Annotated in this window: 783 protein-coding genes, 12 tRNA genes, 1 rRNA gene, 1 other RNA gene, 7 pseudogenes and 1 riboswitch (1 of these 805 only partly in view); of the genes and pseudogenes, 528 read left to right on the forward strand and 276 right to left on the reverse strand. The window is 49.1% G+C overall.

The window, feature by feature from the left end:
- Window positions 1-83 precede the first annotated feature (83 nt).
- The 13 genes from FXY30_RS00005 to FXY30_RS00065 form a co-directional block, all read right to left on the reverse strand.
- Window positions 84-1,607, reverse strand: a 16S ribosomal RNA gene (locus FXY30_RS00005).
- 312 nt (window positions 1,608-1,919) lie between these two features.
- Window positions 1,920-2,831, reverse strand: coding sequence for a DUF422 domain-containing protein (locus FXY30_RS00010; protein ID WP_071704804.1), 912 nt, complete (start codon window positions 2,829-2,831; stop codon window positions 1,920-1,922).
- Window positions 2,832-2,845: 14 nt separating this feature from the next.
- Window positions 2,846-3,988: an LCP family protein gene (locus FXY30_RS00015; RefSeq protein WP_071704805.1), complete on the reverse strand. Its 1,143-nt coding sequence runs from the start codon at window positions 3,986-3,988 to the stop codon at window positions 2,846-2,848.
- Window positions 3,985-4,920: a DNA-binding protein WhiA gene (gene whiA, locus FXY30_RS00020; RefSeq protein ID WP_071704806.1), complete on the reverse strand. Its 936-nt coding sequence runs from the start codon at window positions 4,918-4,920 to the stop codon at window positions 3,985-3,987. Before whiA ends, FXY30_RS00015 begins: the two co-directional genes overlap by 4 nt.
- Window positions 4,917-5,357 carry an NUDIX hydrolase gene (locus FXY30_RS00025; protein ID WP_071704807.1) on the reverse strand — a complete coding sequence of 147 codons (441 nt, stop codon included), beginning with the start codon at window positions 5,355-5,357 and terminating at the stop codon, window positions 4,917-4,919. Before FXY30_RS00025 ends, whiA begins: the two co-directional genes overlap by 4 nt.
- On the reverse strand, window positions 5,354-6,244 hold the full coding sequence (gene rapZ, locus FXY30_RS00030) for an RNase adapter RapZ (protein ID WP_071706014.1): 891 nt from the start codon (window positions 6,242-6,244) through the stop codon (window positions 5,354-5,356). The genes FXY30_RS00025 and rapZ overlap by 4 nt, the downstream gene beginning before the upstream one ends.
- A gap of 73 nt (window positions 6,245-6,317) precedes the next feature.
- Entirely contained in the window at window positions 6,318-7,229 is a 912-nt protein-coding gene (murB, locus tag FXY30_RS00035; protein WP_071704808.1) for a UDP-N-acetylmuramate dehydrogenase, read from the reverse strand.
- Window positions 7,230-7,367: 138 nt separating this feature from the next.
- A complete protein-coding gene (gene nifJ, locus FXY30_RS00040) occupies window positions 7,368-10,901 on the reverse strand; it encodes a pyruvate:ferredoxin (flavodoxin) oxidoreductase (RefSeq protein ID WP_071704809.1) in 3,534 nt (1,177 codons plus the stop codon).
- Window positions 10,902-11,090: 189 nt separating this feature from the next.
- Window positions 11,091-12,044 carry an HPr(Ser) kinase/phosphatase gene (hprK, locus tag FXY30_RS00045; RefSeq protein WP_071704810.1) on the reverse strand — a complete coding sequence of 318 codons (954 nt, stop codon included), beginning with the start codon at window positions 12,042-12,044 and terminating at the stop codon, window positions 11,091-11,093.
- Between the two features lie 2 nt (window positions 12,045-12,046).
- Entirely contained in the window at window positions 12,047-13,924 is a 1,878-nt protein-coding gene (uvrC, locus tag FXY30_RS00050) for an excinuclease ABC subunit UvrC (RefSeq protein ID WP_071704811.1), read from the reverse strand.
- Window positions 13,921-15,717, reverse strand: coding sequence for an aminopeptidase P family protein (locus FXY30_RS00055; RefSeq protein WP_071704812.1), 1,797 nt, complete (start codon window positions 15,715-15,717; stop codon window positions 13,921-13,923). The genes uvrC and FXY30_RS00055 overlap by 4 nt, the downstream gene beginning before the upstream one ends.
- Before the next feature lie 60 nt (window positions 15,718-15,777).
- Window positions 15,778-16,872: a redox-regulated ATPase YchF gene (gene ychF, locus FXY30_RS00060; RefSeq protein ID WP_071704813.1), complete on the reverse strand. Its 1,095-nt coding sequence runs from the start codon at window positions 16,870-16,872 to the stop codon at window positions 15,778-15,780.
- Between the two features lie 124 nt (window positions 16,873-16,996).
- Window positions 16,997-18,976: a sodium-translocating pyrophosphatase gene (locus FXY30_RS00065; protein ID WP_071704814.1), complete on the reverse strand. Its 1,980-nt coding sequence runs from the start codon at window positions 18,974-18,976 to the stop codon at window positions 16,997-16,999.
- A gap of 255 nt (window positions 18,977-19,231) precedes the next feature.
- Here FXY30_RS00065 and mscL point away from each other — a divergent pair, with 255 nt between their 5' ends.
- Entirely contained in the window at window positions 19,232-19,618 is a 387-nt protein-coding gene (gene mscL / locus FXY30_RS00070; RefSeq protein ID WP_071706015.1) for a large conductance mechanosensitive channel protein MscL, read from the forward strand.
- A 50-nt stretch (window positions 19,619-19,668) separates the two neighbouring features.
- Here the strand turns inward: mscL and FXY30_RS00075 are convergent, their stop codons facing one another.
- The gene (locus tag FXY30_RS00075; RefSeq protein ID WP_071704815.1) at window positions 19,669-20,271 is read right to left on the reverse strand and encodes a ribonuclease H1 domain-containing protein; all 603 of its coding nucleotides are present in this window, start codon (window positions 20,269-20,271) and stop codon (window positions 19,669-19,671) included.
- An 8-nt stretch (window positions 20,272-20,279) separates the two neighbouring features.
- Window positions 20,280-21,731 (reverse strand): alpha-amylase, encoded by a 1,452-nt coding sequence (locus FXY30_RS00080; RefSeq protein WP_071706016.1) that lies wholly within the window; start codon window positions 21,729-21,731, stop codon window positions 20,280-20,282.
- 138 nt (window positions 21,732-21,869) lie between these two features.
- Between FXY30_RS00080 and FXY30_RS00085 the strand changes: the two genes are divergently transcribed.
- From FXY30_RS00085 to FXY30_RS00125, 9 genes are all read left to right on the forward strand, one after another.
- A complete protein-coding gene (locus tag FXY30_RS00085; RefSeq protein ID WP_147659348.1) occupies window positions 21,870-22,244 on the forward strand; it encodes an MORN repeat-containing protein in 375 nt (124 codons plus the stop codon).
- Complete coding sequence (locus FXY30_RS00090) at window positions 22,241-24,145, forward strand: acyltransferase family protein (protein ID WP_157885011.1); 1,905 nt, start codon at window positions 22,241-22,243, stop codon at window positions 24,143-24,145. Before FXY30_RS00085 ends, FXY30_RS00090 begins: the two co-directional genes overlap by 4 nt.
- Before the next feature lie 106 nt (window positions 24,146-24,251).
- Entirely contained in the window at window positions 24,252-25,619 is a 1,368-nt protein-coding gene (locus FXY30_RS00095) for a dihydroorotase (protein ID WP_071704817.1), read from the forward strand.
- Window positions 25,612-26,367 (forward strand): dihydroorotate dehydrogenase electron transfer subunit, encoded by a 756-nt coding sequence (locus FXY30_RS00100; protein WP_197675334.1) that lies wholly within the window; start codon window positions 25,612-25,614, stop codon window positions 26,365-26,367. The genes FXY30_RS00095 and FXY30_RS00100 overlap by 8 nt, the downstream gene beginning before the upstream one ends.
- The gene (locus tag FXY30_RS00105) at window positions 26,358-27,314 is read left to right on the forward strand and encodes a dihydroorotate dehydrogenase (RefSeq protein WP_083428104.1); all 957 of its coding nucleotides are present in this window, start codon (window positions 26,358-26,360) and stop codon (window positions 27,312-27,314) included. The genes FXY30_RS00100 and FXY30_RS00105 overlap by 10 nt, the downstream gene beginning before the upstream one ends.
- 50 nt (window positions 27,315-27,364) lie before the next feature.
- Window positions 27,365-28,057: an orotidine-5'-phosphate decarboxylase gene (pyrF, locus tag FXY30_RS00110; protein WP_071704819.1), complete on the forward strand. Its 693-nt coding sequence runs from the start codon at window positions 27,365-27,367 to the stop codon at window positions 28,055-28,057.
- Between the two features lie 99 nt (window positions 28,058-28,156).
- The gene (pyrE, locus tag FXY30_RS00115) at window positions 28,157-28,825 is read left to right on the forward strand and encodes an orotate phosphoribosyltransferase (protein WP_071704820.1); all 669 of its coding nucleotides are present in this window, start codon (window positions 28,157-28,159) and stop codon (window positions 28,823-28,825) included.
- A 7-nt stretch (window positions 28,826-28,832) separates the two neighbouring features.
- Entirely contained in the window at window positions 28,833-29,750 is a 918-nt protein-coding gene (gene pyrB / locus FXY30_RS00120) for an aspartate carbamoyltransferase (RefSeq protein WP_071706019.1), read from the forward strand.
- The gene (locus FXY30_RS00125) at window positions 29,747-30,175 is read left to right on the forward strand and encodes an aspartate carbamoyltransferase regulatory subunit (RefSeq protein WP_071704821.1); all 429 of its coding nucleotides are present in this window, start codon (window positions 29,747-29,749) and stop codon (window positions 30,173-30,175) included. Before pyrB ends, FXY30_RS00125 begins: the two co-directional genes overlap by 4 nt.
- Window positions 30,176-30,335: 160 nt before the next feature.
- On the opposite strand, the gene ffs is transcribed toward FXY30_RS00125, so the two are convergent.
- From ffs to FXY30_RS00140, 3 genes are all read right to left on the reverse strand, one after another.
- Window positions 30,336-30,600: signal recognition particle sRNA large type (gene ffs, locus FXY30_RS00130), an RNA gene on the reverse strand.
- Window positions 30,601-30,687: transfer RNA gene (locus tag FXY30_RS00135), tRNA-Ser, on the reverse strand. It abuts the RNA gene before it with no gap.
- A gap of 796 nt (window positions 30,688-31,483) precedes the next feature.
- Entirely contained in the window at window positions 31,484-32,323 is an 840-nt protein-coding gene (locus FXY30_RS00140; RefSeq protein WP_071704823.1) for a hypothetical protein, read from the reverse strand.
- Window positions 32,324-32,573: 250 nt separating this feature from the next.
- Here FXY30_RS00140 and FXY30_RS00145 point away from each other — a divergent pair, with 250 nt between their 5' ends.
- Entirely contained in the window at window positions 32,574-33,905 is a 1,332-nt protein-coding gene (locus FXY30_RS00145) for a C1 family peptidase (protein ID WP_071704824.1), read from the forward strand.
- 94 nt (window positions 33,906-33,999) lie between these two features.
- On the opposite strand, the gene FXY30_RS00150 is transcribed toward FXY30_RS00145, so the two are convergent.
- The 4 genes from FXY30_RS00150 to FXY30_RS00165 all read right to left on the reverse strand — a co-directional run bounded on the left by FXY30_RS00150 (window position 34,000) and on the right by FXY30_RS00165 (window position 38,942).
- Window positions 34,000-35,316: a 5-methylcytosine restriction system specificity protein McrC gene (locus FXY30_RS00150; protein ID WP_071704825.1), complete on the reverse strand. Its 1,317-nt coding sequence runs from the start codon at window positions 35,314-35,316 to the stop codon at window positions 34,000-34,002.
- Window positions 35,291-37,387, reverse strand: coding sequence for an McrB family protein (locus FXY30_RS00155; RefSeq protein ID WP_071704826.1), 2,097 nt, complete (start codon window positions 37,385-37,387; stop codon window positions 35,291-35,293). The genes FXY30_RS00150 and FXY30_RS00155 overlap by 26 nt, the downstream gene beginning before the upstream one ends.
- Before the next feature lie 122 nt (window positions 37,388-37,509).
- Window positions 37,510-38,073, reverse strand: a complete 564-nt coding sequence (locus FXY30_RS00160) for a GNAT family N-acetyltransferase (protein WP_071704827.1) — start codon at window positions 38,071-38,073, stop codon at window positions 37,510-37,512.
- A 293-nt stretch (window positions 38,074-38,366) separates the two neighbouring features.
- Window positions 38,367-38,942, reverse strand: coding sequence for a hypothetical protein (locus FXY30_RS00165; protein WP_071704828.1), 576 nt, complete (start codon window positions 38,940-38,942; stop codon window positions 38,367-38,369).
- Between the two features lie 102 nt (window positions 38,943-39,044).
- On the opposite strand from FXY30_RS00165, the gene FXY30_RS00170 reads away from it, so the two are divergent.
- From FXY30_RS00170 to FXY30_RS00190, 5 genes are all read left to right on the forward strand, one after another.
- Window positions 39,045-39,842 carry a hypothetical protein gene (locus FXY30_RS00170; protein ID WP_147659349.1) on the forward strand — a complete coding sequence of 266 codons (798 nt, stop codon included), beginning with the start codon at window positions 39,045-39,047 and terminating at the stop codon, window positions 39,840-39,842.
- A gap of 130 nt (window positions 39,843-39,972) precedes the next feature.
- Window positions 39,973-40,191: a helix-turn-helix domain-containing protein gene (locus tag FXY30_RS00175; RefSeq protein WP_071704830.1), complete on the forward strand. Its 219-nt coding sequence runs from the start codon at window positions 39,973-39,975 to the stop codon at window positions 40,189-40,191.
- Window positions 40,188-42,065, forward strand: a complete 1,878-nt coding sequence (locus tag FXY30_RS00180) for a Dam family site-specific DNA-(adenine-N6)-methyltransferase (protein WP_071704831.1) — start codon at window positions 40,188-40,190, stop codon at window positions 42,063-42,065. Before FXY30_RS00175 ends, FXY30_RS00180 begins: the two co-directional genes overlap by 4 nt.
- A gap of 8 nt (window positions 42,066-42,073) precedes the next feature.
- A complete protein-coding gene (locus FXY30_RS00185) occupies window positions 42,074-44,020 on the forward strand; it encodes an AlwI family type II restriction endonuclease (protein ID WP_083428105.1) in 1,947 nt (648 codons plus the stop codon).
- 45 nt (window positions 44,021-44,065) lie between these two features.
- On the forward strand, window positions 44,066-47,812 hold the full coding sequence (locus FXY30_RS00190; protein WP_071704832.1) for a YobI family P-loop NTPase: 3,747 nt from the start codon (window positions 44,066-44,068) through the stop codon (window positions 47,810-47,812).
- Between the two features lie 56 nt (window positions 47,813-47,868).
- On the opposite strand, the pseudogene FXY30_RS00195 reads toward FXY30_RS00190, so the two are convergent.
- The 5 genes and pseudogenes from FXY30_RS00195 to FXY30_RS00215 all read right to left on the reverse strand — a co-directional run bounded on the left by FXY30_RS00195 (window position 47,869) and on the right by FXY30_RS00215 (window position 52,019).
- Window positions 47,869-49,153 (reverse strand): annotated as a pseudogene (locus tag FXY30_RS00195) (relaxase/mobilization nuclease domain-containing protein).
- Window positions 49,125-49,514, reverse strand: a complete 390-nt coding sequence (locus tag FXY30_RS00200) for a plasmid mobilization protein (protein WP_071704833.1) — start codon at window positions 49,512-49,514, stop codon at window positions 49,125-49,127. The pseudogene FXY30_RS00195 and the gene FXY30_RS00200 overlap by 29 nt, the downstream one beginning before the upstream one ends.
- A gap of 203 nt (window positions 49,515-49,717) precedes the next feature.
- Entirely contained in the window at window positions 49,718-50,914 is a 1,197-nt protein-coding gene (locus FXY30_RS00205; protein WP_071704834.1) for an AlbA family DNA-binding domain-containing protein, read from the reverse strand.
- A 96-nt stretch (window positions 50,915-51,010) separates the two neighbouring features.
- Window positions 51,011-51,304, reverse strand: coding sequence for a hypothetical protein (locus FXY30_RS00210; RefSeq protein ID WP_147659350.1), 294 nt, complete (start codon window positions 51,302-51,304; stop codon window positions 51,011-51,013).
- Between the two features lie 274 nt (window positions 51,305-51,578).
- Window positions 51,579-52,019 carry a restriction endonuclease subunit S gene (locus tag FXY30_RS00215; protein ID WP_071704835.1) on the reverse strand — a complete coding sequence of 147 codons (441 nt, stop codon included), beginning with the start codon at window positions 52,017-52,019 and terminating at the stop codon, window positions 51,579-51,581.
- 31 nt (window positions 52,020-52,050) lie between these two features.
- Here FXY30_RS00215 and FXY30_RS00220 point away from each other — a divergent pair, with 31 nt between their 5' ends.
- A complete protein-coding gene (locus FXY30_RS00220) occupies window positions 52,051-52,632 on the forward strand; it encodes a DUF3387 domain-containing protein (RefSeq protein ID WP_083428106.1) in 582 nt (193 codons plus the stop codon).
- Window positions 52,633-52,812: 180 nt separating this feature from the next.
- Here the strand turns inward: FXY30_RS00220 and asnA are convergent, their stop codons facing one another.
- The 3 genes from asnA to FXY30_RS00235 form a co-directional block, all read right to left on the reverse strand.
- Window positions 52,813-53,814 carry an aspartate--ammonia ligase gene (gene asnA / locus FXY30_RS00225; protein WP_071704836.1) on the reverse strand — a complete coding sequence of 334 codons (1,002 nt, stop codon included), beginning with the start codon at window positions 53,812-53,814 and terminating at the stop codon, window positions 52,813-52,815.
- 685 nt (window positions 53,815-54,499) lie between these two features.
- Window positions 54,500-57,145, reverse strand: coding sequence for an ATP-dependent chaperone ClpB (clpB, locus tag FXY30_RS00230; protein ID WP_083428107.1), 2,646 nt, complete (start codon window positions 57,143-57,145; stop codon window positions 54,500-54,502).
- 123 nt (window positions 57,146-57,268) lie between these two features.
- Window positions 57,269-58,315: a DnaJ domain-containing protein gene (locus tag FXY30_RS00235; RefSeq protein WP_071706020.1), complete on the reverse strand. Its 1,047-nt coding sequence runs from the start codon at window positions 58,313-58,315 to the stop codon at window positions 57,269-57,271.
- A 209-nt stretch (window positions 58,316-58,524) separates the two neighbouring features.
- Between FXY30_RS00235 and FXY30_RS00240 the strand changes: the two genes are divergently transcribed.
- Window positions 58,525-59,751, forward strand: coding sequence for a dicarboxylate/amino acid:cation symporter (locus FXY30_RS00240; protein WP_071704837.1), 1,227 nt, complete (start codon window positions 58,525-58,527; stop codon window positions 59,749-59,751).
- A 103-nt stretch (window positions 59,752-59,854) separates the two neighbouring features.
- On the opposite strand, the gene FXY30_RS00245 is transcribed toward FXY30_RS00240, so the two are convergent.
- From FXY30_RS00245 to FXY30_RS00275, 7 genes are all read right to left on the reverse strand, one after another.
- Window positions 59,855-60,805 carry a glycerophosphodiester phosphodiesterase gene (locus FXY30_RS00245; RefSeq protein WP_071704838.1) on the reverse strand — a complete coding sequence of 317 codons (951 nt, stop codon included), beginning with the start codon at window positions 60,803-60,805 and terminating at the stop codon, window positions 59,855-59,857.
- Window positions 60,802-62,763, reverse strand: a complete 1,962-nt coding sequence (gene abc-f, locus FXY30_RS00250) for a ribosomal protection-like ABC-F family protein (protein WP_071704839.1) — start codon at window positions 62,761-62,763, stop codon at window positions 60,802-60,804. The genes FXY30_RS00245 and abc-f overlap by 4 nt, the downstream gene beginning before the upstream one ends.
- 2 nt (window positions 62,764-62,765) lie before the next feature.
- On the reverse strand, window positions 62,766-63,413 hold the full coding sequence (locus FXY30_RS00255) for a redox-sensing transcriptional repressor Rex (RefSeq protein WP_071704840.1): 648 nt from the start codon (window positions 63,411-63,413) through the stop codon (window positions 62,766-62,768).
- 15 nt (window positions 63,414-63,428) lie between these two features.
- Window positions 63,429-63,917, reverse strand: coding sequence for a hypothetical protein (locus FXY30_RS00260; RefSeq protein WP_071704841.1), 489 nt, complete (start codon window positions 63,915-63,917; stop codon window positions 63,429-63,431).
- A 26-nt stretch (window positions 63,918-63,943) separates the two neighbouring features.
- Window positions 63,944-65,401 carry a cardiolipin synthase gene (gene cls, locus FXY30_RS00265; RefSeq protein ID WP_071704842.1) on the reverse strand — a complete coding sequence of 486 codons (1,458 nt, stop codon included), beginning with the start codon at window positions 65,399-65,401 and terminating at the stop codon, window positions 63,944-63,946.
- Between the two features lie 81 nt (window positions 65,402-65,482).
- On the reverse strand, window positions 65,483-67,342 hold the full coding sequence (gene typA / locus FXY30_RS00270; protein ID WP_071704843.1) for a translational GTPase TypA: 1,860 nt from the start codon (window positions 67,340-67,342) through the stop codon (window positions 65,483-65,485).
- A gap of 139 nt (window positions 67,343-67,481) precedes the next feature.
- Entirely contained in the window at window positions 67,482-67,895 is a 414-nt protein-coding gene (locus tag FXY30_RS00275; RefSeq protein WP_071704844.1) for an ATP-binding protein, read from the reverse strand.
- Between the two features lie 326 nt (window positions 67,896-68,221).
- On the opposite strand from FXY30_RS00275, the gene rd reads away from it, so the two are divergent.
- Window positions 68,222-68,386 carry a rubredoxin gene (gene rd, locus FXY30_RS00280; RefSeq protein ID WP_071704845.1) on the forward strand — a complete coding sequence of 55 codons (165 nt, stop codon included), beginning with the start codon at window positions 68,222-68,224 and terminating at the stop codon, window positions 68,384-68,386.
- Between the two features lie 240 nt (window positions 68,387-68,626).
- Here rd and FXY30_RS00285 read toward each other — a convergent pair whose 3' ends face one another.
- From FXY30_RS00285 to FXY30_RS00485, 41 genes are all read right to left on the reverse strand, one after another.
- Complete coding sequence (locus FXY30_RS00285) at window positions 68,627-69,436, reverse strand: hypothetical protein (RefSeq protein ID WP_071704846.1); 810 nt, start codon at window positions 69,434-69,436, stop codon at window positions 68,627-68,629.
- 1,366 nt (window positions 69,437-70,802) lie between these two features.
- Window positions 70,803-71,525: a TVP38/TMEM64 family protein gene (locus FXY30_RS00290; RefSeq protein ID WP_157885012.1), complete on the reverse strand. Its 723-nt coding sequence runs from the start codon at window positions 71,523-71,525 to the stop codon at window positions 70,803-70,805.
- 34 nt (window positions 71,526-71,559) lie between these two features.
- Window positions 71,560-72,723: a glycosyltransferase gene (locus FXY30_RS00295; RefSeq protein ID WP_071704847.1), complete on the reverse strand. Its 1,164-nt coding sequence runs from the start codon at window positions 72,721-72,723 to the stop codon at window positions 71,560-71,562.
- A 75-nt stretch (window positions 72,724-72,798) separates the two neighbouring features.
- Entirely contained in the window at window positions 72,799-73,410 is a 612-nt protein-coding gene (gene yihA, locus FXY30_RS00300) for a ribosome biogenesis GTP-binding protein YihA/YsxC (RefSeq protein WP_071704848.1), read from the reverse strand.
- Between the two features lie 2 nt (window positions 73,411-73,412).
- Window positions 73,413-75,830, reverse strand: a complete 2,418-nt coding sequence (lon, locus tag FXY30_RS00305; RefSeq protein ID WP_071704849.1) for an endopeptidase La — start codon at window positions 75,828-75,830, stop codon at window positions 73,413-73,415.
- Window positions 75,831-75,895: 65 nt separating this feature from the next.
- Window positions 75,896-77,170, reverse strand: coding sequence for an ATP-dependent Clp protease ATP-binding subunit ClpX (clpX, locus tag FXY30_RS00310; RefSeq protein ID WP_071704850.1), 1,275 nt, complete (start codon window positions 77,168-77,170; stop codon window positions 75,896-75,898).
- A gap of 18 nt (window positions 77,171-77,188) precedes the next feature.
- Window positions 77,189-77,773, reverse strand: coding sequence for an ATP-dependent Clp endopeptidase proteolytic subunit ClpP (gene clpP / locus FXY30_RS00315; protein ID WP_071704851.1), 585 nt, complete (start codon window positions 77,771-77,773; stop codon window positions 77,189-77,191).
- Between the two features lie 36 nt (window positions 77,774-77,809).
- Entirely contained in the window at window positions 77,810-79,234 is a 1,425-nt protein-coding gene (gene tig, locus FXY30_RS00320; protein WP_071704852.1) for a trigger factor, read from the reverse strand.
- A 68-nt stretch (window positions 79,235-79,302) separates the two neighbouring features.
- Window positions 79,303-80,130 carry a DegV family protein gene (locus FXY30_RS00325; RefSeq protein WP_071704853.1) on the reverse strand — a complete coding sequence of 276 codons (828 nt, stop codon included), beginning with the start codon at window positions 80,128-80,130 and terminating at the stop codon, window positions 79,303-79,305.
- On the reverse strand, window positions 80,127-81,428 hold the full coding sequence (locus tag FXY30_RS00330) for a CCA tRNA nucleotidyltransferase (RefSeq protein ID WP_071704854.1): 1,302 nt from the start codon (window positions 81,426-81,428) through the stop codon (window positions 80,127-80,129). The genes FXY30_RS00325 and FXY30_RS00330 overlap by 4 nt, the downstream gene beginning before the upstream one ends.
- Complete coding sequence (gene glmM / locus FXY30_RS00335; protein ID WP_071704855.1) at window positions 81,425-82,825, reverse strand: phosphoglucosamine mutase; 1,401 nt, start codon at window positions 82,823-82,825, stop codon at window positions 81,425-81,427. The genes FXY30_RS00330 and glmM overlap by 4 nt, the downstream gene beginning before the upstream one ends.
- Window positions 82,826-82,968: 143 nt before the next feature.
- The gene (locus FXY30_RS00340) at window positions 82,969-83,643 is read right to left on the reverse strand and encodes a TIGR00266 family protein (RefSeq protein ID WP_071704856.1); all 675 of its coding nucleotides are present in this window, start codon (window positions 83,641-83,643) and stop codon (window positions 82,969-82,971) included.
- A gap of 207 nt (window positions 83,644-83,850) precedes the next feature.
- Window positions 83,851-84,816, reverse strand: a complete 966-nt coding sequence (locus FXY30_RS00345) for a G5 domain-containing protein (RefSeq protein WP_071704857.1) — start codon at window positions 84,814-84,816, stop codon at window positions 83,851-83,853.
- Window positions 84,817-85,066: 250 nt separating this feature from the next.
- On the reverse strand, window positions 85,067-85,924 hold the full coding sequence (rsmI, locus tag FXY30_RS00350) for a 16S rRNA (cytidine(1402)-2'-O)-methyltransferase (RefSeq protein WP_157885013.1): 858 nt from the start codon (window positions 85,922-85,924) through the stop codon (window positions 85,067-85,069).
- Between the two features lie 88 nt (window positions 85,925-86,012).
- Window positions 86,013-86,183 (reverse strand): DUF362 domain-containing protein, encoded by a 171-nt coding sequence (locus FXY30_RS00355; protein ID WP_066925903.1) that lies wholly within the window; start codon window positions 86,181-86,183, stop codon window positions 86,013-86,015.
- Between the two features lie 86 nt (window positions 86,184-86,269).
- Entirely contained in the window at window positions 86,270-87,373 is a 1,104-nt protein-coding gene (locus tag FXY30_RS00360; RefSeq protein ID WP_071704858.1) for a PSP1 domain-containing protein, read from the reverse strand.
- 121 nt (window positions 87,374-87,494) lie between these two features.
- Entirely contained in the window at window positions 87,495-88,412 is a 918-nt protein-coding gene (locus FXY30_RS00365) for a hypothetical protein (protein ID WP_071704859.1), read from the reverse strand.
- Window positions 88,409-88,735: a cyclic-di-AMP receptor gene (locus tag FXY30_RS00370; RefSeq protein WP_071704860.1), complete on the reverse strand. Its 327-nt coding sequence runs from the start codon at window positions 88,733-88,735 to the stop codon at window positions 88,409-88,411. Before FXY30_RS00370 ends, FXY30_RS00365 begins: the two co-directional genes overlap by 4 nt.
- 23 nt (window positions 88,736-88,758) lie before the next feature.
- On the reverse strand, window positions 88,759-89,394 hold the full coding sequence (tmk, locus tag FXY30_RS00375; RefSeq protein WP_232009027.1) for a dTMP kinase: 636 nt from the start codon (window positions 89,392-89,394) through the stop codon (window positions 88,759-88,761).
- Window positions 89,391-91,232, reverse strand: a complete 1,842-nt coding sequence (nadE, locus tag FXY30_RS00380) for an NAD(+) synthase (RefSeq protein WP_071704861.1) — start codon at window positions 91,230-91,232, stop codon at window positions 89,391-89,393. Before nadE ends, tmk begins: the two co-directional genes overlap by 4 nt.
- Window positions 91,233-91,256: 24 nt before the next feature.
- On the reverse strand, window positions 91,257-92,156 hold the full coding sequence (locus FXY30_RS00385; RefSeq protein WP_071704862.1) for an SH3 domain-containing protein: 900 nt from the start codon (window positions 92,154-92,156) through the stop codon (window positions 91,257-91,259).
- Between the two features lie 33 nt (window positions 92,157-92,189).
- Complete coding sequence (locus FXY30_RS00390) at window positions 92,190-93,278, reverse strand: 6-phosphofructokinase (RefSeq protein ID WP_071704863.1); 1,089 nt, start codon at window positions 93,276-93,278, stop codon at window positions 92,190-92,192.
- Between the two features lie 38 nt (window positions 93,279-93,316).
- The gene (locus FXY30_RS00395; protein ID WP_172619969.1) at window positions 93,317-94,003 is read right to left on the reverse strand and encodes a sugar transferase; all 687 of its coding nucleotides are present in this window, start codon (window positions 94,001-94,003) and stop codon (window positions 93,317-93,319) included.
- 44 nt (window positions 94,004-94,047) lie between these two features.
- Complete coding sequence (locus FXY30_RS00400) at window positions 94,048-95,262, reverse strand: DegT/DnrJ/EryC1/StrS family aminotransferase (protein ID WP_071704864.1); 1,215 nt, start codon at window positions 95,260-95,262, stop codon at window positions 94,048-94,050.
- Between the two features lie 52 nt (window positions 95,263-95,314).
- Window positions 95,315-97,285, reverse strand: a complete 1,971-nt coding sequence (locus FXY30_RS00405; RefSeq protein ID WP_071704865.1) for a polysaccharide biosynthesis protein — start codon at window positions 97,283-97,285, stop codon at window positions 95,315-95,317.
- Between the two features lie 12 nt (window positions 97,286-97,297).
- Window positions 97,298-98,440: a DegT/DnrJ/EryC1/StrS family aminotransferase gene (locus FXY30_RS00410; RefSeq protein ID WP_071704866.1), complete on the reverse strand. Its 1,143-nt coding sequence runs from the start codon at window positions 98,438-98,440 to the stop codon at window positions 97,298-97,300.
- 9 nt (window positions 98,441-98,449) lie between these two features.
- Window positions 98,450-99,040: an acyltransferase gene (locus FXY30_RS00415; protein ID WP_071704867.1), complete on the reverse strand. Its 591-nt coding sequence runs from the start codon at window positions 99,038-99,040 to the stop codon at window positions 98,450-98,452.
- A 78-nt stretch (window positions 99,041-99,118) separates the two neighbouring features.
- Window positions 99,119-100,243: a Gfo/Idh/MocA family protein gene (locus FXY30_RS00420; RefSeq protein ID WP_071704868.1), complete on the reverse strand. Its 1,125-nt coding sequence runs from the start codon at window positions 100,241-100,243 to the stop codon at window positions 99,119-99,121.
- A complete protein-coding gene (gene wecB, locus FXY30_RS00425) occupies window positions 100,240-101,337 on the reverse strand; it encodes a non-hydrolyzing UDP-N-acetylglucosamine 2-epimerase (RefSeq protein ID WP_071706025.1) in 1,098 nt (365 codons plus the stop codon). Before wecB ends, FXY30_RS00420 begins: the two co-directional genes overlap by 4 nt.
- A 40-nt stretch (window positions 101,338-101,377) precedes the next feature.
- A complete protein-coding gene (locus tag FXY30_RS00430; RefSeq protein WP_071704869.1) occupies window positions 101,378-102,703 on the reverse strand; it encodes a lipopolysaccharide biosynthesis protein in 1,326 nt (441 codons plus the stop codon).
- Complete coding sequence (locus FXY30_RS00435; protein WP_071704870.1) at window positions 102,696-104,063, reverse strand: O-antigen ligase family protein; 1,368 nt, start codon at window positions 104,061-104,063, stop codon at window positions 102,696-102,698. The genes FXY30_RS00430 and FXY30_RS00435 overlap by 8 nt, the downstream gene beginning before the upstream one ends.
- Before the next feature lie 57 nt (window positions 104,064-104,120).
- The gene (locus tag FXY30_RS00440) at window positions 104,121-105,332 is read right to left on the reverse strand and encodes a glycosyltransferase (protein WP_071704871.1); all 1,212 of its coding nucleotides are present in this window, start codon (window positions 105,330-105,332) and stop codon (window positions 104,121-104,123) included.
- 22 nt (window positions 105,333-105,354) lie between these two features.
- Window positions 105,355-107,073: an asparagine synthetase B family protein gene (locus FXY30_RS00445; protein WP_071704872.1), complete on the reverse strand. Its 1,719-nt coding sequence runs from the start codon at window positions 107,071-107,073 to the stop codon at window positions 105,355-105,357.
- A 194-nt stretch (window positions 107,074-107,267) separates the two neighbouring features.
- Window positions 107,268-108,389 (reverse strand): glycosyltransferase family 4 protein, encoded by a 1,122-nt coding sequence (locus FXY30_RS00450; RefSeq protein WP_071704873.1) that lies wholly within the window; start codon window positions 108,387-108,389, stop codon window positions 107,268-107,270.
- 75 nt (window positions 108,390-108,464) lie between these two features.
- On the reverse strand, window positions 108,465-109,718 hold the full coding sequence (locus FXY30_RS00455) for a glycosyltransferase family 4 protein (protein WP_071704874.1): 1,254 nt from the start codon (window positions 109,716-109,718) through the stop codon (window positions 108,465-108,467).
- Window positions 109,719-109,813: 95 nt separating this feature from the next.
- Window positions 109,814-111,133, reverse strand: coding sequence for a nucleotide sugar dehydrogenase (locus FXY30_RS00460; RefSeq protein ID WP_071704875.1), 1,320 nt, complete (start codon window positions 111,131-111,133; stop codon window positions 109,814-109,816).
- 144 nt (window positions 111,134-111,277) lie between these two features.
- On the reverse strand, window positions 111,278-113,563 hold the full coding sequence (locus FXY30_RS00465) for a GH25 family lysozyme (RefSeq protein WP_071704876.1): 2,286 nt from the start codon (window positions 113,561-113,563) through the stop codon (window positions 111,278-111,280).
- A gap of 57 nt (window positions 113,564-113,620) precedes the next feature.
- A complete protein-coding gene (locus FXY30_RS00470) occupies window positions 113,621-115,483 on the reverse strand; it encodes a L,D-transpeptidase family protein (protein WP_071704877.1) in 1,863 nt (620 codons plus the stop codon).
- Window positions 115,484-115,722: 239 nt separating this feature from the next.
- Window positions 115,723-116,913 carry a M23 family metallopeptidase gene (locus FXY30_RS00475; protein WP_071704878.1) on the reverse strand — a complete coding sequence of 397 codons (1,191 nt, stop codon included), beginning with the start codon at window positions 116,911-116,913 and terminating at the stop codon, window positions 115,723-115,725.
- 111 nt (window positions 116,914-117,024) lie between these two features.
- On the reverse strand, window positions 117,025-118,488 hold the full coding sequence (locus FXY30_RS00480; RefSeq protein ID WP_071704879.1) for an N-acetylmuramoyl-L-alanine amidase family protein: 1,464 nt from the start codon (window positions 118,486-118,488) through the stop codon (window positions 117,025-117,027).
- Window positions 118,489-118,816: 328 nt separating this feature from the next.
- Window positions 118,817-119,239 carry a PaaI family thioesterase gene (locus FXY30_RS00485; RefSeq protein WP_071704880.1) on the reverse strand — a complete coding sequence of 141 codons (423 nt, stop codon included), beginning with the start codon at window positions 119,237-119,239 and terminating at the stop codon, window positions 118,817-118,819.
- Between the two features lie 201 nt (window positions 119,240-119,440).
- On the opposite strand from FXY30_RS00485, the gene FXY30_RS00490 reads away from it, so the two are divergent.
- The 4 genes from FXY30_RS00490 (at window position 119,441) to FXY30_RS00505 (ending at window position 124,615) form a co-directional block, all read left to right on the forward strand.
- Window positions 119,441-120,004 carry an isochorismatase family protein gene (locus tag FXY30_RS00490; RefSeq protein ID WP_071704881.1) on the forward strand — a complete coding sequence of 188 codons (564 nt, stop codon included), beginning with the start codon at window positions 119,441-119,443 and terminating at the stop codon, window positions 120,002-120,004.
- 125 nt (window positions 120,005-120,129) lie between these two features.
- Window positions 120,130-121,758, forward strand: a complete 1,629-nt coding sequence (locus FXY30_RS00495; RefSeq protein ID WP_071704882.1) for a phosphoenolpyruvate carboxykinase (ATP) — start codon at window positions 120,130-120,132, stop codon at window positions 121,756-121,758.
- Window positions 121,759-121,823: 65 nt separating this feature from the next.
- Entirely contained in the window at window positions 121,824-122,894 is a 1,071-nt protein-coding gene (locus tag FXY30_RS00500; RefSeq protein ID WP_157885014.1) for a YihY/virulence factor BrkB family protein, read from the forward strand.
- 770 nt (window positions 122,895-123,664) lie between these two features.
- Complete coding sequence (locus FXY30_RS00505; RefSeq protein ID WP_147659351.1) at window positions 123,665-124,615, forward strand: hypothetical protein; 951 nt, start codon at window positions 123,665-123,667, stop codon at window positions 124,613-124,615.
- A gap of 28 nt (window positions 124,616-124,643) precedes the next feature.
- Here FXY30_RS00505 and FXY30_RS00510 read toward each other — a convergent pair whose 3' ends face one another.
- From FXY30_RS00510 to ftsH, 8 genes are all read right to left on the reverse strand, one after another.
- Window positions 124,644-125,582, reverse strand: a complete 939-nt coding sequence (locus tag FXY30_RS00510; protein ID WP_071704885.1) for an NAD(P)-dependent oxidoreductase — start codon at window positions 125,580-125,582, stop codon at window positions 124,644-124,646.
- A complete protein-coding gene (locus FXY30_RS00515) occupies window positions 125,579-126,307 on the reverse strand; it encodes a ComF family protein (RefSeq protein WP_071704886.1) in 729 nt (242 codons plus the stop codon). Before FXY30_RS00515 ends, FXY30_RS00510 begins: the two co-directional genes overlap by 4 nt.
- 9 nt (window positions 126,308-126,316) lie before the next feature.
- Window positions 126,317-128,509, reverse strand: coding sequence for an SF1B family DNA helicase RecD2 (recD2, locus tag FXY30_RS00520; protein WP_071704887.1), 2,193 nt, complete (start codon window positions 128,507-128,509; stop codon window positions 126,317-126,319).
- 130 nt (window positions 128,510-128,639) lie between these two features.
- On the reverse strand, window positions 128,640-129,905 hold the full coding sequence (gene murA, locus FXY30_RS00525; protein WP_071704888.1) for a UDP-N-acetylglucosamine 1-carboxyvinyltransferase: 1,266 nt from the start codon (window positions 129,903-129,905) through the stop codon (window positions 128,640-128,642).
- 9 nt (window positions 129,906-129,914) lie between these two features.
- Entirely contained in the window at window positions 129,915-130,544 is a 630-nt protein-coding gene (upp, locus tag FXY30_RS00530; RefSeq protein ID WP_071704889.1) for a uracil phosphoribosyltransferase, read from the reverse strand.
- A 75-nt stretch (window positions 130,545-130,619) separates the two neighbouring features.
- Complete coding sequence (locus FXY30_RS00535) at window positions 130,620-131,783, reverse strand: L-threonylcarbamoyladenylate synthase (RefSeq protein ID WP_083428118.1); 1,164 nt, start codon at window positions 131,781-131,783, stop codon at window positions 130,620-130,622.
- A complete protein-coding gene (locus FXY30_RS00540; protein ID WP_172619970.1) occupies window positions 131,780-133,435 on the reverse strand; it encodes a putative manganese-dependent inorganic diphosphatase in 1,656 nt (551 codons plus the stop codon). Before FXY30_RS00540 ends, FXY30_RS00535 begins: the two co-directional genes overlap by 4 nt.
- Before the next feature lies 1 nt (window position 133,436).
- Window positions 133,437-135,362 (reverse strand): ATP-dependent zinc metalloprotease FtsH, encoded by a 1,926-nt coding sequence (ftsH, locus tag FXY30_RS00545; RefSeq protein WP_071704891.1) that lies wholly within the window; start codon window positions 135,360-135,362, stop codon window positions 133,437-133,439.
- 215 nt (window positions 135,363-135,577) lie between these two features.
- On the opposite strand from ftsH, the gene FXY30_RS00550 reads away from it, so the two are divergent.
- Window positions 135,578-137,782 carry an alpha-amylase family glycosyl hydrolase gene (locus FXY30_RS00550; RefSeq protein ID WP_071704892.1) on the forward strand — a complete coding sequence of 735 codons (2,205 nt, stop codon included), beginning with the start codon at window positions 135,578-135,580 and terminating at the stop codon, window positions 137,780-137,782.
- Window positions 137,783-137,804: 22 nt separating this feature from the next.
- On the opposite strand, the gene FXY30_RS00555 is transcribed toward FXY30_RS00550, so the two are convergent.
- From FXY30_RS00555 to trhA, 7 genes are all read right to left on the reverse strand, one after another.
- Window positions 137,805-139,226, reverse strand: a complete 1,422-nt coding sequence (locus tag FXY30_RS00555; protein ID WP_083428119.1) for an MATE family efflux transporter — start codon at window positions 139,224-139,226, stop codon at window positions 137,805-137,807.
- A gap of 11 nt (window positions 139,227-139,237) precedes the next feature.
- Window positions 139,238-139,555 carry an Asp23/Gls24 family envelope stress response protein gene (locus tag FXY30_RS00560; protein WP_071704894.1) on the reverse strand — a complete coding sequence of 106 codons (318 nt, stop codon included), beginning with the start codon at window positions 139,553-139,555 and terminating at the stop codon, window positions 139,238-139,240.
- A gap of 58 nt (window positions 139,556-139,613) precedes the next feature.
- Complete coding sequence (locus FXY30_RS00565) at window positions 139,614-140,276, reverse strand: HAD family hydrolase (protein ID WP_071704895.1); 663 nt, start codon at window positions 140,274-140,276, stop codon at window positions 139,614-139,616.
- Window positions 140,277-140,426: 150 nt separating this feature from the next.
- Window positions 140,427-141,380 (reverse strand): hydroxyacid dehydrogenase, encoded by a 954-nt coding sequence (locus tag FXY30_RS00570; RefSeq protein ID WP_071704896.1) that lies wholly within the window; start codon window positions 141,378-141,380, stop codon window positions 140,427-140,429.
- A 120-nt stretch (window positions 141,381-141,500) separates the two neighbouring features.
- Entirely contained in the window at window positions 141,501-142,712 is a 1,212-nt protein-coding gene (locus FXY30_RS00575) for a cation:proton antiporter (protein ID WP_071704897.1), read from the reverse strand.
- A 12-nt stretch (window positions 142,713-142,724) separates the two neighbouring features.
- Window positions 142,725-143,249 carry a cysteine hydrolase family protein gene (locus FXY30_RS00580; RefSeq protein WP_071704898.1) on the reverse strand — a complete coding sequence of 175 codons (525 nt, stop codon included), beginning with the start codon at window positions 143,247-143,249 and terminating at the stop codon, window positions 142,725-142,727.
- Between the two features lie 127 nt (window positions 143,250-143,376).
- Complete coding sequence (gene trhA, locus FXY30_RS00585; protein WP_083428121.1) at window positions 143,377-144,057, reverse strand: PAQR family membrane homeostasis protein TrhA; 681 nt, start codon at window positions 144,055-144,057, stop codon at window positions 143,377-143,379.
- 78 nt (window positions 144,058-144,135) lie between these two features.
- Here trhA and FXY30_RS00590 point away from each other — a divergent pair.
- A tRNA-Gly gene (locus FXY30_RS00590) sits at window positions 144,136-144,206 on the forward strand.
- A gap of 91 nt (window positions 144,207-144,297) precedes the next feature.
- On the opposite strand, the gene FXY30_RS00595 is transcribed toward FXY30_RS00590, so the two are convergent.
- The 5 genes from FXY30_RS00595 to FXY30_RS00615 form a co-directional block, all read right to left on the reverse strand.
- Complete coding sequence (locus tag FXY30_RS00595) at window positions 144,298-144,504, reverse strand: hypothetical protein (RefSeq protein ID WP_071704899.1); 207 nt, start codon at window positions 144,502-144,504, stop codon at window positions 144,298-144,300.
- Window positions 144,505-144,623: 119 nt separating this feature from the next.
- Window positions 144,624-145,967 carry an SPFH domain-containing protein gene (locus FXY30_RS00600; protein WP_071704900.1) on the reverse strand — a complete coding sequence of 448 codons (1,344 nt, stop codon included), beginning with the start codon at window positions 145,965-145,967 and terminating at the stop codon, window positions 144,624-144,626.
- A 169-nt stretch (window positions 145,968-146,136) separates the two neighbouring features.
- Window positions 146,137-146,649 (reverse strand): hypothetical protein, encoded by a 513-nt coding sequence (locus FXY30_RS00605; protein ID WP_071704901.1) that lies wholly within the window; start codon window positions 146,647-146,649, stop codon window positions 146,137-146,139.
- A gap of 156 nt (window positions 146,650-146,805) precedes the next feature.
- Window positions 146,806-148,341, reverse strand: coding sequence for a Na+/H+ antiporter NhaC (gene nhaC, locus FXY30_RS00610; RefSeq protein WP_071704902.1), 1,536 nt, complete (start codon window positions 148,339-148,341; stop codon window positions 146,806-146,808).
- Between the two features lie 223 nt (window positions 148,342-148,564).
- Entirely contained in the window at window positions 148,565-150,586 is a 2,022-nt protein-coding gene (locus FXY30_RS00615; protein WP_071704903.1) for a urocanate hydratase, read from the reverse strand.
- Window positions 150,587-150,927: 341 nt separating this feature from the next.
- Here FXY30_RS00615 and hutI point away from each other — a divergent pair, with 341 nt between their 5' ends.
- The 4 genes from hutI to FXY30_RS00635 all read left to right on the forward strand — a co-directional run bounded on the left by hutI (window position 150,928) and on the right by FXY30_RS00635 (window position 155,761).
- The gene (gene hutI / locus FXY30_RS00620; protein ID WP_071704904.1) at window positions 150,928-152,196 is read left to right on the forward strand and encodes an imidazolonepropionase; all 1,269 of its coding nucleotides are present in this window, start codon (window positions 150,928-150,930) and stop codon (window positions 152,194-152,196) included.
- Window positions 152,197-152,478: 282 nt separating this feature from the next.
- Complete coding sequence (gene ftcD, locus FXY30_RS00625) at window positions 152,479-153,372, forward strand: glutamate formimidoyltransferase (RefSeq protein ID WP_071704905.1); 894 nt, start codon at window positions 152,479-152,481, stop codon at window positions 153,370-153,372.
- Between the two features lie 3 nt (window positions 153,373-153,375).
- The gene (locus tag FXY30_RS00630; protein WP_071704906.1) at window positions 153,376-155,052 is read left to right on the forward strand and encodes a formate--tetrahydrofolate ligase; all 1,677 of its coding nucleotides are present in this window, start codon (window positions 153,376-153,378) and stop codon (window positions 155,050-155,052) included.
- An 82-nt stretch (window positions 155,053-155,134) separates the two neighbouring features.
- Window positions 155,135-155,761, forward strand: coding sequence for a cyclodeaminase/cyclohydrolase family protein (locus FXY30_RS00635; protein ID WP_071704907.1), 627 nt, complete (start codon window positions 155,135-155,137; stop codon window positions 155,759-155,761).
- 131 nt (window positions 155,762-155,892) lie between these two features.
- On the opposite strand, the gene FXY30_RS00640 is transcribed toward FXY30_RS00635, so the two are convergent.
- Window positions 155,893-156,525 (reverse strand): DUF5067 domain-containing protein, encoded by a 633-nt coding sequence (locus tag FXY30_RS00640; RefSeq protein WP_071704908.1) that lies wholly within the window; start codon window positions 156,523-156,525, stop codon window positions 155,893-155,895.
- Between the two features lie 52 nt (window positions 156,526-156,577).
- Window positions 156,578-157,000 (reverse strand): hypothetical protein, encoded by a 423-nt coding sequence (locus tag FXY30_RS00645; RefSeq protein WP_071704909.1) that lies wholly within the window; start codon window positions 156,998-157,000, stop codon window positions 156,578-156,580.
- Between the two features lie 388 nt (window positions 157,001-157,388).
- On the opposite strand from FXY30_RS00645, the gene FXY30_RS00650 reads away from it, so the two are divergent.
- The 4 genes from FXY30_RS00650 (at window position 157,389) to FXY30_RS00665 (ending at window position 163,333) form a co-directional block, all read left to right on the forward strand.
- Window positions 157,389-158,723: an extracellular solute-binding protein gene (locus FXY30_RS00650; protein WP_083428122.1), complete on the forward strand. Its 1,335-nt coding sequence runs from the start codon at window positions 157,389-157,391 to the stop codon at window positions 158,721-158,723.
- 12 nt (window positions 158,724-158,735) lie between these two features.
- Window positions 158,736-160,388: a helix-turn-helix domain-containing protein gene (locus FXY30_RS00655; protein ID WP_071704910.1), complete on the forward strand. Its 1,653-nt coding sequence runs from the start codon at window positions 158,736-158,738 to the stop codon at window positions 160,386-160,388.
- Window positions 160,389-160,515: 127 nt separating this feature from the next.
- Window positions 160,516-161,781, forward strand: coding sequence for an SHOCT domain-containing protein (locus tag FXY30_RS00660; protein WP_071704911.1), 1,266 nt, complete (start codon window positions 160,516-160,518; stop codon window positions 161,779-161,781).
- A 13-nt stretch (window positions 161,782-161,794) separates the two neighbouring features.
- Complete coding sequence (locus FXY30_RS00665) at window positions 161,795-163,333, forward strand: TFIIB-type zinc ribbon-containing protein (RefSeq protein ID WP_071704912.1); 1,539 nt, start codon at window positions 161,795-161,797, stop codon at window positions 163,331-163,333.
- 151 nt (window positions 163,334-163,484) lie between these two features.
- On the opposite strand, the gene FXY30_RS00670 is transcribed toward FXY30_RS00665, so the two are convergent.
- From FXY30_RS00670 to FXY30_RS00680, 3 genes are read right to left on the reverse strand one after another with little or no spacing between them, the layout of a single operon-like run.
- Window positions 163,485-164,111: a response regulator transcription factor gene (locus FXY30_RS00670; RefSeq protein ID WP_071704913.1), complete on the reverse strand. Its 627-nt coding sequence runs from the start codon at window positions 164,109-164,111 to the stop codon at window positions 163,485-163,487.
- Entirely contained in the window at window positions 164,101-165,369 is a 1,269-nt protein-coding gene (locus FXY30_RS00675; RefSeq protein WP_071704914.1) for a sensor histidine kinase, read from the reverse strand. The genes FXY30_RS00670 and FXY30_RS00675 overlap by 11 nt, the downstream gene beginning before the upstream one ends.
- On the reverse strand, window positions 165,356-167,014 hold the full coding sequence (locus FXY30_RS00680; RefSeq protein WP_071704915.1) for a hypothetical protein: 1,659 nt from the start codon (window positions 167,012-167,014) through the stop codon (window positions 165,356-165,358). The genes FXY30_RS00675 and FXY30_RS00680 overlap by 14 nt, the downstream gene beginning before the upstream one ends.
- A gap of 101 nt (window positions 167,015-167,115) precedes the next feature.
- Between FXY30_RS00680 and FXY30_RS00685 the strand changes: the two genes are divergently transcribed.
- The gene (locus FXY30_RS00685) at window positions 167,116-167,412 is read left to right on the forward strand and encodes a hypothetical protein (protein ID WP_147659352.1); all 297 of its coding nucleotides are present in this window, start codon (window positions 167,116-167,118) and stop codon (window positions 167,410-167,412) included.
- Between the two features lie 117 nt (window positions 167,413-167,529).
- Here FXY30_RS00685 and FXY30_RS00690 read toward each other — a convergent pair whose 3' ends face one another.
- Complete coding sequence (locus tag FXY30_RS00690; RefSeq protein ID WP_071704917.1) at window positions 167,530-171,567, reverse strand: Cna B-type domain-containing protein; 4,038 nt, start codon at window positions 171,565-171,567, stop codon at window positions 167,530-167,532.
- A gap of 146 nt (window positions 171,568-171,713) precedes the next feature.
- Window positions 171,714-172,859, reverse strand: a complete 1,146-nt coding sequence (locus FXY30_RS00695; RefSeq protein WP_083428123.1) for a CD0519/CD1768 family membrane protein — start codon at window positions 172,857-172,859, stop codon at window positions 171,714-171,716.
- Between the two features lie 169 nt (window positions 172,860-173,028).
- On the opposite strand from FXY30_RS00695, the gene FXY30_RS00700 reads away from it, so the two are divergent.
- Together FXY30_RS00700 and glmL are read left to right on the forward strand one after the other, a co-directional pair.
- A complete protein-coding gene (locus FXY30_RS00700; protein ID WP_071704919.1) occupies window positions 173,029-173,799 on the forward strand; it encodes a putative ABC transporter permease in 771 nt (256 codons plus the stop codon).
- 2 nt (window positions 173,800-173,801) lie between these two features.
- Window positions 173,802-175,205 carry a methylaspartate mutase accessory protein GlmL gene (gene glmL, locus FXY30_RS00705; RefSeq protein WP_071704920.1) on the forward strand — a complete coding sequence of 468 codons (1,404 nt, stop codon included), beginning with the start codon at window positions 173,802-173,804 and terminating at the stop codon, window positions 175,203-175,205.
- Between the two features lie 62 nt (window positions 175,206-175,267).
- Here the strand turns inward: glmL and FXY30_RS00710 are convergent, their stop codons facing one another.
- Window positions 175,268-178,297 (reverse strand): AAA family ATPase, encoded by a 3,030-nt coding sequence (locus FXY30_RS00710; RefSeq protein WP_071704921.1) that lies wholly within the window; start codon window positions 178,295-178,297, stop codon window positions 175,268-175,270.
- A 366-nt stretch (window positions 178,298-178,663) separates the two neighbouring features.
- Between FXY30_RS00710 and hutH the strand changes: the two genes are divergently transcribed.
- Entirely contained in the window at window positions 178,664-180,205 is a 1,542-nt protein-coding gene (gene hutH, locus FXY30_RS00715) for a histidine ammonia-lyase (RefSeq protein WP_071704922.1), read from the forward strand.
- Window positions 180,206-180,358: 153 nt separating this feature from the next.
- Here the strand turns inward: hutH and FXY30_RS00720 are convergent, their stop codons facing one another.
- The 5 genes from FXY30_RS00720 to FXY30_RS00740 form a co-directional block, all read right to left on the reverse strand.
- The gene (locus tag FXY30_RS00720; protein WP_071704923.1) at window positions 180,359-180,868 is read right to left on the reverse strand and encodes a hypothetical protein; all 510 of its coding nucleotides are present in this window, start codon (window positions 180,866-180,868) and stop codon (window positions 180,359-180,361) included.
- 84 nt (window positions 180,869-180,952) lie between these two features.
- Window positions 180,953-182,572, reverse strand: a complete 1,620-nt coding sequence (locus FXY30_RS00725) for a hypothetical protein (protein WP_071704924.1) — start codon at window positions 182,570-182,572, stop codon at window positions 180,953-180,955.
- A complete protein-coding gene (locus tag FXY30_RS00730; protein ID WP_071704925.1) occupies window positions 182,556-183,620 on the reverse strand; it encodes a glycosyltransferase family 2 protein in 1,065 nt (354 codons plus the stop codon). The genes FXY30_RS00725 and FXY30_RS00730 overlap by 17 nt, the downstream gene beginning before the upstream one ends.
- Window positions 183,621-183,726: 106 nt before the next feature.
- Window positions 183,727-184,065: a type II toxin-antitoxin system HicB family antitoxin gene (locus tag FXY30_RS00735; protein ID WP_071704926.1), complete on the reverse strand. Its 339-nt coding sequence runs from the start codon at window positions 184,063-184,065 to the stop codon at window positions 183,727-183,729.
- Between the two features lie 255 nt (window positions 184,066-184,320).
- Window positions 184,321-184,394: transfer RNA gene (locus tag FXY30_RS00740), tRNA-Pro, on the reverse strand.
- Window positions 184,395-184,593: 199 nt separating this feature from the next.
- Between FXY30_RS00740 and cysK the strand changes: the two genes are divergently transcribed.
- From cysK to FXY30_RS00760, 4 genes are read left to right on the forward strand one after another with little or no spacing between them, the layout of a single operon-like run.
- A complete protein-coding gene (cysK, locus tag FXY30_RS00745) occupies window positions 184,594-185,493 on the forward strand; it encodes a cysteine synthase A (protein WP_071704927.1) in 900 nt (299 codons plus the stop codon).
- Entirely contained in the window at window positions 185,483-186,100 is a 618-nt protein-coding gene (gene epsC / locus FXY30_RS00750) for a serine O-acetyltransferase EpsC (protein ID WP_071704928.1), read from the forward strand. The genes cysK and epsC overlap by 11 nt, the downstream gene beginning before the upstream one ends.
- Window positions 186,097-187,026, forward strand: a complete 930-nt coding sequence (locus FXY30_RS00755) for a DUF368 domain-containing protein (protein ID WP_083428124.1) — start codon at window positions 186,097-186,099, stop codon at window positions 187,024-187,026. The genes epsC and FXY30_RS00755 overlap by 4 nt, the downstream gene beginning before the upstream one ends.
- Window positions 187,016-187,960 carry an NYN domain-containing protein gene (locus FXY30_RS00760; RefSeq protein WP_071704929.1) on the forward strand — a complete coding sequence of 315 codons (945 nt, stop codon included), beginning with the start codon at window positions 187,016-187,018 and terminating at the stop codon, window positions 187,958-187,960. The genes FXY30_RS00755 and FXY30_RS00760 overlap by 11 nt, the downstream gene beginning before the upstream one ends.
- Before the next feature lie 32 nt (window positions 187,961-187,992).
- Here FXY30_RS00760 and FXY30_RS00765 read toward each other — a convergent pair whose 3' ends face one another.
- Entirely contained in the window at window positions 187,993-188,496 is a 504-nt protein-coding gene (locus FXY30_RS00765; protein ID WP_071704930.1) for an ImmA/IrrE family metallo-endopeptidase, read from the reverse strand.
- 52 nt (window positions 188,497-188,548) lie between these two features.
- The gene (locus tag FXY30_RS00770; RefSeq protein ID WP_071704931.1) at window positions 188,549-188,923 is read right to left on the reverse strand and encodes a helix-turn-helix domain-containing protein; all 375 of its coding nucleotides are present in this window, start codon (window positions 188,921-188,923) and stop codon (window positions 188,549-188,551) included.
- A 176-nt stretch (window positions 188,924-189,099) separates the two neighbouring features.
- Between FXY30_RS00770 and FXY30_RS00775 the strand changes: the two genes are divergently transcribed.
- Window positions 189,100-190,410 carry a DNA polymerase Y family protein gene (locus tag FXY30_RS00775; protein ID WP_071704932.1) on the forward strand — a complete coding sequence of 437 codons (1,311 nt, stop codon included), beginning with the start codon at window positions 189,100-189,102 and terminating at the stop codon, window positions 190,408-190,410.
- Between the two features lie 144 nt (window positions 190,411-190,554).
- The gene (locus tag FXY30_RS00780) at window positions 190,555-191,475 is read left to right on the forward strand and encodes a 1-phosphofructokinase family hexose kinase (protein ID WP_157885015.1); all 921 of its coding nucleotides are present in this window, start codon (window positions 190,555-190,557) and stop codon (window positions 191,473-191,475) included.
- Here the strand turns inward: FXY30_RS00780 and FXY30_RS00785 are convergent.
- The 12 genes from FXY30_RS00785 to FXY30_RS07525 all read right to left on the reverse strand — a co-directional run bounded on the left by FXY30_RS00785 (window position 191,459) and on the right by FXY30_RS07525 (window position 203,764).
- Window positions 191,459-191,692 (reverse strand): DUF951 domain-containing protein, encoded by a 234-nt coding sequence (locus tag FXY30_RS00785; protein WP_071704933.1) that lies wholly within the window; start codon window positions 191,690-191,692, stop codon window positions 191,459-191,461. The genes FXY30_RS00780 and FXY30_RS00785 overlap by 17 nt on opposite strands.
- A 20-nt stretch (window positions 191,693-191,712) precedes the next feature.
- Entirely contained in the window at window positions 191,713-192,879 is a 1,167-nt protein-coding gene (locus tag FXY30_RS00790) for a hypothetical protein (RefSeq protein ID WP_071704934.1), read from the reverse strand.
- Window positions 192,880-192,957: 78 nt separating this feature from the next.
- Window positions 192,958-194,346, reverse strand: coding sequence for a hemolysin family protein (locus FXY30_RS00795; RefSeq protein ID WP_071704935.1), 1,389 nt, complete (start codon window positions 194,344-194,346; stop codon window positions 192,958-192,960).
- A 100-nt stretch (window positions 194,347-194,446) separates the two neighbouring features.
- Window positions 194,447-195,340, reverse strand: a complete 894-nt coding sequence (locus FXY30_RS00800) for an undecaprenyl-diphosphate phosphatase (RefSeq protein WP_071704936.1) — start codon at window positions 195,338-195,340, stop codon at window positions 194,447-194,449.
- On the reverse strand, window positions 195,325-196,410 hold the full coding sequence (locus FXY30_RS00805) for a tRNA 2-thiocytidine biosynthesis TtcA family protein (protein ID WP_331710528.1): 1,086 nt from the start codon (window positions 196,408-196,410) through the stop codon (window positions 195,325-195,327). Before FXY30_RS00805 ends, FXY30_RS00800 begins: the two co-directional genes overlap by 16 nt.
- Window positions 196,411-196,420: 10 nt before the next feature.
- Window positions 196,421-196,897, reverse strand: a complete 477-nt coding sequence (rlmH, locus tag FXY30_RS00810) for a 23S rRNA (pseudouridine(1915)-N(3))-methyltransferase RlmH (protein ID WP_071704937.1) — start codon at window positions 196,895-196,897, stop codon at window positions 196,421-196,423.
- The gene (locus FXY30_RS00815) at window positions 196,894-197,784 is read right to left on the reverse strand and encodes an MBL fold metallo-hydrolase (protein ID WP_071704938.1); all 891 of its coding nucleotides are present in this window, start codon (window positions 197,782-197,784) and stop codon (window positions 196,894-196,896) included. The genes rlmH and FXY30_RS00815 overlap by 4 nt, the downstream gene beginning before the upstream one ends.
- 435 nt (window positions 197,785-198,219) lie before the next feature.
- Window positions 198,220-199,185, reverse strand: a complete 966-nt coding sequence (locus tag FXY30_RS00825) for an ABC transporter permease (protein WP_071704939.1) — start codon at window positions 199,183-199,185, stop codon at window positions 198,220-198,222.
- On the reverse strand, window positions 199,172-200,611 hold the full coding sequence (locus FXY30_RS00830) for a sugar ABC transporter ATP-binding protein (RefSeq protein ID WP_162272147.1): 1,440 nt from the start codon (window positions 200,609-200,611) through the stop codon (window positions 199,172-199,174). Before FXY30_RS00830 ends, FXY30_RS00825 begins: the two co-directional genes overlap by 14 nt.
- A 280-nt stretch (window positions 200,612-200,891) precedes the next feature.
- Window positions 200,892-201,905, reverse strand: a complete 1,014-nt coding sequence (locus FXY30_RS00835) for a sugar ABC transporter substrate-binding protein (RefSeq protein ID WP_071704940.1) — start codon at window positions 201,903-201,905, stop codon at window positions 200,892-200,894.
- A 6-nt stretch (window positions 201,906-201,911) separates the two neighbouring features.
- A complete protein-coding gene (locus tag FXY30_RS00840; RefSeq protein WP_071704941.1) occupies window positions 201,912-203,300 on the reverse strand; it encodes an FAD-dependent oxidoreductase in 1,389 nt (462 codons plus the stop codon).
- A gap of 293 nt (window positions 203,301-203,593) precedes the next feature.
- Complete coding sequence (locus FXY30_RS07525; RefSeq protein WP_157885016.1) at window positions 203,594-203,764, reverse strand: hypothetical protein; 171 nt, start codon at window positions 203,762-203,764, stop codon at window positions 203,594-203,596.
- 292 nt (window positions 203,765-204,056) lie between these two features.
- Here FXY30_RS07525 and FXY30_RS00845 point away from each other — a divergent pair, with 292 nt between their 5' ends.
- From FXY30_RS00845 to FXY30_RS00910, 14 genes are all read left to right on the forward strand, one after another.
- Complete coding sequence (locus FXY30_RS00845) at window positions 204,057-205,067, forward strand: LacI family DNA-binding transcriptional regulator (protein WP_071704942.1); 1,011 nt, start codon at window positions 204,057-204,059, stop codon at window positions 205,065-205,067.
- A gap of 12 nt (window positions 205,068-205,079) precedes the next feature.
- Window positions 205,080-206,747 (forward strand): PfkB family carbohydrate kinase, encoded by a 1,668-nt coding sequence (locus FXY30_RS00850; protein ID WP_083428128.1) that lies wholly within the window; start codon window positions 205,080-205,082, stop codon window positions 206,745-206,747.
- Between the two features lie 69 nt (window positions 206,748-206,816).
- Window positions 206,817-207,452 carry a type IV toxin-antitoxin system AbiEi family antitoxin domain-containing protein gene (locus FXY30_RS00855; protein ID WP_071704943.1) on the forward strand — a complete coding sequence of 212 codons (636 nt, stop codon included), beginning with the start codon at window positions 206,817-206,819 and terminating at the stop codon, window positions 207,450-207,452.
- Window positions 207,445-207,639 carry a hypothetical protein gene (locus FXY30_RS07580; protein WP_071704944.1) on the forward strand — a complete coding sequence of 65 codons (195 nt, stop codon included), beginning with the start codon at window positions 207,445-207,447 and terminating at the stop codon, window positions 207,637-207,639. The genes FXY30_RS00855 and FXY30_RS07580 overlap by 8 nt, the downstream gene beginning before the upstream one ends.
- 367 nt (window positions 207,640-208,006) lie before the next feature.
- On the forward strand, window positions 208,007-210,751 hold the full coding sequence (locus tag FXY30_RS00865; RefSeq protein WP_071704945.1) for a cation-translocating P-type ATPase: 2,745 nt from the start codon (window positions 208,007-208,009) through the stop codon (window positions 210,749-210,751).
- Window positions 210,752-210,830: 79 nt separating this feature from the next.
- A complete protein-coding gene (purE, locus tag FXY30_RS00870; protein WP_071704946.1) occupies window positions 210,831-211,328 on the forward strand; it encodes a 5-(carboxyamino)imidazole ribonucleotide mutase in 498 nt (165 codons plus the stop codon).
- Between the two features lie 127 nt (window positions 211,329-211,455).
- Complete coding sequence (gene purC, locus FXY30_RS00875) at window positions 211,456-212,172, forward strand: phosphoribosylaminoimidazolesuccinocarboxamide synthase (protein WP_071704947.1); 717 nt, start codon at window positions 211,456-211,458, stop codon at window positions 212,170-212,172.
- A gap of 68 nt (window positions 212,173-212,240) precedes the next feature.
- Window positions 212,241-213,665: an amidophosphoribosyltransferase gene (locus FXY30_RS00880; protein WP_071704948.1), complete on the forward strand. Its 1,425-nt coding sequence runs from the start codon at window positions 212,241-212,243 to the stop codon at window positions 213,663-213,665.
- Window positions 213,665-214,717: a phosphoribosylformylglycinamidine cyclo-ligase gene (purM, locus tag FXY30_RS00885; protein ID WP_083428129.1), complete on the forward strand. Its 1,053-nt coding sequence runs from the start codon at window positions 213,665-213,667 to the stop codon at window positions 214,715-214,717. The genes FXY30_RS00880 and purM overlap by 1 nt, the downstream gene beginning before the upstream one ends.
- On the forward strand, window positions 214,714-216,147 hold the full coding sequence (gene purN, locus FXY30_RS07585; RefSeq protein ID WP_071704949.1) for a phosphoribosylglycinamide formyltransferase: 1,434 nt from the start codon (window positions 214,714-214,716) through the stop codon (window positions 216,145-216,147). The genes purM and purN overlap by 4 nt, the downstream gene beginning before the upstream one ends.
- An 86-nt stretch (window positions 216,148-216,233) precedes the next feature.
- On the forward strand, window positions 216,234-217,664 hold the full coding sequence (gene purB, locus FXY30_RS00895; RefSeq protein WP_071704950.1) for an adenylosuccinate lyase: 1,431 nt from the start codon (window positions 216,234-216,236) through the stop codon (window positions 217,662-217,664).
- Between the two features lie 83 nt (window positions 217,665-217,747).
- A complete protein-coding gene (locus FXY30_RS00900; protein WP_071706035.1) occupies window positions 217,748-218,932 on the forward strand; it encodes a phosphoribosylaminoimidazolecarboxamide formyltransferase in 1,185 nt (394 codons plus the stop codon).
- A 90-nt stretch (window positions 218,933-219,022) separates the two neighbouring features.
- Window positions 219,023-220,309: a phosphoribosylamine--glycine ligase gene (gene purD, locus FXY30_RS00905; protein ID WP_071704951.1), complete on the forward strand. Its 1,287-nt coding sequence runs from the start codon at window positions 219,023-219,025 to the stop codon at window positions 220,307-220,309.
- Complete coding sequence (locus FXY30_RS00910; RefSeq protein WP_071704952.1) at window positions 220,306-224,064, forward strand: phosphoribosylformylglycinamidine synthase; 3,759 nt, start codon at window positions 220,306-220,308, stop codon at window positions 224,062-224,064. Before purD ends, FXY30_RS00910 begins: the two co-directional genes overlap by 4 nt.
- A 7-nt stretch (window positions 224,065-224,071) precedes the next feature.
- On the opposite strand, the gene FXY30_RS00915 is transcribed toward FXY30_RS00910, so the two are convergent.
- Together FXY30_RS00915 and FXY30_RS00920 are read right to left on the reverse strand one after the other, a co-directional pair.
- Complete coding sequence (locus FXY30_RS00915) at window positions 224,072-224,752, reverse strand: B3/B4 domain-containing protein (protein ID WP_071704953.1); 681 nt, start codon at window positions 224,750-224,752, stop codon at window positions 224,072-224,074.
- Window positions 224,753-224,888: 136 nt separating this feature from the next.
- The gene (locus FXY30_RS00920) at window positions 224,889-226,748 is read right to left on the reverse strand and encodes a hypothetical protein (RefSeq protein ID WP_071704954.1); all 1,860 of its coding nucleotides are present in this window, start codon (window positions 226,746-226,748) and stop codon (window positions 224,889-224,891) included.
- A 243-nt stretch (window positions 226,749-226,991) separates the two neighbouring features.
- Here FXY30_RS00920 and FXY30_RS00925 point away from each other — a divergent pair, with 243 nt between their 5' ends.
- The 4 genes from FXY30_RS00925 (at window position 226,992) to FXY30_RS00940 (ending at window position 232,364) form a co-directional block, all read left to right on the forward strand.
- The gene (locus tag FXY30_RS00925; protein WP_071704955.1) at window positions 226,992-228,716 is read left to right on the forward strand and encodes an ABC transporter ATP-binding protein; all 1,725 of its coding nucleotides are present in this window, start codon (window positions 226,992-226,994) and stop codon (window positions 228,714-228,716) included.
- On the forward strand, window positions 228,713-230,539 hold the full coding sequence (locus FXY30_RS07625) for an ABC transporter ATP-binding protein (protein WP_071704956.1): 1,827 nt from the start codon (window positions 228,713-228,715) through the stop codon (window positions 230,537-230,539). The genes FXY30_RS00925 and FXY30_RS07625 overlap by 4 nt, the downstream gene beginning before the upstream one ends.
- 123 nt (window positions 230,540-230,662) lie before the next feature.
- Window positions 230,663-231,118, forward strand: coding sequence for an RNA polymerase sigma factor (locus tag FXY30_RS00935; protein WP_071704957.1), 456 nt, complete (start codon window positions 230,663-230,665; stop codon window positions 231,116-231,118).
- Between the two features lie 28 nt (window positions 231,119-231,146).
- Window positions 231,147-232,364, forward strand: a complete 1,218-nt coding sequence (locus tag FXY30_RS00940; protein ID WP_071704958.1) for a hypothetical protein — start codon at window positions 231,147-231,149, stop codon at window positions 232,362-232,364.
- A 106-nt stretch (window positions 232,365-232,470) separates the two neighbouring features.
- On the opposite strand, the gene FXY30_RS00945 is transcribed toward FXY30_RS00940, so the two are convergent.
- From FXY30_RS00945 to dnaA, 9 genes are all read right to left on the reverse strand, one after another.
- Window positions 232,471-233,649, reverse strand: coding sequence for an NUDIX hydrolase N-terminal domain-containing protein (locus FXY30_RS00945; protein WP_162272148.1), 1,179 nt, complete (start codon window positions 233,647-233,649; stop codon window positions 232,471-232,473).
- 4 nt (window positions 233,650-233,653) lie between these two features.
- Window positions 233,654-234,460, reverse strand: coding sequence for a SigB/SigF/SigG family RNA polymerase sigma factor (locus FXY30_RS00950; protein ID WP_071704959.1), 807 nt, complete (start codon window positions 234,458-234,460; stop codon window positions 233,654-233,656).
- A gap of 11 nt (window positions 234,461-234,471) precedes the next feature.
- Complete coding sequence (locus tag FXY30_RS00955) at window positions 234,472-234,807, reverse strand: ATP-binding protein (RefSeq protein WP_071704960.1); 336 nt, start codon at window positions 234,805-234,807, stop codon at window positions 234,472-234,474.
- Between the two features lies 1 nt (window position 234,808).
- Window positions 234,809-235,117, reverse strand: coding sequence for an STAS domain-containing protein (locus FXY30_RS00960; RefSeq protein ID WP_071704961.1), 309 nt, complete (start codon window positions 235,115-235,117; stop codon window positions 234,809-234,811).
- 20 nt (window positions 235,118-235,137) lie between these two features.
- The gene (gene gyrA / locus FXY30_RS00965) at window positions 235,138-237,588 is read right to left on the reverse strand and encodes a DNA gyrase subunit A (protein ID WP_071704962.1); all 2,451 of its coding nucleotides are present in this window, start codon (window positions 237,586-237,588) and stop codon (window positions 235,138-235,140) included.
- Window positions 237,589-237,633: 45 nt separating this feature from the next.
- The gene (gyrB, locus tag FXY30_RS00970) at window positions 237,634-239,565 is read right to left on the reverse strand and encodes a DNA topoisomerase (ATP-hydrolyzing) subunit B (RefSeq protein ID WP_071704963.1); all 1,932 of its coding nucleotides are present in this window, start codon (window positions 239,563-239,565) and stop codon (window positions 237,634-237,636) included.
- A gap of 96 nt (window positions 239,566-239,661) precedes the next feature.
- Window positions 239,662-240,744: a DNA replication/repair protein RecF gene (recF, locus tag FXY30_RS00975; RefSeq protein ID WP_071704964.1), complete on the reverse strand. Its 1,083-nt coding sequence runs from the start codon at window positions 240,742-240,744 to the stop codon at window positions 239,662-239,664.
- A gap of 39 nt (window positions 240,745-240,783) precedes the next feature.
- Window positions 240,784-241,893 carry a DNA polymerase III subunit beta gene (gene dnaN, locus FXY30_RS00980; protein ID WP_071704965.1) on the reverse strand — a complete coding sequence of 370 codons (1,110 nt, stop codon included), beginning with the start codon at window positions 241,891-241,893 and terminating at the stop codon, window positions 240,784-240,786.
- 166 nt (window positions 241,894-242,059) lie between these two features.
- On the reverse strand, window positions 242,060-243,523 hold the full coding sequence (dnaA, locus tag FXY30_RS00985; protein WP_071704966.1) for a chromosomal replication initiator protein DnaA: 1,464 nt from the start codon (window positions 243,521-243,523) through the stop codon (window positions 242,060-242,062).
- Between the two features lie 495 nt (window positions 243,524-244,018).
- Here dnaA and rpmH point away from each other — a divergent pair, with 495 nt between their 5' ends.
- From rpmH to pta, 13 genes are all read left to right on the forward strand, one after another.
- The gene (gene rpmH, locus FXY30_RS00990) at window positions 244,019-244,153 is read left to right on the forward strand and encodes a 50S ribosomal protein L34 (protein WP_066925356.1); all 135 of its coding nucleotides are present in this window, start codon (window positions 244,019-244,021) and stop codon (window positions 244,151-244,153) included.
- A gap of 60 nt (window positions 244,154-244,213) precedes the next feature.
- Window positions 244,214-244,696 (forward strand): ribonuclease P protein component, encoded by a 483-nt coding sequence (rnpA, locus tag FXY30_RS00995; protein WP_071704967.1) that lies wholly within the window; start codon window positions 244,214-244,216, stop codon window positions 244,694-244,696.
- Entirely contained in the window at window positions 244,693-244,908 is a 216-nt protein-coding gene (gene yidD / locus FXY30_RS01000) for a membrane protein insertion efficiency factor YidD (RefSeq protein ID WP_071704968.1), read from the forward strand. The genes rnpA and yidD overlap by 4 nt, the downstream gene beginning before the upstream one ends.
- Before the next feature lie 100 nt (window positions 244,909-245,008).
- Entirely contained in the window at window positions 245,009-245,746 is a 738-nt protein-coding gene (locus FXY30_RS01005; protein ID WP_083428132.1) for a YidC/Oxa1 family membrane protein insertase, read from the forward strand.
- Complete coding sequence (gene jag / locus FXY30_RS01010; RefSeq protein ID WP_071704969.1) at window positions 245,746-246,849, forward strand: RNA-binding cell elongation regulator Jag/EloR; 1,104 nt, start codon at window positions 245,746-245,748, stop codon at window positions 246,847-246,849. Before FXY30_RS01005 ends, jag begins: the two co-directional genes overlap by 1 nt.
- Window positions 246,850-246,885: 36 nt before the next feature.
- Complete coding sequence (gene mnmE, locus FXY30_RS01015) at window positions 246,886-248,307, forward strand: tRNA uridine-5-carboxymethylaminomethyl(34) synthesis GTPase MnmE (protein ID WP_071704970.1); 1,422 nt, start codon at window positions 246,886-246,888, stop codon at window positions 248,305-248,307.
- 9 nt (window positions 248,308-248,316) lie between these two features.
- Window positions 248,317-250,218 (forward strand): tRNA uridine-5-carboxymethylaminomethyl(34) synthesis enzyme MnmG, encoded by a 1,902-nt coding sequence (mnmG, locus tag FXY30_RS01020; RefSeq protein ID WP_071704971.1) that lies wholly within the window; start codon window positions 248,317-248,319, stop codon window positions 250,216-250,218.
- 1 nt (window position 250,219) lies between these two features.
- Window positions 250,220-250,948: a 16S rRNA (guanine(527)-N(7))-methyltransferase RsmG gene (gene rsmG, locus FXY30_RS01025; protein WP_071704972.1), complete on the forward strand. Its 729-nt coding sequence runs from the start codon at window positions 250,220-250,222 to the stop codon at window positions 250,946-250,948.
- Between the two features lie 307 nt (window positions 250,949-251,255).
- Complete coding sequence (locus FXY30_RS01030; RefSeq protein ID WP_071704973.1) at window positions 251,256-252,497, forward strand: CinA family nicotinamide mononucleotide deamidase-related protein; 1,242 nt, start codon at window positions 251,256-251,258, stop codon at window positions 252,495-252,497.
- Window positions 252,485-253,282 (forward strand): ParA family protein, encoded by a 798-nt coding sequence (locus tag FXY30_RS01035; RefSeq protein WP_071704974.1) that lies wholly within the window; start codon window positions 252,485-252,487, stop codon window positions 253,280-253,282. Before FXY30_RS01030 ends, FXY30_RS01035 begins: the two co-directional genes overlap by 13 nt.
- Window positions 253,283-253,284: 2 nt before the next feature.
- Entirely contained in the window at window positions 253,285-254,403 is a 1,119-nt protein-coding gene (locus tag FXY30_RS01040; protein WP_071704975.1) for a ParB/RepB/Spo0J family partition protein, read from the forward strand.
- A gap of 11 nt (window positions 254,404-254,414) precedes the next feature.
- Window positions 254,415-255,554, forward strand: a complete 1,140-nt coding sequence (locus FXY30_RS01045; protein ID WP_071704976.1) for a DUF4446 family protein — start codon at window positions 254,415-254,417, stop codon at window positions 255,552-255,554.
- Window positions 255,555-255,675: 121 nt separating this feature from the next.
- Window positions 255,676-256,653: a phosphate acetyltransferase gene (gene pta, locus FXY30_RS01050; RefSeq protein ID WP_071706038.1), complete on the forward strand. Its 978-nt coding sequence runs from the start codon at window positions 255,676-255,678 to the stop codon at window positions 256,651-256,653.
- Between the two features lie 80 nt (window positions 256,654-256,733).
- Here the strand turns inward: pta and FXY30_RS01055 are convergent, their stop codons facing one another.
- Window positions 256,734-258,188, reverse strand: coding sequence for a nicotinate phosphoribosyltransferase (locus FXY30_RS01055; protein ID WP_071704977.1), 1,455 nt, complete (start codon window positions 258,186-258,188; stop codon window positions 256,734-256,736).
- Between the two features lie 140 nt (window positions 258,189-258,328).
- Between FXY30_RS01055 and FXY30_RS01060 the strand changes: the two genes are divergently transcribed.
- The 6 genes from FXY30_RS01060 (at window position 258,329) to FXY30_RS01085 (ending at window position 263,139) form a co-directional block, all read left to right on the forward strand.
- Entirely contained in the window at window positions 258,329-258,994 is a 666-nt protein-coding gene (locus FXY30_RS01060) for an HAD family hydrolase (protein ID WP_071704978.1), read from the forward strand.
- A gap of 127 nt (window positions 258,995-259,121) precedes the next feature.
- Window positions 259,122-259,460 carry a DUF1622 domain-containing protein gene (locus FXY30_RS01065; protein WP_071704979.1) on the forward strand — a complete coding sequence of 113 codons (339 nt, stop codon included), beginning with the start codon at window positions 259,122-259,124 and terminating at the stop codon, window positions 259,458-259,460.
- Window positions 259,447-259,755: a thioredoxin family protein gene (locus tag FXY30_RS01070; protein WP_071704980.1), complete on the forward strand. Its 309-nt coding sequence runs from the start codon at window positions 259,447-259,449 to the stop codon at window positions 259,753-259,755. The genes FXY30_RS01065 and FXY30_RS01070 overlap by 14 nt, the downstream gene beginning before the upstream one ends.
- Complete coding sequence (locus FXY30_RS01075; RefSeq protein ID WP_197675336.1) at window positions 259,745-260,692, forward strand: NAD(P)/FAD-dependent oxidoreductase; 948 nt, start codon at window positions 259,745-259,747, stop codon at window positions 260,690-260,692. The genes FXY30_RS01070 and FXY30_RS01075 overlap by 11 nt, the downstream gene beginning before the upstream one ends.
- A 99-nt stretch (window positions 260,693-260,791) precedes the next feature.
- Window positions 260,792-261,661, forward strand: a complete 870-nt coding sequence (locus FXY30_RS01080) for a DegV family protein (RefSeq protein ID WP_071704981.1) — start codon at window positions 260,792-260,794, stop codon at window positions 261,659-261,661.
- Between the two features lie 89 nt (window positions 261,662-261,750).
- On the forward strand, window positions 261,751-263,139 hold the full coding sequence (locus FXY30_RS01085; protein WP_071704982.1) for a class II fumarate hydratase: 1,389 nt from the start codon (window positions 261,751-261,753) through the stop codon (window positions 263,137-263,139).
- A 117-nt stretch (window positions 263,140-263,256) separates the two neighbouring features.
- Here FXY30_RS01085 and FXY30_RS01090 read toward each other — a convergent pair whose 3' ends face one another.
- Window positions 263,257-264,309 carry a glycosyltransferase family 4 protein gene (locus FXY30_RS01090; protein ID WP_071704983.1) on the reverse strand — a complete coding sequence of 351 codons (1,053 nt, stop codon included), beginning with the start codon at window positions 264,307-264,309 and terminating at the stop codon, window positions 263,257-263,259.
- A 379-nt stretch (window positions 264,310-264,688) separates the two neighbouring features.
- Here FXY30_RS01090 and murI point away from each other — a divergent pair, with 379 nt between their 5' ends.
- On the forward strand, window positions 264,689-265,498 hold the full coding sequence (gene murI / locus FXY30_RS01095; RefSeq protein ID WP_157885017.1) for a glutamate racemase: 810 nt from the start codon (window positions 264,689-264,691) through the stop codon (window positions 265,496-265,498).
- Window positions 265,495-266,760 (forward strand): Glu/Leu/Phe/Val family dehydrogenase, encoded by a 1,266-nt coding sequence (locus tag FXY30_RS01100; RefSeq protein WP_071704984.1) that lies wholly within the window; start codon window positions 265,495-265,497, stop codon window positions 266,758-266,760. The genes murI and FXY30_RS01100 overlap by 4 nt, the downstream gene beginning before the upstream one ends.
- 129 nt (window positions 266,761-266,889) lie before the next feature.
- Here FXY30_RS01100 and FXY30_RS07630 read toward each other — a convergent pair whose 3' ends face one another.
- Complete coding sequence (locus FXY30_RS07630; RefSeq protein WP_232009028.1) at window positions 266,890-267,183, reverse strand: type II toxin-antitoxin system antitoxin; 294 nt, start codon at window positions 267,181-267,183, stop codon at window positions 266,890-266,892.
- Window positions 267,183-268,262, reverse strand: a complete 1,080-nt coding sequence (locus tag FXY30_RS01110; RefSeq protein WP_083428135.1) for an SPFH domain-containing protein — start codon at window positions 268,260-268,262, stop codon at window positions 267,183-267,185. Before FXY30_RS01110 ends, FXY30_RS07630 begins: the two co-directional genes overlap by 1 nt.
- Window positions 268,263-268,632: 370 nt before the next feature.
- Here FXY30_RS01110 and FXY30_RS01115 point away from each other — a divergent pair, with 370 nt between their 5' ends.
- From FXY30_RS01115 to FXY30_RS01135, 5 genes are all read left to right on the forward strand, one after another.
- Window positions 268,633-278,460 (forward strand): prealbumin-like fold domain-containing protein, encoded by a 9,828-nt coding sequence (locus FXY30_RS01115; protein WP_147659353.1) that lies wholly within the window; start codon window positions 268,633-268,635, stop codon window positions 278,458-278,460.
- A 191-nt stretch (window positions 278,461-278,651) separates the two neighbouring features.
- A complete protein-coding gene (locus tag FXY30_RS01120; protein ID WP_071704986.1) occupies window positions 278,652-280,901 on the forward strand; it encodes a pilin N-terminal domain-containing protein in 2,250 nt (749 codons plus the stop codon).
- 154 nt (window positions 280,902-281,055) lie between these two features.
- Entirely contained in the window at window positions 281,056-282,360 is a 1,305-nt protein-coding gene (locus FXY30_RS01125) for an MSCRAMM family protein (protein ID WP_147659354.1), read from the forward strand.
- 133 nt (window positions 282,361-282,493) lie between these two features.
- Window positions 282,494-283,459, forward strand: a complete 966-nt coding sequence (locus FXY30_RS01130) for a class C sortase (protein ID WP_071704988.1) — start codon at window positions 282,494-282,496, stop codon at window positions 283,457-283,459.
- On the forward strand, window positions 283,456-284,409 hold the full coding sequence (locus tag FXY30_RS01135; protein WP_083428137.1) for a class C sortase: 954 nt from the start codon (window positions 283,456-283,458) through the stop codon (window positions 284,407-284,409). The genes FXY30_RS01130 and FXY30_RS01135 overlap by 4 nt, the downstream gene beginning before the upstream one ends.
- A 270-nt stretch (window positions 284,410-284,679) precedes the next feature.
- Here FXY30_RS01135 and FXY30_RS01140 read toward each other — a convergent pair whose 3' ends face one another.
- The gene (locus FXY30_RS01140; RefSeq protein ID WP_071704989.1) at window positions 284,680-285,396 is read right to left on the reverse strand and encodes a DUF4367 domain-containing protein; all 717 of its coding nucleotides are present in this window, start codon (window positions 285,394-285,396) and stop codon (window positions 284,680-284,682) included.
- Window positions 285,386-285,934: an RNA polymerase sigma factor gene (locus tag FXY30_RS01145; RefSeq protein ID WP_071704990.1), complete on the reverse strand. Its 549-nt coding sequence runs from the start codon at window positions 285,932-285,934 to the stop codon at window positions 285,386-285,388. Before FXY30_RS01145 ends, FXY30_RS01140 begins: the two co-directional genes overlap by 11 nt.
- A gap of 362 nt (window positions 285,935-286,296) precedes the next feature.
- Between FXY30_RS01145 and FXY30_RS01150 the strand changes: the two genes are divergently transcribed.
- A complete protein-coding gene (locus tag FXY30_RS01150; RefSeq protein ID WP_071704991.1) occupies window positions 286,297-286,584 on the forward strand; it encodes a hypothetical protein in 288 nt (95 codons plus the stop codon).
- A gap of 40 nt (window positions 286,585-286,624) precedes the next feature.
- Complete coding sequence (locus FXY30_RS01155) at window positions 286,625-286,915, forward strand: hypothetical protein (protein ID WP_071704992.1); 291 nt, start codon at window positions 286,625-286,627, stop codon at window positions 286,913-286,915.
- Between the two features lie 183 nt (window positions 286,916-287,098).
- On the opposite strand, the gene sdaAA is transcribed toward FXY30_RS01155, so the two are convergent.
- The 3 genes from sdaAA to FXY30_RS01170 all read right to left on the reverse strand — a co-directional run bounded on the left by sdaAA (window position 287,099) and on the right by FXY30_RS01170 (window position 290,082).
- A complete protein-coding gene (gene sdaAA, locus FXY30_RS01160) occupies window positions 287,099-287,995 on the reverse strand; it encodes an L-serine ammonia-lyase, iron-sulfur-dependent, subunit alpha (RefSeq protein ID WP_071704993.1) in 897 nt (298 codons plus the stop codon).
- Window positions 287,996-288,010: 15 nt separating this feature from the next.
- Complete coding sequence (sdaAB, locus tag FXY30_RS01165) at window positions 288,011-288,679, reverse strand: L-serine ammonia-lyase, iron-sulfur-dependent subunit beta (RefSeq protein ID WP_071704994.1); 669 nt, start codon at window positions 288,677-288,679, stop codon at window positions 288,011-288,013.
- Between the two features lie 155 nt (window positions 288,680-288,834).
- Window positions 288,835-290,082 (reverse strand): dicarboxylate/amino acid:cation symporter, encoded by a 1,248-nt coding sequence (locus FXY30_RS01170; protein WP_071704995.1) that lies wholly within the window; start codon window positions 290,080-290,082, stop codon window positions 288,835-288,837.
- 516 nt (window positions 290,083-290,598) lie between these two features.
- Between FXY30_RS01170 and FXY30_RS07530 the strand changes: the two genes are divergently transcribed.
- Entirely contained in the window at window positions 290,599-290,739 is a 141-nt protein-coding gene (locus FXY30_RS07530) for a hypothetical protein (RefSeq protein WP_157885020.1), read from the forward strand.
- A 571-nt stretch (window positions 290,740-291,310) separates the two neighbouring features.
- Here the strand turns inward: FXY30_RS07530 and FXY30_RS01175 are convergent.
- Together FXY30_RS01175 and FXY30_RS01180 are read right to left on the reverse strand one after the other, a co-directional pair.
- Window positions 291,311-292,354: a ribonucleotide-diphosphate reductase subunit beta gene (locus FXY30_RS01175; RefSeq protein WP_066925269.1), complete on the reverse strand. Its 1,044-nt coding sequence runs from the start codon at window positions 292,352-292,354 to the stop codon at window positions 291,311-291,313.
- A gap of 136 nt (window positions 292,355-292,490) precedes the next feature.
- Complete coding sequence (locus FXY30_RS01180) at window positions 292,491-295,055, reverse strand: ribonucleoside-diphosphate reductase subunit alpha (protein WP_071704996.1); 2,565 nt, start codon at window positions 295,053-295,055, stop codon at window positions 292,491-292,493.
- Between the two features lie 393 nt (window positions 295,056-295,448).
- Between FXY30_RS01180 and FXY30_RS01185 the strand changes: the two genes are divergently transcribed.
- The 13 genes from FXY30_RS01185 to FXY30_RS01250 all read left to right on the forward strand — a co-directional run bounded on the left by FXY30_RS01185 (window position 295,449) and on the right by FXY30_RS01250 (window position 314,235).
- Window positions 295,449-295,955 (forward strand): GNAT family N-acetyltransferase, encoded by a 507-nt coding sequence (locus FXY30_RS01185; protein ID WP_071704997.1) that lies wholly within the window; start codon window positions 295,449-295,451, stop codon window positions 295,953-295,955.
- A 16-nt stretch (window positions 295,956-295,971) separates the two neighbouring features.
- Window positions 295,972-297,342 (forward strand): MATE family efflux transporter, encoded by a 1,371-nt coding sequence (locus FXY30_RS01190; protein ID WP_083428139.1) that lies wholly within the window; start codon window positions 295,972-295,974, stop codon window positions 297,340-297,342.
- 39 nt (window positions 297,343-297,381) lie between these two features.
- A complete protein-coding gene (locus FXY30_RS01195; RefSeq protein ID WP_071704998.1) occupies window positions 297,382-299,898 on the forward strand; it encodes a helicase HerA domain-containing protein in 2,517 nt (838 codons plus the stop codon).
- Window positions 299,899-299,928: 30 nt separating this feature from the next.
- Window positions 299,929-301,140 carry a pyridoxal phosphate-dependent aminotransferase gene (locus FXY30_RS01200; protein WP_071704999.1) on the forward strand — a complete coding sequence of 404 codons (1,212 nt, stop codon included), beginning with the start codon at window positions 299,929-299,931 and terminating at the stop codon, window positions 301,138-301,140.
- 438 nt (window positions 301,141-301,578) lie between these two features.
- Window positions 301,579-302,181 carry a DUF6088 family protein gene (locus FXY30_RS01205; RefSeq protein WP_071705001.1) on the forward strand — a complete coding sequence of 201 codons (603 nt, stop codon included), beginning with the start codon at window positions 301,579-301,581 and terminating at the stop codon, window positions 302,179-302,181.
- Window positions 302,181-303,182 carry a nucleotidyl transferase AbiEii/AbiGii toxin family protein gene (locus FXY30_RS01210; RefSeq protein ID WP_071705002.1) on the forward strand — a complete coding sequence of 334 codons (1,002 nt, stop codon included), beginning with the start codon at window positions 302,181-302,183 and terminating at the stop codon, window positions 303,180-303,182. Before FXY30_RS01205 ends, FXY30_RS01210 begins: the two co-directional genes overlap by 1 nt.
- 866 nt (window positions 303,183-304,048) lie before the next feature.
- Window positions 304,049-304,855: a response regulator transcription factor gene (locus tag FXY30_RS01215; protein ID WP_071705004.1), complete on the forward strand. Its 807-nt coding sequence runs from the start codon at window positions 304,049-304,051 to the stop codon at window positions 304,853-304,855.
- Window positions 304,856-304,871: 16 nt separating this feature from the next.
- Window positions 304,872-307,544: a sensor histidine kinase gene (locus tag FXY30_RS01220; protein ID WP_071705005.1), complete on the forward strand. Its 2,673-nt coding sequence runs from the start codon at window positions 304,872-304,874 to the stop codon at window positions 307,542-307,544.
- 792 nt (window positions 307,545-308,336) lie between these two features.
- The gene (locus tag FXY30_RS01225) at window positions 308,337-309,350 is read left to right on the forward strand and encodes a ribonuclease Z (protein WP_197675337.1); all 1,014 of its coding nucleotides are present in this window, start codon (window positions 308,337-308,339) and stop codon (window positions 309,348-309,350) included.
- Window positions 309,351-309,515: 165 nt separating this feature from the next.
- Complete coding sequence (locus FXY30_RS01230) at window positions 309,516-310,001, forward strand: prepilin peptidase (protein ID WP_071705006.1); 486 nt, start codon at window positions 309,516-309,518, stop codon at window positions 309,999-310,001.
- A gap of 736 nt (window positions 310,002-310,737) precedes the next feature.
- Window positions 310,738-311,553, forward strand: a complete 816-nt coding sequence (locus FXY30_RS01240) for an ABC transporter ATP-binding protein (protein ID WP_071705008.1) — start codon at window positions 310,738-310,740, stop codon at window positions 311,551-311,553.
- On the forward strand, window positions 311,550-313,208 hold the full coding sequence (locus tag FXY30_RS01245; RefSeq protein ID WP_071705009.1) for a eukaryotic translation initiation factor 6: 1,659 nt from the start codon (window positions 311,550-311,552) through the stop codon (window positions 313,206-313,208). The genes FXY30_RS01240 and FXY30_RS01245 overlap by 4 nt, the downstream gene beginning before the upstream one ends.
- Before the next feature lie 100 nt (window positions 313,209-313,308).
- Complete coding sequence (locus FXY30_RS01250) at window positions 313,309-314,235, forward strand: glycosyltransferase family 2 protein (RefSeq protein ID WP_071705010.1); 927 nt, start codon at window positions 313,309-313,311, stop codon at window positions 314,233-314,235.
- Window positions 314,236-314,356: 121 nt separating this feature from the next.
- On the opposite strand, the gene gpmI is transcribed toward FXY30_RS01250, so the two are convergent.
- Together gpmI and FXY30_RS01260 are read right to left on the reverse strand one after the other, a co-directional pair.
- On the reverse strand, window positions 314,357-315,961 hold the full coding sequence (gene gpmI / locus FXY30_RS01255; protein ID WP_071705011.1) for a 2,3-bisphosphoglycerate-independent phosphoglycerate mutase: 1,605 nt from the start codon (window positions 315,959-315,961) through the stop codon (window positions 314,357-314,359).
- Between the two features lie 49 nt (window positions 315,962-316,010).
- Window positions 316,011-317,255 (reverse strand): FprA family A-type flavoprotein, encoded by a 1,245-nt coding sequence (locus FXY30_RS01260; RefSeq protein ID WP_071705012.1) that lies wholly within the window; start codon window positions 317,253-317,255, stop codon window positions 316,011-316,013.
- Between the two features lie 277 nt (window positions 317,256-317,532).
- On the opposite strand from FXY30_RS01260, the gene FXY30_RS01265 reads away from it, so the two are divergent.
- From FXY30_RS01265 to hpf, 16 genes are all read left to right on the forward strand, one after another.
- A complete protein-coding gene (locus FXY30_RS01265; protein WP_071705013.1) occupies window positions 317,533-321,969 on the forward strand; it encodes an acyl-CoA dehydratase activase-related protein in 4,437 nt (1,478 codons plus the stop codon).
- Window positions 321,947-322,996: a type 2 isopentenyl-diphosphate Delta-isomerase gene (gene fni / locus FXY30_RS01270; protein ID WP_071705014.1), complete on the forward strand. Its 1,050-nt coding sequence runs from the start codon at window positions 321,947-321,949 to the stop codon at window positions 322,994-322,996. Before FXY30_RS01265 ends, fni begins: the two co-directional genes overlap by 23 nt.
- A complete protein-coding gene (locus FXY30_RS01275) occupies window positions 322,993-323,790 on the forward strand; it encodes an Mrp/NBP35 family ATP-binding protein (RefSeq protein ID WP_071705015.1) in 798 nt (265 codons plus the stop codon). Before fni ends, FXY30_RS01275 begins: the two co-directional genes overlap by 4 nt.
- 56 nt (window positions 323,791-323,846) lie before the next feature.
- Window positions 323,847-325,847 carry a transketolase gene (tkt, locus tag FXY30_RS01280; RefSeq protein ID WP_071705016.1) on the forward strand — a complete coding sequence of 667 codons (2,001 nt, stop codon included), beginning with the start codon at window positions 323,847-323,849 and terminating at the stop codon, window positions 325,845-325,847.
- Window positions 325,848-325,896: 49 nt separating this feature from the next.
- The gene (sufC, locus tag FXY30_RS01285) at window positions 325,897-326,667 is read left to right on the forward strand and encodes a Fe-S cluster assembly ATPase SufC (RefSeq protein ID WP_071705017.1); all 771 of its coding nucleotides are present in this window, start codon (window positions 325,897-325,899) and stop codon (window positions 326,665-326,667) included.
- Window positions 326,654-328,141 carry a Fe-S cluster assembly protein SufB gene (gene sufB / locus FXY30_RS01290; protein ID WP_197675338.1) on the forward strand — a complete coding sequence of 496 codons (1,488 nt, stop codon included), beginning with the start codon at window positions 326,654-326,656 and terminating at the stop codon, window positions 328,139-328,141. Before sufC ends, sufB begins: the two co-directional genes overlap by 14 nt.
- A complete protein-coding gene (locus FXY30_RS01295; RefSeq protein ID WP_071705018.1) occupies window positions 328,138-329,328 on the forward strand; it encodes a SufD family Fe-S cluster assembly protein in 1,191 nt (396 codons plus the stop codon). The genes sufB and FXY30_RS01295 overlap by 4 nt, the downstream gene beginning before the upstream one ends.
- A gap of 2 nt (window positions 329,329-329,330) precedes the next feature.
- Window positions 329,331-330,620 carry an aminotransferase class V-fold PLP-dependent enzyme gene (locus tag FXY30_RS01300; protein ID WP_071705019.1) on the forward strand — a complete coding sequence of 430 codons (1,290 nt, stop codon included), beginning with the start codon at window positions 329,331-329,333 and terminating at the stop codon, window positions 330,618-330,620.
- Window position 330,621: 1 nt separating this feature from the next.
- Complete coding sequence (gene sufU, locus FXY30_RS01305; protein ID WP_071705020.1) at window positions 330,622-331,065, forward strand: Fe-S cluster assembly sulfur transfer protein SufU; 444 nt, start codon at window positions 330,622-330,624, stop codon at window positions 331,063-331,065.
- Window positions 331,062-331,637: a thioredoxin domain-containing protein gene (locus FXY30_RS01310; RefSeq protein ID WP_157885021.1), complete on the forward strand. Its 576-nt coding sequence runs from the start codon at window positions 331,062-331,064 to the stop codon at window positions 331,635-331,637. The genes sufU and FXY30_RS01310 overlap by 4 nt, the downstream gene beginning before the upstream one ends.
- A 227-nt stretch (window positions 331,638-331,864) precedes the next feature.
- On the forward strand, window positions 331,865-333,907 hold the full coding sequence (locus FXY30_RS01315; RefSeq protein ID WP_071705022.1) for an ABC transporter substrate-binding protein: 2,043 nt from the start codon (window positions 331,865-331,867) through the stop codon (window positions 333,905-333,907).
- A 66-nt stretch (window positions 333,908-333,973) separates the two neighbouring features.
- A complete protein-coding gene (locus tag FXY30_RS01320) occupies window positions 333,974-335,461 on the forward strand; it encodes an ABC transporter permease (protein ID WP_071705023.1) in 1,488 nt (495 codons plus the stop codon).
- On the forward strand, window positions 335,461-336,450 hold the full coding sequence (gene oppC, locus FXY30_RS01325) for an oligopeptide ABC transporter permease OppC (protein WP_097677414.1): 990 nt from the start codon (window positions 335,461-335,463) through the stop codon (window positions 336,448-336,450). Before FXY30_RS01320 ends, oppC begins: the two co-directional genes overlap by 1 nt.
- Window positions 336,451-336,460: 10 nt before the next feature.
- Window positions 336,461-337,531 (forward strand): ABC transporter ATP-binding protein, encoded by a 1,071-nt coding sequence (locus tag FXY30_RS01330; RefSeq protein WP_071705024.1) that lies wholly within the window; start codon window positions 336,461-336,463, stop codon window positions 337,529-337,531.
- Window positions 337,515-338,519, forward strand: a complete 1,005-nt coding sequence (locus tag FXY30_RS01335; RefSeq protein ID WP_232009029.1) for an ATP-binding cassette domain-containing protein — start codon at window positions 337,515-337,517, stop codon at window positions 338,517-338,519. The genes FXY30_RS01330 and FXY30_RS01335 overlap by 17 nt, the downstream gene beginning before the upstream one ends.
- A gap of 682 nt (window positions 338,520-339,201) precedes the next feature.
- Entirely contained in the window at window positions 339,202-339,744 is a 543-nt protein-coding gene (gene hpf, locus FXY30_RS01340) for a ribosome hibernation-promoting factor, HPF/YfiA family (RefSeq protein WP_071705025.1), read from the forward strand.
- Between the two features lie 142 nt (window positions 339,745-339,886).
- Here the strand turns inward: hpf and FXY30_RS01345 are convergent, their stop codons facing one another.
- From FXY30_RS01345 to FXY30_RS01355, 3 genes are all read right to left on the reverse strand, one after another.
- On the reverse strand, window positions 339,887-341,314 hold the full coding sequence (locus FXY30_RS01345) for a sodium-dependent transporter (RefSeq protein ID WP_071705026.1): 1,428 nt from the start codon (window positions 341,312-341,314) through the stop codon (window positions 339,887-339,889).
- 11 nt (window positions 341,315-341,325) lie between these two features.
- Window positions 341,326-342,969 (reverse strand): tryptophanase, encoded by a 1,644-nt coding sequence (locus FXY30_RS01350; protein ID WP_071705027.1) that lies wholly within the window; start codon window positions 342,967-342,969, stop codon window positions 341,326-341,328.
- A gap of 739 nt (window positions 342,970-343,708) precedes the next feature.
- A complete protein-coding gene (locus FXY30_RS01355; protein WP_147659357.1) occupies window positions 343,709-343,954 on the reverse strand; it encodes a hypothetical protein in 246 nt (81 codons plus the stop codon).
- A 128-nt stretch (window positions 343,955-344,082) separates the two neighbouring features.
- Here FXY30_RS01355 and secA point away from each other — a divergent pair, with 128 nt between their 5' ends.
- From secA to FXY30_RS01370, 3 genes are all read left to right on the forward strand, one after another.
- On the forward strand, window positions 344,083-346,905 hold the full coding sequence (gene secA, locus FXY30_RS01360; protein WP_071705029.1) for a preprotein translocase subunit SecA: 2,823 nt from the start codon (window positions 344,083-344,085) through the stop codon (window positions 346,903-346,905).
- A gap of 9 nt (window positions 346,906-346,914) precedes the next feature.
- Window positions 346,915-348,034, forward strand: a protein-coding gene (gene prfB, locus FXY30_RS01365; RefSeq protein WP_097677415.1) for a peptide chain release factor 2 whose coding sequence is annotated in 2 segments (ribosomal slippage) — window positions 346,915-346,986 and window positions 346,988-348,034 — 1,119 coding nt in all. Because the reading frame shifts where the segments join, the coding sequence is not laid out codon by codon here.
- A 1-nt stretch (window position 348,035) separates the two neighbouring features.
- Window positions 348,036-349,751 carry a proline--tRNA ligase gene (locus tag FXY30_RS01370; RefSeq protein WP_071705031.1) on the forward strand — a complete coding sequence of 572 codons (1,716 nt, stop codon included), beginning with the start codon at window positions 348,036-348,038 and terminating at the stop codon, window positions 349,749-349,751.
- 137 nt (window positions 349,752-349,888) lie between these two features.
- On the opposite strand, the gene FXY30_RS01375 is transcribed toward FXY30_RS01370, so the two are convergent.
- The 3 genes from FXY30_RS01375 to FXY30_RS01385 form a co-directional block, all read right to left on the reverse strand.
- Window positions 349,889-350,692, reverse strand: a complete 804-nt coding sequence (locus tag FXY30_RS01375) for a hypothetical protein (RefSeq protein ID WP_071705032.1) — start codon at window positions 350,690-350,692, stop codon at window positions 349,889-349,891.
- 168 nt (window positions 350,693-350,860) lie between these two features.
- Window positions 350,861-351,541: a YitT family protein gene (locus FXY30_RS01380; protein WP_097677427.1), complete on the reverse strand. Its 681-nt coding sequence runs from the start codon at window positions 351,539-351,541 to the stop codon at window positions 350,861-350,863.
- A 1,065-nt stretch (window positions 351,542-352,606) separates the two neighbouring features.
- Complete coding sequence (locus tag FXY30_RS01385) at window positions 352,607-353,005, reverse strand: hypothetical protein (RefSeq protein WP_147659358.1); 399 nt, start codon at window positions 353,003-353,005, stop codon at window positions 352,607-352,609.
- Between the two features lie 412 nt (window positions 353,006-353,417).
- On the opposite strand from FXY30_RS01385, the gene FXY30_RS01390 reads away from it, so the two are divergent.
- The 9 genes from FXY30_RS01390 to FXY30_RS07710 all read left to right on the forward strand — a co-directional run bounded on the left by FXY30_RS01390 (window position 353,418) and on the right by FXY30_RS07710 (window position 366,454).
- On the forward strand, window positions 353,418-353,957 hold the full coding sequence (locus tag FXY30_RS01390) for a hypothetical protein (protein WP_071705035.1): 540 nt from the start codon (window positions 353,418-353,420) through the stop codon (window positions 353,955-353,957).
- A 145-nt stretch (window positions 353,958-354,102) separates the two neighbouring features.
- The gene (locus FXY30_RS01395) at window positions 354,103-355,368 is read left to right on the forward strand and encodes a S1C family serine protease (protein WP_071705036.1); all 1,266 of its coding nucleotides are present in this window, start codon (window positions 354,103-354,105) and stop codon (window positions 355,366-355,368) included.
- 366 nt (window positions 355,369-355,734) lie between these two features.
- Window positions 355,735-357,900, forward strand: a complete 2,166-nt coding sequence (locus FXY30_RS01400) for an oxidoreductase (protein WP_197675339.1) — start codon at window positions 355,735-355,737, stop codon at window positions 357,898-357,900.
- 715 nt (window positions 357,901-358,615) lie between these two features.
- Window positions 358,616-358,819 carry a 50S ribosomal protein L31 gene (gene rpmE, locus FXY30_RS01405; protein WP_071705037.1) on the forward strand — a complete coding sequence of 68 codons (204 nt, stop codon included), beginning with the start codon at window positions 358,616-358,618 and terminating at the stop codon, window positions 358,817-358,819.
- A gap of 822 nt (window positions 358,820-359,641) precedes the next feature.
- Window positions 359,642-360,526, forward strand: coding sequence for a peptide chain release factor N(5)-glutamine methyltransferase (gene prmC, locus FXY30_RS01410; protein WP_071705038.1), 885 nt, complete (start codon window positions 359,642-359,644; stop codon window positions 360,524-360,526).
- Window positions 360,527-360,587: 61 nt separating this feature from the next.
- Window positions 360,588-361,673, forward strand: a complete 1,086-nt coding sequence (prfA, locus tag FXY30_RS01415; protein ID WP_071705039.1) for a peptide chain release factor 1 — start codon at window positions 360,588-360,590, stop codon at window positions 361,671-361,673.
- A gap of 11 nt (window positions 361,674-361,684) precedes the next feature.
- Window positions 361,685-364,063, forward strand: a complete 2,379-nt coding sequence (locus tag FXY30_RS01420; RefSeq protein WP_071705040.1) for a glycogen/starch/alpha-glucan phosphorylase — start codon at window positions 361,685-361,687, stop codon at window positions 364,061-364,063.
- A gap of 106 nt (window positions 364,064-364,169) precedes the next feature.
- A complete protein-coding gene (fba, locus tag FXY30_RS01425) occupies window positions 364,170-365,036 on the forward strand; it encodes a class II fructose-1,6-bisphosphate aldolase (RefSeq protein WP_071705041.1) in 867 nt (288 codons plus the stop codon).
- 296 nt (window positions 365,037-365,332) lie between these two features.
- Window positions 365,333-366,454, forward strand: coding sequence for a hypothetical protein (locus FXY30_RS07710; protein ID WP_071705042.1), 1,122 nt, complete (start codon window positions 365,333-365,335; stop codon window positions 366,452-366,454).
- A gap of 202 nt (window positions 366,455-366,656) precedes the next feature.
- On the opposite strand, the gene FXY30_RS01435 is transcribed toward FXY30_RS07710, so the two are convergent.
- Window positions 366,657-367,571, reverse strand: coding sequence for a G5 domain-containing protein (locus FXY30_RS01435; protein ID WP_071705043.1), 915 nt, complete (start codon window positions 367,569-367,571; stop codon window positions 366,657-366,659).
- Between the two features lie 1,406 nt (window positions 367,572-368,977).
- Between FXY30_RS01435 and rlmD the strand changes: the two genes are divergently transcribed.
- Window positions 368,978-370,423 carry a 23S rRNA (uracil(1939)-C(5))-methyltransferase RlmD gene (gene rlmD / locus FXY30_RS01440; protein WP_157885022.1) on the forward strand — a complete coding sequence of 482 codons (1,446 nt, stop codon included), beginning with the start codon at window positions 368,978-368,980 and terminating at the stop codon, window positions 370,421-370,423.
- Window positions 370,424-370,695: 272 nt separating this feature from the next.
- On the opposite strand, the gene FXY30_RS01445 is transcribed toward rlmD, so the two are convergent.
- The 32 genes from FXY30_RS01445 to FXY30_RS01600 all read right to left on the reverse strand — a co-directional run bounded on the left by FXY30_RS01445 (window position 370,696) and on the right by FXY30_RS01600 (window position 398,480).
- Window positions 370,696-372,261: a recombinase family protein gene (locus tag FXY30_RS01445; RefSeq protein ID WP_071705045.1), complete on the reverse strand. Its 1,566-nt coding sequence runs from the start codon at window positions 372,259-372,261 to the stop codon at window positions 370,696-370,698.
- Window positions 372,254-372,649: a hypothetical protein gene (locus FXY30_RS01450; protein ID WP_083428143.1), complete on the reverse strand. Its 396-nt coding sequence runs from the start codon at window positions 372,647-372,649 to the stop codon at window positions 372,254-372,256. Before FXY30_RS01450 ends, FXY30_RS01445 begins: the two co-directional genes overlap by 8 nt.
- Window positions 372,650-372,679: 30 nt before the next feature.
- Window positions 372,680-374,251, reverse strand: coding sequence for a recombinase family protein (locus FXY30_RS01455; protein WP_083428144.1), 1,572 nt, complete (start codon window positions 374,249-374,251; stop codon window positions 372,680-372,682).
- Between the two features lie 48 nt (window positions 374,252-374,299).
- The gene (locus tag FXY30_RS01460) at window positions 374,300-374,494 is read right to left on the reverse strand and encodes a hypothetical protein (protein WP_071705047.1); all 195 of its coding nucleotides are present in this window, start codon (window positions 374,492-374,494) and stop codon (window positions 374,300-374,302) included.
- Window positions 374,495-374,688: 194 nt separating this feature from the next.
- Window positions 374,689-375,627: a GH25 family lysozyme gene (locus tag FXY30_RS07640; RefSeq protein WP_071705048.1), complete on the reverse strand. Its 939-nt coding sequence runs from the start codon at window positions 375,625-375,627 to the stop codon at window positions 374,689-374,691.
- Window positions 375,620-376,039, reverse strand: coding sequence for a phage holin family protein (locus FXY30_RS01470; protein WP_071705049.1), 420 nt, complete (start codon window positions 376,037-376,039; stop codon window positions 375,620-375,622). Before FXY30_RS01470 ends, FXY30_RS07640 begins: the two co-directional genes overlap by 8 nt.
- Window positions 376,036-376,431, reverse strand: a complete 396-nt coding sequence (locus FXY30_RS01475; RefSeq protein WP_071705050.1) for a hypothetical protein — start codon at window positions 376,429-376,431, stop codon at window positions 376,036-376,038. Before FXY30_RS01475 ends, FXY30_RS01470 begins: the two co-directional genes overlap by 4 nt.
- Before the next feature lie 10 nt (window positions 376,432-376,441).
- Window positions 376,442-378,643 carry a DUF859 family phage minor structural protein gene (locus FXY30_RS01480; protein WP_071705051.1) on the reverse strand — a complete coding sequence of 734 codons (2,202 nt, stop codon included), beginning with the start codon at window positions 378,641-378,643 and terminating at the stop codon, window positions 376,442-376,444.
- A gap of 14 nt (window positions 378,644-378,657) precedes the next feature.
- Window positions 378,658-380,355 carry a phage tail protein gene (locus FXY30_RS01485; protein ID WP_071705052.1) on the reverse strand — a complete coding sequence of 566 codons (1,698 nt, stop codon included), beginning with the start codon at window positions 380,353-380,355 and terminating at the stop codon, window positions 378,658-378,660.
- Window positions 380,352-381,023, reverse strand: a complete 672-nt coding sequence (locus FXY30_RS01490) for a hypothetical protein (RefSeq protein WP_232009030.1) — start codon at window positions 381,021-381,023, stop codon at window positions 380,352-380,354. Before FXY30_RS01490 ends, FXY30_RS01485 begins: the two co-directional genes overlap by 4 nt.
- Window positions 380,999-383,851 carry a phage tail tape measure protein gene (locus tag FXY30_RS01495; protein ID WP_071705053.1) on the reverse strand — a complete coding sequence of 951 codons (2,853 nt, stop codon included), beginning with the start codon at window positions 383,849-383,851 and terminating at the stop codon, window positions 380,999-381,001. Before FXY30_RS01495 ends, FXY30_RS01490 begins: the two co-directional genes overlap by 25 nt.
- 62 nt (window positions 383,852-383,913) lie before the next feature.
- Window positions 383,914-384,096, reverse strand: a complete 183-nt coding sequence (locus FXY30_RS01500) for a hypothetical protein (protein ID WP_071705054.1) — start codon at window positions 384,094-384,096, stop codon at window positions 383,914-383,916.
- A complete protein-coding gene (locus FXY30_RS01505; RefSeq protein WP_071705055.1) occupies window positions 384,093-384,449 on the reverse strand; it encodes a hypothetical protein in 357 nt (118 codons plus the stop codon). The genes FXY30_RS01500 and FXY30_RS01505 overlap by 4 nt, the downstream gene beginning before the upstream one ends.
- Window positions 384,446-385,045, reverse strand: a complete 600-nt coding sequence (locus FXY30_RS01510) for a major tail protein (RefSeq protein WP_071705056.1) — start codon at window positions 385,043-385,045, stop codon at window positions 384,446-384,448. The genes FXY30_RS01505 and FXY30_RS01510 overlap by 4 nt, the downstream gene beginning before the upstream one ends.
- 2 nt (window positions 385,046-385,047) lie before the next feature.
- Entirely contained in the window at window positions 385,048-385,368 is a 321-nt protein-coding gene (locus FXY30_RS01515; RefSeq protein WP_071705057.1) for a hypothetical protein, read from the reverse strand.
- Window positions 385,361-385,744: an HK97 gp10 family phage protein gene (locus tag FXY30_RS01520; protein ID WP_071705058.1), complete on the reverse strand. Its 384-nt coding sequence runs from the start codon at window positions 385,742-385,744 to the stop codon at window positions 385,361-385,363. The genes FXY30_RS01515 and FXY30_RS01520 overlap by 8 nt, the downstream gene beginning before the upstream one ends.
- Window positions 385,741-386,073: a phage head closure protein gene (locus FXY30_RS01525; protein ID WP_071705059.1), complete on the reverse strand. Its 333-nt coding sequence runs from the start codon at window positions 386,071-386,073 to the stop codon at window positions 385,741-385,743. The genes FXY30_RS01520 and FXY30_RS01525 overlap by 4 nt, the downstream gene beginning before the upstream one ends.
- The gene (locus FXY30_RS01530) at window positions 386,074-386,352 is read right to left on the reverse strand and encodes a head-tail connector protein (RefSeq protein WP_172619972.1); all 279 of its coding nucleotides are present in this window, start codon (window positions 386,350-386,352) and stop codon (window positions 386,074-386,076) included.
- Between the two features lie 76 nt (window positions 386,353-386,428).
- Window positions 386,429-387,622 (reverse strand): phage major capsid protein, encoded by a 1,194-nt coding sequence (locus FXY30_RS01535; protein ID WP_071705060.1) that lies wholly within the window; start codon window positions 387,620-387,622, stop codon window positions 386,429-386,431.
- A 19-nt stretch (window positions 387,623-387,641) separates the two neighbouring features.
- Window positions 387,642-388,364 carry a head maturation protease, ClpP-related gene (locus FXY30_RS01540; RefSeq protein WP_232009031.1) on the reverse strand — a complete coding sequence of 241 codons (723 nt, stop codon included), beginning with the start codon at window positions 388,362-388,364 and terminating at the stop codon, window positions 387,642-387,644.
- Window positions 388,312-389,622, reverse strand: coding sequence for a phage portal protein (locus tag FXY30_RS01545; protein ID WP_071705061.1), 1,311 nt, complete (start codon window positions 389,620-389,622; stop codon window positions 388,312-388,314). Before FXY30_RS01545 ends, FXY30_RS01540 begins: the two co-directional genes overlap by 53 nt.
- Window positions 389,623-389,687: 65 nt before the next feature.
- Window positions 389,688-391,295 (reverse strand): terminase TerL endonuclease subunit, encoded by a 1,608-nt coding sequence (locus tag FXY30_RS01550; protein ID WP_232009032.1) that lies wholly within the window; start codon window positions 391,293-391,295, stop codon window positions 389,688-389,690.
- Window positions 391,296-391,404: 109 nt separating this feature from the next.
- Window positions 391,405-391,635 carry a DUF6900 domain-containing protein gene (locus FXY30_RS01555; protein ID WP_071705062.1) on the reverse strand — a complete coding sequence of 77 codons (231 nt, stop codon included), beginning with the start codon at window positions 391,633-391,635 and terminating at the stop codon, window positions 391,405-391,407.
- Between the two features lie 159 nt (window positions 391,636-391,794).
- The gene (locus tag FXY30_RS01560; RefSeq protein WP_071705063.1) at window positions 391,795-392,151 is read right to left on the reverse strand and encodes a DUF7698 family protein; all 357 of its coding nucleotides are present in this window, start codon (window positions 392,149-392,151) and stop codon (window positions 391,795-391,797) included.
- Between the two features lie 88 nt (window positions 392,152-392,239).
- The gene (locus tag FXY30_RS01565) at window positions 392,240-392,428 is read right to left on the reverse strand and encodes a DUF5049 domain-containing protein (RefSeq protein ID WP_071705064.1); all 189 of its coding nucleotides are present in this window, start codon (window positions 392,426-392,428) and stop codon (window positions 392,240-392,242) included.
- A complete protein-coding gene (locus tag FXY30_RS01570; protein ID WP_197675340.1) occupies window positions 392,428-392,643 on the reverse strand; it encodes a DUF4314 domain-containing protein in 216 nt (71 codons plus the stop codon). Before FXY30_RS01570 ends, FXY30_RS01565 begins: the two co-directional genes overlap by 1 nt.
- On the reverse strand, window positions 392,636-393,286 hold the full coding sequence (locus FXY30_RS01575; RefSeq protein WP_071705066.1) for a hypothetical protein: 651 nt from the start codon (window positions 393,284-393,286) through the stop codon (window positions 392,636-392,638). Before FXY30_RS01575 ends, FXY30_RS01570 begins: the two co-directional genes overlap by 8 nt.
- 77 nt (window positions 393,287-393,363) lie before the next feature.
- Window positions 393,364-394,935 (reverse strand): DNA cytosine methyltransferase, encoded by a 1,572-nt coding sequence (locus tag FXY30_RS01580; protein WP_071705067.1) that lies wholly within the window; start codon window positions 394,933-394,935, stop codon window positions 393,364-393,366.
- A complete protein-coding gene (locus FXY30_RS01585; RefSeq protein ID WP_071705068.1) occupies window positions 394,928-396,196 on the reverse strand; it encodes a site-specific DNA-methyltransferase in 1,269 nt (422 codons plus the stop codon). The genes FXY30_RS01580 and FXY30_RS01585 overlap by 8 nt, the downstream gene beginning before the upstream one ends.
- A complete protein-coding gene (gene metK, locus FXY30_RS01590) occupies window positions 396,193-397,344 on the reverse strand; it encodes a methionine adenosyltransferase (RefSeq protein WP_071705069.1) in 1,152 nt (383 codons plus the stop codon). The genes FXY30_RS01585 and metK overlap by 4 nt, the downstream gene beginning before the upstream one ends.
- Window positions 397,345-397,347: 3 nt before the next feature.
- The gene (locus FXY30_RS01595) at window positions 397,348-397,923 is read right to left on the reverse strand and encodes a P27 family phage terminase small subunit (protein WP_071705070.1); all 576 of its coding nucleotides are present in this window, start codon (window positions 397,921-397,923) and stop codon (window positions 397,348-397,350) included.
- A 173-nt stretch (window positions 397,924-398,096) separates the two neighbouring features.
- The gene (locus tag FXY30_RS01600; protein ID WP_071705071.1) at window positions 398,097-398,480 is read right to left on the reverse strand and encodes an HNH endonuclease; all 384 of its coding nucleotides are present in this window, start codon (window positions 398,478-398,480) and stop codon (window positions 398,097-398,099) included.
- 213 nt (window positions 398,481-398,693) lie between these two features.
- Here FXY30_RS01600 and FXY30_RS01605 point away from each other — a divergent pair, with 213 nt between their 5' ends.
- Entirely contained in the window at window positions 398,694-399,080 is a 387-nt protein-coding gene (locus FXY30_RS01605; RefSeq protein ID WP_071705072.1) for a hypothetical protein, read from the forward strand.
- Window positions 399,081-399,112: 32 nt separating this feature from the next.
- Here the strand turns inward: FXY30_RS01605 and FXY30_RS01610 are convergent, their stop codons facing one another.
- From FXY30_RS01610 to FXY30_RS01670, 13 genes are all read right to left on the reverse strand, one after another.
- Window positions 399,113-401,524, reverse strand: a complete 2,412-nt coding sequence (locus tag FXY30_RS01610) for a glycoside hydrolase domain-containing protein (RefSeq protein WP_071705073.1) — start codon at window positions 401,522-401,524, stop codon at window positions 399,113-399,115.
- A gap of 179 nt (window positions 401,525-401,703) precedes the next feature.
- Window positions 401,704-402,168, reverse strand: coding sequence for a hypothetical protein (locus FXY30_RS01615; RefSeq protein WP_071705074.1), 465 nt, complete (start codon window positions 402,166-402,168; stop codon window positions 401,704-401,706).
- Between the two features lie 68 nt (window positions 402,169-402,236).
- Window positions 402,237-403,601, reverse strand: a complete 1,365-nt coding sequence (locus FXY30_RS01620; RefSeq protein ID WP_071705075.1) for a DEAD/DEAH box helicase — start codon at window positions 403,599-403,601, stop codon at window positions 402,237-402,239.
- Window positions 403,582-403,863 carry a VRR-NUC domain-containing protein gene (locus FXY30_RS01625; RefSeq protein ID WP_071706056.1) on the reverse strand — a complete coding sequence of 94 codons (282 nt, stop codon included), beginning with the start codon at window positions 403,861-403,863 and terminating at the stop codon, window positions 403,582-403,584. The genes FXY30_RS01620 and FXY30_RS01625 overlap by 20 nt, the downstream gene beginning before the upstream one ends.
- Before the next feature lie 128 nt (window positions 403,864-403,991).
- Window positions 403,992-406,244 carry a phage/plasmid primase, P4 family gene (locus FXY30_RS01630; RefSeq protein ID WP_071705076.1) on the reverse strand — a complete coding sequence of 751 codons (2,253 nt, stop codon included), beginning with the start codon at window positions 406,242-406,244 and terminating at the stop codon, window positions 403,992-403,994.
- The gene (locus tag FXY30_RS01635; RefSeq protein ID WP_071705077.1) at window positions 406,241-406,642 is read right to left on the reverse strand and encodes a DUF7768 domain-containing protein; all 402 of its coding nucleotides are present in this window, start codon (window positions 406,640-406,642) and stop codon (window positions 406,241-406,243) included. Before FXY30_RS01635 ends, FXY30_RS01630 begins: the two co-directional genes overlap by 4 nt.
- Entirely contained in the window at window positions 406,642-407,334 is a 693-nt protein-coding gene (locus FXY30_RS01640; RefSeq protein ID WP_071705078.1) for a Rha family transcriptional regulator, read from the reverse strand. Before FXY30_RS01640 ends, FXY30_RS01635 begins: the two co-directional genes overlap by 1 nt.
- A gap of 319 nt (window positions 407,335-407,653) precedes the next feature.
- A complete protein-coding gene (locus FXY30_RS01645; RefSeq protein ID WP_071705079.1) occupies window positions 407,654-409,642 on the reverse strand; it encodes a DNA polymerase in 1,989 nt (662 codons plus the stop codon).
- A gap of 55 nt (window positions 409,643-409,697) precedes the next feature.
- On the reverse strand, window positions 409,698-409,880 hold the full coding sequence (locus tag FXY30_RS01650) for a hypothetical protein (RefSeq protein ID WP_071705080.1): 183 nt from the start codon (window positions 409,878-409,880) through the stop codon (window positions 409,698-409,700).
- Between the two features lie 13 nt (window positions 409,881-409,893).
- Window positions 409,894-410,466 carry a DUF2815 family protein gene (locus tag FXY30_RS01655; protein WP_071705081.1) on the reverse strand — a complete coding sequence of 191 codons (573 nt, stop codon included), beginning with the start codon at window positions 410,464-410,466 and terminating at the stop codon, window positions 409,894-409,896.
- Window positions 410,459-411,595, reverse strand: coding sequence for a DUF2800 domain-containing protein (locus tag FXY30_RS01660; RefSeq protein WP_071705082.1), 1,137 nt, complete (start codon window positions 411,593-411,595; stop codon window positions 410,459-410,461). The genes FXY30_RS01655 and FXY30_RS01660 overlap by 8 nt, the downstream gene beginning before the upstream one ends.
- On the reverse strand, window positions 411,585-411,923 hold the full coding sequence (locus FXY30_RS01665) for a hypothetical protein (protein ID WP_071705083.1): 339 nt from the start codon (window positions 411,921-411,923) through the stop codon (window positions 411,585-411,587). Before FXY30_RS01665 ends, FXY30_RS01660 begins: the two co-directional genes overlap by 11 nt.
- Before the next feature lie 280 nt (window positions 411,924-412,203).
- Window positions 412,204-412,707 carry a bacterio-opsin activator gene (locus FXY30_RS01670; RefSeq protein ID WP_071705084.1) on the reverse strand — a complete coding sequence of 168 codons (504 nt, stop codon included), beginning with the start codon at window positions 412,705-412,707 and terminating at the stop codon, window positions 412,204-412,206.
- A gap of 479 nt (window positions 412,708-413,186) precedes the next feature.
- On the opposite strand from FXY30_RS01670, the gene FXY30_RS01675 reads away from it, so the two are divergent.
- Genes FXY30_RS01675 through FXY30_RS01690 form a run of 4 tightly spaced genes read left to right on the forward strand, consistent with a single transcriptional unit; the run spans window position 413,187 to window position 416,665 of the window.
- Entirely contained in the window at window positions 413,187-414,185 is a 999-nt protein-coding gene (locus tag FXY30_RS01675) for an ABC-three component system protein (RefSeq protein ID WP_197675341.1), read from the forward strand.
- Complete coding sequence (locus FXY30_RS01680) at window positions 414,175-414,621, forward strand: ABC-three component system middle component 2 (protein ID WP_071705085.1); 447 nt, start codon at window positions 414,175-414,177, stop codon at window positions 414,619-414,621. The genes FXY30_RS01675 and FXY30_RS01680 overlap by 11 nt, the downstream gene beginning before the upstream one ends.
- 2 nt (window positions 414,622-414,623) lie before the next feature.
- The gene (locus tag FXY30_RS01685; RefSeq protein ID WP_071705086.1) at window positions 414,624-416,456 is read left to right on the forward strand and encodes a hypothetical protein; all 1,833 of its coding nucleotides are present in this window, start codon (window positions 414,624-414,626) and stop codon (window positions 416,454-416,456) included.
- Window positions 416,453-416,665, forward strand: a complete 213-nt coding sequence (locus tag FXY30_RS01690) for a helix-turn-helix domain-containing protein (protein WP_071705087.1) — start codon at window positions 416,453-416,455, stop codon at window positions 416,663-416,665. The genes FXY30_RS01685 and FXY30_RS01690 overlap by 4 nt, the downstream gene beginning before the upstream one ends.
- Window positions 416,666-417,104: 439 nt before the next feature.
- On the opposite strand, the gene FXY30_RS01695 is transcribed toward FXY30_RS01690, so the two are convergent.
- Together FXY30_RS01695 and FXY30_RS01700 are read right to left on the reverse strand one after the other, a co-directional pair.
- Complete coding sequence (locus FXY30_RS01695) at window positions 417,105-417,719, reverse strand: ABC-2 transporter permease (RefSeq protein WP_071705089.1); 615 nt, start codon at window positions 417,717-417,719, stop codon at window positions 417,105-417,107.
- A gap of 9 nt (window positions 417,720-417,728) precedes the next feature.
- Window positions 417,729-418,574, reverse strand: a complete 846-nt coding sequence (locus FXY30_RS01700) for an ABC transporter ATP-binding protein (RefSeq protein ID WP_071705090.1) — start codon at window positions 418,572-418,574, stop codon at window positions 417,729-417,731.
- Window positions 418,575-419,103: 529 nt separating this feature from the next.
- On the opposite strand from FXY30_RS01700, the gene FXY30_RS07690 reads away from it, so the two are divergent.
- The 8 genes from FXY30_RS07690 (at window position 419,104) to FXY30_RS01740 (ending at window position 424,895) form a co-directional block, all read left to right on the forward strand.
- The gene (locus FXY30_RS07690) at window positions 419,104-419,469 is read left to right on the forward strand and encodes an Eco57I restriction-modification methylase domain-containing protein (RefSeq protein ID WP_408631983.1); all 366 of its coding nucleotides are present in this window, start codon (window positions 419,104-419,106) and stop codon (window positions 419,467-419,469) included.
- Window positions 419,470-419,620: 151 nt separating this feature from the next.
- Window positions 419,621-419,884, forward strand: coding sequence for a hypothetical protein (locus FXY30_RS01710; RefSeq protein WP_071705092.1), 264 nt, complete (start codon window positions 419,621-419,623; stop codon window positions 419,882-419,884).
- Window positions 419,885-419,988: 104 nt separating this feature from the next.
- Window positions 419,989-420,936: an NHL repeat-containing protein gene (locus FXY30_RS01715; RefSeq protein ID WP_071705093.1), complete on the forward strand. Its 948-nt coding sequence runs from the start codon at window positions 419,989-419,991 to the stop codon at window positions 420,934-420,936.
- A 59-nt stretch (window positions 420,937-420,995) separates the two neighbouring features.
- Window positions 420,996-421,988 carry an ABC transporter permease gene (locus FXY30_RS01720; protein WP_071705094.1) on the forward strand — a complete coding sequence of 331 codons (993 nt, stop codon included), beginning with the start codon at window positions 420,996-420,998 and terminating at the stop codon, window positions 421,986-421,988.
- Window positions 421,978-423,102, forward strand: a complete 1,125-nt coding sequence (locus FXY30_RS01725) for an ABC transporter permease (RefSeq protein WP_071705095.1) — start codon at window positions 421,978-421,980, stop codon at window positions 423,100-423,102. The genes FXY30_RS01720 and FXY30_RS01725 overlap by 11 nt, the downstream gene beginning before the upstream one ends.
- Before the next feature lie 7 nt (window positions 423,103-423,109).
- A complete protein-coding gene (locus tag FXY30_RS01730) occupies window positions 423,110-423,790 on the forward strand; it encodes an ABC transporter ATP-binding protein (RefSeq protein WP_083428147.1) in 681 nt (226 codons plus the stop codon).
- Window positions 423,780-424,220 (forward strand): thioredoxin family protein, encoded by a 441-nt coding sequence (locus FXY30_RS01735; RefSeq protein ID WP_071705096.1) that lies wholly within the window; start codon window positions 423,780-423,782, stop codon window positions 424,218-424,220. Before FXY30_RS01730 ends, FXY30_RS01735 begins: the two co-directional genes overlap by 11 nt.
- A gap of 114 nt (window positions 424,221-424,334) precedes the next feature.
- On the forward strand, window positions 424,335-424,895 hold the full coding sequence (locus FXY30_RS01740; protein ID WP_071705097.1) for a transposase: 561 nt from the start codon (window positions 424,335-424,337) through the stop codon (window positions 424,893-424,895).
- Window positions 424,896-425,091: 196 nt separating this feature from the next.
- Here FXY30_RS01740 and FXY30_RS01745 read toward each other — a convergent pair whose 3' ends face one another.
- Entirely contained in the window at window positions 425,092-425,379 is a 288-nt protein-coding gene (locus FXY30_RS01745) for a hypothetical protein (protein WP_147659361.1), read from the reverse strand.
- Between the two features lie 512 nt (window positions 425,380-425,891).
- On the opposite strand from FXY30_RS01745, the gene FXY30_RS01750 reads away from it, so the two are divergent.
- From FXY30_RS01750 to FXY30_RS01865, 22 genes are all read left to right on the forward strand, one after another.
- Window positions 425,892-426,050: a hypothetical protein gene (locus tag FXY30_RS01750; RefSeq protein ID WP_097677417.1), complete on the forward strand. Its 159-nt coding sequence runs from the start codon at window positions 425,892-425,894 to the stop codon at window positions 426,048-426,050.
- A 6-nt stretch (window positions 426,051-426,056) separates the two neighbouring features.
- Window positions 426,057-426,338 (forward strand): CD1845 family protein, encoded by a 282-nt coding sequence (locus FXY30_RS01755; RefSeq protein WP_047200423.1) that lies wholly within the window; start codon window positions 426,057-426,059, stop codon window positions 426,336-426,338.
- Between the two features lie 89 nt (window positions 426,339-426,427).
- Complete coding sequence (locus tag FXY30_RS01760) at window positions 426,428-427,198, forward strand: replication initiator protein A (protein ID WP_004830073.1); 771 nt, start codon at window positions 426,428-426,430, stop codon at window positions 427,196-427,198.
- Complete coding sequence (locus FXY30_RS01765; protein WP_047200422.1) at window positions 427,195-428,046, forward strand: ATP-binding protein; 852 nt, start codon at window positions 427,195-427,197, stop codon at window positions 428,044-428,046. Before FXY30_RS01760 ends, FXY30_RS01765 begins: the two co-directional genes overlap by 4 nt.
- A complete protein-coding gene (locus FXY30_RS01770) occupies window positions 428,043-428,528 on the forward strand; it encodes a PcfB family protein (protein WP_009346332.1) in 486 nt (161 codons plus the stop codon). Before FXY30_RS01765 ends, FXY30_RS01770 begins: the two co-directional genes overlap by 4 nt.
- Window positions 428,525-430,309, forward strand: a complete 1,785-nt coding sequence (locus FXY30_RS01775; RefSeq protein ID WP_050201756.1) for a VirD4-like conjugal transfer protein, CD1115 family — start codon at window positions 428,525-428,527, stop codon at window positions 430,307-430,309. The genes FXY30_RS01770 and FXY30_RS01775 overlap by 4 nt, the downstream gene beginning before the upstream one ends.
- Before the next feature lie 166 nt (window positions 430,310-430,475).
- On the forward strand, window positions 430,476-430,787 hold the full coding sequence (locus FXY30_RS01785; RefSeq protein WP_047200386.1) for a single-stranded DNA-binding protein: 312 nt from the start codon (window positions 430,476-430,478) through the stop codon (window positions 430,785-430,787).
- Between the two features lie 3 nt (window positions 430,788-430,790).
- Window positions 430,791-430,922, forward strand: coding sequence for a Maff2 family mobile element protein (locus tag FXY30_RS01790; protein WP_000394211.1), 132 nt, complete (start codon window positions 430,791-430,793; stop codon window positions 430,920-430,922).
- A 796-nt stretch (window positions 430,923-431,718) separates the two neighbouring features.
- A complete protein-coding gene (ltrA, locus tag FXY30_RS01795) occupies window positions 431,719-433,527 on the forward strand; it encodes a group II intron reverse transcriptase/maturase (protein ID WP_232009033.1) in 1,809 nt (602 codons plus the stop codon).
- Window positions 433,528-433,651: 124 nt separating this feature from the next.
- Entirely contained in the window at window positions 433,652-433,777 is a 126-nt protein-coding gene (locus FXY30_RS01800) for a Maff2 family mobile element protein (protein ID WP_462931556.1), read from the forward strand.
- 19 nt (window positions 433,778-433,796) lie between these two features.
- On the forward strand, window positions 433,797-434,660 hold the full coding sequence (locus FXY30_RS01805; protein WP_000466901.1) for a VirB6/TrbL-like conjugal transfer protein, CD1112 family: 864 nt from the start codon (window positions 433,797-433,799) through the stop codon (window positions 434,658-434,660).
- Window positions 434,661-434,677: 17 nt separating this feature from the next.
- The gene (locus tag FXY30_RS01810; RefSeq protein WP_047200385.1) at window positions 434,678-434,941 is read left to right on the forward strand and encodes a hypothetical protein; all 264 of its coding nucleotides are present in this window, start codon (window positions 434,678-434,680) and stop codon (window positions 434,939-434,941) included.
- Window positions 434,942-434,944: 3 nt separating this feature from the next.
- Window positions 434,945-435,334 (forward strand): PrgI family protein, encoded by a 390-nt coding sequence (locus FXY30_RS01815; protein ID WP_047200384.1) that lies wholly within the window; start codon window positions 434,945-434,947, stop codon window positions 435,332-435,334.
- Complete coding sequence (locus FXY30_RS01820; RefSeq protein WP_071705098.1) at window positions 435,246-437,675, forward strand: VirB4-like conjugal transfer ATPase, CD1110 family; 2,430 nt, start codon at window positions 435,246-435,248, stop codon at window positions 437,673-437,675. Before FXY30_RS01815 ends, FXY30_RS01820 begins: the two co-directional genes overlap by 89 nt.
- Window positions 437,676-437,679: 4 nt before the next feature.
- Window positions 437,680-439,833: a CHAP domain-containing protein gene (locus FXY30_RS01825; RefSeq protein WP_071705099.1), complete on the forward strand. Its 2,154-nt coding sequence runs from the start codon at window positions 437,680-437,682 to the stop codon at window positions 439,831-439,833.
- A 12-nt stretch (window positions 439,834-439,845) separates the two neighbouring features.
- A complete protein-coding gene (locus FXY30_RS01830; protein ID WP_047200382.1) occupies window positions 439,846-440,082 on the forward strand; it encodes a hypothetical protein in 237 nt (78 codons plus the stop codon).
- Window positions 440,060-442,249, forward strand: a complete 2,190-nt coding sequence (locus tag FXY30_RS01835; protein ID WP_047200381.1) for a CD1107 family mobile element protein — start codon at window positions 440,060-440,062, stop codon at window positions 442,247-442,249. The genes FXY30_RS01830 and FXY30_RS01835 overlap by 23 nt, the downstream gene beginning before the upstream one ends.
- 98 nt (window positions 442,250-442,347) lie before the next feature.
- Window positions 442,348-444,054, forward strand: a complete 1,707-nt coding sequence (locus tag FXY30_RS01845) for a DNA topoisomerase 3 (RefSeq protein WP_047200380.1) — start codon at window positions 442,348-442,350, stop codon at window positions 444,052-444,054.
- An 83-nt stretch (window positions 444,055-444,137) separates the two neighbouring features.
- A complete protein-coding gene (locus FXY30_RS01850) occupies window positions 444,138-444,317 on the forward strand; it encodes an AbrB/MazE/SpoVT family DNA-binding domain-containing protein (protein WP_047200379.1) in 180 nt (59 codons plus the stop codon).
- The gene (locus FXY30_RS01855; protein ID WP_232009034.1) at window positions 444,295-445,764 is read left to right on the forward strand and encodes an AlbA family DNA-binding domain-containing protein; all 1,470 of its coding nucleotides are present in this window, start codon (window positions 444,295-444,297) and stop codon (window positions 445,762-445,764) included. Before FXY30_RS01850 ends, FXY30_RS01855 begins: the two co-directional genes overlap by 23 nt.
- Window positions 445,765-445,850: 86 nt before the next feature.
- Window positions 445,851-454,607 carry a helicase-related protein gene (locus FXY30_RS01860; protein WP_047200378.1) on the forward strand — a complete coding sequence of 2,919 codons (8,757 nt, stop codon included), beginning with the start codon at window positions 445,851-445,853 and terminating at the stop codon, window positions 454,605-454,607.
- A gap of 40 nt (window positions 454,608-454,647) precedes the next feature.
- Window positions 454,648-455,307, forward strand: coding sequence for a hypothetical protein (locus FXY30_RS01865; protein WP_000384989.1), 660 nt, complete (start codon window positions 454,648-454,650; stop codon window positions 455,305-455,307).
- Window positions 455,308-455,376: 69 nt separating this feature from the next.
- On the opposite strand, the gene FXY30_RS01870 is transcribed toward FXY30_RS01865, so the two are convergent.
- Both FXY30_RS01870 and FXY30_RS01875 read right to left on the reverse strand, forming a co-directional pair.
- Complete coding sequence (locus FXY30_RS01870; protein WP_047200377.1) at window positions 455,377-456,708, reverse strand: relaxase/mobilization nuclease domain-containing protein; 1,332 nt, start codon at window positions 456,706-456,708, stop codon at window positions 455,377-455,379.
- Between the two features lie 5 nt (window positions 456,709-456,713).
- The gene (locus FXY30_RS01875) at window positions 456,714-457,064 is read right to left on the reverse strand and encodes a plasmid mobilization protein (protein ID WP_007895148.1); all 351 of its coding nucleotides are present in this window, start codon (window positions 457,062-457,064) and stop codon (window positions 456,714-456,716) included.
- A gap of 414 nt (window positions 457,065-457,478) precedes the next feature.
- Between FXY30_RS01875 and FXY30_RS01880 the strand changes: the two genes are divergently transcribed.
- The 18 genes and pseudogenes from FXY30_RS01880 to FXY30_RS01970 all read left to right on the forward strand — a co-directional run.
- Window positions 457,479-458,756 carry an IS110 family RNA-guided transposase gene (locus FXY30_RS01880; protein ID WP_071705101.1) on the forward strand — a complete coding sequence of 426 codons (1,278 nt, stop codon included), beginning with the start codon at window positions 457,479-457,481 and terminating at the stop codon, window positions 458,754-458,756.
- A gap of 581 nt (window positions 458,757-459,337) precedes the next feature.
- Window positions 459,338-459,952, forward strand: coding sequence for a TetR/AcrR family transcriptional regulator (locus FXY30_RS01885; RefSeq protein ID WP_000155678.1), 615 nt, complete (start codon window positions 459,338-459,340; stop codon window positions 459,950-459,952).
- A gap of 66 nt (window positions 459,953-460,018) precedes the next feature.
- Complete coding sequence (locus FXY30_RS01890) at window positions 460,019-460,618, forward strand: MptD family putative ECF transporter S component (protein ID WP_000797113.1); 600 nt, start codon at window positions 460,019-460,021, stop codon at window positions 460,616-460,618.
- Window positions 460,619-461,323: an energy-coupling factor transporter transmembrane component T gene (locus tag FXY30_RS01895; RefSeq protein ID WP_047200375.1), complete on the forward strand. Its 705-nt coding sequence runs from the start codon at window positions 460,619-460,621 to the stop codon at window positions 461,321-461,323. It abuts the gene before it with no gap.
- Window positions 461,320-462,789 carry an ABC transporter ATP-binding protein gene (locus FXY30_RS01900; protein WP_000569061.1) on the forward strand — a complete coding sequence of 490 codons (1,470 nt, stop codon included), beginning with the start codon at window positions 461,320-461,322 and terminating at the stop codon, window positions 462,787-462,789. The genes FXY30_RS01895 and FXY30_RS01900 overlap by 4 nt, the downstream gene beginning before the upstream one ends.
- Window positions 462,779-464,533, forward strand: coding sequence for an ABC transporter ATP-binding protein (locus FXY30_RS01905; protein ID WP_047200374.1), 1,755 nt, complete (start codon window positions 462,779-462,781; stop codon window positions 464,531-464,533). Before FXY30_RS01900 ends, FXY30_RS01905 begins: the two co-directional genes overlap by 11 nt.
- Complete coding sequence (locus FXY30_RS01910) at window positions 464,530-466,284, forward strand: ABC transporter ATP-binding protein (RefSeq protein ID WP_009346315.1); 1,755 nt, start codon at window positions 464,530-464,532, stop codon at window positions 466,282-466,284. Before FXY30_RS01905 ends, FXY30_RS01910 begins: the two co-directional genes overlap by 4 nt.
- Window positions 466,281-466,865 carry an L-2-amino-thiazoline-4-carboxylic acid hydrolase gene (locus FXY30_RS01915; RefSeq protein WP_047200373.1) on the forward strand — a complete coding sequence of 195 codons (585 nt, stop codon included), beginning with the start codon at window positions 466,281-466,283 and terminating at the stop codon, window positions 466,863-466,865. Before FXY30_RS01910 ends, FXY30_RS01915 begins: the two co-directional genes overlap by 4 nt.
- Window positions 466,866-467,606 carry a class I SAM-dependent methyltransferase gene (locus FXY30_RS01920; RefSeq protein WP_017646121.1) on the forward strand — a complete coding sequence of 247 codons (741 nt, stop codon included), beginning with the start codon at window positions 466,866-466,868 and terminating at the stop codon, window positions 467,604-467,606.
- A 19-nt stretch (window positions 467,607-467,625) separates the two neighbouring features.
- Window positions 467,626-468,234, forward strand: coding sequence for an MptD family putative ECF transporter S component (locus FXY30_RS01925; RefSeq protein ID WP_000739616.1), 609 nt, complete (start codon window positions 467,626-467,628; stop codon window positions 468,232-468,234).
- Window positions 468,234-468,929 (forward strand): energy-coupling factor transporter transmembrane component T family protein, encoded by a 696-nt coding sequence (locus FXY30_RS01930; protein ID WP_009346318.1) that lies wholly within the window; start codon window positions 468,234-468,236, stop codon window positions 468,927-468,929. Before FXY30_RS01925 ends, FXY30_RS01930 begins: the two co-directional genes overlap by 1 nt.
- Window positions 468,926-470,323, forward strand: a complete 1,398-nt coding sequence (locus FXY30_RS01935) for an ABC transporter ATP-binding protein (protein ID WP_000566323.1) — start codon at window positions 468,926-468,928, stop codon at window positions 470,321-470,323. Before FXY30_RS01930 ends, FXY30_RS01935 begins: the two co-directional genes overlap by 4 nt.
- A gap of 21 nt (window positions 470,324-470,344) precedes the next feature.
- The gene (locus FXY30_RS01940; protein ID WP_009346279.1) at window positions 470,345-471,724 is read left to right on the forward strand and encodes an MATE family efflux transporter; all 1,380 of its coding nucleotides are present in this window, start codon (window positions 470,345-470,347) and stop codon (window positions 471,722-471,724) included.
- Entirely contained in the window at window positions 471,721-473,544 is a 1,824-nt protein-coding gene (locus tag FXY30_RS01945) for a serine hydrolase domain-containing protein (RefSeq protein ID WP_050201758.1), read from the forward strand. Before FXY30_RS01940 ends, FXY30_RS01945 begins: the two co-directional genes overlap by 4 nt.
- Before the next feature lie 277 nt (window positions 473,545-473,821).
- Window positions 473,822-474,238 (forward strand): annotated as a pseudogene (locus FXY30_RS01955) (sigma factor-like helix-turn-helix DNA-binding protein).
- Window positions 474,239-474,686: 448 nt separating this feature from the next.
- Complete coding sequence (locus FXY30_RS01960) at window positions 474,687-474,833, forward strand: SHOCT domain-containing protein (protein WP_001058405.1); 147 nt, start codon at window positions 474,687-474,689, stop codon at window positions 474,831-474,833.
- A gap of 62 nt (window positions 474,834-474,895) precedes the next feature.
- Window positions 474,896-476,662, forward strand: coding sequence for a recombinase family protein (locus FXY30_RS01965; RefSeq protein ID WP_071706062.1), 1,767 nt, complete (start codon window positions 474,896-474,898; stop codon window positions 476,660-476,662).
- Window positions 476,663-477,181: 519 nt separating this feature from the next.
- Window positions 477,182-477,274 (forward strand): annotated as a pseudogene (locus FXY30_RS01970) (IS3 family transposase); the annotation flags it as partial.
- 198 nt (window positions 477,275-477,472) lie between these two features.
- Here the strand turns inward: FXY30_RS01970 and FXY30_RS01975 are convergent.
- Window positions 477,473-478,717: an IS256 family transposase gene (locus FXY30_RS01975; RefSeq protein ID WP_071705102.1), complete on the reverse strand. Its 1,245-nt coding sequence runs from the start codon at window positions 478,715-478,717 to the stop codon at window positions 477,473-477,475.
- 935 nt (window positions 478,718-479,652) lie between these two features.
- On the opposite strand from FXY30_RS01975, the gene FXY30_RS01985 reads away from it, so the two are divergent.
- From FXY30_RS01985 to FXY30_RS07600, 10 genes are all read left to right on the forward strand, one after another.
- On the forward strand, window positions 479,653-479,868 hold the full coding sequence (locus tag FXY30_RS01985; protein ID WP_071705103.1) for a helix-turn-helix domain-containing protein: 216 nt from the start codon (window positions 479,653-479,655) through the stop codon (window positions 479,866-479,868).
- 29 nt (window positions 479,869-479,897) lie between these two features.
- A complete protein-coding gene (locus tag FXY30_RS01990) occupies window positions 479,898-480,596 on the forward strand; it encodes a response regulator transcription factor (protein ID WP_071705104.1) in 699 nt (232 codons plus the stop codon).
- 1 nt (window position 480,597) lies between these two features.
- A complete protein-coding gene (locus tag FXY30_RS01995) occupies window positions 480,598-481,521 on the forward strand; it encodes a sensor histidine kinase (protein ID WP_071705105.1) in 924 nt (307 codons plus the stop codon).
- 103 nt (window positions 481,522-481,624) lie between these two features.
- Complete coding sequence (locus FXY30_RS02000; RefSeq protein ID WP_071705106.1) at window positions 481,625-482,392, forward strand: ABC transporter permease; 768 nt, start codon at window positions 481,625-481,627, stop codon at window positions 482,390-482,392.
- Window positions 482,393-482,412: 20 nt separating this feature from the next.
- Complete coding sequence (locus FXY30_RS02005) at window positions 482,413-483,336, forward strand: ABC transporter ATP-binding protein (RefSeq protein WP_071705107.1); 924 nt, start codon at window positions 482,413-482,415, stop codon at window positions 483,334-483,336.
- A complete protein-coding gene (locus FXY30_RS02010; RefSeq protein WP_019189667.1) occupies window positions 483,329-484,060 on the forward strand; it encodes an ABC transporter permease in 732 nt (243 codons plus the stop codon). The genes FXY30_RS02005 and FXY30_RS02010 overlap by 8 nt, the downstream gene beginning before the upstream one ends.
- 7 nt (window positions 484,061-484,067) lie before the next feature.
- The gene (locus FXY30_RS02015) at window positions 484,068-484,802 is read left to right on the forward strand and encodes an ABC transporter permease (protein WP_071705108.1); all 735 of its coding nucleotides are present in this window, start codon (window positions 484,068-484,070) and stop codon (window positions 484,800-484,802) included.
- On the forward strand, window positions 484,795-485,682 hold the full coding sequence (locus FXY30_RS02020) for a metallophosphoesterase (RefSeq protein WP_071706063.1): 888 nt from the start codon (window positions 484,795-484,797) through the stop codon (window positions 485,680-485,682). Before FXY30_RS02015 ends, FXY30_RS02020 begins: the two co-directional genes overlap by 8 nt.
- Window positions 485,683-486,195: 513 nt before the next feature.
- Window positions 486,196-486,615, forward strand: a complete 420-nt coding sequence (locus FXY30_RS02030) for a nuclear transport factor 2 family protein (RefSeq protein ID WP_071705109.1) — start codon at window positions 486,196-486,198, stop codon at window positions 486,613-486,615.
- Window positions 486,616-487,423: 808 nt separating this feature from the next.
- On the forward strand, window positions 487,424-487,681 hold the full coding sequence (locus FXY30_RS07600) for a helix-turn-helix domain-containing protein (RefSeq protein ID WP_197675343.1): 258 nt from the start codon (window positions 487,424-487,426) through the stop codon (window positions 487,679-487,681).
- 407 nt (window positions 487,682-488,088) lie between these two features.
- Here the strand turns inward: FXY30_RS07600 and FXY30_RS02040 are convergent, their stop codons facing one another.
- On the reverse strand, window positions 488,089-489,267 hold the full coding sequence (locus FXY30_RS02040) for a recombinase family protein (RefSeq protein ID WP_197675344.1): 1,179 nt from the start codon (window positions 489,265-489,267) through the stop codon (window positions 488,089-488,091).
- Window positions 489,268-489,555: 288 nt separating this feature from the next.
- Between FXY30_RS02040 and FXY30_RS02045 the strand changes: the two genes are divergently transcribed.
- Both FXY30_RS02045 and FXY30_RS02050 read left to right on the forward strand, forming a co-directional pair.
- Window positions 489,556-491,559: a bacteriocin-associated integral membrane family protein gene (locus FXY30_RS02045; RefSeq protein ID WP_071705111.1), complete on the forward strand. Its 2,004-nt coding sequence runs from the start codon at window positions 489,556-489,558 to the stop codon at window positions 491,557-491,559.
- Window positions 491,560-491,561: 2 nt separating this feature from the next.
- Complete coding sequence (locus FXY30_RS02050) at window positions 491,562-492,188, forward strand: ABC transporter ATP-binding protein (RefSeq protein WP_071705112.1); 627 nt, start codon at window positions 491,562-491,564, stop codon at window positions 492,186-492,188.
- Between the two features lie 6 nt (window positions 492,189-492,194).
- Here the strand turns inward: FXY30_RS02050 and FXY30_RS02055 are convergent, their stop codons facing one another.
- Entirely contained in the window at window positions 492,195-492,632 is a 438-nt protein-coding gene (locus tag FXY30_RS02055) for a hypothetical protein (protein ID WP_147659362.1), read from the reverse strand.
- A gap of 431 nt (window positions 492,633-493,063) precedes the next feature.
- Here FXY30_RS02055 and FXY30_RS02060 point away from each other — a divergent pair, with 431 nt between their 5' ends.
- From FXY30_RS02060 to FXY30_RS02105, 10 genes are all read left to right on the forward strand, one after another.
- Window positions 493,064-493,498, forward strand: coding sequence for a cytidine deaminase family protein (locus tag FXY30_RS02060; protein WP_071705114.1), 435 nt, complete (start codon window positions 493,064-493,066; stop codon window positions 493,496-493,498).
- 98 nt (window positions 493,499-493,596) lie between these two features.
- Window positions 493,597-493,893, forward strand: a complete 297-nt coding sequence (locus tag FXY30_RS07715) for a putative DNA binding domain-containing protein (RefSeq protein ID WP_197675345.1) — start codon at window positions 493,597-493,599, stop codon at window positions 493,891-493,893.
- Window positions 493,838-493,972 (forward strand): CD1845 family protein, encoded by a 135-nt coding sequence (locus FXY30_RS07645; protein WP_232009054.1) that lies wholly within the window; start codon window positions 493,838-493,840, stop codon window positions 493,970-493,972. The genes FXY30_RS07715 and FXY30_RS07645 overlap by 56 nt, the downstream gene beginning before the upstream one ends.
- A 26-nt stretch (window positions 493,973-493,998) precedes the next feature.
- Window positions 493,999-494,583, forward strand: a complete 585-nt coding sequence (locus FXY30_RS02075) for a DUF7010 family protein (protein ID WP_071705115.1) — start codon at window positions 493,999-494,001, stop codon at window positions 494,581-494,583.
- Window positions 494,584-495,014: 431 nt separating this feature from the next.
- A complete protein-coding gene (locus FXY30_RS02080; protein WP_019190642.1) occupies window positions 495,015-495,653 on the forward strand; it encodes a TetR/AcrR family transcriptional regulator in 639 nt (212 codons plus the stop codon).
- Window positions 495,654-495,727: 74 nt separating this feature from the next.
- Window positions 495,728-497,473, forward strand: coding sequence for an ABC transporter ATP-binding protein (locus FXY30_RS02085; RefSeq protein ID WP_019190641.1), 1,746 nt, complete (start codon window positions 495,728-495,730; stop codon window positions 497,471-497,473).
- Window position 497,474: 1 nt separating this feature from the next.
- Window positions 497,475-499,205, forward strand: a complete 1,731-nt coding sequence (locus tag FXY30_RS02090) for an ABC transporter ATP-binding protein (RefSeq protein WP_019190640.1) — start codon at window positions 497,475-497,477, stop codon at window positions 499,203-499,205.
- 21 nt (window positions 499,206-499,226) lie between these two features.
- Window positions 499,227-499,808 carry an MptD family putative ECF transporter S component gene (locus FXY30_RS02095; RefSeq protein WP_019134606.1) on the forward strand — a complete coding sequence of 194 codons (582 nt, stop codon included), beginning with the start codon at window positions 499,227-499,229 and terminating at the stop codon, window positions 499,806-499,808.
- Window positions 499,808-500,506: an energy-coupling factor transporter transmembrane component T family protein gene (locus FXY30_RS02100; protein WP_019190639.1), complete on the forward strand. Its 699-nt coding sequence runs from the start codon at window positions 499,808-499,810 to the stop codon at window positions 500,504-500,506. Before FXY30_RS02095 ends, FXY30_RS02100 begins: the two co-directional genes overlap by 1 nt.
- Window positions 500,494-501,942: an ABC transporter ATP-binding protein gene (locus FXY30_RS02105; protein WP_040942768.1), complete on the forward strand. Its 1,449-nt coding sequence runs from the start codon at window positions 500,494-500,496 to the stop codon at window positions 501,940-501,942. Before FXY30_RS02100 ends, FXY30_RS02105 begins: the two co-directional genes overlap by 13 nt.
- Before the next feature lie 6 nt (window positions 501,943-501,948).
- Here FXY30_RS02105 and FXY30_RS02110 read toward each other — a convergent pair whose 3' ends face one another.
- Complete coding sequence (locus FXY30_RS02110) at window positions 501,949-502,845, reverse strand: recombinase family protein (protein WP_071705116.1); 897 nt, start codon at window positions 502,843-502,845, stop codon at window positions 501,949-501,951.
- A gap of 576 nt (window positions 502,846-503,421) precedes the next feature.
- Here FXY30_RS02110 and FXY30_RS02120 point away from each other — a divergent pair.
- The 19 genes and pseudogenes from FXY30_RS02120 to FXY30_RS02210 form a co-directional block, all read left to right on the forward strand.
- Window positions 503,422-503,742: pseudogene (locus tag FXY30_RS02120) on the forward strand (23S rRNA (uracil(1939)-C(5))-methyltransferase RlmD); the annotation flags it as partial.
- A 303-nt stretch (window positions 503,743-504,045) separates the two neighbouring features.
- Window positions 504,046-504,213 (forward strand): annotated as a pseudogene (locus tag FXY30_RS07700) (conjugal transfer protein); the annotation flags it as partial.
- Window positions 504,214-504,242: 29 nt separating this feature from the next.
- A complete protein-coding gene (locus FXY30_RS02130) occupies window positions 504,243-504,860 on the forward strand; it encodes a DNA alkylation repair protein (RefSeq protein ID WP_071705118.1) in 618 nt (205 codons plus the stop codon).
- Between the two features lie 220 nt (window positions 504,861-505,080).
- Window positions 505,081-505,392 carry a single-stranded DNA-binding protein gene (locus FXY30_RS02135; protein ID WP_071705119.1) on the forward strand — a complete coding sequence of 104 codons (312 nt, stop codon included), beginning with the start codon at window positions 505,081-505,083 and terminating at the stop codon, window positions 505,390-505,392.
- A gap of 1 nt (window position 505,393) precedes the next feature.
- On the forward strand, window positions 505,394-505,525 hold the full coding sequence (locus FXY30_RS02140) for a Maff2 family mobile element protein (protein ID WP_000394205.1): 132 nt from the start codon (window positions 505,394-505,396) through the stop codon (window positions 505,523-505,525).
- 796 nt (window positions 505,526-506,321) lie between these two features.
- Window positions 506,322-508,130: a group II intron reverse transcriptase/maturase gene (gene ltrA / locus FXY30_RS02145; protein WP_232009033.1), complete on the forward strand. Its 1,809-nt coding sequence runs from the start codon at window positions 506,322-506,324 to the stop codon at window positions 508,128-508,130.
- A 124-nt stretch (window positions 508,131-508,254) separates the two neighbouring features.
- Complete coding sequence (locus FXY30_RS02150) at window positions 508,255-508,380, forward strand: Maff2 family mobile element protein (RefSeq protein ID WP_462931557.1); 126 nt, start codon at window positions 508,255-508,257, stop codon at window positions 508,378-508,380.
- 73 nt (window positions 508,381-508,453) lie between these two features.
- Window positions 508,454-509,317: a VirB6/TrbL-like conjugal transfer protein, CD1112 family gene (locus tag FXY30_RS02155; protein ID WP_002604481.1), complete on the forward strand. Its 864-nt coding sequence runs from the start codon at window positions 508,454-508,456 to the stop codon at window positions 509,315-509,317.
- A 10-nt stretch (window positions 509,318-509,327) separates the two neighbouring features.
- Window positions 509,328-509,876 carry an MT-A70 family methyltransferase gene (locus tag FXY30_RS02160; protein WP_002604480.1) on the forward strand — a complete coding sequence of 183 codons (549 nt, stop codon included), beginning with the start codon at window positions 509,328-509,330 and terminating at the stop codon, window positions 509,874-509,876.
- A 1-nt stretch (window position 509,877) separates the two neighbouring features.
- Window positions 509,878-510,270 (forward strand): PrgI family protein, encoded by a 393-nt coding sequence (locus tag FXY30_RS02165; protein ID WP_071705121.1) that lies wholly within the window; start codon window positions 509,878-509,880, stop codon window positions 510,268-510,270.
- Window positions 510,212-512,626 carry a VirB4-like conjugal transfer ATPase, CD1110 family gene (locus FXY30_RS02170; RefSeq protein ID WP_462931558.1) on the forward strand — a complete coding sequence of 805 codons (2,415 nt, stop codon included), beginning with the start codon at window positions 510,212-510,214 and terminating at the stop codon, window positions 512,624-512,626. The genes FXY30_RS02165 and FXY30_RS02170 overlap by 59 nt, the downstream gene beginning before the upstream one ends.
- Window positions 512,623-513,579, forward strand: coding sequence for a DNA-methyltransferase (locus FXY30_RS02175; protein WP_006774458.1), 957 nt, complete (start codon window positions 512,623-512,625; stop codon window positions 513,577-513,579). The genes FXY30_RS02170 and FXY30_RS02175 overlap by 4 nt, the downstream gene beginning before the upstream one ends.
- Window positions 513,576-515,543, forward strand: coding sequence for a C40 family peptidase (locus FXY30_RS02180; RefSeq protein WP_071705123.1), 1,968 nt, complete (start codon window positions 513,576-513,578; stop codon window positions 515,541-515,543). The genes FXY30_RS02175 and FXY30_RS02180 overlap by 4 nt, the downstream gene beginning before the upstream one ends.
- A gap of 21 nt (window positions 515,544-515,564) precedes the next feature.
- Window positions 515,565-515,831 (forward strand): DUF4315 family protein, encoded by a 267-nt coding sequence (locus FXY30_RS02185; RefSeq protein WP_071705124.1) that lies wholly within the window; start codon window positions 515,565-515,567, stop codon window positions 515,829-515,831.
- Complete coding sequence (locus FXY30_RS02190; RefSeq protein ID WP_071705125.1) at window positions 515,821-516,543, forward strand: DUF4366 domain-containing protein; 723 nt, start codon at window positions 515,821-515,823, stop codon at window positions 516,541-516,543. Before FXY30_RS02185 ends, FXY30_RS02190 begins: the two co-directional genes overlap by 11 nt.
- Window positions 516,540-518,615, forward strand: a complete 2,076-nt coding sequence (locus FXY30_RS02195; RefSeq protein ID WP_071705126.1) for a type IA DNA topoisomerase — start codon at window positions 516,540-516,542, stop codon at window positions 518,613-518,615. The genes FXY30_RS02190 and FXY30_RS02195 overlap by 4 nt, the downstream gene beginning before the upstream one ends.
- Window positions 518,612-518,980, forward strand: coding sequence for a cysteine-rich VLP domain-containing protein (locus tag FXY30_RS02200; protein WP_007860200.1), 369 nt, complete (start codon window positions 518,612-518,614; stop codon window positions 518,978-518,980). Before FXY30_RS02195 ends, FXY30_RS02200 begins: the two co-directional genes overlap by 4 nt.
- A 125-nt stretch (window positions 518,981-519,105) precedes the next feature.
- Window positions 519,106-522,504 (forward strand): YodL domain-containing protein, encoded by a 3,399-nt coding sequence (locus FXY30_RS02205; RefSeq protein ID WP_071705127.1) that lies wholly within the window; start codon window positions 519,106-519,108, stop codon window positions 522,502-522,504.
- Window positions 522,505-522,508: 4 nt separating this feature from the next.
- Window positions 522,509-522,718, forward strand: coding sequence for a transposon-transfer assisting family protein (locus tag FXY30_RS02210; protein WP_071705128.1), 210 nt, complete (start codon window positions 522,509-522,511; stop codon window positions 522,716-522,718).
- Window positions 522,719-522,910: 192 nt separating this feature from the next.
- On the opposite strand, the gene FXY30_RS02215 is transcribed toward FXY30_RS02210, so the two are convergent.
- From FXY30_RS02215 to FXY30_RS02230, 4 genes are all read right to left on the reverse strand, one after another.
- Window positions 522,911-523,306 (reverse strand): hypothetical protein, encoded by a 396-nt coding sequence (locus FXY30_RS02215; protein ID WP_007709549.1) that lies wholly within the window; start codon window positions 523,304-523,306, stop codon window positions 522,911-522,913.
- Window positions 523,307-523,369: 63 nt separating this feature from the next.
- The gene (locus tag FXY30_RS02220) at window positions 523,370-524,707 is read right to left on the reverse strand and encodes a relaxase/mobilization nuclease domain-containing protein (RefSeq protein ID WP_071705129.1); all 1,338 of its coding nucleotides are present in this window, start codon (window positions 524,705-524,707) and stop codon (window positions 523,370-523,372) included.
- Window positions 524,668-524,997 carry a plasmid mobilization protein gene (locus FXY30_RS02225; protein ID WP_055219606.1) on the reverse strand — a complete coding sequence of 110 codons (330 nt, stop codon included), beginning with the start codon at window positions 524,995-524,997 and terminating at the stop codon, window positions 524,668-524,670. Before FXY30_RS02225 ends, FXY30_RS02220 begins: the two co-directional genes overlap by 40 nt.
- Window positions 524,998-525,198: 201 nt before the next feature.
- Window positions 525,199-525,555 (reverse strand): helix-turn-helix transcriptional regulator, encoded by a 357-nt coding sequence (locus FXY30_RS02230; protein WP_055219608.1) that lies wholly within the window; start codon window positions 525,553-525,555, stop codon window positions 525,199-525,201.
- A gap of 399 nt (window positions 525,556-525,954) precedes the next feature.
- Here FXY30_RS02230 and FXY30_RS02235 point away from each other — a divergent pair, with 399 nt between their 5' ends.
- The 7 genes from FXY30_RS02235 to FXY30_RS02270 all read left to right on the forward strand — a co-directional run bounded on the left by FXY30_RS02235 (window position 525,955) and on the right by FXY30_RS02270 (window position 530,935).
- The gene (locus FXY30_RS02235; RefSeq protein ID WP_003431289.1) at window positions 525,955-526,140 is read left to right on the forward strand and encodes a cysteine-rich KTR domain-containing protein; all 186 of its coding nucleotides are present in this window, start codon (window positions 525,955-525,957) and stop codon (window positions 526,138-526,140) included.
- A 16-nt stretch (window positions 526,141-526,156) separates the two neighbouring features.
- Entirely contained in the window at window positions 526,157-527,140 is a 984-nt protein-coding gene (gene rlmN, locus FXY30_RS02240; RefSeq protein WP_002584956.1) for a 23S rRNA (adenine(2503)-C(2))-methyltransferase RlmN, read from the forward strand.
- A 473-nt stretch (window positions 527,141-527,613) separates the two neighbouring features.
- Entirely contained in the window at window positions 527,614-528,051 is a 438-nt protein-coding gene (locus FXY30_RS02245) for a sigma-70 family RNA polymerase sigma factor (RefSeq protein ID WP_055219620.1), read from the forward strand.
- Window positions 528,035-528,277: a helix-turn-helix domain-containing protein gene (locus FXY30_RS02250; RefSeq protein WP_003431293.1), complete on the forward strand. Its 243-nt coding sequence runs from the start codon at window positions 528,035-528,037 to the stop codon at window positions 528,275-528,277. Before FXY30_RS02245 ends, FXY30_RS02250 begins: the two co-directional genes overlap by 17 nt.
- Window positions 528,278-528,753: 476 nt before the next feature.
- Window positions 528,754-528,924, forward strand: coding sequence for a transposon-encoded TnpW family protein (locus FXY30_RS02265; protein ID WP_083428149.1), 171 nt, complete (start codon window positions 528,754-528,756; stop codon window positions 528,922-528,924).
- A gap of 92 nt (window positions 528,925-529,016) precedes the next feature.
- Window positions 529,017-529,169: a hypothetical protein gene (locus tag FXY30_RS07540; protein WP_157885023.1), complete on the forward strand. Its 153-nt coding sequence runs from the start codon at window positions 529,017-529,019 to the stop codon at window positions 529,167-529,169.
- Complete coding sequence (locus FXY30_RS02270; protein ID WP_083428150.1) at window positions 529,166-530,935, forward strand: recombinase family protein; 1,770 nt, start codon at window positions 529,166-529,168, stop codon at window positions 530,933-530,935. The genes FXY30_RS07540 and FXY30_RS02270 overlap by 4 nt, the downstream gene beginning before the upstream one ends.
- Before the next feature lie 36 nt (window positions 530,936-530,971).
- Here FXY30_RS02270 and FXY30_RS02275 read toward each other — a convergent pair whose 3' ends face one another.
- The 11 genes from FXY30_RS02275 to FXY30_RS07555 all read right to left on the reverse strand — a co-directional run bounded on the left by FXY30_RS02275 (window position 530,972) and on the right by FXY30_RS07555 (window position 539,733).
- Window positions 530,972-533,005, reverse strand: coding sequence for a phage/plasmid primase, P4 family (locus tag FXY30_RS02275; RefSeq protein ID WP_071705130.1), 2,034 nt, complete (start codon window positions 533,003-533,005; stop codon window positions 530,972-530,974).
- Window positions 533,002-533,403 carry a DUF7768 domain-containing protein gene (locus FXY30_RS02280; protein ID WP_022866305.1) on the reverse strand — a complete coding sequence of 134 codons (402 nt, stop codon included), beginning with the start codon at window positions 533,401-533,403 and terminating at the stop codon, window positions 533,002-533,004. The genes FXY30_RS02275 and FXY30_RS02280 overlap by 4 nt, the downstream gene beginning before the upstream one ends.
- Complete coding sequence (locus FXY30_RS02285) at window positions 533,403-534,074, reverse strand: Rha family transcriptional regulator (protein ID WP_022866306.1); 672 nt, start codon at window positions 534,072-534,074, stop codon at window positions 533,403-533,405. The genes FXY30_RS02280 and FXY30_RS02285 overlap by 1 nt, the downstream gene beginning before the upstream one ends.
- 269 nt (window positions 534,075-534,343) lie before the next feature.
- Window positions 534,344-536,317: a DNA polymerase gene (locus tag FXY30_RS02290; protein ID WP_071705131.1), complete on the reverse strand. Its 1,974-nt coding sequence runs from the start codon at window positions 536,315-536,317 to the stop codon at window positions 534,344-534,346.
- Window positions 536,318-536,384: 67 nt separating this feature from the next.
- Entirely contained in the window at window positions 536,385-536,525 is a 141-nt protein-coding gene (locus FXY30_RS07545) for a hypothetical protein (protein ID WP_157885024.1), read from the reverse strand.
- A 10-nt stretch (window positions 536,526-536,535) separates the two neighbouring features.
- Window positions 536,536-537,099 carry a DUF2815 family protein gene (locus FXY30_RS02295; protein ID WP_071705132.1) on the reverse strand — a complete coding sequence of 188 codons (564 nt, stop codon included), beginning with the start codon at window positions 537,097-537,099 and terminating at the stop codon, window positions 536,536-536,538.
- Window positions 537,100-538,227, reverse strand: coding sequence for a DUF2800 domain-containing protein (locus tag FXY30_RS02300; RefSeq protein WP_071705133.1), 1,128 nt, complete (start codon window positions 538,225-538,227; stop codon window positions 537,100-537,102). It lies immediately after the preceding gene.
- Entirely contained in the window at window positions 538,217-538,531 is a 315-nt protein-coding gene (locus FXY30_RS02305; protein WP_057002192.1) for a hypothetical protein, read from the reverse strand. Before FXY30_RS02305 ends, FXY30_RS02300 begins: the two co-directional genes overlap by 11 nt.
- Window positions 538,479-538,658 carry a hypothetical protein gene (locus FXY30_RS07550; RefSeq protein WP_162272130.1) on the reverse strand — a complete coding sequence of 60 codons (180 nt, stop codon included), beginning with the start codon at window positions 538,656-538,658 and terminating at the stop codon, window positions 538,479-538,481. The genes FXY30_RS02305 and FXY30_RS07550 overlap by 53 nt, the downstream gene beginning before the upstream one ends.
- 87 nt (window positions 538,659-538,745) lie before the next feature.
- A complete protein-coding gene (locus FXY30_RS02310) occupies window positions 538,746-539,282 on the reverse strand; it encodes a LuxR C-terminal-related transcriptional regulator (RefSeq protein ID WP_071705134.1) in 537 nt (178 codons plus the stop codon).
- A 310-nt stretch (window positions 539,283-539,592) separates the two neighbouring features.
- Window positions 539,593-539,733, reverse strand: coding sequence for a hypothetical protein (locus FXY30_RS07555; RefSeq protein ID WP_172619973.1), 141 nt, complete (start codon window positions 539,731-539,733; stop codon window positions 539,593-539,595).
- 225 nt (window positions 539,734-539,958) lie between these two features.
- On the opposite strand from FXY30_RS07555, the gene FXY30_RS02315 reads away from it, so the two are divergent.
- The 17 genes and pseudogenes from FXY30_RS02315 to FXY30_RS02410 all read left to right on the forward strand — a co-directional run bounded on the left by FXY30_RS02315 (window position 539,959) and on the right by FXY30_RS02410 (window position 554,147).
- Window positions 539,959-541,104, forward strand: coding sequence for an ABC-three component system protein (locus FXY30_RS02315; protein WP_071705135.1), 1,146 nt, complete (start codon window positions 539,959-539,961; stop codon window positions 541,102-541,104).
- A complete protein-coding gene (locus FXY30_RS02320) occupies window positions 541,088-541,315 on the forward strand; it encodes an ABC-three component system middle component 7 (protein WP_057001851.1) in 228 nt (75 codons plus the stop codon). Before FXY30_RS02315 ends, FXY30_RS02320 begins: the two co-directional genes overlap by 17 nt.
- The gene (locus FXY30_RS02325; RefSeq protein WP_057001852.1) at window positions 541,305-543,026 is read left to right on the forward strand and encodes a DUF2326 domain-containing protein; all 1,722 of its coding nucleotides are present in this window, start codon (window positions 541,305-541,307) and stop codon (window positions 543,024-543,026) included. The genes FXY30_RS02320 and FXY30_RS02325 overlap by 11 nt, the downstream gene beginning before the upstream one ends.
- A gap of 34 nt (window positions 543,027-543,060) precedes the next feature.
- Window positions 543,061-543,309 (forward strand): helix-turn-helix domain-containing protein, encoded by a 249-nt coding sequence (locus FXY30_RS02330; RefSeq protein ID WP_057001853.1) that lies wholly within the window; start codon window positions 543,061-543,063, stop codon window positions 543,307-543,309.
- 42 nt (window positions 543,310-543,351) lie between these two features.
- Window positions 543,352-544,233, forward strand: coding sequence for an MBL fold metallo-hydrolase (locus tag FXY30_RS02335; RefSeq protein ID WP_057001854.1), 882 nt, complete (start codon window positions 543,352-543,354; stop codon window positions 544,231-544,233).
- Window positions 544,230-544,724, forward strand: coding sequence for a hypothetical protein (locus FXY30_RS02340; RefSeq protein WP_019190583.1), 495 nt, complete (start codon window positions 544,230-544,232; stop codon window positions 544,722-544,724). The genes FXY30_RS02335 and FXY30_RS02340 overlap by 4 nt, the downstream gene beginning before the upstream one ends.
- Window positions 544,725-544,737: 13 nt before the next feature.
- Window positions 544,738-545,403 (forward strand): class I SAM-dependent methyltransferase, encoded by a 666-nt coding sequence (locus FXY30_RS02345; RefSeq protein ID WP_019190582.1) that lies wholly within the window; start codon window positions 544,738-544,740, stop codon window positions 545,401-545,403.
- Between the two features lie 2 nt (window positions 545,404-545,405).
- A complete protein-coding gene (locus FXY30_RS07560; RefSeq protein ID WP_157885025.1) occupies window positions 545,406-545,582 on the forward strand; it encodes a hypothetical protein in 177 nt (58 codons plus the stop codon).
- A complete protein-coding gene (locus FXY30_RS02350) occupies window positions 545,563-545,937 on the forward strand; it encodes a TnpV protein (RefSeq protein WP_071705137.1) in 375 nt (124 codons plus the stop codon). The genes FXY30_RS07560 and FXY30_RS02350 overlap by 20 nt, the downstream gene beginning before the upstream one ends.
- A 365-nt stretch (window positions 545,938-546,302) precedes the next feature.
- Entirely contained in the window at window positions 546,303-548,222 is a 1,920-nt protein-coding gene (gene tet(O) / locus FXY30_RS02355) for a tetracycline resistance ribosomal protection protein Tet(O) (RefSeq protein WP_071705138.1), read from the forward strand.
- 54 nt (window positions 548,223-548,276) lie between these two features.
- The gene (locus FXY30_RS02360) at window positions 548,277-548,447 is read left to right on the forward strand and encodes a cysteine-rich KTR domain-containing protein (protein WP_226896997.1); all 171 of its coding nucleotides are present in this window, start codon (window positions 548,277-548,279) and stop codon (window positions 548,445-548,447) included.
- A 490-nt stretch (window positions 548,448-548,937) separates the two neighbouring features.
- A complete protein-coding gene (locus FXY30_RS02375) occupies window positions 548,938-549,447 on the forward strand; it encodes a sigma-70 family RNA polymerase sigma factor (RefSeq protein WP_002596252.1) in 510 nt (169 codons plus the stop codon).
- Between the two features lie 95 nt (window positions 549,448-549,542).
- Complete coding sequence (locus tag FXY30_RS07720; protein WP_071705140.1) at window positions 549,543-550,352, forward strand: alpha/beta fold hydrolase; 810 nt, start codon at window positions 549,543-549,545, stop codon at window positions 550,350-550,352.
- 15 nt (window positions 550,353-550,367) lie between these two features.
- Window positions 550,368-550,874 (forward strand): hypothetical protein, encoded by a 507-nt coding sequence (locus FXY30_RS02385; RefSeq protein WP_019190580.1) that lies wholly within the window; start codon window positions 550,368-550,370, stop codon window positions 550,872-550,874.
- A 312-nt stretch (window positions 550,875-551,186) separates the two neighbouring features.
- Window positions 551,187-551,624 (forward strand): annotated as a pseudogene (locus tag FXY30_RS02390) (class I SAM-dependent methyltransferase); the annotation flags it as partial.
- Window positions 551,625-552,675: 1,051 nt separating this feature from the next.
- Window positions 552,676-553,176, forward strand: coding sequence for a hypothetical protein (locus FXY30_RS02405; protein WP_071705141.1), 501 nt, complete (start codon window positions 552,676-552,678; stop codon window positions 553,174-553,176).
- A gap of 101 nt (window positions 553,177-553,277) precedes the next feature.
- The gene (locus FXY30_RS02410) at window positions 553,278-554,147 is read left to right on the forward strand and encodes a ketopantoate reductase family protein (RefSeq protein ID WP_071705142.1); all 870 of its coding nucleotides are present in this window, start codon (window positions 553,278-553,280) and stop codon (window positions 554,145-554,147) included.
- Between the two features lie 381 nt (window positions 554,148-554,528).
- Here the strand turns inward: FXY30_RS02410 and FXY30_RS02415 are convergent, their stop codons facing one another.
- The 3 genes from FXY30_RS02415 to FXY30_RS02425 are packed head-to-tail and all read right to left on the reverse strand — an operon-like array spanning window position 554,529 to window position 556,111.
- Complete coding sequence (locus FXY30_RS02415; RefSeq protein WP_071705143.1) at window positions 554,529-555,041, reverse strand: hypothetical protein; 513 nt, start codon at window positions 555,039-555,041, stop codon at window positions 554,529-554,531.
- Window positions 555,042-555,052: 11 nt separating this feature from the next.
- The gene (locus FXY30_RS02420) at window positions 555,053-555,337 is read right to left on the reverse strand and encodes a hypothetical protein (protein ID WP_071705144.1); all 285 of its coding nucleotides are present in this window, start codon (window positions 555,335-555,337) and stop codon (window positions 555,053-555,055) included.
- A gap of 24 nt (window positions 555,338-555,361) precedes the next feature.
- Entirely contained in the window at window positions 555,362-556,111 is a 750-nt protein-coding gene (locus FXY30_RS02425) for an alpha/beta fold hydrolase (RefSeq protein ID WP_071705145.1), read from the reverse strand.
- Window positions 556,112-556,766: 655 nt separating this feature from the next.
- Here FXY30_RS02425 and FXY30_RS02430 point away from each other — a divergent pair.
- The 20 genes from FXY30_RS02430 (at window position 556,767) to FXY30_RS02520 (ending at window position 583,539) form a co-directional block, all read left to right on the forward strand.
- On the forward strand, window positions 556,767-558,176 hold the full coding sequence (locus FXY30_RS02430; protein ID WP_071705146.1) for a hypothetical protein: 1,410 nt from the start codon (window positions 556,767-556,769) through the stop codon (window positions 558,174-558,176).
- 357 nt (window positions 558,177-558,533) lie between these two features.
- Window positions 558,534-559,391, forward strand: coding sequence for an ADP-ribosylglycohydrolase family protein (locus FXY30_RS02435; protein WP_071705147.1), 858 nt, complete (start codon window positions 558,534-558,536; stop codon window positions 559,389-559,391).
- 199 nt (window positions 559,392-559,590) lie between these two features.
- Window positions 559,591-560,187: a TetR/AcrR family transcriptional regulator gene (locus tag FXY30_RS02440; RefSeq protein ID WP_157885026.1), complete on the forward strand. Its 597-nt coding sequence runs from the start codon at window positions 559,591-559,593 to the stop codon at window positions 560,185-560,187.
- Between the two features lie 99 nt (window positions 560,188-560,286).
- Window positions 560,287-562,026, forward strand: coding sequence for an ABC transporter ATP-binding protein (locus FXY30_RS02445; protein ID WP_071705149.1), 1,740 nt, complete (start codon window positions 560,287-560,289; stop codon window positions 562,024-562,026).
- Window positions 562,026-563,747 carry an ABC transporter ATP-binding protein gene (locus FXY30_RS02450; RefSeq protein WP_071705150.1) on the forward strand — a complete coding sequence of 574 codons (1,722 nt, stop codon included), beginning with the start codon at window positions 562,026-562,028 and terminating at the stop codon, window positions 563,745-563,747. The genes FXY30_RS02445 and FXY30_RS02450 overlap by 1 nt, the downstream gene beginning before the upstream one ends.
- Before the next feature lie 67 nt (window positions 563,748-563,814).
- Window positions 563,815-564,162 (forward strand): hypothetical protein, encoded by a 348-nt coding sequence (locus tag FXY30_RS07650; RefSeq protein ID WP_232009038.1) that lies wholly within the window; start codon window positions 563,815-563,817, stop codon window positions 564,160-564,162.
- A 6-nt stretch (window positions 564,163-564,168) separates the two neighbouring features.
- Window positions 564,169-565,725, forward strand: a complete 1,557-nt coding sequence (locus tag FXY30_RS02455) for an ABC transporter ATP-binding protein (protein WP_232009039.1) — start codon at window positions 564,169-564,171, stop codon at window positions 565,723-565,725.
- Window positions 565,726-565,728: 3 nt separating this feature from the next.
- On the forward strand, window positions 565,729-567,465 hold the full coding sequence (locus FXY30_RS02460) for an ABC transporter ATP-binding protein (RefSeq protein WP_071705151.1): 1,737 nt from the start codon (window positions 565,729-565,731) through the stop codon (window positions 567,463-567,465).
- 309 nt (window positions 567,466-567,774) lie between these two features.
- Window positions 567,775-568,821: a Fic family protein gene (locus FXY30_RS02465; RefSeq protein ID WP_071705152.1), complete on the forward strand. Its 1,047-nt coding sequence runs from the start codon at window positions 567,775-567,777 to the stop codon at window positions 568,819-568,821.
- A gap of 1,444 nt (window positions 568,822-570,265) precedes the next feature.
- Window positions 570,266-570,544 (forward strand): type II toxin-antitoxin system RelB/DinJ family antitoxin, encoded by a 279-nt coding sequence (locus FXY30_RS02470; protein WP_071705154.1) that lies wholly within the window; start codon window positions 570,266-570,268, stop codon window positions 570,542-570,544.
- 372 nt (window positions 570,545-570,916) lie between these two features.
- The gene (locus FXY30_RS02475; protein ID WP_071706069.1) at window positions 570,917-571,453 is read left to right on the forward strand and encodes an LOG family protein; all 537 of its coding nucleotides are present in this window, start codon (window positions 570,917-570,919) and stop codon (window positions 571,451-571,453) included.
- A gap of 201 nt (window positions 571,454-571,654) precedes the next feature.
- Window positions 571,655-574,381 (forward strand): hypothetical protein, encoded by a 2,727-nt coding sequence (locus FXY30_RS02480; RefSeq protein WP_071705155.1) that lies wholly within the window; start codon window positions 571,655-571,657, stop codon window positions 574,379-574,381.
- Between the two features lie 63 nt (window positions 574,382-574,444).
- Window positions 574,445-575,323: an InlB B-repeat-containing protein gene (locus FXY30_RS02485; protein WP_071705156.1), complete on the forward strand. Its 879-nt coding sequence runs from the start codon at window positions 574,445-574,447 to the stop codon at window positions 575,321-575,323.
- A gap of 133 nt (window positions 575,324-575,456) precedes the next feature.
- Window positions 575,457-576,968, forward strand: coding sequence for a YcxB family protein (locus FXY30_RS02490; protein ID WP_071705157.1), 1,512 nt, complete (start codon window positions 575,457-575,459; stop codon window positions 576,966-576,968).
- Window positions 576,969-577,046: 78 nt separating this feature from the next.
- The gene (locus FXY30_RS02495) at window positions 577,047-578,114 is read left to right on the forward strand and encodes a Fic family protein (protein ID WP_071705158.1); all 1,068 of its coding nucleotides are present in this window, start codon (window positions 577,047-577,049) and stop codon (window positions 578,112-578,114) included.
- Window positions 578,115-578,119: 5 nt separating this feature from the next.
- On the forward strand, window positions 578,120-578,794 hold the full coding sequence (locus FXY30_RS02500; RefSeq protein ID WP_071705159.1) for a DNA alkylation repair protein: 675 nt from the start codon (window positions 578,120-578,122) through the stop codon (window positions 578,792-578,794).
- Window positions 578,795-579,796: 1,002 nt separating this feature from the next.
- Window positions 579,797-580,303 carry a methyltransferase family protein gene (locus FXY30_RS02505; RefSeq protein WP_071705160.1) on the forward strand — a complete coding sequence of 169 codons (507 nt, stop codon included), beginning with the start codon at window positions 579,797-579,799 and terminating at the stop codon, window positions 580,301-580,303.
- Between the two features lie 262 nt (window positions 580,304-580,565).
- On the forward strand, window positions 580,566-581,318 hold the full coding sequence (locus tag FXY30_RS02510; RefSeq protein WP_269457027.1) for an alpha/beta hydrolase: 753 nt from the start codon (window positions 580,566-580,568) through the stop codon (window positions 581,316-581,318).
- Between the two features lie 124 nt (window positions 581,319-581,442).
- Entirely contained in the window at window positions 581,443-581,829 is a 387-nt protein-coding gene (locus FXY30_RS02515; protein WP_232009040.1) for an ABC transporter permease, read from the forward strand.
- 201 nt (window positions 581,830-582,030) lie between these two features.
- Entirely contained in the window at window positions 582,031-583,539 is a 1,509-nt protein-coding gene (locus FXY30_RS02520; protein WP_071705163.1) for a DUF438 domain-containing protein, read from the forward strand.
- Between the two features lie 133 nt (window positions 583,540-583,672).
- Here the strand turns inward: FXY30_RS02520 and FXY30_RS02525 are convergent, their stop codons facing one another.
- Entirely contained in the window at window positions 583,673-584,041 is a 369-nt protein-coding gene (locus FXY30_RS02525; protein WP_071705164.1) for a DUF488 domain-containing protein, read from the reverse strand.
- A complete protein-coding gene (locus tag FXY30_RS02530; protein WP_071705165.1) occupies window positions 584,034-584,705 on the reverse strand; it encodes a Crp/Fnr family transcriptional regulator in 672 nt (223 codons plus the stop codon). Before FXY30_RS02530 ends, FXY30_RS02525 begins: the two co-directional genes overlap by 8 nt.
- 183 nt (window positions 584,706-584,888) lie before the next feature.
- On the opposite strand from FXY30_RS02530, the gene FXY30_RS02535 reads away from it, so the two are divergent.
- The 3 genes from FXY30_RS02535 to FXY30_RS02545 all read left to right on the forward strand — a co-directional run bounded on the left by FXY30_RS02535 (window position 584,889) and on the right by FXY30_RS02545 (window position 587,602).
- Window positions 584,889-585,215 carry a cupin domain-containing protein gene (locus FXY30_RS02535; RefSeq protein WP_083428152.1) on the forward strand — a complete coding sequence of 109 codons (327 nt, stop codon included), beginning with the start codon at window positions 584,889-584,891 and terminating at the stop codon, window positions 585,213-585,215.
- Between the two features lie 1,040 nt (window positions 585,216-586,255).
- Window positions 586,256-586,741 (forward strand): NUDIX hydrolase, encoded by a 486-nt coding sequence (locus FXY30_RS02540; protein ID WP_071705166.1) that lies wholly within the window; start codon window positions 586,256-586,258, stop codon window positions 586,739-586,741.
- A gap of 111 nt (window positions 586,742-586,852) precedes the next feature.
- Window positions 586,853-587,602: a nucleoside phosphorylase gene (locus FXY30_RS02545; protein ID WP_071705167.1), complete on the forward strand. Its 750-nt coding sequence runs from the start codon at window positions 586,853-586,855 to the stop codon at window positions 587,600-587,602.
- Window positions 587,603-587,898: 296 nt separating this feature from the next.
- Here FXY30_RS02545 and FXY30_RS02550 read toward each other — a convergent pair whose 3' ends face one another.
- Genes FXY30_RS02550 through FXY30_RS02560 form a run of 3 tightly spaced genes read right to left on the reverse strand, consistent with a single transcriptional unit; the run spans window position 587,899 to window position 590,162 of the window.
- The gene (locus FXY30_RS02550) at window positions 587,899-588,663 is read right to left on the reverse strand and encodes an ABC transporter permease (RefSeq protein WP_071705168.1); all 765 of its coding nucleotides are present in this window, start codon (window positions 588,661-588,663) and stop codon (window positions 587,899-587,901) included.
- 12 nt (window positions 588,664-588,675) lie between these two features.
- Window positions 588,676-589,401 carry an ABC transporter permease gene (locus tag FXY30_RS02555; protein ID WP_071705169.1) on the reverse strand — a complete coding sequence of 242 codons (726 nt, stop codon included), beginning with the start codon at window positions 589,399-589,401 and terminating at the stop codon, window positions 588,676-588,678.
- On the reverse strand, window positions 589,398-590,162 hold the full coding sequence (locus FXY30_RS02560; protein ID WP_071705170.1) for an ABC transporter ATP-binding protein: 765 nt from the start codon (window positions 590,160-590,162) through the stop codon (window positions 589,398-589,400). The genes FXY30_RS02555 and FXY30_RS02560 overlap by 4 nt, the downstream gene beginning before the upstream one ends.
- A 144-nt stretch (window positions 590,163-590,306) precedes the next feature.
- On the opposite strand from FXY30_RS02560, the gene FXY30_RS02565 reads away from it, so the two are divergent.
- The 4 genes from FXY30_RS02565 to FXY30_RS02580 all read left to right on the forward strand — a co-directional run bounded on the left by FXY30_RS02565 (window position 590,307) and on the right by FXY30_RS02580 (window position 593,771).
- Window positions 590,307-591,014: a response regulator transcription factor gene (locus tag FXY30_RS02565; RefSeq protein WP_071705171.1), complete on the forward strand. Its 708-nt coding sequence runs from the start codon at window positions 590,307-590,309 to the stop codon at window positions 591,012-591,014.
- Window position 591,015: 1 nt separating this feature from the next.
- The gene (locus FXY30_RS02570) at window positions 591,016-592,464 is read left to right on the forward strand and encodes a sensor histidine kinase (protein ID WP_071705172.1); all 1,449 of its coding nucleotides are present in this window, start codon (window positions 591,016-591,018) and stop codon (window positions 592,462-592,464) included.
- Window positions 592,443-593,102, forward strand: a complete 660-nt coding sequence (locus FXY30_RS02575; protein WP_071705173.1) for an SIMPL domain-containing protein — start codon at window positions 592,443-592,445, stop codon at window positions 593,100-593,102. Before FXY30_RS02570 ends, FXY30_RS02575 begins: the two co-directional genes overlap by 22 nt.
- A 153-nt stretch (window positions 593,103-593,255) precedes the next feature.
- Window positions 593,256-593,771, forward strand: a complete 516-nt coding sequence (locus tag FXY30_RS02580; RefSeq protein WP_071705174.1) for a helix-turn-helix domain-containing protein — start codon at window positions 593,256-593,258, stop codon at window positions 593,769-593,771.
- Window positions 593,772-593,782: 11 nt separating this feature from the next.
- Here the strand turns inward: FXY30_RS02580 and FXY30_RS02585 are convergent, their stop codons facing one another.
- A complete protein-coding gene (locus tag FXY30_RS02585; RefSeq protein ID WP_071705175.1) occupies window positions 593,783-594,904 on the reverse strand; it encodes an ROK family transcriptional regulator in 1,122 nt (373 codons plus the stop codon).
- 170 nt (window positions 594,905-595,074) lie between these two features.
- On the opposite strand from FXY30_RS02585, the gene FXY30_RS02590 reads away from it, so the two are divergent.
- From FXY30_RS02590 to FXY30_RS02655, 14 genes are all read left to right on the forward strand, one after another.
- A complete protein-coding gene (locus tag FXY30_RS02590; RefSeq protein ID WP_071705176.1) occupies window positions 595,075-596,004 on the forward strand; it encodes an aldose epimerase family protein in 930 nt (309 codons plus the stop codon).
- Window positions 596,005-596,019: 15 nt separating this feature from the next.
- Window positions 596,020-597,183 (forward strand): MalY/PatB family protein, encoded by a 1,164-nt coding sequence (locus tag FXY30_RS02595; protein WP_071705177.1) that lies wholly within the window; start codon window positions 596,020-596,022, stop codon window positions 597,181-597,183.
- On the forward strand, window positions 597,180-598,616 hold the full coding sequence (nhaC, locus tag FXY30_RS02600; protein ID WP_071705178.1) for a Na+/H+ antiporter NhaC: 1,437 nt from the start codon (window positions 597,180-597,182) through the stop codon (window positions 598,614-598,616). Before FXY30_RS02595 ends, nhaC (FXY30_RS02600) begins: the two co-directional genes overlap by 4 nt.
- Before the next feature lie 165 nt (window positions 598,617-598,781).
- Window positions 598,782-600,107 (forward strand): xylose isomerase, encoded by a 1,326-nt coding sequence (gene xylA / locus FXY30_RS02605; RefSeq protein ID WP_071705179.1) that lies wholly within the window; start codon window positions 598,782-598,784, stop codon window positions 600,105-600,107.
- Window positions 600,108-600,196: 89 nt separating this feature from the next.
- The gene (xylB, locus tag FXY30_RS02610; protein ID WP_071705180.1) at window positions 600,197-601,657 is read left to right on the forward strand and encodes a xylulokinase; all 1,461 of its coding nucleotides are present in this window, start codon (window positions 600,197-600,199) and stop codon (window positions 601,655-601,657) included.
- A 195-nt stretch (window positions 601,658-601,852) separates the two neighbouring features.
- Window positions 601,853-602,371 (forward strand): hypothetical protein, encoded by a 519-nt coding sequence (locus FXY30_RS02615; protein ID WP_071705181.1) that lies wholly within the window; start codon window positions 601,853-601,855, stop codon window positions 602,369-602,371.
- Window positions 602,372-602,478: 107 nt separating this feature from the next.
- Window positions 602,479-603,990 carry a hypothetical protein gene (locus FXY30_RS02620; protein ID WP_071706070.1) on the forward strand — a complete coding sequence of 504 codons (1,512 nt, stop codon included), beginning with the start codon at window positions 602,479-602,481 and terminating at the stop codon, window positions 603,988-603,990.
- A gap of 349 nt (window positions 603,991-604,339) precedes the next feature.
- Window positions 604,340-605,146, forward strand: a complete 807-nt coding sequence (locus FXY30_RS02625; RefSeq protein ID WP_071705182.1) for a hypothetical protein — start codon at window positions 604,340-604,342, stop codon at window positions 605,144-605,146.
- Window positions 605,143-605,544, forward strand: coding sequence for an HIRAN domain-containing protein (locus FXY30_RS02630; protein ID WP_071705183.1), 402 nt, complete (start codon window positions 605,143-605,145; stop codon window positions 605,542-605,544). The genes FXY30_RS02625 and FXY30_RS02630 overlap by 4 nt, the downstream gene beginning before the upstream one ends.
- Window positions 605,545-605,552: 8 nt before the next feature.
- A complete protein-coding gene (locus FXY30_RS02635) occupies window positions 605,553-606,164 on the forward strand; it encodes a hypothetical protein (RefSeq protein ID WP_071705184.1) in 612 nt (203 codons plus the stop codon).
- Between the two features lie 81 nt (window positions 606,165-606,245).
- A complete protein-coding gene (locus tag FXY30_RS02640; RefSeq protein WP_071705185.1) occupies window positions 606,246-606,449 on the forward strand; it encodes a hypothetical protein in 204 nt (67 codons plus the stop codon).
- A 650-nt stretch (window positions 606,450-607,099) separates the two neighbouring features.
- Window positions 607,100-610,657 carry a Cna B-type domain-containing protein gene (locus FXY30_RS02645; RefSeq protein ID WP_071705187.1) on the forward strand — a complete coding sequence of 1,186 codons (3,558 nt, stop codon included), beginning with the start codon at window positions 607,100-607,102 and terminating at the stop codon, window positions 610,655-610,657.
- 165 nt (window positions 610,658-610,822) lie between these two features.
- Window positions 610,823-612,541 carry an InlB B-repeat-containing protein gene (locus FXY30_RS02650; protein WP_071705188.1) on the forward strand — a complete coding sequence of 573 codons (1,719 nt, stop codon included), beginning with the start codon at window positions 610,823-610,825 and terminating at the stop codon, window positions 612,539-612,541.
- Between the two features lie 359 nt (window positions 612,542-612,900).
- Complete coding sequence (locus FXY30_RS02655) at window positions 612,901-615,300, forward strand: InlB B-repeat-containing protein (RefSeq protein WP_162272149.1); 2,400 nt, start codon at window positions 612,901-612,903, stop codon at window positions 615,298-615,300.
- A gap of 217 nt (window positions 615,301-615,517) precedes the next feature.
- Here the strand turns inward: FXY30_RS02655 and FXY30_RS02660 are convergent, their stop codons facing one another.
- Window positions 615,518-616,525, reverse strand: coding sequence for a potassium channel family protein (locus tag FXY30_RS02660; RefSeq protein WP_071705190.1), 1,008 nt, complete (start codon window positions 616,523-616,525; stop codon window positions 615,518-615,520).
- 763 nt (window positions 616,526-617,288) lie between these two features.
- Here FXY30_RS02660 and FXY30_RS02665 point away from each other — a divergent pair.
- From FXY30_RS02665 to FXY30_RS02720, 12 genes are all read left to right on the forward strand, one after another.
- Window positions 617,289-619,085 carry a serine hydrolase domain-containing protein gene (locus FXY30_RS02665; RefSeq protein ID WP_071705191.1) on the forward strand — a complete coding sequence of 599 codons (1,797 nt, stop codon included), beginning with the start codon at window positions 617,289-617,291 and terminating at the stop codon, window positions 619,083-619,085.
- Window positions 619,086-619,256: 171 nt separating this feature from the next.
- Window positions 619,257-621,236, forward strand: coding sequence for a DUF3825 domain-containing protein (locus tag FXY30_RS02670; RefSeq protein WP_071705192.1), 1,980 nt, complete (start codon window positions 619,257-619,259; stop codon window positions 621,234-621,236).
- A 314-nt stretch (window positions 621,237-621,550) separates the two neighbouring features.
- The gene (locus FXY30_RS02675) at window positions 621,551-622,528 is read left to right on the forward strand and encodes a D-alanyl-D-alanine carboxypeptidase family protein (protein ID WP_071705193.1); all 978 of its coding nucleotides are present in this window, start codon (window positions 621,551-621,553) and stop codon (window positions 622,526-622,528) included.
- A 1,194-nt stretch (window positions 622,529-623,722) separates the two neighbouring features.
- Window positions 623,723-624,199 (forward strand): pyridoxamine 5'-phosphate oxidase family protein, encoded by a 477-nt coding sequence (locus tag FXY30_RS02680; protein ID WP_071705194.1) that lies wholly within the window; start codon window positions 623,723-623,725, stop codon window positions 624,197-624,199.
- 50 nt (window positions 624,200-624,249) lie between these two features.
- Window positions 624,250-624,774, forward strand: coding sequence for a GNAT family N-acetyltransferase (locus FXY30_RS02685; RefSeq protein ID WP_071706071.1), 525 nt, complete (start codon window positions 624,250-624,252; stop codon window positions 624,772-624,774).
- Between the two features lie 143 nt (window positions 624,775-624,917).
- Window positions 624,918-626,861, forward strand: coding sequence for a transcription termination factor Rho (gene rho, locus FXY30_RS02690; protein ID WP_232009041.1), 1,944 nt, complete (start codon window positions 624,918-624,920; stop codon window positions 626,859-626,861).
- Entirely contained in the window at window positions 626,858-627,283 is a 426-nt protein-coding gene (locus FXY30_RS02695; RefSeq protein ID WP_071705196.1) for an FMN-binding protein, read from the forward strand. Before rho ends, FXY30_RS02695 begins: the two co-directional genes overlap by 4 nt.
- A 124-nt stretch (window positions 627,284-627,407) precedes the next feature.
- Complete coding sequence (locus tag FXY30_RS02700) at window positions 627,408-628,052, forward strand: 50S ribosomal protein L25 (protein WP_071705197.1); 645 nt, start codon at window positions 627,408-627,410, stop codon at window positions 628,050-628,052.
- 71 nt (window positions 628,053-628,123) lie between these two features.
- Window positions 628,124-629,380 carry a cysteine desulfurase family protein gene (locus FXY30_RS02705; RefSeq protein WP_071705198.1) on the forward strand — a complete coding sequence of 419 codons (1,257 nt, stop codon included), beginning with the start codon at window positions 628,124-628,126 and terminating at the stop codon, window positions 629,378-629,380.
- Window positions 629,377-630,612 (forward strand): tRNA 2-thiouridine(34) synthase MnmA, encoded by a 1,236-nt coding sequence (gene mnmA / locus FXY30_RS02710; protein ID WP_071705199.1) that lies wholly within the window; start codon window positions 629,377-629,379, stop codon window positions 630,610-630,612. Before FXY30_RS02705 ends, mnmA begins: the two co-directional genes overlap by 4 nt.
- A gap of 160 nt (window positions 630,613-630,772) precedes the next feature.
- A complete protein-coding gene (gene nagB / locus FXY30_RS02715) occupies window positions 630,773-631,498 on the forward strand; it encodes a glucosamine-6-phosphate deaminase (protein WP_071705200.1) in 726 nt (241 codons plus the stop codon).
- Window positions 631,499-632,943: 1,445 nt separating this feature from the next.
- Window positions 632,944-633,258, forward strand: coding sequence for a hypothetical protein (locus FXY30_RS02720; protein WP_147659366.1), 315 nt, complete (start codon window positions 632,944-632,946; stop codon window positions 633,256-633,258).
- A 151-nt stretch (window positions 633,259-633,409) separates the two neighbouring features.
- Here the strand turns inward: FXY30_RS02720 and FXY30_RS02725 are convergent, their stop codons facing one another.
- On the reverse strand, window positions 633,410-634,618 hold the full coding sequence (locus FXY30_RS02725) for an FprA family A-type flavoprotein (protein ID WP_071705203.1): 1,209 nt from the start codon (window positions 634,616-634,618) through the stop codon (window positions 633,410-633,412).
- 67 nt (window positions 634,619-634,685) lie between these two features.
- The gene (locus tag FXY30_RS02730; protein ID WP_071705204.1) at window positions 634,686-636,602 is read right to left on the reverse strand and encodes an acyl-CoA dehydrogenase family protein; all 1,917 of its coding nucleotides are present in this window, start codon (window positions 636,600-636,602) and stop codon (window positions 634,686-634,688) included.
- A 489-nt stretch (window positions 636,603-637,091) separates the two neighbouring features.
- On the opposite strand from FXY30_RS02730, the gene FXY30_RS02735 reads away from it, so the two are divergent.
- From FXY30_RS02735 to FXY30_RS02780, 10 genes are all read left to right on the forward strand, one after another.
- A complete protein-coding gene (locus tag FXY30_RS02735) occupies window positions 637,092-638,309 on the forward strand; it encodes a hypothetical protein (RefSeq protein WP_071705205.1) in 1,218 nt (405 codons plus the stop codon).
- Window positions 638,310-638,539: 230 nt separating this feature from the next.
- Window positions 638,540-639,901 carry a MurT ligase domain-containing protein gene (locus FXY30_RS02740; protein WP_162272150.1) on the forward strand — a complete coding sequence of 454 codons (1,362 nt, stop codon included), beginning with the start codon at window positions 638,540-638,542 and terminating at the stop codon, window positions 639,899-639,901.
- Window positions 639,898-640,596 (forward strand): hypothetical protein, encoded by a 699-nt coding sequence (locus FXY30_RS02745; protein WP_071705207.1) that lies wholly within the window; start codon window positions 639,898-639,900, stop codon window positions 640,594-640,596. The genes FXY30_RS02740 and FXY30_RS02745 overlap by 4 nt, the downstream gene beginning before the upstream one ends.
- A gap of 68 nt (window positions 640,597-640,664) precedes the next feature.
- Window positions 640,665-640,750: transfer RNA gene (locus FXY30_RS02750), tRNA-Ser, on the forward strand.
- Between the two features lie 290 nt (window positions 640,751-641,040).
- On the forward strand, window positions 641,041-641,532 hold the full coding sequence (locus FXY30_RS02755) for a hotdog domain-containing protein (protein ID WP_071706072.1): 492 nt from the start codon (window positions 641,041-641,043) through the stop codon (window positions 641,530-641,532).
- 89 nt (window positions 641,533-641,621) lie between these two features.
- Window positions 641,622-642,317, forward strand: coding sequence for an ABC transporter ATP-binding protein (locus FXY30_RS02760; RefSeq protein WP_071706073.1), 696 nt, complete (start codon window positions 641,622-641,624; stop codon window positions 642,315-642,317).
- Entirely contained in the window at window positions 642,317-644,587 is a 2,271-nt protein-coding gene (locus tag FXY30_RS02765; protein WP_071705208.1) for an FtsX-like permease family protein, read from the forward strand. Before FXY30_RS02760 ends, FXY30_RS02765 begins: the two co-directional genes overlap by 1 nt.
- A gap of 295 nt (window positions 644,588-644,882) precedes the next feature.
- A complete protein-coding gene (locus FXY30_RS02770; RefSeq protein ID WP_071705209.1) occupies window positions 644,883-645,311 on the forward strand; it encodes a hypothetical protein in 429 nt (142 codons plus the stop codon).
- A gap of 139 nt (window positions 645,312-645,450) precedes the next feature.
- Complete coding sequence (locus tag FXY30_RS02775) at window positions 645,451-645,837, forward strand: mechanosensitive ion channel family protein (RefSeq protein WP_071705210.1); 387 nt, start codon at window positions 645,451-645,453, stop codon at window positions 645,835-645,837.
- 6 nt (window positions 645,838-645,843) lie between these two features.
- The gene (locus FXY30_RS02780; RefSeq protein WP_071705211.1) at window positions 645,844-646,335 is read left to right on the forward strand and encodes a mechanosensitive ion channel family protein; all 492 of its coding nucleotides are present in this window, start codon (window positions 645,844-645,846) and stop codon (window positions 646,333-646,335) included.
- Window positions 646,336-647,122: 787 nt separating this feature from the next.
- Here the strand turns inward: FXY30_RS02780 and FXY30_RS02785 are convergent.
- The 3 genes from FXY30_RS02785 to FXY30_RS02795 form a co-directional block, all read right to left on the reverse strand.
- Window positions 647,123-648,100, reverse strand: coding sequence for a TlpA disulfide reductase family protein (locus FXY30_RS02785; protein ID WP_071705212.1), 978 nt, complete (start codon window positions 648,098-648,100; stop codon window positions 647,123-647,125).
- A gap of 185 nt (window positions 648,101-648,285) precedes the next feature.
- Entirely contained in the window at window positions 648,286-649,209 is a 924-nt protein-coding gene (locus tag FXY30_RS02790) for a 4Fe-4S binding protein (RefSeq protein ID WP_071705213.1), read from the reverse strand.
- Window positions 649,202-649,348, reverse strand: coding sequence for a CD1871A family CXXC motif-containing protein (locus FXY30_RS02795; RefSeq protein WP_071705214.1), 147 nt, complete (start codon window positions 649,346-649,348; stop codon window positions 649,202-649,204). The genes FXY30_RS02790 and FXY30_RS02795 overlap by 8 nt, the downstream gene beginning before the upstream one ends.
- 103 nt (window positions 649,349-649,451) lie before the next feature.
- Here FXY30_RS02795 and FXY30_RS02800 point away from each other — a divergent pair, with 103 nt between their 5' ends.
- Entirely contained in the window at window positions 649,452-650,129 is a 678-nt protein-coding gene (locus FXY30_RS02800; protein WP_071705215.1) for a response regulator transcription factor, read from the forward strand.
- Between the two features lie 533 nt (window positions 650,130-650,662).
- Entirely contained in the window at window positions 650,663-651,448 is a 786-nt protein-coding gene (locus FXY30_RS07725) for a sensor histidine kinase (protein ID WP_462931559.1), read from the forward strand.
- 5 nt (window positions 651,449-651,453) lie between these two features.
- On the opposite strand, the gene FXY30_RS02810 is transcribed toward FXY30_RS07725, so the two are convergent.
- Window positions 651,454-651,819 carry an ArsR/SmtB family transcription factor gene (locus tag FXY30_RS02810; protein ID WP_071705217.1) on the reverse strand — a complete coding sequence of 122 codons (366 nt, stop codon included), beginning with the start codon at window positions 651,817-651,819 and terminating at the stop codon, window positions 651,454-651,456.
- A 692-nt stretch (window positions 651,820-652,511) separates the two neighbouring features.
- Here FXY30_RS02810 and FXY30_RS02815 point away from each other — a divergent pair.
- The 8 genes from FXY30_RS02815 (at window position 652,512) to recR (ending at window position 663,079) form a co-directional block, all read left to right on the forward strand.
- On the forward strand, window positions 652,512-652,730 hold the full coding sequence (locus tag FXY30_RS02815; protein ID WP_071705218.1) for a cation transporter: 219 nt from the start codon (window positions 652,512-652,514) through the stop codon (window positions 652,728-652,730).
- Window positions 652,731-653,578: 848 nt separating this feature from the next.
- Window positions 653,579-655,510 carry a heavy metal translocating P-type ATPase gene (locus FXY30_RS02820; protein WP_462931560.1) on the forward strand — a complete coding sequence of 644 codons (1,932 nt, stop codon included), beginning with the start codon at window positions 653,579-653,581 and terminating at the stop codon, window positions 655,508-655,510.
- A gap of 44 nt (window positions 655,511-655,554) precedes the next feature.
- A complete protein-coding gene (locus tag FXY30_RS02825; protein ID WP_071705220.1) occupies window positions 655,555-656,508 on the forward strand; it encodes an L-lactate dehydrogenase in 954 nt (317 codons plus the stop codon).
- A 78-nt stretch (window positions 656,509-656,586) separates the two neighbouring features.
- Window positions 656,587-657,813 (forward strand): MFS transporter, encoded by a 1,227-nt coding sequence (locus FXY30_RS02830; protein WP_071705221.1) that lies wholly within the window; start codon window positions 656,587-656,589, stop codon window positions 657,811-657,813.
- A gap of 102 nt (window positions 657,814-657,915) precedes the next feature.
- Window positions 657,916-658,782, forward strand: a complete 867-nt coding sequence (locus FXY30_RS02835; RefSeq protein WP_071705222.1) for a radical SAM protein — start codon at window positions 657,916-657,918, stop codon at window positions 658,780-658,782.
- 1,295 nt (window positions 658,783-660,077) lie between these two features.
- Window positions 660,078-662,054 (forward strand): DNA polymerase III subunit gamma/tau, encoded by a 1,977-nt coding sequence (gene dnaX / locus FXY30_RS02840; protein WP_071705223.1) that lies wholly within the window; start codon window positions 660,078-660,080, stop codon window positions 662,052-662,054.
- A gap of 9 nt (window positions 662,055-662,063) precedes the next feature.
- Entirely contained in the window at window positions 662,064-662,399 is a 336-nt protein-coding gene (locus FXY30_RS02845) for a YbaB/EbfC family nucleoid-associated protein (RefSeq protein ID WP_071705224.1), read from the forward strand.
- Between the two features lie 59 nt (window positions 662,400-662,458).
- Window positions 662,459-663,079, forward strand: coding sequence for a recombination mediator RecR (gene recR, locus FXY30_RS02850; RefSeq protein WP_071705225.1), 621 nt, complete (start codon window positions 662,459-662,461; stop codon window positions 663,077-663,079).
- 4 nt (window positions 663,080-663,083) lie between these two features.
- Here recR and FXY30_RS02855 read toward each other — a convergent pair whose 3' ends face one another.
- Entirely contained in the window at window positions 663,084-663,842 is a 759-nt protein-coding gene (locus FXY30_RS02855) for a gamma-glutamyl-gamma-aminobutyrate hydrolase family protein (RefSeq protein WP_071705226.1), read from the reverse strand.
- Window positions 663,843-663,972: 130 nt separating this feature from the next.
- Here FXY30_RS02855 and alr point away from each other — a divergent pair, with 130 nt between their 5' ends.
- From alr to FXY30_RS02975, 23 genes are all read left to right on the forward strand, one after another.
- Window positions 663,973-665,250, forward strand: a complete 1,278-nt coding sequence (alr, locus tag FXY30_RS02860) for an alanine racemase (RefSeq protein WP_071705227.1) — start codon at window positions 663,973-663,975, stop codon at window positions 665,248-665,250.
- A 23-nt stretch (window positions 665,251-665,273) separates the two neighbouring features.
- Window positions 665,274-666,218 carry a DMT family transporter gene (locus FXY30_RS02865; RefSeq protein WP_071705228.1) on the forward strand — a complete coding sequence of 315 codons (945 nt, stop codon included), beginning with the start codon at window positions 665,274-665,276 and terminating at the stop codon, window positions 666,216-666,218.
- Window position 666,219: 1 nt separating this feature from the next.
- Window positions 666,220-667,494: an adenylosuccinate synthase gene (locus FXY30_RS02870; RefSeq protein WP_071705229.1), complete on the forward strand. Its 1,275-nt coding sequence runs from the start codon at window positions 666,220-666,222 to the stop codon at window positions 667,492-667,494.
- A 413-nt stretch (window positions 667,495-667,907) separates the two neighbouring features.
- Window positions 667,908-671,234 carry a heme ABC transporter substrate-binding protein IsdE gene (isdE, locus tag FXY30_RS02875; RefSeq protein WP_162272151.1) on the forward strand — a complete coding sequence of 1,109 codons (3,327 nt, stop codon included), beginning with the start codon at window positions 667,908-667,910 and terminating at the stop codon, window positions 671,232-671,234.
- Window positions 671,212-672,246, forward strand: a complete 1,035-nt coding sequence (locus FXY30_RS02880) for a FecCD family ABC transporter permease (RefSeq protein ID WP_071705230.1) — start codon at window positions 671,212-671,214, stop codon at window positions 672,244-672,246. The genes isdE and FXY30_RS02880 overlap by 23 nt, the downstream gene beginning before the upstream one ends.
- Complete coding sequence (locus FXY30_RS02885) at window positions 672,230-673,021, forward strand: ABC transporter ATP-binding protein (RefSeq protein ID WP_071705231.1); 792 nt, start codon at window positions 672,230-672,232, stop codon at window positions 673,019-673,021. The genes FXY30_RS02880 and FXY30_RS02885 overlap by 17 nt, the downstream gene beginning before the upstream one ends.
- Before the next feature lie 45 nt (window positions 673,022-673,066).
- Window positions 673,067-678,805, forward strand: coding sequence for an FIVAR domain-containing protein (locus tag FXY30_RS07565; protein WP_071705232.1), 5,739 nt, complete (start codon window positions 673,067-673,069; stop codon window positions 678,803-678,805).
- Between the two features lie 122 nt (window positions 678,806-678,927).
- A complete protein-coding gene (locus tag FXY30_RS02900; RefSeq protein ID WP_157885027.1) occupies window positions 678,928-679,326 on the forward strand; it encodes a YbaN family protein in 399 nt (132 codons plus the stop codon).
- On the forward strand, window positions 679,323-681,065 hold the full coding sequence (locus tag FXY30_RS02905) for an ABC transporter ATP-binding protein/permease (protein ID WP_071705234.1): 1,743 nt from the start codon (window positions 679,323-679,325) through the stop codon (window positions 681,063-681,065). Before FXY30_RS02900 ends, FXY30_RS02905 begins: the two co-directional genes overlap by 4 nt.
- A complete protein-coding gene (locus FXY30_RS02910) occupies window positions 681,052-682,752 on the forward strand; it encodes an amino acid ABC transporter ATP-binding/permease protein (RefSeq protein ID WP_172619974.1) in 1,701 nt (566 codons plus the stop codon). The genes FXY30_RS02905 and FXY30_RS02910 overlap by 14 nt, the downstream gene beginning before the upstream one ends.
- Window positions 682,753-683,316: 564 nt before the next feature.
- Window positions 683,317-683,390: transfer RNA gene (locus FXY30_RS02915), tRNA-Val, on the forward strand.
- 215 nt (window positions 683,391-683,605) lie between these two features.
- A complete protein-coding gene (locus FXY30_RS02920) occupies window positions 683,606-683,836 on the forward strand; it encodes a hypothetical protein (RefSeq protein WP_071705236.1) in 231 nt (76 codons plus the stop codon).
- 163 nt (window positions 683,837-683,999) lie between these two features.
- Window positions 684,000-684,073: transfer RNA gene (locus tag FXY30_RS02925), tRNA-Val, on the forward strand.
- Between the two features lie 357 nt (window positions 684,074-684,430).
- On the forward strand, window positions 684,431-685,663 hold the full coding sequence (locus FXY30_RS02930; protein WP_083428158.1) for an FAD:protein FMN transferase: 1,233 nt from the start codon (window positions 684,431-684,433) through the stop codon (window positions 685,661-685,663).
- A gap of 147 nt (window positions 685,664-685,810) precedes the next feature.
- Entirely contained in the window at window positions 685,811-686,800 is a 990-nt protein-coding gene (locus FXY30_RS02935) for a phosphate ABC transporter substrate-binding protein (protein WP_197675347.1), read from the forward strand.
- A 146-nt stretch (window positions 686,801-686,946) separates the two neighbouring features.
- The gene (gene pstC, locus FXY30_RS02940) at window positions 686,947-687,987 is read left to right on the forward strand and encodes a phosphate ABC transporter permease subunit PstC (protein ID WP_071705237.1); all 1,041 of its coding nucleotides are present in this window, start codon (window positions 686,947-686,949) and stop codon (window positions 687,985-687,987) included.
- Window positions 687,984-688,883, forward strand: a complete 900-nt coding sequence (locus FXY30_RS02945) for a PstA family ABC transporter permease (RefSeq protein ID WP_232009043.1) — start codon at window positions 687,984-687,986, stop codon at window positions 688,881-688,883. The genes pstC and FXY30_RS02945 overlap by 4 nt, the downstream gene beginning before the upstream one ends.
- A 45-nt stretch (window positions 688,884-688,928) precedes the next feature.
- Complete coding sequence (gene pstB, locus FXY30_RS02950; RefSeq protein ID WP_071705238.1) at window positions 688,929-689,696, forward strand: phosphate ABC transporter ATP-binding protein PstB; 768 nt, start codon at window positions 688,929-688,931, stop codon at window positions 689,694-689,696.
- Between the two features lie 26 nt (window positions 689,697-689,722).
- The gene (gene phoU / locus FXY30_RS02955; RefSeq protein WP_071705239.1) at window positions 689,723-690,376 is read left to right on the forward strand and encodes a phosphate signaling complex protein PhoU; all 654 of its coding nucleotides are present in this window, start codon (window positions 689,723-689,725) and stop codon (window positions 690,374-690,376) included.
- Window positions 690,377-690,427: 51 nt separating this feature from the next.
- Window positions 690,428-691,111 carry a response regulator transcription factor gene (locus FXY30_RS02960; RefSeq protein ID WP_071705240.1) on the forward strand — a complete coding sequence of 228 codons (684 nt, stop codon included), beginning with the start codon at window positions 690,428-690,430 and terminating at the stop codon, window positions 691,109-691,111.
- A 17-nt stretch (window positions 691,112-691,128) separates the two neighbouring features.
- Entirely contained in the window at window positions 691,129-692,256 is a 1,128-nt protein-coding gene (locus FXY30_RS02965) for a sensor histidine kinase (RefSeq protein ID WP_071705241.1), read from the forward strand.
- A gap of 45 nt (window positions 692,257-692,301) precedes the next feature.
- A complete protein-coding gene (locus FXY30_RS02970; RefSeq protein WP_071705242.1) occupies window positions 692,302-693,255 on the forward strand; it encodes an L-threonine 3-dehydrogenase in 954 nt (317 codons plus the stop codon).
- A 30-nt stretch (window positions 693,256-693,285) separates the two neighbouring features.
- Entirely contained in the window at window positions 693,286-694,470 is a 1,185-nt protein-coding gene (locus FXY30_RS02975; protein WP_071705243.1) for a glycine C-acetyltransferase, read from the forward strand.
- 147 nt (window positions 694,471-694,617) lie between these two features.
- Here the strand turns inward: FXY30_RS02975 and gltS are convergent, their stop codons facing one another.
- From gltS to FXY30_RS02990, 3 genes are all read right to left on the reverse strand, one after another.
- Complete coding sequence (gene gltS, locus FXY30_RS02980) at window positions 694,618-695,856, reverse strand: sodium/glutamate symporter (RefSeq protein ID WP_071705244.1); 1,239 nt, start codon at window positions 695,854-695,856, stop codon at window positions 694,618-694,620.
- A gap of 101 nt (window positions 695,857-695,957) precedes the next feature.
- Window positions 695,958-696,998, reverse strand: a complete 1,041-nt coding sequence (locus tag FXY30_RS02985; RefSeq protein WP_071705245.1) for a Maf family protein — start codon at window positions 696,996-696,998, stop codon at window positions 695,958-695,960.
- 247 nt (window positions 696,999-697,245) lie between these two features.
- Window positions 697,246-698,487 (reverse strand): aminopeptidase, encoded by a 1,242-nt coding sequence (locus FXY30_RS02990; protein WP_071705246.1) that lies wholly within the window; start codon window positions 698,485-698,487, stop codon window positions 697,246-697,248.
- 234 nt (window positions 698,488-698,721) lie between these two features.
- Between FXY30_RS02990 and pepF the strand changes: the two genes are divergently transcribed.
- Window positions 698,722-700,629 carry an oligoendopeptidase F gene (gene pepF / locus FXY30_RS02995; RefSeq protein WP_071705247.1) on the forward strand — a complete coding sequence of 636 codons (1,908 nt, stop codon included), beginning with the start codon at window positions 698,722-698,724 and terminating at the stop codon, window positions 700,627-700,629.
- Window positions 700,630-701,985: 1,356 nt separating this feature from the next.
- Here the strand turns inward: pepF and FXY30_RS03000 are convergent.
- The 6 genes from FXY30_RS03000 to FXY30_RS03025 form a co-directional block, all read right to left on the reverse strand.
- Window positions 701,986-702,690, reverse strand: a complete 705-nt coding sequence (locus FXY30_RS03000; RefSeq protein ID WP_071706079.1) for an ABC transporter ATP-binding protein — start codon at window positions 702,688-702,690, stop codon at window positions 701,986-701,988.
- A gap of 7 nt (window positions 702,691-702,697) precedes the next feature.
- Window positions 702,698-703,582: an ABC transporter ATP-binding protein gene (locus FXY30_RS03005; protein ID WP_083428159.1), complete on the reverse strand. Its 885-nt coding sequence runs from the start codon at window positions 703,580-703,582 to the stop codon at window positions 702,698-702,700.
- Window positions 703,575-704,615, reverse strand: coding sequence for a branched-chain amino acid ABC transporter permease (locus FXY30_RS03010; RefSeq protein ID WP_071705249.1), 1,041 nt, complete (start codon window positions 704,613-704,615; stop codon window positions 703,575-703,577). Before FXY30_RS03010 ends, FXY30_RS03005 begins: the two co-directional genes overlap by 8 nt.
- Window positions 704,616-704,621: 6 nt before the next feature.
- Window positions 704,622-705,503: a branched-chain amino acid ABC transporter permease gene (locus tag FXY30_RS03015; RefSeq protein ID WP_071706081.1), complete on the reverse strand. Its 882-nt coding sequence runs from the start codon at window positions 705,501-705,503 to the stop codon at window positions 704,622-704,624.
- Between the two features lie 80 nt (window positions 705,504-705,583).
- Window positions 705,584-706,789, reverse strand: a complete 1,206-nt coding sequence (locus FXY30_RS03020; protein WP_071705250.1) for an ABC transporter substrate-binding protein — start codon at window positions 706,787-706,789, stop codon at window positions 705,584-705,586.
- Window positions 706,790-707,151: 362 nt separating this feature from the next.
- Window positions 707,152-707,685: a biotin transporter BioY gene (locus FXY30_RS03025; protein ID WP_071705251.1), complete on the reverse strand. Its 534-nt coding sequence runs from the start codon at window positions 707,683-707,685 to the stop codon at window positions 707,152-707,154.
- Between the two features lie 326 nt (window positions 707,686-708,011).
- Here FXY30_RS03025 and gctA point away from each other — a divergent pair, with 326 nt between their 5' ends.
- The 14 genes from gctA (at window position 708,012) to FXY30_RS03095 (ending at window position 725,279) form a co-directional block, all read left to right on the forward strand.
- Window positions 708,012-709,031: a glutaconate CoA-transferase subunit A gene (gene gctA, locus FXY30_RS03030; RefSeq protein ID WP_071705252.1), complete on the forward strand. Its 1,020-nt coding sequence runs from the start codon at window positions 708,012-708,014 to the stop codon at window positions 709,029-709,031.
- 16 nt (window positions 709,032-709,047) lie between these two features.
- A complete protein-coding gene (gene gctB / locus FXY30_RS03035; RefSeq protein WP_071705253.1) occupies window positions 709,048-709,848 on the forward strand; it encodes a glutaconate CoA-transferase subunit B in 801 nt (266 codons plus the stop codon).
- 47 nt (window positions 709,849-709,895) lie between these two features.
- The gene (locus tag FXY30_RS03040; RefSeq protein WP_071705254.1) at window positions 709,896-711,656 is read left to right on the forward strand and encodes an acyl-CoA carboxylase subunit beta; all 1,761 of its coding nucleotides are present in this window, start codon (window positions 709,896-709,898) and stop codon (window positions 711,654-711,656) included.
- A gap of 14 nt (window positions 711,657-711,670) precedes the next feature.
- Window positions 711,671-713,029 (forward strand): 2-hydroxyacyl-CoA dehydratase subunit D, encoded by a 1,359-nt coding sequence (locus tag FXY30_RS03045; protein ID WP_269457025.1) that lies wholly within the window; start codon window positions 711,671-711,673, stop codon window positions 713,027-713,029.
- A 1-nt stretch (window position 713,030) separates the two neighbouring features.
- A complete protein-coding gene (gene hgdB / locus FXY30_RS03050) occupies window positions 713,031-714,188 on the forward strand; it encodes a (R)-2-hydroxyglutaryl-CoA dehydratase subunit beta (RefSeq protein WP_071705255.1) in 1,158 nt (385 codons plus the stop codon).
- Between the two features lie 41 nt (window positions 714,189-714,229).
- Window positions 714,230-715,009 carry an acyl-CoA dehydratase activase gene (locus FXY30_RS03055; protein WP_269457026.1) on the forward strand — a complete coding sequence of 260 codons (780 nt, stop codon included), beginning with the start codon at window positions 714,230-714,232 and terminating at the stop codon, window positions 715,007-715,009.
- A gap of 63 nt (window positions 715,010-715,072) precedes the next feature.
- Complete coding sequence (locus tag FXY30_RS03060) at window positions 715,073-715,507, forward strand: biotin/lipoyl-containing protein (protein ID WP_071705256.1); 435 nt, start codon at window positions 715,073-715,075, stop codon at window positions 715,505-715,507.
- A 16-nt stretch (window positions 715,508-715,523) separates the two neighbouring features.
- The gene (locus FXY30_RS03065) at window positions 715,524-716,636 is read left to right on the forward strand and encodes a sodium ion-translocating decarboxylase subunit beta (RefSeq protein WP_071705257.1); all 1,113 of its coding nucleotides are present in this window, start codon (window positions 715,524-715,526) and stop codon (window positions 716,634-716,636) included.
- Window positions 716,637-716,915: 279 nt separating this feature from the next.
- Entirely contained in the window at window positions 716,916-717,956 is a 1,041-nt protein-coding gene (locus tag FXY30_RS03070) for a TAXI family TRAP transporter solute-binding subunit (RefSeq protein WP_071705258.1), read from the forward strand.
- A gap of 3 nt (window positions 717,957-717,959) precedes the next feature.
- Window positions 717,960-718,451 (forward strand): DUF1850 domain-containing protein, encoded by a 492-nt coding sequence (locus FXY30_RS03075; protein ID WP_071705259.1) that lies wholly within the window; start codon window positions 717,960-717,962, stop codon window positions 718,449-718,451.
- A 105-nt stretch (window positions 718,452-718,556) separates the two neighbouring features.
- Complete coding sequence (locus FXY30_RS03080) at window positions 718,557-720,521, forward strand: TRAP transporter permease (RefSeq protein ID WP_071705260.1); 1,965 nt, start codon at window positions 718,557-718,559, stop codon at window positions 720,519-720,521.
- Between the two features lie 235 nt (window positions 720,522-720,756).
- Window positions 720,757-722,109, forward strand: coding sequence for a sodium/glutamate symporter (locus FXY30_RS03085; RefSeq protein ID WP_071705261.1), 1,353 nt, complete (start codon window positions 720,757-720,759; stop codon window positions 722,107-722,109).
- Window positions 722,110-722,165: 56 nt separating this feature from the next.
- Window positions 722,166-723,251, forward strand: coding sequence for an NAD(P)-dependent oxidoreductase (locus tag FXY30_RS03090; RefSeq protein ID WP_071705262.1), 1,086 nt, complete (start codon window positions 722,166-722,168; stop codon window positions 723,249-723,251).
- A gap of 246 nt (window positions 723,252-723,497) precedes the next feature.
- Complete coding sequence (locus FXY30_RS03095; RefSeq protein ID WP_071705263.1) at window positions 723,498-725,279, forward strand: Na/Pi cotransporter family protein; 1,782 nt, start codon at window positions 723,498-723,500, stop codon at window positions 725,277-725,279.
- A gap of 118 nt (window positions 725,280-725,397) precedes the next feature.
- Here FXY30_RS03095 and FXY30_RS03100 read toward each other — a convergent pair whose 3' ends face one another.
- Together FXY30_RS03100 and FXY30_RS03105 are read right to left on the reverse strand one after the other, a co-directional pair.
- Window positions 725,398-726,903, reverse strand: a complete 1,506-nt coding sequence (locus FXY30_RS03100) for a 4Fe-4S dicluster domain-containing protein (RefSeq protein ID WP_071705264.1) — start codon at window positions 726,901-726,903, stop codon at window positions 725,398-725,400.
- Window positions 726,900-727,172: a (2Fe-2S) ferredoxin domain-containing protein gene (locus FXY30_RS03105; RefSeq protein WP_071705265.1), complete on the reverse strand. Its 273-nt coding sequence runs from the start codon at window positions 727,170-727,172 to the stop codon at window positions 726,900-726,902. The genes FXY30_RS03100 and FXY30_RS03105 overlap by 4 nt, the downstream gene beginning before the upstream one ends.
- A 298-nt stretch (window positions 727,173-727,470) precedes the next feature.
- Here FXY30_RS03105 and FXY30_RS03110 point away from each other — a divergent pair, with 298 nt between their 5' ends.
- The 6 genes from FXY30_RS03110 (at window position 727,471) to FXY30_RS03135 (ending at window position 734,978) form a co-directional block, all read left to right on the forward strand.
- Window positions 727,471-728,562: an ABC transporter substrate-binding protein gene (locus tag FXY30_RS03110; protein ID WP_071705266.1), complete on the forward strand. Its 1,092-nt coding sequence runs from the start codon at window positions 727,471-727,473 to the stop codon at window positions 728,560-728,562.
- Window positions 728,495-730,027: an ATP-binding cassette domain-containing protein gene (locus tag FXY30_RS03115; protein ID WP_083428162.1), complete on the forward strand. Its 1,533-nt coding sequence runs from the start codon at window positions 728,495-728,497 to the stop codon at window positions 730,025-730,027. The genes FXY30_RS03110 and FXY30_RS03115 overlap by 68 nt, the downstream gene beginning before the upstream one ends.
- Window positions 730,028-730,072: 45 nt before the next feature.
- Complete coding sequence (glmS, locus tag FXY30_RS03120) at window positions 730,073-731,905, forward strand: glutamine--fructose-6-phosphate transaminase (isomerizing) (RefSeq protein WP_071705268.1); 1,833 nt, start codon at window positions 730,073-730,075, stop codon at window positions 731,903-731,905.
- Between the two features lie 97 nt (window positions 731,906-732,002).
- A complete protein-coding gene (locus FXY30_RS03125; protein ID WP_071705269.1) occupies window positions 732,003-732,734 on the forward strand; it encodes a sel1 repeat family protein in 732 nt (243 codons plus the stop codon).
- A gap of 218 nt (window positions 732,735-732,952) precedes the next feature.
- A complete protein-coding gene (locus tag FXY30_RS03130; RefSeq protein ID WP_083428163.1) occupies window positions 732,953-734,236 on the forward strand; it encodes an ATP-binding protein in 1,284 nt (427 codons plus the stop codon).
- Window positions 734,237-734,501: 265 nt separating this feature from the next.
- Window positions 734,502-734,978: a hypothetical protein gene (locus tag FXY30_RS03135; protein WP_162272152.1), complete on the forward strand. Its 477-nt coding sequence runs from the start codon at window positions 734,502-734,504 to the stop codon at window positions 734,976-734,978.
- Between the two features lie 59 nt (window positions 734,979-735,037).
- On the opposite strand, the gene FXY30_RS03140 is transcribed toward FXY30_RS03135, so the two are convergent.
- Window positions 735,038-736,216, reverse strand: a complete 1,179-nt coding sequence (locus FXY30_RS03140) for an AI-2E family transporter (protein ID WP_071705271.1) — start codon at window positions 736,214-736,216, stop codon at window positions 735,038-735,040.
- 131 nt (window positions 736,217-736,347) lie between these two features.
- On the opposite strand from FXY30_RS03140, the gene FXY30_RS03145 reads away from it, so the two are divergent.
- The 3 genes from FXY30_RS03145 to FXY30_RS03155 all read left to right on the forward strand — a co-directional run bounded on the left by FXY30_RS03145 (window position 736,348) and on the right by FXY30_RS03155 (window position 745,376).
- Window positions 736,348-737,262 carry a nucleotidyltransferase family protein gene (locus FXY30_RS03145; RefSeq protein WP_071705272.1) on the forward strand — a complete coding sequence of 305 codons (915 nt, stop codon included), beginning with the start codon at window positions 736,348-736,350 and terminating at the stop codon, window positions 737,260-737,262.
- 121 nt (window positions 737,263-737,383) lie between these two features.
- Window positions 737,384-738,577, forward strand: a complete 1,194-nt coding sequence (locus FXY30_RS03150) for an acetate kinase (protein ID WP_071705273.1) — start codon at window positions 737,384-737,386, stop codon at window positions 738,575-738,577.
- 163 nt (window positions 738,578-738,740) lie between these two features.
- A complete protein-coding gene (locus FXY30_RS03155; RefSeq protein ID WP_083428165.1) occupies window positions 738,741-745,376 on the forward strand; it encodes a Rib/alpha-like domain-containing protein in 6,636 nt (2,211 codons plus the stop codon).
- Window positions 745,377-745,496: 120 nt separating this feature from the next.
- Here FXY30_RS03155 and FXY30_RS03160 read toward each other — a convergent pair whose 3' ends face one another.
- From FXY30_RS03160 to FXY30_RS03175, 4 genes are all read right to left on the reverse strand, one after another.
- A complete protein-coding gene (locus FXY30_RS03160; protein ID WP_083428166.1) occupies window positions 745,497-747,116 on the reverse strand; it encodes an ATP-binding cassette domain-containing protein in 1,620 nt (539 codons plus the stop codon).
- A gap of 25 nt (window positions 747,117-747,141) precedes the next feature.
- A complete protein-coding gene (locus FXY30_RS03165) occupies window positions 747,142-748,188 on the reverse strand; it encodes a TDT family transporter (RefSeq protein ID WP_147659369.1) in 1,047 nt (348 codons plus the stop codon).
- Between the two features lie 88 nt (window positions 748,189-748,276).
- The gene (gene tyrS, locus FXY30_RS03170; RefSeq protein WP_071705276.1) at window positions 748,277-749,524 is read right to left on the reverse strand and encodes a tyrosine--tRNA ligase; all 1,248 of its coding nucleotides are present in this window, start codon (window positions 749,522-749,524) and stop codon (window positions 748,277-748,279) included.
- A 43-nt stretch (window positions 749,525-749,567) separates the two neighbouring features.
- Window positions 749,568-750,809, reverse strand: a complete 1,242-nt coding sequence (locus FXY30_RS03175; protein WP_071705277.1) for an MFS transporter — start codon at window positions 750,807-750,809, stop codon at window positions 749,568-749,570.
- Window positions 750,810-750,928: 119 nt separating this feature from the next.
- Between FXY30_RS03175 and metG the strand changes: the two genes are divergently transcribed.
- Genes metG through FXY30_RS03200 form a run of 5 tightly spaced genes read left to right on the forward strand, consistent with a single transcriptional unit; the run spans window position 750,929 to window position 755,297 of the window.
- Window positions 750,929-752,587 (forward strand): methionine--tRNA ligase, encoded by a 1,659-nt coding sequence (gene metG / locus FXY30_RS03180; protein ID WP_071705278.1) that lies wholly within the window; start codon window positions 750,929-750,931, stop codon window positions 752,585-752,587.
- On the forward strand, window positions 752,580-753,527 hold the full coding sequence (locus FXY30_RS03185) for a TatD family hydrolase (protein ID WP_071705279.1): 948 nt from the start codon (window positions 752,580-752,582) through the stop codon (window positions 753,525-753,527). Before metG ends, FXY30_RS03185 begins: the two co-directional genes overlap by 8 nt.
- Complete coding sequence (gene rnmV / locus FXY30_RS03190) at window positions 753,527-754,147, forward strand: ribonuclease M5 (protein ID WP_071705280.1); 621 nt, start codon at window positions 753,527-753,529, stop codon at window positions 754,145-754,147. Before FXY30_RS03185 ends, rnmV begins: the two co-directional genes overlap by 1 nt.
- Window positions 754,148-754,164: 17 nt before the next feature.
- A complete protein-coding gene (rsmA, locus tag FXY30_RS03195) occupies window positions 754,165-755,040 on the forward strand; it encodes a 16S rRNA (adenine(1518)-N(6)/adenine(1519)-N(6))-dimethyltransferase RsmA (protein WP_071705281.1) in 876 nt (291 codons plus the stop codon).
- 26 nt (window positions 755,041-755,066) lie between these two features.
- Window positions 755,067-755,297 carry a glutaredoxin family protein gene (locus FXY30_RS03200; protein WP_071705282.1) on the forward strand — a complete coding sequence of 77 codons (231 nt, stop codon included), beginning with the start codon at window positions 755,067-755,069 and terminating at the stop codon, window positions 755,295-755,297.
- Between the two features lie 57 nt (window positions 755,298-755,354).
- On the opposite strand, the gene FXY30_RS07705 is transcribed toward FXY30_RS03200, so the two are convergent.
- Window positions 755,355-755,645: a DUF1858 domain-containing protein gene (locus FXY30_RS07705; protein WP_197675348.1), complete on the reverse strand. Its 291-nt coding sequence runs from the start codon at window positions 755,643-755,645 to the stop codon at window positions 755,355-755,357.
- 302 nt (window positions 755,646-755,947) lie between these two features.
- Between FXY30_RS07705 and FXY30_RS03210 the strand changes: the two genes are divergently transcribed.
- From FXY30_RS03210 to galE, 6 genes are all read left to right on the forward strand, one after another.
- Window positions 755,948-757,333: an aminopeptidase gene (locus FXY30_RS03210; protein ID WP_071705283.1), complete on the forward strand. Its 1,386-nt coding sequence runs from the start codon at window positions 755,948-755,950 to the stop codon at window positions 757,331-757,333.
- Window positions 757,334-757,384: 51 nt separating this feature from the next.
- Window positions 757,385-760,996, forward strand: coding sequence for a MucBP domain-containing protein (locus FXY30_RS03215; RefSeq protein ID WP_083428168.1), 3,612 nt, complete (start codon window positions 757,385-757,387; stop codon window positions 760,994-760,996).
- 628 nt (window positions 760,997-761,624) lie between these two features.
- Window positions 761,625-761,864: a Veg family protein gene (locus FXY30_RS03220; RefSeq protein ID WP_071705284.1), complete on the forward strand. Its 240-nt coding sequence runs from the start codon at window positions 761,625-761,627 to the stop codon at window positions 761,862-761,864.
- A gap of 43 nt (window positions 761,865-761,907) precedes the next feature.
- Window positions 761,908-762,756 (forward strand): 4-(cytidine 5'-diphospho)-2-C-methyl-D-erythritol kinase, encoded by an 849-nt coding sequence (ispE, locus tag FXY30_RS03225; RefSeq protein WP_157885028.1) that lies wholly within the window; start codon window positions 761,908-761,910, stop codon window positions 762,754-762,756.
- A gap of 331 nt (window positions 762,757-763,087) precedes the next feature.
- Window positions 763,088-764,125, forward strand: coding sequence for a M15 family metallopeptidase (locus FXY30_RS03230; RefSeq protein ID WP_071705287.1), 1,038 nt, complete (start codon window positions 763,088-763,090; stop codon window positions 764,123-764,125).
- A gap of 94 nt (window positions 764,126-764,219) precedes the next feature.
- The gene (galE, locus tag FXY30_RS03235) at window positions 764,220-765,227 is read left to right on the forward strand and encodes a UDP-glucose 4-epimerase GalE (RefSeq protein ID WP_071705288.1); all 1,008 of its coding nucleotides are present in this window, start codon (window positions 764,220-764,222) and stop codon (window positions 765,225-765,227) included.
- Window positions 765,228-765,341: 114 nt separating this feature from the next.
- On the opposite strand, the gene murJ is transcribed toward galE, so the two are convergent.
- Window positions 765,342-766,880 (reverse strand): murein biosynthesis integral membrane protein MurJ, encoded by a 1,539-nt coding sequence (gene murJ, locus FXY30_RS03240; protein WP_071705289.1) that lies wholly within the window; start codon window positions 766,878-766,880, stop codon window positions 765,342-765,344.
- A gap of 236 nt (window positions 766,881-767,116) precedes the next feature.
- Here murJ and FXY30_RS03245 point away from each other — a divergent pair, with 236 nt between their 5' ends.
- The 11 genes from FXY30_RS03245 to FXY30_RS03295 all read left to right on the forward strand — a co-directional run bounded on the left by FXY30_RS03245 (window position 767,117) and on the right by FXY30_RS03295 (window position 777,525).
- On the forward strand, window positions 767,117-767,782 hold the full coding sequence (locus FXY30_RS03245) for an ECF transporter S component (protein ID WP_083428170.1): 666 nt from the start codon (window positions 767,117-767,119) through the stop codon (window positions 767,780-767,782).
- A gap of 240 nt (window positions 767,783-768,022) precedes the next feature.
- Entirely contained in the window at window positions 768,023-768,430 is a 408-nt protein-coding gene (gene tsaE, locus FXY30_RS03250; protein ID WP_157885029.1) for a tRNA (adenosine(37)-N6)-threonylcarbamoyltransferase complex ATPase subunit type 1 TsaE, read from the forward strand.
- A complete protein-coding gene (gene tsaB / locus FXY30_RS03255) occupies window positions 768,418-769,677 on the forward strand; it encodes a tRNA (adenosine(37)-N6)-threonylcarbamoyltransferase complex dimerization subunit type 1 TsaB (RefSeq protein ID WP_071705291.1) in 1,260 nt (419 codons plus the stop codon). Before tsaE ends, tsaB begins: the two co-directional genes overlap by 13 nt.
- Entirely contained in the window at window positions 769,658-770,665 is a 1,008-nt protein-coding gene (gene tsaD, locus FXY30_RS03260; RefSeq protein WP_071706087.1) for a tRNA (adenosine(37)-N6)-threonylcarbamoyltransferase complex transferase subunit TsaD, read from the forward strand. The genes tsaB and tsaD overlap by 20 nt, the downstream gene beginning before the upstream one ends.
- Before the next feature lie 17 nt (window positions 770,666-770,682).
- Window positions 770,683-771,405 carry a phosphatase gene (locus FXY30_RS03265; RefSeq protein WP_071705292.1) on the forward strand — a complete coding sequence of 241 codons (723 nt, stop codon included), beginning with the start codon at window positions 770,683-770,685 and terminating at the stop codon, window positions 771,403-771,405.
- Window positions 771,406-771,413: 8 nt separating this feature from the next.
- Window positions 771,414-773,639, forward strand: a complete 2,226-nt coding sequence (locus FXY30_RS03270; protein WP_071705293.1) for an ATP-dependent helicase — start codon at window positions 771,414-771,416, stop codon at window positions 773,637-773,639.
- Window positions 773,640-773,648: 9 nt separating this feature from the next.
- Window positions 773,649-775,727 carry an NAD-dependent DNA ligase LigA gene (gene ligA, locus FXY30_RS03275; protein ID WP_071705294.1) on the forward strand — a complete coding sequence of 693 codons (2,079 nt, stop codon included), beginning with the start codon at window positions 773,649-773,651 and terminating at the stop codon, window positions 775,725-775,727.
- A gap of 133 nt (window positions 775,728-775,860) precedes the next feature.
- Window positions 775,861-776,499: an RdgB/HAM1 family non-canonical purine NTP pyrophosphatase gene (gene rdgB / locus FXY30_RS03280; RefSeq protein WP_071705295.1), complete on the forward strand. Its 639-nt coding sequence runs from the start codon at window positions 775,861-775,863 to the stop codon at window positions 776,497-776,499.
- Window positions 776,496-776,984, forward strand: a complete 489-nt coding sequence (locus tag FXY30_RS03285; protein ID WP_071705296.1) for a metallophosphoesterase family protein — start codon at window positions 776,496-776,498, stop codon at window positions 776,982-776,984. The genes rdgB and FXY30_RS03285 overlap by 4 nt, the downstream gene beginning before the upstream one ends.
- Window positions 776,985-777,025: 41 nt before the next feature.
- Complete coding sequence (locus FXY30_RS03290) at window positions 777,026-777,349, forward strand: hypothetical protein (protein ID WP_071705297.1); 324 nt, start codon at window positions 777,026-777,028, stop codon at window positions 777,347-777,349.
- Window positions 777,350-777,453: 104 nt separating this feature from the next.
- Window positions 777,454-777,525: transfer RNA gene (locus FXY30_RS03295), tRNA-Arg, on the forward strand.
- Between the two features lie 1,070 nt (window positions 777,526-778,595).
- Here the strand turns inward: FXY30_RS03295 and FXY30_RS03300 are convergent.
- Complete coding sequence (locus FXY30_RS03300) at window positions 778,596-779,642, reverse strand: threonine aldolase family protein (RefSeq protein WP_083428172.1); 1,047 nt, start codon at window positions 779,640-779,642, stop codon at window positions 778,596-778,598.
- A 146-nt stretch (window positions 779,643-779,788) separates the two neighbouring features.
- Here FXY30_RS03300 and FXY30_RS03305 point away from each other — a divergent pair.
- The 5 genes from FXY30_RS03305 to FXY30_RS03325 all read left to right on the forward strand — a co-directional run bounded on the left by FXY30_RS03305 (window position 779,789) and on the right by FXY30_RS03325 (window position 784,074).
- A tRNA-His gene (locus FXY30_RS03305) sits at window positions 779,789-779,862 on the forward strand.
- 51 nt (window positions 779,863-779,913) lie between these two features.
- Window positions 779,914-779,994, forward strand: a tRNA-Leu gene (locus tag FXY30_RS03310).
- Window positions 779,995-780,271: 277 nt separating this feature from the next.
- A complete protein-coding gene (locus FXY30_RS03315) occupies window positions 780,272-781,903 on the forward strand; it encodes a hypothetical protein (RefSeq protein ID WP_147659370.1) in 1,632 nt (543 codons plus the stop codon).
- 84 nt (window positions 781,904-781,987) lie between these two features.
- Window positions 781,988-782,812 carry an aminoglycoside 6-adenylyltransferase gene (locus FXY30_RS03320; protein WP_071705299.1) on the forward strand — a complete coding sequence of 275 codons (825 nt, stop codon included), beginning with the start codon at window positions 781,988-781,990 and terminating at the stop codon, window positions 782,810-782,812.
- On the forward strand, window positions 782,809-784,074 hold the full coding sequence (locus FXY30_RS03325) for a D-alanyl-D-alanine carboxypeptidase family protein (protein WP_071705300.1): 1,266 nt from the start codon (window positions 782,809-782,811) through the stop codon (window positions 784,072-784,074). Before FXY30_RS03320 ends, FXY30_RS03325 begins: the two co-directional genes overlap by 4 nt.
- A gap of 72 nt (window positions 784,075-784,146) precedes the next feature.
- Here the strand turns inward: FXY30_RS03325 and FXY30_RS03330 are convergent.
- Window positions 784,147-784,220 (reverse strand) — tRNA-Arg (locus tag FXY30_RS03330).
- A 259-nt stretch (window positions 784,221-784,479) separates the two neighbouring features.
- On the opposite strand from FXY30_RS03330, the gene fusA reads away from it, so the two are divergent.
- The 7 genes from fusA (at window position 784,480) to FXY30_RS03365 (ending at window position 793,654) form a co-directional block, all read left to right on the forward strand.
- Window positions 784,480-786,543 carry an elongation factor G gene (gene fusA / locus FXY30_RS03335; RefSeq protein WP_071705301.1) on the forward strand — a complete coding sequence of 688 codons (2,064 nt, stop codon included), beginning with the start codon at window positions 784,480-784,482 and terminating at the stop codon, window positions 786,541-786,543.
- Window positions 786,544-786,988: 445 nt separating this feature from the next.
- Entirely contained in the window at window positions 786,989-787,450 is a 462-nt protein-coding gene (locus tag FXY30_RS03340) for a CtsR family transcriptional regulator (protein WP_071705302.1), read from the forward strand.
- Window positions 787,451-787,459: 9 nt separating this feature from the next.
- Window positions 787,460-788,083 (forward strand): hypothetical protein, encoded by a 624-nt coding sequence (locus tag FXY30_RS03345; RefSeq protein WP_071705303.1) that lies wholly within the window; start codon window positions 787,460-787,462, stop codon window positions 788,081-788,083.
- On the forward strand, window positions 788,073-790,469 hold the full coding sequence (locus FXY30_RS03350) for an ATP-dependent Clp protease ATP-binding subunit (RefSeq protein ID WP_071705304.1): 2,397 nt from the start codon (window positions 788,073-788,075) through the stop codon (window positions 790,467-790,469). The genes FXY30_RS03345 and FXY30_RS03350 overlap by 11 nt, the downstream gene beginning before the upstream one ends.
- Window positions 790,466-791,893, forward strand: coding sequence for a DNA repair protein RadA (locus FXY30_RS03355; RefSeq protein ID WP_071705305.1), 1,428 nt, complete (start codon window positions 790,466-790,468; stop codon window positions 791,891-791,893). Before FXY30_RS03350 ends, FXY30_RS03355 begins: the two co-directional genes overlap by 4 nt.
- Before the next feature lie 72 nt (window positions 791,894-791,965).
- Window positions 791,966-792,484, forward strand: coding sequence for a CarD family transcriptional regulator (locus FXY30_RS03360; RefSeq protein ID WP_071705306.1), 519 nt, complete (start codon window positions 791,966-791,968; stop codon window positions 792,482-792,484).
- Window positions 792,485-792,487: 3 nt separating this feature from the next.
- Window positions 792,488-793,654, forward strand: a complete 1,167-nt coding sequence (locus tag FXY30_RS03365; RefSeq protein WP_071705307.1) for a PIN/TRAM domain-containing protein — start codon at window positions 792,488-792,490, stop codon at window positions 793,652-793,654.
- An 89-nt stretch (window positions 793,655-793,743) separates the two neighbouring features.
- Here the strand turns inward: FXY30_RS03365 and FXY30_RS03370 are convergent, their stop codons facing one another.
- The gene (locus FXY30_RS03370) at window positions 793,744-795,147 is read right to left on the reverse strand and encodes a S41 family peptidase (RefSeq protein ID WP_071705308.1); all 1,404 of its coding nucleotides are present in this window, start codon (window positions 795,145-795,147) and stop codon (window positions 793,744-793,746) included.
- 140 nt (window positions 795,148-795,287) lie between these two features.
- On the opposite strand from FXY30_RS03370, the gene FXY30_RS03375 reads away from it, so the two are divergent.
- The 5 genes from FXY30_RS03375 (at window position 795,288) to FXY30_RS03395 (ending at window position 799,281) form a co-directional block, all read left to right on the forward strand.
- Window positions 795,288-795,767, forward strand: a complete 480-nt coding sequence (locus FXY30_RS03375; protein WP_071705309.1) for a ferritin — start codon at window positions 795,288-795,290, stop codon at window positions 795,765-795,767.
- 214 nt (window positions 795,768-795,981) lie between these two features.
- On the forward strand, window positions 795,982-796,527 hold the full coding sequence (locus FXY30_RS03380; protein ID WP_071705310.1) for a rubrerythrin family protein: 546 nt from the start codon (window positions 795,982-795,984) through the stop codon (window positions 796,525-796,527).
- A gap of 41 nt (window positions 796,528-796,568) precedes the next feature.
- On the forward strand, window positions 796,569-796,835 hold the full coding sequence (locus FXY30_RS03385; RefSeq protein ID WP_071705311.1) for an HPr family phosphocarrier protein: 267 nt from the start codon (window positions 796,569-796,571) through the stop codon (window positions 796,833-796,835).
- 255 nt (window positions 796,836-797,090) lie between these two features.
- Window positions 797,091-798,086, forward strand: coding sequence for a diadenylate cyclase CdaA (gene cdaA / locus FXY30_RS03390; protein ID WP_071705312.1), 996 nt, complete (start codon window positions 797,091-797,093; stop codon window positions 798,084-798,086).
- Window positions 798,073-799,281: a CdaR family protein gene (locus FXY30_RS03395; protein WP_071705313.1), complete on the forward strand. Its 1,209-nt coding sequence runs from the start codon at window positions 798,073-798,075 to the stop codon at window positions 799,279-799,281. The genes cdaA and FXY30_RS03395 overlap by 14 nt, the downstream gene beginning before the upstream one ends.
- 10 nt (window positions 799,282-799,291) lie before the next feature.
- Here FXY30_RS03395 and FXY30_RS03400 read toward each other — a convergent pair whose 3' ends face one another.
- Complete coding sequence (locus tag FXY30_RS03400) at window positions 799,292-799,984, reverse strand: LiaF transmembrane domain-containing protein (protein ID WP_071705314.1); 693 nt, start codon at window positions 799,982-799,984, stop codon at window positions 799,292-799,294.
- Between the two features lie 189 nt (window positions 799,985-800,173).
- On the opposite strand from FXY30_RS03400, the gene gltX reads away from it, so the two are divergent.
- The 5 genes from gltX to FXY30_RS07660 all read left to right on the forward strand — a co-directional run bounded on the left by gltX (window position 800,174) and on the right by FXY30_RS07660 (window position 806,719).
- Complete coding sequence (gene gltX, locus FXY30_RS03405; RefSeq protein WP_071705315.1) at window positions 800,174-801,661, forward strand: glutamate--tRNA ligase; 1,488 nt, start codon at window positions 800,174-800,176, stop codon at window positions 801,659-801,661.
- The gene (gene cysS / locus FXY30_RS03410; RefSeq protein WP_071705316.1) at window positions 801,658-803,076 is read left to right on the forward strand and encodes a cysteine--tRNA ligase; all 1,419 of its coding nucleotides are present in this window, start codon (window positions 801,658-801,660) and stop codon (window positions 803,074-803,076) included. Before gltX ends, cysS begins: the two co-directional genes overlap by 4 nt.
- 7 nt (window positions 803,077-803,083) lie before the next feature.
- Window positions 803,084-803,842, forward strand: coding sequence for a 23S rRNA (guanosine(2251)-2'-O)-methyltransferase RlmB (gene rlmB / locus FXY30_RS03415; protein WP_071705317.1), 759 nt, complete (start codon window positions 803,084-803,086; stop codon window positions 803,840-803,842).
- Window positions 803,839-804,948: a hypothetical protein gene (locus FXY30_RS03420; RefSeq protein ID WP_071705318.1), complete on the forward strand. Its 1,110-nt coding sequence runs from the start codon at window positions 803,839-803,841 to the stop codon at window positions 804,946-804,948. Before rlmB ends, FXY30_RS03420 begins: the two co-directional genes overlap by 4 nt.
- Window positions 804,949-805,054: 106 nt before the next feature.
- On the forward strand, window positions 805,055-806,719 hold the full coding sequence (locus FXY30_RS07660; protein WP_071705319.1) for an ATP-binding cassette domain-containing protein: 1,665 nt from the start codon (window positions 805,055-805,057) through the stop codon (window positions 806,717-806,719).
- Window positions 806,720-806,725: 6 nt separating this feature from the next.
- Here the strand turns inward: FXY30_RS07660 and pepT are convergent, their stop codons facing one another.
- Together pepT and FXY30_RS03440 are read right to left on the reverse strand one after the other, a co-directional pair.
- Window positions 806,726-807,964 carry a peptidase T gene (gene pepT, locus FXY30_RS03435; protein WP_071705320.1) on the reverse strand — a complete coding sequence of 413 codons (1,239 nt, stop codon included), beginning with the start codon at window positions 807,962-807,964 and terminating at the stop codon, window positions 806,726-806,728.
- 79 nt (window positions 807,965-808,043) lie between these two features.
- The gene (locus tag FXY30_RS03440; RefSeq protein WP_071705321.1) at window positions 808,044-808,331 is read right to left on the reverse strand and encodes a GNAT family N-acetyltransferase; all 288 of its coding nucleotides are present in this window, start codon (window positions 808,329-808,331) and stop codon (window positions 808,044-808,046) included.
- 1,067 nt (window positions 808,332-809,398) lie between these two features.
- Here FXY30_RS03440 and FXY30_RS03445 point away from each other — a divergent pair.
- The 23 genes from FXY30_RS03445 to map all read left to right on the forward strand — a co-directional run bounded on the left by FXY30_RS03445 (window position 809,399) and on the right by map (window position 829,995).
- Window positions 809,399-809,812 carry a GntR family transcriptional regulator gene (locus tag FXY30_RS03445; RefSeq protein ID WP_071705322.1) on the forward strand — a complete coding sequence of 138 codons (414 nt, stop codon included), beginning with the start codon at window positions 809,399-809,401 and terminating at the stop codon, window positions 809,810-809,812.
- Entirely contained in the window at window positions 809,769-810,620 is an 852-nt protein-coding gene (locus FXY30_RS03450) for an ABC transporter ATP-binding protein (RefSeq protein ID WP_071705323.1), read from the forward strand. The genes FXY30_RS03445 and FXY30_RS03450 overlap by 44 nt, the downstream gene beginning before the upstream one ends.
- Complete coding sequence (locus tag FXY30_RS03455; RefSeq protein ID WP_071705324.1) at window positions 810,617-811,246, forward strand: ABC-2 transporter permease; 630 nt, start codon at window positions 810,617-810,619, stop codon at window positions 811,244-811,246. The genes FXY30_RS03450 and FXY30_RS03455 overlap by 4 nt, the downstream gene beginning before the upstream one ends.
- A 99-nt stretch (window positions 811,247-811,345) precedes the next feature.
- On the forward strand, window positions 811,346-811,978 hold the full coding sequence (locus FXY30_RS03460; protein ID WP_071705325.1) for a nucleotidyltransferase domain-containing protein: 633 nt from the start codon (window positions 811,346-811,348) through the stop codon (window positions 811,976-811,978).
- Window positions 811,979-811,998: 20 nt separating this feature from the next.
- Window positions 811,999-813,177 (forward strand): TFIIB-type zinc ribbon-containing protein, encoded by a 1,179-nt coding sequence (locus FXY30_RS03465; RefSeq protein WP_071705326.1) that lies wholly within the window; start codon window positions 811,999-812,001, stop codon window positions 813,175-813,177.
- A gap of 161 nt (window positions 813,178-813,338) precedes the next feature.
- Window positions 813,339-813,411: transfer RNA gene (locus FXY30_RS03470), tRNA-Thr, on the forward strand.
- A gap of 31 nt (window positions 813,412-813,442) precedes the next feature.
- Window positions 813,443-813,515 (forward strand) — tRNA-Lys (locus tag FXY30_RS03475).
- Window positions 813,516-814,023: 508 nt separating this feature from the next.
- The gene (locus FXY30_RS03480) at window positions 814,024-814,347 is read left to right on the forward strand and encodes a hypothetical protein (protein ID WP_071705328.1); all 324 of its coding nucleotides are present in this window, start codon (window positions 814,024-814,026) and stop codon (window positions 814,345-814,347) included.
- The gene (locus tag FXY30_RS03485; protein ID WP_071705329.1) at window positions 814,334-816,277 is read left to right on the forward strand and encodes a V-type ATP synthase subunit I; all 1,944 of its coding nucleotides are present in this window, start codon (window positions 814,334-814,336) and stop codon (window positions 816,275-816,277) included. The genes FXY30_RS03480 and FXY30_RS03485 overlap by 14 nt, the downstream gene beginning before the upstream one ends.
- A 33-nt stretch (window positions 816,278-816,310) precedes the next feature.
- Window positions 816,311-816,781 carry a V-type ATP synthase subunit K gene (locus FXY30_RS03490; protein WP_071705330.1) on the forward strand — a complete coding sequence of 157 codons (471 nt, stop codon included), beginning with the start codon at window positions 816,311-816,313 and terminating at the stop codon, window positions 816,779-816,781.
- Between the two features lie 26 nt (window positions 816,782-816,807).
- On the forward strand, window positions 816,808-817,362 hold the full coding sequence (locus tag FXY30_RS03495; RefSeq protein WP_071705331.1) for a V-type ATP synthase subunit E: 555 nt from the start codon (window positions 816,808-816,810) through the stop codon (window positions 817,360-817,362).
- Window positions 817,362-818,426 carry a V-type ATPase subunit gene (locus FXY30_RS03500; protein WP_157885031.1) on the forward strand — a complete coding sequence of 355 codons (1,065 nt, stop codon included), beginning with the start codon at window positions 817,362-817,364 and terminating at the stop codon, window positions 818,424-818,426. The genes FXY30_RS03495 and FXY30_RS03500 overlap by 1 nt, the downstream gene beginning before the upstream one ends.
- Complete coding sequence (locus FXY30_RS03505) at window positions 818,419-818,727, forward strand: V-type ATP synthase subunit F (RefSeq protein WP_071705333.1); 309 nt, start codon at window positions 818,419-818,421, stop codon at window positions 818,725-818,727. The genes FXY30_RS03500 and FXY30_RS03505 overlap by 8 nt, the downstream gene beginning before the upstream one ends.
- 13 nt (window positions 818,728-818,740) lie before the next feature.
- Window positions 818,741-820,516 carry a V-type ATP synthase subunit A gene (locus FXY30_RS03510; protein ID WP_071705334.1) on the forward strand — a complete coding sequence of 592 codons (1,776 nt, stop codon included), beginning with the start codon at window positions 818,741-818,743 and terminating at the stop codon, window positions 820,514-820,516.
- Window positions 820,509-821,999 carry a V-type ATP synthase subunit B gene (locus FXY30_RS03515; RefSeq protein ID WP_197675349.1) on the forward strand — a complete coding sequence of 497 codons (1,491 nt, stop codon included), beginning with the start codon at window positions 820,509-820,511 and terminating at the stop codon, window positions 821,997-821,999. Before FXY30_RS03510 ends, FXY30_RS03515 begins: the two co-directional genes overlap by 8 nt.
- Window positions 821,996-822,688: a V-type ATP synthase subunit D gene (locus tag FXY30_RS03520; RefSeq protein ID WP_071705335.1), complete on the forward strand. Its 693-nt coding sequence runs from the start codon at window positions 821,996-821,998 to the stop codon at window positions 822,686-822,688. Before FXY30_RS03515 ends, FXY30_RS03520 begins: the two co-directional genes overlap by 4 nt.
- Before the next feature lie 103 nt (window positions 822,689-822,791).
- On the forward strand, window positions 822,792-823,676 hold the full coding sequence (locus FXY30_RS03525) for a metallophosphoesterase family protein (protein WP_071705336.1): 885 nt from the start codon (window positions 822,792-822,794) through the stop codon (window positions 823,674-823,676).
- Between the two features lie 198 nt (window positions 823,677-823,874).
- The gene (locus FXY30_RS03530; RefSeq protein WP_071705337.1) at window positions 823,875-824,672 is read left to right on the forward strand and encodes a nitroreductase family protein; all 798 of its coding nucleotides are present in this window, start codon (window positions 823,875-823,877) and stop codon (window positions 824,670-824,672) included.
- 66 nt (window positions 824,673-824,738) lie between these two features.
- On the forward strand, window positions 824,739-826,136 hold the full coding sequence (locus FXY30_RS03535) for a GTP pyrophosphokinase (RefSeq protein ID WP_071705338.1): 1,398 nt from the start codon (window positions 824,739-824,741) through the stop codon (window positions 826,134-826,136).
- Window positions 826,120-827,454, forward strand: coding sequence for an amidohydrolase family protein (locus FXY30_RS03540; protein ID WP_071705339.1), 1,335 nt, complete (start codon window positions 826,120-826,122; stop codon window positions 827,452-827,454). The genes FXY30_RS03535 and FXY30_RS03540 overlap by 17 nt, the downstream gene beginning before the upstream one ends.
- The gene (locus FXY30_RS03545; protein ID WP_071705340.1) at window positions 827,451-828,836 is read left to right on the forward strand and encodes an NAD(P)H-hydrate dehydratase; all 1,386 of its coding nucleotides are present in this window, start codon (window positions 827,451-827,453) and stop codon (window positions 828,834-828,836) included. Before FXY30_RS03540 ends, FXY30_RS03545 begins: the two co-directional genes overlap by 4 nt.
- Window positions 828,824-829,198, forward strand: coding sequence for a type II toxin-antitoxin system PemK/MazF family toxin (locus FXY30_RS03550; protein ID WP_071705341.1), 375 nt, complete (start codon window positions 828,824-828,826; stop codon window positions 829,196-829,198). Before FXY30_RS03545 ends, FXY30_RS03550 begins: the two co-directional genes overlap by 13 nt.
- A complete protein-coding gene (map, locus tag FXY30_RS03555) occupies window positions 829,195-829,995 on the forward strand; it encodes a type I methionyl aminopeptidase (RefSeq protein ID WP_071705342.1) in 801 nt (266 codons plus the stop codon). Before FXY30_RS03550 ends, map begins: the two co-directional genes overlap by 4 nt.
- Before the next feature lie 75 nt (window positions 829,996-830,070).
- Here map and FXY30_RS03560 read toward each other — a convergent pair whose 3' ends face one another.
- Window positions 830,071-831,645 carry a helix-turn-helix domain-containing protein gene (locus FXY30_RS03560; protein ID WP_071705343.1) on the reverse strand — a complete coding sequence of 525 codons (1,575 nt, stop codon included), beginning with the start codon at window positions 831,643-831,645 and terminating at the stop codon, window positions 830,071-830,073.
- Between the two features lie 315 nt (window positions 831,646-831,960).
- Here FXY30_RS03560 and FXY30_RS03565 point away from each other — a divergent pair, with 315 nt between their 5' ends.
- The 20 genes from FXY30_RS03565 to FXY30_RS03660 all read left to right on the forward strand — a co-directional run bounded on the left by FXY30_RS03565 (window position 831,961) and on the right by FXY30_RS03660 (window position 852,282).
- Window positions 831,961-832,965, forward strand: coding sequence for a LacI family DNA-binding transcriptional regulator (locus tag FXY30_RS03565; protein WP_071705344.1), 1,005 nt, complete (start codon window positions 831,961-831,963; stop codon window positions 832,963-832,965).
- Complete coding sequence (locus FXY30_RS03570) at window positions 832,943-834,460, forward strand: sugar ABC transporter ATP-binding protein (protein ID WP_071705345.1); 1,518 nt, start codon at window positions 832,943-832,945, stop codon at window positions 834,458-834,460. Before FXY30_RS03565 ends, FXY30_RS03570 begins: the two co-directional genes overlap by 23 nt.
- Window positions 834,381-835,424: a D-allose ABC transporter permease gene (gene alsC, locus FXY30_RS03575; RefSeq protein ID WP_269457028.1), complete on the forward strand. Its 1,044-nt coding sequence runs from the start codon at window positions 834,381-834,383 to the stop codon at window positions 835,422-835,424. Before FXY30_RS03570 ends, alsC begins: the two co-directional genes overlap by 80 nt.
- Before the next feature lie 91 nt (window positions 835,425-835,515).
- The gene (alsE, locus tag FXY30_RS03580) at window positions 835,516-836,208 is read left to right on the forward strand and encodes a D-allulose 6-phosphate 3-epimerase (protein WP_071706089.1); all 693 of its coding nucleotides are present in this window, start codon (window positions 835,516-835,518) and stop codon (window positions 836,206-836,208) included.
- Window positions 836,196-837,107 carry an allose kinase gene (alsK, locus tag FXY30_RS03585; RefSeq protein ID WP_071705347.1) on the forward strand — a complete coding sequence of 304 codons (912 nt, stop codon included), beginning with the start codon at window positions 836,196-836,198 and terminating at the stop codon, window positions 837,105-837,107. Before alsE ends, alsK begins: the two co-directional genes overlap by 13 nt.
- 24 nt (window positions 837,108-837,131) lie before the next feature.
- The gene (alsB, locus tag FXY30_RS03590; RefSeq protein ID WP_071705348.1) at window positions 837,132-838,139 is read left to right on the forward strand and encodes a D-allose transporter substrate-binding protein; all 1,008 of its coding nucleotides are present in this window, start codon (window positions 837,132-837,134) and stop codon (window positions 838,137-838,139) included.
- Window positions 838,140-838,181: 42 nt separating this feature from the next.
- Complete coding sequence (gene rpiB, locus FXY30_RS03595) at window positions 838,182-838,616, forward strand: ribose 5-phosphate isomerase B (RefSeq protein ID WP_071705349.1); 435 nt, start codon at window positions 838,182-838,184, stop codon at window positions 838,614-838,616.
- Window positions 838,617-838,709: 93 nt separating this feature from the next.
- Window positions 838,710-839,645 (forward strand): DUF4298 domain-containing protein, encoded by a 936-nt coding sequence (locus tag FXY30_RS03600; RefSeq protein ID WP_071705350.1) that lies wholly within the window; start codon window positions 838,710-838,712, stop codon window positions 839,643-839,645.
- Between the two features lie 200 nt (window positions 839,646-839,845).
- Window positions 839,846-840,439, forward strand: a complete 594-nt coding sequence (locus tag FXY30_RS03605) for a TetR/AcrR family transcriptional regulator (protein WP_071705351.1) — start codon at window positions 839,846-839,848, stop codon at window positions 840,437-840,439.
- The gene (locus FXY30_RS03610) at window positions 840,411-841,487 is read left to right on the forward strand and encodes a DUF2871 family protein (RefSeq protein ID WP_071705352.1); all 1,077 of its coding nucleotides are present in this window, start codon (window positions 840,411-840,413) and stop codon (window positions 841,485-841,487) included. The genes FXY30_RS03605 and FXY30_RS03610 overlap by 29 nt, the downstream gene beginning before the upstream one ends.
- On the forward strand, window positions 841,484-841,900 hold the full coding sequence (locus FXY30_RS03615; protein WP_083428179.1) for an FYVE zinc finger domain-containing protein: 417 nt from the start codon (window positions 841,484-841,486) through the stop codon (window positions 841,898-841,900). The genes FXY30_RS03610 and FXY30_RS03615 overlap by 4 nt, the downstream gene beginning before the upstream one ends.
- Before the next feature lie 565 nt (window positions 841,901-842,465).
- A complete protein-coding gene (locus tag FXY30_RS03620; RefSeq protein ID WP_162272153.1) occupies window positions 842,466-843,323 on the forward strand; it encodes a MurR/RpiR family transcriptional regulator in 858 nt (285 codons plus the stop codon).
- Window positions 843,324-843,490: 167 nt separating this feature from the next.
- Entirely contained in the window at window positions 843,491-844,552 is a 1,062-nt protein-coding gene (locus FXY30_RS03625; protein ID WP_071705353.1) for a zinc-dependent dehydrogenase, read from the forward strand.
- A 2-nt stretch (window positions 844,553-844,554) separates the two neighbouring features.
- Window positions 844,555-845,442, forward strand: coding sequence for a class I fructose-bisphosphate aldolase (locus FXY30_RS03630; protein ID WP_071705354.1), 888 nt, complete (start codon window positions 844,555-844,557; stop codon window positions 845,440-845,442).
- Between the two features lie 16 nt (window positions 845,443-845,458).
- Complete coding sequence (locus FXY30_RS03635) at window positions 845,459-846,994, forward strand: xylulokinase (protein WP_071705355.1); 1,536 nt, start codon at window positions 845,459-845,461, stop codon at window positions 846,992-846,994.
- A 22-nt stretch (window positions 846,995-847,016) separates the two neighbouring features.
- The gene (locus FXY30_RS03640) at window positions 847,017-848,066 is read left to right on the forward strand and encodes a DctP family TRAP transporter solute-binding subunit (RefSeq protein WP_071705356.1); all 1,050 of its coding nucleotides are present in this window, start codon (window positions 847,017-847,019) and stop codon (window positions 848,064-848,066) included.
- A 10-nt stretch (window positions 848,067-848,076) separates the two neighbouring features.
- On the forward strand, window positions 848,077-848,628 hold the full coding sequence (locus FXY30_RS03645) for a TRAP transporter small permease (protein WP_071705357.1): 552 nt from the start codon (window positions 848,077-848,079) through the stop codon (window positions 848,626-848,628).
- Window positions 848,625-849,914: a TRAP transporter large permease gene (locus FXY30_RS03650; RefSeq protein WP_071705358.1), complete on the forward strand. Its 1,290-nt coding sequence runs from the start codon at window positions 848,625-848,627 to the stop codon at window positions 849,912-849,914. Before FXY30_RS03645 ends, FXY30_RS03650 begins: the two co-directional genes overlap by 4 nt.
- Window positions 849,915-850,010: 96 nt before the next feature.
- Window positions 850,011-850,991, forward strand: coding sequence for a D-2-hydroxyacid dehydrogenase (locus FXY30_RS03655; RefSeq protein WP_071705359.1), 981 nt, complete (start codon window positions 850,011-850,013; stop codon window positions 850,989-850,991).
- A gap of 64 nt (window positions 850,992-851,055) precedes the next feature.
- Window positions 851,056-852,282, forward strand: a complete 1,227-nt coding sequence (locus tag FXY30_RS03660; protein ID WP_071705360.1) for a glycerate kinase type-2 family protein — start codon at window positions 851,056-851,058, stop codon at window positions 852,280-852,282.
- A 219-nt stretch (window positions 852,283-852,501) separates the two neighbouring features.
- Here the strand turns inward: FXY30_RS03660 and FXY30_RS03665 are convergent, their stop codons facing one another.
- Window positions 852,502-853,428, reverse strand: a complete 927-nt coding sequence (locus FXY30_RS03665; protein ID WP_071705361.1) for an aldo/keto reductase — start codon at window positions 853,426-853,428, stop codon at window positions 852,502-852,504.
- A 217-nt stretch (window positions 853,429-853,645) separates the two neighbouring features.
- Between FXY30_RS03665 and glpK the strand changes: the two genes are divergently transcribed.
- The 6 genes from glpK (at window position 853,646) to FXY30_RS03695 (ending at window position 859,828) form a co-directional block, all read left to right on the forward strand.
- Window positions 853,646-855,145, forward strand: coding sequence for a glycerol kinase GlpK (gene glpK, locus FXY30_RS03670; protein ID WP_071706092.1), 1,500 nt, complete (start codon window positions 853,646-853,648; stop codon window positions 855,143-855,145).
- Complete coding sequence (locus FXY30_RS03675; RefSeq protein WP_071705362.1) at window positions 855,142-856,497, forward strand: alanine/glycine:cation symporter family protein; 1,356 nt, start codon at window positions 855,142-855,144, stop codon at window positions 856,495-856,497. Before glpK ends, FXY30_RS03675 begins: the two co-directional genes overlap by 4 nt.
- Before the next feature lie 153 nt (window positions 856,498-856,650).
- Window positions 856,651-857,202, forward strand: coding sequence for a hypothetical protein (locus FXY30_RS03680; protein WP_071705363.1), 552 nt, complete (start codon window positions 856,651-856,653; stop codon window positions 857,200-857,202).
- A 128-nt stretch (window positions 857,203-857,330) separates the two neighbouring features.
- Window positions 857,331-858,293 carry a folate family ECF transporter S component gene (locus FXY30_RS03685; RefSeq protein ID WP_071705364.1) on the forward strand — a complete coding sequence of 321 codons (963 nt, stop codon included), beginning with the start codon at window positions 857,331-857,333 and terminating at the stop codon, window positions 858,291-858,293.
- Between the two features lie 18 nt (window positions 858,294-858,311).
- Window positions 858,312-858,986, forward strand: coding sequence for a YoaK family protein (locus FXY30_RS03690; protein WP_083428298.1), 675 nt, complete (start codon window positions 858,312-858,314; stop codon window positions 858,984-858,986).
- A gap of 59 nt (window positions 858,987-859,045) precedes the next feature.
- Entirely contained in the window at window positions 859,046-859,828 is a 783-nt protein-coding gene (locus tag FXY30_RS03695; RefSeq protein ID WP_071705366.1) for a ZIP family metal transporter, read from the forward strand.
- A 100-nt stretch (window positions 859,829-859,928) separates the two neighbouring features.
- Here FXY30_RS03695 and FXY30_RS03700 read toward each other — a convergent pair whose 3' ends face one another.
- Window positions 859,929-861,029, reverse strand: a complete 1,101-nt coding sequence (locus FXY30_RS03700; RefSeq protein WP_071705367.1) for an alpha/beta hydrolase — start codon at window positions 861,027-861,029, stop codon at window positions 859,929-859,931.
- Window positions 861,030-861,123: 94 nt separating this feature from the next.
- A complete protein-coding gene (locus tag FXY30_RS03705; RefSeq protein WP_083428299.1) occupies window positions 861,124-863,097 on the reverse strand; it encodes a fructose-1,6-bisphosphatase in 1,974 nt (657 codons plus the stop codon).
- A 283-nt stretch (window positions 863,098-863,380) separates the two neighbouring features.
- A riboswitch (Lysine riboswitch) is annotated at window positions 863,381-863,548 on the forward strand.
- Window positions 863,549-863,639: 91 nt separating this feature from the next.
- On the opposite strand from FXY30_RS03705, the gene FXY30_RS03710 reads away from it, so the two are divergent.
- From FXY30_RS03710 to trpS, 42 genes and pseudogenes are all read left to right on the forward strand, one after another.
- Window positions 863,640-865,202: an ABC transporter permease subunit gene (locus FXY30_RS03710; RefSeq protein WP_083428182.1), complete on the forward strand. Its 1,563-nt coding sequence runs from the start codon at window positions 863,640-863,642 to the stop codon at window positions 865,200-865,202.
- A gap of 1 nt (window position 865,203) precedes the next feature.
- Window positions 865,204-865,941 carry an amino acid ABC transporter ATP-binding protein gene (locus FXY30_RS03715; RefSeq protein WP_071705368.1) on the forward strand — a complete coding sequence of 246 codons (738 nt, stop codon included), beginning with the start codon at window positions 865,204-865,206 and terminating at the stop codon, window positions 865,939-865,941.
- 449 nt (window positions 865,942-866,390) lie between these two features.
- Entirely contained in the window at window positions 866,391-866,699 is a 309-nt protein-coding gene (rpsJ, locus tag FXY30_RS03720; protein ID WP_071705369.1) for a 30S ribosomal protein S10, read from the forward strand.
- 47 nt (window positions 866,700-866,746) lie between these two features.
- Window positions 866,747-867,382 (forward strand): 50S ribosomal protein L3, encoded by a 636-nt coding sequence (rplC, locus tag FXY30_RS03725; RefSeq protein ID WP_071705370.1) that lies wholly within the window; start codon window positions 866,747-866,749, stop codon window positions 867,380-867,382.
- 11 nt (window positions 867,383-867,393) lie between these two features.
- Complete coding sequence (gene rplD / locus FXY30_RS03730; RefSeq protein WP_071705371.1) at window positions 867,394-868,017, forward strand: 50S ribosomal protein L4; 624 nt, start codon at window positions 867,394-867,396, stop codon at window positions 868,015-868,017.
- The gene (gene rplW / locus FXY30_RS03735) at window positions 868,017-868,310 is read left to right on the forward strand and encodes a 50S ribosomal protein L23 (protein ID WP_071705372.1); all 294 of its coding nucleotides are present in this window, start codon (window positions 868,017-868,019) and stop codon (window positions 868,308-868,310) included. Before rplD ends, rplW begins: the two co-directional genes overlap by 1 nt.
- A 15-nt stretch (window positions 868,311-868,325) precedes the next feature.
- The gene (gene rplB / locus FXY30_RS03740) at window positions 868,326-869,153 is read left to right on the forward strand and encodes a 50S ribosomal protein L2 (RefSeq protein ID WP_071705373.1); all 828 of its coding nucleotides are present in this window, start codon (window positions 868,326-868,328) and stop codon (window positions 869,151-869,153) included.
- A 12-nt stretch (window positions 869,154-869,165) separates the two neighbouring features.
- Window positions 869,166-869,450: a 30S ribosomal protein S19 gene (gene rpsS, locus FXY30_RS03745; protein WP_071705374.1), complete on the forward strand. Its 285-nt coding sequence runs from the start codon at window positions 869,166-869,168 to the stop codon at window positions 869,448-869,450.
- 10 nt (window positions 869,451-869,460) lie between these two features.
- Window positions 869,461-869,808 carry a 50S ribosomal protein L22 gene (rplV, locus tag FXY30_RS03750; protein WP_071705375.1) on the forward strand — a complete coding sequence of 116 codons (348 nt, stop codon included), beginning with the start codon at window positions 869,461-869,463 and terminating at the stop codon, window positions 869,806-869,808.
- On the forward strand, window positions 869,808-870,608 hold the full coding sequence (rpsC, locus tag FXY30_RS03755; RefSeq protein WP_071705376.1) for a 30S ribosomal protein S3: 801 nt from the start codon (window positions 869,808-869,810) through the stop codon (window positions 870,606-870,608). Before rplV ends, rpsC begins: the two co-directional genes overlap by 1 nt.
- 22 nt (window positions 870,609-870,630) lie before the next feature.
- Window positions 870,631-871,062 carry a 50S ribosomal protein L16 gene (rplP, locus tag FXY30_RS03760; protein ID WP_071705377.1) on the forward strand — a complete coding sequence of 144 codons (432 nt, stop codon included), beginning with the start codon at window positions 870,631-870,633 and terminating at the stop codon, window positions 871,060-871,062.
- Complete coding sequence (gene rpmC / locus FXY30_RS03765; RefSeq protein WP_071705378.1) at window positions 871,062-871,268, forward strand: 50S ribosomal protein L29; 207 nt, start codon at window positions 871,062-871,064, stop codon at window positions 871,266-871,268. The genes rplP and rpmC overlap by 1 nt, the downstream gene beginning before the upstream one ends.
- 3 nt (window positions 871,269-871,271) lie before the next feature.
- Entirely contained in the window at window positions 871,272-871,532 is a 261-nt protein-coding gene (gene rpsQ / locus FXY30_RS03770) for a 30S ribosomal protein S17 (protein ID WP_071705379.1), read from the forward strand.
- A 14-nt stretch (window positions 871,533-871,546) separates the two neighbouring features.
- Window positions 871,547-871,915: a 50S ribosomal protein L14 gene (gene rplN / locus FXY30_RS03775; protein ID WP_071705380.1), complete on the forward strand. Its 369-nt coding sequence runs from the start codon at window positions 871,547-871,549 to the stop codon at window positions 871,913-871,915.
- Window positions 871,916-871,925: 10 nt separating this feature from the next.
- Window positions 871,926-872,237 (forward strand): 50S ribosomal protein L24, encoded by a 312-nt coding sequence (rplX, locus tag FXY30_RS03780; RefSeq protein ID WP_071705381.1) that lies wholly within the window; start codon window positions 871,926-871,928, stop codon window positions 872,235-872,237.
- 11 nt (window positions 872,238-872,248) lie between these two features.
- On the forward strand, window positions 872,249-872,791 hold the full coding sequence (gene rplE, locus FXY30_RS03785; protein WP_071705382.1) for a 50S ribosomal protein L5: 543 nt from the start codon (window positions 872,249-872,251) through the stop codon (window positions 872,789-872,791).
- Window positions 872,792-872,802: 11 nt separating this feature from the next.
- Window positions 872,803-872,988, forward strand: a complete 186-nt coding sequence (locus tag FXY30_RS03790) for a type Z 30S ribosomal protein S14 (protein WP_071705383.1) — start codon at window positions 872,803-872,805, stop codon at window positions 872,986-872,988.
- Between the two features lie 20 nt (window positions 872,989-873,008).
- On the forward strand, window positions 873,009-873,401 hold the full coding sequence (gene rpsH / locus FXY30_RS03795; protein ID WP_071705384.1) for a 30S ribosomal protein S8: 393 nt from the start codon (window positions 873,009-873,011) through the stop codon (window positions 873,399-873,401).
- A 12-nt stretch (window positions 873,402-873,413) separates the two neighbouring features.
- Window positions 873,414-873,953 (forward strand): 50S ribosomal protein L6, encoded by a 540-nt coding sequence (gene rplF, locus FXY30_RS03800; RefSeq protein WP_071705385.1) that lies wholly within the window; start codon window positions 873,414-873,416, stop codon window positions 873,951-873,953.
- Window positions 873,954-873,965: 12 nt separating this feature from the next.
- Entirely contained in the window at window positions 873,966-874,322 is a 357-nt protein-coding gene (gene rplR / locus FXY30_RS03805) for a 50S ribosomal protein L18 (protein WP_071705386.1), read from the forward strand.
- Window positions 874,323-874,338: 16 nt separating this feature from the next.
- Entirely contained in the window at window positions 874,339-874,836 is a 498-nt protein-coding gene (gene rpsE, locus FXY30_RS03810) for a 30S ribosomal protein S5 (RefSeq protein WP_071705387.1), read from the forward strand.
- A 10-nt stretch (window positions 874,837-874,846) separates the two neighbouring features.
- Complete coding sequence (gene rpmD / locus FXY30_RS03815) at window positions 874,847-875,029, forward strand: 50S ribosomal protein L30 (protein WP_071705388.1); 183 nt, start codon at window positions 874,847-874,849, stop codon at window positions 875,027-875,029.
- A gap of 10 nt (window positions 875,030-875,039) precedes the next feature.
- Window positions 875,040-875,489, forward strand: coding sequence for a 50S ribosomal protein L15 (gene rplO, locus FXY30_RS03820; protein ID WP_071705389.1), 450 nt, complete (start codon window positions 875,040-875,042; stop codon window positions 875,487-875,489).
- Window positions 875,489-876,766, forward strand: coding sequence for a preprotein translocase subunit SecY (secY, locus tag FXY30_RS03825; protein WP_071705390.1), 1,278 nt, complete (start codon window positions 875,489-875,491; stop codon window positions 876,764-876,766). The genes rplO and secY overlap by 1 nt, the downstream gene beginning before the upstream one ends.
- A gap of 15 nt (window positions 876,767-876,781) precedes the next feature.
- A complete protein-coding gene (locus FXY30_RS03830; RefSeq protein ID WP_071705391.1) occupies window positions 876,782-877,423 on the forward strand; it encodes an adenylate kinase in 642 nt (213 codons plus the stop codon).
- A complete protein-coding gene (locus FXY30_RS03835) occupies window positions 877,420-877,731 on the forward strand; it encodes a KOW domain-containing RNA-binding protein (protein ID WP_083428183.1) in 312 nt (103 codons plus the stop codon). Before FXY30_RS03830 ends, FXY30_RS03835 begins: the two co-directional genes overlap by 4 nt.
- The gene (infA, locus tag FXY30_RS03840) at window positions 877,731-877,949 is read left to right on the forward strand and encodes a translation initiation factor IF-1 (RefSeq protein WP_019190257.1); all 219 of its coding nucleotides are present in this window, start codon (window positions 877,731-877,733) and stop codon (window positions 877,947-877,949) included. The genes FXY30_RS03835 and infA overlap by 1 nt, the downstream gene beginning before the upstream one ends.
- A 9-nt stretch (window positions 877,950-877,958) precedes the next feature.
- Window positions 877,959-878,072, forward strand: a complete 114-nt coding sequence (gene rpmJ / locus FXY30_RS03845; RefSeq protein ID WP_019190256.1) for a 50S ribosomal protein L36 — start codon at window positions 877,959-877,961, stop codon at window positions 878,070-878,072.
- 12 nt (window positions 878,073-878,084) lie between these two features.
- Window positions 878,085-878,429: a 30S ribosomal protein S13 gene (gene rpsM, locus FXY30_RS03850; protein WP_071705392.1), complete on the forward strand. Its 345-nt coding sequence runs from the start codon at window positions 878,085-878,087 to the stop codon at window positions 878,427-878,429.
- Window positions 878,430-878,440: 11 nt separating this feature from the next.
- Window positions 878,441-878,842 carry a 30S ribosomal protein S11 gene (gene rpsK / locus FXY30_RS03855; protein WP_071705393.1) on the forward strand — a complete coding sequence of 134 codons (402 nt, stop codon included), beginning with the start codon at window positions 878,441-878,443 and terminating at the stop codon, window positions 878,840-878,842.
- Between the two features lie 11 nt (window positions 878,843-878,853).
- A complete protein-coding gene (gene rpsD / locus FXY30_RS03860; RefSeq protein ID WP_071705394.1) occupies window positions 878,854-879,441 on the forward strand; it encodes a 30S ribosomal protein S4 in 588 nt (195 codons plus the stop codon).
- Window positions 879,442-879,501: 60 nt separating this feature from the next.
- The gene (locus FXY30_RS03865) at window positions 879,502-880,458 is read left to right on the forward strand and encodes a DNA-directed RNA polymerase subunit alpha (protein ID WP_071705395.1); all 957 of its coding nucleotides are present in this window, start codon (window positions 879,502-879,504) and stop codon (window positions 880,456-880,458) included.
- 16 nt (window positions 880,459-880,474) lie between these two features.
- A pseudogene (gene rplQ, locus FXY30_RS07665) lies at window positions 880,475-880,813 on the forward strand (50S ribosomal protein L17); the annotation flags it as partial.
- A gap of 424 nt (window positions 880,814-881,237) precedes the next feature.
- Entirely contained in the window at window positions 881,238-882,152 is a 915-nt protein-coding gene (locus FXY30_RS03875; RefSeq protein ID WP_071705396.1) for an aldose epimerase family protein, read from the forward strand.
- 29 nt (window positions 882,153-882,181) lie between these two features.
- The gene (locus tag FXY30_RS03880; protein ID WP_071705397.1) at window positions 882,182-883,336 is read left to right on the forward strand and encodes a cation diffusion facilitator family transporter; all 1,155 of its coding nucleotides are present in this window, start codon (window positions 882,182-882,184) and stop codon (window positions 883,334-883,336) included.
- 14 nt (window positions 883,337-883,350) lie between these two features.
- On the forward strand, window positions 883,351-884,853 hold the full coding sequence (locus tag FXY30_RS03885; RefSeq protein WP_071705398.1) for a L,D-transpeptidase family protein: 1,503 nt from the start codon (window positions 883,351-883,353) through the stop codon (window positions 884,851-884,853).
- A 21-nt stretch (window positions 884,854-884,874) separates the two neighbouring features.
- On the forward strand, window positions 884,875-885,897 hold the full coding sequence (locus tag FXY30_RS03890) for an energy-coupling factor transporter ATPase (protein WP_071705399.1): 1,023 nt from the start codon (window positions 884,875-884,877) through the stop codon (window positions 885,895-885,897).
- A complete protein-coding gene (locus tag FXY30_RS03895; protein ID WP_071705400.1) occupies window positions 885,894-886,757 on the forward strand; it encodes an energy-coupling factor transporter ATPase in 864 nt (287 codons plus the stop codon). The genes FXY30_RS03890 and FXY30_RS03895 overlap by 4 nt, the downstream gene beginning before the upstream one ends.
- A 1-nt stretch (window position 886,758) precedes the next feature.
- Entirely contained in the window at window positions 886,759-887,550 is a 792-nt protein-coding gene (locus FXY30_RS03900; RefSeq protein ID WP_071705401.1) for an energy-coupling factor transporter transmembrane component T family protein, read from the forward strand.
- 15 nt (window positions 887,551-887,565) lie between these two features.
- A complete protein-coding gene (truA, locus tag FXY30_RS03905; protein WP_071705402.1) occupies window positions 887,566-888,312 on the forward strand; it encodes a tRNA pseudouridine(38-40) synthase TruA in 747 nt (248 codons plus the stop codon).
- A gap of 148 nt (window positions 888,313-888,460) precedes the next feature.
- Window positions 888,461-890,266 carry an SH3 domain-containing C40 family peptidase gene (locus FXY30_RS03910; protein ID WP_071705403.1) on the forward strand — a complete coding sequence of 602 codons (1,806 nt, stop codon included), beginning with the start codon at window positions 888,461-888,463 and terminating at the stop codon, window positions 890,264-890,266.
- Between the two features lie 105 nt (window positions 890,267-890,371).
- Window positions 890,372-891,403 (forward strand): tryptophan--tRNA ligase, encoded by a 1,032-nt coding sequence (gene trpS, locus FXY30_RS03915; protein ID WP_071705404.1) that lies wholly within the window; start codon window positions 890,372-890,374, stop codon window positions 891,401-891,403.
- 84 nt (window positions 891,404-891,487) lie between these two features.
- Here trpS and ppdK read toward each other — a convergent pair whose 3' ends face one another.
- Window positions 891,488-894,115, reverse strand: coding sequence for a pyruvate, phosphate dikinase (gene ppdK, locus FXY30_RS03920; RefSeq protein WP_071705405.1), 2,628 nt, complete (start codon window positions 894,113-894,115; stop codon window positions 891,488-891,490).
- Window positions 894,116-894,427: 312 nt separating this feature from the next.
- On the opposite strand from ppdK, the gene FXY30_RS07570 reads away from it, so the two are divergent.
- The 11 genes from FXY30_RS07570 (at window position 894,428) to FXY30_RS03970 (ending at window position 903,768) form a co-directional block, all read left to right on the forward strand.
- Window positions 894,428-894,577, forward strand: coding sequence for a hypothetical protein (locus FXY30_RS07570; RefSeq protein ID WP_157885032.1), 150 nt, complete (start codon window positions 894,428-894,430; stop codon window positions 894,575-894,577).
- Window positions 894,578-894,586: 9 nt separating this feature from the next.
- Complete coding sequence (locus tag FXY30_RS03925) at window positions 894,587-897,241, forward strand: valine--tRNA ligase (RefSeq protein ID WP_071705406.1); 2,655 nt, start codon at window positions 894,587-894,589, stop codon at window positions 897,239-897,241.
- A gap of 75 nt (window positions 897,242-897,316) precedes the next feature.
- A complete protein-coding gene (locus tag FXY30_RS03930) occupies window positions 897,317-897,520 on the forward strand; it encodes a cold-shock protein (RefSeq protein ID WP_019190236.1) in 204 nt (67 codons plus the stop codon).
- 119 nt (window positions 897,521-897,639) lie between these two features.
- The gene (locus FXY30_RS03935) at window positions 897,640-898,626 is read left to right on the forward strand and encodes a hypothetical protein (protein WP_147659376.1); all 987 of its coding nucleotides are present in this window, start codon (window positions 897,640-897,642) and stop codon (window positions 898,624-898,626) included.
- A gap of 117 nt (window positions 898,627-898,743) precedes the next feature.
- A complete protein-coding gene (locus FXY30_RS03940; RefSeq protein WP_071705408.1) occupies window positions 898,744-899,022 on the forward strand; it encodes an HU family DNA-binding protein in 279 nt (92 codons plus the stop codon).
- 164 nt (window positions 899,023-899,186) lie between these two features.
- Complete coding sequence (locus tag FXY30_RS03945) at window positions 899,187-900,041, forward strand: 3-hydroxybutyryl-CoA dehydrogenase (RefSeq protein WP_408631982.1); 855 nt, start codon at window positions 899,187-899,189, stop codon at window positions 900,039-900,041.
- 11 nt (window positions 900,042-900,052) lie between these two features.
- Complete coding sequence (ybaK, locus tag FXY30_RS03950; RefSeq protein WP_071705410.1) at window positions 900,053-900,526, forward strand: Cys-tRNA(Pro) deacylase; 474 nt, start codon at window positions 900,053-900,055, stop codon at window positions 900,524-900,526.
- 1 nt (window position 900,527) lies between these two features.
- Window positions 900,528-901,130, forward strand: a complete 603-nt coding sequence (locus FXY30_RS03955; protein ID WP_071705411.1) for a HutD/Ves family protein — start codon at window positions 900,528-900,530, stop codon at window positions 901,128-901,130.
- A gap of 16 nt (window positions 901,131-901,146) precedes the next feature.
- Entirely contained in the window at window positions 901,147-901,815 is a 669-nt protein-coding gene (locus FXY30_RS03960) for a formate/nitrite transporter family protein (RefSeq protein ID WP_071705412.1), read from the forward strand.
- An 85-nt stretch (window positions 901,816-901,900) separates the two neighbouring features.
- Entirely contained in the window at window positions 901,901-902,743 is an 843-nt protein-coding gene (locus tag FXY30_RS03965; protein ID WP_083428187.1) for a bifunctional 5,10-methylenetetrahydrofolate dehydrogenase/5,10-methenyltetrahydrofolate cyclohydrolase, read from the forward strand.
- Window positions 902,744-902,760: 17 nt separating this feature from the next.
- Complete coding sequence (locus FXY30_RS03970) at window positions 902,761-903,768, forward strand: aminomethyltransferase family protein (protein WP_071705413.1); 1,008 nt, start codon at window positions 902,761-902,763, stop codon at window positions 903,766-903,768.
- Between the two features lie 105 nt (window positions 903,769-903,873).
- Here FXY30_RS03970 and FXY30_RS03975 read toward each other — a convergent pair whose 3' ends face one another.
- The gene (locus FXY30_RS03975; RefSeq protein ID WP_071705414.1) at window positions 903,874-905,058 is read right to left on the reverse strand and encodes an NAD(P)-dependent malic enzyme; all 1,185 of its coding nucleotides are present in this window, start codon (window positions 905,056-905,058) and stop codon (window positions 903,874-903,876) included.
- A 134-nt stretch (window positions 905,059-905,192) separates the two neighbouring features.
- Here FXY30_RS03975 and FXY30_RS03980 point away from each other — a divergent pair, with 134 nt between their 5' ends.
- The gene (locus FXY30_RS03980) at window positions 905,193-905,621 is read left to right on the forward strand and encodes a PaaI family thioesterase (protein WP_071705415.1); all 429 of its coding nucleotides are present in this window, start codon (window positions 905,193-905,195) and stop codon (window positions 905,619-905,621) included.
- Between the two features lie 101 nt (window positions 905,622-905,722).
- On the opposite strand, the gene FXY30_RS03985 is transcribed toward FXY30_RS03980, so the two are convergent.
- The 4 genes from FXY30_RS03985 to FXY30_RS04000 all read right to left on the reverse strand — a co-directional run bounded on the left by FXY30_RS03985 (window position 905,723) and on the right by FXY30_RS04000 (window position 910,769).
- Window positions 905,723-907,228, reverse strand: a complete 1,506-nt coding sequence (locus FXY30_RS03985) for a C69 family dipeptidase (protein ID WP_071705416.1) — start codon at window positions 907,226-907,228, stop codon at window positions 905,723-905,725.
- Window positions 907,229-907,360: 132 nt separating this feature from the next.
- Window positions 907,361-908,434 (reverse strand): type 2 periplasmic-binding domain-containing protein, encoded by a 1,074-nt coding sequence (locus FXY30_RS03990; RefSeq protein WP_071705417.1) that lies wholly within the window; start codon window positions 908,432-908,434, stop codon window positions 907,361-907,363.
- Entirely contained in the window at window positions 908,431-909,135 is a 705-nt protein-coding gene (locus tag FXY30_RS03995) for a 5-bromo-4-chloroindolyl phosphate hydrolysis family protein (RefSeq protein ID WP_083428189.1), read from the reverse strand. Before FXY30_RS03995 ends, FXY30_RS03990 begins: the two co-directional genes overlap by 4 nt.
- Entirely contained in the window at window positions 909,135-910,769 is a 1,635-nt protein-coding gene (locus FXY30_RS04000; RefSeq protein WP_083428190.1) for a substrate-binding and vWA domain-containing protein, read from the reverse strand. The genes FXY30_RS03995 and FXY30_RS04000 overlap by 1 nt, the downstream gene beginning before the upstream one ends.
- 253 nt (window positions 910,770-911,022) lie before the next feature.
- On the opposite strand from FXY30_RS04000, the gene FXY30_RS04005 reads away from it, so the two are divergent.
- The 11 genes from FXY30_RS04005 to dnaG all read left to right on the forward strand — a co-directional run.
- Window positions 911,023-911,373: a histidine triad nucleotide-binding protein gene (locus tag FXY30_RS04005; protein ID WP_071705418.1), complete on the forward strand. Its 351-nt coding sequence runs from the start codon at window positions 911,023-911,025 to the stop codon at window positions 911,371-911,373.
- A gap of 124 nt (window positions 911,374-911,497) precedes the next feature.
- The gene (rpsU, locus tag FXY30_RS04010; protein WP_066924319.1) at window positions 911,498-911,677 is read left to right on the forward strand and encodes a 30S ribosomal protein S21; all 180 of its coding nucleotides are present in this window, start codon (window positions 911,498-911,500) and stop codon (window positions 911,675-911,677) included.
- Between the two features lie 194 nt (window positions 911,678-911,871).
- Window positions 911,872-912,864, forward strand: a complete 993-nt coding sequence (floA, locus tag FXY30_RS04015) for a flotillin-like protein FloA (RefSeq protein ID WP_071705420.1) — start codon at window positions 911,872-911,874, stop codon at window positions 912,862-912,864.
- Window positions 912,865-912,872: 8 nt separating this feature from the next.
- Window positions 912,873-913,448, forward strand: a complete 576-nt coding sequence (locus tag FXY30_RS04020) for a hypothetical protein (RefSeq protein ID WP_071705421.1) — start codon at window positions 912,873-912,875, stop codon at window positions 913,446-913,448.
- Window positions 913,449-913,457: 9 nt separating this feature from the next.
- Window positions 913,458-914,519, forward strand: a complete 1,062-nt coding sequence (locus FXY30_RS04025; protein ID WP_071705422.1) for a PhoH family protein — start codon at window positions 913,458-913,460, stop codon at window positions 914,517-914,519.
- Window positions 914,516-915,868: a GTPase Era gene (gene era / locus FXY30_RS04030; protein ID WP_071705423.1), complete on the forward strand. Its 1,353-nt coding sequence runs from the start codon at window positions 914,516-914,518 to the stop codon at window positions 915,866-915,868. Before FXY30_RS04025 ends, era begins: the two co-directional genes overlap by 4 nt.
- Before the next feature lie 23 nt (window positions 915,869-915,891).
- A complete protein-coding gene (gene recO, locus FXY30_RS04035; RefSeq protein WP_071705424.1) occupies window positions 915,892-916,650 on the forward strand; it encodes a DNA repair protein RecO in 759 nt (252 codons plus the stop codon).
- A gap of 66 nt (window positions 916,651-916,716) precedes the next feature.
- Window positions 916,717-917,652, forward strand: a complete 936-nt coding sequence (gene glyQ / locus FXY30_RS04040; RefSeq protein WP_071705425.1) for a glycine--tRNA ligase subunit alpha — start codon at window positions 916,717-916,719, stop codon at window positions 917,650-917,652.
- Window positions 917,649-919,724, forward strand: a complete 2,076-nt coding sequence (glyS, locus tag FXY30_RS04045; RefSeq protein WP_071705426.1) for a glycine--tRNA ligase subunit beta — start codon at window positions 917,649-917,651, stop codon at window positions 919,722-919,724. Before glyQ ends, glyS begins: the two co-directional genes overlap by 4 nt.
- An 80-nt stretch (window positions 919,725-919,804) precedes the next feature.
- Complete coding sequence (locus tag FXY30_RS04050) at window positions 919,805-920,827, forward strand: deoxyguanosinetriphosphate triphosphohydrolase (protein ID WP_071705427.1); 1,023 nt, start codon at window positions 919,805-919,807, stop codon at window positions 920,825-920,827.
- A 100-nt stretch (window positions 920,828-920,927) separates the two neighbouring features.
- On the forward strand, window positions 920,928-922,746 hold the 5' portion of the coding sequence (gene dnaG, locus FXY30_RS04055) for a DNA primase (protein ID WP_071705428.1). Its footprint extends 110 nt past the window's final position; 1,819 of the gene's 1,929 nt are visible here — the first part of the coding sequence; the start codon lies at window positions 920,928-920,930; the stop codon falls past the right edge of the window.

Below are 922,746 nucleotides of genomic sequence, written 5' to 3' on the forward strand. Positions count from 1 at the left end.
CGTACTTCTTCCGTTTGGTAACGGCCTTTTCCGAATTTCTTCCTCCGTGTATCTCCATCCTTCCTCTCTTCTCGCTTCCTTAGAAAGGAGGTGATCCAGCCGCAGGTTCTCCTACGGCTACCTTGTTACGACTTCACCCCAGTCATTGATCCTACCTTCGACGCCTGCGCCAATTGTTCGCTCAGCGGCTTCGGGTATTACCAACTTCCATGGTGTGACGGGCGGTGTGTACAAGACCCGGGAACGCATTCACCGCGACATGCTGATTCGCGATTACTAGTAACTCCGACTTCGTGTAGGCGAGTTGCAGCCTACAGTCCGAACTGAGACCGACTTTTCGTGGTTCGCTTGCTCTCACGAGGTTGCTTCACGCTGTTTTCGGCCATTGTAGCACGTGTGTAGCCCAGGACATAAAGGGCATGATGATTTGACGTCATCCCCACCTTCCTCCGGTTTATCACCGGCAGTCTCGCTAGAGTCCCCAACTTAATGCTGGCAACTAACGACAAGGGTTGCGCTCGTTGCGGGACTTAACCCAACATCTCACGACACGAGCTGACGACAACCATGCACCACCTGTAGCAGTGTCCCCGAAGGGAACGGTTAATCTCTTAACCCGTCACTGTTATGTCAAGCCCTGGTAAGGTTCTTCGCGTTGCTTCGAATTAAACCACATGCTCCGCTACTTGTGCGGGTCCCCGTCAATTCCTTTGAGTTTCACACTTGCGTGCGTACTCCCCAGGCGGAGTGCTTACTGTGTTAACGGCGGCACCGAGATTTGACTCCCGACACCTAGCACTCATCGTTTAGGGCGTGGACTACCAGGGTATCTAATCCTGTTTGCTCCCCACGCTTTCGTACCTCAGCGTCAGTATGTATCCAGACAGTCGCCTTCGCCACCGGTATTCTTCCTAATCTCTACGCATTTCACCGCTACACTAGGAATTCCACTGTCCCCTCTACTACTCAAGCTCGCCAGTTTTCAACGCTTGCTGGGGTTGAGCCCCAGAATTTAACGCCAAACTTAACAAGCCGCCTACGTACCCTTTACGCCCAATAATTCCGAACAACGCTCGCCCCCTACGTATTACCGCGGCTGCTGGCACGTAGTTAGCCGGGGCTTCCTCCTGGATTACCGTCATTATCTTCACCCAGGACAGAACTTTACGATCCGAAAACCTTCTTCGTTCACGCGGCGTCGCTGCATCAGAGTTTCCTCCATTGTGCAAAATTCCCCACTGCTGCCTCCCGTAGGAGTTTGGGCCGTGTCTCAGTCCCAATGTGGCCGTACACCCTCTCAGGCCGGCTACTGATCGTCGCCTTGGTAGGCCGTTACCCCACCAACGAGCTAATCAGACGCAAGACCATCTTTCACCGAAATTCTTTGACCTTCTCACCATGCGATGAAAAAGTATCATCCGGTATTAATAGCCGTTTCCAGCTGCTATCCCGGTGTGAAAGGCAGGTTTCTTACGCGTTACTCACCCATCCGCCACTTTCCTGCGCTATCTTCCCCCGAAGGTTCCGTCAGCACATTCTCGTTCGACTTGCATGTGTTACGCACGCCGCCAGCGTTTATCCTGAGCCAGGATCAAACTCTCAAAAAAAGTTTTGAGAGCCAATATCTTGACTCTAAATTTGTTGTTTGAATTATTTTTAACTCAAAGTTATTCACGTATTCACTTTTGAAGGTTCGCGCTCTCCCTTTTTGGGAGTGCTTGAATAGTCTATCACGCCATAAAGTACTTGTCAAGAAAAAATAGCTTTTATTTTATCTTTTTCTTTTTCAAACGTCCGTCCTTTTCGGCGCGACTTGAGTATGTTACCACCCGATTAAATGTCTGTCAACACTAAATTGTATTTTTTTCGAATGCGCCGTGTTTTCGTTATTCTCGGTCTTCCCTATATCCATGCCTGCGCTAGAGTGCTTCTTGCGTTTGTTCAATACGAATCATACTTAATAGCAAGGTCAGCCCCAGCATGGATATCGCAAAGAGCGCATATAAAGGAATTTCCTGCAGTATTTGGAGCTCGATCAATGCCGCCAAGCAATAGGAATAAAGAGTTCCCCACGTGAATAGCAAGGCTTTATCTTTTTTCGTTTCCCATGCAATGTTTTTTCTGTGACGCACCAAGTAGAGGATGATACGGATAAACACAGCAATCCAAATGATTGCAAACGCCAGAAAGCTAAACCACTCATCACTCCACTGATCCAGCCATAAAGAAACAGCAGAGGCGAGGCCTACTACGCCAACGCCTGCCAAGCCAATCCATATGGCGTTGCCCAATGCGCGCAAGAGGTTTTTTTCACCTTTTTCCTGTTGAGCAAGCCATAGGTAAACAACGGTGGGAGTTTCAAAAAGATAGCCAAGAAAATTAACCCAGATCACACTCATGAACAGATGGTGGTTCATTTCTAATGTTATGGGCCGGCCATCCCAAACCCAAAAGCCGCCGTTAAGGCGAATCGCCGCAACATCTAAAAGAAGGTCAAACGAAACAATCAGCCAGCCGGATAAGAGAGCGGTCCTTACTTTCGATAAGGAAAATTTCTGTGCGATCCGCAAGGAGCATACCGCCAGAGTGCCCCACATCAGCCCTCCAAAGAAAGGAAACTGATATGGTTCCGGGCCGATCTGAATGAAAAAATCACGACTATAATGATAAATTCCGGTAAGGCGGACCGCCAAAAGCTCCAACGCAAAACCCGCAAAAGCAGCGGATAAAAATAGAAAAAACTCATTCCTTTTGTTGTTTTGAAGCAGATCCATGAAAAACACAAGGGTAATTGCGTAGCAAAGAAGCTCGAATGATTGAATCCAATTCATCCGCCCTCCTCCCTCTAGAAGACAAACGGAGCAAATAATTCATTGACCAACTCCTCGGTGTCTTCGCTGTCCACGACATAGTAGCTTACACCATCAATCATTTGCCCGTCGCCCGGAACGGTATGCAGCTCCATATTCGATAAACCCGAAAGCAGCACGCCCGGAGCTTTCGGCAATAAGGGAAGCGCCGGAAGGTTCGTCTTGGCATTCGTGCGGAAAGCGTGCAATACCAATGGATAGCGATAGAAACGCAGCGGAGATACCACTTGCTTGGCCGTTTCCCGAATAAAGGCCTGCTGTGCTTTTACGCGATCCAGGTCTCCATTGCGATAGCCTTGACGATGGCGCAAAAAACTGAGCGCTTCCGGGCCGTCCAGCACATGGTCGCCCACGCGATGTATCTCCCCGGGAACCGGCGCCGCCTTTTCCGGAACGTCATAACGCACGCCGCCAGCCGCATCCACGACGGCCTTCACCGTCTCATAGTCCACCTCAACATAGTAATCCAGGTCGACGCCCAGAAAATCCCGAATGGTTTTCATGGTAAGCTCTATGCCGCCATACGCATGCGCATGATTGATCTTATCAAGCTCGCCTTTCACATAAACGCGCGAATCGCGAGGAATGGACAAGCCGATCAGGCGTCCCTCCTTAAACGCAAAACGCAACAGCAAAAGTGTATCCGTTCGCTGAGGCTGTCCACTGCCGGTATCATCTACGCCGGCCAGCAGAACAAGAAGGTCATCCTGAATGGGAGCCAAGGTATTGCCTTCGTCCGCCGCCGGTACCGGCAAGGCTTCCTTTTCCTGATCCCAAAGAAACAGATAGATTGCAAGCGCGATCGTAGAGACAACAAGAAGAAGTAGAAAAAGACGAAACAAGCGGCCCAAACAGCTCTTCTTTTTACGGGGCTTTCCCTCATTCGGCACATTTGCCGAAGTAGGGCGATACCGATAGCCCTCGTTCGCTTCTTCGGCGTTTCGTGCCTGGCGCGCAGCTTGGTCGGCGCGCATCGCCCGTCGCACATCTGCCACCGTCAAAGGCATCGTATCCTCGGTCGATTCCTGTTCATATGCATCATCCGGAAAACGACGGCGTTTTTCTGGGCCACGCGAACCACGTGCGCGCGGATCTTCTTCCTTATTATAGGGATTCATTTTTCCTCCAACATCGATGCCTCTTCCAGCAGGCGACGCATGCGATGCATAACGCCGGACTTGCTTAAAGGCGGATTCAACTGCTCTCCCAGTTGTCTGAGATTTGCCATGGGGTGCTCAAGCCGCGCTTGTGCTACAGCACGTAAGGATTCCGACAGACTTTCTAATCCGCGTTTTTCATCAATACAGTGAATAGCGCGAATTTGTTCCAGCGCCGCCTGATACTGTTTGTCCAGATTGGCGGTTTCCGCATTGGATTTGCGGTTGATTTCATTTTTTAACTCTTTTTTGATTTTGACATTTTCCAATGCCAGCATGGACGCCGAAGCGCCCATCGCAATCATCATATCGGAAATTGCCTCGGAATCTTTGAAATAGTATACCGTAAATGCGCCACGCTTGGTTTGCTTGGCAGGAAGCGAAAGCGTACGAAAAACGTGTTCCAGAATTTCGCCATCCCAAGCGTTTTTTGTGACCACTTCCAAATGATAGGACTTTTCCGGATCCACCACCGAGCCCGCAGCCAAGAAGGCGCCGCGCAGATACGCACAGGCATTTGCCTCTACGCGAAGGCGTCCGAATATGGCCTCGCGACTTTGTGTCGCATGGCCGAAAAGGTCCACCCCGCTTTGCTCTAAAAGCGTCTCCGTTTTTTTTTCCGGAAGATCCATATAATAGACGGGCTTCTTTTGCAGCCGCTCATCCTGCTGCGAACGAATTTCGCCTTCCGTTTGCAATAAAAAACGCGACAGGTTGGCTACACAGCTGATCACCTCGGGATGCTCGGAAAAAAAACGGAGATGATGTCCATCGCGATTGATGACCATGGCGGCGTTCAGCCGCGCCATGGCGGAAAGCTCCAACAGAGCTTCTATTTTGGAATGCACGGGTAAACGTGCGCATTCACTTTTTGTATCGTAGGAAAAACTCATAATTTCTTCTCCGGAGAGAATGGGTCCTTTTTGGGAGAGGCCGCAACACCTGTAAAGGCTTGGCGCACCATGTTGCGCTCGGAGTCGTGGCGAAGCAGTTTTACCGCTTTTCTCCAGGGCATGAATGCCGAATCGCAAAAGCCCTCTTCTCGCTGCGGCTTCATCGTTCCACCCTCTGCCGTCATCGTATAATAATGAACGGTCTTGTGTACTTCTATACCGTTCGGTTTCGCATAGTTATATCGCACAAAGCCGATGTACTTGCCCACGCGACAAGTGAGACCGCTTTCTTCATTCACTTCGCGCAATGCCGTTTCTTCCAGCGTTTCGCCAGCCTCGATGCGTCCTTTTGGCAGCACCCAGTCTCCACGAAATTTACGCAGGACAAGCACTTCTTTTCCTTTGACGATGACGCCACCGGCGCTGGTTTCTTTCATCGTGCCCCTCCTTTCTGTGCAGAATCTTTCCAATAGCGGCGATCGCGATGCGAAACACTCACGCCCGGATATCGTTCGCCCAGCCTTTGGGCCAGTATCTCCGCCATGACGACAGAGCGATGGCGACCGCCCGTGCATCCTAAAGCGATGGTCAGCGTCCGCTTTCCTTCCCGTATGTAAAGAGGGATCAGAAAAGAAAGTAAATCCAGCGTTTTTGCTAAGAAACGCTCGGTTTCGGGGAATTGCATTACATAATCGCGCAAGGGTTCCTCTAAACCCGTCTGATGGCGCAACTCCGGAATGTAAAACGGATTGTTGACAAAGCGTACATCAAAGACCAAGTCGGCATCCAATACGATGCCGTGTTTATAGCCGAAAGACATGACGGAGATCAGAAGCGCCGGTTTCTCTCCTTGCGGCAAAAACAGAAGATCAATTTGTTCCTTTAATTCGCCCAAGGTCTTATCCGTGGTGTCTATCACCACATCCGACGACTGCAGCAGATGCTCCAGGAAGTTCTTCTCTCGTTGAATACCGTCAAATATATTGCCCGCTTTGTCCATGGGGTGCGGACGACGCAATTCCTTATAGCGACGCACCAGAGTTTCGTCCGAGGCGGTCAGAAACAGGGTGGTCACATCCAGATCTTTTTCTTTTTTCAGGGCTTCCACGGTGGACTGCAAATCCTCAAAAAAGGCACCGCCACGGATATCCACGCCTAAAGCGATGCGATTCATGGGCTTCGAAGCACTTCTGGTCAAATCCAGAAAATTATTGATCAAGCGCGGCGGAATATTATCCATGCAATAGTATCCCATGTCCTCAAACAAACGCAATGCAGAACTCTTTCCCGCACCGCTCATGCCTGTGACAATAACCATTTTCATGTGATCCGCCTCCTTTCCGACGCCCCGTGCTCCGTTCCGACGCAATGCCATGCGATGGAGCGATTTTTCCACTTTATTCTTTGCCGATAATACGCACTTCCGGCTCCAAGTCCACGCCGGATTGTTTTTTCACTGTATCCTGCACATATGCGATCAGCTCCAACACATCTGCTGCTTTCGCTTCGCCATTATTGATGAGAAACCCGCAATGCTTTTCCGAAACCTGTGCCCCACGAATAGCATAGCCCCGCAGTCCCGCCTGTTCAATCAGGGCGCCTGCGAAATGCCCTTGCGGTCGCTTAAACGTCGATCCTGCAGAATACTTATCCAACGGTTGCTTCGTGCGGCGACGCAGGGCATATTCTTCCGCTTTCGCGCGAATGGCCTCCGGGTTTCCGGGCTCGAGCGTAAAGGTAACCTCGGTAACGACCATCCCCTCCTGCATCATGCGCGAGGTACGATAGCCCATATTCATCTCTTCGCGTGTCAACGTGCATAATGCATTGTTTTGATTGATGGCATGAAGGGAAGAAACCACATTCTTCATTTCGCGTTCATACGCGCCCGCATTCATGATCACGCCGCCGCCCACCGTGCCAGGGATACCGGCAAGAGCTTCCATACCGGTAAGGCCCGCCTGAAAACTTGCCTGTGCCACTTTTGCCAGCGCCGCGCCGGCCTGCGCCGTAACTACGTTACCATTCACTGTCACATCGGAAAATGCCGTGCCCATCTTGACCACCACACCATCCAGCCCGCCATCGCGCACCAACAGATTCGATCCGTTGCCAAGGATCATAAAAGGAATGTCATTGCTTCGCAAATATCGGATGGTACGCAACGCTTCTTTCTCGGAAGTCACCTCGATTAACAGATCGCACGGACCGCCCAAATGAAATGTGGTCAGCGAAGACAGGCGCACGTTTTCCGTGACCATGCCATACGCTCCTGAATGCAGTTCCGTACGCTGATTCGTGTTGATCATTCGCAAGCTCCTCCCTATATCTCATATGTCATAAGATTACCCTAAAAAGAGCACCAAACACAAGATTTGTGCTTGGTGCTCTTCCTGAATAAATTTTGTTTCTTTGGCCGTTCACAAACCCGGCACGTGTCTCATTCCTTAGTACTCAATCGCCGCTAAGCGCTTGTAATTCTCGTAGCGTTCCTTCGCAGCCTGTTCGGCAGCGACGTAGAGTTCGTTGGCCGCCTTCGGGAAGTTGCGTTTGAGGGAGGAGTAACGAACCTCACCCATCAGGAACTCTTGGAAGTCGGCTGTGGGCTCTTTGGAATCCAGCTGGAACGGGTTCTTGCCTTCTTGGGCCAGAAGCGGATTGTAGCGCCACAGATGCCAGTAACCGGCTTCGACAGCCTGCTTCTCGCGTTCTTGGCTCTTGCCCATGCCGATGCGGATGCCGTGGTTGATGCACGGTGCATAGGCGATGATGAGGGACGGTCCGTCGTAGGCTTCCGCTTCGCGCAGTGCTTTGATCGTCTGGTTCTGGTTCGCGCCCATAGCGATTTGGGCAACGTAGACATAACCGTAAGTGGACTGCATGAGGCCCAAATCCTTGGACTTAATGCGTTTACCGGAAGCGGCAAACTGCGCAATCGCAGCGAGCGGCGTCGCCTTTGAGGACTGACCGCCGGTGTTGGAGTAGACCTCGGTGTTCATAACGAGGACGTTGACATCCTTGCCCGAAGCAAGAACGTGATCCAATCCGCCGTATCCGATATCAAAGGCCCAACCATCACCGCCGAAGATCCACTGGGACTTCTTGGTCATGTAATCTTTCAGGTCGACAATTTCGTCGAGGAGTTTTTGTCCTTCGGCATTGTTGACGCCCGCCTTGGCCACTTCCAAAATGTCCGCCGTAGCGGCTTTGGAGGCACGATAGTCGCCCTTGCCTTCCATCCAGGCATGGAACAAGTCGTTCAGTGGCGAATCGATCTTGAGGTCCAGGAATTGCTTCATCTTGGTCTCCACCAGGTCACGGTTGGATTCCGTCGCCAGCAACATGCCATAGCCATATTCTGCAGCATCTTCAAAGAGCGAGTTACCCCACGTCGGGCCACAGCCGTTGGCATCGACCGTGTACGGCGTAGACGGTGCCGAAGCGCCCCAAATGGAGGAGCAGCCGGTGGCGTTCGCGATGAGCATGCGATCGCCGAAGAGCTGTGTCAAAAGACGTGCATACGGCGTTTCGCCGCAGCCTGCGCAGGCGCCGGAGAATTCCAGCAAGGATTGCTTGAACTGCGAGCCTTTAACCGTCGTATCCGGCATGACATCTTCTTTATAGCCAACCTTCTCATGCGCATATTCCCAGAAGCCCTTCTGTGCTTCATATTGCTCTTCGAACGGTTTCATGATGAGCGCCTTGGTCTTGGCCGGGCAGACATCTGCACAGTTTCCGCAGCCCGTGCAGTCCAGCTGCGAAACCTGAATACGGAAATTGAGTCCTTCCATTCCCTTGCCGATGGCTTTCTTGGAAACAAAGCCTTCCGGCGCATTCTTCTGGTCATCTTCATTTAGCAGGAACGGACGAATAACCGCGTGCGGGCAAACATACGCACACTGGTTACACTGAATGCAGTTGTCAATCTGCCATTCCGGAACATAGAGGGCAATGCCGCGCTTCTCGTATTGAGCAGTGCCGGCATCCCAGTGTCCGTCCTCACGGCCGACAAACGCCGATACCGGAAGATCGTCGCCTTCGTTGCGAAGCATCGGGCGCACCACTTTCTTAAAGAAGTCGGGCGTTCCCGAAAGATCCACGACCTCGTCCTCTGCATTGGCCCATGCGGCCGGAATGTCCACCTTCTCAAGCGCTTCGATTCCAAGGTCAACCGCCTTGTTATTCATGTTCACAATGTCTTCGCCCTTGTGGCCATAGGCTTTCACGATGGAATCCTTCAAATGTGCCACCGCTTCCTCAACGGGAAGTACGCCGGACAGCTTGAAGAACGCCGATTGAACAATCATGTTCGTACGGTTGCCCAGACCGATATCCTGTGCCAGCTTGGAGGCATTAATAATGTAGAACTGAATATCGTTTTGAGCCAGATAGCGCTTCATCTGTCCCGGCAGATGCGAATCCAGCTCTTCCTTCGACCATGTGCAGTTCAGCAGGAACACGCCACCTTTTTTTAGGCCGCGTAACAGATCATATTGATGGACATACGCCTGCTTCGAGCAGGAAACGAAATCCGCTTCATCCAAGAGATAGGTGGAACGAATCTTGTTCTTGCCGAAACGCAGATGGGAAATGGTCAAACCGCCGGATTTCTTCGAATCGTAGAAGAAATAGCCCTGCGCATTCTGATCGGTGTTATCGCCGATAATCTTGATCGCCTGTTTGTTCGCGCCGACCGTACCGTCGGAACCGAAACCCCAGAACTTGCAACGGGTCGTTCCCTCTTCACGAATGTGCAGCACTTCCGATTGATCCAACGAGAGATTGGTCACGTCATCTTCAATCGAAATGGTGAAGTGATTCTTGGGCTCGTCTTTTTCCAGGTTGCGGAATACGGCCAGAAGATGCGTCGGAATGGTATCCTTGGAACCCATGCCGTAGCGTCCGCCGACGACCAGCGGATGAATATCCGCATCGTAAAGCGCCGCGCAGACATCCATGTAGAGCGGTTCGCCCAGAGCGCCTTTTTCCTTCGTGCGGTCCAGAACGGCAATCTTCTTCACGTTCTTCGGGAGCGCTTCAAGGAAGTGCTTGCGGCTGAACGGACGATAGAGGCGTACCTTCACCATGCCAAGCTTATTGCCCTTTTCGGCCTCGGCATCAATGACCTCTTCCATAGCCTCGCAGGCAGATCCCATGAGCACCACGACGTTTTCCGCTTCGGGATCGCCGTAGTAATCAAACAGATGATAGGAACGGCCGGTCTTTTCGGAGACCTTAGCCATATTCTTTTCCACAATGGGGATAATGTCTTCATAGAAACGGTTCGAGGCTTCCAGATTCTGGAAGAAAATATCCGGAGACTGCGCAGTCCCCATCGTCTTGGGACGATTCGGATTCATCGAACGGTCACGGAACGCCTGAATCGCTTTGTGATCCACCATTTCATCCAGGTCTTTGAAGTCCCAAACCGCAACTTTGTTAATTTCGTGCGACGTACGGAAGCCATCAAAGAAATGGCAGAACGGCAAAGAACCTTCAATGGCACTCAAATGCGCTACCGCACCCAGATCCATAACTTCCTGTACCGAGCTGGAGCAAAGGAACGCAAAGCCTGTCATACGCGCCGAGTTGATGTCGGAATGATCTCCGTAAATGGAGAGCGCATGGCTGGCCACAGCACGTGCCGCCACATGGAAGACGCCCGGCAAATTCTCACCGGCGATCTTGTACATATCCGGAATCATGAGCAATAAGCCCTGTGACGCCGTGTAGGTGCTCGTCAGCGCCCCGGCGGCAAGCGAGCCATGCACGGCCCCCGCCGCGCCGGCTTCGGATTGCATCTCCACCACATGCACCGGTTTGCCGAAAATGTTGTTCATCCCGTTAGCCGCCCAGGTGTCGACGTGCTCCGGCATCGGGGACGAAGGGGTGATCGGATAGATCGTTGCCACTTCCGTAAACGCGTACGAAACGTAAGCAGCAGCTTCGTTGCCATCCATTGTTTTGAATTTTTGGACCATAGTTACTCCTGACTTTCTCCGCGGCCATCCTGCCGTTTTCTGGGGAAATCCCCACTGTTCTCCATCTTTTAGAACTACCTTAAAGTATAAAATAAAGCCGTTCTTCCGTCAAACTTTCGCCCAATAGGGATCATCATCCCGCACACCACGATCCGCGATTTCCCACCGATTTCGCGCTTTTTCACGATCCTATTGCACGCCCTCTTCCCGTGCCTGGCGATTCGACTCTTCAATCAGGCGATTGTTTAACTCCAATGCGGCGTTATACCCCATTTGTTTGAGACGGTTATTGCGCACCGCCACTTCGATGATCATGCCGAGATTGCGTCCCGGCTTCACCGGCACGGTAATGGCCGGAAGGCGGACGCCTAAAATCTCAGTGTACTCATCCGTGATGCCGAGACGATCGTATTCTTTGTCATCCTGCCAATCTTCCAGCTTAATAACCATTTCAATTTCTGTTTCCTCTTTGACCGATCCAATGCCATAAAGTCGACGAATGTCCAGAATGCCGAGCCCGCGAATTTCCATATAATGACGAATATTTTCCGGAGCCTGCCCGATCAAGCTGTTGTCCACACGCGTCAGCTCCACCACATCATCCGCTACCAGCCGATGCCCGCGAATCAAGAGGTCCAAGCCCGTTTCGGATTTTCCCACTGCACTCTTGCCCTGAATGAGCACGCCAGTTCCGAAGACATCCATGAGTCCGGCATGCACCGTGGTGCGCGGCGCCAGCAATTTTTCCAGCTCCTGGTTCATCTCTGCTACCAACTTGGTAGTCTGCAGCGGCGTGCGCAAAACCGTTTTGTTGTAATAGTTCGCCAAATCTAAAATATCATCCGTGATGGCCTGGTCATACGAATAAATGAGCGCCGGAATCGGATAGGAAAAAAGTCCGCGAAAGCGTTCATAGCGCAGTTGTGGAGAAAGTTGCATGTAATAAATGTATTCCACGCGCCCGATGATCTGCAAACGCCCCCAAGGAAAATTCTCCATGAAGCCGGCCAATTGCAGGCCAGGACGGTTGACGTCCGCACCCTTGATGATGATGTCTTCATAATCTGTCGAGCGCGACACCACTTCCAACCCGGTTTTTTCCACCAGTTCGGACAATTTTACGGTTCGATTTTCGCCTTCCATCGCTACTCCTCTTTCTGCTCGTCTCGCGTCTTGTATTGTGCTTCCTGTTGAAAGTAGTTCCAAACCGCCTGCGCAGCCGTGCGGGTCATCCCTTCCACCGAAGAAAGCTCTTCCACGGAAGCCTCCTGCATGCGCTCAAGAGATCCGAACGCACGAAGCAGGGCCGTGCGGCGCTTCTTGCCGATTCCTGCAATGCCGTCCAAGGCGGATTGTGTCATGGCGCTGGAGCGCAGCCGTCTATGATACGTGATGGCAAACCGGTGCACCTCTTCCTGTACCACATAGAGATAGTGATAAAGCGGCGAGCGCGTATCCAGCTCCCACTCCTGTTCCTTATAAAACAACGCACGCGTCACATGACGATCGTCTTTGACCATGCCGACAACGGGAATATCCAAATGTTGCGCGCGAAGCACTTCTTCGGCCACATGCACATGCCCCTTCCCCCCGTCCATCAGGATCACGGAAGGCAAAACGCCAAAGCCGGTGTTCGTCTTTCCGGCCTCGCGATCGCGTAAGCCGTGGGCAATGCGCCGGGAAAGCATCTCGCGCTGGGAGGCATAATCATCACTGCCTTCGACACTTTGAATTTTAAACTTGCGGTATTCTTTCGGCTCTTTGCGTTCTCTGTGAAACACCACCATGGCGCCGACGTTTTGTACCCCGGAAACATTGGAAATATCATACGCCTCGACACGGGAAAGCTCGCGACCGACAATCGTTTCCAGCGCGCGAATGCCGGCATCTTTGTTGCGTTCTTTTCGTTCTTCGCGTGCCAACGCTTTCGTTAGCTGTTCCTCCGCATTGGCCTGGGCTGTGCGCAGGAGTGCCAGTTTATCGCCTCGCTTCGGCACCCGCAATTGTACCGTCCGCCCTTTTCGCTCGCTCAGAAAAGCCGCAATGGCCGCTTCCTCTTCCGGCAACACTGCCATAAAAAGTTCGCCGGGAATATAGGTCGCGTCCAGATAAAACTGTTTTAAAAACGAGCCGAGAATTGCTTTTTCTTCTTCCTGATATTCTTCCTGAATACGAAACGTGCGTCGATCCACGACCTTTCCGCCGCGGACGAAAAACACCTGCATAATCACCTGCGCGCCGCTGCGGGCCATGGCAATCACATCCGCATCTTTGCCACGCGCGAGCGTCACTTTTTGTTTCTCCTGCAAGGCGTCAAGATTGTAAAGCGCATCCCGAAAGCGCGCTGCTCGTTCATAGTCAAGCGCCTCCGATGCGGCAACCATCTCCTGCGTCCACTGTGCACGGATGGCCCGATCGTTTCCTTTGAGCACGTCTTCCACCTGACGCACCTGCGCCAGATATTCCTCTTCGTCCGCCAAGCCCACACAAGGCGCCGGGCACTGGCCTAAGTCATAATTGAGACAAGGCCTTTTCAGGCGCGCACCGCGGTCAAAATCCAGACGGCAGGTGCGCAGACCGAAAAGGCGCTGAAAAAGACGAATGGTGTCATTGACGGCATAGGCATTCGGAAACGGGCCGAAGTATGTGGCGCCGTTCGATTTGACCTGCCGCACTTTCAGAAGGCGCGGATAGCGTTCCTTCGGAATGCAGATATAGGGATACTGCTTGTCGTCGCGTAGCAGAATATTATAGTGTGGCCGATGCTGTTTGATGAAATTGGATTCCAGCACCAGTGCTTCCACCTCGTTGTCCACGACGATGTATTCAAAATGATCCACGTGCTCCACCATGGCAAGCACCTTCGGGCTCTTGCCGTGAGAAGAGGGCGTGAAATAGGAGCGCACGCGCCGACGCAGCGAAATGGCCTTTCCCACATAAATGATGACATTGTGGGCATCGCGCATCAGATACACGCCCGGCGATTCCGGGACGCGTTTTAGCTCCTCGGAAAAATCCTTCATTCCCTCGTCTCGCGTTCAAGCGGCTTGCAGCGTGCCGTCAAGTACCGCAGATCCTCGTCTTCCAGATGCGGCGAGAGTTTTTCAAAGCAGGTGGCGTTGTAGTTGTTGAGCCACTGCAGCTCTTCCTCCGTGAGCATGTCCACCTTGACCGGTCGCGTGTCGATGGGCACCCAGGTGAGAGCTTCCAAGGCATACCAAGTGCCGAACTCGTTGGTTTCCTTCTCTACGCAGAGGGTGATGGATTCGATACGAATGCCGTGTTTGCCAGCAATGTAGAGACCCGGTTCCATCGAGGTGACCATGCCCGGAGCCAGCTCCACGATGCCGCCCCCTCTCGGAACATTCGTAAACGACTGCGGGCCTTCATGGACGGCCAAAATATGGCCGACGCCGTGTCCCGTACCGTGGAAGTAGGTTTTGTGGGCCTGGTACAGCGGCGACATGGTGAGGGAAGACACATAGATGCCCGGCGTTCCCTTCGGGAAAACCGCCGTCATGCCGGCAATGTGTGCCTTTAATACCAAGGTGTAATCTTCGCGTTCCTCATCGGTCAGCGGTCCCATGGCTACCGTGCGGGTGATGTCGGTCGTGCCTTCCAGATAATGGCCGCCGCTATCCACCAGCAGCATCCCCTTGGGTTCGATGGTCGCCGTGGTTTTGCTGAGCATCGGATTATAATGGACGATGGCCGCGTTGGGGCCAAAGCCAATGATCGCACCGAAGCTGTCCATCAGGAAATGCTCCTGCTCCGCGCGTAATTCATGCAATTTGCGTACCGCCGCACGCTCATTGACCGCGCGGGAAGGTGCACCCGTTTCCACCCAGTTGAAGAACTTGGTCAATGCGATGCCGTCTTTGATGTACGCTTCTTTCATATTGGAAATTTCGGTCTCGTTTTTGATGGCCTTCATCAGCGAGGTGAGGTTGGTGCCCTGCTGAATTTTCACGTTTTCACGCAGGCAACGGAAAAGCGTGATGCTCGTATAATTGGGGTCGAGATAGACAATCTTCTGGCCGGCAATTTCCGCCAAAGCCGACCCAATCGAATCGTAATCCAAAATTTCAACGCCGGCTTCTGCCAAGCTCGTCTGAATTTCCGGAGTCATCTTTTCCATATTCACAAAGAGCTTGGCTTCGTCTTCCGAAACAAGAGCATAGCTCAACACCACCGGGGTGTCTTCCACGTCATAGCCGCGAATATTATAGAGATACGCGATATCATCCAGGCCGCTGATAAAGGTGTAGTCGCAATCACGATCACGCAACATAAAGCGCAAAATGCGCAGCTTTTCTTCAATCGTAGCGCCGGAATACGCCTTATCCAGGAAAAACGCCTGTTTGGAAGGCAACGCCGGACGATCGGTCCAAATGTCCGAAATATAGTCCACATCAATGACCAGAACGCGTTTGCCCATGGCTTCTGCCAACGCACGGTAGCGTGAAACCGAGAAGCACATCCCGTCGAAGCCGATTTTTCCAAACGGGGAGACGTTTTCTCGCAGGAAATCTTCCATTTTCTGATCGATGCCCATGCGATAGAGGGTAATTCCCGATCCCTTCAATTGCTCTGCGGCTTGCAGAAAATAGCGACTGTCCGTCCACAGTCCGGCCTCTTTTCGAGTCACCACCAAGGTGCCGGCAGATCCGGTAAAGCCGCTCATAAATACACGTGTCTTGTAATAATCCGGCACGTATTCCGATTGATGGGGGTCTGCGGTAGGAACGATGTACGCTTCCAAATCCCGTTGAGCCATTTGCTTGCGCAAGGCTTCCAAGCGCTCTGTAATTTTCATAATGCTCCTTTCTGCCATATCGGCAAAGTCCACGGCGAAAGGTCCGCCGCTAGGTCAACGTTACACATTAAAGCGGAAATGCACGATGTCGCCATCGCGCATGATGTAGTCTTTTCCTTCCAAACGCAATTTCCCCGATTCGCGAATCGCCGCCATGGAACCGGCTTCCATAAAGTCCGTATAGGAGAAAATCTCGGCGCGAATAAAGCCGCGCTGGATATCGGAATGAATTTTTCCGGCTGCTTCCCAGGCGCTGGTTCCCTTGGCAATGGTCCAAGCGCGTGTTTCATCTTCTCCTGTGGTAAGAAAGGACATGAGCCCCAATAAGTCATACGATGCGACGATGAGCCGATCCAAGCCCGACTGGCTGAGCCCCATCATGGCCAGAAATTCGGCGCGCTCTTCTTCCTCCAATTGGGCAATTTCCGCCTCCGTTTTGGCGGAAATCACGACCACGCGAGCCTGTTCTGTTTGGGCAAAAGCACGAATCTTTTGCACGTTCTCGTTTGTGGCACCGTCATCCGCACAGTCTTCTTCTGCGACATTGGCCACATAGATCACTGGCTTCACCGACAACAGCTGATAGGAGCTGAGCAGCTTCTTTTCTTCTTCGTTCAGGTCGAGAACGCGCGCGGACCTTCCCTCTTCCAGCACCTCCTTAATGCGCTGTAAGAGATCCACTTCGGGGCGCACTTCTTTGTCCGCCTTGGCCTGTTTCTCTTTTTTGACCAGAATGCGGTCAATCTGTTCCAGATCCGACAGAATCAGCTCTAAGTTGATGGTTTCAATGTCGCGCAGCGGATCCACGGAGCCGTCAACATGCGTCACATTCTCGTCTTCGAAGCAGCGCAGCACCTCGACGATGGCTTCGCACGTACGGATATCGCCCAGAAATTTATTTCCCAGACCTTCTCCTTTGCTTGCGCCGCGCACCAAACCGGCGATATCGTAAAATTCGATGACCGCCGGTATGACTTTCTTCGATGCAAAACGCTCGGCCAAAACGTGAAGGCGCGCATCCGGCACCTCCACCAGACCGATGTTCGGTTCAATGGTATTAAATGGGTAATTTTCCGCCGGTACGCCGGCATGGGTGATCGCATTAAAAAGCGTGGATTTCCCGACGTTCGGCAAACCGACGATACCTAGTTTCATATTTTCTTACAACTCCTTTATTTTCAAGGGTTCCGAGCGTTCCCTTCGGCGTTTTACGCCATTTCTACGCCATTCTGTACGCCATTATTACGCCATCCGTCCCAGGTTGTTCCCGGGTGAATGCTTATAAGAATAACGGCAGGAAAATCAACGATACCGTCGTCATCAGCTTGATCAGAATGTTGATGGACGGACCCGACGTATCCTTGAACGGATCGCCGACCGTATCGCCCGTGACGGCTGCTTTATGGGCATCGCTGCCCTTTCCGCCATATACGCCGGTTTCAATATATTTCTTGGCATTATCCCAAGCGCCGCCGGCATTGGCCATCATGATGGCCAGCAACACACCGGTGATCAGCGCACCGACCAGAAGGCCACCGAGCGCTTCCACGCCGATGAGCATGCCCACCAAAAGCGGCGCAGCAACGGCCAAGATGCCCGGGAGGATCATTTTGCGCAAAGAGGCTCTCGTCGAGATATCAATGCAACGGCCGTAATCCGGAGACGCTGTCCCCTGCATAATGCCCGGGTTTTTACGGAACTGTCCACGCACTTCTTCGACCATGGCATTGGCGGCATCGCCGACGGCATTCATCGTCAAGGCGCTAAACAGGAACGGAAGCATACCACCGATAAACGTCCCGGCAATCACTTGCGGCTGCGTGACGTCCAGGGTTGCAAGCTGCGCATGCTGCGTATAGGAAGCAAACAGGGAAAGCGCCGTCAACGCGGCCGAGCCGATCGCAAAGCCTTTGCCGATGGCGGCGGTGGTGTTTCCGACCGAATCCAATTTATCTGTGATAGCGCGCACGTTTTCCGGCAGTTTAGTCATTTCCGCAATACCGCCCGCATTATCCGCTACCGGGCCGTAGGCATCGACTGCAATGGTCATAGCGCAAGTAGCCAACATGCCCAGGGCGGCTAAGGAAATCGCGTAAAGGCCGGCGTTCGGGCCCATTCCGTTCATGCCCATAAAGGACACGATGATGCCGATCGCAATAAAGAGAATCGGAACGGCGGTAGAGTTCATGCCGACGGAAAGTCCGGAAATGATATTCGTTGCGGAACCGGTTGTGGATTCTTTCGCAATCTTTTTCACGAACGGAAAAGCTTCCGACGTGTAGATTTCGGTGATCTTCGAAATTCCCAGGCCAACGGCAATGCCGCAAAGCACCGGGATAAAGGGACGCACTTCGCCGAAAACTATGAAGCTGAAGAGCAGCGAGGTGACCAATAAAATGGCAGCCGAATAGAGTGTGCCCATGTTCAAGGAACGTTGCGGATTATCCGATCCGCGCACGGACTGAATGCCTATGATCGAGGAAATTAAACCGCAGAAAACCAAGGTGAGCGCGTATTGCACGCCTTTTTCCTGGAAGGCCAGCGTACCGAGAGTGAGCGCCGACAGAATGGCGCCGACATAGGATTCAAACAGATCCGCCCCCATACCGGCGACGTCGCCGACATTATCTCCGACGTTATCTGCAATAACCGCGGGGTTACGCGGATCATCTTCCGGAATGCCCGCTTCTACTTTACCGACCAGATCAGCACCGACGTCCGCTGCTTTGGTATAAATACCGCCACCTACACGGGCAAACAAGGCCACAAAGGAGGCGCCGAGGCTGAAGCCCATGACAATGCTGGCATCATGGAAAATCAGATAGAAAAAGCTGACACCGATGGCACCGAGGCCGACAACCACCAAGCCCATCACGGAGCCGCTGAAAAATGCAACCTGCAGTGCTTCATTGATGCCCTTGGTAGCCGCCGCATTCGTCGTACGCACGTTGGCCAACGTGGCGGCGTTCATGCCGATAAAGCCGGCAAGCATCGAGAAAATTGCGCCAATGAGGAAGCAAATGGCCGTAGACCACGTACCGAGACCCACGCCGATCGCGAGAAAAACAACGACCATCAGCGCAGCGATGACGATGTACTCCCGTCGTAAAAAGGCGAAGGCGCCTGTGCGGTTAAGACCTGCAATATGCGTCATTTCCTTTGTTCCGGCAGGAAGCCGCTGAATCACTTGCAGTTTCATCATGGCCAGCGCGATCGCTGCCGCGCCGACAAGAATGGCAACAATAGCTAAAAAGTTCATGGTTACCTCCAAACGAGATTCTGCCGGATGGTTGTCCGGCCTTTTTTTCTATTATAGACAATACCGAAAGACAATACCATTGCCTCTTGCCGGCAAAAGAAAGAAAAGCACAGGTCTCATGCACTTTGGGTATACAAGCGTCGAGAACGAACGCGCAGGAAAAACGGCTTGCGCAAGGCATCGCTTCCCCGGGAAGCGGATGATAAAAATAGCAGCGCCGCTGAAAGCGGCGCGAAACAACAAAAGGAGATGCAAATGATCAAAGAATTTAAAGCCTTTATTGCTCGTGGCAATGTGCTGGACATGGCCGTTGGCTTGATTATGGGCGCCGCATTCAAAGCAATTATTGATTCCCTTGTAGCAGATCTGATTACACCGATTCTCAATGTTTTTCTGAATGGGGTGAATTTCAAAGAATGGACGATTCAAGCCGGTCCCATTGTCTTTTCGGTCGGCAACTTTTTGAACGCCGTGTTCTCCTTCTTGGTCATTGCCTTTGTAATGTTCCTGCTGATCAAAGCCTTTAATAAAATGGTACCGGCGAAAGAAGCGGCACCGACAACAAAAACTTGCCCCTACTGCAAGTCGGAAGTAGCCATTGATGCGACGCGTTGCCCGCATTGCACGTCCACATTGGACTAGAAGTAAAAAAAGAAGCGACAAGATCAAACAGAAATCCTGTCGCTTCTTTTTTACCCTAGCCCCGCCCCTTTTTTCGCCAAGACATCCGCTTCTTCGTTATAGGCATTTCCGGTGTGCGCCTTGATTTTTACAAAACGGAGGGTGAGCTGATCCCGCACCGTTTTTGCCTTTTCGGCATAGGCGCGCGTCAAGGCCACGTTGGTTTTCCATTCGCCTAATGCCCAGTGACAAATGCCGGCATAGTCGTGATAAATGGTCAGCGTCTTCGCGTGCTGTGCGAGAGCGAGATCCATCGCTTTCTCCGCACCGCGAAGCTCGCCGGCAATGTTGCGGTGGCGGGCATGTTCATCCTTTCCGGAACCGTAAAAGGTTTCTTTTCCGTGCGCGGAAAAGAAGACAACGCCGTAGCCGAAGGTTTTCGTCTTGTTATTAAAGGAGCCATCTACATAGGCATGGCATTCCCCTGCCGGAATCTTTTCCGGCAGGGTCTTTTCGCTTGCCGCTGCAGCGTCCTGCATATACGCTTTCGCCTCTTCCTCGGTGGAAAATTTCTTAAACTGGGCGCCGGCAAAGCCGTGCACCTGCTCGCGGCAGGATGCCCAAGTGGCATAGATTCCCGGTTTTCTGCCAACGCGAACCGCATAATAGGTCATCGTCCACCTCAGCTTTCCGGTAGGTCGCGCCGCGTCCAATACGTTACCGAACCGGGTGCAACCGTAAACAGACCGAAGCCCTCGTCGTCAATGGTGATGTCGGCATTTTTCCCGCTGCGGTCGCAGTAAACTTGGCCCGCTTCCTGTTCACCCACAAACATGCGTTCTTCATCCATGTCTCCTGTGGAAATCAGAACGGCCAGCGGATAGGGATGTTCTTCATTTCCCCGGCGCACCCAGCCGATTTTCGTCGGCGTCACCCAGTAATCGTCCTGCTCGCCATACGCGAATTCCTTTCGAACGTTCATCAGCGAAAGCAGGGCATCCTTTACGCCCGGATACTCCGCCGAAGGAATGCCGTAATAATCACCGGCAAACACGCAGGGATAGCCGTCGCGACGTAAAAGAATGAGCGCGTAGGCAATTTCTTTAAACCACGGATCCACCCAGCTTTCCAGAGCCTGTCCGGGTTGGGAATCGTGATTGTCCACAAACGTCACGGCCTGCACGGGATTCGTGGCCACCAAGGTATCATCAAAAACTTGGCGTATATCATAGTCTTCATTGCGCGAGGCCTCGACAAAGTTAAAATGTAATGGCACATCAAACAAGTGAATGTTATAATCCGTCTCCTCCAGATAGTGGTTCATCTTACTTTCGCTGTTTTTCCAATATTCCCCGACAAAGAAAAAGTCGGGATTGTATTCAAGGATAAAGGCGGACAGGCGATCAATAAATCCCGTATCGATGTGCTTCAAGGCATCATAGCGGAAGCCGTCATAGCCGATGGAATCAATCATGAAATAGGCGACATCCAACAGTTCCTTCTGCACATCGGGATGCGCCACGTCGATGTCGGCATTCATCAGATAATCGAAATTGCCCTTCTCGGAATCGGTGTCATCCGACCAGTATTTGCCATCGCCCAAAATGCGGAAAATGGCGTTCGTATCGGTGCGCTGGTCGTAATCCACGCCCGTAAAATGGTAAAAATGCCACTGAAAGGTAGAATATTTTCCCTTGCGGCCGGGAAAGGTAAATTTCGTCCACGCCTCGATGTCATGCGCCTCCCCGACATCCTTCGTGCGGTCGTTCTGATCGACCATCACTGCGCGGAAAACTTCTGTCTCATCCGCACCGCCCTTGTGATTAAAGACCATATCTGCATAGACAGCGATATGGTGATCCTGCAATGCTTTAATACAGGCTTCCAGCTCTTCGCGTGTGCCGTACTTCGTGCGAACGCTTCCTTTCTGATCAAATTCGCCCAGATCCCAGTAGTCGTAACTACCATAGCCCACGTCCTGATCACTTGTGCCCTTGTGTGCCGGCGGCATCCATACGGCTGTGACGCCCATGTTTTCCATCGCTTCGGCCATTTCCGCCAACCGCCGATAAAATGTACCATCTGCCGGATATTCCCAATCAAACGACTGTACCATTACTCCGTTAATTGCCATGTAGATTCCTTTCTCCGCCGCATTCTTTTTCTTTTTTGTCGTAAAAAAAGCAATTTTGACCTGCACTGTATTGTACCATGTTGTATCATAGGGGTTGCGCCGGAAATAGGCGAAAAAGAAAGGCGAGCAAGCAAAGCCATGAAAATCCAACAACATATGAAACAATACGTCGCTATTGCCGGTTTGATGCTGGCGGCGGGCGTCTATGCTTTTCTTCCACAGGCGCCAAATAGAATGGTTTCTGCATATCCTTTGGGAAAGGACTTGCAGTATACCGGAAATCTGAAAGAGAATCTTTTTGACGGACAGGGCACCCTGCGATCGCCATCCGGAATCTATGAAGGCAATTTTGCGGAGGGGCGATTCTCCGGCGACGGCAAGTTTCAGTCCGTTGATGGTTGGCAATATTCCGCCAATTTTATACCGAAAAAAAGCAGTCATGACATAATTATCACCCTGGACGATAAAACCTCGTGGATCAAAGGCGAGAAGCAATGGACGGAGAAAAAATGACAACCGAACAGGATCGTACCGTGCCCGATGCGTCCGTCGTGGAGGCCCCTGCGGGCTCTCCCGCCGCTTCGGCACGTAAAATTTATGGTTTGGACGCCTTGCGCCTCGTTGCGCTGGGCTTCATTTTGGTGTATCACTTCGCGCCGAAGATCTTGCCGGCGGGTTTTTTGGGCGTCAATGTTTTTTTTGTTTTGTCCGGCTTTTTAGTGACGCATCATGCGCTGGAGGAAATCAAAGAGACGGGTCATTTTTCCCTCTCGACCTTCTACGCCAAGCGAGCCAAGCGCTTGTTGCCGGATTTTCTGTTGCTGCTAGTGATGGGCGTTCTGTTGGTCAATGTTGCTGAGCCGGATTTGCGCGTGGGCATTGATCGGCAAACGGCTGCTGCCTTTTCTTCTCTGACCAACTGGTTTGAAATCCTCAGCGGTGGAAGCTACGAAGCCCAATTTACCCCGCATATCTTTGTACACACCTGGTTTTTGGCGGTGGAAATCCATTTCTACCTGTTATGGCCTCTATTTTTGATGGCATTACTGCGTTGGGCCAACAAAAAAGGAAAGGACGTGGAACAATTCGTGCTGGTCAGTTCCGGGGTGTTGTATCTCGTATCCTTCGGTCTTCTTCTTTACGGCCAGTTGGATTTTTCGAACCGTTTGTCCTGGATGTACTTTTCAGACTGCACGCGGTTCTCCTCTTTTTTTGTCGGTGCTATGCTTGCGGTGTATCGCAAACGCATTCAAAAAGTCTATATCTATTTGCCACAGCTATCTGTCGCTGGATTCCTTGTGTTGGGGGCGCTTTCTTTTGTTTTATCCTACACCAACCGTTGGACCTACCTTGTCGGTTTTTTCGTCGCGGACTTTTTGACCGCCTTCCTTATCTGGAATTACGGCAATGAGACGGTGCGAGTAGACCCGGCGCGTTTGCGCAAGGCAGCCTCCTTTTCCTATGACATCTATCTTCTGCACTGGCCTCTTCTGGTCATGAGCCGCAAGAGCCTGGGGTCCTTCAAAGGCGCTCTGTTTGCTCTTTGCTGCACGGCGGCGCTGCTTTTCCTGCGTTATCGGTATCTTTCGCGCGTAAAAAGCCTTCCCGCCATCGCCCTTCCCGACGAGGCGAGCCCTATCAAAGAAAAAGGGAAGGCTCTGTGGCGGCGGCTGCTTGCCTTTCCCACGTCTCTTCTCACCGGCTGCGCGGTTCTGACGATGGTCACGGCTGTTACGGCGTGGAATGCGCCCGACATGCTTTCGTTGCAGCAATCCATCTGGGAAAATTCGGTAAAACAGGATCTGGGAAAAATTCAAAATGATGTGGATCAGCTTCTGGCGCAGCGCAAAACCGTGCAGGACGCCTTGCAGAGCGACAGCGGCGCGAAGGATGAAGATTTGCAAAAGCTCGATAACAAGGGCATTACCATCATCGGCGACAGTGTGCTGCTCGGGCCGCGTGAATTTCTCATGGCGAATTTGCCTAAGACCTTTGTGGATGCGGAGGGCGAACGGCTGGCCGAAAAGGGAGCGGAAGTCATTCAGGAAATGAAGGCGGACGGAAAATTGGGCAACTATGTGGTGATTGCACTGGGTGCGAACGCCATTGAGAACCGTGAAAACTCCTTGCGCAAAATGGCGGAGGCCGTGCCCGCCGGAACGCGGATGATCTTTGTCACACCCTACAGCGGCGAGGTGGATCATCATGCGGGCGGCGTGGCGATGAAAAACGTGGCCAAGGAGTTTCCCTTTATTACCATTATGGACTGGGAAGGCTATGCGAAAAAGCATCCCGAGCTCTATCAAAACACGGATGGCATTCATTTCTACGGGTTGATGGATACGTATAAAGCCTACTTGGCAAAGCTGAAAGCTGCGCTTCTGGAAGCATCCATGACGCCGGCGAAAAAATAAAAATTTAATACGACATTTTTCGTTTTTCCCCTTGACGCTCCTTTACCGCTAGAGTAAGATAGCTCAGATAAACTGCCCGGCGGTGGCAGAGACGAAAGGAGTGGCCATGAACAAGCTGAAGCTCGTGAATGGAACGGTCTTTTATCAGGATCGTCTGCAAAGAATGGATGTTACCATTGAAAACGGACGTATTGTTCGTCTCGATCCTTCCTCCCTTTCCTCCGGAGCGCTTTCTCCTTCCCGTTCCCGTCTTTCCCAAGAAAATCAAGAATACGTGATGGATTGTTCTTCCCTTCACCTGTTTCCCGGTTTCGTTGATTTGCACGTGCATTTCCGCGAGCCGGGTTTTTCGTATAAGGAAACCATCGAAACGGGCAGTAAAGCAGCGGCGCACGGCGGATACACCGTATGCTGTACCATGCCGAATCTGCGTCCCGTTCCCGATTCGCAGGAAAATCTGGAGGTGCAGCGCGAAGTGATTCGGCAGCATGCCGTCGTGCATGTACTTCCCTATGGAGCCATTACGTGTGGAGAAAAGGGCGAAACGCTCGCAGATTTTGAAGCGCTGGCCCCCTACGTGGTCGGCTTTACGGACGATGGGGTTGGCGTGGCGAACGGCGCGCGCATGCGGGAAGCCATGCTGGCTGCAAAAGCGCTGGGAAAGCCCATCGTGGCCCATGCCGAGGACCTGCCGCTCGTGCGCGGCGGCGTCATTCACGACGGTACGTACGCGAAACGGCACGGCCTTCCCGGGAATCCATCGGAAAGTGAATGGAAGCAGGTGGAGCGAGATATTGCCTTGGCCGAAGAAACCGGCGCGCGCTACCACGTCTGTCATATTTCTACGAAAGAATCCGTTGCGCTCGTGCGCGACGCCAAAAAGCGGGGCCTCGCCGTTTCCGGCGAAACGGGCCCGCATTATCTCACCATGACCGATGAAGATCTGGAAGACGACGGACGCTTTCGCATGAATCCGCCCATTCGCTCCGGTGCGGATCGCGAGGCGCTCATCGAGGCGCTGGCGGATGAAACGCTTTTGGCCGTCGCCACCGACCATGCACCCCATTCTGCGGAAGAAAAAGCACGCGGTCTTGCGCATAGCGCAAACGGCATCGTCGGGCTGGAAACCGCCTTTCCGGTTCTCTACACACGCTTAGTGCTGACGGGAAAACTCTCGTTGGAACGCCTGCTTCATGCGATGAGCATCGATCCGGCAACAGCCTTCTCTCTTTCCTCTATTAAGGAAGCGAAGGAAAGTATCGGCATCGCAACCGGCATCGAACCCGGTGCTCCCGCGGATCTCTGTATTTGGGACCTTAACGCCGCTACGACCATCGACCCGGAAACCTTCCTTTCCAAAGGACGGGCCACGCCGTTTGCCGGCTGGACGGTACGCGGTGTCTGTCAGGCTACGCTGGTGGGCGGAAAGATCGCCTATGAAGATCCAAGCTGGAAGGAGCGTCGTCTTGACTGAACTTCGCATTGTTTCGCACCGTCTCGTCGCGAAAGACACGTATGAGCTTCGCCTAGCCGGAGACACCCGCGCCCTGCACACGCCCGGACAATTTCTGGCGCTTCGTCTTCCCGGCTTCTTCCTTCGTCGCCCGATGTCCGTCAGCGACTGGGATGCCGAAGGACTGCGCCTCTTTTATAAAGTCGTCGGCAAAGGCACTGCCGCGTTGTCCGCGAGCACCGAGGAAACGCTGGATGCGCTCGTCGGTCTGGGCAACGGCTTCACGCTTTCCGACAGCGAAGGCAAGACGCCGGTGTTGATCGGCGGCGGTGTGGGTGTTCCGCCCCTCTTCGGGCTCGCCAAGGCCTTGGTCGCGCAGAAAAATACGCCCGTGGTGCTCTTGGGCTTCAATACCAAAGACGAAATTTTCCTTGCGGACGACTTTCGTTCCTTGGGTTGCCGGGTAGAGCTTTTCACCATGGACGGCAGCGCCGGAACGAAGGGAACCGTTCTTCCGGGTGTAGAGGCACTTTGCAAAATGCATCGTCCTGAGGAGTTGTATGTGTATTCTTGCGGCCCGATGCCGATGTTTCGTGCGCTGTTTTCCGCCATGCAGGAAAAGGGAATCGATGGCGCCTTCAGTCTGGAAGAGCGCATGGGCTGTGCGGTCGGTATCTGCATGGGGTGTACAGTGGAAACGACCAACGGACCGCGCCGTGTCTGCAAAGAAGGGCCGGTATTCCGAAAGGAGGATCTGCCATGGGCATGAACGAACGCCTTGTTGCGCGGAAAACACCGCGCCTTGCCGTCTCCTTTGCAGGACTGATGCTGGAGAATCCGCTGATTCCGGCAAGCGGCTGTTACGGTTTCGGCTATGAGCGCGCCGATGTGCTGGATCCGGACTTTTTCGGTTCCATCGCCCTGAAGGGCACGACGCGAGAGGCCCGATTCGGCAATCCCCTGCCCCGTATCGCGGAAAGCGCCTCGGGAATGCTCAATGCCGTGGGCTTGCAAAATCCCGGCGTGGATCGCGTCATTGCCGAGGAGCTTCCAAAGCTCGCCGCCGTTTCGCACAAAGGCATGATTGCCAATGTCGCCGGCTTTTCGATAGACGACTATGTGGAGGTGGCCAAAAAGATGGATGCGCAGAAACAGATTGCCGCCATCGAGCTCAATATCAGCTGTCCCAATGTACACAGCGGCGGCATGGAATTCGGGGTGCATCCTGAAACGGCGAAAGCGGTGACCGCGGCGGTGAAAGCCGTCCTTCATAAGCCGCTCTTCGTCAAGTTGACGCCCAATGTGACGGATATTGTCGCCATGGCGCGTGCCGCCGTGGAGGGCGGTGCCGACGGGTTAACGCTCATCAACACCGTCAAAGCCATGCGCATCGATTGGAAAAAACGCGCGCCGCTTTTGGCAAACGGCACCGGGGGACTATCCGGCCCCGCTATTTTCCCCATTGCGCTGCGCATGATCTATGACGTGTACGCAGCCGTTTCGGTGCCGATCCTCGGCTGCGGCGGTGTACAGACGGCGGAAGATGTCGTCGAGATGATGATGGCCGGCGCCTCTGCGGTGCAGATTGGAGCTGCCGGATTGGCGGATCCCGATATGTGGGATGCTCTTCTGACAGACCTTGAAGCCATGCCGGATCGCCTGGGTGTGGAAAATCTATCGGAAATTATCGGTGCGGCGCATCACGACAATGCATAAAAAGTAAGCCTGTGTCACGGCAGAAACACGAACCCCGGAAAGGATGTCTCATGAAATCGGTCATTATCGCCCTGGACTTTGCCGATCGCCAAGAAACGATGGCGTTCCTTCGTCCCTTTCGCGACGAAAAGCCATTTGTGAAAATCGGCATGGAGCTCTTCTATGCGGAGGGCGCGGACATCGTGCGCGAGATCAAGGATTTGGGCTATCCCATCTTTTTGGATCTGAAAGTGCATGATATTCCTCACACCGCCGAATGTGCCATGCGCCAGCTGCATCGCTTGCAGGTGGATATGACCAATGTGCATGCCGCCGGTGGAAGCGCCATGATGCGCGCCGCGCGCGAAGGCTATCCCGATGGGATTTTGCTGGCGGTCACGCAGCTGACTTCCACCTCGCAGGAAACCATGAATCGCGAATTGGGCATTGCCGGTGCTATCAACGACGTCATCGTGCAATATGCCTCGTTAGCCAAGGCCTCCGGGCTCAACGGCGTGGTCTGTTCGCCGCTGGAATCGCCTATGGTACATAAAGCGCTCGGAGATGCGTTTCTGACGGTCACGCCGGGCATTCGCTTTGCCGAAGGCAGTAAGGACGACCAGAAGCGCGTGACGACACCGGAAATGGCCCAACGTCTCGGCAGCAACTACATCGTGGTCGGCCGTTCCATCACCAAGGCCGACGATCCGGTTGCCGCCTATCATAAAGCACTCGCCGCTTTTCTCGGAAAAGCGGACGAATAGACGCCGGTTTCGCTACTTGCAGCAAAAAAGATCGAATGTGCTTTCGATAGCGACGAACTCCGAAAGCATGGCAAATCGATAGAAAAGGAAGGAGAAACCATGGAAGGAAAGCAACGAGAAGCGATCGCTCGCGATTTACTGGACATCGGTGCCGTTTTTCTGCGCCCCGAACAGCCCTTCACCTGGGCAAGCGGCATCCACAGCCCCATCTATACGGATAACCGCCTGATTTTATCTGCACCGGCCGTGCGTGGACAGGTGGAGCAGGCCCTTGCTGACACCGTAAAGTGCCACTTTCCCGAAGCGCAGATGCTCATGGGAACGGCGACCGCCGGTATCGCTCACGCGGCCCTGGCCGCCGCGTTGCTGGGATTGCCCATGGGCTATGTCCGTAGCGGCAATAAATCCCATGGACGCGAGAACCGTATAGAAGGAAAGCTGACGGTCGGTGAGCGCGTCGTGGTCATTGAAGATCTCATTTCGACCGGTGGCAGCGTATTAGATGTCGTTCACGCTTTGCAGGATGCCGGCGCCGAAGTGCTGGGCATTGTCTGCATCTTTACCTATGGCATGCAAAAAAGCCGCGAGGCCCTTTCCGCGGAAGGGATCGCGATGGAAAGTTTGACCGATTTTGACACCATCCTGGATGTTGCCGTTCAAACCGGACGGCTTCCGGCCGAACAGGTTCCGCAGTTGAAACAATTTCGCGATCATCCCGCGGATGAATCGTGGATGGCGGGCATTGCCCGAAATCAGAAGGAGGAGTGAAATGCCGATGAAGGATTTGATTGACATCCAAGATCTCACCACCAAAGAGATTGACCAGCTCATTGCGGTGGCGGAGGAAATTATCGCCGATCCCGTGCGCTTTCAGGAAGTGTGCAAACACCGCGTGCTCGGCTCCCTGTTCTATGAACCCTCAACTCGTACTCGGTTAAGCTTCGAGTCGGCCATGCTGGCACTGGGCGGCGATGTGATCGGTTTCTCCGAGGCCACATCCAGCTCCGTTGCCAAGGGCGAAAGTGTTGCGGATACGGCGCGCACCGTGGAATGCTTTGCGGATATCATCGCCATGCGCCATCCCAAGGAAGGCGCACCGTTTGTCGCCTCGCGTTCCGTGGATATTCCGGTCATCAATGCTGGTGACGGTGGTCACAACCATCCGACGCAGACCTTGACGGATCTCTTGACGATCCATCGCGAGATGGGGCATCTGGACAACATGGTGGTGGGCTGCTGTGGAGACCTGAAATTCGGCCGCACCGTACATTCGCTCATCGCAGCCATGAGCCGCTACCCCAACGTCCGCTTTGTGTTGATTTCGCCGGAAGAGCTGGTCATTCCGGAACACGTGCGCACGGAAATTTTGGAAAAACAGCACATTCCCTTTAAGGAGGTGCGTAAGCTCAGCGATGCCATGCCGGAATTGGATATTCTGTATATGACTCGCGTCCAGCGCGAACGTTTCTTCAATGAGGCGGATTATATCCGTCTGAAAGATACCTATATTCTTACGCCGGAACGTCTGGCGACGGCGAAGCCGACGATGCGCGTGCTGCACCCGCTGCCGCGTGTAAATGAGATTTCCGTCCAAGTCGACAAGGACCCGCGTGCCGCGTATTTCCGTCAGGTGAAAAACGGCCGCTTTATCCGTATGGCACTCATCATGAAATTATTGGGGGTAACAGCATGATTTTAGGCGATTTACACGAAGGCATTGTCATTGACCACATTCCTGTCGGCAAAGGAATGGTACTCTATCACTACTTAGGCCTCGATAAGCTCAACTCGCAGATTGCGCTCATCGAAAATGCCGTCAGCTCCAAGCGCGGCCAAAAGGACATTTTGAAAGTGGCGGAACACATCGATCTCAACTTTGAACTTCTGGGTTATTTTGATCCGCACATCACGGTCAATATCATTCACAACGGCGAAATTGTCGAAAAGAAGCATCCGAAGCTGCCGGAAACTATCACCAATATCCTGCATTGTCACAATCCGCGCTGCATTACGTCTATCGAGCAGGAGCTGGATCACGTCTTCCGCCTGACCGATCCGGAAACGAAGACCTATCGTTGCATCTATTGCGAAACCATCGGCAAGCCGGATGAGATGTAAGTAACGAAAGCCGTTCCGCATAGAAAACTGTTCCGCATAATTAAGCACCCTTCGGTAAAGAAGGGTGCTTTTTACATGCTGACGAATGCCGGGTACGTGCTTTGTCTTTGCTGGCGAATGCTCGGCACAAAAAAAGAAGCCTTTCGGCTTCTCAATAAGTGCGCACACCCGGCTTTGTGACAGGCAACGGATCCGGCACGACGGTCTTCCGCTCAACCATGGCTGCCTCGCAACACATGAAGAACAACACTTAATGCTGCTTCCTTCCGGACCTGACATGGTTCATGCGCCTTCATTGTGCAAGACCATGGCGTCAGCACGGTCAACCGACACCTGCGATTCGCCTTCTGCCCCGGGGCCGGGAATTCTACCCTGCTAAAGCGGATTGCAGGTACAGGGCACCGCTAACTCCCCATATAGTGCAACGGAGAGCGAGGGATTCGAACCCTCGATACGGGAATCCGTATACATGATTTCCAATCATGCTCCTTCGGCCACTCGGACAGCTCTCCACGCGCAAACGCGTTACCATAGAATTATAACAGAATGCGCGCGGCTGTCAAATGCAAAGCACCATCCGAACCGCCCGTGTAACGGGTTGATGCCTGGTGGACTGAGGCTATAAAGGCGGGCGGCGGCCCGCTGGGCTGAAGCTATAAAGAGGTCAGCGGCCCGCTGGGCCGAAGCTATAAAGAGGTCGGCGGCCCGCTGGGCCGCCTTCCTTCTTTTCCAATCGCCGGCCGCAGGCCGGCTCCTTATGAGTGCCCGTGGGAAGATTACGGGGCATTTTGCTGTTTCGCCATTTTGGCCCGTAACTTCCCTCACGGTTTTACGGGTCATTTCCCCATTTCGCGATTTTGGTCCGTAATTGTGGCGACGGTTTTACGGGTCATTTCGCTGCTTCGCCATTTTGGCCCGTAATTACGGCGAGCCCTTTACGGGTCATTTCGCTGTTTCACGATTTTGACCCGTAACTTTCCTCACGGTTTTACGGGCCACTTCTTCACTTCGCCATTTTGACCCGTAATTGTGGTGATGGCTTTACGGGTCATTTCGCTGTTTCACGATTTTGACCCGTAACTTTCCTCACGGTTTTACGGGTCATTTCCCCATTTCACCATTTCGACCCGTAACTTCCCCCACAGGCTTACGGGTCACTTCCACACTTTGCCATTTTGACCCGTAATTGCGGCGCCACCCTTTACCAGGAAGCATACGAAAGATCATCACCCGACGCAAAGCGGCTACATTCGGCCTCTTCGGTCAACCTCATTTTAGACGGCAATAGCATTGGCCCCGCCTCTTTCATTATTGATGGTCAGTCCATAAATATCGCTGAATGCGCTCTTCGGCAATGCGCAAATCCAAAGTACATTCCGAGCTCTCGAAGGTCATGATCAGCCGATCGCCCGGATGAATATTCGCGGATTCATAGAGTGCAATTCTGCGAAGCGCATTGTTCGCATACTCCGGAACATCCATCATGCCGAAATGCTCCCAATACATTTCAATTTGACGTTCCGGATGATAAAACGTAAAGTCCGGATGGATGCAGATCCCATTTTGCAGATACAGGGGACATTCATATTTATAGTCAATCCCTCTTGCAGTAAAAAGATCCGCTAAGATCTTCTCCGACTTGGAGCGCACTTTTTCATTTTTATTTGTATAAAGATTTTCACGCACATTGCGAGTCGATTTCGGTTGGAAAACCTGACTTTTCCATTGATCCATCCGTTGCTGATTCGTTGGCAGCAAAGGTTGCACAGATCGCTTACGCATGGGATGCAGAATTTCGTAGAGAAGATCTAATTCCCCTGGCTGATAGTCTCTTAACAGGGCCTCCAATTGTGGGATTCTTTTGCTGAGCAATCGATGCGCTGCCATATCATAACTTTTTTGTGCCAATGAGCGCACCGTTTCGCTTTTATCGCTTCCCAAGTAACGTTTTACGATTTCTTGTTTTCCTGTGTCGTCCTCCTCGCTGCGAGTTATCCAATAAAATTGATAGCGATTGTGCGACTTTGAAATGACCAGCCTTCCCTTTATCGAGGTACGAGAAAGTACCGATTCTCTTTTTTCCAGCTCACTCCATGCTGTCTTATACTTCAATAATGTCTTGCGCAAAACGAACTCCAAATAATCCATATTTCCCTTCCCATAATAATGTTACAGTTTCATTCCTCATCCCTCATAGTGAAAACACCCCTTCCCTTATTGTCTCCGCATTTTTTCTCAGGGCGTTCCGAAATTTAAACACTGTTGTCATATATAAACCCACTCTGGACTAGTCATTCCAAGTGATAGCTTGAAACCAGCATAAACGCAAGGCGTTGTCTTGTTCTTTTCTCCTCGTTAGTCTAGAATAACTCGCGAAGGTTAAATAAAGGAGGTAGAAATGGATAAGAAATTACTGGATCAATTTTCGAAGCGCTTTGCCGAAGATCCGCAATCGCAAGGGGTAAAAAACGCCATTGCTTCGGTGGGCTTTGAGAAAGCTTCCTTCAACAATAACGTATTGAGAAAGCACAATTTCGTGTTTTCGGATGAGACCAAACGCGGCGATATCACGAACCAAAAGAGCAGCGGTCGTTGCTGGATGTTCGCATCTTTGAATGTAGCACGCGTTTCGGTGATGGAAAAACTGAACATAAAGACGTTCGAGTTTTCACAGAACTATACGTTCTTCTGGGACAAGCTCGAAAAAGCCAACTACTTTTTGGAGAACATTCTCCATACGTTGGATGAGGACGTGGATTCCCGCTTGATGAAGCATTTGTTGGCAGCACCGCTGCAGGATGGCGGCCAGTGGGATATGTTCAAGGAAATTTTAAAAAAATACGGTGCGGTGCCCAAGAGCGTCATGCCGGAAACCTTCCATTCCTCGAATTCCCACATGCTCGACACCATCATGACCACACGTCTGCGTGAAGATGCCTGCCGCATTCGTCAGCAATACAAAGAAGGCAAAAAAGAGAAAGCGCTACGTGCCGAAAAGGATGACATGCTCTATGAAATTTATAACATCCTGACCAAGGCTTTGGGCGAAGTGCCGACGAAATTCGACTTCTCCTATCGCGATGAAGACGAGAAGTTCCATCGCATCGAAGGCATTACGCCGCAGGAATTCTTCAACCAGTACGTCGGTTGGAACATGGACGACAAGATTTCGCTCATCAATGCCCCTACGGTAGACAAGCCCTACGGCAAAGCCTACACCGTCCAATATCTGGGTACGATCTATGAGGCGGATCCGGTCCGTTACGTCAACGTCCCCATGGAAGACCTCAAAAAGGCAGCCATTCGCTCCATTCAAGATGGTCATCCCGTCTGGTTCGGTTGCGATGTCGGCCAGCGACTGGGTCGCAAGGAAGGCATCATGGATCTGGAAACCTACGACTTTGAAGACACCCTGGGCTTCACCCCGGGCATGACCAAAGCCGAACGCCTAGACTACAGCGAATCCGTCCTCACGCACGCCATGGTTCTTGTCGGCGTCGATCTGGACAAAAAAGGCAACCCGCTGAAATGGAAAGTGGAAAACAGCTGGGGCGACGAAAATGGCGATAAGGGCATCTATTCCATGAGCGATGCCTGGATGAACGAATTCACTTACCAGATCATGGTGGATCGCAAATACGTGGATAAAAAATGGCTCAAAGCCTACGATGGCGAAGTCATCGAACTCAAGCCCTGGGATCCGATCGGATCGTTGGCAAAAAATAACTGAAATACAATATTTACTTCATAAAAAGGGGCTGCCTCAAAATGCCGATTTTCGGCGAGATTTTGGAGCAGCCTTTTTATTTTCTTCTGTTTTCCCATCACGCATGAAACACTTTGATAAGTTCCTGTTCCTGCGCCTGCAGCCTCGCGCTAAACTCGCCATAATCTTCGGCATTCGTCGGAATTTTTAAACCATATTTCGTGACCGAGATATCCTCACGCGGCGTGACATTATCTTCATACGTCAAGCCGCGGTTAAGCTTCATGGTCGAAGCATCGTAGCCTTCGGCTTCGGGATAGAGGTAGTAGCCTGTTTTTGCCTCAAAACGAAACATATAGGCAAGCACCTGCAAATAATCACGATTGCCGATTGTATCCATCATCTTATATTTAGCGTCTGCAATGACTCTGGGGCGACAGTTTCGACTGATGAAATCCGGATAAATGATCCCCCGGTTGCGATCAAAGAGTCTTTGCGCCCCGGTGCCTCTCTTATTCATCGGATGATAGAACACGTCTTTAATGAGCAAATTCACGTATTCCTCCCACAGCCAAGCGCCGTCAAAGAGAATGCCATAAAGCTGCCTAATACCGGTTCCAATTTTGTGTTTTTGATGCTGCAAAATCAATAGGCATAACCGTTGTAACGCGAGATACTCACGAAAATATGCATGGCGAACCGCATGCTTCTTGTTGAGAGCAATTATTTTTCGCCTGTTGAGCGGTTCATAGCTCGGCGTCGCTTCGATAATAACCTTCACCTCGTCTTTTACTTTATTAAGAAGCCTCTGTCCGTAAGGTTTCCCTTTGATATACTCGATGGCATGCCGCACCAGTTCCATCAGGGCATTGTCGTATGAAAACTCACGATGACTGTAGGCTACCTTTCCGACAAACGGACTGTTAATGAGGATATGATGCGCCACATCAATTGTGCCTCTGACATTGCCGTCATTGTACCGGTAACAACGGTATTTCTTGAATACGCCTTTTCGCATCGCGAGCTTGAGATAATGCGGAAACAGAAACAACAAAAAATTGAACAGTCGATCCTCGTAATCCGCATCCGCTTTCAAATTCACGATATTCGGAAAGGACAGCACCCTATCTAACAGATAACGTAAAAAATAATCCTCCCCCGCACCACAAAAACGAGATTCGATAATGAGCCGTTCATCGCCGTAGCCGAGAAATCCCATAACATTACCGGAGCGATAAAAGGCGTTGATGCTTTGGAGAATCATCTGCTCTGTCGTGATATCCTCCGCTTCCTTAACGGTTTGGGGATAAATAAAAATGCCTTCGCGCTCCAGCTGTTCCAACGTTTTGTCCGAAATTTTTTCGGTCAAATTACCGATGGAAGAAAAATATTCCTTTTTCTGTTGCGCATTATCCTTGATCTTTATCAGTTTCATCCTCATCACCTCGGGGGGCATTCTGATAGCCATAAGCTTTGGCAAAGCGCTTCATAACGCTCTCTTCATCGTACATCCCTTGAATGTAATCCTGCAGGAGCGGTTGCAGATAATCGGTCCAAAGTTTATCAAAATCAATGGTTTTCAGCTTCAAGAAGTACGAGGCACCAATTTGATAATTCTCATTCAAATCTTCAACGCCGGCGATCTCGTGATTCAGTGCCGTCATTCTCCGGATGGCTTCTGCCTCTAGTTCCTCATCTTCCAGCTTTGCCAACATCGCCAGATTTTCATGGGCTTTCAGTTCTACGAAGCGGAAACGACGGCGCATGGCAAAATCAAAGCTGTCCACCGAGCGGTCAATATCGTTCATCGTACCAATGATATAGACATTTTCGGGAATATAGAATTTTTCATCCGGATCTGCGTGCAGATTTGCATATTGCGTAGCAATTTCTCCAGCTTTGCCACGATACCCGGGATCGATGGCAAAGAACAGTTCCCCAAATATTTTTGAAATTTCGCCGCGATTGATTTCATCGATGATGAAAATATATTTTTTTAACTCTTCCGGTTTTGTTTGTGCCTTTGCCGCTGTATTCTTCTGCGCTCGGATGGCTTTATAAAGGGGAAAGATATACGAATAGCCCTGCGTGGCAAATGTCTTGCTGAAAAATGCCGTAATATCTTTTATTTTTTCGAATTCCTGTCCGGATTCCAGCATCTTTTTAAGGATATCCAGATTTAAAGTGAGGCGGTTTACCGACGGGTTCTCGGAAATATACACATAGATGTGTCGGTCATCCACATCGGTAATGGTGAACACATTGCCGTTAATCGTTTGAAAGGTGTCCACACCAAACTCGACACTGTCGAAAAACGCCTTCATGGCCTCTTGCACCGAAGCCTCGTTTTCCACCGCTTCTTCGGATTTTTGAGAATCCTCGTAGTTCTTACGAGCACCGGCAACAAATGCTTTAAAAATACCATCCTGCAATTCAAAGCCCATCGTCCCGTCTTCATTAATCTTGGGCCGCAAGCCTTCCACAAAATCAGAGTAGTCATAGCTCGGATGGAATTGGACAAACGCCACCTGCTTTTTCTGCTCCTCCGTCAAAAGCGTATAATCGTGGAAATAGCCGTCACTAATAATATCGGCGGCAATCTCTTTGGCCAAATAGGTTTTTCCGGTGCCGGGCGCTCCTCTCAAAATCAAATTTTTGGATTCCACCAGCATGGACGAATAAGGATTAAGATAGCCCTTATTTTTCGGATCAAGGTCTTCCCGAACCGCTGCTTCCTCTTCCGCTGCTTCACTTTCCTTCTTCTCTTTTTCACGATACGTCAGAATAAACCGATCCCCCGGTTCCCCAAAGCGCTTCAGGCATTCCTGCACGAAATAAAGCGTGGAAAACACATTCCAGCAATAGATAACGAACTGACGCCCGTTATCGTAACTGTATTTTGAAAATTGCCGATCCGAATTGAAGTGCTTCAGGAATTCTTCAAAGCTTGTATAGATACCTCGAATTACCTCACTCTCCGGGTCATATTTAACGACCGGAAAGTTTTCTTTCTCCTCCACGGATAAGGCGGCTATCTGCTTCTCGAAAACCTGAAAAGCAATACGCGGCAAGGTTTGGTTGGAAATTCTTTGTTCGCTTTTTCGGTAGTCTCTTTTTATTATTTCGCCATTTGCCCTCTTCATATAGGCATCCAACGGTGTATAGTTGTCGCCCAGATGTAAATTATCGATCGTAAAGCGTTCATCCGTCGATTCCATGCTCTCGGCAGTAATCGTTAGCTCAAATTTTTCCTGCTTTGTCTCGATGGTAAAACCCCGATGCTTTAGCCAATTGTTGACATCAATACTGTTAATTGCATCAATGGAGATAGGAAGACCGTTTGCCAAATGGTCCGCCACCGCCACTACGTACTTTGGTGGATACTCTTTTCCATCCTCGGCAACAAGGATATATTTTGTGCTTCTGTTTTTTTGCGGCACACCGTTTTTATCGATATACTCCAGTGCCTTCTGGATGTCTTCTTTATTAATCTTTGGGATGGTCATGCTGCACCTCCTTCGCATTTTTATTCCCAGGCATCGATACGATGGAAAATTTCTTGTACCAGTATGGAGACTCGTTTCACTGCTATTTGGTTCCGGTGGCTAGTATCCGAAAATAGCGATAGTTATTTTCCCCTTTTCTCCCATTCTTCCCTCAATAAACTGTAAATGGCCGCATCCACGATGCCCTGATTACTTCTGTCCGCCTGCCGTAACGTCCCTTCATAGGTCAAGCCGCACTTTTTCATCACTTGCCCGGAATGCGGATTATTCGGATCGTGTTGAGATTCAATGCGATTCGCCCCAACTTCCTGAAATAAAAAGGGAATGATCGCTTGGAAGGCCTCGGTCGTAATTCCCTTGTGCCACCACTTTTTCCCAATCGCATAGCCGATATGGACCGTGTCGGTCCTTTCCTCTTTTCCGACAACCGAAAGAGAGCCGATCCCTTCCTGAAGCTCTTTGAGCTCAATGGCCCATTGGTAAAAAGAAGGATCTGCATAGGATGTCACCCAAGACTGTAAAACCGCCTTGGTTTCTTCCACCGATTTCACTGCTTGCCATGTCAAAAACTTCGTGACTTCTTCGTCGGCATGCCAATTGCGAAACATCGCCTCCGCGTCATCCATGGTAAAAGGTCGTAAGATTAAGCGCGGCGTTTCAATGATTTGTGTGCCTTTGTGATGCATCGTTCCTTCTCCTGCCCATTTGGTCATTTTTTCTAATTTATTGTAGCGTAGCACGGGAACAGCTTTTTGTCATTACTCGGTGCTGCGGAGCGGGGAGAGAGAATCCTGTACATAAAAAGTATCAGCCAAACAAAGAAAGGTTAATGCCCATGAAAAAACGTACCCTATGGATGGCGGGTTAGCCCGCCATCCATAGGGCTAAATACAGGAAACTCTCTTATGTTTTTGGTCTCACATCGTTTACAAAGGTGCCGTTGCCTTACTCCACGAACTTCTTTCGCAGACTGCGCCGATTATGGTTGCATCGGCATCATGTCCGTTGCATTTCCCTGAACGCCCATGGTTTTTATAAAGAGCGTCTGCGGATCCGCAATTACCCAGCGATCATCGTCATATTTCACGTCGATATCAAGCGATGTTTCGTCCGTCTTAACGGTGGAAAGATCTAACTGCGAATAGTCCGGCTGACCATTCGGCCCGATAATGCTCATCATTTTGGACGCAAGATCCATCATATTGGGGGCTGTCACCTTATAAGTCAGCGTTCCTTCCGTCTTTCCTTTCTCGATCTCGCCACTCACGTAAGCGGCTTGCACCTTCGCAAAAACCGACTTGTACATATCCACTTGCTTCTTCACGTTGGGATCGTCCATGTTCAAACTTGAACTTTCCTTTTCAGCGCTCTGCTGCTTTTCGCGCATCTCCTTTGGCAGGAACTTGGCCATTTCCTTGGCATCCATCTTGGCAAACGCCTGAAAGAAGCCTTCGACAGTTGACTTGGCTTGTTCCGTGGGGGAGGCCTTGGCGCCGCACGCCGTCAGAATCAGCAACAAGATACAACCCCATACCATCCAAATCCGCTTTTTCATAGGCCCTCCTTCTTGCTAGCGAGTTGTAGGTGCATCGTCCTACAACAGAGGAATACCCATTTTTTGACACTCTGCAAGCGTTTCTTCGTCCCAGACACTCGCTTGAATTTCGCCGATGTGGGCCGCGCCGAGCAGGAAGTGACGCTGAAAGAGAAGCTACAAGCCACGCGCGATGCTCTGCAAAACGCCAAGGAGGAGCTTCAAAAGCCCTTTGATAAGGCTGAAGAACTGCAGGATAAGGTGCTGCGCCTGGCCGAACTCAACAAACTTCTTGATATGGGCGAAGTGGAAGAACTCAAGAATCCTTCTCCGCTGCTCGAAGATGTCATGCGTACCATTATGGAATTTCGCAACCGAGAATATGATGAAAACAACACGGTGGACATGTTTGACACTCTCTATCTGGACTTGAAACATGTGGCCCTGGCCTATACGGAAACCGAAGACGGCCGGCACAGCATTCAGTACGAACTCAATCTGGAAGATAAGACCTGGACGCAGTACGTGGATGAGGTGGCGGTCGTCGTGGAAAGTTTTGTACGCGAAGGCGAAGAACAGATCAACCCCCTGCGAAACATGAAAGACGAGATTGATCTCTCCGATTTCAGCGACTTGCTCTACATCGAAGAAAGTCAGCTCAATGATCTGATTCGGCGGAACGAGAACGCTAGGTTTGTAGAAGATCTCCTGGCCAAAGATATGGACAACGATGGCATTCCCGACCGGAACGATAACGCCTTTCAGGACAGCGGCTATCTGGAGTCCACCTATGACGTGGATGAACGGATTAAAGAGCCGGAGGCAACGGAGAAGCCGTCGATCTTACAGCAGATTGCGGACTTCAAGGCCGAGGAACAGGATACGCCGTCCGGCGGACGGAGCAAGGAACAGGAAAGATGAAAAGGGCGGTGTGGCTTTCGGGCTGCACCGCTCTTATTTTTTTGTTGAGAGCCATTTTTACATATGATATAGTTTTATTGAATTCAGCGAAGAATGAATTATATTCAGCAATCAATGATGAGGAGTTCACATGTCGATCAGCTATAAAAAGCTTTGGAAAATTTTGATTGATAAAGATATGAAGAAAAAAGATCTCTGTGCAGCAGCTGGCATAAGTCATGCATCAATGGCTAAGCTCGGAAAGAACGAAAACTTGACCACAGATGTCTTAGTCAAAATATGTTCGGCACTTGATTGCGATATAAGCGACATTATGGAAATTTCCAAGGATGAGGAGGAAGCGTTGTGAGCAAAAAAATTGATAAAACTGTTCGCATTAAGCCAATCCTTAAATGGGCGGGCGGAAAGACGCAACTCCTTCCTGATTTGCTACCTAAAACACCAGCATCATTCCGAACCTACATTGAGCCTTTTTTTGGTGGTGGTGCGCTGTTTTTTGCATTACAACCTGAAAATGCCGTGATTGCAGATAGCAATCCGGAGATTATCAATGTTTATCAACAGGTTGCTGACTCAGTTGATGAAGTAATTTCGTATCTTTCTCAATATCAAAATACGAGTGAGATGTTTTATGAAGTTAGAAACCAAGACTGGGAAAAGCTTAGCAAATCTGAGGCTGCAGCCCGGACAATCTATTTGAATAGAACTTGCTTTAATGGACTATATCGAGTTAACCGGAAGGGACAGTTCAATGTGCCCTATGGCAAATACAAAAATCCAACGATATGCGATGAAACAGGATTAAGAGCGGCATCATCGTTACTGAAACGAGCTCAAATTGTATGCGGTGATTATAAAGTTGTCTTGCGTGAATATGTAAAGCCAGGAGATTACGTCTTTCTAGATCCTCCATATTTACCTGTCTCTGAATATGCTGATTTTAAGAGATATACAAAGGAACAATTCTATGAAGAAGATCATCGTGAATTAGCTCAAGAAATAGAGCATTTGCGCGCTTTGGGATGTCATACCCTCCTTACAAATTCCAATCATCCCTTGGTTCATGAGCTTTATTCAGATTATCCGATAGAAGTTCTATCTACAAAACGCTTTATTTCAAGTAAAGGTAGTAGTCGGAAGGGTGAAGATGTCATCATTTCTATTCCGCCAATTATCAAATTTGATGGCGTTGAACTTGACAAAAATGTTGCATTATACCCAACAACTCGGTTCATGGGCTCTAAAAGGAAGCTGTTAAAAGAAATCTGGGGCGTTGCATCACGTTTTGAGTTTACGACGGTCATTGATCTGTTTTCGGGTTCAGGTATTGTAGGTTACATGTTCAAAGCCCAAGGAAAACAAGTGTTAAGCAATGATTATATGGCTATGTCTGCCGTTTTTGCCAAAGCCATGATCGAGAATAATTCAGTAGTGTTGTCCGACGAAGAAGCTGAACAGCTTTTGCATAGTCCAGGAGAATATGACCACTTTGTTTCCAACACTTTTGCTGGACTCTATTTTTCTGATGAAGACAATGATCTTATTGATGTCCTTCGTACAAATATTTGGGCTATGGATGATCCGTTCAAACAAGCCATTGCTCTGGCTGCACTGATTAGAGCATGCACAAAAAAAAGACCGCGCGGTATTTTTACGTATACCGGACATCGATATGATGATGGCAGAAAAGATCTAAAAAAGTCACTGCGCAACCATTTCCTTGATGCAGTGAATGCGGTGAATAAAGCCGTATTTGATAACGGGATGAAAAACCAATCTAAACGCGGAGACGCAATGGAGCTTCGGACGAAGCAAGCTGATTTAGTCTATATAGATCCTCCGTACTATTCACCGCTATCAGACAATGAATATGTAAGACGTTATCACTTTGTTGAAGGTCTAGCCTGCGACTGGGAAGGCGTTAAGATACAAGAAAATACTCAAACTAAAAAATTCAAGTCATATCCTACGCCTTTTTCCACTAAGACAGGCGCAGCGGATGCTTTTGATCGGCTGTTTAAGAAATACAAAGACAGTATTTTAATCGTCTCGTATTCATCGAATAGCCTGCCCACGAAGGATGAAATGGTTGCCTTATTGGCTAAACATAAGAATCATGTCGAGGTTATTCCCATAGATTATACGTATTCATTTGGGAACCAGAAGGATGTAAAAACCAACAGGAATCGAGTCCAGGAATACCTATTTGTCGCGTTTAACTGAGGAGAAATATGGACGAGAATATTTCAATTTGGCTTGTAGGCAATACCGGGTTAAGAAGTCCTAATCGTATTCAAGAAGGATTAAGGATTTTTGCTGAATCGTCGTATGTAGGTAATCTACGTGGACGAGAAAATGAAGTTGGTTTTATGAACCTTCTTAATGAAAAAGGAATTATTCAAAATGTGGCCGGCAAAGATTCCTCCGGAAGCCATGCTCGAAAATGGAGACTAATGTTTGCCAAACATGGGTTCATCTATCCTCAAATAAAAAAGAGTGATGGTTTTGAACAGTCGGAACTGGGCACACTGGATGAACTTACGCCTTTTGGAAGATCATTTCTACAAGCCGATACGTTTCCCGCTGTCCAAGAATGTTATTTGCGAGCGATGAGTGTCGAGCAGTTTGAACTTCCAGATCATTCGGGATTGTTTTCGCCTCTAAGATGGATATTAGCAATCATGTTGGAACTGGAAAAACGCACGGGAACATCCGAGATGCAACGCATTGAATTTGCTCTCTGGGGGCATACAACCAATCCTCTTTATGATGTCAATTGGGTCGTCGATCAGATTCTGGACCTGCGTGAAAGAAGATCTAAGGCTCCTGCTAAAAGAACTTTTGACAAGAAAGAAATTGCAGAGCGCAGTAAACATTATGATAAAAAGCCAGAGAATTTCCTTGACTATTCTGATATGAACATGCGTTATCTACGTATTACGGGTGTTCTGCAGAGAAAGGGACGAGGTTTAGTCATTGTTCCGTCAAAGCATCTATTGGTTGAACAGCTTGCTAAAAGTGTGCCAGGAAATATTACTCTGAAAAATGCGCTTTTTGAGTTGTGCACTGGCGCTCCACTTCCGTCTGACCATGCCGAGACTGCCATGGCCATTCTTCAGGACTTGATGAAACAGATGAAGGAACGGCACATTCTATTTGATATTTCTGATTTACCACTGGAAACAACAACTCAAATCAACATTGCTCGTCAAAGACTAGAAGACACGCTTTCAAAAACTGATGAGCTGACATACGCTGCCGAGCAAAAAGATCAATGGCGTGAAATTGCCGATTACATGTCCTTGCTGATAAAAGGTGGCGGAAAAATTGAATATGACGAAGATAACATCATTGAAGTACCCAAAGATGAAACGCCGGCCTATCTGGAATGGACGCTTTGGCGTGCTGCCCTTGCAATAGATCACTTGCTGAACAAGCCCTACGAGGTGCGCGGATTCAAACTGGACTCTGACTATTTGCCTGTCTCAGCTGCCGGAGGCGGTAAGGGTGATCTCTACTGTGAATTCAATGATTTTACTATTCTAACTGAAGTTACAATGTCTACTTCATCCAGGCAAGAAGCCATGGAAGGTGAACCTGTACGACGGCATGTCTCTGATGCAGTTCTGAATTATGACAAGCCAGTCTATGGCATGTTCATCGCGGTAAAAATTGACACTAATACGGCTGAGACTTTCCGCCATGGAGTCTGGTATGCAAAGGGTGACGAACAACAACGTTTGAATATTGTTCCGTTTACTTTGGCCCAGTACAGGTCATATTTCATAAATATGTTTTCAACTGGGCAGGCACATCCGGGGAGCTTAGTAAGCTTGATTGATCTCTGCGCTCGGAAACGAGATTGGATGGAGGCTCCTGCTTGGAAAGAATACATAGATTATGCTGTTAAATATCCTACAGATGCACATAGTGTTGAGGGTGAGCTATTGGTCGCTGAGAGCCCAGGGCATTATTTGATTAACAGTGATAGGCAATGGAAGTTCCCTTATGGAATATATTTTGGATCCAGGGTGAAAGAAAAGCATACTGGCCGTGTTGGATGTGTTGTTAGAGTTAATAAGAAGGACATATCTGTTGCCTTTCAAAGAGACGGTTTACCAGAAATCGTTTCTGTGGATGAAGATACCTTTCTAAAGAGCGGGTTCACGATTATTTAATGGTTGAAAGGCTGACGAATATTCTTATTACAGTGGGGAAAAGTTATGACTGAGACTAATTATAAAGAGTTTAAATACAAGGCCTTACTTCCCGGCGTAGTTGAGCGTGACGAAAAATTTCAGTCATATGCTACAGCTATGGATCAAGCGTTTCAGAATTCAAAGATCCATAACATAGCAATAACTGGAATCTATGGCGCTGGGAAAAGCAGTTTTTGGAAAACATATCTTCAAGACGACTCCAGTGTGGCCATTGAACGAAAGTCCAATGTCGGTAATACAGTTACCATATCCCTTGCTGCATTTGAACAGGAAGAAAGCACACAAATCGCGTCTCAAGATCAGAACCAAGCAGCGATCGAAAAGCAAATTATCAACCAGCTTTTATTTCAGCTTGACCCGAAGAAAATATCCCGTAGCAAATATGCTGTAAAAATGCCGGAAGCGCATTGTGAAAAACTCTTGCTCGCACTAATGGTATTAGCATTTGCAATTGGCGGTATGTTATTGTATTTTGCAAAGGACGTATTTGCGTCATTCCCAATCGCTTTCTCTACAACCCATTGGGTGTTATTTTATCGAGTTATATCGGCAATACTTATGCTGCTTCCATTAGTGTTTTTTTCTATTCGACTGATGAAACAATTACCATTCCAGCATGGAAAAATCAATTTCAAGGGTTTAGAAGCCGAAATCGGTGCTCCTGAAAAAGATGATGTGTTAAATAATAACATGCAAGAGCTTGTTTATCTGATTATTGCCGGACAAGTACAAACCATCGTTTTTGAGGATTTAGACCGTTTCAAGGATGTCAATTTATTCGTTAAATTGAGAGAGTTAAATTACCTTGTCAATGCACAGGTCAAGGCAACAAATGGAAAACCTATTCGCTTCGTTTATATGCTTCGAGACGACCTTTTGGAATCGAAAGACAGAACAAAGTTTTTCGACTTTATTCTTCCTATTATTCCAGCTATTGATTCGCATAATTCCAAAGGGAAGATGCTAGAACTTTTTCAGAACGATGAAACGGAAACTGCATCTCTGCCATCAAGAGAGACGTTAGAAGCCTTATCGTTATACATTGACGATATGCGCTTACTATTGAGCATACGAAACGAATACGAGATCTACCGACAAGTAATTGATCTAAAAGGAAGAAGACTGAAACCCGATAAGTTACTGGCGCTTGTAGTCCTAAAAAATGTTTTCCCTAAGGAGTTCAGTCGTCTACAGCAGGATACCGGATATATATATTCTCTGTTTTCTAAGATACAAAACGAACGTGCTAAACAGGTCGAAGAGATTGAAAACGCCATCAAGGAACTGCAGTTGCGTCAAACAAACAAGAAAGAGTCAATCCCACGCAATGAAGCTCAACTTATTTGTATGTATTTGCCTTTGCATTTCCAAATACAGCCGCAATTTACAACTAGTGGTAATACAGTATCAGAGATTCTTAGTGATTGGATAAAAGCGCCTACACAACATGCCTCTGTTATTCTGAATGACAGAGGGTATTCTTGTGACTTCAATCAGTTCATTGATTACTTATCCCAGAAAGATGAAAAGTTCAAAATTCGCTGGGAAAGACATGACTCTAGACCAATTCTGGATCAAGTTGAAAACCTGCAAGAAGAAATCAATTCTCTTGAAGTTCAAAAATCACAGGTCGCGAATATGTATCTTTCTGAATTGTTAAGGATAAAATCAATTGGGAAACTGGAAGAATTTTTCACAACGCAAACTGTGAATATTACTAATGGCGGTGAAGAGCCAATTATAAGTGATCATTATTTTAACCTCATACGTTTTTTGCTTCTAGAAGGGCTCATTGATGAAGCTTATCCGGATTATAAGGGCGTTTTTTATAAGAATTCTCTTGGCTCGAATGATTCCATTTTCTTAAGATCCTTACTCGAGAGGGCTTCACTTGACGCACATTTCCATTTGGACAATCCGGCGCTTGTCGCGGAAAGATTAAAACCAAACGATTATTTTCGTTCGGAAACATTTAATCACGAGCTAATTGATTTTCTGCGTGGTAATAACAAGGGTGATGCACTGTCCAAAATCATTAACACGGCACTCAAGAATAAGAACGAAACAGATATTCTGTCATACCTATCTGCTTTAGACCCATCCTCATTAACCAAGCTTATTCTCTGCTTGTTTCCCGTTTTTATTGACACAATTTTGGCCATCATTTCAACTGAGCATAAAAATACATTGCTTAATTATCGCATCTGCATAATTCTCTATGAACATCCGGAATTGATAAAAAATAATGTACCTGAGCTAACTGCATTTATTGAATCAAATAGTGATATACTTACAATGGAAGGATTGGACATAACAGCCAAATTCTTAGATGGATTAGAAAAAGAAGGCATCCGCTTCATTGATATCGACGGTCTTGATATCAAAAAGAAGATCGCGGAAACCCTTGCTCAAAAAGCCTTGGTTGTAATGAATTATCGTAATTTAGCACACCTTATGAGCATTATCCGACAATTGGAAAAGCATGAAATCAGGGTGATGTTCTTAAATGAATTACTAGATAATCCTTTATATGAGCTATATCGTGCAGAGGTTCTTTCTTCTCCGGATTCTCTGATTCAGGCATATATTGATGATATTCAAAACTATAAAACAAAGGCCGAGCTTTCCGATAAACCCATGCAGGAGATGCTGAATAGCATCCTTGCAGAGAAACTAAAACATGAACTGATTGCTTGCGTAAAGGCAACTGTAATTCAACTAAAAAACATCATTGATGCCTCATTGTGGGATCTAATGATTCAGCAAAAGTTGGTTCTTATTACACCGGAAAACATCCTGACGTATTGGGAAAAATACAATTACACTCCGACCATGGAAAATATGCTTAATCAATTTTATATAGACAACAATCATATGAAATTGCCGACAGGGTTGGCAAACAAATTGCTTAATAGGCCAACTATCGTCGAGAATTCCTTTAATGATGCCCTACAACAATCCAACACCAGTATTGAACTTTTGAGTTCTGAGATGCCGATAAATCGGGTTCTCACTTTGATTCAAAATAATAAATTGAAGCTAACGCTACAAAACTTCAATACTATTGTGAAGCATGAAGATAATGGCCTTTTCCTATCATATGTGGATTGTCAGAAAGATAATTTCCTCGCGTTCTTACAAAACAATAATCTCATACAAATTCTGACACAAAGTCAAATAACGCTACTTATTGACAAACGAAGCTTGAGTGACAATAATCTGACTGTTTTATTACAGCAGACAGGGATGAAGATATCTCTGTTCAAAATACCTAACGCCACGCCATTCATGCGAAGATATATACTCAGCAACGCCTTCTGTGAGAAAGATATACCGCTTATTATTGAAACAGCATCCACACTAGATCTATGGCCAGAGTTTTTGAGTCTCCTTGCCAATGATACTTTTTTCGAGCAAACAAAAGGACACCTGTGGACTAGCAAATATATTGATGATTTACTCTCTGCAAGTGCACTAAATGAAGCGAGGAAAATAGATGTTCTGGAGCATATTATCACAAAGGCTTATGAACCTCATAAAATACGGACTAGAATTGAGAGAATTGATAAGGTAAGAAGTCTGGCCAATGTTTTTGATAATAAGAAGCCGAAAATTCAAGACGCTGATCAGTTAAAAATTGCGTGTTCCTTGGAGAAAGTTAATATAGTTTCAATTTCTAAGAACGAAGACGGCGAGTCCTTAAACTTTAAACCTAAAGCCTTTCAAGCGTTACTAAAAGAGGAGGAATAACAATAGTTTTCTCACCTCTCCATCTTCTTTTCAATGCCCTGCTCATAGTTCCGGCGCTATTCAATCAGTTCCTCAAATTGCGCCTTGTTGTCCTCGTACCGGGACATCTGTGCGTTCTTTTTTGTGCCAGATCGTCCAGCTGTTTGAGAAGCCCTTTGCTATCCGGAAGGCCGGAATGGCGCTTCAAAATCGCCATGGCGGCCATCTTGTAGACGGCCAGTTCACTGCGGTATTCCTCAGCGAAAGCCGTATCTTCCGGATGCGCCTTGTGGTACTTGTACAGTTCACGGTAGGTCTGTACCATATGCACGTTTTCCATATCTTGAGAGAGCGCATTCATCTGCGTTTCCAGTTCCCCAATTTCATCCTGAAGAGACTTGCGCTCATCTGCGGATTGCGTAAGCAAAGCGTCTAACTGCGTGATGGACTGAATGCCCAGATTACGCAGAGCCACGATGGATTCTGCCGTCATTTTGAGATTGTGTTTCTTGATCCAGTTGGCATACGCTGAGCTGTTTTTTGCCTTCGCGTTTTTGCTGGCGTCGATGATTTTTCCAATCTGTTTCTTGACGGCAAAGGTGGGCCGGGCAAGTGCTTCTTCAAGGCATTCTCTCAACCGCTCTTCCGTATAATCTTCGCCGATTGTCTTGGAACGGGTGAAGCGTTCTTTATCCTTATGGCGAAAGGCAATGTGCTTTCCCTGCTTGATTTCATATTCCTGCTCCTCCATCCGGGACACAAAATCATCCCAGCATTTGGATGCTTCGATCGTCCGGTCAATGTCGAATTGCAGACGACTTTTCCAGGACTTTCCCTGTTTGGCTTGTTGCTGTTCAAACCAGCTTTTCCGTTGGTCTTATACTTCCGGCGATAGGCTTCATAATATTCATCGATCACAGAGAGGTGGTTTTCTTTGCAGAGATTATCGCTGATTGTGCGAATCCGGTGATAGCTCCGCTTGTTGGACTGATAGCATTTCCCTGTCTCTTTATTGACGTTATTGAAGATGATGTGGTTATGAAGGTGGCCTTTATCCACGTACATGGCCAGCACATATTCATATTCGTCTTTTAGCACATTCGCGCAGAGTGAAAGGCCGATTTCTTGAGCCTGTTCGGGCGTGGTTTCGCCCGGCAAAAAGGACTGAATCAAGTGACGCGCCAGCACATTTCCTCGCGCATGCGCATCCTCTCTGGTGCGAAAAAACTGCACAGCTGCGCTGGAAGGCAGGCAATCAAAAGCATCAATCAGAACCTTCTCATCGGTTTTGTGCGCATCGGTGATGTAGTCAATCGCATAGTTCAGGGTCGCTTTAATGGGATGGATTTTCGTGATGGCCATCGGTTGTCTTCTCCTGTTTTGAGGTCGTTCGATTTAGTAAAAGGGCATGAATCTTAAGGATTTCTTTGCCCATATCATCAATTTGTTCCTGCATTTTGCGGATGTCTTTAGGGTCAATCTCATCGGTGGCGTTGGCTTTTTTGGCGACCTGATTGACGTTGCTGGCAATATTGGCAAGCCGTCCTTCCAGCTTACGGAATGGTTCCAGATCGACCAACTGGATTTCTTTTTCCAGTACGCACTTGCGGATGAATAGGCTCATATTGCGGAACCTGGCAAGCTTCATCTTTTGCCAAAACAGATTCTTTTCTTCCTTCGTCAACTTGATTTCAATGCGTTCATTTCTCAATCGATTTACCATGGTTATTTCCTCCGTGCAGTATTTTTTGGGGTCTAAGGGTTCGCCCTAACAAGATTCAAATTGAAAAAAAGAAGCAGGACTCCGAGGAGGCTGCTTCATCAATTTGTCGTCAGTGGCCGGACACTGACTGTGCTTGCTACAAAAGTTTTATTTGCGCGTTAGCGTTAAGCAAAGTTTTGGTTGTTGAACTGATTTTATCGCGCTCATTGGGCATTGTCTGCCTGTCTCATGAATGAAAACTTCTTCTGGTTTGGGCTTCCATCTTGTTCGAATAATGTCGAATGTGATAAGCCCATTGTCTGAGACAGTTTAGTGAAGATTGGTAGGATTGATGCAGCAAAATCCTTATTGATATCGACTCGAACAAAAGATGTCTTTATTAAGTTTTTGTTGATAGGAAGGGCATCCTCGTTGTAGTAAGCGCGCGAAGGCAATGACTTGCCTTTAGCGTTAGCGAGAGTCATGCCAATATGGTACACATCACCCAAACCTAAAATATTCAATTCATGACAAAGAGAATAAATGTCTTTGACTACGACCTCCTCGACATCATCCCATAGTGGTAAGTAATATTTTTCATCGTCCCATAGTCTTAGGGTTAGGGACTCTAAAAATCCATTTAATGAGAGCTGAATGTATGAGCTTAACCCGGATTGGCCCCGCCCTAATTTGACTTTTATAAGTCCGTCGGAATTGTATGAATATACGCTATAAGAAGTTGTGCAAATTGGGTGAAAGGCTGAATTATAAATTATTTTTGATAGTTCAACGGTGGTGCTCATATCCAAAGACTGTTCAGGTAAGATGTGCAGAAGCAAAAACGGCATTTCTATTAAGGTTTCGTCGAGATCACCATTGAGTAAGAAAGATAGGCGTTCATCCCTATATCCTTGAATCTTCTGCATTACGTGATCAAGCTCCAGAAATGAATGTTTTAAATCGTTATAGCGCATTGGAGAGGAAGTATTCCCATTACGCATATAGATGTCATCACGGCTTCCAGAGTTGAATGCATGTGGTTTTAATACACTCCTTGGAACGGTAATGAGAATGCAATTCTTCTCCCGAACTGTCATGTGCTCTGCTTTGATACCGTAAAGCACAGGGATGGTCTGTGTGGCTATCTTATTGCGCAAGGCTTTTTCCCATTCCTCAAACAGTTCGGGAGTGACGCCAGTATCCACTAATTTGTCTGGATTATGATTCTCATCTTCTCCAATGCCTAATACGATGGTGCCACCATAGGTATTCGCGAAGGCACAAATTTCTTTTAGGAATTTATCAGATTCTTTTTGGCCAAGACTGTTAAATTTCCCCTGTTCAAAGCGGTAATCCTTGAATTCAAGGCGTTCAGATTCTCTTTCCTGGTTCTCGAGTATTTGTTCAATAAAATTTCCCATTTTCACCTCCGAATTTATTTTTTCGATCTTAGATACCCGTTCACAGATAACCGGTAGTTCATCTGAATTTTGTTTCTTTTTCTAAGCCGATATTACTCAAGAGATTAAAGTAATGGAATCCGTCAGCTTGCCATTTTCATCCAGATGGAAGAACAAGCCGGCAAGAATCCAACTTGCCACAGGATTGACGTTTCCATCCTGCGGGTCTTCGTGTTTTCCGTTTGTGAAAATATCGATGGCACCAGAGGAAAGCAACTGCGGTATTTGCTCCAACCGGCTCTCTGAAGTAGGAGAGGTAGCTCCCTGATTCAATTCATCGCGGGAGCTTTTGTTAATAGTGATGGTGCCTTCACAGTGTTGATCCGGATTTTCGATTCGTGCCTCATCCAAATCATACCCACCATATTCATAAATGATGGCGTCTTCGGTTTCATTGATCTTCTTCGCGGTAGCTCAGCTGCCTTTGAGTATAACCATATCCTTTCAAGTTTTCAGCATCCCCAGTCTTCCGGCACCGTTCATAGGTCACCAGAAAATCGCTTTTCGGTTTTTCCGCCTGTGTCAGAATCGACGCATCAAGTTTGCCCATCTGCGCGGAATGTGGCCATATTCTGACCTATTCTTCAACGACACGAACTTATCCAAGCGGAAAGAAGCAATGCGCTTATTTCCGATGCCGCACCTGCAAAAGCGCCAAAAGCAAATAAAGCAGCTCAACAGAAAAATTGTTTTTTCCTGTTATGATATGAGCGTGATTATTCACCCAGAATTTTCCCTCCACATACTGCAAAATTGGATAACCTTTACTATCGATAACAGTGCCATCTTCTCCAAGAAGAAGATAGATGCCATCAAATAAATATCTGTCCACGCAGTCCATAACAGATGTGGCTCCATAATATGGGTAAATTTTGGCAAGATTCGCGCGTTCTCGGCTAGAAAGTGGAATTCGCTTTGCATCATGTAGCTCTATGATTTCCGCTACAGTTCCAAGATGCCACTCTTCCGGAATAGTCCCTTTAAAGGGCATTAAGTCGATAAAACGATTTTTATATAGAGCCTTTGCTTGCTCTTCTAAATTCTTGTTTATCTTAGCATGACTCAATTTTACTAAGAACTTCTCTCAAAAACGGAGTATGATAGTAGTAACAAGAATAACTGAGTTTTCGCTCTTCGATCCAAAGTTCCTCGAAGAAATTGCAAAAATGAAGGAAAAAAATCTTGCTGTTGAACTATTAAGAAGATTGATAGATGATCAAGTGCAAATATATAAGCATAATAATGTTGTTAAATCTGAAAAATTCAGTGAAATCATACAAGGTGTGATGAATCGCTATCTGAATGGAATGCTTACCAACGAGCAGGTAATCGAGGAGCTGTTAAAGATAGCAAAACAGATTCGAGACGCTCGTAATGCAGGAAAGGCAATGGGTCTGTCAGAAGAGGAGTTAGCATTTTATGACGCTTTAACCAGGCCGGAAGCAATTAAAGATTTTTATGAGAATGATGAGCTGATTGCTATCACAAAAGAACTGACCGAAGCTCTTCGTAAAAATCAAACGATCGATTGGCAAAAGCGTGACTCTGCGCGGGCCAGAATGCGCATGATGATCAAAAGACTACTCAAAAAGCATCACTATCCACCGGAAGGCATGGAAGACGCTGTCCAAACGGTAATGACGCAATGCGAATTGTGGACAGATCATGCTGAATTCTAAAAATACAAGCTCAATTCTAATCTGGGACAAGTAACACGAGTGCGTCTTCTATCTGTGAAGAGGTAAAGGATCATCAGAATCTTCACTTACAGATGGAAGGCGCACTTGTCGTCTCTTCTTAATTTTTAAATAAGACTTCTCTTATAACACCTATTATCGAAAACTATATGTTTCTCCTCCTTACAACAGCTTGATTCCCGCTTTTTCACATTCTTTCTGCGTTTCTTCGTCCCAGACACTTGCTTGAATTTCGCCGATGTGCGCCGCGCCGAGCAGGAGCATGCAAAGGCGCGATTGGCCGATGCCGCCGCCGATGGTCTGCGGATATTCTCCTTGCAGCAGCGCGCGATGGAACGGTAGCGATGCGCGTTCTTCGGCGTGGGCGGCTTTAAGTTGGCGGGTGAGCGCAGCTTCGTCCACGCGAATTCCCATGGAGGAGAGCTCGAACGCTGTTTGCAGCACCTCGTTCCAAAGAATGATGTCACCGTTTAGCGTCCAGTCGTCATAGTCGGGCGCACGATCGCCGTGGCGCTTGCCCGAACGCAGCGTGCCACCGATGCCCTGAATAAAAATCGTCTTGTATTGCTCCGCGGCCGCGGCTTCCCGCTCCTCCGGCGTTTTGTCCGGCCAGCGATCCTCGAGTTCTTGGGCAGTGAAGAACGTCACTTCGCGGCGGATTTGGGTGTCTAGCGATGGGAATCGGGCCTGCACCAGGTGATTGACATTGCAAATGGTCGAAACAATTGCTTGAACGGTTTCGCGCAGGGTTTTCTCCGTGCGCTCAACGGGCGTAATGATGCGCTCCCAATCCCATTGATCCACATAGATAGAATGGAGATTATCCAAGATTTCATCGCGACGAATGGCATTCATATCGGTATACAGGCCTTGGCCGGGTTCGAAGCCGTAGCGACCGAGGGCCATGCGCTTCCACTTGGCCAGGGAGTGCACAACTTCCGCCTCGGCGCCGACATCGGGAATATCAAAAGAAACCGGACGTTCCTTGCCGCTTAAATTATCGTTTAAACCGCTGTCACGTAGCACAAAGAGCGGCGCAGAAACGCGCTGGAGATTCAGTGCCTGCGAAATTTCCGCCTGAAACGTCTTTTTGACGTAATCGATGGCGCGCTGCAATTCGAAATGATCCAGCTTGGGCACGTAGTCGGAAGGGAAAGTAATCATAACAACCTCTTTTCTTGCATTTGGTTCATTTTACCACCTTCCGCTGATGCGATGTACCGCTATGAAAGTGGGGGGCCGGGGAGCGGCCGACGCCTTACGGGCGGCGTCAGGCGCCTATGTATAGATTACGGGGCATTTCCGCATTTCGCGTTTTTGATCCGTAATCGCACCGACCGCTTTACGGGCCTTTTCCTCATTTCACGTTTTTGACCCGTAATCGCACCGACCGTTTTACGGGTCATTTCCCCATTCCGCGCTTTTGGCCCGTAATTTCACCGACCGCTTTACGGGTCCTTTCCCCATTTCGCGATTTTGACCCGTAATTCCACCACCGGCTTTACGGGTCGTTTCTCCGTTTTTCGTCTTTGACCCGTAATTCCACCACCGGCTTTACGGGTCGTTTCTCCATTTCGCGTTTTTGACCCGTAATTCCACCACCCGCTTTACGGGTCGTTTCTCCATTTCGCGTTTTTGACCCGTAATTTTGCCACCCACTTTACGGGTCATTTCTCTACTTTCGCGTTTTTGACCCGTAATCGCAACAACCGCCAGCCGTATACAAAAAAGGAAGGCGGCCCGACGGGCCGCCCTCCACTTCTATCTATCTGCGCCGTCAAAGTGGCGCTACTTGTTTTGAACCGCCGGTTGCAGGCCGGCTCTTTCTTGGCACCGTTAGGCGTCCATGTTATTCCACCACCTCGTAGGTGCCCTCGCCATGAGAGTCTTCGGAGGAGGTCGCTGCGGCAGGACGCGGTTCGACCTGTACTTTGAGGTCGTTGGCGTCTGCCGTGACGGTCACGTGATCGTGATCGGCAATGCTGCCTTCTATCAGCATACGACCGAGAATGGTCTGCAGATGCTTCTGCAAGTAGCGTTCGATCGGACGGGCACCGAACTGCGGCGAATAGGCGTGGGCCAGAATGAAGTCGCGCGCCGTGGCGTCGGCTTCAATGGTAATGTCGCGCTCGGCGAGGCGAGCGGAAATTTTAGCCAAATTGAGGTCGATAATGCGACCGATTTCATCCTTCGTGAGGCCCTTAAACGTGATAATGTCATCGATACGATTCAAAAACTCCGGGCGGAACGCGCGATGCAGGGCTTCGTCGACCGTCTTTTGCGCCGCATCAGTGAGGTTCCCTTGAGCGTCTAAGCCTTGCAGAATCGTGTCGGCCCCGAGGTTCGATGTCATAATGATGATGGTATTGCGGAAGTTTACCGTCCGCCCCTGGTTATCGGTCAGACGCCCGTCGTCGAGCACTTGCAACAGGATGTTAAACACGTCGGGATGCGCCTTCTCGATTTCATCAAAGAGCACTACCGCATACGGCTTGCGGCGCACCGCTTCGGTCAGTTGTCCGCCTTCTTCATAGCCGACATAGCCCGGCGCCGCACCAATCAGGCGTGACACGGAATATTTTTCCATGTATTCGGACATGTCGATGCGAATCATGTTGCGTTCATCATCAAACATCGCCTCGGTAAGGGCTTTGGCGAGCTCCGTCTTGCCGACGCCCGTGGGACCGAGGAAAATGAAGCTGCCGAGCGGTTTCGTATCGTCGGAAAGGCCGGCGCGTGCCCGCAATAAGGCTTCGGAAACCGCATCAATAGCCTGATCTTGGCCGATAACGCGCCGATGCAGAAGCTCCGGCAAGCGTAAAATCTTTTGCCGTTCGCTTTCCACCAGTTTCGCAACGGGGATATGCGTCCATTTGGACACGACTTCCGCCACTTCCTCTTCCGTAACCTCTTCTTTTACCGCTTCGCTGTCTTTTTCTAGCGCCTTCTCGCTTTCTGCGTACTGTTTTTCCAGCTCGCTTAGCTTGCCGTATCGCAGTGCCGACGCCTTTTCATAATCATAATCGCGCTCCGCCTCTTCGATGGCATGGCGCGTCTGGTCTATCTCTTCCTTGATCTTCGTCTGCCCCTCCAACGCCGACTTCGAATTTTGCCACTTGATGAAGCCTTCGTTGTAAGACTCATTGAGATTCGCCAATTCCTCGGTGAGCTCCGCCAAGCGTTTCTTGGACGCTTCATCCGTCTCTTTTTGCAGCGCCACTTTTTCGATCTCCAGCTGCAGAATGCGGCGACGCTCTTCGTCCAGCTCTTCCGGCATGGAATCCAGTGCTGTACGCACCATGGCGGCCGCTTCGTCCATCAGGTCGATGGCTTTATCCGGCAAGAAGCGGTCCGTGATATAGCGATCGGACAGCTTCGCTGCCGCCACCACCGCTCCGTCGGAAATGCGCAAGCCGTGATGCAGTTCATATTTTGATTTGATGCCGCGCAAGATGGAGACCGTGTCTTCCACGCTCGGCTCATTGACCATCACCTTTTGGAAACGCCGTTCCAGCGCGCCATCCTTTTCAATATATTGACGGTACTCATTGAGCGTCGTCGCGCCGATCATGCGAATCTCGCCGCGCGAAAGCGCAGGCTTCATCAGGTTGGAAGCATCCATGGCGCCGTCGGTACGTCCGGCACCAACGATGAGGTGCAGCTCATCCACGAAAAGAATAATTTTTCCGTCGGAAGCTTTGATTTCTTCCAGCACGGCTTTCAGCCGTTCCTCAAACTCACCGCGGTATTTTGCGCCGGCAAGCAGCTGGCCCATATCCAGAGCGAAGATGGTGGTGTCTTTTAAGCCGTCCGGCACATCTCCGTTAATGATGCGCTGCGCGAGACCTTCCACCACAGCCGTTTTGCCTACGCCCGGTTCACCGATCAGCACCGGATTGTTTTTGGTGCGCCGTGAAAGAATACGGGTCACATTGCGGATTTCTTCATCCCGACCGATGACCGGGTCACCTTTTCCTTCTTTGGCTTTTGCCGTCAGATCGGTGCCGTATTTCTCCAATACGTTTTCGGTGTCTTCCGGATTATCCGTCGTCACCTTCCGGGAGCCGCGAATACCATCCAACGCTTTGGCAAAGGCTTCGCGCGTAATATGGTATTCCGCAAGAATGGTTTCCGATGGGATGTTACGTTCGTCGAGCAGCGCCAAATACAGGTGCTCGGTGGAAACGTAGCTGTCTCCCATTTTATCCGCTTCATCTTTAGCCTTGAGCAGAATGCGCTGAAAAATCGCATTCGGATAGACCTGTGAAGCGCCCTGTTGCTGCGGCAGGTTCTCCATTGCGCGCCGAACTGCCGTGCGGTAGGCAGCAATCTGCACGCCGAGATGCGCGAGCACCTGCGCCACCATGCCGTCCGATTCCCGAATCAGGGCATCGTGCAAATGCAGATCCGTCAATTCCGGGTTGCCATTTTTAATCGCCGCATTTTGCGCGTCTTGAATCGCTTGTAATGCTTTTTTGGTATATTGTTCGTTCATAGAAAGTCTCCTTTCTGTATTTTTTATTCAATGCTTTGTGCGAAAAGCTATCCGGCCAGGGCCTTAATTGGACACCTTTCGCACTTCTTTCCATCCGGACAACTCTACGCTCGCCGAATGGTTTTACTCTCTTTCTTCCTTCATCCACTTTTCATAGCAGGCCTTCTGCTCGTCGCTTAAGGTTGCCGGATTTTGCATTTGAATCTCCAACAGCAGATCGCCGCGCTCTCCTTTACGATTGCGGTATCCCTTCTTGGGGACCCGAATGCGCTTTCCGGAAGTCATTTCCCTCGGTACACTCACCTGGATACGCCCATCCGGCGTTTCCACGGTTTTCTTCGTTCCGCAATAGGCTTCCCAAGGCGTGAGCGCCAGCGGCTGAACCAGATTGATACCTTCCAGGTGCCCTGTCGTCAGCAGTTGAATTTTCACCATGAGGTTGCCGTCCAGGCCGAATTTTTCGCCCTTCACCCGGATGCGGTTCCCATCCTGAATACCTGCCGGCCAGCGCACTGTAACGTCATAGGACTTGGCGCCGATGGTAAAACGCATCGTTCGCTCACCGCCCTGATAGGCATCCTTGAGCGCAAGAGACATCGTGGTTTCATAACGGTCGTTCGCTTTGCGCGCCGTGCCGGCCTGCGCCGCACGATACGCTTCGGGGCCAACGCCACCAAAGCCTTGTGCAGAGGAATGTCGATTTGCTCCCCCGTGTGCGCCGCGAAGCAGATCGCCTAAGTCACCGAATCCGCTAAACCCTGCGCTTTTGCCGGTATAGGTTCTCGCGCCGGAAGCACCGCTAAAGCCCTGTGCCCCGCCGAAGATCAAATCGAAAAAGTCGGAAAAACCGCTTCCGCCGCCTGTCGTATGATAGGTATAGGTTGTTCCGTTGGATCCAAACCCTTGAAAACCGAAATCCGACGGATCAAAGTTCTGCCCGCCTTGAAAATTATAATTGGCGCCGAACTGGTCATATTTTTTCCGCTTTTCCGCGTCTCCCAATACCTCGTAGGCTTCGTTAATCTGTTTGAATTTTTCCTGCGCCTTCTCATCATTCGGATGCAGGTCGGGATGATATTTTTTCGCTAATTTGCGATAGGCTTTTTTGATGTCTGTCTGGGATGCCTTTTTTTCTACGCCCAGCGTTTTATAGTAATCTTGAAATTGCAAAGCATCCTCCTTTCCGGTCAAACGCGGTCTACTGTGTCGTTTTTCTTTTTCTTTGACCATCTTTGACTAATTGATATTATAGCCGCTTTCCTCCTCTTGCGCAAGAGAAACTGTCTGCTTTTCTATAAAGCTGTTCTTTTTTTGCAGTCTGCAAAACGCTATACTGAAAGAGGAAGGAAAATGGTATTCCGAAAGCGAAAGGAGCTATCATGGAAAACAAACATCGCCTCAATTTAGGCCTGCAAATTCTCATCGCTTTGGTGTTGGGTATTGTCGCAGGCATTCTCTTACAGGGAAAGGGCGAATTCACCTCGACCTTTCTCCAGCCGGTAGGAACCATCTACATCAATCTGTTGAAATTTATGGTTGTGCCCGTCGTTCTTTTTTCTATTATTGAAGGTACGATCTCGCTCGGCGATATTCGCCGCGTCGGTTCCATCGGATGGAAAACCTTCGTCTATTACATGTCCACGACCGCCGTGGCGGTCATCATCGGCATCGCCTTTGCCACGCTTTTTCAGGGTTTCTTCCCGGTTCTACAAACCTCGGGCTTGACCTATGAAGCAAAAACCGCCAACTTTATGGAAGTCATCGTTGCGATGTTCCCGAAAAATATTCTGGAACCGCTGCTCAAAGCGGATATGCTCCCGCTCATCCTTACGGCGCTTCTGATTGGGCTTGGTATTCTTCTTTCCGGGGATGCCGGACAGCGCGTGGGCGAAAGTGTGAAAGACATTTATGCAGTGATTATGAAAATGATGGAGCTAGTCATTCGGTTGACCCCCATTGGTGTGTTCTGCCTGATGACGAATGTCGTCGCCGTCAATGGCGCCTCCATCGTCTCGTCGCTGGGCATCGTTCTGGGGGTCGCCTACCTTGCCTACATTACGCACATCGTCGTCGTCTATGGATTTAGCGTCCATCTGTTCTCCAAAATGGGCCTGCTCACCTTTTTGCGCGGCATGGCACCGGCCATGACAACCGCTTTTACGACGTCCAGCTCCAACGCCACGTTGCCGCTGACCATCCGCTGTTCCAATGAATTGGGCGCCGATCCCAGCATTTCGTCCTTTGTCTTGCCGCTCGGTGCCACCATCAATATGGACGGTACGGCGATCTATATGGGCGTCACGTCCCTTTTCATCGCTTCGTGTTACGGTGTGCATTTAAGTGTTGCGCAACTCGTTTCCATCGTTTTGACTGCTGTTTTGGCCTCAATCGGCACAGCCGGCGTTGCCGGTGGCGGCATGATCATGCTGGCCATGGTTCTGACGAGTGTGAATTTGCCGGTCGAGGGTATTGCGCTCATCGCCGGCATCGACCGTCTCTTTGATATGGGGCGCACGACGCTGAATATCACTGGCGATGCGACGGCCGCTCTTGCGGTCAGCAACTGGGATCGCAAAGCCGGTGCGAAAAAATCGCAAAAAAAATAATCCGCTTTCGCAAGGATCTTTCGGTAAATAAAAAGGCTGTGTCCGAGCTTTTCTGTTCGGCACAGCCTTTTTCCTTATTTCTTTGCGCTGTAGCGTTGCTTTATTAGTGAAACAGCCCTTTCAGAAGATTCATGAACAGGCCGGCTAGAAACGTTGCGACTGCCACACATAAAATCATGCTGAGGGCAATGGCCACAAGGTTACTTTTCCCGTTTCGCTTGCCTCTGCCGTATGTGAGACTCTTCGCTCGCTGCGCCAGCATCTGCATGGGAGTCTTCTGTCCCTCTTCGCTCGGCGTTTCTGTTGCATATTTCAGTTGCTCGGACGAAAAGGGCATCTTGGTTTCTTTAAGAGCCGCACGTGCCGTCGTCATATCGGTCACCAAAATGTTTTCCACCCCAAGTTCTTGCAAACGCAAAATCTGTTCCGCTGTAGACACGCCCTGCGCCATAATTTTCACACCACGCGCGGCACAGTTTTCCACTAGCTCCCGTGTGGTCTGCGTCAGCGGAACCAACACGTGATCCACCTCGAGGTCCTTTAGTCGATCCCAATCTTCGGGAAGCCAAGATTCCGGCATCCACGCTAAGGCAATATCCGGGTAGCGCGTATGTAACAGGCGCAGACTCGAAAGCCGGGAAGTGGCCAAAATCAGACGTTCCCGTCCTTCCGCCTCTGCTAGGCAGGCCATGATGTCCTCTTCAAAATTGGAATAGAGAAAATTATCGTTATTCATCATCAGAATGGTTTTATGCGGCAGCAGGGCCGCCCATTCCAGATATTCCGCCAAGGAAGGAATGTGCTCGTTGAATTTTGTGTACGGCTCATTAAATTCCGCCGCCTGAATTTCATTCAGATCATGATGTCGTACCAGGCCGATGGCATCCGTCGCCCGACCCAGTGACTCGTCTCGAAACACAATCGGCTGCCGATCGCGGGTCATAAGAACATCCAAGGCGATGCCTTCAGCGCCGTTGAGCAAAGCTTGACGAAATGCGATCATCGTATTCTCGGGGAGGTGTTCGTGATCCCCGCGGTAGGAATAAATTTTCATCTTTCTTCCCCTTCCTTCGCTTCATCCAGCGTAGTTTCCAGCTCCAACCATTCCTCTTCTAGCGCCTCCCGCTTTTGCTGTATGCCGCTTAGCTCATCGTGAACGCGTTGTGCTTCCTCGTAATCCTCATAGAGTGCCGGTTCACAGGCTTTTTTCTGCAGCCGTGCCTCCTCTTCATGCAAGGCGTCAATCTCCCGCTGTACGGCGCTCACGCGCGCACGCATTTGGCGCAGCTGCTTCTTCTCTACATTTGCCTGTTTCTTTTCTTTTTTCTCCTGCGTTTTGGTTTTGGATCGCTCTACGTCTTTTTCGACGCTGCCTCCGGGCGAGGTACTCTGTGCGATGGTGCGCAGATACTCGTCATAATTTCCTGTACTCGTTTGCATGCCCTGTGGCTGGAGTCGAAAGATATGCGTGCAGACATGGTTGAGAAAATAGCGGTCATGGCTGATCACAAAAACCGTTCCCTCGTAATCCAACAGCGCCTGCTCCAAAATTTCCCGACTCTCGATATCGAGGTGATTCGTGGGCTCGTCGAGAAGCAAGACATTTGCCGAGGAAAGCATGAGCTTAAGCAACGCCAGGCGTGTCTTTTCGCCGCCAGAAAGATCCCCCACCAGACGAAAAATGTCGTCGCCGATAAACTGAAACTTGGCCAGATGCGCGCGCACAGAATAGTGATCCATGTGCGGATAGCGATCCCACAGTTCATCCAAAACCGTTTTTTCCGGCGAGAGGGTTCGCTGTTCCTGGTCAAAAAAAGCGATCTTGACCGAAGCGCCAAAGTGTATTTGTCCTTCGTCCGGCTCTTCCTGATGAAGAAGAAGGCGAAACAGGGTGGTCTTCCCTACGCCGTTTTCACCGATCAGCCCGACGCGCTGTCCACGAAACAGGGAAAAGGACACGTCGGAAAATAGACGGCGCACACCGAAGGATTTGCTCAGTCCTTCCACGCGGAGCACATCTTCTCCGCTGGGATATTTCGGTGTGAGTCGCAAACGCATGTGAGCGATGTCTTCGGGCGGTTTCTCCACCAATACCATTTTATCCAACAACTTTTGCCGCGAACGCGATTGTGCAATTCCGCGCTTTCGTTTGGAGCCGCCCAGATGCCCCAGACGCTCAATAATTTCTTTTTGGCGCGCAATTTCCTCTTGCTGGTTTTCATAGGCGTTGCGCTGGATCTCCAGATCTTTTTCACGCCGCTTCGCAAATTCCTGATACCCGCAGGCATACGAATAGACTTTGCGGTGTTCGACCAGCAAAATGCGCTGACAGACCTGATTCAGAAAATAACGGTCATGGGAAATGAGCAAAACCGTTCCGCGAAAAGCGCCGAGCATTTGCTCCAAATACGCCGTTACCTCCATGTCCAGGTGGTTTGTGGGCTCGTCCAGAAAAAGGATGTCCGGACGACCGCAAAGCATGGTGGCCAGCTCCAGCCGTGACTTTTCACCGCCGGAAAGTACATTGACCGGTGTGGAAAAGCGATCCTCCTCAAAGCCCATGCCTTTCAGGATGCCGCGTATCTCGGAATCATAGGAGAGGCCGCCCTCGTCCACAAAGCGCTCCGTCAGCAGCCGATGGCGCTCCATCACGGCTTCCAATTCTTTTGGGCGATCCGCCAAGTGCCCCATTTCCCGTTCCAGCTCGCGCAATCGGGCTTCCAAAGAAAAGGCACGTGCATATCCTTTTTTACACTCTTCATACAGACTGTCTTCGCTCTCAATATGCACGTTCTGCCGAAGATAGCCTATGCGCAGGTCGTCACGATGAAAAATGTGGCCCCCGTCGGGCTCCAAATCGTGTACCAAAAGGCGCATAAGGGTCGTTTTGCCGGAACCGTTCACACCGACAATGCCGATTTTCTCGCCTTTTTCCACCAAAAACGAAACGTCTTCCAGAATAGAGCGTACACCGAACTGCTTATGTAATTGTTGTACGGTCAATTCCGCCATAATTATTCCTCGAAGCCTTTATAGTCCTTCCAGTTTCCCATGTAGTAGGCGAGGGTAAAGAGGCTTTCTTTCAAATAGACGTTCTCCAGCACCACCCCGTGCGGAAGATGCAAGTCGGTCTGCGCATAATTCCAGATTCCGCGCACACCCGCTTCCACGGCGCGGTCGGCCAGATCCTGCGCCACATCGCGCGGCGTCGTAATGGTCAATATATCAATTTGCCGTTCCCGAAGCACGGTTTCCATTCTTTCAATGGAATAGACCTCGGCTCCGGCAATGCACTGCCCCACGCATTCGGGACGAATATCAAAAAGCGCTTCCAACCGAAAGTGATTTTCCTTAAACAAATCGGAATTCGCGAGTGCCACACCCAGATGTCCTGCACCAGCAATGGCCACCCGATGCGGATGATCCAAGCCGATAATATGAATAATCTGCTCCCGCAGGGACTCAACGTTATAGCCGTAGCCTTGCTGACCGAAGCCGCCGAAATGATTGAGATCCTGGCGAATCTGCGAAGCGGTAAAGCCGGTGATCTCGCTTAATTTCTGAGAAGAAATGCGCTCTCTTCCCTGCTCATGAAGCGCGGTAAGATAGCGTAAATACTTTGGCAATCGCCGAATGACGGCGCTGGATATCGCTTTTTTCATCCGTTCCTCCTCTGCTCACGTCTCATCGCTGTTAGTTTCGATATCCGCTAACGTTAGACGCGGCTTGGGGGCTTTTCGTATCCATCTTGGCCCCACCAGCATCAACAGCAGCACAAAAAGGCTCACCATCCGTGCTAAAAACCAGAACCGAAAATAGTGAGGCTCACGGAAGAGAGAAAACAGTAGGCTAGGATCCTTTGTGAAGGCCTGCCAAGCGGTAAAAACTTCCGGTACCATACTGCAAAGCAGAATCGCCTCCGCTACGCCCTGAATCACTTCGATGCCGTCCGCTTCCTTTCGCAGAAAAATCGCCACGACATGCAAGATAAGAAATAACCAAATGACCGCATTCAGTAAGTACTGAAGCGAAAGCAACACAATGGGCCACTGTGAACTGCCCCAATGCAGAAACACGGTACCCAGAATGCCGCCAAAAAGCAGCAGACTCACAAAAAGCAAGATCGAGAGCAGCTTGCCCAGTCTTGTAGGTTCGTGTATAGACATGATTTTCCTCCCTCTCGGACACCCGTTTACAGTAAAGGCGCAAACAGCCGACAAATCGGCTCTTTGATTTTCAACATAATCCCACGGGAATCATACTCTTCCCGTGTTAACAGCGTGCTGACTTGCATATCTTCATGAAAGGCTCGCTTGAGCGCGGCGTTGGTTTTAGGAGAATACACCAACTCGGATGCTTCAAAGTTCAAAGAGAACGAGCGTTCGTCCACATTACAGGAACCCACCATCGAAACATAGTCGTCTATAATCATCACCTTGCTGTGCAGGAATCCTTTCTCATACCGATATACATTCGCGCCCGCTCGGATGAGATCCCCCGCAAAGGACATTGTAGCAGGGAAAACCACCGGATGATCCGGACGATTCGGAATCATCAGATTTACTTCTACCCCCTGCTGTAAGGCCAGAACCAACGCTTCATAGATGGACTGGTCCGGAATGAAATACGGAGTCTGAATATAAATGACATCATCCGCCGAAGCAATCATTTTGAGCATGGCTAATTTGATATTCGCCAATGGGGTATCCGGGCCGCTGAAAACCAACTGACAAAAGGCATCGCCTTTTTCACTCGGATGGGCGATCACCTCATGTTGCAAGGACTCAGGCTCGCCCATGACAAAGCTCCAATCCTGCAAAAAACGCATCTTCAAATCCGCGACGGCGGAACCCACGATGCGCAAATGCGTATCCCGCCAATACCCGAAACGGCTGTAACGGCCGATATATTCATCGCCCACATTAAAACCGCCGATATAGGCAATCCGCTCATCAATAGTGACGATTTTTCGGTGGTTTCGATAATTCAAGTGCAAATTGATATAGCGCAAAAACGAAGGATAAAAGATGCCGATGCGTATGCCGGCTTCCTGCATCATGCGACGCATTTCTTTCGACAGGTCTCGGCCGCCGATGCCGTCGGTTAACACCCGAACATTCACCCCGCGCTGGGCGGCTCGCATCAAGGCTTCTATGACGGTCGCACCGAGATTGTCCGATTTCAAAATATAATACTGAAAATTGATTTCTTCTTTGGCTTCATCAATATCGCGAAGAAGGCGCAGGAACTTCGTCCGTCCGTCAAAGAAGGCTTCCACTTCATTGTCGCCGGATAAATTGGTCAAACCCATGCGCACATTGAGGCGAATCAGCTCCAAATAATCCTGATAGCGTCCCTCTTCTTCAATCGGAATATGGGTCGTCACCTCATCCCACTTGATCAAGGCATGTTGTAATACGTCCACGTCCAACGATTCTTTTTGATGAAACAGTTTGCGGCGTCGCGTATCCCTTCCCATCAGCAAGTATGGAATAAATCCGATGAGGGGAAAAATCGCAATCATCATCACCCAGAGCATCGTGGAACGCGCCGGGCGACGACGATTGGCATATACGATGATCAACGCTAACACGATGTTGATCCACCATGAATTTTGCATAATCAAATTGAAGAGTATGCCGATATCCATTGCTTTCCCATTCTACTTCTGAGCGCCCTGCATTTCTGTTCTTGCGGCGTTCGTGGATCGTTCTTTGTCGAACCGAATCCTTTACTTCTTATATTTCGCAGCTTTATAGCGTGCCTGTCCGCTCAGTACCGCCTTACGCATGCGATAGGCAGCCGGTGTCACTTCGATGCGCTCATCGGTCTCAATAAATTCCATCATCTGTTCCAGGCTGAGACGATTCGGTGTGACGAGCTTTAACGCGTCATCCGACGCCGCCGAGCGAATGTTGGTAAGCGCCTTCTTTTTGCAAACATTCACTTCCAAATCTTCTCCTTTCGGATTCGAACCGATGATTTCCCCTTCATAGACCTCTTCCCCCGGGCCGATAAAGAGCGCCCCGCGCTGCTGCGCTGCGAAAAGGCCGTAGGTGGTTGTGGTGCCCGTCTCGTATACAACAAGCGAGCCGACCGCACGCGTCGGAATTTCTCCCTTATATGGCTCGTACCCGGCGAATTCGTTATTGAGCACGCCCGTACCGCGGGTATCCGTCATCAACTGTTGGCGATATCCGATGAGTCCGCGCGCCGGAATCCGGAATACCAAGCGGGTAAAGCCGGACGGCGACGTCTTCATCTCCTGCAATTCTCCTTTGCGCTGCCCCAAGGCCTGAATCACCGCACCGGAATAGTCTTGATCCACATCCACCGTTGCCTCTTCCATCGGCTCGAGGCGATGTCCTGCCTCATCCTGACGATAGAGAACCTCCGGCTTGGAGACCATAAACTCATAGCCCTCGCGACGCATCTTTTCAATGAGCACGGACAAATGCAATTCGCCGCGGCCACTGACGAAAAAGGTGTCGGTGGAGTCACCCGGATGCATCCGTAGGCTGACATCCGTGTGCAATTCTTTTTCCAGGCGCGCACGCAAATGGCGTGATGTCACAAATTGTCCGCTGCGCCCGGCGAAGGGCGAGTCATTTACGGAAAAGGTCATCTGCAGCGTCGGCTCGGAAATCTTCACAAAAGGTAAGGGTGTCACGTCTTCCGGAGCGCAGAGCGTATCGCCCACTTCAATGCCTTCCACGCCGGATACGGCAACAATCGAGCCTACGCCCGATTCCGTCACGGGGACACGCTTGAGCCCGTCAAATTCAAAAATAGTGGTCACGCGGATTTTCATCTGCTTCTCGGGAGCATTGTAATTAGCGATCACCGCCTCATCGTTGACATGAACAACCCCCTGCTCCACCTTGCCAATGCCGATTCGTCCGACATAGTCGTTGTAATCGGCGGTGGAAATGAGCAGTTTAAACGGAGCCTTTTCGTCGCCGCTTGGGGCCGGAATCGTGTTGACGATGCAATCCAACAGTGGACGCATGTCTTCACCGACGGCTTCCTCGTTTTTATCCTGTGCTTTCTGCCACGTCGGTTCGTCTACCGCCCAGCCATTTTTGGCGGACGCAAAGACCACGGGGCTATCCAGATAAGACAGCGGCGCATCAATCGACAGGAAAAGGTCATAGATTTCTTCGCGCACTTCCGCAATACGAGCGTCCGGCCGATCCGCCTTGTTGATGCAGAGAATCGCCGGAAGCGAGAGTTCAATGGCCTTACGCAGCACGAACTTCGTCTGCGGCATCGGTCCCTCAAAGGCGTCCACCACTAAGATGACGCCATCGCACATCTTGAGTACTCGTTCCACCTCTCCGCCGAAATCGGCATGCCCCGGTGTGTCGATAATGTTGATCTTTGTGCCGTTATAATGAACGGCGGTGTTCTTGGAGAGAATGGTGATGCCGCGTTCGCGTTCCAGGTCGCCGGAATCCATCACGCGCTCCATCACGTCTTGATTTTTTCGTATCGTTCCGCTGGTGCGCAACAGCGCATCCACCAGCGTCGTTTTACCATGGTCAACGTGCGCCACAATGGCGACGTTTCGTATTTTTTGCCTATCTTGCATTCCACACTCCTTTAATCACAATCGCCATTATTTTAACACATGGACTCGGATACCATAAAAAAATCAGGGGCATGCCCTGATTGCGTGTCCTATTCGTGATTTCCTTTTAATGCTTCTTAAGACTTCTTAAGACTTAGCTTCACCATTTCGGCGAAAAGCGCCTTGTACGGCGCAATACGCAATGCACTTCGTTCTGCTTCACGTCCATTTCATCCACCAGCTTCGCAACGATGCGTAGCCCGCGCCCGCCGCAATCCAGATGATTCTGTGCGTTGTTTTCCAAATTCAGCTCAAAGCCGCTGCCTTCATCACGCACGCGGATGTGAATCAGCGTGTCGGTGACAGTAAGACGTAAATGTACGCGCTTTCCATGATCGTTGCGGTTACCGTGCTCGCAGCCGTTAATCATAAGTTCGCTGAGGATCAGGCGCAGATCCATCAGTTGTTCACTGTCCAACGCACACTGTTCTTGCATTTTCGCAATTTGTTCATGAACGGCCGCGCATACCGAAGCGATTTCGCTCGGTACGGCACAAGAATAATCATACGTCACGAAACCCTCCTTTCGCGCTCGTTCGTTCGGAAAGGGATCGTAAGCCTGGCGCCCCTCAGTTGCGTCTTGCCCGTCTCTCTTTCCTTTCATCCGCCCTTTACATACCCCAACAAGGGCAATCGTAACGATTCCGCCGAAGGCAGTGTTCCCATGCCACGTTTGAAACTGCGCATTTTCTATTCTCCATCCTGTCCGTGACTTTCTTGATTGCAAGGACCCGCTTATGTGGGAAAGTGGTTTAAAAAAAAGGAAACATGGTATACATAGGGTAGCGCTTCGTGCAAGTGCGACGAATTGAACGAAATAAATATGATGGAGGAAACAACATGAAAAAATACGAATGCACCGCTTGTGGGCACATTTACGATCCGGCAATCGGCGATCCCGAAAACGGAATCAAGCCGGGCACAGCCTTTGAAGATTTGCCGGAAGATTGGGTATGCCCCGTCTGTGGTGTTGGCAAAGATGAATTTGAACCGGTTAATGAATAAGCACCGTAGCCGATGAAGAAGCGCTTTTCTCCGGAAAGAGGGACCCCGGGACGGGGCTCTCTGAAAAGGGGATGTGCTCTCTAAAAAGTGGACTCTGCAAAAAACGAGAAGTGCTCTCTGAAAACGAGGACTCTACGAAAAGGGAGATCGCATGAATCGGCACTTCCGTCAAAAAGAAAGGGCGACATCCGAACGCATCGTTCGGATGTCGCCCTTTCTTTGTTTGCTCTCCTCTTGCTTTTATCTAGCGCAAAGTCGTAGTTCAAAACGGTCAATGAGCGCTTGTACACGTCGCATATCCAAAACAAGCGGATCCCCTTCATACGTGGTGATGAGCTGTTTTCCAAGAAAAATACCATGTTCCTCGTACAAGCGTATTTTCTTCACGGCGTTAACAGCATACGTGGAAAGGTCCATCCGTCCAAAATGTTCCCAATAGATTTCTTGCTTTCGCCGTGGATGAAAAAAAGTGAAATCCGGGTAGTATACCGTGGTATCCGAAAGTTGTAGTGGACACTCGTATTTGTAAAAGATACCTTGCGAAAGAAAAAAATCTGCTAAAATTTTCTCCGATTTTGAACGAACTCGTTCCTGAAGATTTGTAACGATTTCCGTCGGATCTCCCTCCCGAAACGGTAATCCTTCATAGCTTTGTTGTTTCCAGGCATCAAATTTCTGCTCTCCCGTTTTTTGCACAGGCACAACGAGCTCCTTTCGCAAGGGATGCAAGTCAAGATACACTTGATCCACCGCTTGGTCGATTTCTACGACGGATAAAGGTAACTGTTCTGCCAAGCTCGCTAGTCGCCGCGCGACCTTTTTGTTGTAGCTGATTTGTGCAAGGGTTTTTGCGCAATCCAGCTGTGATTTTTGAATATAACTACGTTGAATCCTACCGTTTTGGTTGGTGCGCCAAAAGTACTCCGGTGTCTTTCCGTTAGTTTTAATTTCCAGCCGTCCTTCCACATACTCCGGCTGAAGCACACGTAAACAAGCGCTGAGCTGTTTTAACTTTGTCCTCGCTTCCACGATATCCTTTTTCCCTGTCATGCTTGACCTCCAATTCCTCTAGGAACCTCGGATTCTCCGGTTTCAGTTTATTCTCTCACGTGTCGTGTCTCGCTCGCATTTCCATTTGATCTCATCTCGTCCCACAGCTTTTTCAGTTCTAGCCCCAGGCTTTTTCGGCACTCTTCAGCGCATGTGCTGTAGAAGCTGTATTTTCAGAGAAAGCCTCGCGGCGATGAATCTATCTATGAAGGTTCCGTCCTATGAAGATGCCGCCATCTGGAACTCGCAATGCCAACGAACGCCATACCCCTGACGTAGGCGTAATACGGGAACGTCGTCAGGGGCGAGACCCCTGATGAAGACGTAATATTGAACGTTAACAGGGGCCGATCACCCCTGATAAATGACTGAAATGGAAAGTCGTCAGGGGCGACGACCCTGACAAAGGCGTAATGCGGAAAGTCGTCAGGGGCGACGATCCTGACAAAGGCGTAATTTCCGAACGTTAACAGGGTCCGATCGACCCTGACGAATAGCCGAAATAGAAGGTCGTCAGGGGCGGTGGCCCTGACGAATGACCGAAATAGAACATCGTCAGGGGCGGCGACCCTGATAAAGACGTCATTCCAAACATTAACAGGGCTCGATCGACCCCGATGAATGTCCGAATTAGAAGGTCGTCAGGGGTGGTGGCCCTGACGAATGGCCAAAATAGAACATCGTCAGGAGCGGCGGCCCTGACAAAGATGTAATACGGAGCGTTGTCAGGGTCTCATCGGCCCTGATAAAGGTCCAAAATAGAAAGTCGTCAGGGGCGGTGGCCCTGACAAAGGCGCAATACGGAAAGTTAACAGGGGCGACGACCCTGATAGAAACGTAATATTAAGGATCGTCAGGGGTGGCGGCCCTGACATAAGCATAATATCGAACGTTGTCAGGGACAGATCAACCCTGACAAATGACGAAAATGGAACATTGTCAGGGGCAGCGGCCCTGATAAAAGCAAAATATCGAATGTTGTCAGGGTTAGATCAGCCCTGATAAACCACGAAAATAGGACATCGTCAGGTCGACGACCCTGATAAAGGCGTAATATGGAAAGTTATCAGGGGCGGCGACCCTGATAAAGACGTCATTCCAAACATTAACAGGGCTCGATCGACCCTGATGAATGACTAAAATATAACATCGTCAGAGGCAGCGACCCTGACAAAGGTGTAATTTCAAACGTTGACAGGACCCGGTCGACCCTGATGAATGACCAAAATAGAACATCGTCAGGGACAGCGTCCCTGACGATGGCATAATACGGAAATTTATCAGGGCCCGACGCCCCTGACAAAAGCTTGAAACCAGGGCCTAAGCCCCCCCCGCCACCAAACAGAGCAGGCTGCGGCAGACCCGCTTACGACATAAAATTGCTTTTCAGCCAGCGAAGCATCTCCCCGCCCTGCTGGAAAACATAGTCCAAGAAGAATGTATGCACGAGAAGGGCCGGAATTTTGGTCCAAGCCAAATGCAATACAAACGTCTTCACCGGCATTTTCGTCAGCCCCATCATCATACAGATGACGTCATCCGGCATGCCGGGAAGCACCATGGTCCAAATAAAGAACTTCTTGATCTTTTCGTCATTGGCCTCTAGCCATTTGCTGTACTTATCAAACGTCTCGGGTTTCACCGCCGCATGAACAAACGTCGGCCCAAAAAAGCGCGCAAGCAAAAAGATGATAATCTCACCGGCGCAAATACCAAAATAGTTCAACAGGAATCCCGGCAGCGGTCCAAAAAAGTAAATGCCGAAAAGCGAGGTCACGTTTCCCGGAATGATGGGGATGATGCATTGGATTATCTGCAATAAAAAGAAAAAGAAGAAGCCCCACACGCCCGCGCCGGAGATGAATTCCTGCATTCGTTCCGTGCTGGTAAAAATGCCTAAATGCCAACCATACATGCCGAGGGCCAAGCAAAGGGCAATGCCTGAAACCGTCGCGATGGTCATCAAGCGACGCAATCTTGCCGCTTTTTTGGGATCCATCGGATGTGCCTTTCGCCAGGAAGAAAGGGCATGCGCTTTTTCGTCTTTTTCCTGTTGTTCTTCGTCATGGGTTGTAATCAGACTCGACATGGGTCCTCCTTCGAAGGATTTTCGGTTCTCAGGGTTATACTTTCTTTTTTTCCGCTCTACGCAGCTGCTCCTGATATAAGGCAAATACGCGTTCGCCGAAATGCGCTTTGCTGAATTGATCGCGGCTCTCCCAGGCGCCCTGTTTCCATTGCGCATATAAGGCGTCATCCGAAAAGAGCTGTAATAGAATTCGCACGCACTCTTCCGGCGTATCATACTGATAGCCGTTGACTCCGCTTTGGACCACGTGGGCAATGGCTTCATCTCGACGTGCAATGACCGGCCGTCCGTTCGCCAGCGCTTCGATATAGGTGAGCCCCTGCGTTTCGGATACGGATGCGGAAACGAAGATGTCCAACAGCTGATAATAGGAGCCCACGGATTCTTTTGGCACCATGCCGGTAAGAAAAACGCTATCTTTCAGTGCAAGCGCTTCAATTTGTTTTTTTAGCTGTTTCATGCCCGCGCCGTCGCCGACGAGGAGTAATCCCACGTCATCGCGCTGTTTGCGCACGCGCTGGTGAATAGCGAGCACTTCGTCCAAATTTTTTTCCTGTGCAATGCGCCCCACGTTTCCATAAAGGCGCCATGACGCCGGCACCCCCATCTTTTGACGCAACGCAGCCATTTCTTCCGCCGTCCCCGCTTGTGAAAATGCGTCCAGATCAATTCCCGTCGGGATCACGCGCACTGTGGAGCAGATGTTTTCATCCAAAAGATAACGACGCGTCTTCTCGGTCGGCGCAATGACGACATCGGCAGAGCGCAGGCGCAGGGCCATGACGCGCGCCAAAAGGCCATCCCATTTTCCCGGAAGAACGTATTTCGTATAGTACTCGTATTGTGTGTGGTAAGTATGGATAATGGGGCAATGACAATGCTTTGCAATGCGCTGTACAAAGGAATACGTGAAAAATTCACATTGCGAATGGATGATATCCGGCTTCCAGCGAATCAGCTCATCGACCAAAGCACTGTGCGTATTCAGTGAAGCCCGCAGATCCGGATAGATCGCGCCCAACGGAACCGAGCCGACATAATATACATCTCCATCCCGATACGTTTCCAGGGAAGAAGAGAGCGTCAGCAATTTCACCTCGCAGCCTTGTCGTTCCAGCTCCTGCTTGAGCATGAGCACGGAGACAATCACTCCGTTGACAGAATCCGGATTCAAGTCACTGGTAAGCAATACCTTCATGGCGTTCCCTTTCTCCTCTGCGTAGCAAAAACTCATCCGCTCTCGTCCGACGACAGCGCATCTCTGGTTTCTTTTTTATGACAGCAGACGGCAAAACAGTTCCCGAATCGCTTCGATGCCGAACGATTTCGTCGCGACACTGCCCGCATACGGATAAATATTTTGCGACGGCAGATGCAGTGTCTTCGCCATCGCCTTGCGCTGCGCCAGCACTTTCGTAGTGGGAAGCTTATCCGCCTTGGTCGCAATAACCAGTCCGCGATAACCCTGTGCATGAATCCACTCCAGCATCTGAACGTCCTGCGCAGTCGGCGCATGGCGCAGATCGCAGAGCAGGATCACTTCAAGCAGCCCTTGACGCTGCTCCAGATAGGTATTGATGCTTTTTGCCCACTCCTCCTGCGCCTGCTGCGCCGCTTTGGCATATCCGTAGCCGGGAAGATCCACCAAGCGAAAATGATGACGCGCTTCCGCCCACTCCGCCTCTACGCCATAAAAATTAACGGTTCGGGTTTTTCCCGGCGTGGAGGACGTATACGCCAGTTTTTTTCGTTGGCAAAAGGTATTGATGAACGTGGATTTTCCAACATTGGAGCGCCCGGCAAAGGCGATTTCAGGAAGTTCCTCTTTCGGATACTGGGAAGGCTCCACAGCCATGGCTTCTAAGGTGGACGTAATGAGCTTCATTCCTACCTCCTATCCGCAAGGTGAAAGCCGAGATTGCCGGTCTTTTGCTCCGCGCGAAACACGATGGGCTTCTTGCGTTCCACCGGTTCCAGCAAGGCCGCCTGAATCACCTCGTCCACGTGGCTAACCTCCACGAAGCGAATGCCTTCCTTCACTTCGTCTTCCATTTCCATTAAATCGCGATGATTTTCCTTGGGGACGAAGATGGTCGTGATGTGGTATCGTCTCGCCGCCAGCACCTTTTCTTTTACGCCGCCGATGGCGAGAACCTGCCCCGTCAGGGTCATCTCTCCCGTCATGGCGATGTCGTTTCGAACCGGTCGTTTTGTCAGGGCGGAAACCAGCGCTGTAAGAATCGTTACGCCCGCGGAAGGTCCGTCTTTCGGCACCGCCCCTTCCGGCATATGAATGTGCATATCAAAGTAATTATAAAAGCCCGGATCGATGCCGTAGCGCTTCGCATTGGCACGTACGAAGGACAACGACAGCTGCGCCGATTCGCGCATAACATCCCCCATGGAGCCGGTCGTCAACACACCGCCGTGCCCGGTCATAAGATTGGCTTCCACCTTAAGGATCTCGCCGCCCACCTCTGTCCATGCCAAGCCGTTCACCACGCCGATTTGCGGCGTCTTTGCCAGCGGCTCATCCGTATATTTGGGGATGCCCAGAAAATCCGGTAAATTCTTTTTTCCGATGCGCACCGTTTCTTCCCCTAAAACAATGCGTTTCGCCGCACGTCGACAGATTTTTTCAATCTGACGCTCCAATTCGCGCACACCCGCTTCGCGAGTGTAAAAATGCAGTACCTCCGAAAGCATGGCAGGAGGAAGTGAGAGTTGTCGTGCCGTTAATCCGCTTTCTTTGCGCGCCTTCGGTAAAAGATGGCGTTTGGCAATCACCATTTTTTCCTGGTCGGTATAGCCTTCAATGCGAATGACTTCCATACGATCCAGCAGCGGACGCGGAATGGTTTCCGTCGTATTGGCTGTCGTGATAAACATCACCTGTGAGAGGTCAAAGGGAATTTCCAAAAAGCGGTCCTGAAAGGCCATGTTTTGCTCGGGATCCAGCACTTCCAACAGCGCGCTGGCCGGATCGCCACGAAAATCGCTACCAATCTTATCCACTTCATCCAGCAGAAACACCGGATTCATGCTCTGCGCTTTTGTCATGTGATAAATAATCCGCCCCGGCATGGCGCCGACATAGGTTTTGCGATGTCCGCGAATTTCCGCCTCGTCCGATACGCCGCCCAAGCGCATGGAAACGAATTTTCGTCCAATGGCCGCAGCAATGCCGCGCGCAATGGACGTTTTCCCCACGCCCGGCGGGCCGACGAAGCACAGAATGGATCCTTTGGAGTCTTTACGAAGCTGCCGCACCGCAATAAATTCCAAAATGCGCTCTTTTACCTCGCGCAAGCCATAGTGGTCGCGATCCAGAATATGCTGGCTAAAGGACAGGTCATCCACATCTTTCGTATAGCTTCCCCAAGGAAGGGAAGCCAGCGTATCCAAATACGTTCGCGAGACATTGACATCCGGGGACATCGGCGAAAGATACGCCAAGCGATCCAATTCCTTATCCACTGCCGAACGCGCTTCTTCGGAAAGCGGGAGTGCCGCAAAGGTTTCGCGATATTCATCCACCAGCGAGTCGGGATCCCCTTCGGTTTCTCCCAGCTCCGCGCGCAAAATATTGATCTGTTCGCGCAGAACAAATTCCTTTTGTGACTGCTGCAGACGCTCCTGTGCTTTTTCGTTAATTTCCTTGTCCAGACGGGAAAGCTTGGTCAACAGGGAAATGTCGACACGCAGCTTATAGAGTCGTTCCTGCAGATCCAGCTCCTGCAACAGATCCAATTCTTCATCATGGCGAAGATCCAGATGGGTAGCCAGCTCGTCACTGAGCATTCCCGGGTCTTCCGCATCCAACAGCGGAAACAGGAACACTTCCGGCACCTGCATCGATTCCTTTAAGTAATTCACCGCTGCCGTCGCCGTTAAACGCATCACGTTCTTCAGTTTTTCATCCCGATCGACACGATCCGGGGAATAGGTGTATTCCAGCACTTCCCCCTCCACATAGGGGTCGGTGCGAATAATATGCGTGATTTTTGCTCGTGCATTGCCTTCTACGACAACCTTGCTCGGTCCGCCCGGAAGACGAAACGACTGGCGAATGGTGGAAATCGTGCCGAACTCGGCAAAATCTCCCAACGTGGGCTCTTCCACAGTCGGATCCAACATCGAGACAACGACCACTTGGGAATGATTGCGTGTCGCCCATTCCAGAACGCTTTCCGCCTCTTCACTTTCCAAATCAAAGTGAATCACCTGATTCGGGAAAACCACGGAACCACGCACCAGCAAAATGGGCAATACCGTTTTTTTCGCTTCATAATATTGGGGTAACATGGTTCCTCCTAACAAAAACAGCCGGTTTCCCAGCTGTCAGTCGCCGCCGGGTTTCACGGTGCCTGTCATGATTCTTTCGCATGCAGCGCCATTTTCTGCTGTCCCTGCATTTCCGTCTGCTTCAACAGTGCGAGCGGCATATCGTTTGTAACATTCTCTTCGTCCACCACAACCTGGCGTATGCGATCATCTCCCGGAACATGGTACATGGCATCCGTCAGGATCGATTCCATAATGGAACGCAACCCGCGCGCTCCCATCTTGCGAGAATAACTCTTCTCGGCAATGGCGTGGATCGCAGCCGGCGTAATCGTCAGCTCGCAATCATCCATGCGAAACAGTTCCCGATACTGTTTGACAAGCGCATTTTTCGGCTCCGTCAAGATGCGCTCCAGCGTTTCGACCGACAGCTCGTTGAGCGCTACCAGCACCGGTACGCGCCCGATCAGCTCGGGAATCAGTCCGAATTTCATAAGATCCTCGGGAATGACATGGCGCAACGTTTCCGAAACGCTCTCGTTGGAATGGTCTATCACGTCCTGATTAAAACCGATGGGATTCTTTTCGCGGCGATCCTTGATCACCCGCTCGATGCCGGCAAAGGCCCCTCCCACGATGAACAGAATATTCGAGGTGTCCACATGGATAAACTCCTGATTCGGATGCTTGCGGCCTCCCTGCGGCGGGACATTGGCTACCGTTCCCTCAATCAGTTTAAGGAGCGCCTGCTGCACACCTTCCCCAGACACATCTCGCGTGATGGATGGATTCTCGGATTTGCGGGCGATTTTATCAATTTCATCAATGTAAATAATGCCCCGCTCGGCCAATTCCACATCGTAGTCCGCAGCCTGTACCAGTTTCAGGATGATATTTTCCACATCCTCACCGACATAGCCCGCTTCCGTAAGCGTCGTAGCATCCGCAATCGCAAACGGCACTTGAAGCGTTTTTGCCAGCGTCTGGGCAAGCAGTGTTTTTCCCGAGCCTGTCGGTCCGATCAGGCAGATATTGGATTTTTGAATATCCACCGCCGTTTCTTCTTGACGGTAGATGCGCTTATAGTGGTTATAGACCGCCACCGACAGCACTTTTTTCGCCTGTTCCTGCTCAATCACATAATCATCCAGCGCCCGTTTGATCTCTTCGGGCGTGGGCAGTCGACGTTTGATCGCCTTTTCTTTCTTCGCACGTTGGAGCCGCTCTTCAATCATTTCATGACAAAGAGCGACACATTCATTGCAGATCGTAACACCCGGTCCGGCAACCATCTGCTCGACTTCGTCCGCGGATTTTCCGCAAAACGAGCAGCGTACCGGATCTTCGTGAAAATCCGCCATTTTGCCTCCTTACTTTCCTCACTTCATGGAGGTAATGACTTGGTCGACGAGGCCATACTTCATGGCCTCTTCGGCATTCAGCCAACGGTCGCGGTCGGTATCGCGCTCAATCACCTTGAGCGATTGGCCGGTCGCATCCGCCAGAATCTTGTTGAGTCGTTTTTTGGTTTCGATAATTTTCTTCGCTGTAATTTCAATGTCCGATGCCATGCCCTGCGCACCGCCGGAAGGCTGATGAATCATGATATCCGCGTTGGGCAGTGCAAAGCGCTTGCCTTTTGTACCGGACGCGAGCAACACAGCACCCATGCTCGCCGCCATGCCGACGCAAATCGTCGAGACATCGCTTTTAATGTACTTCATGGTATCGTAAATGGCCAAGCCCGCCGTCACTTCACCGCCCGGCGAATTGATGTAGAGTTGAATATCCTTGTTGGGGGCCTTGTGCTCCAAAAACAGGAGCTGACCCACAATCAGATTGGCCATTTGCGTTTCAATCGGTCCGGTCACAAAGATAATGCGTTCTTCCAGCAAGCGCGAATACAGATCATATGCACGCTCCCCGCGACCGGTGGTCTCAATCACTGTAGGGATTAAAGGCATGGTTTCCTCTTTTCCTTTCGGATCCGTTGATCCGTTTTATTTTTCCGATTCTTTTGCTTTTTCTTCTTTTTCAGCAGACTTTTTGGATTTCTCCTTTTTGTCGCCTTTTTTATCATTTTTTTTCTTTGCGTCTTCGTGCGCTGTCTCTTCCGTCTCGGGTTTTTCCTCCGGAACATCCACCCACTTTACCTGCTTTAACAGATAATCCAGGGCCTTTTTCTTACGAATATCATCCGCAACAAGCTCTTCTTGGTGCATTTCTTTCATACGACGCAGGAAATCTTCCGGGTCTTTCGCGCCGTATGTCTCGGCGATCTCCTTCATCTCGTTTTCAATTTCCTCTTCGCTCGCTTCAAACTTCTGTTCCTCGACGAGGCTTGCCAATACGAGATCCGCTTGAACACGCGCACGTGCGGCAGGCACATAGTTTGCGCGAATCATATCGATGCTCTGTCCGCTGTATTGCAGATACTGATCAAAAGAGAGACCCATTTGCTGCATCTGGTTGGCCATGTTGCGCAATTCGACATCCACCTGCTCGTCGATCATGGATTGCGGCGCCTCCACATGAGAAAGCTCCGCAAGCTTTGCCAGTGCATCCGATTGACGACGGTTAAGATCCTGCTCTTCTGCCTTCTCCATCAGATTCTTGTGCACGGACTCGCGATATTCCTTCATGGTGTCAAACTCGGAAACATCCTGCGCGAAATCATCATCCGCTTCAGGAACCTCTTTTTCCCGCACTTCATGCAGCGTTACAGCGAAAACTGCTTCTTTTCCCGCCAGATCTTCCGCATGATACTTCTCAGGGAACGTGACATGAACATCGAAGGATTCGCCGGCTTTATGCCCCACGATCTGATCTTCAAATCCCGGAATAAACGCGCCGGAGCCAAGCTCTAACGTCTGCTTTTCGGCCGTACCGCCTTCAAACGCTTCGCCTGCCACGCTTCCGGCATAGTCCATCAATACTGTATCGCCTGTTTTTGCCTCGCGTTCGACCGGACGAATCACGGCATTCTTTTCCTGTTCTGCGGCAATGACGCGATCCACATCTGCCTCATCGACCGTTACCGGATGCCGTTCGACTTCCATTCCCTTGTAATCGGCAAGTTCGGGATGCGGCATGGTGTCGGTGGACACCTCAATCACCACCGTCTGCTTCTTTTCGAGGGTTTTGATATCCACATCGGGACGTCCAATCGCTTCTAAATCGAGCTCTTTGGTTGCCTTCTCAATTTCTTCCGGCAACAAGCTGTTGAGGGCGTCCTCATAAAACACGCCCTGGCCATAGTTCATCTCGATCACCTTGCGAGGGGCTTTGCCCTTTCGAAAACCATGCACCGGAAAACGGTGTTTGTTTTTCTGATACGTTTTTTCAATTTCTGCATCAAAAGTGTCCCAAGCAATCTCCAGCGTGTAAACCGCCCGATTATTCTCCTGTGATACCAGTTTTGCCATTGGTCATTACTCCTTTACGCTTTTTTTCGACACGATTTTTTTATTATAGCACAATGAGGCAAAGGCGGCTAAAAGCCGACCACGATGCCTCCCCGATTCGCATAACACGCGTTGAGTCCTCCGCCTTCTACGATCTCCACGCGGCCGAAGGGCGCGCGGGCAAGAATCTCACGCTTTACCTGTTCCGCTCTCTCTTTATCACGAATGTGCGTGATAAAGAGGGTGCGTTCTGCAAAGGGCACCGCTTCAGAGGCAATATGTTCCGCCAGGCGCACCACGCCGCGATCCATCCCACGAGCAATCGACTTCAGGCCAATTTCCCCGTTCACGCCGCGGCAAATTGGACGGATGGAAAGGGTGGCGAGAATGTTGCCCGCCAGACGCGGCAGACGTCCCGATTTCACTAATGTGCTGTAGTCATTCAACACGAAATAGGTGTAGTTGGTTTGAGCAATCTCTTCTTCTTGAGCCAAAATGTCTTCGAAAGAGAGATTGCGTTGCAGCAGCTGATGCAGCCGAAAGAGATACGCGCTTTCTCCGGCAGCGGCCGCTTTGCTGTCAAACGCATGCGCTTTTTTTCCTGCTTCCCGCAATTCCCGTACGGCAATTTGCGCGCTATTATATGCGCTGCTGAGTCTTCCGGAAATCGTTAAAAAAAAGATCTCATCGGCATCTCCTGCGGCATCCATGAACTGCTGGGGAGACATGGCCGCACTCTGTGCAACCGTATCCGATGCATCCACATCCGCCAGAAACGCATCGATATCCATGCTGCCGTCGTCAATATAATGATGACCGTTGCAGGTTAACGAAAAGGGCACGCGCGAAATCGCAATCTCTTCGGCCATCGCCTGATTCATATCGCAACTGGAGTCGGTAACAATGATTCGTTTCATTCCTTCTCTCCCTTTTTCATCCTCTGTTGAACGGTCTTTGTTAAGGTCGCAACCGTATTTTCCACCTGTCCGTCAATCACTTGATCCAGAAGCCAAGCGAGCATTTCTCCAACACGCTTCCCCGGTTTCATACCCATTGCAAGCAGTTCCGCCCCGCCAAGTGCTAAATCGCTTTGTTCTACCGGCAAGTGCTGCTGCTCCACCTCATGCATTTGTTTTTCCACGCGGGAAAGAGCCGCCATGCGCTCGTTTCTTTCGTGGGAAGAAGCAGAAGCCACTGTGCTTGCCGCTTGCATAAGCTGAAGAAGCTGGTATTGCTGCGGTTGCGTTCGTCCGATCAGGCGCTGTACATCTGCCCTTGTTTCCGGTAAAGGAAGGTGTACTTCGCGAAGAAGCAGCCGTACCTCGTCGCGTAGTCTCGTGGAAGTCTTGAGTTTGCGCAACAGCCGATCCATGCGTGAAAGGCGCATCGCCGTTTCTTCTGTTGACCCGGCAAACGAAGGCCCGAAGCCTAGCGCAGCCCAGCGCAATGCCGGCGTCGGAGGCACGATACATAGAAGAGGAGAGCAGACCTCTTTGACGGAAAACAGCAACGCGTCATCGCCTGCGGGCGTATCCGTGAAAAGCGACTTCCAAAGCCCTGTTTCCTCTAAGAGCGCCACCGCCGAATCCGGATGTTCCCCCGTCAGCATGCGCTCCAGCTCTTCATGACATCGCTCCATCGAAACAAAGCGGATGCGCTCATGCTGCGCTTGGATCGCCCGGCGCAACGAAGGATCCATCTTCCACTGAAAACGGGAAGCAAAACGCACGGCACGCAACATGCGCAGGGCATCTTCGGCTATGCGCTCTTCTGCACAGCCAACCGCCCGAAGCAGGCCCGCATGAAGGTCCCGCTCTCCACCGAAGGGATCGCGAAGGCCTCTCTCCGGATGCCAGGCCATGGCATTCATGGTGAAATCGCGCCGTTGTAAATCCTCTTCCAGGTGCATGGAATAGCGAACCTGTTCCGGATGGCGTCCATCCCGATAGTCGCTTTCCGCCCGAAACGTCGTCACTTCATAGACCGCCGTGGGCATCACGACGCGAATCGTGCCGAAGGATTTTCCCACATCCAAAGTGTGTTCGTCAAAGAAAACCGCTTCTATCTGTTCCGGCGTTGCATTGGTAGCAAAGTCGATATCGGACGCTGCGTTTCCCATGAGAAGATCGCGCACAGCGCCACCGACGATCCAGGCTTCATAGCCCGCATCTTCCAGACGACGCAAGACGACAAGCGCCTCGTCCGAAAACATCATGCGGTAAATCCCTCATCGTGAAACGCCTGCACAATATGCTCCGCCATTTCTACGCACAAATCATTGTCCAGATGCTCGACCATGACACGGATTAAAGGCTCCGTCCCGGAAGCACGCACCACCGTTCGTCCTTCCTGCCCCAGCAGGCGATTTGCCTCTTCGATCGCTCGCTGCACTCTTTCATTCTCTAAGGCGCTTTTTTTGTCTTCCACCAAAAGATTGCGTAGCACCTGCGGATAATGAATGAGGTCCTGATGCAACGAAGCCAGATCGGTTTTATTTTCCACCATGATTTCGGCTAAGCGAAGCGCAGTCAATACGCCATCGCCGGTGGTCGCATATTTGGAAAAAATGATGTGGCCAGACTGTTCGCCACCCAGAGCATAGCCGTGCTCAAACATCTCCGCCGCGACATTCTTATCCCCTACGGGCGTTTTTACATATTGAATATCCGCGCGTTCAAAGGCTTTGTACAGGCCGAAGTTGGACATAATGGTGGTTACAACGGTATTGCCCGGAAGCGCTCCGTTCGCCTTCATTTCTTTTCCACAAATATAGAGAATCGCATCGCCGTCCACTACTTTGCCGTGATTATCCACGGCGATACATCGATCGGCATCGCCATCGAACGCAAAGCCGCAATCCAGTTTCTGGGATTTTACGAGATCCACCAAGCTCTGAATGTGCGTAGAACCGCAATCCAGGTTGATGTTCAGGCCGTTGGGATGATCGTGAATAATATGCGTCTCAGCGCCGAGAGCATCAAAGACGTTTTTCGCCACGGTAAAGGACGCCCCGTTCGCACAATCTAAGCCGACCCGCATGCGCTTAAACGAACGGCGCACAGTCTGAATCAAATAGCCGATATAGCGGTTTCTACCGCGCGAGTAGTCCTCCACCATGCCGATTTCGCCTCGTTCGGCAAGCGGCAAATCATCGGTTTCCGCATCGATGTATCGTTCAATTTCTTCCAGCAGCTCCTCTTCCATCTTGCCGCCGGCGCTGTTGATGATCTTAATCCCGTTGTCGTAAAACGGATTATGGCTGGCGGAAATCATGATGCCGCAGCAAAAATTATCCGCTCGTACCGCATAGGATACGGACGGTGTCGTGGTCACGTGCATGAGATCCACGTCGCATCCGCTGGTGGTAATGCCGGCCGCCAGCGCATTTTCTAACATATAGCTGGAGCGGCGGGTATCTTTGCCGATGACGATGCGCGGCCGTTTTTCTTCCGCCCATTCCGGCATCGTATGGCCCGCACCGAGAGATACGCGCAACTCCTTCTGTAGTTTCAGAAAATGCGCACCTAAATAACGCCCGATTTTCATGGCATGTATCGCTGTTAACGACTGGTTCGCTTCGCCGCGAAAGCCGTCCGTTCCGAAGTATTTCATGGCCACCTCCCTCATCGCTTCATGATACCGATTTCGCCCCGAATGTGTCAAGGATGCGCATTCAAACGAAACAAGGCGCGATGCACATGCGACATGTGCAACGCGCCTAAAAATCCAAATCACCGTAGAGTTCTCTGCACTTCTTAACGATTTATGGGCAGAAATTCTGAGACGGCGGCAGCCAAGCCGGAAATCGGCATGGTCTGCAACCAGATCTTTCCGGGGCCTGTTAATACGGTATTGAAAAAGCCTTCCGCGCCCAACAGCTTGTTCTTCATGCCCTTGACTTGCTGAATATCCAGCGAAACGCTGCTTTCCATGGCCAACACATTGCCGGTGTCCACAACCATCTGCTCGCCGCTTTGCAATTCATATTCCACATAGTCGCCATCGACTTCGACAAATACGATGCCGTTGCCGCGCACCTTTTGCATAATGAAGCCTTCTCCGCCGAAAAATCCGGCGCCGAGTTTCTTATTAAAATGAATGGAAAGCTCTACACCGGCTTCCGACGCTAAAAAAGCGCGCTTTTGCAAAATCATTTCGTGCCGTTCCGACATATCGAGGGCCAAAATCTTTCCCGGGAAACTCGATCCGAAGGCAATCATACCGTCTCCACGTGCGGTGTAGATGTTCTGAAACAGATTCTCCCCGGAAAGCACCTTGGAGAACATACTTCCTATGCCGCCGCCCGTCGTGGACATTTCCATATTCGGCGTCATCCACACCATGGAGCCCGCTTCGGTGATCATTTTTTCACCGTTTGTCAGCTGACAAACAACGACCGGGAAATTCCCCCCTTTGATTTCATACTGCATCTTCGTCTCCTTTCTTATGCATTACAACGTTCTTCTTCTTTTGCTCTGCCTTTCTGATTTGCTACGTTTTGGGTTCTGCGACCGCCTTTGCTGTCTCTTTGCAGAATACTCCGTGTTTTGTATGTTTCCTTCTATATGTCAAAAATAGCAAAATCCCATCTTGTTGACAAGATGGGATTTTTCATAGAAAACGGAAAATATACAGTTTTATCGGACGTAAACATCCAGGTGATTCCCCCAGGTACCGCGATCATAGATTTTGCCGTAATGGCCAAACGGAGTGGGAAATACCGTACCTTTCGGGGCGCTTCCGGCGAGAACAATATAGCCGTCGCCGTCGCAGACATAGCCGTCCGCGTTAACATGACGACCGGGGATGCGCAAGCCGCCGCCCGGCAATACACTTTGGGAATAGAAAGTATATTTGTAACCGGAGTAGTAGACCACTCCTTGGAATTGAAACTGGCCCAAGGTATAAAGCTTCGGGCTCGTCGGGGAGGGATCATAGGTTCCTTTCAGTACGACCTCCTCTTCCGCCTTTTTCGTCACCTGATTGGACAATTCCGTCTTTTCTATGACCTTGCCGTTCTTTGTCACGACGCGGGTCACCGTTTGACGGTTTCCATCGACGCCGGCCTTTTTTACCTTGGTTTCACCGATCTTCATCTCCTCGGTCTCTTCCGTTTTCGTCGTGAACGGGATGACCGTATTTTCGGTGATGACGCGCGTTTCGATGTGATCCACTTGAACCGTGTCGCCATCGTGCAAGGTTTCGCTGCGCGCGGGAGAAATGACATCGTCTTGATCCACCACAATCGCATTCTCTTCCAAAAGATTGCCGACGGTTGCCGCGTAGGTCACTTTCGTTTGATGGTTTTCGCCATCAGAAAGCGTAACGGTTTTTTTCGTTCGGATCTCCAGCTGCATCTCATCTTGCACTTCGTCGTTCAATGGCAAGCTGATTTTGGCATCGTCGAGATCCGCCAATTTCGCATCCGTTAGCGCTTCCTGCAACGTCTCTTTGCTTGTTACCAGTTCGATCGCTTGGCCGTTGTAGGTCAAGTGAATGGTTTTCGGACGTTGCGCATAAACGATGCCTCCGGCAATCGCGCTCAACGTCAGGACACCGGCTAAAATCAGCGCACGTGTCTTTACTGCATATCGTTTGTTCATGTAGCCTCCCTCCTCGTGGTCAGCGAGGTACCCGGCACCTTGGGATGGTCTGTCCCTTCCGGATGGTCGAAGTCCGAAACGGTAACCGAGCTTTCATTTTTGTAATCTTTTTGTTACCAAATTCGTTCCCATTATAGGGATGTTCCTTTTTCCGTGCAAACAGAAACCGATTTTTTAGGCAAAAAAAGCTCAATTTGTTACAGATCTGTAACAAATTGAGCTCTCTGACCTGTTTTTGTGACCTTTTTTTCTACTTCTCGGCCGATCGATCCTCTTCCCGAAGCTGGTAGACCTCGTTTCGGCTGCGTCCGGAAGTCGCAACGATCTCTTTCATGGCTTGTTTTGCGGAAATCCCCTGCTCCTGTTTTTCTCGAAGCGTTCGAATAACCTCTTCGTCTGTCCATGCGGAAGGAGCTGCTGCCGGTCCAATGACAAAGGCGAACTCGCCCTTTTCCGTTAGCGCCAAATCCTTGCCGGCATGACCGGTAAAGTGCAGGACTTCTTCATACTGTTTGCTCCATTCCCGCAGCACGGCAAAGGAACGTTCCGGCCAGCGCTGTCCAAGCTCCGCCAAGGTTTGTCGAATGCGGTATGGCGACTCGTAGCAAATGGCGGCCAGTGGGAACGAATCTAATAAAGAAAGCACCTCTTCCCGTTCTTTTCCTTTGCGCGGCAAAAAGCCGAAGAAAGCGAAACGACCATCCCCTATGCCGGAAGCCACCGCGGCAACCGGTACAGCGGAAGCGCCGGGAAGAACCGTATACGGCAATCCGCGCGAAATCGCTTTGCGCACCAATACGCCACCCGGGTCGGAAACGCCCGGCATTCCGGCATCCGAAATGACTGCTACACGTTCCCCCTGTTCCACACGGAAAAGCAGCTCTTCGGAACGCTCCTGCTCATTATGCTGATGGTAAGACAACAAGGGCCGATGGATCGCATACGATTCCAGAAGCGGCGACGAATGGCGTGTGTCTTCACAGGCAATTACATCGGCTGTACGCAACACATCCAGCGCGCGAAGCGTCATATCGCGTCGATTTCCGATGGGCGTCGGCACAAGGTACAACATGCCCGTGGACTTTTTTTCTGCGTAGTCGTCTCCCATTCCCACCTCTTTTCCGACATCCTTCCTTTTGGGATGCCTATTTGGGCACAAAAAAAGGAAGTGCTCAGAGAGCACCTCCTGTCCGGGCTTAGGCCTCCGGTTCAATGGCGCCGGTCGGGCAAACACCCGCGCATGAGCCGCAATCAATGCAAGCATCCGCATCGATCACGTAAATGTCGCCTTCGCTGATCGCGCTGACCGGGCACTCGCTGATGCAGGTGCCACACGCGATACACGTATCATGAATTACATATGCCATAGTATCCTCCTCCAACAAATTCACTCCAACGACAGTCAAGGCTGTCACAAAATTATCATAGTCATTCCCTTCGCCGGTGTCAAGAATCAACGTCTGCGTCCGCGCCGACGTGACCTCGCTTTCGCACGTCCTTTTTGGGCGTAGGGCTCGGTGGAAGAAGCGTCGTTATCTTCTTCCTCCTGTTCCGAAGTCATGACCACGGTAGCAGTGTCCTTGGGAGAAGAAGAGCAATTTTTACAACAGCAGGGCGCTGCCGCCAGTTCCTCTTCATCGGACTCTTTGCGCCCGTTCGTCATTTTTTGTCCTTCCGGAATGAATTCGTGTTCATCCAGTTCTCGCTCATCACGCAAATCGGGACGCGGCTGCCCTTTTTTTCGTCTTGCCAATACTTCGATGCTGCTGACCGCATAGTATTTTTCGTCTTCGGAGCCATCCGCCTTATACACATGCACCCGAACCCGGGTCTGCAACACGTCGCGATCCACGACATAGCCCTGGCCATCCTCGGTTAATACGAGTGTCCCCTTGGCAGGAACACGCTTCGTATTTTGCAAATAATGATCTTGCTCGTAATTGAGACAGCACATCAGCCGTCCGCATACGCCTGAAATCTTCGTCGGATTCAACGAAAGGCCCTGTGTTTTCGCCATTTTAATGGAAACCGGCACAAAATCGCTCATATAGCGTCGGCAGCAGACCGGTTGCCCGCACTGCCCCAAGCCGCCGATCATCTTTGCCTGATCGCGTACGCCAATCTGGCGCAATTCAATGCGTGTATGAAAGCTCTGCGCTAAATCGCGTACCAGCGAGCGAAAATCGACGCGATCTTCCGCCGTAAAATAAAAAATCAGCTTGTCACGATCAAAGGTGTATTCGGCGTCCACCAGCTTCATCGCCAAACGATGTTCCTCGATTTTTATGTTGCAAAGCGCTAAAGCATCCTGGGCAAGGCGACTGTTTTCTGCCACGGTTTGCACATCCGCTTCATTTGCCTTGCGCACCAGCGATGCCTGAATTGGCGGCAGCAGCTCTTCGGGAAGTTCAATATTCTCTATGCGAATCGTTCCGTATTCAACACCACGATCGGTTGCAACGATGACGTCCTCATCCTTCGCGACTTGTTCACCCTGCGGATTGACATAGGTGATCGTACCGGAGCGTTGAAAACGAACGCCGATAACTTCTGTCATTCGTTTTCCTCCATTATCTATTTGTGTTCTATACCGGTTCCCTGAATCTGTTTTCTCAATGATCCGGTCCGTTTCACAGAAGCGCTACGTCTGGCGTTTTCTGTTGTAATCGGTGGAAATATTATAGGTCGGTTCTTCCAAGATGCAGGAAAAAGTGTTCCCATCCCATCGTCGCGTTGATGTTTCCTTCGACCAAGCGGTTAAGCTCCTCTATTTGCAGGATGGCAACGCTGATGGCACCGGTCGTAACCTGTTCTGCCAGCGCATGCACACGGCTCCGGCGCCCCGGCGACCGGGATACATCGTTTCCTACACTTTTGTATTGTAACATATCCGCAAGAATCGCATGAATGGCAGCAAAATAATCATTTTTTCGCTCCATCAGCGGCACCAGACGATCCCGGCGATCAAAAACGATCGCGCCCTGCCCGGAAAATCCGGCTCGAAGCAGACCAAAAAGCGCCTCTTCTTCCTCTTCGGTAAGCGGCACCTCGTCGGAAAGGGTTTGCGCACCGGATTGTTTTTCGTCGAAAGACGGCGAAGAGACAAAATCGAATTCTTTCTTTTCTTGGTTTTGTGGGGAGAGAAAAAGCAAACGACAGCGGGATCGCACCGTGGGCAACAGCTTTCGGCTGTTTTGCGCGACCAAAATCCAGACCAAATATTCCGGCGGCTCCTCCAGCGATTTTAACAGCGCATTTTGCGCTTCTTCACGCATACGATCTGCATAATCCAGCAAAAAAACACGATAGCGGCTCTCCAACGGCTGTTGATACAAGGAAGCCGTCAGCGAGCGCACCATCGCGATGGAAATTTTTTCTTCGGTTTGCTCTGCCAAGTCACGAAACGGAGGCAAGATTTTTGCAGCCGATGTGCCGTCTTTTGATACGCACAACAAATGCTGCGCCAAGGCTCGCGCAAACGGCAAAGCATCCTGTCGATTGCCTTCTATAATATAAGCGTGCGAAACCTCTTGAGACGAGGAGGGCAAAAATCGCTTCCAATCTGCCGGCAAAAGGGATGAGGCAGCGGTTTTCATAACCGATACATCTGGTCAATATCCAGCTGAAACACCGTAGCACCGCCCACCTCGATTTCGATGGGAATGGACGAGTAGGAGCTGGGATCAATTTGCGGGCTCATCATGGGCGCAATGGTCTTGCGGCGGGAGCAATTGCGGCGAATAATTCGCAGTGCTTCTTCCACCTGTATTTCCTCCACACCCAAGAGCAACGTCGTATTGCCGCTCTTTAGAAATCCTCCGGTAGAAGGCAGACGCGTTACGCGGAACTGATTTTCCACCAGATCTTCGGTTAACGGCGCCGCATCGTTGTCTTGAACAATACAGATCAATAATTTCATCGCGTCGCTCCTTTCTGTATACATTATTTTTCCTGTCGACTCGTTAGGGCGCGGTCAATCGCTTTCCAGGAAGCGGCGATCACTTCTTCCGGCGATTTCGAGGCGTCAACGACCACGACATTGTTCATGGTTCGTATGGCTTGTTGGTAACCATTATAAACGTTTTGGAAAAAAGCGTCACCCGCTTTCTCCAACCGGTCCTGTTGGACGTGATGCGCCTTGCGCCGCAAAACCGTAAGCGGATCCACATCTAAAAATAGCGTCAGATCCGGCGTCAAGCCGCCCGTAGCGTACGCATTAATGGCCGCAACTTTTTCCAAGCCGACGCCACGCGCAATTCCCTGATACACCAGGGAGCTTAAAACAAAACGATCGCTGAGCAGAATTTTTCCTTCCGCTAAGGCCGGCAAAATCACCTCGCGCACATGCTGTGCCCGCGAAGCGGCATAAAGCAGCGCTTCCGTCATGGGATCCATCTCCTGATGAGCCGGATCCAGCAAAATGGCGCGTATTTTTTCAGCAATGGGTGTGCCGCCGGGTTCCCTGGTATAGAGCACAGGAATCCCCTCCTGTGCGAAGTGGGCCTTGATGCCGTTGAGAATCGTCGTCTTGCCCGACCCGTCGGAGCCCTCCAGGGCAATGAAAAAGCCGCGCATCATGCGTCCCCCTCTTCTTCCTGCAGACGATCCACTTGCATAAGCCAAGCCGTTGCCTGCACGTCCGAAGGCATGCGCCAACCGCCACGCGGCGAAAGCGAGATGGCTCCGACGCTAATGCCATCCGGCATCACGGAACGCTTGAATTGGCTTGCAAAGAAACGCGAAAACATCTTTCGCAACACAAATAGCAATGTAGCAGTCGAATAGGTGCCCCTAAATGCCTTTTGTGCCAAGGCAAGGAGCTTGTCAGGGGCATAGTGAAAACGCAGAAAATGATAGAGATAGAAGTCATGCAGCACGTAGGGGCCGATCACTTCTTCCGTCTTTTGCACAATCTCGCCCTCTTTTCCGGGCAGTAGTTCCGGTGAAATCGGCGTTTCTAAAATGTCCTTCAAAATGGCCGCCAAAGTCGGCAGGTTCTTGGCTTCATAGGCGACAAGAGCCTGGACTAACGTCTTGGGAATGGATCCGTTGACATTAAACATCGCCATGTGGTCCCCATTAAAGGTACACCATCCGAGCGCACTTTCCGAGAAGTCGCCCGTGCCGACATGTAAGCCTCCCTGTAAATTCGCCAAATCCATTAAAATCTGTGTGCGCTCCCGTGCCTGTGCATTTTCAAATGCGACAGAATGATCCCCTTCCTGCAAGCCAATGTCTTGAAAATGGCGGGTCAAAACGGGTGTCAGTGAAATTTCACGAAAATCGCAGCCGGAACGTTCTCCCAGCGCCGCGGCATTGTTTCGGGTGCGCTTTCCTGTGCCGAAAGCCGGCATGCTGACCAAATGAATTCCTTGCGTATCCCAGCCGCAAAGAGCAAAGGTACGCAGAGCCACCAAAAAGGCCAGCGTCGAATCCAAGCCGCCGGAGAGACCGATCCATACCTGACGCGTCTTTACATGCCGCATGCGACGGGCCAGAGCACGCGCCTGAATTTGTAAAATTTCCTCGCATTCCTCCTCGGTTTTCACGACAAAGGGCATGCTGTCCACGTGGCTCCACTGCGCACGACGACGGGGCGTCATCAGAAGGGATGCCACTTCTTCCTCCGGTACTTCCCCCTCTTCGTGTTCGGCGGCAATCGCATCTAGGTCGAAATCATAATATATGGCACTCTCGCCGATTACCTCATCAGGAAGCGAGCCTTGCGAGCCGACGCCACCGTAAAAAAAGGAAGGACGTCCCAGGGTTCCGCCATCTGCCACGAGTCGTCCGTTTTCGGCAAGAAGGCGATCTCCAGCATAAAACGTATCAATGCCCGTTTCCTCTTCTCCGGCACAAGCCAGCACAACGCCTGCACCTCGAGCCGAAAGCGCCTTAATTTCTTGTGCAAGGCGTTTCGTTCCGCCCACCTGCGCAGGAATGGCCGCCGAAAGCAGGAATAGGTCAGCATTCTTTTCCTGTGCCAGATCGCTCATCCGGACACGGGAAACGGGAGAAAGGGATGCAACGGTGCAGCGACAAAGAAGCGAACCGTCATAGCGATTCATCAGACGAAAGCGAGAATCCTCGATACAAGTTCCGTTTTGAATCACGACAATACGCTCTTGCGCTTTGGCCTGTGTACCGTCGACAATACTAAGCACAAGGGTGAGGCGTGTATTACGGCTTGCTTCCACCACCTCATCCAGGGCTTCTTGCGTCGCCGATTGCAGCGTTTGTGTGCAAAAAAGGTCTCCCGACGTCGCTCCTGTCAGCGCGCAGGAAGGAAAAACCACCACATCTGCCCCTCGTTCATCGGCCTCTTTCAGCACCTGTCGAATTTCTTCCGCATTGGCCTGCGGATCTGCAGCATGCAGCGGCGGAACCGCTGCCGCCACACGTATCCATCCTCGCATGATGTTCCTCCTCATTCGTACGGCTTATTGCGGCGTCCTGTCTAAACAATAGGAGTAAATCCATCCCTCCTGCTTGGAACCGTCGGCTTTGACGGCGATCCCCTGTACCCAAGCAGCATCATCCACCATTTTTGCCTGCTTCACGATGAATTTCTCTCCGGGTTTCACCGTAAAGAGAACGGGGTTCTGCGTGCCGCCATCGCTTCGCACATTCGCACTGTCTTCGACGAGGAACGTTTTGCCGATCCACGTATCCGGTTTCTGATTATTGGCTTTGCCTTCTGTAACGGGTTTGGGAATCTCTTCGGATCCCGATTCTTCCTGTGATGCACTGCTTGTCAAAACAGACGAAGACTCCGAGGCTTGCGATACACTCTCCTGTGCAGAGGATTCCTGCGCATTTCCTCGGGGACGTTCGCTCATCGCATCAATAAAGAACGATGCGGAAAACCAAAGCACCAGCAGCAAAAAGGCGACGGTGCCCACGGCAATCGTCATACGGGAAACCGCAGGATTTGATGAAAAATTGCTCAGGCCTGTTGCGGAATTTTGTGCACGCACGACGGCTTCTTTTTCTTTTCGGTTGCTCGACGACGCTACGGGGCTCTTCGCTCTCGCTTCCCGACGACGTTTTTCCGCCTCACGCCGCTTGCGCAATTGCTCCGCTTCGGATTTACGAATAAGTGCATCCATCGCCGGCATATCGCCGGGACGTGTGCGGGGAAGAGGCTTGGGTGGAGCTGTTTGTTTTCCTTTTTTTTCGGGATTTTCTACAGGCGCACGCTTTTCATCCGCCGCATCCGGACGAAGCGCTTTCCACTTCAGTGGGCGCGTCTTGATCCGCTTCGTTTCGTCTACATTGGCTCGCTTCATACGTTTTGTCCGATCGTCTCGTTGGATCGGTTTGTATTCCTCGTTTCGCAACCTCTTCCTCCTTTCGATTTTGTTTCCGCTTCGTTATTCGTCTTCTTCGGATCCAAAACTGATTCCCATCGCACGCGCTTCGCGAATGAGAGGATGATCCGTCGGCACCGTTTTTAGCTTTCCTGCCGTTTCATCCAGCGGAATTGTGGCCGTTTCCCCATTTTGAAAGACCACCAATACACCGAACCGACCTTCCATGACCGCTTCGGCGCCCGCCGCTCCGCAACGTGTCGCCACCAAGCGATCATAGGGTGTCGGCGAACCGCCGCGCTGCATGTGTCCGGGAACGGTCACGCGCACCTCGGCTTGGATATTTTTTTCAATTTCAGTGGCTAAATGATAGGCTACCGAAGTCGTGTCTCGTTCTGAAATCGTCTTTTTATATTCCTTTTTACTCAACTGCGCTTCTTCTATGGATTTGGCGCCTTCTGCCACTGCGATAATGGTAAAGCGATGATCCTGGCTGCGACGGCGGGCAATGCCTCGACAAATGGCATCCACGGAATAGGGAATTTCCGGTAGCAAAATGATGTCCGCTCCTCCGGCTATACCGGCATACAGGGTCAGCCAGCCGACCTTATGTCCCATGATCTCTACGATAAATACACGACTGTGCGAAGCAGCTGTGGTATGCACGCAGTCAATGGCGTATGTAGCAACATCCAGTGCGGAATGAAAGCCAAACGTCAGCTCGGTTCCGTACAAATCATTATCAATCGTCTTCGGCAGGGCGATGACGTTTAATCCGTTTTCGGATAAGAGCTGTGCCGATTTGATCGAACCGTTACCTCCAAGAACGACCAGAGCGTCCAACTGCAGGCGCGCGTAGGTTGCTTTCATGAGCTCCAGTTTATTCATGCCGTTTTCATCCGGCGACGCCATCTCCTTAAAGCTCTGCCGACTGGTTCCCAGAATGGTTCCCCCGCGCGTGAGCAGTCCTGAAAACTGATTCGGCTCCATTTCCAGGTATTCGTTATACATCAATCCCCAATAGCCATTGACGAAGCCATAAATAACCGTATCCGGATTCATACGGAAAATTGCCTTCGCAAATCCGCGCATGGTGGCGTTCAGGCTCTGGCAATCGCCGCCGCTGGTCAAAATTCCGATTCGTTTTTTCATGATCTCCTCCGTATCCGGTTTTCGGCGTGTCGTCTCGTTTAATGAAAGGCACAAAGAATCGTATCAAAGAGCGTTTTTGCTTCACGCAAAAGCGAAAATTTTCGCATTTCTCTTAGGTTTATGCGCATCTTGTCCGGCAAAATTTCTTCCAGATATACTTTTTCAGGGTCCTTCACCCCTTCCAGTTTATCGTTTTCGTTGCGATAGGCAATACTGCATCGGGAGGTTAATCCTGCCGGTAATAATAGGGTGGCCCACATCTCGGGCGTATAGTGTGCAACAAATTTCGGCACTTCCGGACGAACGCCGACAAAGGTCATATCGCCCTTCAGCACATTAAAAAGCTGTGAAAATTCGTCAAAATGCAACCTGCGCAACACGCGGCCCACCCGCGTAATGCGAGAATCATCGCTTTTGGTCACCGCCGCCCCTATTTTATCGGCATTGGCGACCATCGTGCGAAATTTATATATAAAAAAATGACGGCCGTACTGGGTCACGCGCTCCTGACGATAGAGCACCGGTCCTTTGGAATCGATCTTGATCGCTATAGCGGTCAACAAAAGAAACGGCGATAGCAGCACGCAAAGCAATAACGCCAGCACCACATCGATCATCCGCTTGATCGTCAGTTGCAGGTGCTTCTGCACCAAATACTCGTAATATGGGCGAACTTCCTCTCGCTGAAAAGCGGCAGGCAGCTCGGCAAATGGTTTCAGTCTCATGGTTTTCGTTTTCTTCTTTTTCTGTGCGACGAACGTTACGCGTCCTACTTGGCACGATAGACCCGTTTAAACGTCTCGATGACGTATTGGACATCGTCATCCGTTAACACCGTATTCAGCGGCAGCGTAACCTCATTCTGATACAGTGCGTCGGCATGGGGATAGTTCGCAATGGAGAAACCCAAATTGCGATACGCGCTCATGCGCGGCAACGGCTTATAATGCACGTTCGTAGCCACACCGTATTCGGCCATTTTTTGGATGAGCGTATTTCGCTCTTCGACCGAATAGCCCGGAAGGCGAAGCAAATAGAGATGGGCACTGGAGCGATGCTTCGCACTCGCATGCGCCAAATCCTGCAAACCGAAGGGCTCCACCAGTTCATGATGATAGCGCGACACAATGGCATGACGCCGCTCCAACACCGATTCATAACGCGCTAATTGCGAAACACCCAACGCCGCTAAGGTGTCCGGCATATTGCATTTATAACCCGGCATCACAATATCATATTCCCAAGCGCCTAATTTTTCTTTCGCGAGCGCGTCTTTGTTCTGGCCATGCAGACTCCAAAGCTGCAGCTCGTGATACAGCTCATCGGTATCAAACGGCAGCCCCTTACGCCACAGCAATGCTCCCCCTTCCGCCGTGGTCAAATTCTTAACGGCATGGAACGAAAAACAGGTGAAATCAGCGATTTCGCCAGCCCGCTTTTCGCCTTGGCGAGCGCCCAAAGAATGTGCGGCATCGGCAACGACAGCGATGCGTCCCAGCGCTTCTTGACGCGCGGAGGTCGGATGAAACAGGTTTTTCTTCGTTTCTACTATGCGATACACCGCATCATAGTCGGCGATAATTCCAGCCAAATCTACGCTGATGATCGCTTTCGTACGTTCCGTAATCGCCGCTTCGATGCCGGCCGGATCCATGAAAATAGAGTCCGGCAAGCTGTCGACCATCTTTAGCGTTGCGCCCACGTGCGTGACCACTGAGGCGGTGGCCGTATAGGTGTAAGCCGGAACGATCACCTCATCCCCCGGGCCGATGCCCAAGGCGCGAAGCGTTAGTTCCAGCGCGGCCGTAGCCGAATTTAGTGCCACAGCGCGTTCTGCGCCCGTATAGGCTTCCAACTTGTGCTCAAAATCCTTGGTAACCGGGCCGGTCGTAATCCAACCGGAGCGTAATGCTTTTATGACCTCTTGAATATCTTCTTCCCGAATGTCCGGCGGTGAGAAGGCCACTTTTTTTATTTGTTCCATGCGTTCCTCTTTTCTTGCTTGGACCGGATGACCATCTTTCTTCGTTTTCCGACTATTGCGGCGGCAGATGGTCGTATTTATGCACTTCTTCTCGCACACGTTTCTCTAAGGCGTCCTTACCCTCTTCTTGATACTCTTTATAATCCACGGGGATCCCTTCAATGGGCACTTTTAGCGTGTCCACGATGTCCGCCACGGCATCATACACGTTGGTTTTCTCGTCCCTAATGAGTGCTTCCAATCCGTCTAATTGCGTTTCAAAACGGTTGCGATCGAAACGCAACGGCTCTGCTACGCGAATACGCCGGTTCTTGGTCTCGCGCAGTCCTTCTTCACTCATCAGCACTTCTTCATACAGTTTTTCACCGGGACGCAGACCGGTAAAGACAATTTCAATATCTTCCCCGACTTTATAGCCTGAAAGGCGAATCAATTTTTTCGCCATATCGAGAATGCGCACCGGTTCTCCCATGTCGAGTACGAAAATTTCACCACCCTTGGCAAAGCAGCTCGCTTGCAGCACCAGCGAAACCGCCTCCGGAATGGTCATGAAAAAGCGAACGATATCCGGATGCGTCACCGTCACCGGACCGCCTTCCTGAATTTCTTTTTTGAACAGCGGAATCACCGAACCGCTGGAGCCCAGGACGTTTCCAAAACGCACCGCCACAAAATCCGTCTGGGAGCGATCCGCAAACGCCTGAATAATCATCTCGCAAATGCGCTTTCCGGCGCCGTAAATACTCGTGGGGTTCACTGCCTTATCCGTGGATATCAGGACAAAGCGCTTTACACCATAGCGATCGGCCACCTCCGCAACGTTTCGTGTGCCGATCACGTTGTTTTTGATTGACTCATGGGGCGCTGCTTCCATGAGGTGCACATGTTTATGTGCAGCAGCATGAAAAACGATCTCCGGGCGATACGTATCAAAGATGTCGTCCAGACGTTTTTTGTCACGAATGGAGCCGATCAAGATGCGGATATCCACCTTCGGATGATGGCGCTTTACTTCCATCTGAACATCATACGATCCGTTCTCGTTGACATCCACGATGAGAATCTGCTTCGGTTGAAAGCGGGCAATCTGTCGACAGAGCTCGCTGCCGATGGTGCCGCCGCCGCCCGTCACTAAGACGCGTTTTCCTTGCAGATAATTGCCCACTTCATACGTATTGATCTGGATCGCTTCACGGCCCAATAAGTCGTCCAGAGAGACATCACGCACCTTGCTCACGGACACTTCCCCGGAAATAATCTGGTAAATGCCCGGAACGATCTTCATCTTGGCTTCGGTGCGCTGGCAAATCTCCAAAATTTCGCGCTGTTGCTGACGGGATGCGGAAGGTAACGCCAAAATGATCTCTTTAATGCCGAATTGGCGAACCACTTCCTCAATCTGCTCCCTGCCGCCGAAAATTTTCACGCCTTCAATGGTGCGACCATGCTTGGTGACATCGTCGTCGATGAGAGCGACCACATGGTTTTTCACCTTTTCGGAAACATTCATCTCGTGAATCAGCGTGCGCCCGGCTTCTCCGGCGCCGACAATCAAGGTCGGAATGCCGTTATCTTCGACAGCGTTCTTCAGTAAAGCCCGCTCCATTAAAAGCTGGAAACGATATAAAAAGCGATGCGCTGTTACCCCTGTAAACAATAGGAAAAACTCGATGAGATAGAATCCGTTGGGAATCCAAAGATCTCCAAATGTCAGACGCATAATACCGAATTGCATGCACACGAACACTAAGTTCGCTAAAAAGCTGCGTACAATTTCCGGAAAGCCGACATAGGCAGCCAGAGACTGGTACAGCTTAAACACACTGTATAGTGCGAGGGCTAAGACGGTAAAGAGCGGCGCTGCTGTAATCAGATTCTTGCTCAGCTCATAGGGAATGAGACTGTAGCGAAAGTCAAAGCGTATCCACATGGAGCCGAAATAGGCAATATTTACAAATAGAATATCCAGGATAATGGCGGCAAGCCGTCGCCAGGAAAAAAGATTACGCGTTTTTGCTTTCATGCGTTCTCCTTGTTACGCGCGCTCCGCGCGCACTTGCTTTGTCAGGCGAAGCAGCGTGGACGTGACTTTTTCAAACTCTTCTTCCTTCATGTAGGCATGCATGGGGAGGCTTAACACACGCTGGCTGTGATCATGACATACGGGCAACGCTTCCGGTGCATATGCCAAGTCGGCAAACGCACGCTGTTTATGCATGGGAATGGGATAGTACACCATCACCGGAACGCCCTGTTTTGGCATTTCTTCCAATAAATAGGCCCGCTCTTCCGGCGTTTTGGTCAAAATAGTATATTGCGCAAGCGACGTCGTACGTCCTTCCGGAATGATGGGCGTTTCAAACGTATCCTTCAACACTGCGTCATAGCGCTCCCGCAGCTCGTTCTTCTTTTTGATTTCTTCCTCCAACAGATCCAGCTTCACCAAGAGAATCGCCGCCTGTATGGTGTCCAGACGTGCATTGATGCCGATGCGCACGTTATCATACTTGGATGCGCCATGGCCATGGACGCGCAAAGAATGCATCAACTTATAAAGTTCCTCATCATCGGTAAAGATGGCTCCGCCGTCGCCGTAGCATCCTAAGGGCTTTGCCGGGAAAAAGGAGGTTGCCGACACATCACCGAAAGCGCAGCTCTGCTTGCCGTTATACGTGCCGCCGAACGCCTGCGCATCGTCGGTCAACAGGAACAAGTCGTACTTCTTCGCAATGGCTTCAATGCGATCGTAATCGCAGGGCAAGCCAAACAAATCCACTGTCATGATGCCGCGAGGACGTAGTTTTCCTTCGGCAAGCGTCTTCTCAATCGCCTCTTCTAGCTTATCCGGATCCATCAGATAGGTTTCATCGGAATCAATAAAGATCGGTGTCGCGCCGGCCAAGCGAATCATTTCCGCCGAAGCAAAATACGTGAAACTGGAGACAAACACGGCTTCCTCCGGCTTCACGCCATAAGCAAGCAGCGGAAGATACAGGGCGCTGGTACCACTGGAACAAGTGAGACAGTACTTGCGTCCCACATAGGCGGCAAGCCGTTCTTCCAATTCTTGTACTTGCGGACCCATAATAAAATGACGACCGTCTACCACATCGCGGATGGCCTGATCAATACGTTCTTTTGCGGCTTCATATTGCCGCCCCAAATCAATAAATTGCATGGATCCTCCTCATGCCTGTGTTTCTTTTAAGCCTTCGCCGTCCTTTTCCAGAACCCTTCCGCAGTCCGGGCAGCGGTATCTACCTTGTGCATCCAGATCCGTATCGTAGAAAATATGCCCGCACGTGCAGGCCCAGCCGATGTGCCTTGCCGGCACGCCGGCTACTAACGCATGGGCGGGAACGTCTTTTGTGACGACAGCGCCCGCGGCAACCATGGCCTGCGTATGGAGTGTATGGCCGCAAACCACTGTGCAATTTGCGCCCAGCGTAACGCCTTTTTCCAAATGCGTCGGATGGTAACCGACGCTTCCCTTCGGATACGCCGCCCGCGGATTCAAGTCATTCGTAAAAACGCAAGAGGGGCCGCAAAACACATCATCATCCAGGCGGAGCCCTTCATACAACGAGACATTGTTCTGCACTTTTACGCCATTGCCAATCCGTACACGGTTGCCAACGTTGACGTTCTGCCCGAAACTGCACCCTTTTCCGATGCGTGCGCCGGATTGAATATGACAAAAATGCCAAATCTTTGTTCCCTCGCCGATTTCAACGTCTTCGTCAATATAACTCGATTCATGAACAAAATAGTCGGGCATAGGCTCTCCTTCCCGCTGTTTCGTACTTTTCACGCTTCTTCCACAAAGATAGCAATGTTAAGTGCATGTTTCTTCTGATCAGTCGGCTTCCACGATGGGCGCATGCGGATCGTATTCCAGCGATCCTTCGCCGAAGATCCCCTTCATATCCGTCGAAGCGAAATCCGTAAGGGGTAGCTTGACCGCCTCTCCTGTCTTTTGACTCTTATAAATGGCCAGCACGAGCTCCAGTGCCCGGCGACCCGCGTAGGCGTCCACATACGGTGCACGATCCTCCCGAATTGCCTCCATCATATCATGGAAAAGCAGCGTGTGTCCGTTACCGTAAATGTTTGATGTGGGTTCCTTCATTCCGACTAAACCGTCATCTTCCGGACGATGATCGGCAAAGTCCCAGACCTCGATGTCCGTAGTGGATTTTCCTCCAACTTTCACGGTTCCCGTTTCTCCGAAGAGGAAGAGGGATTCCTCCAAGTTCTGCGGATATACATTGGTGGTGCCTTCAATGATACCGATGGCGCCATTTTTAAAGGTGACGATGGCAGTGCCCAGATCTTCGGCCTCCAAATAGTCGTGAAACTGCTGACGCGTGCGGCCGACGACTTCTACCACTTCATCGCCCAGCATCCAGCGCAACAGGTCAATGCCATGGATGCACTGATTCATTAATGCGCCGCCGTCTTCTTCCCATGTACCGCGCCAGGGCGCCTGTTCATAGTAACCGCGATTGCGATTCCAGCGCACATGGATGGTGCCGTGTGACAGACGTCCAAAGCGGCCTTCGTCCATGGCATCACGAACATGTTGAATGGCTACATTGAAGCGGTTTTGATGACAAGCGGATACCTTAACATGTTTTTCTTCCGCCAAGGCGATAATGCGATCGGAGTCGGCAAGCGACATGGCCATCGGTTTTTCAATAATGACATGAATTCCGCGGCGAATGCATTCCAGCGCGATTTCGGCATGATAGCCGCTTTCCGTCGCAATGGAGACCAGCTCAATTTCCGGATGTTCATCCAACATTTTTTTGTAATCCGTATAATGTGCCACGGTGGACGGGTCCACTTCACCACGCGTTAAGAGCGCATCCATTTTCGCTCGTCGTACGTCGCACAAAGCAACAAAGTGCAGATGATTATTTTTGGCTGCATACACGTGATTGATGGCAATGCGTCCGCAACCGATTAAGGCGTAATTCATTTGCTTCCTCCCCTGTTCGATAGAATTTCTACAATGCGATCGCCCGCATCTCCTTGCCCGTAGTAAGGATAGTACGCATCCTCATCAATGCTCGTTTCCAATGCTTTCCGGACAATGTCGGCGGCAATCGGTCGTGAAAGAATGTTCAAGTTTCCACGCAGGGTTTCCACCCATTCCGTCTGTTCTCGTACGGTAACACAGGGGGTGTGCAAGATGTAGGCCTCTTTCTGCAAACCGCCGGAATCCGTAACAACCTTGTCAGCATACTTTGTGAAAAATAGCATTTCCAAATACCCTACAGGTTCCACCAGCACGGTATTGCGAAAGCCTTCCTCTTCGCTCAGTTTCACGGCCATTTCTCGTACTCGCGGATGTGCCGGAAAGAGAACCGGTACCGGAAAATCTTCAAAAGCTTTTAGGATTTCTCGCAATTTTTCCGGCGTATCCGTATTTTCTGCGCGATGAATGGTGGCGAGAATCCAATGTTCTATTCCTGCAAGGGAGCCTCGAATCACGCGCAGGGAAGAAAAGACATCCTTTGTGTTTTGTTTTTCCATGGAAGAGGTGTAAAACAAAACCGCATCGCACATCACATCCCCGACTTGAAAAACTCCCTCCGTCAAGCCTTCCCGGGCTAGGTTGTCTACGGCTGTTTGGGTAGGAGCAAACAAAAGTGTCGAGAGGTGATCGGTTACTACGCGATTTTGTTCTTCCGGCATGGAACGATTGAAGGAGCGTAAACCGGCCTCCACGTGATATACCGGCACCAATTGCTTCGAAGCGGCTAACGCCGCAGCGAGGGTGGAGTTGGTGTCTCCATAAACCAACATCGCATCAGGCTTTTCTTTAAAAATAAGATCTTCAATTCCCGTCAGCATCGCGGCGGTTTGGTGCGCATGGCTTCCGCTGCCTACGCCAAGATTGTAATCCGGCTTCGGAATCGAAAGCTCCGTAAAAAAAACATCCGACATATTGGCATCATAATGCTGCCCCGTATGCACCAGAATCTCTTGCTGTTGTTGACGAATTTTGCGGGACACGACAGCCGCTTTGATAAATTGCGGACGGGCCCCCACTACGGTCATGATCTTCATATGTTCCTCCATCCGACCACTCTTGTTGTCTTATTATACCTTATTCCATCGTATTCGTTCCGGAGGGACGCCGAAAGATATAATACGCAACGTATGCGGTGCTCAATACACCGGATATAATGTAGATCGCTGTTGTGGCATAGGCGGCACCAATCGATCCATATTGTTTAATCCAAAAGTAATCCAATAGCACATTCAACAAGCCGGATATGACTGCCACAACACTATTCACTTTCAGTCGATGCAACATGACTAAAACATTGCCGGACAAGATGCGAAACGTCCCAGAAAAGAAAAAGCCGACCGACAAAACCCTAAAAATCGGAATGGCATTGGTATAGCCGGGAAATAAAATAGCAAAAATCCAAGGTGCAAAGAAATAAAGGCCAAGACTGATCAAGCCATTCACCCCAGCCATAATGCCATACAACCTGGTCACATTCTTCTTAAGCCAAGGAATATCTTCGTGATGGCTTGCCACATAGGGATAGACGTACGTAATAATGGCGGAAGGAACAAACGTCATCGCAAAGGGAATCAGTGTCGCCGTGTGATAATCTGCCAATACGGTAGAGTCGGCAATAATGGAACCGATGAGCCAGCCGTCAATGATGTAAAGCAGACTGGATACGCTGTTATTAAAAAGCGAAACGAGCCCGATGGAAAAAAATTCTTTCTTCTCCGCCTTTGTTAACGGTGACAGAGAAATGTCATTCTTCCCCATTGTTCGCTCTTTACGCAGCGGAAGAAAGTCATGCTGAAGGAACGACGGTCGCGTTAAAGCAATGGTAACGAATATAACTCCAAGATACCCCAGATAGCGGAGCAAAATTAAAATCGGCAGTCGATTCGTTAATGCGCCGATAATTAACATCAAGGAATTTGCGACGGCAATTCCCGTATTTAAATACGAAAACTGTTTATTACGAAGGTGAATGCGAAAATAAATCTGAATGGTTTCCACCGTAAAATAAAATAGCGGCATACACGATAAAAGAAGCAGCACATTTTTTGCTCCAGGAATGGGAAACGAAAAAAACATGCAAAAAGCTAGAATCGCAAAAAATAGGCCAAAATTGACAGCCATCCCGAAACGATAACTAAACCGTGTAAATTGCTCCTGCTTTTCTATATCATTCAGATTTTCACTGCCTAACTGAATTAGAGCGGATGAGGCGCCAAATCCGCTAAAAATTAGAAATGTGCTCAAAATGTTCATTGCATAAGAATAAATGCCGTACACCTCTTTGGAAAGAAAGTTGACGACAATAATTCCACTGCAAGAGACAATAATTTTATTTAATACTTCGGAGGAGAAAATGTGTAAAAACCCCGTTGATGCTAATTTTTTAAGGATTTCACGCATTCTCTTTTTTCCTTCCTATTACATCATCTCTTGCAATAGGAGGCGCCATCGAAGCAAAAAAGGCGATCCATGTAAGAGGAGATGCGAAAGGATGATAGGAAGAAAAGAAGAACAGATATAAGGCATAACATCCTAAAAATGACAACACGGTAACGCTCTCCATCGTCAACCTGGAAAAACGTTTCATGCTCCTCAATGATTTTTTTGCCGCATCGACCATTAATAGCACATAGCCGGCCATGCCCAAAACGCCCGTAGAGTACCATATCTGTAAAGGTGCGTTATGTAGCAACATCTTTCGATAGCCGTATTCCCTCACGAATACTCGTTCATCTAAATGACCAAAGACAGACATTTTTTTCATTCCGGCTTGCCAAATCCGCATTCTCCCGGAACTCACATCCTGATTGTCTCCCGCGCCTTTCATGCTCTTTTGGAGGAGCAGGGCCAGCGACTCCTCAAAGGTAATCTCTTTACCTTCCTGGCGTTGCAATTGCTCTTTATAAGCGGGATTAATTAAGGGATAAATGGTATGTGCCGCAAGGGGCGTGCCATAGGAAAGAACAAGATATAATGCCAGATAGCACAGCACGTTGCCGGCAACAAACTTGGAAATCTTTCCCGACACCACTTCTTTGTGGACCGATAAATACGCGAGAAGAAGAGCATACACCCAAAACATCATCACCATGCCCGTCCGGGAACGCGAAAAAAAGATCAAGGTTGTAGCGACAATGGAAAAAAGCAAATGCCGCCCTTTTTTCTTTACATCTTCAATACGATATAAATAAAAATTGCTAACAATCGCCATGACGCAAATCATCGCCAAGTCATTCGGATCGGTATAGATTCCGCCATACTGGCTTTCCGTTAAAGGGGACAAGAGGAGGGAAATGAAAACAACGGCGACAAAAAAGTGGCACAAGGTAATGCAATATCGCTTCAGCCACAAGTGAAAGACATCGTGCTTTAAAACGCCTCTTGCAAAAGGATAGAGAAGCAGCCATACAAGGGATAATAAGAAATACGCCTTTCCTCGAACTACAATGGCTGTAGCAAGACTTCCTATTCCCATAAGATAAAAAGCGATGGTCCAAAAATCATTGTGCAACATCGGGACGGGATGCGAGTCACAAAACAGAATCAGATCAAAAAGAAAAACCGCGCCACAGACAAGTAACCGGAGACCAAAGGAAAAGTTGTAGAAATTAGCCCACACAGTATAAAAAAGCAGCATAAAATAAAAACTAATGTCTAAAAGTTTTTCCCGTTTTTCTATCAGTATATTTGGAATATGCTTAGCAATATACTGTTGCAGTTTTTGATTTTGTGTTTCGTGAAACTGAATGAAGCGATTCACACATATCTCCTTACTACTTTTCCATCCAAAGTATTGTCGAACACCATGGGGTTGCTCTCACTGCTTTTGGACCATGGTATAAAAGTCGCGATAATTCTTCTCAGCGCTACAGTTCCTCTCCCAACTTTCGCGGGCATTTCTACACATTGTGTTGCGCTCTTCATCCGATTGCGCCATTATTTCCCGGACGGCATCGGCCAGTTGAGATGGTTTAAAATCCTTAGGCAAAAGGATTCCATTCAAACCGGGAAAGACAATCTCCCCGGTTCCGCCCACTTTGGTTGCGATGACCGGGATGCCGAAAGAAAGAGCCTCCATGATGGAAAGCGGCACGCCTTCTGTCTCACTGACATTAATAAAACCATCAACATGATGTTTCCGGTAATACTGTAAAACCTCATCGTTTGGCACATGCCCCTTAAATATATACTGCACGGGCGTTTGCGACAAGAAGTCTTTTGCTTGCTTTTGCAATGTCTCCATCAACGGGCCGTCACCAAAATGAACCCATTCAACGGGTTTTCCAAGTTTCGATAACGCGGCAATAAGAAGGTGAATTCGCTTTAAGGGAATCATATTCGAGCAGGAAATGAGTCGAAACGGTTCGCCTTCTCCTCCGGGAGGCGTCATGCCATTCTCCAATGTGCCCAAACGGTGCAGGGAAATTTTACGTTTATCGATGCTATCCGGATAGGTTTGCTCGAGGTAGTGTACTCCATCTGCGCTGATAGGGCAAATTGCATCCATCGAACGGAAAATAAAATCGCGAAAAGGAAGATATTTTCCCGGATAACGATATTCATAAATGTCATAGCCATGGCATCGCGTTAAAATACGCATATTCGGCACTTTGCGTTTGACCAGTGCACAGACCATTGCCTGGGTTACCATCCAATACGAGTACATGATGGTATCCTCTCGCAATAGATTTTCATGCTTCATCCATCGATATATTTCACGGTAGCATCGTTTCGCATAGGCATAGTAGCTAAGCATCACGCCGAAATTATGAAGAGAAAGTTTATGATGTGTTTTCATCCAGTCCATTTCTCGCCAAACAAGTGGATCTACCAGGCCACGCAGCGCCCATGCGACCATACTGAAGATATTACGTTTTTCAGCAATCCGTACACCGCGATGGCAGCTTTGGTTCTCCTCTTTTGAGGGATGTAAGGCCAAATAAATCAGATCCTTTGGAGCGTATAGATCCTCTGAAATTAAAAACGGTTCCCCTCCGAAAGGGTATCCCGCCGTTAACGTTACAATCATATTCATCCTCTTGTTTTACTTCTTAATCTAAATAATTCTTGTAATAGGAGATGATCGAAAGGGCTAATCCGCGATCGACAAAATGGGCACCCCGTTCAAATAGTTCGCGCACAATGCTTTGCATCTCCTCGCCCCGTACCGCCGAAATGGAATCGCGATAATACCGAATGAGTTCCTCTCGGATTTTTTCTTGTGTCTCCCACCAGTAATCCAAAGGGTTCATGTTATTAACTGTCGGCGTTCCTTTTCTTTTGGCCTTTATCACAGAAAACGCCGTATGAATTTTTCGTTCTAGGACGTGCCACGGATAAAATTCACGGGATAAAGGCAAACCGGTTCCGGAATGCGGATACTTTACACTTTCCGGAAATTCCCGTTTCAACCAACGCATCTGTATTTTATCATGAACACGTTGCTTCCAAGAAATGTCAAACAACTCGCGCAAAAAAGCGTTGTCTACCAATGGCATTAAAGGCTCTGTGTAGTACTGCCGAATAAAATTGGTCGAAGCGGCCGCTAAAAAGCCGCGTGTAACAAACCAGAACCGATCATTGGTGGCAAAGCGACCGATATCTGCATTTCCCTTCGTCGGCATATATGGGAAATGTCTGGATAATCGAAAACGTTCTATTTTGACCTGCGGAACCTGCTCTCCATTTTCCGTCAGCATGGAACCTTCGTGAATATCGCCCGCGATACCCGTCCATTCCACACCATATTGTGAAGATGCCAGCTTCTCCAGCATCTGTTTTCCCCCGGTTATCCCAAAATAATAGCTGACCCCGTTATTCATCAACATCAATGTGTCCACTTCGGTCAGAAACTGCGGAGAATCCAGTGCCATGAAATGCCAGGGCGTATTCGCATCCTGTGCGATGCGTTTGGCAATCGTGTGATCGCGGCTCCCTATCTGTGCATATGTCAACGTCTCAAATGACTTCGGGGCGAGATGTTGCAAAGCAAAATAGATGATCCTCGTATCCGCTCCACCACTTAAATCGACTAAACCCGTATACCCGTACCGTTGATTCCAAAATACGCCATCCTCCAAGGTCGACATAAACGCTTCGTGAAGGGAGGTGATCGCCGCTTCGATATTTTTATCCGGAAGATTCTTTTCTGCAAACGTGATATACGACTTTGTCTCGGCGTAAGCAGCGCGTAAGCTTAAATAGTCGCCGGGGTAAAGACGTCGAACGCCTTGCACACCCGTATGCGTATCGGTGAAATAGCCAAAATTGAGGAAATTTTTAAGCCCCTGTTCATCGGGAACACGAGGAATTCCAAGACGTTTCATGGTATCGGTGACAAAGTTCATTTGAGAGCCGACAATAACACGTTGCTTTTCGGCATCCAGCCAATAAAAAACAGCACGATCCCCCGTTGGAGAGGTGTAAATCGTCCATTCTTTCGCTTCTCGATCCCAGATCGCGCCGGAAAAAGAACCGCAGAAGCGCTTAAAGAACAGAGGATCCGTCTTTCGCTGATCACGAATCCATCCGCCCAGTCCTTCCGGATGTTCCAAGATGCCCAAATGATGTGCATTCGTTATAATCCCGTCCGTAATGACAAGGATATCCGCATCTTCAAAAAACACTTTGTGTTCGCCAAAACGATCCAACACATCGCGGGAAACGGTCCAACCGTCTACTATGGCATCATCATGTAGAAGAGACGTTCTTGCGATTTTGCGAAACGCAGTGGATGCATTTTTTTCATTTGTTATAAAAAAACCCGGCATTCTGTTCTTTCTCCCATTTTCCTTGCTGTGTGTAGTAGTACAGTTCCACGGGATATGGCTAAGCCGTATATACACCTGACACATCCGAATGTCCAGCATAAAATTTCACATTATAGATTCGCCGTGTCTTTGTTATAGATGCGTTATATCTTTGTTTCCCTAGCAACTTTTATGTATGATCCATCAAGCAAACTCTATTTGTTTTTCTTGTTTACACTCTCCAGCGTGGAAAACACCTTCCTTGCGCGCGCCTTCCATGTATTTGCAGGCAAAAATTGTTTTATATTTTCTTTTTTTTCCATCATCATGGGACGGTTCGCAATAATGTCCTCTAACGCTTTCGCCATATCTTCCGCCGTATCTTTACAAATCCACCCCAAATCGTTCTCTTGCACAATCTGCGACATAGCGTCCACATTGGTGCAAAGAATCGGTTTTTCATGCGCAATATACTCAAAAAGTTTCACCGAAATAGCAAAATCTCTGTATATCGACTTTCGTATCGGTAAAACGCCAAGATCTGCCTTTCTGTACAATTCTTCCAAGCCATTCCCAAAGGAGACGTGATGAATCTCCAGCCAATTTGGTTGTACAAATGAATAGCGTTTTTGAAAATCAAGCCATTCTTGTTCACGACATACCGCCAAGAGTCGAAGCTTCAGTGCATCACGATTGATGATTTTCATTGCATCAAGCAGAACATCAAAGCCATATCCAGGAGACAAACCTCCTACAAAAAAAAGAGTCAGTATATCCTCTTGAAGGATGCGCTTGTCATCCTCCTCACTCTGTCCGGATTCCTTCATAACTTCTGCGCCGGGCGGCAAAACATCATAAGGCATGCCAAAATCCGCTATTTTAGCCATTTGGTCTGTTGGAAAATAGAAAAGTGAAACGGTTTTTTTAAAGACAGAGAGGTCTCGCTTCTGTAAACATTGAATGATAAAAAATTTCAGCGGATTGATCTCTGTAAACTGTTCTGGGAAACGCCAATAAATATCTCGATAAAAAAGGCCAATGGGGACACTCATTTTATGAAGTTTCTTAAGGAGCATCAAGTCCTCGCGTACAAAAAAAGGCCCCGCCGGAGGTTCTACATAACAGTAACGAACATGATGCGTATCCAGCCATTGCATGATCTCCCTGACATGGGAACGGCGTTCTTTTCGATTGTTATGCCAGCCATCCAATATCTTGATGCTACAGCCAATTTCGCGAAAAGCGCGAAGCATCTGCTGCGGCCGAACACTGGACCCTGAGTTCGCCGGTCCTTTCAGATCAACAAAAGTGATGTAAAGTAAATCGACAGTATCCATCCATGACCTCTCTCATCTGCACTTTATCATCCGTGTGTAAAGCGCTGTTTGCGATATATTTTCCGTACATCCCCGCTATTCTATCAAGGATTGAAAAAGCTTTTCCATCCGCAACGACAAGTGAGAATAATCATACTCCTTGACTAGCTTTTCTTCCCGTATGCGGATCGCGTCGCGCTCCTGCGGCGTTAATCGGGTTAGTTTCGAGAGGGCCGAAACAATGGTCTCCGTTTTCTGATCCTCTGTCTCAATGCCAATATTATGCTTTACAACGAGCGATTCCTCCGTTTTTACCGTGGAAAGAATCGGAGCTCCGGCAGCAAGGTACTCAAACAGCTTATTGTTGCTGGAACCGTAATGGGTAATGGCTGTAGCACGATTATGTGCCAATGTCGCATCGGCACGCATGAGAATGCTGGGGATCTCCTCTTTTCTTACCTTGCCCCTGAAAACAGCATTTGTGATCTGCTCCTTCGAGACGCGCTCGTTAAGATGCGAAAGTTCCGTTCCTCCCCCGTAGAACAAAAACCGCACCTGAGGCAATTCCTTTTGACAGCGTTTCGCCACATCCAACATCACATCCAAGTCATAGGTCATCCGAATAGAGCCCATATATACCACCTTAAAGGTAGATGGGTCGTCCAATTCTACATCCGCATAATGGACCTGTTGCTGATTGCGACGAAACTCCTCTAAATCAACACCATTGTTGACCTGAATACACTTGGTCGAAGCGACATCGTTCCAACCGCGATCTTGCAAATAGCGCAATCCGCCTGACATCGTAAACACAATGCGATCCGCCCCGCGATAGAGTGTATGTTCCAATGCATAAAGCGCTGCTACAATCGGTTTCGTATACGGCTTGGCGTTCAGATTCCCATACTCCACCAGAGATTGCGGCCAAAGGTCGCGCACTTCAAACACAAAGGGAATGTGATTTCGTTTAGCAAAGGACATCGCGCTCTTGGATGAGAAGGGAACCGGCGACGAAGCATAGATCACATCCGGACGTTCGCCCTCCGCCATCAATTTCCGCATTGCTTTTTTGCAACGGAACGAGAATTGTACCATATTCACGATGCGACGCCAATTGTTTTTCGTGTAGCCCATGGTATGCACATACGTATACGGAACACCGTCAAACGTTACTTCCTTTAGAAGTTTTCCGGAATCGACGAAATTATAGGTCGTATTGTGCACTTGACTGCCGGTCAAAATACGCACATCATGCCCTTTGGCGCGCAGATATTTGGAAAAATAGAAGTGCCGCACTAAACCGCCAAATCGAGGTGGTATAGCGTAATTATTCACGATCCAGATGCGCATGCCATCCCTCCTTGGGTGATGGGTCTTGCAAAAGCGGGAAACAAATCTTTCCGACTACTGTAGGCATTCCTGATGAGCTTTGAAGGACACAGCAATTACAGCGTTTCAACATTTTCATATTGTTCCGCGTCGGGAATCGCGTTGCGCGCATCGAAGATGGCCTTCGCCTGACGAAGAATCATCGGATAGTCATACGCCTGGTGAGCTGTGGTAATCAAAATCAGATCCGCATCCGCCACATCTTTCTCCGTTAAAGCAGTCATACCGGTGTATGTTTTTCCCTGGTGACGAAAAGACGGAATGTAGGGATCAAAGAATTCCACGTCGGCTCCACGTTCCCGCAGGATGTCCAGCACGCGAATGGCCGGGCTTTCCCGGTAATCATCAATATCATTCTTGTATGCCACGCCAAGCACCAACACTTTGGATCCGTTGAGCGGCTTCTTGTGGCGGTTGAGCATTTGCGCTGCACGATCCACCGTGTATTCCGGCATCTTGTCGTTCACCATCATCGAGGATTCGATCATGGATGTATGGAAACCGTATTCTCGCGCTTTCCAGGAAAGATAGTACGGATCCAACGGAATGCAATGTCCGCCCAAGCCCGGGCCGGGATAAAACGCCTGGAAGCCATACGGCTTCGTCTTCGCCGCATCGATGACTTCCCAGATGGAAATTCCCATGCGATGGCAAAGGATGGCCAATTCGTTGACTAGGCCGATGTTGACGTTTCGATACGTATTTTCCAAAATCTTTTCCATCTCGGCGACGGCAGGAGACGAAACGGGATAGACCTCTCCTTCCAACACAGTGGAATACATCTTGGCAATCACTTCGGTTGCATCTTTTCCGATGGCGCCAACGACTTTCGGCGTGTTCTTGGTCTTAAACTGCTTGTTGCCTGGATCAACACGCTCGGGCGAAAAGCCGAGATAAAAGTCTTCTCCACAGCGAAGGCCGGATCCCTTTTCCAGAATTGGCTTCACCAACTCCTCTGTCGTTCCCGGATAGGTCGTGGATTCCAAAACCACCATGGTGCCCGCCTTCAAATGCTTGGCAATGTTTTCGGCAGAGGTCTGTACATAGCTGATATCCGGTTGCTGATGCGCATCCAGCGGCGTCGGCACACAAATGGCAATAAAGTCCACATCGTGAATAAAGCTGAAGTCTGTCGTAGCGCGGAGCTTTTTGGCTTCGACCAATGCTTTTAAATCATCGTCAACAATGTCGCCGATGTAATTATGACCGGCGTTGACCATGTTGACTTTTTCATCCTGTACATCAAAGCCGATGGTTTCAAAGCCGGCGCGCGCTTTCTCTACCGCCAGCGGAAGACCGACATAACCCAAGCCCACCACACCGACGCGAATGGAACGCGTTTCAATTTTGTTGAGCAATTCCTGTTTTAATCCCATGATCGTTCTATCTCCTTTGTTCCCATAGCGTTTTTTAAATTTCTATTTCCTCTCGTTATGCCTTATTTTAACATAGGAAAAGGGCGAATGGCTCCTGCCCTCGCCCTCATTTGTCCTATTGTACGGTTTTCTAACGCTATTGGTTTAATAACCGTTTAATCCCGCGCCCTTGATAATGGACGGATAGTCTTTGAACACCCAACTGGCGTCCACGCCATAGGGATATCCTTCTTTGTGGTAGGTGGAAGTAAATTGCCACATTCCGTACTCTCCACGGTAAGACGGTTTGCTGACACCGTAATGGGCCACCCAAATGTCGTAGTTGCCCAAGCGAGACATCTCGAGATTATCGCGCAGCCAGGAAGAAGACGAGTAGATGCCTGTATAGTATCCCTTTCTTTCCATTTCCTGCAAAAAGGCCAGGGCCGTATCGGTCAGCGTCTTTTTGTCAGTCTTTCGCTGATGATAGACATCTTCCGTGTCCCAATAAACCGGAAGTGCGAATTTTTTTCCGGCGATGATATTCTGAAAGGCTTGGGCTTCCGCCTTGCCTTCCTTCACTTCGTTGGCACACGAATACCAATAGGCTCCAATGGGTACGCCACGCGAATTAAATTCGTTGTAGAAACGCTCAAACTCCGCATCTTGATAGTACGAATTGCCTGTACCGTGGCCAGTATAACCGGCACGTAAAATGACGCCGGATATGCCTTTGCTGAATTTATCAAAGTCGAAATTATACGGCTTCTGGTGGGTGGATAGGTCAATGATCAAACGACGGGATGTCGGATGGAGAATGCCGCTGCCATCCGCATCATAGCCTTTGTTGCCAATCATGACAAATTGATTCGTTGCGATCGCCGCGTCGGAGCCAATGTAATACTGATTGCCCTGCCATTCCAGAAGACCTTCCGTATTGCGTCTTTGATTTCCATTTGCGGGGTCATAGAAGTAGTAGTTTCGTCCCGCCCGGTGAATACCGGATGCCGTTGCTCCATCCGCATCCATATAATAATAGACTGTTCCAAAACTGATCTGCTGATTTCTAAAATAGGTGCCATCCACATTTTCGAAATAGCGTCGTCCATCCTTTTCAATCCACCGTCCGCCATCGGCAATGGTGCCATCCGCACGTACATAGTAACGTCTTCCTTCAATCGTATGATAGCCCACAGACAAATCCATCAACACACCCGTTGTCGGATCCAGCGGATAGAGAGCACCGAGAAAGCGCGTCACACCCGTTTGTTTTGTGCCGTCCGACCCCATCAAATAGGCTCCCCTCGGACCGAATGTGATGAACCGATTGCGATACAGCACGCCCTCGGCATTCGGGAAAATCCAGCCGCGCTCCGTCTGCACCCAGGCATTATCATTTGCGCACACACCATTCTCATGGAAATACATCAACTTGCCATTGATTTCCTTAAAGCCCTTGGCGTACGTACCGTCATGCTGCATATAAAAGGCTACTTTCGAACCAAAGGTAATGAACTGATCACGATACAAGATGCCCTCGGCATTCGGGAAAATCCAGCCACGCTCCGTCTGCACCCAGGCATTATCGTTGGCACGCACCCCGTTCTCACGAAAATACATGAGTTTGCCGTTTATTTCTTGAAAACCCGTAGCGTACGCGCCATCGCTTTGCATGTAATAAGCTACCTTCGATCCGAACGTAATAATTCGATCGTGATAGACTTCCCCTTCGGCATTCGGGAAAATCCAGCCGCGCTCCGTTTCCACCCACGCATTGTCGTTAGCGCGCACCCCGTCATCTCGAAAATACATCAGCCATCCACCCACTTCACGAAATCCCGTGGCGAATGTACCATCATGGTCCATATAAAAGGCGACTTTCGACCCGAAGGTAATGATTCGATCGCGGTATAAGACACCTTCCGCATTGGGGAAGTAATACTTTCCGGCATACTTCACCCATTTATTGTCTTTACGAAGCGTACCCTCTTCGTCATAGAGATAGAGCTTTCCATCGATCTCTTGAATGCCGCCCCGTCTCGAAGAGAAGCTGCCGTTTGGTGCTTTAAGGCTATGGGAATTGCTCTCCGGAGAAATCTCCAGTTCCGTCTCTTCTTCCTCTGTGGTCTCCATCAAAGAAGATGCCTGCTCATCAGCCGAAAGCGTCGTCAGAGGCTTCGTGGCCTCCTTCATTTTCGAGGAAGCTTCCTTCGGTTTCTCTTCTTTACTCTCGTTTTTCTGTATAGTTGTTTCTTGTTCCGGGGTGTCTTCCTTCTCCGTTGTTAAAACATCCGTTTTCGTCTCGAGAGAAGAGTTCTCCGCCGGATTTGTGGAAATTGCGACACCCATCGAACCCTCTGCATGCACAGGGTTGATCACCATACTCAACGTCAACGCCATCATCAGCGCAACGGAGAGAGCCGCAAAACGCTTACCTCTTTTTTTGTTCATATTCTGCCCTTTCTGGACTCGTCTTGATCTCTACCACGATTCGATAAATGTCGGCAATCAATATACCGTCACAGCACTGCCAGGATACAGTGCTTCATATACCCGCGGCATCACAGATGGCAATATGTTCACACAACCATGACTGCCTGTCCAAGTATAGGCTTGACTATCCATATAAAAGTTATTTGTATTTTGCCAAGGAGCATCGTGAAGGCCGTATCCGGCATAGAACGGAACCCAGTAGTTCACCCAGGATTTCCACGTCGGCCCCGTTAAATATGTGCCGCGCGTCATTCCCTGAACGGAGAAATTGCCCCGCACCGTCGGAGTAGAAGGTTTGCCGGAAATGACCGGGGTAGAAACTGCAAGTTTTCCGCCGCGGAACACCCACAAATATTGATGCTTCAAACTCACCACTGCAAAATTGTTTCCTACATAGCGATTCGTAACCGCCGGTCCTTGCAAATAACCATTTGCATACGTCCATTCGCCTGACATGGAAAAGGTTCCATCAGACGAGGCGCGGCCATACTCGTCAAATTGATAGGCCAGGCCGTCGATTGTGCGCACTGTATTTTGGAAGGCGGCCGGAAATTTCGCCTGTTTATCAAAATAGTAATGGCTACCGTCAATTTCTGCCCATCCTCTGGTCAGGGCAAAAGAGCTGCCGCTGTGATAAATTTTGTTATTTAACTGAAACAATCCATAGTTTCGCAACAGATTGCCAGTCGTCGTATCCGCGTAGTAGGCGTTTTCTCTTCCCGCACACAAGCCATATTGTTTTGTGCCGTCTTCGCCCATGTACATCGCATAGGAGGATCCGAAGGTTAACACCTGGTCGCGATAAGGAGTGCCATCCGGTTTAGAAAAATACGTGTTGCCGTTATACGTATAGGAGGAGGACTTCTGGACGAGACACCCGTATTCATCAAAGCGATAGGCCGTACCATTGAAAGGAACAATGCCCGTCTGGCGGCTTCCGTCTTCGCCCATCAAATAGCGAATGCTGCCGAAAGAGATGAATTGATTACGATACGGCTCTCCGCCTTCTTTTGCAAAATACCATTTTCCCTGATAAACATAGCTGTGCGGCTTGGTATTGACCAATCCGTTGTCTGCAATATCATATACCGTTCCATTAGCTTCCACCATGCCGGTTTTCATGGCGCCATCCGCGCCCATAAAGTATTTCACATTCGATCCAAAGGTTATGAAACGATTACGATAAAGTTCACCCTGTGCATTGGGAAAAACCCAACCGCGATTTGTTTTCACCCAAGCATTGCTTTTGTCCAGAACGCCATTGTCACCAAAATACATCAGTTTATCGTTAATTTCCTGAAAACCGGTGCAATAGGCGCCGTCATGCCCCATGTAGAAACTTACTTTGGGTCCAAACGTAATAAATTGATCCCGGTATACAATGCCTTGGTCGTTTGGAAAAATCCAGCCGCGATCCGTTTTAACCCAAGCGTTGCTTTTATCCAGCATCCCGTTTTCTTGGAAATACATCAGTCGCCCGTTGATTTCCTGAAAACCAGTGGAGATTGTTCCCTCATGATTCATGTAATAGGCAACCTTCGGCCCAAAGGTAATCATTTGATCGCGATACAGCACGCCTTCTGCATTCGGAAAATAAAACTTTCCCTGATACTGCACCCACGCATTATCGCGGCGCAGCGTTCCGTCCTCATCATAAAGATATAAATTGCCATCTCGTTCCTGTAAGCCGGAATAGGATGCGTAGCTTGTAACCGCTTGGCGCTGCGAAGCATCCTCTTCAGACCAATCCAATTCTTCGGTGGACGTGACCTCTTCCGCCGGTTCATCCGCATAAGACAAGGGTCCTTGCAACAGTAGGGCCAACAGCAAGCCGGCGGAAAATAGCGCTACACGCGCCTTCCTATTCTTTCGTCTCATAGAATCGCACTCTCCTTCACTTGTTCTCCTAATAAGTTCCTTGTAAAATTCACAGTTACTATCTTGTGCATAGCAAACCAATTTCCGCATCTCCCTATCAATGTAACAAGGCCATGTTGTTCTGTCAACGCTCGCAAAAAAACAAAAAAACGGTGCCAATGGCCCGTTTCTTGTAGTGCAACTTTTGCGATCGCGTCGTCAACCATTGCTTGGCGAAGAAAAATTCGTCGCATCGTTTATTAATAGTTATAGGAATAATTCAAAGGATCGTGAGGCTCTTCCATGCTGCCGCCTGTACGCACTTCAAAATGCAAGTGGGATCCTGTCGAATTTCCCGTCGAGCCCATTAAACCAATGCGCTCACCCTCTCGAACATACTGTCCATCAGAAACCAATATTTCACTCAGATGAAAATAGTTCGTATAGTAGCCGTCATCACCGCGCATTTTGATGTAATTACCGAGAGCGGATTGATATCCCGTTTCCAGAACGGTGGCATCATGCGCCGCTCGAATCGGCGTTCCCCAAGGGCCCGGAATATCTACGCCCTTGTGTAAGCGGCCCCAACGCCAGCCGAAGCGGGAAGAGAGTCTCGTTCTTCCGCTGACCGGCCAAAGAAAATCATATTTCTTGATTTTTTTTACGGTACCTTCTTGCACATTCGCAATATATTCTTCGCCATTGACGGTAACCCGCCCATCCTGACGACTGCCGTCTTCGCCCATGAGGTACTCCGCTTCGCCAAACGAAATGATCTGCCCGCGATACGGTTCGCCTTGGGCATCGGCGAAATACCATTTTCCTTCATAGGTATAGGCGCCCGCTTCTTGCAGCAACGCCCCTTTTTCTCCGGTCATGCGATACACGGTGCCGTTGGCGGGAACCAGTCCCTCCTGAATCGTTCCGTCCGCGCCCAGGTAATAACGAATATTGGGACCAAACGAAAGGAACTGATCATGATAAACCGCCTGCTTTTCATTTATGAAAAGCCAGCCGTTGTTGCTCCAAACCCAACCTTGATCTGTCGCCATCCGGTCTTTCTTTTCCCCGGATTCATAGAAATAGCGTAATGAGCCGTTCATCTCGACTAGGCCGTTTTGTCTTTCTCCCTTTTCATTGACATAATAGGCCAGCGTATCGTTGAAATGTAAGATTACATGACGGTATACCTTGCCATCCGCGCTTGGAAAATAGTATTTGCCCTTGTATGCTACCCAAGCATTGTTCTTCATGACCCGACCATAATGATCATAAAGAAACAGATCTTCCCCCTGCCGGGCTTCTCGAACCGCTTGAGGAACGGGATCCTCTTTTTTTCCGGCATTGTCGCCTTTCGCAAGCGTTTCGTTCATCGGAAAAGCAAAAAGCAATCCGAGAATGAGAAATGCAGCTACCACTCGGCAACACCGTTGAAACCATGTTTGCTTCATTCTTCTTCCTTTTTTACGCATTCGCTTTCGTCTTTGTTTTTACTCACCCCTGCCATGCTGTCGCTATCGACAAAGCGGGCGCAAGTACATCGTATTCGGTCGGCGGATCACCTATTTCGTATAGACATCAAAATGGTTTCCTGATACGCCTCGATCGTATACTTTTCCAAAATAGCCGAAGGGTGTCGGGATGACAGTTCCCTTGGGAGCGTCATTGGCTAAAACAATGAAGCCATCTCCGTCCGCAACATAGCCGTCCTCATTGACATGACGTCCGGGAATACGGAGTCCGCCACCGGGTAAAACTCTCTGAGAATAATACGTGAATTTATAGCCGTTCCACCGGATCACCCCTTGGAACCAAAGATCGCGCAAACTATACAGCTTCGGGGCACCTGCGCCGACAGCAGACTGCTTTTCTGATTGTTCGTCTTGAATCGCACCTGTGGTGGGATTTACCGTATAAGTTTTCTGATCCAGAGTGAAATCTTGATACAAGCGTGCGCCATCCTGACCATGATAATACTTCACACCATTGATCGTAACCCAGGAATTGCGTACCGGTTCGCCATAGCTGTTTGCATAGAAGGTCTTTCCCTCTGCGGTGTATTCTCCCTCTTGCACCAGACGTGCGCCGCCTTTTCCCGTCATGCGATACACGGTGCCGCCCACATTGACCATGCCTTTAACGGGAACGCCGTCGCTTCCCATGTAGTATGCCACAGAAGGGCCGAAGGTAATGAACTGATTACGATAGACACGGCCTTGCGCATTTGGGAAAATCCAGCCACGTTCCGTCTGCACCCAGTCATTGCTGATGTTTCGAGCACCGTCTGCATTAAAGTACATCAATGTGTTACCTACTTCACGAAAGCCGGTACCGATAGTGCCGTCATGGTCCATATAGTAAGCCACCTTAGGGCCGAAGGTTATGAGTTGATCACGATAGACACGGCCTTGCGCATTTGGGAAAATCCAGCCACGTTCCGTCTGCACCCAGTCATTGCTAATGTTGCGAACGCCATCTGCATCAAAGTACATCAATGCGTTGCCTACTTCACGGAAGCCGGTGCCGATGGTGCCGTCATGATCCATATAGTATGCCACCTTAGGGCCAAAAGTGATGAGTTGATCACGATAGACACATCCTTGTGCATTCGGGAAAATCCAGCCACGTTCCGTCTGCACCCAGTCATTGCTAATGTTGAGAACGCCGTCTGCATCAAAGTACATCAATGTGTTGCCTACTTCACGGAAGCCGGTGCCGATGGTGCCGTCATGATCCATATAGTATGCCACCTTAGGGCCAAAGGTAATGACGCAATCACGGTATAAAACTCCTTCCGCATTGGGAAAATAGTAATTGCCGAGATATTTCACCCACGCATTATCGCAGCGCAGCGTTCCATCGCTGTCATAGAGATAGAGTTTTCCATCAATTTCCTGTAATCCGGTCTGTACCTCTGTAGAAGACGAGCCCTCGCCCTCTACCGCAAAAGCCGGTTTCGCTAAAAACAACAATGCAAGCACAACACCTAAGGAAAGCCAAATTCGGTACGTTTTTCTGTTCTTCATCTTTTGTTTCCGCCTTTCTCTTTTTCTCCTTTCACTTCCCACGCTCTTCACGACTTTACGCCGTTCGGATACGAAGGGAAACAGGGATAAAAGATACTCTTTATCATTTTGTAACTATTGGCGGTTCAAATGTAACAAAACGGTTACAGGTTGTCAACTCTTTTCGCTTGTCTTCTGCGTTCTCTTTTGCACCATTTTTTCCCGCCTCTGTCCCAAGGCGATCAAATAGGTACCAAAATGCATTCGGTGTAACTACCTCTCCTTATATAAACAATATATAAACAATCAAAAAGCCGCAGGAGACATTCTCGTTTCCTGCGGCTTTCGATCAATCGCGTTTAAAAAACTGTCCAGACGCTTCCCCAAGGACCGTATCGTCGCTGTAAACCGTCCCCTTGGTCACCGCGATCGTTTTTCCATTTTTCAACACGTGCCCCCGCGCAACGATACTGTCGCCTAAACGAGCCGGACGAAAAAACCGATATTGCACATCCATGGTTACGACCGACCCGCCGAAAGAGGATGCTGCCGCGCCCATCGCTAAATCCATCATGGATAAAAGGACTCCTCCATGTACAATATTTTGTGAATTCAAATGGTGTTTTTCCACCGTCAGTTCTACTTCGGCTTCGCCGTTCTCCTGTTTGCGCAGATGCATGCCGATGTATTGCCCGAATTCCGAATTGCTTTTCGTCATCCGTATCTTCACCCTCTTCTTTCTGTTTTTATTTCCTTCGATATTGTAGCGCATTCCAGTTGTCCTCGTTTCAGGGAAGTTTTATGGGAAGCAAGGCCTAATTTTGCTTTGCCGGGATTCTACACCGGGTATCCATCACCTGCTATAATCAAAGCGAAGTTCCAACAGGGATGTTAGCCGAAGCATTTTCCGTACAGTAAATCATCCTGATGCCGCTTTTCGGAAAATGCAACACAAAGAAATGAGGTATTAAATATGGATCTTTACAAGGTAACCCCCGAGGATACCTTTATCCTCTTCATTGATCTGCAGGAACGGATGCTTCCGAGCATGGCGAACGCCGAACAAGTGGAGAAAAATGCCGCTGTTTTGCTGGAAACCGCCAAAGCCTTCGAGCTTCCCATCATCGTAACAGAACAATATCCCAAAGGACTTGGCGCAACCGTCGCAACGTTGCAGTCCGCATGCCAGCTAGAAAATGCGAAGGTGGAGGCAAAAACAATGTTTAATGCCATCACGCCCGCGATCGACGAAGCGCTCCAACAACAACCCTTTGCGGAAAGAAAATGCGTCATCGTCACCGGAATCGAAACCCATATCTGCGTCTTCCAGAGTGTACGCACCTTGCTGGCAAAAGGCTATCAGGTATTCATTCCGGCCGATGCAGTGAGCTCCCGCGATGGGCGCAATAAGGATACCGCTCTGGCCCTTTTTGCGCAGATGGGCGCGATTGTCACCTCGACGGAATCGCTTCTCTTCGATTTGCTCGGTGATGCCAAAAATCCGCACTTTAAGGCCCTGCAAGCATTGATTAAGTAAAAATCCGAAGGTGCAGCGATGCATCGGTTGCGAAAAGCGTGACGCTTGCGATATAGTGTTGAACAGAACAAACGGCGCATTGCCGAACATAAACGAATTTGCGGTTGCAATAGAAAGAGTGTGCTATGTCAACAAAAACCAGATTTTCGCGTGAAGAGATGGGGCCGTCTTTATCCGCCATGAGCGCTCTGCGCACCATCGTGGAAACGCCGTTTTACGGCAACAACGTGGTGGAGGTGAAAACGCTTGCGGAAGCCTACGAGATGGCGAAGCATTCCACGGGTACCGTGATTACGGATCTACCAATCGAGCAGCCAGAGAAATTGGGTCTGCCCTCGGACGCAAAAGTATTGCTGTTTAATGATGGCGGCGTTACCGGCCGTACCGCAGCAGCGCGTCGCATCGTCGGCGATGAGGGAGTGGACAGCGCTGATCTCAATCGCAAGGTGATGACAGCCGTCTATGATACGCGCTGGAACACCATGTACCATGCACAGGTCTTTGTCGGTCTGGATGAAGATTTTATGGTGCGTGCGCATCTTCTCATTCCGGAAGGGGAAGAAAATATCCTTTATGATTGGATGTTGAACTTCCAGCCCTGTACGCCGGAATATGAAGAAATGTATGCAAAATCCAAAGCCATCCACGGCGAAGGCGACATCTATGTCTTCTCGGATCCGCAATGGGCACATGAAGAGCATCCCCTGGGTCTTACGTATTTTGATTCGGCGCACAACTGTGCCGCCTTGTTGGGCATGAAGTATTTCGGCGAGCACAAAAAGGGCACGTTGACGTTAGCCTGGTCCATTGCCAATCGCCATGATTATGCCTGCTGCCACGGCGGATGCAAGACTTTTAACCCGAACAGCGATTCGCCCTACACGCTTGCTGTATTCGGCCTTTCCGGATCGGGAAAATCGACGTTGACCCATGCAAAGCACGACGGAAAGTATGACATTCGCGTGCTGCATGATGATGCCTTCATCATCTCGACGAAGGACTTCAGCTCGGTAGCGCTTGAGCCTTCCTATTTCGATAAAACAGCGGATTATCCCGCTTCCTCGCCGGACAACAAGTATCTGTTAACCGTTCAAAACTGCGGCGTCACGCTGGATGAGGACGGCAAAAAGATCATTGTTTCGGAAGACATTCGTAACGGCAACGGCCGTGCAGTCAAGTCGCGCCTCTGGTCGCCGAACCGCGTGGATGTACTGCATCAGCCGATGACCGCGGTTGCCTGGATCATGAAGGATCCGGTTCTGCCGCCGCTGGTTCGTGTACATGATCCGCATGTTGCCGCGCTTATGGGCGTTACGCTTTCAACGAAGCGCAGCAATGCCGAACGTTTGGCAAAAGGCGTGGATCCGAATAAGCTGGTCATCGAGCCCTATGCCAACCCGTTCCGCACCTATCCGCTCAACGATGATTTCCGCAAGTTCTTGGCGCTCTTTGAGCAAGGCGTGGATTGCTATATTCTTAACACCGGCTCCTTCCTGGATAAGAAGGTGCCGAAGGAAGTCACGATTGCTGCAATCGAAAGCCTCGTAGACGGTTCCACCGTCTGGAAGCCCTTGAAGGCGATGAAGGGTCTGGAATATGCGGATATCGAAGGCTTTGACGTTCCGGATGATGCGGACTACCGTGCAAAGGTCCACCACAGCCTTGAAAATCGCACGACATTCCTACAAGAGCAAAAAGGCTTGAATCGCCTTCCCGATGATGCCATTTCCATGCTGTTAGACTTAGAAAAATAAGGATGATCCGGGTCGGCATGCTTGCCGACCCGGTTTTTCTCTTTTTTGTATGGAAGGAGGATCGCATGGATAAAAAGACAGTCTTGGAAGAACATACACCTGTCTTGGACGTGAAAAAAACGAATTTGCCGTCTTCTAGCGAGACGTCCTCTTTGGCGACCCCGGAGGCAAAGCCGATAGACACATTGGATACGAAGCCTGCAGACACGCCGGAGGCAAGACCGTTCCATTCGCAAAGAGAAGCAAACCGTTTAAAAAGGCGCAAACGAAAACCCGCAAAGGCCCACCGCGTACTCGTCGGCCTCATTCGAAACTTGCGCAATCAGGATCTTCTCTATCGTGCTTCCTCTCTTTCCTACGATTTACTGATGGCCAGTATTCCTTTACTATTGCTGTTTATCGTCGTAGGCTCGCTCTTCTTCGCCCATCCGACAGCCTCGCTGTATGCGCTTTTTCATCTGCTTCCACAAGTGGTGGCCGACATCCTTTCGGATGTGCTGCGTGTTCTCTTGCAAAACGTCAATGCCGGCACCGTCGGATTCGGCTTGGTGACTGCTGTTTGGCTTGGATCGAACGGTTTTAACAAGCTCATCCTTGACGTGAACACCTCTCTCGGTTTCCGCATACGGGGCAAAAGTGTGGTTCGCCGCACCTTTGCTATTGTGTATACGGTGCTGTTTTTAACCGCCATTGTACTCCTGTTGGTTCTGGTTGTTTTTTCCCGCAGCCTCATCATGGTAGCGGAGCGTGCTATCCGCGACTTTGGAATCCGGGAGCTGGAAGTTCTTGTCAGTGTCCTAAACTCTTTCCTTGGCCGTAATTTACCGCTTTTCTTTTTCCTTTTTACGCTGGTTTTGTTCTACCGTACGGCGCCGTTCGTCAGTCATGGACATGTCAGCTGGCGTGAAGCCGCTTTCGGCGGGATTGTCGCTGGTGTCGGCATCTTTTTGCTTACCGTCATTTATGGATATGTACTGGATCACGTTTCACGGCTTTCCCTCTACTTCGGATCTCTTGCGGGCTTTCTCGGCTTATTCTTTTGGCTAAAGTATACCTGCCTTATCCTTATTATTGGCGCTGAGCTCATTGCCGAAGTCCGTAAGGTTCCGGCAAACGAGGATACCTCCTCCCGTTGATCTGCTCGCTTCTGTATAGCATCTTAACCGACATAATCTTTCTCTTCGTTTTCTGGCATAGTTTTCCCCTACCTCGGAAAAGCATGTCCCTTTTTCTGCGTTTTCAGTTTTCCGGACATACAATCGCCGTGCTCAGCTAGAAATGCGTGTCCCTATTTTGCATTTTTCTAGTTTTCGGACACAGCTTTTCTCTTTACTCCGCAAAAACGTATCCCTTTTTCTGCGTTTTTGATTTTCCGGACACACAATCGCCGTGCTTAGCCAAAAATGCGTGTCCCTATTTTGTATTTTCCCATCTTGCGGACACAGTTTTCCTCTCTACCTTGCAAAAGTGTGTCCCTTTTTCTGCGTTTTTGATTTTTCGGACACACAATCACCGTATTCAGCCAAAAATGCGTGTCCCTATTTTGTATTTTCCCATCTTGCGGACACAGTTTTCCTCTCTACCTTGCAAAAGTGTGTCCCTTTTTCTGTGTTTTTGATTTTCTGGACACAACCTTCCTTCTTTTTTCAAAAAATGCATTTTTTATTGTGCTTTCTTATCTCGCAAAGTCCCTCCGTGTCTAAATTTAAGAATCTATACTTCAAAAGCAAGTGGCCTCTAAACCATTCGTGGCTTCCTAGCCATATCTTAGAAGTGTTCTGAAGCATTTAAGCGGCATCACGACAGAAATAGCTAACATCTACTGGAACACGTTAGCACGCGATGATATCACGGCGACACCCCGCCGACACGCGGCAACATCTCGAATCCTTCCCGGAGACTCTTGGTGAATCCGGATAAAACAACGCACCGTTTCCTTGGAACACAAAGACAACAAGAATGTGAAAGAATGGGAGAACAGGTAAGTTTTTTTGTTAACAACCGTTTTTTGTTTATAAGACCGAGAGAAAGTACAAATGGAGGTTCTATGCGCACCAATCAAGAATCGCTGTTCGAATTACGAGACGAATATCGACAGCAATGGAATGACCTACTAAAAAGAGAACATGCTACCGCTAATGGCACTTTAAAAATTGGACATCGTAAACATAAAATCCTTTATTATCATGATTATATAGATCCAAAAACAAACGCAAAAAAAAGAAAGTATCTTGGCGATCACGACACCGTTCTCATCCGGCAATTAGCGCAAAAATCATATGACCAAAAAGTAAAAAAACTCCTTGAGAAACGTCTGTGCTATTTGGAGGCAGTATGTGAACAGTTCAAAGACGAGAAATTAGAAAAACTCTACTCCTCTTTAAGTCCGCAACGCCAAAAGCTGATTACCCCGGCAATTCCTACCTGGAAAGCTTTGGTAGAACAATGGCTCAAAACGCCCTATCCCATTGCACCGCCCTCCTTTCCCAGGCCGGAAATATACAGCAAAAATGGCGAGCAGCTGCGCTCCAAGTCGGAGAAAATTCTGGCCGATATGTTTTATGACCAAAATATTCCTTATAAATATGAGTGTCCGCTCCGAGTAGACCAAAGCTGGTATTATCCCGACTTCACCTTCCTCAGTCCGTATACAAAAAAAGAAGTGTACTGGGAACATCTGGGCATGATGGGCGATGAGGAATACGCCTCTCATGCCATTCAAAAAATACTTTTCTATGATCAACATGGAATGTATGCGGGGGAAAATCTCATCCTTACCTATGAAACAAGCGCCGTACCCTTAGATTTTCGTTGGGCACAGCGCCTGATTACGCGATATCTAATTAAAACGGAATAAGCGTCCACCGTCCGACCCTTCCGCCTTGCTACACCTCTTCCGTCAAAAAGTCATACGCATGACGAAAAACAATTTCTGCACGCTTTTCCATCGCGTCTTGCGTGAAGTAGGCAATGTGTGGAGTAAGAAGCACATTGGGGGCGGAAAGAAGTGGCTCATCCGCAGAAAGCGGCGGTTCCTCATTGAAAACATCGACGCCGGCGCCGGCAAGAAGGCCACGCTGCAAGGCATCCGCCAAATCCCCGGAATGGACGATCGGACCACGCGCACAGTTTATGAGCACCGCTGTCGGTTTCATCATGGCAAAATGGCGCGCAGTCAGAAAGTTACGGGTTTCGGGAGTATTTGGAAGATGTACCGTAAGAATATCCGCCCGTCGAAGCACCTCTTCCAACGGAAGATAGGTAAGGCCAAGTGCTTTCAACTCGTCCTTCTCCGAGCGATTAAAACCGATCAAATTCGCACCAAACGCGTGAAATAGCTGTGCCACACGTGTGCCGATGCGCCCTGTGCCAATGATGCCAACCGTTCGACCGGCAATTTCCGTGCCGCAAAAATCGGCAGCCTTTCCGCCTTGGCGGATAGCCACATCGGCAGCTTTCATTTTACGCAAAAGAGAAATCGTCATGCCGATGACCAGTTCGGCCACACCTTCATCCGAGTACCCTGCCGCATTCAGGACACGGATGCCCTTCGCCTCCGCCTTTGGCACCGGTACATGATCCATGCCCGTAAAGGCGATGTTGATATATTTCAGGCACGGAGCACGATCAATAACTCCCTCCGGCATGGGCGTATTCGCCAGAATGACCTGCTCCGCGTCACCAATACGGGACAGCCATTCTTCTTCCGTCTTCGGTTTCGTCGCATAGGCCGTAAAGGAGTTCCCGTTCTCCTGAAGAGGCGCCGACAACGCCTGCAAGCGTTCCGCAGAGATGTGCAATGGTTCTACTAATACGGTTTTCATCTTTTCTCCTCCCTTTGCAACCACCCGCCTTCCGTTTCCTCCGAGGAAGGAAAATCTACACAGGCAAGCGCTAAACCCACCGCATACAAATGCGATTGATCCAGAATTTCCAAGGCCTCTCGCAACGTATTCCCCGTCGTTACAAAGTCGTCACAGACGATACCCACACCGCGTGGAGGAACGCTCCACACGGAAGGAGAAACGGAAAACGCCCCCTTCACATTCGTCAAACGCTCCCAGGCAGAAATTCTTTTTTGTGATGCGCGCGTATATCCTTTCTGCAGCAGCGGAAGAAGCGGAAGCTTCAATGCGGATGCGACCGCCTCAGCGAGCGCTCTTGCCGGATGAGATCCGCGCAACACTTCTCGCCGATGGCTTTGTGGAATATAGGATACCCAGGAAGCCCGTGATAGCATAGGGTGCTGCTTTGCATAGGCCGCCACAATGCTTTGAAACACCCTCTCATAGGATGTCTGCTGATGAAATTTATAGGCTCCAAAAAAATGACGCAAAAAGCGATTGTAAAACAGTGCGCTGTACGCGTAAAACGGAACGTCCGCATCAACTGAAATGGCGCTTTTTTCATCGGGAAAATCCGACTCCAACAAGCGGCAGGCACCCGGCGATTCCAACTCCTCTAGACAAGCGCGACAGAGGCCAAAACGCCCATTCGCCGGGCGATGGCAAAACGGACAACGATCCGCCTCCACAAACAAAAAGGACACCCTACCTCCTTAAAACAGCTCTTTGCGCAGTGCTACCGCCTGTATCAACCGCTCATCCAGCGAGGAATTGCGCCGCCTGATGTGGTTGTTTTCCACCATGCGCCTTAAGGTCTGCGGATCCCCCACGCAAAGACACAAGTTGCGAGCGCGCGTCATGGCCGTATAAAGAATGTTACGCGTGAGCAACATGGGTGCGCCGGGCACGACCGCAATCACCACACAGGGAAATTCGGACCCTTGCGACTTATGAATCGTAATCGCATACGACAAATCCAGCTCGTGAAACTGTTTCGGCTCATAGTGCGTCAAGCGGCCATCAAAATCCACCTCGAAAAAGGATCCCTGTTCATCAATCGTGGACAATACGCCAAAGTCACCGTTATAGACTCCTTCGCCCTTTTCTTCCGCTGCCGTGGTCCAGGACAGATCATAATCGTTCTTAATCTGCATCACGGCATCCCCTTCGCGGAAATGGCGCTCTCCCACGTCCCACTCACGTTTCGCTTCCCGCGGCGGATTGAGTGCCCGCTGAAGGCGCGTGTTTAAGCTGACCACACCGCATTCGCCGCGTTTCATTGCTGAAAGCACCTGAATGTCCTGAAACGGCGAAAAACCATAGTAGTCCGGAAGGCGGCGCGTGACCAGGTCCTCAATGAGATCGGCCGCATCCCGCGCATTTTTCGTCGGCAGAAAGAAAAAATCACCACCCATCTCATTCGCAACCGGCATCTCTCCATGGCGAACACGGTGCGCATTGCGCACAATGCCGGATTGTTCCGACTGACGATAAATGTGCTCCAATCGCACGGTGGCAATCACGCCGGAGGCGATGAGATCGTGCAGCACATTGCCGGCGCCGACCGAAGGCAGCTGATCCGCATCGCCCACCAGTACCAGACGTGCGGAATCTTTCAGGGCATCCGTTAAATGGGCCATCAGCGGCAAGTCCACCATGCTAAGCTCATCTACAATCACCGCATCCACTTCAAGCGGATTTTCCGCATTGCGCGTCGGGCCGGAAGACTCTTCTCCTCCACGATAGCCCAGCAAACGATGCACGGTCAAGGCTTCTCTGTCCGTCGACTGTTCCAATCTTTTCGCTGCGCGTCCCGTCGGTGCCGCAAGAGCGCTCACCAATCCATTTTGATCAAACAGCTCCAGAATCGCTCGCACAATCGTCGTCTTTCCGGTTCCGGGACCGCCGGTAATCACGACCACGCGTTCCCGCGCTGCCTGAGCAATGGCAGCCTTTTGCAGATCATCTGCCACCAGGCCGATTTTTTCCTCAATTGCAGGAAGATTCACGGTCAATGCTTCTCCGGCATTTTCTCGTAGCAACACGAGGCGCATCGCGACCGCACGCTCCGCCACATCAAAGCGACGCAGATACAGACGCTTTTCGGTCGCATCCCAAACAACACGTTCCTCCACCGTTAACGCAAAAATCGCTTCCGCATAGGAGGCCGGAATGCCTCCCAGCAAACGCTGCAAGCCACGGTCCAATTCTTCCTGCGTCACATAACAGGCGCCATCGGAAAGCGCTGCGTGTTCACAAAAATAGGAAATCGCCGCCTTCGTACGCAGCAACGAATCTTCTTCCACTCCCAACTTTTTTGCGATCGCATCCGCTGTCAAAAACCCAATGCCGTCCACCTGTTCCACCAGCGCATACGGATTCTTTTTTATTTCTTCCATTGCATCCGTACCAAAAACACGCAAGATCTCCTGTGCCGTTTTCGGCCCGATGCCGAGATTTTGCAGCGCCATCATCGTGCGCGAAGACGCCTCCTGTGCAATCAGTGCTTCCTGAATCGCGGCCGCCTTAACGGGGCCGATACCGCGAAGTGTGAGGAGAACTTCCGGTTCCTCGCGCAGAATCGTCAATACGTTGACGCCATATTCGTCCACAAGCTGGGTGGCGCGCTTTTTTCCGATATGCGGAATCGACCCGGAAGAAAGATAGCGAATCAGCTGTTCCGTCGTCGTCGGCTCCACTTTGTGCGCGGTTTTGATCTGCAACTGCTCGCCATATTTGGGATGGAAAACCAACTCGCCCTCCACCTCCAAATCTTCGCCTTCCGCCAACGAAAAAAAAGTGCCCACACAGGTTAAGGGGCCATCCTCTGTGGATAGCGCAAAGACGGTCCACCCGCTTTCTTCATTATGAAAGCGTACGGTGGTAACCGTCCCCTTAACCTGCATAGAACACCTCATTTCGATGTCTTTCAAAAAAGCCGTTCGCAAGAATGCGCAACGTACAAGACGCCCCGCATAAAACGCTCCGCGGCATCTTCACACTCTTGCCGTCACCTTTCGCTCGGATCCCTTCCTATCATTCGACAAAACGCTCGACGTCTGCGCCCAGTCCTTTTAGTTTTTCTTCAAAGCGGTAATAGCCGCGATCCAAATGGTAGACGTTATGCACCTGTGTCTCGCCATCCGCTACCAATCCCGCCAACACCAATGCGGCGCCGGCACGTAAGTCTGTAGCGTTTACCTTTGCCCCGACAAGATGCTCCACCCCGCGAATAATGGCCTCGTTGCCATCCGTCACGATGAGTGCCCCCATCTTATTGAGTTCGTCCACATGCATGAACCGATTCTCAAAGACGGTTTCTTCGACAAAGCTTTGCCCTTTCGCAATGCACATGAGCGCCATAAATTGCGCCTGCACATCGGTCGGAAAACCGGGATACGGCAAGGTACGAATTTTAGTGGCTTTCAACCTGCCGTTCGACTGGACCACTATCGAATCGTCATCGCTTTCTTCAATGCGCACACCCACTTCCTGAATCTTTGCCAAAATCGGTCGGATGTGTGCAGAAAGCACATTCTGCACTTCCACGGTACCGCCGGTCATCGCCGCCGCCACAATAAAAGTCGAGGCCTCAATACGATCGGGAATAATGGTGTGTCGTGCACCGTGCAATTTCTTTACGCCCTGCACCGTAATCGTCGAGGTACCCGCTCCGCGCACTTTCGCGCCCATTTTATTGAGGAAGTTCGCCAAATCGGTAATTTCCGGCTCTTTCGCCGCATTTTCGATAATGGACTCTCCCTTGGCCAGGGTCGCAGCCATCATGATATTTTGCGTTGCGCCCACGGAGGGAAAATCGAGATACACTTTTCCGCCCACCAAGCCGCCGTCCGGCGCCTTGGCGCCCACGGCATCCGGCTCTTCGTCAATCTCCGCACCCAGCGCCTTAAATCCCTTTAAATGCAAATCTACCGGTCTTTTGCCAATATTGCATCCGCCCGGCATCTGGGTAAAGGTTCGACCCAAGCGTGTGAGCAACGGCCCCATGACCACAAAAGAAGCGCGCATGCGGTTCATCAGCTCTCCCGGGGTCACCGTTTTCGTCACCTGAGAGGCATCGATGCGAATGGTTTCCGCATCCAAATACTCCACTTTGACGTCCAGCGCACGCAGCACCTCAATCATCACTTCCACATCCTTCAGCGGAGGCACCTGTTCCAACACGATTTCTTCCGTGCCCAGCAACGACGCGGCAAGAATCGGCAATGCGGCATTTTTCGCACCGCTAATGGTGACACTTCCTTCCAGTGGGCCGCGATTGCGTACGCGAATATATTCCATAAAAACTCCTTACTTCGTTCCGAAAAGGCGGTCGCCAGCATCACCCAAGCCCGGCAAGATATAGGCGTTTTCATTGAGTTCGCGATCCAATGCAGCCATCACGATATCGACATCGGGATGTTTCTCCTGTACCAGCTTTACGCCCTCCGGAGCTCCGATAATGCAGACCGCCGTGATTTTTTTGCATCCCGCCTCTTTGAGAAAATCGATGGACGCTACCATGGATCCGCCCGTTGCCAGCATCGGGTCCAGAACAAAGACATCGCGATTGGAGACATCTTGTGGCAATTTTAGATAATACTGTACTGGAAGATGCGTATCGGGATCACGATATAAGCCGACATGTCCCACTTTTGCCGTTGGAACAATATCCAGGAAAGAATCCACCATGCCCAATCCGGCACGTAAAACCGGAACGATGCAAAGTTTCTTTCCCGCCAGGCGATAGCCTATCGTCGACTCCATCGGCGTCTCCAGTGCATATTCTTCCAATTGCAGATCCCGCAAGGCTTCATATGCCTCCAGTAGAGCAATTTCCTGCACCAGATGACGAAACTCGTTCGTTCCGGTATTTTTATCCCTCAAAATTGATACTTTATGTTGAATCAGTGGATGATCCAATACAACCAGTTTTCCCATCTCGTCCCCCTTTCCGGGCATTTTTCTTCATTCTACCACAGAACCGGCCATAGAATGAAACCCGAAAGCGAGGCTTTACGACACGTGAATAATATTGCCGCCGGCAGCTTTGCGCAACCGATTCATGATGGCGATCCCATAGCCCACAGATTCCACGCCATGGATGAAAATTGCATCGCAATGATGGCGATCCAGCTCACGCATCAGGCGGAAAATGCGCTGTCCCATCGTGTCCATCATACCCTCTGTTCCTAAAGAGCGCACCACAGCGTCTTCGGGAGAAAGCAGCAAAGAGAGTTCCTTCGCCGCTTCTTCAAACACCATAAAGCCGACCCGCTCTCCTTGCGCATGAAGCACATGAAAGTCATCCATCATCCGCGACTTCACGGCTTCCTCCTTGCCCATATAAACCGTCACACGGGCACGCGGCGCGTAGTGACGATACTTCATGCCCGGCGACTTCGGCGGAGGAAGCGTCTGCAACGAGGGAGCCTTTTCTGCCGGTGCGGAAATACGGTTATCCCCCACAAGTGCCGGATCCAAATAGATGCCGGGAAAAAACGTATCCAACATGCTCGGAGGATAGTAGCCCGGACGCAAGATCACCGCAGGATCCTCGGTTAAATCCACCACCGTGGATTCCACGCCAATATCACACGCCCCACCATTGAGAATCAGCGGAATACGCCCGTCCATATCCTCCAGCACGTCCGAGGCCGTGGTCGGACTCGGGCGCCCGCTGCGATTCGCCGAAGGCGCTGCAATGGGCGTGTTCGCCTGCGCAATCAACGCGCGTGCGACTTCACTGGTCGGCATGCGGATGGCAACGGTCGAGCCCCCGGCCGTCACGCGATCCGGAACACGTTCCGATTTCTCAAAAATAAACGTAATCGGGCCGGGCCAGAGACGTTGCAACGCGCTGTAGTGCGCCGGTAAGACGTCCTTTACCAACGGATCCAACATATCGAGCGTAGCAATGTGCAGAATGAGAGGATTGTCTTGCGGGCGCCCTTTCGCTGCAAAGATTTTCGCTACCGCCGCATCATTCAGACCGTCTGCACCTAAACCGTAGACCGTCTCCGTCGGAAACGCCACCAGCTCACCGCGGCAAATCCATTTGGCCGCTTCGACGATGGCCGGAGCATCGGCATGAAGAGCAGGCAATACCTTTGTCGTATAGTGGAACTCGCTCGGCGCATCCTGTTCTGCGTTCCACTCCTGATCCGCAAAGCGACTCATCGTATCTTCTCCTTTGCCCGTCCGATGGCAGCTGTCAGCTTCGGCACAAGCTGCTTTTTACGAGAAAGGAGCCCCACACCCAAAAAGCAATTCTTTTCCAGGCTTGCATGAAATTCCTCTGCAATCTCCTTTGCATGGGCGCCGTCCACAAAAATCAGCGAATTTTCGGCAAAGATATCCGTCACCACCAGAAGATACGTATCCAATCCCTGTTCACGACGCAGCTGCTGCATGGTTTCCATCAGATCCGATTCCATATCCACCAAGCTTTGACTGTTTAACGTGAACACCTGCGCAACCTTGACCTTCTCTCCTTCGATATCAAACGGCTTGACATCCGCTGTCAGAAGATCGATCGGGTCTTTTCCCGTTAAATCGGTGCCCGCACGGAACATGGCCATGGCGTATTCTTCAACATTAATGCCGGCAATAGGAGCGAGACGCTCCAAGGCCAGACGATCCAGTGCCGTGGTAGTCGGCGAGCGCAGCAACAGCGTATCGGAAATGATGGCGGAACACATCATGCCGGCAGCCGCGCGTGAGGGACGAACCCCCTGCTCAAAGTACATCTGTGAGATAATCGTTGCGGTACAGCCTACCGGCATCACGCGAACATAAATGGGACTTGGCGTATTGACGTTTGCCACGCGATGATGATCAATAATCTCCAGAATATCGGCGCGGTTCAAGTCGAGAACAGATTGGGTGGACTCATTGTGATCGACCAGCACAATTTTTTTCTTAGGCGTGTTGATCAAATGGTATCGACTGATGGATCCCACTACACGTCCCTGCCCATCCAACACCGGATAGGAGCGAAAACGCGTCGTTGCCATCATTTCACGCACTTCATCCAAATATTCCGACTGATGAAAAGTCACAAGCCCTTCCGAGGTCATAAGAAAGCGCACCGGAACTGCCTGTGGCAAGAGACGCGCGGTTGAATAGGTGGAATTGGGCGTGCGCAATACCGTCACACGGTAGGTCTTGCACAGCTCCTCCATGCCTTCCGCCAGCTTCGCATTGTTGGTCAGAATGATGACCGAAGCGCCGATACGTATGGTTTCTTCCTGTGCTTTGGTACGATCGCCCACCACGACAATGTCATTTTCCCCAATCACTTCATTAATATGGTCCATGGCATGAATATGAATCGATCCGGTGCGTTCCCGCGGATGTTCGGGCATGTACACGATCTGTCCGGAAAGGACTTCGACAATATTTTCCAGCGGTGTATCCGATCGACCAAGAATGTTGTCATTCCATGCCGTCGCATAGGAATTTGTAATATTGGAAAGAGAAATCACCCCGATGAGCTTTTGATCATCATCTACGATGGATAGGGAGTTCTGATGGTTCTCTTGGATGATCTGTGTCGCGCGCGCCAATGTGGTCAAGGGCGAAATGCCATAGCTGGTATCGATGTCGATTTCGGATAGTTGCGCCTGCATCGTATCGCGAAATGCCGGCGCCTTCAGGCCAAAATAGCGCAGCGCAAATTGCGTTTCCGCGTTCACGTCCCCCAATCGAATCGGAATGGCTTCATAATCGGTTGTTCGATTTTTCAATTCGGCATACGCAATCGCCGAACAAATGGAATCGGTATCCGGGATTTGATGCCCAGAAATATACAGAATCTCTTTTCCTCCCACGCTACTCCTCCTCTTCCTGCTGCGGCACAGGATCTCCATCGCCTTTTTCCGCCTTCTGCGGCACGTCGACGCCGGTCGTCTCTTCTTCGTGTAAAGCAGGCTTTCCATTTTCGACAAGCGTTCTGTTCAACAGCTCCATAAATTCTTCGCCGGTAATGGTCTCACGTTCCAAAAGGAATGCAGCGATCGCGTGCATTTCGCTGTCATTCTCTTTTAGAATTGTCAACGCTGTCTGATGCGCCTTCTTCAATATTTCCGCTACGCGCTGATCCACGTCGGCCGCCGTGGCATCCGCGGCCATCAACGACGTATCCTGACTTAAATAGGGACTATTCACTGTCTCCAGTGCCATAAAGTCAAAATCCTCGCTCATGCCGAAGCGAGTAACCATCGCACGCGCCATTTTTGTAGCGCGCTCAATATCATTCGAGGCGCCCGTCGTTTTTGTCTGAAACACCAGCTCTTCCGCGCTTCGTCCACCCGTTAACGTAACGATCTCTCGGAAAATATCCTCGTGCGTCATTATGACCTTTTCTTCTTCATCCACCTGCATGGTATAGCCTAAGGCGCCGGACGTACGGGGGATAATCGTTATTTTCGTGACGGGAGCGGTACCCTTTTGAATCGCGGCAACCAACGCATGACCCACTTCATGATACGCGATGATCTGCTTGTCGCGATCCGTAATCACCGCATTCTTTTTCTGCTGTCCGGCAATGACGGTTTCCACCGATTCAATCAGGTCTTCCGTTGTGACAGCATCGCGTCCTTCGCGTACGGCTCGCAAGGCACCTTCGTTAATGATATTCGCTAAATCTGCTCCGGAAGTTCCTGCCGTCATTTTGGCGACTTGTCGGAAGTCCAGCTTCTCGTCGGTCTTAATCTTTCGGGCATGAACACGCAGGATGTCTTCTCGTCCCCGAATATCCGGCAATTCTACCCGAATTTGGCGATCAAATCGTCCCGGACGCGTCAGCGCACGATCCAAAATTTCCGGACGGTTGGTCGCGGCCAAAATGACCACCCCGCTGTTCCCCTCGAATCCGTCCATTTCACTCAACAGCTGGTTAAGCGTCTGTTCACGTTCATCATTTCCACCGATGCCGGCAGTATCGCGACGCTTGCCAATTGCGTCAATTTCATCGATAAAGACGATGCACGGGGCTTTTTTCTTGGCTTCTTTAAAAAGATCCCGCACTTTTGCCGCACCCATTCCTACGAAGAGTTCCACAAACTCCGAGCCGGAGATGGAGAAAAACGGGACATGCGCTTCCCCGGCTACCGCCTGTGCCAACAGGGTTTTACCGGTTCCCGGCGGGCCGACCAGCAGAACGCCTTTCGGCGAAACCGCGCCGATGGCACGGTATTTTTCCGGATTGGCGAGGAAGTCCACCACTTCCAAAAGCGAGTCCTTCGCCTCATCCTGACCGGCTACATCTTCAAAGCTTTTTCCACTCTTGGCCTTTACATAAACCTTGGCATTGGATTTCCCAAAGCTCATCGCACCGGAGCCTTGCATTTGCGTGATAATACGACGCCCCATGTACCACAAAAACGCTAGGGGTATGACAAAGGTTAGCAGAAAGCCCAGCAGTGGGTTCGGTGTTGTCGGAATTTCTGCGCTGTATTCCACGCCTTTTTTATCCAGCAGCGCCGTTAATTCCTCGCTTTGCCAAGGACCGGTCTTCATTTTGACCGTATCCCCTTTTTGTCCCTTCACCTCGAACGTATAGCCTGTCGCGCTCTTCTGTACTTTGTTCACCTGCCCTTCCTCGACCAGCTTAGTAAAGGTGGAATAAGGCACTTCCTTGACACGCGACTCACGAATCATCGGGCTGATGATGAGTTGAATGATCAACAGCACGACAAATACGGCTAAATAGTAATAAATAATCGGCTTTTTTTTGTTGTTTCCGTCTGAATTCACCGCACACCTCTTTCATGTATTCATTTCCCCATGGTGTTACCCTTTTTTCCCCACCGGGAATGGATTTTATAAGTATACGGTGAAATTGTGAGAATAACTTGTTTCTTTCACCTTGCCGTCGTCCGGGTCCTGCCGGCGAATTGCAGTTGATTGCAGGGTGGACGTGATATACTGTGAACGTGAACCCGAAAAACCGATCCGGAAGGGAGCAACGTATGGCAGCAAACGATTTGCGTCACAAGGGATTTGCAGAAAGACGTGAAGCGGCACTGGAAAAAATTCTCCATCTTGATCCATGGCTGAGCAATTATCGAAATGATCTGAAGCTTCGTATGGACAATCTGGAGACCAAGCGACGCCTTTTGTTGGGTGAAAAGGGAACGCTGCGTGAATTTGCCAATGGTCACCATTATTATGGTTTTCACCGCACGGAAACCGGCTGGGTCTATCGCGAATGGGCTCCTGCCGCACATCTATTATTCTTAGTGGGCGATTTTAACCAATGGGAGCGCTACACGCATCCACTGCACCGCAACGAGCATGGCGATTGGGAAATTCGTCTCGAAGGTCACGATGCCCTCAAGCACGGCCAACGTGTCAAGGTCATGGTGCAATATGATTACGAAGATCACTTTAAGATTCCCCTCTACTGCCGCCGCGTTGAGCAGGAAGTGCATGCCGACGGGTCCGTTGACTGGATGGGCATCATTTGGGAACCAGAAGAAAATTATGTTTGGGACGATCATGACTTTAAGCCTGCCAAGGGCGCGCCGCTCATTTACGAAGCGCATGTCGGTATTGCGCAGGAAGAGGGCGTCATCAGTTCCTTCCGTCAATTCGTAGAATTTACGTTGCCGAAAATCAAACGTGCAGGCTATACAGCAGTTCAACTGATGGGCATCATGCAACATCCGTACTACGGTAGCTTCGGCTATCATGTGTCCAATTTCTTTGCCGTATCCAGCTGGTTCGGTACGCCGGATGATTTCAAATATCTCGTTGATTCCGCTCATCAACTCGGTTTGAGCGTATATATGGATCTCGTCCATTCCCATGCCGTTAAAAACACAGCGGAGGGCATCAACCGCTTTGACGGCACGCAAGAGCAATTCTTCCTTCCCGGCGAGGCGGGCCTCCACCGCGCTTGGGATTCCATGTGCTTTGATTATGGCAAGCCCGAAGTGTTGCACTTTCTGCTGTCCAACCTGAAATACTGGCTGGAGGAGTATCACCTCGACGGTTTCCGCTTTGATGGAATCACGTCCATGCTTTTTCAGGACCACGGCTTGGGCACCTCGTTTGATTCGTACGACAAATACTTCTCGCTTAATACGAACATTGACGCCGTTTCCTACCTCACGTTGGCCACCCAGCTGGTACATGAAATCAAGCGCAATGCGGTACTCATTGCGGAAGATATGAGCGGCATGCCGGGATTATGCCTCCCTCCGGAAAGCTGCGGCATCGGCTTCGACTATCGCCTTTCCCTCGGCATTCCCGACCTCTGGATTAAGCTCATGCAGACGAATGATTATGATTGGTCCATGCACAAAATTTACTATGAGTTGACGACCCGTCGTCCCAAAGAGAAAAAAATCGCCTACACCGAGAGCCATGACCAGGCATTGGTTGGCGACAAAACCTTGTTCTTCTGGCTGGCAGACGAGCAGGCCTATTGGCACATGCGTAAAGACGATGACAATTACATCATCGATCGCGCAATTGCGTTGCATAAAATGATGCGCTTCATTACCTTAACCACAGGGCAAGACGGTTACCTCAATTTTATGGGCAACGAATTCGGGCATCCCGAATGGATTGATTTCCCTCGCGAAGGAAACGACTGGAGTTTCCATTATGCCCGTCGCCAGTGGCATCTCATGCTCGATGAGGAGCTGAAATACAGCTATCTCTCCAACTTTGACCGCGATATGCTGCAATTTGCAAAAAAAGAGAAGGTATTCGGTGCGCAGGGACTGCAATATATCCGCATCTACGAGGATCGCAAAATTATTGTGTACCGTAAAAACAATCTGCTCTTTGTCTACAATTTCCATCCTCAGAACTCCTATGAAAGCCTGCGCTTTCCGGCCAATGAAGAAGGCACCTATCGTGTTGTGTTTAGTAGCGATCGGAAAAACTACGGCGGCTATGAGCGCATTCCGGAAGACGTTCTCTACCACACCGAGCCCATGGATGATATCGACTGGAAGCAGGGCCTGACTCTTTATCTTCCCAGCCGGACCTTGATCGTTCTTAAAAAGCTTCCTCCCGAAGAAGAACAGGTCATCGATCTGGACGTGGAGGAACCGGAATCGCTTCCAATGGATGAAAAAGAACAACAGGCCATTGACCAGATGCGCCGCGCAGAAAAGATGGCCCGGCAAGCGTTGCGTGCAGCGAAATCCAAAAAGAAATAAAAAATGGTGCGAAAGCGCATTTTCAGCGTTCCTTCCCCATTGCTTGTGCAAAGCGCGACTGATGCGTGCGTAAAAGCAGTGCAATCACCAGGCCCTTGCCCAGGCTCGTTAGACTCATGCCGACCCAAATACCATAGGCGCCAAACGGCCGCATCAAGAGCAATCCCAGCGGAATGCGAAGAAGATTGAAAGCCACTGAGTTGATTGCCGGCGGCAAGCTTTTGCCGAAGGCATTGAAGCATGCGGTCACGGCGGACTCAAAGGCAATAAACGGCTCCGATATGGAGAAAATCAAAAGATACATGCCACCCATAGCGATCGCATCGGCTTGTCCGGGCAAAAAAAGCGAGAAGATCGTACGCCCAAAGAACAGAAACAGCAACATAATGGCAAGTCCTATCGACGTCATCAGGCGAATTCCCGTTCGCATGATCGTGTTCACGCGCTGTCTTTGTGCATCGCCGCCGCGCTCCGTCGCTCCAATGTTTTGCGCCATCATGGAGGTTAATGCCGCGCCGAATCCATCGGCGGTCATCCAGTTGAGGCTTTCCAGCTGGGATCCGATCGTTGTGACGGCAACAGCAAGAGCACCGATGCCAGCGAGCATGCGACTGAGCATTAAGTTAATGAGGCAAAATGTGCCAATCAGAAGCGTCACGGGAAGGCCGATGCGAACCATCTCGGACGCAACCGAGCGCTTCATCGGTGAGAAAAAGCGTATGCGTTGCAAGACTGCGAGCGGATTTTCCGAAAAGGTCGTCTGCTTACCGATGCGTAAAGCGGCCAGCCGAAAAAGGATAAATACGCCGACCTGGGCAAGTGTCGTCGCCCATGCCGCGCCTTCTACGCCAAGGGCCGGGAAGGGACCGATTCCCACGATGAGCAAGGGATCCATAATCACATTGAAAAGTAAGCCACAAAAATTAATCCAGAACGCACTGCGGGAGTCGCCAAAACTCTGAAATGCCTGTGCATAGGAAAAGTGCAGCATCTTAAACAGCATCCCGAGAAAAACAATGCGGCCATAACGCATGGCTACCCCTGAAATAGTGGGGCCAAGGCCATAAAAATGCACAAAGGCGGGAAGCATAGCCTGGGCGAACAAAAAAAATCCAATGGAAGCAATAGACGCTACCTGAAACCCGGTGGAAAGCATGCCGGCCAGGGTTTCTTCGTCTTTCCCGGCACCATAATTTTTAGCCGTCACGACGCCCAGACCGGTGCGCACACCGGTAGCAATGGCGTCGGCCATCCACGTTACAAAGCCGATCATGCCAATGCCCGCCACGGCGTCGCCCGAAGCAACCTGTCCCACCCAAAAAAGATCGGTGAGCGTATACACCGTTGTAAAGAGAGATGTCATGACAAAAGGAGCCGCGAACCGCACAAGCAACGGTAAAATCGGCCCCTCGAGCAAATGTAAGGGTTGTTGTTTCCTATTCATCGCGTGGTCGCTTATAGCACATGAACATCCACGCGGCGGCAAGTCAATCCTAAAATCGCTTCCACTTCCTGGCGTACCGCTTCCTGCACATCGCGTACAACGTTGATAATCACGCGATCCTTGTCCACCATGATAGAAAGCTCGGTGGTCAACGCGCCATTTGTCGTTTCCGTGAGAATATAACGCTCATAGCCACGACGAAGCGTTCCCGATTCCGGATCAAAGCCGGCGACCGCCAACACGCCGTCCACCTCGGCAGCCCGAAGTGCGAGCATCTGATCAATCACGCGATTGGACACCAGACAGCGTCCTCCTTCAAACTCTTTCATTGTTCTCCTCCCGTTTCGTCCACACCGAAGTACGTCTTCGGTCGCACGCGGCGCATCCTTAAAACGCCTGTTCCCTCGCCCATTCCTCCGTTTGCCAGCCGGCAAAGGAATATAAAAATTCGTCTGCTTCGAAGCGAATGGCATCTTCATCCTGGTCATAACCTTCGTCCTTGACGCCCACGGTGTGGCAGCCTACTTCCCTTGCCGCACGTAACGCCAACAGGGCATCATCAAAAACCACAAGCTCTTCGGGGCGAATGCCGAAGCGCTCGGCCGCCACGGTGAAAAATCGCGCGTCGCTTTTGTCAATGTCGATGGCGGATGAGCTGAGCACAAAGGAAAAATGGGAGCGCAGCTTGGTCGTATCCAGTGCCAATTCACAGAGCTCCTCCGGCGTCGCCGAGCCGATGGCCATGGGAATGCCCAGTCCCTGGAGAATATCAAGCATTTCCCGCACGCCTTCTTTCGGCGTGACGGTCGTCGCATAAAACTGCTCCATCGCCTCCAGCGCAGCCTGTCGAAGGGCGGTCGCATCTAAATCCAGCTGCAGACGATCATTCAGATAGTCGACAACACCCTGGCTGCCCGCGGTGAGCAGCAGTTCGTAATCCACCTCGTCTTTGTCTACGCCCTGCTCGCGCAAATAGCCCATTTCCGCTTCATACCAAGCTCTTTGTGAATCCAACAGCGTGCCGTCCATATCAAATAATATGGCTTTCATCCGTCCTCCTGTATGTTCTGCGTCAATCGCTGCATTGACGTTTTAACCCTATGTGGTAACTTTTTTCCAGTATACCATAGAAAAAAGTGCCCGCGCCGCCGAAGCAGCACGGGCATCTTTTAGATTGTTTCTCTTCTGGCGTTTGGTGCCTTACAGTTTGATTTCGCCCACCAATTCTTTTCCGTTAAAGAAATTGATGATATTCTCAGCAGCCATCGTGCAGACGGCCGACTCGCATTCATTGGTCTTGACAGCAAAGTGCGGCGTCAACACCACGCGTTCATGCTTGAAGAGCGGGCTGTCGGGATCGCACGGTTCTGTCTCCGTCACGTCGAGACCGGCACCGAAGATTTTATTTTCGTCGAGAGCGCGAATGAGAGCTTCTTCATCCACAATCGGACCGCGTGCGCAGTTCAGCAGCACAGCTGATTCCTTCATGATGTCAAATTGGTGATCGCTGATCATATGACGTGTTTCGTCCGTAAGCATTAAGTGCAGTGTGACAAAATCGGCCACTTTCAGGACCTCATCCACAGTATCAACATAGGTTACACGGTCGTCATTGCGTTTTACATACGGATCATACACAACCACCTTCATGTCGAAGCCGTTCATGCAGATGTCGCCGATCGCGCGACCGATGCGGCCATAGCCCAAAATACCGAGGGTTTTTCCCTTAATCGAATAGCCCATCGGGGTGTTGGCACGTGCCGCCCAGCCTTCCTTCTGATAACGGCGGGAAGACTGTGCAATCTGCAGCGCAACGGTCATCATCAAGCCAACCGTAAATTCAGCAACAGCCTGGCCATTGGCACCCGGCGTTGTCGTCAAGGTGATTCCCTTCTCTTTCAGCAGTGCCAGCGGATAGTTGTCATAGCCGACACCATGATTAGAAATAATCTTTAGATTCTTTGCTGCATTGATAACTTCTTCCGGAATTTCCGCAATGCGAATGAGAGCCGCGTCCACGTCGGCAAACTCTTTGACCATGGTCTCGGTGTCGGTCAAATTCTTAATTTTGCTCCAAATTACCTCATAGCCGGCATCTTCCAGCTTCTTAATTCCGTCCGGATGGACTTTTTCCGTTACCAATACTTTCGTCATTTCGCTCCCCTTTCGTGCATACGTTATCTTGTTCCTGCTCGGCGTAAAAAATCGTCCGCAATCGGACGGTCTATGACATTCTTACGTTAGCATGTTGTCCCATGCTTGTCAAACGTTGTCCTAACTCTGAGGATTTGCTTCTCTTTGCAACGCTTTTTTATGGCATACGTCCATGCCAAGAGCCCCCAACGGTGCGGTAAGCACAATGCCCATGACCGCAACGGATAAAACAATTTTTCCGCATGCCAATCCTGCTGTTAAGGGAACCGCCCCGATAGCCGCTTGGACCGTTGCCTTTGGCAAATACGCTAACACACAAAAAACTCTTTCTTTTTTTGACAAAGGAGTGGCTGCTGTGCTTAACCATACCCCCAGAGCACGGAAAAGCAGAGCGGATACAATGACTAAAACAGCCGAAAAGCCGGCTTGAACGGTATAACGAATATCCACCGCCGCACCGACAAGTACAAAGAGAATCACTTCCGCTGCCAGCCATAATTTGCCGAATTTATCCGAAAGACGCTTGGATACAAAGCCTGTGCTTTTATTTTTCATCATGATCGCCATGCTCATAACTGCCAGCAGCCCTGATACCGCCACCTTTCCAGCAAGCCAAACTTCAACTGCCATCAAGAGAAACGCGACAGCCATCACAATGATCACCTTTGTGCTGTTGCGGATATAGCGTTTGCGCACATAAGCCGTTTCAAAAAATACATACAATGCATATCCCACCAGAAGGCCTAATGAAATCCCCATGACAATGGAAAGAGGAATGTTCAAAAAATCTATAGCATGAGCGCTACCTCCCTGCGCAATACCTAAAAAAGTCGTGAATAGGACAATCACAAAAATATCATCACAGGAAGCACCTGCCATCAACATTTGTGGTATACCTTTTTCGGTTCCGTATCCATGCTCCATGTAATAAACCATACGAGGAACCACCACCGCCGGAGAGACAGCTGCCAATACCGCTCCCATCACCGCCGCTTCCACATGCGTGATGCCGAGAAGCATTGGAGCAAGAAGAACATAGCCTAGGATTTCAAAAGACGCCGGAACGAAAGATAATAAAACCGCCGGGCGACCAACTTTTATTAAATCTTTTACATCAAGCGATAATCCCGCTTTCAACAAAATGATGATCAAGGCCAATCTGCGAAGTTCTGCGGAAATGGACAGAACGGATGGATCCAGAACATTCAAGACATATGGTCCTAAGACAATACCGGTAATCAGCATTCCGATGATACGCGGCAGCCGCAACAGCTGACAGATCCTTGCCATGGTCAACCCGACAAGAAAAATATAGGCTAATGACGTCAACATGGTTTGCTGTCCTTACGCATTCAGAATTTCGATCTGACAGGCTTTCATGGCTTCCAGCGCCGTTTGGTGCGATTCCGGCGTAACGCCGGCACACCCCCTTGCATCCACCTTGATCGGAATTTCCGGAAAAAAGGCTTTGATGAGCAGCGCATTGGAGATAACGCAAATATCGGTATCCAATCCCAAAAGCGTAATGGAGGAGATCCGTTCCCGATCATCCAAATCCGAAAGAATGGCCGGTAGCGAAGCCGCACCGAAGGTGACCTTGTCGATGGGCTCTGTCTGACGAAGTGCTTCCAGTGCCGGATGAATCTTCCACCCGGAGGTGCCGCGAACGCAATGGGCAACCGGAAGATTTCGGCCTTCCTGTGTTTCCAGATAATTCTCGCGATGCGTGTCGCGGGTAAAAAGAACACAGCCCTGAAAGTCTTTCACGCGCTCCACCACATAGGGAACAACCGCCTGTGCGGCCGCCGAACCCAGAGCACCGTCAATAAAATCGTTTTGCATATCAATTACCAAGAGAATATCTTGCATTGCTCATCCTTTTCTACGGTATCCTTTGTACCGAACATGCCCTATTTCCCACAAAGAACGAAGCGCTCCCTGCAGAGCGCACATCCTATTGCCTCACAAATCCCATTTTCTCGCAAATTTTATTTCCCTATAAATAGAAATAGTAGCCGCTAAAATGAACGATGGCTGCCGCCAGAACAAAGAGGTGCCAAACGACATGGTGATATTGCCAACGCTTCATGCGATAAAACACCGTCCCGACAGAGTACAGCACGCCCCCGGACAAAACGAGAGCAAAGAGCGGCCATGGTCTTTCCGTCAGAAGAAAGCGCAGAAGAAAAAGGCCCATCCAGCCCATTCCGATATAGAGCAGCGTGGATATGCCTTTGAGGCGATCATATTGACGAAAAGTCGCCACTTTGAAGATCGTCCCGCCGAGGGCAAGCAGCCAAATAGCAACCAACAAAGCCGTTCGCTCCCACCCCTGCATCAGCAAGAGAATGGGCGGCGTAAAACTTCCTGCGATGAAAAGGAAGATGCTGACATGATCAAAAATACGAAGCACCATCTTGACACGCGGAAGGGACACCGCATGATACAGCGTGCTCGCCAGAAAAAGAAAGAAGAAACAGCCGCCATAAATGGCATAGGCAACGACACCAACAAGTTTCCCCGCCCTTACAGCGCGGATGAGCAACAAAACTAAAAAGAGGAGGCCCATCACGATGCCTAACGCATGCGTTATCGCGTTCCACGGTTCCATTTTCTTTTCTTCCGAAGAAAGGGTCGGTGCAGAAGGTGTTTGTTGACGATTGGAAAAAGTGGTCATCGCATTTCCTTTCTGAATTGCCAACCCAATTATAGCGTAGCGAGGAAAAAAGTGTTACCATGGGAATGTCCTCGTCGTGCGGCTGTAGTTCAATGGTAGAACACCGGCTTCCCAAGCCGGATGCGCGGGTTCGATTCCCGTCAGCCGCTTTTTTATACGTTTTTTGTCCTTCATAAAAAGCGGCGCTCCTTCACGCCTTTCCGTGGAGGAGCGCCGTTCTTTGCAAAAGCGAGAGGCATCTTACTTATTCTTCTTCTGACCGCTCAATTTTTCTGCTTTTTCCGCTTTCTCTTTTTCCGTTGCTCCCTCTTCATGCATCTCAATCGGCTTTTCGTCGTTGATAGCATGGTTGATGTAGAAGTCGGTATTGCGTTCGTTGCGATTCATCTGGTTGTTATTGGCTTCCATCGCCTCATCATTCATTTGATCAATTTTTTTGTTGTCCATAACAGATCCTTTCTATTCCGATGTTCTTGTCCCTATGTCTCCTGCATTCCGCTTCTTTTACGTACCGCTTCCCTTGGATCCCGCTTCTCCACCATCCCACTTTCGTGAATCGGCGTACCTTACAATTCGTCAGGCGTCGGCGTCTCGGCCGGAGGTTCCAATTTTTGTCCGCACTCGGGACAAAAACGGGCTTTTTCCGTTACCGGATGACCGCATTTCGGGCATTTCGAAGAGTTGTCCGGCTTTTTCGTGCCGCACTCCGTACAGAATTTGCCACTATTTTGCGTCCCGCATTGTGGGCAAGTCCAAGAAGCAGAAGCTGTCGCTGCACCGGTCGCTGCACCAACAACAGTGGTCTCTACGCCAGCATTCCCCTGAACCGCTGACGGATCCGTATTTCCCGTTGAAGGTGTCGCGGGAACAGGCGCTGCAGCTTCTTTTCCCTGACCCGCTTGCTGCTGACGAATCTGCTCCGCATTATTCTGCGAGAAGGTACCGAAGCCGCCGCCGATAGTCGACATACCTACGCCCATGCCGAAGAAACCCTGACCGGCGCCGGCCTCGTTGCTGCCGGCGGATTCGAGGCCTCTGGCAATAGAGCCCTGCACATAGCCTTCGCGAATGGAGGCGTCGGAAAGCATGGCACCCTGGTTTCGCATGTTGATGAGCTTCTGCGATTCTTCATCATACGAAATCGAGGCGATGGCAACGGATTCCACCTGGAAGCCGCGCAATGCCTGCCATTTTTCATCCAATACGTCCTGCATGTATTCCGCCAGCTGATCGCCACGGGAAAGCACAAACGAAATGCGTTCCCCATCCGCACTCATCTTGTTAAGTGCCGTCTGAAAGGCGGTAAGAAACTCATTGCGATACTGTTCGCTCATGTCAGCGACATCAATGCTGGAATCCGCGTCATGATCCGCCACCTGAATATAGAATTTCAGCGGATCCGTGATGCGAATGGTATAGGAACCATGTGCGCGCAGGAACAACTCGGCATTATAGAAATTATCGTAATAATTGACCGGCGCCGGCGTACCAAATTTCAAGCCGCGCACTTCCTGCATATTCAGGAAATACGTCGTTTGCTTATACGGCGTCGACCCGGAGAAACGCACACGATTAAAGGTTTCCTTCAACGAATCACCCAGTTCGCCGTTGAAGAGCGAGGGCATCGACGAATTATCCACTTTGAAATAGCCGGCCTCACCGGAATAATCGATGACTTTTCCGCCATCCACAAGAAGCATGAACTGGCCTTCCTTGACCTGGATGAGCGAACCATTGGAAATGGTATCGGCTGTTCCCTTCTTGTTGCTGTTGCGCGGATCATTTTTACGGACGACAACGCCCGGCGCCGTGATGGTGGTTGGCCCCATGTAGTCCGATTCATAGACCTCCAGCCATTCATCGCCCAAGCCGCCGCCGATTGCACTGGTAATCGCGCGAATAATGCCCATTCCTGCCTCCTTCGTTCGATGTGTTCTTTAGCGTAAATCGCGTGTCTTCTTCGTATGAAGTCTTCGGGCGGTATTCGTTTCGAACCACGATAGGTCCGCCCACGTTTTGACGCCCATCTGTCGGCATCAATGTTTCACACCCAAATTTACTATACCCGAAGTATTTATCTTATTTCTTCGTCGAACGATTTTTACCATATTTTTCCCGGATCTTTTCTTTGAACTCGGCGCCATTGTAGACTTTGACGTCCGGGCGGTACTTTTCTGCCAAGCGGACAATGCGTTTGCGCTCGGATGTCGGAAACATCGCGCGCATCGTAACGTCACCGCGGGTAAAATAGAGCATCGTCGTTTCCGGATGATCCTCCAATTTTTCGTAGGTAACGGTGTCAATCTCTTCCCACGGAGTCACGCGATGATTGGACAGGATGTACATGTTCGAAAACTGCTCAAAGCCCCGGCCGGTCACCGCCGCATAACGCTTTGTGGTCACCGCGAGCAGCACAAGCACGCCGAGCACCAAAGAAATCCGATATTTCGTAAAGACCCCCAAGCCAATGCAAAAAAACACCAGCAAAAAGGCATACGGCATCACCCATTTCTTACGAGAATAGAGTTGTCTCATCTCGATTGCCTCGTGGTCACGACGCCACGGACGATCTTTTTCTAAAAACGACTTCATTTCGATGATCCCTTCTTTTGTTACAGATTCGCCCTTCGTAGAATGCGAAGGCGCGCCATGCTGTCAGCCTTAACGGCTCGGCACCAGGCGCGCCCTTGCATTTCTGTTCAAGATCTCCTCAAGAGAGTACGAATCTATTCAGGAGAGGAGTATTCCTTATTTTACGCGCGGAGCACGGCCAGCCTGGCGCATTTCTTCCAGCGCCTTGAGAGCTTTAGCATGTGCTTCTTCCGGTGCTTTCGCGACTTTGCCCTGACGGGTATGACCAAACAGGTTCGTGAAGGAACCGTCTGCCCAGAAAATGTTACGGCCAAAGAGCGAGGTGACCACAGCATAAATCGGGTTCAGCAGGTTGACGAACGCAAACGGGAAGTAGTAAAGCGGGTTTACGCCCAAGGTTCTCATCTGATACGCGCCGCAAGCCGTCCACGGGAACATAACAGCCCAAAGCGTACCGGCATCTTCCAACGTTCTCGAGAGCATGTTACGGCCTAAGCCGAGTTCATCATATTTATCAGCATAAAGCGGGGCCGGAACACCAATGCCCAAGAACTGGTCGCACATAGCGGCGTCGCAGAAAATCGAGGTGGCCATCGTGGTGAAGAGTAGGCCGGGGATGCTGTTGATTCTCTTCTTCAGCTTACCGAACAGACGCTCCACAATGCCGCAGCGCTCCAGAGCGCCACCGAAAGCAACCGCCAAAAGAATCAGGTTAACTGTCCACATCTGGTTGTTCATACCACCCTTTGCGAGCGCCTTGTCCAGGAACTCATTTCCGGTCTCAATGGTCGGGCCGTAGTGCAGGACGGAGAAGATGTTGCCCAGGGTGTCGCCGCCTTGGAAAATGAGAGCGAAGAGAACGCCGGTGGCAACGGAAATCAACACGCCGGGGAGTCCCGGGATCCGCAGTAAGCAAACCGCGATGATGACGAGAATCGGCAGCATAACCAGCGGGTTGGTGTTGAAGTGTTCGGCAATCGCCGTACGAATGCCTTCTGCAATCGAAGGATCATAGCCAGCAACCGAGCCGCTGGAGAAACCGATGAGGGTGTAAAGAATCAACGAAATAAGAAGTACCGGGAACGTGGTGGAAACCATAGCCGTAACGTGGTCAAACAGACCTGTCTCGGCAACGCCGGCAGCGAGGTTCGTCGTGTCCGACAACGGAGAGAATTTATCACCGACATACGCGCCGGAGATAACCATACCGGCGGTGATGGCCGGATTCATGCCTAAGCCTTCGCCGATGGTCATAAACGCAATACCGATGGTGGCGGTGGCGGTCCAAGAGGAGCCACAGGCCAAGCCGACGATGGAGACGAGGACGCAGCCTACCGGAAGGAAGAATTGCGGCGTCAAAAGATCCAAGCCGTAATAGATAACCGTAGGAATGGTGCCCGACATCATGAAGGACGAAACCAAAAGGCCGACGGTCAACAGGATCAAGATCGCTTCCAGCGTGGCGTCAATACGGTTCATAATGCCTTCCAACATATCTTGGAAAGTGTGACCACAAATAAATCCGATAATGCAAGTGACAACCAAAGCAACAACCAGGGGCATGTGTGCCGCGTCATACTGTTCGTCACTGAAGGCAAAAACATAAACCATCAAGCCGACCATGACGAGAATCGGGATAATTGCCTCAAAAACGCTTGGCAACCGCACTTCCCGTTTTGTAGTGGTGCTCATAAGCACTCCTTTCTTTTTCCCCGCAGGGATTTTTGGAATCGTTTGCGAACGTTTTCCACGTACGTTTACGATTTCCGTTGCTGAGGCAACGCCTCTCCGCTGCCAATTGGTAGCGGAGTCCGCCCCGCAAACGCGAGGCGGTTTGTCGCTGACCTACTCATTTATTCCTCAACAAGAAGGATTATATCGTGAAAAAGGAAACTTTTGGCAAAAGCGGTGGCACTTAGAACAGTTTCGCGACCGCAGCTTTCACTTTTTCCTCATCAGCAAGATACGGAATGGTAATGTGGGCATCCGGATGTTTCTTATTGAACGCTACGGCAACTTCCATGGCATGTTCGTTGCGTGCCCAGTTACGGCGGGCAACGCCACCAATAACATCCCAAGAGAGCGAGAGACGAATGATTTCATCGACGCGATCGGAACCGTCCAAAACGAGGCCGAAACCACCGTTGATCGCTTTGCCGATGCCGACGCCGCCGCCATTATGCAGAGCGATCAAGCTCATGCCGCGCGCAGCGTTTCCAGCGTACGTCTGAATCGCCATATCGGCGCAAACCTTGGATCCGTCGTAGATGTTTGAAGTCTCACGGAACGGCGAGTCGGTGCCGGAGACGTCATGATGGTCACGACCGATCATGACAGGGCCGATCTTGCCTTCACGAACCAGTTTGTTGAAGGCCAACGCGATATTCACACGACCTTCTTCATCCTGATAAAGGATGCGGGCCTGCGTACCGACAACGAGTTTGTTCTCTTCGGCATCGCGAATCCAGTTGTAGTTGTCGCGATCCTGATAGCGGCGATTCGGATCAATGGCATCCATCGCAGCATGGTCGGTGGCAACCAGGTCTTCATGTTTGCCGGAGAGGCATACCCAACGGAAAGGACCATAACCGTAGTCAAACAGCAGCGGTCCCATAATATCTTCTACGTAGCTCGGCCAGATAAAGCCTTCCTTATCATCCACGCCGTTCTTGGAAATTTCTTTGACGCCGGAATCGTAGATGGCTTTCATGAACGAGTTGCCGTAGTCGAAGAAGTAGGTTCCCTTCTCGGTGAGCTTTTTGATGATGGCAAAATGACGCGCCAACGTTTTGTCGACCAGTTTAATGAAGCCTTCATGGTCTTCTGCCAGCATGCGGGTGCGTTCTTCAAAGGAAATGCCTACCGGGCAGTAACCGCCGTCATACACATTGTGGCAGGAGGTCTGGTCGGAGAGCAGATCGATGTGCACGTTGTTTTCGTACATGTATTCCAACAGATCGACGATATTGCCATGGTAAGCAATGGACATGGCTTCCTTCTTCGCGAGGGATTCCTTTGCCATCTTGACGGCTTCTTCCGGCGTTTCCGCCAGCTTGGAGATCCATCCTTGCTCCAGTCGTGTCTCAATGCGGCTGATGTCTACTTCGGCGACGATGCCGACCGCATGCGCGATCTCGGCCGCTTTGCCCTGTGCGCCGCTCATGCCGCCCAAACCGGATGTAACGAAGAGTTTTCCGGACAGATCATCTTCAGCCGATAGGCCCAGCTTCAAGCGTCCGGCATTCAAAATCGTATTGAACGTGCCGTGGACAATGCCCTGGGGTCCGATGTACATCCAACCGCCGGCTGTCATTTGTCCGTAATTGGTTACGCCCATCTCTTCCGCGATTTCCCAGTCTTCGTGGTTGTCATATTCACCAATCAATAAACCGTTGGTGATGACCACACGCGGCGAGTTTTTGCGGGATTTGAAGAGTCCCAGCGGATGACCGGATTCCATGACCAACGTCGTTTCATCCGTCAAATTTTCCAAATATTTTTTGATCAGGCGATACTGCATCCAGTCATGGCAGACGGAGCCGGTTTCACCGTAGGTAACCAATTCATAAGGATAGAGAGCTACTTCGAAGTCCAAGTTGTTGTCAATCATGACCTGGAAGGCTTTCCCTTCGAGGCATTTTCCCTTGTATTCGTCAATCGGTTTGCCATAGATGCGGCCTTCCGGACGGAAGCGATAACCGTAGATACGGCCGCGTGTCTTTAATTCTTCCAAAAATTCCGGAATCAATTGCTCATGGAATTTTTCCGGAATATAACGCAACGCGTTTTTCAGCGCAATCTCCGTTTGCGACTTCGTCAGACGGAAGCCGCGATCCGGCGCGCGCCGAATGCCCTCTTGAAATTTCGGCATTTCCGGAAGCTCATCCATTTCCAAACGAATGGTCATAGCCTCCTGAATTTGTTTGTTCTCCAACATGTTTTCCTCCTTCAATACCCTACCATCCTGCGAAATGGTTTTCATGTGTTGATATGCCCATCCTACGCAACCCTCGTCTCTATACAGTCTATGAATAGAGCGTTTTTCTTGGCAGCGTCTATTTTGAACCTGCAGGTCTTGAAAACACAAAGTCGTCGTCCTTTTGACGCCTAATAGACAAACTGAGAAAAAGGCGAAATGGGTATATTCGACAAAAAGCGGAGATTCGCTTCGGTAAAAGAGAAGCGGGAAAACGGCGTCCCTGTTTTCCTACGAACATTAAGTCTGATCACTATGCCCATCTGTTGTAAAGAATAGAAAGAAAAATATAAGGAGGAACTATGACGGCAACTTTAATTCTCACCCATTTTAATGAGCTTTTTTCCCCGCATGATCCAGGGCATCCCCTGCGCGGAAAAGAAATGAATGAAGCAACGGTACTGAAGGATGCCTATGTGGCCTTTCAAGGCGACAAAATTCTGGCCATCGGCGAAGGCGAAGTTCCCGCTGAACTCATCGGTCCGCAGACGAAAATAGAAGAACGCCGCGGCATGGTAGCCACCCCGGGCCTGATCGACTGCCACACCCATCTGGTTTATGGCGGCAGCCGTGAGCATGAGTTTTCCAAGAAGCTCAATGGCATGAGCTACCTCGATATTTTGGCAGAGGGCGGCGGTATTTTATCTACGTTAAAAGCGACGCGCGAATCTTCCTTTGACGAACTCTATGACAAGTCCAAAAAATTGCTGGAGCAAATGATGATCCATGGCGTAACTACCGTCGAAGCGAAAAGCGGCTACGGTCTGAATTGGGAAACGGAAAAGCGCCAGCTGGAAGTCGTCAAAAAGCTCAATGAAGATTTGCCGGTCGATTTGGTTTCCACTTTTATGGCGGCACACGTCATTCCGCCCGAATACAAAGAAAATCCGGATCCGCTGATCGATGACATCATCACAATGCTGCCGAAAGTAAAAGAAGAAAAGCTTGCCGAATTCGTTGACGTCTTCTGCGACGCGGGTGTTTACAGCGCTGCGCAGTCCAAGCGTCTGCTGGAAGCAGCAAAAAAGGAAGGCTTCTCGCTGCGCATTCATGCGGATGAAATTGAATCCATCGGCGGATCGGCTGTCGCTGCAGAAGTCGGCGCCACCAGTGCGGAGCACTTGATGGTCATCACCGATGAAGATATTCAAAAACTGGCCGATGCACACGTGATCGGCAATCTGTTGCCGGCAACGACCTTCTCTCTTATGGAGGACACCTATGCCCCGGCGCGCAAAATGATGAATGCCGGTATGGCCATCACCATCACCACGGACTCCAATCCCGGCTCCTGCCCGATGGCGAATTTACAGTTTGTCATGCAGCTCGGTTGTCTCTATCTGCGCATGACCCCCACGGAAGTCTATAATGCGGTTACCATCAACGCCGCCTATTCCGTGCATCGCGAGAAAACGGTAGGCTCTTTGGACAAAGGTAAAAATGCGGATCTTACTGTTTTTGCCGTTCCCAACCTGGATTATCTGCTGTACTATTTCGCAACGAATCATGCCGTAGAAGTCTATAAAAACGGACAATGCATCGTCAAAGATCGACAAATGGTTCGCGCATAACACTTGTGCACCTGCTTCGCTAACAAGAAAAAGGGTACAAAAATGACGAACGTCGAAATGAAACGCTATATTTGACGTTTCGTAGATTATGTTTGCTTATGATGATGCCAACGTCGGATGAATATGCGAAAAAGAAAATCGCTTTCATCGCCACTGTTACCCGATTAGAAGCCGTCAAAGGATCGTCAAATAAGGCATGGGCGATCCCCTCTACAGGAAAAATTCCGAACTTGATGTATCCGTTGCTCAGAACATAACTAATTGAAGGAGGAAAACCAGACCATGAAACGTGTAATGTGCATCCCGAACTATTCCGAAGGCCGTGACCTGGAAAAAGTGGAAAAAATTGCGGATTGCTTCCGTGCCAAAGAAGGCCTGAAGCTTGTCGATTACCAGCCGGATAAAGATCATAACCGTACGGTTGTGGAAGTCATCGGTGATCCGAAAGCGGTTATCAACGCGGTGATCGAGTCCGTTAAAGTAGCCAAAGAGCTCATCGATATGACCAAGCACACCGGCGGTCATCCGCGTATGGGTGCGGTTGACGTTGTTCCGTTCATTCCTATTACGGAATGCACCACCGAAGAATGCGTCGAGTACGCCAAGGAAGTCGGCAAAGCCATCGGCGAGCTGGGCATTCCTGTATATCTCTATGAAGATGCAGCTTCCAAGCCGGAGCGCAAGAACTTGGCCAAGGTTCGCAAGGGTCAGTATGAAGGCTTCTTCGAAAAGATCAAAGAAGACGGATGGGAGCCGGATTTCGGTCCCCGTGAAATGAATGTCAAGAGCGGTGCAACCGCTGTTGGTGCCCGTTTCCACCTCGTTGCTTTCAACGTCAATCTCAACACCGACAAGGTCGAGATTGCCGAAGCCATTGCGAAAAAAGTTCGTCACATCGGCGGCGGTCTGCGCTTTGTAAAAGCCATCGGTCTTCCGCTCGAAGAGCGTCATCAGACGCAGGTTTCGATGAACTTAGTCAATTACGAGAAGACCGCGATCTATCAGGCCATCGAAATGATCAAATCGGAAGCGGCTCGTTACGGCGTCAGCGTTTACGGTACGGAAGTCATCGGCATGGTTCCGCTGCAAGCATTGGTTGATTCTGCAGCCTACTATATGCAGATTGAGAATTTCCGCGCTGATCAGATCATTGAAACCCTGTTAATTGAGGAGTAAATCATGGCAGAAGTAAAAACCGATATTGAAATTGCCAATTCTGTAGAGATGCTTCCGATCGTGGACATCGCCAAAAAGGTAGGCTTGGAAGAGGACGATCTGGAGCTGTACGGAAAATATAAAGCAAAGATTACACATGACGCGATTCAGCGTTTCGCCAACAAAAAAGACGGCAAGCTGATCTTGGTTACTGCCATCACACCGACCCCCGCAGGCGAAGGAAAATCTACCTGCTCCATCGGCTTGACGATGGGTCTGAACAAAATCGGCAAAAATTCCGTTGTTGCTCTGCGTGAGCCTTCCCTCGGACCGGTATTCGGTGTCAAGGGCGGCGCAGCCGGCGGCGGCTATGCCCAGGTGGTGCCGATGGAAGACATCAACCTCCACTTTACGGGCGACCTGCACGCCATGACGGCGGCGAACAACCTTCTGTCTGCGCTTATTGACAACCATCTGCAACAAGGCAATGTCTTGAACATCGACGAGCGTCGCATCGTCTGGAAACGCGTCCTGGATATGAACGACCGCTCGCTGCGTAACGTCGTCATCGGTTTGGGCGGCAAAGCATCCGGTGTTCCCCGTGAAGATCACTTTATGATCACCGTGGCTTCCGAAGTTATGGCTGCGCTATGCCTTGCTTCCGGTCTGGAAGATCTGAAAGCGCGTCTGGCACGCATGATCGTTGCCTACAACAAGGAAGGCGCTCCGGTCACCGCAGGCGATCTGCATGCAGAGGGTGCCATGGCAATGCTTTTGGCGGACGCCATTAAGCCGAACCTCGTACAAACGCTGGAGCATACACCGGCGCTTATCCACGGCGGTCCGTTTGCGAACATTGCACACGGCTGTAACTCCCTCATCGCGACGAAGCTGGGCCTGAAGATGGCCGATTACCTCGTCACGGAGGCAGGCTTCGGTGCCGACCTCGGTGCAGAAAAATTCTTCGACATCAAATGCCGTCTTGGCGGCCTCAAGCCGAATGCAGTCGTCATTGTTGCCACGATTAAGGCGCTTAAGATGCATGGCGGCGTCGACAAGAAGGATCTGAAGGGTGAGAACGTAGAGGCCGTAAAGGCGGGCTTTGCGAACCTCGGTCGCCACATCAAGAATATGAAGGGCTTCGGGCTGCCGACTGTGGTCGCGCTCAACCGCTTCATCTTCGATACGGATGCCGAAATCAAGGCGTTGACGGATCTGTGTGCAGAATACGGCGTGGAACTTTCCCTGTCCGATGGCTGGGCAAAGGGCGGCGACGGCATGACCGATCTGGCTGAAAAGGTAGTCAAGGCGGCGGACCAAGAAAATAACTTCCATTACCTCTATGATGTGGAAGCCTCGATTCCGGAAAAATTGGACATCATCGTCAAAGACTACTACGGCGGTGGCAAAGTGACGCTGACCGCAGCGGCCAAGAAACAAATCAAAACGCTGGAAAAACTCGGACTCGACAAGATGCCGATCTGCATGGCGAAAACACAATTCTCGTTCTCGGATGATAAGAACGCAGTTGGTGCGCCGAGCGGATTTGAAATCACGGTGCAGAACGTGCGCGTATCTGCCGGTGCAGGCTTCATCGTTTGCGAGACGGGCGACATCATGGTTATGCCGGGTCTTCCTAAAGTTCCGGCTGCGGATCACATGGATGTCGATGAGCTCGGCAACATGACCGGCTTATTCTAACAACACGATAACGGCACCAGACTACGCCTCGAAGAAGAGTCTTCGGGGCGTGGCCCGGTTCACACAACAAAAAGGAGAAAATATGTTAAAAAATTTAACCGTTACCGAATTTATTGAGGAATTGGCTTCGGATTCTGCTGCTCCGGGCGGCGGCTCTATCGCTGCGCTCTCGGCTGCGCAAACTGCCGGATTATTTGCCATGGTCTGTGAACTGACCGTTGCGAACAAGAAATACGCAGATGCTAAGGAAGAGATGGAAGGATACATTCCGGAACTGAAGGAATACGAGAAATTCTTCATCGACGCGATTGATCATGACGCCAACTCGTTCAATGGCGTGATGGCAGCATTCAAAATGCCGAAGGAAACAGCCGAAGAAAAAGCTGCTCGCAGTGCCGCGATTCAAAAAGAATACAAGAATGCGGCGAATGTGCCTTTCACCACCGGCATTCAAGCCATGGAACTTCTCAAGTATGCCGAACCGCTGATCGTTCGCGGTAACCAGAACGCCATCACGGATGTCGGCGCCGGATTGCACTGCCTGCGCGCGGCGGTCGTCGTCGCTTTCTACAACGTCAAGATCAACTTAGGTTCGATCAAGGACGAAGCCTATGTGGCTGAGAAGCGTCGTGAAATGGACGAGGCGTTAAAGGATCTGGATTCGAAGATTTCTGCCTGCATTGCGAAAGTCGAAGCTGCGCTGGAATAATCGTCACGAATTCGACACTCCTCTAATCCGTTTAGAGAAAAAAAGAACCACCCTCCTTTTCCATAAAGGAGGGTGGTTCTTTGATTCTGCGCAGATTTCTCGCGCAGCGAAAAGGATAACTCCGCGATAGCTTATTTTGGAATATCGAGAGCATCCACGGTAACGGGTTCCAGTCCCTCTATGGGCATTTCGAACTCAAATTTATCCTTATCCGATAAGCCGCTGATGACTGCCTTGACCGGTGTTTTTTTGTCCTTGAGCTTATAGCAAAGGAAGAAGGTTCCCGTCTCCCCCGGTTCCACTTCGTTAAATTCATATTCCGTCAAGCTTTTGGTACTGTCTTTTGAAAGAAAAATCGTGCCCGGTTCATTTACTTGTTCCTTGCCCTGATAAAAATCATAGAAGAAGAGGAACAACGACGTTTTTGCTTCTTTCTCATTGTTGGTAAATTTCCAGGTCATCACGATATTGGTGTCGCCGTCGTAATCTTCCATCAAGCAGTACGAGGCCAACTCGAAATCATTGCCGTCAAGGGTATACTTGTCATTCAATGCCATAACCTTGGCTCCACCCTCATTGGCCTTCACTTCTTTTTTCCCGGTTTCCGCTGGCGCGCTTGAATCCGTATTTTCAGTAGGTGCCGCCGACCCGCTATCCTTCCCGCCTTTCTTTGCTCCCCCACAGCCGGCAAGAAGCGGAAGGAAAAGGGCGAAAACGAGCAACATCGCCAACATTGATCTCATCATTTTCCTATTCTTTTTCATTTTGTTCCTCCTTCACTTGTTGAGCATCCGTTTTCCTTGTTATGCATCCGCTTTATTTGCTAAGAGCCATTTTCTTCACTTGGCTCGCGCCGACGATATAGACCACCGGCAAAAGCAAGCCGATAACAATCGAGGTAATATCAAACTGATTTCCTGCCTTCATGTTCAGGACTTGGCCGATAACCGTGAGGATGACAACAATCACGCCTAAAATGATGCATGTGCCGGCTTTTTCCGGTTTTTTGCAGGCCCCTACGCCGACGATTCCGGCGATCAGCGTTAAAACACCGCTGGCCAGCGCGAATCCGGCAACCGCATACAGTAGTCCGACGGGGAGATCATCGCCGAATATGGAATGGAGCGCACCGACGCCGAGAAGCGAAACAATGCCCAAAATTGTTGCAATCGCACCACCGATGATCAACAAAATACTACTAACCTTTAACATTTTGATCCCATTGTTATTGTTTTCCATATACTTGCTCCTTTCGATTTATAGTTTTTTCTGCCGATAGAGAAGGGTTGTTTCTGCCATGAGGCGAATTGACGAAATTCGCAAGGCATGATACATTTTTTTTGGAAGGGGATGGAACTCTGTTTGTTGCCGGCGTAAACAGATTTTATGTACGGATGCAATCCGGTGACGGGAGCATCGCCCTTCGATTGTGTTGCAAAGAGTAACGTGTCTCCTCCTCGGTTGCTCTTCTACCAAAAGAATACAAGTTTCTAAAATTTTGAAACCGTCAATACCGTCAAATTCAATAGGAAAAGAAGAAAATAATAATTTTAATTTTCGTTTTTTTGTTGTTTTGACGGGAAAATCGATAGGTTTTAGGTAACAGCGATCTGCATAGGAGGTTCCCATGAAAAAATCGCATTCGTTATTCCTGTTCTGCTCCACGTTGCTGTTGCTTTTTCTCTTTACCGGTTGTACAAAAAACGCCACGCTGGATCCGAAACATCCGGTTACCTTGACCATGTGGCATGTTTACGGCGAGCAGGTGGATTCGCCGATGAACCGAATGATTGAAGAATTTAACCAGACGACCGGCCGAGAAAAAGGCATTCTCGTGAACGTCACCCTCATGTCCAACGCCTATGCGATCGGTGATAAACTCCTGAAAGCACAAGCCAATACGCCGGGCGTTCCCGATATGCCAGACTTGTTTTTCTGTCATATCACCAACGCAGAAAAGCTGGGCGCGGATACCTTGCTGGATTGGAAAGAACAATTCACCGAAGAAGAGCGTGAGCAATTCGTTCCCGCCTTCGTTGAAGATGGAATCATCGGTGAGAAATTGTCGATATTGCCGGTATCGAAGTCAACATATGTGCTTTATCTTGCCGGTGCGCCATTTGCGCGTTTTTCCGCTGCAACCGGCGTCCGCAAAGAAGATCTTTCCACCTGGGACGGTTTTTTTGACGCTGCCGAAAAATATTACAACTGGTCCGGCGGCAAGCCTTTCTGTGCCTTGGATTATCTGCTTCGCTGCGTAGATCTGGATGCGATGGAAAAAGGAGCAAGCAATTTCTACACGAAGGAAGGCTGGTACGATCTCGAGAACGCCCAATGGAAAGCATCCTTCATGCCTTTTGCCCGTGCGCTTTCCAAAGGCCATATTGTGGTATCCGATCTGTACTCCAACACGCAGGTCATGACCGGCGAGGTCATTGCCGGTATTGGCTCAACTGCGTCCATCCTGTATTACAACGATGCTATTACCTATCCGGACGGCAAGTCGGAGCCCATGGATCTGCAGGTGCTTCCGATGCCGAAAGCGGCAGGAAAAAAATTTCTGGTAACGCAAGCAGGAGTGGGACTCTGTGCACGGAAAACGACGGGACAGAAAACCGAAGCGGCCACCGTTTTCGCCAAATGGCTGACCGAAGCGGAACGCAACCTGAGCTTCTGTGTGGAAACCGGCTATATGCCTGTGCGAAAAGACGCATTTGCCAAAATAAAAGGCCATGCTTTCCCCTCCCAGGGATACCAAAATCTTTATAATACGTTGGAAACGATCAACGCAACGGCAACGGCCGTAAGAGAACCTACAAATGTCCATTACTACGACAAGGTACATGCGCTCTATGAGGCGCTAAAAAAGCAACAAGCGGGACTTGCCGGTAAAATGCACACGGAAGAAGAAGCACAAAAACGAGCCGAGGAAATCTGGGCGTTATTCTGCGCAATCCAGTAATTGAGGTATACGATGGTCAATTTATCTTCATTAAATCTACGCAGGCACAGCTTGCAGCGCAGACTTTTCTTGACCATGCTGGTCCTTTCCATGCTGCTGTTAAGTCTGTTTTTTGTGGGGTTGTATTTTGTTTTAGGCTATACCGACACCAAGCAACGCATGGATAAGAATCTGAACTTTCAACTGGATATCTTTGCGCGCGAAACGAGCTCGTATTACAAAAACTTAGCGACGATGAGCATTCTTCTCTCGAGGGAATCCGGCGGTATCGTCGAAAACTATCTTTCCGAAAATCACATTGCTTTTGACGATCTGAACAACTCCCAAGAGCATCTCGTTGACATCCAAAAACAGCTTTTTGATCCGCTTCGTCATAAGCTCTTCGAAGCGAATTGTACCGGTGCTTTTATTATGTTGCAAGCAACCGTAGACACGAAAAGTAATCACGCCGATGCTTCCCGTACCGGACTCTACCTCCAACGAGGAACGCTGGATGCATCCGACAATGATGTTCTTCTCTATCGCGGCTTCTCCTCGATCGGAAGGAATAAGGGCTATATGCCGCACCGAAAATGGCGGCTGGAGTTTGATACCGATTTATTCCCGAACTATGCCGATCTTTTGCAGCATGCCAAGGCTCCCTTGACCACGAATTTTTGTACCACCGAAATTTTTACCTTGCCGGGAACATCCGAAAAAGCCATGTTGATGGTGGTTCCTTTGCTTGGCTCCCATGGAGAAGTATATGGCATCTGTGGTTTAGAAGTGAATCAAAGCTACTTTAAGCAAGCCTTTGCGCAGCCCTCTCCCCTTAATCGGGCTACCTTTTGCCTCAGTAAAGGCAAGAGAGAATTTGTCGATGCGAAGGATTGTTTCAGTGCCGGCATCACAAGTGGATATTATTCGGCACCTTTAGGCTCCTTTGCGACGAAGCCCTTCGGACAGAGTCTGTCTTTGTACGAAAACGCCTCGTCCACGTCATATATTGGCGCATCGAAAGAAATCACGATTTTCCCGAAAAATGTCGATTTTACGCTGCATGTTCTCGTACCGAAACCGGACTATGACTATCTTGCCATACAAAATATGTTTCGCGTGGTATCTTTAATTGCCCTGTTTTTGCTTTTGGCGGCCGGACTTTGCATTTATTTCAGCACGGCGTATCTTATTCCGCTGAAAAAAAGCATTCAAAAGATTCAGCAGAAAACCTATATGGCAACAGACTCTTCCATTGCCGAAATCGACGACCTTTTCGTGTTTCTGGATGAAGAAAACCGGGCCAATGAAGAGCTTCTTGAAAACATGGAGCAGGAAAAGAAGCGCGCTGAAAAAGAACTTCAGAAAATGCAGGAAGAATACGACAAAATTACACAGAAAATTGAACGCCTTGCCTATTCGCGCAAAAACGAAATCGATCCCGCTGATTATGAAAACTTTAAAATCGGTTTCAAGCTGCTAACCAAAAGAGAGAAAGAAATTCTTCGGCTCTACATGGACGGAAAAGGCGTCAAAGAAATTATGGAAGAAGCGGATTTAAAGGAATCGACCGTGCGCTTTCATAACCGGAATATTTACAGCAAGCTGGGTGTGTATTCCCAAAAACAGCTTCTCCGTTGCATTGCCATCCTGGAACAGGAAGAGCAAAAAAATTCGCCGAATACCTAACGCCCACGAAGCAATATCACCCGTTTAGAGGATGTGGAAACGCGAAAAAGCCCCTATCATGAAGCTACCAGTGAACATGTGTCGTTCCATGCACAGTACGTTCATCGTAGCGAAAAGGAGGATGAATATGGGGTTTATTAAGGCTTTCACAGGCGCGTTGGGCGGAACCTTCGCCGATCAATGGTTGGACTTTTACCTTCCGGATGGCTCCATTCCGGCAACGGCGGCGATTTTCCCTGCAAAACCGCAGGGAACAAACCAAGGGCGCGGTTCCAATACCAAGGGCAATGCCAATATCATCAGTAACGGCAGTAAAATCATCGTTCCCGAAGGAACGGCGCTCATCACCATGCAGGATGGGCAAATTACCGGTATCGTTGCCGAAGCCGGCGGATTTATCTTCCGCTCGGACGATATCAATTCCCAAAGCATTTTTGCCGGCGACGGTCCGGTCGCTTCGCTGATCCAGTCCACATGGGAAAAAATTAAATTTGGCGGCCAGGTTGGCTCACAGCAACTGGCCTTTTACGTGAACCTAAAGGAAATCCCGAACAACCGCTTCGGTACACAAGGCGAAATCTATTGGGATGATGCCTTCTTCGGCACGCAGGTCGGTGCGGTCACGCGCGGCACCTACACCTTAAAAATTGTCGATCCGCTTTTATTCGTAAAGAATTTTGTTCCACAAAAATATTTGCTGGCGGATGCACCGGTGTTCGATTTTTCGGATATGGATAACGATGCCGCTTCCCAGCTGTTCAATGAAGTCGTGGGAAGCCTTTCCGCCGCCTTCTCGAACTATACCAATGATCCGAGTCGAGGCAACCGCATGAGCAAGATTCAAGGCGACCAGATCGGTTTTGCACAGTCGCTTTCCCTTGCCGTCGAAGAAGGTTTCCAATGGAAAACGGATAGAGGTCTTGTCATTGTAAAGACGGCCATACTTGCGATCGAATACGACGAAGACACCAAGAAGCTGATGTCGGATGTCAAGAAAGCGGATGCGCTTTCCGGCAGCCGCGGAAACGCGTTTTTCCAACAAGCTGCAGCAAGAGGATTGCAGTCGGCAGGTGAAAATGGCGGCGGCGCCAATATGGCCTTTATGGGCATGGGCATGAATGCGACCGGAAATATGATGTCCGGCACGCAACAGCCCAATACGCCAAGCTCCTATCAGCCCAATTTCGGCGCAGCACAAATGAATCAGGGCCAGCCGCAACAGGCTCCCTCCCAACAGCAAGCACAACCGCAGCAGCAAAATGCGCCGTCTCCGTCGAACCAGAGTCCGGAAGATCCGACGGAAAAATTGATTAAGATGAAGAAGCTTTTGGATGCCGGCGTCATCACGGAAGAAGAATTCAACAAAATGAAGTCCGACCTCCTGGGTCTGTAAAGAGAGGTGGTTTATGAATGCGGAAAATAAGGAAGAGAAAGTCATAAACACGCCAACCGCGCAAAAAGACGGACAGGTGAAATGTCCAAAATGTGGTTCCACCGATATTGAAACCAATACCAAAACGGGAAAACTGCGTTGCAATTTCTGTCGTCATGAATTCGAGTTGGAGCTTGCCCCGGAAGATCAAGATATCCGTACGTTGGAAGGCACGTCTTTGCGAAGCGGCGCACAGGATATCGACGAGAACAGCGAGGACATCATTACCCTGAAATGTGAGAGCTGCGGCGCGGAAGTCGTCATCGACACGAAAACATCCACGCAGGCGCGATGCCACTGGTGTCGCAACACGCTATCTCTGAACAATCAGATTCCCAACGGTGCCGTCCCGGACGTCATTCTGCCGTTTTCCGTCTCCAAAGAACAAGCGCAGGAAAAGATCAACGCCTTTGTGCAGAAGCGAAGATTTTTTGCTCATCCGCAATTCACGAAGGAATTTACGACCGAAAATATTTGCGGCGTCTATATGCCCTATATGCTGGTGGATGTGAATGCGCATATGCACCTTTCGGGCAAAGGGGAAATTGAAACTGCCACGCGAGAAGTCGGCGAAGAAGGCCATAAGCACATCGAATACGATGCGGATGTCTATCATGTGGAACGCGAGTTCGATATCTTTGTGGACGATCTTTCCATTGAGTCCAGCAGCGATAAACTGGATTATTCCTCCAAAGAAAAGACCACGAACATCATCAATGCGGTGATGCCTTTCGACACCGAAAATTGCGTCACGTTCAATTCCAACTATCTCAAGGGCTATACGTCCGAAAAACGTGACACCAATATCGGAACATTAAAAGAGGTTGTCGATGCACAAAGTTCCGACGTGGCAAGACTTGCGGCACAGGATAGCCTCGAACAATATGACCGTGGCGTCTGCTGGGAACATGAGGACTATGAAGTCAAGGGCGATTCCTGGAAAGCCGCCTATTTGCCGATTTGGCTCTACAGCTATATGCAAACCAAAGGCAAAAAGCATCAGCTGCACTATGTCGCCGTCAATGCCCGCACCGAAGAAACCATGGGAAGCGTCCCCATCAACTTTCAGAAGCTGTTACTCACTTCCTTCCTGGTGGAAATCGGCGGCGCCCTGTTGGCCTTTATCCTGAATATGGTTGCGATGATGGATATCTTCCATAACACGGATATTCAAGAATACCGCGAATATGCATGGCTGCTTTTGCTGTCGGGCCTTGTATTCTATTACACGATGTATCTGCGCTATCGCAATTCCAATCAGCGGCACCATTACGAAAAAGAAACGAAGCATGAGCTGTCCAACCTCGTTCAGGTGGACGATTTTCTGGAGAGTAAATATGGCCTGAATTACGCTCGCATCTTAGGCGAAAATAGCGAAGACTTGAAAGGCAATAAGCTGGATTTGACAAAGGATGCGAAGCTCAAAAAAGCGATCGAAAAAGGCGTTCTTGACGAAGCCATAGAAAACCAGAAGCGCTTAGAAGAAATGGATCGAAAAGACGCCGGCGAATAAGCTTCCGCTTCGGGACGACAACACGAAACGCACACGAAGCGAACCGAAAAAGCGCAGACCTACGCTTTTCTGTAGAAAAGGAGCCGTGGCAGGAAATCTCTCCCCGACCACGGCTCTTTTTATATGTCAAAAGATGTCGACATGCCAAATCTTACTCCTCTTCGATCACAAAGCCCGTGATACGCGATTGGATGGCGAGTTGTGTGCGACTGGAAAATCCCGTTTTTTCCAAGAGGTGCTTAATATGAGTCTTCACCGTATTGGGAGAAATATGCAATTTCTCCGCGATTTCCTCGTTCCCGGCACCTGTGGTAAGAAGGCGCAGCACCTCAATTTCGCGCGGGGTGAGATCGGTTGATTTGGTCAAGCCCAACTGTACCTGTGGCGTTTCCGACGGATAAATGGATTCCCCGGCTAATGTACGATCCATAATCTCCAGGATGTTTTTTTCCGACACCTCTTTGTACCAAAAACTGTCAATGCCGATTTTTTTTGCCCGTTCCATCCACGACACCTCGGGCATGCTGGTCACAGCAATAATCTTGATGTCCGGTCGCAACTGTTTTATTTTTTCCGCCGCATCGAGGCCGTTGGAGCCATCTTGCATGAGAATGTCCATGATGACCAGATCAATGGGACTTTTCAACACATAGGTGTCTGCAAACATTGCCGAATCAATCGAATATACCACTTCGTACTGGGGAGATTGCCGGATATACAGGGTAAAAAGCTCACGCGAGACGAATTGGTCATCAACGATCATAATTTTATAAGTCATTGCTTTCCCCTTTCGGCCAAGACAGTGCGAGTGCAAAAGACGGCGTCGTCGAGACGGACATTTCGCCGCCATAGAGCGTGATACGTTCCCGAATGTTTTTTAATCCGCCCTTTTCGCGGATGGGCGCGTTCGGTACCGTCCCGTCATTTCGAATCGTACAACGAGTCATCCCGTCCTCTTGCTCGAGCGTAATATCGATATTTTTTGCCGCTCCATGACGGATCGCATTATTCAACGCCTCATGTACGATATCCACAAAAACGGAGAGCTCCTTTTCTTCGGTAGGTAGCGCCCCTTGCAGATGCATCTCTACCCCGATTGCCTGAGCGGTGGACAATAGTTTTTCCCACGCCGTATATACTTTGGGCGGATCCGATTTTTCCTCCAACACCAATAGACTTTCCCGCCACAGCTGGAGCAGGCGGTCTCGGTCTTCCCGGCTTTTTTCTTTCTTTTCTAAGTAGTGTTTGCAATAAATCAACGATTGACCAATTTTATCATGGATATGGATTTTGGCCTGGAGGATTTCCTTTTGCCTCGTGTATTCGCTCACCCGCTTCTGGTAGTTTTTCAGATGCGCGTTACGCTGTTGAATTTCGACATTTTTCTTTTTTATCTCCTCATATAATGCCCATTCAAGCGTAATGTCGTAGGCCAAGGTTTCCTTCACATCCCCATGAAAAATCACCTGAATCAGCCAAATGTTTTGCTGGCTCTGAATCACCAGGGGATCGCGTTGCAGAATGGTTGCCCTCGGCTCGATTTGATTGGCCCGAATCGCCTCGGCACAGGCGACGTCATTGACAAGCCACTTTCCGAACACGGCATAGCTGATCTCTTGCATGGTGCGATTGACCAACAAGGGAGTTCCATCCAATCGCGAAAAGCACACGCCGTCCGGAAGATTATCCAAACTTTCCTTAATCGAATTTCTCCCGATTTCTTTTTTACGGTTCCGTTGAATCCACCGGATAAAAAGCATTTCCAGAAGGAAAAGGACGACAAGAAAAGCGATCAGGTACCGGACCGAAAGCGGCAAAAACCACCTGCCGAGGCGCATTTTATGGCTCCCGATCTCCGCTAAAACCTGTGCTGCCAAAAAGCAGGCGGAAAAGAGGAGGAGGCTGCCGAGAACGACACGGAAATTGGGCCGCATATCCATCATTTCAACGACAATTCGAATGCTGATCATCAGCAGAAAAAGACAGATAACAAAGAGAAGAGCGAGGGTTCCTTCCGGTACGCTATACAATGTCATGCGCTTCTCCTTCCACCGTAATCTGCCAGAAAGAATGCACGCCTTTCCGTTGCTCCTCCATGTGAACTACGACGCCATCTTCCCTCTCCGCAATCCGATCCCGGATGGAAAAATGCTTGGTTGTCTCCAATGCCATGGTCCATACCGGGCATTTTCCTTGTTGTTTCAGAGCAATCGACAGCGAAGAAAGAAACGGAAAATGAAGCTCCAGAATGGTTTGAAACACCTCGTACAGTCGTAAACACACCGCGGCATCCACAAGATCGTTGCTTTGCCACTGCAAATCGGTTGTAACGCCTCGTAATTGTAGGTAATGGAGCGATTCGGTAATGGCTAAACCGAGTTCGGCAAGAGAGAGCTGTTCTTTCGTTTTGGCCAATAAAAACAAATTGGAGTAGCGTTTGATATACACATTGTAAATGCAGGCGTCCTTCAGGGCATTTTCAAACACTTCTTCCTCTTCCGGCATATGGGCGATGATCTCTTCCAGACGGCGAAATTGCGGATTCAACTTAGCGTCAATCGCCGAGCGGATTTGCTTCTGTTCATCCAGTTTCGCCATTTTTTCCTTTAGTTTATTGTCCGCATCAAGAAGATCATTTTCGCTCATCATGTCCTCGTTTAACGCGAAAAGGCGGGTTTTTAAAGCGTTAAAATCCGTCAGATCTACAAACCAGAAAGATCTTCCACCCTGAATTTCTGCGCTTTCCAAAAGCGTATTGGCATCAAGAGACACCGGATGTGCCTTGGTCTCTATGAGCAGATCGCGGCTGACCGCAGGTCCTTTGTTGGGAGCAATCACTGTCTCCCCCTTTGCATTCATGATGCCGATATTGAGTGCGGACATTTTTAAAAAACGCCCATACCCTCTATTGGAAGGCAAAAGTCGCATAAACACCAACGCTTCAATGAATAAAAGAACCATTAAAATATTGAATTCCGCGCTTTTTACGAGCAGGCGGACGGGATAAAACGGTTTCCAATCGAAAACATAGAGCAATGTATAGAGCATCCACAAGGAGAGAATTCCTATCGGCAGCACAATCGGCCGGAATTGTTTTGTTGCAAAAGACGGAATGAGTGTATGGATAATTGTGGCGATCGCCAAAAGCAAGATGTAGAGAAGTACTAAATAAAATACCGGGCCGTATTGATGAGACCCTTTATCGGTCAGGGAAAACGCAAGACCGTGGAACGCATTTGTCAAAATCAGCAACACAAGAAGCTCTGTCGGAATCCACAACAGATTCCAACGCCTATTGATGCGTTCCTGTTCCGACTTGGAGATCAACAAGGAGGTAATAAATACGAGATGGACAATGTTGAGCGTGAAACAATAGTAGCCATAGCGAATATACTGTTTCGCCACCGGATTTTCCAACAAAATTTCGTACTTTACGGTCCGCAACGCCAAGTAGCCCATCAGCAGCAAGCTGATGCACTGAAAAAGGCGAATCGAAGACGTGCGCAATAAGCGATTCTCCATGTTCCGGCACCACAAGAAAACGATAAAGCCATACAGAGAGAAAATCACAACATGCACCGAAAAAGGAATCCCGTGAAAGGCATCCAAAAAATGCAAAGCGATCGCTGCGAATACGGAAAGAAGGGAAAGACAATAACTTAGCATCTCTTTACGATACATAGTTCCTCCTTTCGCGCGGATGGGCATAAAGCATGATGCGCTTAACAATGAGCTTTTCTTGCGCATAACTTTTCCTTTTGATTATAACAAGAAGTTTTTCGTTGTACTATTGGTGCCTTTCCGGCTGCTCCCCATCTCCTCCGTCTGGAGATTATTATTTGGTGCAGGGCGATCATACCTTTACGGCGGAATGGAAGGAAAATCCCGCAACTTCGGATCCGTCCTCGGCAAATCCGGTCACGCCGCATGATGCCTTAGCAGAGGCCGGAAGCACGACCAACAAAGAGAACGTTGCACCGAAAACGAATGATAACGCCATCTTTCTCGTCAGCGCCTTGACGTTCCTTGCGATCACCGGTGGAATGCGCTATATATGTAGAAAAGAGAACGAACAGTAGTCTTCCACTTTTAAGAAAGAAAAGCCGCTCGAATGCACTATGCATCGAGCGGTTTTTTTCTGTTCTTATTTTCCGAAGGCTTCTAAGCAGCTTGGCTCAAAAGTCCTCAACTCCACACTATTCTCTGCCCCTCTTTTTCAACGTCGCATAGGCTGCGATGCTTACGATACCCATGCCGCATAATGCCATTAGAAGTGTGATTTCTCCCGTTTTAGGTGCCTTGTTATTCTTTGCTTTATGCGTTTTCTTTGCGCTTTCATTCGTGGGCGAGACAGACGATTCAACCGGATTTTCCGAAAAACCCGGTTGTTCGGAAACGTCCGAAGAACTGGTCGCATTTTCGCTGTTGTCTGAAGGTTTCCACGGTCTAAATGTTTTTTCCGTATTGGTCACGATAAATCCGTCTTCGACGGTTCCCGTTATCGATACCATGAACCGCTTTCCATTGAGGCGGATTTGGTCATTTTCATTCACGCCGACTTCCTGAACGGAATAGGTGTAGGCTTTCCCCACTGCATCCGTTCGCTCCATGGATGGGAATTTCCCCATCCAGTTTTCTTCCGCTTTTAGTGTGAGCGTTTTGCCCGGCATGGGAACTCCATTTTGCAGCAGCTGCACGATCACTTCTTGAACCGGCGGCTTGACCATATCTTTACCATGACTATCCTTCCAGAACTTGGTGACCGGAATTTCCACTCCCTTATCAAGAATGGCGGCATTAAAAACAGCGTGCTTCATCAGGGGATTAAGGGTCTTCTCTGCTGTGGTTCCCACATTGTCGTTGATTGTCTTGACGTCGTTATCTTGTGTTTGTTTGTCCATAAACACATCACTGTTCCGCTTGATAAAGCGAACCGAATATTCTCCTCTTCGATAGACCTTAAAAGTGTACTTGCCGTTTGCATCCGTCTGTACACGATACGGTTGATCGTTTTCGTCAAGGGCCACATCGCCGGTTTTCTTGTCTATCAGCTCGACGGTACGATTGGCTACACCGTTCTCGTCTTTATCACGCAGGCCATTCTCGTTGTTATCATCGAAGACAATCCAGGAAACCTGATAGGTCGAAAACGTAACGTTCACCTTGTTGGCTTCCGCATAAAGTATGTTATCCGTAGACAGCGCACAAGTGTTAACCGTTAAAGCGCCGTCCGAAAGAGATGGGTTCATAGGAAGGAGAGCGGGTACAAGGACATTGAGCTCTGTTCTTGCAGGAATCTTTTCTCCTTTTTTCAATTGAAGGCAAAAGCTCTTGATATCGGAGGCCATCTTTCCCTGATTCAACACCTCTTCTTTCGTAAACCACTCCCCATCTCGCACACTCTCTAAATTTTCTCCTTGTTCAGCGAGTTGATAGGTTACAGCAAATTTCTTCATCGCTTCGCTATTCTCCGGGAGATCCTCCAAAAAGCCTGCAAGTTGAATCGGATATTCCGAATCTCGAGCAGGATATTGTCCATCTTTATCCGCAGCAATACTATGATCTCCAATATAGGGCAACACATCCAATGCCGAAGCCGAAAAGCAATCAGCATACGTATTATTAAAAATTTTGATATTGTAGAAGAATGCTTGGCCCATATCCACCGTAGCAAAGGTAGTTAAGCTCTGCGGATCAATTCCTGCCTGTTTAGTGACCAGCAATTCAGACGGTGGAATATAGTCAATCGTCGACCTTTGGGACATAAATTGCTCTTGGGTATCGCCATCCTCGTCCAGATCCAAAACATCCGTATAGCCCATTGCCGGAAGTTGTGGCTTAATCACATCATTGTTTTCATAGATGAGATAATAGTCCACAGTATTCATTCCGTTTTTTGCATACGGCGTGGCCGTAACCGTCGGCATCAACATCAGTGAACCGGAACTTACCACGCCCTCTTTTTTCGGATAAAAATCAGGAATGGAATATAGAAGAGCCTCTCTTCCGGTGTTTTTATAATTTGCAATTACCGTCGGTTCCCCGATGTTCTTACTGGCATAGTCCGCTAAACTCGTCTTATTTCCATAATGGAATTCCGGAGGAAGAAGAACAAGAATCTTGGTATTTTTAATGGGTTTGTCGATCCAGGGGCCCCAGTTCGCACCGAAAATGTCATAATTGGCTGACACATTAACCGGTAAGTTGACGTTGCTTCCTTGCACGTTATACGTTAACACCCTATTTTTTGCGCCATAAAACGACATAATCGGCTGAATCGGGCCTAAATACGTATAACCCCATTGCCTATTGTCCCTTGCTATCGGCTTTATCATCGGTTCTCCAGAAGGAGTATTATACACCGAACCACTACCTGTATATTGGTTCCAGTCCGCATAGGTTCCATTTTTGAAATATTCCCGCTCTTTCTGCGTGGGAAACGCTTGGGTGTAAAATTCAAGTAACGCATTGTCTAGGGTAATCGGTTGATCAAATTTCAGATTCAGCTGATAATACTCTCCTGCACGGTCATCAATGGTAACCGTTTCTTGATACTTCACATTCTTTGCCAACACCACTTCGGTGCCATCGCGTTTGACGCCATAGAGCGTGTTCGGCGTTTTGGTAAAGGAGGTCATTAAATCTTCCACTCTTTGCTTCTGTTGGTCTTCGCTATACGTAACGCCCGGCCAGCCAACAAAAGCAATGCGTTGCAAGGTAAATGACTTATAATACAGACGGTTGTCCTTTCCTTCATCATCCAGAAGAATATCGCGTATACACGTAATCGTTGATGCCTGTCCTCCTTCAGGATTCATCATCGTCGATCCGTTATTCCGATTATATACTTTTAACGTATAGGTCATCCCAAGATCGGTCATATCCCGCCCGCTACGATCATAAATACGATCGTTAACAATGGTATAATGTCCTTCCGTTAAAAAATAAGGAAAAGGGTCATTTTGTTTGCCCGTGAGATTGTCTTTGAAAACTATGAGATCCCCCGTAGACTTGAACTCGATGGGATGAAAGATAAACCGAGTGGATGACTCCGGTAGCTGTCTATTCTCCTCTCCTGCATTGACTACACACGTCATCGTCACTTCATATTCTTTATTAAAGGCCATGCTTTTTGCGAGAAAAGGAACATCAAAAGTGATGCCGGAGAGATTATTTCGCCATGCCCATGCTCCCCCTGCCTCGGGATTATTCACTTGGAAGGTTAGACGTTTGTTCGCTTTATCGAAAGAAGGATTAACGTAATACGCAATCTTTTCCATGGATGCGATATCCGGTTCCAATCCCTCGGGAAGAGACATCGTAAAGGAAAGATTCTTCGCTTTTTCTAATACATATTTCCCCGAATACTTCGTATGATCAATCGTTGCCGAAGCGACAAGAGAAAAGGGAAAACCTTGCTCACTCGTTGTCTTTTCCCCTTCATTACGCTGCACGTTATAGTGATATAGCGTTTTGTCTTGACTCGCATCAAGACGCCCATCTCTTGCCCACAACCATGTTCCATCATACTTTGCGAGGACTTTGCGCGCTTTATACGTTTGTGTTGCAGAATATAACGATGAACATAAAAGGGCATTCTCTAGAGAGGTTTTTGGATCGTCATTTTCCGGATCGGTAACGTTAGAAGCGTCAAGAATGGATGCTTTGACCGTAACGGTGTCGCCGTCATTCGCACTTTCTTTAAAGGAAAAAGGAAACGGAAACGTAAAACGGCTACCACCGGTGAATTCTGTAAACTTATAGAGGATATACCAGTTGTCTTCATCTTCGATGAAAAGAGACTGATAGGCGTTTTTTGAATCGATCTTCATCGGTTTTTCAATCGACTTCTTTTTTGGCACCTGAATCATGGCCCACGGATTATTTATCTTTTCCCCTGAGCCGGAAACCGTGATATCCATAGCAGCTTTAATCGATTCCCCAACATCGAATTTCGTCTGGTCATCAAGCGTATCCTGATCCGTAACGTGAACAACACGCAAAATGACCTTTAATGGAGAACCCGCTTCCTTTCTGGTTATTTCCACACCGGAGCCAGGCTCACCGGTCTTCGTTAATACGTTTCCTTCTTCTGCTACAGTCTTTCCCTCAAAGGGCAGATTTTGCGGTTTCGGATTATCCGCTAACACCCCTCCACCAATTGAAAAAATGGCCTGCAAAAAGAAAACCAAGGAAAGAAAAATAGACAAAAGACGTTGGCGATGACGTTTCATTTCTTACTCCTTTAAAATACACAGCAAATTCTTAGAAATACTCACGATTAGGATAACATACCTTACTAAAATTATCTCCTATCATTGGATAAGAGGACCGTCGCATATATAAAAGAATTTCTTCGAGGATCTACAACACTGTCTCTCTACAGCAGCATAAAAAGAATATGGGCCGCAACGCCCGCACACAATCCGCCGATGGTATGGCTTAAAATCGAGCGACCGGTTAAGTCTTTGCAGCCGAGGGCTTCCATCATCGCGACGTGCGTGGAAAGATAGCCCGACCAGCACATGCAAATCGCGGTGAAGACAGCAATGTCATTTCCGCTGACTGCGCCAACCTGCGCCATGTTCTTGACCACGCCGATGGCGGCGCCGCTGGAGCCCAGCGCCGTGATGGGGACAGCGATGCCTTCCGCACTGGTAAAACCAAAGAGCGGACGAAGCACAAACGAGAGTTTCTGTCCAATCCAAGGCAGAACGGGAACGCCTTCCCCTGCTGCCCCGGTGTAGACGCCGCCGGCTCCCGGACCGTTCGTAAGCAGAAGGACAATCGTGCAAATGCCAAGGACGCCGGGAATGATGGCCATACCCATGTCCACCCCTCGTTTTCCACCATCTAAGAGCGCCTCGATGAATCGCTGTCCAACGCTTCCCGGACGCACGATGCGCATGGTCGAGGGCAGCTTGTCCTGCACGGCAAAGCCTTCTTGCGCATGAATACCATACTTCTTTTTGGTTGCACGCAGCATCAGTCGTACACTGACGACACTGCCGACAACCGCACCGAGATTTCCGATGAACGCAGCTTTTAAGGCTCCTTCCACGGGAAGCGCCATCATGGTGGTCGTGGTAATCAATCCCATACCGAATGCCGTGCCGAGATTCGTCAAGGCCGGCTTTTGATAATTCTTAAAATAGCGAATAAAGTTTTCTTCCGTCGCTAACGTTAAAATGGCCGGATTGTCAGATAAGTAGCAGTTCATGACGCCTAGGGACGCCGCACCGGGCAAATCGTAGATGGGCTTCATGATGAGCGAAAGCACTTTGTTGACCAACGCGATAAGGCCAAATTCCGAAAACAGACCGGACACCGCGCCGGCCATTACAGAAATAGCCATAATATAGAAGCAGGTGTGCATCAAGCTTTCATAGGCCGTATTCATGAGCGTCATCAACATATTCGTTGCGCCCATGACCTTCCCCATGCCGATGAAAAAGCCAAAGAAACAGATGAGAAATAAAACGCTTTCCAGTCCAAAAATCTTTTTTAATCGATGTTCGCCGCCCACCCTCAACCCTCCTTACTTATGTATAGACACGCTATAAAAATTATAGCAAATCTGCCACGGGATGGAAGATCTATAAACGGTAATGGGTACAATGATGGAGAATTCTTTCACGATTCGGTACCGGTTTTGCTCTTTTTGTCGTATGTTTACAAATCCGGAGGAGGCTTCTATGGACTACCTGTTGCTACTCTATTTTTTCGTCTATGCATCCATCGGGTGGATGATGGAAGTCGGTTATAATGCCGTTCATTCCGGGCGATTTATTAACGCCGGGATGCTCAGCGGTCCATGGTGTCCCATCTATGGCTTCGGAGCCTGCGCGGTCATTTTGTTTCTCTCGGATATTGCCCGTACCAATAAACTATGGCTGTTTTTCGGCTCCATGCTGATCGCCTCCGCGATCGAGCTGGTAACCGGATTTGTACTGGAGAAACTGCTGCATCGCAAATGGTGGGATTATTCCTATCGACGCCTGAATCTCGGCGGCTACATCTGTTTGGAATATTCCCTCCTCTGGGGCATGTGTTGCTTTGTGCTGTATGAGGCCGTGCATCCTCTTCTACGCCGTTTAATCCGCTTGTTGCCGGTGAAGCTCGCATGGGCCATCACGGCGGTTTTACTTCTGTTGCTTCTCGTCGATGTGGTGAACATGGTCGCCACCCTGTTTGGACTCAATAAAAAGTGGAAGCATACGGCAAAATTCAGCCGGGATATGCGAAAAGTATCCGATCAAATTGGCGAGCGCGTGTATGTGCGTACGCGGGATCTGGAAGAAAAACGCCAAGAGCTTCACGAAAGCGAAGCGGTCAAACGCATCGAAAAACGCCGCGAAAAACTTCTGGATCGCTGGCTGGCGTTCAGTCAGAAGCGGATGCTTAACGCCTTTCCCTATCTTACGTCGGAAAACGAAGACGAAAAGAAAAACAAAGAAGGAGAATAATTATGCATTATCTCTTAGTTGATATCGGCTCTACGTTTACTAAGGGCAGCCTCGTAGATACCAAAGAATGCCGCATTATCGGCCACGGCAAAGCCATTACCACTATTGAAACCAGCGTCATGCAAGGCATTCGGGAAATGCTTTTGGATCTTGAACAAGATGCTCATCAGCGTGGGCACCGCCTTGTGTTCATAGACGGTAAGTGCTGGGATCGTGCCCTTCTTTGCTCTTCTGCGGCCGGCGGTCTGAAAATGATCGCTGTCGGTTTAGGGCGACACCTTACCGCCGAAGCGGCCGCGCGGTCCGCCTTAGGCGCCGGCGCACGCATTTTGAAAACCTACGCATTGGAACTTTCCGAAGACGATTTGTGCGAAATCGAGCGCCTGCGACCGGATATTCTGCTGCTTTCCGGCGGAACCAACCATGGCAACCGCCGAAGTCTTGTGGAGCATGCACGAAAGCTTGCCACACTTTCGATTCGCTTTCCGATCGTGATTGCCGGAAATACGGAAGTTGCGGAAGAAGCGGCTGACATTCTTTCCGATTTTGACGTGACCATCACCGATAACGTGATGCCGCAGGTGAACGTGTTGAATGCCGATCCGGCGCGTCGTGAAATTCGACGTCTTTTCATGGAGCGCATCACCCACGCCAAGGGGCTGGACGAAGTGGGCGCAACCATCGGGCCGGTATTGACCCCTACGCCAGATGCCGTTTTGCAAGCGGCACGCCTGCTTTCCCTCGGAACAGCAAACCGCAAAGGCATGGGCGATTTGCTTCTTGTGGATATCGGCGGCGCAACGACGGACATCCACTCTGTCGGCGATGGCAAGCCCAAGGGGGCGAAGATTACCATCGATGGCAAAGAAAGTGAATTACGCGTAGAAGGCTTGCAGGAGCCGCTGGACAAGCGCACCGTCGAAGGAGATCTCGGTATGCGCTATTCGGCCTGGAGTCTGTATGAAAGCGTGGGAAAAGAAGCGCTCGAAGCGCTATATCCTGCCGACTATGCCAAGGAATGCGCTATGCGGGCAAAAGAAATCAAGTGGATTCCGAAAACGCCGGAAGATTTTGCCGTGGATCGCGCGTTGGCCCGTTCCTGCGCACAGATGGCGCTCTCTCGCCACGTCGGCACACTTCGCCGCGATTATGAGAAGGGGCGCTACATCTACTATCTCAGTGGCAAAGACCTATCCTCTTTCTCCACCATCATTGGCACGGGCGGCGTCTTGGTGCATCAAGATCAGCCGGCGTATATTTTGCGTCCCGATACGCACCTGCTCTATCCGCAACAACCGAAGCTCTATCTGGATCGAGCGTACATCCTTTCGGCCATGGGGCTCCTGGCCGGTGAAGAAGCGGATGTGGCGTTTGATCTTCTGTCCGCTTCGCTCGCGAAACTCTAAAAAAAGCTGACTGTCCGTTTTTTCGACAGCCGGCTTTTCTTATCCATGATGCCCGGAGACTCTTATCGGTTCCCTTCCGCTTCACTTTCCTGTAAATAGGTGCGTTCAAAATGATCCCGATTCGGATCCAGCAGCAACAACGCCTCATGCAGATACTCTTCTTTTGGGCGGTCGCAAATCGCAATGAAGCGAGCGGCCTCGGGCTTCTTTTCGGTTTCTTTCAACAAACGATACGTCGCATAGTAGGCCGTGCCTTGTGCGCGCGGATCATTCATCTTTTGTGAAAATTCGAGCGCCTGTTGCAAGGACGTTACCGCCTTATCCGTGTCGCCTTCCTTCCAGGCAATCAAGGCCATGTAGGCATCCAGCACCGGGCGTTTCCAGAAGGAATCGAATTTGCCATACAGCGGATAGGCAACGGAAAACGCGGCTTCGGCCTCTTCGTAGCGCTCCAGCGCGAATAGAGCCTTCCCTTTATTGATGTAGAAGACAGACATGGCGGAAAGGGCGTTTTTATCGTGCGAAAGCGTGATGGCCTCTTCAAATTCCTGCAACGCCTCTTCGTAGTGCGCCTCGTGAAAGCGAATTTCACCGATATAATTGTGTGCCGCTGCGATGTTGATAGCATAGCGCCGGGCGACTTCGGGTGTAACCGTAAAGGTTTGAATGGATTCATTCAGCAGCTGCTCCGCCATCATGTGGTGACCTGTCATGATATTGTAGAGTCCCTTTAGGCGCAGCAAAATGCCAATTTCCTTGTGATAGTTGCACTGCACTGCCAAATGCAGTGCGCCTTCAATATACGAAAGCATTTCTTCGGCCTGGTTGGTTTGAATGTTATAGAAAATAAACTGCTTATACCCTTCGAGTTCATAGTCCTTGTCGTTGAGCGTTTTTGCCTTACCGACGGCCTCGCGCATATCTTTGAGGCCTTCCGCATAGGCGCCGTCCCGAATGAGATAGCGGCCCTTCATGTAATAAAACTGCATTTCCAGACGCGTCAAATCTGCGCTCGCCGTATTAGCCCGCAAGGCATGAAATTTTTCTTCCAGCGTACTGAACATGTTTTGCAGGCGCTCACGAGAAATATATGCTTCCTCGCCGGCATCCGCCTCTTGAATGCTTAAAATCGGAAAGAGTTCATGTGAGAAATTCAAATAGTAGTTGAGCATTTCCAACTCAAACTGGATGCTTTTCAACGGTTCCTCGGCACTTGTATAGTGGTAAACCAGTTTGGAATAGAGATAGAGCGAAGGCTTAACCTTGAGGGAATCTTCCAAAATCTGTGCAATACGCTTATGAATCACGCGACACTTGGAGTGCGGCTGCATCATATAAATATATTCGCGCAGCTTAACATGCGTAAAGCGAATGCCGATGTCACTTTCATGCGCCCGCTCGGTCAAAATATTAATATGTTCCAAATGCTCAATCAAGCCGATAATATCGGAGTCGCTTCGTCCCATGAGATTCATCAAGACGGACAGTGGCGCTTCGTCATAGAAAAAGCTGACCAGATCCAATATATCGCGTTCCGGTTTGGATAAATACGCAAAACGGGCGCGCAACGCATCTTTCATCTTTTCCGTCATCAACGAATCGGTTTCGGAGGTCGTCAACAGCTGCACGTATTCCGTCAAAAAGAAGGGATTGCCTTCCGTTTCCTGATAAATTTTTTCCATAATTTCCGGCGAAACCGGCTTTTTCAACGCTTCCTTAATAAACGCAAAGGATTGTTCCCGATCGAAGCGCTTGAGACAGATGGTCTCTACCAGGTGATAATTGTTCAGCGTTGCCAAGGCATCGTCTAATGTCCGACTGATCTCCGGACGCGCCGTAAACAGGAAAATAGCATGCTTTTCCATGCGCAACATGACGGAGGTCAGCAAACGTACCGACACATCGTCGAGCCACTGAATGTCTTCCAATACAATAATGAGAGGATGGGATTGCGCAATCTTTCGCATTCCTTCCAGGAAAATTTGTGTCAATAAATCAAAATTGAGCCCCTTGCTGACTTCCGGAAAAAACAATTCCTTGGTTGCGGATTCCAGAGGAGGAAAAAGTTGTTTCATGGTGCTGTCCCAATAGGTGGGAAGGGAAATGCCCAGACGCTTGAGCACCTCACCCATGCGTTCAATGAGCACTGCAAAGGGACGCAGCGCGTACTCCTGCTCTGCATTATAACAGTACGCCTGCAAAATAACAGCGCCGTCCCCCACCTCTTCCAGGGTTTTGCGCAACAGCGCGCTCTTTCCGATGCCGGCCTCTCCTTTGATAAGCTGGGATTTCGCCTGATGTTTTGGCAAAAGATGCAAATTCTTCTGTAGCAATGCGCGCTCCTGAAAGCGGCCATAAAAAAATTCTTCATGCGAATTGACGTGTCGATCGCTTACGTCGATCTGATTTACCGCCTCTTCATAAATTGTTCTGGTTTCGACATCGGGGCTGACGCCAAGCTCGTCGCGCAACAGTTTTTTAAGATTGTAATAGGTTTCAATGACTTTGCCGGTTCGCCCGGTTTTGGCATAATAGCGCATAAGAAGGCGCACACTGCGTTCGTCGTATTCATCCATATCGATCAAGGTATGGATGGATTTTTCGACGTATTCATTTTGCCCCTCTTCAATTTCCTTTTCCAGCTGCTGATAGGCATGGGCGATGTACTTTTCTTCGTAAAACCCACGCATACGCGTCACCCAAAAATCGTATTGTTCCGAGTCCTTCACATAAAACCCCTGCAGAAAAGGCCCCTCGTAAAGTGTCAAATTGGCTTTCGGATCTTCGGCAAATTGCGTGGCATCACAAACGATGCCGAGCGAGCGATTCAATTCGAGCAACAGTTTTTTCGGGGAGAGGATAAAATCTTCTCCGATGCATCGTTTTGCCTGATAGATGGCATTACGTAAATTTTTCTTCGCAATCGCTTCGTCCTCATCCGGCCAAAGCAAGCCAGCAATTTCGGTTCGGGTGATGGTCTCATTGACCGCCAAATAATAAATCATGGCATTGATTTTGTTGTAAGGAAAAAAGATCCGTTCGCCATCCCTCTCAACATGGGGCACGCCGAACAACTTGATGCGTATGGTCATGAGGCCCTCCTCTCTATGCTGTTACGCCGTTTCTTCTCCTATTATACTATACGTCAAAATATCGTCCACGATTTGACGGAAAAGAAGACAATGTTTTCCCCTTTTCCCGCAAAAAGGAGAAAAGAAAATGTTTTATGCGGGTGCATTATTTTATTACCTTTGGACGCTGAACGGATACACTGACTTCGACAAGCCTGTAAAGGCTTATTTGCCAAGCCATAGACCGCACGCAACACCGTCTTTCGTTTGACAAGGGCGGAAAAACGGTTCCCGTGTCGGTCCGCCACAGCCAAAAAGCCATTCTCCCGATTTCTGAATGGCAGGAGGAAATAACCAGGTAACATGGAGTAACAATAAGGAGGAAACATGGAAAAAGTTATTTTGAATGGTTCGGATTTGACGCTGGATCAGCTGGTTGCCGTTGCGCGCAATCATGCGACGGTCGAATTGGCCCCCGAAACGGTTGACGCCGTAAAAAAATCCCGCGGCATCGTCGAAAAGATTGTGGAAGAAGAGCGTGTAGTTTACGGTATCACGACCGGCTTCGGCTCCCTGCACAATGTTCACATCTCCAAGAAGGACTGCGTACAGTTACAGGAAAACTTGATTCGTACCCATGCCGTCGGCGATGGCGCTCCGCTTCATGAAGACGAAGTTCGTGCCGTTATGCTGATTCGTGTCAACTCCTTAGTCAAAGGCGTTTCCGGTGTTCGTCTGATCACCGTCCAGACGCTGATTGATATGCTTAATAAAAATGTTGTTCCGCACATTCCGGAAAAAGGATCCTTGGGCGCCAGCGGCGACTTGGCTCCGCTTTCCCATATGGTATTGCCGATGCTGGGCCTCGGCCGTGCGTTCTATGAAGGCAACCTCATGAGCGGCAAAGAAGCCATGGCGAAAGCCGGCATCGAAACCATCCATCTGGAAGCCAAAGAAGGCTTGGCGCTCAACAACGGCACCACCGTTCTGACCGCTGTCGGCGCTCTTGCCACCTACGATGCGATGCAGCTCTTGAAGCTTTCGGATATTGCCGGTGCCCTTTCTCTCGAAGCCCATCGCGGCATCATCGACGCCTTCTACGAGAAACTGCATGCCATTCGTCCGCATGCCGGCTGCATTGCGACTGCAAAGAACATTCGCAACCTGACCGAAGGCTCGACCTACCTGACCCATACTGCCGAATTGCGCACGCAGGATGCCTACACGCTCCGTTGCATGCCGCAGATTCACGGTGCAAGCAAAGACACCATCAACTACGTGGCATCGAAAGTTGCCATCGAGTTGAATGCCGCTACGGATAACCCGATCGTCATTTCCGACACCGAGATCATCTCCGGCGGTAACTTCCATGGTGAGCCGATGGCACAGCCGTTTGACTTCCTGGGCATCGGCGCGGCCGAAATCGGTAACGTCTCCGAACGCCGTATTGAGCGCTTGGTCAACCATCAGCTTTCCGATTTCCCGTCCTTCCTGGTCAAACATCCGGGTCTCAACTCCGGCTTCATGATCACGCAGTACAGCGCCGCTTCACTGGCATCTGAGAACAAGGTTCTTGCCCATCCGGCAAGCGTGGACTCGATTCCGTCCTGCGAGAACCAGGAAGACTTCGTCTCCATGGGTACCATCGCGGCTCGCAAAGCGCGCGACATCGTCCGCAACAGTCTGCGCTGCGTCGCCACCGAAATGCTCGCCGCCGTTCAGGCCATTGACTTCCGCAAGGAAATGACAGACGGCAAACTCGGTGTTGGTACGCAAGCCGCCTATGATGCGGTTCGTGAAAAGCTCAACTTCATCGCGGATGACCACGAAGTGGAAATGTACGATGAGCTCGAAAAGATCACCGCGCTTCTGCTTGACGGCAGCCTGCTGAAGGCTGTTGAAGAGAAAGTGACCTTGGATCTTCAGTAATCCACGTACAACGAAACAATAAAAAGGAGAGGAAGCCTTCATGGTTTCCTCTCCTTTTTTGTTTTGTCATGAAACGAAATCCTATTTTTCTGCAAAGTGACGTTACTCGTCAGCGTCAAAGGGGCGATTGCGAATAATGCAGATCGTTGCGTGTTATCCTAATGCTTGGCTGTCTCTCGATAACGAAAGCTTTCTTGCTTCAACGATAATCAATCCGGCAAGCCAAAGCGACACAAATTCAAGATTCATCCAGTCAAAAATCGCCGGGTATTCCACCACCGGCATAATACAGGTGGCGTAAAACACACCGCTTGCGCCTACGCAAAGCACCCCACCAATAATAAAAGGTTTGCTGAGGATGGTTCCTTTCTCACGATAATACAGAACCAAATAGACGACGAGCGTCACAACAAAAAGAATACCAATCACCCATTGGGCAAAAGTGAGAAGAGAAAGAAAGAAGTCAATCGAACCCGCTGTTTTCGGCGCAGCAACCTCCGTCATCGCCATCCACTTTTCAGGGGTCATTTGACGAAAATTGATGAATGTCTCATGTTGAAGGACAAAGACAGCAGAGAAGAAGAGCAGTTGCCAAAGAATATCCAGAGGAATTGCCCATTTTAGCCAATCATGCCAATCCAATTTCATCCTTTTGCTGTTCATAAAAGCTCCTTTCTCCTCGATGAGATGTCCTTTTCGCTATTGTATTTACCCCCCCCCTCTATGCTAAAACAGGTTCCCAAAGCCTTATTCTTTTTCATACAGCGCATAATGCTGCGGCGCTTCAAAGAAAAAGTCCGCACGGTCAATGAGCCGGTAACCGGGAAATTCCCGCTCCTCTCCTCTTGTGACGATAAAATCGACACGTCCCTCACGAATAGCATCCTCCTGCTCCTGTTCCATTTCCGAAGAAGGGAGATTCAATCGGCAAAATGCGCGTACATTCGGTACAATTCCGGTCACGGTGTAAAAGCCGCCGTCCAAAAAACCGTAATTCAGAAGCGTCGGATGTTCTTTTTTTTGGATCTGTTGTGCAAAGCGATATTGAGGTAACTCTTCGCGAACCGTTCCTCGCAAATAGGCATTCGGCGAGAAAAACGTGGCATAGCCAACAGCGAAAGCCAAGGTCAATAAGCCGGCCTGAATGAAAGAAGAAAGCGCTTTTCGCTCGCCACGCCTTACCCGAGTCCTGTTCTCCAGCGGCGTTTCTGCTGGTACTTCCCTATCGTTCCTGAAAACGTGTTGCCAAAAGACGGCTGACCATTCAACCAGTGCGGCACATCCGATGCAGGCAAAAACAGAGAGAGGTAGCGCATAGTAGACATAAAACCGTCCGCCGATATAGATAAGGCACAGCATGAAAAACGCCTGAAATAGAAGATGAAAAAAAGTTCGCAAAGGACGATAAATCAAACACCAAAATAGACCAAGCGCCCCCATGGGGAACACAAAACCGAGCGTTGACCTGGCAACGTTATAACCGGTTCGCAGGTTGGAAAACAGCGAATTTCCTTGCCCATCGACACGCGAATAGGAAAACAGGTTATCGATAAAATAGCCCTGCACGAGATCCGAAAGCGCGCCCTGCAGAAGAAAATAGAGCAAAATGGGCACGGTAATCAGCAGGAGTCCTGCTAGAATACCGACGAGCAAGTGAAGCAAAGCGCTCATACCGGCCTCTTTCACCGTAATAAATGCCACCACGATAATCCAGCCGACGTAAAGGCCCACCAGCGTGTATTTGCTCCAAAACACCATGCCCGAAGTGATTCCGATCCCGACGGCTTGTCCGAAGCGCATCGGCTGTTTTCGTTCCACCACCAATAGCCCCTGATAAAGCGCATACGCAAGCGGTGCCAAAGCCAACTGCTCGACACTGTCTCCATGTGCAAAGGGTCGTGAAGCGAAAACGAGAGCGCCCATCAGAGGAAGAAAAACGAGCACACTCGATTTTTCGGTCAAAACACGGCAGGCGCGATAGCTATACCACAAGAAGCCGAAAGCTGCAGCGATTTCCAACAAATACACGCCAAAAAAGGTGCGGTACGAAATCATAGCGGCAACGGCATGGAGCATATACAAAAACGGGCCCTTTTGTTCCCACAGGTCGCGATACGGCAGAAGTCCGCGTAACATGGATTTCCCGACGGTAAAAAAGCAATTGGCATCCACCCAGTCATTGAGCGGATAGAGCGGTGACGATTTGGAACACAGCGTAATCAACAGCACGGCGGCAAGCAGAAGATACGCCGCGGCCATGCCATTTCGAAATCTTTGCGGGGGCGTTTTTGAAGGCATCGTTTGTTCCAAAACGTGGAGCTCGCCCGAAAGAGAAGATTCGTTGGTTGTTTTATTCATCGAGATCATGCACATTTTGTCCTTCGCTCTCGGCGGTTCTTGCTGATATCGGATCCGCTGCTTCCTGCGATTTCTGCGGTTCTTCCGTCTTCAAAAAGCGCGACTTGCTTTTCTCCTCTGTGCGCTCCGCAATGATATAACGCGGGCGACGCTTCGTTTCCAGATAGATCTTGCCCACATACTCACCGATTACGCCCAGGCAGATGAGTTGTATCCCGCCAAGAAGCGCGGTGGAAAGCACCGTGCTGGACCAGCCGGGAACGCTGTTTCCGGTAAAATATGAAATCAACACCCAAATAATCAATAAAAAGCTCAGTAGGGAAATCAAGAGTCCGAAGCCCGTAATGAGGCGAATCGGCTTTACGCTAAGGCTCGTTACACCATCGAAGGCGAGCGCCAGCATTTTACGTAACGGATAGTGGCTTTCTCCCGCCAAGCGTTCGTTTCGATCATAGTACACACTGGTGCTGCGAAAGCCGACTAAAGGAAACATGCCGCGCAAAAAGATATTGACTTCCCGAAAATCCGAAAATTCATCCAACACCCGCTTGGATACCAGGCGATAATCCGCATGATTATACACGACATCCGCGCCCATCCAGCGCAGAAGTTTATAAAATGTCTGTGCGCTGGTGCGCTTAAACCAGGTATCGGTATCCCGTTTTTTCCGCACGCCATAAACAATGTCGCAGCCGTCCCGATACGCATCCACCATCTCATCCATTGCAGATAGGTCGTCCTGGCCGTCGCAGTCAATGGAAATGGTGATGTCCGCCTTTTCCTTGGCCTCCATCAGCCCTGCAAGCAGCGCATTCTGATGTCCCCGATTGCGGCTGAGTGAAATGCCTTCCACCTCTTCATATTCCCGCGCCGCCTGTTGAATAAAGGGCCATGTCGCATCCCTGCTGCCATCATTGACAAAAAGAAGGCGACTTTGCGGATCAATTTTTCCCTCTTCCACCATCTTGTTTCGCTGCGCACGAAAAAGCGGCAATGTCACCGGCAGAACCTTCTCCTCGTTGAAGCATGGAATAACGATATAGAGTATCGGGCGCATGATCCCTCCTTTGGACAAAACGTTTTGGATCTTTTTTTCATCATAGCAGATCTTGTGTTCCAGGAGGTTTCAAAATGGAGAGGGAGCGTGCGATTTTCAAGCATACTTATTTCATTGCTAATTCTCTTTCGATTGCTTTTTTTACAAAAGCGTTAAGGCTCAATCCATGCTGAAGGGAATACACAGCTGCCTGTTTATGTAGTTCCGGAGTAAGACGAACATTAAATCCGCCTTTATAAGGTTTTTCCGGCTCTTCCCCGGTTTCTTCGCACAACAAAAGATAGGCATCTACTGCTTCATGGAAATCACGAATGAGAGACTTTGCGTCCTCTCCTTCATAAGAAATCAAAGAACGAATGCCTGTAACTTTTCCAAAAAAAACTCCATCCTCTTCCGAATATTCTAAGGTACCAATATAGTCTTTATATCGTAATACGTTATCCATCAAGGTCCCCCATTTCTTCTAATGCCTCTAAAATGGCTTTTATCTGATATGTAAGCAATTTGTTGAGCGTTGCACCCTATAAAGCAATTTGCAACTATTTTTAGTTGCATTTAAATAGTATAACGAGCTTTAACATATCTGAATACTAATGACGCAAAAAGAGACGGCTAAAAACCGTCCCTTTCCTTTTTCAGTATCAAATTCGTATCATTCATTTCTGAAACGTCTAAATTTCAACGTTTCCGGTGCATCTACTCGGAGTGACAGGATTTGAACCTGCGACCCCTTGTCCCCCAGACAAGTGCGCTACCGAACTGCGCTACACCCCGTAACGTTCCTATTATAGCATAAACTTCTCCTTTTAGCGCAAGAAACACATTTCCCTGACGGTTCGCTGTTAGAATGCTAAAGAAATAGGGAAAAGAAAAAGAGGTGGCGCAACGAATGACTTTCCCCAAGAGCGCCCTTGATGGAGATAGAACCCTTTGAATGGAACCTTTTGAACCTTTATACAGTAAGGAAGGTAAAATGAAACTCATTGAAACCATTGGAAATACAAAACTGATCCAACTCCAGCACATCGGTGGTGGAAGAATTTATGCCAAATTGGAGAAAAGCAATCCCGGCGGCAGTATCAAGGACCGTCCTGCCTATTATATGATTCGCGACGCCATCCAGAGCGGCGAACTGAAACCCGGAATGACCATTGTGGAACCGACGTCAGGAAACACGGGCATCGCCTTGGCACTTATCGGAAAGCAACTCGGCTATGCCGTGGAATTGTACATGCCGGCATCCATGTCGAAAGAACGCGTCCGCCTTATGCGCTCCTTTGGAGCCAAGGTCGTACTCACCACAGAAGGGGCATTGCAGGGAGCGGTCGACGCGGCCAAGGCGAGAGCGGCCGAAGGAAATGCCTACATGCCGGATCAATTCTCGAATCCGTCCAACCCGAAAGCACATTATGAAACCACCGGCCCGGAAATTGCGAAGGCATTGCCCGATGCTGCGGCATTCGTCTCCGGATTCGGTACGGGCGGAACCATTTCCGGAACGGGACGGTACCTGAAAGAGCATATTCCGGGCATCAAAGTGTTCGGATTGGAACCCAAAGAATCCCCCTTAGTCAGCGAAGGACATGCCGGCGCCCATAAAATTCAGGGCATTTCCGGCAATTTTGTGCCCAAAAACTTAGACAAAAGCCTGCTGGACAAGATATACTCGGTGGCAAGCGACGATGCGATCGCGATGGCTCGGCGCCTGGCCGCAGAAGAAGGCCTCTCCGTCGGCATCTCTTCCGGCGCGAATGTTGTTGCTGCGCTCATGGCACTGAATGAAGTAAACGGAAACGTCGTGACGGTTCTGCCCGATTTGGGCGAGCGATACCTTTCTACGGCATTATTTGAAGAGGATGGAAATGAAAAATAGAGATTGGAAAGAAGAAGCGGAATACATCATGGCTTTGGATCCGGCATGCCGTTCCATAGAAGAAGCCACGAATTTGTATCCCATCACCGATGCGCTCAGCAGCTATGATATTGCCCACGAATTTTATCTGCAGGGCGAGTTTTATGAGGCGCGACGCATTTCGCAAAATGCACGCAACCGAACCGGCATTGAAATTCATCCCGGCGCGGAAATCGGGCGTTGTTTTTTCATTGACCACGGCATGGGCGTGGTCATCGGGGAAACCGCTAAAATCGGCGATTATGTACACATGTATCACGGCGTCACCCTGGGCGGCGTGGAGTCCTATGAAGGGCAACGCCATCCCATCGTGGGCAATCACGTGCTGATCGGTGCCAATGCCACGCTCCTCGGACCGATTCATATTGGGGACGGTGCAAAGATCGGTGCCGGCGCCGTGGTGATGCAGGATGTTCCGGCCGGGGCAACGGCAGTAGGCGTTCCGGCGCGCATTCTTCCCGCAAAACCGCAATCCGAACCTTCTTCGGCGGATCGCTGCACCGCGCCGCATCGTGGCCAAGCCGAAAAGGCAGAGGCAACGCTAAAAACGCCAAAGGAGAAAAAATGAAATCGGATCCATCTCCTCTTTCGACAGCGCAAAAGCCGTTAGAAGTGACCTATCCGGATGAGGGAGCGCAACCGCAGGCGATTTTGCTTCGCCTGATCAAAGGAACCCTGGTCGGTATCGGTGCCATTTTGCCGGGGCTTTCCGGCGGTGTGCTTTCGGTGATTTTCGGCATCTATCAACCGATGATCGCTTTTCTGTCCAATATTCGCCGAGATTTTATGCGCAATGTACGCTATTTCCTGCCCATCGGACTGGGCGGCCTGCTCGGCGTTTTTCTGTTCTCGATTTTCGTTGAAAAAGCGTTCGGTCGATATTCCGCGCAATTTGTATGCCTGTTTTTAGGCTTTGTGATCGGCACCTTTCCGAGCCTCTATCGACAGGCGGGAAAAGAAGGACGCTCTTCGTCGGATCGCGTACTTCTGGCCATCTGTGCGGCGGGGATTTTTCTACTCATGTCGTTCGGATCCCATCTTCCGCAGGTCACGCCGAATCCGCTGGTTTGGCTTCTTTCCGGCGTCTTAGTTGCCTTCGGCTTTATCATTCCGGGGATGAGCCCATCCAACTTTTTGATCTACTTCGGTCTGTATGACAAGATGGCGGCCTCCATTGCGGCCTTCGATTTCGGCATGCTCATTCCGTTTGCTGTCGGTGCCGTCCTATGCATTCTGCTCTTTTCAAAAGTCGTCGCCTGGCAATTTCGCCATCACTACGCACCGATGTTTCATGCCATCTTAGGCATGGTGGTCGGCTCCACGCTGGGAATTTTCCCGGCGATCCTTTTTCCCGCACTGACACCGGAAGGCCTTGCCACAGCGCAGTTGAGTCTTCCTGTGGCCATACTTTTTGGCCTCGGCATGCTTCTCGTCGGTATAGGGATCAGCTATCAATTCAGTAAATTAGAAGAAAAGGTGAATTATGAACGATGAAACACGATTGGCCGTATTGATCGACGCAGAGAATATCTCGCCGAAATACATTCAGGTCATTTTTGACGAAGTATCCAATTACGGGGTCTCCACCTATCGCCGCATCTACGGCGACTGGACCAGTACCCGCAATAACCGCTGGAAAGAAGTGCTTTTGGATAATTCCATAACGCCCATCCAGCAATACAGCTATACGGAAGGCAAAAATTCTTCCGATTCCGCCATGATTATCGATGCCATGGATATCCTCTACACGCTTTCTGTGGACGGCTATGTCCTGGTCTCCTCCGACAGCGACTTTACGAGGCTGGCCTCCCGCCTTCGCGAATCCGGCATGACTGTCATCGGCATGGGCGAAAGCAAGACGCCGAACGCGTTTATTTCCGCATGCAATACATTTAAGTATTTGGATATTCTTTTTGCCTCGCTTGCCAATGCAGAAGAAGAGGAAGAAAATCACGAGGATTCGAAAACGGCCAAAAGTAAGTCCGGCCGTAGTGCCGCTTCTGCACAGGAGCACGCGGCGACCTCTTCCAAATCGGAAGAAAAAGCTGCAGCAGCAGAAAACGGATCCATGACGCCGGCAAAAGGAGCCACCGTTTTAACGCGCAAGGAATGGAAAAAAGATCATGCGCAGGCGACAACCGCGAAACGAAACGGGAAGCGCGAAGTGCCCCGTCCGCAGACTACCATTCTTTCTGTACGCAAAGCACTACGCAGTATTGTGCGCGAAAATTCCGACGAAGAAGATTGGATCTCGTTGGCGAATTTGGGCAACCAGCTTTCCAAGCGCTTCCCCGATTTTGACGTGCGAAACTACGGCCACCAAAAATTGGTCACCTTCATTGAATCTTTTCATGAATTCGAAGTCGCCCATCGACCGGTATCGGAGTTTGGCGACAAACAGCTTTTTGTGCGCCTGCGCAAGAAATAGGCTTGCGGTCGGCTACAGCGTGGTACACCTCTTCACCCTAAAAAGTTTGCAGGCGGCCGCTCCGGAAGGTGCATTCGACAGCCTTTTTTCTGCATTTCATGTAATTTCACCAGAAGCAGGTTGATGTCCGTCGAAAGCATTTTCGCCATCGTCACAATATCGTAGCCTTCATTGGACAAGGCTTGCACCTCTTCTTCATCCAGCAACAGGTGCGCCGCAAAAACGTTCGCCTCATACTCTTCTCGCTCGCTCATGTTGAGCAGCGTAAACGGCACGAAATCGCGCACCCCGTCCTCTTCTCCTTCGTGAAGCAGCGTATGGCCCAGCTCATGGGCCAAAATAATACGGCGGCGGGGCTCTTCAAGCGCAGCATTCAGAAAAATGCATGGTTTTCCGTCAATGCGTGCCACCATGCCGCCAAGCTGGTGAAAATCGCTGCGTTCGTAGAGACGAATGCCCATGGCGCGCACAATCTCTTCGGGGTCCTTGCTCTGATATTCGATTTTCAGGCGTTTTACGCATTCTTCAATCGACATCCTGATCCACTTTCTACCGAAAACGATCGCTCCTTGAGCGGTCGTTCGTTTTTTAGTTCTCTTTTCGTGCCTCCCAATACGCCTCCTGCAGCGCACGCATGACGGCATCCTTATCCTCTTCGGAAAGCGTTCCGCCGGAAAACATGGCGCGCGCCTGCCGAAGGAGGCGAGACACTTCCTCTTCCTGTTCCGTGGCGGAAGATGTCTTGGGAAAGGCAGAATCTTCCTCATGCTCGGTATACAAATAATTCACATCCACAGAAAATAAGGCCGCCAGCGTCGTATACGTCCTTCGCTGTTTGGGATAACTTTGGCCCCGCTCATAGCTGACCACGGTACGGGTTGAAACATGCAGGCGTTCCGCCAGTTCTTTTTGCGTCCAGCCCTGTTTTTCGCGCAGCGCTTTCACCTTTTCACCGAATGTCATGCTCTCTCTCCTTTCGATAGGAAGATAATGTTCATCTTTTTCTTGACAAAGGAAGATTATTTTCCTATACTGGCTCTACAGTAGGAAGATGATCTTCCTTTATTGTACGCGCTTCACATGCTGTGTCAAGGGCGATTTGGCACTTTCCGGGTTTTCATCGGAAGAGAGGAAGAACGATGCGCCGACAAATTCTTCATGTGGATATGAACAGCTTCTATGCTTCCGTCGAACAGGCGTTTGACCCGTCCTTGCGCGGCAAAGCCATGGCTGTCACCGGAGCCGCCGAAAAGCGCCATGGCATCATTTTGGCCAAATCCCCGGAAGCCAAAGCGAAAGGAGTACAAACCGGTGAGGTCATCTGGCAGGCGAAGCAGAAATGCCCCGAACTGATTACAGTTGAGGCGCATTTCGAGCGTTACCAGCTGTATTCCCGTCTCGCCCGAAGCATATATCTGGAATACACCGATCGCGTTGAACCGTACGGATTGGATGAATGCTGGATGGACGTATCCGGCTCCTTCCGACTATTTGGTGACGGCTGGACCATTGCGGCAGCCATCCGCAAGCGCATTCGTCGAGAACTCGGCGTAACGGTATCCATCGGCATAAGCGATAATAAGGTGTTTGCCAAGTTGGGCAGCGATCTGCGCAAACCCGATGCCCAAACACGCCTGGATGCCTCCAATTTTCGCGAGCGCGTATGGCCTCTTCCCGTAAGCGATCTGCTCTTTGTCGGCCGCCAGACCACCAAGGCGCTGCTCTCCTTTGGCATCACCACCATCGGTGAACTGGCCAATGCCGATACGCAGCTGATTGCGCATCGCTTTCATCGAAACGGCATAAAATTGCAGCAAGCGGCACAGGGAAAAGACACCGAGCCGGTTCTTCCTTACGGCATGCGACCCATTGCCAAAAGCATAAGCTGTGGCACCACCTTTCCCCGCGACTTATACACAGAAGAAGATATTACCATCGCTTTGCTTGACTTGGCGGATCACGTGCAATCTCGCCTGATTGATGCCGGCCTCCGCGCCGAGGGGCTTGGCGTGTGGGCTCGTGACCGCCGACTGGTGATCACCCATGCCACGGACTCTCTTCCCTATCCCACGCAGAGCGCGCAGACTCTTGCGCGCTATGCGCTGCCTTTGGCGCGATCTCTTTTTGATCCGCAAAACCCGCTTCGTTCCCTTACGCTTTGCGCCACCGCCCTTCGTCCGGCCAAAGAAGCCGTGCAAACACTGCTGTTTTCGGATATTGTCCGGCACGATAAATGGGAACGCGTGGCAGATACGGTTGAAGAATTGCGGACACGCTATGGGAAGCGGGCGATCGGGCCAGCTACGCTTTCTTCGTTGGCCCTGGCTGATCTGGATGCCCCGCGCGCGCCCATGCCGCTTTATCTTTCCGCCTGTCATGCCCTGCACAACACACAAGACAAAGGCAAAACGGGATATTCTTCTTTGATAAACGAAACAAAGATCGGATAACACCACATACAGGCAAAATGCGGTAAGATAACAAAGGAAATTCGAGAAGAAATACAAATCGTCATCGCCGTACGATATGGCTTTGTGATGCGATGGCGTCAAAGCGAACGCGGTTCGCGAAAAACCGAGCGAGAGGAGCCCGCCGTGATTTATACCGTAACATTAAATCCTTCCGTAGACTTCATCAGTCGCGTAGAGAACATGCGCGTCGGCGAAATCAATTATTCCACCGAAGACCGGATGGTTGCCGGAGGCCGAGCCTTGATGGTCTCCCGTATTTTGCATACATTAAGCATTCCCACGACCGCTACCGGCTTTATAGGAGGACACACCGGTTCCTATATTGAAGAAGAGCTGGATCGCGAAGGAATCTTACATGATTTCATTCGTACCAAGAGCAACACGCGACTGAACATGTCTCTTTTTGTGGATGCTGTCGAAACACGCATCCTGGGGCGTGGCGGAGAAATCCAATCGAGCGAGGTCAACGATCTGCTCTATTACCTCTCCCGCATTCGGGAAGGGGATTATCTCGTCGTTGCGGGATCGCTTCCTCCACGTATGGACAATGATATTTATGAACGGATGTTTGATATTGCCACGGTAAACGGTGCAGCGTTTTTGCCCATCATCGCACCCGAGCCATTAAAAAAAGCGCTGGTTAAAAAGCCTCTCTTAATTGCACCGACCATGAAGGAGCTCTGCACACTTTTTTCCGTCGACGAAATCCGTCCAAAAGAAGTGGTGAACTACGCCAAACAGCTTCTTTCCGAAGGTGCCCAGAATGTGCTCATTAACCGCGAGCGCGCCGGCTCACTCTTTGTGACCGCGGATGGTGAAGTCTATCAGGCGGAAGGTCCACAAGGATCCATTGTTTCGGCAACCTATACCAATATGGCGCTCATTGCCGGCTTCATCGGTAACTATATGCGCTCAAACGACGCAAAAAAAGCGTTCCCATCTGCGCAAGGGTGTGCCAATGCCACCTATGCCGTAGAAACGCTGCCTTCGCTTGCTACCATTCGTCAAGCTGTTGCCGCAGTACAGGTTACTCGCCTGGCGTAATCGAAGCATCCGTATGCACCGAAACGAAACGACCGTCCTGCTCACGGATGCGGCGCGCGCGTTTTTCCCATTCGCTTCGGCGCATCCATAGCTCCTGGCCGCAGCCATTGCAACGCAAGTGAATTTCCGGGCCTGTGCGCAGAATGGTCCATTCATTCTTTCCGCAGGCATGCGGTTTTTTCATCTGCACGACATCCCCCGATTGATAGCGGCGCATGAGTGTTCCTCCTATCCTGATCAAGGCAAAACGAAGAAGGCTTCCCGATAGACCAGCATCGTCGCACCGTCTGCTTGCGGCAGCGCGCGAATGAATTCCTGCGTGTCCACCACCTCTTTGTTTTCCCCTTTTAACGTCATCCGACGATTCTTTCCAATGACGACCATTCCGTTTTTTCCGGCAATGACTCGCAAGGGCGGAAAATCTAAGGCCGTCGTTTTGACAGCTTTTCCATCCACCGCATAGCAGGTAAGCGCTCTGCCGTCCGTCACCCAAACACCTTCTTCGTTGACTGCCATGTCCCAACCTTCCGCAAGAGGAATGGTAGTGGTAACGATGTTGTCTACCACAAAAAACAAGCGCTTTTCCTGGGAAACGACAAAACTTTTTTCTCCCGTCCAGTAAAGGCGGGTAAACGGCGTGTCGGCATGCAGTTGAAAGCGATCTTCTCCCAAAAGCGCATCCGGCGTTTCTTCCTTCTTCTCTTTCGGCTTTTCCGGAGTAACCGAGCGCAAAACCAAAACGCTTCGCACCGGTTCCTCCGCTGTCGACTGCGGCAAGGAAAACCCCGGTGCTTTTTCCACTGTGCCGGTGGTATGTATGCCTTTGGAAGAACCTTCTTCGGTCCATGCCACATACGTGTCCGTCTGCGCTAATAATCCCGGTGCACCGGCGGTTTTCTGGACCGACTGGATCGTACCTTCTTTATCAAAGACGACAAAGCGATCTGCCTTGATACCGATCAGGGCGGCGGGCGAAAAGGCTCTCTTTTCCACCGCCATGAGCCCAAGCAGGCCGTCCTCTTGTATCGTTTGTACTTCCTGTCCGTTTTTCGGGTTCAGCACTTGTATGCGGTGATCCTTTTGGATGAGATATACGTTATCCCCGTAAATAGGCTTGGTGTCCCGCGCAATCGGCACTTCCCAGCGCTTTCCTCCGGCGTCAAAAGCGATCAGATTTTTTCCATCGCGGAAAAAGAAGCAGCCGTCAATCGCACCGATATCCTTCCAGGAGTCCGCATAATGCAGCGCTACTTCTTTGGTGGACGCGTTTTTTCCTTTCGGCAGAAAAAAAAGAAGGAGCAGAAGCACAAGGATTCCGGCCGCTCCTGCAATAAACAGGCGTTGCCTTTGGTTCAGGCGCTTTTCTCCTCCCTCGAATTTGGTTTTTTCCGGCATCGTAATCATGAACACTCCCCCGCCTGTTCCCTGGCGAAAACGTTGCAGAACACGTTCCTTGCCACGAATATCGTTCGCTCCGCTTGGTTAGGCGTTATTTTGTTTGCGTTTTGCGCGCTCTTCTCGCTCTTTTTTCCACGCGTCGGGATCGTATTCGATGCGCACCCATTGAATGCGCTTGTTTTCGATTTTCTCGATTTTAAAACGCATTCCTTCATATTCGATAAACGGCCGTTCCTGGTCCTCCGGAATGCGTCCCATCAGGAAGAAAAGCAAACCGCCGAGTGTATCGTAATCTTCCGTCTCTTCATCAAAATCCGACTCGGTATTATAGTTCAATTCTTTAATGGACAACGTGCCCTTGGCATAAAACGTATTGCGGCTGATTTTCTCAATTTCCGGTTCGTCCTGATCATATTCGTCATCAATGTCGCCGACAATTTCTTCCAACACGTCCTCCATCGTGACAATGCCCGAAAATCCGCCATACTCATCAATAAGAATGGCCAAGTGAAAGTTTTCGTTGCGCATTTCATTAAAGAGTTCATTGACATTTTTACGCTCCGGCACGAAATTAGCGGGTCGGATGATCTTTCGCAGCGAAACATGTTCAAAGCCTGTGCTATACGCTTCCTGTAAGTAATCCTTTATGTAGAGAACGCCAATGACATTGTCGATTTCATCATCGTAAACCGGAATACGCGAATAGCGAACGGAAAGCAGTTCATCAATATATTCGGTATAGGGATCATTGACATCAATGGCGAATACTTCGGTTCTCGGGGTCATAATATCTTCCGCCGACTTGTCATCGAAGGAAATGATGGAGGTGATCATTTCGCCTTCATCACGATTGATCATGCCTTGACTTTGTCCGACCTGCACCAACGACTTAATATCCGAAAGCGTAACTTTTTCTTCGATGGCATCGATTTCGACGCCCATCAAGTGCAAAATGCTATTGGTACACCACGAAAGAAAATGCACAAAGGGTGTAAGCAGCTTGGAACTCCACCAAAGAATGCCGATCGCGCTGTCGGCGAAGTTTTCTGCATTTTGCAAGGCCAAGCGCTTGGGCACCAGTTCACCGAAAACAATGGTTAAGAGGGAAAGCAGAATGGTAATCGTAATGGTGGCTACGCCGAGGGGGCTTGGAACACCGAAGGAGCCGATAACATCCGCCACGTATGTCGCAAGACCCGTCGCTGCACTGGCGGAGTTGAAGAATCCCGCTAAGGTAATACAAATTTGAATCATGGAAAGAAAATCCGAAGGGTCTTCCGACAGGCGCAAAATCCGACGCGCCCGCTCGTCGCCTTCGTCACGACGTTCTTTCAACCGATTGGCATCCACCGAAACCAGCGCCATTTCTGACGCGGCAAAAAACGCATTGACGACGATCAAAATGACCATCAACAACAACTGAAAAAGTAAGGCCGAACTCCCGGCTCCAGGGTCTGAGACACCTTGGTCCATTCTTTCCTCCTATTACACGACACCACGCGATGGATCGATTCCAAAGCGGACGAACACGCCGTCCTCACCATTCCACGTAGCCATTGACGCGAATATCTTATCACATTCCAAAAAGCATATAAAGCAACAATAAGGCGGACAGGCCGATACGATAATAGCCGAAGACCTTGAAGTCTTTTTTCTGCACATAGGCCATAAATTTCTGAATGACCACGTAGGCGACGATAAACGACAGTACAAAGCCCAGGAGGATCAACAGCCACTGTCCCAGGGTAAAGCCACCCAAGTTCTTGATCACTTTTAATAACGTTGCGCCCATCATCGACGGAATGGCCATGAAAAAGCTGAATTCGGCAGCGGCGACGCGCGAGCTTCCCAAAACCATCGCACCGATGATGGTAGCGGCGGAACGTGAAGTTCCCGGAACGAGAGCCAAACATTGGAACAGGCCAATCATAAAAGCGGTCTGCAGGCTGAAGTCAAGCGGGTCCGCATACTGGGCGGTTTTGCGCTTTGCATTCCAGCTCTCGACAAAAATCATCACCACGCCGTAAAACAAAAGCGTGAAGGTCACCACGGGCATGGTCATGAGGTGCTCGTCAATCACATCGTCAAAGAGTATGCCCACAACCGCCGACGGAATGACCGCAACGACGACACGCAACCAAAGTGCCATCGTGCGTGGATTCACATGCGTCACATTGTAGTAAAGGCGCGTCTGCTTGTTCCACTGTGCGTAACGCTTGGGCTTCTGCGCAAAACGGGGATCTTCACTATGCCAGGGATTCAGCCTTTTCCAGTAGATGACAATGACGGAAAGAATGGCGCCAAGCTGAATGATGATGTTAAAGGCATTGGCAAAGCCCTGCGGGTCCAGTCCAATCCACTGATTCGCCAGAATCAGATGCCCGGTGGAGCTGATGGGCAAAAATTCCGTTACTCCTTCAATGATGGATAACAGCGTAACCTTGATGATGTTTACAATGACGTCCATGCGTCCTCCTGATTATAATGTTCCAAAAAAGAATGTTTGTTTCCTGCCAGCGTGTAGCCCAAAATGGCGTCCAACGCGACATTTTCACCGCTGCGCAAAATGGATTTTTCCACATTGGGATTCAGCGTTTTCAGCGCTTCGATCAAAGCTTTGATGTTGCGCCGCTGCGAGTCGACCTTCTGCTGTGTCACGACACAGGCGCAGTCAAGGGGCTTGAGTCCTGCAAAATCACGCCATGCTATGATACTTTTCTCTTCCACAAAGTACAAGGGGCGAATCAGCTCCATGCGATCAAAGTTTTTTGCCACAATCTTCGGCATCATATTCTTGTAATTAGCCGACCAGAGAACATTAAGCAAGGTCGTTTCAATCACGTCATTAAAGTGATGCCCCAGCGCCAGCTTATTGCAGCCGAGCTGTTTCGCGCGATCGTAGAGAAAGCCGCGGCGCATCCTCGCGCAGAGATAGCACGGTGCATCCGCAATTTCATCCGCCACCTGGAAAATATCCGAACGATAGATCGTCGCCGGAATGCCGAGCCAAGAGAGATTAAACAGCAACCGCTCCCGATTCATGGGAGCATAGCCCGGATCCATGGCCAAATATTTTACAGTGAAAGGAATGGCGGAATAGCGCGCCAGCGATTCAAAAAGTTTCGCCAGCAACAGGCTATCCTTGCCGCCGGAAATCGCAACACCGACCACATCCCCCGGTTCCAGCATCTCGTAGGTTTTTAACGCTTTATGAAACTTGGATACCAGCCGCCCGCGATAGGTCGTTTGAATCGCATGTTCGATTTCTTTTTTGGGCTTGAGCGTTTCGCCAAAAAGGCGATACGTGTCGGGATACAGGCGTGCCACCGCCTCTTCATGAGTTTCGCCCTCCTGGGGCACAACGGTTACGGTAAATTCTTCGGGCACCTCTTCCCGGCGCTTTGCCCAGAACGCCTGAATCTCAGAGGCGGCTTGCTCGTCTGTTTGCTTGCTTTCTTCCCGATCCGCTTCTTCTTTTTGTTTTGTCGCCTCTTCCAGATGTTGCAGGAAGAGCTTTTCGTTAAACATTTCCGGCATGGTTCCTCCGTTATTTATGATACGGCTCGTGATGCAAAATCCGAAAGCCGCGATAAATCTGTTCCAGTAAAATAACGCGCATGAGCGTATGAGGGAAGGTCATGCGCGAAAAGGACAGCTGCTTCCCCAGGGCTTTGATCTTCGGCGCCAGCCCGTCACTTCCACCGATGAGAAACGTAATGGCCGATCCGCCCTCCACTGCCCAGCGGTCAAGCTGCGTTGCAAATGAAACGCTGTCCTGCTGTTTTCCTTCAATACAAAGAGAAACGATACAGCTCTGTTTGGGCAGCACTTTCAGAATACGCTCCGCCTCTTTTTCCAGCGCCTGCTCGATTTCTTTTGCACTCGCTTTTTCCGGTCGTGGTTGTTCCGGAACTTCCACGATACGAAGCGTCGCATACGGACGCAGCCGTTTGCAGTATTCGGCAACCGCCTGCGCATAAAACGGCTCCTTCACCGTACCGACGGCAAGAATGGTGATATTCATCCCTGCGCTCCTTCGGCAAGGCCCGACAGTTGCGGCGCACCGGCTCTGTCGGCGTCCGGCTCCGCGATCTGCGCCTTGTCCGGCAAGCGTCCCGCCTTTCCGGCCGAGAAAAAGCCCGACGGGGCGGATCGTGGCGCAACAGACACGTGCACCTGGCTTCCCACGGCAAAGCCATTTTCTGTAAGCAACCGCGATACCGTGTGCAAGCAGCATTCCTCCGTATTGTTGTTGATGGACATGTGTGCCAAAAGAACCTGTTCCCCACGCCCTTCGAGCCACTCGCACAAGACCTCACCTGCTTGCCGATTGGAAAGATGCCCCACTTCCGAGGCAATGCGTTTTTTCGACCAGAACGAATACGGCCCGTGACGAAGCAACAGATCCTCGTAATTCGCTTCCAAATAATAAATATCCGCTCCGCGCATCGCATTCATCATGTACGAGTCAACAATGCCGGTATCGGTCAAAACAGCGATTTTTTCTTCCCCGCAACGAATAGCATACCCGACGGGGTCGGCACAGTCGTGATGGATGGGAACCGGCAAAATGGTCATATCCTGAATTTGGAAAGGCTGTTTATTGCGAAAGACGACATGATCGCGGTCGCGATGCCGTCCTACCTTCTTTTCCATCGCGCGCCACGTATTCTCATTGGCATAGATGGGAAGGTGATAGCGCCTGGTGAGCACGCCGAGGCCCGCAATATGATCCGAATGCTCATGCGTCACCAAAATCGCATCCAGTTTTTTCGGATGCACGCCAGCCGCGCGCAACAACTGCTCTATTCGTTTTGCACTGTATCCGGCATCAATAAGAACGGTCGCATGGTCCGATTGGATCAATACGCTGTTTCCGCTTGAGCCGGACGCCAGAGAACATAGTCTCATTCGTCCTTCTTTCTGCTTTGTAATATCGGAATCATTGTATCATACGGTGCAGCTATTCCCTTCAGCAAGTTTATTTCAGTTCCTTTTCATTCTCTTCTATACTCGGTAAAGTGCACTTAAAAGGCTCAGGAATTACGTTCGTCAGTTGATATTCTGAGATCCCGATAGGCGCTTTGCTGCTCTCAGAGGCATACTTCGCCAACACATTATCTTTGGTTTTGTAAATTAATGTCGATGGTTCGAAGCTATTAGTCTCTATCAGTCACAAAAGCCCCGAGCGTTTTCCAATTGGGAACACGTTCGGAGCTTTTGCATATGACCTAAATTACATCCTGTCGCTACTTATAGTAGAACTTAAATGTTCAAAAATATCAACGCCCTTAAAATAATTTGTCAGTCTGAGATTTTCACTATATTCTGATGTCAGTTTAATTGCTATCGTTTTTTTATTCGAAGGCCGTTGCCTTTTAACGTCAAATCAAGAACAACCGCTATGACAAGCACAGCCCCCTCGACGACGAACTGATAGACTGTTCCAATGCCCAACAGGTTCATACCATTGGAAAGATTACCGAGAATCAACGCGCCAATCAGCGTCCCGATCAGCGAGCCCTGACCGCCTAACAAACTTGTTCCTCCAAGGATAATCGCAACGATGATTTCAAACTCAATTCCGGAAGTACTGAGGTTGGGGTCGCCAGAATTGATACGTGAGGACATCAGAATGCCGACGAATGCAGACATGAGTGCCGTTAGAATATAAAGCGTGCAACGTACTGTGTTGACCTTAATGCCCGACAGACGCGCCGTTTCGATGTTGCCTCCAATCGCGTAGGCATATTTCCCAAGCAAGGTACGGTTCAAGAGAATATAATATACCACAAAAACTACTACAGCGATTACCAGCATTAGCGGAAACGGCCCCACATAGCGGTTAACCCATCCGAAATTGTCAGGAAGTCCCTGCACAATCGCATAACTGTTGCTGATTGCATACGCTAGGCCCTTGGTGATATACCATGTTCCCAGCGTTGCGATCATTGGAGGCACGTTTGCCATCACAACCAGAAGACCGCTGAACGATCCTGCAGCGACGCCAATAAGAAGCGATAGTAGTGCAGCTGGCACAATACTAACGCCAGAAACGCAAAGCTTAGCGAAAACAACAGAAGTTAATGCGATCACCCCCGCAGGAGATAGATCCATTCCACCAGAAATCATCAACATCGTCGCCGCACAGGCAATTATGATTAGCGTACTCTCCTGACGTACAATGTTGATTAGGTTGCTAAATGTAAAATATTTATCGCTAATACATGAAAGGATAACCATAATCAACACCAAAATTAAGAACGTCACCATGCGTTGCTTCATTTGTGTATTTGTTTTAAGCTTTTTCATCGGTATTTACTCCCATAGCGTATAGCATCACACGTTCTTCCGTTAGCTCATCACTTGTTAGGATTTTCGCGACATGGCCGTCTCGCATAACTACAATCCGGTTGCTGAGATTAATGATCTCAATCAAGTCAGACGAAACCACAATTACCCCCATTCCCTGCCGCGCAAGGCGGTTAATCAATTGATAGATATCCGCCTTTGCCCCAACATCAATTCCCTGCGTCGGTTCATCTAGCAAAAGAACCCGCGGTGAAATAGACAACCATTTTGAAACAACGACCTTTTGCTGATTCCCACCAGAGAGGTTTCCTACCTCCTGCATCGCAGACGGCGTTTTAATGCGTAGGTCGTCGATATAGTGCCGAGTAATTGCGTCGTCATCCGCCTTCTTCAGAAATCCGTATTTTGCATTTAGCTGTGAATACAATAAGGTGATATTATCCTTTACAGTCAGACAGCTTACGATCCCCTGTCGTTTCCGATCCTCTGGTAGCAGCCCAATGCCGCTCCGGATCGCATCCATCGGTGAGGATAAAGACAGTTCATTTTCTTCCAGAACGATCTTACCTCCGTACAGCTTATCCGCTGCGAATATCGCGCGCAAAACCTCTGTGCGCCCGGAACCGACAAGGCCAGCAAGCCCGATCACCTCTCCCTCATGCAGTGCAAAGCTTACGCCGTCAATTTTCTCTGTGGTTAAATTTTCGACTCGTAGTAATTCTTTGCCGATCGGACGATGCTTATTTGGATATACATCACCAAGCTCACGGCCAACCATCTTTACGATCAGTTGCTGAGGATTGATAGATGACAAGTCCCACGTTCCGACATATCCTCCATCTTTAAGTACCGTAACCCGATCGCCGATACGGTAAATCTCCTCCATTCGATGCGAGATATATACCACCGTAATACCACTGTCGCGCAGGCTACATATGATCTGAAACAGTGTGTGAACCTCCTGCTCATTCAGCATTGCTGTCGGCTCGTCAAGAACGATCAACCTTGCCTTTTTTGATAGTGCCTTTGCGATCATTACCATTTGCTTTTGCGCAATGGAAAGTGTTTCCATCAACGCAGTTGGCTCAATCTCCAGCCCAACCTGATTTAGAAACGGGCGAACAAACTCAATGTTTTTCTTTTGCTGATTGAATCCGCATCTGCTGTTCTCCGCGCCAAGAACAATGTTGTCCGCAATGGAGAGTTTGTCCACATTGGTCACATCCTGGTAAACAACAGCTATTCCTTTTGCAGCAGCCTGAGCTGGCGTTTCGATCCGGACAGGCTGTCCATCTATTCGAAGCTCCCCGTTGTCAATGCTGTATGCTCCGCAAAGGATCTTAATCAGTGTCGATTTTCCCGCTCCATTTTCACCAACGAGGCAATGTACCTCCCCCTCACGAACAGAGAACGATACGTCTTTCAAGGCAACGACCGGCCCAAACTGTTTGCGAACACGATAAAATTCCAATAAAACAGGGCCATTCATCATAAATATCGGAGCATTTTCTCCGCCACCTAAGAATTAATATAGAAACGTCACTACCTGAGCAGTGTCCGTACGACGAAAGCACTACAATATAACCGCATAACGCAGAGCACTTGCATTTTTTGCAACTCAGATGAGATCCACATATTCGAGTAGCAGAGAGCAGTCCGAAGCGAACGCAGATCGCTTCGGACTGCTAAATGGGATAACTCGTATATTACTCAAAGTTCTCTTTGACCCAAGAATCTGCCGTCTCCTTTGTGACCGAAATGATCTCAAGAGACTGCGGAGAATCCGTTTTTGCAGAAATCTCTCCGCGAATAACTCGCATTACAAGATCCCATGCCGTCTCGGCCATAATGCGCGGAGAGTTGCCCGCAACCGCCTTCAGAGCAGAATCTGGATTCTTCAGCTCTGCGCAATCGGCCTCTGTTCCGTCAACGCTGGCAACAAGAGAATCTGCAGATGTGCCGCGATTGATCTCACGCAGTGCATCCAGAGCACCGAGTGCGCTGTCGGCGTTTATTCCAAACACCACGTTAATTTCAGGATGTGCCTGCAGCATATCCTCGCAGGCTGCCAGAGATAACGATCGTGAACCACCGCCATCCACAGATTGAACGACTTCAAAATCTGGGTAGACGGAACGAAAACCCTCCATAAAGCCGTCAACGCGCAATTTGCAAACCGGCGCAGCGTACAAGTCAACTGCACCGCCGATAGGCTTCATATCTGGATGATTTTCTTTCCAATACTTCGCCGCTGCAGTACCAGCGACTCGGCCAAACTCGGAATGATCTGTAACGACCCGCGGGCATTCCACACCCTCTGGGCTGATGTTATAGGTCACGACAGGAATTCCCGCGTCCTGGAGCGTTTTAACATGGACACCTAGAGTTGAACCCTCCAAACCGCAAGTAATAACTCCATCCGGTTTCATGGCGACGATATCGTCGATAACATTAGCAAACGTCGTAACGTCGTTGTTCAGATCCATGATCGTCAGATCGACGTTTGCTTCCTTTGCAAGTCGCTCAAAAGTGTGTTCAACATTGGACCAGAAGTTAATCTGTTGGGACTGGATGGTAGCAACAATGCGCAAGCGCTTTTCTCCGCCGGTACTCGTCTCGGACTCTTTCTGCGTATCCTTGCTCCCGCTCGGTGCGGAACCACAGGCAGCCATTCCCAAGAGCAGGCAGACGCAAAGCAAAAAAGTAATCAGTTTTTTCATTTTATCTCATCCTTTCAGTTTCCCATTTTCGTCAAGTTTGAATTCGCGTTTGGGATAAACATAGTATTTCTCAACTGTAGGAACCGGCTCCGGATCAAGAAGTACGCCATTTTTCACGAGAGTCTTCTGAAGCTTTCCAATGTCCACATGACGGGCATTTACGTCTTCTTGGATGCTGAGCGCAGAGGCTGTGCCGGCGGCTTCGCCGGTTGCCATGGAAATTGCGGAGCATAAGATGGAACTCGATGCATCACTCTCTGCGGAAACGCATTTTCCCCCAACCAAAAGGTTTTCAACAGGCGATTTGGGAACGACTACGCCAAACGGTACGCCGTAGTATTCGCCGGGTGTCAGATAGTACAGGAAATTCTGTCCCCCCATCTCGGGACTATGAAGATCAATACCGTAGGCGGTGATGGCAATACGGTCGTCCGGCATCTGACGCTTAAGGATCATTTCCTGCGTCATGCTTTTTTCACCAACCAGTGACGGCTGCGCAAGTGAGCCAAGCGTTGGCGCTGTATCGATAATATATGCGTCTTCAAAGCCGATCCAGTGTTCCTTCAGGTATTGCAGAACTTCCTGGCACTGGCTTCGGCATTCAATCGTTCCCTTTGTATAATCCTCCGCACTGTTATCACTGCCGATATAGCGGGTCATCTCCACACGAAATTCTCCTTCTCGGAGCAGCGGGAAGAAATTCACCGCACCGTAAGGAATCTCGTTTACATTCGGTTTGTAGGACGGAACAACATTCTTGACGTTTCCCACCCGAAACATCAACGTCATAGAACCCTTGCTTCCGACACCACTGCATTCCGCACCCGCCATTTGTGCGACAGCAGCAGTACCAGTACAGTCGACGACACGCTTTGCTAAAATGACTTGACGTCCAGAGCGATTTTCGATTACACCGCCGATAACCTTGTTACCTTCCTTCAGAACTTCGGTAAATTGTGTGTAAAAATATACCTTCACTCCGTATTTTGCCATCAACTCATCGGCAGAGAGTTTAAACGCCTCGGGGTCCCACGGAGTGATTTGTAGATCGTTCTCACAGCGAGAAGTATCGAACGGATAATATTTATTTGAGCGGATTAAATCATATCCACGAATTGCGCCGCCTTTTTCGACCATGCGAGTGACCAGCTTGTCAAAAACGCCCTTGATCAGGATCTTGTCACCTGAGATCGCTACACCAGCCTCGCAGTTCGTGACATAACCATTCGTTAGCAAACCGCCAAGCGCGCCGAAGTACTCCACAAGTGCGACCGAGGCTCCGCACTGTGCGGCCCCGATAGACGCTCCAATTCCCGCCGCTCCTCCGCCTACGACCAGTACATCAACCTCAGCGATCACAGGACAGTTTTTTGCAGGAATATTTACTGTTTTCATCGTATCCTCCTTAATTAGTTCTAATACGTGAATATGTATTTGTCACACTTCTTCTGTTCAGAACGGCATTTCGACTCTACCAGTGCACCTTATTTACGCAAAGCCTCGTGCACCCTTTTGTCGACAATCTATCCAAGTGGATTGAGGGAAATCGTCTTCCCGTTGGTTGCACTACTCTTAACCTCGCTCGTCGGAACAAATGTACAATGGTCATGGCGTCATATCCACTCTAGGCCGTTGATATTATTCCGTCTTTTCGATGCTACAATCGACGCCTCTCTCGAGCAACTATACTATCTCGCTCTCAAAACAGTTCCTTTCATCGACAGACGCCACATGTAAATTTTCATTTTATGCTGATTTGACCATAACTCTGTTACCGGCCAATCTCCGACGACAGCCCAAACATCTACTTCTTCAAACACGCTACTTCTATGCTTCATAACATCTGGCAGTCTGTCCATTTTTTACGCCTCCTTTCCTTTTCCAGTTTTTATTAATCAAATACGTAATCGATTAACATTGTTGTTATGATCAAATTACCATAGTTGTTCTTCCTTGTCAATTTCAAAAACGCCTCTTTTATTGATTTATTATCGATAATATCAGCATTCTTTTCATGTTCATCTTGACAATCAATTTCTTTACCTGATATAGTAAATACAATCGTTTACGCCTCTATGTTTCAAATGTTTACAGCTGCTAATAAATGCGTGAAGACAACTAAACCTGATGAGTTGGGGGCAACAGAGCCTTATGAGAGCAAAAAGAAAACAGCCTAATATTTCAGACGTTGCGCGCGCAGCGGGTGTCTCAACTGCAACAGTATCACATGCACTCAACGGTACTCGCGCTGTTTCCGAGCATTCAAAAGCGCTCGTTATGAAGGCCATCAAGGACCTCCAGTACACACCAAATGCTTTTGCTCGCAGCTTTCGTACAGGAAAGAAGAACATTATAGGCTTTATTGTTCCGGATATTTCAAACCAATTTTTCGCCCGCTTGATCGAAGCTGTTGAAAAAACCGTTTCAGCTGAGGATTATCACCTGATCATTGCAAACACACGTGAGAACAAAGAGCGAGAGTTGCAACATTTGCGCTATTTAACTTCTGGAGTTGTTGACGGAATCTTACTGGCATCCACCATGGAGCAGTACTGCGAATTTTCCGCTGTTCTTCCAGAATCCTTTCCTACAGTTCTTGTAGACCGCAATGTGGACGAAGCTCCGTTCTCCTCCGTGACGGTATCTGCATATCAATCCGTATATCGAAGCATTGTTGCGCTAATTGAACAAGGACAACAGCGAATTGGTTTTATTACAGGATTAAGCCGCTTGAGCACCTCGCAAGAACGTCTTTCGGCATATCGCCAAGCCATGTCAGATTTCGGACTTACGATCGAAAAAGATTTTATTCAATATGGAGATTCCATGGAACGCAGCGCCTGGATAAGTGCCAAACATCTTCTGAAAAAAAACTGCACTGCAATTGTGGCCTCCAATGGCTTGATGGGTACTACCGTCTATCATTGTCTGCACCAATGCGGTGTGGAAATCGGGCGAGATGTTGAACTAGTCTGCTTTTCAGATTTCGACTCCCCTCTTCTAGAATCATCGCCAGTGCGTTTGGTAGCGCAGCCGGTTGATGAACTCGGTAAAATAGCAGGCGAAGAAATTTTGTGCCGTATCAAAGATCACACTGCTGAGAAAAAGCAAATCCTCCTCAGCAGCGTCTATCTGGGCGCACTGTCGCGCCATAACCCATAAAAGGAGCTTATTATGCGTTTACACTGCATTGAATTGCCTGTCCCCGCACTCGATGTGGCGGGACGCTGGCTGGAATCTGTCCTCCATTTTCTTCCTGTCGGTGATGGCAGGCTCTTTGTCTGCGGAAATTGCCGCCTACGCTTGGTCGCGATAAAGGATAGTCTTCCTTTTTCTGCACCGGACGAGACTGTCGGAATCGAGCACATTGCCCTTGAGACTCCTGATGCTGAGGCCTTGCTACGCGATCTGCTTTCAAAAGGTCTTCCTCTTGAACACGACAACGGCCTTCCCTTTTTTTCTCCAAAGGTTTTTGGCACAGGTACAAAATATTTTAATCTGATCGCTCCCTTCGGAACAAAATTTGAGTTTTGTCAGCGACTTGACAAGACATATCCATTTTCTTCACCGCAAATCCTCGGGTTGGAACATATCGGTCTTTCCGTGCGAGATTTTGATTCCTCCCTAGAATATTATCTCGCACTTGGATTTTCTCCCTGTTTTTCACCTATCGAAAACGATACAACCCGAGGCCGTGTGCAATGTGTCTTTTTGCATGGCCCAGCACCTATAGAGTTGTACTGCTTTGAGGGTGCTGAGTCCTTTCCAGCCGCAGCCGCCATGCGTTCTGCTCGGCTGATATTTCGCGGTGATGCTGATCGCCATCTCATAGGTGCAAATGGCGAACATCTCCTTTGCGAAGCGGTTCCGAAATTTGACATTATTGCGCTCGGTGAATCATTGATCGACTTTGTTCCTGGCAGTGAACAAAACCCTGATAAGCTGTCATACGTTGGCGCTCCTGGCGGTGCGCCAAGCAACGTACTGACCGCCGCTTCACGTCTCGATCTGCAAGTCGCCTTTATCGGAAAAGTTGGTGACGACGTTTTTGGTAAAATGATTTGTCATTCCATGAAGCAAAACAATATTTGCACAGATGGCCTCCTTTTTAGCGAGGACGAGCCAACAACTCTGGCGTTTGTTTCCCTTGATGAGCACGGAGATCGTTCTTTTAGCTTCTACCGGAAATACAGTGCCGATTGCATGCTTCGCACAGATGAGCTACCACTGCCTCTCCTATCACAAGCAAACATTTTCCATTTTGGTTCGGTATCCATGACAGCTGAACCTGCTTGTTCCGCTACTCTGGACGCCGTGAAATGCGCAAAAGCAAAAGGCGCAACGATTGCGTTTGACCCTAATCTCCGTCTTCCTCTTTGGCCAAACACGGATGCTGCTCATCGCGCCATTTTCGAGGGGCTGGAATACGCTGATCTCGTCAAGCTCTCTGAAGAAGAGCTCGAATTCCTGACAAAGCATTCCGATCATGAGGCCGGAATGCGTGAACTAATGGAGCGATACCGCCTTCGAATTCTTGTCGTTACGCTCGGCGCCGACGGCTGCCTCTGCTTATGCAGAGGAGGTCTCCTCTTACGACAGCACACCATTCCAGTCACCGTCATAGATACCACCGGTACCGGGGATGCCTTCTGGGGAACTTTCCTTTCAGAACTTCTACTTTGCGATAGCGTCAACAAAATTCCTGATCCAAAAGTCTTACAACATATTCTTGGTGTTTCCTGCGTGGCTGGTTCGTTGACTGCAACCGCTTTTGGAGCAATCCCCGCCATGCCGGTTCCTTCCGAGCTCCATTCAGGAATGCTTCAGCTTTTTGAGCAGTAGCAGATCTCTTTGCTATGAAGTTTCTATATTATAGTGATATCGTCCTCTTGTTGCGTCTACACGGACAAAATGGTATTATTTCCGTGTGATAACAACAAGAGGAGAAAGAAGTCGAATTATCAGTCTAAAATTGAATCGTATTTGCAAAAAAACAATGGGTTGATCTCTTCTTCGTATTGCAAAAGTCGCGGCATTCCAACCGTCTATCTGACCCGATTGCACAGAAGAGGAAAGCTGCTCCGCCTGACAAAAGGACTTTATGGGTTGCCGGATGGCGGATATGATGAGCTCTTCGTTTTTCAACATCGTTATAAAAGCACGATCTTTTCCTATGAAACTGCTCTTTTCCTGTTGGGCGAAAGCGACCGGATTCCGCAGAGTATCGATGTCACGGTAGCCAATAGCTACAAATTTAATGAACCCCCGGCAAATCTGCTGATTCATTATGTAGATCCAAAAATTATTTCTCTCGGTGTCCAATCTGTTCAAACGATGTTTGGTAATTCGGTCAAGGCCTACAGCTATGAGCGTGTACTTTGTGATTTCATCGCGAATAAAGATAAAGTAGATGCCGAAAGTTATGTTAAAACGATTCAAGGCTATGCAAAGTATCAAAATAGAGATGTTCATCACCTTTGGGAGATTGCGCATGCCTTGGGCATTGAAAATCGTGTACGAAATATCTTGGAGCTGATTTATGAATAAAGCAAATGTTCTCGCTCTTTGTCATAAGGTTGAGCAAAAAACAGGCCTTAGTTTCAATACGGTTCTGCTCTATTATTTTCTGGAAAGTATCTTAAAGCGTTTAACGGATGGGGAAAACAAGGATTCCTTTCGTCAAATGGTATCGCTTGATATCGCCATGGTGGATGTCATTACTCCTCTTTTTTGACGAGATGGAGCGCATACATCAAGAAAAATCGATATATTGGCGACCTCTCTATTGCAGAAATTGTTGAAGGTTCAGTGAATTTGCTTGTATTAATGGAAGAATGCGAGGACGAAAGTGTAGAAGAATAAAAAAGTTTCGAACGAGCTTCTGTCGCGATTTTCCCATTTCCTTCCCTTTCCGCTATAATAGAGCCCGAGGGAGTAGCTTGTGAATATCGAATCGTCAACCCGACATCCTAATGTTCGGTTCGAGACCTGTATAAACAGGTAAGCGAGACTCAGCGCAGTTTTCCGGCGCAAATGGCATTTTGCCCGCGCGATGGGAAGTTTCGAAGAGAAGAACAATAACCGAACACAAAGGAGGTACCATGGAGTGGTATCAAAAGTCCACCGAAGAGGTGGAAAAGGAGCTTAAAACCAGCCAAACGAAGGGTCTTGCACTGCGAGAGATCCCCGGGCGCCTCGAAAAATACGGGCCAAACAAGCTGAAGGAAGCGGAGAAAACGTCGCTGATCGAAAAACTCATCAACCAGCTGAAAGATCCTCTCGTACTCATTCTGATTGCCGCAGCGATCATTTCCGCCCTCACCGATTCCGGCATTGAAGCCGTCATTATTATTGCGATCGTCGTTTTGAATGCGATTTTGTCCATCTATCAAGAGGGGAAGGCGGAAGATTCCGTCGCCGCCCTGCAAAAAATGAGCTCTCCCAACGCCAAAGCCATTCGCGACGGGCAATTGGTCAGCGTCAAAGCCGAAGAACTCGTTCCGGGCGATTTGGTGCTGTTGGAAACGGGCGATATTGTTCCCGCAGACCTGCGACTGATCGAATCCTCCAACTTGCAAATTGATGAATCCTCCTTTACCGGAGAATCCGTTGCTGCCGAAAAACAAGCGAAATCGCTGTTTTCGGAGGAGCGCGGTATTGGCGACCGTGAGAATTTAGCCTTTTCTTCGACCATCGTCACGTATGGCCACGGCCGCGGCATTGTCACGACGACAGGTCACGATACGGAAATCGGTCAAATTGCCGATACCATTCAGTCGTATGAAGAAGAAGCTTCTCCCTTACAGAAAAAACTCAATCAGCTCTCCGGGGTATTGGGGCGCATGGTACTTGCCGTTTCCGCCTTTGTGTTTGTGCTAGGGCTTATCAGCGGTGAACAGCCTTTACGCATCGCCATGACGGCGGTGTCGCTCGGCGTGGCAGCCATTCCCGAAGGTATGACGGCCGTTGTCACAATTGTGCTTTCCATCGGCATGAAGCGCATGGCGAACCGAAATGCCATTGTCAAAAAACTCTTGTCCGTCGAAACGCTCGGTACGACAACTGTCATCTGCTCCGATAAAACCGGAACCTTGACGCAAAATGAGATGACCGTCACCAAGATTTTCGCCAACGGCCGCGATCTGGAAGTGACGGGCATCGGCTATTCGCCTGTTGGCGATCTGCTTTTCAACGGTGAAAAAATCACGACCGAAGACGATCGCATGCTAGAAACTCTCATCGTGATCGCTGCCTCCGCCAACGATGCCAAAATCGTGCCGGACGAACAGAAGGGCAACACCACCATCGGAGATCCGACGGAAGGCGCCCTTTTGACCATGGCACACAAAGCCGGCATCGTTCCGGAAGAGCTCGCCGCCCGCAGTCCGCGTGTGGACGAAATTCCCTTTGATTCCTCGCGCAAGATGATGACCACCTTCAACGAGAATTACTTTGAGAATGCCATCGCTTCCTTTACAAAAGGAGCGCCGGACATTGTTATCAACTACTGCAACCGCATTCTTTTGGACGGCAAAGAACAGCCACTTACCCCGGAAATCCGCCAGGAACTCTTGGCCAAGAACTCCGAATATGCCCGCCATGCTCTGCGCTGCCTAGCGTATGCCTATCGCAGCTGGGAAGAATTGCCGGAAAAAGAAAGACAGACACCGGAAAACGTCGAACGGGATATGGTCTTTGTCGGGCTGACCGGCATGATTGACCCGCCGCGTTCCGAGGCCAAAGCCGCCATTGCGGAAACCCGATCCGCCGGCATTACGACCATGATGATCACAGGTGACTATTTGGAGACCGCCTATGCTATCGGAAAAGACTTGGGCATTGCGGATCACGAATCCCAAGCCATCATGGGGGCGGAACTCAACGACAAGAGCGAAGAGGAAATCCGGGAAATCGTCAAAGAAAAGCGCATTTTTGCTCGCGTCTCGCCGCAGAATAAGGTACAAATCGTCGATGCATTAAAGGCAAACGGCGAAATCACCGCCATGACGGGCGACGGCGTCAACGATGCACCGGCGATTAAGCGCGCCGACATCGGGGTTTCGATGGGAATCACCGGCACGGATGTCGCGAAAAACACGGCGGAAGTCATTTTAACCGACGATAACTTTGCAACCATTGTGAATGCGGTGGAAGAAGGGCGCATCATCTACGCCAACATCAAAAAATTCGTCAACTTTCTGCTTTCTTGCAACATTGGAGAGGTGATTGTGGTCGCTGCCGCTATGATTATTGACCTCATTCTGGTATTCTCTAACAGTGGCTTTCGCTTTCCGACGCCGCTTTCTCCGATCATGCTGTTATGGCTGAATCTGGTAACCGATTCGTTGCCGGCGCTGGCTTTGGGCATGGAACCGGGTGAAAAGGGCGTGATGAACGAGAAGCCGCGCGATCCGGCGGAAGCCATCATCGGCAAGAAGGAAATGTCCTCGATTATCGTGCAGGCGATAGCGATCGGGGTGGCGACGTTGGCCGCCTTCGCAATTGGCTATTTCTACTTTGGCCACGGACTCAGCGGCGAAGCGAAATTAGCGGAAGGACGCACCATGACGTTTGCGACCCTCATCTTGGCGGAACTCTTCCGTGCTATGGCCGCGCGATCGGAAACGCAAACTATGGGCGAAATTGGCTGGTTCTCCAACAAGTCCATGAATATGGCGATCCTCATCGGCGTATTTCTGCTGTTGATCGTACTCTACATTCCCTTCCTCGCCTCGCTCTTCCATGTGTCGTTCATGACGCTTAAGGAATGGGTGCCGACACTGGTATTGGCCACCATCCCCTTCTTGGCGACCGAGATTCATCAGGGAATGCGAGAGAAAAAGTGATTCTTCGCCCGGTTCTTTCCGACGAAGAAAAATTCGTTACAAAAGCGGCATCGCCGCAGGATTGACGAAAGGAGTTATCATGAAAAAAGTAGCGTTGATCATGGGCAGCGACAGCGATTTGCCCATCATGGAAAAAGCGGTAGACATCCTGAAAGAATTGGAAATTCCCTTTGCAGTACACGTCTATTCTGCGCACCGCACGCCACAAGAAGCACGTGATTTTGCGGTACATGCCAAAGAAAACGGCTTCGGGGTGCTCATCTGTGCGGCAGGCATGGCAGCGCATCTGGCCGGTGCGTTTGCGGCAAATACCACGCTTCCGGTCATCGGCATTCCCTGCACATCGCAGGCCCTGGACGGTATGGACGCCCTGCTTTCAACGGTTATGATGCCCTCCGGCATTCCGGTCGCGACAGTTGCGATCAACGGGTCGAAAAACGCTGCGCTCCTGGCCGCACAAATTCTTGCGCTCAGTGATGAAGCGCTCGACAAGCGTCTGGAAGAAAAGCGCGCAAAAGATGCCGAAAATGTCCGGGAAAAAGATCGCAAAATTTCTGCCCGCTTCGCTGAAAAATAAGCATTTGCCGCTTGGCCGCCTTCGGGCAGACCTGCGGCAATTTTGTTTCCCCGTCTGTTGAGCACCGTGATATGGTGCAAGGTGTAATGTACAAGGTAATGGTACAGTATAAATAAGGAGGATACCCATGGAAAAATTGGAACAGCTCTACGAAGGAAAAGCGAAAAAAGTGTACGCTACGGACGAAAGTGACAAGGTCATCGTGTCGTATAAGGACGATGCCACGGCCGGAGACGGCGCAAAACGCGGCACCATCGTTGGAAAGGGTGCCATCAACAACCGTATGACCAACTTCCTCATGCAACTGTTGGAAAAAGAAGGTGTGCCCACACACTTCGTTAAAGAGCTCGATGATCGCAATACCGTGGTGAAAAAAGTCGAGATCGTCCCACTGGAAGTCATTATTCGCAACATTTCCGCCGGCTCCTTTGCGAAACGCTATGGTGTCGAGGAAGGCATTGTTTTCGACAAGCCGACGCTGGAATTTTCCCTGAAGGATGATGACCTGCATGATCCGCTGATTAACCGCTATCATGTGCTGGCCTTAAAGCTCGCCACCGAAGAGGAACTGAACCGCATCGCCGAGATGGCATTTAAGGTCAATGACACGCTCAAAGCCTATTTCAAGAAGCTCAACGTCAAGTTGGTGGACTTTAAATTGGAATTTGGTCGTACCGCCGACGGTTCCATCGTTTTAGCCGATGAAATCTCGCCGGATACCTGCCGTTTCTGGGATGCCGAGACCAATGAAAAGCTCGATAAGGATCGCTTCCGCCGTGATATGGGCGGTGTCGAAGATGCCTATAAAGAAATGATGCATCGCGTATTCGGCGAACAGGCCTAACATCCCCTGCGGACGGCCTCATGGCCGTCTGCTTGCAACGAACCCACGAACGAAGTGAAGGAGTAACTATGGGCGGTTTTTTTGGCGTTGCCTCCCGGCGAGACGCCCTGGTCGATGTGTTTTATGGCACCGACTACCATTCGCATCTCGGTACACACCGTGCCGGCATGGCCGGCTATGACAAGGAGATCGGGCTGCAACGGGAAATTCATGACATTGAAAATTCTCCGTTTCGTACCCGCTTTGAATCCATCTTCGATGAGATGAAGGCGACGTCCGCGATCGGCTGCATCAGTGATTACGATCCGCAACCGCTTTTGATCCGATCGAAATTCGGCACCTTTGCCCTCTGTTTCATCGGCATAATCAATAATAAAGAGGAACTGATTAAAGAATACCTCTCGAAACCCGGCGCACATTTTGACGCCATGACCAATGGCCAGGTCAACAGCGTGGAACTCATCGCTGCCATGATGGCGGAAGAGGATTCCTATATCGACGGCATCCGCGCTGTACAACGACGTATCGAAGGAACGGCGTCGCTGCTGCTTTTAAAGGACGACGGCACCATCTTAGCCGCTCGCGATTACTACGGACGCCTTCCTGTCTTTGTAGGCGAAAACGCCGATGGCCACTGCGTCTCGTTTGAGCCCTTCCCTTATCACAAGTTGGGCTATCAAACGGTAAAAGAGCTGGGTCCGGGCGAAGCGGTGGAAATTACGCCCACCGGCTTCAAAACCGTTCTGGAGGCGCAAGAAGAGATGAAAATCTGTGCCTTTCTCTGGACGTATTACGGCTATGCCAATTCCTCTTATGAAGGCGAAGGCGTCGAAAAATCCCGTTACCGCAACGGCGAAATTCTGGCGGAAAACGACCGGAAAAACAACGGGATTCCCGATATTGACTTTGTCGGCGGCGTGCCGGATTCCGGCTTGGCATACGGACAGGGCTATGCCTACGAAAGCGGCGTTCCCTTCGGTCGTCCGATGCTGAAATACACGCCGACCTGGTCGCGTTCGTTTACACCCTCGCGCCAATCGGAGCGAAACCGCGTCGCCCACATGAAACAGTTGCCCATTACGGACTATATCGACGACAAGAAGCTGCTCATTGTGGATGATTCCATCGTGCGCGGCACGCAACTGCGCGAAACGGTCGATTTTCTCTACAGGAACGGCGCAAAATGCGTTCACATGCGCTCCGCATCGCCTCCGATTCTCTTCAGCTGCAAATACTTGAACTTTTCGCGCACCAACAACGAGATGGAACTGCTCACTCGTCGCATCATCCTGCAGCTGGAAGGCGAGGAAGGCTTTAACCATCTTGACGAATATCGCGACGGCACCACCGAACGCGGGCGCGCCATGCGTGATAAGATTGCCGAACAATTTCATTTTTCCTCGTTGGAATACCAGACGCTGGAAGGAACCATCGAAGCCATTGGGCTTCCGCGCTGCCAACTGTGCACCTATTGCTGGAATGGAGAAGAATAATGGATGAGATGAATCGACAGTCCTCTTCCGAAGCCTATAAAGAAGCGGGCGTAGATATTACCGCCGGCTATCGCGCGGTAGAGTTAATGAAGGAGCATATTGCACGCACAACAACGCCGGGCGTGCTCTCCGGCATCGGCGGATTCGGCGGACTCTTTGCTCCGGACATCGCCGGCATGGAAAAGCCGATTCTCGTCAGCGGCACCGACGGCGTGGGCACCAAGCTCAAGTATGCTTTTTTGCTGGATAAACACGACACCATCGGCATCGACTGCGTCGCCATGTGTGTCAACGATATTTTATGTAGCGGCGCTGTACCGCTGTTTTTCCTCGACTATATCGCCTGTGGAAAGAATGACCCGGAACGCATCGCCCAAATCGTAAAAGGCGTCGCGGAAGGCTGCGTCCAATCCGGATGCGCCTTGATTGGCGGCGAAACGGCGGAAATGCCCGGCTTCTACCCGGAAGACGAGTATGATTTGGCCGGCTTTGCCGTGGGTCTTGTCGATGAAAAGGACATGATTGACAAAAACAACGTCAAGGAAGGAGATCAGCTTATTGCCCTACCTTCTTCCGGTGTACATTCCAACGGCTTTTCGCTCGTGCGTAAAATCCTAGACGGCAATAAAAACACCGACTGGACGACCCGTTATTCCACGCTCGACGGCAAAACGCTCGGCGAAGCACTTTTAGAGCCGACACGCATCTATGTAAAGCCCGTGCTCTCGCTCATGAAGCAGGTAAAGGTGAAAAGCATGGCCCACATCACCGGCGGCGGTTTCTATGAAAACATTCCGCGTGCCCTTCCGGACGGTCTCGGCGCCAACATCGACCGCGCCGCGCTTCGTCTTCCCTTCCTCTTCCGCTTCATCCAAGAAGCCGGAAAAATCACGACACACGATATGTACAACACCTTTAATATGGGCGTCGGTTTCGTGCTCGTCGTATCGAAAGAAGATCTGCCTACCGCACTCGAAATCCTGCAGGAAGAAGGCGAAGAAGCCTATCGTCTCGGCGAAGTGGTATCCTCACCGGAGAGGGTGATTCTATGACCGGCGCACCTTCCTGCGTTCCCGTTGCGGTCTTTGTATCGGGTGGCGGCACCAATTTACAGGCGCTTCTCGATGCCCAGGCCGCCGGAAAGCTTGCCCCGGCAAAGATTTGTCTCGTACTTTCCGATCAGCCGGATGTCTATGCGTTGGAGCGGGCAAAAAATTCGAACATTCCTACCGCGGTCTTTTCTGCTAAAGATCTTCCCGGCGATGCCTGGGAGGAAGCGGTTTTAAAAGCCTTACAGGACGCGGATATTGCACTGATTGCATTAGCCGGCTTTTTGCGTGTGCTCTCGCCGCGCCTGATTGAGGCTTATCCCGATCGCATCGTGAACATTCACCCAGCACTACTGCCTTCGTTTGGTGGGCGCGGGTATTACGGCTTGCACGTACACGAAGCCGTGCTTGCAAATCGCCAACAGGTTACCGGCGCAACGGTACATTTTGTGACAGCCGAAGCGGATGCCGGCCCGATTCTGGCACAACACGCCGTGGAAATTCACGAAGATGACACACCGGAAACGCTGCAACGCCGCGTTATGGAACAGGCCGAATGGCGTCTGCTGCCGGCAGTGGTTCATGCGCTTGCCGTGCGCTTAATACAGAACTTGCCGGAAGAAGCCGTTTGTGCGCCTCTTTCCGAAGCGGAAAAAGCGCCCTTCTTTGTCGCTGGTACGGCAGAGGCACAAGTCCCTGCGCAAGCCGGCTCCCAAGTGGGAAACGAGGCACCATCGCTGGCCTCTCTGGTCGACGGCAATCCCTATCCGGGACGCGGCATTGCGCTCGCGCATGGCCCGCACGGCGAACGCCTGGTAGCCTATTTCATCATGGGAAGAAGCACGAACAGCCAAAATCGCATCTTTGTGCAGCGGGACGGCGATCTTTACACGCAAGCCCATGATCCGGCCCTTGTGGAAGATCCCCGTCTCATTATCTATCGCGCACTGTCTCACACGGTATATCGCGAACAGCCCGTGACTGTGGTCACCAACGGAGACCAGACGGATACCATACTGGATGGCTTGGCCCAAGGGATGTCCTTCGACGAGGCTTTACAATGCCGTCGGTTCGAGCCGGATGCGCCCCATTATACGCCGCGCATATCCGGTTTGCTTGATACCGACGGTATGCAGCTTTCCATCTGGAAGGCCTTGAACGCAAGCGGACAACAGGCCGGCTACTACGCCTTCCGGTACGAAAAAGAGCCCGGATTCGGGCGCTTTCTCTCCACCTATGTGACCGACGCTAATCCGCTGCCGAGCTTTCAGGGAGAACCGTTGCGCTTCTCCTGGGATGGCGACGCCGAGGCGTTCGCGGACCATCTCTGGAACGCATTGGATGCCCAGAACCGCATTGCACTCTATGTGGAAGTGCAAACCGCAAACGGTATCCAAACCATTCAAAAGAGTCGCTTTTCCGAAACGTTGTGAGCTGCAGGCGCTTCTTCCTTTCCCGGAAGCACTTGGATTTGCGGCGTTTCTTCATTGTCACCGTTTTTTGACAGAAAGGATATTTCATGGACGCTTACGATCGTTATCTTTCTCCCCTATCCACGCGCTATGCCAGCGACGAAATGCAGTTTCTCTTTTCTGCGCAGCATAAATTTCATCTGTGGCGCAAGCTCTGGATTGCGCTTGCCCGTGCGGAAAAAGAACTGGGTTTGGATATCAGCGATGCACAAATCGCGGAAATGGAAAAAGTGGAAGACGACATCAACTTTTCCGTTGCCGAAGCACGCGAAAAGATCGTTCGCCATGACGTCATGAGTCACGTCTATGCCTTCAGCCAACAGGCGCCAAGCGCCGCACCCATTATCCACTTGGGTGCCACGAGCTGCTATGTGACCGACAACACCGACCTCATCATCCTGCGTGAAGCATCGATGGTGCTGCTTCATAAAGCGGCGCAGGTGTTGGTGAATCTGCGCGCTTTCGCCGATCGCTATAAAGACGTTCCGGCGCTGGCCTATACGCACCTGCAGCCTGCACAGCTGACAACGCTGGGAAAACGCGCGACGCTCTGGATGAACGAGCTCGCCATGGATATGGAGCAGCTACAATTCCAGATCGACCAACTGGCCTTCCGCGGGGCAAAGGGCACGACCGGTTCCCAAGCCAGCTTCATGGAGCTGTTTGACGGAGATAGCGAAAAGGTGCAGGCACTCGATGAAAAAATTGCTGCCTCCTTTGATTTTCCTCGCCTGATTCCGGTCTGCGGACAGACCTATTCTCGCAAAATCGATTCCTTCTTCCTCTCCGCTTTATCCGGCATCGCACAGAGCGCTTCCAAATTTGCAAACGATCTGCGCCTGTTACAGTCTTTTGAAGAGATGGAAGAACCCTTCCAAAAAGAACAGATCGGTTCCTCTGCCATGCCCTATAAGCGCAACCCCATGCGCGCGGAACGCATGACCGCTCTGGCACGCTATGTCATGACGGATGCCTTAAATCCTGCCTTTACGGCGTCCACCCAGTGGATGGAACGCACGCTCGATGATTCCGCCAACAAGCGCATTGCCGTCGCTGAAGCCTTCCTCGCCACGGATGCAATTTTGAACATCTATATGAATGTTACGGAAAATATGACCGTCTACGAAGCGGTGGTGCACCGTCGCGTCATGGAAAAGCTGCCCTTCATGGCCACGGAAAATATTATGATGGAATCGGTAAAACGCGGCGGCAATCGTCAAGAGCTCCATGAACTGATCCGCGTGCATTCCCATGCGGCGGCGCGTGCGGTAAAAGAGGGAAAACCCAACGATCTCATCCAACGACTGGCCCAAGAAGAGAAAATTCCTCTTACCGAGGAAGAAATTCGCTCGCATCTGGAGCCTTCCGCCTATATTGGCCGTTGCCGCGAGCAGGTGGAACATTTTCTGGCAGACGTCGCCGATCCCTTGATTGCAAGGTATCACGATAGCGATCGTAAAATTACTCTGTCGGTCTGAGGCAAACGGCGGCGGGCCTCGAAGGAACCGCTTGCCGTTTGGTGTTCGTGCGTTTTTCTTATTCGAAATGTTTGGAGGTCATCATGCAGGAATGTCCATTAAAGTATGGCTGTAATCCCAATCAGATTCCGGCACGTCTGGATCGAGCCGACGGCGGCGAACTGCCTTTTACGGTTCTCAACGGCAAGCCCGGCTATATCAATTTTCTGGATGCCTTAAATGCTTGGCAGCTGGTCCGCGAACTGGACGAAGCAACCGGAATGGCGGCCGCTGCCTCCTTTAAGCACGTTTCCCCCACATCGGCCGCGCTCGGTCTTCCCCTTCCGGATGCCCTGAAGCGCGCCTGTTTTGTCGAGGATGTCGATGGTCTGGATGAATCTCCGCTGGCTTCGGCCTATGCGCGGGCACGCGGCACCGACCGCCTCAGCTCCTTTGGCGACTGGGCCGCTCTTTCCCGTCCCGTCGATGTTACCACCGCGCGTCTGCTCCGCCGCGAAGTGTCGGACGGCGTCATTGCGCCGGGCTATAGCGAAGAAGCGCTCGCGCTGTTACGCGAAAAGAAAAACGGCAACTATAACGTTGTTTCCATAGACCCCGACTATGTTCCACAACCCCTGGAATCCAAGGAAGTTTTCGGCATTCGCTTCACGCAAAAGCGCAACGATTGCCGCTTTTCCCTGGATGCCCTGGGCGATATTGTCACCGAGAACAAGGATCTGCCGGCGACGGCAAAACGGGATCTTCTCGTTGCCCTCATCACGCTAAAGTATACGCAGTCCAATTCCGTCTGCTTTGCGGTAGACGGGCAGGCCATCGGCGTCGGAGCGGGACAACAATCCCGCATTCACTGTACACGCCTGGCCGGCGATAAAGCCGATACCTGGCGACTTCGTCAAAGCGAACGCGTACTTTCGCTGCCGTTTCGCAGCGATCTGACACGCGCTGCGCGCGATAACGTCATCGACCAGTATCTGCACGATTATGAAGAGGATGTCACCGCCGAGGATCGCTGGCCGTTGTATTTCACAGCGCGCCCCGAACCCTTCACCAGAGAAGAGCGCGCCGCGTATCTTCGTCGCGAGGCGCATCTCGCCCTCGCCAGCGATGCGTTTTTCCCCTTTGCCGACAATATTTTGCGTGCCGCACAGAGCGGCGTGCAATACATTGCGCAGCCCGGCGGCTCCACTCGCGATGACGCCGTTCGACAGCAAGCAGACGCCTGCGGCATGACCATGGTCTTTACGCATCAGCGTCTGTTCCATCACTAAAAAAACGCGCTCCCTAATAAGGGGCGTTGCGATACGACGTGAGGCAAACATATTTACGCGCAATGCGCGAAGCACAGAAAGAGGTGTCCGATGAATGTATTGATCTTGGGCGGCGGTGGCCGCGAGCACGCCATCATCAAGGCGTTGCGTAAAAACCCGACCATAAACCGCATCTATTGTACGCCGGGAAACGACGGCATGGACGGCGGCACGCCCTTTCCCATTGCGGCTGATGCCTTTTCGACGTTGATTCGATTTGCAAAAACCGAGCACGTGGACTATATCGTCGTCAGTCCCGACAACCCGCTTGTGGACGGTGCGGTCGATTGCTTTACAGAAGCCGGCTTTGCTTGCTTCGGGCCGACCAAAGCCGCTGCACAGTTGGAAGGCTCCAAAATTTTTGCAAAAGCCTTTATGAAACGCCATGCCATTCCCACCGCACGCTATGAAGCGTTCGAGAATGTGCAGGAAGCCCGTGACTATGTACATGCCGAGGCGAATGCCGGACACCTGCCGCTGGTCATCAAGGCCGACGGTCTGGCGCTGGGAAAAGGCGTCGTCATTGCCGAAACCGAAGAAGAAGCGCAGGAAACCATTACCCGTTTCATGGAACAGGATGCCTTCGGCGAAAGCGGACATCGCCTCATTGTGGAAGAGTTCATGGAAGGTCCGGAAGTAACGGTGCTCACCCTGACAGATGGCAAGACCATTGTTCCGCTTCTTTCCTCCATGGATCATAAACGCGCTTACGACGGGGACAAGGGCCCCAATACTGGCGGCATGGGCGTCATTGCGCCCAATCCCTTCTATACCGAGGATATCGCCGAAATTTGCCGAAAAACCATCTTTGAGCCGACCATAAAAGGGATGCGCGAGGAAGGCACGCCCTTCAAAGGGTGCCTCTACTTTGGCCTCATGCTCACGAAGGAGGGCCCGAAAGTAGTGGAATACAACTGTCGTTTTGGCGATCCCGAAGCGCAAGCGATTCTTCCTCTTCTGGAAAGTGACCTCTTCACGCTGTTTCAGGCGGTCACCAATGAAACGCTGGAGGAGGAAATGGTACAGTTTAAGGATGGCGCTTCCTGCTGCGTCATTTTGGCCTCCAAAGGTTATCCCAAACAATACGAAAAAAATGTGGAAATCACGCTTCCCCGTCACCTGCGCGAAAAAATTTACTGCGCCGGTGTGCGCAAAAAGGGCAGCACGTATTATACCAACGGCGGACGCGTGGTCGGCGTAGTGGAAACGGCTCCGACGCTTCGCGAAGCTATCGAGAAAGCATATGAAACGGCGGAAGCTGTCACCTTCCGTACCAAATATTTCCGCACCGATATCGGACAAAAAGCGCTGGAGGCGCTGGAAAGGAGCCAAGCATGATCCGTCGTGTTTATGTCGAAAAAAAGCCGGCCCATGCGCAGGAAGCGCGCGCGCTTCTGCATGACCTACAGGACTTTGTGCAGGTGCAAGACCTCAAGAACGTACGCATCTTGCATCGTTACGATGTAGAAGGCGTTGACGATGCCGTTTTTGCCCAGGCAGTGGATACCATTTTCTCCGATCCCACGGTCGATCAGGTTCTGGAAAAATTGCCGGCATCCGACGCGCATCTTACGGTCGAGCCCCTTCCCGGCCAATTTGATCAGCGTGCCGATTCCGCCGAGCTTTGTCTGCGCTTGCTTTCCCGTGTGGAAGAACCGCGCGTAAAAACCGCGCGCGTCTATCTCTTTGAAGGGTCGCTTTCCGAACAAGACCAAAAACGCTTGCGGGCGCACCTGATTAACCCCGTCGAAGCACGCGAGGCATCCGATGCGCTTCCGGAAACCTTGCAATGGGCCAAAACCGAGCCGAAAGCCGTGCCGACACTCGACGGCTTCATCCAAGCGGATGCCAAGGCGCTGGCAGCCTTTCGGGAAGAAAAAGGTCTCGCCATGGACGACGATGATCTCCTCTTCTGTCAACGCTATTTCCAAAAGGAACAGCGCGATCCGACCGAAACCGAAATTCGCATGATCGACACGTACTGGTCGGATCACTGCCGTCACACCACCTTCCGCACCATCATCGACGAAGTGACGTTTGAAGATCGCCTGTTGCAGGAAACCTACGAGACCTATCTTCGTTTGCGCAAAGAAACCGGCGACAGTAAGCCCATTTGTCTGATGGATATGGCTCTCATCGCTGCACGCTATCTGCGCAAGACCGGAAAGCTCACCGGCGAGGATGTTTCAGAAGAAATTAACGCCTGCACGGTACACATGGACGTGACCATCGACGGCAAGAAAGAGCCGTGGCTACTGCTATTCAAAAATGAGACACATAACCATCCCACCGAAATCGAACCATTCGGTGGTGCTTCCACCTGTATCGGCGGCGCCATTCGTGATCCCCTTTCGGGACGCGCCTATGTCTATGCCGCCATGCGCGTGACCGGCGCGGCGGATCCTCGCACCCCGCTTGCCGAAACTCTGGAAGGCAAACTCCCGCAGCGCAAAATTGTCACCGAGGCCGCCCAAGGCTATGCCTCCTATGGCAACCAAATCGGCCTGGCCACCGGCATGGTGCATGAAATCTATCATCCGGGCTATGCGGCGAAGCGTATGGAAATCGGGGCGGTCGTTGCTGCGACGCCGAAGGAAAATGTCGTGCGAGAGACCCCGACCCCCGGCGATGTGGTCATTCTTCTCGGCGGACGTACCGGCCGCGACGGCATCGGCGGCGCCACCGGCTCCTCCAAGGCGCACACCCTGCATTCCGTGGAAACGGCAGGGGCCGAAGTGCAAAAAGGCAATGCGCCGGAAGAGCGCAAATTACAACGCTTCTTCCGCAATCCCGAAGCGGCGCGCATGATAAAACGCTGCAACGACTTCGGTGCGGGCGGGGTGTCCGTTGCCATCGGAGAACTGGCGGAAGGCATTCATATCTATCTGGATCGGGTGCCGAAAAAATATGCGGGACTCGACGGTACGGAATTGGCCATCAGTGAATCGCAGGAGCGCATGGCCGTTGTCATAGCCCCGGAAAATTGCGAACGCTTCATGGCCCTTGCCGCATCGGAAAACCTTGAAGCGACCGTCGTCGCGGAAATTCAGGCCATTCCCCGTCTACAGATGGAATGGAACGGGCAAACCATTCTGGATCTTTCCCGTGAATTTCTGGACTCCAACGGGGCGGAAAAGCACATTTCCATTCCGACAGGAAGCGCGAATTGGCAGCCGCATCCCACGCATAAAGAAGAAAACCTCGAAAAGCTTTTTACGGATTTCGCGCGCGACTTGCGTAACGCAAATCAGCACGGGCTAGTGGATCGCTTCGATTCCACCATCGGTGCGGGAACCGTCCTCATGCCGTATGGCGGAAAAACGCATTCCACGCCGATTCAGGCCATGGTGCATCAGATTGCACTCGAAAAGGGCGAAACGGACACCGCATCCTACATGTCCTGGGCCTACTCTCCGGAAGTCGCAGAAAAAAGCCCCTATCATGGCGCCTATTTGGCGGTCGTGGAGTCGCTGGCGAAACTGCTCGCAACCGGTGCGGATCGTAAACAGACGTATCTGACCTTCCAGGAATACTTCAAACGCCCAGGAGACATCCCCGAGCGTTGGCAGGAACCTTTGGAAGCCCTCCTCGGCGCGCTGCAGGCACAGATCGACTTTGAAGTCGGCTCCATCGGCGGCAAGGATTCCATGTCGGGCACCTTTGAATCCATGGATGTTCCGCCGACACTCGTATCCTTCGCCATCACCACAAACAGCGCCGAACGCGTACTTTCCCCCGAATGGAAAGCGCCGGGAGAGCGGCTCACACTCGTATATCCGACCCAACAAGCCTCAGGATTACCGGACCCTGCTTCCTTGAACACCCTCTTCACCGCCATCGCAGATCTCACGCAGCGGGAAGACGTGCACAGCGCGTATGCGCTCGGCTACGGCGGACTGATGGAAGCGTTGGTGCTCTCCGCCGCCGGAAACGAGATTGGCGCAACTCTAACAAAAGATGTCACGCCGGACATGCTGACAACGCCCGGTTTCGGTTCCTTCCTGCTTGCATCGGAAAAGCCGATTGGAGACATTCCGGGTGTACAGGTACAGGAAATCGGCAAAACAGCCGAAGCTTACGCCATCGCCTTCCCGAATACCACGATTGCTCTGCAAAACATTGCCGCTCTTCGCAAAGAAACACTTGAAGACATCTATCCCACGACGCCGGCCACGCCGCCTGCGCCACTCTTTGCCGAAGCGAAGGAGGCCGTACAGCTGGCGAAAAAACATGCCGAGGCGCATCCCTTCCCGCTCTATCATGGCGCAGCTTTCTCGCTGCAAAATACAGCACCAAGCGTCGTGATCCCCGTCTTTCCGGGCACAAACTGTGAAGTGGACTCGGCGCGCTACGTTGAACGCGCGGGACTTGTTCCTCGCATTCAGCTCGTGCGCAACCAGACAACGGAAGATATTTCCCGCAGCGTAGAGGAAATGGCGGCGGCCCTTCGCGAGGCGCAAGTCCTCTTCCTGCCGGGCGGCTTTTCCGGCGGAGATGAGCCGGATGGCAGTGCCAAGCTCATCAATGCGTTCTTCCGCAATGCAGAGCTTGCCGAGGCGCTCACCGACTTGTTGGATCGTCGCGAAGGACTGATTCTGGGTATTTGCAACGGTTTCCAAGCGCTGGTAAAGCTGGGGTTGCTTCCCTTTGGACGCCTGATGCCGCCGAGCCCCGAATTGACGACGCTCACGTATAACACCATCCGGCGTCACCAATCGCAGATGGTTACGACACGCATCGTCACTAATAACTCGCCGTGGCTTGCCCATGTTACGCCGGGACAATGCTTCCGCGTGCCCGTTTCCCACGGCGAAGGCCGTTTGGAAATGGACGAAGCGCGCTTAAAGAAGCTGTTCGAAAAGGGACAGGTCGCCGGACAATATGTTGACGAGAATGGCGAGCCGAGCATGGATGTGGCCTACAATCCGAACGGATCCTTAGGCGCTGTCGAAGCGCTGCTCTCGCCCAATGGGCGCATTCTCGGCAAAATGGGCCACAGCGAACGTACCGGTCGCTTCCTTTATCGCAATCTGCCGGAAGTGGCGGATCTTAAGCTGTTTGAAGCGGCAAAAGACTACTTTAATAAAGAATAAGAAGGGCTTACGCTTCGGCGTGAACCACTTCGGTTGTAAACTTGAGCCCGGGCATGCATTCGGCCATGTCCCGGGCGATGCGCTCAAGAGACTCCAAGCGCATATCAACCGAGGTTACGGCATTACCCGCAATAATAAAGATCGCATTTTTCGTTTCCGGATCAAATTTATAATTTTCCCCGTCACGCACGCCCATCCAGGCCATAATGCCGTTTGCGTCGCGATAGAGATAGTCCGTCTCGGCCACATGCTTTTCCGTGGATAAAATAGGCAAAAAAACATCTTCTTTTCCACTTACCGTAAAAGTTACCGGCTCCACTACCTTGTCCAGGTCATGGCCGCCAATGGCCAAAAAGGAGCGCAGCGATTCCACGTTGTACAAATCGACAATGGTATTCACGTGCGGTAAAGCGCCCCGACTTTGTATGTTGCGAATCAAGGCCGGTACCGTCGGCGGATTTTTCTTCACGCTGCGTTTTACGCGTTGCATCATGTCCAGATAGCCTTGGGTGATCGGGTGCGCCAAGGCTTCCTCCAGCGTAGTTGCCAGCGCCCATTCCTCCATTTCCTTCTGCTTTTGCTTTAGATTTTCCGTCAATGCGGCCTGCGGATTGACATTCTTGGCAAACCCGACCACCACATCCGTAATGCCCAAGTCGACCATACTGCGATCCACGATCAGTTTCATGTGCTTTCCTTTCCGGTTTCCTGTCTGTCACAACAATGCTACGGACGATCCATCCGTTCTCTTTCTCGCTCTCTTGCTTTCACAACATAACAAAAGAGGGCGGCAAGCCGTCCTCTTTTGTTCCGTAAAATAGGGGTTATTCGACGCGATCGAAATCGCCGGGCGTCAACACGGCATCCAGATCCTTGAACGTTGCGGTCGAGGTCGCTTTTTTCAAGCGCTCCGGCGTAAGTGGCAGATCCGGATAGCGTTCCTGTAAGTACCGCAGCGGATCCTCGATCTTCGTTTCCCGCGTCCCATGCGGGTTGGTGATTCCTGTTTTCGCGTCGGTCACCGGTCCGACAAGCTCTACATACTTTGCGTCATTCATCACTTCGACGGCGTAATCCAGCAGTTTTTCCAATTCGGACATCTTGAACAGGTACACTTTATCCTTCATCGGCACCACCGAAGCGTCGGGATATTTTTCCGCCAATTCTTTGCCGGTTCCCTCATCCGCAACGCGGAAGGTTACCTTGGGCATGTCTTTGCGATTCGTTTCCTTGGCTAAGCCGGTTTCCTGCACCGTCAGCGAAACGGATTTCTCATTTTGATCCACAGTCGGCAAAATGAATTTGTCCTGACTCCGCAACAAATCCCCATTGCCTTCCGGAATAATGTTGGCGACTTTCAGTCCGGAAGGTGTCGGCTCCAGGATGGCCCAATAGCCAGCGGCCACGCCTGTTTTCGAACCGCTTGTCGTCGCATGAATCAGATACTCCGGCACCTGATCGCCGTTCAGGTCCATGCGGCCAAAGGTATACGTGGGTTCTCCTGACGGAACATTATGACGAAGATCCTCGCCGTTATACAGGTAGCCTTCGGAAGAGGAGAGCAGTGGTAAATTCCAGTTCCATTCGACCACGGCCGGATTATCCTTCATCATGGCGACCAATTTTTCCCAATCGCTCTGCTGTTGACCGAGTGTAACGTTATCGGCCTCTTTCGGCGGATTGCCGATCATGCCGCCCGTGCTCAGGTTTTCTGCGATAAACTCCGGATTGAGCTTGCTGTCGAGCATGTCATAGATTTTTTGGTACCGATCCGCCTTTTCTTCCTGTTGACGAATCACGTAAAAACGACCGTCCTCCGCCTCGGTGAAGCGAAGTTTTTTGTCCGGATCCGCTTTCTCCAGCTCTTCTTTCTTTTTCTTATCCACCAGAGAAACGACAACGGAGCCGGGAATGGCTTCGCCTTTTTCGAGCCGCTCTTTTAAGGTTTCTTCATCCAGGCCAAGCAGATTCATCATCTGGCGCGGGAAGATCACGAAGCCGTCTTTCGTCGGATACGCAAAAAGCTGTTCCGCCATTCTGTTGGCTTTCCGTAAATCCAGCCCTACGCTAAGAGAAGGGTGCTGATAAAAATAGACTTTGGTGTTTCCCAAAAGCTGTCCTTTAAAAACCGGCAGATCCGCCAGTGCTTTGGAGGACGGTGTCGACGGTATGCGCGCCGCCTCTTCCTCCAACGCTTGGGATTGATTGATGGACGATTGTTCCTCCGGTGTCCGCTCACTTGAGAGCTGCCCGATTTTCGGCTTCTGAGAAGACGTCTGGCCGCTTGATCCGCCTGGTTTTTGCGATTCGGAAGGAGCTTTTTCCGGACCCGATGTCGCCTGGCTCGTCTTTTCGGCTGTTTTCGATGAGGACCCGGAAGGACGAACGACTAAATTTCCGCTCTTTTCCTCCGATGCGGATCTTTCTTTTTCCGGCAAACTCATAGAGTTATAGGAAGCCCTTGAAAGAGATTCCTGTGTAGCGAATCCCGGCCCGGAAGAGGTGCTGCCGGAAGAAGCATCCTCCGAAATGGTAAACGACTCGTGATAGCTTCCGGACTGGCCGTCATCGACAATGCTGATGGGTTTTTGATTTAATTTTAGAGCGCCGAAAAGCACACCCGTTCCGGCGATCAGAATGCCGACCAGTGCGCCAATCTTCTTTTTATCCTGATTGCTTAGCATACGCCCTCCTTCAACCGCTCTTTACTCTCTCTCAGTATAGCGGATGCCCCTCTCCCTTGCATGGATAAGAGGATTTTCTTTTTCCCTCACTATAATGAGAAGGCGTGAATAAAATATGTTCTTTCTAACGAAAGCCCGGAAAAGAGGCGCTGCGTAATGCAATTTAAGAATGGGTATAGTGCCTAACGTTAAGATGCGATACCCTTTCGAAAACTCTCTTCGCGCAAAGGGAAGAAGGATGCAATGCTAAAAAAACTTTATCCCTATACAAAAAACGTTCGTCTTCAGGTATTTCTCACCCCAATGCTGATGATTCTGGAAGTTATCGGCGATATCGTCATTCCCATGATGATGGTACGCCTTGTCGATCAGGGCATTGCGCAAAACGATTCAGCCTTTATAACGCAACAGGCGTTGCGTATGATCGGCATCGCCTTCCTCAGCATGGTCTTTGGCGCCCTCAGCTCCCGTCTCGGCGCGACCGCAGGCTACGGAATTGCCGGCAATCTGCGCAAAGCCGCTTACGGCGCCATCCAGCATTTTTCCTACCACAACCTTGATAAAATCAGCGTTCCCTCGCTTATCACACGCCTGACGAGTGATATCGATACCGTCGGCATGGTCGCCATGATGAGCCTTCGCATGGCGTTTCGCTTTCCCTTCTTACTTATCTTTGCGTTGATTTTCTCGTTTCGCATTCACGCCGGTTTGGCCCTCATCTTTCTTCTGATGTTGCCGCTCTCCGGACTCGTCATCTATCTCGTATTTCGCAAAGCCATCCCGGTTTTTCTGGCCACGCGCAAGCGCATCGATGCATTAAACGCCACGATACAGGAACAGCTCAACGGCATCCATATCATTACAGCCTTTGGAAGGCAGAAGCACGCTGCGAAAGAATTTGAACGACCGAATCAAAATTCCCTGCAAACGGAACTGAAGGCGGTGCGCATCGTCAGTTGGATGAATCCGCTTTCGAGCATTTTGTTCTACTTTACGCTCCTCTTCGTGCTCTATCGCGGGGGACTGCTCGTTTATCACGGCGAAATGCTTCCCGGAACCATCATCGGCTTTACCACCTATGTCTTTCAGGTGATGCTGGCCGTCATGATGATCACTATGTACGTCGTGAATTTTTCCTTTGCGTACACTTCTTTAAAACGCATTTTTGAGGTCATTGACACCACGTCGGAAATCAAAGAATCGCCGCATCCAATCGAGATGCTTCCCGATGCTTCCGTGCGTTTTGATCACGTATGCTTCCGCTATCCCGACTATCGGGAAGACACCTTGCACGACATCAGCTTTTCGCTCGGTGCCGGGGAGCATCTCGGCATTATCGGTCCCACCGGATCCTCCAAGTCCACCCTGGTGAAGCTCATTGCCCGGCTGTATGACGTCGATCGCGGCGCCATCTATGTCGGCGGTATCAACGTAAAGGAGTATTCCCTGCACACCCTGCGTGAAAACATCGGTATTGTGCTGCAAAAGAACACCCTCATTTCCGGCACCATTCGCTCCAATATGCAGTGGGGAAAGGCGGATGCGACAGAGGAAGAAATTGTGGATGCCCTCAAAAAGGCGCAGGCCTGGGAGTTCGTCTCCCGCTATCCGGACACGCTGGACCATGAAGTTGAACAAAACGGCGGAAACTTTTCCGGCGGGCAAAAACAACGCCTGACCATTGCACGCGCCCTCATTAAAAAACCGCAAATTCTCATTTTGGACGATTCCACCAGCGCTCTCGACATGGCCACCGATGCCAAGCTTCGTCACGTGCTGCAGCACGAACTTTCCGGCGTAACGACCATTACCATTGCCCAGCGCATTGATTCTCTGCGCGACTGCGACCAGATTCTCGTCTTAGATGCGGGACATCTTGACGCCATCGGAACGCATGAAACGCTGCTGGCCACTTCATCGATCTATAAAGACATTGCGGAATCGCAGGAAGGAGGGCTTTCGGAATGAAGCAAAAATCCTCTCGCCGGGCGATACTCAATATACCGGTTCTAAAACGGCTATTTTCCTATTTCCGCTACAATAAGAAGCTCTTCCTTGGCGGCTTAGCGATGGTGATCGGCTCCACCTTTTTAGGGGTGCTTGGCAACGGCTTGTTGGCGCCCGTAGTGGATGCCGTTGCGGTTTCACACGATTTGCATGCCTTCTTTCTTGCCTTGGGCCAAATGGTCGTCGTGTTTACCCTAGCCACCATTTCGGAATATTACGGTTTTCTGTGGTTGGCGGAGCTCTCCCAGCACACCATCTATCAGCTGCGACGCGAGATGAATGCACATATGCTGTCTCTTCCCATCACGTACTTTGACCGTACCGCCAACGGGAAAATTATGTCCTCGTTCACCAACGATGTGAATACCCTGGCGCAGACCATCCAACAAGCGCTTCCTCAATTTCTTCTTTCCGTCGTGCAGTTTACATCTACCATCGTGATGATGTTCTTTTTACGCTGGCAACTGACCCTCATCGTCCTAGCCTTTTTGATGGTGATTCTGCTTCTCATGCGCATCATTTCGCAAAAGAGCGGCAAATATTATCGCTCGCGGCAAAAGCAGATTGCCGAAATCAACGGCTACGTCGAGGAGATGCTCTCTGCGCAACAGGTCGTACAGCTCTTTAACCGGCAGGACGCCGCCAAGGCGGAGTTTAATCGCCGCTCCGATTCCGTGCAGGATGCTTCTACCAACGCCGCAACCTTCGGTGTCATCAGCTTTCCGATTATGGGAAATCTCGCATATGTTCTGTATGCTCTTGTCGCATTGGTGGGCAGTTTTTATACCATGAACGGCGTCATGACCATCGGCGCGTTAACCGCCTTTATGCAATACACCCGCACCGTCAATCGTCCGGTGACTATGGTGGCGCAACAGCTTAACGGCGTGCTTTCCGCCATCGCCGGCGCCGAGCGCATCTTCCAGCTGATGGATGAACCAGCGGAAAATATGGACGGTGCCATACGCGTAGAAAAGGATCCGCAAACACAGGAGCTGTTTTGGGTCGTGCCGGACAGTGAAGAGAAAGATGGCCTAAGAAAAATCCCCGTCCATGGTGATGTGCGCTTTTCCAATGTGCGTTTTGGCTACGACGCCGAGCATCCGGTTCTCAAAGGCATTTCACTCTATGCCAAGCCGGGACAAAAAATCGCGCTGGTGGGCTCGACCGGCGCGGGAAAAACGACCATTACCAATTTAATCAATCGCTTTTATGAAATTAATGACGGCGAAATTACCATCGACGGTTTGCCTCTTCAGGAAATGCAAAAAGAAGACCTTCGTTCCCTGTTGTCGATGGTTCTACAGGAAACGCATCTCTTTAGCGGCACCATCCGCGAAAACATTCGCTTCGGAAGGCTGGATGCCACCGACGAAGAAGTGGAATATGCCGCAAAGCTGGCAAACGCTGACGGCTTTATCCGCCGATTGAAAGACGGCTACGATACCCTCATTTCCGATAAAGACGAAGAGTTATCGCAAGGCAAGCGTCAGCTGCTCGCCATTGCACGTGCGGCGGTGGCCGATCCGGTCATTCTCATTCTGGATGAAGCGACCAGCTCCGTCGATACCCATACCGAAAAGCTCATCGCCGAAGGCATGGATCAGCTCATGCAGGGCCGTACAACCTTTGTCATCGCTCATCGTCTCTCCACCGTCCGCAATGCCGACGCCATCATGGTCCTCGAAGACGGCCAGATTGTGGAACGCGGCGATCATGAAGATCTCATGCGCCAAAAAGGGCGCTATTATCGCTTGAATAAGGGCTTGGAAGAATTAGCGTAGCCTATCATCAGAAAATAGTAATGTATCATCAGGAAATAGTCGTAAATAAAATAATAAGCAGTGCAAAACACTTTGTCCCTCTCATCCGTTCTATAAGTGAAGACCAAGGAAAGGAGGACGCCCATGGTTGCCGAGCTTTATACCGTATTCGGAAGCGAATTGCTCAACTATTGCTGCATGATGTGCAGAAATATCGGCGATGCGCAAGATCTACTGCAGGAGACCTTCCTTAAGGCGCTCTCTTACCAAGATCTTTTGGAAGGCATGGAAACCAAACAGCGCCGAGCATGGCTCTATAAAGTGGCCCGAAACCTCTTTTATGACCAATGTCGCCGCCGAGCGGTAGAAAAAAAATATTCCCCTGCGCCCGATGTCGAGGAAGATACGACATATTCCGAGGCGGAGGTCGGCTTTCTGCTTTCCGTTTTGCCATCTGATTTATCAGAGCTGTTTATCAAGCGCTATCTTGAGGGCTATAACTCAAAAGAATTAGCGGAGCTATACGGTTGCTCCGCATCCGGTATTCGCGCGAAGCTTAGCCGCGCCAGAAAAATACTACGCGAAGAGTGTTCTCGATAGCCATATTTCTACCAAAAAGGAGGATCAAATGAAAAAGAAAATGATCAATTGTGCCATTTGTGACGCTCGAAATGTCTCGGAAGAATCCCTTACCGGTTATGATCAGATCATGATCAATGCCGCCATTATATTAACCACGGAACGTGCCAAACAACTATTGGATCGCTATCCGGTCGCACTGAATGTAGCGAGTGTCACGATGCTGCCGGATAACGCGGATATCACCGCAAAAGTGGTCAACAATAAATTTACACTCGGACCGGATGCTGACGGAAAAGATTGCTTGTTGGTGGTAAACGGGAAGCTCACCTTAGAAAACGGGAGTTTGGCCGCTGCAGAAAGTTTTCAACAAATTATTGCTAACGGAACCGTCCTGATGCCCCGCAGCTTTAATGGAAAACTGCATCATTTGAAGAATAATGGAAAAATTATCTACTATCCAGATGGTGCGTCACTCCTAAATTCCACAACATCCATTGATGATCTCTTTGTACAACGTGCACAAAACGACTTCTATTATTGTCTCGATACCTTGTTCTTCCTCGATACCTCTCTTAACACGGCCAGAATAGAAGAAAAAGAACTTCGTTTTTCCGCTGAAAAAGTCGTGATTGCTGAGAGCCTGATGCCTGCTCTGTTGCCGCGGATTGAGGAAGAAACCAAAGTGATTCCTGTCCCGGACGGAACCGTATTATTAGAGGACGACGTTGCGTTAAAACCGCGTACCATCAAAAAGTACGGCTCTAAGCTTTACGTTGACGGCGACATCACCATCAAGGATAAAGAAGCGCTGGATCGCTTAGAATATCTCTATGTAACCGGAGACGCGCGCGTCCTTAAGAGCTTGGAAGATGCCTTTCTTGATCAGTCCTTTGTTTATGACGAGCTGAAGGTCATCGATCCGGAAATCGGCTACGTATCGGATAAAATATCGGCAAAAGTAGGGCCACAACTGCTTCGTAGCTATCCCAAGGGTGTGGTTGTGGAAGAATGTGCTGTGGTGAAACTTTCCCCTGATCTTTCTCCAGCAGACATTCTGAAGAATTTAACCATTCGCGATTGCGCTACCGTCAAATGTACAAAAGAGCAGGAGGAGGCGGTCGGCATGATTGCGGAAGATATCGCCTCCATTGATACGAACCAAGACAGCGAAGAGAAAAGCGGTCTCTTGGGTGGCGTCTTAGGAGAAGTTTTCCACGATCTCAAAGATACGCAATTGATCAATGCAGCAGAGTATACACTCTAATCTTTCTTTAAAAAGAAAAAGGTGCTGCGTGCAAACGTGAGGATCGTTCGCACGCAGCACCTTTTGCGTAAAAAGACCGTTTCGTGCTTTTGTCTCGTCAAATTAGTTAATCAAAATAGACTTTCCAATGCGGATCGTCTTTTGCCGCAAAGCATTGACGTATTGCGCGTTCATTCACACGGGCTTCACTGAGACGTGGCAATTCCTCCAGGCCGAAGAATCGGGCATCCGAGGTTTCCGCGTTCGGCTGAAAGCCTTCTTCGTCTGTGGGGATTTCCTCCGCGAGAACGTAAATTTTATAGATATCATAAGGCGTGACGTAGACGTAATCCTCTTTTGTGGGATCTTCTATGGCCACAACGGCTCTCGTGCGGACACGAAGGCCCGCCTCTTCCCAGACTTCTTTTTCCGCATTTTCCGCCAGCGTCAAACCGGCATCACACCAACCGCCCGGAAGCGACCACGCATCTTTGGGGCGTTTTTCCTGCACCAAAAGAATTTGGTCTCCGCGAAATACCGCCACACGCACCTCCACATTGGGAGTACGATACATCGACGATATCGGCGCAAAAAGGCCCAACACCTTGCGCGGGGAAATGCCTGTTTTTTCCGCCAGCATTTCATTGGCCAGTAAAGAAATTGCATCAAAGCGCTCTTTATCGAACGGGTCCTTTGTATAGGCCTGCCCCTGCTGCGCATAAAACTGCAGTTGCTTTGCCCAGGAGAGCCACGGCTCATAACGATTCGCCCACTGTAAATGCGGATCCTTGGTCTTTACCGGGTCAAGAAAGCTCTCCAATTCCTGCCAGAAATAGACCAGACGCAAGCGCACCGGTTCCGACAGCGACGAGTCCGAACACAGCGACCACGACAGCGGAACCCATTTTGCATCTACGGTCTCGCCCTCTTGCAGGCGAATGTCTGCAAGGTCCACATCGCGGTCCAGGAAAAACGCATGCATCCGGGCATTCTGCTCTCGTCTGGCGATAAGATTGCCCAAATACACTAATTCGTCTTCGGCCGCTTCAATCCCTGTCTCTTCCACGAGCTCACGAACCGCCGCCTGGCGAAGCGTTTCGCCTGCCTGCACAGCGCCGCCGGTATTTTCCCACTCGAGCGGATGGCTTTTGGTTTCTGCCCGACGGGTCAGCAAAAGCTCCCGCTTGCTGTTGATGGTAAAAACGCACACCAAATGCAAGTATGTTCCTTCGGGAATGGCCTGCCCGCGAATGTGTTTTCCGACATAACTGCCGTCGCTTATCCGGTAAAGATCCTGATATTCCACAACATCACCCTTTTTTCTTTCCGCTTTGCACGGGAACTTGCAATTCCTGACGAAATTTTTTGATGATTTTCTTTTCAATGCGCGAAACGGTCATTTGACTGATTTCCAGCTCTTCCGCAATGGAAATTTGCGTGCGTTTCTCAAAATAGCGATAGAGAAAAATGCGTTTTTCCAGGTCGTTGAGCGTTGCCGTCAGACGATCCACCACATCATTAAAGTCAATTTCATTGAAGCGATCGTCCTCTTCCCCAATCAAATCGCCGAGGCTCATTTCCTGGTCATCCACGCCCGTATCCAGTGTTTTATCTAAGGACTGTGGCGCGTAGACTTTGGAGGCTTCCATGGCTTCCAATACTTGCTCCGCGCTGACGCCCAGCCGTTCCGCCACCTCATCCACCGTCGGCTGACGCTGCATTTCCTGCGCAAGCGACAACCGGGCGAGATTCACCTTTTTTGACAACTCCTGAATGCGACGCGGAACACGAATGACCCATCCTTTATCCCGAAAATGACGCTTCAGCTCCCCGACAATGGTGGGCGTGGCAAAGCTGGAAAAGGCGAATCCTTTGGATACATCATAACGATCCACCGCAAAAATAAGCCCTAACGAAGCCACTTGCAGCAGATCATCGTATTCCATTCCGCGATTCACGTATTTTTTCGCCAAAATTTCCGCAATATAAAGATGGTCGGTGATGATCTTTTCACGCAGTTTCGGATCGCGCGTTTCCGCGAGACGACGAAATTCTTCCCGTTCCTCGTCGAGTCTCGCTTTGCGCGAATCTTTGCTATTTTCTCGCTCGTTCGCCATCCCTCATCCTCTCAGCGTAATTTGATTAACCGCAAAGTCTCGTCTTCTGTTTCTACGCCGTCCAAAAGCGTCTCCATAATCTGGCGATGCAGTAGATAGCCTTCTTCTTCCGTTTCCTCTCCGCCGGCACAGATTTCAATCACCAGCCGGTCGCTCTCTTCTCGAAAACGGATCCGAATCACTTCATTGGAGGGCAAGAGATAATTCACCGCCTCGGAAACACAGACGCGTAAATCGTCAATCGCTTCCATGTCAAACTGCATTTTTTGCGCAATGGATGCAGTCACCAGGCGCAATGTCGTCACATATTCCGCCTGCGAAGGAATGCATAATTCTACCGGGTTCATCTCAATCCTCCAACTGAAAATCCTGATCTAATTCCGTGATCGTAAAGAGTTTTCTCACATTCGGCTTTGCCTTTCGAATCGTGATGGAATGGCCTGCCGGCTTCGTGTTCTTGAGAATGGAAATTAAGGCGCCGAGGCCGGTCGAATCCAGATAATCCAGTTCGGAAAGATCAAAGATAATGGGCGATGGGCTATCCTGATATGCCTCCAACACCCTTGTTTTTAAAGTTGCCGCGCTGATAATGTCCAAATCGCCCTGCAAGGCGATTTCCAGCGCATCGCCATGCTCCAGTTGAATGTGAAATGCCATCGTTCCCCTTCCCTTTCCGCTTAGGATTCGGCCGGATCCCAGTCGTCCATGTACTTGGCCACCGCCACGATCCGCTCTTCTTCCGATTTGACGTCTTTCAGCTTCACACCCTGAGTCGAACGACCCAGCGTACTGATTTTAGCCACTTCCAAACGAATGAGGTCGTTATTCTGCGACATCAGCAACACCTCATCCGCCTTATCCACCAACATGCCGGCAATAATGCTTCCGGTTTTCTTGGTCACCTTATAGGTTTTCAGGCCCTTGCCTCCACGGTTCTGCAGCGTGTAATGCTCGATCAGGGTCTTCTTGCCATAACCGTTTTCGCTGATGATGAGCACATACGGAAGGTCTTTGACCACATCCATATCGATGACTTCATCCTTCTTGCCCAGTGTGATGCCCTTTACGCCCATGGCGGAGCGACCCACACCGCGCACCGCCGCAAGCGACGTGCGGACGGACATACCCTCTTTTGTCACGATGATAATTTCTCCGTCTCCCTTGGCAATACGCACGGCAACGAGTTCATCGTCTTCTGCAAGCGTAATGGCGCGAATACCGCTTGCGCGCACATTCGTAAAGTTCGATGTCGCCGTCTTCTTGAGTGTTCCCTTTTTCGTCATCATGACAAAATACTTATCTTTGGAAAGCGCCGCACTCTTCGGGAACATCGCCTCGATCACTTCATTCGGCTCCAGTTGCAACAGATTGACAATGGCCTGTCCGCGCGATGTGCGTCCGCCTTCCGGAATGTTATATGCCGTTAAGGTGTAAAGTCTTCCCTGATTGGTGAAGAACTGAATCTCATCATGTGTCGATACGACGTAGAGATGGCGCACATAGTCGTCCTCTTTTGTCGTCATGCCGCGAATGCCTTTTCCGCCGCGCTGCTGCACTTTATACTCGTCCGCCGGCGTGCGCTTGATATAGCCGCGTTCCGTAAGCGAAATCACCACCGCTTCCTTCTCGATCAAGTCTTCAATGTCGATTTCTTCCGCTGCCGGCATAATCTTCGTGCGCCGTTCGTCCGCATATTTTTCTTTGATTTCCAGCAATTCCTGCTCAATCACGCCGAGCAGCACGCGACGGCTGTTCAGAATTTCACGATAGTAGGCGATTTTCTGCAATAGCTCATTGTATTCCGCATCCAGCTTTTCGCGTTCCAAACCGGAAAGGCGTTTCAGACGCATGTCCAAAATCGCCTGCGACTGCAGATCATCCAGACCGAAGCGCTTCAGGAAAATGGCTTTAATCTCCGCATCATCATAGCTGGAACGGATAATTTTAATGATCGCATCGATATTGTCCAACGCGATTCGTAAGCCCTCAATGATGTGCGCCCGTGCCTCCGCTTTCGCGAGATCAAAGCGCGTACGACGCGTCACCACCTCAATCTGATGCTCAATGTAATAGCGAATCAGATCTTTCATGGGCAATATGCGAGGACGACCGTTCACCAGCGCCAGGTTGATGATACCGAACGTGGTTTCCATCGCCGTATATTTGAACAGGTTGTTCAGCACCACTTTGGGGATGGCGTCACGTTTCAGATCAATGACAATGCGCATTCCCGTGCGGTTGGAGTCATCGCGAATGCCAGAAATGCCGTCAATGCGCTTTTCCTTCACGAGATCGGCGATCTTGAGAATGAGTTTGGCTTTATTCACCTGATACGGAATTTCCGTGATCGTAATCCGATTGTGGCCGCGAACTTCATCCACGCGGGCCACGGCACGCAGTTTCAGGCGACCGCGTCCGGTTTCATAGGCTTCCTGAATGCCGGATTTTCCCATGATATGCGCACCGGTCGGAAAATCGGGGCCGGGCATAATGGCTAAAATGTCTTCCGTCGTCAGATCCGGATTATTCATGTAAGCAATGCAGGCATCGATGGCTTCTCCCAGGTTGTGCGGTGCCATGTTCGTTGCCATACCGACGGCAATACCCGCGGAACCATTGACGATGAGATTCGGAAAACGCGCCGGCAATACCGTCGGTTCTTGCTCCTCTTCGTCAAAGTTGGGCTGAAAGTCCACCGTCTCCTTGTTAATGTCCCGAAGCATTTCTTGTGCCAGCTTGGTCATGCGTACCTCGGTATAACGCATGGCTGCAGCACCGTCGCCGTCGATGGAGCCATAGTTTCCTTGGCCGTCCGCCAGCATATAGCGCGTGTTAAAAGGCTGCGCTAAACGTACCACCGCGTCATAAATCGCCGAATCGCCATGGGGATGAAAACGACCCATAACATCGCCGACCAGACGGGCGGATTTTCGATACGGTTTATCCGGCGTCAATCCTAATTGGGCCATACCGTATAGGATGCGCCGATGCACCGGTTTTAAGCCGTCACGCACATCGGGCAACGCGCGGCCAACAATAACCGACATGGAATAATCCAGATAGGAGCTTTTCATCTCCTCTTCCAGATCCGCATCCAATACGGTTTGTTTGGTAAACTCTTCTACCATACTCACTCCTTCTCTATGTTTTGAGGCTTACGAGAAAATTTTCGCTTAGCCGACCGTATCAATATTTTCCGCTTTGGTAGCGTTCTTCACGATAAATTCTCGTCTGGGTTCCACTTTATCGCCCATGAGAAGCGTAAACGTGTCATCCACGGAAGAAGATTCTTCATCAATCTTCACTTGCAACAGAATGCGATGCTCCGGATCCATCGTCGTATGCCAAAGCTGATCATCGTTCATTTCTCCCAAACCTTTATAACGGTTGAGCTTATACGATCCTTCCGGAAGGTCTTGGAGTATGCGGGCCAACTCTTTTTCATCATAGACATAGCGCTCGTTCTTGCCCTGCACAATGCGAAACAGGGGAGGCTGCGCAATATAGACATGTCCCTCGTCGATGAGCGGACGCATCTGGCGATAGAAGAATGTTAAGAGCAACGTGCGAATATGCGCACCATCCACATCGGCATCCGTCATGATGATGATTTTGCCGTAACGCAATTTCGAAAGATCGAAGTTTTCGCCGATGCCCGTTCCGAAAGCGGTCACCATGGATTTGATCTCTTCATATGCAAAGATGTGATGGGCACTGGCTTTTTCCACATTCAAAATTTTTCCGCGCAAAGGAAGAATGGCCTGCGTGCGGTTGTCACGACCTGTTTTGGCCGAACCGCCGGCGGAATCACCCTCGACGAGGAAAATTTCATTGACCGCAAGATCTTTTTCTTGGCAATCGGCCAATTTTCCCGGAAGGGTGGTGTTGTCCAAAATGGAACGCGAGCTGCGGGAAAGATCCCGCGCCTTGCGAGCCGCTTCCCGCGCGCGTTGCGCACTCATGGCTTTATCAATGACAATCTTTCCGATTTTGGGGTTTTCCTCCAAATAGGTAGAAAGTTCATTCGACAAAAAGGTATCCACAATGCCGCGCACTTCGCTGCTACCGAGCTTCGACTTGGTCTGTCCTTCAAATTGCGGATTGGACACTTTCACACTGACGATGGCTGTCAAGCCTTCCCGCACATCTTCACCGGAGAGATTATCTTCTTTTTCTTTGATGAGATTAAAACGTCTTCCGTAGTCGTTCAGTGTTTTTGTGAGCGCCGAACGGAAACCCGTCAAATGCGTTCCGCCCTCACCCGTAATGATGTTGTTGGCAAAGGAGATGATATTTTCCGCATAACCGGTGGTATATTGCAGGGAAATATCCACTTCCACCCCTTCACTCGTACCTTGAAAATGCGGTACTTCCTCAAAAAGCGGATCTTTATTTCGATTCAAATAGCGCACAAATTCGCTGATGCCGCCTTCGTAGTGGAATACCTGCTCCCGCAGTTGCTCATCTTCCTCCTGCTCATTGATCAGAATGAAGCGCACACCGGCCGTTAAAAACGCCATCTCACGAAAACGCCGTTCCAGCGTCTCCGGCTTAAAATCCAATGTTTCAAAAATCTCCGGATCGGGATAAAAAGTAATTTCGGTGCCGGTATCCTCGGCCTCTCCTACTACTTTCAACGGCTCTACCGTTTTTCCCTTTGAAAATTCCATATGATAGAGCTTGCCGTCACGACGCACTTCGGCGATGAGTTTTCTCGACAACGCATTAACCACCGAAACACCGACACCGTGCAGACCGCCGGAAAAGCGATACGCCTCGCTGTCAAATTTTCCACCGGCATGCAAGATGGTCAATACCGTTTCCAAAGTGGATTTTCCTGTCTGATGGTGTTTTTCCACCGGAATACCGGAGCCGTTGTCCCATACACGGCAGCCGCCATCTTTTTGTAGGGTAATGCGAATGGTATCGCAGCGTCCCGCCAAGGCTTCGTCCACCGAGTTGTCAACCACCTCATACACCAGGTGATGTAAACCGCGTTCATCCGTGGAACCGATGTACATGCCCGGACGGACACGTACCGCTTCCAATCCTTCCAGAACGCGAATATTTTTTTCTCCGTATTCCACATTTTGTCTTGGTGCCATAAAAATCCTTTCTTCTTCCCGGCAGGAACGTGATAGCCGAGAGTGCCGGCATTCTCCTGTCTGTCATTGATCAACTGTTTCTTATAAACACATGTCCTACGTTTGACACGTAATATGTCCATCCTGCACACGATAAAAGTGTGCCTCTTTTGCCTCGCGACGAAGAAAATCCGCCGCATTTGTCGTCACCAAACTCTGATAAGGACGAATCAGTTGCAATAACGCTTTCGCTCGTGGCTTGTCCAATTCGGAAAACACATCATCCAACAGCAACAATGGACGCAGACCATGGGTTGTTTCCCGTATTTTTAGCTCCGCTAATTTGCAGGAAAGTGTCAAGGTTCTTGCCTGTCCCTGTGAAGCGAAAAGCCTTGCGGGAAGTCCGTTAATCGTCATCTCCACTTCGTCACGATGAGGACCGATCTGTGTCGTTCGCATCTCCATATCCTGCGCTCGATTCTCTTCCAGCCGTTTTCGAAAGACTTCTTCCTCCTCCGCCCCGTTTGTCACATAGGTGAAGCGACAAGTTTCCCGTTTCCCGCTGAGCTGATGATGCAGCGAAATCGTCTCCTCTTCCCATTGTTTCACCATCGCACGTCGCTTCTTCACCAACGGAACCGCCGAAGAAACCAGTTCCTGATCATAACTCGCTAGCTGTTCCTCAAAGTACGATCCTTGCGTTTTTAGAAGCTGATTGCGCTGAAAAAGAGCTTTTTCATACCGTCGAAGAAGCGGACGATAGGTCGGATCCGTCGAAAGTAATAACGAGTTGAGATACGATCGCCTCTCGGAAGGCGCCCCCTTCACCAATTCCAAATGTTCCGGCGCAAACAGCACCACATCGAATTGCTCCGTCAGTTCCTCCGCACGATCCAGTTCTACTTCATTGATGCGACAACGCTTTCGATCCACCATGGAAAACTTGATTTCTACATTCTTTTCACGTTCCTTTTGCAAGATACGTGCACGGATATAGGCCGAACGTTCTCCAAAACGGATCAATTTTTTATCTGTCGTTGTCTTAAAAGAAGATCCTTTGGCGGTGATATACACACTTTCCAGCAAATTCGTTTTTCCCTGTGCATTCGCTCCGTAAAAGACGTGGCATCCGGCAGAAAATGGTATTTTTTCATATTCATAGTTGCGAAAATTAATCAATACCAATTCGAGAAGGCTCACTTCTTCCTCCTTCCGCTTTCTTTGCCGAACGCCTCTTCTTTACTGTCCGGCAATGCGCACCGGTAACACAAGATAGAGGTACGATTCTTCCTCTTCTGTAGGACGAATAATCATCGGATTTAACGTACCGTTCAAGGCCAGCGTAATGCGCTCGCTTTGCAGGGCACGCACGCCATCCAACAAATACTTCGCATTAAAAGCGATGCAGCAATTTTCCCCCTTACAATCCACGTCTACAAATTCATCGACATGCCCTAATTCCGAATTGGATTCAATGTGCAGTCCCTCTTCCTGAAAATCCAATTTAATCAGATGTGCACGTTCCCCTTGTGTCAGAAGGGAAGCGCGTTCAATCGCATCCCGAAACGCCTGCCGGTCAACGATGACGGTCGACTTCTTTTCATCGGAAATAATTTCTTCGTAATTGATGAAATTCTTATCAATCAGGCGAGAATAGAGTTTGAGTAAACCACTTTCAAAGTAAATATGACCGGGAACCGAACGAATCACCGTGTTTTCTTCCGGCTGAAGCAAACGCGACAGTTCAATCATGCAACGCTTCGGAACGATCATCGATTCTTCAAACACTTCCTGATGCGCATCCAAAGCAATATCTCGCACAGCCAGGCGATAGCCGTCAAGCGTAACCAAACGCACATTTTCCGGACGACGTTCATAGAAAATGCCCGTCAAGGCGATTTTGGATTCGTCAAGCGACGTTGCAAACTCCGTTTCGGTGATAGCTTGCGCCAAGACATCGTTCGCAATCACGGTCATGCGCTCGCTATTCACTTCCGGAACCTCCGGAAAATCCGAAGCACTTGGCACCTGTAGATCGAAATGACTTTCCGCGCAGCGAATCTTCAGCACCCCGCGATTTTCCTCTACCGTAGCCATGGCACCGGGAAGTTTACGGAAAATATTGCCGATCATTGCGGAGGCTGCCACCATGACACCTTCTTCCAGTACCTTGCAGGGCATGGATGTTTGAATCGTCAACTCCAAATCGGTAGCGGTGAGTGTTAGGGTTTCGCCATATGCCTCAAAACGGATGCATTCCAAGATCGGCATGGTTGTACGCGTGGAAATGGCTCGTTGACATTGTCCGATGAGTTTAACCAACTCACTTGGCAACACTTGAATTTTCATCTCTGCTCCTCCCTTATAGTAGTAATACGTTAGTAGCATTAGTAGTAGGGCTTGTGTATTCTGTGGAAAAGAGGATCTCCTTTCGACAGGATCTTCTCTATCCTTTGGGACAGATTTTGTGGATAAGATTATTTTCCTCGTTTTCCTTCCACAGCTGTCCACTTTCTCAGGTATGGGTCAATTGCGTTACCAGCGAATTGATGTCTTCTTTCAACGAAGGCTCTTTTTCCATTCTTGCACGTATTTTATCCACAGCATGCATGATAGTCGTATGATCCCGTGAAAATCCGCGTCCGATCGCCACCAGAGATTCATTCGTTAATTCCCGACACAGATACATGGCAACCTGACGAGGAAGAACAATGGATCCCTGTCTGGATTTCGAGGTCATGTCGTGAAGAGAAAGATTGTAATATTCACATACGCGTCGAATAATTTCCTCTACAGAAAGCTTGCTTTCTGTATATTCTTCGATTTTTAACGCTTCTCGTGCAATCGCCATCGCCTCTTCTTTAGAAAGCTCTTCCGAACCTTCTTTGAAGCGATAGTAGGCCAATACGCGCAAAAGCGCACCTTCCAATTCCCGAATATTCGCCGTAATGTTGTTGGCAATGAATTCGAGAATATATTGTGGAAGTTTAATGGACTCCCCTTTCATTTTATGATTTAAAATTGCCACGCGTGTTTCAAAATCCGGCTGCTGAATATCCACGGTCATGCCGCCTTCAAAGCGTGTAACCAAGCGGTCTTCCAGATTTTTTAATTCTTTTGGAGGCTTATCCGCGGAGAGAACGATTTGTTTTCCCGCTTCTTTTAGATCATTAAAAGTATGAAATACTTCCTCCATTGTCGCTTTTTTTCCCGCGATGAACTGGATATCATCAATGAGAAGCACATCAATGGAGCGATATTTATGACGGAAATTCTCTTTTTCCGCATTGGTACCGTTCTCGATAACCGCAATCATTTCATTCATGAAATTTTCACTGGTGATATAAAGAACTTTTTTTTGTGGATCCGTTTGCAAAATCTCATGGGCAATCGCCTGCATGAGGTGTGTTTTTCCAAGGCCGGAAAGACCATAGATAAAAAGGGGATTATATACTTTTCCGGGCGCACGAATCACCGCAATGGCCGTCGCGTACGCAAAGTCATTACTGGCTCCGCGCACAAAACTTTCCATGGTGTATTTCGGATTTAACGTGTTATAGCCATTGCGACGGTGCTGTTGCTCCAAAAAATCATTTTTTTCGCGCAGTTTCCGGCTAATCTCCTGTGGATTTTCGTATGCTGTTGCTTCTTCCGGTGTCGAAGAAACGACATCCTCCTCTATGGTGCGACCTTCCTTTTCTGCCCCGAGGAGACGCTGTTCATAATCCGGCATACTCGGATCAATGAGTTCCACACGAATGGCTTTCTCACAAATGTAAGAAAGGCACCGTTCGATGTCGCTCTTGTATTTTTTTTCGACCATGGAATGAATAAAAGCGCTGGTGCCGTCCAAAACGAACGTATTTTCATGAAGGGCAACCGGAATAAGCGGTTGAAGCCAATTTTTCAACTGTATACGATTCAGTTGAATATCCAACATACTGAGGACTTCATTCCAAATCATGGTTAAATCATTCATCGTTTCCCCAATCACTATCCACCAACTTTTCCACCGTTTCTTTCGATGGATTGCCCGTCTAAAAAAGACGGGATTTACTTTTTTCTTGTTCGATTCGGCTCGATTGCATATAACTTATCCACTTATCCACAATCGATGCTGCGGAAAAACTTATCCACAAGGAAAATCGACGGGCAAACGAAAAGTTACGCCTTTTCTATACTTTTTGCTCTACTTTATACACAACTTATCAACAAATGTGGATAAGAGAGCTTCCCATAGGAAAAAGCACAGGTTCACACATGCTGACATTATATCATAGAATGCCTTTTTTCGTGACAAAGGCGGTTATCCACAATTTCGCTTTTATGGAAAAAAGCGGCTATTTTGCGCTTTTCCGCCTCATGCATCTTGACACCATTTTATAGCCTCAATATAATAACAACGATACTCTTCTCCTGCGAGCGACGCAGGAAAGGCGCGAGCGATGCGCCGAGAATAGGAAAGGAGGAAGAGATGAAAAGAACCTATCAACCGAATAAGCATAAGAGAAAAAAAGATCATGGATTTCGTGCCAGAATGTCCACAAAAACCGGACGTCGTGTGTTAAAAGCAAGACGCTTGAAGGGTCGCAAGAGACTGTCTGCATAGGTCCGGTACAGGGCCTATTTTTTTTCGGGTGAAGTTCGGGTGAAGAAAAAAAGGAAAAGTATGAAACGTTCTTTTCGTTTACGGAAAAATGATGAATTTCAACGCGTGTATAGACGCGGTATTCCCGCGTATGATCGCGATTTTAAAATCATCGGCTTTCGCAATCACCTGGGGCACAATCGCTACGGATTTTCGTTGTCTAAAAAATTCGGAAAAGCGCATGAACGCAATCGCACGAAAAGGCGTCTTCGCGAGATTGTGCGCGCCCATGAGCAGACTTTCCCACAGAGCTTTGATTACGTGATTTTGCCGAAGCCATCGGCAAAAACGTGTACTTTTCAACAGCTTGAACAATCGTTATTGCACTGCCTTGCGCAGTGGAAAAAGCGCATGGAAACGAAAACGAAACGATCCGAAACGCCGACGCAACGCAATATGCCGTCTTCACAGACGAAAGCGGAAAACAACACTACAGAGTCCACAGCAAATGCGGCTTTTCATGCCGTCGCGGATTCTGTTGTCAAAGAAAGTCATCTGTTATGAACCGCATCGCCTATTTTTTGATACGTGGCTACCAGCGTTTTCTTTCCCCCCTTCTGGGAAGAGGAAAGTGCCGTTTCCATCCGACGTGTTCACATTATGCGTTGGAAGCATTTACGCGCTTTCGTTTTTCAACGGCGCTTATGCTCACCCTTTGGCGAATTCTCCGATGTAATCCGTTTCAAAAAGGAGGAGAAGATCCTCTGCTTCCCTGATACCTTCCGAAAGGTATTCTTTCGTTTGCTCTCTATGAGCGAAGGCGGAAGAAAGCGGGTGCCGACTCGATGAATTCCTAAACAGAAAAAGAGGTATAACTTGCAAAACATCTTTTCTCCGCTGAGCGATATTTTTGGCTGGATGATGGGACAAATCTATCACTTCCTTGCCAACAGTTTCGCAGAACCGGCGCGGATGTCTTATTTTGCGATCACAATTCTTGTGATGGCCGTGATTAGTAAGCTGATTACCATTCCTCTTATGGCCCAGACAACCAAATCGTCAGCAAAAATGCAGGCGCTGGGTCCCAAGACGGAGGAATTAAAGAGAAAATACGGCTACGATGAGCGCATTTTGCAGCAAAAAACACAGGAGCTCTACAAAGAAGAGGGCGTTTCCATGATGGGCTGCTCCAGTTGCTTACCGATGCTGATTCAATTGACGTTGATTATCGCTTTATTTAACGTCCTGCGAGAACCGGCGAAATACATGGCTTCTTCTCTGGACAACTTTTCGGCGATTTCCAAAAATTTCTTCTGGATTTCCGACCTGCTTAAGAGCGATCCACTTACCTGGTTCGGCTTACCGCTGCTCAACGCAATTTCGCAGTTAGGCATTCAGCTTTTTGGCCCGATGCGTCAGCAACAGCAGATGAATAAAAATATGAACATCACCTTTATGCTCATGCCCGTCATGTTCTATTTTCTGTCGGTGAATTGGGCCGCCGGACTTCTGCTTTACTGGGTATTCGGCAACCTGCTGGAACTGCTTTACCGCGGTATCGCTGCATTGATCAATCGTTCCAAGCTGCATAGTGCGACAGAGGGAGGTAAGTAATGCAATCCATTGTCAAAACGGGAAAAACCGTAGATGAAGCAGTGCAAGCCGCTTTACAGGCATTAGATGCCACATTGGATGATGTCAGCATTGAAATTATGGAAGAAGCCAAATCCGGCTTTTTAGGCGTATTCGGCACAAAAGAAGCAATTGTACGTGTCTCGCGAAAAGAATCCACTCTGCATGATGTTCTCCATGAAAAGAAACCGGCCAAACCGGTCGCAAAAAAAGAACAGAATGACAAAACGGCGAGTGCTTCTGCTGCGTTGAATACTGCGGAAACGAAGCCTGAAGCGGAAAAGGTAGTTTCCAAAGCACCGGAAGCGAAGGTGGAAGTGGCGGAAACCAAGGCCGAGGAGCCGGATACTGAAGCTGAAGCGAAAGGAAGCAAGGCCGAGGTGCCCTCTTCCCTTCCCCAAGAAGATGCTGTCGCAGAAAAGCCCGCTCATAGTCTTCTCGATCGCATTCATGAAGAAGTGGAGCGCGAACAGAGCAAGCAGGAAATCTCCCTTGTGGGTGCTGATAAAGAGTCCTCTGCGTCGCAAAAGGCTCCTTCCGCCGAAAGCGCATCGACAGAGGAAGCTGCTTCTGCCGAAAGCACCTCGGTAAAAAAGAGTACAACGCCAACGCGAGAGTTGGACAACGTTGAGATTATTCGTTTTTCAGAGAACTGGCTGTCTTCCATTCTGGAGGAAATGCACATTACCGCACAGCTTAACTTCTTTATCGAAGAGGAAAACCTGCGCGTTGAGATGACAGACATTTCCGAGACGGATATGGGCATTGTGATCGGTAGACGTGCGGAAACGCTGAACGCCATTCAGTATCTTTTGGGAGTCACGCTCAACCGAATCAGCAAACGCCATTATCGCGTCTACCTGGATGTCGGCGATTATCGCAAGCGTCGCGCACAGAACATCACCCGTTTGGCAGAACGCAATGCGGAAAAAGTCAGACGCAGCAAACGATCGGTAAAGCTGGAACCGATGAATGCGTACGAGCGACGTATTGTGCATACCGCGTTGCAGGATATGGAACACATCGAAACGGTTTCGGAAGGCCGTGAGCCACATCGCAAAGTGGTGATTCTCTATAAAGAATAGAAAGGGGGCACTCCGAAGGAGTGCCTTTTTTATCGTATGACAAAAACGACTTCTACAACAGCGATCGGAAACTTTCGAGAAGATACGATTGCCGCCATCTCGACGTCTTTAGGGCCATCCGGCATCGGCATCGTTCGATTGAGCGGCCCGGATGCTTTTTCCATCGTCCATCGCTTATTTCAACCGGCCGAGAATAAACCATTCTCCCCTGCGCAGTATCGCCGTCTTCGTTATGGCTGGATCGTCGAGAACGGCGAGCGGATTGATGAGGTTCTGGTCTCCTGTATGCCGGGGCCGCATACGTATACGGCCGAAGACGTTGCAGAAATCAACACCCATGGTGGCGCGATCTCGGTGAAGCGGGTTTTGGCCTGTGTACTTCGCTGTGGTGCGCGATTGGCCGATGCAGGTGAATTTACACGCCGAGCGTTTTTAAACGGACGCATTGATCTTGCACAGGCAGAGGCGGTCATGGACATCATTGACGCCAAAACGGAGCAGGCACAGACACAGGCTTTGCAGCAGCTTTCCGGAGAACTTTCTTCTGAAATCAACGCGCTAAAAGAGAGTATGTTGCACCTGCTCAGCCATGTGGAATATGCCATCAATTTTATGGAAGATGCGCAAGAGGAGCTTCCCACGAAACCGATGCTGGAAGAAGCGGAGGCCATTCTGCAACGCATGGACGCTTTATTGCAGGACGCGAACAGCGGCCGACTCATTCGGGAAGGCATTGCAACCGTCATTGCCGGTCGTCCCAACGTCGGAAAATCTTCTTTACTGAATGCTCTTTTACGTCGCGAGCGTGCGATTGTAACGGATATTCCCGGCACCACACGCGATGCCATTGAAGAAAGTTACATTTTGGACGGCGTCTGCTTACGGCTGATTGATACCGCAGGCATTCGCGATACTGAAGATACCGTGGAATCCATCGGGGTGACGATCAGTCGAAGCCAGGTAGCACAAGCCGATCTGATTCTGGCGATGCTCGACGGTTCCCGGCCATTTTCGAAGGACGAGGAGTCCTTTCTGCAAGAGGTGGCAGATAAGCCTGTGATCATTCTTTTAAACAAGCAGGACCTTCCTCTCTCCCCCAGCATGCAAAGTGCACGAGATCGTTGGCAAGACGAAAAACCGGACATTCCTTGGATTGCGTTGTCAGCCAAAGAGAAAACCGGCTTGGATAGACTTAAGGACGCCATACTGGAGCGTATTTTTCATGGCGCTGCGCCGAAGCAGCCGGCCATGCTGTCCAACATGCGCCATATTGACCGTTTAACGAAGGCAAAGGAAGCGCTGGAAGAAGCGCGCCGGGCCTTGGCGAGCGGCGTGGTGCTGGATGCATTGGAGGTAGACTTGCGCGACAGCTACAATCGTTTAGCGGACATTACCGGCGAACGCGCCGGAGAGGATGTGCTCGATCGAATTTTTCATGATTTTTGTGTAGGGAAATAAGGGAACACCATGGACAAAAAATATTACAAACGCAAAACGGTAGATGTGGTTGTGATCGGTGCCGGACACGCAGGCTGTGAGGCGGCTTTAGCAAGCGCACGACTGGGTATGGAAACTGTCATGTTGACCATCAGCTTGGACTCGGTTGGCGACATGCCCTGCAATCCGAACGTCGGCGGCACGGGAAAAGGTCATCTGGTGCGTGAAGTGGATGCGCTTGGCGGCGAAATGGCGAGAGTCATTGACGAGACGTTTTTACAATCCCGCATGCTCAACACATCCAAGGGGCCGGCCATCCATTCCCTTCGCGTGCAAGCAGACAAGCGCCGTTATCACGAATGCATGAAGAAACGCTTGGAAGACCAACCACATCTACAGCTGATTGAAGGAGAAGCCGTTGAGCTGGTTATAGAGGACGGTCAAGTACGCGGCGTCGGCACCTTGCAGGGTGCTTTTTATGAAGCGCAGGCGGTCATCATCTGTACCGGGACCTTCTTAAACGGAACTATTCTTATGGGCGACGTAAGTTATTCCTCCGGCCCGCATGGGCTGCGTCCTTCCCTTTATTTCAGTGACGCCTTGCGGAAAGCGGGCATTCCCTTAAAACGCTTTAAAACCGGAACGCCGGCCCGCGTGAACCGCCGTTCGATTGACTATTCTCGGCTCGTTGTACAGGATGGCGATCCGGAAATCGTCCCCTTCTCGTTTTTGAACCAAGATAAGAGCTATGATGCGACGAATCAGATGCCCTGTTATTTGACCTATACAACGGACGAAACCAAACGCATTATTGAGGAAAATCTTCATCGCTCCCCCATGTATTCCGGGGAAAAACACGGCGTCGGGCCGCGTTATTGTCCGTCCCTCGAGGATAAAATGGTGCGCTTTGCGGATCATCCGCAGCATCAGATATTCTTGGAACCGGAAGGTAGAGACACAGAAGAAGTGTATGTACAAGGCGCAAGTACCACGCTTCCGGAAGAGGTGCAAATGGCTTTTTATCGCACTATTACGGGCCTGGAGCACGTGGAGATCATGCGATCCGCCTATGGAATTGAATACGACTGTATTGATGCGCGCGCCTTGAAAAGCTCCTTGGAAGCGCGTTCCTGTAAAGGACTTTTCTTTGCCGGACAGGTCAACGGCTCTTCCGGTTATGAAGAAGCTGCGGCGCAAGGCTTGATGGCCGGCATCAATGCCGCCCGTCTCCTGACCAACAAGGACCCTCTCGTTCTTGACCGCAGCCAAGCATATATAGGCGTTCTCATTGACGATCTGGTAACCAAGGGAACCAATGAACCGTATCGAATGATGACTTCCCGTTGCGAATATCGGTTAAGCCTTCGTCAGAACAATGCGGATTTGCGCCTGACCGGCATTGGCCATACGATTGGGCTTGCATCAGAAGAACGCTATAAGCGCATGAAAGCAAAGTGGGAGCGTATTGCAAAGGAAGAAGAACGCTTAAAAACACGGATGGTTACTCCAACGGAAGAAACCAATGCGTTTTTGATCGCACAGTCCTCTTCCCCACTCAAGACAGGGGTTACGCTGGCGGAATTGCTTCGACGCCCTGAATTGACATATGCCTCGCTATCTCCTCTCGACCCGGATCGGGAAAAACTGCCCAAAGAAATCCGAATGGAAGTGGAGACACAAATCAAATACGAAGGCTACATTGCGAAGCAAAATGCGCAAATTGCACAATTTAGGAAGCTGGAAGGGCGCAAACTGGACACCATGGACTATACGTTGGTTTCGGGCTTAAAAAAAGAGGCCGCAGAGAAGCTCAACGCCGTTCAGCCGGAATCGATCGGCCAAGCCTCTCGTATCAGCGGTGTATCCCCAGCAGACATGAATGTGCTGCTGATCTATCTGGAGATGAAAAGGCGAAAGGAAAAGGAGTCTTAGAATGTATGATCAGAAGAGCGGGCTCCAGGAGCGCGCAATAAAGCTGGGTTTCACACTGACGGAATTACAGTGTCGTCAATTTGAAGAATATCGCTCGTTACTTCTGGCGTGGAACAACAAGATGGATCTCACAGCGATAACCGAGGCGGCGGAAATAGACAACAAACATTTCTTGGACTCCCTCAGTATCCTTCGCTTTTTCCCGGAGGGCATTTCCGGACGCGTTGTCGATATCGGTACAGGAGCGGGATTTCCATCTATTCCATTGAAGATTTTAAATCCCACCATGTCCTTGACGTTGGTGGACAGTCTGAACAAGCGGATCCTATTTTTGAAAGAGGTTGTTCATACACTGGAATTAGCAGATGTATCGTTGTTTCATACGCGTGCGGAAGATTTTTTACAGGCATCACCTGAAAACGCCCATCGAGAGAGCTATGACTACGTGGTGGCGCGAGCGGTGGCACCGCTTCCTACGCTCTTGGAATATACGCTTCCTGCGTTGCGCATCGGAGGCGAACTGATTGCGATGAAAGGACCGGGCGCACGCCAGGAGGTCGAGGACGCTAAAAATGCTTTAGCGGAACTGGGTGGAGAGGTAATCGAGATAGATGAATTCACCTGGACCGAGCAGCAATATCAACGCGTGAATTTGCGCATACGAAAAGAACGCCCCACTCCGAACCGGTATCCGCGAGGAAAGGGAAAAGCTAAAAAGCGTCCTCTGTAAGGAAGAACCAATGATGTAAGCCACCCCAAAATGTTTCACGTGAAACATTTTGGGGTGGCTTTTTTGCACACAAAAATTTCGCATATAGCATATAAATGAAAAAATGTTTCATGTGAAACATTTTAAGCTGAAACAGGAGAGCGAGGTCACGGGGCAACAACTTTCGTTTCAAAATGTTTCATGTGAAACATTTTGAAACACATAGTCATTAATATGATATGCCCTTAGGAAGTTCCTTTGCTATAATTGTTGCAGGCAGAATGGCCACGGAAAAATTGTTTCATGTGAAACATTTTGGAGAGAGAACATGATTGTTGAATGCATTTCTGTAGGGACGGAAATTTTACTGGGAGACATTCTTAACACGAACGTACAGTATTTGTCACGCCTTTGTGCGGAAGTAGGGTTGGACGTGTTTCACACTTCTGTGGTTGGCGATAACGTAGAGCGACTGAAACAAGCGTTACAGTTGGCCTGCAGCAGGTCGGATGCGGTTATTTTAACAGGAGGGCTTGGCTCTACGGATGACGACATTACGAAACGCGTCGTCATCGATTTTCTGCATCAGGGAACACAGGTGAGCACGTATAACAAGAGCACAATTGAAACATGGTTCGACAATGAAAAGGCGAGAAAAGACAATGAAATTGTCTACACCTTTCCAAAAGGCTCCACTATTCTTAAGAATCACGTTGGAACTGCTTCCGGCGCAGTTATTCCCTTCAACCAGGGCGAAAAACAAGGTTATATCGTAATCCTACCGGGGCCTCCGAAGGAAATGATTCCCATGGTGGAGAAGGAGCTTCGCCCGATTCTTTATAAATGGTCAGACAGCGTGACCGAATCCCTTGTAGTACGGTTTGGCATTTTAGGCGAATACCGTATCAATGAAATCCTGAAGGAGGAAATCGTTAACGGCATAAATCCGACGATCGCACCCTATGTGAAAGAGGACGGAGCTCTCATTCGCATTACGGCGAAGGCTCCCACAGACATAGAAGCGAAGGAACGGATAGAAAAGGCGTATTTGCAGGTGGAGAAGAAGCTGGGCAAATACATTGTGGCTGTTGGCGAGGAGTCGCGATCGGAGGTTTTGGTACGCATCTTGAAGGAACGGAAGGAACACGTGTCGACCGCAGAGAGCATAACGGGTGGACTTGTTGCATCGACGATCATAGAAGCGCCGGGCGCATCAAATGTGTTGGAAGAATCTTTTGTTGTTTATAGCGACCGCGCAAAGCACACTATTTTAGGCGTGCCGAATAATAAGCTGGAGAAGCATACGGCGGTAAGTCAAAGTGTTTGTCGCAGCATGTTAAAGGGGCTACACGAAAAAACAAAAAGCGATCTATGCATTGCAACAACCGGTTATGCCGGACCGGAAGGAGAAGATGTAGGACTTTGCTATGTCGGCATTCGATACCACGGGAAAAAGCGCGTTTTTCAGCACGATTTGCACGGTGACAGAAACCACATCCGCAATCGGGCCAAGAATTTAGCTGTAGATTATGCGATCATGATGATGAAGGGTGAGTTATGGGAAGAATAATCAGCATATATAACCAAAAGGGCGGTGTGGGGAAGACAACAACCGTCGTAAATTTAGCTGCTGCGCTGGCATTGACAGGTTTATTTAAGAAAAAGGTATTGGTGATTGACTTAGATCCGCAAGGCAACACCACATCCGGATTCGGACTCGAAAAAAACACGGAAAGCCCCGATGTTTATTCGGTGATGCTGGAGGAGGCTACGCTTGCGGAGTCTTGGAAGAGTGTGCGAAAGGAAACGCTGAAGGTCGTGCCGTCAACAGCGGATCTTACGGGCTTTGAAATCGAATCGGCAGCGATGCCGGATGCACATCAGCGATTAAAAAAAGCACTCATACCGGTTGCCGCACAATTTGATTACATCTTGATCGATTGTCCGCCTTCTTTAGGAATGTTGAGCATGAATGCACTGGTGGCGTCCGATTCGGTTCTCATTCCGATACAGACCGAGTTTTACGCGCTGGAAGGGGTAAGCCAATTGGTTAAGACCCTGTCCTTGGTACGGGCAAGCTTAAATCCCACACTGGAAGTGGAAGGTGTGCTCTTGACGATGTATGATGCGCGCACCAATTTAGCACAGGATGTACGTGCCGAGGTCAATCACTATTTTGAAGGAAAGGTTTTTGAGACCGAAATCCCGCGTAATGTCCGTCTTGCAGAAGCACCCTCTTTCGGAGAAAGCGCTGTAACGTATGACAAATACTCGAAAGGGGCGCAGGCATATATAAAGCTGTCGAAAGAAATTAAAAGAAAGCATGGAAAGGATCCTGTAGAAGATAAGGAGTAAGTATGGCACGAAAAAGAGGATTGGGCAGGGGGTTGGGCGCACTGATTCCCAACAGCAAACAAGAGAAAAAACCAACCATCGACACGAAAAAACCAACGGATGAGAAAAAGACGGTGCAGCCGGAACCGAAAAAAACAGCGGCAAAGCCGTCGAAGAACACAACGACGGTAGCAAAGCCGGAAACGAAAGCCGCTGCGTCAGCAAAAGCAGCAACGAAGGCCGGCAAAACGAGTCAATCGGCCGGCAAAGCTTCGTCAACATCTAAGACCGCAAATACAGCGAAGACGTCTGCGAATTCGACAAAGAGGAAAGCGAAAGAGGAATCCAAGCTCTCGGCAACGGAAACGGTGTTGCGCTCCATGCAGCATTTGGCACTGGATCAAATAGAGCCGAATCCGGACCAACCGAGAAAGAATTTTGAGGAAGCTTCTTTAGCCGAACTGACAGAATCCATTCGCACGTACGGCGTGCTTCAACCGATTGTGGTGGAGAAATACACAGCGCCGGGTCATGCGCCGTATCGGATTATCGCCGGGGAGCGCCGCTATCGTGCGGCGAGCCATGCGGGATTGAAAGAAATTCCCGTTGTGCTGCGAGAAGATCGCCCCGAGGAGCAGATGCTACTGTCCGTCGTGGAAAATGTGCAACGTCAGGATCTGTCGCCGGTCGAGGAAGCGGTGGCGTATCAGCACATTATGGAAGAGCGACATATGACACAACAGGAGCTTTCCGTAGCGTTAGGGAAATCGCGTCCATACATTGCGAATGCGGTGCGTCTGCTACGATTGGATGAAGCTTCCCTGGAGGCGTTACGGGAGGGAAAACTGACATCGTCACAAGCGCGCACCTTATTGGCTGAAAAAGATTTGAAAAAACGTGCGGCCTATCTTAAATTGCTCACGGAAGGGCGTGCGAGTGTGCAGGAGGTTGAAAATCGGCGTAAAAAGCCGAAAACGACGGATGCATTTCTGGTCGATGTGGAGCGTCGCTTTTCCGAAGCGTTGGAGACGCCTGTAGCGGTCATTTCCCGTCGAAAGGGCTGGAGTGTGCAGATCGCCTGCTATAATGAAGAAGACTTAAACCGACTGTTGGAGCGGTTTAGCGCGTCAGACCAACATTGAAAGGAAAGATTATGCCAAATTTTCTTATGCCGGCGCTCTTGTTTGTTGTATTCGTGTTGATGATCGGCTGCTTTTACATCGCCGGCAACACGAACAACAAACTGAATCGCATGCGCCGTCGTTATGATCTTTTACTTCGCGGACGATCGGATATAAACATGGAAGAGCTTCTTCTCAGCTTGTCCGGTGAGCTGGATGCATCCAAGGAAGAGCGCGCGAAAGCGGAACAAAAGATCTATCACATCGAACAATGGATCGCGCGTACGGATGCGGATCAGACTGCTCATGTCGATGAACGATTTGCGACCATTTCACGGCAGCTTACGGAGGAGATGCGTCAAAGCACATCCAGTGTGATGCAGACGATTAATCGCGTCGATAGCGAAGTGAAAGAGCGCATGAACGCGGTGGAAAAAGAAAGCGCGGAGTCCATTATTCGGGAAGCGAGTGCTCTTCGTGCACAGCTCAATGAGTTTTCGCAGGCGACCGTACGCCAGGTGAAGAAAAATGAAGAAGATGCGTTTGTGCGTTTCGATAGCATCGAGAAAAATGCCGCTGCATGGAAAGAGGAAATAGATTCGCGTCTCTTGAACATGGAAACGGACGCCAATGGACGTTTTCGCCAGCTCGAGGGAGGATTGGTAGAGCGTATCGCAGGATTACAGACGATTACGCAGAACCGCTTCCAAAACATGGAACAGAAAGCGCAGGAAACCTTCGCTGCCGGTCGAGCCGAGACGGAGCAATGGCTTAAGACTTTGGAGCAAAATACCAATGCGCGGGCGGAGCAGATGGAAAAGGATCTGCATCATCGAGTCGATACGCTGCAACAGGAAACGAATGAGCGCGTGTCAAACTTTGAAAAAGAAACAACACAAAAAGTGAAAAGCGAATCACTACGGCTGCGTGAGCAGTTGGCCATGGCAATTCAAAAGATCTATGTGCATCGCTATAATGCCTTTGCAGACGTGGCCGGTGAAAGCAGCTTTTCTGCGGTTTTATTGGATGAATACCGCAACGGTTTGATCTTGACGACCATCTATTCTCGCGAAAACACCATCACCTTTGCAAAAGAGGTCCGGTCGGGCGAACCGGTGCAAAAATTGTCTCCGGAAGAGGAGCACGCATTAGATGAAGCTATGAAGCGTTGATCAACAATGCTTTGTTTAGGGTAAAAAGGAAAAGAACAAAAGAAACGAGAAGTGCGTGTTTCGCGCAAACGAAGCAGGCCACGGGAAGAAGCAGGTTACGGGAAAGAAAAAAGGAGAGGCTATGACTATTGTTCAGGAAGCAGCACAAGCGATAAAGGGGAAAAACATCCGCATTGTCTACCCGGAAGGAACGGATGCACGGATTCTGCATGCGGCGGTGCGTCATGCGAAAGACGGCATTATCCATCCGATTCTCTTAGGTAGACGCGAGAGAGTAGAGGAGCTTGCTAAACAAGAGGGCGTTTCGTTAGAGGGCTTGGAATTCATTGATTATCTAAACTATGACCACTACGATGAAATGCTGGCGCAGCTTTTAGAACGCCGAAAAGGAAAAATCGATGAGACGAAAGCACATAGCATGCTGAAGGATCGCAACTATTTCGGCACGATGCTCGTTTACATGGGCAAGGCGGATGGCCTGGTATCCGGTGCGGATGGCCCGACAGGCGACACCATTCGTCCGGCACTGCAAATCATCAAAACGAAGCCGGATGCCAAACTGGTTAGCGGCTGTTTCATTATGATCTCTCCTGACGAGAAAGAGCGTCTGCTCTTTGCGGATTCGGCGGTAAACATTTCGCCGTCGGAAGAAGAGCTGGCGGATATTGCGTATCAAACGGCGCAGACAGCAAAGCTCTTCAATATTGAACCGAATGTGGCGATGCTTTCCTTCTCCACATATGGTTCCGCCAGTTCGCCGGAACAGGAAAGAATGGCCAACGCCACAGCCGTTGCCAAAAAAAAGTATCCGGATCTGAATGTCGACGGGGAAATGCAGTTGGATGCTGCTTGGAATGAAACTGTAGCGAAGAAAAAAGCGCCGGGCTCTACAGTCGCCGGCAAAGCACGCGTCTTCATCTTCCCGGATCTGCAGTCGGGCAATATTGGCTATAAAATTGCGCAACGTTTAGGAAACTATACGGCGCTGGGCCCACTGCTGCAAGGCATGGCGCGTCCGGTAAACGACCTTTCTCGCGGCTGCTCCGAGCAGGATGCATATGAGATCGGCATTATTACAGCTTTTCAGGCGATGTATTGATTTAGTCGCATAAGGGAAACGAAAAGAGGCACCTCCCACGGGAGGTGCCTCTTTCTATTCGTATTACCTGAAAATGCTCCTTACGGGCGGATGCGCTGCTGGGTGCGTGCGAGAAGATCGTGCTTCATATCCCAGACGGCCAGGGAAAGGTCGACCTTGTATTCGTGCGGATTATCAAAACGCTTGTATTCTTCCCAAAGTGTGTCCAGTTCCTTTGCACAGTAGTCACGGCGCTCTTCCAGTGTTGGCAGATCGTACACCAACCGGCCATCCGAGAAGATGCGTTCTTTCATCTCACGCGCTACAAAGCTCTCCAACGTCATTCGCTTCCAGGTATAGACGGGATGGAAGAGCTCATAGGGCTTTTGATCGTCAATTTTCTCTTCCTTCATCGTGATGACGTCGGCCAGAGCCTTGCCGGTCGCCTTATCGTAAAGACGGTGAATGGTTTTGAAGCCCGGCGTGGTGATTTTTTCCACGTTTTCGGAAATTTTGATGCGCGGCTCAAATATGCCGTCCTTTTCCATGCCGACCAATTTATAGACCCCACCGAACACCGGCGCCGATTTCGAGGTAATGAGATTTTCACCGACGCCGAAGCTGTCAATTTTCGCGCCCTGTGCCAAAATATCCTCAATACGATATTCATCTAACGAGTTGGAGGCGACGATTTTCGCCTCCGGATGACCGGATTCATCCAGCATAATGCGCGCCTTCTTGCTGAGATAGGCGATATCGCCGGAATCCAAGCGGATGCCGCCGGAGAGTCCCTTCGGTTTCAGGACTTCATCGAAAACACGAATGGCATTGGGAACGCCGCTGGAAAGGGTGTCATAGGTGTCCACTAAAAGGGTGGCATTGGTGGGATAAATTTCCGCATAGGCCTTGAAGGCTTCATATTCCGAAGGGAAGAGCTGCACCCAGGAATGCGCCATGGTACCCAGCGCCGGAACGCCGAAGCGCTGGTCGGAAAGCGTGTCGGCGGTTCCCACGCAGCCGGCAATATAGGCGGCACGAGCACCGAGCGTCGCGGCATCCGGACCTTGCGCACGACGGGATCCGAACTCCATGACGGGACGACCGTTGGCCGCCCGCACGATACGACTCGCTTTCGTCGCAATCAGCGACTGATGATTAACCAGCAACAGCAGCATCGTCTCAATGAGGCTGGTTTGGATCATGGGACCGCGCACGGTGATCAGCGGTTCGTTGGGAAAGACCACACTGCCGTCCGGCACACTCCATACATCACAGGAAAAACGCATGTCTTTCAGGTAATCTAAAAAGGCGTCGCTGAAAATATTTTTGCTACGCAAAAAGGCGATATCCTCTTCGCGAAAATGTAAATTTCGCAGATACTCGATAACGGATTCCAGACCGGAAAAAACGGCAAACCCCGCCTGATCCGGATTTTCGCGATAATACAGGTCAAAGTAGCCGATCGTATCCTTTAAACCGCGTTCAAAATAGCCATTCGCCATGGTCATTTCATAAAAATCGAAAAGCATGGCCAAATTTTCTTGCGAGCGTTTCATGGTTTCCTCCTGAGCACTACCGAGCGGAAAGCGGTTCCGCCTTTGTTTGCCTCTCATTTTAGCACATTTGCTCGCATTCTAATTTGTTGTAGATTCGGTATAATAATAAGAGCACACAAAGAAGAATTGGGAGGAAAACCTTGAAAACTGTCATCCTGTTCGATTTGGACGGCACGTTGCTCTATACACTGCCTTCCATTACGGCGGCCATGAATCGCACGCTGCAACGTTTCGGCTTGCGAGAGATCTCTTTAGAGCGCGTGCGGGAACTCGTCGGCAACAGCTCTCGCTATTTGGTGGAGCATGCAACGCAAGAAAGCGGCGCAAGCGGATGGACCTATGAACAAACCGAACACTTTCTGGACGCCTATAATGCCGATTATCTGGCGCATCCCATTGAAGGTACGACACCCTATCCGGGTACAGAGGCGCTGTTGGACGCCTTAAAAAAACAGGGAAAACAGATATGGGTCTACTCCAATAAGCCGGATGCGATTGTACACGAGGTGGTGAAGCATTTCTTCGGAGATCGTTTCGATTGCCTTCGCGGCTATCGGGAAGACACGCCGAGGAAACCGGATCCGGCAGGGGTATATGCCATGCTGAAGGAAAGTGGAAAACAGGTTACGGACGTTCTTTATGTTGGCGATAGTGAAGTGGATTGGAAAATGGCACAGGCGGCGGGCTTGGACATGCTTCTGCTTTCTTACGGTTTTCGTACCGAAGAGGAACTGCGACAAACGACGACGGCAACGTCATTTATTGCCACACCGGAGGCATTGGAGCGCGCTTTGTTGGAATCCTGAACATTTTCCGGCGTGTGCTTTGCTGGAATCCTAAACCTTTGCGGCGTGCGCTTTGCTGGAATTCTAAACATTTGCCGGAATTCGAAAAAGAAGAGCACCATAACACCGGAACAAGAGAGGAGTCACGATGAGCTGGTTTCATCCTTTGCTGGAGTACACCGTTTTCGGTGTAGAATTAATAGCGTATGTGGTAATTGCTACTTCGCTGGTGCGTTGCCTCTATGAGGTGATTGTCGTCGATCGCTGCAACATCCGTAAGTTTCACGATCACGAGACGCTGCCCGACGGCGTAGCGGCAGCGCTGGAGTTTTTAATGGCGGCGGAAGTGTTAAAAACCATGGTGGCCTTTCAACTCAAGGACATGCTCTTGTTGTCGATGCTTATCGCACTGCGCGTGTTCTTAAGTTATGTATTACGACGTCGCCGCTTGGAAAAGAAAGAAGGAGATCAGAATGAAAAAAATTGATGCGCAAGAATTTCGCACCCTCGTTTTAGAGAGAAAGGGTGTATGCCTGGTGGACTTTACCGCAACGTGGTGCGGTCCTTGCCAGATGCTGGCTCCCGTTCTGGAAGAAATCAGTGCCGCTGGCCATACGGTATATACGGTCGATGTGGATGAAGAAGGTCCGTTGGCTATGGAATATCGCGTTTCCGGCGTCCCGACGATGGTGTTTTTTAAGGACGGAGAAAAGAAGGAACAGCTGGTCGGGCTGACACCGAAGCAGACGATTCTGGATAAATTGGCCTACTATGAAAACTGATTTGTCGGCATCGATGGGCGTTCCTGTATCGAAAACGAACAACGAGCGCGCGGGATCACCCGAGCAGGCTCTATACGATGTTGCCGTGGTCGGAAGCGGCCCTGCCGGCCTTTCCGCTGCACTGAATGCGGCCATTCGACAAAAGTCCGTCGTGCTCTTTGGCGCCTCGCGTAGCGAACGTCTGTTGCAGACGGAATCGGTCGAAAATTATTTGGGCCTTCCCGGAGAATCGGGAGAAACGCTGCTGGATAAATTTTTAGCGCATGTTCGGCAATATCCCGACATTGTCCGTCGTCAGGAAAATGTGCAGATCATCTATGACATGGGGGAAGCCATCGGGTTGCTTCTTGCTGAAAACGAAATTATTCGGGCCAGAAGCGTGATCCTGGCAACCGGGGTCAACTTTGGCACACCGCTTCCGGGGGAAGAAAAATTCCTGGGAAAGGGCGTCGGATACTGCGCGACGTGCGATGCGGCACTCTATAAGGATCGCCCCGTTGTGGTCGTTGGCTATAATGAAGAAGCGATAACGGAGGTGAACTTCATTGCCGAAATGGCGTCCTCCGTCGTATTTGTCAATTGTACCGGGCGGGAATACTCCCTTGCGAAAGGCGTTCAGGAAATTCGACAGAAACCGCTGGAAATCCTGGGCGACGATCGCGCCCGTGCGCTGCGTCTGGAAGAAGAGGTGTTGGAAGCGGACGGATTTTTCCTCCTGCGCGATGCACGGGCGGCGGATGCGCTGGTGCCGGGCATTGCCCTGGAGGGGCGACACGTCGCGGTCGATCGGAATATGGCAACCAACCTTCCGGGGATTTTTGCCGCAGGGGATCTCGTCGGAACGCCGTATCAGATTAACGTAGCCTGTGGACGTGGGCAGATTGCCGGGCTTGCGGCGGCACGCTATGCCACCATGCGTTCGGCAAGCGTAAAATAGACTGCTTCACCGCCTCCGGAATTGATCCGGGACGGATGAAATCGAAAAAGAGCTTTGCACCGTTTGAAAAGGAACCGAGCGAAGAGGGAAAGGAAACCAATGGCCATCCGAATTATTATAGATTCCGCCAGTGACTACACAAAAGAAGAAGCAGAGCGCGAAGGAATGCTTTTCGTGCCCATGGGCGTCGCCTTCGAGGAAGACGCTTATCTTGACGGCGTCAATTTGACCAAAGAAGAATTCTATAACCGGTTGATCGAGCGGGGAGAGAACCCCGTGAGCAGCCAGCCTTCGCCACAGCATCTGATGGAAGCCTTTCAAACCGTTGTGGATGCCGGAGATTACGGCATTCTGCTCACCATGGGAAGCTCTCTCTCGGGGACGTATCAAACGGCAAAATTGATCGCCGACGAGTATGACGGCAGAATCGCCGTCATAGATTCCGAGACCATTTCGGTGGCGGAGCGCCTTTTGGCGCGCACGGCAATTCAAATTGCCCGGGAAGCTTCCTCACTGGAGGAAGCGGTAGAGGCGATTCGCGACAAAATACGCCATCTTTATTTCTTTGGTTACATGGATCAATTGGAATACCTGAAGCGTGGCGGACGCATTTCGCCGGCGATGAACTTTATGGCAAATCTCTTTTCCGTGAAGGCGATTATCTACATTTACAACAATACGTTTGAACTGTATAAACGCGCACGGGGAAAGCAAAAGGGATGGATGGAACTGGCCAAAATTTTGCGCGAAAAAGCGGGAATTGAGCGGGATAGCGTGCTCTTCGGCTATACCGGACACAGCGATCGCTACCCGAAGGAATTTATGCGGCAATATCCCGAGCTTGCCGTTTCGGAAGAGAATATTTTTCCCATCGGCCCCACTATCGGCACCCATGCCGGCCCCGGAGCGCTTGCCGTGGCTTTTTTTGCCGATCCGGATGACGAATTGGGAAATAGAACGCGCGAGTAAGAAAATCCGGAAGAGGAAAGCGCAACAAGTGCAACAGGCGCAATAAACGTAATAAACGCGATAAGCACAACAGGGAAAAAGGAGACGCTATGCAGGAAAAATTTGTTCCGACGAGCCAAATGCGTATGGAAAAGGACGCACTGGGCGAAGTTCCGGTGCCGGAAACGGCGTATTGGGGCGCACAGACGGAAAGAAGCCGGCACCATTTCCCGACCGATGGGGGAACCATGCCGTTGGAAGTCATTTACGCGTTGGCGCGCATTAAAAAAGCGGCAGCCGAGGTCAACGTAATGCTCGGCGTGCTGGATGAACGGCGTTCCGCACTGATTGAAAGAGTTTGTGACGAAATTCTACAGGGAACCTTGGACACGCATTTTCCACTTTCCATCTGGCAAACCGGAAGCGGCACACAAACCAATATGAATGTGAACGAAGTGATTGCCCATAGGGGGAACGCTTTGGCGGGGGAAAACCTTCTGCATCCCAATGATCATGTGAATCGTTCCCAGAGCTCCAATGACGTGTTTCCGAGCGCCATGCACATCGCCGCACGGGAACTGGCAGAGCGGCGGTTGTTGCCTGCGCTGGATGCGTTAATCGACGCCTTTCGCCGAAAAGAAGAGGAGCTTTGCGCGGTCATTAAAACGGGACGCACGCACTTGCAGGATGCCACGCCGTTAACGGCGGCGCAGGAGATTTCCGCCTGGCGGGTGGCGCTGGAAGAAAATGAAAAAGCCATTCGCAAAGCCGCAGAGGAACTGGGCGCGCTTCCGCTCGGCGGAACGGCCGTCGGTACCGGGTTGAATGCACCGAAAGGATATGATCAAGCGATGTGCAAGGCCCTGTCGTCACAGCTGGACCTGGAATTTACGCCGCTGCAGAACAAGTTTTACGGGCTTTCCATGAAGTCGCCGCTACACCGTTTCCATGGCGCCCTCAAAGCGCTGGCGGCGGATTTGAATAAGATTGCCAACGATATTCGCTTTTTATCCTGCGGGCCGCGTTGCGGCATCGGGGAATATCGCATTCCGGCCAATGAGCCGGGAAGCTCGATCATGCCCGGAAAAGTGAATCCGACCCAGGTCGAGTCGCTGACGATGATCGCTTTGCAGGTCATGGGCAATGATGTGGCGGTGGGCATGGCGGCAGCTTCCGGACAGATGCAGCTGAACACCTACATGCCGCTGATCATTCATAATGTGCTGACGTCGACACGCCTGCTGGCCGGCGGCATGGATTGTTTCCGTCAATTCCTGGTGGAGGGCCTTGAGGCAGATGCGACGCAGATGACGCATCTTCTTACGCAGTCGCTGATGCTGGTGACGGCTCTTGCGCCGCACATCGGTTACGACGCAGCTTCGACCATTGCTCATACCGCCCATGAGCGCGGAATGACGCTAAAGGAAGCGGCACTGGAAAGCGGCTTGGTGACGAGCGAGGAGTATGACCGCCTTGTGGATCCGGCCAAAATGGTGTAGGGTAGCGTGTCATCGAACGCCATATAATATGGAAAAAACGCCACGGCCGATTTGCCGTGGCGTTTACTCGTTAGTAGGGAAAGCCGTTCGCGCCCGGTGTCGGGCTCTATAAACTTTCTATTTGCTTTCAAAAAAAGTCTTGCCGCGTTTTCCATCGTATTTCTCATAAATGCGGTGATAATAGTCCACCCATTTTTCCGCAATGGAAGGTTCCGAATAATCCTGCGCAATTTTTGCAGAGGAACGCTGCGCATCGGCGTAGAAGGCAGGATCCGTTGACAAGTGAAGCAGAAGATCGGCAAAGGAGGCGTTGTCGTTCGCGCGCAGGTAATCCGTAAAATAAATGACACGATAGAGATCCAAATCGCGCAGCACAATGGGCAGACCGGCATGCACGGCCTCCATGACCGCCATCGGAAAGAGCTCGGCATACGAGGGCATAAACAGCACATTCATCGCGTTATAGAGCGCATTCATCTCATCCCGCGGAACAATGTCCAGAAAATGGACATTTTCCGGGGGATTTTCCATGCGGCCCTTTAAATCTTTATAGCCGTCCGTAAAGGCGCCGAAGGAAAAGCCACCGGCCCAATAAAACTGCAGCGTGGGGCAGCGTTCGGCCACATCCAGAAAATCGGCAACGCCCTTTCGCGTCTGAACCTGACCAACCGAAATCACGTTAAAGGCTTCTGCATCAATGCCGTAACGATCATAGATGAGCGGATGCTCACCGCGCGCCGGACGAAAAGCCGAGGAATCCACCACATTGGGCATGTAGGTGATGACTTCACGAGACAGCCCATATTCTTCCAGGGCGTCGATAAAGTAGGGATTGACGACCACGAGCTCGTCAGCGCTTTTATACATTTGCATAACATAGCTGCTAAAGAGCTTATCGAAGGGCGGCGTAATCTGGATGCTGCCTTCCAGCGTATCCGGCAGAAAATGCACGTGCATGACGACGGGCGTTTTGGAGGCAAGCATCTGGGCGTAACTCAAAGGATGCACCGTGTGTACATGGGTGATATCGGCCTTTTTTGCCGTATTGCGTTGAATGCGCAAGTCATCATGCGCACGGGTTTCTAAGAGATGAATCAGTTCATTGGTTGCGGACCCGACGCCTTGCCCTGCGACGTTGTTACCGGGGGTGACCATGTTGATGGTGAGCATGTTTCCTCCTTCTCGGGATAACCGGGAAACGACAGAGGGGAGGAAGCTCGTCCCTCGTCGGCTCGTGTGGGATATTTTCTTCAGCATAGGCGTTCGGCATGGTCAAATTGTGAAGAAAACGAACAGAGCATCCCTGCTTGACGACAGGAGGAGAACAGAGTACGCTATGCGTGGTCAAAAAAGACGTCGTTAGACGTTCTTTTGACAAATAAGTTTTATGGTTTGATCAAGACAGAAGAATAGACGGATTACCCGATGTCGGGAAGGATGGAGGGCTTGACAAGAAAGCGTTTTTCCTTCATCCTAAAGTATAGAAGAGTAGATGGGGGAGTAGCGGATTTTGAAAGCGGCCTCCATTTGTCATGTAGACAGGATGAATATGAAACGACCCATTGGTTTTTTTGATAGCGGCGTAGGCGGCTTCTCCGTGTTGCGTCGCGCCATGGAAACCGTGCATAGGCCCATGACATACATTGGGGATACCAAGCGTATGCCATATGGATTGCGGACTCCGCAGGAAGTGGAGGCGTTCACCATCCAGTGCCTTCACGAATTGGAAAAACAGAATCCCGTTGCTGCCGTGATTGCTTGTAACACAGCGACGGTTTTTGCCTTGCAACATGCTAAGGAAACGTTCTCTTTCCCGGTCATCGGCGTGATTGACCCGGCATGTCGCTATGCGGTTCAGGCTTCACGAACCAAAAAAATCGCGCTACTGGCAACCCGGGCTACAGTGCTTAGTGGCAGCTACCAAAAGGCCTTGGAAGACATGGATCCTTCCGTGGAAGTGATCAGCTGTGAAACTTCGGATTTGGTGGTGGCCATTGAGCATGGGCATTTTGATGATGAAACAGCGGAGAAACTCATTGGTCAGTATTTGGATCAGATTGCTTCTTTTCCGTATGACACGCTGATTCTCGGCTGTACGCATCTTCCCCTAGCGCTCCCGATTTTCCGGAAATTTTTTCCGGAGGGAAGCGGCGTCACTCTTGTTGATCCTGCGGAACCTACGCTGAATGAAATTCTGCGCGTTGTTCCAAAGGCATCCACAGAAGAGGGGAGTATCGAGTTTTTGGCAACCGGTGACGTTGCCGCGTTTCAACAAGTCGCCGAACGCTTTTTGGATTTGTCCGGTCGACAGGTCAACTTCAAGCAATTGAATGTTGAGTCTATGGGAGGGATGAAATGACAGATACATTAAATCCACTGGTAGCTGCACAAGAAAAAGTCAAAGCCGCATGTGAGAAGTTGGGCGCGGATCCGGCAGTTTACGAACTGCTGAAAGAGCCCCAGCGCGTGATCGAAATCACAATTCCGGTAAAAATGGACGATGGCACATTGAAGACCTTCAAAGGCTGGCGCTCGGCGCATAACTCGGCCGTCGGCCCCTGCAAGGGCGGCGTCCGTTTCCATCCGAACGTTAACGTGGATGAAGTAAAAGCCTTGTCGCTGTGGATGACCTTCAAGGGCGGCGCACTCGGTCTTCCGTACGGCGGCGCAAAGGGCGGCATCTGTGTTGATCCGGCAGAACTTTCCCAGAAAGAATTAGAGCAGCTTTGCCGTGGCTATATCCGTGGCCTTTACAAATATCTTGGCGAGCGCATCGATATTCCGGCACCGGACGTCAACACCAATGGCCAGATCATGAGCTGGTTCCTGGATGAATACATTAAATTGAACGGCGACAGAATGGATGTCGGCACTTTCACGGGCAAGCCGGTAGAATTCGGTGGATCCTTGGGACGTAACGCAGCGACGGGCTTTGGTGTTTCCATCGTGGTTCGTGAAGCGGCGAAGCGCTTCGGCCTGGACATCAAAACGGCTAAGATTGCTGTACAGGGCTTCGGCAATGTCGGTAACTTCACGGTAAAGAGCATCAACCGTCAGGGCGGAAAAGTTTGCGCTTTGGCTGAGTGGGATCGTAAAGAAGGCAACTATGCCCTCTACAACGAGAATGGCCTCGACTACGACAAGATGTGGGCATACAAACAAGAGCATGGCACGCTGATCGGTTACCCCGATGCAAAACAAATTTCTGAAGAGGAATTCTGGACAGGAACCTATGACATCCTGATTCCGGCAGCTCTTGAGAACGTCATCACGGCGGACTTGGCCAAGAAGTTGAACGTCAAACTCATTTGCGAAGCGGCGAACGGCCCGACCACACCGGAAGGCGACAAAGTATTGGCCGAAAGAAATATCACGCTGACTCCGGACATTCTGACCAACTCCGGCGGCGTTCTGGTTTCCTACTATGAGTGGGTACAGAACCAGTATGGCTACTACTGGACGGAAGAAGAAGTCGAAACGAAGCAGGAAGCGGACATGATGAAAGCCATCGAAGGCGTCTTCGGCATCTGCGATGAATACAAGGTCACTCCGCGTGAAGGCGTTTATATGTACGCCATCCAGTCGATCGAAAAGGCTATGAAGCTGCGCGGTTGGTACTAATCCCTCTCATATGGAGGCGTTATCCTACGCCGATCATAGAAAGCAAAGCCCCTCGGTGCTCGCCGAGGGGCTTTTTGTATCGAGAGGCTTTTTATATAAAGAAGCGACGGGCGCGCCCGTCGCTTCTTCTCATTGATCTTTGTTTTTCTCCCGTACCGCGCGAGTCAGTAGATACTCGATTTGTCCGTTGATGGAGCGCAGATCCTGATCGGCCCATCGTGCGAGCGATAGCCAGAGCGAAAGCGGAATGCGCAGAAGAACCTGCTTTTTTTCCTGCTCCGCGGCGGCTAACGCCTCTTCACGTTGCTTCAGGGCCTTCTCGCGCTGCTCCAGCTCTGCGAGCCGGCGAAGATAACGCTTTTCGCGCTCGGCAAGCGCACGTTCCTCCATGTCCGGCGCAGGACGTTTCTCTTGGGCCGCCATCAGTAGATCGATCCGCTGTTCACGACGGGAGCGACCTCTTTGGAAGCACAGAGGACGACGAGCAGATTCGAAACCATCTGCGCTTTACGCTCTTCATCCAGAGAAACGAGATGCTTTTCATCCAACTGGGCCAGGGCCATTTCCACCATGCCGACGGCGCCATCCACGATCTTGCTGCGCGCCGAGACGACAGCGGAGGCTTGCTGGCGCTGCAACATGGCGGCCGCAATCTCTTCCGCATAGGCAAGATGCGAGATACGCACATCTTCAATGAAGATGCCGGCAACGTGCATTTTCTCCTGCAAGGCACGCTGCATTTCATCCGCAATGACTTGGGAAGAACCCATCAAGGTCTTTTCACTGTCCGCAACATCATCAAATTCCAAATTATCGTAGGGATACAGACGTGCGATGTTGCGCACGACGGAATCGCACTGTGTCGAGAGAAACTCAAAGTAGTTGTCCACGTTAAAGACGGCTTTCGTCGGATCCACAATGCGCCAAAACACCACCGTTTCGAGGATGACCGGATTGCCCAACAGATCGTTGACTTTTTGCCGTTCATTATTCAAGGTCTTTACCTTGAGGGACAGACGGCCGGTCGGAATACCGATGTCAATAGTCTGTTCTGCGCCATCCTTGCTTTTTTTCTCCGTCCCACTCTTTCGGGAGGGATCCGAGACGCTGGAAACAAAGGGATTGAGCAAATACAGCCCCGGCTGGTCAATGGTGCCGTAGTAATTGCCGAACAGCGTGAAAACCGCGGCTTCATTGGGCTTGACGCTCTTAATGGCGATCATCAGCAGAATCGAAAAGAGCAAGTCGGCTACAGCCAAGATCATCAGGATTCCACCCTGCGGCTTTTCCGCATCCAGAAGGATGCCGCCAAACACAAAGAGAGGGATGGATGCGATGAACAGCAAGCCGCAAAGAATGGGAACCAGTCCGCTGACTTTGCGCGTTACACGACGCGGCGTAATCGTCGGATCGTGCGGAGGCTGTGGTAAACGCTCTGCATTTGGATTTTGTGTGGCTTGTGAGGAGGGGGTTGTCTGGGGATCTTTTTCTTTCGTATTCATGATTTTCGTCCTTTCTGTTTTGTAGCAATATAATATCATTTTAATATCATCACGACAAGAGGAATATAACAGAAATAGATAATTTTTCGGTTCGGCTTTGGTAAAGAAAGAGACGAAAGAGGCAGGACGGGACGGTTAAGAACCGAATTATTTATTAAGATCAATCAAAAAAATCGCAAATATTAAAATATTTTTTTTATCAAAGTAAAAAGAATTGCAATTTATATGGAGAGTGATATTATGGACTCATTGAATAGCCTACTTGTTTAATAGCACATTGTATCAACGTCTTGAATTTATAGGTGTAACACATGCTGCAACCGTTACGTTCCGTAAAAAGCAAAAGGCGACGATGGAAAGGGATGGAACAATGAAGAGCACAATAGGCAAGAGGGTCATGGCATTGGCCTTAGCCTTTCTGATGGTATTAGAATTAGTTCCGGGTTTACTTCCTTATGAGGAAGGCAATATTGTCTATGCCGATGAAGCGGGATCTACAGGCGCCGTGCGCCCAGCTCTGATGCCGACAGAAGACGAAAAGGAACAAAAATCGGATGCAGATAAAACCGATCGGTCCTTGTTAAACAACCTTGTTCAGCCCTTTTTAAACAATACTGTCGTTACGCCACAAAGCTCAGATATATCGGCGCAGTCACAAAATGTCAAAGAAGAGGCTACACCACAAATTGACGATCTTCGCTTAACGCCTCTTCATTATGTCGAAAATAAAGATGGCAGTTCTCTTTGTGAAACAGCGCTTTCGTTCTCTTGGAGCATTCCCAAAACGGCCGTTGCCGGAACCGAAGTATCGTTAACGTTGCCCGAAGAACTTACGCAAAACTACTATATAAAGAAAGGTCAAGAAGAGTACCCTCTGGGGCAAATTAAAGACCAGAGCGGGCAAGCCCTTTTTGATTTGTTTTTCCAGTTTACAGAGGCACAACCTCAAGAGGAAGCCTTCAAAGAAGCGCAAGGATTTACCAGTGCCAACATTCTTTTTCGTTTGACGCCTTATGGCGAAAAAGCAGCAAGTCAAAGCGAAACGGGTTTAAGCGGACAGGGGCTCATTGGTGAAGAATTGAATCCCGAAACGCTGGCTCGCATAGACGATCAAAAGCTTTCAGCAGGCTTAAAGTATAACGAACCGGTATACCGTGGCTTTACGTATCATGACGAATGGCATGATGCACATCCTGCCGATCGCGAACAACAGAAAACACTCACCTTCACGATTCAATCACAGCAACAAAAGAAGACGGTTTCGACGCCACTTGTGATCAAGAAAAGCCGTGCTCTCGACGAATGGCGGTCTCGTTATCCCTTGTCCTATACGCTTCAAGAAAATCAAGCAACGTTACATATGAATCTTAACGGACGGCTTATCATTCCGGAAACCGTAGTTGCGGCGACTGTCGAGAAGAACGCGATTGCTGCTTCACAGGAGCAAAAACAGGAAGCGACAAAGAGCGAAGATGGAAAACCGCAGTCTTTTGTGCCGCGGTATGCTGTTATTTCCTTGACGGGCATAAAACCGGCACAATCGGCGCTAACGCTGTATACAATCCAGGATGGAAAAGCAAGACAAATTTTCCCCGCTGAAGGCGCAGATTTCGTAGTATCAACCGACACCGGTTTTGCTTTGGATGTGCCGAAGCTACAGACAGCTCTGCAAAAAAACGCAGATGCACAGGCCAAAGAAAAAATCAAAACGATTTACTATACGTTGCAAGCAGTCAAAGCGGATCAACAGCCGACGTTGCTACAGACTGCGTTTTACGGATTGGATCCTTTGGCGGCTACGAGTCCGCAAAACGGGAAAGAAACCGAGCCCAAGGACAGCATCCTACATACGGATTATGCTGTGGCTTCTTTGGCAAGTCAGGCAACCGAAGTTACGAATGCACTCGATAGCACTTACAATACAACAATCAACTTCTTGTCCGCAGAGGCTCTTTCTATTCAGGAACAGGAGCGTAAGGCACTCTTCACGGCGGCGGATCAGGAGACTTTAAGCCTTCCCGCCTTTACGGAGTGGATAAAAAATAGCACGAATGCGCGCGCACAACGTGCCGCGGATAAAAAAGCAATACTGAAAAAAGTGAACAGTACCGAGCGGCTGCTTGCTTCCCCTCAGCGTGCACCGCTTAAACCGGGGGATCATGGTTCTACCAGCAAGAGATTTCCGATTGAAATCGAATACGCCACACACCAATACGTTTGGCATGTCAGCGGCACGCAGTGGGACACCAGCTTTGAGAAAGATAAAATGGTCTGGGATATTCAGCTGGATATTGACGACCTGCAAGCAGCGACTCTTAATTTTACGCAGCTTTCTTACAGCCTCTACGCATCTAAGAATCAGGGGCTAAAGGATTTCAAGGTGAGCTTTGCCTCGACCAAGGAGGGCCTGAAAGCTCCAGGGCAAGGACAGCCTTTCAACTCGGATGCCACAATGGCTCTCTTTGACACCACGGAGAATAAGGCTTCTTTGTCCAATAAGCGCTGGATTCGTGTCAGCGCCTCCTTTGATACGGCCACAAAAACCTTAGACGGCAAAACCGTTCCACAGAATCCGCAGAATGGCCAGTACACTCTGGGTCTGCGCGTTTCGCCGGATAAAAACTATATCTGGGAAGCACGGCAGGAATTTATTGAGGCGTACAAAAAACTGACAAAAATTCCTCTGGTTATCACTTGGATTCAAGGGTTAAATAAAACAGATAAGTTTAATAAAGGGTTTAACTTGGTTGACGCACGTTTTGCTTCGGCGGTAGCTGTCGGTGATCGCGAATACGAAAGCCGATTCTATGCGGATAAAACGCGCTCCATTACGGGAAAATTTGTTGGAACCAACAGTGGTTCTTCTCAACCGAAATGGGAAGTGATTGAATTGCTTCGCCTGAAGGATCAGTCCGATTCTGCCATCAATGATGCTCAATTTACGAAGGCAGGCGGTTCGGTTTCCGCAAACGGAACATTGCAATCTGTGGTCGCCTATGTGCCGAAAAAATCGACCGATGTGACGGTGGGCGGCTATGACCGATACGAGCTGGCCGATAAGACCGCCACGGGTATTAGTGATTGGCTAAAAACGAACCAATTGCCAGGCACCTTCTTGGTCTATACCTTTGCCGCGGATCCTGGTACTGTCTACGAAGAAAACGCCATCAGCATTAACTTCCAGTCAAAATGGGACGATGAACAGGGCACCACCGGTGGACAAAAGTCGGGCAGCATCCGCGAATACACTCCGCAGGAGAAGAATGCGGACTATTATGCTTTGGCTGCTAAAGTGAATGATTGGTCCCCGGATAATCCAAAGGGAATATACAGCTATGGCGGCAGCTCGATGCAGATTGACAAGACCGGTGAATTGGCTTTCTGCTTTAACAAAGCAAAAATCTTCCCCCAGTCCCAGTTTGGCCGATTGGGTCTGACCCAAAACGTTGTAACAGGGGATAGTATCTTGAACGCTCTTGCTGACCCTGGCGCGTTTGAGCGAAGCGGAGCACTGACTTTGCTTAAAAAAATCTTCTTCTATGCGGAAGAGATGAAAAGAGAGTACCAAAAGCAGTATGGAAAACAGATGAACACGCTCTTCTACTATACGGTAGTACAGCATCTCATTTGGTATAGTTCGAGAGATAACTATAGTCTAGGCGAATTTTATCGTGACACTGGTTTGATTAAAGCGGTTCATGATCATTGGTTTGGCGATGCGCACTATGATTCCCGCGTGGAAGATTCCCCATCGACGACGGCGGGGCATTACGCCGAGGGTAAGACCGTTACGAAAGATGGTCGGACCTATATAGATGTGTATCATGCGACCTATCAAGTCGAAAGCAATATCTTGAATAAGATGCAGAACGGAAACTGGACGCAGGATAAAGAAGACAGCGTCCGGATCCGTGCTTATACCCATGCGGAGCTTGATAAGTTTCAGTCCTTGGTTACCGGCGATGTTCCTGTGCCCGTGGATTTTGCGAAAGTGGATCAGGACAACAAGGGCTTGGCGGGCGCAACCTTTGCCATTTATGATGCCTCCGGCAATCTCCGCAAAACGTGGACCAGTCAGGTTGACCAAAATGGGAATCTGGTTCGGGAGCCCCTTTATCTACGACCGGGAAAGTATGTTCTCAAAGAGCTCACTGTGCCGCAGGGGCGGCAGTCCATTGGCGAAGTACCTTTTGAAATTGACTTCAAACAGGAGTTTCATTGGGCAAAAACGGATGCGGATTTCGGTGTTGAAGTGAACCGTAAGGTGATTGATAACGAAATCTACAGCTTACTCATTAACGGCCAAAAAATCCCCTACGCCAAGGATGGATCGATTCCCTTGGTGTATCCAAACAAAGGGATAGGAGCGAGTGGTGCGGCTGCGCTGGCGGATGAAAACATGGGCCTTGTGGTCAAGAACATCCCCGACAATACCGCGGAATTGACGTTTACAAAGACAGGCCTTGAGGGTCGTGTGATCGACGGTGCTGTCTTCCAACTCGTTTCCAACGATGGTACAAGCAGCAAGAATCCAACGTATGACAAGCGGTCTGCGGGAACAAAGGGTGAATTCCGTTTCATCGGCTTAACGGATACGGTCGGCGGCTATACTTTGACGGAAATTGCTCCACCAGCAGGCTACGAAATGCCGCAACCCAACAGCTGGCAAGTAACGGTCACTAAAAAGGATCCCAATAGCCCCGATTCTAAGCTACAGGCTACAATCGAGGGAATTCCTTTTTCATCGAATTCGACGCAGGTGATCCCTAACGAGCCGAAGAAGACGGATTTAAAGTTCCGCAAGGTGGATGAGAAGGATTCAAACAAGGGCCTGGAAGGAGCCGTTTTTGAACTGGTTCAGACCAAGGGCGGAAACTACTCAAAGCAGGCTACTTCGGATGCGGGAATGGTTTCGAATCCGAATTATGTTGAAGGATCAAGCGATCCGGCGACAAAGTATAAAGAGATTCATGACCCGGCCAAAGTGGGTTTCTTTACCTTTACAGACCTCACCATTGGTGAGTATACGTTAACCGAACGCTCAGCGCCAAACGGCTATCTTCCGAACACCACAACAACGTGGCGCGTGGTCGTGACCGAACAAAACGGTCAATTGGTCACAACCGTCTATGAAAAGAAAAGCGGCACGGAGACCGTCATTGCGCCGGATCAAGTGCTTGCAGCGTATCTTCTGACCAACAAGCAAGAAACCACAAGCATCAAGCTGCGTAAGTATAAAGGGGAAAAGACTCCTCTTACCCTCTTCACATCGACCGAATTGACAAATGGAAAGGGCGGCAAGCCGGTTGCGTTTAAACTGACAGAAACCAATTACTATGGCAACCCTCTGCCCGGCGCCCAACCTCGGGTTTTGGCATTAAAGACGGATGCCAACGGAGACGCCTATTTTGACCTGAGCGATCTTCATTCCGGCGGCTACTATGTGTTGGAAGAGATCAATTCGCCGCAAAACTACGGGCCGGCACCAAGTGCTAATCCGAATGATCCGAATGCGGGTAATCTTCCTAAGCTCGTCTGGAATCTCAAGGTCATCACGGATGCCAACACCGGAAAGCTGAAAGTGTTGGTGGCCCATCCGGATAATGCGACCGTGATTGATCCGGACAACCAATTAAATGGCATTAAAAACTTCCCGGACAACTCCAAGAAGGGACGTCTTGTCGCACGAAAGGTTGGCCAGAGTATTCCCACATCCGGGCAAGTGCAGCATACGGTTGGTATCGGCCGAGCCCACATTCGTCTGTATGATCTGGAGACTGTAGCCGCCAATCAGTACAAACGGAAACTGAATGCCGGCGGCTACCCGATTTATCAGGAACGGCTATCAGCCGGCGGTGTTGTGGGCGGAAATGATGATGAGAGAGGCTGGGCTGTCTTTGAAAACCTGGACCCCGGTTCATATGAGCTGGTGGAGCACATGTCACCGGCCGGTTATAAGAAAACGGAGAACACCTGGCTTGTAACGGTGGAGGCGGATGGATCAACCACCTGGAGACGCATCGATGGTGGGATGAAGTATGATCCAACGACCAAGATCTGTGATTTGACCAATGTGATAAATCAGCCGGGCGGGACGGGCGCCCAGGGAGTGGAATTGCAAGCACCAGCAGACTCGCCCTTAGGTCAGAAAGTCCAGAACCACCATACCGAGGTGAAACGAGACCAAGGCACAGAGGAAAAGTACACGGTTACGGCCAAGATGACAGGAAACACCGGCACCAACTACGTTCCCAAGTCCTACCGCTATATCTTGGCTTTAGACCGGCGGACCACGCCACAAAAACAAGAGCAGAATAATGCCCTTTTTGATGCCAAGATTAAGGAATTCTTGACTAATCTTAAGGCTAAAGCCGCCGCATCGAAGGACACCGTTGAAATCGCGGTCTTGAACTATGGTTACCGTTATAGCGGGGATGGGTTGCCGTTGGACAAGATCCCCTATGTGGATCCCGATTTGGTGATGGGCAGCTCAATGACCTTCGCTCCGCTTAATGGAGCGACCGATATTGATGCTTTCTTCACCACTAAGGTGAAACCGCGGCAAAAGAAAAATACTTTACTCAACTGGAAACAAACCGGCTATGAGTCGCTGAAAGACAACTTGAGTGTCAACCATTTTGGCCGGGCTTCCGACGCCGATCATATCAATATTTTTGTGAATATTGATAACCGGACTTTTTCGCCGGATCAAACGCCGGTTTCCGAAGGCATTAAGGGCTTTAATACCGCTATGTCCCGCCTGATTGGCCAAGGGGTGGATGTCTGGTACCTCCACATGGATTACGTAGCTCAAGATAGTAACGAGTTCTCGTTTTTTACCAAATATCTGCAAGCCAACCACCTCACCTGGCAGAAGTACACGATGAGCACGGCCCGCTTCGATACAGAACCGGCTCTAGATACCTTCTTAAGTAAAATCGTCAATCTCATTCCCGATCCTCCAGTCCAAAAGCCGCAGGTAGAGAAGGGCATCTATACGGTTCAGGTAAAAGACGGTTTCCTTCTGGACGGCACGCCGACGATATCTCCGGCGACGTATGCCACCGGTGTGACGGTTGCTGCGGATCACAAGAGTTTCACGGTCAATACTTTGACCCTTCCCGCCGGAAAGGACTTTACGATCACCTATACCTTGAAACGGGATACCAACGTCACCCTGGGCCAAGATTACCACGAAATGTATACGGCTTCGCTTACGCCTACGCCGACAGAGGATCCGATTGCTATTGCTGGGGCCAAATATCATCCGGCACCGGACACCGGGTCCGGAACGGTGGAACTCTTTAACACGGATGAAGACCTTTCGCGTATTCCTTTGCGCGTGACGAAGGTGGATAAGTACGGGCGTGTGAAGAGCCAGGCTCAGTTCCGCCTTTGGAAGGACATGTCGAAAAAGGTCGCTTATGAGAACTACCAGAACTACGACGTGGAATATGATGCCATTGCGGCGGCTACCGGGGAACCCGGAGACTACTACTTCCGCGAGTTGACGCCGGGCGAATATGTCCTGGAAGAGCTGAAGACCCCGGATGGTTTCCAGCCGCCGGTGGACGAACATGGCCAGCCCATGCACTGGACCATCAAGGTCACTCAGTATAAGGATACCGATGGAAAGGTTAAGCTCCAGGTCCACCTGCCGGGTGATGGACCGCAGTTCACTCCTCCTGCAGGGATTGGCGCCATTCCTTCGGCTAAGTATCTGGTAGCCGTACCTGACGATGGGCGTACCCCGCCGGCTCGTCCGGATGCGCCGTACCAGACGATTCGCGAAGCACAGATCACCAACTATCCCAAGACGGCAGACATCGCCTTCCAGAAGCGCGACGCAGAGGGGACGAATACGCTGCCGGGCGCAGAATTCACCCTGACAGGCTGGATTACCCAGAGGGGCGCCAACGGAGAGCTTTTGTCTCCGATACCGTACAAGGATGCGAATGGAAATACCACCGTTACGGTGAAAAGTGATGACAATGGGGTGGTCTTCTCCGGTCTTCCTGAAGGATCGTACGTCATTACAGAAGTGAAGGCACCCGACGGCTATCAGCTGCCACCCGGAACAAAAAACATGTGGAATGTCAAGGTGAGCTGGAACAAGACTACCGGCGAATTGGTGCCGGTATGGGAAGGCTCCGGCGCAACCGTTAACGGGGTGCCCTTGGGCGACTATACGAAGACGCCGGCGGGAGAAATCCGTATCAGCAATCAAAAGGCGCGTATCGCTTTACACCTCGAAAAGGTAAAAGCGAGCAACGGCGATGCTCTGTACACCTCGGGCTTTTTACTGGCTAAAATTGATGACAAAGGAAAACCGACGGGCGAATACTACATTGAGCAGAAGAAGACAACAGATAACACCTATGTCTTTACAAACCTGACGGCGGGGCGTTATCGGTTGACCGAAACTGTCGTGCCGAACGGCTATCTGCAACCGCAACCTTGGTATTTCGAGGTGGTGGCCGATCCGAACACCGGAGCACTTGGCTTTAAGTCCGATTTGTCTTCAGGGCACAGCGATTATCAGGTGGTCTATGCCAATGGAACCACGGCTTCATCTGGTGCTGAAGTGCACTATGGTGAGAAGGACAAGGTGCGAATTAAGAACTATCAGCCGACGAGCTTTGAATTCCGCAAGGTAAACCAGTCGACGAAGAGTATCGTTGGCGCGGAATTCCGACTCATCAAGACCAAAACTGCGGCGGATGAGGCGTTAGGCTACGATGCGACAACACGGGCTACCTTCAAGTATGTGGACGGCAATCCCAAAAATATCGCGGACAACAATAAAGCCAGCTATACGGGCCACGGTTATTATCGGGAATTAAAGGGTGATCGCTATGTGTTCGCATTTGACCAACTCAGTGAAGGCACGTATGAGCTGACGGAGATCAAGCTGCCGAACGGTGCCATGAAGCCGAACTTGAATTCGGGGACGGGTAACTTGCCGACTTGGACGATCGTCGTGGAGCGAGGCGAAAAAGGGCTGGTTGTGAAAAAGACCGGCTCGAACATCACGCCGGGACAAACCGGCGTAGTGATTGGGAAGGATAACTTTGTAATTCCTTCCGAAACAGCAACGTATCCCACAGAGATCAAGCCGGGGGCGTTGCTGTACAATCGCCTCACCAAAACAAGCTTTGGTTTTGCCAAGGTGAGCGAGGACGATCCGACCAACTTTGTTGCCGGCGCGGAGTTTACCCTCCAGAAATATGATAAGAATCCGCAGATGAATTCGGCGGCGCAATTAATAGGACCTGTTCTGCATCCGGAAGGCTATTATCTGGCGGATGGAACGACTCTATCCAAAAAACCCATTATTGATTTCCGGTTTAAGGATTTGGAGGCCGGCTGGTATCGTCTGACGGAAACCGCTCCGCCAAAAGGCTATCTACAGCCCAAGAAGGCGGGAACCGATGATAACTGGTGGACGCTGGTTCATATCGACTCCGACTTGAACATCTCTATGCCGGAATTGGTCCAGTTCTATGCCAACGGGCAGAACAAGGGAAAGTTCCACCCCTACATTCGCTTCGAATATCCAGAAGACAAATCGGGTCCGATGCACATCGTCAACTATCTGGACATGAAGTTGAAGATCAAGAAGCTGGATGGAAATGGCCAGTTGATTAATAAGGATTGGCCGAAGTCGGATAATACAGGCAAGAGCAGGATATTGAAATTGCAGCTGGATCCGGCAGTAGGTAATCCGAACAAGGTGCCAAAGGCGCTGGCCGACGCGTTAGCGAGCATTGATCTGACGAAGCAAACGGACGACGGCTTCTCGTTTGATCTTCCCTATCCGATGGATGGTAAGTATATTCTGACCGAGGTAACGGCGCCGGAAGGCTATATTCGCACCTTTAACCGTTATACTCTCTCGATTGACCGAAAAGCGGGGAAGGTCACCTTAAAGGCCATTAAGAACGCTGGAGATAAGGATCAGTTGTACAACGGTCAGGATTTGACCACAAAACCTGCGATTCTTTGGGAACGGCAGTATAATGCCGATCCGACGAGTATGGCGTTAGAGTTGCGCAATCCCAAGGCGGAGTACCCCGATTCCGGCGGAATCGGAACGAGACTCTTCGTAATAAGCGGCCTCGCCCTGAGCCTGACAGCCTTGGTGGGTCTGGCATATCGTCGAAGAAAGAGAAAAAGAGAAGGAGGTCTCCTATGTTGATTAAGAATGGAGGACCTCCGTAGGGAGCAGCAGAGCCGAAGACGCCTCGGTATCTTTCCGGCGGCGGCACCGCGAAACAGGGTGTTGCTCCGCAGAGGAATCGGGATCTAGAGGATTGGATCCGTTCCGAGGCAAGGGAATGATTCACGCGCAGAAATCGTGCGCAACGAACAAAACGAAAGGAAGTCACGATGAAAAAGACAAACAGAGTATTGGCCTTCTTGCTGGCCATCGCGATGCTGCTCGGCATGGCAGTTCCGATGACGGCACAGGCAGACACGTCAAATGTACCGGGGGAGACAACTGTGGACATTCATAAGGTGTTGATGCCCAAGGACGCCTTTACGAACTGGCAGCCGAAACCCCATGATGGCTCGCAGATTGCCGATTTAGCTGACTATTTCGGAGCCGGCGCCAAAGCCATTAATGGCGTTGCTTTTCGTGTTTACAAGGTGACTGATGATAAGGGTCCGAATTCCGTTCCAGGCAACGATGATTCTTTAAAACCTTATGGCACGTTCGATTCCACCAAATACTACACGCTCATGAAATTTGGCAATCCAGAGAAGGAATTTGTCCTGACGCAAAAAGTGGGAACAGAAGACGGGATTGCTCAGGTTACTCTGCCCAATGGGAAATACTACATTGTTGAGGACAAGGCTAACTCCACTTATAACGAGACGAATATGACGGGCATGAAAGCGGTTCCGTTCATGTTGGAATTGCCGGCACCGATGCCTAATGGTACAAAGAACTACGATACCACGGACATTCTTCACGTTTATCCCAAAAACACGGACGACAAGGTAAAATTTGATAAGAACTTTGCCCAAAAGCACGGCCTGGAAGCCATCAAGGATCCCAACACCTTAAAAGATGTTGGCGCTGTTGTTGAGAATTACCAGAAACAAAAGGCCACCCTTTCTGCTCGCGTTGGCCAGCCGGTTCCCTATGAATCCGTTGCCGAAATGCCAACGGGAACCTTTTTCAAACAGCTTCACTTCAACGACCTTTTTGAAAAAGGCTTGAAGTACGTTACAGGTAGCATGGAAGTAACTTGGAATGTAGTAACTTCGAATGACAAGACGAAGCCCGCTACAGGAAACGCCTTGACCAAAGGCACCGACTATACCATTACCGAAACCGAATCCGGTTTTGACATTAGCTTTACGGAAACCGGACTCAAGAAATTAAACGATGCCGCCAAGACAGCCGATATTCAAATCTGGTTCAGCTACAATGGCGAAGTCACCAAAGAGGCCATCATTGATAAGCCCATCGACAACAACATTACGATGATCTTTAACCATGAAAAACCGACCCCCGTTCCGGTTCAGCCGAAAGGTGGAAAGATTGACGTAACCAAAAGCTGGGCAGATGGTGGTCAGGCACCCAAGAATGTAAAAGTAAAATACGTCTTAAAAGAGGGAGACAAGGTTGTTGGCGCCGTTAAGTTGCCGGTAGCCGGTACCACAGCGATTGATTTGGGCGATGGAATCAAATTCACCCCGAGCGCAGCAAATAGCCTCAGCGGTACGTTCTCCGGACTGGATGATACAAAAGAGTATACGGTAGTGGAATTTGTAGATGGCTATACACCGCAATACACAACTGCTGAGGTAGCACCAGGAAAGCTTACCATTACCAATACCAAGACTCCGACGAGCATCACTCCGACTCCCCCGTCCGTAGAAACTCACGGAAAGCGCTTTGTTAAGACGAACGACAAAACCGGCAATGAACTGAAGCGTTTGAACAATGCCCAGTTCATTATCAAGAAGGACGAGGGCACGGCCAATGTTCAGTACCTGACTCTTAAGAAGGATGCAACGGCGGCTAACGATAAAACTGCTTATGATACTGCAGAAAAAAATTACCAGGATGCCATTGACCGCCTGAATGTCCTATTGGGCAAAACGACTTTGACCACTGATGAACAGACGGAAAAGACCAAGTTGGAAGGGGCAGATACGGTTACCGGCTCCATCAAACAACTTAAGGCTGCTCGCGACAAGGCCTATGCCAAGGTGAATGAAGTTTGGGATTGGACCGCAGACAAGGATGCCGCTTATAAGTTTACTTCCGATGCGCAGGGTCAATTCGAGGTCAAGGGTCTGCGGATGCTGCCAAGTGGGAAAGTCTACACGGTAGAAGAAGTGAAAGCCCCGGCCGGCTACGTCCTTCCGTCGAATGCGGCAACCATCGCCACCTTCACCGTTGGCGAAGGCTCCTACGACACACAGAAACAAGGCATTGAATACAAGCTGGATATGACCGGTGTAACTAACCCAACCGCCCTCCAGATCGAGAATACCTTGGTGACCATCCCCAAGACCGGTGGTATGGGCACGGCCCTCTTCATCGGCGGCGGCATTGCCCTGATGTTGGGTGCGGGCTATGTGTTCCTGAAGAACCGCAAAGAGGAAATGGCTGCCGAATAAGGTTAGCCTTAGCGATCGCCGGCGAACGCGGCGATAGCAAGAAAAGTGTTGCGACGGTTTCCCTTGACGTACGACGTTAGGCAAACCGACGCAGAAAAACAGATGGAAAAGGTCTCCGGGAGCCATGCTCCCGGGGCCTGATGAGGAGGTAAGAATGCAGCAATCAAGAAGGTGGAGAATGCTAAACGCGCTCATAGCGGGCGTATTCTGTCTGGCCTTGCTCTTACCTCTTTTTCAGGCTCACGCGGCGGGCAAGAACAGCCTGACCATTGTCCGCTACAAGCAAGGTGCAGCCTTGCATGAGATCAATAAGAAGCCGGAAGGAGGTGAGCCGGTCGCCGGCTCGGTGTTTACGCTGTGGAAGGTGGGCGAGAAGCGCTCCCTGTCCACGGAAGAGTACACGCAAATCCTCAGCGCCTTGGAGAACAAGACGGTGGATGAGCTGACGGCGGCGTATCACAAACCAGTTACCTCCGGCAAGACGGACAGCAAGGGAGAGATAAAAATCCCCGATTTGGAAGATGGCTTATACTATGTGCGGGAGAACGATACGGGTAAGGGGACTATTGCGCCCTTGCTGGTACCGTTGCCGCTCCAAACCGAGAATGGCCCGGAAACGAACGTCACGGTGTATCCGAAGATTGTTCAACCCGAAACGCCTTCCGGGGAAATCGTGTTGACGAAGACGGATTTACGGGGGAAACCTTTGGAGGGAGCGCATTTCCGCCTCTTCCAAAAGACGGCAGAAGGCCTGATCGAGGTGCCGCTGATGGCGACATCGAATGCGCCCTATCGCTATGATCGGGGCGGACAAACCGATGTCGATCTGGTTTCGGGCAGCGATGGCACGTTACGTGTGACAAACTTGCCGGAGGGAGAGTACGTATTCAAAGAAGTGCAGGCGCCGGTAGGCTATACGGCCGATGCCGTGCAGAAGTCGGCAACGGTGAAGGCGGAAAAAACCACACGGCTTACGGTCACGAATGCGCCCAACGAAACGGGCGGATTCCGCTTTCAAAAGATTTCCAAAGACGGCAAGAAGACGCCGCTTGCCGGGGCGAAGTTTGCCGTATTTGTAAAGACGGAACAAGGCTGGCAGTCGTTCCGGCGCGATGGCAAAGACGTAGTGTTGACGTCAGGCGCGGATGGCTTTTTTGCCCTGACCGATGTGCCGTTTGGGCGCTATGCGCTGTATGAGATTGCCACGCCGAAGGGCTATCAGTTTAACGACGAGCACATCTTCTTTACGGTGGATGCGACGTCCTATGATGAGGGCAAGTTCATCCCCATTGAAAATGAGAAGACACCGCCGGGAACGCCGCCGGGAACACCGCCGACGCGCCCGCCGAAGAAGCCGCCGGTTAAGACAGGCGATCGGAGCATGCTTTCTTATATCTTGCTGGCGGGAGCAGCCGGATGCGGCCTGTTGCTTCTGGGACGGAAGAAGAAAGAGGAATAGAGTCTAACGCAGACAACGTCGGCTCTATTCCGTTGCCGGTATAAAAATCGGCGCACGAATGGGAAACCCACAGAATAGGCCAAGGACGATGACCCCAACCAAGCGAAAAACCAAAGGAAGAAAAGGAAGAGCCATGTTGCCCATCTTGTTGTTTTTGATGGGCTTGGCTCTTTTTTCCTATCCCTACCTTTCGGACCTGTATTATCGTGTCGAGCAGAAGGATCAGGTGGCGAATTTCGTGAAGGGCAAGGAAGATCTGAGCCCGGAGGAGATAGCCGAGCGGATGCGCCTTGCGCAGGGCTACAATGATTCGCTGCTGAATCAGCCGACGAAGGACCCCTATGTCGAGAAGAACCGGGAGGAGGGACGCCGCCATTACGCGAAGATGTTGGAAATTGAGGAAAAAATCGGCGTCATCCAGTACCCGGCGGTGAACATCGAGCTGCCTATTTATGCGGGTACAAACGAGGATGTTCTGCAACATGCGGCGGGCCATTTGGAGGGCACATCGCTTCCGATCGGCGGAAACAGCACCCATGCCGTAATTACGACGCATTCGGGTTTGCCCAATGTGCGCCTCTTCACCGACCTGCATGAGGCCAAGGTTGGCGACAAGTTCTATGTCCACAATTTCAAGGAAATTTTGGCGTATCAGGTGGATGCCATCGACAAGATTACACCCGATGACTTTTCCAAGCTGCTCATCGTTCCCGGACATGATTACGTCACGCTTCTCACGTGCACGCCCGTAGGCATCAATTCGCATCGCCTGATCGTGCGCGGCCATCGCGTGCCCTATGTGCCGGCGGTGGAGGAGCAGGTCATTGCGGAGAACGAGACCAATTTCCGCTATCGTTATCTCTTTTATGCGGCGATTGCGCTCATTCTCTTCCTGCTGATTCTCATTTTCTTGTTGCGCAGCCGTGCGAAGCGCCTGGAGCGCCGCATGAAGAAGCTGGAGCAGGAAAAGGGGCTGGGCGTACCGGATAAGCCCTCGGAGGAGGCTATTGACGGGGCACAGGATGCGTCCTCGCAGGCGGCGGATGGCTCGAGCGGCGAGCCGGACGAGAATTCGGACGTCAAGGGGAGAAAGTCATGACGGATTCGACAAACCATACGGATACGCTTTCGCCAACGCCACCGACACCACAAACGCCGCCGACATCGCCGACGTCGCCAACGCCGAAAAAGTCCTGGCGCCGCTCCAACCGCTTTCTGCTGTTGCTGTTTTTTGCGGGGCTGCTCCTTGCGGCCTATCCTTTCCTCTCGGATTACTATTACCGCATCGATTTTGACCAAAAAATTCAAACGTTTGAAGAAGGGGCAAAGACGTTGGATTCGGAAGAAATCGCGCGGCGCATGGCGCTTGCCCGTGCATATAATCGAACGCTGGATCCCAGCCGTCTGGCGGATCCCTACACCAAAGAGGAGGAAGAGGGGCGTGCCGAGTATGCGCGGATGCTGGAAATGCACGAAATTATGGGGCATATCGAGGTTCCGAAGCTGGATATTTCCTTGCCGGTCTATGCCGGCACATCGGAGTCGGTTCTGAGCTATGCGGCAGGCCATTTGGAGGGGACGTCCCTGCCCATTGGCGGGACGAGCACACATGCCGTCATCACGGCACATCGGGGGCTTCCGCAGGCCAAGCTGTTCCGGGAGATCGATCAGCTTAAGGTGGGCGATGTCTTTTATTTCAAGAATATTGAGGGGACATTGGCCTACAAGGTGGATCGCATTCTGACGGTGGAGCCGGACAATTTTGAGCCGGTTCTGGTGGTGGAGGGCAAGGATTACATGACCCTTCTCACGTGCACGCCGTATATGATCAATAGTCACCGCCTTTTGGTGCGTGGGGAGCGCACAACCTATGTTGCGCCTGTAGAAGAAAAGGAGTTGGAGATGCCGGCAAACTTGCGCATTTATAAGGCCGCCTTTTATGTGGCCCTGGTTCTGATTATCCTGTTGACGATTGCGATTATTCACCTCAGCCGCAAATATAAGAAGCTGCGCCATCGTCTTGATGCGTTAGAAGCAAAAAGCAAATAACAGCGCTTGTGGTAGTGCAGCGACAGAACGGAATCGTTGCCGGAAAATTCAAAGACATTCCGAAGCCCATGTTTGTGGTCGGGCTCTGCATGTTGTTCTATCTGTACACGCTGATCTAACGACAACAGGACATAGAGTTGTTAAAAAAAAGCGCCGCAACGGTACCCGTTGCGGCGTTTTTTCATCTCATTACTTCGCTATTGAAAAAATGATAAAAAAGGCTATTTTGTGATCCATAGATAAGAAGTGCGTCTGTTTTTCTTAACGTTCTCATTTGGACGGCTTTGCAGATTTTAACTTCTGCGCCATCAGGAGAAGGGCATCCCTGTCCGCCTCTCCCGACAGTTGAAATTGAGACGTTTCATCATGCCAGAATACACTATAAGTTCCATTCTTTTCCACGTAAGAGAACTCCACTCCCTGGACTTCTTTCTGGTGAAGGACGGTTCCTTCGGTATCGATCAATAGTTCTTCCTCACCCAATGGATAGGTGATAAAAAGAATTTCCTTTTCACCGGTATTTTGATAGGTAATCTCTAAGTATTGATCCGTTTGATTGCGCAACTTTTCTTCAAATCCCTCAACGGGCGAAGCGGGTTCAAACGGTTTCCAAATCCAGAAAGTTTCATCCGAATGACTACTCTCTTCTTCTTGATGAACAAGAATAGAAGTATACTCCGGAAAAGTTTCCCGGAAAAAATGAAAAATAGCGTGACGTACCGGTTCCATCGCAAGAGCTGTCGTCACCGAGCCAATGACGACAAGCAAAAGCACCGCTGCTACCTTTATCGCGCGAGGGGAGCCCAAAAACATGCCCGTTGTTCTCCTTTTTTTGGGTTCTGCATCGATCATCGCCGCCATTTTCTGCTCAAAAGAATCGGAGAACACATGATGCAAATCCTCTTCCTTAGGCAAGCTGGAAAGATATTTTTCTTCTATTTTTGGAATCTCGGCAAACAGATCGGATTCATCCCATTTATTCTTCATGATCCTCTCCTTCCCTTAAGAGTCTTTCCAACTTCTTTCTCGCCCTAGATAGTCGTTTTCGAACGGTAGGCTCTGGCAAATTCAGAATTCCAGCGATTTCACGGTTGGTAAAGCGCTGACCATATCGCAACCGTAAAACTTCGGCATCATCAAAGGAAAGCTGTTGAAACGCTTCTTCCAAGCCCAAGTCCTCTTCTTTATCTTGTATGTCACTTCCGCATTGCTTTTCTAATACATCTATAGAAGAATACTGTTCCTTTTGACGTTTTCGAACATAGTCGATGGCTATATGTTTCACTATAATAACGAGAAAAGCGGCTGTTTTGTGACGATCTTCTTCAAAAATTTGATCCAAATGGTCTCGAACACGTAAAAAAGTATCCTGCACCGCATCTTCGGCAAGCATAGGATCACGTAAGATTTGTAAGGCAACATAGTAGAGGCGTTGACGATAGCCACGATAGAGACGCTCAAGCTTCGACGCACTTTCTTTTGCAGAAGTATTAGAAAAAGAAAACGTACCTTCCTCCTTTCTCAAGATTGGGGAGTCCGTTCAAAATACATCCTCGTTAAAGCGCTTGAGGAGCACAAATGATGTTGATGAGCATATAACGAAGTCAACGGACCGCTTTTCATTCCGCTTTTTATTGTTGATTCCATTATACTGAATCTTTGGGAGGGTTCTTTTTTCTTCTCAACTTACGCAATACAGTCAAAAGAAAAACCTCAACATTTTTTCTAATTGGGTCACAAAACCAGCCTCCGATTCGTTATATATATGAATGAATGAAAGGAGCCTGTTTCATGAGACCATGGAAAAAAGTTGTTGTCATTGGAGTAGCGCTATGTATGAGGAAACCACATTTTGATGAATGAAACCGGAAAAGTGAGGATGCGTTAATGATTACAAAAAACATGCTGGAAAGATGGGAAAATCTGTACAGAGAGATAAAGCATCCCTATACAGAGAAAAATCGATCCTTTTTGTTATTTCAAATCAGTTTATGGAGCTTTTTCGGGTTCTTTTCCACAACGATACTTCGGTTGATCAATGAAGTTGCAGAAAGACAATTTTCTATTCCTTCAAAGTCTATGCTTGATAATGAGCTCTACAACATACAAATCTTTATCTTGTTACTCGCTCTTTTGGAGTTTTCTCTCTCCGCTTTCTTCCGAAAAAAGTGGTGAACATGAGATAAAGAAAGTGCCGTAGCGGGAGGATGCGTTAATGATACTAAAAGAACAGCTTGAGGCATGGGAAAAAACCTATCAGGAAGTGAAATATCCTTATACGAAAAAGAACCGATCCTTTTTTTTGTTTCGTATCGGGCTTTCGCTTCTCATGCTCTGTTTAACGATACTGGTTTTGATGGATATTTTAGAGATTGTTGCCAAGTCATTCGCCACCTTTTCGTACATGACGCCGCTTACCTTGGTGCGCCTGCAATTCTGGCTGGCTCTTCTTCTACTTGGCAATATTTTATTCTTCTTAGGCATCCATTATCGTAAAAAATGGTAATTCGATTTGGCATAAACGCAGTGGGTACAACAATACATTGATCGTGCCATAAAAAGAGAGGTGCGTGAGCAAATCACGTACCTCTCTTTTTATTCGTTTCCCTTTGAGAGCAGTATCCTCATTATTCCCGCCAGCCGTCCCGTCCGCAAGTCGCCTCTTCGACGAGCGGACGGGGCAGCTCGGCTATACGTTGGGTGTCTCTTCCCCGTAGACCTGTTTGCGCAAGGCCTTTCCGGTGGGGGTGGCGGCTAAGCCGCCGAGAGCGGTTTCTTTGAGGGTGCTGCTCATGGTGTCGCCGACGACTTTCATGGCTTGCAGACATTCATCGGCCGGAATGTAGAGCGGAACGCCTGCGAGGGCCATCGTGGCAGAGGTGAGGGCGATGGCGGCGCCGGAGGCGTTGCGTTTGATGCAGGGAATTTCGACCAGGCCGGCGACCGGATCGCAGACGAGGCCAAGCTGATTCACCAAGCTCATGCCCAGGGCATCTGCGCATTGCTGCGGTGTACCGCCTTTGAGCTCCACGAGGGCCGCGGCGGCCATGCCGGACGCACTGCCACATTCGGCTTGACATCCGCCTTCGGCGCCGGCGATCGAGGCGTTCTTGGCGATCACAATGCCGAAGCCCGCGGCGGTAAAGATCGACATGACAATGTCGCACTTTGGAATCTTTTCCTCTTCATAGAGCGTGGTCAGTATGCCGGGAAGAATGCCGCAGCTGCCGGCCGTGGGGGTGGCGACAATCTTGCCCATGGCCGCATTGCAGTTGGACGTGGACATGGCGCGCGCAATCACTTTCGTGAAGAATTCGCCGCCGATGCCGCCGTTCTGCTCCTTGGCGTAGCGGAAAAGCTTTGCGCCTTCGCCGCCGGTGAGGGAAGAGGCGGAACGCAGGTCGGCATTTGAGCCGATGTGCGTCGATTCGATCATGACATCAAAGGACGCTTCCATCTGCTTGTAAATGACTTCTTCGGGACGATTCAGCTGCAAGGCCTGGTCATGCAAAATGACTTCACTGATTTTCTTGCCTTGCTTCGTGGCCTCATCGACAATTTCCTGAAAGGAAAAATAGCTTAACATGTTGTCTCCTTTCGGTTAAAACGCATGAAAAACGGAAACGCTGCGCACATGCGGGAGCGTGGAGACATCCGTTTTTAGCGTTTCGGGCGGATCCTGGTCAAATTCCAGCGTCATCAGGGCCGTGCCGCCGCGTTCCGAGCGGGTGAGACTGAAATTACAAATATTCATCTCGGAATAGCGGCTGCTGAGCAGATTTGTGACCGAAGCGATCACGCCCGGCACGTCGTCATGGACGACCAGCATGGCGGTGTTATCGCCGGTAAAGTTCACATGCAACCCGTCAATTTCATCAATGCGAATATTGCCGCCGCCGACGGATGCCCCCATGACGACACCTTCCCGGCCGTCCTTCAGGCGAAAATGAATGCGTGCCGTGTTGGGATGGGCTCCCGGAATATCGCATGGCACAAACGTATACTGTAGCCCGCGCTCCTTGGCGATTTCCAGGGCGTCGCGCACTTCCGTATCATCGCTGTGATAGCCCATGATGCCGGCAAGAAGCGCCCGGTCGGTGCCGTGTCCGCGATAGGTGCGGGCAAACGAGCCCGAAAGCTCAATGGTCACTTCCTCCGGCTGTTCTTCGTTCATGATCTTGTGAGCGACACGCCCCAGCCGGCAGGCACCGGCCGTGTGGGAACTCGAGGGGCCGATCATCACCGGTCCGATAATGTTAAAGACGTTCATCGTGCCTCCTTTCTCAAGCTGTCCGCGTTGCCGGCAAAATGGCCGACACCCTTGCCGGCGCTGTCGAAACGACGGATGGCATTGCCGGCAAAATTGCCGACAAAAAACCCGGGCAAAGCGCCACGGCAAGGCGGCACTTTGCTCGGGTACAAGACTTATTTCGCGGCGACTTTATGGAGAATGGCCTCGTCGTTGTATTTATCAACGATAGCGGCAATCGCGTTATCACCGGAGACATTGCAGGCCGTGCCGAAGGAATCCTGCGTGATGTAAAGCGCAACCATCAGGGCGCAAATCGGGCCCTGCGGATCACCGGCAGGCATACCAAAGATAAGATACAGGAACGGCAGCGCGGTCATGATGGATCCGCCCGGAGCACCCGGCGAAGCGACCATGGCAATGCCGAGGGTCAGGATGAAGGGAACGACCGTAGTGATCGAAATCGGCAGGCTGTGCATGAGGCAAACGGCGGTCGCGCAGGCGACGATCGTGATCATAGAGCCGCACATATGAATGTTGGCACACAGCGGAACGACGAAGTTGCGAATTTCACGGCTGACGCCGTTGCTCTCGGCGCACTGCAGGTTGACCGGGATGGTCGCAGCCGAGGATTGTGTACCGACGGCGGTCAGGTATCCCGGAATCTGATTCTTGATCATCGTGAGCGGATTGCGCTTCGTAATGCTACCGGCAACGCTGAACTGAATCAACAGATAGATCCAATGCATCAGGATGACGACGAGGAACACTTTCCAAAGAATGCCCAGGATGGTGAAGGTTTGTCCGGAATACGTCATGTTGACGAAGGTACCGCAGATGTAGAGCGGAAGCAGCGGGATAATAACCTTGCTCAGCACTTTTTCGATAATTTTGGCAAACTCGCTCATGCCGGTGTAGAGGGCATTGCCGATTTCTTTTCCGCGCATGGTGGAGATGCTCAAGCCCAAAATAAAGGCAAAGACCACGGCAGAAATGGTGTCCAGCAGCGGCGGCAGATTCAATGTGAAGAACGGATCCAGCGTCTTTTCCGCCGTGTCGGCGATGGTTTTGATATCTTCCGCGGAAATAAAGGACGGGAAAAGCGTGGAAGATACCACGTAGGACGCTGTACCGGCAATCAAGGTCGAACCATAGGCAAGGACCACCGTGAACAGCAAAAGTTTTCCCGCACCTTGCGAGATGTCCGCAATACCCATGGTGACGAAGGCCAGAATCATCAGCGGAATAACGAATTTAATCAATAAGCTGACGAAGTTGGATACGGTAACCACGGTTTGCGAGAGGAACTCCGGTGCGTATTGGCCGATCAGGATACCGAGAACGATACCGATAATCAGTCGGGGGACGAGACCGAGATGCTTCTTTTCAGTCTTTTCTGGGACATTTGGATTTGTGCTGTCCATAATGCACTCCTTATGTAATAATAGCCGGCTCATCGCGATCGGAAAGAAGAAAAAAAGAAAATAAATTTTCGGTCCGATGAAAACCTTACGACACTTTAAATGTACACGAAATCTTCACGGTTGTAAATTGCATTCTGCGGGGAAGCCGGGGCGTTCACTGGCGGCGTTGGCGATGGTGGTAGTAAGGCGAAAAGGCATTTCCGCCACCATCGTTCATGCCCTTGGTGATGGTGGTGATTTAGCGAAAATGCCTTTCCACCACCATCGTTTATGCTCTTGATGATGGTGGTGATTTAGCAAAAACGCATTTCCCCCACCATCGTTCATGCCCTTGGCGATGGTGGTGATTTAGCAAAAACGCATTTCCACCACCATCGTTTATGCTCTTGGTGATGGTGGGGATTTAGCAAAAATGCATTTCCACCACCATCGTTTATGCCCTTGGTGATGGTGGTGATTTAGCGAAAACGCATTTCCACCACCATCGTTTATGCTCTCGGCGATGGTGGCGGGATCGTGAACTTGATGGAGCATAGTCGAAAACCGCAGGACGCTAAGAAGGGAAATGACGGCGCGATCGTGGAAGTGGAGCCGCCTTCGGCGGCGTTTATCAACCGCCGGCCAAAGGCCGGCTCCTTATTTTATTGCTGTGTGTAAAGGTGTGTAGAGGGGTCGTGGTGGCTGTAGAGGGGTTTTACCAAAAACAGCGAAACCACTCTACAGTAGTTTCGGTGGTCGTAGAGTGGTTTCGTCGAAAACCGCAAAACCCCTCTACAACGATTTCGGTGGATGTAGAGTGGATTCGGCAAAAACCGCAAAACCACTCTACAGTGGTTTCGGCGGTTGTAGAGTGGATTCGGCAAAAACCGCAAAACCCCTCTACAGCGATTTCGGTGGCCGTAGAGTGGTTTCGTCGAAAACCGCAAAACCCCTCTACAACGATTTCGGTGGATGTAGAGTGGTTTCGGCGAAAACCGCAAAACCCCTCTACAGTATATTCAATGCCTGTAGAGGGGTTGGCTAAAAAACAGCGAAAAAACACAACGTTCCGTTTCACGATAGACAAAAGAGGTGCAGATGCATCTCTCTACCAAGCCCGTCCGTTCGTCGCCCAATCCTCGCCAAGTCTTCCTGTCCGCTCGTCGCTCGCTTCGCCTCGGCGCAGCATCTGCGGAAAATATGCTTCCGGCTCGTCGAAGAGGCGACTCGCGGACAGGGCGGCTTGGTTTTAGAGGTCGTCCACCAGTGCGCCGCTTTTAGCGTAGGCAGTGGAGCGAGCTTCGAAGAAGTCGGTGCGGATCATGTTGGCGTTGGAGTAGTTGGAAACCCATTTCATGCTGTCGGGTTCTTCCTGATAGCCCGAGAAGATGGGATCCAGACCGAGGCCGGTGGCACGCAGGTTGCCGAGGTAACGGATGTAGTCGACGCACATCTGGCCGTTCAGGCCTTCCAGGCGATTGCCGATCACATAATCCGCCCAGGCCATTTCCTGCTCCGTGCCTTCCTTAATCATGCGCTGGTACTCATCCTGCAAGGTGCTGCGGAAAAGCTCCGGGTTCTCGTCACGCAGCGCATGGATAATGCTGCGGAACAGCCAAAGATGTGTATTTTCATCGCGGTTGATGTAGCGAATTTGCTGCGCCGAGCCGGTCATGCGACCGTTGCGCGCCAAATTGTAAAAGAACATAAATCCGCTGTAGAAGTAGATGCCTTCGAGGATGTAATTGCCGATCATCACGCGCATGAAATTGTGCACGTCCGGCTGCTGCTGAAAATCGTTATAGATGTCGCCGATGAATTTGTTGCGGCGAAGAAGATGTTCATCGTTTTTCCACTGGTACAGTACCGCATCGCGTTCGTTGGGCTCGCAGATGGAATCCAGCATGTAGCTGTAGCTCTGGGAATGGATGCATTCCTGATAGGTTTGGATATGCAAACAGAGATTGGTCTCATTCGCCGTGATGTATTGCGAAATGGACGGCAGATTGGCTGACTGGATGCTGTCCAGGAAAATCAGAAAGCTGAGGATTTTGTCGTAGGCGCGGCGTTCGTCCTCCACCAATTGCGGATACTGCTTTTTATCCTGTGCCAGGTTAATTTCCTCCGGAATCCAGAAATTGTTCATGGCCTGGCGATACCAGTCGGAAACCCAATCGTATTTCATGTTGTTAAAATCGTTGAGGTTGGTGGTGTTGCCGCCGATCATGCGGCGCTTCACAAGCTCCGTGTCGCCATCCGGGTTAAACAACGGGTTTTTGCGCATCAGTTCCATATCGATCCTTTCTCGGCCGCCTCCGGCCCCGGTTCATCCTTCGTATCGCTTTTTCGGCGCCCTCGCGCCTCGCAATGGCGCATCGCACCTCGCAATGGCGTCATCATTTCGCGTGACGAAACCGCCCTTTTCGTTATTATACTGCGCAGCTTTCGCAATCTTCCACCTGCAGGCTCTTGGAACGAATATAGTAGAGCGTTTTTAAGCCGGCATGGTAGGCTTCCAGATAGAGATTTAAAATCTGACGGAAGGTGAAATCATTGGTGATGTAGAGGTTCATGCTGGTGGCCTGGTCCACATGGCGAGTACGTACGCCGGCCGCTTTGATGGACCAAGATTGATCCGTCTGATGCGCGGCGTTGTAGTAGACGTAGTTGGAAAGGCTGAGGTCCGGCGCTACGCGCGGAATCAGGCCGTTCTTTTTCTCGTCATAATAGAAGCGGTTCATGACCGGATCCACGCCCGGCGACGTGCCGGCAATGATGGATGTAGACGACGTGGGCGCCACCGCCAACAGATAGCCGTTGCGCAGACCATATTGCTTGACCTCCGCCGCCAGCGCCTTCCAGCGCTCATCGGTATAGTTACGGTCGGTGAAATATGTGCCATCCTCCCATGCCGAGCCGGCAAAATGGGGATAGGCGCCTTTTTCCTTGGCGTTTTCCATCGAGGCCGTGATGGCGTAATAATTCATGTCCTCAAACACACGATCGGCAAGCGCCAGATGTTCTTCCGATTCCCAGAAGACGCGCTCGTTGGCCAACAGGTGATGATAGCCGGAAACGCCGAGACCGATGGGACGATAATTGCTGTTGTTGACCTTGGCCGCCGACACCGGGAAGTAGTTGAGCTCGATGACGTTATCCAGCGCCCGCACCGCCGCCGTCGTAATGCGGCGAAACTCCTCGGCGTCATGAACGTTGATTTTTCCAAGATTGAGGCTTGCCAGGTTGCAGACGACGTAGTCTCCCGGCTTCGTTTTCGTAACGATGATGGGATCGCCGTCGGCAGATTCCGTCGTGACGATTTCTTCATCTAGCGTTTCCGTGGCGGACATATTCTGTGCGATTTCCGTGCAGAGGTTGGAGCAGTAGATGATGCCCTTATCCTTGTTCGGATTGGCGCGGTTGACGACATCGCGGTTAAAGGTGAACGGCGTGCCCGTTTCGACCAGACTCTTGATCATCAGGCGCACCATTTCCTTAATGGGAATCCACCGTTTGGAGATGCGCTCGTCGCCTAAGCAGTCCAGATATTTTTCCGTCCATTCCTTGCCATAGGAATCTTCCAGCGCATAGCCTTTGACGGTGAGAATTTCATGCGGATCCAGCAATCCCCACTGGCCTTCCATATTGGTTTCCACCTGTTCCCAGAAATAGTCGGGATAGCAGATGGCCGGGAAGACGTCGTGGGCTTTCATGCGGTCATCGCCGTTGTTGGTACGCAGCTGTAAAAACTCCGGCACATCTTTGTGCCAGCAATCGAGATAGACGGCAACTGCACCCTGACGAACGCCGAGCTGATCGACGGCGACAGCGGTGTCATTGGCTAGGCGCACCCAACGGATGACGCCGCCGGCCGCCCCCTTAAAGCCGCGAATCGAGGCACCCGCGGCGCGCACTTTGCCGAAATAGAGGCCCATGCCGCCGCCGAATTTCGAAACGTTGGCAAAATTGGTGATGGAGCGATAAATGCCCTTCAGATCGTCGGGAACGGTGTCAATAAAGCAGGAGCTCAGCTGGTGGAAGGGCTTGCGGGCATTTGCAAGCGTCGGAGTCGCCATGGTGACTTTCAGGGAGCTGAGCATGAGATAGAACTCTTTTGCCCAGTATAGGCGCCGCTCTTTTTCCGGGATGGCTAAAAACAGCGCAATGCCCAGCATCATTTCCTGGATGGTTTCCAACGGCTCGAGGTCGAAGCTGCGCACGACATAGCGGTTGACCAGCAGATCATAGCCGGAATAGTTGAACAGCAGGTCGGAGGATTCATCGATCCAGCCGGCGGCCTCTTCCAATTCGTCGGCGGTATAGTTGTCCAGCACCTCGTCGCCGTAGAGGCCCTCGGCATGCATGGAGCGCAATTTCTCAGAAAAGCGAAGCGGACGGGGCTGGTCGATGCCGGGCACTTTGCCTTCGGCGATGCGACGTTGCCAGATATTTTCCAAACGCTGATGGAATTGAATGCCGTAAAAGCGCGCGGCGATGAATTCCCAGCGGGTGGCTTCCTCGTCGGTCAGCTCAATGGCGGCATGAATCAAGGCTTCCATGCGTTCGGAAACACTTTTGCCTTCTTTATAAAAACTTTCAAATTTATAGAGCAGATGGCGCAAATCATAGACGTCTTCGCGGAAGGCATCCTCGATGGCCAACAGCACGTCATGCAGCACCGGCACTTCCGGGAAATAGGCCTCGAGACGGGAACGGATCATGCGCTTTTTGCGGCGTTCCTCGCGGTAGAGAATGTAACTTTTGGCGACTTCGTAATGGTTGGCTTCCATCAGCTGCAATTCAACGCGGTCTTGAATGGCCTCCACGGAAAGTTCTTGTGCATCGGAAAAGCGCGCTTCCACGTGATCGACTAACTGGCTGAGCGCTTCCTCGGAGATGGGCTTATTGACCTGGGCAAAGGCTTTCGCCATGGCCTGTTCAATCTTTTTTCTTTCGTACGGCACGATGCGGCCGTCCCGTTTTACGACTTGCATGGATCTTCCTTCCCGGTTCGTGTTGTTTGCCTCGGCATGGCCGGGCACTGTTAGTCTGACGCTCTTTTTCCGTCCGTTTTGGCACGGATTGGCCTAGAAAATTGTCTCGGCTGACGCCATAAGCGATTGCTTTTATTCTACGATATATAGATTAGCTTGCCAAGACTATAAACAAGATATAGTAGAAACGGAGAAAAATAGGAAAACGGGAAAGTCTTGAAAAAGCGTGTTTTTGTGGAAAAAAGAAGACAAAAAGGAAAGAAAAAAAGAAACGAAACGAGACACTTTTTTTATACCCGCACCGTGAAAGGGGAATAAGTATCGTATACTATAAGGAAAAATAAAGACATACGGCGTGGGAAGAAACAGAGATCATGTCGAAAGGAATACAACATGGATGAGATACGACAAGCAACGAGGCGCGATTTGCCTGTGGTGATGGGCCTGCTGGACATGGGACGTGCGCGGATGCGTGCGGAGGGCAATCAAAACCAGTGGCCTGCGGGCGTGCCATCCGAGGAGAAGGTGCGCCGCGACATCGATGCGAAACGAAGTTTTCTGCGTCTTGTCGACGGGAAAGCCGTCGGCACGTTCTGTCTGCTGGAGACGCCGGATCCGAACTATGCCCAAATTGATGGCGCGTGGTTAAATACGGAGCCGTATTTCACATTACATCGGGTGGCCGGCGATCCGTCGGTGCCTGGCCTTGCGCGGATCATGTTTCAATTTACCGAGGAGCGGGCGCACCGAAGCGGCGTGCGCAATCTGCGCATTGATACACATAAAGATAATATTGGCATGCAGCGCGTGTTAGCCAAAGCCGGTTTTGTGCATTGTGGCGTGATACTTCTGGAAAACGGCGATCCGCGCGAAGCCTTTCAAAAGATATGGAACGAGTAAGAAAAAGAGAGAGAGTATGGAACAAGAACAGCAAAAAAGATGGACATTCCTAGAACTGAATATGCTGCGCAAGATTTTCGGCTTGGCGTGGCCGTCGATCTTGGAAAACTTGGCGACGACGATTACCAACATCATTGATACCGTGATGGTATCCCCATTGGGGCCGGCGGCCGTCGCTGCGGTCGGCATCACGATTCAGCCGGTTTTCCTTTTCCTGGCACCGATTATTGCGATGTATGTGGCGGTGGCGGCCATCGTGGCCCGGCGAAAGGGCGAGGGAAAACGAGCCGAAGCCAATCAGACCGTGATGACGGTGTTGCTGCTTTCGTTCGTCATCTATTTGTTCATCGCCGTCGTGGTCAATCTCTTTTATGATCCGCTGTTGCGCTTCATGGGGTCGAATCCGGAAATTCACGATGACGCGGCAAATTATCTGCGCATCCTCCTTACCGGTATCGTCTTCAACATCGCAACCATGATCATCAATGCCGGCCACAGCGGTTCTGGCAACACGCGTGTGGCGTTCGTGTCAAACGTCACGTCCAGCGTGGTCAATATTTCCTGCAACTATTTACTGATTCAGGGGCATCTGGGCTTTCCGGCTTTGGGAGTCAGCGGCGCGGCCATTGCATCGGTCATCGGACAGGCGTTCGGTTTGGCCGTCAGTATTGCTTCGCTGTTTAAGCATGACAGTTTTATTCAGGTGCGCTATTGCCTGCAAAAAAAGGTGCGCCCGGCCTTGGATGCTTTAAAGGTGGTGGCATCGTTGGCCGTGAATATTTTCATTGAAAACGTGCTGATGCGCGTGGGCTTTATGGTGACGGCCATGCAGGCGGCCAGTCTCGGTACCGAGGTTTTTGCGACGCATAATGTGGGCATGAACCTGCTGAATTTCGGCTTTTCGCTGGCCAGCGGTATGCAGACGGCGGCGGTGGCCTCGACCGGCTCGGCGCTGGGTGCAGGAAAGAAAAAGAAAGCCATGGACTACGGCTATACCTGTCTCTTTATGGGAAGCATCCTTTCGGTGTTGTGGTTTGTCACGCTGTTCTTTTTCGGCGGCGCATTCTTCCGCATTACCTTCAGCGAAGCAAGCTTCATCACGCGCGGCATTCGCATTTCGCGCTATGTGATGTTTATCGTGTTTTTCCAAATTGTATCCATCGTCTGTGCCGGCGCGCTGCGAGCGGCGGGGGATGTGCGCTACACGCTCCTGGTTTCGACCATCACGATTACGTTCATCCGCTCTTTCGTCACCATCGTTCTGGTACAGCTGTTTCACATGGGCATTGACGGAATTTGGCTGGGTATTTTAGCGCACCAGTTTTCCAGCGCCATTCTGATGTTGGCGCGCTTCCGCCGCGGAAAATGGGTGGAATTACGGATTTAACGGCAGGAGAAAACTTCCTATATGGAGAAAGGAACGCACATGAAAATCATGGAACGGCTTGGCGAATTTTATCTGGGACAACAGGTAAATCCGGAAACAGGAGAAAAGGAAGAGATTCCCTTTCTCTATGCGTCTTCGGATTTGACGACGCATGCCATGCTGGTCGGCATGACCGGCAGCGGCAAGACGGGCCTGGGCATTGATCTGCTCGAGGAGGCAATTGTGGATGGCCTTCCGGCCATTGTGCTGGATCCGAAGGGAGATATGGCGAACCTCCTGTTAGCGTTTCCTTCGATCAGCGGAACGCAGCTGTTGCCGTGGATTACGCCGCAGGCCGCAGAGCAGGCAGGCTTGACGCCCGAGGCGTATGCTGAAGAGGAAGCCAAGCGTTGGCAGGAGGGGCGAACGGCGGCCGGCATGGATGCGGCGCGTGTCTCCCTTCTTTCGCAGGCGGATATTACGGTTTACACCCCGGGATCGCGCACGGGCGAGCCGCTTTCCGTGATGGATATTACACAAACGCCGCCGGAGGCGATCCTGGCGGAGGAGGAGAGCTTTACTTCGTATGTTTCCTCGACGGTGGCGGGGCTTTTGGCGCTGGTGGATGTGGATGCGGATCCGCTCACGAGCAAGGCGCACCTGCTGTTGAGCACGCTGTTTTCCGCGCGCTGGAAGGCCGGGGAAGCGATGGATTTGCCGTCGCTGATTTCCGCCATCCAGCAGCCGGGGCTGGATAAAATTGGTGTGATGCCGCTGGAAGCGTTCTATCCGGAAAAGGAGCGCCTGGCCTTAGCCATGCGCTTTAACCAGCTCTTTGCGTCGCCTCAATTCGCTGCCTGGCTGGAAGGCGCGGCGCCGGATCCGCAGCGGTTGCTCTATACCCCGGAAGGAAAGCCGCGTGTGGCGATTATTTCGCTCGCGCACCTGAATGACCGCGAACGGATGTTTGTGGTGACGCTGTTGCTCAATCAGATGGTAGGTTGGATGCGCCGTCAAAGCGGACAGACCGCCTTGCGCGCACTTCTCTATATGGATGAGGTGCAGGGCTATTTTCCGCCGGTGGCCAATCCGGCCTCGAAAGCACCCATGATGACGCTCTTAAAACAGGCGCGTGCCTTCGGCCTGGGCATCGTGCTGGCTACGCAGAATCCGGCAGATTTGGATTACAAGGGCCTTTCCAACATCGGCACCTGGTTCATCGGCCATTTACAGACCCAGCAGGATCGCGATCGTCTGTTGGATGGCATGGATGCGGATGGGACGCTCGCGCAAAATCGCAGCGAACTGAGCGCTTTGCTCTCTCGCCTGCCCAAGCGCACCTTCTACGTGCATAATATTCACGCCCGCGCGGATGCGCTGTTTTCCACGCGCTGGACGATGTCCTACCTTGCCGGGCCTGTGACGGGCACCCAGTTGAAGGCGTTAACCAAGAAGACGAACGAGGCGGATGGCACCACGAAGGCTGCAGAAGTTGCTCCCGCTGCGTCGGCTTCCGGTATGGCACAGGCTCCAGGCATGTCACCGGCGTCGGCGTCGGTGCCTTCGACTTCTGCGAATCCGGCTTCCGCCATCCCGGAAGCGGCGAACGGAAGTGCCACATCCGGAGCGGCTGCTTCGCAGACGGCAGCATCGCCGACAGCCGCTTCGTCCACGGCCACCGTGCCGCCGCTGCTTCCCAAGGGGGTTGCGGCCTATTACCATCCGGCCGCGGGAGCGGCGTCGTATACGGCGTACCTTTGCGGCAGCGCAAAAATCTTTTACGAAGACGAAAAAGCAGGCATCGCCTCCGAAAAGGCTTGCTACTATTTGACAGCGATTCCTGCGCCGCCGGCAGGAGCGGACTGGGAGAATGCACAGAGAGAGGATCCCGCGTCGTTCGCCTTACAGGCGGAGATTCCGCAGGGAGCCGCTTTCCAGGCTCTCTCCTTTGATGCGCTGGCCGGGGACGTGATGAAAAATGCGAAAACGTCGCTGAAAAATTTCGTGTATGCCAAGGAGCGCCTGCAGGTTCCGTATCATCGTGCGACCGGCGTTTATGGACGTCCGGGCGAAGAAGAGGCGTTTGCGATTCGTGTGGATGGGGCGCTGCGAGAGGCGCGCGATCAGGAAATGCAAAAGATTAAGGATACGTATCAAAAGAAGCTGAATACCATGCAGGAGCGCATTCGTAAGGCGGAGCTGGCGGTACAGCGCGAAGAAACGCAGGCGGAAGCGGCCAAGCAGAGTACGATGGTCAGTGTGGGTTCGGCGCTTCTGGGCGGCCTCTTCGGACGCAAGAAAATCAGTTCGTCGCTGGTGACGCGTGTGGGAAGTTCGGCGCGCTCGCTGAGTCGTCAACGGGCACAAGAGGACGATATCCGCCGTGCCGAAGCGAACGTGGAGGCGTACAAAGAAGAATTGCAGCGTCTGGAAGAGGCGCTTGCCGCGGAGCTGGAGCAGGTGAGTGCGCGGTTCTCGACGTCGCGCGATGCGGTCGAAGAGGTGGAAATCAAGCCGAAAAAGACGAATATTCAAGTGCAAGATCTCTTCCTGGTGTGGATGCCGGATGGGCAATAACGGGAAGGTAACCGTAGAAAAGAGGAAAAAATGAAATTTTCCCAACGCAGTGAAACGCTGAAAGCTTCCCCCATTCGCAAGTTTTCGGAGGCGGTGGCTCGTGTGGAGGCTTCGGGTGTCGAGGTCATCCCGATGAATATCGGGCAGCCGGACATTCCGACACCGCCGGATTTTCTGGAGGCTGTGCGTCACTATGATGTGGATGTGCTGGCGTATCAGAATTCGCGGGGAATGAAGCGGACGCTCGAAACCATGCAGCTCTATCTGCATAATTATGGTCTGGAATTTGCTCTGGATGAAATCTGCATTACCAACGGGGCGAGTGAAGGGCTGAATTTTGCGCTGGCGCTTACCTGTGATGCGGGCGATGCGGTTCTCACGATGGAGCCGTTTTATACCAATTACAACAGCATTGCCGACGTGCAGGACGTGGGCATTGTGGCGGCGACGACCTATGCCAAGGACGGCTTCCGCGTGCCCTCGCTTGCCGACTGGGATCGCGTGATTGCGGAGTCGGGCAAGGCGGATCGCTTGAAGGCGTTCCTTCTTTCCTCTCCGGCCAATCCCACCGGCCGCGTGTACACCGAAGAGGAGATGCAAATTCTGGTCGATCTCGTGCGAAAATATGATCTTTGGCTGATTGCGGATGAAGTCTACCGCGAGTTTAATTACACGTCCCGTCCGTTCCATTCCTTTGCGGAATACGAGGAAATCAAGGATCGCGTCATCTTGGTAGACAGTATTTCCAAGAAATATTCCGCCTGCGGTGCGCGCATCGGTTCACTGGCCTCCAAAAACCGTGAATTCAACGAGAAAGCGGTTCGCCTTTGTCAGACACGCCTTTGTGTCTCCACGTTGGACCAGATCGGCGCCGGTGCCATGGACATCGTGGATGACGCCTACGTGGAGCACAATCGCCGTACCTATCGGCATCGTCGGGATGCCCTGCAAAAGCGTCTGGAACAGATGGAAGGCATTATCGCTCCCGTTCCGGAAGGCGCCTTTTATCTCATCATCAAGTTACCGGTCGAAAACGCGGAGGACTTTGTGCGCTGGACGCTGGAAAATGTCCGTGTCAACGGCAAGACCGTTTTGATGACGCCTGCCGAGTCCTTTTATGCCACGCCGGGCCTCGGCATTGACGAAGTGCGCCTTTCCTATTGCGTAAAAACCGAGCGCCTTCTCGAGGCCATGGACATTCTCGAAATTGCCTTAAAGGAGTATCCGGGAAAGCGGAAGTAAGGCAAGCCGCCCCGGCATCCTTCCTTGCGCCGCCGGCCAAACCACCCCGGCACCCTTCCTTGCACCGCCGGCTTCTCCTCGGCGGGGTTGATAGGGAGTCTACCTTTCCGGCTCGTCGAAGATGCGGCGCGCGGAAGGGTGCCGGGGTGGGGTGTGATGTGACGGTTGCAAGGGCTGCAGAGTGCGAAAGGATGTCAGGGCAGGGCGTGATGTGCCGGCTGCTAGGGCTGCGGAGTGCGAAATCCTTTCGTGGCATTGAAAAAAAGCGGAAGGAAGCGACGAGTCGTCGCTTCCTTTTTGATTGGCGGCCGGCTAGGGGCTGGGAAAACCAAGGACTCCTTCCGGCGCCTGCGTCCCTGGCTGGAGGCGGAGCACCCAAGTATCCTGCTTGCATTTGTCTCATATATTATATAATATTTGGGACAAAGGAGGCGGGCGATGACAAGAAAAGAACAAATTGAAAAGCGCATTCAGAACATGGAATCCGGGACAGCGTTTATTGCCAGTGACTTCTTTGATCTGAGCGACTATGAAAATGTCAGAAAGATTTTGAATCGACTGACGGATGCTAAAAAAATTCGCAGGCTCCTTCCGGGGGTTTATGATGCACCTCGTTACAGTGTTTTGCTTGAAGAATGGGAGGCACCAAATCTTCATGAGGTGGCTTTAGCACTGGCACGAAAATACAACTGGTCAATTGCTCCAACCGGTAATACTGCTCTTAATCTGCTGGGCCTATCGACGCAAGTGCCTGGGAAATGGACATATATCTCAGATGGGCGTTACGTCACGTACAACGTGAAAGGGACGCTGTTGGAGTTTAAGCATCGTGCGAATGGAGAAATCACCGGTTTCAGCATGAAGGCGGCGATGGTCATTCAAGCCATTCAGGCGATTGGAAAAGATCAGATCACAGAGGAACAGCTTTGCGTGTTGCGTGATCTTTTATCCGAAGTTGAGCGCCATGAACTGATGGTGAAGGGAAAAGCGACCAAGAGTTGGGTGTATCAAATCATTCGTAAAATCGGAGAGGCAGCCTGATGGATATAAGAAAAATCGGTCAAGAGGATTTGCGCATTCTCATTCGTAACACAGCCCAGAAGATGGGCATTCATGAAAGCGTCGTGGAGAAAGATTTCTGGGTCTGCTTCGTTCTGAACGATCTCTTTCATGAGAGCCCATGGCAGAAGGCGCTAACCTTCAAAGGTGGGACGAGCTTATCCAAGTGCTTTTCTATTATTGAGCGCTTTTCAGAAGACGTCGATCTGATTTTGGACTGGCGTACTTTAGGCTATGGCTTGAACGAGCCTTGGGAAGAACGATCGAATACGAAGCAGGACAAATTCAACCATGAAATCAATACGAAGACGGAGACATTTTTGGCTGATATTTTTGCGCCTCAATTTTTGGAAGCTTTAAAAGACAAGGCGGGCGAAGGTCTCACCGTCCGCATTGACCAAGCGGATCCACAGACCGTCTTGTTTGAATACCCTAAACTTTTCTCTTCCAGTTATCTGAGTGAAGTGGTGCGCCTTGAGATTGGAGCTTTGGCCGCTTGGACACCATCGGAGGAAGTTTCCATTCAGCCCTATGTGGCGGATGCCTATCCGGAGGTTCTTCCAGAGGCAGCCTTTACTGTGCAGACGGTTTCTCCAGAGCGTACCTTCTGGGAGAAAGCCACCATTCTGCATCAGGAAGCCCATCGGCCTGAAGATCTGGCCATGCCAGCACGATATGCACGGCATTACTATGATCTGTACCGGATCAGTTTGTCGAAATACAAGGACAAAGCCATTGCGAACCCTGACCTGCTCCAAAAAGTTGCTGCGTTCAAAAGAAAGTTCTATCCACGCAAGTGGGCCAGATATGAGGAAGCAACCGTTGAGAAAATCCGTCTTGTGCCAGATGCGTATCGTTATCCAGCGCTGAAAAAGGATTATGAAGCCATGCAGGAGATGTTCTTCCATGAAGTTCCGAAGTTTGCAGACCTGATAGAAGCACTTCGCCAATTAGAAGAAGAGATTCATCAGTCCCAGAAATAATATGATATTTGAGATAAATAACGGAACAGGTGGCAATCGCATGGATAGATCGTTGACGAAAAGCCGGCCGATTCTGCCGAAAGAGAACATGCGATGCGGCTTCATAAGGAAGCCGCCTTCGGCGGCGTTTTTAAACTGCCTGCCGCAGGCAGGCGCATTATCTTGTAGAGTGGATTGCTGAAAAAAGCAAAACCACTCTACGCCCGTTCGCAACCCTGTAGAGTGGATTGCTGAAAAAGGCGAAACCACTCTACACCCGCTCTACGCCCACTCGTCATTTTGTAGAGTGGATTGGCAAAAAAAGAGAAAACACTCTACAGACGCTCGCGATCTTGTAGAGTGGAATCGTCAAAAACACAAAACCACTCTACACTTGCCTGCACGACGGTAGAGCGGTTTTGCCTTAATTGTAAATAAACACGATTTTTATGACCCGCGAAAAAATGGAGCGCCGCCGAAACCATTATTGGCGGCGCGTCTTCATAAGGAAGCCGCCTTCGGCGGCGTTTTAAACCGCCGGCCGAAGGCCGGCACCTTTCGGCGCCGCAACAGCACAAAAGCGGCGCCTTTTCCATCAGTTACAGCGCCTTTTATACGGCCGAAGGCCGGTCAAAACCATCGCCCGCCCTCCCCGCCAAGCCGTCCCGTTCGCGAGCCGCCTCTTCGACGAGCCGGAAGTAAAATTTTCCACAGAAGCGGTGCCGAGGAGAAGCGAGCGGCGAGCGGACGGGGCGGCTTGGATTGGGCGAAGCGAGCGGCGAGCGGACGAAGCGGCTTGTTCTGGGCATCTTAATGATTTTTTAAGAAATCCGGGCAAAATGCTCCTTCCGACACGATAGAATAAGGTAGAGCAAAAGGAGGGGACGATGAGCGAACAACGACTTCACATTCTCGTCTGCGACGATGATTTCGAAATTGTGCAGGCGATTCAGATTTATTTGGAGCGTGCCGGCTATACGGTGCACCATGCCTACAACGGGAAACAGGCGCTGGACGTGCTGGAGAAAGAGCCCATTCATCTGGTTTTGCTGGATATCATGATGCCGCTGATGGACGGGATGGAAGCCTTGACGCGCATTCGGGAAACGCGGTCGCTGCCGGTTATTCTGGTGTCGGCAAAAGGCGAAAGCAACGATAAGATTGACGGTTTGCTGGGCGGGGCAGACGACTACATCACGAAACCGTTTAATGCCAAGGAGCTGGTGGCGCGTGTTAAGAGCCAGCTGCGCCGTTATGTGCAATATCGTTCCTACGATCCCCGGGAAGATTTGGAAGGTGTCGTGCTTCGGCAAGGGACGCTGATTCTCAACCGTCGCAAGCAAAGCGTGGAGGTGGACGGCATGCCGCGATCGCTTACGCCGCTGGAATTTTCGATTCTTTGGCTGCTGATGGAACATCCGGGACGGCTGTATTCCAGCGAGGAAATATATGAAGCCGTATGGCAGGAGGATTCCGTGGGGTCGGTTGCGACGGTGGCAGTTCACATCCGCCATATTCGGGAAAAGATTGAAATTAATCCCCGGGAACCCCGGTATTTGAAAGTGATCTGGGGAAGAGGCTATCGCATAGAACCGCAGGGGGATCCGCAGCAGGCGGCGCAAAGCGCTGCGCAGCCCGATTCCGCAGAGGATTCGAAAGCAAAGAAACCTTGCGATACAGAAGCGAAGCAATAGCAGAAAGGAGGGCAACATGAAGGATCGTATTCAAAACGTAATGCAGCGAATGAAAGAAGTTCTGGCCGACTTACGTGCGAAAGAAACACCGACACATGAGAAACCGATGCAAGAAACACAGGATGCGCGCACAGAGACGGGATTTGACACATCGTTTGAAAAAACGGGGGAAACGTTGAAACAGGATGAACAAAAAACGCCTTCGGATGAGTTGCCGACGTTTCGGCGGCGCCGGGTTTGGCCGTACTTGGTGCTGAATGTGCTGGCTGCGGTCGTGCTCGGCCTTTCTCTGTATGCGCTGGCCTTGTTGCAGGATGGCAACCTGATTCATTGGTCAAGCGATGGAAGCACGACAGGAGGTTTTTCCCTTGCCGTCTTTGACGAAGCAAAAAGCGCCGTGGATCGAACACTGACATCCCAGAGCTGGTCCGAATTTGACAGTTTAGCGGGCGACACCCCCATTCCGCATACATTCGGATCCTGGTCATCCATACAACAAATCGATTACATGGCGGCGATTTCCGCGAAGCCCACCGCACAGGAAAAATTGAAAGCGGCGCAGACCTATTTGCAAGAATCGAAAAACGAAGAGACCGGATTCGCAATGGCTTCCGGGATCTTTTATACCAAAGCGGATCTACAGCATTGGATGCAAGTCGGTTTAAAGAAAGAAGCCACCGAGGTGGAGTTGCGCTTCGGGCATCACACCGATTTTCGGCCGAAGAAGAATAAAACGGACGATCCCTATGGGGAAGAGAGAATGAGCGGGAATGAGGAACGGTCCTATTCGGATGACGGATGGACGCCCGATATCATCCAGCAGGCGATTGAGGTGGCGAAACCGTTGTCGGCAGACTCGCTGTTGGCGGCGTCACAAGGCAATCTCGAAACGTATCGAGAATCCCTAACACAGTTGCAAAATACGCTTGACTTTTTGAAAACGAAAATGCGCCTTCCCGATATGGAAAAGCCGAGCAACGTGGAATATACGATATCCATCTTGAACGGCGCTAAAAAATTCACCAATGCGAATCGGGTGAAGGACAAAACGCCCGCGTGGAGTGCACCCATCACGGTGGAAGGTGGCTACTGCACGATCGGGACAGGGCTTTGGAAAGAGAAACTGTCGAACGGTGCTCCACCGATTCCGATGTTGCTCGCACAGGCCCATCTCTTCAATGCGCCGGGCATGAAAGTGACGTTTCGCATCGACACGACCTTGCAGGAGGCGGACGGGATACAGCTCTATATGGAGACGTTCCCGACCGCGCAAAAGGTGTCAAAAATCGCTGTGGTGGCGGCGGTCGTCTCCGGAATTCTCTGGCTTGCCACACTTTGTGTGACACTGGTCCGCACGACCAACGTCCATTTGCCGATGGTGCGCAAAATCGAGGGTGCCATTCCGATTGAAGTGTTGCTGGTGGCCTGTATCGCTTTTCTATGGATCACGGTGGGAGTGGCCATTGAAGTTCTTTACACCGTGGAAGGACAAGCGATGGCGCTGTTGCGCGATCCCTGGCACAATCCCTTCTGGATTGTCCTCATTCCGGGCTTGATCGTGTTTGATCTGGTCGGTTGGACGCTTCTATCCATGTTGTTCCGCAAAGCCCGTCAGGGACGCTTTTTCCGCGGCAGCATTCTTGGTGGCGTCGGTCGCGCGGTTCACAGAGTGTATCGCTCGTATCAGGATGGCTCCGCCGCGAAGCATCGCATCCTGGTGAAAGTGCTGTTGTTTTACCTCCTCTTGGGATTGCTGCTCGTGCTTGTGGCGGTGTTCTATTCGGATTTCTTCTGGATGCTGCTTTTGCTTACGGGATTTACGCTGCCCATAGCCTTTGCCTTGCAGCAGGATCGCAACGATGCTCGCATTCTGCAATCGATGCAGCACATTGCCGACGGTGACTGGCATGAGCGCCTAGACGAAGAGTCGTTTCACGGCGCTCATCGCGCGATGGCGAACCAAATCAACCGTTTTGATCAGAGCCTGCAGAATGCGGTGGAAAAAAGCTTGAAAAATGAGCGGATGCAGACGGAGCTCATCACGAACGTGTCGCATGATCTGCGAACACCGCTGACCTCCATCATTAATTATGTAGATCTTTTGCGCAGCCCGGATGCGACGGACGACGAGCGCACGCAATATCTGGACGTGCTGGCAAAGAAGGCCCAGCGCCTCAAGACGCTGATGAACGATCTTATCGACGTGTCGAAGGCGACGAGCGGCGCGGTTCAGCTGAATATGGAAATCATCGACTATGCCGAAGTGATCCGGCAGAGTCTTGCCGAAGCAGATTCCGGCTGGAAAAAGAATGCACTCACGCCGGTTGTGGACCTGCCGGAAGATCCGCTGTTTATTGAGGCGGACGGGCACAAGCTCTCGCGTGTGCTGGAAAATCTCTTCAGCAATGCCCAGAAATACAGCCAGGACGGCACGCGCGTCTACATTCAGTTGGAAGCGCAGGACCATCACGCGCTCTTTACGATCAAGAACACCTCGCGCTATGCCCTCAACATGTCCCCGGAAGAACTCTTGGAGCGTTTTAATCGTTCGGATAAGTCCCGCACCACCGAAGGCAGCGGCCTTGGCCTTTCCATCGCCGAGCAGCTGACCAAGCGCATGAACGGCCACCTTGCCCTCGACATTGATGGCGATCTCTTTAAGGCCTCGGTGGAGTTTCCACTGCACTAAATAAAGCCGCCCCGGCATCCTTCCTTGCGCCGCCGGCTTCTCCTCGGTGGGGTTGATAGGGAGGCTACCTTTCCGGCTCGTCGAAGATGCGGCGCGCGTAAGGATGCCGGGGCGGGGGTGATGTGCCGGTTGCAAGGCTGCGGAGTGCGAAATCCTCCTAGAGCATTAAAAAAAGAGAAGCGGAAGGAAGCGACGAGTCGTCGCTTCCTTTTTGATTGGGAACCGGCCAAGGGCGCATTATCTTGTAGAGTGAAATTATCAAAAAGGAGAATCCACTCTACGTCCGTTTGTGATCCTGTAGAGTTGAATAGCCAAAAATGCAAAACCACTCTACATTCATACGTGACCCTGTAGAGTGAATTGCTGAAAAAGGCGAAACCACTCTACACCCGCTCTACGCTCATTCGTCATTCTGTAGAGTGGATTGGCAAAAAAGGCAAAACCACTCTACATCCCCTCGCGATCTTGTAGAGTGGAATCGTCAAAAAGGCGAATTCACTCTACACTCGCTCGCGATCTTGTAGAGTGCAATCGTCAAAAACACAAAACCACTCTACACTTGCCTGCACGACGGTAGCGTGGTTTTGCTATAATTGCAGATCAACACGATTTCTATGACCCGCAAAGAAAAAAGGAGCGCCGCCGAAACCATTATTGGCGGCGCGGCTTCATAAGGAAGCCGCCTTCGGCGGCGTTTTAAATCGCCGGCCACAGGCCGGCACCTTCCGATAAAGAGAAAACATGGTATCATAAGAAAAAATAACTTTCGGCAGAAAAACGAAGGAAACAGCGATGGTGCAAGGAGAGGGCAGATGCCCTGTTTGGAGGCTTTTGCAAGACGGCCTTTCCGAAGCGGTTCACTTTTACAAGCAGCTTGCCGAAAGACGAGATAAGGGGATAGAAATGATTGATGTCTGTTTATTGGGCACGGGTGGCATGATGCCTTTGCCGGGGCGCCATCTGACGGCGCTTCTGCTACGTCATCAGGGGCACTCCGTGTTGATCGATTGCGGAGAGGGCACGCAGGTGGCCATCCGCAAATATGGCTGGTCCATGCACTCCATCGATGCCATTTTGTTTACGCACGTTCACGGCGATCATGTTGCCGGCATCAGCGGGCTGCTGTCTTCGATGAATACCGAAGGGCGCCGTGAGCCGGTGCATATTTATGGCCCGGATGCTGTGGAAGAAGTGGTGGCAAGCCTTTGCGTGGTGGTGGGCGTAAATTTTGAGGTGCATTTTCATCGCGTCGGCAAGATGCCCTTTTCCGTCGGCGCGCTGCAGGTGACGCCGTTTCCGGTGAAGCACAATATCACGTGCTACGGCTACCGCGTGGATCTGCCCCGACGTCCGAAATTTTTGCCGGAGAAGGCCAAAGCCTTGCAGATTCCCATTACGGAATGGCGGAAATTGCAGGCAGGCGAAAGTGTCATGGTCGGTCTTCGCCGTGTTCGCCCGGAAGAGGTGAGCGGCCCGAAACGCCGCGGATTATCCATTGTCTATTCTACGGATACGCGTCCGTGCGCAACCTTGGAGCGGGCAGCGAAGGACTGTGATCTCCTGATTACGGAGGGTATTTACGGCGATCGGGAAAAGACGAAAAGCGCGGAGGAAAAATGCCATATGACTGCTTGGGAAGCCGCGGATCTCGCCGCGCGTGCCGGCGCAAAGGAAACGTGGCTCACGCATTACAGCCCGTCGTTTCGCAATCCGGCGCAATATGCAGATGAGATGGCCAGAAAGAATTCATCCGTGCGCTTCGCATCCGATGGCTGGAAGCGTGTGCTGGATTTCGAGGAAGACTGAGTTTTCGGTACATGTTGAAGCGGTAGCAATACTCCCCGAAACATCCAAGAGACGATCGTCCCTGCGGCAGCAATACTCCACGACACATCCACGTGACAAACGTTCCTGTAGTTGAGACACCGAGAGAAAACGTCCATGCTATGCTCCTTCTATGGAGGACAAAGCATGAACGTTTTTTTCATTTCCATGGGATGGCTGTTGCCGGCCCTCATCGCTATTGGTGTATGGGATGAGCGGTATCGGCGCATACCCAACCGTGCTTTAGCGGTGTTATGTCTGCTCTATATCGCGGCTTGGCCCGTTCTGTCGCATACGCTGGACAACATTTCTCCGGACGCCTTCCTGCCGCTCTTTTTCAAGCGCCTGGCGGAAGCGGTCGGGGCACTTCTTGTTTCCGGACTTTTTTCTCTGTGGAAACCGAAAAGTCTGGGGATGGGGGACTGCAAATTGATGGCGGTCGTGGTTCTCTATCTCGGTTTCATGGAAGGCGCCACGTTGCTTTGGCTCGCGTTATTTTTCACCGGATTGCGTGGCCTTATTCAGCGCATGGGACAAAAAGAGAAAAAGATTCGTACATTGGCCTTTGCGCCGCAGGTTGCCGCAGCCGGGATTCTGTACTGCTTACTCCATCTGGCATGGAAGATACCATAGAAATGGAATTTAACCGTGTGCGATTCGACGCGCTTAGAAAAGAAGCGGGGCTAAACAGATTTATAATGACGCCGAGCAAATGGATGGAATCAACAGAAGCGACTGGAATCGATGGCGCTTTTTTGACGGATGTTAACCACCTAAGGGCCGCTTACAACAAGTTTTTACAAGAGATTGTAAGGCTTAAGCACATAAACGTTTCTTTCGCGGAAAGTGGTGGTGGTTTAGCGAAAACGCCTTTCCACCACCATCGTTTATCCCCTCGGCGATGGTGGGGATTTAGCGAAAACGCCTTTCCACCACCATCGTTTATCCCCTCGGCGATGGTGGGGATTTAGCGAAAACGCGTTTCCACCACCATCGTTTATCCCCTCGGTGATGGTGGGGATTTAGCGAAAATGCTTTTCCACCACCATCGCTTATGCCCTCGATGATGGTGGCAGTAAGTCGAAAACGGGCTTTCCCCACCATCGTTCATGCTCTCGCTAATGGTGGTGGTTTGGCGAAAACGGGCTTTCCCCACCATGGCCGCATAGGGGGCCAACTTGCCGTGTCGCTTTCCTTTCACAGACTTCTCTCTATGTTTTTTTCTTTTAGGTCTCACATCAATTGTATCTCTACACACATCAATTGTATCGTTACAGAACATAGTCACCGCGCTATGATTTTCGTTGCGTGTGAACAAAAAACATGACACAATAGTTGCGTATGTAAATCGCAATTTTGAGGAGGCATTATGATCGAACTGCAAGGCATTACGAAAAAATTCGGCGACAAGGTCGCCGTGGACCATCTTTCTTTGACGTTGGAACCGGGAACCATCACCGGTTTTATCGGCCCGAACGGCGCCGGCAAAACCACTACCATCCGAATGCTTTGCGGCATTCTTCGCCCGGATGAAGGGAAAATTACCATTAACGGCATTGACCTGCGACGCGATCCCATCAAGGCGAAAGAACAGTTTGCCTATGTTTCCGATGATCCCGACCTGTTTACGGCACTAAAGGGGACGGAATACATTAATTTTATCTGCGACATCTATCGCGTACCGAAAGAAGAACGCGAAGCACGCCTTCTGGAGCTGTTGGATACGTTTGAAATGCGTGAGGCGGTCGGGGATCGCATTTCCTCGTATTCCCATGGTATGCAACAGAAAATTCATATCATTGCCGCTCTAATGCATGAGCCGAATATTTGGATTATGGATGAGCCCATGACGGGTCTGGATCCGCAGGCTTCGTTCCTGCTCAAAAAACGCATGAAGGAGCACGCAGCGAAGGGCAACATTGTGTTGTTTTCGACGCACGTCCTCGAAGTGGCGGAAAAGCTTTGTGACCGCATTGCCATCATCAATAAAGGGCAGATGAAATACACCGGAACGCTGGAAGCCTTGCAACAACAGTATCCGAACCTGACGCTGGAGCAGATCTTCCTGCGCGTGACGGAATCGCGCGTCTTGGCGGAAGAGGAAAAAGATGCGCAAGACGGTGGGAATCATGTGCCCGGGCAAGACGCACAGGACGAACAGGAAGAGGAAGGACAGGAAGTATGAGCCGTTTTTGGAGTCTTGTGAAAGTCAACGCCATCCTGTCGCTTAACCGCAGCGGACAGACGCTAAACCGCAGCAAAAAAGCGAAAAGCAACGGCATGCTCGTCACGATCGCGCTTTTCCTTTTTGCCGGTGGCATGTTCTTTCTTTCCGGCCTGACGATGGCGCACAATTTTGCTTCGCTGGGGTTGATGCAACAGTATTTTGCCTACGCTTGCATGATGGGCTTGGCCATGACGACGACGGTCGTATTTACCTTCGCTGCGGCGACGCTGTTCTACTCGTCGGATGCGCAGGTGTATTTGGCTATGCCGCTGTCTCCACGGGAAATTTTGGGCGCAAAACTGGTCAGCCTTCTTCTGCAATCCTATCTGATGCAGCTGCTTATTTTTCTGCCGACCGCTCTTGCCGGCATAGTTTCGGCGTTTTCGCTGCAGAGTTTGTTGGCGTGGATCGTGCTCTTTTTCCTATTGCCGGTTGTCCCGGTTTGTCTTGTGACCGTCGTGATGCTGGTGTTGTTGCAGGTGGCACCGTTTCTGCGCAATGAAAGACGGCTTACGTTCTTTACCGGCCTGATTACCATTATCGGTGCGATCGGGGTGTCCTTTTCCATGCAGTTTTCCTCGAGAATGGCCTATGCGCAGGACGTCTCGATATCCACGCCGCAGTGGCTGGGCGTTCTCTTCCCGGTTTTCCGCTATGGGCAGGAAATGGCCTTCGGTACATCGGCAGCAGCGGCCGGCGCGTACGGCATGATGTTTTTAACGAGCGCCATTTGGATCGTCGTGACCTTTTTGTTGGCGTCCAAACTGTATTTTCCGATCCTCCTTTCCTTGGGCGGCGGGGAGCATGGGAAAGCGCTCACGAGCGAGGCGCTTCGTTCGTCCACCGGAAAGCAGCGCGGCATTCTGCTGAGTCTGGCTTCGCGGGAAATGAAGAGCATTGTGCGCGTACCGGCTTTCGTGCTGAACGCCGTCATGATGCCCTATGTTATGATTGCCGTCTCTGTCGGCGGGGCCGTGGTCGCCCTCGTCCGCGGAGGGGATGCCGCAGACTTTGGCATGCTTCGTGAATTCTTTCTCAGCATCACGGATACGCCGTCGACGGCGCTCGGCATCGGCACGCTGGCGGGATTGGCCATTGCGCTCATCGGCTCCATGGGAGGGCTGACCTCCACAACCATTTCGCGCGATGCACGGCATCTGGATTTTCTGAAATCCGTTCCGGTGCCGGCGTTTTCGGTCTTCATGGGCAAGTTTTTAGGAAGCGCCATCTTCGGCTTTGTGCCGATGGTGCTATTATGGATCCTCTGTTTTGTACTGCTTCCCTTTGTCCCGCTGGTGCATCTCACTCTGGTGGTCGTATCCCTTTTCACGTGTTATGGGATGCTTATGTGGGATTTAAGTATCGACATTTATTCGCCGAAACTCGATTGGATGGATGAACTCGGCGTGATTAAGCAGAATAAAAATGTGTTTATTTCGCAGATGAAAACCTTCGCGATGATGATACTGGTGGTTCCGCTGGTGGTCACCGGGCATTTGCAAGCAGCGGGAGCCCTTTTTGCCGGACTCTATGCGCTTTCGGGCTTGGTTTTGACAATTCTGCTGAAAAACAATGCGGACAAATGGCTCCTGCGCATCGGCGAGGGAAAATAGAACAGGGTAAAAAGAGCAAGTCCCGCAAGGGAGCGAGACATAACGAATCGAAGAAGTCGATTTTGCAAAGTCATGGCCATGCAAGCACAAGGAGGAAGAAATGCTTTCGGTAATCATTCCTGCATATAACGAACAAGCCGGTCTGGCGGTCACGTTTAAGACGCTGGAACAGGTGCTTTCTCCCCTGGACATGCCCTTTGAGCTGGTGTTTGTGGACGACGGTTCCCGAGATAAAACGTGGGAGATTATCCAACAACTCCGCCCGGTAAATAATGAAAACCGCGTGCAAGGGATTCACTTTAGTCGCAATTTCGGAAAAGAGGCGGCAATTTTTGCCGGTCTCGAGGCGGCCAATGGCGATTGCGTCGTGGTCATAGATGCCGATTTGCAGCATCCGCCGGAAAAAATTCTGGACATGGTGGCATTGTGGAAACAGGGCTACGAAGTGGTGGAGGGCATTAAAGAAGATCGCGGGGACGAGACCCGCGCACATCGCGGCTTTTCCAAGCTGTTTTATCGCCTAATCAGCCGTTTTTCGGGCCTGAACATGGCGGACAGCTCCGACTTTAAGCTGCTGGATCGCAAGGTGGTTGACGCCTTAAACCGCATGCCGGAGCGCAACACCTTCTTTCGCGCGATGTCCTTCTGGGCCGGCTATTCGCGCGCGACCGTGCGCTATCGCGTGCAGGATCGCCAATATGGCAAATCCAAATGGTCCACGTTTTCGCTTGTTCGCTACGCCATGCGAAACATCGCGTCTTTCTCCGTTCTTCCCATGCAGCTCGTTACCTTCATGGGCGCTGTTTTCTTTGTCGTTGCCGGCATCCTCTCGATTATCGCGCTCGTACAGAAGCTCTCCGGCCGCGCCCTGGGCGGCTTCACCACCGTCATCATTCTTCTGATGTTTACCGGCAGCATCATCATGTTCAGCCTCGGCATTATCGGCTTTTACATTGCCCAGATTGCGGAAGAGGTTAAGCGGCGTCCGCGTTATTTGGTGTCGGAGGAGTATCGTTCGGAAGAGTAAGGCTCCTTGGCATTCTTTGGAGGGGCCGGAAAGCGCTGATGCAACGGCTGTTATTACAAAAAAGGAAGCGACGGGTATCCGTCGCTTCCTTTTGAATTACATAGAGTATTTTTCTTCACCCCTATTTCAGCACCGACTTTTCCCAACACTCCGGCTTTTCATAGCCCATCAGCTCCACGACGGTCGCGGCAACATTGGCGAGGCCGGCGCGATTGGACAGCGATTCATCGAGAACGACATCCTTATCGGGGCTGACCGCGATGAAGGGAACGGGGTTGAGGGAATGCGAGGTTTTGGGCTCCACCGTGCCGGCTTTGGTTTTTTGGAGCATGTCATCGGAGTTGCCGTGATCGGCGGTGATGAGGACGGTGTAGCCGTGGGCAAGCGCGACGGGCACGACGCGGGAAAGGGCGAGATCGACGCTTTCAATGGCGATTTCGACCGAACGGAAGACGCCGGTATGGCCGACCATGTCGCCGTTGGCGTAATTGACACGCAAGAAACCGTATTGCTCGCTTTGAATGGCTTGTAGGAGTTGATCCGTCACTTCGGCGGATTTCATCCAGGGGCGCTGGTCGAAGGGAACATTATCGGAAGGCACTTCCACCCAGGTTTCCAGCGTTTCGGAAACTTTTTCGGAATTGTTGCCGTTCCAGAAATAGGTGACGTGACCGAATTTCTGGGTTTCCGCACAGGCGAATTCGTTGATGCCTTTGGAAACGAGAAATTCCGTCAGGGTATTCGTGATTTTTGGGGGATTCACAAGATAATGATGCGGAATGTGCAAATCGCCGTCGTATTCCAGCATGCCGGCATAGTAGACCTCCGGCCGCACCCCGCGATCAAAGGCGGTGAAGTCCTCGTCTTCAAAAGCCATCGAAATCTCTATGGCACGATCGCCGCGGAAATTGTAGAAGATTACACTGTCGCCATCCTGCATGGCTCCGACGGGTTGTCCGTTTTCACCAATCACAAAGGCGGGAAGATTCTGATCCACCTCGCCGGTTTCTTCACGCAGCGTGCAGTAGGCGTCAAGGGCGGAAGGGAACAGTCGGCCGTCCGCGGTTTTTCCGTGCACCTGGGCATCCCAGCCGCGCGCAACCATGGACCAATCCGCTTTGTAGCGATCCATGGTCGTTGTCATGCGACCGCCGCCGCTGGCAATGGCGCCATGGAACGTATCGTCATTGAGCGTAGCCAGGAAATTTTCCAGTTGGGTGAGATAGGTTTCGCCGGACGTCGGCGGCACATCACGGCCGTCCAACAGGGCATGAACAAAGACACGCCGGATGCCGGCAGCCTTTGCGGCGGTAATCATCGCCATCAGGTGATCGATATGAGAATGCACGTTGCCATCCGAAAGCAGACCGATGAAATGCAGCGCGCCGTCATGCGAAAGCGCATAGCCAAGCGTCTCTTTCCACGTGTCGGAAGCAAACAGCGAACCGTCGGCAATGGACTGGTTTACGAGTTTGGCGCCCTGTGCGTAAATCTGGCCGCAGCCGAGGGCGTTGTGTCCGACCTCGGAATTGCCCATGTCGTCATCGGTGGGAAGCCCGACCGCTACGCCATGCGCACGGAGCATGATCCAGGGATACTCTTCGCGAAGCCGATCCAAGGTCGGCGTGTATGCGGCTTTTACCGCATCGCCTTCTTCTTTATCAATAGGGCTGATGCCCACACCGTCCATGACGATGAGCACCACTTTTTTCTTGGGTGATTCCATACGTTGTGGATTCCTTTCTGTCTGTATCGCCGCGCCGCAGCGCCGGCGTCTATTCCCCGATATGCGAATAGTAATTCACGTTGTCGGTCTCCGCATGAGAGTCGAGATTTTCGGCCATGGCTTTGGCGAGGGCGCGGAGCTGTTCCAGATCCTCTTGTGTTGCGGCACTCTTCGCCTCCACGACGGGCTCGATGGCTTCAAACGGCTGTTTTTCCAGCCACGCCTGCATCTCCTTGACGGCCCCGCCGCTCCAGGAATAGTTGCCGACAATGCCCATGCTTTTATTTTGCATTTTATTCTCGGTCAAAATGTCGAAAAGCGTGCGCATGGGAAGGAACAGCGCGTTGTTATAGGTCGGTGCGCAGGCGATGAACCCGCGGTATTTCCAGATTTCCGTGGAGATAATCGACGGATGTGTTTTCGCCACGTCATAGAGATGAATGTTTTTCACGCCCTCTTCCGACAGGAAACGCGCCAGCATATCGGCCATGTGCTCGGTGTTGCCGTACATGGAACCGAAGGCGATGACGACGCCATTTTGGGAACGGCAGTTCGCCAGGTTGGTGTAAAGCGCCAAGATGTGTTCCGGATGCGTGCGCCAAATGGGGCCGTGCACCGGACAAATCATGTTGATCGTCAAGCCTTCCAGCTTTTTCAAGGCCTTTGCAGCCATGCGGGAATACTTGCCGACGATATTGGTGTAGTAGCGGCAGGCTTCTGCATAGACCGTCTCGATGTCACCGATTTCGTCGTCGAAAATTTTGCCGTCGAGTGCACCGAAACCGCCGAAAATATCCTGCGAGAAGAGGATGCCGTCGGTTTCTTCATAGCTGACCATGGATTCCGGCCAGTGCGTCATGGGGGTCATATGGAATGTCAGCTTGTGTTTGCCGAGGGAAAGCGAATCGCCTTCGCCGACGACCAGCGTGTTTTCTTCGTCGATGCCATAGAACTGGTTGAGCATCGCAAAGGTCTTTTTGTTGCCTACGAGCGTCACATCGGGGTAATAGCGGCGAATCAGCGGAACGGTCGAAGAATGATCCGGCTCGACGTGATGGATGACGAAGTAATCCAGCGTACGATCGCCGAGGGCGGTGCGCACTTTGGTCATGAAATCATCCGCCTGATGGGCATCCACCGAGTCAAGCAACGCGACTTTTTCATCCGTCGCCAAATAGGCATTGTACGCCACGCCCTTGGGCAGCGGCCATTGGTTTTCAAATAAAGGCTTCAGACGATCGTTCACACCGACATAGGTCAGCCAATCTGTAATGGGTGTACAATAGGTAATCATGAGTCCTCCTACATGGTTTATTCACGAGCCGCAAGGCTCGCTTGTTTTTATTTCTTCTTTATTGTAGTGCATAAGCCGAGGAAGGAAAAGAGACGAAAAAGGGGTAACAATTACACGCTATGGGCATAGCACTTTTCCCTGAAGGGGTATATGATGAGCCCATACCATAATAGAAGAAAGAAGTAACGGTACAACCGCCGGAAAGGCGGTACGGAATGCCGAACACCGATACGGATGAAAGGAAACCGTCGGGCTTTTGGAGTAGAGACGAGGAACTATGCTTTATCACGCAGGATTGGATGTCGGATCGACCACAGTGAAGGTCGTCTGTCTCGACGAAGAGGATCGAATTTGTTTTTCGGTCTATCGTCGACATAAAAGTGATGTCAAACGAACGGTGGAGCAGGTCATGCAGGAATTGCTGGACACCATCGGCAATGCGCCGATTCAGCTGGCGGTGACCGGTTCCGGGGGAATGTTTCTGGAAGACTACCTTGGCATTCCTTTTGTCCAGGAAGTCATTGCCGAAACCAAGGCGATTCGCACCCTGCTTCCCCATACGGAAGTGATTATTGAATTGGGCGGAGAAGACTCCAAGATCACCTATTTATCCGGCAGCGTCGAGCAGCGGATGAATTCCATCTGTGCCGGCGGCACGGGGGCTTTCATCGATCAGATGGCGAGCTTGCTGGATACGGATGCCTCGGGACTGAATGCGATGGCGTCCGAGTACGAAAAAATCTATCCCATCGCCTCTCGCTGCGGCGTGTTTGCCAAAACGGACGTGCAGGCGCTTCTCAATCAGGGTGCGTCCCATGAAGACATTGCGATGAGTGTGTTTCAATCCGTCGTCAACCAGACCATTTCCAACCTGGCCTGCGGTCGGCCCATTCGCGGCAACATCACCTTTTTGGGCGGCCCGCTGCACTTTTTAGATCAGCTGCGCGTGCGCTTCATTGAAACGCTCGGCAGCGAAAACAATACCTTTACCACCCCGGAAGACGGACAACTATTTGTCGCTCGTGGGGCAGCTTTCCTTGCCCAGGAAGAGGCCGACGTTCAGGATCTGCAACGGATTGTGGATCGGTTCTCGTCGGGAAAAGAGCTCGTTACCGAAGAGCGCAAGCTCATGGAACCCCTCTTTACCTCTTCGGAAGAATACGAAGCCTTCCGCAAGAACCATGAGACCAACAAAGAAGTGTACGGGACGCTTTCGGACTATCATGGACCGACGTATTTAGGCATCGACTCCGGTTCCACCACCGCCAAAATGGTGCTCATCGGGAAAGACAACCAAATTCTCTATACGCATTATTCCTCCAACCGCGGACGGCCGCTGGAGCATATCATCGAGCATCTGCAGGAGATTTATACACAGCTGAATGACGACGCCTATATCGCCAGTTCCGGCATTACCGGCTATGGTGAGGACTTCATTCAGGCGGCGCTGCAAGTGGACACCGGCGAGGTGGAAACCATTGCGCATTACACCGCGGCTCACTATTACGATCCCGATGTGGATTTCATTTTGGACATCGGCGGCCAGGATATGAAAGCCATGCACATTTCGGATGGCGTCATCGATTCGATTCAGCTGAACGAAGCGTGCTCCTCCGGCTGCGGTTCGTTTCTCTCGACCTTTGCCGCTTCGGTCGGCATGCGCGTCGAAGAGTTTCAGCAGGCGGCGCTTTTTGCCGAAAAGCCGGTGGATCTGGGCAGCCGCTGTACGGTATTCATGAATTCCAAAGTGAAACAGGCGCAAAAAGAGGGCTCCGATGTCGGCGACATTGCCGCCGGGCTTTGCTATTCCGTCATAAAGAATGCCATTCAAAAGGTTATTAAGGTGCGGGATCCGAAAACACTGGGCAAAAATCTGGTGGTGCAGGGCGGAACCTTCTATGGCGATGCGATTTTACGCGCCTTTGAAAAGATTACGGGTCGTCATGCCACACGACCGGCCATTGCCGGCTTAATGGGCGCGATGGGCATGGCACTGATTGCCAAGAGTCGTTCCATGGGAAAGAGCGGTATCAAAACCGCCGAGGAATTGGCGGATTTCACCTATACGCAGAAAATGGCACGCTGCGGGCGCTGCACCAACAACTGCGCTTTGACCATCAATGTTTTTTCCGACGGAACGCGCTATATTTCCGGTAACCGCTGCGAACGCGGAGCGGGTGTGGTGCGCAAGGAAAAGGGACTTCCGAATCTGTATCAGTACAAATACGACAGACTCTTTCACTATTACAGCAGCATCGGCGAGGAACAGGCCAAATTCCCGACCGTGGGCTTGCCGCGCGTACTGAACATGTATGAAAATCTGCCGTTCTGGCATACGTTCTTCAGTCGCCTGGGCTTTCCGGTCGTGCTTTCGGGGGAAAGCTCGCGCGCGATGTATGACAAGGGGTTGGCGTCCATTTCGTCCGAGACCGTGTGCTATCCGGCCAAACTTGTGCACGGCCACATGGAAGATCTCGTCGAAAAGGGCGTGCGCCTGATTTTTTATCCGAGTGTTTTCTATGAAACAAAGCAGTTTGAAAAAGCGGCAAACCAGATCAACTGTCCGGTGGTGATCGGCTTTCCGGAAGTGATCAAGAACAACGTTTCCTCGTTGGAGGAAAACGGCGTGACGTATCTGCATCCCTTCCTGTCCTTTGCGGACGAGCGGACGCTCACGGAACGCCTGACGCAGGTTTTTGCGCATTTTACCGTGGATGGAAAAGCCATGGAAATTCCGGCTGCAGCCATCCGCCGCGCGGTTTCCGCTGCTTGGGAAGAACAGAAAAACTATCATCGCGACATTCGCCGCGAAGGACGGGCCGCGCTCGAATGGATGAAGCAACATCATGCGAAGGGCATTGTACTCTCGGGCCGTCCGTATCATGTGGATAAAGAGGTCAACCACGGCATCCCGGAGCTGATTAACGGCATGGGACTTGCCGTTCTCAGTGAGGACAGCGTCGCCATGAATCAGCAGGATGTTTCCGAGGAATTGCGCGTGCTGGATCAATGGGTCTACCATAGCCGCCTCTATCGTGCAGCGGAATTTGTCACAGCGCATCCCGATCTGGAACTGATTCAGCTCAATTCCTTCGGCTGCGGGCTGGATGCCGTCACGTCCGACCAGGTGCAGGAAATCCTTGAAAGCAAGGGAAAAATCTATACGCTGCTGAAAATTGACGAGGTGTCCAATCTCGGCGCGGTCAAGATTCGTATTCGGTCCCTCTTGCAGGCGCTTTCCGGCAGCGAGCAGGAAGAAAAGCGCGTAGCAGAACAGCCCGCGGCAGAACGGGCCGCGGCAGAACAGCCTGCAAAGCACTTCCGAAACGATTCCTATGCTCCGGCGAAGGCTCCATTTACGAAACAGATGAAAAAAGAGGGCTACACCATCCTCGTGCCGAACATGGCGCCGGATCATTTCGCCATTCTGGAGCAGGCACTGGCCGGGGAAGGCTACCATTTCGATTTTCTTACACGCGTAGATCAGTCCGTGATTGACGCGGGCTTAAAATATGTGAATAACGACTCGTGCTATCCGTCGATTACCGTCATCGGCCAGATGTTGGAAGCGCTGGAGAGCGGAAAATATGACCCCGACCGCACGGCGCTCTTGATGACGCAGACGGGCGGCGCGTGTCGTGCGTCCAATTACGTCGGCTACATCCGCAAGGGGCTGGCCGACATGGGCTATCCGCAGGTGCCGGTGATTGCACTTTCGGTGCAGGGCATTGAAGTTTCCGAAGGCTTTACCTTCGGCCCGTCGTTGCTGAACAAGGCCGGCTATGCGCTGGTGGCAGGCGATCTTGTCATGCGCTGTGCGAACGCCACGCGTCCCTATGAGAAAAACGCGGGACAGACGGACCGTCTCAAAGACAAGTGGATTGCGCGTTTTGCCGAATTTGTCGTGCGTCCGCATCGTTCGTTGTTTAAGAAACTTTGTGCCGACTGCGTTGAAGAATTTGATACCGTGCCGCGCGTGGCGCGCACCTGCCCGAAAGCGGGCATCGTCGGCGAAATTTTGGTCAAATACTTGCCGGAAGCGAATAACCACTTGCAGAAGCTGTTGGAGGACGAAGGCGCCGAGGTCATCGTTCCCGATTTGATGGACTTTCTGGTGTATTCCTTCCGCAATGCGAAACATAAGAGCGAACTGCTCGGCAAGAGCAAATTGCTGGGCTTTGTCTCGAGCGGACTGGGCGTATCGGCCATTGAATACTATCGAAAACCCGCCAGAAAAGCGCTGCGCGCCTCGAAACATTTCCAAGAGCCGCCCTATGCGAAACAGATCGAACGGTATGCCGAAGAAGTCGTCTCGCTGGGGCATCAATACGGCGAAGGCTGGCTTTTGGCCGGGGAAATGATCGAATTAATTGCACAGGGCGCGCCGAACATTGTCTGCATTCAGCCGTTTGGCTGTTTGCCCAACCATATTACCGGCAAGGGCGTCATGAAGGCGGTTCGCGAAAAGCATCCGGAGGCCAACATCATTGCGATCGACTATGATCCCGGTGCCTCCGAAGTCAACCAGATCAACCGCGTCAAGCTCATGATGAGCTCCGCCTGGGAAGTGGTCGGCGGGCGAGGAGACAAAAAAGCGGAACGCAAGGCATCCGGAGACGGCACGACAGGGTCCGCCGGCATGGATCCGCCTGTCATTCTGCGCCGGGAAAAACAAAGCGGGGAGGAAGACTATGCGCAAAGAACGCAAAGATGAACACATTGAACAGGTGTTGCGAACCGAACCGTATGGCGGCACGCTCCTGGATCAGGTGGTGCTGGAGCCGGTCTCGTTTCCGGAACTGGCCCTTTCCGACATTGATACCTCGGTGAAGTTTTTCGGTCGCACCATTCCGGCACCGCTCATGATCAATGCCATGACGGGCGGCACGGATATGACCAAGGGCATCAACCGGGATTTGGCGCAGATCGCCAAGGATTTCGGCTTGCCCATGCAGGTCGGCTCGCAGGTCATCGCGCTCGAAGATCCGAAAGCGGTGGATTCCTTCCGCATTGTGCGCGAAACGTTGGGGCAAGACGGCCTTATTATCGGCAATGTGTCGGCAGGTGTTTCGGTGGATCAGGTGGCACGTGCTATGGAGATGATCGATGCGCAGGGCATCGGCGTGCATGTCAATCCTTCCCAGGAAATGGCCCAGGAAGAGGGCGATCGCGATTTTCGCGGCTTGTATGATAATCTGCGGTGCATCGCGGAAGCCTTTCCCGGAAAAGTGATTGTTAAGGAAGTGGGCTTCGGCATGAGTCGGCAGGACGGGCGTCTGCTTCGCGATGTTCCCGTGGAATACATTGATGTTTCGGGATCGGGCGGAACCAATTTTATGGAAGTGGAAGACCAACGCTCCATGCGCCGCGATCTGACGGAATTTTATTCCTGGGGCATTCCGACGGCAAAGGCGATTTGGAATGTGCATAAGGAATGTCCAAATACCAAGCGGATCGCGTCGGGCGGCATCACCACGGCGACGGATGTGTTGCATGCCCATGTGCTGGGGGCGGATATGAGCGCGATTTCCGGGGAGCTTTTGCGTTACTTGATGCATGGCTCACTGGAATATGCGGAAGAATATTTACAGGGCGTTTTGGATAACATCGCGATGGGCCTACTGCTTTTGGGATGCCGGACGATGGCGGATTTACATCACATTCCCTATCTGATGGTCGGTCGCCTGAAAGAGATGGTCGATGCGGAGGAACGCACCGAAGGACGAAAGGGAAGAGCATGAGCGAGGAAAATACGCGAAAAAAGCCGGTATTTTACAAGGAACCCCATGAAAAGAGTCGGATCCGTCATGTGGTGGCGGTCATGTCGGGAAAGGGCGGCGTCGGTAAGTCCATGGTGACGACGATGTGCGCGCTTGCCATGCAGCAGACCGGACGGGAAGCGGCGATTCTGGATGCCGACGTGACGGGCCCGTCCATTCCTCATGCATTCGGCCTCGAAGGAGGACTCGAACGACGAGACGGCATCCCTTATGCTCGGCGCACAAAGAGTGGCATTCAAGTCGTTTCCACGAACCTGATTTTGCCGCATGACACCGATCCGGTGCTCTGGAAAGGGGCGCTCGTCGGAAGCGCGATTCAGCAATTCTGGACGGAAGTGGTCTACGAAGATGTAGATTACCTTTTTGTGGATATGCCCCCGGGCACGGGCGATGTACCGTTAACGGTATTTCAGATGATTCCTGTGGATGGGGTGCTCATCGTCACTTCGCCGCAGGAGCTGGTGAGCATGGTGGTCGAGAAAGCCATCAACATGACCAAGATGATGAGCCTTCCGGTATTTGGTATTATGGAAAATATGAGTTACTTTGAAGCGCCGGATACGAAACGACGCTATGAAATCTTCGGCAAAAGCCGTATCGACGAAGTGGCGGCGCGCTATGACCTTCCGGTGCTGGCAAAGCTCGCCATCAACCCGACCATAGCGAGCTTAATCGATGAGGGTCGTGTTGAGGAAGCCGATACAAGCCCCTTTGCCCCGACCATTGACGCCATTCTGGAAAAGGAAGCCGAATAGCGCGCTCAGCAAAAGGAAGCGCGCCCGAAGAAACGCATTCCACACAAGGAGGAAATATGGAATCCATAGAACAGCTTGCCATACAAACCATACGCTTGTTAAGCGTGGATCAGATCAATCAAGCCAACTCCGGCCATCCCGGCCTGCCCCTGGGTGCAGCACCCATGGCCTATACTCTCTTTACGCAGTTTTTGCGGCAGAATCCGAAAAATCCGGATTGGTCCAACCGCGACCGCTTTGTGCTCTCGGCCGGCCACGGTTCGGCCTTGCTCTACAGTCTGCTGCATCTGTCGGGATACGACCTTTCTCTTGACGATCTGAAGCAGTTTCGTCAGCTTAACGCGAAAACACCGGGGCATCCCGAAGTGCATCATACGCCGGGCGTCGAGGCGACCACCGGGCCGCTCGGGCAGGGATTTGCCAACGGTGTGGGCATGGCCATGGCCGAAGCGCATTTGGCGGCTTGCTATAATCGCGACGGTGTAACGCTCGTGGATCACGACACCTATGTCCTTTGCGGCGACGGTGATCTCATGGAAGGCGTCAGCGCGGAAGCGGCATCTCTGGCCGGCCGTCTCAAGCTCGGCAAGCTCATCGTTCTGTATGATTCCAACGACATCTGTCTGGACGGCAAGACCGACCAGGTCTTTACGGAAAACGTGGCGGAGCGATTCCGCGCCTATGGTTGGCAGGTGCTCGACGTTGCCGACGGCAACGACATCAATGCCATTGCCGAGGCGATTCGCGAAGCCCGTGTCGATAAGGAACATCCGACGCTCATTGAAGTACACACCGTCATCGGCTACGGGTCGCCAAAGGCCGGCACCAACAGCGTGCATGGTGCCCCGCTTGGCGAAGAGGCGACCGCGTCCTTAAAAAAGACATTGGGCTGGGACTATCCCGCGTTTACCGTTCCCGAGGAAGTACAGGCGCATTTCGCCGAGACCGTCGGAAAACGCGGCGAACACGAGGAACAGGCCTGGCAAGAGCGCTTTGACCAATTGGCCGAGAAAGACCCGAAGCTGGCACAAGCCTATAGGGACGCGTTTGCCGGCAAATTGCCGGAAAACTGGGCGGAGCAGCTGCCCTCCTGGAAGGAAGGCGACAAAGCCGAGGCGACGCGTGCCACATCCCATACGGTGATTCAGGCCATTGCGAAAGCGGTACCGAATTTCTGGGGCGGCTCTGCGGATTTGTCCAGTTCCAATAAAACGCAAATCGGTGGGGAAGGCGCCTTCCGCGTGGAGGATGATGCCGATCGCAACATTTGGTATGGCGTGCGCGAATTTGCCATGGCGGCCATTAACAACGGCATTGCGCTGCACGGCGGCACCAAAGTTTTCGGTGCGACCTTCTTTGTTTTCTCGGATTATTTCCGCGGCGCAGCGCGTGTTGCCGCCCTGTCGAAGTTACCGGTGATGTATGTATTGACACATGATAGCGTAGCGGTCGGCGAAGACGGTCCCACGCATGAACCGATTGAACAGCTTGCCAGCTGGCGCGCCATGCCGAATATGGACGTGATTCGTCCGGCGGATGCCAACGAAACGGCGCAGGCTTGGCGTCTGGCGATGGAGAGCACGGATCATCCGACCATGCTCGTCCTCACGCGTCAGAACATTCCGGTGCTGCCGCATACGCACGAGAAGGCCGAAGAGGGCGTTGCTCGCGGCGGCTATGTGCTGTCGCCGTCGAAAAAAGAGACGCCGGACGGCATTTTAATCGGCACGGGTTCCGAGGTCCAACTGCTTGTCGAAGCGCAGAAAATTCTGGCCGCGGACGGCATTGAGGTTTCAGTGGTTTCTATGCCGAGTACCGCACGTTTTGATCAGCAGGATGCGGCATACCGCGAAAAGGTCTTGCCTTCCACGGTGCGTCATCGCTTGAGTCTCGAAGCAGCAACCACCTTCGGGTGGGAACGCTACGTCGGTCTGGACGGTATCGCGCTGGGCATTGACCGCTTCGGTCTGTCTGCGCCGGCGGAGGAAGTGCTCCAGGAATTGGGTATAACAACGCAAGCGGTGGTTAAGGCATACCGCGACACGTTCACACGATAAGTCGCAGCCTCGCCGAAGGGCGGGGCTTTTACGTAGGAAAGAGGAGAACATGTCCGCATTATTGGAACTGAAAGATTTGTATGTCGGCGTTGATCAAACCGACATTCTGAAAGGGATCAACCTGACTATTCACCCGGGCGAAATTCATGTGGTAATGGGGCCCAATGGCGCCGGGAAATCGACGCTTGCCAATGCCATCATGGCGCACCCCCGTTATCATGTTCATAAAGGAGACATTCTGTTCGAGGGCGAGAGCATTCTCGAGGATACGGCGGATGCGCGCGCCCGAAAAGGAATTTTCCTCAGCTTTCAAACGCCGCAGGAAGTTCCCGGTGTCAGCGTCGAAGATTTTCTGCGCACGGCCAAGGGCCAGCGCGAGGGAAAAACACCATCGGTATTGAAATTCAAGAAAGCGCTCGCAGCAAAAATGGAAGCCCTGTCTATGGCACCGGAATACGCGGAACGCTATTTGAACGTCGGCTTTTCCGGCGGCGAAAAGAAAAAGACCGAAATTTTGCAGATGCAGGTGCTGGATCCGAAGCTGATTCTGTTGGATGAGACGGATTCGGGTCTGGATGTCGATGCGGTGCGCATTGTCAGCCGGGGGGTTGCCGAGTTTCTGGATGATACGAAGGCTTGCCTCATTATTACGCATATCAGCGGGATCTTAGAGTATCTGCATCCCGACTTTGTTCATGTGATCATCGACGGCAAATTGGTGAAGAACGGTGGGCCGGAAGTAGCGGAGCGCATCAACCGCGAAGGCTACGAATGGATTCGCCGCGAGATGGCCGAGGAGGTCACCGATGAACAGAAATGAGGATGCGGCGTTGCGCCACGCACGGCGAAAAGCGGAACGCGAAGCACGCTTGGCGGCCGGTGAATTTGAGGCGCCGGAAAAATCCGAGGTTGCGGATCTGCCGCGTGGCGTATACGATCTGAGAAATCCGTTTGAATATGATGTCAAGGTGGAAAACGGCTTGACAGAGGACATTATTCGCGAGATTTCCGCCAATAAAGAGGAGCCCTCTTGGATGCTGGAAAAACGCTTAGAGGCGTTGGACATTTTCAACGCTTCCGAGAATCCCAATTGGGGCCCGGATTTGCACGCCGTCGACATGAACCGCATTTCGACCTATGTGCGCCCCAAGGCACAAATGGCTCGAGATTGGCAAAATGTGCCCGACGAGATTCGCGATACGTTTACCAAGCTGGGCATTCCGGAAGCGGAGTTGGAATCGCTGGCAGGCGTGGGCGCGCAGTACGATTCCGAGGTGGTTTACCACAATATGCGCAGTTATCTTTCGGAACAGGGTGTTATTTACACCGATTTTGAATCGGCGGTGCACGAATATCCCGACATCATTAAAGCCCATTTCGGAAAACTGATTACCCCGCGCCTGCATCGCTATGCGGCTCTGCATTACGCCGTTTGGTCGGGCGGCTCCTTTGTCTATGTGCCAAAGGGCGTGGATGTGGATATTCCTTTGCAGAGCTATTTTCGTCTGAATGCACCCGGCGCCGGTCAGTTTGAACATACGCTCATACTGGTGGAAGAGGGCGGCTCGGTGCATTTCATCGAAGGCTGCTCGGCACCGAAATACAATACGCTGAATCTTCATGCCGGCGCTGTAGAGCTCTATGTCAAAGAAAACGCGCATCTGCGCTATTCCACGATTGAAAACTGGTCGCGAAATATGTATAACCTCAACACCAAGCGCGCACGGGTGGAAAAAGGCGGCTCCATCGAATGGGTTTCCGGCTCGTTCGGCTCGGCCTGTTCCATGCTGTATCCGTCCAGTCTTCTGGTCGGGGAAGGCGCGCGAAGCGAGTTCACCGGCATCACCTTTGCCGGAAAAGGGCAATATCTCGACACCGGCGCACAGGTGATGCACTATGCGCCTAACACGTATTCTACGATCAATTCCAAGTCCATCTCCAAGTCGGGCGGCGTCGCGATCTATCGCGGGACGGTCGATATCGGCGAGAATGCGGCGGGCTCAAAATGCTCGGTATCGTGCGAATCGCTGATGCTGGATGCGGAAAGTCGCTCCGATACCATCCCGGCCATTCGCATTGCTACGGAAGATGTGGATCTGGGGCATGAGGCGAAAATCGGGCGTATCGATGAAACGGCGATCTTTTATCTGATGAGTCGCGGCATTCCCGAAGAAGAGGCCAAAGCCATGATTGTGCGCGGCTTTGCGGAACCGATTGCGAAAGAGCTGCCGATGGAATATGCGGTGGAGATGAACAATCTGATCACTTTGGAATTGAAAGGAGCGATCGGATGAGCACGTTGCATACCGAACCGAAACAAAAGAACCATATTTGCGAAGAACGGGGAAGTGAGCTGCCTGCGCGCACCTGCCGATGGCTGAAAGTCAACGACGTGGCAACGGAGCTGGAGCGCTATCCCGGCTTTATGCCGTTTGACGGTCTCACCGTTTCCGGCGTGGAAGGCGATGTCGAAGAAAAGGGCAAAGCCGAGCATAATTCCATAAAATATGGAATTATCACCCCAAAACAGGCTAATAAATCCATAAAATATGGAATTGAGGAGGCAAAAGAACCTCAAAATTCCATAACATATGGAATATCAAAAACGGCAGAAATCTTAAATCGGCAGAATTCCAACGTTTTGCGTGATTGGTCGATGACGGATGGCGCAGAAGAAACTCTATATTTCATGGCAACCGAGGAAAATCCCTCGCTCCAGGATCGATTGACCGTGCATGTTCCGTGCGGACACTGTGCGACGCTGATTCTCCATGTGGAAAGCGATGAAACGGTCAAGGGCCGTCGAAACGGCGTTCTTCACATAGAAGTGGAAGAGGATGCGGACCTCAAGCTCGTTTTGCTCAATCGCCTGAACAAGGACTGCATCAGCAATCAAAGCGTGTCTTTTACGGTGGCGGATGGCGGCAATCTGCGTATTGCCCACGTGGAAATGGGCGGCGCACGCACCAACTATCACCTCAGCGGCGATCTCGAGGGCGTCGAAGCGAAGATGGAAGAATACGTCGCCTATCTTGCCCAGGAGAAGGAAGCGCTGGATCTCTTCTACCATGTTCGTTTTCACGGGCTCTACACAGAGGGAATTATCCGCGCGGATGGTGCTCTGTTCGATGAGGCTTATAAGTCTTTCCGCGGAACGCTGGATTTTTTGGAAGGCGCGCGCGGCGCTGTGGGGGATGAAGAAGAGGTGACGGTGCTGATGAGCGAGAAGGCCCGTTCGGTAGCCGTTCCGATTCTGCTCTGTCATGAAGACGCGGTCCAAGGTAATCACGCGACCTCCGCAGGGCGCGTGGATGAAGAGATGCTTTTCTACCTCATGAGCCGCGGTCTCAGTCGACAGGAAGCGGAGGGCATGATTGTGGAATCGCGTATGGCGCAAACGCTGGATCGCATTCCCAATGTCGCGTTGCGCGAAAGTATTCATCAGGCCATTCATGATCGTCTGACAAAGAGAAAGAGATAAACATGAACGAACAGCAACAAAAAATATTGCGCGACCCGGGCTTTTCACTCGATGCCGTGCGCCGCGATTTTCCGTATTTGGAGGAGGAACAGCCCGTCATCTATTTGGATAATGCGGCAACCACGCAGCGTCCACGGCAGGTGCTGGAGCGCATGCAACAGTTTTATGCACACGAAAATGCGAATCCTCTGCGCGGCAATCACCGACTGTCGCTTTACGCTACGCAGGCCTATGAGCAGGCGCGGGAACATGTTGCCCGCTTTATAGGTGCGAAGAGCGCACGAGAGATCGTTTTTACGCGCAATGCGACCGAATCCCTCAACCTTATAGCGTATAATTATGCGCTTTACGTCTTAAAACCGGGCGATGAAGTGCTCATCACCCGCATGGAACACCATTCCAACTGCGTCAACTGGCAATTCGCCTGCCAACAATCCGGCGCCACCCTGCGCTATGTCGAACTGGGCGAGGATTACCAGCTGGATGAAGCGGACTTCGAGGCGAAGCTCAGTGAGAAGACGAAAGTGTTGGCCTTTAGTGCCGCTTCCAACGTCATCGCGACGTTGCCGCCGGTCAAGGCAATGATCGCGAAGGCGCATGCCGTCGGCGCTACGGTCGTGGTGGACGGTGCGCAATATGCACCACACAGCCCCGTGAATGTGACGGATTGGGACTGCGACTTTTTCGCTTTTTCCGGTCACAAGATGGGGTCACCTTTCGGCATCGGCGTGTTATACGGCAAACAAGCGCTTTTGGAGGCGATGCCGCCGTTCCTTTTCGGCGGAGAAATGATTGAATATGTCGAGGATACATCCTCTACCTTTGCCGAGCTGCCTTATAAATTTGAGGCCGGCACGATGAACGTCGGCGGGGCCGTGGGCCTGGATGCCGCCATTACGTATCTGGAAGGGCTCGGTATGGAGAATATCGAAGCCTATGAAAAGGCACTGGCCGCCTACCTCGCCGAGGAATTGGAAAAACTCGGCGGCGTCACCATCTATCGGCCGAAACACCACGATTGTGGCACCATGGTTGCATTTAATCTAGATGGAGCCCATCCCCATGACGTCTCCACGATTATGGATGCCTCAGATGTGGCCATTCGCTCCGGGCATCATTGCACGCAGCCGCTACATCGCGGCTTGCACATCAGCGCCAGCTGCCGCGCGAGCGTCGCCTTCTATAACACCGTAGCTGAAGTGGATGCGTTTCTGGAGGCAGTCAAGGAAGTGCGCCGCGTGATGGGCATTCCGGAAGCCGAAACGCAGACGCCGTATGGCGAGGAGGCCTGAAATGGACATGAAGCAAATTTATACACAGATTGTGATGGAGCATGCCCGTCAATCGGCGCATCGTCACGAACTGGCGGATGCGACGGACAGTGAGCGCGGCCATAATCCCAGCTGCGGAGACGATATTACCCTGCACATCAAACGCGAAGGGGATAGGATTGAAGAGCTTTCCTTTACAGGACACGGCTGCGCCATTAGCCAAGCGTCGACGTCTCTGCTTTGCGAATTGTTGGAAGGAAAATCCGTAGAGGAAGCCAAACAAGCGATCGAAGCCTTTCTCGCGATGATTAAGGGGGAGGAGCAGGATGACGACGTTCTCGAAGAACAGTTGGGCGACGCCGTCGCGTTAAAAGATATTTCGCACATGCCCCAGCGCGTCAAATGCGCGGTGTTGGCCTGGCGAACGCTAAACGACATGCTGGAAAAGGAGAACGAAGAAAAATGAGGAGAATGCGAACGAGGATCGGTATGCTGAGCCTTGCCCTGCTTGTTGCGCTGAGCGCATGCGGAAACACAGCGAAACCGAAGAGCAGCGAAAGTGTTTTACAGTCGGTGGAATCGTCGGAATCCTCCTCGGCAGAGGAAAAGCAAAGCTCTTCGAAGGAAGAGAGCGATTCCGGCGATCCGGCGGCTTCTTCCGAGGAGCTGACCGAGGAGCAGAAAACGTACGAGAAGATCATTGCGACGTATCCCGCCATCACCATGAAGGACGTCAATGACGCCATCGAGGACAAGGAGGAATTGCTTTTCTACGCCGGACGTGTCACCTGCCCCTATTGTGTGAAGTTTACGCCGACGCTGAAGGAGATCGTAAGCGATAACGAGCTGTCTCTCTCAGCGCTCGACACGACGAAGGAACCGTCCTTCCTGGACTTTGCCGACAAACACGGAATCGAGTATATTCCGGCGGTGATCTATATTAAGGACGGAGAGGTACGATCCGTAAAAATGGACGATCCGTACCCGCGCGCAGATGTCGAAGCGGAAATGAAAGCGGTGGGTATTCCACTAAAATGAATTTTCTTTCATTGCGGTGATTGATATTGCACTTGTGAAGAAGTAAAGAATAGGTTATAATTACGACAATTGCGGAACGTTTTCAAAGGAACGGTTATTGCCTTTCAAAACGGAGAGTCGGCAAACGTCGGTCGTTTTCGGGATTTCTCGAAACGGTAGTACCGCAGTTGAAGTCGTACTGTTGTAGGAAAGAAGAACCGGTAACCAATGAGAGTAGGAGGAGAAAGATGAACAGCAAGAAATTTGCTGCCCTGGGTTTGGCCCTGTTATTGGGACTGACCTCATGTGGGGCTCCGGCCAACAAAGATTCACAAGCCGGTGGAGACACCTCGGCAAGTGACACCTCGGGCGCAGCGCAGACGGGCGAAAAGCTTGAATCGGCGGACAAGGAAATCACCTTGCCGACTGACCGCGAAGTGCAGACGCTGGACTACGTCGTTACGGCGCTTGCCACAGACCATGAAATTAATGCGAATTTGGTAGATGGTCTTATGGAGACAGACCATTATGGCAAATTACAGAACGCATTGGCAGAATCGGTAGAACCGAACGAAGACTTTAGTGTTTGGACTTTTAAGATTCGTCCGGGTGTTAAATGGGTCACCAACCAGGGCGAAGAATTTGCCGAAGTAAAGGCGGAAGACTTTGTCACCGGTGTTCGTCATGGCGCAGAATTCGCCTCTGCAACAGGAGATCTGTTAACGGGGCTGGTTGATGGTTATTCCGATTATCTGAAGAGTGATTTCAGTGATGCCGCTTGGGAAAAGGTCGGTGTCAAAGCGCTGGATGACTACACGGTACAGTTCACCATGCAAAAAGGCGAAGATGGCAAGCCGATGTCGGTTCCGTATTTTCACTCTCTGACGACCTATACCGTTCTCTATCCGATTAACAAGGAATTCCTTGAGTCCAAAGGAAACGGCTGCAAACTCGGCGCGCCGAACAAAAAGGACTGCAAATTTGGTTCTAAGGAATTGGATTCGATTTTGTATAACGGAGCATTCATCCTGAGCGAGAACGTCGAGAAGTCAAAAGCTGTTTTGACAAAGAATGAAGACTACTGGGATGCCGAACATGTTTACGTCGATAAGATCACTCGTATTTTTGACGCTGGACAGGATCCCTATTCGACAATTAACGGCTTTGAAAAAGGCGTTTACTATTCTGCTGCGCTGAATCCGTCATGGGAGAATTTTGCGGATTATGCGAAAAAATATGAAGGAAAGACATCCTATTCGCTGCCGAATTCGACGGTCTTTGGAGTCGTGTTCAATTTTAATCGCAAGTCCTTTGAGCATACCAATTATGCGACAGACAAAGCGATGGCGGAAGCTACGCATAACGCGATCTTGAATGAGAATTTCCGTAAAGCGCTGCGCGCGGCGTACGATGTGAAATCCTATTTGGGTGTCGGTATGCCGGAAGATTTAGCTATCGGAAGTATGCGCAACATCAACAACGTTGCCGAAGCGGCTGAGACTTCAGACGGAAAGAACTATTACGATTTGGTCAATGAAGCTTACAATAAAGACACGGGTGAAAACCGCAACCTGAGTGATGGGCAAGCCCCCTTCTATAGCAAGGAAGAGGCTATGAAGTACATCGAAGCAGCGAAAGCAGAAGGCGTACAGTTCCCGATTCACTTGGATATTATGGTCAACAGCTCTGCCGACACGCTGACGAAGAGAGCCCAGTCGATGAAAGACTCCGTCGAAAAGAATACCGAAGGCAACATCATCATCGAATTGATTTTACGTGATTTAGAGACCATCAAAGCGGTCTGCTATAATAATACAGATCCGGAGAAGATGGACTACGATATCTCCACCTATACCGGTTGGGGCCCGGATTATCATGATCCGAAGGCGTTCGTTGATATTTATAACGCAAAGAACGGCTATTACCTGAAGGCAATGGGCTTGGGTGAAGTTGGCGAAGATGGCAAAATCGTCGATGAAGATATCAAAAAGCAAGTAGGTTTGTTGGACTACGATAAGCTGTATCGTGAGGCGGATGCTATTACGGACAATCTGGATGAGCGCTACAAAGCGTTTGCTAAAGCGGATGCCAAGCTGATCGAAAGTTGCTTCTATATCCCGACGTCGATGCAGACACGTTCGATGCGTGTAACCAAAGAGGTGCCGTTCTCAAGATTGATGGGTGCTTATGGTGTGTCGGAATACAAATACAAGGGTCTGCGCACGCAGGCGGATCTGGTCACAACAGAACAGTATAATGCCGCCATTGCGGAGTATGAGAAGAATAAATAAAGAGAAGAATGGAGAGGGAAGGGGATGAGAAATCTCATCCCCTTCTTTTCATAGTAAGGAGATAAAATGGCAAGGTATATCATTACGCGTCTCATTAAATCCGTAGTCTCCGTTCTTGTCGTTGTCAGTTTAGTCGTGCTCATTGTTTTTGAATTGATTCCGAAGACGAAGTCTTTTACGCAAGACGGCGGCTGGCAAAAAATTTCGGGAAATGCGAAGACAATTTACTACTACGGAAAACTGGAATCTCTTGGTTATTTGGAATTCATCCCCAATAACAAGATTTTCAGCGATTTGAAGCCGGAAGAAAAAGGCAATGATAAAAAGGATAGCCCCGCACAAAAAAAAGTCATCGAGGATTTAGAGAAGCGTGGATTTACCGTGGAGACGCTGGATAAGTTTGATGAGCTGAGAGGGGAAAAGATTGCCTATCGCTATTACAATCCTCTCGAGCTGATTGGAAATTTCTTCGGTCGCTTAATTGTTTGCGACCATAAAAACTATATTCAGGACCCGGAAAATCCGGACTTGGAGCGCGGATATCGCATCGAGAAAGACCATAACGGGCTTCCGGCGCTTGTTGGCTCGGGTACCTTGCATAAATATATGATTTACCTGGACGGTAATTTTCCGTTCATTCACCAGAATTTTTTTACGCTGAATTTTGGGGAATCTTTCCCGGTACAGCCCGGCGTGATGACGTTGGATGTTATTACCGACGGGCAGGGTGCCGATAAAAAAATCGAGCAAACTTTTCCGACGGGTGTAAAGATGAAGTCGCCGCTGAATCAGCACACGCTGAAATATAAGCCTAAGCTGACATCGATTGATACCAAACGCTTCAACGATCACTATGCAGATGGTAAGACGTTTAAGGAATCGATGTCCATGGTGCAGGTTTCTTATTTCTTCGGCATCGTTTCGCTCCTCATTACCTATGGCTTTTCCATTCCGTTCGCGGTGGCTATGTCCAAAAAGCCGGGCGGATTGTTAGATAAAATCGGAATCGGTTACATTAACTTGCTGATTTCGGTACCTTCTTTGGCGTTTATTTTCTTCATGAAGTACATCGGGATCCATCTCGGCTTGCCGGATATGTTCACGCATCTGGGACCGCATGATCCGCGTTCATACATCATGCCGATCCTCATTCTCGGTTTGCTGAGCACGCCTTCCTTAATGATGTGGATTCGCCGTTACATGGTTGACCAATCCACTGCCGATTACGTGAAATTTGCAAAGGCGAAGGGACTTTCCGGCATAGAAATTTCGCGCCGTCACATTTTCAAAAACGCAATGATTCCCATTGTCAGCGAGATTCCGTACTCGGTCATCTTGGCGATTTCCGGCGCGGTATTAACCGAAACTGTTTTCGGTATTCCGGGCATGGGCAAGATGCTGCCGGATGCGATTAATGCCGGCAACAACAATATGATTATCACCTTAACGTTTATTTTCACGACGTTAGCGGTTGCGGCGGTCTTTATCGGCGATATTCTCATGACGATTGTGGATCCGCGTATTTCGCTGCAGGCGAAGAAAGGAGGCCGTTAATGGAGACGAAGAGTACCTCTGTACAAGAAACGAAGGAAACGGCTGTAGCCTTGGATTCGATTCCGGAGCTTCCGCCCGATGCGTTCGAACCGCATGTGGTTGACGAAACGGCTTCTGAACACATTGTCGCCCCCGCATATTCTTATTGGCGAAGCGTATTTCGTAAGTTTTTCTCCTCGAAAGTCGCCATCGTCATGCTCGTCATTATGTTGGCGGTATTCCTGCTGGCGTTTATTCAGCCGATGCTCTCCGGTTTTCACAACATGGACGCACCGAATATCAATAATCGCGCAGCATGGTACCAACGACCTTCGTGGCAATATCCGTTCGGCACGAACGACATCGGACAGAACCTTTTTGATGCGGTTTGGGCAGGTGCGCGCACCAGTTTGTTCATCGCCTTCGTGGCGACAGCAATTGTTATGGTGATTGGCGTCATTGTTGGCATGTTTTGGGGCTTCTCCAAAAAGATTGATACCGTGATGATTGAGGTCTATAACGTCATCTCCAACATTCCGTTTACGTTGGTGGTCATGGTATTGGCATACACCTTCGGTGACGGTGTTTGGTCTCTGATTTTCGCCATGACGTGTACCACTTGGATTAGCGTGGCGTACTTTATTCGCGTGCAGGTCATGATTATTCGTGACCGTGAGTACAACTTGGCGTCGCAGACGCTGGGTTCCAGTACGCCAAAGATTATCCGTAACAATATTCTGCCGTATCTAGTATCGGTTTTGATGACGCTTCTTTCGCGTTATGTACCGATGTTCATCTCCACGGAAGTGTTCTTGAGCTTTCTTGGTGTTGGTTTGACATCCGCCATTCCGTCTTTGGGACGTATTGTGCAAAAGAACGCGCTCTATATGACTTCTGCGCCGTATCTGTTCCTTATTCCTCTTGCGGTAACCGCGTTAATCTCGGTTTCGCTCTATATTGTCGGGCAGACTCTGGCAGACGCCAGCGATCCCCGCAATCACATGGTATAGGAGGAACATCATGACCAATAACATCCTGTCCATTAAAGAATTGCAAGTGAAATTTAAGGTGCGTGACCGCGAATTGACCGCGATTCGGCACATTTCCCTCGATATTGAAGAGGGCAAGGTTCTTGCCATCGTTGGGGAATCCGGCTCCGGAAAGTCCGTCTTTACGAAGACGTTTACCGGAATGTTGGAAAACAACGGGCGCGTCTCAAACGGTGAAATCTGGTTTGAAGGAAAAAACCTGATGGAGCTAAAGTCGGATAAAGACTGGGAAAAGATCCGCGGTAAAAAGATTGCGACCATCTTTCAGGACCCGATGACGTCTTTGGATCCGGTGCGTACCATCGGCTATCAGATTAGCGAGGTCATCATCAAACATCAGGGCAAGAGCAAAAAAGAAGCCAAAAGTCTCGCGATCGAGCTCATGGGTCGCGTCGGCATTCACGATCCGGAAAAACGCTACGATGAGTATCCGTTCATGTATTCCGGCGGTATGCGTCAACGTATTGTTATTGCTATCGCGCTGGCCTGCCGTCCGAAAATCCTCATCTGTGATGAGCCGACCACGGCTTTGGACGTGACCATTCAGGCGCAGATTATCGAGTTGATTAAAGAGCTTGCACAGGAATATCAATTTACAACCATCTATATCACGCATGACCTCGGCGTGGTCGCGAAGGTGGCCGATAAGGTCGCCGTCATGTATGCGGGCCAGATTATTGAACACGGCACGGCGGAAGAAGTCTTCTTCGATCCGCGTCATCCATATACATGGGGCCTGCTTTCGTCGCTGCCGCAGCTCGGCACGGGGCAGAAAGACCTCTACGCTATTCCCGGTACGCCGCCGTCTCTCTTCGAGACGATCAAAGGCGATGCCTTCGCGCCGCGCAATCAATACGCCATGAAGGTGGACTTTGAGCTGGAGCCACCGATGTTCCAGGTCTCTCCCACGCATTTCGTCAAGTCGTGGCTTGAGCATCCGGATGCGCCAAAGGTGGAAAAGCCGGCGGTCATCCAAAATCTGCATGAGCGCATGGTGCAAATGACTTCGAAGGGAGGAGACTACAGTGACGACAACTATTGATAACACGAATCAGCCGCAAGTTCCCAATTCGGATGGTGATCGTGAAGTTCTCCTCGACGTGCGCGGGATGGAAGTGACTTTCCGCAACAACGGCAAAAAGTTTCGCGCGGTAAAAGACGTCACCTTCCAGATCTATAAAGGGGAAAAGTTTTCTCTGGTCGGGGAATCCGGCTCCGGAAAAACGACCATCGGACGAGCCATCATCGGTTTGCATCCGACGTCTGCGGGCGAAGTGTATTTCAAGGGCAAGAGAATCAACGGTAATCTATCAAAAAAAGAAGAGCACGAGCTCGTGCGCGATATTCAGATGATCTATCAGGATCCGGCGGCATCGCTCAATGAACGTGCTACGGTCGATCACATTGTCGCGGAAGGCATTGATAACTATCATCTCTACAAGGACGCTACGGAGCGTTCTAATAAGGTGGATCAGGCATTGTCCTCGGTCGGCCTGTTGCCGGAGCACAAATCGCGTTATCCGCATGAGTTTTCCGGCGGTCAGCGTCAACGTATCGGTATTTCGCGTTCTATCGTCATGCGTCCTGATTTCATCATTGCGGATGAACCGATTTCGGCGTTGGACGTCTCCATTCGTGCCCAGGTGCTTAACCTCATGAACAAGTTTCGTGATACCGAGGGAATCACCTATCTCTTCATCGCTCATGACCTTTCGGTCGTGCGCTATTTCTCCGATCGTATTGCGGTCATTCACAATGGCCGTATCGTGGAAATCGCGGAGACGGAAGAGCTCTTTGCGCATCCGATGCATCCCTATACGCGCTCTCTTCTCCAGTCGGTACCGATCCCGGATCCGCTGATCGAGAAGAACAAGAAACTCGTCATCTACGATGAGAGCACGCGCGATTTTTCCGGCGAAAAGCCGAAGCTGCGCGAACTGGTTCCCGGCCATTTTGTTTTTATGAATGACCGTGAAAAAGCCGAATATCTCATCTCTTACGAGAAGCGCACGAAGAACCTGCAAAAGTAATTTCGTTCAAGATCGTTTATGTGCTTGTGAAAAGCCGCCGAAGTTTTGCTTCGGCGGCTTTTTATGCGGCTGTCGAGTGGATTTGGGAATTTAGGGAAAGCACTCTACAGGCGTGGGCGTTGCTGTAGAGTCAATTTGTTAATTCAACGAAACCACTCTACGACGCTTTTTCCATTCGCCATGACGTTGTCGCGAAGGAAGATTTGCGGGAAAACACGAAGGATTAATTTTCATACAATATTAACAAAAGCTTTAATTTGGATGACAAAAGCGCCTCTATATGGAGTGGGGTGAAAAAATATAGGCACAAGTAAAATTATAAATATCGCAGACGGATGCGTAACCTTCCATCGCATATTCTGACCTGCTGAATGCCCAACGAATGTCAAGAGCACACTTAAAATTTGTTTATCCACAGGAATGTGGATAACTTGTTGATAAAAAAGGCATGTTTTAGGGGAAAAACAGTTTTTTCCACCATCATACTCACGACTTGTCAACATATCCACAACCTGTAAGGGATGAATACTGAATGGGAAAAGAAACTATATTTATTCATTTGTTGCGATATGGGCGTAACGAGAAACAAAATATGCACTTATTCATTCCGGGAAAAGTTTTCGGAAAGCGAACGTTTTCATGAAATTGGGGTAAACACGTGATAACTAGGAAGGGGGAAGTCATGAAAATTGCTTATTACGGAAAGAACGTCAATTTACGCGAGAACACGAAAAAGGATATCGATAAGAAAGTGTCCCGCTTGAACAAATATTTCCGGGAGGACGTCGAGGCAAGGGTAACCGTCTCCCAGGAGAAATCCGGAATGCGTTGTGAAATTACCATCCCCATTCCCGCTTCGGGAACCATTCTTCGTGCCGACCAGGTGGATGAAGATTTGCTGGTTGCTGTGGACAACTGTATCAGCGGCCTGGTGTCACAGATTCGAAAGTATAAAACGAAGCTGGAGCGCCGTCGTTACGTAAAGAATGCGATCCGCTTTGCGGAAGTTGAGGAACCGGCACCGGAAGAGGTTTTGCCGGAAGATGTTGACATCGCCCGCACCAAAGAGATCGAGGTTCTGCCCATGGGTACGGAGGAAGCCGTGGACCAGATGGAATTGCTCGGACATGACTTTTTCCTCTATTTTGACATGGATCGCGAACGAATCTGCTGCGTTTATAAACGCAAAGCGGGCAACTACGGTTTGCTGGTTCCGACGAAGTAAGTAAACCGTCGGAGTCAAAAATTAGGAAAGTACCATAGAATCAAAAGTCGCCCGGACAACGAGAAGGCGAGCGCGAAAGTAAAAAGAAGAGCACCGGCCAAAGCCGGCGCTCTTCTTTTTGTGCGTCAATACGATTGTGGTATCAGCCGATACCGCCCAAGATCGCACCGGCGATGAGTGCGATTAAAGCGGCTGCACAGTAGAAGTACTTTCCCAGGGGATAGAACCAGTTGCCGATGGGTTTTTTGGTTCCTTCGTTGACAGCGTGTAGCGCGGTTTCTTTCTTGAGCACCCAGAAGAACATGATGCCGGCTAAGAGCGCGCCAAACGGGCAGAGGTAAATCGAAACCATGTCCATCCACTGCGACGTCCAGGGTTGAATCAGGATGGCAACGATCGCACCCAGTACGCCGATTGTGGCGACAGCCGGCACACGTTTAAATTTGAACTTTTCCTGCAGGAAGGCCACAGGCGCCTCGTAAAGATTAATTTGCGAAGTAACGCCTGCGAACAGCACGCAGATAAAGAAGATCATTCCAACGATGCGGCCGCCGGGCATGCCGTTAAAGACGTTCACGAGATAAATGAACATCAGTCCCGGTCCGCCATCGACGTTGTTGATTTCGGATCCGAGCATGACCGCCATGGCCGGAATGATAACGAAGGCGGCAAGGTGGGCGGCGATGGTATCAAAGAGCGCGACGTTGAATGCCGAGGAAGGAATGGATTCTTTCTTAGACAGGTAGGAACCGTAGATGACGGAACCGTTGCCGGCAACGGAGAGCGAGAAAAACGCTTGTCCGAAGGCGAAAATCCATACTTTAGGATCGGCAAGGCCTGCCGGGCTCAGGGTGAAGATGAACTTGTAGCCTTCGCCGGCTCCGGAAAGGGTTGCGATGTAGATCGCGAGTCCTACAAAGAGGATGAAGAGTAACGGCATCATGATCTTGTTGGCTTTTTCAATACCGCCGGCAATGCCCATACTCATAATGGCGAGCGATACGAAGAGGCCGATTAACAGCCAGACACCGTTTCCGACGCCGAAGAGGCCGCCGGAGAACATCATATGAATGGCTTCTCCGAAGGTTTCCGCTTCAGGGGCAATGGAGCCGAAGGAACCGCCGATCGCCGACATTTCCGTTCCCAGCGCATAGAGTTCTCCGTTGATGCCCATCCAGCAATACTTGAAAATCCAGCTCATGACGACGGTATAGCCGATGGCAAGCATCAGGGCGCCCACAATGGGAATGGCGCCGAACACTTCGCCGAGACGACGGCTGCCGGTACGTTCTTTGGTGGCCATGCCGAAGGCGCCCACCGGGCCGGCTTCGGCCATACGGCCGAGCGCAAACTCTTCAATGATGCCCGTGGAGCCGATGAGCAGCACAAAGAGCAGATAGGGCAGAATGAAAGTCAAGCCGCCATATTTCTGTACCAAAATCGGGAAACGCCAAATGTTTCCCATGCCCACGGCGGAACCGATGCAGGCGAGGATGAATCCCCAGCGAGAGGCAAATCCATCGCGTTTTTCCACCGGAGCAGCATTTGTTGTGGAATTTGGATTAGTCATAGGACACCTCGTTATTTTTCTTCGTTCGGATACGGCTCAAGGAATGCATGGAAGTGACGCATGGGCAGGTTGTGTCCCCAGGTGATGCGCATATTCGGGATGCTTTCCCGGTCTTCATATAATTGTTTTACCGCGGCAATCACGTAATCCAGATGTTCTTTTGATAAGCGGCTGCGGTCGATGGCAAAGCGCACAACGTTGGCGACTTCGGCCTGTTGTTCCGGGGTCTTGAGATCATATTCCATCGAGAAATCGCCCAGCTCCGCCACGCGGATGCCGTAACGACGAATGAGCTCCAGCGAGAAGCCTTCACCGGCAAAGGATTCATGATCACGCTTGCCGTCAAAGAAGGTATCCATGTTGATGTAAACGGCATGGCCGCCCGCCGGCAATACAACACCTTTGACGCCGGCATTATAGAAGCCCTGTGCCAGATATTCGGCTTGCGCCACGCGTTCCTGCATATAATGAATATCGCAGCTTTCATAGAGTCCCACGGCCAGCGCCATAATGTCATGGCCGCTCATTCCGCCGTACGAATCGTTGCCGTAGCAGGAGATCTGCTTTACCTTCAACAACACGCCGACATCCCTTTTGACGGAGCCGTCTTCGTTGAAGTCGCAGAATTTTTGCCAGAAGAGTCCCTTGTCACGGAAGGCGAGCATGCCGCCCATGTTGGCATGGCCGTCTTTCTTTGCTGACATGGCGAAGACGTCGCAGTATTGGAACATTTCCGTTGCAATTTCAGCAATGGACTTGTCCGCATAGCCTTCTTCATTCATCTTGATGAAATACGCATTTTCCGCCCAGCGAGCCGCATCGAAGACGACCGGAATTTCATAGGAATGGGCAACCTCGTTGATGGCCTTGAGGTTCGCCATGGAAACCGGCTGTCCGCAGACGGGGTTGTTCGTAATGCAGCAGAAGACCAGCGGTACATTTTCCGGGCCGACGCCTTCAATGAGCTGCTTTAATTTCGAAATATCCATGTTGCCTTTGAACGGATTCTTTTCGTACTTTCCGCCTTCCGGCACTTCCCACAGCAGTTCCTTGTTATAAAGGTTTCTCGGGATAGAACCCATTTGTTTAATATTGCCTTCTGTGGTGTCAAAGTGACCATTGGAGGGAATGGTAAATTTCTTTCCGGGATGGCGTTCGTTGAGAATGTTGCGCACAATTTCCATCAAAACGGATTCAGCAGCGCGTCCCTGCTGGATAATAAAGCTGTTCGGACGCTCCATTTGTGCGGCGCCACCGTTGAAGAATTGTCCTTCGTATTCCTGCAGATAGACTTCGTCCATCATCTTTTCGACATCCCGGCAATCCGTACGCACCAGGTCCAGCACTTTTTTCCAGTTTTTCTCTCCGCCGCGTTCAAAAATATCACGGAAGGTATCCAACAGCACATAGTAACCGGTGTTGCGGCCATATGCCTCATCACCAAGGAAAAGCGCTGCCCACTGGGTATTGGTCATCGCTGTCGTGCCGGAATCCGAAAGCATATCGACGCTGAGCATTCCCGAAGGAAACGCAAACTCGTTATAATGTGTCGCTTTTAATGCTCGTTCGCGTTGCTCAACGGTCACCTCCGGCAAATCACGAACAACATAGGAAAAATGATGTGGTGTGGGAACGGATAATTCATACTTTTTCATAGAAAATACCTCCAGTTTGACGCATGGCGTCGTGTGCGGAGGTACCCCGGTCATCGCGGCCCATAAGCTCCGGGACGGTCGACTGGCGGACAGTACCTGACAGAGTAAAAAACAGTCCCTGCTCATCGCGTGTGGCCTCTCGCGCGGTTACAGGTTGCGCGTGCGGCATGTGCGCAAGCACAGGGCTTTCGCAGCGTAGTTCGCACGCAGGGTTGCGCGGTAGCTGAGCTTTATAGCCGGTTGCGCGCAGAATACGGTGGGGAATCGATTTCCCCACCATGGCCCACCTCCTTTCATTTTGGTTTTGACCAAGGTTTCATGACTTTATTTTAATCCTTTCGAAATTCCGGCGTCAACAAAGCCGCCCCGTTCGCGCGCCGCCGGCTTCTCCTCGGCGGGGGCGATTGCAGAGGGCATATTTCCTGCTCGTCGAAGATGCGGCGCGCGAACGGGGACGGCTTTGTAGTGGGTGTGGGGGGAATTTTATCCGGCCTGCGGCCGTAGGGAGGTGCGGGAGAGCGATTGCTTATCGGTTGCTTTCTGCTGCTTTTAGGCTGGCCGGAGTGAAGTTTGAGGAACGAAGCGGAGCGCCGCTTGGAATGGGGATGGCGGCGCAGTTGAGGTGGAGCGCCGCTTGGAATGGGGATGGCGGCGCAGTTGAGGTGGAGCGCCGCTTGGAATGGGGGTGGCGGTGCGGTTAAGGCGGAGCGCCGCTGGAAATGCTGTTGGCGGCGCAGTTTCAGAAGGAAGCCGCCTTCGGCGGCGTTTTCAAACCGCCGGCCGTAGGCCGGCTCTTTATTTTTGGAGCAAGCTTCATCACTTCTTTGGACGATGGTGGTGGAAGCGCGATTTCGGCAAACCACCACCATCGCCGAAGCCGCAAGTGATGGTGGTGGAAGCCCATTTTTGCCAAACTACCACCATCGCCAAAGCCGCAACAGATGGTGGCGAAAGCGCGTTTTGCCCCAACTGCCACCATCGCCATGGCCGCCACCATCGGTGCAAAAAAAGACGACGACAGGGTCGGTTTTGCTTTTCTCCAAAGTCTTCACACGAATGGGCGCTAAAATGCTATGATAAGAGTGTTGTAAAGCAACGGACAAGGGAGTAGATATGGGCTTATTTGGTTTTTTAACAAAATCCTTCAGTGAAAAGGAAATCGATAAAATACGTCCTCAGGTGGACGCGGTGCTGGCGCTGGAGCCAGAGATGGCAAAGCTCTCCGACAGCGAACTGCGGGCGAAAACGGAGGAGTATAAAAAGCGCTATCAGGATGGTGAGACGTTGGATGCGCTGTTGCCGGAGGCGTTTGCCACGGTGCGGGAGGCGGCATGGCGGGTACTTGGCATGAAGCCGTATCCTGTTCAGGTCATCGGCGGCATCATCCTGCATCAGGGGCGCATCGCCGAGATGAAGACCGGTGAAGGAAAAACGCTGGTGGCCACCATGCCGGCGTATTTGAATGCGCTGGCGGGCGAAGGCGTGCACATCGTCACCGTCAACGACTATCTGGCACAACGCGACGCCGAATGGATGGGAAAAGTACATCAATTCCTGGGCCTCACCGTGGGCGTGGTTTTGCAGCCCATGGAACAGGCAGAACGCCAGCATGCGTATAATGCCGATATTACGTACGGTACCAACAACCAGTTCGGCTTTGACTATCTGCGTGATAACATGGCCATTTATAAATCCGGCGTGGTTCAGCGAAAACTGCACTATGCCATCGTCGACGAAGTCGACTCCATCCTCATCGATGAGGCGCGTACGCCGTTGATTATTTCCGGCATGGGCGATCCGTCCACCGAAATGTATTCCCGTGCGGATGTGTTTGTGCAGACGCTCGAAGGGCGCGTGCTGGATCCGAACGAAGAGCTCAACAAGCTGGATTCGCTTCTGGAAGAGCACAAGCTGGAAACGGTGGATTATGTTGTGGATGAAAAGCGCAAGACCGCAAACCTTACCGAACAGGGAAACGGCAAAGCGGAAGCCTACTTCCATGTGGAAAATATCTCCGATCCGACCCATATGGAACTCATGCACTACATCAATCAGGCACTGAAGGCCCGGACCACGATGCGTCGGGATATTGACTATGTCGTCGACAACGACGAGGTTAAAATCGTCGATGAGTTTACCGGCCGTATCATGGAAGGCCGCCGTTACAGCGAAGGCCTGCATCAGGCCATTGAAGCCAAGGAAGGCGTCACCATCAAGAGCGAATCGAAGACGCTGGCGACGGTTACCTTCCAGAACTTCTTCCGCATGTACGAAAAGCTGGCCGGCATGACCGGAACCGGTCTGACGGAAGCGGATGAATTCAGTGAAATTTATCACATGGACGTCATTGAAATTCCTACGAACCGCCCCATTGATCGTACCGATCGCGAAGACGCCGTCTATGCCCATGAAGAGGCAAAATTCCGCGCCATCGTGCGAGAAATTCAGGAAATTCATGCTACGGGGCAACCGATTCTGGTCGGCACCGTCGACATCGAGACGTCCGAAAAAATTTCCAAGATGCTCAAGAAAGTCGGCATCAAACATCATGTTTTGAACGCGAAGCAGCACCGCTACGAGGCCGAAATCGTCGCCCAGGCCGGTCGCTTCGGCGAGGTAACCATTGCAACCAACATGGCCGGTCGTGGTACCGATATTGTGCTGGGCGGAAACGCCGAGTGGATGGCCAAAAAGCAGATGGAAAAAGATGGCGATAGCGCCGAGCTCATCGAATGGGCCGACAGCTTCCGCCATGTAGAACCGGAAGAAACCTTCCCGGCAAATAGTGCCGGCGAAGAGAGTGAAGAAGAAGCCTGGATTACCGGACGTGAAATTCTGGATGCCCGGGAAAAATTCCAGCGCCTCAAGAAGGAGTTCTCGGTCGAAACCAAGGAGAATGCCGAAAAAGTGAAAGCCGTCGGCGGCCTCTTCATTTTGGGAACCGAACGGCACGAAGCACGGCGCATTGATAACCAGCTGCGCGGTCGATCCGGCCGACAGGGCGACCCCGGGGCCTCCCAATTCTATATCTCGTTGGAAGACAAACTTATGCGCCTGTTCGGCAGTGAGCGCATGCAAAAATTCGTGGAATCGGGCGCCTTCCCGGAGGATGAACCCATCCAGGCCGGCATCCTGACAAAATCCATTGAGCGCGCACAGAAGAAGGTAGAATCCAACAACTTCGCCACTCGTAAACAGGTGTTGGACTACGACAACATCATGAATATGCAGCGCAATACTGTCTACGGCGAGCGCAACCGCGTACTCAACGGCGAAGATATGCGCGACGAAATCGTCGAAATGATTCACGGCGTGGTCTCCGATGCCGTCGACAGCTTCTGCGGAGAAGGCATCCCACCGGAACAGTGGGAAATGGAGGGTCTGTTCAATTACCTCAACAATATTTTCCTGCCCAAGGGTGCGGTCGCCATTGGGCAACTGCAAGGCATGAAACCGCAAGATCTCAAGGATCAGCTTACACACATTGCCGACGATCTCTATGCCCGCAAAGAAGAGGAAATTACGCCTTCTGTCATGCGTGAAGTCGAGCGCATGGTCCTGCTGCGCGCAGTGGATACCAAGTGGATGGATCACATTGACGCCATGGATCAGCTGCGCAAAGGCATCGGCATCCGGGCCATGGGCAATGAAGATCCGGTGCGCGCCTTTGCCAATGAGGGCTACGACATGTTTAACGCTATGAATGAATCCATCCGGGAAGAAACCGTACGTGTGCTGTATCACATCGAGCCGCCCAAGCGCGAGGTGGTGCGTACCGCGGTGGCGACCCCGACGCGCGCCATCGGCGCCGGCGACGAAGCCGAGCCCGAGAATCGTCCCTTTGTGCGCAAGAATAAGAAGATCGGACGTAATGATCCCTGCCCGTGCGGCAGCGGCAAAAAATACAAGAACTGCCACGGTCGCTTCGACCGGTAAGGAGGAAGCATGGAATTATATGAAATGCGACAGCATCTGGAAACCGTCCGGGTGCATTTGAGTGAGCTAAGGAGCTCTCTTTGACATTGCCGGCTTAGAGGAATCTGTGAAAGCGTTAAGCGAAAAGACGACGGATCCCGATTTTTGGAATGATTCCGATGCGGCGCAGAGCGTGATGGTGGAGCTCAACGGCAAAAAGGCGAACATCGATGCGTATCAGGAAATCGAAGCGGCCTATGAAGATCTGAACGGTCTGGTGGAGCTCTTTGATGAAGACGAATATCAGGCAGAAAAAGACGATTTGACCGATGCGTTGGAACAGATCGAAAAAAAACTGGGTGCGCTTTCCAAAAAAGCGCTGCTTTCCGGCGAATATGATGCCAACGATTGCTATCTTTCCATTCATGCCGGCACAGGCGGCACCGAGGCCATGGACTGGGCCGGGATGCTGATGCGCATGTATGAGCGCTGGTTCCAGACCAAGGACTGGAAGGTGACCTTAACCGATATCAATACCGAGGAAATGGGCGGCATCAAATCCGTACAATTTGAAATCAAGGGCTATGATGCCTACGGCTATTGCAAAGGCGAAAAGGGCGTGCACCGCCTGGTGCGCATCTCACCGTTTGATTCGCAAAGCCGCCGCCATACCTCGTTTGCGAGCGTGGACGTCTATCCTGTTCTGAAGGACATCGGCGAAATTCAGATCGACGAAAAAGACATTAAAGTGGACACGTATCGTTCCACGGGCGCGGGCGGACAGCACGTCAATACGACGGACTCCGCCATTCGCATTACCCATTTGCCGACCGGCGTGGTGGTGACGTGTCAGAATGAACGCTCCCAGATTCAGAACCGGGCCAAAGCGATGGAAATGCTCATTGCCAAGCTCGTGCAGATTAAGGAAGAGGAACACCGCGAAAAAATTGCGGATATTCAGGGCTCCTACAAACAGATCGCGTGGGGATCCCAAATTCGTTCCTATGTGTTCCAACCGTATACGCTGGTGAAAGATCATCGAACGGGCGAGGAGACGGGCAACATTGAAAAAGTGATGGACGGCGATCTGGATCCGTTTGTGGACGCATACCTGAACTGGCATGCCCAGCAGGAAGCGAAGGGAGAATAACATGAGAATGAAACGCTTCTATATGCCGACGCTGCGCGAAGTGCCGGGGGATGCGGAAGTCCCCAGCCATCAGCTGCTTCTGCGTGCCGGCATGATTCGAAAAGCCGCTTCCGGCATTTATACGTATTTGCCGCTTGGCTATCGCGTGGTGCGCAAGATTGAAGAGGTGGTGCGCGAGGAGATGGATCGGGCGGGCGCCCAGGAAATTCGCGTCTCGAACCTGCAACCGAAAGAAATTTGGGAAGCCTCCGGTCGTTGGGATACCTTCGGCCCGGAGATGTTCAAGTTGACGGATCGCCATGAAAAAGAGTTTGCGCTCGGCCCCACGGCGGAAGAATATTTTACCGACTTGGTGAAAGAAGAATTACGCAGCTATAAACAGTTGCCGCTCAATCTCTATCAGATCGGCTGGAAATACCGCGATGAGAAGCGTCCGCGCTTCGGCATCAACCGTTCCTGCGAGTTTTTGATGAAGGATGCCTACACCTTTGATATTGATCAGGAAGGGCTGGAAGCCGCCTATCAAGTGATGTGGGATGCCTATGTGCGCGTTTTTGATCGCCTGGGCATCAACTACCGCGTCGTGCAGGGCGATTCGGGTGCCATGGGCGGTCACGTGTCGCACGAATTTACCGCGCTTTCCGAAATCGGGGAGGGCGTTATTGTCTATGCGGAAGGCGGCTATGCGGCGACGGATGAAAAGGCTTCTATGCAGAAGCCGACGTATCCGGCCGAAGAACCCTTGCCGGTCGAGACGCTCGACACACCGAATGCGCATACCATTGAGGAATTGGAAGACTTTCTGCACATCCCGGCGCACAAGATGATCAAGGCCATTTGTCTGCGCATCAGCGGCGAACCCGTGTTCGTTTTTATGCCGGCAGAGCGCGAACTCAACATGTCCAAGCTCATTGCCTATTTGCATACGCCGGAGCATGAAATTGAGATGCTCGATGATGAGACCATCGAACGCGTGACGGGCGCCCCGGCAGGCTTTACCGGCCCGGTCGGTCTTCCCGATACGGTGCGCACGATTTTCGATGCCGCCGTCACGACGCGCGAGAACCTCGTCTGTGGCGCGAATAAGGCGGATACACACCTGAAAAATGTCAATTTCGGCCGTGATTTTGACGGCGAGATTGCGGAGGACCTCTGGATGGTTGCCGAAGGGGATCTTGATCCCATCCACGGCAATCCGCTGCAGTTTGCCCGCGGTATCGAAGTGGGCAACATCTTCCAGCTCGGAACGAAATATTCCGAAGCCCTTGGCGCCACCGTATTGGATGAAAACGGCGTCGCGCGTCCGCTCGTGATGGGCTCGTACGGCATCGGCGTAACCCGTGTGGTTTCGGCCATCATCGAACAGAATCACGATGAGAAGGGCATGATCTGGCCGCTCATCGCTGCGCCGTATCATGTGATGATTACCGTGATGAAAACCAACGACGAAACCCAGATGCAGCTTGCCGACGCGCTCTACGAGCGCCTCGAAAAGGAAGGTGTCGAGGTGCTTCTCGACGACCGGGATGAGCGTCCGGGCGTGAAATTCAATGACCGTGACCTCATCGGCATTCCGCTGCGCATCACCGTCGGCCGCAATGCCGCCGCCGGCATGGTGGAATACTCCACGCGCCGCGAGATGACCAACGAGGATGTGTCCGTGGAGGAGGCCGTTTCGCGCGTGGCTGCCGCCATGGAGACGCTAAGAGAGGTATAACGTTCGAAAAGGGCGCCGTTTCATGCGTCCTTTCCGCCAAGGGCGCTACAGAAGTAGAAAAGCGGATAGAATTTAATAAATCAAAAGGAGCCTTAACGGCTCCTTTTTTTGTTGAGATTGTTTGATTCGGTTTTGCGCTACGGGATGAGCAGGCTGACCGTGTAACTCACCAGATTGGCGAGTATGGCATAGCGAACGGGATGCTGTTCTTTCGGCAGCTTTCTACGGTAGAGAAGAGCTTCGATGCCGAGGACAAGAGCTTCCAGGGGAAGCAACAAGACAGGGCGCATGACCGGCATGATGCCGGTTGTACCCAGCCGGAAGCCGATGAACCACAAGCCAAGATGGAGAAGCGCCTGCGTGCCGAGATTCACGAGGGCGATGTAGCGAAGCGACGCTGTCTCTCGGATTCCCATCAGATAGGCGACGGCCAACTCAATCAAGATTGTGCCGGCAATCAGCGCCAGCAGCTTCGGAACATCCGCCAGATAGTCATAGTGGAAATGAATGTCGGTGATGCGATCTTCTTTTATGGTGACGGTATACTCATTTTTTAAAGCATGACGCGTGAGCGGCGCACTCATCAAAAAATGATCCGCTTTCTCGTCATAAAGCAGAATGCGAAAGGTTTCCGGCGGATAGTAGCTCCAACAAAAATCGCGAGGAGCCGCTTCCGCCACATAGCCTAAAAAATAATGGTCTTCGGGAAGTGAAAACTGCTGAAATTTTTGTTGAATCGAATCCGGCGCATCGGTGGTCCAGACCGCATTCGCTCTCCATGGGCCATATTCCGCAGAGGAAGATAATAAGGTTGCGTAATAGCGTGTGTCGGATCCGGCGATATGCACCGATACGTAGGGCTTAGGCCCCATATCGGCGTGGGATAGGGAAGGACACAGCAAAAAAAGAAGCAGCAACACAATAAAAAAGCGACGTTTCACGGCAACCTCCTTTTCCGCATTCTTAAGATCATTATATCCGTTCTTTAAGATCATTCTAACGGAAGGGAAACATGGAGAAAACTGAAAACGTCGCGGTTTCTTGGTTTGTTCAAGCGCGTTAAATCGATTGACGTAGATTGTGCAATGCTGTGAATTCCTCAAGCATGCTTACGCGCTCATGTTGGAGGCATCGGCCTGCTGTTTCATGGGCATGGCAAGAGTTCCCGGCTTGGGCAGGCGCAGTTCAAATTGCCCGACCACAAACGATGAGATGAGGGTCGTCAGAAACGACCACAGCAGGTTTTGTGCCGGCAGGTAGATGAAGAAGGATAGTCCAAGGACGACCGCGTCGCTGATGAAGTAGGCGCTGCTTAACGAAAGCGACGTGCGCTTTTTGAGAATCAGTGCAAAGCAGTCATCCCCACCGGCAGCGCCACCGCGGGTCACAACCAGACCGCATCCTGCACCCAGAAGCAATCCGCCGACGATGGCGGCAAGATGGGGCGCATTCGCAAGGGATGGTAAAACCGGGCCTATTGCAGCAAAAAGTGTCCAAGAGCCGGCATAGGCAAGTGTTGAGAATACAGCTTTTTTCAGGAATCCGCGTTCCAAGAGAAGAATGCCCAACCCGTAAAGGGAAAAGTCCAAAACGATGGACAAAATGGCCGGATCCAGGCCAAAAACCTTATTCAGCAGAACAATGCTGCCGAGCACGCCGCCTTCGGTAATGCGGGACGGAACATGGATGTTATAGATGGCAAAGGCCATGGTCAGGTTTCCCAAAACCATCAGAAAAAGATCCAAAACGGATATGTTCATCCACGCCGCGAAACGACGTAGCAGTTGCATGGGCTGATTCTTCCATGACTTTTTCGACAAGAATTTCATAAAGACACCTCGTTTTCGTTGACACGGTGTCTTCCGAACCAAAAAAAGATTGCCTTGGCCGTGAGAAGACTCCGTGCTGTACAATCGTGTGGTGGTTGATGCTGTTGTTTGAAATTCTTTCTTGTAAGAACTCTGTCTCCCTCGCCGTTTAATGATTCATCGTGCCACATCAGGCAACGCATGAACCCGCTCACAGCCAGGTGTTCAGATAAAAACTACCGCGTAGCGGCACCCACAGGATGTTGCTCATTTCTGTTCCTGCAATAGTATAACACAAATTTTTATTTTGGGAAAGCCTGCGCCGGCATCCATTCGCGCGCCGCCGGCTTCGCCTCGGCAAGGTGATGGAGGTTGGCGTATTTCCGGCTCGTCGAAGATGCGGCGCGCGAACGGATGTCGGCGCGTGGGGGCGCGGGCGAGGTGTGGTGCGGGGGGACGTGTGAGGAAGCGGGCGGGGAAAATAGGCGGTGCGCCGCTGGGAACACCGTTGGCGGCGCGTTTGAAAGGTGGTGCGCCGCTTGTACCGCCGTTGGCGGCGCGGTTCTGAGAGGAAGCCGCCTTCGGCGGCGTTTTCAAACCGCCGGCCGCAGGCCGGCTCCTTATCTTAATAGAGTGGAATCGTCAAAAAAGCGAAACAACTCTACACTCGTTCGTCGTCCTGTAGAGTGGATTGCTGAAAAAGGCGAAACCACTCTACATCCGCTCGTGATCTTGTAGAGTGGAATGGCCAAAAAGCCGAAACCACTCTACACCTGCTCGCAACCCTGTAGAGTTGAATTGCCGAAAAAGCAAAACCTCTCTACATCCGCCTAAACATCGGTAGAGTGGTTTCGCGATAATTGCAAAACCACACGATTTCTATGACACGCCAAGAAAAATAAGGCGGAGCGCCGCCGGACCCGCCGTTGGCGGCGCATTTTCCAAGAGGAAGCCGCCTTCGGCGGCGTTTTCAAACCGCCGGCCGCAGGCCGGCTCCTTATTTTTGGAGCAAGTTACATCACTTCTGCGGACGATGGTGGTGGAAGTCTATTTTCGGCAAACCACCACCATCGCCGAAGCCGCAAGTGATGGTGGTGGAAGCGCGATTTTGGCAAACCACCACCATCGCCAAAGCCGCAAGTGATGGTGGTGGAAGCGCGATTTCGGCAAATCACCACCATCGCCGAAGTCGCAAGTGATGGTGGTGGAAGCGCGATTTTGGCAAACCACCACCATCGCCGAAGCCGCAAGTGATGGTGGTGGAAGCGCGATTTTGGCAAACCACCACCATCGCCGAAGCCGCAAGTGATGGTGGTGGAAGCGCGATTTCGGCAAATCACCACCATCGCCGAAGTCGCAAGTGATGGTGGTGAAAGCCCATTTTACGCAAACTCCCACCATCACCGAAGCCGTCAGTGATGGTGGTGGAAGCACGTTTTGGCTCAACCACCACCATCAGCGCAAAAAAAGAGGGGGAGGGTGCGCCCGTTGCTTCCCTATAACGATAGCGGATCGCCGGCCACAGGCCGGCTCAAAAAGCAGACACCACATTTGAACCTCCGAATGTCGCGAGTGGACTTTGCGTGCCATTGTCCTGAAAAAGGGTAACCTTATCCATAAGAACCGCAGATTCTTTAACAACCGCAGATTCTTTAAGAACCGCAGAATCTTTCATCCTGAGCGGGTGCCGTGATAAGAACCGCAAACAACGGACCATTCAGCGATCTTGAACGGATGACACACAATCACATCCGCAGCCCCAAGCCCAGAATTAACGGCACCCCAACCACAGAATCGACAACACCCCAAACACAGAATCAACAGCTTCCCATAAAAAAAGAAGCGGAAGGAGGAAATAATGCAAAGAACTACGAAACAGCCGCGTCGGCGCTGGATGCAGATTGCAGCGAGCATTCCGAATCGCGAAAAGGAAGAGGAACGCCGCCAGGATCTGGAGCGCTTTCATGCCAAGGTGGGCGATGAGAAGGAATGGATCGTCATGCGCCTGGACGACGTGGATGCGCTGATCGAACAGCTGACTCGCGAGACGGAAACCATCCGGGAGAGCCTGGATCGTCCGCACCATGAGAGGGTGTCGAGCCTTGCACCCCTGACGGAAGCCGGGAAACAGCATCTGTCGAGAAAACGGCTGCTCCGCTCTTCGGCTGAACTCGATGTACTTTTGCTGGAAGTGCATCGGCATCCCGTCTTTCGGGACATCGTGGCGGATATGCAAAATCTCACCGTCCCGGAAACGACGCTTCCTGTGGAAAACGAAAGCAGCGTGGTCGCCTCGCGCAAGATGCTGTCTATTCGTGATCAGCTAAGCGATCTTTTGGACAACTTGTATCGCCTGCGCCGCCGGCTTCGTCGCGAACTGCTTCGCCTTGCCCGATAATTGGTGCGGGCAAAGTTGTGTGCCGATTATGGAACATATTTCCTTCAAAGCCCTCCGATAGGCTACAAAGCAAAAAGGAAACTGCGGAGGGGACTGCGTTGTGATCGGAGCAGGGAAATCCGCTGCGATAGAAGGAGGAAATAGCATGGACGAACAAGAGCGTTTAGAACAAACGGAAGAATGGAATGAGGATGCTCGGAAGGCACAAAGTCCTCATTATGAAGAAGCTGCGACACGTCGCATCGTGAGGGAAGAGATTGCGCGCAATTACCGGCCCAAGGGAAGCGCGGCGCGTGCCGTTGCGCTGGTGCTCTGCGGCGCCCTTCTCGGTGCGGGCGGCGGCGCGGCGTTGGTGGCATCGGGCAACATTCCTCTGCCGCAGCAACAGGAACAGGCGGCAAGTGCCACGACCAACGGCAATATCAACATATCTTTAAAGGAAGGCCAAACCACCGTGGAAAACGCCATTGCGGCCAAGACCATCCCTTCCATTGTCGGCATCACGACCATTGCGAAAAGCGTCAGCAACAATCCGTTTTTATATGGAACTCCCCAATATTCTGAATCCGTGGGCTCCGGCGTGATCGTTTCTGCGGATGGCTACATTTTAACCAATGCGCATGTCGTCAACGGCGGCAATGCGAAGACGGTACGGGTTCGCCTTTCCAACGGCGAAGAGGCCGAAGCGAAGGTTCTCTGGGCGGATCCCACGCTGGATCTGGCCGTCATCAAGGTGGAAAAGAAAAACTTGCCGGCCATTACGTTCGGCGATGCCTCCAAGGTGCAGGTAGGCGATAAGGCTGTTGCCATCGGCAATCCGCTGGGACTCGACCTGCAATCCACCCTGACATCGGGATACATTTCCGGCCTGAATCGTTCGATTACCCTCCAGGATGGCAATATCATGGATGGCCTAATTCAGACGGATGCCGCCATCAACGGCGGAAACTCGGGCGGTGCCTTGCTCAACGCCAAAGGAGAGCTCATTGGCATCAATACCGCCAAGCCTGCCTCGGCGGACGGCATCGGCTTTGCCATCCCGGTGTCCACCGTCAAACCCATCGTGGACAAAATCGTCGCGGACGGCACCTACACGCCGCTTTACATGGGCATCAACGGAGCCAACACAAAACTGGTGGCGGCAAGCGGCGTCGAAGGGCTGCCCACCGACAGCGGCGTCGTCGTTCGGGATGTCGTTGCCGGCTCGCCTGCAGCGACCATGGGCATTGAACCCTACGACATCATTGTCGCGATCAACAACGAACCCGTGGAATCCATGAACACCTTAAAGACGCTGCTGCTCAAATACAAGAAAGGCGATACCGTAGACGTTACGTATTACCATGGCCGCGACAAGAAAACCGGCAAGATGACCTTCACCGATTTCTCCCCGGAAGCCATACAGCGCTAACCCGCGCCCCGGCACCCTTCCTTGTGCCGCCGGCTTCGCCTCGGTGAACAACGTGTGGAAGCCTTGCTCCCGGCTCGTCGAAGAAGCGGCACGCGAAAGGGTGCCGGGGCGGCAGGAGTGGCGGGCGAGGTGCGCGGCGGAGAACGGGGGTGCCTCTGGCGCGTGACAAAATATAGAAGAAAGAAGCGACGGTCCCGTCGCTTCTTTCTTTCTGGCATCGGCCCTTCTTTCTGTACCAAGCCCACGCGTTTTACGCCCATCGCGAAACGCCACGCATATTTCACCAAAAAAAATGGAGAATTCGCAAAAAAGGGCATAATGATAAGGACAAAGCTACATCAACCAATAGCAACAAAGGAGGAAATCATGACGATGGCTACCACCACAAAACAACCGCACCCTGCTCAACACACTGCGGAAAACCCGGCGCTTCCCGAGGCACTTGCCCCTCTCTTTACTCCGTGGAAAATTGGAACCGTCGAAATCAAAAATCGCATCGTACTCACGTCGATGGGCGGTACCAATCTGCTGGGATGGATGGAAAAGAACCACTTTGACGAAACGGGCGCGCATTTTATCCGGACGATCGCGGAAAACAATGTGGGTCTGGTTCTACCGGGATGCCAGCCGGTGTACAACCCCATGTTCGGCCAGTGGCTGTATAAAAATAAGCGGATGTACGATGATCTGGCCAAATGGCTGCCGGCATTCCATCAAACGGGCGCGAAGCTTTTCGTGCAGCTGACAGCGGGCTTCGGCCGCTCGTTCACGATTTCCCCCATGATGGAAACACTCTATACGAATCCGGTTTTGCGTTTCCTTTCCAAGCCCGTGATGAACCTGGATAAGATTACCGCCTCGGCTTCGGAAGCGCCCAACCGCTGGTCGGACAAAGTGCCATCCCGCGCCATGACGGTCGCAGAAATTCAACAGATGGTGGAGGCGTTCGGCAAGAGCGCGAAGCTGCTTAAGGATGCCGGGGTGGATGGGGTGGAAGTGCATGCCGTCCATGAAGGCTACCTGCTGGATCAGTTCACCTTGAAATACGTCAATCACCGCACGGATGCCTACGGCGGCAGTCGGGAAAATCGCTATCGGTTCCCGGTGGATATTGTCCGGGAGATTAAGCGCGTCTGCGGCGAGAATTTTCCGGTTTCCCTGCGCTATTCCGTCGAATCCAAGACTAAAGGATTTCGTCAGGGAGCTCTTCCCGGGGAAGAATATACCGAGGTCGGTCGGGATATGGAAGAGTCGCGGTGGGCGGCGCGCTACTTGCAGGATGCCGGCTATGACATGCTCAACTGCGACAACGGTACCTACGATGCTTGGTACTGGTGCCATCCGCCGATTTACATGCCGGAAAACTGTAATTTGGATGAGGTCAAGGAAATCAAAAAGGCCGTGACGATTCCCGTCGTTCCGGCCGGGCGCATGGATCCCTACGTGGGCGCGAAGGAAGTGGCCGCCGGCACAATTGACGGGGTCGGTTTTGCGCGTGCGTTTTTGGCGGATCCGGAGTGGGTGACCAAGATCCTGGAAGGACGAAGCGAGGAAATTCGCCCCTGCATTTGCTGCCACAACGCCTGCTTCAACATGAGCAAATGGAAGGGAACGCCGAATATGCAGGAGTTGCAGGATTCGCTCCATTTGGCGCGTTGCGCCGTGAATGCGGAGACCATGCAGTGGGACAAGCATTACATTAAGAAGACGGATGCGCCGAAGACGGTGCATATCATCGGCGGCGGGGTTGGCGGCATGGAGGCGGCTCGCGTGCTCAAGTTGCGCGGTCACAATCCGGTGATCTATGAGCAAACGGATCGTCTCGGCGGTGTCGTGATTCCGGGAGCGGCCGAGTCCTACAAGAAGCCCATGCGCGACCTTTTAGCCTGGTATCGGCAGGAAATGGAGCGTCTGGACATTCCCGTTCATATGAATCAGAGCATTGCGCCCGACCACGACTTCGGTACGGATCCGGTTATTGTTGCGACCGGTGGAAAGCCCATTAGCCTTTCGCGTGTTCCGGGCTTTGACCGCACGATCGAGGCCACCGATTTTCTGCGCGCGCTGGAAGGGCGTCGGGAGGAAGAGGGTGTCGCGGTCAAGAAGGGCGTCGGCCGGCGTGTCGCGGTCATCGGCGGAAGCCTTACCGGCTGTGAAATTGCCTACGAGCTGGCCCTGCAGGGCAAGGAGCCCTTTATTCTGGAAATGAAGGAAGACCTGATTGCGACAGAAGGTGTCTGTCTGGCGAATTCCTCTTACCTGCGCGAATGGTTCGCGCTGCATAAGGTCCCGGTCTATTTGGAATCCACGCTGGTTGAGGTGAAGGAAGACGCGGTTACGTACAAGGATGCCTCCGGCGCGTTGCACGAGGTGCCTTGCGATTCCGTCATTTCTGCCGTTGGGTATCGTCCGGATCCCTTGCTGGACAAGGCTCACACCGGCGCGCAGACGTATTTTATCGGCGATTGCGCTGGCATCGGCAACATCAAAACCGCCGTCTGGCAGGCGTATGAAACGGCGATGAAAATTTAGTTCCATCCTATACATTTGTAAATGATTTGAGACCAAGAACGTGAGAGAATCTCCAGTATGATGCCGTATTGCTGACGGGTTACCCCGTCAGCAATACGGCGTTTTTTGACAGATGTTAGCCACCTAAGGACCGCTTACGACAAGTTTTTTCAAGGGATCGTAAGGCTTAAGCAGATAAAAGTTCATTGCGCGGAAAGTGGTGATGGTTTAGCGAAAACGCGTTTCCGCCACCATCGTTTTGCCCTTGGCGATGGTGGGGATTTAGTGAAAACGCATTTCCACCACCATCGTTTATGCCTTCGGTGATGGTGGGGATTTAGCGAAAACGCATTTCCACCACCATCGTTTGTGCCTTCGGCGATGGTGGTAGTAGGGCGAAAACGCATTTCCACCACCATCGTTTATGCCTTCGGTGATGGTGGGGATTTAGCGAAAACGCGTTACCACCACCATCGTTCATGCTTTCGGCGATGGTGGTAGTAGGGCGAAAACGCACTTTCCCCACCATCGCCGCAATAAGGAACCAACTTGCAGTTGGCATTGAGATGGCGCCTTTTTACAATAGAGACGCCAGAAGGAACCGACCTCCGGCTGGCGCTATTGTGACCTCTTTGCTCGGCGATGAAAATTTAGCACCATCAGTCCTTGCCGTCGTCGCCACCCTGTGCTATACTCATAAAGCTATGCACGAAAACTTGCAAAGAGAGGTGATCACATGAAACAAGGCATTCACCCGGAGTATTACGAAAACGCGACGGTTACCTGCGCTTGCGGTAACACGTTTACGACCGGTTCGACCAAAAAAGAGCTGCGTGTAGACGTTTGTTCGGCGTGCCATCCGTTTTACACGGGCAAACAGAAGACAGCAGAACGTGGCGGTCGTGTCGAACGCTTTAAGAAGAAATACAACATCGACTAACACAAGAGAACGGGCTTGCCAAAGCCTTACAAAAAACGACCACAGACGGCCTCGCCGTATGCGGTCGTTTTTTTGCGCCGAAGGCGGGGACGATGGTTGGCGAATTTGAGAGAAGGGGATGGCTTGCAATTTTGTGCTGATATGCGATGAATTGGCTTCCAAGTCCGCCTCACGGCTTAACCCTGTGTCCCTTTTTCTTAATTATTAAAATTAGGGACACAGCTTTTTGCTCAAGTGAGGTAAAAGTGTGTCCTTTTTTTAACTTTCGGAAATTAGGGACACAGGATTTTTACTCTAGCGGTGCAAAATGTGTTCCTTTTTGTGCTTTTTTGGATTTAAGGACACAAAATTTGCCTCGTCGCGGCCTAATCTTGTTCCCTTTTTTTCAATTATAGAAATTAGGGACACGGTTTTCACTTAAGTGAGGTAGAAGTGTGTCCTTCTTTAACACTTTCGGAAATTAGGGACACAATTTTCACGCTATGGAGGCACAACAGCGTGTCCGTTATTTCATTTTTTTGCATTTTCGGACACAAGCTTCCCAGAATATCCATTTCGATAGCCACGCCGCCAACGGCATTTCCAGCGGCGCTCCATATGGGTTGTCCTTCCAAACGCATGGCTCATTTGCAAAAAGTAGAGCCGCATACCAAACATCGTTACAATGAGAAGAGATCGACGCGAAGAGACCCTCGCGAAGAGAACGACGCGAAGGAACAGATGCGAAGGAACAGATGCGAAGGAACAGATGCGAAGAGGACGGGGAAGGCGACGTACGTCGAAGGCGTTGCGCAATACCGATGCGTAACAACAGGAGGCAGGATGAAGACCATCGCACAATGGGCGGCGCTGCTGCCACAACAGGAAGGCTACCTGGCGTTATCCTATGTATTGGACACGACGCCGGGTGCGCTGCGCGCAAAAAGCGGCGAAAGCCTGGATACGGCCGTTACCGAGCGCTATCAGGAAATTGTGCGGCGTCGCCTTGCCGGCGAACCGCTGCAATACGCCATCGGAGAATGGGAATTTTATGGGCATCTGTTTCAGGTTGATGCGCGTGCGCTGATTCCGCGTCCCGAAACGGAGCGACTGGTGGAGATGGCTCTGCAAGAGGACCTTGCCGGCAAGCTCGTTGCCGATATCGGCACGGGCACGGGGGCGATTGCCCTCAGCATCGCATTGGAGGCGCACCCGAAGCCGAGGAAACTGTATGCGACCGACTGCTCGGCTGACGCACTTGTCCTGGCAAAGGAAAATGCCGCCCGCCTTCTGTCATCGAGAGGGGGCATCCACGCGCAGCCAGCGTCCGCACAACCTGTACCGAACGATGCGTCGGCATCCTCACAAAACATGATAGAATGGGTGCTGGGCGACGGACCGTCGGCTCTGCCCGAGGCCGTGGACGTGTTGGTGTCCAATCCGCCCTACATTGATCCGCAGGAAAAAGAGAGCCTGCAGGATGAATTGCAGTATGAACCGGCATCGGCTCTGTTTGCCGGGGAACCCGGAAAGGGCGGTCTGGCCCTGTATCAGGAATGGATTCCGCTGTTGCCGGCAAGGCTGCAGTCGCACGGCGTGGTGCTCATGGAAATAGGAGATCGGCAGGGTGAGGCCGTTTCGAGCCTATTTCGACAGGCGGGATTTTCCGCTGTAACGGTGCATCCGGACTACACCGGCCGTGACCGCATCGTGCGCGCGACGCGATAGCCGCGTAGCCCACGCCGCCACGAATCGAATACGCTCCCCACACGAAACGAAGAGGAAAATCATGTTTGAAAGTTTAGAACATATTCAAAGCCAATTGCACGAGATGGAACAGCAACTTGCCGACCCGGCGCTGCTCGCCGACATGAATGCCTGGCGCAAAGTCAACCGGGCCTATGTCGAACGCAAGCCCATCGCCAAGGCCTATCAGGAATATAAGAAAGCCATCGATACCGCCGAAGAAGACCGCGAGATGCTGAAAGAAGTGCAGGATGCGGACATGGAAGCGATGTTGAAGGCCGATCTTGCCGAGCAGGAAGACATCGCGCAGAAAAAAGAAGAAGAGCTCAAGCTCTTGCTCGTGCCCAAGGATCCCAACGATTACAAAAACGTCATTGTGGAGATTCGAGCCGGCGCAGGCGGGGACGAGGCCGGACTGTTTGCCGGCGATTTATATCGCATGTACCACATGTATGCTGAGAAAGAAGGGTATACCACCGAAGAGCTCGATCGCACCGAACAGGGCATCGGCGGCATCAAAGAGGCCACCTTCATGGTCAAAGGGGAAGGCGCGTATTCGAAGCTCAAATACGAATCCGGCGTGCATCGCGTACAGCGCGTGCCCGAGACGGAGTCATCCGGACGCATTCATACGTCGACGGCGACCGTCGCGGTCTTACCCGAAGCCGAAGATGTCGATGTGGAGCTGAATCTCAATGATGTGCGCGTGGACGTCTATCGTTCCAGCGGACACGGCGGCCAATGCGTGAATACGACCGACTCTGCCGTGCGCGTCACGCACATCCCGACCGGCATCGTGGTGGCCATCCAGGATGAAAAGAGCCAGCTGAAGAACAAAGAGAAGGCGCTGCACCTTCTGAAGACCAAGCTCTATGACCTGGAACTCGAAAAGCAGAATCAGGAAATCGCCTCGGCAAGGCATTCCCAGGTGGGAAGCGGCGACCGAAGCGAACGCATCCGCACGTATAATTTTCCGCAGGGACGCATCACCGACCATCGCATCAACCGCACGATCTACCAAATTCATGAATTTCTGGATGGCGATATCGGCGAAATGATTGAGGCCCTGCAAACCGAAGACCAGATGAAAAAACTGGCGCTGGTCACGGACGACAGCGAGCAAGCATAGTAGGAGGACCCATGGACAAAGAGCAGTTTTTGAAGCAGTGGAACGAAAGCACCAAGCGTCTGTTCTGCAAGACCATTGAAACGGCAACATCCTTTGAAAAATATGCCGCCCTTTCCCAAACCATTATGGATCACATCACCGATGCCTGGATGGAAACGCGGGAAAAGACCAAGACCATGCGTAACGAATACTATTTTTCCGCCGAATTTCTGGTCGGCCGCGCGCTGGGAAACAACCTGCTGAATCTGGGCATTCTCGACGAAGTGAAAGCGGTTCTCAAGGACATCGGCATCGACTTTGAACAGCTCGAAGACGAAGAGGATGACGCCGCTCTCGGAAACGGCGGTTTGGGAAGGCTTGCCGCCTGCTTCATCGACTCCGCTGCCAGCGAAGGCTACCCCGTCCAAGGTTATGGCGTGCGCTACAGCCAAGGCATCTTTGAACAGAAATTCATCGACGGCTTCCAGCGCGAAGAAGGCGACGATTGGACCAAAAAAGGCGATTTCTGGTCGCAACGTCGTGAAGAGGAAGCCAAGCTCGTGCGCTTCCGGGACGAAACCGTGCTCGCCGTGCCCTATGACATGCCCATCATCGGCTACAAAAACGGCATCGTAAACACCCTGCGCCTGTGGCAGGCCGAGCCGCTCGAGTCCGGATTCGACTTCGACCGCTTCAACAACTTTCAATATGACGATGCCCTGCGCGAATTAAACCGTGCCGAAGACATCACCCGCGTGCTCTATCCCAACGACATGCAGCGCGCCGGCAAGGTGTTGCGCTTCAAACAGCAATACTTCTTCACCTCCGCCAGCATCCAAGACCTTCTCACCCGCTATAAAGAGAATTTCCCCGAAGACACTAATTTCCGCTCGTTCTCGGCGCTGCATTCCATTCAATTGAACGACACCCATCCCGTCATCGCCATTCCCGAGCTGATGCGCCTTCTCATCGACGAAGAGGAACTTTCCTGGGACGATGCCTATGATGTTGCGACGCATACGTTTGCGTTCACCAACCATACCGTCTTGCAGGAAGCACTGGAAAAATGGAGCCTCGATATTGTCGACGAGGTCTGCCCGCGCTGCCTGGAGCTCATCAAGGAAATCAACCAGAAGATGATTTCCGTGTTCCGTCAACAGGGCATGCCCGAGGAGCAGATCAACACCTACCGCATCATCCACGACAACGTCGTGGAAATGGCCTATTTGGCGGTTTGGTGTGCTGTCGCGGTCAACGGTGTGGCCAAAATCCATACGCAGATTTTGCAAACCGAAACCTTCAAGCAATGGGTTGCCGTCATGCCGGAAAAATTCAGCAATAAGACCAACGGCGTCACACCCCGTCGGTGGCTGCAATATGCCAATCCCGAGCTGTCCGCCTTTATCACGAAAAAGTTGGGCAGCGACGCCTGGCATCACGACCTCACCCTTTTGAAAGGACTGGAACGCTACGCCGACGATCCCGAAACCCTTACGGAGCTCAACGCCATCAAGGCCATCAAAAAGAACCAGCTGGTGGACTACATTGAACGCACCGAAGGCATTACCTTGGATCCCGACTCGATTTTCGACATCCAGATCAAGCGCCTGCATGAGTACAAGCGCCAGCTGTTGAACATTCTGCACATTCTGCACTTGTACAATATGCTCAAGAAAAATCCCGGTCTGGACATGGTGCCGCGCACGTTTATCTTCGGCGCGAAGGCCGCGCCCGGTTATTTCCGTGCCAAAGCCATTATCAAGTTCATCAACGAAGTCGCCCGGATGGTCAACGCCGACCCGGATACGCGCAAAAAACTGCGCGTCGTCTTCGTCCAGAACTACCGCGTCAGCTCCGCCGAAAAGCTCTTTCCGGCGGCGGACATTTCCGAGCAGATTTCCACGGCCGGAAAAGAAGCCTCCGGCACGGGCAACATGAAATTCATGCTCAACGCCACCCCGACCCTCGGCACGTATGACGGCGCCAACATCGAGATTATTGCGGATGCCGGCGAAGAGAACAATTTCCGCTTCGGCGCCACCGTCGAAGAATTGGAAGGCATTGCTTCCTCATATAATCCGCTCGAGTACTACCATACGAAGCCCGAAATTAAGGAAGTGGTGGACTATCTGTTGGATCAGCGCCTGTCGGACCACGGCACCTATATGTTCCTGGATGTCTATAATTCGCTGGTGGCACCCCAACACGGCGAACGCGGGGACGAACACTATCTGCTCTACGATTTTGAAAGCTATGCCGAAGCCCAAAAGCGCGTCGACACCGCCTATCGCGACCGTCTCGGCTGGGCGAAGAAGTGCCTGATGAACCTCGCCAACTGCGGCGAATTCTCATCCGACCGCACCGTGCGCGAATACGTGCGGGATATATGGAAAGTGGACACCATTCAATAGTCGTCAACACCGGCCGCCGCTAAGGCGTCCGAAATGCTCTGCGCGAGCCGACCTGGCCCGTTGCATCGAAAACCGTCACACGAAGTCACACGAAAAGGAGGAAAATATGCTGGTATCGGCCAAAGAAATGCTCATCAAGGCGGCGAAAGAACACTACGCTGTCGCACAGATCAACATTAACAATCTGGAATGGACCAAAGCCGTTCTGGAAACCGCGGAGGAGCTCAAGTCGCCCGTCATCTTAGGCGTCTCTGAAGGCGCCGGAAAATACATGGGAGGCCACACCACCGTCGCCGCCATGGTGCGCGCAATGGATGAGGCCCTGGGCATTACCGTGCCCGTCGCGCTGCACTTGGACCACGGCACCTATGAAGGCGCGAAAAAGTGCATCGAAGCCGGCTACACCTCCGTCATGTTCGACGGCTCTCATTTCCCGCTCGAAGAGAATCTGGAAAAAACCACCGAAATCGTGCGTCTGGCGCATGAACACGGCATCTCCGTCGAAGCCGAAGTCGGCACCATCGGTGGCGAGGAAGACGGTGTGGTCGGCATGGGCGAGATCGCGGATCCCGCAGAATGCAAACGCCTGGCGGATCTCGGCATTGACTTTTTAGCCGCCGGCATCGGCAACATCCACGGCGTCTATCCGGCCAACTGGAAGGGCCTCGACTTTGATGCCCTGCAACACATCAAGGAAGCAACCGGCGATATGCCGCTCGTCTTACACGGCGGTACCGGCATTCCCAAGGATATGATTTTGAAAGCCATTTCGCTCGGCGTCGCCAAAATTAACGTCAACACTGAGTGCCAGCTGTCCTTTGCGAAGGCCACGCGCGAATACATCGAAGCCGGCAAGGACCAACAGGGCAAAGGATTCGACCCGCGCAAGCTGTTAGCCCCCGGTACGGCCGCCATCAAAGAAACGGTCAAAGAAAAGCTGGAGATGTTCGGCTCGGTGGGCAAGGCGGAGTAACGCCCCACAAAGCATGCCGAATCCCAATGCGCGGCAGAAAACAGAGCGTCCCGATAGGGGCGCACGACTCACAGCCTGTGGCATACATGCGGAAGAGGCCAAAAAAGTAAGCTTTTCGTTACTTTTTTGCAACAACTTCACGGAAAACCCACAATTAGCGTTGACGAATGCAGGATGAATTGGTATGATGAGCCTGTAAATCAAGAAGTTTCTATTTTCCGGAGCTTCCACGATTACATGCACAACCATAGCAGCTGATCACAAAGCAGGAAAAAAACAAATTACGGAGGATGACAATGAAAACGAAACGTATTGTAGCATTGGCTCTTGCTGGCGCTCTGGCGTTCGGCGGTGCCCTAGCAACACCGGTTTTGGCGGATGAAGCAGTTCAGGCTGCGACAGTGTCAGACGAAGATCTGGCTACAGCTAAAATCAAAATGGTGTATGACGCTTCGGTCTATAAGGCTGCGGCAGAGAAGAAGGTCAAAGAAGCAGGGCTGGAAGGCAAAAAACTTTCTGACTTAGAGAAAGCTATGACCGATGCTGAGAAAGATAAAAACACTGCAATTGACAATTGGGTGAAGTTGGGCAAAGAAAAAGGTGCAAAGCAAGATGCTGTGAACAATGCGGAAGAAGCATTGAAAGCTCCTAAAAAAGCTTGGGAAGATCTTGCCACGCCGTATGGTTTAGCTGGCCTGACAGCGACCGAAGCGGAAGACATCAAAGCTGCAATTAAGGCCCGAGCGGACGAGATTGAGGCAACTGAGCCGGCTAAAGCTCAAGAATTAAGAAAAGCTGCCGTCATTGATTCGCTCGTTCAAGCAAAACAGAAGTATGATGCAGCAGTAGAGGCTCTTAAGGACGCGAAAGAGAATTTGGCGAATGCAAGTGTGGCTCTTAAGGATTACAAAGAGTACACGGAAGCAAAGAAAGCGTATGATAAAGCCGTTGCTGACTTCAACACCAAGAACGAAGCTGAAGTTGCAAAAGATTTTGTTGACGCGCTGAACGCTTTAAAGCCGACTCTTGATGCAGCTGAAAAAGCAAAAGTTGATGTGGAAGGAAAATCTGCGAAACAGATCATCCTTGCTCTGTTAAGCCAGACCAAAACCACAAAGGGTCTGTTGGCTGCTTTGGGCGAAACACCGGCACCGCAACCGGGCGAAGAGCCGGGCAAACCGGGCGAAGAGCCGGGCAAACCGGGCGAAGAGCCGGGCAAACCGGGCGAAGAGCCGGGCAAACCGGGCGAAGAGCCGGGCAAACCGGGCAAGCCGGCAGAGAAACCGGAAGTAAAGGACAAGGACAATAAGAAAAACAACAAAAAAGCTCCCAAGACCGGCGACATCACCGTATTGGCGTATGCAGGCAGCGCGGTATTGGCTGCGGGCGCATTTGTCGCTTCGAAAAAACGCAAGTAAGTTCGCATAACGTGCTGCTGTTGGTGTGAATGACAGGTTTGTCCTGGACAGACCGAAGGAGGTGTTCCGAAAGGAACACCTCCTTTTTATTGCCATGTAGCAGGAGCGTCGTTGCACAGTGGGCTCGACAGGTGTCTTAGAGAAGCCTACGAAGCACGGAGAACGGCATCCGGGCAGGAAAGGAGCAATAAAAAAGCCCGCCTTATGGGGCGGGCTTTTCTTCGGGCGAGGTGTTTTCGCCGGACGGATTCGGATTCGGGGGTGCCTCGGTTGTGGAGCTCTTGCTGCTTTCGGGCTTGGACTGGCTCTGCGAAGACGACGGTGCCTGCGTATCGCTGCTGGTCTGCGCGGAGGAACTTGAGCTACTCTGTTGCGACGATTGTTCCTGCGAGGAGGAGCTCGATGACGATTGTTCGGACGAAGCGGGCGCCGAGGAGGCGTTCGGAAGAACCGGAATGACCGGCGGCTTGGGCTTCGCCGGAGGCGGCGTCGGCGTCGGTGTATGGGTCTTGCCGCCGCGTGAGGGTGCCGGGACGATGCGGATATCGGGCACGCGGCTCTTTTCCGTGGTTGAGGGTTCTGTGCGCGGCTTCTCGGAAGACTGCGCCACCATGAAGTTGTCCTTTTCCACCTTGCCGTCTGCCAAGATGCGCAACACCAAGGAGTTGTCCGTCATAGTTGCGCCGATGGTGGTGGGTTTTACGAAATGGGGGCTCGTCGGATTGGAGTAGCCGATAATTTCGCGCGCGCCGATTTCGCCGTGTTTGGCCGTGGGGGCAATCTTGACGATCGCTTCGACAGGCTTCTTGACCACGGTCTCGGAGAGCGCTTTGCGCGATACTTCTTTGCCGCCCGACATGCTAACCTCATAGGTGATATTGCTCTGGCCGCGTTCGCCCGGCTGTACGATGCGATATTCGCCCGGCTTTACGGTATCATCCACTTCGGTCACAATGGCGAACTCTTGTTCCATAAGTTCGGTAACCTCTTTGGTCTCCTCGACGCCGGAGCTTTCCTGTCGCGGCGCATCCACAAGCTCAAAGCCGGGATTGCTGCTGCAGGCGGTAAGCACGGCACCGCTGAGCGCCAAGGCGAGGAGTAATCGTTTCTGTTTCATCTGGTCCTCTCTCTCTGTTCGACGCCCTTTCGCGCGTCGTTACGCAAATAGTATACACGATGAAGGCCCCGCGTGCATATCTTCTGCACCCCGCCCGGCCCTTTTCTTGCGCCGCCGGCTCTCCTCGGCGATGAAGCTTTGCAGGCGCACTTCCGGTTCGTCGAAGATGCGGCGCACGAAAAGGGCCGGGAGGGGCGATGCGCGGCTGGCAGAGCGTTGGGTGAGGCGCGGGGTGCGGAGATGAGGCGCGGCGGGCGGAGCTGCTGCGGAGGACGCAGGTGTCTGGAGCGCATGGGTTTCAGTGGAGCGCCGCTGGAACCGCTTTTGGCGGCGCAGTTTCTAAGAGGAAGCCGCCTTCGGCGGCGTTTTCAAATCGCCGGCCGCAGGCCGGCACCTTATTTTGTAGAGGGGAATCGTCAAAAAGGCGAAACACTCTACGCCCGCTTGCAACACTGTAGAGTGGATTGCTGAAAAAAGCGAAACCACTCTACGCTCATTCGTGATCCTGTAGAGTTGAATGGCGGAAAAAAGCAAAACCACTCTACACCTGCTTGCGATCTTGTAGAGTGGATTGCTAAAAAAATCAAAACCACTCTACACCTGCTTGCGATCTTGTAGAGTGGATTGCTAAAAAAGGCGAAACCACTCTACGCCCGCTCGCAACCATGTAGAGTGGATTGCTAAAAAAGGCGAAACCACTCTACACTTGCTTGCACAACGGTAGAGTGGTTTTGCCTTAATTACAAAATAAACATGATTTTTGTGACACGCTGAAAAAAAGAGGAGCGCCGCTTGGACTGCTGTTGGCGGCGCGTTTCTAAGGCGGAGCCGCCTTCGGCGGCGTTTTCAAACCGCCGGCCGCAGGCCGGCTCCTTCTTGGTGGCGTTGGCGGCAAGAAGGGGCCCTTTTTCGCATTTCGCGAATATGGGCTCCTGGGCTTTGGTGATTTTTTGCGATAAAAGGAGCCTTTTATTGCAATTTACGAATATGGGCTCCTGGGCTTCGGCGATTTTTGGCGAAAAAAGGAGCCCTTTTTTACAAATCGCAAATTTAGGCTCCTAATTTTTAGTTTTTTTCTTGCGCACAAGGAGCCCTTTTTTGCAATTCACAGTTTTGGGCCCCCAAAATGCAGATTTCCTAGTGGTAAGCGGGAGCCCTTTTTCGCATTTTCCTCTTTTGGGCTCCTAAAATACGACTTTTACGATCATGGCCGGGAGCCTTTTTCTGCACTTCGCTGTTTTAGGCTCCTCAAAGGCCTCAGTGGAGCGAAGCACGAGCTTACACCCCGCGCTATGCACCACGCTTATACTTCGCCCTCCGCCGCGCCCGCGCCCCACCCATCCCGAATTCCCGGCGGCGCGCGCACCGAATCCGTTATAATGGGAGAGAACAGGAAGGAAGGGACGATGACGAAGAAAAAACATCCGGTGGTGGACGTGCGAATTGAAGAGCTGGCGTATCCCGATCGTGCGAGCGGCGTGGTGCTGTCGACGATTGCGCATGATCCGGTGGGCGAGATGCTGGAGTTGCCCGTGGATCACAGCAAACGCGAGGCGGTCGCGCCCATGCGCATGAAGGGCGGGCTGCCGGGCCAGGTTTGGCGTTGCCGCGTGAAGCGTTCGCATGCCGGGGTGCGCGAGGTGATGCCATTGCAGCTGCTGGCGCCGTCGCCCATGGAACATCGTCCGACTTGCCCACAGGCAGGCATCTGCGGAGGTTGCAATTACCAGACGATCAGCGTGGAATCGGAGCTGCTGCTTAAAAGCCGGCAGCTGCGGGAGCTGTATGCGCCGCTGGGGCTTTCTTCCGCGATTTCGCTTTATCGCAGTCCGCTCTTGGAGGGCTATCGCAGCAAGATGGAGTATACCTTCGGCGACAGCACGCCTGGCGGGCCGCTGACGTTGGGGCTGCATCGTCCGGGCCATTTTTATGACATTTTGCCGACGCCGCTGTGCAATATCGTCCCGGAGGATTTTAATTCGTTGCGCAAGGCAGTGGAGCGTTTTTGCCGGGAGCGCGAATGGACATTCTATCATCGTGCGAAGAAGAGCGGCTATTTGCGCCATCTCGTGTTGCGTGCGGCGCTTACGACGGGGGAGCTCATGGTCAATCTTGTGACGACCTCGGAGCGCACCTGGACGGCACTCGATACGACGGAATTTCTGCGCCTTCTGCACAGCCTTTCCCTTTCGATGCGCCTCGTGAGCGTCTTCCACACGACCAATGACAGCGTTGCGGACGTGGTGCAGGCGGATGCTCTCGATCTTTTGGAAGGACGTTCTTACCTGGAAGAGCGCCTTTTTGACCTCTCGTTTCACGTGGGGCCGTTTTCTTTCTTCCAGCCCAACGTCATGGGTGCCAAGAACCTCTATTCCAAGGCACTTGACCTTGCCGGCGACCTGCGCGGCAAGACCGTCTACGATCTCTATTCCGGCACGGGAACCCTCGCGCAAATTGCCGCGTCGCGCGCCCAGCGCGTCATCGGCGTGGAGATCGTGGAGGAAGCCGTCGAGAAAGCCCGTGAAGCCTGTCAACGCAACGGTCTTGCGAATGTACGCTTCGTTGCATCCGACGTCCTTGCCGAGCTGACCCGTCTCGCCGACATCGGCGATCGTCCCGACGTTGTCCTTCTCGATCCGCCTCGCCAGGGTATTCATCCCAAGGCTGTCGCCCACCTCATCGCTGCTGCCCCCGAGCGCATCGTATACATCTCCTGCAATCCCACCACACAGGTTCACGACCTGTCTCTCTTTACTGCCGGTGGCTACCGCGTCGAGCAAGTGGTTGCCTTCGACCAGTTTCCGCGGACGAAGCATGTTGAGACGGTCTGTTTGATGTCAAGAAAGGACTAAAAGGCTTGAAAGCCTTGATTTTACGGCGTTTTAGCGGTTTTACCGTTTGTTCGGAAAGCGTCTGATTGGATGCAAAAGTAGTCGAAATAACCATAAAATGAAAAATCCCGCTCCGATTCAGAGGCGGGATTTTTTAGTGAAAAGAACTGTTTTGGTCATACAATTGTAAAGGCAAGTTGAATGTTGGTATATTCCTGCCTTGCGAGTCGGCAAGATGGTTGTCAGATGATTTTTGGTCAGACAGTTGGAACGGTAAGATGGTTGTCAAAACACTACTGCTTGATAGATACAGATACACCAGACGTAAACCGGACATCAATTTTTTTGTCATGAATCGTGATGGTATCCACCATTCTGCGCACCAGCGCATCATCCAGAGTTGTGAGTATACCGGTCTGCGCTTGTAAAAAGTCGCGCATCGCTTGGATGCGCAGGATCTGATTGTCCGTCTTTGCCTGAGCAAGCTCGGCTTGCATTTTTTCTTCTTTCACTGCATCAATCTCATTTGCAACGTCTTCATAGGGTTCTCGATTCGAAATGCGATCCATGAGCATTTGCTGTAGATCCTCCAGTCTTTGCTCTATCGATTTCATGTCTACTGAGGACTCGTGGTCAATCACGTGAGTAATCCGATCCTCCAGTTCAGCAAAAAAGCACCCCTTATCTTTAATGCAACGGTTAATAGCAGAAAGCACAATGCCTTTCAAAAACTCCTCCTCCACCGTTCTCGCATGGCAGGAGTTGTTTCCGGGAGTAAGCCTGCTCATGCAGCGCCAGACGATGGATTTGCATCCCCGGTTGTTCCAGTGAATCCGGCGGTAATACTCGCCGCACTCACCACAGATAACAAGCCCGGACAGACAGTGGTTAGACGAGTAGGCTTTTCGTTTGCCATCCGCTCGCTTAGAAAGGTTGCGTCTTCTTACCAGCTCGTCTTGAGCCAGCAGGAAGATCTCCTTTGGAATGATAGCTTCGTGGTCATTTTCCACATAGTACTGTGGCATGTGTCCTTCATTTCTTACGCGCTTCTTGGTCAGAAAATCAACGGTGTAGGTTTTTTGCAAAAGGGCATCACCGATATATTTTTCGTTGGTGAGAATTTGGCGAATATTGCTGGGAGTCCATTTGGTGTGTCCGGCTCCGTTTCTTATGCCATCCGCCTCAAGTCCTGCAGCGATTTTGTTCATGGAAAGCCCCTCAAGATACTCTCGATAGATGCGTTTTACCGTTTTTGCCTGTTCAGAATTGATCACGAGGTGACCATCCGCATCTTTGTCATAGCCTAAAAACCATTTGGCGTTGACCTGCACTTTTCCCTGCTGGTAGCGGTACTGGATGCCGAGTTTCACATTCTGAGACAGACTCTGGCTTTCCTGTTGAGCAAGGGAGGCCATGATGGTGATCAACACTTCGCCTTTGGCATCCATCGTGTTGATGTTTTCCTTTTCAAAGAAAACTGGGATGTTGATTTCTTTGAGCTTTCGGATGTATTTCAGGCAATCAAGCGTATTTCGAGCAAAACGCGAGATGGACTTGGTAATAATTATGTCGATCTCGCCTGCCTCGCAGGCATCAATCATACGATTGAATTCTTCGCGCTTTTTGGTGTTGGTGCCAGAAATGCCATCATCGGCAAAAATGCCCGCCAGCTCCCAGCCTTTTTGTGCCTGAATGTATTCCGTGTAGTGCGCAACCTGTGCTTCATAGCTTGTTGCCTGTTCGTCGGAATCTGTAGAAACGCGACAGTAAGCAGCTACCCGAAGAGTGGGGCTTGGCGTTTCCGTCTTTGTGTTTCCCTGCTTCTTTCGGGCGGGAATCATGGTGATGTTCTTATTCATCTTCAACCTCTCGGATCTGGTTATAGACATATACGGCTTGCTCGAGTGCCGACCGGTCGCCGCAGTCAATCTCATCCATATAAAATCGGGTTTTTACGTAAAAGGTAGGTCTTCGTTTATGGCGAAGCTTCTCCTTGCCCAGATTCTTTGCACGAGAAAGACGCAGCTCATGCGCCTGTTTCAGCCATTCTTCGCTGATGAGTGCGGGGTACCCCTCACTTCCTGCATAAATCGGGTTTTCCAGCAGGCGACGGATGACACTGTGCGTAAAGGTAATACCGACCGACTGCGCAGAAGCCTTCAGACTCATGCCGCTTAAGTAGTTTTCAAATAAGGACTTCAGAGCACACGCTTCCTCTTCGTGAATAGCGATTTTGCCATCTTTCATGCGGTATCCATAAGGAATTGTTCTCATTATTTAGGCCAGCCTTTCCGGAAGACGGAGTCCGCATTTCAGGATGAAGCAGACCTCGGTTCGACTGACAACCTCTACGGCATCGACGAACCTTTTGAATTCTTCCTCGCAAAAGCGTTCCGAAACTTTTCTCCCTTTTACATAGTGGCAGAGCGCTTCGAGGTTTATTACGGTATCGTCTTTCCCGGCTTCCTGAATTTTGAGCTGTTCGCGCTCTTTTTTTCTTTCTTCAATTCGCGTGACAAGTTTGTTTTTCTCCTTGAGGAAATGCGGACGGTCGAGGTATCCCGAAGCGCTTAAGCGTGTCAGCACATCCAGCTTGTCTGAATCCTCACGAATGGCTTCGTTTGCTACTTTGAGTTCTTTTACATATGTCTTTGGCTTCTGACCTTGCATCTCGCTTAATAGAGGTTCCAGTATGGCTTCGCGGGCAAAGGTCAATTTGTTCATCATGCTTGCAAAGGCGCAGAGAATGCCATCTTCATACACAGCCTTGAAAGGGCAATTCTTCTTGCTGTGCAGATGCGTACTGCATGCATACATCTTGTAACTGCCGCTTTGCGTATAGCGAGTGATGCGCTTCATGACCGAACCGCATGCTTTACATCTCACCTTCCCGGAGAGCACCGTTCGATTGAGATACTTGGGGCTCTCCTGAATGATCCCTTTATTCTCACGCTTGAGCTCGATCAGTTCGTTAACCGCGTCATATGTTTTTCTGTCGATGATCGCCTTATGATGGTCTCTCACGAGGTATGCATTTTTCTCACCGTTGTTTTTATGACGCTTGAAGGCATCATCGGTATAGGTCTTCTGAAAAAGGCAATCGCCGGTATATTTTTCATTTTTCAAGATGGCAAGGATACTTCCGCTGCTCCAAAGTCCTCCGTGGGCAGAAGGGATGTTTTGATCATTGAGAATTCTTGCGATTGAATATCCGCCATATCCTGCCAGCGCAAGTTGAAAGATCTCTCGCACGATCACAGCCTGATTTTCCACGATTGCCATCACACCATCGTCGTTTCGATAACCGAAAGGCGGGCAGGTGATGATGAATGTCCCGCTTTGGAAGCGTTGCTCAATGGACCAGCGCACATTGGCAGATTGGGAAGCGGACTCATCCTGCGCCATCGAACTTAGGATGGATAAAAAAAGCTCGCTCTCCATTTCACTGGTATTGATATTTTCCTTCTCAAAGTATACGGGGATCTTTAGTTCCAGAAGCTTTCTGACCATGCGCAAGCAATCTGCTGTATTTCTGGAAAAACGACTGATGGATTTGGTTAGCACAAGGTCGATTTTTCCGAGGCGGCAGTCACGCAGCATGCGTCTGAGTTCAGGTCTTGCTTTGCTCTTGGCAGCGCTGACGCCCCTTTCATAATAGATATCGTGCAAAGTCCATCCGTCTCGAGTGCAAATATAGGAAGCATAGTGTTTACGCTGCGCTTCCAGACTTTCAAGCTGCGCGTCCGATTCGGTGGAGACACGGCAATAGACGGCGATGCGCATCTGTTTTTGCTGCTTCCGTTGTGTTGCCACACCATCGATTCTCGTTACTTTCTTCAATGCTTTCACCTCCGCTCTCCTATATAGACGCTCTAAACCAGACACATAGCAAGTTGTTTATTCCATCAGCTGGTAGAGAAATGGCCGATATACACTACGATTTTGTCTGTGCAGTATTTGCGCTTCGCATTCCGCAAGAATCCCTTGCGCATAGAGTTCGTCAACATAAGCCTCGGCAAGCCGGTAATAAACGTCGCGCATCAGATCTTCCTGCACCGGAAGAGGCTGTTTATTATTTATATCGTTTGTCATCGTTGCCCTCCTTATCTCGAGGGCAGATCCGTTTCACCCTCTCCTTTCCACTGGAGATGGCGAGAGGTTTTGAGCGGATTTCCTGTCTTCAAAAGGTGCTGGAGGTGAGAGGAGCGTTTTGACGAAACAAGGGAAAAAAAATAAGCCTGCCGCTGATGAGAACCATCAGCAGCAGGCGTTTTGTTTACACAGGTTCACAGGAGTTCGTTTACACGCTTTTGCACGGCATCATAATTGTAGCCGGCCTTCGTCAAGCGATTCTTTCGCTCGTTGCCGTTGCCCCAGTCGCCATGAATCACCTCACGGGCAAGGGTGTTGATGGACTTTTTCGGCTTGACGGAAAGACGCTCGTTGACCTTTTTCTGTACTGCATCGTAGGAATAACCGGAAGCCGTCAGGCGGCGCTTGCGCTCCTCGCCGTTTCCCCAGAGGCCTTTTATCACCTCGTCAGCCAACGTCTCTACAGTTTTCTTTTCCGGAGCCGGTGCGGGTTTTGCAGTGGGTGCAGTGCTTCCTTTGGCATAGCCATTAAATCCGCCGCCACGGATGAGGGAGGGATAGTCGATGTAAGAAATGTCCAAGTCCACATTGCCGGCAATGCCAGATACGCTGCCCTTGCTGGAGTACTGCCAAAGGCCGCTTTCGCCTTCAAAGCTGTTCGTGTTTGCCCACTGGGCGCACCAGAAGGCATAGCGCTTGCGGATGGATTTCGAGAGAATGTTTCTCGCGACCGAGGCACTCGTGTAGAAACCGGCAAAGTAACCGCCCGCTTCCATTTCATTGCAGAAGGCTTGGATGAGGCTGTCACAGAAAGCCTGCCCTCGAGAAAGCTGAGACGATTCTTCCAGATCAAAAAAGATCGGATAGTCAAACTGCTTTCCGGCGATGATCTGCTTACATACTTTCGCTTCTGACCTTGCGTTATCTGCGCTTCGGGCATACGAATACCAGTAAGCCCCAACATGAAGGCCAGCGGCTTTTGCCCGGGCGTAGTTCTGTTCAAAGGTGCGGTCCTTCTGGGAAGTATCCCAACCATAGCCGGCACGGATGATGACAAAATCAATTCCGTCCGCTTTTACCTTGTTGAAATCAATCGAGCCGTTCCATTTGGAGACGTCAATCCCTTTACTCATGTGTTTCCTCCTTTTCTGCGCGCTCATGGAGCTGTGCGAGCACGACTTTCAGCTTTTTCGGGACAGGCAGTCCCAGATGCGTGGCATTTTCGACAAGGGACAGGCCCTCATTGGAGAGATAGAAGAAGATGACGGCCGTGCGCAGAACCGAGCCAGTACCGATGACCTGAGCATCAATCATGTGTCCGATGCCTACGAGCAGAAAGATCAAGACCTTTCTTGCGATGCCTTTGAAGCCGACCGCACTCGAGAGCTTCTTGTCTGCTACTGCGCACATGATGCCGGTGATGTAGTCGGTGATGACAAAGGCGATGAGTGCATAAAGCAAACCGTCAAATCCTCCAAGATAAAATCCCAGCCATCCGCCGATTCCGGTGAAGATGAGCTGGATACTGTTCCAGAACTCTTTCATCGCGTTCCTCCTAATACGTAATACGTAGAAAGCCACTCCGGCATCTCCGGAATGGCTCCTGTTTCGGTGGCATCCAGCCAGGCCAGATACCACGCATTTAGTTCCTTTTTCTGTTGTTCTGTAAGTCTGTCGTACCAAGGCGTGCCCCGGTTGATGACGGGAAAGCACTCCTTGCATCGACGTTCACGAATCGCATCCTTCGCTGCATTTTTCGATTTAGCAACCAGACGTTTTTTGTCCAAGACAAGGTCACCGTCCCGGATTCGGTAGCATTGGTAATGGAGAGCAAAGTCTTCTATGTCCTCTGGCTCTGCGCATTCCGCTCCTCCGACCAGCATTCCGTCCAAGGCGAAGCTCGTAATAAAACCTTGTTCATCAGTTAGAATCTGCATGATTTCCTCCTTAATTCACCCCAAACACTCGGATAATCTGCCCATTGGAACTTCTGTCGTAGTAAGCAAGTGTCACGGTCGTGCCTGAGTAGTAAAGCTTGAAAGCGTAGTAATTGCTCTCGTCCGCAATCTGGTAGTTGGTGGCTGTCGTAGTGAGCTGGGCGGAAGGCACGACCAGTGCGCACCTCGAAGAAGCAGTGCTGGGCTGGCCGATAATGACGAAAAAGTTGTAGCTCTTCGAAAAGGTCGTGCTACCCGTCGTGATTGCGCCGCTGTAGAGGGAGGTTGCGGTAATCCCGAGATTCGACCGGGCGGCAGAGGCATAGGATGCGCCGGTACCACCGGAGGAGACGGCCAAGGGACTGGTGAGCGAAATGGAAGGCCAGGAGTTCCGGTCGTAGGCGGCTTTTACAGCCGAAGAGGTCGCTGCTGTGGAAGTGCTGGTCGAGCTGGTGCTGGTGGAGAGTTTCGTTATGCCAAAATAGCTGGTATCGGCCAAGGGCGTGGTCAAGGCCACCCAGAAAATTCCGTCATAGATCAGAATTACCGTCTGCTCGGGTCGCCAGTAGTTGGTACCGACAGCCGTTCTTCCCACATTGACGATGTACTTAAGTCCGGTGCCGTTAACGTTGATTCTGGGAAAGGTGGCCGTATTGTTGTGCATGAATTTCATCAAGACCACAGCGCCAGTGTTCAGCGTTTGAAAATCCGGACACTCGCCGGTTTTCTCCACCACATCGGCTGCATCATTGCAAACGCCAAAGGGCAATCCGCCGCTCAGCGATGCGATATACGCTGGTAAAAGCAGCCCGTAAACCTTCACGCTCCAGTCCGGTGCGACCTCGAAGCATTTCTCGATTTCCGATACCTTGCCGATGGCCAGCCCGTTTCCGCCGTTCTTGAAATCCATCACAACGGCTGCGGTGGAAATGGAATCGGTAATGGAGATGCTGGTAAAGGCATCGGTTAGGGTGTATTTCACCTCATACGTATTTTCCGGCGAAATCGAGCCGCTTCCGAAAGTGAAGGGTGTGTTGCTCGTAAAGGTTGTAGCGGCATCTGTCCAGGTCGCGTCGGATTCTTTTTTGTACGATACCGAGGTGGTGATGGTATTCTTTCCTCCGACAGAAGCAAAGTAAAACTCCAGAAGGGCTCGGACATAAGTGCCATCCCCCTTTGGCGTGCCTGTGCTGTCGGCACGCTCGGACTGCGCACTTAAAAAGCGTGGCGAGTAGTACGGCAAAACGGAGATGCTTACGGTTTTGGCATCGGAGGTGCGTCCTCTGGAATCGGTGACCTTGGCGGTAAAAGTGGTGGTGCCATAGTCATTTAAAAAACCTGTCGTAAGTGAAGAGGACGATCCGGAAAAGCCTCCACCCGTGATGCTGTAGGAGCGAATCGTCGAGCCGTAGCTTCCGGTGGCACCCGATATGGCCAGCGTCGCCTTGGATTTGTACTGCACATACACGCCCCAAGTGGAAGGCACGGTCCCGTCGATATGGCTGGCCGTCAGACTGCCGATGGTCGGCTTTATCGTAGAAGGCACATAAAGCGTGATGGTTGTTGCCTTGGAGCCGATGTATGTTCCGCCATTATAGGTATAGCAAGTGATGGTGCATGTCCCCGAGGTGCTATTTGGAATCTGCGAGGCAAGGCTTAACGGCGGTGTCCAGGACAATGAGGTACCGGTGGTTTTTATGGCAATGGCGCTGGAAACACTGCCAAACCGGTAAGCCAGCGTATGTGTGAAGGACGATACTGCCCGAGAGATCTTGATGGTGGTTGCCGTCCCCATCGAGATGGATGAGGCAGACACAGACGAGGCACGCGGAATCGAGTCCAGCGTGATGGAGGCATTTGCCGTAATCGTACTGTAATAGGTGCCGCTAATCGTCGCTTCAATGTGAAAGACCGCAGAGATGTTGAGCGTCTTTGATCCGTCACTGTTGTGATTGACCGTCTTGGTAACGGAGCCTAAGGTGTGACTTCCTGTGGTATCGACCGCAGGAGAGGAAAAGGCCTGCGACTGACCATCAATCGTGCAGGTGTTATTGGTGCGCCCACTGATGTAAAGGGTCCAGTCGTTCACGAGCACCATCGTGGCCGTGATGGTCGAGTGGTTGTTGGTGATGTCTTTGGTTTGCTTCCAGTCGACGCGCAGCACATAGTGACCGCCGTGAATGGAACCGGAAAAACTGCCGGAAGATGCCATGGGCTGCTCCTTTCTTAATTGGAAGAGGCCCTCCAGACAACGGAGAGGTTGCCGGTCGGGCGCGGAATGAAGTCAAACCAGCCGCGTCCCTCGGTGCCAAGGGAAAGCCGGTAGCGAATTTCGGCGTTGGTGATGACGAGCGATTGATTGGAAATGTAAGCAATGACCTGTCCGTTCTCCTTGAAGGCCAGCTGTTCATTGGAAAGCTCTGCGGTGAAGGCATTGCCGATTTTCCCGAGCTCAATGAGCGCCCCGCGAAAGCGGATATATTCTTCTAACAGCTGCTGGTTGGCGATGACGTTTCCTCGGATTTCATCCGTTTTCGCATGAAAATCCAGCCGGAGCTCGGTGCTCGTCTGCGTGATGCTACTGGAAAAGTCCTGCCGCAATGTCTCGAGGTCTGATTTGGAGACGTACTCCTCACGCACGGCGCTGTTGATCTGTTCGGCAGTTTTCGTGATTTCCGAGTAAAACTGCTGAACGTTGACCTCAAGAGAGGATGCGGCATCTTTGGCCTGCGTTGCTTCGGCAAGCGCTGTGTCGGCTTTGCTTACAGCCGAATTGATCTCTTCGGTCTTTCCCTCGATGTCGACGGAAAGCGCTTCGAGGTTCTTGGACTGCTCTGTGGCAGCCTTGGAAAGGGTGATGTTTCTCGCGCCGATCGTGATGGTGTTGCTTGCCGGATGGAGGTAATCTCGCGTCCTCGCAAGACAAAGGTATCTACCGTCAATGCCGTGGGGCTTGGAGAGACAGCGGATGTATTCTCCGGCATGCATCTCCGAAAGCGTAGAACCGGTATCTGACTCATCCACAATGGAAAGTTCCATGCTGGTGATGCCGTCTTTGAGTTCCGGAAGCCTTGCCTGGGCCTTTCGGAGGAGGTTCTCGGGAAGTGTGACATCGTCCCAGATTTCCGTCGTCCAGATCTTTCCAATCTCCGCTGTAGTGTCAGCGTCCTCTACATAATTCAGTCCTCCGTTGACTGAGGTGATGTCCACGCGGCGTTCGGTTTCGTTGCCTTCGCTGTCGGTTTCGGTGGACTTTGCGCCAAGCGGAATTAGCATAGAAACACGCTTCGTGTGATCGCGGTTGATCTTCACATCCAGCAGGTTCTTGCCGTATTCCACGGTTTGAAGCGAGGCGGCAGTAAAGTCGGCAAGATAGTCCAGCTGCTTTTTGCCGTCTGCTGTGTAGCTCACTTTGAGATAGCCGCCGTGGGTGTCGAGGAGTTTTTCTTTGATGGCATCGAGCGTCACCGAATAGTCGCCGTTTTCATAAGCGACGTAATCATTGGTATCGGACACGGTCACCGTTCCCAGCACAAACTGCTTCTTTTCTTCCACGGCGCTGTTGTGGGAAGAAAGAAAAAGTTCCAGAAGACCTCGAAGAGGGCCCTGATAGTGATAAGGTGGCTGAAGACTGTCTTTGAGAAAAGCCAGCGCCGACTCGCAGATCCAGGTGTGCGTATTGTAAAAATCCGTCCCATCATCCAGCACCCGGCCTTCAAAGACAATCTGATCGCCTTTCTTGCAGATAATGGTCGATGCCAACGGGTGAATCTTTGTGATATAGGGATGCGTGAACGGCGCGGAGAGAATGAAACGGTCGATGCTCTGAGCATCCTCCTCGATTTTGGCTTCTGTGACGGCCAGTTCGCTTAAGTCCGGGTGGTAGAAAAGGGCGCCGTCGACATAGACTGTAAACTGACTCATAGGCGGCCCTCCAGGTAGGTAAAGGTGATGGTGCCGGTGCCGGTCACAGTGATGGTGTTGTCTCCCGGTGCCAGCTCCAGTTCCGGCACGGTCCAAGTGCCGGCGCTTAGGGTTTTGGTGAAGGCATCAGCACCCGCTTGCCAGGCAAGCGTCGTTTCTGCTGTCGTGGTGATGGACGGCACGACGGGCATAAAGTCATTGGCGAGCGAAAGCGTGCCGCTCCCCGTCAGCGATTTTGTCGTTTCCTGCACGTGGTAGAGGTAGGCATCCGCATCTTTGGAAGAAAAGACGAGGACGCCTTTGTAGGTTCTCGGATCATAGCTGGACTCGGCTTCGAGCGTGCCAATGGCATAGACCGACTTGTCTTCCGTACGGACGACCTTCACCAGTTGTCCGGCAAAGCGGTTCACGGTCGTGCTGACTAAAGCATCAAACCGCGCGCGAGTGCCGAACATAGAAAGGGTGATGGTAAAGCTTCGGGGCTGGAAACTGACTTTGCCTAACGCCTGGGTAAAACGCAGTGGCGCGCTCCGTCCTGGAACGACGAGGGACTCGGACTGCGAGAGCGGGACCGGAAAGTCCACGGATTCCCGAAGCCAGCCCATGGAAAAGAGGGATACGTCATTGAAAAATACATCGGGCTTCATAGGCTTAACCTCGCATTCCATTTCTGCTCCTGACCGAGCTTCTGATCAATGACCGGGAGAAGTTTTCCGATGAGCGTGCCGTCTTCGAGATAAATGCCTTTCGAGCTATTGGCGGCGATGACGGCGAGATATTTCTCCATGCCCTCGGTATTAAGCTGGCTTGTCAGGATGCTTCTGAGTTCCTTGTAAAATCCCTCAAGCGGCAAAATGGCCTCAGGGCCTGCCTCGCCGCCGGCCATGAGAGAAGATCCATTCATCCCAAAGAGCGTGGGATTTGTCATAATGCCGCCTTCTTTGTACCAGCTGATGGAAAGGTGCGGCACGCGCGGCGGGATGATGGAAAAGCCGCCCGAGATGGAAAAATGCGGGAGCTTAATTTTGGGCAGGCTGATATGAAGCCCCGAGAAGAAACCCTTGATGGAGTCTACGATCCCCTTGATGGTGTTCTTCGCCGCCTCAATCGGCGAGGTAATGGCCGTCTTGATGCCGTTCCAAACGCTGGTCGCAGTGGACTTGATTCCATTAAAGACGGAGGTCACAGTCGATTTGATTCCATTAAATACGGTGCTGATGCCCGATTTGATGCCGTTGATCACTCCCGTAATCGTTGATTTAATCCCGTTCCAGATGCCGGATGCCGTGCTTTTGATCCCGTTAAAGACGCTGCTTACTGTCCCGGAAATGGAAGACAGTGCCCCGGATACGGTGCCGGTTATGGCGTTCCAGATGCTGGAGAAAAAGCCTGCAATGCCGTTCCAGATGCCTTCAAAGAAGCTCTTGATCCCGTTCCAGACCGATTCCCAGGTGGCACCGAACCATCCAAGGGCCGTGTTGGCCACACCCTGAATGGTTGCCCAAACGCTTGAGAAAATGCCGGAAATGGCTGTCCAGACGCCGCTGAATACTTCCTTGATGCCGTTCCAGACGGTGCTCCAGTTTCCGGTAAAGAGGCCGGTGAAGATGTCAAAGATGCCCGTCAGGACATGGAGCGCTCCCTGCAAAATGGCGGCAATCGCCTGAAAAGCGCCTTGAAAGACGGGCGCTAATAGCTGGGTGAAGCCGTTCCAGATGGCCGAAATGAGCTGACCAAAGGAGGTGAAATTCAGCCCCAGCGCGTTTAACCTTTCGATGATGCCGCTTTCAAAGGCGCTAAAGGCTTCTTTAATCTGATTCCATGTCGAAAGAATGGAGGTACGAAAACTCTCGGAGGTGTTCCATAGATGCAGAAAGGCTGCTACCAGCGTACCAATCCCGGCCACAATGAGCGTGATGGGATTGGCGAGAAGTGTGGCATTGAGAGACGACATCACGGTTTTTACTTTGGTGATAGCTCCAGCAATGGCCGGCATATTCGTCATAATGGTTCCGACGGCAGAAACCACTTTACCGATGACGATGAGCAAAGGTCCCAGTGCCGCCGCAATAAGGGCAATCGTCACAAGCGTCTGCTGGGCGGGCGCCGGGATGCTTTGCCAGACTTCCGAGAAACGTTTGAGTCCTTCTGAGATGCGTTCAAGAACAGGAGCAAGCACCGCAGCCAGGCTGTTTCCGATATCTGCACCCGTTTCTTTCAGCGAGTTCATGGTCATCTGAAACTGATCGATGGGATCCAAGGTTTCGCTGAAGGTGTTCTCGACGCTTCCCGAAAAATCTCCGAGCATGCCGGAGAGGTCTTCCAGATTGAGCTTTCCTGTCTGCACGGCATTGTAGATGGCCGCTCCTGCGCGGGTGCCAAAGAGGTCATAGGCCGCCTGCAGTTTCTCGGTTTCCGACTGGTTGGAGTTCATCGTATCGGAGAAACCTTGCAGGGCTTCATCTAAGGACTTCCCGTCTGCCGCGGCACTCTTCATGGCGGTCTTTAAGCCCATCATGGCGGCCGAGGTATCCAGACCGGACATTTCCACCATGCCCATAAAACCTGCCGCTTCTTCGGCGGAGAGGCCCATCTCCTTAAACTGGGCGGCATTGGAGGAGAGTCCTCGTGCCAGCTGATCCATGGAGATGCCCGTGGACTGTCCGGTCGCATTTAAAGCATCCAAGAGGCTTCCTGCATCGTCCGTGCTTTGCCCGAAGGCATTGAGAACAGAGGAGACATTATCCACAGAAGTCGAAACGTCCGTGTTGTTGAGCTGGGCAAACTTGATGAACTTGCCGGATAGCTCGGAGAGCGCCTGTCCGGTGAGACCAAATCTTGTATTCACCTCACCTACAGCGGCACCGGCTGTGGCAAAGTCTGTGGGGATTTCCGTGGCAAGGCTTTTGACGATGCTCTGCATCTCTTCAAGCGCCTGCCCGGAAGCGCCGGTTTTCTGCGTCACGATATCCAAGCCTTCATCCACTTCAGAAAAGGCCGCAAGGGAAGCCGCGCCAATAGCGGCGATGGGTGCCGTCACGCCTTTGGTGAGGGATTCCCCGACACCGGAGATTTTTCCGCCCACATCCTGCAGTTTGCTTCCCGTCTCTTTGAGCGTCGCGGAGACAGCGGAGTCCGAGCTTTTGACTTGCTCTTCGAATTTCTCCAGCTCCTGCTCCGTTGCAATGATTTCTCGTTGCCAGGCATCGTATTGCTGCTGTGTGAGCGTGCCGTTTTTCAGCCCCGCATCCATCTGCTCTTGCACGGATTTGAGCTGTTCGAGCTTATCTTTTGTTTCGCCCACGGCATCTTTGAGGAGTTTTTGTTTTTGCGCCAGAAGTATGGTGTTTGCCGGATCCAGCTTTAAGAGGCGGTTTACGTCTTTGAGCTGGGACTGGGTGTTTCGGATCTCTTTGTTCACGCCTGAGAGGGCTTTGGAAAGGCCGGTGGTATCGCCGCCGATTTCCACAGTTATGCCTTTGATTCTGTCGGCCACGATGCGACCTCCTTTCTTTTCATGCAAGAAAAAGGCACCTGCTTGGAATCAGCAGATGCCTTCTAAAACCGGTCGAAATCCTCCTGCGTGGCGATGCGCCGGTATTTCACCTGATCGTTTGCTTTTTCTGTCCACATATCCAGAAGCAGGCCAATGGAGATGAGGTCTAAATCGCGCACCGAAAGGCCAATCTCCAGTGCCCTGAGCATGAGAAGCGGCGTGGTCATTTCCCGCTCACTTCTCATTTGCCTTTTTTTGACGCCACCTCGGTTTTCATGTTTGCTCCCCAAAGGGAGAGGATTTCCGGCAACACCTCATAGATGGAAAACATCTCAAAGCCGTCCAGCCACTCCTCGATGGAAGAAGGGATAGATGCATCCGCATGAAGTGCCATGATGTAGGCCACGTTTTCGAAGATCTCCAAATCCTCAATGGGAAATCCACCGTCCTCCGCTTTTTTGCCGGAGTAGCTTTTTTCGAGTTTTGCCAGATCCTTAAAGATGTCCCGTCCGAACTTAGCACGGTACAGGCGCGGGATCGCGGCAGAGGACTTGAAGGTTACTTCTTTTCCGGAGACGAGGATGGTTTTCTCAATCATGCGGCGCCTCCAGCCGTTTTATTGGTCGGGACGTATACGGCCGTATACCATCCGTCATAGGTTGTAGCGTCCGTTCCGTCACCGGTCTTGGCCTTCACCAACCCGTCGCTTCTGGGGTCTGCCGTAAGCGACAGCGTCTCGGTGCCCGGCTCAATGGTGTCCTCCTTGGTTTCTGATGCGATGGAAGGACGCGAGGCTGTGCAGTTGTAGAGTACGTGGCGAATAGCCTTGATGTCCCCGTCGAATTCAAAGAGCAGTGCAAACTTGACGGATTCTGCAGCATTGGAGTTTTCCACGAGCACGCCCTTGGCATCGAGCGTTTCCTGCAAAATCTCGGTGCGAAACCACTCCGGGATGAGGGCAATCTCCAAATCGCCCGAGTAACCGTTGTTGGTCACGGTGCGGAAGTAGACAATCCCGTCTGCATAAAATGGCGAAGATTCTCCCTCGGCATCCAGCGAGAGCGACACCGCGCCCGGGATGCGTTTGGGCGTGGCATAGGCAAAAGTGGAAGCGCCATCTTCTGCAATCGTCTCGGTGAGCTTGGCCGCATAGACGTTTTTGATGTTGTATTTGACTTTATTCTGTTCAGGCATCTTTATTCTCCTTTCAGTTCAAAGGAATAGAGCACCTCATAAAGGTGCTCAGAGTCGATATAGACTTCGGTTTTATCAAAGAAAAGACCGTGGGCACTGAGTACAGCTTCCACGGCTTTTTCGACTTCCGGCTCTTTCTTGTCGGTGTAAAGTTCCACATTCCAGACGGAGACCAGGAAATAGACTAACCCATCTGCCGCGAAGTTGCGACTTTCCGGCGTTAGAAAGATGAGAAAGGGTGGATCCGGCGCGTGGCCTTCCTCGAAGTGATCGTAAGCGAAGGGAACGTGCATCTCAGAAAGCATCTGCATGATTTCATCCATCGGAGAGGCTCCTTTCCAGTTCGCTCATCAGCTTTTCTTCGCCGTTTGCTTCTGCTGGAGCAATATGCGGAAAAGCGCGCGTGCGTCCTCCGCCGCGTTTGGCGTGTCCTTTTTCCAAGAGGTGTGCCAGCTGGTAGCGGTCCTTGGAATGGACGGTCACCTCCAGCAGGTTGGCATTTTCTCTGGTCGTCTTAGTCGCCCAGCTTTTCTTGTAGTCGCCAGAATCTTGTGGCGCGTTCTGCTGAATCTCTTTCTTGACCGAGGTGGCTGTGCTTTTGACGATTCTTTTCATATCATCGCTCGCAACTTTCGCATACTCCTGGAGCGCCAGATGAATCTGATCGGCCATCTCATCGACGGATACTTTTCTTGTCATGGGCGCTCCTTTCTGCAGAAAAACTTGAGGGCCTTTTTCTTGAAACTTAAATGGTCGATGCGGTTGATGTCATAAGGCTCGCCAAGAAACAGGATCCGAAATCCCGTCATGGTGATTTCCGAAGCTTTCCTGCACCAGCGAATCGTCACCGCCATATCGGTTCGATCTTCCTCGGAAGCAGCAACAAAGGTTTCACCGCCACCTTCGCCGGAGATGGTCGCCGCACAGGAATAAAAGTCTGTCCACTCGGCGATTTGGTTGCCATAGCGGTCGGTTGTCACACTTTTCTTCTGAAAAGTCACGCGGGCGTTTAAGAGCGAAATATCCATCTAAAATCCCGCCTTTCTGTCTCCGAATAAAAGCGAGCGAAGCGTGAGGGTGAGATCATGATGGTCAGCTTCTTCCCGGTGCTCAAAGAGGTAGGCGACGGTATAGAGAATGGCCACGGGTGCGTTTTTGACTCCGGCAAGTTCTGTTTCCAAGTTCAGTCGCGCGACATTCGCGACAAGGCTTGTTGCATTCTGCAAGAGGTCTGCAATGAGCACGTCGTCATCGGAAAAGTCGACACGCAGATAGTTCTTTGCTTCCGCAAGGCTTATGATGTCCATCTCTTCACATCCTCCTTTCTATGTAGGAGCGGCACCCGATAAAGAGTGCCGCCCCAGAGTCACTAATGCGTCATACTTATGCTCCAGCTTTCATCTGCAAGAGCTGAATGCCTTCCGGCAGAATGACCTTGCCGTCTACACGCTCGGTAGCGACGTAGCCGATCTGGCCGTTCGTGGCGTAGAGCTCATTCAGGCGCTGTACAGTCCGGCCCGCGCGGTCGCCAATCCAGTAGTTCTTAAAGTCGCCAAAGGCAACGGTGAGTGCGCCGGCGGCAACTACCGGTGCATAAGGCGAGGTGTAGAGTTCATAGCCCAACAGTCGGTCCGGCTGGCCGGCCTGCAGAGAAGGCTGCCACAGATAGGCGCCGTTCTGGTCTTTCAGCTTGCGAATCGCTGAGATGGTAGCATCGTTCATGAGGAACTTGGCGTTTCTGCGGTAGGGCGATTTCAGCGCATACACAAGGCTGATGAGTTCGTCAGCCGTGATGGCTGTCGAGCTTGCCGCCGTCACGCCCACAGTGCCGCCCTGTGCGGTGAAGATGCCGGTGGGCTGGGTGGTGCCGGTGCCGACGCAGAAGGCCTCTTCCTCGGCCACACCGAAGGCGCGAGCAAATTCCTTCATGAGGTAATCTTCAATGTCGAAGGCCGAATCCTGCAAGAGTTCCACACTCACGCGGCAGAGATCCGTCAGCTTGAAGGCATCAATCTGCTTCTGGGCAAAGGTGGGATTACTCTCCGTATAGGCGGCATTTTCTGCCGTCCACTGTGCCTGGGAGTGGGTGTTGGCAATGGGAATCTTGCGCTCATGCTGGGTAGTGATGACTTTCGCGAGCGAGCGCACGACGTTTTCTTCTTCCAGCTGCATGACAATCTCTCGCTCAAATTCCTCCGGCACTAGGTAGCCGCCGTCGGCATCCACGCCTTCGGAGAGGACGTTGTGAAGCAGCTGTTTGCCGCGCAGGTGACGGTCAAAGTCCTCATGGTAAGCATCCGAGGCGCGACCGGCTTTTTCCGACTTCATGGTCATCGCGCGTTCCGGCTTCTGTGTGAGCGGCTGGTCAACGGGACGGGACAGTTCCGCTTCGATCGCATCGCGCCGCTCCATGCGCTTGACCTCGTTGGTCATGGCATCAAGGTCTGCTTCCATCTTGTTGTAGGTTTCATTGTCCTCGGCGGACAGGTAGCCCATGCTGTTGCGGTGGGTTTCCAGAAAGCCTTCCATCGTGTTCCAGAGCTTGGCACGTTTCGTTCTCATTTCGGTGATATTCATAACTTCATCCTCCTGTCAGTTAAAGCAGTTTCTTATACAACGACGCTTTGAGGTCATCCACAGAGCGTCCCACGGGTAATTCCATTTCTTGCGGTTTGAGCTTTTCCTTCATTTTCGCGACAAGCGCCCGGTCGACGGCCGAGGCGGCGAAGCTGTAGCTCTCCAGATCTGCTGGTACTTCCCGTTTGCTATCGGTCAATAGCGCATCGGCGAAGCCCAGATCGATGGCTTTTTTCGCATTCATCCACGTTTCATCTTCCATCATCCGGGCGAGCTGTTTTCTCGGAAGGCTCGTGCGGATTTCATAGGCGTTGATGATGGATTCCTTCACTTCCTCCAGCATATCGATGGCTCGCTCCATCTCTCCGTGATCGCCAAAAGCGGCGGTAGCCGGATTATGGATCATCATGAGGGCGGTCGGCACCATGAGCACCCTTGTTCCGGCCATGACGATGACCGAAGCGGCGGATGCCGCAAGGCCATCAATCTTGACCGTGACTTCACCGGGATAATCCATAAGCATGCCGTAGATTTGGCTGGCGGCAATGCAGTCGCCGCCCGGCGAGTTGATCCAGATGGTGATGGGACCGTCTCCGTTAAAGAGCTCTTTTTTGAACATGACGGGCGTAATATCATCGTCAAACCAGCTTTCTTCAGCAATAGTGCCGTACAGCTCAAGAATCCTTTCCTCAGCGCCGTCTTTGCTGTGGTTCACTTTCCAGTTCCAGAATTTCTTCTTCACTGTCTTGTTCCTCCTTTCCTGATGCTTCAAGGTTGGCAAAGGCTCCAGCATGAGAGAGCGGGAGCATGTTGCCGTTGATTAAATACAAATCGCCGCCTTCCTCTTTGGGAATGCGGTCGAGGTTTTCCAGTTCCCGGATGTCATTGGCGCTCATCCATCCGTTCTGACGGGCTGTGGCGTAGCCGGACATACGGCTTTGGTAATCCCCTCGTAAGAGGCCCTCCACATTGAACTTCACGAAGAAGTCCTGCTTTTCCTCCGGATTTAAGAGCCTGCGGTGAATGGACTGTTCCCAGCGCACCACCCAGGGATCCAGGGTGTAGGTCACAAACTCGAGGGACTGTTGTTCGATATTCGAGAAGCTTGACTTTTCCAGGTCGCCCACCATATGCGGTGGCACGCGGAAGATGCGTGCAATCTCATCGATTTGAAATTTGCGCGTCTCCAAGAACTGTGCCTGCTCCGGGGAAATCGAGATGGGCGTGTATTTCATGCCTTCCTCGAGGACTGCGATCTTATTGGCATTCCCGGAACCGCCGAAGGTAGCCGTCCAGCTGTCACGAATTCGCGCTGGATCCTTGATGGTGCCGGGATGTTCCAGCACACCCGAAGGAGCGGCGCCGTTGGCAAAGAATTTCGAGCCGTATTCTTCCGTGGCGATGGCAAGGCCGATGGCGTTTTTGGCCATGGCGATGGGGCTGTAGCCGACCAGTCCGTCAAAGCCCAGTCCCGGAATATGCAATACGTCCGATGGTTTCAGCCGTACCGTAGAGCCTTTCATGGTGTGGGCTTCTTCAGTCTGTCTGGCGTATTCGTAGTAGAGATTGCCGTCAGACCCACGGTTCACGCTCATCTTGTTTGGCATGAGAGGATACAGGGCAACGACCTCGCCCTTACCGTTTCGAATAACCTGCGCATAGGCATTGCCCCACAGAAGCAGATGCGTCATGAGCGTCTCCCGAAACACGAAGGAGCTCATCTCGGGATTGGGCTCATCGTGGAGGAGCCGATAGAGCGTATGCGTGAGCGCCTTTTCCTTTCCGCCATCCTCCTTGTAGCGGTAGAGGTGAAGCGGAAGGCCTGCAACAGCTTCGGAGAGAATCCGGACGCAGGCATAGACCGCCGTCATCTGCATGGCGGAGCGTTCCGTGACGGCTTTGCCGGACGAAGATCCTCCCAGATAAAAGGCGTAGCTACTGCCTGTTGTGCGGTTTTCCGGCTTATCTCTGGACTTGAATAGTCCGCTAAAAATCCCCATAGGCTGCTCCTTTCTTAGAAAAGACAAAAGAAAAGCACCTCTTTCGAGTTGCTGTGAGTTAATTATTAAAAGACGAGAAGGCCCCGGCTGTCGTAGACTGATTCAGACGTATCATTTCCGCACCGAATCGCCCGGTCGAGGGCCATGATGGTGGCGATAGCGCCGTCGATCTTCTCGCTGGATTTGGCCTTATCCGCCTTGATGTTTCCGGCAGGGTCTCGTCGGATGTAGATGTTATCCATCATCCACCGGAGGACAGGATGACCGGCATGGGCAAGGCGCTCTTCCAAGGCCAGTTTCATCAGCTCTTTGGTGGGCGGGCTCATGTCCTTAAAGCCCTGTCCGAACGGAACGACCGTAAAACCCATACCCTCGAAGTTTTGCACCATCTGGACAGCACCCCAACGGTCAAAGGCAATCTCCCGGATGTTGTACTTTTCGCCCAGTTCTTCGATGAAGCTTTCGATAAAGCCGTAATGAATGACGTTGCCCTCGGTGGTATTGAGAAAGCCTTGTTTTTCCCACACGTCATACGGTACGTGGTCACGCATCACCCGAAGCTCGAGCGTATCCTCCGGCACCCAGAAGAACGGAAGAATATCATACTTGCCTTCCGGATCCTCCGGCGGAAACACCAGTACAAAGGCGGTCACGTCGGTCGTGGAAGAAAGGTCAAGACCACCGTAGCACACCCGTCCTTCAAGCTTATCCGGATCGACCGGAAAAGCGCATTTATCCCAGACCTCCATGGGCATCCAGCGCACCGCCTGCTTCACCCATTGATTGAGCCTAAGCTGGCGGAAAGAATTCTCTTCGGCCGGGTTTTGCCTTGCCGACTCACAGGCGGCCTTGACCTTATCCATGCCAACCGTGATACCCAGTGATGGATTGGCTTTCTTCCAGACCTCCGGGTCCGTCCAGTCGTCGTTTTTGTCGGCACCATAAATCACCGGGTAGAAGGTCTGATCGACCTTTCGGCCTTCGAGGATGTCCTTGGCTTTCTGGTGCGTCTCATAGCAGATGGAGTTTGTGTCCGTGCCGGCCGTCGTGATAAGAAAGTAGAGTGGCTGCATCCGGGCATCGCCGGAGCCTTTGGTCATGACGTCAAAGAGCTTGCGGTTGGGCTGCGTGTGAAGCTCATCAAAGACCACACCGTGGATGTTAAAGCCGTGCTTGGAGTAGGCTTCCGCTGAAAGCACCTGATAGAAGCTGTTGGTTGGATGAAAGATGATGCGTTTCTGGGAGCCCAAGATTTTCACACGCTTTTTTAAGGCGGGGCTCATGCGCACCATATCCGCCGCCACATCGAACACGATTGTAGCCTGTTGTCTATCTGCCGCACAGCCATAGACCTCGGCGCGCTGTTCGCCATCCCCGCAACAGAGGAGGAGTGCCACGGCTGCGGCAAGTTCGGACTTGCCCATTTTCTTGGGAATCTCAATGTAGGCCGTGTTGAACTGGCGGTAGCCGTTTTCTTTCACGATGCCAAAGAGGTCGCGGATGATGCGCTCCTGCCAGTCAATGAGCTGGAAGGGCTTACCTGCCCACGTGCCTTTGGTGTGCTTTAGGCACTCGATGAAGGCGACGGCATAGTCAGCCTTTTGCTTGTCGTAGTGGGAGCCTTCCGCCATAAAGCGGGTCGGCTGGTAGTCTTTGAGCTTTCGCATCACCATGCATCCTCCTTTCCAAGGCAATAAAAAAGACCGCTCAAGCGATCTGCGTCCGGTTTCTATTTCTACGAGAAAGAGAGCCTGTGCGGCTCCGGTTTCTCTGGGTTTTTCTTTAGGCGTTTTGCTGTCCGAGCCGGTAGGCGGCCATCAAGGCGTCTTTCAGGCTCCAGATGCTGGTTTCGAGGAAGTCTTCTGCGTCGTTTCCGTGTTCTTCCAGGTCGCTTCTGCCTTCCAGCGAGGGCATCATTTCGAAGGCGAGCTTGGTGATTTGCTCTTCGATCTTTGCCTGTCTTGCTTTGGTTGTGTTCTGGAAGATTTGTGCTTTGTGTTCCTTGTTTGTCATGGTGTTTCCTCCTTTGGTGTGTTCTTGTTGTGTGTGTATATTCGCTCTACACGGGAGGAATAGCAAGTACTATTTCGAAGATAAATGGCTATTTTTCAATGGTTATAACGAGGAAAGAAGAGACGAGAACCTCCTCTTCCAAGGGTGTATTTTCTTTTCTTACAGTCCCAGCTTGAAAGCCGGCTTGATTTCCTTCTCTCCGGTGCGCCAGTCGTTGAAGCGGCTTCTCACCTTAGTGAGACCGTTCAGTTGGCATCCAAGCTCGACGAACTTGTCGATCGTCTCGATGATGCCGGAGAAGGCGGAAGAGATGGTGAACTCTGTGATGCCGAAGCGTCTGCAGTCCCGGAGGATTTCTTCAATATCGTCGTTCCAAATGACATCCGCAAAATCCGGCACGTCATTTCCTGCTTCAAGGCTTGTGAGGTAGGCAGTTCCGAAAGTTGGGTTCACGCCAATCTCCTTGTAGTAGATTTTCTGTTCTTTAGCTTGGTCTAAAATCTCGATGTGTTTCATGGTTTTCCTCCTTCGGTGTGCTTGTCTTGTTGTGTGTATATTCGCTCTACACCGAAGGAATAGCAAGTTATATTTGGCAGATAAACGGCTATTTTTCAATGTTTTCTTCACCTGTGAGGATGAAATGGGCATACGCTTTCGGGTGCTCTTCGATGAACAATACCAGCTCATAGTAGCCCCGCTCAAAGGCAAGGCGCTGGAATGCGGTTGCATCGAACATATTTGTCAGGCCGCTATCCCGGATGGTAAGAATCTGCTCTTTGATTTTCCCGTCCATCACCGGCCTACCTTTCGGACCTCATCGACGCCAAAGAGGACGTTTAGCCCGGAGCCGTTCTCCCAGCGGACGAGAAGGGAACCCATATCGTCAATGCCAATCACGGTGCCGAGTGTGCCTTGTGGCGGAGCCTGCACATCGTCCATGTGCAGAAGCTCCACGCGAGAACCGACAGGATATTTGAGTCGCAGATGTTCCAGTAACTCTTTACGCATTCTTCGCCTCCTCATCTGGTTCTCTAAACTTGAAGGAGGAGGAGCCTTGGAGGTTTTTCAGGAGTACCTTACGCGTTTCCTTGTACTCTGCGCCAATCATCCCGATGCGAAGGAGAAAACAGCGGAAGTAGTATTTCTCGTTTTCCACCTCATGGTCTTTTCCGGTGATGCGCTTGGCTTCTTTTGCGTGCTTGGCAAGAAGCGCGATGAAGGTCGTGTAGGCTTTTACTTCATCGGCAGAGGGAATCCGGTCAAACCAGGGGAAGTGAATCTTCTCCTTGGTGATTTTGATTGGTGTTGCGCTAATATCGAGCGCATGCTGAATGACGCTTTTCTTCGAGGCAACAACCATGGTAATCCGATAGATGGCCGACTCGCTGAACCCTTCTCTGGGAAGGGAGATAGTAAATAAGTCAGCATCCTCTTCCGCTTGGAAGCCTTCAAAGGCGAGTGCCTCGGCGATCTTTTCCATCCGTTCCTCATCATCGCTAAGCAAGGTGCCGAATCGGTCGACGGTAAAAGAGCCTATCGTATAAGCGTAGGTGGGAATCCCTTCATATTTTGCTTTCTCTCCGGTCAGCTTCTCCAGTGCGCTGACCAGCGGCCTTCTTTCCTTGCCTTCCAGGTGATAGTGTCTTTCCATGACTGTATTCCTTTCTGCTTTTCAAAAGGTGTCTTTTGGTATGTCTATACATCACTCTGTTGGTGAGAAATAGCAAGTTATTTCTTCTGGTTTTCTGCGATGGCGCGGAGCACATATTCTGCACACGGTAGGGCAATGCCGTTGCCCCAGAGTTTGTACTCTGCGCTGTCGGAGTAAGGGTCAGCGAGCCATTTTTGAAGCTGTTTGTCGGTCTTAGGCTTTGGCGTTTTTCCCTGTGTGCTCTGCCATTCCAGAAAGACTTCACGCCAAAAGACAAGGTCATCTTCTGACGGATTCGGCTCGCTCAAATCTTGGCACCAAGGATCCGGAAAGCCCATGAGTCTGGCACATTCCGTGGGCGTAAGTCGTCTAACCATATACTGTGGGCCGCTATTTGCATTGATGATGGGTGGATCTTTGTAATCCGAAGCGACCAGCGTATTAGCCTGATCTTGCAGGGCGTCGGTGTGGTATGAGGTCTTGCTTGTGGAAAACACCACGGCAATGCCGCCCTGATTGCAGGTTGGCGAAATACCGGATGTGTCGAGCGTTTTGGAGAGGTCTGTTTTGTATCCGAAACGTCCGGCTCCGGATTCTTTATGAACGGCATTAAAGCCGTAGGCTACCGGTTCAAAGAGCGTCTGGTCGTTGTGCGTTGAGATGGTGGCGGAGAGGTTATCCTGGACCAGCGCACCTTTCCCGCCACCTTCTTTTCCTGATCGGATTTTCAGCGTCTTAGGTTCTGCAATCAGAGGCGTGTTCCCGCCGCCTGTCCCGTAGCGGGCAGTTGTCGCTGGAGCCTTTTCAAGCGGCCCGGTTACTCTGGCGTCTTGCGGGTGGTTTTCAAAGACCAGCGGCGGATGATTGGCTTTCGCTCTTAGCGTATTCGTGCGGTTCTTAATAACGTCCATTCGGCTGCCGCCCTGATCCATCAGGCAGAGCGTGCTTGCATCTCCAGCGCTTCTTTCAGAACGTCCGGCAGTGCTTTGCCGCGCTCCGATGCCCTTCGAAGAATTCCCTGGCAGGCCATCGGACTCAAATAATATTTTTCCGGCACCTTGTCCTGCAAAATCTGCGATAAGGTAGATTCTCTTGCGTCTCTGGGGGACTCCGAAGTATTGCGCATCCAAGAGTCGCCAGGCGATGGAGTAACCATCTCCCATGATGGTTCCGGCGTTTGTCCATTTTGAAGATGCAGGTACAGATATGGTCTTATCTTTAATCCGGCATAAGGACTCAAGGACGATCCGGAAGTCTTCTCGGCCTCCGGATGAAAACACGCCCGGGACATTTTCCCAGACGCAGTAGGTTGGATAGTTTCCATGCGTTTCCTCCCGCATTTCCTGTATGATTCGGACGGCTTCGTAGAACAGGTTTGACCGTGAGCCTGACAACCCTTCACGCTTACCTGCAATGGACATATCCTGACAGGGACTGCCAAAGGTGATGATATCCACTGGAGGAAGGGTGCGTCCGGACAGGTCTTCAATATTTCCAAAGTGCTGGACTTCCGGGAGACGTTTGGTGGTTACGCGAATGGCAAAGGGTTCAATTTCCGATGCCCAGATTGGCGTGATGCCGACGTGTTTTGCGGCCAGTTCGAAACCACCGGAACCGGAGAAGAGGGATCCGAGCGTAAGATTAGGCATGATCTTCCTCCGGCAAGCTTGCCACGATTTCATCATAGGTGAACTTTTCGCCGTTACGGAGGACAAAAACGTCTTTTGTTTCACCCTGAATGAAATTAACGTAGCGGTTCACAGCCACATCCACAAACTTTGGTTCCAGCTCAATGCCGTAGCAAATCCGTCCCAGCTCTGCACTCGCAATGAGCGTGGAGCCCGAGCCTAAGAAGCCGTCCAAGACGAGACCATTGGTCTGCGTACATTGCTTGATGAGATAAGCAATGAGCGGCACAGGTTTGGAAGAGGGATGGCCAAAGCCGTCCTCTTTGGAATCGCGAATCCCGCCAAATTCAAACACGCTCGTCTGCTTTTGATCGCCGTACCAGATGTGTTTGCCGTCTTTGCGCCATCCGAAAATGATGGGCTCCATGTTGAATTTCCAGTCCGTGCGCATAAAGGGCGCGCGGGGCTTTTTCCAGATGAGACCAGCTCCAACCTTGAATCCCGCATCTTCGAAGGCGTCGTAGAAAACGCGCGTCTTCATGGTGGCGTAGAATTCGTAGATGGAAGCGTCGATGGTCATCGCTTCTTTGAAGTTAGTGAAAGCCTTCATGAGAAAGGCGTAGGCTTCTTTATCGGAGAGGTCATCGTTTTTGATCTTGCCGGACTTGCTCTCGAGGTTCACGAAGTACGGCGCATCCGTGCAGACGAGGTTCACCTTGATCTCCCCAAGAAGATTCTGGTAGGTTTCCTTTTCAGTCGCGTCTCCACAGATGACGGTGTGCTTTCCCAGATGCCATATGTCACCGGGCTTAGAAAAGCACGGCTTTTTCAGTTCTGCCTCGATGTCGAAGTCATCCTCGGTGCCTTCCGCGTCCGTTTCAAACAGCGCGGCGAGTTCCTTCTCGTCAAATCCGGTGAAGGAGAGGTCATAGGCCTGCTCCTGCAAGGCTTCAATCTCCACCCGGAGCATTTCCTCATCCCATCCGGCATCGAGCGCCATGCGGTTATCTGCGAGAATGTAGGCTTTCTTCTGCGCTTCGGTTAGGTGATCCGCAAGAACGCAGGGAACCTCTGCTAAGCCTTCGGCCTTGGCAGCGAGAATGCGACCGTGCCCTGCGATGACGTTGTATTTTTCGTCAATGATGACGGGATTGACAAACCCGAACTCTCTCAGTGAACTTCTGAGTTTATTAATCTGTTCGGCGGAGTGCGTCCGGGCGTTATTCACATAAGGTATCAGTTTGTCGATGGGAATCAGTTTCAGATCCTTCGTTGTATTCATCCGCGTACCGCCTCTCTGAGAATGGCTGTTTTGTCGAGTTTCTCCCACGTCGCATGGGAAGAGTTTTTGAAATGCCCGTACACGGAGGTCTCAGAATAGATGGGGCGCATCAAAGAGAGCGTCTCAATGATGGGCTGAGGGCGAAGATCAAAGGTCTCCCCAATAGCTGAGAGAATCCGTTCATCGGACGCTGTGCCAGTCCCGAAGGTATCAATCGCCAAAGCGACCGGTTCGGCCTTTCCGATGGCGTAGGAGATGGAGATTTGGCACTTCTTTGCAAGTCCAGCCATGACAACGTTCCTTGCGATGGCACGCGCCATGTAAGCGCTGCTTCGGTCGACTTTGGTCGGATCTTTGCCGGAAAAGGCACCGCCGCCGTGGAGCGCAAGACCGCCGTAGGTATCGACCATGAGCTTTCGCCCAGTAAGTCCGGTGTCTGCTGCATGCCCGCCGAGGACGAAGCGTCCCGAGGGATTGATATAAATCTCAGTTTCTTCGTCAAAGGGAAACGAAGCAAACGCAGGAATCAGTACCTTCTCTCGGATTTCCTCAGCAAACTTACTAAGATCCTTTTGCCGGGTGTGCTGGGCGGAGACGACGATGCTCTTTATGCGAGCGGGTTTGCCGTCCTGATATGCGATAGATACTTGTGCTTTGCCGTCCGGACGCAGTCCGTCAATTGTGTGCTCTTTCATACATCCATCGAGCTTTTGGCAAATGCGGTGCGAAAGCACGAGCGGAAGTGGCAAAAGCTCAGATGTTTCATCCGTGGCAAAGCCCACGACCGTTCCTTGGTCTCCTGCGCCAAGCGCCTGATCTGTGCTCGTTCTTGTTTCCAGCGCATGGTCGACACCGCCCGCAATGTCCTGGCTTTGCGCGTGAATGTGGACATGGATATGAATGCGGTTTGTGCTGTAGCCGGTGCGGCGCAGCACGTCTTTCACGATGGATACGATGTTGAGCGTTTCCTTGCAGGAAATTTCACCGGCTACATAGATGTTGCCTTCGGTTGCCATGGCCTCACAGGCACACCTGCCTTCCGGGTCAAGAGTAAGAACTTTGTCGAGCACGGCGTCTGCGATTTGGTCACAGAGTTTATCCGGGTGTCCCGCGCGTACCGATTCGGCGGACTTTATGGTTTGTGTCATGTGTCATCCTTTCTTGGAGCGTAAGAGCCGCTCCATCATGTCATCCGCAGGCGTCTGGCCTTCATAGGAGACGGTGGAGTTTTGTTTGACAATGTCGAAAATCTCGTACCAGAGAAGATTCGCCTGCTTTTGAAAACTCTGGCTCATGGTGACGAAGGGACTGGTCACCACGCCTCCGGTCGTGGGGTGCTTGCCGAGAAGGCCGAAGTGCGAGATGGCATTTTCACACTGGATGTAGCGGGCGAAGTTCTGCGCATAGGCTTCAAGAAGCCTGGGCGAGACGAGATGTTCACAGCCCCTGTCCTTGAGCCACTGCCAAGTTTCGCGGTAGAGGTCATCTGCGTAGAAGGGCTGGCCGTCTTTTTGCTTGGCGGAGAGATATTCGCCGGGTTCCGGCATATCCATCCCTTCAAGCTCTGCGCCTTCGCCGATGTCTGCGCCCACCAGGAGGGTGACATCCGGCAGTTCGGGGTTTAGAATCTTGGCGGATTTTCCGGCGGCAATCTTGTCGATGAGCGGATCGGGTTTTGAACCGGCTTTGATGCGCCTTCCGCCACGGTTCGTTCCGTCTTTTGCCATGTACGTTTCTCCTTTCTGTGGGATTTGGGCATGAAAAAAGGACGCTTGTCTGCGTCCTTGGGTTTATCGGGTGTTTGAATTGGCTTTTTTACGCGCGGTTCCCCGGCACCGTTCCCCGGGGCATGGCGCGTAGAGATTTCGACTGCCCCTCGGGGTCCGAGAGATTTCACTTTTCACCGATCGCTGGACTTGTTGTTTTTGCGCTTATGCCAACGGTCGCCCATTTCTGCGGTAATTCGTGAATGGCACTCATGGCAGAGCGCTTCGAGATTTCTTTTCTCGTGGGTACCGCCGTGTGAGAGCGGCAGCCGGTGATGCACTTCGGTCGCCTTGGTATAGCGGTGTTCCTTCAGGCACTCCTCGCAGAGCGGGTGCGTGTGGATGTAGCAGTCGCGGATGCGCTTCCACGCGCGTCCGTATTTTCGTTTGGCATTCCTGTCCCGGTCGTAGGTCTCGTATTGTTTATCGTAGAGCTTCTGGTGGTCTTGGCAGAAACGTCCTTCGGTGAGCTTCGGACAGCCGGACCAAGAGCAGGGTGTTTTCGGCTTGTAGGGCACTGCTTGCTCCTTTCCCAATAAAAAAGCTCCACGGGATTTCTCCCACAGAGCCTCGCTATAGTCTTTGACACTAATAGAATATCAGGTCAAACAGCAAAAGTCGTCCGCGATATTACTCATTGGCTTTTCATCCATAAAGATATATACTGCAATAAATGAATTAAAAACTAAATAAAACGGACAGGAAGGTCGCATCTATTAGGGATAATAAATATGAGAAAGAAAAAAATTTTAAAAATAATTTTAATCATTTCGATAAGTATTCTACTCCTCCCCATCCTGTATATTGCGGCATTCTCTATTTATATGCGGATCCCTCAAACCTATGTACTAAAGCCGGCATCTCCATATACCGGTGCACAGCTTGTAACGAAGACAACTCATAGTTTTCGAGGGAATCATAGCAAAATTTATATTCGGTATCCTAATAGCACAAAATTAATTGATACAGAAGAGAGTTTTGGCGTGGATGAGGCTCGACCTGGTCTTACAAGAGACGATGCCCCGTATACATTGACGTGGATTAACGAGCACGAGGCAAAAATAGAGTATATCTATGCGGGTCCAGACGTGATTTATGAAGTGACTATCCAATACTAAGTGTAGTATTGGATAGTCACTTTGTTTTAACCTTAGCCGAGATTCAAGTATAACCATTTTGCAAAGGATAAGATGCAAGCATCCTTTACCTCTTGAGGACTATCAGAGTTATCATTTTCAAGTCTGGATAATAAATCTGCCAAAGCGTCTTTTACGACATCTTTCACTTTATCCTTAATATCCATCACATCTTTTGTAGCATCGATGTCAGTCAACAAACCCATGAATTGGGTGCCTCGATCAGTGGTAAAAATTTTTTCAAAACTAGCCCCAAGGTTTCCATCACTCTCCTTTAAATTTTGGGATAGAACAATTGCATATCCATCCGAACAAAGGTCAGTATAATTACAGGGATTCTCTTTCGCATTTGGCGCATGAGGCAGATCTTTTTTAGGAAACTCTCCTCCTACATAGGCACGGGCTATTTGTTGTAGATTATCACCCGGATTGTTTTTATAATAATCCCTTACCAATCCATATGCAGATACCAGATCTCCGGCCCAGCCATTCCATGAACCTGGATTCAGCGTAAAGTTGTAGTAGCTCAGTGTGGTAATCGCCAAATGCGGTAAATCAATCACTCCTCGCTCACCATCCCACAGTGAATTTTTATCCCCTGAGATATAATGAGCTAAATTATTAGCAAGTGCCGGATAATTTTTTTTCACATAGACATCAAATACAACATCATAAGTGGTACTTGAGACAATGGAAAATCCTATCCCTTTTAGGGCATCATCGAGGAAATAGGATTTGGCTAAATATTGAAGAGCACCAACAGCCGGAGAATAAATCGGCATTTTCAAAAGTGGATCATATCCATTCTTCAAGTAATCTTTATAGGCATTTTCAAGTTCTTTAATGAGTGGAAAAACAGTAGAGATCTTTGTCTTGGCTGTCAGCTCCGTGTTGCTAAAAGTTGTTGGCAGTGAATACGGGAAGTAGTTCCCATTTGCTTGATTAACTGTTGCACAAGCCGGAATTTTTCCACTGTAGGCAACCTTATCTAAATCCCAACTTCCGCTATAACCTGAGATCTCGTAAAACTGGTCATAATTCCAATTCTTTGGAATGGGGAAACCAAGATTCCCACTATAGCCGGTAGACATATCTGCCACAAAACTTGAAATGGCATATCCTGTATCACAGATTCTTGTGCAAATATTCCGCGAAGCATAAATACCAACCGAATATTCCATCGATATGGTTTCATTTACACCTTTGAAGTAGGGAAGAATATTGCTATCAATTTGATAATCGTAGGCATCCATATCAACAGCAAAGTAAATGACGGTTGATGGTACGCCCTTTGCCAAGGCAGCCTTACTTGCTGTGGCACCATCTATTTTGCCTTTAGCGTATGTGAAATTACTGATCTCGCGTCCATTATCTTGAAAAATGGGAAAGTATTTCATCCCGCCTTTCGTGATACGATCCAGTTCTCCTTCTCGGATTTCCTTGAAAGATCCACCGGTCAAATACCGACCGACAATCTGATATCCATCTCCTTTGAGCTTTTTCAACAGTGACTCGGTAATCTCAAAACGAGTGTCACAAGCTTTTGCGGCTCGGTCCGGATTTCCTTTGCTCGTCAAAAGCGACATCCAAGCGTTCACGTCAATGGAGCTTCCTTTTGGAAGTGCATAATCTGCTCGGAAAGTTTGTAGCGAAGAATTAAGAGATTCATCCCAAACATTGTTCATCCGGCAGTTATATCCTAAACAATTTAGTGCTACTTTTGCGAGCCATACCCAATTGCCATAGCTGCTTGCGTTAGAAGATGTGATTTTGCACAGATTGCTTTTTGTTCCATTGCCAAAATATCCGGTCGCATCCTCTGGAGAGTACCCTTCAAGAGATTGAAGAATTTGAATAAGCGCAGTATTCATTTCTCGACCATAGATCCCATCACAAGGTATGATCCCTGTATAAGTTTCATATTTTCTGTTGATCTGCTGCTGTATCTGACGAATATCATTTCTTCCGCCGTACGACGCGAGTAACACAAATTGTTTCATGGAAAGCAGAACATCCATCAATTGCAACGTTACGGTAGAATCACCGCCAATGCCCATATCGTCTTTCAACTGCCGAATTCCCTGAGCTGTTCCATCATAGAAATGTTTGGTAATATCCCCGTATTCAGCACGATACCCCTTGCACCAGAGTGAGCCTTGGATAATGGCATATACGTTTGACTCGGCTTTATCATTCGATGCTTGTTGCTTCACGCCATTCGGATAGCGCTTAGAGAACAGTTGACGTGAAGACGGGCCAAAATTATCCGCCGTGTTTTGAATGCCAAGCTCAATCTGCAAAGCGCGTGTCAACGCATTGATTGTTGCCCATCCCGTATGACCGGTTATTTTGAGCTTTTTGAATCGACTATCTGAGCCATAGGTTTTGTTTAGCCATTCTTGTGTTTTTTGTACCATGACATCCATAATAAAATCCTCCTAAGATTATTTCGGCAAAAGAACTGCAGAATATTCATCCTTTTGTCTTAATGAGTGGCAGGACATAAAAAAGCTCCTTGGGATTTCTCCCTTGGAGCTTCGTCCTAGATTTTTACACTATTACTGTATCAGCCTTCAACCGAAAAGTCGTCCGCGATATTACTCATTTAGCCTTTGCCGTAGAGATTCACCTTCAGGTGGTTGATGGCACGGTTCTTTTTGTTGTAGGCGCTGGAGCGTTCGATGTGAAGCCTCTCGCAGATGGTCTGGATCGCATCGGTGCGGGACTCGTACTCTTCAGTCCAGTAGAACTCCTCAAGGCAAAAGCGCTCATCATCCGATAAGGCTTTCCATGCCGGGACAAACCAGTCCATGTATTCCCGGGCTTGACGGTAGCGCTCTTTTAAGACGTCGATCTGATAGAGGCTGTTCGCAAGGCGCGTCTCGCCGGACTGGGGATCGTGGACGTGTGGCATCCCATCGTAGGCCGGGGAGGAGATGCTCATCATGCGCTCGTAGCGTTCCTTGATGGCGTCTTCCGTGTTCTCAATGATGAATTGCATCGAGTGATAGTCTCGCAGCGCCTCAATGGTCGCCGCACGTTTATCGAGATATTTCCAAGTGATATGCATGGCTTCTTCCTCCGTGAAAGATTAAAGTTTCGGCTTCCTCGGATTGGCATGTGTTGTCTTAGATTGTCTTATGCTTTGAGCTGTGCCTTCACGGCGGCGATGAGGGCTGACTGCGTCTTGTCCTTGTGCTTCAAGGCCGCGAGGATCTCTTCATCAATGGTACTTGTTGTTACGATGTGGCAGAGGACCACAGTCTTGCTTTTCTGTCCTTGCCGGAAGAGGCGGGCATTGGTCTGCTGGTAGAGTTCCAGTGACCACGTCAGGCCAAACCACACGAGCGTCGATCCTCCATCTTGAAGATTCAGCCCATGTCCGGCAGAGGCCGGGTGGATGAGTCCCACTTCAAGCTTTCCGGCATTCCAGTCGGCGATGCTCTTTGCACTGTCGATTTTTTGGTGGCGCACCTTAAGCTTTTCGAGCCTTTGCTGGATCCGCTCCAGATCGTGGGCAAACCAGTAAGCTACCAGAAGCGGTTTGCCGTTTGCCGCTTCGATGATGTCCTCCAGTGCATTGAGCTTTCGGTCATGAATGGTAATGGTATCGCCATCGTCACCATAGATTGCACCGTTTGCCATCTGAGAGAGTTTCCCGGTTAGTACAGCGGCATTTGAAGCTGTGACATCTCCACCCTCTAAACTTAAGACCAGTTCTTTTTTCATTTTCTCGTAGAGTTCCGTTTCCAAATCATTCATCGAAACCGGAACCGAAGTTGAGATGAGTTCCGGCATCTTCAGGTGCTCATCGGCTTTCATGGAAATTGTGATGTCTCCAATGGCGCGGTAGATCGCATTTTCCGCATCAAGCTTTGGTTTGTAGGAGTAGATGACCATGCCATTTCGCGCGTCTGGCAGAAAGTAACGCTCACGGTAGCCGCCGATGAAGCGGCCCAGACGCTTTCCCATGTCCAAGAGCTTGTACTCTGCCCAGAGGTTCATCAGACCATTGGCAGCGGGTGTTCCGGTCAGACCGATGATGCGTTTTACCTTCGGGCGCACCTGCATCAGAGCCTTGAAGCGTTTTGACTTGTGATTCTTGAAACTTGACAGCTCATCGACCACCACGGTGTCGAAGTCAAAGGGATAACCGGATTCGCGAATCAGCCAGTCGATGTTTTCCCGGTTGATGATCGTGATGTCCGCCTTTTTGGCAAGTGCCGTTCTGCGTTCCTTGATGGTTCCGACTGCCACGGCGAAGGTGAGGTGCTTCAGGTGATTCCATTTCTTGATTTCAGCTGGCCATGTGTCGCGCGCCACACGAAGCGGTGCGATCACCAGAATGCGGTGTGCGGTGAAGGCATCAAAGAGAAGGTCGGATAGAGCCGTCAGCGTGATGACGGTTTTGCCTAATCCCATGTCCAACAGTACGGCACAAACGGTATGCTCTTCGATGTACGTCGTGACAAAGCGCTGATAATCATGTGCTCTGTATTGCATCGATCACGCCTCCGATTTTCGTTTCTTCGTCCAGCACAAAGACCAGAAAGCCTAAGTGCCGAAGTTGCTCGTGACGTTTTAGTTGCAAGGGACGAGGTTTCTTGCCAGGTGCCTTTAGTTCCACGAAGCCGATCTTCCCATCAGGGAGTAGACAGAGCCGGTCAGGAAGGCCACTCATGGAAGGACTCGTAAGCTTCAGGCAGAGTCCGCCTTTGGCTTTGATGGCTTTGACCAGTTTCTGTTCCAGCTCTTTTTCCAGCATTTTCAAGGCTTAATCCTTTCTTGGTGTCGGCCGGTGATGCCCCATACATAACTTTCTCTTAAGGCGTTTTTTCTGAAAAAATCGCCCTAAAGGGGGTTTATGTTTGAGGCGCCACCCGGCGACACCCTTTAGTCCATAAAGTCCTCTGCTAAGAGCTTGAGTCCTAAAATGAAACGTCCATTCTTTTTTCGTTTTCGCCCAAAGCCTCGGTTCTCTAAGGCAGCAACGAACTCATTATTACTGCGCGTAAACTCACCGGTACGATTGCAGAAATCGCGATACACTTCGTACAGTATGCCTGACGCTTCCTGCGCAGCTGGATCCAGCTCGCAGCAGGTATCCAGAAAGTGCGAAAGCCAGTCGTTGGATTCCCGGTATTGATTGATGGCCTCCCGCACACAGGCCGGCATGTCAAACTTGAAGTCTTCCGCGATCGCTTTTTTCGCACCTTCCATCATCCACGTGAGAACGTATGGTGCGGCATGGTCCGTCAGGTACTTGGCGTAGTTTTTGATGTCGCTTTTTCCTTCGATCTTGGCGGTAAAGGGGATCACGATGAGTCGCCGCCAGATACCGGTATCCATAGCACCGACTTTCGGCAGATGATTGGTGTAGAGCACCAGCGTATGAGAAGGGATGAAGCTTGCCGGATCCTTGTACTTCTTTTCGGCGGCAATGCGGTCGGTGGAGCAGAGCTGTTTGACGATGGAAGTGGAAAGGCGCATGCCTTCTTCAAGTTCTGCGGCAATGAGAAGGCGCTTGCCTTTCACTTCAGCCAGCTCCGGCTTCACGTTGCGCCGGACATTGGCCGTTAAAGTATCCGCAGAGATCGTTCCGGCATATCTGCTCAGCACACTTGCGATGGTATTCCAGAAGGTGGATTTGCCGTTCGAGCCTTCGCCGTAAGAGATGATGAGCGCTTCCAACTCCACCTGCCCGATGGTGCAAAGCCCTGCGATTTTCTGCACATAGTCGATGAGCTCCTGATCGCCTTGAAAGGTGCGATGGAGTGAATTCAGCCAGAGCTCTTTTCCTTCCTCTCCGGGCGAAACAGCGGTCACCTTGGTCAAAAGATCGGCCGGGTTATGCTCGCGCTTTCCATCGGCACCTTTTGCAAGATCATAGGTCCCGTCCGGACAGTTCAGGACGAAGGGATCCTGATCGAGGCTTTCAAAGTTCACCTCAAGCATGGGCTTTGCCGCCTGCAAGGCTGAGGTGACATATTTCATATCCCGGCGCTTCATAACAAAGGCGTAATAGGTACTCGCCGACAGGAAAGCGAGATACGCTTTTAAGGTATCTTCGCCGATCTGCTTTTCGAGCGTTTTGCCGCCGGCAGTCACATCCGCTTCTTTGACTCCGCCATCCACCAGTGCCTTTCTTGCCGCTGCCAGACGGTCTTTGGCATCTTCCAGCTGCAGGTCTAAGAATTCCTCCATCGCACTGATTGCCCGCTGCTTCGATTCAATCCAGCTGGTGCCGTCATAGCGAAGAAAGTCCGTTGCCGGGGTGAACTTCAGCTCGTCGCCATACTGTTTGACGAGCGCCTTGGCCTGACCGATATCCGAATAGTCCGGCGGCATGAGAGATTCGTTCTTTTTGGCGTAGGCCTCTGGGGAGAGATAACCTTCTGCGCTTTGAACCTTTTTCGCGAAGCGGCAGGCGGAATGCCAGATGGTTCGAAGTTCGGAATCCTCCAGTGGCGGATCGCATTTGGCCGCTTCTTCCAGATAGATTCCTTTCGCCCGGTCGGTAATGCCATAGCGCTTCAGCACTCGTCCAGCAAAGCGGGAAAGTGTGGCATTGCGGGAACCCTCCGAAATTGTGCCGGATTGTGCCATGCCTTCATCGAAATCCGTCTCGTTTAGAAAGTCGGTAATAAGACGAGATCCGTCATGAATTTCGACCTGTGGATCCTTGGTGCCGAAAAAGAAGCGCGCAGCATCCAAAGCGCCGGTATCGAAATACGGAAAGATGGCACAGACCTGTTTTTTGAGCGCGGTGTAGTCCGCTGCCTTCGTCACCGGTTCCATGGGAAAGAACACATGAAACTTCGGCCGCACAGCCTTTCCGGCTTTTGGCTTTAGATGATGACGGCTGAAATGGACAGCAAAGGAGACACCATCAAAGGCAACCGCCACATCGGCGGGCGAAATCCAGTCGTCCGGGTTTTCGGAGTGATCATTGTCGCAATCCACAGCAAGGCAGTCCGATGAGAGAAAGTTTCCGTTTGAGCGGTAGTTCCCTTTGTAGCTGGCGCAGACATAGTCATGTGAGGCGGCCGCTTTCAGACTTTCCTCATCCGTTATGATGGCTGAATGCAGATAGGTACAGTTCGTCGGCGCTCCCGTCACATCCGCAGTAAAAAGGGTGAATTTCATCGGCAAACCTCCTGCATGGCAGCATCGAAATAGCGCACGTTTCTCTTGTGACGCTTGGCATAGGCAATCTCGCGCCCCATGCCAAGCGTCGGCTCACCGAAGGCCCAAAGTTCCGTGCATTTGTCGATGAGGACCAGCCCGAAGAAAAGCGCAAGATCCCGTTCTGTTTTCTCAGACATAAACTGCGGAAACAGTAGGTGCGGGACGATCGGGATAAAACCATGGTCAATGGCAAAACGTGCATAGCGCCTTGCCGCTTTGACGTTGTTTTCCACATCGCCTGCGTAGGGCGAGGCAATGTAGACCAGCGGCATGTAGGGATAGCGCTGAGGCTTAAAAACGGCTTCATAAACGGTGGGATCCGCATAACCTTCGTTATTTTTGTAGAGGTTTTCCATCAGCGGACCTCCTTCATCTGTTGTTTCATCGCGTACCATTCGAGATACTGCTTGCGCTGCTGGTAGTCCGGGACGGAGAGGAGAAGACCGATGTCCACCTTCTGCAGCGTCTCAAGCAGGTCGATCTGCTCTTTTTCCAGGTACGGGCGGATGGAGGTGCCTTTTTCAAGACCGTGCGCTTCGCGGAACTGCCTTGCCGTCATACCGAGAACGATGCGGTTTAGCATGTCGCATTCGTTTGAATAGTGATAGGGCTTCGGGTTGTCGTGGAGCAGGCGAATGTTCTCGGTCAGAAGCGGAAACTCCTGACGGGCGGATACCAGCGTTTTGATGAACGATTCCATTTCGTTGAAGCGGCGGATGTAGAGTTCCTTGAACTTCATCGCCTTTTTGCCTGTGTAGCCCATCGCCAGCATGGTGAAGCCGTCTCGGGTCAGTGCATAGGCTTTCTGTCTGCGGTGACGATCATCGACGTAGCTAATCTCCCCAAAATTGAGCTGAGCAAATTCAAGGCTCATCCCCGAGCTTGGGTAAATCTCCCCAGATTTGGGGAGAATGAGTTTTTCGATGTCACGAATAACGTGGTCATGTCGTTTGCCGAAGAACTGGGCAACAGCTCTCGAGTCGACACGTGCGGTGTCGTGGTTGTCGGCGAAGACGCCATACTTGTCTTTTGGAATGAGTTCTTTCATAAAAAACCTCCATTTCTTGGTGTGGAAGGGAGCACCATTGCACCCATCGTTGGTCGGAAGAAACGAAGGCTGTTATTCGACTTCATCTTGGCTGCCTCGTCCCCTTAACTACTGCTGGAGGTCAAACGGTCCATTTGACGAAAATTGAAGAAATTTTCTCCGCCTCTTCACCTTCCTCTGGAGGTTTGAGAGCGTTTTGAGCGGATGAAACGGATCTTTTTTTTGTGGCAGAACATAAAAAGAAGGGCGTCACGATTTGTGACACCCTTGCTGGAATGAATAGTTTGTGCTGAACTCAATGAATCTATCAGTACAAGCGTCAATCCTTCTGATAAAACTCACACTCGTAGCCGTCGGCATTGAGAACAAGTCCTTTTGCCCACGGCGGAGTGCGACTCATCTGTTTGGCGACCGCTTCAAGCGACATGGCAGGATCGGCCTCGATAACCAGCTCATCGTGGATATGCATCACGATGCGGCAACAGCGGAGCGTCTGCATGGAAAAGGCCAAGATGTCGCGAGCTGTGGCCTGTACGATGTTTTCCACGAACTTTGGACCGTAGGAGCTGATCCGATCCCATTTCTTTCCGGAGGTGATGCCCTCATAGGTCACGCAGGGACTGCCGAAATCATTCATACCGATCCGAGGCTTTACATAGGAAAGGTTCCTGCCGGAGGGAAGCGTGATAAAGAGCATGCCTTTCTTGCAGGCGAAGGTAAGCCCATGCGTCTTTCGCACCGAGCGATGCTGCACCGCATCCATGACCGCTTGGTCAACGTCCCACCAGAATTGCACAATATTCGGATTGGACTCACGCCAGGTGGTGACGAGAGGCTTCAGTTCTTCTTCGGAAAGGCCCGTCTCGAGTGCACCCATGGCTTTTAAGGCACCGACCGATCCGCCGTATCCGAGGGCGAGCTCTGCGATCTTGCCTTTCTGGCGCAGATGGCCATTGATGCCGTGCTTCTCAACATGAACATGAAACATCTGGGAAGCAGAGGCGCAGTAGATATCCCCATTCCTTGCAAAGACCACCTCGCGCCAGCTTTCGTGCGCATACCATGCGATGACTCGGGCCTCGATGGCGGAAAAGTCCGAGACGATGAACTTGCAGCCCGCTTTTGGAATAAAGGCGGTACGCACCAGTTGAGATAAGGTATCCGGCACATTTCCATAAATCATGGATACAACTCCATAATCTGTTGACTTTACGAGTGCACGAGCTTCGGAAAGATCGGGCAGGTGGTTTTGCGGGAGGTTTTGCATCTGTACGAGCCGTCCTGCCCAGCGTCCAGTGCGGTTGGCGCCATAGAACTGAAACATCCCACGTACCCGCCCATCCGCACAGGCGGAAGACTGCATCGCCTGATACTTCCTGACGCTGGACTTGGCAAGCTGGCTTCGAAGGAGCAGGGCTTTCTGCAGTTTCGGCGGTGCTGTCTTAATCAGCGCGGCCACCTGCTTTTTGCCAAGCGACTCTGTCGGCATGCCGTTCTCAGCAAGCCAGTCCTTCATCTGTGCCACTGAGTTGGGGTTCTCGAGCTCAGTGAGTTTTTTCATCTCAGTGAGTAATTCTGTACGAGATTCCTCATCCATACGGATTGCGGCTTCGACCAGCTTCCAGTCAATCTTCACGCCTCGGTCATTGATCTCTTGATCAATGGCGTATTCCTCCCAGAGAAAAGCGAGCGGGGGGAAGTTTCGCAGGCGTTCTTTGATGGCGAGTTCTACTTCCACGTCACGGCGGTTATATTCTTTGAAGATGGTCCATTTTTCTGGCGCATCGGATGAGAGATGCCTGAGATAATCTTGTGATGTTTTTGATGGTCTGGATGGGGTGCAGAAATAGCGGATGAGGTCTTTGCCTTCTTTCATCTTCTGCTCTTTCAGACCTAATACGGCCCCCACGCCTTCGAGCGAAAGCGGCAGGCCCATCGTCGCAGACCAGATCATAGAACAGCGCCAAGACGCGGGATTCAGGAATCTGGCACATTCTCTTGAAAGCGGATGCCGATCAAGAAAGGGATCAAGCGAAATACCAAGTCCCGCCAGATAGCGCGACAGGCATACCCGCTCAAAGGCGGCATTGAATGCCCACTTTGTGACGGTATCGTCAGTCAGGGCAGAAAGCACCTCGCTTGGGATTTCCTCTCCGGAAGCCAGATCGATGACCTCGACCGGTGCGCCGTCCGCACTGTAGCCGAACAGCAGAATCTCGAAGTCCGGGCTTTCCGCATATTTGTAAAGACCTGCCTTGGCGAGATTTACCGAAGAATAGGTCTCGATGTCTATCGATAGTGTTTTCATACGTATGTCCTCATACAGAAGAGGGCGATAGACTGCTCTGCCGCCCTATTCATGGTTAACGCAGGTTTTTCATGCGCAGTTCGTGCGCTTCTTGCTCGCGCTTCTCCGCACGACGTTTGCGTCTTTCTTCCTCGCGGTTGTAGACATAGGTCTGCATTTCCACGATAACCAGAGAAGCCCCGAAAAGACAGAAAAGAAAGAGTGACAAAACGAGAAGAATGGCCTGAAAGTACTCCATGGATTGTCCTCCTTTAGCTCAAAAAGTCGTCATCGTCATCCGTAGCGAAGTCGTCCGCTGCGCTCATGCGTCCACCCAGCGGCTCGCCGTCACGAATCTTCTGCAGGTTGTTCAGCCCACAGGCGATGCCTTTGTTGCCGTTGGAATTGAAGGCATAGAAGGTGATGGATGCGCGTCCGTATACACCGGAATAGACCTCGGAGCTGTCGATGATTTCGTTTCGGTCGGCATCTACAATGCCCGGTTTGGTAGCCGAGTTGGCGTTCAGGAAGTAGCTATTCTGGTAAGCTTCGTCGTCCGGGCGTTCCGTATCGCCATCGCGAAGCGGTGTCTTGATGACCGAGAGGGCCGGAACACTTCTGCCGTTCCCCTTGAGCTTCGCCTCACCTTCCTTGTAGGCTGCCTCGATGGCCGCTTTGATTTTGTTCACGGTGACGGTGTCAGTTTTTGGAATGATGAGGCTCACACTGTACTTTGGCGTGCCGCCGTTGATGGATTTCGGCTGCCAGACATTTGCGTAGCTCCAGCGCGTATCCGGACCAGTGATGACCTTCATCGGGTTCTTGTACGTATTTTTCTTAGTCATTGTCGTTCTCCTCCTTAAAGTCTTGATTTGCCGTTTGCATGGCTGGACGTTTGTCGCTTTCCGGTACGAGCGAGGGCTTTCCCTGCGGCTTTTCGATGAGCGAACCGAGGAGTTCCTCGAAGCGCTTCTTGCTTAACAGTTTCTGCATTGCGATGATGCCAAGGAGCTTCTTCTCATAGGGATCGAAGCCTGCATCGATGACTGTCTGTGCCACGGCCTCCTCATTTAAGTAGCGGCGGTTGGATCGTCCTTCCACCAGCTTGAAGCCATGCCAGACTTTGCCGGAAAGAGCTCGCGATAGGGCATAGTCCTTGAGATCAGCGGCCCAGCTCGTGAGGTCGTCTAACATCGGCAGAATGGCTTCGATGTCCGCATCCGAGAGCGTCGGTGGCATCTCAAAGTCGAACTTCGCCAGTGCGAGATTCGCTTCAGCCCGTGCTCGGCAGTCCACCTTTGCCTTACAGAAGCGGCACCAGTCACCGGCGGCATAGTCGCCCTTGCCTTCGAAGGCAAGATGCGCCTTTGGCTTGAGCTCCTTCTCCGCCCAGTCGTAGAGCGTCTTGACGGAGAGCCGAAAGCTTGAGATGTTGTCTCGTCTCGGTTGGAAGATGGTCATGATGACCTTCTCGATGTCGTAGAGCGCGTCCATCATGGAGAGAGCTCCCAACGCGTAACACATCATCTGCGGATTGTTCTCCGCCTCGACCAGCACGCCTTGACCGTATTTGAAGTCGATCACGGTAAGCACCTTGTCGGCGACGATGACGCAGTCTGCTGTGCCGAATCCCTGCGGTACCCAGCGGGAGAAATCCACCTGTTGCTCGATAAGGACGACCGGATCCGCCGTGCCTTTCTTGGCTGCTTCCAGCTGCTCCAGCGCATAGCCTGCATAGGCATCCGATGATGCATCCATCTCCTCGTTGAAGTAGGTCAGGTCTTCTGTTGGATCGTCTGCCTTTCTGCCGAGCGCGGTTTTCAGCTTATACTCGCAGAGGCTATGAGCATCGGTCCCCACGGCGGCATAGGTGCTGCTTTCGTCCTTGTAGGAAGAAGCCAGCTTTGCCGAAGGCGGACAGGCCATCCAGCGATAGGCGCTGGAGGCGGAAAGTAAGGCGTGCTTATTCGGCATGGAGCACCTCCGCATCGGCAAGAAGCGCCGCGTAGTGGATTGGCTCCACATCCGAGAGCCTTTCCGCACCGTACTTTTGAATCAGCGCCCGCACCTCGTCGGTGAGTCCGGCTCTGGCTTTTTGGGCCAGCACCTTGCGGACATCTTCCAGCTTGAGCGCCGGCTTCTCTGGTTCCGGCTTTGGTGTCGGCTGCGGTGCAGGAGCGTTACCTCTCTCGTCCGTGCTGCCAAAGAATAGTTCATTTAGCTCGTTGGCGAGATCATTCAGCTTCTCACTGCATGCCCGAAGCTCTTCCACAATAGCGGCAGCTCTTTTCACTTGTCCCATAGGGTTGTCCTCCTTCCTCGGCTTGGCTGATGGATAGCAATTTCAGATTTCTCGCCAATCTCGCAGATACGCGGCTTATAGCGTTGAGAAGTTGAATTTCCTCGCTGCGTGTTTTGGATTTGGCATTTCTGCTATCTGAGTGGTATTCGTGCATTCTTTCACCTCACTTTCCGGGCCTTGTTTTGCCCTTCACATTCCTCTGGAGAAGCAGCATCGATTTGAGCGGGGTAAAACGAAAAAATCTGCCACTACTTTGAACAGGTAGTGGCAGACAATGTGTTTATTTGTTCCTTTCGGCTTTAAACTCATCTCGGAATTTCTTCATCTCGTCCGCAAAGGTGCGTTGCTTACGGCCGAGCAATTTCGCTACTTTGCGGTCAGAAATTCCATCGGGATGATCCATCCAGATTTCAATAATTCGGTCAGCTTCGGAGTCAATTTCATGTAGCCGGACAAAAAGGTGATCAAGAAGATCGTAATCGGTTATGATTTCTTCTGGCGTTGGGGTATGGTCCGAGACGTAATCGGACAGGGTGCCTTCTCCATCAGGGAGAGGCATATCCAGAGATACGGTTTTTACGATACGAAATTCGCAATAAGGACAATTTCCGTCACACAGCCAAAATTTAGGGCGCGGACAGGAGCATTCACCGTGATATTGTCTGCGTTTTCTAAGTGCAGTGCGCCAACGGTCATAATCTCGGTATTGTTTGTCAGAAACTTCAAACCAAATATGGGTGTTTTTGTCATAGATTTTTTTGCTCAGATTGTCATTATTTTGCATAAGATACGGGCCTCCTTAGCCCCACAACCGCTGATTGGTGTGGAGAAGCGGAGAGCCCGTATGGGTGCCAGCGGAAAAATGGACGCAAGAATCCCACCCGTCGCGGGAGAACAATGTCTCCGCTTCAAGTTGCGTCCAGCTGTTCGCGTGCTGGTCGTATTTATTTGTCGGTTTCACTGCTGTGGCGAACAGTCCCTTTCTGTGCACTCGGGACGATCACATGAGTGAACCGGAGCGGTTTAACGTCATGCTCGGGACAGAATCAGCGATCAGAATAGGAAAATGTTCTTTGCATTCACAAATCGTTTATAAGCGAAAGAACGAATACGATCATAAATCGCTAAAATCTGTGATATAATTTCAAAGGGTTTCTCCATCAGCTGTGCTGATTTTCTTTATTGTACGGAAAGTGCCTTTTTCGGTTATGACCGCTGATGACTGCGGTTTGACCTAAAAGGTCAAAAGGAGGTAGAGCCGAAGTGTATTTTCATGAAATCGCTGGCGAGCTAAAAACATATATGGACCCGACCAGACGCGGAGGTGATTTTGTCATTGCTCTGGTTGGTGAAGTATTGCGCGACCCTATGACTGAGGAAGAACAGCAGATGGACCTACAGCATGAGTTCAATCCGCTTGCAAACCGGATATCGATCAATATGCTTGACCAGATTTTCGAAGGGAAAAAGTTTATTTCAAAGGCTCGTGCTTGCTTGATTTGTAGTAGATATGATGGTCAGGAGTTTGCTGACGTGATAGATAATCTTTACGATGCAAATAAGGAACACTTACAGACATTCCTTGATAACCGAGGAATTAGTGTTGCTATAGAAGAGCTTGGATCGGCAGTTCAGGACGTTTTACATCAGATTTTTCATGGACTCGCTAAGGGATACCATGATGTGGATATAGAACTTACAATCCATGATCCGAAGCCAAGCATAAAAAACCTCGCAGGAAATCGAATCTACTGCGAGGACGGTAAATTATATATTGATGGTGACGTCATAGAGCTTCCAATTAAGCTGAGTGACGCGCAGATTTACGACTTTGAAGCGGGATATATTTCAGCCCTGTGTGATGCATACGCAGAAGCGTTGTCCCGTGATTCCGTAACTGTTGATGACATTCCATTCTTGCCGCAGAAATACCGGCACAATTTTTATGATCAGCGCAAGGCCTATTTAAGCGCAAAGAGTATCCAACGCTCCATCAGCGAGGTCTATGACGATGGCGAGAATCAGTTCGACATCCTCAAGGAAGACGCATACGGTGGAATAAAGATCACCTACTACGACGATTACGACAATGGGTATCGCAGATTGCTGGAAGTCTTAAAGAAGATATCGGACGTCCAGCTGGCCAAGTCAAGGCTCATGATGATTAGAAACTTGATCGGAAATCTGGAAAGGCTGGGCATTGTTCATATCCTCGTGAACGACCAGACGATTAAGTCGTGGGTGGATCCTTATGAGGAGTAAAGTATTCAATACGCCATTTGAGAATATGCTGCGCATCCTGCTCCTTGCGGATACAATAAATAAGCCCATGAATGTGGACAGATTCGTAGCCTTGGACTTTATCTGCATCTTTGGAGAAAAGTGCCGAGTGCTTGATAAGAATCTCCACGGCGACAACGAATTCGGCTTTTCCGAATTTGCCACCAAACGAGAGCGCATCGCCGAGGCTGTAAAGATCGCTGTCAAGAATGATTTTCTGACAGTAAAAGCCACGGACGCGGGCTTCACTTATGGAATGAACAATCGGGGCAAGGCAATAGTTTCAGGTGTACAGTCCCCTTATGCGCATTCTTATATTGTGGGAGCGAAAATTGTAAACAGTCGCTTTGCCAGATATACAGACGATGAAATACTGCAATATATTAGCGACTTGTCATCTGAGGCGGAGGAGGGGTAATTGTGCAGACTTTTATGATTAAGAGGCTCCGCGTGTCCGGTTGTGGCAAAATCGATGGCATCGTGGAGTTTACCGATGGCCTAAATCTCATCCAAGGCAGATCTAATACGGGCAAGACTTGGATACTCAGATGCATTAACTATTTATTTGGAAACGATAAGCGTCCTTATACACCTGCGACCGGATACACAGATATAGAGGGCATTTTCCTGACCGAACGGTTCGGTGAGATTACGTTAACTCGCAAGCTGGATGAGAACACCGTCACGGTTACCTCCAACAACAAGGAGGTCGAAAATGGAGAGTATGCAACCAGCTACCAGCAGTCGAGCTTGCAATATCTGAATGATCTTTGGCTGCGCATTCTCGGTCTGGACGAGACCATTAAAGTACCTAAGAATGCCTGTTATGGCAGAGAGCGGATGTCATGGAGGAACGTGGCCGGTGTCTTCTATGTAGATGAGGACGAGATCTCCAGTTCATCATCAATTGTCATTAAGGGCAATTCGTACGAAGATACCCCGCTTCTTGCGTCATTGCTCTTCCTACTTACTGGCGATTACAAGAAAGGTGTTGCCGAAATCCTGAATGCCAAGCAGGCAACTGCGCGTACACAGGGCATCCTCGAATATATTGAGGAGAGGACGAATGCTCTGAAACAGCAACGCGTTAGCTACATCATGCAGCTCGAAAAACTTGCCGATCATGATATTGAATATGAGATTCAGTCGTTAAGCGATAACATTCAAGAAGTACAGCAGGAAATCCATGAGCTTGTTGAAGAAAATAAAGCAATTGCGCAACAGCTTTCTGGCTATGAACAAAGGGATGCAAATTGCAGTGTATTGTTGGGCAGATACGAGTCCCTTATAAGCCAGTACAAGGCAGACCTTCAGAGGTTGGACTTCATTTCGAAGGGAGAAAAGGCGGTCCAAGAACTGCCCTCCAACGACGTATGCCCGTTCTGCGGCGGCGAAGTTCACCCGGAAGAGAACGTCAACTTCATGGAGGCTATCAACGCAGAGATAAAGCGAATCGCATCGGAGCTCACGGTGATTGCGGCCACGGTGAAGAGTGTTGAGGAAGAGCAAGCTGGTATTCGTGCAAACATTGTGGAGTTCGAAACGCGAAGAAGCGATTTAACCAGTGCACTCGTAAAAAAGAACAACACAGTTCAGAATTACAAGGTAAGCCTCCAACGCTACCGTGACTACACAACTCTGCAAAATGGGATTGATTTCGTGAATGGTCAACTTGAGGAACTTGGAAAAAAGAGAATCGACGAACTGAAACCAAAGAAGAATCTTCCTCAATACCATCCAAAGAAGGAATTTGAGGAGGAGGTCGGCACGAATTTTACTAACTTGTTGAACAAGATTCTCAAAGAATGCCACTACCGTCTGTTCGGTTACACGAGCTGGGATTTCAAACATTTCGATATTCACGTAGATGGCGAACCGAAATCTGACGATCAGGGGCAAGGTTTTAGATCATTCCTCAACTCCGTAGTGGCAATTATGCTGTACGAATACTTCAACAAAGACGATGTCTACATTAGGCCGGGATTCCTCATGATCGATACTCCACTGTTAGGCCTTGACGAAGACAACGAGGGTCTTGACAAAGAAACCATTAGAAGTGGCCTATATGAGTATTTTTTGAATCATCAGGGCGAGGGGCAAATGATTGTCGTCGACAACTTGAATGCTGTTCCAAATATCGATTTCGAAGCTTATGGAATCAATGTAGTCACCTACCACAAGAACGAAAGGGATGGCCACATCTACGGATTCATGCCGAGCTGGAGAAAAGACATACCGAAGGAGTCACGATGAAACTTTCGTATAAAAAACTATGGGTAATGCTTGTTGAGCGAGATATGAAGAAGACCGAGTTCGCAAAGAAGGCGAAGATTAGCTCTGCCTCCCTTGCCAAGCTCGGAAAAGGAGCCAATATCACGACGAATGTTCTTGTGAGCATTTGTGAAACATTAAAGTGTGATATTGGAGACATCTGTGAGATTGTTCCAGATGACGTGGTTTAACCCTCACAAAATCTAGTGTTTTATGTGGGTTTTAAGATGACCTCATTCAACATTAAGCGTATGATAACCCGGACAACCGAGATCTAAATAAACCACATATTTGTTTTGATTATTATTGACACAATCAATTGCATATATGCCAAGTGATATTGAAAAAGATTATGGATCAGTGGATAAAACATTATTTGTGCCACTGATCCACTCTATTCGGAATTGACCAAAGAATTGCTCAGTATATTCGACTTGGAGCAACTAAATGATTATTATTGTTTCTTACGGCGAATAGTCCATAGCACAATAATATACACTATAAACACGATTATCCAAAACCAAGCGGATATGCCATAAATAAGAGTGCCATTCAAAATGTTTTTTATAATTACCACAAGAATGACTATTGATATCAGAATATCTCCGAAATGAAATGGCGATGTTTTTTTCATTTGATTCTCTTTCTACAGTTTAACCATGAGAGTATAAATACCACTACCCCAGCAATAAGAGTTATATATGGTAGACTTTCAAATGGAATATCTGGGATATGTAGATATTTACCGCTCCCAATCATTTTTGTAAGCAGTAGAGCTACTAGCATCAATAACATGGATGATCTAGCAATGGAATATGAATATCTATAAAATAGATATAGGAATAGAGCTATATATGCTAGCTGGAAGCTGCCCATCAAAATAAATATTTCTGATGAAAAGGACACTCGATAAGGAGTGATAGTTGCAATTAGCAAATTTGAAATTAAATATAAACAGGAGCCTTCAGCGATTGTAAATAGGGACAAAACAAACTTACTATCAACAATCTGTCCAGCATAATGCGGTAAAGTTTTAATCCAGTTTTTGGATTCACCCTTCTCATCAAAAAAACATGATTGGCCTATAATATAAGTGAAGCAAGTCGCTAAACAAATATATAGTCCCATAAAAGAATAGTTGCCGCGATCTAGGCATAGTAAACCAGTTGCAGACATTGAAACAACTAATGCTATAAAATGGTACCATTTAGTAGTAGATAAATCTTTTCTAACATAATTAATCATGAAATCACCTCAATTGTTTAGCATTGATAGCATATTCTCAAAAGATAATGGTTTAAAATGATCAGAGTATCTAATTAAATTAGAAGAATCTAGTGATTTACACCATATAACGAGCTCAGCTCCTTTAGATAATAGTGTAACATAATTATCTAAATTGAGCGTGCTCAGAGCTTGTTCCTCAACGAGGAAGCAGGAATGCTCAATTCCTTGTGCAGGCAAATCAAACTTTAATTTTCCATTACTGATAAATATGATTCTATCAGAAATTTTTAAAATATCTTCAGTAATATGAGTCGATAATATAGTGGATACACCTTCCTCTTTTTTCTCTTTCAATAGTTCAAGAAATTCAGTTCGAATAAAGGGGTCTAGTCCGCTTGTCGGTTCGTCAAGTATAAGTAGTTTTGCATGGTGGGCTAATGCAAAGGATATGTAAAATTTCATTTTCATTCCTTTTGATAATTGAGCGATTTTCTTATTATGATCTGTTATGAGAAACCTATGCATTAGCTTTTCATACATGTTTTGATCCCATGACTTATAGAAATATTTAAATATGTTAACAAACTGTTTTAATGATAACATATCGTATATACTAGTATCTTCTGAAACGTAAGCAATATTAGATTTAAAGTGAACGGGATCGAGGTTGATATCATAGTCAAGCAAACTAATAGAACCTTTGTTTGTACTTAATTGTCCAGTGATACATTTTAAAGTAGTGGTTTTACCAGCACCATTTTGCCCAATGAACCCAATTATTTCTCCAGCATTCATTTCAAAGGAAATTTCTTTTAGGTCAAAATGGTTATAGCTAAATGAAATATTCTTGACAGAAAGAAGATTATGCTTCATGGTAATACTCCTCCTTGTTTTTTATCATCTGCAGCATAGGATCCTTGATTGTTCCGAATTCACTTAACTCCGAGGATTCAGGGCAAGGCCAATCTGGGTGCACTTCCTTAATCCCTGAAATAACACTACAAACAGCCACTAGAGTCAAGTCTGAGGATAATGGAAGTAACTTTGACTCAGTGAGCGCACCCATTGTAGGTTCTCCTATAATAATACAGTTATTGCTTTTCGTTCTAAAATAATTAGCAATTCCGGGCTTTTGAAATTTAGTGCACACTTGGCTGTCGTATTATAACGTCGCTCATGCTTTTTTACCTGCTCTATAAGATTTTTTTTTGTGAAGACGTATCGACTATAAAGAATTTTCCCATCCTCTCGGTGACTTCGTTCCACCTTTCCGTTCTGCCAGGGTGAATAGGGCCTTAGAGATCCCAACACAAAGTTCTTGGATCCCGCATGCAAATCTGCTGTATATTTGCGCGAAATTGCCAAAAGGTTAATCGCTGGATTGGCCGACAAAATTCCAAACTTGCAGGAGCGCTGCAACTGGATCTTCAAGAATCAGCTATATGGCATTGCCATAACGGAACTCACCTCGCCACTGTCGAGAAGGTCGGTCTACTGCTCAAAGCATGCCAATAGCCCATTTCCGATTACGCCATTCGACGATGTTCAGGGAAACATACTGTTTCACGAGATTAAACATACCTGGGACAAAAACGACAAAAAGGGGCACTGCATATACTGTGGAATTAGCTTCAATAACAGTTTGAATGACATCAGTAGAGAAGGTATGGAAAGTCATGCTTATGAATTTATTCATACCTTGCATCCGGAGGAAATATTCGAAATGAAGTTTGAAATTATACTGTCCTTTTTACACCAACATTGTTGATAAGACTTCGGAAAACGTTTATTATAGAAGAGACATAAGTGTTGACTTCGGATTTTTGAATAATCTGGATCAATATGTTGCAGGTCAATAGGCGTGAAGTTGAACAAATATGAGCTGGAATGTCGTGTGATTGGCGATTAAGGAGGATGTAATGAAAAATGTAAAACGACTTGTCGTAGCAACAATGTTGATGCTTTCCTTATTTTTAGGTGCTGAGGGTGTCAAGGCCGCAGGATGTGGCACATATTACATCTACAGTACATCTACTCCGAAATGCTACTCAGAACACTGTGGTATTTGGGACGCTACCGCACTTGTACAATATCAGTATAAAAAGCGCAAATGCGTCCGAAATGATAATACTGACTATTGGCAATACCAGACGGACCGTGTTCACATTGATTGCGGCTGCTAGATTGAATTTGTTTCACATTGAGTTCAGCTAAATGGACATGACATTCCAGCTCATATCTGCTCAACGAAACTTGTAAACATCTAAATATTATGGGAGGCGTTAAAATGAGTAAAAAACATTCCAGAAACTGGATGATCACAAGTATTCTACTTCTTTGCCTCTGCACTCTGACCGCCTGCATGCATCAACAACCTGCGGAAGAGGAAATCAACGAATCTTTCTACAAGATGTCCCGGACTTCATCCCAACTCTATGAAACAAAAGAGATTGGCTTAAAATCTATGGGAATTCAAAGAGCTTCTGGTTTATTGTACTTCAAGGATCATATCTATTTATCCGACAGCAGCCAAAGCGAAATCAAAGTTTTTAATCAGCAATGGAATCTGGTCGAAAGCATACATTCGAAAAAAATAGCTTCTCCATCTCTACTTGCGGCTTATGGAGATCGTTTGGCCATCCTGGATAAGGCCACATCACAAATTGTCCTGTTTGACATTCCATCGAAAAAAGAACAAAGCGTGATTATCTTGCCATCGATTGATTCGGACTCGAACTATGCAGACATGGAAATGTCAAAAAATGATTTGCTGATCACCTATCACACGCCTGCCTTCGAAGATGCCAATGTGTTGAGAATAGACCTTTCAACACGAAAGAATAAAAAAATACAGGAGAAATTTAACGGCTTTGTTGGAACAACAAATGGAAAATTTTATCTGGTTAATTCCCTTGTTGCTTTTCAGGAATCCGATCGGGAAGGCTTCCGAAGTGGGAAAAACAGTTTGTGGACGCTGGAGGATTCTAAACCGAAGGCGATTGGGAATCTCATTGAGGGAAGTGCCCCAGGAGATTTTTTATGGAATGGAGAGATATTGTTTCAATACACCAGTGGCTGGTCCAGTATCGATCGTTATGATAAAAGTTTCAACTACATGGATTCCATCGCCGTTTTTGATCAGTCGGATATTCAATCTCTGCTAAAAGGCAATGAGCAACAAATGTACTTGCTCATGCCCAATGAACAAAAGCTCTTTGAGGTCCATAAAAAATGAGCATTCTATATAGTCTTTCGATACGTTGGAAAGCAAAAATAAAAAGAGCTCGATTACTCTTGTTAGAGGTATTATCCCTCTCTGTGGTCTTTTACTTTGCACTCATGTTTGTTTGCAAACTGGTTGATACACATGGAGACATCGCTTATTATCGTTCACGAACCAATGTTGGTGAGGTGGTCTATCAGCTGGAGAAAGCTCCAGAAGCAAAGATTTCTGATGTGGACTTTACGCTGTATCAAAAAGCGGATCAGTATGTGACTGTTCATTCGAAAACATATAAAGCTCAGGTGATAGGAATCGATCAAAATTTTTCAAGTTTTTATCATGATCACCTGTTTCAAAATATAGTGAAGAAAAAGGCCCTCTCCCATTCAGATGCGATTCTTTCTCAGTCAGTCGCACGAGAAATGAGTGCAAAAGAAGGGGACACGTTGACACTGAATCATCAGGTTTTGAAAATCATTGGTATTACCGATGATCCCTGGTGGAAAGGCAAAGTTGCGGTTTCCTTCTCTATTCTGTCCGCCTCTGAGCTTGCCCAACCGAAATCTTTGTATTTGACAATCCGTCGAGAAAATGTCGAACTCGTTGAAAACCAATTATCTGTTCTGGATCAAACGGATCTGGCGCAGTCATTACAAAATGAAATAAACAGCTTACGTGCTTTTCAGCGTTTTCTACTCAGCTTTTCTGCTGTTTTCTTTTTGATTGCTGGATGTAATTTGATGCTCATTCTGAGGACTCGGTTTCGTAGGGAAAGGGGTCTGCATCAGATATTGTATCTTTGTGGTGAAACGCGCGGGACTTACTATCTTGCCTCCATGATTGATGGTCTGACGATGTGCATCTCATCTGATTTCATCGCCCTCCTGATTTATCTGTTGATGCGCCCATTTGTACCATCATTTTTTTACTTTGCGCTGACTCCCACCATTTATGGATTGGAAATGCTGATGGTTGCAATGATATCCATCATCATCACGCTCATCTTCAGTCATGAACAGGCAGTGTATATCCGTATGAATGAGAGGAAAACTCATGCTGTATGATCTGTCAATCATCTGGTTTCACCTGAAAAAGAATATCTTTTTTTATCTATTTTTGATTTGTGAGCTGGTGCTGTGCTTCTCGATGATATTAATAGGGATGGACGAAAATCAGACGTTTCATGATCGCCAACAGATTTATCGCGCGTATCAGGAAAAAGATCTGATCTCATTAACAAATGATTCCTGGTTTATGGAGAAATTAGACCTAAGCACGAATCAGAAAGTATTGACCAAGAAAGGTATTCTGTTGGGACAAGTATATCCCATCGAATGGACCAACAATCGAGGGTCTATAGATAGTGCGCAGGTGCTTGTTGCTAATGATCGGTTTTTCAGACAGTATTTTCATCAAGTTCCCAAACAGGGATTGGCTTATTGTAGCTTGGCCCTCAGAAATAAGTTGAAGGAGGCGAGACAATTTTTAGATTCACAGACTCGGTGGCTAACGCAAGAGATCCTTCAATGGAACGAGCAAAAGTGGAGCGTTCATTCAATCAACGAGTTGAATCCGAAGACCACTTTGAAAAGCATTCCAACATCGCCTTTTGAAAGTGGAGATCTTTCAATGGAACGAACCGTATTTGTTCTAATGCCCGATCGCATGCAAATACAACCAATATTTGGCTTTATTAAGGTTCCTAGAGAACAAATGACTTCCAGGCTCTTGGCGGAGGTGTCCACGATGGTCGAAGAGAAGCTGCATGCTTCTGATCTTCACGCGGATTTTGAGAAGGGCGCTAACAGTCAATCTGCTTTCGTTCGTCTGTTCGGATGGATTGCATGGATTGCTCTTCTTGTCATCGATTTTGGAACCAGCGCAGTAATTTTACTTTTTATGAACCAGCGGCATAAAATGCTCCGAATTCAGCATATTTTTGGAGCGACGAGGTTGAGATTACGCCTGCAACTATTTATTGAATTGTGCATTGTTATGGTCGTCTCCTTTATTGTTGCTTTATTTTTACGATGGATATCGGAGCCAGCCTTTTCAAGCGTTTATTACCTTATTCATCCAAGCGTTATCGCAACGCTAAGTGGCATCATGTTGGCATTTGTGTTATGTATTTTCATCACACTGTTCTCCAGCACTAATATGGAATGGAAAAGAAAGTGAGGAGGAGATGACTCCCATCATTCAATTAAAAGATATCAACAAGCGTGTTCAGGACGGCACGCAATCCTTGCAAATATTGAAGGACTGCTCCATAACCATTCAGCAGGGAGAAATGGTTGCCATATTAGGCCGATCGGGCGCAGGTAAGACAACGCTGCTTAATTTGATGGCAATGCTGGATAATGATTATCAAGGAGATTATTATTTTGATCAAATGAATGCGCATGCTAAAACAGACGCAGAGCGTTTTTCACTTCGAACAAAATTCATCGGCTACATTTTTCAGGATTTTCAACTGATTGAGGAATTTACTGTGCTTCAAAACGTAGAGATGCCACTTGGATATCAGGGTGTTCCGCGAAAAGTGCGCATTCAACGTTCCTTGAAAGCCATCGAAGATGTTGGCCTGGGTAGGCGCGGAGATAGCAACGTTGGCACTCTTTCGGGTGGTGAACGGCAACGAGTATGCATTGCACGAGCGTTGGTACATCAGCCCAAAATCATTTTAGCCGATGAGCCAACGGGCAGTCTGGATCCTAAAACGAGTGAAGAAGTTATGACCCTGCTGATAGATCTGAACAGGGCATTCAACATTACGGAGGTGATTGTCACGCATGATGAGGTGGTGGCGAACCGATGCTCCCGTATTTATACGTTAAAAAATGGAGGAATTCATTATGAAAGGTAAAAAACTAATTGTCGCCACACTGTTTTTCATTGGTGCTGTGATAGCTGTACTAGTTTGGAGAATGCCAAAAAGTGATTATCAAAGACATGTGGCTAAATTTCATAAGGTCAATACTGCTAAGGTTGAAAACATGCTGTCTGATTCGAATGATTTTCTCTTGTATATTGGGCGAGAAACCTGCCCGACGTGCGTCGAATTTGTTCCCGCTCTCGCGAAGGTGTCAAATGAAAAGCGTATTCCGGTCTATTATCTGGACTCTTCGAATACCGAAAAAGATGCCAAATTAAAAAACTTTCGGGACAAATATAACATCATGTTTGTCCCTTCTCTGATGGTATATGTCAATGGAGAAGTCAGATTTCCAGAAGTCGCGACTGACCCTGCAAAATTGAGTCAGTCTTTGATCGCGATCGGTTTCTTAAACGATTGATCGAGAGTGTAAGATTAATTGTGTTTTCTGGAAACGAGGTGATATAGAAAAAGGATCCTCGAACCTATAGAATTTTGTTACCACAACAAAAGAAAAGGGAAACGAGGAATCCATATGAATGATTTTACCACAGACGCTAAGATGGCTCAAACAAACAAGATCAGTTTGACGGAAATTGTGCACCAGCATGTTGAGGATGCTGTCAACCAGCTTCTCGAGAATGAACTCACCGTCTTCCTAGATCACGAAAAGTGGGATATCGTGGCCAAGAATACGGATGATTGCCGGAATGGCTATTATGAATGCACCATCAATTCTGAGTATGGTCCGCTTCATTTGCGCGTGCCAAGAGATCTAATGGGCGATTTTGAGCCGCATACAGTGCGAAAGCGCGCTCGCTCCACCGATGGCCTGGAGCAGACGATTATTCAGCTATACCAAAAGGGTATCACGACTCGAGAAATCTCTGAGAAATGGGCACCAACCTATCCGCAGTTGAAAAAAGTATTCGAACGTCGCGACAACCTGTTCTCCTTTTTGGCCTTTCTGGAATCCGTTCGCCGGAGCCTGTATACAAACAATTTAGCCGAGAGCCTGAACAAAGGGCTCAAACGCATGATTAAAGTCAAAGAACAGTTTCCGACGGAAGATACGCTGGAGCGCGGTGTTTGTTAGCATTACATGGTCTAAAACGACGGGAATGGATTACGCAGTCAACGCGGATTTAAGGATGCCCATTTTGAGCTGGAAGAAATGTTTGAATCGTACCGTTGATTGACAGTGCTGTGCCCGTTTGCCGCACCGGCAGAATACGCATGTCTTTCGTTGGCGTCAAGGGACGCTCGCAAGCAAGCTCTACTGACACTACTCATCAGGAAACATTTATGACATCAACTTGACAAACAAAGGCAATAACTTTTCTATTATTAGGGAAGTGTGGCAAAGCATCGCTGGGATTGTTGGAACAATAATTAAATGTTTCATTAGATGAGGCAGCCGAAGGCATTACGGTTAGAAAGAAGCGTTCCTTGGCACTGATGAGTTCTATCAGCGGCTCGTTGGTAGATAAAAGAAGATTTGGAGAATAAACCTTACAACGAAGCCACAACCTGTTTACGATGCTGTGTTTTCGTTCATCAAGAGTACGAACCGCCATCATCAGACACGCTCCCGGATGGGCTTATTGCAAGCTAATCCGAGGGGCTTCGTGCGCTCTCATTCTTCAAACAAAACCGCAGAAGCCCTTGATTTCAGGAACTTCTGCACTGATAGCGCCAGTACGGTCTCATCGTAGCATTGTATCAATTACAGCGTCTTTATTGATCCTGCGCATAATACGGGTAAGATACTGAACAAATAAAAAGAAGAGTTTGGTCCATCCAATTTCTTTGAGCCTTCAGCTTGCCGCAGGAGACCGCATCACTTCCCTTCCAGTTGTGCGATGCACACCGAATCTTCGACCACTTCCCGCAAACGGGAAAGAGGGAGCTCTGCCTTGACATTCATCTTGAACACTCATAAATATGTAGCTATTGGTTTTGACCAGTTCCCACAAACAGATACGATGGGAAAAATGAACGAACTAACGGGGTTCACATGTACATCGCCAGACATTCATCCAAGGCGCTCGTGCCATGTAGAGTGCATAGCGTTGATACAAAGAGTGAAATCGTGAAAATCCTGCATTTTAAGCAGTTTTACAAGCATTATGTATTTGTAGAAGACGGAGAGGGAGGACGAAAAAAAGTCTTAAAAAATTATATGGGTGTGAATGTTTGCATTGATATGGTGTGTGGAGATACAAAGAATGTTTTTGAAAGTGAGGAATAAGAAATTATGAGATGGATAATAAAAATAATCTTATTCCCAATTAGCTTGGTGTTAAGTATCCTCACAGCATTTCTAACATTTCTACTTGGTATCGGAACAGCCATACTATATTTGCTGATGATGTTTTGCATATTTGGAGCAATTGCATCTTTTCTGCAAAAAGAAGTTACCATCGGAATAGAAGCATTGATATTAGGTTTCTTGTTAAGTCCATACGGAATACCGATGGTTGGAGCAACTGTTATAGCTTTTTTACAAGGTATCAATGAAGCAATAAAATCAACCTAAAAAATTTCATAAAAATGGTTACCAAAGGCGATAGAGAAAAAACTATCGTCTTTTTCTTTGCAAATTTTTAAGAGAGGAGGTGATCCTGCATGAACTTTGACTATTTCTATAACAGAGAAGCGGAAAGATTTAACTTTCTAAAAGTGCCTGAAATATTGGTAGACGGAGAAGAATTTAAGGGACTGTCTGCTGAAGCCATTATCCTATACTCCATGCTTTTGAAACGCACAGGAATGTCCTTTAAGAATAACTGGGTGGACAAGGAAGGCAGAGTATTTATCTATTTTACTGTTGAAGAAATTATGAGAAGAAGAAATATCTCAAAGCCGACAGCTATAAAAACATTGGACGAGTTAGACAGCAAAAAAGGAATAGGACTGATTGAAAGAGTAAGGCTTGGACTTGGTAAGCCGAATGTCATTTATGTTAAAGATTTTATGAGCATAATAGCGGTAAAAGAAAATGACTTTCAGAAGTCAAAAAACTTAACTTCAGAAGTAAAAGATTTTAACCTCAGAAGTAAAGAAAATGAACTTCAGGAAGTTCAAAATGTTGACTCTAACTATATAGAGAATAATAAGAGTAAATATAGTAAGAGAGAATATAGTTTTGGGAAAAGCGGACTTGGAACATTTCAAAATGTCTTTTTGAAAGATGAGGATATAGGAGAATTACAAATAAAAATGGCAGGAGAGCTTGATAACTACATTGAAAGACTATCAACCTATCTTCAAAGTACCGGAAAGACATATAAAGACCATAAAGCAACAATCCTTTCTTGGTTCTATAAAGATCAGGGAAGTAAGAAAAAAACCAATATCCCTACATGGGAGGAATATAACAAAGGAGTACATTTATGATTAAAGAATTAGAAAAAGTGATGATAGAAGATGTGGAATACAGCTTTGATCCTGAAAAAGAATACATCAAAGACGGACACGCCTACTGTAAAGTGTGCCATGAAAGAAAAGATGGAAAAGCATTAGAATTTTTCGGAAAGCAGATGATATTTAAGACAGCTTGTAAATGCGATAGAGATAGAGAAGCAAAAGAAAAAGAAAGACAAAAGCAGCTTGAAATCGAGAGATTAAAAAGTATCTGCTTCACATCCATGATTCAATGGGCATATACCTTTGAAAACTATCAGGGAAAAGAAAATCAGAGTCTTATCATCGCAAAGAATTTTGTAAAAGATTATGAATTGATGAGAAAAGAAAATATCGGACTCCTGTTCTATGGAACAGTTGGAAGTGGAAAGACCTATCTTGCCTGCTCTATTGCCAATGCTCTGATTGAACAGTATCACATAAGCGTTAAGATTAGAAACTTTGCACAGATAATTAACGAACTGCAAAAAGGCGGATTTGACCTTGATAAAAACGCATATATCGAATCCCTTGTAAACACTTCCGTTCTCATCTTAGATGATTTAGGAATTGAAAGAGATACAAGCTATGCCAAAGAGCAGGTATATAACATTGTGAATAACAGGTACTTAAAGCATAAGCCAACAATCTTTACCACAAATCTTTCATACAGCCAAATTGAAAACTGTACGGAGAGCGTGGAATACCAAAGAATTTACTCAAGAATTATTGAGATGTGTATTCCTGTGATGGTGCTTGGAGAAGATTACAGAAAAGTTATTCAGGAAGAAAAATTAAAGAGGAATAAAGAAAGATTACTGACTGGAGGTGAGAGAACTTGATCAATGAAGAAATTGCAAGAAAAACGCTGAATATGGAGGTTAAAGCCGGAAAAGTAACAGCAAAACTTCTTTTGACTTTACTCAAGAAACTAATGAAAGAGGCTGAGAAACTCGGAGGACTTGAAAAGCTGGTTAATGCTAATGGAAATGAAGTAAAGCTCAAAGATATGGTTAAAAAGGGACAGCTTGAAGAAATTCCGGTAGAAGAAGCAGAGCTGAAGGAACTGAAAAAGGAACTGAATCGGTATGGGGTAAAGTTTTCAGTGATGAAAGATAAAGAAAGCGGAAAATACTCCGTATTCTTTCAGGCAAAAGACATGAAAGTAATGGATAAAGCATTTAAACATGCTCTTTCAGAATCGGAAAAGAAAACGGAAAGGAAAGAGTCCATTCATAAAAGCATAGAAAAGTTCAAGGAGATGGCAAAGAACACTGTTTCTAAAGATAAAGTCAAGAATAAACAAAAGGAGCAGAGCCTATGATAGATAAGATACTAAAAGACATCAAAGGCTTATTTAAGGTGCAAGATAAGGCAAAGTTTCTAAAGCAGAATATTTCCTATCTTGCATTTTTCTATGTTGGAAACATCTTCTCTCACCATGTAAGAGCCTATACGGGTGGCGATGTTATAGATAAAATCTTTCAAGGAATATTAGAACTTAATACCATGAGCTTTATTCCGAGTATTCATGTGGCTGATATTTTAATGGGCGTAGGAGTGGCAGCTATAATTAAATTTATTGTCTATACCAAAGGCAAAAATGCAAAAAAGTTCAGACAGGGGAAAGAGTATGGATCAGCACGATGGGGAACTGCAAAAGATATTCAGCCTTATGTAGATGAGAAGTTTCAAAATAATATCTTGCTTACTCAAACCGAGCGATTAACCATGAATGGTAGACCGGCAAATCCAAAGTATGCGAGAAATAAAAATGTACTTGTTATAGGTGGTTCTGGTTCAGGAAAGACAAGATTTTATGTAAAGCCAAATCTAATGCAAATGCACTCATCATATTGTGTAACAGATCCTAAAGGAACAATAGTCATTGAGTGTGGCAAGATGCTTGAAGATAATGGCTATGAGATAAAAATCTTAAATACCATCAACTTCAAAAAGAGCATGAAGTACAATCCATTCGCTTACATCAGAAGTGAAAAAGACATACTGAAACTGGTGCAGACAATTATTGCGAACACTAAGGGAGAGGGAGAAAAAGCAGGAGAAGATTTTTGGGTGAAAGCCGAAAAGCTCTATTATACAGCTCTTATCGGATATATCTTCTATGAAGCTCCAAGAGAAGAAAAGAACTTTGCGACACTACTGGATATGATAGACGCTTCAGAAGTCAGAGAAGATGATGAAACCTATATGAATCCCATTGATAGACTGTTTGAAGCATTGGAAAAGAAAGAGCCTACGCACTTTGCAGTCAAGCAATATAAGAAATATAAGCTTGCAGCAGGAAAAACAGCAAAGTCTATTCTTATTTCATGTGGTGCAAGGCTTGCTCCTTTTGATATTCAAGAGCTTAGGGACTTGATGAAAGAAGATGAACTTGAGCTTGATACTCTTGGAGATAGAAAGACAGCACTCTTTGTTATTATCTCTGATACAGATGATACTTTTAACTTTGTGGTGTCTATCATGTACTCACAGCTATTTAACCTACTTTGTGATAAGGCAGATGATGAGTACGGAGGAAGATTACCTGTTCATGTAAGGTGCTTGCTTGACGAGTTTGCAAACATTGGCTTAATTCCGAAGTTCGAGAAGTTAATAGCGACAATCCGTTCAAGAGAAATTTCAGCAAGTATTATCTTGCAGGCACAATCTCAGTTAAAGGCAATCTACAAGGATAATGCAGATACGATTGTAGGTAACTGTGATAGCACCTTGTTTCTTGGCGGAAAGGAAAAGACAACACTTAAAGAGCTATCTGAAACACTTGGTAAAGAAACCATAGACCTGTATAATACATCGGAAACACGCTCCAATGCTAATAGTTATGGACTCAATTACCAAAAGACAGGAAAGGAGCTGATGAGTCAAGATGAGATAACGGTTATGGATGGTAGTAAATGTATTTTTCAGCTTCGAGGTGTCAGACCATTTTTGTCGGATAAATTCGATATTACAAAGCATAAGAATTACAAGTTACTTGAAGATTTTAATAAGAAAAATGCCTTTGATATTGAGGAATATATCAAGCGAAAAGGGAAAGCAAAATTAAATAGAGAAACGGTTATTACAAGAGTGCAGTAAGTCTAAAGAACATAGATTTGCTGTTTTTTTATTACTCAAAATCAGGAGGTAAGATGATAAGGATACGAAGTCCCACTAAGGAAAACTAAATAGCAAGAGTATCAGCGATTGGAAAAGAAAAAACTCCAGTCGCTTTTTTTATTGAAAAGAAAAGGAGAAATTTTTAATGAAGCAAGAAATGATTAACATCAATGCCAACTTATTGGCAGAACCAACTTTTTCAAGTTTTGACAAAGATGGAGAAACGGTTGAGGTTGCAAACTTCACACTTGTAAAAAAGTATGGGAAAGGTAAAGAATATATCAATTGTGCAGCCTATGGTGAAAAGGCAGAAACAGCAAAAGCATTTGAAAAGGGCGATTTGATCCATATCTTTGGATACTTTAAGAAGCGTGAAAAAGATGGAAAGACTTACAAAAACTTTGTTGTGAAGTCATATAACAAGATTGAAAAGAAAGAAGAAAACGAGGAGGAATAAATTATGGAATTTTTTACACAGGCAGTAAATGTATTAAAGATTTTAGTTATGGCAGTGGGTGCTGGTCTTGGAGCGTGGGGCGTAATTAACCTGATGGAAGGTTATGGCAATGACAATCGGGCGACACGTTCGTAAGTGAAAAGCTTGCGCACAAAGTCGAAGGGCATTGACCCGAAAACTTTGGAGAACTGATATTCCGATTGGTGAAATGAGGGAGTAACGCCCTGAAGCGCCTACCTAATACTCCGAATGGCAGGAAACCATGCAACAGGTTTCCCCAAAAGATGTTATAGAGCTCGGTGAAGTCGGCAGAGAGCAGTCGTAAGTATGATTTTCAGACGATACACGAAAGCTGTCCAGCGGTGGATGGTGCTGCCTATATGCCGGGGTTCGGTTACCCATGGTCAGGATGATAGAGATATCTGACGAATTTCTGAATGTACGAGTCTAAACGTTGATACTGTCGAAAGGCAGTACACCTTTTACGGTGGTGTCCGTGGATAAGTAAGACTGGTTGTTATGAAAGTCCATGCATCGTTACAGGCGATGCGGTTATGCATGACCGGATACAGGCTCAGAGGAAAGACCTAAAGGTATCCAATGATAGGAATATCGGAACGTGGAAAGCTGGGAACATGGAGGCTGTTGCAGACCGATGAAGTGGTGGATGGGAATACCTTCGCGAGAGGGCAATAACCATTCTTTATTCCAGTGAGAGCAGTGGCATGGTACCTGTGAAGCCGTGAACAAGTAAGCGGTGGAGGGACGGCCACAAGTCGAATTCAGTAAAAATCATAAAATACACAACAAACACAGCTTCGAGTATGACAAAGAAAATCCAAACTGAAAGGAGAGGATGCCTGTGCCCACTTCGGAGCAGCAAGAAAGGAAAAGTAAACAAAGAAAAATCCGCAATTCAGAGTATTACGACATGGAGTCAACCTTTGACCGCCTGTATGCCGAAAGCAAAAATGGAAAAACCTTCAATCATCTGATGGAAATCATTGAGAGCGAGGAAAACATCAAGCTGGCTTATCGGACGATCAAAAAGAATACAGGAAGTAATACGGCTGGTGTGGATAAGCGGACGATAAAAAGCCTCATGAAATTAAGTGAGGAAGAATACGTCCGCCAGATACGAAATCAATTCAGCAACTATCACCCGCGCCCCGTAAGGCGTGTGGAGATACCAAAGCCCAATGGAAAGATGAGACCGCTGGGAATCCCCACGATCATAGACCGCATTGTCCAACAGTGCGTTTTACAGGTCATGGAGCCGATCTGTGAAGCAAAATTCAGTGAGAATTCAAACGGGTTCCGCCCGAATCGCTCTGCTGAAACAGCGATTGCACAGTGTATGCGGCTGGTGCAGGTACAACACCTGCATCATGTCGTTGATCTTGACATCAAAGGATTCTTCGACAACATCAACCATACAAAACTGATCCGTCAAATCTGGGCATTGGGAATCCGTGACAAAAAGCTGATATGCATCATTAAGGAAATGCTGAAAGCGCCGGTCATCATGCCAAACGGTGAAAAGGTCTATCCGACCAAGGGAACACCACAGGGAGGAATCCTGTCACCGCTACTTGCAAATATCGTATTGAATGAACTGGATTGGTGGATTGCTTCCCAATGGGAAGAAATGCCAACCAAAACAGAATTCAAGATAAGAGAAAATGCGAGTGGCACAAAGATCAAGAGCCATTCTTACAGAGCTTTGCGCAGAAGCAGACTGAAAGAAATGCACGCGGTCAGATACGCAGATGATTTCAAAATCTTCTGTTCCTCTCATGAGGAAGCTGTCAGGGCCTATAAAGCCACAGAATTATGGCTGAAGGACAGACTGGGGCTGGATATCAGTCCTGATAAATCCAAGGTAGCGAACCTGAAACGGCAGTATTCTGAATTTCTCGGATTCAAGCTGAAAGTTCGTAAAAAGGGCAGGAAATATGTCATTCGGTCTCATATGAGCGATAAGGCGTACAAAAAGGCGCATGAAAAGCTATCCGAAGAAGTGAAGAAGCTGGCTCATTCGTCAGAAGAAGCACAGTTCATGCAGTTACAGAAATACAATTCTGTTGTTGCAGGCCTTCACGAATACTACTGTATTGCTACAGAAGTATCTCATGACTTCGGAAAGCTTGCCTTCAGTATTAACAAACAGCTCAGAAACAGGCTGAAAGGCGATCTGTCCAAAACAGGATATCTCAAGGATGGGTTTATCAAGCGGAAATATGGAGAAAGCAGACAGCTGAGATTTCTTCACAAGCGGCCTGTGGTTCCGGTGGGATTTGCACAGCCCAAGAACGCCCAGCATAAACGCAAGGCGGTCAATAAGTATACGGTGGAAGGTCGTGAGTTGATTCATAAGAATCTTCAAATTGACACAGAAACAATGCTTTGGGTGATGCGTAATCCTGTCCGGGGTCGATCTATAGAGTATGCGGATAACAGGATTTCACTGTATGCGGCGCAGTACGGCAAATGTGCTGTCACTGGGGAGACAATGGCTCCTCATGACATCCACTGTCACCATAAGCTGCCGGTCAGCAAAGGTGGAACCGATGAATATGCCAACCTGATTTTGATTAAGAAGGATGTGCATACCATCATCCATGCAACACAAGACCCAACAGTCGAGAGACTCCTGAAATTCCTTAATCTTGAACCAAAACAACTTGTAAAGCTTAACAAGCTTCGTGCATTGGCAGAAATGCCGCCCATTATTCTTTGAATGAAATGCTGTAACGAGGTGTGTAAGTTGTGTGCTTCATGTCCCAAAACTACTGAATTCGATGGAACGCCGTGTGCGGTGAAAGCCGCACGCACGGTGTGGAGCGGGGGAAAATCCTGAGATAATTTCAAGGGATTACCTATCGCTATCAGGTGCAAAGTCGCAGGGAATAAAGCAGCTTATGGCTGGAGGCGGTATCGTCTTAATCGGATTAAAGCTGATTCCGCTTCTTGCAAATGTACTCAAGTAAGAAGAAAAGGAGAAATTAAATGTTTGGGATATTCGACAAGATAGAGGAGTTTTTCAAAGATCTTCTACTGGGCGGTATCCAAGCAAATCTTGAGTCCATGTTTCTTGACATCAACGATAAAGTTGGTGCGATTGCAACGGATGTGGGAAAGACACCGATGGGGTGGAACGGACAGGTTTTCAGCTTTATTAAAAGCATTAACGATTCCGTTATCATTCCCATTGCAGGGCTAATCATTACGGCAGTCCTTTGTATCGAGCTTATCAATATGGTTATGCAAAAGAACAATATGCACGATACGGATACCTTTGAATTTTTCAAATACATCATAAAGATGTGGATTGCCGTATGGTTAGTGTCTCATGCTTTTCAGTTTTCTATGGCAGTCTTTGATGTGGCACAGCACATGGTAAATAAAGCGGCAGGGGTTATCAATACCTCTGCCGTTATCTCCGGAGATCAGATTGTAACGATGGTAGAAGGCTTAAAGGATAAAGGTCTTGGAGAGCTTGTCATGATACTCTTTGAAACCTCGCTCATAAAGGTGGCAATACAGGTCATTTCTATTGTGATTATGTTGGTGGTTTACGGAAGAATGTTTGAGATATATGTTTACTCATCCGTTTCAGCCATTCCATTTGCCACAATGGGAAACAAAGAGTGGGGACAGATTGGAACGAACTATATCAAAGGCTTATTTGCCATAGGACTACAAGGACTCTTTTTAATGGTTTGTCTTGGAATATACGCAGTATTAGTTAAGACAATACAGATAACAGATATACACACAAGTACCTTTACGATACTTGGATATGCGGTTTTGCTGGGGTTAATGATGCTAAAGAGCGGAACGCTGGCTAAAAGCGTATTAAATGCACACTAAAAGAAAGGATAGATATGATGAACAAAAGAAAAACAGTATTGATAGCAGTATCAGTTGGAACAAGTATTATGGCGGTGATGGATAGAATCAGGCTTCACAGCAAGGTGAATGACTTGGAAGAAAGAACAAAAGACATCGGTCGCTGCCACAATGATTTTTGTCTAATGCAGGAAAGATATAACAGAAGTACAGATGAACAGATTGCAAGTATTCAGGAAGAAATTGGCTCCGTATATGAGCATATAGAGGAGCTTTCAAAGGATAAAGAAGATGGGAGGTAAGTTATGGCATATGTACCTATCCCAAAAGACTTAAAGAAGGTAAAAACAAAGGTAGCATTCAACCTGACGAAAAGACAGCTTATCGGTTTTACGATTGCAGGACTGATTGGAATACCAATTTATTTATTTATGCGAAAGGTAGTTCCAAATGATATAGCAGTCATCTTTCTCATTGTGTCCACACTTCCCATATTTTTCATCACTCTTTTTGAAAAGGACGGACTTAGCTTTGAGAAATACTTTAAGTATGTTTACCTTCATAAATTTTATCAGCCACAAAAAAGAGTGAGAAAGGAGGTTTACCTTGAAAGACAAAAGAAAGATTCAGCAGCTAAAGTTAGAACAAAACCAAAAGAAGTTAAGAAGTCAAAAACAGGACTTAAAGCAAAATAAGGGAAAGTCTAAAAAAGATAGGGGCGGATTACTTGACCTTATCTTTAGGAAAGAGCCGAAAAGATACACAGTTGAAGATACCATTCCCTACCTTAGACTTTTAAAAAGTGGGATATGTCAGATTGATGAAAAGCATTTTAATAAGAGTATCGCTTTTGAGGATATAAACTATCAGCTTGCCTTAGAAGAAGATAGGGATTTGATTTTTAATCAGTTTGCAAACTTTCTTAATTCTTTTGATCCAAGTATCAGCATCGAATTTTCATATATCAATCAGCTTGGTAGAAACGAAGAAATGAAATCAGCCATTCAAATACCGGATAAAAAGGACGGGTTTGACGATATACGCCTTGAGTTTCGAGAAATGCTCAAGAGTCAGATTGTAAAGGGAAATAACGGACTGAAAAAATCAAAGTATGTAACCTTTACGGTGGAAGCGGATAATTTAGAGCAGGCAACATCAAAACTTGAAAGACTGGAGATAGATATATTATCAAGTCTTAAAAGTATGGGAGTAAGAGCAGAAAGCTTGAACGGAGAGGAAAGACTAAAGATACTTCATGATGTTTTAAATCCGAATAAGACCTTTGAATTTTCATATAAAGACTTAAAGAAAAAGGAAAGTACCAAGACATATATTGTGCCTGATGAATTTAACTTTACACCGTCAAGGTATTTTAAGTTTGGAAAGTTTATCGGAGCGGCAAGTCATTTTCAAATCCTTGCAAGTGAGCTTTCCGACCGTATGCTTGCAGAGTTTTTGGATATAGACGATAACATCAATATCTCTTTTCATATCAAGGCAATCGAACAATCGGAAGCCATCAAGATGGTTAAAAGAAAAAATACCGATATTGACAAGATGAAGATTGAGGAAAACAAAAAGGCTGTAAGGTCGGGATATGATATGGACATTCTTCCAAGTGATTTAATTACCTATGGAGAAGATGTAAAAAGTCTTTTAAAAGACCTTCAGACAAGAGATGAAAGAATGTTTGTTGTAACCATTATCCTTATGAACTTTGCAAGGACAATCCAAAAGCTGGACAATACCATTTCTCAAATCAGCTCTATTGCCAATAAGCATAATTGCAAGTTAAAAAGGCTTGACCATTCCCAAGAGCAGGGCTTAATCAGTGTACTTCCTCTTGGGGTAAATAAGATTGAAATTGACAGAGGACTAACCTCATCATCTACGGCAGTATTTATGCCTTTTACCACAGAGGAGCTTTTCATAAATTCGGCGAACAGTTTGTATTATGGACTAAATGCCCTAAGCCATAACCTGATTATGGCAGATAGAAAGAAATTGAAAAACCCGAACGGTTTAATTCTCGGAACTCCGGGAAGTGGTAAATCCTTTAGTGCAAAAAGAGAAATGGCAAATGCCATTCTTACAACCGATGATGATGTGATTATCTGCGATCCGGAAGGCGAGTACGGAAACCTTGTGCGTCAGTTTAAAGGAGAAGTCATAAAGGTTAGCAGTAAGTCAAAAGACTATCTAAATCCCCTTGACATCAATATGAACTATGGCGATGGGGACGCACCACTGAAAGATAAGGCGAACTTCATTATGTCCATGCTTGAGCTTGTCGTTGGCGGTAGTGGTCTTACAGCAGAAGAAAAATCGGTTATAGATAGATGCCTGCCTAAGATTTATGAAAAGTATTTTGAAAATCCAAAGCCTTGTAATATGCCCATTCTTCAAAACCTATATGATATGTTAAAAAATCAGGAAGAAAAAGTCGGAAAAAAACTGGCAACGGAAATGGAGATTTATGTAACAGGTTCTCTTAATGTATTTAACCATCAGTCCAATGTGGACTTAAATAAGCAGCTACTTTGTTTTGACATTAAGGAGTTAGGCTCGCAGCTTAAAAAAATCGGAATGCTTGTTATTCAGGATCAGGTATGGAACAAAGTATCGCAAAATAGGGGAAATAAGGCTACAAGGTACTATATCGACGAGTTTCACTTATTGTTAAAAGATGAGCAGACAGCTTCCTATTCCGTAGAAATTTGGAAAAGATTTCGTAAGTGGGGAGGAATCCCGACAGGCATTACACAAAATGTCAAAGACTTACTTATGAGCAAGGAAATTGAAAATATCTTTGATAATACGGACTTTGTTTTAATGCTTAATCAGGCTTCAGGAGATAGAGAGATTTTAGCAAGGAAACTTAAAATCTCACAGCCACAGCTAAAATATGTAACCAATTCCAATGCAGGAGAAGGACTTTTGTTCTTTGGAAATACCATTGTCCCTTTCCTTGATAAATTCCCGAAAGACACAATCCTTTATCAGAAGATGACAACTAAGCCTGAAGAAGTGAGGTAGGCTTATGGGAAAGAAACTGAAAAAGGACTTTAAGGAAAGGCAAAGGGCAAGGATTGAAAAGGAAAGGCTGCAAAGTAATAGCAGCATAGAGCCTGAAGAAAATAAACTAAAGCATAATGATGATTACAGAGGGAAAATCGTCCATGACAAAGACAGATTTCAAGATAAGGTTCATGAAAAGGTCAGTAAGAGAAGTGCAGAAACTGAATTAAACGGAAAAACTTCTAAAAGAAATGCAAGGTATAGAGCTTCTGATAAGGATAGCGTAGCTTCTGTAACTGAAACAGAAGGTGTAAGTCAAAAAGAAATTGGAAAAGCTGATTATGATACTGAGGTTAAAGATGGAAAAATCTATGATCCTTTAGGAAAAGACCTTGACAATGATGGGATTATAGACAGATATGACAACGACTTTAGGGACAGCGACTATTTTGAGTCAACCTATGATGTAGATGCATTAAAAAAAGATGAGATTAGCAGAAATCCAGTAAATAAGCAAAAGGCTCAAAAGAAAAATTATAAGAGAAAAAACTATTCCGATAAGCTCTATACCAGAAAAAAGGACAAAGAAGCCAAAGAGGAAAAGGCTGACAATAAAAAAAGCAGAAAAGAAGCCATTCTTGATAGAGAAAAGAAAAACAGGCTTTCTAAAGAACAGGAAAGAACTTTTAGGGATAAGGCTTCTAAGGTGTCCGCTTTATCAGGACTTGCTAAAGGAAGTGAAACCGTAAGAGATTACCTATCTCATGGAAGCGATGAAAATCAAGGGGTAGAGGCAGGAGAGAAGACAGCAGATACAAGCTCAAAGCTCATTCATGGCATTAAGAACTACTCGGATAAGAAAAAAGCAAAAAAAGGATATGACCTTACAAATAAGGACTATAAAATCAGAAAGAGAAAATCCAAATTGGAGTTTCGAGATGCCAAAGAGGAGCTGAAAAAGACACAGGAGTATCAAAAAGCAAATAACTTTAAGCGATTTCAAAAGCGAAAGCAGATGAAAGATTCCATTAAAAGACAGAATAAGTCAAGGCTTAGAGATCGCATTAAGGAAGGGCTTATAGGAAGTCTTAAAAGTTCAAAGGAAGTCATATTAAGAAAAGCAAAGAGACTTATGGTTATTTTCATAGGTCTTATTATTTTGGGAACTTTCTTTATCAACTTTGCAGGAACGGGAATGACAGGCTTTATGAACTCCACAAGTTCTGTTCTTACAACAAGCTATTTGTCAAAGCCAAATGTCCTAAATGAAATCAATCAGAACTTTTCCGCTATGGAAAGTGAGCTTCAAAGTGAGGTTGACAATGTCGAAGAAAATTATCCCGGATATGACGAGTACATCCTAAATAATACAGAGTACATCGGTCATAATGTCCATGAGCTTTTATCCTACATTACATCAAGGTGCGGAGAAGTAAAGAATGTATCGGAAGTAAGCTCCGTATTAAATGAGCTTTTTAAGTCCATGTATGACCTTGAGTATAAGGAAGAAGTAGAAATCAGATACAGGACAGTTACAGAAACCTATACCGATGAAGATGGAAATGAATATACCGAAAGCCATGAAGAACCTTACGAGTACAAGAAACTGATTGTAACCCTTCATAAAAGGGAAATGGACAGCATCATAAAGGAAGTCTTTGCAAACTATCCTGACAATCTAAAACACTATGAAGCCTTATTCCTTGCTCAAGGCAATATGGGAGAAGCCTTTGGCAATAGCGATCTGATTGCTTCAAATGGAGGTATCGGAGGTGGAAAAGAGTATGAGGCATCTACGGAAGTTCAAAAGAAGATTGTAAATGCTGCATACATTACGCCATCTCCGGGTGCAGGCTGGTGTGCTATGTGGGTATCGCAGGTCTATCAAAATGCAGGACTTGGATATATCGGAGGAAATGCCTGTGATATGTACCGAAACTATACCTTTACATCAGATAAATCAAAACTCAAGGTAGGAATGCTTGTTGCAGTTGAAAGTAGTAGTAGCGGAAGTACAGCAGGACTTACCTATGGTCATGTAGGAATTTATATAGGCGATGGCAAGGTGATAGATAATATCGGGAGAATCAGAGTAACTACCTTAGATGATTGGATAGCATCTTTTTGTCAGCATCATCCCGTAGGCTTCGGCTTTCCGCCAAATGTAAACAGATAAGGAGGACACAATTTGAAAAAAGAACTGACAGCAGTAAAAAATAGAATAAAGAAGTTAAAGGATAAAAAGGCTCTAATTGATGAAGAATTGGAGCCTTTGTTCATTCGTGAGGAAGAACTTGAAAACGAAGAAATTATTGCCATTTGCAGAAAGAACAACATTGCAATCAGTGATTTAATGGCAAAAGTAAACAGAGAAAAAGCAGAAGTGAAAAAGGAGAAAACAAATGAAAACCAGTTTGAAAAATAAAAGAATTACAGCCATTGTTGTAGCTTTTACCCTGTTAATGGGTGGAGTTTTAGGGGTGTTAAAAGTTGGTGCAAAGACAGTGTTTGCGTCAAATGAACCGCCTGAAAAATATGAAACATATTATGAACTGAAATTTGAGGATCATACTTCAGATGACACCTTTAGAGGATTTTATTATGTCGGAAAAGAAAATAAAGAAGGTCAGCCATTGAACTTTAAATTTTCCTTATCAAAATCCTTTGAAGAAAAGGGCGGTGTGGTTGTCGATAAGTATAATGAAACCTTTACCAATGAGAACATGGACAAGGAAAATGAGTTAGATGATCTAAGATACATGACAAAGAAACCCTATCCATATTATCGAATTCATAATGTAGGGACAGGTGCTTTTACAAGTATCGTTTCTCCAAGAGATAAAGATAATTACTATATTGGAGATATTACAGAAAAAGCAGAAGAACGAACCATAAAAGGAAAGAAAGCAAATGTCATTGTCTATACCTGCCCTGTTCTACAGTTAAATAGAAATATTGAGAAAGTAACAGTTGACTATGAGGGAGAGCTTAAAGAGGAAACAAAGAACGCTATTATTGACAGAGTAAAAGAAGTAAATCCCAATATCAACAATGTAAAAGAAATTAAGATTGTTAAGAACAAGCTGATTATTGAAACATGGAACAGATTTCATACAGGTGTCCCATACCTTGAATTACCTTTAGAGGATTTATATAAGAGAGTAGCGAATGCGTCAGCTCAAACAGACAATAAGGATACAAAGGATCAGGAAAGTCAGACAAAAAGTGAAGTAAAGGTCAAATATCAATATCAGGATGGAAAGGTATATAAGGAGTATTCAGCTTATTTTGATAAAAATCAGGTGATTGACGCTTCTGATCTTGAAATGCTTCCTGATAACATGAGCTTTAATGACAATTTTGTAAGCTACAAAGTAAAATGTGATGGAAGCGATAGTATTATCCGAATTGTAAAAAAGTTAGAAAGTAATGCTCAGACGCAGACGGAAAAGCAAAAAACAGAAGATAAGGGAACTCAAACAGAGCTTAGCAAAGATGATATTTCCAAAATGGAAAAGGAATCTAAGGAACTTCAGGAAAAACTTGATAAGCTAAATCAAGAGATTAAGGACAAGGATAAATTAAGCGACAAGCAAAAGGAGAAAATCAAAGACCTTGAGGAAAAAATAGATAAGCTGAAGGAAAAACTTGAAAAGGGCAAAGACGATAAGGACTTATCGGCGGATATGAAAAAGGAGATTGAGAAGCTAACTGAGAAAATTAAGGAGCTTGAGAAAAAGACGAATGAGGTTGGCAAGGCTACAGTTACGCATAATCCTACTGTAACACCAATCAGCCCTATCTCCGGAATGAAAACAGGAACAGGAAACTTCCCTCAAACATCGGTAAGTGATATGGGAAAAGGCTCATCATCACAGGATAATACAGGAAAGATTACAAAGGACACAAATGTTGACAAGACCGATGGAAAAGAAAAAGAAGTTCGTTATCCCAATAAGCTGACACCGAAACAGCCTGCCAATAACAGCAGTCAGGATTTCTCTATGGATGGTTCAAGTAAGACAGTAAATACCAATAAAGGAGTTGCGTCAGCACCATCAAAGGCAAGAGGAACTGTTACGGAAAATAAGGATAATGCGAACAATGATTATCCAATTCATCATGGAGATAGCAGTGATAAGGGAGAAACGGATATGTATTCAGCGGATGCAAGACAGTTTGTTACCTTTACTACTAAGAATGGCAAGACTTTCCATCTAATCATCAATCACGATGAGGATAGCGAGAATGTTATGCTCCTAACAGAAGTATCCGAAGACGATCTTCTTAATATGGTTGAGAAAAAAGAAGCTCCGAAACAGGAAATTACAAAGGAAGAACCACAAAAAGAAGAACCTAAACCTGTGAAAAAAGAAGAAAGCAGTAATACAGGAACCTATTTAATTCTAATTCTTGTAGTAGCAGGAGCATTAGGTGCAGGATATTATTTCAAGGTCGTTAAGAAAAAGGAAGATAAGGAGCTTGAAAGCTTTGAGGAGGAAGATGATGATTTCTTTTCAGAAGCGGAAGAAAGTGAAAATGAAGTAGATGAAGCAGAAACAGAAGATAAGGAAGATGATGATTTGGAATAAATTTGCACCCAAAACTATCTCATATTTGGTGCAAAAGACAGGGCGGGAGAGTAAAATCTTTCGCCCTCTTATTTTGAAAAACAGGAGGAAAAATATAGATGAAACTTGTAATTGCCGAAAAGCCAAGTGTTGCAATCTCTATTGCAAAAGTAATTGGAGCAACAAAAAAGAAAGACGGATACTATGAGGGAAACGGATACAAGGTGAGCTGGTGTGTCGGACATTTAATTCAGATGGCAAATCCAGAAAGCTATGATGAAAGGTATGCAAAGTGGAATATGGCGGATTTACCGATTATCCCAAGAGAATATAAGTATGAGATTACAAAGTCCACAAAGAAACAATTTACCATTCTTAAAAAGCTGATGAATGATAAGGACATAGACATCGTGATAAATGCTTGCGATGCAGGGCGTGAGGGAGAAGCAATCTTCAGGCTTGTATACAATCAGGCAAATTGCAAAAAGCAGATGAAACGCCTTTGGATTTCATCAATGGAAGATAGTGCCATAAAGGAGGGCTTTGATAACCTGAAAGACGGAAGTTTTTACGATAATCTATTTGAATCATCACAAGCAAGGGCGATTGCAGATTGGCTTGTGGGAATGAATTTAAGCAGACTGTATTCGTGTCTATACAAGCAAAATTACAGTGTGGGCAGAGTTCAAACACCTACCCTTGCCATGATTGTAAATAGAGATAATGAGATAGCAAATTTTAAGAAAGAAAAATATTTTACAGTCGAACTTTCTATGAATGGCTTTACACTATCAACAGATAGAATTGATGATGAAATAACAGCGGAACAGCTCTTAAATTTAGTAGGCGATAAGATAGAAATTACCGATGTTATTCAAAAGGAAAAGATAACAAAGCCTGAGCTGCCATTTGATCTGACAACGCTTCAAAGAGAGTGCAATAAATATTTTGGATACTCAGCTAAGCAGACACTTGATTATGCTCAAAGTCTTTACGAAAAGAAACTGATTACCTATCCAAGAACAGACAGCAGATGCCTTACTGAAGATATGATTGTAAGTACGGTTAATAACATTTTAGGAAAGAATGATTTTGACACAGAGCGTATCAAGACGGTATTTAATTCTAAAAAGGTTACAGACCATCATGCGATTATACCGACAGCAAGCAGTATGAATGAGAACTTAACTTCTCTTCCGGAAAGTGAATTGAAGGTATATGAACTTATTTTAAATAAGCTACATGCAAGTGTAGGCTATCCTTTAATTGAGAATACAACGAAGATTGTGGCTGAATTTGATGGATTTGAATTTACAAGTAGTGGAAAGGTGATTGTAGATGAGGGCTTTACCAAATACCTAAACGAATATGCGAAAAAGAAAAATGAAGATACAGTGCTTCCGGATGTAAAGATTGGTTATAGTCTTGATATTAAAGATAAAGAGATAAAAGAAAAATATACTCAACCAGCTAAACATTTTACGGAAGATCTTCTCCTAAAGGCGATGGAGCTTGCAGGAAATGACGCATTGGAAAAAGGTGTAGAAGTTGAGCGAAAAGGACTTGGAACACCTGCAACAAGAGCAGGAATCATTGAAAATTTAATCTTTAAAGGTTTTATTGAAAGAGATAAAAAGAACCTTATTGCTACACATAAAGGAATCAGCCTTGTAACTATTGTAGCCGATACATTTAAATCGGCAGAAACAACAGCAAAGTGGGAAATGGAGTTATCGGATATTGCACAGGGAAAATCTTCAAAGAAAGAATTTTTAGAGGCGATTGAAAATGAGATAAAAGAAGTGGTTTCAACTTATATCAAGTAAGATGGCACTAATTTCAAGGTGGAAAAAATGCCTTAAAAATGATATAATCTTTTGTAGGAAAAGTAGGGCGAAAGGAAACGGGTATGAAAGATACATTTATAGATACTGCAAAAGTTATGTCAAAAGGGCAGGTTACTATTCCGAAAAGGATAAGAGAGCTTTTGGACTTACAAAATGGAGATTATGTTACTTTTGTAGTTCATAAAGATAAGGTGCAAATTCAAAACTCCAAGACTTTTATTGAAGAAAACATTGATAAATAAAGGTGGTGAAATAACACAGATGACAATAGATGAAATAAAAAAGTTAATTCAAAATGGAGAAAAAATAGATGTTGAATTTAAAGAATCGAGGAATGCTTTAACCAAAGATGTCTTTGATACAGTATGCTCTTTTAACAATAGAAATGGAGGACACATCTTACTTGGTGTAGATGATAATAGAGAAATTATTGGTGTCAACGAAGATAAAGTTAATAAGATTATTAAAGAATTTACAACATCTATTAACAATTCGCAGAAGATGTACCCACCACTTTACTTATTGCCGGAAGTATTTGAGATTGACGGTAAAAAAGTGATTTATATCCAAGTACCTGAAGGTTATCAGGTATGCAGGCATAATGGAAGAATATGGGACAGGTCTTATGAAGGAGACATCAATATTACAGACCATGCAGAACTTGTCTATAAGCTATATTCGAGGAAACAGGGAAGCTATTTTGTGAATAAGGTGTATCCAAACCTCGATATAGAATTTCTTGATACTGATGTTATTGATAAAGCCAAGAGAATGGCAGTAGCAAGAAATAAAAATCATGTCTGGGAAAATATGAGTTATGAGGAACTGCTCCGAAGTGCAAATCTCATTCTGACAGATCCTGAAACAAAGCATGAGGGCATTACATTAGCGGCAATTTTGTTATTTGGAAAAGACAACTCTATTATGTCTGTTCTTCCACATCATAAAACTGATGCAATATTTAGAGTTGAAAACAAGGATAGATATGACGATAGAGATGTAGTCATAACAAATCTGATTGATAGCTACGATAGGCTTATTGCGTTTGGACAGAAGCATTTGAATGACTTATTTGTCTTAGACGGAATTGTAAATGTCAATGCAAGGGATAGAATACTTAGAGAAATTGTTTCTAATACATTGGCTCACAGAGATTATTCAAGTGGTTTCCCTGCAAAAATGATTATTGACGATGAGAAGATTATGATTGAAAACAGTAACTTAGCTCATGGCATGGGAGCATTGGATTTACAAAAGTTTGAACCTTTTCCTAAAAATCCGGCTATTTCAAAAGTATTTAGAGAAATAGGACTTGCTGATGAGCTTGGTTCAGGTATGAGAAACACCTATAAATATACAAGGCTATATTCAGGTGTTGATCCTCTGTTTGAGGAGGGAGATATATTTAGAACGATTATTCCTTTGAAGAAAATAGCGACTCAAAAAGTTGGAGGAAGCGGTGTCGCTCAGGATGTCGCTCACAGTGTCGCTCAGGATGTCGCTCACGATAAGATAGCTCTTGCAGAGTTTATAAAAGAAAAAATAAGAGGAAACAACAAGATTACAAGAAAAGCAATTGCAGATGAAGCTGGAGTTAGTGTAAAGACTATAGAAAGAACCATTAAAGAAATGGATAATCTACAATATGTAGGAAGTGGAAATAATGGTCATTGGGAACTGAATGAATAGCAGTAAGTTGCAGCACATAGAATTGAAAGGTGATTAGAGTAAAATCTAATCGCCTTTTTTGTTTGTAAAAAAAGAAGGAGGTAAATATGCGAATAAATGATTTTCATAACATTTTGGAGCTAATAAAACAAGATGTTCTGCAGAGTGAAGCAGAGTATCTGAAGCTCTTAAAGGTTGTCGGGAACAATCAGAAATACGATTTTAGAAGTCAGTTAAGTATTTATAATAAAAATACTGAAGCGACAGCTTGTGCCAAGTTTGACTACTGGAGAGAACACTTTAACCGAACCGTTATGCGAGGTCAAAAGGGTATTCCCATTTTAGAGGACTACGGCACATACAAAAAGGTGGACTATATCTTTGATATTAGTCAGACAGTTTCCAAAAACAGAGATGTCAATGAGGTAAATCTTTGGAGATTTGATAAAGAAGCTCATAGAGATGTATTAAAAGAAATGATAAAAGCTGAAGGCTATGAAGAAAGTGAAAACACCATAGAAAATATCTTTTCTTTAAGTAGGCTCTACGGAGATGAAAAAATAGATAGCTTGATGAATGAACTTAGAATATCTGATGAGGACAGAATATCTTTTACTAAATTTGTTAGGGATTCAGTAAGCTATGCAGTAGCTTCAAGATTTAAGTTAGACTATCCTATGGATAAGGATCTGTTAAAGGAAAACTTTGCAATGTTTGACAGCATTTCTCTTATGAGCCTTGGAGAAACGGTATCGGACATTAGCGGAACAGTCATTGATGCAACCATTCAAAAAAGCAAAGAGTTAGAGCTTCAAAAGGAAGTTTTAAGAGGCAAAGAAGCAGGATATAATAAAATAAAAGAAGAATTAGAGGAGGTAGAAGAAAATGTACTTCGACGAGATGATCAGGAAAGAATTAGTGAAAACGAGCGAATTTTCCGAAATGGAGAGTACGGACGAGATAATAGAGAAAATCAAAGAGAATACACTGAATCAGTTGGAGGAAGAGATGGACTTTATGAGGGAATATCCGAATCCGACATACGCAGTGATGAGGTTGGATTATCTTTCAAACAGCGAGGAGCAGAGCAACTTCGAGATGTTAGTGGATCTATACAAGGAGAAGAAACTGATAGGGCATCTGATGGATACTCAGAAACAGGCGATAGAGTTTATGAGGACAGAGAAGCCGAAACTGATGATGGCTTGGAAGATAGAGGACGAGAGCCATCCTCAGTACCAAGCGATGATTTCAGCCCTCAAAGAGATGACGATCAAGGAGATAGTGGAAATCTAAAAGAAAATACGGATAAAGAGATAAAAGAAGCTGACAAGGCTTCTTTTTCTTTACCCGAAAAAAACTCAGGACAGATTAAACTTACAATACCTCTTACTCAAAATGATATTGACAGTATTCTTGTAAACGGTGGAAACCATGAGGGCGAAAGACTTCCTATCATTGCTGAATTTTCCAAAGGAAAAACAGTAGAAGAATTAGGAGAATACCTTAAAGATACCTTTAGAGGTGGAAACGGATTTTACATTGATGAAAGAGAAGTATCTTCCTGGTATTCGGATAAAGGCATTCATTTAGCTTATGGAACTTCTGCAAGAGAAGATATGACACAAATTTTAAGCTGGAGCAATGCTGCAAGAAGAATCAGTGAGCTTTTAGAAACAGGAGAGTTTGCTACAAATGTAGAGCTTTTAGAAGCACAGGACTATGAAAGAGATAGAGTTTCAGAATCCTTATGGTATCTATACCACGATTTAAGTGAAGAAGGGAAAGCACAGGGATATTTTGACTTTATAGAAAGAGGTGGTGGCTTTCCGAAAGAAACAAGACAGTTATCGGAAGCTCTTAAAAATCCTGACTATCTAAAAAATGTTATTTCCGAGTACAGCCGTTTTTTAGCAGGATACAAAGAAAATAGAGATGTACTAAGATTTCATTATCACAAGGTAGATAGCCTTTATCAAAAATTGCAGGAGCTTGAACTTCCGAGAAAGGAATATACCTCTAATCTTACCGAACTTCCAAAGGTACAAGGATTTATTACAGAAGATGAAGTCCTTGCTACGATTTCAAGAGGAAGTGGAGTAGATAGAGGGAAAGAAAGAATTACAAAGTATTTTAAAGAAAACCATACGCTTCAGGAAAAAGCAAATTTCTTAAAAGACGAGTATGGAATTGGCGGAGGCTCTCATGCTGTTTCAGGCGAAAGAGGAAGTGGAGAATGGCACGATGCAAAGGGACTTAAATTACAGAAGAATCATTGTAACGATGTATTTCTTACATGGTCAAATGTAGCAAAGTATATAGATGAGCTGCTTTCTAAAAATCTTTATCTTGAAGAGAATAAAATTGAAAGCAAGACAGCGATAGAAGAACAAAAAGAGCCAAGTTATTACTCTAAAGACGATCCATACAATCTGATGACTGATGAAATGCTTGAGAAAGTTCCTGAGCTTTATGCACAAGAGGATGTCGCTTTAGCGGATAAACAGGTTCATGCAGCATATATTATTCCTTTCCGTTCTAATTGGACTTGGTATATGACGGAGTACGATAGAGAAAGCAAAGACGCTTTTGGACTTGTTTTAGGTATAGAACCGGAATGGGGATATTTTAATCTTGATGAGCTAAAGGAATTAAATGCCCAAAGACTTGTTTTAGAGGATTTTCCAAAGACCTTTAGAGAACTTAAAGACAGTGAACTTAAAAAGCAGATGGATGAGCAGGAGCTTTACCATGTCTTTAATGGAGAACTTAGCTTTGAGGAGAATAATACAGAGCTTGAAGCACCTGAAGAAGTAGAAGAAAGCATACAGGCAGAACCTCTTCAGGCTACCTTATTTGATTATCTAAAGGAAAAAGAAGAAGTAGAGCTTAACGAAAAAGAGGACAGCCCTTCAGATGAGTTTGTAGTTAAAGAAGGCGATACCGTCTATTTTAATCATGAGGAGTACAAAGTAAGGGAGATCTCTAAAAATCAAATCACAGGAAGAAATGATTTGTGGCTTGATCCTACAAGACAAGGTAATCATCAAATACCGATTATATCCTTTACAGATGATGAGGATTTATTAAGACAAGTAAATCTTGAAAGACCTGAATTTATCATCGGTGATGAAGTGAAGTACAAGGGAAAAGACTATACCATCACAAGATTTGATGATATGGGAAATAACCTAAAGACAGTAACGGTCAAGGATAATACAGAGTATCTTGGAGGTATGATTACAGGCTCCGATGTAATTCCTTATTACAAAGAAAGTGAGCTTGATAAAATCTTTGAAAATCTCACCAATGCAAAGCCCGAAAAGACTTTTAAGGAAGTAGAAATAAAGAAAAATGAGGCACATAATTTCAAGATTACAGAAGAAACTCTTCCTCAAAAGTTATCTCCAAGTGAGAGATTAAACAATAACCTTGAAGCAATCTCTATGCTTAACAGGGTGGAAAGCGGAGAACGAGAGCTTGATATTATAGCTCAGGAAGTTTTAGCAAAATATGTAGGTTGGGGCGGACTATCTGATGTCTTTGATGAAAGTAAAGAAGTACAGTGGAAAGAGGCAAGAGCTTTCTTAAAGGAAAATCTATCGTCATCAGAATATGAAGCTGCAAGAGAATCAACCTTAACGAGCTTTTACACACCGAAAACCGTTATTGATGGCGTATATAAGACGCTTTCAGGTATGGGATTTAAACAGGGAAATATCCTTGAGCCGTCAATGGGGATCGGGAACTTTATCGGTAACCTACCTGATGAAATGAATAAGTCCAAGTTTTATGGTGTAGAGCTTGATTCGGTAAGTGGTCGTATTGGAAAACTCTTATACCCTGAAAGTGAAGTACAGGTAAAGGGACTGGAAGAAACGGGATTTTCCAACAACTTCTTTGATGTTGCAATCGGAAATGTTCCCTTTGGAGAGTACAAGGTAAATGACAGAGAATATAACCGCAATAACTTTCTTATTCACGATTATTTCTTTGCCAAGTCCATTGATAAGGTAAGAAACGGCGGGGTTATCGCCTTTATTACATCTTCAGGGACAATGGATAAAAAAGACGAAAGTGTAAGACGCTATCTTGCAGCAAGATCCGAATTTTTAGGGGCAATCAGACTTCCAAACGATACCTTTAAGGGTGTTGCAGGAACTGAGGTAACAAGCGATATTATTTTCCTAAAGAAAAGAGATAGCGTACTTGAGCGAGATGAAGATTGGATACACCTTGCGGAAGATGAAAATGGACTTGTATATAACAAATACTTTGTCGAACATCCGGAGCAGGTGCTTGGTTCTATGCGTGAGGTAAGTGGTCGATTTGGAAAAACTCTAACTTGTGAGCCGATAGCCTTTTTAGGGCAAGAGAACAATATGGCTTCGTTAAAGGATCGTATCGAGATTGCGGGAGAAAGAATTTCAAAAGATGCAAAGTATGAAGAAATAGAGCTACTTGATGATGAAATAACATCAATTCCTGCAACCGATGATGTAAAGAACTTCTCATACACCTTAATTGATGATGAAGTTTATTATAGAGAAAACTCACTCTTTATCAAAAAGGAAGTATCAGACAAGAAAAAAGAAAAAATCAAGGATTACCTTGAGCTGAATGCTGCCTTAAAAGATGTGATTTACAAGCAGAAAGAAGATTTTAATGAAGAAGAAATTAAGGCTTCACAGGAAAAACTAAATGAAGTATATGACAATTTTTCAAAGAAACATGGCTTTGTAAATAACCTAAGTAATACCAGAGCCTTGAAAGAGGATAGCAACTTCCCGCTTGTTTCATCCATTGAAATCCTTGATGAAGAAGAAAATTTCAAGGCAAAGGGAGATATTTTCTCCAAAAGAACCATTACAAAAGCCAAAGTCATAGACCATGTGGATACCTCTTTAGAAGCTCTTGTTTTATCGGTATCTGAAAAAGGCTATGTGGATTTTGACTATATGGGAAGTCTTACCGGAAAAGACAGACCAACTTTAATTGAGGAGCTTCGAGGGGAAATCTACCTAAATATTAGAGAAGAACAAAACTTTTACAGACCGCTTTCCTTTAACTTAGAAGATGGTGATTTACCTTTTGCCTGTGCCAATGGCAGTAATTCCTATAAATATGGCTATGTAACAAAGGATGAATATTTAAGTGGAAATATCAGGGATAAGATTGCCATAGTAGACAGTTACTTATCAAAGCTCAGACAAACGGAAAGAGAACTTCCTCATCTTGGCTATGAAGAAAATGGAAAAGAAAAAGAGCTGATAAGCTATGAGATGAACCGTTTGGAATATCAAAAAGCAGAGCTTACAAAAGTTCTTCCAAAGGAGCTTGAAGCAAGTGAAATCAATGTGCGTCTTGGGGCAACTTGGATACCGATTAAAGATATTGAGAAATTCATCTTTGAAACGCTGAAAACTCCGGGATATGCAAGATGGGATATTAAGGTTAAGTTTTCAAACCTGACAAGTGAATGGAATGTAGAAGGAAAAAGCAGGGACAGAGGAAATGACCTTGCGGAGATGACTTACGGTACATCAAGGGTAAATGCCTATAAGCTGATTGAAGATGCCTTAAACCTGAAAGAAACAAAGGTATTTGACCAGATTGTAAATCCGGACGGTTCTAAAACTTCTGTCCTAAATAAAAAAGAAACCATGCTTGCAGGACAAAAGCAGGAGTTATTAAAAGAAGAATTTAAGAACTGGATATTTAACGATCAGGAAAGAAGAAGTCGTCTTGTAAAGCTGTATAATGAGCGTTTTAACTCTATCCGTAACAGAGAATATGACGGAAGCAATCTTTCCTTTGAGGGAATGAATACGGAGATTGACTTAAGACCTCATCAAAGAAATGCCATAGCAAGAAGTCTTTATGGAGGAAACACCTTGCTTGCCCATGTAGTAGGCAGTGGAAAGACCTTTGAAATGGTAGCTTCTGCAATGGAGAGTAAAAGGCTTGGTATGTGCAGTAAGTCCTTGTTTGTTGTACCAAATCACTTAACAGGACAAATCGGTCGTGAGTTTATGCAGCTATATCCGTCGGCTAACATTATGGTGGCAGATAAGAAAGATTTTGAGCCGAAAAACAGAAAGAGATTTATAGGCAAGATTGCTACAGGGGAATACGATGCGGTTGTTATCGGACATACGCAGTTTGAAAAAATTCCTATGAGTAAGGAATATCAGGAAAAGCATATTCAAGATCAGATTGATGAAATCGTAAACTATGTAGAAGAATACAAGCATGACAGAAATCAGAACTTTACTGTGAAACAGCTCGAAAAGACAAAGAAAAAACTGGAAACAAGGCTTGAAAAATTAAATGATGATTTTAAGAAAGACGATGTGATTACCTTTGAGGAATTAGGAGTTGATAAGCTCTTTGTTGACGAGGCACATGGCTTTAAGAACCTTTATCTCTATACCAAAATGCGTAATGTTGCAGGTATCGGGCAGTCAGAAGCCTTTAAGTCCTCCGATATGTTTATGAAATGCAGATATATGGACGAAATGACAGGCGGCAAAGGCGTGGTCTTTGCCACAGGAACGCCTGTAAGTAACTCTATGACAGAGCTTTATACCATGCAAAGGTATCTTCAGTATGAGAGCCTTAAAAAGAATGGACTGGAGCATTTTGATTCTTGGGCTTCCACTTTTGGAGAAACGCAAAGCTCCTTTGAACTATCTCCTGAAGGTACAGGGTATAGGGTAAAGACGAGATTTTCAAAGTTCTATAACTTACCTGAACTAATGAGTATGTTTAAGGAAGTTGCAGATATTCAGACTGCGGATATGCTTAACCTTCCTACACCTGAAGCTAACTATGAGGTTATTAAAACAGAGCCTTCTGAAGAACAAAAAGAAATTCTAAAGAGCCTTTCTGAAAGAGCAGATGATGTTAGAAATAGAGTTGTAGAGCCAGAGGTTGATAATATGCTTAAGATTACCAATGACGGTAAGAAACTTGCCTTAGATCAGCGTTTAATCAATCCTCTGCTTCCTGATAATCCTGATAGCAAGGTCAATGTATGCGTAAAGAATGTCTTTGCCATTTGGGATAAGACAAAAGAAAACAGGTCAACACAGCTACTTTTTTCTGATATGTCCACTCCAAAAGGAGATGGAGAATTTAACATCTATGATGATATTAGAGAAAAACTCGTAGCTATGGGAATACCAAAAGAAGAAATCGCCTTTATCCATGAAGCAAACTCAGACAAACAGAAAGATGAACTCTTTGCGAAAGTAAGAAAAGGCGAAGTTCGTATCTTAATGGGTTCAACGCAGAAGATGGGAGCAGGAACGAATGTGCAAAATAAGTTGATTGCTTTGCATGACCTCGATGTGCCTTGGCGTCCCGCTGACTTAGAGCAAAGAGCAGGGAGAATTGTAAGACAGGGGAACGAAAATGAGAAAGTAAATATCTATCGTTATGTTACAGAGAATACATTTGACAGCTACTTATGGCAGACGATAGAGAATAAGCAGAAATTCATTTCTCAGATTATGACTTCAAAGACTCCTGTTCGTGTTGCGGAAGATGTGGACGAAAGCTCTCTTAACTATGCAGAGATTAAAGCTCTTGCAACGGGTGATCCAAAGATTAAAGAGAAGATGGATTTGGACAACGAGGTTACAAAACTTAAAATGCTTGAAGCAAACTATAAGTCCAACCGTTACAGATTAGAGGATAAGGTGGTGAAAAACTATCCTGAAGAAATCGCAAGAACGGAAAAACTCATTGAAGCTGTCAGAAAAGATATATCCGATGTAGAGCCTAAAGCGGAAGGCGAGGAAAAGTTTACTTCCATTACCATTGCAGGAGAAAAAATTACCGATAAGAAATTAGCCGGAGAAAGACTTCTTGAAGCTATTTCAAAGGTTAAAATCAATGAAAGCAAGGTTATAGGAAAGTATAGAAATATGGATTTAGAAGTAAGTTATAACTTCTTTACCAATGAACATAACTTTAGCCTAAATGGTGCTGCAAAGCATTCAGGAGAGCTTGGAACAAGTGCGGACGGTAACCTTACAAGACTGGATAATGCTCTTGAGAAAATGCCTGAGAAATTAAACAGGCTTGAAGAAAAACTTATCAGTACAAAAGAACAACTGGAAAATGCCAAAGAGGAATTAAAAAAGCCTTTTGAAAAAGCTGATGAGCTGAAAACTAAGGTATTAAGACTTGCAGAATTGAATAAGCTACTCGATATGGGAGAAGTGGAAGAAAAGAGAAATGATAATCCGCTTATAGAAGATGTAAAAAGGGCAATCATTGATTTCTGTAACAGGGAATATGAAGAAAATCATAGCTATGATGAATTTAATACCCTGTATCCTGATTTAAAACATATCGGTATCGCCTATACCAATACGCCGGATGAAAGACATGGTATTCAGTATGAGCTTGATTTAGAGGAAAAAACTTGGACACAGTATATTGATGATATGCCTATCAAAACAGAGAGCTTTGATTATGAGAATAAAGGAGAAAATGAAGCTCTAAGAAACATCAAAAATGAAATAGAAATGTCCTCTTTTAGCGATTTGGTTTATGTTGATTCAGAAGATTTAAGAGCAGCAACGGGTCTTGATATTGACGATGAGGGCAACTTCTATGATCCACTTTCTAAAGACCTCGATAATGACGGTATTCCTGATAGATATGACAATGACTTTAAGGACAGTGATTATTTTGAGTCAACTTATGATGTGGAGGATAATCTTCATAGCAAAGAAGAAACCACACAAAAATCAGATGATAAGCCATCTATTTTAGGGCAGATAAGAGCATATCAAAATGAAAGTAAAACAGAAGAAAAGCAAAAAACAAAAGAACAGGAATTTTTAAGATAGGGAGGGTAACCTCCCTTTTGCCATGAAAGGAGATAAAAACATGGATTACAAAACAATGAGAAATCAAATAGAAGATATGGTAAATGATAACCACAAGGACTTTGTAAAAGCGATTATAAGCATGGAAAAAGGTATCAATGATGAAAGTGCTTTAGATAAGCTCTATGACGCTTATATGGACAATGACAGCCTTAATTTGCTACATGAAGAATTTGACTATATGATTGAGGATTTAAGAGAACAGGGACAGATAAAAGACCTGCCTTATGCTCAGGAAGAAAAGGATAATCTTATCAATATTGTTGGAAATATCGTTGGAGAGGTTGATGTAGTAGAAAGGGAAAATAAGAACGGAGAAGCTTTTAAGGTAGCGAACTTTTCCGTTGTATCCAAAGACGATGAGGGTAACAAAGTATATCATAATTGCTCCGCTTATGGAGAAAAGAGTGATATTCCAAAGGACTTTAAGCAGGGAGATTTTGTTAAGCTCTTTGGACAAATCAGAACCTCCATTGATGATAACGGTAAAGAGCATAGCAATATCAGGATACTTTCTTCCAAACTACTAAAGGCAAAGGAGCAGATGAGAGGTCGAGATGAAAAGAAAGAATCTGTACTTGGAGCTATAAAGAAATATCAAGCTGAAGATAAGGAAAAGCCGAAAGAAAAGAAAGAAGCAAGCAAAGAAACTGAGAGATAAATTTACGGTCGGTGTGGTCTTAGGACTGCACCGGCTATTTTTTATTGGTAGAAAAAAGAGGAGAGAACACTATCTCTCCATCTCCTTACTCATGTAAATTCCATAGTTCTTTCGTATTTGATAAAGCTCGTCCATAGTAGATTTTGTAGAAGAATACTCTTGCATTAGGGTATTCTTTTTTTCTTGCAATTTATCAAGTTTATCTAAAATATCCTTAGAATCAGGTAGCTTTGAATAGGACTTTTTGAGTTTTGCAAGATCTGTTTCGTAGCGTGTGATTTCAGACTTATGCTCCTCAAAAAATGCCTTATCAGAAGGATTTGCTTTATATTCCTTGTAGTAGGCTCGATATTTTTTAACAGTATGAATTTGTTCCATCGTATTAGAAAGTAGCTGCATATCCTTGTCAATTTCTTTGATTTTATCTTGTAAGCTCAGTCTTTCTTCAGCACTTTTCTTGATGTATTCATCAAGCTGTTTAACGGATTTAATGCCATGTTCTCTGATAAAAATAACTGACTCAGCCATTGTATTTAAGTTATGTTTTGTTGCCCAGTATTCATAGCCTTTGCTCTCTTTTACTTTGGCATTGGTATTCATATTGATAACATTTCCGATTCGTTTTTTTACAAATGGGGATTTAATAGATTGATTTTCTGTAATACGATCTTTTAATCTTTCTTCGGTATAATCCTCACCAATCGTCTTAGCCCTTGTAAATCTCTGCTTATCTTTTGGCTTAAAGGATATATGTTTTCCATGCTTTATTTCATAACCAAGTCCCGCCATTTTCTTTAGAAATTCTTCCCAATCTTTAGACTGTTTTATCAAACGATCAATGTCAAATTGAAGCCTGCTTTTCCAAGAAGTACCTTTTTTAGATTGCTCATTCTCATACCATGACTTACCATTTGTTTTGTACTTTCTCTTATAGATCTCGTAGAACTCATCAATCACAGATAGGTTGTTTTCTTTGCATAGCTTATCGCTTTGATACCTGATTTGGTGGTAGCTTTTCTTGTTGGATTGATAGCACTTGCCCGTTACCATATTTACATTATTAAAAATAATATGGTTATGGATATGTCCTTTATCTATGTGGGTAGATAAGACAAATTCGTACTCATCCTTTAATATCTTTTTACATAGTTCAAGACCGATTTGATGTGCAATTTCAGGACTTGCTTCTCCGGGTAAAAAGGATTGGATAAGGTGTCTTGCAAGGACAGTTCCGTTTGTTCCGGCATCATTTCGTGTCTTTAAAAACTGGGTATGAGCAGTTTCTTGATGACATTTATGAGTGCTTACTAAGATTTGTTCATCTGTTTTTTCTCCATTAACAATATATGAAATGGCAAGATTAAGGGTTGATTTTATAGGATGTATTTTTGTAATAGCCATAAAATTTAATCACCTCCAGAAGTTCTGTTAAGAAGCAGTGAATGTATTTGCCACAACTCTTTTGAGAAATGTTCAATCTGCTTTTTCATATCGTTTATATCATCTTTGTAGATTATGCCGGTCGAATTTACACGCTTTGCAATCTGATTTATGTTGTTTGTAGCGTTGGAAAGTAAGCCTTGTAAATCTCTAAATGGCTCTAAATCCACTTGATATATTTCCTTTTCTAAAACGCACTTGCGAATGAAAAGGCTCATATTTCTACACTTAGCAAGTTTTCTTTTCTCTTCAAAAAGAGCCTTTTCTTCTTCGGTTAATTTAATTTCAAGTCTTTCATTTCGTATTCTATTTGCCATAGGTAAATCCTCCTTTGAATGTATTTCGGGGTCTTAGGGTACACCCTAACAAGTTAAAAATTGATAAAAAAAGAAGCAGATCCCAGAGGGCTGCTTCATCAATTTTTTCGTAAGTGTCCGTACACTTACTGTGCTTGCTCATATACTAATAGTATAAGAACAGCTTTAAGCATAGTTCTTAAAAATGAACCTAATCATCTATGATAAAATTATAGATATTAGGGATGAAATGGGATTGTTTTATGTGCTTGCTGGGTTTCCAACTTAGGAATTACTCATTTGGTAGACTCCACCCTCATTCCATTGCCTTTCATCTTTTCGGTTGGTTAGGTTCATTCATTGATTACCTGTATAACTCGTGAGCCTGTTGTGGTTTTGGATTAACAGGGCATCCCAAATTATAGGAGGTATATTATGTCAGAAAAAATTGTTGTAGGAATTGATGTGAGTAAAGCTTTCAGTGATATCTGTATTCTATCACCTAATAATGACATCATCAAAAGACTTAAAATTTCTAATGATATTAATGGTATGAAGTCGCTCATCTATGTACTTGAAAAGGTAGAAGATGAGTACGAGGACAGAGCAGTAATTATCATGGAAGCTACTGCACACTATCATCAAATTTTAGCTAATTTTTTCCGTAAGCATAATTACGAAGTCATTGTAATTAATCCGATTCAAAGTGGAGCATTGAAAAATATCAATATCCGAAAAATTAAATCAGATAAAACAGATGCATATAATATAGCGTTGCTATATCGTATTAAGAATTACAACGAAACAATTACACATTCAGATACCGTTAACAGTATCAAAAAGCTTTGCAGACAGCATAAAGAATTGACGGATGAAATTGTGGAACACATCAACCGATTAATCGCTTTTTTAGATATTTCCTTTCCAGATTTCAAGAAAGTATTTACGGATTTGCAAGGGAAAACACCTTTGTCTTTGCTTGAAAAATATCCTACTATACAGGAAGTCTTATCTCCTGAAAATAAGCAAGATATTATTCAACTGATAAAAGAAAATTCACATAAAAGCAGCTCCTATGCCGAAGTAAAATATGAAAAACTATTGAAAGCTGCTGAAAAATCTATTGAAGTTTGTATAGTAAGCCTTAGTTCAGCAGTACTTATTCAAACAACTGTGAGGGTTATTTTTAGTTTACAGGAAGCTTTGAAAGCAATCGATAATGAAATCAAAAGGCTATCACTTTTAGATGAAAAGTTTCATAAAGAAATAGTGCTTTTACAAAGTATTCCAGGAGTTGGAGAGTATACAGCATGTGTTGTTTTATCAGAGCTTGGAGATATATCCAATTTCTCGAAACCGAAAGAATTAGTTGCCTTCTTTGGCTTGGATCCAGGAGTAACCCAAAGTGGAACATACAATAGGAAAAACAATAAAATCTCTAAAAGAGGATCACCTCATGTTCGCTCAATTCTCCATATGCTGGCTAAATCTAATGTGTATCCAAATCGCAACAGAGAGTATTTAAATCCTGTTATGCGAGCTTATTTTGAAAAGAAGATAGCTGAAAAACCATACAAAGTTGTAATGTGTGCAATTATGCGAAAGATGGTTCAAATTATTTTTGCTGTCCTCAGAAATCAAAAATCATTTGAGTTAAGAACACCCGAAGAGCATCAAAAACTAATTCGAGAAAAGAGTAAGTTAGTCGCATAAACTATTAAAAGTGTTGCCTCAAAAAATGAAAGTATATGAGGCTTATTTGCTATGCACATTTTTAAGTTTTGTGACTTAAAAATTTTTCAAAAAAATTTTTAAAATAACTATTGACTTCCTTAGTTGGTCTACAAAAGAATGATTAGGGTAGCAAGCGTTAAGCTTTTATTAAGTATTACATTTGTATTATACCATAAATCAATTCCTTTAGCTGTATTTATATCATAGGTTTTGTATTAATTTTAAAATATTTCTCTCCATAGAAGAACGCAGATTTGTTGATTTATATGGTGAATAATTCCAATCGAAGGACTTTTGTAATTCTTTATTATTTTGCAATAGTTTACATTCATAATAAACATTTCTTTGTTTTAAGGCTCAAAAAGTTTTGGATTAAAGATAACATTAGCATTATAAGTTTAATTTGTTCTCGTATGATTTAATTTTTAGAGTAAATTTCAAACAGGAAATTGAAAAAATGTGAATATTATTATGAATGTAAAAAAACTATTGACAACAATATACCATCGGTATATACTGGTGGTATATACCGATGGTATATTGTTGATGGAGGTGTTTAAATGACTATTTCTGAGACTCAAAAGAAAATATTGGCAGTCGGCAAGAAAGAATTTTTAAAAAAAGGATTTAAGGATGCTTCACTTAGAATAATTGTCGAGGAAGCAGGATTTACGAAAGGTGCTTTTTATGGTTACTATCCTAATAAAGCGGCCTTATTTGAAGCTATTGTTTCTGATGTAGCTGATGGGTTAATAGAACAGTTCAAAGCTGCACAAGATGCACATTTTGATTTAATTCCAGAAAATAAAACTTTAGAAAGCAGAGAGCTGTCTACAAAATATCTTTTGCATTTTGTGAATTATATTTATGATTATTTTGAAGAATTCAAGCTTGTAATTTGCTGTTCTGAAGGCACAAAATACGAAGATTATATTCATGAACTTGTAGAATTGGAAGTATCCCGTACGGAAAAATATTACGCTATTCTTAAAGAAAAAGGCAAAATGGCAGGAAACGTCAGTCATGATTTACATCACATGATTACCAGTGCATATTTTACAGCTGTTTTTGAAACGATTGTGCATGATATGACAAGAGAACAAGCCATTAAATATGTTAAAGAGCTTGCAGTTTTTTTTAATTCGGGATGGGATGGACTTTTAAGGTTTAAATAAAGCGTAAAATTTTCACGCAAGGTTAGCAAAGGCTAACAACTATATTTAGAAAGGATATAGATTATTATGAAAAATAGAGAAAATATATTACTAACAAGAGATTATATTTCCATAGGCGTTTTTTCACTTATTTATTTTGTTATTGCATTTGTTATAGGCGGTATCGCACAAATGACACCTGTCACTTTTCCGTTTATGCCGATGATAGTAGCTTTATTTGCGGGCAGTGTTTTTATGTTATACACCGCTAAAATACCGAAGCGCGGATCACTTTCCATACTTGGTATACTTGCCGGAATCTTGTTATTTGTTACCGGTATGTTTTGGATGATGTCGGTATTTTTCATCGTATTTGGATTTATTGCGGACTTTATTTGCCAATCAGGAAATTTCAAATCATTCAGAAGAAATTTACTTGCCTATTGCGTGTTTGCGCTGTCTCCAATGGGAGCCTATATTCCCATGGCTATCATGCCTGCACAGTTTGATGAATTCATGCGTAGAAAAGGAGATGTTTCTTCTTTTGAAGGAATCATCAATGCTATTAGAATAAATTGGTGGGTTATCCCCTTAATGATTTTGGGGACAATTATTTGTGCCATAATCGGAGGCCTTATAGGTAAAAAATTATTGAAAAAACATTTTGAAAAAGTGGGGATTATATAAATGGCTTTAGATCCCAGAACAAAGCTGCTGATTTTATCAATAACAAGTATTTCCGTGTTTCTGAATGAAAGTATCGTTATAGAATGCCTTTTTACAGCAATCCCTATATTATTGCTCTTACAGGCGAAAGAGTTCCGTACTGCTTCAAAATACGGAATTCTCTTTATTGTGTTATTGATGGTACAGCTTTTTGTTATATCAAAATTACCTGTTACGATCGGAGGCATCATATATATGTTTGATGTCTATATAAGAAAACTTATTCCTTGTTTTATGCTCGGCACATTTTTAATACAAACTACAAAGGTCAGTGCTTTTTTAGCTGCATTCAGTCGATTGCATTTGCCTAAAGGTTTCACTATTGCACTTTCTGTTACATTGCGATACTTTCCGACAATGGCTGAGGAATGGAACTATATTAAGGACGCCATGGCTCTTCGAGGGATAACCGCTTCTTTTACAGAATTTTTACGCCATCCGGTCAAAATAATGGAGTATGTATATGTACCCATGCTGGTATCTGCTTCTAAAATCTCTGATGAAATCACACAAGCCGCAATTACAAGAGGAATAGATCATGTCGGAAGGCGCAGCTGTATGGAAAAAGTTTGTTTTTCAATCCATGATGCTCTGATTGTAACAATCTATATAGGGATTATTTGCATGATATTTTTTGATTTTTTACGAGGAGGTGTATTCCCTTGATTGAATTTATAAAACTTTCTTTTTCCTACAAGGATATGGAAAAAGCTTCTTTACGGGAATTACACTTAAATATTCCAAAAGGACAATGTGTTCTCTTGTGCGGTGCATCAGGATGCGGAAAAACGACTCTTACCAGATTGGTAAACGGGCTGATTCCTCATTTTTTTGAAGGAAAACTTTCAGGCAAAGTAACTGTAAAAGGAATGAATGTTGCCGAGACCGAAATTTCAACTCTTTCCGATAGTGTCGGCACGGTTTTTCAAAATCCGAGAACACAATTTTTCAACACAGATACAGATAGTGAAATTGTTTTCGGACTGGAAAACAGAATGCTGGAGATGAAAGAATTAAAACAGCAGCTTGAAAGGATTACTAAAGATTTGCATATAGAAAAATTAAAAGGATGCAGCATTTTTGAACTTTCCGGAGGGGAAAAACAAAAAATTGCATTTGCGTCTGTGTATGCCACGAATCCGGATATTTTTGTATTGGATGAACCGTCCTCAAATCTGGATTTTCATTCCGTGCTTGAACTGAAAAAACTGATAGAAAAAATAAAACAACAAGGGAAAACGATTATCATTGCAGAACATCGCTTGTGGTATTTAACAGATGTTGCAGACAGGGTCATCTTAATGCAGGAGGGTCAGATTTTTAAGGATATGAGTATACAGGATTTTTGCGAGCTCCCGCTTGAACAAATACAAAATATGGGGCTCAGGTGTCGAAATCTTTCTGAAATCAAAACAAATACCAATGATAAAAAATTTTCCCAACACACCTTAGAGCTGAAAGATATTCATGTCAAATATGGTGAAAAGATTATCTTGCAAAACATCTCTTTTACCGCAAATGGTGGAGAGATCGTCGCAATTACCGGCGCAAACGGAACAGGAAAAACGACACTGGCACGCACGATATGCGGACTGATAAAACAAAAATCGGGAAATATTTTTGTAGACGGCAGGAGTTTGTCTGCAAAAGCGCGTATTAAAAAATCTTACATGGTGATGCAGGATGTCGGACATCAACTTTTTACGGATTGTGTGGAAACAGAATGCACACTCGGAACAAAAACAACAGATGAGTCTGTTATTGACGAAACTTTATCGGCCTTATCTCTTTCCGAATTAAAAAACAGACATCCCCTTTCACTTTCAGGAGGACAAAAACAGAGGTTGGCAGTGGCAATCAGCTTGCTTTGTGATAAAGAAATTCTTATTTTCGATGAACCGACCAGTGGGCTTGACTTAAAAAGCATGCGGGAAGTAGGAACGATGGTAGAGAGACTTTCTGAACAGGAAAAAATCCTGCTCATTATTACACACGACATTGAATTTATAAAAACAATATGTTCCAGAGTTTTGCTTTTGTCAGGCGGTAAAATAATTGCCGATTTGAGAGGTGAAGAAAAGAAAAATATCGAAAAATATATTTTAGCAGAAGGAGATCGAAATGAAGAATAAGAAGAACAAAAACACATTGCATCGCTTATTTGAGTTTGCCGGATCATGTAAAGGCTTGCTTTTAAGTTCGGTTGTTTTTGCCGTTCTTGGTGCAGGGTTTGGAATCGTCCCGTATATTGCAGTTTCACGCATTATTATTCAAATATGCGCCGGTGATTACAGCTTGAAATCAATCATGCCGATGGCAGTAATTGCTCTTTTGGGGTACCTTTTGCAGCTTGGTCTATCAACTGTATCTACGGTGCGGTCTCACAAAGCCGCATTTACTATACTAAAAAATATTCGTACTGCACTTACGAAAAAGTTGTCACGAGTGCCCATGGGATTTGTCTTGGATACCCCGTCAGGAAAATTCAAAACGATGCTTGTAGATACGGTTGAAAAACTGGAGTTACCCCTTGCTCACATGATACCGGAATTAACAGCAAATATTATGATTCCTGTCTTAATGTTGATTTATTTCATGTTCCTTGATTGGAGGCTGGCACTTATTGCTCTTTCAACCTTTCCTGTCGGGATGCTCTGTTATATGGGAATGATGAAAGATTATGAGAAGCGTTATGACAGAGTTATTAAAGCCGCAAAAGCTATGGATGCCGCTACGGTTGAATATATAGGCGGAATCGAAGTGGTTAAGGCTTTTAATCAAAGTAGCGATTCTTATCGCAAATATGCAGAGGCGGTAAAGGAGAATGAAAATTCTAAATCGGAATGGTTCAAAAAGACGAATCCGTACTATGCGGCAGGTATTGCAATAGCACCCTCAAGTCTAATCGGAGTTCTTCCTGTCGGAAGTTTGTTTTATATAGGCGGAAGCATAAGCGCAGGCAGTTTTATATCCTGCATTATTTTATCATTGGGCTTGATTGCTCCGCTTATTCAGGCATTGCGATATACAGACAGCCTTGCTATGGTAGATGCCACCGTAAAAGAAATCGGAAGCCTTTTGGATACGGAAGAAATGGAACGCCCGGAAAAACGAGTACAGCTTAAAGGAGAAAAAATAGAATTTTCCAACGTCTCTTTCTCTTACAAGGATACAGAGGTTTTACACAGCATTTCCTTTGAAGCGAATGAAAATGAAATGACGGCTTTGGTCGGACCGTCGGGATCGGGCAAATCCACTGTCGCCAGACTCATTGCGTCTTTTTGGAATGCGGGAAGCGGAACCGTGAAAATAGGCGGTGTCGATGTGCAGAACATACCGCTTTCGCAGATAATGGAACATATTGCGTATGTTTCACAGGATAATTATTTGTTTCATCTTTCTATACGAGAAAATATACGAATCGGTAAGCCGGATGCTACAAACAGCGAAATCGAAAATGCAGCAAAAAAAGCGGCATGCCATGATTTTATTACATCACTTCCCAATGGCTACGATACCGTTGTCGGAGACAGCGGAAGCAATCTTTCCGGCGGAGAAAAGCAGCGCATTGCCATTGCAAGAGCCATATTAAAAGACAGCCCCGTAGTTATTTTAGATGAAGCTACCGCCTTTACAGACCCTGAAAATGAGTCGATAATTCAGCACTCCATCAGCGAGCTTGTAGCGGGAAAAACGCTGATTGTCATTGCACATCGATTATCTACTATCACATCAGCCGATAAGATTATCGTCATGAATGCAGGAAATATAGAAGCGGAAGGAAAACATGAGGAGCTTACCCAAAATTGTGTTCTTTACAGAGAACTTTGGAATACACATATCAGCACGCTTGATATGAAGGAGGTATCAGCATGATTCAGATGTTCAGACGACTTTTGGATTTTTCCGGAATGGAAAGAAAAAGATTGATTTTATCGTTTATTTTTCATATGTGCAATTCCGTGTTTGAGATGCTTCCCATTATGGCTGTGCTTGCAGTTTTGAACGGAATACTATTATCACTTTCAAGTGGCTTCATGTCGATTAAAACAATATGGGCAGCCTTGGGGATTATGCTTTTAAGTATTTCAGGACGCATTCTATTTACGAATCTTTCCGCTGTAAAAAGAACCCTTGGAAGCTTTTCCATGTGTTCCAAATGGCGCATGGAGCTTGGCGAAAAATTAAAACGCGTACCTATGGGATATTTTAATGAGCATCGCCTTGGAGATATTACAGCGGCAGTTACTACAACACTTGGAGATCTGGAAACCAATGCAGTTACCGTCATGGAAGCGGTAGCCGGAGGATTTATCCACGCTGCAGTGATAGGGATATGGCTTTTGTTTTATGAATGGAAAATTGGAGTTTTGATGTTCATAGGGCTTTTTCTTTCCCTTTGTGTGTACGCAAAAACACAAAAAGCTGGTATGAAATATTCTCCGCGCAGGCAAGCTGCACAGGCCGGACTTGTTACAGGCATTTTAGAATATATACAGGGGATGTCCGTGATAAAGGCATTCGGACTTGCCGACCGTTCGGACAAATCCGTAGACGCTGCAATCAATGAAAGCGCAGAGGCAAACATTGCTTTAGAAAAAGTTTTCTCCGGCTTAGCTGCCGTCTTTCAAATGATATTCAAATTTGCCAGATTCGCAATCCTTGTTGTTGCACCATACCTGCTTATGAACGGAGAAATAACTCCTGAAAAGTGCCTGCTCCTTATTGTCGCAAGCTTTATGATTTATACGACTGTGGAGCTTGCAGGAAGTACGGCTGCCGTTGCAAGAGTTGTGGATGCTTCTTTAGACAGATTGGAAACAATATCCAATATTCCCCTTCTTGATGAAAAGGGAACAGACCTTATCCCGAAAGCATACGACATAACCGTTTCAAACATTTCCTTTGCATATGAGGAAAAGGAAATTCTGCACGATGTAAGCTTTTCTGTTCCTCAAGGTACGAGCTGTGCCATTGTAGGACCATCAGGCTCAGGAAAGACGACCCTTTGCAGTTTAATTGCACGCTTTTGGGACGTAAAAGATGGTGAGATTCTTTTAGGTGGCGTTAATGTAAAAGACTATACTTGCGATAGCCTTCTTAAGAATTTTTCCATTGTGTTTCAAAGGGTTTACCTTTTTGAAGATACCATTGAAAATAACATTCTTTTTGGAAAACCGCAGTCAACAAAAGAAGAAATAGTGTCCGCGGCAAAGAAAGCATGCTGCCATGATTTCATATCCGCACTTCCGGATGGATACCAAACAAAGATTGGAGAAGGAGGTGCAACCCTTTCCGGCGGTGAGAAGCAGCGAATCTCTATCGCACGAGCGATTTTGAAAGATGCACCTGTTGTCATTTTAGATGAGGCTACGGCAAGTGTCGATCCTGAAAACGAACGGGAATTGCAGCAGGCTATTTCAGAGCTGACAAAAAATAAAACGCTTCTGATGATTGCTCACAGGTTGAATACAGTTCGAGAAGCAGATCAAATTCTTGTTCTTGAAAATGGACGAATTGTGCAAAGAGGAAAACATCAGGAGCTGATACAGCAGGAAGGACTTTATCGACGATTTGTTGAAATTCGGGGAAATGCAATTGGATGGAAATTAGGAGGCCTGGAATGACATACAAAAAATTTTACTTCGGAAAGTTAAATGCACAGATATTAAAAAAAATAGATGCGGAACATAAAACAAAAATGAAGCAGCTCATCAAAGAAATCAATCAAGGATCATGGACGGAAAAACAGAAAAAAAGGCAAAAAAGAAGCATTATTTCAAATATAGCCCTATACCGATGTTTCATAGATAAAGGGCTTTCAAAAAATGAGGCAAAAGAATTGGTAAAGGAGCATTCATTTTATGTTGCCCAAAAGGCACATAAGCTTTTGAAAACATTTTTTTATATCCCCGGGTTTTTCAGGCTGTTCCGCTTGTTTATGAAAAAAGGGATGTCGGGCGATGAAATATGGAAAAGCAGAATCCTGTCGGATGACGGGGAATACTACCGTGTCGATGTGCTCAAGTGCCTTTGGGCGGATACCTGCAATTTTTTTGAATGCCCAGAGCTTTGTGAGATATTCTGTCTGTGTGATCATATCGTATTCGGAAATATAAAGGGATTTGTATTTGAAAGAAGTCAGACACTGGGAATGAACGGTGAAAAATGCGACTTTTGCTTCATAAATAGGAAAGGGGAAAGTTAAATGAATAAGGCTGAGGAAAAATGGTCCGGGGATGCCGGAAAAATGAAAATGTTTCTTCTTCAAGAAATAGAAGAAAGAGGTCTGGAATGGAGAGGTTTGTTAGAACGGTGTCTTGGAGATTGTCAAAAAAACAAAATTTTAGATGTCGGATGTGGAACCGGGTTTATTTCGCTGCTTCTTGCACAAATTGGGTGTGATGTCATTGCAATAGACAATAATGTCGCAATGCTCAAGGAAGCTGAAAAAATATCTGAGGAGTTAGGATTTTCAAATAAAATCACTTTTATGCTTAAAGACACAGAGTTAGTGGATTTTCCCGATAATACCTTTAATGCAGTGGTCTCAAGACATGCCTTTTGGCTATTTAATAATCCGAAAAAAGTTTATGCGCAGTGGTACAGAATTTTGAAATCCGGCGGTTGTATGCTGAATTTAGATGCAAATTGGCTTTTCCCTTTTTGGGGAGAGGAACAGGCAAAGCTCTTTCAGTCAGATGAAAACATTTTAACAAAACGCTACGGCAAATTTCAGGATTATTATCATGATACAGATATGATGGACGAATTGAAAAAACTCCCTTTAAGTTATATAAAACGCCCGGAATGGGATTTGGAAACATGCAGAGAAACAGGTTTTAAGAACATTGAAACAGAGACACTGTTACAGGAAAAGTATTGGAATCCTTTTATGGCACGCAGGTATCGCACGATGCCGACCTTTATCATCAAAGCTCAAAAGTAATATTTACGGAGGAAAATAAATGAAAAAAAATAAAGCATTAAAATGGGAAATTAAAGATGTCATTGCGGCTGCTCTGTTGAGTCTCTTTCTCATTCTCATCCAGTTTATTGTAAATATGGTATGCATGACCAATCATTTTGTCAGTATGGTTTTATCAGTTGGTTTTACCATGTTCTTATGTGCACCTGTCTATTATCTGCTTTTGTGTCGGGTAAGGAAGCACTTTGTCAGCCTTGTTTATATGAGTATCGTCGGTATGATTTATCTGTTGATGGGGAACTGGTATCTTTTACCGTACTTTGTTGCAATTGGTATGATATGCGAAGCAATCTTGTGGAAAGATTGTTCTGAAAGGAATTCAAAACAAATTATAGCATCGTGGACTGTTGCCAGTCTTTTATATAACGGTGTCAATTTACTGCCGATTTGGTTCTTTTGGGAAACCTATTACAGCTTTGCAAAAAGCGGTGGCATGGATCAAAGCTATATAGACTCATATATCAGCTACTATAAGACTCCCGGATGGATTATATTCATTGTTATCTTTACGGCGATATGTGGGCTTGCGGGTGGTCTGGCAGGCAAAAAAATTATGGGAAAACATTTCAAAAAAACGGGACTTCTATAATGAGAAAAATTTCTTTTGCTGTCATAACTAAAATATGGGGATTCATTTGTGTACTAATAGCCATTTATATGGGAAAAGATGTCGTTTTCAGCTGCATCCTTACAATTGCCACTTTTTTATATTTAGGTATACAAGGGAAATGGAAAATCGTATTTGATTACGGCATATTCTATATCTTATTGGGAATTTTACTCTACGCCATACAACGTTTCGGACTCCATATGCTGATTTTTTCGGAGTTTTATGTGCTGATGCTTTGGAATCTTTCTCCTGCTTTCTTGGTATCATGGGATTTGATTACAACACCGCCTGGAAAAATTTCGGCATTCCTAAGTTCCATTCACCTTCCTACATCCGTTATTTTGGGTGTCCTTGTAGTATTTAGATTCTTCCCTACCATGAAATCGGAGTTAAGGAGTGTGTATCTATCTATGAAAAACAGAAATTTGACAGGTCTTAAACAGATATTGAAAGCACCCGCAAAGACATGTGAATATGTGCTGATTCCCCTACTCGTCAGAATCTTGATGATAGCAGATCAGCTTTCCGTTTCAGCTATTGCAAGAGGTGGGGAATCACCGGGGAAAAGAAGCAGCTACTATGAGAGCAAGATTGAAATAACGGATATATTTGCCATGATTTTATGGTTCGCTTTGATATCGGGTTATTTATGGATAGGAGGCATGAGAATATGATCGACTTACAGAATGTTTCCTTTCAGTATGCGGATAGCAATTATGGTGTGACGAATATAAATTTAGTGATAAAAGCCGGTGAATGTGTGGTTTTGACAGGAAAATCAGGATGTGGAAAAACGACCATTACAAGACTTATCAACGGTCTTGCTCCAAAATATTACAAAGGAACAAAAAAAGGCAGTATACGAATTGCAGGAAAAGATATTGAAATGATGCCGTCCTATGATATCGGTAAAATTGTTGGCAGCATATTTCAAGATCCTCAAAGACAATTCTTTTCATCAGAGCTTGAGGGTGAAATAGCATTTGGATGTGAAAATTACGGTTTCTCAAAGTTTGAAATTCAAAAAAGAACAAAGGATGCTATTCATAAGATGAGATTGGAAAACATAGGAAAGATTTCCTTAGATTTGCTTTCAAGTGGTGAAAAACAACGAGCAGCAGTAGCTTCTGTATATGCAATGCATCCGGAGGTTTTTGTGTTTGATGAGCCGACTGCAAATCTGGACAAAGACGGCATCATTCAAATGAAAAACATCCTTATGCAGTTAAAGAAAGCAGGATACACATTGCTGATTGCCGAGCATCGTCTCAGTTGGACAGAAGAACTTGCCGACAGGTATTTATATATGAAAGACGGACAGATACAGCATGAATATTCTTCTTTAGAATTTAGTACAATGAATGACTTGGAACGCATTTCAAAGGGACTTCGCCGTATTATAAATAAACCTTTTACAAAACAGATTGCCCCACCCCGAACGGACAATATTGCAATACAAGGAGAAAGGCTCTCTCTCAAGAAAAATAAAAAACAAATATTAAAAAATGTGGATATTTTTGCTAATGAGAAAAGTGTTACTGCAATCACAGGCAACAATGGTGCGGGAAAAACCAGTTTAGCTTTAATTTTAAGCGGACTTGAAAAATTAACAGAAGGTAATGTTTATATTCATGGTGAGAAGGCAGGGTACAGAGAACTTTGCAAACATACCTATTACTGTTCAAATGACACAGGGACACAATTTTTTACAGAAAGCATTTCAAAAGAACTTTTGCTTGGAACAAAATATGATGCAGAGAATTTAGAAAATGCAAAAAAATTGCTTAAGGATATGTGTTTATACGAATATAAAGATTCTCATCCTGCTTCCTTGTCGGGAGGTCAAAAACAAAGACTTGCAGTATGCTGTGCGTTGTTGTCAGGTAAAGATATTTTGATACTTGACGAACCGACCAGTGGCTTGGATGCCGAAAATATGTTTTTGATTGCAAGGGAACTAAAGAAAGCTGCAGAAAAAGAAAAAACTATTTTGGTAATCACTCATGATGAGGAATTTATGGATGCTTGCTGTGAATACAGAATAAGTATCGATAAAACGCAAAAATAAAGGACAAGGAGGGTTTTTATAATGGATGTTCGTGATAAATTACTTATGGAAAATCCTTGGAAATTGATGATTCATCTTAGTTTGCCGGCAATTTTGGGTCAACTGATAGTAGGATTATATGCCTTTGTCGATTCAATTTATGTCGGGCAAATGGTGGGAACCGATGCCATGAGTGCAGTTTCGGCGGCATCTCCGTTTGTATTAATCAATAATGCGATTGCTGTTCTTCTTGGGATAGGTTCGGGCTCTGTACTTTCTCGGGCAATCGGAAAAAAAGATAAAGAAACCGTGGATAAGATTATAGGAAATCTAACTTTCTTGGTAATCGTTTTATCATCAGTAGTTATGATTATCGGTATCATATTTGCTCCTGAATTTTTACGCTTATCTGGTGCCGGCGGTGAAGTGATGGAGATGGGTGTTTCTTATTTAAGAACAGTATATCTCGGCTCCATATTCGTAAATTTTATGCAGGGTGCAAATATGGTAATAAGGGCAGAGGGTCGCATGGGAATTGCAATGGGAATCATGGCGGCTGGTGCTATTTTAAATATTATATTAGATCCTATATTCATTCTGTTTATGCCATCTCGAGGACCGCAAGCTGTTGCAATCGCAACTGTGATTTCTCAAATCAGTCAAGCTTTGGTCACCTTAATATACTTCTTGAAAAAAAGTCCGGTGGTTCGTTTTCATGGGATAAAACCTGCAAAAGATTTATTACCTGAAATTTTTTCCGTGGGAATGAGCGCTATGCTCATGCAAATTATGATGTTGGTTCAAATGACAGTTGTATATAATACGGCAGTGCATTTTGGCGGAGAAAAGCAAATAGCTCTTATGGGAGCCGCTCAAAGAGTTATGCAGCTTGCATTTGTTCCGATATGGGGAATGAGTCAAGGGATGCAGCCCGCTGTCGGAACAAATTTCGGAGCAAAAGAATATATAAGGGTTAAAAAACTTACGAATGTATTTATTATAGGTTCTACTTGTCTTGCCGGATTTTTCTTTGCCATAATTGAAATTTTTTCAGTGCAGATATTATCTGCATTTATTACCGATTCAGTTATTGTAAGTTCAGGATTATCTAATTTTAGGCTTATGTACTGCATATTTCCTACTTATGGCATGCTCATAATGACAGTCACTTATTTTCAGGCTATCGGTAAAGCAAAGCAGGCAGGAGTATTGGTTATACTAAGGCAACTTGCGCTTGTAATCCCTTTAGTATTGATATTACCTCGTTTTCTGAACGAAAATGTTCTCGGAGTATGGCTGGCGTTGCCTTTGAATGATGTCGTTATAATTTTGATTGCCATTATATTGCTAATTAGTGAATACAAGCGCATTACTAAGCTTGCACAGGAAATAAACAAGGTTAATGTTGGTGAGATATCATGAAAAAAATCGTCATTTTGAGTTGTTTCATTGCTTTTGCCTTTGTCGTTTTATTTCCGCGTTCCTTTATTTTTGCTGCGGAAGAAACTGAACATTACGAAACTGTTATTGATAAAGTTGCGGATGCGTATATAGGTAAAAGCGTTCCAGGTGCATGTGTCATTGTATCTGAACACGGAGAAATTGTGTTTTCAAAAGCCTACGGATACGCTGATTTAGAAAAAAATATACCTATGGATCCTGAAAACACAGTTTTTGAATGGGGATCAATATCAAAAACCTTTATATGGGTAGGTGTGATGCAATTAAATGAAGAAGGAAAAATTGATTTGGATGCGGATATTCGCAACTATCTACCAAAAGGTTTTTTGAAAAATTTACACTATGATACACCTATTACAATGCGTCATCTCATGAATCATACGGCGGGCTTCGAGGAGCAGCTTATTAACCTTCGCTATTTTGAAAGTGATAAGGAATTTACATTAGCCGAAGTCTTGTCCTCACATCAACCCGAACAGGTATTTTCACCGGGCAAGGTAAGCGCATATTCTAACTGGGGCGCTGCATTAGCTGCATTTATTGTAGAAAGAGTGAGTGGTCAAAATTACAAAGAATATGTAAATGAACACATTTTGAAACCTTTAGATATGAACAATACATCGATAGGTCCATTTCAAAATGATAATCCTACGATTTTGGCAAGAAAGGCAGTCGGTTATTCTTTTTTTGAAAAGAGATTCCGCAAAGAACCGAATATGTATTTAAGAATGTACCCTGCTGGTGGAATGAATGGCTCAGCTGGGGATTTGTTGAATTATGCACAAGAGCTGGCTAAAAATAATGATAAAGATAATCTATTGTTTAATAATCCTCATACTAAAAAAGAAATGTTTACAGAAACCTATCGCTCCTATGGTGCAAATTCAGGTTTATCTCACGGCTTCTGGCAATATGCGAATAATCCGGAAATGCATGGACATGAAGGTGGAACATACGGATTCAAAACACAAATATGGGTAGAACCGAAAAATGAGAGAGCAATTTTAATATTGACAAATGTAATGGAGACGGAGTTTTGCTCGGAGATTATGGAAAAAATTGCATATACAGAAGCTGATGAAAAAAAGATAAAAGAAAATTTAGATCTCAAGATGTTAAGCGGAGATTATCTTCCTGCCCGCTCTGCATTGAAAAATGTTGGAAAAATACAAGGGAAAAAGCAAATGATTTCCATTAGAGTGACAGATGGAAATCGTCTTTGTCTTACCATGCCATTTGAAGATAAAAAGCAATATTACGAACAAATAGATTCTAACATTTTCTTTTGCAAGGATGCGAGTCCTGAAGAAAAAATACTTGCTTTTAATATAAATGACGGCAAAGTACATTCTATGAGCTTTAGATTAGCTCATGATTATATCCCTGCCACTAACACACAAGGGAAAATAGCATTTTTGTTCAGCTTGGGAACTTATATATCAACCACATTATTATTTTTAACATTACTGATTATATGCATCATTTCAACGATACAAAGGTGGAAGAGATGTATGCGACATCATATATATCTATATATTTGTGGAGCTATGCTTGGGATTTCTGGAATTACAGGAATGGCTCATTGGTTTTCAATATATGAAATTCTTGCTCATGAACTTATGATTATTATTATTGCTGGATGGTGTTTTAGTATTATAGGGATTTTATGTGGAGGATATGCAATTTTCAAAGAAAGAAGTATCAAAAACAGTGGATTACTACTAATATTTATAGCTCAGATTTTTTCGGCATATTATCTTGGGTTTTTAACTGTTGTATAGAGGATCTTTTAAAAGAATGCTCTAATATATATTTTTCGAGTAAGGAAAATTTGATTAAATAGTGGAGGTAATTGCTATGTGTTATGTAGGGTCTGTTATTTATATAGAAAATAATAATAGACCTTTTTGATGTCAGTAATTATTATAAACAATTAAATTTAAAACATTTTGGAAGAACAGGTTTCTTCCGTTTTCGAGGACTTTTTATGCTTATGTGCAGGAGTCCTCCTTTTTTGTCTGAAAAACAAATAGACAAAAAAGAAATGGAGGAAACTTTATGGCAAAAGAGTATTACCTTTATGTCAGAGGGCAAAAGGTAAAAGTCAGTGAAGATATTTATAAAGTCTACTGGCGAGAAAAAGAACACGAGAAGTATTTAGAGTAGGTGGACAGAAAAAACCACCTGCTTTTCTTTTCCTCTTTGGATCATGATGGGAATTTTGTAGATAACATCGCTGATGAAAGCGTTGATGTAGCAAAGATTGTTGAAACACAGATGATGATTGAGGCAGTCAGAAATGCTATATCAAAACTAAACGATGAGGAAAGGGACATCATAGAGCGTTTGTATTTCAATGATGAAACGCTATCAAGCATAGCGAGAGGTAAGAAAGTGAGCTATCAAGCTATACAATGGCGAAAAAATAGCATTCTTAAAAAACTAAGTGTGCTATTGGAAGAATTTATGAAGTAATCGCCTTGTGCATGAGGGCAGATTTTCCTTGTATAAAGTGAAGGGAGATCTGTCCTCTTAATCTAATTGAAGAATTATTTTCAAGAATTGCTTAAAAGAAAATCTCTCTAAAAGCCAATAGGCACTTGTTCCTTGACAACTGAATAGACCAAGGTAGGACTTTATCTACTTGTGGAGAATTATGACTTACGCCATGACCTTTCTGCTGAAAGAAATTTTGGTTTTATGAATACTGATAAATCAAGGAAACAAGAAAGCGAGCGATAAATAAGAATACATAAAAACAGATGTGGCAATCTGTTCGTTGAAACAAGTAGTGATAATGATACTTCAATAGTTTAAGCCGGCTCGTCTGGAATAAGAGGCGGAGGTGAGATTCCTATGTTGCTGCCAAGCACCTACCAATGTCATTAAACTTAAAAATAAATTTGAATGAGGAGGAGTTGAAATGAATAATGAATTATTAAAATACAGCCTCCAATTATCTATGCTGTCTATGTTACTTTCTAAGCACTTACTCAGCGATATTGAATATAAAAAGATAAAAATTAAATTGATGAAAAAGTATAACATTCCCACAGAATTATATTTATAATGTCTTGGAAGTGTGGTATAATAAAACTGCATAGAAAGATACAAAAAAAGGAGGCGGGTGCAGTGAAAAGAGATGTAAAAGTTATTAAAGGTGATACCACACTGAAAAGAACTGCATCAGGCTGTGTAGAGCGCTCAATAAAGAGGGTAGCAGCTTATTGCAGAGTCAGCACGGATACCGAAGATCAAATTAACAGCTATAATTCTCAAGTAGAACACTACACAGATTTTATAAAGCAAAATAATGAGTGGACACTTGCGGGGATATATGCTGATGAAGCGATAACCGGCACACAGGTTGACAGAAGAATTGATTTTCAAAGATTAATCAATGATTGTATGAACGGAGATATAGATATGGTAATTACAAAATCTATATCAAGATTTGCAAGAAATACTTTAGACACCTTGAAATATGTTAGAAAGCTGAAGGAATACAATGTTGCAGTATTTTTTGAAGAAGAAAATATCAATACATTAACGATGGATGGCGAATTGCTTTTGACTATTTTAAGTTCAGTCGCTCAACAGGAAGTGGAAAATATTTCAGCCAATGTTAAAAAAGGCTTGAGAATGAAGATGGAAAGAGGAGAAATGGTCGGGTTTCAAGGGTGTTTAGGCTATGACTATGATCCGGAGACCAAGAGTATTTCCGTCAATGAAAAAGAAGCTGAGATTGTACGATATATTTTCAGGAGATACCTTGAAGGTGTTGGTGGGATGGTTATTTCCAGAGAGCTTGAAGAACAAGGTTATTTATCACCAAGAGGGCATAAGAGGTGGACTGAAACCACTGTTTTAGGAATCATTAAGAATGAAAAATACAAGGGCGATCTTCTTATGGGCAAAACATTTACTGTTGATCCTATTTCAAAAAGAAGATTGGATAACTTCGGAGAACAAGATAAATTCTATATTGAGAATCATCACGAACCTATTATTTCTGAAGAAGATTTTGAAAAGGCGCAGGGGATTAGATTAAGAAGAGCAAAAAATAGAAATACTGTTGCTAACAATGGTGGCAAAAGAGAAAAGTATTCAAGAAAATACGCCTTTAGCAGTATGCTTGAATGTGGTTTTTGTGGACACATGCTTTCAAGAAGAAATTGGCATTCAAGCTCTGAATATACAAAGGTAATTTGGCAATGTGTTAATGCAACAAAAAACGGAAAGAAATATTGTCCACATAGCAAAGGCATTGAGGAAGAAGCCATAGAAAAAGCATTTATGGAAAGCTATCGTCAGGTATGCCACAATAATGTAGAAATTACAAATGAGTTCTTGAAAACTGTGGAAGAAGAGCTAAAAGATAATAGCTTAGCAAAGGACTTGAAGAAAATAAGCAATCAACTTGATAAAATACTGAAGAAAGAAAAAGACCTTGTAGAATTAAGACTTAATGAAGCAATCAGTATGGAGATATATCAAGAGAAATATAATGAAATAGCCATAAGCAAGGAAAAATTGCTCGAAGAAAAGAGGACTTTAGAGGTAACACTGACTGATGAAAAAGCATTGAAGAAAAGGCTTGAGGGGTTTAAGAAGTTACTGGAGTCTAATAAATATCTTGAAGAGTTTGATAGGACAGTATTTGAAAGTATAGTAGACAAAATCGTAATCGGTGGGACAAATGATGATGGTGATATTGATCCTGCAATGATTACTATCATATATAAGACTGGAAAAAAAGATTCTCAGGACGGAAGATTATTCAAGAGCAGAAGAAAAAATGCCAAGGAAGTTAATGAGGAAACTGACAACAAATTGTATCCTCATTCAAGCGACGAGGTTAATAATTTGTATTCCTATCCTATTGACAACACATGTTGAGACGGTAGTATTGATGTCACGAGTCGAAGTAAAATAGCCGCGAAAGCTTAATTATACTGCGGTTTTCGGGCAATCGGGCAAATTTGGCATCAGACAGGACAAACGCTTTTCGGTAACTTATCCAAAGGCAAATCAGGTCAAAAAGTGTGAGAGTTGAGTTGCTACGATAGATGTCACTATGTTGAGTTGCCAAGTTAGATGTTGGGTAGTTGTGGCTGTGAAATAGATGTCGGAGCGGCAAAATTGAATTTGTGAAAAGAGAGAATTGCTAGTGTAAAGTTTTTGTAGGAATTCAAAAGCAATAGAAAAGAGGTACTCCAACGTGTTAAGGTTAAGCTTCCACACCACAACCAAAAACACGAAGGAGGCCCTCTATGTCAGTTAGTATACATCAGTTTGATCTAAGAAGCATTGAAAGATTGAAAAAAGCCCAGGAACAGTTTCTCCGGGATCCGTCCACCTTGTCCGACGAGTTTATCCTCACAACAAGAGCCAGAATTCATGGGCATTTTACATGATTACCTCGTTTGGTATAATGAAAAGCGAATCAAAGGAACACTTGGTAACATGAGTCCTTTGGAGTACAGACGTAGTCTTGGAATTGCTGTTTAGGCAGTCCAAGAAAATGTCCGCACCCCCGTGTGTGAAGGAATTTCTGTAAATAGGATTTCCTGTGATATGATTTCTTACCAAACAGCCCAGATAACAGCAGTTCCGGCTGTCTGGCAGTTGCTTAGTATATAATTCCATACCGGATGGTATGTCAAGAGCGGGCAGGGTTTTCTGCCCGTTTTTGACGGTATTTAGAACTTAGGCCGGCAGCCGATCCTCGTACATGATCGCCAGCTCACCATAGACCTGACCGCAGTTCCGGATCGGCAGGCTCCATTTTTTCGTGTCTTCAAATGTGGCTAGATACAAGGCTTTCAGTAACGCCTGAGCACTTGGGAAAACACTTCGCTGCCGATTCAGCTTGCGGTAGGTGGCATTGAGACTCTCAATCGCGTTGGTCGTATAGATAACCGTTCGGACGTCAGCAGAAAACTTAAAGATTGGTGTGATGACATCCCAGTCCCGTTCCCATCGTTTCATAGCATGCGGGTATTTCTCTGACCACTTCTCTGCCACGTGATCCCGGTTGGCGCGTCCTTGTTCCTCATTCGGGGCATTGTAGATCGTCTTTAAATCTTTGGCAAAAGCTTTTCGGTCCTTATCCGCCACATATTTCAGCGTATTCCGTACCTGATGGACGATACAGCGTTGGTATTCTGTTTTAGGGAGGGCCGTTTGGATGGCTTCGCGGATGCCGGTCAGCCCGTCGGCACAGAGAATTAGGACGTCTTTTACGCCGCGGTTTTTGAGACCATTCAATACCGACAGCCAGTACTTTGCACTCTCATTTTCACCGACTTCGATGGTCAGAACTTCTTTTTTTCCCTCGCAACTGATGCCTAAAATGATGTATGCAGCAAGCTTTCGGATGATTCCATTATCTCGTACGGAATAGTGGATCGCATCAATGAAAAGGACGGGATAGACGTCGTCTAGCGGTCGGTTCTGCCATTCTTCGATCTGCGGCAGGATCTTGTCCGTCACGTCGGATATAAAGCCTTCTGAAGTCTCAAAACCATAGATATCCATCAATGTATCGGAGATCTGACGAGTCGTCATCCCCTTGGCATACATAGAGATGACCTTCTGATCAATGTCTGAAATATCCTTCTGCCGTTTTTTGACAACCTTGGGCTCAAACGTGGATTTCCGATTCTGCGGGACTTCGATCTGCATAGAGCCATAGCGCGAGTTGACGGTCTTTTCCTTGTAGCCGTTGCGGTAATCGTCGGAATCAGAGCGCTCGGATTTCTCATAGCCAAGATGGTTGTCCATCTCAGCCTCCATCATCTCTTTGATGGTGCCTCCTAGCAGATCCTTGAGTGCGTCTTGAATATCTTCTGCAGTTTCGATGTCATATTCCTGAAGGAGTTTTTGAACGATCTGGCGTTTTCCTTCGGTCATAACGACTTTATGGATGGGTCTCTTTTTTCTTGTTGCCATAATAAAAAGCCTCCTGTGATTTAGTGTATATCACAGGAGACCCATTCGGAACCCTTCATCTGCTTTTTACAGAAAAACTTTCATACTCTCGGAATACAAAATGGAACTTTGGATCCCAATAACCAAAGCTTAATCACTATTAAACAAGTCTCAGAGTCCAAGCTTTTTCTTTCGTTCGAAAAGTCTTGGACTCCTACGCTCTAACGACATTCCCTTTGCCAAGTTCCATCCTGCAACGAGCGTTAAGACTCACTTCTTGATGTAGGGTTATTATCAGGGTAGTCTTAATCCAGCCCGTACCAGAAGGGCTCCTGTGAGGTAAATCATGAACTGATCCGGAGGATTCTTCCCAAGGGCACCAGCTTTGACAACCTGACGCAGGAAGATGTGACCCAGATGATGAACCACATCAACTCGTACAAAAGAAAGAAGCTGAATGACCGTACACCCTACGACTCATTCAGCTTCCTTTACGGAGAAGAAGTGCTCAAGAAACTGGGATGTTCAAAGGTTACAGCAGAGAACATCATCCTGAAGCCTAAACTTCTCAAGAAGTAACCATCATTCATGCACGGCCGCCAGAGGAAGAACACAACTGAACGATTGAAACCAGGGATGGAATCTCCGTATACAAAAAGTTTCGAGCGTGATTCGATCTCTGTTTGGCGTGCAGAAATCTGGTCTGAACTCATTGTAGCATGTCTTTAAAATAATAAAACCCGGGAATTTTGCTTACCAAACGGGACTTTCATTTACAAACCGGGAATCTCGGTTACAAAACATCACCTTTCACTTACCAAACGGGAGTCTCAGCTTACAAACGGGACTCTCGGGTTACATTTCATCGGGTGATTTTTTATGTGGAAATCATCAATGCGTCGTGGTATAATAAATTATCTTATTAATTAAAGAAAACGAGAACAAAGGAGCCTGACGTGCTTAAAAATAATATAGAACTTGATGTGAAAACGAAATGTATTGAAGCCGGAATCACCCAGGCAAAGCTGGCGAAGGAAATCAGTACATCCGCTCCCTATGTGAACCGGGTGATCCGCAGCAAGGAAACCATCGTCAACAACACGCTTGTCAAAATGATGGAAGCTCTGGGTTACGATATAGAGCTTCGGTATGTGAAGCGAGAAAAATATTAGACATTACATGCAAAACGAAAGGAACATAAATGAAAACTGTATTAATCATTGACGATGATAAATCTTTATGTGCACTTATGAAAAAGTGTGTTGAAAAAGAAAATCTTTATGCAATGTCTGCCTATACAGGGGTGGATGGACTCAAGTACTTAAGAGAAACAGATGACTGTGCATTAGTTATTCTTGATGTTATGATGCCTGAATTAGATGGATTTCAGGTATTAAAAAAAATTCGAGAAAAGAGCAATGTACCGGTATTGATGCTGACAGCGAAAAGTGATGAGAATGACAAAGTTTCCGGGCTGAGACTTGGTGCGGATGATTATTTAACAAAGCCTTTTGGCATAAAAGAGTTAATGGCTCGGGTCAATTCTCTCATTCGTCGTTATACCGCCTTAAATCCAGAAATTGGAAAAGAAATTGATAAAATTGTCCTAAATGATATGCAGATTGATAAAAACAATCGGACTGTTATGATCTCAAATACACCTATTGAACTAACGGGAAAAGAGTTTGATTTACTCGTATTCTTTGCAGAAAACAGGGGGTGTGTTTTTACAAAAAAGCAAATTTATACACAGGTTTGGGAAAATGAGTATGCGTTTGACGACAGCAATATCATGTCTTTTATAAGCAAGTTAAGAAAAAAGATTGAATTAGATCCTGAACATCCATACTATATTCAAACGGTTAGAGGTGTAGGTTATCGCTTTAACGCGGAGGCATGACATGACTTTATACTATTTGCTGACATTTATTATAATTCTTGCTTTGCTGATAATTATTTTTCTTATAAGTAAGTTGTTTCGGATTCGAAATCAGATTGATGTTATCATAGTTGCTCTAAATGATATAAAGGCAGGAAATATGAACCGCCGTATTCTGAGCCGTGATAACGATATAACCAGAAAAATTTGTTATGGTATCAATGAAATTGCAATCAATAATCAAACTCGCCTGATTCAGCAAAAACAATCTGAACAAGCATATAAACGTTTAATGACCAGTCTTTCACATGACGTGAAAACACCTCTGGCGTCATTGGTTGGCTATTTAGATGCTGTCGAAAGCGGACTGGTCGAAAACGATGAAAAAGAAGAATACATTCATATTGCCTCGGGGAAAGCACAGCATTTACGACAATTCGTGGAATCTTTATTTGAATGGGTAAAACTGGATGCGGGTGAACAAATTTTTCACTTTGAAGAGATAGACTTAAATGAAATATCTCGTGAAATTGTCGCAGACTGGATTCCTACGCTTGAAGCTCACAGATTTCAATATGAGATCGCCATTCCTGAAGAGGAATATATAATACATATAGATTCAAACGCATATACACGAATATTAAATAACCTTTTTCAAAACGCCATTGCTCATAGCTCTGGGAACCATGTTATTTTTACAATTATAGAAGATTCAAATGAAGTAGTAATAATGATAAGAGATAACGGAAAAGGAATTTCACCGGAGCATATTTCTCATATTTTCGAGCGAATGTACCAAGTGGATTCTTCTCGGACTGGAACGGGAAATGGTCTTGGTCTTGCAATTACAAAAGAATTAATTCGAATACACAACGGAACTATCAGAGCTTCCAGCAAATCAGGAAATGGGACAACTTTTACTATTACATTGCCAAGAACCCTGTGAGTTTTCACAGGGTTCTTCTTTTAAAGCAAGGAAAAAGCAAGACTGCGGCAAGGTTACGACAAGGTTCTGTTGATATACTTGAAACAGAAAGGAGTTGCATGATATGACGTTAATAATAGCAGAATTTAAAAAATGGAAAAGAAACAAGATGCTCTGGGGCTTATTTACTTTGGCATTTTTGATGGGGTTATATGCTATCGAGCGGGCTTATAGTATATCAAGGAGTAGTTCTATTATGGATAGCTTTGGAGATCTTTATACGCTTGCTTTTAAAAATTTGACTGGACTTTTTTTGCCTATTTCGCTTGGATTGATTGCAACAACATTGTTTTTTGAAGAGCATAAAAACAACACATGGAAAGAGATTCTTACTATTCCTCTTTCAAAAACGCAAATATATATATCAAAAGTGATTGTAATCATCATTTTATCGGTAAGTCTATGTCTTTTTACCTTCGTATTTTGTGTAATTGGCGGAGCAATTACTGGTAATTTCCCGGATTTCAATTCACATACTATTTTGCAAGCTGTTACGTTGTTTCTGACTGGTGGAATCTTGATTCCTGTAGCCATGCTTCCAATCGTTTTTCTTTCGATTGTATCTAAAAGCTATGTTCTTCCGATTGGAGCTACGCTGCTTTATCTTTTTCCAGCTGTGCTTGCTCCGAATTATCTTATGGGAGTGCATCCACTAATCAGTGCCATGGGCATATATGCAAAGACTTCTGCTGCTGCAACTGAAATGGTTGAGTTTTGGGGTCAGGGAATTACATTGACTATTACGCCTCTTGTTTGTGCGTTCTCTTTACTGCTGATTGGCGTAGTTTCAATGATGGCTTCTATTGCAGTTTTAAAGAAAAGAACTTATTAAAAAGAAAGTGAGATTTGAAAATGACAGATTTAGTAATCGAAACAAAAGGACTTACAAAAGTTTATGGCGATCAAACGGTACTTAATGCGGTTAATCTTCATGTAAAGCGTGGTCGTATTTATGGTTTACTTGGACGTAATGGGGCGGGAAAAACAACTATAATGAAAACCGTTCTTGGATTGACATCTATTACATCCGGAGAGATAGAAGTTTTTGGACAAAATATAATGAAACATGAAAAAGAACTTTATCCTCGAATTGGAGCAATTATTGAAACGCCGGGATTTTATCCTAATCTAACAGGAACTGAAAATCTGGAAATATTTGCAAAGCTCAGAGGGACAGCGTCCTCTAATGCAGTTGAGCATGCGATGAATGTTGTTGGGCTTCCATTCAAGGATAAAAAGCTATTTAGCAAATATTCTCTTGGCATGAAGCAAAGACTCGGAATTGCAAATGCAATTCTTCACGATCCTGAACTTTTGATTTTGGATGAACCAACAAATGGTCTTGATCCTATTGGTATTGCGGAAGTTCGTAAGTTTATTAAAACTATGAGTATGGAGCAAGGAAAAACAATTTTGATCTCAAGTCATATTCTTTCAGAAATTGCACTTTTGGCAGATGATGTAGGCATCATAGATCACGGGGTTTTACTGGAAGAAAGCTCGATGCGTGAGCTTGAGGAAAAGAATAGGAAGTGTATTCTTATTCTTGTTTCAGATGTTTCTAAAGCGGCGTTGATTTTAGAACAAGAGTTTCATTTGACTGATTATTCCATTCAAGACCAACAAACAATACGAATTTATGATACGTCTTTAGATGTGGCCGCAATAAATAAAGCATTTATGCTAAAGGATATTGCAGTTATGGGTTCACAAGTTTGCAATGACACATTGGAAGACTATTTTAAAAGAATTACAGGAGGAGAAGGAATTGCTTAATTTACTCCAACTGGAATTTCATAAATTGAAACGCAGAAAAACAGTCTGGCTGTTGATGCTTTCGTCAATAGTTATGCCGTTTGTTGCACTAATTTATTTCAGTAGAGAAGTAGCGTCTGGAATTTCTGCGATTCAATTCTATAAATGGGCGGTGTTTAGTTACACTCCATGGATCATACTACCGGTTATTTTAGGAATGCTTTCTACTTTGATTATTTATACGGAGAATCAAAATGATGTGTTAAAACAGCTTTGGATTATACCAATCAGTAAGATAAAATTCTTTTTCAGTAAATTTATCGTTCTATTTTTATTCTCTATGAGTTTTATGTTGATTTCCGCTATTCTGTCCGGATTGTTAGGAACAGCTTTCGGATACTTTGATTTTGACTGGGAAAGCAGTAACTTTTTGCTTTCAAAAAGTTTGGAAATAGGCTCTGTAATTTCGCTGGCAATGATGCCGGTACTTGCAGTAGCTTTAATACAAAAAGGATATATTCTGCCAGTATGTGTCACATTGCTTTATACATTTTCCGGATTTCTTTTGCTAATGGTTAATCCATATCTGCATCCACTATCAAGTGCCGCAGCTTTAATAGTACAAAATATTCCGGGTGTAACATTAGGGCAATCGTTAAATATATCAATGGCGATTTCTTGTATAGGATTATGGGACATAATCTCTGTCTTTCTTGCCTATAAAATATTAAAATTAGGAAAGTGAGAAGAAAATGAAAAACTTATTATTAACAGAAGTATGGAAACTGCGAAGGTCAAAGGTTCTTTGGATTGCAATCTTTTCAACTCTTATGGTAGCCGCAGTTGTATATGCACAAGGGTTATCTGTACATTATGGAAAGTGTTACATTGATAATGTGGGGTGGTACATGGAGTCTGTCCTTTCTCTGGCGACTTTTTTCGTTCTTCCCGGTATCATTGCTCTTTTAGGCAGTTACACGATATGTCGAGAAGAACAGGAGGACACGCTTAAATCTCTTCGGATGATTCCTGTTGATGAATCAAAACTTACAGAAGCCAAACTAACGCTTACATTACTTCTGAGTTTATTTATCTATTTGCTCCTTTTTGCAATAACATTTTTTGTGGAGGCGATGCTTCATTTCAACGATTTACAGTTGAATAGTGTACTAATAATGATGAAGGTGTATCTGCTAAATGGATTTGGTATTTTTATAGTAATATCACCGATTATTGCATTTGTGTCTATAATAAAAAAGGGATATTGGCTTGCTCTTGTTTTCGCAGAAGTATATTCTTTCGCAGGTTTGTTTGCGAACCTCTTGCCTTTGGGAACAACCTTTTATCCAATCACGGCAGCCCTGCAACTTGCAGGGTATTATGAGGCATCAATCAGTGGAAGACTGTATAGTCTTGCAGTAATTATTGGATGTGGAATTTTGTCTCTAACCCTTCTTAAAAGGATTAATTTTCATGTGTATGATTAGATTTAGAAAGAATAGCAATGAATATCGTTTTTATAATAGAAAAAAGAAGCGCTTGATGGTTATAGCATTGACGCTTTTGTTAGCCCTTGTGCTGTGGACTATATGGGGGAATGTAACTGTTGGTGTTACTCGTTATTGTATAACCAGTGATCGGCTGCCTGATACGTTTGATGGTTATAAGATTGCCGTAGTATCAGATCTCCACAATGCACAGTTTGGTAGAGACAACAGTCAGATAACAAAAATAATAAAGAAAGAACATCCGGATATGATAGCGATAACCGGAGACTTGGTTGACTCAAACAAGACAAACATTGATACAGCCACAGCCTTGGTAAGCAAGCTGATGAAGATTGCGCCATGCTATTATGTAACCGGCAATCACGAAGCATGGATCGGTAGTAAGTTTTCTGAACTGGAAGAAAAGCTTCTTGATGAAAATGTTCATATTCTCCATGATCAGGTGATAAAATTAGAAAAAGGCGGTCAGACGGTACAAATTGCCGGATTAGATGATCCTGATTTTACAGACAGAGACTCTGCGCTTCAAGAAAGTATGCTTCAAACAAAGCTAAATCAGATGAACTTATCGGGGGAATATTGTATATTGTTGTCTCATCGTCCGGAGACATTTGAGGCTTATGTTATGGAACATATTGATCTGGTTTTGAGCGGACATGCTCATGGCGGGCAATTCAGGTTGCCGTTTATAGGCGGTGTAGTTGCGCCAAATCAGGGATTATTTCCCAAATATGATGCCGGGATATATACCAAAAATAATACAACGATGATCGTCAGCCGTGGAGTAGGTAACAGTATCATTCCTGTTCGTTTCAATAACAGACCTGAAATAGTTGTTGTTGAATTGAATAGTGAATAATTAATACCGGTTTGCAGTGGACTTAGGCACCCATCCTCATACCATACTTTCAGTTTTATTAAAAAAAGATGATCTGATCTCCGAGATGGATGAATATTGGGCGGATACCTTGTATACCTTAACGGTAAACTGATAGGTGATATTGGCGATAATGAACTGTTTCTGAAGAAAACGCCTACATCGGATAGACTTCTTACAGGCACAGAATTGCGATATCACTATGAAGGTTCAAAGACGTTGATGCACGTATTCGACAGATTTGAGGATACGGATTTAATTAAAGAACTACTGGAAGGTATGTATACGGAACTGCCCGAAAAGAAACCCAAGAAAGCTAAATGAGACAAACAATCTTCTTTACAGATTACACATGGAATGAAATGATTGTCGATTCGTAGCATTGATATTGTATTCACTATGGGCGCATATAGACGGTTGCTGGAAGAATCCATGAAGCACGAGTTTGAGATTCATGTATTTTAATGAAACGAACATTTAACTTATGAGGTTTTTATGAAAGAAAAAGAAGAAATAATACGTTTGTGGTTTGAGATGTGGATAATTCAACGAGATTTAGGTATGGATCATATTTTTTCAGAAAATGTGGTTTACACGGAAAACTGGGGACCACAATATTATGATCTGCAAACAGTAAAACACTGGTTTAAAGAGTGGAATACGAGAGGGAAAGTTTTGGTATGGGAAATTAAGCAATTTTTTCATAAAGAAAATCAGACTATCGTTGAATGGTATTTCAAAAATGAAATGCATACAGGAAAAACAGAAGAATTTGACGGAATTTCTTTGATTGAATGGACGGCTGATAATAAGATAAAATTTTTAAAGGAATATGGATGCAATCGAAGTAACTACAACCCTTATCAGCAAAGCAGCGATCCTGAATTTAGAGATGAAAGAGTAAATTGGTTTTGATGTCGTCAACGAACAAATCCTAAGTTATATGAATAATTATGCTAATTAATCAGCCTTTGATTCGCACCCTTCAACAACATTCCCCTTGCCTTATTTCATCCTGCAACGAGCGTTAAGACCTATTTCTTGATGTAGGGTTATCATCATGGTAGTCTTGATACATGTTGAAGCCCTAACTTTGATGGTGCGAGAGCCGCAAAGCGGCTCGAAGCAGCATCAAAAGTAGGTCTCATGCCAAGGCGGCCCGCGAAGTCAAGCGGAGCGCAGGCTGAGCGGTCAGCCGCCGACGGCGGAGACGGTAGTATTGTTATCAAGGGTCGAAGGAAAATAGGCTCGAAAGCCCTTGATTTCAGGCACTTTTCGGCTTCCGGCAGCTTCGAGCAGGTGGAGACGGTGAACGCTCTGAGAGAACTTATCTACGGCGGCACGGCCGGAAAAATGTGAGAGTGGAGTTGCCGAGATAGATGTCATTAAGTGGAGTTAGTGAGTTAGATGTCAGGGTAGTTGAGTGTTCGAGATAGATGTCAGAAATTTTTTGAACTTTGGAGAGATATAACTTGTAGAGACAAAAGAAGCTAAATGCAAATCAGATAAAAGTATTGTGATCGGGCTCATCAGGCCTGCGCTACATGGGAACATATCCCTTATTTTTTAAGACAGACCAAGACTCCTACATTGCCATCATTGGAGGTGAGAAGCGCATTTTACTGGACTCAACCAGTGGTAGAGTGGGCAAAAATCAACTGCCGGTTCGTGTAAATTCACATCAATTCCGACTATGCTTGAGTCATGAAAGGAGGTGCCCGATATGGATCAAATCAAAATTGGAAAATTCATGGCATCCTGCAGGAAGGAACAGGGCATGACTCAGGCAGTCCTTGCCGAGAAGCTCGGAATCAGTGACCGGGCAATATCAAAATGGGAGACTGGAAAGTCCATGCCGGATTCCGGGATTATGCTGGAGCTGTGCGAGCTTCTGAAAATCAACGTCAACGAACTCCTGTCGGGCGAAAGAATTATGGCAGAAGTATATGACAAACGGGCAGAAGAAACCTGCTGGCGATGAGACGAGAGGTTGAAGAAAAGAACCGGCAAATGCTAAGGACGGAATACTGGATTGCGTTTCCTGCCGTCATTGCTGGACTGGTCATGGTGTTTGTGGCGTCATTTATAGAGATGCCAGTCTGGCTGAGAATCGTACTAATCGTATTCGCTCTCGTGATGATATTTACGGTCGCTTTTATCGCTGTGGGAATTGAGCAAAAGGCCGGATACTATGAATGCCAGAATTGCCACCACAGATATGTTCCTACATACTGGCAGACAAATCTTGCTATGCATATAGGACGGACGAGATACATGAAATGCCCAGAATGCGGAAAACGCAGCTGGCAGAAGAAAGTGCTGACAAAAGAAGAATAAGACAGACCAAGGCTCCTCAATACTGATTCGGTTCAGTGGCGAGGAGCCTTTTTATGCTTCGATGTCGATTGTGAGGCCGGACTTGAATTCCACGGTGAAATGGTCGGCGAAGACGGTAATCTTCTCAATGAGCATTCTAACCATAGTCTCATCAAACTCTGTGATGTCAGTTTTCTGTTTAGCGATGAAGTCCTGCAGCTCTTTGATCCGGTTCATGGTCTCTTCCCGGCGATGGCTGTCGACCTCGGACTGTTCTTTCTGTTCCCGGAGCCGGAAAATCTCATCGGCGATGGCGTCGTAGTCTTGCTTGTTGTTGGCTTTCTTGATGAGCTCCTTTTGCAGCTCCGAGAGCCTTTCCTGAATGCCGTCCGGCGAGAGGGTATCGGCGCTGACTACGGCTTTGGCGATGTTTGCCTGCAGTTGTTTCAAAAAGACCTTACGCTCGGTCAGAATCTTATTAATGGCCTTCAGCGTGATCTCCTGCAGCAGGAGCTCGTTGACCGTGCGGTTCTCGCAGGGCATCTCTGCATGGGTGATTTCCAAGCGGCTGATGCAGCGCCAGACGATGGATTTGCAGCCGTGGTTGTTCCAGTGGACGCGCCTGTAAAGTTCACCGCAGTCTCCGCAGAAAACCATCTGTGCAAAGCAGTGATTGCAGGAGAACCTGCGTTTCTTACCTGTCGGGCTGACGTGGACTACCCGGCGACGGACAAGCTCCGCCTGCACCTGCATGAAGAGCTCTTTCGGAATGATTGCCTCGTGGTCGCCCTCGACGTAGTATTGAGGAACGGTGCCGTTGTTTTTGATCCGCTTCTTCGTCAGGAAGTCTGTGGTATAGGTCTTTTGAAGTAGCGCGTCACCCATGTATTTCTCGTTGCGGAGAATCTTGTTGATGGTGCTGGTGTGCCATTTTACCTTGCCAGCGCCGGTGAGGATGCCGTCAGCCATAAGCCCGTCTGCAATCCTATCCATACCAAGGGTAAAAATCGGTGTGTTTCGAGGCAAAAACACGCTTTGATAAATTCCCGCGAACGACCGCGAAAATCTGACATCAATCTGGAGCAATCGAGTCATGTTGAGAGCGTGGCACTGATGTTGCGCACTTAACCCGACGAGCGTCAGCGAGTCGTAGGTAGGTGCCGTGTCAGGAATTCCCAAGAGCGCGAGCGAAAGCGAAGCGCGATTGGTGAATTCTACAGCCAAGGGAAGGGTGAAAAGCGTTGAAATCAAGGGGCTTTTGACATTTAAGTTAATTAGGTAAAATGGGAGCCGCGGAACTGATCGGAGCGGTCTGAAAAAACAAGTAGGTATAGTTGAGTGTACTCTTTAGATAACAAGTCGCTTGAGACTGTGCCTTAGATGTTTTTTGCCCCTTGAGTGTACAGGATGAATGCATTTAAGGAAATTATGGATTACAATAAACTTGTAAGAAAGTAGGACGCTGAGGAATTAAGGACGAAATTATGAAGAAGAAATGGTTGTCTGTTTTCATAATATTGGCTCCCAAAGGAGGTTGTGATGAAGAGATGGTTTACTAGTTTGACTTCAATCATTTTTGTTCTATTTTTTTGTTTCATCCTCCAGGAAAAGCCTGATGGCATGCTTTTTACGATGTATCCGGATGTGCTCGTCTTATCGATGCCTCAAGATTTAGATTGGCAGGATGTAGAAAAGGATTTAGACAAGCTGGGCAAAGAAACCAACAGTCTCATTAGTTTACGAATTGCACAGCCAACGGATGAAGATGGAAAGACATCCCATTTTTCCTACCTTCTATTCGGCCCAGGGAAGTTGCCCCAGGGTATGACAGAGGCTAGCAGCCAGGATCAGGAGAAAGTGGACCCGGTCAATTCCTACAGCATCTTACGTGGCTCCCTTTCTCAGGAGAGGCTAGCTGAAGTCCTTCGTTCTCATGGGGCGAAGGCGGAGTATTTTCCCGATGATCATTCTTTATTTTCCTTAGTTCTAGGCTATCTCCCACGGCCATCACTTAGTTTTAGCTTGCTTCTTTTCGGCCTGCTTTTCATTCTTCTCATCACCATGCGCCGGATTCAAGACCTTAGAAAATCAGGGATACAGGTCCTTTCGGGCATAGGTCGTTGGCATCTTTTAAAAGCATCCCTGCTGGACGATGTATTCGCTATTTTGATAGGCTTTTTCGCAGCGGGTCTTGTTTCGGTTTTCTTTCTTATCCTTACCAGACTTTGGAACGACAAATTTATTCTCTTCCTTTTGACTTGTGCCGGAATCTATGCCATAATCCTACTTCTTTTATCCCTTCTGATGGAACTCATTTTTTGGCGAGTGCTGAGAAAAAGCCATTTAATTGATCTTATAAAGGGGAGAATGCCTATTAAGTCGGCCCTTGCGGTCCTACTAATTGGGCAAGGAATCGCTTTTTTGGCAGTTGGCTTTGGAACCCACATGGTCACTGTCGTCTATCCTTTGTATCAAACGATTCAGGAGGGGACGGAGGCATGGGCCAAGCGATCGGATGCTTTTCATTTTAGTATGAATTTAGGTGCCTTTGATCCTTATCAAAAAGAATTGCAAAATCAGCGGGATCTAGCCTGGTACGATTTCACGGCGGACGCTTTTATGGAAGATGACGTTTTCTATTGCGAGCATTTTTTACGAGAGCAGGACCCAATTTTGCCAAGTCTGGAGGAAAGTCGGAAAATTTTGCTGGTTAGCCCATCCTATTTAAAACGGGAGGAGATCCTTGCCGATCCAAATGAACAAAGAAAGATGGAACACTTGCAGGAAGGCGAATTTGGCCTAATCCTGTCCAAGAATTGTTCCAGAGAGGAAAAAGCCAAGGCTGAGAAAGCTCTTCAAAGCTATCTCTATGAGGCTTTTTGGGGAAAAGAATCCAAGCGAAGTAAAGAAGATATACAACCTATTCGTTTGCTAAGTGCGAAAGCGGACCCGGTTTTCTTTTATAACTATGAAGGGAAGCCACCAAGACAATATCTGGAGGATCCCTATATTCTTGTGCTGACGCCTAAAGCTACAGGCAAGTCTATCACTTCTGCAAAGCAATGGTCTTCTCGAATCGATGCCTATCTCCTATTTCCCAGTTTTGATAGGGTAGAACAGCTTCTTCATAAACATGGATTAAGCAGGTCTGTTTCTCATATTAAAAACACAAGGAATGTATACCTAGAGCAGGTGGCAGGCTACCGTTTTGAGTTGATTACCTTATTAATTGGGAGCATCATTGGTACACTGACAGCGGCCGTTTCCTTTGTGGTCATGAATCGTTTGTATTTCGAACACTTCCGACGAATGATTTTTATTCGAAGAATTTCAGGCTTTTCTTTTTTCAAAAATCATGAAAACTATTTAAAATTACAAGGAGGGGTGATGGCAGGCGGCCTGATCTTACTTTTCGTTTTATCCCGTAAAGTCCTACTGAATCTTCTGGTCTTTCTTGTATTTATGATGATGGAGGGCATCCTTCTTCATCGGCAAATGAAGAGAGAAAATCGAAGTGCCGTTACCTTATTGAAAGGAGAATAGAGATGATGGAACTGATTAAAGTCCAAAAAAACTATGGAGATCATCAAATTTTCAAAGATTTGTCCTTTCGTTTTGAAGCCGGAAATATTTATGCTTTGATCGGGAAAAGCGGATCCGGCAAAACAACTCTTCTCAACATGATGGCCAAGTTGGAAGCTTGGAATGGAGGACAAATCATCTACCGTGGAAAAGCCTTGGAAAGCTATAAGGAGCGGACCTTTTTTGAAAAAGAACTGGGCTATCTCTTCCAAAATCTTGGCCTTATTGAGAATGCGAGTGTAGCTGAAAACCTGGACTTAGGACTTGTAGGAAAAAAGATGAGTAAGGAGGAAAAGAAGCAGGCTTTCCGAGACGTTCTGGTCAAGGTGAATCTGTCTTATCTTCCTTTGGATCGAAAGATCTATACGTTGTCGGGTGGGGAGGCGCAGCGCATATCGGTGGGCAAGTTGATGCTGAAGAAGCCCTCCCTGCTTTTAGCGGATGAACCCACAGCTTCCCTGGATCCCAAAACGGCCGATGAGATCTTAAAACTGGTCTTTCAAATGCGTGATCCTGAGCGTCTGATTATCATTGCAACCCATAGTCCGGAAATATGGCAACGTTGCGATGAGGTTCTTGCTATTTCCTAGATGAGCTTACTCCCAAACTTCAGATTTTTGATGTCCTGATTTCGGATGAATTTTTCGATGGCAGCCAAGTTCTTCTGGTGTGCTTTCTGACTGGCTTTTTATTTCAGGATCCGGTCTTTTTCGTCTTCCAGCCGGGCCTTTCAGGATGATGTCTTTTAGGAAAATTCTATTTCTTGATGAGCCGACCAGTGGATTGGACCACAGAACTATGCAAATCGTGGCAAAAAATCTGATAAAGGCAAAGCGGCAGGACAAATTGATATTAGTGATATCACATGATATGGAGTTCTTAGAAGCGGTTTGCGATACGATAATAAAAGTAAATCCTGAGATGAACCATATGGCCATATAGCCGTTTTTACGACTATGAAAAAGTGTATCAAAAATGAGAAAGAATATAGACCAATTACCTTGAACAGGAGAAAAGCTCTGAACAATTTCCATGTACGAGTCTATATTCTTTGACCAGTTTCCTTGTACGAGGGCCAGTAAAAAGAGTCTGTAGACATTCATCCGGTCATCTCAATCCATGTTGAGACGGTGGTATTGATGTCTAGGGTCGAGGGGAAATAGTCGCGAAAGCCCAGTAATACTGCGGTTTTCGGGCAATTGGGAAAATTTGGTATCGAACAGGACGAATGCTTCTCGGTAACTTATCCAAGGGCAGATCAGGTCAAAAAGTGTGAGAGTTGAGTTGCCTTAATAGATGTCACTATGTTGAGTTGCCGAGTTAGATGTTGGGGTAGTTGTGGCTGTGAGATAGATGTCTAATTCGGATAATAGTTTTCGATAGGAAAGATTATGATGAAACTGGAGTATATGCAAATAGGAAGGCCTATGCGATAAATTTAGGTATTTTAGGAGAAAAGGGATATATGGATATTTGGGATACAATGTATGAAAAGGCGAAGGCACAATTTCATCCGGAGGAAGTTTCTCCATTCGTTTACGCACATCATGTTGTATGCGCAATAGAAGCTGAAAACGGAGAAATTTTCACGGGTTTCTGCATTGAGAGCTGCAGTGGGGTTCTTAATTTGTGCGCAGAACGTGTGGCCGCTCTTAATATGTATGTAAATAGCGGACAGACGAAGGTGAAGCGCCTGATCGCATTCCGCGACAAGGCACCTTATGGCGCAGGAAGCGGTATGCCTTGTGGAGCGTGTAGAGAGTTCTTTTATCAATTGAATGAAGAAAATGAAAAAATGGAGATTATGGAGGACTTTGAACAGCGGAAGACTGTCACGTTGAAGGAGCTCATGCCAAATTGGTGGGGCAAAGATAGATATGCTGAAGCGAAAGCAAAATGACCGTCCCGCTTGTATAGACAGATCAGGTCTCCCACACTACCATCCCGGTTTCAAGCCTTCGCCATGATCTTATGGATCGAGCAAGGAGAATGGCGAGAATGAATACTGAGCACCATCTGTGGGTTGACATGACGGATGAGGAAATGCTCAGAAGCTGCGGACTCATACTTGAGGATCCGGAAACGAACAAAGAAGGTATCACACTTGCGGCAATCTTACTCTTTGGTACGAATAACCGTATCATGTCCGTGTTACCTCAGCATAAGACAGACGCTATTTTCAGAGTGTTCAATGTTGATCGTTATGATGTTCTGCATATTTGGGGCGTTAGCTTCTTTTATTCAAGGAGAAGTTGGAATAGGTATATCTGGCTTGGTTATCGGTTTCCTATTTAGTCCCTATGGGCTTCCGATGATAGGAGCGACTGTGATAGCGTTTATAGAATTGATAAATTATAAGATTAAGGCGGTGTAGACAAATTTGAATTTCTGAAGGAGAAAATGGTGGATGAATTAAGAAAAGAAATTGCAATTCAGCAGAAAAAAGGATTACCATTTATCATGGCATCGGTGATTATATGGCTTCTGATAGTACTTGTGTCAATTTTAGATATCAATATGAATATGAAAAATTTATTGGTATTTTGCTGTTCATGCCCATTATTACCGCTGGCTTGGCTCATTGGTAAACTTATAAAGGTGGATATCTTTTCAAAACAAAATCCACTTGGACAATTAGGCTTCATTTTCACCTTAAATCAAATGATTTATTTATTAATCGTTATGTGGGTGTTTAGTGCGGTTCCGGAAAAGATGATTATGGTATACGCTATGGTGTTTGGAGCACATTTATTTCCCTATTCATGGTTGTATCAATCAAAGGGATATACAGTTGCTGCAATTTCCATTCCGATGATTTCCTTGATTTTAGGATGTGCATTAAACGGCACAACGGTTGCTGTTGCGGCATGTATTATTGAGATAGTATTTGCTTGTGTATTACATATGGAATTAAAGAAAATGGGAGATAACTACAACAAATCCCAGTTTGTAGAGCTTAGCAAGGATCAAGTTTCTATGAAATAGAAATCTAAATCTAAATACGTTATGTGTAAATAATTAAGGCGGTAGTAATACCGTCTTTTTAGATGTTTAAAAAGGTTTCAGAATTCAAGGCTAAAGTTTCAGAATTCAAGGCTAAAGTTTCAGAGTTCAAAGCTAAGGTTTTATTGTATCCAACACGTAATGAAACTAGAGAACAAAACAACATATTTGATACATTTTAACGGCACAGCCGCTTAGGGTACGAAACTCATACGCAGGGGTACGAAAAATAGGTATGGGGGGCACGAAAACAATTCGATAGGAAAAATAGCATCCCGATCATATAAAATCAGGCCTTCTTCTGGTCATAATTATTGACGTAAAAATATTTCTCTTGACAGATAGCAACAGCTGGGTGTAATATTTAGATAACTTAGTTATCTAAGCAAGAACTATTTTTGATGGGAGGATCTATGACTACAGGTAATTTTGAAGAAACTCATGCCAACATACTAAAAAGTGGTCTGGATGCCTTCTTGGAGGAAGGCTATGAAAAAGCAAATTTGAGAAGAATTTGTAAATCAGCTGGCGTGACAACAGGAGCTTTCTATAAGCATTTTACAGATAAGGAAGATTTGTTTGCAAAGTTGGTAGAGCCTTTAGCAGATAAGATCAATGAAATTTATAACTACTACGAAAAAGAAAGTTTTTCCACCTACGGCACGGAGTTTCCCATTCCCAAAGAAAAAATCTTAAAAGTTCTTGAACTCAAACAAGAAGGGACGCTTAAAAGTGTTGAGTTTTTCTATGCACATAAAGATATCTTTGAGCTTCTTATTTTTAAATCCTATGGCACAAAGTATGAGCATTTCTTAGATAAACTCATCGAAATTGAGGATCGTAATGACTGGTCGATTTTAGAGATGATCCATGGGAAAGAAAACGCGGATTCCATTATGACCAAGCAAAGTGTCCATATCATCAATCATGCATTTTTCAACGCCATCTCTGAACTCGTTGTACACGCATCCGATAAAGAACAGCTTCTCAGTATGGCAAAGACGATGTCTAATTTTTTCAATGCGGGTTGGGAAAAGTACCGCAGCCCGTAGCTCTATATTTTTTTATCCAAGAGATGACTTAGTTATCTAATTTGCTTTATATGTGATCGTGAGGAGGTAAAAACATGAAAAAACAAAGTCCCATAAAGCGTCTGTGGGAACTGGCTGCCAGTCAGCACGCCGGACTAAAACTCTCTGTGAGTCTTGCGGTACTTGGAGTTTTAGGTGGTATCGTTCCCTACGTGGTTGCGGGACAGGTTCTGACAAACTTATTTAATGGTGTGACAGACTTCAGTGCTTATATGAAAGCCTGCGTTGTCGGGCTTTTAGGCTATGCCGTGAAATCCGTTCTATATTCACTGTCGCTTTCCGTTTCCCATAAAGCCACTTTTGAACTTTTACAGGAACTGCGCGAAAAAATGCTGCACAAGCTTCCAAAACTCTCGCTGGGGAAAGTAACAGCGACACCCAGCGGTGAATGGAAGCAGCTCATTGTAGATCAGGTGGAAAGTTTGGAGCGTCCGGTTGCTCATCTTATTCCGGAAATGACGGCAAATATGGTGGGGCCGCTCTGTATTTTGATTTATCTCATTGTACTGGACTGGCGCATGGCACTGTTATCTTTGGTATCCATTCCGATCGGAATGTTTTTTATGAGTATCATTATGAAAAGCTACGGCAAGCAATATGCCGGCTCGGTCCAGGTTGGCGCTCAGATGAATGCCGCTATTGCGGAATATGCCGGAGGCATTGAAGTTATTAAAGCTTTCAATCAAGGAGAGAGCAGCTATCACAAGTTTTCCGAGAAAATTCTCGCAAATGCCCAATACTACTACGACTGGATGAAAAGCGTTCAGTTCTTAATGTCGCTGTCTAAATCGATACTTCCTACAACGCTGCTTGCTGTTTTGCCGGCAGGATATCTTTTTTATCAAAGTGGAAGTTTGGACGGAGGCACATTTTTGACGACGGTGATCCTCTCTTTCTCCCTTTCGGGCCTTTTGATGGCTGCCATGAATTTTGTGGACAGTTTGGCTCGGGTGGGAACGGTTGTCGGTCAGATTGATGCGCTCTTAGCTGCCGAAGAGCAGCAGCATGAAAAACACCCGATATCGTTCAACAAACACGACATTGTTCTTGATCATGTTTCTTTTTCCTATGAATCCGGTGAAGATGCCAAAGAAATTATTCATGATGTTTCTTTAAGCATAAAAGACGGGAGCTTTAATGCATTTGTAGGTCCATCCGGCGGCGGCAAATCGACCTTAGCAAAACTGATAGCCGGCTATTGGGATGTGGAAAAAGGAAGCATCGCTATCGGTGGCATCAATGCGAAAAAGGTTCCCTTAGAACAACTCTATAACAGCGTTTCCTTTGTATCTCAGGATAATTTTCTCTTTAACGAAAGCATTCGCAACAACATTCGCATGGGTTGCTTGAGTGCTACGGATGAAGACGTGGAGCACATTGCGAAGCTCTCGGGCTGTCATGACTTTATTGAGAATCTGGAAAACGGTTATGACACGATTGCAGGAGAAGGAGGCACTCATCTTTCCGGAGGTGAGCGTCAGCGGATTTCTATTGCGCGCGCCATGCTTAAAAACGCCCCGATTGTCATTTTCGACGAAGCAACAGCATACATTGATCCCGAGAATGAAGTGCTGATGCAGCAAGCACTGGGACAACTTGTTGCGGGGAAGACCGTTATCGCAATCGCTCATAGACTTTCCACCATCACGGGAGCCGATCAAATCTTCGTCATAGAAGAAGGAAAAATCGAAAATCATGGCACACATCAAGAGCTGCTTGAAAAGTCAAAGCTCTATCAAAGTATGTGGCTTGCTCATGTAGGCGCGAAAGGAGGCAAATAACATGTTGAACGCACTGAAAAAAATAGGACATTTTGCCGGAGAGGAACAGGGCAATATTAGAAAGTCCATCGCCGTTTCCTTTCTTTTTGCCATTTTCTATATGTTTCAAATTGGTGCTGTTTACTTTGTCATCTTAGGGATGCTGGGAAAAGATATCGGCATAAACCCTGCTCTTTTGGCACTCCTTTTTCTCCTTATCAGCATCTTCGGACGTGCTCTTACCAACTACTTTGCTCAGCTCGAGCAAACGCATGCCGGCTACTTCATGGTGGCTCGGCAGAGACTTGCGGTCGCAAACAAAATGAAGACCGTGCCTATGGGCTATTTTGATGAAGCAAACACCGGCAATATTGTAGGAACGCTTACTACGGTTCTCGGTGATGTAGAAAACACAGCTCCGGTTGTGCTGATCAATATCATGGGAGGCTTTCTCAATGCTTTTGTGTTTACTTTAATAACCTTGATCTGGGATTGGCGTATCGGTCTCATCGTTATTGTCGGTACACTGATTTATTTGTGGGTTACCTCGGCGATGGAGAAAAAGACGGCACACCTTGCACCGAAACGCCAAGAAGCGCAAGCAGAACTGGTGGAAGCCGTCCTTGAACAGATTAAGGGAATGTCCATTATTAAATCCTTTAATCTGACAGGGAAAGGTGATAAAAAGGTTCATGCGGCAATTCGTCGTAACAAGAAGACCAACCTTGCTATTGAAAAAATGTTTACGCCTTATAATATGGCCCAGGATTTTGTGCTAAAGCTCTTTAGCATTTTGATTATCGTTGCAGCTATTTACCTTTACGTGCAAGGAACTATGCTTCCGGAAAATGCTCTGATGTCCGTTATCATTTCCTTTATGATTTTTGCCCAGATTGATTCCGCCGGTTCATCTATGGCTGTTTTGCGTGTGGTATCCAGTTCTATTGATCAGGTAGAAAACCTAAAACAGATGCCGGTTATGGATATTCATGGTGAAGACATCCGTCCGAAAAAAGCCTCCATAAAGGTAGCAAATATTGACTTTTCGTATGGAAGCAAAGAAATTTTGCATGATGTAAGCTTTACCGTTCCGGAAAAAACAACCACGGCCATCGTAGGCCCTTCTGGATCCGGGAAAACAACGGTTTGTAATTTAATTGCCCGTTTCTGGGATGTCAATGCAGGAAGCATCAAAATTGGAGGACATGATATTCGGGACTATACGTTGACCTCTTTGATGGATCAGATCTCTATGGTGTTCCAAAGCGTCTATTTGTTCCAAGACACCATTGAAAACAATATCAAATTTGGAAACATGAATGCCACGCATGAAGAAGTCGTTCAAGCTGCTCAAAAAGCAGCTTGCCATGATTTTATCATGAGTCTGCCGGAAGGCTATAAAACGGTAATCGGAGAAGGCGGTGCATCTCTTTCCGGCGGTGAAAAACAGCGTATCTCTATTGCAAGAGCCATCCTCAAAGATGCGCCCATCATCATATTCGATGAAGCAACAGCCAATGTCGATCCGGAAAACGAAGATAAGCTTCAGCAGGCTATGAACAGCTTAATGAAAGATAAAACCATCATTATGATTGCTCATCGCTTGAAAACAGTTGAAAACGCCGATCAAATTTTAGTGATTGATGAAGGCAAAGTAGTGGCGAGTGGCACACATAACGAACTTGCCGCCAAAGACGGTATTTATTCCAGGTTCCTTCAGGCTCGGAAAACGGCTGAGTCTTGGAAGATATAAAAAGCATTTAAGGAGGATTTTATGAAACTTAAAAATGTGGTACAAATTGCAGTGCTTGGAGTCATTGGCTTTGTTCTGGCTATGGGCATCGGTATGCTGACGGGACTTTTAGGCGTGGTTTCACTTTATGTATCCGCAGGATTTGGCGCTTTCTTTGTCGCGCCGGTCTATGTCATCATGGCACGCAAGGTGCAAAAGCGAGGTGCATCGTTTCTCTTTTGGCTGATTATCGGTCTCTTATACATTGCAATGGGCTATTGGATTGCAACACCGATTTGTGTTGTTGCCGGTATCATAGCTGAACTGATTGTAGGTGATTACAGCAATAAAAACCGTATTGCCATGGCTTTCAGCGCATCAATGTTTATTTACGCCATGCATCCGATTCTATTTGTTGTGTTGTTGGGTGCCGAAAACATTGCACGCTTTGTCAGCAGCATGAGTTTAGAGCAAGCGCAAATGATGGTGGCCAGCTATACCGGAAATGTAATAGTGATTTGCGTTTTGGTAAACATTGTTTTGGAGCTTATCGCCGGCCGTTTCGGGCTTTTCATCAATAACAAGTTTTTTGAAAAGAATAGTAAACAAAGCAGGCTTAGCTGATGATAAAGGAATCAGCTCTAAAGAAAAAGAAGGAAGGACAGCTGCATCCGTTTACGCTCTTCGCGCTTACGATTCTGGTGTCCTTCCAGGTCTTTTTTGGCAATCAAACGGTCTATTGGGCAGTGCTTATTCTGACGTTGTTGATTGCTTTAAATGCCTCGACAGGTCTCTTCCTTAGACAGATTATTGTCTTTTCTGTTTCCTATGGCATGATGTATCTTTTGGCCTTCGCTGATTTGGGATATGTCACAGGCATTTTTATAGGACTTTTTGCACTCATTGCCCGCTTCATACCGATCTTTAATATTGGCATTGTGTTGATTCTTACCAGCCCATCAAAAATCTTAGCCTGTTTTCGCAAGCTTCATATGCCCAACACCGTTAGTGTAGCCATGATTGCAGCTTTGCGTTTTATGGATGAAATTGGCCTGCGCTTGCATGAGATTCGAAACGGTATGAAAATCCGCGGCTTTCATGCTTCCCTTTTGCATCCCGTCCGCACTTTTGAGCTGTACTTTGTTCCTTTGGTATATAAGTGTCTGCATGTCAGCGAAACGCTTGTCTCTTCAATTATTGCCAAAGGTATCGAGTATGAAGGAGAAAAAACCAGTTATTATGATATGCGCTTTAAATTCGCAGATGGCATCAGTCTGTTTGCCGGTGTGGCGCTTTTGGGAGTTGCACTATGGACATCATGAAAGTCAATATTGAGCGCTTTACCTATCAAGGAGAAGAAAAGTCATCTTTGCATGCTATTCATTTTGCGATTGCACCGGGAAAACTGGTCGTACTCACCGGTAATTCCGGCTGCGGAAAAACAACGCTTACCAGAGTGATGAACGGACTCATACCGGATCAGTATGAAGGCACACTGGATGGCAAAGTCACATTATTGGATCAAAATCTGCATGATTTTAAGACGGGTACCTTGGCTAAGGTCATCGGCAACGTATTTCAAAATCCATCCGATCAATTCTTTACCCGCAAGGCAGAAGATGAGGTCGCCCTTGTCGGAGAGAACCTCGGCATGCCGCAGGCGGAACTGAGAAAACGGGTGAAGAAAGCTTTTGAGTACATGAGCATTGCTCACTTAATGGATAAAAATTTGAATGAACTTTCCGGTGGAGAAAAACAGCGGGTAGCTATTGCCTCTACCTTAGTTTATGACACAAAGATTATTTTCTTTGATGAGCCTTCAGCTTCCCTTGATCAAGAAGGTATCCGAGATTTGCAAGGCATCCTGAAATTGCTCAAAGCGTCGGGTAGAACCATCATCATCGCCGAACACCGACTATATTTTTTGGAGGATCTCTACGATAAGCTCTATGTCATGAAAGACGGAACTTTTATCAAAGAATTTGATGCGGGCGAACTGAAATCATCCGATTGTAAAGACTTGGGACTTCGAGCGATAGATTTTTCCGCACTTGTTCCGCACAACACGACAAAGACAGGTGAGCGTGTTTTTTCTGCGAAGGATGTTCATGTCTCTGTAGGCAAAAAAGAACTCATCTCGAATTTATCCTTTGACTTACATTCCGATGAAATCATGGGGATTGTCGGCACAAATGGTATCGGAAAAAGCAGTTTAGGTCGTGTTCTCTGCGGACTTGCCGGCAAGAAGCAAGATATTTCATGGGGAAAAACTCAGCGAGAACGACTGAAAAATGCCTACTACATGATGCAGGATGTAGACTACCAGCTGTTTTTTGATACCGTAGAAAACGAGGCGCTCGCGAACGGCAAAAAAATAAGCGATGCTTATTTGGCAGAGGTCTCTTGGATCATTAAGCATATTGATCTTTGGAATAAACGCAGCGAGCATCCGCAAAACTTATCCGGCGGGCAAAAGCAAAGGCTGGCTCTCGCCAATGCTTTTTTGAGTGAAAAGCAAATTCTTATTTTGGATGAGCCGACCAGCGGTTTGGATTACATGCACATGGATAAAATCGCCGAGCTTATCTTTGAACTTGCCAAAGGTCGCCCGACACTTATTATTACGCATGACATTGAACTATTACTGAAAGTCTGCCGGACGGTCCTTCTGATCAAACAAGATGGATATGAGAAACTTGATTTACAGACGGCAGAATATCATAAGCTCATTTCTTATTTTGATCAGATGATGAAATAACGGCGGCTAAGAGCAAATCTCGCTGCCGTTTCTGAAGGTTATGCGGATATCTTCTTTGCTGAATACCGTGATGTGATCTACAAGAGCACAGAAGCTCTGTTCGTCGAATGTTTGCAGAAGCCTGTCTTGTTTTTGTAGCTGCTTCAGGCAGAACTTGATATCGACTTTGGTCGCCTGCATCTTTTTGAGCTTTCCTTCGACCTTCGCTAAGGCCGCCTTTTTTTCATTGTAGAAGCGTTCCAGATCTTCGTACTTTGCTTGGTACTCGCTCTGGTCTTGCGGGATGGCAGCATTTTGGCGGATAAGGTCTTCGATCATCTTGGCACAGACATCCATCTCGCTTTCCAGCTTGGCTTTTTCGCCTTCCAAGGTGTGAGTATCATAAACGCCTCCGACAATCTCTTGAAAGCTATTAAGAATCTCATCTTTATTCTCTATGAGCTTGTTGGTCGCAGAAAGGACGGCGGCTTTTAGCTCCTCATCGGTAAGATGCACGCCGTTTTTGCAGGGGGAGTTTTTCTTGCAGTGCCTGTTGCATTGCCAGATGACCTGCTTATATTTGTCGTTGGAATGCCAGACTTTTGAACCGAGCCTTGTTCCGCATTCTCCGCAGTAGATCTTGCCGGAGAAAAGTCTCACGCCACTGTGTCTTCCTTTTTCGTTTTTGCGCCGTTCCATCTCGCGTTGTACGAGTTCCCACACCTCCGGTTCAATGATGGCTTCGTGGTTTCCGGAGACGTAGTACTGCGGAATTTCGCCTTCGTTTATCTTGTGCTCTTTGGTAAGAAAGTTCGTGGTAAAGGACTTTTGCAGGAGCGCATCGCCTTTGTATTTTTCGTTGGTAAGGATGGATTTATGGCATGGGCAAAAAAGCGAGGCGATATGGAGTGAACAACGATCCATTTAAGGAATATATCAAAGAATCCGAGCGTGCCTTCAGCTTTACGCCGAATGACTATATCTCCATTCACAGAAAGCTGTTTACTGGTATCTATTCCCACGCCGGATGAGATCATCTACCACCTTGCGTTTTTTGTTTCCAGACTGTGGCAGATCTATGTTTTCGGTGAGGGCAACACCAGAACGATGGCGGTATTCTTTCCGCTGCAAAACCGGACATTGCATAGCAGCGGCACTTTTAAGGAAACAGAAAAACTGGACATTGAAACTGCAAAACCGGACATTGACGATCTAAAACCGGACACGGAAAAGGCAAGTATCGCTTCCGGCAGCAGTAGAGTTGAGTGGATGGGAAATCACAGGTTTTCGGACATATTCCCTCAGAGCGAAGTCTTGAGGCGATTGGGAAATCTGTGCGGTTGCTTTATTATAGTAGGAACAAGCACATCGACCTGTTTCCGAGAACGAGCGCGGTCGAGAAAATGGCAATTTTGAGGTTAAAATGGGTGTGGATATGTTTCCGAGAACGAACGGACTGATTTTCCGTGGATTGCCCGATTATTTGACATCCATCTGGAGCAATCGAGCCACGTTGAGACGGTAGCACTTTTGTCCAAACTTGATGTCGATAAGCATATAAATATTGAAATTGAGCTGGATGAGCTTGATTTGACAAGTGCGGAGAGCAAAGCAACATATGCTCAAATCAAAGAATATGTTTGGAATAAATTTGAATTAAAAGTTTCGACATTATATATTGCACAGATAAAAAGGAAATGTGGAATAGAATTACGAGAACATTACAACAAGTCTAAAAAGGAGAAACAAATTATTCCACAGTGTACACCTGAAAAAGAAGAAGCCATCATGGATGCTTTGAGACACTTCAAAATGATTTAATAGAAAAGAATAACAGCATATGACTTTCTGCATTTATTACATTCCTACTTGGTATAGGAACAGCTATTATTCCTTTCTTGCAAGGTATCAATTAGAAAATAGGCTAAATATAAAGATTGATAGGATCATTTTTATATTTAAAGGAGCGTTGAAATGATTGATAAAAGCAACAAAAAATTTTAGGATAAATTTGCTAAGTTGTATGCCCCTTTTATGAAAAAAGATAAAGAGGTTTATGATAAAGTTTGTGAATATCTTAGTCCTCATTTGAATAAAGATATGGAGGTGCTTGAACTTGCTTGTGGAGTAAGACCTTTCTTATCTGATAAATTTGATATTACGAAGCATAAGAATTACAAGTTATTGGAAGATTTTGATGAGAAGAATTTGTTTGACATTGAAAGATGCATTAAACGAAAAGGAAAAGTAAAACTGAATAGGCAGACTATAAATACAAGATTATATAAATAGATCTGAATTTAGTGAGGAGGATAGGATAATTGAAAGAATATATTTTGAATTTAGAAAAAGAATTCTCTTTGATAGAGAACGGCTTTAAAGAGCAAGAAAAAAGAGCCTTTGCTGATTATAAATCTAATAATAATGAACATAGCAAAAAATTGGCATTTTTAGCTTATAAGTCCAATGTATATCAAGTTAGAATGTATGGTGTGTTTCTATTTGGATATTTATCATCATATGAAGAAATTTTAAGATTTATGAGAGATGAAGTTTCCAAAGATGACAATTGGAGAGTTCAGGAAGTATTGGCAAAGGCATTCGATGAATTTTGCAAGAAAATAGGATATGAAAAAGCACTCCCAATAATTGATGAATGGTTAGAAAATGAAAATCCGAATACGAGGAGAGCAGTAACAGAGGGATTAAGAATATGGACAAGTAGACCATATTTCAAAGAAAATCCGAATGAAGCTATTGAAAGATTAGTCAATTTAAAAGAAGATTCGAGTGAATATGTAAGAAAATCGGTTGGAAATGCTTTAAGAGATATTAGCAAAAAATTTCCAGAATTAATTAAAGCTGAACTCAATAGCTGGAAGTTGGAAAGTAAAGAAATAAATCAAGTGTATAAGTTAGCAAGTAAATTTATTGTATAACAAATTCAATTTATCTAATTAAAAAATTAAATGGAAATAGTACCTAAGGCGATAGAAATTAAAAACTATATCGTCTTTTTTTATACTCAGAATTAGGAGGTTAAGATGGTAAGGATAAGAAGTCCCACTTAAATAGTTTAACATATAAGACATTTAGCGATTGAATTATAAGTTCAGTCGTTTTTTTAATTGAAATTTATAGATTAAGGAGAAGAAATTAATGGATAGAGAAATGATAAATATTAATGCAAATTTAGTTAAGGAAGCTAAATTTTCAGAATTTGAAAAAGATGGAAAAAGTGTTCAAGTAGCAAATTTTGCTCTTGTTAAAAATTATGGAAAGGGCAAAGAATATACAAATTGCTCAGTATATGGAGAAAAGGTAAAAATTGTAAAAGAATTTGAAAAAGGAGATCTAATCCATGTCTTTGGATATTTCAAAGAAAATAAAAAAGGAGATAAGGTCTACAAGAACTTTATAGTTAAATCACTAAACAAAATAGAAAATAAGAAAGAAAACGAGGAGGAATAATATGGAATTTTTTACAGCTGGAGTTGGAGTTTTAAAAACACTTGTAACTGCAATTGGTGCAGGTTTAGGAGCATGGGGAGTTATTAACTTGATGGAAGGTTATGGTAATGATAACCGGGCGACACGTTCGTAAGTGAAAAGCTTGCGCACAAAGTCGAAGGGCATTGACCCGAAAACTTTGGAGAACTGATATTCCGATTGGTGAAATGAGGGAGTAACGCCCTGAAGCGCCTACCTAATACTCCGAATGGCAGGAAACCATGCAACAGGTTTCCCCAAAAGATGTTATAGAGCTCGGTGAAGTCGGCAGAGAGCAGTCGTAAGTATGATTTTCAGACGATACACGAAAGCTGTCCAGCGGTGGATGGTGCTGCCTATATGCCGGGGTTCGGTTACCCATGGTCAGGATGATAGAGATATCTGACGAATTTCTGAATGTACGAGTCTAAACGTTGATACTGTCGAAAGGCAGTACACCTTTTACGGTGGTGTCCGTGGATAAGTAAGACTGGTTGTTATGAAAGTCCATGCATCGTTACAGGCGATGCGGTTATGCATGACCGGATACAGGCTCAGAGGAAAGACCTAAAGGTATCCAATGATAGGAATATCGGAACGTGGAAAGCTGGGAACATGGAGGCTGTTGCAGACCGATGAAGTGGTGGATGGGAATACCTTCGCGAGAGGGCAATAACCATTCTTTATTCCAGTGAGAGCAGTGGCATGGTACCTGTGAAGCCGTGAACAAGTAAGCGGTGGAGGGACGGCCACAAGTCGAATTCAGTAAAAATCATAAAATACACAACAAACACAGCTTCGAGTATGACAAAGAAAATCCAAACTGAAAGGAGAGGATGCCTGTGCCCACTTCGGAGCAGCAAGAAAGGAAAAGTAAACAAAGAAAAATCCGCAATTCAGAGTATTACGACATGGAGTCAACCTTTGACCGCCTGTATGCCGAAAGCAAAAATGGAAAAACCTTCAATCATCTGATGGAAATCATTGAGAGCGAGGAAAACATCAAGCTGGCTTATCGGACGATCAAAAAGAATACAGGAAGTAATACGGCTGGTGTGGATAAGCGGACGATAAAAAGCCTCATGAAATTAAGTGAGGAAGAATACGTCCGCCAGATACGAAATCAATTCAGCAACTATCACCCGCGCCCCGTAAGGCGTGTGGAGATACCAAAGCCCAATGGAAAGATGAGACCGCTGGGAATCCCCACGATCATAGACCGCATTGTCCAACAGTGCGTTTTACAGGTCATGGAGCCGATCTGTGAAGCAAAATTCAGTGAGAATTCAAACGGGTTCCGCCCGAATCGCTCTGCTGAAACAGCGATTGCACAGTGTATGCGGCTGGTGCAGGTACAACACCTGCATCATGTCGTTGATCTTGACATCAAAGGATTCTTCGACAACATCAACCATACAAAACTGATCCGTCAAATCTGGGCATTGGGAATCCGTGACAAAAAGCTGATATGCATCATTAAGGAAATGCTGAAAGCGCCGGTCATCATGCCAAACGGTGAAAAGGTCTATCCGACCAAGGGAACACCACAGGGAGGAATCCTGTCACCGCTACTTGCAAATATCGTATTGAATGAACTGGATTGGTGGATTGCTTCCCAATGGGAAGAAATGCCAACCAAAACAGAATTCAAGATAAGAGAAAATGCGAGTGGCACAAAGATCAAGAGCCATTCTTACAGAGCTTTGCGCAGAAGCAGACTGAAAGAAATGCACGCGGTCAGATACGCAGATGATTTCAAAATCTTCTGTTCCTCTCATGAGGAAGCTGTCAGGGCCTATAAAGCCACAGAATTATGGCTGAAGGACAGACTGGGGCTGGATATCAGTCCTGATAAATCCAAGGTAGCGAACCTGAAACGGCAGTATTCTGAATTTCTCGGATTCAAGCTGAAAGTTCGTAAAAAGGGCAGGAAATATGTCATTCGGTCTCATATGAGCGATAAGGCGTACAAAAAGGCGCATGAAAAGCTATCCGAAGAAGTGAAGAAGCTGGCTCATTCGTCAGAAGAAGCACAGTTCATGCAGTTACAGAAATACAATTCTGTTGTTGCAGGCCTTCACGAATACTACTGTATTGCTACAGAAGTATCTCATGACTTCGGAAAGCTTGCCTTCAGTATTAACAAACAGCTCAGAAACAGGCTGAAAGGCGATCTGTCCAAAACAGGATATCTCAAGGATGGGTTTATCAAGCGGAAATATGGAGAAAGCAGACAGCTGAGATTTCTTCACAAGCGGCCTGTGGTTCCGGTGGGATTTGCACAGCCCAAGAACGCCCAGCATAAACGCAAGGCGGTCAATAAGTATACGGTGGAAGGTCGTGAGTTGATTCATAAGAATCTTCAAATTGACACAGAAACAATGCTTTGGGTGATGCGTAATCCTGTCCGGGGTCGATCTATAGAGTATGCGGATAACAGGATTTCACTGTATGCGGCGCAGTACGGCAAATGTGCTGTCACTGGGGAGACAATGGCTCCTCATGACATCCACTGTCACCATAAGCTGCCGGTCAGCAAAGGTGGAACCGATGAATATGCCAACCTGATTTTGATTAAGAAGGATGTGCATACCATCATCCATGCAACACAAGACCCAACAGTCGAGAGACTCCTGAAATTCCTTAATCTTGAACCAAAACAACTTGTAAAGCTTAACAAGCTTCGTGCATTGGCAGAAATGCCGCCCATTATTCTTTGAATGAAATGCTGTAACGAGGTGTGTAAGTTGTGTGCTTCATGTCCCAAAACTACTGAATTCGATGGAACGCCGTGTGCGGTGAAAGCCGCACGCACGGTGTGGAGCGGGGGAAAATCCTGAGATAATTTCAAGGGATTACCTATCGCTATCCGGCGCGAAGTCGCAGGGCATGAAACAGTTGATGGCGGGCGGCGGCGTTGCCCTTATTGGGCTTACCCTTGTCCCGTTGCTCTCCGGCCTGTTTGGATAATGCCACAAACTAACACTACCCGCCGCGCTCTCCCGCTTCACGCGGGAGGGCGCGGGAAAGGAGGGATTAGCTTTTGATATGGCAGATGATTGAAGATTGGTTTCGCGGCATTTTGACAGACGGAATACTCTCTAATCTCTCCGGGCTGTTCGACAGCGTAAATACAGAGGTTGGAGAAATCGCAACGCAAGTCGGCACAACCCCCGCCGGGTGGAACGCGGGCATATTCAATATGATACGCAGCCTATCGGAAAACGTCATTGTGCCGATTGCGGGCGTTATCATTACCTTTGTCATGTGCTACGAACTAATCCAGCTTGTAATTGAGAAAAACAATCTGCACGATCTCGACACTTGGATTTTCTTCAAGTGGATTTTCAAAACCTTTGTTGCGGTGCTGCTGGTAACAAATACTTGGAACATCGTCATGGGCGTATTTGACATTACACAGAGCGTCGTCAACGACAGCGCGGGCGTTATCATATCCGACACAAGCATAGATATTGCAACCGTTATCACCGATATAGAAGCAAAGCTGGACGCTATGAGCGTCGGCGGGCTTTTGGGGCTATGGTTTCAATCACTCTTTGTGGGGCTTACCATGAAAGCGTTGTCTATCTGTATCATGCTGGTGGTGTACGGGCGCATGATTGAAATATACCTTGTAACGAGTATCGCCCCTATCCCCGTTGCGACAATGGTAAATCGTGAATGGGGCGGCATGGGACAGAACTACTTAAAATCCTTGCTTGCCCTCGGTTTTCAGGCTTTTCTAATTCTTGTGTGCGTCGGTATTTATGCGGTTTTGATACAGACAATCGCAGCAACCGATGACATATCCGGCGCGATCTGGTCTTGCATGGGCTATACCGTCCTCTTGTGTTTTACGCTTTTCAAAACGGGAAGCCTTGCAAAATCCGTATTCAGCGCGCATTAAGGGGGTGCAGATGAAGAAATACAAAATCATTTACGCCGATCCCCCTTGGAGATACGCGAGAAGCAAGGTACAGGGCGCAGCGGAAAAGCACTATCCCACTATGAGCATTGAGGAACTTTGCGCTTTACCCGTCAAAGAAATTGCGGATAAGGACTGCATTTTATTCCTATGGGCGACGTTCCCGCAGCTTAAAGAAGCATTACAGTTAATCAAGGCTTGGGGCTTTACCTATAAATCCGTTGCCTTTGTATGGTTAAAGCAAAATCGGAAATCGCCCACTTGGTTTTATGGCTTGGGCTTTTGGACGCGAGGAAATGCGGAAATCTGCTTGCTTGCTACCAAAGGACACCCGAAGCGACAATCAAACAAGGTACATCAATTTATTATTTCCCCCGTCGAGCAGCACAGCAAAAAGCCGGATATAACGCGGGAAAAGATACTTGCCCTTATGGGCGATCTCCCGCGCATTGAACTGTTTGCAAGGCAGCATACCCCCGGTTGGGACGTATGGGGAAATGAAATCAAAAGCGACATACGGTTTGCCGGAAAGGAGGTTTGAAATGGCGTATGTAACCGTCCCAAAGGACTTAACAAAAATCAAAAGCAAGGTAATGTTCAACCTTACGAAACGACAGCTAATTTGTTTCAGCGCGGCGGTGGCAATCGGACTGCCGCTGTTCTTTTTGGTAAAAAGCAGCGTTGGAACGAGCGCAGCGGCATTGTGCATGGTGCTTGCCATGCTGCCTATGTTTTTGCTTGCCATGTACGAGAAAAACGGGCAACCGCTGGAAGTGATTATTCGGCAATTTGTGGAAGTGAAGTTTCTTCGCCCCAAAGAGCGACCTTATCAGACCAACAATTTTTATGCCGCCCTTGCGCGGCAAGAGCAATTAGATAAGGAGGTACGGGCGATTGTCAAAGGAAAAGAAAAACACCCAAAACGAAAAGCGTAAACTTTCCCGACAGGAAAGAAAACAGATAGATACCCTTATCCGACAGGCAAAGGGCGACGGGAAGCCCTATACGGCGCAGGACAGCATACCGTTTGAGCGAATGTATAAGGACGGGATTTGCCGCCTTGCAAACGGGCGGTATTCCAAGTGCATTGAGTTTGAGGATATAAATTATCAGCTTGCGCAGCCGGACGACAAAACCGCCATTTTTGAAGCCCTTTGCGATATGTATAACTCATTCGACGCTTCTATCAACGTGCAGCTTTCCCTAATCAGCCGCCATGCGAACAAGGACGATTTCAAGAACAGTATCACGATTGCGCCGCAGAATGACGATTTCGACAGTATCAGAGCAGAATACACCGAAATGCTTAGGACGCAGCTTGAACGCGGAAACAACGGGCTTATCAAGACCAAGTTTCTTACCTTTACCGTTGAAGCAAAGGACATCAGATCGGCGCGGGCGCGGCTTGCCCGCATTGAAACGGACACCCTCAACCATTTTAAGGTGATCGGCGCGGCGGCGCGGGTATTGGACGGGAAACAGCGTCTTGAAGTGCTGCATGGGATTTTCCACCCGGACGGGGAACGCTTTAACTTTGCGTGGGAATGGCTACCCGCAAGCGGTCTTTCCGTCAAAGACTTTATCGCCCCGTCCTCTTTCCGATTTGGCGACGGGCGAATGTTTCAAATGGGCGGCAAGTTTGGTGCGGTTTCCTTTTTGCAGATCGTCGCGCCGGAACTTTCCGACCGTATGCTTGCTGACTTCATGGACGCGGAAAACGGGATTATCGTCAATCTGCACATTCAGAGTATCGACCACAACGAAGCAATCAAGACGATTAAGCGCAAGATCACCGACCTTGACCGCATGAAGATTGAAGAACAAAAGAAAGCAATCCGCAGCGGTTATGACATGGATATTATTCCGTCCGACCTTGCCACCTACGGCGGGGAAGCAAAAAACCTACTCCGCGATTTGCAGAGCCGCAACGAAAGAATGTTTCTGCTTACGCTGCTTGTCTTAAACCTTGCAGATACCAAGCAGAAATTGGATAACGAAGTGTTCGGGGCGGCGGCAATCGCACAGAAATACAACTGCATTTTGACCCTCCTTGACTACCGGCAGGAACAGGGGCTTATGTCCTCTATCCCGTTGGGGGATAACCTTATCCATATCCAGCGCGGCTTGACGACCAGCAGCACCGCCGTTTTCGTTCCCTTTACGGTGCAAGAGCTGTTCCAAAGCGGCGAAGCATTGTATTACGGCTTAAACGCCCTTTCCAACAACATGATTTTGTGCGACCGAAAGAAGCTGAAAAACCCCAACGGCTTGATACTCGGCACACCGGGCAGCGGCAAAAGTTTTTCTGCAAAACGTGAAATCACAAACGCTTTTCTTATCACGTCCGACGACATTATCATTTGCGACCCCGAAGCCGAATATTACCCCCTTGTCGGACGTTTGAAAGGACAGGTTATCAAGGTTTCGCAGAACAGCACGCAGTACATTAACCCTATGGATATTAACCTCAATTACAGCGAGGGCGACACGCCCATAGCCTTAAAGAGCGATTTTATCCTTTCCTTTTGTGAGTTGATTATGGGAGGTAAAAACGGGCTGGAAGCTGTCGAAAAGACCTTGATTGACCGCGCTGTTATCAGCGTGTACCGCAACTACCTTGCCGACCCGAAGCCCGAAAATATGCCGATTTTGGGCGACCTCTACGACGAGATCAAGAAGCAGCCGGAAAAGGAAGCGCAGCGTATCGCGGCGGCATTGGAACTCTATGTAAACGGCAGCTTGAACATTTTTAACCACAGGACAAACGTTGACATTCATAACCGCCTTGTCTGCTTTGATATTAAGGAACTCGGTACGCAGCTTAAAAAAGTCGGTATGCTTATCGTCCAAGACCAAGTATGGAACAGAGTAACGGTAAACCGCAGCGAGGGCAAGGCGACGCGGTATTACATCGACGAGTTTCATTTGCTCTTGAAAGAGGAACAGACCGCCGCCTATTCCGTCGAGATTTGGAAGCGTTTTAGGAAGTGGGGCGGTATTCCGACAGGTATCACCCAAAACGTGAAAGATTTGTTGTCGTCCCGCGAGGTGGAGAACATCTTTGAAAACAGCGATTTTGTCTATATGCTCAACCAAGCCCAGGGCGACCGGGAAATCCTTGCCAAGCAGCTTAACATTTCGCAGCAGCAAATGACCTATGTAACCCATTCCGAAGCGGGCGAGGGACTTATCTTCTATGGCAACGTGATTTTACCCTTTATTGACCGTTTCCCGAAAGATACGGAACTCTACCGCGTGATGACGACCAAGCCCGGCGAGGTGTCGGCATGAGGATAGAAACGGATAAAATCTATTGCGGCGACAGCTTGCAGGTGCTTCAAACCTTGCCGGATAACTGTTTGGATTGTTGCGTAACGTCCCCGCCCTACTACGCTTTGCGCGATTACGGCACAGACGGGCAAATCGGGCGTGAAGCAACGCCGGAGGAATATGTTTCCCGCATTACGGCGGTTTTCCATGAGGTAAAGCGGGTGCTTACGCCGGAGGGTACTTGTTGGCTGAATATCGCGGACACTTATTGCGGCACAGGCAGCAAAGCCGACCACCAAGACCCGAAATATCCCAAAGGCAGGAACGGGCAGCAAGTGGCGGTAAACCACCGCGCCCCCGGCTGCAAGCCGAAAGACCTAATCGGTATTCCGTGGCTTGTAGCCCTTGCCTTGCGGGGCGACGGTTGGTATTTGCGCAGTTCTATCATTTGGCACAAGGGAAACGCCATGCCGGAAAGCACGCGGGACAGACCGACGCGCTGCTATGAATATGTGTTTCTGCTTACCAAGTCAAAGAAATATTACTATGATTGGCAAGCAGTAGCCGAGCCGATAGCCCCCACAACGGCGGTACGGCTGAAAAGCGGAGTTGGGAAAGGCAACAAATATGCCGCTACCGTTCCGGGGCAAAACCAGCCGCAGAAAATCAACCGTCCCCGCAGGAAAGGCGCATACACCGACGAAATGATTTCCCCCGTCCGCAGCCGCCGCAACGTTTGGCAGATCAACACAGCTTCCTATCGCGGCGGGCATTTTGCAGCGTTCCCGCCCAAACTTGCGGAAACGTGCATTTTGGCGGGCTGTCCTGTCGGCGGGATTGTGCTTGACCCGTTTTTAGGCAGCGGCACGACCGCAGCGGCGGCAAAAAGCCTTTCCCGCCGCTATGTGGGTATAGAGATCAACCCCGAATACTGCACCCTTGCAAAACAGCGTATTGGAGGTGATGAACATTGAGCAAGGAATTAAAAGCCCCCGACAAGGTAACGCAGAAAATGACCCGCGACGGGGCGGTTGCGGAAAACCTTACGACGGGCGAAACAACGAGTATCAGCGAAAGACCGCCGGAGGAAAACTATTCAGCCCCCGTAGCGGGAGCAGCGGAAAAAGCCACCCAACGTATTGGCACAGAGGTTAGCCGCCACTTTGAAAAGGGCGCGGAGAAAAAGACCCTTGACGCAGCACAGCTTAAAACCCATACGTCCCGCTTGCAGTTTTCCGAAGCGGAACGGGCAACGCCGGACCTGCAAAAGGCAATCAAAAAATCCGATACGGCGGCTGACCGTTTAGACAAAGCGCGGGCAGCTATCCCCAAACAGACCAAAATCACAAAAGAGCGCGTTTTTGACGAAGCCAAAGGCAAAGCAAAGACGCGCCTTGCTTTTGAAAAAACGGATAAGCCCCCAAACGGCAAGTTGCGTCATAACCCGTTATCCCGTCCGGCGCAGGAATTGGACGCCGCCGTACATGGAAAAATCTATGAGGTGGAGAAAGAAAACGTCGGTGTGGAAAGCGGACACAGGATAGAACTTGTGGGCGAGAAAGCGGGCGGCATGACGACGCGGGCAGTAAAACGCGGCATACGCAGCCATAAGCTGAAACCTTACCGGGCGGCGGCAGCAGCCGAGAAAAAGGCAGCAAAGGCAAACGCCGATTTCCTCTACCAAAAGGCGCTGCATGATAACCCCGCCCTTGCGCACTCCAACCCGATTTCCCGTTTTTGGCAAAAACAGCGCATTAAAAAGCAGTATGCAAAGGCGTTGAAAACGGGCGGCAAGGTGAAAAAGACCGCCGAAGCCACCGCAAAGGCGGCGAAGAAAACGGCGCAGGAAACCAAACGGGCGACGTTCTTTGTCGTCCGGCATTGGAAAGGCTGCTTGATTGTGGGCGGGATTGCCTTTATCGTGCTTCTGTTTTTCGGCGGCTTGTCCTCTTGTTCCCTGTTCGGCGGCAACAGCGGCAGCGGCTTGATTGCGTCGTCCTATCTCTCCGAGGACGCGGATATTACAGGCGCAGAAAGCGCGTATGTCGCTATGGAAGCCGAGTTACAGGATATGCTGGATAACATCGAAAGCGAATACCCCGGCTATGACGAATACCGGGTAACGGCTGACGAGATCGAGCATGACCCGTATGTGCTAATCTCTATCCTCTCCGCTTGGCATGAGGGCGTGTTTACTCTCGATGAAGCGCAAAGCACCCTTGAAATGCTCTTTGATAAACAGTATATCTTGACGGTTACGGAGGAAGTCGAGGTACGCTACCGCACCGAAACGCGGACGGACAGCGAGGGCAACGAATACGACGTTGAAGTAGCCTATAACTATTACATTCTCAATGTGGATTTGGAAAACTTCAACCTCTCCCATGTTCCCGTTTACATTATGGGCGAGGAACAGCTATCCATGTACGTTATGTATATGTCGTCGCTTGGGAACAGACCCGACCTTTTCCCGCAATCCGGCTATATTTCAAAATACTATGAAAACCCGCCAGCGGATTATGAAATCCCGCCCGCCTATCTGGAAGATGAACAGTTTGCGCGGCTCATTGAGGAAGCGGAAAAGTATGTCGGTTTTCCTTATGTGTGGGGCGGCAGCAGCCCGGAAACCTCTTTTGATTGCAGCGGTTTTGTTAGCTATGTGCTGACGAACAGCGGCTTATACAATACGGGCAGACTTGGGGCGCAGGGGCTTTACAACATTTCAACCCGCGTTTCCAACCCGCAGCCGGGGGATTTGGTTTTCTTTACGGGTACATATGACACACCGGGGGTATCTCATGTGGGTATCTACGTTGGCGAGGACGGGGACGGAAGCCCCGTCATGCTGCATTGTGGCGACCCGATACAATACGCAAAACTTGATACAAGCTATTGGCAATCCCATTTTTACGCCTATGGGCGGCTACATTACAACTGACTTTGAAAGGAGTTAATTTCTATGGCAAACACGAAACTTGACCGTATCGAAAGGGATATTGAGAAAACGAGGGCGAAAATCCTTGAATACCAAAAAAGGCTGAAAGACCTTGAAGCGCAGAAAATCGAGGAAGAAAACGCGCAGATCGTTCAAATGGTGAAAGCGGTACACCTTGACGGGGCGCAGCTTGCCGCGTTCCTCTCCGCCTATGCCAACGGCGAAATCATTTTGCCGCAGCCGGACGCAGACTATACCGACGAACAGGAGGAAACCGAAGATGAAGCATAAAAAACTGTTCCGCAGCGTTACCGCTTTGCTTGCCGCCCTTGTACTCATGGGCGGCTTTTCTGTTACCGCTTTTGCGGGCGGCGGTGATGTGAGTGACGAGCCGCCTACCCCCGTAACCGAAACCGAGCCGGAAGAAACGACGGGCGGCTATGAGCCGCAGCCCTTAACGCCGGAGGGCAACATGAGCCTTGTGGACGACATAACGGGCGAAGCGTCCGGCGATAAACAGTTTATTACCGTCGTTACGAAAAACGGAAACTATTTTTACATCATCATTGACCGCGCCGAGGACGGAGAAAACACCGTCCATTTCCTCAATCAAGTTGATGAAAAAGACCTTTTGCAGCTTATGGAGGACGAACAGACCGAAGCCCCCGCTTGTAGCTGTACTGAAAAATGCGTTGCCGGAAGCGTCAACACCGATTGCCCCGTTTGCAGCGTCAATATGAGCGAGTGCGCGGGCAAGGAAGCCGAGCCAGAGCCGGAAGAAACCGAGCAGCCGGAGCCGAAGGAAGATAAAGGCGGCGGCATGGGCGGTGCTATTCTGCTTGTCGTGCTGCTTCTTGCCGTAGCGGGCGGCGGCGCGTTCTATTACTTTAAGATTATGAAGCCCAAAAAGGACGCGGCAAAAGGCAGCAGCAACCTTGACGATCTCGACTTTGACGAGGACGAGGAAGAATTAGAAACCGAGCAGGAGGACGAGGAAGTATGAAACTTGTAATTGCAGAGAAACCGAGCGTCGGGGCGGCGATTGCCGCCGTACTTGGCGCGAATGAAAAGCGCAGCGGATATTTTGAGGGCAGCGGCTACCTTGTGTCCTGGTGTATCGGACATTTGATTAGCCTTGCAGACGCGGCGACCTACAACGAGCAGTACCGAAAATGGAAGTATGACGATCTCCCCATTGTCCCGCAGGATTGGCAGTTTACCGTTGCCAGCGGCAAGGAGCAGCAGTTTTCCGTACTCAAAGACCTTATGCACCGCAGCGACGTTTCCGAGATTGTCAATGCGTGCGACAGCGGGCGCGAGGGAGAACTCATTTTTCGCTTTGTCTATGAACAGGCAAATTGCAAAAAGCCCTTTTCCCGCCTTTGGATTAGCAGTATGGAAGAAAGCGCAATCCGCGAGGGCTTTTCAAACCTCAAAGACGGGCGCGGCTATGACGACCTCTATCAATCCGCGCTTTGCAGAGCAAAGGCAGATTGGCTTGTCGGGATTAACGCGACCCGCCTTTTCTCTATCCTCTATCACAAAACGCTGAATGTCGGCAGAGTGCAGACGCCCACCCTTACCATGCTGGTAAACCGCGACTATGCGATCAGCAGCTTTAAAAAAGAAAAATATCATGTTGTCCGTCTGGACGCGGGCGGTGTTTCGGCTTTGTCCGAAAGGCTGAACGACGAAGCGGCAGCGCAGCAGATGAAAGCGGCTTGCGAGAAATCGCAAGCCGTTTGTACTTCCCTCAAAAAAGAGAAAAAGACCGTTGCACCGCCGAAGCTGTTTGACCTTACCGCGCTGCAGCGCGAAGCCAACCGCCTGTACGGGTTTACGGCGAAACAGACCCTTGACTATGCGCAAGCCCTCTACGAAAAGCGGCTTTTGACCTATCCCCGCACCGACAGCAAATATATCACTTCCGATATGCAGGACAGCACAAAGGAACTCATTACCGGGCTTTGTTCGCTGCTTCCCTTTATGCGGGACGTGAAGCTGCAAGCAGACCTTACAAGGGTTTGCGACAACAGCAAAGTAACCGATCACCACGCCATTTTGCCGACAGCCGAGTTTTTGAAAGCGGGCTTTTCTTCCCTTGCCGACAGCGAAACAAAACTTATGACCCTTGTATGCGCGAAGCTGCTTTGCGCCGCAGCCGCGCCCTATGAATATGAAGCGGTTACGGCAGTTATCTCTTGCGGCGGTTATACCTTTACCGCAAAGGGAAAGACGACGCTTTGCGAGGGGTGGCGTGAGATTGAAAAGCTGTCCCGCGCCGCGTTCGAGGAACAGGACGAGGACGCAGAGCCGGAAACCGTTTTGCCGCCGCTTGCCGAGGGGCAGACCTTTGACAATCCGGCAGCGGAGATCTCCGAGCGTTACACGCAGCCCCCGAAAGCATATACCGAAGATACGCTTCTGTCCGCTATGGAGAACGCGGGCAAGGAAGAAACGCCGGAGGACGCAGAGCGCAAAGGGTTAGGCACTACCGCAACGCGGGCGGGTATCATTGAAAAACTCATTAGTGCGGGCTTTGCCGAGCGCAAGGGCAAAAAGCTAATCCCCACAAAGGACGGGTATAACCTTGCCGCTATCCTGCCCGAAGTCCTTACGTCCCCGCAGCTTACGGCAGAATGGGAAACCCGCCTTACCGGGATTGCCAAAGGCAGCGACAGCCCGGACGATTTCATGCGCAGCATTGAGGAAATGACAGCGGGGCTTGTCAAAACCTATTCCGCGATTTCCGAAGATAAAGCGAAGCTGTTTACCCCGCAGCGGGAAGCAATCGGCACTTGCCCCCGTTGCGGCGCGACGGTTTACGAGGGCAAGAAAAACTACTACTGTTCCGACAGGGCGTGCAGCTTTGTCATGTGGAAAAATGACTTGTTCTTTCAGCAGCGCAAAAAGACTTTCACAAAGGCGATTGCCGCCGCCCTTTTGAAAGACGGAAAGGTAAAAATCAAGGGTATGTACTCTACCAAAACGGGAAAGACCTTTGACGGGGTTGTGCTGCTTGCCGACACAGGCGGCAAGTATGTAAACTTCCGCGTCGAGCAGAACCGAAAATGATTAGGCTTGATGAAAAGCAGTATCGAGCCGTTAAGAAAATGACCCGCGCCGCGTGCGCCAACAACGATTGCGGGAACTGTCTGCTATTGGACGACGGGGAAACTTGCGTTTGTGTGCAGAGTATCAGCTATTCGCTGTTATGCCGTTATTTCCGCGAAGCGGTTTTACCCGCAGACAGGCAGCTATGCGAACAGATCACCCGCAGCGGGGAAACCGATTTGAAGCGTTGCGCGGTATGCGGCAGCACGTTTGCGGCGGGCAGCAACCGGGCGAAATACTGTCCCGATTGTGCGGCAAAGATACGCCGCAGACAGAAAGCGGAAAGCGAGAGAAACAGGCGTTTACGGATAAAAACAACTACATAGCAAGCACAGCAAACGAGTACCCGTTTGCGAGAAATGCCCGCGCTGCTCTTGGAACGGCGCGGGCATTTTGCTTGTTGGGATAGTCCCAAACCCTTAAAAATCGAGAAAGGACGTGATGAAACAATATGCCGTATTCTTCATACGACCATGACAAATTGGAAACCGCCGAAACCATGCGGATAGAACGCCGGATATATTTTGAAGCAAAAGACAGGGATATTGCCCCCTATATTTCCTTGCCGCTGGAACAGCTACACGCCATGCGCGAGGAAAGCGCGGCAGCGGAACAGGCGATTTTTAACGATCTCTCAAGCCGAGCTGCCGCATGGGAGGAACAGGCGGGCAAAACGCTTTTGCTTGACAAAGCGATTGAATACACAAGGACAACCGTTGTGCAGCACACTTCTAACGAGTGGCGGAAAGGCGAATATGACCGATACACCCGCAGCAACCGGGTATATCAGATGAACTACCACATTTACGAGAACACCCGTTACGACAGGGAGAAGCAGCAAAGCGTCCCTTACTCTTATTCCCTTACATGGGGCGTTTACACCAACAGCCCAAACAGGAACGGGCAAGCGAAGATCGCCGGACAGGATAGAAAGGTTTTTTCCGACAAGGCGGCTATGGAAAAGTATCTGAATGGACGTATCAAAGCATACGACCGTCTGTTTACGGAAATCTCCCCGCCTATCCCGCAGGAGTACGCCGAGCATTTCAAAGTAAACGGTATGCTTTTACCGGGCTATACCATTGAGGGCGAGGAACCCCCGCAGCAGCAGCCACAGGCGGCAGCTATCCCCGAAACTACCGGGCAGCAAAAGGAGCGTGAACACATGAGCGAACAGTTTTCTATTATGATTGGCAACCGCAGCCGTTTTGAAGCGGGCGACCCCGACGGTTATTGGCTGGATATGCCCGCCACAAAGGAGCAGTTACACGAAGCTATGCGGAACGTAGGCATTACCGCCGACAACCCGCAGGATTTTTCCATTCGCGGCTATTCCGACGACCCGGAGAAACATATTGCTTTGCCTTATGAAATGGTATGCGCCGCCGACGTGGACGAACTCAATTTTCTTGCAGCGCGGCTCGAACAGCTTGACCCCGCCGAGGTTGGCAAGCTGAACGCAGCTTTGCAGCAGAAAAACGGGCTTGCAAATATCGGACAGGTAATTGACTTCACCTACAACGTGGATTTTTACGTCCATATCCCCGAAGTACATACCTACCGCGATTTAGGCGATTATTACTTAAATCAATCCGGCATGGTACAAATGCCCGAAGAATGGAAAGGCGGCATTGACCTTACTACTTTTGGCAGGAACGCCGCCGCGCAGGAAAAGGGTGCGTTTACTGAATACGGCTATATCGTGGAAAGCGGCGACGAGTGGGAACGACAGTTTGAGGGGCGCGAAGTGCCAGAGGAATACAAGATTATGAGTTACCCGCAGCCGGAGCGCAGCGAACAGGACAAAGCCTATATGGACGCAGCCGAAGCGCAGCAGATAGAAACACCTACCGCCGAGCCGCAGCAGCCCCGCCCCGTCGTCCCCATTGTCCTTACTTCCGAAAAGCCCGCCGAAAAGGTAAAGGAGATCACCGCCCGTTTGGAGCAAGGCGTACAAGCGATTTTTGACAGCGACCGCTACAAAGAGTTTCTAACCGCTATGTCGAAGTTCCATGATTATAGTTTGAATAACACTATCCTAATTGCTATGCAGGGCGGCAATTTGGTAATGGGCTTCCGTCAATGGGAAAAGGAGTTTGACCGTCATGTAAAAAAGGGCGAGAAAGGCATTAAAATCTTTGCCCCCGCGCCCTACAAGGTGAAAAAGCTGGTTGATAAAATCGACCCCGAAACGAGAAAGCCCATGCTTGACCGCGAGGGAAAGCCGATTAAGGAAGAAAAGGAAATCACCGTCCCCGCCTTTAAGGTTATAACCGTCTTTGATATTTCGCAGACCGAGGGCAAGGAGTTTCCCGACCTTTCCGTTAAACCGCTGCTTGCCGATGTGGAGCAGTACGAGGATTTTTTCGCCGCCCTTGAAAAAGCGTCCCCCGTCCCGATTGCATTTGAGCAGATCACAAACGGCGCAAATGGGTATTTCAGTTTGACCGACAAGCGTATTGCAATCAAAGAGGGCGTGAGCGAGTTACAGGCGGTAAAGACCGCCATTCACGAAATCGCCCATGCGAAGCTGCACGATGTAGACTTGAACGCCCCGCCGGAGGAACAAAACCGCGTTGACCGCCGCAGCCGCGAGGTACAGGCTGAAAGCGTTGCCTATACGGTGTGTCAGCATTTCGGGCTTGATACGTCGGATTACTCTTTCGGCTATGTTGCCGGGTGGAGCAGCGGCAAGGAAATGACCGAATTAAAAGCGTCCCTTGAAACGATACAGGCAACCGCAAAGGAACTCATTACCGAGATCGAGGGGCATTTTACTGAATTGCAGCAGCAGCGGCAAGCCGAGCAGGAGCAGGAAGCGAAAACAAAAGAAACCTTGCTTCTCAACGGCAAGGAGGACAGCTACGGGATTTATCAGTTAGCCCGCAGAGAGGAAACTATGGATTTGCGCTTTGAGCCTTTCGACCGTCTGCAAGCAACGGGGCATACCGTTGACCGGGCAAATTATGAACTCGTCTATACCGCGCCGCTTACAAAGGATATGACGCTTGGCGGCATTTGGGAAAAGTTTAATATCGACCGCCCCGACGATTTTAAGGGGCATAGCCTTTCCGTTTCCGACATTGTTGTGCTTCATCAGAACGGCGAGAACACCGCCCACTATGTAGACAGCATAGGTTTTCAGCAGGTGCCGGAGTTTTTACAGGAACAAGCGCAGCAGACCCCCGTATTTGATAAGCTATCTCCCGAACAGCAGCAAGCCCTATCCGATACCGTAAAAGATACGCTGCAACTGCTTGTAGACGCAGACAAGCGGATTTATGGCGACGTTACAGGCAAGACCCTTGAAGCAATTGCGGCACAAGGGTATTCCTACAAGGACGGGCAGCTTGAAAAGCAGCAGCCGGAAGCGACCCCCGAAAGCCTTATGACGGGCGAAACCGTCAGAACGCCGAGAGGCAATTTTCATATTACCGACATGAGCCGCGAACAGATCGAAGCGGCGGGCTTTGGTTTTCATCATGCGTCGGAGGACGGGAAGTATCTCATTATGGGAAATGGCACACAGGCTTATGCCATAGCCGCCGAGCAGCCGCAGCGGGATAATCCCTTAAAGCACGTTGAGGACATTGTAGAGCAGAACGACAACAACTTTGACGGGATTATCAATAACACGCCGCAAACGCCCACCGTCGCAGACTTGGAGCAGCGGGCAAAGGCGGGCGAAGCGATCTCCGTTACCGACCTTGCGAAAGCGGTAAAAGCCGAGAAACGGGAGCTGCCGCAAAAGAAACCGTCCATTTTGAAGAAGCTGGACGAGTATAAAAAACAGGCGGCGCAGCAGCCGAAAGACAAGCAGAAAGAGCAGAAAAAGGATTTGGAGGTTTGATAGTATGAATATCCGCTTTACCATTGAGGAAGAAAACATAATTGCGATTTACGCCGAGGATAGCCGGGAAAGGACGATTGATAATATCAACTCTGCCATGCCCTACATGGACGAGGATATGCGCCAGCTTGCCGCCGCAGCGGTAAATAAGCTGCAAGCCATGACGGACAGCGCATTTTCCGAAACTGTCTTTACTCTCACCGACGACGAATAAGCCTTAACGAAACGGGGGCGCGGCTGCCGATTGTTGGCACCGCGCCCCATTCTTTTTTGCGTTTTCGTGGAACATTAGAAAGGCACTTTTTGAGGTTTGAGTATAAAGTATCGTCTATGCCGTTTTCGCGCTCTGGAAGCCGCAGAAATACAGCCATTTTCAGCCCTTAACGTTCCACTTGCTACCCTTGTTTTATGCTTTATCTCTTGCCTTGATATGGAGAAGCAGCATGATGATAAAAGCAAGCCCGCAGACCACATAAAACCAAAGTTGATCTGCATTGGAGATAATAAACGCCAGCAGCCCGAAAATAACCGCCCAGGCAGCGGACAGCAGCACCCCGATTACCCAAAATCCAAAGCGTGTTTTTTGGAGAAACAGCAGCAGCGCGAATACAGCAGCGCCGATCAGCACGCATAATGCAGGGTGCAGCGTGAAAAAGTGATTGCAGCACACGCCGGATATAATACCGAGGGCGATACTGTCAAAAACAATGATATGCCCGATAAAAAGCCCCACTACCATAAGGATAAAGCTAACTACAAGACCGATTATTAAATAGGCTCCCGCCGCCGCTAAATAGCCCATATATACACTTCCTTTGTTCTTTGAATACAGTTTGATTGTAACAGGTTTTTGTGAAAAAATCTATTAGCCCCGTTCCTGTTCTTTCGCCCTGCTTTGGGACGGATATAGAATACTGTCAACGTTCTTTTTGACAACGCCGTATTCCTGCATTTGCTTCTTGGCTTGCCGATAATCCTCATACAATTTGCTTTTCCTGTCGTTTAAGCTGCTATACTCCTTACGCAGCGCGGCGAGATCGGGCAGCTTCTTTATCTGCATTTCCTTTAATGCCCTTGCCGCAGCTTCAAACAGGATAATTTCGCTTTCATGTCCCCGCAGATACTTTTCCTTGTCCGGCGATTTTCGGTATTCATCGTAAATCGGTTTTAACTGTCGGTATGTGGTGGTGTGCTTGATAAGCAGCGACAAATCAGACATACGCTGTTCCACTTCCTTAACCGCCTTTGCCGCCGCGTCATGGGCGGTCATAATATCGGCTATCCTGCTTTCAAGTTCGCTGTAATACTCAATCTTGTTTTCGGTTAGGAAGTTCATGCTTTTAGCAGCCTGTTTCAGATTGTGGATTTTCGCCCACCGCTCATAGCCCGCCGACTGTTGGGCTTTGATACTGTTTTCAAGATCAACGACAAGCCGGATTTTCTTATCTTCCCGCAGCGTTTTTGCTTTGGCAGCATACACGCCCTTGATACGTTCCTTTATCGCTTCTTCCGTATATGCCGCGCCGAGCGTCTTTGCGCGGGTAAACCGTTCCTGTCCGGCGGCGCGGAAAGAAATATACTTGCCCTGTTTGATTTCATACCCCATTTCCTGCAAGCGGCGCAGCAGTTCGTCAAAATCTTTCACTTGGGGAATGAGGGTATCTATTGCCGTTTTCAGCTTGGCTTTATAGCTTGTACCTTGCTTTTCGGCGGTATATTCCGCATAGCTTTTCCCCTTGTCCTGTCCCGGCACGACGACGGATAGCCCATGCTCTTTACATATCCTGTCGCTGGTACGCCGGATATGGTGATAGCTTTGTTTGTTGGAATGGTACTTTTTGTAGTCAACGAAGCTGACCGAGTTAAAAATCAAGTGATTGTGCAAATGGTCTTTATCGACGTGGGTTGTCAAAACAAACTCATACTTGCCGCCTAACACCGCCCCGGCAAGTTCCATTCCGATTTTGTGCGCTTCTTCCGGGGTGGTTTCTCCCACCGCGAAAGACTGTATCAAATGCCGCCCTAAATGTGTGCCGCGATCTCCGGCAGCTTCCCGCGTCCATGCAAACTCAATATCGGCGGTTTCCAGCCCGCAGCCGAAAGAGGACGCAAGCAGCTTCCCGTCTGTCTTTTCGGGATTTAAGATATAGTCTATCGCAGCCTTTAAGGTTGATTTAATAGGGTGCGTCTTTGTAACCGCCATATCTCGTCCACCGCCTTTTTAATGTCCTCTATGTCCTGCCTGTAAACTGTCCCCGTCGCATTGGCGCGTTTTGCAATTTGGTTGATGTTCCGGCTCACCGCTTGCAGTTCCCGGATATATGCTTTCGTGTCGCTTCGGTCAACGACAAGAATATACCCGTCTATCGCCATTTTACGGAAGTATGCGCCGTATTGCCGGATAGGAAGCTGCTTCATCTTCTCGTCGATCAGCCGCTTTTCTTCTTCCGTAACGTAAAACTTCATCTGTATATTTCTCTTTCGGTTTTCCATTTCCGCGCCGCCTTTCGGTATAAGGGTTTGGGATTATCCCAACAAGCATTTTCCGCAAACGGGTACTCGTTTGCTGTGCTTGCTATCTACTCCATACCCCCACCGAAAGGCGGTATTTGTTGCGCGTTCCTGTTAATTTTGGACGCAAAAAAAGATTGCAGCCGCCATGCGCTGCAATCTCCTGTTTCCCATATTGTGAGGTTAGTCCTCTGCTTGTTCGACTTCCGTTATCTCCCTTGCCGTTGCGGTTACAATCCGTATGCCTTTATCGCTCATACCATCCAGCAGCGCGTCAAGCTGCCGCCGCCCGGTGGATTTCTCCGCGTTGCTGTTCGGAAAGAAAAATTGATCTACCGAAATATGATAACGGGTTACAAGGTCATAGAACACCTGTAAACTCGGCTGTTGTCCCTTGTTCTCGATATTCGCAAGGTAACGCGGTGAGATATATAACTCGTCGCAAACCTTTTTGCGGCTCTCTTTGTATTCTTTTCTCGCGGCTTTTATGGCTGCCCCGAAAGCCTTAAAATCGTACAATGGTACAGGTCTTTTTGCCATTATTCATTCACCCTATTACATTCTACTGTTCACCTTTCTTCTTGGATATGTCTATACAATTCATATCATTAGGTTAAATACTTCCTGTTGTGTATTGACAGTAGACTGATTTTCTGATAAAATAAAATTTATGTAAAAGGAGGCGGCGTTTATGTTGCATAGCATGCGTATTAGATAAGCATTGAAAAAAAGGATTTTCCCATTTTCAACATGGGCTTTTTTGTCATGCTTATTTTGCGGATGCTATACAAAAAACTAACGACGTATAGATATAGTATAGACATAGTGCAAGCTATGCCTTAGTTTTGTTGTACTGCTCTGTGCATTATAAATGCAGGTCAATGCTCATGTTGAGGATTGACCTGCATTTTTTTGTGTAAAAAGGACGAGTGAAATATAATGCTTAAAAAATATTGGATAAAATGTCCGATTTGTAACGGAAAGACGAGAGTTCAAGTATTTCATAATACTGTATTAAAAGATTTTCCTCTTTTCTGCCCTAAATGCAAATTGACGCATATCATTGATGTAGAAAAATTAGAGATTGTAATCAAAAATACAGAAAAACAAACTTTTATTATTTAGAAGAAAGGATATAAAAATGAAACGTTTACCTAAATATACGCCTGCGGAAGTACGGAATGATCCATACGGATTTACTTACAAAGAAATGTCGGAAGTTATTGGCGAGAATGAAGCAAAAGCCTTATATGAAGAATTATATAAGCAATTACCACGCAAAAAAAATCTATCAATGTTGGTAAAAAATATTTGCAAAAGCAGTGATACTGAAAAGTATGTTTACGAACTGAAAGACAACAAATACATTGAAACGGTTTTTATCAAGCGGCGAGATGGTGGAACTGTTTGCGTGAGCACACAAGTCGGTTGTCCTGTTGGTTGTATTTTTTGTGAGTCCGGGCGAAATGGCTTTGTTCGTAATCTAACATCGTCAGAAATCGTACAACAGATTATATTGTTGCGTCGAAAAGTAAACCGTATCGTTTTTATGGGTATGGGAGAGCCTTTATTCAATTATGACAACTTGATAAAAGCAATCCATATTCTCCGAGATAGATATGGGCTCAACTTTCCAACCGACGGCATTACCATATCAACAGTTGGTCCGGTCGATCAATTAAAAAAATTGCGCGAGGAACATCTTAAAATTCAGTTGACAATATCTTTACACGCAGCAACACAATCTGCAAGAAATCGTATTATTCCTCACATGCGCATATATGCTATTGAAGATGTTGTTAAGCAAGCCTTATCCTATTCTGAAAGGCATAATCGCAAAATTGTCTTTGCGTATTTGCTTTTACCGGGTATAAATGACCGGCCCTCAGATGTAAGACAACTTGCAAAATGGTTTCGGGGCAAAAAAGTTATGATTAACGTGTTACAATACAACCCAACAAGCAATTCAAGAATTAAAGCACCACAGAAACGGGAAATAGTTGCATTCAAACATCAATTAGAGCAAGCAGGACTTGAAGTTACTATGAGAGTTTCTCATGGCAGAGAGATTAACGCGGCTTGTGGACAGTTAGCTAACACATATAATAAATTCAAAAAAAAATGATTAAAAGTGCCAGACGCATAGACGCAGAGCCGATAACGCATTAGGTCAAAAAACCTATGTGTTATCGGCTTTTTTATTTAATATTGCGCAAAAGCCGCTGTTCCCTATTATAGAATGGATTGCGGGTAGTGTATTAAAGTCGCCCTTTTTTAAGGATACGGCGGTATCGGGGAGGTATCGCCGTGTCCATTTTTATTTACTGTAACCCGCCTAATGCTTTGCGGTCAAAAAAAGCTATGCTCCGCAAGCGGGATATTCCGGCTATGAATGTGAACTGTCAATACATTTAGCTACTGCTTACATTTCCTTTGCGCTCGTCCGCGTCTTGCGGACGGGCGCATTTTGTTTATTTCAATTTATTTTTGAAAGGAGCAACAAAGAGCCATCTCCCGAACGGGTACGGAGCGAAAGGGGCAGAGAGGACAAGCCTTTAACTCCCGTCCTCTACTCCACGCGGGAAGGAGGTGAACTCTATGGAGCTATCTTCTTCCGACAAGGAAAGAATACAACATCAGTATGACGCATTGGCAAAGAAAACGTTGGTAGGCGAAGCGAAAAGCTACCGCCGCACCCTTGCGAAACGCGCAGCCCGCGAAGTAACTTTTTCGGATTTGAGCGAAAGCGAACTCGCGCAGCTTTTCACGACGGACGAATACGAAAGCGATTATTACCGTTTTCAAGTGTCCGGCTTTGATGTACTCGTCAAAAATGAACTGCTTGCCGAAGCCCTTAACGCTTTGCCCGAAAGGAAACGCGATATTGTTCTCTTGTCCTACTTCTTGGATATGAGCGACGCGGAAATTGGCGAACTGCTGAATGTTGTACGCACGACGGTTTTCCGGCACAGGAAATCCGCGCTTGCGAAGATCAAACAGTATTTGGAGGGAAAAGCAGATGATGAACACCGTTAGGAAATCTGAAAATCTGTTGCCGTTCCCTGTCATTTCCGCAGCGGCAAACGGCGACACAAACGCCATGTGCGCGATCTTGAAGCATTACGAGGGTTACATAGCGAAACTTTGTACCCGAACGCTGAAAGACGACGCGGGCAATACTTACTCCTATGTGGACGAAGAAATGCGTAACAGGCTGCAAGTGCGCCTTATTACCCGCACTCTTGCGTTTCATGTAGGCTAACTCTTTAAGCCCATGCGGGGAGCGTGTACCCCTTTCCACGCTTCCCGTTATGGGCTGTTTGTCGTTCCGTAAAAGCATATCGGAAACGGTATGCTTTTACAGGCTGACAAAGCCTTATTGTTCCTTGATAAAGAAAGCCCGCAAGATAACGGCGGCGCAGTATAACAGGCAAACGAATACATACCGCTTATATCGAGCCGAACAGCGGGTACGCCAGGACAGCTTTTCACACAGGGGAAGCCGAGCGAGAAATACCGCGCTGCAAAACAGGTTTAGCAGCTTGTGGGCGACGACATATAGGCGGGACGAAACGCCTTTATAGCCATAGTCCGAGCGTTAAGAGCGTCGCAGGCATTGGATAAAGCTGCCTTAAATGAGCAGGGGTGAAACTCCCGCGGTGCTGCCGCTGACAGCCGTTCGTTTCTGCCTTTCATTTTTAATCTTTTTGTTATCCCACGAAAGGGGGATTTTACATTATGGAACAAATGAAGCAAACAACAAAATCCCCGGTTGTGCGCGAATACAAAATCGGGGATATTACCTATATTGTCAAAGCCGTTGTTAAAGACGGTGTAAAAGAGGACGCCGCGACAAAGGTACGCCGCTTAATCCAAAATGACTTAAACCGGGGAAAAAGCCCGGTATAATGCCGAAAATGTAATCCTATTGCAGACGGACGACGGGTTTTGTGGTATAATATACATAACCTGTTTGTCCGGCTGTCGGAATAGGAGGTAACATGAAACAGTCGGATAAATTAACCGCATACTATGTTTGTGCGGTACATAAAACAGATACTTTGTACCTTGACAATCAAATGCAAAGACTTCTTTATCACGCAGCCCCCAACGGGTATGCAGCACTTACCGCAAAAGGCGGTGAGCGCAAATGACAAAGACATTTTCTTTTCAGCAGATTGCTGTTCCTAAAGTGTTAAGCGAAGAAGTCCGCGAAGCCATTTCAAATAATGTCTTGCAATTCTATGTGCGCGATCAGCAGCAGGAAGCGCAGGACGAGGGCATAACGGCTTTATATGAACGCCTTTCACAAGAGGACAAATTAGATGGCGAGAGCAACAGTATTGCCAATCAAAAGAAGATTTTGGAACGGTACTGCCGGGAGCATGGAATTACCGCTTATCGACATTATGACGAGGACGACGGGTATTCCGGTACAAACTTCAACCGTCCCGGATTTCAACGTATGCTTGCCGATATAAAAGCTGGAAAAATCAAGCGCGTTATCGTCAAAGATATGTCCCGTTTCGGGCGTGATTATCTGCAAGTCGGTTTCTACACCGATATGCTGTTCCCCGATTTTGGCGTGCATTTTATCGCGGTCAATGACGGAGTTGACAGTACGCGGGGCGAAAACGAGTTTACCGCAATCCGCAACGTGTTCAATGAAATGTATGCCCGCGACACTTCAAAGAAGATACGCGCTACTTGGCAATCAAAGGGAAAATCCGGCGAACACCTTACTACAATCCCGCCTTATGGCTATATGAAAGACCCCAACAACAAAAAGAAGTGGATTATTGACGAGGAAGCCGCAGCCGTTGTGCAGCAGATTTTCGCATTGTGCGTTTCCGGCATGGGACCGACACAAATTGCAAAATGGTTAGAGAAAAGCGAAATCCTCAATCCTACGTTCTATTGGTTGTCAAAGGGTATGAAAGTCGGCAACAAGCCGAAGCCGGGGGCAAACCCGTACAAGTGGACGAATGAAACGGTTTCCCGTATGCTTGAAAAGATAGAGTATTTAGGGCATACTGTAAACTTCAAAACCCGCAAGCAATCCTACAAGAGCAAAAAGAAGTTGTGGAACGACCCGTCCGAATGGGTGATCTTTGAGAACACGCAGCCGCCGATTGTAGAGGAAAGTGTATTTCTCATTGTGCAGAACATACGCAAATCCCGCCGCCGCCCCACCAAAATGGGCGATATGGGTATTTTCTCCGGGCTGCTTTATTGTGCAGAGTGCGGCGGTAAAATGTATCAATGCCGAGCAACGAACTTCACCGAAGAACAGAAATATTTTATCTGTTCAACCTATCGCAAAGGCAAAGACTTGTGTACGACCCATTCAATCAAAAATGTTGTTCTGTATGAAATCGTTTTGAAAAACCTACGGGAAGCAATCGACTATGTAACAGAGTATGAAGCCGAGTTTGTGCAGGAAGCAGCAGACAGCCGTTTGCGAGAGCGCGACGCAGAGTTTTCCTGCAAGCGCGAAACACTTTCCAAAGCCGAAAGCCGTATTGCCGAGTTGGATAATCTGTTTATGCATTTATATGAGGACAATGTAACCGGGAAATTATCTGACGAACGGTTTATCAAAATGTCCCATGATTACGAATTGGAGCAGAGCAATCTAAAAGCTATGGCAGAAGTGCTACGGGAAGAAATCAAGCAGCAGGAAAAACAAAAGACCAACGTTAAAGCGTTTATCAGCGCGGTAAAGAAGTACACCGATATGCAGCAGCTTGACGCTGCTATGCTACGGGAGTTTATAGATCGTATCGAAGTTTCCCATACCGACAAAAAATCCAAGACAAGGGAAATCACGATTGTATATAACTTCATCGGTGCATTTGATTTTGAACGGGCGAAAGAAAAAGCCCAAAATACAACGGAAAAACAGCAAAGAACGGCATAGCCGTTTGGCTACACCGTTCCTTGCTAAAATGTTTTCTTAATTCACCGCCCCATTTTGGGTAGCTGTTTTTTCTTCCTCACAGCAATCACTTAAGAAATGGCTGATCCAGTCGTTTTCTTCACGATAAGCGTTCATGGCATCTTGGACGCACTTTGGTGGTACCAGTTTGAAACCGGAAGAGATGTATCTTTTTGCTCCCGCAATCATCCACGAGAGAATTGCTCCGCCGCATCGCTCGGACAGCACCTTGGCATAGTTCTTAATTTCTCCCTTGGCACCCCTGAAATTTGCCTTTAGAGGAATAACGATCAGGCGGTCCCAGGTGCCTTTGTCGATGGTCCCGACTTTGGGCAGATGGTTGGTATAAAGCACCGTCGTATGCGTCGGGATGAAGTTAAATGGTGCTTCAAATTTTTTCTCAGCATGGATGGGATCTGTGCTGGAGAGATTTTTCAAAGAGCCTGAGTCGAGCCTTTTCCCTTCGGGTAGCTCGGCTGCGAGAATAAGCCTCTTGTTGTGTGTCTCGGCAAGCTCCGCACCTTTGTTCTTGGTCGGCTTTACGGTTAACAGCTCGGCGGAGATGGTACCGGCGTAGTCTCCTAAAACATAGAACTTGGCGTTATTGAAGGTGGATTTACCGTTTCCGCCTTCACCGTACTGGATCACAAGATTTTCATTTAAGACTTCTCCGATGCACTCTACACCGGATTCCAGCTGCAGGTAATCTTCGAGAGCCTTGTCTTTGCAGGTGAAATCACGAAGGAACCGGAGCCATTCGTCCATACCTTTGTCATTTGGTGATACAGCACAAATTTTGGTGCAGTAGTCCTTCGGATCATGCGTCCGCAATTTTCCGCTGCGAAGATCCACCGTCCCGTCCGGCGTGTTTAAGAGAAAACCGTCTTTATCAAGCATTTTCACATCGACTTGCACCATCGGTTTCAGCTCAGTGATAGTTGCCTTGATGTTGGAAGATTTCCGGCGGCTTAAGACAAACTTGTAGAAGGCTTCCGCTTTTTCCTGTGTTTCATCACTTTCCGCTTCATTCATCATTTTCCACGCAAGGCAGAGCTGCTTATGGGTAAATCCCTGCAGCGCTTTCTGCACTAAGAGGTCATCGTCTTTCCAGACTTTTCCCGTGAAATAATAGAGACCGAGACCTTTGACATAGATGACCTTGTCAGTAGCCGCTTCGAGAAAGGCTTTTGCCTGTCCGACATCGGTAAAGTCAGACGGGATGAGACTTTCTTCGAATTCCATGCTGTTGTATTCAGCAGGCGAGATATAATTTTTATCCGCTTTGATGGTGCTGTTGTAAAAACCGACTGCACTGTTCCAGATGCTGCTGAGTTCTTCTTCAGAAAGCGGAGGTGTGCATTTTTTTGCTTCCTCAAGATAGGCTTCATGCGCTTTATTATCATCGGTGCCATATTTCTTGAGCACAAGTCCTGCAAAATGGGACATGGTAGTGTTTCGCGCGCCTTCTGTGATTTTGGCATTGGCACGGCTCATAAATTCATCAATGCAAAAAGTACCATCGAAATATTCAACCTGTGGATTCTCAACACCGAAGAAGAAACGCGCCGCGTCAAGTGCACCATCATCGAAGGCGGGAAACCTTGCCCGCACTTTTTTCTTAAGGCGGTTATATAGCTTCGCATCGCTTATGGAAGTTTTCAGAGGAAAGTAGATGTGAAACTTGGGACGCGCGGCTTTTCCGTCCTTTTCCTTCATGTTATTTCGGGAATAAACCACAAAAAAGCGCACGTCAGGATAAGCCGCTTGAACATCTTTCGGGGTTTTCCACTCAGCAGGTGGAATATCTGAAGCTAATGGATCGGAAGATACGTTGTCACAGTCCAGCGGCAGACAGTCGGATTCCTGAAAGGTTTTATTGCTTCTGTAGCCTTTGATGAGCTTCTTGCGCTGGTTATAGCCATCCTTGTAAATCGCACAGACGTGATCAAAGGCAGCGACCTTTTTCAGGTCGTCTGCCGTTTTGATCTCTGCAATAAAGGGATAGCTTGTATTTGTTTTCTTGCCGCGAACATTCGAATAGCTGATTCTCATTCTTCAACCTCCTTCAAGTCCTCGGTGAAATAGCGAACGTTTCGCCTGTGGTATTTGGCATATCCGATCTCTTTGGTCATACCGAGAGAGGGTTTTCCAAATGCCCAAAGCTCGGTGCATTTGTCGATCAGGATTTGTCCGAAGAAAAGCGCCAGCTCACGTTCGCTTTTCTCATCCATGAACTGCGGATACATGAGATGGGGCACGATTGGGATAAAGCCTTGATCAACGGCAAAGCGGGCATAGCGCTTGGCGGCTTCGGTGTTTTTCTCAACATCTCCAGCATAAGGAGAGGCGATATAGACAAGCGGCATATAAGGATAGCGATGCGTCTTAAAGATTGCTTCATAGGCGGTCGGATCCGCGTAGCCTTCTGCGTTTTGATATAGGTTTTCCATCAGCGCACCTCCTTGATTTGTAGTTTCATGGCATACCATTCGAGGTAGCGTTTTCGTTGCTGAAAATCAGGGACGGCAACAAGCAGTCCGACATCGACTTTTTGCAAAATGTTGAGCATGGAGATTTCATCTTGCGAAAGATACGGACGTATGGATGTTCCTTTATCGATGCCGTGTACTTCTCGGTAATGCTTGGCATCCATGCCAAGCACGATGCGGTTAAGCATATTGCATTCGTTCGAGTAGTGATATGGTTTCGGGTTGTCATGGAGAAGCTGGATGTTTTCCGTCAGCAGTGGGAACTCCTGTCTTGCCGATACCAGCGTTTTGATGAAGGTTTCCATTTCGTTGAAACGCTTGATATAGAGTTCTTTGAACCGCATTGCCTTTTTGCCGGTGTATCCCATTGCCAACATGGTGAAACCATCACGAGTTAAGTAGTAACAGGGCAGTTTTCGTCCGGTATTGTCCTTATAACTACTGAGCTCAAAATTGAGCTTAACAAATTGTTCACTCAATCCAGATTTGGATTCAGTGAGTTTTTGAATGTCGCGCAGGATATGGAAGTGTTCTTTCTCGAAAAATTGCGCAATTGCTCTTGAATCGACACGAGCTGTGTCATGGTTGTCTGCGAATACTCCGTATTCGTCTTTTGGAATTAGTTCTTGCATTAAAAACCTCCGTTTCTACAGATGGAGGGAGCACCATTGCTGCCCTCATCACTTCCTGAAGAAACGGAGATGGTTTGGACGAACTTTTTAGAGAAAATAAAAAACATGCCACTGCTCAGATTGCTAAAACCGCAAAAGGAGGTAGCGAAAAGTGACACCCTTGAAAACTCAATAACAAAGTGTTATTGAGCAGCATCGCTCTCATAGAGTGAACGAAACGTTCACTCCCTTAAAACAATCTCGACTACCGTTTTGGTAGCCGAGACTTTTTAATCTTTCTTGTAAAACTCGCACTCATAGCCGTCGGCTTTGAGCGGCAAGCCTTCAGCCCACGGCGGCGTGCGGCTCATCTGTTCACAGACTGCATCAAGGGACATACGAGGATCGGCTTCAATCACGACCTCATCATGGATATGCATAACAATCGAGCAGTTATGAAGTGTCCGCATGGCATAGGCCAAGATGTCACGAGCAGTTGCCTGCACGATATTTTCCACGAACTTTGGACCGTAGGAGTCAATGCGATCCCATTTCTTTCCGGTGATGACACCCTCATAGGTGACGCAGGGAGATCCGAAGCGGTTCTCATCGAGCTTTGGTTTTACATAGGCTAAGGCCCTTCCGGAGGGCAGCATGATGAAGAGCATGCCGGAACGGCAGCGAAAGGTGAGACCGTGTGTCTTGGTGACTTTCTTATGGCGGACAGCTTCAAGGATGGCACGATCCACGTCCCACCAGAATCTGACGATCTTCGGATTGGCAGATCGCCAAGCATCAACGATGGGTTTTAATTCTTCTTCGGAAAGTCCCATCTCAAGCGCGCCCATCGCTTTTAAGGCTCCGATCGAGCCGCCATAGCCACAGGCCAGTGTTGCTATTTTCCCTTTTTGGCGGAGTTCTCCATTGATACCGTGTTTAACGACGGGTACCCCGAACATTCGCGATGCCGTCTCGCAGTAAAGGTCTTTTCCGGCTACAAAGGCATCGAGGGAATCTTGCTGCCCTGCGTACCAGGCGATAACCCTGGCTTCAATGGCTGAGTAGTCGGAAACGATGAACTTATGACCTTCCTTTGGAACAAAAGCGGTCCGTACCAGCTGGGATAAGGTGTCCGGTACATCTTCGTAGAGGAATTTAACAGCTTCAAAATCTCCTACTCTCACCAGCGCTCTGGCAGCGCCAAGATCCGGCAGGTGGTTTCTGGGGAGATTTTGCATTTGCACGAGTCTTCCTGCCCAGCGCCCTGTACGGTTGGCCCCGTAAAACTGAAACATGCCACGAACTCTGCCATCTTTACAGGCGGCATTTTGCATCGTCTGATATTTCTTAACCGAGGATTTGGCAAGCTGACTGCGAAGCATAAGAGCATCCCGCAGCTTAGGCGGTGCGGTTTGAATCAGTTCTGCGACTTGCTTTTTGCCGAGCGACTCCGTGGGCATACCGTTTTGGGCAAGCCAGTCTTTCATCTGAACGACCGAATTCGGATTCTCCAAGTTAGTGATGGCTTTCATCTTGGTGATGAGCTCATCCTTTGAGCGCCTGTCCATCTCAACGGCTGCATTCGCTAAAGTAAGATCGACTTTCACGCCGCGGTCGTTAATCTCCTGATCAATGGCGTATTCGTCCCAGAGAAAATCCGGCACAGGGTAATTTTTGAGCCTCTCTTTGATGGAAAGTTCCACCTCGACATCGCGCTTGTTGTAGGCCTTGAAGGTTTTCCACATGTCCGGTGCATCAGAGGGAAGATGTCGTTTTCCGGTTTGCCTGTCCGGCATGCAGAAATATCGGATGAGGTCTTTACCTTCTTTCATCTTTTGATTTTGAAGGCCGAGTACTGTACCGACACCTTCCAGTGATAGTGGAAGACCCAAAGTTGCTGCCCAGACCATCGAACAGCGCCAAGAGGCGGGATTAAGAAATCTTGCCATCTCTGTTGAAAGCGGATGATGGTCATGAAAGGGATCAAGGCTTATGCCGATATCCGATAGATAGCGAGATAAACAAACTCTCTCAAAATTCGCGTTATATGCCCATTTAATAACGGTGTCGTCTGTCAATGCATCCAGAATGACGTTGGGGATTTGTTCGCCTTGTGCAAGGTCGATGACCCGAACTTCACCGCCATCGATCGAGCAGCCGAAGAGCAGAATGTTAAAATCAGGCGCTTCGGCGTACTTATATACGCCTGCTTTGGCCAGTTCAACGGACGAAAATGACTCTATATCAATGCTAAGTGTTTTCAAAATTTCACCTCCTAAATGGCAGAAAGGCAGACTGCATCTCCAGTCTGCCTCTCCGCATCATTTGCTTTTAACGGGTTGTGGTGTCGTTCTTTTTCTTCTCGCGCTTTTCAAGCCTTGCAATGAGCACGTTGGCAAAGGCGGCACCGAAGGTGAATCCGACAGCCATCGATAAGATGAGCTGGCACATGAAATCAAGTAGATTTGTCATGGCACACCTCTTAGCTCAAGAAGTCATCGTCATCATCGGTTGCAAAGTCTTCTGCGGCAGAAGCATGACCGCCGAGCGGCTCGCCGTCACGGATTTTCTGCAGGTTGTTGAGACCACAGGCGATGCCGCGATTTCCGTTGGAGTTGAACGCATAAAAATTGATGGACGCGCGGCCGTAAACGCCTGAGTAAACTTCGGAGCTGTCGATGATTTCATTTCGGTCGGCATCGACGATGCCCGGCTTGGTGGTGGAGTTGGCATTTACAAAATAACTGTTTGCATACGCCTCATCGTCCGGACGTTCAGCATCTCCATCACGAAGCGGCGTTTTGATTGCCGCAAGTGCGGGTACCGAGCGGCCGTTTCCTTTGAGTTTGGCTTCACCTTCCTTGTAGGCGGCTTCGATGGCAGCTTTGATTTTCCCTAAAGTGACGGTATCGGACTTGGGGATAATGAGCGAAACGCTGTACTTCGGTGTGCCGCCGTTGATGGATTTTGGCTGCCACACGTTGGCATAACTCCAGCGAGTGTCTTTTCCTGTGATAACCTTCATCGGGTTTGTAAATTTTGACATTTAATTTTCCTCCTTAAAATCTTCTTTTGCTGAATTCATGGCCGGACGTTTATCGGACTCCGGCACGAGGGTTGGTTTTCCTTGCGGCTTTTCAATTAAGCCTTCAAGCAGCTCCTCAAAGCGGTTTTTGCCTAAGAGCTTGGTCATAGCGGTGATGCCGAGGAGCTTTTCCTCATAAGGATTAAAGCCTGCATCGGATACCTTCTTTGCGACGGCATCTTCGTTTACGTATTTACGGTTGCTTCTTCCTGCGACGAGCTTATATCCGTACCACTCTTTTCCTGCCACTGCACGTGTCAGGGCATAGGCCTTGATGTCTTCCGCCCAGCTTGTAAGTTCATCAAGAAGAGGCAAAATCGCTTCGATGTCCGCATCGGTTAAGGTAGGCGGAAGGGCAAAGTCATATCTTGCCAGCGCGAGATTGGCTTCCGCTCTGGCTCGGCAGTCGGCCTTTGCCTTGCAGAAGCGGCAATGTTCGCCGGCTGTAAAGTCGCCTTTACCTTCGGCGGCAAGTTCCGCCTTTGGTTTGAGTGTGTTCTCTGCCCAGTCCAGCAGATCCGATGCTTTCATCTCAAAGACGGATACGCTGTCACGCCGTGGCTGAAAGATCGTCATCGATACGGTCTCAATGTCATAGAGCGCAGAAAACATCTCATAGGCCCCGAGGGCATAGCACATGAGCTGCGGATTATGATCGGCTTCAACGAGCACGCCCTGTCCATATTTGAGATCTGTGATGGAAAGCTTGCCGTCGGCGATGATGAGGGCATCGGCAGTACCAAAACCATCCGGTACATAGGTGGAAAAGTCCACACGCTGTTCCACCAGAACGATTGGATCAATCGTTGCCTTTTTAGCTTCGGCGACTTGCTCCAGCACGTAGCCGGCATAGGCATCGGTCGCTTCATCCATTTCCTCGTTAAAATAATCAAGATTCTCCGTCGGATCATCGGCTTTCCTGCCTAACGCTTTCAGCACCTTGTACTCGGCAAGAGCGTGCGCCGCGGTGCCTTCTTGTGCATAAGAGCTTGACGTGTCCTCATACTTTGCCGAAAGCAGAGCCGAGGGCGGACAGGCAAGCCAGCGATAGGCACTTGATGCGGAAAGCAGCGCATGTTTAGCCTTCATGTAGCACCTCCGCATCACGAAGCAGTGCTTCGTAATTTTTCGGATCAACTTTAGAGAGTCTGTCCGCGCCGTACTTTTCGATCAGGGCGCGCACTTCTGCGGTGTGACCCGCACGGGAGATGTCCGCTAAGACGGCCCGCACGTCTTCAAGCTTCAGCTCCGGCTTTGGCGTTTTTGCAGGAACCGTCACTTCTTCCGGTGCCGTGCTGAACATCGCTTCCAGCTCGGCAGCGATATCGCTTAGTTGTTCGCTACAGGAATGTAGGTCGTCTATAACAGCTTTCATCTTTTTCATTTGTCCCATAAGGATTGCCTCCTTTCTTTGTCTGAATCAGTTTTCTTGTCAGGTCTTTGGTGATAATTGATATGGCAGAGAGCACTTCGATGAGTTCTTCTCTTGTCACACCCGGCACATTGCTTTGTGGTCTCATGGCTACCTCCTTTCCTTCGGGGCCTGCCGTTTTGCCCCTCTATCCCTCCCTGAAGAAAGGGAGGGACGTTGGACGAAGGTTTAAGGTTTAGGAATAAGAGATGAGATCCAAAAGAAGGTCACGAAGCTCCGGATGCCGGCTTTTCAGCCGAGCAAAAAGCTGACGTTTTCGGTAGTTCAGTGTGGTACGTTTGATGCCGAGGATTTCTGCCATGTCGCGCTCGGATTGACCGGCGACAACAAGACGGATGATTTGGCGCTCCTCGTCCGTGAGACCTGCGAAAATACGGCTGAGTTCTTCGCGCAAAGTTTTACGCGCAAGGACGCCTTCCGGTGAATACGCTTCCGATGCAGGAAGCACATCGGCGTAGGTAAGCGCGCTGTCTGTTTGTACGGTGTCATGGATGGAGACAAACTTCCCGGCAGAACGAAATGGACAGCCGACGCATATGCCATCGCAGCGGTTGATGTTTGCCTTGGTGACGTGGCATTCGCCGTGATACTGCATCTTCATGCGGATACGGGCGCATTCGTTCTCGTAGTCTTTCTTGTGTTCAGGGCTTGTCTCGACCAGACCGAGACCGCGAATATAAATCTTTGATACATGATTTTCTTTCTTTGACATTTCTTGACTCCTTGTCCGCCTGACTTGCGGTTAAGGAGCGAGGAAATGAAAAGAGCCGGTGCATTTTGACACCGACTCTTGAACAGACAACCTGAAAATAGGGCGCAGAAAAGAGAAGGTGTGAAAAACGCTTGTTTCAGGCCTTTCGACCTAAAATAGTTCTTTTCAAACCCTCGCCCTATTACGTAATTCAGGCTTAGATTTAGTTTTGAATGGAACAGTTACGTTCCCGTGATACGAGTTGCCCCGAAGGGCTGGCAGATGGGGTGTTCACACGTGAGAACAGATCATCATCCGCCTAATGCAATGATTACTTGCGTTTGCTTGGCTTCGTCTGCGCCAGAGCGCTTCCGGCTACAGCTTTGGACGTCTTGCTGAAGCGACCGTCGCGTAAGACAGTTGATGCCTTGCGAGCGATCTTCGCTGATGTCTGCTTGGTGTTTCTCGCCATGTAAATCGCCTCCCTTCTGAATTCATGTCAGCTCACAGCCTCCACTTTCGTAAAGTTTTTCTTTACTCGATGCAACCTCAGATGCTATAATTAATAAATCAGAGGGTTTGTGTAGATGGGTTTCTGAACTGCACCTTTAGAATACAAAGTGACTGATTCCGATCCCTGAGAAATCCTGAGAGAAAAACCTGAGAAAACCTGAGAAAAAAGAAAGGAGGATCCGCCTTGGAATTTAATGAATGGTGTAAAGCTATGAAACCGCTCGTTCCGGGTGGTCTCGGCGGACCTTCTTATATGAGAGAACTCATTTCCATGTTCACGACGGTATCGGAAGATGAGTGGACAACCAGAAAAGATCCGTCCGTTCTACCCAGCGATGCCACTTTAGAGTCGATGTTTTCAAGAGCGTCATCCTTTACGATGAAATTTGCTAATGCGCTTTTATCACGTCTGAACCTAAAAAACTTGATGGGGTTGATCAAAGCCCTGGATCTACCCGCGAAAAAGCTAATAGCAGATAATTTCGCCGCCTATGGTGTTGACGTTGAGGTTAAGGATCTCGTTAAGCAGGCAAGCTTAGAACTTGTCAGGATTTTGCAAAAGAAAGCAAAACAGACAAACCGAAATAAAGAATACGAAATACTAATCAATCAATGGGCGGCCTTAACCGACTACAAAGAAGAGTTGTTGCTTCAATCCAGAGGTTGTCTTAAGTGCGGTAGATCTTTACAAATTTCATCCAATGCCAAGACGGCTCCTGCCTATGACATCATTCAGATTGATGAGAGCAAAGAAAATCCAACCATTGATGATTTTGCAGTTTTATGCCCGGAGTGCGCCGCTCAATACAACTTAAGCCATACGCCGGAACAACAAAAAAATCTGTATGAGAAAAAATCGCTGCTTAAGCAACAAGAGAAACTTGAACAAGCGACAGTTCCCATGCATTTAGACAAAGAAATCACGGCTTTACTGGTTGCTTTGAAAGATATTCCGGCAGCTAAAAAACAAACGGATCCCAAATATAATGCCTATCCTTTAAAAACAAAAATCGCAGACGAGGAGCTGATGCTCCAAGCCCGCGATGCGATGGCTATTTACAAATCTTTTATTGACACACAACTGAAGAGCTTGGACTCATCCGGCGTTTTGGATTTTGAAAGAATACGCAATCAAGTAAGAGGCATGTGGCTTGAACTAAAGCGGCTGCAGGTTGAGCAGCCTTTAGCCTTCAAAAAGATAACAGAATGGATGAGTCACGAAACAGGATCAGGTGAGTATATCTGCGCCATTGTAGTTTGTTATTTCATACAAATATGTGAGGTCTTTTCGCCTCGCAAGGAGGCTATTTCTGATGAGACTGCCGAATAAACTTTATACCTATGAAGAAAGCACATTATCTAATTTCCCCATCATCTTACGGGCTATTGGGAAAGATGGCATTTCTGTAGCGGATTTATCCCAGAGAATTGCTGGTGAGGTTGGTGGAGTTCTTGAACTTATTGAAGAGCTTGCTTTGCTTCTTTCAATTCAAGAAATAACGATAGACGAAAAAAGCGAGGTGATCTTGCGTGCTCATTAGTATATGGTCAGATAAATTCATCGAAGACGAAAAGCAGAGACCGCCCATTATTTTCCACGGTGGACTCAACATGATCGAAGGTGGTGCGAAAGCTGAAAATTCCATTGGAAAATCAACGGTGCTATATATCATTGATTTCGTTTTTGCCGGTAAGGATTTTTTGACAACGGATACCATTACACTTCCGCAAGCTGTAGGGCACCATACGATTTACTTCACGCTCAAATTCGGCGAAGACTACTACTATCTTTCGCGTGATACGTTGCGCCATGGGTTTATCAGTATTTATGCCGATGACACGTATCAGGAGAAGTCCGGCGAGTGGACGATCGATGACTATAAATTATTTTTAGCCGAGCAATATGGCCTGGATTTCAATGATTCCACATGGCGTGAATTAATCGGTCGCTTTGTACGCATCGGAGAAGAACCTCTTGCCAATTTGACTAAACCTTTACTTGCAGCTCCTCGAGAACCTGATGAGGCGGGAGTAAAAGCACTTCAAAAACTATTCGGAAAATACGATGAGCTTAAAGCCTTAGAAGACGAACTGGCAAAAGCCTCCAGTGAGTATTCCAGCTTGGAGACGATTGCAAAAAGCGGACTTAGTCCGTATATAAAGCTGCGTTCCCAAAAAGAACGAAAACAAGCAGCCGAAGAGTTAAGCGAAACAAAAACGAAGCTCGCAAGCTTAAAGGTGACCGCCGATTTATCTTTATATGATAAGACCAGAGAAATTAAATCGCAGGCTTCAAAACTGCGCATGAGCTTAAGACCACTGGAAGAAAAAAGAACGGCTCTTCAAAGTAGGCTAAAACTTGTCGAGGCTACGTTGGCGGGAGAACTCAGGATAAGCAGTGAGGAGTTAAATGCTTTTTATGAGTTCTTTCCTCAAGCGAACAAAGAAAAATTAGAGACAGTCGAATATTATCATCGCTCTCTCATCGGAATATTAAATGATCAGATTGATGAACAGGCAGAGCTTTACAAAAAAGAGCTTGGCCTTGTCAATGAGGCGATCAAACAAATTAAGGAGAAAATTTACTCGCTCAATGAATCAATTGAACTGGACGATGAAACCTATGAGAAAAATGGTGAGACCGTCGCAAAGATAAAGCGTCTTGCGGAACAAATATCTATGTTTGACAAGACGCAGGAACTGAAGAAGCTCAAAAAAGAAACCGGAGAAGCACTGAAGGAAAGACGGCCTGCCATTCTCGGAAGTCTGGCAAGCGACTTGAATGCCGCATTCCAAAGGAACAATGACTTTCTTTACCCGTATCAAGATCGCCTCGCACCATTTTTCTCTTTCAAAGAATCCAGAGAAGGAAAACTTGGCTATGGTTTTTCTTCCCAAGGCGATAACGGAGCCGGTGCAAAATCAAAGAATCTGATTTTGTTTGACATGGCGATTTTGGAATTGACAGCACTTCCTTTCGTTATCCATGATTCTACGGTCATCAAGCAGATTGCTTATTTGCCGGTTGTTAAAATGTTAGAGCTATACGAGAAGACAGCAAAATTATATGATCGTTGCGGCGATCCGAAACAAGTATTCTTTGCCTTTGATGCTTCCCCTGCCTATGGACAAGAAGCGGTTGAATTATCTGATGAGTTACGTGTCATTCATCTTGATGATGGGACCAAAGCCTTATATGGATACACATGGAATACCAAGAAAAACAAGAAGAATAGTGAAAAACCGCAATAGTGCCGTCAGCACACATCACACACATGGGGGCAATATGAAACTCTCTTATAACAAATTATGGAAAAGGCTAATCGATCTTAACTGGACAAAAGAAGATTTGCGAAAGAAAACAAAGATTAGCTCCACGACACTTGCAAAACTCAATCGCGGCGACAACGTTACAACGGACATTTTACTGAGAATTTGTGAGGTTCTCAGCTGCGATTTAAACGACATCGTTGAAACCGTTCATGAGGATCCTGCAGAGCCTACACCACAGAATGACGGCAAACTTGCCGATTAATACAGGAGAACAAAGTTATAGCAGAAAAGAAAGTCATCCGTTATGTCTAAGAAAGCTACAGAATTTCAATTAAAAATCATGTCAAGAGGCTACCGTGGCAAAGGCATCTTCAAGCCGATCAACACGGGCCGGATTGATGAGCATGTGCGCTGCGTGCGGGAGTATGCCGCCAATATCTTCTTTTACACCAAAGGCAATGAGACCATCATGCTTGATGCCGGCTACAACTATCCGCGGTTGAAAGAGAAGATGAAATGGCTGGATCTGGACCCGGCCAAGATCAAAGATATTCTTATCACCCATCAGGATACCGATCATGTCGGTGCGGTGGAAGAGGACAGCGACGGTCTTTTCAGACATGCCCATCTCTACATCGGAGAAATTGAAAATCGTTATTTGACGGGTGAGGTACGCCGCAAGGTAAGCTTCGGGCTCTACAAGCTTCCGCAGGTTGTCATCAAAAATGAAAAAACGCTGCTGAAAGACGGCGATATCTTTTCTATCGGAGATATCCGCATCGAATGCTTCTTAGTGCCGGGCCACACTTGGGGACATCTGGTGTATCTCATTGACGATGCCTATGTGTTCTTGGGTGATACCATCTGGCTGGGCTATGACGGCGGCTATAGCTTTATCAATGCCTTAGCAGAAAACAACAAGTTGGCCATTCGCTCTCTTGCTACTTTGAAGGCAAAGCTTGAAGAACGAAACTCGCGTCCGATGTTCATTACCGGACATACGGGTTACAGCCGCGACTTCGACTTTGTCTTTCGTCATACCGATAAAGCGTGTAATGCTTTTTGCAAACAAAAGCCCGTTGATCCTGCGGCGCCCTATGACAGCTACGACGAAAGCGATGACACCTCAGAAGGTGCGCAGGGTGGTTTTTTGCCGGAAGCTGCACAGTATGGAGGTAAACAATGATTCTGACGCTTTTCCTATCCTCGATTATGATGGCAGGGCTTTTCTTACTTTTATTGGCGGGCGTAGGTTTTATCCAGGACAAGAAGTTTTTTACATCAGCACCCAAAGCCGTTTATGAAGCCGTCGAGGAAAAACCAGAACGTTTTCGCGGACAGCATATCCTCGGCTGGAGCTTAGCCCTGCTGGCAATGCTTTGTATGGCGGGAGCTGTTATTGTCGGTGCAGTAGACGGTATCAAGAATGGCTTTACCTTCCTGCAGTTTTATATACGCTTTGCCGTGATGATGCTTTTGCTGAAAGTCTTTGATATTTTCTTCTTTGATTGGTTTTTGCTTTGTAGGTCTACGTTCTTTCCGCATTTTTATCCGGAAGTCAAAGCCTTGTTGGGCCCGCAGCTTTTTGGCTACAACAAAAAAGATCACCTCATCCATGTCATCGCTATACTTGTGGGCTCTGCTGTCTTGGCGGGCTTATGTGTGTGGGTTCAATAAGGGAACTTAAATCATGAAACAAAAAGAAAATCGGGATAATAAAAGCTTCTGGGATCGCATTGCCAAGCTCTATACGCGAATACAGGAAAAAGGAAACAAACAACTCTATGAGACATTAATCAAGAAAATCGAAGCACATTTGTCGGATGAGCAATCTGTGCTGGAGCTGGGATGTGGCACTGGACAGCTTAGCCTTCCGCTTGCGCCAAAGGCAAAAACATGGCTTGCTACAGATTTCTCAGAACGCATGATTGCAGAGGCAAAGAAAAGAGAAAAGTCTTCAAATCTTTGCTTTTGCGTGGAAGATGCGACAGCACTTTCCTTTGACAGCAATCGCTTTGATGTTGTGCTTATAGCTAATACGCTGCACATTATGCCAAAGCCAAAAAAGGCCTTAGAAGAAATTCATCGCATTCTTAAAACAGATGGCTTACTGATCGCACCCACCTTTGTCGCTGAAGAAAAGATCCATCGACTCAAGCTGTGGCTGATGAAAAGAATCGGATTTCATGTTTTTCACAGCTGGAAACTTGCAGAATTTAAAGCATTTATCTGCCAAAACGATTTTGAACTCCTGCAATGCGAACTTCTACCGGCCAGTCCTTGGCCAGAGTGTTTTTTAGTGGCCAGAAAAATCAATGGCACCATGGGCAAAGGGAGCGATTTCAAGGAGGTGTGATCATGGTGATTCATGACATCAATCAGAACAAGCGAGAAGTTATCCTCCTCATCCATCCGATGAATTTTTCCGGCAAAATGATGATGGATAGCATGGCAAAAGATGTAGGACGGATTTTGCGGACATTCAAAATAAAAAAGAATGTGGAGGTAACAGACAATGGCAACATCATTATTTGAGGAAATGGGCGGCAGATACGAAAGGCAAGGCGATTATTTAATCCCATGCTTAACTGTACCCGCCGAAGAAGAACAGCCAATAGGCATATGGGGACAGCAGCATTTAGACTATCTGAAGCAGTACCGCAAAGTTACATACACCAATCTTCTTACAAGTGGCAGGCTCAACACCTACCTTGCCGACATCGACAGGCAGGCGCAGGAATGCTTTGAGCGGCTCATAGAAGGCATGAAACAGGCGCAGGGCATAACAGAACGCCTAAAGGAAGAAAACGCTTTAGAATGGGTTAGGCGGCTTAATAATATAGGGGCTTGTGCGAGGGAGATTGTGGAGAAAGAAATTATTTTTGCATAAACAGATGATTAGTGGCAGGGTGAAATCCTGCCGCTTTTTCTGCTTTAGTTTGTCAGCTTGACAAATAAAGGGTTAAGGAATATAATTAAATTCAGTTTTATACAAGGAGTTAATAAATATGCGGCAAGGTATTCTTAAATAAACTGTCAATTTGATAGTGGGAACAAAAAGTAGCAGTCCTGTTTAACTTTTAATATGGGGCTTAGTTTTTTGTACCCAGTTTAAGAATACTTTTATCATGTAATTTTATATGCCCGAAAACATATAAGTGTTTTGGGGCTATTGGATTTATTTACCCAGTGATAGGAGTATTTATCACTGGGTATTTTTATGCCCTTTTTGGGTGTTGATAGGAGGAAAATCACATGAAAATAATTAACTTAGGAATTCTGGCTCACGTTGACGCAGGAAAGACAACTTTAACGGAGAGTTTATTGTATACCAGTGGTGCGATTACAGAACTAGGGAGTGTAGATAAAGGCACAACAAGAACAGATACAATGAATTTGGAGCGTCAAAGGGGAATCACTATCCAGACAGCAGTGACATCTTTTCAGTGGGAGGATGTAAAAGTCAACATTATAGATACGCCAGGTCATATGGATTTTTTGGCGGAAGTATACCGTTCTTTATCCGTTTTAGACGGAGCAGTATTATTAGTTTCTGCAAAGGATGGCATACAGGCACAGACCCGTATACTGTTTCATGCACTACAGACAATGAAGATTCCGACAATCTTTTTCATCAATAAAATTGACCAAGAGGGGATTGATTTGCCAATGGTATATCGGGAAATGAAAGCAAAGCTTTCTTCGGAAATTATAGTGAAGCAAAAGGTTGGGCAGCATCCCCATATAAATGTAACGGACAATGACGATATGGAACAGTGGGATGCGGTAATTATGGGAAACGATGAACTATTAGAGAAATATATGTCAGGGAAACCGTTTAAAATGTCAGAACTGGAACAGGAAGAAAACAGGAGATTCCAAAACGGAACGTTATTTCCCGTTTATCACGGAAGCGCTAAAAACAATCTGGGGGTTCGGCAGCTTATAGAAGTGATTGCCAGTAAGTTTTATTCATCAACGCCTGAAGGTCAATCTGAACTATGCGGGCAGGTTTTTAAGATTGAATATTCAGAGAAAAGGCGGCGTTTTGTTTATGTGCGTATATATAGCGGAACATTGCATTTGAGGGATGTTATTAGAATATCTGAAAAAGAGAAAATAAAAATCACAGAGATGTGTGTTCCGACAAACGGTGAATTATGTTCATCAGATACAGCCTGCTCTGGTGATATTGTAATTTTATCAAATGATGTTTTGCAGCTAAACAGTATTTTGGGGAACGAAATGCTGTTGCCGCAGAGAAAATTTATTGAAAATCCTCTTCCTATGCTCCAAACAACGATTGCAGTAAAGAAATCTGAACAGCGGGAAATATTGCTTGGGGCACTTACAGAAATTTCAGATGGCGACCCTCTTTTAAAATATTATGTGGATACTACAACGCATGAGATTATACTTTCTTTTTTGGGGAAAGTGCAGATGGAAGTCATTTGTGCCATCCTTGAGGAAAAATATCATGTGGAGGCAGAAATAAAAGAGCCTACTGTTATATATATGGAAAGACCGCTTAGAAAAGCAGAATATACCATCCACATAGAAGTCCCGCCAAATCCTTTCTGGGCTTCTATCGGGTTGTCCATAGAGCCGCTCCCTATTGGAAGCGGAGTGCAGTATGAAAGCAGAGTTTCACTTGGATATTTAAACCAATCGTTCCAAAATGCGGTTATGGAGGGGGTTCTCTATGGCTGCGAGCAGGGGCTGTATGGATGGAAAGTGACAGACTGTAAAATCTGTTTTGAATATGGATTGTATTATAGTCCTGTAAGTACCCCCGCAGACTTTCGGCTGCTTTCCCCTATCGTATTGGAGCAGACTTTAAAAAAAGCAGGGACAGAACTATTAGAGCCATATCTCCACTTTGAAATTTATGCACCGCAGGAATATCTCTCACGGGCGTATCATGATGCCCCAAGGTATTGTGCAGATATTGTAAGTACTCAGTTAAAGAATAACGAGGTCATTCTGAAAGGAGAAATCCCTGCCAGATGTATTCAAGAATACAGGAACGATTTAACTTATTTCACAAATGGGCAGGGAGTCTGCTTGACAGAGTTAAAAGGATACCAGCCAGCTATTGGTAAATTTATTTGCCAACCCCGCCGCCCGAATAGCCGTATAGATAAGGTTCGGCATATGTTCCACAAGTTAGCTTAACAGCTTGCAAAAGTCGTATAAAATGAGATTTGAAAGGATTAGAGACTAATTATGATGAAATGCGAATGGATATTATGTCCTGTTTGTGGGAGCAAAACCCGTAATAAAATTAGGAAGGACACTGTTTTGAAGAATTATCCCCTTTATTGTCCAAAATGCAGACAAGAAAGATTGATTAAAGTTGACAACTTGAAGATAACTGTCATCAAAGAGCCAGACGCTTAAGACGCAGAGCCGATGAAATTGTGGATCAATTCACGAATCATCGGCTCTTTTTGTTTCGTATTTGAAAGAACAAACTCACCAAATAAAAAAAACGATATTCGGGTGGGTTATTTTGTTATACCCTAAATTACCCTCTGAATTTGTTTTTAAATTTGGAGGGATTTTTTTATGTCCTTTTTTCGGGCAGTTATCTATCTGCTCATACGAAGCAAAATTTATCAATACATAGCATATCAGAGAACGGCAGGAAACCAGTTAAAAAAATTTCTGCCTATGCAACGGCACTTCCTGCCTTGAATGTAGAAGTACAATCTCCATACAACAGAATTAATATTTCCCATAACCGTAAAGGTCATAGAGCCTTTGCGGTTTTTCTTTTGTCGATTTTTGTTGGAAAGTGCCATAGGGCTATTAGTGGTGTTAGGTGTCGTTCGCCACCTCTCCATCTGGATTTTGAACATTTCAAAAATTCAGATGGGAGGTACTTACAGTGAAATACGCACCGAGAAAGGTATATATCAAGGAAAGCGGCAGATATGTGGAACTGTCCTATACGGATTTCTGCCGCCGCAGGGAATCCGACCAGACCTATATGGACAAGCTGTTTATCCCCATTCAAGGCTGTCTGCTTGAAGTCGTGAGGGAGCAATACACGGACTTCTACCGAGATAAGGAACGGTGGCGTTATCTGAAAAAATTAGATACGAAGAACAGCCTGCTTTCTCTGGATGGATTTACGGACAGCGAGGGGAAGCCTTTAGACTTTATCGCTGATGAAGCGGCAGACATTGCGGAAACCGTTGTCAATGCGGTTATGGTGGACAGGCTGAAAGCCGCCCTGCCTTTGCTGTCGGATAGTGAACAGGAATTGATACAGGCAATCTTTTTTGACGGACTTTCTGAGCGTGAAGTCGGGGCGAGGTTCGGCATAACCCAGAGCGTTGTGAACAAACGCAAAGCCAGAATCCTAAGAAAACTAAGAAAGATAATAGAAAATTAAAATTTAAGGCGTTCAGCCCCCTTGTTTTTTCCTTTGGGAAAATGAGGGGGTTTTTCTCTGCCCTCTCAATCAATTCTGATTGGAGGAAAAGAAGCATGGCATATAACCACGGACGGGAGGACAGGAAATGGCGTATCTGGAAAGAAGCGGAGGAAAAGCTGCTGCGTGAGTGCGGCGTTGATGAAGCGACCATTGAGCAGATACGCATTGCGGACAGGGCAGACTTCAATTCCAACAGGCGGTTTTACCGATGGACGAATGAGCTGGGATGTGAGTATCTCTATATTGTGCCCGACCTTTCCGGACATGGAGAGGCAAAAGACGATCCTTATGTAAGTACAGCTGAGGAAGCAGCCACGCTTGCCCATTACTTAAAAGAGCATGATCTCTGCACCATAAAACTTGCCTTTGGCGCTTCATTGGGCGGCGGCGTTCTTTTTGAACTGCTCCAAGATCAAAGCCTACACTTTCAAAAACTGTTCTTTGAAGGGACCAGCTTTTGTGAACAAGCCGGACTTCTATCAAAAATGCTGGAGCATGTGTTTCTGAGCAAACAAAAGAAGGCGCGGCAAGATCCAAAACCGCTGATTGATAAGGTCGCCAAACGCTATGGGATCTATGCGAACATGCTGTTTGATACGCTTGTTACGATGGACAAGCAGAGTATCAAAAATATTGTTTATGATTGCGGACATATCCGCTTGCCACATTTATCGGAGGATACGAAGCAAGATACCATCTTTTCTTATGGGGATAAGAATCTGAATGTCGGACATGCAAGAAGAAGCATCAAGAAACATTATCCCAAGGAAAAATTAAAAATCTGGCAAGGCTATGGACACTGCGAAGAAATGACACAAAACACAGTGGCCTATATGGCTTTTGTAAAAGGATGTGTGGATTAAGGAGAATATGGGTTTATGGATATCCTTCGAGCAATACTGGATGGGGTAGCTATCGCTGCTATTTTTAATGGGGCTGTCGCAAGCTTGGCACTGATCAATCCAAGATGGTTTTTGGACTCTTATCCAAAAGCCATTCAAAAGGCAGCTCCTTTACCCATGACAAAGCAAGAGAAAAAGATAAATCTCATATTCACTATCGGCCTCGTTGGGATATGTTTTGTTTATTCGGTTGCGAGCCTTATGCATTCCCCAATTATTGGTTTTTGGAACTTGTTTTGGATGAGCTATATTCAGTGGAGCATCTTAAATGCAGGAGATTTTTTGCTGTTAGATTGTCTGTTATTTCAAGGAAAATATAAGAGCAAAATTGTTATTCCCGGCACAGAGGGCCACAAGGACTATGAATTTAAGAATTGGATGAAGCACTTGGCTCTTGCGGAGCATTTTTTGTTCGTGCCATTTTTATTGATACCAATCGCAGCTGTCGTTCAGGCGTTCGTTGTTGAATTCTTGGCAAGTTGATGAGCAATCTGAACATTTTAACGATTCCCGATACTTTTTAACGATTACTGACACTTTTTAACGATTGCTCTCCGAGGGGTACGAAAATCGGAAACAGGTATGATGGAAAGAGATATATAAAAGCAAAAACTCATACAAAAACTGCCACGAAAAGCATCAAAGGAAGCTCCGCAGAAAGGCGAAAATCCCTGTAAATCAAGGGATTTCGAGGTTAAACACATGACTTACGCACCAGCGTTAAATTGTATCAAATACAGTGTCGGAATAGAACTTGCTTGCGGCTCAGGATAATTTTCGTTTAGTCTTTCAAAGCATACTGAAAGCTGGATTGGCACAGATTTCTCTGAAAAAATGATTCTTGAAGCGAGGAAGCGTGGAGAAGCCAAAAACCTTATATTTGAAATAGCTGACGCAACATCACTATCCTTTGCTTATGAAAAATTTGATTGTGTGCTAATCGCAAATGCACTTCATATTATGCCTAAGCCAGATGAGGCAATGAAAGAAATATATAGGGTTTTAAAACCTAATGGGATTTTGTTTGCTTCTACCTTTCTATGGAAAGAAGGAAAACAAAGAAAAATTATAAAGAGTTTGATGTCTATTTCAGGATTTAAGATTTATCAAGAATGGAATAAAAATCAATTTGAAGATTTTATTGAGGAATATGGGTTTTCAGTAGTTGAAATGAAATTGGTATATGGAGGTCTTGCACCGATCGGTGTAATGATTGCTCAAAAAGCATCTTAACAGATTTTGCTTTTGCGTTTAAACTATCAAGATTATAAGAAATCTAGAAATTTCTTCTATTCCGTAAAAAAAAATCAATATAAAAGGGATTATAATTTGAATATAAGTTTGGGCAATGATGAACAAGTTGAAGCCCTAACTTTGATGGTGCGAGAGCCGCAAAGCGGCTCGAAGCAGCATCAAAAGTAGGTCAGCAGACATTTGCACCAAATCAAAGATTTGGGCAAATGGTTGCATCAGACCTATATTGATTCGCTTTCGCTCATCATGTTAGGTCTTGATCATGCCAAGGCGGCCCGCGAAGGCAAGCGAAGCGCAGGCTGAGCGGTAAGCCGCCAACGGCGGAGAGTGTCGTATTGATGTCAAAGGCTGATTAGGTGGGTGCAAGTTTGCTCTTGTGTAGCAAGGCTTAGCAAGGGCTATCGTTAAAAGGTGCACCCAGGCGGTAAATGCTAATTTAGCGGCCTAGTCTTCGATTATCGCTTGCCCGTTCATGGGCATAGGTAAAAGCCAATCACGCAGAGATCCAAAGTTCTATTATCTGGGATTAATATTTTCACGCCTTTTAAATCATCATTATTAACCGCTTCTTGCGTAGCACTATGATCATAAGACTGTTTCCTGTATCTATGGCTGCTCAATGGGAGGGGCAATCGTTGCTCGTTTTCTTGCAGAAAAGCGGGTAAAGGTCAGCAGTGCGATCATAGATGGGGGAATCACCCCGTATCAGCTTCCTTATGGCGAACCTTCGATTCCTGCAATAATTATAAAATGCCGGAAAAGATCTGGACAGACTGTGAAAATGCTGTATTTTTGAAAATGGAGAGGTGAAATAACGTCCAGGTTATCACTAAGATATAGTATATTAAAACTGATTCTTAAGCTAATAGGATTTAAAAAATATTTAAATGCAAGTGAGCAGGAGATGAAAAACTATTCAGGAATATATGCTTTATCTTGAAAAGGGAGAGTATCACGGATTATAAGAGGTTTATCTTTCCTATGGAAGTATACGGCGACAAAGAATAGAATTTACTAAGGAGATAGTTTTATGGATTATATACGAGCGATTCTGGACGGGATTGCAATAGCCGCAATCTTTAACGGTGCAGTGGCAGTCTTGGTACTTATTAATCCGAGATATTTTTTTGATTCTTATCCAAAGGCAATTCAGAAAGCTGCACCTGAACAGATGACAAAAAAAGAGAAAAATATAAATTTCATTATAACAATTGTAATTTGCGGGATTTGTTTCATATATTCCATAGCAAGTCTTATACATTCAGGCATTTCGGGCTTTTGGAATCTTTTTTGGATGGGGTATATTCAGTGGAGCATATTAAACTTAGGAGATTTCTTTTTGTTGGATTGTCTGTTGTTCCAAGGGAAATATAAGGATAAAATCGTCATTCAGGGGACAGAGGGACATCCGGATTATGAATTCAGTAATTGGATGAAGCATTTGGCAATCAAGGAACATTTTGTAGTTACTCCGTTTTTGATCATATCGTTTGTAGCGGCGGTTCAGGCTTTGATTGTTGGAATATTATGAAGATGAATTTTCGGGCCATTTATCTAAATGGATAGTGAGCTTTTGTTTGGATACGTAAAAATACATCGAAATTTAGGAAGAAACATAAAGGGACCGTGAAGATGAGAGTATTGATTTATGGTGCAGGAGTGATAGGAAGTCTTTATGCGGCTTTGATTTCCGAAGCGGGAGCAGATGTATCCGTATATGCTCGTGGAAATCGTTTGAAAGAATTACAGACGTATGGGCTAAGGTATAAAAAAAATAATGAGATTCGGACTGCCAAAGTATCCGTTTTATCTCTACTGCTGCCGTTAGACAGTTATGATTTTATATTGCTTGCGGTAAGAGAAAATCAGTTACATATTGCTTTGGCGGAACTGAAAGCTAATATAAGTCCTGTCATTGTAACTATGGTAAATTCTTTAGAAACGTATGATACATGGGAAAAGATTTGTGGAAAAGGACGTATCCTCCCTGCTTTCCCGGGTGCCGGCGGCGGCTTTGACGGAGATATTTTGGATGCAGCCCTTACGCCTCGCTTTATTCAGCCAACTACAATCGGCATGTCAGGTGGTCGTGAAAAAGAACTGTTCGATTTGTTCCGATCAGCAATGATTCCATGCCAAGTTGTAAAAGACATGCATTCATGGCAGATTTGTCATCTTGCAATGGTCGTGCCGATTGCAGATGCTTATTATCATTCAGATGATCCTGAGCATGCCGGAAACGATCGTGTATTAATGAATAAAACAGCGAAGCAAATCAGAAGAAATCTTTTTAATGTTAAAACAAAAGGAATTAAACCTGTTCCGATAAAAATGAAGTTTTTACAAATTCTTCCATGCTCCATTATGGGGTTTATTCTTGGGATTATTTTTCGAAGCCGTTTTGGAGAAAAGTTTATGTACCGACATTCAATAAAGGCTCCGGATGAAATGAGGCGGTTGCATGAGCAATTTTATAACTATATAGGTATTTATGACGTATGAACCGATAAGTGTTTGTAGTTTTTTTATGCTTTTCTAAAAGCATACTGGATGTTTTTTTCTCAAGCATTCTTCCCTTTGCCAACTTCCATCGTGCAACGAGCGTGCAGACCAAGTTCTTGATGTAGTGTTATCATCAGGGTAGTCTTGACACATGTGGAGACGATTGTGCTTCTGTCCAAACTAGATTCCAATAAGTACATAAAAGTAAAAATAGATATGGATGAACTAGATGTAACAGTATCTGCCGCAAGGCTTTCATGCTGAGCCAGGGAAGCCATAATGGACAAGAGTAGCTCCCATTCTGGATTCCTTTGAATGTACTCGATACAGTTGTGAATCCAGCGCTTAAAGGCATCACCGTACACCCGACGGATCTATTCTTCAAAGGACAACTCTTACCAGCATAATAATCCCGGCTTGTACCGCGCTATATATCGGAACCAGGATGAATGGCCACAGCAGAAAATGCTCTAAGAGTCCAAGATGCTTCATCCAGTTTCCAGATTCATAATCCGGATGGCCTTCTGTCCCCGGTATGACAATACAGCCTTTATATTTCCCCTGAAATAACAGGCAGTCCAGAAGAAAAAAGTCTCCGAAATTTACAATATTCCAATTGATATATCCAGTCCAGAATAAGGGCCAGAATCCGGTGATGCCTGTGTGCATATTACTGATGATTTCATATGCCGCGCAGATGCCCATAACCACGATAGTGAATATGAAATTAACGTGCTTCTCCTCTTTGGTCATTTGCTTTGGTGCGGCTTTCTGTATCGCTTTCGGGTAAGAATCGAAGAAATATCTTGGATTGATCAAAACTACAGTTGCCGCAGCTCCGTTAAATATTCCGGCCATTGCTATTCCATCAAGTATTGCTCGAAATATATCCATGTTGTATCCTCCTATTGAATAATCTGCAATATCCCCGAAACAAGCAGGGCTGACACAGCAAAAACAGGAATAGTTCTCAGAAAAGCCTTCACATGTTTCTTTGCACCAAGATAAATTTTCCCGCCATTAATGCCTTGAAACTGTCTGGGCTTGCTGTGTTGCCACCAGCACAGGTCGATAATGAGCAGATCAAAAGCGTTCAGGCCTGCTCCGAACGCATCCACAAGGCAATCTCCAATCATGAAGATGACATTTGCGATGACGTCGCAAGGCATGGCTGTTTTTTCTTTCTTCATTGAATACCTCACCTCGCATTGTATTTATGCACGAATATAGTCCTCGATGTCATGGCAATAACCTTCTTGATCTTTCGTCATCCTCTCACAATGCCCGTAGCCTCCCCACACTTTCATTCCTGCATGAGGATATGTCTTCCGGAGCATTCTCCTTGCCTTCTTGTAGTCGAAATCCTTATCACCATAGGCAAACAGACAATTCTTCTGAAGCGTATCGGATAATGGCGGCAGTTCCACAAATGCACAGTCGTGAATGATATTCCTTATGCTTTCCTCGCTCATGGCGATAAAATGCTTTGCCAGAAGCGGAGCGGCTTCCGTTCCAAACATTGAAGACATCCTCTTAACACTGAGCGCCGGATCTGCCACGGCCTTTTTATGTTTTTTCAGAAATACGAATCTGAGGATCCGTTCCAGAAGTTTCGCGTTAGTGTAAAAGCTCGTTCCCTCAAAGAACACATGCTCAAACTGAATATCGTCATACTTGAGAAGCTGCAGAAGAATCACGCCTCCCAGGGAGGCTCCAAAGCCAAGCTTAAGCTTCATAATCTGATTTTTGACCAGATAATCATGAATTTGCCTTGCCTCGTCAAAAGCACTTTTGTAGGTGTCTTTAATTGCATCACCATGTGCGGAAAGATCCGGTACGAAGTAGCGGTATCCATTCCCGACAATGTCGGCAATGTACGTTTTCATTCCATTTGCTGAGGAAAGCATCGGGTGGATCAGCAGAATGACGTCTTTCTTTTCGCTGTTCCAATCATGCATAATCATATTCAATCACCTCAAATTTTAGTTAGTCATGTCTAACATGTAGTATTGTATTATAACACGCTTTACAGGCTGACGACGATGCGATCATAAGATGAGTTAAAATAATCTATAGATAATATCGTCACGAGGTAGAGGGATATTAGTAATGATTCCGGAAAACTCGACCAGTTTCCAAGTACGAGTCTAAGCCTTGAACAATTTCCTCGTACAAGATAAGGTCTCAAGGGAGGTGTGGACATCAATCGGCTCATCTCAATCCATGTGGAGACGGTGGTATTGATGTCACGGGAAGGGTGAAAAGCGTTAAAATCAATGGGTTTGGGAGATTTCGATAATTTGAAAAAAGTTAGCAAGAAAATTTGCACAAACCCGGATTTGGACTCAGCGGGGGATAGTTGAGTGGACTGGTTAGATATTTGAGTTTGTGCCATAGATGTTTTTGCCGATAGAGTTCGTGGGATAGATGTTTTTTGCTCCTTGAGCGCACAGGATAGATGTATTTTTTGGGGGGGGGGAGTGTGGCAGTGGGATGGGTTTTTAGCGATTAATGGGAAATGAGAACCATAGCAGCGCATCGTATTGAAAAAGACTCTACTCAATAAACCAGTGTATGACTATGGGTATCAATTAGTCGATTGAAGGAAGGCGGGAAGATATGAGACAATCAATTTATGAGCAGATTCACTCTGCAGTAAACAAGAATGGACAACTTGATTCCGATTTTAGCCTTCCAAGTGAAGATACTAACGGGGATATAACCTTTGCACCTGGTGCTTGGGATGGCATGTTAAGATATCACCTTTCTACGAATGAGCAGGATATGAAGGAAGAACTTCAACATTGGGCCTGCATTATTGAAATGGCCTCGCAAAGGCAAGTAGGCCAGGCCATTTTTGAAGCGGAAAAATATGGCTTAAATCATAGCATTTATCCACTTTCAGATGACATTGTCCGGTATCTTATGGACCATGAAAATGACCTAAATTTAGGCGAAATTATCTATTTTGGGATCCAATTGTTGCTCAAGGCAAATGAAAAAGAAGCCGTCAAGCTGGGCTTCTTGCTCCTAGAGCTATTTGAACTGGAAGATTTGGAGCTTTATAAGCCTATTATCCGTACGTTGGCTTTATATGATGAGTTTACTTTTTATGCCGGTTTTCATATGCAAAACTGGCGAAATGGGAATCAAGAGATTTTTGATGCGGCAAAAAAAGTAACCGGGTGGGGTAGGATACACTTAGTCGACAAGTTAAAACCGGAAACGGAAGAGATAAAACTTTGGCTACTGACAGAAGGCATCAACAATGACGTCATGCCGGATTACTCCGCATTGACAATTTATCAAAAGGCAGATCTTATTGATCATTTAAAAGCTCCTATCGACCATGACCTATATTGTGGCATATCCAATGTTATTTCAGCACTGCTTTCAGAAGAACCGGTAATGGGGATTTCCGCTATTGAAGAAAAGGAGGAGTTACTTGGAACTTTCCTTCAAGTTGCTAGAAGCAGGAAGGATCTACGTACGGAAGATTATTCTGCGATTTTAGATGTTATCGACTATGTATCGGATAAGGAATCTCTTCTCCATTTAAAAAAAGAGGGGGACGAACTAATCAATGATTCGGTTAAGAAAAAGATCTTGCAAGAGACAAAAAAAGGGAATTCCTTTGGATTAGCCATTCGGCTTGATTTACCCTACGAAGCAGATGCGTTTCGCTTTGTACAAAAGGATTTCCAAAAATATGATTGGCTAGCAGGGAATCTCATCAAGAAAGGATATCATTTAGAAGAATTACTGGATTTTCTTGAAGAAAACATTAATCTTTCTCAATATATATGTGCTCCCGACAAAGATTCAATGGAATACCAGAGAAAGCTAGTCCCTGATATTTTCGACTTTATTCTTCAGTCAATACGTCATCATGTTGGCTTTGGGCTGCAATTTATTCGCACAGGTATATGCTCGTGGAACAGACGGCTGCAAAATGGTGCAATAAAAGTTATGCAATGTTGGATAGAGGATACCGGTCTTTCGTTGAAAGAGATATCACCTGAACTCTAGGAATTTTTAGAGAACGCTATCTCTGTCCTTATTTGCGATGATGAGGTTATCGATCAACTGATTGCAATACGGGACAACACTTATTCAACAATGCAGAATAGGGATATTGATTCTTAAGGAAAAAGCCCTGAACAGCTTCCACGTACGGGTCTACGTTCTCGGCCCGGTTTCCTTGTACGAGGCAAGGCTTCAAGGGAGGTGTAGACATCAATCCGGTCATCTCAATCCACGTGGAGACGGTAGCGCTTTTGTCCGGGTGAGTGCGTGGAATAGATGTTTCGTTCCATAATTGGACGGGTCCGAATTCTCAAAAGGAAGAGAATTCGCGTTCATAAAATGCAGAGAGGAGAAAAGAAGATGATTGGAGCAATCCTAGGAGATATTGTGGGATCAAGATTTGAATTTCAGCCCATCAAGTCCAAGAATTTCCTTCTTTTTTCGGAGGAATCGGATTACACGGATGATTCTTTGATGACCATTGCGGTGGGGCTAGCTTTGAAACAAGCCTTTGCGGATAAGAAGGAAAAGGACGAGGCCTTTTTGCAAGATCAATTTATCCGGACCATGCAGTCTATTGGCCGCTCCTATCCAAATCCTACGGGGGCTTATGGTGGCTCTTTTTCACAGTGGTTAGTGACAAAGAATCCTGAGCCTTATAATAGCTGGGGAAATGGCTCAGCCATGCGAGCTTCCGCCTGTGGTGAATTGGCGGAATCATTGGAGCAGGCGCTGTTTTTTGCGGAGCAAAGTGCCCTTGTCAGTCATAACCATCCGGAAGGCATCAAGGGCGCGCAAGCCACAGCGGCCGCTATTTTTCTGGCGAAACGAGGCAAATCGAAAGAAGAGATTCGCCATTACATTTATCAACATTTCTATCCGGAGCGGTTGACCGTTGAAGAGATTCGTCCTCATTACGCCTTTGATCCGTCCTGCCAGGGGACGGTTCCGCAGGCATTCGCTGCATTCTTTGATTCCATAGACTTTGAAGATGCTATTCGCAATGCGATTTCCTTAGGAGGAGATGCGGATACGCTTGGTGCCATTACCGGTTCCGTGGCTTGGCCTTTCTATTTAAAACAAAATGGTCTTTCGGAAGCAATGAAAGAGATGGTGAGTCATGCTTTGCATATTCTCCCATCGGAATTTAGAGCGTTTTTAAAGGAATACGAGGACGACTTTATTCAAACGTTATGCTTTTGTGGGCGTAGGGAATAGAATTCATCGGAATTCGAAGGAGCAGTCTTGACCGAATGTTGAGACTTGAATGGAACGCAATCTCTAAAGCCACTCCTTGCGGGGTGGCTTTTATCGCGAAAAGATATTTTCGCATTAGAGTCTCCATCCTGTTGACAGGATAAAAACTAAGAGTTAGCATTAGATAACATGATAGACGATACCGTCGATGGAGGAAATGATGCGAGTGATTAAATCTAAAAGCGAGCGTAAAAAGGAAATTATGGAAGCGGCGAAGTCTGTCTTCCTGGAAAAAGGCTTTGAAAAAACCACCATGGAAGACATCATTGCAGAAACCTCCCTTTCCAAGGGGGGGTTCTACCACTACTATGCCTCCACCACCGACATCCTCCACGATCTGATGATTGAAGGCATCGCCTACCGCATTAACATCATAAAGCAGACGGTCGGTCAAGCCTCGGCATGGGACGACGAAAGTTTGGTCAACCTGATGGTGGATAAGGTCTTGGATGAAAGCGACCTCATGAGCCTTTATGTTATCTATCTTCAGGCCTCCCAGAGAAATCAGGCTCTGAGAGATCTTTTTCAGGAACTGAAGAAGGATAACCGTGCCATGTTTGAAGAAAGTTTTGGAACGGAATCGCAAAAAGGTATGGAATATTTCTATTCCGACCTCCTGCTCCATTTCATGAATACCATCATGTTGGGCTCAGAAATATTAGGCGCCCGGGAAGTCTTCCGTAAAAACCGGCCGCTTTTTGTGGCTATGATGAAGCTTGCTTTAGACTATGTGCGGGAGGGCAAGATGAATACCTAAAAATTTTATCCATTAGTTAGCCGAGACCAACTAATGGATTGTATCCTGATAAATCGTTTTTTCATGGCGTATTTGCGCTTAACGAGAAAGGAGTTTTCTATGTCCGTTTACAAAAAAATGAAACCCTACGTGCCCGGCATGGGAGGCATTCTCATGTTGGCCTTCTTACTTATTATCGGATCTTCTGTTGCCCTCATTGCCGAGTACCAGGCGATTTACTTATTTTTAGAAAAGATTTTGGCCGCATCCGGCCTGGAGGGTCTGACCCATTTGGTCACAATCCTTTGTCTTTGTGCCCTGGCCTACACTGTAATCTACTTTATCGGTTGCATGGCCACCCACCTAGTCGCCTTCCGCCTGGAGGCAAACTTAAAAAAAGCCGGTATGGATGCTCTTTTAGAGGCCCCCTCGGCCTTTTTTGACAAGTATCCGTCCGGGAAAATCCGCAAGATGCTGGATGATAATACTGCCTTAACCCACACCAGCGTGGCCCATCTCTTGCCGGATTTGGCCGCTGCCTTCTTTGTTCCCCTCTTTGGCCTCATCTTGGCCGGCATGATCGACTGGCGACTCTGCGTCTTTATGATTTTGACGATTGTTGTCGGCGGCGTAATTGGCCGCAAGATGATGGGAGAATCCTCCTTCATGGGCGAATACATGCAGGCCCAGGAGGCCATGGGGGCACATGCCGTGGAATATGTTCGCAATATGGGCGTGGTCAAGATCTTTAATGCCAACGTCAAGTCCATGAAAAACTTTTATGATTCCATCGCCAGCTATGCGGATAAGGTGCTGGCCTACAGCATGTCCTGCCGCATTCCTTACGTGACCTTCCAAACCTTTTTTAATTCTGTCTACCTTTTGCTCATCCCCTTGGCCTTCTTTTTCCTAGCCCAAGGGGAAGATCCCGAACTCTACCTGACGAAGGCCATCTTTTATGTCCTCTTTTGCGGCATACTCTTCGTGGCCTTCATGAAGATTATGTATGTGGGCATGCATTCCTACCTGGCCTCCTCCTCCATCGACAAGATCGAAAGCCTGATTCAGGAAATGCAGACCGGTAAGCCGGCCTCCGGTTTCGTTGACCAAGCTACGGACGGTGCCATCGACTTTAAGCACGTCTCTTTTGCCTATGAAAAAGACAAGGTTTTAGAGGACGTAAGCTTTCATCTGGATGGGGGAAAGACCTACGCCCTGGTCGGCTCTTCCGGCGGGGGCAAGTCCACCTTAGCCAAGCTCATTGCCGGTTTCTATCCGGCTCAGGAAGGGGAAATCCTCCTCGGTGGCAGGGCTCTGTCGGAGTATTCGGAATTGGCTCGCACCCGGATGCTGGCTATGGTCTTTCAACATGCCAAGCTCTTTAAGACCACGATCTACGACAATGTTCAAATCGGCAATCCGGCGGCTTCTCGGGAGGAAGTCATGGAAGCCTTGAAACTGGCTCGCTGCGAAGATATTTTGGACAAGTTTCCTGACCGAGAGAAGACCCGGATCGGTTCCAAGGGCGTCCACCTTTCCGGTGGTGAGATCCAGCGCATCGCCATCGCCCGAGCCATCTTGAAAAATGCCCCCATCATCATTCTGGATGAAGCTTCGGCAGCAGCTGACCCGGAAAATGAATATGAAATCCAGCAGGCCTTCAGCAACCTCATGAAGGGAAAAACCGTTATCATGATTGCCCACCGGCTCTCTTCCATCCGCCAGGCGGATGAAATTCTGGTCGTGGAGGAAGGTAAGATTATCGAGCGCGGTAGCCACCGGGATTTAATGGAAAAAAATGGGCGTTATGCCTATCTGCAGGGCCTTTATGCCCAAGCCAATGACTGGAGGGTCGCCTGATGAAAAGAAAATTACAAGAAACTTTTGCCCTTACGGAAAAAGGGGCGAGGGGCATGATGCGAGCATCGATCGCTTCCTTTTGCGTAAACATCACCTACATGGCGGCTATGATGGCCTTTTTTGCCTTTGCCCAGGACCTTTTGGCCGATGGAAATCTCAGTCAGCCGGCCTTTTATCTGTTGGCCATGGTCGCCATCGTGGTACTCATGTATTTGGCTTTGGATTTTGAGTATCGGGCCACCTACAACACGACCTACGCGGAATCCCGAGATCTGCGCATTGCCATTGCCGACACCATGAAAAAACTCCCTTTGGGCTATTTTGCCAAACATGACTTGTCCGACCTGGCCCAGACCATGATGCAGGATGTTTTGGATATGGAGCACGCCTTTTCTCATGCTGTGCCTCAGGCCATCGGAGCGGGGATCTTTTTAGTCCTCATGCTCCTCATGATTGTAATCAGCAATTTTTGGATTGGTCTGGCCATTCTTATCCCCACGGCAGTTAGCTTTGTCATCATCCTTCTTTCCAAGCGCTACCAAAAAAGCTTTGAGAAAAAGTTCTATGACCAAAGCCGAAAAAATGTGGAAATTATCCAGGATGCCATCGAAATGCAGCAAGAAATTCGCTCCTACAATCTGGTGGGAGAGAAAAGACGGGAAATTCACCAGGCCATACGGGCAGCCGAAAAAATGCACATGCAAGCCGAAGTGGGACAGGGCATCCCGGTCATGTCGGCCATGACCATTGCCAAATTGGCCCTTGCCAGCACGATCCTGACGGTGGCTTATTTTATGCTTAAGGGACAGATGACGGCCCTCTATGCCATCGGCTATATGATTGCCGCCACCCGCCTGACCTCCGCCATGGACGGCGTCAGCATGAACATCGCGGAACTCTTCCACATCGATGTCCGGGTAGATCGTATCAAGGAACTCCAAAACACACCAGTTCAAAGGGGACAGGAAGTGGAACTGAAAAACTTTGATATTGAAGTGAAGGACCTCTCCTTTGCCTATGGAAACAATCCGGTTTTGAATGGGGTAAATTTTTCAGCTAAGCAGGGGGAAGTGACGGCCTTGGTTGGACCTTCCGGGTCGGGTAAAACCACCATGATCCGGCTCCTCTCCCGCCTCTACGATGTGGACCGGGGCGAGATTACCATTGGCGGTCATTCCCTAAAAGATATCGCTCCGGACTGCCTCTATCGGCAGATTTCCATGGTTTTTCAGGATGTGACCCTCTTTAATGGAACCGTCATGGAAAATATCCGCATCGGCCGCAAAGATGCCAGTGATGAAGAAGTCATGGAAGCGGCCAGGAAGGCTCACTGCGACGACTTTATCGTAAAACTTCCCGAGGGCTACCAAACCCTGATCGGGGAGAACGGCAGCAAGCTTTCCGGAGGGGAAAGGCAAAGACTATCCATCGCCCGAGCCTTCTTAAAGGATGCTCCCATCCTCCTTCTGGACGAAATTTCCGCTTCCCTTGATGTGGAAAATGAGATGGCCATTCAAAAGAGCTTGAATGCCCTGATGAAAGACAAGACTGTGGTCATCATCTCTCATCGGATGAAGTCGATTGAAAATGTGAATCAGATTGTCGTCTTTGAAGAAGGCCGGGTGAATGGCATAGGTCGTCATGAGGAACTTATGACCCGCTCCAAGCTTTATCGGAACTTGGTGGAGAAGTCGAGTTTGACGGAAGCGTATGTCTATTAGAAAGGAATAAAAGGTAATTTTTTTAAACTAATAGTTAGTACAAGCTAACTGAAATGGAGATGAGTGAATGAAGAAAAAAAATGATGAGTTGAGTTGCTCTGCTTCGGACAGCAAGAAACGCAAGCAAAATGAAAATTTAATAAGAGAGGTAGAGAGTCTAAACTTGGATGTTCCCGATGAGATTATGCAGCGAATCGAAAGGGATGTAGAGCAAAGCGAAAAAAAGCCTAAAATCAGTATGGGTGGTTTAAATAAAGCGCTTATGAGTGTAGCGCCTGAGTATAAGGGTAGGATGCGACTTTCTGTTATTTTTGCGTGCATTGGAGAGCTTTTTAGTTTTTCTACTTATTTCTTTAGTGCTTATGCAGCAGGATGGCTTATAAAAAATGCCGGGGGTAACCCGGTCGGCTTTTAAACACTATTGAAATATGCTTTTTTTGCAATAGGATCACTGCTCCTGTACTTTATATTTACAGGATTTAGCACAACTATTTCACATAAAACCTCTTTTTCCATACTTGCAAAACTGAGACAGACTTTGTTTGAAAAATTAAAGGTAATTCCAATGGGATATTTGGTGGATAATCCTGTAGGTAAAATTAAGGTAATTATCATGGATCGAGTAGCAGATATGGAAGACTGGGTAGCCCATATTATGCCGGAGCTACCGAGCAGGCTTTTGCATCCGATACTCTGCACAGTGATTTTGTTTTATCTAGATTGGCGTATAGGATTATCAATATTTGTGCCACTACCAATTATTTTTGTCGGAATGATTACAATGATGTATAAATACCGTAGTAGAATGGCGGTGTGGTTATCAAGTTATGCAAATGTTGCCGACAGAAGTGCGGAATATGTTCGTGGAATTCCTGTAATCAAAGCATTTGCACAAGACAAAGCTTCGTATGGTAAATTTGCGGATGCGGTAAAATTCTACCATTTTTCAACGATGAAATGGTGGAAGCAAAGTTGGTTTGGCAAAGCACTGATGACGGCTGCAATGATGACACCACAGATAGTGAGCTTGCCTTTAGCTTTTTATTTATATGGGAACGGGCAAATAGGCATTGAAACATTGCTTTTATCACTTATTCTGCCGTTTGCTATTCTTCCACAGGCTTTTGCAATCATTACGAGTTTTGAACTTTTTCAGATGGCTTCTAATACTTGGGCATCCATACAAGAATTGCTTGATATGCCTGTCCAAAAACGTCCTGATGCGGAAAATAAAGTTACTATAGATAGGGACAAGGGGATAAAATTTGATAATGTAAGTTTTTCTTATCATGACGGAACTGAGGTATTGCATAATATTTCTTTTGAAACAAGCCCCGGAGAAGTGACTGCGCTTGTCGGACCTTCAGGTGGCGGAAAATCTACCATTGCAAAGCTTTTAGCAGGCTTTTGGGATCAGTCATCGGGTAAAATTTCCATTGGTAATGTTGATACAAAGAATATTTCCTTTAAGCAGCTTGCGGAAGAGATCTCTTTTGTCTCACAAGATAACTTTCTTTTTGACGTAAGTATTAGAGATAATATTCGTCTTGGCAAGCCTAATGCAACCGAAGATGAAATTATTGCGGCGGCAAAAGCGGCTCATTGCCATGACTTTATTATGGCACTTCCTAATGGATATGATACCAAAGCGGGAGAAGCAGGAGGAGCCATGTCGGGCGGTGAAAGACAGAGAATAACTCTTGCCAGAGCAATTTTGAAACCTGCATCAACCATTATTTTGGATGAGGCAACAGCTTATGCCGATCCTGAAAACGAAGCTCTCATCCAAGAAGCAATATCGAATCTCGTAAAGGGGAAAAATCTTGTGATGGTTGCTCATAGGTTAAATACCATCAAGCAGGCACATCAAATCATTCTCATTGATAAAGGTAAAATTATCGCCAAGGGGAAACATGAAGAACTGATGAAAGAGCCGCTTTATGCAAGCCTTTGGAAACAATATTTAGGGGAGGCGTAAGACATGGAGTTTATAAAATTATCATTCAAACTGGCAGGACAGTATAAAAATCGTCTTAAGGCGGGAATGTTTCTTATTTTTCTACAAAATGCTTCCATGCTGTTTGCATTTTTCGCTCTCTTTCTTGCATTCGGTTGGATGAATGAAACTACCGGAGACCATATTTGGACGATTTTTGGAGTGCTCTTTGCTTCCTTTCTTTTTAATTTTTTGACAGGCTGGGCGAAAAGCGGTCTTAGTGACGGTGTTTTCTTTGGCATTTTCAAGGACTACAGACTGGAAGTTGGCGAAAAACTTAAAAAGGCGCCTATGGGATATTTTGCAGAACAAAGCCTATCAAGAATTATGGCGGCATTTACCAATGTTATGAAGAGTCTTGAAAATTACTCTGCAATGAGTATCGACTTTGCTGTTTCAGGCATTTCAATATCCTTTTTCCTGTTGGTTGGGATGTTCGGTGTAAATACTAAAATTGGATTTTTAACTTTAATTTGTTTAATTCTTATTTGGCTATGCGTGTCTCTTATGATTAGTCTGGCAAAAAAAGAGATTGCACGTGAACATGCAGCGATTACAAAGCTCGGTGATGCGTTAGTTGACAGCATTAGCGGGATTCCTGTGCTTCGCAGTTTTCCGTTTACAGAGGAAGGTGTTGTTGAAGAAATTCATTCTAAATTGAATAATGCTTCTGAGGAGCTCAGACTTTCTCAAGTACATTTTGAAATCGTCTTTGTTATTTGTACGAGAATTTTTTCTACTGTTATTAATCTTTCGAGTCTTCTTGTTACATTATTTTCTTGTTATCTTTATACGAAAGGGGAAGTTTTATTACCACATGCACTTACCGTTTCGGCTGCCGGCTTTATGATTTTCGGCGGTTTAAAACAACTTGAAAATGCAGCCGTCCTCATGGTTAAAAATCCTGCCAATATGCAATATTTGGATGAGGTTTTAGATATTCCTGAAATAAGTGACGGCACTTTAGAAGTTATGGAAAATCAGGATATCGTCTTTGATAAGGTGAGCTTTAGTTATGACAAAGGCAATCCTGTCTTAAAAGACCTTTCATTTACTATTCCACAAGGGTCAAAGACAGCTATCGTAGGACCGTCAGGCTCCGGGAAAACAACAATAATCAATTTGATCTCTCGTTTTTATGATGTTGGCAGTGGTGAAATAAGATTAGGAAATAGGGATATACGAGATTATAAAGTAGAAAGTTTACTGAAAAATCTTTCACTTGTTTTCCAAAATGTTTATCTTTTTCAAGATACTATAGAGAATAATATTCGCTTTGCAAATCCTAAGGCAAGTCATGAAGAAGTAGTAGAAGCCGCTAAAAAGGCTCGTTGCCATAATTTTATTATGGAACTTCCTGATGGCTATAACACCATGGTAGGTGAGGGTGGCAGTTCTCTTTCCGGTGGTGAAAAACAACGAATTTCTATTGCTAGAGCATTACTTAAAAATGCACCGATTATTCTTTTGGATGAAGCGACCAGCTCCGTTGATCCTGAAAATGAATATGAGATTTTGGCCGCGATTGAGGAATTGTCCAAAGGACACACGGTAGTTTCGATAGCTCACAGACTTTCAACTGTGAAAAAAGCCGATCAGATACTAGTGATTGATGACGGTAAATTGGTTCAAGAAGGCAAACATAACGATCTGATAAATAGAGAAGGGATTTATTCGGCATTTATCAAGGCAAGAGAGCGAGCTGCAAGCTGGAGATTGTAAAAAAACAAAATGCTTCAAAGCAACCAATATTTAAGAATTAAATAGCTTTGTAAAGCGCATATAGACAATTTTTGAAGCGACTAAGAATAAAAAACTTAGTCGCTTTTATATCGTAATTTTTAAATTACGTAAATTGCAATAACAAGTTGCACATTGATCGTTGAGACGGTGGTATTGATGTCTTGTGAGGGCAAAAACACATAATATCCCGAAAAATGATAGTTCATTGCATAATAAAGTCACAGTTTATTCTTGGCTATTCCCTTATTTTGAGCTAATATTTAAGGGAATAGGCCAGGAGGTAAGGGAATGAGAGAGTTCAACTACTCTTTGATAAGAGAACACAAGTGGGATTCAGAGATGCTGGAACTCATTGCAGCTATATATAAGGAAGCCGGTAAACAGGAGATGTATTTGAGAAGGCGACCGGAAGAACTCGAAAAGCTGGTGAATATTGCAAAAATACAAAGTACCGAGGCATCGAATGCCATTGAAGGAATTGTCACAACAAGTACACGCATTAGGCAGCTTGCTTTGGAAAAGACAACACCTAAGAACCGTGATGAGCAGGAAATTGCGGGCTATCGGGATGTACTTGGCATTATTCATGAAAGATTTGATGCGATTCCGATCACGCAAAATTACATTCTTCAGCTTCACAAGGTTTTATACAGTTATGTGAATAACCCCGTAGCCGGCAGAACGAAAACAGTGCAGAACTATATCACCGCGTCTTATCCTGACGGACATACGGAAACGCTGTTTACTCCGCTTGCGCCTTATGAAACGCCGGATGCGCTTGATCGGCTTTGTGAAGAGTATAATCGTGTGATTGGGAACATGGAGCTTGAACCGCTGATTGCAATTCCCATCTTCATTCATGATTTTCTTTGCATTCACCCGTTTAATGACGGGAACGGACGCATGAGCAGATTGCTGACAACACTGCTTCTGTACAGAAATGGGTTTTATGTAGGAAAATATATATCACTTGAGGCAAAAATCGCAAAGAACAAGGATCTTTACTATGACGCGCTCTATGAATCACAGATTGGATGGCATGATGGAACGGACGATCCTGTTCCATTTATTAAATATCTGCTTGGAACTATTCTTTCAGCCTATCGGGATTTTGAAGACCGTTTTGCACTCGTAGAAACAAAGCGTTCTGCCCTTGATACGGTAAGGCTTGCAACTCGAAGCAAAATAGGCGGTTTTACCAAGCAAGATATTAGGGAACTTTGCCCATCGCTCAGTGTCAGCTCCATCGAAGGAGCCCTTCGAAAGTTGGTCTCTTCCGGCGAACTGAAAAGAGAGGGCAAAGGGAAAAACACCTGCTATTTTAGAACAAAATAGCATTCCCTAGCCTGCGGGAAGAAAAGCATGAAATCATACGGTAAAGGGCCTGCAAAAAGAAGTGTCTTGCTTGTGCATTGACGAATAAGATCAACGACCGAGAGCTTTTCATAAAGGGATTGGAACTTGTTGAGTGGACTGGTTAGAAAACCGCTCCTTTGAGTTTGTGCCTTAGATGTTTTTGTCGATGGAGTTAGTGGGATATATGTATTTTTTGGTTGAGGTTGTGGGATAGATATTTCTTATGGAATGACTCTGAGCCTGTAATAGTGGGAGATTGATTTTGTCAGAATCCAGTAAGGAAAATTGTCGAAACGCAGGCTTTAGCTCAAGACGCATTGCCAGTATAGATTTTCTTTCAGCAGAACTTATGTATAAATTACGAAATCAAGTTCTTCATGTCGGCGGATACTCGGCAACAGCTGATTTAGAGGGAAATGATGGGAGCTTTAAACAAAATCTGAACTGTGTATTTCTGCAGAAATGGATATAGGAACCACACACACTCTCGGTTCCCTAAATGCCGTGGACTGTAAAGAAACAATTGAATTTAATTTAATTATTTACTGTCGACATTTATGTGCAGCCGCTAAGAGCTATTTCGAGAAAAACAAGGATAAGTTTAATGATAGCCTGATGCCAATCCTAGACTACAGGGAAGAATTTAAGCTGATTTAACAAAATAATGAAGAAGTCTATTCAGTTTCAATCTTTCACTATCACATCCGCCCCGGTCGTAAAGTGAAATTCCAGCCCTCATCCGTTTCTATAATCTCCTCAATAAACTGGCGGACGAGCTTGTTTTCAAATTCCAGTTCTTCAACATCCTGATTCTTAACAAAATTTTCAATGGCAGCAAGGTTTTTCTGATGTACCTTTTGACCTCGGCTTCTTCGGGAATGATGAGGAGGCTTCCGTCCTCGTCCTTGTCGTATCCCGGGAAGTCGTGATGATTGATTTGGGCCTTGCCTTGTCGGTAGTATAACTGCGGACTTCACTTTACTTGATCGAAGAATCCGTCAGGGCTCGGCATCAAGATTGTTGTGGATATTCTTACGATCCACAGATTTGAAAAATGTTTTTTTAAGCTCTTGCGGTTTATAGAAGAACTTTTTTTCAGACTCGCTAAGACGTTGTTCCTGTTTCTTAATCTTGAGAAGTTCCATGGAACATACAAAATCTGCTACTTGAAGTAGACGATACTTTGTTGGCTCCGCTTTGCGGAATTCCGGAATCGTTTTGTGAAGAATCGGAACGGAATTCATAAAGTTTAGAATCTTATATATCAGTTTTCTTCGGTCATCAATGGTGGAAAGGCGTGTGAGATTTTCCCCGCCCATCCAGAGGCATATAAAACGGCGTGTTATATGCCTATTACGCATATATCTATTGATTTTGTGCCTTTTCACGATTATGATATTCATGAAAGGCAGGTGATTGATTCATGGCGAAAGTAAGTACAAATATTAACCTTGATCCGGTTCTTAAGAAAGAGTCTCAAGCGTTATTTAAAGACCTCGGAATGGATCTCACAACGGCAGTAACCATTTTTCTAAGACAATCTGTCAGGGAGCAGGCAATTCCGTTCGCCATTAAGCGCGATGTACCGAACGATGAAACCGTTGCGGCGCTTGAAGAGTACTACGATATGAAAGCGAATCCTGAAAACTACAAGCGCTACGATTCTTTTTTGGATGCACGAAACGAGGTGCTCAATGCTTAAAGTCGTCCTCTCACGCCGATCTCTTCGATCTCTGAAGTCACTCCTTGCGGGGTGGCTTTTTATTATGTCCACGAGCTCCTATCCTGCGTATTGTGCTACTCTATATTTGTATGAAGAGACCTCAAACATCGGCACGAAGCTGGCATCTCCATATCGCTGGAGGCAAAAATCGCAAAGAACAAGGATCTTTACTAGTAGGCAGTTTTACCAAGCAGGATATTAAGAGAACTTTGCCCCTCGCTTAGTGTCAGCTCCATCGAAGGAGCCCTTCGAAAGTTGGTGGCTTTCGGCGAAGGGAAAAGAGAGGGCAAAGGGAAAATACTTACTCTTTCAGAACAAAATAGCATCTCGCAATTTTTAGGAGAAATTTTCATGAATATTACCGTATATCTTGGTTCAAACGAGGGAAATGATCCATGTTTACGAAAAGCAGTGGAGGAATTGGGAGCATGGATTGGAAAGAGTGGACATGCACTGATCTATGGTGGCTCCCAATCGGGACTAATGGGCCTCCTTGCAGACAGCGTTTTGAGGGCCGGAGGTGAGGTAACCGGAGTTGAGCCGCAGTTTTTTATCGAAAACGAATTGCAGCATGACGGACTAACCAAGCTCATCGTGACCAAAGATATGTCGGAACGCAAAAACAAAATGATTGCGTTGGGCGAAGCCTTTATTGCCTTTCCCGGTGGAACAGGAACTTTGGAGGAGATTGCAGAGGTGATGTCGAAAGTGTCTTTGAAACAACTGGATGCCCCTTGCATTTTCTATAATCTGAACGGCTACTACGATGATTTGAAAGCCTTGCTGCATCATATGATTGAAAAGGGCCTGTCCTCCAAAGAGCGACAGGAGGGAGTCTATTTTGCCGAGAATCTGGATGAGATTGAACGAATTTTGAAACGGGCATAAACTTCCGCTGGAACGGATTCTGTAACTTCCGTTTCGAGGGCGGCAGACTCTTGACGATCGTTTGGTCTCCCATCCATTGTATCTCTACGGTACACCGACCATTCAATAGAAGAAAAGTGGCTAAAATCAAGCAATTCATGCTATACTATAGAAGTCAGATTCGGATGATTAATAAGCATATTTCTATATGAGGAGGTTGGTATGTCGAACTACAAAGGAAAATCCGATCGCAAGATCCACGACAAGGCGATCGGTAAGGAACACCAGTCAACCGGATGGATAAAGAAGATATCCATTGTTTTCTTATCCTGCATCCTGGCCCTTACGCTGGCCACACCGATGCTGCATGCCGACGATCTCGACGACCTAGAGATCGGACCGGAGATTGTTGGGCAACCCGTGCGCGCTGCCACAAAGCCGACTGTTAATGATGTATTTGCTGGAGATAAAACCGTTTCTGGAACAACTTTGGGATCTGGGCAACGGAAATCAAAACAGCTAAACGTGATTATTCACGTGACCGTGAGTCGTCAAGCAGGTGGAACCGAAGAAAAAACGGTTACTATTCCATACACTAACAGCAACTCTAAATGGGAAGTTACTTTAGCTAGTGAACTTGCAGAGGGCGATAAAGTTACTGTAAAGCAAGAGTATGGTGGCGAGACTTCTGAAGGTGTCGTTAAGGAAGCTAAAAAATCTTTAAAGAATCAGCATATAGATGACTTGCAAATGCCGTCTGGTGAAATCTGGATTGAACAAACTTCATCCAACCAAGTTAATGGAGACGAACAAGCAGAAGCTGTTGAAATGTTTAACAATGCAAACACTGCAATAGCCGGCGATATTAAATCAGTTAAGTTTTCTATTGATGGTACTGGCCATGCTTATTATGAAGTAACCTATACTGATAATTCAAGATCAGGTAAAGTTGAAGCTCCAAACTTAAAAATAAAACAAGTTGAAGAATATTCTAGAGGAGCTACTCTTGGCAGTATTACAATTGTAGATAATGTAATTAAGGGACAACTGTCAGGAGAGGGACCATTTGACGGCATAAAAGTACAAATAATCCTTAAACTTAGCGATGCGGTCAAAGATAGCTATTGTGATAAAGGTAAGTGTTCAGTTGACAAAGACACATCTAAGCCGGTAAGTGCAACTGTAGATGGCACAACAGGAGAATTTTCATATACAATTCCAAACCCTGACTTAAAACTTGATCAAAAAGTTGGTGTTACAGTAAAAGAACCCCATAAATTCAAATCTTGTTCTAAAACTACTGTTGGACCGGTAACAGTAGAAAAAACAGAAGTTAGAGACCCTAGAAAATTAACATCTGAAGATAAAAAAGCAATTGATGCTGCTATAAGAAAAGCATATACAGTAAATGGCATATCTAAATTACCAAACGGAACCGGAGACTGGAATGGAGTACCGGCAGTTATACAAATTGATGACAGCGGCAATGTCAAGATATTTAGTGGTAATGATGTAGCAGGTACTTGGGATCCGAACAATGGTTATAAATTTGTTCCGGAAACAAATGCAGATGGTTCATTAAAGGTAAATGAAGGAGCTGAACCAATAATAACAATCCCAGCCAAAGATCTGCTGAAGAATATCAAGCCGGACGCACCTACTGTTGCCTTAAGTGAAGACAAGAAAAGCATCACAATCACTCCAAATGAAAAAGATACAGATGCTCAGATTATTGCTGTTTCTTATAAAGATAAAGACGGTAAGGATCAAACAACTACAGCGACAAAAGCTGATGATGGAACTTGGTCTATTGCTGGTGAAGGAACGGTAGTAAATGGAGTTATAACTCTTCCTAAGAACAAGGTAAAAGGCGAAACAGTTGTAACGGCTACAGTAACCGATAAGGGCGGAATAGCGGATGACGATAAAAATCCACTTACATCAGATCCAGGAACTTTAACTGTAAAAGAAACAAAAGCTGACAAAGTTAAAGCCCTGGGCGGTCTCGACCCGGTTGTTATGAAAAAATGGGTTAAAGATGAAGTTGACTGGAAGGAAGGCGTCAAGGCAAAAGATTCTGCAACAGATGAGAACAAAGCAAAAATAAAAGAGTTCTTAGACGAAGCAAAAACAACTTTTGCTGATGAAAATTCCAGAGGAACCACAGCTGAAGGTGATTTCACAGGCAAGATAAAAGTAACTTTTGATGATGGTTCTGAAATCATAGTAGAAAAACAAATGCTATACGTCCGCGACCTTGTTAGCCCATCGGATAAGGAAAACCTACCTGACGATGCCATAGATGTTGAATTGAAGTTAGGTGAAGGTGTAAAAGCAGGTGATAAAACAGGTAATAAGGAAACTCCTGTTACTGCCAAAACCTATAAAGTTAAACCGGGAACTGATTTATCTAAAGAAAAAGTCTCAAAAACTGAAAAAACATGCTTTGAAGATGTAGGAGCAACAGTATCAGATGCTACCTATGTAGATGTAACATGGAATGACAAGGATAAAGGAACAAATTTCAAAGCTACTGCTGAGAACAATGTATTCACAGCCACAGCAACAAAAACCTACAAGGTTACAGTTGTACCAAATGGTGGAAAAGGTACTGAGATAAAAGATACAAAGAAAACAGGAGAAACTTATAAACTTCCTGCAAAGGATACCTTTACCCCGCCCGATGACACCCAGGTGTTCGATACTTGGGAAATTGACGGCCAAAAAGTTGCAGCTGGCACCGAGATTACTGTCACCAAAGATACCGTGGTGAAAGCCATCTGGAAAGACATCATGGTTGATATCAACTTTGAACCAGGTGAAGGCTCCGGCTCTATGAACAAGGAAACCGTCAAGAAAGGTAGTACTTTCAAACTGCCTCCTAGCACGTTCAAGGCTCCTGAGAATAAGGAGTTGAAAGGCTGGAAGATAGGTGAGAAGGAATACTAGGTCGGTGACGAAATCACCGTCAGCGATAACACCACTGTCACCGCCCTTTGGAAGAAAATCCAGGTGAAAGTGACCTACGACGCTAACGGCGGCAAAGGAACTATGGATGGTACGACCCTAGACAAGGGCAGTGAGTACACAGTGTTGCCGAACGCTTTCACCGCTCCGGATGACACCCAAGAATTCAAGGCTTGGGAGGTCGACGGTCAGGAAGTAGCGCCAGGCGCCAAGATTACTGTTAAAGACAACACGGTCGTAAAAGCTGTTTGGAAGAAAATCCAAGTAAACATTACCTACGACGCCAACGGTGGCAGCGGAACCATGACGGGTGCAACTGTGGATAAGGGCAGTAAATACACGGTGTTACCTAATGGCTTTACTGCCCCTAATAACCAAGAGTTCAAGACTTGGGAAATTGACGGGAAAGAGGTAGCCGCTGGTACCGAAATCACTGTCACCAAAGACACCGTGGCGATAGCTATCTGGAAGGCTAAAAAAAGCCATAATACGGACGGGAAAGGCAGTACGATTACCCTTACTTATGATCCGAATGGAGGAAACTGGGGCGGCAATACAAGTGTTCGGAAACAGGTAGAGACTAAGGGCGTTACTGTTAAAATTTTGGAGGCGCCAACAAAAGACGGTTATACCTTCCAATACTGGAAAGGCTCCGAGTATCACCCCGGCGATTTGTATACAGCAAATGAAGACCATACCTTTATTGCTCAATGGGAACCCAATCCGTCGGTGACACCGTCAGATAACCCGAACACGCCGGGTACACCGGGCATGGTTACGCCGAACGAGCCGAATAAGCCGGCCAAGCCGGGTACAAGGGCACCGAAAACGGGAGATATGAGCGCACTTTCCCTCTGTGCTTCCGGTATTTTGGCAGCAGGCGGTGCGATCGCTCTGTTGAAAAAAAGAAGAGAAGAGCGTTAAATAAGGTTTTGACGAACAAGAGCCGTCGGTAGGGCAGTCCTGCCGGCGGTTTTTTCCATTAGGATACAATTGTTCTTAACAAGCGATTCGAATTGTTTCTATCGCTGCATACATGCGAACAGAGGAAGGCAAAATGTCGGAGTCATTGACGAAAGAAAAACAGGACCGGATTCCTAAGGATCGAATTTCCCCGGATGGAGAAAATCCACTCTATTGTGCATCCTATATACAGACATGGGAAAACTATCGCAGGATGAACGAGGAATTGTACCGCCAGAAGGTCCGGCAATTGGCGGCGTCCCTATTTGCCATCCTAACCGTTGTGGGAACGGCCTTTATGCTGGCGGAAAAACTACGGCTTTTCGGATGGATCAGCTATGGTGTTGCCCTTCTATTTCTTGTTGCGATTCCTCTTGTCTGGAGACACCAGCTCCGCACCCAATTCCTAAGCGCCCATATAGAGCGTGACAAGGCATGGGCGTATGCCTTCTATACGGATTCTTTTAAGCTGGACTCCGGAAATACGACAACCGTGCAGAAATATTCGGATCTCTACCGAATTGTGGAAGGTGCAGAGTATATATATTTGCTACTGGAAAAGAATCATGCGCTTCCGGTTCCGCGCGATCATGGAGAGCGCGACACACTGCTTTTGCGCCAGAGGAAGCAACAGGATAAAAATAAAATTGCACCGATCCTTTGCCGGTTTTCTGTACTCAGCGGAATTCTAACGGCATTTTTCGGAATGACTGCGGGACGTCTTCCGAATCAATGGCTGCTGCAGACCTGGGCCTTTGCACTCTGCGCGGCGATGCCGGTTGTCTGGATGATCACGACCGTTCTGACCGGTATTTCCTGGAATCGGTATTCGATTCCTTCTGTACGGAAGAAAGGCGGGAGAATCGCACTTCGCGTTCTTAGCGTTCTGCTTTGTAGCTTTGCTATTCTGGCCCTTGGATTTTGGGACTTTCTATTTCTGCTTTTCCGCTATCCGGTGAAACAAAATGCGAATGGAACCTACACCGAGCACGTGGATGATTCGTATTCGTCTTTTGAATATTATCTCTATGAGCCCGAAGGGCCATTTTTCTTGCGCTTTCTTCGCCCCATGACCGATGCAAAAGACACGGATCCGAACCTTAGTGAATCTGCATGGTATCAACGACTGCGCAGTGACAATCGCAAAGAGACTGAGGCAGATGCGGCAGAACCGGCGGATGGGGGAACTTCGGAAAATCCGGCAAGCGATAATAATTCGGACGCACAGCATTCCACAAACGCGGATTCCGAAGCGGAGAAGATCCGCAACGGAGCGTTGAAGATCTTTGATGCGTACTTTGCAGCAAAAGGCTCTACCTTCCGGGAGAACTATACGGCCAAAGGAAACGCGTACTTTATTCTGCAGGAAAGCGATGCAGCCATTACGTATTTGCAGTATGACCGGGATTCGCAGAATGGAAGCTGTGGTCTCTATGTCCTATGGAAGGCTTCCAAAACGGCAGAGGGAAGCTGGTCTCCCACTGATGCGCAGATGCAGAACACCTATGCCTATGAATACCGCACCGGGGCCCTTGCAGAGAGCGGAAAGACGAACTGGTCCGACACGGGAAGCGAAGAGTATCAGAAGCTTACGGGAGAGCTATGATTTGTCCAACAGAGCAATTTTCGTCCAAAATAAAGTATAATTGGATGAAAAGAGATTTTCTGGACGAAAGGAGTGCGAATGAGATCGTTTGATTACAGCAGGCTCTATGACAAGGCCTGGGATACCGATATTCTAAATCTCGTTGCAAAGATTCACGAGCGCAAAGGAAGACAGGATTTATTTATCCGTCAAAAGCCTGTGGAGTTGGATCGTTTGGTTGAAATCGCAAAGATACGGAGTACAGAAGCATCAAATAAAATTGAAGGAATTGTTACAACAAGCACTCGTATGAAACAGCTTTTTGAGGAGAAAACTACTCCTAGGAACCGAGCGGAAGATGAAATCATGGGTTATAGAGATGTGCTGAATACCATTCATGAGAGTAATGCGTACATTCCGATTCGTCCGTCGTACATCCTTGAGCTTCATAGGGATCTTCTGAAAAGGGCAGGATTCTCATACGGCGGTCAGTTTAAGAACGTTCAGAACTATATCAATGAGACAAAGCCGGATGGAACGGTGGTCACAAGGTTTACGCCGATTGCGCCTTATGACACACCGGATGCGGTGGAGAATCTATGCAATGCCTATGAACAGGCCGTTGCAAATGAAAAAATAGATTCATTATTACTAATTCCGACTTTTATCTGTGACTTCCTCTGCATCCATCCGTTTAATGATGGCAATGGCAGAATGAGTAGGCTGCTTACCTTGCTTCTCTTGTACAAGAATGGATATCGTGTGGGAAAATACATAAGCATTGAACAGCAGATAGAGAAAACAAAGGATCGTTATTACGATACGCTTGAAAAATCCGATGCCGGATGGCATGAAGAGCGGAATGATCCGACGCCATTTATCCGATATATGCTGCAGGTAATTTTGGCATGTTATACAGAATTTGAAGAGCGTGTCGGATTAATGGCTGAAAGAGGAAACGGCAGTACGGCATACGACATTGTCAAAAAATATACCGAGGAAAAAATCGGAAAGTTTAGAGGAGCAGATATTGTAGCGCACTGTCCAAGTGTAGGAAGGTCTTCTGCGCTGGCAGCATTGAAAAAGCTAACCGAGGAAGGACGTATCATCCGAAAAGGTTCGGGCAGAAGCACATTTTATGTTCGTGCGGATAGTAACGGAGAATAGACGAAGTGCATATCATAGAAGAATTATTTGCCTTGCAGGATGTTGCCTATGCTGCTTTTCAGGCGAAATTGACGCCGAATATTCCAAGAGAGCGGTTTATAGGAGTCCGAGTTCCAGAGGCCAGAAAGCTTGCAAAAAGGCTTGCCCAGGAACCGGAAGCCTCGATATTTTTGAGCGATTTGCCGCATACATACTATGACGAAAATATTCTCCACAGCCTCCTCCTTTCGGAAATGACGGACTATGATGCCTGTGTTGAAGCGGTTGATGCATTTTTGCCATACGTAGACAATTGGGCGGTTTGCGATATCCTGTCTCCTAAAATTTTCAAGCAGCATAAAACAGCGCTTTTGGAAAAAATCAAAGAGTGGTCCGCATCGGAAAAGACATATACTTGCCGTTTTGGACTTGAGATGTTGCTGTCTCACTTTCTGGACGAAGATTTTAAGCCTGCCTATCTGGAAATACCCGCTTCGGTTCATCTTGAAGAGTACTATGTTCGCATGATGATTGCGTGGTTCTTTGCCACCGCTTTGGCAAAGCAATGGGATGCGACCATAGAATATTTGGAAGATCGTCGCCTTGACACATGGACGCACAATAAGACAATACAGAAAGCTCGGGAAAGCAGGCGCATTACCCCGAAACAGAAAGAGTATTTGAAGACGTTGAAACGATAACAAAGTTCTGTTTAATGAAGCTGGTCAGTCAGATGGCTATCAGCGGCGGCTTACCCTTTCACCCTTTGCTAGAGTCGGTGAACCCTGGCAGGAGTTAGAATTTATCGTTTATCAGGGTCAGCGCACCTGTCTGGAGATGGAATTTGACGTTTGTCAGGGACGCTAGACCCTGTCTGGAGTGAAAATTCATCGTTTGTCAGGGTCGGCGGACCCTGTCTGAAGCAAAAATTCATCGTTTGTCAGGGGCACACACCCTGATGGAAGTCAGAATTTAACATTTATCAGGGATGACGGCACCCTGTCTGGAGCTGAAATTCACCGTTTGTCAGGGTCGCGCACCCTGATGGAAGTTAGAAATTAACATTTATCAGGGATGACGGCACCCTGTCTAAAGCTGAAATTCGCCGTTTGTCAGGGCCACACACCCTGATGGAAGTCAAAATTTAACATTTATCAGGGATGACGGCACCCTGTCTGGAGCTGAAATTCGCCGTTTGTCAGGGTCGCGCACCCTGATGGAAGTCAGAATTTAATATTTATCAGGGTCACGGCACCCTGACTGGAGTTGAAATTCGTCGTTTGTCAGGGCCGGCGGACCCTGTCTAAAGCAAAAATTCATCGTTTGTCAGGGTCGCACACCCTGATGGAAGTCAAAATTTAACATTTATCAGGGATGACGGCACCCTGTCTAAAGCTGAAATTCGCCGTTTGTCAGGGTCGCGTACCCTGTCTGGAGCTAAAATTCGTCATTTATCAGCGTCACCGACCCTGTCTCAAGTTAAAATTACACCATTTGCCAGGGGCGCCCATGCGATGCTATTTCCTTTGTACCTTATACGAAACCAACAATAATAGAGCGCGCAGACATCCATTGCGAAGCAAGAGGAAGATCGCTTTTTCAAGAGGATATCGGTTCGTCCGTTTTCCGATATTCTATTGAAATGGAATAAAATCAGAAATATAATGTTAGCATAAACTAACAAAAGAAAGCGGGAACAGGCGATGAAAAAATATGACCATTTACCAATTTTCGGCGTAGGGCCTGTGTATGTTGTTTCCATTTTATTGCCGACGCTTGGGGCGGTGCTTTTAAGGGATCATCCTGTATTGGAATCAGGGAGGCTGACTTCTCTGCAAACACTGCTCATGAGCATTGGTGCGCTTTTCATCATTTTGTCTGCATTCATATGGATACAGGCGGTTATCGTCTCGAAACTGGATGAAAATATTAAAAGGAATCGCCTCGTGACATCGGGGGTGTATGCCTGGGTCAGGCATCCGGTTTATTCCGCTTTTATGCTTCTTTGCACAGGAATTCTTCTCATGGTTGGCAATGCCTGGTTTTTCATTCTTCCTTTTCTTTACTGGGGGCTCCTGACGGTGCTTATGAAGCATACCGAGGAAAAATGGCTGAAGGATCGGTATGGCAACGCCTATCAGGAGTATTGCAGGCGCGTTAACCGTTGTTGGCCGTGGATGCCGAAAAAGCAGAATAGAACCGGAGAATAGAACCGGAGGATTCATAAAGGTAGATAAGAAGAGGGATCTTTCCATTCAACACGTATTAAAAAACGGAGGTGCAAAAATGTCTTTGACTTATAAAATCGCGGCAGGCATAGTCAGACTTTTGGGCGTGAAAAAAATATTCAGAAAGTCCAAGAAAGATATCTTGGAATATGCGAAGAAACAAAACGCAAAGTCTGCTTTTGATGTGGACAAGGCGATGGAAAGGGCTCGCAGAAAAAAGTATTTTCTCTTTGATCGAAAAGTGATGGGACATAGGGTTCTGACGTATCAAAAAAATGAAAATCCGGCAAAAGGAGCGGTGCTGTATCTTTTTGGCGGAGGCATGATTACGGGACCGGATCAATTGGATTTTTCTCTTTCCGAAAGAATAATGGAAAAAACAGGAAAAGATGTGTGGTTCCTATTTTATCCCCTTTGTACAGCAGATCAGAATATAAAGAAGACGTATGAAGTTTGCTTGGAAACGTATAAAAAGATGACAAAAACATATGAGGCGGACAAGATAGGAGCATTGGGCTTCTCCTCAGGAGCATGCTTGGCTCTTGGAATTTTTTTACATAACAATGCCTTAGGCCGGCCTTTACCCATGCCCGGCAGGATCTTTGCGGTTTCTCCGGGCGGACTTCCCAATAAGAATTCTGCTGAAAGTAAAGAGCTTTGGGAAAAGATAGAAGCCCTCAACTCAAAAGATATCCTGCTTGATCCGGCTTACTTCCATACCGCCAGGGAAATCCTAGTGGGCAATGAAGATGTGCCCGAATATATGCTGGATGGGACATGCGGAGACTTTTCGGATTTTCCAAAGACCTATTTTTATTACGGTGAAAATGAATGTCTATATGCTTTTGCGGAGTATTTTGAAAAAGCGATGGATAAATACGATGCTCCACATGAGAGGATTGTAGGCGAGGGGATGTGTCACTGCTATCCGTTGCTGCGCTTCTTTAGAGAAGGCAGAGAGGCACAGGATGAAATGATTGCATTGTTGCAATTCTAATACAGGTACGCAAAGAAGGGATGGGAAGCCCATGCTTTTACTGGAAACCGTCATTTTGTGTTCTGCATTTTTCGTGTTTTGTTTTTTAGGCACCGGCACGGACGAGAAAAATTTGAGGAATTACATGTCCTATCCGGATGAAGTGCAAAAGCGAATCCGAGAGATCGAAGAATACCGAGGAAAATATAGGGAAACAAGCAAATTTGCCATATGGATAGCCAATTTTCTAATCTTCACCGTTTTGTTTTTCGCTTTAGGAATCAGAATCCGTCAGCCGAACTTTCTGCATAACTTTATGAGCTTGCTCTTTTTAGGTGAAACGTTAAATGCCTTTGACCTTATCGTTATTGATCTCTTATGGTGGAGAAACACCAAGCGGATTCGACTATTAAAAATACCGCAAAAGGAACTCTACCAAAATCCCCAAAAGCACATGCAAGCTTTTCTAAGAGCGCTGGTTCTGTATTTTCTTGTCGCGCTGCTGGACGGATATCTTTTAACTCTGTTTTGATCCAGCATCAAAGTAGAGCAATCGGATATCACACGTATTCGTCCCCGATTTAACAAAATTTCAACTACGCAGTCGCAGCGTGACTGTCATTACGCTCGTTATTACAGAAATGCTACGATTTGCAAAATATGTTGTCATAGCAACATAAAGGAACGTGCGCACAGGATAAAATAAAATAAAAAAGAAAAGGAGTCTGTGATTATGGCAAAGAAACTGGATTTGAATAAAAGTGTTTTTATACTGACAGAGGAATACCCGGAACTGATTGATATTATGGCTGAGCTCGGCTTTACCGAGATCACGAAAAAGGCCATGCGGCATTCGATTGGCAAGATGGTGACCATTCCAAAGGGCGCCAAGATGAAGAACATTCCTATGACGAAAATCGTAACGACCTTGATGGAGCATGGTTTTGAACTTGTCGGTGAGAGGCCGGAGATACCCTTTGCAGTATCGGCTGAAACGGAAGAAATAGAAGCGAGCCATTCTCCCGAGGACAGAACGGAACAACTCAAAGCCTATTTGAAAAGGCTGGGGGAAGGGGAAGATCTGGAAGAGGTAAGGGCAGACTTTGTCCGTGCATTCCGCGAAGTCGACGCTTCCGAGATCATGCAGGCGGAGCAGGAGTTGCTGGCGGAGGGCACACCACTTTCCGAGGTGCAGCGCCTTTGCGACGTCCATTCGGCGCTTTTCCATGGCGCAACGGTAGAGGAGAGAATCGCCAATGCCGAAAAAGAAGTGGAAGCCTCATTAGTAAGAAAGAAGATTCGGGACAAGAGTGCCCCTGTGCAAAATGGCACCGATAAACAAGGGCTCGCTGCCGTGATGGGAGAAAAAATCGGGCATCCCTTGTACACACTGACGAAGGAAAACAATGCGCTTTCCCAGTTGCTTGCAAAATTTAAGAAAAAGCGTGATGGCTCTCTTCTTCCCTCCATTCGGGAACTTTCCATCCACTATGCAAAGAAGGGCGATCTGCTGTATCCTCTGCTTAAGGTAAAGTATGGCATATCCGGCCCCTCCGATGTGATGTGGACGGTGGACGATGAAATCCGTGACGAGCTGGGCGTACTTGCGAGAGAAAAAGAGCATGACGAAGAATGGAATGTCCGGCTGGACGCCGTACTGGTTCGCGCAGAGGAGATGATTTATAAAGAACAGAACATTTTGTTTCCCATTTGTGCAGCGCATTTTACGGAAGAAGAATGGTACGGTATTTATCGGGATTCCAAGGATTATGCGGCCTGCTTTGGTGTAGAAAAGGAAACATGGGAAGAGGCTGAAAACGCAGGAACGATGGCATCGGTCGCTACAGAGGATGAGATCGTTATGCCGGGCGGACACCTGACCATGGAACAACTTACTGCACTTTTGAACACGATCCCGATGGAGATTACTTTTGTCGATGCCGACAACATCAATCGCTTTTTCAACGAAGGGCCGAAGGTATTCAAGCGTCCCGTTATGGCGATTGACCGCGAGGTGTTTTCCTGCCATCCGCCGAAGATTGAACCGATGGTACGACAGATTATTGATGATTTCCGAAATAACCGCCGCGATGAGGTTTCGGTTTGGATGAAGAAGGGCGGACGAACCATGCTCGTCCAATATTTGGCGGTAAGGGATGCTGCCGGCAAGTATATAGGCACGGTTGAGCTTGTGCAGGATATGGAATTTGCCAAGACCCATTTTCTTGGAGAAAAGGAATAAGCCTGAGTTAACACAAAAGGTTCCCTGCTGAGATGATTCCGTGGGGAACCTTTTGTTGCAGGGATTGCGTGTTCAGTGAGAACAACTGCGTTAGAGAGTTTCCACGAGGTCGTCGATTTTGCTTTTCCTGTTTTTAATCCGGGAGCTGTTCTTCTAACCATTCTTTTATTACGATGGCTTGATTGTATTGTTCGTTTTTTGCGGCATAAAGAAGGGTTATGTTTTGATCTTTTATCTTTCGTAGACAGAGATTGCTTAATTTTTGTGATGCCGGATTACTGGTCAATTCCTGTCTGTATCTTTTTTTAAACGCATCGAATTTTACCGGATCATGAGAGAACCATTTCCGAAGTTCGTTTGAAGGGGCAATTTCCTTAGCCCATAAATTAATATGGGCTTTTTCTTTTTTGATGCCCCGCGGCCATAGTCTATCCACAAGAATACGGAAACCGTCCGTTTCGTTGGCCGGCTCATAAATCCGCTTGCATTGTAATTTATTCATAAAGGCGAGGCTCCTTCAATGTAAATCTATTTTTATGATAAGTCAGTAGTCCCTCCTCCTGCATTTTGGACAGCTCTTTCGACATAGAACTGCGATTGACAGCGAGGTAGTCCGCAAGTTGCTGGCGATTAAACGGGATGGTAAAGTGTGGTGTTCCATTTTCCAGTGCTTGCTCGGACAAGTAGGATAGTAGCCTTTGCCGCAGAGAATGAGAAGCGGTGTGCATCATGCGAGCTGATAAATTCAGGTTTTTCTGCGCGGAAATCCGAAGCATATTCTTTATGAGGCGGGTATGGAAGGCACAAGCGCGAGAGCAGGTAGTCAGTATATTCTGCATATTTAAAAAAAGCACTTGGGTTTCTTCGCAGGCAACGACCTCACAGAGGAGCTCTTTTCCGGGAATGGCGGCATAATTTTCTGCAAACACCTGTCCTGCTCCAACATGGGCAAAAATATTGCAATTTCCCCAGTAGAAATTAACGACGATATTGACGCTACCGGATTCCACAAGCCCGATCTCGTTGACGGGTAATCCTGCCCGGAAGATGATCTCTTCCTTTTGAAATTTACGCTCATTTGCTCCCAGACAGAGGAGCAGCTCATTGATTTCGCTTTCACTGATGCCATAAAAAAGTTGTGTCGTGGTCAGAAAAAAAGTATTCATGCAAACCTCTATTCCGTTGCCAAGGCAACGTATTTGTTGCTTACATTCTAATATAATCAAAGCGGGAAATCAAAACAAGAAGAAGCCGATGGCATACAAAAAACGATCACATGAAATGATAACCGAAGAAACTGTGGTCTATACGTGGCCTATACGGAGGCGTTAACAAGAAAGGATGATCTTATGAACGAAAGAATCAAAGCAGGCGAAGTTTTCAAATTGGTCGATCTTGTACCGTATGCGGAAGGAAAGGTCGTCAAAATGGATGTGTCGCACAATGACAAGATGAAGTGTATCCTTATGGCCTTTGATGAAGGCACGGGACTTCCCGAGCACACTGCTCCTGGCGAGGCACTGCTATTTGCCTTGGACGGCGAAGCGATGATTTCATACGAGGGAAAAGATCATCCGATCAAGGCAGGCGAAAATTTCCACTTTGCAAAAGCCGCTCTGCACGCGGTTAAAGCAACGAAGAAGTTTAAGATGGCGCTTCTTCTTATGTTTGAATAGCGATATCCGCTTCGGCTCATCTCATTGAAGCGGGTCAATCGGTCGGGCAGCTATCTTGGGTGGCTTTACCCTTTCACCATTTGGCGGAGCTACCGCGCCCTGGCTAGAACTATAATTTGACTTCCATCAGGGTCGCGTACCCTGATGGAAGTCAAAATTTGGCGTTTACCAGGGACGGTGGACCCTGTCTGATGTTAAAATTCGTCGCTTATCAGGGACGGCAGGCCCTGTCTGGAGCTAAAATTAAGCATATATCAGGGTCGCCGGACCCTGTCTGGAGTTAAAATTCGTCATTTGTCAGGGTTACGTACCCTGTCTGGAGTTAAAATTCGTCATTTGTCAGGGTCAACCGACCCTGTCTGGAGCTATAATTCGGCATTTAACAGGGTCAACCGACCCTGTCTGGAGCTATAATTCGGCGTTTATCAGGGCCGACCGACCCTGTCTGGAGCTGAAATTCGTCTTTTATCAGGGCCAGCCGACCCTGTCAGAATCCAAAATTCACCATTTATCAGGGTCGGCAGGCCCTGTCTAAAGCTAAAATTCGTCGTTTATCAGGGTCATGTACCCTGTCGGAAGCTACAATACGCCGTTTATCAGGGTCGCCGGACCCTGTCTGGAGTTAAAATACGGCGTTTATCAGGGGCAGCGGGCCCTGTCTAAAACTATGATTCGTCGTTTATCACGGGAGGCGGCCCAGTCTGGAGCTAGACTACACCATTTACCAGGGCCACGCACCATGGCTGAGAAACGAAACTCCTGTTTGCTAGGGTCGTGCATACCGAAACCGTTCCTGGATGTACGCCAAAACTACTATTGCCGGGGACGCACGCTACGAATTCCATGCTGGAACGTATGATTTGTACATCCAACGATCGAATGAAGAAATTCGCCCTCCCTTTCCCATAACAAGAAAAAACCATTGACTCATTTGCACGATGCAGTCTACACTCTTTGGTAACCGAAATTCACAAAGCAAAGAAATAAGACAATTTCCAAGCAGCAAATCCCTATATCAGGAAAAGGACAGGACAAAAACAATGGAACAAGATTGTGCTATTAGAAATGAAAAAAAGGCCTTTCGATATCGAGCAGCCGCCATTATCGTCGAAGACAATTGCGTGTTGTTTGCAGGAAATGAAGTAGATGATTATTTCTATTCTGTAGGGGGAGCCGTCCACATGGGAGAGACGGCCGAAGAAGCGGTGAAAAGAGAAGTTTTGGAAGAGACGGGCGTTTCCTATGAAGTGGATCATCTGGCGTTGATCCATGAGAATTTTTTCATTGGCAGTTCCGGCTTGAAAGGCGTCGAGTTCCATGAGCTTGCCTTTTATTATTGGATGAAACCAATGGGCAAAAGAGTGTTTATGAGTCAAAGCCGTACCATGTCCGGGGTGAAAGAGACGATGTATTGGATACCAATTGATGAACTGGATAAAGTTCATGCGTATCCATCGTTCATGAAAGAATTTCTTCAAACACCGCATACAGGTGTTGCACATATTATTACGGATGAAAGGGTGTAACGTTTCGTTTCAGAGGAAAGTATAACATGCTTCGCTTTGCTGGTATGATAGAGCAAAGATATTGGATAGATACTAGAGGATGGGAAAGGTATTACAGTAACAGGTTACATCATGATAATCGATAGCTACGATAAAGATACCGAGGCGGTTATAAGCCTAAAAGATTTCTACGGCGAAAAGAAAAAGGGAATCGAAAAATGTTTGATCACATTTTCAAAAAGCATACTGGACTATATGCTTGAACAGTTTGCATGCCAAGAAATCGGGAAGGTAAACTCTTGCAATGGCGCAATGCCGATATATAAAAGCGAATATAAAGGGCAAGAATTTGCCTTCTACTTATCGAGGATAGGATCCGCTCCGGCGTCTTCGCAATGTGTAGAAGTGAACTGGCTTACCGGTGCCAATCAATTTATTATGTTCGGCTCCTGCGGAAGTTTAGACAGGGAAAAGACTTTTGGAAAGTATATCATTCCGACTGAGGCCTATAGAGGTGAGGGGGCTTCTTATTATCATGCGGCTCCTTCCGACTATCTGACCATCCGTAACCACGATAAAGTGGAAGCGTTTTTTAAGAAAGTAAAAGCTCCCTATACGAAAGGCAAAGTCTGGACGACGGATGTGATGCTTCGGGAGACGCGCGGGCTTGTCGCAAAACGAAAGTCGGAGGGATGCATCGCCGTGGAGATGGAGCTTGCCGGGGTACAGGCGGCCTGTGATTTTTATGGATTTGAACTGTATCCTTTTCTCGAACCCGGAGATGTCTTAAATGAGAGTTCTTATGAAGTGGAGGGGCTTCCTCGTGCCAACCATGATATGCAAAAGCTCTATTTGGCGTTACAACTACTATTAGAGATATAAAGAAGGGGACGCGAAAAGGATTGAAAGTAGGGGAGTCTTTTATTCCGATAAACAACCTTTTATTATTCCGATGAAGGGCAAAGAGACAAGTCGACTGGCGATTCCCCCACGCCGCCTACGTAAAAATCAGAGCCGCGCCGCGATGGCCTTCGACAATGCGGAATAGGCAGCGTAAGAATCGATGCCGTTACAGAAAACGGTGGGCACGAATTTGCCTTGTGATGGTTCTTTATTATATCGTTGAAATCGACTCAAGGTTCGCCGGAGCCTTGAGCCGATTGTTAACGTCGGGCTTGTCAACGCATTTCCTTTTTTCCAAAAGAGGTTATGGAAATCCAAAATACGAATAGAAAAAGGAGAACAGCACACGGCAAAAACGGAACAAGGGAAAAGCTGTTGTGAATTCCCGTTGTCGTAAAAGCATGCAAAGAGCAAGTAACCAAGTAACCACTGTAACAATACGGATAGGCGAACCAAAGCGGCGTATTGGCCATTAAGATGCTGGGAAGGACAAGAAGGATATTCAACCCGATGGTCACGAAGGCCTTATCAGAAAGAACCGTAATCGCCCACATGATCGTTAGGCTCGGAATCATGGTAAAAAAGAGCGCACAACACCATTTCAGTACATACAGCACTGGAAGAGGCTCGATAATTCCTGAGCTGGCGGCTGCAAAAAGTCCGGCTATCACAAAGACGACAAGAAATACGATGATCTCCATAAGTAGATATGATACCAGCACACAAAATTTGGCGGCAGAAAGCGAATGTCGGCTAATTGGCAATGCCAACATCTTTAGCATCCCATTATTCTCGGCTTCCCGTCCTGCAAGCATCACGCAAATGACAATCATGCTGAGCGGAAGCAGATAATACGAATAGAGTAGGGCACTTTGAATAAACATAGCCGCCCATGCGTTGGTATATTCCGGAGTAAAGTACCTGTGAAGACTTGCCACGCCCGACACGATCACAAGCAGAGGGGCAACAAAAAGCAAAGGCAGTATTTTACTTCTCTTGACTTTCAAAAATTCGATTTTCAACAGTTCAAAAAAGTGCATTCTACGCCCTCCTTATTCATAGTGTAGGTGCGCAGCGGTCCATAATCCGGAAACGAAAAACAGAACGGTTTCGATCACGGATAGGAGAGCAATTACCCTGTCGGGCCGCGCACTCATGGCAACTGCAGGTTTTAGCATTACAACAAAAGGAGATGCCATAACAAGTAGACAGTCGGACGAAGCTAACGCCATGCTGCTTAAAAAACCTACGACGCCAATTCCCAGCGGTATCCAAATATTTTCAAATTGTGATGATACCAAAAGCATAAAGGCCAATACCGGCATGGACGTAATAAAGGAATAGCCTGTAAACGATAGCAGGGCACGGGCCTCAAATGTGCCTTGCGGTAAAACGGTTAGCCCGATTTTTGCCAGTGCGAGATTTTGAAGGCCAACCGCCAGAAGCAGCAAAACGGTCATCAGCAAAAATTTGCATAGATACATCGTTGAAACGTGCATAGGCAGCATATACATTTTTTTTATGGCATTGCCTTTCCATTCCATGTTGTATTGTATGCAGGCTACGACGATAAGAGCGAACATATTAAATACCACAATCATGCCGTATAGTTGTGTAAGAAGCATATCCATAGGTGCAAGAGGCAGATGTAATAAAGCATCTTTTCGCACTATGAAATTTATACATGCGTAGACCGCTCCTAGGATGCCTGCAGCGATCATGATAGGAATAAAGCCTGTTCGCTTGCATTTTCGAAGTTCGATTACAAGAGTTCTCATAGTTTTGCCCTCTGCTTGCTGGCGGCATTATCTTTCTCAATCATGGATAGGAACATCTCCTCCAAATTATCCGTTGCAAACCCGGATTGCAGGGCATGTTGACGTAGTTGTTCCAGACTACCTTCGAATAACAAGCGCCCGTGATTCAGTATTCCGACGTCATCTGCCATCAGCTCGATTTCCGATAGCATGTGAGAAGAAATCAGGATGGTACAATCGTAAAGATCCGGCAAGGATGTAATCAGGTTTCGAATCTCGTGTATGCCGGACGGATCTAGGCCATTTGTCGGCTCATCCAAAATTAAAATCGGCGGTCTGCCAAGCAATGCCCCGGCGAGTCCTAGCCGCTGTTTCATGCCCAAAGAATAGTGCTTTGCAAGACGATCGCCAAACTCGGAAAGACGTACTAGTTCTAAGGCATCTTCCACAGCACTTTGTGGTAATCCTAAAATACGACGGATGATGTCAAGATTTTCTCGTCCGGTCAGATTGGCATAGAATGACGGCGACTCAATAAACGAGCCGATTTCTTTTAAAATGGATATGCGATCTTTCGGGAACTGTTTCCCATCGATGGTAAAGTTTCCTTTTGTGGGAGCGGTCAGCCCTAAGAGCATTTTCATGGTAGTCGATTTTCCGGCTCCATTCGGACCAAGAAAACCGTAAATGCTGCCTTTCCGAATATGCAGCGAAATTGCATTGACCGCAACAAAAGATTTGTATTTTTTTGTTAGATGTTCGGTTGTGACAATATGGTTCATAGCAATATCTCCTTTCATGGAGATAGGATATGGCACTAACCTTACGACAAGATTCTCTCTTCCTTACATCTACCTTACATTGGCCAAGGAAGGCAAAAAAAATGTCTATTTACATGGCATAATATAGGAAAAGGAGGATGTATCATGAATTCCGATGGCTATTTGCTGCAAAAAAATATCCTGCTAGTGGATGATGAACAGGAACTTTTAGATATGGTCGTTTCCATCCTGAACGAATACGGATTTCATCATATACGGACTGCTAAAAGCATGAAAGAGGCAATCCAAGTGATACAAAAATACCGTCCGGAATTTTCTATCTTAGATGTGATGCTTCCGGATGGAAGCGGCTTTGCTCTCATGGAGCAGATAAAACGATATAGCGATTGTCCTATTTTGCTTCTTACCGCTTGTGGAGAAGAGCACGATCTGTTTAAAGGGTTCGCCTTGGGCGCGGATGATTATATTGTTAAGCCATTTCTTCCCAAAGAATTGCTGTTTCGTATCATGGCAATTTTACGGAGAAGTTACAAAGGGGAAAGCCCGGTCGTGAAACTGAAATACAGTCAGATTAATTTTTCCGCGGCGGAAGTCATAAAAGATAACGAACATATTCCATTGACGGCAAAGGAGCATGACGTGCTTTCCGTTCTGCACCGAAACGCAGGGCGTATTATAACGATGGATGCATTGTGTGAGGCGGCATGGGGAGATAATCCATTTGGATATGAGAATTCATTAATGGCACATATACGACGTATTAGAGAAAAAATAGAACGAAATCCTTCACAGCCCGTTTCGCTGATTACCGTCAAGGGATTAGGATACAAGCTGATTGTGGAGGAGAAGTAGTATGACAAGCATACCGAAGCTTATACATCGTTTTGTTGGCATTTTTTTGCTCGGTTCCGTATGCATCGTCGTATTAAATGTCATTGCATTTATTGTACTTATGGCTAACAATGTTCCCGATAAAGAGGCCTCTCCTTACAACATAGCAAGAGAAACCGGAGCAGCTTTGCAATTGTCCGCAGACGGCAAGTACGTTTTATCCGAAAAAATATCTTCGATTTTGACCGATTCCGGCGCATGGGCGATTTTGATTGATAATGCGACACACCAAGTCCTATGGAAAACGCCAAATGTTCCGGCGACGATTCCGGATCGCTATAAAGTGTCCGATATCGCTGATTTAAGCGTGGGCTATCTTAACGGCTATCCCACATATACAGGCGACCATGCACAGGGAGTAGTCGTCCTAGGATTTCCCAAAACAAGCTTTTGGAAACATACACAACCCAGTTGGAAGTACAGCCTTATTTCGCATTTTCCACAGATGGCTCTCAGTGTGCTCGGTATTAATGTTTTATTCCTTCTGGGAATCTATTTACTGGCAAATATAAAGCTTCTTAAGTCCATCAATCCGATTACCAAGGGAATACAGAACTTATCCGATGGAAAGCGCGTGCATCTTCCAGAAACAGGAACGCTTTGCGAAATATCCGCCCATATTAATGCCGCCTCCGACATCTTGCAGAAACAAAAAGAGCAATTACGAAAAAAGGAGATGGCACGGGTAAATTGGATCGCAGGGGTTTCCCATGATATTAGGACCCCGCTATCCATGGTTATGGGGTATGCTGGACAATTGGAAAATTCTCCTCGGCTTTCAGAAGCCGAACGTAAAAAAGCAACGAGGATTATAAAGCAAAGTGAGCGAATGAAGAATTTGATTCAGGATCTGAATCTGGCTTCCAAGCTCGAGTATACGATGCAGCCCATTCAGAAAAAAGAAGAAAACATAGTTGCCGTCGTTCGTCAGGTTGTTGTGGATTTTATGAACATGGGTATGCCGGAGGGCTTTTCCATACAATGGGAGACAGATGAGGAATTGACCGTTTGTAATAGCAACGTAGATAAAGTTCTACTAAAACGAGCTGTCGCAAATCTCATACAAAACAGCATCATCCATAATGAAAACGGGTGTACGATCTATGTATCCGTTTCTGTGCATCAGTGCCAAAGCATTATCCGTGTTGCGGATGACGGCATAGGGGTTTCCGATGAAATATTGGAACAACTGAATCATACGCCGCACTATATGCTCTGTGATACCGGCACTTCCGAACAACGACATGGCTTGGGGTTGTTGATTGTACGGCAGATTGTCGATGCGCATAATGGTACGGTTGCCATAAAAAAAAGCGAATGCGGTGGTTTTCTTGTTACTATCACTATACCGATTGATGAGCACGGAGCCACTTTTAAGGAGGAAAAACAATGGGAAGAACGATCAAAGTGACCGGAAAGGGCAGCCTTTCGGTTAAGCCGGATACCATTTGCTTGGCTATCGAGGCGGAGGGCGTTTACTCGGATTATGAAAAAACGATACAAGAATCCGCAGACCAGACAAAAGTATTGAAGGAATCCTTGGAAAAATCCGGTCTTTTCGGAAAGGATCTCAAAACAAAACATTTTTCCATTCAATCCGAATATGAAAGCTATCGGGACAAGAACGATGACTATAAGAGAAGATTTATAGGCTATAAGTTTGAACATCATACCGAAATTACGTTTCCCAATGACAATCGACAGCTCGGTCGCACACTGTATGCACTGTCTCATTGTCCCGTGGAAGTCGAATTTACCATCCATTACACCGTCTCCCATCCGGAGGATGTTAAAAACGAGCTTCTTAAGAAAGCCGTTGCCGATTCTCGAGCGAAAGCGGAGATTTTGGCCGAGTCCGCAGGGGTGAAACTGGGAGAGATTGAACGCATTGATTATTCATGGGGAGAGTTACAAATCGTTTCGCACCCTGTTGAGGGGTTCATGACAAAATCCTTACTTGCCACACCCGACGACTCTTACGACATCGATATTGAAGCGGACGATATTGATGTGGATGACACCGTGACGATCGAATGGAGCATGGAATAGAAAGGGCTGGCGCGCATTGACATTGCGCATTGGCTTTTAGGAAAAGAAGAGTAAAAAATCTCTTTTACGCGTTCATGTTATTCTACGTTGCTTGTAGCAACGGCCTGTCGTTCTTACACTGAGGATAACAACGAAAGAAAGGTGGTTATACTTATGTTGAGCGATAACATTCGATCGATCAGAAAATCGAAAGGGCTGTCACAAGAGGAATTTGCGATCAAGCTATACGTGGTAAGACAGACTGTGTCCAAAGGGGAGAGGGGCCTATCGGTTCCCGACTCCGAAATGCTGATCCATATCTCAGAAATTCTCGAAACACCTGTGAGCGTTTTACTCGGTGAAACGAAGACGGAGACCGAGGAACCGCTTCATGATTTGAACGTCATTTCTGAAAAACTGGAAGTCATTAACCTGCAGCTGGCACGCGCCAAGGAAGCGAAACGAAGAGTTTTACATGGGCTGTTTATCACATTCGGTGTGCTCCTTGTGCTCATCGCTGCCGTTTTGATTGCGAAAGAGAGTTCCTATTTGCAATGGAATTTCCATGATCCGGAAACGGCAGTCGTCGGCACATTCCTTCATGCGTTTGAATGGCTCTTCGTCCGATTGGCTCCGGTTGCTTTCATCGGAGCGGTTGTTGGGATTCTATTAACAAAACCGAGGAAGTAAGAACGCTTAACTCAGACAAAGGCGTGTAGAAACTCCTGAATCGCCAGATAGATGGCACCGAGAATCACCGAGCGGTGATGAAAAACGGAGGGGATGATTTCTATGTTTTGTTTGTAGGTGGTGGTGGTCATATCAGTGAGCATTTGTGTATAGGGTGCGATATGGTAGGCGAGGTCGCTGTTAATTATGATTTGCTCCGGTGCTATGGTTTTCATAATATGATTCATTAACAGCGCCATATATTTGAGGTCACGCTGAATCGTTTGTTCGGCGCAAGCATTTCCTTGCTTATATTCGTGGATAAGGTCCGTAACCGTGGTGATGGGGGTACGCGCAATGCTATTGTAGAAGGAGAGGATGGCTCCTTCCGAGCAATATTGTTCAAAACAACCCTCATTGCCGCAGTTACAAGGCTTTCCGTCGGGGACGATTACGACATGCCCGATTTCCCCTGCATATCCATTTACTCCTTGTAGGAGATGCCCGTCGATAATGATTCCCGCACCGAGACCGCTTCCAACGTTTACCGCTACGAGGTTGCGCACATGCGAATTGTATGCTTCACAAAGCGCAGAGGCATTGGATTCATTGAGCAGATGGACCGGAAGCGAAGGATACCGCGTCGAAACGGCACGGAAAAGATCCAATTTGTAAATATCGTAATTTGGGGTGAAACGAATCTTTTTTTTGTCAACAATTCCATGAATGGAGAAGGCAACCCCAAGTAGACCGCCTTTATACGCTTTTGCTGGAGATAGCTGCGCATCGATGATTTTCGAGATGTATTGCATTGCGTTTTCTTTCGACACATCAACGAGTTGTTCTCCATAATCTATGATATTTAATTGTAGGTCACATAAGGCATACGTGATTTTATGCGGCGCCAGATCGATGCCCAAACAGAGGCCGTATTGATAATTGATTCCCAAGCAGATCGGCTTGCGCCCCCCTTTCGTCGTCGAATCGCCTGTGCCGTTTTCACGGATGATCTCACAGTCCAGCAACTGATTAGCGTACTCCGAGATCGACGATTTGTTTAGCCGTAGTTTTTGGGCCAACGCAGAACGAGAGATGTTGGGATGTTTATAAAGTGTCGTTAAAATTTCTACTTCATTGGATACATGCTCAGTCATCGATTCCTCCAACCAGATCCTATCCGGGTTGCATCCGACGTATTCTTGACAACACAAAACACAGAGTCTATTATTAAGTTAGTTCGGAATCCGGAATAACTAAAACAAGCTTAGCTATAGATTAATCCGTTCGTAAGATGTCGTCAAGGAGCGCCTAAGAAGAGGTAGCCATGCAGTCCTATATTCTTGAAAATGAAAAAATGCGGGTTACGGTATTGGATTATGGCGCGCGTATTACGGAAATCTATCATAAAGCGTTGAACAGAAATCTGGTGCTTTCGTATGCGACGCCCGAAGTGTATCGTCAGGATGTCAATTATCTGTGTGCGACAATCGGCCCCAATGCCAACCGTTTGGCGCAAGGTGTTTTTTTCCTGGAAGGGAAGAAACATCAGTGGGAAAGCAATGACGGAAAAAACAACTTACACAGTGGCAAGTACGGATTGGATCATGTCACGTGGAAGGGGGCTGTAGAGGAGAACCGTCTGCGTTTTTTTACGACACAGGAAAAACCTTTTCCTTGTGCGTATGAGGCGGTTTTTACTTTGGAGGGCGAAAGCCTGTCGGTGGAGTATTTTGCGGAGCCGAAGGAACCGGCGCTGTTGAATTTAACGAATCATACCTATTTCCGTCTGGATACGAACGAAACCGTATTGGATTATTCGCTGCAGCTGTACGCGGATTTTTATACGCCTTTCGAGGAAACCGGCATCCCGACGGGAGAAATTCGACCGGTACAAGACAGCTGTTTTGATTTTCGCAAGGCGCGTACGTTGCGCGCCGCGCTGTCGGAAAACCCGAAGGACTGCGGGGGCTATGATCACAACTTCGTGTGCACTACGTCCGGCCTTTCTCCGATGGCTGTCATTCGCGCGGAAGATCTCTCTCTCCGTGTTTCATCCACCGCGTCCGCTTTCCAACTCTATACCGCGGGAAATTTTATGTGGCAGGGAAAACGTAGTCCGTTTGCGGCGATTTGCATTGAGCCGCAATACACACCCAACAGTATCAACGTTCCCTATTTTGCGCAGCCGGTGTACGACGAAAAGCATCCCTTTTACCAGAAGAATGTCTATGCCTTTTCACAAAAGGCGCAATAACCAAGGAGGAAACCGATGTTTCAAAATCCAGTGGATCGTAGGCACACCGATTGTGCCAAGTGGGACGAACTGATTGAAAACACAGGCGAAAAAGACGTTCTTTCTTTAACCGTCGCGGACATGGATTTTCGGGTTGCCCCGGAAATTACGCGGACCATTATCACTGCGGCAAATCACGGCATTTATGGCTATACAAATGTGAGTGATCGCTACATTGACCTCACCCAACAGTGGATCCGGAAGCACTATCACTGGATGCCGGAGCGCGAATGGATTGTCTATTGTCCTCGCATTATCAATGCGCTGTGTCAGATTGTTCAAAATTATACGAACCCAGGCGATTCGATTCTCATTACAACGCCGCTATATGATCCGATCCAGGGTGCCATTCGTTTGAATGATCGGAAGATCGTGGCCTCTTCCCTCGTGCGGGAAGCGAACCGCTATGTCATTGATTTTGAAGATTTTGAGAAGAAGCTACAAAGCGGTGTTAAAGTGTTTATCGCAGTTTCTCCGCACAATCCGACCGGGCGCGTCTGGACGGAGGAAGAGGTGCGGAAAATGGTCCGGTTGTGCAAAGAAAATGACGTGCTGATCGTTTCCGATGAGGTACATGCCGATTTTATCTGGGAGGGTGCGTTCACCGGTTTCGGACAGTTTTTTGAGGAATATGACCAGATGATCATCGGCACGTCCGCTTCCAAAACATTTAATATTCCGGGCATTGAAGCAGCAAGCATGGTCATTAAGAACCAAGCGTTGCGCGAGAAATTTATACATTGCCTGCGCAGCGCCGGGTTCCATAATCCGAATTATTTTTGCAACCCCGCCGTGGAAGCGGCTTACGGCGAAGGGGAAGAGTGGCTTGCCCTTGCCAAACAGGTGATATTGGAAAATCGAAAGTTTGCGCTTGCTTTTCTTGATCAGGAATGCGCCCCCTGCAAGGCGATTCCGGGGGAAGGAACTTTTCTTTTGTGGGTGGATTATTCCGCACTCGGCATTGCCGAGGATGTCTGGAATGATACGTTGCTTCACAAGGGAAAAGTCGCCTGTTCGATGGGAGGAAGCTATGGAGAAGAAGGCCGCGGATTTTTCCGCATCAACCTGGCGCAGCCGCCGGTAATGTTCAAAGAGGCGTTGACGCGAATCAAAAAATGTGTGGAGGGTATACGAAAATGAAGGGAAGAGTAAAAAGAAAGCCTACTGTCGCTCAGGCATTGGTCCCTATTTTAGGGATGCTTGTCATACTCGGCATCGGCATCGGACTGTTGGGACTTCCGGCGGAGCCGCTCATCGTTTTGGCGGCGGTTGTTTCGGGGGCAATGGCGATTCATCTTGGCTACAGTTATGATGAAATTATGGAGGAAATTTCCGAGAAAATCGCTAAAGTTTGGGGCGCATTGCTCATTTTAGTCATTGTCGGCTTCATGATTGGCTCGTGGATGCTGGGCGGTACCATTCCCATGCTCATTTATTACGGCCTGAAGCTGATTAGTCCGCAGTATTTGGCGCTGACCGCGTTTGTGGTTTCTGCCATCGTTTCGGTGATGACCGGAACTTCTTGGGGTTCAGCAGGTACGATTGGCGTAGCCTTTATGGGCGTGGCCATCGGCATGAATGCCAATCTGGCGTTGGTGGCCGGCGCGGTGGTATCGGGAGCGTACTTCGGTGATAAGCTGTCCCCGCTGTCGGACACGACGAACCTGGCTTCTGCTGTTTGTGGAGTGGATCTTTATCAACATGTGTACAATCAGTTATGGACGACGGGAGCTGCCGCCGTTTTATCCTGCATTGTATATACGATTTTGGGGCACGTCAGCACGACGGCGAATGTGGGCGTTCCGGAAACCGTTCAGGTCCTCACCGGAACGTTGGACTCCATGTATTCGTGGAACCTGTTTTTCCTCGTTCCCTTACTGATCGTTTTGATTGGGTCGGCGACGCGCAAGCCGACGATTCCGGTCATGCTTGCAGCATCAGTGGTTGCCTTGATCAATGCGGCGATTTTCCAAGGGGCAAGTCTGCAAAGCATCGTCGAAACGACGCTGAACGGATTTAATGTTTCCATGCTGGGCTTCGACGAGGCGGCGGTTTCTCCCGACTTGATCCGTCTGTTGCATCGCGGCGGCATGATGGCAATGATGAATACCTTATTGATTGCCGTCTGCGCCATTTCCTTTGCCGGGACGATGACGGTCACCGGTGCATTGGATGTTTTGATCTCGAAATTGCTGACGAAGATTCACAACACCTTCCAGTTGGTCGGGGCGACCATCATCACTTGTCTCGTAACGACGGGCGTGACCAGCAACGGGCAGGTGTCCATCCTGATGCCGGGCGAAGCGTTTCGCTCCGCTTATATCCAGCGTGGGTTGCATCCCAAAGTACTCTCCCGAACCCTTGAGGATTCTGTGACCTGCACGGAGTGCTTGATTCCGTGGACGGCCGCCGGCGCCTATATGGCGACGACGCTGGGCGTGCCGACCTTGAGTTACCTGCCCTTCGCGATTCTGAATTACAGCGGCATGATCTTTGCGTTGATCTGGGCGGCGACAGGCATCGGCATTACAAAAATTGACCCGAAGACGTTTGAAGCGGAAGAGACCAAATAGAAGACCGGTGATTGAAAGCTCGGAGCTAAGCAGTTCCGAGCTTTTTATAGAAGGAAAAGTGGGCTTTCCGCAGGAAAACAAGAGGTTATATTGGCGGTTGCCGTTGTTTTCGATATTGTTTCCAAGTGGCGCAACGTGGCGGAATAAAGAAGAAAGAGGGAATCTATGAAATTTTTTGAAAATGTACCGAAAGTGCAGTATGAAGGCAGCAAATCAACCAATCCGTTTGCCTTCAAATACTATGATGCGGACCGCATCATTGCGGGCAAGAAGATGAAAGAGCATTTGAAATTTGCCCTTTCCTGGTGGCATACCTTGGTTGCGGGCGGGCAGGATCCGTTCGGCATAAACACCATGGACCGTAGCTATGGGGGAAAAACGGATCCGATGGAATTAGCAAAAGCAAGAGCGGATGCCGCGTTTGATTTCATGGACAAGTTGGGCATTGAATATTTTTGTTTTCATGATGCGGATCTTGCACCGGAAGGCAACAGCCTGCAAGAGCGTAACGAGAACCTGAAAGAAATGGTTGCCTATGTGAAGGAAAAGATGCAGGACACGCCGGTAAAACTGCTCTGGGGAACCTCCAATTGTTTCACCAATCCCCGATTTATGCACGGCGGAGCGACTTCTTGTGAGGCGGATGTCTTTGCCTGGGCAGCGACGCAGGTTAAAAATGCAATCGACGTGACGATGGAATTGGGCGGAAAGGGATATGTATTTTGGGGCGGTCGCGAAGGCTATGAAACGCTTCTCAATACCGATGTAGAGCTTGAACTTGATAATTATGCTCGGATGCTGAAAATGGCCGTTCGCTACGCGCGTAGCAAGGGCTATGACGGCGATTTTTACATCGAGCCCAAGCCGAAGGAACCGACGAAGCATCAATACGATTTTGATGTCGCTTCCTGCGTCGCTTTTCTTGAAAAATACGACCTGATGCAGGATTTTCGCATCAATGTTGAAGCGAATCATGCGACCTTGGCAGGTCATACATTCCAGCATGAGTTGCGGATGGCGCGCACCTTCGGTGTTTTCGGTTCCGTAGATGCGAATCAGGGGGATTTGCTGCTGGGTTGGGACACCGATCAATTCCCGTCCAATGTGTATGACACCACGCTTGCCATGTATGAAATTTTGAAAGCGGGCGGATTCACGAACGGTGGATTGAATTTTGATGCGAAGGTGCGTCGTCCGTCCTTTACACCGGAAGATATTGCCTATGCGTATATCTTGGGCATGGATTCGTTTGCTTTCGGTCTGATCAAGGCGCAGCAGCTGATTGAGGACGGGCGTGTCGATGCGTTTGTAGAAAAGAAATACGCCAGCTACCAAGAAGGCATTGGCGAAAAAATTCGGAAGAATGAGACCAATTTTGAAGAATTAGAAACCTACGCCTTGAAGAATGGCGAACCGACACTTTCCAGCGGGCGTCAGGAGTATTTGGAGGGCGTTGTCAACACAATTCTGCTGGACGGAAAAATGGAATAAGATACTTCATCCCATTACAGCGGCGAAACTTTTCCACGGTTCGCCGCTGTATGAATTTTGAGAAGAGGTTTTAATAAAGAGAGGTTTTTATGGGATATGTAGGTATTGATCTCGGTACGTCAGCAGTAAAAATCAGCTATATCGATGAAGAGGCAAGAATTCTCCTATCCATCACCAAAGACTATCCGATTTGCTATCCAGAAGAAGGCTGGGCGGAACAAAATCCGGAGGACTGGTGGGACGCCATCCGCCAGGGGATGCAGGAGATTGTGGACGCAGAGGTGTTTACGGGACTGGATGCCATCGGATTTGGTGGACAGATGCACGGATTGGTGGCGTTGGACGTCCGCGGGGAGGTAATTCGCCCGGCTATTTTGTGGAACGATACACGTACCGCAAAAGAGACGGCGATCTTAAACACGGAGTTGGGAAAAGAGGTGCTCTTAAAAGAGACTGGGAATATTGCGTATGCCGGCTTTACCGCGCCTAAGTTGCTGTGGATGCGAACGCATGAACCGGAGCGGTTTGCAAAAATCGAACACATCCTGCTGCCGAAGGACTATATTCTCTATCGTTTGTCCGGTGAATTTTCCACGGATTATTCGGATGCGTCGGGAACGCTTCTTTTAAATGTTGCACAACGAAAATGGTCAAAAAGGATGTGTGACTTTTGCGGTGTGCGACCATCGCAGTTGCCCACGCTGCATGAAAGCGGAGATTGTGTAGGCAAGCTGCGGGATGAGTGGTGTACTTTATGGGGGCTGGACAAAGCCCCGGATATCGTTGCGGGCGCGGGAGACAACGCGGCAGCGGCGGTATCGGTCGGGGTTGTTGAAGAAGGGGATTGCAATATTTCGCTTGGTACGAGCGGAACGATTTTTATGCCGACGAACCGTTTTTTGCAGGATGAACACGCAAGTCTGCACGCCTTTGCGGATGCCGCCGGGAAGTTTCATTTGATGGGCTGTACGCTTTCCGCCGCATCCTGTTATAAATGGTGGATGGGCAATGTGTTGCAGCGCCCCGAAAACACCTCTTTGTCCACGGAAGAATCGGTGCGGCATCATCCGCTCTATTTTATGCCCTACTTGATGGGCGAGCGGTCGCCGCTCAATGATGAAGATGTGCGGGCCGGTTTTCTCGGACTGTCGTCGCGTTCCAACTGGGAACAGATGATCTATGCGATTTATGAGGGCGTTGCCTTTTCTCTTCGAGACTGTATGGCAGTCGCCAAAAATATGGGCGTGACGGTCAATAAAGCTTCTATCGTCGGCGGCGGCGCGCAGAGTCGCATTTGGTGCCAAATGATCGCAAATGTGCTACAAATTCCTATTGCCAAGCCAGCAGGGGAATGCGGGCCCGGTTATGGCGCAGCTTTATTGGCGATGGCGCATAAGAAAGGACGTTCTGTGCGTGAAGTGGCAAAACAATATGCCACTTTTGAAGAAATATTCACGCCACAGCCGGAGGAAATCCCCTATTATGAGGAAAAATACCGGAAATTCTCCCAATTGTATCCATTGCTGAAGGATTTTTATAAAGGATTATAGCCGGTAAAAGAAAAGAATGTAGAGATCCCTTACCTCTGAATCCCGAGGGAACCCTTTATTTGTCAAGGCCTGTAATCATCCTTTTGGATGATTACAGGCCTGTTTTAATTTGTTACCATCACAATATAGAAGGGCATTGTGATGTTCTTTCTGTCAAGGAAAATTGAGAATAGCGTATAAGGAGGTTCAAAAACCATGAAAAAAACATATCGCATCGTAGCCTTGCTTTTTGTACTCGCCTTGCTTCCCTTTTTGTCCTCCTGCAACAAAGATAGCGAAGAGGGGAAAAAAGCAGTGGAGACGTCGGAGAAAAGTCAGAATGAGGTCTATCAAACGAAGCTGCTTTCCGTAGAGGTTCCAAAAGGATGGAAATTTGTAGACAATCAGGAAAAAGCAGATTCGGCATATATTTATAAAGGCGAGAAAGGAGCAATGGAGAGCCCGGCGGTGGTTATCACGTATTGTGATCCGGATACGCAGATGCTTTCACCTAGGGCAGCGTATCAAAATACGAAGGATATTGACCCGGTTACGATTGGAGACTACACATGGGAAGGTTTTACAGCGAAAAGCCTCGACTATCCCATAACGGTTTTATTGTTGAAGGAACCACACCAGTTGCAGGTGGTACTCTTTAAGGAAGTGGAGGGCCAGAAAATTAATCTGGAAGATGACGACGTGCAGACCATCATCCGCAGCATAACCATAAAATAAGATAACTTTTATGGCCTGGTAAAAAGAGGTCGGCTTGATGCGCATCAAACCGATCTCTTTCTCATCGAGAAGGAACGGGCATGCGGATGCGTATTGTGGAGGATATCATGAAAACAAATACGAAAATCTTATTTATCTTTATGGTGGTGGCGGTGCTTCTTTCCGGGTGTAAAAAAGAAAAAAATTCGGGAAACGCCGGAACGGACAATGCGAACACTGCCAATTCCGTCGTGGAAGAATCCAATAAAACCGCACCGAACGGAGAGAAAGATTCCAACAAGACGACTTCGAAAACAACCGATAATGTTAAGCCGGTTGCCGGGGCAACGATTGGTTCCCTGTCGTCGTATGTTGAGGATCGGGAGATTTGGAAGGACTTCGTCGGTCAAAAACATCTCGAATCTGCAAAGGACGAGCAGAGCGGCATTCACGTGCCGAGAATTCTTTTGGATTCTGCGGATGCAAAGGCGGCAAACAAGGAAATTGATGGCTTGGTCAAAGGGATATGGGATCAATACGATGCGAACAAGGAGTATATGGAAGGCTCTGATACCGGAATTTACGCTTCTTTTTCCGTCTATCAAGATGAAAATGTGTTAAGTGTCATGGTGGCCGACTCCAATATCTGGGAGGGCAAGCCTCCACAATATACCGTTTTTAACTTTTCTCTTGCCGATGGCAAGTTGATCGATGACGAAGCGCTCATGAAACAGTTTGGCGTCGAGAAGGACGAGATTTTGGGCGTGATTGAAGATAGTTTGCAGGAGTTTCAAGAGGCCGATGCGAAGCTCTATTATGGAATGGTCACCGATTCTTCGTATCTCTACAATCAAAACAACTGCACCGGATTGATTCTGAATGATCTATGGGACAATTTCCAATCGAAGAGTCGGCAAATCTATATCGACGAAGTGGGAACGCCTACATTTATCTTTGCTCCCTATACCAGCACCATGATAGGAACGAGTCCGGCGACGCTGAAACTACGAGCAGACCGATTTGATTCGGATCCGATTTCTCCGACGTATCTGCGAATGGCGAGACGTCTGGGCCTCGATCCCAAGGATGAAAAACACAAAGCCTTTGTCCTTTATCTCGGCTCTGCCTCCAACAAGGACAGTTTGAAAGAACCCCTGGCCAAGCTGGACGCCTGGGAGGGCATGTTTACCCACTATGAAGATCCGCGGATGCTCCTTGCAGTAAAAGAGAGTGAAGGAAGCGATAAGCCGTACCTCATCGGAGAGGAGTGTTACCTGATTATTCCGAAGTACGAGAACGCTTCGGTTTCTCTAAAAGAACTGGAGCCTACGGAAGAGGGCAAATTAAAAGAAGTGGAGAATGCGCAATTGGACAACCTATCCGCTACGGGAACCACCTTTATTTGTCAGAATCAAAGCGACATCGCTCCCAATGCGAAAATCACCATCCGCTACAGAGACGATGTATTAGAATTTTCCCCTTCCCTCAGTTTAAAAGACGGCAGCTTGCAGTTGCCGCAAGAAGTAACGGACGTAGTGACGGATGCAGAAGATGTCCTCGATTGGAATCGGTTCGTGATAAAAGACAGCTATTCGCAAAGCCTATTTGAACGAATCTTCTCCATAATGGGAGAGGGATAATCGTATCGGATGATGCCGGATGTCTTAATGTCGGTTGCCTATAATAAGGGAGGAAATGTCGCCAGCTTCGCAGTGTTCACGAAGCTGGCGCAATTTTTTTGCGATGGAAGATTGTGAGAAATGGAGCCGTTCTACTTTTGCAGGACGTGGGAAACCGTATATACTGAATGCAAGGATAATCCTGAATCAGACCCACTGTGCGAACCGAGTGAAAATAGAGTGAGATCATTTTCTCCGATACGATTATCCATCAAGTAAAATTTACAGATGGAGGACAATCGGTATGAATTTTTTCAGAGAAACGCAGATCAAGCGTCGTATTTTTTCAGATGAAGGAAATAGGTGAATTATGGGACAAATCATTGAACTGCCGGATTCTTTAAAATTAAAGCAAGAAATCGGAGAGATTAAAAACCGTCTGGAAAATCTGGTTCTCGAACGTGATGAACTGCAATTCGTTGTGTGCGAGAATGTAAAAATGAAATATATGCTGGAGATCGGAAGCCTGGAGTATAAAGTTTATAAAACATACTGTGAGTTTCTTCGCTTACGTCGAAAAAAAGAGATTCTTCAGGCAAAAAAGAATCGTCAAGAAACGTTCAATATGGCCGAAGTGGATCACATTCTGGATGAAGAATTTCTAAACTACAAGAAAAAACTAGATGAGAAGATTCATGAAATGAATCAGGCCCTAGAGCGTTCTAAAATGAAGCTGCTATCGAAAGAGGAAACGGCGGAATTAAAGAAATTGTATAGAAGCATTGTGAAGAGTTTACATCCGGATCTGAATCCGAATTGCTCCGACGCAGAAAAGGCTCTTTTTTATAACGCAACCGACGCGTACAAGCAGGGCGATCTGAGTACTTTGCAGATTATCTTTCAAATGAGTGAGACGGAGGAAAATAAAGAAGAGGCGTCCTCTTCTCTCATCAAGCTTCAGAAAGAAAAACAAAGATTTCAACGCCTGGTTTCCATGGTGGAAGCACAGATCGAAGAAATAAAAACAAAACCGCCCTATATCTGGAAAATCTATTTTGAGGATGAGAGAAAAAAAGCGGAAAGAATCGCGGAATTAGAAAAACAACAAAAAAGTTTTCAGGAAGCGATCCGCACACAACAAGAACGAATTAATGAATTGATGGGGAATGAGAAATGACAAATTTGGCGAACAAAGATCATAACGAGCTCATCCAATATCTTTTCAACAAAGAATCCGGACTCGCCTTGCCCAAACCGTATGAACGGGATATTTTTCTTTTTGATACGTATGTGGCAGGGACTACCCATGTTGAAAATATAGAGGCGATTGGAAATTCCCTACAGGAGGGCGATAAGTTGGTTTTTTACCGTGAGCCGAACAATCCGCATGACCCGCAAGCGATCCGCATAGAAACGATCCAAGAGGTAAAAATCGGCTACGTTCCCCAACAGGATAACGTGATTTTTTCAAGGCTGATGGATGCCGGAAAAGCACTCTTTGGAAAAGTTTTGGAAAAAGAAATGCGAGGAAACTGGCTTAGAATAAAAATAAAAATTTATCTTCATGAAAGCTAGGGCAAAAAATGTATTACACAGGCAAATGGATTGAAAAAAATATTTATCTATTGGACAGTCATGATATGCAAGTGGATTTGGTTCAAGGGGATCATTGTTTTCTCATCGGTTATCATGTAAAACTTCCCTCCACAGTGAACCAAACGTCCGCCAAGCTGATCGAGGGTGGCTTTCGGTATTTCAATATTTTCGTTAAACGTGCCCATTTGTGGGAAGAGGCCTTGTTTCAGAAGGCAGGATCGGAGATACCCATTCAAATAGAAGCCAGCACGATTGCGAGACAAGAGATGTCCTATACCCTTGCCATGTTGGCAACCTTGAAGCCCCAAAACATCAATTTTGTTCTCTCCGATGATGAATGGTTTACCGAGTATCTCGTCGAAGATTTGCACACTATATTTTCCGGTAAGTCCCTATTTACGCCTTATGATTGGCAAAAATTTCGATCCGGATTCGAATTCAAAGTTCATGGCAAAGATGCGATCGTGAGCGTTTGTGATGGAGTGGTAGCCGGATTTCTGGGAGAAGAAAAAGCCTTTGATTCCATTGACAAAGCCTTTCGCCATCCGCTTTTCGATGGAAAAAGTTTTATAGAACTTTGGGAAGAGATTTCAAGATAAGCAGAATAGAGTGGATGGCTTTATGTTGTGAAAGCTCTTCGCATGAGGCTCCGTTTTATCAGAATGTAGGAGCCGTTTTCGTTGTTCGGCTACTTGTATAGCAACGGTTTAGACAATCCGTCGTTACAGGAAGCCCTCGTGACCGGCTTGCTCTGGGCAGCCATCTGCCTTGTGTTTGATGCGATTGGATGGGTGCTGATTAAGCATCCTTGGAGTTTATCCTTTAAGGAGTTCTATATCGATTATCAACCTTGGATTTCCCTCATTTATCTCGCAATATTTTAGGCCCCCTGATCGGCTTTATTCTACAAAGAACATGATGGCTGAAGGCTTGACATCTGCTGTCTTTAAGAGAAGGCGTTTCTTACGGAATAAGGAGTGGGCAAATTTTTTGCCTCCGCAATGTATTTTCGCATTGACCAAGCTGTTGAAGAAATGTGACATAAACGGCAAAAATCTTCATTTTGGAAATCTCTTTGCGACAGGCCTTTTCTGGGGACTTAGATTTAGCCTAATAAACATTTATAGCGCGGAAAATGGTGGCTATTTAACGAAAATGCCTTACTGCCACCATCGTCAGCACCCTCGGCGATGGTGGCTATTTAACGAAAACGCCTTACTGCCACCATCGTCAGCGCCCTCGTCGATGGTGGCTATTTAACGAAAACGCCTTACTGCCACCATCGTCAGCACCCTCAGCGATGGTGGCTATTTAACGAAAATGCCATACTGCCACCATCGTTAGCGTCCTCGGCGATGGTGGCTATTTGACAAAAACGCCTTACTGCCACCATCGCTACAATCAGGTCTCTTTAAAGTGGAAAACAGCATAGCTCTGCGTTTCCTTGAAGCCCGACGATTTTAGTAGTATTATGGTCCTATTGTATATTCTATTCGTGTTTTTTAGGAAAGAGATTCCATAAGGGGTGATAGGAATGAATACGCTGCGAAATCAAAGAAAGCATCACTGGCTTTTTATCTTACTCATGAGTTTTCTTCTTGCGCTCTATCTTCCGAGTGCGGTACGTGCAGAAACCAATTCCGGGGAAGCCTCTTCCGCTCTGTCGGCGGTAGAGAAAGAGACGCCAAGTCGCTCGGTCTCCTCGGAAGAGAACGAGAGGATCGGGACGGATCCCTCTTCTTCTGCAACGGACGCAGCCAGAGAAGAGAAAGCTTCTGCAAAAGAAGACGGCAACGTAGAGGAAGGGGAGAGCTTAGAAGTGGACCCCCTCGCCAAAGCGCCATTGGCTGTCGGCAGCCCCAGGATTGGTGGGGATGGAACGATAGAAGTCGATACGTTTGCGGCTTTGCAGCAGGCTATTGCTATGGCCGGAGAGAAGCAAACGACGATTAAAATTGTGAAAAGCATTGCGATAACGGAAGCACTCACGATTGGCGAAAAGCAGGATATTATTCTTACGGCAGCCAATGAAAGAGTGCAAGCGGCTTGGAAACCCATTCAAAAACCGGCGGATTTTGCCGGCCAAGGAGAAAGTGCGCAACGCGCTATTATTAAAGAAGGCAGACGACGCGGAGAAGAGGCGTTGGCCATGGCGGATAAAGAGAAAAACCCCCTTCCCTCCGCACAAAAGGGAGATATTCTTCTTACGCGCGATGCGGGGTTTGCGGAGGACACCTTGTTTTATGTCCGGGGCAAGCTGACGCTGGGAACAGGAGATTCCGCCCTCTATATTGATGGAAATGGCAATTCTGTCAGGACGCAATTCGCTAATCGCGGTTCGGTCATCGATGTGGACGGCACGCTTCTCATGAAAAATGCGGTCATCATGAATTCGTATAATCGGCATGGCTACACCGGTCCCGTTCGTCTTAACAGTGGAGCCAAATTTACAATGGAAGGCGGAAGAATTTCCGGGAATACTTCCTATGAGCAAGTAGAGCAGGACTATACGCGCCCTTATGCAGCCGGTGCCGTCTATGTCAAACCCGGCGCAACCTTTGAGATGAAAAACGGCCTTATCGACAACAATGAAGGCGGCTTGACCGGTGGTGTTTTTGCCGGGGATCTTTGGGGGGCGTCTGGAGATCCGGCGGTCGTTACTATGACGGGCGGGATAATTGCCGGCAACCTTTCCGCTACCCGATTTCAAATGGGTGCCGGAATCAACGGCTTTCCAAAGTCCAAGGTGACGATTACGGATGGCATTATCGCCGGAAACAAGTCTTTTGGCGTAGGCGGCGGCATCGGAATTTCCTCCCAGTACATCGGTAGCCCGGTAAATATTTTGGGGAAAGAAAAGGCTTCTGTAAACACCGATTACCAGAAGTTTCTCAAAACAAACAAGGCAGAGGCGCACATTGATGGCGGCCTTCTGTACAAAAATGTTGCCCTTGCTTCCGGTGGCGGAATCTATGTCGACAGCAATGATGTGCAATTTGGAAAAACGATGATTCTGGATAATACTTCCACCTCCTTCGGTGGCGGCATTTATATTTCCTTCCCACCCCTTACACAAAAAATAGAGAATATGCTGATTACCGAAAACGTTGCGCAAGGCGGCTTCAGTTCAAGCATCCTGGGGGGTAGCAATGGGGGAGGACTCTGGAATTGCCCAACCGGCTTTGTGCATATTGGAGACGGTCACAGCGTCTATGTGTACAATAACGACGCGAAGAGTTACGGAAAAGATATTACGTTTACGAAAAGAACCTGGTTTTTCCAATTAAACGGAGTGAATCTCGAGGGCGAGTTTTACTCCCATATTTCGCCGGTAACGAAAGAAAAAAATATTATCAAATTTTTGGAAGATGGGCCGAACAAAGAAAAGGGTGTCGAGATTCCGGAACACCTTTCCTATCACACCATGTATACGCATTTAAAAGCGATATACAGCGAGAAGCTCATTGCAGAGGCGTGGAAAAATGCGCAGACTTTTCTTTTGGGCAACACAGCGCGTAATGGCGGAGGGTTTGGATCGGATGCCAATGTGACGACGCCGAAAGACGACGGCGACTATGCGCTGGAAGTGGATAAGAAATGGGATAAAACAATTAAGAAGGATACTATTCCGCAGAGCATAAAGGCCGATGTCTTCCTTGTTCCCAAGGAGAAAGACGCTGCATATGTCAAAGCCAATTATGGCAAGGATAATACCCTCTTCAAATATGGAGAAATCACCCTTTCCAAAGAAAATGGTTGGCACAGTCGCCTCGATACGAATTATTTCAGCGGTGCGAATAAGCAGAAGATGCTGGATGCGCTCAAAATTAAGAATTTTTCGGATATCGGCTTACCGGACGATGCGTACCAGATGGACAACGGCCTTCCTTTTACAGCCGAGGAATTAGCAGCAAAAGGCTATAAGTATCTCGTCGTGGAACAGGGGGATGACTACTTTGTCGAGGTTAGAGAGGACAAACCGGCCGCAAACGAAACGTCGACACAAAAGTCCAATCACTTTACCCTGACGAACTATCCTTTCGGGCGCATCGAGGTCGAAAAGCGCTGGAAAAATATCGAAGAGAATGATGTGCCTACGGAAATAGAGATCTATCTGCTTCTTGATGGCAAGCGCATCGTCGAAAAGTATGATGAACAGGGAAAACCGGTATACAAAAAATGTACGCTTACGGCAGAAAAGCATTGGAAAGACAGCTTTGAAAAGCTGGATCCCAGGGCCCTCGCCGAGAAACGTTATACGATTGAAGAGGATTCGGATCGATTTGCACCGGAGATAATCCCTGCCATCACCAATGTGAATCCTTCAAGCGAGCATCCGGAAGTTGTTTCCATCGTCCTAGAAAACCACTACGGCCCCACACATGAAATCGAAATTTTGAAAAAGTGGGTGGCGGGTAGCGCACAAATTCCCGAAGAAATTACCGTGCAGATAACAGATGGAACCGGTGACACACAAGAAGTGAAGCTCAAAAAAGACGAAGGCTGGAAGACGGTGTTGTCCAACCTAAAGGGAACCTTGCGAGAAAAAAGCTATACGATTGCTGAAGTCAAGGTGCCCGGCTTCACCGGCACTATGAGGGCCGAAAAATCCGGCTTAAAACTGACACAAAAAGATAAAAACGGCAAAGAAACCTCATTTTTCTATGCGCCCGAAGAATTGAAAAAGGTGCTGAAAGAGGGCAACTACCGTTACGAGGTTTTTGAACGTCAGGATACGAATGTAGCCTTAACGGAACAGAATTTGGGTTCGTTTATTCAGCTGCAAAAGCAGGGTGACGGTCGCTACATCCTTCGCTATGCGAAGGATATTCAAGTCACCGAAGTGTTCACGGTGCTTTTGGAAAATAGGTCGCAACCGCCGGAACCGCCGAAACCACCAAAGCCACCAGAACCGCCGAAACCACCGGAACCGCCGAAGCCGCAAGAGCCGCCGAAACCGCAAGAACCACCGAAGCCGCCTAAAGCTCCCCGGACGGGCGTAGCCACACTCGGTGCTCCTCTCCTGCTTCTGGGCCTCGGCTTGGGAGGACTTTGGTTAACCGAACGCCGAAAGAAAGCGGAGGACAATTAAACACACCATATCGAATCCTATCCATAATGGGTAAAAATGGATCGTAAAGAGGATGCCGAAGTCATGTAGAATGGCGGGAAAGGACGAACTTTACTTCTAGCAATGATTCCGATAAAATAGGGTCACCGTTAAAGTTGTCTTATTTGCATATCCGAGGAGGTTTTTATGGGAACAATAAAAAATAAGAGATTAACAGGATGGATCGCCAGTGTATTTATGGCAATACTGATTTTGGTGATGGGAACCAACGTCTATGCTGTGGGCGATACAACGGAGGAACCATCTTCCGCCGTTGCCTCGGAAACATCAGAAGAAAAAGAGCAGCCTTCGCAAAATGCTGTCAGCGCAAGAAGAGGTGCGCCTCCAAAGGCTCCTGTAAGGGGAGGCACCCATACGTACACAGTGGAATTGGACTGGCCTCATCGTAAGCACGATGTATTTGAATCAAAATACAAGGACCTTCAATATAAGCAATTTGCTTATTTACTCTTTAAAACCGCGAATGGAACAATAGACCATCAATTTGTGTATTTGGATGTTAAAGTCGGTGAGAATAAAACCCAGACATTTGAGGGCCCGGAAACTCTCAACGGTGAGCCGATCACGTATTTTGAGTGCAACTTAATTTTTGATAAAAGGTATCCGTCCGATACACCGAATCCCTTCCTTTTTGGCTTCGGTGTTAGTGGAGATGGCACGATTGACAATAGCAGAATTGTCCAATTTTATCAGATTATGGCAAACAATGTGGAAGTGCAGTTAAATATGCCGCAAGATGTGCAAGATCTTAACACGCGCACGCTGGAGGATTTATTGAATGCGTCGTCAAAAATAAAATTGTTTGCAGCAGATCTCTGGAAAAAGGAGTATGCGTGCTATCTTTCTTTAAAAAACATTCCGTCCGTTCTTAGCAACGTAGAAACAAAAACAGTAGCGAATGCAAAAAATATAGAAACGGGATATTTCCACATTTTGGATTGGAGTTTAGGCCTCGGGTATGACAATAATCCTTTTTTACCGGATAAATTAAAGGATACGGGGAAATATGGGCTTTTCAATCCGTACAATGATAATAAGTCCACGTATACGCTCAAAGGTGAGATGCAGGATGAGGATTCGATCACAGCCGCCGATTCGATCTTCACGTTAGATGGCGATATTACGGGCGATGATTTGAACGGATGGCTGATGAAGCTGAAGATCGCAGATCAGTACATTAAAACCGTCACAATAAAACCTTCCGATAAGGCCGAGGAACAAGAAACCACTGTCAAACTGGTTCAGGGAGATACGTTAAAGACGCCGATTGCGGATCCCACGGCGAAGGATAAAACAGCATACAAGTTTGCAGGATGGTTTATCGATGAAGCTTTAACAACGCCTTTTAATGCGGATACGCCAGTAGAGAAGGACATCACGCTCTATGCAAAATGGGAAAAGAAAACTCCTTCGAAGCCTTACTATCCAATTAGTAAATACACCATTACCGTGGATCCCAATGGTGGGAATTGGAAGGGAGATACGGCAAAGAAAGTAGAAACCTTTACCGAAGGTGCGACGTTCACACTGCCAGAAGCGCCTGTCCGAGAAGGATACACCTTCCTGTATTGGAAAGGTTCCGTGTATCAGCCGGGCGAGAAATATATTGTAAAAGAGGATCACACCTTTACGGCGGAATGGAAGAAGAATTCCACGCCGCAACCGGCACAACCGTCGGACGGCCATACTCCCGGGGCACAGAGTGGTAACACCGTTTCAAAAGGGAAGACCGCTCCAAAAACAGGCGAAGATGCAAAAAGAGTCGTTTATGCCGGATTGGCAGTTGTCTTGGGAGTGAGCATTGTCGTGCTTCGCAAGAACAAGAAAAAGAACGATTATAAATAAGGCATCTTATTTCGGTAAGTGCCGAAAATAATGGCTCGTTACAGAGCGGCAGAGCACGGCAGCTCCCGCCTCTACATGCTGGTAGAGGCGGGAGCTTTTTTGTTCGTTCCTGGATAGTAAAACCATTTGTATACGAATCGATGCCCTCGAATGACGAGACGAAAATCATATTACACTCTCCGTTCTCTCCTATGGGCAACGAAGACTCTCAAAACGGTCCCATCCCCTCGGAAGAACAACATCTCAATTTTCATAGTTGTATATAATTATAGAAATAGGTAAAATAATAAAAATTAGACTTTAAGAACAATAAACTGGTGATGCCAATCAAACGAGGAACCTTAGGAGGTGAAGAAGGAATGACAAAAAAAATATTCCGTTTTATCTGTGCAATGGCCTTTTGCCTTGCCCTGATGTCTACAAGGTCCTATGCAGGTGACGGAAAGGTAACTCTTAAAAGTGGTGCGTATTATCCCACGCTGGAGGAGGCGCTGAGCAATGCAGCGGATGATGACACGCTTACCGTGACAGGGGACGTAGCCGTTACGAAAAATTTGATCTTGAACAAATCGATTACGCTCGTTGCCGGACAAGGGGGAGGAAAGCTCTTCACTTCAGGCCTGAACGATGGCACGATGGATATTGCCGCCGCTCTTATTCTGGACGAGGCGGATAAAACGCTGACACTAGGGAATGGATCCTCTTCACCTGTGCTTACGTTGGAAGACGTTCATCTGAAGATCGCCAAGGGACATCTTCAGATGCAGGATGGCGTATACATTACTTCAAATCGAAGCTCTAGTGCCCTTTCCAATGCAATGGAGGATTTAAGTATCGTTGTCATCGCGGGATCGCAAAGCAGCGCCACTTTTGAAGGTGGAACGGTGGAGAACCCGTACCAAACAGATGAGAATGGATTCAACAACCATTACATTGTGACCGTTTCCGATGGGGCGAAGGTAGATAACATTTCCGGCGGAACTTATTCCGGCGCCTATATTGCGTTTAATGTCAAAGGGGAGGGCACCGAGATTACAACCATTAGCGGTGGTGCATTTTCCAATTCGAAAGCATCCAGACAGTCTGAGCCGTGTTTTAAGCTCTTTAAAAAAGCGAAGATCGGCGCAATAACGGGCGGGACCTTTACGGCTCATCGCTTCGGGGCATTGCAACTGGAAAGCGACGCCCAGGTGGATGTGATTGCAGGAGGAACTTTTACCAATCCCGTCGATACTCCCTTCGCACAGAGCTCAGGCGCTCTTCCGTACTTCTCCGGCTTGGTTCTTTACGGCCGGAACGGTTCGGGTTCGGTTACGGTACACAAAATTACCGGAGGTACTTTTTCAGGGGAAAACGGCCTTCTTGCGGTTGGCGATAAACCGGAATTAATGGCAAAAATAGGGGAGATCAGCGGCGGCGATTTTATCGGGAAAGGATACGCAGGACTGTATTTTAGCCAGAACACCCAAGTCGGAACGCTTTCCGGCAAGGTGATATCGAAAGGAGAACGGAGCGGAATATGGAATGCCGGGACAATCGACAAGATTGAGGGAGGCAAATATTCCGGAACGGATGAAAACGGCATAACGAATTATGCGGAGCTTGGAAACAGCACGTTCAAAGGGCATATTCAGACGATCTGCGGGGGATCCTTTATTGGTGATAAGTCGGGAATGTATAATTCCGGGCTCGTTGATTCCATCTCGAACGGAACGTTCGAGGGCGCAAGAAAGAGTGCGCTACGCTGCGATAATCCTGCCGACCAGGGCAACTTGAATCGCATCCAAAATGGCGTGTTCATTACCAAAAGTACACTCCCCTGTATCACGCTGGTCAACAAGCTAGAGCTTGAGCCCGGCTTGACGGATTCGATCGGAAAGGCCCGGTTCCATACGAAGGGAAAACAAGTTTTTAACAAAGATAAATTGGTTACCTTCCCAACCTATACGTATACGGCCCCGGATGGCACAACCGCTCAAGAGATGTATTTCATTAGCGATCCGACAGATACAAAGCAAGATGTGGCCGCGTACAGCAACGAGACGTTCCGCTTTTTGCGACAAATGATTACGGTTGCCTATAATTTCAATATGAAGGGCAACTCCACTTCCAAAGTAGATCAGGCGTCAAAAACACCGCTGACGAACGTTACCCTTTGGAAGGATGCCACCCAACTGGGAGCAACTCCTAAGGGCTATTCATTCCTCAACTGGAATACGGCTGCGGACGGAACCGGCACGACCTATGCGGGAGAGGCAACATTGGCGACGGTTGATGCCCCCATCGTTTTATATGCCCAGTGGAAAACCTTGCCGAAGCCGCCAACTCCGACTCCAACTCCAACAAAGTGGTACACCATTATCGTGGATCCCAATGGTGGAAATTGGAAGGGCGATACGGCAAAGAAAGTAGAAATCTATGACGAAGGTGCGACGTTCACACTTCCCGAAGCACCGATGAAGGAAGGATATACTTTCCTGTATTGGAAAGGCTCCGAGTATCAGCCGGGCGAGAAATATATCGTAAAAGAGGATCACACCTTTACGGCGGAATGGAAGAAAAATTCCACGCCGCAACCGGCACAACCGTCGGACGGTCATACTCCCGGGGCGCAGAGCGGGAACACCGTTTCGAAAGAGAAGACCGCTCCGAAGACGGGCGAAGATGCAAGAAGAGTCGTTTATGCCGGATTGGCAGTTATCTTGGGAGTGAGCATTGTCGTGCTTCGCAAGAACAAGAAAAAGAACGATTATAAATAAGGCATCTTATTTCGGTAAGTGTCGAAAATAATGGCTCGTCACAGAACGGCAGAGCATTGCAGCTCCTGTCTCTACATGCTAGTAGAGGCGGGAGCTTTTTTGTTGTATGAAACTATTCGTTTTTCTAAAGGTACATGCGGTTCCATCCCATGCTTTCCAAATGTTTTAAAAGAAGAGAAACGCGCGAGGATGGGCTCGGTTGAAGGCCGGATTCTCCTTATTCCTGTTCATCCCCTAAATGGCGCAGCTTGTCCACCTGCTCCTCTCTTCCGAGCACAATGAGGACATCCCCAAGTTGGAAGGCATAATCCGAGGGAGGATTAAAAAGCATTTTTCCGTCCTCTTTCTTTTTAATGGCGAGGACGGTGAGGCCGGTTTTGTCCGGTATTTCCGCCTCCCGTAGGGTTTTATTTTCCAGATAGGAGCTGTTTTTGACGACGACTTCTTCTAAGTCCAATTCTACGTCACCGATACGAGTCACGATATCTAAAAACGAAATGATATTGGGCTTGATCATGAGAGAGGCCATTCTTTTTCCGCTGATTTCCACAGCGGAGAGCGTTTTGTTTGCGCCCACTTTCAACAGTTTTTCTCTTCCGGATTTCGTTATGGAGTTGGCAATAATATAGATGCTTTTATTTAAATTTCGCGCCGTCAGAACCGTGACAATGTTATCCACTTCATTGTCCTGCGCGGCAAAAAGGCCCTTGGCCTGTTCAATGCCGGCCTGCTCTAATATGCGTTCTTCCGTGGAATGCCCTTCCACAACTAAAATGTCATGGTGACTATACTCTTCCAGGTCTTCCCGTTTATCGGTGATGACCACAAAAGGCAATTTCTCTGCAACAAAACTGTCTATAATGACTTCGGCTAACTCTCCGGATCCGCACAGGATGTAATGGTCACGGAGAGCGGAAATTTTTCTGTCCATTTTACTTCCCTTCCACAAATCTGCAAGTTTTCCTTCCACAATCATTGCTACGACGGTCGTAAACGCATAGCCGACGATGCCGACTCCCAAAAAGATCATGAAGATAGAAAAAAGCTCCGACTGGCTGCTGGTGGTGCCGATTTCTCCGAATCCGACCGTAGAGATGGTGATGACGGTCATATACAGCGCATCCACGAAGCCAATCTTTAACAAGTTCATATATCCGATCACTCCGATCACGAGCAGAAGAGCAAAGGCATATAAAATGAACTTGAGTTTTCGTTTGATTTCCATGATGTCCTCCCTGTAGCTCCGATCATAATTGATAGGACAGAAGAAAGCTATATGGGGAGGGAAAATAAGGCCCAATGGTGTGCATTTTAGGCACATGGCTAAGTTATTCACTGATTTTTAAGAGCGCAGGAGAAGAGGGACGGACGTAAAAGATATCCTCGACTGGAATCGTTTCATGCAAAAAGATGTCTATTCGCACACCCTATTTGAACGCATCCTTTCTTCTCGTCTTTTTCTCCTCCATAGATTTCGATATCGTTAAAAGCGTTGCTTATTATAATGTTGCTTTTTATAATTTTGAAGGCTTTACATTCTCTGTTGTTATGAGAAGGAGTTTCTTCCGGTATGAAGGTTGGGCAAGTTTTTCGTTGCACAATTATTTACTCATCGACTATGCTATTGAAGAAATGTGACATAAACGGCAAAAATCTTCATTTTGATGATAATGCCGATCCTTCCGATTGTGGCGAAAAAGAATTTACGTCAACTTAATTTATTCCATAAAAAGCCAATATAAAATTTTTACGCGGAGCGAAGCAGGGAGAGCAATAATGGAGACATGGATTTTCAAGCGAATTACCAATTGGCTCAAAACTATTATGATGGGGTGATTGTGCCGGCAAAAGACAGGATCATTATGAAAAAAACAGTTATGGTTTATTAGAATCCAAATCCGAAGAATTTTCGAATGTAGTTCATGACGTATTTGAAAAGGATAAGCGGTTCTATAAATGATGAGTGAACGACGGTAAAAGGAGATGCAATGAATCGGGCGAAAAGAATATGGCGTACTGTTTTGCTTTTGTGTCTGGCCGTTCAGCTACTTGGATCTTCGCTGTTTTCGGTGAAAGCCGCCGAAAAGGCTTTTCCATCCGGACTTCACTATCGTGATCTGCCCAAAACGATCGAGCAGTTTGTTCACGAACATCACGAAACCACTTGCGGGATGAGTCTCGTCGTTTACGACCGGGACGGCGTGCTTTATGAGAAAGCATACGGCTACATGGACAAAGAAGCGAAAAAGGAAGCGGACTTGGAAACGGTTTATGAGTGGGGGTCCACTTCAAAACTATTGATCTGGGTGAGTGTCATGCAGCTCTATGAAGAAGGGAAAATTGATTTACACCAAGATATTAAACATTACCTGCCGGAGGGCTTCCTCCAAAACGTACGTTTTGACAAGCCCATTACGATGCTGGATCTGATGAATCACCAAGCCGGATTTCAGGATACCTATTTTATCCAAACGCCCCACCCGGAAGAGATGAAAAGTCTGGAAGAAGTGCTTCGTTCCAAACAGCCTATACAGGTCTATGCACCCGGTGAGCACACAGCCTATTCCAATTGGGGGGCTGCGCTTGCCGCTTTTATTGTGCAGAAAATAGCCGGCATGAATTATGTCGAATATGTACATAAACATATTTTTCAACCGCTCCATATGGCGCACACTTCGATCAGTTCTCTTTACCGGGACAATTCCTGGGTTGATCAACAACGACAAAAACTCACGTGTTATGACACCGAAGGAAAGAAAATTGGCGGGGCTGGCAGATATTACATTTATGTCTATCCTGCCGGCAGTGCGGCCGGAACGATATCCGATCTGGCAAAGTTTGCCCGCGCCCTTACTCCGAAGGATAAGCAGCCGTCACCACTGTTTAAAAACCAAGCGACGCAAAAAGAAATGTATACCGCAACCAGTTTTTATGGTTCTTCAAAAGTCGAAAAATTTTATCATGGCTTTTTTGCCAACGAATATGGCGTGCAAACGATTGGCCACGGGGGCAACACATTCGGCTGCTCCACAATGCTGCAGTTTGATCCGGTAAGTGGAGTAGGCATGGTCGTGATGACCAACCAAGCTCATGAAACGATTTATACGGATCAAATGTATGAGTTGATTTATGGCAAATTTACCGACTCTACCCTTGGACACATAAAAAGAGAGGTACCAAAAGGATTGTTACTCAATATGCGCGGCATACTGGAGGGACCTTTATCGTTTGTCGGCGCATTGGGTGTCAGAACCTATAGTGAAGAAGATCTGGACAATTGGTGGTTTGAAGAAAACGGGATCGTTCAGACTCCCTTTTCTGATTTTCTTCTTTCGACGCCAAAGGCGCTGATGAATGTGCTTTTGCTGCTCCTGTTTATTGTGGCTGGCCTTTATGGGCTGCTAAATTTGGTGTTGGGAGCCCTTATCCTTGACCCCATAAAAAAGAAAAAAGGAAAGTGTATCGTTTATCCACTCAGAAAGTTAAGTTATACTCTTTGTGTTCCCATGGGGCTTGTGCTATTGAATTTCATCCTTTGTTTTTTTCGACTCCTGAATGGCTATAAAACCGGCGATATCGGTAGCGTGACCTCTTACCAGGTACAAAGCGCGCTCTTTGGGATTTTGGCGATTGCGATGGCTATCTTAATCGTGACGGCAAAGAAGAATGCCTATCAAGAGGCAACGAAAAAGGACAAACGTAAATTCCTCGTTACCGGCGGTTTCGCCTTGCTACAAATTGCGGTGATCGTGTTTTTTGATCTGTATCAGTTTTGGACGCTATAATTCTCGTTTTGGAATCATATCCATGATTTGTTTCTGCTCGGTTTCCCTTTGAGGTATACGTTGTCGATAGAGGCCGCCTGTGAATTTCACCGCGGTATAGCGCGTCTCTTCTTTCTCAAAATCATGTATAATCAAGTTATCCACTGATTTTAAAGACCACAGGAGAAGATTATGCGCGGCACTATTCAAAAAATTGAAATGAATAATAATAAACAGCTCAAGTTTTATGGCGAAATACGCGGCGAAGACGGCCGTTCGTATCGTTTTAATGTGCGAAACTGGGCAGATCGGAGCATTTCCCTGAAGGACATTCCACGCTTTGCGGAGGTGGAATTTGAGTTGATGGAGCCGACCCTTAGCGGCTGGATTTATCCAAAAAATATTACTTTGACGAACCGTACGGAACAAGCAGTTGGCGAGGCAGCACAAGATAACGGCCCAATTTCAACACAGGCGCCAAGAGAGACGGTACAAAATGCCCCTGCGCAGGCCGCACCCCAAAAGAACTTCATGCCTACCAACCATCATCACGGCATGTTGCAAGAATTCGCCTATATTAAGCAAAATTTCATTCGATTGGCGCTCATGGAGATCATTCCGAATCTTGCCGACACGGAATTTGCCACCGAAAGCAGCGTATTTTGGAAAATTGCCACCACCTATAATGCGCTTCAGGATGAGGATTTCGTATTTTCCGGCAGTGGGGCGGACGAATCGGTTACGTTTCCCAGCGGCTTTGAAACGCCGGAAGGAGAACCCATTCTGCTGCTATGCAAGCGGAATAAAAATAATGCACAACCCTGGTATTCCGACCAATTAATCGTCGGAAAGACGAAAATCGCTTCGATTTTTAATGTGTTTCATTTTAATTGGTACGATGTGGAACAGTCCGTTGCCGAGATGCTACCCGAAAACAATCGCACGGCGCAAGATATTGTCAAGAGCATGGAAATTCGCTATTTGAATGCACCGGACGCTCTTGTATATTTGCGAAACGGGGTGGTCTCTTCTGCAGAAGCGGCAGACGAATTATACGTTCCCATCGGCATCGAAATGCCGCATGGAGAGGAAATTTATTTGCTTTGCCGTAAACGAAACGGCAAGATGGGCTACGGCTGGTATTTCTATTCGGCAACGCATGCGAATGCCGGCTTCAAGGTATTTGACAAGAAACTGTGGCTTGAAAAGTGGTCCGGCCCCTTGGAAAATGACATGCTTCGCGAACTCGCCAATCAGACGATGGCGGAGCGCTGGTCTTTCGGTACGAAGGAAAACTTTGGCATCTTACGCAGTTATTTGCAATACACATTTTCTCATCAGGTGCAAAAAGGAAAAATTGATCACGATGGCGAAGGCCAATACGCCGCTTTTAATACCGGATTGCCGGATCGCAACACGTACAAATATCTTCATGCCGTTTTCTCGCGTGTTCCGGAAGAACGGCAGCGAGATGTACATCCGCTCTATTGCCGACAGGAATATCGTCTGGAAGGCTTTGTGGTTTCCGGGCGCGGAGGATTGGGAAAAATCCTTTCGGAAAAAATCGGTTTGCCGTCGCCGCCGACCTATTTTCAAACGCGAAACGAGACGGTATGGCAGCTGGGCTTTAACGAGAGCAATCAAATCACCATTCCGGAATATGACGATACGCACATTTTAATTCAGCGCTGTGAGCGTATTCCGCTGTCGTTCTATCGCAACCAGGCCATGAATTCGCCGCAACTGTTGGAGATTCTGGATTCGTCGGATACGGATGCGGAAAAATACAAAAAAATTCGGGATCTGTTAAAGCCTGTCGTGATCGACAACCAACCCGACGACGAGATTACGAATTTCTATCGTCGCCTGCAAAACGCACTGGAAAATGTCATCAGCATTGCCGTGAAGCGTCTGGCTTGGAACTGGCGAGCCGTGGTTCCCTGCTATAATCCCGAACGGGAAGAATCCTGCTTCCTTCTTCCGGTATCCTTTGCTGAGAACGACACGCCCGATCGGGCCCTGATCGCCTCCTGTAACGAGACGAATAAAAACAACATCTACACCGTCCATACGGTCATCTTTCTGAACTGGGCCTACCTGGATGCTCGTCTCATCTGCCGTCCTGAATCGGAATGGCTGATTGCCGATCACATTAGCGAAGACGAGGAGTAAGCGTCGTTTGTGATATTGCCGCTGCCGCAGGATGGAGGTGAAAATGCGAGAAACTGCCTGCCCCAAGGGATGACTATGAAAATGTGAAAAACGACCTCCGCCGCGGGATGGTTATGCAGAAACGTGCAAAACAAAAGAGCATTCTTGCTCCTTAAATGAGGATCGGCCTTTGATTTCCTACCGGATTTCAGAGGCTGATTTTTTATTCCTTTTCAGTGTCAATTCATCAGCGATTGTCGCAAGAAAACTTAAAGAATCCTTAAGATTCTGCCCCTTGTATTTTGATAAAATGAACCGGTCAAGAGGAGGATGATATGAGACAGAAAAAAGAAAGAAGAAAACCGCAGCCTTCTACGCGCCGAGCACGCGGCTATGTACTTTTGATTTTCGTGTTGGCGTTGTGTGGACTGATTTACTACGCTGCGAAGCCGGAGAACTTTCGATCCTGGAAGGACGAATTTTCTGCTTGGCAGTATCGAAATAGCGAGGCAGGTAAAAATGCCTACAATGCTAAAGCAATGATTTTGGTGGATCGCGGGAAGGATACCATTTTGTTTTCCAAACGGGAAAACGAAAAAGAACATCCGGCCAGTTTGGCCAAACTGTTCACGATCGAATATGCTCGTTCTCTTGCCGCGCCGGACACGCTTGTCACGGTGACCGAAGGTGCCCTGGAACACGTCAAAAAAGACTCTTCCCTCGCCTCCTTGCAAGCTGGCGAGACCTATTCTCTACAGGATCTTTTTGCTGCCATGCTCGTTCCCTCCGGCAATGATGCAGCCTATGTTGTAGCAGATTACATCGGCGGCCTCAACCATCCTGATGCATCGAATGCCGACGAACGCATTCGCCTGTTTTTGGAGGACCTTCAGGCGCATTTGCAGAAACAAGGGTGGACCGACACTCGTCTCTATGATCCGAGCGGATACGACTTCGAGGGAGCCACGACGGCGGCAGATTTGAAGGAGGTGTGCGACCTCTTGCTGAAGGAATCTTGGTTTCGGAACATTGTTTCCCAGCATTCCTATGAGGCGACGTTGGCAGACGGCACGACAAAAACCTGGAAAAATACGAATCGCTTTCTCGATCCCGAGGATCCCTATTACAACGAAAAAGTGCAAGGGGTCAAGACCGGTTCGCTGGGAAAGGATTACAACCTCATCGTTCTGTACCATACCGGCAACAAAGAGTTTCTCATCGTCAGTCTGGGCTCGAACTCGGATGATTCCCGCTACGATGACCTTTCCTACCTTCTCCGTACGATTGAGGAGAGCAGCTATTTGAAGCATTAGGGGAGAGGCCGGATAGAAAATCTTCTCATCATGCACAAACAGCGGGCAATCATACTTATAAAAAAGTCCCTCTTTGAAAAAAAGATCCGCTAAAAGTTTTTCTGATTTTGACTGCACATTTGTGCATTTGTAAGGATGCCTTTCGGATCCTTTTCCCGAAAATCCAATCCTCGATAGGAGGTTGCTTTCCATTGCTCCCAGTTGGGGGATATGTCATTTATCAGGGCCTTCGCCACTGACAACTTTCAATTTTGGCTATTCGACAGGGTCGCTGCGACCCTGTCGATGTTCCGTATTGTGTTTTTGTCAGGGTCACTGCACCTGACAACTTTCCATTTCGGCTATTCATCAGGGGCACTGGGACCTTGTCGATGTTCATTATTACGCCTTTGTCAGGGTCGCCGCCCCTGACAAACTTCCATTTCGGTCATTCATCAGGGTCACCGCCCCTGACGCCTTTCCATTTCGGCTATTCGTCAGGGACGCTGGGACCCTGTCGATGTTCATTATTACGCCTTTGACAGGGCCGCCACCCCTGACAAACTTCTATTTCAGTCATTCATCAGGGTCGCCGCCCCTGACGACTTTCCATTTCGGCTATTCGTCAGGGACGCTGGGGCCCTGTCGATGTTCCGTATTGCGTTTTTGTCAGGGTCACTGCCCCTGACAACTTTCTATTTCAGCCATTCATCAGGGCCGAAGAGACCCTGTCGATGTTCATTATTACGCCTTTGACAGGGTCGCCACCCCTGACAAACTTCTATTTCAGTCATTTATCAGGGTCGCCGCCCCTGATAAACTTCAATTTCGGCCATTCATCAGGGTGACTGCCCCTGACAACTTTCAATTTCGGTCATTCGACAGGGCCGAAGGGGCTCTGTCGATGTTCATTATTACGCCTTTATCAGGGTCGCACAGCTTGCATCCACCGTTCACCCATCCCGGCCATCTTTTTTTGTGTCAGGGGACAAATGCGTTACTATGGGGTAAAGAAAACCGCATCATCCCGGACCATCGCTCGCAAGCCGGCTCGGCACACACCGATAGGCAGAAAACAGTCATTTTTCCACAAGCAGGCCTCCATCCACAAGCAGGCCTCCGTCCACAAGCAGGCATCCATCCACAAGTAAGTCCTCAACAAAAAAGACCACCACCCACAAATAAAGGAAGAGTTAATTTCTGAAAGGAGAGGTTATGTTTCGTTCCCTACGAAGAAAGAAAAATGCGTTGTCCATTGAAGAGGCAAAAGCGCTGCTGCATAGCGCAAGACGCGGTGTATTGGCGGTTAACGGCGAAGACGGCTATCCCTACGCAATTCCGTTGAACTATTGGTATGACGAGGAAAGTCAGAGGATCTTTTTTCACAGCGCTAAAGCCGGCTATAAGGTGGATGCGCTGAACGCCTGTGATAAGGTATGCTTTACCGTTTATGGAAACGAGACCATCGGGGAAGATACATGGGCTCCCTATGTGCAGAGCACAGTGGCTTTCGGCCGCTGCCATGCTATGGAAAACGAAGCGGAAGCTCGGGAGGCACTAAGGCGTTTTGCCGGAAAGTATTATCCGAACGAGGAACTGATCACGGCCACAATTGAAAAGGATTGGCATGCTGTCAAGATGTATCAAATCGACATCGAACACCTTTGCGGAAAACAAGTACAGGAAAGGTGACGTTGTTAACCGAAAAAGAGAAGGACTCTTTTAAAAGCAAAGGACAGCCTATGGAAATCAAATTGAAAGTTCCAAAAAGGGAAAATCGAGACGCTTTGAAAAATCTCTGCAATGCAGTAGATCGAAGCTATCTTTCGGATCGCCTTCCCGATCCTTATACGGATGCCTCCGCCGATTGGTGGATCAATATGGTGACAGAAAACGAGGAAAAGGCCGGCTTATGGCGCCTCATTGAGGTGGACGGAGAGATTGTTGGCAACATTTCCGTCGAAAAAGGGGAGGGCATGTCCCGTCGGGATGCAAATATCGGCTATATTCTTCTCACGCCCTATTGGGGGAAGGGCATTATGACCTGGGCAGCGGCAGAAATCTGCCGACTGGCCTTCGAAAAACTGGACATTGTGCGCATCACCGGAGTATATTATGAACCCAATCGCGCCTCCGGACGTGTGCTGGAAAAGGTCGGTTTTCAGCCGGAAGGCAAGAAAATCAATGCGGTCACCAAGGGGGATGCTACTTATAACCTCTGCATGCTGGGACTGTTGAAAGAACAGCCCTCCCGTCACCTCTTTTGACAAGAAAATCCTTCGCAAGTAGAGACGCAAAAAGACGGTAACGGCACTTGTAAACACGGTTTTCATGCTATACTGAGTGCGGTAGATTTCGCGTGCAGAGGCATGGCACGCTTTGATTTTATTCATTTTTTTCGGAGGACCCTTTGGATCGCTATTATTCAATGAAAAGAACGGAGTTAAAGGAACTGGCGGAATCTCGCGGCTTGCAAAAGGCGTATGCCTTTCGCAAGGATGCTTTGATTTCCTGGCTTCAAGAGCAGGATGCGAGCAACGCTGCGAATCGCGCAAGCGACGCGGTGAGTCATACGAGCAACGCTGCGAATCGCACGAGTAAGCGCACGCGTACGAGCAGTGAAAGCGAGAGCACAAAATCCGCCTCCGCATCAAAGGAGCAGACAAAAGCGTCCGCATCACCGGCCGCCGGACGAAAAAGAGCAGCAGGAAAGAAAAAGACGCATTCGTTGACATCGAAGAAAAAGGCGGCATCGGAGCAGGAAACAGCAGAGAGAACGGCATCGGAGAAGGCGACAGCGGAGAAGACGACAGCAGAGAAACCGCTCGCCAAGAAAAGAACGTCGCGCAAGAAAGCTGCGCCCGCCAAAGCGAAGGCGACCGGAGCGGACAACCGTGTGACGGCGACTTCATCGGCCGCGAAACACCAAGCGGCGCCTGCAGAGGTCTCTGCCGAAGCGGCTTCGACTACGCCTGCGATGCAATCCGAGATTGCTACGGAAGAAGCGACCATCCAGGAAGATACAGCCGCAGTAGCAACAATGGAATCCTTTGGGGAAGCAGCCGCCGATGGCAATGGTAAAAAGCCGCGCCGTGAACTGCCGGCGGATACCGGCGTGCTGGAAGTGATGTCCGACGGATACGGCTTTTTGCGTGGCGAAAAGGAAGATGGTACCCGTGCGGACTACTATGTACCGGCCGTGCAGATTAAACGCTTTAATTTGAAAAGCGGCGATATCATTGAAGGCATTGTCGGGGATGCCCACGATAAAGATAAGTATGCGCCCATTATTTACATCAACGCGATCAACGGCACCAGTCCGACCAGTTATGTGCGGCGCATGGAATTTGATGAGCTGACGCCGATCTATCCGGATCAACGGCTGCGTTTGGAAACCGTTCCGGAAGGAATTTCCAATCGCATTGTTGACCTGGTAGCCCCGGTGGGAAGGGGACAGCGCGGACTCATCGTTTCGCCGCCCAAAGCCGGAAAAACGACACTGCTCAAGTCCATTGCGCAGGCTATTGAGCTGTCGTATCCGGAAGTATATCTGTTCATCCTGCTCATTGACGAGCGTCCTGAAGAGGTGACAGATTTTGAGCAGAGTGTCAATCGGATGCGAAAGGGGGACGATACCATGCGTACCGAAGTCGTCGCCTCCACCTTCGATAAACAGGCGCAGAATCACACGCGCACGGCGGAAGAACTACTGGATCGTGCCAAGCGTCTGGTGGAAAGCGGTCAGGACGTCATGATTCTGCTGGACTCTCTCACGCGTCTTTCGCGTGCGTATAACATCACCACGACGCCATCCGGACGAACCCTTTCCGGCGGCCTTGATCCCGTCGCGCTCTATCCGCCGAAAAAGTTTTTCGGCGCCGCGCGTAACATTCGGGATGCCGGAAGCCTTACCATCCTGGCGACTTGCCTCAAGGATACGGGCTCGCGCATGGATGACATGATCTATGAGGAATTTAAAGGCACGGGCAACATGGAAGTGCATCTGTCCCGCAACCTTTCGGAGATGCGCATTTTCCCGGCCATTGACATTTTCTCCTCCGGTACACGCCGCGAGGATCTGTTACTTACGCAAGAGGAACAAAATGCGATGGTGGAGGTGCGCAAACAGGGACGTAATGCGGATGAAACCGCCGTCATGGAACAGTTTGTGCGGTTGATGAAAAACACGGAAACCAATGAAGAGTTTTGTCGCGTCATTCTCGGCAATTCCGCAGCCGCATCTGCCGCTTCCTCGGGACGGCGCAGAGTGTCTCCTGCGACGAGACGTCTCGCAGCTCGTGAGAGCGGCGGCGTTTCGCATGTCGTTACGGCAACAGAAAGAGGTGAAGAATGAAAAAACGCCTCGCTTGCCTTGTACTGGTCGCCTTTGCAGTGCTCTTTACCGCCTGTGGCTCCACGAAAAAGCTGAAACCCGGAACCTATGAGGCCACCGGGCAGGGCAATGCCAAAGAAACGCCCATTCGTCTGTCGGTCACGATTGATGAGAGCGGCAAGATTTATGAGATGAAGATTTTGGAACATCAGGAGACGCCGCAGATCGGCGGCAAGGCACTGGATAAGCTGGTGGAGCAGGCTACGAAAGAGAACACGGCGGATGTCGATACGATTTCCGGCGCAACGCGCACCAGTGAAGGATTCCGCGATGCCTTGCGCTCGGCTCTTGCCCAGGCGGCGGGTGAAGAATCCGCCACGAAAACGTCAGAGGAATCGCAGCCGACACCAAAGGATATCAGCGATACAAGCAGTGCCCAATAGGACCGGAGACGATCGGTCACGTGCCTACAAAGACAAAAAATTGGCGTGTAGCAGGGGGAACGGTTGAACTCTCCCGCTTTTGGCATTATAATGACGCTATATGTGTAGTATTTAAGGAGGAAGCATGACGGAGTATAAATTAAACGCGACAAAGCGTGAAGGATCCGGCAAAAACCGGGTGGATAAATTACGCGCGGCGGGACAGATCCCGGCGGTCATTTACCAAAAAGGCGAAGAGAATGCACTCATCCAGGTAAAAGACCTGGAGTTTGCCCATGTCTATAACAAAGCAGGCTCTTCGAGCCTGGTCGACGTTACCGTGGATGGCGAAGTCAAAACAGTACTCATTAAGGAAGTGCAGAGACATCCGTATCGCAACGAAGTGTTGCATATCGATTTTCAGGGTGTCCGTATGGACGAGGTCGTTCGTCTGATGGTGCCGGTTGTACTGCTTCACCGTGATGAAATCCGCGTACAGCCCTCCATTCTGTTGCAGATGATCGATGAAATTGAAATCGAGTGCTTGCCGGGCGATATTCCGGCGCAGGCGGAAGTCGATGTCGAGAATATGCAGATCGGTGACGTCCTTACTGTGGCGGATCTCGATGTGGCCAAGAACGATAAGGTTCAAGTTCTCATCGATGAAAACGAGCCGGTAGCCTCCCTCAGCGAGCCGCAAGAAGAATCGATCGAAGAAGAGGAAGAGACCACAGAAGCAGCGGATGTTCCGGTTGTTGGCGAAGAAGACAAAGAAGCCGAAGAAGAATAACCGAAACGAACACAGCAAGTGGACGGAGGCGGGAAATCGCCTCCGTTTTTTCGTTGGACGAAAGGAACGCCATGAGCGCAGAATACGGTATTTCTCCTATCTATATGGATTATGCGGCGACCACTCCCATGCCGGAAGAAGTGGTGGCGGCAATGCTGCCTTATTTTGGAGAGCGTTTTGCCAATCCCAGCAGCACGCATCCGATGGGCAGCGCTATTCACTGGGAAACCATTCAGGCGCGCGAAAAGCTTGCCTTTTTACTCAATGTGCAGCCGCGAGAGCTGGTGCTCACTTCCGGGGGGACGGAGGCCGATAATCAGGCGATTTGGACGGGGCTTCGCTATGCGAAAACTTGCTTTTCCTGCGGGAAGGAGAAACCGCAAACGTCATTGCAAATGGCGCCGCAGGAGCAGCCGCAAAGGCCGATGCGAATGGCGCCGCAAAAGCCGCATTTTATTTCCACGGAAATGGAGCATGAGGCGATTCTTGCGCCGCTCCATTTTCTGGAGCAGGAAGGCCTGGCGGATGTGACATTGCTGCATCCGGGTCCCTCCGGCATCATCACGCCTTCCGCACTGGATGCGGCGATTCGTCCCGAAACCGTTTTGGTTTCCATCATGGCAGTGAACAACGAAGTTGGCACGATACAGCCCATTGCGGAGCTCGCACAAATCGTTCGGGCGCGGTCGGGCAAACACCGCATTCTTTTTCATACCGATGCGGTGCAGGCGGCGGGGCATCTTCCCATCGATATGCAGGAATGGGACGTGGATATGCTGTCGCTTTCTGCGCACAAATTCGGCGGTCCGAAAGGCGTGGGTCTGTTGGTCTCTCGTCATCCGGTTGTGCCTTCGCCCTTTCTGCTGGGCGGTGCGCAAGAGCGCGGCCTTCGGGCGGGAACAACCAATGTGGCAGGCCTGATCGGCATGACAAAAGCATTGGAAATCAGCCGTTTGCATCGCCAAGAAGAGGAGTTGCGTTTGACGGCACTGGGAAACGCTTTAGCGGATGGCCTTTCGTCCCTTCCCGGCGTGCTGCTTACGGTTGCTCGTGAAGATCGTCTGCCGAGCATTGTGCATATCACCGTTGCGGGCCTTTCGCAGGATGTGTTGCTGGCACAGCTGGGTCGCCGGGGCATTTCCGCATCTGCCGGTTCGGCGTGTCAGGCGGGGGCCAACGTGGAGAGCCACGTGCTTCGAGCGCTGGATGTGGCGCCGGAACGTCGCCGCAGTGCGCTTCGCTTTTCGCTTGGAGCGCAGACGACGCAGGAAGAAGTGACCTATGTTGTGGAGGCGCTTCGCGCCTGTTGTGCAAGGAGAGACGCATGAAAAAGCGTGTTCTGGTCGCGATGAGCGGCGGTGTGGATTCCAGTGTGGCGGCGGTGCTGTTGCAGGAAGCAGGCTATGAATGTGTCGGCGTCACCATGCGCCTGTATGAAAATGAGCTGGTTGCGCATTCCGGGCACACTTGCTGCAGTCTGGATGATGTAGAGGATGCGCGCCACGTAGCACACACGCTGGGGATGGAATATTATGTCTTTGACTTTTCTCCGGCGTTTGAGGAGAAGGTCATCCGGAAATTTGTTCGATATTATGAAAGGGGCTGGACGCCCAATCCTTGCGTCGATTGCAATCGGTATCTGAAATTTGACCACTTGCTTCAGCGTGCCCGTGAGCTCGACTGTGAGGCGGTTGCGACCGGCCATTATGCGCGTGTGACGAAGGAAAACGGGGTCTACCGCCTGTTGCGCGGCGTTGACACACACAAGGACCAGAGCTATGCGCTCTATTCCTTTGATCAGGAAACGCTGTCGCATACGCTGCTTCCGGTGGGGGAATACGAGAAGCACCGCGTGCGCGAAATTGCCGAGGCGCACGGTCTCATCAATGCCCGCAAGCATGATTCCCAGGATATTTGCTTTGTTCCGGATGGTGACTATGTCTCTTTTCTTTCCCGCTATACAGGAAAAATCTATCCGGACGGCGATTTGGTGGATCCGCAAGGAACCGTGCTGGGCAAGCATCACGGTGCGGTGGGCTATACCATTGGCCAGCGCCGCGGTCTCGGCATTGCGGCCTCGGAGCCGCTTTACGTCTATGATAAAGACATGGGCCAAAATCTCGTACGCATCGGCACAAAGGAGCACTTGCTGGCCGATTCGCTCCTTGCGGCGGATTGGAACTGGATCGAGGAGGTGCCTTGCGAGCCCATCCGGGCAACCGTGAAAATTCGCTACAATGCGAAAGATCAGCCGGCCACGTTGTACGTTTTGTCGTCGGAAGAGGCGGATGCCATCGGCTGCGGTCGGGGGGAAGCCGGTGAAGGTGAAATCTTCGGTGCGGCGCAACAGGCGGTTGCCATTGGCTCCGGTCGGGAGGATGTCGATGAAAAGGAAATTCCTGGGACGGCGCAACGTTCCGACGGTCGCATCGTGCGGATTATCTTTGACTCGCCGCAGCGAGCGATTGCGCCCGGGCAGGCGGCAGTGGCCTACCAAGGCGATAGGGTGCTTGGCGGGGGAACCATCGTACAGGTTTCATCACGTGCGGCGCAGCAGTGAATGGACATCTACTATTGGCATCGGCATGGAACCATGCCAGCTTCTAAAATCGTGGTCCCGCGATGGTGGCGACAAGGCACGTAATAACGGAAGGAAAGAATCGCACCGACATTTGAATCTCCATCGAAACTGTATAAAATACAAAAATAAGGAGGGATATATGCAGGTCATTATCACCAAGGATTATGCTGAAATGAGCCACGTTGCCGGTGTCATTGTGGAAGCGTTGGTTCGACAGAAGCCGGATGCCGTCTTGGGATTAGCAACGGGCTCCACTCCGGTCGGACTGTATGAATATCTGGTGCGGGCTCATCAAAAGCATGGGTTGGATTTTCAGCAGGTGACGACATTTAACCTGGACGAATACCTCGATCTTCCGAAGGCCCATTCGCAGAGCTACCATACATTCATGAGAGAGAATCTGTTTTCACATGTGAATATTTTACCGGATCGTATTCATTTTCCGGATGAGGATTACGACGCCGTGGACGAAACGGCGGAAGCCTATGATGCGCGTATTTACCGTGCCGGCGGCATTGATTTGCAGGTTTTGGGCATCGGCCGTAACGGCCACATTGCCTTTGATGAGCCGGCAGAGGAGCTTTCGTTTTATACATCAACGGTAACCCTGACTCCTTCCACGCGGGAAGCCAATGCGCGCTTTTTCCCGTCCCTCGAGGAGGTACCGACACGAGCGGTCTCCAGCGGCATGGGCACCATTATGCAAGCCAAGCATCTGTTGATTTTGGCTAATGGGGAAGGCAAGCGCGAGGCTGTTGCACGCCTTTTGGATGGACACCGGGTAACGACACTCTGTCCTGCCACCTTAGCCCTTTTGCATCCCCGGGCGACTCTCATCGTGGATGAAGCCGCTGCCGGCCGCTGAGCCCCTCTGCAGTACAAACAGCGACGACCTTTGTCGTCGCTGTTTTTTTTTGTGGAGCGCCGCACCCCAAGTAGCCCCTCCTCTTTGCCACTCGCTTCTCCTCGTCACGGCGGTTATGATTTTGTGGTGATGACTCGTCAAAGAGGCGGCAAAGAGGAGGGGCTTCTTAACTACGAAGGGGGCCTGCGGAGGTCGAGGGTGTCAGCAGGGGAGTTCGTGGAGCGCCGCTGGGGATGGCGTTGGCGGCGCGGTTGAAAGCGGAGCGCCGCTGGGGATGGCGTTGGCGGCGCGGTTTTGGAAAGTCGCCGGCCGTAGGCCGGCTCCACTCGGCGCCGCTTTATTATGTGGGCGGCGCCATAGGATGTGATGGTGGCGGAAGCACGATTTTGGCAAACCCCCACCATCGCCAAGGTCACATGTGATGGTGGCGGAAGCACGATTTTGGCAAACCCCCACCATCGCCAAGGTCACATGTGATGGTGGTGGAAGCACGATTTTGGCGAACCACCACCAACGTCGAGGTCATAAGTGATGGTGGTGGAAGCACGATTTTGGCGAACCACCACCAACGTCGAGGTCATAAGTGATGGTGGTGGAAGCACGATTTTAGCGAATCACCACCAACGTCGAGGTCATAAGTGATGGTGGTGGAAGCACGATTTTGGCAAACCCCCACCATCGCCAAGGTCACATGTGATGGTGGTGGAAGCACGATTTTGGCGAACCACCACCAACGTCGAGGTCATAAGTGATGGTGGTGGAAGCGCGATTTTAACAAACCACCACCATCAACCGGAAGGCGGCGCATCATTTCAATGAATTGGAATTTCATGAAACCAAAAAGGAACTGGACGAAACAGCTTTTTTAATATGATTCTTCTATACTTTACGTGGAGCCTACGTGTTTTGCATGAACTATGCACACAGGTAAAGGAAGGAGATATCATGGCCGGCTTCTTAAACAAACGATTGAGTGAAGTTGAGAGAAATTATCGGATGATGCAGAAGCAACTGGAGAAGATGCATCTACCCGAAGTCGAAGGCTGGCTCGAGATAAATAAAAAAAAGAGAGGCTTTCATTACTATCATTGCCTTTATGATACGAAAAAGAAGAAAACAATTCGAAAATATATTCCAACCACAGACCTCTCCCTCGCCAAAACCCTTGCCAGCACGACCTATTACAAAAAGCTTCAACATTTGCTCGAGGAGCGTATTCTGCTTCTTCATCGCCTGAACCTAACCTTTCGCGAGGACGAAATAGACCGGCTTTATGATGACCTGCATGATGTCCGAAAGGGATTGTTTTCTCCGCTTCAGCCCACGAAACAACAGGTTCTTGCCCAATGGATTCAGCAGCCGTATTTTCCAAATCCCATGCCAAAATCTTCAACAGAAATGAAAACAAAGCGCGGCGAAATCGTGCGTTCTAAGACGGAAAAATATTGGCAGATATGTTTTATGACGCCGGAATTCCATATAAATACGAATGTCCGCTATGGATTCGGAAAGAGCAGCCTATTTATCCCGACTTTACTTTTTTGGATCCTACGACCTTGGAGGAAATTTATTGGGAACATTTCGGGCGCATGGATGATCCGGATTATGCGAATCGCACGTTAGAAAAAATAAAATTATATGAAACAAGGGGGCTTCATTTGGGAGATCGGTTGCTGGCTTCTTTTGAATCCGACAAGGTCTATTTGAACTATGAATCGGTGCGTCAGCTTATCGCGAAACGGCTGAAGTGGCCGGAATAAAAGGAAACCGCTGGCCTTAGGCCGCCACCACCTCGGCACCATCTTGCTGATACCCCGTCAGCCGCCGCCCGCCATGCGACCGAAGCACAAAAAAGCAGCACCGCCCATGAAAGAGGCGGTGCTGCTGGTTAACGTTCGTCGACGTTTTGTCTTAGTTCGCTTGCTTCTGTACCGAGGCGACGATGGCATCGGCCAAAGCGGCAATCTCTTTGTCGGTATTCTCATCCGGGGAGGACATGAAGGAGACTTCGGCGTCGAGATAGTAGATTTCGAACATCTGATCCAAAATCTTCTTCATCTCTTCACCCGAGGTCGGCGCCCATGTGCCGTTCTCGATGATGCCGACGGTGCGCTTCTGCATGTTGAGAGCAACCATGTCATTCAGGAAATCCTTCATCGGCGGATAGACGCCCAGGTTGTAGGTCGGGCAAGCCAGAATAATATGGCCGACACGGAAGGCTTCCGAAATGAGGTAGGACATGTGCGTGTTGGACACATCCCAAACGGTGACGTCTGTAACGCCGCGCTTGACAACTTCCGAAGCAAGCTTCTGTGCAACTTGCTCGGTGTTGCCGTACATGGAACCGTAGGCAATCATGACACCGTTATCTTCCGGTGTGTAGCTGGACCATTTGTCATATTTGTCGATGATATAGCCCAGATTCTTTCTCCAGATGACGCCATGCAGCGGGCAGATGATTTTAATCGGCAGCGTTGCCGCAACCTTTAGGACGGCCTGTACGTAGGCGCCGTATTTGCCGACGATGTTCGTCAGATAACGACGTCCCGGCTCAAGATAGTCCCGATCCCAATTCACTTCGTCGTCGAAGAGTTTGCCATCGAGCGCCTTAAAGGAGCCGAATGCATCGGCACTGAAGAGGACGCCGTTGGTGGTGTCCAGCGTTGCCATCGGTTCCGGCCAGTGAACCATCGGCATCTGCACGAAAGCGAAATTGTGCTCGCCGGAGCTAAAGGTATCGCCGGTGCCTACCGTGATGCGCTTATCGCAGTGATAGTTGAACTGGGACATGAAGTAGAAGCCCTTTTCCGTCGAGATGACAGTGGCTTCGGGATGACGCAGGATGACTTCCTGGAACGTCGAGGCATGATCCGGTTCCCAGTGATTGATGATGATGTAGTCCAACGGACGATCGCCGAGGACATAAGCCAGATTGTCCAAGAAATACGGCGCAAACTCAAAATCGACCGTATCGAACAGGACCGTTTTCTCATCCAAAAGAACGTAGGAGTTGTAGCTTACGCCTTCCGGAATGGGATGAATTCTTTCAAAAATATCGGTACGGTGATCGTTGACCCCGATCCAATACAAATCTTTTACGACTTCACGAACATTTGCCATGCAAATCCTCCTTACCCTTTCTTCTTGTGCGTTTTTGATCAGTGCAGTTTGTTATCGGGATCGACTACTATTCAATCGAGATGTAGCCGCTCTTCGGGTCACCGCACTTCGGGCACAGATAGGTGTCCGGAAGTTGATCGAACGGCGTTCCCGGAGCAATACCGCTGTCCGGATCGCCCTTGGCGGGATCATATTCATGACCGCAACCGTTGCAGACATGGATGCCGGATTTTGTACGCGGCTCTTGCGGAACGTTGCGCTTCTTCTTCTCGAAGCCCTCCGCCGGATGGCGTTCCTGACCTTGTTCCAGCGCTTCCGTCAAAAGCGGCATGATTTCCATGATGTCGCCCACGATGCCGTAGTCCGCATTCGCAAAGATCGGTGCGCCTGCATCGGTGTTGACCGCAACGATGGTCGCTGCTTCTTTGATGCCGCGCAGATGCTGGCCGGCACCGGAAATGCCCATGGCAAAGTAAAGGTTACCCTTGAATTTCTGACCGGACATACCGACGTAGCGTTCAATCGGCAGATAGCCAAGCGTTTCGGCTACCGGACGGGAGCTCGAAATGGCACCGCCAACCGCCTTCGCCAACTCCTCGGCAACGGCCAAGTTTTCTTTGTCGCCAATGCCTTGGCCGACAGAAACGAGGCGTTCGACCTCATCCACCGGAGCGTAGACATCGACCGTCGTATCAAAGGCATAGCCGTCTTTCTTGAGGGCTTCAACAAGTTGTTTTACCTGCTCTTCCGGCGTGCCCTCGAACATGATGTTCTTACGCGGTCCGGTGACGGCGCCGGCCTTGCCGGTATCCGCTACCATCGCGGCTTTCTTCTTGCGTCCGATGCGGCCAATGATTTGGCCGGCAATGACGACGCGCATGATTTCGTTAGTGCCTTCGTAGATTTGCGTAATCTTGGCATCGCGGAACATACGTTCCACATCAAAGCCCTTGATGAAGCCGTTGCCGCCGTGCAGCTGGATGGCTTCCGTGGTGACCCACATTGCCGTATCCGAAGCGAACATTTTCGCCATCGCGGCTTCTTTGGTGTATTTTGCATGCTTGGTCTTGAGCTCGGCCGCCTGGTAAATCAGGTGACGGGACGCTTCGATGCGCGTCGCCATGTCGGCAATCTTGAAGCTGACGCCCTGGTTCGCTGCGATCGGTTGTCCAAACTGGATGCGTTCACGCGTATAGTTGACGGTTGCTTCGAATGCGCCCTGTGCAATACCGAGCGCCTGGGAGGCGATACCGATACGGCCGCCGTCAAGCGTTGCCATGGCAATCTTGAAGCCTTCGCCTTCTTTTCCGAGCAAGTTCTCTTTCGGAACGATGACATTCTTAAAATTGAGTTCCGAAGTGATAGAAGAACGAATGCCCAGCTTGTCATACTGTGTCGGGAAGGTGAAGCCTTCGAAATCTTTTTCTACAATAAAGGCGCTGATGCCGTGGTTGCCTTTTTCCGGACTGGTGACCGCGAAGACAACATAAGTATCGGCACGATAGCCGTTTGTAATGAAGATCTTTCCACCGTTTAATACGTAGTGATCTCCGTCCAGGACAGCCGTGGTCTGTGTTCCGCTGGCATCCGAGCCGGCATGCTCTTCGGTCAGACCGAAGGCGCCGATTTTCTCGCCTTTTGCCAGAGGAACTAAGTATTTTTGTTTCTGTTCTTCGGTACCGAATGCCCAGATTGGCCAGGATCCGAGAGAAGTATGTGCGGAGCAGATAACGCCAACGCCGCCATCCACACGGGATAGTTCCTCTACCGTGATCGCATAGCTGGTCGCATCCAGTCCCTGGCCGCCGTATTCTTTTTCATACGGAATGCCCATCAATCCCATCTCGCCCATGTGCTGGACGATTTCTTCCGGAAATTCCTCACCCTGATCCAGTCGGAAAGCAATTGGCTTGATCTCCTTTTCCGCAAAATCACGAACGATCTTACGGAGCGCTTCGTGTTCCTGTGTCAGCTGATATCCCATACTTCCTCCTTTTTGCCTACCCTGCGCGCTGACGAAACGTTTTCATCTACCCACCATCACGCCGCACGCTTGACAACATTTGAATATGTTGCACTTCGCCTATATTTTAATCCAATTACCCGGCGCATGCAACTAATTCCGATGAAAATAATCGGAATTAGAATGGCTGAAAATGCACGTTTACAAACCTATCCTTTTGAAACAAAGGCGGATGCACGTTTCTTCGGCCTCGAAGATACACAACAACAATGCGATCGTAAGAAATGCTTGCGCTTCTGCGCCTTCGAGACGCTTTCCCCTCGTCAAGTATGTTAAAATCTTTTATGAAAAGGGAGGCGCTTTATGAGGAGGTTCGGGGGAGCGCGACGTGGACATGGCCCCGAAAAAAACAAGGGATCCGACCGAAGGGAAGCTCGCCTCCTGCGCGTTGGTTCGCCCTTAAAAGTGTCCTTCGGTACATGCCGGCTGTGGAAATTTCTGGAGGAATCTATGAAAAAGAAAAATGCGTCTTGGAAAGGGAAAACCTTGTTGCTCCTGCTCACTTTACTTTCGCTTGCTGTTGTTATTTCCGCTTGTGGAAAGAAGGGCGGTGAGGCCAATGGTCCATCCACGGACTCGACGATGGTCGCATCCGAAGAAAATGCCTCATCGGGAAATCAGAAAGCGTCTACAAGCGAGGAGGCACCGCAGATTGTGCCATTGGATCCTGCTGTAGCGGAGGCAATACAGAAAGGGCTTGCCGAGCATGCCCAGATTTTGCCCGGTACGGTGCGCATATATTCTTCCGGAAAAGAGATGGCGGATGCGATGATGCGCTATAGCAAAGAGCAAGGAGATATTGGTCTTGTGAAGCGCATTCAATTTGGGGTGAAAAGAACCTCGGATCCGAATGAACCATTTCATAGCGAACTGGAGGAGCCCTTTGTTTTACTCGAGTTGGACGGAGAGCGCAATGTGACGGCATCCAACGCAGCAACGGAGCCGAGACCGGTGCGCGTTCATTACATTAACCTTGCTCCCCATGCAAAGGAGGAGGATCTTGCCACATGGAAGGAATGGGAAAATAAAAAGGTTGTTTTTCTCGCTCCCTCGCCGCAGGATCTGTACTGGCGTGATGAGGGATTCTTTCCCTTCCATGCCCCGAATGTCTACAACAAGGCGTTGCGCCCCTATGCGATTTCGGACTTTCGCGCGTTAGAGGCTATTAAAGGCTTGGATGCACCCATTGCGCATACGTGGTCCTTTGCGGATTTTTGTGGCGATTATGCCTATTACAGCGGAGCCGGCGCTTGGGGAATCCTCTTTCATCTTGAAAAAGATGGCCGCTTTTCGCTTTCCTACCAAGATGTTGACAGAGACGAGATTCTTCAATCCGAGTTGACCGGTCAGCTGTCGAATTTTGCTGTCACCGACGATGGCTACACCTTTACCATCGCCTCTCTTCAGTCCTCCGTTGCGCAGGGCGAAGAAAAGGTAACGGAGAAGGATGGGCGTAAGCTTAAAACTGTTTATGAAGATTTTGGTATGAAAGTGGGCGGTACAGGAACCATTTATCCGTCGAACACGCCTCGAGAATTGTTCCGGGAGGAAGTGGTGAACCTGATGGATTTTGCCCGGGTCAGCAGTGAGGTGTTGGGAATCACCCTTAAACCGACGATCACGTTGAGCCCTGAACTCACGGTATGGTGGGCCCAGGAAAACCAATAATCCCAAGCTTCTTTCCCGGACATGCCCGGAAAGCCGAAGATCGGTCAACAGGCTTTGCAGGGATGCATCTTGCGACGGGAAATTCTTTTTCGGGCTTGCGGTTTTCAACCTCCATAGGGAAGGAATCGGAATGCAAGCGATGCGAGCAAATTGACATCTTTGTTCGTGTTCAATATAATGTCCTTCACGTATTTAGGCTAAAATTCGGCATTTGCGAGGGTATCATCCATATGAATAACACACTGACCTTACTTTTGGGGAAAGCGATAAAAAAAGCGGCAAACCTTGCCGGGAAAGAGGGATCCGATTTTACCGGCCGGCTGATTGCCCGGTTGGAGCCGGATGCCAAATACAAAATTTCCAAACCGGAAAAAAACATATGTGTATCCGGCACGAATGGAAAAACAACGACGGTCAATATTTTAGCGGATAGCGTCCGTCTCATGGAAGGCAAAGTTTGCTCCAATTTTCATGGCGCCAATTTGGAACATGGTGTTTTAGGGGCCTTGCTGGATTCCGCTTCTTTGAAGAATACACAGCCGAAGGTCGGCGTATTTGAGGTGGATGAATTAAGCACCTATCGCATTTGCGATTTCCTAAAGCCGAGCACCTTCACTATTACCAATCTCTTTCAGGACTCGTTTGAACGGAACGCAAATACCGGATACATCAAAAAACGGTTATCCTTCGGCATTCCGAAAGATGTCAAGCTCATTTTAAATGCCTCCGATGCGATTTCGGCGTACATTCGTCCCGACAATGAACGCGTGTATTTTGATGTTTTACCGCTATCGTTTGAAACGCAATGTCTGGATTCCAAAATTCAGGATTTAATCTATTGCCCGCATTGCGGCGAAAAAGTGCACTGGACATTCAAGCGCTATCATCATCTGGGCCATTATCACTGCGATTGCGGAAACTTTTCCAATCCGGAGGCGACCTACTTCGTCTATGATGCGGATCGGGAAAAACGCATCCTGTATGTGCAGGATCATGACCAAAAGGTTACGCTTCATGCGCTCGGAAGCTCGATCGAGAGCATGTATAACCAAATTGCGGCCTATGCAACCTTGCGGGAAAATGGTTATTCCTATGAACAGATTTCTTCCGCCATGGCGCAAATTGAATTGACGAAGGAACGCCATCAGGAATCCCATCATGCAGACTTGCATTTTTACAGCATCGTCACGAAGGGCTATAACCCGATCGCCGTCACGAGAAACCTGGATGCCATTCGCAAGAATCCGAACCGCAAGGAAATCATCTGGATTATTGAGGATTATTGGGAAAAGAAGACGCCCATGCGCACGCCGGGTTGGCTTTTTGCCGTCGATTTTGACTATCTGGATGAGACGGTATCGCATTTTATCATTCTGCGCTCTCGCAATACCTATGAGATCAAACTCAGCTGTTTATTGGATGGGGTACCGCCGGAGAAGATTGTGGTTGTTGATCGTGTAGAGGACATCAATTCTATTTTGGATCCGAGTGTAAAAGATATTTACCTCTTGCATGATTTTGGTCCGCCTTGGACGACGATTGCTCAAAAGTTTGAGAAGACGATCCTGAAGGAACGAATGGAGCGGTCATGAAAATTGAAGTGCTATATGATGAATTCTATATTTTCGGCGAAAAGGCGAATGTGGAGTATTTGAAACGGATGTTTTCGGAAGAGGCCATCCACGAAACGTCCTTCGGTGAGGTGCCGTATTTTACGACAAGCCCGGTAGATGCGATTCTGCTTGGCCCCATGCAGGAGTCCAATTTAGCGCGGGTGACAAAGGAGCTGATGCCCTACCGCGACAAGCTCAAAGAGCGTATTGAAGAGGGTGTCCTTTTTGTGTCCATTAATAATGCGCTGGATATTCTTGGTCGCTCGCTTGAGGTCGTCGAGGAGGGGGAGGAACCGACGCTTTCCCTGTTCAGCTATACCGCTGTGCGAGATTACACGAAGCGCTATTCAGAGCTGTTCGTTGCCGATTGGGCTGGACAGGAAGTGATTGGCGAGCGCATGGGGTTCAGTCAATATTATGGTAATGAATCCTGCGCAATCTATACGTCCAAGACCGGAAAAGGCTTCAATCAGGATACGAATTTGGGTGGCTATCGCTATAAGAATGCGTTTTTAATTGATGCGCTGGGCGTGATGCTGGTGACGAATCCTCCTCTTGCCCGGCGTTTGTTCTCGTATTTCGGCATGGACAAGCCCCTTCCATTCGAAAAGGAAGCGGAAGAGGCGTACAAGAATAAATTGAATTTGTTGAAGACTGATTTTAAATTATCCTAACGAATCGATCCACACCGGACTTGCGGTTCTTTGCCGCTTCGTGTAGAATTGTCAGGTACCGATTGTGCGGAGAAGTATCGAAGTGGTCATAACGGGGCTGACTCGAAATCAGTTTGTCCTTCGGGACACGTGGGTTCGAATCCCACCTTCTCCGTAATAAAAAAGAAGGGCCGAAGTGCCCTTCTTTTTTATTCTTGAAAACGGCAGGGATTCGAACCCGGGTAAGATCGCCAGGGCCCCCAAGAGCGGCGCAGCCGCGATCCCACGATGTTTTTTCTACGCTTCGTGACGTGCGTGCAGATATCCATTGTCCAGAATATCCTGCTCATAGCCGGCATGCAAAAGCGCAAAGGCAATGACATCCGTACGAACCATTCCATGCTACAATGGGAAAAGATTGGAAAATGGTTAGAGAACAGGGAAAAGAACGAAATGGAGAAGACCATGGTGGAAAATAACAAGGCGAAGTCCATCGCCATTCAGGACACGTACGGCAAGCGCTTCCAGCATTGCTGGGGATGCGGGCCGAAAAATGAAGAAGGGATGCACTTAAAATCCTATCCGAGCGAGGACGGCGAGCAGTGCGTGTGTCACGTGACGCCCTCCAAACAGTTTACCGGCGGCGTACCGGCCAATCTTTTCGGCGGGATGATTGCGATGATTTTCGACTGTCACGGCACAGCCTCGGCGGCGTGGTTTGCGCATCGCAAGAAGGGACTTACCTTGACGGCGGATACCGTGATCGGCCGGTTTATTACCGCGCATCTAGAAGTGGATTTTAAGAAGCCGGTGCCGATGGAAGAGGAAGTCACGGTCACCGCTATGGTGGAGGAAATCGGCGAGCGCAAAGTGATCGTGGCGATGGAAATGGAAGCGGGCGGCGTGGTGCGTGCCAAAGCGCGCATGGTGGCCGTCGGCGTCAAGGACAATATGTAAGTTTCGCTTGCGTACGTTTTTACTTTGCAGTAGAGTACAAGAGGAAAGTGTTAGCTATAACTAACTACTGCACCTTCATGGAGGAAAAAATGATTACGATACGCAATTTACATAAGTTTTATGGAGAAGGGGAAAACCGGGTGGAGGTCCTAAAAAACATCGACTTAACCATTGCGGACGGAGAAGTCGTATGTGTGGTGGGACCGTCCGGGTCGGGAAAGTCGACATTGCTGAATATTCTCGGCGGCATTGAGGATATTGATGAGGGAGAGGTGACGGTTTCCGACGTTGCCCTGCATAAGGCAGGGAAAAAGGAATTGGAACAGTATCGCCGTCATCACGTCGGCTTTGTTTTCCAATTTTATAATTTGATCAGCAATTTGAATGTAAAGGAGAACATCGAGGTAGGCGCGTATCTGTCCACCAATCCGCTAAACGTCGACGAGACCATCGACACGCTGGGGCTGCGCGACCAGACGCATAAATATCCCAATCAGATTTCCGGAGGACAGGCGCAGAGAACCTCCATCGGACGCGCCATTGTCAAGAATCCTTCGCTTTTGCTGTGCGACGAACCCACCGGTGCCTTGGATTACGAAAGTGCAAAAGACGTGTTGCGCCTCATTGAAACGCTGAAAGAGAAGTATCATCCCATTATTATTATTGCCACGCATAATACGCAGATCGCCCGGATGTGTGACACCACCATTCGCCTGCATAACGGCGCGGTGCTGGAAGTAGCACCGAATCTGCAGCCGATTACGGCGGAGGAGGTGAGCTGGTAATGCGAAATCCGATGAACAAGCGCATCCCTCGGATGCTGCTTCATCAGCCGGCCCATTATGTGCCGCTTTTTCTGCTGCTGTTGATCACGATTATTTTTTGCTCCGCGTTTTTCCTGGTGCAGGGATCGGTGGAACGTCTCTATTATGATTTTATGGATCGCTCCCACGTGGAGGACGGCCGCTTTACGACGCTTTCGCCGCTGAGCGATGCGACGTGGAAACGTGTGGAAGAAAAGGGCGTACAGCTAGAGAAAAACTACTATATTGAGGCAAAGGACGGGGACGCGGATTTGCAACTTTATGCCGTACGCCGGAAAAGCAACGTTCCCGATGTGATTGCGGGGCGTTTGCCCGAAAAAGAGGACGAAGTGGCGCTCGACGTTAACTATGTGCGGGAACATGCCTATGCCCTGGGCCGGGACATCACCATCAGCGGACGTTCCATGCGCTTGGTGGGCACGGTGGTGCTTCCCGATTATATTGCCATGTTGCATACTCGATCCGACTTGGTAATGGATACAAAAAATTTCGGCGTCGGCATCGTCAGCGAAGACGGCCTTTTGCGTTTTCCGCAGCAGAGCTTGCAGTACAATTATTCCTATCGTGAAAACAAGACTTCCGCCACGAAGAAAGAAGCCAATGACACACTCAAAGAGCTCACGAAAACCGTTTATGAAGACAACATCTTGACGGAAGCCATGACCCAAGCGCAAAACAAGCGCATCTCCTATATGATGGACGACATGGGAGGCGATGTCCCCATGATGCGTATGGTTCTGATCTTAGCCGTGGCGTCCATTGCCTTTGTGTTCACCATGCAGACACGCAATCAGATACTATCGGAAGCAAGCGCCATCGGAACTCTGATGGCATCGGGCTATACCCGTCGGGAGTTGATTGTCCATTATATGCTATTGCCGACCGTTGCCGTACTTTCGGCTGCTGTTCTGGGCAATCTCATCACATATACGGTAGGCTATAAACTGTATATGAATCTGTACTATGATTCGTTTTCGCTTCCCGTGTTTCATCCGCTGTTTAACGCACGCGCGTTTCTATTGACAACGGTGATTCCGGCCGTCATCGTCACGCTCATCCAATTTCTGATGTTAATGACCAAGCTGCGCCTGCGTCCGCTCCGTTTTCTGCGCCATGAATTGGGACGCAAACCGCGCGTTTCCAAGATGCGCTTGTCCCGCTTCGCCTTCTTTTCCAGGCTGCGTTTTCTTTCCCGGTATCGTCTGAAGGTGCTGTTTAACAACAAGCTGAATGTCCTGGTTCTGCTTTTCGGCGTTACGCTTTCCAGCATTTTTCTCTGTTACGGACTCGGCATGCGTCCCATTTTTGAACGCCATGCCGATCTGATGCAAAAGGAGTTTCCAGCAAAAGTGCAGACATTTGTCCGTCCGGGAACGGTTCTTGACGCAGCGGATGAAGAGGCGGAAAAATTCGGCTATGCCGCCTTTGATCTTTCCATCAACGGCGACGTGCATCCCTTTGCCCTTTATGGTGTGGCGCCCGATAGCCGTTACTTCGATGCGCAGGCGATTGATCCGCTTCGGGACAAAGAAATTCAGGCTTCGGAGGGGTTGATGAAGCGCTTCGGCCTTGTGGAAGGGGACAACATCACGGTGGTGAATCCCTACACGGGAAAAACCTATACGTTCTGCATTCGTGCCATGCGCCGGCAGGCGGTGACGCTCTCGGCCTATATGCCGCTTGCCGCCTTCAATGCCGTCATGGGCTATGATAAGGACGCCTTTTCCGGTTACTATTCGGAACATAAGCTGTCCCTGGATCCGGCCTCGGTGGTTTCCTGTATCGACCTGGATACCGTGGGAAAAGCGTCGGATCATTTTCTGGATACGTTCGGACAGATCATCGGTCCCATCGTGATCATCGCGGTTCTGTTCTACTTTATCTTCATCGACTTCCTGTCCAAAGCTATTGTGGACAAGGCGAAGACAGAGATTGCGTATCTTAAAATCTTCGGCTATACCGATGCCGAAACGACCGGTATTTATCTGCGCGCCACCGGCATTCTTCTTGGGCTCTTTCTTTTGGTGCTGCCCTTCCTTTTACGTTTCCTATTGGCGATCTTGTTGACTGCCGCTCTCGCTAAGCTCGATTCGTACATGGATCCGCATGTGCCCATGCAAATCTATTTTCTGGTGAGTGTTACCGGAGCCGTGCTTTTCTTCCTGGTGCAGGCCTTGCAGAAGCGAAAGATTGCGAAAATCAGCATGACGGAGACTTTAAAGGAGGTGTAGTTCGGATAAAGTAATTCGGCGGGAGGGATGCCCCGGTGAAGAAGGAAACCACCGGGAAACGTTGCACCGTCAGACAGGCAGTGGATGACATAACAGCGCCAAGCACACTCTTTACCAGTTTTTACGCCCTTTTTATGGAAATGCACAGTAATTGCTCCAGATCTGTAGTAAAATGCCTTCAGGCACTTCCATATTGTTGATCGATAGACTGCCGGTTAGCAAACCGATGATCGGAAAGCGCAGGGATGATCGGAAGATACCCAGACGGCAGGAAAGTTCAGGAAAGGGGAACGTAATGACACTGTTTTTGAATGAAGAGGATATGCACAAAAACCTTGCGGAACTGTTGCCGGAAGGGGAGACCTATCAGGTACAGATATGGGGCCTGCTTCTTGGTGGTTCGAGCCTGGAACGTTTCATTCTCGGCAAAATGGCCACGCTAAATAATGTATGCACGTACCTTGGCGTAACGGAAAAACATTTGGTGATGGCTCTGATGGGAACCGTGTCCATTTCCCAACGGCAGGGCGAGTTGGCGCTCCCTTTAGATGAAATTGACCAGGTACAGGTCAAGCACTCCTTCCTTCCCGGAAAATCGACAGTTATTTTGCAGGTCGGCCAAGAAAAAATAAAACTGTCCCTGATGTCCCGAAATCCCGTCACGGCAAGTATAAAAAATCAAAAGGAGGAGATTGCGACCTTCTGTTCGCTGCTCGCGAAGTGAGGCTTGAAGCAAAATATTTGTGCTGTGATGCGGTAAGGCAGGGTATCCGTCCCATCCGACACTTTTGCCTTTCCTTCTCTCTCTTAATCAGCTAAAGAGCAGTATCGCTTGCTTTGTTCGTTTGTGAAGGGAGAGAAGGATGCAACAATATTTTGAATATTTACGGGATATCGGAGATGATCAACATTCCTTTTTGGAAAAAATAGCAGTCTCAGTGTTGATTTTTTTGGCCATCTTTGTGGTGCGGCTTTTGGTGGCAAAATGTCTCGATGGAGTAGTAAAAGACGAGAAGCGCCGGCACCGGATTCTCTCGGCGACACGTTTCTTTACCGTGCTTTTGACGATTTACTTGGTGCTTTATGTTTGGTTTTCCCGCGCAAAATCCGTCGGCCTCATCGTGGGCATCGGACTGGCACTACTCGTTCTCGCGTTGAAAGACCTCATCATGGATATTTTTGCCTTTATTTATATTTTTCTGCGCCGTCCATTTGCCGTGGGGGATCTGGTGGAAATTCAGGGAATTTAAGGCGAAGTGATTGATATTGATTTTATTCAATTCAATATGGCGGAAATGGGCGCCTTGGTGGATTGCATGACGCCAACGGGCCGTTATGTGTCGTTTCCAAACCGCTTCATTTTTCAAGAGGCAGTATTTAACTACAACCGGGATGATCCGTTTGTGATGCAGGACGTCTTTGTTCTCATTGACGGGAAAGAGGATCGTCAAAAAGCCTTGGAAATTGCCGGGAAAGTCGCCTATGAGAAATATCAGAATATCATCGCCGACTACGACGAAGAGGAAATGCAGCATTTTGAAAATGCAGTCGGCGCCATGAGCGGGGATGCCAAGCCCAAAATCCGCGCAACCCTTGATCCCAACGGTGTTCGCATCTATATTCAATTCTTTACCGCTTATGATGAAATTGGCAAAAACAAAATGATCATGGAAAATGCCCTGTACGATGCGCTACTCGCCAATGGCTTCACGTTCCCTTCGCCGCAGTACATTCGTCTGCTGAAGTAGGCTGCTGGCAAGGCATTTCCTCTAAAACCGCGCCGCCAACGGCAGTTCCAGCGGCGCACCGCTGGGGTGACCCTGTCTGATGTGCATTTTTGCGGTGTGCTAGGGATGTTCGGCGTGTGTTGGATACTGGGATTTACGCGAATTGACCCTTCGTCAGGGGCGCCTGCCCTGATAAGATCTCGATTTAGCAATTTGTCAGGGCGCGCCGGGCCCTGTTTTAACGCGATATTTCCCCTTCGCCAGGGGTGCGAGCCCTGACAACTTCTCGTTTCAGCAATTTGTCAGGGTACATCGGACCCTGTTTTAACGCGATATTTCCCTTTCGTCAGGGGCGCGGACCCTGATAACTTCTCGTTTCAGCCCTTTCGTCAGGGGCACGTACCCTGACAATCTCTCAATTTAGCAAGGCGTCAGGGTACGTCGGACCCTGGCATTTATGCGAATTGACTCTTCGTCAGGGGTGCCGGCCCTGACAACAGCGTAATTTAGCAATTCATCAGGGTACGTTAGCCACTGACATTTACGCAAATTGATCCTTCGTCAGGGGAGTGAACCCTGACAACTTCTCAATTTAGCCCTTCGTCAGGGACGCCAACCCTGACAATCTCTTAATTCAGCCATTCGTCAGGGTGCGTCGGTTCTTGGTATCAACATAATATTGACATCTCGCCCATCCGAAGCGACTCCGCCTGCAATCAAAACTCCGCCTGCAATCAAAAAGGAAGCGACGGGCATGCCCGTCGCTTCGTCGTAACTGTTGTTCGGTACCCCGAGAGTCAAGGTGCCTTTACTTTTTCGTGTTCTCCTTATACGCGGCGTCTTTATTTGCATCGTTTTTCAAAGCCTGCTCAATGCGCTCTTCCAAGGCTTTTTTGCCGCTTCCTTCGGCAACGGAGCCGAGGATGGGATCGCCGACGATGTTTCCGTCGCGGTCCACCACGACGGTGGTCGGGAACGCCATGATGTTCTTCACAAACTTGCCGGCCTCGCTGTCCGAAGCAAAGGTGATATTCGGATACGTGGCGTTTTTCTTTTGCAAAATGGATTTGGCTTCCGCAATGGCATCTTTGTTACCATCCAGCGTGAAAGAGTTTACGCCGACGACAATGCCGTCTTTGTCCTTCAATTGTTTATGCAGCGCATCCAAATCGCCCAGTTCGCCGACGCAGGGATTGCAGGTGCTAAACCAGAAATTGATGACGGTGACGGCATGCTGGCGGAAGATGCCGGAATCGACGTTGTTGCCGTCGAGATCCTTGCCGGTGAAGTCGGGGAACGGCGTTGCGGCGCCCTGCTTTGCACCGCTGTTGCCGCCCTTTTTGTCCTTCGGCGCTTCTTTTTCCAGGGCGAGAATCTTTTCCTCGATGGCGCGAATTTCCTCCGCGCCGGCTTTCAAGGTTTTCAGCTCCGCCTCCGTGAACTTGTCCTTTGCGCTCTCAATGGTCTGCAACAGGAAATCGCCGTAGTTGGTACCATCCGAAATCATGCCGGAATTTTTGTTAGCGGATAAGAAGAGCTTATCCCACAGTTCCTGATCTTTGCTGAAAATGGCGTTTTCCTGATCGTGCAATTCCGCGAGTTTCGCATCGACCTCCGAGCCGCCTTTTTCGGAGGAAGGACTCGTTTTTCCGGCCTCCGCGGCGGGAACGCTCATGCCGCTTTCGGTTGTTTGACTGCTTTCTGCAGGTTTCTTACCGCCGCAGGCAGCCAAGCTGAGGGCAAGGCCGGTTGCTAACAAGAGTAAAGATGCTTTTTTCGTATTCATGTGATTCTCCTTTACTGGTATTCTTCCTAACGGATACTTTCTTCCATTCTTCGTATGCAATGCCGTGCCTGCTTTACACGACATTGTTTGCGCTTGCTGAAGGCGCGTGTTCACTGCGATTGACAATTGCGCTTGCTAAACGCACATGTTCACTGCGATTGACGTTTCGGCCCTGTCGGTAGTGGTTACTTTTCCGCAACGACCGGCTTTTCGGATTCTGCCGCTTCCGGAACCCTTTTTTTGCCACATCCCAGCCCGTAGCGGAAATGCAGGGCACCGGTGGGACAGGCGTTGATGCACATGCCGCAGCGGATGCATTCCGTGTGAGCCGGTGTTTTCAACACATCGACGTCCATCTTGCAGGCCTTTGCGCACTTGCCGCAGGAAATGCAACGGTGTTCTTCGACTTGAATTTGCAAGAGGGAGATCCGGTTAAAGAGGGCATAGAACGCGCCCAGCGGACAGATCCATTTGCAGAAGGGACGGAAGAACAGGATGCTCAGAACGACGACGGTCAACAGAATACCGAGCTTCCACGTGAACAGGGCGCCCAGCGCCGCCCGGATGCCGCTGTTCACCAGCGACAGGGGAATGGCACCTTCCAACACTCCCTGCGGACACAGGTACTTGCAGAAGAATGGCTCACCCAGTCCGATCTCGTTGACCACTAAAAGCGGCAACAGAAAGACCATGACCACCAGGATGATGTATTTCAGGAAGGTCAGGGGACGAAGGCGCTTTGTTGAGAACTTCTTCGTCGGAATTTTATGTAGCAATTCCTGAAACCATCCGAAGGGGCAAAGGAAACCGCAGATGAAGCGTCCGAGAAGCACGCCGAGCAAAATGAGAATGCCCGTGATGTAGTAGGAAAAGCGGAACTTCGAGGATCCGACGACGGCCTGAAACGACCCGATGGGACAAGCCCCGGATGCGGCCGGGCAGGAATAGCAGTTGAGCCCCGGCACACAGACCATTTTCCCGTTTCCCTGATAGAGCGTCCCGGTGAAAAAATTCGGCAGATGGATATTAGTCAGCAGCGTCGCGCCTGCCTGCCCCCATCCGCGAAAGCGGGAAAGTAACCGGGATTTGCTTTTCTTCGGATCAGCCAATGCCCACACACTCCATGCACAGACGGATGGCTTTGGCGAGAACGGTCTGTACCTCACCGCGCATAGCGCCCACGATGATCATGCCCACGGCGGCGACGAGCAGGGCGATCTGGGTGATGCTTCGTTTTTTTGTCTTCATGGCGACTCCTTTCTTGTTGACGAGAATCAGGATAGCAGAAGGGATATAAAGATGGTGTTAAGAAGAGATCGTATGCTATACTGCATCCGAAACGGAGGAAAGTATGCGTTTATTACTTGTGGAAGATGAGCCATTTTTAAGCGACAGCATTGCAAAAAGCCTGCGCCGGCAAGGATATAGCGTGGATATCTGTGCGGATGGGGAAGCGGCTATCGAGGCCGTTTCGCTGGATCCGTACGATTTAGTACTTTTGGATTTGAATTTGCCCAAGGTCGACGGCATGACCGTTTTGCGCACCATTCGTGCGGAAGATTTGCAAACACCGGTCTTGATTCTTTCCGCACGCAGTGAAATTGCGGATAAAGTGCACGGCTTGGATGCCGGAGCGAATGATTATTTGTCGAAGCCCTTTCATCTGGAGGAACTGGCAGCCCGCGTGCGCAGTCTCTTGCGCCGGGATTTTATTCAGCAGGAAGTCTGTCTGCGCTTTGGTGCACTGACTTTTGATACGCGCACGCGCACGACAACGGTCGGCGAGCAGGTGATCGCCCTCACGAAAAAGGAGAGCGGTATTTTGGAATATTTGTTAATGCATCCCGGTCGTCCGATCAGCCAGGAAGAGCTGATGGAGCATGTCTGGGATGGCAGCGTGGACAGCTTCAGTAATGCCATTCGTGTACATATCAGCGCCTTGCGCAAGAAGTTGCGCGCGGCGTTGGGCTATGATCCGGTGCGCAATCGCATTGGAGAAGGCTATCTTTTGGAGGAACCCACACCATGATTCGTCGTTCTTTACAGTGGCGCATCGCTTTGATGACGTCGCTTCTCATTGCCATAAGCTGCATAACCATGATGATCTTGCTGAGCGGTTCCGGCCTGCGCCGCATGGAAGAGATTGGGAAAAATATTGAAGCGTTTGAATTGCACCTGGATTCGGAAGATGTCGCGCCGGGCGATTCAGCGACGGAGACACCGGGTGTATCGCCAGACTCGTTGCCGGGTTCGGCATCGGATTCCATATCACGGGAAACACCGTCGGAATCCTTTCCTCCGCAGGACATGCGCCGCGAGCAAAATCTGACGATTATTATTGATGAAGCGCAGGCGCAGTTTACGCTCACGAGTTGGTATGTGACGGCCGGTGTGACCATTCTTAGCGGAATCATCGCCTACTTTGTGAGTGGGCATGCGCTGCGTCCGCTGGAAGACTTTTCTCGGCAAATTGAGAAGGTGCAGCTGACCAATCTCGAGAATATGCATGTCAGTACGGATACACTGGCCGAGTTTCGCTCCATTGCGGATTCGTTTAACGATATGTTGGACCGCCTGCATGTTGCCTTTGCGGCGCAGCGTCAGTTTACCGGCAACGCCGCGCATGAATTGCGCACCCCGCTTGCCCTTTTGCAAATGCGCTTGGACGCCTTTGCCGAAGAGCATCCAGATACAGACAAGGAGTTGACGCAGCTCATCACTTCTCTTCGCGAGCAGACAGAGCGTTTATCGGAAACAGTGACGATTCTGTTGGAAATGAGCAGCGCTCGCCATGTTCCGCGCACGGATCACGTTTCGATTTTGCCAATGTTGGAAGAAATTGTGGCGGATCTTACACCGCTTGCCGAACAGAAGCAAGTGTCGCTCTCTTTCGGTGGCGACGACGTTTCTCTTCTTGCCAGCGACCGTCTGCTGTCCCGTCTGTTTTTCAACCTTACGGAAAATGCCATCAAGTACAATCGTCCCGGCGGAAGCGTTTCGCTCTCGGTTGCTTCGCTGGATGGCAACGAAGGTGTTAGCGATTCTGCTGTGCGCAGCGTTGCTGTTTCGGCACCGGATAACGCCTCGAGACGCACCGATGGTGCACTCGAGTCAGGCGTTGTTGTTACTCTTACGGATACGGGCCTCGGCATTCCCGAAGAGGAATGGGAGACCATTTTTCAGCCATTTTACCGTTTGGATTCGTCCCGTAGCCGTCAGCAGGGAGGCGTCGGTTTAGGCCTCGCTCTTGCGGGTGAAATTGTGAAATTGCACAATGGCACTCTTCGTGTCGTCGAAAGTTCCTCGGCCGGAACGATTCTCCGCGTGACGTTGCCATTTTCGTCGTGAGATTTTTATTTCGGGCAGGCGATCTCCATCACCTGTTCAATCATCTGATGCAGCAGCTGACTTTGCGCATTATCGGCCGCCCGATAGTACACTTCTTTTCCTTCCCGGCGACTGACTACCAGATTGCTGTTGCGCAAGGGTCGCAAATGGTGCGAAATGGCGGGGCTGGACATTTCAAGCAGCGCGGAAATATCCTGCACACATTCCTCATGGTGGCATAAAAGCCAAAAAATGCGGATGCGCGTCGTGTCTCCCAGCTGCTTAAAAATATCCGACACAATTTGAAAATCGCTCACAATCTGCAGTTGACGCTTGATACGATCCGGCTCCGGCGGCGCCGGCGGATGCTTGGGCATGGTTTTGTTTTCCATAAAGACCTCTTTTCTGTCGCTTTATTTTACTCTTTATCGTTCTGTACGGCTTGTTGACGTTCTGTACGATTTGCTGAGGCCTTATTTGGCTTGCTGAGGTTTATTTTCGGCCTATTTGTTGTGAAATGGTACTTTTTGTGTCCGATCGTGTCCGAAAAAGTAGAAATGTGAGAACAGGGACACAGTTTTTGTAGTGCATTGGCGCCTTTTATGTCCGAAAAACGTAAAGTACGAAAATAGGGACACAGTTTCGCTGTACGGCAGCTGCATTTTGTGTCCGAGAAAACGCAAAATGCGAGAATAGGGACACAGTTTCGCTGTATAGCAGCTGCCTTTTGTGTCCGAAAAACGCAAAATGCGAGAATAGGGGCACAGTATTTGCCGCAAGTAGGCTTTATTTGTGTCCGAGAAAACGCAAAATGCGAGAATAGGGACACAATTTTCGCGCCAAGAGCCTCAAGTTGTGTCCGAAAAACACGAATTGTGTAACAAGGGACACACCTCGATCGTTCTTGCTGGCATAAGACGCTATTGACTTTTCGTTCACTGAAAATTATAATGTAGACATAACGATTAAACAAGTGCTTAATCGTCGAATCGTAAGGATGCTGATGAAGCACACCGCCAATCGGTAAGCGACATAATTCATCATAAAAAAAATGCATCAATAAACATTACAAAAGGAGAAAACCATGAAAAAAACGTATGCGATTGAAGTTGATTGCGCAAATTGCGCCAATTTAATGGAAGAAGCGGCGAACAAAACGTCGGGCGTGGAAAAAGCGAATGTGAATTTTATGATGCAAAAGATGACCGTGCATTTTGCAGACGGCGCCGATGCAAATGATGTAATGGACGAAGTGTACAAGGCGTGTAAAAAAATTGAGCCGGATTGCTCGATCGAGTATTGAGGCGAATCGGTAAACACGACCGATTTGCCGCGTGCTTTTTTGCGATCGGGCAGGAGCCACTTTTTTGGAGCCCAAAATGGGAAAAAACAAAAAAAGGCTCCTGCCCCGTTGTTGCAAAAACCGGTTTCAGGAGCCCAAAAAGACAAAACGCAAAATAAGGCCCCTGCTCTGTCGCTAACAAACTCAGTTTTAGGAGCCTAAAGAGGAAAAAAGCGAGAAAGGGCTCCTCAAGTGTAGCGAGATTGTGGCGATTAAGGCGTCCAAAATAGAAAAATGGGGAAAGGGGCTCCTTTTTTGTCGCTGCCAAGCCGGAAGAGAGGAGCCCAAAAAAGGCAAAAGGTAATTAGGGCTCCTTTTAAGGGCCAAAATCATGGCCGCCCGGGAGCCCAAACAAGGAAAAACGTAAAAAAGGCTCCTTTTGCGGGCAAAACGCATGGCCATCCGGGAGCCCAAAAGGACAAACCGCAAATAAGGGATCCTCAAGCGCAGGAAAATTACGAGACTACAGGAGCCCAAAATCACGAAACGTGGAAAACGGCACCTGTTGAAGCCGCCTGTTGCAGCCTCCTGTTGTCGCATAAAAAGAAGGAGCCGGCCTGCGGCCGGCGGATGGGAATCGCCGCCGGAGGCGGCGTTCCTTCTGGAAACTGCGCCGCCAACGGCATTTGAGCGGCGCACATTCTGTTTTGTGCGCCCGGCAATCCATTCCACCCCCCCCACTATAGAAAGGAAACAATATGGGAGAAATCATCACGAGCATTTTGCTCTTGGTCGTTATCATCATGGCGTGCGCCCTGCTCGTCCGGGCGAAAAGAAAGCCGGACGACATGCCGAAAAAGCAACGCATCATGCTCAAACGTATCCTGGCCAGCGCCGTGCTGCTTTTTGTGCTGGAGCTGCTGCCTGCTGAGACCTTTGCAACGCTCGATGCGTCTTTGTTTTCCGGTGCAGGCAGGGGCCTGCGCCTCGCCCTTTATGTGGTGGATTACGGCATCATCGGCTACGACATTTTGCAAAAAGCTTTGCAGGGTATGCGCAACAAACGCTTGTTTGACGAAAATTTCCTGATGGCGGTGGCAACCATCGGTGCGATGACCTTAGCCATAATCGAAGATGGCGATTATCTGGAAGCCATTGCCGTCATGCTGTTTTATCAGATCGGCGAATGGTTTCAGCGCTATGCTGTGGGAAAAAGCCGCCGCAACATCAGCGCCCTGATGGATATTCGTCCCGACTATGCCCGCATCGAGCGCGACGGCGAGTGGATCAAAGTGGATCCGGATGAGGTACCGGTAGGAAGTCACATTATGGTGCATCCGGGCGAAAAGATTCCTCTGGACGGTGTGGTTATGGAAGGCACGTCAAGCCTGAACACCGCTGCACTGACCGGCGAGAGCTTGCCCCGGGATGTGCACGAGGGAGAAGAAGTCCTCAGCGGTTGCCTCAGCATGACCGGCGTGCTTACGATTCGCACAACCAAGGAATTTGAACAATCCACCGTATCGAAAATTTTGGATCTGGTGGAAAACGCCAGTTCCCGCAAAGCGCAATCCGAAGAATTCATCTCGCGCTTTGCCCGCGTCTACACTCCGGCGGTGTGCGGCGCCGCCTTGGCGCTTGCCGTTCTGCCGCCGTTGGTGCGCCTGTTTTTCCTGCACCTTCCGGCCGCATGGATGGTGTGGATTTACCGTGCTTTGACTTTTCTTGTCATCAGCTGTCCCTGCGCACTGGTCATCAGCATTCCGCTGAGTTTCTTTGCCGGCATCGGCGGAGCAAGCCGCGCTGGGATACTCGTTAAAGGTTCCAATTACTTGGAAATGCTGTCCAAAACCGGCATTCTTGTAATGGATAAAACGGGAACGCTCACGCAGGGCGTCTTTGAAGTCAATGCACTGCATCATGCTATTTGTGAAGAGGAACGGCTCATTGAACTGGCCGCGCTTGCAGAGAGCGCTTCTTCGCATCCCATCAGCAAGAGCTTGTTGCGCGCCTACGGCAAGAAAATTGACACGGATCGTGTGACCAATATTCGGGAACTCAGCGGAAAAGGCGTTCTGGCGCGGGTCGACGGCATCGAAGTGGCCGCCGGCAACGATAAACTGATGGAGCATCTGGGCGTGGAGTATCAAAATTGCCACATGACAGGCACCATCATCCACATGGCGCTGGACGGCGAATATGCCGGGCATATCGTCATTTCCGATCGACTCAAGCCATCCGCACCGAAAGCCATCCGGGCGCTGAAATCCGTCGGCATCCATCATATGGTCATGCTCACGGGCGACAGCGATAAAGTGGCGCAGGAAATTGCGCAAAAACTTGGCATTGACGAGGTGGTGAGTGAACTTCTTCCGGACGGCAAGGTGGAAAATGTGGAGCGTCTTCTGCAAACGAAGCGAAAGGGCGAGCAGCTCGCCTTTGTCGGTGACGGCATCAACGATGCGCCGGTGCTGGCACTGGCGGACATCGGCATTGCCATGGGCGCGATGGGCTCCGATGCCGCCATCGAAGCGGCGGATGTCGTCCTAATGGATGACGATCCCATGAAAATTGCGCAGGCGATGCGCATTTCCCGCCATTGTTTGGGTATCGTAAAGCAGAACATCGTTTTCGCTCTGGCCGTTAAGTTCGTCTGTCTGTCGTTGGGCGCGCTCGGCCTTGCCGGCATGTATCTTGCCATTTTCGCGGACGTGGGCGTCATGATACTGGCAGTCCTCAATGCGATGCGGTGTCTGCGCGTTGGCGGGGACGATACGGTTTCAGCCCTGTCGGTGCGCTAAGGTTTGCGAAAAAGGCTGATGTAGAGATAGATTAGGAGGAAAGAATGACTCACCGAGTGGATAATCGAAAAGTCGCTGTTGTCGGGTGTGGCTTTGTCGGCTCGTCGTCCGCTTTTGCGTTGATGCAAAGCGGATTATTTTCGGAAATTGCGTTGGTGGACGTGAACCGGGAAAAGGCGGAAGGCGAGGCGCTGGACATTTCTCACGGTGTTCCTTTTGTCGGGCAGGTGAAGGTGTACGCTGCCGATTATGCGGATATCATGGATGCGGCCATTGTCGTGGTAACGGCAGGCGCTGCGCAAAAGCCGGGAGAGACACGTTTGGACTTGGTCAACAAGAACATCCGTATTTTTCAAAGCATTTTGCCGGAGTTTAAGAAACGCAACTATGGCGGTATTTTGCTGGTGGTGTCCAATCCCGTAGACATTCTGACGTTGGCAGCGTTGGAGCTGAGCGGTCTTCCCGAACAGCGTGTGATCGGATCCGGAACCGTGCTGGATACGGCGCGCTTAAAGACGGCACTTGGTGAACATCTCGACGTGGACAGCCGAAGCGTGCATTCCTTTATTATCGGTGAGCATGGGGATAGCGAAATGGTTGCATGGAGCAGTACCAACGTTTCCGGCATTCCCCTGAACGATTTTTGTGAGATGCGCGGTCATTTCTCGCATGATGAAGCGATGGAACGTATTGCCGATGAGGTGCGTAACAGCGCCTATGAAATTATTGCTAAAAAACACGCGACGTATTACGGCATTGCGATGTCGGTCGTTCGCATTTGCAAAGCCATCGTTATGAACGAGCGCTCCATTTTGCCGGTGTCCACGATGATGCACGGTGAATACGGCATTGACGGCATTTGTTTAAGCATGCCGGTCATAGTCGGAGAAGAGGGCGCAGGGGTTCATGTGCCCCTGGTTTTGAATGACGAAGAACAGGAAAAACTGCTTGCTTCGGCCAACGCATTGAAGGAAGTCGCACGCTCCGCCGGATTATAGTACGCAAGGGGTCGTTAGGAAACGCATGACCCGTCGAAAACAGTGACGGGTCGTGCATCTACCCCGAAAGGAGTCTTCTTGCTGCAACTTCTTCTGGTTCTTATTTACTTTGCTTTTATCAGTCTCGGCCTTCTGGATGCCTTGCTCGGCGCCGCCTGGCCGAGTCTGTATCCGAGCCTCGGCGTTCCGATTTCCTACGCCGGTGTGATCTCGATGATTATTTCCGCTGGGACCATTGTTTCCAGTCTGCTCAGCGACCGCTTACATCGTCGCTTCGGAACGGGGCGCATTACCGCGTTTAGCGTGTCCCTCACGGCCATTGCACTGTTCGGTTTTTCCTTTTCCACCTCTTTTATACAACTTTGTGTTTGGGCCATTCCCTACGGACTCGGCGCAGGCAGCGTGGATGCCGCTTTAAACAACTATGTCGCCCTGCATTACGAGAGTCGGCATATGAACTGGCTGCACTGCATGTGGGGCATTGGTGCGTCGCTCGGGCCGTACCTGATGGGCCTTTGCCTTACGCACGGATGGGGATGGGCAAGCGGCTATCGCAGTGTCGGTGCCATTCAGGTCGTTTTGAGCGCCGTTTTGCTTTTCACGTTGCCGTTGTGGAAAAAAGCGGAAGGACCGCGTGCGGCAGCTACGTCTGTGGGGGCCACATCGAAGGAAAAATCTGCACCGGCCTCCGGGCTTTCCGCCATTCTTTCTCTTCCGGGGGCCAAAGCGATTTTGCTGTGCTTCTTTTGCTATAGCGCGCTGGAAGCGACGGTTGGCCTTTGGGCGAGCAGCTTTCTTTCCTTGGCTATTGGCGTGGATCCCAAAGTAGCGGCCGGTTTCGCCGGATTGTTTTATCTCGGCATTACCGGCGGTCGTGCCGCTTCCGGCTTTCTTTCCCTGCGCTTTGATGACGACGCGCTCATTCGCGGTGGTCTTCTGACCATTGGCCTTGGCCTTGTCTTTCTGGGAATGAGCCTGTTTTGTGGTATGCTTTGGGCAAATCCTGCGGCATCGTTACCTCCGATGCTCGCGTTGATCGGGCTGATACTGATGGGACTGGGTTGTGCACCGATTTATCCGGGCATTATTCATTCTACACCGGCACATTTCGGAGAAGAGCGTTCCCAGGCCATGATCGGCATGCAAATGGCTTGCGCCTATGTGGGTTCCTGCTTTTTGCCGCCGCTATTCGGGATGCTTGCCCGGAGCGTATCTGTCGCACTGCTGCCGCTTTATGTGTTCCTTCTGTTGGCATTGATGGGATTTATGCATCGGCGCGTGGTGCGCGCAACCGCGGTGCGGTGAAGCCCGCTTGCCTCGGGGATGTTTGTCTGGGTGATGTCTGCCTCCACGATGCCCGTTCGCTTGGGCGATGTCCGTCCGCTTCGATTCCGGAAAGGAGATGCAATGCAGTATATTGGTGATGTTTATCGGCCTCCCTCGGAGGCGTCTTCGTTCATTTTGCAATGCACGGTGGGATGCGCACAAAATACCTGCCGTTTCTGTTCCATGTATAAAAAGGATTCGTTTTTCATGCGTCCCCAGGAGGATATTTTGGCGGACATTGCGGAAGTGGCGATGCATTGGCCGGCGCTTCGTCGCATTTTTCTTGCGGATGGCGATGCCTTAGTGATGCCCACGCCGCGCCTTGTCGAGATCCTGGAAACGGCGCACCGTCACTTTCCCTACCTCGAGCGAGCAACGGCCTATGCAACGGTCCGGGATGTGCTGGCCAAAAGCGATGCGGACTTGCAACAGCTGCGCGCACTGGGCTTGACGATGATTTATCTGGGTCTGGAAAGCGGATCTGATGAAATCCTGCAACGCATCGATAAAAGGCAGACGCAGGCAGATTATGTGGAGGCCGTTTTGAAGGCAAAGCGCAATGGCATCGACTCTTCCGTGACGCTCATTTTCGGATTGGGCGAACAGGAATTAAGCGAACTGCATATTAACGAAAGCGCAAAGGCAATCAGCCTGTCCAAGCCCGCCTATGCTTCCTTTTTGAGCTTACACCTGAGTCCAGGTGCTCCTCTCTACGATGACGTGAAAGAAGGTCGCTTTAAGCTTCTCAGCGATGAGGAGATTTTGGATGAAATGAAGCGTTTCATTGAAAAGGTGGATAGCGAAGGCACAATCTTTCGCTCCAATCATGCCTCCAACCCCGTGCCCGTCGGCGGCACTTTTAATCGGGATCGCGCCCACATGCTGCAGCAAATCGAAGAGGCACGTCGCTGGCAAGCCTACCGTCCGCGTGCTTGGCGGGACATTTAAAATCGGATTGTGCCAAGAGATGTGTAGGACTGCCGTCTGTGTGCTTGGCATGATATTTGGAGCACCGTTGGCGGCACAGTTTGCAGGAGGAGCGCCGCTTGAACCGCCATTGGCGGCGCGTTTACAAAAGTGGAGCCGCCTTCGGCGGCGTTTTTAAATCGCCGGCCGCAGGCCGGCTCCTTCCGATAATGCTTTGCCGCGATGGTGGCTAAACTGCGATTTCGGCGAACCGCCATCATCCCCGAGGACACAAATGATGGTGGCTAAACTGCGATTTCGGAGAACCGCCACCAACGCCGAGGACGCAAATGATGGTGGGGGAGACGCGATATCGGAGAACCGCCACCATCGCTAAGGATGCAAACGATGGTGGTGGAAGTGCGATTTCGGCGAACCGCCACCATCGCCGAGGACGCAAATGATGGTGGTGGAAGTGCGATTTCGGCCAACCACCACCATCACGGAGGGCGCTAGCGATGGTGGTGGCAGTGCGATTTCAGCCAACCGCCACCATCGCCGAGGACACAAATGATGGTGGTGGAAGTGCGATTTCGGCCAACCACCACCATCGATGAGGGTGCAAATGATGGTGGGGGAAACGTGATTTCGGCCAACCGCCACCATCCCAGAGGACACAAACGATGGTGGCTAAACTGCGATTTCGGCTAATTGCCACCATCTCGGAAACGCATAGCCTGTAAAATGGTGGAGCGCCGCCGGAACTGCCATTGGCAGCGCGTTTACAAAAGTGGAGCCGCCTTCGGCGGCGTTTTTAAATTGCCGGCCGCAGGCCGGCTCCTTATCTTGTAGAGTGGAGTGGCTGAAAAGGCAAAACCCCTCTACGCTTGGTCGCGCCTCTGTAGAGTGGAATTTCAAAAAAGACGAAACCACTCTACACTTGTTCGCACCTCTGTAGAGTTAAATTGCGGAAAAGTGGAAACAACTCTACAGCTGCTCGTCATCCGGTAGAGTGGAATTTCAAAAAAAGCGAAACCACTCTACATCCGCGTCTCATCTTGTAGAGTGGAATCGCTGAAATGACGAAACCACTCTACGCCCGCCTGTGATCCTGTAGAGTGAAATTGCTGAAAAGGCGAAACCACTCTACACTCGCCTGTGATCCTGTAGAGCGAAATTGCTGAAAAGGCGAAACCACTCTACATCCGCTCATCATCCGGTAGAGTGGTTTCGCATCAATCGCAAAACAAACACGACGACCAAGACACGTTAAGCGGACGCGGCAGTTTTGCTCTGTTCGGCACCACCTATGCTAAAATGGAAGGCAGGAGGCTGCTATGCAAAAAGCACTTTATCGCGCCTACCGTCCACAAACCTTTGATGAAGTGGTCGGCCAGGACGCCATCGTTACCGCATTGAAAAATCAGGTCACGACCGGACATGTCGGCCATGCCTATCTGTTTTCCGGCACGCGCGGCACGGGCAAAACGTCCTGCGCCAAAATTTTTGCGCGTGCAGTCAACTGTTTGGACTCGCAGGAAGGCAATCCCTGCAATACGTGCGCCCATTGTCGTGCCATCCTAGAGGAAACCACCATGGACGTCGTGGAGATGGACGCCGCCTCCAATCGTGGCATTGACGACATTCGGGAGCTTCGGGAAACCGTCATCTACCCGCCGGCGCAGGTGCGCTATAAGGTTTACATTATTGACGAAGCGCACATGATTACCAAGGAAGGCTTTAATGCGCTGCTGAAGATAATGGAAGAGCCGCCGGCACATCTGATCTTCATTCTGGCGACAACCGAGCCGGAAAAAATACCGGCCACCATTCTTTCGCGCCTCCAGCGATACGAATTTAAGCGCATCGATGTGGAAGTCATTACCCGGCGCCTTTCCTATATTGCGGAAAAACAGGGCATCACGATTACGCCGGAAGCCCTGACCGCCTTGGCACGTGCTGCGGACGGAGCCCTGCGTGATGCGCTCTCCCTGCTGGATCAGGTCATGGCAATGGGGGAGACCGATATCACGGAAGAACTTGTCGATCAAGTGCTTGGTACTGCCGGAAAGCTTTCGCTTGCACAGCTCACGCGGGATGTGCTAAACGATCGCATGACTGCTGCCATGACCCATGCTGCCTCTCTTCTGCAGGAAGGAAAAGAGGCTGCCGTACTCCTTCGGGAATGGATCGCCTATTTTCAGCAATTGCTGCTGATTAAAGGAGCCGGAAAGGAATGGAAGGCACCCATTTCCGAGATGGAACGTCAGGAGATGGAAAGTCTCGTTGCCGACGTACCTATGGCGCGCCTGCTGGATTCGGTCGATCATCTGGTGGAAACCGACGCACTTCTGCAGAAATCGGACCATGCGGATACACTGTTTCTGGCTGCCGTGGCCCGGCTGATCAATTATGCTTCGCCGCGCGTCTTGGAAAGTCGCATTGCTGCGTTGGAACAAAAGCTGTCCATGGTGGAGCGTTGGCAATCCCCTGAGAAAGCCATCCGGGATGCGATGGATCGCTTGCAGGCCGTTGCGCCCGTCGCACCGCAGGCTGTCGCGCCTGCGTCGAAAGAGCTGCCGGAAAAAGAGCCGTCGGCCTCCAAATCCGTCGCCCAGCCGGCGTTCAAACCCGTCGCACCGCCCAAACAAGCGACGCATCCGCAAGAAGCCGTACAGCCGGCTTCCAAACCTGTCGCACAACCGGAACAAAAGCCTGTCGCGCCGCCGCAACCAACGGATTTCACTGCGCCCTCCGCGTCATCCGACTCGTTTTCGGCGGATCCGGAAGCTTGGTATCGACGCAACGAGGATGCCTGGCGCAGTGCCGTGGAAAAAGAAAAAATCGTTCCCACGTTTTTTCTGGGGAGCTTTGATAGAATAGACGTACAGCAGGGCAATGCCTACATTACCTATGCTCGGGAAAACGAAGCGAAGGGAACGCTTCTCAAGGCAAAAGAAGCGGAGCTTTCCGCTGCGTTTTCGCGCTTTGCCGGGGAAACGATTCGGTTGCATTTTGGGGAGGAGGCGCCGGCAAGGCGACCATCGAGCGACACAACCGAGCCGACGCAATCCAAAGATAGGACGCAACCGGAGGACGGGAAGCAATCTAAGGACAGGATGAGCACGTCGACGAAACCGGTAACAGTACCAACGACTGCCGAGTCGATAACGCCTTCCGCGGAAATGGCGACAGACAAAGGGCACGCACCGACGAGCATGCCCGGCGATGAGCCCACTGAGCCGGAATCAGACTGGACATGGCAGGAATTACAACGCACCATCCCCAAAGAAATACTTAAGAAGATGGAATAAGGAGGAGACATGAAGGGATTCAAAGGACCGCGCAGCGGCAACAATATGAACAACATGATGAAGAAAATGCAGCGCCTGCAACGGCAGATGGAAGAGACGCAGCAGAAGATCGATGCCACGGAAATCGAGGCCAGCGCCGGCGGCGGAGTTGTAAAAGTGAAAATGAACGGGAAACATGAGCTGTTAGAGCTTGTGATTGACCCGGAAGTCGTGGATCCGGAAGATACGGAAATGTTGGCGGATCTCGTCATGGTCGCCGTGAACGACGCGATTCAGCAGGCATCCGCGCTTAACGAGTCGGAGATGGGACGCCTGACAGGCGGCATGAATATTCCGGGACTCTAATATTCCGAAAACAACTATTTCGGAAACTTACGATCCCGAACGCGAATAAAGGAGGGGACATGAACGAATTTCCGGCGTCCGTAGAGGTACTGATCGAACGCTTTCGTCAGCAGCCCACCATTGGAAAAAAGACAGCACAACGTCTGGCGTTGCATGCCCTGAAAGATCCGGCCGCAACGCGTGCCTTTGCCCGCGCCCTTTTGGACGTGACGGAGAAGGTCCACCGCTGCCGCATTTGTGGCAATATCACCGAAGAGACGATTTGCCCCATTTGCGCATCGGCAAAACGCGACCATTCTGTGATTACGGTTGTGGAAGATGTGACGAATTTGTTGGCCATTGAGCGCGGTGCCGCCTATTTCGGCACCTATCACGTGCTGGATGGCTTGTTGTCACCCATGGATCAGCGCGGCCCCGAAGATATCGGCGTGCACCGTTTGCTGCAGCGCATCAAGGACTCCATGAACAGCGAAACGCCGGTAAAAGAGGTCATTTTAGCGCTTTCGCCCACTGTAGAAGGCGAGACCACCATGCTCTTTCTGGCGGACCAGCTGGAAGCGTTTCCCGTGCGCGTCAGTCGCATTGCGAGCGGCATTCCCGTCGGCGGATCGCTGGAATACTACGACGAATTAACATTGGCTCGTGCCATGGAGGATCGTCGTGCGATGAACGAACGCTAAGGCCTTATTTCCGGCCGACAAATTCCCGGGCACACGTGACCAGCCAGGAGAAAATGGCCTGCTGGGCATCATTTTTGGCAGCCATCATTTCCGGATGCCATTGAACGGCGAGAAAAGCAGGCATTTCTGGACATTCCAGCGCCTCGATCACGCCGTCTTTTGTTTGCGCACAGGCGGAAAGGGACGGTGCCACGTCTTTCACAGCCTGATGATGAAACGAGTTGACCCAGGTGCTTTCACCGAGCAGATTTTCCAACAGCGAATGGGGACGAATTTCCAGCGCATGCACGCCATATTCGCGCGGCACGTTCTCGATGCTGTGATATAGTGTAGAAGGTTTTTGTGCCGGCAAATCCTGATACAGCGTTCCGCCGAAGGCAATGTTGAGAAGCTGCATTCCGCGGCAAACGCCTAAAATCGGAAGATGTCGTTTTTTTGCCAATCGGGCGAGGGACGCCTCATGGTGATCCTGCTCGGGCACAACCGGACCGCAGGTCTTTTCGGTACTCTCGCCATAGAGCGGGGTATACAGGTCTGCACCGCCGCAAAAAATAATGCCGTCGAGCACGTCGAGAAGCGCTTCGCGCTCTTCGTCCGTATCCACCGTCGGCAACAGGACAGGCGTTGCGCCGGCAACCGAAACCGCACGCACAAAATCATCCGTGCAGACATGATAGCTTTGGCCGGCAACGCCCATGTGCAACATGGGTCCGAGTTGATCATTATGAGTGTAGGTCGTACTAAGACCGATAATGGGCTTCATGGCAGACTCCTTTTCTGTTTTTTCCATTGTAGCCCGTTATAACCGACCCTCGCAAGCCTTGCGGAAAGCATGCCTGCGAAAACAGCAGGCTTGTCACACAAGCGGCGGGGAAAGCGGAAAAGGAGAAACCATGAAGGCGCAGTCGATACTGGAAGTGAATACGACGAAGATTCGCGAAAATCTGCTGGCCATGCGCAAAGGCCATCCCCAAGAGATCTTCGGCGTGGTCAAAGCTGATGCCTACGGGATGGGCGCGGTGCGCGTCGCGAACGCGCTTCGTGAGGATGTCGTCGGATTTTGTGTCGCCACCGTCTCGGAGGCGCTTACCTTGCGCCGGACCATTGCGGACAAGCCGATTCTTCTGTTCGGCTATACCGATCCGGATGATCGACCGGAACTGATTCGGCGGGGTATTCGTCCTGCCATTTCGACGTTGGCGGATGCCGAGGCGTGGAATCGCGAAGCAGAGAAGGTGGGCATTTGCGCCCCGATGCATATTGCGTTGGACACGGGCCACCGTCGCATCGGATTTGTGACCGAAAGCGAGGAAGCTTTTGCGGACATCTGTGCCGCAGTCAAGCTTTGGCATCTGCGCATCGAGGGACTCTTTTCCCACTTTGCGACCGCGGATGAAGCGCCGTTTCCGCATCCCTTTGCACAGGAGCAGCTTTCCCGGTTCCGGCGGATGGCCGAACGACTCGAAGCGGCCGGCATTTCGATTCCCTTTCGCCACATCGCTAATGACGCCGGTCTTCTCTTCTTTCCGGACGAAGAGCTCTTTGATGCGGCACGGCTAGGCATCTGTCTTTATGGACACTATCCCTCGAAGGAGAGCGAAGCGGCTTGTGACATCGATTTGCAAATTCCGTATCGCTGGACAGCACCCATTTCCCGCGTGAAATGGATGGACGAAAACGAGAGCGTGGGGTATGGACGGACGTGGTTCAGCAAGCGGAAAACCAAGGTGGCCACCGTGCAGGTCGGTTATGCGGACGGCTATCCGCGCATTCTTTCCGGTCGCGCGATGATGCTCGTAAAAGGCGTCGCATGTCCGGTCATCGGGCGCATATGTATGGATCAGCTGATGCTGGATGTGACCGACGCACCGCCGGTAGACGTGGGCGATCGCGTGCTTGTGATGGGGGCTGCCGATTGGGAGCATACCGATTCCCGCGCGATTCGCAAAGCAAGTGAGCGTGCGTTCGCTACGCTTTTTGGAGATGCAAGCGCCATGGCGGAGAAGGAAACGACAACCGTTGCGACACGTCACGACGGAGAAGGCCTTTCTTCGGGAAGAAAAAATCTCCCGGGCATTTCGGCAGATAGCCTTGCTGACCGCGCAGAAACCATTTCGTATGAATTATTGACTGCCATCGCTCCACGTGTGTATCGTGTGGAAGTGAAATAGAAATCTTACAGAAAGGAAGGAAAATGGAAGCTAAGTTTCTCACACCGAAACGAAAACTCGTCGTCACTATGCTTATGTTCAGCACTTTGGGGCTGTTTCGACACGGAATTCTTTTTCCTTCCAGCGTAGTGGTGCTGTTTCGTGCCATCATCGGCTTCCTTTTTCTGGCGGCGTTATTTGCCTTTGGACGGCTGTCTTTTTCGCCGGCGGCGGTTATGAAGTATAAAAAGCGTATCATCTTGGCCGGTATCATTACAGCAACGGACTGGATTTTGCTCTTTGAAGCCTATCGGTATACCACCGTGGCCATCGCGACCATGTGCTATTGCATGTCTTCGCTGATGTTTATGTTGGCTTCACCCTTTTTCTTCGGGGATAAGATCAGTTTGCGCAAAGGACTGGCCATGGGTGGCGCGATTTTTGGAATGCTCTTCGTCTCGGGCGTAATCAACGGGGAGTTAAAGGGCGGCTTCGGCATCGCGCTGGCTCTCCTGGGTGCCGTCTGCTACGCCACGGTCATGGGCATCAGCAAAACCATGAAGGAAGTGGATGGGGCCAGTTTAGCGCTCACGGAGCTGGGCGTTGCGGCCGTGGTCATGATTCCCTACGTGCTGCTAACCGAAGATGTGACACTTTTACAGGTGGATCTGCGTTCCGTCGTATATACCGTGATTTTAGGCGTGGTGCATACAGGCCTGGCCTACGCCATGTGGTTTAATGCCATTCAGCATTTGCCCGCACCGACGATTTCGCTGCTGAGCTATGTCGACCCGGTCTCGGCCGTTTTTGTATCGGCCATTCTGCTCAGCGAACCCTTGTCGCCGGTTACGGCAGTTGGATGTGTTATCGTCATCGCCTCAATGGTGTATAGTGAGTGGGGTGGTGTAGAAAGCCAACTGGAAGCTGTTTCGGCACAGACATCGGCCGGAACGGGAACGTTACACTCGTCAAACGAATGGAGGAAGTAATATGGCACATAGCGCCATTGTCGGCATTAACTGGGGAGACGAAGGCAAAGGCCGCATGGTCGACCTTTTAACGGAAGACTATGACGTGGTCGTTCGCTATCAGGGAGGCGGCAATGCCGGTCATACCGTGGTCAATGACCAGGGCACGTTTGCTTTGCATCTTTTGCCCTCCGGTATCTTTCGTCCGGAGGTGATCAACATTCTTGGCAATGGAGTTGCCGTGGATTGCGAAAACCTCTGGAAGGAAATGCAGGAAGTGGAGAAGAAGGGTGTTAAACTGTTGCCCCCGCATTTTCAGATTTCGGAACGGGCGTCTCTCGTTTTGCCTTGGCATCGTGAGTTGGACGCTCTGGAAGAGGCACGCCTTGCCGATCAGAAATTCGGCTCGACCAAACAGGGCATCGCGCCGTTCTATGCGGATAAAGCCGCCAAGAAGACCATTCTTGCCGGCGAACTTTTGCATCCCGCGCATCTGCGCGCCCATGTGGAACAGCTGGTGGAATGGAAAAATCTCACGCTGACGAAAGTGTACGGGGCGAAGCCAACCTCCACCGAGGAGGTTCTTGCCTGGCTGGATCAGTATGGAACGCCTCTAAAGCCCTATATCGGAAACACCGCGAAGGTGTTGCGCGAGGCCGATCGTGCCGGCAAGCACATCCTTTTTGAAGCGCAATTGGGTGCGCTTCGCGATCTGGACTTGGGCATCCATCCCTACACCACTTCTTCTAATGCCCTTGCCGCCTATGCGCCGGTTGGCTCCGGTTATCCGGCAGTGAGGCTGGACAATGTCATCGGCGTGGTGAAGGCGTATTCCAGCTGCGTCGGGGAAGGCCCCTTCACCTGTGAATGGTTTGGAGAAGAGGCCGAAACGCTTCGCAAGGCCGGCGGCGAATACGGCGCAAAAACCGGACGTCCCCGCCGCGTCGGTCCCATCGATCTCGTCGCCACCCGTTATGGCGTGCAGGCGCAGGGCGCAACCACCCTTGCTTTAACCAAACTGGATGTGCTCAGCTATCTTTCTGAAATTCCCGTCGTTGTGCGTTACACCGTAGAGGGGGAGGAGACCGACGAGTTCCCGTTCCCGGCATGCCTGGAGGACGCGAAGCCCGTTGAAATCACGCTTCCCGGCTGGAAAAAGGATATTTCCTCCTGCCGCACCTGGGATGACCTGCCCAAAGAAGCACAAGATTACGTTCTCTATTTGGAAAAAGCGCTCGACTGTCCGATTCATTATGTTTCCGTCGGCCCCGAGCGCGACGCGATTATTCTGCGGTAAGTGACTGGGCGCGGTGTTTTTACACTACGCAGCCGAACGCCGATTTTGACGTTCGGCTGCTTTTTATTTTTTATAGGCGCGTCCGTACCGTTTTGTTTTCCGTCGGATGAATTGTACATTTGTCTTGACAGTTATGCACATTTGTCTTGACAGTTATGCACATTTGTCTTGACAGTTAAGTCTTGACAAACGTTTTTTCTTGGGATAGAATTTCGTAGTGCGTTGAGGTAGACGTGTCAACGTGTGTTAGCATATACTAATAGAAAAGAGAACACTTGGTCGCCTTTCGAAGGCAGCTCTCATTGAGTTAGCTATGGCTAACTTTATTCTATTAGTAAGCCATGACTAACTAATAGAATATTACATACTTTTGGACACGTCGCTAAAAGATGTGTTTCTGCGGGGAGGAGAATATGGTTTTAGAAAAACATAAGCTACGTATTTTTTGGCAAACCGTAGCGATGGTTATGGCTTTCGCGTTACTTATAGCTTCTATCGGCACGGAAAAAGCTTTTGCTGCGGAGGAAAAGAATACTTTTGAAGTACCTGTTAAATTGATGCACGCCTATGAAAAAAGTCAACCCTCCATGGGCAATCCGGCGATGCATCAAACTGCCGTTATTACGGAAACCAAAGATGGAGCAGATATTGAACTGCAATTTACGGCTTTAGACTTTATGAATATGCATGGCCATTTATTGAAGCTCTATGCTTGGGATGGAGAACCGGCGCCCGAACGAAACGACACCTGTAAGGAAACCAAGGTGATAGCAGAGGAAAAAGATGCGGGGTTGGATGGAAAGCAGATGGTTTTCCCCTCGAAGATTGTCATTCATCGCTCATTGTTGCGAGAAAAAGAATTTTATGTGCGTGTGCGCGTGGATGCAATGGACAGTATCGCCGGTGGCGAAGGTATGGGTGAGCAAAACGCTCGTTTGGTCTTTGATTATTCCAAGGCCCCGGCTGCGCCGGCAGGAGCAAACATCGCTCCAGAAGCACCGGATGCAAAAACACCTCAGGAAGAAAAACATACGACGGTTAACAAAAACTATGATCTTTCCACGTTAAAAGATGGCAATTACACCGTAAAGATCGATTTATGGCATATGCATGAGGATCGCCCCTCCATGGGGAACGGCTCCATGAATCATCTGGCGTTATTAAAAGTCAAAAACGGAAAAGTTGAATGCCAATTCACTGTACATCCCATGGGCGTCAGCGGGATTGTTGCCTCTCTGATTACCTTTCAATATCCGGATGAACAGGGAAACTTAGCCCTTGCAGAGGCGGTCGAGAAAAAATTGGAGGGTGGGAAGGCCAGTAAATTCAGCTTTCCTCTCTATAAGGGTGAAGAATTCATGCACTGCATGGTTGATCCGAATGTTGCCGCCATGGGAAATAAACCGGTGGACGCGCGGCTCCGCTTCTATTGGGATACGCTGGAGAAAGTGAGTGACACCTTCGTTCTTGAAGGCAGCACAGAAACCTCTTATGGTGATGTCTACACTCCGCCGGTGGATCAAACGGACGAAGCGTCCGGTATCCGTCTCTTAGCCGACGAACGTGTGTTGGCAAGCGGCGCGGTTTTAAAAGTTGAGGAAGTAAAAGATGGTGCGCTATTCCAAAAGGCGGCAGATTTTGGCAAAAAGCATAGCCTCGATTTAAAACTGTACAAAATTGGTTTTGTAGACGACACAGGCAGTCCGTTAAAGCCAGTGCGCCAGATTCGCCTGCAGTTTCCGCTGCCGAAGAATGCGAAAGCAGAAAAATGCCAAATTATAAATTTTGCGGACGATGGCACGCCAAATCCTCTGCAAGCAAAGAATGTAGAAGGAAAAATGGAAATTGTTACGGCAGCCGATGGCTATTACGCGGTTGCTACGCCGCAATCTGCAGCGATTCCGGCATGGGCATTTCTTGGAGCGTCCATTGTATTCTTACTTGTTGTTATCGCTCTGATTATGCGACAGAAAAAACAAGGCAAGAAGAGTACAGCTGCGCTCGCACTGTGCCTTATCGTCGGGTTAAGCACACAACTGTTCTTTCTGCCTGTAACGGGTCATGCCGCTGCGGCAGCACCGGAAAACGGGGCGTACATTACGCGTATTTTCGGATCCTATCTCAACCCCGAAACGGGGAAGACGGAGGATGGCGGCACACAAAACGCCGCCATCGGTGAGGGAATGGTGGATGGCGTTGTTACACCGTCCGATCCTGCCGGCGGTTTTAACAGTGTATTTCAAAAACCGGCGCCGGGAGAGGAAAAATATGCCGACGCCCTGATCGAAAAACGCTTAGATGGCAAGATGTTTGCGACGATCCGCTTGTATCTCATGAACTTCATCAACTTCAGTGAAGAAGACGGCCCGTTTTTCAAAGTTCAACAAAAGGACGGTACATACCAAAAAACGCCATATCAAATCACCAAAAGTCAAATGCAAGGGGTCGATGGGATCAATTATAGCGATTTCCGCTTTGAGGTACCGGCTGAGAAATTCAACTGCTCCATTGAAATGTTTGTTAATCCCATGGGGCGCGCTGTGAAGTATTTTGTTATTTCGACGGGAGAACTCCAGAAAGGCAATAAGGACTTCAATGACTACTTCGTCCAAGATGACGCCTATTATTTAAAGAAAAAGCAACAAGAAAAGATGCTTTTGATTGGTGGGGGCGTGGCCGTAGTTGTCATTATTGCGGCAGTTTGGATCGTAAAAAAAAACAAAACTAAAAAACAGATCCTGAGCGCTTTTCTGCTTCTATTGCTGGCGACTTCTCTTAGCGCCTGCGCCGGCAAAGGTCCGGTTTATTCGGAACGTCAGCTTCCGGAAATCGGAAAAGGCATTAAAGTACCGGAAGAGTATTTAAAGGACGAAACCGACCTGAATGCCGTCAATAAAGATAAAAAATCAGAGCCCGAAGGGCAGGAACGCGTGGTTTGCACCTCGGTTGCTTTGTGCGAGATGATGAATCGCCTAGACATTCATTTGGTCGGCCGTCCGTCGACGAAATTGCATCGCATGCCGCCGCGCTACGACAATATCGTGCAGATCGGCATGCCTATGAATCCGAATATGGAAGTCATCTATTCGCTAAAACCCACGGTCGTCTATTGCCCGGATACCTTGCAGGACTGGTTGAAAGAAGGCTTTGAAAAGCATCATCTGCCCATCTCTTTTGTGGATCTTCGCAGCGTGGAAGGACTCTATCGCTCCGTGGAAACAATCGGCGAGCGCTTTGGGAAAAGCGAAAATGTGCAGAAATTGCTGAAAGAATACCATGATTTTTTAGCCGAGTATCAGGAAGCCACAAAGGGCATGAAAAAGCCTCGCGTTTTGCTTTTGATGGGATTACCCGGATCGTATGTTGTGGCAACCCCGCGTTCCTACGTGGGAAGCTTGTTAGCAATGTCCGGCGCCGAAAATATTTTTGAAGGCGATGGCAAATCCGAATTCATGAATTTAAGCACGGAAGAAATGTTGGCGCGGGATCCGGATATTATCTTGCGAACTGTCCATGCCATGCCGGAGGTGGTGAACGAAATGTTCCGCAAAGAGTTTGCGGAAAACACCATCTGGAAGAATTTCCGTGCGGTAAAAAACGGTAACGTCTATGACTTGGATGCAGGAAGTTTCGGCATGAGCGCTAACTTTGAATATCCGAAGGGGTTGGAACAATTGCGGGAAATTTATACGCAATATAACGAGAAAGGCGTTTCGCATGAAAATGACAGCAGCCATTGATGCGACTTCTCAACACGATGGCAGACGCAGCGCTTTTTTTATCAAACTGCTCGTATTGTCGGTTGCGTTTGTTGCCCTTTTAGTGTTTTCAGCGATTTTTGGAAGCCTGAAAGTGGGAGTCGTGCAGTTCCTTACCGGTCTTTTTAATGGCAAGGACGATCTCGTAAATGCCATCATCGATCTTCGCTTTCCGCGTATTTTGATCTCTGCCTTGGCAGGTGCGGCCTTAGCTTGCTCAGGATGTCTTTTACAGGCATGTCTTAAGAATCCCTTGGCAGATCCGGGCATTATCGGCGTTTCGGGTGGCGCCCAATTTATGGATCTTCTGGTCGGCATGCTATTGCCGCAGCTATTCTTTGCCAAGCCGCTGTTTTCGTTTTTAGGCGGTGCTTTAGGCTTCGGACTTGTCTACGTTTTATCGGTTCGGGATGGCTTGAAACCGCTTCGCATCATCTTAACGGGCATAGCGATCAATGCAATGTTTTTAGGCTTGGTATCAGGGTTGAAGTACTTTACGGGGCAATTGATGGGGGCGGCGCCTGGGTTAAGCCTTGTGAATATCAATATGAAGGGCTGGCAGGACGTTTGCTTTCTGCTGACCTATATTCCGGCGGGCCTTGTTGCGGCGATTCTTTGCGCGCGCTTGTGTGATCTCTTGTTGCTGGAGGAAAAAACCGTATCCGGCTTGGGAGTCCGTGTCGGCAGAATACGTTTTATTGTTTCCATAATCGCCGTATTTTTGGCTTCGATCGCCTCTTCTATTGTCGGGATTATTTCCTTCTTGGCCCTGATTGTGCCTCATTTGGCGCGGACACTCGTAGGAAACGCACATCGCAGGTTGTTGCCCTTTGCTTCCTTGCTGGGGGCTTTTATCTTCCTGTTTTTCGATACGCTGGGAAGAACGGCGTTCGCTCCGGTGGAAGTGCCGGCCTCCATCTTCATGATGGTGATTGGCGGCCCCGTTTTCATTCTGCTCTTTCGAAAGGGGGATCGCATTGGCTACGGGAAATAAGGATCTTCTTTTTGAAGTGCAGCATATAGATTTTGCCTATCCGGAAGCGCCTCCGCTTTTCGAGGATTTTTCTTTGGCGCTGCCGAAAGGCGAGGTGATCGCCATAGTTGGACAAAACGGATGCGGCAAGAGCAGCTTACTGAATCTTTTAGCGAAAAATCTGCACCCGAACAACGGAACCATAGTATTGGAAAATTGTTCATTGGACACCTTCAACAAACGAGAATTTGCGAAACAGGTGGGCATGGTGCATCAACAAAACCGTGCACCTTCGGATTTGACGGTGGAGGAATTGGTTTCCTATGGACGAACTCCCCATAAGTCACTCTTCACTTCTCGTCTGTCCTCGAAGGACTGGGAAGTTGTCGATCGCGTCCTGCAATGGACAGGTGTAGAGGAACTAAGAAAACGCCCGATCGGCACACTTTCGTATGGGCAACTGCAACGCGTCTGGATAGCCATGTCTTTGGCGCAAGAAACGAAGATTCTCTTCCTGGATGAACCGACAAATTTTTTGGATATTCGTTTTCAAATCGAAATTCTGAAACTGGTGCGTTGGCTCAATCGCGAACAGGGCATGAGCATCGTCATGGTGCTGCATGATATCAATCAGGCCACGGCCTTCAGCGACCGCATTGTGGCCTTGAAAACGGGAAAACTGCTCTTTAACGATGCGGTACAAGAGTTCTTACAACCCAGCATTTTACGTGAGGTTTATGACATAGACCTTGAGATAGTTCATACAGGTCAGGTCGATCTGGTCAAGACGGTCTGATAGGGCGAATCCATATGGATTCAATGTATTGAAAGGAGATCTTCGATGGATAAAAAACGCAAAGGCGCAAATATCCAAGCGTGGACGTCAAAGGGAATGAGCTTTTTCATGGCCCTTCTTCTTTGCGTAACGACGGTCTTCTCCGTACCGACGGTAAGTTTTGCCGCGGAGGGAGAGGAAACGGCGCAGACGGCAACCGAAGAACAAACTTTGTCGTCCGAAGGAACCTCTGTCGTTTTTAAGAGAGATTCGGAGGATAGTGAAAATCAGGAGTCTGCAACAGAGAATGAGGCGGAGGAGAACGAAGCAGAGATTAAGAACGCAGAAAATACGTTAAAGAATTCCGTCTCTGCTTTGCAGAATCCACAACCCGCCGGCTTAGCAGACGGCCTATACAAGGTGCCATTGAAACTGAAGCACGCATACGATGGAGAAAGACTTTCCATGGGTAACGGTGCTGTAATTCAGACGGCAACCGTGGATGTGAAAAACGGTAAAGCTACGCTGTATATGCAAATGCGCGGTTTACACTTCATGGGAATGTATGGTCATCTTTATAAGTTGTTCCAGTGGAAAAGTGACGAAAACGGCGCCGATCCGTACAGCTTTCAAGGCAAAAAAGAACCTGTGCAAGTGATTCGCACGGGCAAAGACAGCAGCCTTATGGGCGAATTAATGGAATTTCCGGAAATTCTTAAGCTCACGGACTGTGACGTGACAAAACCCTATGTACCGGTTTGTGTCTGGGTAGACGCTATGGACGCCATACAATCCGGGGGTGCCACCTCTTATGACCAGATCAGACAGGGCGCCGGCGAACAGAATGCGAAATTAACACCGGATTGGAGTAAGGCGGAAAAATTAGCAGCAGGAACCGATTTAGAAGCGGCGCTGTTGCAAGCCGGGATAAAGCAATATGTGCAAGATGCATCTCGTGATGCAGCGAAATACAGCGCAAAGAGCTATGCGCCGTACAAAAAGGCACTGGAAACTCTGGAGAGCCTAGCTTCCGGTGAACTCCAGGATGCGAACACACTGTTTAACGCACTGCAGGATTTTAAAGCAGCCCGACACAATTTAGTCGATGCCAAGAAGGCAGCTCTCAAAGATCTGTTGGATCAGGCGAAAGAATTGAAGGAGAAGGACTATACAAAGGAGAGCTGGGACGCCTTGCAAAAGGCGGTAAAGGATGCATCGAAGACCTTCAACAAAGCCATGGCGAACGAGACAGAGATTAAAAACGCAGAGAATGCGTTAAAGGATGCCATTGCCGCTTTAAAGAAGACGCAGCCTGCCGGCTTAGCAGACGGCCTATACAAGGTGCCATTGAAACTGAAGCACGCGTACGATGGAGAAAGACTTTCCATGGGCAACGGTGCTGTAATTCAGACGGCAACCATGGATGTGAAAAACGGTAAAGCTACGCTGTATATGCAAATGCGCGGTTTACACTTCATGGGAATGTATGGTCATCTTTATAAGTTGTTCCAGTGGAAAAGTGACGGAAACGGCGCCGATCCATATAGCTTTCAAGGCAAAAAAGAACCTGTGCAAGTGATTCGCACGGGCAAAGACAGCAACCTTATGGGCGAATTAATGGAATTTCCGGAAATTCTTAAGCTCACGGACTGTGACGTGACAAAACCCTATGTACCGGTTTGTGTCTGGGTAGACGCTATGGACGCCATACAATCCGGGGGTGCCACCTCTTATGACCAGATCAGACAGGGCGCCGGCGAACAGAATGCGAAATTAACACCGGATTGGAGTAAGGCGGAAAAATTAGCAGCAGGAACCGATTTAGAAGCGGCGCTGTTGCAAGCCGGGATAAAGCAATATGTGCAAGATGCATCTCGTGATGCAGCGAAATACAGCGCAAAGAGCTATGCGCCGTACAAAAAGGCACTGGATACTCTGGAGAGCCTAGCTTCCGGTGAACTCCAGGATGCGAACACACTGTTTAACGCACTGCAGGATTTTAAAGCAGCCCGACACAATTTAGTCGATGCCAAGAAGGCAGCTCTCAAAGATCTGTTGGATCAGGCGAAAGAATTGAAGGAGAAGGACTATACAAAGGAGAGCTGGGACGCCTTGCAAAAGGCGGTAAAGGATGCATCGAAGACCTTCAACAAAGCCATGGCGAACGAGGCAGAGATTAAAAACGCAGAGAATGCGTTAAAGGATGCCATTGCCGCTTTAAAGAAGACGCAGCCTGCCGGCTTAGCAGACGGCCTATACAAGGTGCCATTGAAACTGAAGCACGCGTACGATGGAGAAAGACTTTCCATGGGCAACGGTGCTGTAATTCAGACGGCAACCATGGATGTGAAAAACGGTAAAGCTACGCTGTATATGCAAATGCGCGGTTTACACTTCATGGGAATGTATGGTCATCTTTATAAGTTGTTCCAGTGGAAAAGTGACGAAAACGGCGCCGATCCGTACAGCTTTCAAGGCAAAAAAGAACCTGTGCAAGTGATTCGCACGGGCAAAGACAGCAGCCTTATGGGCGAATTAATGGAATTTCCGGAAATTCTTAAGCTCACGGACTGTGACGTGACAAAACCCTATGTACCGGTTTGTGTCTGGGTAGACGCTATGGACGCCATACAATCCGGGGGTGCCACCTCTTATGACCAGATCAGACAGGGCGCCGGCGAACAGAATGCGAAATTAACACCGGATTGGAGTAAGGCGGAAAAATTAGCAGCAGGAACCGATTTAGAAGCGGCGCTGTTGCAAGCCGGGATAAAGCAATATGTGCAAGATGCATCTCGTGATGCAGCGAAATACAGCGCAAAGAGCTATGCGCCGTACAAAAAGGCACTGGATACTCTGGAGAGCCTAGCTTCCGGTGAACTCCAGGATGCGAACACACTGTTTAACGCACTGCAGGATTTTAAAGCAGCCCGACACAATTTAGTCGATGCCAAGAAGGCAGCTCTCAAAGATCTGTTGGATCAGGCGAAAGAATTGAAGGAGAAGGACTATACAAAGGAGAGCTGGGACGCCTTGCAAAAGGCGGTAAAGGATGCATCGAAGACCTTCAACAAAGCCATGGCGAACGAGGCAGAGATTAAAAACGCAGAGAATGCGTTAAAGGATGCCATTGCCGCTTTAAAGAAGACGCAGCCTGCCGGCTTAGCAGACGGCCTATACAAGGTGCCATTGAAACTGAAGCACGCGTACGATGGAGAAAGACTTTCCATGGGTAACGGTGCTGTAATTCAGACGGCAACCATGGATGTGAAAAACGGTAAAGCTACGCTGTATATGCAAATGCGCGGTTTACACTTCATGGGAATGTATGGTCATCTTTATAAGTTGTTCCAGTGGAAAAGTGACGAAAACGGCGCCGATCCGTACAGCTTTCAAGGCAAAAAAGAACCTGTGCAAGTGATTCGCACGGGCAAAGACAGCAGCCTTATGGGCGAATTAATGGAATTTCCGGAAATTCTTAAGCTCACGGACTGTGACGTGACAAAACCCTATGTACCGGTTTGTGTCTGGGTAGACGCTATGGACGCCATACAATCCGGGGGTGCCACCTCTTATGACCAGATCAGACAGGGCGCCGGCGAACAGAATGCGAAATTAACACCGGATTGGAGTAAGGCGGAAAAATTAGCAGCAGGAACCGATTTAGAAGCGGCGCTGTTGCAAGCCGGGATAAAGCAATATGTGCAAGATGCATCTCGTGATGCAGCGAAATACAGCGCAAAGAGCTATGCGCCGTACAAAAAGGCACTGGATACTCTGGAGAGCCTAGCTTCCGGTGAACTCCAGGATGCGAACACACTGTTTAACGCACTGCAGGATTTTAAAGCAGCCCGACACAATTTAGTCGATGCCAAGAAGGCAGCTCTCAAAGATCTGTTGGATCAGGCGAAAGAATTGAAGGAGAAGGACTATACAAAGGAGAGCTGGGACGCCTTGCAAAAGGCGGTAAAGGATGCATCGAAGACCTTCAACAAAGCCATGGCGAACGAGGCAGAGATTAAAAACGCAGAGAATGCGTTAAAGGATGCCATTGCCGCTTTGCAGAAGAAAGAAGATCCACAAAAAGCACAAGCGTTAAAAGAGCTACAAGAACAATTGACGGCGATTCGCGTTTTAAAGGAATCCGACTATACGCCGGAGTCCTGGAAACCATTGGCGATGCAAAAAGAGGCAGCAGAAGCATTATTAAAGAAGCAAGATGCTACGACAGAAGAGTTGATTCTGCAGGTTAAAGCCCTAAAAGCTGCTCTTGCCGATTTAAAAAAAGCAACGCCGAAACCGAATCCGAATCCGAAGCCAAATCCGGGCGGGTCAAAGCCGCAGCCGACAGAAGTCTATTATGAGGTTCCTGTGCAGCTGATGCACGCATATGAGAAGAATAAGCATTCCATGGGAAACGCAGCTTTAGTGCACACGGCGAAAGTATTTGTAACCAAGAATGGTTTGTCCTATGAACTGGATTTTACCGGCATGTCGTTTATGGGCATGTACGGCCACCTATGGAATCTCTTCTATCGCAACGAACCGTGCGGCGCGGAAGCATGGACACCGGCAGTTGTCTTGGAACAGAAGAGCGACAGGGATTTGGAAAACAAGATGCGTAAATTCCCGTCCAAGTTCCGTTTAAATTGCACGGGAGAAGCGCAGAAGAACCTGCCGAATCTGAAAACAAAGAGCCGCATTCACGTAAAAGTTTGGGTGGACGCAATGGATGCGCTGAACAATGGCGCAAAGACCTATGACAAAATTGTTAAGGGCGCCGGAGCACAGAAAGCATATTTAGAATTTGACTGGAGCAGGGCGGTAAAACACGGATCGGCGCAACCGAATCCGAACCCGAATGAGCCGCAACCGAATCCGAACCCAAATGAACCGCAACCGAATCCGAACCCGGATCAGCCGAATCCGAATCCGAACGCGAATGAGACTCAGCCAGGCAATACGGAGCAGGGCAATACAGGAACCTCTCCTGACACGCAGTCAACACCTCAGGAGAACACTACGGAACAAAGCAACATTATAAGCAAGATCTATAATGTGCCTGTAAAACTTATGCATGCGTACGAAAATCGCCCATCCATGGGCAATCCGGCGTTGGTGAAAACGGCGCGTGTCATTTGTCAGTCGAACGGCAAAACGCAAGTGATTCTTACCATCAACGGTTTGGAGTTTATGAACATGTATGGACACGTCTGGAATCTGTTCCATTATGTCGGCGGCAACCCGGAGGCGGCACAAGTCTTGAAATGGCATAACGACAAGAACCTGGTCGGAAAACTGCAAAAATTCCCTTATCAGTTCAGTCTGCTGCGCAGCGGTAAAGAAAGTCGCATTAAAGTACGTGTGTGGGTGGATGCAATGGATGCGCTGAAAAACGGAGCAAAAACGTATGATAAAATCCAACCGGGCTCCGGCGCACAGGATGCGTATCTTGTTCTCGACTGGTCGAACGCCACGTTGATTGAAGAAACGCATGGCGCGCAGATTGCGGGAGGCAAAGGAAGTGCTAATCCGGAATCCCTGCGTCAGGAAGGTATCGTAGCGAATGCAAGCAATCCGGATGATGCAAACGCGCAAGCAAGCGATCAAAGTTTCGAGCAGAGCGAATCGCTCGAGACCGGTGCAAGCAACGTTTCTGTAGATGGCAGTAATAGCGCATCACAGGAGAGTTCTCAAGCGGATACCTCGGATTTCTCCTATATCACTATTGCAGCGGCGGTTCTCGTTTGCGGTGTTGGTATCGTGGGACTGATGTATTACTTCAAGAACAGAAAGAAAGCGTAACAGCCTGACGGGCTTATAGCGCTATATTATAGGAGGGAAGCCACGAAATGGCATGAAAAATGCGGATTCGCGGCTTCTTTTCCTATTTTTGGTATTATGAATGATGTTATTAGGAGGGGATGATGAAACGATTTCGCCTTTTTTGGTTGCTTCTGGGAATGATAACGCTCGTTTTGGGCACCATTGGTATTTTCCTGCCGTTATTGCCCACCGTTCCGTTTTATTTGGCAACGGTCTTTTGCTTTGCACGAAGCTCGGATCGACTTCATGATTGGTTTTTGCAGACTGGTTTATATGCGAGTACCGTCGGTACGTATAAAAAGCGGGGTGGAATGACACGCGGCATGAAAGCTCGCGTTCTGCTATTGGTCAGTGTGTTGTTTGGGATGGCCATCTTTTTCATGAGAAAACACTGGATTCCTTGCGGTATCGTTGCTGTGATTTGGCTGATGCACATCTACGTTTTTCTGTTTCACATCAAAACATTGAAACCGTCAGACTTGAAAAGGGAGGAGAAATGATAAAAAAAGAATTACTGGCTTTGGTGCCGCAGGCGAAGAGATATATCGCACTGACGATACTCTGCCAGTGGATCCAGTTAATATCGCAGATTGCAGTGGTGTTTTCTCTGTCCGCTTTTTTGCAAGCATGGCTCTTCGAACAGGATCCGAGCGTTCTGGCTATGTGTCTGCCGACGTTTGCTGTCGCCCTTGTATTGCGCTATTTCGGACAAAAAGGCCAGAGCCTTTTTTCCTATCGCGCCAGTGCGGATGTAAAAAAAGTATTGCGTAAAAAGTTATTTCAAAAATTGCTGCGTCTGGGGCCCACCTATACGGCGCAGGTGTCCACGGCAGAAGTAGTGCAGCTTTCAACCGAAGGCGTGGATCAGATGGAAAGCTATTTCGGCGGGTATTTGCCGCAGCTTTTTTATGCTCTTTTGGCACCGATAACGCTCTTTGCCGTACTGGCACCGCGTTATTTTAAAGCGAGTGTTGTCCTCTTGCTCTGCGTGCCTCTCATTCCGCTCTCTATCGTTGCCGTGCAGAAAATCGCCAAACGTATTTTGGCAAAATATTGGAATTCTTATACCGGCATGGGAGATCACTTTCTGGAAAATCTGGAAGGTATGACCACCTTGAAAGTGTACGGCGCGGATGCCGAAAAAGCTCAGGAAATGGATGTCGAAGCGGAAGACTTTCGCATCGCAACAATGCGCGTCCTTACGATGCAGCTTAACTCCATCAGCGTGATGGATCTTGTTGCGTACGGAGGAGCGGCCATCGGTATGTTTTTTACCTGCCATGCGTTTTTGAATCATACCATTAATTTTTCCACTGCATTGAGCGTGGTACTGCTTGCCAGCGAATTTTTCCTGCCTTTGCGCTTATTGGGTTCCTTTTTTCATATTGCAATGAATGGGATGGCAGCCGCCGATAAGGTTATGCGTATCTTATCGCTCGAAGAGCCGAAAGACGGAACCGAACCATTTCCGGAGGGGCCGGTGGATCTCTCCATCCAGAATCTGTGCTTTTCCTATCATGAAAATGAGCCGGTGCTGCAAAACATTCGTTTGACTTTTCCGAAGAAGGGACTGGTTGCTATCGTCGGGGAGTCCGGCTGCGGAAAATCAACGTTGGCCAATATTATAGCCGGTAAGTATCGCAACTATGCGGGAAACATTCTGTTTTCCGGAGAAGAAGCTAAGAACATCAAAGCGCACAGCTTGCATCAGGCGATCGTCCGTGTCGGCATGGACAGTCATCTTTTTAAAGGCACGGTAAAAGAGAATTTGCGTATGGGAAATTCGAAGGCATCCGAAGAAGATATGCGACAGGCCCTTGCGGCGGTGAAACTGCAAGAGGAAATGCAATCTTCCGGCGGACTCGATGCGGTTATTGCCGAACGCGGCAGCAATCTGTCCGGAGGGCAAAAGCAGCGTCTGGTATTGGCGCGTGCGCTTCTGAAGCCTGCGAAATTCTACATTTTTGATGAAGTGACCAGTAATATTGACATGGAAAGCGAAGCCGTCATCATGGAACAAATTTATGCGTTAGCCAAGGAAAAACCGGTGCTGTTAATTTCCCATCGCTTAGCCAATGTAGTTTCAGCGGAACAAATTTATTTGCTGATTCAAGGAGAAGTCGCACAACAGGGAACGCATGAGACGTTGATGCAAGAGAAAGGGCTGTATCGCGCCCTCTATGAAAAGCAGGAGAGCTTGGAGCAATTCGGATGGGAGGATCATGATGAAGACAGATAAAGCTATTCAGCGTCGCAGCAGCAAAGCGATCATGCGCCACATGGTCGGACTGATTCGTTCTCTTTTGCCCATCATGATTTTGGCCATTCTTTTTGGCGTAGCGGGTTTTCTCTGCGCGATATCCCTTACGGTTTTGGCGACACAAGCGCTTTTACGCGTCTTGATGGAAATGCATCTCGTGGAGGAAATATCGGGACTTCTTCTACCGCTGTCCTTTTCCACACTACTCGGCGTCATGCTTGTATTTGCAGTGTTACGTGGTATTTTGCACTATTTGGAGCAGTATTGCAATCATTTCATTGCCTTTAAAACTTTGGCGCTCATTCGCCACAAGGTTTTTGCCGCCTTGCGCCGTTTGTGTCCAGCAAAACTCGAAGGCAAAGAACGCGGTAACCTCATCTCTGTTTTGACCAACGATATCGAACTCTTGGAGGTGTTTTACGCCCATACGATTTCGCCCATTGCTATTTGCCTTGTCGTTTGCCTCTTTCTTTTGGCGTTTTTCTGGCAATACCATTGGTCTGTAGCCATGCTTGCCCTGATCGCTTATCTTGTCGTGGGGGCGTGGATTCCGCTAAAAAACGGCAAGAAAGGCGCCGAGGCGGGTCTTTCTTTCCGCCAAAAAGCTGGCGAGATGAATAGCTTGGTATTGGAATCCTTACGTGGGCTCGAAGATATTATCGCTTTTGATAAGGGGGAAGAACGCACAAAGCGAATCATTGAAGAATCGGATGCACTGTCGCGCGACGCTAAGAAACTGGCGGATAATGCCGGCACTCAGCGTGCCTTGACGTCTCTTATCATTCTTTTGGCGACTTTTGCGAACCTTCTTCTCACCACCTGGCTTTATCGCCATGGACAGGTTGGCGTCGGAACCATTGTAATTACTACAGTTGCTTTAATCGGCTCTTTCGGACCTACAGTAGCCTTATCGAACCTCTCCAATAATCTGACGCTAACACTGGCTTCCGGCGAGCGCGTGTTGCGGTTATTGGAAGAAGAACCGGAAGTGGAAGAAGTGACCGGCGGTTACGATGCAGACGTACCTTTTGAAGGCATGGCCGCGGAAGAGATCACCTTCGGCTACGGATCCCGTCTGATTCTGGAGGATTTTTCTCTGGCAATTCGTCCCAAGCAGATTTTGGGCATTCACGGACCGAGCGGATGCGGGAAATCGACATTGCTAAAGCTGTTGATGCGTTTCTGGGACGTACAAAATGGCCGTATCACTTTAAATGAAAAGGATCTAAGAAAGGTGCCCAGCGCATCGCTTCGAAAAACACAGAGTTACATCAGTCAGGATACACATCTCTTTAAAGCAACCATCGGTGAAAACATCGCTCTGGCAAAGCAAAACGCCACATCGGATGAGATTTCGGAAGCGTCAAAGAAGGCTTCTCTTCACGATTTCATCATGAGCCTGCCGAAAGGGTATGATACGCCTCTTGCCGAATTGGGAGAAGGACTCTCCGGCGGACAGCGGCAGCGCCTTGGCCTGGCGCGTGCCTTTTTGCAGGATGGGGATTTGATTCTTCTGGATGAACCGACTTCAAATCTGGATGCCTTAAATGAAGGATTGATTCTAAAAACACTCAAGGAAGAAACTACGTCAAAAACGCTGGTATTAGTTTCCCATCGAGAATCGACGTTGCGCATTGCCGATATGCGTGTGCAGATAAAACCGTAGCGAAGTGTAAGATCCATCTGTCTCATGAGAAACCTTATGTACATCTATAAAAGATGTCAGACCAGAAACAGGAAAAAATCTCTTGTATGCCGCCTTATTGCTGACGGGTTAACCCATCAGCAATAAGGTACTTTTTTTGATGGATGTTAATCCCCAAGGACTGCTTACGACAAGTTTTTTCAAGGGATCGTAAGGCTTAAGCACATAAACGTTTATTGCGCGGAAAGTGTTGGGGATTTGGCAAAAACGCATTTCCACCACCATCGTTTGCGCCCTCAGCGATGGTGGCAGTAAGGCGAAAACGCGCTTTCCCCACTATCGCCTCGTAGGGGGCAACTTGCAGTAGGCATTGAGACGGCACTTTTTACTACAGAGACGCCGGAAGAAGCCGGCCTCCGGCTGTCGCTATTGCAGAAACACCAAAAAAAAGTCGGCCTCCCGCTGGCGCTATTGCGACCTTCTCGCCAACAGCACTTTCCGCTGCATCTCTACACCGTTTTGATTTCTGTCGGATGAATTGTCTTGCGGCCAATGCATGCCCATGGTATAATATCCCCATTGTACGGATCATTAGCTCAGTTGGTTAGAGCGCCACGTTCACATCGTGGAGGTCGTCGGTTCGAGTCCAACATGGTCCAAAACCGCCTTTGCCCGCTTCGTTGAAACTCCAACGGAACGGGCATTTTTAAATGGATGATGAAAAGTATATTCTTGGGTATATAAGGAACGGCGATCAAAGCGGGAGGCATTGAGACCCGCAAAGGCGAAGAACGACGTAGTTCCTTTGATTACGTCAACCTCGTATCGCCGCAGAAATTTAAAATGTGGGAATTGAAACAGAAAGAGAGAAGACATGGCAAAAGATTTTTTACACGAAGCAAAAGAAAAGATGGGTGAAGCAGCGGAGCGTGCCGGTGAGTTAAAAGACGACGTTGAGAAAAAAGTCGGCGAAATGGGCGATCGCGTAGGCAAAGCGGGTAAAGAGGCCGGAAAGAAAGCGGAAAAAACGGCGGAAGAACTGAAGGACAAGGCCAAGGAAGGCGTGGAAAACGCCAAAGACTTTTTTGGCAAGCTCGGAAAATAATTGATTCTCATAGCGATGCATGTGTCGCAAAGAAATGAAGAGAGATTCAGGCTACAGAGGAGCGACGGATATTCTGCTGCTCCTCTGCTTTGTTCTGTCGATCCGTCGCCGATAAACGCTACCTTGACACACCCTTTTCCTTCTGTTACTATTTCCTGCGTACGGACCATTAGCTCAGTCGGTTAGAGCGCCACGTTGACATCGTGGAGGTCGCTGGTTCGATTCCAGTGTGGTCCATCAGCAAAGCCCGTTTCGTTGCACTTCAACGGAACGGGCTTTTTCAATTTTCGCAATCGCGCTGCTCGCCCCGCCACGGGCGGCGCAGTTTCAAAAACACTCCGGTTTTTAACATCGCTACTACAGAAGTCACATACGTGTCGCATCCCGTGCAAAGTCGCACCATCCGCGAGGCGCCTCTTCGACGAGTCACGACAAGACAAGTATAATGGAAAACGAAGTGACGAGGAGAAGCGAGCACCGAGAGGATGTGTACGCCTTTGCAGAGCGGAGCGCCGAGCAATCGACCGTTTTACGTCAATAGCATTGAGTCGATAGCAATTAGAAAAACTACCATAGTGAATCAGGAGAATACAGATGAAAACAAAGAAAAAATTGCTTGCCTTGGGTCTTGCCCTCAGCATGCTTGCCGGCTGCGGGAACGGAACCGTCGGCGACTCCCATAGTCGGGAAGCCCAAGCGTCCTCCGAGGCGGCCTCGTCTCAAGCGGAGAGCGGCCAAGGGACGCTGTCGAAAGAGGAACTGCAAAAGATGCCGTTTTTGGGCGAAGGAACGTGGATCACCGGTAGAGACGGCGAAAAATGGTATAAAAACAAAGGCACCTTTTATGATGCCTTTGATACGGTGATTCAGCTGACCGGCTACACCAAGGATGAAGAGACTTTTAAGCAGGCGTTTGCGCTCTGCCAAAGCGAATTTCAGCGTCTGCACAAGCTCTTTGACAATTATCACGAATATGACGGTGTGACCAATTTGATGACCCTGAATCGCACGGCTTCTAAAGCGCCGGTAAAGGTGGAAGATGAGCTGTTTTCTCTTCTTCGGTTCAGCAAGGATAATTACAACAAAACATTGGGCAAAGTCAATATCGCCATGGGCAAGACGCTCGCCATTTGGCATGATCTGCGCGAAGCGGTCACTGCTGAAACGGAGCATACCACTACCGGAACGGGAAAAACGATCGCCCTTCCCACAGAAGCGGCCTTGAAAGAAGCCAACGCGCATAGCAATCTCGACGATCTCGTGTTGGACGAAGCCAATAAGACCGTGCAAATTCGGGATCCTGAATTGCAGTTGGATGCAGGCGCGGTCGCAAAGGGCTATGCAACGGAAATCGTGGCGAAGAAGTTGAAGGCCGCAGGTTTGGAGCATGGGATCATCAGCGCCGGCGGAAACATTAAGACAATCGGAAGCCCCGTCGACGATCGCGCACAATGGAAAGTGGGCATTATGCATCCGCGGCCGGAACATAAGGATGTTTTGGCGACCGTTCTTGTGTCGGGCGATACGGCGATGGTGACCTCCGGAGATTATCAACGCTACTTCGAACTGGACGGTGTGCGCTACGCCCATATTATTGATCCGGAAACGCTCTATCCTGCGAAACGGTATACGTCCGTCAGCATCCGCACGGCGGATTCCGGCTTGGCGGACTATCTTTCCACGGCCTTTTTCATTGCCGATGAGAAAGAAGCACAGCAGATTTTGGCAAATTATAAGGATGCGGGCGTCGACGTGATCTGGGTGGATCAACACATGAACGTGACCGCCACACCGGAAATTTTGCCCGATATTGAACTGGCTCCGTAAGCGGCCTGCGAAGCGCCGCTCGTAGTGTTACGACGAACTTAACATAACCTTAACAAAATGCATGGCATGGGCTTAACCTTCCCCTCTTATCCTATTGACGGTTCACAGAAATAGGAAAACGGAGAAAAAAAGAAGAGGTGGTAGACCATGAAATCGACCATGAAAAAAGTATTTGGCATCGTCTTGGCGCTGGCTTTAGTCGTCACGTTGGCGGCTTGCGGCGGCAATGACAAAAAGAATGACAGCTCGGCTCCTGCATCGGATAGCGCGGCAACGGAAAAATCAGAAGCATCTTCGCAAGCATCCGAAGCGGCCAAAGGTGGGGAAGTAGATCCCAGCTTAAAGGGACAGATCAGCGCGTCAGGCTCCTCGGCATTAAAGCCGTTGGCCGACAAAGCTGCGGAAGCCTTCATGGCGAAAGCGAGCGGCGTTGCCATTACCGTGAATGCCGGCGGTTCGGGCCAGGGTCTGAAAGACGTTGCAGCCGGCACCGTAACGCTGGGTATGTCCGACGTCTTTGCAGAGGACAAGCTGGAAGCCGATCAGGCGAAGGGCCTTGTGGATCATAAAGTTTGTATCATCACCATGGCTCCGATTGTCAACGAAAAGAACCAGGTAGCCGACTTGACACAACAGCAGATGATTGACATCTTCTCCGGCAAAGTCACGAACTGGAAAGATGTTGGCGGCGCTGACCTGCCCATCATGCTGATTACACGTCCGTCGTCGTCGGGTACCCGCGCCCTGTTTACGAAGTTCGCTCTCAAGGGCACCGAAGAGACCATGGGATCCATGGAAACAGATAACTCCGGTGAATTGCTCCAGAGTGTGAAACAAAACGAAGGCGCCATCGGCTATGTTGCTCTCTCCTACCTGGTAGGTGATCAGGGCAAAGGCGTGAAGGCGGTGAAACTGGACGGTTTGGAACCCAATCTTGAGAACACCTACAGCGGAAAATATCCGGTATGGGGCTTTGAACATGTCTACACGAAGGGCGAAGCCACAACCCCGGCGAAGGAATTCCTGGACTACTTCATGGGCGAAGAATTCGGAAAGAACATCGAAGAGATGGGCTACGGCGTATCTTCCAAGCTTGCTCCGGAAGCCATGACCGGCCATGATACTCCCTCAAAATAAGGCGCGTCTCCTTCCGGCATTCGCGTTGCGGATGGAAAACGGAAGGCAATAAGGAATGGAGGCATTGTGGAATGGACGTTTCGCAATGCCTTTTCCTTATGTTAGGAGGACATTCGGCTGTGCTTTGAATGAGATAGGACGTGCATATGACGACGAAACAACAAGAACAGGCGACGGCACCGGCGGCGCCGAAGAAAAAAAGGCTGCGCACGCCGGCAGGAGAAAAGTTCAGACGAGAAATTTTGGGGCGTGGATTCGTGACGTTTATGGGGCTTCTCATTATCATCATTACGATCTCCATCCTTGCATTTCTTCTGGTACGCGGGACAGCTTCCTTTACGCAGTTTCAACACAGCGTGACCGACTTTTTGATCAATGCGAAATGGGCTCCCACGGATTCGTTCGATAAGCCGGGAGAAGGCTCTATTGGCGCCGCGGTATTCATTTTCGGATCCATTCTCACGTGTGGATTGGCGATTTTGCTGGCCACTCCCTTTTCACTCGGCGCGGCGATTTTTATGACGGAAATTGCCCCCAAAGCAGGAAAAAGAATCTTTCAGCCGGCAGTGGAGATCTTTGTCGGCATTCCCTCCATCGTTTATGGCTGGGTGGGATTAACGGTGTTGGTGCCGTGGATCCGCGACACGTTTAAGGCGCCGGTGGGCGGCTATTCCGTCTTGGCCGCGGTTATTGTGTTAACGGTTATGATCTTTCCGACCATTACGACGTATATTACCGATACGATTCGCGGCGTGCCCGATAGCTATCGTCAAGCGGCTTACGGCATGGGTTCTACCCGCTGGCAAGTGATTAAGAACGTCGTCATTCCGGCATCGAGCACCGGAATCTATACGGGCATCATTTTGGGATTGGCGCGCGCCTTCGGAGAAGCGCTTGCGGTATCCATGGTCATCGGCCGCACGCGGCTGTTTCCGCAGAGTGTCCTGCACCCGACGGCCAACATAACGGGCATTCTGGCATCCGACATGGGCAATACCATTGACGGCAGTGAGGCGAACATGGCGTTATGGAGTCTGGCGCTGCTATTGATGCTCATCTCCATTTTATTCATCGTGCTCATCCATTTATTCTCCGCAAAACAGAAAAATAAGCTGGATCAAGAGCATAAAGCGATGAAAGCAACGGAGAAGAAAGAACCGTTGTTAGAAGAGGAGGTGGTCGGATGAAGGAGCGTATGCGCTCGCGTATTTCGCGCGCCAAGAAAATCGATCGCTTGATGACCTTGTTGTTTACGGCAATTGGCGGATTCTTCCTCGTATTCATCCTGTTTTTGGCGGGTTACATCATCGTCGGAGGCCTGATGAGCTATTTCCCGGGCGTGCTTTCGTTTTCGTCCAAGGGCATCGGCAACCAGCTGTTTAACACCATCTATCTTTTGTTCCTTTCGTTGCTGTTCAGCTGCTTCGTGGGCATTCCTGCGGGAATTTATATGGCGGAATACGCCGGAAAAGGCAAAGCCACCGAGTTTCTGCGCATGAGTATTGAATCGCTCTCGTCGTTACCGTCCATTGTTATCGGTTTGTTCGGCTATCTGGCTTTCGTGCTGAGCTTCGGCGCAAGTTGGAATTTGCTGGCCGGCTCCGTTACCGTATCCATCCTGAGCATTCCGCTCATTACCACGTCAACAGAGGATGCCATTCGCGCTCTTCCTCCCAGCTTTGTCGAGGGCAGTATGGCGCTTGGTTCCACGCATTGGTATGCCATCGTACACACGCTTTTACCGGCGGCTCTTCCACGCATCGGCTCAGGCATCATCCTGGCCGCCGGTCGTGTGTTCGGCGAGGCAACCGCTCTTATGTATACGTCCGGTATGTCGACACGCATCGACTGGGCGAACTGGGATTTGACCTCCCCCTTAAATGCACTCAACCCGTTCCGTACAGGGGAAACGCTCGCGCTGCACATCTGGGTTATGCGTTCCGAAGCGGTGGATCCGAACAGTGCAAAGATTGCCAGCTTCTCGGCTGCAATTTTAGTGATCGTCGTGCTGCTTTTCTCTCTTGCCGCGCGAAAAATTGTCAGCAACATGAACAAGAAACAAACGGGAAGCGAGAAGAAATAGCGCCTCGGAACAAGATGATGTCGCAAAGGAGAGTAGAGGACTACTATGGATAACACAAAACAGCCGCTCAAATTTGAAGTTTCCCATCTGGATTTTTACTACGGCGCATTCCAGGCGCTTAAGGGCATTGATATGGACGTGAAAGCCAATCAAATTACCGCGTTCATCGGTCCTTCCGGATGTGGAAAATCTACGTTTTTAAAGACCATCAACCGCATGAATGACCTTATTCCCGAAACGCGTGTGGAGGGAAACTTGTGCATGGATGGAAAAGATGTTTACCAGGAGATGGATGCGCTGGAACTGCGCAAGCGTGTCGGCATGGTGTTTCAACAGCCGAATCCTTTCCCGAAGAGCGTGTACGACAATGTGGCCTACGGTCCGCGCATCAACGGCATTAAGGACCGCAAGACGCTGGATGAAATTGTCGAGCGCAGCCTTAAAGAGGCGGCGATCTGGGATGAGTTGAAGGATCGTCTGCACAAAAGCGCGCTGGGCCTTTCCGGCGGACAGCAGCAGCGCCTTTGTATTGCCCGCACCCTTGCGGTGGAGCCGGAAGTCATTCTGATGGATGAGCCGACGTCCGCGTTAGATCCGATTTCGACGACGAAAATCGAAGACCTGATGTTTGAACTGAAAAAGGAATTCACGATTATTATCGTCACCCATAATATGCAGCAGGCGACCCGTATTGCCGATGAAACCGGCTTCTTCTATCTGGGAGAGCTCATCGAATTCGGAGATACCGTGCAAATATTTGAAAATCCGCGCTATGAACGCACGGAACGCTATGTTACCGGCCACTTCGGTTGATTAAGGCAGCCCACGGAGGAAAAACGATGCGCAACAATTTTGAAAACAAGCTGGAAGAGCTCAACACCAATCTGGTGGAAATGGGAGAGATGGTAAATCAATCGCTGTTTTATGCGTTGGGCGCACTGACCAGCAAAAACAAGGACCACATTGACTATGTGTTGCAACAGGAAGAAAAGATCAATCATTTTTCTTCGGAAATTGAACAGCAGGCCCTTTTGCTCCTACTCAAGGAACAGCCTTTGGCCCGAGACTTTCGATTCATATCTGCAGCGATTCGCATGAATACGGATCTGGAGCGCATCGGTGACCAGGCGGAAGACATTGCCGTGTTGGTTCAGCAGATGCTGTCGTTCGGATACCAAGAGGCGAATCTCGGAAGTCTCACGAAAATGTCAGAAATCACCCAAACAATGGTTTCCGATGCCGTGCGGGCTTTCGTCGAAGGAGACAGCGCCTTGGCCTATCAAGCTGCTGCGATGGACGATGAGGTAGATGCTCTCTTTATGCAGGTTCGTGAAGAGATAATTGCCGAAATTCGCGCCGAGACCATTGAGGCGAATTTGGTGATTGACCTGCTGATGATTTCCAAATATCTGGAACGAAGTGCCGATCATGCCCAAAATATCGCGGAAGCCGTGGTATACTCGATAACGGGGACAATGGAAAAATTTAACTGACCTTTTGCCGCCCGAATCCGTTCGGACGGCTTTTATGATCGTGAGGATGGCATGAAACAGGTTTATATAGTGGAAGACGATCAGAATATTCGCGAGCTGATCAGCTATGCATTGAACAACAACGGCTATAAGGCGCGCGGTTTCGCAGACGCGAAGGCGCTTTATGCGGCGCTGGACAGTGATGGCGCACCCATCCTGTTTTTGCTGGACATCATGCTGGAGGGGGAAGACGGGTATTCGATCTTAGCCACGATTCGCAATCGTGTCGATACCAAAGAAATTCCCGTCATCATGGTTACGGCGAAGACGAGTGAATTTGAAAAAGTGCGAGGTCTCGACATGGGCGCGGATGATTATGTCACCAAGCCCTTCGGCGTGCTGGAGCTACTGAGCCGAGTGAAGGCGGTGTTGCGACGCTACGGCGACAGCGAGGAACGCTCTGTTTTGGTGCTCCATGAAATAGAGATGAATCCGAAGAAGCGGGAAACGCTCGTCGGAGGTAATCCGATCGAGTTGACGTACAAAGAATTTGAGCTGCTTTACTACCTGATGAACAATTTGGATGTCGTTCTCTCGCGTGACCGCGTCATGAATGCCATTTGGGGCTATGATTATGCGGGAGAAACGCGTACCGTCGATGTGCATATTCGCGCCTTGCGACAAAAATTGGGCGACGCTGGAAAGTACATTAAGACCGTGCGCAATGTCGGCTATAAACTGAGCAAAGAGGCCTAAAGGGCAGGAGACAGCGTATGAAGCGCAATATATGGCGTCATTTTCTACTGGCCGGCATGATTTTTGCCGGAATTTCTTCTCTCATCTGCGTGGGCCTGTTGCGGGTGATTTTGCCGAAAAGCAGCGTGGGGCAGCGCATCCCGCTGATCATCGGGGTCGTGGTGGTGTTGTTCGTCACAGCCTTGGTGCTCTCTGCAATTTTTACACAGCGCATCTATAACGAGAGTCTTCGCCCTTTGCGTATGCTCGTGCATTATTGGAATGATCTGCTTTCCGGAAAGGTCACAGACAGCCTTCCCGCACCGGAAGCGGAGGAGATGTTGGCGAGCCTCTTGGATACGCAAGAGGAACGGGAGAATTTCTTTCAGCAGCTGGCGAATGTGCGCGAAAATGAAGCCATGCGACGCCAATTTTCCGCTAATGTGAGCCACGAGCTAAAAAGTCCGTTGACGTCCATCAACGGCTATGCCGAACTGATCGCTTCGGGAATGGTGAATCCGGATGACACGCGCCGTTTTGCCGACATTATTCATCGCGAAGGCGTTCGCCTTCTCAATATGATCAACGAAATCATTCAGCTTTCCAAATTTGATACGGGCTATTCCGATTTCGATCAACGAGAAGAGGTGGATCTTCACGAGATATTGCGCGAAGAAATGGAGTCCCTTTCGTCCATGGCTGCGGAACATCACGTACGCCTGGAGAGCGATGTGGTCGGAGAAGAGGAAACGAATCGTGTTGCGTTTTTCGGTAACCGCCGCTTATTGGCGGATGTGATGCGAAATCTGCTGAGCAATGCCATTAAATATTCGAAAGCCGACGGTGGATATGTCTTGACAAAGATACATCAAGATGAACACAATATAAGCATCATTGTCGAAGATGACGGCATCGGCATTGCACCGGAAAACCAAAAGCGTGTATTTGAGCGCTTTTTCACAGTGGATCCGGGCAGAACGCGCACAGATGGATCGGGAACGGGTTTGGGCCTGTCTCTGGTCAAACATATTGTTCAGGCACATGAGGGAATTTTGCGCCTGGATAGCGAATTGGGAAAAGGATCACGTTTTTCGATTCTCCTGCCGCGCGACGCGAAAGCGACCGCGTCCGTCACGAACGAAACGGCATCGCCAAAGCAGCAATAATCTTTGGCCGATGAAAAGGGCACAACGGCCTACCAAGGAGACGGAATGAAAACGATTCTCATCACAGGGGGCCTGGGGCAGATCGGCACGGAACTGTCAACCTATCTGCGTCGGGCATACGGAACGAATCACGTCATTGTTACAGATGTTGTGCGCAAGGATTCTCCCGTTGTGGAGGAGGGACCTTTTGAACAACTGGACGTGACCGATGGCAAGCGGCTGGCGGAATTGGTGGATCGCTATCATGTGGATACGGTCATGCATTTGGCGGCATTATTGTCCGCCGTGGCAGAAGCGCATCCGCAAGCGGCGTATCACATCAATCTCGACGGCCTTTTTCAAGTGTTGGAAGTCGCGCGCGAGAAGAAACTGGCGGTGTTTACGCCCAGCTCGATCGGCGCCTTTGGTGCGTCCACTCCGAAAGTGACGCCGCAGGATACCATTCAGCGCCCGAGCACGATGTACGGCGTAACCAAAGTGGCGGGCGAGCTTCTTTGTGATTACTATTTCCGCCGCTTCGGCGTGGATACGCGCGGCGTGCGTTTTCCGGGCCTGATTTCCTATGCGGCGCTTCCGGGTGGCGGTACGACGGATTATGCGGTGGACATTTATTATGCGGCGCTGAAAACGGGCCATTATGACTGCCCCATCGCGGCGGGAACGTTGATGGATATGATGTACATTCCCGATGCCCTTCGCGCCGTGCACGAGCTGATGGAGGCGGATCCGACGAGGTTAACGCATCGCAACGCCTTTAATATTGCGGCCATGAGCTTTGCACCGGAAGACATCGCGGCGGCCATCCAAAAGGAATTGCCCTCGTTCACTATGTCGTATCAGGTCAATCCCATTTTGCAGGCCATTGCCGATTCCTGGCCGGATAAACTGGACGATACGGCGGCTCGTGAGGAATGGGGCTGGAAGGCGCAGTACGATCTACAAACCATGACGAAAGATATGTTGCAGAATCTACGGCCGCGTTTGGTCGAGACAAAATAAATGGATCCCCGTTTACGAAAGGAGCTCACCATGAGCATTCATGACATGGAGTACTTGCAACAAAAAATTGATGGATTAAAGGCCGAGGGCCTGTATAAATCGTTCAAAGTGGTGGAAGGCCCGAACGAGGCGGAATGCGTGATCGACGGTAAAAAAGTGATCAACCTTTCGTCCAACAACTATCTGGGCTTTGCCAATCATCCGCGGCTCAAAGAGGCCGCCATCAAAGCGATTCGCGAATACGGTGTCGGTGCCGGCGCGGTGCGTCCCATCAACGGTAACCTGCTGTTGCATGAAGAATTGGAAAAATTGCTTGCCGAGTTCAAGGAAGAGGAAGCCGTCGTTGTCTATCAATCGGGATTTAACTGCAATGCCGGAACCATCCAGGCGGCAGTGGATGAAGGCGATCTCATCATTTCGGATGAACTCAACCATGCCTCGATTATTGACGGTTGCCGTCTGTCCAAGGCCAAGAAAACGGTGTTTCGCCACAGCGATATGGAGGACCTGGAGCGCGTGTTGAAAGAGCGCCGCGCAGATTACGACAAGGTGCTCATCATTACCGACGGTGTATTTTCCATGGACGGGGACATCGCGAATTTGCCGGGCATCGTCGCTCTGGCGGAAAAGTACGACTGCATGACCTATGTGGATGATGCCCATGCCTCCGGCGTACTCGGACGCAGCGGACGCGGCACGGTGGATCACTTCCATCTGCATGGCAAGGTGGATTTCATCATCGGAACATTGTCGAAAGCTATCGGCGTCATCGGCGGTTACGTGGCGGGAAAGAAGGCCACGATTGACTGGCTGAAGAACCGCAGCCGCCCGCTGCTCTTCTCCACCGGAAACACCCCGGCCGACACGGCGGCGATCATCGAAGCCATCAAAATGCTGATGGAAAGCGACGAATACACCGAAAAACTTTGGGCCAATGCGCGCCTGTTTAAAGAAAAGCTCAACACCTTAGGCTTTAATACAGGACACAGCGAAACTCCGATCACTCCGATTATTATCGGTGACGAAGCCAAGACAGGGGAATTTTCCGAAAAACTCTTTCAGGCGGGCGTCTTTACCAGCCCCATCGTCTTCCCGACGGTACCCAAGGGCACAGGTCGCGTGCGCTGCATGATTACGGCGGCCCATACGCCGGAGCAGATTACGCGTGCGGTGGAGATCATTGGCCGCGTGGGAAAGGAACTGGGCATTATCTAACGATGTTCCCGTCCCATGTCTCGGAATGGTTTCAAAGGGACGCGCGGGCTGTATGAAAACGCGCTGCCATATCACATAACATAAAGAAAGGCTGTACATCGAAAAACCGATGTACAGCCTTTTGCATCTGCCTAAAAATGGGAGAGCTTATTTCAGGTTTTTAACGAACATGCTGATGAAGGTGATCGTCTGCGGCTGATAGATGATATCCACCAGGAAGGCACCAACGATCGGAACAATCATCATGGCCTTACGTGAATAGCCGTAACGGTCGTTGACAGCGGTCATGTTGACGATCGCCGAAGGCGTTGCACCAAGGCCGTGTCCACAAAGACCGGCGCACATAACAGCAGCATCGTAGTCCGCACCAAGGATACGGAAGATGATGAAGTAGGAAGCCAAAGCGAGGAACAGCACCTGGCAAAGGACGACAAGGAGAACGCCGCCAACCAGATCCGCAATTTCCCAGAGCTTCAGCGTCATCAACGCCAAGGCTAGGAACAGGTTCAGCATTACCGTACCGATACCATCCACCAGCGCAAAATCGAAGGTGTAGAAGTGATACTTTTCGTTCAAGTTACGGACGATTACAGCGACGAACATGGCGCCAACGTAGGTCGGGAAGGAGAGGTGGATCAGTTTTCCGATCCAGCCGGCGATGAGCGTACCGGCGGCCATGCAGGCTATAATGACAACCACGTTCTGAATGAGCTCGAAGCTTGTGAGTTTGTGATCGCTTTCGGTGGCGTTGACGTTTTCCGCATCGGTCACAAAGTCTTCATTGGTCGGCTTCAGGTGATGACGCTCAATAAGTAGACGCCCGAGCGGGCCACCAATTAAAACGGCCGAAATCAGGCCGAATGTCGCGGCTGCCGCACCGACGGTTTTGGCGATGGGGTAGCCCATTTCCACGAAGCTGTTGCCATAGGAAAGCGCAGCACCGTGTCCGCCGATCATGGAGATAGCGCTCGCGAGAAGCGCATACGGCGGTTCCAGACCGGTGGCGGCGGAAATGCCCATACCGATGCAGTTTTGAATAATGGAAACAACACCGCAGACCAGCCAATAGATGATCAACAGTTTACCGCCGCTCTTCAGAAGCTTTAAGCTCGCGCCGAGACCGACGGTGGTAAAGAATGCCAACATAAAAACACTTTGGAAGGGATCATCGAATACAAAGGTAAAGCTTCCGGTGGTATGCCCGACCCAGGTGATGAGCATAAACAGAAAGCCGCCTACAACCGGCGCAGGAATACAGAATTTCGCGAGGAAATTGATCTTGCGCACCAGCAGGTATCCGATGAGAAGAAGGATGGCGGCTAACGCGAGCGTCAGCACGCTATTGAGATTGATCGTAAATAAACCATCGACAACTTCGAATTTCATAATGCCTCCTTTTCTCTTTCGTTTTTATCAAGCTTCTACAGATGCACCTATATTGTATCATTTCTTTTATATTTGGAGAACCTGGTTGCGAAACCTTTTCCCTAAAATTGCTGCAAATAGTTTTGGAGAAAAAGGGAGTCTTCCCGTGCTAAAACCGCATTTCCCGCCAGCTCCTCCACATGGTGCTCAAACTCATGACGCAGGGTTTCGCGAACGTGAACTTTCAGCTCTTCCCGATCACAAAACGGAAATTGTCTCTGGAAGGATCCATAATAGAGCTCGATCCGTCTTCCCAGCGTATCGCAAATATACCGTCCAAGCACCACCAGATCATCATGACGAGCCTGCGGATGGATTTCGACTTGAGGCTGAATTTGAATTTGTCCGTTTAATTCACGAAAGAGAAATTCCGGAAGCTCCTCGGCTAATTCCTGCACGATTTGCTGAAAATCGGCAATGGAAGGAAAGGCGGTTGGCGAAACGGTAGCTCCGTCCGGCACGTAATACGGCGCAATTGCGCGCCATAATGCGGAGACGGAAAAGCCGATCACCGTATACGGATCGCCTTTCACTTCGGCCAGAAAACCGGGCGGCATATCCTGCAGACCGTATGCGCCGGCGCGGTCTAATAGCTGCGGCGTGAGATAGGCTTGCAGCTGTGCTTCCATTTGCGGGGTGTAGGGTGAAAACGTTACTTCTGCGAAGGTCTCATACTGCAGCATGCCCTGCAGTGTGCGTAAACAGACCGCAGTCACCACCGTATGCGTCGTACCAAAATAGGAGCGCATCATCCACTCCGCTGCTGCCATGTCGCGGGGCTTATTGTAGATTTGTTCGTTATGGACCACGATGGTATCTGCCGCAATATAGAGGGTGTTGCCCAAAAGGGAAAAGCTTGGATTTTGGCAGCCGGCTTTCGCCATGGCAAGCGCGCGGGCGGCAATGGCTGCGCGTTCCACCATCGGTTTTCCGACGGTCTCGGACAGCGACGCCTGCCGTATGGTTTCCTCATCGCAAGGGACGTGTTCGCGTCTCGGATGCAGAAATGCCAACAAGGCGCGTCTTCTCGGCGATCCACTCATCAGCACAACGTGCTCAAAAGAACCGAGTGTTCCGTTTTGCTGCGCAACGGTCGAAAACATTTTTTCCTCCTTCCGGATCGGAATGGGCGAATCATCACAAAGACATCAAAATTCCACATCTCTCCCATGCTACAATAGCTATGGATAAATCATCCTTCATGCAATCGATCAGCTGAGAGTGAGCATTTCGTGTTCGCCTGTCCTGCTTTCAGGCGACGGACGAAAGCAAATCATCCGATGCCCTTTGGGACATCGGATTTTTGTTTTCTGTACACCAAAGCACAGTAGCGCAGAACAGCAGGCACGTTTATTCCAGCACGAAGTTGCCGTTGACAAAAACGGCTTTTTCTACCCCGTCCGCCGTGATGCCAACAATGGACAGGTCTCTTGTACCGACCATAAAATCTTCGTGAATTTGCGAAACATTGGCACCGTGCGCTTTTAATTCTTCTTCCGTCATATTTTCTCCACCCTCTATCGTTGTCGGGTAGCTTGCACCGAAAGCGAAATGGCAGGAAGCATTTTCGTCAAAGAGGGTTTCATAAAATAGTGTTTGGGAAAGCGAAATCGGCGAATCATAGGGAACCAGAGCAATTTCGCCAAGATGCACGGCGTTTTCATCCTCCGCCAGAAGCGCTTTCAGCTTTTCTTCTCCCTTTTTGGCGGAATAGGATGTCACAGCACCGTCCACAAAGTGCAGGGTGAAGTCCTCAATCAGACTGCCGTTATAGGCCAGCGGACGCGTGGCTACGAGGGTTCCGTCCACCCCTTCGCGATGGGGCATGGTGAACACTTCTTCGGTGGGCATATTGGGAACAAACGCCGTTCCGCGGTTATCGCTGGATGTCGCGGCACACCAGATATGACCTTCCGGAAGGCGCACGACAAGATCGGTGCCGTTTGCTGCCCGATAGTGCATCCGTTCAAAACGGTAGTGATTCAAACGATCGGCACGCTCTTGCAGACGCTGGAGATGCGCCTGCCAAGCAGCCACGGGATCTTCCTCATTGAGACGCATGACGGAAAAGATCTGTTCCCAAAGGCGTTCCACCGCTTCCTTGTCATTCGCTGCCTCGGGATAGACCTTTTTGGCCCAGGCGGTACAGGGAACCGCCACGATACACCAGGATACTTCATCATTCATGGTGTAATGCCGCAGGGGCTTAAATTTCTTATTGAGCGCCATCGAAGCGCGTTGCACACGGTCGTGATCCACGCCGGCAAGCGCTTCCGGGTCGGAGGAGATCAGATGAATCATGTGAACTCCTTTTTTTAAGTAGTATTCGCGTTTGTCGTAGAGGTACTGGGGAACATTGTCCAACACCTCTAACGACGCATGTTCGAGGCGCAGGCGGCCAAGTGCGTCATCCTGCCAATCCACGACGACTTCGCTGGCGCCGGCCTCATAGGCATACTTGGCCACGAGGCGCGCAAAATCCGCCGCTTCAATCGCGGCGCTGATGATGACCGGAACGCCGGGCTGAACGTTGGAGCCGACTTCCACGATGAGACGCGCGTAGGCGTCGAAACGTTGATCGTTGGTTTTCATGATTCCTCCTTGTGATGCGTCAAAGCGCAAATACTTTCTATTCTCTTCGCATGGAACGCCGCTTTCCGGCGAAGGCTCGTTTCAATGCGAGCGCATTTTCCGGTGCGGTTCCATTCCTTCCCGGTACAGCTCACCCTTTTCCGGTGCGTGGAAAAAGAAAATAGGGTAGCATAATAACGAAAATTGTCGATCGCTATCGTTATTATAACGGAATCCCGTTGGAAAGGAGAAACGATGGAAAAGAGTGTATCCCGCGCGGAGGTGCCGGTCCGGGAGACTTGGGATCTTCGTCCGATTTTTGAAACCGAAGAAGCCTTTGAGGCGGCGTTTACAAAGGTGGAAAAAGAGGCCGATGCGTTTGTGACCCGCTATGACGGCACATGGACGTCGGCAAAGCAAGTGAATGAAGCCTTGACGGCCTATGCGCTTCTGTTCGCAAAAGTGGAACGCCTGGAGGCATACGCCTCTTTGCAAGTGGAAGAGGATACTTCCAATAAGACCAATGCCCAACGGGAGGCCCGCACCGCGGCGCGTCTCGCCATCCTCGGCAAGAAGCTGGCGTTTGTGCCCATCACCCTTGCCCATGCGAAGGAGGCCATCCGAGAAGAATCGGCTCGCCTCATGCCGAAGCATGCGCGCTACCTTGCGCGCCTTGCCAAAGACAAGGCACATTTTCTCTCGCCGGAAACCGAAGCGACGCTTGCCGCCTTAGCACCCACCTTTTACGCACCGGAGCAAATCTATGCGGACAGCAAATTCGGCGATACGGTCTTTCCGCCGTTTACGGTGAACGGAAAAACCGTCCAGATGACCTACAATACCTTTGAAAATCGCTATGAAACGGAAACAGATCATGCGTTGCGCCATAAGGCGGCAGAAGTCTTTTACGGCGAGCTCTCCCGTCATCGTCATGTCACCGCTTCCGCGTATAATGCCCGTGTTCAGCAGGAGAAAATCGAAGCGGATCTGCGCGGTTATGATTCCGTGTTTTCCTTCCTTTTGGCCGACCAAGAGGTTCCGCGCGAACTGTATGACCGCCAGATTGACGTCATTATGCAGGATCTGGCGCCCATAATGCAGAAGTATGCGCGTCTGCTGCAGCGCGTCTACGATCTGCCTTCCATGACGAGCTATGATCTCAAGTTGGAGCTGGATCCCACGTTTGTTTCCCACGTCTCGTATGAGGAAGCGGCGACGTACATTAAAGACGGTCTTTCCATTCTGGGAGAAGATTATGTACAAATGCTTTCGCAGGCATTCAACGATCGGTGGATTGATTATGCCGAAAACCAGGGCAAGTGCACCGGTGCCTTCTGTGCCGACGTTTACGGCGTTCATCCCTATATTCTTACCAGTTTCAATTATCGTATGGATGAGGTGGCGACCCTGGCCCATGAACTGGGCCATGCCGGCCAAAGCGTTCTCACCTGTGCGGCGCAGCCCTATCTCAACAAGGAAATGTCACTTTACATGGTGGAGTCGCCCTCGACCACCAATGAGCTCATCATGGAAAACTATTTGCTCCAGAAAGCCGGCGACAACAAGCGCGAACGCCGTTGGGTGCTTTCGCAGATGCTTTCCAAGACCTACTACCACAACTTCGTGACGCATCTCTTGGAGGCAGCCTATCAGCGTGAAGTCTACCGTATCGTGGACGGTGGCGGCTCCGTGGATGCCGATGATCTTTCCGGCATTTATCGCGACGTCTTGACACGCTTCTGGGGCGATGCTGTAGAAATCAAGGACGGTTCCACGCTCACCTGGATGCGCCAGCCCCACTACTACAACGGCCTTTATTCCTATACCTATTCCGCCGGCCTTACCGTCGGAACCCAGATGGCGCTTCGCCTGATGGCGTCCTCGGGGGCGGATGGAAAAGGCGATGCCACGTCCGGAAAGGCCGGCAGCTCGGATCGAAACAAGGTTGGACGGAACGACCGTGCGGCGGGGGAGGCTCATGCCGGCGGATCGGATCGTCAAGCGGTCGTCAAGGCATGGCGTTCCTTCCTCTCGGCCGGCGGATCGCTGAATCCTATTGCCCAGGCCGCTCTTGTCGACGTGGACATTACCACCGACAAACCCCTGAAAGATACGATTCGCTATATCGGTTCGATTGTGGATGAACTGGTGGAATTAAGCTAAAAGCCCAAGCCGCCCCGCCCGCTCGCCGCTCGCTGGACCAAGCCGTCCCGCCCGCTCGCCGCTCGCTTCGCCTCGGCGCAGCATCTGCGGAAGATTTGCTTCCGGCTCGTCGAAGAGGCGGCTCGCGGACGGGGCGGCTTGGCGGGGAGAGCGGGCAAGGGTTGTTTTGGAGGCAGAATTGCTGAGGGGCTTGTGATTTACGTCTGTAGCGATGGTGGCGGATTGCTGAAATCGCGCTTCCGCCACCATCGTTTTCGGCTTGGGTGATGGTGGTGGTTTGCTGAAATCGCGCTTCCGCCACCATCGTTTTTATGGTCGGTGATGGTGGCGGTTTGCTGAAATCGCGCTTCCGCCACCATCGCTTGCGGCTTGAGTGATGGTGGCGGTTTGCTGAAAACGGGCTTCCGCCACCATCGTTTTCGGCTTGGGTGATGGTGGCAGTTGGGCCAAAACGGGCTTCCGCCACCATCAGTTGCGGCTGAGGCGATGGTGGCAGTTTGAGGGAAATGGGCTTCCGCCACCATCGTTTTCGGCTTTGGCGATGGTGGCTATTCGCGGAAATTGCGCTACCACCACCACTATTTGCGACTTCGACGATGGTGGCGGTTTGTCGAAATCGTGCTTCCGCCACCATCGTAGAAAGGCGGTGCCGACCTGCGGTCGGCGGTTTCGGCGTTATACGGCTTTATTTTTCGCTGCTTGCCGCAAGGATCGTGTTTATTTTGCAATTATCGCGTAACCACTCTACAAAATGACGAACGGACTTAGAGTGGTTTCGCTATTTCAGCAATTCCACTCTACAAGATGACGAACGAGTGTAGAGTGGTTTCGCTATTTTGGCAATTTCACTCTACAGGATGATGAACGAGTGTAGAGTGGGTTCACTATTTTGGCAATTTCACTCTACAGGATGAAGCACGGATGTAGAGTGGTTTCGCTATTTTGGCAATTTCACTCTACAAGATAAGGAGCCGGCCTGCGGCCGGCGGTTTGAAAACGCCGCCGAAGGCGGCTTCCTTCTGCAAATCGCGCCGCCAACATCGTTTCCGGCGGCGCACCTTTACAAAAAAGGAAGCGACGCGCCCGTCGCTTCCTTAATCTGTAATCCGTGTTCAAAGCCGCACGCAAAAATGCTTTGTTCTCCGCAATTTATTCGCCCGCACCATCCACCACCCCGGCATCCTTCCGCGCACCGCATCTTCGACGAACCGGAAGTTCGCCATCCACGAGTATATCGCCGAGGAGAAGCCGGCGGTGGAAGGAAGGGTGCTGGGGCGGACATGCCGGCGGTGGAAGGAAGGGTGCCGGGGTGGACATGCCGACGGCGCAAGGGAGGGCGCCGGGGAGGCCCTTCGCTTATCCTCCCAAATACGCCTTCTTGATTTCCGGCGCGTGCAATAATTCTTCGCCGGAGCCTTCCATCACAATGCGACCGGTTTCCATGACGTAACAGCGGTCGGCGACGGAGAGCGCGGCTTGCGCATTTTGTTCCACCAAGAGGATGGTGGTGCCGGCCTCATGCAGGCGGCGAATGATAGCAAAGATCTGCTCCACAATGAGCGGGGCCAAGCCCATGGAGGGCTCATCGAGCATGAGCATCTTCGGGTGCGACATCAGCGCGCGACCAATGGCGAGCATCTGCTGTTCACCGCCGGAGAGCGTGCCGGCAATCTGCTCGCGTCGTTCTTCCAGACGGGGGAAAAGCGTGTATACGCGTTCATAACCGGCTTGTACAACCGTTTCGTCTGCTTGAAGATACGCGCCCATGCGCAGATTTTCTTCCACCGTCATTTTGGTAAAAACGCGGCGGCCTTCCGGAGATTGGGCAATTCCGCGTCCGACGATTTTATGTGCCGGGACATGAACCAAATCCGCTCCTTCAAATGTGATGGTGCCGGATTTGATGGGCAGAAGTCCGGAAATGGACTGCAATGTGGTCGTTTTACCGGCGCCGTTGGCACCGATTAAGGTGACAATTTCGCCTTCATTCACATGAAAGGAAATGTCTTTGATGGCGTGAATGGCGCCATAGTACACGTTGAGACCTTCTACCTGCAGCAAGGTTTTCTCAGGCATGCGACGCCTCCTTTCCCAAATAGGCTTCAATCACCGACGGGTCGTTGGACACCTCCGAGGGCGTGCCTTTGGCGATGATGCGGCCGAAATTGAGCACCGCAATTCCTTCACAGATGCCCATGACAAGATTCATGTCGTGCTCAATGAGGAAAATCGCAATTTGGAACCGATCCCGAATGTAGACAATGTTATCCATCAGCTCCGCCGTTTCGGACGGGTTCATGCCGGCGGCCGGCTCATCCAACAGGAGAATCTTGGGATTGGTGGCCAGCGCGCGTACGATTTCCAAGCGCCGTTGGGCGCCATAGGGAAGAGAGTCCGACTCCTGATTCGCCAAGTCCTGAAGGTTGAAAATAGAAAGAAGGTCCAGCGCTTTTTCGCGGGCCTCTTTTTCCTGCTGCCAATATTTGGGCAGGCGCAGGAAGGTGTCGACCATGGAATAGGTCGAACGCTGATGCAGGGCAATCAGAATGTTTTCAAGGACGGTCAAATTCTTGAACAGACGAATGTTCTGGAAGGTGCGCGCAATGCCGGCCTGATTGAGCTGCGGCGTATTCATGCGAAGCGCATCACGGCCGTCCAGAAGAATCGTGCCGCGCGTAGGATCATAGACGCGCGTAAGCAAGTTAAAGATTGTGGTCTTTCCGGCACCGTTCGGGCCGATGAGGCCGGCGATTTCGGTGCGCCCGATGGCGATATCAAAATCACTGACGGCGGTCAGTCCGCCGAAATCAATGCCCAGATTGCGGCATTCGAGAATGGGCGCACTTTGGACATCGCGCTCCGGAATGCGGTTTCGACTCGGCACGGGCACCAGTTTTGTTTCCGGGCGATTGCGCCAATTCTGTCCTGTGGTCGGATGCGAAGGATTAGGCATGCTCTTCCTCCTTTCCCGTCTTCTTGCGCCGTGCCAGCACCTTTTCCACCCACCGGCTCAGCGAAAAGTCATAGTCGCCGAGGAGGCCCTTCGGACGGAAAATCATCATCAGAATGAGCAGCAAGGCGAAGGCGACCATGCGGTAGCTCTCAAAACCGCGGAGAAGCTCCTGCAAGGTCGTATACAGGGTGGCCGAAAGAACGGAGCCAAGCATGGAGCCCATGCCGCCAAGGACGACAATGACCAGCACCTCAATGGACTTCATGAAGGTGAAGCTCGTGGGATAGAGGGAGCCCAGATAGCCGGCATAAAGCGCTCCGGCCAGCCCTGCCAAGGCCGCAGAAAAGGCGAACGCATAGGTTTTGTAATACGTTGTGGGAATACCTACACTTTCTGCAGCAATTTCATTTTCCCGAATGGAGAGAATCGCGCGTCCGTGACGGGATTTCATCAGCACGTGAATCAGAAAAAGACACAGCACGACGCAGATAAAAATCAGCAGCAGGCTGGTAAATTTCGGCAAACGCTTCAGCCCGGCGGCACCATACGTGAGCGTAACGCCGAAGGTCTGATCGATATTGGTCAGCACGACGCGAATAATCTCGCCGAAGCCGAGGGTGATAATGGCCAGATAGTCGCCGCGCAGACGAAGGGCCGGAATGCCGATCAGAAAGCCTAAAAAGCCGGAAACCAGCATAGCGATGAGAAGGCCTATGAGGATATAAAAGATCGCTTCCGGCGTCAGGTTGCCGCGCAGGAGCTTCGCCAGCGGCGTGGTTTTCAGATAGATGCCGGAGGCATAGGCGCCGATGGCCATAAAGCCGGCATGTCCCAAGGGCAGTTGGCCCAGATAGCCCACGGGAATATTCAATGATGCGGCCAGGATGATGTTGATGCCGACCATGATGAGGATGCCGTTCCAATATTCGGTGATGATGCCGGCGGAACGAAGCGCCATCAGCAAGACGCCACAGAGCACGATGAGCAGCGTATTTACAGCATAGCGCGCCGGCATGGGATAGGATCGTACCATAGCAACCTACACTTTCTCGCGCCGCGTTACGCCCATGATTCCGTCCGGTTTAAAGAGTAATACCAGAATGAGAATCGCGAAAACAACGGCATCTTTCCAAATCGACAGACCAACGGCCGATGCCAGCACCTCCAACACGCCGATGAGCAGCCCGCCCACCATCGCACCGGGAAGCGAACCGATTCCGCCGAGAACTGCTGCGACAAAAGCCTTTAAGCCGAGCATCGAGCCCATGGTGGGGGATACCTGCGGATAGGAGCTGACATAGAGCACGGCACCGATGCCGGCGAGAGCCGATCCGATCAGGAAGGTGAAGGCGATGGTGCGATTGACATCAATGCCCATGAGTCGTGCAGCGTCCATGTCTTCGGAAACGGCGCGCATGGCCTGTCCGCGCTTGGAACGCGAAACCAGAAGCGTCAGCCCCACCATGCTTAAGACGGAAACAAAGAGTGTGACAATGGCGGCATAACTAATGCTGGTGCTGCCCAAATGCAGGGCTCCGGGCACCAGCGGATCCAAACTCTTGGCGTCCGCTCCGAAGAGAATCTGTGCACCGTTTTGCAGCAAAAAGCTCATGCCGATGGCTGTGATTAACAGCGACAGGCGCGGCGCATTCAGAAGGGGACGGTACGCGATTTGTTGGATGAGAAGGCCGACAATCGTGGAAGCCAAAACGGCGATCATCGCCGCCAAAACGGGATGAAGATGAAATTGCACCAAGGCATAAAACAGACTGTAGGCACCGATCATGATAACGTCTCCGTGCGCAAAATTGAGCAGGAGAATAATGCCATAGACCATGGAATAGCCCAAAGCGACTAAGGCATAGATGGAGCCGGTCTGTAAGCCGTTGATGAATTGCGTAAAAAATAAAGATAAATTCATACGTTCCTCCGAAGGATTCCGAACAGCGCGGATAAAAAAGACGCCGACGATCGTCGGCGTCTTTTCCGGCGAAGCGAAAATCAATACATTTCTTTGAAGACTTCTTGTCCGTTCTTCAATTCGATAATCGCTGCCTCCTTAATCGGGTTGTTCTGTTCATCAAAGGAATAGGTGCCGGTGATGCCTTTCAGATTGGAAGCACCCTTGAGCGCTGCAATGACGGCTTCATAGTATTCCGGTGTTTGCGGGGCGAGCCCTTTCTCTTCCGCTGCTTTGAGCCCGTAGGTCATCAGCATGGCAGCATCGTAACCGAGTGGGGCAAACATATTCGGCACATCCGAAGAGAATGCCTTCTTGTAGTTGGCTTCAAAGTCTTTCACGCTCTCCGTTCCCGGCGCATATCCGGAGCAATAGACCAGACCTTCCAGGTGCTCAGGGCTGGCATAATCTTTAATGGATCCCATGCCGTCGCCACCAATGAATTTTCCTTGGAATCCGGCGTTGCGGGCCGCCGTAACGGCAAGGCCGGCCTCACTGTAATAGATCGGAAGCATGATGACGTCCGGCTTGGCTGCGCTCAGCTTTGTCATTTGCGCACGGAAGTCTTTATCGCCGGTGCCGAAGGCCTCTGTGCCGACGATGGTCATGCCAAGATCTTCCGCTGTTTTTACGAAAGAGTCTTTGATCCCTTCCGAATAGTCGCTTCCCGTTTCATAAAAGACGGCGACGGTCTTGGCACCCAGCTTCTCTTTGGCATATTTTGCCATCTTTTCGCCCTGATACGGATCGGTAAAGCAGGAACGGAAGACGTTGGTGCGTACTTCCGGTTTATCGGCGTCCGGATCGATCACCGTGACGCCTAGCGCCGTGCCGGAGGCGGTAATCTGCGGTACATTATCCTCAAACGTTTCATCTGCGAGCTGAATCGTGGGGCCGGTTAACACCGAACCGATAATCGCGGTGGCGCCTTCCTGTTTTGCCAGATGATACGCGTTGATCGCTTCTACGCCGTCGCCTTTGTCATCATATTCGAGAAGCTCGACGTTCTTTCCGTTAATTCCGCCGCTCTCGTTGAGCTGATCGAACCAAAGCTTGACCGCATTGCGCACGGGAATTCCATATTGTTGATAATCTCCGGTCGTGTTGCCGATAAAAGCAACTTTAATGGTTTTATCGGAAGCTTCTCCGCTTGCAGTCGGCTTCTTGCTGTCGTTTTCCGTGGCGTTGCCGGAACAGGCCGTCATAATAAACAACAACGTCAAAATCAAGGCACAAAATCGTTTCATACGCTGCTCCTTTGGTTCATACGCCTGCCTCTGTGGGAGATATCCGCAAGAGAAAAAAAGGCGTCGACAGTCTTGCATTTTCCGGGGGAAAGGCCCCGCGTAAGCGCAAGACAAAAAACGCATTACTTTGAAAAACAATAAAAAGTAATTTATAAAAATCTAACGCAAACGGGGGAAAATGTCAAACAAAACGATTGAAATTTGGTCATTTGTAAGGGAAAACGTTATGATGGAAAATGCGACGACATTCCATTAATTATGCAAGGAAAATGAAAACGAAAGGAAATAAAAAAAGCCCTCGGCGCCACCCGCTACGCGCAGTAGACGGAAGTGCTTTTCGCCGAGGACGAGAAGGAAAGCGATCAGGCTTCCCTTAACAAGGGTTCCACATGGGGGACCGCTACTTTTCCGACCACAAAGGCGATGCCGGCTTTGATCAGATCTCCGGGAATAAAGGGGATGAGCCCGGCTTCCAATATTGCCATCAGGTTCATGTCGGCGCCTTTGAGTACGTCGAGGACATAGTACATGTACGGAAGGCCGATGACATAGCAGCTGGCTGCTGTGACGAGCACGGCAACGGCCATGCCGGCGGTTGTTTTGCCGAATGCGGTGCGATGGGCTATGAGCGAGCCCAAAAATGCGGCCAAGATGAATCCGAACAGAAAGCCGGTCGAGGGGGAAACAAAAATCGCCGAGCCTTTCATGAACAGCATCAGCACAAAATGAACCCCCATGGCCAGCGCCGCATCAGCCGGCTGAAGAAGCAAAGCGGCTAAAATGACGAATACGGTTTGCAAGGTGATAGGAATGGGACCGATAGGAATTCGTATGAGCGATCCGATGAAGGTTAAGGCTGCCATGACAGCGATGCGGGTAATACGTCTTGCGTTCATTATGGTTCTCCTTTGATTTTTATGTTTTTCACGTGCCGTTTTTATTTCCGTTGCAATCGGCTTCATCGGTATCCGAAAACGAATTCGATTGACAACCAAATATAAAATATGGTTGACGCGATAAAGACAGTGTAGCATAGGACATAAAAACACCGCAAGGAAAAACAAATCAAAAAGGAATCGCTCGTTCTTCCGGCGCAGAAAATCAAAATTCGAACAAGCTCGGAATCCCCCTTTTCGGTGGACATTATGTGGAATATTCTGTAGAATGACTAGGAAGGCTTGCTACAAGGAAAAACCTTTGCAAAAGGAAGAAGGAGGAAATCATGACGGACAAAGTGATGTCCATGAAGGACGCCGTTGCCAAGTACGTTGAAGACGGCGATGTCCTGTGCTTCGGCGGTTTCACCACAAACCGCAAACCGTATGCCGCTGTTTTCGAGATTCTACGTCAGGGACAAAAAGATCTCGTCGGCTGGTCCAGCCCTGCGGGCGGCGACTGGGATCTTCTCATCGGCTCCGGACGCGTGAAAGCGTATATCAACTGCTATACGGCGAACTCCGGATTTACCAACGTTTCCCGTCGTTTCCGCGAAGCGATTGAAAAGGGCGAACTGTTATTTGAAGATTATTCGCAGGATGTGCTTATGCTGCAGCTGCATGCCGCGGCCCTCGGCTTGCCGTTTCTGCCGACACGCTTCATGGCTGCCAGTGGCCTGACAAAGTATTGGGGCATGTCCAAAGAGGTGCGCAAGACCCTTGAAAAAGTAGATGATTTAAAGCTCGTGGAGATGGACAATCCGTTCCATCCGGGCGAAAAATGTGTTGCTGTTCCGGTACCGAAGCTGGATACGGCGATCATTCATGTGCAGAAAGCCAGCCCCGACGGCACCGCGATCATTTATGGCGATGAATTCCACGACGTGGATATTGCCATGGCGGCGCGCAAAACCATCGTGACGTGCGAAGAATTGGTCAGCAACGAAGAAATCCGCAAAGATCCCGCTCTTCCCAATGTCTTCCAGGGATGCGTCGATGCGGTTGTCCATGCTCCCTACGGTGCATGGCCGGCACAGTGCTACGACTACTACGATGATGATCCGCAGGCGCTTCGCGAATACGACAGAGCCTCGAAATATCTGGACGACGAGGATGCCAAAGCGAAAATGGCGAAGAAAAACATTCCCTATGATCCCAAGAACAAGCCGGAGACCTTCAAAGACTACTGCGAAAAGTGGATCTATAGTGTGGAAAATCACGATCAGTTGCTGGACAAGATCGGCGGAAGCCGTTTGGCCAAGCTGAAAGTTGTGCCGGGTCTCGGTTACTCGACCTACGTGAAATAGCAGGAGGGGAATCGACATGTCAGATTACACAAAATATACCAAACAGGAAATGCAGGCGTATGCCATTGCCAAATCCATTAAACCGAATATGATCGTTACGATCGGCACGGGGCTGCCGCTGATTGGCGGATCCTTGGCCAAACGCGTGATCCAACCGAGCTGCATGCTCATCGTTGAGAGCGGCCTGATGGACTGCGCACCGGTTGAAGTACCAAGAAGCGTCGGCGATTGCCGCTTCATGGCACACTGCGCTGTACAATGGCCGAATGTGCGATTTGTTGGCTTTGAGACGAATATGTATCTGCACGGCTTCGATAATAACATCGCCTTTATCGGCGGTGCCGAAATCGATCCGTATGGAAACGTCAACTCGACTTCGATCGGCGACTACAATCACCCCAAGACACGCTTCACGGGTTCGGGCGGAGCAAACGGCATTGCAACGTATCAGAATACGGTACTGATGATGCAACATCAAAAACGCCGTTTCACCGAGAAGATTGACTACGTCACGAGCCCCGGATGGGTTACCGGACCGGGATCCCGTGCGGCAGCTGGCCTTCCCGAAGACCGCGGCCCGCAAATGGTCGTTACCGATTTGGGCATCATGAAATTTGACGAGAAGACTAAGAGAATGTATCTGGCGTATTACTATCCGTACTCGACGCCGGAAGAAATTCAGGAAAACACCGGCTTTGAAATCGATCTGAGCCGTGCGCAGCTGATGGAAGGACCGAGCCCTGAAATCATCCGCATCATCCGCGAAGAAATTGATCCGGGTCAGGTCTTTATCAAAGTACCGAAGGAAACGAAGTAGTCGTAGGTTCCGTGTACACAACTTCAAAAAATGAAAGTGGAGGAGTAATGAGCGATTACATGTATTCCATGCCCGGATACTTTCAGACGATGCCAACGGTCGGAAGACCGTTAAGCCGTCCGAATCCGGAAAATGAAAAAGAATTGAAAGATATTGAGGCGGATATTGCCCGTCGTGTGAAGGAAGCTGCCGATGCCGGAAAATCGGATGAAGGCATTCATCAATCAGGCCAGATGACGGCATGGGAGCGCATTCTGACATTGGTCGATGACGGTATGTTCCTGCCGCTGAACAGCCTCTATAATCCCATGAACAACAAAAACGGATCCACCGGCATCATCAAGGGACTGGGCAGAATTGCCGGCCGTTGGACGGTGATCGTGGCTTCCGACAACAAGAAATTAGCAGGCGCCTGGGTTCCGGGACAGTCCGAAAACCTCATCCGCGCATCCGATACGGCAAAGATGCTGCACATTCCACTGGTCTATGTGCTTAACTGCTCCGGGGTCAAGCTCGACGAGCAGGAATTGGTCTATGCCAACCGTCGTGGCGGCGGCGCACCGTTCTACCGTAACTCCGAATTGAACCAGCTTGGCGTTCCCGTCATCGTCGGCATCTTTGGTACGAACCCTGCCGGCGGTGGCTATCATTCCATCAGCCCGACGATCCTGATTGCACATCAGGATGCCAACATGGCAGTCGGCGGCGCCGGCATTTTGGGTGGCATGAACCCGAAGGGCTACATGGACCAAGAAAGCGCCGAGCAGCTGATTGAAGCGACCAAGCGCGACACCTCTACGCCTCCGGGAAGAGTAGCCGTTCATTATAACGAAACGGGATTCTTCCGCGAAGTCTATGCCGATGAGCAAGGCGTTTTGGCGGGCATCCGCAAGTATGTGGGATTCTTGCCGTGCTATGATCCCCAATTCTTCCGCGTGGACGATCCGAAGGAACCGCTATACTCCTCGGAAGATCTCTATTCCATCGTTCCGCTGAACAAGAAAAAACAGTACAAACCGGAAGACGTTCTGGGACGTTTGTTCGACGGTTCTGAATTCATGGAATACAAAAAAGGTTACGGTCCGGAAATCATCTGCGGTCTGGCTAAAGTCAACGGCTTACTGGTTGGCGTGGTAACCAATAATCAGGGTCTGTTGATGAACTATCCGGAATACAAAGAAGGATCCGTCGGTATCGGTGGAAAGCTCTATCGTCAGGGTCTGATCAAGATGAATGAATTCGTGACGCTATGTGCACGTGACCGTGTGCCTCTGGTTTGGATTCAGGACACGACCGGCATTGACGTCGGTGATCCGGCGGAGCGCGCGGAGCTGCTTGGCTTAGGTCAGTCGCTTATTTACTCCATCCAAGATACGCATATGGCTTCGTTGGAGATTACCCTGCGCAAGGGTACCGCTGCAGCCCATTATGTTATGGGTGGCCCGCAGGGACATACGTCCAACGTGTTCTCGCTGGGTACCGCCGCAACCGAAATGAACGTTATGACGGGTGAAACCGCCGCCGCGGCGATGTACAGCCGTCGCTTGGTAAAGGAACAAAAAGCGGGGAACTCGCTGGATCCGACGATCGAAAAGATGAACGCGTTGATCAATGACTACACCGAAAAGTCGACGCCGCAGTATTGCGCGAAGCTCGGTCTGGTGGACGAAGTGGTCAACATGGTTCATCTGCGCTCGTACATCCAAGCGTTTACGGAAAGCTATTATCAGAATCCGCAATCGATCGCTCCGGTGCATCAGATGATGACACCGCGCATCATTCGCGATTTTGACGCACTGCAAAAATAAAGGAAGCACTCGTTATGCCGGATCGGTTCCGGCATAACGACATTTCCAATGGAGGAAAGGAGATTACAGTGACGGATAATGAAAAAACGGTACAAGATACGGCCGTAACGGAAGCACCGAAGACGGAAGGTGCCCCGGCAGCTCCGAAAAAGAAAAAAGAGGTGTTGCCCGGAGTAAAAATGTTACAGGACATCGTGACGGATGTTTATCAGGCGGCGTGGGACGCGAAAAAAGCGGGCCGTCCGGTAGGCTGGTCCTCCTCGAAGTTCCCGTGCGAATTGGCCGAGGTTTTTGATCTCGCTGTTGTGTATCCTGAAAACCAGGCGGCCGGTATTGCTGCTCGTCATGATGGGGAACGCATGTGCCAAGAAGCGGAAAACATGGGCTTTGATAATGATATCTGCGGTTATGCACGTATCAGCTTGGCATATTCCGCCGGCATTGAGACGACGAATGAGAGTCGCCGTGTGCCGGAGCCGGATTTCGTGCTCTGCTGCAACAACATCTGCAACTGCATGACGAAATGGTATGAGAATATTGCGCGTATGCACAATATTCCGCTGATCATGATCGATATTCCATACCGTAACGAAGTCGGTGTTTCCCAGGACAATATTGATTACATCAAAGCGCAGTTCCAGGATGCGATTAAACAGTTGGAGAAAATCTCGGGCAAGAAATTTGATGAGAAGAAGTTTGAAGAAGTCTGTGCCAATGCCAACCGCACCTCCAAGGCTTGGCTGAAAGTCTGCGATTTCCAGAAATATGTGCCTTCGCCGATGTCCGGATTCGATCTGTTCAACCACATGGCGGATATCGTCACCGCGCGTGCCAAGAAGGCTACTGCGGAAGCGTTTAATCAATTGGCAGTCGATCTGGAACGCTATCGTCAGGAAGGAAAGTCCACGGCACCGTTTGAAGAACAATATCGTATTCTCTTTGAAGGTATTCCGTGCTGGCCTGCTCTTCGCGATCTCTTTAAGCCGTTAAAGAAAGACGGCCTGAATGTCACAGCCGTTGTGTATGCGCCGGCGTTCGGCTTTGTCTATGACGACTTGGACAGCATGTGTGCAGCGTATTGCAAGGCGCCGAACAGCGTTTGCTTGGAAGAAGGCGTGGAGTGGCGCGCCAAACTCTGCCGTGACAACAAGGTGGATGGTGCCCTCGTGCACTACAACCGCAGCTGCAAGCCGTGGTCGGGCTATATGCCGGAAATGCAGCGTCGTTGGACGGAACAGCTGGGCATTCCCTGCGTCGCATTTGATGGTGACCAGGCGGATCCGCGTAACTTCAATGCTGCCCAATATGAAACCCGCGTACAGGGCTTGGTGGAAGCCATGGCTGATCGTCGTGCGAAGATGAAGGAGAACTAAGATGAGCATGCAACAACATTTTGAAGCGTTTGCTAAGGCCGCCAATCATCCCGACGAGCAACTGAAGGCTTATAAAGCCCAAGGAAAAAAAGTGATCGGCGTAATGCCGTATTATGCACCGGAAGAACTGGTTTTCGCGGCTGGCATGGTCCCGATGGGCATGTGGGGAACCAACACGAAAAATATCAAAGAAGCTAAAGAATATTGCGCTTCCTTCTATTGCTCTCTTGCGCAATTGGATTTGGAAATGCTTTTGGACGGCACGCTGGATGATCTGGACGGCGTAATCATGACGACACTCTGTGATACCCTACGTCCGATGAGCCAGAACATTCGTGTTTCGATGGCGAAGCTTGGCAAGATGCCGACGATCTTCATGGCGCACCCGCAAAATCGTCGTCCCGAATACGGCATTCAATACACGATGTCCCAGTATCGCAACGTGAAAGAGAAGCTGGAAGCAATTGCCGGCACAGAAATCACCGATGAAGCGCTCATGAACGCGATCAAGGTCTATAACCAAAGTCGTGCCGAGCGTCGCCGTTTTGTGAAATTGGCAGGGGAACATCCCGAAGCCGTTTCGGCGGTGAATCGCAGCGCCGTATTGAAAGCATCCTATTTCATGCTGAAGGATGAATATACTAAAGCCTTAAAAGCTTTGAACGATGAATTGGAAGCTCTGCCGAAGTCCGAATGGAAGGGTGTACGCATTGTCACTTCCGGCATCATCTGTGACAACCCCGATTTGCTGCAGATTTTGGACGACAATAACATCGCAATTGCGATGGACGATGTGGCGCATGAAAGCCGCAGCTTCCGTACGGATGCTCCGGAAGAGGGAGACCCGATGCGCGCTCTGGCACAGCAGTTTGCGGATCTGGATTATTCAGTTTTGCTTTACGATGAGGCTTCGGCGGAAAATCGCCGCGCCGAGCATGTCGCCGAGTTGGTTCGCGAGTCTCATGCGCATGGCGTTGTGGTCTTTATGCAGAACTTCTGCGACCCGGAAGAAATGGAATATCCGTCACTGCGTCAGGAATTGGATAAACAGAATATTCGTCATATTCGTCTGGGCATTGATCATCAGATGCGTGACTTCGGTCAGGCAAAGACTGCATTACAGGCCTTTGCTGACGTAATTGCAGACGAAATGGCGTAAACTTCGCTTTAGGGACAGGCAAGAAACAGTAAGGAGATATCGTGACCTATACAATGGGAATCGACATCGGTTCTTCGGCCTGCAAAGCCGTTATCTTAAAGGATGCTGACGAAATTGTTGGCACCTTTAAGGTGGCGGTAGGCACAGGCACGTCGGGACCGGATCGCGCATTTGAAGGCGTTTTGGACGCTGCAAATCTTTCGGCGGATCAGCTCGATTACATCTTAGCAACCGGCTATGGCCGCAACACGTTTGCGCGCGCCGACGCGCAGATGAGTGAGCTGAGTTGTCATGCCAAGGGAGCATACTATCTGTTTCCGGACGTGCGCACAGTCATTGATATCGGCGGCCAAGACGTCAAGGTGATTCAAATTGACAATGGCGCCATGGTGAATTTTCAAATGAATGACAAGTGTGCTGCCGGCACCGGGCGATTTTTGGATGTCATGGCCGGGATCTTGGAGGTTGACGTGTCGGATTTGGCGGGCTTAGCGGCAAAATCCACAAAACGCATTGCCATCAGTTCCACCTGTACGGTTTTTGCCGAATCTGAGGTGATCAGTCAGCTGGCAACCGGCGAGAAGAAAGAAGATATCGTAAACGGCATTCACTATGCGATCACCGCCCGTGTTGTCGGGCTGGCGCGTCGTGTCGGAATTCGTGATCGCGTCGTCATGACCGGCGGCGTGGCACAGAACGAGGGGGTGGTCAAGGCTCTGCAGGATCAGCTGGAGCATGAGGTATTCACGTCTCCGTTGTCCCAATACGTGGGTGCGTTGGGCGCCGCGCTTTACGCGCATTCAAAAGCAAAGAGAAAATAGTTGCTGGACGATTTTTGCTTTTTGTTGGATAATGCCTTATAGGTACTATGGAAGGAGAAATTTATGCAGAAAACATATCATGTCACCGTTGAGGGAAAGACCTACGAAGTGACGCTGGAAGAAGTTGGTGCCGCCGGAAGCCCGGTTTATCGTGCTCCGCAGGCATTTGCCCCCGTTGCTCCCGTAGCACCCGCTGCTCCGGTTGCTCCGGCACCGGCCGCCGCTCCGGCACCGGCCGCAGAAGCCAAACCGGCTGCGGAAAAGAAACCGCATGTCGCTGGCGATGGTGAAGATCAGGAAGCTCCGTTGCAGGGCAACATTTGGAAGATCGTTGCCAACGAAGGCGATGAAGTTGCCGCCGGCGATACCGTAATTATTCTCGAAGCGATGAAGATGGAAAATGAAATTGTTGCGCCGCGTGACGGTGTAATCGGCACCATTTATGTCACTGAGGGACAAACGGTTGACACCGGTGAGGCACTCTACTCGTTGAAGTAAAGTAAGGAGATCACCTATGATCGATATGCTTGTATCTTTTTTCAACAGTAGCGGTTTTATGGCCCTCAATTTCGGCTCCCTCATCATGATTGGTGTGGCGTGCCTGTTCCTCTATTTGGCAATTGCCAAGGGCTACGAACCGTACCTGCTCATTCCGATTTCGTTCGGCATGCTGCTTTCCAACTTGCCGCTTGCCGGCCTGATGGATCAAGGCGGACTGTTGAATCTCCTTTATGAAGGCGTGCACTTGGGTATTTATCCACCGCTTATTTTCTTGGGCGTAGGCGCTTCTACGGACTTTTCACCGCTCATTGCCAACCCCAAAAGTTTACTTCTAGGTGCGGCAGCACAGCTGGGTATCTTCTTCGCCTTTACCGGAGCTATTCTTTTGGGCTTTAATCCACAGGAAGCGGGTTCCATCGGCATCATCGGCGGCGCAGACGGACCGACGGCCCTGTATTTAACCAGCCGCATGGCACCGCACCTGTTGGGCGCGATTGCTATTGCTGCGTATTCTTATATGGCGCTTGTTCCGGTCATTCAGCCGCCCATCATGAAGGCACTGACGACTAAGGAAGAACGTCGTATCAAAATGACCACGCTGCGTCCGGTATCCAAGCGGGAGAAGGTTCTCTTTCCGATTATCGTAACGATTGTCGTTACGCTCATTGTTCCTGCAGCGGGTCCGCTCATCGGTATGCTGATGCTCGGCAACCTGTTTAAGGAAGTCGGCGTCGTTCCGCATTTGGTTACGGCCGCGAAAGATACCATTATGTACACGGTTACCATTCTTTTGGGTACAACGGTCGGAGCAACCGCGCGTGCGGAGAATTTCCTTACGGCGCAGACGCTGGGCATTCTGGCGATGGGCCTCGTCGCTTTTGCCGTTGGTACGGCAGGAGGCGTTATTTTCGGTAAAATCATGTGCAAACTTTCGGGTGGAAAGATTAACCCGTTGATCGGTGCTGCGGGGGTATCCGCCGTTCCGATGGCGGCGCGTGTCGTACAAAAAGTGGGACAGAAAGAAGATCCCTCAAACTTCCTTCTCATGCATGCTATGGGACCGAACGTGGCCGGCGTTATCGGCTCGGCAGTAGCCGCGGGCTTATTGCTGAATATGTTCGGCTAAACGACAGTTTCCCCCTTTTCGTTCGAATGATTATGTTCGAAGCGAAGGGGGGAGATAGAGACGAACAACCGCATGGTTGTTCGTCTGGAAGGGAAAACGATATCCCTTCTGTTCCGAGTTCGCATTCGTCCATTTCTGATACAAAACCGTTCCTGCGGTACAGCTCAGCCGCGATGGAAAGATCTGTTGATCGGTAATGAATAAGGGAACAGGCGATGAAAGAGGACATTTGTCCTTAGCAGCTGTCTACGGTTCAGACAGCACCGAAAGGAGAACGAAATGAAAAAAGCACTTAGTGTGTTACTTGCCTTAGCCCTGGCTGTTTCGATGACCGCTTGTGGCGGTGGAGAAAAACCGGCAGAATCCAAACCGGCAGAATCCAAAGCAGCGGAATCGACAGCCCCTGCGTCGGAAGAAAAAAAGGCACCGACGGGCGAAGCTGTCAACTGGAACTTCGCGACGGGCGGATCCACGGGAACGTATTATGCCTACGGTGGCGTCATTGCCAACGTATTCAGCGAAAAAGTGCCGAATGTGAAATTGACCGTACAGTCAACCGGTGCATCCAAGGCAAACATCTTCTCATTAGATGACAATGAAGCCCAAATTGGTTTTGTACAAAACGATGTTATGGATTACGCCATGAAGGGCGAGAGCCTCTTCAAAGAAGATGGCGCAATCACGAGCTTCGCGGCCGTTGCTGCGCTGTATCCGGAAACCTGCCAGATCGTCGGCGCCAAGGGCTTGACCTCGGTTGCAGACCTCAAAGGCAAGAACGTCTCTGTCGGCGATGCCGGATCGGGTGTTGAATTCAATGCGACACAGATTCTTGCTGCATACGGCATTGACATCAATAAAGACATCACGAAGCACAACCTTTCCTTTGGCGATTCGGCCGAAGCGTTAAAGGATGGCAAAATCGATGCATTCTTCTGCGTTGCCGGTGCTCCTACCACTGCCATTACGGAATTGGCTACGACGAACGATATCTCGATCATTTCAGTGGATAAAGAACATGCGGATCAGTTAAAGAAAGACTATCCGTTCTATTCGGATATCACCATTCCGGCAAACACCTACAAGGGCGTGGATGCGGACGTTCAGACGGTTGCTGTTAAAGCCACCATCATCTGCCGCAAAGATCTTCCGGAAGATGCTGTTTACAACCTGGTTAAGGGCATTTTCGACAACAAAGATATGATTGCCGAATCCCATGCAAAGGGCAAAATGCTGGATCCGAAGTACGCCATTGAAGCCATCTCCGTACCGTTCCATCCGGGTGCTGAGAAGTACTTCAAAGAAATCGGAGTCATGAAATAATCTATGACACCACGTCATAAAACGGTTTTTTGGGTGGCGGCTCTCGCGCTTATCGCTGCCGTTACCTTCCTTCTCGTCGGGTTTTTCGCTTCCGCAGGGCATGAGCTGGTCCTGCGGAGCGGAAAGACGGGTGACGTGTTCGCTCGTTACCCGATGTCGGAAGGAGACACGTTTTGTGTCACCTTTATTCATTCGGTCAATCAAAAACCGTACACCGATATGTACCGCATTGAAGATGGTAAAATTTACGCCGAAGAGACGCGTTTCGCGGAGTTCGGCGCAGGGGTAGAAACAGAATTAAATAAAGGAGAAACGCTCTCCACCGGAAAAAACGGGGAAATCGTCATCTCCAATATCCATACGGAAATGAAACATCTGTCTTACATCGTCGGCACCGTTTCCGACCATGTCCTAGCGGTCGGAGGAAAAGAGATCAGCTTGCGAAATCTGTGCGGACGAAATGCGACGGTTGTTTTTACTTACGAAAAAAAATAGAAGGGACAGCCTGAGAAGGGGGAAGACGGAAATACTCCGTCAGCATAAGGAAAACGTTATTTCCTTAAAACGAATGTCTGTGGACACAACAGAAAGGAGATGGCAATGACGGACGAAATCAAAAAAACGTCTGATCCGGCGCCTGAGGTAGAAGATACCGGTACCGGTACGATGGCGGACGTGGAAGAGATCATGAAAAAGTATGATCGCGAATCCAACACCCGCATCTGGACCGGAACGCCGGCCATGATTATTAAATTTACGATGGCGGCTTTTGCCCTTTTCATGATCTGGCTGAACTTATTTGCTAACTGGGATGAACGCATTCGCCGTTGTATGTTTCTCGGCACCATCATCGTGTTTGCCTTCGTGATGTACCCCTTGCGAAAAGGGGATACTTCGCGTGTCAACCATATGCCATTTTATGACATTATTTTGATGCTCTTAGGAGCGGGCAGCTTTTTCTATTTCATTGTCAATTTCAAGGGAATCATCGATCAGGCGACTCGTATTCACCAGACCGAAATTATTCTGGGCATCATCGGCATTATTATTTTAGCGGAAGCCTGCCGACGCGTTGTAGGTCTGCCAATTCTCTTTGTCGCCGGCTTCTTTGTCATTTACTCGTTTGCACAGGGCAAAGCGTTGCGCGTCATTATTTACAACCTGTTCTACACTACGACAGGCGTCATTGGCACCCCGATTGGTGTTTGCTCCACCTACATTGTGCTTTTCATCATCTTTGGTGCGTTTCTCGAAGGCACGGGCATATCCGACTTCTTTATTCAGGTCGCTAACTCCGTAGCCGGTGCGTCCAAAGGCGGTCCGGCAAAGGTCGCCGTTATCTCCTCCGCTCTTTGCGGCATGGTTTCCGGTTCCTCCGTAGCCAACACCGTGACAACCGGATCCGTTACCATTCCGTTGATGAAGAAGACCGGTTACCGCAGTGAGTTTGCGGGCGCCGTGGAAGCGTCGGCCTCTACCGGCGGACAGATCATGCCGCCGATCATGGGCGCGGCCGCCTTCCTCATGTCGGAAATGGTTGGCGTTCCCTATGCGGAAATCGCGGTAAAGGCGATTCTTCCGGCGCTCCTGTACTTTCTCGGGATCTTCATTGCCGTTCATCTGGAAGCGCTTCGCACCGGCCTTATGGGCTTGAAAAAAGAAGACCTTCCGCATTTCGGGAAACTGGTTCTCAAACAAGGTTACCTGCTGTTGCCATTAATCATCCTCGTATGGATGGTCATGAATGGCTTTACAATGGCTCGTTCGGCCGTTATCGCTACGCTCGTGGCCATTGTGGTCAGTATGTTCCGTAAAGAGACGCGCATGACGCCGATGGGCTTTGTCAATGTGCTGGAAAATGGAACGAAAAATACCATCTCTGTAGCCATCGCCTGTGGCGTTGCCGGTATCATCGCCGGTGTTGTCACCATGACAGGTCTTGGTCAGGTGCTGATTTCCGCCATTGTCGGCTTGGCCAACGGAAAGCTTATCATCGCGTTAATGCTGACCATGGTCACTTGCATCGTCCTCGGCATGGGTGTTCCAACTACTGCGAACTACATAATTATGGCGACAACCTGCGCACCGATTCTGGTTTCCGGCATGGGCGTCAACGCGATTGCTGCCAATATGTTCGTTTTCTACTTCGGCATCATCGCCGACATCACGCCGCCGGTTGCACTTGCTGCATACGCCGGCAGTGCAATTGCCCGCTCCAATCCGATGAAGACGGCATTAACCGCGACGCGTCTGGCCATTGCAGCCTTTATCGTGCCGTATATCTTTGTGATGAGTCCGGCCTTGCTCTTTATCGATACACAGCTGGTTGATATTATTCTGATCGTTATCACATCGATCATCGGACTCTTCGGTGTATCGGCCGGTCTTGCCGGTTTTGTTTACACCAAGATGCCGATTTGGCAGCGGGTGCTTTCCGTCATTGGCGGACTACTCCTTATTTATCCGGGCATCGTCACCGATATCGCCGGTGTGGCGTTGGTTGGTACCGTACTGGCGTTGCAGTATCTCAATGGAAAGAAGCAAAAGGAGCAGGCAACAGCCTAAAGAAAGCGTTTTTACCACGTTCTTTTGTTCCTAAAAACACAAAAAGCGGGATCGTCAGTTTTTCGACGATTCCGCTTTCGTTTTTCACATACTTGATGAAAAGGATTTCGAGATGTTATACTAGGATGGTAGCGAACAGCAAGGGAAAACATGTCCTGTAAGACACAAAAACAGGACCCCTGCAAGAAGAATCATTGTTGATCGTCACTCGTTTTTACAATGGAAGGAGTAAACTATGACACTATGGGATGTCGTAACTGACGTTGCCCTATTAGGCGCATTGATGCTGATCGGGCAATTCTTACGTGCAAAAGTGAAATTATTCCAATCTCTGCTTTTGCCGGCTTCCTTAATTGGCGGCTTTATCGGCTTGGCACTAGGGCCGAGCGGGGCGAACGTTTTACCGTTCTCAAAAAGCTTGAGCGGCTACGCAGGCATTCTGATTGCTGTTGTCTTTGGTTGCACGCCGATTGGAGATAAGCCGTTATCGAAAAAAGAGCTTAAAGGCGTTGGTGGATTTTTCTATCAGAACACAGGTATTTTAATTTTTCAATATGCGATTGGTATGGCCCTGTCATTATTTGTTTTGAATAAGTTTTGGCCAGACCTGCATAACAGCTTCGGCTTGATTTATGCAACCGGCTTCTACGGTGGTCACGGAACTGCTGCTGCTGTCGGTTCTGCGTTTAAAGATCTGGGTTATCCGGAATTCTTCGACCTAGGCAATGCCTCCGCAACGGTTGGTATTGTTGTTGGTATTATCTTTGGTATGGCACTCATCAACTGGGGCACGCGAAAAGGATATACCAATTATGTTGCTTCGCCGAAACAGCTTCCTGCCGATATGCGTACCGGTTTAATCGCTCCGGAAAATCAGAAACCCTCGACCAAGGGGACGATCAACAACATGTCCCTTGATTCGTTAGCTTTCCACGTCGGCATCGCGATCTTCGTCACCTTTGTTGCGAAGAGACTGTCCGGAGTGATTGCAAAAGCCGTTCCTGGCTTATCGATTCCGGTTTTCGTACTGGCTTTGGCCGTCGGTTATGTGGCACAGTTCTTCCTGCGTGCAACCAAAGCGGACAAATACGTTGACCGCAGCACGCTGCAGCGTATCAGCGGAACCTCGACAGACTTTCTGGTTTGCTCGGCGGTTGCTTCGTTGAAATTAAGCACGATTGCATCGTACGCTGGTCCGTTGATGATCACCTTCGTCATCGGTATCATCATCAACATCTTATGGTTCCTCTGGGTCAGCAAGTATTCTTCTGAGAGAGACTGGTTTGAGCGCGGCATTATGAACTATGGCCGTTCCAATGGCGTCGTCGCGACGGGCGTTCTCTTGAACCGTGTTGTCGACCCGGATGCGAAATCGCGTGGCTTGGAAGACACCGGCATCACCGACCTTCTGAATCGTCCGATTGCCATTGCTCTTCAGGTGCTTCCGCCGGCAATTTGTATGAGCACGCTCTCCAGCGTGTATGCGATGACAGGCGTAATGTGGCTCGGCTTCATCGTATTGACCGTTATCGCCTTGGCGTTAAAATGGTGGACTCCGGGCAAAATGCAGGGAGGCCAGAAGAAATAAGTTCGCTACCATTTGCCTACAAAACTTTTGCAGGGGTTTTGTAGAAAGGAGGATTGATGAAGTACGATATCATGCATTTTGAAGCTCTTGGAGAAGAAGCGGAGCACTTACAAGAAGAGACGGACCGCTTGGTTGCGGAGGGAAAACTGAAAAAAGACTTCTCTTCGGTGATTACGCCGTTAACGCTACAAGAGTATCTCAAGCAGGAGAATTTGAGCGGAAAAGACCTTCCCAACATCGTCACCACCAAAACGCATTCGGTATTACCGGAGGAGTGGGTGAACAGCGAACCGAAGAAGAGCGTCATTACGCGAAGCGCCGGCTATGATCATTTTGAGCATCTTCAGAACAAACTGAACATCGCCAGCTTGCGCGTGTACTGCGTGAAGGCTGTCGCACAAACAGCAATCAAGTTTTTGTATGCTGCAGCAGGCTATCTGAATGAGTATTCCAAAAACACGCTGCTCTTCGAACGCAATAAGACGCACTCATTCCATGAGCTGGGGCCGGATATGGTTGCCACGGTGTTCGGTGTAGGAAACATCGGCGCGGAAACCTATCGGATGTTAGTACAAAACGGGCTGACCGTTCAGGCTGTTGACGTACGCGCCGAAGAACTGAAAGGCCTTGACGCATATAAGGACTTCCACTTTGTCGACAAAGAGACCGCCATTAAAAATTCCGACGTGATCCTTAACGTCATGAATTTGACCAAATCCAAAGAAAGCCGTTTCTATAACGTCAACTACTTTGATCAAGAGACGCTCTCCAAAGCGAAAAAGGGAATCATCCTCATCAATGTCACCCGAGGAGAAATCATGCCGGAACATGTGGTTTTAGAAGGCATGGAAAAGGGGCAGATCATAGGCTTCGGTACCGATGTGTTCAGTTATGAAGAGCGCATTACGCAGGCTTTGCGCAATGGCGAAACCAAGTCGGATGATCCGGATATTGACGCTGCCTTGACATTGATTCATCGTGCGCTCAACCGCGAGGCCAACGTATACGTACAGCCCCATCAGGGCTTTAACTCCGATGTTGCCGCCGTGGATAAGGCAAAAGAAGCCATGGCCCACGTCGCCTTCTTCTTCAACGAGGGGAAGGGAACGTTCAGAGAGCAGTTGCCGTATTACGAAAGCTAAGGCACAAAACGCAACAAATCAGACCGTTTGTATCATACGGAATGGAAGAAATAGCGAGATCGGGCAAACGCCCCTCTCGCTATTTTTTATTCGGAATCGCTTGTCGAAAGTTAAAAAAATGATAAGTTTCAGAGAACTTTTTGTTCACTTCATGTACAATAGAAAAGTGGGTTTGACCGAAAGGCGGCCGCCCGAACCAATTCATCCCGAACAGTCGACAGGAATCACGAGAGGAACAACGAGACCATGACGCTATTTGATTACTTAGAATTGTTGGGCGGCTTGAGCATGCTGCTCTACGGCATGTCGATATTGGGCGACGGATTAAACGTCGTTTCCGGTGGAAAAATGGAAAGCCTGTTGAAAAGACTGGTATCCACCAAGTTTAAAGGCGTGTTGCTCGGCGCAGCCGTAACGGCTGTGATTCAATCCTCGTCCGCTACGACCGTCATGGTAGTCGCGCTGGTAAACTCCGGCGTATTAAAGCTGATGCAGGCGGTTTCCATCATTATGGGTGCGAACATCGGAACGACCATGACGGCCTGGATTCTTAGCTTGAGCGGTCTCAACGGCGAAAGCTTTTTGATTCAGATGCTCAAACCGAGTTCCTTTTCGCCCATTCTGGCTATGATCGGCGTGATCATTCTTTTTACCGCCAAAAACGAAACGAAAAAGGGCAAGGCCAGTGTTTTTCTGGGCTTTGCTGTGTTGATGTTCGGCATGGAAACCATGATGCGGGCTATGACGCCTTTGCAAAGTTCTACCGAATTTTTTGAAGTGGTCTCGCTCTTTTCCAACCCGATTCTCGGGCTGCTACTGGGTATCGGCATTACCGCGCTGATTCAATCTTCTTCCGCCTTTACAGGTATTCTACAGGCACTTTCCTCCACCGGAGCCATTACCTTTGGCACGGCCATTCCCGTCATCATGGGACAGAACATCGGCACCTGTGTTACGGCTCTGCTGTCGAGTATCGGAGCAGAAGTCAACGCCAAGCGCGCGGCCATTATTCACTTGATTTTTAACGTCATCGGAACCGGACTGTTTCTTTGTGTGTTCTATCTGGGCAATGCATTTCTACACTATACATTTCTCAACGATACAGTGAATGCCGTGAATATTGCGATCATTCATACCACCTTTAATATCGGGACAACGGTGGTACTCTATCCTTTTGCAGGGCAGCTGGTAAAGCTGTCACAGAAATTGATTGTGGACAAAAAAGCGCCGGTGGAGATGGATGCCATCGAGCAGGATCTGCGTCTTTTGGAACCGCGCCTTCTGGATCGGCCGGACTTTGCTGTGCAGCAGGCCTATACCGTGCTGTGTCAAATGATGAAGCTGACCAGTCAGGAATTTGAAGAGACGGCGCAATTGATGCAGGGGTATACACCCGAGCGGCATGAGAAAATTGAATGGATGGAGCGGCAGGTGGATCGCTATGAAGATGCGCTGCAGGACTATAGTGTGCGCATTTCGAAGGCCTCTCTTTCTGATACGGATGCGCATAAGTTGACGGTGCTTATGTATTCGGTGAACGATATTGAGCGCGTGAGCGACTATGGCATTAATTTGGCGGATCAGGTGCTGCGAAGCGTGGAATCGCCGCAAAAGTTTTCGCGATTGGCGATGCGCGAGTTGAAGATCTACTCCGATGCCGTGAAAGAGATTGTACAAAACAGCTATTATGCGCTGGAAAGCCTCTCGTACGAGAAGGCCATTCAAATTGAGCCACTGGAGGAGTGCATCGACGATATCAACCAGACGCTTTCCCGCCGTCACATTGCCCGCTTGCAGAATGGATCGTGCAGCGCCGTCAACGGACCGATTATCATTGAAATGTTTAACAGCTTAGAGCGCATTGCCGATCATTGTTCGAACATCGGCATCAGCGTCATTCAATATACGACGCAAAAATATCTTGCCCATGAGTACCAGTCGCATATCGATAAGACAAGCGATGCGTTCCGTGCAACCTTTGAAGCATATTGCGATAAGTATCAGTTACCGGCCGCTTCAGACCGCTAAGTGCAAACCAAAGAAAAGCCGCTCCCTATCCTCTTGCTTCGATCGACAGAAAATCGATCGATTTCTCGTCCATGCAAAGGGGTCGGGAACGGCTTTTTATTTTGTCTAATTGCCGCTATTACACCGGCTTGTCTTCCTGCGGAATATTTGTATTATCCCAGGGCGACTCGAAGGCTGACTCGGCCGAGAACTGTGCATTGGCCTTGCGCGCGCGATGCCGTGGAACAACCACGCCCGGGCCGCCGATGCAACCGGCTTCACAGGCCATTCCTTCCAACAGCATGCCATTTTTCCGTCCGGCTTTCGCCATGCGCATCAGCATGACGCAATTCGCCAAGCCTTCCACAGCTTCCACCTCAATTTCGCGATCCGGATCGATTTCCTTGGCGCGGGCGACAACCGCTTTAGCGACACCGCCGCCCACCGCATAACCGCGTCCTGTTTTGGACGCGTCATGAAACACCTCATCGGTTTCAATCGAGGAAGGCTCGATTTCTTTGGCCACAAACATGCCCATGAGCTCTTCAAAGGTAATGACAAAATCGACCTGATCGTGCACGGCAGGTTGTAAACCTTCCAATTTCTTGGATAGACAGGGGCCGATAAATACGACGATGCAGCCGGGATGCGCTTTTTTAATCTGTTGTGCCGTATACATCATCGGCGTCGAGGTATCGGAAATATAGGCATCCAGTTGCGGGAAGTTTTTGCGCACCATCAGCTTCCAGGAATAGCAGCAGCTGGTTCCCATAAAGGGTTGTTCGTCCGGCACGCTGTGTAAAAACTCTTTTGCCTCATTCATGGTCGTTAGATCCGCGCCCAGGCCGACTTCGACGACATCCGCAAAGCCTAATTGGCGAATGGCTTCCCGCACTTGCGCAGGGCTGGTGAGCGAACCGAATTGGCCCGTAAACGACGGCGCAATAATGCCATATACCGGCGCATCTTTTTTCATGGCCTTGATGACCTGATAGATCTGCGATTTATCCGCAATGGCGCCAAACGGGCAGGAAGCGATGCATGCTCCGCAGCTGACGCATTTTTCGTCGTCAATTTCCGCGCGGCCGAGGTAATCCGAACCGATGGCCTTCACGCCGCAGGCTTCCGCACAGGGACGTCCCGTCTCCAAAACGGCATTATAGGGGCATTCTTTGATACATTTTTTACATTTGATGCACTTATCCTGGTCAATGAGCATTTTCGTTTTTCCCGGAGAGATGGCATTCTTCGGGCACGCATTTTCACAGGGATGCGCCAGGCATTTCCGGCAGTTGTCGGAAATGAAAATATGGCGTTCCGGACACGCTTCACAGGCGATCTTAATGACGGAAACCAGCGGTGGATGATGCACCCGCGTATCCACATCGACCGTTTCGATTCCCTCCGTAATGGAACCCGTGACATCCGCCGCGCGGGCATCAAGTCCCAGCGCCATGCGCAGACGTTCGCCATACACGGCACGTTCACGGAAGATATTCTCTCGGAAATGCGCAACCTCGCCGGGAAGCGCCCTGAAGGTTTCATTATAAAGATTCTTCAGATCCTCATCGTTATAGGCCATGCGGGCGATGCTGGCAAAGGCCATGCGTCGTAGCCGGATGACGTCAACGTAACTGTACTTCATTCTTCCTCCTGTAAACCGTCCAAAATACGCTCCATCACTTGCGGACTGGTCGCTTTGAGTATTTTCTCATCATCAATCGTCACGACGGGAGCGATCCGTTTTTCGGATGTTTTGCAGGTGCCGTCACAAGAGCAAAGCTCAATATCAAAATCTGCCCCTTCACGGATCGGATATTCCGACAGACTCTCTTTCAAATCAATCACGTTGTCCATGATGTTGTCGGCACCGTAAAAAATACAGCGTGTGCCGGTACAAATTTTAACCTTCATTGTTCCTCCTCGACGATAGGGTGCGCTCGTTTTGCAACGAACTGCCAGGAATGACCTTACCGAGACGTTTTCCCACAAAAAAAATAAACGGTGTAATCGGTAGGCGGGATGGACGATATTCTTTGGGAATATGTTATCACAGCGCGCATAAAAACGACAGTCGCCGGCAGCACGAAAAAACTGCTACAATAAGAACCGGAAATACCCTTCCCCTGCGAGAGGCCATTGCGAGCGTCGATTTTGAATGCGTTCGCAACACATTCTTGACAGGTGAGGAAGAAATAGAAAAGGAGAAAACATGAAAAACGGAAATGAAAAAAGGTGGAGACGAGCAAGCGGTTTTGTAGCGGTCTTGCTTGCCCTTGTGTTATTACTGAGTGCTTGCGGGGCACCGAAAGATAAGGGAACGGCAAACAGCAGGGAAGAGGAAAGTGTAACGGAAACGTTCTCTTCCGAAACCTCCTCCCAGGCAGAAAAGAAAGACCAAACGCCGCTTCGCATCGGCGCACTGAAAGGCCCCACATCGATGGGGATGGCCTATGTCTTTGCCGCGGCGGATGCCAAAGAAAATGCACTGCAGTATCGCATTTTGGGTTCTCCCGAAGAGCTCATTCCGCTTCTGGCGAAAAAAGAGCTGGATGTGGCCGCGGTGCCGTCCAATCTGGCCGCCGTTCTCTACGCCAAGACAAAAGGTGACATTCAAGTGCTCAATATTAATACGCTTGGGGTGCTGTATCTTGTCGGACGGGGAGAAAGAGTGCAGTCGATCGCCGATCTGAAGGGAAAAACGTTGCTGGCATCCGGAAAAGGCGCGACGCCGGAATATGCGCTGCACTATCTTCTGCAAGCCAATGGCCTTGCCTGGGAGGATGTTCGAGTGGAATGGAAGAGCGAACATGCCGAGGTGGTGGCGGCCCTAGCGGAAGATAAGGACGCGTTAGCGTTATTGCCGGAACCCTTTGTTTCTTCCGCCGAGGCGAAAATTGCCGATCTTCATCGGGCCGTAGATCTTACCGCTGCCTGGGACGAAGCGCAAAAAGGCGGGGAGGCGCCTTCTGCACTGGTGATGGGGGTGTTGATTGCAAGACGAGAAGTGGTGAAGGAGCATCCCGAGGCGATTGCACAGTTGCTTTCGGCGATCTCACAATCGGTGGATCAGGTGAAACAGGATCCGGCGGCAGCAGCGAAAGTGATCGGCGCCTTAGGTATTGTGCCGGAAGCCGTCGCACAGAAAGCCATACCGCACGCCAACCTTGTTTCCATTACGGGTGCAGAAATGAAAGAAAAGCTGAGCGGCTATCTACGCGTTCTGGAGAAACAGAATGCAGAGGCGATTGGCGGCGCTTTGCCGGCGGATGATTTCTATTACCTACCGGAAGGGCAACAGTAGAATGCGCGAAGTCATCCGACGAATTGCTGTCGGGGCCTTTTGGCTTGCTGCATGGGCTCTTTTGGCGAAGGGTATCGGCAACTCTCTCATTCTGCCTTCCCCGACGCAAACGCTGGCGGCTTTCGCCGTCCTGCTCGGTGATGCGACGTTTGTTCCACGCCTTTTAAGCTCGCAGCTGCATGTGATGGGAGGCTTTTTTCTCGGCGCTGTGTCGGGTGTGCTTTTTGGCTGGTTGGCCGCGACAAACGATATGCTTTCGCGGCTGATGGCTTTGCCCGTGCAAGTGATGCGAGCCATTCCGGTCGCTTCTTTTGTTGTTTTTGCGCTGTTTATTTTGCCTTCCGCGCACCTCTCTCTTTTCATTGTATTTGTGCTCGTTTCTCCATTGGTTTACCAAAACGCTCTGGATGGACGACGGACCGTAGATGCTTCGCTTTTGGAAATGGCGCGTACGTTTCGCGTGCCGCTGTCGCGTCGCCTGCGCGGCGTGCTGTTGCCCTCCGTCCTTCCCTTTCTGAGCGCCGCCTTTCAAACCGCCTCGGGTCTTGCTTGGAAGGGCGGTGTGGCGGCCGAAATGATAGCCCTTGCCGGAAACAGTGTGGGTGAGGCGCTCTTTCAATCCAAAATTACGCTGGACATGCCCGCCCTTTTTGCTTGGACGGGTGTCATTCTCATGATCAGCTTGCTTAACACCAAGCTGGTGCTTTTCCTGTGGAATGGCGCGGCACATCGCCTGATGCGGATTCATCCAATTCGTCAGAAACCGAATTTGGAAGGCACAAAAACGGCTCCGCTTGCCGAGCATAGCCGAAACTCCTTCGCACAGAAAGAAAAAACGCCCCTTATGCAGTTACGGGACGTGTCCGTTTCCTTTTCGCAAAAGCCGGTGTTACAGGACATTACAGCCACGCTTTTTGCGCAGGATCGCGTGCACCTAAGCGGCCCGTCCGGTGTCGGCAAAACGACACTTTTGCGCGTGATCGCTGCGGAAAAAACGCCGGATGGGGGCAGCATACTGTATGCGACCTTTACCAAACCGCGCTGCAATATCCTGTTTCAGGAGAACCGTCTGTTGGAAAGCCACAGCGTGCGTGAAAACCTGCGCTTTGTCGGCCTCGATGAAGAGACAATTGCGGACGGACTTTCTTCCCTTTCACTTCTGGATGTAGCGGATCAAGTAGTTTTCACGCTTTCCGGCGGCATGAAACGGCGCTTGGCGCTGTTGCGTGCTCTGTTGTCACCGGGAGATCTGCTCTTGCTGGATGAGCCGTTTGTCGGTTTGGATGAAGCGCTGCGCAAAAAAACCGCGGATGCTATTGTGAAGCGAAGCAAAGGCTTTTCAGCTCTTGTCGTCTGTGACCATGTTCTGGAAGGAGACGATCTTGTTGAGCAGATGCTTGCCCCTACGGCGGTTTGGCATCTTAACGATGATGGGCGCCTATGGTACGACGTTCGCCAAGTATGATAAAATGCAAGCGAAGGTGCTAACCACCTTTTTCAGGAGGAAACTATGTGTGGCATTGTAGGATATATTGGAAAAGAATCAGCCGTCGAGGTGTTGCTGGACGGATTGAAAAAATTGGAATACCGCGGATATGACTCGGCCGGCGTCGCTGTACGAAATTCCGACGGCACTTTTGATGTGCTGAAAGAGAAAGGCCGTCTGGTCAATTTGGAGAAGCGTATCGCGGAGGAAAAGCCTTCGGGAACGGAAGGCATCGGCCATACGCGTTGGGCAACGCACGGAGAATCCACGCGTATCAATGCCCATCCGCACTATTCCGCCGATGACCGTGTCGTCGGAGTGCATAACGGCATTATTGAGAATTTCAAGGAAATCAAAAAAGAGTTAACCGAGAAGGGATATACCTTCTATTCCGAGACGGATACCGAGGTCTGCATCAAGCTCATCGACTATTATTACGGCGAAAAAGCGGATCCTTTGGAGGCCTTGAAAGCCGCTAAGGCGCACATTCACGGCTCCTATGCGTTGGCGATTCTTTTTCAGGATCGTCCGGGCGAGATTTGGGTCATGCGCAAAAATTCGCCTATGATTTTGGGAGTTAAAGAAGGCGCGAGCTTTTTGGCATCCGACGTGCCGGCCATTTTGAAACACACCCGTGACGTATATTACATGGAAGATGATCAGATTGCCGAATTGACCCGTGCGGGTATCACGTTTTTTGATGCCGAGGGAAACATCATTACCATGCCGAAACAGCACATTGATTGGGATGTGGCGGCCGCGGAAAAGGGCGGCTATGCCCATTTCATGTTGAAAGAGATTCACGAGCAGCCGGTGGTGATCGCCAATGCGCTTCGCCATTTTGTAGACCTGAACGGCTGGATTCGCTTTGAAGGTGCAAACCTGACGCCCGATTTTTATGATTCCTTCAACCGTATCCATATTGTGGCCTGCGGTTCGGCGTATCACGTGGCCTGTGTGTCCAAGTACGTGGTGGAGTCGCTTGCTCGCATTCCGGTGGAAACGGATATTGCCTCGGAATTTCGGTATCGTCATCCCATTCTGTCCGAGAAGGATCTTGTGATTATCATTTCGCAATCGGGGGAAACCGCCGATTCGCTGGCGGCGTTGCGTGAGGCACAGAAGCTGGGTGCTTCCACATTGGCCATCGTCAATGTGGTCGGTTCGTCGATCGCCCGTGAGGCACAGCGTGTTATCTATACGGTGGCCGGCCCGGAGATTGCGGTGGCTACGACAAAAGCATACAGTTGTCAGCTGTTGGTTATGGATCTTTTCGCGCTGGATCTGGCACTGCATCACAAGCGCATCACCGAAGAAAAGGCGCAGGAGCTGATCGCTGAACTCAAGACGCTTCCTCGTAAAATGAATGCGATTTTGCGCGAAGAAAAAACGTATTGTAAGGCGGCGGAGCGTTTCTTGGACAAAGAGCATATGTTCTTTGTCGGTCGCGGCATGGATTATGCCGGCTGTCTGGAAGCGAGCCTCAAGCTTAAAGAAGTGTCGTATCTGCATTCCGAAGCGTATGCTGCCGGAGAACTGAAGCACGGCACCATCAGCCTCATTGAAGAGGGTACGCCCGTGATCGGCATTGCCACGCAGACAGACTTGATGGAAAAGACGCGCTCCAACCTGTTGGAGGTTAAGACGCGCGGCGGAGACGTCACCACGCTTATCATGAAAGGCATGGAAGGCTTTGAGGATGTCGGTCACGTCATGACTATTCCGGCCATTCATCCGCTTTGGGCGAACAGTCTCTCGGTCTTGCCGATGCAGCTTTTGGCGTATTATGAATCCACGCTGCGCGGACTGGATGTCGATAAGCCGCGCAACTTGGCCAAGAGTGTGACGGTTGAATAAGATTTCTACGCATTAGGCGTCGGTGGACTACGGCGGTGGGCCTGTCGAAGCGAAAGAAGAATCCCTCCATGCATTCCCTGAACAGAAGGAGCGAACGTTGATTACCTATACTTTTCCCCAATTAATCCATGATGCCTGTGTTCTCGCTGTGCAGCCGGTGCTGAGTCGCGCTTTGAGCGGTGCCATCGGGGACGATATGGATGACCAAGAGGCGGAGCACTACATTCTTTCCATTCTCAAAGAAGAACAGGACGCGAAAGATGTGCAGCTTTTGCCGGGAGAAGAAGGCCCGGATCTTTCCAGCCTCGGTTTTCGAGCGCTTTTCTATCTGGTGTTTCGCCAGCCCTATACCGGCTTAGAACGCGATCCGAGCATCCGCGGGGCACTGTCCCATTTAACCGAGCATTATGATATGACGGAAGAGCAGATCGATATGCTGTGGATGACGCAACATATTTATCAGACGGCGTGCGAGCAGCTGCTGTCGGCAGATCCGGCTTCGCCCGAGGTGGACTTTTCCACATGGACCGATGAACGCGCCTTGGACATTATAAAAGTGGCCATTTCTCCTTTCGGGGAAGATGTCGACGCCTTTATTGCACCGCTCATGACCGCTCTGGAAGTACAAACCGATATGAAGCGTGCGGACAACGGCGATCCCAATGCGATGATGGAAGTGGCCTATGATTTGATCGAGGGTCGTGGTGTGGCGACGGATTTCAAGCAGGCCGAACGGTGGGCAAAAGAGGCGCTCGCGCAACAAACGTCCCGTGCGGAAGAAGCGCAGAAAATGGTGGCGTTTTTAGAACTGCTGAATGAACGGGAATAAGAAGAGCGAAAAAACGATGAGGATAGGGCTGGAGCAATACAACGCTTCGGCCTTTTTGTTTGAATAAGCAGAGCGATTGAAAAGTGACCAGTGAAACGACTGAAAAGTGACCAGTGAAACGACTGAAAAGTGACCAGTTAAACGACTGAAAAGTGACCAGCAAAACGATTGAAAAGTGACCAGTGAAGTGATACGCTGATGACAAAGGGGGTGATCGCGTGACGTTGACAAAAGAAAACTACATTCCGCGTTTAATCGATAAGAAGATCGAAAAATATTTGCGGGTGTTCGGTGCTATCTGTCTGGAAGGACCGAAATGGTGCGGAAAAACGTGGACCGGTCTACATCATGCACAAAGCGTCACCTATATGACGGAAAAAAGCCAGCGCAATTTGGCAAAGGTGGATCCAAAATACATTTTCACGGGACAATTTCCGCAATTGATTGATGAATGGCAAGTGGTTCCGTCGATTTGGGATGCTGTACGACATGAATGCGATAGCGACCATGGAAAAGGAAAATTTATTTTAACCGGTTCGACGACACTGCATACAGATGAGGGGGAAGAAGAGGTTTTTCATTCCGGAACCGGAAGGATTGCCTCGCTTCGTATGGAACCGATGAGTCTTTATGAGTCCGGAGAATCAACGGGAGAAGCTTCCCTTTCTGAAATGTTGGAAGGACGCTTGAAAGAGGGTTATGTACGTAAGGTTGAGCTGGACGAATTGGCGCATTACATTGTTCGTGGAGGCTGGCCGGAAAATTTAACGGTAGCGAAAGAAGACATCGGGATCATTCCGGAAAGCTATCTTTCCGCAATTCTCGAAACAGACATGCATGAGCGTCAAACGAAAGAGAGAAGTCCGGAGAAGATGCGTATGTTACTTCGTTCCCTTTCGCGAAATGAATCCACCATTGCGGGTATAAATACACTCATCAAAGATATTGAAGAAGTCGAAAATCAGGAAACACTGATTGAAAGCAGAACGACGCTATCGGATTATTTGGGCGTTTTAGACAGCCTTTATCTTATCGCAAATCAGGAGGCTTTTTCCGTCAACTATCGATCCTCTGCAAGAGTCGGGAAAACAGCGAAGCGGCACTTGGTTGATCCCTCGTTATGCTGTGCAAGTTTGCACTTGACGGTAGAGAAATTACTGTATGACCATGAAACCTTCGGGTTACTTTTTGAAGCCTTGGTGGAAAGAGACTTGCGAATCTATGCCCAGTATTTAGATGGGCGGTTGTATCATTTTCGGGATAACACTTCCGGCGATGAAGTAGATGCGATTATTGAATTTAAAGACGGTCGTTATGCCGCCTTTGAAATTAAGCTTAGCGATGGCAGCATGCAGGAGGCGATAGAAAGCCTTTGTCGCTTTCAAGAGAATGTCAAGAAAAAGCCGGCATACTTATGCGTTCTTGTCGGTCATGGCGAAGCGGTAATCAAAGATCCCAAAACGGGGGTCTATGTTGTACCGATTACTTCGTTACAGCCATAACAAAAGAGGAAGATAGCAATCTTTGGGGAATGTCGTTCAGACAAAGAAAGAGAAAGAATTTTTGAAGAGAGGGGGCGGATAGAAGAATGAAGAGTGAAAAAAATTTCCAATACGGTATCTTTTTCTCGTCGTCGTAGTCGTTCTTGTCGGTGCTTTCCTTGCAAAAGGATTGTTATCGAAAACCGAAAAACGTCAGAATGAAGACAACACATCGCAGGCGATTGCTTCTGCGGAGGCGAAGTCGGAGGAGACATTCGAAGAAGCTGTGACGGCGTCCTCTTCCGTACCTAAACAGCAAGAGTCGGAGCAAATGATGACGTTGTCAGCAAGAGCGGTTCTCTCCACAATAAACCTCTTGGAAGTGCATTATGATCAAGAAGGAAAAAATTTCCTGGTCAAAGTGGAGACTGTCCCTAAACCCGAAATGCTCGGTATGATCGCAAAAAAGCAGGCAAATGGCACGCTGAAATGTAAAGTGGACGGTACGATCAACACGGAAGGCGGACCGCAAGTTCGTCTAGTCGACAAAGAAGAGAATAGGGAGATCACGTTCTATGGGAACAGAACGTATGAGATTGCATTGAAAAATCCAACCGCACCGTTTCCTGTAGAGGAGCTCTTTTCGATTAATATCAGTTTTCATTTTAAACAAGACTTGGTTCAGCCAATCGCAGATTCCTATACTTTTGTGACATCTTTGATTCGTCAGCCGGACGATCCCCTATTCTTTAAAGATTTATAATCCAGTAAAAGGCATAAAGCAAGCACCCGATGTATTCTCGCCGGGTGCTTTGTTTTATTTTACTTTCTCTCCAGATTCAAATGCTTTTCTGCAATGCGCCGATCGGTGTAATCCATCAAAATGGTATGCACGGTAGAGAACAGCGGCACAAAGAGGAACATGCCGACAAAACCGAAGCTGGCCGCGCCGACAAGAACGGCGAGAAGTACGAGAATGCCCGGAAGACCCGTTTGCTGGCCGACAACACGCGGATAAATGACATTGCCTTCCAGCTGTTGTAAGCAGATGAGATAGACGAGATAGGTCGCCGCATGCAAAGGCGAAATGGTCAGCAACATGAAGGCGCCAAGAAGGCCGGCCAAAAAGGCACCGACGAGCGGAATCAGGGCTCCCATCATCACCATCAGCGAGATCATCAGCGAATATTCCAAACCCAGCAAGTTCATGCCCACGTAGTTCATGGTGCCAAGCAGGATGGCTTCCAGGAACTGACCCGTAAAGAAATTATAGAAACTGTCAAATGCCGTATAGGAGACGTACATAACGGTATCGGCATGGCGCTCACTGAGAAAGGTGTAGATAATGCGCTTCGCAGCACGACTCAATTTTTCCTTGCTGAGAAGGGCATAGATGGAAAAAATGAAAGAGACCAGAGACGACATGGTAATGTTCAGCACGGATCCGAGTTGCGTAAGGATATTCTGTGCAAACTGTGAAATCAGCGTCTGCAGATCCACACCCTTAAAATACGTATTAATGAACTCCTGCAGAGTTAGATTATTTACATTATTAATCACCTGATTGATGGCGTCATTGATGCTTTCTTTCAACGACCCGAGCCAATCAGCGTTTTGCACAAAGGAACGCGCCGCCCGCAATACGTCCGGAATGGCGCGAATGAAAAGCTGCATAGACGTAATGACATTCGGAATGATGACTGCGAAGGTGAGAAATACGAACGCAAAAATGATGGCATACGCGAGTAGCATGGCAAGCGCACGCGTGAGGGTCGGTCCAAAGGGAAGACGACTGATGAGCGATTCGATGCGCCGCATCGGGATGTTTACAACAAAGGCGATGGACAGACCGATGAGGAAAGGCTGAATCATGCCAAGAATGGTTAAAAACATACTCCAAAGCACGGGTACGTTGAAAAACAGGAAAGCCAAAGCAATGGCAAAGGCTGCAATCTGCATTCCGATGATGACGATTTTTTTCTGTTCCTGCGTAAGCTTCATGTCGACTTCCTTTCTGCCTGACTGTTTCATTCTACCATAGCTTCGAGGCTTTCGTCTGCGTTAAATTGCCATTTTGTGCTATTATGAAAAGCGTAGAAAAATCAAAGGACAATGGAGCATAAGGGGGAAACATGAACAACAAACCGATACTATTGGTGCTTGCCGCCGGCATGGGATCACGCTACGGCGGATTGAAACAGATCGACCCTTTGGGCCCGACGGGCGAAATCATCATCGACTACTCGATTTTTGATGCGGTTGAGGCCGGCTTCGAGCGTTTTATTTTTGTCATTAAAGAGGAAAATCGCGAGGCATTTGATGAAGTGCTGACCAATCATTTGCCGAAAGATCTGGAAATTAACATCGTGTATCAGGACCTCGAGGACGTGCCCGACGGCTTTACCATTCCGGAAGGACGCGAAAAGCCGTGGGGAACAACGCATGCGATCTGTGCCGCCAAGGATGTTATTGATGCGCCGTTCGCCGTCATCAATGCGGATGACTACTACGGAAAAGAAGCCTACAAGAAAATTTATGCGTTCCTGACATCCGACAAGATCAAAGAAAACCATCATGCCATGGTGGGCTTCAAGATCAAGAATACGCTCACCGAGCACGGCTCGGTTTCGCGCGGTGTTTGCGAAGTCGAAAACGGCAGGCTGGTGCAAATCGTGGAACGCACCAAACTCTTCAAGGAAGGCGACGGCGCACGCTTTGTCGACGAAAACGGCAACGAGCAGCACCTTGCTGGCGAGAATGTCGTTTCGATGAATTTCTGGGGCTTCCATCCCGCATTTCTGCCGTTCTTACAAAAGGATTTAGAGCGCTTTTTCCGCGAGGATGTTCCGAAGAATCCGTTGAAATCCGAAGCCCTGTTGCCAACGGCTGTTGGAACGGGACTATCCGAGGGAAAATTGTCTGTTGAGGTCTTAACGACGAATGATACCTGGATGGGCGTAACCTATCATGAGGACAAAGAACCGGTGATGGCTGGCTTTAAAGCGTTGGTGGATCGCGGGGTGTATCCGTCCCCACTTTGGAAGTAACATTTCGCGGTAAAGCTGTCGCAAACGTAAATGGCACGCCTGCGGCAAGCTCATTTCGGCAAAAAAAAGACAGCCTGCCTGCGGCGCACTCGTCGCGGTAAAAAAAACAGAGGAGAAGAGAATGAAAATTTTAGTGATCAATTGCGGCAGTTCATCGCTTAAATATCAACTGTTTAACATGGATAACGAAGAAGTGATGGCGAAGGGACTGGTTGAGCGCATCGGCATTGAGGGCTCCCGCCTGGTGCAGGAAGTGGGCGAGGAGGAATGGACGAATGAGACGGCCATTTCCGACCACAACAAAGCGGTGCATCTTGTGTTCGAGGCCCTCACGGATTCGAAACATGGCGTCATCAAGGATATGCAGGAAATTGATGCGGTGGGCCATCGCGTGGTTCATGGCGGAGAAAACTTCACGGAGTCCACACTGGTGGATGACGATGTGATTGCGGCCATTGAGCAGGTGATTCCCTTCAGCCCCTTGCATAATCCCGCCAACCTGCAAGGTATTAAAGCGGCACAGGAAGCCCTTCCCGGAAAGCCGAACGTCGCGGTGTTTGATACGGCGTTTCATCAGAGCATGCCGAAGGAAAATTACATGTATGCTCTTCCGTATGACCTCTACGCCGATCACGGCATTCGCCGTTACGGATTCCACGGAACTAGCCATTATTTTGTGACGCTGCGCGCATCGGAATTGCTGCATATCCCCGTGGAGAAGCTCAACATCATCTCTTGCCACCTGGGCAACGGTTCGTCGGTTACGGCGGTCAAAAACGGAAAGAGTTACATCACCTCGATGGGCCAGACGCCGCTTGCCGGTGTACCCATGGGAACGCGCTGCGGCGACATTGACCCTGCCATTGTGACCTTCCTGCAGACTCGCTTAGGTAAGTCGGCGGAAGAAGTGGATGCCATTCTGAACAAGCAATCCGGCGTGGCCGGGGTTTCCGGCGTTTCCAGCGACTTCCGTGATCTGGAGAACGCAGCGGAAGAGGGCAATGAACGTGCCCGCCTGGCACTGGACATGTTCCATGCGCGGGTGCGGGAAACCGTGGCCGGCTATGCGGCGGATCTCGGTCGCGTGGATGCCATCACCTTTACCGGAGGCATCGGCGAAAACGGCGCACACGATCGCGCTGCCATCTGCAAAGGCTTGGAAATTATGGGCGTCAAGCTGGATGAAGAAATCAATGGTCAGCGCAAACCCAAGGAAAAGAAAATTTCCGCCGCTGACTCGTCCATTGCGGTCTGGGTCATTCCGACCAACGAAGAACTGATGATTGCACGGGACACCATGCGTCTGTCTCGATAAAAACACAACTTTCTGTCATGCTGCATACAACAGGAACGACGGGCTCTTGTGTATTTTTGCTATTTGCATACAATGACAGTGGACGATTTTTGGATCTATCAAGACTTGCAGCTGCACTTGTCGGCTAGAGAAGGATAGAAGAAAGAACAAACGAGGTGCTTTGATGAAGAATGTGTTTCAACGTTTTTTAACATTTCTGCTTGCATTGGTCTTGATGGTTCCTATGCCGTCGACGGCCTTTGCCGCGGAAACCAGTAAATATCAGAACTCCATGGACTTGCAACCGGTGAAGCTTCCGGAAGGAAAAACGACTGCCGAGTTTATCGAGAATCCGAAGCAACCGGACCTTTATACGCTGCGAAGTGACTTCAAGGTGGAACGAGATGGCGAGCATGTCATCAACTACCAGCCCTATGTGGCAACCGTAGGGGCAGCGGCTACCGATGAGGAAAAAGCAAAGGTAAAAAAGACTATTAAGCTGCCGGATTTCCCGGGCTATGATATGCCAAAAAAGAACAGCGCTCCACTAGACGATTTTCATATCAACTACGACACAGTGGTGAACGAAGCCAAATCCAATCCCCAGCTCAGTGGAAATGACGAGTATGGAAAGACCTACCAGAAAACCCAAGACTTTAACTATAACGCGGAAAAGCAAACCATTAACGTCAAGCATGTTTTCCAGGACATCAACGATTTTGATAAATATGGCAACAAACCTGGGGAGACAGAAGAGACGATAACTCAAGAAGAGGGTAGCGTAGGATCGAAGCTGAAAATCGAACCTTTAGATGCGGATGAAATAAAGGGTTTTGTTCCGGAAACTAAGTTTATCGAGGTGCAAGTTCCTTTAAACACCAAGGATTTTACCGTAGAATATCGTTACAACCGTAACCACTTTGACGCTACTTTCGACACCAATGGGGGTACGGAAGTTCCTTCTCACACTCTGTACTACGGACAGACCATCCCCACTCTCGAGCAAAAAGATATCCCCACGAAAGTGGGAGCCACCTTCCAAGGCTGGAAGCCTTCGGTGGATCTAACAGATGAAGCGGGAAAGACCTTTAAAAAGGATGAAGTCATTACAGATGCTTCCGGAAAAGCGATTGAAAATCTAAAAGCGCAGCTAACCATGCCCGCTGAAAACGTCAAATTTACCGCGGTGTGGAAAGATGACCCCACGGCAGATTATGTGGTTCAGTTTTGGACGGAAAAGGCAGACTACCCCAAGGGAGCTTCCCTTTTAGAAAAGTACGACTTCGTGGGAACCCATGTGTATAAAGATAAGCCCACCGGTACTCGTCCGGACCTCGCGACAGAGCCGGTAAAAGGGGTGGAGTTTCCGGATCTGGATCAGGCACGATTAAATAAAATAGGGAACAACGATAGATTTTACCGCAACTACTTCCTTTACCTTAATAAATTTTATAAATACAATAAAGATTTAACCGATACAGAAAACGCGGATCCTAACGATTCCAGCTTAGTAAAGGCGGTTTCTTCCAACGGCAAGACGGTCTATAACATCTATTACGACCGCCAGGTCTATGACCTGTACTTTACGAAGTCAAATGATAGATCAGAGGGAGCTACTTTCTATCCCGAAATTTGGAGACACGGTAAAAAGTTAGGCGAGCCGGGAAATCCATACCACTTTAAGGCCCGGTTTAACCAGTTGATGACGGAGTGGCCGGATGACGCCCAGGAAACCAAGGGCTTTTCTGATGGGAAACAAAGTTTTGGGTGGGGACCAAACTTCGCTGTGAAACAGTGGCAGTACCGCGACACGCCTCCCTACCGGCTATCGGCTGACGAGTTTCTAGATATGAAAGACTACGAAGACCGAGGCGGTTACACTAACGATCTTGACGCCGGAAATGGCGTCACTCTGCCCGTCAACTGGAAGGCTAACCCGAGAACTTTCACTACTCTTTCCTTTGGTATCGAACAACGGGGTCGCGACTCACAAGGAAACCAGCCAATGCCTCACCACATGGACTTTTGGATGGATGGGTTTGAGCCCGGAGAGACCATCATTGACTACAATCTTTACCGAACCAAGTCGGACACCTCCTCGACAACCTACGGGCACAAATATCCGGTAGTCCAAGGGTTTACCAAAAAGCGTAATGTGGAAACATCAGAAAAGCTTACCGCGGATGAGATTGACGCCAAGAACGATGAGCGGGAGGCGACAACCCCGTTTCCGAATACAAAAGTAACCGACGCCTATGGTAACAAAAAAACCCAGGGTAAAATGAGCTTTATGTCCACTTTCTTTAACCGAGCCGATGAATTCGGCGACCCGGACGATGGCAGTGATGCATTTAAGACAAACGGATATATCAAATTCGAATACGAACGCAATAAATACAAGTTGCGGTTCAACAATGATCCCGCAAAACTCAAGGACGACAGTGAGTACAACAACACCAATCAGACAGACGTCTTCTACCAAAAACCCTTAAAGGATCTCAATTTAGATAACCCGCAGACCTTAATTGATCTAGGTTTGACGGATCTGGTGGAGAAAGATGACAAGGGAAAGGATCGGATTAAGAGACCAGCGGGACTGGCGCCACAAATGGTTTTCAAAGGTTGGGCTCTGGACCCGGCCGGGCAGAAACTGGTTTGGGAAAACAAGGAAACCATGCCTGCTCACAGCCTGGTCCTCTACGCTAAGTGGGGGGAGCCGGACTATAAGTGGAAGGTTACCTTCGACCCCAATGGGGGCAAGTTAGATCCCATTGCAGAGGAGAAGATTACCACCGCCCGCAAGACCATTCGGGAAGGCGATATCGCCGACCAAAAAGAAGTCACCTACGCGGTAAAGGGTGAAAACGAAGGGGACAAGCAGGTATTTACTGTTGTGCAGCGGCAAAAACTGGTACAACCGGAGAAACCAACCCGGAATGGCTATAGCTTCATGGGGTGGGAGGTCCTGCGCTATAAGAAGGATGCCAACACCGGCAACTACACCGAGGAAGTAGACACTTCTTATCGCGACACCTATGGGGTTCCGGAGCTGTACTCCTACGGTAATGACGTAGTCAGCCCTATCTACCTGAAAGCCGTTTGGGTCAAAAATGATATGGTGGATGTGCAGGTTTACCATCACTTCTTGGACAACGCTTTAGCGATTGATAAGACCGTGACGGAGAATCCTGCTAAAGCAACTATAGGAAATCAGCGTGCCGATAAATATGTGGCTGCCATTGGTTCTAAGCAAGACGCCAATTGGGTTTTGGCTACCGATGAAGAATTGACAAAGAATACAGACGCAGAAACAAAAAAACTCTATGAGGATTATCAAGAACTAGCTAAACAGCTTGGTAACCGGGCAACGCAAGGAAACACCTATTTCCAGACGCTTAGGGTAGAACCGAAACAGATTTTAGAAGACGGGAAGTTAGTTGATAATCCGAAATTCAAGTACAATGAGTTCCATTTCTTCTATCGTCCATTCCGGACCCGCAATTATAAGGTCAACTATGTGGATGAAAGAGCGAAGGCAGAGTTGGAGAAGCCGGGCCTTACTGACGCCCAGAAGAAGGACATTATCGACAAATACCGCATCCTCGACCAGGAAGCGGTGACGAGCCTCTGTCGTCATTATGACGCGCGCAACTACAAGCCGATCAAGGGGTGGAAGCTGACGTCTGCTCCGCAACAGCAGCTTTTCTACGATGTAGAAGAAGATACGAACAAGTTCTTAGGAATCAATGGTACCGGTTCTGATGAGATTACCTTCTACTATAAGGATATCCGGGTTATTGAGGTACCGTCAGGCAGTCCTACTCCTCCGGAGGGATACGTCCGTGTAACCTTTAAGGCCAGTGAGGGTGGATCCTTTGGTAAAGATAAAAGCGGAAAACCGATCAAAGAAATCCATTACGATGTACTGAAGGGACTTAAGTCGGATCTGCTTCCGGTTCCTCAGGAATTGAAAAAGGGCGAAGAGCCTGATGAAAATAAACACTATATTACACCGGAAGCAGACAACAATTTTCTAAAGTGGGATGACAAGCCGTTATTAGCTAAGGATACAGAACTGAACGATAATTATGTCTTTACCGCAAAGTTTGTACCGTATGTAGTCGAGCAGAAAGACCCGAGCAAGAAACCGGATGTACCAAAGAATTATATCCAGGTAATTGTAAAGACTACCGACAAGGCAACGGATGCAACAAAGTTTGACAAGACATTCTGGGTAAATCCGAAAAAGGAAGTAGCAATACCTGTTACAAATCCGGAAGGCAAGAAACCGGATGGCAAAGACTATACCTGGCAGTTTGATAGCTGGAAGAACAACACAACCTCTAAGGAGTACAAGACAGAGATCAAGGACACCTTTACGGATGGCGTTACAATCGAGGCACATTACGTAGTAAAACCTAAGACTCTGATAGCTGGAGCAAAGACAGTAGGTGAAAAAGTCGTTGCAAAAGGTACCCCAATAACGCCGGAGGAACTCGTTACCAACAAATACGACAGTGCTGATCCGAACAACCAGGATAATCTTCCCGATGGTACAACGTTTAAGTTTGTAGGAACAGTCGATACCAGTACAGCAGGAGAAATCACTGCGAAGGTAGAGATCACGTATCCTAGTGGCGATAAAGTAACGAAAGAAGTGAAGATTGTCGTCGTAGACGATGTCGTCGAGCAGAAAGACCCGAACAAGAAACCGGATGTACCAAAGAATTATATTAAGGTATTTGTAAAGACTACCGATAAGGCAACGGATGCCACTGCTTTTGACAAGACCTTCTGGGTAAATCCGGATAAGGAAGTCACAATATCTGTTACAAATCCGGAAGGCAAGAAACCGGATGGCAAAGACTATACCTGGCAGTTTGATAGCTGGAAGAACAACACAACCTCTAAGGAGTACAGGACAGAGATCAAGGACACCTTTACGGATGGCGTTACAATCGAGGCACATTACGTAGTAAAGCCTAAGACTCTGATAGCTGGAGCAAAGACAGTAGGTGAAAAAGTCGTTGCAAAAGGTACCCCAATAACGCCGGAGGAACTCGTTACCAACAAATACGACAGTGCTGATCCAAACAACCAGGATAATCTTCCCGATGGTACAACGTTTAAGTTTGTAGGAACCGTCGATACCAGTACAGCAGGAGAAATCACTGCGAAGGTAGAGATCACGTATCCAAATGGCGACAAAGTAACGAAAGAAGTGAAGATTGTCGTAGTAGAGGATGTCGTCGAGCAGAAAGAACCGAACAAGAAGCCGGATGTACCGGAGAATTATATTAAGGTATTTGTAAAGACTACAGACAAGGCAACAGATGCAACAAAGTTTGACAAGACCTTCTGGGTAAATCCGGATAAGGAAGTCACAATATCTGTTGCAAATCCGGAAGGCAAGAAAGAGGCTGGCAAAGATTATACCTGGAAGTTTGATCACTGGAAGAACAAGACAACCTCTAAGGATTACACGACAGAGATCAAGGATACCTTTACGGATGGCGTTACCATTGAGGCACACTACGTAGTCGAGATTGCAAAGATAGTGGAACCTTTAAAGACGACGCAGATCGATATCCCGAAAGGCAAGACCATAACAAAAGAGGATCTGAGTAAGCGGATCACTCCGCAGGAGGGAAAAGAAATTGCTTCCATCGAGGTTGTGGAAGAGCCCGATGTGAAAAACGTCGGCAATACAAGCGCCAAAGTCATTGTCACGTACACGGACGGCACGACCCAAGGCACCGCAGAGGCGCCGGTTGTCATTCCGGTTGTTGTGCACGAGCCGATTCTTCCTGCGGCTGAAAACGGAGCAAAACCGGAAGGTGCGCTTGACAACTATGTCAAAGTCGCATTTGAGGCCGGGGAAGGTGGAACAGTAGCAGGAACGTTGCTCTACTATGTCAGCCCGGAAGTCGAAGTGGATATGACGGAAGTAGCAGCGAAGGTCACCAAAACACCGGCCGTCGGTTACCATACCAATGGGGAACAATGGACAAATGAGAATGAAAAGACGCTGAAAGCGACATTCACCGATTCCCTAACGACATTTGTCTTCCAGTTTGACAAATCGCCGGATATCGTGGAGAAAACGGATGCTTCTCCGGATAAGCCGGAGGGCTATGTCACCGTCACGTTTACCACAGACGGCAATGGGAAGGTGGCCGGCGCAGACGAAAAAGTGTATTATGTCAATCCGAATGCCGGAATTAAGTTGGTAACCACCAATAACGGAGAGGAAAAAACGTTAGCCGTGCCTGCGGCAACCCCCAATGCACATTATTTCTTTTCCGTGTGGGATCCACAGATTGACACGGTCAATGCGATTGACAAAGATCTTACGTATCAAGCGTGTTTTAAGAAAAAGCCAAAGGTGACCATCATCGTGGATCCGAATGGCGGAAACTGGAATGGCGATGGCGCAGTAAGAACCTATGTATTCGACAAGGGCCATATGTTCTATCTCGATGACGCGCCGGTTCGGGAAGGATACACGTTCCAGTATTATCAAGGCTCCATGTATCAGCCGGGAGATGCGTACCAGGCCAACCAGGATCATAGGTTTACGGCCATGTGGAAACCGAATCCGGTTGTTCCGCCGGTCAATCCGGCGGAGGATCCGAACAAGCCGAATGTCAATACGCCGGGCAAGGAGAATGCAGGGGAAAAACCACAAGGGATGCCCAATAAAGATACGGTTGCTCCGAAGACGAGCGATACAGGGCTGTTCTTGCGTTGGCAATTCGCTCTTCTCACGATGGCCGGTGCAGTATGGACGTGGAGCAGAAAAAGAATGAACAAGCAGTAGCAAACGCTTGAAAGAGAAACAAAGAAGCGGCTCGTTATCATACGAGCCGCTTCTTTTCTTGATAAAACGTAAGGAGAAGCGTATAAAAAGCGTTGATCTTGGTGAAATGGCGGATGTGGTTTATTTGCACGAAACAATCCGCCCATTTTCAATGCGGATTACATGTTGATAATTCTCGTCTTTTTCCTCGCTACGATGGGAGACGACGATAACGGTCACATCTTGTAGGGAAAAAATACACTGTTCAATCTTTTCTAATGCGTGTTTGTCTAAATTCGAGGTGTATTCATCCAAAAGAATAAATGGCGTTTTTCGAAGTAAGGCACGTGCCAGTGCTAAGCGTTGCTTCTCACCGCCTGATAGATTTCTACCGTTTTCAAAGAGGACGGTTTGCAGACCATCTTCTAAGCGCAGAACATATTCTAACAATCCAACTTGGGCTAACACCTGCTTGACTTCCTCTGTATCGAAAGGTTCGAACAATGTTATATTGTTCAAGATCGTATCATTAAAGAGAAAGGGCGTCTGCTCGATAAGGCATATATTTTTCGCTATATTTTTGCTGCTGATTTGTTTACGTTCCACATTGTTATATAGAATTTTTCCTGTATATTTTTTCTCCAAACCGGAGAGTAAATTGAGCAACGTAGTTTTTCCTGCACCGCTTTTTCCAACGATAAGATATTTTTGATTGCGATCAAACTGGTAAGAGACCGCTTTTAGTATGCTCTTCTTCTCGTACGCAAAGGAAACATCGACCAGTTGAATCGTGTGTAAGGCTATTAGTGGATCATCCGTAGGCTCTTTCGTTATTTCCTGGTTTAGGATTTTTTCTATGCGAAGAAGTGCAGTTTGCGCTGCCTTTATCTTTGCTAAGTCATCAACTAAATACAAAGAAGGACCACTAATATAGGAAACGACATTCGTAATCGCCACGATAATGGATAAACGTATGCTTCCTATCATCAACAAATAGCCCCCGACGAGAAAAATGCCTAAATACGCAATTTTATTGAAAACATAAGAAAAGGAATTGACGAAAGAGTTTAAAAACTCCTTTTCCTTCCATTTTGTTTCCACCTCGCGTACGGTTTTTCCATAATTTCTTGTCAACATGGTTTCAACATGAAATATTTTAGCCGTCATATGGGAAGAGAGGTAGTCCTTTAGGGTCGCAATATGCTTCTCTTGTCCCACGGTATATTCTGCTCCGCTGCGTTCTAATTTATTACCAAAAGCAATAGGAATAAATGCCTGCAAAAAAGAAGTGAGCAGAACAAACAAACCTATCTGCCAACTGTAGTAAAACATGATAAGAGTCGCAAAAAACATTCGCATAAAATCTTCCATCATATCCATAATCGTATAAAGCACTTCGCGCAGAATTTCCACATCATTTTCGATAACGGAAAGATAGGTTGATGATTTATCATGAAAAACATCTTTGTCTTGCCACATCATTTTTTGAAAGAGGCGCTGTTTCAAGCTGGAGATGCTCTTTTGAATCAACGTAAAATGTATTTTTGCGTCAAAAACATTAATGAGGAAATCGACGAGAATGTAAACGCCGAAATACATGAAATATTTTGGCAGTTGCGTTAATGATCCGTTCATCGCAAAATCAATGATACTGGCAATAATCGTCATGACCGCAACAGAGCTCAGGGCACGCAAAGGCATTAAAACCAGAAAAAGAAAAAATTCTTTTTTTTCGTTGATGATAAAGCGTAGCATAGCCATTCACCTTCATGTGTATTTATGGATACTATTTTACAAGATTCCACAGCATCCTAAGTAACAAAAGATAACAAAGCAAAGTTGCCAGCAGAGTCGGTAGAAGATAGAGCCACTGTATCGAGACGCCAAAGGTAAAAGGCATGGACGTGTCGCCCACTATAGAAAGTTTTTCAAGATACAGGCTCGCACGTTGTAAAGCCAGCGCGGAAATCGCGAACGGGAAGGCGGAGAGCAATAGACCGGTGGAAAACGGCTTGAAGAAAAGGCCGATCAGACGCCATAGAGAAATTGCCCAGAGCGCGATCGTAGCGATCCGCAAAAAAAAGAACAGTGGGCCGGCGTCTTCAAAAAGAAGCGGATACGCGGCAAGCAATAGGCTGACCGGTGCAAGAAGCGTGGCCTCCAACTGCGCGGAAGCATAGGCTGAGCGTTTCCGGACTAGGCTGTTGCTTGCCGTAACGCTCGTGTTTGTCACGGTGCTTGCATCCGCTGAAGCACCACTGATTGTCGTATCGTCCGCGCCAGTGACCGATGCGCTTGCCGGTTTCTGCCCTTTCAGGCGACACCACAACAGAAGGGCATAGAGAGGAAAAGCGGCGACCAGGCCGATGAGAAAGAAAACGCGGCCGAAGGCGATCAGGTTGAAGGTAGCTGCCGCTTCGCCAATAACGGCAATGCCGACAAAAAAGAGCAGGGACGTTGGCTGCACGGCTTCGACGCGACGATCCCGAACGAGACGATAGAGATAGAAAAGCGTCAGAATCAGATGCGCAACCAAGCCGACCCAAAATAGCTTTTTCGCACTTTCGCCAATGAAATAGTCGCGCGCATAGGGTGAAAGATAGAGGAGCGCCAGCGGAAAATAGGCAAAAAGCGAAAAGCCGACAGGGTCCTGCATCTCGTTTGCCAGATGCATGGGGTCGGAAAAGGACTGGATAATAAAGGCGATGCCGACAATCATGGCAATAGCGCCGCAAAGTGTGCGCAATTCAGGACGGTAGTGTCCCAGCGCGTCACCTAAAACGGCAAAGCCGGTAACCAAACTCAATACGGCAAGGGGAAGACGACGTTTCATCTTTTGCTCTTTCTCTCTTTTCTCTATATCGTTTACGGCGCGCTGGATGTCATTTCCGCGCGCCGTTTTTTCTTTTCGATTCGTTTGTTTATTTCTCATCCACAAGCACGCGCAGATAGACTTTTTTGCCCTTTTTGACGGTAATGCCGTCGCGCAGAGCCGCGCGGGAGATTTCAGTCGCAATATCCGTTACTTTCGTGTCGTCCACCGCGATGCCGCCTTGCTGGACCAAGCGGCGCGCTTCGCCGTTGGACTTGGTCAGCTCGGCAAGCGTTAATAAATTCAGAATGCCGATGGTTTCTCCCTCGAAAGCGATGCACTTTTCGGGCATGTGTTCATGATCTTCGCCGGCACTAAACAGCGCCTTGGAGGCGGCAAGCGCTTCGTCCGCTTTTTCTTTGCCGTGCACGATGCGCGTCACTTCGTAGGCCAGGCGTTCCTTGCCCTGATTGATGCGTTCATCCGCATAGCTGCCCAGCTCCACGCATTCCGCCTTGGGAAGGAAGGTCAGTTGCAACAGGAATTTCGTCACATCGCGATCATCCACATTGCGCATATATTGGAAAAGCTCATAGGGAGAGGTCTTTTCCTCGTCAAGCCAGACGGCACCCTTCATGGATTTGCCCATTTTTACGCCGTCCGCCGTGGTTAGGAGCTTGAAGGTCATGCCATAAACGTTGGCATTCTCCGCTTTTCGTACCAGGTCCACACCGCCGATGATGTTGGCCCATTGATCCGAACCGCCGAATTGCAGACGGCATCCCTCACGACGATACAGTTCCAAAAAGTCGTAGCTTTGCAAAAGCATATAGGCAAACTCAAAGAAGGTGAGGCCACCGGTCGCGAGACGATTTTTATACGCATCTTTTTTAATCATTTCACCGACGTTGAAGTGTACGCCAACGTCGCGCATAAAGCCGAGGAAATTCAGATCCAATAACCAGTCGCGGTTATTGACCACCATCGCGTTGCCGCCGTTGAAATCGATGAAGCGCGAAAGCTGCTTATAGAAGCAGTCCGCATTGTGATTGATTTTCTCCGGCGTCATGACGGTACGCATATCGCTGCGTCCGGAGGGATCGCCGATCATTGTGGTTCCGCCGCCGAGAAGGGCAATGGGAATGTGCCCGTAGGCCTGCATACGCATCAGCACCATGATCTGAATGAAATGTCCCACCGTCAGGGAATCCGCCGTGGCATCAAAGCCGATGTAGAATTTGACGGGGCCTTCCTCCAGAAGCTTGCGCAGGGATGCCTCATCCGTGGCGTTGTCAAAGTATCCGCGATCTTTCAGCTCATCCAGAACGTTATCGTATTCCTTTTTATACTCGAACATGGCTCTCTCCTTTTTCTTATTCTTTTATCATACGCCGGAAGACTCAATTTGTCTGCTCTTTCGGAAAATGTGTTTCCTTTTTGCTCAAATTCTGCTTCGTCTTGCTCCATATGCCCGCCTGCCGGATGCCGGAAAGCGCGATCACGCTGCCGGCAAGGCTGATGCCGACGGTGGCCAATAGCGCCGAGGGGACACTGAGAAAATTCAGAACAATGCCGCCAAGAAGCGAACCCACCGCGCCGCCCAAAGACATGATGATGGTCACCACATTTTGTCCCTTCACGAGATCCTTTTTTTCCACAATTGCCGCGGAAAAGTAGCTGATGCCGGCAGTGAAAAAGGGAAAGGTGGCAAACTGGAACAACTGCGAAATGTAGACCACAAAAACATTGGTCGCAAAAAACAAAATAATGGCTTTTATGGTAAAGATCAGCGCAGCAATGCCCATCAGAAAGCGATCCGAAACATGCCGGCGAAGATGCCCATAGCTGAAAAGGGAAGTAACCTCCATCACAATGGCACAAATGACCGCGATGCCCGCTTCCGTTGCGCCGCCGCCCACATGTCTCACGAGCAGCGCCAGATAGGTGTTGATGACCATATGGCCGGAAAAGAGCAGTGTAAAGCCGATCACCAGAGGAATAAAAAGAGGATACTTACGATAAAAATGCTGGGTCGGCGGATCCACCACGCCCACAGCCTTCACGCCGGGATGACGCTGGCCAACCGGCACCGGCGGCAAAAGAAAAATCACCAGACCGAAAAGCGTCATGCTGACGAAAAGCAGAAGCGGAAGCTGTGTCAGCGGGTTGCGATCAAAATACATGCCTGCTAAAAGCGAGGTCAGACCGTAGCTGGCGGAGCCGATGCCGCGAATGACGCTGAACTGAATGGGGTAGCCGGCTTGTTCAAAAGCGACGGACACCGCATTGATGGGCCCCTGTACCGCCTGTGCCAACAAACTGAACACAAAAAAGGACGCCAAAACGACGAATCCGCTTGCCGAGAAAAAAGCCAAGGGAACCATGGCGAGCGCCGCGATGCCGGCATGCGCCAGCAACACTTCTTTAATCGTCACAACCTTGGAAGAATCCGCCATCTGTCCGGTGAGCATTTGCAACCAGGCGCCGAAGAAGTTGGCCAGTCCGAAGATGATACCTGTATGCAGGGTCGTAAAACCGAGCGATTGCATGTACAACACGGTGAATACCGTCATCATGCAAAAGCTGATGAAAAACGTAAACTGCAAAAGGGCGTTTTGGACAAAAAGCAACCGCCGGCGCATGGGCTCTCCTTTCCGGGCACTTCGAAAAATACCGTTTCATTATAGCATGAATGGAGGATGTGGCTGTGGGAACGGCTATGCTATAATGTGTCCAGCCGTTTCAAACGAAAGGAGCCACTATGTGTGATCATCACGAGAACGGAAAGAAGCCGTTCTACATTACCGCGCCGATTTACTATCCCAGCGCAAACTTACATTTGGGCAACACCTATACGTCTATTATTGCCGACGCCGTCAAGCGCTATAAAAGGGAACAGGGCTATGACGTCTATTATGTGACGGGATCCGATGAGCATGGCGAAAAGCTCGCGCGCATCGCGGAAGAAAAGAACATGGCGCCGCTGGACTACATTGACCCCATCGTCGATTCGATTAAGGAATTGTGGGCGCTTTTGGATGTCGAGCCGGATACATTTGTCCGTTCGTCCTCCGCGCAACACGAAAAAGACGTCCAGGAACTTTTCCAACGTCTCTATGATAAAGGTGCCATCTACAAGGGAAGGTATTCGGGATATTATTGCACGCCATGTGAGGAATTTTGGACCGAAGCGCAGCTAGAGGATGGGAAATGTCCCAGTTGCGGACGTCCGGTGGAACATCGTGAAGAAGAAAGCTATTTCTTCCGCCTTTCCGACTATCAGGATCGGCTGTTGCAATACTATAAAGACCATCCGGAATTCATGCAGCCGGAGAATCGCCAGAAAGAGATGATCGGTTCCTTTTTTAAGGACGGTCTCGAAGATCTTTCCGTATCCCGCAAACGCTTGAAATGGGGCGTGCCGGTGCCCTTTGATCCGGAACACGTCATTTACGTCTGGGTGGATGCGCTCATCTGCTATCTGACCGGCATCGGCTTTGGCGATGATCCGGAAAAATTTCAACAGTATTGGCCGGCAGCCGTACATTTTGTGGGGCGCGACATTATGCGCTTCCATTCCATCATCTGGCCGGCGGTGCTGATGGCCCTTGATATGCCCCTTCCGGACACCATTTTCGGGCATGGCTGGATTCTCTTTGAGGATGACAAGATGTCCAAGTCCAAAGGCAACGTGATCTATCCGGAACCCTTGATTGCCGAATACGGCCGCGATGCGCTGAAATACTTTGTGCTTCGGGAATTCAACTTCGGTGCGGACGGCAATTTCTCCATGCGCAAATTCCTGACACGTCTCAATGCCGATCTGGCCAACGATTTAGGAAACCTGCTTTCGCGCAGCGTGGCCATGGTCGAAAAATATAACGACGGAATCGTACCGGAACCGACGGCTCCGCAGTCACCGGATGAGGAATTGACGGCGCTACAGGAAGAGACGCCGAAGGTCTTGGAAGAGGCCATGGAGCATTATGATTTCCAGCGCGGTCTGGAAGCTATCTGGACGCTCATTCGTCGCACCAATAAATATATCGATGAGACTGAACCTTGGGCACTGGCCAAGGATCCTGCAAAGAAGGAACGCCTGAACACCGTATTGTATCGTCTGCTTGACAGCTTAACGACGGTGGCCTCGCTTTTGATTCCCTTCATGCCGGAGACGGCACCCAAAATGTTTGCGCAGTTGGGCTATGCCGGCAAAGGCTTTTTGCATGCCGGGGAAGTCAATCAGCTGCCGGCGGGGACGCACGTACAAAAAGGCGAACCCCTCTTTCCGCGTCTTAAGATTGACGAGGCGATGGAAAAAATTGCCGACGCCAACAATCAGTTGATGGCAAGCCGTTTGGGCATTACCGTCGAGGAGCTGCTCCACCGTCAGCACGAAAAGGCGGGGGATCGTGACTAAGCGCCCGGATCCATCGGCTACGACCGAGCGGCCGTTGTCAAACGCCGAACCCATCGGTGGGAACCCTGCGTCGGAGAATAAACTGTGGCTCATCGATGCGCACTGTCATCTCGATGATGACGCCTATGACGGAACACGGGAGGATATTCTCGCCTCGTTGGAAGACGAAGGTGTGGAGGCGGTGGTCAACCCCGGTTGCGACGAAGCCAGTTCCTTACAGGCCGTCGCGCTGGCGCTCCGATACGAGCGTGTATTTGCTTGCATCGGAACGCATCCGCATGAAGCCTCGGGCTATACATCCGAATGGGAAGCGCGGATGCGCTCGCTTGCGAACGAAAAAAAAGTCGTCGCGATCGGGGAAATCGGCTTGGATTATCATTACGATTTTTCGCCGCGCAAAACGCAGCGAGACGTGTTTGAGTGTCAATTGGCGCTTGCGAAGGAACTGGATTTGCCCGTGGTCATCCACAGCCGCGAAGCGTGCGAGGATACCTTGGCCATCTTGAAAAATTTCGGTTCCTCGATTCGCGCGCTGATGCATTCCTTTAATGAAAATCCCAAAATCTGGCAAGAATTGGCGGATTTCGGCTATTTCCTTTCCCTCGGCGGCATGGTGACGTTCAAAAATGCTCGTTGGCCGAAGGAGTTGGCTCAAAGCGTGGCGGGCGACCGCCTGCTCATCGAGACGGACGGACCGTATCTTGCACCGGTACCGTACCGGGGCCGATTGAATCTGCCATGGTATGCCGCGAGGACGTTAGAAACCATTGCCGAATTGCGGCAGGAATCGCTGCCGACACTGGCAAAACAGGTACGACAAAACACCATTGCCTTTTTCGCGCTTCCTTTGGGAGCGAGCGCGGCGGATAGCGCCTGTTGTTCGACGAAGAGCGGGAAAGACGGCGCTTCATCCGCAAGCCGAAGAGGGGAGAAATCCTGATGCGCATCCAAGAAGTCATTGTCGTCGAAGGCAAAGATGACGTTGCTGCTGTAAAAGCAGCGGTGGATGCCCAGTGTCTGACGACACATGGTCACGGCTTAAACGCGCGTCTCCTGCAGGATATCGAAGAGGCGGCCGAACGTTGCGGCATCATCATCCTGACGGATCCGGATTATGCCGGAAAGCGCATTCGCCGTATTCTTACCGAGCATGTCCCGCAGGCAAAACAGGCGTATATTACCCGCGTCTCGGCGACGAAAGGCGATGACATCGGTGTGGAAAATGCCTCACCGGAAGCGATTCGCGAAGCACTCCAACGCGCACGGGCGACGCTTTGTGAAGAACGGCATGAATTTGATGCCGCGGATCTCTTCGCGCACGGACTGGACGGCGCCGCAGGGGCGAAGGAGCGGCGCATCGCTTTGGCCGCCGCACTTGGCATCAGCTACGGCAATGCCAAACAGATGCTGGCACGCCTCAACGATTTCGGTATTACCCGAGAAGAATTTGAAACGGCTATGCAGGCCGTCCATTGCGAACGGGGAGAGGTTTCGGATAACCGGGAAACGGTGTATAACGGGGAAACGGTTCCGCATTCGCCCTCGGAGAGCCGGCAATAGCGAGCAAGGGGAAGCCAATGATATGTGAACGTCTCTATATGCCTTCCGTTCTTCGTACGGTGATGAAGCGCCATCATCTGCGCTTTACGAAGTCGCTGGGTCAAAATTTTCTCATTGACGGCAATGCTGTGCGTAAAATTGTCGAAACCGCCGCGATTGCTGCTGACGATACGGTTCTCGAGGTCGGCCCGGGCATCGGCACCCTGACGCAAGCCCTTCTGGAAACCGGCGCGCACGTGATTACAGTGGAATTGGATCGCACCTTTTATCCGGTGCTAGAAGAAGCCTTTGGCGATAATCCGCGTTTTTCGCTGTTGAAGGGGGATGCGCTGAAGCTTCCTCTGGAAGAGGAACTTAAACGGCTGGCTCCCGGAGCTGCCGTACACGTGGTCGCCAATGTGCCGTATTACATTACGACGCCGCTTCTGCGTCGTTTTCTGGATGATGCGCTTCCAATTGAAACCATCACGGTGCTGGTGCAGAACGAAGTGGCGGATCGCATGACGGCTGCGCCGGGAACCAAAACGTATGGAGCGCTTTCGCTTTTGCTTGCCCTGTACGGAAAAGCAACCAAGGCGTTTACGGTTCCGCGTACGTCATTTTTGCCGCCGCCCAAAGTGGATTCGGCGGTCGTACATTTGAAAAAAGATCCTCTGGGCAATCTCAGTGCAACGCAGCGCGATGAGGTGAATGCCATCGTCCGGCAGGCGTTTTTGGAACGGCGAAAAATGGTGAAAAAATCGCTCATGCAATCCACGGGAGCGGATGCCTCGGCCATCGAATCGTTTCTGGTTTCACGTGGTCTGCCGAAGACGGCGCGGGCGGAGAATCTTTCGCCGGAGGATTTCGTGGCGCTTTGGCAAACATTTGGGTATAAGGACGAGCGAAAGTAGAACACCGAAAAAGAAAGGATGACCCCATGGCAGAAGTAACAATTTATACCTCACCGACCTGCGTACACTGCAAGGCGGCAAAGGCATTTATGGCGGATAATAACATTGCGTATACCGAAAAGGATGTGGTAGCGGATGCCGACGCGCGCAAATGGATGCTGGATCGCGGCTATCGCGGCGTTCCCGTCATCGTGGTAGACGGGGAAGAGATCATCGGCTTCGATCAGAAGAAGCTGAGCGAATTGCTGAAGAAATAGGATAACTAAGCAAAAAAAAAGACGTAGGAGAAGCTTCTCTCCTGCGTCTTGTTTTTGTTAGCACTCGTTCAGCTTTTCCACCAGCATGTCCGGGTCAATGCCGTGCACCCAGGCGGCCTGCTCCACGCTTTCCATGAGAGAGCTGGGGCAACCGATGCAGCCCATGCCGATGAGCATCAAGGTTTGGATGGTGCGCGGCTTGCGCTGAATTACTTCGGAAATGAGCATCTCCTTGGTGATCAGCACCTCTTTCTTTTCGTGTTTTTCGTTTTCGCTTTCCGGCGAAGTGGTTACTTTATTCTGCGGGGTATTTTCCTCCGCGGTCGATTGATGTTGAAACAGATTCATTGTGCCTCCTTACTACGGATATAACCTTATCACTCTTTTATCCAAAAAAAACAAAATGAAACAAAAGACGATTTATTTTGTCGGGATTATTATCGGACACGTTCAGTGTAGCAAAAGGAGCCTACTGAATCAATGTGATGTGTGGGGAAGTATGTTACTATAAAGAAGATAAGAACAACCACGGCGAAAGTCGGGCTTTAACGCTTCGGCAGGTGTAGAAAGAAATTGCGTTTCGCGCCGGCCTGTCGGAAGCCATTTGAATAACGAAATTCGTAAAGAACTGTTTTTTGGAAGGGGAAAGTATGAAATACGAGAGAACAAATGTGTGGGAAACCCTCACCGATGCGGAATGCAAGGAAATGGAAGCGTATAGTCAGGAATACATCACGTTTTTATCCCAGGCAAAAACGGAGCGTTTAGCGCATGATTATATTGTCAAGGCCGCAAAAGAAGCAGGCTTTCTGCCGCTTGATGAAGCACTGAAAAAGGGTGTCAAGGCGGGCGATAAGATCGTCGCTTCCAACCGCGGCAAAAGCGCAGCCCTTTTTGTCATCGGCCAAGATTTATGCGAGGGCATGGATATTGTCGGTTCGCATATTGATGCGCCCAGACTCGACATCAAAGCCAATCCGCTGCATGAAGACGGCAACATGGCGTATCTTCGCACGCACTATTATGGCGGCGTGAAAAAATATCACTGGGTGAATACGCCGTTGGCCCTGCACGGCGTGCTGTTCACGAAAGATGGAAAGCGTGTCGAGGTGCACATCGGTGAGGAACCGACCGACCCGGTGTTCTACATCAACGATTTGCTGATTCATCTGTCTCACAATCCCAACCAGAAAACCTCTGCCGAAAACATCACCGGCGAGCGGCTTCAAATTGTAGTTGGCCATAGCAGCCGCGGCAAGCAGGAAGAGGATAAGGATCCGATTCTGACAAACATTCTGTCGATTTTGCATGAAAAATATGGCATTGAAGAAGAGGATTTTCAGGTGGCGGAGCTGGAAGCTGTTCCGGCCGGTCCGGCGCGGGAAGTCGGCTTTGACCGCTCGCTCATTGCGGGACACGGTCATGACGATCGCATCTGCTCCTTTGCCAATCTGAAAGCGATTTTAGAAACGGAAAAGCCGGAGCGCACAGCGGTCGGCCTTTTCGTGGACAAAGAAGAGGTCGGCTCCATCGGCAATACCGGCATGAAGTCTCATTTCTTCGTGAATGCGGTCGCAGAGCTGATCGCTTCGGAGAAGGGCGAGTACAGTGAGCTCTATCTCAAGCGTTCGATGGCTCGTTCCCGTGTGCTCTCCGCAGACGTTACTGCCGCGTTTGATCCGCAATACGAAGGCACGCAAGTCTTTGAAAAGCAGAACACCGCGCGCATCGGTTGCGGCGTAGCCATTGCCAAATATACGGGATCCGGCGGAAAAGGCGGCTCCAACGATGCCAATGCCGAATTCTTAAATGATGTTCGTCAGATTTTCAAGGCCAACGGCGTGATCTATCAAACCGCTGAGCTCGGCGCCGTGGATGCCGGTGGCGGCGGCACGATCGCTTACATTCTTGCCGAATACGGTGCGGATGTCGTCGATTGCGGCACGGCCATGCTCTCCATGCATGCACCGATCGAACTGGCCTCCAAGGCTGACGCCTATGAAACCTATCGCGCCTATCGCGCGTTCTTGAAATAGACACCGAGGAGATACTGTTCACGCGAAATATTCACGCAAAAGGGGAGGAAAATGAAACGCCATAAGATACCCGTAGTCCTTGCAGGCATATTGATGTTGTTGACCCTGCTTTGGACAAGACCGGCCTTTGCCGCCGATGTTGATGTTTCTACGATGCAAGGCCTCAAACAAGCGATTGTGGATAAAAACTCGATTACCCTGACAGCAGATATCGAGGTAAAAGAAGAGTTAACGATTCCCGCTGATTATAACGGTACGATTAAATCGGAGGGGAAAACACTAAGCTTGGCTTCCGGTGTTAATAATATGTTTGTCATTGCAAAGGGTGCCAACGTGACGTTTGACAACATCGTTTTCGACGGAAAAGAAAAGGGTCGTATTATCGATGCCGGCGAAGCGACTGTGACGATTAAAAATTCTACACTACAGAATGCGACAACGGATACGTTTGGGCAGAAGATTGTCGACAACAAAGATACGCAACGCTATGAAGGCGGCGCGATTTATGCTGCTCATACGACGTTAAATTTGGAAAATACAAATTTTGAAAACAACCATACTAAGGCCACAGTGCCAAGCCCGGGCGCACCGCATGGTGGCGCCATCGTTTCCTATTCGGCAAAAATCAAAATAACCGGCGGCTCATTTATAAACAACCATACCGGAAAAGTGGATAAGGAATATTCTTCTCATGGTGAAGGCGGAGCGATCAAATTGCATCCGGGTTCGACGTTAACGATAAACGATCCCTCTGTGACCAAAAAAGATACTACCGTTTTCGATAGAAATCATTTAGACAGTCTTGAAGACAAAGGCGGAAGACAAGGCGGCGCGATCGAAGCAACGCAGTCTAAAGTGTACATTTATGGTGCTACATTTAAGATTCCCGGACCCTTTAATACAGGCGGAGCCATCAAATTTGAAGGATGTGATGAAGCAGTTGTTAAAAATGCTCATTTTGAAACCGTAGCAAAAAAGGGGACTATCGGTGTCGCCGGGGGAGCAATCACATCGGAAAACTCCAATCTTTCCATTGATAGTTCTTCATTTAAAGCTAATGAAGGTTCCAGAGTTTCTGAGGCCGGTGGGCTGATACAAGTCGTGGCCGGAGGAGAATTTAATCTTACCAACTCATCTCTTGAAGGCGCCGGTGCATGGTGGAATGGCGGTAGATATACTGCCAATACCGGTGGAGCAATTAACTTCTATGATGCCTGCTCTGTCATGGCGAATATCGAAAATACGACAATTCAAAATTTCATGGCGGATGGCGCAGGTGCTGGAATATCTTTGGCGAAGTATGCGGGCCATACAGCTGGTGTTCATCTTACGATGAAAGACACCACCATCATCAATACGGCGACCTATGTCTTTCAGGGGACGGGACTTGGCGGTGCGATGTTTGTCGGAAGCGGCAACACCGTTACGATCGAAGGCGGAACAATTTCTTCTCAGACTGCATCAAATAATGCCGGAGCGATCTTCAACGAAGGCTCTGTAACGATTACAGGCGGCGCTGCCTTAAAGGATAATTTTGCCTACAACATGGTTGGCGGCATCTATAATGACGGCTATCTCAAGATTGATGACGCGACCATTACAGGCAACAAAAAAGGGGACTGGTCTACAGGAGATGGGCACGTTCTCACTAAGGATGAAATGGGCGGCATCAACATCTATGCGGACAAGGATGTCATCATTACTCCGAAGGCAAAATTTGACGGGAATGATATTCGCGTGCTGGATGGGCAGTCCAAGATTTTGCTCACGGGGGCTTTGACGAATCAACTCAATGTGTCCGTCAGTGAGAAGGCAAAAAAGCATAGTGATCCAAAGAGCATTTTCGACCGCTATTCCGAAACACAGGAAAGATACATCGGCTATACGGTGGCAGGCGGAACGGATAATTACACGCCAACGCCTGAAGATGCTAAGAAAATTCATTATGTGTCAAAAGATGCAAGTCAAGCCATAGCAGCTGTCGATGATCATACGTCAATTGGCAAGTGGGATTATGTATTTAATCCAGACAATAACACGGTTGTCTTGGGCCAACGTGCCAAGATGACGTATCATGCGAATTATGACGAGAAGAGTGCAAGATTTATAGATAATTCGAAGGAAAAAGAACAGATCTACACCTTCTATGGTTCGGGTGGCGGAGAGCCCAAGGTTTCCATCAATGACGTTGCCGTTACCTATTTGACCGAACTAAAAGAGAAGCCGGTTTCAAAGTGGATTTTTGACGGATGGTATAACCATACGCCACAACAGCCACCTGTTGATGCTGCTTGCGCTGCTTTCCGCAACACGAAGAAAAATACTGTTTCTGCTTCAAAAGTTAAATTTGCGGATGCCTATTTTGTTGATACCACAGACAAGATTACAAAAATTGTGGATCCCAATGAGCTGCACGTCTATGCCGGTTGGAAGCCCTTGGATATTACGCTATCTAAAGTGTGGGATGACGAGAATGCAACAGAAAAAGCAAAAAGTGCAGTTTTGACACTTACTCCTGGTAAAGACGGTAATAATCAAGAAACCTTTACTGCAAGTAGAACCGAGACAAGCAAAACCTTTGAGGACTTGGATAAGTTTCAAGAAGACGGTACTACTCCGTTGGAATACAAAGTTGATGAACCTACCGTACCGGAAGAATATACTAAAACAATTGAACAACTGGATAACAGTAAGTCTGAAGAAGATAAAATCTCAGCAAAGGTTACGAACAGCAAGGCGGATAAAGGAAGCGTGTATGTAAAATACATTACGGAAGACGGCGCTATCTTGGAAGCTGAAAGCGCAGTCAAACAAGATGCGCCGGTAGGCGAAGAATATACAACAGAACAAAAAGCCTTCGAAGGGTATGCATTTTCAACAATGGGAGAAGGCTCAGCAGCTGCTAGTGGAAAGGTTGTAAAGGGAGATCTTCACGTAGTATATGTGTACAAAAAGGCAGAAAAAGGAAATGTCTATGTAAAATATATTACGGAAGATGGAACCGTCTTGGAGGCGGAAAGTGCAGTCAAAAAAGATGCACCGGTAGGCGAAGCATACACAACAGAACAAAAGGCCTTCGACGGGTATGCATTTTCAAAAATGGGCGAAGGTTCAGCAGCTGCCAGTGGAACGGTTGTAAAGGGAGATCTTCACGTAGTATATGTTTACAAAAAGGCGGAAAAAGGAAGCGTGTATGTAAAATATATTGCAGAAGATGGAACCGTATTGGAAGCTGAAAGCGCAGTCAAACAAGATGCGCCGGTAGGCGAAGAATATACAACAGAACAAAAAGCCTTCGAAGGGTATGCATTTTCAACAATGGGAGAAGGCTCGGCAGCTGCTAGTGGAAAGGTTGTTATTGGGGATCTTCACGTAGTTTATGTGTACAAAAAGGCAGATACTCCAACCCCGGACCCCAATCCAAATCCAACCCCGGATCCTAAACCAGACCCGACTCCGACTCCGGAACCGACTCCGACTCCGACGCCAACGCCAACTCCGACTCCGGAACCGACGCCAGCACCCCAGCCACAGCCTCAACCGGCTCCTGAGCAGAAGAAAACAGTTGCTCCGAAGACAGGAGAAGAACTCCAGTTGGTGATGGCCACCTCCATGACGTTGCTGTCCGCCGGTGCATATTTGGGAATGAAAAAGAAAAAGTAAAACTCTATTCTTCACTACGTAAGTGAAGTGACGAAAGCTCCGGGCTACGCAGAAAAGCGTAGCTCGGAGCTTTTTTGGATTAAATATTTCGCTGTAAGAGGGGAGAAGGAGCCCAAAAAGGAAAAGCAGAAAAAAAAGGCTCCTATGATGTTCGACTTTAACGCAAAAAAAAGGAGCCCAAAATGCAGAAAGAAAAATTGAGGCTCCTATATGCTTGTGATATGACACCCAAAAAGGGGCCTCAATTTGCGAAAGCGAAAAAAAGGCTCCTTTTTCTGCCAAATCTGGAGCTTGTTTTGGAGCCTAAAAGATGAAAAATCAAATTTGGTCTCCTTTTCGCTTGTAATAGTAAGAAAAGAGAGGAGCCCAAAACGTACAATACAAAAAAGAGGCTCCTTTTTTCGCGAAAAATGAGGTTTGGTAAGGAGCCCAAATTGGATAACGATAAAATGAGGTCCTTTTTTGCCAAAAATGAGGCTTGATAAGGAGCTTCAATTCACGATAACGGAAAAAGCTCTTTTTTCTGAGAGGAAGCACGCCAAGAACCCCAAATGAAATTTGCATAATTCACAATTTTCCTGTATAATATAAAAGCTATTTGTACCCAGAGAGGGAAGGCGGGTGTGGTATGCAAGAAAACAGCTTAATTCAGGCCATCCGCAGTGAAGTCGAGCAAAACATAGGACGTACTGTGGTTGTGCGCGCGGACAAAGGGCGAAAGCGGATCGTCACAAAAGAAGGCATCATTGAGAATGCATTTGAGGACGTCTTTACCGTGCGCATTTCGAATGCCTTTGAAATGGAACGCACCGTATCGTATACGTATACGGATGTTCTGACTTCTACCGTAAAGCTGACGGTATATTGATCGAAAAAGGGCTCAGTAGAGCCCTTTTTTCATGAGAAAAATCATGACGGAGGACGGCATGGAATTGGAAGTACAGGCCAATGCAAAGGTGAATCTGGCATTGGATATTCTCGGTGTGCGTGAGGATGGCTATCACGATCTGGACGGCGTGATGCAGGAGATTGCGCTGCATGATACGCTGACGATCGAAAATGGACGTGGCGGATTTGTGCTGTTCTGTGATCATCCGCATCTTAAGCTCGACGAAAACAATTTAATTTATAAGGCGTGGAACGCGCTGCGCGATCGGACTGCGGACGATTCCGTCATTATCGAACTGGAAAAGCGCATTCCTCTTTCCGCCGGTTTAGGCGGAGGAAGTGCGGATGCTGCAGCCACTTTGGTGGGGCTCAATCGTCTATGGAATTTGGGACTCGGTGATGAGGAACTGATTAAAATAGCTGGTGGCATTGACTCGGATACCGCCTTTTTCATTCGTGGTGGCACCCAGCGTGCGCAGGGAAGGGGAAATATCTTGACGCCGTTGCCACGGTTTTCTCAAAAGCCGCTGCTTTTGATCAACACGGGCGATACCATCAGCTCACGTTATGTGTACGATCGCGTAGAACCGAATGGGACAGTGCCGGTATCCAAAATGATTGATTTGCTGCAGTACGATAACCTTAAGGCCTATCCGCTGATGCGAAATCACATGGAAAGCGTGTCTTTCGACTCCATTCCCAAACTGGCGAAGATTAAGAAAGAGTTGGAAGAATCTGGCGCTTTAGCGGCTCTCATGAGCGGCAGCGGACCGACCATGTTCGGAATTTATGAAACCATGGAACAAGCGGAAGAGGCCTACGAGCGCTTCCGAGATCAATATTCCTTTGTTTTGCTGACACGCACCGTGTGACCATGGAAAAAATATAAATAAATATTTAAAAATGGAAAAAGAAAAGGTTTGCAAACGAAAACTTATCCATAAATATGGATTATTTGAACGCGTCGGGCTTTTTCTCGATTCCACAACATGTGGTGGAGTCATTTAAACGAAACACATTGCTTAGCAGAAATTTCGATAATTTACGTGATATTTTTTCGTTTAATGGGTTGAACAATGACGGGGCGTTCGTTATAATACAAATAGTATTACAGGAATGCCACAGGGATACCGTTTTCATACGATTTCATCTCAAAATAATGGGAAATCACGATGAAAAACGGAAACACATAGAGGTGCGTCGATGAGAAAAGAGCAGTCAATCGAGAAACGCTTTAGAGAGCGCCGCAAACGTCGCGCAGCTCTCCATCGTCGTCGTCACAAAACGAATGTGTTTCTCGGTATTTTTGCCGGCGTCTTTATTTTGTTATCTGGCAGTTTTGTTCTCCGTTATTTTATGAACAGCTCCAGCGCTGTCGATACGCATGCCGCGTTAGCAACTTCTGCACAACTCGTTTCCGATGCTCCGGTCTCTTCCAGCGAAAGCGCATCCGTTTCCGTAGAATACAAGACGCGTGCTGAAATTGAAGAACAGAAGCAGGAACGGCCGCAGAATAAAGAACAGCACGATGGCTATATCGATCGGTTGGATACCTTTTTACAGGTCAGCCGCGACACGACGATGTTCACGCGTGACTCCACAAAGTCTCATGTTGTAGCGCCGCTGGCGGCGGGAACGACAGTGGAGACCTACGGAACAAACGGCGAATGGACGAAAGTAGTCAGCAAAGGCCGCAGCGGCTATGTACGAAATGTCGATCTGGCGATGATCACAGATGCGACACTTTGCAAAACGGTGGAAGGCAAGGTAATTGTCAACGCGACCTATCGGCTTCCCGAAGAGTACGAAACGGTGTTTCATCCGGATGCTGAAGCGGGCCTGAAGGTGATGCTGGAGGCGATGCAGCGTGACGGTTTACAAGTGGAAGTAGCAACCACCTATCGCGGCGCGGCCGAAGAAAAGAAGGAACTCATTCTTCGCGGCAACCCTGCCAATGTTCCGCAACCGGGGCATACCGTATTTCAGACGGGTTACGGCGTACAGTTCAACGCGCCAAACACCGATCCGCGCATTGAAAATCATTTCGAAAACACCAAGCAATTTCAATGGCTGAAAGCTCATGCACAGGAGTACGGTTTTGTGTTGCGCTATCCGAAAGGAAGCGAGTCCATCACGGGGTATCGTGCCGATCCGACTATTTTCTACTATGTCGGGGTGGAAGATGCTTCTTTGATCAGCAATGAAGGATTGACCATGGAAGTCTTCTACGGCGTCAACTAAATTCGGTAAGGTAGAGCCCGCGGGTAACGACGTTGCCGGCGGGCTTTTTTTGCCAACGAGAATGTTTTTACCAATGCGAATAGAAGGAGGAAGAATGAACGTCTTAGTGAGTGGCGGTTTGGGCTACATCGGATCCCATACCGTTGTGGAACTGATGAAGCGCAAGCATAACGTGATCGTGGTCGACAACTTGTATAATGCGGACGCGGACGTGCAGTTGCGCATCGAAAAAATCACCGGCAAGAAGCTGACGACATACGTTGCGGACTGCACCGATGCCGAGGCGATGGAAAAGATCTTTTCCTCGCATCCTGTCGATTGCGTGATCCACTTTGCCGGCTATAAGGCGGTAGGGGAGTCGGTCGCGAAACCGCTCATGTATTATCACAACAATCTGCTGAGTACCATCGTCCTGTTGGAGGCCATGAAAAAACATCACGTGCGCCGCATGGTCTTCAGCTCATCGGCAACGGTCTATTCTTCCGAAAATCATAGTCCGTTTCGGGAGGAAATGGCTCTCGCGGCCACGAATCCCTATGGATGGACCAAATTGATGATTGAGCGCATTCTGATGGACATGGCCAAGGCGGATCCGGAATTTTCAGCTATTCTGCTGCGCTATTTTAATCCCATCGGTGCGCATGATTCCGGTCTGCTCGGAGAACGTCCGGTGGGCATTCCGAATAACCTTTTGCCCTACATTTGCCAGGTGGCGGACGGCACGCGTGAGAAATTGAGCGTTTTCGGGGATGATTACGATACGCCCGACGGCACCGGGGTGCGCGACTACTTGCATGTTGTGGACCTGGCTTTGGGCCATGTGGCGGCATTGGAAAAAATGGCGGATCGTCCCGGCGCCCATGCATTCAATTTAGGGACCGGCAAGGGCACGAGCGTATTAGAATTGGTTCATGCCTTTGAGAAGGCAAATCATCTCACCATTCCCTACAGCATCGTGGGACGGCGAGCGGGCGACATCGACACCGTGGTGGCGGACCCGTCCAAGGCAGAGCGCAAACTGGACTGGAAGGCGACGCACAGCATCGAAGAGGCGTGTGCATCGGCTTGGTATTTCCAGCAACACGTAAAGGACAGTCTGTAGCTGCGGCAGAGTCTCAAGCCTCTGCGCCGAAAAACAAAGGAAATCAAAAAAGGAACTTCGCTTTTTCGGCGAGGTTCCTTTTTCGTTGGAGATGGTCATTTTCGTTGGAGAATGTCAGTGACGACCAAGCGCTCTGCGTCGATGCAGCCGATGGTAAATCTGATTAACCAACTGGCGTACTTCAGGAATCTGTGCGAAGAGGATACAGATGAGATACACCATAGCTCCCACGAGAATGGTTAGCAGAAGTCGAAGCGTTTCGCTTCCCAACGGAAGACCGTGAAAGACAAACAAGGCAACCACTCCCATCAAAGCGGAAGCAACCGTAATTTTGGACACCGATTTGAAAAGGGAGCGGAACGCAAGACGTCCGGACTTTTTGCGCAGAACGGTTCCCAATATCACGGCACCGACAAGATTGCCGACCATGGTGGACGCGGCGAGCCCGTTTAAGCCAAAGAAATAGGACAAGATAAAGTTCAAGGTAATGTCCACAGCCACCTGTACGGTGGAAATGAGAAGCGGCGTTTTCGTATCGTGTAAAGCATAAAAAGCACGAATAAAAATCTGGGAGCATAACAGCCCGATGAGCCCGGGCGTATACCAGAAGAGCGCGCCGGTGGTCAATAACGTCGAGGCGGCAGTGAATTGATCACGCTCATAGAAGAGGCGCACAATGGGTTGGGCGAAGAGCATCATGCCCACGACGGCGGGAAGGATCAATACCATGCCATGCACGAGAGAATGGTGAATGACGCGCTTGAACGGCTGTAGATTCTCCTTTTGGGCAGCGCGTGACATGCCGGGATACGAGGCCGTTACGATGGAGACGATGACCACGCCTTGGACCATCATAAAGATCATGTTGGCGTAATTGAGCGCCGATGCGCCGCCGTTTGGAACAATCGACGTAGCGATGGCTTTGTCCACGATGATGGAAATATCATTGACCAGGATGGAAAACATGGCCGGAACGGCGATGGAGAGCGATTCACGAATGGCAGGGGAATTGGGCTTGAGCAATAGACGGTGCCGGTATCCGGCGTGGCGCAGCGCACGCGGGAAAAAGCTGTACTGTATGGCGACAGCAAAAATACTGCCGACGGCAAGAAGCAGGAGATTTCCGGTTTTTGCCGTCAAATACGAAAAGAAGATCATCACAACATTCATGATGATACCGGTCGTCGCAGGCGTTAAAAAGTTGTTGTAATTGTTCAAATAGCTGATGAAGGCGCCGTTAAACGCCGAAAAAAGAATACGAAACAGCACGATACGCGTAAAGAGCACCGCTTGATTCAACTTTTCGCCTTCGAAGCCGGCGGCAACGAGATGCATAATTTGGGGCATGAACACGAATCCGACGCCGGAAATGATGGCCGCGATGAGCACAAGTGTATTCGCCAGATTGGCCGTGAAGTAATCTGCCTCTTGCCGTCCACGTTTTGTCAGCACCTTGTTATACATGGGGATGAAGGTGGTCTGAATGGACATAAAGAGAAAGCTGAAGGCCATTGCCGTGATACTTTCGGAGACAACGTAAATATCCGTTACCATCCCGGTACCAAAAAATTTCGCGAAGCTCACTTCGCGAATGAGACCTGTCAATTTTGAGATGATGGTAATGACCATCAGTTGAAAGGTTACCGAACCCATATCGCTCCTCCTGTAATCGGATTCAGTCTACCATATTTTTTCTTTTCGTATCACTGCTCCCTCGCAATTCGTGTTTTCTTTCTCTCGGCGTACGTTTTCGCGCTACGGACAATTTCCTGCCCATGACTATACAGAAAGCGGTCGATCGTTTATAATAGCAGAGGTTGTTAAACCGATATCATTCTTTTCGCGGACAGAAGCCCTTACATAGTCCCTAATTATAGAAAGGAATGAATATGCAATCACAACATACGACTGTGGATCAAAGAAATGGATGGGCGGTGCAGAGTACATTGTTACAGCAACTTAAGGATGCAACGCGTATCCGCAACATTGTAAAAATTGGCGCATTGGGCGCTTTGGGTTTTGTTCTTATGGAGCTGTTTCAGCTTCCGATGCCCTTCGCCCCGGCTTTTATGAAAGTGGATTTCGGAGACGTTCCCGGCTTGATCGGCGGTTTCGCTATGGGACCGGTGGCGGGCTTCCTCATTCAGCTCATTAAAAATATTTTGAAATTATTTACGTCTGAGACCGTCGGCGTCGGCGAATTATCCAACCTGATCGTGGGCACCACCTTTGTGCTGGTTTCCTCCATCATCTATCGTCGTTCGCATACCAAAAAAGGCGCCATCATCAGTTTGATCGCCGGATCCTTAGCGATGAGCTGTGTGGCCGTTCTCTCCAATACGTTTTTTATCTTTCCGGCGTATGCTGCGGCGATTCAGTTAGATTTGGATGTGCTGGCCACCCAGATTGGGGCAGCTAACGGGTTGGTGTCAAATTATATGACCTTGATGCTCTTTTCGGTCTTCCCGTTCAATCTGGTGAAGACGTTCCTCGAGAGTGTCGTGACGTTCTTGCTCTATAAGCGCATTTCACCGATTCTCAAGCGCTGGTCATAGTCGCTTCGACGCGTCAACATACAGGGGATTGTGTGATCGAGAGCGCCTTTGCTTCGGAAAAAAGATAGACCTCTCGCAGCAAGTGCATTACAATAATGGTACAAGAAAAGAGGTTGCCCTGCGGGGCACCTTCTTTTTATTGCTTAAGAATGGCATCGAAAACAGACTGAATTTCGGCCAAGCAGAATGCTAAAAATGCGCAAAAAAGAAACGCGCAGAAGAAGGAGTAAGCTCGTGTATATGGCTTCCAAACAAGCGATGCAGGAATGGAGTGAACGCTTTGCGCACACGCTGCGTCCGGGCGATGTCGTCTCTTTAGAGGGCACGTTGGGCGCGGGGAAAACGCAGCTGGTGCAGTGGATGGCGCAAGCGCTTGGTGCGGATCGTCCGGCCTCGTCTCCAACCTTCTCGCTGGTGAATCACTACCGAACGTCGAAGGGAAGCCTCTATCATCTGGATCTCTACCGATTGGAGACCCCGCAGGAGCTGGAAGATATCGATTACGAGACGTATTTCTATCCGGAAGAGGCCATCACGTTTTTGGAATGGGCTGAAAAGGCGGAGGAGTATCTTCCGCACGGTTTGATCCATGTGCAGATCATAGTGAAAGAGGGGGAAGCAAGGGAGGTGAACGTATGGCGAGACTGATTGGAGCCGATACCTCCACGCGTGCAACGGGAGTAGCCATTGCCGAGACCGGCAAGCCGCTACGCACGACGGTGGTGGAACAGGATCGCTTGCGAGCAGAGGAGCTCTTAAGCGTTATGGACGCCCTTTGTCGTGAAAGCGGATTGCAGGCAGCCGACGCCGATGCGTTTGTTGTAGGCATCGGACCCGGATCTTTCACCGGTCTTCGCATCGGCGTGACGATGATGAAGACCATGGCACAATTTACGAACCGCCCGATTTTAGGCGTATCCACCTTGCAGGCGCTTGCGCATGCAGCCCATGTGCAACATCATGCCCATCTTTTTGTTCCCGTCATCGACGCGCGGGCCAACCGCCTCTTTGCGTCGGTTTATCGCACCGAACCGGACGGATCGCTGCAAAGCATCTTACCGGAAGGTTTATACACCGAAGAACAGCTGCAGAACTTTTTGCATCGCGAGCAAGAGCTTTTTGAAAAGGGACAAGAGGAAATTCCCTTTATTTGCTGGGCGGGAGCAGGTATCGCACGCCATTCGGCGCTTTCGGATGCCTTTTCTTCGCAAAAGTGCGTGGTGCTTTCCGATCCGGCAGCCTCATCGCCCATTGCAGCCATGATGGATATTGCTGCGGCCCGTTTTGCGAGGGGAGAAAGCGATGATGTCTTGCGCCTGGTGCCGAATTATCAACGCAAATCGCAGGCGGAATTGGATCGAGAGCGTCATGAGGATCCGGAACGTAAGAAGGCCCGCTGCAATGAACAAACGCTGCGCCTTCGCTGCATGACGGAAGAGGATCTGCCTATGATCCACCAGCTGGAACGGGAAGCGTTTCAAAAGGCCTGGTCTGCAAAACAGTTGAAGGACGAACTGACGCATCCATGCAATACGGCATTGGTTGCGGAAACGGATCGCGGCATTCTGGGATACTCTTTTTCGTCCGATATTGCCGGAGAGGCCAGTCTCAACCGCATTGCCGTGGCAAAGGAATATCGTCAATGCGGTATAGCCAAGCGCTTGATGGAGCGCTTTCTGGCCGATATTCAACAGGAAGGCGCCGAGGAGGCGTTTTTGGAAGTCAACGAGCGCAATGCTGCAGCCAAGGCCTTATATCAGTCATTCGGATTTGTCGTCGTAGGAAAACGCCATCAGTATTATGCAGAAGAAATGGCAGATGCGCTGATTATGCGTTGCGTATTGCCGAAAAAGAAGGAAGGCGGGGAGGAATGCCATGCGGATTTTAGCCATTGAATCTTCCTGTGACGAGACCAGCGTTGCCGTGCTGCGCGACGGACGAGAGATATGCAGTCAGATTATTTCTTCGCAGATCAAGGATCATGCGATCTTTGGCGGCGTGGTACCGGAAATTGCCTCACGCAAACACCTGGAGGCCATCAATCCGCTCTTGGAGGCGGTGCTTCGGGAAGCCCATGTGCGGGCGGAGGAGTTAGATCTCATTGCGGTCACGCGGGGGCCGGGGCTTGTGGGAGCACTTTTAGTCGGCATTTCCGCTGCCAAGGCGATGGCCTATGTGCGCAACATTCCCATCGTCGGCGTGAATCATATGGAAGGCCATCTTTGTGCCAATTATTTGGCGCATCCGGAACTGGAGCCACCCTTTCTCGGGCTGGTCGTCTCGGGCGGACACACCTATCTTTGTGTCGTAGAGGATTATGCGCATTATGAAGTCGTCGGCTCGACGGTGGACGATGCGGCAGGGGAAAGCTTCGATAAAGTCTCCCGCGTTTTGGGACTGGGCTATCCCGGCGGACCGAAAATTCAACGCATCGCGGCACAGGGAAATCCGCAAGCCTTTGCCTTTCCCCGTGCGATGTCTTCGAAAGAAGACGGCTATGCATTCAGCTTTAGCGGATTGAAGACGGCGGTTATCAATGAAGTGCATCATCGCGAGCAGCAGAATCTGCCCATTCCGGTGGCGGATATTGCGGCCTCGTTTCAACAGGCGGTGATTGACGTGCTGGTTCAAAAAGCAGAGCATCTGTTGGAAGCCATGCCGAAGTACAAGACCTTTTGTCTGGCCGGTGGCGTTGCGGCGAATCGTCCGCTGCAGGAGGCACTTTCCGCCATGTGCGCGAAACACGATACGCGCTTTTTCGTCCCGCCGGCGGTGCTTTGCACGGATAACGCGGCCATGATCGGCTGCGCCGGCTATTATCAATATCAGCAACGGGGCGCATCATCACTGGATTTTGCAGCCGATCCCGACTTAGGACTGTAGGAAAGAGAGGAGAAATCATGCACGCCTTAATGGATTTACATACGCATACGCTGGCCAGCGTTCATGCCTATTCTACATTGACGGAAAATGCCCGCGAGGCGAAGAAGAACGGCCTGGAAATACTGGGTATGTCCGATCACGGCTACGGAATGCCCAACACAACGTTGCCGGTATATTGGATGAATCTGTCGGTTATTCCGCCATATCTGGAAGGGGTGCGCATTTTACGCGGCATTGAAATGAATATCTGCGATATGCAGGGCTCTCTTTTCGAGGAAGATGTCATCGGCAAAACGGATTACATCATCGCTTCCCTTCATGGCAATATTTTTGATTTTGGAAAAACGCGTGCTACGGATTTTACGTCGGTGTATGTAAAGGCGATGGAGCGCTATCCGGAAATCAATATTCTCGGGCATCCGGACGATGCGCGCTATCCCATAGATTACGAAGTGTTGGTGAAAGCCTGCAAGGAACACAATGTTGCCATGGAAGTCAATTGCTCTTCTTTGGATCCCAACAGCTTTCGCAAGAATGCAGAGGAGAATCAGCGTTGCTACATTCCTCTTTGCAAGGCTTATGAAGTACCCATTATCATCGACAGCGATGCGCATATGAGTACAGCGGTCGGCGATTTTACGGCGGCGGAAGAGCTGTTAAAAGAGTTGGATTTTCCGGAGGAGCTCATCATCAACACATCCTGGGATAAGCTGGAGAATCTTCTGGGCTACACCATTTAGGAGAAGGTATGGAATACGAAAACCTTAACCGCGCGCAGCGAGAAGTTGTATTGGCGGAGGATCGCGCCTTACTGGTATTGGCCGGCGCGGGCTCCGGAAAAACGCGGGTGCTGACGACAAAAATTGTGCGTCTGTTGGAAGAGAAGGATGTCGCGCCTTGGCACGTACTGGCGTTTACCTTTACGAATAAAGCGGCGCAGGAGATGCGCGATCGTGTGGAACACGCTTTGGGGCGCAGCACGAGCGGCATGTGGATGGGCACCTTTCACTCGATCTGTGCGCGCCTATTGCGGCAGGAGATAGGCATCCTCGGCTACGGCTCGGATTTTACGATCTATGATACGGCGGATCAGCGCACGTTGATCAAACAGTTGTTGAAAGAACAACAGGCAAACCAGGAGCTTCGCCCGCAGACGGTGCTTTCCCGTATTTCGGATTATAAAAATCGCGGCGTGAGCGTGGACGAGGTTTTAGAAAATGCCACGATGGATCGCGAGAAGGTGATTGCTCGCATTTTTAAGCGCTACGAGGCGGAGAAAAAGAAAAACAATGCCCTGGATTTTGACGATCTGATTTTGAAAGCCATTGCGGTTTTGCAAAACGAGGAGGTGCGTCAACGGTATCAGGAAAAATTTACGCATATTTTTGTAGATGAATATCAGGATACCAATCATCCGCAGTACGAATTAATTCATTTGTTGACCGGTAAAGACGCGTGCATCTGCGTGGTGGGCGATGCGGATCAGTCCATCTACGGCTGGCGCGGCGCGGATATCCGCAACATTCTGTCGTTCGAACGCGATTTTCCGGGGGCGCGTACCATTTTATTGGAACAGAACTACCGTTCCACCTCGCATATTTTGGATGCCGCAAACCAGCTGATTGCCCATAATAAGGAGCGCAAGGCCAAAAATCTCTGGACAGCGAATGGTGAAGGGGAAGTGGTGCAATTTCGCTGCGTGCAAAGTGAAAACGAGGAAGCTGCCCTGGTTGCCTCAAAAATGCGCGAGGAGGAACAGCACGGCGTGGCATGGGAAAACATGGCGATCCTATATCGCACCAATGCCCAGTCGCGTCCGTTTGAAGATGCATTATTGCGGGAAGGCATTCCTTATCGCGTGATCGGAGGGCTTAAATTCTACGATCGCGCGGAAATCAAGGATCTGGTCGCGTACATGAATTTGCTCATCAATCCGTTGGATGATGTTGCGTTCGCGCGCGTCGTCAACCAGCCCAAGCGCGGCATCGGGGAGGCGACGATACAGAAGCTGCGTGAAGAAGCGCTCACCATGGGTATGTCGCTTTTACAGGCGCTACAGGAGCAAGAGACGCTCGGTTCGCTCACTCCTGCACAGCGCAATAAACTTCTGGCCTTTTCCGATCTTCTTGCCGACCTCAATGAAAAGCGGGAGGAGCTGACGCTCACCAAATGGACAGAATACCTCTATGAGAAAACGGGGTATCGTGCGATGTTGGAATCCGGCGCAACACTGGAAGATCGCACACGTATGGAGAATGTCGGGGCCTTTTTGGATGCGGTTTCGCTCTATGAAGAGGAAGAGGAAGAACCCTCTTTAGTGGCGTATTTACAAAGCCTTTCGCTTCTTTCCGACTTGGATAAAACCGAGGAAAAAGAGAAGGGTGCGAATCTGCTGACCATTCATTCCGCGAAGGGGCTGGAATTTGAGGTGGTCTTTGTAGTCGGATTGGAAGAAGGCCTTTTTCCCAGTCGCCGTTCCATGGAAGAAGGCAATCTGGAGGAGGAACGCCGACTGCTGTATGTGGCGATGACGCGCGCCATGCGGCGTCTCTATTTGTCGCAAGCCCAGAGCCGCCGCGTTTTCGGCACGCCCATGGCGGCCATGCCGTCTTCTTTTCTGAAAGAATTGGAAGGCAAGATCGAGGCGGAGGATATTCCGTCGGTACTGGATCGCGCGAACGTCTATGATCGTAATTATGCGCGGCGCAGCAATACGGCGGATCCGAAGCTGCGGGAAGAGTATGATCGCAAACGCGAAGCGTTTCGGGAAAAGATTCGCGAGCAGCAGAAATTGCGCGACAAGGAGTTGACGAGTGTCTTTCGTGTGGGGGATGCGGTACAGCATCGAAAATTTGGCCACGGCACGGTCATTTCCGTGGTGCCGCAACCGAACGGCGACGAAGTGACGGTCGCATTTGAAGGCAAAGGTATCAAGAGGCTGAATGCGGCGCTTGCGCCCATGCAAAAGAAGTAGGAGGAAACCATGGATTCCAAGATTGCCAAACGGATGCAGGAGTTGGTGGAAACCCTCAATCGGCTGAACGTGCAGTATTATACTCTCGACGATCCGCTTGTTAGCGACGCGGAATATGATGCACTTTATGATGAGTTGCTTGCCTTGGAAAAAGAAACGGGCGTGGTGCTTCCTGCATCGCCGACTCAGCGTGTGGGCGGCGAAATTTTACAGAAATTTACCAAGCACCGTCACCTGGCGCCTTTGTTTTCGTTGGGCAAGACCCGAACCGAGGAAGAGGTTCGAAAGTGGATGGCCGACGTGGAAACGGCGGTGGAACGCTATAATGCGGAGCATCCTGGGAAGCCGCTTCCGAAGCCGGAATATTTTGCCGAGCTTAAATTCGACGGACTGACGGTCAATCTCACGTATCGTAACGGAATTCTTGTCATGGCTTCTTCCCGGGGGAACGGGATCATCGGTGAGGAAATTCTCGCGCAGGTGCGCACCATCCCCACGATTCCGCTGCAGATTCCGTTTCGGGGAACCTTGGAGGTGCAGGGAGAAGGCATTATGCCGCGTTCCGCTCTGCGCCGCTACAACGAAACGGCGGACGAGCCGCTGAAAAATGAACGCAATGCGGCCGCCGGCGCGCTGCGCTCGTTGGATCCTTCCGTTGCCGCTTCTCGCCGACTGGACGCGTTTTTCTATCAGGTGGGCTATTGGGAAAATGCGGATGGCACGGAAGAAACGGACGACGCGGCGAAACACGCTGCATCCGGCACAGACGATCGGTTTGCCGAAGCGCCATTCACCACAGAAGAGGAAATGTTTCATTTCTTGCGCGCCAATCATTTTCAGGTGCATCCCTTTTTGCGCCGTTGCCACAATGCGGAAGAAGTGTTGTCCGCGATTCGCGAGGTGAAAACGCTGCGCGAGGAAATCGATGTGGAAACGGATGGAGTCGTTATTAAGGTGAATGATCTGCGCACGCGTGAATACATGGGATTTACGGCGAAATTTCCACGCTGGGCGATTGCTTTTAAATTTCCGCCCCAAGAAGTGACGACGACGTTGGAGGCGGTGGAATGGAATGTGGGGCGCACGGGAAAAGTTACGCCTACTGCCGTTTTGGATCCCGTGGACATTGGCGGGGCCAAGGTGTCGCGCGCGACGCTCAATAACTACGATGATATTTTGCGCAAAGGGGTACGATTGCATGCAAAGGTCAAGCTTCGCCGTTCCAACGAGGTGATTCCGGAGATTTTGGAAACCATAGAAACACCGGGTGTTCAGACCGAGGCGATTGCAAAGCCGACCCATTGTCCGGCATGCGGCGCGGAGCTTATTTATGATCGTGTGCATATCTATTGTCCCAATTCCCTTTCCTGCCGTCCGCAGCTGATCTCGCGCCTGGTGCATTTTGCATCCCGCAATGCGATGAATATCGAGGGGCTTTCGGAGAAAACGCTGGAGAAGCTCTTGGATTCCGGCTTCCACGAGATGGCGGATCTGTACCGCATTACGGCGGCGGATCTTTTGCAGTTGGAAAATTTTAAGGAAAAGAAAACACAAAATCTGCTTGCGGCGATTGAAGCCTCTAAACATCCGCACTTTGCGGCTTTTCTCTTTGCTCTCGGCATTCCCGAGGTGGGAGAGCGTACCGCCGGCGATCTGGCCTCCCATTTTGCATCGTTTGACGCCTTGCGTCACGCTTCGGTAGAGGAGTTGATGACTATTCCGGATATCGGAGAGACGACGGCATCCAATATCGTGGAATTTTTCCATGACGCCCATATTGCCGATGCGATCGATGCGCTGCTTGCGCAGGGCATTGTGTTGGATTATCCTGAAAAAAAGGCTGCAAGTGCGCTATGGTTGGCGAATCAGAAAATTGTCGTCACCGGAACGATCGAAGGTTGGACGCGCAGCGCTTTGGAGAAAGCGATTCAAGCGGCGGGCGGACGAGCACAGGGCTCGGTTTCAGCTAAAACGGACTTGGTGTTGGCCGGTGAAGCAGCCGGCTCGAAGCGCCAGAAAGCGCTGGATCTTTCCATTCCTCTTTTGGAAGGAGAGGAATTGAAACAGTGGTTGCAGAAATTGAAATAATCGAAGGCATAACGGCGTAAATAGGGCACTCGCCCGGCGGACAGGATGAACCGGACGGCTATTTTTGGATGCGGTATGGACGCGGAACCGTAGAGCCTTGGGTGAAACTGTCGACGTAGAAAAAGGAGCAGCGATGAACGAGAAAATTACAATTCTTCTTTCCACCGGAAATCCGGATAAAGCGAAGGAGCTTCGCGCGCTTCTGGGAGATCGCTTTTTGGTGAAAACGAAGACGGAAGCAGGCTTTGCCGATTTGGACATTGATGAAACGGGAAGCACATTGGCGGAAAACGCGCGTCTGAAAGTGAGCGGTCTCTATCATGCGCTGCTTTTGGCGGGCGAAAATCCGGATACCTACTGGCTTTTGGCGGATGACACCGGTCTTTTCGTGGATGCTCTCAAGGGACGTCCGGGCATTTATGCGGCGCGCTATGCCGGCCCGCACGCCACATATCAGGACAATGTTGATAAGCTGCTGGGTGAAATGCAGGGCGTGGCATGGGCACATCGCGGCGCACACTTTAAGACGGTCATTGCGCTTTGCCGCAACGGCATCACCGAGACGGTGGAAGGCGTTTTGGACGGCCGCATTCTGGAAATGCCGCGCGGAGCCAACGGCTTCGGGTACGACCCGGTGTTCTATATTCCGGAAGAGGGACGCACCTTGGCGGAAATGACGGACGAAGAGAAGAACCACGTTTCTCATCGCTCGCGTGCCTATCGGGCGCTTCTTGCGCAGTTGGCGCAGGAAGAGAAGGGGGAGCGCCTATGACGGAACGCCTTTTGCTGGTTTCCGATACGCATGGCGATCTGGGAACGATCGTTCCCTATATTCGAAGGACGATGGGCCTTGATCGGATTCTCCATCTCGGTGATCATGCCTGGGATGCGGAGGAAATGCAACAGATGCTCGGCCGTGTGGTTCTCGGTGTACGCGGCAACAACGACTGGGGCTCGCCGGCACCATGGGAATACGCACTTTTTGTGGAAGGCTTTTCGCTGTTGCTCACACATGGCCATCGCTATGGCATGCATTTTGATCGAGTTCCGCTCGTTCAGCATGCGCGCGAACAGCTGGCGGATATTGTGCTTTATGGGCACACGCATCGCTTTGCTGTCGAAAAAATTAACAACATCTGGGCGATCAATCCGGGATCGCCGAGTCGACCCTATGACGGAAAACCCGGCTGCGCGATCCTCACATTGACAAAGGGCGAGGAACCGCAAGTGGAGCATGTGGTGTTCGATGAAAAGTAGGCGCTCCGACGGGGCAGAGACACTTTGGGAAGGAGAAAACAATGAAACATTGGAATAAAATTATCGCGATTGCCTTTTGTGCCATTTTAGCGTTTGTCTGTTTCTCATTGCCGATTCCACCGCTTCTCGCCTGCATTTTGCTGGTCATTACCCTTGTCGCCACGTATGCTTCGTATTTTGTAATCGAAGAGGACCCGGGCGAAGCGAAAAAAGGGTTTTTTATCTATCTTGGCGTTGCTGTCGCATTCTTGCTTTTTATGTATTTCCGCAACCCTGATTCTTTTGCGCGTTCTTGCATCGTTCTTCTCGCACCGGGTGCATCCACGATTGTCCGGGCAGCCTGGAAGCTGGATGCGCGCAAGTAAACGCGAATGTCTCCTGCCTTGCAAAGACGCCCCTTGCGTTGCAAAATCGGCCGGCTTCGATTAGAATGGGACGACAGGCGAGGATGTGCCTTGTTTGTTCTCGTGTGCCATTAGCGCAGTGGAAGCGCGCCACTCTCCGGAAGTGGAGGCCCGGGGTTCGAATCCCCGATGGCACGAAATGTGAAGCCCGTTGGAATTACTTGATTCCAACGGGCTTTTTTTGTGAATGGATCCGCTTTCCTCTTTTTATACGACCCCTAGCTACAGAAATCCGTGCGCGCCAGCCAGGGTCGGTCAAGCGGAGCGCCGCTCAGAATGCTGTTGGCGGCGCGGTTGCAGAGTGGAGCCGTCGGCCGTAGGCCGGCTCCTTATGCGTGGTTAGGCTCCTGACGAAGTTCGATATTACGCTTTTGTCAGGAGTAGCGCCCCTGACAACGTTCGAAATTATGGATTTATCAGGGTCGTCGCCCCTGACGAAGTTCCATTTTCGTCATTTGTCAGGGGTGATCTAGCCCTGACAAAACTCGATATTTTGCTTCTATCAGGGTCGCCGCCCCTGATGAAGTTCCATTTTCGTCGTTTGTCAGGGTTAATCGGCCCCTGATGAAGTTCGATATTACACTTATCTCAGGGGTAGCGCCCCTGATAACGTTCGAAATTATGGATTTATCAGGGTCGCAGCCCCTGACGAAGTTCCATTTTCGTCGTTTGTCAGGGTTGATCTAGCCCTGACAAAATTCAATATTTTGCTTTTATCAGGGCGCTCGCCCCTGACGAAGTTCCATTTTCGTCATTTGTCAGGGCTAATTCGCCCCTGACAACGTTCGATATTACACTTATGTCAGGGGTAGCGCCCCTGACAACGTTCGAAATTATGGTTTTATCAGGGTCGCCGCCCCTGATGAAGTTCCATTTTCGTCGTTTGTCAGGGTTGATCTAGCCCTGACAAAATTCAATATTTTGCTTTTATCAGGGCCGCCGCCCCTGACGAAGTTCCATTTTCGTCATTTATCAGGGTTGATCTAGCCCTGACAAAACACGATATTTTGCTTCTATCAGGGTCGTCACCCCTGACGAAGTTCGATTTTCGTCGTTTGTCAGGGTTGACCGGCCCCTGACAACGTTCGATATTACACTTATCTCAGGGGTAGCGCCCCTGACAACGTTCGAAATTATGGTTTTATCAGGGTCGCGTCCCCTGACAACGTTCGACATTACGCTTTTATCAGGGCCGCCTTCGTCGACCCTATTGCACCGTTTCCACGATTTGCTGAATATCCGCAAGCAGCTGGTCCAAGTCGGCCTTTTCTGTAGCCCAGCTGGTACAGAAGCGAATGGCGATACGTCCATCCGGCAGCTCGGACCAGCGTTCAAAAACGTGAAGCTGTTCCAACGCCTCTACTTGCGATCGTGTAAAGATCGGAAAAATCTGATTGGTCGGTGAAGAGGAAAAGAAGGATATGCCCATCTCCTGGAGAGAATCCCGCAGAAAATCGGCCAAGGTGATGGCATTCGCTGCGATGGTAGTATAGAGGTCATCCGTAAAGAGCGTATCGAATTGCAGGCCGAGATAGCGGCCTTTCGCCAGCATGCCTTCATTTTGCTTGATGGAGTAGCGAAATTGCGGCTTGATCTCCTCATTTTGAATGACAATGGCTTCGCCAAACATGGCGCCGACCTTGGTTCCGCCGATGTAAAAAACATCGGTAAGACGCGCTAAATCGGTAAGCGTCACATCGTTAGATGGCGTCGCCAGCGCATAACCCAGGCGAGCCCCATCAATAAAAAGATAGAGCCCATAGCGATCACAGACAGAACGGAAGGCTTCCAACTCCGCTAACGAGTACAGGGTTCCCTGCTCGGTAGGCTGCGAAAGATAAACCATTTTCGGTTCCACTTCATGTTCGGGATGTTCCATGCTGCGGTAATGGCAAAGATAGGCATCTACTTGATCCGCCGTGATTTTGGCGTCCTTTTCCGGCAAGGGGAGGACTTTGTGGCCGCGTGCCTCCGTGGCGCCGGTTTCGTGGCCGTTGATATGACCTGTTACAGCACATAGGACGCCCTGATACGGACGCAGGGCATGTGAAATTACGGTGACATTAGCCTGCGTTCCACCGGTCACGAAATGAACATCGCTATTGGGTGCGTGGCAAGCCTTTTGAATGCGCTCTCTTGCCGATGCACAGTATTCATCCAGGCCGTAGCCTTGTTGTTTGCAGTAATTGGTTTCGGTTAAACGCTGTAGAATAGCCGGATGACAACCTTCAATATAATCTGTATCAAATCGCATAATTTCTCCTTTCGCACTGTCCCATCTGCGCTCATTATAACGCAGCAACGATGGGCTGGTATGGTACAGCCGGGATTGCCGCGTATCGGGCGCGGGTGTTTGACAGGCGGCGAATCGTCCATTATAATGAAACAACCGTGAATGTGGTGGGTGTGGCCTAGCTGGTTAGGGCGCCAGATTGTGGCTCTGGAGATCGAGGGTTCGAATCCCTTCACCCACCCTTTTTTTATGCCAAAATGCCTGAAGAAGGTGGGCAGATGGACAATAACAAGCGGGAATGGCGGAATTGGCAGACGCGCCAGACTTAGGATCTGGTGTCCTTGACGTGGGGGTTCGAGTCCCTTTTCCCGCATGGAAAGCGATAAAACGATGCGTTTTATCGCTTTTTTTTATTTCAGATTGCCCACGATGATTTGTCGTTGTAAATGGGAGTGTGCGGTTTCTCCGAGCAATAAAAAGGATAAAATCGGCGAAAGATAAAACGAGCCGGCACGAAAAGAAACAGGGAGGAATCGTCGTGCGTTCCGGGTTCGCCAGTACGGGACACAGTGAAAAAATAAACCTTGCATAATGAGTTCAGTGAAGGAAATGCGCCTTCTCGAATAAACAGAAAGTGAGGTTTTATCAAGATGAAAAAGCTAAGAAAGTACGCACTGCGCCGGTGGTGGATGTGGGTGATGATCATCCTCCTGTCCCTTTTTGGAGGAGGCGACAGAGCAAAAGCAGATCTGGTCAAAGGGGAACAATACCACGTTGTCATGGTTTATCCGGAGAATGAGGAGTTGGAGATGCGATACAGTTTGCGTGGAGTGTACCGGGACGCATCCAGAAACGGAGTACCGTTAGGAATGAGGAGTCCGTTCCATCTTTACGCTGCGCCGGTAACCACCATAGATTATGAGCCCTCCAGGCCCTATTGGAAGCCGGAAAATCGGCTCTATTGTGTAGAAGGAACCGGTTCTCCGCGTTTCATTATTGATCTGTTGCAAGGAAGAGAGACAGCGATCTATTCCGCGCATGATGGAGTGATCGCAGCGGTGAGCAAGCTCTTTGGCACCACAGAGGAAGAGTGGGCGCTGAGCGCACATGCGTTGGCCTACAATGGATATGCCGGTCTTCCTACCGGGCTGAATCAAACCTTGCTTTATCTTGGCCTCAATCAGGCTGAAATTTCCCGTAAGGTATATATGCCAAAGGCTGCCACCGAGACGCTTTCCACCATCACGGGAAACAATAAGGGGGTGCATACCACCTATCCGTATTTTAATTTGGCCACGGATATGCTTTCGGAAACGCGGTTGATGGAAAAGCGTTCGGCGGTAGAGGTTCCAAAAAAAAATAAAACCAAAACCGTCACGGCGGCAGGAACCTATCAATTTGATGCCATTCCCGGCTATGCAATGCCTGGAATGGTGGCAAAGGCTTCTCCGGGTCTGCAATTGGCGAAAACGTTGACCTCTCCCTTGAAGAGAGAAACGCTTCTCAAAGAGGATAAGGGCTATACGCTCTCCTTTACTGTCCCGAAGGGAACAAAGAACGGAAACTATACCATTACGGTTTCGCGTCCGGATTTCTCCCATATCGCACAGTGGCAGGGATATGCCAGCGACCCCGATTTGGAAAAGAGCTATCAATGGTGCGCAACGATAGAGGATACCTTGCCCATGAAAGATGAGCAATTTACGGTTACGGTAGCGATGGAGACGAAAACGGATCCGACAACAGAAAAGCCGAAAGAGTCATCCTCGCAAGCAGCTTCTTCACAGCAACCGCAAGCGTCATCCTCGGATGCAGCATCTTCACAACAACCGCAGGTTTCGTCCTCCGACGCGGCTTCTTCGAAAGACTCCCATTCGTCCGCTTCTGCGTCCTCTTCGACGACGACAAATTCGGCGGGAACGTCGAGCCCTTCCGCGATGTCGACCTCTTCCTCCGACCGTTCTTCCGGGACGCTTGCGCCCGTGGCCGATAATTCGTTGAAGTCGGAAGAGCCACCGGAAGAAAGCTCAAACACTCCGCATCAACAGACACCGCTCGGTGCGTATTCGTTGGCTGCCGGAAAAGAGGAATCGCCACAAACGGCAAGTGGTAAAGGACAAAATCAATCGAGCGCTTCCGGACGTCTCTTTACTTTGCCGCCCATTACCGGGGATAATTTACGGGTGTTTCTTTGGGCCACGGTAGCCATTGTAGCGGGCATCGGATTGATTGTGATGGAAGTGATCCGGCGTCGTGAAGAACAAAAAAACGGAGATGCTTGAAAATCGGGTATGTGACTGAGACGCTTCTTTTCATTCATTTTGTCTTCCGCTATAATACAGGCAGAACGACAGAAAGAGGAGTTTATGGAGAATTTTATTCAGCATGCCATGATTTCCTGGGCAACAACCGATGAAGCGATTTCGGCGCTGTTCATAACGGGAACACGCGTCAATCCTGCTGCGGTCAAGCGGGAAACCGACCCGTATGACTTTCTCTTGGTCACCCGGAATAACGGAGATCCCCTTTTGCAGGAAGACTGGAGTGCACAATTTTCGGAAACAGTCCTTCAGGTCGGCTGCGTGCAGGAAGGCCGGGCGCCCCGTTATCGCATTTTGCTGGGCAATAATACGCGCATCAATATCACCGTTCTACATCCGCAGGATGTGCCGGACGTGCTTGAGAAGGACAGTCTGGCAAAAGTGATTTATGATCCGGAAGAGCAATACGCCAATCGTGAAAACCCGAATGATCTTTCCTTGCGAGTGACAAAACCGACTGTTGAAGAGTATGATCTCTGGTGTCAGCAGTTTTTTGCCAACATTACGGACGTCGCTCTTGCGTTAGTGGAAGAGGAAGAAATGGTCGCGCAGTCGGCGTTAAACCGCGCGCGGGGAGCCTTGCTTTCCATGAATCGGGCGGCCGTGGCCTCGGATTCGTCCTTCCACATAAATGTGGGCACAGAGGGGGAGAATTTAAAGGCTTACATGAGTGAAGTGGAGTATGATCATCTGGCGCGCTCCTATGCGCCAACAGAAAAGAAGCATCTATGGGATGCCCTGTTTCAAGCCTGTATGCTTTTCCGCAAAGCGGGGTTGAAGCTCAATGAATTGGATGAATTTACGTATCCAAAGAGATTGGATGTGGAAATGCTGCGCTATTTGCGTCGGCTTTGGGAGGAAACGCGATGAAACAAAAGAAAAGGCAGATGCGGCTCATCGGATTCGTGATGGCGTTGTTGCTGATACTGACTTCATCGCCGGTTTATGCAAAGGGCGACGAGAAAACTGTAACGATTTCGCCTTATCAGGGAGATACCGCCGCCACATTTCGCTCGATGTTTTCCTATTACGATGAAGTTGACGCTATGTTAATCGGGGAACCGACATCAGGGAAAATTCTGATCGAGAAAAACAGCGACAAACCCTTGGGCATCGCCTCCATGACAAAACTGATGACCTATTATATGGTGAAAAAGGGCATTGCCGAAGGGACAATTGATCCGAAGAAGAGTGTTACGATTTCTCCTTCCGCCGCGGCCTTTAATTTTTCCGCTTCTTCCAATTACGGTCTGGTCGCGGGAGAAAAACGAACGATCGATCAGCTGCTGATGGGCATGATGGTCGTTTCCGGCAATGATGCCGCAGCAATGCTCGGAGAGATTCTTGCCGGTGATGAACGAACCTGTGCAGAACGAATGAATCAACAAGCCAAGGCGCTGGGCATGCGCAACACACACTTTGTGAATGCCAGCGGCTTTACCGTCAATGGGAAATATAACACGGCAAGTGCGCGCGACATGTTTATTTTGGCCTCCGCCTTGCTCAAAGAATTTCCGGAGGTGCGCGAGCTCGCAAAGATAAAAACCATCAATGAGCCCGAACGAAAATTTGTCGGCCGGTCGACCTTATCCGCAACTACGGTGCAGATTCCGGGATTGGAGGGATTAAAGACCGGAATGACAGATGAAGCCGGGTATTGCTTCACCGGTGCGCTATCCTTGACATCCAGTTCCGACGGCAGTGCGTTCGATGCCATTACCGTAGTAATGGGAGCAAGAACAAATGATGCCCGCTGGCGTACCACGAAAGAACTGGCAGATTTGGCTGCCGGATCGTTCTCACATGTTTCGCTCGTCGATGCGGAAAAGCCCATTCAGCGCTACGACGTCCCTTCATCCAAAGAAGAATCGGTCATTCTTTATCCGGCAAGTTCCTATTCCGTTTTCACCTATTCCAACCAGACGTTCGACATTCGCTATCAGATTGATAAGAATAAGAAAGCACCGACCGCCGAGGAGGAAAAATTCGGGGAAATTTTGATTTATCAGAATGGGGAAATGGTGAAAATGATCGACATCGTTTCGCATAAACCGACGACTCAAGCGGGAATATTCACACGCATGAAACGCGCAGCAACGGATTTTGCCCACTTTGTCTTGAACTTGCTGTGACGATCAAAGCGACCTGTTTGCACCGGTTGAAAGAACAAAAAAGCCCGGAAGCAAAAGCGACCGGGCGAAAAGCGCAGTATGAAGGATTTGAACCCTCGGCCTTCCCCTTAGGAGGGGGACGCTCTATCCAGCTGAGCTAATACTGCATTCGCTCTATTCTACCACAGAAGCCGAAACAGACGGAAGATGAACAACCCTCTTTCTCGAAAGAGAAGCCGAAACAAGCGAAGCCGAAACCGTTGTCTTTTTGACAACGGTTTTTGTTTTTTGCGGTGACGGGTCATTCCGTTCAGATTGCGTAGAGTCCGGTTGTCAGAGGGGAAATATCTTTGCTATAATGAAAGAAGCAATTGGAAAACGATTGGAAAACGGTATCCACCCTCACCGGGGGATAAGGAGGAAGGAATGAAAAAATATACTACGCAACAGATTCGCAATCTCGCCTTTGTCGGCCACAGCGGCGCCGGCAAGACTACTCTTGCTGAGGCGCTTCTCTACTTGACACATGCGACGGACCGCATGGGCCGCATTGAGGATAAAAACACGGTTTCCGACTTTGATCCGGAAGAACAGGCGCGCGGCATTTCGATCGGTCTGAGCGTGCTGCCGGTGGAGTGGAAAGAACATAAAATCAATCTTCTCGATGCGCCGGGCTATTTCGACTTTGAAAATGAAGTTTTCACCGCTCTGCGTGCGTCCGAGGCGGCATTGATGGTGCTTGACGCTTCGGCAGGCATTGAAGTCGGCTCCGAAATTTATTGGAAATATACCGAAAAAATTCACCTTCCCCGCATCATTTTCCTGAATAAAATGGACAAGCCGCATGTAGACTTTAACGTGCAGGTGTCCAATTTGCATCAGCAGTTCGGTAAAAAAGTGATTCCTCTCACGCTGACGCTTGGCGCCGGTGAGGATTTTGAAGGTATTATCGATATTATCGATAAAAAAGCGTTTCGTTATGACGGCTTTAAGGCCACCGAAGTGCCAATTCCGGAAATTCGTCAGGCCGAAGTGGATGCTGCCTATGATGAAATCGTGGAATTGATCGCGATGACGGACGATTCGCTGATGAATAAATTTTTCGAAGGGGAAACTTTTACGCACGAGGAGATTGCCAAGGGCATGACCAGTGCGATGCTCGATGGCTCCGCCGTGCCGCTGATCGCCGGATGTGCGACAACCGGGGCGGGTCTCGACTTGCTGCTGGATGCCGTCGTCAAATACATGCCGGCACCGAATGATCCGCGCGCTCATTCCGGATTCCGTCCGGAAGAAGGCGATCCGGTCGTGGCGGATGCGAATGCGCCGCTGCGCGCCGCCGTCTTTAAAACCATTGTGGATCCCTTCGTCGGAAAAGTTTCGCTGTTTAAAGTTGTTAGCGGCACCGTCAAGAAGGGGAGCGACCTTTTCCGCGTCAGTACGGGTGATAGCTTGAAGCCGGCCGGGATGTTCTATGAACGCGGCAAGAATCATATTGATACCGATGAAATTACTGCGGGCGATATCGGTGCTTTCTCGAAGTTGGATAAGTTGGTGACGGGAGACACCATCGCATCGGAGCGCGATGCCGTTGCGTTCAAGCCGATTCGTCATACAGAGCCGACTCTGACGTTTGCCATCCAGGCGGATACGAAAAATGACGACGATAAACTTTCGCCCTCTCTGTCCAAATTGCAGGAAGAGGATCCCAGCTTCTTGGTGGAGCGCAATAAAGAAACCAATCAGTTGTTGCTTCGCGGCATAGGGAATGTACAGCTGGAAGCCATGATGAATAAACTGAAAACCAAGTACAGCGTAAACGTCCATCGCGTACCGCTGGTCATTCCGTATCGGGAGACCATCCGCGGCAAGAGCGACGTGCAGGGGCGTCATAAGAAACAATCCGGCGGCGCCGGTCAGTTTGGCGACGTGTTCATTCGCTTCGAGCCGATTGCGGAAGGCTTTGAGTTTGCGGAAGAGGTCTTCGGTGGATCCGTTCCGAAGAATTATTTCCCGGCGGTTGAAAAAGGCTTGGAAGAGTCCCTGGCGAAGGGGCCGTTGGCCGGCTACCCTGTTACGGGCATCAAAGCCACGCTGTATGACGGCTCGTATCACCCGGTGGATTCCAATGAAATGGCATTTAAGATTGCGGCGTCCATTGCCTTTAAGAAAGGCGTAGAAGCAGCGAATCCTGTGCTGCTTGAGCCGATCATGACCATGAAAATCACCATTCCCGATGAGTATCTCGGCGACGTAATGGGCGACATGAACAAACGTCGCGGTCGTATTCTGGGAATGGAGCAGGATGAGGACGGCAACCAAGTCGTCAACGCCGAGGCGCCGTATGCGGAAGTGCAGGAGTATGCCATCGACTTGCGCAGTATGACGCAGGGCCGCGGATGGTTTACGTCCGTCTTCAAGAATTATGAGCAGGTGCCGCATGAAATTGCCGAAAAGGTGATTGAAGAAGCCAAACAGGAAGAGGCATAGATCTTCTTCTGACGCTATCAACATGGCGATCACCGAATCAGGGCATCGTGTCGGAGCGTTACAATAAAGTAGGTTTTCATATGCGTCCCTCTTCGGGCTTCGAAGAGGGACGTTTTGGTGGATGGAAAACAGAGCGGAGCGAGAAGAGAAGAAAAAAACGGTTTTTATGGCGATCAACGGCCCCTGATTAGAAAGCGCGAAACTTTGACCATCCTTGACAAAAGGAATCGTTTCTTTTATGCTAAAAATGACTCGAAGAGCGGCTTCGAATCACCTGAAAGGTCAGGGTAGGTCAATAAATATGTCTGATCCTCACGGGAAACTCATATCTTTCGCGTAGAATACACCATCGTAATGGACGAGCGGAGGGAATGAACCGGCCGATCAGAAACGCCGATCCGGTGAGAGCGAACCGCTCGGCTTAAAAAACACAGAAGGAAATGTTATGGCGGGATTAACCAATCGCATTGAACAATTTCTCCTACAATTGTTGGAAGAGGGAGACGAAGGGATGATTGAAATCGGTCGCAATGATCTTGCGCAACGCTTCGCCTGCGCACCATCCCAGATCAACTACGTTCTGACCACGCGTTTTACGCCGTACCACGGGTATTATACGGAATCCAGGCGAGGTGGCTCCGGCTATATTCGCATCATTCGCTTGGAGCGTTCACCCGAAGAATTGGTTGCGGAGGTGCTGGATGATGTCGTGCAGGACAGCGTAACGATCGATAAAGCACGTCATATTTTAAAATCCTTTTTGGATCAGAAACTTTTAACCGGCAGGGAATGTCAACTGATGATGCTGGCCTTGGACGACCATGCGCTCGCCGATGTGCCCTTTGCCGTGCGAAATCGCGTGCGCGCGCGCATCATGCGCAACATGCTGATCATACTGCTCAGATAGGGGGAAATGATGAAATGCGATTTTTGTGATCACGATGCCAGTATTGAAATCGTGGCTTTTGTGAATGGAAAAGCGCAGAAGGTGCGTTTGTGTGCCTCCTGCTATAAGGAAAAATTGGCCGAAATGATGGGGCAGATTCCGAAAGAATGGGGCGGAAAGGAATTAACCGATCAGCTTAAGGAAATGCTGGAAAAGGCGCAGGAAAGCGGGATGATGCCCGGCGTCGAGGTCTCGTTTCTGCAACAGGACGGCCCCACGGTTCCGCCCATGAGCGACGAAGAAGAGGGCGAGGAGGAAGCGCTCGCCGAGGATGCGTCGCAGGAGGTAGATGACTCTTCGCAGGAAGAGGAAGAGAATCCGTTCCGTTTCAATCCATTTCAGACACTTTTTGCTACGGAGCGCAATGACAGCTTGGATAAAAGCGAAGAAAAATCGACCAATGCAAGAGACCTTGCCCTGGCACGCACCCGTCGTGCGCTGCGCAAGCGTCGTCGCACGCTGCTGGACAAAATGCAACTGGCGCTGCAAGAAGAAAAGTATGAGCTCTGCGCGCAGTATCGTGACGAGCTGAATAAAATCGGGGATGATCTTCTGCTTTTAAATGAAGAAAGGAAGGACCCCTATGGAGTATAAAAGGACTTCCGTCCAACAATTGTTACAAGCGGCTGCAGCAGAAAGCTATTCGTTTCATCACAGCGTAATCGATACAGAGCATGTTCTTTTGGCCATGCTGAAAACGGGCGGTATGGAAACGCAGGCTCTGTTGCACGCCGGTGCAAACTACAATACGCTGCGCAAAATCGTGCTCAATAACAATGAGCCGGGAACGGATGAAAACCCGTCCATGCAAACCTCGGCGGCGGTGCGCCGCCTTCTGGAGCAGGCGCGGCAGATCGCTCTGCAAAACAACGAACAGGAAATTTTTGCGGAATACGTGCTTTTTGCCATTTTGAACGACAAATCGGGAATGGCCTCCGTCATGCTCACCATTGCGGATGTCGATAAACGCATGGTCTATCAGAATCTGGTCGGCATGCTGCGAGAAAACCATAAGCAGGATCGGGAATCCAATCTCAGCGAATACGGCAAAAACCTGAATGAAGAAGCGCAGGCGGGCAAGATCGACCCGGTTATCGGCCGTGATCGCGAGGTGAATCGCGTCATTCAAATTCTGTCTCGACGAACCAAGAATAATCCGGTTCTCATCGGCGATCCGGGTGTCGGAAAGACAGCGATTGCAGAAGGACTTGCCCAGCGCATTGTTTCCGGCGATGTGCCGGATATCATCCGTGATAAGGTGGTTTTTTCCATCGACATGGCGACCATGGTGGCCGGAACGAAGTATCGCGGCGATTTTGAACAGCGCCTGTCGGACACCATCGACGAGCTGATGGCGCGAAAAGATGCGCTGGTGTTTATCGATGAATTGCATACCATTATCGGCGCAGGAAGCTCAGAAGGTTCCTTGGATGCCTCGAATATTTTAAAGCCGGCCCTGTCCAAGGGAAGCCTGCAGATTATCGGTGCGACGACGATTGATGAATATCATAAGCGCCTCGAAAAAGATGCGGCGTTGGAACGACGCTTTCAACCGGTCATGGTGGAAGAACCTACCAAAGAGGAGACGGAAGCAATCATTCGCGGCTTGAAGCCGCGGTATGAAGAGTTCCATCATGTGAGCCTGACCGAGGATGCCATCGTTGCGGCGACGGAGCTGACCGATCGCTACCTGACGAACCGTTTTTTGCCGGACAAAGCCATTGACGTCATCGACGAGGCTCTTGCCCGTGTTCATGTCGAAGCCTTCCATATTCCGCAGGAAGAGATGCGCTATCGCGAGGAACGCGAACGCCTGGAAGAAGAAAAGCAAAAAGCGGCCCTTACCCAAAATTTTGAAGAGGCGGCGAAGCTGCGGGATGCGTTAGCTGCGCTGGAAAAAGAACATGAAGCGTTTTTGCAGCAACAAAAACAAAAAGAAGAACAATGGCCCACCATCGGCTTTGACCAGATTGCAGCCATTGTTTCCCAGTGGGCGAATGTTCCGGTTACGCGCATGACGGAAAAAGAAGCCGATAAGTATCTCCACCTGGATGAAGCTTTAAAAAAGACGGTGATCGGCCAGGATCATGCTGTCGACACCGTTTCTTCGGCGTTAAAGCGTGCTCGCGTAGGGCTAAAATCGGCGAACCGGCCCATCGGTACGTTCATTTTTGTCGGCCCGACAGGTGTCGGAAAAACGTATTTGGCAAAAGAAATTGCCCGTCAGCTCTTCGGGTCGGCGGATAGCGTGATTCGCATCGACATGTCGGAATATATGGAGAAATATGCCGTTTCCAGACTGGTGGGCGCCGCTCCGGGCTATGTGGGTTATGAAGAGGGCGGCCAACTGACACAGATGGTGCGTAAAAAGCCGTATTCGGTGCTGCTCTTTGACGAGATGGAAAAAGCGCATCCCGACGTATTCAATCTGCTCTTACAAATTTTGGACGAAGGGCGTCTGACGGACAGCCAGGGCCGCTTGGTTGACTTTCGCAATACGGTCATCATTATGACCTCTAACGTGGGCGCCTCACAGCTGGCCACGGAAAAGCGGTTGGGCTTCGGCATGGAAGAAACCGTGGAAGCCGACGAATACGATCGCATGAAAGAAGTGGTGCATGAGGAACTCAAGCAAACCTTCCGTCCCGAATTTCTGAACCGCGTGGATGACATTATTGTCTTCCACCGTTTGAGTGAAAAGAGCATCTTGCACATTGCGGACTTGCTGATGCAGGACTTGATGGCGCGCGTGGAATCGTTAGGCTATCACATGACCTATACCGATCCGGTGCTTCGTCATCTGACGAAAATTTCGGTGCAGCCGGAATTTGGCGCCCGTCCGCTGGAACGCTCCATTCGTACAAAGGTGGAGGATGTATTGGCGGAAAAAATGTTAAGCGGTACGCTTGAAAAAGGACAGGCATACACGCTGCGCATGGAAAAAAATGAGGTCGTAGTGACCCCGGCGGAGGAAGAATGACGATCCGAACGCGCTATCAATGTAGCAGCTGCGGTCATCTTGCGGTGGGCTGGAGCGGAAAGTGCCCGGCTTGCGGGGAATGGGGCACGATGGAAGAAGTGGCGGTGGAAACCGGACGCACCGTGGCGAAACGGATGCGGGATGTGGCGGAAGAACAGGCCATGCCGTTGCCGGAAGTGCCGCTGTCGCAATCCGATCGCGTCGACACAGGCCTTCCGGAGCTTAACCGCGTATTGGGAGGCGGTTTGGTGCCAGATGCGGTGACCATGCTGACCGCCAAACCGGGAGCGGGAAAATCCACTCTTCTGTTGCAGGTGGCGGGAAAACTTGCTGCGCGCGGCGTACGGGTGCTGTATGCCTCCGGCGAGGAAAGTGCCCCGCAGATTCGCATGCGTGCGGAACGTATTTTGCATACGTGTTCCGATAAGGTATTTATCCTTTCCACAAGCTACTTGGATGCGGTGCTCTCGGAAAGCCAACGGCTTAAACCCGCCATCCTCATCGTGGACAGCATTCAAACCATGGCACTGGCAGAATTTGCACAGCGCCCGGGAACCCCGACACAAACGGTGCAATGTTGTGCGGCCATCGTTTCGGCATGCAAACAGGGCGAGCGTCCCATGGCAGCGTTTGTGGTCGGCCATGTCACAAAAGACGAGACCATGGCTGGCCTGCGCACGTTGGAGCATCAGGTGGATACGGTGTTATACCTGGAAAGCGGCTATTCGGATGAATTGCGCTTGTTGCGCTCCACCAAAAACCGCTTTGGATATACCGATGAAGTGGGCCTGTTTCAGATGAGCGCAGAGGGCCTTTCCGATGTCACCAATCCCTATGACCTCTTTTTGACGCGGCGTGATCACCCCATTTCCGGTGCAGCGGTATCGTTGCAGAAAGAGGGCTCCCGTCTCATTCCTATTGAGATCGAAGCGCTGGTTTCGCCAGCTTATGACGCCTATCCGACCCGCATCGGAGATTCTCTTCGACGTGATGACCTGAATACGCTGGTGTCCATTCTTTCGCAGCGAGCGCATCAGCCCTTACACGACAAGAGCGTGGTGCTCAAAGCGACCGGCGGGCTTGCTCTGCGGGAAAAAGTCTGCGATTTGGCTATTTTGGTCTCCATCGCCTCCGCTTCCGGCGGCTGGAGCATCGACGGCAAAGACGCCTTCTGTGCGGAGGTCGGTCTCACCGGCGAGCTGAAACGGGCCACGGAAATGGAGCGACGTCTACGCGAGCTGGATCGTCTCGGATTTCGCCGCGTGTTTATTGCAGAAGAACATGCTGGCCTTGCGAAACGATTGATGAAATCACTGCAGCTGCAGATCATTTGCGCAAAAACGCTGATGGATGTTCTTCGGTCGCTTACGCGAGCTGAAAAATATCGGGTTCCGTGTCTTGACAAGGCTGAGGGAGTTCGATAAAATATTAAAATTTTACGATCCTCTCGCGAAATCCAGTATTTTTCGTTATAATTGAAGCAAGGGGGTGAGGCCATGTATAAAATCGGAGACCGTGTCGTGTATCCGATGCAGGGTGCCGGGACCATCATCAACAAAGAAACCAAAGAGTTGTTGGGCATGAAGCAGGAATTTTTTATTCTGCAAATGCCGATTGCCAACATTCGCATCTCCATCCCGGTGGACCAGATGGAAAAGATCGGCATTCGTCCCGTGATGAGCCATGAAGACGGGGAACGTGTGATGGAAATTCTGCGTCAGGATTCAACAAAAATGGCAGAAAACTGGAGCCAACGCTATCGGGAAAACCTTGAAAACCTGAAGACAGGAGATCCTTTTGAGATGGCGGATGTCGTGCGCAATTTACAAATTCGAGATATGGAGAAAGGCCTTTCCACATCCGAGAAGAAAATGCTGAACAAGACGAAGAAAATGCTGATTTCGGAGCTTATTATTGTCGGCTCGCTGTCAGTAGAGGAAGCCGGAGACATGATTGACGAAGCTATCACTCTGGATGAAGACGTAGCGCCGGAGGACGGCGCGGAAGAGGAGTAATCGGTGAAACAGATTATGCGGGCCGTATTCGGCTTAATCGGCGCCGCGTTGGGAGCATTGCTGGCCTACCTTGTCTTTGATCTGCAATGGATTCGGGGCTGGGGCATGGTGGAGCGTATCGTGAGTTACTTTGTTGGTGCCGGCGTTGGATTTGCCGTATTTTTCGCCATGGCCGGCAAGTGGGCGACAGCTCTTCGCAATGTCGTGGATGCCATGTCTCGGCAGATCCGTCAGGTGCCGTTAAGCGAGATTGTGCTACGCACCATCGGATTGATCGTGGGCTTGCTTATTGCCGGCATTATCAGCAATCCGGTATTGCAGCTGAGCATCAGCCATGTGGGCAATGTGATCGGAGTACTCATTTCCGTCGCGCTTTATGCTCTTTTGGGCTTATTGGGCGTGCGCTTGGCCACCATGTACTACGATGACATTATGAAGACCGTGCACCAGCTGAGAGACGCTCTGACACGCTTGGACGAGGAACGCATTCAACGCAGCAACGAAAAAAAGAGAAAGAAACGACTGGCTAAGGTGTCCGAGATGGATGACGAGCAAGAAGACGAGGAGTTTTTGGAAGCGTGTCCGAAAATTCTGGACACGTCGGTCATTATCGACGGGCGCATTTTCGAGGTGATGAAGGCGGGTTTTTTGGAAGGACCCATCGTCATTTCCCATTATGTCCTTGAGGAGCTGCAGCATATTTCCGATTCTTCGGATGCGCTACGGCGTGAGCGGGGCCGAAAAGGCTTGGATCACATCCACGAAATGCAGACGCGCTCTGTGCAGGATATTCACATTGATAACAGTGAGATTGCCAAGCCCAAAGAGGTGGATCTGAAATTGCTGGTGCTGACACGACGCTATCAGGGACGACTGGTGACCAATGATTTCAACTTGAACAAAGTGGCCACGGTACAGAATATTCCGGTATTGAACGTGAACGAGCTTGCCAACGCGTTAAAGCCCATTGTCATTCCGGGAGAACATATGCGCGTGAATATCATCAAACCGGGAAAAGAGCCGGGGCAAGGGCTGGGTTACTTGGATGATGGCACCATGATTGTTGTGGAGAACGGCTACGAGGAAATCGGCAACACGGTCGATACGGTCGTAACGTCAGTCTTGCAAACCTCCGCAGGAAAGATGATTTTTACACGTCTTCCGAATTAATTTATACGCATTTATTGTGGGAAACCACCACCGCAGCGGAAAGCCGCTGCGGTTTTTTTTGTGAAGGGGCGGGTGCTTTTGCAGGAAGCTCACTTTTGGCGCAGATGGTCCAAAGCAAACGATACAAGGTCCGCCGCTTGCGTTTCTATATCCGGCTTTACGCGGTTCTTTGCCTGCAGGACTTCTGTATCCGGCGCAAGGGCAATGACAGGATCCAATAAAGCGAGATAACCGGAATGCAGCAGTTTGACCGGAAAGGCGGGAATTTTCCACGCGCTTCCGGAAGTGGTGGTACCGATTAGCTCTGCACTTTGCAAGCGGTGGCAAAAATCAGCGAACGTTTCTGCCGCACCGCCTGTTGTCTTATCTACGAGAAGCACGAGATTCGCCGGAGCGACGGCCTCTGTATTCCCTTTGGCCGTCACCGTGATGGTTTTCGCATAGGCGGTGTCGTTTACAGCATTTTGTGTCTCTGCATTGTGAAGCCCCGTCATCGGGCGCAGTTCATCTTCCAAATCCATACTTTCCATTCGCTCTTTAAGCGACAGATAGTCCACATAGGGTTCAAAACCTTTCGGAAAATAGAGACTCGTTTCTACGCCGTAGGTGGCGGTCATGAGGTATGGCAAAATGCCTTGGGCCCAGTATTCAACAGAAGTACCGCTCGTATTTCGCAAATCGAAAAGCACATATTTATGGGTGCGAGCCTCCGTCAGCAACTGCGCCAGCGTCTCTTTTTGCGTGCGATACGCTCCATCTTCAAAAGCAAGGTTGGAAAGAATGGCCGTATCGGACGACGCATCCACGCGTAGTGTCGGCAGAGGAAAATCCTCCGCCTTTGCGGCGACATTTTTATAGGAGGCGTCTTCTCGCATTCGCGCATAGCGTGATACCACCCGTTCATCGGTAAGCGCTTCGGCGTAGGGAGAATCAGTCGCATAAAAGCCGCTTCCCACATTGCGATAGAGTTTCGCATACGCATCGGGAAGAAGCATCATCGAGGTGGGCGTTCCGGCCGCCTTGACCATTTCCTGCAAGACACTGAAAAACTCGTTGTCGGATGCGGTTTTCCCTGCATGATCCACCAGATTGTCCAAGGTAACCTTGACCGCATCCGGATCAGAGGGGCCAATGCTTTTTGGAGTGCTTTTGAGCAACGCTTGCAACTGCCGGGCATCCGCAATTTTTTCCCCTTGCGTCAGGGGCCTTCCGGTCGTATCAGAAGGCAATAACTCCTCGACTACCGCTTGATTGGCCTGTTTCCGTACGGTCGGCAGCTCCTCAAAACGGGCATTTAGAAACGTCCGCCGAACGAAGGTGTAGAGGCCGTACCCCGTGGCAAGAAGAAGCAGGAGGAATAAAAGCGCAAAAAGTCGTCTGCGACGCCGACGACGCTGAAGATTGCGCTTGATCACCTGCTTGCGATCATGACGACGTTGACTTTCCAGAACACGTTGCTCCAATGCCGTTCTTTTTTTTGGGTTTTGCCTCATAGTTTCCTCCGTGACAATTTGATTCCATTTTAACAGATTCCCACCGACGAAAACGAGGCCGTGTTAGTAGGAGATAATAACGGGTACAGTAAAGTTGTAATGGTTTCGGAAGAGAAAAGAAAAACATAGAGGAGGACTACATGAAAATTTTAGAAGCCTTAAATGAACAGGCAAATTTTGAACTGGAATCCGCATATATTTACCGGACGATGTCCGCTTATTTAGCAGAAGAGGATATGGCGGGAATGAAGCACTTCATGGATATGCAGGTGAAAGAAGAAGTGGAACATGCCGAGAAAATGATTGGTTTTCTTCAGGAAGTCGGTTATCCGGTACACTATCGCCCGATCAATCCGGGAGACGGAAAATTCGACAGTCTGTTGGATGTTTTCAAAAAGGCGCTGGCGCATGAACAGGTGGTGACAGCGAACATCTATAAGCTCATCGACTTGGCACAAAAAGAAGATCATAAGCCGGCGGAAATCTTTCTGCACTGGTATGTCAAAGAGCAAGTGGAAGAAGAAGCAACGTTCCAGACGCTGGTAAAGCAATTGGATCGTGCCGGATCGAACTGGGGTGCGCTGTATCAGATCGATCGCTATTTGGGTCAGAGAGAATAACTTCTCAAGAGAATAACGAAATCCGTGCACGGGCCGGGGTAATATGCCTTTGCCCGTGTACTTTTATTACAAGGAAACGATTGCCCTTTTACTTTACTTTTTGATGAAAATCCTTTACTATAACAGTAGTTTCCTTCAAATAGTAAAAGGGAAAAGTTTGGGAAAGCGTCTCTCTTTTGAAGAGGCGATTGTGAAAAGAATCAAGGAGGCGTCTATGCATAAAATGACACAGGCAAACCTGCGATCCGCATTTGGTGGAGAATCCATGGCTCGTAATCGCTACAACATCTGGGGCCAGGTGGCGGACAAGGAAGGCTTCCCGAATGTAAAACGCTTATTCGATGCAACGGCAGAAGCAGAAAAAATTCACGCCGGACTGCATTTTAAAGCTATGAAAGAGATCCATGGTGACTTTGATGTTACAGCGGGCGGCGGCTTCGGCATCGGGACGACAGCAGAAAATCTGCAAGGCGCGATTGATGGCGAAACGTTTGAATTTACCGAAATGTATCCGGCGTATATTCAGGTAGCGGAAATGCAAGAAGAGCAAGCCGCGGTTCGCGCGATGCGTTTTGCGATCGAGGCGGAAAAAGTGCATGCGAAGATGTTCGGCATTGCGAAAGATGCCGTTGCACAGGGAAAAGATTTGACAGTGGAAGATGCCGTTTATCTCTGCCCTGTTTGTGGATTTGTTGCCCTTTCGAAGGAAGAAAATTGTCCGATTTGCGGCTGCGCTGCGGCGAAATTCATCGCCTATTGATGACGGATAGCGGCCGCACGAGGTGAAGTGGAGAACAGTACATGGTCGAAAAAAAAGTGGTGTTGGATAACGAAATCGGTTTGATGGGCCGTCCGGCTGCCAATTTCATTCAGACGGCAAAGAAATTTCTGGCAGATGTGTACCTGGAGCGTGATCATAAAGTTTTCAATGGCAAGTCGATTATGAGTGTGCTCAGTATGGGGGCCGGAAAAGGGGCGAAGTTTATTTTGCGCACAGACGGACCGGATGAAGAAGAGGCGCTCGAAACACTCTTGGCTTATTTGAACCACGATATTACCATGTATTGACCACGCGATTCGGCTGTGCATACGGGCGCGCCTGACAACGTCATGAAAATAGATGCGGATGTTTTTCGCGTTCGATACAAAAAGAAAAAAGCCGCCGCTGCTTAGACAGTGGCAGCTTTTTTTTGCCTGCTCTTTGATTTTTTTTGGTGTCGATAAAGCTCCAGTGCAGGGCTTGCATAAAAAGGAAAAAGGGGAAGGGGAGTCTGTCCGGCTGCGATGCATGTGCTAAAATAGAACGGTAGAGAGGGGGCGCGCATGAACTACTTTCGAAATCTTCGCGAATTGCTGGTGACATTCTCGGTCACGGACGTGATCGATATTCTGGTGATTGCGGTCATCGTTTATTATTTGATTTTACTGGTTCGTGAGACCCGCGCAGAACAACTCATCAAGGGCTTCATCGCCATTCTGATTTTTGCGCAGATCAGCGACGGGCTGAAATTGTATACGGTGAACTGGTTGTTGTCCAATATTCTGACTGCCGGCTTTTTGTTGACGATCGTGGTATTTCAACCGGAAATACGGCGTGCCTTCGAGCGCTTGGGTCGATCACAAGGGTGGCTGAGCAATTTGGTCAACAGTGGAGGCGACCGCGTGCAAAGTGCGGGACGCGTAGAGGAGATCGTTCGTGCGGCGACTTCGCTTTCCCGACAAAAAATTGGTGCTCTCATCGTTCTCGAAGGCGGTACGGGACTCAAGGAAATTGCGGAATCCGGCACCGAGGTGGATGCCTTGGTGACAGCCGAATTGCTGATCAATATTTTTATTCCCAACACACCGCTTCATGACGGAGCTGTGGTGATTCGCGGGGATCGCGTATTGGCGGCGGGTGCTTTTTTACCGTTGTCCCAGAACCGTAATTTGGATAAAGAACTCGGCACACGCCATCGCGCGGCCTTGGGCATTTCCGAGCGTTCCGATGCACTTGTGGTGGTGGTCTCCGAAGAGACCGGTACGATTTCCCTCTGTTCCAACGGACAAATTTCGCGTCACATGGATGAAGCGACGTTGCGGGAAAATCTGCGGGCGTTTTATGAAAATGGCTCAACGACCCAACGCATGTCGGGCATCAGCCGGCTTATTTCGTTTTTGAATGCAAAAAAAACAAGCCAAAAGGAGTCAAACGAAGAGCAGAAGGATGTGACGGATAGCGAAGAGTCGGCTTCCACGCTGAAACAAGAAAAAGACGATATACAAGCCGGATCCGGATCGGAATCGAATGGGAAAGGAGACCGGGATGAAATTGCTTAAACACAATTGGCAATGGAAATTGACATCGCTCATCATCGGCATTCTCATGTGGAGTTATATTACGGCTGGCGTCAATCCAACCCAGTCGGCAACTTTGTCGGACATTCCTATTCGCATTATCAACCAGGACGTTCTGGATGAAAAACAGTTAAAAATTACCGAAATGGAATTTGCGCAGACCTCCTTGCGCATTTTAGGTAAGCGTAACGATATAGGCAGTCTGGACCGCAACTATGTCACGGCTTCTATTGATGCGGGCACTTTAAAAGAAGGGACACAGAGCGTTTCCATTCGCTATACCGTTCCGGCCAATATGGTTATTAACGAGGCAGCCAACGATCGCATGCAGGTGCATGTCGAAAAAGTAATTACCAAAAGTCGTAACGTGACCATCAAGGAAACGGGCGCGTTGGCGGATAAGTATGTGCTGCGCGGTTTGGCGGCAACGCCGCAAACGATCGAAGTCACGGGTCCTCGTTCTTTGGTGGAACGTGTGGCGAATGTCAACGTCGTTATCAATCTGAACGGATTGACAGCGGATACCTCGGCAAACCTGCAGGTACATCCGGTCGATCAGAACGGAAACGCTGTGGACGGAATTGATCTCTCCCTGTCCTCCGTCAATGTGAGCGCGACGATTTCCAAGCAAAAAGAAGTTCCCGTACAGCTGCAATGGGCAGCGGCCAAAGGTCAGGAACCGAAGGTGCGCCTGCGACAAGCGACCATTACGCCCAACACGGTGTTGGTCATGGGAAAAACGGCGGATATTGATAAGCTTAATGCGATTTCTACACAACCGTTGGATCTGAATAAAATGACCAAAGACGGCCCTATTCCCGTGACGCTCCAATATCCGGACGGCATTACGCCGGTAAATGATAAGCTGGAATATAAAGCGCAGATTACCCTCGATGTGCGAGAAGAGCGCACCTTTTCCGTGAATGTGGATCGCATTCAATCTAAAAATGGAGGCGCTTTAAAAGCACGCCCTGCGGGCGATGTGAGGGCCATCTCCCTGCGTCTTGAAGGCTACAAAAACGATTTGGATGCGCTGCACGAGTCGGACCTGGTGATCAGCGCCGATCTCGGCGGCGCCGGCACAGGCTTGCAGACCTTGCCGTTGGAAGTAAGTCTGCCCAAAGACATTGTGCTCAAGGAAATTAAGCCGGCACAATTGTTGATGACGGTGGAATAAAATATGCGAATTAGAGGATCTTGAGCGTACCGGCAAAGACTTCGCTGTCGACATAGAGGGTGGTTGCCATCTCGCTATTTTCCGAGCGCTCCTGTGAGGAATAGTAATGTTTGCCGTTGACGATGACATGCCAATCGGCGGGAACCTGCAGCGTCAATTCCCCAAACTGTACGTTTGCGTTGATCCGGACGTTATTATCGAGGGAAAGTACGTTTTTCAGGTCAATGGTCACCGAAGAAAAGACCACCTCGATATCTCCACCGGAAAAGGAATCGGAACGGTATACGCGATGGGCATCGGCAAAAAGAAAGCGATCGTTGAGAACATCGCGTTCTTCATAGCCGTACGTTGCATTTCCCCGTACGTTCTCTTCCGAAAAAACGGTTTCGCCATAGACCATTTTTTTCTGCGAAAAACGGTTGACAATGCGGCGTAAGCCTAACAGAATCAAGCCGATGGCAATGAGAATGAGCAAGATATCGCCACGGAAGAGGCCGAGATGGTATCCTTGTAAAATCGCACCGAGTGCAATCAAAAACAGCGGAAAATTGTGCCATTGTTTATCGTTTAGCAGGCGCAATACACCATAGAGAATGAGAAGGGTTGGCCAATAGAGACCAAACAGCGAGAAGAAGCTTCCGCCGAACAGCTGCGTCAGCAGGATGAGCGTGCCGATGCCGAATAGTAAAATACCTAGAATCATAATTGCCCTTTCTGTATTGCATTTCCCGGAAGAGGCGAAAATGTCATAACCGGAAAGTAGGAGTCCTTTCCGTAACAGAATAGAGATCGAATTTGTCGGCATTGTGAAGGCGTTCATGCGCCGGTCACAGGGGATCGAAGCGGGTTCAAACCCGGGCGGTAAGAGCCCGCCGAAAAACAGGAGGAAAGCATGTCCCAGGTTCATGTACGATTTGCACCGAGCCCTACAGGCTATTTACACATCGGAGGGCTTCGCACGGCTTTATTTAATTATCTGTATGCCCGCCACCACGGCGGCCGTTTTATTCTGCGTATCGAGGATACGGATCGCACCCGTTTCGTGCCGGATGCGTTAGAGAATCTTCTGCGGGTGTTGCATTGGGCAGGCTTGGAAAATGACGAAGGTCCCTTCTTAGATGGCGACCATATTTCCGAAAAAGGAGAGCATGGCCCCTATATTCAATCGCATCGTCATGAACAGGGTCTGTACCGCCGCTATGCGGAACAGTTGATCGAAAAGGGACAAGCTTACTACTGTTTCTGCTCCAAAGAGCGTCTGGATGCGGTTCGCGACGCCATGAAGGAAAGAGGAGAGACGCCGCGCTATGACGGACATTGCCGCGATCTTTCCCCGGAAGAAGTGCAAAAGCATCTGGATGCAGGCGAAGAATACGTCATTCGTATGAAGCTGCCGCGCAACCGGGACATCACGTTTCATGATGCCATCAAAGGAGATATCACCTTTAATACAGATGAATTGGATGACCAGGTACTGATTAAGTCGGACGGCTTTCCGACCTATCATTTTGCGGTCGTGCTGGATGACCATCTGATGGGCGTGACGCATATTGTTCGCGGGGAAGAGTGGATTTCCTCCACACCGAAGCATGTTCTGCTGTATCAGAACTTCGGATGGGAGGAACCCACGTATGTGCATTTGCCGACGGTGCTCGGGGAAGACCACAAGAAACTCTCCAAACGAAACGGTGATGCGGCAGTCGAGCAGTATATTGCAAAGGGTTATCTGCCGGAGGCACTCATTAACTACATTGCGCTTTTGGGGTGGTCGCCGAAGGGCAACGAGGAAATTCTTTCCCGTGAGGAGCTCATTCAGGAATTCGACTTTGATCGCATTTCTTCGACCGGCGGCATTTTCGACGTAAAAAAGCTAAACTGGATGAACGGCGAGTACATCAAGGCCATGCCTGTGGATAAGGTCGTTCAAGCCATGCGGCCTTTTTTGGAAAAAGAGGGGCTTATTGACGAGCATACCGATGACGAGAAGCTATACCGGGTTGCTGCCTTGTATCAGAACCGCGTGGAGTATTTTCAGCAGTTTCCGGATCTGACGCGCCATCTCTTTGTGACGGCGGATGCGTTGGTTTATGAAGAGGACGCGAAAGCCGTTCTTTCTACTCCGGAGGCGAAGGCCCTGGTTACTCTTTTTGCAGATAAGGTACGCGCCGAATCGAGCATGACCGAAGAATTTGCGAACAGCGTGGTCAAGACCATCCAAACCGAAACGGGAATCAAAGGGAAAAACTTATGGTTTCCGATTCGCGCGGCGGTCGTTGGAGCCACCTCCGGACCGGATTTTGGCCAGACCCTCCTCATTTTGGGTCGCGATGAAGTGCTTGCACGTCTGGAACGTACGCTTGCGGGAAAGGAAAACGCATGAAAATTTATAATACGCTGACGAGACGAAAAGAGGAATTTGTTCCTCTGGAAAAGGGCAAGGTACGCATGTATGTTTGCGGGCCGACCGTTTATGATTTTATTCACATTGGAAATGCGCGGCCGCTCGTCGTCTTCGATACGCTGCATCGTTTTTTGTGCTGGCAAGGCTATGACGTGCAGTACGTGGTGAATTTTACGGACATCGACGACAAGATCATCAATCGGGCCAACGACGAAGGCGTGCCCTTTACCGACATTACCGCGAAATACATTGCGGCTTTTATGGAGCAGGCGCAGCAGCTGAATTTACTGGAGGAAGAAACCATTCATCCGCGCGCCACGGAGATGATTGAACCCATCATCGCCTTTGTGCAGGGACTCATTGACAAGGGCGCCGCCTACGATGCTGAGGATGCCGTGTATTTTGATGTATCTAAAGCCAGAGACTATGGTAAACTTTCCGGCAAAAAAATCGAGGATCTGGTTGCTGGCGCGCGCATTCGCGTAAACGAAGCCAAGCGTGATCCGCTGGATTTTGCCTTGTGGAAAAAGCAGAAAGACAGCAAGGAACCGGCATGGGAAAGCCCCTGGGGGCCGGGACGTCCGGGCTGGCATATCGAGTGTTCCACGATGTCCAAGACGTTATTGGGCGAAACCATCGACATTCATGCCGGCGGCAGCGATCTGGAATTTCCGCATCATGAAAATGAAATTGCGCAAACCGAGACGCTGACGGATCATCCCTTTGCCCGCTATTGGATGCATAATGAAATGATTACCGTATCCGCTGCGGACGGAGCGCATGAAAAAATGTCCAAATCCAAAGGCAACTTTTTCATGCTCAAGGACATTGCCGAAACCTATGACCTCATATTGGTGCGGCTGTGGTTACTTTCGGCCCATTACCGCTCACCCATTAACTTCTCGCGTGAGGTCATGGAAGCCACGAAAAACGGCTATGAGCGCCTGATGAACGGCAAACACAATTTAGAGCGGCTGTTGGCGCACAACAGCGAGGCGGAACCGACCGAAGCGGAGCGGAAGCTTCTTGTAGCGGTGATCGAAGAGGAAGATGCCTTCACAAATGCGTTGGCGGATGATCTCAATACGGCGGATGCGCTGACTGCAATTTATGAGATTGTTCGGATGGCCAACAGTACGCTGAACGAAGAAAGCGCGAAGGGGACGGTGGAACGGGTCTATCGGAAGCTTCTCGAGCTTTTGAACGTGCTTGGCATTGCGGATCACAGCGCTATGGATGTTTTGGATGAAGAGGTGGAACGCAAGATTGCGGAGCGAGAGGAAGCGCGAAAGGCGAAAGACTTTGCAAAGGCGGATGCGATTCGCGATGAACTTGCAGCAAAGGGTATTTTACTGAAAGATACGCGAACGGGCGTGACTTGGACCAGGGAATAGAGGGAACATGAGCGATTATATTTTTGGCCGCAATGCGGTATTGGAACACTTAAAAAGCGGCAATGAGGCTGAAAAACTGTATGTCCAAAAGGGCAAGCTACAGGGCGTGGTGCATCGCATCATTGCCATGGCCAAAGACGCCAAACTTCCGGTTATTGAAGTGGATCAGAATAAGCTGGATCGCATGACGGAAGGTGGCAATCACCAGGGTGTGGCTCTTCTGGCGACAGATTTTGCGTATGCCGAAGTGGAGGATATTTTACAGTCGGCTGCGAATGCGGGCCATGCGCCCTTCGTGATTTTGCTGGATGAGCTGACCGATCCGCATAATGTGGGCGCCATCATCCGCAGTGCGGCCTGTTTCGGGGCGGACGGGGTGCTTTTGCCGAAGCGCCGTGCAGCGACGGTGACATCCATCGTGCAGAAGGTTGCCTCGGGGGCCACCAACTACGTGAAGATTGCCAAGATCAATAACGTGAATCAAACGATTGATGAGCTGAAGAAAGCTAATATCTGGGTGTATGGTGCGGCGGCGGAAGCCCAGCAAACGATATGGAAAACCGATTTTTCTGGCGGTGTCTGTCTGGTGATCGGCAACGAAGGCAAGGGCCTTAGTGAATTGACGCGCAAGAAATGCGACGTGCTGGTATCCATTCCGATGGTCGGTCCCATGGACAGCTTGAATGCCTCCTGTGCGGCGACGGTGCTCATGGCGGAAGTGCTGCGCGGTCGTGCGAATAGTAATACGCAAGGTGATCAGGCATGAGTGCGTTGCTGACGGCCGATCCTCTGGTGGAGGAGCGCCCGTTTACCATTCCTTTTCATGATCCGGTGCATATCCGCCTGGCCATCCATGCTCGCGGAGCAGCCTGCAAGACGCCGGATGCGTATTATCTGGTTTTAATCGGCCTATTCAAGCTACTCCGGGATCTTTCGGTGCTCTCCTTTCGACACAGTCTCGAAAAGGACGGGTTGGTGTTCTCGCTCTCGGTACGCGAAAGCCGTAGCGTCGTGCGTAGCTACTTGGCGGAGACCAAAAAGTTTCACGTCCTGGGGGATGCCTGGGATCTCGTATTGATTGACGGTGCTCGGGTTTCAACTGTACCGGGAAATGGGCGAACAACGCCTCCTCTATCAGCGGAAATGTTACACCTTTTAGCTTCGCAACATCGCGGCATGGGATCTCGTCCGCTGCGCTTTTCCCGTTATTTCCTATCGTCCGCCCTGTTACCGTATACACGTCGCTGCACCTATGGCTGTGCATGCATGGATGCGGAGGACAGTCGCGGCAAGGTGAATTTTTATCATGTTGTGCAGGGGTTGGAATTGCTGCAGCGTAGCTTTTCAAGCCTTGATTTTTCCAATATTTCTTCCACCCATGAGTTGCACATCGTTGCCGATCCGCTGGCAAAAGCGTTGCAACAAATCGGCAGAACGCCCGACTTTTTTGCCGAAGAGCTGTTTCCGGCGTTGCTATTAGCATGCCTTTATGAACAAAAAGTGCCTCTTTCCGCTATGGAAGAGGCACTGATGCGTTTATCGCCGGCTTCTACGGAAGAAGGCTCGCATGGCCAACGCCTGTTGTGGCTACGCGATTTGCTTGGTACCGATCCGGATGCACTCTCCGATCCGGATGCGTTCAGCCTTTTCTTGCTGGCCCACATAGTGGATGCCACCACGAGACGAGAGATGAGCGAAGAGCAGTATCGCGAAGTACAGCAGCTTGCCGATCTGGCCTATCAAGAGAAAGGTGTGGATGCCGAAGCGCTGAATGCCCTCTTCTTTGCGAATCATCTGGTCACAGAAGGTGTGCAGGCAGCAATTACGTGTTTTTCGTTGCTCTCGTATATGCAGGAAGAGGAACAAGCCTGATCACCTCGAGGGCATGTGTTGGGAATATTGGCTGGGCAATGCAATCCAATCCCGCGCGTCGTGTGGTTTTTCGCTTATCGAGCGGCCGATAGAAAGGGAGAAGCTCATGGAAACGTTGCGAAATATAGAAGAAAAAAATCGTACTCTGTTTTTCGCGGTGTGCGCGCTGGATTGCGTCGTGGTTCTGTTGGATCTTTGGGCCATCTACGAGCTCGGCAGATTTTTTGATGGCCTCTCTTTCTCGCATACCATGCCCTTTTCCTTGCCAGCGATGCTTATTGTCTTTCCCTTTGCGCGTCTTCTGCTGTGTCTGGCAGAATCTCGTATGCGCGAGCGTTATTATACGCAGTGCCAGATTCAACTGAAAGAACGCTTGCTGTTGGTGCTCAGTGCTATGGAATTGCCGGAACAGCAGGCCGAGGAAACAGCGCGGTTTTCCGCTTTTTTGCAGGAGGAGATTGTTCGGCTGCGAAAAGGCTACTGGCCGATCCGCCTGATGCGCATCGGAAGAATACTTTCGGCGGTTATCACGTCGGTCTTTCTTGTAGTCCTTTCGCCGTATCTGGTGATTGCGGTTCTCCCGACGCTGCTGGACGAGCTTTGGCAGCAATTCTTTGGCCCGAGGGCTACCGGATTCCGATGCTCCGAGGAGGGGAAAAATGCTTTCGCGATGAACCCATTCGAAAAAGGACAACCCGGAAAGAGGAAGGCGATTCGACAGGGAGAGCCAAGCACGGTATTGTCCCCAGATGATGCTTCCTCGAACAAGGATGTTCTTTCCGTCATGGAAAGTTATAAACTTCTCGGCTTAAATGAGCTGTTTTTTGCACAGGCAAAGAAAGAAGAGGAAAAGCGTTCGCAGGAAGAGGAAAGCCGGTGCGTTCGTCGAGAGCAGAGACGCTTGCTGGAAAATCACGGTTTTTTCTTATTGCAGTTGTTTAGCCTTTTTGCTGGCCTTTTTGTGCTGGCACAGGGAAAGCTCACGGCAGGTGGCGTGCTGATCCTGGCCCTCGTTCTTGTCAAAGGCGACCGGAGGCGGGAACGCACGCGTGCCATGCTTCATCGTGCGCAAGAGAATTACCCGGTTATGGAACGTGTGAGTACCTTTCTTTTACGTTCTCCTCTGAACAAGGAGAATTATCCGGGCGGGACGCGGACGATTTCTTTTCGGGATTTGACGGTGTCCTTGGATCCTTCCTTTTCCACGCCGCTTTTTGATCGATTTAATCGCAACATTCGTCAGGGCAGTATGGTGGCGGTCATCGGCCCTCCCGGATCGGGAAAGCGCACCCTTATGCAGACCATGATCGGTGCCCTTCGTCCGCAATCGGGACTGGTGACTTTTGATGGTCATGATGTGCGAGAGTATGAACAGGCATCCTTTTTACGAAAAGTGCGCTACGTACCGGAGAAGACGGTTTTCTTTGACGGTACGGTGGAAGAAAATATTCTTCTTGGCCGTTCGCTCTCCGACTCCGAGTGGAAAGAATGGAGAACATTTTTCGGCTTCACCGAGGTGGAGCTTCATCAGGAGTTGTCCCCCAAGTCGCCGCTCTCAACAAAAGAGCGTATGCGCATTGGCCTTTGCCGCGTAGTGGTGGATCACCCGGAAATTCTCATTTTTACGGATCCCTTCAGCGATCTCGATGCACAGACCACGGATGCGCTTCGCACGCGAATTCGTCGTCTTCCGGCAACAAAAATAATCCTCCTCCATGACGATACGGAGGAGGATCTCACCCTTTACGATCAGATTATTCGCCTTTCATGAGCTTCATTATGGACGATCGTCTTCCTCGGCAAAACGGCGTGCGATTTCCACGATCAGTTTGACCGCTTTTTCCATCCATCCCACGACGGCGAACTCATAGGGCCCATGGAAATTCATGCCGCCGACAAAGAGGTTGGGTGTCGGTAAACCCATGAACGATAACTGCGCGCCGTCGGTTCCGCCGCGGGTCACCTCCACTTTTGCCGGGATGCCTAAGGCTTCCATCGAGGCAAGGGCAATGTCGACCAGTTCCGGATGCTGGTCAATTACCTCGCGCATATTGTAATAGGAATCCTCCATCGTCAGCACAATGCGTTCACCGTATCGCTCGTTGAGATAGGCAACAATCTGACGCAACAGCTCTTTTTTCGCTTCAAATTTCTTTTTGTCATGATCACGAATAATATATTCCATCTCTGCATGGGCCAAATTGCCATTCAGTGCCTCCAGCATGAAGAACCCGTCACGTCCTTCCGTGTGTTCCGGACGCATATGTGCCGGGAGCATGGCATTTAATTCCATTGCCACCAGCAACGCATTGATCATGATGTCCTTTGCCGATCCGGGATGGATGCTTTCGCCATCGATCACGATTTTCGCGGAGGCCGCATTAAAGGTTTCCGCACTGAATTCACCGAGCACGCCGCCATCCATGGTATAGGCGACGTCCGCGCCGAACGCTTTGACGTCAAAGCGATGCGGCCCGCGCCCGATTTCCTCATCCGGAGTAAAGCCCACACGAATTTTTCCATGCGGAATGTCGGGATGCGCCAAAAGAAATTCCATCGCAGATAGAATTTCGGCGATACCTGCCTTGTCGTCCGCACCGAGTAGGGTAGAGCCATCCGTTACCAGCAATTCTTCTCCGGCAAGCGAAGGCAGCATCGGGCAGATTTCTTTTGTCAGGATGCGGCCGTTTCCCAGCGGGATGGCGTTGCCGTCCGCTTTCACGATGCGCGTATTCTTGGCACCGCCGCGAAAATCCGGCGCCGTATCCATGTGGGAAAGAAAGCCGAGCACCGGCACCGTTTTCGCCTGTTCTTCCGGCAGGGTAGACGGCAGCGTGCCGAAGAGATATCCGTTTTCATCCAGCGTGATATCCACAAGCCCCATGTCTTCCATTTCCTGTTTCAGCATCCTCGCCAGTACCCATTGTCCTTCCGTGCTGGGACAACTTTCCGAATCCGCATCCGATTGGGTATCCAACGCCGCATAGCGCTTCAGTTTTTCTACGACCGGTTCCATTTTTTCTCCTTTTTATTCCAATTGTTTTCACCCGTTGTTTTTCCGAATTGTTTTCACCCGTTGTTTTTCCAAATGGTTTTTACACGTTTTTTTTCCAAACTGTTTTTACACGTTCCGGGTCTGCTGCAAAGATCTTTTTCACATAGGAACAAACGGGACGCACGTGGATTTCCTGCCGCTTTGCTTCCTCGATGAGTGCATTCACCAGTTTTTTCGCCAATCCACGGCCCCCATAGGCTTCATCCACAACGGTATGCTCCGCAATCCAATCGCCATTCTCTTCGACATCATAAGACAGATGGCCGATTTCCTTTTCTCCATCGTAAAGAACGAAACGATGGTCATTTTCTTTTTTCCGTATTTCCATGGTGCACCTTCCCTTTCGTTCGGCATGGTTATACCCAAAACGATCCGGTTTGCGCAAGGTGCTCGGGTGCATAGTCTGCCGGCCCTGGTAAACGGTGGATTTCGGCTTTCGTCAGGGTTCGCCGGCTTTGATAAACGCCGAATTTTGGCTTCCGTCAGGGTGCATCGCCCCTGATAAATGACGGATTTCGGATTTCGTCAGGGTTCGCCGACCCTGATAAACAACGAATTTTGGCTTCCGTCAGGGTGCATCGCCCCTGATAAATGACGGATTTCGGATTCCGTCAGGGTTCGCCGACCCTGATAAACGATAGATTTCCAATTTCGTCAGGGCCCGTCGCCCCTGATAAACAACGAAATTCGGCCTTCGTCAGGGTGGACCGCCCTGATAAACAACAGATTTCGGCTTTCGTCAGGGTTCAGCGCCCCTGACAAATGGCGAATTAAGGCTTTCGCCAGGGCCTATAGACCCTGTTAAACGCCGAATTTCGGATTTCGTCAGGGCCCACCGCCCCTGTTAAACATCAAATTTTGGCTCCAGACAGGGTTCATCGCCCCTGACAAATGGCGGATTTCGACTTCCGTCAGGGTTCATCGGCCCTGTTAAACATCAAATTTTCGCTTCCGTCAGGGTCCGTCGACCCTGACAAACAAAGAATTTCGGCTTCCGTCAGGGTCTGTCGGCCCTGTTAAACATCAAATTTCCGCTTCCGTCAGGGTCCGTCGCCCCTGATAAACGACGGATTTAGGCTTCCGTCAGGGGCCGTCGCCCCTGATAAACGCCGGATTTCGGGCTCTATCAGGGTCCACCGCCCCTGAAAAACGACAGATTTCGGCTTCCGTCAGGGTGCATCGCCCCTGATAAATGACGGATTCCGGCTTCCGTCAGGGTCCGCCGCCCCTGTTAAACATCAAATTTTCGCTCCAGACAGGGCCCACCGCCCCTGATAAACGCCGAATATCAGCTCCAGCCAGAGCCCGCCGCCTTCGATCCATTTTGCACAACACCCTTGACAGTCATTAACTGTACATATACAATATAAACACACAACGTTGTAGGAGGAAAAAGTGAATATTCAGATTAAAAATGCAAGCAATGAACCGATTTACTTGCAGATTAAAAAGCAACTTAAAGACGCCATCATCAGCGGAGAGCTGGAGGAAGATGCGCAGCTTCCTTCCATTCGCTTTTTGGCGAAGGAGCTTCGCGTAAGCGTCATTACGACCAAGCGGGCCTATGATGAGCTGGAGCGGGAAGGGTTTCTGCATTCCGTTCAGGGTAAGGGCAGCTTTGTCGCGGCGCAGAATCGGGCGTTGATGAAGGAAAACCTGTTACGAAAAATGGAAGCTTGTTTTGCGGAAGCATTGCACTATGCAGATCTTGCGGATGTTTCCCGAGAGGAAGTCCATGAATTGTTGCGATTAGTGGAGGAAGACCATGACGGAAGCGATTTGTCTTCAGGACGTGGAAAAGAAATTTGAAGGATTTCATTTTGGACCGATCACGTTTTCGGTTCCGAAGGGATGTATCGTCGGTTATATCGGCGAAAACGGGGCGGGAAAGAGCACGACGATCAAGCTGTTGCTGGGAATGATTCGAGCGGATGCCGGGAAAATCCGTCTTTTGGGCCGGGAAACGGCGCAAATGCTGAAAGAAGAAAAACAGCAGATTGGCTGTGTATTTGATGATCTCTACCTTCCCGGGGAAATGACATTAAAAAATGCCGAAGTATTTCATCGCGGTCTCTATGGAGAAGCGTGGCAGAAAGATACCTTTTATGCATTGGTGAAGCGCTTTCATTTGCCGGAAAATCGTACCATTCGGCAATACTCGCGCGGTATGCGGATGCAGCTCGGCATGGCACTTGCTCTTTCTCACGGAGCAAAACTGCTTCTCCTGGACGAAGCGACAAGCGGCTTGGATCCGGTGATTCGGGATGATGTTCTGGATCTCTTGTTGGATTTCATGCAACAGGAAGACCATACCGTGCTCATCTCCTCACACATTCTTTCCGACATTGAAAAAGTGGCAGATTATATTGCGTTCATTCACGAGGGAAGATTATTGTTTATGGAAGCAAAGGATGAACTGGAACAGCGTTACGGTGTGGCGACCGTCAGTTTGGAACAATTGGCGGGGCTGGACCCGGCTGCCATTGTCGGAAAGCGCATCCATGCCTTCGGTGCGGATGTGTTGGTTGAGCGTGCGAGGGTGCCAAAGGATCTCGATGTGCAAAAGGCAAGCATTGAGGATATTATGGTGTACTGGATTAAGGGGGCGCGGTCATGAAAGCGTTGCTGTATAAGGATTTTCTCACGGTAAAAAGGGGAATGCTTCTCGTATCCTTTCTTGTCGCCATCATCGGCGGCTATTCGTTCATCGAGAAGAAACTGTTGACATTTCCCATGGTATTCGTACTACTTCCGATGATTCTGATTGGTATGCTCTTTGGAAACGATCGTCTCAACAAAATGGACGCGTATTTGGTTCCTACGCCGGTCTCTCGTAAGGTAATAGTGCTCAGTCGCTTTGCCTTTGTTTGGATGATCGCCGGCATCGGCGCGATTATTTCGATTCTTCTTTCGATCTTCGCTCCGGAGCAGATGTTTTCGCTGCCGTGGCATCTGATTGTATCGATACTCCTTTTTCTGATTACGATCATTACCGCGATTCAGTTGCCCCTTATGTATCGCTTTGATGAGGACAAAGCGCGCATTGTGTTTGTGATCCTCTATTTTCTGCTCTTCGCTTTCTTTTCCAGGGCAGGCCCAAAGATCCGCCCCTTCGCGTTATCCGAGCGCTTACAATCCATTCCTATCGCATGGATCAGCTTGGGCCTCTTTTTGGTGACCTTGCTATGCAATGCGCTTTCTTTTGGCATTTCGTATCGAATTTATGCACGTAGGGAATTTTAAGGCTTCCATTAATGGCTTCATTAACGTTCCCACATATGAGAATCGCAACGGAAAGAGGAATTGTAATCCGGATGCATCCGGAAGAAACGGGAGAAAACGATGGATCATCAACAGAAAATCATTGCCTATTTGAAAGAAAACTATGATCCGCTGACTATAGCAGTCTATGGCTCTTATGCAGACGGAACAAACGATTCATACAGTGATTTCGATTGTCTTCTGATCGTCAAGAGCAAGGACAGAATGCATGATGATATGATTATAGATGGCGTTTTGCTGGATTGCTTTCTTTATAGTGAACAAGAGATGGAGCAAGAAAATATTGAAACCTTTCTCCCGCTATATGAGGCAAAGCTGGTCTATGACACCGGCATGGGGCAGGCGGTTCAGTCAAGGGTTCGAAACTATGTACAGTCTCATACCGTGCATGATCCCGAAGAAAAGCGCTTTCTTGTTTCCTGGATAAGGAAAACTATGAAGCGAATGGAAAAAACGGATGAGGAAGGTCACTTTCGAGCGATTGCGTTTCTTGCGGAGAGCCTGGAGGATTACTGTATTCTGCGTGATCGCTTCTATTTCGGCAGCAAAAAGACAATTCGTTATCTTAAAGATAAAGATGAACAGGGCTTTCGTTTTTTTCAGAAAGCCATTACGGCTCGCTCGAATGAAACCATCAGGGAATGGGCGAAGTATATTCTACAGGTGCACCGGCTGAGTGCATCGGCAAAATGAAAAACGTGTCAGGAGGACATATGCCGTTTGGAACATTGACTGAAGAATTTGATTCCTTGCAGTATCTTCCGGCGATACAGAGAATGTATGCGCAAAACAGCATAGAAGAAATAAAGGAATATGCCAGCTTTTCACAAGTGGAGCGTTTTCGCTGCGAGCTGGAAACCCTCCGGAAATTCGGCTTACACAAGGAGCTTGAGATTCGGTTGGACGGAAGAGAGGATGCGCGTCCATCCGGCCGCAAAATTTCCGACGGTAAAGTGGATACCATCTTTTCGGTAACCAAGGCGGCTGTTCGGGAGACCTATCGGGATTCAACCAATAGAAAATATTATTGCCGTAAAATTAGAAATGCTTTTCTTGATAGCGCGGCGTGCAAAAGCAACGAACCGTTATCCTATGACGGGAACAATCCGCCACACTGTTTAAATTGCGGCGGGCAACTCGAAATGGAAAGCGAAACCTATTTTTGTCCGTATTGCCGAAGCCGCTATAAAGCGGAAGCATACAGTTACCTTTTGACCCGGTTCATCATTGAAGGCGCCCTGCGCAATCTGCCCTATCTCTTTTTTCTCTTTCTTCCCGCTCTGTTTCTTGCCATTTTGCAGGTCAAAGGTGTGATCCATGAGGAACAAATGGAGACAATTGCGTATATCGGTGGTATTCTTTTGTCCTTTCTCCTTCTGTACGCCTTTGTTTTCGGTTGCTATATTTCGTTTCGTCATTGGAAGGTACTCAAGAATATTCGGGCTCACGATCCTCATTTTTCCGGCGAAATCTTCACTCAACGCCTGAATGATCTGCTAGTCATGTATCCTGAAGTTCTTATGCCGGATCAAAAATCCAAAGGCGGATACTGCGGCGTTATTTGCCGCAATGTTCTGCATCTGGTGTTTCATGATTATGAACGCATAGACGATGTAGAGATCATCGAATGTCGCGGGCAGGCAGATACGTTATGGCTACAGGGAAAACCGCATCATGTTCGCCTGCGGGATAAGCGTAAAAAATTCACGGTTCGCCTGGCCAGAGTGTACGGCACATTAACGCCGCTTCATTATCTGCCCGATCAGTTTACCTGTCCGCATTGCGGAAGTCATCAAATGGTGGAACAGGTTGATAAGCAAGTCTGTGCGTTTTGCCACACCGAACGTCCCATGGAAAGCGTAGATTGGGTGCTCTATGAAAATAGGAATTGACATGATTATCGTAAAGTTCCCACGAATCCTTTTCGGGATGAAAAGTGGCGCTATCTGCATCCTTGAGCTTTGCGGTCGACAATTTGCAGAGGGACAGTTGACAAGCTTGCTCTACTTGACTAAAATAACTGTGTTACGCAAATGAAGCTATGGACGCAAGTGCTGTCTTAGCTCAGCAGGTAGAGCGCAGCCATGGTAAGGCTGAGGTCACCGGTTCAATCCCGGTAGACAGCTTTCTATGCACGCAACCCCTTGCGTGCACTGACTACCCTTAGCTCAGTTGGTAGAGCACCTGACTCTTAATCAGGGTGTCCAGGGTTCGAGTCCCTGAGGGTGGATAGCCTTGAAACCGTTGGAATCACTTGATTTCAACGGTTTTTATTTTTCTCAAAATTCTCATTTTTTGCATTGTATGGTGGTTTGCGTGCTGAACTTTTGTAATTCTGGCGAGGAAAATGTGCCCGAAAATCGAATAGTTGAAAAAAAGGACACAGGTTTCAGTCGTTTGGAGCGGAAAAGTGTGTCCAAAAAAAGAAAACGCGAGAACGGGACACAAAATTCGGCTGTTTTGTGGAGTCAAGCGTGTCCGGAAAAGAGAAGTGCAAAAAAAAGGACACGATATAGTAAAAAAGGAGCCTAATTCGTTGATTTTGCAATGTTGACGCTCCTTTGCGCGCACCGGGACGGTCGCTGCCACACGTTTTTCCACTGCTTCTATGTGCCAAAACCGTCGTCTTCTGTGTCATGCTCCATGCCACCTCTTGTCCGGCAAGCGTTTTTTTTTACGCATTTTTCGTTATAATAGGGTATGACTGTAAAGACTATTGTGAACGGGAAGGAGGGAAAATGGCGAAAGAAGCGATTCAACAGATATTGGCTGCGGAAGAGGAAGCAGCGCGCCTCGTCGCGGAAGCGAAAAACGAGGCAAAAGTCATGCTGGATGAGGGACGCAGTGCCTATCGAGAAGAAGCCGAATCCCTGGTTGCTGAGGCAAAAGAACAGGCCGCTTCGTTGAAGAGGATGTATGAACAGGATGCGAGAGCTGCTTTGACAACAACGGCAGAACAAAATCACGCGCATTTGGAAGATATGCGGCGCAAAGATGCTGACTGGATCAATCGTATGGCAGATCATATGGTAGAAGAGGTGTTGCGTTATGGCCATCGTTAAAATGTCCGCCTTTCAGCTCATCTTTTTTGCGTCCGAGCAGGATGCCTTGCTACAGCGTTTGCAAACGTTTGACAGGGTACATATCGTCGAGCAGGGCGAACCGACCGTCGAAGGCATTCATGCCCTTCCCCTGGCGAAAGAACATAATGCCCTGCAAAGCCAGATTTCCCGCCTTGAGGAAGCTATAGAAACGTTGCGCTCCTATGTTCCTGTGCCGACTCGCTGGACGGAAAAGCTCGGCAATGCTCTTCCCCAAGCAACAGCGAACGTGGATATTCCCGTCGAAGAGGTGATCGACGAGGTTCACGACGAAACAGAAACTATGCATCGCGCTATCGAAAAGATCAAAGCCAATGCTGAAAAAAAGCAGGAGCTTTCTCACTGGACAGCACTGGATGTTTCCAAAGAGCAACTTTCTTCCATGCGCAGTATCCAGGCAATGGTGGGCACGATCCCGCAACGGTGGGCAGATGATGTGCGAAAATTCATTGCCGTCGAAGCAAAGGGGACGACAGTTGAATTTCTGGACGCGGATGCCAAGGTATACTATGTTCTTCTTCTTACCAACGGAAAGGACGAGGGCCTGAACGCAGTCCTCCGCGATGCGAGTTTCCAGCCGTTTCCGCTCGAAGAGGGCGGTACGATTGCGGAACAACTGCAAGCACTGGATAAAGATACTATGGCGCAGGAAAAGACCATTGCAGATGGCAAAGTGCACCTGAAACGCCTGTGTGACAAATGGCTAACTTCTCTGGAAGTGGTGTATGAAGAAAAAGCCGAGCAATTTGCCCTTCTGAATGCGGAAGATCGCTTGCTGTATTCTAAAATGCTCAGCTTTATGAAGGGCTATGTCCCGACAGAAGAAGTGGACGCTTTTACGGAGGCCGTCGCCGGAAATATGGATCCGTCACGCTATCTGTTGGATATTGCGCCGGCGGCTCTGAACGACCCGGATGTGCCCATTCTTCTGCAGAACAACGCCATCGCAAAACCGTTTGAAAACATTGTTAAGACCTATTCGCTACCGCTTTATAAAGAGATGGATCCCACCGGGCTGATCACGCCCTGGTATATTCTTTTTTTCAGCATCATGCTTGGCGATCTGGGCTATGGGGCGCTGCTTTTCCTGGGAACGACGCTTGCGTTACACTTTTTCGACTGGAAGCCCAATACGGCTATGTCGCTGCGTTTTTTTCAGGTGTTAAGCATTCCGACGATGGTGGTCGGTCTTTGCTTTGGCTCCCTGTTTGGCGGACTGATTCCTATTCCGGCGTTGGTGCTCGATCCCATGAAGGACTTTATGACCATGATCGTTGCATCCGTTGCCCTCGGTTTTATCCATTTGATGGTTGGCCTCGGATTAAAGGGTGTACAGCTGATGCGGGAAGGCAATCCCAAAGGGGTGGTCTATGACGTGTTTTCCTGGATGTTCATTCTCGTCGGTTTACTGATGGTCGCCCTAACGACGATTCTGAACGGCAATCCCTTGTTCAAAACCGTCGGGTTTGTTATGGCGATTGTCGGTGCCGCATTGGTGCTGCTGTTTTCCGCACGAGACGAGAAAGGTATCGGCCGCTTTACGTGGGGCCTTTATAATCTCTATGGTGCCACGAGTTATATCGGCGACTTGGTCAGCTACACGCGTCTTACCGCAATCATGCTTGCTGGCGCATACATTGGCTATGCCATGAATATGATTGGGGGAATGCTCACCGGTCTCGGCGTACCGGGCTTTGTGCTCGCTGCCCTCATCATTGTGGGCGCGCATCTGTTCAATTTGTTCTTGAGCTCGCTGTCGTCGTATGTCCATGCGATGCGCCTGATTTATGTGGAATTTTTTGGAAAGTTTTTTGAAGGGGGAGGCAAGCCGTTCCGCGGCATGCGCCCCGAACCCAAATATGTTGATTTGCAGTCGCCGCGTGAGCGTTAATCCACGGCAAAGACAAAAATGGAGGAGGATGAAATGACGGAGTTTTTCTTACAAAACGGGGGAATGATTTTTAGCTTTCTGGGCATTGCCATTGCGGTGATTTTTTCCGGAGCCGGGTCGGCCAAAGGCGTCGGTCATGTCGGGGAAGCGGCAGCGGCGGTTGTCATTGATGAACCGGAGAAATTCGGTAAATCCATGGTTCTGCAGCTTCTTCCGGGAACGCAGGGCCTTTACGGCTTTGTTATCGGCCTGGTCGTTTTGCTTCTGGGCGTTTCGCAGGGCATGAGTCTAGAAAAGGGACTGCATCTTCTGTTTGCGTGCATGCCGGTCGGTTTTGTCGGTTATTTTTCGGCCATTGCGCAGGGCAACGTTGCCTATTCCGGCATTGAAATTCTGGCGAAAAATGACGAACAGTTCACCAAGGGCATTGTTTACGCCGTCATGGTCGAAACCTACGCGATTCTGGCATTCATTATCTCGCTGATTTTAGTGTTGCAGGCGTGATTTCTCCACAAAGAAAGGAGGAAGACATGGCCCAACTGGAACAACTGATTGAACAAATTCGCATGGATGCGAACGAACAGAAAACAAAATTGCTTGATGAAGCAAAGAAGCAGGTGCAAGAAGAAAGAGGCCGTGCACTTCAGGAAGCGCGTCTTGCGGCAGAGAATATTCTTGCTCATGCCGAACGTGAAAAAGCGGCGATCGTCGATCGCGTGCAGGCGGAAGAGGAACGTGACGATCGCAATGCGCGCCTGAGCGCGAAGCAGGAACTCGTGCAAAATGTTTTTGCCCTTGCGGAAGAGAAGCTGCGGCACTTGGATCCGGCACGTTTGCAACAAGCATTGGATGCATATCTTGTAGCCCATCCTTTGGCAAAAGAGGCGGTTTTGGAATTGCCGCAGGAAAGTAGCCTACAAACGCCACCGGGCGTAAAGGTGGAACGATCCGATTCCTTCGTGAGCGGCTTTCGTGTTCGTCGTGCAGGCATGCGCGAAAATTTTGATTACATCGAGATCCTGCAGTATATGCGGCATGATCTGGAGCAGGAGGTCATTCGCGCAATGGCGGAAGGAGAGGAATGATGGATAATCAAGCCTTTGCTTCCATGCGCATTCACATGGCCGAAAAGGATCTGATCACGCCCGGACAATGGGATCGTATGCGGGAAGCGCCTGACTATGACGCTGCGATACAAGTGTTGAAAGAAACACGATATGGAGCGCTCTTCGCGGAAGGGGAGTCTCCCGTGCTTTCCGACGTGCTTAAAATCGAATTGCAGAAACAGGCGGATTTTATCCTTGATCTCGTGCGGGAGCCGGAACTCAGGCGTTTGCTGTTTCTGCGCTACGATTACCACAATCTGAAGATTCTGGTCAAAGCATCAACCGAGCTCGAGCGTTTTGAGCCCTTACTGTTTCCATTCGGCACGCTTTTTATACCGCGGATCAAGAAGCAGATCGCCGAGAAAAAAACCTTCGGCGTCGCCAACTTGGCGGAACAGACGGCGGTTGAGGCGGCCAAGGTTTGGGCAGAAACAGGCGATGCGCAGGAGGTGGATTTCCTGCTGGATCGTGCCTATTTTGCAGAATTGCATGCGTTAAGCAAGCAAACGAAGAGTGCGTTCTTTGCGCGTTATGCGCGAGAGATGACGGATTTTACCAATCTGCTTTCCTTTTTCCGTGCCCGCGTACAACAGCAACCCAAATCGTTTTTAACGCATGTATTTTTACCGGGTGGCACCATTCGTATGGAAGATCTGCTGTCGCCGAAAGTATCCTCACCGGTGGTAGAAGACGGATCCAATGCCTTAAGCGGCGTGGATCGCGAAAAACTCTGTGCGATGTTACATCGCGCCGGTGCATCCAACGAGACGGTAAACGCCTGGGAAGCCTTTGCGCAAACAGGAGATATGAACGAGGTGGAAAGGGTGCGCGACCATGTATCGCTCCTTTTGGCGGTAGAAGGCGGAAGAAAAGAATCCGGCTTGGCGTTACTCTTTTCCTATTTAGTCCGCGTGCGAACGGAAATACAGGATGTGAACATCGTTCTGGGCGCAAAGCGCGTTGGCATTCCTGCGGAACAAATTGCGTCCTACATGCGTACGATAACGTCAGGAACGCAGGTGGAAAGGAGCCGTCATGCATAAAGTAGCAGTGATTGGCGATCGCCATTCGGTGCTGGCCTTTGAGGCGCTCGGTGTAGAAGTGTTTACGCCGACAGAGGACCATGAAATTCGCAATACCGTGGAACGTCTTGCCCGCGATGATTACGCCGTCATCTTTATGACGGAAGAGCTGGCGGAACGGGCGGAGGAGACGCTTTCCCATTACCAAAATGCGGCCGTTCCGGCCATTATTATGATTCCGAACAGCAGCGGCTCACAAGGCATCGGCATGCGAGAAATTGCAGCTAATGTTGAAAAAGCCGTGGGCATGAATATCTTTTAGACGGGAGGGCACATTGAAAGAAGGAACGATCATTAAAGTATCCGGACCGCTGGTTGAGGCCGGCGGAATGGAAGATGCCAATATTCAGGATGTGGTGGAAGTCTCGGATAAAGGGCTGATTGGCGAAATCATCGAGATGAAGGGCGACGTCGCCTTTATACAGGTCTATGAAGAGACCACGGGTATCGGACCGGGAGAACCCGTTACTTCGTTGGGGGCGCCGCTAAGCGTGGAGTTGGGGCCGGGATTGGTCGGTCAGATCTATGACGGTATCCAGCGTCCACTCGATGATTTGGCGGAAAAAGCGGGCGACTTTTTGGAGCGTGGTGTTTCCGCGCCGGCCATTTCGCACGAAAAGAAATGGGACTTCGTTGCGACCGCAAAGGTTGGGGAGTTCGTTTCGGCAGGGGATGTTTTAGGCATCGTGCAGGAAACGGAAGTGCTCGAACATAAAATCATGGTTCCACCGAGACAAAAGGGAAAGATTACCGCATTGGCCTCCGGCGCATACACGGTAGAAGACGTGATCGGTACATTAGAAGACGAAAACGGAGAGAAACAGGAGCTGCGTCTGGCGCAGAAATGGCCGGTTCGCCAGGCACGCCCGGTGGCACGAAAGATGGATCCGACGGTGCCACTCGTTACCGGACAGCGCGTCATTGATACGTTCTTCCCGGTGGCAAAAGGCGGAACAGCCGCTATCCCTGGCCCGTTCGGTTCCGGAAAAACGGTCATTCAGCATCAGCTGGCCAAGTGGGCGGATGCCGAGGTCATTGTCTACGTCGGTTGCGGTGAACGCGGCAACGAGATGACCGACGTCTTGAATGAATTTCCGGAAATTATGGACCCGAACACGGGCAAGAGCCTGATGCAGAAGGTCATTTTGATCGCGAACACCTCTAACATGCCGGTGGCGGCACGTGAGGCGTCTATTTATACCGGCATGACCATTGCGGAATACTATCGCGACATGGGCTATTCCGTGGCGCTCATGGCCGACTCCACTTCGCGCTGGGCAGAGGCTCTGCGTGAGATGTCCGGTCGTCTGGAAGAAATGCCGGGCGATGAAGGTTATCCTGCCTATTTGGCGTCGCGCATCGCGAGCTTTTATGAGCGCACCGGGATTGTGAAGTGCCTCGGCAGCGAGGATCGCGAAGGATCCCTTACCGCTATCGGTGCAGTCTCTCCTCCGGGTGGCGACCTTTCCGAGCCGGTTACACAGTCGACTCTGCGTATTGTTAAAGTCTTCTGGGGACTGGATTACGATTTGTCCTATGCGCGTCATTTCCCGGCTATCAACTGGTTGAAGAGCTATTCCCTCTACCAAGATAAAATGGATGATTATTTCTGCGAAGCGGTGCATCCGCAATTTGCTGCGCATCGTCAACAGGCGATGGCACTTCTTACCGAAGAGCAGAGTTTGCAGGAGATCGTTCGTCTGGTCGGCAAAGATGCTCTTTCCCCGGAAGATCAGTTGAAACTTTTTACGGCAAAATCGTTGCGCGAAGATTTTCTGCAGCAGAACGCTTTCGATGATGTGGATACGTACTGTTCGGCGAAGAAACAATACGAGATGTTGACCATCATTCTTGCTTTCCACGAAAAAGCGCAGGAAGCGCTGGCACATGGCGTGTATCTGCGAGAGATCGAGAGTATGCCCATCCGTCAACGCATTGTGCGTATGCGTCAGATTCCCGAAGAGCAGTTGAATGAAATGGATTCCCTCCGTCAGGAGATGACAGCGGCATTCCAAACGCTGATGCAGGAGCAGGAGGTCGTCAATGATTAAGGATTATCAAACCGTTCGTGAGATTTCCGGCCCGATCATGCTGGTAACCGGCGTGGAGGGCGTGAAATACGAGGAACTGGTGGAAGTGCAGCTTCAGGATGGAACCACGCGACGCGGAAAGGTGTTGGAAGTCAGCGAAAAAGCAACCTTAGTGCAGCTTTTTGAAGGCTCTGCCGGCATCAACATGCGCGATACCTCGGTGCGCTTTTTAGGGCATCCGCAAGAGATTGGCGTATCCACCGATATGATCGGACGCGTTTTTAACGGCATGGGCGAGCCCATCGATGACGGCCCGAAGCTGTTGCCGGAAAAACGACTGGACATCAACGGTTCCGCCATCAATCCCTATTCGCGCCTCTATCCGTCCGAATTCATTCAAACAGGCGTTTCGGCCATTGACGGCCTGAATACACTCGTTCGTGGACAAAAGCTGCCGATTTTCTCCGGCAACGGTCTTCCGCACAATCAGCTGGCGGCGCAAATTGCTCGTCAGGCGACCGTGCGCGGTACGGATGAAAAATTTGCCGTGGTGTTTGCTGCCATGGGCATTACGTTTGAAGAAGCGCAGTTTTTTATTAAAGATTTTCAGAAGACGGGCGCCATCAACCGTGCGGTGCTGTTTATGAACTTGGCGGACGATCCGACGATTGAGCGCATTTCCACACCGCGTATCGCCTTGACGGCAGCGGAGTATCTCGCCTTTGAGCAGGGAATGCACGTTTTGGTCATCATGACCGATATGACCAACTATGCCGAGGCCTTGCGTGAAGTTTCCGCTGCCCGAAAAGAAGTGCCGGGACGCCGTGGCTTCCCCGGTTATCTCTATACCGACCTTTCGCAGCTGTACGAGCGCGCCGGAAGAATTAAGGGACGTGAAGGCTCCATCACGCAGCTTCCGATTCTTTCCATGCCGGAGGACGATATCACCCATCCGATTCCGGATTTGACCGGCTACATCACCGAAGGACAGATCATTCTGAACCGAAGCCTTTATAATCGCGGTATTTTCCCGCCCATCGATATTTTGCCATCCCTTTCACGTTTGAAGGATAAGGGGATTGGCGAAGGTAAGACGCGCAAAGACCATGCGGCTACCATGAACCAGATTTATGCCGCCGTTGCGCGGGGACGTAACGCCAAGGAGCTTTCCACCATCCTCGGCGAAGCGGCTCTTTCCGATGCGGATATCGCTTTTGCGCATTTTTCGGATGCGTTTGATCAGGAATACGTGAATCAGGGCTTTACTACCAACAGAACGATTGAGGAAACCTTGGATCTGGGCTGGAAACTGTTGCGCATGCTGCCGCGTGAGGAACTCAAGCGTATCAAGGATGACATGATTAATGAGCACTTTGGTCCGGAGGGAACGGGGGCTGAGTCGGATGCTATTGCACGCGTGGCGATGATGAAGCAGAAACAGTTCCATCAGGAACAATCTGCACATGAAGAAAATCGTGGAAAGGGACAGGAGGAAGCGCAATGACGCGCCTGAATGTCAACCCGACGCGAATGGTGATGACGGGCCTGAAAGATCGCCTGAAAACCGCCAAGCGCGGTCATAAGCTGCTAAAAGACAAACAGGATGAGCTCATGCGCCGCTTTATCGCGTTGGCGAAGGAAAACCGCACGCTGCGCGAAGAGGTGGAAAAGGAGCTGCAAGAAGCTTTTCGCGCCTTTTCCATGGCCAGCGCTGTCATGTCCGACCCGATGCTTGAAAATGCGCTGTTAAGCTCTAAACAGCGCATGGGCGTGGACGTGCACGTAGAAAATATCATGAGCGTGCGCATTCCGGCGTTTACTTTTGTGCGCAGCGGTGTCGAGGAGGGGAAAGAAGCGAATATCTATCCCTATGGCTTCGCACAAACCTCGGTTGAATTGGATGTGGCATTGAAAAAACTAAATGGCGCTATGGATCGTCTGTTGAAACTGGCCAAGCTGGAAAAAAGCTGTCAGCTGATGGCCAAGGAGATCGAATCCACACGGCGGCGCGTCAATGCACTGGAGTATCGGACGATTCCGGATCTCGAGGAAACCATCACCTATATCCGCATGAAATTGGAAGAAGAAGATCGGGCGACGATCACCCGCCTGTTAAAGATCAAGGATCTTATCTCCCAGGCGCGGGAAGAAGGCCGCCACGATATTGAAGTGCTTTTACAAACCAATCAGTAGCGCAGAGTGAAAAAGGCAATTCTCCTTCATGCACCCTTCATAATTCCGTGGTATAGTATGGACGATTCGGCAGAGCCTCTGCCGACATTGGAAAGGACAGAAGATGAGAATTGCCTGCATCGGTGATGTGCACTATACCTCCATGCTCCTGCATGGATCCGCCAAACGAAACTTGAATCGACAATTTTATACCAACTTCTTTCGTACCTTCTTTTCCATCGAGGCGGATCGCTATGTCTGCTTGGGAGACTTGACCCACTTTGGTACAAAACGACAGCTTCGCGAGATCTTTTCGATTATCAACGAAACGAAACGAGAAGATCAGCGTTTTGAGCCGGTTATTGGCAACCACGATATCCTTTTTGGCGGAAAAGAAACCTTCCGGGAAATTAGCGGTTTGCGCTGGCTCTATCGTGCAGACGATCAGGAAGATGTGCGTTTGCTGTATTTGGACACCGCACGCGTTGCGGCCTTTCGCAAGAATTCATCCTACATGGGAATCGAACAGTCCCGTTGGATTTGCGACCAACTGCTCAGTGCCGGTTCAAAACCGGTGGTGGTGTTCGCGCATCATCCATGTAATCATGTTCGTATGACGGACAGTCAAGGTCGTTATCTCACACACATGTCACTGGACGATGTGCTGGAACTCAAGAGCGGTACGGCGATTTATATTAATGGCCACAAGCATAAAGACTGCTACCATGTGGATAAGAACTGGGCGTTTTTGCAATTCAGCGATATTTTGGATGAGCCCGTGATTCGTGTGCTCACGCTGGAAGAAGGCAATCTCAGCATGGAATCTGTGGCGATCACCGATCCGGAGATGCTGCATTCCGCAAAAGTGATTATTCGTTCGGTAGGCACTTTTATGCGCAAGAAGAATGACCAACAATTTGCTGAGGTGGAGGATTTAACTCTGCAGCAAAATGCGGATGAAAGCAGTTTTCAACTGGAATTTTCACCGCGTCCGGCCGCGAGAGCATAAGGCCTGGAGGAGACAAAAACAATTCGCGCGTCGGCGCGATTTTTTTCAGGTTGCAAGAAAACGTTATCCGACCATCCGTTTCGGGGTATATGGATAGCGGTAGTCAAGGAGAGACGAACGGCCCGGAGAAAGGAGCCGATCGGACAGAAAAAACAACTTTCATGAAACGGCATCATTTTTGTGATACAAGGAGAGAAGATGAAACAGAAAGATATAAACGTTTCGGAGCAGGCGCAGCAAATCGATGTGTTGGCGTTTCAGCGGCAACATCGTACCATTCGCCAATTTACCGACGAGCCGATCACGGAAGCACAGCTTGCAAAAATTAAGGAGATAGCCGATCGCACCGCAAGCGCCATGGGCCTGCAGACGGCTTCCGTGCTTCGTGTCACAGAAGATTCTTTGCGAAAAGTCTTCGGTGAGGTGACAGGGCAACCCTATGTTGCCGATGCTCCGGAGCTTTGGGTGTTCGTTGCCGATCTGCATCGCAACGCAACCATCGTGGAACAAAAAACGGGTGAGAAGCCCGTCATCGGCATGGGGAAATTTATGTCCGCCTACGCGGATGCGCTGCTCATGGCGCAAAATGTCATGAACGCCGTGGAAGCGTTGGGGCTTGGAGGCGCCTTCATCGGCAGCATCGCGAATGATCCGCCGCATATTCGCCAGGCGCTTCATTTACCGACCGGCACGTATGCGGCAATCGCAGTGATTTTTGGCCATCCGGGCGAAACGCCGCAACAAAAACCGCGAATGCCACAGACGATGCGCTTTTTCGAAAACACGTATCCCACGGATAACGCGTATTTGGATCCGTTGGATGCCTATGATGCGCAAATGCAAACCTATACGGATCTTCGTCATCCGGACAAAACGCTTCCCTCGTTCACGGAGCAGGTTCTTCGAAGCTTTTCAGGCGCGGCGGACGGCCGTGATCACTTGATTTCATTTTTATCCGATTCCGGATTTCATGTATCGCCGGAAGAAAATCGATGATTCGAATTGTAGGGCAGTGCAGGCACAGCCGATACGGAAGGGCTGTGGAGGACAAAGGAGAATTTCGTGAAAATACCTCTTTTTTCTTATATTGATGAAGCGATTGACCTCAAACATTCGTTGCGTTTTGAAATTGAGGAAGCGCAGCAGGCCATTGACTCGTTTTTTGAGCAGAGCTTTGGTCATTTAGACAGCTTTGTCAATTACACCTCGCGCGTGAAGGCGGATGACAGCTTAAAAGAAAAGATTATTCGTCAAAATTTGTTACATACCGTTTCCGCCGAGCAGCTGTTCGGCCATATTTCCGATCTGATCGGCAGCCGCATCGAATGCCGATTTATCCGCGACGAAGAACAGATTTACCGTGCCTTGTTCAAGCTCTTTCCCACAAAGCGTTCGGATGGCTTTTATCAATGTGATCGCGATCCGCGCATCGAATTGCGCTTAGATGAACCACAGCCTAAAAATCAGAAAAACGGGTATCGTTCTTATCGCATCGACGGCCATTTTTTGGGCCAACAAGTGCTGAATTTTGAGCTGCAGATCAAGAGCATTGTCAACGTTTTTTGGAATGAAATTGACCATAAAATCCTGTATAAAAATTACAATTATGTGCTGACAGAAAAATTTGTGCATGACATCATGGACTCCATCATGGGCGACCTGATTATTATCGACCGGCAAATGGAGATGCTCTACGATCAGCTCGGTACACTCGATGCGCCGGACCAGTTTCAGGCGCGTGAGCAGCTGAAAACCATGATCGGTCGTTTGGTGCAGGACGCGTATCTCCTGCCCTTACGGGAACAGTTTCACGTCAGCTTTGATTTTCGTTTGGCGATTGATCTGATTACCGACTTTCTTTTTGCGCGGGTGGAGTACGAATCACGCGAACAGTACGCGACGGAGTTTTTGCGCATCATGGATGATGCGTTCAGCGGGCAACGGGTGCTGGAGCTTTTCGGAGAGCGCATTGTCTTTGATCCGCCGATTCATTACCATGATCCTATGACCGCTTCCTTTGGCGTACGGCTGGAAAAAATTGCGAACGAAGATATTCTCTGGAACCTTCTGGTGCATATTCTTTTCGACCTTAATACGCACATGAAACCGCGCAACTTGTTTCGCACCTTTGTAGACTATCTGTATTTTCGTGTGATTAACGCCATTCGCGAGGCCTATCGTGAAGAAGGCCGGGATTGGGAGGACGCCGAAGATCTGATTGATGCCATGACCGAGGGGTATTTGCAGCATGCAACGATGACTCGACTTCTTCCAAAGGATTTTATTCGCTCCGGGACCGCTTCGCTGAAGCGTAACGTCTCGGTGACACTGCGAACGGAGGATCCACACGATAAAGAAGCGATCATGGCACATTTTCGGCGTTTTTATCCGTTGCGTGCGCCGGAATCGTTCGAATCGGAAGCGTTAGAAAATGAGGAAAAACATGCGAACGGTGATTAAAAATGCAACCGTCGTGACCATGAACGATGCGCGAGATATTCTTCGCGAGGCCACGGTATGTATCGAAGACGGGCGCATTGTCGATATCTTCTCGACGTGTTCCCCTGGCCGTGCGTTGCAGCGTGACGGCGAACCAAACGATCACACTGTCGAAGAGAACGTGATCGATGCCCAAGGGGATGTGCTTCTTCCGGGCCTGATCAATGCCCATACGCACCTGGCCATGAGCCTTTTTCGCAACTACGGAAACGACGTAGCCTTAAAAGAATGGCTTGAGGACTATATTTGGCCGCTCGAGGCGCATCTGACGCGTGAAGAGATTGTTGCCGGAGCAAAGCTGAGTATTCTGGAAATGCTGCGCGGAGGAACCACGACATTTGCGGACATGTACATGGAGGAAGATGCCATTGCCGAGGCCGTCACGCAAATGGGGATACGTGCGCTGCTGTGTTCCGCCTTTACGGATGGTAGCGTCGCCACGCGGCCGGGAGAGGTTCGACGCCTTGCAGCATATCAAACGGCTAATGGGCGCATTCGCATGCGCTTGGCGCCTCATGCGGTTTACACCTGCTCGCCGGAGACCTTGCAAAAAGTAAAAGCGCTGGGCGAAAAGTGGGGAATCGGCTTTCACCTGCACCTTGCGGAAACGCGCGAAGAAGACGAACAGTGTCGAAAAACCTATGGCATATCACCTACGATGCTGTTGGATCGTGCCGGCCTTTTGGGGCCGAATACGATGCTGGCGCATGCGGTTTGGCTGGATGACGACGATATTGCCTGTATTGCGGCGCGCGGCGCCAGTTGCGTCTATAATCCGGTGAGCAATATGAAGCTGGCAAGCGGCTTTATGCCATTGGGAAAATTACGTCAGGCGGGCGTGCCGATTGCGCTCGGTACGGATGGCCCCAGCTCCAACAACGCGCAGGACATGTTTCGCGAAATGCTCGTGGGCTCGCTCATCCAAAAAGGACATAGCCTCGATCCGACGGCTGCCAATGCGCATACCATGCTGTGGATGGCCACACGTGGCGGTGCACGAGCCATCGGACAGGAGAAAGAGCTGGGTAGTATTGAAATCGGGAAGAAAGCGGATCTGATCCTGGTGGACTTCCGTCACGTTCGGCATACGCCGAAACCCGAGGATATCGAAGCGGCGCTGGTCTATGCGACGTCTTCGGACGACGTGCGGCTGACCATGATAGACGGCATAATTCGGATGCAGGACGGTCGCTTTCCGGGACAAAACGAAGAAGCCATTTGTCAGGAGGCGGAGCGCGCCTGGCGTACGCTTCACAAACAGAAGGGACAACGCGCATGATAGGCATCGATGTCGTGGAGATTGCACGTTTCGCCACCGGAAAACAAGGGCCTTCCTTTATGCGTCGCGTTTTTACCGAAGAGGAGCGCCGTTATTTGGAAAACAGTCCGCATCCCGTGGAAACCATGGCAGGACTGTACGCGGCAAAAGAAGCCGTTTTTAAGGCTTTGGGAGTGGGCATCGGAAGGATTCCGTTTCAATCCGTGGAAATCACGCATGAGGCGTCCGGACGTCCGGAGGTGCAGCTTTACGAGGAAGCGTTGGTGTTGCTGCAACATCTTTCTGCGAATCGTGCCGAAATCAGCATCACGCACGATGCCGGTGTCGCTGTAGCCGTATGCGTTTTCCTGCCAGATCCAATCGCAGATTTATCTTTAGCCGTGGAATCGTCCCTTTCTGCAAACCGGTTGTCGTCTTCATCCGCATGGCCTTCGGCGCGTGCTTTGGCGTTGCTACAGGAGTCGGGAAGACAGCATCGCGAGCTTGCCGACTCTCTGTTGCGGCGTGATCGGGCGGGCTATAAAACGCAATACGGAAAGGTTGCCATCGTCGGTGGATCTCAGGGGATGGTCGGTTCGGTGTGCCTTGCAGCACAAGCAGCGCTTCGCAGCGGTGCCGGGCTCGTTTATGCCGTCGTGCCGGAAAGTATCGCTTCGGCGGTGCAGAATAAGTTGTTGGAAGCCATCGTTCGTCCGATACCGGATGATGGATGCGGCCACTTTACGATGGCACGTTTGCCGGAGGTGATGGACGCGGTCTCGGATTGTTCCTGCATGGCCATCGGTCCGGGTATGGGCCGTTTTTCCGAAGCGGCGTCTTTTGTATCCGGCGTGTTGGAACGCCTTTCCCTTCCCTGTATCATCGATGCGGACGCCATCAATGCGCTCGCTTCTTGTCCCGAGCGTTTAAAAACGCTTCAACAGGATGTGATTCTCACGCCTCATGAAATGGAAATGAGCCGACTCAGCGCCACCCCGTTGGAGGTCGTTCGCGCGCATCGTAAAGAAACGGCGGAGCGATTTGCATTGGACCATCGTGCTCTTGTAGTATTGAAAGGTGCGGATACCGTCATCACGGACGGAAGAAACACAACCTGTAATCCCAGCGGAACGCCGGGCATGGCGACGGCCGGATCGGGTGACGTCCTGACAGGCATGGTTGCCGCATTCTTAGCGGCAGGCTATCCGGCGCGAATGGCAGCACGTCTGGCCTGCGATCTACATGGTCTGGCAGGCGAATTCGCCTGCGAAGCGTTGGAAGAAGAGTGCATGATTGCTTCCGATTTGCTAATGTATTTACCGAAGGCATTTCGGCTGTTCCATGTTTTGCGCGAGCAGGAAGAGGACGAGCAAGGAGAGAGGGGAAACGCATGCAAAAGGTGACCAGGGGCGATCTTTTTTTTGCCGACTTGGATCCGGTACAGGGGTCCGAACAGGGCGGCGTGCGTCCCGTGGTCGTTTTACAAAACAATGTCGGCAACAAATACAGTCCGACCATTATTGTTGCAGCCATCACTTCCCGACGGAGCAAGAACCAAATGCCCACCCATGTTCCCGTTTCGCACCGGAGCGATCTCCCCAAAGATTCCATGGTGCTGCTGGAGCAGCTGCGAACGATTGATAAAAAGCGCCTGCAAATGAAAATTGGCGCTCTCGACGAGGAGATCATGGCGCGTATTGATGAAGCGCTAGGTATTTCCGTCGGTCTCCTGTCGATACGGAAAAAGAAAAGAGAAAACGAATGATTACGATTAAAACGGAAGAACAAATTCAAGGCATGAAGGCAGCCGGCGAGATTCTATGTAAAACGCATCTGGCGATCCGTCGCATCCTTCGCCCCGGCCTCACGACGTTATCGGTCGATGCTTTTGCCGAAGCGTTCATGCACTATAAGGATGCGACGCCGGAACAGAAGGGCTATCAGGGCTTTCCGTTCGCCTTGTGCATGAGCGTGAACGACGAAGTTTGTCACGGTTTTCCCGGCGAGCGGAAATTGGAAGAAGGGGATATTCTGTCGATTGATAATGTTGTACGTTATCATGATTATTTGGCGGATTCCTGTTGGAGCTATGCCATCGGCACGCTGTCGCCGGAGGATCAGAAGCTGATGGACGTGACGAAGGAGGCGCTCTATCGGGGCGTGGATGCTGTGCGTGTGGGAAATCGTCTGGTAGCCATCGGAGAGGCAATCCAGCCCTTCGTCGAGGCGCAGGGGTTCTCGGTGGTACGCGACTTTATCGGACACGGCATCGGCAAGGAAATGCACGAGGATCCGCAAGTTTTACACTATGTCACCAAGCAGCGTGGCATTCGATTGCGTGAAAACATGGTACTTACCGTTGAGCCCATGATCAATGCGGGAGACTGGCCGGTTGTGCTGGATTCTAACGGTTGGACAGCCCGCACAAGGGATGGCAAGAAGTCCTGCCAATATGAGCATACGATCGCCGTGCGCCCGGATGGCCCGGAAGTGTTGACGGAACAGAAGAATACGTCCCTGACGAATGAGGAGATCGCTTGGATCGACTCCTATGTTTTTTAAGAGCAGCAAAAGCCCATCCGCAGCAGTGCGAGGATGGGCTTTTTTAAAGGTTGATTGACGAAATCGAAGGAGAGATTAAAACAAGAGTTTTTTTCTTCCGGAACAAAGCGAAAGACTTTTCTCCGCACCTTGAAATCCACAGAACATATTTAGGAAGGTGTCAATATTGACCGTCAGTTCATTTTTCTCATCATAGATCGCTTGGATCATGTCGCCGATTTCAAAGAGCGCATTACTGCTTAGAAAACTATCCCGAACGCGGAGAATCTGCCCGACCTCATCTCCATCCAAGTTGGGCGTGAGAAGATTCGTGATGAGCAAATGAATCGGTTCCATGGGCGTTTTCGCGGTTTTCGCTTCCGTATGGGAAGTAAAGCTGGCGAAGACATTAAAAATGGAGGAGAGCATTTCCTTCATGAAGGCTTCATGGGATGGGCCGAAATGACTTTCCACTTTTATATTCAAGCGCGCGTATTGTCGGCGAAGGCTGTTCAATAATCCCGTCCAATATTGGTGAAGGATATAAAAGAGATGGATGGTATTTGCAAAAGTGGCTGTTCCGCAAATATTCTTTTGCATGCTATGCAGTTCCTTCATGGCATCAACGGTGAAGTCGTAGTGATTGATGTATGCACTCATGCAGAGAATGGCGGCGGAGTTGAAGATGATCATGGGGTGAAAACAGTCGCGTCGAGCTAAGAAAAACGCATTGTTCAGATGGAATGCAAGGCGCAGACTATCATCCAGCTCAATGGTATGGCGCTTGGCCAATGCTGTAAGCGATTTTTCCACGATGCGATCTTCTTCAGTCGCCTTTTCCGGTGAAAAGGATAAACGATATCCTTGTTCGGGAAGAGGGTAGAGCAGATCAAAGAGAGCATCTTGATCCAGAGGAAAACCGAAGACTTCACTATAGTATTCACAATTTTTGATAAAACTATTTTCTTTTGCACATTGTTCATAAAGAGCGCAAAAGTCTTCCGAAAAGGCAAAGTTTTCTTTGCGGTGCCCCTGACGATACCGGGTGGCCCCAATGGCGATGAGCAACACAAAAGTCTCCAATGGGAAAAGCGTCGTCATTTGGTTGAAAAACGGGGCAAAATCACGCACAAAGTTTCGACAATTTTGCATGAAATCCGCAGAAAACGGCTGATATTTTCCGGGATACAGTTCCAGGAAAAAATCTCGATAGAATGCTCGAACGGCTTCTTCTTTCCCAACGATGTGGCAGGGGCTGCTTTCGATTTGCAAGTGATATTGCTCTTTGGCAATGGCATTGAATTCATGCACCAGTCGATACGCGGAGGAAACGGAAGCATGTTCCTGTGCCGCCAAGGTGGTCAATGCCAGATCCTCTTCAAAAAAGATGCGGCGCACAAGGCGGAAAATTAACTTATTGTGCGTAATCGGCACATAGATTTCAGCCGGTTGAAACGTGGGGGAAAACGAGGCATTTAAATAGCCGTCGGAAATACGCAGGCTTAACCCCGGATACATTGCTTTCATCTTTTCCACATCAGCAATCAGGGTGCTATCTGTCATATGCAGTGTTTTCTTGAGATCGTCCAGTGATACACGGGGATTACCGTAGATAAAATATTCTAAAATGAACAGCCGCCGATTTTCGGCATTGGAAATAAGTTCGCGCATGGCTTTCCTCTTTCTATTCTCCTTTTCAGGTAGAGAACTTCTTTCGTTAACGTATTATATTATATTACAAATTTCTTGTCTTTAGCGCATTCTTTTTTTGTAGTCAAGGAAAAGTGTGCTTTGACATGTGCCTTGACATATGAAAACATTTCCTTGACGTGTATCGAAACCGTGTTTATAATAAATTTAATTCATAGGAGTGGCAAACGTTACGTAAACGTTTACGTAACGAAAAACGAGATAACTTCTCTACTCGCAACCGAAATATAGGCGCAAAATCCTTAGCGTATCGGGAAAGTAGAAAACGAGGCAGGCGTGCAACCAACCATAAAGGATATTGCAAATAAGGCAAACGTTTCGATTGCCACCGTTTCGCGTGTGCTCAATCAAAAAGGAGGATATTCACAAGAGACCTATCGTCATGTGCAACACGTGATTGAAGAAACGGGGTTTTCCAGCAATTCGCTGGCAAGAGCGTTTCGCACCGGCCAAACCCGCACTGTCGGCTTGCTCGTCCCGGATATCTGTAACGAGTTCTTTGCGCGCATTGCGCGACAAATTAGCCTCTGGTTTTTGGAGCGAAACTATGTCACGTTGATTTGCGCATCGGATGAGAGCCAAAAGATCGAAGGCGGATATTTGCGGGAGCTGCAAAACCGAAGTGTGGATGGCCTGCTTTATATACAGGGACGAAAGCAGGGCGTCAAAACGGCTTTTGAAAAGAACGTGCCCATCGTCTATATTGACCGCTATTCCGAGGAAAGTGGACCCTGTGTTGTTTCCGACAATACAAGCGGCGGGAAAATAGCAGCCGAAGCGCTACTCCATAGGGGCCGAAGTCAACCGCTCCTTATTCGTGATGTTTGTGAGACGAGTGCCGTAAAAGGGAGATGCACCGGTTTTCTGGAAACGATGTTCAAAAACAATGTAACCGTGTTGGTGCATTCGGTGGCATCTCCGATCAGTTCGGCCGGCTATCAATGTATGAAAGAGGTGTTGCAGAAAAAAGAAGAATTTGACAGCGTATTTTGTACCAATGATCCATTGGCGATGGGCGTGAGTCAAGCTCTGCTTTCCGCGGGACGACGCATACCGCAGGATGTCACTGTCATCGGCTTTGATGGCAACGCCAGTATTCGTCAAGCCTTTCCATTTGTTTTGACCATTCGTCAGGACACAACACAACTGGTGAACATTGCATGTTCCACGCTTTTGCGCATGATGGAAGGAAAAAGCATTGCTTGGGCAAGCAAAATTGTTCCGGTTCAACTGGTGGACTATGGAAAAGAGGGAGACAATGAACGCAATTATTCAGACTAAGAATATCGTGAAAAAATTTCCCGGCGTGGTCGCATTATCCAATATCAATTTGTCGTTTTATCCAGGCGAAGTGCACATTTTGCTTGGCGAAAACGGTGCGGGAAAGTCCACGCTAATGAAAATTCTAAGCGGGGTTTATCAGCCAACCGAAGGCGAGCTGATCATTCGCGGGAAGACGTATTCGGCGATGACGCCGAATGAGTCAAAAGCAAACGGTATCGCCATTATCTATCAGGAACTCAGTGTCATCAATGAATTGTCCATCTTGGAAAATCTGTATCTCGGGCGCTTGAAGACGAAGAATAGAATGGGCCTTTCCGTAGTCGATTATGCTGCGATGCGCAAAGAAGCAGAGGAACTTTTAAAACGAGTCGGGGTTCGTCGCTCTCTAGACACTCCCGTAGAAGATTTGAGCATCGGAGAAAAACAGTTGGTGGAAATTTCTCGTGCGCTGTTAACCAATGCGGACGTCATCATCATGGACGAGCCGACAACGTCGCTGACTGAAAACGAGGTGGATACCTTATTCACCTTGGTAGAGCAGCTGAAAAAAGAGGGGAAAGCGATTGTCTACATCACGCATAAAATGCGTGAAATTAAGATGATTGGCGATAGGGTTTCTGTACTGAAGGATGGCACCTTTGTGGGGACCAAGATGGTTAAGGACGTGGAAATCGCAGACCTCATCTCGATGATGGTGGGTCGCGAGTTGGATGAAACCCATCGAGCGAATCGCAAACACGATTTTTCCGATGCCGAAATCATGCTGGAGGCAAAGAACCTTTCTCGTACGGATGGCATGGTTAAAAACGTATCGTTCAAATTACGCCGTGGCGAAGTACTTGGCTTTTCGGGCTTGGTCGGTGCCGGACGAACGGAGTTGATGAATCTTATTTTCGGCATTGACAAACCGAGTGAAGGCAGCCTGCTGTATAAAGGAAGACCCATCCAGAACAGCGATAGCTATTTGGCGATCAAGAATGGCTTTGCCATGGTGACGGAAGATCGTCGAAAGCTGGGCTTTTTAGACAACTTTGATTTAAAACAAAATATTTCCATTGCGTCATTCATCAAAAATTCGCGCGGCAAAGGGGTTCTCGGAAAACTGAACTTTGCCGAGGAACGCAAATGGGCTGAGGAACAATTAACCGGTTTGCGAGTCAAATGTCGTTCGATGGATCAAAATATCACCGAATTATCCGGCGGAAACCAGCAGAAGGTTATTTTAGGGAAGTGGCTAGCCGCGGACTCGGAACTGATCATTTTTGATGAGCCGACCAAGGGAATCGATGTGGGGTCAAAAGCGGAGATCTACCAATTAATATTTGCATTAGCGGATAGTGGCAAAGGTGTTTTGGTGGTCTCCTCCGAATTGCCGGAATTGCTGTCGGTATGTGATCGCATTATTGTCATGCATGAAGGCAAGGCGGAAGCAGAATTTACCATTGAAGAAGCCACGGAAGAAAAAATTATCAAAGCTGCCACGGGGGCATAAGAGGGAGGAAACTATGAAGGAACGTCGCTCGTTTCAAACGATGTGGAGCAAGTACGGGACGATAGGTATTTTCTGCATCCTATTGTTGATTCTTATGATCTTGCGTCCGAGTGCTATTTTTAATCCATCCAGTATTCCGCAGATTTTGGCGCAAAGCTCCGTCAACATTCTGCTGGCCGTGGGCGAGTTTTTTGCGATTTTAATCGCCGGCATTGACTTGTCCATCGGATCCATTGCCGCGTTTACCGGCTTTGTCGTGGCAAAGCTCATGATCATGGAAGTTCCTATTGTACTAGCGGTTTTTCTCGGCATCCTTATCGCTACGTTACTTGGTGCGATGAATGGCTTTTTAGTGAACAAAACCGGGCTGCATCCCTTTATCATTACATTGGGCACACAAACGATCTTTCGAGGCATCACCTTGATCGGCACTAATGCTCGTTCGGTATTTGGGTTTTCCGGTGCTTTTTCAAGCTTTATGTCCGCTCGCATCTTTGTCATTCCGGTGACCGCCATTATTGCGCTTCTTGTTGCCGGATTTTTCTGGTACTTCACGACGCGTCTGAAAGTGGGCCGCAACATCTATGCCGTAGGTGGCAACAAAGAGGCGGCTTGGTATTCCGGCATTAACGTTTCCTTGCATACCCTGATCGTGTTTATTATCTCCGGCTTTTGTGCCGGTGTGGCAGGCATCGTTCTTCTTGGCCGTGTTGGCGCTGCAGAGCCAGCGGCTGCAAGCGGCTTTGAAACATATGCCATTGCAGCGGCTATCATTGGCGGAACCAGTTTCTTCGGTGGCAAGGGCAAAATTCCCGGTGTCGTCGTCGGTGGTCTTATTATCGGATTAATCAACTATGCCATGACCGTCATGACCGTTCCCAGCAGCTATCAACAGATTGTCATGGGCTCGCTCATCATTATTTCGGTTACGCTGGACCGTATCATCGGAACGAAAAAAGCATAATAAGCTAAGGGCAGAACACCGTGTGTCGTAGAAAAAATTTCGTAACCCTTGCATTTCCGAACGGAATGGGAATGCGTAGAAAGGCAAAACCATGAAAGTACAATTTTCTCCTTCCTTGATGTGCATGGATTTTTTGCATCTGCAGGAGCAAATCACCTGTCTCAACACTCGTGCGGATTATTTTCACATTGATATTATGGATGGCCATTTCGTCAAAAACCTTGCCCTATCAACGGACTTCGTGAAGGCCATTGCACCTGTTGCGAAACTCCCCTTGGACTGCCACTTGATGGTCACCGATCCGGCAGACTATGTCGATACTCTCATCGATGCGGGAGTGGAATGGATTTGTATGCAATCGGAAACCATTGTTGCGCAAGCGTTTCGTCTCATTGATCATATTCATTCTCGTGGAAAAAAAGCGGGGGTTGTGCTCAGTCCGGAAACGCCTTTTGATGCGATCCGTCACTACGTGAATAAGGTGGACAAAATCACCGTCATGACGGTCGATCCCGGCTTTGCAGGCCAAAAATTTATAGAAGAAATGTTGGATAAGATTGCCGAAATTCGTGCATATAAAGAAAAAACAGGGGCCAAGTTTCTCATTGAAGTGGACGGATCCTGTAATAAAAACACCTATCAGCGTCTCCGTACTGCCGGAGCGGAAATTCTCATTGTTGGCAGCAGCGGCCTGTTCGGTCTCGACCAAGACTTGGAAAAAGCCTGGGAGAAGATGGAACGGATCTATGAGGAAGAAACGGGTGAATCATTATGCGTAAAGTAATCGGAATCGATATCGGGGGCACGAATATTCGCCTGGGTGTCGTGGACGAGAAATTGCATCTTTCGCATTTCGAGAAGTCTTCCAGTGCCTTTCTTCGTGAGCCGGATTCCTCAGAAAAACTGGTGGATTTTCTTCGGAACTATATGGAACGGTATGCTCTTACCGATATCGAGGCAATTCGTATTGGCGTTCCTTCCATGGTGGACCGTGATCGCGATTATGTGTATCGTGCACCAAACCTGGGTGGTTTAGTGGAGTTGAAATTGGCTACCTTGCTTCGTGAAGCGCTGCATTTACCGGTTGCCGTCGATCGTGATGTCAACCACCTCCTGCTTTATGATATTCACGAATTGGGGCTGGATCCGAAGAGAACGAAAACGATTCTGGGGTTTTATATTGGCACGGGTTTAGGAAATCCTATTTGGCTCAACGGAGAAATTTTCCGCGGGAAACATGGGGTCGCCGGAGAATTGGCACATATTCCGCTTTACGGGGAAGACATTGCCTGCCCGTGCGGAGGAAAGGGGTGCGTGGAAATGCTTGCCTCCGGTCGTGCACTGGAGCGTATCCAGCAACGGTATTTTCCGGACACGTCCATTGGCGACGTTTTTACCCTTCACAGAGACACCGAGCCGATACGGCACTTTATCGAGACATTGAGTTATCCACTGGCTACGGAAATTACGCTTTTGGATCCGGATTTGATTGTTTTATCCAGTGGTGTAGTGGGCATGAACGATTTTCCAAAAGAGCAGCTTATAAAGGAGGTGACGAAGCGTGTAAAGCATCCTGTTCCCGCAGAGGACTTGGAATATATTTTCCCGGAAACAGGACATGAAAATGGGGTTATCGGTGCAGCAATTGCAAGATTCTTTTATGATGAGGAAAGTGAAAAATAGTCTGTAATGGAAAAGGAGAAGATCATGAAAAAACGTGTATTGTTGATGCTACTTTGTCTCGTTACGGTCTTTGGACTGGCCGCTTGCGGTAAGAGCAACGAGGGCAAAGAACCTGCTTCGTCCGCCGAGGAATCACAAAGTGCGCAAGCCACGGACTCGAAAGAGAGTGGAAATGCGGAGTATGCGGTGATCTTGAAAACCCAGGCTTCCGACTTTTGGGTCAAGATGAAGGAAGGCGTGGAAGAGGAAGCGAAAGAACTGGGAATTAAAGTCGATATTTTCTCCGCGCAGAGTGAAGAAAATACGGAAGAGCAGCTGAACATTTTACAGAATGCGGTGAACAAGGGCTATAAAGCGATCGGAATTGCACCGCTTTCACCGGTTAACGCCGTATCGGCCGTTGCCGAAGCGTATAAGAAGGGCATCTATGTCATGAACATCGACGAGAAGTTGGACATGGATCAACTGAAACAACAGGGTGGCGCGGTTATCGGCTTTGCGACGACGGACAACGTGGCCGTTGGTAAAAAAGCGGCGGACTTCATCATTGGAAAAATCCAAAAAGGCGACAAGGTTGCCATTGTGGAAGGAAAAGCGGGCAATGTTTCCGGAGAAGATCGTAAAAATGGTGCACAAAAAGCGTTTGAAGAGGCCGGAATGACAGTGGTCGGCTCTCTTCCTGCCGACTGGGATCGTCAAAAAGCATTGGACGTTGCGAACAGCTTTATTCAACAGAATGCGGACCTAAAAGCGATCTATTGCTGCAACGACGGCATGGCCTTAGGTGCTTTGCAGGCGGTTATGAATGCGAATAAATTAGGGGAAATCCTGGTTGTTGGTACGGACGGCGATGCGGAAGCCGTTGCTTCTATTGAAAAAGGCGAATTGTCCGCTACCGTTGCACAGGATCCCGCGGGGATCGGCCGCACCTCTCTGCGTGAGATGGTAGAGGCTGTGAAGAACAAGATCACGGTTGACCCGAATGCAGAAGCGAAGGTATTGCCGGTTGAATCCAAGCTGATCACGAAGTAAACTATTTCCGAAGGGCGTTTCGGTACGGAAAGAAGGAACAGAATGAAAATTGGATTTGGCTGTGATCACGTCGGCGTGGACTTAAAACACGCGCTGATGGCACACTTGGAAGAAAAAGGCTACGAGTGCATTGACTATGGAACGGATGAGGGCGTACGTGTAGATTATCCGGATTATGGTCATATTGTCGCCCATAAAGTGGCGGAAGGCGAAGTGGATAAAGGCGTGCTCATTTGCGGTACGGGTATTGGCATTTCGCTGGCAGCCAATAAAGTTCCGGGCATTCGTGCCGCAGTATGTTCCGAGCCGTATTCGGCCGCGATGGCAGTACGGCATAATAACGCGCAAATTATCGCCATGGGCGCGCGCGTCGTAGGCGAGGAATTGGCAAAATGCATCGTGGACGCCTTCTTTGATGCGGAATTTGAAGGTGGAAGACATGCGCGTCGCGTCGAGAAGATTGAGGAAGTCTGCTAGACGAATGCGATGATGCCTGCAAGCTCGGAAAAGCCTGAGGGAAGAGGAATCTGCTCTCAGGCTTTTGCTCTTGCAGAGAGGACGGGAGGAACCATGTATAAAAATTTGGGCGTAAAGCCCTATCTCATGCCCATGCCGGTGCTGATTATCGGCACATACAATGAAGACGGAACACCCAATGCGATGAATGCCGCGTATGGATGCATGCGGGATAGCGAAACGGTTTCGCTGTATCTGAGCAGCGAACATAAAACGGTGGAGAATCTTTTGCGGACGAAAGCATTTACGATCCATCTGGCGGATGCAGAACATCGACTGGAAGCGGATTTCGTCGGCTGCGTTTCCGGCAAGACGGTTGCGGATAAAGTGGAGCAAACCGGTTGGTCGGTTACCAAAAGCGAGCACGTGGATGCCCCGGTGTTTGCCGGCTTTCCCTTGGTCATGGCATGCACACTGCTCACCTATGATGCGGCCGATGGGCATTTGGTGGGCGAGGTGCAAAATATGGCGGCCGAGGAAACCTTTCTGGATTCCTCCGGGCAACTGCACGTAGAGGAAATGGAGTTACTCACCTATAATCCCATCGAAAACGCCTATCATATTGTGGACGATCGTGTCGGAGAAGCCTTTGCGACCGGCCCAAACGAGGAGGAAGATTCCGAAGAGCCGGAGGAGTCTTCGGAGTCGATGGAGGAAGAGAAAAGGGAGATTCTTTCTCAAAACCGTGCGGAGCGCATCGCCCGTGTCCAACGGATGGAAAAGGTCATGAACGAACTGGCCTCCCTGCAGGCAGAGCTCAATCAGGCGCTGGATCATTTCGAAGCCTTTAAAGAGCAGAGCGACGCATTTGATGCATATTACTCTTCGCGAGACTGGATGGATGACTATGAGGCTTCCTCACTCGGCATCATTCCGGAAGAGATCGACCAAGGTGTGCTGACGGAAGATTTGCCCTATGATGTGCTTTGTGAAAAGGATGCGCTGGCAAGACGCATGCGTGCTTTGGCCCGTGCCTTGCTGATCCGGTAACGCTCCGCTTTTTTCATCGTGTAACGCTGTGTTTCTCTTGTTCTCTTGACAAGCATATCGATAGGATCTAAAATGACACCGTGTCATAAATGACACGGTGTCATTTTTTGTGTTGTTTCATGAAAGCCATATGTTCCGTGTTTCGAATAGGGAAAAAGGCGTTTTTTCGAAGCCGTGCGGGTGATCAAAAAGGAGAGAGTATGCCGACAGGAACCTATTTTCGCTTGGGGGATGACAAGCGTAAGGCAATTTACTGTGTGCTGGTTGATGAATTTAAGTCCCTTCCGTTAGAGGAGATTACGGTAAAGAGAATTGTGGAACGCTTGCATCTTCCGCGCGGCAGTTTCTATCAATATTTTTCCTCGTTAAATGATTGCTACTTCTACGTATTGGATCAGGAGCTGACAGAGGTGCATTCCCTCTTTGCCCGCCTCATTGCCGAGACAAAGGGCAACCTTTTTGCGGCCCTGGATGCTTTCGGCGATGCGGCGGCGGAGCTTTTGTACGATCCCGAGCACTATGGTCTGTATCGGCAACGCTATCTGTTTATGAACGCCGCCTTGGAGCGTGAATGGCGCCGTTACCGTGAAGAGAGCGAGGACTATACCCGCGACATCGAACAGTGGGTGGATCCGGAGAAAGTGGATTATCTGCGCGCCGTGGTGCATCACCTGATTCGGCGTTTATTTTCCGAAGAGTGGAGCCGGGAGGAATTCCTTTCGCAGTATCGTCGTTATCTTGGTTGGCTGAAGGGAGGCTTGCAAAATGATGAATCTGATGGAACCGTTCTTTGATATTGCCTACTTGGGCGTGGTCCTCAGCATGGGGATTCGCCTTTTAATGGAAGATGGAAGAGACGCTAAAACATTCGGGCTGATGGCTGTTTTGCTCGGCCTCGGGGACGCTTTTCACCTGCTTCCGCGCGTGATGAGCAATCTTACACAGGATGGCTTCCATCGCTATATTCCTCTGCTTTCCTGGGGAGAATTTGTTACCAGTATCACGATGACCATCTTTTATCTCCTCTTTTATCGCTACTATCAGAGCATGAGCGGCGACAACGATAAACGAAAGACCAACTTGGTGTATATTCTCGTCGCACTTCGACTTCTTCTTGTCCTTCTGCCGCAAAACGAGTGGGGAACGGAAGGCAATTATTTCTTCGGCCTTCTTCGTAACGTTCCCTTCGCTCTTCTCGGCCTGGCGCTCGTGGTCTGGACGGCTAAGGCGAACGAGAAACCGGGTCTGAAGCATACCGCTCTTTTGATTGCCGCCAGTTTTTTGTTCTATGCGCCCGTTGTCATCGGGGCCCGCTTTGCTCCCCTTCTTGGCCTTCTGATGATTCCGAAAACCGTTGCCTATGTGCTTTTGGTTCGCGTAGGGTATCGTCACTTTATTCCGACGTTTCATCCGACAGCACTTCTCAAGCAGGCCATCACGTTTTTAATGCTTGGCCTTTGCGGAGGTGTCTTTTATCGTGAATTTACTAAGGCTTTTGGATGGACGATGTATTCCGCGCTGCGCGTCGTGCATGTCCATCTCTTGGTCTTAGGATTCCTGTTTTTCCTGTTGTTTTTTGCCCTCTTGCAGCAGGAGAAGGCGCTGAAAAGCTATGCTCGGCCGCTTGGAGTCTACGTCATTGGCCTCACCTGGACGGTCGTTGCCTTTATGGTACGCGGCATATATACTATTACGGCGGAAGGAGCGGTTCTCTTTCCGGACGCTATGCTTTCCGGCATGGCCGGAATCGGTCATATTCTCTTAGGCATCGGCGTGGTTTGGACGATGCTTTCTCTGTTGAAAGAGAAAACGCATAAATTGCCACAGGAGGAATCAATTTGAAAGACTTCTTCGGACGCGTACGTGTCCGTTTGCAACGTGCCCTGATCGGACGAAATGGGCTCGACATGCTAGCCCGTGTACTGTATTTTTTCGGGTTGGGACTGCTCATCGTGCAATGGTTCGTCCCTCGCCGAGCGCTGTATTATCTTGGTCTGCTATTGCTCGCTTACAGTCTGTTTCGTGTATTTTCACGCAATGTTGCCGCAAGACAGCGCGAAAATGCTGCCTTTTTGCGCGCAACCGCCGGGATTCGCTCCCGCCTTCGTCTCTTCGGGCGCAAATGGCGTGACCGTAAAACACACCGCTACTTCCGCTGCCCGCAATGTCGAAAAACCGTGCGCATTCCCAAAACGGTCGGCAAGGTGAAGATTCATTGTCCGAGCTGTGGGCATTCCTTTATTGTACGCATGTGAGACAAAACCCCGGCCTTGCCCCGTCGCTCGCTTCTCCTCGTCCCTTCGCTGCTTTCTTTTCAGCGGTCGGGACTCGTCGAAGAGGCGACGGGGCAAGGCCGGGGTTTTGTGGTGCGTAAAGGCCAAGAAAACGATGAAGCCTAAGGTGGCGCTTAGCGCGGGGGAGTCAGGTGGTGCGCCGCTGGAAATGTTTTAGCAACGCAGTTGCGAGAGGAGCGCCGTTGGAAATAATGTTGACCGCTCGTTCATAGTTTGAACAATCTGTAAGGCGCTGGCTGAGTGCAAGATAGTGCATTTGTCAGGGCCGATTTTTGTACAGACCTTGCAAGAGAGATAAAAACTTGCTAGTTAGGGCTTTATTTTTTGGCTATCTGCAGATACGTAAGTTAGCCAGATTTCAGCCACTATTTATAAAATAAACTATTAAGAAAGACATTTGTGCGTTAAGATAAAGGGGAAATCGGGGAAGAGAATGTGACGTCCATTATGGCCGCTATATAAAGGTTATGATTGTGCAGTTGAATCTCCTTTTGCTACTTTTCGACTTGGAATGGAAAGAGATTGTATGATGAACAGTTTGACTGTGAAAGAAAAGATTAGCCTCCAATATCGCTCATTGACGCGTACAGAACAAAAACTGGCTAAGTTTGTTCTCGAAAATGCGGATATGATCTTGAAATCAAGCATTTCGGAATGCGCGACAATGTCTGGTGTTTCCGAAGCCAGCATTGTTCGTTTTTCTAAAAGTCTCGGTTACAAAGGCTTTTTGGATATGAAAATCAACTTAGCAAAGGAAGTTTCGCCAAAGAGCCTAGATATCTCTCCAATTATCGAGCGCGATGATTCAAATCAAACGATATTTGAAAAAATATTCACGTCGAACATGACCGTTTTGAAGTCGACGTTTTTACACCTGCAATATGAGACGATTCAGGAAGTTATCAATCTCCTCGTCTCGGCCAAACGTATTTTTCTTTTTGGCACTGGTGGGAGTCAAAAGGTCGTGAGTGATGCGCAGCACAAATTCCTCAAAGTCGGAATCCATGCGATTGCATACGATGATATCGATCTTCAATTTATGGCATCTTCACTAACGACAACGCAAGATTTGGTTATTGCGGTTTCCTTTTCTGGTGCAAACTATAATACGATGAAATGCTTGGAAATCGCGAAGGCGAATGGAACGAAAATCGTGTCAATTACGAGTAACGAGAGTTCACCCATTCAAAAAATTTCGGATTATACCATTTTTTCGGCTTCGGATGAAACAGCGTTTCAATCGGACTCCGTTAGTACTCGAATAGTTCAATTGACTATATTGGATTGTTTGGTTACTTGTATGGCTATGCATAAGAATAATTATATGGCTTCGAAAGAAGCGATTATGCGAACGCGAGAGGCAACATCGAACAACAAATATTAAAGTCGTTTGCATGCGAGCAACTCCTTATTCTTGAATAAGGAGTTTTTTCTATCCTAAAAATGAAGGAAAATTTTATATTTTGATAAATAATAACAAATACTTGAAACAAATTTTCATAAATGGTATGATCAAGTAAATCGATTTCACGTGTAATGAAGGGAGGATGAATGAAAGCGGTAGTTTTACATGGCCCTAAGAATTATCCAAACAACTATGAGGTAATGGAGGTTGAAAAACCAACTTGTGGCCCGGGCGATATTTTACTTCTGATGAAAGCGGCGGCTTTATGTGGTACGGATAAACGCATCTTCACCGGTGCTAAAACCAAGGGGGTTCGCAAGGATTCTATTGTCGGGCATGAGATCAGTGGTCGAATTGTTGAAACTGGGAATCAGGTGACTTCTTTTTCCGTAGGGGATCGTGTAGCGGTTGCAAATGTAATTCCTTGTGGCAATTGTCCAGCATGCTTAGATGGCCGAGAAAATGCGTGTCTGAACCGTCAAGCGATCGGCTACGAATTTAACGGAGGATTTGCGGAGTACATTTTAATTCCTGAGATTGCTATTGAACGAGGTAATGTCGTGAAACTTCCGGATGACGTCACCTATGCCTCAGGCGCATTGATTGAGCCACTTGCCTGCTGTATCAGAGGACTTAAAAATGTCGGCACGCAGTTTGCAGATACGGTTGTCATTATCGGGGCAGGCCCGATAGGGCTGATGCATGTGCAACTATCTAAAGCGGTTGGTGCCAGCCGGATCATCGTCAGCGAGTTTGACGCTGATAAACGCAAGAGAGCTTTAGAGGTCGGCGCAACAGCGGTAATCAATCCACAAGACGAAAATTTGGTTGATCGTGTTCTTGCTGAGACGAATGGTTTAGGTGCTGATCGTGTGATTATGGCCATAGGCGTGAACCAGCTGGTTCAGGATGCTCTGCGCATAACAAGGAAAGGTGGAACCCTGAATTTATTTGCCGGTTTCGCCAAAGGTGCTCTGGCCGAAATTGATCCGAGCATTATCCATTATAACGAGATTACGGTTACGGGCAGTACTGCTTATACACGTAAAGACTACCATGAGTCGGCGGAAATGGTTTTTTCCAAGCGCATTGATCTGGACGCTTTAGTTTCCAAGACCTATACGTTGGATGACTTTCGTCAAGCCTTAGAAGATCACATGTCAGGGAAATATTTGAAAATCGTTATTTTGAATGAGAAGGAGGAGTAGAAATGGGAAATGAAGCTTTAGCGTTGGGAAAAAGGGTCCGTCTTTCACGAATGGTTAATCCGGAAAGCAATAAGATGATGGCCATTACCGTGGATCATGCGATTTCTCGTGGGATTGCGCAGCTTACCGGAATTCATGATATTCAAGGAACGATTGACAAAATTGTTGCTGGTCATCCGGATGCTATCACGATGACCGGGGGAATTCAAAAGCGCTGTTGGGGAAAACATGCAGGAAGCGGCATTTCCATTTTGCATAAAATTTCCAATTATGCTCCTACTTCTCCAACGAATGACATTGTTTTTGGAAGCGTAAATGCCGCCATTCGCATGGGTGCCGATGCGGTATCCCTTGGTGCCATGACACTTGGGGATTTTCAGAATGAGCAGTTTAAAGAAATTGGGGAAATTTCGGAAGTTTGCGATGTTTTAGGTATGCCTTTGATTGGTCACATCTACCCGAAGGGGGAGAGTGTGCCGGCTGATAAGAGAACGGCATGGGAGAATATTGCATATTGTGTTCGTAGCGCTTGCGAGTTGGGATTAGATGTCATCAAAACAACCTATACAGGCGATCCGGAGAGTATGGCGAAGGTGATTTCGGTTGTTCCCTCCTCGTTCCGTGTGGTCATTCAAGGTGGTGACCCGCCGGCGGAACTTACCGGTGAAAAGAGACTGGAATATTACCTCACGATGACGCGAGAAGCGTTGGATAGCGGTGTCGGCGGCGTCACGATGGGACGTTGGGTGTGGGAATACCAAGATGTGACGGCCCTTGTTATTGCCCTTCGTCGCTTGATTCACAAAAATTATTCCGTAAAGGAAACCATGGAATTGTTAAAACAGGTGGAGCACGATAAGAACTACGAAGACTATCAAAGTTTAACGTGAACTAAAGGAGGACAAAATGAGGACGCTTATCGGTATTGATGTGGGAACAAGCGGCCTTAAAGTCATTATTCTTGAAGATTCCGGAACGATTAAGGCCGCACAAAAAGCATCATACCGCATGGTAGTCAACAATGAAAAAGAAGCGCAAATTAATGGATCGAGTTTATGGGAAGCGTTACAAAAGGCCCTGTATCAAATTGGAAAAAAAGATCGCACCTTGCTAGAAAGTGTTAAGGGAATTGGCATTTCCACACTTTGTCCGGGGCTGGTTGCTTTTGACCAAGAAGATAACCTTTTGATTGATCCAATTATCTATTCCGATCGTCGAAGCATGAAGGAAGCGCAGGAGATTTTGGACGCGGTAGGAAAAGAAAAGCTTTTCCAATGGACGGCAAACGGATCGATGGCCGGTTCTTACTCCGGCTCAACGATGCTCTGGATTCGAAAGAATTGGCCTGAAAAATATGACCGAATTAAGTACTTCGGACACATCAATACGTTTCTTGCCCATGCCATGACCGGAGAATACGCCATCGATTATTCCAATGCATCCTACACAAACCTATTTAATACCACGGGCGTTGCCGGTGAAAAAACATGGAATGTTGAACTTTGCGAGAAATTGGGTTTGGACAGAGAAAAGCTTCCTCCACTTAGAGAATCGTCTTCTGTTGTGGGGCCGCTACGGGCAAAAGACTTAATTGACTTGGGCATTCCTAAGGGCACACCTGTAGTCATTGGTGGTGCGGATACGCCCTGCTCAGCCCTAGCAACACGAACGATTCATCACGGTGACTTATGTGAATCGGCAGGAACGACAAATGTTCTGAATGTTTGTGTAGAAAAACCGATTTTCGATCCTCGCTTCATCAATCGGTATCATGTTGTTCCGAACCGCTGGATATGGCAGGGGGCGATGTCTTTCACGGGCGTAGCAAATGAGTGGTTTATTCGTCATTTCGTCATAGGGCAAACGAACCAGGAATTAACGAGTGAAGAAGCGCTGTTGGCCTTCAATGCGGAGGCCGCAGGCTCACTCCCTGGAAGCAACGGTGTGATTTTTTTACCGTATTTGCTAGGCGAACGCAGCCCTATTTGGGATGCCTACGCGAGGAGCGTGTTTTTTGGTATGTCCATTACGACAGAAAGAAAAGATCTTGCGCGAGCTATCCTAGAAGCATGCGGCTATGGCCTTCGTCAACTGATCGAAATCGCAGAGCAAACGCTTCAGCAACGTTATACGCATTTTATTTCTATCGGTGGGGGTTCACAAAGCGACCTGTGGTCACAGATTAAGTCAGATATTACAGGAAAGGAGATTCGTATTCCAAAAGTGCATGACTTTGCACCGATCGGTGCAGCCTTATTGGCAGGAATAGGAGCTTCTGTTTATGCAGATGAAAACGTTGCCGCAAATACGATCAGTATTGAGGCAAGCAGGCGCTTTATTCCCAATGAAGGCAATGCACCAATCTATTCGAAGCGGTTTGAGGTATATCGCAAACTGTATCCGGCTTTACGCGAACTGTACAGAGAGAACTTTGATCATTAATAAAAACGAGAAGGAGTCGATCATGAAAAAAAGAGCATTACTTTTCCTACTGACTTTGTGCATTACGGTTTTAACCGCCTGTGGCGGAAAAGGTGCAAATACACCGGATGCCAGTAACGCAGAAAAACCGACAGGTGAAACAACAAAAATCACGGTAGCGATCCCGGATCCGCAAAATTCGTATATTGCAGCGGCGGCCGAAGAATTCAAAAAGCGTGCTGAGGAATATTCGAACGGAAGCCTTAGTATTTCTATTGCACCGAACGGATCTTTGTATGGAGGTGATACAGCCGCCGGAATTAAGCAATTGTCTGCTGGTTCTTTAGATATGCTGATTTTAGCCACTTCTGTTTATTCAAACTTTGAGCCGGGCTTTAATGTTATATCGGTTCCCTATATGTTTGATGATCAAAAGCAACTGCTTTCTTTCTTAAATTCGAACATTGCAGACGGACTGTTTAGTCGCTTAGAAAATATGAATATTAAATCGGTTGGACGATGGACACGTTCTTTCCGCCAGATTACCAACTCGAAGCGCCCGATTACCTGTGCTAAAGATTTGGAAGGGTTGGTATTACGTGTTCCGAATAACTCACTTTACGTAGAATTCTTTAGCTCGTTAGGGACAGTCACCACCCCGATGAATTTTTCAGAAGTGTACAATGCTCTTCAATTGCAGACGTTGGATGGACAAGAGAATCCTGTGGATGTTCCTCTGTCCAATAACTTTTATGAAGTGCAGAAATACATTTCCTTTACAAACCATATGGCAGATGCCTGGGTAGTTGGCATCAACTTGGATTTTTACAACAAGCTTACGAAAGAACAACAGGATGCCATCGCCAAGGCCGGAGATGAAGTACAACAATGGAATGTTGATATGATGGCAGAACGTGATGGAAACGCTTTGAAACAGCTGGAAGAAAAAGGAATGAAATCTAACGTGCTGACCAGCGAAGCGGCCCAAGAATTAGTTGATGCTTCAAAGAAGCTATTCCCGAAATTTAAAGAATTGATCAAAGATGACAAACTGTTTGAAGAAACCATCCAGTTTACAGGACGAAACGAATAGGTGGCAAACGATGAAATCCAAAAACACGTTGAAGAAATTTTTCTACGCCGTCAATAAAGTAGAAGATTTCCTGCTCGTTGTCTTTGTTGTGGGGATGATATTGACGATTTTGATTCAAATCATCGGTCGAGCGGTGGGGAAGCCGTTTCCATGGACGGAAGAGGTAAGTCGTTACCTCTTCCTATGGATGATGTTTATTGCTCTAGCTGCCGGTTTCAATCGAGTGGAATCCTCACGAGTGACGATTTTTATAAAAAAGCTTCCTTTCGCCATTCGTCATTTCATTCCTTGGATCTACGGACTTTTTGTTACCGGCATTTTTGCCTTTATGGTAATTTACGGTAGTCAAGTAGTTATGCAACAGGTTCAATTGAATGAAATGGGGACCGCAGTTCAGATTCCTATGGCTCTTATCGGCATTTGTCAGCCTGTGGCGGGAGTTTTAGGAATCATCGGCGTCGTACAAAGTTTCCTTGAATATCCGGAACGAGTGGCAGCTATTGACGATCGGGATCAAGAGCTACGTGAGTTGGAAGAAACTAATGAAGGAGGGAACCAATGAGTATTGCAATCATGTTACTCTTTTTGCTTCTCATGTTTTTAGGTGTACCCATCGCTGTAGCCCTCGGCGCTTCTTCTATCGGTGTCATGGCAACTATGAGCAATCTGCCCTTGAATATGGCTGCACAATCCATGTTTACTGCGATGAATTCCTTTATCATGGTGGCGGTTCCATTATTCATTCTATGTGGCTCATTAATGGACGAAGGAGGAATTGCTGATCGTATTTATGAATTGGCGGAAGCCTTGGTCGGATGGATTTATGGTGGGCTAGGGCACGTTTCGGTTGTTGTAAACATGATCTTTGCAGGTATGTCCGGCTCATCGGTAGCTGCGATTGCCTCTATTGGGAAAATGTCCATCAATGCGTTAGAGAAAAAAAACTATCCAAAAGATTATGCGACAGCGATCAATCTAGCTGGCTCTATGTTGGCCTCGGTTATTCCGCCCAGTGTATTGATGATTAATGCGGCGGCAATTGGCGGCGTTTCCATTGGTCAGGCGCTATTGGCAGGATTTATTCCGGGGATTATCATCGGAATCATCTTCATGATCTACAACTATTATTATTGTAAAAAGCATGGGATCGGTGATAGAGTCAAGTTTCAGCCGAAAAAGCTGGGAACTGCTTTTGTGCGTGCTATCCCTGCTTTGTTAACGCCGGTAATTCTTCTCGGCGGCGTGTACACAGGAATTTATACGCCGACAGAAGGTGCTGCCATTGCTGTTGTGTATACCATTTTGGTATCCATTTATTTGTACAAAAACTTGACATGGAAGGATATTCCACGAATCATTGCCAAGAATGCTCGTTCTACAGGAGTTATTCTATTCGTTGCGATTGCAGCGAAGCCGGCATCTCTTCTTTTTGAAATCGATGGGTTACCGATGACTGTGGCAAATTTAATTGCCGGTATTTCCAGTAGCCGAATCATTATCCTACTGGTTCTATATGCCTTTCTGATTCTTGTTGGCATGTTCATGGATGCCACAGCAGCCATATTCATCTTAGTACCGATTTTGTTGCCGGCCGTGACAAAGGTAGGAGTATCACCTCTATTCTTTGTTGTGTTCTTGGTTATTACGCTATCCTTCGGTCTCATTACGCCACCCGTCGGAGTATGCCTTTATGCAGCAGAGAGTGTAACGAAGTTGCCGATAGAGAAGATTATTAAAGCGTCCATTCCATGGATCCTTTTGATTGCGGCAAGCCTGTTGATTTTCATCCTTCTCCCTCAAATTATTGAAGCACCGGTTTCCTGGGTATTTCCCGAAATTGCAGGTTAATCGTAATATGTTTGCAACGCTACGCTTTTCACTGATTTCAACGTAGCGTTGCAACAATTATATAGAGGTATCGGCCACAAATAGAAAGGACTTACTATGGAAGAACTACAGAGAAGTGCAGTTGTTCTGGATGGATATACGCTTAATCCGGGAGACCTTTCCTGGAAAAATTTAGAAGACGTAGCTATAACAAAAGTATTTGAACGTACTCCAAAAGAAGAGACTTCTCGGCGGATGCAAGGTGCAACGGCTGTCTTTACAAATAAAACCGAGATCACACGTCAATGTATGGAAGAAAATCCACAACTTCAATATATCGGTGTGCTGGCGACAGGATATGATGTTGTTGATATAAAAGCAGCAAAAGAGCGGGGAATCGTGGTAACGAATATTCCTAGTTATGGAACAGAATCTGTGGCACAACATGCTATAGCTCTCCTTTTGGAGCTGACGAATCGTGTCGGGCATCACGATTGTGCTGTAAAAAGAGGAAAATGGAGCAACAATCCGGATTGGACATTCTGGGACTTTCCATTGACAGAGTTAGCCGGTAAAACCATGGGAATTATCGGATTTGGTCGGATTGGACAACAAACAGGGAATATAGCACGTGCTTTACAAATGAAGGTCATTGTCAATGATCCATACAAAAATCCTTCAATGATGGAACAAGGCTATGAATACGTTGAACTGGAAGAATTGTATGCTTCTAGTGATGTTATTGTTCTTCATTGCAATTTGACGCCGGAAAATCATGGTTTAATCAATGAAGCCTCTATTGAAAAAATGGCAAAGAAGCCATTCATAATTAATAACAGTCGTGGGGGGCTTATAGAGGAAAAGGCATTGGTCAAAGCGTTGAAAAATGGACAATTGCGTGGTGCCGGTCTTGATGTCTTGGAAATAGAACCACCAGTGGAAAAGAATCCGCTGTTTTCTATGAATAAATGCATCATTACACCACATTTGAGCTGGGCGCCCATGGAATCCCGAAAGAGGTTGTTAGATCAAGCGATTTTGAATTATCAAGCTTTTTTAAAGGACGACATAATTAACGCAGTATACGAAATCAAATAAGCGTTTTTAATAGCGGATAAAATGGGCTCTATGCTAGGGCGCTGGATACAGATCAGGAGGAATGATGACGTTACGCATTGATGCAGAGACGATTATCCATGAGGCAATCGCATCACAGCGACCGGAAGAATCTGTAAAAAACGAACTCTACAAAATTATTGAGAAGATGCGTTCGGTATTTATTGTTGCTGTAGGTAAGGCGGCTTGGTCTATGGCCAGCTCTGCGGCAGAAGTTATTGGAGATCGCCTTATAGCGGGAATCGTTATCACTAAATATGGTCATATTGAAGGTCAAATCCCAAAGATTACATGCTATGAAGCTGGACATCCCATACTTGATCAGAATGGCTTATATGCTACACAGAAAGCCATCAATCTAGTAAGTGATCTTCACGAGGAGGATCATGTTGTCTTCCTGCTTTCAGGAGGAGCATCAGCATTATTTGAAAAGCCCCTCATATCCCTTGAAGAATTGAACGAAGTTAACAGACAGCTTTTAGCTTCCGGCGCAAGCATTCAAGAAATAAATACGATTCGCAAGCGTCTTTCCGGCGTGAAAGGCGGACGGTTTGCCAAATTGTGTGAACCTGCGAAAGTGACATCCATCATTTTGAGTGATGTTCTCGGTGATCGACCGGATATGATTGGATCAGGTCCTACAATCCAGGACGAATCAACTTCGGATGAGGCGAAGAAAATTGCAGATCGCCTCCACTTGAACTTATCTTTGGAGGCCCGCCAATTGCTTGAATGCGAAATACCAAAACAATTTTCGAATGTATCTAATATTGTCATCGGCTCGGTATCTTCTCTTGTAAACAAAGCGATTACAGTCGCTTCAAATCTTGGGTATGAGCTCGTCCTACTTTCGGATTGTTTTGATGTGGAAGCTAAGGAATTGGGGAGAGTACTTGGCTGTATTGCTCGAAGCAATCAGAAGAAATCCAACGTTGCATTTATATCCGGTGGAGAAACGATTGTTCATCTTACGGGTAACGGAAAAGGTGGACGAAACCAAGAAGTAGCACTTAGTGCAGCGCAAAAGATTGCTGGCATGAAAAATGTTCTCATATTTAGTGTCGGATCCGACGGAACCGATGGCCCTACCGATGCAGCCGGCGGAATGGTTGACGGTACAACAGCCCTAATGCTTCACAAAAAAGGAATTTCAATTTCGGATAGTTTAGAAAATAATGATGCATATCATGCTTTGAAAGCAGTAAATGGACTCATTATGACTGGTCCCACAGGAACCAATGTGAATGATCTAGCAGTAATTTTGATGGGATAGGATGGAAGTTGGTTAATGGAGCTATTGCCCCGGTCCACCCTCTTTCCACAACAAAGCCACCCCATCCGCTAGCCGCCTCTTCGACGAGCCACTACCACACTATCAGAACCGTAGCGACGAGGAGAAGCGAGCGGATGGGGTTGCTTTGTCTGGACGAGGAGAAGTAAGCGGCAAGCTAACGGGGTGGCTTTGCCTATCGAATGTCAGGAACGTCCTTTATTAGGGCAAGATTTTTCCGGAGGCTAAATACAGTTCGTACCACTCCTGATGCGTGAGGCGGATGTTCATGGCCTCTGCGGATTCTTTGAGGTGTTCGGGATTCATGGTGCCAACGATGACTTGCATATTTGCGGGATGGCGTAAAATCCAGGCGAGGGCAATGGCGGCTTTGGTAACGTGATAGCGGTCCGCCAGCTTCGCAAGGGCGGCATTGAGTTCCGGATAATCGGGATGATCCAGGAAGCATCCGCCGATCATACCGTATTGCAGGGGCGACCATGCCTGAATGGTGATGTCGTGCAGGCGGCAATAATCCAACAGACCGTTATCGCGATCGATGGAACGATCCGTGGAAAGATTGTTGAGATAAAGCGACTGGTCGATGAGCTGCGATTGCTCCAGCGATAATTGCAGCTGGTTAATAATCAGCGGTTGACGGACTGTTTTACGAAGCACTTCCAGCGTCATCGGCGGGACATTGCTCACACCGAAATGGCGCACTTTGCCGGATTCCGATAGAAGATCAAAGGCTTCAGCGATTTCTTCGGGATCATAGAGCAGATCCGGGCGATGCAGAAGCAAAATGTCCAGATAGTCCAGCTGCATGCGACGCAGACTGTCCTCCACGCTTTCCAGAATGTTCTCCTTCGTCCAGTCGAATTCATTGCGCTCGAAGCAGAGTCCACATTTAGTCTGAATCAAGAGCTCTTCCCGAGAAAGACCGGAAGCCTTTAAAGCCTCGCCGAAGCGCGTTTCGGCAACTCCCTGGGTATAGCAGGTGGCGTTGTCGAAGAAGTTGATACCTAGGTCCACAGCCGTTTGTAGCATCGTCGCTGCCTTTTGTACGGACAGATCCGGCATGCGCATACAGCCGAGAATCATGCGAACGGCATTTTGCGGGCCATTTTTAATTTGGATGGTACGCATCGTTTTCTTCCTTTCTTTTTCGCACAGTAAGCGGGCTTTCCGCTTTGTGCTGACGACTGTCTATTACCCTATTTTCCGAGCATGCGCACTCTCCTTTCGGCAAGGATGCGAGAGAAGTTGAACCAACCGCAGCCGTACCATGGTCAAATTGCGGAGAATAGGGGATAATAGTAAAAAACCACCTAGAAGCTCGATGAAGGAAATGACGGAGGCAGTCGTGAAAAAATATATTTTAGCGTTCGATGCCGGAACTACGAGCCAGCGTTGTCTGCTTTTTGATCATAGCGGAAAGATAGTCAGTGTTGCGCAGAGAGAGATCAAACAGTACTATCCCCATCCCGGATGGGTGGAACATGATGCGGCGGAAATTTGGGCGACACAGATGGGCGTGGCGATTGAAGCGATGCAGCGTGTCAGCGTTTCGGCAGAGGAAATTGCCGCCATCGGAATCACGAATCAGCGGGAAACCACAATTGTCTGGGACAAAAACACGGGCGAACCGGTCATGCATGCCATTGTATGGCAGTGCCGTCGAACGGCGGAACAATGCGATGCGCTTCGGGCGGAGGGATATACCGATAGAATACGAGAAAAGACGGGACTGGAGCTGGATGCCTATTTCTCAGCTTCCAAGATTCGGTGGATTCTGGATCATGTGCCGGGCGCGCGGGAAAAAGCGGAGCGGGGTGAGCTGCTCTTTGGCACCGTAGACAGCTGGCTCATTTGGAAACTGACGCAGGGACGCTGTCATGTAACGGACGTTTCCAATGCCTCGCGTACGATGCTGTTTAATATTCATACCATGGATTGGGATGATGAGCTGTTGGAGCTTTTTCAGGTGCCGAAGGTCATGCTTCCGCGTGTCTGCGCTTCCAGTGAAGTATATGGTGAAAGCGAATTGTCCTTTTTCGGTTCGCCCATTTCCATTGCCGGCGTAGCGGGCGACCAGCAGGCGGCATTGTTCGGCCAGACATGCTTTGCGGCAGGAGACGTGAAAAACACGTATGGTACCGGCTGTTTCATGCTGATGAATACGGGTGAGAAACCGGTGATGTCTCGTCACGGTTTGGTGACGACCGTCGCCTGGAAACGCAACAACACGGTCTCCTATGCGTTGGAGGGCTCGATATTCGTCGCAGGAGCGGCAGTGCAGTGGCTGCGCGATGAACTGCGCGTGATTGATACCGCCCCACAGTCGGAAGAACTGGCGCTGGCCGTACCGGACACGAACGGATGCTATGTCGTGCCGGCCTTTACCGGCCTCGGCGCTCCGTTTTGGGATCCCTATGCGCGTGGTACCATTGTGGGACTGACCCGCGGCGTGAATCGGAATCATTTGGTGCGCGCCATGCTGGAATCCATGGCATACCAGTCGTTGGATGTCCTCGAAGCCATGCAGGAAGATGCCGGTTTGTCTCTTTCCGCTTTGCGCGTGGATGGAGGAGCCACCGAAAACAACTTCTTGATGCAGTTTCAGGCGGATATGATCAACACACCGGTAATCCGTCCGAAAATCGTGGAAACGACAGCCAAAGGGGCGGCCTTCCTTGCCGGCCTTGCCGTTGGGTTCTGGAAGAATACAGAGGAACTGCGCGTTCTGCAGGCGGATGCGAAGACATTTGTGCCGACCATGTGCGCAGAAGAACGCGACCGGAAGCAGCGTGGCTGGCATCACGCCGTACGCTGTGCGATGAATTGGGCGAAGGAGGAATCATGACGACACTCAATACCCTGGTACAGATGCTCTCCGATAAAATCTGGTTTGTGCTGATGATCTTATTGGTAGGAAGCGGACTGTTCTTCTCCGTACGCACGCGCTTTATTCAGGTGCGTCGATTCAGAAAAGCTTGGAAGCACGTATTCGGAAACTTGACGCTGTTCGGCGACAAGGCGGAAAAAGGCGGGATCAGCTCGTTTCAAGCGTTAGCTACAGCCATTGCGGCGCAGGTTGGTACCGGTAATATCGCCGGTTGCGCATCCGCCTTGGTTTCCGGTGGGCCGGGAGCCATTTTCTGGATGTGGTTAGCCGCTTTTTTCGGCATGGCCACCATTTATTCCGAGGCAGTCATGGCACAGGTGACGCGAACAAAAGACGAGGATGGGCATGTGATCGGCGGTCCTGTCTACTATATTCAGCAGGCCTTTCACGGGAAATTCGGTCGTTTTTTAGCGGCATTCTTTTCCGTCTCCATTATTTTGGCTTTGGGGCTGATGGGAAATATGGTGCAATCCAACTCGATCAGCGATGCGTTTTTCTCGGCATTCGGTTGGAACCGTTTAGCGGTTGGCATAGCGATTGCTGTGGTGGCGGGATTTATTTTCATCGGCGGCATTTCGCGCATCGCGCACGTGACGGAAAAAATTGTACCGGTCATGGCCGCTCTGTATTTGGTGGGCGGGTTTGTCTGCCTTTTCATCAATCGTGCCAATCTCCTTCCGGCCATCACCTCCATTTTTGTCGGGGCATTTCAGCCGCAAGCGGTGCTCGGCGCCGGCATCGGCATTACGGTTCGCCAGGCGATGCGCTACGGCGTAGCGCGCGGTCTATTCTCCAACGAAGCCGGCATGGGCTCAACTCCGCATGCCCACGCCTTGGCTAAAGTGGATAAGCCGCAGCAACAGGGCGAGGTGGCCATGATCGGTGTTTTCTTTGATACCTTTATCGTGCTCACCATGACCGCTCTGATCGTGCTCTCATCCGGAAAACTGGGAGAGATGATTCGCGCCGGTATGACCGGTACGCCTGTGGTACAGCAGGCCGTCGGCATGGCCTTCGGCAAGAACTGGGGCGCGGCGTTTATTGCGATCGCTCTTCTATTTTTCGCTTTCTCCACCATCATCAGCTGGTTTTTCTTCGCGAAACAAAATATGCTGTATCTCTTTGGAAAACACGCCGTAAAGCCCTTTGCGATTGTGGTCGTGTTGATGATTATCTTGGGAGCCACGCTCAAGGTGGAATTGGTTTGGAACCTGGCGGATCTTTTTAATGCCATCATGGTGTTTCCCAACTTGCTTGCTCTATTGGTTCTTTCCGGGCGGGTTGCCAAAATCAGCAACGAAAGCCAATGAAATAGCGCTTTTCATGTTCCCTTATGCGTCGAATGGGTAAGAGTACACTGCAAATGAATTGGCAGAAGAAGGTCGATGGGAAAAGGAAATTTTTGCAGAGTCTCTTTTTGGATGAGATGTATCGTTTCCAATAAATGGAAGAAAGGAACCATCATGAAAGCAGAAGACTATATTATTGAGCAAGTACCAAAGCTGTATACCATTATTGCCTTAAAGGTTTTTCGTCATACCCCGAATGTTGTGTTTGACGTGATGCCGACGAAGCTCATTCCACGCGTTGACGGCTTGGATCGTGTGATTCACACGGGGCCGGCGATCAGTCCGGGATCGGTCGGCGATGTTAAGCGTCCGTGGTATATGCATCCGGCGCAGTGGGACAACCTCTTTGTTCTCTATGGAGAGCGTCATGTGGAGTTATATACGCCGGAACATGGTAAGGTGGAAGACTTCATTGTCACGCCGGACTATATTGAGCATAACGGTAAGCGCGTGCTGGATGGCGGCGGCATCCTGATCTGGCCGACCTATGTATTTCACCGTGTTCAATCCGGACCGGAAGGCTCACGCTCGATCAACCTCGCCACGCGCGAAGAGGGAATCGATATGCGCAATAATTTCGATATTTACGATCTGAACGTGGAGACAGGCGAGTACCGTGTCATTCGGGAAGGATACAAAGATCAGAACATGGATGGCGTGCAGTAGTAAGCGGCAATCTTTAAAAACGCATTGTGCGCGAAAAGGATATGGTAAAAGCAGCTCCACAGAAATGTTACAGAGGGGGCTGCTTTTTTCATAGAAAGTTTTATACTGTCCTACAGGAGGATTGTATCGTGAAGAAAAATTGGTTTGTTGTGTTGCTCATCGCGGGATTATCCATGCTGGCCGTTCGCATGGTCGGTGAGCCGGTAGTGTACACGGGCCTGATTGCAGCATATTTTGGCGTCCTGTTAAGCGGCATGCTGTCCAACCGCTTCATTGGCGCAATAACCGGGGGCGCAACCATTGGACTCGGCCTTCTCGTCCGTCGATTTTGGCAAGAAATTCCCACGTTCAAGCCAAAGAAAATGGCCACTTGGACAGCGAATAATGAACAGTTCACGGCATTCATCGGCCAGTATTGGTGGGTGCTCCTACTTGGCGGTTTCGCCTTGGGCTTTCTGGCGGGATTCTTGGGTGAAGCGCTGGAGCGGCGGGGAAGGATGCCGCAGCATAAGGATGAGGACGAAATTACAAAGCCTCTTTCTGCGGCGCAGTATTTTACTCCGAAGCACATTGCGCAAATGTCCATTTTTATCGCCATCGGCGTCGTCATCAATTCCATGCGTGTCGGCTTTTTGAGCTTTGGCGGATTGCCGATTGTACTTTCGGGCTATATTTTTGGCCCTGTCGGCGGCTTTATCATTGGCGGAGTCACGGATTTGGTGGCCTTTTTGGTTCGCCCCTCTTCCTACGGCTTTAATTTAGCTTTTACGCTGACCTCAGCGCTGACCGGTGCGATTCCGGTACTGGTGACGGACGCATTGGGCGGAAAAAAGGTCCTTACGTTCTGGCGCGTGCTGGTTGGCGTCGTGATTGGTCAGTTCCTGACCTCTGTTATTTTGGTGCCTCTTTTCATGTCCCTTTTCATAGGAGAAGCGGCGGCCAAGGCGACTTTCTTCCGTGCGCTTGTCAAGCAGACATTCAGCGCACCGGTCTATGCGGTATTGGTTTTGTCGTTGATGCAGGCGCTCGCTAAATCCGGCCGAATGCGTACCTATTCGTCGCGACTGGCGCCATTACGGAAGAACATATAGGAGAAAATATTGAAAGAAATGCAGATGTCCGAATCCATGCGCGCGGGGTTGCTGTTGGCGCTTGCCGGCGGAGCCATGGATGCCCATTCGTATCTGTTTCGCGGCAATGTGTTTTCCAATGCACAGACGGGCAATGTCCTTCTGTTTGGCGTGCATGCGGCGCAAGGAGAATTTTCGCTTGCATTGGCACATCTTTGGCCCATCTTAGCTTTTGTGACGGGGATTTTTTTGGCGGATCACATTCGCCATCGTTGGTCATTTTCCCGTCTCCATTGGCGACAGTGGGCGTTGACGGTTGAAATAGTGTTGCTTTTTATCGTAAGCAATATGTCCAACGCCTGGGATTCGCTTGCCAATGCCTTGTTATCGCTAGCATGCGGCATTCAGGTGGAAAGCTTCCGCTCGATCCATGGCCGTTCGGTCGCGACTACCATGCTCATTGGCAATCTTCGCAGCTTTACCGCTGCACTCGAGACGTTTTTTCGCGAGCGCTCGCAAGACGCGTTACGGCACATGGGACTCTATAGTGGCTTAATTATCAGCTTTGTGTTGGGTGCCATTATCGAAAGCCGACTCATTGACAGGCTCGGTGCGCCATCCATCCTTTTTTGCGTCATTCTTTTGGGCATTGTTTTCCGCTTGTTGTCGGATAAGCGGGAACAAGAAACCTTTGCGGAGGAGAATCGCAAATGAGCGAAGCATAACGCACGACGTATTGAAAACGAAAACGATAGAAAATAGAAAGAGAAACCATGACAGAACAAGTGCTTTTAGGAATTTTGATTCCTTTTATAGGAACCACGCTCGGCTCCGCATGTGTCTATTTTATGCGAGGAGAAATGAACCGAAAGGTAGAGCGCGCGCTGCAGGGCTTTGCTGCCGGCATCATGATCGCCGCTTCGGTTTGGAGCCTGCTCATTCCGGCGATGGAGCAATCGGAGGCCCTTGGAAAATGGGCTTTTGTTCCGGCCGTCGTCGGGCTGATGGCGGGCGTGTTGTTCCTTCTTCTATTGGATCACGTTATTCCGCATCAACACTTAAACAGCGATGCGCCGGAAGGCCCCAATGTCCCCTTGGCCAAAAACAAAAAAATGTTCTTAGCCGTTACCTTGCATAATATTCCGGAAGGAATGGCGGTAGGCGTTGTATTGGCAGGTTTGCTGGCGGGCGTGGAAGGTATTACTGCGAGTGGGGCATTGGCGCTGGCACTTGGCATCGCGATTCAGAATTTTCCCGAAGGCGCCATCATCTCGATGCCGCTGCATGCCGGGGGCATGAAACGCCATCATGCGTTTTGGTACGGTACACTTTCCGGCGCCGTTGAGCCGCTGGGCGCGGCATTGACCCTTTTTGCCACCGGGCTGGTCGTACCCATTTTGCCTTATCTGTTAAGCTTTGCGGCCGGAGCGATGCTCTATGTGGTCGTCGAAGAATTGATTCCGGAAATGAGCGAAGGGGAACATTCCAACATCGGCCCCATCGCCTTCGCCGTGGGCTTTGCCGTGATGATGGCCTTGGATGTGGCACTCGGGTAAAACGAAAAACGAGAGGAACAGAATAACATTGAAAAAGGCGACATCGAAATTTCCACTTCGATGTCGCCTTTTGTAATCGAGTGAAAGGAGAGGGTGGCAATTACTGCGAAACGGGATTTGTTAACGGGAGAAGAAACGCCAGCGCCGCCGCGTTGCTCTTTGCGACGACTTCCTTGTAGGGTGCCGTATCCAAGAAACCGTCGAGCATCTTGGTGCCGATAGGGGACACGTTGCGAAGATCGGAAAGCCCCAGATGGCCGGCACCTTCGATGTGCACCGAAACCCACTTTTCTGAGGGATGGTTGAGCATTTTAACATTCGTATCGTATTCTGTTCCGGCCATGTTGGGAAGCCGCGGCCAAAGGGCATCCGAGTAAATATTTAAGACCGGGAGGGGATAGTCCTCTTGCACATAGCGGAATTGATTGTCATTGACGTCCAGGATATCGCAGAAATAGGGCGATTCCAGAGCGATGACGCCTTTCAAATCGGAAGCACGCTTGCGTCCGATTTCCAGCGCTGCTGCCCCGCCAAGGGAATGGCCGCTAAGAAAAATCTGCCGGGCATCGATATTTTTTTGCACCGCTTCCGGTAAGGCTCCGTTCTGTAGAGCATCGAGTAGAAACGTCATGTCCCCAACCTGCATCCCGACCCAGGTGCGAAAGCGAGACAACTGGGCGGAACGCGGAAGGTCATGGGGATTGGTCATCACGTCTTTCATAAAGGTGAGATCGATAGGGATGGATCGACCATCGGAGAGTTTGGTGGAAATACTGTGATAGGGATGGGACATCGCCAAGACCATATAACCATTAGAGGCTATGGTTTCGCACAGAATCGTATTGGCATTTTCACCGCCAAAGGCGCCGGGAGAATAGAGCACGACGGGCAGGGGAGTTGAAGGGAGTGTTTTCGGCATCCACACGCAAACCGGAAATTCGCGAAGGCCGGATTCGGTTTGTTCCGCCGGTTCCGTACAGGGGCGCTTCAAAAAGAAGCGTGTGGTTTGCACTTGGTCTTCAACGCCGGAGGAAATTTGCCCAAACGGGGGAAAGAGAAATAGACCCAAGAAGATCATTTGTAAAAAGATTGTACCGAGAAGGAGCACAAGTTTCTTCAGCCATGGTCGGATTCGCTTCCGGATGACGACGACCATGGCTACTAACGCAAGAAGCAAAAAGATGAAAAAAAAGATGAGCATACAAATCTCCTTATGATTCCTGTTTTCTAGCGTCAGTCTATCTTTTTCGTAGCCGAAGCAACCGTCCATGGCAGGTTGTCTTTATTGCAACGCATTAAGGGCGAAAAGTCTCCTTTGTGCGAGGCAGGCTCTCTTTCATTTCCCCGCGCTTGTACGCACGAATGAGTTCATGCAGATGGTCGATCAACTTCTGGTCGGCTTTTCCCTTGTCCGTATCACCGATGAGGAAACGGCGCTCATAGCGATCGACGGTTTCCACATGGGGAGAATAGGTTTCCAAGCCATTGGTCAGCCCGTCGAAATCCTGATGTTCGGCTAAGGCAATATGGTGCGAGTTGAAGATTAGTGTATAGCCGGCGATGCCGGTTTTGGAATGATACGATTTCGCAATGCCACCGTCGATTACAAAGAGCTTGTTATTAGCTTTTTTCGGGCTCTGGCCCTCTTTGCTTTTAACCGGCACGTGGCCGTTGATGATATGCGCATGCGGATGGCTCATATCGAACGCCTCCAACAGATAGTCCGCAACGTCTTCATTATCGCAGAGGGAATAGTACGGATTCATCTTTTCTTTGCCCAGCGTTTTGTCTCCGACAAAGTAGTTTTCGAAGGTGGCCATTTTGCTTTTACCGAACATGGGACTTTTCGGACCGCACCAGAGATACCAAGTAAAATCGATGGCACTTTTCGTCTTTTCCTTGTCCCGTTCGCCGTAATACGCGGTGGTCATCATGTAGTCCACGTAATCCATCAGCTCTTTGCCGGCATAAGGATGTTCATCAATGACGAGCGAATCGAAGGTGGCATCTTCTTTTAAAGGCAAGCATCCATGGTAGAGTAAATTTCCGTTGTAACAGAGGTAACTCGACCCCTTTTGGAAGAGAAAACCGATATGGCGCGCCAAGCGCTCGCTGTGCATGAAGGAAGCGCGTAAATTGAAAACCAGATCCTCTTCTTCTTTGGTCAGTTTGAGGGGGTCTTCAGGATCTACGGTGGGGAAGTTCGTGTCGCGCAGAGGATAGCGCGTGCCATCCGTATCGACGTATTCCATCGTTTTCCAGTCCACTTTTTTTAATACAATACGCTCATTCATAGCATACTCGGGATGGCGCTCTAAAAGCTGTCCTTCCAGCTTGTTTTCCAATATGGCCACCGCTTTGTGCATTTGCGCCGCGCGTTCGATGGACCAGATATTATACACGTTCTCATCAAAAATCTTCGGCTGGAAATAGGTGCAGGGATCATCGCCATATACCGTCATCGCAAAATCGTTCAAAGCGCGAAGGTGAATGCCGTACCCGTCTTCCAGTACGTCAAACGTGTTGTAGCGGATGGCATTGCGCAGAACCGCCATCATGCAGGCTTCGTTACCCAGTTGGGCACCCATCCAGACCACGTCATGGTTTCCCCACTGAATATCGACATTACGAAAAGCTATGAGTTCCTCGATAATTTTATCCGGGCCCGGTCCGCGATCAAAAATGTCACCGACGACGTGGATGTGGTTCACGCAGATGCGCTGAATGGTGTAGGAAAGGGCGCAGAGAAAATCATAGGCATCTTGTTCTTCGATGATCGCATCGATGAGGGAGTAGTAATAGCTGCGGCGATCAATTTCCCCGTCGTTAATTTCGAGAAGTTCTTCGATAAGTGTCTTGTACTCGTCCGGAAGCTTTTGACGAATTTGTTCTCGCGGATATTTTGAGGCGATAAAGCGCGCCACTTCAATCAGTTCCAAAATGATTTTTCGCACCCAACGCTCGTCATCCAGACGATCGATCTTTTTTTGTAGCGTTAATTCCGGATAATAAATCATTTCCGCAATTTCATTTTGATCGTCTTCGGAAAGGCGTGTCCGATAGACATCCCGTATCTTTCGGCGAATATTGCCGGATGCGGAACGCAACAAATGAATAAAGGCGCGATCTTCCCCGTGCACGTCGCTGAAAAAGTATTCCGTTCCTTTCGGCAACAGCATTTCTGTCTTGAGCCGAACAATCTCCCCCATTGCTGCCCGCCGATTCGGAAACTGTTTGGCCAGCATTCGCATCAGCATATTCTGCTTCACCACAAGACTCCTTTCACTGCGACAGCTTTTCGGGCTTTTGAAATCCCATCCCGAAAAGCAAGCGCATTCTTCTCCTATCCAAAGTATAGCAAAAGCGAGCGTATCTGCGCAGAAAATGCCGAAACGAGATACTGAAAGAGGATCGTAACCAACGGAAAAGTCGAGAGCGTAGATAGAGAGTTATAAGCACAGAGAAAAAAACGGATTTTGCAATGAAAAACAATAAATTTGACAAACACAACACGTCCCGCTATACTGATACGAAATTGAACTCCTTAATAATAAAAGGGGTAGAGGCGCGGGAGCGATGAGTATTTTCCGGAGGCGGTAGCCCGGGAAGGAAGAGAAAGGCAATCTCGCCGAAACGATGAAGCGGACACGTGACATTGTTGGGGCGGCATCAAACAGGTGTCGCACTGTCACCGAACAACGGTGGTGCGCTATCGGATTCGAGAGGGATGAGAAGGCGCAGCCTTCTCTTTTTTCTTTTCGGGTCCTAATGGCTGTCGAATGGGAGAAAGAAACGACAGAAGGAGGAGATCATGAAAACAGGAAAAAAACTGGGCTTATTGCTATTGGTACTCTGTTTGCTCTTGCCCCTTCCGGTGGAGGCAAGCGGAGAAACCGAAACCTTTATCGTGGGCATGGAGGTAAACTATGCGCCGTTTAACTGGTCGCAGACGACCGATGCCGATGGGGCGGTTCCGGTGGAAAACAGTCCGGGCGAGTATGCAAACGGCTATGACGTGTGGATGGCAAAACGCCTTGCGGAAGGCTTGGGCAAAACGCTGGTCATCCGCAAGATTGAATGGGATGGCCTGCCTCCTGCTTTAACGTCAGGAAAGATTGATGCCATTATCGCCGGCATGAGCCCGACGCCCGAACGCAAGAAAGAAGTCGATTTTACCGAGCAATACTATGCTTCGGATTTGGTGATGGTGGTTCGAAAAGACGGGAAATATGCAAATGCGAAAGCACTTGCCGATTTTCGTGGCGCTAAAATTACCGGACAGCTCAACACCTTTCATTATGAGGTGATCGATCAGATTGAAGGCGTAGCGAAACAGGCGCCGCTTGATACATTTTCCACGATGATTACGGCATTGAATGCCGGATCCATTGACGGCTATGTTTCAGAACGGCCGGGCGCGTTAGCGGCGGTTATGGCGAATCCGAATTTAGCCATGGTCGTTTTTGCTCCGGGGAAGGGCTTCGTCGCAGATCCCGAAAATACCACCATTGCAGTGGGCGTACGCAAAGGCGACGCTTTAAAAGAACAAATCAACCATATTCTTGCGGAAATACCGGAGGAAGAACGCCAACAGGCCATGGATGCCATGGTCACCCTGCAGAATCGCGGCGAAAGCGGAAGTACCTCTTTTCTCGATGAGGTGCGCGCTATTTGGGATACCTATTCTTCTCTTTTCCTGCGCGGCACGGGCGTAACGCTTCTGATCTCGTTTCTGGGAACGGCATTCGGTCTCGGCATCGGCTTTGTTGTCCAGGTCATCCGCACCATTCCGACCAAAAAGAAAAGAGGCGTGAACAAAGTGCTGATTCGCCTGCTGCAGCTTTTGGGTACGGCGTATGTCGAGGTGTTTCGTTCGACACCCATGATTGTACAGGCCATGCTCATTTTCTACGGTAGCAAACAGTTTTTCCACGTAGATATGGACCCGCTCTTTGCAGCTTGCCTGATCGTATCGATTAATACAGGCGCCTATCTTGCGGAAACCATTCGCGGAGGCATTGATTCCGTGGATGTCGGGCAATTTGAAGCGGCGCGGGCCATTGGCCTCGGCCATGGACAGATGATGATCCATGTGATTTTGCCACAAGCCATGCGTGCGATTTTACCGTCCATCGGCAATGAGCTGGTTGTAAACATTAAAGACACATCCGTCTTAAACGTCATTTCCGTAACGGAACTCTTCTTTGTGACCAAGAGCGTTGCGGGATCCACGTTCCAGATTTTTCAGGCGTATTTTATCGTAGCCCTCATCTACTTTGTGTTGACGCGCCTGGCCAACTTTATCATTCGGACCCTCAGCCGGAAATTCAGTCCGGATGTGCCTTTTACCATCAAGAGTGCAACGGAGGCGTAATATGGAAAAGCAAGCTATTCTTACGATTGAACACCTGCAAAAATCCTTTGGGGAAGAAGTGGTTTTAAAAGATCTTTCGCTTTCTCTGTATGCCGGGGAAGTCGTATCGCTTATCGGCCCGTCCGGCGCGGGGAAATCAACCTTTCTACGTTGCGTGAATCTGTTGGAAGAACCGACGGCCGGGCAAATTCTATTTCACGGCTGCTCCATTCTGGATCCGACCTTTGATCTGCTTCGCTATCATGCCAAGGTGGGCATGGTCTTTCAACAGTTTAATCTGTTTCGAAATTTGAGCGTGATGGAAAACTGCACGCTTGCGCAGATGAAAGTATTGCATCGCGCAAAAAAACAAGCGCAGGACGTGGCCATGAAAAACCTGCAACGCGTGGGCATGGCAGAGTATGTGCAAGCGAAGCCCGCACAATTATCCGGCGGGCAGCAGCAGCGTGTTGCGATTGCACGTGCTCTTTCGATGGATCCGGAAGTGCTTCTGTTTGATGAACCGACATCCGCCTTAGATCCGCAAAATGTGGGGGAGGTGCTCAGCATTATTGAGGATTTAGCAAAGGGCGGTATGACCATGATGGTTGTTTCCCATGACATCTCTTTTGCGCGCCGGATCGCCCATCGCATAGCCTTTTTACGCGATGGCTATATTGAAGAAATCGGAAGCCCGGAAGAAATTTTTACGCATCCCAAGAGCGAAGCGTTGAAGCAGTTTGTGCAGCAACAGGAATGATCGGAAATTCTCACGTGGCCTTTGTGGTTTTCCATGCATCGGTTTTGTCTTTCTATTCTTTGAAGAAAAAAATTCTGATCCCAAGATCGGAATTTTTTTTGCATTTTGACTTGCCAAAGGGATAAATGTTGTGTAGAATAATCGAGTGTCCAGAAATACGGGCGATGAAGCGAGAGGTTGCTCGAACGTCCAAGGACCTCTAAAGGCGTTGCAATACAGCGTACTAGAGGAAAAGACGTAGGTCGAGGGAATTTTCGTGGAGCAGTTCGATACCATTCGAACGACGGAAAACCGGTATTTCTTTTTTTAGGCGGGCATAGGACACGCCCGGCTCAGTGTATCGGCGAACCGGCGTAAACCTTCCTTAATAAAGGACAGAGCAATAGAATTCCTTGGAAATCCATCGAAATCCTGTTCTGCCGGAAGGAGCGCAAAACCAAGGAGGAAAAATGGCGAATCAGAAGATCAGAATCCGGCTTCGTGCGTATGATCATGAAGTCATCGACGCGTCAGCGGCGAAAATTGTCGAAGCGTGCAAGCGTTCCGGTGCAGACGTATCCGGACCGATTCCACTGCCGACGGACAAAGAAGTCATCACCATTCTGCGCGCTGTCCATAAATATAAGGACTCGCGTGAACAGTTCGAGCAAAGAACGCATAAGCGCTTAATCGATATCGTTAATCCCAATGTCAAGACATTGGAAGCACTTAAAAAGCTGAACTTGCCGGCTGGTGTGGACATCGAGATCAAACTGTAACCCCATTAGAATGATCGCGAAAGCGATCCGCTGTAAAGGAGGAACTCGTGAAGAGTATATTGGGCAAGAAGATCGGGATGACCCAGATCTTCGACGAAGACGGCATTGTCACGCCGGTGACGGTCGTGCAGGCCGGACCCCTGGTGGTAACCCAGGTCAAAACGACGGAAAAAGATGGCTACAACGCCATTCAGGTCGGCTACGGCGAAGAGAAAGAAAAGCATCTTACGAAGCCGCTGAAGGGACATTTTCATAAAGCGAATGTCGCCTATAAAAAGACGCTGCGCGAAATTCGCGTAGACGAGGGCGAAACATTCGAACCGGGTCAGGAAATTACCGTTTCCCTGTTCGCAGCCGGTGATGTGGTCGATGTGATCGGCACATCCAAAGGGAAGGGCACACAAGGCGCCATCCGCCGCTGGAATTATGGTCGCGGCCCGATGGGACACGGCTCCAAGTCCCACCGCGTTGGCGGAGCACGTGCGGCTGGATCGTATCCGGCGCGTGTTTTCCCGGGAACAAAGGGATCCGGAAAAATGGGACATGATCGGGTAACGGTACAGAATTTGACTGTAGTGCGCGTTGACGAGGAAAACAACATGATCCTCATCAAAGGTGCACTGCCTGGCCCCAAGGGCAGTCTGGTCACAATTCGTGCGGCCAAGAAAGCCCGGACCAAGTAAGGAGGACGGAAATGCCAAAAGTGAATGTAGTAAAGCAGACCGGTGAAGTCGTCGGCGAACTGGAGCTGGCTCCGGAGCTGTTTGATGTTGACGTCAACGAGCATACCGTCTACACCGTCGTGAAGAATTTGCTGGCGAACAGACGCCAGGGAACACAGTCGGCCAAAACGCGCGCCGAAGTTCGTGGCGGTGGCCGCAAGCCATATCGCCAAAAGGGAACCGGACGTGCCCGTGCCGGCTCGAGAACCCAGCCGAACTGGCGTGGCGGCGGCATGGTCTTCGCCGTCAAACCGCGCAGCTATCGTTATACGACGCCGAAGAAGATTCGTCGCATAGCGCTGAAATCGGTATTGACAGCCAAGGTTCGTGCAGACGAGCTCATCGTGTTGGATGCTCTAAAGCTGGATGCGTTCAGTACGAAACAGGCCGCAGCGGTACTTCAAGCGATCCATGCCGACAAAAAAGCCTACATCGTTGTTCATGAGGCGGATGAGCAGTTGATCCGCTCTTTCCGCAACATCCCGACGGTGGAAACCGTTGAGGTGGACAGCATCAACGTTTACGATCTCATGCGTTTCAACTCGCTGATCATGACGAAAGATGCCGTGAAAAAGGCAGAGGAGGTCTTTCAATAATGAAAACTCCATTTGATATCATCATCGCTCCGGTCATCACGGAGAAATCCATGGCGGATATGGCGGAACATAAATACACCTTCCGCGTCGATGCTAAGAGCAACAAAGCGGAAATTCGCCATGCTGTCGAAGAAGCCTTTGATGGCGTCACGGTTAAGCGTGTCAACACGATTACCATGAAAGGCAAAACCAAGCGCGTGGGGAACCACAAGACGAAGAGCTCCGATTGGAAAAAAGCCATCGTCACCCTCACGGAAGACTCGAAGGAAATCGAGTTCTTCGAAGGAATGTAATCGAGGAGGGATGCAATGGGAATCAGAAGATATAAACCAACCTCGGCAGGCCGTCGCGTTATGCGCGTACTGACCTTTGAGGAAATTACGAAATCCACCCCGGAAAAATCGCTGACGGTCAACCTGAAGCGTTCGGGCGGGCGCACGAATAACGGGCGCACAACGCTGCGTTTCCGTGGAGGCGGCGCAAAGCGCCGTTATCGCATCATCGACTTTAAGCGCAACAAGGACAACATCCCGGCGACCGTTTCGTCGATCGAATACGATCCGAACCGTTCCGCCAACATTGCGCTCTTGGTCTATGCCGACGGTGAAAAGCGCTACATTTTAGCACCGCGCGGACTGCAAGTCGGTCAGCACGTGGAATCCGGCGATAACGTGGATATTACGGTCGGCAATGCTTTACCGCTTCGTTTCATCCCGGTTGGCCAGACGATTCACAATATCGAGATGAAGCCGGGCAAAGGTGCACAGCTGGTTCGTACGGCCGGTGCCGAAGCTCAGTTAATGGCGAAGGAAGGCAAGTATGCACAGCTTCGCATGCCCTCCGGCGAGTATCGCTTGATTTCGCTGGACTGCAAAGCGACGATCGGCGCGGTCGGGAACCCGGATCACGGCCTGGTACGTCTTGGTAAAGCCGGTAAAAAACGCTATCTCGGCCGCAAGCCTCATGTTCGCGGTTCGGCGATGAACCCGGTAGACCATCCGCACGGCGGTGGTGAGGGACGCGCTCCGGTAGGCCGTCCGGCACCGATGACCCCGTGGGGCAAAAAATCACGTGGCGTGAAGACCCGCACAGCGAAACAATCCGACAAGATGATTGTTCGCCGTCGCACGAAGTAACAGGAGGATGGCATGAGCAGATCTTTGAAGAAAGGGCCTTTTGTAGATGACCACCTGATGAAAAAGGTGGAGGCTCTTAATGAATCCAATAAGAAAATGGTGATCAAGACGTGGTCCCGTCGCTCGACGATCTTCCCGCAATTTGTGGGCCACACGATCGCTGTGCACGATGGAAGAAAACACGTACCCATCTATATCACAGAAGATATGGTCGGACATAAACTCGGCGAGTTTGTCCCCACCCGTACATTCAGAGGACATGCCGGGAAAGCGGATAAGCAGAGTGGCGTACGCTAGGAGGTAGGACATGGAAGCAAGAGCAGAAGCAAAATATGTTCGCGTCTCTCCCCGCAAGGTGAACTACATCTGCAAAGAGATTCGCGGCAAACAAGTGGATGAAGCGCTGACCATTCTGCATTTCACCCCGAAAAAAGGCGCGGAAGTGCTGGAAAAAGTTCTGCGTTCGGCCATTGCCAATGCGGAAAACAACCTGAGCCTGGATCGCGAAGGGCTGGTGGTTCGTCAGGCATGGGCCAATGACGGCCCGACCATGAAGCGTTGGCATCCGAAAGCGAAAGGTGCAGCATATCCGATTCTCAAGAGAACGTCGCACATCGGCGTTGTGGTCAGTGAAAAAGAGGAGGAAGAGCGCTAATGGGTCAAAAGGTACATCCGAAGGGAATGCGCGTCGGCGTCATCAAGGATTGGGATTCCAATTGGTTTGCCGGCAGCGCACAGTTTCCGAAGTTGATTAAAGAGGATCATGAGATCCGCAAGATGGTCAAGAAAGAGTTGTTCGAGGCTGGCATCTCCGATATAAAAATCGAACGCACCATGGGTCGTGTACGCGTCACCATCAACACCGCAAAGCCGGGCATTGTCATCGGTAAAGGCGGTACGGCGGTGGAAGAGCTCAAGAAGCGCATGGAAAAACTGACCAAGAAGACGGTTCTCATCAATGTCGAAGAAATTCGCAATCCGGATTTAGATGCACAGCTGCAGGCAGAGCGCATCGCCGCTGACCTGGAAAACCGCGTGACCTTCCGTCGTGCGATGAAGCAGGCAATTCAGCGCAGCATGCGTGCCGGTGCCAAGGGAATTAAAACATTGGCTGCCGGTCGTTTGGGCGGCGCCGATATGGCCCGTACCGAGCATTATTCCGAGGGAACCATTCCCCTGCAAACGCTGCGTGCCGACATCCGTTACGGACAGGCAGTGGCCCGCACAACGGCAGGTGCCGTGGGCATCAAGGTATGGATTTACATCGGCGAAGTGCTTCCGGGCATGAAAGAGGCGGAGATGCCGAAGCCGCCGCGCCGTGAGCCGCGTCGTGGACGCCGCGATCGTCGGGATGACAATCGCCAGGATCGCCGTGACAATCGTCGTGGCGGAGAGCGTCGCGGAAACCGCCGCGAAGGAAATGGTCGTGGCGAGCGTCCCCAGCGCGAGCAATAAGACCGGGTGAGGAGGTAGCACTATGTTAATGCCAAAAAGAGTTAAACGCCGTCGCGTCCACCGTGGTCGAATGAAGGGGATGGCACTGCGTGGAAATACCGTCACATACGGAGAATATGGCCTGCAGGCTGTTGAACCGGCATGGATGACGGCCAATCAAATTGAAGCGGCTCGACGTGCCATGACGCGCTACATCAAGCGTGGCGGAAACGTCTGGATTAAAGTTTTCCCGGATAAACCGGTTTCCAAAAAACCTGCCGAAGTCCGTATGGGTTCCGGTAAAGGTGCTCCGGAGTATTGGGTCGCTGTTATCAAACCCGGTCGCGTGCTGTTTGAGATGTCGGGCGTGCCGCACGATGTGGCAAAAGAAGCGATGCGTCTTGCTGCTGCGAAGTTGCCGATGAAGACCAAGTTCGTCGTGCGTGAACAAGCGGGACAGGAAGGTGAAGAATAATGAAAGCTACGGAAATTCGCAATCTCTCCGATCAGGATCTCAGCCAGAAGTTGCAGGATCTGAAGCAGGAGTTGTTCAACCTTCGCTTCCAGATTGCAGCCGGCCAGCTGGAGAATCCCAACGCTATCGGAACGGTAAAGAAAGATATCGCGCGTGTACGCACGATTCAACAGGAACGTGCCATTGCGGCAAGAAAGGAGGCGTAACCGATGGAAAATCGTACATCGAAACGTCCACAGAAGATCGGTATGGTCGTCTCCAACAGTATGGATAAGACGATCGTGGTGGAAATCTCGACATTGGTCAAGCATCCCGAATACCACAAGATGATGAAACGCACGATCCGTATTAAAGCGCATGACGAGAATAATCAGGCGAAAATCGGCGACCGCGTTCTGGTAATGCAGACGCGTCCACTGTCGAAGACAAAACGATATCGCCTCGTTGAAATCCTCGAAGAAGCGAAGTAAGAGAGGGGGCTTCAATGTTACAGAATGAAAGTCGTTTGAAAGTCGCCGACAACTCCGGCGCAAAAGAACTCTTGGTCATTCACGTCATCGGCAGTACCGGTCGTAAATACGCGCATATCGGCGATCAAATTCGCTGCACGGTCAAAAATGCGACGCCAGGCGGCACGGTGAAGAAGGGCGACGTTGTCACCGCTGTTGTTGTTCGCAGCAAAGACGGTGTTTCGCGTCCGGACGGCAGTGTGATCCGCTTCGACGATAACGCGGCGGTCATTGTCAAAGATGATAAAAACCCGGTGGGCACACGTATCTTCGGGCCGGTTACGCGCGAGCTTCGTCAGAATGGCTACATGAAGATCATTTCGCTCGCACCGGAAGTACTGTAAGGAGTGGACTATGCACATTAAAAAAGGTGATCAGGTCCAGGTGATCTCCGGCAAATATAAAGGAAAAGTCGGTGAGGTATTACAGGTTTTTCCGAAAGCGAACCGGGTCATCGTTAAGGACGTCAATATGCAGGTGAAGCACAAAAAACCGCGCAGCATGCAAGAGCCGGGTGGAATCCTCCATCGCGAAGGCCCCATTCATGCCTCGAATGTGCTGCTTTATGATGAAGCGGCAAAACGCGGCGTGCGCACACACACAGAAATCAAGGACGGGAAAAAAGTTCGTGTTTCCACGAAGAGCGACACCCGTTTTGATCAGTAAGGGGGACGACCATGGACAATACTTTATATACACTCTATAAAAATGAGGTCGTGCCCGCTTTAATGAAGGAATTCTCCTACGACAACATCATGCAGGTGCCGAAGCTGGAGAAAATCGTCATCAACTGCTCCATGGGCGAAGCAAAGGACAACCCGAAGGTGTTGGAATCGGCAGCGCATGAATTGCAGGTCATCACGGGTCAAAAGCCGGTGATCGTCAAAGCTAAGCGCTCGGTGGCGAACTTCAAACTGAGGGAAGGACAGGCCATTGCGACCAAAGTCACCCTTCGCCATAAGAAAATGTATGATTTCCTTGAAAAGCTGATTGCGATCGCGCTTCCGCGTGTTCGCGACTTCCGTGGCGTTTCCGCTACGTCGTTTGACGGCCGTGGCAACTACGCTATGGGCGTGAAAGAACAGCTGATCTTCCCGGAAATCAATTATGACGATGTGGACACGATTCACGGTATGGACATTATCATTGTCACATCCGCTCAGACGGATGAGGAAGCCAAATCGTTCCTCAGCCACATGGGCATGCCGTTCGCAAAGTAAGAGGAGGAGAAATGGCAAAAAAATCATTGATTGCGAAACAGCAGAGAAAACCGAAGTTCTCGACGCGCGCCTATACTCGCTGCAGCATCTGTGGCCGTCCGCACGCTGTTCTCAAGAAGTACGGTATTTGCCGCATCTGCTTCCGCGAACTGGCTTATCGCGGGGAAATCCCCGGCGTGAAAAAGGCCAGCTGGTAAGCTGAGGAGGAGGTAGAAACATGATGACAGATCCGATCGCGGATATGCTCACGCGCATCCGCAATGGCAATATGAAAAAACACGAATCCGTCGTAGTTCCGGCATCCAACATGAAGAAGAATCTGGCACAGATTCTTTTGGACGAAGGCTACATCAAAGGATTCAACGTCGTGGAAGATAACAAACAGGGCATGATCACCATCGATTTAAAATACGTGGATGATCAGCGCGTCCTCTCCGGCCTCAAGCGCATTTCCAAACCCGGTCGTCGCGTCTATGTACGCGCTAACGAGGTTCCTCGCGTATTGGACGGTCTGGGCATGGCGATTCTCTCGACTTCCCGCGGCGTTTTGACCGACAAGCAGGCACGTGAACAAGGTGTCGGCGGCGAAGTGATCTGCTACATTTGGTAAGGGGAGGTAATTATGTCAAGAATTGGATTGAAGCCGATTGACATCCCCGAGAAAGTGGACGTTTCAGTCGACAACACCAACACGGTTAAGGTCAAAGGCCCCAACGGCGAACTTGCGCAACAGATTCCCTCTGCGTTTAAAATTGAGCAGGATGGCAAGGTGATGCATGTGGTTCGTCCGGATGATGAAAAGAAAACTCGCTCGCTGCACGGTCTTTATCGTACACTGATTGCCAATATGCTCGAAGGCGTAACCAACGGTTATACGAAAAAGATGCACATTGAAGGCAGCGGTTACCGCGCACAGAAGCAGGGCAAAATGCTGGTCATGAACCTCGGCTTCTCGCATCCGGTTCAGATGCAGGATCCGGATGGAATCACGACCGAAGTGCCGGATGATCGTACGATCATCGTGAAGGGCGCGGATAAACAGCAAGTTGGAAACTATGCGGCCAACATTCGTAAATGGCGCTTGCCGGAACCGTATAAGGGCAAGGGTATTCTTTACGAAGGAGAACAGGTACGTCGCAAAGAAGGTAAAACAGGCAAGTAAGGAGGCGCTTAGATGGCACAGTCTACAAAAAATGCAAATCGGTTGGCGCGTCATGCCCGTGTTCGCAAAAAGATTTCGGGCACTGCGGATCGTCCGCGCCTGAACGTCTACAAGAGCAATATGAACATGTATGCGCAGATTATCGATGATGAAGCCGGCGTAACGCTTGTTTCGGCATCGACGCTCGACAAAGATGTAGAAGTCAAAGGTTCCACAGTGGAGTCCGCCAAGGCGGTGGGCGAAGCGGTTGGAAAGAAGGCTCTGGAAAAGGGCATCGAGACGGTCGTCTTCGACCGCTCCGGCTACATCTATCATGGCAAGGTGAAGGCGGTCGCCGAAGGCGCTCGTGAAGCCGGCCTCAAGCTGTAACCGGGGAGGAGGAATCATGTATAAAGAAGACAACAAGCAAGAGCTTGAAGAAAAAGTCGTCTCGATTAACCGCGTCTCCAAGACGGCCAAGGGTGGACGCACGGGCCGTTTTTCCGCCATCGTTGTTGTTGGCGATAAAAAAGGCCGTGTCGGTATTGGAACGGGCAAGTCGCTGGAAGTTCCTGACGCCATCCGTAAAGGTTCCGAAGAAGCCAAGCGTTCTATGGTGAATGTTCCGCTGGTCGGAACCACCATTCCGCATACGATTATCGGTCGTGACGGTGCAGGACGCGTTCTGTTGATGCCGGCAAAAGAAGGTACCGGTATCATCGCCGGCGGTCCGGTGCGTGCGGTTTGTGAAATGGCGGGCATTACCGATATTCGCGCGAAGTCGTTGGGCTCTTCCAATGCGCGCAGCATTGTCAATGCTACCATGAACGGCCTACTCACTATGAGAACGGCGGATCAGGTTGCTCGTCTACGCGGCAAGAGCGTAGAAGAAATTCTGAAGTAGGAGGCCGAGCATGAGTATGTTACGAATTACATTAAAGAAAAGCTTCATCGGCCGCCAGGATAAACAGATTAAAACGGCGAAAGCGCTGGGCTTGACGAAAGTCGGGCACACGGTTGAGCATGAGGATACTCCGTCCGTTCGCGGTGCGATCCGTAAGATTGATTTCATGCTTGATGTCGAGGAAGTACAATAGGAGGTTGATCATGAAATTACATGAATTAAAGCCTGCACGTGGCGGCGAAACCAAAGAGCGTAAGCGCGTCGGCCGTGGTCATTCCTCCGGTTGGGGAAAATTTGCCGGGCGCGGCCGCGACGGACAGAATTCGCGAACCGGCGGCGGTGTTCGTCCGGGCTTCGAGGGCGGTCAGATGCCGTTGTTCCGTACGCTGCCAAAACGCGGATTCCACAATCCGTTTTCCAAGCAGTACGCGGTGGTCAATTTAGACGATCTGAACGGCTTTGAAGAGGGTGCCGTGATTACGGCACAGACTCTTGTCGAAGCAGGTATTATTCGCCAAAATGAGCTGGTGGACGGATTAAAGGTTCTCGGCAATGGCGAATTGGATAAAAAGCTCACCGTGCAAGCCACGAAATTTTCCAAATCTGCTGAAGAAAAAATTCAGGCAGCCGGTGGAAAGGCTGAGGTGATCTGATGCTTTCGACACTCAAGAATGCGTGGGCAACGGAACAGACGAAAAAGCGCATCATCTTTACGGTGTTGATGCTGATCATTCTTAGACTCGGCAATGCACTGCCTATTCCGTTTGCCAACTTGCAGCTCATCAACCAGATTTATAATTCGGTGGAGGGAAGCCTTCTCGGCATCATGAATATGATCAGTGGTGGCGGATTGGCGAACTTGAGTGTTTTGGCTTTGGGCGTCGGCCCCTATATTACGTCTTCCATTGTTATTCAGCTGTTGACATTCGCTATTCCGCAGCTGGAAGAAATTTCCAAAGAGGGTGAGGAAGGCCGCAAAAAGATCCAGCAGTATACGAAGTATCTGGGCGTTGCCTTGGCAGTTGTGCAGGCGTTCGCATTGGTACAGGGCATTTTCTCTGGCGCCTTCGGCAATGGCGGCGCCTTGGAAAAGGCAATTGCGGTTCTTGTCATGGTTGCCGGTGCATCCTTCGTGGTGTGGATCGGTGACCTGATTACAGAACATGGGGTCGGAAACGGCGTTTCCTTCATCATTTTCTTAGGCATCGTTGTGCAGATGCCGGGAAGACTGTATGCCATGATTCAAGCCGTTCTTCATGGACAAATGAATCCTCTGGTTCTGCTGCTCATCATTGCCATCACGATTGCGATCACGGTCGTTGTGGTGTTGCTCAATGAAGGGGAGCGTAAGGTACCGGTGCAATATGCCAAGCGCGTGGTCGGCCGCAAGATGTATGGCGGTCAGGCGACGCACATTCCCATCAAAGTCAACATGGCAGGCGTGATGCCCATTATTTTCGCATCCGCTTTGCTGGCCATCCCGCAGACGTTGGCTTTACTTTTCGGCGGCGGTGTACAGCGCTTTGTTGCACAGTATTTGACACCGCAGGGATGGATCGGATTCATCGTGCAGCATGCGTTCCAGGTGCTGCTGATCATCCTATTCGCCTATTTTTACAACTCCATCCAGTTTAATGCTTATGAGTACTCGCGCAATCTGCAGCAATCCGGCGGATTTTTGCCGGGCATCCGACCGGGAAAACCGACGACGGATTATCTGCAGCGCATTGTCGGACGCATTACACTGGTTGGCGCTATCGTGTTGGCGGTTCTTTCGGTCATTCCGGGTCTGGTGAACAAAGTATTCTCCGTGAGTCTGGGATTCGGCGGAACGTCCATCATCATTGTGGTCGGTGTCGTGCTGGAAATGGTGCGCACGTTGGAAGCGCAGTTACAAATGCGTCATTATCGCGGCTTCTTAAAGCGATAAGAAAGGAAGGCTACGATGAGGCTCGTATTACTTGGCCCTCCGGGAGCCGGAAAGGGCACACAGGCAAAAATGCTGGAAGAACGCTATCATCTGTCGCATATCTCCACGGGCGACATCTTCCGTGCAAACATCAAGAACCAAACCGAGTTGGGCAAAAAGGTGGAAAGCTATCTTTCCTCCGGCCAATTGGTACCGGATGAGCTGACCATCGCGATGCTCTGGGACCGCTTGGATCGCGAGGGCGATAAGGGCTTTTTGCTGGACGGCTTTCCGCGTACGCTGGAACAGGCGGACGCTTTAAAAGCCGGTCTCGCGAAACGGGCATGTCCATTGGACGCCGTCATCTCCATCGAAGTCGAGGAAAAGGTGCTGGTCAAGCGGCTGGCGGGCAGAAGAACCTGTCCGCAATGCGGCGCCTCCTTCCACATTACGGATCAACCGCCCCAAAAAGAGGGAATCTGCGATGTATGCGGCACGAGCCTTATTCAGCGTACGGACGACACCGAAGAGACGGTGCAAAATCGCATTGCTGTCTACCGAAAACAAACGGAACCGCTTGTCGCATATTACGACAAGGAAGGGATTCTCGTTCATATCAACGGCGATCAGCCGGTAGAATCGGTTTTTCACGCCATTGAAGAGGCGTTAACGGTATGACGTTAGAAGCGAATATGGATCAGCCGTGTCCTTACGTTCCCGGTCAGGTTGTGCGATCGAAGGCCGGACACGACAAGGGCAAGGTCTTTCTCGTACTGGATCGTTGTGATGCGAAACATGTTCACGTGGTGGACGGGCGAACGAGAACGCTCGCTCATCCCAAGAAAAAGCGCGTCATTCATTTACAGCCCTATCGGGCCATCGTGTCCGATTTACAGACGATGAAAGGGGATGCGGCGTTGGACGACGCTACCATCCGCAAATGGTTGGCTCCCTATCGGGAGGCACAAACGAAGGAGGAAAGCTGATGTCATCAAAAGACGTGATTGAAGTCGAAGGCGTCGTCAAAGAGCGACTTCCAAACGCCATCTTCATCGTCGAGCTGGAGAACGGACATGATGTCATGGCCCATATTTCCGGAAAACTACGCATGAATTACATTCGCATTCTGGAAGGGGATCGCGTGACCGTGGAGCTGTCTCCCTATGATTTAACCAAGGGACGTATCACGTGGAGAAAGAAATAGGAGGAAGCAATGAAAGTCAGACCATCAGTAAGAAAGATGTGTGATAAATGCAAGATCATCAAGCGCAAGGGTCGCGTGATGGTGATCTGTGAAAACCCGAAGCACAAACAGCGTCAAGGCTAAGGAGGTGCGACTTTGGCTCGAATTTCCGGGGTGGATCTACCCAAAGAAAAGCGTGTAGAGATCGGTTTAACGTATATTTACGGCATCGGTCGTTCACGTTCCAATGAAGTTTTGAAAAATGCGGATGTGAATCCGGACACGCGCGTGCGCGATCTTTCCGAATCGGAAGTACAGCGCATTCGTGAACAAATTGCGGAGTATCACGTGGAAGGCGACCTTCGCCGTGACGTTTCCATGAACATTAAACGTCTCCGTGAAATCAACAGTTATCGTGGCAACCGTCATCGTCGCAACCTTCCGGTTCGCGGGCAGAACACGAAAAACAATGCCCGTACACGTAAGGGTCATAAGAGATAAGGGGGGATGTTATGGTAGCGCAAAAGAAAGTCACCAGACGTGGCGGGAAACGCCGCGTAAAAAAGAATATTACGAACGGTCAGGCTCATATCATCTCGACCTTCAACAATACGATCGTGACCCTTTCCGATTTAAATGGAAACGTGATTTCATGGGCTTCCTCCGGACAGCTGGGTTTCCGCGGTTCGCGTAAATCGACGCCGTATGCGGCGCAGCAGTGTGCGGAAGAAGCAGCACAAAAAGCGATGGAACAGGGCCTTAAGACCGTTGAAGTGTATGTAAAAGGACCGGGCTCAGGTCGTGAATCCGCCATTCGTGCATTGGAGACGGCGGGACTTAGCGTGACGCTGATTAAAGATGTTACGCCCATTCCGCACAACGGCTGCAGACCGCCGAAGAGAAGAAGAGTTTAACGGAGGCAATCATGGCAAGATATACCGGACCGATTTTAAAACGTTGCCGTGCCTTGGGAATTGAGCCCCAGGTCGTCGGCATCGATAAGAAAAGCCGCCGCAATCCGAAGCGCAACACACGCAAGTTGAGCGACTACGGTATGCAGCTTCGCGAAAAGCAAAAAGCGAAATTCATTTACGGCGTCTCAGAAAAAGCATTTCGTAACCTGTTTGGTCGTGCTACTCGCATGAGCGGACAGGCCGGCTGGAACCTTTTGAAGTTATTGGAGCTTCGCTTCGATAACGTCGTGTATCGCATGGGCTTTGCTTCGACGCGTGCACAGGCACGTCAGTTGATTGTTCATGGTCATTTTGATCTGAACGGCCACAAGGCGACTGTGCCTTCCATGACGCTGGAAGTTGGCGACGTCATCAGCGTTCGTGAGCGTTCACGTAAGAATGCATTTTTCAAGAGCACCGAAGAGAACATCTGGAACCAGATGCCTTGGGTTTCGGTGGACGAAGAAAAATTGCAGGGTCGTATTCTCTCCGAGCCGATGCGTGACAACATCGATTATCCGATTGAAGAGACACAGATTGTCGAGTTGTACTCGAAGTAATTCCGCCCCGCAGCGCGACATGGAAATCGAGTTCGACAGAACAGAAGGGGAGGCTGATCCGTGGTAGATCGACTCAATACAAAAGTTGAAATCCTGGAATTGGATGAACACAAGAACTATGGACGCTTTAGTATGTCTCCGTTAGAGCGCGGATACGGGACCACAATCGGCAATTCGCTTCGCCGTGTGTTACTCTCTTCGCTGCCGGGTACAGCGGTATCCAACATCAAGTTTGATGAAGGGGTTCCGCATGAATTTACGACCATTCCCGGCGTTCTGGAAGATGTGCCGGAAATCGTCCTGAACATGAAGGGACTTGCCGTGCGCCGTTTACAGGGGCATGGAGAAGAAGTCACATTGCGCCTGGATGTGGAAGGGCCGAAGATCGTAACGGCTCGTGATATTCAAGAGAGCACTGAGGTGGAGATTGTCAATGACGATCATTATCTCTGCACGTTGAATACGGACGGCAAAATTCATATGGAATTGACCGTCATCGACGGCGAAGGGTACGCGCTCGCTGACCAGAACAAAGATGCGGATGATCCGATCGGCACCATCGCGATTGATTCCTCCTTCACACCAGTGAAGAAAGTCAATTTCGAGGTGCAGAATACGCGTGTACAGCAGATCACCGACTATGACAAGCTCATCCTCGAAGTATGGACCGACGGCACGGTAACGCCGCAGGAAGCCATTTCACAAGGAGCAACGATTCTTATGGATCACTTGCGCCTGTTTACGGAGCTGCCCGCGTTTGTCATGGAAGAAAAGGATGAGGCTTTGGAAACGCATGCGGAAGAAGATGCGCTTTTACAGAAGCCCATTGAAGATCTGGATCTTACACTGCGCAGCTATAATTGCCTGAAGCGTTCGGATATTCATACGCTGGGTGACATTGTTCGCATTTCCGCAAACGAGCTGGCTAAGATTCGCAATTTTGGCAAGAAGTCCTATGCCGAGGTAGAAGAAAAAGTGCAATCCTTCGGCCTGGAACTCAATCATTCACAAGAGTAACATTAAGGAGGAGACATTGGCGAACTTACGAAAACTGGGAAGAAGAACCGATCATCGCACAGCCATGCTGCGCAATCTGGTCTCATCCCTTTTCCTGAACGGTCGGATTACGACCACCGTCACCCGCGCCAAAGAAGCACAGAGGATGGCGGACAAGCTGATTACCGAAGGCAAAAAGGGTACATTAGCCGGAAATCGTGCGATTTCTTCAGAATTGTACAGCAATGAGGTGGCCCGCAAAGTGGTTGAGGAAATTGCTCCGTCCATGAAAAATCGCAACGGCGGCTATACGCGTGTGCTGAAAGTCGGCATGCGTCGCGGCGATTCGGCGGACATGGCGATTCTGGAGCTTGTCACCGAAACGGCAACAAAAAAGACCAAGAAGAGCACGGAAAAAGCGGCCGTAAAAGAGACAAAAAAAGTCGAACCGACGGCTGAGCCGAGCGAAAGCGAAGTATCCACTGCAGAAGAAACCGGCGAAGAAGCGAAAGCAGAAGAGCCGAAAGAAGCTTCCGAAGAACAGGAAACAGCTGAGGAAGAAAAAGCGGAAACAAAAGAAGACACCGAGGCGTAATTTTATTCCTCTCTACAGCTTGTCGGCGCGGAACGATATCGTTCCGCGCCGTTTCTTTTGTTTGATTTTTCCTCTTGCCCAAAGCCGAGGGACGAAGGTCGCTTGCTTCTTGACAGCCTCCTTGCCCTTTTCTATCATAAAGGTGCTAAAAATTTTCATGGAAAAGCCAAAAGCGTGATGGAACGCAAGAGGAGGAAAAGGGAAGATGCTTACGGAAAAAATGCCCAGCAGTCGCGAAGACTTGCATGTCGTATGTCTCGAATCCGACCGTTTACGCGTCATACTGCTGCCCGAAATCGGCTGTAAGATTGCTTCCATTATTTATAAGGCCAATCAGTTTGAAGCACTTGCTCGGCCGCTGGGGCATGAGACCGCGACAGAGCAGGCGAAGCTCTATGCTCGTGCCTATCCCGGCGCTCCCTTTGATCAGTTCGATTTGTCCGGCATAGATGATTGCATTCCGACGATTGACGCTTGCAGAGTTGAAAAACTGGGGCGCTTTGCCGACCATGGCGATGCTTGGAGCCGACCGTGGAATGTGTTTGAGGAAGATCGATCTGTGTGCTCTGTCAAAGCTTTCTTTCGGCTGTCTTCGATACCCCTCTATTTTGAGCGGCATGTTCGTTTGGAAGGAAGCACCCTTTTTCTTTCGTATCGTCTTCTGAATGAATCCATCGACGAGCGTCCTTGGCTTTGGGCTTTGCACGGCCTCTGCCATTATGAACCGGATGCGATCCTTTCTTGGCCGGAGCCGTATACGCTGTTCAATGCTCATGGCGAAGAGCCGTTTTCCTTTGACCCGCGAAAGCTTTCCGAAGTACCACAGCAAGAGGCCTATAAATTCTATTTAACAGATCCGGTTCCCACAGGAAAAGCGTCCATTTTTTATCCTTCCCAACACATGCGAACAACACTGCAATGGGATGCAGAACAGTTTCCATACCTTGGCGGGTGGATTAATACGGGGGGAAGCCCCGGCTCGCGTTGCATTGCTTTAGAGCCCACCAACGGTTTTTATGACCGATTGGATCGTGCCATTGCCAATGACAAAGTGGGGCGCATCGCTCCGGGTGCGGAGATTTTTTGGCAGGTGCAAATAACCATAGAAGAGGTGCAATAGTCGCGCTCTCTCAAATAATGAGGAATACTATGCAGGATCAACAGGAGAAACGAATCAGCAAAGAAAGTCGCCAAAGCGCGGGACGAAAGGGCAGCGTGTTGGGCATTGTAGCGAATGCTTCTCTTGCCGCAACAAAAATCCTGATCGGCCTTCTCAGCGGCGCCTTGTCCATCTTCGGTGACGGCATCAACAATCTCTTCGATGCGCTGTCGGCGTTTGTTTCGTTGTTTTCCTTCTATCTTGCCGGAAAACCGGAGGATCGTGAACATCCCTTCGGCCACGCACGGGTGGAGTACATGGGCTCTTTTTTCATCGCCATAATGATTCTGTACGTTGCAGTGAGCCTGTTCTGGGAAGGCATCAAGCATACCATGACGCCGGTCGACGTACATTTTTCCGTTTTACAGATGAGCCTTCTTCTGCTGTCGATTGCCGTCAAGGTGATCATGGCAATCCTGTATACGCGTTGGGGGAAGAAACTATCTTCAAACGTGTTTTTGGCGACGGCGGCCGATGCCAAATCCGATATACTTGCCACGTCGGCAATTCTCCTCGCCCTTATCTTGTCGCCGATTATCGGCATTCCGCTGGACGGACCGTTCACGGTGGTGGTGGCGATTCTCATCGGCAAAAACGGCGTTGATATTTTGCGCACGAATTACGATGCTCTGCTGGGGAAAGCACTGGATGGCAAGCTTGTGTCGGCCCTCACCAAATCCTTACTCGCTTTTCCCGGTGTGTTGGGCATTCATGATATGATTATCCATGATTACGGTCCGGGAAGCCGTTTTGTTACGGTTCATGTAGAAGTGGATGGCCGAAAAAGCGCGATGGAAAGTCATGAATTGGTGGACCGCATTGAACGCAGCATTGCGGAAACGTATCAGGTTGAAATCACGATTCATATGGATCCCTTGCAGCCGCGCACAAAGGAAGTGGTTGCCATGGAAAGACGGATCACGGAGTGGGTGAAGGAACAAGATCCGCGCTTTACCATCCATGATTTCCGACTGATTACGCAATCGAAGGGAAGGAACATCCTTTTTGATGTGCTGATTCCCTGGGATAAAGCAATTCATACCGAAGAATTGAAACAGGCATTGGAACAACGCGTACACACACACTATCCGGACGATGAGGTGCTCATTACGATCGACCGGGATCTTGTAATGCATAGAGAGTAACGAAAGGAGAAGATATGGACGATAGAGAGAAAAAGAGCGCCGCAACATCAGCTCCTCCTTCCGGAGTTTCTGCGGCTGCTTATAAAGAGAACGATTCGATGAACGATGAACCGTATCCGTCGGGAAGGCGGAAGTGGCGTGTTTTTGCTGGGCTTTTCTTTCTTTTGGCAGTAGCCTATCTTCTCGGCGTATTTTATTTCTCGCGCTACAGCTATCCTAAGACCAGTGTAAATGGCTATTTTGTGGGCCGCCGCCCCGTATCCGCTTTAACAGATATCCTACCCGAAGGAAACGCGCATCATTACGTCGGTCGCGATGCGGAAATCACTTTGGATCCCCAGAGTATACATCTGCGCTATCAGCGGCAGGACGGAACCTTCCGTCAGCCCTCTTCTTGGAAGTGGCCGCTGGAATACTTTTTAGCGCACGATTATTCTCTTGCCGGATATAATGTCGAATACGATGAAGAGCGCTTAGTCTACCTGCTCAAAGAAGCCGGATTCGATCCGGATGGAGAGCCACCAAAGGATGCTACCCTCGAAGCGTCGGGAGACGTCGTACGCATCAAGCCGGAAGAACCGGGCAAGCGCGTAGATATGGACGCTTTAAAGGCCATCATCTTTCAGACCATCTCCGGCAAGGAGGAGACAGTGCATGTGGAGGACGCATATGAAAAACCGAAGGTGACGAAAGACGATCCCCGATTAGCGGCCGATAAGGAAAAGGTCGAAAAACTTTTGGCCACCACCATTACCTATGTTTTGGGCGATAAAACCTATGTCTTCGGTCCACAGGAGATTTTTCCGCTTCTCGAACGTGATGCCGCAGGAGAATACACCTTGCCGGATTCCAGCATTCAATCCTTTGTTGTCAAGATGGCCAAAGAAACGGACACTTACGGAACCTCACGGCAATTTGAATCCACCGGTGCGGGAACGGTGACCGTTCCGCCGGGCATTTACGGCTGGCAAATCAATGTGAAGAAGACGGTTGCAAGCATAAAAGAAATGCTCGCAAAAGGCGAGACGGTACCGGATGCCAAACCGGTCTATAATCACACCGGCCTTGCGCGCGGAACGGAAAATGACATCGGCAATACGTACATTGAGATTGATCTCTCCCGTCAACATCTTTGGGCGTATCGGGATGGAAATTTGCTTATCGATAGTGATATTCGCACCGGAAAAGTGAATCACTTCAACGAAACGCCGCGAGGCGTACACATGATCTGGAGTCGGGAAAAGGGGAGACAGCTGCAAGGACAATTCAAAGACGGTACGCCGTATAATTCCAAAGTCGACTATTGGATGCCTATCAATTATGGTGGCGTAGGTATGCACGATGCATCCTGGGTAACGGCTTTTGGCGGGCAGTATTATATTTATTCCGGATCGAATGGATGTATTAATTTGAATTTGGAAACCGCCAAGACCATATATGACAACTTTACAAACGGTACGCCGGTGGTAATATACGAAAGCTCGACGAACTACTCGCCGGCGGATCACAGCTTCTAAGATAGAAGACAGGAGAAATGCATGACAACAGCGAACCGGTTGCTTGAAGAGGCACAAGCCGAAGAGACGACCGAATCGAAAAAATCGCCGCATTCCACACGGGAGAAAGCGGTCATTGCCGTAGACGACGTCACGTTTCGCTATCCCCAATACGAGGATAACGGACGGGAAGCGCCTACTTTGGATGCCATTAATCTGCACGTAAAAAAAGGGGAATTCATCGCACTGCTCGGCCATAATGGATCTGGTAAATCGACGCTTGCCCGCTTACTCAATGCCCAGATGTTACCGGAGGAAGGCGAGATTACGATACTGGGCATGAACACGAGAAGACAAGAAAAAGTCTGGTCTATTCGCTCCCAGTGTGGGATGGTCTTTCAAAATCCGGATAATCAGATTGTAGCCTCCATCGTGGAAGAGGATGTCGCGTTCGGCCCGGAGAATCTGGGCATACCGAATCCAGAGCTGCGCCGTCGCGTGGATGCCGCATTAGAAGCAACGGGGATGATGCCCTATAAGCGTCGTGAACCGTACAAGCTTTCCGGTGGACAAAAGCAGCGCGTGGCGATTGCCGGCGTTTTAGCGATGCTTCCCGAATGCATTATCTTGGATGAACCGACCGCCATGCTGGATCCGGTGGGCCGCCGGGAAATCATGGATACGATCCATATGCTCCATCGGGAACAGCATAAAACGATTATTCTCATTACGCACAATATGGAAGAAGCGGTCGAAGCGGATCGCATTGTTGTGCTGTCCGAAGGGGAGATTGTCTTGGAGGGAACGCCGCGCGAGGTGTTTTCCGATGTGGAGACCATGCGTCGTTTGGAATTGGATGTTCCGCAGGTGACCGAGGTCGGGTACCGGCTACGGAAAGCGGGATTTGACGTGCCCTCGGATTGTCTGCGCATTGAGGAGCTGGTGCAGACGCTGGTGGCTAACCAAAGAAAAACAGAAGAAGCCACCGCGCAAAAGGTCATCGGCCCCCAAGAGGATTCTTCCACCTCGACCTTCTCAGCAAACGGAGAGGAGGGTGTGCAATGAGCATGATTTTTGATCACCTTTCTTTTTATTACAATCGCGGTCAAAAGGATGAAGTAAAAGCGCTGGATGATATCACCATGACCATTGATCGACATGAATATGTCGGCATCATCGGGCATACGGGCTCCGGAAAATCCACTTTGGTGCAGCATATGAACGGGTTGAATATTCCGCAGGAAGGATCCTTAACCGTGGACGGCATTACCACCGGCGATTCCAAGGCTTCGCTGACCACCTTGCGTCAGCGTGTGGGATTGGTGTTTCAGTATCCCGAAGATCAGCTGTTCGAAGAAACGATCTATCAGGATGTGGCCTATGGTCCGAAAAATCTGAAACTACCGCCCGAAGAAATTGATGCGCGTGTGCGCTGGGCGCTGCAGGCGGTTGGTCTTGATGCCGATACCATCGGTAAGGAATCGCCTTTTGAGGTTTCCGGAGGACAAAAGCGTCGTGTGGCCATCGCCGGCGTTATGGCCCTTCGTCCCTCCTATCTCATTTTGGATGAACCGACGGCCGGCTTGGATCCGCATGGACGCGATGAGATTCTTTCGACCATTCATCGTCTGTATGAGGAGAATCCGGAGATGACCATTATCTTGGTCACGCATTCCATGGAAGATATTGCGGAACACGCCAAGCGCATCATCGTTGTGGACCAGGGAAAGCTGGTCATGGACGGTACGCCGCATGCTGTCTTTGCGCGGCGTGCGGAGCTGGAGGCCATTGGTCTGTCCGTGCCGCAGGTGACGCAGCTGATGCAGCGCCTGAAAGAAGAAGGGCTGGATGTGGATTCTTCAGCCATTACCGTAGACGAAGCGGTGGCGGCGCTTTCCGCATTCCTGCAGGGAAAGGAGGCGTAGCATGGGCAATCAGATTACCATTGGTCAATATATGCCCGGTGATTCCTCCATCCATCGGCTGGATCCGCGTGTGAAGCTGGTTCTCATACTCATTTTTATGGTTACCGCCTTCTTGGTAGAAACTTTTACGGGCTATGCCCTGTACTTCGCTTTGATCGTTCTGGTGACTTTCCTGGCAGAAGTGCCCATGGGGCGGTTATGGAAGGGACTGAAACCGATCTTTCTGATTTTGGTTTTCACCTTTGTGATCAATGTCGCCTTTACACCGGGAAAAACGATTTGGACCTTCGGACCGCTTTCGATCAGTGAGGAAGGCCTTGTTCGAGCCACCTTTATCGCGATTCGCCTGATGCTGCTGGTGATGGGCACGAGTCTTCTGACGCTTACAACGAGCCCACTGGAGCTTACGGACGCCATTGCCTGGCTGTTGAAGCCGCTGGACTGGACGGGCTTTCCATCGCATGTCATCGCAATGATGATTTCCATCGCACTGCGCTTTATCCCCACGCTTTTTGACGAAACAAATAAAATCATGAAAGCGCAGAAAGCGCGTGGCGCCGATTTTGAGTCCGGTAATATTCTGCAGCGTGCGAAAGCCATGATACCGCTTTTCGTCCCGTTGTTTCTCAATGCCATCAATCGTGCGGATGAGCTGGGCATTGCGATGGAGGCGCGTTGTTACACCGGAAGTAACATTCGCACGCGATTGAATCCATTGAAGATGACTACCCGGGACGGGATCGTCTTTGTATTGTGCTTCGGCATATTTATTGCCATCAGTATTTTCTTTTGATCGAAGGGGGAGGTCATGCAAAACATCCTCTTACGCATAGCCTATGACGGCACAGATTTCTCCGGCTATCAGGAACAGATCGGAAAACGTACGGTTGCCGGCATATTACGGGAGGCGGTGGAGGCGGTCACCTTGCGATCGACACGCCTTCTGGCTGCGGGGCGCACCGATCGTGGTGTACATGCCGAAGAGCAAGCCGTGAATTTTTTGACCTCTCTCGATTGGCCGGAGGAAGCTTTTTTTCATGCGATTCAAAATCGATTGCCGGAGGATGTGCTGCTCTTGTCGGCGCAAAAAATGGCACCGACGTTTCATGCGCGCTTTTCTCCCCATGTGACGACATATCGATTCACGGTGGAGAATGCGGCTCTTTTATTGCCCACCGAAAGGCGGAACATTTTTTTGTATACCTTTCCGCTGGATTATGAACGTATGCAGGCTGCAGTGCAGTGTTTTGAAGGAGAACACGATTTTTCCGCTTTTTCTTCCGCTGCACCATATCGAAATGCCTATCGAAAAGTGCTTCATGCGGAAGTGACCAAAAGCGGCAATCGTTACTGTTTCCGATTTTCCGCAGAAAGCTTCTTACAATACCAGGTTCGAAGGATGGTGGGGGCAAGCCTGCTCGTCGGAAGAGGCGCGCTGACGCTGCAAAAGATGCAGGATGCTCTCTTGTCCCATTACGACGAATCCTTCGGCTTTTGTGCCGATGCGCAGGGGCTGGTATTGGAATCCGTCCGCTACATAAAAAAACCTCGGTAGGAAAATGTTCTACTTGTTGAAAGTCGGTCATTTGTTGCCTGTAATATTTTTGTAATAACTATTGACAAAACGTTGCAATCCCGTTACGATGACTGTAGCAAATAGCCATTTAACTCGCCATAGGCAGTTTACATATAAGGAGGATGACGTGGACAAGAAACGAGTAGGTGCAATCGTCGGTGTAGCAGGCGTTGCCGGTGTTATTGCCGCAACACAGTTCATGAATATTGATGCGTCAAATGCGGACTATGTGACGAAGAATCTCGAAGCGCAGTATAAAGAGTCGCTGAAAGTCATGGACCAGGCCAGCTCCTCCGATGCCGTAAGTACGACGGACCAGCAGTCGAAAGAGGCTGTTGCCGACAAGGTTTTTGATCCGGTACAGAAGGTGGAATACCGTATTTCGACCGATAAGCCGTCCGAAGAAGCGGTAGACGAAGAGGCACGCACGAAGCCTGCGGAAAAGAACCAACCTTCCAAAGATACCACACAGGCCGGTGATCGTCTTTCCTTCCTCGAAGTGAAGCCTAAAGCGGAAAGCAGTACCGAGAAGAAAGAAGAACGCGTCTTTACAGAAGAAGAAATCGCAAAAACCATTCCGGAAGAGCAAAATGAGCAGAATCCGGAGTTTTCACCGGAGACCAGTAAGCCGTATCTGGGCGTGGTCATTACGGATGCGCTGAATGTGCGTCAGAAGCCGACGCTCAATGCGGATGTTGTTACGCTCTTTCTGCGTGGCGAAGTGGTTCGCGGTTCCATTGACAGCGACTGGATCGCTGTAGAAAGCTCCGGCGCCCTGGTTGGTTATGTTAACCGCCACTTTGTCCAGCCGGTGACCGAAGAACAAGCGGAAGCGCAAGAAGAAGCAAATCGTATTGCTGCCGAAAAGAAGGCAGAAGAAGCGCGTATCGCCGCGGAAAAGCAAGCCGAAGAAGAGCGTATCGCGAAAGAAAAAGAGGAAGAAGCCAAAGCATCTTCCGAGAAAGCGGAGCAGGAACAGCGCGAGGCGGAACAAAAAGCGGCAGAAGAAAAGGCAAGGAAAGAAGAGCAAGAGAAGCAGGAACAAGCAGCCGTTTCCGGGTACGTGAATTGCGATGTCATCAACGTGCGTTCCCAGGCGGACTTAAAATCGCCCGTAATCGGTTCCTTGTATGCGAACTCGGCTATTGAAGGAACCCGCGAAGGCGACTGGATTCGCTTTGATTTTTACGGTCAGACGGGTTATGTCTATGCGAATCTGATCGGTAGCGCAAAGATCACCATTTCGCCGGAGAACACGCCAAAAAGCGCAGAAAAGGCGCGTCAGGAAGAAGAGGCCAAGAAGCCCAAAGAACGGGCAGGTTACGTGCGTGTTGCCGCCAATGTTCGTAAGGGACCGGGCACGAACTACGAAATCCTTACCACGTTCGGCGTCAATCGCTATGTAGAAGGCGTCGAATCCGATGGTTGGGTCAAGTTTGACTATGACGGACAGGAAGCCTATATTTCTTCGGTATTATTAGCAGATGAAAAGATCGCGGTACCGGAACCCAAGCCGGCGGAAGAGAATCCGAAGCAACCGGACGAAAAGGAGGAAAGCGGAAGCTATTCTTCCATCGCTGAATTTGCACGCGCGCAGGTCGGTAAGCCCTATGTATATTGCGCCAGCGGCCCGGGAGCGTATGATTGTTCCGGCTTGGTCATGAGAGCCTATAGCAACATCGGCATATCCCTGCCGCATTCGGCTATGCGCCAAGCCAATTATGGTTATTCCGTATCGAGGGAGAACCTCCAGCCGGGCGATCTCGTCTTCTTCACAACGGATGGAACCGGTGAGATCAGTCACGTCGGCATTTATGTTGGCGACGGCATGATGGTTCATGCTTCGTCACCGCGCGTCGGCGTCATCCTTTCCAACATCTACGACAATTGGTATCGGAACCGCTTTATGGGCGCGCGTCGTCTGGTCAACTGATTTCCCGTAGATGAAGTTTCAGTAATAACAGCGCTGTACTTCGGTACAGCGCTTTTCTTATGACTTTCGAAATTTCGGGTATTATCCATACGCAAGGAGGATAGGATGAACGAAAAAGATAGAAAAAGCTCTTTTCCGCAGGGAGAACGGGCAGAAAGAAAAGTAGCATTCAGTTTGATTCAGCCTTCCGGCGATTTAACCATCGGTAACTATTTGGGAGCGATTAAAAATTTTGTCCGCATGCAGGATGAATATGATTGCATTTTTGGCGTCGCCAATTTACATGCCATTACCGTCACACAGGTGGCGGCAGACCTGCGGCGTCGTTCCTTGGAGGTCATCGCCTACATTGTGGCCAGTGGTGTAGATCCGGCGAAAGCGACACTGTTCATCCAATCGCAGGTGCCGGAACATGCGGAGCTGGCCTGGGTGCTTAATTCCATCAGCTCCATCGGTCAATTGCAGCGCATGACGCAATTTAAGGATAAGGCCCAAAAACACGCCGACAACCTCAATGCGGCACTGCTCACGTATCCGGTGCTGATGGCCGCAGATATCCTTCTCTATCAGAGTCATGTCGTACCGGTGGGGGCGGATCAGAAGCAGCATTTGGAATTTACGCGCGACTTGGCGGAGCGTTTTAACTCTCGCTACTCACCGACCTTCACTGTGCCGGAGCCCTTGAGCGATGAAAATGCAACGCGCATCATGAGCCTGAAGGATCCGTATTCGAAGATGAGCAAATCCGATCCGGATGAAAATGCCTATATTTTAATGAAAGACGATCCGGCGGCCATTCGCCGTAAAATCGCTCGGGCGGTGACGGATTCCGAAGCGCATTTCTGCTATCGTCCGGAGCAGGCGGGATTGATGAATCTTATCAATCTCTATGCGGCCTATGCGGAATGCACGCCGAATGAAGTGGTGGAACGTTTCCATGACAGCGATTATGCGTCTTTTAAGAGAGCCTTAGCGGACCTGGTAGTGGGTGTAATGGATCCCATTCGCACGCGTTTCCTATCCTTGATGGAGGATAAAAAAGAGTTAGAGGAGATCAGCCATGATGGCGCGTTGGCCGCGCAACGCGTGGCCCGTCGAACGCTCTCCAAGGTGTATCGAAAAGTGGGGCTGCTGTAAGAGATATAAAAAGCAATAAAAAGGGAGGTGCCACGTTGGCACCTCCCTTTTTATGCGCTACAAAAATTGCAGTGCATTGCGATGTTAGTTTTTCTTTGCTTCCACAACCGCCTGTGCCGCCGCTAAGCGAGCGATGGGCACGCGGTACGGTGAGCAGGATACATAATCCAGACCGACACCATCCAAGAACTTCACCGTTGCCGGATCGCCGCCGTGTTCGCCGCAGATACCCAAGTGCAGATCCGGGTTTGCTGCGCGGCCGTTCTTCACAGCCATCTTGACGAGTTGACCGACGCCCTTCTGATCCAAGGAGACGAACGGATCACGCTCGAAGATCTTCTTTTCGGTGTATTCCGGCAGGAAGGAACCGGCGTCATCACGGGAGAAGCCGAAGCTCATCTGCGTTAAGTCGTTGGTACCGAAGGAGAAGAACTGTGCGGTTTCGGCAATTTCACCAGCCAAGAGAGCGGCACGCGGCGTTTCAATCATGGTGCCGACGAGGTAGTCAAGCTTGCGTCCCTGCTCTTCAAAGACCTTCTCGACTTCGTCGCGTACGACCTTCTCGACATAGCGATACTCTTTATCATCCACGGTGAGCGGAATCATGATTTCCGGAACGATGTTCTTCACGCCGTCATCCGTTGCGCGCAGTGCAGCTTGCACAATGGCGCGGGAGATAGAGGCGTAGATGGACGGCCAGGTGATCGCCAGACGCAGACCGCGGTGACCAAGCATCGGGTTGGCTTCTGCTAATGCATTGACGCGCGCTTTAACTTCGTCCAGAGAGATGTTCATCAGGTCGGCAACATGTTGCTGTTCGGCATCCGTGTGCGGCACAAATTCATGCAGCGGTGGATCGAGCAGACGTACGGTCATGGGACGTTCGCCGACGATCTTGTACATCTGATAGAAATCTTCTTCCAGCATCGGACGAGTTTCATCCAGTGCCTTCTGACGGGTTTCTTCATCCTTCGCAAGGATCATTTCGCGCACCACGTTGATGCGGTCGCCTTCGAAGAACATATGCTCGGTACGGCAAAGGCCGATACCTTCCGCACCAAATTCAATGGCCTGCTTCGCGTCACGCGGTGTATCCGCATTGGTACGCACCTGCAGACGTTTGATCTCATTGACCCAGCCCATAAATTCACCGAAATCGCCGGTGAGCGCCGGCGCTTCTGTCGGCAATTCTCCTTCATAAACAGCACCCGTGGAGCCATCCAGCGACAGCGTGTCGTTGGTGGTGTAGACCTTGCCGTTAATGGTGAGCGTCTGGGCATCATAGTCAATGCGCAGATCATGTGCGCCGGAAACACAGCATTTGCCCATGCCGCGAGCGACGACAGCCGCATGGGAGGTCATACCGCCGCGTGCCGTGACGATACCCTGTGCGGAAACCATGCCGCGCAAATCTTCCGGCGAGGTTTCATTACGAACCAACAGAACCGCTTCGCCATTCTGCGTACGCTTTTCCGCATCATCCGCACTGAAGGAGATTTTGCCTGAAGCTGCGCCCGGAGAAGCTGCAAGGCCCTTGGTCAGCATGATCGCATTTTTCAGCGATGCTGCTGTGAAGGTGGGATGTAGCAGTTGATCCAAAGACTTGGGGTCGACGCGCGTAATGGCGGTTTCCTTGTCGATTTTTCCTTCATGCACCAGGTCGACCGCAACTTTCAAGGCAGCCTGTGCGGTGCGCTTGCCGTTACGAGTCTGCAGCAGGAAGAGCTGTTCATCCTGAATCGTGAATTCCATATCCTGCATATCAGCATAGTGATCTTCCAGAAGGTGTGCCGTCTTCACGAATTCTTCATAGACATGCGGCATTTCTTCTTCCAGATGAGCGATGGTGGACGGAGTACGGATACCGGCCACGACGTCTTCGCCCTGCGCATTGATGAGGTATTCGCCGAAGATTGCATTTTCGCCGGTTGCCGGATTACGCGTAAAGGCAACACCTGTACCGGAGGTATCGGACATATTACCGAAGACCATCTGCTGCACGTTAACGGCGGTGCCCAGATCGTCGGAAATTTCATTCATCTTGCGGTACAGGATGGCGCGTTCATTGTTCCAGCTTTCGAAAACGGCTGTAATGGCTTTTTCAAGCTGTTTACGCGGATCCTGCGGGAATTCTTCGCCGGTCAGTTCCTTATACAGAACCTTGTACTCTTCGGCGATTTCCTTTAACTGTTCCGCGCTGAGCTGATAGTCCTGCTCCACGTTCGCTTTTTCTTTTTCTTTTTCCAAAATCGCTTCAAACTTGTTTCGATCCAGACCGATGGCAACATCGGAGAACATCGTAATGAAGCGACGATAGGAGTCATACGCCCAGTGCGGATTGCCGGATTTTTCGGCAACGGCTTTGACGGAAACATCGTTCAAACCGAGGTTCAGAATGGTATCCATCATGCCCGGCATAGAAATGGGGGCACCGGAGCGCACCGAAACGAGCAGGGGATCGGACTCGTCGCCAAATTTCTTTCCTGTGGTCTCTTCGAGATGCTTCATATGCTCACGGATCTCTTCCTGCAATTCCGGCCAGAGCTTTTGCTCTTTTTGGAATTCGGTGCAGGCTTCTGTCGTGACGATAAAGCCTTGCGGCACACGAATGCCCAAGTTGGTCATCTCGGCAAGGTTCGCGCCCTTTCCACCGAGAAGAAGGCGCTGGTCGCGATTGCCTTCCTTAAAGTCATAAACAAATTTCTTTCCCATCGTACGTTGTTCTCCTTTCTTCGGATCGCTCCCGAAAACGGGCGATATCCGCAGCCATCGGGCAAAGCCCGAATCACAAAACCACGCTCTTACTATACCCTCAAAGAGAAATTCTCTTCGATGTGGAATAGAGAAAATGTCATGCGCACGGCGAAAGTTCTCGCACTCGATACGATCGCATGCACTAAAAATTTTATCACACAATGGGATAAAAAGGAGAAAATTCAGAAGCGAAGCTCCATCTCCTGCGCAACTTTATCCGTATAATTGGGGAGTATGGTAAGATATAGAGAATAAACGAAGGAGGAACGCATGAAAGCAGTAAACAAAAAAGAAAAAAATAAGGCTTCGGAACGAAATCGCAATGGCCGTGCGATGTGGATTCGTGTTCTTGCCCTTATTTTGGCCATCTCCATGGTGCTTGGCGTATTGATCGTCGGCGTCGGTTCATTCGGCTTTTAAGGAGGGATCATGAAAAATCTGGAAAAAACCTATGATCCGAAGGCGTTTGAGAAACGCATCTATGACTCCTGGCTTGCCGACGGCGATTTTACGGCCGATGCGAAAAGCGAGAAACCGGCCTATTCCATTGTTATGCCTCCTCCGAACGTAACGGGTCAGTTACACATGGGTCATGCTCTTAACAATACGCTGCAGGATATTCTCATTCGCTGGAAGCGTATGTCCGGTTACGAAACACTCTGGGTGCCGGGAACGGATCATGCGTCCATTTCTACCGAAAGCAAAGTGGTACAGAAACTGGAGGCCGAGGGAAAAACCAAGCAAGACATCGGCCGTAAAAAATTCCTGGAAGAGGCTTGGGCATGGTCGGAAAAGTATGGCGGACGCATTCGTGAGCAGCTAAAAAAATTGGGCGTTTCCTGTGACTGGAGCCGCGAACGGTTTACGCTGGACGAAGGACTCTCCCATGCGGTGTATCACGTTTTTGAGACACTCTACAACGAAGGACATATCTATCGCGGCGATCGCATCGTGAACTGGTGTCCGAACTGTGGAACGGCCATTTCCGACGCCGAAGTGGATCATGCGGATGATGAAGGACATCTCTGGCATATTCGCTATCCGTTTGCGGAAGGCGACGGGTATCTGACCGTCGCAACGACGCGTCCGGAGACGATGCTCGGCGACTTGGCCGTGGCGGTCAATCCGGAAGATGAACGCTACACGGCTCTACTTGGTAAGAAGCTCATCTTGCCTTTAGTGGGCCGTGAAATTCCGGTCATTGCCGATGACTATGTCGATAAAGAATACGGCACCGGCTGTGTAAAAATTACACCGAGCCATGATCCGAACGACTTTGCAGTAGGAGAGCGCCATCATCTGGGACAATGTGTGGTCATCAATACCGATGCCACCATTGCCAAAGGCTATGAACCCTATTCCGGCCTGGATCGTTTCACCGCACGCAAGCGCATGGTGGCGGATCTGGAGGAACAAGGCTTACTGGATCATGTTGAGGATCTCACCCATGCTGTGGGTCATTGCGAACGCTGCGGAACCGTTATTGAGCCGTTACTTTCCAAACAGTGGTTCGTTGCCATGAAGGACTACATCCAAGGCGCGAAGAAAGCGCTGAATGACGGGGAGTTGCAGCTTGTTCCCGCTCGTTTTTCGAGCATCTATAACAACTGGGTCGACAATATTCACGACTGGACAATTTCTCGTCAGCTCTGGTGGGGACATCGCCTGCCGGTCTATTATTGTGATCATTGCGGTGAAGTGGTCGTTTCCGAATCGACACCGGACGTTTGCCCGAAATGCGGCGAAACGGCCTTTACACAGGATCCGGATACCTTGGACACTTGGTTTTCCTCTGCTCTTTGGCCATTCTCGACACTTGGTTGGCCGGAAAAAACGGAAGATCTTGAAAAATTCTTCCCAACCGACACGCTCGTTACCGGTTATGACATTATCTTTTTCTGGGTTATTCGCATGGTATTCAGCGCCGAGCATTTTCTCGGCAAGTCGCCATTTTCCCATGTCTATTTCAACGGTCTCGTACGCGATGAACAGGGAAGAAAGATGTCTAAGTCGTTAGGAAACGGCGTCGATCCCTTGGAAATCATCGATCAATACGGCGCAGATGCGCTGCGTTATACGCTGGTAACCGGCAATACGCCGGGAAATGATACGCGTTTTTCCGAAAAGCGCGTCGAGGCCAGCCGCAACTTTGCCAATAAGCTCTGGAATGCGACCCGTTTTGTATTGATGAATGTCGAAGAAGATCTCGTGGAGGATCTTTCGCCGGAGGAGTGGACGGTTGAAGATCGTTGGATCCTTTCGTCGTTGAATACCCTGGAAGAGACCGTGGATCAGAATCTCCATCGTTTTGAAATCGGCTTGGCGACCCAAGCAATTTACGATTTTACGTGGTTCTCTTTCTGCGATTGGTACATTGAAATGGTAAAAGAGCGACTCTACGGTGCGGATCCGAAAGCCAAACGCTGTGCCTTGTCGGTGCTTTTACATGTGTTGCGTGCGGTGGTACGCCTGCTGCATCCCGTGATGCCTTTTATCACAGAAGAAATTTGGGCTGCGCTTCCGGGCACGACCGGAAAGATTCTTCACGCGCCGTATCCGACGGCAGATGCATCCTTCCATTTTCCTCGTGAAGAGGCGGCCATGGATCGTATTTTGCGCGCGGTAACCGCCATCCGCAACGAACGGCAATCGCGCAATATTTCTCTCTCCAAAAAAGGAAAAGTAGTCTTTTATGCTGCGGAGAAAGAAACTCGCGCGATGCTGGAAGAAATGAAGAGCCGTATCATGACTCTTGCCGGTGCCAACGAGGTGGAGATTCTTGCACAGGATCCACAGCTGGAAGGTGCGGCAACTATTGTTCAGGAACAGCTGAAAATTTATGTTCCGCTTGCCGGCCTTATGGATTATGAGGCGGAGCTGGAAAAACTGACGAAAGAAAAACAGCGTATCGAGGGCGAAATTGCCCGTTTGACGAAAAAGCTGAGTAATGCCGGCTTTGTCAACAAAGCCCCTGCAGCGGTGGTCGAGAAAGAGCGCGAAAAGTTAGCATCGTATGAAAGCCTTTTGCCGGAGGTGTTGCAAGCGTTGGCGGACACCGAAGCCCTAGCTAACGCGGAACATTGACGAGCAGGGTGATTCGTGTTACCATCTTACTCAGGTCGTATTGACCGAAGTAAAAATTTTGGAGGAATTAGTAACATGGTTAAAGGCACGGTTAAATGGTTTAGCGCAACAAAGGGCTATGGATTCATCTCGACGGAAGATGGCAACGATGTGTTCGTTCACTTCTCCGCTCTTCCGGATACGGGTGAATTCCGCACCTTGGATGAAGGCCAGAGCGTCCAGTTCGACATCGTCGACGGCGAAAAGGGCCCGCAAGCAGCAAACGTTCAGAAATTATAATCGGCAACGATTTTTATAGATGGATGAAATGCTACGCGAAGAATCGGTGTCGTATGACACCGGTTCTTTTTTTGTCCGTTTTTGAGAAAATGCTCGAAATGCGGAAAAAGGGGGACGGTATGACCGAATGGAAAAAGACTGTATCGGGAAACAGAAAAGCGGGGGATCATGCCGCCGGTTTTCCGGCGTTCTTCTTTCTTCTCAGTCTGCTCCTTGTGCTGTTGACCTCCTGCAAGCCGGCGGGAGACGTGGTTGCCACGCTTGGCGGCAAGGTGATCCTTACGCGGGAGGAGCTGATGCAGCAAGCCCAAATTCTGGATCGCGCTCTGCACAAAGGAAAAGATACCTTGCCGGAAAAAACAGAGAAAGAGCGTAATAAAGTACTGCTCGACCTGGCGCATCAGTTGACCTTGGAAAAGGTCATTGAAGCGGATAAGACACTTTCTGTGGACAGCTCCACGCTGTCTGCTGCGGCGTGGCAGCAAGCCCTGCAACGTTTCGGTGATGAGCAGGGGTTGATGACGCAGCTGCAGAATCTTCACCTGACAAAAGATGCGTATTTGGAGTCTCTGCGTTGTGAAGCAAGCGAAAAAGCGCATCGTGCAGCGTATTTTGCAGCACATCCCGTTACGGAAGAAGAGCTTTTAGATTTCTATAAAAAGAATCCGTTATCCTGTACACTTCTCACGTACAGTCAAGTCACCGTGCCGACCCGTGCAGAGGCGACCGATATGGTGGAAAAATTAAAATCTGCTCCTCGTGATATCGGCGAATACGAAAGTGTAGTAAATAATGATCTCTTTGATAAGACCTCTTTTTCGCGATTTATTGATGTTGCCTTGGATGATGAGCGCGTTCGCAATACCGCGATTTTCGAGCAGACGTTGGGAACGGTGAATTTTTATTACGATCAAAAGGCGGAGCTCTATCTCGTGGTGTATGTCGAAGGACGAAAAGACCAGATGAAGGATGTGCGGCCCTTAGTGGTGGAACAGGTGGAAAACCGGCGCTATCTGGACTATCTCAATCAGTTGTCCAAAGCGGAGGACTTGCGTTTTTATCCGCATGCGGCATTTTGTGAGGTTTCACAAGATGTTTCGCAATAAAAACCGTTTAGGAAAAGGGATAAACGGTAAAAATGCCCATTTTGCCTTGCAGTATACATAAGTTTTGGTATAATCTAACTACAGTATTGCACTGAAGTTGAATTTAGGGAGGATAGTATGAATAAATCGGAATTGATCGCACAAATCGCAGAAAAAAGCAAGTTGACCAAAGCGGAAGCAACCCGCGCCCTGGATGCTTTCACCTCGTCTGTAACGGAAGCTCTCATCGATGGTGAAAAGATTCAGTTAGTTGGTTTCGGCACGTTTGAAACTCGTCAGCGCAAGGCTCGCTCGGGCCGTAACCCCCGCAACCCCAAGGAAACCATTGACATTCCGGCATCGGTCGCACCGGTGTTCAAGGCGGGCAAGAACTTGAAAGAAGCGGTCAACAAGTAACGATCTTTCCAGGAAGCGCATGCTGCGGCATGCGCTTTTTTTGTGCTTTTTCGTATAGGGTTTTTACGGACAAAAAGAACGCATAAGCGGCGGAAGAAGGGTATAAGGACGGCGAAGAAAAAGAGCAAAGCGAAAAAACTTTGTCGAATCAGAAATGCGATTGCATGCTAAAGGAGGATAGGATGAAAGTTGGAGTAATTGGCGCGGGAACAATGGGAAGCGGTATTGCACAAGCCTTTGCACAGGCTGGCCACGAGGTGATGCTCTCAGATATTAAAAAAGAATTTTCCGAAGGCGGAAAAGAAAAAATCCATAAAAATTTGTCTCGCTTGGTGACAAAGGGAAAGATGGAACAAGCGGACGCTGATGCGATTCTTGCGCGCATTACCCCGTGCTTGAACGAGAATCTTGGCGATTGCGATCTCATTGAAGAAGCCGCCATTGAGAACATGGCCATTAAGCAAGAGACCTTTAAATATCTCGACTCCCTTTGCAAGCCGGAGACCATGTTTGCCTCGAATACGTCATCGTTGTCGATTACAGAGGTGGGAAAAGGGCTTTCCCGCCCTATCATCGGCATGCACTTCTTTAATCCGGCGCCGGTCATGAAGCTCATTGAGGTCATTCCCGGTCTCGATACGCCGGACGAGATGACCCAGAAGGTGGTTGCCTTGTCCGAAGAAATCGGAAAGACGCCGGTCGTCGTCAAGGAAGGTCCGGGATTTGTCGTCAACCGCATTTTAATTCCGATGATCAACGAAGGTATCGGCATTTATGCGGAAGGCTTAGCTACACCGGAAGGCATTGATACCGCTATGAAGCTTGGCGCAAATCATCCCATGGGCCCCTTGGAATTGGGGGATTTGGTCGGCCTGGATATCGTCCTTGCCATCATGGAGGTGCTATATCAGGAATTTGGCGATACGAAGTATCGTCCGCATCCGCTGCTTAAGAAAATGGTGCGTGCCGGCCGTCTCGGGCGTAAGACGGGCAAGGGCTTCTACGACTATACGAAGTAAATGAGGACGATATGAAAACCAATGTGATGCGTCGCCTCGAGCAAGCCAAGATTCCGTATGCGGATTTCGAATACGATACAGGGGAAGGTATTACGTACGGCGCACATATGATTGACAAAGATGGCAAGCAACGGGCACATTCCTACAAAACTCTTGTCACCAAAGGAAAAGAGCCGCACGTTTTTGTCGTTCCCTCTGAGCGTCATCTGGATCTGAAGAAAGCGGCGAAGGCAGCCGGGGAAAAGAAGATCGATATGCTCCCCCAAAAAGAATTGAAAGCCCTTACGGGCTATATCCATGGGGGTTGCTCGCCTATCGGCATGAAAAAAGCGTTCAGTACCTGGATCGATGAATCAGCGAAAGAACTTTCCGTCATGGCGATCAGTGCCGGTCAGGTTGGCGTGCAGGTGGAAGTAAATCCCCAAGCCCTGTCGACCATGATCGGTGCGCCTTTTGCCGACGTAACAACAGAAGAGGAGGAATAGAATGGAGTATCAAATCATCACGCCCGATCAATTTCAGGTTTCTACCTGGGCAGGCGGGACGACCACACAGCTATACATTGATCCGGCAGGGGAAGATTTCAAAAAACGCATGTTTGCCGTGCGCCTCTCTTCCGCCACCTTTACGGATACAAGTTCTACATTCAGCGAATTTACGGGTTATAATCGCATGATTTTTCCGCTCGTCGGCCACTTAAGCGTGGATCATTCCTGCAAGGGCGAAGCTCTCTATGAACGGATGCTTGCTCCGTATGAGATTGAAAACTTCTCCGGCTCCTGGACGACGGACTCCACAAATAGTGCGGACTGCGTCGACTTCAATCTCATTACACGAGAGGGCCTCTCCTCTCATACCGAAGTGCTGCGCGAGGAAAGAAGGTTATCTCCTCATGAGGATGGCACCATCCTACTGTATTCTCGTTCCGCTTTTTCCGTATGTGCCCAGGAAGGCAAACCATCTCAGGAAACGACGATTTCGGTGGATGCAGGGTGTCTGCTGGTGATCACCGCCTCTCCAAAGCTGGCCATTCTCAACGTCAAGCCGGGAAAAGAGCCCGTGGTTGTCGGAGAAGTCTGCGGACAATAAAGGCTAAGGAGAGGACATGCTTACATTTAAGGAAACCATGCTCAAGAGCATCGCCGCCGGCATTATGATCGGTTTCGGCGGAGCGGTCTTTTTGGTGCAGAAAAACCCGTTGGTTGGCGCCTTGTTTTTTACCGTGGGATTATTCACCATTGTAGAATTCGGATTTTTCCTTTTTACCGGAAAAGCCTGCTACCTTCTGCAAAGCGATAAGGCGGCCCTACGGCGCTTGCCCGTTATCTGGCTTGGGAACCTCCTTGGTACCGGTGCTGTCAGCCTGCTGTTACGTACAACGCGCCTTGCCGGGGCCGTAACCGAACGTGCGTCGACAATGGTCGCGGCCAAACTGGGAGATTCGTTGGTGAGCCTTTTTGTTCTGGGCTGCCTCTGCAACCTTCTCATCTATGTCGCCGTCGAGGGTTACAATAAGAGCCATTATGACTTGGGCCGCTATTTAGCGCTGTTCTTCGGCGTTATGGTATTCATTCTTTCCGGCTTTGAACACTCCATTGCCGATATGTTTTATTTTTGGACGGGTAACGGCTGGAATGCACAGGGAGTGGTTGCCATTCTCGTGATTACGGCAGGCAATGTCGTCGGCGGTGCGTTCCTTCCGACGTTGCGGCAGTGGGCGGAAGAAAAAACGAAAAGCGCGACAACGCAAGTGAAGGTGGAAAAGACGGAATAACAACCCGTCAAAGAACAAGGAAAGGGGCATCACGGCAGACGAGACCCCGGAATAGAAAAGAAAGGAGGCGGCTACGAGAAAATTATTGGCAAAAGAAGTAAATGCATCTATGGAAAGCGACATGCGTACCGTTCGCCGCCAACTCGAAGAGAAACATATATTGCCTACGCTGGCAGTGGTTCGGGTGGGAGCGAAGCCTGCGGATATCAGCTACGAAAATGGCATACGCAAGAAGATGGATGCGCTTTCCATTGCGGTCTGTTCTGTCGTGTTGGCGGAGGAGGCAAAAGAAAGCGAGACCATTGAGACCATTCGACAGCTTTCTGCCGACGCGGGAATTCATGGCATTCTTCTCATGCAGCCATTGCCTGCGCACATGAATGCTGCACGCGTGAAGGCAGCTATTGCGCCGGAAAAGGATGTGGACGGCGCGACTCTGATCAATTTAGGTCATGTACTGGCCGGAAATGCCGAAGGCTATTCCTATTGTGCTCCGGGCGCAGTCATGGCACTTTTGGATTACTATGATATTCCGCTCAAGGGCGCAAATGTAGTACTCATCGGAAGCGGTTTGGTAGTGGGAAGACCCTTGGCGATGCTTCTGGCAGACCGTTACGCGACGGTTACCATGACGAATATCTATTCCCGAGATGTTGCCGCTATTAGCAGAAAGGCGGACATCGTGATCTCGGCGGCCGGTGTGGCCGGATTGGTGGATGCTTCCTACGTTTCCGAGGGACAGATTGTGATTGACGTCGGCACGAGTCGTAAAGACGGAAAGATACACGGCGATTTGGATTGGGAGGCGGTTGCGCCGATCGTAAAGGCAGCAACGCCGACACCGGGCGGTATCGGCGCCATAACCACTACGGTTCTTGCAAAGCACGTGGTGGACGCCTGCGCGAAGGCCAACGGAATAAAAAATTGAACAGAAAGGAAGGACGCATGGCACAGGAGTTAAAATGCAGGGAACATGATGCGGTTCGCAAAGCGGTAGGAATTTATGATTTTACGCATCAATTGTTGGAAGTGACCGGAAAGGATGCGGGTGCGTTCTTAGACAAGGTTTTTGTGAACGGCTTCTCGCATGCTAAAGTCGGTCAGGCAAAATACACCACCATGCTGGACGAAAAGGGCATCATTCGTGATGACGTCATCATTTTCCGCATGGAAGAGGAATGTTATTGGATTTCGACGCTCTATATCGACAAGATGATCGCGCATTTTGATGCGGTCAAGAAGGGAGAGGATGTTTCGTATCGTGACCGCACGAGCGAGACGTCCATGATTGCCGTGCAGGGCCCGAAGGTACGCCAAGTTCTCAATGCCATCCTGGGCGAGTCGGTAGATGGAATTCGGCGCTTCCACATTGTTCCCAATACGCTTGGTGCACAAAAGATTTACGTAGCGCGCAGCGGCTTTACCGGTGAGCTTGGCTATGAACTGTATCTCGCGCCGGATACCGTGGAAGCGACCATGAAGGCACTCGAAGAAGCCGGCAAGAAGTGCGGCGTCGAGGTCACACGCATGACGACGGATGCCATTTTAACGAGTCTTCCGCTCGAAAAAGGCTACGTGCTCATGAGAGATTTGGAAGGAACCAATCCGTTGGAGGTCGGCTTTGACTGGACCGTCGATTGGAGCAAAGACTTTATTGGGAAAGAGGCGCTGGAAAAGGTCAAGAAAGAAGGGGCCAAGCGCGCGCTCCTCGGTTTCCGCACGGAAAAGGCGGATCTTCCCATCGCGCCGGGAGCAGAGGTGCTGGCCGGGGGAAAGACAGTCGGCAAGGTGACAATGTTCACCGAAAGCCTGACCTTGGGAGGCGGCATCGGCTATGCGCTGGTGAACCTTGCGGACGTGAAAGAAGGCGACACCATTACCATAGCAGGCGTAGAGACAACGCTTACGCCGCGCGTTTTCTATGACATCGACGATGCGCGGATTAAAGCATAAGCTTTGCGTGACATAAAAAGGCTGGAGCCAACTGCAATCGTTGGCTCCGGCCTTTTTCATATCCATAATGGAAATTTTTATAATGGAAAGACGGTGTCGAAAGCTTTAATCGGCCCGCACAACTCCCATTTTCACCGCGATGGCAGCGACCTCTTCGGCCACCGCATCGGCCACACCCGCTTCAAACGGACCCGGAATGACATATTCTTCCGACAGCTTTTCTTCCGGCACTAAGTTGGCCAGCGCATAGGCGGCTGCCAGCTTCATTTCTTCATTGATTTCTGTTGCATGCACCTGTAACGCGCCCTTGAAGAGGCCCGGGAATGCGAGTACGTTGTTGACCTGGTTGGGATAATCACTGCGACCCGTACCTACCACGCGGGCACCGGCTTCGCGCGCATCCTCGTAGGGAATTTCCGGATCCGGGTTGGCCATTGCCAAAACAATCGGATCGCGGCGCATCGAGCGCACCATGTCCTTGTCGATTTTGTTCGGAACGCTTACGCCAATGAAAATATCCGCCTTTTTCATGGCTTCCGCAATGGTAAGATCTTCCGCATCATTATTGGTGATCTGCGCGAGCTCGCGATAGAGAGGATTGGTATAGGAGTCCGCGTGCTTGCGGTTGAGAATGCCTTTGCTGTTGTAGCCATAGAAGTTTGCGATACCGATGCGCTTGAGCATGCGAATGATGGAAGAGCCGGCCGCACCGACACCGGAAATGACCACGTTGCACTCTTCCGCCTTCTTTCCGACCAGCTTCAAAGCATTGAGGACGGCCGCTGTGGTCACAATAGCGGTGCCGTGTTGATCATCATGGAAGATGGGAATGTTACATTCCTCAATCAGCGTCTGCTCAATAGTGATGCATTCCGGGGCCTTGATATCTTCCAAGTTGATGCCACCGTAGGTGGGGGAAATAGCTTTAACGATACGGATGATCTCTTCCGGATCTTTGGAATCGATGAGTACCGGAACGGCATTCACACCGCCAAAGCGCTTAAACAGCGCACATTTGCCTTCCATGACCGGAAGGGCCGCTTCGGGACCGAGATCCCCCAGGCCGAGAATGGCCGTTCCATTCGTTACAACCGCAACTGTATTGCCTTTCCAAGTGTAGTTGTATACCGATTTCGGATTCGCAGCGATTTCGCGACAGGGCTGTGCGACACCCGGCGAATACATTAGAGAAAGATCGTCCTGATTTTCCAGGGGCGCCTTTAACTCTGTGCTCATTTTTCCTTTTAATTCGGCATGTAGTGCCAAAGAACGTGCAAATACATCTTTCATGGACAACCTCCATTGCTCCGGTCGAACAGGACCGCCTTTTCTCTTCCCTTATAGAGTAGCGCATTTTCCTTGGGTTGCCAAACGCATTTTGTATGGAAAAAGGGTATGATAAAAGCGCAAGAAAAGGAGGAGAAATGGAGATTTCACGGGAACTATTTGACCGGCTGGTGGATCTGCGCCGCACGACCAACCGATTTATGATTGAGGCCGGTATCGAGATTACTGAAGCCGAGGAAGGCACGGCGACAACCAAGCTGGTGACGTCAGAGCAAAAACATCAGAATCCACAGGGCGTGGTGCAGGGCGGTGTGCTCATGACCATGGCGGATGCCGCGATGGCGACGGCGCTGGTATCGTTTAATGACGCGGTCGCGACAGTGGATATGAATTATCATTTTTTGGGCGCGGTGCATTCCGGTGATACGGTGATTTGTCGTGCGACGATCATCAAAGCGGGACGAAAAGTCGTGGTAACCGAAGCGATGCTTTATGTGGAGGAACGGCTTATCGGGCGTGCAACGGCGACATTCCTGCGTTCCGGACGAAAAATGATCGAGGAGTAAGCCCACGATCAAAAAAAGTGAGCAAAAAAGAGCTGCTCGGGGAAAATTTCCGGGCAGCTCTTTTGTTCTTTTCGGCTATGCAGGGCGGGAACCTTTTATTTTTACCGATCCGCCCGTGCAAACGCATTTTTCATCAAACGACTGGTCTCATTTAACACATTGGCCAGCGCTTTATCGGTTTCCTCGCGCAGCATTTTCGCCAACTCCTCGTTTGCTTCTTCCAGAAGAGCCGTGGCAGAGGAATAGCTATGCTTCTCTTCGACGATTTTTTCATCCCACTGATTCAGCAGCTGATGCCCGCGCCAGGCGACATTTTCCTGATAATGCTCAATGTGGGCGATGTTTTCCGAAAAATGCGGATCCGCTAAAGCACCGATGAGGCGGCTTGCCCAATAGAAGCTATCCGTCGAGACGTTCTCCGGCGTGAAGGTGAGATACGCCGGGGCACGATTGACGTTGACATAGAGGGGACAGAACGCATTAAAGACGTTGCTGGCAAACGCGACCCATTCTACGACGCGGCAGGCTTCCGGAAGCTCGGGGCGAATCTGCACACAGGCCAGATGCGCATTGCGATTGATGCCGATGGGGCGGAAGAGACCGCGCTCGGAAGGATCGCCTTTTTTGGCATAGGGATCATACGGCGTGCCCTGATAATGATTGGAGAGCACTTCCTTCACATCTTCCACCGTGATTTTTCGCTCCGGCACACGGCACCAGGGGATGTTGTTTGCCATGGGGGTGTAGTCTGCATCCGGACCGTCCCATTTTGTCTCGGTGGGGTTGAAGAAGCGCTGTACAATCCATGCGCGCGGGGTGTTATAGACATGGTCGGCATCCGAATGGCTGCCATAGGCATCGCGCGGATTAAAGGCATCTCCGTAGGAAAGATTCAGATGATGCTTTTCCGTAAATGCTTTGAGATCCGCTGAGCAGAGAAAGTCCTTCTGTTCGCCGTAGGCATCTGCAAAATCGAACGTATCCAGACCTAACTGATTCGGCATGACGACATAGCTGTCCTCCGGCACGCGGCGTGCCATCCAATGATGTCCGCCAATGGTTTCCAGCCACCAGATATCGTTCACATCCTGGAAGGCGATGCCGTTATTTTCGTAGGTACCGTAGGTTTCGAGCAACTCGCCCAGACGCAAAACGCCCTCGCGCGCACTGCGAATGTAGGGAAGGACGATCGTAACGAGATCCTCCTCGCCGATTCCACCCGGCACTTCCGCAACGTAATCGGGCTCACCCTCTTTTCCTTTCGCCGGAATGCGCTCCACCATGGGATCTGCGCCCTGCACGCGAGGATTGGTGGTGAGTGTTTCCGTTGCCGACATGGAAACATTTGCGGCATTTACCCCTGCTGCGGCCCACTGGCCATCCCGTAAACGAGCATCCGGCATCGCCGTATAGCGCAGGGGATTTTCCGGCAAGGGAATCTCTACATGCGAAATGACCGATTTATAGACCTTCGGTTGCTGCTCCGGCAGAACGACGTCAAGGCGTTTCTCCGTAAATCCGATACTTCCGCAATCCTCGTTGCGCGCGACGAGCGTGGAGCCATCATAGCTGGCCTTTTTTCCGACTAAAATGGTGGTACAAGCCATTTGTTTTCCTTTCTGTTTTTGTTCTTCTTGCTCCGTACTTTTCAATGGTCATCGGACAAAAAAAGAGACCGGATGACCGATCTCATTATAGCCGTCCTGCGTTTTCTTTGGCAAAGGAAGAAGAAAGCACGATTAACGAATTTCCTGCATGAGCGCCTGCATGACGGCATAGGAGGGCATGGGCATGACGCCGGTAATGTCCTTGGGCACGCCTTGAACCGCGAAAAGCGACGGATCTGCTGTTCCGGCGGCAATGGTCCGAAAGCCGTGATTTTTCCAGGCCATGGCTTGGACTTCTTTGGAAAGCAGCGCATCCAAGCCCAATTTTCCGTTTTCCGTCAAGGCAATATATACGTGATCCGACCAAACCGTCGGCGTCGGGTACAGAAGAATCAGATCATCACGCACCTGCCGGAAAAGATCCGGCTCCATGCGCGTCAGCTCAAGAATCTGATTTTCGTACCCGGCGACGATGGGGTAGGCGCCGACGCCTTGCTTGAGAAACTGATTAAACATGTCGGCAGACGAGGACTGCATATGTCCAATCTCCTGGTATATCCGGCGAAGGGGTTCCTTGACCCGGGCAAGTGTGTCCGGCGTGACCACTTTGCCGTCATTCAAGCTATTGGCCAGAAGGCCTAAAAACATATTCCCCGAATTGGAGGCGTTGGGGTCGGTGGTATCCACCAACACGTTGCCGTAGAGTTGCGGAAGACCGAGGCTTTCCCAGGAAGTGCCGTCGGCAATGAGCAGGGCCAATTTTTTCATATTGACGTAGTAGATGCCGTCCCGTGTGCTCACAATATCTTTTTTCTGCAGCGCATCGACGACCATTTTACGCGAATAGAGCACCAGAGGGGTGTTGAACACAATATCGCTTGCGACCGATTTTCCACCCTGCTCCTTATAGATTTCGGCCGCCATTTTACTTGCCGGAAACAGATAGTCGAACTGTTGGGCATTTTGATTTTGTGCTGTTTCAGTGACCATGGCGATGGATCCGGCTTTGCGATAATCCACCGAAAGGTGGCTTTTTTTCATGGTGTCTAGGAATTCCTGACTTTGGAACAGCCCGATTTTCTCGCCGCCCAAAAGGCCGTTAATCGCCACTTCCTTCGGCCGGTTGGCGACGAAAAACACGTAAATCGCCGCAAAGACGGCAACGACGCCCAATATGCCGACTCCGATCCATTTATTGCGATTCATTTTCGTCCTCCTCCCATAGTGATGGTTTTTTCTAACAGCTCCGATTCCTCTTCCAGATTCTGCATCGCATCGCGATGGTATCCATCACGCTGATTCACGAAGATGGTGTGCAGATAGTCGACGGATGTCGCCGTCTGTTCGCGAATGGAGAGAAATTTTTCCTCCGAAAGGTGTGCATTTTGCATTTCCACATAGTTTTGAAAAATGCGATTCGCCGTTTCCAAGTAGTAGGTTAAGAATTGGCGAGAGGGCAAAATTTTTTCGGGGTGACGGGTGAGGTAATAAAAAATATCTGCCCCTACACGAACCAGCTCATCCGCTTGCTTAAAGAGTTTTCCGTCGGTAATGCGATATTGCCATTGGCGCATTTCATCCATGGTCTTGCGTGTTGCACGATAGAGCAGAAGTGCTTCCTCGCCCTGCTCCAAACGATCAATCGGCGTGGTACCGATCCGTTCCACCGATTTCGTCAGAAATTGAAGAGCGACGGTAATGCCCAGCCCCAGAAGAAGGGCGACAGGGAAGGGCCAATGCAAGAGAAACAACAGGATGAGAAAGAGAAGCGAGCCGATCAGTCCGGCAAGCACGGTTTTTCCGGCACTGCCTTTTGGCGCAGCTCCTGTGGATTCCTCCTGCTCTTCCTGGCGGCGTTTTTCTTTTTCCGCAGAGAGATGCCGTTTCACGCGACCCCAGAACGTCATCAGTTGTACCCCTTTACCGTACGGAAGGCATGAACCAGATCTTCCCGCCCGTCAAAGACACGGGCGTTGGACATCTCGGCAAGGGCCTTCATCTCTTCTTCACTGGCCTCCCCAAACAGAATGGTAAAGATCGGAATATCAAGCCCCCGTTCTTCATAAGACGCGTTTAAATCGGAAGCACTCATCGTTCCATTGGCCATGCCGTCCGACATGACTACGATGGCGGGAATGTAGTTGTCAAGTTCCTTGCGACGCTCATCCAGGTAATGTAAGGCATAATCCACCGCTTCATAAAGAGAAGTGGCTCCTCGTGGCGAAAAACTTTGGGCAAAGGTGTACAGCTCACTTGGATCCTTTCCGACAACCTCTTTCGGCTGATATACCTCGGAAGAAAACGGTAGGAGCACCGTGCGGTCCTTAGTCGTCCCCTGTAAGAGATTTTTCTTCGCATTTTCCGGCACCAAAATTTCGCTTAGGGCATACATCATGGAATTGTATCCTTTTCCGCTCATGCTTCCCGAATAGTCCAACACATAGACCGTGTAGGCCGGCTTTTTGAAGCTGGATTGATAGAGGTCCAGCGCCTGCTCGATGACGGCATTTTGCGGTAAACGAATGGGTGAAAGAAGACGATCCGCCTGAATGTCCCATTCTTTTTTGTAGATCGATCGATTGGCTTCACTGTCTTTTCCAAAGGCGTTGCGCTTTCCGGTGCGTTCGATCTGCTGCTGCCCTTCTTCACTGAGCAGATACGCTTGAAAAGCAAGAAAGTCTTTTTCTTTCTCGGCATCGCCTTTATCCACATAGGCAAGAGGGGAATCCGAAAGCGAAATGCCGTCGGCGGGATAGACTGCCGTCAGCGTTTCCTGGCCGCGGCGCTCCAGCTCCTGATTGGCTTGGATGATGAGTTGCTCATAGTTCACCATGGCGTCATAGCCGCCTTGCAAAAACAGGTCGACGAGCCAGTTGGATGAGCCTGAAGAACGATTGACGCCGCTGAGAAAGGCGGTGATGCGCTCTTGGAGCTTGGAATCTTCCAGATCCTCTTTCGTAATGCCATCCTGAGGAGTAGCCGAGAGGGCGGTTAAAAAAGCCAGATAGGCGCTTGCGCCGGAATTGGATTGCGTAGCCGAGGTCATGGCGAACTTGAGCTTTCCGCTGGTGATGCTCTGTTCAATTTCAGCCATCGTCACATCTTTACGACCGGCAAAGCCGAGCTCTTTTGCAAGAGACTGGCGGATGCCGAAAATGACGGGCGTGACCGCAATGGTTTCCATGTGTTTCAAAGTATGGCGGGTGTCGCCCATATTGAGCCATAGAAGGGATGCCGGCCAAACGGCATCATACGGGTTTTCCTCCTGTCCGATAAGGCGCATGATGTCCAGTGATCCCAGGTAATCCATTTCGATGCGCTTTCCGCTCTTTTTTGCATATTCTTCAAAGATCGGTTCCAGCACTTTCATTTCGGAGCCGGCAACAATTTTCAGCGGCTCACCGGATCCTGCGTTTGTGATAAAATCGGCATCGTTCTTGTTTTCCGTATGGGATAATCCATCACTCGGAGCAAGTTCATCGCAGGACGTGAACAGCAAAACAAATGCCAAGAGAAGAACAAACCAGGACGATTTTTTCATCATTTTTCCTTTCACTTCGAGAAAAAAGAGCCAGCCACTCCGAGAAAAAAGAGCCGACATCGCTATGTAAGAAACCGAAAATCTGGCTTCATTATATCGAATAAATGGCGGAAAATAGCCATTAGAAGCGCATCCCATGTAAAGTTTCTGTGAGCTTTTCGTTATAAAATGGTAAGGGGAACGTGAAGTAGAAATTGGGGTAAGAATGCCGCGGAAGAGAAGGCATAGAGGTCAAAGAAGGAAGGGAGCCAAAATGGATTGTCTATTTTGTAAAATTGCACAGGGAGAAATTCCAACGGAGCTGGTATACGAAGATGAGAATGTGGTGGCGTTTCGTGATATTTCGCCCATGGCGCCGGTACATCTTCTCTTTGTGCCGAAAAAGCATATCGCCTCGGCAAATGCGTTCGCCGACGGGGAAGACGCCGCCATTGTCGCTCGCATTTTTGAGGCCATTGCCTCTGTTGCGAAACGCGACGGCTTTGCGGAAAGTGGGTATCGCGTGATCAGCAATTGCGGAAAAGACGGAGGACAGAGTATCGATCATTTGCATTTTCACGTCCTCGCGGGACAACCCATTCGCTTTCCGGGCTTTGATGCCTAGTCTCAAAAGGGAGTCAGAAGCCGGCGTCTGCCTAATATAGCTACTCGCTTTTTCACGGGTTGACTTTTCTAATGCTCATCGCATATAATTCAAGTTACGAATTTAACCCGAGGGGGGTGAAAAAATGCCGGAGATTCGCGTCGGAGACAATGAATCCATTGAAAGTGCTCTGAAGCGGTTTAAACGTTCCATCGCTCGCGCAGGCACATTAGCCGAGTATCGCAAGCGTGAACATTACGAAAAGCCGTCCATCAAGCGCAAAAAGAAGTCAGAAGCGGCTCGTCGTAAAAATCGTAAACGGTAAGTCTTGTAAAGATGGCATCTCACGGATGCCATCTTTTCGTTTTTGTACGAGCATTTTCGCTTTCTTCACGTCGATCGATTTTGCCTTTTCCCTTTCGCATCCACGGAGGAAGGTTCTCGTCTGCGAAACGAAGAAAAATGGCGGAAACGGGTACAAATAACACAAATTGAAACGATCTGGAAAGGACATTAAGGATGGATGACAATTTCGTTGCAATACCGGTTCTACTCATTGCGGTTTTTCTGCTCAGTATTTTCTTTGTATTTGTGCCGGTGGGGCTCTGGATTACGGCACGTTTTTCGGGCGTGCCTGTAAAAATCAGTGACTTGGTCGGCATGCGCCTGCGTCGCGTAACGCCGTCGCACATCGTCAATCCGTTGATTAAGGCCACCAAGGCCGGCCTCTCCCTGCAGTTAAATGAGCTGGAAGCGCATTATCTCGCCGGTGGTAACGTCAACCTCGTTGTGGACGCGCTCATCGCGGCGCAGCGCGCCAACATCGATTTAAGCTTTAAAGAAGCGACGGCCATTGATTTAGCCGGACGAAATGTGTTGGAAGCGGTGCAGGTATCGGTCAATCCCAAGGTGATTGAAACGCCGGAAATTGCCGCCGTCGCGAAGAACGGCATCGAGGTACAGGTGAAAGCCAAGGTTACGGTGCGCGCGAACATTCAGCGCTTAGTCGGCGGCGCCGGCGAAGCGACCATTATTGCGCGTGTCGGCGAAGGTATTGTCACTACGGTTGGTTCTTCCAAGACGCATTCCGCCGTGCTGGAAAACCCGGATTTGATTTCACAGACGGTGCTGAACAAAGGACTTGACTCCGGTACGGCATTTGAGATTCTTTCGATTGACATCGCCGACGTCGACATCGGGCGCAACGTCGGGGCGAAGTTGCAGATGGAACAGGCCGAGGCCGACAAGCGCATTTCCCAAGCTAAAGCCGAGGAACGCCGTGCGCAGGCGGTTGCTTCCGAGCAAGAGAACCTTGCCGAGATTCGCCGTCAACGCGCGAAGGTCGTGGAAGCCGAAGCCCTTGTGCCGGAAGCACTGGCCAAGGCCTTGAGCGAAGGCCGCATGGGAGTGATGGATTATTATGAAATGCAGAATATGATTTCCGACACCCGGATGCGCCAATCCCTCGCCGGTGAAGAGCAGAAGCCGGGGGATACCACGCAGAATGCTTGAGGCGGAATATGAACGGGATGAACCAAGGGGATTTTCTGCTGGATCTTTTTGAAAATCTATGGGACACCTATGCGGTGAAAAAGGAACGGAACATTTCTTCGAAGGCTACTCGCCCTCCCTCGACAAAGTCTCATTCCGTCCAGGAAGGCGAACGTGTCGTCGCACCGGTGATTTCCATGGAAGGCGAAGGCGTTGTACCGCCGGTCCGTACGATGGAAGGCGAAAGTGTCGTTCCGCCGGTGATCTCCATGGAAGGGGAAGGTGTCGTTCCGCCGGTGATCTCCATGGAAGGGGAAGGTGTTGTACCGTCGGTGATTTCCATGGAAGGTCCGCCCGAGGATAAGACGCCTGCGGATACGGAGCAAAAACAACAAAAACCGGCGTCGAAACAAACAGAAAAAGCAACTGATTCGACACCGTTATCCGAACTTGCCCGGGAATTATCGGCGCCGAATAGGATGAAACAAAAGGCATGGTTAACACAAGCCGTTGTGGCCAAAGAATTGCTCAGCACGCCGGCTGAGCGGCGAAAAGCTAGGCACGAAAGGATGCTAAGGCGTTTGCGCCGCCAAAGAGGGGAGTAAAAGGAACGCATGAAAAAATTGCTATGGACGGACAATGAACACTCTGCCAAGGACTGGGCAGCTCTTTTCGGTGAATTGAATGCCCACGCGAAGGCGATAGAGAATACCTTCGGCATTAAGATGAAGCTGGCCGATAACGCTCTGCAGCTCAGCGGAGAAGAATATGAAATGGAAGCGGCGCAGGCGGTCATGGAGCAGATGTTCGCAGTGATCGCCAGACAAGGTTACATCTCTTCCGAAGAGCTTGCCTATCTTCTGCAGATGCAGAAAGAACATGAAGATGTGCCGGTGGAAAAACTGCTGACCGACATTATTACGACAACAGCCCAGGGAAAACCCATTCGTGCGAAAACCATCGGACAAAAACAATATGTGGATGCGATTGCGCATAACGGTTTCACTTTCGGGATCGGTCCTGCCGGCACGGGAAAAACGTATTTGGCCGTTGCGATGGCCATCAAGGCATTTAAAAACAATGATGTCCAGCGCATCATCCTTACGCGCCCGGCGGTGGAAGCCGGCGAAAGTCTGGGCTTTTTGCCCGGCGATTTGCAGGAAAAAATCGATCCCTATCTTCGTCCGCTTTACGACTCGCTGTATGAAATTTTAGGCGCAGATGCGTATCTCAAGCTCAAGGAGCGCGGACAGATCGAGGTAGCTCCTCTTGCCTACATGCGTGGGCGCACGCTGGACAATTCCTTTATCATTCTGGATGAAGCGCAGAACACGACCAGCGCCCAGATGAAGATGTTTTTGACGCGCATGGGCTACGGCTCGCAGGCGGTCATCACAGGAGATGTCACGCAGGTGGATCTTCCCCAGGGAAAAACCTCCGGCTTGAAAACCATTCAGCGCATCTTGCAACACGTGGACGGTGTGGCGTTTTGCATGTTTCATCATGCCGACGTCGTGCGCCATCCGCTTGTACAGCGCGTGATTGAAGCGTTTGAACGCTATGAAGATGCGCAGGAAAATGGAAAATCACATGCATCGCCCCACGCAGGGGAAAGTCGGAACAACCGCAGCGAAGCGTCTGCAGAGAAAACGGATGCGAAGAGGAGAAACGCATGAATCTGCTCGTGGACAATCGAGATGAGACCCTCGTTTGGGACGAAACCAAGGCAAAGCCGCTGGAAAACGCCTTGCAGGTTGCCTTACATACGCAACATGTGCAGGACGACGTGGAAATTTCGCTTTCGTTCGTCACCGGGGAAGAAATTCGTGAGCTCAATGCGCAGTATCGCGGGAAAGACAGCGAGACGGATGTGCTGAGTTTTCCCGTCTATGAAGCGGAGCAAATTCCCATGCTCCGCAAGGAAGGAAACCTCGATGTTCTGGGCGACATTGTCATCAACATGGAACGGGTTCGGGCGCAGGCGGAAGAATTCGGCCACAGCGAAGAGCGTGAAACCGTCTATTTGGCGGTACATTCGCTGCTGCATTTGTTAGGCTATGATCACGAAGAAGAAGCCGATAAACGCCGGATGCGTCACGAAGAAAAACGAATTATGCGCGCACTCGGTTTTTTACAGCCCTTTCATTCCGGCTATGTAGCGGTGATCGGGCGTCCGAATGTCGGAAAATCGACGCTCATCAACCGCTTGTTGGGAGAAAAACTTTCCATCATTTCCAACAAGCCACAAACCACGCGACATAAATTACAGTTCATCTTGACCGATGATCGCATGCAGGCCATTTTTCTGGATACGCCGGGGGTGCAGATACCGAAAAATGCGCTGGGCGAAACGATGCTTAAGCTTTCGCGCGAGGCGCTGGACGGGGTGGATCTCTGCCTTTTTGTGACCGATGTGTCTTCCCGCATCGGTCCCCTGGATCGCCAGATCCTGGAACGCCTAAAAACGCTCGATACTCTTCCGCTGGTATTATTGCTCAATAAAACGGATCTTTCTCCGGCGGAAACGGTGGAAGCGGAAAAGCGCCGATACGAAGAACTGGATCTTTTTCGCGCCGTTTTGCCGATTTCCGCCAAGGAGCAGACGGATATGGACGAGCTGCTCGATCTTATCTACCGCCTTCTTCCCGAAGGCCCGCAGTATTTTCCGGACGATATGGTAACGGATCGATCCGAACGCTTTATCATTACAGAGATCATTCGTGAAAAGTGCCTCTATCACATGCAGGAAGAAATTCCGCATGGCATTCATGTGGGCATGGATGCCATGAAAAAGAGACCGGATCGTGAGCTCTATGATATTTACGCCACCATTTATTGCGAAAAACCTTCCCATAAGGGCATGGTGATTGGCAAAGGCGGAACGAAGCTTGGCCGAATCGGTCGCGAAGCGCGCAAGGATATTGAGGCGCTCTTGGACTGCCCGGTGAATTTGAAGCTTTGGGTCAAAGTGGACAAAAACTGGCGCAAAAACAAACAGAAGGTCGACCGCCTGGGCTTTGATTGAGAGGGACCGACCAAGAGGAGCGTATGGACGAGGATAAAAGCTTACAAGGAATTGTGCTGCAGGCCTACGATGTGCGCGAGTCGTCGCGCATGATTGACCTTTTTACACGGGAACGCGGCAAAGTCTCTGTTCTGGTGCGTGGGGCTAAACGCAATAAAAGCCGATTTTTAAATCTTTCCGCGCCCTATGTGGAAGGACAGTTTCACCTGATTTTCGGACGAACCACAAACTATCTGAAGGAAGGCGCCATTACCGATGCGCACCTGGGCTTGCGCCGTTCTCTTCCGCAGCTGACAACGGCGCGCTTCGGCACCGAGGCGCTGCTGGGCGTTTTGGTGGACGGGGAAGAAGAGAATTTGTTTTTACTGTACCAGGCCTTTCTCAAAGCGATCGAAGAGGGAAATCCGGCGCAGCTTTCGCATGGAATCGGCGCCTTTCTCTTAAAACTGTGTAGCTTTTCCGGCTTCCGGCCACGCGTGTCCACCTGTGTGTACGGTGGGGAAGCGCTTGTTGGTGACCGGTTCTTTTTCGATGCCGAAGCAGGCGGAATTGCATGCGCCCTGCATGCTCCGTCGGTGGGAGCGGACGTGCTCTCCGGAGAGGAATACGCCGCGATTGTCCATTATCTCCGCCTTCCGCTTCGTGTTATAATGGACGCGCATGATTTTTCGTCTGCGGATGCCCGGCGTTTGGCCAGGGTCTGTTTTCGTTACTATGCGACGCATACAGGCCGGCATACTCTGGGTACCTTATCGATGATGGAGGAACTCCATCTTCTGTAAAGAAATGATTCACGGCTACCTGTATTGGTCGGGAGCCGGTAGCTCATAACGAGCGGAGGAGGTTGAATGAATTTACAGGAAATGCTATCCACTCTGACGGCCTATTGGTCGCAGCAGGGATGCACCGTTTTGGAACCTTACGATACGGAAAAAGGGGCCGGAACCATGAATCCGAATACCTTTTTACGCGCCCTCGGTCCCGAGCCGTGGAAGGTTGTCTATGTGGAGCCGTCACGCCGTCCGGCCGACGGACGTTATGGCGAGAATCCGAATCGCCTGTATCAGCATCACCAACTGCAGATTATTCTGAAGCCCTCCCCGGACAATATTCAGGATCTGTATTTGGACAGCTTAAAAACTATCGGGATCGACCCGCTGCAGCATGACATCCGCTTTGTCGAGGACAACTGGGAATCCCCGACGCTCGGTGCGTGGGGCGTGGGCTGGGAAGTATGGCTCGACGGCATGGAAATCACGCAATTTACCTATTTTCAGCAGGTGGGCGGCGTGACACTGAACCCGGAAGCGGGGGAAATCACCATGGGTCTCGAACGCATTGCCATGTATATTCAAGGGGTGGACAACGTCTTTGATCTGCAGTGGAATGAACACTTGCGCTATGGTGATATTTTCCATCAGCAGGAATACGAAAACTCCAAATATTCCTTTGAAACGGCGGATGTCGCCATGCTGCATACGCTCTTTGATCTGTACGAAAAGGAATCGCAACGACAGATCGAGGAAAAGCTGGTATTCCCGGCGTATGATTATGCGCTGAAATGCTCGCATACCTTCAATCTTTTGGATGCGCGCGGCGCCATCGCCGTTTCCGAACGCAGTCACTATATTGCCCGCGTGCGTGATCTGGCGCGCGCTGTGGCCAAATGTTATCTGGAAAAACGCGAAGAGATGGGATTTCCGCTATTGCATGCCGAGGCGAACGAAGTGGATGCACAGCGCCCCTTGCAGAACGCGGCAGAGGAAGAGGAGAAGCGGGCATGACAACGTATCTATTGGAATTAGGCGTGGAAGAGTTTCCTTCGCGCTATATAGCCTCGACGAAACAACAGCTTAAGCAAAATGTTTTGGACGGCTTAGTTACTGCCGGACTTTCCGTTACGGACGCACGTGTACAATCCACACCGCGGCGTTTTGCCCTTTGGTTGGAGGATATTCAGGCCAAGGAAAGCGCAGCGGAAGAAGTGGTTCGCGGCCCCTCCAAACAGGCGGCATTTGACAACGAAGGACAGCCGACAAAGGCCTTGCTCGGCTTTCTACGCTCCAAGGGTCTTTCTCTTTCGGATACCTTTATCGAAAACAAAGGCAAAAGCGAGTATGTCTTTGCGCGCCTGAAAAAAGAAGCCATTTCCATTGAAAAAACATTGCCGACCATTATTGCGGAAGCGGTTCGGAAAATTTCCAATCCTCGCGCCATGCGTTGGGGCGGCAAGAATCTGCGTTTCCTGCGTCCTATCCGTTGGATTGTTTCGCTGTTGGAGGATCAGGTCTTGCCGATCGATCTGGAAGGCATTCCCGTGGGAAACCATACAAATGGCCATCGCTTCCTCGGACAAAAGAATTTCGTAATCGAGAGCGTGCATACGTATGAATCCCAACTGGAAGAAAATTATGTAATCATTGACGAAAGCAAGCGCCGTGATCGCATTTTACGCGGCTTGAATCGCCTCGCCCGCGAAAAAGGTGGCGTGCCCATGCAAAATGCCGAGCTGTTGGAAGAAGTGGTGAATATCGTCGAGTATCCGACGGTCTTCCGTGGAGACGTGCCGCGTGAATATTTGACGCTTCCGCCGGAAGTGATCATTACCCCGATGATGGATCATCAGCGCTATTTTCCGGTGGTGGATGACGAAAACCATCTGTTACCGTATTTTCTTTCCGTGCGCAATGGGAATGAAGTGGGATTGCAAAATGTCATTGAAGGCAATCAAAAAGTGCTCATTCCGCGCTTGGAAGATGCCAAGTTCTTTTATCAACAGGATCAGGCGCGTCCGCTCGAAGAGTTAGTTCCGAAGCTGGATGAATTGGTATTTCATGAACAGCTGGGAACCATGCGCGAGAAAACCGAACGCCTGGAATCGCTTGGCGTTTCTCTGGCGAAGCTATTGGTCTGCGGGCCGTCGATTCAGCAGAATATCGCGCGTGCGGCGCATCTGTGCAAGGCGGATTTAGTCACGAAGATGGTCGTGGAGTTTACGGAACTGCAGGGCACCATGGGGCGCATTTATGCCACCGAAAATGGCGAAGTACTCGCCGTTGCCAAAGCGATTGAAGAGCACTATTTGCCGCGACAGTCCGGCGGAGAACTTCCACAGACGACGGCGGGCATGGTGCTTTCCTTGGCCGACAAGCTGGATACGCTGGCCGGTCTCTTTGCGATCGACGTCAACGTGACGGGCTCACAGGATCCCTTCGGCTTGCGTCGTGCCGTCATCGGCATCCTGGATATTCTGCAGAAGAATTCGCTGCATCTGTCGATGACCGATGCTCTGCGTGATGCGCTGTTGCTCTATGTGGAACAAAAGGGGCTGGTTTTTGATTATGACGATGTGATTTCCCGCATCAGCGACTTTTTCCGCGGCCGTTTGCGCACGAAATTGCAAGAACAGGGCATACGCTACGATGTGGCGGATGCCGTGTTGGCCACCGAGGACAATGATTATCTGCGCTTAATGCAGAAGGCGGCGGCCGTACAGGCGCTAACGGAGAAAGACCCCGAAAATGAGCTCATCACCGGTTTTGTTCGCATCGAGAGCATGGCGGAGCATGCCGAATCGACCGCAGTGGATGCGGACTGTTTACAGGAGGAAGATCAGAAGCTGTTTGCCTCCTTGTATCGAGCGGAGGAAATTCGCGCGGAATTACAGAAAGACCACTATGAAGAGGCGTTGGCGCTTTTCCGGGAATGGATGCCGATCCTTCATGAGTATCTGGATGCGACCATGATTCTGGTGGATGATGCCAGGTTAAAAGCGTCGCGATTGGGCATGCTGGCACAGGTAAATGACCTGATTCATGAGATTCTGATTGCCCGTCGCATTGTGCGGGAAGATTGAGTAACGAAGTATCGGTTAGCATAGAGGACGACGCTTTGTCATCGAGGAACGTTTCCAACGCGAGGCGAAAGGAGGGGGCCATGTTTCGGGAACAGACGGAAAAATGGGAAAAGGAGTGGCTTTCTCCGTATGCGGCACACGTGGATGCCACGCGGGGCCGAGAGCGGCAGGAAGAAGAGGATCCCATCCGAACGGCCTATCAGCGTGATCGGGACCGGATATTGCATTCCAAGTGCTTTCGCCGCCTCAAACATAAAACGCAGGTATTTATCGCTCCGGAAGGAGACCATTACCGTACGCGGCTGACGCATACGCTGGAGGTCAGCCAGATCGCGCGAACCATGGCGCGGGCGCTTCGACTGAATGAAGATCTGATTGAGGCCATGGCCATGGGCCATGATGTGGGCCACACGCCGTTCGGCCATGCCGGCGAAAAGATTTTACAGATGCTGGATCCGGGCTTTCATCATGCGAAGCAATCGGTGCGCGTTTTGCGCTTATTGGAAAATCGACGCGATCATGTTATTCCGGGGCTCAATCTTACCTGGGAGGTGCTTGACGGCATCGAGCACCACAGCGGCGAACAGCTGGCGGCGACGCTGGAAGGTCGTTTGTTAAAATATGCCGATCGCATTGCCTATGTGAACCACGACATCGACGATTCTTTACGCGCCGGAGTTCTTTCGATGGCGGATTTGCCGAAGGAGAGCATTGCGGTGTTGGGCGAAACGCATTCGCAACGCATCAGCACCATGGTGACGGCCATTATCGAGGCAAGCCTCGACAAGCCCGATATTCTCATGGAAGAAACGGTCTATAAGGCATCCAAGAATTTGCGCACCTTCATGTTTCGTGAAGTGTATACCAACGAAATGGTCAAAGGCGAGAACGCAAAATTGGAGCACATTATGACGGATCTTTTGGCCTATCTCGTGGCCCATCCGAACGCCATGCCCGAAGACCATCGTCATCTTTACGAGAACACGGCCGATGAGGGGGATATTCGCCGTCAAGCCATCGACTATATCGCCGGCATGACGGATGATTTTCTCATTCGTACCTATCGCAATCTTTTTATTCCCAAGGCATGGTCCATTCTCTAATTTTTCGTACAACGTGCAGAGAACGATGAAGCGGACGCTCGAAAATCCTACGGTAGAAGAAACATAAGAAAAGGTAAACGGTATTGGGGAAGGGGGAGTTATGCGCATTTCCGATCAAACGATTCAGCAGGTGCGCGATGCGATCGACATCGAAGAGCTGGTCGCAAGCTATGTCACCCTGAAACCGGCCGGCAAACAGAAGAAGGCTTGTTGTCCGTTTCATCAGGAAAAAACGCCTTCTTTTTTTATCCGTCCCGAGAGGGGAACGTTCAAATGTTTCGGCTGCGGCGAATCCGGCGATGGCATCGCATTTTTGATGAAAATGGAGCATCTTGACTTCCAGGAAGCCGTTGTGGCGCTGGCGGAACGCTATCATATTCCCATAGAAGCGGATCATCCCGAGGATACAGAGAAACGGATGCGGCGCGATTTGTATTATCGCATCAATGAAGAAGCGGCACGTTTTTTTTATAAGCAGCTTCTAACCAGTGACGCGGCGCTCCAGTACTTAGCCCGTCGCGGGTTTAAAGCGCAGATCATCAATGATTTCTTTCTCGGCTATGCGGATGCGAAGGGAAATAGCCTACTGCGCCATTTAACGGAAAAAGGCTATCGCGAGGAGGATCTGCTGGCGCTCGGTCTCATTGCACGGTCTCATCGCGGCACAGGGTATTATGATAAATTTCGTGACCGGCTGATGTTTCCCATTGTTTCGGTCAAAGGAAAAATCATCGGTTTTGGAGGACGGGCGATTGGCGATGGCAAACCAAAATATTTGAATTCGCCGGACTCCGAAATCTTTCATAAAGGAGAGCATCTCTATCATCTGCATCAAGTGCGTAAAATTCCGAATTCACGCGAAGTGATCGTGGTGGAGGGCTATATGGATGTGGCAGCGCTGGCGTTTCACGGCGTGCCCAATGCCGTCGCTTCGTTGGGTACGTCTCTTACGGAAGAACAGGCGAAGCTCGTCAAACGCTATGCAGATCGTGTGTATCTTTGTTATGATGGCGACGCTGCCGGCATCCGAGCAGCGCGTCGTGCCATTGATGTGTTTCAACAGGCGGACGTTTCGCCGAAGCTGGTCGTCCTTCCCGAAGGAAAGGACCCGGACGATGTGGTGCGAACGAAAGGAGCAGAGGCGTTTCGGCACTATTTGTCCATTTCGATGGATCCGCTGGATTTTGAACTGAAATTGCTTACCGCCGGTTATGATCTGACGGAACCGGCCGGGCGCATGGATTTTCTGCCACGCGCACTGGATTTTTTAGCCGGCATTGAAAAGCAGACGCTCCGTGACGTGATGGCAGAGCAGGTGGCTACGCTGGCACAAGTTAGCTTGGAAAGCGTACAGCATGATACCGCGAAGCGCCGCGAAGAGCTTCTTGCCAAGCAGAGCGAAAAGAATCGGCACAGAGCGGAAAAAGGTCGTTATGCAGGAGAGGCATTCTCTTCTCGTCGCGATACGGAAGCGGATCGCCCCTCGTATTATTACGCGGAAGAAGAGGAACTGCCGCCGGAAGCCTTTGGGGATTATGCAGACCAAGATGAGAGCAGAAGCGACAGTTTGGGTATGTATGCCGACAGGAGCATGGCATCGGAACGTTTTCGACTCGAACGCGAAATGGTGCGGCTGATTCGAGGCGATCGCGCCTGTGAGGATGTGCTGTCGGCGGAGCAGGATTTTATTGAAAATCCGGGGCTACAACAATTGCTCTTGGCCGTGCATAATTTACGGGATGCGGGCATTTCACCGCAACAGGACTGGCTAAAAGAATCGGATTTATCCGACGAAGCAAGAGAGCTTGCGGAGTCGCTGGACCGGGAAAATTTGCCGGTTCATGTCGCTATGGCGAAAGAACTTCGAGAACGAATTCAACGTTTTCGTCTGCGAGAACGCAAGGCAGAGTTGCTTTATG

This window comes from Murdochiella vaginalis, assembly GCF_902381775.1.
In the GTDB taxonomy this organism is placed as follows: domain Bacteria; phylum Bacillota; class Clostridia; order Tissierellales; family Peptoniphilaceae; genus Murdochiella; species Murdochiella vaginalis.

Bases quoted from the DNA above. Each gene is read 5' to 3' on its own strand.
- phoU (WP_071705239.1), top strand. From the start codon at position 689,723: ATGCGCAACAATTTTGAAAACAAGCTGGAAGAGCTCAACACCAATCTG.
- cysS (WP_071705316.1), top strand. From the start codon at position 801,658: ATGAAAATTTATAATACGCTGACGAGACGAAAAGAGGAATTTGTTCCT.
- FXY30_RS03375 (WP_071705309.1), top strand. From the start codon at position 795,288: ATGAAAATTTTAGAAGCCTTAAATGAACAGGCAAATTTTGAACTGGAA.
- FXY30_RS01120 (WP_071704986.1), top strand. From the start codon at position 278,652: ATGAAAAAGACAAACAGAGTATTGGCCTTCTTGCTGGCCATCGCGATG.
- FXY30_RS00065 (WP_071704814.1), bottom strand. From the start codon at position 18,976: ATGAACTTTTTAGCTATTGTTGCCATTCTTGTCGGCGCGGCAGCGATC.
- FXY30_RS03020 (WP_071705250.1), bottom strand. From the start codon at position 706,789: ATGAAACGATTTTGTGCCTTGATTTTGACGTTGTTGTTTATTATGACG.
- FXY30_RS00245 (WP_071704838.1), bottom strand. From the start codon at position 60,805: ATGAAAATTTATTCCTACCGCGGGGATCACGAACACCTCCCCGAGAAT.
- FXY30_RS01845 (WP_047200380.1), top strand. From the start codon at position 442,348: ATGAAACTTGTAATTGCCGAAAAGCCAAGTGTTGCAATCTCTATTGCA.
- FXY30_RS01695 (WP_071705089.1), bottom strand. From the start codon at position 417,719: ATGATTAATTATGTTAGAAAAGATTTATCTACTACTAAATGGTACCAT.
- FXY30_RS00850 (WP_083428128.1), top strand. From the start codon at position 205,080: ATGCGTTTACACTGCATTGAATTGCCTGTCCCCGCACTCGATGTGGCG.
- FXY30_RS01930 (WP_009346318.1), top strand. From the start codon at position 468,234: ATGAGAAAAATTTCTTTTGCTGTCATAACTAAAATATGGGGATTCATT.
- FXY30_RS01515 (WP_071705057.1), bottom strand. From the start codon at position 385,368: ATGGATGAAATCATGCAGATGCTTTCTGAGATGCACGTTCCCTTCGCT.
- FXY30_RS02105 (WP_040942768.1), top strand. From the start codon at position 500,494: ATGGACATCATGAAAGTCAATATTGAGCGCTTTACCTATCAAGGAGAA.
- FXY30_RS01030 (WP_071704973.1), top strand. From the start codon at position 251,256: ATGATTGTTGAATGCATTTCTGTAGGGACGGAAATTTTACTGGGAGAC.
- sufC (WP_071705017.1), top strand. From the start codon at position 325,897: ATGTCCGCATTATTGGAACTGAAAGATTTGTATGTCGGCGTTGATCAA.
- FXY30_RS00960 (WP_071704961.1), bottom strand. From the start codon at position 235,117: ATGGCATTTCACATTCAACTGGAGCATGGCGATGCGCTGGAAATCGCC.
- FXY30_RS01660 (WP_071705082.1), bottom strand. From the start codon at position 411,595: ATGCCGAATAAGCACGCCTTACTTTCCGCCTCCAGCGCCTATCGCTGG.
- rpmE (WP_071705037.1), top strand. From the start codon at position 358,616: ATGAAACAAGGCATTCACCCGGAGTATTACGAAAACGCGACGGTTACC.
- FXY30_RS02650 (WP_071705188.1), top strand. From the start codon at position 610,823: ATGGGAACAATAAAAAATAAGAGATTAACAGGATGGATCGCCAGTGTA.
- FXY30_RS02970 (WP_071705242.1), top strand. From the start codon at position 692,302: ATGAAAACGATTCTCATCACAGGGGGCCTGGGGCAGATCGGCACGGAA.
- dnaA (WP_071704966.1), bottom strand. From the start codon at position 243,523: ATGAATGATTTAACCATGATTTGGAATGAAGTCCTCAGTATGTTGGAT.
- FXY30_RS03200 (WP_071705282.1), top strand. From the start codon at position 755,067: ATGGCAGAAGTAACAATTTATACCTCACCGACCTGCGTACACTGCAAG.
- FXY30_RS01300 (WP_071705019.1), top strand. From the start codon at position 329,331: ATGAACGAACAGCAACAAAAAATATTGCGCGACCCGGGCTTTTCACTC.
- jag (WP_071704969.1), top strand. From the start codon at position 245,746: ATGCAATCCATTGTCAAAACGGGAAAAACCGTAGATGAAGCAGTGCAA.
- secY (WP_071705390.1), top strand. From the start codon at position 875,489: ATGCTTTCGACACTCAAGAATGCGTGGGCAACGGAACAGACGAAAAAG.
- FXY30_RS02475 (WP_071706069.1), top strand. From the start codon at position 570,917: ATGAATATTACCGTATATCTTGGTTCAAACGAGGGAAATGATCCATGT.
- FXY30_RS03300 (WP_083428172.1), bottom strand. From the start codon at position 779,642: ATGCGATTTGATACAGATTATATTGAAGGTTGTCATCCGGCTATTCTA.
- FXY30_RS01490 (WP_232009030.1), bottom strand. From the start codon at position 381,023: ATGGAATGCGAGGTTAAGCCTATGAAGCCCGATGTATTTTTCAATGAC.
- FXY30_RS03940 (WP_071705408.1), top strand. From the start codon at position 898,744: ATGAATAAATCGGAATTGATCGCACAAATCGCAGAAAAAAGCAAGTTG.
- FXY30_RS00150 (WP_071704825.1), bottom strand. From the start codon at position 35,316: ATGAAACTGATAAAGATCAAGGATAATGCGCAACAGAAAAAGGAATAT.
- FXY30_RS07640 (WP_071705048.1), bottom strand. From the start codon at position 375,627: ATGAGTAAAGGGATTGACGTCTCCAAATGGAACGGCTCGATTGATTTC.
- ispE (WP_157885028.1), top strand. From the start codon at position 761,908: ATGACGGAGGACGGCATGGAATTGGAAGTACAGGCCAATGCAAAGGTG.
- FXY30_RS02015 (WP_071705108.1), top strand. From the start codon at position 484,068: ATGAAAAACTTATTATTAACAGAAGTATGGAAACTGCGAAGGTCAAAG.
- alsE (WP_071706089.1), top strand. From the start codon at position 835,516: ATGAAAGTACAATTTTCTCCTTCCTTGATGTGCATGGATTTTTTGCAT.
- FXY30_RS02435 (WP_071705147.1), top strand. From the start codon at position 558,534: ATGATTGGAGCAATCCTAGGAGATATTGTGGGATCAAGATTTGAATTT.
- FXY30_RS02005 (WP_071705107.1), top strand. From the start codon at position 482,413: ATGACAGATTTAGTAATCGAAACAAAAGGACTTACAAAAGTTTATGGC.
- FXY30_RS02250 (WP_003431293.1), top strand. From the start codon at position 528,035: ATGATGAACACCGTTAGGAAATCTGAAAATCTGTTGCCGTTCCCTGTC.
- FXY30_RS00255 (WP_071704840.1), bottom strand. From the start codon at position 63,413: ATGAAAAAAGCGATATCCAGCGCCGTCATTCGGCGATTGCCAAAGTAT.
- FXY30_RS02590 (WP_071705176.1), top strand. From the start codon at position 595,075: ATGCAGTCCTATATTCTTGAAAATGAAAAAATGCGGGTTACGGTATTG.
- FXY30_RS01920 (WP_017646121.1), top strand. From the start codon at position 466,866: ATGAATAAGGCTGAGGAAAAATGGTCCGGGGATGCCGGAAAAATGAAA.
- rpmJ (WP_019190256.1), top strand. From the start codon at position 877,959: ATGAAAGTCAGACCATCAGTAAGAAAGATGTGTGATAAATGCAAGATC.
- pstC (WP_071705237.1), top strand. From the start codon at position 686,947: ATGACGACGAAACAACAAGAACAGGCGACGGCACCGGCGGCGCCGAAG.
- FXY30_RS00055 (WP_071704812.1), bottom strand. From the start codon at position 15,717: ATGAAAATTACAGAGCGCTTGGAAGCCTTGCGCAAGCAAATGGCTCAA.
- FXY30_RS01650 (WP_071705080.1), bottom strand. From the start codon at position 409,880: ATGGAGTACTTTCAGGCCATTCTTCTCGTTTTGTCACTCTTTCTTTTC.
- FXY30_RS01170 (WP_071704995.1), bottom strand. From the start codon at position 290,082: ATGGACAGCACAAATCCAAATGTCCCAGAAAAGACTGAAAAGAAGCAT.
- upp (WP_071704889.1), bottom strand. From the start codon at position 130,544: ATGGGAAAACTGGTTGTATTGGATCATCCACTGATTCAACATAAAGTA.
- FXY30_RS02135 (WP_071705119.1), top strand. From the start codon at position 505,081: ATGGATAGAGAAATGATAAATATTAATGCAAATTTAGTTAAGGAAGCT.
- nagB (WP_071705200.1), top strand. From the start codon at position 630,773: ATGCAGGTCATTATCACCAAGGATTATGCTGAAATGAGCCACGTTGCC.
- FXY30_RS02320 (WP_057001851.1), top strand. From the start codon at position 541,088: ATGAGACTGCCGAATAAACTTTATACCTATGAAGAAAGCACATTATCT.
- nhaC (WP_071705178.1), top strand. From the start codon at position 597,180: ATGAAGGGAAGAGTAAAAAGAAAGCCTACTGTCGCTCAGGCATTGGTC.
- FXY30_RS01470 (WP_071705049.1), bottom strand. From the start codon at position 376,039: ATGAAAGAGTTCTGGAACAGTATCCAGCTCATCTTCACCGGAATCGGC.
- FXY30_RS00910 (WP_071704952.1), top strand. From the start codon at position 220,306: ATGATCCGTCGTGTTTATGTCGAAAAAAAGCCGGCCCATGCGCAGGAA.
- FXY30_RS07545 (WP_157885024.1), bottom strand. From the start codon at position 536,525: ATGACAAATCTACTTGATTTCATGTGCCAGCTCATCTTATCGATGGCT.
- FXY30_RS01575 (WP_071705066.1), bottom strand. From the start codon at position 393,286: ATGGAAAGACACTATCACCTGGAAGGCAAGGAAAGAAGGCCGCTGGTC.
- tkt (WP_071705016.1), top strand. From the start codon at position 323,847: ATGGAATCCATAGAACAGCTTGCCATACAAACCATACGCTTGTTAAGC.
- FXY30_RS01510 (WP_071705056.1), bottom strand. From the start codon at position 385,045: ATGCCTGAACAGAATAAAGTCAAATACAACATCAAAAACGTCTATGCG.
- FXY30_RS03695 (WP_071705366.1), top strand. From the start codon at position 859,046: ATGACAGAACAAGTGCTTTTAGGAATTTTGATTCCTTTTATAGGAACC.
- FXY30_RS02535 (WP_083428152.1), top strand. From the start codon at position 584,889: ATGAACGAAAGAATCAAAGCAGGCGAAGTTTTCAAATTGGTCGATCTT.
- FXY30_RS02140 (WP_000394205.1), top strand. From the start codon at position 505,394: ATGGAATTTTTTACAGCTGGAGTTGGAGTTTTAAAAACACTTGTAACT.
- rdgB (WP_071705295.1), top strand. From the start codon at position 775,861: ATGAACGAGAAAATTACAATTCTTCTTTCCACCGGAAATCCGGATAAA.
- FXY30_RS03600 (WP_071705350.1), top strand. From the start codon at position 838,710: ATGTATAAAAATTTGGGCGTAAAGCCCTATCTCATGCCCATGCCGGTG.
- gltX (WP_071705315.1), top strand. From the start codon at position 800,174: ATGTCCCAGGTTCATGTACGATTTGCACCGAGCCCTACAGGCTATTTA.
- FXY30_RS03090 (WP_071705262.1), top strand. From the start codon at position 722,166: ATGAAGTACGATATCATGCATTTTGAAGCTCTTGGAGAAGAAGCGGAG.
- hpf (WP_071705025.1), top strand. From the start codon at position 339,202: ATGAAAATTGCTTATTACGGAAAGAACGTCAATTTACGCGAGAACACG.
- FXY30_RS00700 (WP_071704919.1), top strand. From the start codon at position 173,029: ATGGACTACCTGTTGCTACTCTATTTTTTCGTCTATGCATCCATCGGG.
- FXY30_RS03145 (WP_071705272.1), top strand. From the start codon at position 736,348: ATGAACAACAAACCGATACTATTGGTGCTTGCCGCCGGCATGGGATCA.
- FXY30_RS02555 (WP_071705169.1), bottom strand. From the start codon at position 589,401: ATGAGAACTCTTGTAATCGAACTTCGAAAATGCAAGCGAACAGGCTTT.
- FXY30_RS01630 (WP_071705076.1), bottom strand. From the start codon at position 406,244: ATGAAATTCACCCTTTTTACTGCGGATGTGACGGGAGCGCCGACGAAC.
- FXY30_RS00260 (WP_071704841.1), bottom strand. From the start codon at position 63,917: ATGTCTATACACGAACCTACAAGACTGGGCAAGCTGCTCTCGATCTTG.
- nifJ (WP_071704809.1), bottom strand. From the start codon at position 10,901: ATGGTCCAAAAATTCAAAACAATGGATGGCAACGAAGCTGCTGCTTAC.
- FXY30_RS03700 (WP_071705367.1), bottom strand. From the start codon at position 861,029: ATGCTCATCTTTTTTTTCATCTTTTTGCTTCTTGCGTTAGTAGCCATG.
- FXY30_RS03290 (WP_071705297.1), top strand. From the start codon at position 777,026: ATGAAACATTGGAATAAAATTATCGCGATTGCCTTTTGTGCCATTTTA.
- FXY30_RS03655 (WP_071705359.1), top strand. From the start codon at position 850,011: ATGGAAGAACTACAGAGAAGTGCAGTTGTTCTGGATGGATATACGCTT.
- FXY30_RS00125 (WP_071704821.1), top strand. From the start codon at position 29,747: ATGATTTTAGGCGATTTACACGAAGGCATTGTCATTGACCACATTCCT.
- FXY30_RS01395 (WP_071705036.1), top strand. From the start codon at position 354,103: ATGGACGAACAAGAGCGTTTAGAACAAACGGAAGAATGGAATGAGGAT.
- FXY30_RS01775 (WP_050201756.1), top strand. From the start codon at position 428,525: ATGATAGATAAGATACTAAAAGACATCAAAGGCTTATTTAAGGTGCAA.
- FXY30_RS00365 (WP_071704859.1), bottom strand. From the start codon at position 88,412: ATGAAAACCGCTGCCTCATCCCTTTTGCCGGCAGATTGGAAGCGATTT.
- FXY30_RS03690 (WP_083428298.1), top strand. From the start codon at position 858,312: ATGCAGATGTCCGAATCCATGCGCGCGGGGTTGCTGTTGGCGCTTGCC.
- FXY30_RS02280 (WP_022866305.1), bottom strand. From the start codon at position 533,403: ATGGAAAACCTATATCAAAACGCAGAAGGCTACGCGGATCCGACCGCC.
- galE (WP_071705288.1), top strand. From the start codon at position 764,220: ATGAACGTCTTAGTGAGTGGCGGTTTGGGCTACATCGGATCCCATACC.
- FXY30_RS03070 (WP_071705258.1), top strand. From the start codon at position 716,916: ATGAAAAAAGCACTTAGTGTGTTACTTGCCTTAGCCCTGGCTGTTTCG.
- FXY30_RS03160 (WP_083428166.1), bottom strand. From the start codon at position 747,116: ATGGCTATGCTACGCTTTATCATCAACGAAAAAAAAGAATTTTTTCTT.
- FXY30_RS00015 (WP_071704805.1), bottom strand. From the start codon at position 3,988: ATGAATCCCTATAATAAGGAAGAAGATCCGCGCGCACGTGGTTCGCGT.
- oppC (WP_097677414.1), top strand. From the start codon at position 335,461: ATGGAGACGAAGAGTACCTCTGTACAAGAAACGAAGGAAACGGCTGTA.
- FXY30_RS02630 (WP_071705183.1), top strand. From the start codon at position 605,143: ATGACAAATTTGGCGAACAAAGATCATAACGAGCTCATCCAATATCTT.
- FXY30_RS00815 (WP_071704938.1), bottom strand. From the start codon at position 197,784: ATGAGACTATGTTCTCTGGCGTCCGGCTCAAGCGGAAACAGCGTATTG.
- FXY30_RS00570 (WP_071704896.1), bottom strand. From the start codon at position 141,380: ATGACGAAAGTATTGGTAACGGAAAAAGTCCATCCGGACGGAATTAAG.
- FXY30_RS00295 (WP_071704847.1), bottom strand. From the start codon at position 72,723: ATGAAGGTATTGCTTACCAGTGACTTGAATCCGGATTCTGTCAACGGA.
- FXY30_RS02030 (WP_071705109.1), top strand. From the start codon at position 486,196: ATGAAAGAAAAAGAAGAAATAATACGTTTGTGGTTTGAGATGTGGATA.
- FXY30_RS01445 (WP_071705045.1), bottom strand. From the start codon at position 372,261: ATGAATAAGAACATCACCATGATTCCCGCCCGAAAGAAGCAGGGAAAC.
- FXY30_RS01480 (WP_071705051.1), bottom strand. From the start codon at position 378,643: ATGGCATCTTCCGGCAGTTTTTCCGGTTCCATTCACGGCGGTCACTAT.
- FXY30_RS02745 (WP_071705207.1), top strand. From the start codon at position 639,898: ATGAAAATTGAAGTGCTATATGATGAATTCTATATTTTCGGCGAAAAG.
- FXY30_RS03645 (WP_071705357.1), top strand. From the start codon at position 848,077: ATGAAATCCAAAAACACGTTGAAGAAATTTTTCTACGCCGTCAATAAA.
- FXY30_RS02705 (WP_071705198.1), top strand. From the start codon at position 628,124: ATGAGCGCAGAATACGGTATTTCTCCTATCTATATGGATTATGCGGCG.
- FXY30_RS00615 (WP_071704903.1), bottom strand. From the start codon at position 150,586: ATGTTGGAGAACAAACAAATTCAGGAGGCTATGACCATTCGTTTGGAA.
- FXY30_RS02440 (WP_157885026.1), top strand. From the start codon at position 559,591: ATGCGAGTGATTAAATCTAAAAGCGAGCGTAAAAAGGAAATTATGGAA.
- FXY30_RS00330 (WP_071704854.1), bottom strand. From the start codon at position 81,428: ATGATGTTTTCGGACGAGGCGCTTGTCGTCTTGCGTCGTCTGGAAGAT.
- FXY30_RS03385 (WP_071705311.1), top strand. From the start codon at position 796,569: ATGGTCGAAAAAAAAGTGGTGTTGGATAACGAAATCGGTTTGATGGGC.
- rplF (WP_071705385.1), top strand. From the start codon at position 873,414: ATGTCAAGAATTGGATTGAAGCCGATTGACATCCCCGAGAAAGTGGAC.
- FXY30_RS03270 (WP_071705293.1), top strand. From the start codon at position 771,414: ATGGAATACGAAAACCTTAACCGCGCGCAGCGAGAAGTTGTATTGGCG.
- ftcD (WP_071704905.1), top strand. From the start codon at position 152,479: ATGAAACGTGTAATGTGCATCCCGAACTATTCCGAAGGCCGTGACCTG.
- FXY30_RS00575 (WP_071704897.1), bottom strand. From the start codon at position 142,712: ATGTTGACGTCATTAGCCTATATTTTTCTTGTCGGGTTGACCATGGCA.
- FXY30_RS02480 (WP_071705155.1), top strand. From the start codon at position 571,655: ATGTCGAACTACAAAGGAAAATCCGATCGCAAGATCCACGACAAGGCG.
- FXY30_RS01260 (WP_071705012.1), bottom strand. From the start codon at position 317,255: ATGATTACCTATTGTACACCCATTACAGATTGGCTGACCTATGTCGGT.
- FXY30_RS03465 (WP_071705326.1), top strand. From the start codon at position 811,999: ATGCCGTTTGGAACATTGACTGAAGAATTTGATTCCTTGCAGTATCTT.
- FXY30_RS01975 (WP_071705102.1), bottom strand. From the start codon at position 478,717: ATGGCAACAAGAAAAAAGAGACCCATCCATAAAGTCGTTATGACCGAA.
- FXY30_RS01215 (WP_071705004.1), top strand. From the start codon at position 304,049: ATGAGCGAACAACGACTTCACATTCTCGTCTGCGACGATGATTTCGAA.
- FXY30_RS03105 (WP_071705265.1), bottom strand. From the start codon at position 727,172: ATGAAGGTTAAAATTTGTACCGGCACACGCTGTATTTTTTACGGTGCC.
- FXY30_RS01935 (WP_000566323.1), top strand. From the start codon at position 468,926: ATGATCGACTTACAGAATGTTTCCTTTCAGTATGCGGATAGCAATTAT.
- FXY30_RS01730 (WP_083428147.1), top strand. From the start codon at position 423,110: ATGACTCCCATCATTCAATTAAAAGATATCAACAAGCGTGTTCAGGAC.
- gctB (WP_071705253.1), top strand. From the start codon at position 709,048: ATGTCAGATTACACAAAATATACCAAACAGGAAATGCAGGCGTATGCC.
- FXY30_RS03975 (WP_071705414.1), bottom strand. From the start codon at position 905,058: ATGAAAGATGTATTTGCACGTTCTTTGGCACTACATGCCGAATTAAAA.
- FXY30_RS01610 (WP_071705073.1), bottom strand. From the start codon at position 401,524: ATGGATGTCATGGTACAAAAAACACAAGAATGGCTAAACAAAACCTAT.
- pyrE (WP_071704820.1), top strand. From the start codon at position 28,157: ATGGAAGGAAAGCAACGAGAAGCGATCGCTCGCGATTTACTGGACATC.
- FXY30_RS00220 (WP_083428106.1), top strand. From the start codon at position 52,051: ATGATAGTAGTAACAAGAATAACTGAGTTTTCGCTCTTCGATCCAAAG.
- FXY30_RS02510 (WP_269457027.1), top strand. From the start codon at position 580,566: ATGGGACATAGGGTTCTGACGTATCAAAAAAATGAAAATCCGGCAAAA.
- FXY30_RS00460 (WP_071704875.1), bottom strand. From the start codon at position 111,133: ATGGGATTAAAACAGGAATTGCTCAACAAAATTGAAACGCGTTCCATT.
- FXY30_RS00880 (WP_071704948.1), top strand. From the start codon at position 212,241: ATGGGCGGTTTTTTTGGCGTTGCCTCCCGGCGAGACGCCCTGGTCGAT.
- FXY30_RS01570 (WP_197675340.1), bottom strand. From the start codon at position 392,643: ATGCGTAAAGAGTTACTGGAACATCTGCGACTCAAATATCCTGTCGGT.
- FXY30_RS02205 (WP_071705127.1), top strand. From the start codon at position 519,106: ATGCCGTATTCTTCATACGACCATGACAAATTGGAAACCGCCGAAACC.
- tsaB (WP_071705291.1), top strand. From the start codon at position 768,418: ATGGCGAGACTGATTGGAGCCGATACCTCCACGCGTGCAACGGGAGTA.
- FXY30_RS00025 (WP_071704807.1), bottom strand. From the start codon at position 5,357: ATGAAAGAAACCAGCGCCGGTGGCGTCATCGTCAAAGGAAAAGAAGTG.
- FXY30_RS02190 (WP_071705125.1), top strand. From the start codon at position 515,821: ATGAAGCATAAAAAACTGTTCCGCAGCGTTACCGCTTTGCTTGCCGCC.
- FXY30_RS01905 (WP_047200374.1), top strand. From the start codon at position 462,779: ATGAAGAATAAGAAGAACAAAAACACATTGCATCGCTTATTTGAGTTT.
- ppdK (WP_071705405.1), bottom strand. From the start codon at position 894,115: ATGGGAAAGAAATTTGTTTATGACTTTAAGGAAGGCAATCGCGACCAG.
- FXY30_RS01190 (WP_083428139.1), top strand. From the start codon at position 295,972: ATGGAACAAGAACAGCAAAAAAGATGGACATTCCTAGAACTGAATATG.
- FXY30_RS02775 (WP_071705210.1), top strand. From the start codon at position 645,451: ATGCAACAATATTTTGAATATTTACGGGATATCGGAGATGATCAACAT.
- FXY30_RS00400 (WP_071704864.1), bottom strand. From the start codon at position 95,262: ATGGAACAAATAAAAAAAGTGGCCTTCTCACCGCCGGACATTCGGGAA.
- FXY30_RS02275 (WP_071705130.1), bottom strand. From the start codon at position 533,005: ATGAGAATCAGCTATTCGAATGTTCGCGGCAAGAAAACAAATACAAGC.
- FXY30_RS01090 (WP_071704983.1), bottom strand. From the start codon at position 264,309: ATGCTCACCATCAACATGGTCACCCCCGGTAACAACGTCGCAGGGCAA.
- FXY30_RS01075 (WP_197675336.1), top strand. From the start codon at position 259,745: ATGAAAACTGATTTGTCGGCATCGATGGGCGTTCCTGTATCGAAAACG.
- FXY30_RS03450 (WP_071705323.1), top strand. From the start codon at position 809,769: ATGACGGAAGCGATTTGTCTTCAGGACGTGGAAAAGAAATTTGAAGGA.
- FXY30_RS03995 (WP_083428189.1), bottom strand. From the start codon at position 909,135: ATGACGTTCTGGGGTCGCGTGAAACGGCATCTCTCTGCGGAAAAAGAA.
- FXY30_RS02920 (WP_071705236.1), top strand. From the start codon at position 683,606: ATGGCAAAAGATTTTTTACACGAAGCAAAAGAAAAGATGGGTGAAGCA.
- recD2 (WP_071704887.1), bottom strand. From the start codon at position 128,509: ATGCAGGTTAAGGGGACGGTTACCACCGTACGCTTTCATAATGAAGAA.
- FXY30_RS04000 (WP_083428190.1), bottom strand. From the start codon at position 910,769: ATGAAAAAATCGTCCTGGTTTGTTCTTCTCTTGGCATTTGTTTTGCTG.
- FXY30_RS02765 (WP_071705208.1), top strand. From the start codon at position 642,317: ATGCGAAATCCGATGAACAAGCGCATCCCTCGGATGCTGCTTCATCAG.
- FXY30_RS02635 (WP_071705184.1), top strand. From the start codon at position 605,553: ATGTATTACACAGGCAAATGGATTGAAAAAAATATTTATCTATTGGAC.
- glmS (WP_071705268.1), top strand. From the start codon at position 730,073: ATGTGTGGCATTGTAGGATATATTGGAAAAGAATCAGCCGTCGAGGTG.
- FXY30_RS03630 (WP_071705354.1), top strand. From the start codon at position 844,555: ATGGGAAATGAAGCTTTAGCGTTGGGAAAAAGGGTCCGTCTTTCACGA.
- FXY30_RS02585 (WP_071705175.1), bottom strand. From the start codon at position 594,904: ATGACTGAGCATGTATCCAATGAAGTAGAAATTTTAACGACACTTTAT.
- FXY30_RS03165 (WP_147659369.1), bottom strand. From the start codon at position 748,188: ATGAAACGTCGTCTTCCCCTTGCCGTATTGAGTTTGGTTACCGGCTTT.
- FXY30_RS03550 (WP_071705341.1), top strand. From the start codon at position 828,824: ATGCAAAAGGTGACCAGGGGCGATCTTTTTTTTGCCGACTTGGATCCG.
- FXY30_RS02520 (WP_071705163.1), top strand. From the start codon at position 582,031: ATGGCAAAGAAACTGGATTTGAATAAAAGTGTTTTTATACTGACAGAG.
- FXY30_RS02740 (WP_162272150.1), top strand. From the start codon at position 638,540: ATGAATAACACACTGACCTTACTTTTGGGGAAAGCGATAAAAAAAGCG.
- FXY30_RS02450 (WP_071705150.1), top strand. From the start codon at position 562,026: ATGAAAAGAAAATTACAAGAAACTTTTGCCCTTACGGAAAAAGGGGCG.
- rpsH (WP_071705384.1), top strand. From the start codon at position 873,009: ATGATGACAGATCCGATCGCGGATATGCTCACGCGCATCCGCAATGGC.
- FXY30_RS00415 (WP_071704867.1), bottom strand. From the start codon at position 99,040: ATGCCCGACTATTTTGTTCATGAATCGAGTTATATTGACGAAGACGTT.
- FXY30_RS01500 (WP_071705054.1), bottom strand. From the start codon at position 384,096: ATGAGAAGTGAGCGGGAAATGACCACGCCGCTTCTCATGCTCAGGGCA.
- FXY30_RS00645 (WP_071704909.1), bottom strand. From the start codon at position 157,000: ATGGAAAACAATAACAATGGGATCAAAATGTTAAAGGTTAGTAGTATT.
- map (WP_071705342.1), top strand. From the start codon at position 829,195: ATGATTACGATTAAAACGGAAGAACAAATTCAAGGCATGAAGGCAGCC.
- FXY30_RS02865 (WP_071705228.1), top strand. From the start codon at position 665,274: ATGGAAGCTAAGTTTCTCACACCGAAACGAAAACTCGTCGTCACTATG.
- FXY30_RS01475 (WP_071705050.1), bottom strand. From the start codon at position 376,431: ATGCAGATTCTAACTGATGAACAAGGTTTTATTACGAGCTTCGCCTTG.
- FXY30_RS02785 (WP_071705212.1), bottom strand. From the start codon at position 648,100: ATGAATACGAAAAAAGCATCTTTACTCTTGTTAGCAACCGGCCTTGCC.
- FXY30_RS00630 (WP_071704906.1), top strand. From the start codon at position 153,376: ATGGCAGAAGTAAAAACCGATATTGAAATTGCCAATTCTGTAGAGATG.
- purC (WP_071704947.1), top strand. From the start codon at position 211,456: ATGGAAAAATTGGAACAGCTCTACGAAGGAAAAGCGAAAAAAGTGTAC.
- FXY30_RS01355 (WP_147659357.1), bottom strand. From the start codon at position 343,954: ATGGCGATGGTGGCAGTTGGGGCAAAACGCGCTTTCGCCACCATCTGT.
- FXY30_RS03525 (WP_071705336.1), top strand. From the start codon at position 822,792: ATGAGAATTGCCTGCATCGGTGATGTGCACTATACCTCCATGCTCCTG.
- FXY30_RS03540 (WP_071705339.1), top strand. From the start codon at position 826,120: ATGCGAACGGTGATTAAAAATGCAACCGTCGTGACCATGAACGATGCG.
- FXY30_RS03980 (WP_071705415.1), top strand. From the start codon at position 905,193: ATGGAGATTTCACGGGAACTATTTGACCGGCTGGTGGATCTGCGCCGC.
- FXY30_RS03095 (WP_071705263.1), top strand. From the start codon at position 723,498: ATGACGCTATTTGATTACTTAGAATTGTTGGGCGGCTTGAGCATGCTG.
- FXY30_RS02505 (WP_071705160.1), top strand. From the start codon at position 579,797: ATGAAAAAATATGACCATTTACCAATTTTCGGCGTAGGGCCTGTGTAT.
- FXY30_RS03065 (WP_071705257.1), top strand. From the start codon at position 715,524: ATGATCGATATGCTTGTATCTTTTTTCAACAGTAGCGGTTTTATGGCC.
- mnmG (WP_071704971.1), top strand. From the start codon at position 248,317: ATGGACAAAAAATATTACAAACGCAAAACGGTAGATGTGGTTGTGATC.
- glyQ (WP_071705425.1), top strand. From the start codon at position 916,717: ATGAATTTACAGGAAATGCTATCCACTCTGACGGCCTATTGGTCGCAG.
- alsC (WP_269457028.1), top strand. From the start codon at position 834,381: ATGAAGGCAAGGCGGAAGCAGAATTTACCATTGAAGAAGCCACGGAAG.
- FXY30_RS03350 (WP_071705304.1), top strand. From the start codon at position 788,073: ATGGAGTATAAAAGGACTTCCGTCCAACAATTGTTACAAGCGGCTGCA.
- FXY30_RS01625 (WP_071706056.1), bottom strand. From the start codon at position 403,863: ATGCTGGAAAAAGAGCTGGAACAGAAACTGGTCAAAGCCATCAAAGCC.
- FXY30_RS02470 (WP_071705154.1), top strand. From the start codon at position 570,266: ATGGCGAAAGTAAGTACAAATATTAACCTTGATCCGGTTCTTAAGAAA.
- purD (WP_071704951.1), top strand. From the start codon at position 219,023: ATGAATGTATTGATCTTGGGCGGCGGTGGCCGCGAGCACGCCATCATC.
- FXY30_RS01140 (WP_071704989.1), bottom strand. From the start codon at position 285,396: ATGAAGAATAAATGGGATGAATCCGATCTGTTTGCCGAGATTCCAAAA.
- FXY30_RS02880 (WP_071705230.1), top strand. From the start codon at position 671,212: ATGAAAATGACAGCAGCCATTGATGCGACTTCTCAACACGATGGCAGA.
- rlmD (WP_157885022.1), top strand. From the start codon at position 368,978: ATGACGAAGAAAAAACATCCGGTGGTGGACGTGCGAATTGAAGAGCTG.
- rpiB (WP_071705349.1), top strand. From the start codon at position 838,182: ATGAAAATTGGATTTGGCTGTGATCACGTCGGCGTGGACTTAAAACAC.
- rplW (WP_071705372.1), top strand. From the start codon at position 868,017: ATGAAAACTCCATTTGATATCATCATCGCTCCGGTCATCACGGAGAAA.
- ltrA (WP_232009033.1), top strand. From the start codon at position 431,719: ATGGAGTCAACCTTTGACCGCCTGTATGCCGAAAGCAAAAATGGAAAA.
- FXY30_RS03080 (WP_071705260.1), top strand. From the start codon at position 718,557: ATGACGGACGAAATCAAAAAAACGTCTGATCCGGCGCCTGAGGTAGAA.
- FXY30_RS01460 (WP_071705047.1), bottom strand. From the start codon at position 374,494: ATGACAAACGATATAAATAATAAACAGCCTCTTCCGGTGCAGGAAGAT.
- FXY30_RS02210 (WP_071705128.1), top strand. From the start codon at position 522,509: ATGAATATCCGCTTTACCATTGAGGAAGAAAACATAATTGCGATTTAC.
- FXY30_RS01870 (WP_047200377.1), bottom strand. From the start codon at position 456,708: ATGGCTATTACAAAAATACATCCTATAAAATCAACCCTTAATCTTGCC.
- FXY30_RS01790 (WP_000394211.1), top strand. From the start codon at position 430,791: ATGGAATTTTTTACACAGGCAGTAAATGTATTAAAGATTTTAGTTATG.
- FXY30_RS01520 (WP_071705058.1), bottom strand. From the start codon at position 385,744: ATGACAAGAAAAGTATCCGTCGATGAGATGGCCGATCAGATTCATCTG.
- FXY30_RS01115 (WP_147659353.1), top strand. From the start codon at position 268,633: ATGAAGAGCACAATAGGCAAGAGGGTCATGGCATTGGCCTTAGCCTTT.
- FXY30_RS00445 (WP_071704872.1), bottom strand. From the start codon at position 107,073: ATGCCGGGTTTTTTTATAACAAATGAAAAAAATGCATCCACTGCGTTT.
- FXY30_RS00325 (WP_071704853.1), bottom strand. From the start codon at position 80,130: ATGAAACGAATCATTGTTACCGACTCCAGTTGCGATATGAATCAGGCG.
- FXY30_RS03075 (WP_071705259.1), top strand. From the start codon at position 717,960: ATGACACCACGTCATAAAACGGTTTTTTGGGTGGCGGCTCTCGCGCTT.
- FXY30_RS01960 (WP_001058405.1), top strand. From the start codon at position 474,687: ATGAATAATGAATTATTAAAATACAGCCTCCAATTATCTATGCTGTCT.
- FXY30_RS07525 (WP_157885016.1), bottom strand. From the start codon at position 203,764: ATGGACAGACTGCCAGATGTTATGAAGCATAGAAGTAGCGTGTTTGAA.
- FXY30_RS01310 (WP_157885021.1), top strand. From the start codon at position 331,062: ATGAGGAGAATGCGAACGAGGATCGGTATGCTGAGCCTTGCCCTGCTT.
- FXY30_RS03045 (WP_269457025.1), top strand. From the start codon at position 711,671: ATGCCGGATCGGTTCCGGCATAACGACATTTCCAATGGAGGAAAGGAG.
- FXY30_RS07570 (WP_157885032.1), top strand. From the start codon at position 894,428: ATGAAAGCAGTAAACAAAAAAGAAAAAAATAAGGCTTCGGAACGAAAT.
- rpsE (WP_071705387.1), top strand. From the start codon at position 874,339: ATGTATAAAGAAGACAACAAGCAAGAGCTTGAAGAAAAAGTCGTCTCG.
- cysK (WP_071704927.1), top strand. From the start codon at position 184,594: ATGAAACTCATTGAAACCATTGGAAATACAAAACTGATCCAACTCCAG.
- fni (WP_071705014.1), top strand. From the start codon at position 321,947: ATGCGCAAAGAACGCAAAGATGAACACATTGAACAGGTGTTGCGAACC.
- FXY30_RS00465 (WP_071704876.1), bottom strand. From the start codon at position 113,563: ATGAACAAAAAAAGAGGTAAGCGTTTTGCGGCTCTCTCCGTTGCGCTG.
- nadE (WP_071704861.1), bottom strand. From the start codon at position 91,232: ATGCGAGGATGGATACGTGTGGCGGCAGCGGTTCCGCCGCTGCATGCT.
- FXY30_RS03340 (WP_071705302.1), top strand. From the start codon at position 786,989: ATGGCGGGATTAACCAATCGCATTGAACAATTTCTCCTACAATTGTTG.
- tyrS (WP_071705276.1), bottom strand. From the start codon at position 749,524: ATGTTCGAGTATAAAAAGGAATACGATAACGTTCTGGATGAGCTGAAA.
- FXY30_RS01765 (WP_047200422.1), top strand. From the start codon at position 427,195: ATGATTAAAGAATTAGAAAAAGTGATGATAGAAGATGTGGAATACAGC.
- FXY30_RS07660 (WP_071705319.1), top strand. From the start codon at position 805,055: ATGGAAACGTTGCGAAATATAGAAGAAAAAAATCGTACTCTGTTTTTC.
- FXY30_RS02665 (WP_071705191.1), top strand. From the start codon at position 617,289: ATGAATCGGGCGAAAAGAATATGGCGTACTGTTTTGCTTTTGTGTCTG.
- secA (WP_071705029.1), top strand. From the start codon at position 344,083: ATGGGCTTATTTGGTTTTTTAACAAAATCCTTCAGTGAAAAGGAAATC.
- ligA (WP_071705294.1), top strand. From the start codon at position 773,649: ATGGATTCCAAGATTGCCAAACGGATGCAGGAGTTGGTGGAAACCCTC.
- FXY30_RS03505 (WP_071705333.1), top strand. From the start codon at position 818,419: ATGCATAAAGTAGCAGTGATTGGCGATCGCCATTCGGTGCTGGCCTTT.
- FXY30_RS03015 (WP_071706081.1), bottom strand. From the start codon at position 705,503: ATGAATTTATCTTTATTTTTTACGCAATTCATCAACGGCTTACAGACC.
- FXY30_RS07540 (WP_157885023.1), top strand. From the start codon at position 529,017: ATGAAACAGTCGGATAAATTAACCGCATACTATGTTTGTGCGGTACAT.
- FXY30_RS01785 (WP_047200386.1), top strand. From the start codon at position 430,476: ATGAAGCAAGAAATGATTAACATCAATGCCAACTTATTGGCAGAACCA.
- FXY30_RS00370 (WP_071704860.1), bottom strand. From the start codon at position 88,735: ATGAAATTATTGATCTGTATTGTTCAAGACAACGATGCGGCGCCGTTA.
- FXY30_RS01265 (WP_071705013.1), top strand. From the start codon at position 317,533: ATGCTTTATCACGCAGGATTGGATGTCGGATCGACCACAGTGAAGGTC.
- dnaX (WP_071705223.1), top strand. From the start codon at position 660,078: ATGCAAAAAGCACTTTATCGCGCCTACCGTCCACAAACCTTTGATGAA.
- FXY30_RS00580 (WP_071704898.1), bottom strand. From the start codon at position 143,249: ATGCAAGATATTCTCTTGGTAATTGATATGCAAAACGATTTTATTGAC.
- FXY30_RS02200 (WP_007860200.1), top strand. From the start codon at position 518,612: ATGATTAGGCTTGATGAAAAGCAGTATCGAGCCGTTAAGAAAATGACC.
- gpmI (WP_071705011.1), bottom strand. From the start codon at position 315,961: ATGGAATCACCCAAGAAAAAAGTGGTGCTCATCGTCATGGACGGTGTG.
- hutH (WP_071704922.1), top strand. From the start codon at position 178,664: ATGGAAAAAGTTATTTTGAATGGTTCGGATTTGACGCTGGATCAGCTG.
- FXY30_RS03380 (WP_071705310.1), top strand. From the start codon at position 795,982: ATGCATAAAATGACACAGGCAAACCTGCGATCCGCATTTGGTGGAGAA.
- FXY30_RS00185 (WP_083428105.1), top strand. From the start codon at position 42,074: ATGGACGAGAATATTTCAATTTGGCTTGTAGGCAATACCGGGTTAAGA.
- FXY30_RS02660 (WP_071705190.1), bottom strand. From the start codon at position 616,525: ATGGAAATCAAACGAAAACTCAAGTTCATTTTATATGCCTTTGCTCTT.
- trhA (WP_083428121.1), bottom strand. From the start codon at position 144,057: ATGACCACTTTTTCCAATCGTCAACAAACACCTTCTGCACCGACCCTT.
- metK (WP_071705069.1), bottom strand. From the start codon at position 397,344: ATGACACAAACCATAAAGTCCGCCGAATCGGTACGCGCGGGACACCCG.
- FXY30_RS02900 (WP_157885027.1), top strand. From the start codon at position 678,928: ATGAAACGATTTCGCCTTTTTTGGTTGCTTCTGGGAATGATAACGCTC.
- FXY30_RS07650 (WP_232009038.1), top strand. From the start codon at position 563,815: ATGAAGAAAAAAAATGATGAGTTGAGTTGCTCTGCTTCGGACAGCAAG.
- FXY30_RS02545 (WP_071705167.1), top strand. From the start codon at position 586,853: ATGATAATCGATAGCTACGATAAAGATACCGAGGCGGTTATAAGCCTA.
- FXY30_RS03960 (WP_071705412.1), top strand. From the start codon at position 901,147: ATGCTTACATTTAAGGAAACCATGCTCAAGAGCATCGCCGCCGGCATT.
- FXY30_RS02965 (WP_071705241.1), top strand. From the start codon at position 691,129: ATGAAGCGCAATATATGGCGTCATTTTCTACTGGCCGGCATGATTTTT.
- tig (WP_071704852.1), bottom strand. From the start codon at position 79,234: ATGGCAAAACTGGTATCACAGGAGAATAATCGGGCGGTTTACACGCTG.
- FXY30_RS01915 (WP_047200373.1), top strand. From the start codon at position 466,281: ATGACATACAAAAAATTTTACTTCGGAAAGTTAAATGCACAGATATTA.
- FXY30_RS01175 (WP_066925269.1), bottom strand. From the start codon at position 292,354: ATGGAACTGATGCGCAAAAACCCGTTGTTTAACCCGGATGGCGACACG.
- FXY30_RS03485 (WP_071705329.1), top strand. From the start codon at position 814,334: ATGGCCATCGTTAAAATGTCCGCCTTTCAGCTCATCTTTTTTGCGTCC.
- FXY30_RS01220 (WP_071705005.1), top strand. From the start codon at position 304,872: ATGAAGGATCGTATTCAAAACGTAATGCAGCGAATGAAAGAAGTTCTG.
- FXY30_RS03970 (WP_071705413.1), top strand. From the start codon at position 902,761: ATGGCACAGGAGTTAAAATGCAGGGAACATGATGCGGTTCGCAAAGCG.
- FXY30_RS02085 (WP_019190641.1), top strand. From the start codon at position 495,728: ATGAAAAAACAAAGTCCCATAAAGCGTCTGTGGGAACTGGCTGCCAGT.
- yidD (WP_071704968.1), top strand. From the start codon at position 244,693: ATGAACCGCATCGCCTATTTTTTGATACGTGGCTACCAGCGTTTTCTT.
- FXY30_RS01925 (WP_000739616.1), top strand. From the start codon at position 467,626: ATGAAAAAAAATAAAGCATTAAAATGGGAAATTAAAGATGTCATTGCG.
- FXY30_RS00405 (WP_071704865.1), bottom strand. From the start codon at position 97,285: ATGAAAGCAAAAACGCGTAATCTTTTTTCCTGGCGACGGCTTGCCGCC.
- hprK (WP_071704810.1), bottom strand. From the start codon at position 12,044: ATGGAAGGCGAAAATCGAACCGTAAAATTGTCCGAACTGGTGGAAAAA.
- yihA (WP_071704848.1), bottom strand. From the start codon at position 73,410: ATGAAGCTCATTACGTCCACCTTAGAAGCCATGGCTGTGGAGCCTTCC.
- FXY30_RS00470 (WP_071704877.1), bottom strand. From the start codon at position 115,483: ATGAGACGAAAGAATAGGAAGGCGCGTGTAGCGCTATTTTCCGCCGGC.
- FXY30_RS03490 (WP_071705330.1), top strand. From the start codon at position 816,311: ATGACGGAGTTTTTCTTACAAAACGGGGGAATGATTTTTAGCTTTCTG.
- pepF (WP_071705247.1), top strand. From the start codon at position 698,722: ATGGAAAAGAGTGTATCCCGCGCGGAGGTGCCGGTCCGGGAGACTTGG.
- mscL (WP_071706015.1), top strand. From the start codon at position 19,232: ATGATCAAAGAATTTAAAGCCTTTATTGCTCGTGGCAATGTGCTGGAC.
- FXY30_RS03230 (WP_071705287.1), top strand. From the start codon at position 763,088: ATGAGAAAAGAGCAGTCAATCGAGAAACGCTTTAGAGAGCGCCGCAAA.
- FXY30_RS03040 (WP_071705254.1), top strand. From the start codon at position 709,896: ATGAGCGATTACATGTATTCCATGCCCGGATACTTTCAGACGATGCCA.
- rplP (WP_071705377.1), top strand. From the start codon at position 870,631: ATGTTAATGCCAAAAAGAGTTAAACGCCGTCGCGTCCACCGTGGTCGA.
- FXY30_RS03665 (WP_071705361.1), bottom strand. From the start codon at position 853,428: ATGCGTACCATCCAAATTAAAAATGGCCCGCAAAATGCCGTTCGCATG.
- FXY30_RS03830 (WP_071705391.1), top strand. From the start codon at position 876,782: ATGAGGCTCGTATTACTTGGCCCTCCGGGAGCCGGAAAGGGCACACAG.
- pepT (WP_071705320.1), bottom strand. From the start codon at position 807,964: ATGGAACCGGTCGTAGAAAAACTGAAGCGCTATGCGGCGTTGGATACC.
- FXY30_RS00635 (WP_071704907.1), top strand. From the start codon at position 155,135: ATGTTAAAAAATTTAACCGTTACCGAATTTATTGAGGAATTGGCTTCG.
- FXY30_RS03545 (WP_071705340.1), top strand. From the start codon at position 827,451: ATGATAGGCATCGATGTCGTGGAGATTGCACGTTTCGCCACCGGAAAA.
- FXY30_RS02525 (WP_071705164.1), bottom strand. From the start codon at position 584,041: ATGAATAAATTACAATGCAAGCGGATTTATGAGCCGGCCAACGAAACG.
- rsmI (WP_157885013.1), bottom strand. From the start codon at position 85,924: ATGGGAGACGACTACGCAGAAAAAAAGTCCACGGGCATGTTGTACCTT.
- FXY30_RS00955 (WP_071704960.1), bottom strand. From the start codon at position 234,807: ATGAACCCGGTAGAATTATGCATTCCTTCGCAGGCGGAATATGTGACG.
- FXY30_RS02795 (WP_071705214.1), bottom strand. From the start codon at position 649,348: ATGAAGACAAAAAAACGAAGCATCACCCAGATCGCCCTGCTCGTCGCC.
- pstB (WP_071705238.1), top strand. From the start codon at position 688,929: ATGGATAACACAAAACAGCCGCTCAAATTTGAAGTTTCCCATCTGGAT.
- FXY30_RS02565 (WP_071705171.1), top strand. From the start codon at position 590,307: ATGAATTCCGATGGCTATTTGCTGCAAAAAAATATCCTGCTAGTGGAT.
- FXY30_RS01485 (WP_071705052.1), bottom strand. From the start codon at position 380,355: ATGAGTCAGTTTACAGTCTATGTCGACGGCGCCCTTTTCTACCACCCG.
- clpB (WP_083428107.1), bottom strand. From the start codon at position 57,145: ATGAACGAACAATATACCAAAAAAGCATTACAAGCGATTCAAGACGCG.
- FXY30_RS02100 (WP_019190639.1), top strand. From the start codon at position 499,808: ATGATAAAGGAATCAGCTCTAAAGAAAAAGAAGGAAGGACAGCTGCAT.
- FXY30_RS00440 (WP_071704871.1), bottom strand. From the start codon at position 105,332: ATGATTGTAACGTTAACGGCGGGATACCCTTTCGGAGGGGAACCGTTT.
- infA (WP_019190257.1), top strand. From the start codon at position 877,731: ATGTCATCAAAAGACGTGATTGAAGTCGAAGGCGTCGTCAAAGAGCGA.
- rplE (WP_071705382.1), top strand. From the start codon at position 872,249: ATGGACAATACTTTATATACACTCTATAAAAATGAGGTCGTGCCCGCT.
- FXY30_RS02295 (WP_071705132.1), bottom strand. From the start codon at position 537,099: ATGTCAAAATTTACAAACCCGATGAAGGTTATCACAGGAAAAGACACT.
- FXY30_RS02985 (WP_071705245.1), bottom strand. From the start codon at position 696,998: ATGTTTTCGACCGTTGCGCAGCAAAACGGAACACTCGGTTCTTTTGAG.
- FXY30_RS07725 (WP_462931559.1), top strand. From the start codon at position 650,663: ATGTTGGACCGCCTGCATGTTGCCTTTGCGGCGCAGCGTCAGTTTACC.
- FXY30_RS03060 (WP_071705256.1), top strand. From the start codon at position 715,073: ATGCAGAAAACATATCATGTCACCGTTGAGGGAAAGACCTACGAAGTG.
- FXY30_RS03835 (WP_083428183.1), top strand. From the start codon at position 877,420: ATGACGTTAGAAGCGAATATGGATCAGCCGTGTCCTTACGTTCCCGGT.
- FXY30_RS03285 (WP_071705296.1), top strand. From the start codon at position 776,496: ATGACGGAACGCCTTTTGCTGGTTTCCGATACGCATGGCGATCTGGGA.
- FXY30_RS03395 (WP_071705313.1), top strand. From the start codon at position 798,073: ATGAAATTGCTTAAACACAATTGGCAATGGAAATTGACATCGCTCATC.
- purE (WP_071704946.1), top strand. From the start codon at position 210,831: ATGAAAAAAGTAGCGTTGATCATGGGCAGCGACAGCGATTTGCCCATC.
- FXY30_RS01330 (WP_071705024.1), top strand. From the start codon at position 336,461: ATGACCAATAACATCCTGTCCATTAAAGAATTGCAAGTGAAATTTAAG.
- FXY30_RS00075 (WP_071704815.1), bottom strand. From the start codon at position 20,271: ATGACCTATTATGCGGTTCGCGTTGGCAGAAAACCGGGAATCTATGCC.
- FXY30_RS02655 (WP_162272149.1), top strand. From the start codon at position 612,901: ATGACAAAAAAAATATTCCGTTTTATCTGTGCAATGGCCTTTTGCCTT.
- FXY30_RS02340 (WP_019190583.1), top strand. From the start codon at position 544,230: ATGATTCTGACGCTTTTCCTATCCTCGATTATGATGGCAGGGCTTTTC.
- FXY30_RS07580 (WP_071704944.1), top strand. From the start codon at position 207,445: ATGAATAAAGCAAATGTTCTCGCTCTTTGTCATAAGGTTGAGCAAAAA.
- truA (WP_071705402.1), top strand. From the start codon at position 887,566: ATGCAAAACATCCTCTTACGCATAGCCTATGACGGCACAGATTTCTCC.
- rpsD (WP_071705394.1), top strand. From the start codon at position 878,854: ATGGCAAGATATACCGGACCGATTTTAAAACGTTGCCGTGCCTTGGGA.
- gyrA (WP_071704962.1), bottom strand. From the start codon at position 237,588: ATGGTAGAAGAGTTTACCAAACAAACCGTATTGGATGCGGATCTGGAA.
- FXY30_RS02990 (WP_071705246.1), bottom strand. From the start codon at position 698,487: ATGAAAACCAACGATCAACGTTTCGACGCCTACGCGCGTCTCATCGTG.
- FXY30_RS01810 (WP_047200385.1), top strand. From the start codon at position 434,678: ATGAACAAAAGAAAAACAGTATTGATAGCAGTATCAGTTGGAACAAGT.
- trpS (WP_071705404.1), top strand. From the start codon at position 890,372: ATGAACGAAAAAGATAGAAAAAGCTCTTTTCCGCAGGGAGAACGGGCA.
- FXY30_RS02425 (WP_071705145.1), bottom strand. From the start codon at position 556,111: ATGATTATGCATGATTGGAACAGCGAAAAGAAAGACGTCATTCTGCTG.
- FXY30_RS01315 (WP_071705022.1), top strand. From the start codon at position 331,865: ATGAACAGCAAGAAATTTGCTGCCCTGGGTTTGGCCCTGTTATTGGGA.
- FXY30_RS03955 (WP_071705411.1), top strand. From the start codon at position 900,528: ATGGAGTATCAAATCATCACGCCCGATCAATTTCAGGTTTCTACCTGG.
- FXY30_RS03790 (WP_071705383.1), top strand. From the start codon at position 872,803: ATGGCAAAAAAATCATTGATTGCGAAACAGCAGAGAAAACCGAAGTTC.
- FXY30_RS02060 (WP_071705114.1), top strand. From the start codon at position 493,064: ATGGATATTTGGGATACAATGTATGAAAAGGCGAAGGCACAATTTCAT.
- FXY30_RS01070 (WP_071704980.1), top strand. From the start codon at position 259,447: ATGAAAAAAATTGATGCGCAAGAATTTCGCACCCTCGTTTTAGAGAGA.
- FXY30_RS02835 (WP_071705222.1), top strand. From the start codon at position 657,916: ATGCAGTATATTGGTGATGTTTATCGGCCTCCCTCGGAGGCGTCTTCG.
- FXY30_RS00605 (WP_071704901.1), bottom strand. From the start codon at position 146,649: ATGAAGTCGTTTTTAGAAAAAGATCGTCCGTGGCGTCGTGACCACGAG.
- FXY30_RS00535 (WP_083428118.1), bottom strand. From the start codon at position 131,783: ATGAGTCGCTTTGCGGATCAGGAGTGGAACGCAGAACAGGATGCGCCG.
- FXY30_RS00360 (WP_071704858.1), bottom strand. From the start codon at position 87,373: ATGACAGAAGTTATCGGCGTTCGTTTTCAACGCTCCGGTACGATCACC.
- FXY30_RS00730 (WP_071704925.1), bottom strand. From the start codon at position 183,620: ATGCGCCCGATACTCTATATCGTTATTCCATGCTTCAACGAGGAGAAG.
- FXY30_RS03210 (WP_071705283.1), top strand. From the start codon at position 755,948: ATGAAATACGAGAGAACAAATGTGTGGGAAACCCTCACCGATGCGGAA.
- FXY30_RS02560 (WP_071705170.1), bottom strand. From the start codon at position 590,162: ATGAACCATATTGTCACAACCGAACATCTAACAAAAAAATACAAATCT.
- FXY30_RS03150 (WP_071705273.1), top strand. From the start codon at position 737,384: ATGAAAATTTTAGTGATCAATTGCGGCAGTTCATCGCTTAAATATCAA.
- FXY30_RS02580 (WP_071705174.1), top strand. From the start codon at position 593,256: ATGTTGAGCGATAACATTCGATCGATCAGAAAATCGAAAGGGCTGTCA.
- FXY30_RS00735 (WP_071704926.1), bottom strand. From the start codon at position 184,065: ATGGATAACGTATTACGATATAAAGACTATATTGGTACCTTAGAATAT.
- gltS (WP_071705244.1), bottom strand. From the start codon at position 695,856: ATGAAATTCGAAGTTGTCGATGGTTTATTTACGATCAATCTCAATAGC.
- FXY30_RS01055 (WP_071704977.1), bottom strand. From the start codon at position 258,188: ATGAAACGCTCGCAAGAAAATTTGGCCATGCTTTTCGATTTTTATGAA.
- FXY30_RS02465 (WP_071705152.1), top strand. From the start codon at position 567,775: ATGAGAGAGTTCAACTACTCTTTGATAAGAGAACACAAGTGGGATTCA.
- FXY30_RS01710 (WP_071705092.1), top strand. From the start codon at position 419,621: ATGAAAAATGTAAAACGACTTGTCGTAGCAACAATGTTGATGCTTTCC.
- FXY30_RS02080 (WP_019190642.1), top strand. From the start codon at position 495,015: ATGACTACAGGTAATTTTGAAGAAACTCATGCCAACATACTAAAAAGT.
- FXY30_RS03140 (WP_071705271.1), bottom strand. From the start codon at position 736,216: ATGAAGCTTACGCAGGAACAGAAAAAAATCGTCATCATCGGAATGCAG.
- FXY30_RS03885 (WP_071705398.1), top strand. From the start codon at position 883,351: ATGGACGATAGAGAGAAAAAGAGCGCCGCAACATCAGCTCCTCCTTCC.
- FXY30_RS01230 (WP_071705006.1), top strand. From the start codon at position 309,516: ATGAACGTTTTTTTCATTTCCATGGGATGGCTGTTGCCGGCCCTCATC.
- FXY30_RS03085 (WP_071705261.1), top strand. From the start codon at position 720,757: ATGACACTATGGGATGTCGTAACTGACGTTGCCCTATTAGGCGCATTG.
- FXY30_RS03610 (WP_071705352.1), top strand. From the start codon at position 840,411: ATGATGAATCTGATGGAACCGTTCTTTGATATTGCCTACTTGGGCGTG.
- FXY30_RS03650 (WP_071705358.1), top strand. From the start codon at position 848,625: ATGAGTATTGCAATCATGTTACTCTTTTTGCTTCTCATGTTTTTAGGT.
- FXY30_RS07715 (WP_197675345.1), top strand. From the start codon at position 493,597: ATGAATACTGAGCACCATCTGTGGGTTGACATGACGGATGAGGAAATG.
- FXY30_RS01225 (WP_197675337.1), top strand. From the start codon at position 308,337: ATGGTGCAAGGAGAGGGCAGATGCCCTGTTTGGAGGCTTTTGCAAGAC.
- gyrB (WP_071704963.1), bottom strand. From the start codon at position 239,565: ATGGCACCAAGACAAAATGTGGAATACGGAGAAAAAAATATTCGCGTT.
- FXY30_RS02725 (WP_071705203.1), bottom strand. From the start codon at position 634,618: ATGGCAAATGTTCGTGAAGTCGTAAAAGATTTGTATTGGATCGGGGTC.
- FXY30_RS01805 (WP_000466901.1), top strand. From the start codon at position 433,797: ATGTTTGGGATATTCGACAAGATAGAGGAGTTTTTCAAAGATCTTCTA.
- purM (WP_083428129.1), top strand. From the start codon at position 213,665: ATGGATGAGATGAATCGACAGTCCTCTTCCGAAGCCTATAAAGAAGCG.
- FXY30_RS03355 (WP_071705305.1), top strand. From the start codon at position 790,466: ATGACGATCCGAACGCGCTATCAATGTAGCAGCTGCGGTCATCTTGCG.
- FXY30_RS01155 (WP_071704992.1), top strand. From the start codon at position 286,625: ATGATACTAAAAGAACAGCTTGAGGCATGGGAAAAAACCTATCAGGAA.
- gctA (WP_071705252.1), top strand. From the start codon at position 708,012: ATGACGGACAAAGTGATGTCCATGAAGGACGCCGTTGCCAAGTACGTT.
- clpX (WP_071704850.1), bottom strand. From the start codon at position 77,170: ATGGCGGATTTTCACGAAGATCCGGTACGCTGCTCGTTTTGCGGAAAA.
- FXY30_RS03880 (WP_071705397.1), top strand. From the start codon at position 882,182: ATGCAGGATCAACAGGAGAAACGAATCAGCAAAGAAAGTCGCCAAAGC.
- FXY30_RS00675 (WP_071704914.1), bottom strand. From the start codon at position 165,369: ATGACATTGTATAGCGTACCGGAAGGAACCCTCGCTCTTCTCTTTGTT.
- FXY30_RS02490 (WP_071705157.1), top strand. From the start codon at position 575,457: ATGTCGGAGTCATTGACGAAAGAAAAACAGGACCGGATTCCTAAGGAT.
- FXY30_RS02800 (WP_071705215.1), top strand. From the start codon at position 649,452: ATGCGTTTATTACTTGTGGAAGATGAGCCATTTTTAAGCGACAGCATT.
- FXY30_RS07560 (WP_157885025.1), top strand. From the start codon at position 545,406: ATGGTGATTCATGACATCAATCAGAACAAGCGAGAAGTTATCCTCCTC.
- FXY30_RS03715 (WP_071705368.1), top strand. From the start codon at position 865,204: ATGGAAAAGCAAGCTATTCTTACGATTGAACACCTGCAAAAATCCTTT.
- FXY30_RS03515 (WP_197675349.1), top strand. From the start codon at position 820,509: ATGATTAAGGATTATCAAACCGTTCGTGAGATTTCCGGCCCGATCATG.
- tmk (WP_232009027.1), bottom strand. From the start codon at position 89,394: ATGATGCGCGGCTTTTTCATTGCCCTGGAGGGCTCCGACGGGTCGGGC.
- FXY30_RS01535 (WP_071705060.1), bottom strand. From the start codon at position 387,622: ATGAATATCACCGAAATGAGAACGAAACGTGCCAAGCTCTGGAACACG.
- FXY30_RS00915 (WP_071704953.1), bottom strand. From the start codon at position 224,752: ATGAAACTGATCGTGGATCGCAGTATGGTCGACTTGGGCATTACGGAT.
- FXY30_RS02385 (WP_019190580.1), top strand. From the start codon at position 550,368: ATGGATATCCTTCGAGCAATACTGGATGGGGTAGCTATCGCTGCTATT.
- FXY30_RS02760 (WP_071706073.1), top strand. From the start codon at position 641,622: ATGATTACGATACGCAATTTACATAAGTTTTATGGAGAAGGGGAAAAC.
- rpsU (WP_066924319.1), top strand. From the start codon at position 911,498: ATGCCGGAGATTCGCGTCGGAGACAATGAATCCATTGAAAGTGCTCTG.
- FXY30_RS00900 (WP_071706035.1), top strand. From the start codon at position 217,748: ATGCAGGAATGTCCATTAAAGTATGGCTGTAATCCCAATCAGATTCCG.
- metG (WP_071705278.1), top strand. From the start codon at position 750,929: ATGTGTGATCATCACGAGAACGGAAAGAAGCCGTTCTACATTACCGCG.
- FXY30_RS03315 (WP_147659370.1), top strand. From the start codon at position 780,272: ATGAAAAAGCTAAGAAAGTACGCACTGCGCCGGTGGTGGATGTGGGTG.
- FXY30_RS00500 (WP_157885014.1), top strand. From the start codon at position 121,824: ATGGATAAAAAGACAGTCTTGGAAGAACATACACCTGTCTTGGACGTG.
- murI (WP_157885017.1), top strand. From the start codon at position 264,689: ATGAAACGACCCATTGGTTTTTTTGATAGCGGCGTAGGCGGCTTCTCC.
- floA (WP_071705420.1), top strand. From the start codon at position 911,872: ATGGATGACAATTTCGTTGCAATACCGGTTCTACTCATTGCGGTTTTT.
- FXY30_RS07600 (WP_197675343.1), top strand. From the start codon at position 487,424: ATGGATCAAATCAAAATTGGAAAATTCATGGCATCCTGCAGGAAGGAA.
- FXY30_RS01735 (WP_071705096.1), top strand. From the start codon at position 423,780: ATGAAAGGTAAAAAACTAATTGTCGCCACACTGTTTTTCATTGGTGCT.
- FXY30_RS00660 (WP_071704911.1), top strand. From the start codon at position 160,516: ATGGGGTTTATTAAGGCTTTCACAGGCGCGTTGGGCGGAACCTTCGCC.
- FXY30_RS01725 (WP_071705095.1), top strand. From the start codon at position 421,978: ATGCTGTATGATCTGTCAATCATCTGGTTTCACCTGAAAAAGAATATC.
- FXY30_RS00455 (WP_071704874.1), bottom strand. From the start codon at position 109,718: ATGCGCATCTGGATCGTGAATAATTACGCTATACCACCTCGATTTGGC.
- FXY30_RS01555 (WP_071705062.1), bottom strand. From the start codon at position 391,635: ATGACAAACAAGGAACACAAAGCACAAATCTTCCAGAACACAACCAAA.
- FXY30_RS01505 (WP_071705055.1), bottom strand. From the start codon at position 384,449: ATGATTGAGAAAACCATCCTCGTCTCCGGAAAAGAAGTAACCTTCAAG.
- FXY30_RS00640 (WP_071704908.1), bottom strand. From the start codon at position 156,525: ATGAAAAAGAATAGGAAAATGATGAGATCAATGTTGGCGATGTTGCTC.
- purN (WP_071704949.1), top strand. From the start codon at position 214,714: ATGACCGGCGCACCTTCCTGCGTTCCCGTTGCGGTCTTTGTATCGGGT.
- FXY30_RS02350 (WP_071705137.1), top strand. From the start codon at position 545,563: ATGGCAACATCATTATTTGAGGAAATGGGCGGCAGATACGAAAGGCAA.
- tsaE (WP_157885029.1), top strand. From the start codon at position 768,023: ATGGCTTCCAAACAAGCGATGCAGGAATGGAGTGAACGCTTTGCGCAC.
- rpmD (WP_071705388.1), top strand. From the start codon at position 874,847: ATGAGTATGTTACGAATTACATTAAAGAAAAGCTTCATCGGCCGCCAG.
- era (WP_071705423.1), top strand. From the start codon at position 914,516: ATGAATCTGCTCGTGGACAATCGAGATGAGACCCTCGTTTGGGACGAA.
- rpsJ (WP_071705369.1), top strand. From the start codon at position 866,391: ATGGCGAATCAGAAGATCAGAATCCGGCTTCGTGCGTATGATCATGAA.
- FXY30_RS00795 (WP_071704935.1), bottom strand. From the start codon at position 194,346: ATGGACCAAGGTGTCTCAGACCCTGGAGCCGGGAGTTCGGCCTTACTT.
- FXY30_RS03010 (WP_071705249.1), bottom strand. From the start codon at position 704,615: ATGGTACGATCCTATCCCATGCCGGCGCGCTATGCTGTAAATACGCTG.
- FXY30_RS04020 (WP_071705421.1), top strand. From the start codon at position 912,873: ATGAACGGGATGAACCAAGGGGATTTTCTGCTGGATCTTTTTGAAAAT.
- FXY30_RS02695 (WP_071705196.1), top strand. From the start codon at position 626,858: ATGAAAAAACGCCTCGCTTGCCTTGTACTGGTCGCCTTTGCAGTGCTC.
- FXY30_RS01875 (WP_007895148.1), bottom strand. From the start codon at position 457,064: ATGGCAAATAGAATACGAAATGAAAGACTTGAAATTAAATTAACCGAA.
- tsaD (WP_071706087.1), top strand. From the start codon at position 769,658: ATGCGGATTTTAGCCATTGAATCTTCCTGTGACGAGACCAGCGTTGCC.
- FXY30_RS01825 (WP_071705099.1), top strand. From the start codon at position 437,680: ATGGGAAAGAAACTGAAAAAGGACTTTAAGGAAAGGCAAAGGGCAAGG.
- FXY30_RS00205 (WP_071704834.1), bottom strand. From the start codon at position 50,914: ATGGGAAATTTTATTGAACAAATACTCGAGAACCAGGAAAGAGAATCT.
- FXY30_RS01135 (WP_083428137.1), top strand. From the start codon at position 283,456: ATGACGGATTCGACAAACCATACGGATACGCTTTCGCCAACGCCACCG.
- FXY30_RS03620 (WP_162272153.1), top strand. From the start codon at position 842,466: ATGATGAACAGTTTGACTGTGAAAGAAAAGATTAGCCTCCAATATCGC.
- purB (WP_071704950.1), top strand. From the start codon at position 216,234: ATGGACGCTTACGATCGTTATCTTTCTCCCCTATCCACGCGCTATGCC.
- FXY30_RS00720 (WP_071704923.1), bottom strand. From the start codon at position 180,868: ATGAACAGCAAAAGGATGAAATTGGATTGGCATGATTGGCTAAAATGG.
- FXY30_RS00755 (WP_083428124.1), top strand. From the start codon at position 186,097: ATGAAATCGGATCCATCTCCTCTTTCGACAGCGCAAAAGCCGTTAGAA.
- FXY30_RS07565 (WP_071705232.1), top strand. From the start codon at position 673,067: ATGGATAAAAAACGCAAAGGCGCAAATATCCAAGCGTGGACGTCAAAG.
- FXY30_RS00935 (WP_071704957.1), top strand. From the start codon at position 230,663: ATGGTTGCCGAGCTTTATACCGTATTCGGAAGCGAATTGCTCAACTAT.
- pyrF (WP_071704819.1), top strand. From the start codon at position 27,365: ATGAAATCGGTCATTATCGCCCTGGACTTTGCCGATCGCCAAGAAACG.
- murJ (WP_071705289.1), bottom strand. From the start codon at position 766,880: ATGGGTTCGGTAACCTTTCAACTGATGGTCATTACCATCATCTCAAAA.
- FXY30_RS01615 (WP_071705074.1), bottom strand. From the start codon at position 402,168: ATGCATATCACTTGGAAATATCTCGATAAACGTGCGGCGACCATTGAG.
- FXY30_RS03460 (WP_071705325.1), top strand. From the start codon at position 811,346: ATGGATCATCAACAGAAAATCATTGCCTATTTGAAAGAAAACTATGAT.
- FXY30_RS02645 (WP_071705187.1), top strand. From the start codon at position 607,100: ATGAATACGCTGCGAAATCAAAGAAAGCATCACTGGCTTTTTATCTTA.
- FXY30_RS00105 (WP_083428104.1), top strand. From the start codon at position 26,358: ATGGGCATGAACGAACGCCTTGTTGCGCGGAAAACACCGCGCCTTGCC.
- FXY30_RS02820 (WP_462931560.1), top strand. From the start codon at position 653,579: ATGCTCAAACGTATCCTGGCCAGCGCCGTGCTGCTTTTTGTGCTGGAG.
- FXY30_RS02045 (WP_071705111.1), top strand. From the start codon at position 489,556: ATGAAGAGATGGTTTACTAGTTTGACTTCAATCATTTTTGTTCTATTT.
- FXY30_RS02855 (WP_071705226.1), bottom strand. From the start codon at position 663,842: ATGAAGCCCATTATCGGTCTTAGTACGACCTACACTCATAATGATCAA.
- FXY30_RS00340 (WP_071704856.1), bottom strand. From the start codon at position 83,643: ATGCAGTATGAAATCAAAGGGGGGAATTTCCCGGTCGTTGTTTGTCAG.
- rlmB (WP_071705317.1), top strand. From the start codon at position 803,084: ATGAGCGATTATATTTTTGGCCGCAATGCGGTATTGGAACACTTAAAA.
- prfA (WP_071705039.1), top strand. From the start codon at position 360,588: ATGTTTGAAAGTTTAGAACATATTCAAAGCCAATTGCACGAGATGGAA.
- prmC (WP_071705038.1), top strand. From the start codon at position 359,642: ATGAAGACCATCGCACAATGGGCGGCGCTGCTGCCACAACAGGAAGGC.
- FXY30_RS01835 (WP_047200381.1), top strand. From the start codon at position 440,060: ATGAAAACCAGTTTGAAAAATAAAAGAATTACAGCCATTGTTGTAGCT.
- FXY30_RS03520 (WP_071705335.1), top strand. From the start codon at position 821,996: ATGACGCGCCTGAATGTCAACCCGACGCGAATGGTGATGACGGGCCTG.
- FXY30_RS01560 (WP_071705063.1), bottom strand. From the start codon at position 392,151: ATGAAACACATCGAGATTTTAGACCAAGCTAAAGAACAGAAAATCTAC.
- FXY30_RS01745 (WP_147659361.1), bottom strand. From the start codon at position 425,379: ATGATGGCGGTTCGTACTCTTGATGAACGAAAACACAGCATCGTAAAC.
- rpmC (WP_071705378.1), top strand. From the start codon at position 871,062: ATGAAAGCTACGGAAATTCGCAATCTCTCCGATCAGGATCTCAGCCAG.
- FXY30_RS07720 (WP_071705140.1), top strand. From the start codon at position 549,543: ATGGCATATAACCACGGACGGGAGGACAGGAAATGGCGTATCTGGAAA.
- FXY30_RS01205 (WP_071705001.1), top strand. From the start codon at position 301,579: ATGACAAGAAAAGAACAAATTGAAAAGCGCATTCAGAACATGGAATCC.
- FXY30_RS02680 (WP_071705194.1), top strand. From the start codon at position 623,723: ATGTTTCGTTCCCTACGAAGAAAGAAAAATGCGTTGTCCATTGAAGAG.
- FXY30_RS00285 (WP_071704846.1), bottom strand. From the start codon at position 69,436: ATGACAGGGAAAAAGGATATCGTGGAAGCGAGGACAAAGTTAAAACAG.
- FXY30_RS03680 (WP_071705363.1), top strand. From the start codon at position 856,651: ATGAAAGCAGAAGACTATATTATTGAGCAAGTACCAAAGCTGTATACC.
- isdE (WP_162272151.1), top strand. From the start codon at position 667,908: ATGGTTTTAGAAAAACATAAGCTACGTATTTTTTGGCAAACCGTAGCG.
- FXY30_RS02445 (WP_071705149.1), top strand. From the start codon at position 560,287: ATGTCCGTTTACAAAAAAATGAAACCCTACGTGCCCGGCATGGGAGGC.
- FXY30_RS00495 (WP_071704882.1), top strand. From the start codon at position 120,130: ATGTCAACAAAAACCAGATTTTCGCGTGAAGAGATGGGGCCGTCTTTA.
- FXY30_RS00085 (WP_147659348.1), top strand. From the start codon at position 21,870: ATGAAAATCCAACAACATATGAAACAATACGTCGCTATTGCCGGTTTG.
- FXY30_RS03345 (WP_071705303.1), top strand. From the start codon at position 787,460: ATGAAATGCGATTTTTGTGATCACGATGCCAGTATTGAAATCGTGGCT.
- FXY30_RS02960 (WP_071705240.1), top strand. From the start codon at position 690,428: ATGAAACAGGTTTATATAGTGGAAGACGATCAGAATATTCGCGAGCTG.
- FXY30_RS02615 (WP_071705181.1), top strand. From the start codon at position 601,853: ATGAAAAAAACATATCGCATCGTAGCCTTGCTTTTTGTACTCGCCTTG.
- FXY30_RS00845 (WP_071704942.1), top strand. From the start codon at position 204,057: ATGAGAGCAAAAAGAAAACAGCCTAATATTTCAGACGTTGCGCGCGCA.
- FXY30_RS01715 (WP_071705093.1), top strand. From the start codon at position 419,989: ATGAGTAAAAAACATTCCAGAAACTGGATGATCACAAGTATTCTACTT.
- FXY30_RS02235 (WP_003431289.1), top strand. From the start codon at position 525,955: ATGCTTAAAAAATATTGGATAAAATGTCCGATTTGTAACGGAAAGACG.
- FXY30_RS00790 (WP_071704934.1), bottom strand. From the start codon at position 192,879: ATGATTACGATGCCGGAAAAAACCAAATTCGAGGGAGGAGAAAAGCGC.
- FXY30_RS00395 (WP_172619969.1), bottom strand. From the start codon at position 94,003: ATGAGACTGAAACCATTTGCCGAGCTGCCTGCCGCTTTTCAGCGAGAG.
- FXY30_RS00760 (WP_071704929.1), top strand. From the start codon at position 187,016: ATGAACGATGAAACACGATTGGCCGTATTGATCGACGCAGAGAATATC.
- ybaK (WP_071705410.1), top strand. From the start codon at position 900,053: ATGAAAACCAATGTGATGCGTCGCCTCGAGCAAGCCAAGATTCCGTAT.
- FXY30_RS00725 (WP_071704924.1), bottom strand. From the start codon at position 182,572: ATGATCTCGATGAATAAAACAACCAACGAATCTTCTCTTTCGGGCGAG.
- FXY30_RS03245 (WP_083428170.1), top strand. From the start codon at position 767,117: ATGCAATCACAACATACGACTGTGGATCAAAGAAATGGATGGGCGGTG.
- FXY30_RS02685 (WP_071706071.1), top strand. From the start codon at position 624,250: ATGGAAATCAAATTGAAAGTTCCAAAAAGGGAAAATCGAGACGCTTTG.
- FXY30_RS03895 (WP_071705400.1), top strand. From the start codon at position 885,894: ATGAGCATGATTTTTGATCACCTTTCTTTTTATTACAATCGCGGTCAA.
- rsmG (WP_071704972.1), top strand. From the start codon at position 250,220: ATGTATGATCAGAAGAGCGGGCTCCAGGAGCGCGCAATAAAGCTGGGT.
- pta (WP_071706038.1), top strand. From the start codon at position 255,676: ATGACTATTGTTCAGGAAGCAGCACAAGCGATAAAGGGGAAAAACATC.
- FXY30_RS01435 (WP_071705043.1), bottom strand. From the start codon at position 367,571: ATGAAACAGAAACGATTACTCCTCGCCTTGGCGCTCAGCGGTGCCGTG.
- FXY30_RS01420 (WP_071705040.1), top strand. From the start codon at position 361,685: ATGGACAAAGAGCAGTTTTTGAAGCAGTGGAACGAAAGCACCAAGCGT.
- FXY30_RS00480 (WP_071704879.1), bottom strand. From the start codon at position 118,488: ATGAAGAACAGAAAAACGTACCGAATTTGGCTTTCCTTAGGTGTTGTG.
- FXY30_RS02815 (WP_071705218.1), top strand. From the start codon at position 652,512: ATGAAAAAAACGTATGCGATTGAAGTTGATTGCGCAAATTGCGCCAAT.
- lon (WP_071704849.1), bottom strand. From the start codon at position 75,830: ATGTTACCCCAATATTATGAAGCGAAAAAAACGGTATTGCCCATTTTG.
- FXY30_RS02215 (WP_007709549.1), bottom strand. From the start codon at position 523,306: ATGGGCTATTTAGCGGCGGCGGGAGCCTATTTAATAATCGGTCTTGTA.
- FXY30_RS00595 (WP_071704899.1), bottom strand. From the start codon at position 144,504: ATGGACAACAAAAAAATTGATCAAATGAATGATGAGGCGATGGAAGCC.
- FXY30_RS01275 (WP_071705015.1), top strand. From the start codon at position 322,993: ATGAGCGAGGAAAATACGCGAAAAAAGCCGGTATTTTACAAGGAACCC.
- dnaN (WP_071704965.1), bottom strand. From the start codon at position 241,893: ATGAAAATTCAAGTGTTGCCAAGTGAGTTGGTTAAACTCATCGGACAA.
- FXY30_RS01995 (WP_071705105.1), top strand. From the start codon at position 480,598: ATGACTTTATACTATTTGCTGACATTTATTATAATTCTTGCTTTGCTG.
- FXY30_RS01295 (WP_071705018.1), top strand. From the start codon at position 328,138: ATGAGCACGTTGCATACCGAACCGAAACAAAAGAACCATATTTGCGAA.
- FXY30_RS03025 (WP_071705251.1), bottom strand. From the start codon at position 707,685: ATGAACGCAAGACGTATTACCCGCATCGCTGTCATGGCAGCCTTAACC.
- FXY30_RS00190 (WP_071704832.1), top strand. From the start codon at position 44,066: ATGACTGAGACTAATTATAAAGAGTTTAAATACAAGGCCTTACTTCCC.
- FXY30_RS02095 (WP_019134606.1), top strand. From the start codon at position 499,227: ATGAAACTTAAAAATGTGGTACAAATTGCAGTGCTTGGAGTCATTGGC.
- FXY30_RS00430 (WP_071704869.1), bottom strand. From the start codon at position 102,703: ATGCGTGAAATCCTTAAAAAATTAGCATCAACGGGGTTTTTACACATT.
- FXY30_RS01655 (WP_071705081.1), bottom strand. From the start codon at position 410,466: ATGACTAAGAAAAATACGTACAAGAACCCGATGAAGGTCATCACTGGT.
- FXY30_RS01110 (WP_083428135.1), bottom strand. From the start codon at position 268,262: ATGAATACGAAAGAAAAAGATCCCCAGACAACCCCCTCCTCACAAGCC.
- FXY30_RS01400 (WP_197675339.1), top strand. From the start codon at position 355,735: ATGACGATGGCTACCACCACAAAACAACCGCACCCTGCTCAACACACT.
- FXY30_RS00510 (WP_071704885.1), bottom strand. From the start codon at position 125,582: ATGAAAACCGTATTAGTAGAACCATTGCACATCTCTGCGGAACGCTTG.
- FXY30_RS01320 (WP_071705023.1), top strand. From the start codon at position 333,974: ATGGCAAGGTATATCATTACGCGTCTCATTAAATCCGTAGTCTCCGTT.
- FXY30_RS00290 (WP_157885012.1), bottom strand. From the start codon at position 71,525: ATGTCGAGTCTGATTACAACCCATGACGAAGAACAACAGGAAAAAGAC.
- FXY30_RS01240 (WP_071705008.1), top strand. From the start codon at position 310,738: ATGATCGAACTGCAAGGCATTACGAAAAAATTCGGCGACAAGGTCGCC.
- cdaA (WP_071705312.1), top strand. From the start codon at position 797,091: ATGAACTACTTTCGAAATCTTCGCGAATTGCTGGTGACATTCTCGGTC.
- FXY30_RS07630 (WP_232009028.1), bottom strand. From the start codon at position 267,183: ATGGCGGCCCAAGAGAAACGTCCTGCGCCGGACATGGAGGAACGTGCG.
- glmL (WP_071704920.1), top strand. From the start codon at position 173,802: ATGCATTATCTCTTAGTTGATATCGGCTCTACGTTTACTAAGGGCAGC.
- sdaAB (WP_071704994.1), bottom strand. From the start codon at position 288,679: ATGAACGTCTTTAACATTATCGGACCGGTGATGATCGGCCCCTCGAGT.
- rpsS (WP_071705374.1), top strand. From the start codon at position 869,166: ATGAGCAGATCTTTGAAGAAAGGGCCTTTTGTAGATGACCACCTGATG.
- FXY30_RS02845 (WP_071705224.1), top strand. From the start codon at position 662,064: ATGAAGGGATTCAAAGGACCGCGCAGCGGCAACAATATGAACAACATG.
- FXY30_RS02935 (WP_197675347.1), top strand. From the start codon at position 685,811: ATGAAATCGACCATGAAAAAAGTATTTGGCATCGTCTTGGCGCTGGCT.
- FXY30_RS00920 (WP_071704954.1), bottom strand. From the start codon at position 226,748: ATGCTAAGCAATCAGGATAAAAAGAAGATTGGCGCACTGGTCGGCATT.
- alr (WP_071705227.1), top strand. From the start codon at position 663,973: ATGAAGGCGCAGTCGATACTGGAAGTGAATACGACGAAGATTCGCGAA.
- FXY30_RS03175 (WP_071705277.1), bottom strand. From the start codon at position 750,809: ATGCGCCGGCGGTTGCTTTTTGTCCAAAACGCCCTTTTGCAGTTTACG.
- rpsQ (WP_071705379.1), top strand. From the start codon at position 871,272: ATGGAAAATCGTACATCGAAACGTCCACAGAAGATCGGTATGGTCGTC.
- FXY30_RS03370 (WP_071705308.1), bottom strand. From the start codon at position 795,147: ATGAGGCAAAACCCAAAAAAAAGAACGGCATTGGAGCAACGTGTTCTG.
- FXY30_RS01680 (WP_071705085.1), top strand. From the start codon at position 414,175: ATGAGGAGTAAAGTATTCAATACGCCATTTGAGAATATGCTGCGCATC.
- rd (WP_071704845.1), top strand. From the start codon at position 68,222: ATGAAAAAATACGAATGCACCGCTTGTGGGCACATTTACGATCCGGCA.
- FXY30_RS01545 (WP_071705061.1), bottom strand. From the start codon at position 389,622: ATGGGGATTTTTAGCGGACTATTCAAGTCCAGAGATAAGCCGGAAAAC.
- FXY30_RS02225 (WP_055219606.1), bottom strand. From the start codon at position 524,997: ATGGAAAACCGAAAGAGAAATATACAGATGAAGTTTTACGTTACGGAA.
- FXY30_RS00145 (WP_071704824.1), top strand. From the start codon at position 32,574: ATGGATAAGAAATTACTGGATCAATTTTCGAAGCGCTTTGCCGAAGAT.
- FXY30_RS00390 (WP_071704863.1), bottom strand. From the start codon at position 93,278: ATGAAAAAACGAATCGGAATTTTGACCAGCGGCGGCGATTGCCAGAGC.
- FXY30_RS03710 (WP_083428182.1), top strand. From the start codon at position 863,640: ATGAAAACAGGAAAAAAACTGGGCTTATTGCTATTGGTACTCTGTTTG.
- FXY30_RS00600 (WP_071704900.1), bottom strand. From the start codon at position 145,967: ATGGGCATTATTCGCGCGATTACCAGTGCAATCGGCGGCGGCTTGGGC.
- FXY30_RS02700 (WP_071705197.1), top strand. From the start codon at position 627,408: ATGACGGAGTATAAATTAAACGCGACAAAGCGTGAAGGATCCGGCAAA.
- FXY30_RS01045 (WP_071704976.1), top strand. From the start codon at position 254,415: ATGCCAAATTTTCTTATGCCGGCGCTCTTGTTTGTTGTATTCGTGTTG.
- FXY30_RS03990 (WP_071705417.1), bottom strand. From the start codon at position 908,434: ATGAATCGCAATAAATGGATCGGAGTCGGCATATTGGGCGTCGTTGCC.
- FXY30_RS00785 (WP_071704933.1), bottom strand. From the start codon at position 191,692: ATGCGCCGCTATCAATCGGGGGATGTCGTGCAGATGAAAAAACCGCAT.
- FXY30_RS02285 (WP_022866306.1), bottom strand. From the start codon at position 534,074: ATGCAAGAACTAATTCCAAAAGACGAATACGGAGTATTCGCAGACAAC.
- FXY30_RS03500 (WP_157885031.1), top strand. From the start codon at position 817,362: ATGGATAATCAAGCCTTTGCTTCCATGCGCATTCACATGGCCGAAAAG.
- glmM (WP_071704855.1), bottom strand. From the start codon at position 82,825: ATGAAATACTTCGGAACGGACGGCTTTCGCGGCGAAGCGAACCAGTCG.
- FXY30_RS01865 (WP_000384989.1), top strand. From the start codon at position 454,648: ATGGATTACAAAACAATGAGAAATCAAATAGAAGATATGGTAAATGAT.
- FXY30_RS02055 (WP_147659362.1), bottom strand. From the start codon at position 492,632: ATGGAAATTGTTCAGAGCTTTTCTCCTGTTCAAGGTAATTGGTCTATA.
- pyrB (WP_071706019.1), top strand. From the start codon at position 28,833: ATGAAGGATTTGATTGACATCCAAGATCTCACCACCAAAGAGATTGAC.
- FXY30_RS01550 (WP_232009032.1), bottom strand. From the start codon at position 391,295: ATGGTGATGCGAAAGCTCAAAGACTACCAGCCGACCCGCTTTATGGCG.
- FXY30_RS02675 (WP_071705193.1), top strand. From the start codon at position 621,551: ATGAGACAGAAAAAAGAAAGAAGAAAACCGCAGCCTTCTACGCGCCGA.
- FXY30_RS00840 (WP_071704941.1), bottom strand. From the start codon at position 203,300: ATGAAAACAGTAAATATTCCTGCAAAAAACTGTCCTGTGATCGCTGAG.
- FXY30_RS03400 (WP_071705314.1), bottom strand. From the start codon at position 799,984: ATGATTCTAGGTATTTTACTATTCGGCATCGGCACGCTCATCCTGCTG.
- FXY30_RS00670 (WP_071704913.1), bottom strand. From the start codon at position 164,111: ATGACTTATAAAATTATGATCGTTGATGACCAATTCGTCTCGCGTGAG.
- FXY30_RS07705 (WP_197675348.1), bottom strand. From the start codon at position 755,645: ATGAATCTGTTTCAACATCAATCGACCGCGGAGGAAAATACCCCGCAG.
- FXY30_RS02595 (WP_071705177.1), top strand. From the start codon at position 596,020: ATGTTTCAAAATCCAGTGGATCGTAGGCACACCGATTGTGCCAAGTGG.
- FXY30_RS01525 (WP_071705059.1), bottom strand. From the start codon at position 386,073: ATGGATATTTCGCTCTTAAACGCCCGCGTGACTTTTCAGAAGAAAAGT.
- FXY30_RS00765 (WP_071704930.1), bottom strand. From the start codon at position 188,496: ATGTCGATTGAAGAATGCGTAAAACGCCTGAAAATCGAATATCAGAGC.
- rlmN (WP_002584956.1), top strand. From the start codon at position 526,157: ATGAAACGTTTACCTAAATATACGCCTGCGGAAGTACGGAATGATCCA.
- FXY30_RS00865 (WP_071704945.1), top strand. From the start codon at position 208,007: ATGGAGTGGTATCAAAAGTCCACCGAAGAGGTGGAAAAGGAGCTTAAA.
- FXY30_RS04025 (WP_071705422.1), top strand. From the start codon at position 913,458: ATGAAAAAATTGCTATGGACGGACAATGAACACTCTGCCAAGGACTGG.
- hgdB (WP_071705255.1), top strand. From the start codon at position 713,031: ATGAGCATGCAACAACATTTTGAAGCGTTTGCTAAGGCCGCCAATCAT.
- FXY30_RS02265 (WP_083428149.1), top strand. From the start codon at position 528,754: ATGGAACAAATGAAGCAAACAACAAAATCCCCGGTTGTGCGCGAATAC.
- FXY30_RS00565 (WP_071704895.1), bottom strand. From the start codon at position 140,276: ATGAAAGCCATATTATTTGATATGGACGGCACGCTGTTGGATTCACAA.
- FXY30_RS00560 (WP_071704894.1), bottom strand. From the start codon at position 139,555: ATGAAAGAGTTTGAAGGAGGACGCTGTCTGGTGTCCAATCGCGTGATT.
- FXY30_RS03005 (WP_083428159.1), bottom strand. From the start codon at position 703,582: ATGCCTAATCCTTCGCATCCGACCACAGGACAGAATTGGCGCAATCGC.
- FXY30_RS03480 (WP_071705328.1), top strand. From the start codon at position 814,024: ATGGCGAAAGAAGCGATTCAACAGATATTGGCTGCGGAAGAGGAAGCA.
- FXY30_RS01210 (WP_071705002.1), top strand. From the start codon at position 302,181: ATGGATATAAGAAAAATCGGTCAAGAGGATTTGCGCATTCTCATTCGT.
- FXY30_RS02310 (WP_071705134.1), bottom strand. From the start codon at position 539,282: ATGTCAAAGAAAGAAAATCATGTATCAAAGATTTATATTCGCGGTCTC.
- FXY30_RS01700 (WP_071705090.1), bottom strand. From the start codon at position 418,574: ATGAAGCATAATCTTCTTTCTGTCAAGAATATTTCATTTAGCTATAAC.
- FXY30_RS02810 (WP_071705217.1), bottom strand. From the start codon at position 651,819: ATGGAAAACAAAACCATGCCCAAGCATCCGCCGGCGCCGCCGGAGCCG.
- FXY30_RS01760 (WP_004830073.1), top strand. From the start codon at position 426,428: ATGAACTTTGACTATTTCTATAACAGAGAAGCGGAAAGATTTAACTTT.
- FXY30_RS02575 (WP_071705173.1), top strand. From the start codon at position 592,443: ATGGGAAGAACGATCAAAGTGACCGGAAAGGGCAGCCTTTCGGTTAAG.
- FXY30_RS02270 (WP_083428150.1), top strand. From the start codon at position 529,166: ATGACAAAGACATTTTCTTTTCAGCAGATTGCTGTTCCTAAAGTGTTA.
- FXY30_RS01585 (WP_071705068.1), bottom strand. From the start codon at position 396,196: ATGAATACAACGAAGGATCTGAAACTGATTCCCATCGACAAACTGATA.
- ychF (WP_071704813.1), bottom strand. From the start codon at position 16,872: ATGAAACTAGGTATCGTCGGTTTGCCGAACGTCGGGAAATCCACGCTT.
- FXY30_RS03265 (WP_071705292.1), top strand. From the start codon at position 770,683: ATGCACGCCTTAATGGATTTACATACGCATACGCTGGCCAGCGTTCAT.
- FXY30_RS00655 (WP_071704910.1), top strand. From the start codon at position 158,736: ATGGTCAATTTATCTTCATTAAATCTACGCAGGCACAGCTTGCAGCGC.
- FXY30_RS01690 (WP_071705087.1), top strand. From the start codon at position 416,453: ATGAAACTTTCGTATAAAAAACTATGGGTAATGCTTGTTGAGCGAGAT.
- FXY30_RS01530 (WP_172619972.1), bottom strand. From the start codon at position 386,352: ATGGACATCATAAGCCTTGCGGAAGCAAAGAACTATCTGCGTGTCGAC.
- FXY30_RS03875 (WP_071705396.1), top strand. From the start codon at position 881,238: ATGCTTACGGAAAAAATGCCCAGCAGTCGCGAAGACTTGCATGTCGTA.
- cls (WP_071704842.1), bottom strand. From the start codon at position 65,401: ATGGATATCGGCATACTCTTCAATTTGATTATGCAAAATTCATGGTGG.
- FXY30_RS01990 (WP_071705104.1), top strand. From the start codon at position 479,898: ATGAAAACTGTATTAATCATTGACGATGATAAATCTTTATGTGCACTT.
- FXY30_RS01370 (WP_071705031.1), top strand. From the start codon at position 348,036: ATGAGAATGAAACGCTTCTATATGCCGACGCTGCGCGAAGTGCCGGGG.
- FXY30_RS03360 (WP_071705306.1), top strand. From the start codon at position 791,966: ATGTATAAAATCGGAGACCGTGTCGTGTATCCGATGCAGGGTGCCGGG.
- FXY30_RS07550 (WP_162272130.1), bottom strand. From the start codon at position 538,658: ATGAGACCACAAAGCAATGTGCCGGGTGTGACAAGAGAAGAACTCATC.
- FXY30_RS01080 (WP_071704981.1), top strand. From the start codon at position 260,792: ATGGCCATCCGAATTATTATAGATTCCGCCAGTGACTACACAAAAGAA.
- FXY30_RS00940 (WP_071704958.1), top strand. From the start codon at position 231,147: ATGAAAAAGAAAATGATCAATTGTGCCATTTGTGACGCTCGAAATGTC.
- FXY30_RS01945 (WP_050201758.1), top strand. From the start codon at position 471,721: ATGAAAAAAATCGTCATTTTGAGTTGTTTCATTGCTTTTGCCTTTGTC.
- asnA (WP_071704836.1), bottom strand. From the start codon at position 53,814: ATGATTACTTTCCCTTCCGACTACGTGCCCAAGCTGGATCATTTCGAA.
- FXY30_RS01755 (WP_047200423.1), top strand. From the start codon at position 426,057: ATGAGATGGATAATAAAAATAATCTTATTCCCAATTAGCTTGGTGTTA.
- FXY30_RS02330 (WP_057001853.1), top strand. From the start codon at position 543,061: ATGAAACTCTCTTATAACAAATTATGGAAAAGGCTAATCGATCTTAAC.
- FXY30_RS02625 (WP_071705182.1), top strand. From the start codon at position 604,340: ATGGGACAAATCATTGAACTGCCGGATTCTTTAAAATTAAAGCAAGAA.
- FXY30_RS01450 (WP_083428143.1), bottom strand. From the start codon at position 372,649: ATGAAAGATGGCAAAATCGCTATTCACGAAGAGGAAGCGTGTGCTCTG.
- FXY30_RS01740 (WP_071705097.1), top strand. From the start codon at position 424,335: ATGAATGATTTTACCACAGACGCTAAGATGGCTCAAACAAACAAGATC.
- FXY30_RS01150 (WP_071704991.1), top strand. From the start codon at position 286,297: ATGATTACAAAAAACATGCTGGAAAGATGGGAAAATCTGTACAGAGAG.
- FXY30_RS01130 (WP_071704988.1), top strand. From the start codon at position 282,494: ATGTTGCCCATCTTGTTGTTTTTGATGGGCTTGGCTCTTTTTTCCTAT.
- FXY30_RS00690 (WP_071704917.1), bottom strand. From the start codon at position 171,567: ATGAAACGTCATCGCCAACGTCTTTTGTCTATTTTTCTTTCCTTGGTT.
- rplD (WP_071705371.1), top strand. From the start codon at position 867,394: ATGCCAAAAGTGAATGTAGTAAAGCAGACCGGTGAAGTCGTCGGCGAA.
- FXY30_RS02195 (WP_071705126.1), top strand. From the start codon at position 516,540: ATGAAACTTGTAATTGCAGAGAAACCGAGCGTCGGGGCGGCGATTGCC.
- FXY30_RS02550 (WP_071705168.1), bottom strand. From the start codon at position 588,663: ATGCACTTTTTTGAACTGTTGAAAATCGAATTTTTGAAAGTCAAGAGA.
- xylA (WP_071705179.1), top strand. From the start codon at position 598,782: ATGAAATTTTTTGAAAATGTACCGAAAGTGCAGTATGAAGGCAGCAAA.
- FXY30_RS03320 (WP_071705299.1), top strand. From the start codon at position 781,988: ATGGAGAATTTTATTCAGCATGCCATGATTTCCTGGGCAACAACCGAT.
- rplX (WP_071705381.1), top strand. From the start codon at position 871,926: ATGCACATTAAAAAAGGTGATCAGGTCCAGGTGATCTCCGGCAAATAT.
- FXY30_RS03495 (WP_071705331.1), top strand. From the start codon at position 816,808: ATGGCCCAACTGGAACAACTGATTGAACAAATTCGCATGGATGCGAAC.
- epsC (WP_071704928.1), top strand. From the start codon at position 185,483: ATGAAAAATAGAGATTGGAAAGAAGAAGCGGAATACATCATGGCTTTG.
- FXY30_RS00665 (WP_071704912.1), top strand. From the start codon at position 161,795: ATGAATGCGGAAAATAAGGAAGAGAAAGTCATAAACACGCCAACCGCG.
- FXY30_RS00775 (WP_071704932.1), top strand. From the start codon at position 189,100: ATGCGCCGACAAATTCTTCATGTGGATATGAACAGCTTCTATGCTTCC.
- FXY30_RS02570 (WP_071705172.1), top strand. From the start codon at position 591,016: ATGACAAGCATACCGAAGCTTATACATCGTTTTGTTGGCATTTTTTTG.
- FXY30_RS02220 (WP_071705129.1), bottom strand. From the start codon at position 524,707: ATGGCGGTTACAAAGACGCACCCTATTAAATCAACCTTAAAGGCTGCG.
- xylB (WP_071705180.1), top strand. From the start codon at position 600,197: ATGGGATATGTAGGTATTGATCTCGGTACGTCAGCAGTAAAAATCAGC.
- FXY30_RS03925 (WP_071705406.1), top strand. From the start codon at position 894,587: ATGAAAAATCTGGAAAAAACCTATGATCCGAAGGCGTTTGAGAAACGC.
- FXY30_RS02345 (WP_019190582.1), top strand. From the start codon at position 544,738: ATGAAACAAAAAGAAAATCGGGATAATAAAAGCTTCTGGGATCGCATT.
- FXY30_RS01185 (WP_071704997.1), top strand. From the start codon at position 295,449: ATGGATGAGATACGACAAGCAACGAGGCGCGATTTGCCTGTGGTGATG.
- FXY30_RS07710 (WP_071705042.1), top strand. From the start codon at position 365,333: ATGAAAACGAAACGTATTGTAGCATTGGCTCTTGCTGGCGCTCTGGCG.
- FXY30_RS02495 (WP_071705158.1), top strand. From the start codon at position 577,047: ATGAGATCGTTTGATTACAGCAGGCTCTATGACAAGGCCTGGGATACC.
- FXY30_RS01390 (WP_071705035.1), top strand. From the start codon at position 353,418: ATGCAAAGAACTACGAAACAGCCGCGTCGGCGCTGGATGCAGATTGCA.
- clpP (WP_071704851.1), bottom strand. From the start codon at position 77,773: ATGCCTTTAATCCCTACAGTGATTGAGACCACCGGTCGCGGGGAGCGT.
- FXY30_RS02905 (WP_071705234.1), top strand. From the start codon at position 679,323: ATGATAAAAAAAGAATTACTGGCTTTGGTGCCGCAGGCGAAGAGATAT.
- rplB (WP_071705373.1), top strand. From the start codon at position 868,326: ATGGGAATCAGAAGATATAAACCAACCTCGGCAGGCCGTCGCGTTATG.
- FXY30_RS00450 (WP_071704873.1), bottom strand. From the start codon at position 108,389: ATGGATACTGTCGATTTACTTTACATCACTTTTGTTGATCTGAAAGGA.
- FXY30_RS02755 (WP_071706072.1), top strand. From the start codon at position 641,041: ATGGTGGAAAATAACAAGGCGAAGTCCATCGCCATTCAGGACACGTAC.
- FXY30_RS07555 (WP_172619973.1), bottom strand. From the start codon at position 539,733: ATGGCGAGAAACACCAAGCAGACATCAGCGAAGATCGCTCGCAAGGCA.
- FXY30_RS01250 (WP_071705010.1), top strand. From the start codon at position 313,309: ATGCTTTCGGTAATCATTCCTGCATATAACGAACAAGCCGGTCTGGCG.
- FXY30_RS00160 (WP_071704827.1), bottom strand. From the start codon at position 38,073: ATGCATCACAAAGGCACACAAATCATTGAAACGCCGCGCTTAATCTTA.
- murA (WP_071704888.1), bottom strand. From the start codon at position 129,905: ATGGAATATATTCGCGTACGCAATCGCGGCCCACTGGAAGGAAGTGTC.
- FXY30_RS00855 (WP_071704943.1), top strand. From the start codon at position 206,817: ATGGTATTATTTCCGTGTGATAACAACAAGAGGAGAAAGAAGTCGAAT.
- rapZ (WP_071706014.1), bottom strand. From the start codon at position 6,244: ATGAAAATGGTTATTGTCACAGGCATGAGCGGTGCGGGAAAGAGTTCT.
- FXY30_RS01100 (WP_071704984.1), top strand. From the start codon at position 265,495: ATGACAGATACATTAAATCCACTGGTAGCTGCACAAGAAAAAGTCAAA.
- FXY30_RS02090 (WP_019190640.1), top strand. From the start codon at position 497,475: ATGTTGAACGCACTGAAAAAAATAGGACATTTTGCCGGAGAGGAACAG.
- FXY30_RS02000 (WP_071705106.1), top strand. From the start codon at position 481,625: ATGACGTTAATAATAGCAGAATTTAAAAAATGGAAAAGAAACAAGATG.
- FXY30_RS03625 (WP_071705353.1), top strand. From the start codon at position 843,491: ATGAAAGCGGTAGTTTTACATGGCCCTAAGAATTATCCAAACAACTAT.
- FXY30_RS00925 (WP_071704955.1), top strand. From the start codon at position 226,992: ATGCTAAAAAAACTTTATCCCTATACAAAAAACGTTCGTCTTCAGGTA.
- sdaAA (WP_071704993.1), bottom strand. From the start codon at position 287,995: ATGTTAAGCTATTTTTCCTTTCAGGAAATTGTCGATGAGGCCACGAAG.
- hutI (WP_071704904.1), top strand. From the start codon at position 150,928: ATGACGGCAACTTTAATTCTCACCCATTTTAATGAGCTTTTTTCCCCG.
- FXY30_RS00355 (WP_066925903.1), bottom strand. From the start codon at position 86,183: ATGGCATATGTAATTCATGATACGTGTATCGCGTGTGGCACCTGCATC.
- FXY30_RS00345 (WP_071704857.1), bottom strand. From the start codon at position 84,816: ATGAACAAACGATATGCAGTAAAGACACGTGCGCTGATTTTAGCCGGT.
- FXY30_RS02730 (WP_071705204.1), bottom strand. From the start codon at position 636,602: ATGGGATATCAGCTGACACAGGAACACGAAGCGCTCCGTAAGATCGTT.
- FXY30_RS02410 (WP_071705142.1), top strand. From the start codon at position 553,278: ATGAGAGTATTGATTTATGGTGCAGGAGTGATAGGAAGTCTTTATGCG.
- rnmV (WP_071705280.1), top strand. From the start codon at position 753,527: ATGCGCATCCAAGAAGTCATTGTCGTCGAAGGCAAAGATGACGTTGCT.
- FXY30_RS00485 (WP_071704880.1), bottom strand. From the start codon at position 119,239: ATGCGCTACAATATCGAAGGAAATAAAAACAGAAAGAAGAGGGTGAAG.
- FXY30_RS00710 (WP_071704921.1), bottom strand. From the start codon at position 178,297: ATGACCATACGCATCAAGTTGTTCGGCGTGCCCCATGTTGAGAGGGAT.
- FXY30_RS01085 (WP_071704982.1), top strand. From the start codon at position 261,751: ATGCAGGAAAAATTTGTTCCGACGAGCCAAATGCGTATGGAAAAGGAC.
- FXY30_RS02770 (WP_071705209.1), top strand. From the start codon at position 644,883: ATGACACTGTTTTTGAATGAAGAGGATATGCACAAAAACCTTGCGGAA.
- whiA (WP_071704806.1), bottom strand. From the start codon at position 4,920: ATGAGTTTTTCCTACGATACAAAAAGTGAATGCGCACGTTTACCCGTG.
- nhaC (WP_071704902.1), bottom strand. From the start codon at position 148,341: ATGAGCACCACTACAAAACGGGAAGTGCGGTTGCCAAGCGTTTTTGAG.
- FXY30_RS02540 (WP_071705166.1), top strand. From the start codon at position 586,256: ATGGAACAAGATTGTGCTATTAGAAATGAAAAAAAGGCCTTTCGATAT.
- FXY30_RS02360 (WP_226896997.1), top strand. From the start codon at position 548,277: ATGAAATGCGAATGGATATTATGTCCTGTTTGTGGGAGCAAAACCCGT.
- FXY30_RS03325 (WP_071705300.1), top strand. From the start codon at position 782,809: ATGAAACAAAAGAAAAGGCAGATGCGGCTCATCGGATTCGTGATGGCG.
- FXY30_RS03110 (WP_071705266.1), top strand. From the start codon at position 727,471: ATGAAAAACGGAAATGAAAAAAGGTGGAGACGAGCAAGCGGTTTTGTA.
- FXY30_RS03155 (WP_083428165.1), top strand. From the start codon at position 738,741: ATGAAGAATGTGTTTCAACGTTTTTTAACATTTCTGCTTGCATTGGTC.
- FXY30_RS02910 (WP_172619974.1), top strand. From the start codon at position 681,052: ATGAAGACAGATAAAGCTATTCAGCGTCGCAGCAGCAAAGCGATCATG.
- FXY30_RS02050 (WP_071705112.1), top strand. From the start codon at position 491,562: ATGATGGAACTGATTAAAGTCCAAAAAAACTATGGAGATCATCAAATT.
- FXY30_RS01815 (WP_047200384.1), top strand. From the start codon at position 434,945: ATGGCATATGTACCTATCCCAAAAGACTTAAAGAAGGTAAAAACAAAG.
- FXY30_RS00080 (WP_071706016.1), bottom strand. From the start codon at position 21,731: ATGGCAATTAACGGAGTAATGGTACAGTCGTTTGATTGGGAATATCCG.
- FXY30_RS01580 (WP_071705067.1), bottom strand. From the start codon at position 394,935: ATGCCTAATCTTACGCTCGGATCCCTCTTCTCCGGTTCCGGTGGTTTC.
- FXY30_RS00010 (WP_071704804.1), bottom strand. From the start codon at position 2,831: ATGAATTGGATTCAATCATTCGAGCTTCTTTGCTACGCAATTACCCTT.
- glyS (WP_071705426.1), top strand. From the start codon at position 917,649: ATGACAACGTATCTATTGGAATTAGGCGTGGAAGAGTTTCCTTCGCGC.
- typA (WP_071704843.1), bottom strand. From the start codon at position 67,342: ATGCAAGATAGGCAAAAAATACGAAACGTCGCCATTGTGGCGCACGTT.
- FXY30_RS01665 (WP_071705083.1), bottom strand. From the start codon at position 411,923: ATGGGACAAGTGAAAAGAGCTGCCGCTATTGTGGAAGAGCTTCGGGCA.
- FXY30_RS03945 (WP_408631982.1), top strand. From the start codon at position 899,187: ATGCTAAAGGAGGATAGGATGAAAGTTGGAGTAATTGGCGCGGGAACA.
- FXY30_RS01180 (WP_071704996.1), bottom strand. From the start codon at position 295,055: ATGCAAGTCGTAAAACGGGACGGCCGCATCGTGCCGTACGAAAGAAAA.
- FXY30_RS03570 (WP_071705345.1), top strand. From the start codon at position 832,943: ATGAACGCAATTATTCAGACTAAGAATATCGTGAAAAAATTTCCCGGC.
- rplN (WP_071705380.1), top strand. From the start codon at position 871,547: ATGTTACAGAATGAAAGTCGTTTGAAAGTCGCCGACAACTCCGGCGCA.
- FXY30_RS02300 (WP_071705133.1), bottom strand. From the start codon at position 538,227: ATGAAGGCTAAACATGCGCTGCTTTCCGCATCAAGTGCCTATCGCTGG.
- FXY30_RS00165 (WP_071704828.1), bottom strand. From the start codon at position 38,942: ATGAAAAAGCGGATTTGGATGGTATGGGGTTGTATCTTGTTGCTGATT.
- FXY30_RS00420 (WP_071704868.1), bottom strand. From the start codon at position 100,243: ATGAATTACGCCTTAATCGGTTGCGGACGCATTGCCATCAATCACGTG.
- FXY30_RS00475 (WP_071704878.1), bottom strand. From the start codon at position 116,913: ATGAAGCAAACATGGTTTCAACGGTGTTGCCGAGTGGTAGCTGCATTT.
- FXY30_RS00950 (WP_071704959.1), bottom strand. From the start codon at position 234,460: ATGGCGAACGAGCGAGAAAATAGCAAAGATTCGCGCAAAGCGAGACTC.
- FXY30_RS00800 (WP_071704936.1), bottom strand. From the start codon at position 195,340: ATGGACGTCATTGTAAACATCATCAAGGTTACGCTGTTATCCATCATT.
- wecB (WP_071706025.1), bottom strand. From the start codon at position 101,337: ATGAAGATCATGACCGTAGTGGGGGCCCGTCCGCAATTTATCAAAGCG.
- mnmA (WP_071705199.1), top strand. From the start codon at position 629,377: ATGAAAAAGCGTGTTCTGGTCGCGATGAGCGGCGGTGTGGATTCCAGT.
- FXY30_RS02460 (WP_071705151.1), top strand. From the start codon at position 565,729: ATGGAGTTTATAAAATTATCATTCAAACTGGCAGGACAGTATAAAAAT.
- recR (WP_071705225.1), top strand. From the start codon at position 662,459: ATGAACGAATTTCCGGCGTCCGTAGAGGTACTGATCGAACGCTTTCGT.
- fusA (WP_071705301.1), top strand. From the start codon at position 784,480: ATGAAAAAATATACTACGCAACAGATTCGCAATCTCGCCTTTGTCGGC.
- FXY30_RS01645 (WP_071705079.1), bottom strand. From the start codon at position 409,642: ATGAAAACACTATCGATAGACATCGAGACCTATTCTTCGGTAAATCTC.
- recO (WP_071705424.1), top strand. From the start codon at position 915,892: ATGGACGAGGATAAAAGCTTACAAGGAATTGTGCTGCAGGCCTACGAT.
- abc-f (WP_071704839.1), bottom strand. From the start codon at position 62,763: ATGGCGGAATTGACCGTACAACAATTACATAAGCAGTTCGGTGTACGC.
- FXY30_RS01885 (WP_000155678.1), top strand. From the start codon at position 459,338: ATGACTATTTCTGAGACTCAAAAGAAAATATTGGCAGTCGGCAAGAAA.
- FXY30_RS01880 (WP_071705101.1), top strand. From the start codon at position 457,479: ATGTCAGAAAAAATTGTTGTAGGAATTGATGTGAGTAAAGCTTTCAGT.
- FXY30_RS02075 (WP_071705115.1), top strand. From the start codon at position 493,999: ATGGTGGATGAATTAAGAAAAGAAATTGCAATTCAGCAGAAAAAAGGA.
- FXY30_RS00095 (WP_071704817.1), top strand. From the start codon at position 24,252: ATGAACAAGCTGAAGCTCGTGAATGGAACGGTCTTTTATCAGGATCGT.
- FXY30_RS03420 (WP_071705318.1), top strand. From the start codon at position 803,839: ATGAGTGCGTTGCTGACGGCCGATCCTCTGGTGGAGGAGCGCCCGTTT.
- FXY30_RS04050 (WP_071705427.1), top strand. From the start codon at position 919,805: ATGTTTCGGGAACAGACGGAAAAATGGGAAAAGGAGTGGCTTTCTCCG.
- FXY30_RS01940 (WP_009346279.1), top strand. From the start codon at position 470,345: ATGGATGTTCGTGATAAATTACTTATGGAAAATCCTTGGAAATTGATG.
- FXY30_RS02975 (WP_071705243.1), top strand. From the start codon at position 693,286: ATGAGCATTCATGACATGGAGTACTTGCAACAAAAAATTGATGGATTA.
- FXY30_RS03220 (WP_071705284.1), top strand. From the start codon at position 761,625: ATGCAAGAAAACAGCTTAATTCAGGCCATCCGCAGTGAAGTCGAGCAA.
- FXY30_RS03985 (WP_071705416.1), bottom strand. From the start codon at position 907,228: ATGGCTTGTACCACCATTTTAGTCGGAAAAAAGGCCAGCTATGATGGC.
- FXY30_RS00410 (WP_071704866.1), bottom strand. From the start codon at position 98,440: ATGCAATTTATTGATTTGGGGCGGCAATATGAAGCCGCAAAAGAACGT.
- FXY30_RS01635 (WP_071705077.1), bottom strand. From the start codon at position 406,642: ATGGAAAACCTCTACAAAAATAACGAAGGTTATGCGGATCCCACCGTT.
- FXY30_RS01200 (WP_071704999.1), top strand. From the start codon at position 299,929: ATGAAATTTTCCCAACGCAGTGAAACGCTGAAAGCTTCCCCCATTCGC.
- FXY30_RS01035 (WP_071704974.1), top strand. From the start codon at position 252,485: ATGGGAAGAATAATCAGCATATATAACCAAAAGGGCGGTGTGGGGAAG.
- FXY30_RS01065 (WP_071704979.1), top strand. From the start codon at position 259,122: ATGAGCTGGTTTCATCCTTTGCTGGAGTACACCGTTTTCGGTGTAGAA.
- FXY30_RS02870 (WP_071705229.1), top strand. From the start codon at position 666,220: ATGGCACATAGCGCCATTGTCGGCATTAACTGGGGAGACGAAGGCAAA.
- rlmH (WP_071704937.1), bottom strand. From the start codon at position 196,897: ATGAATATCACCATTCTTGCCGTCGGTACGGTGAAGGAGCCGTTTTAT.
- sufU (WP_071705020.1), top strand. From the start codon at position 330,622: ATGGACATGAAGCAAATTTATACACAGATTGTGATGGAGCATGCCCGT.
- FXY30_RS03640 (WP_071705356.1), top strand. From the start codon at position 847,017: ATGAAAAAAAGAGCATTACTTTTCCTACTGACTTTGTGCATTACGGTT.
- rpsC (WP_071705376.1), top strand. From the start codon at position 869,808: ATGGGTCAAAAGGTACATCCGAAGGGAATGCGCGTCGGCGTCATCAAG.
- FXY30_RS02420 (WP_071705144.1), bottom strand. From the start codon at position 555,337: ATGAAGAAAGAAAAAACAGCCATGCCTTGCGACGTCATCGCAAATGTC.
- rsmA (WP_071705281.1), top strand. From the start codon at position 754,165: ATGATATGTGAACGTCTCTATATGCCTTCCGTTCTTCGTACGGTGATG.
- FXY30_RS03675 (WP_071705362.1), top strand. From the start codon at position 855,142: ATGACGACACTCAATACCCTGGTACAGATGCTCTCCGATAAAATCTGG.
- FXY30_RS07625 (WP_071704956.1), top strand. From the start codon at position 228,713: ATGAAGCAAAAATCCTCTCGCCGGGCGATACTCAATATACCGGTTCTA.
- FXY30_RS00835 (WP_071704940.1), bottom strand. From the start codon at position 201,905: ATGAAAAAACTGATTACTTTTTTGCTTTGCGTCTGCCTGCTCTTGGGA.
- FXY30_RS01620 (WP_071705075.1), bottom strand. From the start codon at position 403,601: ATGCAATACAGAGCACATGATTATCAGCGCTTTGTCACGACGTACATC.
- rplR (WP_071705386.1), top strand. From the start codon at position 873,966: ATGGCACAGTCTACAAAAAATGCAAATCGGTTGGCGCGTCATGCCCGT.
- FXY30_RS03890 (WP_071705399.1), top strand. From the start codon at position 884,875: ATGACAACAGCGAACCGGTTGCTTGAAGAGGCACAAGCCGAAGAGACG.
- mnmE (WP_071704970.1), top strand. From the start codon at position 246,886: ATGACAAAAACGACTTCTACAACAGCGATCGGAAACTTTCGAGAAGAT.
- FXY30_RS03440 (WP_071705321.1), bottom strand. From the start codon at position 808,331: ATGGAAATACGGAAAAAAGAAAATGACCATCGTTTCGTTCTTTACGAT.
- FXY30_RS02430 (WP_071705146.1), top strand. From the start codon at position 556,767: ATGAGACAATCAATTTATGAGCAGATTCACTCTGCAGTAAACAAGAAT.
- rpmH (WP_066925356.1), top strand. From the start codon at position 244,019: ATGAAAAGAACCTATCAACCGAATAAGCATAAGAGAAAAAAAGATCAT.
- FXY30_RS01605 (WP_071705072.1), top strand. From the start codon at position 398,694: ATGAGAAAGAAAAAAATTTTAAAAATAATTTTAATCATTTCGATAAGT.
- FXY30_RS02175 (WP_006774458.1), top strand. From the start codon at position 512,623: ATGAGGATAGAAACGGATAAAATCTATTGCGGCGACAGCTTGCAGGTG.
- FXY30_RS02185 (WP_071705124.1), top strand. From the start codon at position 515,565: ATGGCAAACACGAAACTTGACCGTATCGAAAGGGATATTGAGAAAACG.
- FXY30_RS03660 (WP_071705360.1), top strand. From the start codon at position 851,056: ATGACGTTACGCATTGATGCAGAGACGATTATCCATGAGGCAATCGCA.
- fba (WP_071705041.1), top strand. From the start codon at position 364,170: ATGCTGGTATCGGCCAAAGAAATGCTCATCAAGGCGGCGAAAGAACAC.
- FXY30_RS02515 (WP_232009040.1), top strand. From the start codon at position 581,443: ATGTCCTATCCGGATGAAGTGCAAAAGCGAATCCGAGAGATCGAAGAA.
- FXY30_RS01850 (WP_047200379.1), top strand. From the start codon at position 444,138: ATGAAAGATACATTTATAGATACTGCAAAAGTTATGTCAAAAGGGCAG.
- FXY30_RS00550 (WP_071704892.1), top strand. From the start codon at position 135,578: ATGGCAGCAAACGATTTGCGTCACAAGGGATTTGCAGAAAGACGTGAA.
- FXY30_RS03115 (WP_083428162.1), top strand. From the start codon at position 728,495: ATGCAGAGGCGATTGGCGGCGCTTTGCCGGCGGATGATTTCTATTACC.
- FXY30_RS00680 (WP_071704915.1), bottom strand. From the start codon at position 167,014: ATGTATCGTAAAGAGATGCTAAGTTATTGTCTTTCCCTTCTTTCCGTA.
- FXY30_RS01595 (WP_071705070.1), bottom strand. From the start codon at position 397,923: ATGGCAAAAGACGGAACGAACCGTGGCGGAAGGCGCATCAAAGCCGGT.
- FXY30_RS02415 (WP_071705143.1), bottom strand. From the start codon at position 555,041: ATGGATATATTTCGAGCAATACTTGATGGAATAGCAATGGCCGGAATA.
- FXY30_RS03455 (WP_071705324.1), top strand. From the start codon at position 810,617: ATGAAAGCGTTGCTGTATAAGGATTTTCTCACGGTAAAAAGGGGAATG.
- murB (WP_071704808.1), bottom strand. From the start codon at position 7,229: ATGATCAACACGAATCAGCGTACGGAACTGCATTCAGGAGCGTATGGC.
- uvrC (WP_071704811.1), bottom strand. From the start codon at position 13,924: ATGAAGGATTTTTCCGAGGAGCTAAAACGCGTCCCGGAATCGCCGGGC.
- FXY30_RS00090 (WP_157885011.1), top strand. From the start codon at position 22,241: ATGACAACCGAACAGGATCGTACCGTGCCCGATGCGTCCGTCGTGGAG.
- FXY30_RS01380 (WP_097677427.1), bottom strand. From the start codon at position 351,541: ATGCAACTGCTACGTCGTTTCGCGGCGTGGATGAACATATCCGTTTTG.
- FXY30_RS02530 (WP_071705165.1), bottom strand. From the start codon at position 584,705: ATGAATACTTTTTTTCTGACCACGACACAACTTTTTTATGGCATCAGT.
- FXY30_RS02405 (WP_071705141.1), top strand. From the start codon at position 552,676: ATGGATTATATACGAGCGATTCTGGACGGGATTGCAATAGCCGCAATC.
- FXY30_RS00200 (WP_071704833.1), bottom strand. From the start codon at position 49,514: ATGGTAAATCGATTGAGAAATGAACGCATTGAAATCAAGTTGACGAAG.
- FXY30_RS01640 (WP_071705078.1), bottom strand. From the start codon at position 407,334: ATGAAAGAACTCATTCCAAAAGACAAGTATGGCGTCTTCGCCGACAAC.
- FXY30_RS00155 (WP_071704826.1), bottom strand. From the start codon at position 37,387: ATGACCATCCCAAAGATTAATAAAGAAGACATCCAGAAGGCACTGGAG.
- FXY30_RS01350 (WP_071705027.1), bottom strand. From the start codon at position 342,969: ATGAAAAAGTATGAATTATCCGTTCCCACACCACATCATTTTTCCTAT.
- FXY30_RS00770 (WP_071704931.1), bottom strand. From the start codon at position 188,923: ATGACATTCGGTGAAAAGGTGAAAGCGCTGCGCGAAAAACAGGGCTGG.
- FXY30_RS02230 (WP_055219608.1), bottom strand. From the start codon at position 525,555: ATGGCAAAAAGACCTGTACCATTGTACGATTTTAAGGCTTTCGGGGCA.
- FXY30_RS01345 (WP_071705026.1), bottom strand. From the start codon at position 341,314: ATGACTAATCCAAATTCCACAACAAATGCTGCTCCGGTGGAAAAACGC.
- FXY30_RS03605 (WP_071705351.1), top strand. From the start codon at position 839,846: ATGCCGACAGGAACCTATTTTCGCTTGGGGGATGACAAGCGTAAGGCA.
- FXY30_RS03215 (WP_083428168.1), top strand. From the start codon at position 757,385: ATGAAACGCCATAAGATACCCGTAGTCCTTGCAGGCATATTGATGTTG.
- FXY30_RS02160 (WP_002604480.1), top strand. From the start codon at position 509,328: ATGAAGAAATACAAAATCATTTACGCCGATCCCCCTTGGAGATACGCG.
- rplV (WP_071705375.1), top strand. From the start codon at position 869,461: ATGGAAGCAAGAGCAGAAGCAAAATATGTTCGCGTCTCTCCCCGCAAG.
- rpsK (WP_071705393.1), top strand. From the start codon at position 878,441: ATGGTAGCGCAAAAGAAAGTCACCAGACGTGGCGGGAAACGCCGCGTA.
- FXY30_RS02670 (WP_071705192.1), top strand. From the start codon at position 619,257: ATGCGCGGCACTATTCAAAAAATTGAAATGAATAATAATAAACAGCTC.
- FXY30_RS02335 (WP_057001854.1), top strand. From the start codon at position 543,352: ATGTCTAAGAAAGCTACAGAATTTCAATTAAAAATCATGTCAAGAGGC.
- FXY30_RS01860 (WP_047200378.1), top strand. From the start codon at position 445,851: ATGCGAATAAATGATTTTCATAACATTTTGGAGCTAATAAAACAAGAT.
- FXY30_RS03635 (WP_071705355.1), top strand. From the start codon at position 845,459: ATGAGGACGCTTATCGGTATTGATGTGGGAACAAGCGGCCTTAAAGTC.
- FXY30_RS02020 (WP_071706063.1), top strand. From the start codon at position 484,795: ATGATTAGATTTAGAAAGAATAGCAATGAATATCGTTTTTATAATAGA.
- FXY30_RS02165 (WP_071705121.1), top strand. From the start codon at position 509,878: ATGGCGTATGTAACCGTCCCAAAGGACTTAACAAAAATCAAAAGCAAG.
- FXY30_RS00140 (WP_071704823.1), bottom strand. From the start codon at position 32,323: ATGGATTATTTGGAGTTCGTTTTGCGCAAGACATTATTGAAGTATAAG.
- FXY30_RS01195 (WP_071704998.1), top strand. From the start codon at position 297,382: ATGAAAATCATGGAACGGCTTGGCGAATTTTATCTGGGACAACAGGTA.
- FXY30_RS02735 (WP_071705205.1), top strand. From the start codon at position 637,092: ATGAAAAAGAAAAATGCGTCTTGGAAAGGGAAAACCTTGTTGCTCCTG.
- FXY30_RS03930 (WP_019190236.1), top strand. From the start codon at position 897,317: ATGGTTAAAGGCACGGTTAAATGGTTTAGCGCAACAAAGGGCTATGGA.
- FXY30_RS00825 (WP_071704939.1), bottom strand. From the start codon at position 199,185: ATGAAAAAGCTTAAAACAAATACACAAATGAAGCAACGCATGGTGACG.
- ltrA (WP_232009033.1), top strand. From the start codon at position 506,322: ATGGAGTCAACCTTTGACCGCCTGTATGCCGAAAGCAAAAATGGAAAA.
- FXY30_RS02620 (WP_071706070.1), top strand. From the start codon at position 602,479: ATGAAAACAAATACGAAAATCTTATTTATCTTTATGGTGGTGGCGGTG.
- FXY30_RS03100 (WP_071705264.1), bottom strand. From the start codon at position 726,903: ATGAAGTACAGTTACGTTGACGTCATCCGGCTACGACGCATGGCCTTT.
- FXY30_RS00240 (WP_071704837.1), top strand. From the start codon at position 58,525: ATGGAAAACAAACATCGCCTCAATTTAGGCCTGCAAATTCTCATCGCT.
- FXY30_RS02930 (WP_083428158.1), top strand. From the start codon at position 684,431: ATGAAAACAAAGAAAAAATTGCTTGCCTTGGGTCTTGCCCTCAGCATG.
- alsK (WP_071705347.1), top strand. From the start codon at position 836,196: ATGCGTAAAGTAATCGGAATCGATATCGGGGGCACGAATATTCGCCTG.
- rplO (WP_071705389.1), top strand. From the start codon at position 875,040: ATGAAATTACATGAATTAAAGCCTGCACGTGGCGGCGAAACCAAAGAG.
- FXY30_RS04005 (WP_071705418.1), top strand. From the start codon at position 911,023: ATGGATTGTCTATTTTGTAAAATTGCACAGGGAGAAATTCCAACGGAG.
- FXY30_RS01040 (WP_071704975.1), top strand. From the start codon at position 253,285: ATGGCACGAAAAAGAGGATTGGGCAGGGGGTTGGGCGCACTGATTCCC.
- FXY30_RS01890 (WP_000797113.1), top strand. From the start codon at position 460,019: ATGAAAAATAGAGAAAATATATTACTAACAAGAGATTATATTTCCATA.
- FXY30_RS03530 (WP_071705337.1), top strand. From the start codon at position 823,875: ATGAAACAGAAAGATATAAACGTTTCGGAGCAGGCGCAGCAAATCGAT.
- FXY30_RS01895 (WP_047200375.1), top strand. From the start codon at position 460,619: ATGGCTTTAGATCCCAGAACAAAGCTGCTGATTTTATCAATAACAAGT.
- FXY30_RS02245 (WP_055219620.1), top strand. From the start codon at position 527,614: ATGGAGCTATCTTCTTCCGACAAGGAAAGAATACAACATCAGTATGAC.
- FXY30_RS01670 (WP_071705084.1), bottom strand. From the start codon at position 412,707: ATGCAAAATAATGACAATCTGAGCAAAAAAATCTATGACAAAAACACC.
- sufB (WP_197675338.1), top strand. From the start codon at position 326,654: ATGAACAGAAATGAGGATGCGGCGTTGCGCCACGCACGGCGAAAAGCG.
- FXY30_RS02110 (WP_071705116.1), bottom strand. From the start codon at position 502,845: ATGGATCGTTGTTCACTCCATATCGCCTCGCTTTTTTGCCCATGCCAT.
- FXY30_RS03935 (WP_147659376.1), top strand. From the start codon at position 897,640: ATGACCGAATGGAAAAAGACTGTATCGGGAAACAGAAAAGCGGGGGAT.
- FXY30_RS00175 (WP_071704830.1), top strand. From the start codon at position 39,973: ATGTCGATCAGCTATAAAAAGCTTTGGAAAATTTTGATTGATAAAGAT.
- FXY30_RS00805 (WP_331710528.1), bottom strand. From the start codon at position 196,410: ATGCCGGAAATGTTTAACGAAAAGCTCTTCCTGCAACATCTGGAAGAG.
- FXY30_RS02305 (WP_057002192.1), bottom strand. From the start codon at position 538,531: ATGGGACAAATGAAAAAGATGAAAGCTGTTATAGACGACCTACATTCC.
- FXY30_RS01565 (WP_071705064.1), bottom strand. From the start codon at position 392,428: ATGGACGGGAAAATCAAAGAGCAGATTCTTACCATCCGGGATAGCGGC.
- FXY30_RS00555 (WP_083428119.1), bottom strand. From the start codon at position 139,226: ATGAATAGGAAACAACAACCCTTACATTTGCTCGAGGGGCCGATTTTA.
- FXY30_RS03900 (WP_071705401.1), top strand. From the start codon at position 886,759: ATGGGCAATCAGATTACCATTGGTCAATATATGCCCGGTGATTCCTCC.
- FXY30_RS00490 (WP_071704881.1), top strand. From the start codon at position 119,441: ATGGATCTTTACAAGGTAACCCCCGAGGATACCTTTATCCTCTTCATT.
- FXY30_RS00650 (WP_083428122.1), top strand. From the start codon at position 157,389: ATGAAAAAATCGCATTCGTTATTCCTGTTCTGCTCCACGTTGCTGTTG.
- FXY30_RS02945 (WP_232009043.1), top strand. From the start codon at position 687,984: ATGAAGGAGCGTATGCGCTCGCGTATTTCGCGCGCCAAGAAAATCGAT.
- FXY30_RS01245 (WP_071705009.1), top strand. From the start codon at position 311,550: ATGAGCCGTTTTTGGAGTCTTGTGAAAGTCAACGCCATCCTGTCGCTT.
- alsB (WP_071705348.1), top strand. From the start codon at position 837,132: ATGAAAAAACGTGTATTGTTGATGCTACTTTGTCTCGTTACGGTCTTT.
- FXY30_RS03560 (WP_071705343.1), bottom strand. From the start codon at position 831,645: ATGCGCGAACTTATTTCCAATGCCGAAAATCGGCGGCTGTTCATTTTA.
- FXY30_RS01125 (WP_147659354.1), top strand. From the start codon at position 281,056: ATGCAGCAATCAAGAAGGTGGAGAATGCTAAACGCGCTCATAGCGGGC.
- FXY30_RS02825 (WP_071705220.1), top strand. From the start codon at position 655,555: ATGACTCACCGAGTGGATAATCGAAAAGTCGCTGTTGTCGGGTGTGGC.
- rnpA (WP_071704967.1), top strand. From the start codon at position 244,214: ATGAAACGTTCTTTTCGTTTACGGAAAAATGATGAATTTCAACGCGTG.
- FXY30_RS01910 (WP_009346315.1), top strand. From the start codon at position 464,530: ATGATTCAGATGTTCAGACGACTTTTGGATTTTTCCGGAATGGAAAGA.